We start from the raw sequence: 905,240 nt of genomic DNA, 5'->3' as shown, positions 1-905,240 counted from the left end.
ACGCCACGGCAAGCATGGTGCGGGTGTCGCAGCAGCGCGCGGCGATGGGCGAGGAGTTCAACCAGCTTTCCGGCGAGGACGCCACCGTGCTCGGCTATATGGCGCATGGCGGGCACGGGTGCATCTCGGTGACCTCCAACGTGGCCCCCCGCCTTTGCTCGGACTTCCATGCCGCCTGGCAGAAGGGCGACATCGCGACCGCCCTGAAGATCCATGATAAGCTGATGCCGTTGCACACCAACCTTTTCATTGAGTCCAACCCGGCGCCGATCAAATATGCGCTGTCGCTGCTCGGCAAGATCGAGGAGAAGTTGCGGCTCCCCATGGTGCCGGTCTCCGAGCCGACCCGCCGCGCGGTGCGCGAGGCGATGGTGCATGCGGGCCTGATCAACTGAGCTCGGTCGTTGGTGGCGTCGCGTGGCGCCAAATCGAGGGGAATCGGCATGTTGAAGGAGTTCCGTGACTTCGCGATGAAGGGCAATGTCGTCGACCTCGCGGTCGGCGTCATCATCGGCGCGGCCTTCGGGGGCATCGTCAGTTCGCTGGTGGGCGACGTCATCATGCCGATCATCGGTGCCGTCACCGGCGGTCTCGACTTCTCGAACTACTTCATCCCGCTCTCCAAATCGGTCAGCGCCACCAATCTTGCCGATGCGAAGAAGCAAGGCGCGGTGCTGGCTTACGGCAATTTTATCACCCTTACTTTGAACTTCATCATCATCGCCTTCGTGCTGTTCATCGTGATCCGCTTCATAAATCAGTTGAAGCGGCTGCAGGAGACCCAGCCGGCAGCTGCGCCGAAACAGTCGCGCGAGGTCGAGCTGCTGACCGAAATTCGCGACCTCCTGAAGAAGGCCTGACGTGGCAGAGAAGAACGAACGCGCCATCAAGGTCGTCGCCGAGAACCGCAAGGCGCGGTTCAATTATGCGATCGAGGACACCGTCGAAGCGGGGCTTGCGCTGACCGGCACCGAGGTGAAGTCGATCCGCAGCGGGAAGTCGACCATTGCGGAGTCCTATGCCGATAGCCGTGACGGCGAGATCTGGCTGATCAATGCCAATATTCCCGAATATCTGCAGGCCAACCGCTTCAATCACGAGCCGAAGCGGCCGCGCAAGCTCCTGCTGCATCGCAAGCAGATCAACAAGCTGCTGGGCGCGGTCGACCGCGAGGGCATGACGCTGATCCCGCTGAAGCTCTATTTCAACGAGCGCGGGCGCGCCAAGCTCTTGCTGGCGGTGGCCAAGGGCAAGAAGCTGCATGACAAGCGCGAGAGCGAGAAGAAGCGCGATTGGGGCCGCGAGAAGGGCCGTCTCTTGCGTGCCCGCGGGTAAGCGATCGGCAGGACGGAGTCCTATGAATCAGAAGAACCTGCTCGAAGTCGACTGGAGCAAGATTCCGGCGCCGACCGATGATGGGGCCGCTGACCACCTTGAGGGAATGCAGATTCCCCCGGTCAGCCTGCGCGCGACCGACGACACCCTGGTCACGCTGTCGGAACTGCCGGGGCGCGTCGTCATCTTCGCCTATCCGCGCACCGGTGAGCCCGGCAAGGTGTCGCTGGTCGAGGATTGGGACATGATCCCGGGGGCGCGCGGCTGCACGCCGCACGCCTGCGCGTTCCGCGATCTGTTCGGCGAGCTCAAGGCCGCGGGTGCCGCTTCCGTATTTGGCCTTTCGACCCAAAGCAACGCCTACCAAACCGAGATGGCTTCGCGCCTGCACCTGCCGTTTCCGGTGCTGTCGGACGAGAAGCTCGAATTGACCGAGGCGCTGCACTTGCCGACGATGGAGATCGCGGGGCTCACCATGATCAAGCGGCTGGCCTTGATCGTGGATGATGCGCGCATCACCCACGTGTTCTATCCGGTCTTTCCGCCGGACCGGAATGCAGCCGATGTGCTGGACTGGCTCAAGGGCAACCCGGTCTAACCTACCGGTTCGGAATTCTTACTCCAGCGTCGCGCCCCCTGCGCGCCTGCAGTGTGCATCAGCCCAGATCGGCCCGCACCCGTCCGAACACGGCGTGAAACATCTCGGTCGTGAGCACGCCGGTGTTCGTGTTGTAACGCGAGCAGTGATAGCTGTCGTAGAGCTTGAGGGAACCGGCCTGATGCACCGCGCCGTGCGCGAACGGGGCCGCCGCGGCTCGCATGCCGAGTGTCTTTAACAGCGTATCATGCGCGATGCGACCAAGCGCGACGATACCGCGCAGGCGCGGCATCGTCGCAATCGTCGCGTTGAGAAAGGTCCGGCACTGATTGATTTCGGCCGGCAGCGGCTTGTTCTGCGGCGGCACGCAGCGCACGGCATTGCTGATTCGGCAGTCGATCAACGTCAATCCGTCATCGGGCCGCGCCTGATAGTGGCCCCGGGCGAAACCGTACTGCAGCAGGGTGCCGTACAGCAGATCGCCGGCATAATCCCCGGTGAAGGGGCGGCCGGTGCGGTTGGCCCCTTGCAATCCCGGCGCGAGACCGACGATCAGGAGCCGCGCGTCGGCATCGCCGAACGACGGCACCGGCGCGTTGAACCAGGACGGCTCTCGTGCGCGCTGGGCGTTGCGGAATTCCGCAAGGCGCGGGCAGAGTGGGCAGTCGTGGTCGGGATTGCTCGGGGGGAGGGCGCCTGGCGCGGCCTCGGCGCGGCTTGCGGGCGCGCCCTTAATCCTCGAAATCGTCATCGCTCGTGTTACGCGGCGCCACGGGGCTCGTCCGCTGCAGGAATTGCGGGGCATGGTGGCGAGGCTCGCGCGGAGCGGGGCGCTCGGAGGGGTCGCGGCCGAGTTTGGATTGCAATTCGACGAGATCGGTGAAGACGTCGGCCTGACGGCGTAGTTCGTCGGCGATCATCGGCGGCTGGCTGGAGATGGTCGAGATCACGGTGACCCGAACGCCGCGGCGCTGCATCGCTTCGACCAGCGAACGGAAGTCGCCGTCGCCGGAAAACAGCACCATCTGGTCGATGTGCTCGGCGAGTTCCATGGCATCGACGGCAAGCTCGATATCCATGTTGCCCTTCACCTTGCGCCGGCCGCTTGCGTCGATGAACTCCTTCGTCGCCTTGGTGACGACGGTGTAGCCGTTGTAGTCGAGCCAATCGATCAGCGGGCGAATCGACGAGTACTCCTGATCTTCGATGATGGCGGTATAGTAGAAGGCGCGCAGCAGCGTGCCGCGGCTCTGAAACTCCTTGAGCAGGCGTTTATAGTCGATATCGAAACCGAGCGTCTTGGCGGTTGCATAAAGGTTGGCGCCGTCAATGAAGAGCGCAATCTTGTTGGTCGAAGATGACATTCAGTTTCTCGCGTTCAGTTAGATTTCTGTTCTTGGCGCCGCTCTCGAAAGGCCGCGCATTCCATATCCAAGGCACTACTCCAAGGCATTGCCGATGCTCGAGCGGACTCGTCCGGTAGTGACGCTCCCGCAATAGGAGTAGTCAGGGCAACAAAGCCGCACTTCTGACGAGGCAATGAAGCGTTTTGTTGGCCAAAAGCTGCATTCCAGCGATCCGGAGGCCCGGCAGGGGTCCGGAATCCGGTACTTTTAGCTCGATACGGAGACTGGACGCCAGATCGGCCTTGCGGAAACCGGTCAGTCTCTATAACTAGCCCTAGATAATCAGCCCATTAAGCACACAAAAGACCGGAGCGACAATCGATGGCGCGCGTCACTGTGGAAGATTGCATCGACAAGGTGGACAATCGATTCGACCTCGTCCTGCTCGCGGCGCATCGCGCCCGTATGATTTCGTCGGGGTCACAGCTTACGATTGACCGGGATAATGACAAGAATCCTGTTGTCGCACTCCGGGAGATTGCGGATACGACGATTTCCCCCGAGGATTTGAAAGAAGAGCTGGTCCACTCGCTGCAGAAGTTCGTCGAGGTCGACGAGCCGGAGCCGGACACCGTGCCGCTGATCGGTTCGGCGGGCGCCAGCGTCGATGCCGACGACACCGAGGTGGCGGTCGAGCGGATGACCGAGGAAGAGCTTCTCAAGGGTCTCGAGGGGCTGGCTCCGCCGGAGCAGCAGCCCGAAGAGGACGAATAAAATCCGCGCGGCAGGCGATCGCGGGCGGAGATCACGCGACGCTGCAGATGCGTAAACCACCTTTTCGGAATGTTAAGGCCCGGACCATGTCCGGGCCTTAACATTTGCGGCCTTTGCATTTGATCGTGCTTTCGTGGTTACCATATGTTGTGGCGAGGGCGCCGAGATGGCTCGCCCGCCCAGCTCCCAATCCACGACGTGGTCGAAGGTTTCTCCCATGGCGGCTTCGCGCCCGAGTCCACCACAGATGCAGGCGGCGGCCGATTCGGCCACGCTGGCGACCGTGGCCGCCGCACCGAAATCGCACAAGCCGCGCTCCCGGATGATGCGGCAATATGACCTTGTCGAGCGTGTCAGGTCGTATAACCCCGATACCGACGAAGATCTGCTGAACCGCGCCTATGTCTACGCGATGAAGGCGCACGGCTCGCAGACCCGCGCCTCCGGCGATCCGTATTTCACCCATCCGCTCGAAGTGGCGGCGATCCTGACCGACCTCAAGCTCGACGATGCGACGATCGTCGCTGCGCTGCTGCACGACACCATCGAGGATACCGAGGCGACCCGCGCCGAGATCGATCATTTGTTCGGCCCCAAGATCGGCGCGCTGGTGGAGGGGCTCACCAAGCTCAAGCGCCTGGAATTGGTCTCGCGGGAGGCCAAGCAGGCGGAGAACCTGCGCAAGCTGCTCCTGGCGATCGCCGACGACGTGCGTGTGCTTCTGGTAAAACTCGCTGACAGGTTGCATAACATGCGCACCCTGGAATTCGTGCCGGAGGCCTCGCGGCGGCGAATCGCCGAGGAAACGCTCGACATCTACGCGCCGCTCGCCGGCCGCATGGGTATGCAGGAGATGCGCGAGGAGCTGGAGAACCTGTCCTTCCGCACCCTCGATCCCGATGCCTACAATGTCGTGATGCAACGGCTGGACGCGCTGGCCGACCGCAACCGCAACCTGATCGGCGAGATCGAGGCTCAGCTTGCCAAGAAATTCCGCGAGAACGGGCTGACGGCGCGGGTCATCGGCCGCCGCAAGAAGCCATTCTCGATCTGGACCAAGATGGAGCGCAAGTCGGTCGGCTTCGAGCAGCTGTCCGACATTTTCGGCTTCCGCGTCGTCATGCCCGATCTCGCATCCTGCTATCGTGCGCTGGGTATCGTGCATACGACCTGGCCGGTCGTGCCGGGGCGCTTCAAGGACTACATTTCGACTCCGAAGCAGAACGATTACCGCTCCATCCACACCACGGTGATCGGTCCCGGCAAGCAGCGCGTCGAGCTGCAGATTCGCACCGAGGAGATGGACCAGATCGCCGAACTGGGCATCGCCGCACATGCCTTCTACAAAGACGGCATCGGTTCGCCGACCGAACTCCTGAAGCGCGAATCAAACGCATTTGCATCGCTGCGCCATACCATCGGTATCTTGTCGGAGAGCGCCAATCCGGAGGAGTTCCTCGAGCACACCAAGCTCGAGCTGTTTCACGACCAGGTGTTCTGCTTCACCCCGAAGGGCAAGCTGATCGCGCTGCCGCGCCACGCCAACGTGATCGATTTCGCTTATGCCGTGCATACCGATGTCGGCAACAGCGCGGTCGGCTGCAAGATCAACGGCAAGTTCGCGCCGCTCTCGTCCGAGTTGCAGAACGGCGACGAGGTCGAGGTGCTGACCTCGGAGGCGCAATCGGCGCCGCCGTCGGCCTGGGAATCGCTCGCGATCACCGGCAAGGCCCGTGCAGCGATTCGCCGCGCCACCCGGACCGCGATGCGCGACCAATATGCCGGGCTCGGCCGGCGCATCGTCGACCGCCTGTTCGAGCGAGCCAAGCTCGAATATGCCGACGACAAGCTCAAGGGCGCGCTGCCGCGGCTGGCGCGCGCCTCGATCGAGGAGGTGATGGCGGCGGTCGGACGCGGCGAGATCAAGGCCTCCGATGTCGCCCGCGCGATGTATCCGGACTACAAGGAAGAGCGCGTGGTGCGCTACGGCGCCAAGAAAGGCCCAACTGGCAAGCCGGCGGCCGAGCCGGCGCGCGCGCCTTCGGCAATTCCGATTCGCGGCATCAATTCCGGCCTGCCGGTCAAGTTCGCGCCCAATGGCGGCGCGGTGCCCGGCGACCGAATCGTCGGCATCGTGACCCCGGGCGAGGGCATCACCATCTACCCGATCCAGTCGCCCGCGCTGAAGGATTTCGAGGAAGAGCCGGAGCGTTGGCTGGATGTGCGCTGGGACGTGGATGAAACCTCGCCGCGGCGCTTCCCGGCGCGGATCCGGGTCGAGAATGTCAACGAACCCGGCAGCCTCGCCCAGGTCGCGACCGTGATCGCCGAGCACGACGGCAACATCGACAACATCAGCATGAGCCGTCGCTCGCCCGACTTCACCGAGCTCACGATCGATCTCGAGGTCTACGACCTCAAGCATCTGTCCGCCATCATCAACCAGTTGCGCGCCAAGACCATCGTGGCCAGGGTCGACCGGGTGAATGGCTGATCTGTGGGTTTTGGCGCAGCGTTCTGCGCCGCGATGGGTTAGAGCTGCCTCGGCCGTTGTCTTTCGAAGTCTTGCGAGTCCGCCATGTCCAAAGCCCCGAAGCTGCGTCTCGGCGTCAATGTCGACCACGTCGCCACCTTGCGCAACGCCAGGGGCGGCAGCAATCCGGACCCGGTGCGTGCCGCCAAACTGGCGATCGAGGCAGGTGCGGACGGCATCACCGCGCATCTGCGGGAGGATCGCCGGCACATCCGCGACGAGGACATGGCGCGGCTGAAAGCCGAGATCGACAAGCCGCTCAATTTCGAGATGGCTGCGACGGACGAGATGCTGCGAATCGCGCTTGCCACCCGGCCGCATGCCTGCTGCCTGGTGCCGGAGCGGCGCCAGGAGCTGACCACTGAGGGGGGCCTCGACGTGGTTGGCCAGCACGACGCCCTGGCGCCGGCCATCGCCCGCCTGAACGACGCCGGCATCCGGGTCTCGCTGTTCATTGCCGCCGATCCCAAGCAGATCGAGACGGCGGCGAAACTGCGCGCACCGGTGATCGAGATCCATACCGGGACCTGGTGCGATGCGGTGGCGGAAGGCAACCGGGAGAAGGCCGAGGCCGAATGGCAGCGAATCGTGAAGGGCGCCGCCTTGGCCTATTCGGCCGGGCTCGAAGTCCATGGCGGCCATGGCCTGGATTACGATACGGCGGAAAAGATCGCCTCGCTGCCGGAGATCGTCGAGCTGAATATCGGCTACTTCATGATCGGCGAAGCGCTGTTCGTCGGCCTCGGCGACACCGTCAGGGCGATGCGGGCGGCCATGGACCGCGGCCGCGGCCTGTAACGGGGCAAGCCAATGATCATCGGCATCGGTTCCGACCTGATCGATATCAGGCGTGTCGCCAAGGTCATCGAGCGCCATGGTGAGCGGTTCCTGGACCGCGTCTTCACCGAAGCCGAGCGCGCCAAGGCCGAGCGGCGCGCCAAGAACGAAAAAATGGTGGTTGCAACCTACGCCAAGCGCTTCGCGGCCAAGGAGGCTTGTTCCAAAGCGCTCGGCACCGGAATCCGGCGTGGGGTCTGGTGGCGCGATATGGGGGTGGTCAATCTGCCCGGCGGCCGGCCGACGATGCAGCTGACCGGCGGGGCGCTGGCCCGGCTGGAGGCGCTGACGCCGCAGGGCTATGAGGCGCGAATCGACCTGTCCATCACCGATGATTGGCCGCTCGCCCAGGCCTTCGTCATAATTTCGGCCGACCGTCCCGACACATCCTGACACGCTCGGCTCAATCTCCGGTAAAATTCATCAAAAAACTAAAATGTCATATCTACCAGTGGCTTAGTTGGTTTTGATCGGGCGATTGATTGCGCGCGCGAGAACAAACGTCTAAAACCAGCGCAGATCGAGCGGGTAGGTTTGAGGCTTAGCCAAGGGCGAATTCAGGTTCCGGCCGGAATTGGCCTTAATCACCAGAATCAGGACAGAATCCTCAAAGCCGCGAACCGATCAGCTGTTCGCGGCGGGGTGTTCTGCCGCGGCGCGGGCGAATCACGAAGCGATTCGTCAGAGGGACAATGAAAGAGCGATGAGCGTGACATCCGGCACCAAGACTGAGAGCGGCCTCGGCGAAACCGTTCGCGTCGTTGTTCATGCGCTGCTGATCGCGCTGGTCATCAGAACCTTCCTGTTTCAGCCGTTCAACATCCCCTCGGGATCGATGAAGGCGACGTTGCTGGTGGGCGACTACCTGTTCGTCTCGAAATATTCCTATGGCTACAGCCACTATTCGATTCCGCTGTCGCCGCCGCTGTTCTCGGGCCGCATCTTCGGCTCCGAGCCCAGTCGCGGTGACATTGTCGTGTTTCGGCTGCCGAAGGACGACACCACCGACTACATCAAACGCGTGATCGGGCTGCCCGGCGACCACATCCAGATGCGCGACGGGCTGCTCTACATCAACGACAGGCCGGTGCAGCGCGAGCGGCTCAGCGACTTCATCGGCGAGGATCCCTGCGGCTCCGACGCGACGGCGCGGGTCAAGCGCTGGAAGGAGACTTTGCCGAACGGCGTCAGCTACGAAACGCTGGATTGCGTCGACAATGGTTTTTACGACAATACTGCGGTCTATACCGTGCCGCCCGGCCATTTCTTCATGATGGGCGACAACCGCGACAATTCGACCGACAGCCGCGTGCTCTCGGCGGTGGGCTACGTGCCGTACGAGAACATCGTCGGTCGCGCCCAGATGATCTTTTTCTCCGTTGCTGAAGGCGAACATGCCTGGGCGTTTTGGCGCTGGCCGCTGGCGGTGCGTTGGAATCGCCTGTTCAAAATCGTACGATGATTGACGACAAAGCCGACATCCAGACAACACAAGCGGCCGCAGCGCCAAGCCTCGAGTCCGATCCCGGTCCTGCGGGCATGACGGCGCGCGAGGCGCCGAAGGCAAAGCGCAGCCGCGCCGGCACCAAGGGCGCAAAGGCGACCGAGAAAGCGGCCGCCGCCGCGATCGAGGCGCGCATCGGTCATCAGTTCAAGGATGCCTCGCTGCTGGCGACCGCCTTTACCCACGTCTCCGCACTGAAATCCTCCAAGAAGCGCGGCGACAGCTATCAACGGCTCGAATTCCTCGGCGATCACGTGCTCGGCCTGATCGTGTCGGACATGCTGTATCGCGCCTTTCCGAACGCGGACGAGGGCGAGCTGTCGAAGCGGCTCGCCGATCTCGTGCGCAAGGAGAGCTGCGCCGACGTCGCGAAGTCGCTCGGCCTGCTCGATGACATCAAGCTCGGCGCGGTCGGCGCCGGCGCCAGTGCGCGCTTGCGCAAATCCGTGCTGGGCGACGTCTGCGAAGCCGTGATCGGCGCGATCTTCCTCGACGGCGGCTATGCGGCAGCGTCGGCTTTCGTCGAGCGCAACTGGACCGAGCGGATGCACAAGCCGCGGCGGCCTTTGCGCGATCCCAAGACCGTCCTGCAGGAATGGGCGCAGGGCAAGGGGCTGCCGACACCGGTCTATCGCGAGGTCGAGCGCACCGGCCCGCATCACGATCCGCAGTTCCGCGTCGCCGTCGACCTGCCGGGCCTGGAGTCGGCCGAGGGCGTCGGCGGCTCGAAGCGCGCCGCCGAGAAGGTTGCGGCGTCCGTGATGATTGCGCGCGAAGGCGTCAGCGGCGGCAGCAATGATGGATGATCCGAAGGTGGAAGGCGCCCCGCCGGCCGACACCCGCTGCGGCTTCGTCGCGCTGATCGGCGCTCCCAATGTCGGCAAGTCGACCCTGGTCAATGCGCTGGTCGGCTCCAAGGTCACGATCGTCTCGCGCAAGGTGCAGACCACGCGGGCGCTGATCCGCGGCATCGTCATCGAAGGCCGTTCGCAGATCATCCTGGTCGATACGCCCGGCATCTTCGCGCCCAAGCGGCGCCTCGACCGCGCGATGGTGACGACCGCCTGGAGCGGCGCCCATGACGCCGATCTCGTCTGTGTGCTGCTCGACGCCAAGAAGGGCCTCGACGACGAGGCCGAGGCGATCCTGGCCAAGGCCGAAGGCGTCGCGCATCAGAAGATCCTGGTCCTCAACAAGGTCGATCTGGTGCCGCGGGAGAAGCTGCTGGCGCTCGCGGCCGCGGCCAACGAGCGGCTGGCTTTCGCGCGCACCTTCATGATCTCGGCGCTGTCCGGCGATGGCGTCGACGACCTCCGGCAGACGCTCGCCGCAATGGTGCCGCCCGGGCCATTCCACTATCCCGAAGACCAGATGTCGGACGCGCCGATGCGCCACCTCGCCGCCGAGATCACGCGCGAGAAGATCTACAGCCATCTGCATCAGGAGCTGCCCTATCAGTCGACCGTCGAGACCGATAGCTGGACCGAGCGCAAGGACGGCTCGATCCGGATCGAGCAGACGATCTTCGTGGAGCGGGAAAGTCAGCGCAAGATCGTGCTGGGCAAGGGCGGCGCCACCATCAAGTCGATCGGGGCGAAGGCGCGCGAGGAGATCGCCGACATCACCGGCGTGCCGGTGCATCTGTTCCTGTTCGTCAAGGTGCGCGAGAATTGGGGCGACGATCCCGACCGCTACCGCGAGATGGGGCTCGACTTCCCCAAGGAATGACGATGAACCTGCCCCGGAACGTGCTCTGGTTTGAGATCCTGTTGTACATCTCGCTGATGCTGGATGCGTTGTCGGTGGCGGTGCAGGACCGGACACCGACGACCGAGATCACCGATGGCATGATCATGGCGCAGAGCATCTTCAACGGCGCCGTCATCCTGCTCATGGTCTATTTTGTTTATCTGGCGGCGCAGCAGCGTAAGAACTGGCCGCGCTGGGTGCTGCTGGCGGCGCTGCTGCTGTCGGCCTATTCGCTGGTGATCTTCATCGGCGAGAAGGGCATGACGCTGGATGCCGGCCTCGAGATCATCTCCTGCGCGCTGACCACGGTCGGGCTCTATTACTCCTTCACCGGCGATGCCCGCGGCTGGTTCAATGCGTGAGACGGCGCTGGAGTGATTGAGGGTAGGGTGGGCAAAGCGAAGCGTGCCCACCATCTTCCGCCATGCTACCCTCACGGTGGGCACGGCGCGTCGGCGTAGACCAAGGCGGAGGAGCCGTCGTGAGCGCGCCTTTGCCCACCCTACGAAGCTCGCCGATTGTACGTGGATCCTCGTAGTTGCGACGCGCAAGGTGTGTGGAGACGACGAGCCCGATGGAATGGACCGATGATGGCATCGTGCTGGGCGTGCGTCGGCACGGCGAATCCGCCGCCGTGGTCGAGCTGTTGACGCGCGAGCACGGCCGCCATCTCGGGCTGGTGCGCGGCGCGAGCGGCGCTCGCATGCGCCCCGTGCTGCAGCCCGGCAACAGCGTGCGCGCGGTCTGGCGGGCCCGGCTCGATGAGCATCTCGGCATGTACGCGATCGACGGGCTGATCTTGCGCGCCGCCGGCCTGATGTCGGCCTCGCACGGTGCCTACGGCGTCACCCATCTGGCCGCGCTGGCGCGGCTGTTGCCCGAGCGCGATCCGCACCAGGACATTTATCTCAGGCTCGAGCACACCCTGGATGATTTCGAGGATGCCGGCGGCGCTGCGGCCCATATCGTCCGGTTCGAGCTTGCGATCCTGGCCGAGCTTGGCTTCGGTCTCGATCTCGAGACCTGCGCCGCCACGGGCGAGACCACGGAACTGATCTACGTCTCGCCGAAGTCGGGTGGGGCGGTGTCGCGCGCGGCGGGCGAGCCCTGGCGCGACCGGCTGCTGCCATTGCCGCCATTCCTGCGCGAGCACGAGGAGACGCATGACTGGACCGATCAGGACCTGCGCGACGGTTTCCGTCTGACCGGCCTGTTCCTGTTGCGCCATGTGCTGGAGCCGCGTGGGCAGGGCCATTCCGACGCGCGCGAGGGCTTCATCAACGCCGTGACGCGGGCCAGGGCGCGGCTCGCCCAGGCGTAACCAAGCGTGAGCCGCGGCTCAGTGGAGAATGAATATGGGATTGCTCGTCGACGGCCAATGGCACGATGTCTGGTACGACACCGGGGCGACCGGCGGCCGTTTCGTGCGCAAGGACTCGATCTTCCGCAACTTCATCACCGCGGACGGCAGCGCCGGCCCAACCGGCGCAGGCGGTTTCAAGGCGGAAGCCGGACGCTATCACCTCTATGTCAGCCTGGCGTGTCCGTGGGCGCACCGCACCCTGATCATGCGCGCCTTGAAGGGGCTCAACGAGCTGATCTCGGTCTCGGTGGTCAACTGGCTGATGGCGGAGCAGGGCTGGACCTTTGCCGACGGCCCCGGCGTCGTGCAGGACAGCATCAACCACGCGCAGTTCCTGCATCAGGTCTACACCGCGGCCGATCCGCATTATTCGGGCCGGGTCACGGTGCCCGTGCTCTGGGACAAGCAGAGGCGCACCATCGTCAACAACGAATCCGCCGAGATCATCCGGATGCTGAACTCGGCGTTCGACGGCCTCGGGGCCACGCCGGGCGACTACTACCCGCAGGCCCTGCGCGGCGAGATCGATGCGATCAACGCGCGAATCTACGACACGCTCAATAACGGCGTCTACAAATGCGGCTTCGCGACCACGCAAGGCGCTTACGACGAAGCGATCGCTCCCTTGTTCGCCACGCTCGACTGGCTGGAGGACAGGCTCTCGACCCGGCGCTTCCTGCTCGGCGACCGATTGACGGAGGCGGACATCAGGCTGTTCACGACCCTGATCCGCTTCGACGCAGTCTATGTCGGCCACTTCAAATGCAACCTCCGCCGCATCGCCGATTATCCGCATCTTTCGGCCTACACGCGCGATCTCTACCAATGGCCCGGCATCGCTGACACCGTGAACTTCGAGCATATCAAGCGGCATTATTACGAGAGCCACCGCAGCATCAATCCGACCGGCATCGTGCCGGCCGGGCCGCTGCAGGATTTCACCTTGCCGCACGGGCGGGAGCGCCTGTCTCGGTCCTGAGGCGGAAGCCGGCGAAGAGGATGGAATGTCGGGCGAGCGTGATCTGGACAGGCTGCTACGGACCATGTCGCCGCAGCTGCAGGACGGCGTTTTCGTGTTCTGCGCGCTTCCGAGCGATGCTGACATTCCGAGCGCGTTGGCACCACGGCTCTGGTTCCGTGAACGGGAAGGTCTCACCCTGGTCGTCCTGCGGGAGGAGGCTGAACGGGTAGGGCTGCCCGCGCAGTTCGCCTCGCGCCTGATCACGCTCGACGTGCATTCCGCGCTCGATGCTGTGGGATTCCTCGCTGCCGTCACCACCCGCCTGGCGCAGGCCGGCATCAGCGCCAACGCCGTCTCGGCCTTCCATCACGACCATCTGTTCGTGCCGGAGGCCAGCGCCGAGGAGGCACTGCATCTTCTGCAGGAGATGTCCGCGCAGGCGAGCTCCAGCTGAGTGGGCGGTTCGCGTCGTTCCGTTGCGGAAGCGCAGCTCATGGGGCCGCCGGAAAATTTTTCCCGGAAGGCTGTCGATCCGGTCCGCCCCCGTTCGTCTTGGAGACATCACGGATGGAGAACCGGCATGAAAATCTACTGGATCAAGGCTCAGGCGCCGCGCCGCGTGCTGGCGCTGGTCAAGCATCTCGGCGTGCAGGCGGAGTTCATCGACATCAGGGGCGGGCTGAAGACGCCGGAGTTTGCTGCGCTCAATCCCAACATGAAGGCCCCGGTGCTGGTCGACGGCGATCTCGTGCTATGGGAGTCCAACGCGATCATGGCCCATCTCTGCATCAGGGAAAGCTGCGACATGTGGCCGGCCCGCAATCCGCAGCAGCAGGTCGAGGTGCTGCGCTGGCTCTCCTGGAACGATTGTCACTGGGCGCCCGCGGTGGGGCCATTCTACTTTGAGCACATCGTCAAGCGGACGTTCGGCCTCGGCACGCCCGACCGCGCGGCGCTGATCGACAAGGTGGCCAACCTGAAGACGTTTGCAGCCGTGCTCGACGGTCACTTGAAGTCGCGCTCTTATGTCGCCTGCGATCGGCTCACCATTGCCGATTTCGCCTTGGCATCGATGGCGACCGATTGGCGCGAGGCGGAGATGCCGCTCGAGGCGTTTCCCAACATTGTCAGCTGGCTCGACGGGCTGATGCGCCTGCCGGCCTGGGCCGAACCCTGGCCGGAGCTGCAATCGGCCGCAGCCTGAGACATGCAGAATCGGACAAGCGGATCTCTCGGCGAGACGCCCGCCGAGAGTCGGCCTATACCCGCGGCATGATCTGCAGCTCGAGCAGCGCCAGACGCTGCATTGCGGTCACGCTGCGCTCGCCGGCCTTGGCGGCGCGCAGCACCGCTTCCGCGAGCAGCGTGACATGGGTCGAACTGACTGGCTCCGGCAAGGCCGCGATCGCGGCGTCCAGCGCCTGCGTCATCAGCGCGACCACCTCCGGCGAAAAAGCTGCGTCGGAAAAATCCTGCATGATACGACGTCCAAAAATGCTGCATGAGCCGCAACGGATTCCGCCGGCGCGGCCAAAACACGGGAGAGACGGCAACGAAGGTTGTCTCGGCCCGTCGATGACGATGACGCAATACGATCTATCGATGAAAACCCGGAAGCACGGTGCGGGTTCCGCGCGCCACTGCGCGATCGGCGGCGCCGACGTGATTTGCCCGACACCCAGCCCTTGCGTTCGATCGCCACGCATCCGCGTTCACAATGGCGCCTCAGATGGCGCAAGATCGCCTGCGCGTAACGGCTTATTTCGCCAACTGCTTCAATGCGATCGGTGATGCCACGTCCATCGCGATGAAAATTCATGTTTCGCTTTTCCAGAAATTGTGCAATCCTTCTCGCGTCCCGCCTCGATAAGAGGGACGCTTCGCGATCGTCACGAACGTTGGGTGCGGGATGCGGTGGCCTGTCGGCGTTGCAGCGCGCTATCAGCGGCGGACGAACAACATCGGCAGGACGGCGAAATCGAGTGGTCCTGGCGCCCCGACGCTGGCGCTAAGTTGCTCGGGTGATGATCCGAGCGGCGACGGTGGCTAACAAGCCCGGACACCGGGGAGAGCTCGTATAAGCCGTAACCCGCCGCGCAGGGAAGGCCGGATGATCCGGTTGAACCTGTGGTGACTGCCGCCTGCTTTCTTTGTTGCAGGCGGGCCGCGGGTGTCAACCGACATCCGGCCTTCCCCGCGCCCTCTGTTCAGAAGAGGGTGATCAACTGGCAAAGCTCGGACGCATGACGCGCCGCGAGAACGATGAGTTACGTTCCAATGGTGGTGGAAGACACTCAGTGTCATTCCGGGGCGCGCGAAGCACGAGCCCGGAATCTATACTCACGATCATGGTTATGGCTTCCGGGCTCGCCCTTACGGGCGCCCCGGAATGACGACGGGGTGCGTGTCAATTGTGGCCGCCATTGCGAGGGGCCGAAGGCGACGAAGCAATCCAGTACTATATCGACGCTGGATTGCTTCTGCCTACGCCTTTCGGGTTTCGGCGGGACACGTCGCTTCGCTCGCAATGACGGCAGCCGCGAACCGCGGCCTATCCTTTGATGAACGCCAGCAAGTCCGCGTTGATCACGTCGGCATGGGTGGTGGCCATGCCGTGCGGGAAGCCCGGATAGGTCTTCAGCGTGCCATGCTTGAGGAGCTTGATGCCGATGCGCGCGGAATCGTCGATCGGCACGATCTGGTCGTCCTCGCCATGCATCAAGAGCACCGGCACGTCGATCGCCTTGAGGTCCTCGGTGAAGTCGGTCTCCGAGAAGGCCTTGATGCAGTCGTAATGCGCTTTCGTGCCGCCCATCATGCCCTGGCGCCACCAGTTGCGGATCACGCCTTCCGAGACTTTCGCGCCGTCACGGTTGAAGCCGTAGAACGGTCCGGTCGGGATATCGAGGAAGAACTGGGCGCGGTTCGCGGCGAGCGCCGCGCGGAAGCCATTGAACACCTCGATCGGCAGCCCGCCCGGGTTCTTCTCGGTCTTCACCATGATCGGCGGCACCGCGCCGAGCAAAGCGGCCTTGGCGACCCGGCCCTTGCCGTGCCGCGCCACGTAACGCGCGACCTCGCCGCCGCCGGTGGAGTGACCGACATGAACCGCATCCTTCAGGTCGAGCTTTGCGGCAAGTGCCGCGACGTCGGCCGCATAGGTATCCATCTCATTGCCATGCTCGGTCTGGCTGGAGCGGCCATGGCCACGGCGATCATGGGCGATGACGCGAAAGCCCTTCTCCAGGAAGAACAGCATCTGCGCGTCCCAGTCGTCGGCCGAGAGCGGCCAGCCATGGTGAAACACGATGGGCTGGCCGGTGCCCCAATCCTTGTAGAAAATCTGCGTGCCGTCCGATGTCGTCACGAATCCTGAACTCATGGGGACTTGCCTTTCTTGCTTGTTTGACTGCCGCTTTAAAGGAGCGGAGTGGCATCGCCGTCGCCTCTGCGATCGCGATCGGCAACGACGAAGTCGTCAGCTTAGCTGAGGTCGGTGACGTTCTCAGCAACAGACGCGTGATCGTGGCGCCATGCCGCAATCAATCGATCACGATCGATTCAAATGATGCCCGTCATGCATTCCTGGCCGCCGCGATCATTCAGTGTGCGACACGCCGGGGACGTGCCCGTTCGGGATGCAGGGCCGTGGTGCCGAGAGCAAATCTTGAGCAGCGGGGTCAAGCGATTCCCGTCCCGGAGGCGCATTCGCGTCCGCCGATGGACCAGCGCGTCACGGGTCCGGCAATGGACGGGGTGGACACTGGCCCGCGATCCCAGCAATTTGGGCGCGCACTGATTCGGGGCATCAAACGGCCCACGCGGGCCAGAGGCGGCGTCAGCGGGGCTTTTTGAGTTCCCAAGGACCCGGGCGCGCGACATTGCACCGCGCCGTCCGATCGCCTAAAGCGTGATCCAAGGTTGATCAAAAAGGCTCATTCGACGAGCTAACCCACTGAAAACGTAGAGCTAATGGGCAAGAAACTGATTCCGCCGGAACCGGCCGACATCCATGAAGTGCCGCTGCGCGAGGCGCTGGAAGAGCGCTATCTCGCCTATGCGCTCTCGACCATCATGCACCGCGCGCTGCCCGACGCGCGCGACGGACTGAAGCCGGTGCACCGCCGCATCCTCTATGGGATGCGGCTCTTGCGGCTCGATCCGGGGACCGCGTTCAAGAAGTCGGCCAAAATCGTCGGCGATGTGATGGGTTCGTTCCATCCGCATGGCGACCAGGCGATCTACGACGCGATGGTCCGTCTCGCCCAGGATTTCTCCTCGCGCTATCCGCTGGTCGACGGCCAGGGCAATTTCGGCAATATCGACGGCGATAACCCCGCGGCCTACCGCTACACCGAAGCGCGGATGACCGATGTCGCGCGGCTTCTGCTCGAGGGCATCGACGAGGACGGGGTCGAGTTTCGTCCGAATTATGATGGCCAGTCCAAGGAGCCGGTGGTCCTGCCCGGCGGCTTCCCGAACCTGCTCGCCAACGGCGCGCAGGGCATCGCGGTCGGCATGGCGACCTCGATCCCGCCGCATAATGCCGCCGAGCTTTGCGACGCCGCGCTGCATCTGATCGAGAAGCCCGAGGCCAAGTCGCGCGCGCTGCTGCGCTGGGTCAAGGGCCCGGACTTCCCCACCGGCGGCACCGTGATCGATTCCAAGGAGTCGATCATCGAGGCCTACACCACCGGCCGCGGCTCGTTCCGCGTCCGCGCCAAGTGGACCCAGGAAGAGGGCAACCGCGGCACCTGGATCGTCGTCATCACCGAGATTCCGTATCTCGTGCAGAAGTCGCGCCTGGTCGAGAAGATCGCCGAGCTGCTCAACGAGAAGAAGCTGCCGCTGGTCGGCGACGTCAGGGACGAGTCGGCTGAGGACGTCCGGCTCGTCATCGAGCCGAAGTCGAAGAACGTCGACCCGGCGCTGATGATGGAATCGCTGTTCCGGCTCACCGATCTCGAGAGCAAGATCCCACTGAACCTCAACGTGCTGGTGAAGGGCCGCATCCCCAAGGTGGTGGGCCTGGCCGAATGCCTGCGCGAATGGCTCGACCATTTGCGCGACGTGCTGCTGCGGCGCTCGAACTACCGCAAGAAGCAGATCGAGAACCGGCTGGAGATCCTCGGCGGCTACCTGATCGCCTATCTCAACATCGACGAGGTGATCCGGATCATCCGCACCGAGGACGAGCCGAAGCCGGTGCTGATGAAGACCTTCAAGCTCAGCGAGGTGCAGGCCGAGGCCATCCTCAACATGCGCCTGCGCAGCTTGCGCAAGCTCGAGGAAATGGAGATCCGCACCGAGGACAAGGAGCTTCGCAAGGAGCTGAAGGGCATCAACTCGCTGCTGGCATCCGAGACCGAGCAATGGGCCAAGGTCGGTGAGCAGGTGAAGACGGTGCGCGAGATGTTCGGGCCGAAGACCCCACTCGGCAAGCGCCGCACCAATTTCGCCGACGCGCCCGAGCATGATCTCGCCGCGATCGAGGAGGCTTTCGTCGAGCGCGAGCCGGTGACGGTCGTGGTGTCGGAAAAGGGCTGGGTGCGCACCCTCAAGGGCCATGTGGAGGATCTCTCCAATCTCGCCTTCAAAACCGACGACCAGCTCGGCCAATCCTTTTTCGCCGAAAGCACCTCGAAACTGCTGCTGTTTGCGAGCAGCGGCAAATTCTACTCACTCGATGTCGCCAAGCTGCCGGGCGGCCGCGGGCATGGCGAGCCGATCCGCATGTTCATCGATCTCGATCAGGACGCCTCGATCGTGTCGATGTTCGTCAACAAGGGCGGCCGCAAATTCCTGGTGGCGAGCTCCGATGGCCAGGGCTTCGTCGTCACCGAGGAGGATTGCGTCGGCACCACCCGCAAGGGCAAGCAGGTGTTGAACGTGACGGCGCCGGCGGAGGCGCGCGCGATCACCACGGTCGCCGGCGACCAGGTCGCCGTCATCGGCACCAACCACAAGATGGTGATCTTCCCGCTCGATCAGGTGCCGGAGATGGCGCGCGGCCGCGGCGTCCGGTTGCAGAAATACACCAGCGCGCAGCTGTCCGACGTCGCGACCTTCGACCAGAAGGAAGGGCTCGGCTGGAAGGACTCGGCGGGCCGCGACCAGGGCCTTTCCTGGAAGGATCTGGCCGACTTCCGCGGCAACCGCGCCGATGCCGGCCGCATCGCGCAGGGCCTGCCGAAGTCGAACAAGTTCAGCCGGCCGATCGAGTAGCGAGGTAATAGTATCCGTCCGGCGTCGGCCTATATGCTTGAGCGAAAGCGATCGCGCGGTTGCTGTCGCTGATCGGGGCGAGCTCGGATGGCGCATTCTCATTCCGGCGATCATTCCCATGGCCACTCCCATGCGCACGGCCATGCCGGCCACAGCCATGCGCCGGCGAGTTTCGGCGCGGCGTTTGCGATCGGCGTGGCGCTCAATACCGCCTTCGTCATTGCCGAGCTCGTTTTCGGCTATGCCGCGCATTCGCTGGCGCTGATCTCGGACGCGGTCCACAATCTGTCCGACGTGATGTCGCTGCTGCTCGCCTGGGGGGCGCTTTGGCTCGCGCAGAAGCGGCCGACCGACCGGCACACTTACGGGTACAGGCGGGCCTCGATTCTCGCCGCGCTCGTCAATGCCGGCCTCCTGCTCCTCGTGGTCGGCGGCATTGCGGTCGAGGCCATCGACCGGCTGCAAAGCCCGACACAGGTCGCGGGCGCGACCGTGCTATGGGTGGCCAGCCTCGGCATCGTCATCAACGGCGCCACCGCGCTGCTGTTCATGCGCGGCCGGCATGACGATCTCAACATCCGCGGCGCCTATCTGCACATGGCCGCCGACGCCGGCGTGTCCTTTGGCGTGGTGGTTGCCGCCATCATCACCATGGCGACCGGCTGGCTCTGGGTCGATCCGGTGGTCAGCCTTCTGATTGCGGCCGTGGTGCTGGTGAGCGGCTGGGAGCTGGCGCGCGACAGCGTCAATCTGGCGCTCGATGCTGTTCCCCGCGACATCCAACTGCCGGCAGTCCGGGATTATCTTGCCTCGCTCGAGGGCGTCAGCGAGGTCCACGACCTGCACATCTGGGCGATGAGCACCAACGAAACCGCATTGACGGCCCATCTCGTCCGGTGCGGCGGCGCCGACGATGACTTTCTGCACAGGGTTTGTGGGGAACTGTCGCACCGCTTCAACATCCAGCATCCGACCCTGCAGATCGAGACCGATGGTTGCGCCTGCAAGCTCGCCCCGGCGCATGTGGTGTAGAGCGGTGGCCCGGCGAGCCCCCGGAAATCCGAGCACGACGGCCACGGTGCCGATGCCGCGCGGCGGCAGCGGGTCGGAATCCAAGTTCTGTCGTGATAATGTCAACGGCCGTGTCTGTAGTCGACGCCGGACGCCGTGGCCATGCATATGCCGGTGCGGGATAGGCTGAGGGAGAGCGAGAATGCCGTCACATGCGGATCAGTGGGCGCATGATCATGTGTTTCTGGGGGCGCAGCATGAGCGCAACGAGCGCCGCACCTGGTTCGTGGTCGCGCTGACGCTCGCGATGATGATCGGCGAGATCGTCGCCGGCTCGCTGTTCGGCTCGATGGCGCTGCTGGCCGACGGCTGGCACATGGGGACCCACGCGGCAGCGCTCGGGATCGCCGGGCTTGCTTACCTGTTTGCGCGCCGCTACGCGCGCAATCCGCAGTTCACATTCGGCACCGGAAAATTCGGGGAACTCGCCGCCTTCTCCAGCGCCATCATCCTGCTGCTGATCGCGATCCAGATCGCCTATGAGAGCGTGCTCCGTTTGATCAACCCGGTTCCGATCGCCTATGGCGAGGCCGTGGCGGTAGCGGCACTGGGGTTGGTGGTCAATCTCGCCAGCGCCTGGCTGCTGGCTGATAGCCATGATCATCATCATCACGGTCATGGCCACGAACACGTCCATCGTCACGAGCACCATGATGATGACGACGATCACGATCATCATCACCACCATCATGGTCACCACCACGACAACAACCTGCGCGCGGCCTATGTCCATGTGCTGGCCGATGCCGCGACCTCTGTGCTGGCGATCGCTGCGCTTCTGGTCGGGATGTATTCGGGGTGGGCCTGGGCGGATGCCGTCGTCGGCGTGATCGGCAGCGCCGTCATTGCGAGCTGGGCCTATGGGCTGATCCGCGACGCCGGTGCGGTGCTGCTCGACGTCAATGCCGACCGGCGGCTCGAGGCAACCATCCGCGCGCGGCTGGAGGCCGGCGGCGACCATGTCACGGATCTGCATCTGTGGCAGCTCGGTCCGGGGCACCGGGGCGTCGTCGTCTCGCTGGTCTCCGACAATCCCCTGGCACCGGCGACCTACAAGCAACGTCTGCGCGACTTGACCACGCTGAGCCATGTCACGGTGGAGGTCGAGCATGGACTGCGGCGCTGAACGCGAAAGATAGAAGTAAAAGACCGAAGATGGATATCTCCGACCGCCTCGTGCTGATCAATTGGCTGGTGGGGCAGAGCCTCTCCGGGGTGCCGGAGAAAGACATTCTGCGCGGCTTCTGCGAGCGCTGCCGGCAGGGTGGAATCGAGCTGTCCCGCGGGATGATCTTCATCGATACGCTGCATCCGATCTTTGAGGGACGTGGCTTTCGCTGGAACGATCGGCCGACCAATGAAAGCGATACGTTCGAGTATGGATCGACCAGCGAGGGCGAAGCGGCCAACAATTGGAAGCGTTCGACCTTTCACTACATGCTGGAGAAGGGCCACGACGAGTTCAGCATCGATCTCACGAATTGTGCCCATCTGGATTTTTCGCTGATCCATGAGTTCGCAGAGAAGGGCCACCAGCATTTCCTCTCCTTCGTGCACCGCTTCGGCGAGGCCGGCACCCTCGGCCAGATGGATTGCTTCTACTCCTGCTGGCTGACCCGGCGCATCGGCGGCTTCGCGGAAACGCAGGTCGAAGCGCTGCGCGACCTCGTGCCCGTGCTCGGCCTTGCCATCAAGTCTGCGCAGCAGGTCGATATCGTGCGAACGCTGGGCCGGGTCTATCTAGGCCGCGGTGCGTCCGAGCAGGTGCTCCAAGGCCAGATCTCGCGCGGTATCACCGAACGCATCAACGCCGTGCTCTGGTTCTCCGATCTGCGCGGCTCGACCGCGATCTCGGAGAGCATCTCGCCGGACGAGATCATCCCGCTGCTCAACGACTACGCCCAGGCCTCGATCGACGCGATTCACGAGGCAGGCGGTGATGTCCTGAAACTGATCGGCGATGGTGTTCTCGCGATTTTCACCGGCCAGGACATGTCCGAAGCGCGGCGGGCGGCCTTGCGTGCCGAGCACCGGTTTCGACTCAATATGACCGCTCTCAACGCCCGGCGGACACAGGAGGGGCGGCCGGTGACGTCGGCCTATGTCGGTCTGCATGTCGGCGAAGTCTTTTACGGCAATATCGGCAGCGAGGACCGGCTCGACTTCACCGTGGTCGGACCCGCGGTGAATGAGGTCAGCCGCATCGCCTCGATGTGCCGTTCGATCGATCGCGAATTGCTGGCCTCGGCGGAGTTCTGCGACGGGCTCGATGCAGAAGGCCGCCCGCACCTGGTGTCGACCGGCCGTTATGCATTGCGAGGCATCGGACGCGCGCAAGACCTCTATACGCTGGATCCTGAAATCGCCGCGAGCGAGGCGGCAGCGCGCGGCTACGAGGCCTATCTCGGAGCCGGCACTTTGAATCGGGGACCTTGAGCCAAGTCAATGCAATGGAGCGCGAACTCCGCCCAGGATCATGAGTGGGAGATCACGCTATGTATACGCACATTCTGCTGCCGACCGATGGTTCCGACCTGTCCAAAGCCGCGATGAAGCACGGGATTGCACTTGCCAAAGCGACGGGCGCGAAGATCACGGCGCTCGTGGTCTCGACGCCTCTGCACTCGTTGGTCGTCGATCCCACCGCTGCCACCAGGGCGCTGGCGCAGTACAAGGCCTTGGTCGCCGAGCAGACCGCGAAATATCTGAACCACGTCAAGGAAGACGCCGAGCGCGTAGGGGTCGCCTGCGAAACGCTGTGTGTCGAGCACGACAAGCCATACGAAGCCATCGTCGATACCGCCCGCGACCGCGACTGCGATCTGGTGGTGATGGCCTCGCATGGCCTGCGCGGCGTCTCAGCGATCCTGGGCAGCGAGACGCTGAAGGTGCTCACGCACTCGACCGTTCCGATCCTGGTCTATCGCTAGGCGGCCTGCATCTCCGGCTGGCGCGCGAGCGTCACCGCAGGCGATGTGAGGATGACCAGGGCCTGAAGGCCGAAAATGAGGGCGACGAGGTAGAGGCAGACATCGGCTCCATAGGTGCCGCCAATGATGGCGCCCAGCAACGATCCGAGCGGCCGCGCGCCATAGCTCAGGATGTTGATGGCCGAGACGCGACCGAGCAGGCTGGCCGGCGTCACCGATTGGCGCAGGGTGGTGGTCGAGATCACCCACAGAATAGGTCCCGCGCCGAGGAGAAAGAAGCTCAAGCCGGCCAGCCATGGCGAGGGGACGAGCGTGGTCAACGCCATCAGCAGCGCGGCGACGAAGCCGGCGACGGGCCCAAGACCGATCACGATGCCGAAGGCCAGCCGTCGCATGATCCGGGTGGCGAGCAGGGCGCCGAGGACCATGCCGGACCCGAACATCGAGAGCACGGTGCCGACCCCGGTCGCCGACAGCCCGAGTCGATGCACCGCATAGGGCACGAACACGGCCAGCAGCAGGAAATGCGCGGTGTTGAAGATGAACTGGGTGACGAAGACCGGGCGCAGCAATGGATGCCGCAGCACGAACGCGGCGCCTTCCTGGATCTCCGCTCGCGGATGCCGTCGGGGCCGCGGTGGACGGGACGGCTCCTCCACGCCGGTCAGGCAGGCCACGGCGGCGATGGACAGCGCTGCAGCGCAGGCGAAGGCCGCCGCCGCTCCGATCCAGCCCACCAGCATGCCACCGAGCGCCGGTCCCGACGCAAAGGCGATCGTGCGGGCGAGTTCGATCCGCGCATTCGCCGCAGGCAATAAAGCCGGCGTCACCAATGAAGGGACCAGCGCGGGGGCGGCGACACTGAAGACGACGGTGCCGCAGACGGCGGCAAAGCCGAGCGCCGCAAGCAAGGACAATGTGAGCGCGTTGGCCCAGATTGCCAGGAAGATGATGAGCAGGGCGAGCGCCCGCAACGCCTCGGCGGAGGCCATGAGAATTCGTCTTGAGAGACGGTCCGTCAGCAGGCCAGCCGGAATGGCAAACAGGATGAATGGAGCGGTCAGTGCGGTCTGCAACAAGCCGGACTGGCCTTCGCCGACCCCGAGCACGAGCACGGCGACGATGGGAGCGGCAGCCAGCGCAATCTGTTCGGCGGACTGCGCGGCGAGATTGGACCAGGCCAGGCGGTTGAATGTCACGGGCAGGGCGGGCGTAGAGTGGAACATTGCACGGTCCTTGAGGCGATGATGCCCGCCATTCTCGGCAAGCCGGCAACGCGCGCCCACCCGCTTTCCGATTGGGCCCTCAAGCTGCTGTGTGACGATGTCCCGTTACGCCGAACCGACCAGTTGCTGGTGCTCCCCTTAAAGAGAACCGACCGGAACGGATTGGCCTAATTGCAGTTGCAAATCAATTGCATTAAAAAGAATTCTGGTTCAGAATAGCAGCATGGACGCGCATCCGTCAGAATTTTCGCAAGGACATAGCGTCGCGCCGGCGGACGGCGGCCCGCTGGCGCGTGGCTGGAAGGGGGATCGTGGCGCGCCGTCGCTGGGAGAGCTGTTCGGCTCGGTGCGGACGGCGGCCAAAGGATCGCTGTGGCGCAAGTTGCTGGCGTTTCTCGGCCCCGGCTACCTTGTTGCTGTCGGCTATATGGACCCCGGCAACTGGGCGACGTCGCTCGCCGGCGGCTCAAAGTTTGGTTACACGCTGCTGTCGGTGGCGTTGCTTTCCAATCTGATGGCGATCGTGCTGCAGTCGCTCTGCACCCGCCTCGGGGTGGGCACGGGGCGCGATCTCGCGCAAGCCTGTCGCGATGCGACCCCGCGCTGGGTCTCAATTCCGCTGTGGCTGTCGGCGGAGGTCGCGATCACCGCGACCGATCTTGCGGAGGTGATCGGCACCGCGATCGGCCTCGGTCTGCTGTTCGGTATCCCGCTCGCGATCGGCGTCTGCATCACGGCGCTGGATGTGTTTCTCATCCTGGCCTTGCAGGCCTTTGGCTTCCGCTGGATCGAGGCCTTTGTCGTCGCGCTCCTCGGGGTGATTGCTGCCTGTTTCGCGGCCCAGATCGCGATGGCGCACCCGGATTGGGGCGCCGTTCTCAAGGGCTTCGTGCCGACCGGGCAGCTCTTTGCGAATTCCGAGATGCTCTATCTCGCCCTTGGCATTCTCGGCGCCACCGTGATGCCGCATAACCTCTATCTCCATTCGGGCTTGGTGCAGACGCGCGGTTATGGCGACAGCCCCGCGGAGAAGCGCGAGGCGATCACGCTGTCGACGATCGATTCTTCCATTGCACTGTGCCTTGCGTTGACCATCAACGCCTCGATCCTGATCCTGGCTGCGGCGACCTTCCACAGGAGAGGACAGCTCGAGGTTGCAGAGCTCGATCAGGCGCATTCGTTTCTCGCGCCGCTGCTGGGCTCCACGATTGCGCCGAGCCTGTTTGCGATCGCACTCCTATGCTGTGGCCTGAATTCGACGATCACCGCGACCTTGTCGGGTCAGATCGTGATGGAAGGCTTCCTCCACTGGCGGATTGCGCCGTGGCTGCGCCGGCTAATCACACGGACGATCGCGATCGTGCCGGCCGTGGTCGTCACCATCTGGGCTGGCGAGAAGGCCACCGGTCAGCTCCTGATCCTGAGCCAGGTCGTGCTCAGCCTGCAGCTGCCATTCGCCATCGTCCCACTGGTGCTGATCACGGCGAGCCGCGCCAAGATGGGCGCGTTCGTCGCGCCGCGCTGGCTGACGGCCGTTGCGAGCGCGATCGCGGTTGCGATCATCGGGCTGAATGTGAAGCTGGTCGCGGATTATTTGGGATAAGCGAAGCGAGTAGCGAATGAGGAGTAGCGAGTAGGGAAACGAACCATTCGCTACTCCCTATTCGCCAATCGGCCTGCTTCAATCCTGCGGCTCCGGCGCCGTGTGCCCTTCGGCATCCACGCGCAGCCAGCCGGCTGCGGCCAGCCGCTGCTGCGGCAGATAGCGACTCTTGTAGTCCATCTTCTGGGAGCTCTCGATCCAATAACCGAGATAGACGTAAGGCAGGCCCTGCCGTCGCGCACGGGCGATATGGTCGAGGATCATGAAGGTGCCGAGCGAGCGCGAGATCTCCGACGGATCGAAGAACGAATAGACCATGGACAGGCCGTCACTGAGCACATCGGTGAGCGCCGCCGCGACGAGCTCGCCGCCCCGTCCGTTCGGACCGTTGCTTGGATTGCGCCGGCGATATTCGATGATCCGGGTCTCGACATGGCTGTCTTCGACCATCATGGCGTAATCCAGCACCGTCATGTCGGCCATGCCGCCGTGCCGGTGCCGCTGGTCGAGATAGCTGCGGAAGATCGAATATTGCTCCGAGGTGGGGACGGCGCTGCGCTGCTCGCCGACGAGGTCGGCATTGCGGGCGAGTACCTTGCGGAAGTTGCGCGAGGCTCGGAACTCATTCGCGATCACCCGCACCGAGACGCAGGCCCGGCACTGGTCGCAGGCCGGACGATACGCGATCGACTGGCTGCGCCGAAAGCCGCCATGGGTGAGGAGGTCGTTGAGATCGGTCGCCTTGTCGCCGACCAAATGCGTGAAGACCTTCCGTTCCTGCCGCCCCGGTAGATAGGGGCAAGGCGAGGGCGCCGTCAGGTAGAATTGCGGGGTATCACGCGAATGCTGGGTCAAGGATGCTCATCAGCCTCCAAAGCGATGATCGATAGAATTGCGCTCCGGACGCTGCCGGTCAATCGGTTTGATGAGTCAATAGGTGCGGACCGGCTCAACCCGTTGCGAGCGCACCGAGGTGTTGACGATCACGGTTCCCAGAAGGAAGTCGTGCAGCAGCCGCCGGCGGCTGTTGAAGAGCCCAAGCAGAAGCACCAACGGTGACAGCACCGAAATCGAGATCCAGAAACAGACTGCATGCACGGCGCCGAGCACGAAATAGCCCGGTGCTCCGTACCAGGTGCGGAGTTCGAGATCCATGAGGCGCATGCCAATGGTGGCGGAATGCGGACCACCGATGGTGCTGCCGTAATAGACGAGCGCCCAGATCACCGATGCCGGTGAGATCAGCCAGAACAGCGCCCAGCCGAGCCCAAGGGTGATGAGGCCGAACACCGCGATGAAGATCACGGCCAGGACCACTGGAATCGCGAGCACGACCAGGTCGATCAGGAACGCGACCATGCGTCGCAACAGCACGCCGCGAAACAGCTCCGGCTGCAGAGCGGGATCAAACGCGTGAGGCCGAATATCCGGTCCGCCACCGCCCCAGCGGCTACCACCCGAGCCCGTATAGGTCATGGATTGTCCTCCCGATTGGCAAGCAGGACATGGGAACCGCCTCCGGCCTTGCAAGGGCGTGCGGCGAGATGCCGTCGCAAATATTCAGGCAATTCCGGGGCTGCGCCAGGAGCGCCGGACGGGTTCACGGTCTCCGGCAGCCTCGGGAGTTGCAGAACTACGAATTCTGCTGCCGCAGCCTTTCCGCCGCCTGTGGAGCGAAATAAGTCAGCACGCCGTCGGCGCCGGCGCGCTTGAACGCCAACAGGCTCTCCATCATCGCGCGATCGCCGTCGATCCAACCATTATTCGCGGCCGCCGCGATCATCGCGTATTCGCCGGAGACCTGATAGGCGAAGGTCGGCATCGCGAACGTGTCCTTCACGCGGCGGACGACATCGAGGTAGGGCAGGCCGGGCTTCACCATCACCATGTCGGCCCCTTCGGCGATATCCAGCTCGACCTCGCGCAGGGCCTCGTCGGAATTGGCGCTGTCCATCTGATAGGTGCGCTTGTCGCCGGTCAACGCTTTGGCCGAACCGATCGCATCGCGGAACGGACCATAGAATGCAGAGGCATATTTCGCGGCGTAGGCCATGATCTGCACGTCCTGAAAGCCGGCTTGATCGAGCGCCTGCCTGATGGCGCCGACCCGGCCGTCCATCATGTCCGACGGCGCGATGATGTCGCAGCCGGCTTCGGCCTGCACCAGCGCCTGCCTGACCAGGACCGCCACCGTCTCGTCGTTGAGGATCCGGCCATCCTTGATCAGCCCGTCATGCCCGTGGCTCGTGAAGGGATCGAGCGCGACGTCGCAGAGCACGCCGATGTCGGGGAACTCCGCTTTGATGGCACGCACGGCCTGGCAGACCAGATTGTCCGGGTTGCAGGCCTCGGACCCGTTCTCGTCGCGCAGCGAGGGATCGGTATAGGGGAACAGGGCCAGGCAGGGGATGTTCAGCTTGACCGCGCGCTCGGCGTCGCGGACGATTTCGTCGACGCTCAGCCGATCGACGCCGGGCATCGACGCGACCACGCTGCGGGTCTTCTGGCCCTCGACCACGAACAGCGGCCAGATCAGATCGTCAGTGGTCAGGACGTTTTCCCGCACCAGGCGACGGGCCCATTCGGCTTTGCGGTTGCGGCGGGGACGGATGGTCAGATCGAGGGAAGGAGCCACGGTGGTGGTGACATTGCGCGCAACGTCGCGCACTTCGATCGGACGCCCGAATTTGATCGCCATAAGAGTCTCTCTCCTGGAGGAGGTTGCCGGCCGGCTGATTTGACTTGTTGTAATTCCAAATTTCTGTAGCACCTTGACCGCGCGGCGTCACTTGACCTCGCGCAAGCTGCCCGCTCATTTTGACGCAGCAGCTCACCGATAATCGCGCGCCACGCATGACCGAAAGGGGCCACATGAAGGCCATTTGCCCGATCAGACGAGGTCTCGATGCCTGAAATTCCCACCCCGCGGGATCTGCCGCGCGATGGCGCCATGTCGGTTGCAGCGCTGTCGTCGGAGCGTCCGGACAGCGACGATAACGTCTGGACGCGGCGCCTCGTTCTGTTCCTGCGGGTGATGGCGATGCTGTCGATCGCCAAGGGGCTTTATCACTGGGCCCAGGTGACAGGCTTCATCGGGGGCGAGGACGAGGCTTTCGAGAACCAGCCCATGGCCTGGCAGGCGGCAACCGTCTATTTCGCCGTGATCGAGCTGGTCGCAGCGGTCGGGCTGTGGCTCGCCACGCCCTGGGGGGCGGTGGTCTGGCTGACCACCGTGGTCTCGATGGCGGTGATCGAGTTGATGTTCCCCGCCATCTATGGCGGCAGCCTGATCGTGGTCGGGGGCGAAGCCGTCATGCTGGCGGCCTATCTCGTGTTGGCCTGGATGGCGGCACGGGAACGTCCGCCATAGCGGCGTTAACGGTCTCGGCATCGTGAGGTTGTGCGCAATGAGCTTTGCGTCTCGATCTCGTCTCTGGGTTGCGGGTAACGTTTCGAACAGCTTAAAGTCCGTCGCCACAGCTGTTACGCGCTCCTTAGCGCGGGGCGATGCACCTGTTTTGGAATGTGACAGGGCTTGGGACAAAGCGCGAACATCACACGCTCACCGTCAATGGAGTCTTGCGTAAAGTGCTTTAATCGCTGGCTTAAAAGAGAATTCACTCTCTTAAATTCATTCTGTATTTATGCTCTTGTTTAAGCCGATATTCAAATCGGCCCCCTTAAGCTCGTTTTATCAGACGGGACAAAAGTTTCGTCGAATAAGTCGACAAAAACGACGACAGGGGAAGTGTCATGATGAAAGCCGTTGCTACGGCCGTGGAGACTGAGCGCGCGCCCCAGGGCACCGTGCAGTCGGCGTACCTGGAAGCCTTGACCTTGGTGGAGCGGCTGCACCGCCGCCTGCTCGATGTCATCAAGGACGAGTTCGATCGCCGCGGTCGCTCTGATATCAACTCGGTTCAGGCTCTGCTGCTCTACAACATCGGCGACAAGGAGCTGACCGCCGGTGAGCTGCGCACCCGCGGTTATTATCTCGGCTCCAACGTTTCGTATAACTTGAAGAAGCTGGTCGAACTCGGCTTCCTCGATCATCAGCGCTCGCGCGTCGACCGCCGCTCGGTGCGCATCCGCCTGACGCCGCAGGGTCAGGAGATCCGCAAGATCGTCGAGGCGCTGTATCAGAAGCACGTCAAGACGGTGGAGCAGGTGGGGGGCATCTCCAACGAGGAGTTCGCCACGCTCAATAAGTCGCTGCACCGGCTCGAGCGCTTCTGGACCGATCAGATCCTCTATCGGCTCTGATCGCAGTCAAACAAGGTCGGGCGGGGGCGCGCCCGCAAAGCGCCTTGCTGTACAACCTGACATGTCCCGGCGCGCCGGCTCGTGATGCGAGCCGGCGCGTTCGTCTTTTGCGTTCGCGGAAAACTCCCGTTGCGCATTGGAACCAGATCGGCGTCAGCGGGGTTGTCCCACCGCGCCGGAGGACGAACGATGCTGGTTGAACGTGGCATGCAGGCGATGAGTGCGGAGGTCGTAAGCGATGCTTATGCCATCGCTGCGAACTACTTGCGCCGCTCAGGCGGCATGCCCGACACGTTCCAGCCCAACGACCACCTGGTCGACATCATCGTTCTCCTGTTTCAACGCGGCGAGTTCAACAAGCTGAAGCTCGCCAACATGGCGATCGCAATGTTCGAGGCTGCGACGCCGCCTGACTGAAGGGGACCCCATGGAAGCTGCGATCGATCGCATCATGCACACCTACGACCTGCTCGCGAACCGTACCTCTGCGGCGAGCGAAGAGGCGCGGCGCAAGGTGGCCGACTACGTGAAGACGTTGTTCGAAGCCGGCGAGCGCGACCCACACCGGCTCACCGTGTGTGGCCTGACCTATCTGCGCCAGCTCGATGGCCGCGTCGATCCGGTGAAGGCGGGCTATACGGGGCTTTGAGCCTACCCCCACGCAAAACGATTGCATCGGCACAGACACAACCTGTATGAAGCGACCGCTTCATACAGGTTTTCGTGTTGGGGGCACCGATGCTGGGGTTGTCGCGCGCATTCTACATTCCGCTCTTGTTGATCTCGACCTGTTCCCAGAACGCGTCGCCAACTGCCGATGCCGTTGGCAACGCCACGGCCGCCGCGGAGCCGGTCCTGGTCGCAAATCCGACCAAGGTCGGCGAATGTGCGGAGAGAACGATCGCCGAGATCGCGGACCGCTCCGGGGAGAAGCTCTCGCGGAAACCGATCAAGAGGGGTGTGATCGATCCCGGCAGCTATGTTCGCTACACCAACAAGGACACGCAGGTGTCGTATGAGTGGGATGCTGCGCTTGCTGGCTCGAAAGTGGGCGACAAGGTTCGGTTCTGCCTCATCTCCATTCCGAAGGATTGTCCGCCCGGCGATGACCGGGGTCGTGTCTACGAGACCACGAATCTCCGGACCAATCAGGCCTGGAAGATGCCCGACGACCAGCACATGTGCGGCGGGGCCTGACGGCGGTTGGCGCGGCCGGAGCCTCCCAGGGCCGAGGGCTTTCAGCGCGTGCCCGTCCACCATATCTTGGCATAAATCGGAGGCCTGACCGCAACCGCTTGGCCTGACCCGGCCGGTGTGGTAATGGCGAAGAGTTCTTTCCGACCGCCTCGAGAAACCGACCGCAATCCGCTAAAGGCTTGCGGCCGCGGAGATATTTCGCCGATGACAGCCACCAGCGCCAAGCCCTCATCCGCCCCCGATTCCTTCTTCACCGCCACGCTCGCCGAGGCCGATCCGGAGATCGCGGCAGCCATCAAGGGCGAACTCGGTCGCCAGCGGCATGAGATCGAGCTGATCGCATCCGAGAACATCGTCAGCCGGGCCGTACTGGAAGCGCAGGGCTCGGTGATGACCAACAAATATGCGGAAGGCTATCCGGGCGCGCGCTATTATGGCGGCTGCGAATGGGTCGACGTCGCCGAGAACCTCGCGATCGACCGCGCCAAGAAGCTGTTCGGCGCCAACTTCGCCAACGTGCAGCCGAACTCCGGCAGCCAGATGAACCAGGCGGTGTTCCTGGCGCTCTTGCAGCCTGGCGACACCTTCATGGGCCTCGACCTCGCGGCGGGCGGTCACCTGACCCATGGCTCGCCGGTGAACATGTCCGGCAAATGGTTCAAGGCCTCGCATTACACGGTGCGGCGCGAGGACCAACTGATCGACATGGACGCGGTCGCCAAGCAGGCCGAAGAGGTGAAGCCGAAGCTGATCATCGCCGGCGGCAGCGCCTATTCGCGCCCCTGGGACTTCAAGCGCTTCCGCGAGATCGCCGACAGCGTCGGCGCCTACTTCTTGGTCGACATGGCGCACTTCGCCGGCCTCGTCGCCGGCGGCGTCCATGCCTCGCCGGTGCCGCACGCCCATGTCGTAACCACGACGACGCACAAATCGTTGCGTGGCCCGCGCGGCGGCCTGATCCTGTGGAACGACGAGTCCCTGACCAAGAAGCTCAACTCCGCGATCTTCCCGGGCCTGCAGGGTGGCCCGCTGATGCACGTGATCGCGGCCAAGGCGGTGGCCTTTGCCGAGGCGCTGCGTCCCGAGTTCAAGGCCTACGCCAAGAACATCGTCGAGAACGCCAAGGCGCTCGCGGAGTCCCTGCGCGCCCACGGTTTCGACATCGTCTCCGGCGGCACCGACAACCATCTGATGCTGGTCGACCTGCGGCCGAAGGGCTTGAAGGGCAACGTGTCGGAGAAGGCGCTGGTCCGGGCCGGAATCACCTGCAACAAGAACGGCATCCCGTTCGATCCGGAGAAGCCCTTCGTCACCTCTGGCCTCCGTCTCGGGACGCCGGCGGCGACCACCCGTGGTTTCGGCGTCGCCGAATTCCAGGAGGTTGCCGGCCTGATCGCAGAGGTGCTGAACGCGATCGCGCAGGCGCCGGACGGCAGCGCGCCGCTGGTCGAGGCCGCCGTGAAGCAGAAGGTGAAGGCGCTGACCGATCGTTTCCCGATCTATCAGTAAGGCTCAACTGGTGCGGCGGATTTGAACTTTCCTCATCTTTGCCGCACCCGCTTGTCGGAACTTCGGATTCAAAGCCGCACGAAAATCGAAAGTCGCTAGTGCTGCTTTGATGCCGAAGTTCGCAAAAGAAGGTGGCCGCGAGACGATGCGAACTTCGGAATCGGAGCACTAGATGCGCTGCCCCAGCTGCAACAGCCTCGATACGCAGGTGAAGGACTCCCGGCCCACCGAGGACTCCTCGGTGATCCGGCGGCGGCGGGTCTGCCTCTCCTGCAACTTTCGCTTCACCACCTTCGAGCGGGTGCAGCTGCGCGAACTCACCGTGATCAAGCGCAACGGTCGCCGCGTGCCGTTCGACCGCGACAAGCTGATGCGCTCGGTGCAAATCTCCTTGCGCAAGCGCGCCGTCGATCCGGAGCGCGTGGAGAAGATGGTTTCGGCGATCGTGCGCGAGCTCGAGAGCGGCGGCGAGGCGGAGGTGTCGTCGGAGGCGATCGGCGAGATCGTGATGGAGCACCTGCGTCAGCTCGACGACGTCGCCTATGTCCGCTTCGCCTCGGTCTATCGCAATTTCCGCGAAGCCAAGGATTTCGAGGCGGTTCTCGGCGAGCTGTCTTCCGAGGACGACGCGCCGCGGCTCGCGCCGGTCCGCAAATGATCTTTCGCGTGCTGATCGACCAGGTCGGCGAGAAGCTTCGCGCGCAGAAGGAAGCCGACCGCCGCTTCATGCAACTGGCGCTGTCGCTCGGGCAGCGTGGGCTGGGCCGCACCTGGCCCAATCCGGCGGTCGGGGCCGTGGTGGTCAAGGATGGCATCATCGTCGGGCGCGGCTGGACCCAGCCCGGCGGGCGTCCGCATGCGGAGCCCGAGGCGCTCAGGCGCGCCGGCGAAGCGGCAAAAGGCGCCACGCTTTATGTGACGCTCGAACCGTGCTCGCACTTCGGAAAGTCGCCGCCCTGTGTGGATGCGGTGATTGCCGCCGGCGTCGCGCGAGTGGTGTCGGCGATCGAAGATCCCAATCCGGAGGTTGCAGGGCAGGGCCATGCGAAATTGCGCGCTGCCGGCATCCAGGTCGAGGTCGGCCTGTGTTCGGCTGACGCGGCGCGTGACCACGCCGGTCACTTCCGCCGCGTCCGCGATGGGCGCCCGCATGTCATCCTCAAGCTGGCGGTCTCCGCGGATGACAAGATCGCGGCGGCCGGCCACAAGCCGGTGGCGATTACCGGCGAATCCGCCAGGACACGCGTTCACCTGCTCCGCGCCCAATGCGATGCGATCCTGGTCGGCATCGGCACGGTGCTCGCCGACGATCCGCTTCTGACCTGCCGCTTGCCGGGCATGGCGAGCCGATCGCCCGTGCGGGTGGTGCTCGACACGGCGCTGCGCATTCCGGTAGACAGCCGGCTGATGCGGTCGGCGCGCGCGACGCCGCTCTGGCTGGCCTGCGCCGAAACGGCGGAGGCTGCGGCGGCCACTCGGCTCGGCGCGGCGGGCGCGCAGGTGATCCGGATGCCGCCTTGCCCGTCGCCCGGGCTTGACCTCGCGGCCGTCCTGCGCGCGCTCTCCGAACGCGGCGTCACCCGCCTGATGGTCGAGGGTGGCAGCCAGGTGGCATCCTCTTTCATGGCCAGCGGCCTGGTCGATGAAATCTGGCTGCTGCGGGGACCTGAGCCGGTCGGGGCGGATGGGATCGCTGCGCTGAGTGCATTGCCGCTCGCCGCAATCACGCAGTCGCCGGCCTACCGGGTTCGTGCTAGCGAGACGCTCGATACCGACACCCTCACGATTTATGAGCGCACCTAAATGTTTACCGGCATTGTCACCGATGTGGGTGAGATCCTGAGCCTGACGCCGACGGCGCAGGGCCAGCTGCATCGGTTGCGCGTTGCCTGCCATTACGACCGGGCTGGGATCGCCGATGGCGCTTCGATCGCCAATAACGGCGTCTGCCTGACAGTTGTGCAATCCGGCATTGCCGATGGAAAGACCTGGTTCGAGGTCGATACCGCCGCCGAGACCCTGGCGCTGACCACGGCGAAACATTGGAAGGTCGGCACCAGGTTGAACCTGGAGCGGGCGTTGAAGATCGGCGACGAGTTGGGCGGCCATATCGTCGCCGGCCATGTCGACGGGATCGCGACCATCGTGAGCCGCGAGGATCTGCCGGACATGGCGCGCTTCGTGCTAAAGACCTCGCGCGAGCTTGCCCGTTTCATCGCGCCGAAAGGCTCGGTGACGCTCGATGGCGTGTCGCTGACGATCAACACGGTGGACGATGTGACGTTCTCGGTGCTGATCATTCCGCATACGCTCGAGGTGACCACGTTGTCGTCCTGGCAGGCAGGCACCGAGGTCAATATCGAGGTCGACCTCATGGCGCGCTACGCGGCGCGCCTGGCGGAGATGAGATAGCTTTTCCTTGGCATTGTCGGCGGCCACGCTTACAAGGCCAACCCTCATGGCGAGGAGGCGCATGCACCCGAGCAGGCCGACCGGTCGCGAGGTTGTCGGCGGACGGTGCGCTCCGAAAGCGCCGTCTCGAACCATGAGGCCGAAATTCATCCGCCCCTTCGAGACGCGGCCAATTGGCCGCTCCTCCGGGTGAGGCACCATGACGATGGAAACATACTGATGGCAGACGCGCGGCGCGCCCCATTGAAGGACCAGACCGACATTTCCGGCGCCCGGGCGCTGATCGTGGAGGCGCGGTTCTATGACGACATCCAGGACGCGCTGCTCGAAGGGGCGGTGGCCGAGCTGAAGGGGGCCGGCGTCACGCATGACGTGCTCACGGTCCCCGGTGCGCTGGAGATCCCGGCCGCGATCGCCATCGCGCTGGACGCGGCGGAGAGCCACGGCAAGCCCTATGACGCGGCGATCGCGCTCGGCTGCGTGATCCGCGGCGACACCATCCATTTCGAGATCGTGTCCAACGAATCCTCACGCGCGCTGATGGACCTCGCGGTCAACAGGCGGCTGCCGCTCGGCAACGGCATCCTCACCGTCAACACCGAGGCGCAGGCCTGGGCACGGGCGCGCGCTGCCGAGCTCAACAAGGGCGGCGACGCGGCACGTGCCGCGCTCGCGATGCTGCGCATCAAGCGCCGCCTTGCCAGAGGTTGATCCATGGCCGAGCCCAGGAACAAGACCGAGACCAAGCACAAGGGCCCCGATCGCAAGGCCAATCGCCGCGGGGCGGCGCGGCTCGCCGCCGTGCAGGCGCTCTACCAGATGGACATCGGCGGCACCGGCATCAACGACATCTTCGCCGAATATGAGAGCCACTGGATCGGCAATGAGGTCGAGGGCGAGCAATATCTGCCGGCCGAAGCTGCCTTCTTCCGGGATATCGTCTCCGGCGTGGTGCGCGATCAGAAGAAGATCGATCCGGTGCTCGACGAGGCTTTGTCGCGCGGCTGGCCGCTGAAGCGGATCGAGGCGATCCTGCGCGCGGTGCTGCGCGCCGGCGCCTATGAGCTCGAACATCGCAAGGATATTCCGGCGCGCGTCGTCGTGTCCGAATATGTCGATGTCGCGCATGCTTTCGTGGAGCGTGACGAGACCGGCATGGTGAATGCGGTGCTCGATCAGCTCGCGCGGCAATATCGCGGTGACGAGTTCGAGCAGAAGTAGTTGGATGCATTGGGCCGGAGCACAATCGTTGCGGAACGGTTCGGAACCAACCGGTTTATTCGGCTGTCATCACCCGCGAAGGCGGGTGAACCAGTATTCCAGAGACATTCGAGGGATACGGACGGGCCGCGGCGTGCTTGATCGCCCGGTCAAGCCGAGCGCTGACAATGTGGCGCGGCGAGGGAACTGATGACCCATGACCCTCCCTCCGGCGAAGATTCCCTGATCGCGCGCTATTTCAAGCCGCTGGCGACCGATCCCGGTGCCTTCGGCCTCGTCGATGACGCCGCGATCATCAAGGCCGATGGCGATGATATTGTGGTCAAGACCGACGCTATCGTCGAGGGGGTCCACTATCTGCCCGACGATCCGCCTGATGCGATCGCCAAGAAGGCGCTGCGGGTCAATCTCTCCGATCTCGCAGCCAAGGGCGCGACGCCGGCCGGCTTCGTCCTGACGCTGGCGCTGCGCAAAGCCGATGATGCCTGGCTCAGCGCCTTCGCCCGTGGGCTCGGCGAGGATGCCGCAAGCTTCGGCTGTCCGCTGCTCGGCGGCGACACCGTCTCGACGCCGGGACCGGTGATGATCTCGATTGCGGCCTGGGGCAGGGTGCCTTCGGGCCGCATGGTGCACCGCTTCGGGGCCATGCCGGCAGATGGCGTCTTTGTCACCGGGACGATCGGGGATGCCGTGCTCGGCCTCGACGTGCTCAAGGGCGGCGCCGCGGCCAAGGCGCTTGCGAGCGATCCTGCCGCGCGCGAGATGCTGGTCGGACGCTATCGGGTGCCGCAACCGCGCAACGCCTTGGCCGCGACGGTCCGGGATTTTGCGACGGCGTCCATGGATGTCTCGGACGGCCTGGCCGGCGACCTCGCCAAGCTGTGCGCCGCCTCCGGTGTCAGCGCCGACATCCAACTGTCACGTCTTCCGACCTCGTCCGCAGCCACCGCTTTGCTCACCCTTGGTGCGGCGCGGATCGAGACATTGATTTCCGGCGGCGACGATTATGAGATTCTCTGTACGGTTCCTGCAGCGCAGCGCGACGGATTTCTGGCGGCGGCCGGACGCGTCGGTGTCGCGGTCACCGAGATCGGTACCGTCGTTGCGGGAATGGCTCGTCCCCGCTTTCTGGATGGACGGGGCGCCGAGATCAGCTTGAAGCACTTGTCCTTCAGTCACTTCTGACACCCATTCGCGCCCGCATCGTCCGACGAAAGGCTGACCGATTTTACAGCGGTTCGGCTTTCGCGGCGTTGCGCCATGATGGCGATTTTGGCAAGGTCGAGGCCGTTTAGGACCTCCCCGCAAGTGGGCGGCCGAATATGGGGCGCGTGCGTCGCACAACCGCGGCGATACGTGGGTATAAGCTGGAAGCAGAAAGCCGAGGAAACTACATGTCAGCATTATGGGTGATCGTGCTCTGCGGAGCGCTTGCGGTCGTCTACGCGATCTGGGCCACGTCGTCGGTCCTGAAGGCGGACGCCGGGAACGCACGCATGCAGGAAATTGCGGCCGCGGTGCGCGAGGGCGCACAGGCCTATCTGCGCCGTCAGTACACGACGATCGCGATCGTCGGCGTCGTTATCTTCCTGCTCCTGGCCTATTTCCTCGGCACGCTGGTGGCGATCGGCTTTGCGATCGGCGCGATCCTGTCCGGTGCGGCCGGCTTCATCGGCATGAATGTTTCGGTCCGCGCCAATGTCCGTACCGCGCAGGCTGCGACGACCTCGCTCGCCGGCGGGCTGGAGCTTGCGTTCAAGTCCGGCGCCATAACCGGGCTTCTGGTCGCCGGTCTCGCGCTGCTCGGCGTGACGATCTATTTCATGGTCCTGACCCAGTTCATGAAGTTCGCGCCCGACAGCCGCACCGTGGTCGATGCGCTGGTCGCGCTGGGCTTCGGCGCCTCGCTGATCTCGATCTTCGCCCGTCTCGGTGGTGGCATCTTCACCAAGGGCGCCGACGTTGGTGGCGACCTCGTCGGCAAGGTCGAGGCCGGCATTCCCGAGGACGATCCGCGCAATCCCGCCACCATCGCTGACAATGTCGGCGACAATGTCGGCGACTGCGCCGGCATGGCGGCCGACTTGTTCGAGACCTATGCGGTGACCGCGGTCGCGACGATGGTGCTGGCGGCGATCTTCTTTGCCAAGACGCTGCTTCTCGCCGACATGATGACGCTGCCGCTGGCGATCGGCGGCATCTGCATCATCACCTCGATCATCGGTACCTTCTTCGTCAAGCTCGGCCCCAGCCAGTCGATCATGGGGGCGCTGTACAAGGGCCTGATCGCGACCGGCGTCCTGTCACTGGTCGGCGTGGCGTTCGTGATCTATTGGCTGGTCGGCTTCGGCAAGCTCGAGGGCGTCGAGTTCACCGGCATGGCGCTGTTCGAATGCGGCATCGTCGGCCTTGTCGTCACCGGGCTGATCATCTGGATCACCGAATACTACACCGGCACGGAATATCGTCCGGTGAAGTCGATCGCAGCCGCCTCGGTCACCGGCCACGGCACCAACGTGATCCAGGGGCTCGCGATCTCGATGGAGGCGACCGCGCTGCCTGCGCTCGTCATCATCGCCGGCATCCTCATCACCTACAGCCTCGCCGGCCTGTTCGGCATCGCGATCGCCACCACGACCATGTTGTCGCTGGCCGGCATGATCGTCGCGCTCGACGCGTTCGGCCCGGTGACGGACAACGCCGGCGGCATCGCCGAGATGGCGGGCCTGCCGAAGGAGGTGCGCAAGTCCACCGACGCGCTTGACGCGGTCGGCAACACCACCAAGGCGGTCACCAAGGGCTATGCGATCGGCTCCGCCGGTCTCGGCGCTCTCGTATTGTTCGCGGCCTATAATCAGGACCTCAAGTTCTTCATCGCCGACTCCGCGAACCACCTCTACTTCAAGGGCGTCAATCCGGACTTCTCGCTGAACAATCCTTACGTGGTGGTGGGTCTCCTGTTCGGCGGCCTCTTGCCATATCTGTTCGGCGCGATGGGCATGACCGCGGTCGGCCGTGCCGCCGGCGCCATCGTCGAGGAAGTGCGCCGCCAGTTCCGGGAGAAGCCCGGCATCATGCAGGGCACCGACAAGCCGGACTACGGCAGGGCCGTGGACCTGCTGACCAAGGCGGCGATCAAGGAGATGATCATCCCGTCGCTGCTGCCGGTGCTGTCGCCGATCTTCGTCTATTTCGCGATCTATGCGATCGCGGGCGGCGGCCCGGCCGGCAAGTCGGCGGCGTTCTCGGCCGTGGGCGCGATGCTGCTCGGCGTCATCGTCACCGGACTGTTCGTGGCGATCTCGATGACCTCGGGCGGCGGCGCCTGGGACAACGCCAAGAAGTATATCGAGGACGGCCATTACGGCGGAAAGGGCTCCGACGCCCACAAGGCGGCGGTGACGGGCGACACCGTTGGCGACCCCTACAAGGACACGGCCGGGCCCGCGGTGAACCCGATGATCAAGATCACCAACATCGTCGCGCTGCTGCTGCTCGCGATCCTGGCACACTGAGGTCGGCGGGCGCCTCCTGAATGACAAACCCCGCGGTGTGAGCCGCGGGGTTTTTGATGTCTTCGCTGTCCTGCCGGTGCGCGCGAACCGGCATCTCGATCGATAATCTCGAGACTCCGGCTTCGCCGTCAGTTGAAGCTGAGCAGCTTGAACAGCGGCGTCAGGTAGCTGAGCTCCTGGCCCGAGGTCGGCGTGGTGCGGCTGATGAAGTCGAAGATCTTGCCGTCCTTCAGGCCGTAATTGGCGAGCCGTCGCACCTGACGGTTCTTGTCGAAATAGACTGCGATCACCCGCTGGTCGACGACCTTCTGATTCATGAAGGCGACCGGACGCTCGGCGCGCTGCGAGATGTAATAGAAGACCTCGCCGTCGAGGGTCGCGACGGTCGACGGCGTCCCCATCACGATCAGCACCTGGTCCTGGCTCGCCCCGATCGGGATCTGCTCGAGCGCGCCCGGTGGCAGGATGTAGCCCTTCTGGAACTGTTCGCCGGTGCAGGCACAGAGCACGAGGCAGGTGAGCGCCACGGCGCCTGCGATACGCAAACGGGCACTCAGGCCGCGAGAGAACGTGCGGGCAGTCATTCGCATTGTCTGGGTCATCTTTTCAAGAACGGATCCCGTCCCCTTGCGTCGGGCCGGGGGTTGACGTACCGGGCAAGCCCGCCGATTGCAACATGCCTCCGCAAGCAGGGGGCAAGGAGCGGAACCGTCGATGTTTTGGCCGTTCAACCATGTCAGGAAATCTCGGCTGTCCCCGCGGGCGACCATTGAGCCGATCTATGGCATGATCGTGGCGCAGGCCCGAGAACCCTTGTTTTATAAACACTTGGGTGTGCCTGATACGGTGGATGGCCGGTTCGATCTCTTGATCCTCCACCTCTGGCTGGTCTTGCTGCGGCTGCGCACGGCCAGCGGCGGAACGGAGCTGTCGCAGGCTCTGTTCGACCATTTCTGCGACGATATGGACGCGAATCTGCGCGAAATGGGAGTGGGGGACCTCGCCGTGCCCCGGCGCATGCGCACCTTTGGCGAGGCGTTCTATGGCCGCACCGCGGCTTACGACCTCGCTTGGCAGGATGGCGAGCCGCGTCTGGCGGACGCCTTGCAGAAGAATATCTTGAATGGGAAGCACCCCGAAAGCGCGCAGCGCCTTGCGGTCTATGCGAGCAAGGTGGCGGCAAGCCTCGCGGCGCTTGACGACACGGCGCTGTTGCGGGCCGCTTGGACCTTCCCCGCGCCGCTGGAGCAGGATTGAGCTGGATGAGCAGAGCAGACAGAGACGCCCCGAAACCCGCTCCGCGGGAGCCATGGCGCGCGCCCCCGGTGATCGTGGCCCAGATTCCGGAAGCCGGACTGCATCGCGAGATCGAGGCCGATCCGGCCGCCCGTGCCGCCATGGCCGAAATCGCCGACCTGCCCGAGGTGATCTCGGCTCACGCCTCCTTCGACGTCTTCTTGAAGCGCGATGGCAAGGTCCATGTCGAGGGCAGGGTCCGCGCGCGCGTCGGGCAGATCTGCGTGGTGACGCTGGATCCGATCGAGAGCGAGATCGATGAGCCCATCGACCAGATGTTCGCGCCACCGGAGCAGATTCCGCAGTTGGCCGACCTCGTGGACGACAATGGCGAGAGCGATGCCGAAGTGCCCGACCCGCCAGAGCCGATTCTGAACGGCCAGATCGACCTCGCACGCCTGGCGACCGACGCCCTGCTTCTCGGCATCGATCCCTATCCGCGCAAGCCGGGCGCCGTGTTCGAGCAGGCTGTCACCGCCGCAAATCCCGAAGATCATCCTTTCGCGGCGCTGAAAGCGCTCAACCCGGTCGGCGGGGCGAGCGAAGGCAAAGCCCGCCCCAACAAGCCCACGGGCAAGGCGAACGACAAGTGACATTGTTTTGCGCACAAGACAGTTGCGCGGAGGCTTTGGCACCAATCCTCGTAAAGCGGCCATAATGCATTGGAACAGTTGAGGGAATCGGCTGTGAGCTTGTGCCCGTGGCTACCGGCGGGCAGAAAATCGCGTGAGGTCAAGAGGTTGTTTCGGCATCCGGAGACGCTATTGTCCGGCCGGGCCGGGTGACCTTGTCGCACCCGGATGGGTGCGGGCCTCTCCACGTGCCGGGGTGTTCCTTCACGAGGCTCGCTTAAGAGATCAGGTTTCCGGGACGTCATGCCGCAAAAGGTTCGAATCGCGCTGGACGCCATGGGCGGGGACGTCGGCGCGGCTGTCGTGATTCCCGGTGCGGCGATGTCGCTGGCCCGCCGTCCCGACACGCAGTTCCTGCTGTTCGGCGACAGCGCCAAGATCGTCCCTGAGCTCGACCGGCACCCCGCCCTGAAGGCGGCCTCGCGCGTGATCCACACCGACGTCGCCGTCAGCAATGATGCCAAGCCGAGCCAGGCGCTGCGACGTGGCCGCAAGACATCGTCGATGTGGCTTGCGATCGAGGCCGTGAAAAAGGGCGAGGCCGATGTTGCGGTCTCCGCCGGCAACACCGGCGCGCTGGTGGCGATGGCGCGGTTCTGCCTGCGCACGCTGACCGGCATCGATCGGCCGGCGCTGGCGGCGATCTGGCCGACCATGCGCGGCCAATCCGTGGTGCTCGATCTCGGCGCCACCATCGGCGGCGATGCCCGCCACCTTGTGGGACTCGCGGCGATGGGCGCGGCAATGGCGAGCGTGCTGTTCAACAATCCGCGCCCGAGCGTCGGTCTCCTCAATATCGGCGTCGAGGAGATGAAGGGACACGAGGAGATCCGCGAGGCGGCGGAGTTGCTCCGCGCGATGAATCTGCCGCAGCTCGATTATATCGGCTTCGTCGAGGGGGACGGCATCGGCAAGGGCGCCGCCGATGTGGTCGTGACCGAAGGTTTCAGCGGTAACATCGCGCTCAAGGCCGCGGAAGGAACCGCGCGCCAGATCACGCAATATCTGCGCAGCGAGATCGAGCGCACGTGGCGGGCGCGGATCGGCTATCTGCTCGCGCGCAGCGCATTCCGCGCGCTGCGCAATCGATTGGATCCGGGCAAGTCCAACGGCAGCGTGCTGCTTGGCCTCAACGGCATCGTGGTCAAGAGCCATGGCGGAACCGATGCCGAGGGCTTTGCCTCTGCGGTCAATGTTGGCTATGAGATGGCCCGCTACGATCTCCTGACCAAGATCAATCAAACACTCAATCGCGACGGCGGTGCGTTGGCCTCCGTACCGACCGACCAGGAGCCTGTCTCGTGATCAAACGTTCGGTGGTGCTCGGCTGTGGTTCATACCTGCCGCAGCGCATCGTGACCAATGCCGAACTGGCAAGCCGCATCGATACCTCCGACGAGTGGATCGTTCAGCGTACCGGGATTCATCAGCGCCATATCGCCGCCGACGGCGAGTTCACCTCGCATCTCGCGATCAATGCGGCGCGCGCCGCGCTTCGCTCCGCCGATATCGACCCGCAGTCGATCGAGCTGATCGTGCTTGCGACTTCGACGCCGGATAATACCTTTCCGGCGACCGCGGTCGCGGTTCAGAACGGGCTCGGCATCACGCATGGTGCGGCGTTCGACCTGCAGGCGGTCTGCTCCGGTTTCGTGTTTGCGCTCGCCACCGCCGACAACTTCCTGCGCACCGGCGCTTACAAGCGCGCGCTGGTGATCGGCGCCGAGACCTTCTCGCGCATTCTCGACTGGAACGATCGCGGTACCTGCGTGCTATTCGGCGATGGCGCCGGCGCCTTGGTGCTGGAGGCGCAGGACCAGCCGGGCACCTCCGCCGACCGTGGCGTGCTGACCACGCATCTGCGCTCCGATGGCCGCCACAAATCGAAGCTCTATGTCGACGGCGGTCCGTCTTCGACGCAGACTGTCGGCCATCTCCGGATGGAGGGGCGGGAGGTGTTCAAGCACGCGGTCGGCATGATCACCGACGTCATCGTCGATGCCTTCAATGCGACCGGCGTCACCGCCGAGGACGTCACATGGTTCGTGCCACATCAGGCCAACAAGCGAATCATCGATGCCTCTGCGCACAAGCTGCATATCGCCCCGGAGAAAGTGGTGCTGACGGTGGACCGGCACGGCAATACCTCGGCCGCTTCGATTCCGCTGGCGCTCGACGTTGCGGTGAAGGACGGCCGGATCAAACGCGGCGATCTGGTGCTGCTGGAAGCGATGGGCGGTGGCTTCACCTGGGGCTCGGCGCTGCTGCGCTGGTAGGCTGAACGCTCCCTTAACGCCGGCCGGAATCCTGCTTTTTCGCATCGGCCGGGGTCACGCTGCTGTTGACCATTGCCCCTTAACCTCTTAATTTCGTGGCAAAATTATTCGCCGAGAGGTGGGGCGGGCGATGGTGGGCACAGGAAAGACGGTCACACGCGTTGATCTCTGCGAGGCAGTTTATCAGAAGGTCGGGTTGTCGCGGACGGAGTCCTCGGCGTTCGTCGAACTGGTGCTGAAAGAGATCACCGATTGTCTGGAGCGGGGCGAGACGGTGAAACTGTCGTCGTTCGGCTCCTTCATGGTACGCAAAAAGGGGCAGCGCATCGGGCGCAATCCCAAGACCGGAACCGAGGTGCCGATCTCGCCGCGCCGGGTGATGGTGTTCAAGCCGTCGGCGATCCTCAAGCAGCGCATCAACGGCCATGGGGCCGGCAAGATGAACGGCGAGGCGCAGCCGGACCAGGTCGGCGCCGAGACGGAATAGCCGTCGGCGCCCACGCGGCAAAGTTGCGATCTCGGGCCATGGAACCGGTCCGAATCAGCCGAATCTGAGTCATAGTTCGAACCAGCGTAATTTCTTGTCAGCACGATCGAAGGGGAACGGGCATTTGGACAAGGCGCCGGATGCTTTTCGAACGATCAGCGAGGTCGCCCAGGAACTCGACATTCCGCAGCACGTGCTGCGGTTTTGGGAGACCCGGTTCGCTCAGATCAAGCCGATGAAGCGGAGCGGCGGCCGCCGCTATTACCGGCCCGACGATGTCGATCTGCTCAAGGGCATCCGCCGGCTGCTCTACGGCGAGGGCTACACCATCCGCGGCGTGCAGCGGATCCTGAAGGAGCACGGCGTCAAATCCGTACAGGGACTGGCGGACGCATCCGCGGCGGTCTCGTTCGGGGCGATCGAGGAGACGCTCGGCCAGGCGCTGATGGAGACCGACCATCCCGAGGAGGAGCTGGAGGTCGAAACCGCTGAGGACGAGGAGCAGGAAGCCTCCGAGGACGAGGGCATCGATTTCCGCTTCGTCGAGACCGACGACGATATTCTCGACACCTTCCGGGTCGGACCGCCGGCCCGTGCCGGCATCAAGGCCGAGGACCGCGAGCGGCTCGAGGGCGTCTTGAAAGAGCTGGTCGATTGCCGCCAACTGCTCGACCGCGCGATGAAGGACGGCTAGCCGGAATCGGTCCGGCCGTCGCCGAGCTGTGCCGCAATTGCCACGCTATGCCACACTGAGAGCGTGACCGATCATCTTTCGGCCGCCAAGCCGCTACCGTGGGAACAACAACCTCAACGCGCATGTTGCGGGCCCGATACAGAAATCGTGGCGACCAAGTGCTACTTGGTTTGCACAATGTTTCTGTGAGGGATGAGTTTTGGTTATGCGTAGCTTCCTCTCTGTCGCCGTGCTGGCGGCGATCTCTGCAACGTCATCCGCCTTCGCTGCCGACCTGGCAGTAAAGGCGCCACGGTTGCCCCCGCCGGTCGAGGCCTTCTCCTGGACCGGCTGCTATGTCGGCGGACACCTCGGAGCCGCCGTGAGCCAGGACCGCACCACCAACGTATTTGGTCAGGCCAATAGCTTCAGCTCGACCGGCTTCGTGGGCGGCGGCCAGGTCGGCTGCGATTACCAGTTTGCGCCCAATTGGGTCATTGGCGCCGAGGGGCGGGCCGCCTGGTCCAGCCTGAAGAGCACACAGGCTGCCTCGGTCACGAATTTCGCGACCGGCGTGACGGTGCCGGCGCAGTTCAGCCTCAGCAATGACTTCCTGGCCTCGGCCACGGCTCGGCTCGGTTACAGCTTTGCGCCGGGCTGGCTGATCTATGGGCGGGGCGGCGCGGCCTGGACCCGGGAAAAGGTCGTCGATGCGTTCACGATCCCCGGAGGTCCCGCTGTCGCCCCGACGGCGACCAGCACGCGCACCGGTTGGACCGTCGGCGCCGGCGCGGAGTGGCTATTCGCGCCGCATTGGTCGGTGAACCTAGAATACAACTATTACGACTTCGGCCGGCACACCATGACGCTGGTTGACGTCGCCAGGGACGTGACCGTCTCCGGCATGAATCTGAGGGATCAGATCCACACCGTCACGGTCGGGGTGAATTATCGCTTCTGAAACCGGGGCGGGGGCGGCGGCTCCTTGGCCGCCGGTTCGGTTCGTGACGGCGATGAGGCGGAGTGAGGCCGGTGCGGCGGGTTTGGGTTCGCCGCTCCGGCCTTGCCTTATTGTTCGCACCGAGGGCCAGGTTCGCCAGGAACGCTATTCCCAGCGAGCTTTGCTCGCCGGCCGTGGAACGTGCGAGTCCATGCCTTGCGCCGCGGCCGGATCACGGTTAGAGGAGGGGCATCGGAGCGTGGCGCAGCCCGGTTAGCGCACTAGTCTGGGGGACTAGGGGTCGTGGGTTCGAATCCCGCCGCTCCGACCATTTTTTATCTGAAAAATCAATGGCATAGAAAACTGGCCTCGGTTTCTAACCGGGGCAGTTTCCATTCAGTTTCCACTTTTTGTGCCCGAGACGTTCTGCGCAGGTGCCGAGCTTGCGTGCTTATCTCGATGCTCCTCGAGCTTCGCGATCGCGTTCGCAGCCAGGACGCCACTACGCGCAATGTACGTGGCGATGATTCGCTGTGCCCGCTCGATCGACCATCCGAGAACGGAGGCAATCTCCATGGCCGTGCCGCCGGCCTCCGCGAGTCGTGTTGCCGCCGTGCCACGAAGGTCATGAAAATTCAGCTCGCCTGCGCCGATCTTGTCGGCGTCCTCCCGCCAGCATTCGTTGAAATAGCGCTTGGTGAACGCCTTCCCGGTCGGCGTCAGCAGCACCAGGGCGCCACGGCGCGGCAGGCTGTCGAGGTGCGCTTTCAGCTCGCGCGTCGCCGGGATCTTGATCAGCTTCCCGCTCTTGCTTTGTCGGACCTCGATGCGTTCGCCGTCGTACTTCACCCAAGGGAATTGCCGGATGTCGGCGGCGCGTTGGCCGGTGTTGCGGACCACGTAGAGGGCCGTGACCATCGCCGGCCGGGCGGTTTCGATGAAGCGCTGTTGCAGCTCGTCCGACCAGACCATTTCGGAACGGTCGTTCTTGTAGAGCCGCCGGAACGTGTCGAGCGGGTTATGCTTGATCTCGCTGTTCTCCTTGGCGAAGGAGAGGATGCGCGCCAGCGCCGCCATGAGGTTGTCGGCCGAACGGCGCGACGTCTTGCCCAATTCGTCATGCCAAGCGAGCGCATCTTTCCTGAATTCGAGAGCGTCGTCAGGATCGTTGAAGGTATCGATGGGGCAAGATCCCCAACGAGCTTCAACGCGCTTCAGCTTCCAATGATATTCTCTGCGGGTCGTCTCGGATAAGCCGTCGAAATAGGTTGAGGTGTCGAACCTTCGGATCAGCGCAAGCAAGGTATGCCGTCCGCGAACGACCACCTTCTTTTCAGCGGCCGCGTAGCTCTGAACCAGATCGTTGGGGTCGAGCGGCTCACCGGTCGGTCGATGGTAGAGGTAGACCTTAACAGAGCCGTCCGCGAGCCTCTTCGTGACGCGCTTGATGCCCTTGAGCTTGAATGGCTTTCGCTTACCCCGCATTCCGCGCCTTCCAGAGCTGATACGGCGAGAGGTCGCGGTTGTCGGTCACAAGGCCTGACGCGCGGTCAAGAGCGGCGTCCAGGGCCTTTCGATCCCATCGATTGGTGCCAGGGATCGCCGGAGGCACAATGCCCTTTTGGCGCCAGCCGTCGAACGCTGCCAGCGTCTCACAGCCGCAATATTCGGCGGCTTCCTGCTTGGTCAGTCCGCGCTTCATCAGCATCAACGCAGCTCCGTCCAAAACTCGATCGCAAGACCAATGATGGCAAGCGCGAAATACAGGATGGAAAGCACCAACGCTCCCCAGCTGGGATGTCGCGGCATTTCTAAAACCCCTTCCATTTGTTGATCGGTGCGGACGCTTTCCGCTGCGGCGGCGCCTTCGCAAACCCTCGGCTCTTGATCTTCGCGCGTGTCGACGGCTCGAGGCCGTAGGCGCGCTTGAGCACGCGATCGGCCTTCCGCATGCGCGGGTTGTCTTCCGTGTGCGTCTTGATGTCGGCGCAGACCGTGCAGTGAACCTTGCAGTTCTCCAGCACTGGCAGGCCGCCGAGGCCATCAGGGATGACGTGCTCATAAATGATGCCGCCGGAGCGCAGGACGTTGCCGCAGGTCTCACACTGCGGGATGCCCGGTTGCGTGCCTCGCTTGCAGCATCGGATGAATGCCGCCTTGCGCACCGATTGTGGAAACTCCATCCGCTTGTGACCGCGAAGGTTCATTGCGCCTCCGCTCGCTTCGGATCACTCCAGACCACGTCGTTCTCGGCGCCCCATGCGAACATGAACTCAATCAGGTTCGACATTTCCTCCTTCGATAGGTCTGACGAAGATTGCCCGTATGGGATAAAGCCGCCGCTGAGGGATGGCACATGCTGGATTTCCTGGCCGCAGGCGTGCAGGAAAATCACCTTCCACTGATCGGTGGTGTACCGTCGTTCGTAGAGCAGCGCCTGCCTCGCGATGTCGGTAAGCATCGCCCACATGCGGTCGTTCTGCTCAACGGTCCGCTGTGCAGCCTTGAACTCGATGCGCGTTCCTGGTCGCGCATGATCGATCCAGCGGTGCGCAAGCGCGCGGTCGGCCTGGGATCGGATGACAATCTGGGGGCGTCCGCTCATGCCGGAACCGCCGCGCGCTGTTCGAGGAGGCGCTTGAGGGCGAGCGCGTCGGTCTTGTTGTGAGCCCAGAACTCCTGCAGCGCGGCGCGGTTGCGATCGGCGAATATCGCCACGGCTTTCGGCGCGAGCTTCTGTGTGTGCGCGTCCACGCGATCGGCAAATTTCCCATACGCGACACGCTCAAGCGTGCCTGCATCGTCGAAGGTGGCGAGTAGGGCAGGGCCGCCAATGCGCTCAAGCCGTGCGTCGGCGTCTGCCTTCTCCACCATTTGCGACGGCGTGAGGCCGTATTCCTCGGCGTTGAGCTCTATCGCTTCGGCGCGGTGGGTTTCTTCCTCCACGACCAGGCGCGAGAGGTCTTCCGGCCATCCTTTCCGCAGCGCGCCCATTTCCGCGCACTTCGCAAGCTGATTGCGGCCGGCCCTGATCCATTGGGTTTTGTTCGGATCGAGGCGCAGCACTTCACGGCCAGCGGCGCCATCCCTCAATTGCCGGCGGTGAATCTCCTTGCCGGCCTTCGGGTGCCCGTCCGCATAGAACTTCCCGGTCGGTACCCACTCGTAAGCGTCCGTGTCGGCGCGCGTCACCAGTGGTGCAAACTCGTCCCAATAGACGGTATGCACGATCCGCTGAAATTCATCCGCGCGCGTCGGCCGGTGATAGATGCCAACCGTGCATTTCTCGATGCCGTGCGGGTTCGTCAACGGGTCTTTCAGGTCGTCGCGGAAAACCCACTGCGGCTCTTGATCGTCCGGCCGATAGTTGCCGCTGCGCGCGGCGATCGAGCGGGCGCCGTCGATGCCAACAACAAGCGTCAACTGCCGCAGGGCTTCGTCGTTCTTGTTAAAAACGAAGGCGTAAATCTGCCGGCGGAGCGGAGATAGGCCAAGGTCACGGCAAACCGCCGTGAACAGGTCGAACTCATCCGCGTTGCAGTCCTTCGCGGCGGTGCGGCGGACAAGCGCAACCTGCTTGCTTTCGTTCCACCATGGAACAGGAGCGGAGACGGAGGCGCGGGGAAGGGTGGCGATGCCGTTCATGGTTGTTAGCTCCACTTGACCTGAATGCTCGTTCCTTCGGCGTCCAGTTCGGCGCCCGGAATGGCAGGGAATGCGGCGATGATGCGAGCCCTGGCGGCTTCGGCTTCCTGCTCGCTCATGGCTTGCGCTTCGACTCGTTCGGCGATCTCGGCCAGCTTCTGCGCGAGGATGTCGCGGCGATCCTTGAGCGCGCGGAGCAGGTCGGCCTTGCTCAACAGCGGCTCCGGCGTCTTGAAGAACTGCGAGGGGATCATCGCCTCGTCGGTGATGACAGCCTTTGCAGGCTTGGCTTTGGTGAAGATCAGGGCAAGCGGACGCTCAAGGCGGCGCTCTTCAAGGATCGTGAGCGCGTTCAAGAGCATCGTTTCCATCGTGGAATAACGATCCTCCAGGCGCTTCTTGCGCGCGGCTAGGGTGGTGGTGAACTTCTCGATGCCGGCGACGTTCGCCGCGTCGGCGGCCATCTGTTCGAGGACGCGATCAAGAGTTTCGAGCAGATCGGTTTCGCCCTCCAGCGTGTCACGCAACAGCGCCAGATCGTGATCGTCTCCGAAGATCTCGGAAAGCTGATGCTTGAGCGTGCCGGCGGCGGCCAGCTCCTTTTCCATGTCACGTTGTGCGGTGGGGGCGGCTGCGCGGCGTTTTGTTGGGGCGGCCATAGGCTCAAGCCTCCTCGTCTTCGGCGGGCTCCTCGCAAACCATCGGCTCGGAGCATTCGCCGCAGATCAGACGCGCATCGGGCTTGGCCCATGCGTTGAGGTCGCACTGCTCGCAGGTGAACTTGGTTTTGCTGGCGCGCTTCTTGGCGCGGGACTTCGCGGCTTTCTCGCTCTCGGCGAAGCGATCTCCGAACAGCTCGTTCATTCCGAGCTGCTCGAAGTCGGCGAAGGCACGGGCGAATGGGCCGTCATCCTTGATGAAGTGGGAGACCTTCTGCCCGGTCTCCTTGCCGCCTGGGCCGCCGGTCGATGACGGGTGCAGGCCCACCTCGTGCATCTTCTTCGCCCATTGCCTGTCGTGGTAGGCGCCGCGCGGCATCTTGCCGAAGTGCTTTTGCCAGAGGTGCGCCATTTCGTGCACCAGCGTTGACATGATTTCCCGCAGTGTCCGATGCGCGAAGTGGGTGGGGTTCAGCGCGATCTCGTCGGCGACCTCGCCGTCACGCGAGCCGAAGCGATCCGGCGAGAAGTAGCCGTAGGCGCCCTTGTGCCGCTGCATCGTGATCAGGCAGCGCGGAAGCTCTCCGCCGAACAATCGATCGTTGAAGAAATCATAGGCGCGGTTCAGCTCGCCATACGTGGTCGCGGTCGGGCCAGCGTCCATCGGGATTTGTGTTTCGTACGATACAAGAGCGCCCATGGATCAGGCGCTCCGGAGCATGCGAAGCGCAGTGTCAAACTGCGACATGATCGCGGTGTGAGCGGCCTTGGCCGACTGCGCGGCTTCGAGCGCGTCCCACTTCTCGGCGGTTTCCTCGGAAACCTCGCCGTCGCGGATCAGGTCTTGAAGGGTCTCTTCGTACAGCGCGCGGGCAGCTGCGGTGCTCTCGCGCCACGTCCGCTCTGCGGCGGCGCGAGCGCGATCGTAGCGGGGGCCACGAAGCCAGCGCGTGTCGGCCATCGCTTGGTCATAGGCCGCCTTTTGCGCCTTGGTAGCTTGGTTGAAGAACCAAACCGCGTTTTCTTCGCAGCGCGCGACGTGCTCACGGTCATCCGAATGGTCGGGGGAAGCATAGTGGGGGTTTGCGCTGTAGTAGGAACCGGACATTTCGGCGACCTCGTGCATCGGCTGATATGCACGAGATAATCCAAGAAATTTGGATACACAAGCAAAAAGTCAAAAAAATTTGGATACGCTCAGATTATTATTTTACCGCAAACGGGTTGCGGGTTTTGGCGGGCTCGTGATTTGCTGGAGGTATTCAGACACAAACTGAAACGGCAGGGGAATGAATGAAAGTTGGCACAGGCGCCACGCGGTTCAGATCGTGGCGCAATTACCCGAAGACACCAGGGATGCTATTGCTGTCCTGGATCTCGCAAAGGTCCTGGTCGTGGAATTTTTGGCCGATGCGAAACGTCAGCCGCCGCGCGATGATGACGGCCGCTTAGCAGGGGTCATTCCGCTTTTCCCGGCCTCTTCGAGTTCCCTTTGACGTTTAACGGTCAAGCCGTCAGATCGTCCCAAGAATAGCCAATCCAGCGTAATATCGGGGAATTTCTGAACGAGCAGGATCGCTACTTCCTTCGAGAGTGGCGATCCTCGCTCGAAGTTATTCCAGCGCTTTGGCTCTATGCCGATGCGCGCCGCGAATGCGGTTTGATTCTCTCCGGATACAACTTTCCGGAGAAGCCGGAGGCGCCCGGCAACGGCTTCCTGTGAATCATTCCGCGTCACGCTCATGGTCGCCATGCTGCCCGCTTCCAAAAAATTTCGCCAAGAAACTTTCTTGGCTGTTGAATATCCAAAAAACTTGGATTATGGGTTCGTCCCATGCGACAGCTCAGGACGACCACAGAAGTTATCGATGCACTTGGGGGTAATATCCCCGTTGGGGTGCTGACTGATGCGCGGCCTAAGACGGTCTCTATGTGGAGAACGTTTGGGAAATTTCCTTGGCGCACCCAGATGGCGATCTCTCGCGCGCTGAATGCGCGAGGGCTGTCTGCGCCGGAAAACCTTTGGGGCATGACGACGAAGCCGAAAAGGAGCGCCGCATGACCGGGCTATTTGCCAGCAGGTTCTCGTTTTCCTCCAGCCCGTCGCTCGAACGCGGCAAGCTCTCGCAGGCGCTGATCGACATATGCGCGATGCTCGTCGCGCTTCTTCTGGTCCTGGTTACCGGCGTCGGGAGGGCCGCCGCGTTCTTCATCCTGTTTTTCGTCTCGACCTAACAGCCGCGTGGCGAATGCCGCAATCGGTCGGAAGGTGAGGGGCTCATTGTCGTTGTCGTTCGTCATGGCCCGAGTTGATGCCATGACGATTCCAAAAGTTGGAAAAGCGTTCCGGAGTGAAAGTGATGCGTACCGAAATAGCAATCCTAGCAGGCCCCAGGCGGTGGGGTGACACGCGCGAAAGCTGGCTCGCGCGGGTGCCCAGAACGATCAAGGAGGTGCTGAAGACGCGCACGGAAACGGTCTCGTTCCGAATGGTGAAGGGCCTTTGGTACGGGGAAATCAACGACCCGGAGCATCACGCGGCGCGCGATGTCCGGAGAGCGGCGGGGATCATCGCGGCGCGCAACGAAGCGCTCGCGCTGGCCGAGAAGTATCGAGCTCTGATCGGTGGAATGAATGCAACTGACCCGAATTTTTATCGCGAGGACATTGCTCGTCTTGAGCGCGTGGCTCGCATGCTGTGCGGCGAAGGTCGGCCCGAGTGATGCCTTCGGGGGCGCGCAATGAGCGCCCTCACTCCATTGCAGTCGGCGATTTTGGAGCGCCGCGAGGCGGCCGAGCTGCGCACGCTGACTGTCGTGCCCGCCCAATCTTTGCTGGCGGACGCGGCCTATCCGAGCATGGCGAGCATCATCAAAGCCGTCTGCCATTTCTATCACGTTTCGGCGCTCGATATCCGCTCCGAGCGTCGGACATCTGACGTCGTTCGGCCGCGCCACGTTGCGATGTATTTCGGAAAGCAGCTGACACCACTGTCGTTTCCGACAATCGGACGGCTCCTCGGTGGCCGAGACCACACGACCGTCATGCATGGTGCGCGGAAGATCCAGCGCACCATGCTCCTGGATGCCGATCTCGCGCATGACGTCGCGACCCTGTTCCAGATCATCACCGGGGTGCAGCAATGACGGAATACCCCGAAGGCGTTCCCGTTGAGGTCTGCGACCAGTTCGAGGCGATTGCGCTCGGGCTCGTGGATCAGGGCTTTCTGCGCTACTCGGCTGACGCGATCCTGCACCGCATCCGCTGGCACCGGCAGATAGAGCAGGGCGATCGCTCCTTCAAATGCAATGACCATTGGACGGCGCTGCTGTCGCGCTGGTTCGTTTCGCGCCATCCGAAGGCCGCCGGCCTATTCGAGACGCGCCAGCGCGTCGCCAAGGCTGCGCAGATCCGCGCCTATGTTGACTGAAGGCGCGGCGATGAGCGCGGTTGAGCTGCCGTCCGCCTTCGACGAGGTCATCATCCACCTGTGGCAGCGCGAACGCCGCGACACCCTGACAATCGCGCGCGTGCTGCGCGTTGCTGAGAGCGTCGTTGCGAACCGGCTCGCGCGTCTGCGGGACGCGGGCGCGCTGTGAAGGCCTGGGCGAACGTCTATCGGCCGCTGAATGGAGCGATGGGCTCTGTCTACGCTTCCCGCCGGTTGGCCGACCAGATGGCCGGCCGCGACCGTATCGCGTGCGTTGAAATCGACCTTCCGCGCGAAGCCGCGGGCCTAATTGTATCGTACGAAACAGAGGGACGGGACCGTGGGGCGCATTAGGACCATCAAGCCGGAGTTTCCGCAATCGCAGTCCGTAGGCAGCGTCTCGCGTGACGCGCGGCTGTTATTCCTCCAACTGTTCACGCTCGCCGATGATGAGGGGAGGGCTCGCGCGGCCTCGCGAATGCTCGCGAGCCTTCTCTACCCCTACGATGACGACGCTCCGGCGCTGATCGGCGGGTGGCTCGACGAGCTGGAGCGGCAAGGCATGATCCGCCGCTACGTTGTCGACGGCTACGATTATCTCGAAATCGTTAAGTGGTTGGAACATCAGAAGATTGACCGGCCGACGAAGTCGAAAATGCCGGCCTTCGTCGACGGCTCGCGAGTCCTCGCGAGGGATCGCGAGCCCTCGGCGTTGGATCAAGGATCAAGGACCAAGGATCAGGGACCAAGGATCGAGGATATTGCTGTTGCTGATGAGCCGCGCACGGGCTCGCTGATCGGCAAGGCGGCATCCGATCTCGCCGAGCAGCTGCTGATCATCGCCGGCCACGATCCGGCGTTCTGGCCTCCTGGCTGGTGCGGCGCACCGCTGCGCGTGCAGACCTGGCTCAACCAGGGTTGGCCGGCGGAAATCATCACGGCCGCGGTGAAGGGGGCCGCGGCTCGCAAGACCGGCGCGCCTGCCGCCAGCGTCCAGTTTTTCGAGAAAGCCATCGCCGAGGAAGTCGCGCGCCAGCGCGCTCCGGTGCCCGTCGTCGAAGTCAAACCAGCCCAAACCGTGAGGATCGCAAGCCATGGAAGGCCGCAAGCCGGAAACGTCATTCAAGCCGCTGACCGTCTCGTTGAAACCCTCAACCGGTTCGACGACGGCCCCGGGCACGTTGACCAGATACGCGGCGGAGCGCGCCCGGCTCCTGCTCGGCTGTTATCGGCGGGCTGATGCCTACGATCCGGAAACCTACGTCGCGGCCATCACTGCTGTGCTGGCGCGCTATCCCGAGGATGTCATCCGCGATGTGACGCACCCGGCCACCGGTCTACCGATCCGCTGCGACTTCCTGCCGAGCGTCGCCGAGGTCTACCGCGAGTGCGAGATCCGTATGCAACCGCGTCGGCTCGCCGAGGCGGCGGAGGCGCGGCGCGTGAAACAGCTGCAGGAGCGGGCGGAGTTCGAGCAGCGATTTGGCCGGAAACGCTGAGCGGTGACCATTTGTCGCAACGGATTAGTCGTGAAAAGCGTCTTCGGCTTTCGTCAACTGAGTACAACCTCAGCGCTTGTCACGGCAGCCGTCGGCTAGCAGCCCGAATCAACCTTGACCGAATCGCGCCGTTCATCCATAAATAACAAGTCGGTGTGGGCTCTGCCCCGCCTGAGGAGGGAAAACCACAATGTCGATGCTCAATCCTGCAATCGTTGAACGCCGTAATCTTTTCGTCAGCCCATGTGCGAAGTTGTTTGGGCCCCAATGGCAACATGCGATCGCCCGAAGCCTGGGGCCGGTCCATCCAGATGGTGCGCGCGAGGCGATCGATAGTCGGCTGGTCCGACGTTGGGCTTCCGGAGAGAGGGTAGTCCCTATTTGGGTTATTTCTGAGATCGCTAGAATGCTCGAAACCCGAGCGCCGGATAACGATGGGATGCGCATCCGATTGAATGCTGCCACCAAAGCGATCGCGGCCGAGCTTCGAGAGTTTTCGGTGGTACGGGTAACCGATTGTGAAATTTGGATCAAACATAGGCCGAGCGGGGATGTATTTGAATTCACTCACGACGCACGTCGGATCGTGGGGCAACCTGTGTACGGTCCAGGTCCGCTGAGTAGTGATCCTGATGCCCCGGAAATTGCTCTGCTCGAGGAGTCAGCGCGCCACGTAGCAAGAAGCTTCCTTGGTGATAGCAGAACGAAAGGCTCTATTGAGCTTAGCTCTTTGGAGCACCCCGAGGATATTGATGACGCAGCGAACGAGGACATTGCAATCTTCGCGGATTATTGTGTGTTCATAAGGTCTATTTATCTACACGGAAGGATATTGTTCGAGAGCAGCGGCGAAGAAGACAGGGCGCGGATGATGCGTGCAGCGCCAATATTCTTTGGCGATATCAACAAAATGTTCGTCGAGTATATGATCTTACAGGTCTGCAAGATCACTGACCCGGCGCAGGACTCTAGGAAGAATGACAATCATACGATAGCTTTTCTGCTGCAGCGCTATGATTTCAGCGGAGACACCGCGACATTGCAGCGTCTCGCGCTGCTCGATGCTAATATCAGAGCATTTCGCCAAAAGCTGCTGCCAGCGCGAAACAAACTCATTTCTCACTCCGACCGCGACTCCATTTTGGCAGGCCGAGTTCTCGGCGGGGTCTTACAGAGCGATTGGGATGAGTTTTGGTTGAATCTGCAAGACCTAATCTGCATCATATACGAGAAGGTGCTTGGCACCCGGTTCTACATTAATGGCGTGGCCATGTTGTCGGATGCTGATGGATTGCTAAGGGCGTTGAAGCACGCCGCTTGCTTTGACCAACTGCTGGACGGAAACGATTCCGCGCTCTCGCATAGATGCGCTGACTTGGCACTAGGGGGGGGCTAGCCAAAGGACGCGGTTCGGCCCGTCGCGACTGAACCGTCTCCTTAGGGTCAAAATTCGAACGGCGATCCCGCACCTGCAATTCCGGTTTCGCCAAGTGCGGACGTCGGAGAGGCGCTGAGCTGATTTCAAGAAACCTGTTGGCAGGCTGGGGGCAATTCGCAGAGGCCGCTTCGGCGCGAATCGCAAATCAGCGAGAATCCCTCGATGCCAACAGGGGACGAACGATGCAAGAGCCGCAAATCTCATTCAACGGGCCGCAGTGGTTCTGCATCATGGTGGCGCCGAACAGCCATCGACAGGTTGAGAACGCGCTGTCCGCGATCGGCTATCGCGTCTTCCTGCCGAAGCTCAGGCGATGGGTGAGCCACGCGCGGGTCAAAAAGGCCGTCGAGCGGCCTTTGCTCGGTCGGTACATGTTCGTTGAGGTCGACTACCCGCGGCAGTCATTCGCGCCGCTGACAGCAACGCGCGGCGTCGACGCTGTTATATCGAGCGCGGGCACGCCCTGGCCCATGCCTCGGGCAGAGGTCGAGGATCTGCTGCATCGGCAGATGGCGGGCGAGTTCGACGAGGTCGCCAAGGGGCCGATCCCCGTCGGGGCTCGGGTTGCGATTGTGGAAGGCGAATTTGAAAACTGGCTGGCGACGGTCACGGAGCGAGTGAGGGGTGGCAAACTTTCGCTCAGGCTACTCGGTGGGAAAGTCGGGCTTACCGGAATTTCATCGCGCTCGGTCCGCGCGGCCTCTCCCTTCGATTTGGCGCGCAGTATGCATAACGAGATTGTGTGCTGACGCTGCCTTGATTACGCCTCACCTAAGAATGTAGTGTTTCAATACGGTAAACCGGCTGACGAGCCGGGAGCGGTAAACCTGATGACCTGCTCTCAGGGAGCTTTATTAGTTGGTATTGGGTTCGGCTAGCTGCCGAAACCTACAGCGAACCCCAGAGGGCAAGCTAGGGAAACCCAGCCAACTTCACTGAGGCCGTCCGTCCGTTGGAAGTTGGCGCGGGTTTTGTCACCTTCGCCAAGTGCCTTGACAAAGCACCGAAGCCCCCGGCGCCGGGGGCTTTTGCTTTGCGCCATCTAAACGCTTGTCACAACGTTGGGTCCGACAGCTTTGTTCAGCCCCTTAGAAATCTTCGCGCTATTCCCATGTTGTTAACAGGCGGGATTGTTGATCGCCTTCAGTATTTAGCGTTCTCTATTCTCGGCCGGTTGGTTTGCTCCAGTTCACCCGCCGGGCGGCTTGTGTCTGAAGTCTTCCGGACATTTACGGGAAGCCGTAGGCACGACTGCGCGAGAGATGCGCCGCAGTCGCGCGGTTCCATTCTCAATCCTGAGCGAAAGCCGGCCTTCCACCGGCGAGTAGTCTCAGCCGACCAGATGATGCTTGCACCGACACCGCTTACGTCCGGCTGGCACTGCATCAGTCGAGCTAGCCGAGCGCGGCAATCTTCTTTCGCATTAGTTGGGCCACGTCATCGGCCTGAAGAGCAGCCTCCTCTAGGCGACTCTTGGCCAAACGGCCCTCCGTTTTTCCTGCTTTTTGGCGCAAGCCTAGAGCTCGTTTTTCAGCATCGCGAAGCGCCTTTTCAAACTGCTTTCGCTGGATTGCGGCCATTTGGACCTCTCCACCCGCAATCAAGTTCTCGCTGAGCCTTCCCAATGCCTTAGGGAGGAGATCTTTAAAATCGGACATTAAGGCTCACTTTGTGAAAGTTGGTTTCAGGACTAGCACAGGCATTGCGAACGTTGCCCCTGCGAAATACATCAAAGTAGCGCACGTTGCGAACACGCAAACGATTGATAGTAGTGCTATCGTAGTCGGATTGGGCCTTCTCAACGTGGCAAGTATACCCCTGCCAAGTTGCTGCAACGAGCTTCTTTCACTCATGGTGATGCGCCTCTAGTCGGACAGGGCCACCCCCTGTCATGTAAAAAATCAACTTCCAGAGTTTCGAGACGTTGCATCTTATCTATATTTAGACATCACGCTTCCGTGATCAGGATCGGATCCGGGTTTCTGCACTTCGCTCGATGATGAAGTTGGCCGCCTCGAGCCGAGGAGCTTCTGCCACTAAACGCAAATCCTGAGCGAAGCCGGCACTTCACCGGTGAGTAGGTCCAGCCGGCGGGACGATACGCCGGCACCAACACCGCACAACGTCCCGCGGGCCGACACACGCTTGCTTGTCGAGCGGCAAAGAGCGACGTGACAGGGTGGAGAGACGCCCAATCCATTCACGCGAGGCGCCCCAATGTCGATTGCTGATCTCAAGGCAAGGATGGCTGACGTCCCTGGTATCGAGACCCTGACGATGGGTTTCGAGGCCGGCCGGATCGTGCTCCGTTGGGGCGCCTATGCTGCGAGCGTCGACGCCGCGGCATCCGATGGAGACGTTGAGACGGCGATCCGGAATGCAATCAAGCTTCCGCCGGTGACCATGATCCCGGACAAGCCGGCGCTTGGTGCTGCGGCGGTCCAAACCACGGTGAAGCCCATGAGCGTGACGGGCGCCAGCGCTGCCGGTCAGTCCCTGCGTGAGCTGATGGAGGACAACCGCCGTCAACTCGCCGACCTGACCGCCGCTCACATGGACACCATGCGGGCGGGCTTCGCCAAGCAGCTTCAGGGCGTCCAGGCGCTCGGCCGGTTGGCGGACAAGGTCCACTCCGAAGGTGACGACTTCCTGGCCCTGATCGGCCAGTACACCAACGATCTGGGGTTTGGCGAGTAATCGTCAATGGTTCGATGGCCCGACCTTCCGATTACAACGATGAGATTGCTGCGCTGATCCTCGGCCGTATGGCTGAAGGGGAGAGTTTGCGCGCGATTTGCCGCGATGAGGCGATGCCTGCGGCCTCGACTGTCTTCCTGTGGCTTTCCAAGCACAAGGCGTTCTCGGAGCAATACGCGCGTGCGGCAGAGCTGCGGGCGCATGCCTTCGCAGAGGACATCATCGAGATTTCCGACGACGGCACGAACGACACGACGGCCGACGGCGAGGGGCGGACCATCGTCAATCACGACGTGATCGCGCGCTCTCGGCTGCGGGTCGACACCCGGAAATGGCTGATGGCTCGGATGGCGCCCAAGAAGTACGGCGACAAGATCGAAACGACCTTGCAGGGCGGCGACAAGCCGATTGAGCAGAAGGTGACCGTCTTCGAGCTGGTGCCGTTCAGCGTCGCCAAGTGACCGTTGCGCGGATCGCGCTCCCTGACAAGCTGGTTCCGGTATTCACCGGCGAGGCCATGTTTAGGGGCGCCTATGGTGGGCGCGGCTCGGGCAAGACCAGATCCTTTGCCAAGATGGCGGCGGTCTATGGGTTGCGCCTGGCGCAGGCTGGGCTCTCGGGCCTGATCGTCTGCGGCCGCGAGTTCATGAACAGCCTCAACGATAGCTCTTTCGCTGAGGTCAAGGCGGCCATTGCGGAGGAACCCTGGCTGGCTGCGGCCTATGACTGCGGAGACACCTACATCCGGACGAAAGATCGTCGGATTGAGTTCGCGTTCATTGGCCTGCGGCACAACATCGAAAGCGTGAAATCGAAAGCGCGCATTCGGCTGTTGTGGGTCGATGAGGCCGAACAGGTTTCCGAATTGGCCTGGTCGGTCGCTATCCCGACAGTCCGCGAAGAAGGCGCGGAGATCTGGGTGACCTGGAATCCGGGCCGCAAAAAGAGCGCAACGCATCTTCGCTTCCGGGAAAACCCGCCGGAAGGCGCCAAGATCATAGAGCTCAATTGGCGCGACAACGGGCGGTTTCCCTCGATCCTCAACAAAACCCGGCTGGACGATCTCAAGAACCGGCCGGATCAGTATGAATGGGTATGGGAAGGGGCCTTCCGAACCGTGATCGCTGGCGCCTATTACGCTCCCTACCTCGCCGCAGCCAAGCTCGAGGATCGCATCACGTTCGTTCCCCGTGATCCGCTCATGGGCGTGAAGCTGTTCTTCGACATCGGCGGTACCGGCATGCGGGCCGACGCTGGTTCGATTTGGGCGGCGCAATTCATCGGGCAGAAAATCAACGTGCTCGACCACATGACGGCGCAAGGGCAACCGCTGTCCTTCTATGTGGAGTGGCTGCGGGAAAAGAAGTTCGATAAGGGCGCAACCATCTACCTGCCGCACGACGGCGCCCAAGGCGACAAGGTCCACTCGACGTCATACGAAAGCGCTCTGCGCGATGCCGGCGCAAATGGCTCGTGGGATGTGCTCGTGATCCCGAACCAGGGGACAGGCGCTGCCAAGGCCCGCATTGAGACGGCGCGGCGAGTCTTCAACCGCGTCCACTTCAACGAGGCGACCACGTTCGACGGACGCGAGGCGCTCGGCTGGTATCATGAAAAGCGCTCGGACGATGAGCGGGACGTGGGCCTCGGGCCGAACCACGATTGGTCGAGCCACGACGCCGATAGCTTCGGCCTGATGTGCATTGTCTACGATGAGCCGCCTGGGCGTCCGCCTGCTCGAAAGCCTTACTCTGGCTCGCGGGGGCGCTCGGGCGGTGGGTCATGGGAAAGTGCATGAAGAAGAATTGGGAAGGGCTGCCGCAGCATCGATCGATATCGTTAAGCCGAATCGTTCTTCTTCACCGCAGCAAAGTCGGTTCGATGAACTTTGCTGGGCGTGCCCGTGGTACTTGCGGGACCAACGCGATGCTCCATAAGGCCATCTTGGGTATCCTGCTCGCCCATGCGCTCGCGCTGCTCCCATTTCTCGAACCATTCTGGACTTAGATTGTCGATCCAACGCTTGAACTCCTTTTCAATAGCATTGGCTGTCTCAATCCAGTCAGCCTCATCGAACTTACAAGACGGATTTTCCGTTCTACCCGTCGTGAGGTGCGAAATTTGCTGATTGATCATGTCCAGCAGCGTGCTTCGAAGGAATCTCTTGTTGACCGAAAATGCGTTTGTCGTGAAATCTGCTGGATTGAAGCCGCAGCTTTCGCCATTCTTGAGAAATTCGATCAGGTTGCGGCTATGGAGCCCAAAGCCTTCTACCTGCCAGTTCTGCTGGACACGGGTTGGCGCACCCCGTCTGGCGGCCGCCAACGATTCCCGCATCATCCAAAGCTCATAGGGCAGGTGGTGTTTAATTAGCCAGTCAGTCGTATCAGCAGAGATATTTTTGAATTTTGGCTTGTGGCTCGACATCTCGTCCTCGCTGAAGCGTGGCAACTAAAAATAGCATATCGCTGCTAAAATCACAACTTTAGGTCGCGCATTGCTCGGCCGTTGTGGCTGCTTATCTCGAAAGAATTCCATGAGTGTCGAAGATGAAGAACTCGCGAGCACTCGCGAGGGCTCGCGAGAGCTCGTGGGCGATGCGGAGGCGCTGTTTGGCAAGCTCAAGGGCTGGCTCAAGCGCGACCATGACAGCCACGGGCAGACCAATTGGCGGAAAGAGGCGCGTGAGGATTTCGCGTTCGAAGCCGGCGACCAGCTGACGGAGGATGACAAGAACATCCTCAAAGAGATGAACCGCCCGATTGTGGTGTTCAACCGGATCGGCGTCACGGTCGATAGCGTGGCCGGCCAGGAGGTCGCGAACCGGCAAGAGGTGCAGTTCCTGCCGCGGCAGCAGGGCGCCGTGAAGGTCAACGAACTGCTGACCTCGGCGGCGAAGTGGTTCCGGCAACAGTGCGATGCTGAGGATGAGGAAAGCGATGCTTTCCGCGATACCGTCGTTTGCGGCATGGGCTGGACCGAAACCCGCCTCGACTATGAGGATAACCCGGAGGGGGAACCGAAGGTTGACCGCGTCGATCCGCTCGAAATGGTGTGGGACAGCGGCGCCAAGAAACGCAACCTCGTGGATGCGCGGCGCATCTTCCATATCCGGCGTGACGTGCCGATCGATGAGGCCCGGGCGCTGTGCCCTGGAGATCCTGACCGGCCTTTCGAGGATGCGGATTATAACGCGACCTGGGTTGATGATCGGCAGGACGGCGCGTCGCCGCATGAGAACGACGCGAATTTCTACAGCCGGCCGGAAAACAACCGCATTGACGGTGATGACGACGACAGCACGGTGACGCTCGTCCGCGCTCAGTGGTGGGAGCGAGAGCCGGCTTACCTGATGGTCGACCCGGCCAATCCCGGAAGCATCCTGACGCTTTCTGCGGACCAATACCGGGAGCTGCAACAAAAATACAAGCTTGCCGGAGCGCCGATGCCGAAGTGTGTCAAGTCGACGCGCAAGGTCTACCGTCAAGCCTATCTCGGGAATGTGCTGCTCGAAATCGGCGATGCTCCGGTGAAGGGGCACTTCTCGTTCAAGTGCATCACGGGCAAGCGGGACCGCAACAAGAACACGTTTTTCGGCATCGTCCGCGCCATGAAGGACCCGGCGCGCTGGTCCAACAAGTGGATGTCGCAGACGATGCACATCATGAACACCAGCGCCAAGGGTGGTGTTGCCGTCGAGCGCGGGCAGTTCTTCGACAACGACAACGACGGCGAGGCGTCCTGGGCCAAGAACGACCAGGTGACGTACCTGAAACCGGGCGCACTTTCGGGCGGCAACCCGAAATTCGTGCAGAAGCCGGTTTCGCAGTTCCCGCAATCGTCGTTCGAGCTGATGCAATTCGCCGTGCAGTCGCTGCCGGCGGTCTCGGGCGTGAATGTCGAGATGCTCGGGATGCAGGGCGCGGCCAATCAGGCTGCCTCGCTCGATCGCCAGCGCAAGCAGGCGGTCATGCTGATCCTGCAACCGCTGTTCGACGGCCTGCGGCGCTATCGGAAAGAGCAGGGGCGGTTGCTCCTGTTCCTGATCGAGAACTACCTGTCCGACGGTCGGCTGATCAAGATCGAGGGGCCGGACGAAGCGCAGTTCGTGCCGCTGATCCGTCAGCAGGGCGCAGAGAACAATCAGTATGACGTGATCGTCGACGAGGCGCCGACCAGCGCGAACCAGAAGGAGCTGACGTGGACGCTGCTGCAGCAAATCTTGCCCGTCATTGGGAAGATGCTGCCGCCGGCCACGTGGCTCGCGCTCCTGAAATACTCGCCGCTGCCAACCTCGGCGCAGAAGGACATTTCGGACAGCATTCAGCAGGCGCAACAGCAGCCCGATCCGGAGCAGGCCAAGCGCGATGCAGACTTGAAGATGCAGCAGCAGAAATCCGCTGCTGACATCGAGAACCACCGCAAACTCACCGATGCCAAGATTGAGAGCATGACCCGTGAGGCGGAGGCGAAACAACAGCTCGAGCTGCAGAAGGCGCACCACGAGGCGCTCACGCAAGCCCTGGCTGCGCCTCCTGCGGTCGGTCCCGATGGGGCGCCGATGCCGAACCATGGCGAGCAGGCTGCGGCGCTCATCATGTCCGTCCTCGGCGAAATGCGCCGCGACATGGGCATGCTGGCGCAAGCCTTCAACGCGCCGAAACAACTGATCCGCGATCCGCGGACGGGCGAAATCGTCGGGATCGCGCCTATGGGGGCTCACTGATGCGCCTGCATTGGCCGCCTAGCGAGATGGTGAACCGTTTCGAGTTCGCCCGCGAATTCGAGTTGGAAATCTGGCGCCTTCGCGTCCGGTTCTTCGCGCTCGATCACCTGCATGCGCCGCACATCAAGACGCGCGTTCGCACGATCACGTTCCGCAAAGGGAAGTAAATGGCCGTATTCAACAAGTTCGATCAGTTCGTGCTTGATTTGGCGACGAAGGTCCACAACCTCAATGCCGACGCGCTGAAGATCCTGCTGACGAACGCCGCGCCGGTTCGCACCAACAAGGTGAAGGACGATTTGACGGAGATTGCGGCCGGCAACGGCTATACGGCCGGCGGCACCCTCGCAGCGTTCAATTCGGGCGGCGATACTGCAGGACTCTACAAGCTGATCCTGACGCCCGTGGCGTTCACGGCGGCCGGCGGCAACATTGGACCATTCGAGTTCGCGGTGCTCTACAATTCGAGCAATGCAGCGGGCAACCTGATCGGCTGGTGGGACTATGGGACGCCCATCACGCTCACGAACGGCAACACCTTCACGGTGCAGCTTGACCAGGCCAACGGCGTTCTGACGTTGCAGTAATGGCGGCCTTGCTCGACAACTGCCGGTTCATCCCGACCGCGGGCGGGACCGGCGATTTCACCTATGCGTCTCAAGTTGGCGGCTGCCAATCGCCTGCGGCGGCAGGCGCGCTGAATGGCGTACGATACAAACTCCGCGCGGAGAGCTCGGACCTGACGCAATGGGAGCTGTTCGAGGGCGCCTATACGGCGTCCACGGGCACGTTCGCACGCACCACGGTTCTGTACAATTCGGCCGGCACGGGCGCGGCATCGGGCCAGAGCGGGGCCGGAACGAAGATCAACTTCTCGACCGTCCCGCAGGTCGCCGTCGTCGGCCTCTCCGAGGATCTGATCTCGATCGAGACGGCCAACGGTTTCACCGCGGCGCAGCAGACTCAGGCTCGCGCCAATATCGCCGCGGCGTCGACGCCCGCCATGTGGACGCGGACGGTGCTGACCAGTGGCTCGGGCACCTACAATCTGAAAGCCGGATGCAAGGCGCTCCTGGTCCGCATGGTTGGCGGCGGCGGCGGTGGAGGCGGTGGTGGTGGCTCTCCAAGTGGCAGCGCTGGAAGCATCGGGGGAGCTACAACCTTCGGATCGTCATTCCTCGCGGCCAACGGAGGAAACCCGGGCGGAGGTCCGGGCGGCGCTTATTCATCTGGAGGCGGAGCCAGCGGCGGCGACATCAATTTGCAGGGCGGTTATGGCGCCTACAGCTTCGGAGCCGGAACGTCTTCCGGCGTTGCGCAAGGCAACTCCGGCGGCAACAGCGTCTTTGGAGGAGGTGGGATCGGTGGGTGGGCTGGTGCCGGAGGCGCTCCCGGAGTGCCAAATACAGGCGGCGGCGGAGGCGGCGGCGGCAACTCAACGAACGCATTTGGTGGTGGTGGGGGCGCTGCAGGCGGCTACTGCGAAAAGCTGATCACGAATCCGGCCGCGAGCTACGGCTATTCGGTCGGAGCAGGCGGCGTCGGAGGCGCCGCAGGCGGCAGCAGCGGCAGTGCAGGCGGAGTGGGCGGGGCCGGCATCATCATCATTGACGAGTATTACTGATGTCGCTCCTCGGCTTTGACGCGATCGGCCGGCAGGCACTCGGCGAACTGCCGCATGGGCAACAGGCTGTCGTTCTGACGACTGGCTCCGGCTCGTTTGCTATGGGGGAGCAGGGGGCCGGCTTCTCGATCGCGGAAGCCGCCGTGGTCGGCTCAATCGCGCTCACGGGCGTTACAGCAACGTTTCGGGTGGCGTGGCCTGAAACAGTGGGGGCCTTCGCGTCCGCTGGCGTTGCTGCCCCGTTCAAGGTCTCGGAAGCGGCGGTTACGGGCGCGCTCGCGCTCAACGGCGCCTCGGTCACCACCAGCCAGGATTGGCCGGCGCCTGGCACATCGATTGCCGTCACGTTCGAGTCGGCCCCCCTCGTGCCAGCGGTCATCGCCTCGCCTGGCGCGTTCGCGCTCGCCGGCTTCGCGGCGAATGAGCCGATTGTGGAGGTCGCGGCCGGTGCCTCGGTCGCGATCACGTTCAACTCGGCCGAACTCGTCCGTACCGGCTATGACTATGAGGTCACGCTTGGCGGTGTCGGCCACTACCGCCTTGAGATGGAGCGGGCAAAGCAGCTGGCGCGGATCACGCGGAAGGCGCCGCCGCCTGTTGATCTCCGGAGCGCTCCGAAGTTCGAGCCAATAGGAAGGCCGCCCATAGCGCCTCGCGCGTCTGCTGCCGATCTGTCAGCCGTTCAAGCGCAACGCATCGCGGCCCAAATGCAGGCCGCTCAAGCGGCAAAGAAGCGGCGAGAGCTGGAGGCAGTTCTTCTGCTCGCTTCATGAAGCAAGCTGCTCAACGGCTTCGGTTTAGTATGAGTTGAACGTGAGCCGCTTTTTCAGCGCCTTGGTTACGACGCCCCGCACGGTTTCATCGTCACCTTTGTTCCAACACACCGTTCTCAGCCCGTCCACTGTTGTGCCAGATGCTTGAGCGATAGCATTTACTCGGGCGTCGAAAAGTGCGTTCATCATTTGAGAATCCACCAAGATTGCCCAGCGAACCATCATTTCATCGAGCGTGCTCAACCTTAGATTTTCACGAAGAAATTTCTTTATTTCAATGCATAGATTGTATGCGTATTTGTGTTGCTCGGGATCGTTCGGCTGAAAAATTGAGGCCGGCAAATTATTGTTGACTGATTTTACGCTGTCTGCCGATCGAATGGTGTCACGTATGGTGGTGCTCTTACTGCAGTCGTTCGAAACAACCTTAGGAGCATCACATCCGCGACTAGCCAGTTCGGATCTGCCAAGCACGTGCGCTGCGTTTATCTCGGGATCATTAGTATCTAGAGCAATCGAGCCGTACTTGCGCGGGTAAAGCACGATCGATCCGCTGTTTCCGATCAAGTCTGGAACCCGGATTCGAAGTCTATCGCCTTGCTTGATATAAACGGGACCAACTGTAAAGCGATCGTCTCGACCCAGAGCGTTGCTAACAGCATCGTCCATGTCTTTCGATGAATCTGAGACTGCCTTTGCAGCAGCGCTTCCAAGAGGAACGAAAGACGCCGCGGCGCTTACTCGATCGAAGAATTTATATATGTTTGAAAGAAGGTTTGACCTTACTACTTCACCTCCTTGGATGATAAATCTCAAGGAAAAATCATCATAATCCTGTTGGCTGCCCCCTCCAGAGTATCGAAATAGTGGGTATGTCGGGCTGTTCGTGACATCCAGGAAGCACCCGTTACCAGGATTCATTGTTCCTGGATCGGTTCCTTTTCCAAGCATAAATAGAGTGGCCGGAGAGGCGTCCTGAGCGTATGCGACAGACTGACCGGATGCATAGCGATAGCTGATGCTGGCTTTTAAGAGAACTAGGGCTGCTTCGGAGGTGCCGAAGAGTCTTTGGAAGAATTTGACGATGCCCGGCTCTCGATTGCAATTCGAGAACGTGGTCTTGTATTGGGGAACAAGTCGAAGTTGATAGTAGTAGTCCTCTGAATAAAGAGTGTCTTTTCGGAAATTTTTGAAAGCCTTGTAAGTAGCATCCGAAAAATCGCCTTCTTCGGGTACAGCATCGCGAAAGATCGAGAGTCCGCTACTTCCCCGAATTGCTGGGTCAACAATGGTCGCGCTGTCAGCGTGAGCATGTTCGGCGGAAGCAAACATGCAGAGCGCGCTGATTAGATATGCTGTGGATTTCATGGGTGACCCTCCCAGAAAAATTGATCGGAGCCTAACACGCTAAGATAGAAGAGCAAATTGATTTCGCCAGCGGGTGCGGGTGGCGATCAGTACCCTCCGTTGATCCTCTTTCGCGTAAGCACCCTCGTCGGGAAATAGATACCGCGCGCGGCGGCTTCCGCGCATCTGTTGCCGGCAGTCCCGGCAGAAAGCCAAGACATGACTGATGACACGACGTTCGGGGGCTCGCTCTCCCCGGAAGAGACTGCTTTTTTCGAAACGGGCGGGGAAAGTGGCATCCCAACGGAGACCGGCTCCGACAATTCCGGCGGTGCGAGTAGCGTTACGAGCGGCGGCGAAGTCTCGAGCGGCGGCGACAAGCCGGCGGAGACGGGCACCAAGCCGCAGGACAGGGGACCGCAGCACGTTCCGCTTGCCGCTCTCCAGGAGGAGCGCAACCGGCGGCGCGATCTCGACAAGCAGTTGCGCGAGGCGCGCGAGAAGCTCGCGAACTTCGAGGGCCGTTTTGCGGTGCTCGAACGCGCGAGTACGCCCGGCGGCCAAGAACAGGCGCAGGACGGTCCGCCAGCGCCCGAAGATGACATTTTCGGTGCGGTGAAGGCGCTGCAAGCCCGTCTCGACGGGCAGGACGAGGCGGCCAAGGCAGAGCGGGCGGTGGCCGACGAGCGCACCAAGTTCGTCAGGGACTATCAGGCGGACGCGGCGCAGTTCGAGCAGACCACTCCGGATTTCAAGCAGGCCTATGCGTTTCTGCTCAATTCGCGGGCCGCGGAGCTGAAGGCAATCGGTTACGAGGATCCGAGAGCGCTGCACGATGCTCTCACGGCGGACGAGTTCGCCATTGCGCAGATGGCGTTCCAGAAGGGCAAGAGCCCGTCCGAGATGCTCTACGCGCTGGCAACGCAGCGCGGTTACGTGAAGGCCGATGGCAAGAAGCCGGACACCAGCGCGGCAGAGAAGCTCAACGCGATCGAGCGCGGGCAGGCCGCGAACAAGAGCCTGAATGCCACGGGTGGATCGACCGGCGACGCCGACATGACAGCCGAACGGCTGCTGTCGATGCCGATGGCCGAGTTCGAGGCGTGGGTCGAGAAGCACCCCGCGAAGGCGAAACGCCTGATGGGCGGCTGAGCCGTCCGTCGTCTGAAGTGCTGAAGGCCTCGCGCGAGCCTCACAATCGCGCGTTTCGGCCGGTGCCCCGTCACAGCACCAGCCCGCACCGAGGGCGGAATTTCGGTGATGCGCTCGTCCGCAGCGTCACGCGGACAAACCCCATCACCAAATTCCAATCTCGGAGACATCACGAATGTCCGTGACGCAGTATGCCGTCAATGATCCCCTCAGCAACAAGCTGTGGGCCAAGAAACTCAACGTCGAGGCGCTGAAGGAAACCTATTTCGGCCGGTTCATGGGCGAGGAGTCCTCGAACATGATCCAGGTTAAGACTGAGCTGGACCAGAACGCCGGTGACAAGGTCACCATCGGCCTGCGGGTGCAGCTGTCCGGCGACGGCGTGACCGAAGGCCAGACCCTGCAGGGCAACGAGGAGAGCCTGACCACCTACAACGATGCGCTGGTGATCAACGAGCTGGCGCACGCGACGCGAGCCAAGAACAAGGGCACGATCGATGCCCAGCGCGTGCCGTTCAACCTTCGCAACGAGTGCAAGTCCGGTATGCGGGACTGGTTCGGTGACCGCTTCGACACCTGCATGGCGAACCATCTGGCAAGCAATCATCTGCAGACCGATCCGCGCTATGTCGGCAACAATGCGGTGACGCCTGCAACCAAGATCGTGCGTCCGGCGGCCTATACCGACGATGCCGCTGTGGGTGGCGATAACACGGCCAAGTTCAACCTGAACCTGATCGATGCCTGCGTGGAGCGGGCGGAGACGGCTTCGCCGCTGATCCGGCCGATTAAGGTCAATGGCGAGAAAAAATACCTGATGTTCATCCACAACTATCAGGCAACCGACCTGCGCACGAACACGGCGACCGGCCAGTGGCTCGACATCGAGAAGGCGGCGCTTGCCGGCGGCGCGGCGTCGAAATCGCCGATCTACACTGGTGCGCTCGGCGAGTACAACAACGTGATCCTGCACAAATGGAGCCGGTTGCCGTTCGGCATCTCCAATGCCGGCACCTATGTGCCGAACACGCGGCGGGCCGTGTTCTGCGGCGCTCAGGCCGGCGCGGTCGGCTTCGGCAAGGAGTTTGCCAAGGGCGCGCACTTCAAGTGGGTTAACTCGATCAGCCCCATCGCGGCGAAAGCTGCGAACGACAACCGTGTGAATTCGGTGAAACTCCTCGCCGCCTGAGCGGAAGGACGATACCGAGCCAAGCCTATTGAGTGTCATTGCCGAATTGGGGCATATGCGAACCGCAGATGTCGGAATTCGAGAATTTGATGAGGAAGTGTTTTAAGTGCGGGCAGGACAAGCCACTCGAATCCTTTGAATGCACCAACGCGGAGCGTGGGTGGTACAGGCGCGAATGCAAGAGCTGCGTTCGTGATCGGATTCGAAGGAGGGCGGCGGAATCTCGGACCAAAATCCAAGAGTACCGGAGGACGTATCATTCAAAGAATCGCGACGCGATCGTCGCGAAAGTGAATGAGTGGGTCCAGAACAACCCGGATCGTCGCCGAAAGAATGCTCTCGCCTACTATTATCGGCTCCAGCATGCAGCCATTGAGGCCTATGGTGGATACCGATGTTCGTGGTGCGGAATTGATGAGCCTCTTGTCCTGTGTCTTGACCACATCGAGAACAATGGCCGCGACCATCGCAAAGAGATCGGAGCGATGGGCGGCCACAAGTTTTACAAGTGGCTTAGAGACGCTGGCTATCCGGACGGATTTCAAGTGCTGTGCATGAACTGCAATCACGCGAAATACCGGAACGGTGGCATTCTTCCTCAGACACTCAAAGGAAGGTGTAACGACTATCCCGGAAGGGAGTAGGGCCAAGCGGCCCGAAGCGCATGGCGTCCTCGATTTGCAGGACGATGAGATAGTCTGCTCTGCATGGAAACATGCAGCGGCTTCCAGATAGTCGCTGGAAGCGGCCCAGGATTAGCGAACCAGGGTGAACACAAGGCGAAGAACTCTTCGACTATGAGCGCGAACTTGGCGTTTCGGCACAGACCGTGTGGGGCATCAAGAAGTCGGTCTTCAACGGCCAGGACTTCGCGACCATCCCGGTGACGACCTTTGCCGTTGCTCACTGACGCGCGCAAATTGTGACCCAAGACGGCGGCCGATTGGCCGCCGTCGTCGTTTGCATGCCCTTCGAAAGGACCCCCCTTCATGTCGACCGCACGCAAGAACGCGCTGCAGCTCGTGCACTATCTGCGCTTCAAGGTGAACTTCAACGATGCCGCCTCCGGCGCGGCCATCTCCAAGAACTGGCTGCCCAAGGGCGCCATCATCCTCCGCGCGACCGCGACGGTGACCAGCGCATTCAACGCCGCGACCACCAACACCTTGAGTGTTGGCACGGCCGGCGACAGCACCACCAACATCGTGAACGCGCAGACGGTGGGCGCAGTCGGTCAGTTTGCCTCCGCGCCGACCGGTGTCGCGCTTGGCCCGCTGGCGGCCGACAAGCAGGTGCAGGTGACCTACACCCAGACCGGCGCCGCTGCTACGGCTGGCGCGGCTTACGTCGTCATCGAGTACGTGCCCGACAATGACTTGAACATCGGGCAGTGATGGACCCGCTTTGGTTCCTGACGCACTACGGCGCGGCGGTTGTCGACGATCGGCAGCCGCCAGCCGCTCCCGTGGCTCCTGCGCCTGTGGCGGTGGACGATGGCAACCTATCTCGACCTGCAAAACGCGATCGCAAGCGACCTGACGCGAAGCGATCTCGGAAGCCAAATTCAAGGCGCGATCCAGGACGCGATCAAGCAATATGAGCGGCAGCACTTCTGGTTCAACACCACCCGGAGCCTGACGTTTCAGACGGTGCCCGGCCGGATCAACTATACCGGGGCCGATCTCGCGCAAATTCCGAACATCATCCGGATTGATCGGCTGTTCCTGCGCTGGGGGACCAGTACCTATCCGCTCGACTGGTATGAACCGGACGAGTTCGAGTTTCTGACCGCGCTCAATGTCTCGAACGGCAGGCCGACCATCTACACCTATGTCGACAGTCAAATCATCATGTGGCCACAGCCGCTGATGGCCTATGTGATCCGGCCGCACATGCATTACCGGCTGGCGCCGCTGGTCAACGGCGGCGATAGCAACGCCTGGACCAATGAGGCCGAAAACTTGATCCGGGCGCAGGCCGAGCTGATCCTCTACATGAACGTGCTGGAGGACGCAGACGGCGCGGCGCGCATGCAGGCGCAGATCCCGGGCTTGAAAGCCGGTCTCGACTATGAGACCTCGGCGCGCTCGGCGACCGGCCGCATTCGCGGGACGGAGTTCTGATGCCCCTCATCCCCTTCGGTGAGTACAGGCCTGATGTCTCGGACTATCAGGCTGCGACCGGGCGCGGCGTGCTCAACGTCGTGCCACGCAATGACGGCTACGGCCCGTTCCCATCGCTGGCGGCACTGTCGCAGGCGCTGGGCGAGCGGTGCCGCGGCGGCTTCGCTGCCTATAGGGTTGACGGCTCGGTGGTGGTGTTCGCGGCGACCGCGACGGACCTTTACCTATTGAACAACACGACGTTCGGGTGGTCGCGGATTTCGAAGGGCGGCAACGCCTATGCAGCGATCTCGACCGGCGAAATCTGGCAGTTCCGGCAGTTCAACAATCTGGTGATCGCGGTTCAGGCGAACACGGTGCCGCAGGTGTTCGACATCACCACGTCGACGGCGTTCGCCGATCTCGCCGGCAATCCGCCGCCGGCGCGCTACATCGACGTGGTCGGGCGCTTCGTGGTGCTGACCGGGCTGCTCTCCAACCCGAACCGGGTGCAGTGGTCGGGGCTCAACGACGTCAACGGGCCGACATCCTGGACCCCTGGGCTCAACTCCAGCGATTGGCAGGACCTGCCGGACGGTGGCTTCTGTCGCGGCATTGCCGGCGGTGAAAGCGGCCTGATCATGCAGGACACGATCATCAGGCGGATGACCTATCTGCCGGGCGATCCTCGCGTGTTCCAGATCGAGAAGATCGCGGAGAAGCTCGGCATCTACGGCCCCTACAGCCTCGTGCGCTCGGGCTCGACCGTGTTTTTCTATTCGCTGAAGGGCTTTCAGCGGATCGACCCCGGCGGTGTGCCGGCGCAGATCGGGCGCGAGCGCGTCGACCGGACGTTTTTCGCCGATCTCGACGCCGCCAATCCGCAGCTGTTCCAAGGCGTCGCGGACCCGCGCTCGTCGCGCATCCTGTGGTTCTACAAGTCGGTGAACGGCCAGACCAACCAGTTCGACAAGGTGCTCTGCTACGATGCCGTGCTCGACAAGTTCACGCCGCTGCGCGTCTCCGGGGAAGTGGTGTTCGAGATGTCCCAGCCGGGCGTGACGCTTGAAGCGCTCGACGCGCTGGTGGGCGCGAACCTCGACGCCATGACGCAGTCTCTCGACAGCTTTCAGGCCGCGATCGTCCCGGAGCTGGCGGCCTTCGACGGTTCGCACGCTCTGAGCTTCTTCCGCGGGCCGAACCTGGAAGCGACGCTTGAGACGGCAGAGCAGGGCACGGACGGGCGGAGGATCAGGATGAAGCGCGGTTTCCGCCCGGTGTCGGATGCGGCGGCGGTCTACGGCTCGGCGTCGCGGCGCGAGAACCTGCAACAGGCGGCAACGGCCGGGACGGAAAGCCTGCTCAATCCCATCACGGGGATCTGCAACATGCTCTTGGATACCCGTTACAGCCGCTTCAAGTGCCGCGTGCCCGCCGGCACGACGTGGACATTCATGAGTGGTGTCGAGCCGATTGGGCTCGCGCCGGCGGGGGCGAGATGAGCGGTTACAGCGTCTCGACCCAGGAAAAAGACCCGTCCAAGTTCGCGCTCGCGATCCAGAGCCTCTACAACGGCCGATCGAACGCGACCGGAACGGTCACGCTCACGGCGGGCGCGACCACCACCACGGTCACCCCGCCGAACTGTGCCGCGCAATCCGCGGTGTTGCTGTTTCCCCGGACTGCGAACGCCGCGGCGGCGCTCGCCAACACCTTCATCAGCGCGGTCGGCAAACAGTCGTTCACGATCGCGCACGCGAGCAATTCCCAAACGGATCGAACCTTCTTCTATGTCTGCCTCGGCTGATCTCGTCTGCGTCCCGCCGCAGCGGGCGCGCGAAGTCTGGCCGCATGTCGCAGCACGGCTGCGCGCGGCCTACCTGCGGACCGATCTCGGGCACACGGCGGACCTCGAACGCGATGTGCTCGAAGGTGATGGGCTGTTGTGGCTGGCAACGTCCGGCGATGACATCGACGCGGCGGCGGTGACGCTGCTGGTCCGCACGGACCGGCATCTCGTCTGTCAGATCACGGCCTGCGGCGGCGCCAACATGGATCGCTGGCTCGATCTGCTGCCGGCGATCGAAGCGTGGGCAAGGGCGGAGGGGGCGGCAAAGGTCCGCATCTACGGCCGCAAGGGATGGGTGCGCGCCCTGCAGAATTATCACGTCTCCAACGTCGTTCTCGAAAGGCCTCTGTGACATGGGCGGGACCAGTAAGACCACGCAAACGCAGACTTCGCAGCTGTCGCCCTATGAGCCGGCGGCGGGGACGCTGAATGGCATCCTCGGCAATCTCTCGACCATCGCGGGCGGCGCCGGCACCACGCCGAACACGGCGCAGACCTCGGCCATCAATCAACTGTCGGCAAACGGTGCAGCGGGCAGCCCGTTCACCTCGACGATGACGGGCGCGGCGCTTGGGCTCCTGAATGGCGGCGGTGCGACCAAGAATGATGCGGCCATTACCTCCAACCTCAACGACTACAAGGGGCTGTTGACCTCGACCGCCAACGGTTCGGAGGTCGGCGCCAATTCCGCGCTCAAGCCCCAGCTCGACCAGATCACGCGCGACGTGACCGACCAGGTCAACGGTGCATGGGCGGCGGCCGGCCGCGACGGCTCACCCGGCAATGCGCAGGCGCTTGGGCGCGGCATTGCGGCGGGCGTCGCTCCGGTGATCGCGGCGCAGTACAACACGGACAAGACCAATCAGCTCAACGCGGCAAGCTCGCTCTACAATGCCGGCAATACCACCTACGGCATCCTGAACGGCAACAACGCCACGGCCAACAGCAACATCGCGAGCGGCACGAACGTTGCGAGCGCGGCGCTCAACAACGAGAATTGGGGCGCCAACACCACGCTTGCGGCTGAAGCGCAGCGCTCGGGGATCCCACTCGATCAATACAAGACACTGCTCGGCATGGTCTCGCCAGTTGCCGCGACCTTCGGCACGCAGAACGGCTCTGCAACGGGCACTTCGGAAATGAGCGGACTGCAGCAAATGGCGATGCTCGGGCAGGGCCTGGGCTCGTGGAGCAGCCTGTTGTTTGGAGCTTGATCAATGGCTGGACTTCTCAACATCCTGACCGGCAACAGTGCTGCGGCCTCGCCCTGGGGCATGCTCTATCCCTCGCCCTTGCTCGGGCCCGATCCGCAGCGGCAGGCCGCTTATGATGCGGCCGTGTACGGTTCGCTGGGGCTCGACCCGTCCGCTGTCCTGAAGCCCGATCCGTTCGGTGACCCGCACAAACCCTCCGTTGCGGACCCGTCTGCGCCGGCCAAGCCGGCGTCGGGCTTCGGCTCAGGTGCGATGCCGTTCAGCTTCGCGGGCCCCGGCTCGATGATCGTGCAGCCGTCGCAGATTGCTGGCCCTGCCGCGCCAGTGCAGACGCCTGCTCCTGCGCAAGCTGCTCCAAATCCTTCGGCTCCCGCGCCGGCCGCCGCGCGCCCGCCGGCCGCCGCGCGCGCGCCGGCCGCTCCCATGAACATCATGCCTGGCGGTGATCAGGCCGCAGGCTCAGCGCCTGCGGCTCCGGCCGCGCCGCTCTCGCTCGGTGGTGCTGGTCTGCTCGATCGGCTGGGCGCGGCGGGACAGAGCATGCAGAACAGCCACGGGCTCATTCCAAAGCTGTTCAACGGTGTGTCGGCGCTTGCGACGGGCGAGCGGACGGACGCGGCCGGGCAGGCGGCGAACGCGACCAGCAAGGCGCTGCTCGCGAAGGGCGCTTCCCCTGCCGATGTCCAGGCTGCCATGGGCAATCCCGGCCTGATGCAGGCGCTGGTCAATCAGTTCTATGGCCGCGACAAGTTCAAGGTGGTGCAGACCGGCGAGGACGGCAGCGGGCGCAAGGCTTACAGCGTCTTCAATGAGTTCGACGGGACGATGAAGCCGCTCGCCGGCCCGGCATCCGCAGAGGACAGCGCAACTGTGACCGGCCCCGATGGCAAGCCGATCGCGATCCCGGCGGGCGTGGACCGCAAGGAGTTCGTCAAGCGGATCACCGAGGCCTCGGCGGACGCAGCGACGGGCAAGAAGACAGAGGCGCAGGCCAAGGCGGGTTCATTCGCTGCACGGATGGAGCAGGCAGAAGGCGCGCTTGGCGGCCTGCAGAACGAAGGCTTGAGCATGTGGGGCAAGGGCCTGGATGCGCTGCCGGGCGGCGTCGGCAACCTCGCACAGTCGCCGCAGTATCAGAAATTCAATCAGGCGAAGTCGGCCTTCATCACGGCGTTGCTGCGCCAGGAGTCGGGTGCAGCGATCGGGAAATCGGAGTTCGACCGCTACGATAAGGAGCTGTTCCCGCAGCCGGGAGACGGCCCGGACGTGGTGAAGCAAAAGGCGCAGATGCGCGCGAGCGCGATTGAACAGATGCGCGGTGCCGCCGGCCCTGGCTATCGCACCTCGGCGCCGCAGTCTCCGGCGCCATCCGCGAGCGGGACCGTGTCGATTGGTGGGGCCTCGATCCCCTGGAGCGTGAAGTAATGCCTGAACTGACGATCGGTGATCGGACTGTGACAGTCGGGGATGAGTTCTTGAAGCTCACGCCCGACCAGCGGAATGCGGCCGTGCAGGAGATCGCAGGCCAACTTGGTATTGGCGGCGTCGCGCCGGCGCCGGTCTCGGCCAACAGCGTTGTGCGCTCGGCCGCGACCGGCGTTCCGATCGTCGGCGGGGCACTGAACAAGCTCAACGCCGCGAGCAACGCGGCACTTGCGCCGCTGCTCAATCGCTTCTTCGCGCCTGAGGACCAGCTGCAAGAACCAACGTTCTCGGAACGCTACGCCCATTCGCTCCGCGATCAGCAGGGGATGGATGAGCGTTTTGCGAAGGATCATCCCGTCATTGACACGGCTGCGAATGTCGCCGGCAACGTCGCGTCCATGGTCGTGCCGATGTCGGTGGCGCCCAAGGCGTTCGGCTTGGCGGGCTCGGTGCCACAGATGGTGCGCAATGGCGCGATCTCGGGCGGCGCGCTGGCGGCTGCTGATGCGGCCGTGCGTGGTGAGAACCCGATTGACGCGGCCGGCGTCGGCGCCGCAATCGGTGGCGTCGCTGGCCCGATTGGCAAAGGTGTCGGCAAGGTGGCGGCCGCGATTGCGGACCGCGTGAACCCGGTCGCGCCGGTGGCTCAGAACCTTGTTGATGTCGGCGGCTTCAAGATCCCGCTCACGATGGCGGATGTGACGCAAGACCCCGCGCTTTCGGCCGAACAGCAAATCATCTTGCGCGGCGGCCGGGGCGAAGCTGCGCAGCGGACCGGGCAAGCCGCCATTGACGCGCGGGATAGCGCCGCGCTCCAGGCGCGTGACAACATCGGGGCCGGGCTCAATCCGAACGGCGCCGGCGCCTTGCCGCAAGATGCAGCGGAGCGGATCGCCGCTGAACTGATCGCGAAGGAGCAGGCGCAGCAGACGGCGGACGCGGCGAACGCTGCCCAGGTCGGCCGCGAGGGGCAGGCGTTGGCGCGCTCGTTCGATGCGGGCGGGCAGATGCGCGCGCCGACGGCGTTTGATGCGGGCGAAACGCTGTCGGATGGCTTCGCCGCTGCGCGCGATGCCAGCAAGGCGAACTATCGGGGCAAATACGCCAAGGTTGACGAGCAGCCGGGCGAGTTTGCTCCTGGCTCTGCGGCCGGCTTCCGCAACGACGTTGAAGCCGGGTTGGCGAGCGCGGATCGCCCCGTGTCGCAGCTCGACCCGACCAACCATGGCTTGTCACTCAAGGCGCTCGATGTCATCGATCGGCGGCTTAACGCTGTCGGTCCCGGCCGGCCGGGCGCTGCTGCGGATCTCGGCGCGGAGCATGCGCAGAACGTCGTGGATATCCGCGCGAAGTACGGTGATCAGGTCGCGTCGGCCTATGATCGGCAGAAGGCTGCGCCAAAGGCTCAAAGCCTGCTGGAATTCCTCGCGTCAAAGGGCGGCTTGGGGCCTGATGCGGAATTGGAGGCGATCGGCGCTCACAGCCATGTCGTCAACGTGGAAGGGGCCGGGCGCCGCAAGCTGGTGAAGCAGGGTGGCTGGCCGCTCGATTATGCGCGCGAGGCAGCGCAGGAGGCCGGCTATCTTCGCTCCGCGCACCCTGACCAGACCAGCACCACGAATGATCTGCTTGACGCGATTGACGCCGAAATTCGCGGGCGAAAGACGTATCCGGACGGATTTGAGGGGTACAAGACGCAGCGTGAGCTTTCCGCGCGCTCGGAGCGCGAGCAGCACGATTATGAGCGGCACATTCAGGGCCTGCAGGAGGATCTTGCAGCGGCAGGCCACGGCGAGCTTGGTCCGGACGTTCGGAAGCGCGCCGTTGACCTGATGGCGCGCGACGGGCTCGACGCCGACACGGCGGTTGAGCATGCCCTGGCCCAATTGGAGCAGGAGGACGCGGCCGGGCTCGGTGGCTTCCCTGGCGATCGGTCCGCAGCGCCGGCCGTCGCGCCGAAGGCGGCGGAGCAAAAGCTCGGCTCGAGTTTTACGATGCGCGACGTGGAGCAGGTGCGCAAGGAGCTGGTCACGCTCTATGGCGACGCGCGCCGACGGATGATGGCGGGTGGCTCGGGCTCGGACGTGCATGCGCTTGAGCACATCATGGATCAGTTCGGCGCCCGCGTTGAGCAGATGGTGCAGGAGGGCAAATTCTCCGGTGACGGGCCGGCGGTGCTCCAGATGCAGCGCGAGGCGCGGGCGGCCTTCGCCGACTACAAGGCGAAGTTCTCCAGGCGCGGTTCGGGCGATGCCGTCGGCGCTGCCGTTGAAAAGATCCTCGGCAGGTTTTCCGATACGGCAGCGACGCCCGATACCGTTGTAAAGCTTGCCTATGGCGACGTGAGCCGCCCTGGCGGTCAAATGCCGGTCCAGATCGCACAGCGGATCATTTCGATTTTCGGCCGCAACTCGCCGGAGTTCGCGACCTACAAGCAAGGGCTGTTCGCGCATCTGATGGAGGGCGGGCCGGAAAAGGCGGCTGCGCGCATCGACGAATTTCTGAAGGGCACAAAGGGCAAGCTTCTGGCTCAGACCGTCTTTGACGGTCAGGAGCGCGCGGTGCTCGCGCGGCATGCCGACCGACTGCGCTCGACGTTGCCGCGCTCGAATGATCCTGGCGCCGCGGCGGCGGCGATCCGCCGCTACACGGGCGCCGACGGTGCGCCGCCGGCCTCGCCACAGCAGATCATCAATGACCTGATGGGCGCCAACGGCAAGGGGACCGGCGTCAACGCGCCGCTGATCGCGCAAGGGCTGAAAAAGCAGCTCTCGCCGGAGAGCTGGAACAGCCTTCGGCAACTGGCCTTCCGCGAGCTGACCGACGCTGGCGAGGGGAAAATCCCGTTCGAAGCGCAGGCGCTTTCACAGCGGCTGCATGAGTTCTTGAACGAGAGCGGGAGCCAACTCGCGCAAGTCCTCTACTCGCCGAAGGAGCTGGATTTGATGCGGAAGCTGGCGGCCGTCTACAAGCAGATGATCCCGGTGAAGGGCACCACCAATCCCTCGGGCACCGCGCCCATGCTGGCGAGGATGGCGGGTGGTCTGCGCCAAACGCTGTTGCCGCTGCTCGGGCTTACGCATGGCGGCTTGCCGGGTGCGGCGGCGGCCTATGCCGCGGATAAGGCGGTGACCGCGGTCGGCAATCTCAATGCCGCGCACAACGCCAGGGGGCTGTTCTACGGCCCGCAGGCCGTGCGGCCGGCGAATGATCGGCTGATGCTCGCCTCTGGCCTTCGTGGTCAGGCGGCCATTCAGCAGTCAAACGAGGATCGGCGCCGCTCGAAATAGACGACGGCGGCATAGACGGCCAAGGCGAGGGCGATCCCGCTCCAACCGCCGAAGCTGCCGACCATCGCATGAACGCCGAACCTCACAACAGTCATCGCCGCTGTGAACAGCACGATGCAAAGCCAAATGATCGGCCGCATATGCGCCGTCTCCTGGGGGACTGAATGAACGGGGATGATATCTATCACGGCTTGCTCAATCGCGGCTATAGCGCGCCGCGTGCGGCTGCGCTGACCGGAAACATTCTCCAAGAGAGCGGCGGCGACCCGTCCAACCTGAACCAGAAAGAGGGCGCTTATGGGCTTCTACAATGGCGGCTCGATCGAAGGCAGGGCCTGGAGAATTTCGCCGCGTCGCGGGGAACGTCCGCGGCCGATCCCAACACGCAGCTCGACTACATCGGGGTTGAGATGGGGGGGCCGGAGCGGCGATCAGCGACCGGCTTTCTGAATTCTGAGGATGTTTCTTCCGCGAATGCGGCGCTCAAGAATTACATCCGCTATGGCGATGACAGCCAAGGCAAGCGGCTGGCCTATGCGCAAGGCTTCCTGCCGAGTGGTGACGCTCCGTCGGCCGCGCCGATGGCGATGGGTGGGCCGCAGGCGGGCGCTGGTAGCGCTGCGCCGGCCGATGCTCCATCCGCAACGGCGGAGACGGACGCCGCGCCGCCGGCCTCCGCTAAGGCTCCGGCGCCGCAATCGTGGGGGCCGGCCCCTGTCGATCTCGCGGCCCTGACCGCCGTTCCGCAGCTTCGCAACATTCTGCCGCCGCGGCCGAACTATTTTGGCCTGGAAACGGCGCCGTTCTCTCTCAAGGGTTGATCATGACGCTCTACAAATGGTCGCAGATCGCGGCCAACAATGGCAATGCCGACAGCACCTGTCCGTTTCCGGAAGGCATGGCGCCTTCTGCCGTCAACGACGGCGTGCGCGGTGCGATGGCGGCGGTGGCGAAGTATCGCGACGACGTCGCGGGCGCGATCGTCACGGCGGGGACCGCGACGGCCTACACACTGGCGAGCTATCAGGCCTTTGACACGCTCGTCCACCTCGACAGGCAGGTGATTGCGTTCTCGCCGCATGTCACCAATGGCAACGGACCCGTGACCCTGAACGTGGATGGATTGGGCGCCAAGCCGCTGCGCTCGGCGCCTGGTGCCGAGCTGCAGGCGGGCGTGCTGATCCAGGGGACGCCTTACACGGCGCTCTATAGCGCCGCGGATGGGGTGTTTTATCTCGAAGGCTTCTTCGGCAATCCCTACAGCATTCCGCTCGGGGGCGGCATCGACTTTTGGGCGCCGACTGCGCCGAACAGCTCGTTTGCGTTCCCCTATGGGCAGGCGATCAGCCGCACCACCTATGCGGCGCTGTTTGCGTTGATCGGAACGACGTACGGCACCGGCGACGGGGCCACGACGTTCAACCTGCCGGACAAGCGCGGGCGCGTCTCCGCCTGCCTCGACAACATGGGCGGGAGTACCGCAAACCGTCTGGTCTCGGGAAGCATGGCGGGGGCGCGTCATACGCTCGGCGGGGCCGGCGGCGAGGACGCGCACCCTCTCACGGTCAACGAGATGCCGAGCCACTATCACGGGGCCGGCATCTATGATCCGGGGCATGGTCACAGCACCGATGCATTCAAGTTCGCAAACAGCGCGGCGACGGTGTCGCAGCAGACCTTTGCCGTCTGGTATAATCCATCAACGGCGACGGTCAGTCCCAATACGACCGGCGTTCGGGTGAACAGCTCGAACGGCCTCGACACCACCTACAGCACAGGCGGTAACGCCGCGCATAACGTCGTGCAGCCGACTATTCTCTGCAACTACATCATGCGCGTGCTCTGACCCCGCCAATTTGTATCGTACGAAACAACGACAGCAGCCGCCCTTTCCGGGGCGGCTTTTTGCATTGGGGGCAGGGCATTGGCAGATGGGAATTTCGAGCGCTGCCTGCGGCGCGTGCTCGGCAGCGAGGGACGCTATTCCAACCACCCGGCGGACCCCGGCGGGGCCACCATGTGGGGCATCACGCAACGGGACTATGACGCCTATCGGCGGCTGAAGGGACAGCCGCCACGCGACGTTCGACTGATCACGATCGCGGAGCGCAACGAGATCTATCGCAAGAAGTACTGGAACGGCGCGCGCTGTGATGAGCTGCCGGACGGCGTCGATTATTGTGTGTTCGATGGTGCGGTCAATTCGGGCGTCGCTCAGTCCGTGAAATGGCTGCAACGCGCGCTCGGCGTCAAGGATGACGGCGACATCGGCGACCATACCTTGCTGGCCGCGCATGACGCTGACCCGCACGAGGTGATTGCCTCGATCTGCCGCCAGCGCCGGGCCTTCATGCGCAAGCTGAAGACGTTCCCGACCTTCGGCAATGGCTGGATCCGGCGCGTCGACCGCGTCGAGCAGGTCGCGTCCGCCATGGCGATCCCGTCACTGCAGGATGACCACATTCCCCACCATGCGGCGCCGACCGGCTGCGCCAAGGCGCGGACCGAGGACGTGGCCCCGCCGCCGGTGAACCCGACCACAGCGACGGCCACGACGGCGACGGTCTCCGCGGGGGCGGCGACCGTACAGACCATTCAGGAGCAGCTCGCGCCGTTCTCCGAAACCCTGTCGGTCATGAAGTTCGTGCTGTTGGCCTGCGCGGTGATCGGCATCGGATTCACGCTCTATTCGCTCTGGAAAAATGCCAAGCTCAAGGAGGCGGTTTAGTGCTCTCACACCTGTTCTGGGCCGTCGCGACCTCGGACGCAGCCCTTGCCTTTGACGGACTCGTGCTCGCCGCCTCGCTCGTGGTGGGCTTCCTTCCTCTGGTCAATTTGCTCCCGATCGTCGGCCGATACGTGTCGACAGCGCGCCTGGTCTCGGTGCTCGTCGCATCGGGATTGGCCTTCGTTCTCGGCTTCCGGACCGCGGACGAACGGGAAACGCTGGATAAGCTGCGAACAACGCTCGCAACTAAACAGCGCGATCTCGATATCGCGGCCAAATCAGCGACCGATGCCAACAAGAGAGTGGATCAACTTCAGAATGACGCCAATGCGCAACATCAAGCGGACGCTGACTACATCGCCTCTCTACAGGCACGGCCTCTCTGCAGCTTTACTGACGGCGACGTGCGCGATGCTCGCGGGCTGCGCGTCGTTCAAGGCCGAAGCTCCGGCCGCGCCGCAGGTCGGCCGTGATCTGCCGGCGCTGCCTCAAAAGCTCGTCGAGGTCCCGCCGCCGCCCGCCCTGGATACGCAGTGCCGGTTTCCCTGGTACGGCGTCAAAGGCTGCAAGGGCAAAGACACCCGCGCAATGCTGCGCCTCACGGTCAGCGATGACATCCAGGTTCGAAATCAGCTCGGCCAGACCGCCGGCTGGTATGAGGGCGTTCGCGCCAGTTACGCGAAATACAAGCCGCAGGGGCGCTAGCCATGTCCGACACGTTGGAAATCCGCGCGATCGTCGCCGCGGTGCTGGCCGAGCAGCAGGGGCAGTCAAAGGCCGTGGCGGAGGAGGCGGCTGCCGCCGTGCTCCGTGCCTTCGGCCTGGACGACGAGGATCACCGGGAGCTGAGGGCAGATTTTCAGCTCCTGCGGCGCTGGCGAAAAAGCGTCGAGCAGGCGCAAAGCCTGACGTTCAAGGCGGTCATCGGTACGCTGGTGACGGGGTTTATTGCCGTCGTGTGGATGGGGGTGAAGGCGTTTCTCGGGAAGTGATTGGCGTCAACGCGGGTTGCGAGAGGCGATTTCTCGCACCGGGATTAGATATTGCTAGCTTGTTTCCGAACTGCGAGCACTGCTTCTGCGGACAGAAGCATTCGTTTGCCCGAGCCGTAGGATTTGAATCCCATAGAATTATAAAATTGGGCGGCGTTTGTGCTGATCGGTTCCAACGTCAGCGCCGCGACCCCTGTTCGATCCACGATTTCGTAGAAATCATCAAGCGCATGGCCCATCAGGAGCGTGCCAATTCCTCTGCGGTGCAAGGAGCTTCTTACGCCAACCCAGATCAGCTGGACCGTTGTTAGCTGCTTTGTTCGTGAGAATTGGGCACGTATGCGATCGAGCAGAGTTTGCTCTTCTGCGAACTGATCGTCCGGTTCTGATCCGATTGTCATCGTATAGAAGCCGACTGGAGCTTCGCCGCCGTCGAGGTGCGCGGTTACAGTTCTCGCGAACAGGTCATTATGGTTGTCGAGCGAGTTGTTCTGAAAAAAATGATCTATGTGAATATAGCCACATGAAAAAACGCCTCTCGGACAATCAGACGAGAGGCGTCGAAATTCGATTCTGTGGGGGTCAATCTTTCCGCGGGACCGGCTTCTTGTCCCGCTGGTATCGAAGGTATTCGCCATAGACCCGCTCAAGCTCGGGGGTCGGGCGACCTCCGGCCTCTTTATAGGCTTTTTTTACGAATTCTCGCGCCCGCTCGGAATCCGAGCGTTTTGTTGACGCAACGCTAAAAGACAACAAGGTCAACTTTTCTGAGATCGCCATTTTGCGTCTCCACGGATGGCCGCCATTGCAAATCCCATCATCGCAGAGGATTCGTCAACAGACTACTCACACCAGATTGCCCAGAGAAACGCGGCCTCCGGTCGGCGGGCAAAGCCCGCCTCCGCGTTTCTCTGGGCAATCTGGTGTGAGTTCATAAGAAAGCAAGAGGCTATTTATTTGCCGATTCGAAGGGCGTGTCAAATGAATTTCCTGAGAGCTGGCAAAGGGTTTTCACCCGCCAAAATACTTATGCCGACTATCGCGGGGGTTGGACACCCGGATAGTCGGCATGCGTACGGGGGTATGCTGATTCCAAAGTCCGCCTTCCCCTCGAAAGGCGGCTCACATGAAGTCATTTTCGTCCCGGCGGACGCTTGGCGCCTTGGCGCTTCGCTACAGACAAATCGGCCATCACACGGGCCGCAACAGGGTTGCCCTTTTTCAAGCCGCCACTGGCTTGGGTGCCAGTACTTTTCTTCGGCGGAACGATACGCTCTTTCTTCGCCATGAAGACCTCCATTGGTTTGGCGAATCGCAGGTTGAACCTGGGAACAATATCAACCCCATCAATTTAAGAACAGACAAGGAACACGAAGCGCCCCTCCGAGCGCACTAGGGAGGGTCCCGATATGTTCGAGCTATGGGGCCGCCCGCCGCAGCAACAGCCGATACCCCACAAGCTGGACATCCACCGCGCTCGCGCCAAGTGGCTTTCGTAGGCTTGCCAAGTCCGCTCAGCATCGTCGTCCGGGTCACGATGCAGCCACGATTCGGGCGACCTCACGCCAGTCAGGCGCCCTCTGCCGCGGCGTCGAGCATCCGCAAATAGGTGGAGATGTGCTCGTCGTTGTAATCCGTGAGCTTCGGCACGGTTGGCGCGAGATCGTCGACGTCCGGATCCGGGGGATGGCTGGGCATGCTAGAGGCCGTTACGTACGCTAGGAGCGGGCCGGACCGTAGCCGGTGAAGAGGGCGCTCGCGGGGCCAAGTTCGGTCGAACCGGCGGATCGTGGCCGCCGGGCGACGGCGGCTGATTAAGCCGCCGCCGTTTTCCGTGTGAGGGCCGTCTCAACGGCCTCTGGCGCCCCGTCGATGATCGTCAGATAGGCGCGGGCGGTGGGATCGGGAGAGTATCGCCGCTGTTCCCAATCGCGGAGGCTGGCCAAGCTAAGGGCGTAGCGCAGGCAAAACTCCTCCTGAGTTAATCCGCGCCGCGCGCGGATCGCCTTTACGTCGATCTCTGCCGGGACGAACGTTTCGTAAGTCGTAGGGTCCGCTTCACCGCGCGCGATCGCGCGGCCTTCGTTTGCGGCCTGTATCAGTCTCTTGCCGAGGGTGCTCATACTTGTTGCTCTTGAGAAAATGGCGATGCCCGGGCCACTGATTTAATTCAGCCGCTCATTTGCGTATTTGCACTGCTTCCGATGCTCAGGCCGCTTGGTTTTGGGCCGGCTGAGCGATCAGGCTGATTTCCATGGCTTGAAGCACCTTGAGGATAGTGCCGAATTCTGGCTTTGCCTGGCCACCAAGCGAGCGATAGAGATTTTCGCGCGACAGACCGGCCTTCTCCGCGACTTCGCCCATACCCTTGGCGCGAGCGACGGCACCGATCGCCATCGCGATGAGAGAGGGATCGCCGGATTCCAGAGCTTCGGTGATATAGGCGGCAATCGTCTCGGGGCTATCGAGATACTCGGCCGCGTCGTACGGTTTGATTTTGGTCATGGCTCAGTCCTCCAAATTGGCAGCTAATTTCTTGGCCTCCGCGATGTCCGCGCTTTGCGATGCTTTGTCGCCGCCACAGAGCAGAACTACGACTTCTTCGCCCCGTTGAACGAAATAGACCCGATAACCTGGGCCGTAGTGTATCCTCATTTCACTGACGCCCTCGCCGACCGGTGCGACATCGCCCGGGTTGCCGAGGGCAAGGCGATCAATCCGAGCAAGGATCTTCACCTTTGCGCGGGCATCCCGCAAACTTTTGATCCAACCGGAAAATTCGTCGGTTCTCTTAATGGCAGGCATATGTAGCGTATACGCTACATTTCTCGAGCCGTCAATGTTCTTTGGGATTTCCGCGCGGCTCAGCACGGTGGGGCAGATCGATCTCTGGTTTCCAGTCGCGGCAGAAAGCTCAATGAAATCAATGATGCGTTGACCTTGCGGTTTCCCGGATACCGTTGCAATTTGAATGACTTACCCGCGCCTGGGGGACTAGGGGTCGTGGGTTCGAATCCCGCCGCTCCGACCAAACATAAAGCCCTGCAAATGCAGGGCTTTTTTCATTTCTGAGGCGTTTTTGCTGAAGAACATTTTAGAGGCAAAATTGGCTCTGTCCTTACTCTGTCCTTAGTGTCACGCCCGGCGCCTTGAGGCCCGGCTCACGCGATCGTTGACCGTCAGATTGGCTTGCCAAGCCAGGACCTCGTGCTCGTACCAAGCGCAGCGGTTCGGGCTGATGTTGTGGCTCAGCGGGAACTGTCCTTTGGAGACCATCCTGAGCAGGGTGCTGCGGCTGACCGGCACGAGCTGTAGCACCTGCTCGATGTTCAGCATCTTGCGCACCTTGTCTTCGGTCTCAGTCATGGCCTGGGCCCTCCTCACGCCGCCGGTAGCAGCACCTCGGCCTCTCGCAGGCTTGGCAAGCAGTTGCTCGGCCTCTGGTCCATCCTCCTCGGCCATCTTTGGCACATTTATTCCGCCGTATTTGCGGTCTGAGAGCAGCAATTGTCCCGGCAGATGATCGATCTGCTAGCTCGCTTCGGCGAACGTCATGCCACAGCCAAGCCCGCAATCGAGCTTAAAGCAGACCTCAGGTCGTGGGGATTGGCAGCAAATGAGGCCTACCAACCCCGACTGCATTAAGATGCTCGCCGGCTGTCGGGGTGAGTGTGGCGCGCCCTCGCCATCCAGGTTGATCCAGATCAAGCCCGCTAGCGGCAGATGTCACAGATATTGGCTGCGCCTCATCCAACATTAGGAGGTGGCATGACCAGGTATGCCAAAGCGGTGCGCTACCTCATATCTGGAATCGTGACCGGCCTCCTGCTCCACGGGACGGGGTCTCCCGCGTCAGCGCAGCCATTTGACGTGCCAGCGCTTCCTCTGATGCTGCCGCCAATGCAAATCATGCCCGTTCCGCTGCCTGACATAATGACTCCCTTGCTGCTGCAGCAACAGCAAGACTTGTTGCAACAGCAGATTACGGCGCAGCAAGCACAGCAGTTCGCGATTTGGGCTGAGCAAAGCGGAGAGTGGGTTCTACAGCAACTGCAGCAAGCTGAGCAGCATTCTGACCGAAGTTGGACTCAGTTGGGGGTCTTGGAAGCAGATGAGGCAGCGGGAATTGCTCGAATTATTCAAAGCCGATCAAAATTGCGGGGTGGCGGCGCGCAACCATCGCCGCTTGAGCCAATAGTCCCGTCCTTTGCCCCCGAGCGAGATAGGCCGCCCACCAGAACAGAATGGTTTAATACGGCATGGGAAGCGGACCGCGTGTCTGCCGAGGCCCGCAAGTTCAGCGAAGAAGCCATGAGGGAAGCGCATCGCGCAATGGAAACTGCAAGGTCTCTGCGCGAACACGGCATGAATGATGCTGCCCTACGCCAGTTAGAGACCAGCACGCGCCTAGACGAGCACGCTCGATTTCAAAGGGACATTGCGCAACGTACGCGAGACTTAGCTAGAGAGGCTCGGGAGCTGGCTAGGACCCCGGCGCTGGCGCCAATAGTATCTCAGCCACGTTCAGAAATAGTCTTTCCGCGCAACTATCAACCATCTCTAGCTGCGCCAATTCCATCCGCCGGATTTAGGCATTAACCGGCAAGATCAATGGAAGACAGTCAAATTGGCTCATCGTATAGCTCTTGCCCCGTTGACCGTCCCGAATGCGCGGTCATAGCCCTTCACGGACATGCCGGTGCGCGGCTCTGATTTTCGCGTTCTGGGGCAAAGCGGACATCACCAGCTCTGAACTGGCACGGCGTGGCGCTATCGAACAGCTCCCTCAGATCATCGGCAGATCTGACAGCCGCTTCCAAGCCGGTGCGGGCCAGAACAAACCAGTCGTTTGATCGGCTCTCGCGCACCGCGGTGGCACAACGCCGGATCGCATCCTGCAGAACACCGGCCTCCGGCAGGCGATGAATGTTTCAGCCGACAAGCTTCAGGTCGGGCTGCACTGTCGCCGGCTTGTCGCCGATGATGCGCCGCAGTGCGCTGGCGACGGTGTCCATGGGAAATGCTTTTTCGGTTTTCGGCGCCGTTACCGCGCGAGACGAAAAGCGAACAGAACGCTGCAAAAAAGCCTCCACATCGTTGCCCATTCCGCCGGAGCAGCCACCGGAATGGTCGAGGCGTGTTCTCGTGCCATTGGCTGCCGAGCTCCAAGCCATTGCGGAATGTTCAGCGCGCTCGTGCGCACGATTCTGAATATCCCGCGAAACTCATCCAGCCGGGACGTTGCGCGTCGCTGCTTGATCCTTCCGAGAGGCGAGGAATTGAGGAATTCATGTTCGGGTTCACCGCGTGAGCGAGTTGTCGTGCCAAGACGTCACGACGTCAGCTTGAGCCAACCCGCGGACGGACATCCGCAGGTTGGCGTTTGCGGCTGAAATGCAACGACGGGTCAGCGGCAGACATAGGCTCCATTGACCAGCACGCGCACGCACGCCGTGCCCGCTGCGGCTGCAGCACCAACGGCCGCGCCGCGCCTGACCGTGCGCCTCGTGGTGCGGCGCGCTACGCCCGCGACAGACGCAGGCGTGGCTGGCCGGCCGACCCGTGCTTCCGCCTTGCCTAAGGACAGCGAGGGTCCTTCGGACGACCAGTCCAGCGAGCCGAAAATCCCCAAGCCGACCACGGCGGTCGTCACGAGCACCTTGTTGAGCATGTTACGCTTCATGCAGACCTCCCTTCGTTGAGAACGGATGCCATCGATCCATGGCCTGTCGTTCAGACCATTGATCAAGATCAAGCAAGTTGCGCATCTTTCCGTAGAGGCTGACATCCGGAAAAGGTGGGCGCGACGAGGCCTACGCCCCGATGGCTCGCTTACGGCGGATATGCAGTCGCTGCAATTCTCCTGGTTGGGCAGCTACTACATAGACCGGAGCCCGGGGGTCTTTCCGTTCTGGGTTATTCTGGTCAGCATCAACATCTGGCTGAAACCAGACCGTGGAGATGGCGGGTCGTGAGGAGGATGCGTCAGCTTTTCACGTCAGACGATACCATCCAGCTTGTAATCCGGCTTGGATTGCTTGCCCTTTTGATCGTCTGGACCTTTGTCCTGATCCGTCCGTTCGTGACGATTCTGGCGTGGGCGGTCGTGCTTGCGGTTGCCTTCAACCCGCTCTTCATTTTGCTGTCCAAGTCCCTTGGTGGCCGACCAAAGCTTGCAGCGGGAATCCTCACGGCGATCAATCTCGCCATCGTAATCGGACCGGTGGCCTGGCTCGGGTTCGGCGCCATGGAGGGCATCAAGGACTTTGCCCAACGGGTCAGCGCGGGCGATCTGGCCATTCCGTCGCCTCCGCACGCGATCAAGAACTGGCCTCTGGTCGGAACGCAGCTCTACGATTTCTGGGATCAGGCTTCGACCAATCTCCGCTCGGTTCTGCCTCAGATCACGCCGTATATGAAGCCGTTCGCCGGCACGCTTCTGAGTCTTGTCGGCGATGCGGGCGTCGGCGCCGTCAAGTTTCTGCTGTCGGTCGCGGCGGCCGGGTTGATTTTTCCCTTTGGGCCGCAGCTCGCGGCTGGTGGGAGAGCCTTCCTGTCGCAGGTCGTACCCGAGCAGAGCGAGCACTTCGTGGACCTGGCAGGTGCGACCATCCGCGCAGTAGCTCAAGGTGTGATTGGCATAGCGGTCATTCAGGCGTTTCTGGCTGGCGTCGGGTTCAAACTGGCCGGTATTCCCATCGCCGGCCTTTTGGCATTGCTCGTGCTGCTGCTCTCTATCGTGCAGATCGGCGCTGCGATCATCATGCTGCCAGCCATTGTCTGGATCTGGACTGACAAGGACTTAACCACCGCAGTCCCGCTGACGTTATTCCTCGGCCTCGTAGGCATTCTCGACAATATTTTGAAGCCGCTGGTGATGGGACGAGGCCTGACGACGCCGACCCTCGTTATTCTGATCGGTGTGATCGGAGGTACGCTTGCGCATGGAATTGTTGGGCTCTTCATCGGCCCTATCATTCTGTCTGTTGCATGGGAGCTGATCGTAGCCTGGAGTCGCTCTGGTCCTTCCGTCCGGCGTGAATGTCGGCCGTTGACTTGATTCAACGTCTCTCACGGATGGGCGACAGAGAGAGCTGTGGCCGGTGGTCGCACTGATGACCCGATGTCGGCCGGATAGACCGATTCCGTAATCAGCGATCAGAGCGATTCGACGTAGGGCCTTAACAGGTTGACGGTTTCGAGCAGATCGTCGGCCTCCATTTCTAAGAGTAGTGTTTCCGCGGTTTTCTCGGGCCGCTTGAACCTCTCCCTCATCTGGCGAATTGCCGCGACAGCCCGTCCGGGATCGAGCGCAATCGTATCTGCTATGAATTCATCAGCCGATTTCGCTTCGACGTTCAGAGCGGAGAGGATCTTTGAAGGAAAGTCTTTCAGGTTCTCCGTGACGATCATGGACGCTTGGGTTTTGACTGCTGCTGCCAGGACGTGCGCATCGTCCTTGTCGGGCAGCTCCGCGGCGAGTGGCAAAAGATGATCGTACCCGTCGACCATAGCGTCTTCGAAGGCGGTTTCCATGGAGACACGGGCTCGCGCTGCACGGGCGACGGCATCCTGAAACCCGCGTTTCTGATGAATCTCCTCCAGCGCCTTTTGGGTCTCGTCGAGCACTTCTCCTGACCAGCGGAGGCGGAAAAATTCCGCCTCGGCGAGGGTCAGCAACAGGTTCCGCCTAAGCATGCTGACGAGCGTGCAGGCGTCCACAAAGGCCGTGAAGCGATTCGCAAACAAGGCCTACAGCAGCTCCCCGTCGAGTTCAGCGAGTCCTTCAAGGGCCTCGCGTCGCTTTTGGTCTCTGCTTCGCTTGTACGCGAATAGGTCCTCTGCCTTGATGCGACGGTGACGCCCCACGGTGTCGTAGGGGATCTCGCGCTTGTCGAGCAGAGAAATGAGGAACGGACGCGAGACGTTGAGGATATCGGCCGCTTGCTGTGTCGTAAGCATCTCGTGCACGGGCACGAGCGTAACTGCGTCGCCTTTCCCAACGTGACGGAGCAGCTCCATGAGGAGCGCCGACAGGGCTGGGCCTAGGGTGATCTCCCTGGTTTTCTTCTGCTCGTCTAGAACGCGCAAAGTCGTATCTCCCGCGGCGTGAGCGGCGAGAATCGTGCGCAGTTGGTTGGCCGACGCCTTTTCAGCCTCAGACGGCAGACGGCCGCCCAGTTCCTCAGCGTATGCGGGAATTGTCATATTTGTGCCCCTTGTCAGGGTTGATAGCCTTGACAAGATAGATAAGAGGTAATCGAAATATTCGCAATAGGCGAAATAATCGAAAAATTTAGAGCTTTCCGGAGAAGCAGCGACGAAACGAAGAGTGTCTATCGAGCAACGTGGAACAAGGAAAGTGGTCGTTGCAAGAGAGCGCCGAGCTTCGAGCTATGCAAAAAGTTGCTGCGATTTGACTTGTGAAAAATCTTACAATTTCAATTATTTACCTGCGCCTGGGGGACTAAGGGTCGTGGGTTCGAATCCCGCCGCTCCGACCAAAATTCAACCGAAAAACCAGTAGCTTACGAGATCTAAGCTTAAAAGAGCGAAAGAAGGCGAACTTATCCTGATCCTTCGCTGATCCTTTCTTTATTTGGTTTCATGCCCTTTCCCCCGCCGGTTGGCGTGATGCTCGGCGCATCGCAGCGAGCGGGGACCCGGCTGGCGAGGACCCCGCCTATTGGTGCGGGTCCTCCGGAAGAATTAGTCTCTCTGTGACTGAAACTCCTGCAGTGCAATCTGATGTCCATCAACTGCGATCGGGCTATCAGGGAGCTGGCCGAACGACAAATAGTGATCAACAAGTACCTTGCGCGTCCTTTCGTATCTGATGCGCCGATCCAGCAAGCTCCGGCACGTGCTTGGATAGATACCCTTTGAAGCCAGGATCATGCAGATGATCTTCTCTATTTCCTGCGGTAACTCAGGTTCTGTGTCACAGCCGACGAGCCGGGCTAGATCATCAGCGAGCTTCGGGCATGATGACGACAATGCAGCGCACACACGCTCATAGTCGATGTGGTCAGCTAACGAGGACATCTCAGTCGCCTCGCTGACCCCGTCCAAAAATTGCTGAGCAGTGCGAATACCGCGGGCTCCCTTTGGCCTATAAGTTGGCCCATCGCCACGCAACTCGGCACGCAATGAGATTGTACCGTCAGCGCAGATTGTACAGAAGAGGCGCTGATCCCATGAACCAGCCATTGTGTACCCGCTGAATGCCGCAATCTCGATCCTTTGGGCCATCGTAGGCGGTCATCCCCAAGCTGATGTTGAACTTCTAAAGTGTCACGTCCCATCCCGTCATTCACGGTCTAATGGGTGCGGAGAGATTGTCAAATAATGGAACGTATGCTCACGATTGCATACAGAGGAAAGGGCACTGACAACAACGGTAAAGCTAGGTAAGCCAAATGAAAGTGTATGGTTGTGGAGGGAAACCTATTGGCAATCGATCTGGACGAATTGATCTCCGAACGAGGTGAGTTTTTTGGCCATGCGCTTCCACGCGACAGCTCAACTGCGACTGTGCTACCGCTTGAGCCAGACTGGTTAGCACTGGAAGATCATCTTGGTCAGCAAAGGGCGGAATTGCTCAATTCAGGCGGATCCGATCCTACGGATGATGAAGTTGGCCTCATGCTCAGGTGGCAGGTAAAGAACGCGTTTGAGGCTCCGGATGACGATGTGACACCCGGTATTTGGTTTTGCGATGAGCAAGAAAACAAGATCGTTGTTATCGTGTGCTGGGGCTCAGGATGGGAAACGTCGCGTCATGTCTTCGGCATTTTTCTGAACCGAGGCGAGGCGGTGGAGGCGCTACGCAAACAATTCATTCTTGATGACGACCCGCCAGTAAAAAATAACCTGGAATAGCTGGAACGTACGACCTGTGTAGTTATGTCGATGAGCAGCAGGCCAGACGCTAAGCAGGGCTACTATATAGGTTCGTACAATGAGCCGCTTACCGAAAATCCAGATGTTGCCGTCGGAAATGCCGCAGCAAAGAATTTCTGAAGTGGTATCCCTGCCGTCTCGTCCAGTCCCGTTCGATTTCGAGGTGGGCTACGGGAATTTCGCGCCGGACGTGGTGCCAAAGCAGGGTGTACCCCGATCACCCAAACTATTGGTCCAGGTCGAGTGGGCAGAAGGCCCCGTGAACAATGGTATCAGTGCGTTCTATCTCCAAGCGCGAAAGAAGTACTGGGTCCTGTGGCTACGCATGTTTAACGATAACTCCTATCCATGGCGATGGGATTGGCAGGCGATCGGATACTGTAACAGGGCGAATGTTGACGAAGAGGTTGCAGCAAAACATCTGCTCTTGGAGTACTGGAAGTTCAGTGAAAATAGATTTGAAAACAGCGTCGATTGGATAAATCAAGAGGGACTTCTTTCTATTGCAGACATTAAGGCGATCCTGCGTGAGCTAAGTCGGCAACAACAGGCGTTAGGATAAGCCATACTCTGTGGGCGACTTGTGCAACAATGCCAGCAAGATATCGACGCCATCGGAAGTTTATCGTGCGCGGGGTGCGCGTTGCCCATCGTCGAAGGCGTTTATGGCTCATGTCGGGCATAAGCTCCCGTAAGCAATGAGCGACCGCTCGCCGCGAGGCTCGCTGCGGCCAAAGTTCACCCGGCAGGGGATACTACGTCGGCTTATCATTCGTGGCCGCACAAGTTCTTCGGATTTCAGATCCTATTTGATCAGCAGTGTGATGGCCGAAAGGTCATACGAAAGCGGAATTTCTTAAATTCTACTCAGGGGCAGCCAAGGAATTTCGATGTTTCAAAGATGGTTGGAGAAATTACATTTCACATAGACTTGGCGTTTATGCTGCGTCGCAGGACCATAAGCACGATGATTCACGTCAGGGACTTCATGCTCGCACTCTCTTCGCGACTTTCGGAAATCCAATAATTTTCTCGGCGGCGGTCTCAAAGTTCTCGCCGCTTTCATCAACGTTAAGCTCCAGGGCGGTCGCTACTTCGTGTGGATGAGTGCTGGATTGCGCGTGCGGCACACGATCGATCAGTCGTTCGATGAATATCGTTCAGAGTGGCATTCAGGCAATTAGCTGCTATCGGGCTCTCGCGTTTCGCAGCTTACGCCGACCAGATCGATCAACAAGCTGTGCCGTGCTGACGGTCTGCCAGACCATTCGATTCTAGGATCGTAGTTACGCTCGATGCTGTCAATCACGCTGCAATCGGCGGAGAATTGATTGGAATATTGAGTGGCGTAGCTAATCGAAGCGTGATTGCGAGGGGTAGTTTATCTCATCGAAAGGTTGTGGTTAGTAGTCGTCTCTCGCTTAGATATTGGTTCCGGTGCGCGAAGTCGTAGCCTCAAGCATTAACCTATGCATGATGGCTGCCATATTTTGGCCATCTGCGCTTTCTTAAAGCCCGAACAGCCGGATCAATTCCGCGCGCTTAGCCGCAGACGTCTCATCGTCCTTTGAGCGGCTCCATTGCTGATCGCTTGTTGCGGTCGTTCCATTCAACAGCACGAAGGACATTCGTATGCGTAAACTCGTCGCTGCTACGGCAATGCTTTGCGTATTTGCATCAAGCGCAGAAGCCAGAACTCATCGTCATCATCACCGGCACTATGCTCACGGTCATAGGCACTATGCGCATTCCGCAATGGGGCGGCCTGCTGCCTGGTGCGGCTGGTACATGCGCACGCAGGTGGGCCAGGATCCGGGGCCGCAGTACAACCGTGCCATCTCCTGGGCCCGCTATGGCGTCAATGCAGGCGGTCCGTCGGTGGGGGCCATCGTCGTCTGGCGTCATCACGTCGGGCAGATTGTCGGTCAGGAGAACGGACAGTGGGTCGTGCGCAGCGGCAATGACGGTCACGCCGTGCGGACTCGTCCGCGGTCCCTGGCAGGTGCGGTCGCCTTCCGTCGCGCCTACGCGATGATGTAGTGGACGGCTCTGCCGATGCATTTGGAAACCGAACTGCGTTCGGCTTGCCGTCTCGACAGATAGCACGACGCGGCTTGTTGCCGGACTAATTACCTCAGCTGTCCGCGTTTGGCTTTCCCTCAGAACGGGCCATCGTATATCGGAAAGTGCGATCGACGATCTCTCCTGCGGCCGTCCTTCGAGACGCTTGCCTCCGGCGAGTTCTTCAAGACGGGGGCTTGTTCGCGGCAAGATGGCAGACCCTCATGGTGAGGAGCGCCGCATGCGGCACGTCTCGAACTATGAGGCCCCGGGCCGAGTTGGGGCATATGCGATAGCCCCGGCCAAGGGGCCGGCTTTTTTCTTGCTCGTGTGGACGGCCCGAACCATCTGATCGGCCGCGCTCTGAGCGCGCACGACGTGGCCTTGCTCCAGGCTGACGAGCCGAAGATGCAGGATGGCGCGGGCGGTCAGCGGAGCACCGGCCCGATCGGGCCCAGCGGTGCGCCGGTCTGCTGGACCAGTTCAGGAGCCGGGTGAAGTCGGTCAAGAAAGCCGTCCAGCGCCGGGGCCAGCCGCTGCACGACGTGGCGGGAGCCCTCCGGCGTCAGATGAATCGTGTCCCATACCAGCGTGGTTTCGGGATCGACCGTCAGCGGGCATGTGTGACCGTGGCAGACCGCGGCCAGCACCGAAACGAATTGCACATTGCGATGGCGACCCGCGAGCGCGGCGACATGCGTGTCCGCGGTAAAGCTCGCCGGTGTCACTTTCAGCATCTCACCCGTCGGCAGATGTGTCAGCTCGTAGCGCACCAGGTTTGCGGCCAGCGGCCCCGGAAATTCGATGGACGGGCCAAACATCAGGACGGGAATGCCGGCATTCTCAGTGGCTGACAGGGTAGCCTCGAGATATGCGTCGAACTTGCTGGTGTCGGAAGATCCGTACAGGTCGATGTAGTTGCGCCAATGGGCGGACAGGATCACGGCCGCTATGCCATGGTCACGCAGCACACGACGGAACGTCGCGTTGAGCTCATCGCAGTTCCGCGACGTGTCGTGATGCAGGTCGACGAACGGCGAGCAATTGCCGGAGGTGAGCTGCAGCAGATGGTAACGGTTCGGATCGAGACGATTGCGCAGGGACGGGACGTAGTGTGCCGCGGTGCTGTCGCCGAAGAGGAGGATGTTGATCTTGTTGCTCGCCGGCGTCAGGCACTCGCTCCGCCGATAGTGTGCGAACGGCTCGTCCGGTTCGAGAAAGCAGTTGGGGGCGCCGTAGAGTGGAGCCATCGTCGCCGCAGTGTAGCGCAACATGCGCTGGGCTGTTTGCGGGAAGCGATCCGGAAAGCCGCGCTGTAGGATGCCGGCGGCGCCGATCGCCAACAGAATCGTCGCGGCAGTCGCAATCAGGCCCGAAGTCCTGATGCCAAGCCACGCGGTGCGGCCTCGCGCCGGCGTTTCCACCAGCCGGTAGGACAGGTAGGCGAGGGCGAAGGAGCAGGCGAGTAGTCCCGTGATCGCCGTCGGCGAGCCCGCCCATGTGATGGGCATGGCGACGGTGCCGAGGACGAACACCGGCCAATGCCACAGATACAGTGAATAGGAGATCCTGCCCAGGAAAAGGCCCGTGCGTCTGAACGGCAGCGGAATCGGACGGCCGTCCTCCCGGTTGAAGGCCATGATGAACGACGCCGCGCCCAGGCAAGGAATGAGCGCCTGGAAGCCGGGAAGTCTGGTCGCGCCTGTGAACAGCACGACCGGTGCCAACATCAGGAGCGCGCCCGCAATTGCCATGGCCAGACGCCATCGGACATCGGCGGGCGACCAGCGCTCGAGCAGGAACGAGAAGCCGCCGATCAGGAATTCCCAGCCGCGCAACGGCGAGAGATAGAAGGCCGCTGGGGCGGAGTTCTTGATCAGGAGTTCGTCGGCGATACAGAGGGCGACCGTGCCGGCGAGCAGCAGGATCAGCGACAGCCGCGTGGTGGGATCCCGAAAGCGCTTGCTCCACAGCACGGTGAGGAGTGGAAACAAGAAATAGAACTGCTCTTCGACCGCCAACGACCAGGTATGGATCAGGACCTTGCCGACGGATGGAAGATCGAAATAGCCGGCCTGGAGCCAGAAGAAGATGTTCGAGGAGAACAGGACGGTCGACACCGCGCTCTCGAAGAACATGCGGTAATCGTCGGGCGCCGCCAGGAACCAGGCCCCGATGCCGGTGCCGAGAACCATGACGTACAGCGCCGGGAGCAGCCGGCGTGCGCGGCGGTCGTAGAACTCCCAGAACGAGAAATTGCCGGCATGAATTCCCGCCCAGATCAGGCGGGTGATCAGGTGGCCGGAAATGACGAAGAAGATATCCACGCCGACGAAGCCGCCCTGGAAACCAGGGATGCCGTAATGAAAGCCGATAACTGAAATGACTGCGACCGCGCGCAGGTAATCGATGTCAGCCCGGAATCGCAGCGACATACCTCAAGAACACCTTCAGATTGTTATTGTGTTCATAGCTTGTTTTAGGTGTATCACCTGCGCCGAATGACATGAATTGAAATGAATGGCAATGCGCTGATACCCATCGAAAATGGCAGCCGCGGGGCTGTAGCCGTCGGGCAACATTTTGCGCCGTGGCCGGACGGCGGGCGGGGTCGCCCGGGCCGTTCCGAGCTTGACGCAGGGCAGCTGAAGACCGCAGAGCACTGATGGAATTTGAGAACGTCGTTTTGGAACCGGAAAGAGATTCATCAGCACGATGCTGAGAATGAAACCGGAATTTGGATCGCAGCCATGGATACCGCCCCCGATATTTCTTTCGGCCATTTTGAGAACGCCGAGCAGATTGCGTTCTGGAATGGCGTGGGCGGGCAGCGCTGGGTCGAGCGGCAGGCCGCGCTGGACCATATGCTGACGCCGATCCAGGAGCGCTTGATCGCGCGCGCCGAGATCCAGCCCGGCGAGCGCGTGGTGGACATCGGCTGCGGCTGTGGCGCCACCATGATCGCGGTGGCCGACAAGGTCGGTGCTGGTGGCCAGGTCGTGGGCGTCGACGTGTCTGCGCCGATGCTGGTGCGCGCCAACGATCTCGCGCCGGCCGATGCCCCCGTCACCTTCATGCAGGGCGATGCGATGGTGCATCACTTCACGGCCGCGAGCGCCGATCTCGTCATCTCACGCCTCGGCACGATGTATTTCGCCGATCCGGTCCGCGCCTTCCTCAATATCCACACCGCGTTGCGCTCCGAGGGCCGCATCGCCTTTGCCTGCTGGGGCGAGCTGCACGACAACCCGTGGGCACTGGAGCCGCTGCAGGCGGTTTACGACCACGTGCCGAAGCTGACCGGCCTCGCGCCGCATGCGCCGGACGATTTCGCCTTCGCCTCGCGCGACTGGGTCGAGCATGTGCTGGGCGAAGTCGGCCTGCGCCGGATCCGCTTCGAACATTGCGAGCTTCCGCTCGATATGGGCGCAGACGGCGGCCTCGAGGGCGCCGCGTCGACCGCGCTTGCGATCGGTCCGGCGTGCCGCGCTGTTGCGGGCCAGCGGACCGAGGCTGTTGCGGCGGCGGCCACCGCCGTCAAGGCGGCGCTGTCGCGTTACGCCAGGGGCGAGACGGTGCTGGTGCCAGCCTCGTTCTGGATCGTGACCGCGGTCGATCCGTAGGCTGGCCACGACCGCGGGCTGCCGCTGAACTGAGCAGCACGTCTGCTCAAATCGGGTGATCACTCTGGGCTGCGGCAATCCGTGCGCATGAATGCGACGGCCGCCGTGATGCGCGTTCGCGCCGTCGAGCGCGTGATCGCGTTCGTCGCCAAAAAAATGTGGGCCGCTTTCGAATGCAGGGAACCGTTGACCCCTAAACGGTGTTTGCATCGGGCGCATGGGATCGGACGGAGCCGCACGCCGGCATTGAACCTTTTCGATCCCACGCGCACCAATGGAGAGTTTGGCTCGCCAATGAGCCGATTTTCCAGGACATTTCAGGTCGGCGCCGGGTTGATCCCGATGCTGGCGCTATTGTTGAGGAGGCGCGTATGGTCCTCAAGGCTTTGAAGATTTCACTGTCTGTCGTTGCTGCGGCAACATCGGTGGTATCGCTGTTCGCCGTGAGCTGGGTCGGATTGGCGCTGCTCGGATACTGAATTCACTGCAGCGAAACCCGCGCGACGCCGGCATTCATCATCCCAAGCGCGCGTGCCGCGCTGACCGAGAGATCGATCACGCGCCCGCGCACGAACGGCCCACGATCGTTCACGCGGCATTGAATCGAGCGACCATTATGCGAGACGGTGATCATGCTGCCCATCGGCCGCGTCCGATGCGCGCAGGTCATCTCGCCGTGATGACCACGCCCTCCATAGTAGGACGCAAGGCCTGACTCGGCTTGTGCAGACCCCATCGCGCCGAGCAAGCCGGTCGCAACCAAAGTGAGTTTCTTCAAGGGAGATCTCCCGGAGTTGCTGCCTCGCGCAAGGGGGGATCGCAACTCTGGCGCTCTCTTGACTGGCTTTCGTCGCAAATGAGGAGAGGGCACGGCCCAATCGGGGCGATGGAACTTGCGCCCTTCAGGCGAATGCTTTCTCCACCGTCTCGATTAGCACGCGCAAGGATTTGTCGTGCCGCGTGATCGGCGGAATCGCACGGCCGATGCCGAGCAACTGATAGACCGCGATCTGCGCCGCGCGCACCGAGTATTCCACCGTGAAAACCACGTCATCGGGGATCTCGACGAACTGGCTGACGAAGGCGAGGTTCTTCGAATTCGCCGGGACCGGCAGTGGTCGGTCGCTCTTGTGACGCGGCATGAACATGCTGGTGATGTAGGGCAGGCGGCAGGGCACGCAGGTCGCATTCTCGAACACCGAGACGTCGAAGTTGAGATGGCCGCACAGCTCCTTGAGAATGTCGGCGCCGCCGCAATCGGACATCGCCTTGGCGACGAAATTGCCGATGCGCTCTGGGTGCAGCGCATAGCCCCAGAACACCTGGACGTCTTTCGGCTGGTTGAGGAAGTGCGGCTGATGATAGAGCACGATCGACATCAGCCAGTTGGAATCGGTGAAGGTGACAAGCCCGCCGGTGCCGGCCTCATTGCCGCTGAAGGCTTGCATGGCGTCGAAGAACCGAGAATTCCGGCAGGTGACGGTGAAGGATTCCCAGCAGGATTCAGGGATCGATGCGTTGAACGCGGCGGGATTGCCGAAGTCGGGACGCCCCGATGCGATCTTTTCCCACAACGCCCAGCCTTGGCTGTCCCGTTTGATCAGCCGCGGTGGCGGCGTGTCCTGCGTGCCGAGGCTGGTCGCATCCGTCATCGAGCCGTTCTGGAAAAACACCAGATCGCCGTCGGCAACATCGATCGTGCTGATCTTGCCGGCGTCGTCGAGCGTCAACTGTTTGACGACGTGCTTGCCGTGCTCGGTCGCGATCGCCATGTCCGTCACATCGGCGCCGCCGACCAGATTGACGCCGTGGCCCTGCAGCCAATTGGTCAGCGGCTTCACGATCGCATCGTACTGATTGAACCTGGTGCGCTTGACGCCGGCCAGGGTTTCGATGCGCGGAAACTCGCTCATGAAGCGGTGCAGATAGCGCTTGAACTCCACCGCGCTGTGCCAGGGCTGGAAGGCGAAGGTGGTCTGCCACATGTACCAGAACTTGGTGGTGAAGAATGGCGGCGACAGCCAGTCGGTGATGCGGGAATTGCCGAGCTTGTCCTCCGAGGCTTCAGTCAGTCGCACGAGCTCGATCCGGTCCTGCATCGAAAAGCCCATAGTGGAGACGTCGACCTTGTGGCGGTTCTTGTCGACCAGGCGCGCCTGCGAATGCGCGACGTGGACCTCGTTGAAGGCGATCGTCTCCTCGCGGATCGTCCGGCTCGGATCGCCTGCGCCCGGGATGCTCGAGAGCAGATCCCAGGTGCATTCGTAATGGTCCGTCGTCAGCATGCGGCCGCCGCGCAACGAATAGGAACCGTCGGGGAGCGCCGTGCCATCCAGACTGCCGCCGAACGGCAGGTGCTTCTCGAAGATGGTGATGTCGCGCCCCGCAACGCCGCCGTCGCGGATCAGGAATGCCGCGCCCGCGAGCGCGCCGATGCCGCTGCCGATGAAATAGGCCTTCATATTGCTTACCCGGTCTGATCAAGCTGGAACCGCGGTAACAGCGGACGGACCGACGGCAACTGATCCAGGTCAACGTGGTCACGATGCGGCGATCACGATGCCGCTGGTCGCAGCATGGTTACGACTTGAGGCGCGGACATGATTTTGCCGCTCGCATCTTTGGTCCGATCGATGGTCGAGCCGCCGTCGGCAACCATCGTCGGCGGACCCTGTTGCCCAATCGGCGCGAAGGTCTATCGCGACCAGCTCTGCCGCCAGCTCTGCAGGACCGGCTTGGCTGCGGCGGGCCACGCCCCTTCGCCAGGAACGATCAGGACCGGTTTGTCCTCATCCTTCATGGCGACCGCGATGCGCTTGGCAGCGGGGTCGATCACGATCAGGACTGCCGTATCGTCGCACATGTGGGCTTGGCAGGCTTCGCCGATGAAGAGACCGCCGTCATACCGCGCGTGGCCCGGCCCGCTCACGAGCCGCTTGAAAGCCTCGTAGTGCGCATCCGACACCTCTTTTCGCAGTTGCTGGGCGAGATCGGCATGGCCCAGCAGGTCGAGAGGATGATGAATGGCGCCGCGCCGCAGCGCGTCCCAGCCTTTGTTCGGGCTCGGCTTGAACGTCAGAGGCTGCTCGGGACCGAAGCCATTCGCGGTCCAGATCCAGCGCGCGCCCTTTGCCGTGGGCAAGGCAGGGGATTCGAAGGTGACGTGATCCTTCTCGATCTTGTGCGCGACAGGGTTGCAGCTGTCGAGCGGGCCGTCGATCTGTACGGGCGCGTTGGCGGTGAACCGGAGCACGAAGGGCGATGCGTCGCAGATATTGCCGCCGCCACTGCTGCTGCCGATCGCGAAGGAGGTCGATCCGATCTGGCCGTTTTCTTCGAGATTGATGATCTGGTTTTCCAGCATCTGCTTGCCGTCGACGAACAGCGCCTCCTCATCGTCGGGCGGGATCGTCTTGATCTCAATGCTATGACCGAACAGATCGGTCTTGACGGGGGAAGCAAGTGCCAGCTCGGGCAACAGGCAAAGCAGAATGATCAGAGCGCGCATCGGATCCCCCCGCGTCCAGGCATCTGATCGCCCAGACATTCCGCGCATTCCTGTAGCGCGCAGATGGGTATCCTCGCAACCCTGACTGCGCCGACGCAGAGGCGGGGGATGTAACGGCCGCTGGGCAGGCGCTCTCCGTTCAGTGTCCCGCCATGTGGCGGCCCACTTCGGTCAGGTCGGCGTTGCTGGCACGGGTCTCGTAGACCAGGCTGCCATGAAACATCACGACAAGGCGATCGGAGAGTTCGAGCAATTCGTCGAGGTCTTCGCTGACCAGTAGCACGGCGGCGCCGCGGTTGCGCGCGGCCATGATCTCGGCATGGATCTGCGCCACGGCCGCAAAGTCGAGGCCGAAGCAGGGATTGGCGGCGATCAGCACCTCGACATCGTGGCCGAGTTCGCGCGCCAGCACCGCGCGCTGCACATTGCCGCCGGAGAGCGCGGCGATCGGGGTGTCCGGCGTGCGGGTCTTGATCTTGTAGCGCGCGATCTTCCGCTTGGCGTTGTCGCGGAATGCGGTGCGGCTGAGCCACCAGCTGCGGCGCGCAAACGGCACGCGATCGAACTCGCGCAATGCGATGTTGTCGGCCACGCTCATGCCGCCGACACAGGCGTTCTTCAGCGGCTCCTCCGGCAGCAGCGACATCTTGTGCCGGCGCATCTCCTCGCGCGCTGCGTGATAGGTCTCGCCGGAGACGCGGATCGTGCCGCTGTCCGCCTCGCGCTGGCCGGCCAGCACTTCGACCAGCTGCCGCTGGCCGTTGCCGGAGACGCCGGCGATGCCGACGATCTCGCCGGCGCGCACCGCGAGTGACAACCCGTTGACCGCCACTCCGCCGGCATCGTCGCGCGCGAGAATCTTGTCGAGCTCGAGCCTGATGGGGCCGGCCTCGCCGGTGCGGGCCGGCTGCACCGTCAACTGCTCGGCGCCGATCATCATCCGCGCCATGTCGTCCGGCGTCAGCTCGCCGACCTTGCCGCGCCCGGCCAGCCTGCCGCGGCGGAGGATGGTGACCTCGTCGGCGAAGGCCATCACCTCGCGGAATTTGTGGGTGATCATCAGCACGGTGAGATCGCCGGCCTTGACCATGTCGCGCAGCATGCCGAGCACCTCGTCGGCTTCGCCGGGCGTCAGCACCGAGGTCGGCTCGTCCAGGATCAGGAAGCGTCGCTTCAGATAGAGCTGCTTCAGGATCTCGCATTTCTGCCGCTCGCCGGCGGAGATGTCGGCGACCTTCGCATTCAGCGGCACCTGGAACGGCATCTTCGACAGGAAGAAGGCGAGCTCATCGCGCTCCTTGGTCCAGTCGACCACGGCAGGCACGTGATCGCGCGCCAGCACCAGGTTCTCGGCGACCGTCATCGCCGGCACCAGAGTGAAGTGCTGATAGACCATGCCGAGCCCGAGCGCGTGCGCGTCCTTCGGGTTGGAAACGGCGCGCTCCCGCCCGCCGATCAGCACGGCCCCTTCGGTCGGCCGATAGTAGCCCATGATGCATTTGACCAAGGTCGATTTGCCGGCGCCGTTCTCGCCGAGCAGGGCGTGAAACGAACCCGGTCGCACCTTCAGTTCGACATCGTCGAGCGCGGCGAAGTCGCCGAAGCGCATCGTCATCGCGATGGCTTCGACCCCGATCGGCGGGTCCGCGCTCACGACAGCGCCTCGATCAGCGCCGCCGAGGTCGCGACCGCGCCGAACACGCCGCCCTGCATCTTGATCATCTTCAGCGCGTGGTCGTGGTTGCCTTTGTCCGTAGCGCCGCAGCAGTCCGACAGCAGCACGCATTCGAAGCCGCGATCGTTGGCCTCGCGCATGGTGGTGTGCACGCAGACATCGGTGGTGATGCCGGTCAATACGATGTTCTCGATGCCGCGCAGGCGCAGGATCAATTCAAGATCCGTGGCGCAGAACGAACCCTTGCCGGGCTTGTCGATGATCACTTCGCCGGGAAGGGGGGCGAGATCGGGAATGATCTCCCAGCCGGGCTCGCCGCGCACCAGGATGCGGCCGCAGGGCCCGGGATCGCCGATGCCCGCGCCGATCTGCTGCGAGCGCCAGCGCTTGTTGGCGGGTAGGTCGGAGAGGTCGGGGCGGTGGCCCTCGCGGGTATGGATGATGTGAAAACCCTGCGCACGCATCACCGTGAGCAGCTTCCTGATCGGCTCGATGGGAGCCCGCGTCAGGGAAAGATCATAGCCCATCTTGTCGACATAGCCGCCGACGCCGCAGAAGTCGGTCTGCATGTCGATCACGATCAGCGCCGTGTTCTCCGGCCGCAGGTCGCCATTGTAGGGCCAGGCATAGGGTTCGGAGCGGATGGTGCGCGCAGTCATGTCGCAGCCTCGTTCGTTAGCGGGTGATCGAAAGCTCAGCCGGCGCACCGCTCAAGTTGCGCTTCGGCGAGCAGGTGATGATCATGATGAGCAGCGTCAGGATGTAGGGCGCGGCATTGAAGAGGTGATAGCCGGAGGTGATGCCGACCGATTGCAGCGCAGGCCCCAGCGCCGCGGCGCCACCGAAGGCGAGCGAGGCCCACAGGCACAGCATCGGGTCCCATCGCGCGAAGATCACCAGCGCCACCGCGGTGATGCCCTGGCCCGACGACAAGCCCTCGTTCCAGCTGCCCGGATAGAACAGCGACAGGAAGGAGCCGCCGATGCCGGCGAGGAAGCCGCCGGCCATGGTGGCGCGCAGGCGGATCATCAGCACCGAATGGCCCATCGCGCGCGCGGCGTCCGCGCTCTCGCCGGCGGTACGGATCAACAGGCCCCAGCGCGTGGTGCGGAAGGCCCAGAACAAGAGCGGCGCCAGCGCGACGCCGATCAGGAACAGCACGTTGATGCGCAGCGCCGCGCGCAGCTGCGGAATGTCGCTCCACCAGCCGAAATCGATCGCGGGCAGCCTTGCTGCGGTCGGCTCGATCAGCGGCTTGCCGAGATAGAAGGCGAGCCCGGTGCCGAACAGCATCAGCGCGATGCCGACCGCGATGTCGTTGACCCGCGGCAGCGAGCAGATCCCGGCATGCAGCGCCCCGAACAGCGCGCCGGTTACTCCGGCGGCGAGCACCCCGAGCCACGGCGAGCCCGAGAGATAGGAGATGCCGTAAGCGCTCATCGCTCCCATCACCAGCGTGCCTTCGAGGCCGAGATTGATGCGGCCCGAGCGCTCGGTGATGCACTCGCCGAGGCTGACGAACAGGAAAGGTGTCGAGACCCGGATGGCGCCGCCGAGCACCGCCAGCGGCACGGTCCAATAACCGATCGACCCGTCTGCCATCAGGATTTTCCTTTCAGCAAGCCGATGCGGCCGTAGAGCGCGTCGCTCGCCAGCACAAAGATGAAGATGAGGCCCTGCAGCACCTGCACCGAGGCGTCGGGCAAGCCCAGCCGCCGCTGCAGCAGGCCGCCGCTCGCACCGAGGCCGCCGAGCAGGATCGCGACCGGAACGATCGCCAGCGGATTCTGCCTCGCAAGGAACGCGACCAGGATGCCGGTGAAGCCGTAGCCGACGGCGAGGTTGGCGTTGGTGCGGCCCTGCACCGCGGCGACCTCGACCATGCCGGCGAGCCCGGCAGAGGCGCCGGCCAGGAAACAGATGGTCAGGATCAGCTTGCCGACGGAAAGTCCGACCAGCTTGGCGGCGCGGATGTTGCCGCCGGCGACCCGGGCGGCGAAGCCGAAGGTGGTGTGGAAGATCAGGACGTAAGCGGCAAGCGCCGCGATCAGGCCGAACACCAGGCCCCAATGCACATCGGTGCCGGGAATGGAGCCGATCATATTGGCCGCGCCGATCTCGCGCGTCGACGGCTTGTTGAGGCTCAAGGGATCACGCATCGCGCCTTCGACGAGATGATTGAGAATGGCGAGCGCGATATAGACGAGCAGCAGGCTGGCGATGGTCTCGTTGACGCCGCGATAGTGGCGCAAGCCCCCGGCCAGCATGATCCAGAGCCCGCCGCCGATCATGCCGGCGCAGACCATCGCGAACTGCACCACCAGCGGCGGCATGCCCGGCAGCGCCAGCGCCGCCGAGGTCGCGGCCAGCGCGCCGATCAGGAGCGCGCCTTCGCCGCCGATGATCACCATGCCGAGCTGCGCCGGCAGCGCGGTGCAGAGCGCGGTCAGAATGAGAGGAGCGGCGCGGGTCAGCGTGTTCTGCCAGGAGAACCAGGTGCCGAACGCGCCGTAATACATATACCAGTAGAGATCGAGCGGGCTCTTGCCGAACAGCGCGACGAAGCCGCCGAAAGCAAGGAGCGCGGCGGCCAGCGCCGCGCCCGGGATCAGGACATATTCGATCGAGGCGCCGTAGCGCTGCAGAAAGCCGGGATCGGCGGCCGGCGCGATGACGGCCGCGTCCAACGGATCGGCCGTCTCCGAGGTCATGAGGTGGCTCCGAGCACGCCCTCGACCAGATAATCCATCTTCTCGAGCTCGGGGTCGGTCTGGCCGCGATCGGTGCCGGCGGCGATCACGGTGTTGCCCTTGTTGTCCTTGATCGGGCCTTTGAAGATCGTGTAGCCGTCGGCCATGAACTTGGCCTTGATCTCGTCGGCGTGCTTGCGCGCCTGTTCGGAGACCGCCTCGCCGTAGGGCGACACCTTGACCACCTCTTCCTTGAGGCCGCCGCGATAGAAGTTCGGGATGCTTTCGCCTGCCTGCAGCATCTTGACGAATTTCGGATACAGCGCCTCCCAATTCCATTCGGCGCCTGTGAGATAGGCCTTCGGCGCCAGCGGCGACTGGTTGACGTGATAGCCGCAGACGAAGGCGCCGCGGCGCGCCGCGTTCTCGACCATCGTCTTCGGACCGTCGACATGGCAGGTGAGCACGTCGACGCCCTGGTCGATCAGGCTGTTGGTCGCCTCGGCCTCCTTGACCGGCATCGACCAGTCGCCGGTGAAGATCACCTGCGTGGTGGCCTTGGGATTGGCGAGGCGGGCGCCGAGCGTGAAGGCGTTGATGTTGCGCAGCACCTGGGGGATCGGCTTGGCCGCGACGAAGCCGAGCTTGCCGCTCTTGGTCGTGTAGCCCGCGACGATGCCGGAGATGTATTGCGCCTCGTCGATATAGCCGAAATAGGAGCCGGCGTTCTTCGGGTCCTTGTCGGTCCACAGGCCGCCGCAGTGCTCGAAGCGGAGCTTCGGGTACTTGTTGGCGATCTTGATCATGTGCGGGGTGTAGTAGCCGAACGAGGTCGGGAAGAGCAGGGTGGCGCCGTCGAGATTGATCATCGACTCCATCGTCTTCTCGACGGCGTCGGTCTCCGGCACCTTCTCTTCCTCGATCACCTTCAGCCCGGGCAGCTTCTTCAGCGCCGCCGCGCCTTGCGCATGGGCCTGGTTGTAGCCGTAGTCGTCGCGGGAGCCGACATAGATGAAGCCGATCGTCGTCTCCGCTGCGAAGGCCGGCCGCAAGCCGGCCGCGGCGCCCAGCGTCAGCGCCGCGCCGCCTTGCAACAGGTGCCGTCGTGAAATCCTGCCAAAGTCCATGGTGTGCTCCCCTCTCGGACCGCGCGTCCGCTGCTATCTCGGCTTCACCGGTTCGGGCGGAGCCTCATGGGAAGCTTTCGCAAGCTTCGTGCCATCGCCGCTTTGTTGGGCGCGACTCGAAAACACATTGAAAATATTTGAAAATAGCTCTTGTCGGATAACGTTCGTTTGCCGCCGACTGTCTGTTGAGACTATAAATTAGTCAGTACGTCATCATTGTATGCAATATTGTGTGCAAGCGGTGAGCCCTGCGCGTCCTGTCGGCTAGCCGCTGGCGTTGGCGCGACGAGGTCAGCGAAGACCGTCGACGCGATCCGCCGCGGTTCGGAGAACGGTAAGTAATTCAAGGATTTGTCTGCGGTCTTTCGAAATGGAAATGACCATGGGACTAACCGCGATCGGACGGGCAGCAGCCCTCATCGTCGCGGGCGACGCCGCGTTGGCGCAGAGCGCCCGAGCCACCAACGGCTCCACCGGTGGGCGGCTCCGGGATCACCACCATGCCCGGCCGCTTCGTTCCGGGCTCCCGCCGGCCTCAGATCCCGAGCAGCCAGACCGCGACGATCGTGCCGAGCACGGCGATGCCGCTGATGGTCCAGCCGGTCAGGTAGGCGCCGCTGTCGTCCGCCTCGGGGCGGTCGACCATCTGATCATGCCAGTGCGCCATCTGAGCCTCCTGCGCGCTGTTTCGATGTGATGGTTGTTCTTTTTGATGCGTCGCGTGCGCCCGATGGCAGGTTCAACGTGCGTGCGAACTCCCGCGCGGCTTACCGCTGGTCTGGCTCTCACGCTCCGAAATGCCCTAAGCTGAGCGGGCGTCCCGCGCAGAGGACGTCGAATAAGCAGAAGGGAAGGACCAGCGTTCCATGAAGGATTTTGCAGGCAGGTTCGCCGTCGTCACCGGCGGCGGCACCGGCATGGGCCGGGAGCTGGCCCGTCAGCTCGTCGCCGAAGGTTGCAATGTCGCCATGTGCGACGTCTCGGCCGAGGCGATGGCCGAGACCAAGCGTTTGTGCGAAGCGGAGCGCTTGCCGCAGGGCCTGAGGATCACCACGCATATCGCCGACGTCGCCATCGAGGATCAGCTCAAGCGCTTCCGCGACGAACTGATGGAGCAGCAGGCAACCGACAGGATCCATCTGTTGTTCAACAACGCCGGCATCGGTGGAGGCGGCAGCCTGTTCACCAACAGCCGCGAGCAATGGGAGCGCACCTTCAACATCTGCTGGGGCGGGGTCTATCTCGGCGTCCGGACCTTTTTGCCGCTGCTGTTGAAAGCGGACGAGGGCCACATCGTCAACACCTCCAGCGTTAACGGCTTCTGGGCCTCGGTCGGCCTGGGTGTCGCGCACACCGCCTATAGCGCGGCGAAATTCGCCGTGAAGGGTTTTACCGAGGCGCTGATCAACGATCTCCGCCTCAATGCGCCGCACATCAAATGCTCGGTGGTGATGCCGGGTCACATCGGCACCTCGATCGTGTCGAACTCGCGCAAGGTGCAGAGCGGCACGGAGTCGGACCGGCTGAGCGAGACCGAGATCCAGCAGGCGCGCCAGCGCATGAAGGGCATGGGGATCGATGTCGCTGCGATGAGCGACGAGGACGTGCAGGCCGCGGCCGCCGAGCGCGCCCGTAGCTTCCTGGAGGATGCGCCGACCACGGCCGCGCAGGCCGCCAGGATCATTCTCGACGGCGTGAAAGCGGAGCAATGGCGCATCCTGGTCGGCGAGGACGCCAAGCTGCTCGACCTCCGCGTCCGGCAATCGCCGGAACAGGCCTACGAGCCCGAATTCTTCCAGCGCTTCGCCCAGGAGGCGGGGTGGAAGCTGGGGTAGGGGTTCTCGGGAGATGGTCTCTCACCGCGAGGGCGTGGGCTCCCCTCCCCGCAAGGGGGAGGGGAGACGAGATCGCCGCGACGTCCTCGCAGAAAGCGTCGACCGAGCAAAAAGCGTCGACCGAGCAAAGAGTGATCGCCTTCGCCGCTTACCGCGACGATGCCACGCGATAGGCCATCCGGGTGTGGCCGGCGCAATAGGGCAGGCCCTCGACCGGCCTCGAGCCGCAGAAGCAGAAATCGTCGGCCCCTGGTGTCGAGATCGGCCAGCGGCATCGCTCCTTGGAGAGCTCGAACAGCGAGCAGCCGTTTGCGACCGCAACGACGGTCTCCTCGACCACCGGCTCGGGCGCCGGCGCGATCTGAATCGCCTTCAGGATCCGCCGGCGTAGTTTCGGCACCGGACGCGTCCGCACGCCGTCCTTGCCGTCCGCGCGCATCACGCGGCGGGTGTCACCGCCATTGTCGCGGATCAGCGCCAGGCGCGAGATCTTGCCGATCACCGCATTGCGGCTGACGCCAAGCTCAGCGGCGATTTCGCGGCAGGTCAGCCCGGCCTCAAAGTGCTGTTTCAGGAGCTGGATTCGTTCCTCGGTCCAGGTGGAAGGTGCAGTGGGTCGGTCGGCGGGCATATTCTATGTTTCCAAGTTGGATCCATGCTGGATCGTCCTGGCCGTCGCGTGCCGCCGAAACTTCGCGCTCAAACGCCTCCGTTCACGCCCTGCCGTTGTCGCGGATCGACAAAAGCCCGTCCTTGATGGCGAGCCTTATGCCTTCTTCGATCAACGTCCTGCAGACACCTGGAACGCTGGTGCCGTGGGTGCCCTGTTTCACGAGCTTCTCAAGGTAGCCGATGGTCGCCAGGGCGAGGGTTACGGGAATGCGGTCAGTCTCGGCTTTTTCCGTGGCCATGCCAAAAGCTAGTCCGTAACCGGTGTACAGAAAAGTAACTTTTTAGACTCTATTAGGAATCGGATAAGTTGTACAGGTGCTTGCGTCGAAAGTGGTTAAGTTATTGAATTTGAAATAAATTTATTGATTTTTCTGCGTTCGACCGAGACTCGGCAAACGTGCAGTGAGGGCGACGGTCGGGGATCTGTGGCAGGTCGGTCACGACGGGCGGATTCGGCCTGGGTTCCTCCGAGAGATGCGCGAAATGCGTGTATTCAAGGCTGATGCTAGTGAGGGGCGAGGCAATCGCCCGATTCAGCGGGGCGAGGAATGGCCGGCAGCGAGAACGGGCAGCGCCCGAACGCCGGTCGGTCGTGCCATCGGAATGCTCGCACCGTTTCGTAAATTCAGAAATATGCCTTTCGTTTTTTCGGAAATCGTGCTTTACTGCGCGCATCCCGCCTCGGCACGGAGGGGCGTTGCGCGCGATCGTCACGACACGCGAGGCGGGGAGCGATGGCCGCGAGGTGCCGCAGCGTGCTCGATGCACGCGGACGAACGGCAGCGCGCGGACGTGAAGTCGCAGCGTCCTGACACCCCGATGCTGGTGTCCCGCGCAACGTGCGCAAGCGCGTTGTCGCGAATGGTGGCCAGAAAGCCCGGTGCACCAGGGAGACTGCGTATAAACGTGAAGACCATCGCGCAGGGAAGGCCGGGTCGTTCCGGCTGCACCTGTGGTACCTGCCGCCTGCATTTTTTTCGCAGGCGGGCCGCAGGCGTCAGCCGACGCCTGGCCTTCCCTGCGCCCTCCGACCTTTCAGAGGGCAACTGTTGCAGCAGAACTCGGGCATGATGTGCCGCGGGACAGCGAACGTGTGTCTCGGTCGGCCTGGGAACAAGTTTGGGATGCGAGATGCCCCCGACGTCATTGCGAGGAGCCCACCGGGTCTCGCCTCCGGCGAGCCCGATGGCAGGCTCCGGCGACGAAGCAATCCAGAATCTTGCCGCGAAAGGTCTGGATTGCTTTGCCTGTCATCCGGCCGCGCATTCGCGCGGCCCCGGTGGCTCGCAATGATGTAAGGCCCCTCAAGTCGGATTACCCGTGCACGACCGATTTGGCGATCATGCAGTGAATGCCCTTGGAGCCGTTGACGGTCTGCGTCACCCGCAGGTCGGCGGCGAGACTGCAGAGCGTATAGGCGTCCTCGCGCGACAGGTTGCGCTTTTCCCCGAGCAGCACGATCATGTCGCGCAACGCGCGCACCACGCATTGGTCGAGATCGGGGTCCATGGCCATCGTCATGTAATGGGTGGCGGTCTCGGCGCGGGGGTAGTCGAGCTTGAGATCCTTGCGCACGGTCAGGCGGAAGCGGCCTTGCAGCGCGGTCTCGATCGCGGTGACGCAGACCTCGCCATCGCCCTGGGCGCCGTGGCCGTCGCCGCAGGAGAACAGCGCGCCGGGCACGAACACCGGCAGATAGAGCTTGGCGCCGGCGCCGAGTTCTTTGTTATCCAGATTGCCGCCCATCGCGCGCGGGATCAGCGAGGTGATGCGGCCCCAGGCCGGCGGCGGCGCCACGCCCATCACGCCGAAGAAGGGCGCCAGCGGCAGTTCGAGGCCCCAGGGCAGTTTCCCGACCATCCGTGCCTTGTCCAAGGGGATATTGAGCAGCCGGCTCTCGTGGAAATCATCGGGCAGGGTGCCGGCGAGCGGGCGAATGAAGTTGTAGCCCCAATCCTGCCGCAGCTGCACATCGAGGATGTCGACTTCCAGCACGTCCCCGACCTCGGCCCCCTTGACCGCGATCGGACCGGTCAGGATATGGCCGGGCACCATCCGCTCGCTTCTGGCGTGAACATCGAGCAACTCCGGCGGGACGTGAAACTTGGTTCTGTCCGGCAGGACATCGGGCCCGCCGCTGATGCTGTCGATCGTCACCTCGTCGCCGCTCTCGATCGCGAGCACCGGCTTCAGCTTGGCTTCGAAGAAGCCCCAGTGACAGGTTTCGGGGCTTGCGTGCAGATGATGGTGAGTCATGACGGTCTGGCGCCTCCGGTATCCGGCTCGGAAAAGATGTGCCCTCGATCCATAGCAAATCGCAGCCGCCCTGCAGATAGGCGGATACGCAAGGCACGGCTGTCGTGTAAGAGGTCGGGAGCGCCGATTCAGGGCGGCGCGCGCGGAGTCCCGAATGTTCTTTGTCTTGTCGAAAACGCTCGGCACGATGCTGCTGCCGACCAATTTCCTGATCGAGCTGGGTGTCATCGCAGCGGTTCTCCTGGCGACGCGCTGGGCGAGATGGGGCCGCAGGCTCTTCGTCCTCGTGATCGTGCTGCTCGCGGTCTGCGCCTTCTCGCCGCTCGGCAACTACCTTTTGTATCCGCTGGAGAGCCGCTTTCCGAAATGGGACGCGAGCAAAGGGGCTCCGGACGGCATCGTCGTGCTCGGCGGTCCGGTCGATGCCGACATGTCCGTGATCCACAACACGCCGATTACGCGCTCGGCGGCAGATCGTCTTATCGCCGCGGCAGCGCTGGCGCGCCGCTATCCCAACGCACGGGTTCTGTTCACGGGCGGCAGCGCCAATCTGATCTCCAACGATGCGAAGGAGGGCGACTTCGCCTCGGACATTCTGACCAGCCTTGGCGTAGCCAAAGATCGCCTGATCATCGAGCGGCTGTCGCGCAACACCTACGAGAACGCGATCTTCTCCAAGCAGCTGGTGGCGCCGAAGCCCGGCGAGCGCTGGCTGCTCGTCACCTCGGCCTATCACATGCCGCGCTCGGTCGGACTGTTTCGCAAGGCCGGCTTTCCGGTCGAGCCTTACCCGGTCGACTGGCGCGTCGGCCATTGGGCCGATCTGTTCAGCTTCGAGAACGTCGCACTGGTCGGATTGGGACGCACCGATGCCGCGGTACGCGAATGGCTGGGACTTCTGGCCTATCGGCTGCGCGATCGCACCGACCAGCTGCTGCCGGGGCCGGACAGTCGCTAGCCTGGCGAAGCCTGCGAGCTTGTGAGGCGGGGGCTGGCCTCGTGGCACGCGACGGTCTAACACACGCTCGCTGGACAGAGCCAAAAAGCGGGCCATCGATGCCCAAGCGAGGGAGTGATTGCCATGCCACAGGCGAGCGCGCAGGACGGACTGGATGTGGCCGGCATGGCCGCCGACCTCAACGCGCTGTTGCGGCTGAAGACGACGGTGATCGGCATCAAGATGTTCACCCGCGTCGATGAGATGGAAGCGGTCGAGAAGATCCGTCGTCCGAACGCGGTGCATACGACCGACCAGATCGTCAGCATGGCCTCGCGCCTCGGCTGGACGGTCGGCGTCACCGGCGATGATCTCGTCGGCGCGCAGTGCCGCGCCGTGATCGGGCTTGGTCCGCAGGACGAGGCCTGGCTTGCCGGTACCAATTATGTCGGGGTGTGGCACGGCACCGCCGAGGACGCCCGCAAGCGCCAGGAGGCGCTGGACGTGGTTCCGTTCGGCCGCTATCAGGCCATGGCGGTGAGTCCGCTGGCCAGCGGACGCCTCAATCCGCCCGACATCTGCCTGGTTTACGCGACACCCGGTCAGATGATCATCCTGATCAACGGCCTGCAATATACGGGCTACAAGAAGTTCGAATGGGGCGTGGTCGGCGAGACCGCCTGCGCGGATTCGTGGGGGCGGGCGCTGAAGACCGGCGAGCCAAGCCTGTCGCTGCCGTGCTTTGCCGAGCGGCGGTATGGCGGCGTGCCGGACGAGGAGATGTTGATGGCGTTGAAGCCTTCTGATCTTGGCAAGGCGATCGCCGGGATGAAGCAGCTCGCCAGGAACGGCCTGCGCTATCCGATCGCGCCTTACGGGATCCAGAACGATGTCCGCGCCGGCATGAGCGTGTCGTATGGGAAGAAATGAAATTTTGAAGTTGCCGTCATTGCGAGGAGCCGAAGGCGACGAAGCAATCCAGAATCTTTGCGTGATACTGGATTGCTTCGCTGCGCTCGCAATGACGGATGTAGCAAGGATCTGAGAATGAGTGCTTCATCCAAGTTCGACATCGTCGTCTACGGCGCGACCGGGTTCACCGGCCAGCTCGTCGCCGAATATCTGGCTTCGCATTATCGCGGCGACAAAGCGCTGACATGGGCGATGGCCGGCCGCAGCCGCGACAAGCTGGCGTCGGTGCGCGATGCGATCGGCGCGCCTGCCGACACGCCGCTGATCGTGGCCGACTCGAGCGATCCCTCGTCCATTCGTGCGATGGTCGATCGGGCAAAGCTCGTGCTGACCACGGTCGGTCCCTATCAGCTCTATGGCGCCGATGTGCTTGCGGCTTGCGTTGCATCGGGCACTGACTATGCCGATCTCTGCGGCGAGCCGCTGTGGATGCATCAGATGATCGGGCAGCATCAGGCGGAGGCGGAAAAGACCGGCGCGCGCATCCTCTTCTCCTGCGGCTTCGACTCGGTGCCGTTCGAGCTCGGCGTTTTCTTCGTGCAGGAGCAGGCGAGGAAAGTGCTGGGCGCGCCGGCGGCGCGGGTCAAGGGACGTATCCGCGGAATGAGCGGCTCGCTCTCGGGCGGCACGGCGGCCAGCGCCAAGGCGACAGCCGCCGCGCTGACCAGTGATTTGAGCCTGGTTGCGATCATGAAGGATCCGTTCGCGCTGACGCCGGGCTTCAAGGGACCGAAGCAGCCGCCGGGCAACAGGCCGCTCTACGAAGAGGACTTCCAGTCCTGGGCGGCGCCGTTTGCGATGGCGCTGGTCAACACGCGCAACGTCCATCGCTCCAACATGCTGATGGGCTTTCCCTACGGTCAGGACTTCATCTACGACGAGATGGTGCTTACCGGAGACGGTGAGCAGGGCCAGGCCAACGCGAAGCTGGTGATGGCGGCGAATGCCGAGAAGACCGGCCCTAACGCGCCAAAGGTGGGCGAGGGGCCCTCGAAGGAGAAGCGCGACAATGGGTATTTCGACCTGCTCTACGTCGCGGTTGCTCCCGACGGGCGACGCGTTCGCGCGGGCGTGAAGGGCAAGGGCGATCCCGGCTACGGCTTGACGGCGAAGATGATCTCCGAATGCGCGCTTTGTCTGCTGCGCGACGCGCCGGAAGTGAAAGGCGGCTTCTGGACCCCGGGTGCGGCGATGGGCGACCGCTTGATCAAGCGGCTGGTCGAGAACGCCGGATTGACGTTCGAGGCCGAAGGCTGATGGGCGCTTAGAGGTCGCGAGGGACGACGATCACCGATCGTTCCTCGCGCTTGTAGGGTTGTGCCGCGACGAACATCCCCCACATCGTGCCCAGCATCATGAAGAAGTGCCGCCAATGGTCGGTGTCGATGATGAAGCTCTCGCCGACGATGCCGACGAAGGCGGCGAAGATCGCGATATAGGTGCGCTGCCAGGGGACGCGGATGAAGATGTGGCGGAAGCCGAGGATCACGGTGGTGAAGACCAGGGTCGGATAGCAGATGCCTGACAGCCAGCCGCCGGACATGAAGGCATTCAGATAGGAGTTATGGGTGTCTTCGGGAAAGTAGCGGTGGAACTGCAGCGGGCCGATGCCGAACGGCAGGTCGAGCGCCATCGCCGCGCCCAGGATGTGCCGGCCGAAGCGGCCGAAGCGGCCTTCGTCATAGCTCTGGTCGAAGCTCGCCCTTTGCCGGAACATCTCCGCGATGGAATCGAACGACAACAGCACCGCGATCAGCAGCGCGACGGCGAGCACAGCGGCGATGGTCGTGACGATGACGCGCGAGCGTTCGCCGCGCGACCGGCTGGTGAGAACCATCAGGCTGAGCATGAAGGCCGCGGTCAGGATCAGGCCGCCCCAGGCGGCACGCGAGAATGCCAGCAGGATCGCAAGCGCGATCACCCCGAGCACAAGGATGCCGCGCAGCGCCTTGGCCAGATGTGCGGTCACAACGTTCTGCAGGGCAAACAGCGCCGGCAAGATCAGATACGCGCCGAGCACGTTCGGGTCTTTGAAGGTGCCGCGCGCGCGACCGTAAAGCGTCAGGAGATCGTAGCCGCCGGGCACGAGGTGGAAGTAGCCGGCCACGCCCGCGAGCGCGGCGATGAGACCGCCGACCAGGAGGCCGCGGCGCAACATGTCGAGACGGGCTGCGGTGTCGTCGGCGCTGACCAGCGCGAAGAAGACCACCGTCACCGCCATGTACCAGGAGGTCGCGATCCACGTCGCGACCGTGGAGTCACCAAGCAGCGGGATCGCGCTGATCGTGTAGCCGAGATTGAGCAGGAACAAGAGCAGCAGCAACGGCACGAGGACCAGTCTGAGCCGGACGCCGGTCGCGATGAAGACGGAGGCCGAAGCCAGCGTCACGAGCTCATAGGGGCTGGGCTCGATGAAGACGATCGCGCTGGAGGCTCCGACCATCCAGATCAGCGCGCGTTGCAACGCGACGATGCCCGGAGGGGCTATCGGCCGCGACGCGAACTCTCCGGCTGTCGCCGCATACGCCATCACACACTCGCAACTCGGCCTCGGAGGTCGGGCTGGACGACGCGCCGCCCGGCTCGGACCCGAGGTTCAATACGCGTTCTCGTTCTTGGTCATCAGCGCGATCGGCGTCTTCAACAGGATGTACATGTCGAACAAGACCGACCAGTTCTCGATGTAATAGAGGTCGAACTCGACGCGCTTCTGGATCTTTTCTTCGTTGTCGATCTCGCCGCGCCAGCCGTTGATCTGCGCCCAGCCGGTGATGCCCGGTTTGACGCGGTGCCGCGCGAAATAGCCGTCGACGGCCTCGTCGAACAGGCGGTTCTGCAGCTTGCCCAGGACTGCGTGCGGGCGCGGTCCCACCAGCGACAGATTGCCCTTGAAGACGACGTTGAACAGCTGCGGCAGCTCGTCCAGGCTCGTCCTGCGGATGAAGCGGCCGACGCGGGTCACGCGCGGATCGTTCTTGGTCACGACCTTCGATGCCGTCAGATCGGCATGGTGATGATAGAGCGAGCGGAATTTGAAGACGTCGATCCGCTCGTTGTTGAAGCCGAAACGCTTTTGCCGAAACAGCACGGGGCCGGGACTATCCAGCTTGATCGCGAGCGCCACGAGAGCCATGATCGGCAAGGCGAGCAGCAGGATCAGACTCCCGACCAGGCGGTCGAACAGCCATTTCATCACGAGGTCCCAATCGGTGATCGGCGCCTCGAACATGTCGAGCGTCGGCACTTCGCCGAGATAGGAGTAGGAGCGCGGGCGGAAGCGCAGCTTGTTGGTGTGCGCCGAGAGGCGAATGTCGACGGGGAGTACCCACAGCTTCTTCAGCATGTCCAGGATGCGGGTTTCGGCCGAGATCGGCAGCGCGAACAGCACGAGGTCGACGCGGGTGCGGCGCGCAAACTCCAGGATGTCGTCGACTTTGCCGAGCTTGGCAACGCCGGCGCAGGTCTCGAGCGCGCGGCTGTCGTTGCGATCATCGAACACGCCGAGAATTTCGATGTCGGAATCCTCTTGGGTCTCCAGAGCGCGAACGAGTTGTTCGCCGTTCTGATCGGCGCCGACGATCACGGTGCGCCGGTCGAGCCGGCCTTCGCGCGCCCAGCCGCGGATCAGGCTGCGCAGAAAGACACGGGTAGCGATCAGCGTGCCGAGACCAGTGAAGAAGAACGCGCCGAGCCACAGGCGCGAAAGCTCATTGCCGACCTTGGCGAAGAAGGAGATGCCGATGAAGAGCAGAAACACGAAAGAATAAGACGAGATCATCCGCGTCATCTGACTCACCTGGCCTCGGAAGACCTGGATTTGATAGATGTCTGCGGCCTGGAAGCAGACCACCATGGTTGCGGCTACGCCGAGGATCGCTCCCAGATATTCCCAATGAAAGCCGCTCAGCGGGATCACGTAGCCGACATAGATCGCACTGCCGACAAGGCTGAGCAGAAGAAAGTCGGCGATGCGGACGACGCCAGCGATGACGATCGGCGAATAGGCGCGGCGGACTTTTTGGTTAGCGACCGCAAGGGCCGCAGGCGACAGGCGGCGCCGGCGCTCGACGGCTGGGGTGCCGACTGAGGAGGTGGCCGCCGCCGCTGCAGCGTCCAACATCGAGCGTGCGTTGATGGGTTCCACAGTCGTACAAGCCCGTAAAGCGCTTTTGGTGATGTAATGCGCCGAGAACGCATAGGGAAAATCCCCATGCGCCGGATTAGGCGGCAATTCGGAAGAAACTGTTAGCGATGGTAAATGGTGTCAGGTCTTGGTAAATGCTTCGCGGTATCCTGCCAGCACGCCTTCGACCATGGCGTTCTGGGAGAAATGCTGGAAAATCCGCTCGCGCAATGCCTGGGCGCGATTTCGGAGCACATCCGGATTCTCCAGCGCGGTCTCGATCGCATCCGCCAGCGCGCCGGCGCTGTTCGGCGCAAATAGAGCATCGCCATACGGCCCGAAAATCTCCGGGATACCGCCGACCTTGGCGGCGATCATCGGAATTCCCGCGGCACCCGCCTCGATCACCACATAAGGCATCGAGTCGCCGCGCGATGGAACGACGAGAAGCCGTCCTTGCGCGAAACCATGGCGAGCTTGGACATGACCGATGAAGCGCACCGCGTGCGTGAGTGCAAATCTTTCGACCTGCGCCTTGAGTCGCTCCATCTCCTCACCGTCCCCGGCGAGTGTCAGCGTCAACGGCTTACCATCGGCATGCAAGCGGGCGAGTGCGTCGACGAGAACGTCGGCGCCTTTGATGGCTCTGAACTCGCCGACATAGACGATGTCGGTCGCATCTGCGGCCCTGCTGACGGGATCAAACTCTCCGGCAGTCACGCCGTTGAACACGCATCGCACGAGGCCCTTCGGCGTCCCGATCGTGCGTTGATAAGTGTCGCGTGCAAAGGAGCTTTCGAACAGGAAGAGCTCGGTCCGGTTCATCAGCGCGCGTTCGAGGCGGGCGTACAAGGCGCCTTTCGTCGTACTGAGCGGGTAATGCAGCGAGCCACCATGCGGCGTGTAGACCCGGATGGTTCCGGGGCGGCGTGCAAGCATGCGGAGAAAGGCGCCGGCTTTGGCGCCGTGGCCATGCAGCACCTCGGGGTTCAATTGTCGGACCAAACGCGCGAACCTGGCGAAGGCGATGGCGTCGGTCAGTCGCGGCTCACGTTGGATCGCGATGCGGTGGACTCCGAGCTTCAGTCGCGGTGCGATCTCGGCCAAGGCTTTGTCGGCGCGCTCGCCGCCCGTCAGGCTGTCTGCAATGATGCCGACCTCGTGACCGCGATCGATCTGGCCGTTGGCGAGGTCCAGAATGTGACGGAAGATGCCGCCGACCGGCGCACGAACGGCGTGCAGAATACGAAATCGTCGTTCGGACACAGTCATCGTCACACGTGGTTCGATGCCCCGCATCCGGCCGAGCACGTGCAACTGCGCAGACGTGGCAGTTGGCACAAAAGGAAAGCGCGGGCGCGTTTCATTGCGGCGATCATCGGAGAAGTCCAGATTGCGATAAGGCTTGTGTGGTTAACGAAGTGTGATGAGCCAATGCAGAAACTGTCTGGAGACGAAGACGCTGGATCGGCGTGGGCTAACGATGTCATCGCAGGACGTACCTCTCACATGCAGCGTGTCGCCTCCAGATTAACCCGGTGGCAACCTTAATAGAGTGTAATTCTACCATGTAGAGCAGCAATGTGGCGTTGGCTTCGCGGGAGTGAGCGATGCGTTTGGCGTTTTGGCGTGCCGGCAGGGAGAAGGCGAAGGTCGCCGCAACCCGGGCCGCCGAGGAGATCGTGCAGTCTGCGCCTGTATCGGCTGCAGCGGAGGCGGCCGTGCCGACCGGCGATCTCGATCTGCGGCTGCTCGGCCGCGCCCTGGCGCGCAAGCGTCTCTTCATCATCCTTCCGACACTGTCGGCATTGGCTCTCTCGATCTTCGGCGTCAACCTTGTTACACCGCGCTACAAATCCGAATCGAGAATATTGATCGACGGTCGTGAAAACGTGTTTTTGCGTCCGAACAGCGAGCGCAGCGAAGAACGGACCGCGCTCGACCCCGAAGCCGTGACCAGTCAGGTTCAGCTCGTGCTGTCGCGCGATCTTGCGCGCGACATCATCAAGAAAAACAAGCTTGCCGATTTGCCGGAATTCGATTCGGTGCTGCGCGGCGTGTCGCCGTTGAAGTCCCTCGCGGCAATGATCGGTCTCGTGCGCGACCCGCTTTCCATGACCCCGGAAGAGCGGGTGATGGATGCCTATTACGAGCGGTTGACGGTTTATGCCGTCGACAAGTCGCGTGTCATCGTCATCGAGTTTCAATCGCAGGATCCTGAGCTCGCGGTCCGCGTCGCCAACTCGATCGCCGACGGTTACCTGACGCTGCAGCAAAATGCGCGGCAGAATCAGGCCAAAACGGCGAGCCAATGGCTCGCCGGCGAGATTGAGACCCTGCGCAAGAAAGTCGAGGAGGCTGAAGCGCGGGTCGAGGCATTCCGCTCCAAATCGAGCCTGTTCGTCGGCACCAACAACACCACGCTCTCCAACCAACAGATGGGCGAGATCACCACACAACTGAACAATGCCCGCGCGCTGAAATCGGATGCCGAAACCAAGGCGCGGTTGATCCGCGAAATGCTGCAGAGCGGACAGCCGATCGAAGCGTCGGAGGTCTTGAACTCCGAGCTGGTGCGGCGCCTGTCCGAACAACGGGTGACATTGCGCGCGCAGCTTGCGGAACAGTCGTCGACCCTGCTCGACAACCACCCGCGCATCAAGGAGTTGAAGGCCCAACTCGCCGATCTCGACCGCCAGATCCGGGACGAGGCTGGCAAGGTCTCGCGTTCCCTGGATAACGATGCGCGGATCGCCAGCGGCCGCGTGGATTCGCTGACCGCGAGCCTTGATCAGCTCAAGAAACAAGCCACGTCGAGCAACGGCCAGGATGTTCAATTGCGGGCGCTGGAGCGGGAAGCCAAGGCGCAACGTGATCTCCTGGAATCGTATCTTGCGAAATACCGCGAGGCGAACACGCGCGAGAGCATCGACACCGCGCCGGCAGAGGGGCGGATCATTTCGCAGGCGATCGTCTCCAACACGCCGGCCTATCCCAAGAAGCTGCCGATCGTCCTGATTGCGACCCTTGCGACCTTGATGCTGACCTCCGGCCTGGTGATCACCGGCGAATTGCTGCGCATCACCATGCCGTCCGCTTTGGCTCCCGCCGCACCAGTTGTGCAGACTGCCGTCATTGCGCGGATCGAGCCGGTGCTGCCATCGACGGCGCCAGCAGCGCCGGTCGCGGTGCCGCAGGTCGCCCCGGCACCTTCGGCTGCACCTGTATTGACGGTCGCGGCTGCGCCAACAGATGCGTCCGGGCCCATCGAATCCGCACCCGTCCTCACCGAGGTCGAGCAGATCGCCGCCGACCTGCTCGGCGCAGCTGACGGCGCCTGCAGGATCACCGTGCTCGGCACGGCCGGAGGCGAAGCGATCACCGCCAGCGCACTGGCGCTTGCCCGCGCGCTGGCGCGGCAGAGCCGGGTGGTGCTCATCGATCTCGCCGGCCCCTCCCAGGCTCTCGCAGCCGCTTCCGTCGATCCTGCCGCGCCCGGCTTGATCGAGCTGATGCGGGGCGAGGCGTCGTTTTCCAGCATCATCACCAAGGATCGGCTGTCCACACTCCACCTCGTTCTCGCCGGGCGTCCCGGTGGCGACCGCACCGAGCTGCAATCGCCGCGCCTGACGCTCGCGATCGATGCCTTGCAGCGGGTCTACGCCCATGTGCTGCTCGACGCGGGCAACGCCGCCGACCTTCCGGCCGAACTGCTCACGACCGGAGCGCACGCCGTCGTCGTGCCGGATGCTAAAATAGCGGCGGGCGCCCGCACCCAGATGTGCAAACAACTGCGCGCGGTCGGTTTCGGCGCGGTGACGATGCTGCAGAAGCCGGTCGAGACTTCCAAGGCTGCCGACCAAGGTCATCGCGGCGTGGCGGCCTGACGATGTCCGTGCCTCGCTAATGCCAGGCTCCGCGGAGCCGTCGCGCGAGCGCGAATAGCGTCGGATTGTGTTTGACGAGATGCTTGCCGCGGTGAAGCGCCGCCAGCGCCGAAGCGGCGAGCTGGCCGCGCCCGCTCAGCGGAACGAAGCTGTCGAAGATCGGCTCGTCGTCCTTGCAGAACATCCGTTTATAATCGTCGGCGCCGATACCGAGATCGAGTCCGCGACAGCCGCGTGCCGAATGATGATCGATGATGTGTCGCATCAGGATCAAGCCGGGACTCCAGCGTGCATGTTCTGACAGCGTGTAGGTGTTGAACATCATCGAGAAGCGCTGGTCGTCTGCTACCCCCGCAAACAGTGCGATGATCTCCTCGTCACACTCCAGCGCATGGATCTCGATGGCGCGAGGGCCCGACGCAAGCCGCGTCATGCAGGCCTCGCGCACAAAGGCTGCGACGCCGGGCTCGGCAAACACGTTCGGTAGCTTCTGCTCCGCCATCCGGATCGGCTTCACCCTGAAGAACCAGTCGAGCAGGCGGGTGATCTCGGCATCGGTATTGGCAATCCGATAGCGATAGCCGGGCAGCGCCTGCAGCTTTTTCTCCTTGGCTTTCAGCTTGCGGCGGAACGAGTTCGAGACGAGCGCGGTGGGATCGGCACCGGGCGGCATCGCCAGCACGGGACAGTCGTTGACAGATGTTTGGTGCGGCAGGAGCGCGAGAGGATTGGCGTATTCGCGCCAGCGCGCGGGCTGCTGGGTCAGCGCCAGCACGTCGGCGACGTCTCGCGCTCGCAAGCCCTTCAGCAGATCGTCGAGATCGGCAGCAGTCGCCGCTGCGGCAAAGCCGCGGTCCCACAGGGCCATGTTGAAGGTGGTGTGCTTGCCGCCCATGAAGCTTGCGATGCGCAGGCCGCAAATCTGTCTCAATGCCAACGGTAACAGCAGGAGCGGCCGCTGCTCCGCATCCACGGCAACGACGATGAACGGGGCCGCGTTATCCTGCGCGGCGGCGTGGCGCTGCCAGGATTTAAGAAAATCGAAACGCTGATAGGGAGTGCACAGGCCGGAGGCTTCCAGTGCGCGCCAAGCCGGCTCGGCGGCAGCGAGGTCGGTCAGAACGTCGACGCGCGCGATGCCTGACGCCAGCGGCTGCGCGGGCGTCCGCGCCGCCCGGCTGTCGATCAGGGCCGCCATGGTCATCGCAAAACCTGTGTGGTCGGGAATTTTGCTGCTTGCGCGTCGGCCAAGCTTTGCAAAGAAGTATCAACAAAAGGTAATGGCAACCGCTGCGCTCCTGGAGAGCATGACGTGACCCGTCGTCGGGCCGAGTGATCGTAAAAGGTCGCCTTGCTAAAATATACGCTTTCGACACGGTCGCGCCGCTTTCAATCCCGATCAGGTGGGGGCGGCGAATTTTGATTCAAGTGGCCGCATGACGAGGGGCTTTCGGGATTTGTTGTCCGACAATGCGTGGCTGACCAGCCTCAAGCTCGAACTGGCCTATTTTTCCGGCCGCACCGTGTGGGTGTCGAGCGCGGCCGGCGGTGCGGGCGTAATTCTGCGCTTCGAGCGGGTGAGGCCGCAGCGCCGCGACCGCTTTCAGCCGCTGAAGGCGCAGGAGATCACGCCTGATGTCCTCGATCGCATCATTCGGGCGCTCAAACGCTGGGGCTATGACATCGTCTCCATCGACGAAGCCTGCGAACGCGCGGTGCGGCTGGCTGCGCCGCGGCGTTTTGCCTGCCTCACCTTCGATGGCGCGTCCAAGGACGTGGTGACCCACGCCTATCCGGTGCTGACGCGCCACGAGGTGCCGTTCGCGGTCTATGTGCCGAGCGCGTTCCCGGATGGGCTGGGCGAGGCGTGGTGGCTCGGACTGGAGACCGTGATCGCCCGCGAGGCGCGGATCAGCCTGGTCATCGATGGACGGGAGCAGCGCTTTACCGTCTTCAAATCGGCCGAGAAATACGAACTGTTCGCCTATCTCGCCGCTTGGCTGCGCGGTCTGCCTCCGGCGGAGCTCTCGGCCGCGATCCGGGATATCTGCACACGCCATGCGGTCGATCTCGCCGCGCTGTCGCGCGCGGCCGCGATGGATTGGGCGGATATCGGCAGGCTGGCTGCGGATCCCAAGGTGACGATCGGCAGCGCCACCGTGCATTATCCGGCGCTGTCCAACATGAAGGATGCCGACGCGCAGCGCGAGATCGCAATGGGCAAGGCGGTGCTGGAGACGGCGTTGCGGCGTCCAGTCAGGCATTTGGCGTATCCGTTCGGTGACGCCTCGGCGTTCCGCCGCGCCCATGTCGTGATGGCCGAACAGGCGGGCTTCGTCAGCGCCGTCTCGACGATCCCCGGCGTGGTGCAGACGGAAGGGCGCACCAATCTGCACGCGTTGCCGCGGATCGCCTGGGACGGCCGCTCGCGCTCGCTGCGGGCGCTGCGCGTGCTGATGTCGGGGGCGACCTTTCCGCCGACGGCGCCGACCCCCCATGCCAGGATCGGGATGGATTAGCCGCGCGGCTCCGGATCGGGACGCAGCATCCAGCTCACGATCGGCATCGCCGGTAGCACCCAGCCCATCCCGACCACGATGTAATAGATCCATTGCAGCATGCCGGAGTTGGCGATCACCGGGAACTGCGCGACCACCATGCCCATCATCGACCAGACGAAGGCGAGCAGCAAAAGCGCGATCGCGCCGAAGAATTTGCGGGTGCGGAGGGTCATGACGCGATTGTAAAGGAGGCCCGGACGGGCGCGGCTTGCGCACGTTCTTCGTCAGATTATAAGGGCTTGTCAGCCCCGGTTCAATCGAGCGTTCAACCTCCATGGCCCCAGTTTCCCGCACGCAGGATCTTGCCGCGATCCGTCTCTGGCTCTTGATCGTCGCTGGCCTGATCGCGCTGATGGTGCTGGTCGGCGGCGCCACGCGGCTGACCGAATCCGGGCTGTCGATCGTGGAATGGAAGCCGGTCACCGGCACCTTGCCGCCGCTCTCGGAGCAGGCTTGGACCGATGCGTTCGAAGGCTACAAGGCCATTCCGCAGTACCGCCAGATGAACGACGGCATGACGCTGTCGCAGTTCAAGACCATCTTCTGGTGGGAATGGAGCCACCGGCTGCTCGGCCGCGTCATTGGTATGGTCTATCTGCTGCCGTTCCTCTGGTTCCTGTGGCGCGGTGCCGTCAGCGGTCCGCTCGGCCGGCGGCTGTGGATCATCTTCAGCCTCGGCGCGCTGCAGGGCGCGGTCGGCTGGTGGATGGTCGCCTCGGGCCTGGTCGACCGCACGGAGGTGTCGCAGGTGCGGCTGGCGACGCATCTGTCGCTTGCGCTGTTGATCTATGCGGCCATCGTCTGGACCTTGCGCCGGCTGAGGCCGCGCGCGGAGATCGAGGCGCCGGCGCGGCTGCGCTGGACTGCGAGGCTGCTCGTCGTCGTTACCTTCGTGCAGCTCTATTTCGGCGCGCTGGTCGCGGGCCTGCGCGCGGGCCGCATCTACAACACCTGGCCGCTGATCGACGGCAGCTTCATTCCCGATGGCCGCGCGTTGTGGTTCGAGAGTCCGTGGTGGCGCAACCTGTTCGACAACAGCCTGACGGTGCAGTTCGAGCACCGCATGACGGCTTATGCGCTGCTGCTCCTCGCTGGCTTTTATGCCTTCGACGTGATGCGCGCGGGCGCGGGGCGCGAGGCGGTGCGGGGTGCGCATCGGCTGCTCGCGGCCATCCTCGTGCAAGCCGTGCTCGGCATCTCGACGCTGCTGCTGGTGGTGCCGATCCATCTCGCGCTGACGCATCAGGCGGTCGCCATCGTGGTGCTGACCCTGGCCGTGCTGCAGGCCGAGCGCATGTCGCCGCGGCGGGTGGCGGTTGTGGTGCCCGAAGCTGCCGTGCCGGTCGGGCAGGCGGGATAAGCGTGAGTTGCTGCGGCACTGAGCCCATCCGATCATCTCCGCTGTCATTCCGGGACGCGCCTGGAGGGCGCGGGCCCGGAATCCATTCTGCAGTTGAACTCGATGGTTGATAGATTCCGGGCTTGCCCTGCGGGCGCCCCGGAATGACGGCGGAGAGACATAGGTTCTCATTCTCGCGCAGCTTTCGCGCCGAGCCGTGCTGATCGTTCGTCCCTCGAAAGGTCGAGGGCGCAGGGAAGGCCGGATGCCTGGCCGGCACCCATGGCCCGCGTGCGAAGAAAAATGCACGCGGCGGTTACCACAGGTTCGGCCGGATACACCCGGCCTTCCCTGCGCGATGGGTTACGGCTTATACGCGATCTCCCCGGGGATCGGCTGTGTTGCCCCCGTCTGCGTGATGCGTAAGCATCATCGCATTGGCGCCAGCACCGAGGCGCCAGAACCACGCGATTTCACCGTCCGTGACGCGCCGCTCGTCCGCGCAAACCAGGTTCGCGCACGGCCCCTCACGTCCACCGCATTCCTATCCCACGCAACTGACGATCCGGATGCGCCCCTCGAGTGGATGTGAACAAAAAGAGAACATAAGCTGATTTGCCGAAGTTGGCAAGGCTTTTTGCCCGCGCAACGCATTGCGATGCACAAAAGGCGAGCGGGATCACTCGTCGAAGAAGACGCGAGAATCCGGTCCGAACGGGGGATCGTCTGGAGCGCCCTCGGGCAGAAATTCGCGGGCACCGAGCGCATCGAGTTCGGCTCAGAACTTTTCGAAATCGGTAGGCGGGCTGCTCATGGATCCCCTCACGCCGCGCTCGGCTCGCCGCCGAGCGCCTTCGCCACGCTGCGGAAGCGGTCCAGCGCGGTCTGAAGACTCTCGACTACTTCGGCTGCGACCTCGTCGGGCGGCGGCAGCAGGTCGGGATCATCCAGCGTGTTGTCCTTGAGCCAGAAGATGTCGAGATTGACCTTGTCGCGGGCGAGTAGGGTGGCCAGCGGGAACCGCTTGAACTTTTCGGTCTCCACGCGCTTGCCCCGCGCGCCGGAACGATAGCAGGCGACGAAGTCGTCGAGGTCGGCGCGCACCATCGGCCGCTCCTTCAAGGTGAAGCGCTGGTTGGTGCGGAGGTCATAGATCCACAGCTCCTTCGTGGCGGCCTGCTCGGAGGGCGGGCGCCTGTCGAAGAACAGCACGTTGGCCTTCACGCCCTGCTTGTAGAAGATGCCGGTCGGCAGCCTCAGCAGGGTATGAAAGTCGAAGTTTTGCAGCAGCCGCCGGCGAATGGTTTCGCCGGCACCGCCCTCGAACAGCACGTTGTCGGGCAGCACCACAGCGGCCTCGCCGTTGGCGCTGAGCACGGTCATGATGTGCTGCAGGAAGTTGAGCTGCTTGTTCGACGTGGTGACAAAGAAATCCTGCCGATCGTAATCCTCGCGCTCGCTGTCGATTTCGCCATCGTCGCGGACGATGCGGTAGCTCTGCTTCTTGCCGAAGGGCGGATTGGTCAGCACCACGTCATAGGTCTTGCCGCCGGCGCCGAGCAGGGCGTCCTTGGCCTCGACGATCGACTCGACGCCGGTGATCCCATGCAGATAGAGGTTCATCGCAGCGAGGCGGACGACCTCCGGCACAATATCGACGCCGGAGAACTTGTTCTTCAGCGCCGAATAGACGCCGCGGTCGCGCGCGCTGGCGTGGCGCTTCATGTGCTCCCAGGCGGCGAGCAGGAAGCCGGCGGTGCCGCAGGCGGGGTCGTGAATCGTCTGCTGCGGCTTGGGATCGACCACCTCGACGATGGCCTCGATCAGCGGGCGCGGCGTGAAATACTGTCCGGCGCCGGACTTGACGTCCTCGGCGTTACGCGCAAGCAGCCCCTCATAGATGCTGCCCTTGACGTCCACGGACAGGCCGAGCCAGGTCTCGCCGTCGATCAGGCCGACCAGCCGCTTCAGCTTGGCCGGGTCCTGGATTTCGTTCTGCGCTTTCAGGAAGATCGCGCCGATGATGCCACCCTGGCGCGACAGCGTCTCCAGCAGCCTGCCGTAAGTGGCGCTCAGCTCCTCGCCGGCGAGGTCCTTGATGTCGCTCCAATGCGCGCCCTTCGGCAGCATCGAGGCTTCGCCGACCAGCTCGACCCGCTCCTCGTCCATCTTGAGGAACAGCAGATAGGAAATCTGGCTGATATAGGCCTGATAGGAGACGCCCTGGTCGCGCAGCACATGCGCGAAATTCCAGACTTTGGCGACGAGGGTTTGCGGGTTCATTTCGTTGGGCTTGGTCCGAGGGGAGAGTGCGATGACCGCTCGTTGGCTTCTTCGCGGTCGAATTTGTAGTCGGGTGGGAGCGTCCAATTGCGCGATGCAAGGCTCTCGATGGCAAGCCGCCGCCGTGCTTCCTTGCTGTCGATCTCGATCACACCCTTCTCAGCCCTGACAACCGTCACTTCGTCGCCTTCACGGAGACCAAGTTCGTCGATGACCGACTGAGGCAGACCGACGGCCAGGGCGTCGCCACGCTTGAAAACCGCATCGTCGTCTCCAAAGCGATCTTGCTTGTTGGCGCATCATTCGCGACTTGGTGTGGGGATTCAAGCTGTTTTGCCGGCAGAGCGTTTACCTCGGCCGCGTTTGACCGGCTCCGCCGCCCGTTCGGCTGCAATCCGCGCCAGCAGCGCGCTGGCCGGCTCGTCGGCGGGGTCCTGCGGCACCAGTCTGCCTTCGAAGGCGGACTTGAGGATGGCCTGTTTCAGGCGTGCAGCGTCGGCGGCCTCGGATTCAAGAGAAGTGAGAGTTTCGTCCGCGGCTAATAAAGCTGCGGACACACGGCGCAAAATCTCAATGGATTCCGGATGGGACGGCACGGCAATTTCCACCTCACGAATGTTATCGAGGTTTAGGCCCGGTTTGCCGGCTCCATAGGCTGCCTTCTCCAGTTGTGATTTACCTGCGCCGTAGGCTTGAAGCCAAAGTAGTATCCATGCCGCGGCTTCGGGTTCTTTTGGTCGAAGCAAGGCCACGTGTTGGTTCACATAGGCTTCTGGCAATGCCTCGGTTACTCGCGCGCTCACCGTAACATTGGCGCCCGTTATTGTGACCAGAATATCATCAGGACGCAGGCGCGTTCGGAGCCCTTCGGCATTCGGGGGTAATCTGACAAAGGCGACATCTGACAAATCGAGAATGCCGGAATTGATGTTTTGGGCGCGGACAAAAATAGCGCCTTCGTTCGCGTAGTATTGTTTCCACCCCCGGGAGCCGCTTGTGACAAATTCAAGTAGGTCGCCGACCTTCGTCCAGCGCCAGCCTTGAGGAAGATTGGCGAGACTTGTCGTTTCGGAGTTCGAACCTCCATCATTTGGCTCGCCAGTTCGGCGGGGTTCAGCAAGAGAGTATTTGTCCCGCCAACCGTTTGTGAGCTCACCCGTCGCAGCAGCCTTCAGCAGCGCGCGGCGGAAGGTTTCGAGGCCTTTGCGTGCATCGGCGAGTGCGGCTTCGCCTGCGGCGATCTCGGCGAACAGCTCATCGATGCGCGCGACGATGCGGCGTTGTTCGGGGAGGGGAGCGAGGGGAATCGTAACGGGGTTGTATAGATCCCGGCTTAGGCTCGGGATTGCGGTCGACTGGTCTAAGCGTCCGAGATCCCGAAATTGAAGGAACCAATACCCGTACCTTATGTCGATCGCCTCGGTGCCTGCTGTGAAATACGCGGTGTCGATAGGCCAGCTTGCCTCTTCAGAGTAGAACACAGCTCCTGCGGAGCCTTTGCGTCCGACAATGATCGAACTTGGCGGAGCAATAGCCTCGACGTGTTTTCCAACCGGCCCGCTCGATCCATACACGGGGAAGCGACCACTTGCTAAGCGCATGCGCTCCGGCAGGGCTTTGCCGTAACTGAGGGGGAGAACCGACCCAAGTGTTGTCCAAGACCAGCCGGTCGGGAGGGAATCGGCCTGAAGATTGTCGAGTTCTGCGATGGCTACATCCATCACGCTACCAGCGCATCCGTGATCTCATCCAGCAGCGCCGGCAGCCGCGCGCCGAACAGCGCGCGGGCCCGGATGATGCCGCCGCGGGCGGTGAATTCGGGGGCTTCCATCAAATCCTCGGGCCTGACCTCGATGTTGACGGCGAGATGGTCGCGGATCGCCATCAGCCAGTTGCGTTGCGCGTCGCTGTAGCTGCGCCCCGCCTTCTCCTCGCGGCCGAGCCAGAGGTTGAAGCGGCCCGCAATGACGGACGGCAGCGGCTCCAGCGACTCGGCCTCGCCGATGGCATAGCGCACCAGCATGACGATGTCAGCCAACGTCCCCGCGGGATTGCCGCGCACCTCGTCGGCGGCAAGGCGCTTATAGGCGCGCCAGATGTCCGGTGGTTCCAGCAGCCAGGGCGGGCGCTTCAGCGCCTCGCGCAGCTCGTCGACTGCCTCGTAAGTCAGGCGGCGCTGGGCGTAGGGCAGGTGATACAGGATCTGCAGCGCGGTCAGCTCGTCGCGGCGCTCGGTCAGGAAGCGCTGGAAACGGGCGACGGTGTCGGTGGCTTTCTTCTCGTCCCAGCCGGAGGACACGACGGCGTCCACGGAGATCGTGTCGATGCGGATATCGGCGGCGGCTTTGACCTCCTTCAACAGGCGCCGCAGCGCCGGATCGTCGAACAATGCGGCGGCCTCGTCCTTGGCGATGTCGCGGACCTGCTTCTGCTCGGGCTCCGGCGCCTCGGGCGAGACCCGCGCGGCCAGCACATCCGGATCGATGGCGTCGAGCAGGCGGCTGGCGAGACCGTGCAGGTCGAGCCCGCCCGCGGCCTTTGCGATCGCGGCGCGATCCTTGTCACTAACGCAGCGGTCGAGCGCGGCGAGCCGGCCGGCGAGGGTGGCAAAGGCATCGTCGTCGCGGCGGCCGGCGGCGATGTCGTCGATCAGCCGGTCGAACGAGACCGCGCGCTGCCGCTCCAGCGGCTGCGACACGCTCTTCAGGCTCTCGGTGACCCCCACGGCATCGATCAGGACGAAGCGCGTCTTGGCGTCGGCGTCGGGCGTGACCTCACGCAACTTGTCGGGCGAGATGATGCGGGCGCCGCGGCCCTTCATCTGCTCGAAATACAGCTCGGACTTGACGTCGCGCAGGAAGATCACGACCTCCAGCGGCTTGATGTCGGTGCCGGTCGCGATCATGTCGACGGTGACGGCGATGCGCGGATTGTAGTCGTTGCGGAAGGCGCGGATCAGACCTTCGGGATCGGCGCCGTCGGTCTTGTAGGTGATCTTCTTGGCGAAGTCGTTGCCCTTGCCGAAGACGTCGCGGACGATGGCCGTGATCTCCTCGGCATGGTGATCGTCCTTGGCGAAGATCAAAGTCTTCGGCACCTCGGTGCGGCCGGGAAACAGCTCGGTGAACAGCGCATTGCGGTAGGCGTCCAGCACGGTGCGGATCTGGTTGGTGGCGAGCACCGTGCGGTCGAGCTGGGCGGCCGTGTAGGTGAAATCGGCATCCAGCGTCTCGTAACGCTGGGCGCGGGTGCGCTTGTCGCGCACCGGGATCTCGTAGCCGGATTTCACCGTGCTGCCGCGCTCGCCGATCTCGGTGCGGATGCGAAAGATGTCGAAGCCGACATTGACACCGTCGACCACCGAGCGCTCGAACGGATATTGCGCGACCAGGTTGCGGCCGAAGAAGCCGAGGGTATGCAGCGCAGGCGTCGCGGTGAGGCCGACGATGAAGGCGTCGAAATAGTCCAGCACCTGGCGCCAGGTGCCGTAGATCGAGCGGTGGCATTCGTCCGTGATGACGAGGTCGAAGCTCTCGATCGGGATCGCGGGGTTATAGGCGACGAGGCGCTCGGTGTCCGCTCGGGCGGTTTCGAACGAAGAGGCTTCTTCCTCTTCCTCCGCCAGTTCCTTGCCGGTCAGGACCGAATAGACCCGCTGGATGGTGGCGATGACGACCTGGGCATCCTTGTCGAGGCCGGCGGCGCCGAGCTTCTGCACGTTGTAGATTTCGGAGAAGGAGCGGCCAGTGCCGGGCGGTCGATAGGCGAGATATTCGTCGCGGGTCTGGCGCACCAGATTGGCGCGGTCGGCGAGGAACAGGATGCGGCGGAAGCCGGCATGGGCGAGCAGGCGGTAGGACAGCGTGCAGGCGGTGAAGGTCTTGCCGGCGCCGGTCGCCATCTGCACCAGCGCACGGGCGCGGTTCTGCCGCATCGACGCTTCCAGCGCCGAAATCGCGTCGCTCTGGCAGGCGCGCAGGCCATCGGCGATGACGGGCGGCATCGCCTGCAGACGCCCGCGCAGAGTGGCGGGCTCCTTGAGCCAGCGCTCCAGGGTCTCCGGGCGGTGGAAGGCAAAGACTCGGCGGGAGGCCGGGTCGGGGTCGGCATGGTCCCTGAACAGGGCCTCGGTGCCGGAGGCGACGTATTCGAAACGGACCTGCCCTTCCGCCCGCACCAGATGCTTCGGGACGCTCGCGATATAGCGCGAGGCCTGTTCGGCAAAACCGGACAGCGTGGTTCCTGCCGGCTTGGCCTCGATCACGCCGCAGAGTTTGCGGCCCACGAACAGGCCGTAGTCGACGGGACCGGAATCGGTCTGGAATTCGCGGACGGCGACGCCAAGACCAGCGCCGAGATTGAGCTCGTCCTTGGACTGGATCAGCCAGCCGCACGCCAGCAGCTGCCGGTCGATCAGCGACCTAGCCTTGTCCTCCGGATGGAATGCGGATTGGTCCATGAGCAACTTATAGGCGAGGCTGATCTACGCCGGAAAGTGCTCATTGTGGCCGGGAAGCACCGAAAAGCAAGAAAATCCACTGGCTTAGGCGAGCAATCGGCCTATTGCTTCAGCGATACCCATACGCCCGCAAGCGTAAGGGCTTCAGTTCAAAGTTGGACGCCGAAGCGGGCGAGAATCCAAGTGGTCATGAGGTAAAGGACAAAAGTTAGAATGCAGCCCGCAGCGAGTGCGGGCCAGAAGTCGACGCCGCTGCGCAATAACGCTGGTATCACCAGGAACATTGGCAGCGAGGGCAGCACGTACCAGAGTGTGGTTTCCAGTTGCGAGGCGATCCGGATTTTGTCGCCTGTGTCACGCCACAACCAGATGACGGCCAGAATGGAGATCAGCGGGAGCGACGCCACCAGCGCGCCAAAGGCTGCGCTACGTCTGGCGACTTCGGAGACGACGGCAATGATCAATCCTGAAAGCGCCGCCTTAAGCACGAAGTACAGCATCGGACATTCCTCGAGCATCCGCCCGCCGCGCAGCTCCAACCCTGCATCCGGCAGTCGCGGATGTCTATCTTACGAGTTCCGACAACGCCTATGATTCAGCGGAACGCCAGCGATGCTGCAATCCATCCCGAGATCCGGGACGCAGTCCGGTCGCACTGACCATCAATTCATCTGCTCAAATCGGCTTGAGCGGATATCGGATCGAGGATTCCCCAACTCGGCCGGCTTTCGGACTGACTGCCAATGCGAGCCGGTCGCGTTAGCTTGCTCAGCAATACCCGTACACGCCGCAGGCGTAAGGCAGGCGCCAGATGTAGCTCGGATAGCCTCCGCCGCCGTAATAGGGGCCCTGGTAATCGTAGTCGAAGGCGCGGCCGTAATAGCCGGGCAGTTCCTGGCGGCCGAGCAGGATCGGCGTCGACGGCCACATCGGCGAGATCAGGGATTCCTCCTGCGCGACGGCGACAGGAGGAGGTGGGGGCGGCGGCGCCTTCACCACGCGACGGGCCTTGTAGTGCACGTTCGGAAGGTCGGCGGCGAGCGTCGCGCCATTGGCGGTGATCGCTGCCAGGAGCGACAGGATGATGGTCGTGCGCATCGGATCTCTCGCGCGGTTGAATCTCGCTGGCGCGGAGGATGGGCTGGGTATGGTTAACGGAAGGTGACCGGGGGCCAATGGTTTTCGTCATGCGCGGGCTTGGCCCGCGCATCCAGGTCTTTTGGGGGGCCGCAAAGACGTGGATGGCCGGGACAAGCCCGGCCATGACGACGATGGGCGTCTATGCCCGAGCCAGATCACCTCATACGAGCTGGCTAAGGTAGCATTGCTGCTGCGGGGAGCAGTGAGCGGCATCTCTGCGGTCGTCGAACCAAGTCTCAGGCGCCCAGCGCCTGTTCGAGGTCGGCGATCAGATCCTCCTTGTCCTCGATGCCGATCGAGAGTCGCACGATGTCCGGGCCGGCGCCGGCCCGGATCTTGGCGGCGTCGTCGAGCTGGCTGTGCGTGGTCGAGGCCGGGTGAATCACCAGCGAACGGGTGTCGCCGACATTGGCCAGATGCGAGAACAGTTTCAGGTTCGACACCAGTTTCACGCCGGCGTCGTAGCCGCCCTTGAGCGAGAAGGTGAAGACTGCGCCGGCGCCTTTCGGGCAGTATTTGCGCGCCAGCGTGTGGCCCTTGTCCTCCGGCAGGCCGGCATAGCTCACCGAAGCCACCGCGGGATGGCGGCTCAGATATTCGGCGACCGCTTTGGCATTGTCGCAATGCTTCTGCATGCGCAGCGGCAAGGTCTCGATGCCGGTCAGGATCATGAAGGCGTTGAACGGCGACAGCGCCGGTCCGAGATCGCGCAGGCCGAGCACGCGGCAGGCGATCGCGAAGGCGAAATTGCCGAACGTCTCCTGGATCTTGATGCCGTGATATTCCGGCCGCGGCTCCGTCAGCATCGGATATTTGTCGCCGCTCGCGGCCCAATCGAACGTGCCGGCATCGACGATGACGCCGCCGATCGAGTTGCCATGCCCCCCCAAGAATTTGGTCAGCGAATGCACGACGATATCGGCGCCGTGATCGATCGGGCGAATGAGGTAGGGCGTCGCCAGCGTGTTGTCGACGATCAGCGGCACGCCCGCGCTGCGGGCGACCTGTGCGATCGCCTCGATGTCAGTGACGGTGCCGCCGGGATTGGCGAGCGACTCGATGAAGATGGCCTTGGTGCGCGGGCTGACCGCAGCCTCGAAGCTCTTGATGTCGTCGGTATCGGCCCAAACCACGTTCCAACCGAAATTCTTGAACGAGTGCGTGAACTGGTTGATCGAGCCGCCATAGAGTTTGCGCGCGGCGATGAACTCGTCGCCGGGCCGCAGCAGTTGATGCAGCGCGACCACCTGCGCGGCGTGGCCCGAAGCCACCGCGAGCGCGGCGGTGCCGCCTTCCAGCGCGGCGACGCGCTCCTCGAGCACCGCATTGGTCGGGTTGCCGATGCGCGTATAGATGTTGCCGAAGGCCTGCAGCCCGAACAGCGAGGCGGCGTGATCGGCGTCATTGAAGACGAATGAGGTGGTCTGGTAGATCGGCGTTGCGCGCGCGCCCGTGGTCGGGTCGGGCTGGGCGCCGGCATGAATGGCGAGGGTGGAAAATCCCGGAGTACGGTCGGTCATTCTGTTTCCTCGATGTTGATCCGCCTACAGCTGGCGCTGGCGCGCACATGACGGGGGATTGCACGGGACACGCGACGACAGCGCGATGGAGGTCCGCTCCCGCATTCTCCTTGGGACGACATTTGCCTCGGCTGATGGTGGCGTCAAGGCAGCTGGTGACAATCGGCCAGATTTGAAATGCGTTGCTGTGTCGCGCCACGCGGGCGACAGGTTCTTTTCACGAAACGGATCAGGAGGGTTCGTTCCTGTTCTTGGCGGCGCGGTCGGAGGCCGAGGTCGCAGCTCCGCCGAGGCTGGTGCGATCGAGTGACAATCGCATGCCCTGGGTCGGGATCGGCGCGCGCTTGGAACTGATGGTGCGGGAGTTGACGCCCATCCAGGAGATCTCGGACGACAGCCGGCCATATTCGATCTTGGGGCAGCGGTTCATCACGACCTTGAGGCCTGCGGCTTCCGCCTTCGCCGCCGCGGCATCGTCGCGGGCGCCGAGCTGCATCCAGACCACCTTCGGCAGCGGCGAGAGTTTGAGCGCCTCGTCGACCACCGGCATGATGTGCGCCGAGCTCCGGAAGATGTCGACCATATCGATCGGGCGGCCGATGTCGGACAGCGAGGCGACGAAGGGACGGCCCATCAGGCTCTTGCCGACGTGACCGGGATTCACCGGGATCATGTCGTAGCCGCGCTGCGCCAGATATTTGAACGCGAAGAAGCTCGGCCGCACCTCGGACGGCGAGGCGCCGACCATTGCGATCACCTTCACGCCGTTGAGAATGCCGCGGATGTAGTCGTCGGGGTAGCTGTCGTGATTCATGATTTATGAGTCTGTTCGTTGTCGTCATTCCGGGGCGCCCGAAGGGCGAACCCGGAATCCAGAGCTGAGGTCAACAATCGCGAGATTCCGGGTTCGCCCCTGACGCGTCGCCCCGGAATGACGGCGGTGGGGAGGCAAGAAATCACTCATCCCGCCATGTCGGGGGCCGCTTCTCGATGAAGGCGTTGATACCTTCTTCGGCGTCGCGCGCCAGCATGTTCTCGGTCATCACCTCGGCCGCATAACGATAGGCGTCGGCAAGGCTCATCTCGGCCTGGCGATAGAACGCCTCCTTGCCGAGCTTGACGGTGTAGGCGGATTTGCGGGCGACCTGCTGGGCCAGCGCAATCGCGGCATCGCGTTCGGTTCCCGCCGGCACCACGCGGTTGATTAGCCCGATCTCGCGGGCGCGCGCGGCCGGCACCGGCTCGCCGGTCAGCAGCATCTCCATGGCCTGCTTGCGCGAGACGTTGCGCGACAGCGCAACCATCGGAGTCGAGCAGAACAGCCCGATATCGACGCCGGGCGTCGCGAACGACGCGGCTTCGGAGGCCACGGCGAGATCGCAGCTCGCGACCAACTGGCAGCCGGCCGCGGTGGCGATGCCCTGCACGGCGGCCACCACCGGCTTCGGCAGCTGCACGATCGTCTGCATCATCGCGCTGCACGCGGTCATCAGCTTGGCGAAATAGGCGCGGCCACGGTCGGGGCCGGTGCGATGCGCCGTGATCTCTTTGAGGTCATGCCCGGCGCAGAAGGCCGGGCCGTTGGCGGCAATCACCACCGCACGCACCGCCTTGTCGGCGGCGATCTCCGCGAGCGCCCCATGCAGATGCGCGATCATGGCTTCCGACAGGCTGTTGCGCTGGGCCGGACGATTCAGAGACAGCACGGCGACCGGGCCCGCCATCTCGCGCAACAGGATCGCGTCGGATGTGGCGGGCCGAGCGGCGGCATCGCGGGCAGCTCGAGCAGGCATCGGAAATTCCCGTGGTGTCAGTCGGAGGCTAATGTAACAGAATGCCAATAGACAGAGCAGGGGGGCGCATGGCGGAAGCGAAGATGAGCGTTGCGGAACTGGAGGCGTTCCTGCACGCGGAATTCCCGCAGGCATTCACGCAAGGTGGCGATATCACCATCGAGCATGCCGACGGCAAGAGCTGCCGTCTGCGCCAGCGCTTCCACGACAGAATGTTGCGGCCCGGCGGCACGGTGTCGGGGCCGACGCTGATGGCGCTGGCCGATTTCGCGATGTACGTGGTGCTGTTGTCGGCGATCGGCCCGGTCGGACTTGCGGTCACCACCAACCTCAACATCAACTTTCTGCGCAAGGGCGCGCCGGGGCAGGACGTGCTGGCGGAGGCCAGGCTGCTGAAGCTCGGCAAGCGGCTCGCGGTCGGCGAGGTGACGCTGCTGTCGGGCGGCGAGCCCGACCCGATCGCCCACGTGACGGCGACCTATTCCATTCCGAACATGTGAGGTTTTTGCAGGTAATATTGCACCATATTTATAAGTCATTGTTTTATCTAAGATAATTTTCGCGTTTGGACGTTGACGCGAATGCCCCGCTTCTCTAGAACCTGCGGCCAAGTCGGCGCGGTTCCTTCGCGCCGCAAACTCCCTGTCACGGATAGCTCTCATGAAAACCTTTTCGGCAAAGCCGGCCGAGGTCCAGAAGAAGTGGGTCGTGATCGACGCCAAGGGTCTGGTGGTCGGTCGTCTCGCCACGCTGGTCGCGATGCGGCTGCGCGGCAAGCACCTCCCGACCTATACGCCCCATGTCGATTGCGGCGACAACGTCATCATCGTCAACGCGGCGCATGCCGTGCTCACCGGCCGCAAGCGCGAGCAGAAGGTCTATCACAAGCACACCGGCTATGTCGGTCACGTGAAGACCCACACCGCGCGCCAGATCCTCGAAGGCCGTTTCCCCGAGCGCGTGCTCGAGAAGGCGATCGAGCGCATGATCCCGCGCGGGCCGCTCGGCCGCGTGCAGATGGGCAATTTGCGTGTCTATGGCGGCCCCGATCATCCGCACGAGGCGCAGAACCCCGAGAAGGTCGACGTCGCCAAGATGAACCGCAAGAACATGAGGGCCGCATAAGATGGCCGAAAGCATCCAGTCTCTCGATCAGCTCTCGCAGCTGAAGACCTCCGTCGGTGCCACCACCGGGGAAGCGCCGAAATATGAGAAGAAGGTCGACAAGTTCGGCCGCGCCTATGCCACCGGCAAGCGCAAGGACGCGGTCGCCCGCGTCTGGATCAAGCCGGGCTCCGGCAAGGTCACCGTCAACACCCGCGACATCGAGATCTACTTCGCCCGTCCGGTGTTGCGCATGATGATCCAGCAGCCGCTGGTCGCTGCCGCTCGTGCCGGCCAGTATGACGTGATCTGCACGGTCGCCGGCGGCGGTCTCTCCGGCCAGGCCGGTGCGGTCCGTCACGGCCTCTCCAAGGCTTTGACCAACTTCGAGCCGGAGCTGCGCAGCGTGCTCAAGAAGGGTGGCTTCCTGACCCGCGACTCCCGCGTGGTCGAGCGCAAGAAGTACGGCAAGGCCAAGGCCCGCCGCTCCTTCCAGTTCTCGAAGCGCTGATCTGCCGGTTCCGGCGATCAAAGGACTCGTCAGCCTCCAATACGAACGGGCGCCCTCGCGGGCGCCCGTTTTGCTTTGCGTGAAAGCTTGTGCGGATCAGGCGCTGGCGCGGCGCGCCGTCAGCCATTGGTTCGGCGCCAGCGGCTTTGCCACCACCCGCACCTCGCCGATGCTGCCGATGAAGCCGTCCGACGGCGCACGATCCCACCAGCCGCAGCCCAGCGCCCATGGCTGAGACGCCGCCGTGCTCGCGATGCCGTTGCCGCCGATCACGCTGCGCACGACCGGCGCGCCCTCGATGTAGAGCACGGTCGAGTTGTCGCTGGGATCGTTGACGATGGCGAGGTGATACCAGGTGCCCAGCATGATCTCGCCGGACCAGTCGGTCTGCGGCTGCTTGGTCGAACTCGACGGCACGATCTCCCACTGCACCTCGCGCAGATTCGAGATCGCAAACAGGATCGGCGGGGATTCCGGATCGCCGCCGGCATAGCCGGGAAGCCAGCCACGGTTGCCGAAGCGGGTCAGGATGTTGCACCAGGCGTGATCGCTGGCCTTCCAGTTCGGATCGATCTTGATGAAGGTTTCGACCGTGTAGCCGGCGGCGAAGGTCGCCGCGTTGATCGGCGCGTTGGCAGCGGTGGTGAAGAAGCTGAAGCGGCCGCCGCCCTGCTTGGTGGTGTTCAGGAACTGCACGCTGCCCGCGGCCGACGACAGCCGATGCTTGTCGGCGGTGAAGGCCACGTCGGCGATCTGCGCCGCGCCGGCCAGCGATGCGCGCTGCATCGGGTTCGCCGAGGTGAGGTCCGTAAGCGAAGTGCCGGCGGGGACGGCCTTGCCGATCGTGCCGGCGTCGATCCGCCAATGCGCGACCGTCTCGGCGATGAGCGGATAGTCGTGCTCGTTCGTGGGCGGCACCACCACCGGCTCGGGTGCTTCCGTGTAGTTGGCGTAGAGGTCCTGCTTGACCCGCGGCAGGATCGGCGAGCCGACAAGTGCCGGAAGAGGGCAGAAATCGGTGAAGCGGGCGAAGCGCCGCTCGAAATGGATATCGATGGAGAATTCGTGATTGGGCTCGGACAGCCAGGCGCGGTCGAACTGCTTCAGGCTGGCCTTCGGCTTCTCCACCACCCAGGGCGAGAATGAGGCAACGTCGATCTTGTTCTTGGTGAAGTCGAACTCGTAGAGCCGCATCAGGCCGTTGCCGCCCTGATAGGCCATCTGATAGTCGACGACCATCTGGAAGACCGGGTTGTGGAAGTCGTTGACCTTCGTCAGCGTTGCGCCACCATGATAGTGGCCGTTCAAGGTCATGAAGATCTGGTCGTTGTGGCGGATCAGCTTGTCCCAGAGATACTGGCCATAGGCGACTTCGAGCGGGCTGACGCCGTCATTGGCGATGTTGAGCAGTTGGTGATTGACCAGGATCACCGGCAGCATCGGATGGCGCGCGATCATGCTTTGCGCCCAGGCGATGGCATCGTCCGAGGCGCGCCACGACAGCGACAGCACCATGAAGCTGATCCCGCAGGCATGGAATTTATGCGCTTCGTGCCAGCCGCTCGGATGGCGCTCCATGAAGGTCCGCTGCTTCGCCGCGCGGCTGGTGGGAAACCACGACAGATAAGGCTCGGACGCGCTGCGCTGCGCATCGGTACCCGAACTCTGGCTCCACGCACCCTCGAATTCCAGGGCCGACAAGACGTCGTGATTGCCCGCCAGCACCGAATAGGGCTTGTCGGCGGTCTCGAGCAGCTTCATCGCGGCGTCGGCGACCGCCCATTGCTGCGGGTGTTTCACCTGATCCACCACGTCACCGAGATGGATCGAGAATGGGATGTGATACTTCGCGGCGTTGTCGACGATGAACTGCGTCTGCGCCGGATAGGGCGTGCTGCCATATTGGCGCTGGTAGGACTGGCCTTCTTCCGACGTCGCATAGCGCGAGTAGAATTGCGTGTCCGGCAGGACCGCGAGCGCGAAGCTGGTCGTCACCGGGTGGCGGAAGTGCCCGCGCCAGGGAAAAGGCCAGGACCAGGGCCATCGCCCAAATCCGTGCGCGTGGGCGGCCCCGGCCGGCAGCAACCCTGCGCCAAGACCGAGTGCCGAGGCACCCGCGTTACGCAGCAGCGTGCGGCGGTCCACGCCGCTCGGCTCCGAGCCGATCGATTGCCGCGATGAATGGTGCCCTGTGGCCTGCTTGTCGTTTGATGTTTCGTCTTCGAAAGACATTCTCGTCCCCAACCTCAGCGGCGCGTCGTGCCGCGGCGGGGAGTGTTAATTAGACATGATCTCAGATTTGAGAATGTTTCGTTTCGTTTCCGTGAGCCCTTTGCGACCGAGAGAGAATTTCGTCGATCCCCATCGTAGCCAGTCACAACTTTCATGAATGCCGGATCATCTCGGTCAATCAAGGCGCGCATCTCACCGGGCGCGCCGCTTCGTTTTTGAGCCCTGTTTGTCGCTTTTTGTGCGAACAAATTGCCGCCGAGTTGAGCCGGATTTTTCCAGAAAACTTGAACCCGCTCACAAACCTCTTTCGAACAGACCGCTCGGTAGTTTGATCGCGGAAAGGCGGCGCTAACCGAACATTGCGCCGCAACAGCAACCGGGGTGAGACGATGGTGCTCGACAGCCTCACGCTTTATATCGTGGCGACGATGGTTGCGGCGCTGCTCGGCGCCATGCTGCTGTTCTTCGGCCGCGAGCAGAACATCCCGGCGTTGCGCTGGTGGGGCGCAGCCTATGTGCTCGGCTCGGTGTCGGTCGCGCTGTGGACGCTGGTCGGCGAGCGCTTTGGCGAGGTGGTGCCGCTGCTCCTGAGCGCAGTCGGCCTCATCGCCTCGGCCATGGTGTGGAACGCCGCCCGCGTGTTCCATGGCAAGAGCCCGAGCGTCGCCGGCCTTGCGCTCGGCGCCGTGGTCTGGATCGCGAGCGGAACGTTGCTCGATCCGGCCGCGCACGTGCTGCGGCTCACGATCGGGGCCGGACTCGTCGTGATCTATGCGACGCTCACCGCCGCGCAATTGTGGCAGGAGCGCCGCGCCAGCCTGAAGCGGCGCTGGCCGGCCTTGGCCGTCCCGGCGCTGCACGGCTTCGTGCTGATGCTGCCGATCCTGCTCGGCAACATGCTGCGCGATTCCAGCGGCGCCTTCGCCGCCACCTGGGTGACCGTCTTCGCCATCGAACTCGTGCTCTATGCCGTCGGCACCGTGTTCGTGATCTTCATGCTGGTCAATGAGCGCGTCGTCAGCGCGCACAAGCGCGCTGCTTCGATCGATCCCCTGACCGGCCTGCTGAATCGCCGCGGTTTTGCGGATGCCTGCGCGCGGCTGATCGAGCGTGAGGCGCGCGAGGGCCGGCCGGTGACGGTGCTGATCTTCGACATCGATCATTTCAAGGCGATCAACGATCGCTTCGGCCATCCCGCCGGCGACGAGGTCTTGAAACTGTTTTCGGCGGTGGTGGTCAACAACCTGCGCATCACCGATCTCTCGGGGCGGATCGGCGGTGAGGAGTTCGCGGCGCTCTTGCCGTGCTCGCTCGGTGAGGGCGTGGTGGCGGCGGAGCGTGTGCGCGAGGTGTTCGCGACATCCGGGATCGTCTGCGACGAGGGTCCGGTCGATACCACCGTCTCGATCGGCGTCGCCGGCGGTCCCGCCGGGACCGAGCTCGAAGTGCTGCTCGCGGCCGCCGATACCGCGCTCTACAAGGCCAAGCGCACGGGGCGCAACCGCGTCGAGACCGCCACCGAGTTACCGCTGTCGCTCGATCACTTCCGGCGGCAGAAGGCAGGGCTGTCCGCCTCGGCGCAGCCGGCTCAACTGGTCGCGCCAACGTGAAGCATTGCGCGCGTTGCGGTAAGGTCTGATTAACCGACGGCTCCGATGATGGCTCCATCATGGAAGCTCAGAACCATACCGCGCTAACCTCGCTTGAGGTGGAGGCCGCGGCCGCGCGCGGCGGCTTTGCCTGCCTGTTCTCGAACTCGGACGAGTTCGAGCAGGCGCTCATCGTGCGCCGCCGCGCCGAGGGCCGTTATCGCCAGTCGTTCCGTCATTGGCCGGTGCTGATGTTTGTCGGATGCGCCATGGCGGTCGCGGGCGTGGTGCTGCTGTTCCACTGATCGCTCCGCTCCGCCAGCGCGAGGCGCCTTTGTCCTGCGCGCGCATTTGCGCTAGACACCGGGCGCACAGCGGGAGGCAAGCACCATGATCACCGAAATCGCCCAGATCGACATCAAGCCCGGCTCGGAGAAGGATTTCGAGGCCGCGGTCGCGAAAGCTCGCGCCGCCTTCGGCCGTTCCAAGGGCTTCCACGGCTTCGAGCTGCACAAGTCGATCGAGAAGCCGCAGCGTTACCGGCTGATGGTGAAATGGGAGACGCTCGAGAGCCACACCGTCGATTTCCGCGGCTCGGAGAATTTCACCGAATGGCGCGGCCTCGTCGGGCAGTATTTTGCCGCGCCGCCGGAGGTCGAGCACACCGTGACGGTGCTGACCTCGGCCGAGTGAGACGGGTATGGCTCAGATCGCCGTAGCTGGATCTTCGACCGTGTGATCGGTCTTGAAATAGTCGATGACGACCTTGGCGATCGCCAGCAGCGGCAGCGCCAGGGTCAGGCCCCAGATGCCGAACACGATGCCGAGCAGGATCTGAAACGCGAACAGAGTCGCCGGCGGGATGTCGAGCGCCTGACGCTGGATCAGCGGCGTCAGCACATAGCTCTCCATCGCGTGCACGCCCAGGAACAGCACCGCGGCGCTGGCGGCCGCGACCCAGCCCGAGGCGAGGCTCGCCAGGACCACGATCACGCCGGCGATGATGGCGCCGACTGTCGGCACGAACGCCAGCAATCCGGCCTGGATGCCAAGGATGAAGGCGGCCTGGATGCCGATGATCGAAAGCCCGATCCAGGTGACCAGGAACACCGCGAACATCGTGATCATCTGGGCGATGAGCCAGCGCTCCAGCGTGTCGCTGATGCGATCGACGATCACGGTGGCCTGTTCCCGATACTTGGAGGGGGCCAGGAACAACAGGCCGCTGCGATAGACCGACGGCTGCGCCGCGAACGCAAGTCCCAGGAACAGCACGATGAAGATGTTGCCGACGGCACTCACCGTGCCGAGCAGGACCTTCAGCGTCTGCGTCACGATCGCGCCGCCGCTCGAGGCCAGCGCACTGGGGGAGGGCAGGCCGCTCGGCAGGCTGTGCGATTGCGTCGCCGCGGGAGCCGTTCGCTCCGAGCCGGAGGTCGTCGAACTGCTGAAGTCGAAATAGCTGGTGTCGATGCCGTGTCCCTCGAGGAAGGCTTTGACATTGCCGAGCTGCGATTTGATCGTGTCGCTCAACACCTTGGTCTGGTCGGCGATGGTGGCGCCGAACAGGGACACGACGCCGGCGAGCAAGGCCGCCAGGGCGAGACAGACGATGATCAGCCTGATCGCGTGCGGCCAATGCAGCACGTGGCCGAGCCGGTTGGTCATCGCGTTCAGCCCGACCCCGAGCAGCATGCCAGCGAACATCAGGAATACGGCCGCGGCGTAGTACCAGGTGAATGCGAGCATCGCGATGAACAGCACGACGCCGATGCCGCCGACGGCGATCGCCCAGGCCAGATCACTGCGGGCCTGCAGACGCGGTTCGGGCGGAACGAGCATGGGGCGTCCTTAAACTCCTAAGGGGCGGTTTGCAGACATGGGCGAAAACCCGGCCGGGATCAAGCGGTATGGCCGCGCCGGTTTGCCGCGATGCGGCGCGTTGGGTTGCCTTGAAACGGCATTGCGGCTGCGCAGGTTCAGATGTTGATCCCCGTCTGCGACGAAGGCATGATTTGCGTTTAACCGCCAGGAGAAGTGGACAAGAGGAATGAAACGTCCGGTGGTCGGCGTGATCGGCAATGCCTATCGCGTCGAGAACAGGTTTACGGTGCAGATGGTCGGCGAGCGCAACCTAAGCGCCGTAGCCGAGGTGGCGGGCGCATTGCCGCTGATGTTCGCCGGGATGCCTGAGATCACGGATATCGGAGCGTTGCTCGACGTCGTCGACGGTATCGTGTTGACGGGTGCTCGCGCCAATGTCCATCCGAGCCGCTTCAATGCCGAGCCGAGCCTCAAGCACGAGCCCTATGACATCCACCGCGACGAGGTCGCCTTGAGGCTCTCGGAAGCGTGTGTCGCGCGAGGCATCCCGCTGTTCGGCATCTGCCGCGGCCTGCAGGAGATGAACGTCGCCTTCGGTGGCTCCTTGCATCCGGAGATCCGCGAACTGCCAGGCCGGATGAATCACCGGATGCCGCGGCTGGAGAATGGCGAAATCCATCCCGACCCGACCGTGATCTTTGCCGACCGCCATGAGGTCAAGCTGACGCCGGGCGGCGCCTTTGCCGCGATCCTCGGCTGCGACGCGATCAAGGTCAATTCGCTGCACGGGCAGGGCATCCTGGAGCCGGGCGCACGGGTGGTGATCGAGGGCGTTGCCGAGGACGGCACGATCGAGGCGATCCGGATCGCGGATGCGCCGAGCTTTGCGCTCGGCGTGCAATGGCATGCGGAGTATGATCCGCAGCGCAATCCGATCAATCGCAAGCTGTTCGAGGCGTTCGGCGCTGCGCTGCGCGGGCACCGTCCGCATGCAATCGGATAATCATGCCTGGCGCGCTCGTTCTGAAGGGACAGCGGGCGAGGTTCGAAGTTGGCGGCGGCGATTTCAGACTCATCGCAGATTTTCGTTCAGGCATCAGATCGCATTCTGGCCAGAACTGGCGCGCCTCCGTCCGGCTTGGTTCATGTGGGTGTCGTCACCGCGGAGTGGTACGACATGTTCGGGCCAGCCAAGCTGGTCGATCTTCGCTCTTGATCTAAATCAACCCAGCAGGAACTAGCGATCCTAGCCTACATACAAGGGGCCTTGCCTTTTTTAAGGAGGATATCCCATGCGACACCTGCCGTATTGCGCGGTCATTGCTCTTGCGTCGCTGTCATCAGGAGTTGCAGCAGCTGAAGATACCCTGAAGGGGACCTACTCGTTTGTCGGCAGTCAGGTATGTCTGAGTTCACCGGCTGGGTTTAAGCGAGACACCAACGGAAACTTCACGATCCCTGTTGGTGAGACCAACGTCAGCCAGACGACCAGCGAGGGTGAGATCGTTTACAACGGCGATGGAACCGGCAAGGTCACGCAGACGTTTGTGACTACCGTTCCGCCACCCAATCCTTATGGAGCGGCAATAAGTGCGGGCACGGTCTCGTACTCCTTCACCTACGCTCATGAGTCGGATCGCTCATATCGCATGACTCTGAAACCCGACTCCTTTCAAGGAAGGCTCGACGCCGGGCCCAACGCCGGCCAGCAATTTTCCATCGATGTCGGCAGCAGGGTGCTGCGGGTTTCGGACGATCGCAGACAAATAACATTCGGGATTGCGAAGCCTTACGTCGAGAAGATCACCTTCTCGGGTTCGCCTGAATTTCCCGTTCCACGTATCTGTTCGTCGATCGGTACTCAGGTGCTGGCCGATAAATCGATCTCCACGGTAGGGCAGGGCAGATAACTGGATCGTCTTGCCGGCTGTGCCCGATCGGTACCGGCGACGGGAAGATATGATCCCCGCGCCGATCACCGTAGTCGCCATCGCTACGCTTGCGGCCCAGGCGTAGGCGATGGCAAGCTTTGCGCTCTCCAAGAGTAATGGCCCCGCTCGCGGAGACGGACAAGTCGTTCATCCGCTCTGCGAGCTGCGACCGATCACGGCTTCGCCAGGTGCCAGGCGCCGTTGAGGAAGCCGTCGCCGCTGACGTCGCCGGCCTTCTGGTCCTTGGCGAAGGTATAAAGCGGCTTGCCCTTGTAGGCCCACTGCTTGGAACCGTCGTCGCGGGTGATGATCGTGTAATCACCGCTGGGCTGATCGCTTGCGCTCGCCTTCAGGACCGGCCAGTTGGTGGCGCAGGGGCCGTTGCAGGCCGACTTGCCGCCACTGTCCTTGTCGAAAGTATAGAGCGACATGCCGCTGGCGTCGGTCAGGATCTGGCCTTTTGCGCTGCTGCCGCTCTTGGTCGGAGGCGCCGCGTTGGCGCTGGAGATCACCGCGAGCGATATCGCGGCCACGAAAAGACTAGCTATCGAAATCCTGGTCATTTCAACTCCCCTCATGAGGTGGATCGCAGAGATAAGGACGCTTGGCGGGGGCTTCTATTCCGTAGCAGCCTTCTTCTTTCGCGCGCGAAACCGCGCAGCCGTCAGCCTGGGAACCGGCGCGATCGCCCGAAGGTGTGGGCAAATGAAAAAGGCGCCCCGCGAGGGGCGCCTTTGCAGTCGCGATGATCCGCCGATTTTCGTTCGGGCTTAGCCCGAATAGTACATGTCGAACTCGACCGGGTGCGGGGTCATTTCGAAACGCTCGACCTCGGTCATCTTCAGCGCGATGTAGCTGTCGATGAAGTCGTCGTCGAACACGCCACCGGCCTTCAGGAAGGCGCGGTCCTTGTCGAGATTTTCCAGCGCCTCGCGGAGCGAGCCGCAGACGGTCGGGATCTGCTTCAGCTCTTCCTTCGGCAGGTCATAGAGGTCCTTGTCCATCGCCGGGCCCGGATCGAGCTTGTTCTTCACGCCGTCGAGGCCGGCCATCAGCATCGCGGCGAAGCCGAGATAGGGGTTGGCGAGCGGATCGGGGAAGCGCACCTCGACACGCTTGGCCTTCGGCGACGCGGTGTAGGGGATGCGGCAGGACGCCGAACGGTTGCGCGCGGAATAGGCGAGCAGCACCGGCGCCTCATAGCCCGGGACCAGACGCTTGTAGGAGTTGGTCGACGGGTTGGTGAAGGCGTTGATCGCCTTGGCGTGCTTGATGATGCCGGCGATGTAGGACAGGCAGGTCTCCGACAGGTCGGAATACTTGTTGCCCGCGAACACCGGCTTGCCGTCCTTCCAGATCGACTGGTGGACGTGCATGCCCGAGCCGTTGTCGCCGTAGACCGGCTTCGGCATGAAGGTGGCGGTCTTGCCGTAGATGTGCGCGACCTGCTGGATGCAGTACTTGTAGATCTGCATCTGGTCGGCCATCAGCGTCAGCGTGTCGAACTTCATGCCGAGCTCGTGCTGGGCGGAAGCGACCTCGTGGTGATGCTTCTCGACCTTGACGCCCATCTTGGCCATGGCGCCGAGCATCTCCGAGCGCATGTCCTGCACCGAGTCCTGCGGCGGGACCGGGAAGTAGCCGGCCTTGGTGCGGATGCGGTGGCCGAGATTGCCGCCCTCATATTCGGTGTCGGAGTTGATCGGCAGCTCCGACGAATCGAGGCGGAAGCCGGTGTTGTAGGGGGTGGTCTGGTAGCGGACGTCGTCGAACACGAAGAACTCGGCCTCGGGGCCGACATAGACGGCGTCGCCGATGCCCATCGACTTCACCATGGCTTCCGCCTTCTTGGCGATGCCGCGGGGGTCGCGGTTGTAGGGCTCGCCGGTGGTCGGCTCGAGCACGTCGCAGGTGATGATCATGGTGGTTTCGGCAAAGAACGGGTCGATCGTGGCCGTGACCGGGTCGGGCATCAGGCACATGTCGGATTCGTTGATCGCCTTCCAGCCGGCGATCGAGGAGCCGTCGAACATGACGCCTTCAGCGAAAGTATCCTCTTCGATCATGCTGACGTCGAACGTCACGTGCTGCCATTTGCCGCGCGGATCGGTGAAGCGCAGGTCGACGTATTTGACGTCGTTGTCCTTGATCGATTTCAAGACGTCTTTGGCGGTCTTCATGAATACCCCTCTTGGCTAGAGCATGATCCGGACGAGTGCCGACGGCCTTCCGAAAAGGCCATGCCCAATCAAAAATCTAGAGCGCGACGGCGTTCTCCTGGCCGTATCGCGCCCTCAATCTCTTGTCACGGCCCGGCCGCGGGACGGCGACTGCGGGTCATGCTCCATAGCGTCGGGCGGGGCGCAAGACAATATCGTAAAACGCCAAAATAGCCGCCTGCGAGTGTCTTGCATGAGACACCCGAGCTGCCTGCAAGCTGCTTGCGCTGCAAATATTCTGTAAAGGGCTCGGACCGAGCTGAGTCCAAGCCCTGGCTTCCAGTGACGCTAGATTGCGTCGAGCCCGGATTCTCCGGTTCGGATGCGGATGGCTTCCTCGATGTTGGAGACGAAAATCTTGCCGTCGCCGATGCGGCCGGTCTGGGCCGCGCGGCGGATCGCCTCAATCGCGCGTTCGACCAGATCATCGCCGATCACGATCTCGATCTTCACCTTCGGCAGGAAGTCGACGATATATTCCGCGCCGCGATAGAGTTCGGCATGGCCCTTTTGACGGCCGAAGCCCTTGGCTTCCGTCACGGTAATACCCTGCAGTCCCACTTCCTGAAGCGCTTCCTTCACCTCGTCGAGCTTGAATGGCTTGATGATGGCTTCAATCTTCTTCACTGAGCGCCTCCCGGGCATTCCGACATAAAGAACAGCAAGGTCATCGTCAGGCTGCGCGACGCAGCGCAGATCGTGCAATCACTCGGGTACAGGGCCTGACATGCTTCGGTGGGAGCCCGGCTCGTCACTGCCCGTGTCGCCCGCGCCAAAGCTGCTCCACAAAAGCAGGGTCTATGCCAAACCGTTAACAGGCCCAAATCGAATGATAATCAGGCTCTTAGCACAAGCCCGACGATTCCCTTTTGGGAAAGTCAGAATACCGAAGCCTGCGGAATAGGCAAACAGATGAAATGATGTGCAGGGCGGGCGGCTGCGCGGGCGGTGCCGCCGAATTGCCTCAGGATAAGGCGACTGGATGGCCCGTTCGCCGCTATCTTGCGTGCAATGCCTGCTTGGAACTTCGCCGCGGCCACGGCAATAGAGGCATTGAGGACGGTCGGGCGCCTGAGCCCACGACCTCGCCGTTGGGGCGGCGAGAGGGGACGGGTAGCCTGGCCTAAGCGGGGACGTAAGCCGATGGAAGTTTTGACCACGAGTGAGATGGAGCGCGCCGATCGGCTCACCATCGCCGCCGGTACCCCCGGCTTCTCGCTGATGCTGAGCGCGGGCCAGGCCGTCGCGCAGGCCGCCATGGACCTCGTGGAGGAGGGGCCGATCCTCGTGGTCTGCGGTCCCGGCAACAATGGCGGTGACGGCTTCGTTGCGGCGGCCGAGCTGGCCGCCCAAGGCCGCGAGGTCTCGGTCATCCTAATGTGCGAGCGCGATGCGCTGCACGGCGATGCGGCCTCGGCCGCCAAGGGCTGGAAATACCCGGTGCTGCCGTTCACTCCGCAGGCGATCGGCAAGCCCGCGCTGATCATCGACGCGCTGTTCGGTGCGGGCTTGAGCCGTCCCGTGACCGGCGAGCCGCATGAGATGATCGAGGCGATCAACGCCAATGGTGCCAAGGTGCTTGCGGTCGATCTGCCGAGCGGCATCAATGGCACGACGGCCGCAGTGATGGGGATTGCGGTCCGCGCCACCGAGACCGTGACCTTTTTCCGCAAGAAGCCTGCGCATCTGCTCCTGCCCGGGCGGATGCATTGTGGGCGCGTCCGCGTCGCCGATATCGGCATCGACCCGCGGGTGCTGGCCGAGATCAAGCCGCAGGCTTTCGAGAACAGGCCGGAGATCTGGCAGGCGCAGTTTCCGGTCCCGCACATGGACGGACACAAATACGCGCGAGGGCATGTGCTCGCGGTCTCCGGCGACATGACGGCCACCGGTGCTGCCCGCATGGCAGCGCGCGGCGCGCTGCGGGCCGGCGCCGGGCTCGCCACGCTGGCGTCCCCGCGCGATGCGCTCGCCGTGAATGCGGCGGCGCTGACGGCGGTGATGGTGCGCGCCGTCGATACCCCGATCGAATTCGCCGAACTGCTCGGCGACAAGCGTTACAACACCTGCATCATCGGTCCGGGAGCCGGGATCGGCGAGCGTACCCGCGACCTCGTTCACACCGCGCTGTCGGCGCAGCGCCACCTCGTGCTGGATGCCGATGCCCTGACGAGCTTTGCCGATGCGCCGGAGCGGCTGTTCGAGCAGATCCGCGGCAGCTCGGCGCCGGAAGTGGTGCTGACGCCGCATGAAGGCGAGTTTCCACGCCTGTTCTCCGATCTCAGCAACAAGCATCCCGGCCGCTCCAAGCTCGAGCGCGTGCGCGACGCGGCCGCGCGCTGCGGCGCGGTGGTGCTGTTGAAGGGCGCCGACACCACGGTGGCCGCGCCCGACGGACGCGCCACCATCGCCGCCAATGCGCCGCCCTGGCTGGCCACCGCGGGCGCCGGGGACGTGCTGTCCGGCATCATCGCAGGGCTGCTCGCCCAGGGCGTGCCCGCATTCGAAGCCGCCAGCATCGGCGTGTGGATGCATGGGGAGGCCGGCACCGAGGCCGGGCCGGGCCTGATCGCCGAGGATCTCACCGAGACGCTGCCGGCCGTGTTCCGGCGCATCTATGATACGTTCGGGATCGAGTATTGAGCTTGCTTCCGCCGCGTCGGCTTGCGCTGTCCGACATGGACGCCGCCGCCCGTGTGCATCGCGCGGCCTTCGATGCGGCGCTACCCTGGCTTGCTGGCTTGCATACGCCAGACGAGGATCGCTGGTTCTATCGCGAGCGCATCTTTCCCACCTGCGAAGCTTGGGGAACATTCGCTGGTGATGAGCTGACCGGCATCATCGCCTTTCGCGAAGGTTGGATCGAGCAGCTCTATGTGCTTCCGCAGGCGCAGGGGCAGGGAAGCGGCACTGGGCTGCTGGACATTGCCAAGCATGCATTCGATCGGCTGCTGCTGTGGACCTTCCAGCGCAACAGCGTGGCACGCCGCTTCTACGAGCGACGCGGCTTTCAGCTTTCGCAGGAGACCGACGGCGCGCGCAACGAAGAGCGCGAGCCGGACGCCCTCTATCGCTGGACGCGTGATTGATCGATCACTGCACCTGATGTTTCGCTACCGCCGTCTCGTTCCAGGCCAGGCCCAATCCCGGACCGCGCGCGGTCACCGTGCCGTCCGTGACCTGAACCGGGTTCAGCAGGATCGCGCCCGCGATATCCAGCAGCTCCAGCCAATGCGCAGTCGGCGTCACCGCCAGAACATGCGCACTCGCCTCAGGCAGCAGATGGCTCGACATCGGGATCGAGGCGCCATCCGCCTGGCCGGCCACATTGAGCCAGCCGGTGATGCCGCCGACCTTCATCAGGTCGGGCATGATGAAGTCGGACGCACCGGCGGCGATCGCCTCGGCAAAGCCGCGCGGAAACCACCAGTTCTCGCCGGCCTGGATCGGGACGGTCGAACGCTCGCGCACCCTGGCGTGGCCGGAGAGGTTCTCCTGCGGCACCGGCTCCTCGATCCAGGTCAGATCGTAGGCTTCCAGCCGCGCGATCCGCCTGATCGCCTCGGTCGGATCGAGCGACTGGTTGAAGTCGAGCATCAGCGCGACGTCGGGGCCGAGCAGGGCGCGCAAGCCCTTGACCATCTGTTCGTCGACCGCGAGATCGCCGTGGCCGCCCTTGGTCTTGACGCCGTGAAAGTCCTGCTCCGCAATCGATTGGCGCAGCAGGCGCGCGTCGGCGACGGGATCGAGCACGCCATAACTGTCATAGGCGCGGATCGGCCGTGCCGCGCCGCCGAGCAGTTCGGCGACCGGCTTGCCCGCGACCTTGCCGCGCGCATCCCAGAACGCCATGTCGAGGCCGGACACGGCCATGCCGACCAAGCCCTGCCAGCCGAGCAGACGGAATTTGGCATCGAGCATGTGCTGCAGATCGAACGGTGCGACCGGCTTGCCGACAAGGTCACGGCCGATCTCCTCGACCAGCAGGACGAGGGGTTTCAACACCTGCCGGGTGTAGGCAAAAACATATGAGTGCCCGGTGACGCCCTGATCGGTCGCGACGTCGATCAGCACCAGGGGCCCCGCCTCGATCACACCGAAGGCATTGCGGACGGGACGCTTGAGCGGGGCGACGACGGCGCGGGCCGTGACGCCGGTAATGGCGGGGACGGTCATTGTTTTTGTCCTTGTTCCGGTCGTCGGGCCGGTTGCCTCAGCTGATCTCATACCAACGCACAAGTCGGGGCGCGGCCCAGTCGGCTCCCATGCTCTCGATCAGGAAGCGCCCGGCGGTGTCGGCGGCGAAGGCGATGCGCTGGGTCTGCGCGGGTTGGAACGCCAGCGTATCCAGCCAATAGGGCTTCCAGCCGTCGTCGAGCCGGTCGAGCAGCCGGAAGTGGTGACCATGGAGATGAACCGTCGTCGCGATCGCGGCGCGGTTGGTCAGCGCCAGCACCACGGTTCGACCGGCTTTGGAGTGGAAAGCGGGGCTGCTGGCGGCCGTGAAATTGGCTGGCGCTAGCCATTCAGCCCCGTCGAGCGCGAACTCGGCCCTGACCGCATTCTTGAGGTCCAGCTTCTCGGGCAGGCCGTTGGACGGCAGCGCCGGCGCCGCTGGCAGCGGCGCGGTGCGCAACGGCGGCTCCTCGGATCGCACCAGGCGGCCGATCGGACGGGCGGTGCTGCCGTCGTGCAGCAGGATCGGCAGCGGCGCCGTGGTGGCGGCCGGCATGTCGATCAAGACATCGGTGCGGCCGCCCGGCGGCAGCACCACCGCGCCATTGCGGGCGAGGAACGGTTCGGCCGGCTGGCTGTCGATGGCCATGACGCGGACCTCGAGATCGGCGATTTTTACCGCGATCACAGCGCGTTGGCAGCCATTGATGAAGCGGAGCCTGATCCGGTCATGCGCCCGGGCGCGAAGCTCCGGCAGCGATTGACCGTTGACGGTGAAGGCCGTTTGCGCGTCGTGCGGGTCGCGGCCGGGGGCTAGCGCCGTCCCGTCGGGCGTCAGGCGCCAGTCTTCGATCAGGAAAATCTCGTCCCGATCGACCGTTAGCGGTTGCGCTTCATCGACGATGACAGGGAGGGCCCGCCCGGGCGCCCGAGCGCCATCCAACAGCAGACGGAGGTCCAGAATGCCGGTGCCGGCGCTCGGGCCCCCGATCTTGAAGTTCGCGCTGGCGGCCGGCGCCAGCGCCGGCTGTCCGAGCAGGGGCTCGAAATCCATGACCGGGCTCGGGCCGCGAAAGGTCAAAGTGGTGGGGACCGGCAAATCGTTGACCAAAGCCAGCGGCGTCACGCTGCCTTGCCGTGTCCGCAACTGGGGCTCGGAACTTGCCAGCCCCCAGGCCGATGCTGCGGGCTGACCGGACATTAGGGGCAAGGATTCGGCCCGGGCGCGCAGGCGAAGCGGAGGGGGGGGCGCCGCCGCAGCGCGAGCAAGGACGAGCGGCGGCATCAAGCCGATGCCAAGCCCTGTGCCAAATCCCGCCAGCAGGCTGCGCCGGCTCAGTGCGCCCAGACTAGCCTTCATCGCGAAAACATCGCACATTGAGGGGGATGCAAGCCATCTTTATCTCCCTATCTTTACTGCGCTGCTTCAACGTCCGGCCGGGGCCAAAGCGCTGTTGACGGTCCATTTTTTTGCTGCGGCGAGGTTCGCGCGTGGTATAAGCCGCGCCGCCCGCGGCATCGCGGCCGGGCTTACGACGCAGTTCACGCGGGCGTGGCGGAACTGGTAGACGCGCTGGATTTAGGTTCCAGTGACGAAAGTTGTGGGGGTTCGAGTCCCTCCGCCCGCACCAAGCGCTATCCTGGCGTTTGCCCTGAGATTTGCGGCCGAACTCGTTCTCTGGCCAAGAGAATCGGGTTCGCCATCCACCGGCGCAAGGCCATTCGGCCGCGCGTCGATCATAATTGAGAGTGCCCCGGCCGGACGAGCCGGAGCCGAAGCGGAAGAAGATTGACGCCATGCAGGTCACAGAAACCTTGTCGCAAGGGTTGAAGCACGAGTTCCAGGTCAGCGTTCCCGCCGCCGATCTCGACGCCAAGGCGGGCGCCAAGCTGTTCGATCTGAAGGACAAGGTGCGCCTCAATGGCTTCCGTCCCGGCAAGGTGCCGGTCGCGCACCTCAAGAAGATCTACGGCAAGTCGGTGATGGCCGAGACGGTCGACGAGACGATCCGCGACACCAACACGCAGATCTTCACCGAGCGCGGCTTTCGCCTCGCGACCGAGCCCAAGGTGACGATGCCGACCGAGGAGGCCGAGGTCGAGAACATCCTCTCCGGCAAATCGGACCTGACCTATACCGTCTCGGTCGAAGTGGTGCCCGCGATCACGCTGGCGGACTTCAAGAGCTTCTCGGTCGAAAAGCCGGTGGCCGAAGTTACCGATGCCGAGGTCGATGAGGCGGTCAAGCGCCTGGCCGACAGCAACCGCAGCTACACGCCCAAGGCGGAGGGCGCCAAGGCCGAGAACGGCGATCGGGTCACGGTCAATTTCAAGGGAACCATCGACGGGACGCCGTTCGAAGGCGGCACCGGCGAGGGCATTGACGTCGTCATCGGCTCCAACACCTTCATTCCCGGCTTCGAGGATCAGCTGACTGGCGTCGGCGCCGGCGAGACCCGCACCCTGAAGGTGACGTTCCCGGCGAACTATCTGAACGACAAGCTGGCCGGCAAGGCCGCGGAATTCGAGACCACCGCGACGGCGATCTCGGCTCCGCAGGAGACCGCCATCGACGACGAATTCGCCAAGACGCTCGGCGTCGAATCGCTCGAGAAGCTGAAGCAGATGATGCGCGACCGGCTCACGAGCGAGTTCAACGCGGCATCGCGCCAGCGCGTCAAGCGCGCGCTGCTCGACAAGCTCGACGAGGCGCACAAGTTCGAGGCGCCGCCGTCGCTGGTCGATGAAGAGTTCAACCTGATGTGGAACTCGATCAAGGCCGAGATGGAATCCTCCGGCAAGTCCTTCGCCGACGAAAACACGACCGAGGAGAAGGCGCGGGACGAATACCGCACCATCGCCGACCGCCGCGTGCGGCTCGGCCTCGTGCTGTCGGAGATCGGCGAGAAGAACAAGATCACCGTGACGGACGACGAGGTCGGCCGCGCCGTGATCGAGCGTGCACGCTCGATGCCGGGCCGTGAGAAGGAGGTCTGGGATTACTATCGCAGCAACGCCCAGGCGCTCGCCCAATTGCGTGCCCCGATCTATGAGGAGAAGGTCGTCGACTTCATCCTCGAGCTCGCCAACGTGGCCGAGAAGAAGGTCTCCAAGGACGAGCTGTTCAAGGAAGACGAGGACGAGAAGGCGGCCTGATCGGCCGCTCTCTCGCGACGATTGCGCATCAGCTTTCAATTAACGTTGACCGGCGAAACCGCCGGTCTTCGCCATTCCAGCCGCTAGGCGGGGCTGCGGGAATCGGCTTCAACGTTGTTCAACGTTCATCGGCCCTGGTCGCAGGGGACCTTTCGTTCCTGGTCTTGTCACCGGGAATTTGGTCTATATCTGTGAACGCGGTCTTTGAAGTTCTGCATCACGGGATGTCTGCCCGCCGCTCGCTCTCTCATCCATCGGTTCTCGGAGCAGGAGCACATTTTTCGCGGCGGCAGGGATCCCAAACGGCTGGTCCAACTTTTGGGTGAAACATGCGCGATCCCGTCGAAACCTACATGAACCTGGTGCCTATGGTGGTCGAACAGACCAACCGCGGTGAGCGCGCCTACGACATCTTCTCCCGCCTCCTGAAGGAGCGCATCATCTTCGTGACCGGTCCGGTCGAGGACGGCATGTCGACGCTGATCGTCGCGCAGCTGTTGTTCCTGGAAGCGGAGAACCCGAAGAAGGAAATCGCGATGTACATCAACTCGCCGGGCGGGGTGGTGACGTCGGGTCTGGCGATCTACGACACGATGCAGTTCATTCGTCCCGCCGTATCGACGCTCTGCACCGGGCAGGCGGCCTCGATGGGCTCGCTGCTGCTGGCCGCCGGGCACAAGGACATGCGCTTTTCGCTACCGAACTCGCGGATCATGGTGCATCAGCCCTCCGGCGGGTTCCAGGGGCAGGCGACCGACATCATGCTGCACGCCCAGGAGATCCTGAACCTGAAGAAGCGGCTGAACGAGATCTACGTCAGGCATACCGGCCAGACCTACAAAGCGATCGAGGATGCGTTGGAACGCGACAAATTCCTCACGGCGGAAGCGGCCATGGAATTCGGTCTGATCGACAAGGTTCTCGACAAGCGGCCGGAGGATCCGGCGCCGTTGGCCAAGGCGCTCTAAGCCGAGCCAGGCGAGAGCGGTATTATGGCACGGCGGCACATCTGCCGCCGGAGCCTTGCCCTTGATGCATGTCGCAGTGGCAAGGGCGCAACGATCGGCCGATTTCGTGCGTATTGACCCGTGTCAAGGCCGAAAATCACGGTAATGTCACGGTTTGAGGCGTGTCATCCAATTAGCGAATTCTTGATAGTCGGATGACAGCATGGTTGGCTAGAGTCAGCGTTTATGCATCGCGGGGGATTCGCGCAGGCCGTGAGTCACACGGCACGTAAATGGCAAGGGTTTAGTTTTGGTACGGAATTTGCTCTTTCACCATTCCGGTCCGGCGATTGCCGGATTGGTACGAACGAGCGGACAAGATCGAACCGCGGACGGAGACAGGAATGAGTAAGGTCGGCACGGGCGACTCCAAGAACACGCTATATTGCTCGTTCTGCGGCAAGAGCCAGCACGAAGTCCGCAAACTGATCGCGGGTCCCACCGTCTTCATCTGCGACGAATGCGTCGAGCTCTGCATGGACATCATTCGCGAGGAGAACAAGTCCTCGCTGGTGAAGTCGCGTGACGGCATTCCGACCCCGAAGGAGATCTGCAAGGTTCTCGACGATTACGTGATCGGCCAGAGCCATGCGAAGAAGGTGCTCTCGGTCGCCGTGCACAATCACTACAAGCGGCTGAACCACCAGACCAAGCACTCCGACGTCGAACTCGCGAAGTCGAACATCCTGCTGATCGGCCCCACCGGCTCGGGCAAGACGCTGCTCGCGCAGACGCTGGCGCGCATCCTCGACGTGCCGTTCACGATGGCGGATGCGACGACGCTGACCGAAGCCGGCTATGTCGGCGAGGACGTCGAGAACATCATCCTGAAGCTGCTGCAGGCGGCCGACTACAATGTCGAGCGCGCGCAGCGCGGCATCGTCTATATCGACGAGATCGACAAGATCAGCCGCAAGTCGGACAACCCCTCGATCACGCGCGACGTGTCGGGCGAGGGCGTCCAGCAGGCGCTGCTCAAGATCATGGAAGGCACGGTGGCCTCGGTGCCGCCGCAGGGCGGGCGCAAGCATCCGCAGCAGGAGTTCCTGCAGGTCGACACCACCAACATCCTGTTCATTTGCGGTGGTGCGTTCTCTGGACTCGAGAAGATCATTTCCGCGCGCGGTCGGGCGACCTCGATCGGCTTCGCGGCCCAGGTGCTGGCGCCGGAAGACCGCCGTACCGGCGAGATCTTCCGTCACGTCGAGCCGGAGGATCTCCTGAAGTACGGCCTGATCCCCGAATTCGTCGGCCGTCTGCCGGTCGTGGCGACGCTCGAGGATCTGGACGAGAACTCGCTGAAGAAGATCCTGACCGACCCGAAGAACGCGCTGGTGAAGCAGTACCAGCGGCTGTTCGAGATGGAGAACATCGAGCTCACCTTCGCCGACGAGGCGCTGGGTGCTGTTGCCCGCAAGGCCATCGAGCGCAAGACCGGTGCGCGCGGTCTGCGGTCGATCCTCGAGAGCATCCTGCTGGAGACGATGTTCGACCTGCCGGGCCTGGAAGGCGTCGAGGAAGTGGTGATCTCGCGCGAGGTGGTCGAGGGCACCGCGCGTCCGCTCTACATCTACGCCGATCGGTCCGATCGCGCCGTGGAAAGCAGCGCCAGCGCGTGATGCGCGCTGGCTGCAAGACCTGACGTCGCGATTTTTTCGGAATATGAGTCGCTGCGGACGATGTCCGCGGCGACATATTTGCTCAGCGTCCCGCCGCGTAAGCCTTAATTGGCGGGTGTTTTCCGACACTTGACTCCCCCTGGGTCGATAGCCACCTAATGTGCGTGGCGGAAAAATTCTCGATCCTGGGATTCGCCTCAACAACGATCCGAAACAAGCGGGCGACTCCAAAGCGTCAGTGAAGTCCGGATCAGATCGCACCTTGTGGCGGTTGCGCGAGCGAGCGGGCTGCGTGCAAGGGGGCAAAACAAAAGGAACAGGCCATGACCACCCCTAAACCCCGGCCAACCATCGTCTATGGCGAAAGCCACGCCTATCCGGTGCTTCCGCTCCGCGACATCGTCGTCTTCCCGCACAACATCGTGCCGCTGTTCGTTGGCCGCGAGAAATCGATTCGCGCGCTCGAAGAGGTGATGAAGAACGACGCGCTGGTCATGCTGGCGACGCAGAAGAATGCGTCCGATGACGATCCAGCTGCGGATGCGATCTACGAGACCGGTACGCTTGCAAGCGTTCTGCAGCTGCTGAAGCTGCCCGATGGCACCGTGAAGGTCCTGGTCGAAGGCCTGGAGCGCGCGCGCGTCGAGAAGTACACCGACCGGGCCGATTATTATGAAGCGACCGCCGTCGCGCTTGAGGATACCGACGCTAAGTCGGTGGAGGCCGAAGCGCTGGCGCGGTCCGTGGTCTCGGATTTCGAGAGCTATGTGAAGCTGAACAAGAAGATCTCGGCTGAGGTCGTCGGCGTCGTTCAGTCGATCACCGATTTCGGCAAGCTGGCCGACACTGTCGCTTCGCACCTCGCCGTCAAGATCGCCGATCGCCAGGGCATCCTGGAGACGCTGTCCGTCACCACGCGCCTGGAGAAGGTGCTGGGTCTGATGGAGAGCGAGATCTCGGTGCTGCAGGTCGAGAAGCGGATTCGTTCGCGCGTCAAGCGCCAGATGGAGAAGACCCAGCGCGAGTACTACCTGAATGAGCAGATGAAGGCCATTCAGAAGGAGCTGGGCGACGAGGACGGCCGCGACGAGCTCGCCGATCTGGAAGAGCGCATCAACAAGACCAAGCTCTCCAAGGAAGCGCGCGAGAAGGCGCAGCACGAATTGAAGAAGCTGCGTCAGATGTCGCCGATGTCCGCGGAAGCGACCGTCGTGCGCAACTACCTGGATTGGCTGCTGTCGATCCCGTGGAACAAGAAGTCCAAGGTGAAGAAGGATCTGGAGGCCGCCCAGGCGGTGCTGGATGCGGATCACTATGGGCTGGAGAAGGTCAAGGACCGCATCGTCGAGTACCTGGCGGTGCAGTCGCGCGCCAACAAGCTGACCGGCCCGATCCTGTGCCTGGTCGGACCTCCCGGCGTCGGCAAGACCTCGCTCGGCAAGTCGATCGCCAAGGCCACGGGACGCGAGTTCGTGCGTGTCTCGCTGGGCGGCGTGCGTGACGAGGCCGAGATCCGCGGTCACCGCCGGACCTATATCGGTTCGATGCCCGGCAAGATCATCCAGTCGATGCGGAAGGCGAAGACCTCCAACCCGCTGTTCCTCTTGGACGAGATCGACAAGATGGGCTCGGATTTCCGGGGTGACCCGTCATCCGCGCTGCTGGAGGTCCTCGACCCCGAGCAGAACACGACCTTCAACGATCACTATCTCGAGGTCGACTACGATCTGTCCAACGTGATGTTCATCACGACCGCGAATACGCTGAATATTCCGGGGCCGCTGATGGACCGCATGGAGATCATCCGGATCGCGGGCTACACCGAGAATGAGAAGGTGGAGATCGCGCGCAAGCATCTGATCCCGAGCGCGCTGTCGAAGCACGGTCTGGATTCGAAGGAATGGTCGATCGACGACGACGCGTTGCTGCTGATGATCCGCCGCTACACCCGCGAAGCGGGCGTGCGCAACCTCGAGCGTGAGCTCTCGACACTGGCCCGCAAGGCGGTGAAGGAGCTGATGATCTCGAAGAAGAAGTCGGTGAAGGTCACCGAGAAGACCCTTGAGGACTTCCTGGGTGTTCCGAAATATCGCTTCGGCGAGATCGAACAGGACGATCAGGTCGGAATCGTTACAGGCCTGGCCTGGACCGATGTCGGCGGCGAACTGCTCACCATCGAAGGCGTCATGATGCCCGGCAAAGGCAAGATGACGGTGACGGGCAATTTGCGCGACGTCATGAAGGAGTCGATCTCGGCGGCGGCGTCTTACGTCCGGTCGCGTGCGATCAACTACGGCATCGAGCCGCCGATGTTCGATCGGCGTGACATCCACGTCCACGTGCCGGAGGGGGCGACCCCGAAGGACGGCCCCTCGGCCGGCGTGGCGATGGCCACCGCGATCATCTCGGTCATGACCGGCATCCCGGTCCGCCACGATGTCGCGATGACCGGTGAGATCACGCTGCGCGGACGGGTGCTGCCGATCGGCGGCCTGAAGGAGAAGCTGTTGGCTGCTGCCCGCGGCGGCATCAAGACGGTGCTGATCCCCGAAGACAACGCCAAGGATCTCACGGAGATTTCCGATGCGATCAAGGGCGGTATGGAGATCGTTCCGGTCGCCCGCCTCGACGACGTCGTCGCTCGCGCCCTGGTGCGCAAGCCGGTGCCGATTGTCTGGGAAGAGGATGCCAAGGTGCCGGTGAATGCCGCTGAGGGCGACGAAGCCGCCGGTGGCCTGACCGCACACTAAGATCGAACGAGATGAACGAAACGGCGCCTCCGGGCGCCGTTTTTGTTTCAGCGAGGGCGCCGCATCGACGAGATAAGGGGGCCGATCGTCGGGCCTGACGATTGATCGGGCCGCGGGCAGAGGGTAAAGAGGCGGTCGTTCGGGCGGTTAGCTCAGCTGGTTAGAGCATCTCGTTTACACCGAGAGGGTCGGGAGTTCGAATCTCTCACCGCCCACCACTGTCTCGGTTACACGGCGCAAAATCTCCGCAACGGACCAGAGCATCGGGGCAAGCGCTGGCCGGCCTGCCCGTCTAGGAACTAGTCGTCATCACCACCCTGGATCCGGAGACCCTGTCCATACGGGTTGGTCGGGCTGTCGGGAGAGTAAGGATTGCCGGAACCGAACTTGTTATTGATGCTGTCGGGAGAATACGGGCTCCCGTAACGACCATACGGATTTGAGACCGAGTCGGGGTCGTAAGGGTTGCTGCTCAGGCGTCCTCGGTAATTTCCATCGTTGTCGTAGAGTTTAGGGGCGTCGGTGGCGTAAGGATTATTTGCAGATCTGTTGCCATATGGACTGCCATACTGTCCGTACGGGTTGTTTATACTGTTGGGATTGTAAGGATTGCCTGCGCCAAAGCGGTTTCCCGTAGAGTTTGGGTCGTAGCGGTTCGCCGAATAATTGCCGAGATATTGAGCGCCTGCGTTGGACGTCAGGGCCAGCAAGACGGCAATTGCACCAATTCGAGCAAGGTCCCTCACTTTAATCCCCCTTCAAAATCAAAAAACGATTCCCCTCTACCGCAATCAGATACGTACCGCGATTCCATCGCGCATATTTTCGTTTCATCCAATCTCGCGGGAAGGTTTGCGAACTGGAACTTCCGTTACAGTTTTGCGTTTGCCCGGTCGTTTGGCTGGGGCTTTGTTTGCGTATGTCGTTCGTGTCAGAAGCCGTCGCGGGGGCGTTTCGGCCGCCGGCGCCAGTGCCGCCCGCGGCCCGGTTGGGGCTGTTCAGGCTCCTGGCCACGCTCAAGCGCAACCCGTTGGAATGCTGGAGTGCGGATTTCTTCGAGTAGCCGATCGTGCGGGTCAAGCTGCCCTTCGCGGATGCGTGGCTGGTGCACGATCCTGCCGCGATCAAGCATGTGCTGGTCGACAACCCCGCCAATTATCGCAAGGACCCGATCCAGCGCCGCATCCTTGCTGTCGGACTCGGCGACGGCCTCTTGAGCGTCGAAGGCGAGCGCTGGGACATCCAGCGCCGCACGCTAGCACCCTTATTTGCACGCCGCACCGTGATCGGCCTCACCGCCGCCATGCTGTCGGCGGGCAGGGGATTGGTGGAACGCTGGCGCGCTCTTGCGCCGGGCGAGGTCATCGATGTCGCGGCGGAGATGACGCTGCTCACCCTGAACGTGCTGGCGCTGACGATCTTCTCGGACGGTCTGTCCAGCGACATCGACGAATTCCGACTGGCGATGAACACCTATTTTGCAACGATCGGCCGGATCGGCGCGCTCGATCTGTTCGGTGTGCCGGATGTCGTGCCGCGGCCGGGGCGGAAGCGGCTCAAGCAGGCCATGGGCTATTTCGAGGGCGTCATCGACCAGATCATCGCGGCACGGCGGCGACGCCTCGGCTTTTCCCAACGGCCCGGACCGGCTGCCGACCTGCTGACGTTGTTGTTGCGCGCACTCGATCCATCGACCGGGCGGCCCATGAGCCGCGCCGAGGTACGCTCGAACATCCTGACCTTTCTGTCGGCGGGCCACGAAACCACCGCCAACACGTTGGCTTGGTCCCTGTTCCTGCTCCTGCTCTCCCAATCCCCCGAATGGAAGGGCAAGGTGCGCCGGGAGGCGGATCGTGAATTTGGCGGCCCCCATGAGGGGCTCGTCGACCGGCTGGTGGTGACCCGCGCGGTGATCGAGGAGGCCTTGCGGCTCTATCCGCCGATTGCCGCGCTCAGCCGGTCGGCGGAGCAGGCCGACCAGGTCGGACCAGATGTTTTGCCAAGGCGGGCACTGGCCGTGATCTCGCCCTACGTGCTGCATCGCCATCGTACATTATGGGAGAGGGCGGACGAGTTCGATCCGACGCGCTTCTTGCCCGAGCCGAAAGCAAGGATCACCCGTTACGCTTATCTGCCGTTCGGCGCCGGCCCGCGTACCTGCATCGGCGCATCCTTCGCGCTGCAGGAAGCCACGCTCGTTCTGGCGATCATCGTGCAGCATTTCGATCTGAAGGTGGCCCCCGGCGCCAAGGTGTGGCCGCAGCAGAAGATCACGTTACGCCCCGCGAACGGCCTGCCGATGCTGATTGCGCCGCGCTGATCGCGAGTTGTCGTCTGCCCGGCATGCGGCTTGACATGACCGGGCCGCACATGCGCGATTGGAGGACCTTCGTCACAAGCGCGCGGATTATACGCCATGCAACTTCCCTCTGGTCACGAACGCAACGCCGATCAGATCGCCTATTGGAACGGTCCGGGTGGCCAGCGCTGGTCCGATCGCCAGGCCGCGCAGGACATCCTGCTCGCGCCGGTGTCGCAGATCCTGATCGAGCGCATCCAGGCCAAGCCGGGAGATCGCATCCTCGATATCGGTTGCGGCTGCGGCGGACTCGCGATCGCGCTCGCCAAGCAGGTTGTGCCGGATGGCCTCGTGCTCGGGATCGACATTTCGGCGCCGATGCTGGCCCGTGCGCAGGAGGCTGCGCCGGCCGGGCTGCCGGTGCAGTTCGAATTGGCGGATGCGACGGTCTACCCGTTTGCGCCTGAAAGCTTCGATCTCTTGGTGTCGCGTTTCGGCGTGATGTTCTTCGCCGAGCCCGTCGTCTCGTTCGCCAATCTGCGCCGGGCGCTCAAGCCCTCGGGCCGTATGGTCTTTGCGTGCTGGCGCGAGCCGAAGCAAAATCCCTGGATGATGGCGCCACTACAGGCCGTCTACCGCCATGTGCCCAAAATGCCTGAGGTGGCGCCGGAGGATCCCGGTCCATTTGCGTTCGCGTCGGAAGAGCGCGTCAGGCGTATCCTTGGGGAAGCCGGCTTTGCCGACGTGACGATGGAGGCGTGTCCGCTCTCGCTGGATGTGGCAATCGGCCAGGGACTGGACGCCGCGGTGCAATCGGCGCTCGAGATCGGCCCGGCGAGCCGGGCCTTGCAGGGGCAGCCCGACGACTTGCGCGAGGCGGCGCGGCAGTCGGTTCGAGAGACGCTCGCGCCTCATCTGCGCGGCGCCAGCGTGATGCTGCCGGGCTCGATCTGGCTGGTCACGGCGCGGGCGTAAATGAGCTTGACGCCAGCGACGGCAGTTCTCGCCGCGTGGGCGGCTGGCGACCGGGCGCTTACCAGGAGACCGAAGGGATCAAGCGACTGGCCTGAGCGCTCGGACCCGCTCAAGCTCGTCTTTGATGTGGCGGTCGGCTTCAGCGAGGCTGTCTCGCGTGATCTCGTCTGGCGACTTCGCCCCGGTCAGCGTCATCGTCACCCGCATGTCCGCAGCGAACAGTTCGAGCAGATTGGCGACCCCGCGCTGACCGTCTGCCGCCAGGGCATAGATGTAGGCGCGCCCGAGAAGCACACCCTTTGCTCCCAGCGCAAGCATGCGGACCACATCCAGGCCAGAGCGCACACCGGAATCGGCCAGCACGGTGAGCTCGCTCCCGACCGCTTGCGCCACGGCCGGCAGCGCACGCGCGCTCGGCATTGCACCGTCAAGCTGACGGCCGCCATGGTTCGAGACAACGATTGCGTCAGCGCCGAAACGCACCGCATCGCGCGCATCGTGGGGATCGAGTATACCCTTGAGGATGAGCTTGCCCTTCCAGCTGTCGCGGATCCATTCAAGATCCTTCCAGCTGATTGCCGGGTCGAAATTCTGGCCCAGGAAGCCCATGTAATCGGCCATGCTCATGTGCCGGCCGGTATATGCTTCGATATTGCCGAACGAGAGCGGCCGGCCGAAGAGGCCGACACTCATTGCCCAGCGCGGATGTGCGGTCGCCTGGATATACTGCCGGAGCCGCGCGACGGGGCCCGACATTCCCGAGTGGCGGTCACGGTAGCGAGAGCCGGGGGTCGGCATGTCGACCGTGAATAGGAGTGTCTTCATTCCGGCGGCCCAGGACCGCTCCAGCGCGTTGCGCATATAGCCGCGATCTTTGAGAACGTAGAGCTGCGACCATAGCTCCCCATCGGCGCCGGTCGCGACCTCCTCGATCGGGCAGACCGATACGGTCGACAGGGCATAGGGGATGCCGAACGCTGCGGCGGAGCGCGCGGCCTGTACCTCGCCGCGCCGGGCATACATGCCGGTCGCGCCGACGGGGCCCAACCCGACAGGCATGGACCACTTGCTGCCGAGGATCTCCGTGGCGAGGGTAGGGGCGCCGGCGCCTTGCAGCACGCGCTGGCGAAGCGCGATCGACTGCAACGCCTCGACATTGCTCGCCATCGTGCGCTCAGTGACGGCGCCGCCATCGATATAGTCGAACAGGAATCGCGGCAGTCGCCGGCGCGCAGCTTCTCGATAATCGGTTGGTGACGAGATGATCATCCGCCAATCCTCGCTGATTGCGAGCCCATGCCCGCGACACGAAAGATAGGGGGCCGGCGAACCCAATGAGAAATGAAACGTACGACTAGGCTCTAGTCGCGTTCAGAATAGTCAGCCCGATGGACCGCCGACCGCAGCATCTCGAGCCACGCGCGCGCTGCGTGCGAGAGGAAGGCGCCTCGTCGCCAGATCATGGCCAGCCGCCATTCCGTGTTCGGCTCGGCCAGCAGCACCGCGCTCACGCGGCGCGCGTCGGCCTGCTCCGCCAGAAGGCGCGGCAGGAACGCGATGCCCAATCGGGCAGCGGCCAACTCGATCAGAAACTGTACCTCGCTGCTGCGCGCGGCGATCACGGGTTCGAACCCATGCCGCAGGCAGCCATCCATGATCATGCGGCTGATCGCGAATCCTTCGGCGAACAGGATGAAGGGCTCGTGCTTGAGCGCGCCGAGGTCGATCGCGCCGGCGCCGGCCAGCGGGTGGTCGCAGGCAAGGAGCGCGACCAGCGGCTCCCGCCGCACGTCCAGAAACTCGAACTCCGATTCCTCCGGATAAACGGTCGCCGCCAGCTCCAGCTCGCCGCCGCGAACAAGGTCGGCCAGACGGTCGCCGCCATGCTCCGCCAGTTGCACGTCGATGTCCGGATAGGCGCTCCGATAGCGCGCGAGGAGGGGAGCGAAGATGCGGCTGCTCCCAACCGGCGGAAGTCCGATGCGCAGAGTTCCGCGCTTGAGACCGCGCAATTCCTCCAGCTCGGCCAAAAGGTCGCTTCGCTCCGTCAGCAGCCGTACTGCGCGCGGATAAACGATCTCTCCGAACGCGGTAAGCCGGACCTTGTGGCCAATCCGGTCGAGCAGCGGAGCGCCGAGTTCCTCTTCCAGTTGTTTCACTGCTTTGCTGACGGTGGATTGAGTCGCGAACACCGTCTTGGCCGCATGGGAGAAGCCACCCTGGCGGACCACTTCGACAAAGGCTCGGAGGGTTCTGAACTCCATGAGCATTCCAATATAGAATAGAATCTAGTCATACAAGTCAGTTTGGCGTTGATGCCGTCAAGGCTACATGGTCCACCGGAACCCGGATCGAGAACGACCATGGCCTCTCTTCAGACGTCGCTGACACGGCGAGCCAGCCGCCGGTCATGGCGCGGGCGCACACGCACTCGGACACGGCAAGCCGTGCGGTTCTTGCACCGGCGAGGCTTCTTGATCCGGCCCGGCGAGTTCGCGCTGCTCGACGGCGCGTCCGGCGGGCTTGCGGTGACGTTGATGGTCGTCCTGGCGCTCGTGTCGCCCGAGCCTCAAGCGGCTTGGGGAGCCTATGCCGCGTTCTGGACATGCCTGGCCGACAACCGCGCCGCGCCCAGATCGCGGCTGTGTGCCATGGCGATCTTCGTGCTCTCCGGCACATTCATAGCCGTGCTCGTGGCCGCCAGTGCCGTGCCGGGGTCGGTCGGCACCGGGATCATGATAGCTGCGCTTGTCTCGCTCTGCATCTATCTCGGCTCGCTGTGGCCCGGGATGGCGAATGTCGGCGTGCTGACCGCCGTCGTGGCGGTCGTTGCCGCCGAGCAACCGGCCCGAATTTCCGATGCTCCCGGCGTCGCGATGGCTTTTGTTTGTAGCGGCGGTCTCGCACTGCTGCTGCGAATGGCCAGCCTGCATGTGCTGGAAAAGGCCGACCTGACGACGAACTCGCTGGCGACAAATTCAGCTCATCAGCGAAGTCACGGCTGGCGCGAGGGATCGATGGCCCATGCCGGCCTATCAGGGGCAACCGTCCTCATCACTTACATGGCCGCACATGGCGCCTCGTTGCTGTTTCCGCAATGGGCGACCATGGCGGCCGTTGTCGTCACCAACATGGATGCGCGGACTTCCTGGCCGCGCACGCTGGAACGTGTGCTCGGCAGCATCTTTGGCGGCGCTGTCGCCTTCCTGGTCAGCGCGAAGCTGAGCCAGCCGACGGCATTGATCTGGCTGGTGCTCCCGCTGGCGACGGCCACGATTGCCTTGCGCGCGGTCAATTACACGCTGTTCGTCGTGTTTCTGACGCCGCTCTTCGTCGTCGTGACGGAGCTTGTCTTCCCGGAGGCTGCGCGCTGGGCGGCCGGGGCGCGGACTGCGGACAACATTGTCGGCAGCCTTGTTGCGCTCGCGGCCTGCCTGTCTTTCCTGTTGGCGGCTGCAAGCCGGAAGCGGATCAGGACTGCGCGCCGACGCTGATCCGCTGATCGGGAACGGTCTCGACCCATCCCGTCACGACAAACGGCTCAGGTCCGGTCTGCTTTCTTCGACCCTTCCTGTTCGGGGACGTCGCTAGACCGCTCGGTCTTGCGTGGATCGGGCCGCTCCGTCGGTTTCGGCATGCCAGCCTGGCCGCCATGCTTGCCGCCCACGTCCTGCGGTCCCTCGAGGTCATTCTCCTTGGGCATGATGTCCTCCGCGTTGTTGAGGCAACAACGCGGAGGACGTGATAGTTCCGGCTTCGACTTCTGCCGCGGCGCGAGCTGGCGCCGGCTTCCGCTCAGGCCCGCTCTTCCCAGATCATCGCCAGATGGACGATGGTCTGGACCGCTTTCTCCATGTCTTGCACGCTGACCCATTCCTGGCGGGAGTGGAAGGCGTGCTCGCCGGCGAAGATGTTCGGGCAGGGCAGCCCCATGAAGGACAGCCGCGAACCGTCGGTGCCGCCGCGGATCGACGTCCGGACAGGTTCGAGCCCGGCGCGCCGGATCGCGTCTTCGGCATAGGTGACGATCTCGGGATGGCGATCGATCACCTGCTTCATGTTGCGATATTGCTCCTTGATCTCCATCCGGTAGCTGGAGCGCGGATAGTCCTTCATCACGCCTCTGACGATGTCCTCGAGCAGCGCCTCCTTCTGCTTGAGGCCCTCCGTGGTGAAGTCGCGCACGATGAAGTCCAGCCGCGCCTGTTCGAGAGCGCCGGAAATGGCGACCGGATGCAGGAAGCCCTCCTTGCCCTCGGTCGTCTCGGGCGAGCAGGTCTCTTTCGGCAGGCGCGCGACGATGTCGGCGGCGATCTTGATCGCGTGCTCCATCTTGCCCTTGGCGAAGCCGGGATGGGCGCTGACGCCGGTGATGGTGATGCTGGCCCCGTCGGCGGAGAAGGTCTCGTCCTCGACGGTGCCGGCGGTCTCGCCGTCCATGGTGTAGCCGAAATCGGCTCCGAGCTTCTTCAGGTCGACCTTGTCGACGCCGCGGCCGATTTCCTCGTCCGGCGTGAACAGGATCTTGATGGTGCCGTGCTTCACCTGCGGATTGTTCACCAGGAAATGGGCCGCATCCATGATCTCGGCGATCCCGGCCTTGTTGTCGGCGCCGAGCAGCGTGGTGCCGTCGGTGGTGATGATGTCATGGCCGATCTGGTCCTTGAGCGCTGGATGATCGGCGGCGCGGATCACCTGGCTCGGATCGCCCGGCAGCACGATATCGGCGCCCTGGTAGTTGCGCACGAGCTGCGGCCTGACGTTGGCGCCGGTGCAGTCCGGCGCGGTGTCCATATGTGAGCAGAAGCAGATGACCGGAACGCGCTTGTCGGTGTTGGCGGGGATCGTCGCATAAACATAGCCGTGCGCGTCGAGATGGGCATCGGCGAGCCCCATCGCCTGCAATTCGGCGGCGAGCACGCGCCCGAGATCCTTTTGCTTCGCCGTGGACGGGCAGGTCGGCGAGTTCGGGTCGGACTGAGTATCGATCACGACATAACGCAGCAGGCGTTCGGTGACGGTGTGGGTGAAGGCGAGGGAAGGGCTGGGCATGCTGAACCACGGCGGAGTGAAAGGGAGCGGGGCTGGCGGTATAGCAGTCTGCTGGCCGGTATGTCGCCGAGACACTTGGGTCTGGGTGGAATCGGGGCTCCGCCAGATCGGTCCGGCAGGCTCCCCGGGCGGCGCGGAAGGCGATCTTCTCGCTGCCGTGACCGGAACCGGTTCGCCTCAAGCAAGGGAGGCGGCGCGCGTTCCGGACGATTGGGGACCTGGCTGACCGGCTTACGGCGCGTGCGGGACGCCAGGTTGGGCAAGCTTCCCACAGGGCGTGTCATTGTCCTTGACTTCGATAGATCGCCCCTTTAAGTCCCGGCTCTCCGCGGGGTTTCGCGATCGCGCGGGAGTAGCTCAGTTGGTTAGAGCGCCGGCCTGTCACGCCGGAGGTCGCGGGTTCGAGCCCCGTCTCTCGCGCCATGTTTTCAATGGCTTAGCAATCCAATCCGTCCTGTCGTCTCGTTTGTGCGCGAACATTGTTCGGTGCCGGCCTTGGCGCGTCCGCTGTGCCGCCTCGGCTTCAATGTTGGAAGCGGTCAGGCATGAAAAAAGGCCGCCCGAGCGGCGGCCATTTTGCGAATCTCTTGTTGCGAATCTGATGCCGTGCGCCGGGCGCTTAGCGCATCATCGCGCTCTCCGAGCTGGTGATCACGACCGGCTTGCCGGCCTTGATGACATGGGCGGCGGTCTGGCTGTCGTCGACGGTGGAACGGGCGGCGATGCCGAACGCGGTCACCGCGACGGCCGCCACCAGCGCCACCACTACGATCTTCAGGTGGGTCGCACGATCGGCGGAATGGATGGAGTGGTTCATCTCAGCCTCCCGGCGTCTCGCAGCGCCGATTTATTGGCTAGACACTTACCGCCCGCTTGTTTCGAACCGGTTTCTTCGCTCCCTCAAAATGATTTCATCTGCCTTTCCAATTCGTCACAGGCGGTCGCGGACAGCCACGCGCGGCGGCCGCAAGCCGCGGGCAGAGCGGGGCCGGTTTGTAATCCGCGCCGATCTTGATTGCGCGTCCGCCGCTACCACGTTACTCCCCGTCGTGGACGGGCTGGCTTTTGAGCGCCCCTCCGCGGACCATCATCGATCCCCGATCTGGCGCAGTCCTCAGCCGATTGGGGTGCCTAGCATCCAGTAGCAACGTGGCCTCGGCACTTGTCAGCCCTTGGAGGACGGGGCACTCGCCCGCTCCAGTGTCGAGGGCCTTCCGGTTGCAGTTGATGCTGCGTGCCGCGTTGCGCGAGACACGTGGCCGGGCCGTCTGTCGTAGCTGGATCGTGTGGGCGAGCCGCAATGTGGGGAAGGCATGACGGCGTCAAGATAGCTTGTCTTGCGCGGCTTGGTGCGCTGCGCTAAGGCTCAGAACAATTCCAATGCAGCGAGTCTGCGGTCCGGTCCCGAAAACCGCAGAGGAAAGTCACGCCGATGACCGGCATCCTCCAGAATTATCTTCCTCTTGTTGTGTTCATAGGTGTCGCGACCCTGATCGGGCTGGCGCTGTTGATCGCCCCGTTCCTGGTGGCCTTCCAGCAGCCGGATCCGGAAAAGCTGTCGGCCTATGAATGCGGTTTCAATGCATTCGATGACGCCCGGATGAAGTTCGACGTTCGCTTCTACTTGGTTGCCATCCTTTTCATCATCTTCGACCTCGAAGTGGCTTTTCTGTTCCCGTGGGCGGTGGCCTTCGGCAAGCTCGGCGCCACCGGCTTCTGGTCGATGCTGGTGTTCCTGGCCGTGCTGACGGTCGGGTTTGCCTACGAGTGGAAGAAAGGCGCGCTTGAATGGGATTGAGCCCGACCACGTCCGGAACCGGGCCGGTGATCGCTCCGGCCCCCAAGGGCATTCTCGATCCCGCGACCGGCAAGCCGATTGGTGCCAACGACCCGTATTTCATCGAGGTCAACCACGAGCTGTCGGACAAGGGATTTTTCGTTGCTGCCGCTGACGACCTCATCACCTGGGCCCGCACCGGGTCGTTGATGTGGATGACGTTCGGCTTGGCCTGCTGCGCGGTCGAGATGATGCAGGTCTCGATGCCGCGCTACGATGTGGAGCGCTTCGGCTTTGCGCCGCGCGCTTCGCCGCGCCAGTCCGACGTGATGATCGTCGCGGGCACCTTGACCAACAAGATGGCGCCGGCGCTGCGCAAGGTCTACGATCAGATGCCTGAGCCACGCTACGTCATCTCGATGGGCTCCTGCGCCAATGGCGGGGGCTACTATCACTATTCGTATTCGGTGGTCCGCGGCTGCGATCGCATCGTTCCCATCGACATCTACGTGCCCGGGTGCCCGCCGACCGCGGAAGCGCTGCTCTATGGTGTTCTGCTCCTGCAGAAGAAGATCCGGCGCACCGGCACGATCGAACGCTGAAGGTTTTTCGCATGGACGACGGCAAGCTCGACGCCCTTGGGCAGACGATCGTTAGCGCGCTCCCGGGCGCGGCGACGGGACATTCGATCGCGTTCAATCAGCTCACAATCGATGTGGAGCCGAGCCGGATCGTCGAGGTCGTGACCTATCTGCGCGACGATCCCGCCTGCCGCTTCGTCAACCTCACCGACGTCACCGCGGTCGACTATCCCGAGCGCGAGAAGCGTTTCGACGTGGTCTATCATCTGCTGTCGCCGACGCTGAACGCCCGCATCCGCCTCAAGGCGCAGGCCGATGAGACCACGCAGGTGCCTTCGATCATCGAAGTGTTCCCGGGTGCCGACTGGTTCGAGCGCGAGGCCTACGACCTCTACGGCGTGATCTTCATCGGCCATCCCGACATGCGCCGGCTGCTGACGGATTACGGCTTCGACGGCCATCCGCTGCGCAAGGACTTCCCGATGACCGGCTTCGTCGAGGTCCGCTACGACGACGCGGAGAAGCGGGTGATCTACGAGCCGGTGCGGCTCAATCAGGAATTCCGCAAGTTCGATTTCCTGTCGCCCTGGGAAGGTGCGGACTATCCGCTGCCGGGCGACGAGAAGGCAACGAAGTGAGTGGGAGTGCGAGCATGAATGAGCAGAGCCCCGCCCTTCGCAACTTCACCATCAATTTCGGGCCGCAGCATCCGGCCGCGCACGGCGTGCTGCGCTTGGTGCTCGAACTCGACGGCGAGGTGGTCGAGCGCGTCGATCCGCATATCGGCCTTCTGCACCGCGGCACCGAGAAGCTGATCGAGGCCAAGACCTACCTGCAGGCGATTCCCTATTTCGACCGGCTCGACTACGTCGCGCCGATGAATCAGGAGCATGCCTTCTGCCTTGCGGCGGAGAAGTTGCTCGGCATCGAGGTGCCGCGCCGCGGGCAATTGATCCGCGTGCTCTATTGCGAGATCGGCCGTATCCTGTCGCACCTGTTGAACGTCACGACCCAGGCGATGGACGTCGGCGCGCTGACCCCGCCGCTGTGGGGGTTCGAAGAGCGCGAGAAGCTGATGGTGTTCTATGAGCGCGCCTCCGGCTCGCGCATGCACGCGGCCTATTTCCGCATCGGCGGCGTGCATCAGGACCTGCCGCCGAAGCTGATCGACGACATCGATGCCTGGTGCGATCCGTTCCTCAAGGTGGTCGACGATCTCGACCGTCTGCTCACTGGCAACCGCATCTTCAAGCAGCGCAACGTCGATATCGGCGTGGTGAGCCTGAAGCAGGCCTGGGAATGGGGCTTCTCCGGCGTCATGGTGCGAGGTTCGGGCGCGGCCTGGGACCTGCGCAAGGCGCAGCCCTATGAATGCTATGCCGAGATGGATTTCGACATCCCGATCGGCAAGAACGGCGACTGCTACGACCGCTATCTGATCCGCATGGAAGAGATGCGGCAGTCCGTGCGCATCATGAAGCAGTGCATCGCGAAACTGCGCGCGCCGGACGGGCAGGGGCCGGTGCTGATCACCGACAACAAGATCTCGCCGCCGCGCCGCGGCGAGATGAAGCGCTCGATGGAAGCGCTGATCCATCATTTCAAGCTCTACACCGAGGGCGTGCACGTGCCGGCCGGCGAGGTCTATGTCGCGGTCGAAGCGCCGAAGGGCGAGTTCGGCGTGTTCCTGGTCTCGGACGGCAGCAACAAGCCCTACAAGTGCAAGATCCGCGCGCCGGGCTTTGCCCATCTGCAGGCGATGGATTTCATCTGCCGCGGGCATCTGCTCGCCGACGTCTCGGCCATTCTCGGCTCGCTCGACATCGTGTTCGGAGAGGTCGATCGGTGATGGGTCCTGCGCCGATCCAGTTCGATCGTGCCTCAGGAGCGCTCGATGGAGCGAATCTGTGGGAACGCACGGCTGCGCTGGCGCTGGCGACCGGCTCGAAGATCTCCTCGCATTTCTCGCATCGCGGCTACAATTCCTGCGCCAATCTCCTGCGCAAGACGCTGCCCGAGCGCAACATCGCCATGAAGCTCAACTCGGACGCGGTGTTCGAGTTTCCCTATGGCGATGGCTATTGGAGCAAGCTGCTCAACCGGTCCTACACTTACGAGGACGAGCTCGAACTGTTGTTTCTAGGCGCTGTCGACGTCGACTACACCTTCATCGATTGCGGCGCCAATTACGGCTACTGGTCGGTCCTGGTGTCGAGCGCGCCGTTCGGGTCTCATCGGGTGATCGCGATCGAGCCATCGTCTAAGAACTTCGCCAAGCTCGCCAACAATGCCCGCGTCAACGGCGACCGTTTCGAGGTGATGCCGTGTGCGATCGGCGCCGCGCGCGGGACGGCAAACCTCACCGGCACCAAGCACGAGGCGTTCAGCATCGCCGGCCATGCCGGCGGCGGCGAGCAGGTACCGGTGATCGCGCTCGATGATCTCATCGACGACGGCAAGATCGCAGCCTCGGGCAAGTACCTGATCAAGCTCGACGTCGAGGGCGTCGAGATCGAGGCGATCAAGGGCGGCGCGCGGCTGCTCGCCACCGACAGCATGATTCTGTGCGAGGAGCACGGCCAAGACCGCAACCACACGGTGTCGCGCTACATCCTCGATCAGACGCCGCTGCAGCTGATCGTCTATGATCCCGATAGCGGCCGGCTCGAGACGGTCAGGGAGCTCTCGATTCTCGACCGCATCAAGGTTTCCACCCACGTTGGCTACAACGTGTTCGGCACCGCGAGCGCCTTCTGGCAGGAGCGCATCGATGCGCTCAATGCCGGTGCTGCGCGCCGCATGCAATGAAAGACTGAAGCGCCATGTCCGTCCGCCGTCTTGCCCCCAAGGAATTGCAGCCCGAGAGCTTCACGTTCACGGACGAGAACCTTGCATTCGCCAAGGCCCAGATCGCGAAATATCCCGAAGGCCGGCAGGCTTCGGCTGCGATCGCGATCCTGTGGCGGGCGCAGGAGCAGAACGAGGGCTGGGTCTCGGAAGCGGCGATCCGCGCCGTCGCCGACATGCTCGACATGCCCTACATCCGCATGCTGGAGATCGCGACCTTCTACACGATGTTCCAGCTGCAGCCGGTCGGCAAGAAGGCGCACGTTCAGGTCTGCGGTACCACGCCGTGCCGGCTGCGCGGCGCCGAAGAGCTGATCGAAGTCTGCAAGCACCGCATCCATCACGATCCTTTCCACGTCTCCAAGGACGGCGACTTCAGCTGGGAGGAGGTCGAGTGCCTCGGTGCCTGCGTGAACGCGCCGATGGTGCAGATCTGGAAGGATACCTACGAGGATCTGACGCCCGAGAGCTTCGGCAAGGTGCTGGACGGCTTCGCGACCGGCAATCCGCCGCAGCCAGGACCGCAGAACGGGCGGCAGTTCTCGGCCCCGGCGGGCGGTCCGACCACGCTGAAGGAGACGACATGAGCCGTCTTCCGACATCACGCTCAGCCGAAGCGGGGAACGGCGCGATGAAGAGCTGGCGCACCATTGCCCTGCACACGGGGACCGCCGCCGTCTTCATGTTCGCGCTGCAGCGCTTCGTGCTCAACGCATCGCTTGAAACCAGCCTGCTGTGGGTTGTTGTGTTCGGCGGCTGCGCCGCCGGCCTCGCCTACATGCAATCCAACCGCTGATATTTGAGGAAGCTGTCTGATCATGCTCGCCGACAAGGACCGCATCTTCACCAACCTCTACGGCCTCCAGGACTGGGGGCTCGAAGGCGCACGCCGGCGCGGCAGCTGGGACGGCACCAAGGCGCTGATCGAGAAGGGCCGCGATTGGATCATCAACGAGATGAAAGCCTCCGGCCTGCGCGGACGCGGCGGCGCCGGCTTCCCGACCGGCTTGAAGTGGTCCTTCATGCCGAAGGAATCGAAGGACGGCCGGCCGAGCTATCTGGTGGTCAACGCCGACGAGTCCGAGCCGGGCACCTGCAAGGACCGCGAGATCATGCGGCACGATCCGCATCATCTGGTGGAGGGCTGCCTGATCGCGAGCTTCGCGATGGGCGCGCATGCCTGCTACATCTATGTGCGCGGCGAATTCATTCGCGAGCGCGAGCGGCTGCAGGCGGCGATCGACCAGGCCTATGAGGCCAACCTGATCGGCAAGAACAACATCCATGGCTGGCCGTTCGATCTCTACGTCGCGCACGGCGCCGGCGCCTATATCTGCGGCGAGGAGACGGCGCTGCTGGAAAGCCTGGAGGGTAAGAAGGGACAGCCGCGGCTGAAGCCGCCATTCCCGGCCAATGTCGGCCTCTATGGCTGCCCGACCACGGTGAATAATGTCGAGTCGATCGCGGTGGCGCCGACCATCCTGCGCCGCGGCGCAGCTTGGTTCGCCGGGATCGGCCGCCCGAACAATGTCGGCACCAAGCTGTTCTGCATCTCCGGCCATGTCGAGCGGCCCTGCAACGTCGAAGAGGCGATGGGCATTCCGTTCCGCGAGCTGATCGAGAAGCATTGCGGCGGCATCCGCGGCGGCTGGGACAATCTGAAGGCCGTCATTCCCGGCGGCTCGTCGGTGCGCATGGTGCCGGCCGAGCAGATCATCGACACGCCGATGGACTTCGACAGCCTCTCCAAGCTGCGCTCGGGCCTCGGCACTGCCGCCGTGATCGTGATGGACAAGTCGACCGACCTGATCCGCGCGATCGCGCGCATCTCCTATTTCTACAAGCATGAGAGCTGCGGCCAGTGCACGCCGTGCCGCGAAGGCACAGGCTGGATGTGGCGGGTGCTGACGCGCATGGCCGAGGGCCGCGCGCATAAGCGCGAAATCGACATGCTGCTGGAGGTCACCAAGCAGATCGAGGGTCACACCATCTGCGCGCTCGGCGATGCCGCGGCCTGGCCGATCCAGGGCCTGATCGCCCATTTCCGGCACGAGATCGAGGCGCGGATCGACCAGTATTCGCATAAGGCTGATATCGACGACGTCGGCGTGCGCGACCCCGAGCAGATGGTCGCTGCGGAGTAGGCGATGTACGCGGAGCCGCAGCAGAACATTCGTACGCGCACCGCGCCGCACAGGCGCGCGGCCCGCGCGTACACGCATTGAGAGAGATGTGAGGCGATGACCAAGATCATCATCGACGGCAAAGAGATCGATGTTCCGCCGGAGTACACGTTGCTTCAGGCATGCGAGGCGGCTGGCGCTGAAATCCCGCGCTTCTGTTACCACGAGCGGCTGTCGATCGCCGGCAATTGCCGCATGTGCCTGGTCGAGGTGAAGGGCGGCCCGAAGCCGGTCGCGAGCTGCGCCTGGGGCGTGCGCGACTGCCGTCCAGGGCCAAACGGCGAGCCGCCGGAGGTTTCCACCCGTTCGCCGATGGTGAAGAAGGCGCGCGAAGGCGTGATGGAGTTCCTTCTCATCAACCATCCGCTGGACTGTCCGATCTGCGACCAGGGCGGCGAGTGCGACCTGCAGGACCAAGCGATGGGCTATGGTGTCGACACCAGCCGCTTCGCCGAGAACAAGCGCGCAGTCGAGGACAAATATCTCGGCGCGCTGGTCAAGACCTCGATGAACCGCTGCATCCAGTGCACGCGCTGCGTCCGCTTCTCGGCGGAAGTGTGCGGCGTGCCGGAGATGGGCGCGATCGGCCGTGGCGAGGACATGGAGATCACGACCTATCTGGAGCAGGCGCTGAGCTCCGAGCTGCAGGGCAATCTGGTCGACATTTGCCCGGTCGGCGCGCTGACGTCGAAGCCCTATGCTTTTGCGGCGCGTCCCTGGGAGCTCGGCAAGACCCAGTCGATCGACGTGATGGACGGGCTCGGCTCGGCGATCCGCGTCGACACCCGCGGCCGCGAGGTGATGCGGATCCTGCCGCGTATCAACGATGCCGTGAACGAGGAGTGGATCTCCGACAAGGCGCGCCATGTCGTCGACGGGCTGCGCACCCAGCGTCTCGATCGGCCCTATGTCCGCGAGGGCGGCAAGCTGCGCGCGGCGACCTGGCCGGAGGCCTTCAACGCGATCGCCAGCAAGCTTGCGCGTATCGACGGCAAGCGGATCGGCGCCATCGCCGGCGATCTTGCCGCGGTCGAAGAGATGTTCGCGCTGAAGGAGCTGCTTGCCAAGCTCGGTTCGACCAACGTCGCCGTGCAGGGCGGCGACAGCTTCGATCCGAAAGCGGGCCGCGCGTCCTATATTTTCAATCCGACCATCGCCGGCATCGAGCAGGCCGATGCGATCCTGATCGTCGGCGCCAACCCGCGCAAGGAAGCCGCAGTGCTCAATGCGCGCATCCGCAAGCGCTGGCGTTCCGGCCAGCTCAAGGTCGGCCTGATCGGCCCGCAGGCCGATCTCACCTATCCTTACGAGCATATCGGCGCCGGCACCGATTCCTTGAGCAGTGTCATCTCCGGCAAGCACTCCTTTGCCTCCGTCCTCAAGAACGCCAAGAACCCGATCGTGCTGGTCGGCGCCGGCGCTGCCGCGCGCCATGACGGCGCAGCGATTCTGGCGCAGGCGGCGAAGCTGGCGCTCGATGCCAATGCCGTGCGGGACGATTGGAATGGGTTCGCGGTGCTGCACGACACCGCTTCGCGCGTCGGCGCGCTCGACATCGGCTTCGTCGGCACCGGCCTGACGGTGGCCCAGATGACGACTTTCGGCACGATGGACGTGCTGTTCCTGCTCGGGGCCGATGAGGTCGATGTGCCCGAAGGCGTGTTCACGGTCTATGTCGGAACGCATGGCGACCGCGGGGCGCATCGCGCCGACGTCATCCTGCCTGGCGCGGCCTACACCGAGAAATCCGCCATCTACGTCAACACGGAAGGCCGGGTCCAGATGACGGGCCGGGCGTCATTTCCGCCGGGTGAGGCGCGCGAGGACTGGGCGATCATCCGCGCGCTGTCGGACGCGCTGGCCAAGAAGCTGCCTTACGACTCGCTGGCGGCGCTGCGCGCTGCGATCTTCAAGGCGGTGCCCCGTCTCGCTCGCATCGATCAGATCGAATCGGGCCTGATTGCTGATATCAAGACCCTGGCAGGCAAGGGCGGCAGCCTGGAAAAGGCGGCGTTCAAGCCTCTGGTCCAAGACTTCTATCTGACCAACCCGATCGCGCGGGCTTCGGCGGTGATGGCGGAATGCTCCCGTCTCGCCGCGGGGCGCGTGCTCGTGGCAGCGGAGTAAGTTCGTGAAGGTGATCGGCCTGATCGGCGGCATGAGCTGCGAATCGACTGCGCATTATTATGCGCGGTTGAACGCGCGCGTGCGTGCCGTGCTGGGCGGATTGCATTCGGCCGAGATCCTGATGTGGTCGGTCGATTTCGCCCCGATCGCCCAGATGCAGGCGGAGGGGCGCTGGGACGAGGCGGGCGCCCGCCTCGCCGGGGTCGCCAGGCGTCTCGAAGCGGCCGGCGCGGAGGTGCTGGTTCTCGCGACCAATACCATGCACAAGGTGGCGGACGCGATCGAGGCTGCGACCAACGTGCCGTTCCTGCACATCGCCGACGCGACGGGGCAGAAGATCCGCGAGATCGGCCTGCGCCGGCCTGCGATCATGGCGACGCGCTTCACGATGGAGCAGGATTTTTACACCGGCCGGCTGCGCGACAAGTTTGGTCTGGATAGCGTTATCCCCGATGAGGCCGATCGGGCGCAGGTCCATCGGATCATCTATGATGAACTGTGCGTCGGCCGAGTCTGCGAGACTTCGCGGCAGGCTTACGTTGACGTCGCCCGCCGGCTAAAGGACAAGGGCGCCGATTGCTTGATCCTTGGCTGCACGGAGGTCGGTATGCTGCTCGACGAGCGCAACACGCCGCTTCCGGTATTCGACACCACCCTGATCCATGCCGATGCCGCGGTCGACGTCGCACTCGGCGTCGTCCCCACCGCCCAAGCAGCGGAGTGAGCGTGACCTGATGGCTGATTTCTTTGCAAGCGCGTTCTGGACCGGCTTTCTCTGGCCCTTGATCATCATGGTCGCCGAGAGCGTGCTGCTGCTCGTCGTGCTCCTGATCGCGATCGCCTACATCCTGCTGGCCGACCGCAAGATCTGGGCGGCGGTGCAGATCCGGCGCGGTCCCAACGTGGTCGGGCCGTGGGGACTGCTGCAGTCTTTCGCCGACCTGCTCAAGTTCGTGCTGAAGGAGCCGATCATCCCGGCCGGCGCCAACAAGGGTGTTTTCCTGCTGGCGCCGCTGGTCTCCTGCGTGCTGGCGCTGGCCGCCTGGGCGGTGATCCCGACCAATCTCGGTTGGGCGATCGCCGACATCAATGTCGGCATTCTCTTCATCTTCGCGATCTCGTCGCTGTCGATCTACGGCATCATCATGGCCGGCTGGTCGTCGAACTCGAAATACCCGTTCCTGGCCGCGCTGCGCTCGGCGGCGCAGATGGTGTCCTATGAGGTCTCGATCGGCTTCGTCATCATCACCGTGCTGCTCTGCGCCGGCACCTTGAACCTCTCGGCCGTGGTCGAAGCGCAGAACACCCGCGGGCTCGCCAGCCTGATCGGCCTGCCGCAGCTGACCATCCTGAACTGGTATGTCTGGCCGCTGTTTCCGATGTTCGTGGTGTTCTATGTCTCGGCGCTGGCCGAGACCAACCGGCCGCCGTTCGATCTGGTCGAGGCGGAATCGGAACTGGTCGCCGGCTTCATGGTCGAATACGGCTCGACGCCGTATCTGCTGTTCATGCTCGGCGAGTATGTCGCGATCACAACGATGTGCGCGTTGGCGACGATCCTCTTCTTAGGGGGCTGGCTGCCGCCGGTGGCGCTGCCGCCCTTCACCTGGATTCCCGGCGTGATCTGGTTCGCGCTGAAACTCTTCTTCATGTTCTTCCTGTTCGCGATGGCGAAAGCGATCGTGCCGCGCTACCGCTACGACCAGTTGATGCGGCTTGGCTGGAAAGTGTTCCTGCCGCTCTCCCTGGCGATGGTGGTGCTGGTGGCGGGCGTGCTGCATTTCGCCGGCATCGCCCCACAATGAGGCTTTCATGAACATCAACGCCACCGCCCGCTCGCTGCTGCTGTCGGAGTTCGTTTCGGCGTTCTTCCTCGCCATGCGCTACTTCTTCCAGCCGAAGCCGACCATCAACTATCCGTTCGAGAAGAATCCGATCTCCCCGCGCTTCCGCGGCGAGCACGCGCTGCGCCGCTATCCGAACGGCGAGGAGCGCTGCATCGCCTGCAAGCTCTGCGAGGCGGTCTGTCCCGCACAGGCGATCACCATCGAGGCCGGTCCCCGCCGCAACGACGGCACCCGCCGCACCGTGCGCTACGACATCGACATGGTGAAGTGCATCTATTGCGGCCTGTGCCAGGAGGCCTGCCCGGTAGACGCGATCGTCGAAGGACCGAACTTCGAATTCGCGACCGAGACCCGCGAGGAGCTCTATTATGACAAGGCCAAGCTGCTCGCCAATGGCGACCGCTGGGAGCGCGAAATCTCCAAAGCCATCGCGCTCGACGCGCCGTATCGCTGAGGTCGTTCGATGATCCTGCCAGCGCTTTTCTTCTACCTGTTCGCGGCGGTCTGCGTGGCGTCCGCCGTGATGGTGATCGTCTCGAAGAACCCCGTGCACTCGGTGCTCTACCTCATCCTTACCTTCGTCAACGCCTCCGGCCTGTTCGTGCTGATGGGGGCCGAGTTCCTGGCGATGATCCTGGTCGTGGTCTATGTCGGCGCGGTCGCGGTGTTGTTCCTGTTCGTGATCATGATGCTCGACGTCGACTTCACCGAACTGCGTGAGGGCTTCCTGCAGTACATGCCGATCGGGCTCGTGATCGGCGGCATCTTCCTGTTCGAACTGCTGCTGACCGTCTCGTACTGGGTGATCGATCCCGCCAAGCCCAGGGCCATCACGGCCGCGATCCCGACCAATGTGAGCAATACCGAGGCGCTCGGGCTCGTGCTCTATACGAAGTATATCCAGTACTTCCAGCTTGCGGGCATGGTGCTTCTGGTGGCGATGATCGGCGCGATCGTGCTGACGCTGCGCCACAAGGCCAACGTCAAGCGGCAGAGCATCGAGGCGCAGAATGCGCGCACGCCTGAGATGGCGATGGCGATACGCAAGGTCGCGGTCGGGCAGGGGCTGCAGGACGCTGACGCGGCGGAGTGGGTGAAATGACCATTGGGCTCGGACATTATCTCTCGGTCGCGGCGATGCTGTTCACGCTCGGCATCCTCGGCATCTTTCTGAACCGCAAGAACATCATCGTCATCCTGATGTCGATCGAGCTGATCCTGCTCGCGGTCAACATCAACCTGGTGGCGTTCTCGACCTTCCTCGGCGACATCGTCGGGCAGGTGTTCGCGTTGCTGGTGCTCACGGTTGCGGCGGCGGAAGCCGCGATCGGCCTTGCGGTGCTGGTGGTCTATTTCCGCAACCGCGGCTCGATCGCGGTCGAAGACGTCAATCTGATGAAGGGCTAAGCGCATGGTCCGCAAGAGTGGGGGCCGGCTTGCCGGCATGGTCATGCGTAAGGGAACGGGCGAATGATCCAGGCCATTGTCTTTCTGCCGCTGATCGGCGCGATCCTCGCCGGCCTGATCGCGTTGTTCGGGGCGCATGCGCGCAATCCGAGCGGCGACACGGTCGAGCATCATGACGAGGGCCACCACCACGGCGGAGCGGCCCATGTCCATGGCGATGCGGCCGTGGTGCACGTCAGCCATGACGAGCCGCTCGCGCATGATGACCATGGCCACGGCCATGACGACCATCACGTCACCGAGCCGCCGGCGGCGGGCTCGCGCGCCGCAGAGCTCATCACGACCGCGCTGCTGTTCGTGTCAGCGGCGCTGTCCTGGGCCACGCTGATCAATGTCGGCTTCATGCACCATGAGGGCGGCGTTCAGGAATTGCTGCCCTGGATCAATTCCGGCGAGCTGCAGCTGTCCTGGTCGCTGCGGGTGGATACGCTGACAGCGGTCATGCTGGTGGTGGTCACCAGCGTGTCCTCGCTCGTGCACCTCTATTCGATCGGCTACATGGACGAGGATCCGAACCAGCCGCGGTTCTTCGCCTATCTCAGCCTGTTCACCTTCGCGATGCTGATGCTGGTCACCGCCAACAATTTGGTCCAGCTGTTCTTCGGCTGGGAAGGCGTGGGTCTCGCCAGCTACCTGCTGATCGGCTTCTGGTTCCAGAAGCCATCGGCCAACGCCGCGGCGATCAAGGCGTTCGTGGTCAATCGCGTCGGCGATTTCGGGTTTTCGCTCGGCATCTTCGCGGTTTTCTGGCTGACCAAGTCAACGGATTTCGAAGCCGTCTTCCATGCCGCACCGAGCTTGACGGGCCAGACCATTAACCTGCTCGGCTGGCACGCCGACGCGCTGACGCTCACCTGCCTGCTGCTGTTCATGGGCGCGATGGGCAAGTCGGCACAGTTCCTGCTGCACACCTGGCTGCCGGATGCGATGGAAGGCCCGACCCCGGTCTCGGCGCTGATCCACGCCGCGACCATGGTGACCGCCGGCGTGTTCATGGTGGCGCGGCTGTCGCCGCTGTTCGAGCTGGCGCCGAATGCGCAGGCCGTGGTGATGTTCGTCGGCGCCACCACCGCCTTCTTCGCCGCCACCGTCGGCCTCGTGCAGAACGACATCAAGCGCATCGTGGCCTATTCGACCTGTTCGCAGCTCGGCTACATGTTCGTGGCGATGGGAGCAGGGGCCTATTCGGTCGGCATGTTCCACCTGTTCACCCACGCATTCTTCAAGGCGCTGCTGTTCTTGGGCGCGGGCTCGGTGATCTACGCGATGCACCACGAGCAGGACATCCGCAACATGGGTGGGCTGTGGCGCAAGATCCCCTACACCTTCGCGGTGATGTGCGTGGGCACGATGGCGCTGACCGGCGTTCCCGGCTTTGCCGGCTTCTTCTCCAAGGACGCCATCATCGAGTCGGCTTACGCCTCGCATAATCCGTTCGCGACCTACGCCTATTTCCTGACGGTCGTCGCAGCGGGCCTGACCTCGTTCTATTCCTGGCGCTTGATCTGGAAGACCTTCTTCGGTACGCCGCATGATCAGCACCATTATGAGGCTGCGCATGAGAGTCCGGTCTGGATGCTGATCCCGATCGGCGTCCTGGCGGCGGGCTCGATCCTGGCGGGCTTCCCGTTCAAGGAGCTGTTCGTCGGCGAGCACGGCGTCGAGGAGTTCTTCCGCGAGTCGCTGAAGATGAACCCGCACATCCTGGCGGACATGGAGCACATGCCGTTCTGGCTGGGTCAGCTGCCGCTGGTGATGATGATCGGGGGCTTCGCCGTGTCCTACGTCTTCTACATCAGCCGGCCGTATCTGCCGGAGGAGTTGGCCAGCCAGCAGCCGCTGCTCTACAACTTCCTGCTCAACAAGTGGTACTTCGACGAGCTCTATGACTTCATCTTCGTCCGTCCGGCGAAGTGGCTCGGCCGCTTCCTCTGGAAGAAGGGCGATGGTTTCGTCATCGACGGTTTCGGGCCGGACGGCGTCTCGGCGCGGGTGCTCGACATCACGCGCAACGTCGTCAAGATCCAGACCGGTTATCTCTATCATTATGCCTTTGCCATGCTGATCGGCGTTGCCGGCCTGATCACCTGGTTCATGTTCATGGGGGGCCAGCAATGACCACCTGGCCAATTCTGTCGGTCGTCACTTTCCTGCCCCTCGTCGGGGCGCTCATGATCTATCTCGTCCCGGGGGAGGACGAAGCCGCGCGCCGTAACGCGCGCTGGATCGCGCTGTGGACCACGCTGATCACCTTCGCGGTGTCGGTGATCCTGGTGCTGCGCTTCGATCCCGCGCAGACGGATTTCCAATTCGTCGAGAAGGCGAACTGGCTCGCGAGCGGAATCAGCTACCACATGGGCGTCGACGGCATCTCGCTTCCGTTCGTGATCCTGACCACGGCCCTGATGCCGTTCTGCATCATCGCCAGCTGGAAATCGGTGACGGTCCGGGTCCGCGAATACATGATGGCCTTCCTGGTCCTGGAAACGCTGATGGTCGGCACCTTCTCCGCGCTCGACCTCGTGCTGTTCTACCTGTTCTTCGAGGGCGGCCTGATCCCGATGTTCCTGATCATCGGTGTCTGGGGCGGTCCGCGGCGGGTCTACGCCTCGTTCAAGTTCTTCCTCTACACGCTGCTCGGCTCGGTGCTGATGCTGCTCGCCATCATGGCGCTGTATTGGAACGGCGGCACCACCGACATCGCGACGTTGATGCACACCGCCGTGCCGCGCTCCTTGCAGACCTGGGCCTGGCTCGCCTTCTTCGCTTCCTTCGCGGTGAAGATGCCGATGTGGCCGGTGCATACCTGGCTGCCGGACGCTCACGTGGAGGCGCCCACAGCCGGTTCGGTGATCCTGGCGGCGATCCTGCTGAAGATGGGCGGCTACGGCTTCCTGCGCTTCTCGCTGCCGATGTTCCCGCTGGCCTCGCATGACTTCGCCCCCTTGGTCTGGACGCTGTCGGCGATCGCGATCATCTACACCTCGCTGGTCGCGCTGATGCAGGAGGACATGAAGAAGCTGATTGCGTACTCCTCGGTCGCGCATATGGGCTTCGTCACCATGGGCATCTTCGCCGGCACCCTGCAGGGTGTGGCCGGCGGCGTATTCCAGATGATCTCGCACGGCATCGTCTCGGGCGCGCTGTTCCTTTGCGTCGGCATCGTCTACGATCGCATGCACACCCGCGAGATCGCGGCCTATGGCGGTCTGGTCAATCGGATGCCGCTCTATGCCTTCGTGTTCATGGTGTTCACGATGGCCAATGTCGGTCTGCCCGGCACCTCCGGCTTCGTCGGCGAGTTCATGACGCTGCTCGGCACCTTCAAGGTGTCGACGTCGACGACCTTCTTCGCCACCTTCGGCGTGATTCTGTCGGCGGCCTATGCGCTGTGGTTGTACCGCAAGGTGGTGTTCGGTGCGCTGGTCAAGCCGTCGCTGATGACCATCAAGGATCTGACGGCGCGCGAGTGCCTGACGCTGTTTCCGCTGCTCGCGTTGACCATCCTGTTCGGTGTCTATCCGAAGCCGATCCTCGACATGTCGGCGGCCTCGGTGCAGCAGCTCGTCAACAACTACAACACAGCAGTGACGGCCGTGAAAGCGGCCGCGCTGCTGCCATGAAATGACCCTCAGGCGGTCGGGACAAAGACGATGATCGAGAATCTTGGGGCTCAGCTTGGGGTGGTGCTGCCGGAGCTGGTGCTGGCCTTGGGGGCGATGGCGCTGTTGATGCTGGGCGCATTCCGTGGGCAGGGGACGACGGCGATCGTCACCGGGCTGGCGGCGTGCCTGCTGGTCGTCGTCGGTCTGTTGGAGCTGCGCCAGCCGACCGGCCAGGCTTTCGGCGGCAGCTTCATTGTCGATGATTACGCCCGCTTTTTGAAGATCCTGGCGCTGATCGGCTCGCTCGCGACCCTGATCATGTCGGCGGAGTTCCTGTCTTCGCCCGACCGGCGGATCTTCGAATACGCTATTCTGGTCCTGCTCTCGACGCTTGGCATGATGGTGCTGATCTCGGCCGGCGACCTGATCTTGCTCTATCTCGGCCTCGAACTGATGTCGCTCGCGCTCTATGTCGTAGCGGCGAGCCATCGCGATAACGTCAAGTCGACCGAAGCCGGCCTGAAATATTTCGTTCTCGGTGCGCTGTCGTCGGGCATGCTGCTCTATGGCGCCTCGCTGATCTATGGCTTCACCGGCACGGTCGCCTTCGCCGGCATTGCGACGGCGACCAAGGCTGGCAGCGTCGGCGTGATCTTCGGCCTCGTGTTCCTGTTCGCCGGCCTCTGCTTTAAGATATCGGCGGTGCCGTTCCACATGTGGACGCCTGACGTCTATGAGGGCGCGCCGACGCCGGTGACCGCGTTCTTCGCCTCCGCGCCGAAGGTCGCCGCGCTTGCGGTGTTCACGCGCGTCGCGCTGACCGCGTTCCCCGGCATCACCTTCCAGTGGCAGCAGATCGTGGTGTTCGTGTCGATCGCCTCGATGGCGCTGGGTTCGTTCGCTGCGATCGGCCAGACCAACATCAAGCGCCTGATGGCCTATTCCTCGATCGGTCATATGGGCTTTGCGCTGGTCGGGCTCGCAGCCGGCACGGTCGAGGGCGCGCAGGGCGTGCTGATGTACATCGCGATCTATGTGGCGATGACGCTGGGCTCGTTCGCCGTGATCATAGCGATCAAGCGCAACGGCCAGCCGTTCGAGAAGATCAGCGATTTCGCCGGCCTGTCGCGCACCAACCCGCTGCTCGCCTTCTTCTTCGCGATGCTGCTGTTCTCGCTCGCCGGCGTTCCGCCGCTCGCCGGCTTCTTCGCCAAGTGGTACGTGTTCGTTGCCGCGATCAAGGCCGGGCTGTTCGCGCTGTCGGTGATCGGCGTGCTGACCAGCGTGGTCGGCGCCTATTATTATCTGCTGATCGTCAAGACGATGTATTTCGACGAGCCGCTGCCGGCGCTCGATCCCGTCAGGGTCGAGCTGCGCACCGTGCTCGCGGTGTCCGGCCTCTTCAACATCCTGTTCTTCGCCTATCCCGGCCCGCTGGTGAGCGCGGCCGCGGCTGCGGCGAAGTCGCTGTTCTAGATGACGTTTGCTCTCGGATCGCGCGCAGCACAGGCAGGTTACGGGCTCGTCGTATTCGAGCAGGTCGGCTCGACCAACGCGGAGGCACTCGCGTACGCCCGTCGAGGCGAGCGCCGACCGTGCTGGTTCGTCACATCCGAACAGACCGCCGGCCGCGGCCGCCGCAGCCGGCCATGGGTCGCACCTAAAGGCAATCTCGCCTCGAGCGTGATCGAGGTGATGGATGCGGCGCCGGCGGTCGCGGCGACGCTCGGTTTTGCCGCAGGGCTCGCGATCGAACATGCGCTCCGCCGGGTGAGCCTGGAGGCGGTACTTCGGTCTGGCGGCGGCCAGTTCAACTTCGCCTTGAAATGGCCCAATGACGTGCTGGCCAACGGCCAGAAGCTGTGCGGGATCCTGTTGGAGGCCGAGCAGGTGCCAGCCGGCCTTGCAGTCGTCGTGGGCATCGGCACCAATGTGATTGCGGCTCCCACGGGAACGCCGACCCCTGCAACCTCGCTCAGAGCGATGGGGATCGAGATCGCTGCGGAAGACCTGTTCACAGCGTTGTCGGATGGCTGGGTCGAATTCCGCGGCATCTGGAACAATGGCCGTGGTTTTGCCGAGATCCGCAAGCTCTGGCTCGAGCGGGCTGCCGGCCTCGGCCAAGCGGTCGCCATCAGGTCCGGACATGCTATGATCGAGGGAACTTTTGATACCATCGACGAGCAGGGGTGCATGGTAGTCCGGACCACGGAAGGGCAATTGGTGCCGATCACGGCGGGTGACGTTCATTTCGGCGCGACCGCCTCGGCGGGGGCGGTGTAGATGGCGCGCCCCGATGAACTGACCTTTGCGCCGCTCGGCGGCGTCGGCGAGATCGGCATGAACCTGTCGATCTATGGGCTCGGCAACCGGCACCAGCGCTCCTGGCTCGCGGTCGATCTCGGCGTCTCCTTCGGAGACGAGGAGCATCTGCCGGGCATCGATCTGATTATGCCGGATATCAGCTTCCTGGAGAAGGAACGCCACAATCTGGTCGGCCTGGTGCTGACCCATGCCCACGAAGACCACTTCGGGGCCATCATCGATCTGTGGCCGCGGCTCAAATGCCCGATCTACGCCACCAAGTTCAGCGCTGCACTGTTCGAAGCCAAATGCGAAGCCGAGCGCAACCCGCCGAAAATCCCGGTCACGGTGATCCCATCGGGCGGCCGCGTCGATATCGGACCGTTCAACGTCGAATTCATCCCGGTGGCGCATTCGATTCCGGAATCGCATGCGCTGGCCATCCACACCGAGGTCGGCACGGTCCTGCATACCGGCGACTGGAAGATCGACACCACCCCGATCCTCGGTGCGCCGACCGATGAGCGCCGCCTGCGTGAGCTCGGCGATGCCGGCCTGCTGGCGCTGATCGGCGATTCCACCAACGCAGTGCGCGAGGGGCGCTCGCCCTCCGAAGCCGAGGTCGCCAAGACCATCGCCGAACTGGTCAAGGGCGCGAGGGGCCGTGTCGCGGTGACAACCTTTGCCTCCAACGTCGCGCGCATTCGCGCAGTCGCGGACGCCGCGCGCGAGGCCGATCGCGAGGTGGTCGTCGTTGGCCGCGCGATGGACCGCGTGGTGCAGGTGGCGCGCGAGACCGGCTATCTCGACGGCGTGCAGAATTTTCGCGGCATGGACCTTTACGGCCATTTCCCGCCGGACAAGGTGCTGGCGCTGTGTACCGGCAGCCAGGGCGAGCAGCGCGCCGCGCTCGCGCGCATCGCCAATGATGACCATCCGCTGGTGACGTTGAACCGCGGTGACACCGTGATCTTTTCCTCCCGCACCATTCCGGGCAACGAAAAGGCGGTCGGCGCGATCATCAACGGGCTGGTCGACCAGGGCGTCGAGATCATCACCGACCGCACCCATCTCGTCCATGTCTCCGGCCACCCACGCCGCGACGAGCTGCGCGACATGATCGCGTGGACCCGGCCGCAGCTGTTGATTCCGGTCCATGGCGAGGCGCTGCACCTGCATGAGCATGCCAGGCTGGCGCGGGCCTGCGGCGTGCCGAAGGTGATCACCTGCCGCAATGGCGACCTCGTCAAGCTTGGGCCCGGCGAGCCCGGCATCATCGACGAGCTGCCTACGGGCCGCTTCTACAAGGACGGCACCATCATCGAGGAGGCCAAGTCGCGCGCGGTGGTGGAGCGGCGCAAGCTGGCCTTTGCGGGCTGTGTCTTCGTCGCGCTCGCGATGACCGAAAAAGGCGAGCTCGCCGACGATCCGGACGTCGAGATGGTCGGCATCCCCGAAAAGAATGCGGCCGGCGAGGAGATCGACGACATCGTGTTCGACACGGTGATGTCGACGTTCGAAAGCCTGCCGCGCGCGCGCCGGCGCGATCCGGATGCCGCAGCGGAGTCGGTGCGGCGCGCGGTGCGCGCTGTCGTTAACGAGCATTGGGGCAAGAAGCCGATTTGCATCGTGCACGTGTTGGAAGTGTAGCGCGGCCCGACGCGGTCGCGGCGGAAGCGACAAGACGCCGAATTAGATAAGTCGCGGCGATAGACGAGACGCCGTAATAGATAAGATCTGGAGGACGCAATGCTTGGCCGGCTCAATCACGTCGCCATCGCCGTCAAGGATGCCGAGAAGGCGGCCAAGATCTACGGTGCCGCCTTCGGTGCCGAGATCTCCTCCCCGGTGGCGCTGCCCGACCACGGCGTCATCACCGTGTTCGTCACCTTGCCGAACACCAAGATCGAGTTCATCCAGCCGATCGGCGACGCCTCGCCGATCGCCAAATTCCTCGAGCGCAATGCCGACGGCGGCATCCATCACGTCTGCTATGAAGTGCCCGACATCATCGCCTCTCGCGACACCCTGATCAAGGAAGGCGCGCGCGTGCTTGGCGATGGCCAGCCCAAGATCGGCGCGCACGGCAAGCCGGTGCTGTTCCTGCATCCGAAGGATTTTTCGGGCGCGCTGGTCGAGATCGAGCAGGCGTAAGGGCGGGCAGGCGATGGCCTATATAATCTCGACCTGGCTTGCGATCTATTTCGTGTTGTGGTGGGTCACGCTGTTCGTGACGCTCCCGTTCGGCGTGCGCAGCCAGCATGAGGACGGTGGCGGCCCGCCCGGCACCGATCCCGGTGCCCCCACCGTGAGCCTGATGGGGCGCCGGCTGCTCTGGAATACGCTGCTGTCGGCGGTGATCTTCGTGGCTGGGCTGGCCGCGTACCACGCCGGCTATTTCAGCATCGAGCGGCTGTCCAAGCTGATGGGCGTGCCGTTCTAGTTTGCGCTGCAGCGCTGACTTTCGAGCCGATGCGCGGACGTGCATCGGCTTTTTTGCTATGAGAGGATCATAAACAAAATCAGCAGGGGAGGTTGCGCATGACCGCGCTCCAGACGCCGCAGCAGGCGTCGTCAGGCTACCGGATCTTGAGGGAAGCCGATCTGCGCGATTATCTCGCCGGCGTACCTGCCGTTGCGGCTCGGCTCGGCGGTTCGCCGCAATCATGGACGATCGACGAGGTCGGCGACGGCAATCTCAACCTGGTCTTCATCGTGCGCGGCGCGACCGGTGGCCTCGCGGTGAAGCAGGCCCTGCCTTACGTGCGGCTGGTCGGCGAGAGCTGGCCGCTGCCGTTGTCGCGCGCCCATTACGAATATCTGGCGCTAACCCATCAGGCGCGCCTCGCGCCGGAGCTGGTGCCTGCGGTGCTGCATCACGACGAGCAGCTTGCGCTGACAGCGATGGATCTGCTCGAGCCGCATATCATCATGCGCAAGGGGCTGGTGGCCGGGACCATCTATCCCGGCTTCGTCGATCACATCACGACCTTCCTGGCGCGCACCCTGTTCTTCTCCTCCGACCTGGCGCTGACGGCCGCCGAGAAGAAGGAGCGGATTGCCGCATTCGCCGGCAATCATGCGCTCTGCAAGATCACCGAGGACCTGATCTTCACCGATCCCTATCGCGTTGCCGAGCAGAACCGTTGGACCACCCCATGGCTGGACCTGACAGCGGCCGACATCCGCGCCGATCTCGATTTGCATGTTGCGATCTCCAGGCTCAAGCTGGAGTTCCTGAGCAGCGCCGAGGCGCTGATCCATGGTGACCTGCATACCGGATCGATCATGGTGACTGCTGACGACACCAAGGTGATCGATCCCGAATTCGCCTTCTACGGTCCGATGGGGTTCGATATCGGCGCTGTCATCGCCAACCTCCTGATGGCCTATCTGGCGTCAGCCGGCCATGAACGGACGCCTGGCGAGCGGCGCGATTTCGAGGCCTGGGTGCTGGCGACCGTCGAGCAGGTGTGGACCGAGTTCGCGCGCAAGTTCGTAGATCTGTGGCGGGAGAACGCGACGGGCGATGCCTATCCGCTCGCGTTGTTCGAGGGGCAGGCGGGCGCGGCGCGGCTCGAGGCGGAGCGCCAAGCCTACATGGCCCGGCTGTTTCAGGATACGATCGGCTTTACGGCCGCGAAGATCATCCGCCGCATCCTCGGGCTCGCCCACAATATCGATTTCGAGCTGATCGAGGATTCCAGAGTGCGGGCGACCTGCGAGGCACGCAGCCTGCGGCTGGCGCGAGCAATGATGGTGGAGACAGAGTCGTTTCGGTCGATCGCCGCAGTCACGGAAGCTGCGCGGCGCTTCCGCGACTGGCAGCCGGAGTTTTGAAGCCGCCGCGACGAGCGTAGGGGCAGAGGCGCGTCCAAGGCTGCTTCTGCGTTCACGCTGGCAGATGCGCCGTGCCCACCGATATGGACTGCGTCGACCATGGTGGGCACGCGCCGCCTGCGGCGGCGCTTTGCTTTCCCTACGGCGGCGTCCTCAATCCGCCGCCTTGGCGCGCAACCGCTGCGCGTAGACATTGATGACCAGCGCGGCGAGCAGGATCAGGCCGCGGATCAGGATCTTCAGGAAGCTGTCGATGTTGACGTGATCGAGGCCGTTGTTGAGGACGCCGAGCACGAACAGGCCGATGATGGTGTTGCCGATGCCGCCGCGGCCGCCGAACAGGCTGGTGCCGCCGACCACGACGGCGGCGATCGAGTCGAGCAGATAGGTATCGAACTCGTTCTGCTGCGCGCTGCCGAAATGCGCCACGCCGAGCATGCCGCCGATTCCCGAACATACGGCCGAGATCACCATGACGCTGCCGAGGATCAGCTTGACGTTCAGTCCGGAATATTCCGCCGCCTCGCGGTTGCCGCCGACCATATAGACGTAGCGGCCGAACCGCGTGTAGGTCAGCACCAGATGACCGGCGAGCAGCATCAGGGCGGCCACGATCACGATCCAGGGCACGCCAGCCACCGAATTCGAGCCGAGCGTCGCAATGAGGTCCGGCACCTTGTAGGCGATTTGGCCGCGCACCAGGAGCGCTGAGATGCCGGCCGCGATCTGCATCATCGCCAAGGTCATGATGAACGAGGGGATGCCGATCACCGTCAGGCCGAAGGCGTTGACCAGGCCGAGCAGCGCGCACAGCGCGAGCGCAAGCAGGATCGCCGCCCATCCCGGCAAGGGCAGATTGGCGATGTTGACGTAGGACTCCTGCATCGTGAAATAGGCGACCGCGATGCCCGTCACATTGGCGATGCTGGCGATCGACAGATCGATCTCGGCGCACAGGATCACGAAGGTCAGCCCGACAGCGATGATCCCGGTGACCGAGACCTGGGTCAGGATGTTGCCGAGATTGTCGATGGTCGCAAATGACGGGCTTGCGACGGCGAAGAAGACGGTGAGGAAGATCAGGGTCAGGAACGGTGCAATGTTGCGCATCTGTGAGCGCAGCAGCGCGACAGTGCCGCCGCCATGGCGCACATGGGTCTCGGACATCGGGACGCCTTCACTCGCCATCGCCGTCTCCTTAAGCCGCTTCGAGCAGGCGGTCCTTGCTGATGGTTTCACCGGCGAATTCGCGCACGACTTCGCCGCGCTTGAGCACGATGATGCGGTCGGCGAGCGACAGCACGGTTTCGGGCTCGGTCGAGAGCACGATCACGGCGATGCCGCGCTCGCGTAGCTGACGGACGATCTGGATCACGTCGCTCTTGGCGCCCACATCCATGCCGCGGGTCGGCTCGCACAGCACGAGCAGCCGGGGCGGATGGCTGAGCCATTTCGCCAGCGCCACCTTTTGCTGGTTGCCGCCGGATAAGAGACCGAGATCGATCTCGACGTCAGCGGGGCGAATCTGCAGCTGCTCGACCTGGCGCTGGGCCAGGATGCGTTCACGCGCGGGCTTCAAGAGCACGGCGCCGATGCGGTCGAGAATGCTGACCGAGACATTCTTGTAGACCGGCTCCTGGTGGAACAGCATGTCGCGGCGGCTCTCGGGCACGAAAGCGATGCCGGCCCGGCGGGCATCGGCGGTGTTGCCGAACGTCTTGCGATGTCCCGCCACGCGCAGTTCGCCGGCGTCGGGCGCGAGCTTGCCGAACAGGATCCGCGCCAGCTCCAATTGTCCGCACCCCATGAAGCCGTACACGCCGAGCACTTCGCCGGCGCGCACCGCGAACGACACGCGGGTCAGGCTGCGCGCCAGAGAGAGGCCATCGGCTTCGACCACGACCGGATTTTCCAGTGCCGGCGCCGGAAGGGTGATGTCGTGTATGTAGGTCTCTTCCAACGCCTCGCGTCCCTTGCCGAGTCCTTTTCCGATCATGGCCTCGATCAGCGCGGCCTTGTCGGTCTCGGCGGCACTCGTCTGCATGACCTTGCGGCCGTTGCGGAACACGGTGACCTCGTCGGAGATCAGGAGAATGTCCTCGATGAAATGCGAAATGAAGATGATGCCCGTGCCCTGGCTGCGGAGCCGGCGCAGGGTCGCAAACAGGCGCTCGACCTCGGGCGGCGACAGCGCCGAGGTCGGCTCGTCCAGGATGATGATGCGCGCCCCGGAGAACAGGACGCGGGCAATCTCGATCAGCTGCTGCAGGCCGATCGGCAGGTCTCCGAGCCGTGCCATCGGGTCGGCATGGATGCCGAGCTTCCTGAGTTGCTCGGCGGCATCGCGTGCCATACGCCGCCATTGCACCAGGCCAAAGCGGTTGGTCGGCTGGGTGCCGAAGAACACGTTCTCCGCGACCGTGAGGTCCGGCGCGACACTGAGCTCCTGATGCACCATGGCGATGCCGGCGGCCCGTGCATCACGCGCGGAGCGGAAGTGCACCTCGTGTCCGTCGAGCAGGAAACGGCCGCAGAACTCCGGGTGTACGCCGGCGATGATCTTCATCAGCGTGCTCTTGCCGGCGCCGTTCTCCCCGACGAGACCGTGGATCTCGCCGGGGAGAAGCGTGAAGTCGACGCCGCGCAGCGCGGTGACGCCGCCGAACGACTTAGTGATGTCCTGCAATTCGAGAAGGGGACGGCGGCTGTCCGACATTGGAGCAGACTCAGATCAGGAAGTGATCCTCCATCCACTGCATGCCCGCGGCATTATTCTTCGTCACGACAGGGCCGTCGGTCACAACGCTTTTTGGAATGCCCTTGCCGCTCTTCTCACCCGCGGTCACGGCGGCGACACCGGCCACGATGGCGCCGCCATGGATGCGGCAGGACGGATTGCGGACGGTGGCGAACATCCGCCCCTCGCTGACGGCCTGGATCGCCGGCGGCATCGCGTCGACCCCGCCGATCAGGATGTTGGTGCGGTTGCGCGCCTTCATGATGTTGTAGGCGGCGAGCGCCATATCGTCATTGTGGAAGAACGCCGCATCGATCTGCGGATATTTGGTGAGATAGGTCTCCCACAACCGTGCGGTCTTTGAGACGTCCCAGTCCGCGGGCTGGGTGTCGAGCACTTCGATGTTCGGATACTGCTTGATCACGGAGTTGAAGCCCTTGGCGCGGCCTTGCGCACCGGTATGGCCGAGCGCGCCCTGGGTCATGATGATCTTGCCCTTGCCGCCCAGCGCATTCACCAGCGCCTGCGTGACGGAGGCGCCCATGAACTCATTGTCGGGCGCAAGGAAGGAGTGCACGTTGATCTGATCGAGCGGCGCGATCAGCGTGTCCATGTCGATCACGGGGATGCCCGCGTCGATCATCTTCTGCACCGGCTGGGTCAAGGTGCCGATGCCAAACGCCTGGATCGCGACGAAGTCCCATTTTTGCGATGCCATGTTGTCGATGGCCGCGCGCTGTTTCACCGCATCGAGCTGACCATCGAACCAGGTGACTTCGACGTTGAACAGCTTGCCCCACCATTCCGCGGCCTGCTTGCCTTGCGCGCACCAGGTGGCCTGCAGGCCGGCATTGGAGAAGGCCGCTTTCAGCGGCTTCTCCGAACGTCCCATTTCCGCGGCCATGGCCGGGTCGATGCCGAAGCCGGCGAGCAACGCCGCCGCCGAGCCCGCAGCGGCTGCCGTCTGCAGGAGATCGCGTCTGGTCGTGGAGGATTTTGTAGTCCCGGACATCACTCACTCCCTGTCCCATTGTTTGCTCGGCAGCGTCATTGATCGCGCTGCCAGGATGGGGAGTGTTTCACAACCGAGAGCATCCCGCTACAGCCGGATGTTGTGCGGTGCATTCGTGAGTTCGCCGCAATGCACGTACGGCAATGCCGGCCGTGTCGAGGCGGTGTTCAATCAGCATGGTCGTCAAAAGCGAGATCGCGTTGAGACCCTCATCTCGATCATGCATCTCTATTCATGGCGCCAGAGCTGCCCGATGAGATCAAGATCAAGGATATGATCGAGATCAATGTTTCCTGGATGGACGGTGAGAGAATGATCGTAGTGGTGAAGGGCTAATCAGCGGCCTTGGCACCGACCTGAGAATGCAAGAGCGGGAACGAGAGGATAGCTCGTTCAGACTGCGTTCATGCCGTGTGGCTTACGTCTGCTCAAAAAAATGAGCAGGGCACGGGCCCTGCTCGGAATTGTGTCGACCCTTTCGTATCCCGCAAACTCAGATTTGATCTTATTGGCGGGTTGACGCAGCTTGTTGCGCGCCAGGGCTCCTCCCGAGACTTGGACCACCAGACTTCCGTAACCGTCAGCCTGAGCCCAAATTCGTAGACGATCTTTGAGCCTTTGTCACCCTTTTCGGCAACGATTGTTCAAATTTCACGCACTTGGCGAAACGATTGAGAACTTCTGCATCTTCCTGCAGATGCAAGCATAAATTTCAATTGGTGGTATTTAGATGCCAGATTTGTGCTGGGCCGGATGGTGCATTCCCGGCCGGTCGAGACCGGGCGGGCCGTTTCGTCGCCAATGAAATGTGCGCTGTCGCGGCGCTGTGACCTCGACTTCCGGCCGCTGCTGCGGGATAGTCCCGGCGTTGATTTGGTGGGCTTTGATGCGGCAGCGGCTGCAGGCGTATGTTCCGATTCTGCTGATCGCATTGACGGTGCAGATCCTGGCACCCATTGGTGCGAGCTGGGCGGCCGCCATTGCCGCATCGGACCCGTTGCGTTCGGTCGAGATCTGCCACAGCGCCCCGGCGGGCTTCCCCTCCCAACAAGATGATTCGACCGGCCAGGGCGTTCACGACGCCTGTACACTCTGCTGCGTGGGGCAGGCCGCTGCGGCGCTCGATACGCCGCAGCCCATGCTGCTCGATCTGCCGTGTCGTCCAGCCGCGAGCGTGACGTGGCACCGGCCTGCGCTCGTCCTGGCCGTGCTGCGCGCAGGCTCGAACACGCAGGCCCGCGCGCCGCCGTCAGCAATCTGATTGCACCGGCGCAAGACGCCTTTGCAAATCTCCTGATCGAATTGCCGGATGGCCGACCGCTGCCGCCGCTTCATCTCGCGAACACGCCAGACCTGTTGCTGGCGCAACCATCATTGAAAGGAATCACTTATGACCGTTTTCAAGCAGGCGCTGCTTGCCGTCGTTGTCGCCATCAGTAGTGCATCGGGTTGCTTCGCCGCCGAGGTGAAGGCCGGCGATCTCGTGATCAGCCAGGCGTGGAGCCGGGCGACACCCGGCGGCGCCAAGATCGGCGGCGGCTATCTCACCATCGAGAACAAGGGCAGCGCGCCCGATCGGCTGGTCGCAGTCTCGGGCGATATCGCCGGCAAGATCGAAGTCCACGAGATGGCCGTCACCAACGGCGTCATGACGATGCGACCGCTGGATCAGGGGCTCACGATCGAGCCCGGCAAGACGGTAATGCTGGCGCCCGGAGGCTATCACCTCATGCTGATGGAGCTCAAAAAGCCGCTGAAGCAGGGCGACACGGTGCCGCTCACGCTGCAATTCGAGAAGGCCGGCAAGGTCGCGGTCACGCTCGATGTTCAGGGTGTGGGAGCGAAGGGCCCGGGCGGCGAGGGCGGCAGCATGATGAAGAAAATGCCGGACCATTCGGGAATGAAAATGTAGCTCGTCCGTTCTCTCCTCGAGAACCGAGGGCTCCATGAAACTCAACGTCGCCGCGCGTACTGCCGATGCTGCCCATGGCAGTCGTCGTCGCGTGGGCGGCGTTGCCACGATGCGCCGATATGCCGAGCGCCTGCTGCCGGTTGCGTTGCTTGCGCTCCTGCTGCAACTGCTCGCGCCCGTCGGGGCATCCTGGATGGCGGCAGCCGCCGCTGCTGATCCACTCGTCGGCGTGGAAATCTGCCATTCCGACGCTGGTCCTGTCGCGCCCGGTCAGGGTAGCGACCGTGATGCCTGCGGCATCAGTTGTTTGTTGTGTTGCGTGCTGCACGCCGGCAGCGCCATCGACATGCCGGGCACGGCTGCTGTCGCTGCACCGTGGCGGCAGACGATCCCTGTCTTATGGCATGACGCCGATCTCGGTCTCGTCCTTGGCAAGCCCGGCTCGGGTGCCCAGGCACGCGGGCCTCCAATCCCCTTCCTGATTTGATCGTTGTCGGCGGCGCAGGCTCGGCCCGCGCTGTCACTCTCATCAATCGTTGAACAGGAAGACCGGCCGTCGTGCCGGCATCGGGGAAGGTTCTATTATGTTTCGTCGTCATGCGCTCGGTGGCGCGAGCGTCATTGCCATGGAGCTCGTGCTCCTGCCGTCGGCCGCGGTGTTCGCTCAGGACAATAGGGAGCTGCCGGCGGTCACCGTCGATGCGCCGCGCGCGGCATCGCAGCGTGCCGCGCGCAAGCCGGCGCAACCGCGGCTGCAAGCAAGCGCCGGCCGCCGACCGGCACAGCCGGCCGTTGCCGCCTCCAATGCTGGGGCTTCGAGCCGTGGCGAGCCGGAAACGGCGAGTGCCGCGCGTGCCAGGCTCGATCAGGCTCCCTCCGGCCAGACCGCGACCACGATCGACCGCAGCCGTTTCGAGGACAGGCCGGTGTTCTCGGTGAACGATATCCTGCGCGACAGCCCCGGCGTCTCGTTGAAGCAGGGCAATGGCCCGCGCGACTTCGGCATCTCGATCCGCGGCTCCAATGCGCGCAACGGATTTGCCATCCGCAACATCGTCGTGTTCGACGACGGCTTTCCTGTCACCCAGCCCGACGGCCTGTCGCGGACCGACCTGATCGACCCGCACGCTTATGGCGCGATCGACGTGATCAGGGGGCCGTCCTCGGCGCTGTACGGCAACTATGCCACCGGGGGCGCGATCAATTTCCGCACCCGGCCGGGCGGCAGCATCGACGGTGTCGAGATCGGTAGCGAGGGCGGCAGCTTCGGCTATCTCACCAATTACCTCACAGCCGGCAAGAAGGTCGGCAATTTCGAGGCCTCGCTGTTCGCCAGCGACGCCCGGGGCGACGGATTTCTCGGCAACAGCTGGTTCAATACGCAGACGGTCAATTTCCTCGGGACCTACAAGGCGACGCCGGACGACCGCTTCACCGTGAAGATCATCAACAATGATCTGGTCTCACGGTTGCCGCTCCGCGTGTCACTAAATCAATATTATCAGAATCCCTATCAGCAGGGCTGTACGACCGGAACGTCGCTCGCAGCCGGCTGCGGCACCGTCAAGCTGTTCAACAACGGATTCAACGCATCCGCCGGCACCGACACGGAGACCGCGCTGCAAGCGGGGCTTGGCCGCAACGATCGCCGCACCATCGTCGGGGGGCGCTGGGAGCACGATTTCGACAACAACATGACCTGGCGCAACCAGTTCGTATTCGACGATCGCAATATCAGCCAGCCGACCGGGTCGGTCAGTTCGATCGGCGATTATCCATCCTACAACTACATGAGTGACATCACCAAGCGCGGCGAGATATTCGGCCTGGAGTCGACGGCGTTGTTCGGCGCCTTCTACAATACGCTGACGTCATCCGGCGACACCCGCAACGTGATGCCAGGCGGCAACGCCACGCTCGGAAGCCTGTCGAGCAACCTGTTCAGCGTGACCACGAATTACGGCCTGCGCGCCCGCGAGGAGCTCAAGCTGACGGAGGCGCTGACCGCCGTTGCTGGTGTCGGCTGGGAAACCACGCATCTGCGCGGGATCAACACGGCCTACACCTACACCGGGCTGGCCGGGGTTACCACGACCGCGCTCACGTCGGCCGACCGCGAATTCCAGAACACCGCACCCGAGCTGGCGCTGCTCTACAAGGTGAACAGCGATTGGCTGTTGCATGCCCGCGTCGCCACCGGCTACGGCACGCCGCAGGTCTCCAACCTGTTCGTCCTGCCGACCGGCTTGTCGGGCAACAACACTCAGCTGCAGAGCCAGACCAACCTCGGCTACGACCTCGGAGTCGACTGGACTCCGAACCGCACGCTGACCCTGAGTGCCACCGGCTTCTACGAGTTCTTCCGCAATGAGCTGCTCACCCAGGCAACCCCGATCGCCGGCGTGACCTATTGGTTCAATGCTCCTCGCTCCGAGCATCGTGGTGTTGAATTGGCGGCGGATTGGAATTTCCTGCCCGGCTGGCGCTTCACGGCCGCCTACACCTATCTGGATGAGGTCTATACGGAATACACTGAGAGCCTTGGCAGCGGTGCGACGCTGTCCAACTTCAACCGCGCCGGCAACAAGATTCCCGGCATCTCGCCGAACGAGCTGACCGCACGTGCAGGTTATGATCAGGAGGGCGGTCCATTCGCCGGCCTCGGCGGCTTTGTCGAGGTTCAGTGGAAGGACGCCTTCTACATGGATAACGCGAATTTGCTGAAGGCACCGGGTTACGAACTGGTCAATCTCAATGTTCACTACAAAACCGAGCTCGCGTCCGACACGTTCAGGTCGCTCAACCTGTTTTTCGAGGTCAGGAATTTGTTCGACCGCACCTACGTCGCTTCAGCGAACAACATCCCGGACTCCGTCGCCAAGGCCGGCGTGCAGAACTCAGCAAGCGTTCTCGCCAACACGACGGGCTCGATCTACGCGGGCTCGCCGCGTGCCTTCGTGGCTGGCATGAAGGTGGCATTCAGATGAGGACGCTTCCCATGATCCGAACGATCCTTGCTGCAGGATTCGCTGGCGCCATCACTGCCGCGACGTGGCCATCGCCGGCTTCGGCACAGATGAGCCACCAGCATGCCTCCGAAGCCGTCTGCGAGGGGACCGAGCTGCGATGCGCCACCAAGGTGACGCCGTTCTTCGCGGCCGACGGGACGCTGTGGCTGACCTGGATGGCGGGCGGGCTCGTCTCTGTCGCGAACTCCAAGGATGCCGGCCGCACGCTCTCTCCGCCGGTGCCGGTAACGACGCAGCAGCTCAACCTCGACTGGGGGCCGGATGCTCGCCCGGCGCTGGTCGTCGACCGCAAGGGCGGGATCGCAGTCGCGTTCGCGACTTTCCGCGACCAGGCCTTCAACGGCGAGGTGTTTTATACGCGCTCCGACGACGGCGGGAAGACATTTGCGCCGGTGAAGCCGATCACCTCCAACCAAGAGAGCCAGCGTTTCGAAGCGCTGGCGCTCGACCAGGACGGGACGGTGTTCGCGGCCTGGCTCGACAAGCGCAACCGCGTCCCCGCCAAGGAGGCCGGCAAGAGCTATGACGGGGCAGGGCTGTTCTTCGCATCCTCGCGCGACGGCGGTGCGAGCTACAGCGAAGCCAAGCTCGCCCAGGACAACACCTGCGAATGCTGCCGGCTCGGCCTCGCCTTTGCCGGCCCGGGCCGGCCGGTGGTGGTGTTCCGCAACATCTTCGATGGCGGCGTCCGCGACCATGCGATCGTGACCTTCAACGATCTTTCGACGCCCGGGGAGGTCTACCGCGTCAGCAACGACGACTGGCAGATCAAGGCCTGCCCGCATCACGGCCCGAGCCTGTCGGTCTCGCCGGCCGGCGCCTATCACGTCGCCTGGTACACGAACGGCAAGGCGCGCAAAGGATTGTTCTACGCCCATTCGCGCGATGGCGGCCGCACCTTCTCCGACCCGATGCCGGTCGGGCAGGCGGACAGAAGTCCGACGCGCCCCTACGTCCTGGCGACAAGGGCCGCGACGACGCTGGTCTGGAAGGAGTTCGACGGCGAGACCACGACGGTGATGGTCATGCAGTCCCGGGATGACGGTGAGACGTGGTCGAAGCCGAGCGCCATCGCCAGCACCAAGGATACGTCGGATCATCCGCTGCTCGTCGCCGACGGCGAGCACGTCTTTCTGTCCTGGATGACGAAGGCGGATGGCTATCGCTTTCAGGCGATCGGAGATCAGTCATGAAGCGCATCATTGTGGGACTTCTCGTGCTGGGCGGCACGCTGCTCGGCCTGTCCGCAATCATCGCCGCACCATCCCCGTTGAAGCCGTTCGAGCGCGGCAGCTGGCGGGAGATGTTGCGCGCACATGCCGGCCGCCCGACGCTGGTTCATTTCTGGGGCGTCACCTGCGGCCCCTGCAAGGTGGAGCTGCCGCAACTCGGCGAGTTCATGAAGGCGCATCCAGGGATCGACGTGGTGACGGTCAGCGCCGACCTTGTTCCCAACCTGCCGGCGGCAACGGAAGCCATGCTCGACAAAGCCGGCCTGGCGGCGGCCGAGAATTTCATCTTCAACGATGGCTATGCCGAGCGCCTGCGCTTCGAGATCGATCCCTCCTGGCAGGGCGACATTCCGCGCACGATGTTGATCGGCCGCGACGGCAAGATTTCCACGATCGAGGGGGCTGCGGACGTCGCAGAATTGGACCAGTGGTCGGCGGAGCAATCGACGGCCGCCTCGCGCCATTAGCGTGAGCCGGGTGGCATTGCGGCAGCGCGGGGTCCTGAACGGGAGCTGAACCTTCGCCTCAGGCAAACCGGTAAAATGATTGAAAATCCGGTGTCTTAGCCGGATTTTCTCGGGTGTGGCCTTGTGTTTTGCCGCGTGATCCGGTTTGACTGCGCGGGCCCAAAGCGAATCTTCAAGGCTTGATCCCATGCGTCTGACGCGGTTCTTCCTGCCCATCCTGAAAGAGAATCCGAAGGAAGCGGAGATCGTCTCGCACCGGCTGATGCTGCGCGCCGGCATGTTGCGGCAGGAGGCGGCCGGCATCTATGCGTGGCTGCCGCTTGGCTTTCGGGTGCTGAAGAAGATCGAGCAGATCGTGCGCGAGGAGCAGAACCGCGCCGGTGCGCTGGAACTGTTGATGCCCACGCTGCAACTCGCCGACCTCTGGCGGGAGAGCGGCCGCTACGACGCCTACGGTCCGGAGATGCTGCGCATCAGCGACCGGCACAAGCGCGAGCTTCTGTACGGGCCGACCAACGAGGAAATGATCACGGAGATCTTCCGTGCCTATGTGAAGTCTTACCGTAACCTGCCGCTCAATCTCTATCACATTCAATGGAAATTCCGCGACGAGCAGCGTCCGCGCTTCGGCGTGATGCGGGGCCGCGAATTTTTGATGAAGGATGCCTATTCGTTCGATCTCGACGAGGCGGGCGCGCGGCGGGCTTACAACAAGATGTTCGTCGCCTATTTGCGCACCTTTGCGCGGATGGGCCTGAAGGGCATTCCGATGCGCGCTGAGACCGGGCCGATCGGCGGCGATCTCAGCCATGAGTTCATCGTGCTCGCCGAGACCGGGGAGTCCGGGGTCTATTGCGACCGCAACGTGCTCGACCTGCCGATCCCGCCCGAGGACGTGGACTACGAAGGCGACCTGACGCCGATCATCAAGGAGTGGACCTCGCTTTATGCGGCCACCGAAGACGTGCACGACGGGGCGCGGTTCGAGAGCGAGGTGCCGGCCGAGCGCCGCGTGCACACCCGCGGCATCGAGGTCGGCCAGATCTTCTATTTCGGCACCAAATATTCGGAAGCGATGCAGGCGCTCGTGGCCGGACCCGATGGCGCCGAGGTGCCGATCCATGGCGGCTCGTACGGGGTTGGCGTGTCGCGCCTCGTGGGTGCGATCATCGAGGCCTGCCATGACGAGGCCGGCATCAAATGGCCGGAGGCGGTGGCGCCGTTCCGGGCGGTGATCCTGAATCTGAAGCAAGGTGGCACCGATACCGATGCGGCCTGCGAGCAGCTCTATCGGGAACTTTCGGCCAAGGGGGTTGACGTGCTCTACGACGACACCGAGCAGCGCGCCGGCGCGAAATTCGCGACCGCCGATCTGATCGGCATTCCCTGGCAGATCATGGTTGGGCCGAAAAGCCTCGCCGAGGGCAAGGTCGAGGTCAAGAAGCGCAGCGACGGATCGCGCGAGATGATGTCGCCAGCCGAGCTGGTGGGGCGGTTGGCCGGCTGAGCGGGCTGGATCCGAGGCTCGGAGATATCCACCAGGGTGCCGCCAAACCTCAGGCCAATCCAGCCACAATTGGCCCGAATCATGGGATTATCGAGCGATGGATGAGACCATGACCCAACTCTCGCAAACGCCGCCCTTTGCGCCATTCGAATGGATGCTGTCGGGGCGATACTTGCGCGCGCGGCGGCGCGAAGGCTTCATCTCCGTGATCGCGGGCTTCTCGTTCCTCGGCATCATGCTGGGGGTCGCAACGCTGATCATCGTCATGGCGGTCATGAACGGCTTCCGCAAGGAGCTGCTGGACAAGATCCTCGGGCTCAACGGGCATCTTCTGGTGCAGCCCTTGGAATCGCCGCTTACCGACTGGAAGGACGTATCCGACCGCATCAGCCAGGTTCAGGGCGTGCGGCTCGCCGTGCCCGTCGTAGACGGGCAGGGGCTCGGCTCCTCGCCGTTCAACGCCGCCGGGGTGTTCATCCGGGGCATCCGCGCCCAGGACCTCGCCAACCTTCCCTCCATCGCCAAGAACATCAAGCAGGGCTCGCTGGAAGGTTTTGACGAGGGGCAGGGGGTCGCGATCGGCCGGCGCCTTGCCGACCAGCTCTCATTGCATGCCGGCGACATGATCACGCTGGTGTCGCCGAAGGGCGCCGTGACCCCGATGGGGACGACGCCGCGCATCAAGCCCTACCGGATCGCGGCCGTGTTCGAGATCGGGATGTCCGAATATGACTCCGGTTTCGTGTTCATGCCGCTCACCGAAGCGCAGGCCTATTTCAACCGCAACAGCGACGTCACGGCGATCGAGGTGTTCACCAGCAACCCCGATCGCATCGAAGCGTTTCGCAAGACCGTCACTGAAGCCGCCGGCCGGCCGGTGTTCCTGGTCGACTGGCGGCAGCGTAATTCGACCTTCTTCAATGCGCTGCAGGTCGAACGCAATGTGATGTTTTTGATCCTCACCTTGATCGTGCTGGTCGCCGCGCTCAATATCGTCTCCGGCCTGATCATGCTGGTGAAGGACAAGGGCCAGGATATCGCCATCCTGCGTACGATGGGCGCCTCGCAAGGCGCGATCATGCGCATCTTCCTGATCACGGGCGCCTCGATCGGCGTGGTCGGTACCCTGACGGGGTTTGCGGTGGGATTGGTGATCTGCGCGAATATCGAGTCGATCCGGCAGTTCCTGTCCTGGATCACCGCCACCGAACTGTTCGATCCCACGCTCTATTTTCTTTCCAAGCTGCCGGCCGAGGTGGATTTCGGCGAGACCGCGGCCGTCGTCATCATGGCGCTGACCTTGTCTTTTCTGGCGACACTTTATCCCTCTTGGCGCGCCGCACGGTTAGACCCGGTCGAAGCGCTCCGCTACGAGTGAGGCGCCGATGGCCGAAGAGGGGGCGCAGGATGTTCCGGTCATCTATCTGCATGAGATCAAGCGTCGGTACATGCAGGGAGAGGTGCAGCTGACCATTCTCGATGGCGCCAAGCTCGCGCTCTGGGCCGGACAATCGGTGGCGCTGGTGGCGCCATCCGGCTCGGGCAAGTCGACGCTGCTCCATATCGCCGGTCTGCTCGAGAGTCCCGACGAAGGCGAGGTCTACGTCGCGGGTGCGCCGACATCGCAGCTCACCGACGTCGAGCGGACGCAACTTCGCCGCACCGATATCGGCTTCGTCTATCAGTCGCATCGGCTGTTGCCGGAGTTCTCGGCGCTCGAGAACGTGATGCTGCCGCAGATGATCCGCGGCCTGAAGCGGGCCGAGACGGTGAAGCGCGCCACGGAAATTCTCGCTTATCTCGGGCTTGGCGATCGCATCAAGCATCGTCCCGCCGAGCTGTCGGGCGGTGAGCAGCAGCGCGTCGCCATTGCGCGTGCGGTTGCAAACGCGCCGCGCGTCCTGCTCGCGGACGAGCCGACCGGCAATCTCGATCCCGCCACCGCCGATCACGTCTTCAAAGCCCTGATGCAGCTGATCAAGGCGACCCGGGTCGCGATGCTGATCGCGACTCACAATATGGAGCTCGCCGGCCGGATGGACCGCCGCGTTTCGCTGGTCGGCGGCAAGGTGGTCGAACTGGACTAGCTCAAGGGCGGATAACCGTCATCTTGAACGGAGCTGCGTTCGCGGCAGCGTGCGCCACCGCGTCATTGGCGTGGTCGAGCTCGAAGCTGGTGGTCTCGAACTGATCGAGCCGCAACAGGCCGGCACGGATCAGCCCGACCAGCCGCACCGTCGCATCCGGCGGGCACATCCAGACGCCGTGGATGGTGATGCAGTTGCGCATGATCCAGGGGTAGGGCAGCTCGAGCCCGGCGCCGCCGAGCATTCCCACGCCGCCCATCAGGACGACGCGCCCATAGGGCCGCACCGTCATCAGTGCGGCGCCCACGACGGTGGTTGAGACCGACGGCGGCATGATGTCCATCACGCAATCGATCGGTCCAGGAGCCGCCCGTTTCATCCGCTCGCGATCCTCATCCTCATTGCCCGTGAGCTTGACTGTGCGGACGCGATCGCCAAAACGGCGTTCCAGATCGGCGAGGACGGCAAGGTTGCGGCCAGGCGCGACGACGCAAGCCGCGCCCATCGCGAGCGCAACCGCTACCGCAGCGCTGCCGAAATGGCCGGTGGCGCCGCTGACCAGCACAGTTTCGCCCGCTTGCAGCTTGGCGGAGAGGAAGCCGCCATAGGGTACAAGCAATGTGGTGAGTGCGCACCAACGTGCGGCATCGCTCTCGCTGATCGCGCCGATGGGCTTGGCATTCTCGGTTGGTACCAGCATTTTTTCCGCGAATGCGCCGTGGCCGAAATGGCGCTGCAGCTTCAATGCAGCTGGCCCGCGTGCACTCCAGCCCTGCAACGTGATGTCGGGCGCGAGGGCGTCATCGCGCGAGCGGATGGTTGGATCGCAGAACACCCAATCGCCGACCTTCAGATGCGTGGCGTCGGGGCCGGTCGCATCCACGCGGCCGATACAGCCGGGGCCTGGAATAACCGGCAACTCAAGCTGATATCGACGCTCGCCGCTGAAGACCTCATTGGCGTAGGACAGCACGCCCGCCGCGACGACGTCGACGACGACTTCGCCGGTGCCAAGCACGGGATCGGGAACGGTCTCGATCGCGAGCGGTGATCCGAAGGATTTCAAAACAGCAGCTTTCATCGGCGTCCTCCATGCTGGGGTAGCTCCAACGACCGTGCCGGGATACGCTGCGCACAGGAAGGCCTGGTATTATCCTAGGATTGTAGGAACCATCTTCGCCCGTTTGGCGGGCAGCCGTGGGTGTGATCGGCAGCGGCGCTGCATCACATCATTGGCCTTACTGCAATGATGAGAGAACAGGGATGAGCGATCTGCGTCGGGCCGAGTTCGGCAATTTTCTGCGCTCGCGGCGTGAAAAGCTGACGCCGAAGGCGGTTGGACTTGCAGCCGGACGGCGGCGCCGCACCGCGGGTCTGCGCCGCGAGGAGGTCGCCGAACTCGCAGGCATCGGCGTCGATTGGTACATCCGCCTCGAGCAGGGCCGCGCCGTGAACCCGTCGGCATCGACTGTGGACGCTTTGGCGCGAGCGTTGCGGCTCTCGAAGGCCGAACATGCGCATCTCAAGGCCTTGGCGCGCGACGCCGACCGCAAGCCGTTCGTGCGCGAGGAGGTGCCGGCGCATTTGCGTAATCTGGTCGAAGGTCTCAACCAGCCCGCCTACATCACCGGACGCCGTTGGGACGTGCTGGCGTGGAATCCGGCGGCTGACGAGATCTTCGGTTTCTCTGGCCTCGGCGAGGACGAGCGCAACACCTTGATCCTGATGCTCTGCTCGTCGCGGGCGCGAAACTTGTTCGGCGCGGGATGGAAGGATCAAGCCAGGCGGATGGTCGCGCAATTCCGCGCCACGCATGATCTGTGGGCCGGCGATCCGGCATTCGTCGCTCTCATCGAGCGGCTCAGCTGCGGCAGCCGCGAATTCAAGATCTGGTGGGCCGCGCACGACATCCGCGGTCCCGCGGCGGGGCAGAAACTGCTGGAGCACCCGAGCAAGGGGCGACTGAAGCTGCAATATGCAAGCTTCCAGGCCAATGACGATCCCGCACTCAAGCTCACCATCTACACCACGCAGGTGTAATTGCGGCACGCAGCGTCGCATCATTGAGACGCGATCGCGTCGACATCGTGGAGCAAAGCGGAGCGTCGTCCTGGCTCAATGTGACCAGCAAGAGGCGCGCGCCTCGAGTCCTTCACACATGAGTGCGGCTTTTGCGTAACAGCGTGCGTAACCCCTGCAAATATAGGGGATTTTGCGAATCCCAGAAAAGCCGGAAACGGAAATCAATTGTTGTGCTGAGTGCTGATCGCGTGAGCCTGCCTGGGCCGGCATTACGGGAGCGCTGATAGTTGAGAACCAAGGTTTGGGGACTTTGGATCGAATATACGGAGTTCGACAATGAAGAAGCTCTTCCTCGCAACCGTGTTGCCCGGCGTCGTAGCGGCGTCGGCTTCCGCGGTCGCTGCCGATCTTCCAGTCAAGGGGCGCGCTTACACCAAGGCTCCTGCTGCCGTCATGGAGGCGGTCTACGACTGGAGCGGGTTCTATGGCGGTATCAACGCCGGCGGCGGCTCGAGCCGCAATTGCTGGAATCTGGTGCAGAATGCCGGCGTCATCGTCAATCCGGCAATGAACCGCGAGGGGTGCAGCGGCGGCGGCGGTGCTGCCGTCGGTGGCCAGATCGGCTATCGCTATCAGACGGGGAACTGGGTGTTCGGCGTCGAGGCGCAAGGTGACTGGGCCGACTTCAAGGGCACCAACCGCAACTTGATACTTCCGAACGTCAGCGACCGCTCACGAACCAACGGTTTCGGCCTGTTCACCGGCCAAGTCGGTTACGCCTTCAACAACGTGCTCGCCTATTTCAAGGGCGGTGCGGCCGTTGTCGGCGACAAATACGATACGTTCAACACGGCGACCGGCGTGATGCTCGACAAGGCCAACACCACGCGCTGGGGCGGGACGGTCGGCGCCGGCGTCGAGTATGGCTTTGCGCCGAACTGGACGGTGGGCGTCGAATACGACCACATCTTCCTCGGCACCAAGAACCTGAACTTCACCAACGCGGCCAACATCGTGCAGATGCAGCGCCGCATCAGTGGGGATACCGATATCGGGCTGGTGCGCGTGAACTACAAGTTCGGGCCTGGCGGCTTCGGCATGTTCCGATAGCCGTAGCGACAGCATTCCCGGTCGGCAGGGCCGGGGATGCTGATGTCAGCGCGGTCGTCGAGGACCAGGGCGCGGGGCGCGCTCGGTCGCGGTAAAATAGGGATTGATCTCGCAGCCGGCCGAGCGGCCGGCTGCATTGAACTTGCAGGTCTCGATCGATTGATAACGGCAATCGATATAGCCGTTGGGGCCATACGTGTGCAGGCAGACCGGGAAGTTCGGATCATAGGTCTGCGCATGCGCTGCGCCGCTTGCGAGCAGCGCTGCCGAGACCAGTACTGTCGGCGCAAACTTCCGCATCGTTGGATCGCCAACTCCGGCTGGGGCTATCCGTCCTGATTCGCTCAGTCCTCTTCGAAGACGAAAGGATTTGGCAGCGGCGCGTATGGATTCGGCCGGGGTGGACGCGGCCGAATCCGCTGCCTCTGCGGATACGGGTAGGGCGTCGCGCGCGGGTCGTCGCTGACGCCGGCGAAATAGGGATTGGCGATGCAGTACAGCCGGCGGCCGGAAGCGGTGGCCAAGCACTGGTCGTAGGTATCGAAACTGCAGTTGCTCAAGCCCGGAAATTCGTCTCCCTGAATACAGAACGGATGGCGGATGCCGACGGCCTGGGCCGGCGCGTTGGCCGCCACGAGTAGTCCGCCGGCAGCCAAAGCTGCGAAAAGCACGTCACGCATCGAGAGAATCTCCTTCCAGGGCCTCGCTTCGGTGCCTTGGAACTGGATGTTCGTACAAGATGCAAGGATAAAACGGATGCAGAGATCCGATCGGCGAGCAGCGTGTCTTTACCGCCGCGCAAAGTTCCATCAACTACTTGTGATATCAGGTTAATTTCCGGTAATGCCGAGCCGGCTTTCGTCCCCGGCTGTGGCCTTCCGGCTACAGCAATTGTGGCCGACCTTGCTAAGACGTGGCGATGGCCTGGGGGCCTCGAGACGAAAACTGGACTAAGTGATGAAGAAACTTCTGTTGATTACGACGGCGCTTGTGGCGCTCGGCTCGCCGGCGATGGCCGCGGACCTCGCCGCGCGTCCGTACACCAAGGCGCCGCCGGCGGTCGCTGCTGCGATCTACGACTGGAGCGGCTTCTACATCGGTATCAATGGCGGCGGCGGCTGGAGCCACAACAGCTGGAATCTGACCAGCTTCGGCGGCCTTCCGGCCGGCGGAGCTGAGGGCTCCCACGACGCGTCCGGCGGCACCGTCGGTGGCCAGATCGGCTACCGTTGGCAGACCGGTCCGGTCGTGTTCGGTATCGAAGCGCAGGGCAACTGGGCCGACATCAGCGGCAGCAATGTCAGCAACGTGTTCGCTCCCGATTCGAACCGCTCCAAGATCGACGCGTTTGGCCTGTTCACCGGCCAGATCGGCTATGCCTTCAACAACGTGCTGCTCTACGCCAAGGGCGGTGCTGCTGTGACCGACAGCAAGTACGAGATCCTCTCCGGCTTCACCGGTGGTGTTCTGGCCTCGACCACCAAGACTCGTTGGGGTGGCACGATCGGCGCCGGCGTCGAATACGCGTTTGCTCCGAACTGGTCGCTCGGCTTCGAGTACGACCACTTGTTCATGGGCCGCGAGGACGTCGGCTTCACCGGCGCTGCGTTCACGCAGACCGACAGCATCAAGCAGGATGTCGACCTGTTCACCGCCCGCGTCAACTACAAGTTCGGCGGCCCGGTGCTCTCGAGGTACTGATTCTCCGCAGTCGAACGGCGGATCGGAATGGCCCCGGCGCGCGAGCGCCGGGGTTTTTCGTTGCGCATGACACGGATTAACCACGAGCCGGAGAGCTGGCCGGCTGCGGGCGCGCATCGCTTGACCTTAGAACAAAAAAGGAACATTGTTCTTCCTATGTTCTCTGTCAGGGAGGCTCCCATGCTGAAGGTTTTCGTCGAAGAAGCCGCCGCACTGGCGTCGATCACATTGTTCGTCGGGATGGTCGCGCTCTGGGCGCAAATCATTCCGCAGCTTTGATTTTTGGAATGCGCCTGGGCGGCTGGGGAAAATTGGGATGGAGCGGCCGGCGCCGAGACTCCGGCCCGGAGTCATCCGATAGTATGCCCGCGCCGAGTCGGTTGAGGAGAGGCGACGACCGAACCTGCCGGCAGCCGCGTCCTACGTCGTGATCCCGGAAACCAAGATTCCGGGAAGACAGACTTCTGAAATCAAAGGCGAGCATGTCCAGCGCTGGATTCATCCATCTCCACGTCCATTCCGCCTATTCGCTGCTGAAAGGTTCGATCAAGATCGGCAAGCTCAGCGAGCTTGCCAAGGCGGACCGGCAGCCGGCGCTGGCGCTGACCGACACCGACAACATGTTCGGTGCGCTGGAATTTTCCGAGAAGATGGCGGGCTATGGCATCCAGCCGATCATCGGCTGCGAGCTGGCGATCGATTTCGGCGACGTCGATCCGAACGCCCGCAGCGCCGGAGCGATCGCAACCCCTGCCCGAATCGTGCTGCTGGCGGCGCGCGAGGAGGGCTACCGCCACCTGATGCGGCTGAACTCGCGCGCATTTCTGGAGACGCCGACCCACCAGGCGCCGCACATCAAGTATGACTGGCTGAAGGAGGGCGCCGATGGGCTGATCGCGCTGACCGGCGGGCCCGATGGGCCGATCTCGCTTGCGATCCAGCACGATCATGCCGCGCTCGCCGGGCAGCGCTGCGAGCGACTGGCGAGCGTATTTGGCGATCGCCTCTATGTCGAACTGCAACGCCACGGCATGGACAAGGAGCGCCGCGTCGAGAGCGGCCTGATCGATATCGCCTATGCGCAGGGCCTGCCCCTGGTCGCGACCAACGAGCCGTATTTCGCCGCGAGCGACGATTACGAAGCCCACGACGCACTGCTCTGCATCGCCGGCGGGCATCTGATCGCCGACACCGAGCGCGCGCAGTTGACGCCCGACCACCGCTTCAAGACCCGCGCGGAAATGGCGGTGTTGTTCGCGGATATTCCGGAGGCGTTGGCATCGACCGTCGAGATCGCCCAACGTTGTTCGTTCCGGCCCAGGACGCGCAAGCCGATCCTGCCGCTGTTCACGGTCGGCGCCGGCACCGACGCCGCCGATGCGGCCAGTGCCGAGGCCGCCGAATTGAAGCGCCAGGCGGAAGAGGGGTTGGAGCGGCGGCTGCGCGTGCACGGCCTCGCGCCGGGCATGACAGAGGAGGACTATCAGAAGCGGCTCGCCTTCGAGCTCGACGTCATCACCCGCATGAAATATGCGGGCTACTTCCTGATCGTGTCCGACTTCATCAAATGGGCCAAGGCGCACGGCATTCCGGTCGGACCAGGCCGTGGCTCCGGCGCAGGCTCGCTGGTCGCCTGGGTGCTCACGATCACCGATCTCGACCCGATGCGGTTCGCACTGCTGTTCGAGCGCTTCCTCAATCCCGAGCGCGTCTCGATGCCGGACTTCGACATCGACTTCTGCCAGGACCGCCGCGGCGAAGTGATCTCCTACGTGCAGCAGCGCTACGGGCGCGACCAGGTGGCGCAAATCATCACCTTCGGTACGTTGCAGGCGCGCGGCGTGTTGCGTGACGTCGGCCGCGTGCTGCAGATGCCCTACGGCCAGGTCGACAAGCTGACCAAGCTGGTGCCGCAGAATCCGGCCGCGCCCGTCACCTTGGCGGCCGCGATCGAGGGCGAGCCGAAGCTGCAGGCCTTCCGCGACGAGGATCCGGTGGTGGCGCGCGCCTTCGACATCGCGATGCGGCTCGAAGGCCTGACGCGCCACGCCTCCACCCACGCGGCCGGCATCGTGATCGGCGACCGTCCGTTGAGCGAGCTCGTACCGCTCTATCGCGATCCGAAATCCGACATGCCGGTCACCCAGTTCAACATGAAATGGGTCGAGCCGGCCGGCCTCGTCAAATTCGACTTCTTGGGCCTCAAGACGCTCACCGTGCTCGACGTCGCGGTGAAGCTGCTGAAGCAGCGCGACGTTCATGTCGATCTTCCGACGCTGCCGATCGACGATGCCACGAGCTATCAGATGCTGGCGCGCGGTGATGTGGTCGGCGTGTTCCAAGTTGAAAGTCAGGGCATGCGGCGGGCGCTGATCGATATGCGCCCGGACCGTTTCGAGGACATCATCGCGCTGGTCGCGCTGTACCGGCCGGGCCCGATGGCGAACATCCCGACCTATTGCGCCCGCAAGCATGGCGAGGAGGAGCCGGAATATCTGCATCCGATCCTGGAGCCGATCCTGAAAGAGACGTTCGGCGTCATCATCTATCAGGAGCAGGTGATGCAGGTCGCGCAGCAGATGTCCGGCTATTCGCTCGGCGAAGCCGACCTGTTGCGCCGCGCCATGGGCAAGAAGATCCGCGCCGAGATGGACAAGCAGCGCGTCCGCTTCGTCGACGGCGCGATCAAGAACGGCGTGCCGAAGGATCAGGCCGACACCATCTTCGACCTGCTTGCCAAGTTCGCCGACTACGGCTTCAACAAGTCGCATGCCGCGGCCTATGCGCTGGTGTCCTACCACACCGCCTATATGAAGGCGCATTATCCGGTCGAGTTCATCGCGGCGTCGATGACGCTCGATCTCAACAATACCGACAAGCTCTCGGAATTCCGCTCCGAAGCTCAGCGCCTCGGCATCAAGGTCGAGCCGCCCTCGATCAACAAGTCCGGGCCGACCTTCGAGGTCAGCGGCAACACGATCTATTACGCGCTCGCAGCGCTCAAGGGCGTCGGCCCGCAGGCGATCGAGCTCATCGTGGAGGCCCGAAACAAGAGCGGGCCGTTCAAGTCGCTTGCGGACTTTGCCGCCCGCGTCAATCCGCGGGCCATCAACAAGCGAATCATCGAAAGCCTCGCTGCGGCCGGCGCCTTCGATGTGGTCGACACGAACCGGGCGCGGGTGTTCGCCGGCGCGGATGCGATCGTCGCGGCCTGCCAGCGCGCGCATGAAGCCGAAACCTCAGGCCAGAACGACATGTTCGGCAATGCGGCGGACGCGCCGACCATCGTGCTTCCGAACATCGAGAACTGGCTGCCGGCCGAGCGCCTGCGGCGCGAATATGATGCGATCGGCTTCTTTCTGTCCGGCCATCCGCTCGACGATTATGCGACGGCGCTGAAGCGGCTGCGGGTGCAGAGCTGGGCGGAGTTCTCGCGCGCGGTGAAGACCGGCGCGACCGCCGGCAAGGTGGCCGCCACCGTGGTGTCGCGTATGGAGCGCCGCACCAAGACCGGCAACAAGATGGGAATCATCGGCCTGTCCGACCCCACCGGACATTTCGAGGCCGTGCTGTTCTCCGAAGGGTTGGCGCAATATCGCGACGTGCTGGAGCCAGGTGCCGCCGTGCTGCTGCAGCTAGGGGCCGAGCTGCAGGGCGAGGACGTCCGCGCCCGGGTGCTGCATGCCGAACCGCTCGATGACGCCGCCGCCAAGACGCAGCGCGGCTTGCGGATCTTCCTGCGCGACACCAAGCCGCTCGACTCGATCGTCAAGCGGCTGCAGGGGCCGGAAGCCCAGCCCGTCAACGGCAATGGTACCGGCAATGGTGCACTTGCGAAGGGAACGGCGTCCCCGCTGGTGCCGCGTGCGGCGGCCGGCGAGGGTGAGGTCTCGCTGGTCATGATGCTGGACGTCGAGACCGAGGTCGAGATGAAGCTGCCGGGCCGCTTCAAGGTTTCGCCACAAATTGCGGGCGCGATCAAAGCGGTGACCGGTGTCGTCGAGGTCCAGACGCTCTGATGGCGAGGAACTGCGCCGTTCAACTGCGGTTCAGCTGATGGATCGCTGAATCCAGGTGATTGTCTGCGAGTGCCGGAGGCTCCAATGCGATTGGCCGGGAGGTCGTGTTTTCTTTTCATCTGCCTGCTTCTCATAGGCCTCGCGCTGCGGCTGGCGCCGCCGGCGGCCGCACAGCAGCAGCCCGGTCAGGAAAAGCGCATCGCGCTCGTGATCGGTAACGGCGCCTATGCCAAGGGACCGCTCGCCACGACGGCCAACGATGCCGGGCTGATCGCGCAGACCCTGCAGGCGGCCGGTTTCGACGTGATCGGCGCCCGCGACCTCGACGGCGACAGCCTGCGCAAGAGCTTTCGCGACTTCATGCAGAAGGCGCAGTCGTCGGACAACAATACGGTCGCGATGATCTATCTCGCCGGCTACGGCGTGCAGATGGCGGGCGAGAACTATTTCATCCCGGTCGATTCCACGATCAATCGCGACACCGACATCCCGACCGAGGGCTTGCGGATCGGCGACTATCTGCGGCAGCTCGCGGCAATCCCGCTCAAGGCGAGCATTGTCGTGCTCGATGCCGCGCGCCAGCAGCCATTCGTCCAGGGCGGACAGCTCGCCGGTGGTCTCGCACTGGTCGAACCGGACAACAACATGCTGATCGCCTTCAACGCGGCTCCCGGCACGGTCGCGCCGAGCGAGAGCGGCACTTATGGGATCTATGCGCAATCGCTCGCCGAAATGATCCGTACCGGCGGCTTGTCGCTGCCGGACGTGTTCGATCGGGTCCGGCTCCGCGTCAACGAGGCCACCAAGGGCGCGCAGGTGCCGTGGGACGCACAGAAGATCCAGGCCACCTTCAGCTTCTTCGATCGCGCGCCGGATGCACCCGCAGCGCAGGCGCAGCCGGCGCAGGTCGTCGCCATGCGCGAGCGGCCGCTGCGCGAGTTGTCGGTTCAGGAGGCCTATACGGCCGCGCTGGAGCGCGACTCGCTGCAGGGCTATGAGGAGTTCCTGGCCGCGTTTCCAAGCGATCCGCTGGCGAAGCGGGTGAGGGCGCTGGTCGCGATCAGGCGCGAGGCCATCACGTGGCGCCGCACCTACCGTGCCGACACGCCGGATGCGTATTGGTCCTATCTCAGACGCTACCCGCACGGCCCGCACGCCGAGGACGCGCGGCGGCGGCTGGCGATCCTGACCGCGCCGCTGGAGCCGCCGCCGTCCTTTGCGATGATGGATTACGACGTGCCGCCGCCCCCGCCGGACGAGGTCATCTATGTCGACCGTCCGGTGCTGATGTTCTCCGATCCCGAATTTGCCTTCGCGCCGCCGCCACCGCCGCCGGTGTTCGTGCTGCCGCCGCCGCCGCCGGATTTCGTGGTGCTGTCGCCGCCGACCGAGCCGGTCGGGCTGTTCGTGTTGCCGCAGCCGGTGTTCGTGCCGATACCGGTCTATGTCCGGGCGCCGGTCTATGTGGCGCCGCCACCGAACAACATCATCTTCAACAACATCCACAATACGAACGTCATCAACACGGTGATCAACCAGCCGCCGCCTCCGGCACCCGCGCCGGGCGCACCGGTCGCCGCCGGTCCCCATCCGGTGCCTGCCGCCGCGCCGGCCTTGCCGCCCGCGGTGGCGCAACGGGCCACGCTGATCCAGCAGGGCAAGGCCCCGGTGCCGCCGAGCGCTGCGATCAGTCCGATCGGGCGCGCCCCCGGTACGCCGCAGCCGGCTCCGGCCAACGTGACGCCAAGCGCGGCGCCGTCGCCACCAGCTGCACCGGCGGCAAACCTGCCGCATCCTAACGCACTGCCGGTGCCCGGCAGTCATGGCGCGCCGCCGGCACCGGCAGCTGTCACCACCGCGCCGAATCCGCGGACGTCTTCGCCGCCGTCGCCAGGACAGCCGCCGACGCCATCGAATCTGCAGGTCAACCGGACCCCGCCGGGTGCGGCCGCCGCGCCATCCACCAAGCCGCCGCCGTCCGGCGCCCAGCCCCAGACCATGCCGGCCGCGGCACCGCCGGCAAGGCCGGAGGCGCATCCTCGGATCGAACGCGCAGCCCCGCCACCTGCGCATCCGTCGCCGCCTGCGGCACGTCTTTCCGCGCCGCCCCCGGCTGCCCGGCCGGCACCGCCACCGACGGTTCATGCCGCTCCGCCACCGCAGGCTCCGCGGCCGCCGGCTGCGGCGATGGTCCGGCCCTCTGCGCCGCCGCCGCCACGGCCTGCGGCTCCCCCGCCGATGGCGAGGCCTGCACCGCCCCCGCAGCAGATGGCACGGCCTGCGCCGCCTCCGCAGGCGGCGAGACCTGGGCCGCCGCCGCAACAGAAGAAGTGCCCGCCGAACGTGCAGCATTGCTGAGCTCGCGCGGCGATCGCGAGCGGTGGAGCGGCCATCGGCGCGCACCGATTCGGTGACGGCGGCCGCGGTTGCAACTGCCCGGCGTTTTCGTTATTGGCGGGCCGCCGGGTCATGCGTCCTCGATCTCTGGCGTGAAACGCCTCGGGCGAGGGTGCGTTGCGGGGGCCTCTTTGAAACTGACTGCCAGCATTTTGCGCGCGTTGCTGCGGCTTGGCGCCGTCGCGCTCAGCCTTTGCAGCATCATGCCGGCGGCGGCCCAGACGCCGTCGGGCGCCGAGGGGGTCTATGCCTCGGCACCGCCGCGGCTGTTGCAGATCCGCACGCTGGTTGCGGATGCCGGCCGGCAGACCTCGACCGGCTCCGGATTTCTGGTCTCCGCGGACGGGCTTGCCATCACCAACTATCATGTCGTCTCGGATGTGGCGCTCGAGCCCAAGACCTACCGGCTCGAATACACCGCGGCGGACGGAACCCACGGCGAGGTCAGTCTGCTTGCTGTCGATCTGCCGAACGACCTCGCGCTCATTCGCGTCGACAAGCACGACGCGCCGTTCTTCAGCTTCGACAAGGCGGCGCTGGACGGCAGTCTGCAAAAGGGCGAGCGGCTCTATTCGCTGGGCAATCCGCTCGACCTCGGGTTCACCATCGTCGAGGGCACCTATAACGGCCTGGTTGAGCACAGCTACAACGAACACATCCATTTCACCGGTGCGCTCAATCCCGGCATGAGCGGCGGACCGTCGGTCAATACACAGGGGCAGGTGGTCGGCATCAACGTCGCCACCCGCCGCGGCGGCCAGCTCATCAGCTTCCTGGTGCCGGCGCGGTTTGCAGCCGCCTTGCTGGAGCGATCGCGCGAGCGGCGGCCCTCGCCCGCGGACCTGCGCAACGACGTCACCGAGCAGTTGGCGGCGTGGCGCTCGGCGCTGTACCGGTCGTTTGCCCAGCAGGGGTTTCGCGCGGCCTCGCTCGGGCCGTATCAGGCCCCGGAAACCCGTGCGCCCTGGTTCGAGTGCTGGAGCCAGACCAATGCCAGCGCCTCGCCGAAGCCGCGCACCAACATCAATTCGACCACCTGCACCGCCGATGCCAGCGTGTTCATCGCCTCTGATCTGAACACCGGCACGGTCCAGATGAGCAATTCATACGCCAAGTCGATCGACCTGAACGAATTCCAGTTCGCCACCGTGCTGACGCAACTGGCGCAGCCGCGGCTGACGCCCGGCGGCTCGTTCCGCAAATGGTACACGCCGCAGCGATGTCTGGAGGATTTCGTCGGTCTGGCGCCAGCCTCTGCTCATCCGCCGCTGCGGGTCATTTGGTGCGCCCAGGGCTATCGGGAATTCGCCGGCCTGTACGATGTCGTGCTCGTGGCCGTGACGCAGGATCATGGTGACGAAGCGCTGGTCTCGCGCCTCAGCCTGCAGGCGGTCGCTTATGAAGATGCGATGCATCTCGGCCGGAGCTTCATCAACGGGTTGCAGGTCGTCCGATGATCTGGGTCGAGATTCTCTCCAGGCATCGCGACGTCGTCGGGCGCTTTCGCATCGACCGTCCCGAGATCACCATCGGCCGCGGCTACGACAACGACGTCGTCGTCGATGACCCCTATGTCGCTGCACAGCACGTCCGGATCTTCCGCGACGAATCCGGACGGCTTGTCGCCGAGGATCTCGGCAGCGCCAACGGTCTTTATCTGGAGAAGAACAAGAGCCGGTGCGCGCGCGTGACGCTGGACGGCATCCAGCCGATCCGGATCGGACAGAGTCTGCTGCGGATCCGCGAGATCAGCCACGCCGTCGAACCTGAGCGGCTCGCAGGATCGGAGCGCAGGTCGCTGCAAATCGGCGCTGCGCTGGGCCTCGGTGTCCTGCTGCTCGGCATCGACGCGCTGCTCATCTGGATCGGCGAGACCTCCGAGTCGCATGCGTCGAACTATCTGCTGCCGTCACTCGCTTTGTTCGGCACCGCCGCGGCCTGGGTGGGTATGTGGTCCTTGCTGTCGCGCCTGTTTGCTGGCCGCTCGATGTTTCTGCATCATGTCCTGATCGCGGAGGCGGGGCTGCTGGCGTTCTGGCTCTACAGCGAGTTCGCGCAGGTGTCCTCATTCGCCCTGACCTGGCCGGGCGCATTCACCTACCAATATGTCGCATCCTGGCTGGTGATCGCGGCAGTCTGTTTCCTGCATCTGCGCGAGGTCGGCCGCACCCACCTGGTGGCAAAAGGCGTCGTCGTGGGGCTGCTGCTCGTGACCGCGATCGCCGTACAGACCTTGCAGCGCTCCGAGGCCTTTGCCAATTCGGGCCGGCAGACCGTTTCCCATGTCATCCTGCCGCCGTCGCTGCGGCTGGTTCCGCTGCGGGACGAGGGGGCGCTCATGGGCGACATCGAAAAGCTGAAGCTCAAACTGGACGCCGATCGTTCCGAGGCGAGCAAGGCCAGTCGCGACCATTAAGCCGCGCTCTTTTGAGCTGCGGCCCGTCGGCAGCAGCCTTGGAACTCTGAAGCCACACCTTCAAGTTCAAGCGCAATTCAGACTCCGACGTCGCCACAGGTTGCAGAGGTTCCGCCACCGTCATACCGTGTCCGGGGAATTACGGGGGCGGCAATGGAATGGCGTGCGGTTGCGGGGCTGAGTTTGGCCCTGCTGGTATCTGGTTGTGTCACCGGCAAGGAGGGGACGGAATTTGCCGTCGTGGCGCAGAAGGTAGGGCCCCCCAAAGCCGGGCAATCCCGTGTCGTCATTCTCAGCCAGAAGGAATCCTGGCTCGATGCCACGAGCTGCGACGCCAAGGTCGATGGGGTTTTGCTGAGCCGGGTGCTGCCCGGAACCTATGCCTATGTCGACCGGCCCGCCGGCCACCACCATCTCGTCGCCACCCAGACGCTGTTTCCCGGCGATTCCACCCTCGATTTCGATACCGAGCCGGGTCGGACCTATTTCTTTTCGATCCGGCCGAGCGAGCGGTCCAGGGCGATGCAGGGCGGTGGGATGGTTTTCGGTCTCGTCGGCGTCGGGGTGATGGCGGCGGCATCGTCGGGAGCGGACAACAAGGGCCCGGTCGACTTCGTTCCGCTCCAGGAACAGCAGGCGAGACCGGCCCTCGCGGAGCTTCTGCAGGCCGAATAGCCTCCAATTTCCTTGCGTTACGCGAAAATCCGGCTATATAGCGCGCCATCTCACACGGAAACATGGCTCTCTTGAGAGGCCGTCCGGTGGCAAACCGGGCCGCAAGGCTCGCATTTGCTCACGCGTTTCCGGAGGAACCAACCGGAGAATAGAACCAATGGCGCTGCCCGATTTCACCATGCGCCAGCTGCTTGAAGCTGGCGTGCACTTTGGTCACCAGTCTCACCGCTGGAATCCGAAAATGGCCGATTTCATTTTCGGGGCCCGCAACAACATCCATATCATCGACCTCGCTCAGACCGTGCCGCTGCTGCATACTGCGCTGCAGGCCGTCAGCGACACCGTCGCCAAGGGCGGCCGCATCCTGTTCGTCGGCACCAAGCGCCAGGCGCAGGACAATGTCGCCGACGCCGCCAAGCGCTCCGCGCAGTATTTCGTCAATTCGCGCTGGCTCGGCGGCACGCTGACCAACTGGAAGACGATCTCGGCCTCGATCAAGCGCCTGCGTCATCTCGACGAGGTGCTGTCCTCGGGCGAAGCCAATTCCTACACCAAGAAGGAGCGGCTGACCCTGCAGCGTGAGCGCGATAAGCTCGATCGTTCGCTCGGCGGCATCAAGGACATGGGCGGTCTGCCCGACCTGATCTTCGTGATCGACACCAACAAGGAAGACATCGCGATCCAGGAGGCCCAGCGCCTCAATATCCCGGTCGCCGCGATCGTCGATACCAATTGCGACCCGAAGGGCATCACCTATGTGGTGCCGGGCAATGACGACGCCGGCCGCGCCATTTCGCTGTATTGCGACCTGGTCGCGCGCGCCGCGATCGACGGCATTTCGCGGGCACAGGGTGAGCTCGGCATCGATGTCGGTGCCTCCGCGACCCCGATGCAGGAAGATCTGCCGACCGCGCCGACCGCCTCGAAGTTCCAGGGCCTGCCTGGACCGCGCGGCACCGCCGACGATCTCAAGAAGCTCACCGGCGTGTCCGGCGCGATCGAGAAGAAGCTGAACGATCTCGGCATCTTCCATTACTGGCAGCTCGCCGAGCTCGACCACGACACCGCACATCAGATCGGCGAAGAAGTCGGTCTGCCGAGCCGGGCCGACGCCTGGGTCGCCCAGGCGAAGTCTCTCGCGGACGCTTAAGCTCGCGGGCTTAAAATGGTGGCCGGCGTCATACGCCGGCCATGACGATCGATCTACGCATTTCCTGACGGCGGACGGCGCGCACCCGGTGGCGCGCCGCGATCTGCACAGGCAAAAGGACGCTCATAATGGCTACTATCACCGCAGCGATGGTCAAGGACCTGCGCGAGTCGACCGGCGCAGGCATGATGGATTGCAAGGCCGCTCTCACTGAGACCGGTGGCGACCTGCAGGCTGCGCAGGATTGGCTGCGCAAGAAGGGCCTCTCGAAGGCGGCGAAGAAGGCCGGCCGCGTCGCGGCCGAGGGCCTGATCGGTGCGCTGACGGCGGGCAATAAGGGCGTGCTGGTCGAGGTCAATTCCGAGACCGATTTCGTCGCCCGCAACGAGCACTTCCAGGGCCTGGTCAAGATGATCGCGCAAGTCGCGCTCGACGCCGGCGCCGACATCGAGAAGATCAAGGCCGCCAAGGTCGGCAGCATCACGGTGGAAGCCGCGATCGCGGACTCGATCGCCACTATCGGCGAGAACCAGACGCTGCGCCGTGCCGCCACGCTTACGGTCAATCAGGGCGTGGTGTCGAGCTACGTTCATGGTGCCGTGATCGAAGGCGCCGGCAAGATGGGCGTTATCGTTGCGCTGGAATCGTCCGGCAAGACCGATGAACTCGCGCATCTCGGCCGCCAGCTCGCGATGCATGTCGCGGCCGCCAACCCGCAGGCGATCGATCCCACGGGCCTGGATCCCGAGCTCGTCAAGCGCGAGAAGGACGTGCTCGCCGACAAGTACCGTCAGCAGGGCAAGCCGGAAAACGTGATCGAGAAGATCGTCGAATCGGGCCTGAAGACCTTCTACAAGGAGGTCTGTCTGCTCGAGCAGGCCTTCATCCACGACAGCGGCAAGTCGGTGGCGCAGGCGCTGAAGGAAGCCGAGGGTAAGGTCGGTGGTCCGATCAAGATTGCCGGCTTCGTCCGCTATGCGCTCGGCGAAGGCATCGAGAAGGAAGAGACCGACTTCGCAGCCGAAGTCGCCGCCGCCAGCGGCAAGAAGTAACGGCCGAATCGAAGGGCCGGCATCGTTTTCGCGACGCCGGCTCGCGCGGGATAGGGAAGCATAGCACATGGCTGAGCCGGTCTATCGTCGCGTCGTGGTCAAGTTGTCCGGCGAATATCTCGCCGGCCCCCATTCCGTCGGCATCGACCAGCCGACCGTCGACCGGATCGCCGGTGACCTGATCGCAGCCCAACAGCTCGGGGTCGAGATTGCTGTCGTCGTCGGCGGCGGCAACATGGTCCGCGGTGTCGAGGTCTCCGCCCACGGCGTTTCGCGGCCGACCGGCGACACCATGGGCATGCTGGCCACGATCATGAACTGCCTCGCTCTTGAGGCCGCGATCGAGCGCAAGGGCACGCCGGCCAAGGCATTGTCGGCCTTCGTGATGCCGGAGATCTGCGAGCTGTTTACCCGCGCTGCAGCGCACAGGCACCTTGCCGAGGGCCGCATCTTGCTGCTCGGTGGCGGCACCGGTAATCCGTTCTTCACGACCGATACCACTGCGGTGCTGCGGGCTGCCGAGATCGACGCCCAGGCGGTGTTCAAGGCCACCAATGTCGATGGCGTCTATAGCGCCGATCCGAAGAAGGATCCGTCGGCGCAGCGATTTGACCGCCTGACTCATTCTCAGGCGATCGAAGGCGGTTACAAGGTGATGGACGCGACCGCATTCGCGCTTGCCCGCGAGACGTCGCTGCCTATCATTGTGTTCTCGATCGCCGAACCCGGATCGATCGGTGCGATGTTGCAGGGCGCAGGCCGCGGCACCATCGTTGCCGGCTGACCAGCCGGGTGGCAGCGGACCGGTTGAACGCTCGGAAGCGAGCGTAAAAAACCGGAAGCGAACAGGGATTTGCTGATAGTCCTTCCGTGATCCGAACTGAGCGCGACTGAGGCTTACGACGCGCAAGTCGGATGCGAAGCGACGGGTTGCAGAAAGGAAAGCGTGATGTCCACTGGAGCGTTCGACCTCAACGAATTGAAGCGCCGCATGCAGGGCGCGACCCAGGCGCTCAAGCACGAACTCAGCGGTCTGCGCACCGGCCGTGCCTCGGCCTCGATGCTCGAGCCGGTCCAGGTGGACGCCTATGGCTCGCACATGCCCTTGAACCAGGTCGCCACCATCTCGGTGCCGGAGCCGCGGCTGTTGTCGGTCCAGGTCTGGGACAAGACCATGGTGAAGGCGGTCGAGAAGGCGATCGTCGACTCCAATCTCGGGCTGACGCCTGCGACCGAGGGCCAGGTGCTGCGCTTGCGCGTTCCCGAACTGAACCAGGAGCGGCGCAAGGAACTCGTCAAGGTCGCCCATAAATATGCGGAAGCTGCGCGCGTGGCCGTGCGCCACGTCCGTCGCGACGGACTCGACACCGTCAAGAAGCTCGAAAAGAACCACGAGATCTCCGAGGACGATCAAGAGCGTTTCGCCGCCGACGTGCAGAAGGCGACTGACGGCGTCATTGCCGAGATCGACCAGATGCTGGCGGCGAAGGAAAAGGAAATCCTGACCGTCTGAAGGGAATTTGCGATGTCGAACGCGGCCCCGATGACGGACGAGCCGGACCGATCCGATGGTCCGGCTCATGTCGCCATCATCATGGATGGCAATGGCCGCTGGGCGTCTGCACGCGGCCTGCCGCGCGCGGAAGGCCATCGTCGTGGCGTCGATGCGCTGCGGCGCGTGGTGCGCGCCGCGCCGGAGCTCGGCATCCGCTATCTCACGATCTTTTCCTTCAGCTCGGAAAACTGGTCGCGTCCGGCGAGCGAGATCGGCGATCTGTTCGGCTTGTTGCGCCGCTTCATCCGCAACGATCTCGCGACGCTGCATCGGGACGGCGTAAGGGTGCGGGTCATCGGCGAGCGCGCGGGCCTCGAGCCTGACATCTGCGCGCTGTTGAGCGAGGCCGAAGAGCTGACCCGCAACAACAGCAAGCTGACGCTGGTGGTCGCGTTCAATTATGGCTCGCGCCAGGAAATCGCGCGGGCCGTCCAGCAGCTGGCGCGTGAAGTCGCGGAGGGCAAGCGCGATCCGGCATCCATCGATGCCGATGCGATCGGTCGCCATCTCGACGCGCCCGATATTCCCGATCCCGATCTCATCATCCGCACCAGCGGCGAGCAGCGCCTGTCGAACTTCCTGATGTGGCAGGCCGCCTATAGCGAACTGGTTTTCGTGCCCATTCACTGGCCGGATTTCGACAAGGCCGCGCTCGAGGGCGCGATCGCCGAATTCGGCCGGCGGGAACGTCGCTTCGGCGGCCTCGTGACGAAAACCGCATCGTGAGCAAAACCGACATCGCAAGCGCTGCCGACGCCAAGGGGCCGCAGCATAATTTCCTGTTGCGCGTTGCCGCGGCTCTCGTGCTGGCGCCGCTCGCCTTGGCGGCAGCCTATGCCGGCGGCGTGTTCTGGACCGTGCTCGTGACGGTGGCGGCGATCGGTCTTTACGTCGAATGGCTGATGGTGGTCGGCGAAGTCCGCGCGGTCAGTGTCACCGTGACCGGGGCGCTGCTGCTGGCCGTCGCCGGCGTATGTCTTGCGTTCGGCCTGGTCGATATCGCCGTCATCGTCCTTGGGCTTGGGCTTGTCGTGGTCGTCGCGCTCGCAGCCGGTCACCGCAGCTGGGCCGCCGCAGGCTTCGTCTATACGGCCGCGGCGCAATTGGCCTCTGTGCTGGTGCGCCTCGACTCTGAGCATGGCTGGTTTGCCCTGGTGCTCGTGCTGCTGGTGGTGTGGGCGAGCGATATCGGCGGCTATGTCGCCGGACGCGGCATCGGCGGGCCGAAGCTTGCGCCGCACATCAGTCCGAACAAGACCTGGGCCGGCGCGATCGGCGGATTCGTCGGCAGCCTGCTCGTGGCTGCCGGATGGTCGGCCTTCGGGGCCGGCCGCTTGGTGCCGTTCCTCGCCGTTGCGGCCGTGCTGTCGATCGTCTCGCAGCTTGGCGATCTGTTTGAGTCCGCCGTGAAGCGGCGTTTCGGGGTCAAGGACTCCAGTCACATCATCCCGGGCCACGGCGGCCTGTTGGATCGGCTCGACGGTTACGTCGCCGCGGTCGTGTTTGCGGCAGTCTTAGGTTTGGTGCGGGGCGGCCTCGACGGCGTCGGCCGCGGCCTTTTGATATGGTGAAGCGATGAGCGCAGTTCCTTTACGGAATAACAAGGCGAGCGGAGCGGCGGTGCGCAGCATCACCGTGCTGGGCGCGACCGGGTCGATCGGCGACAGCACGATGGATCTGCTGCGGGCGTCTCCCGAGCGCTATCGGGTCGAGGCGTTGACCGGCAACAGCAACGTGCAGGGGCTCGCCAAGCTCGCCAAGGAATTTAACGCCGGCTTTGTCGCGGTGGCCGATCCATCGCGGCTGTCCGAATTGCGCGAGGCGCTGTCCGGCACGGGCATCGAATCGGGGGCAGGGGAAAGCGCCATCATCGAGGCCGGCGCACGTCCGGCCGACTGGGTGATGGCGGCGGTTTCGGGCGCGGCCGGATTGAAGCCGGCGCTCGCCGCGGTCGACCGCGGCGCGACCGTCGCGCTCGCCAACAAGGAATGCCTGGTCTGTGCGGGCGACATGTTCATGCAGCGCGCCGCCCAGGCCGGCGCCTGCATCCTGCCCGCCGATTCCGAGCACAACGCATTGTTCCAAGCGCTGTCATCGGGCAACCGCGAGGAACTGGTGCGGGTCATCATCACCGCCTCCGGCGGACCGTTCCGCACCTGGGCCGCCGCCGATATCGAGCAGGCGACCCTGGCGCAGGCGCTGAAACATCCTAACTGGAGCATGGGCCAGAAGATCACGATCGATTCGGCCTCGATGATGAACAAGGGCCTCGAGGTGATCGAGGCGTCCTATCTGTTCGCGTTGTCGCCGGACGAGATCGATGTGCTGGTGCACCCGCAATCGATCATCCACGGAATGGTCGAGTTTTCGGATTGCTCGGTGGTCGCCCAGCTCGGCACGCCCGACATGCGCACCCCGATCGCGCATTGCCTGGGCTGGCCGGACCGGATCAAGGGGCCGGCGGCCAAGCTCGATCTCGCCAAGATCGGCACGCTGACGTTCGAGGCGCCGGATTTCGCGCGTTTCCCTGGTCTGCGTCTGGCATATGAGTCCTTGCGGACCGGGAATGGCGCGACCACGGTATTCAATGCCGCCAACGAGGTCGCGGTGGCAGCCTTCATTGCCGGTCAGATCCGGTTCGGCGCGATCGCGCGCCTGGTCGAGGCAACCCTGGAGAATTGGATTAGATCGGGTAATTTAGCACCTCTCACCTCGGCCGATGACGCCATCGCCATTGACCAAACTGCGCGAAAAAAGGCCGCAGCCCTCTTGCCTGAAATTGCCCTAAAGGCATCTTAGAGCGTTCGGGGCGCGCCGGCCCACCGGAAGGGAAACGGATGTCCGAATTTTTCCAACATATCTTCAATACGTTAAGCCATGGCCTGTTGGGCTATATCGTCCCCTTCCTGTTCGTGCTGACGATCGTCGTCTTTTTCCACGAGCTCGGCCATTTCCTGGTCGCCCGCTGGGCGGGCGTGAAGGTGTTAACGTTTTCGCTCGGATTTGGCCCTGAGTTGATCGGTTTCAACGATCGGCACAACACCCGCTGGAAGATCTCCGCGATTCCGCTGGGCGGCTACGTCAAGTTCTTCGGCGACGACAGCGAGGCCTCGACGCCCTCGGCCGAGGCGCTGGCGAAAATGACCCCTGAGGAGCGCGCCGGCAGCTTCCACCACAAGAAGGTCGGTCCGCGTGCCGCGATCGTTGCGGCCGGCCCGATCGCCAACTTCATCTTGGCGGTGGTCATCTTCGCCGGCATGGCGCTTTATTTCGGCAAGCCGAGCTCGACCCCGCGGGTCGATGCGGTGCAGGCCGACAGCGTGGCGGCGGCGGCCGGCTTCAAGGTCGGCGACATCGTCACCTCGATCGACGGTCACGAGATCGACAGCTTCGCCGATATGCAGCGAATCGTGTCGGTCAATGCCGGCTCGGAGCTGACCTTCCACCTCAAGCGGGACGGGAGTGAGGTCACGCTGAAGGCGGCGCCGGCGCTGAAGGAGGTCAAGGACCTGTTCGGCAATGCGCACCGGATCGGTGTGCTCGGCATTCAGTACAACGCGCGGCCGGACGAAGCGCGCTCGACCCCGGTCGGCCTCGGCGAGGCGGTGAAGATCGGCTTCGAGCAGGTCTGGTTCATCATCGCCACCACCTTCAAGTTCGTCGCTTCCCTGTTCGCCGGGGCGGGGAGCGCGGGGGACGTCGGCGGCCCGATTCGGATCGCCCAGCTCTCCGGCCAGGCCGCGAGCCTCGGTTTCCAATTTGTTGTGCAATTATGTGCAACGCTGTCGGTCTCGATCGGGCTCTTGAACCTGTTCCCGGTTCCGCTGCTCGATGGCGGCCACCTTCTGTTCTATGCGGTCGAGGCCGCCCGGGGCCGGCCGCTCTCGGAGCGGGCTCAGGAGATGGGCTTCCGAATCGGGTTGGGCCTTGTACTGATGCTGATGGTGTTTGCAACGTATAACGACATCCTGCACCTCGCGGGGTCCTGACCGCGGCTTTTTTATGACGTGGCGGATGAGCAACGTTTTGAAACGAAAATGAAAATACGGAGACATGGAGCGTTTGCCGCCTAGGTGAAATTGGCTACAAGCGAAACGACCAAAAATGGGAATCTGTCGGTTCTGTAGGGGTATGGGGCCGACAACGGAATGATAAGGGCGCGTTGCGCATGAAGTTTGGATTGCGAGTGCGGGGGGGCATGCTGGCCGCTCTGATCATGTTCGCCGTGCCGGTGGCTATTCCGCTGGCGAACGTGGTCGTATCGTCGCCGGCAGCCGCACAGACGGTGAATTCGATTGAAGTCGTCGGCAATCGCCGCGTCGAGGTCGAGACCATTCGCTCTTATTTCAAGCCTGGACCGGGCGGCACGCTGGATGCGGGACGAATCGATGACGGCCTCAAGGCCTTGATCGAGACCGGCCTGTTCCAGGACGTGCAGATCAACCGGCAGGGCGGTCGTATCGTCGTGACCGTGGTGGAAAACCCGGTGATCGGTCGCGTTGCCTTCGAGGGCAACAAGAAGATCAAGGACGAGCAGCTCTCGGCCGAGGTGCAGTCGAAGCCGCGCGGCACCTTTTCGCGCCCCATGGTGCAGTCGGACGCTTCCCGAATCGCCGAGATTTATCGCCGTTCGGGCCGCTATGACGTCCACGTCACCCCCGAAATCATCGAGCAGCCGAACAACCGCGTCGACCTGATCTTCACGATCGAGGAAGGCCCGAAGACCGGGGTCAAGGCGGTCGAATTCGTCGGCAACAACGCGTTCTCGTCCTATCGCCTCAAGGACGTGATCAAGACGCATGAGACCAACATCCTGAGCTTCCTGGGCGGCAACGACGTCTACGATCCAGATCGCGTCGAGGCCGACCGTGACCTGATTCGCCGCTTCTACCTGAAGCACGGCTATGCCGACGTGCAGGTCGTCGCGGCGCTCACCGAATATGATCCGGAGAAGAAGGGCTTCCTGGTCACCTTCAAGATCGAGGAAGGCCAGCAGTACCGGGTTGCGTCGGTCGACTTCCAGTCGTCCATCTCGACGCTCGATCCCAACTCGCTGCGTTCGTTTTCGCGCGTCAATGTCGGTTCGCTCTACAACGTCGAGAACGTCGAAAAGTCGGTCGAGGAGATGCAGATCGAGGCGTCGCGGCGGGGGTATGCCTTTGCCGTCGTGCGTCCGCGTGGCGACCGCAATTTCGAGGCCCATACGGTGTCGGTGGTGTTCGCGATCGATGAGGGCCCGCGCACCTATATCGAGCGGATCAACATCCGCGGTAACACCCGCACCCGCGATTACGTGATCCGCCGCGAGTTCGACATCTCCGAGGGCGATGCCTACAACCGTGCGCTGGTCGATCGCGCCGAGCGGCGGTTGAAGAACCTCGACTTCTTCAAGAGCGTGAAGATCACGACCGAGCCCGGCTCCTCCAGCGACCGCGTGATCCTGGTGGTCGATCTCGAGGAGAAGTCCACCGGCGACTTCTCGGTCTCGGGCGGCTATTCGACGACCGACGGCGCACTTGCCGAGGTCTCGATCTCCGAGCGTAACCTGCTCGGCCGTGGCCTGTTCGCCAAGGCGGCCGTGACCTATGGTCAGTTCGCCCGCGGCTATTCGCTGTCGTTCGTCGAGCCCTATCTGCTCGATTATCGAGTGGCGCTCGGCCTCGACTTCTATCAGCGCCAGCAGCTCGCCAACAACTTCATCTCTTACGGCACCAAGACGCTGGGCTTCAGTCCGCGGCTCGGGTTCCAGCTCCGCGAAGATCTCTCGCTGCAGGTACGTTACTCGATCTACCAGCAGGAGATCACACTGCCGACGACGCTCGCGAACTGTAACAACAGAAGCGACATCAACGGTGGCAACGGCCAGATTCCCTTCAACCCGACCCCGGCCTTCGCCAACCTCAACGGAATCAGCTTGGCCGGAAGCAATGGTCTGGGCTGCTTCCTGGACGGCGAAGCTTCGCTGCCGGTGCGTAAGGAGCTGGCGAACGGCCGCACGCTGACCTCGGCGCTGGGCTACACGCTCTCCTACAACACCCTCGACAACAACAAGAACCCGACCGACGGCCTGCTGGTCGACTTCAAGCAGGACTTCGCGGGCGTCGGCGGCGACGTCTCCTATTTGAAGACCGCGCTTGATGCGAAGTACTTCACGCCGCTGGTGTCCGACATTGTCGGTATCGTCCATCTCCAGGGCGGTATTCTGAACAAGATCGGCAACACCGAGCTTCGCATGCTCGATCACTTCCAGATGGGCCCGAACCTGGTCCGCGGCTTCGCCCCGAACGGCATCGGCCCGCGTGACATCAACCCCTTCGGAACCCAGGATGCGATCGGCGGCACCAAGTACTGGGGCGCTTCGCTCGAATTGCAGATGCCATTCTGGTTCCTTCCCAAGGAAGTGGGCCTGAAGGGCGCGGTCTATGCTGACGCCGGCGGTCTGTGGGGCTATCAGGGACCGACCTCCTGGGCGCAGACCGGCGAAGTCAACGTGTCCGGCTGTATTCGGCCGACGCCGGCGACCGGGACGGTCCCAGCCAATCCGGGAACCTGCCTTGGCCTCGTGTATGACGACCAGAACACGGTCAGAAGCTCGGTCGGTGTCGGTCTGGTGTGGCAGTCGCCGTTCGGTCCGCTGCGCTTCGACTACGCCGTCCCGCTCACCAAGGGCAAGTTTGACCGCGTGCAGGAATTCCGGTTCGGCGGCGGTACCACCTTCTGACCCCGGGTGGGTTGACCCGATACGCTTTCGCGTGAATAACGCGCCGATGGTGTAGATTGAGCTCGGCTTCGGGACACCGGGGCCGAGCTCTGATCTTTTTTGGCTGTTATCGTACCGTGACGGATGGAATGGCCCAGCCGAGCTTCTTTCAAAAACCACCGCCGATGACGCTGGCCGCGATTGCGGCCGCGACCAAGGCCACGCTCGTCGATTCGTCGCGAGGGGAGCAGGTCGTCAGCGGCCTTGCCTCGCTCGACGAGGCCGGTCCCATGCACCTGGCCTTCTTCGACAATCTCAAATACGTCGATCAGCTGACGGCAACCAAGGCTGGAGCCTGCCTGGTCAGCCCGCGTTTCGAGGCGAGCGTGCCCGCGCATGTCGCGGTGCTGCGGATCGCCCAGCCGTTCCGGGCGTTCGTGCAGCTCGCCCGGCAGCTGCATCAGGATGCGCTGCGGCCGCAAAACTGGTTCGGCTACGACGGGATCGCGCCGTCCGCCATCATCGATCCGACCGCACGGCTGGAAGACGGCGTCGTCGTCGAGCCGCTGGCGGTGATCGGGGCTCATGCCGAGATTGGGGCGGGCACCATTGTCGGGGCTGGCGCCGTGATCGGGCCGCACGTGAAGATCGGGCGCGACTGCAATGTCGGGGCGCGGACAGCCATCCAATGCGCGCTGATCGGCAACGACGTGCTGATCCATCCCGCCTGCAGCATCGGACAGGACGGCTATGGCTTTCTCTTCTTCGGCCCGGACGGCCATCTCAAGGTGCCGCAGACCGGGCGGGTGCTGATCCAGAACAATGTCGAGATCGGCGCGGGCACGACTATCGACCGCGGCAGCCTGCGCGACACGGTGATCGGCGAGGGCACCAAAATCGACAACCAGGTCCAGATCGGCCACAATGTGACGATCGGCCGGCATTGCCTGCTGGCCGCCCAGATCGGGCTGGCGGGAAGCCTCACGATCGGAGACAACGTTGCGCTTGGGGCCAAGGTCGGAATCAACAATCACCTCAAGATCGGCGATGGAGCCCAGGTGACCGCGATGAGCGCGGTCAAGGACGATATCCCGCCGAACGGGCGCTGGGGTGGCCATTTCGCCAAGCCGACCAAGCAATGGTTCCGCGAGATCGTTGCGGTGGAACGGCTGGTGCGGGATATGACTGCGACGAATCCGAAGGACGAAGGACAGGAGTGATGGAGGAGTCACCCATCAGGTTTGCGGAAGTGGACATCAATGAGATCCTCAAGACGCTTCCGCACCGCTATCCGTTTCTCCTGATCGACGGCGTGAAGAACATCCGCGCCGATTATAGCGGCATCGGCGTCAAGAACGTCTCGATCGGCGAGCCCTGTTTCCAGGGCCATTTTCCCGAGCGGCCGGTCTATCCGGGTGTGTTGATGATCGAGGGCATGGCGCAGACCGCAGGTGTGATCGGCATCAAGTCCGTCGAGGGCACCGAGAAGCCGCGTGCGGTCTACTTCCTCACCATCGACAAGTGCAAGTTCCGCAAACCGGTGCTGCCGGGCCAGACCATCGAATATCACATGCGTTCAATCGGCCGCCGGAAGACCATGTGGTGGTTCCACGGCGACGCGAAGGTCGACGGCGTCACGGTGGCGGAAGCCGACGTCGGCGCGATGCTGACCGACTGATGGTCCGACAAGGCTTGGTTGAGTTCCCATGAGCAAGATCGATCCCACCGCGCGCGTCGAAGACGGCGCCATCATCGGCGACGGCACGGTGATCGGGCCCTATTGCGTGATCGGGCCGAACGTCGTGATCGGCGCCAACTGCAAGCTGATCTCCCATGTCCAGATCATGGGCCATACGACACTTGGCGATGCCAACGTGATCTCGCCTTTCGCCGTGCTCGGCGGCGCGCCGCAGGATCTGAGCTATCGCGGCGAGCCGCACCGGCTCGTGATCGGCTCCGGCTGCACCATCCGCGAAGGCGTGACGATGAACATCGGCACCACCAAGGGCGGTGGATTGACGAAGATCGGCGACCGCGGCTTCTTCATGAACAACGCCCATGTCGCCCACGACTGCATGGTCGGCAACGATGCGATCTTCGCGACCTCGGCGACGCTCGGCGGCCACGTCGAAGTCGGCGACGCCGTCTATATCGGCGGCCTGTCGGCGGTGCACCAGTTCACCCGGATCGGCCACGGCGTCATGGTCGGCGGCGTCTGCGGCGTGCGCGGCGACGTCATTCCGTACGGCCTCGTCAACGGCCAATATGCCGCGCTGGAAGGGCTGAACATCATCGGCATGAGGCGCCGCAAGTTCACCCGCGAGCGGCTGGCCATGGTCCGCGCCTTCTATCAGAAGCTCTTCCACGGTCCGGGCGTGTTCGCCGAACGCCTCGCGAGCGTGCGCCCGCTGGCCGGCGAAGATCCGGCCATTGCGGAGATCCTCGCCTTCATCGACGGCGGCAAGCACCGTCCGCTCTGCCTTCCCGAAGTCGGTGCATCCCCAGCTGAGGCTTAAGGCGGCTGATGACCGACGGGACCGTGCAGATTGCCTCGCCGGTCGGTTTGATTGCCGCAGGCGGCGTCATGCCGTTCGCGGTCGCCGATGCGATGGTCGCGCGCGGATTGACGCCCGTCCTGTTCGCGTTGAAAGGGGTGTGCGATCCGGCGCCGCTGTCGCGCTTCCGCCATCACTGGATCGCGCTCGGCCAGATCGGCCGCGTGGTGAAGCTGCTCCACGCGGAAGGCTGCCGCGACCTCTTGTTCATCGGCAGCCTGGTCCGTCCCTCGCTCTCCGAAATCCGGATCGACCTCGGCACCCTGCGCGAGCTGCCGCGTATCCTGGGCTCGTTTCGTGGCGGCGACGATCATCTGCTGTCGGGCATCGGCCGCATCTTCGAGCGCCACGGCCTTCGCATGCTCGGCATCAAGGATGTCGCGCCCGAGCTGCTCGTTCCGGAGGGCTGCCTGACGCGCGCTGCGCCTGACCAGGCCGCTGCGGCCGATATCGCCCGGGGCCGCGCCGTCCTGCAGGCACTCGGCGCCTTCGATATCGGGCAAGCTGTGGTCGTGATCGATCGCCATGTCGTGGCGGTCGAGGATATCGAGGGCACCGATGGGCTGTTGGCGCGGGTGGCGCGGCTGCGCGCGCAGGGACGCATTCGTGCCGGGCTCAAGCGCGGTGTGCTGGTGAAGGCGCCGAAGAGCGGCCAGGATCTGCGCTTCGACCTGCCGACCATCGGCCCCGCAACGGTGGAAGGTGCCGCAGCCGCGGGGCTTGCCGGCATAGCGGTCGCCGCGAAAAACACGCTGCTTGCCGAGCCTGAGCAGATGCTTGCAGCCGCCGATCGCGCCGGGCTGTTCGTGACCGGTGTGGTGGCATGATGACGCGGGCATCCGCGGGGCCGGCCTTGCGTAAGATCTGCCTGATCGCAACGGAAGAATCCGGCGACCGGCTCGGCGCCAGCCTGATGAAGGTGCTGCGTCAGCGTCTTGGCGATGCCGTCGAATTCTCCGGCGTCGGCGGCCATGGCATGGCGCGGGAAGGATTGGCGTCGTGGTTTGCGATCGAGGAGCTGTCGATCGTCGGCTTCTCGGGGGTTCTGAAACAGTTGCCGAAGATCCTGCGGCTGATCGATCGGACGGTCGATGCGGTCCTCGCGGCATCGCCTGACGTCCTCGTCATCGTCGACAGCCCCGATTTCACCCATCGCGTGGCGCGGCGCGTCCGCACCCGCAATCCTGCGATCCCGATCGTCGATTATGTCTCGCCGACCGTGTGGGCGTGGCGGCCCGGCCGGGCGCGCGCAATGCGCGGCTATGTCGATCACGTGCTGGCGTTGTTGCCGTTCGAGCCGGACGCCTATCGGACGCTCAATGGTCCGCCGTGCAGCTATGTCGGCCATCCCCTGATCGAGCAGCTTGCGGTGCTGCGGCCGAATGCGGACGAGCAGGCACGACGCGCAGCGCAGCCGCCGGTGCTGTTGGTGCTGCCGGGCAGCCGCCGCAGCGAGGTGGCACGCCATCTCCCCGTGTTCGGCCGGACGCTCGAAGCGCTGCGCGCGCGCGGCGTGGCCTTCGAGGCGCTGTTGCCGACCACGCCGCATCTCGAAGCCACGGTGCGGGCGGGGCTGGCGGACTGGCCGGTCGCGCCGCAGATCGTCACCGGCGAGGCCGAGAAGCGCGCCGCCTTCAGAAGCGCGCGCGCGGCGCTTGCGAAATCCGGCACCGTGACCTTGGAGCTCGCGGTCGCGGGCGTGCCGATGGTGACCGCCTATCGCGTCGGCGAGGTCGAGGCCTTCATCCTGCGCCGCGTGATCCGAGTCCGGTCCGTCATCCTCGCCAATCTCGTAATCGGCGACAACGTGATCCCGGAATATCTGCAGGAGGCCTGCACGGCCGACAATCTCGCGCCGGCGCTGGCGGAGGTGCTGGCAGATGGTCCGGCGCGCATGCGCCAGACCGAAGCGTTCGCCCGGCTCGATCAGATCATGGCCACGGGTGCGGCATCACCGAGCGTGCGCGCCGCCGACATCGTGCTGCAGGTGATGCACCAGGGCCGGCGGGTCACTTAGGTCTTTCTTGGAGGGCAGCGGCATCGGACCGGAGACGACTCTGCTGGCAAAACATATTAGATTGGCCTAATATGACTCATGTCTAATATCTCCCGGGAGGTTGTCATGAAGATCGATCCTGTCGCCTACGTCGGAGCCGTGGTGCGCGAGGTCTCAAGCCGCGAGCACCAGGGCCGGCCGGCTCGCGTCGTGGTCGCGACGCGGAACTACGACACCACGATCGAGGACTTGTGGGACGCCCTGACCAACGCGGAACGCATTCCGCGCTGGTTCTTACCGGTTTCCGGCGATTTGCGTCTCGGTGGCCGCTATCAGTTCGAGGGCAATGCCGGCGGTGAGATCACGCGCTGCGAGCCGCCGCGGCTCTTATCGGTGACCTGGGAATATGGCGGTGGCACGAGCTGGCTCACTGTGGCCTTGTCGGACGATGGCGTTGCCGGCACCAGGCTCAAGCTTGAGCATATTTCTCCGCTTGACCAGGCCATGTGGGATCGCTTCGGCCCCGGTGCGGTCGGCGTGGGATGGGATCTTGGTTTGCTGGGATTGGCGTTGTACCTCGCGGCCGGCGCAGCTTTCGATCGCGCCGAGGCGATGACCTGGTCCACCTCGGACGAGGGCAAGGCCTACATGCGAGCGAGCAGCGAAGCGTGGGGGGAGGCATCGATCAGAGCCGGTACGCATGCGGATGCCGCAAAGGCGGCTGCAGCGCGGACAAGCGCCTTCTATTGCGGCGAGCCGGAGCCATCAGGTCCGTAAAGCAATGCACGCATTCGATATTCTGGGCGATCCGGTCCGGCGCCGCATCCTCGAGCTGCTCGCGAGCGGCGAGCACAGTTCGGGCGATATCGTCAGGGTGATCGAGCGCGAATTCGGCATCACCCAGTCGGCGGTGTCGCAGCAACTCCGGGTGCTGCGGGATGCCGGTTTTGCCTCGGTGCGCGCCGAGGGGGCGCGGCGCATCTACACCGTCGAGCCCGGCCGGCTCAAGGAGGTCGACGAATGGCTCGACCGTTTCCGGACGTTCTGGTTGCCCAAGCTCGATGCGCTCGCGACCGAGGTCGCGCGGGGCAAACGAAAACGGCGCCGTCAGGACTGACGGCGCCGTTGCGAATGGAGTCTTGCGGGAGGCTTACTTGCGCTTCTCGATCTCGACGTAATCGCGGGTGGTGACGCCGGTGAAGAGCTGACGCGGACGGCCGATCTTCTGCTGCGGATCCTCGATCATCTCGCTCCACTGGCTGATCCAGCCCACGGTGCGGGCGACCGCGAACAGCACCGTGAACATTGACACCGGGAAGCCCATCGCCTTCAGCGTGATGCCCGAATAGAAGTCGACGTTCGGGTAAAGCTTGCGCTCGATGAAGTAGGGGTCGCTCAGCGCGATCTTTTCCAGCTCGATCGCGACCTTCAGCATCTGATCGTCGGCGTGGCCGGTCTCCTTCAGCACCGCGTGACACATCTTCTGCATGATCTTGGCGCGCGGATCGTAGTTCTTGTAGACGCGGTGGCCGAAGCCCATCAGGCGCACGTCGCTGTTCTTGTCCTTCACCTTGGCGATGAAGTCCGGAATCTTATCGACGGTGCCGATCTGGGCCAGCATGTTCAGCGCGGCCTCGTTGGCGCCGCCATGCGCCGGGCCCCACAGGCAGGCGATGCCGGCCGCGATGCAGGCAAACGGGTTGGCGCCCGAGGAACCGGCGATGCGCACCGTGGAGGTCGATGCGTTCTGCTCGTGGTCGGCGTGCAGGATGAAGATCTTGTCCAGCGCGTCGGCGAGCACCGGGTTCGGCTTGTACTCCTCGCAAGGAACGCCGAAGCACATGTAGAGGAAGTTCTCGGCAAAGGAGAGCGAGTTCTTCGGATACATGAAGGGCTGGCCGATCGTGTATTTGTAGGCCATCGCCGCCAGCGTCGGGATCTTCGCGATCATCCGCATCGAGGCGATCATGCGCTGCTGCGGATCGTTGATGTCGGTGGAGTCGTGATAGAACGCAGCCAGCGCGCCGACGGAAGCCACCATCACCGCCATCGGATGGGCGTCGCGGCGGAAGCCCTGGAAGAAGCGGGCCATCTGTTCGTGCACCATGGTGTGGTGCGTGACGCGGTGGTCGAAATCCTGCTTCTGCGCCTTGGTCGGCAGCTCACCGTACAGCAGCAGGTAGCAGGTCTCGAGGAAATCGCCCTTCTCGGCCAGCTGCTCGATCGGGTAGCCGCGATATTGCAGCACGCCGGCGTCGCCATCGATATAGGTGATCTTGGACTGGCAGCTCGCCGTCGAGGTGAAGCCCGGATCGTAGGTGAACATGCCGGTCTGGGCATAGAGCTTGCCGATATCGACGACATCGGGGCCCACGCTGCCGCTCAGGATCGGAAGATCATAGGTCTTGTTGCCGACGGTGAGCGTGGCGGTTTTCGTGCTGGATTTTGCGTCCATCGTGTTGTCCCCGATGAGATCGTTGAGCGCCCTTTTCATCTAGATGGCAGGGCGAGTGAGCTTTTCTAGTGCATGCCGCGCAAATGCGTATCGTATTGCCCTGTGCGCTGCAAGATGGGGGTAAATGCGACCTTATGAGGTAACCTGGTCCTTAAGTCGGCCTAAGGATTCATCACGTCCGAGCACCGCCAGCACCTCGAAAATGCCGGGCGAGGTGGTCCGTCCGGTCAACGCGGCGCGCAGTGGCTGCGCGACTGCGCCCAGCTTGAGATCGTTGGCCTCGGCGAACTGGCGCAATGCGGCTTCCGTGGCCGGGCCGCTCCAGGGCTCGACGGCGGAAAGCGCCTGGCAGAGCCGTCCGATCAGGGCCCGGTTATCAGGTGTTAACAGTGCCGCAGCCTTGGCATCGACCGGGAGCGGCCGTTCCGCGAAGATAAAGGCCGCGGCGTCGATGAGCTCCAAAAGCGTTTTGGCGCGCTCCTTCAGGCTCGGCATGGCCGCCATGAGCTGGGCGCGTGTCGTGTCGTTGAGCTTGGGCTTCAGCGCCGCGCCCTGCGGCGCATAGTTCAGGACGTCTTCGAACATGCCCACCAACGCCCGATCGTCGGTGTGGCGAATGTAATGCCCATTGAGGTTTTCGAGCTTGGCAAAATCGAAGCGCGCGGCGGAGCGGCCGATCGCGGGCAGGTCGAATGCCTTGATCATCTCCTCGGTGGAGAAGATCTCCTGGTCGCCATGGCTCCAGCCGAGCCGCACCAGGTAATTGCGCAGCGCTGCCGGCAGATATCCCATGGCGCGGTAGGCGTCCACGCCGAGTGCGCCGTGGCGCTTGGAGAGCTTTGAGCCATCCGGCCCGTGGATCAGCGGGATGTGCGACATCGACGGCACGTCCCATCCCAGCGCATCGTAGATCTGCTTCTGGCGCGCAGCATTGATCAGATGATCGTCCCCACGGATGATGTGGGTGACGCCCATGTCATGGTCGTCGACGACAACCGCCAGCATATAGGTCGGATTGCCGTCGCCCCGGAGCAGCACGAGATCGTCGAGATTCTCGTTCTGCCAGACCACGCGGCCCTGTACCTGGTCTTCGATCACGGTCTCGCCGGTCAGGGGCGCGCGCAGCCGGATCGTCGGCTTGAGGCCTGCCGGCGCATCCTTCGGATCACGATCGCGCCACATGCCGTCATAGAGGCGCGTGCGGCCTTCCGCGCGGGCCTTCTCGCGCATGGCGGCGAGCTCCTCGGGGGTGGCATAGCAGCGGTAAGCCATGCCGCTGGCGAGCAGCTGCTCGGCGACCTCGCGATGCCGCGCGGCGCGACTATATTGGTAGATGACCTCGCCGTCCCAATCGAGCCCGAGCCAGGTTAACCCGTCCAGGATGGCGTCGATCGCCTCCTTGGTCGAACGCTCGCGGTCGGTGTCCTCGATTCGAAGCAGCATCTTGCCGCCGCGACCGCGCGCATACAGCCAGTTGAACAGGGCCGTCCGGGCGCCTCCGATGTGGAGAAAACCGGTCGGGGAGGGGGCAAAGCGCGTGACGATGGGTTGGGTCATGGGCGGCAGCGACAGCAGTTTCCGGGCGGTGGCGTAGAGGCGGGGGGTGTATAGCAGGACCCGCGCATAACTAAAGCCTTCCTTGGGGATTGCGGATTTGGCACATAGTCTCGCGACATCCGAAGCAGGACAGGGTTTGATGACGACGACAGACACGACGGCTGAGACAGGGCGCGACTTCATCCGCGACATCGTCCAGGCCGATCTCGACAGCGGCAAGCACAAGACGGTCGTGACCCGGTTCCCGCCGGAGCCGAACGGCTATCTGCATATCGGCCATGCCAAGTCGATTGCTCTCAACTTCGGCATCGCCCAGGAGTTCGGTGGCCGCTGCCATCTCCGTTTCGACGACACCAACCCGGCCAAGGAGGAGCAGGAATTTATCGATTCCATCCAGGCCGACGTGCACTGGCTCGGCTACGACTGGGGCCAGAACCTGTTCTATGCCTCCGACTATTTCGAGCGGCTCTATGGCTGGGCGGAAGGGCTGATCGAGGCCGGCCTCGCCTATGTCGACGATCAGTCGCAGGAGGAAATTCGGCTGTCCCGCGGCACCTTGACCGAGGCCGGCAAGAACAGCCCGTTCCGCGACCGCACGGTCGAGGAGAATCTGGACCTGTTCCGGCGCATGAAGGCGGGGGAATTCCCCAATGGCGCGCGCGTGCTGCGCGCCAAGATCGACATGGCCGCCGGCAACATCAATCTGCGCGATCCCGTGCTCTATCGCATCCTGCACGCGCACCACCCGCGCACCGGCGACAAATGGTCGATCTATCCGAGCTATGATTACGCCCATGGCCAGTCCGACGCGATCGAGGGCATCAGCCATTCGATCTGCACGCTGGAATTCGAGGACCACCGGCCGCTCTACGATTGGTTCCTGGACAAGCTGCCGGTGCCCTCGCATCCGCACCAGTACGAGTTCGCGCGCCTCAACCTGACCTATACGCTGCTGTCGAAGCGCGTGCTGACGCGGCTGGTGCAGGAGGGGCATGTCGCCGGCTGGAACGATCCGCGCATGCCGACGATCGCGGGGCTGAAACGTCGCGGCGTGCCGCCGGCCGCGGTGCGCGAATTCGTCAAGCGTATTGGGGTCGCCAAGTCGAACAGCATCGTCGATGTCGGCATGCTGGAATTCTGCATCCGTGAGGAGCTCAACCGCACGGCGCTGCGTCGCATGGCCGTGCTGCGGCCGTTGAAGGTGGTGATCGAGAACTATCCGGAAGGCCAGGTGGAGGAGATCGAGGCGATCAATCACCCCGATGATCCCTCCGCCGGCACGCGCAAGATCGCCTTCGGCCGCGAGCTCTATATCGAGCAGGACGATTTCATGGAGAACCCGCCGAAGAAGTTCTTCCGCCTCTCGCCCGGCACGGAAGTGCGGCTGCGCTACGCCTATTTCATCAAGTGCCGCGAGGTGATCAAGAACGCCGCCGGCGAGATCGTCGAACTCCGTTGCACCTACGATCCTGCAACGCGTGGCGGCAACGCCCCCGATGGCCGCAAGGTGAAGGCGACCATGCACTGGCTGCCGGCGGCGCAGTCGCGCACCGCTGAGATCCGCATCTACAATCAGCTGTTCGCTAATCCCGCGCCCGACGCGGCGAACTTCGCCGCCGACCTCAACCCGAACTCGCTCGAGATCCTCAAGGATGCGCGGATCGAGCCGGCGATCGCGGAGACCAATTCGGACGCGGTGATGCAGTTCGAGCGGCAGGGTTATTTCGTGCGCGATCCCGACTCGACGCCGGACAAGCTCGTGTTCAATCGCACGATCGGCTTGCGCGACACCTTTGCCAAGGAAGTCGCGAAGGGCTGAAGACGAGACTTATCGCCGACACTGATCGCCGCCGTCATTTCGCGGCGGTTGCATGTGACGAATGGCTCGGCCCAAGATCGCGTGGCCCAAGATCGCGTGGCCGGTTGCGCGCAGCGGCCGGAATCAGACGCTCGCGCTCATTCGAGCGTATCCTGCCCGGCTTGGGTGAGCACGGGGACGCCATCTTCGACCTCGACGAGGCCGCGTTCGGTCAAGAGCCGCAGATCGTCGTCATTGACCGGTGACAGCGACAGGCGCCGCGCCCTGATGTCGCGCAGGGCCCAGCGCAGATGGATCGCCTGCTCGAGCCCGAGATCGGCGAACGGATTGGCTTGGTCGATCATGACGCCAGCAACTCCCGAGCGAGGAGAAAGTTCCATCCTTTCTTGAGGTGGTGGTGCCATTCGGAGATTCTCGTTCCGTTCTGCTAGCCGTCGACTTGCAGCTTCCAGTAGCCTTTCGCCCGTTCAGGGAGTGCGAGTGCGATGGCGGAGCCGGACCGGCCGCCAAGCCGGGGGCGCGGCTTTGCCGGCAGCATTGCGGATGTCTGGCCGCCGCGACGGGCGGCGCAGGCCGGCGGCTATCTTGCCGATACCCCGACATGGTCGTCGCTGCTCGCCAGACTGAAGGCCTGGGCGCACGCCGAGGCCGCGGCAGGGCGGCTCCTGCCGTGGGTGCCGGTCGCCTTTGGCGCCGGGATCGCGCTGTACTTCGCTGCCGATCACGAGCCGGTGCTGTGGGTTGCTGCAGTGCTCGCGCTGATGATCTCTGCCGGAGCGTTTGTCTTGCGGCGTCACCGGCTGTTTCCGGCTGCGGTGATGATCGCTGCGGTCGCCGCGGGTTTTGCCGTCGCAACAGCCCGGACGGCGCGGCTCGCGCACACCGTACTGGCCCGACCGCTGTTTTCGGTCACGCTGTCCGGCTTCGTCGAGACCCGCGACATCCGCGAGCGCACCGATCGCTTCGTGCTGCGCGTGACCGAGATGGAAACCGCGCGTGGTGAGATCACGCTGGCGCGGGTGCGGCTATCCGTACGGAAGGGCATGGCGCCCGACGTCGGCAGCTTCGTGCAGCTCAAAGCGCGCCTGTTGCCACCGCTCGCGCCGCTTCGGCCTGGCTCTTACGACTTTTCGCGCGACATGTTTTTCCAGAGCATCGGTGCCTCCGGCTTCGTGATGGGCGCGATCAAGACGGTTGCCCCGCCGCAGGATGGCGGCTTCGGCCTGCATTATGCCGCCTTCATGCAGGGCCTGCGCGACACCATCGATGCGCGCATCCGCGCCCGGCTCGACGGCGACGAGCGCGCGATCGCAACCGCGCTACTGACCGGCCGCCGCGACGCCATTACGACGCCGGTCAACGACGCCATGTTCATCTCCGGGCTCGGCCATGTGCTGTCGATCTCCGGCTATCACATGGCCGTCGTTGCCGGCGTGGTGTTCTTTGCCGTGCGCGCGCTGCTGGCGCTGATCCCGGGGCTTCATGTCAGCCACCCCATCAAGAAGTGGGCGGCTGCCGCCGCGCTTGTCGCCGCGGCCTTCTATCTGTTGCTGTCGGGCGCGGAAGTCGCGACCCAAAGGTCCTTCTACATGACCGCCGTCGTGCTGATCGCCGTGCTGGTCGATCGCCGCGCCATCACCTTCCGCACGCTCGCTGTCGCCGCGATGATCGTGCTAGCGATCGCGCCGGAGGCGCTGGTGCACCCCAGTTTCCAGATGTCGTTCGCCGCGACCTTAGGCCTGGTGGCGTTGGTACAACTCGGGCTGCCGCATCTGTTCGCGACGCCCGACAGTTCGACGACAGCGCGCATCGCACTATGGGGCGGCCGCGAACTGGCCATGCTGCTGCTGGCCTCGCTGATCGCGGGGCTCGCGACCACGCCTTATGCCGCGTTTCATTTTCATCGCGTGACACCCTACGGCGTGCTCGCCAATCTCGCGGCGATGCCGGTGGTCTCCGCTCTGGTCATGCCGGCCGGATTGCTGGGACTGCTCGCGGCGCCGCTCGGGCTCGACGGTCCGTTCTGGTCGCTGATGGGATGGGGCATCGACTGGATGATCGCGGTGACGCGCTGGGTGGCAAACCTGCCCGGCGCGGTCGGTCGCATCCATGCGTTCGGCATCGGTCCCGTGATCGCCGCAAGTCTTGGCCTCATCCTGATGGGTCTGCTGCGCACGCCGCTGCGTTGGAGCGGCGCGGGTCTGCTTGCGGCTTCGATTCTCTGGGCGCTGATGACGCCGCAGCCGGACATGCTGATCTCCGCCGATGGCCGCAACGTCGCGGTGCGCGGCCGCGAGGGCCGGCTGCATCTCATCCGGACGGGTAAGGACGCCTTCCTTGCTCAGGAATGGCTCGCCGCCGATGCCGATGCGCGAACGCCGGCCGATAGCTCGCTCGGCGACGGCGTGTCCTGCGATGACGCCGGCTGCGTGGTGCCGCTTGCCGATGGCCGCTTCGTCTCGCTCGCGCTGCGCGCCGAGGCCCTGGAGGACGATTGCGCGCGGGCCGCACTGGTCGTGACAGTCAGGCAAGCGCCGCCCGATTGCACGGCCTTAGTGGTAGATCGCGACCGGCTGCAGCATCAGGGTGGACTGGCCCTCACGCGGCGCGGCGACGGCTTTGCGGTCGAGGCCGTCCGGCCCAACGGCACGCAGCGGCCGTGGTGGCCGGCTGCTCCCGATGCGGGCGATTTCCAGGCAACGCTGGCGCCGCGCTCGCCGGCGCCAAGATCCCAGGACGCGACGCCGCCGGAGGCGGAGCAGGGGGCGGTGGATTAGCAATCCGGCAGTTCGAACGTGCCGAGATGATATTCGGATGCGTCGTCGTCCTCGTCGCCATCCGACGGGCTTCGCGATGGCGGTGGAAGCTCCACCAGGGTGAACAGCGCATCGGGATGTTGCTGCCAGACCGCGATATCGTCGGCCGTCACGGTCAGCCATCCGAACGTGAATATGTAACGACCGGGCTCAGTGATGCGCCCGGCCTTTTGCCAATTGATCTTGTTGACCACGGGCCATTCTCCCCCCGGCGAACCATAACTTCCGCCGAGGGCCGAATGTTCCCATTTGTCTTCGCATCCGTTGCGCTTCTCAGTTCAGGTGATCGAGATCCGCCGCACCGGCGTCGTTTCGCTGCTGCTCGAAGCCTCGGTGCCCAGCGGCCTGCGCTCGGCCGGCTGCTTGGTCGCGGGCAATTGCAGCACGGTGACGCGTTGTCCCTCGCAGAGCTGGGTCACCAGCACATGCCGACCATCTGCGAACTCGATCGCATCATGGTGGCGATCGGGCACATGCTTCTCGATCGTGTTGAACTTGGCCACGCGGTCGCGGATCGTGCGGGTCCAGATCCAGCGGCTGTCGTAGCGAACGTCGTCGGCAAACGCCAATTCCGTCCCGGGCAGCATACACACGGCGACATTCGGCTCGCTCTCGGAGGCGAAGCCGCGGGTCGAGGTTCCGCGGAACGTCGTCGAGATCAGCGTTTCCCCGACTTTCGCCGGGCGGGACGCAACAGCATGCAGGCTATAGTCACACATCGGATCGCTCCTCGTTCGAGATAGCAACCCACGCTCCCCCCGGACAGGCGCAGGCCTCTATCAGAGTGGACATCAGGAACGATGTTAGCGCGTGCTTGACGGCAATTCTGCGCTGATCTGCACCCCGTACGGCGCTTCGCGATCACAAGCGTTTGAGCGTGTTGCATCGCGATCGAAGTGCAATCATCATCAGCGCCGTCGGAAGAGACCTCCAACGCGTCAGATCAAATTGCGCGCGATCCAGTTCGCGCGCGTGACGATCAGTACTTGCGGTACAGCCCGATCAGCTTGCCCTGGATCTTGACGCGGTTGGGCGGCAGGATGCGGACTTCATAAGCGGTGTTGGCCGGCTCCAGTGCGATCGAGGCGCCGCGCCGGCGGAAACGTTTCAAGGTGGCTTCCTCATCGTCGATCAGCGCGACGACGATGTCGCCGGTGTCGGCGGAGTCGTTGCGCTGGATCAGCGCCATGTCGCCATCGAGGATGCCGGCATCGACCATCGAGTCGCCGCGGACTTCCAGCGCATAATGCTCGCCGGAGCCGAGCATGTCGGCCGGGACGCTGATGGTGTGGCTGCGCGTCTGCAGCGCCTCGATCGGCGTGCCCGCAGCGATGCGGCCCATCACCGGGACGGCGACGGGACGATCGCCCTCGTCGATCGCCGGCGTGCTGGTGCGCACCTTGCCGAGATTACCTTCGATGACAGACGGCGTGAAGCCACGCCGGTTGTTCGCCGCCTGGGACAGTTCGGGCAGCTTGATCACCTCGATGGCGCGCGCGCGATTGGGCAGGCGGCGGATGAAGCCGCGCTCTTCCAGCGCGGTGATCAGACGATGGATGCCCGACTTCGAGCGCAGATCGAGTGCGTCCTTCATCTCATCGAAGGAGGGCGGCACGCCAGCTTCCCTCAGACGTTCGTTGATGAACCGCAGAAGTTCGTACTGTTTGCGCGTCAGCATCTCGACCAGATCCCCAGGTTGATGTGTCGTTCTCGCCCGAGACGTTCTTGTTCAAGACGCTCTCGTTCAAGACGTTCTCGTTTGAAGCGTTCTCGTTCGAAACGTCCTCAGTTCGCGGCGCCCGCAACATCTTCGAAACAAATCATGAACGGACACTATCTGTTCGATATGTGTTCTGCAATCATTAATTTGCAATGAAGGTGGTGCGCAAGATGCCTGCTCGATGCCCGCAAAATAGCTGCGAGATCCCTGGCGGTATATTTGGCAGCTGCACCCTGTTTAGTCTGGCAGCCTCAGAATCTCGCAGACGGAGCCGGCACTTGCCGCGGGCGCAAAAGCCGGGCGGATCACCAGGGCCTGCGATAGCGCGAGGTTGCCGAGCAGCGAGGAATCCTGATGCGTCACCGGCGTTGCGACCAGCGCGCCGTCGGCGCGCACCTCGAGCCGCGCGCGCAGATAGTCCTCGCGGACGTCGTTGGCGGCGAGGTCGCGGCCGAGCAGCGCAGTCTCGCGGGCAGGGTGGATTTGAGCCAAGCCCACGAGCTTCCGAATCAGCGGCACCAGAAACAACAGGCTGCAGACATAGGAGGAGACGGGATTGCCGGGCAGGCCGATCACGCGCATCTGGCCCAACCGTCCATGCATCATCGGTTTGCCCGGGCGCATCGCGATCTTCCAGAACGCCATGTCCACGCCCTCGGCGTCCAGCGCCTGCTTGACCAGATCATGATCGCCGACCGAGGCGCCGCCGGTCGTGATCAGGATGTCGGCTTTCGCCTCGCGCGCGCGGCGGATGCCTGCGACCGTCGAGTCCAGCGTGTCGGCGGCGATGCCGAGGTCGATGGGATCTGCACCCTCGGCGCGCGCCAGGGCGCGCAGCGCGTAGCCGTTGGAATAGACGATCTGGCCGGGACCGGGATTCGACCCCGGCATCACCAGCTCGTCGCCGGTGGCAAGCAGCGCTACCTTGGGGCGGCGGTGCACCGGGAGCTCGGGATAGTTCATGCTGGCGGCGAGCGACAGGTCGCGATCGCTCAGGCGTCGGCCGGCTTTGAGCAGCACGTCGCCTTCGTGGAAATCCGCGCCGGCCGGGCGAATATGCCGGCCCTTCCTGGCCGCTTCGGTGATGGTGACGTGGTCGCCATCCGCGATCGTGTCCTCCTGGATCACGATGGCGTCGGCGCCGTCGGGAACGACGCCGCCGGTGAAGATGCGCGCGGCCTCGCCGGGCCCGAGCGTGCGATCGAACGGCCGGCCGGCCGCGATCTCGCCGATGACCTTGAGCGTGGCGCGGGCGCGGTCGGCATCCGCGGCGCGGACCGCATAGCCGTCCATCGCCGACATCGGCTGCGGCGGCTGGGTCCGCAGCGCCGCGACGTCCCGCGCCAGCACCCGGTGATAGGCCTGGTCCAGCGCGACCTTTTCCTCCGGCAGCGGCGCGGCGCCGTCGAGCACCAAGGCCAAGGCATCAGAGACCGGCATCAGGGCCATGAAGAGTTCCTTCCGAACAGGCCGGCGCAGCGCCGACCGATTCCGCCTTCTAATCGAAGCTTCGATGCAAGGCCAAGCGCTTCGGCGGCAGGGCCGTCAGGACAGTCGATCGGTGGCCGCCCAGATACGCCGCTGCTTCGCCCTCCAGGTATCGTCAGACGTTGTCTGCAGATGCTCACTCACAGTCGCGCGAGAAACTCCGTGAGCAGGACGGTCACCTCGGCTGGCCGCTCCAGGCTCGGCAGGTGCGCCGTGCCGGTCAATTCGCGTCCCGATCCGTTCGGCATCGTCGCTGCCATCAGGCGGCTTCGCTCTTGAATATGAGGGAAATCAAGGTCGCCCCAGATCACGAGCGAGGGCGAGGAGATTTCGCCGAGGCACGGGAAGGCGGGCGTCGCATCGAGGTTCGCACCGATCGGCGGCGACCGCAGCGCAATGGCATTCTTGTCGATGAACAGCCGGCGCAGCTCACCGGCAACGCGGCCTTCGGCTTGGAGTGGACCGTCCAGCCACATGTGGGCCTTGATCGCGCAGACTCGATCCCAATCGCAGGCCGCCTCGGCTTCCGCAAGCTGTGTCATCAGATCCGCGATTGCGGGTAGATAGACCGGTTCGGGCGCGCCGCTGACCGATGGCGCGACCAGCACCAGCGCCCGGACGTGGGATGGATAACGAAGCGCGAAGTCGAGCGCGATTCGTCCGCCTTGTGAGCAGGCGACAAGGATCGCAGGCGTGCCGCTTGCGACGGTGTCTATCACCGCCAGCAAATCCGCCACTTGAGAATGGCCTTCCTTCTCCGCGGCAGTCCCGCCAAAGCCGCGACGGTCATAGGCGATCGCCATATGCGTCGCACTGATGGCATCCACTTGCGCGCGCCACATCATGCGGTCGAAAACCGCAGCATGCAGAAAGACGACCGGTTGGCCGTGACCGACGACATCGGTAGCAAGCCGCGCGCGGCCTGTGATGATTTGACGGGGTGCGCTCATCGACTTCGATCCTGGAAGTGCGGCTGTGCAGTCGCCGATGCTAAGCGGGCGCGCCATGGCGGCGATGGTAGCCGCTCGGCGCTGGCCACGTCCAGCTGGCAAGCGTTGATCGATCCGGCTCGAAGATCTCGATCTTGAGCGGATAGCACGCGGCGGCATCGCTCGAATGGGTCGCGCTGCAATCGCCGCCGGGACAGGCCGACAGCGCGCCGAGCAGATCGATCTCGGCGAAGAACTCGATGAAGTCGCCGGGACGGACCGGGCTCGCCTTCATGAAATATTGCTGCGTATCCTTGGTGAAGCCGGTGCACATGAAGACGTTGAGCACGTCGTGCACGTGGTGCTCGACCGTATCGGGCTCGGACTTCAATTCGGCGCCGAGCGCGCGCGCCAGGTTGGAATGGCAGCAGAAGTCGTAAACGCGGCCGTTCAACCGCAGGTTGGTGTAGGGATCGCAGCGTGTGCCGATGACGTCGTGCACACCGGCGCCATCCGCATCCCAGCCGTACCAGCCGAGCGTGTCATGGCTGATGGTCGCCATCGGCCTCAGATAAGGCATGCTGCTCCAGAGCCGGTCGCCGGTGCTGACATGCGTGGCGTGCAGCGCGCGGGTCTTGCCGCTGAAGAAGCGCTCGGCGAGATCGTCGGCGTTCCAGAGATTGAGATCGCCGACCTGCGGGCCGTCGATGCTGACGATGCGGAAGAACCGCCCGCGCGTGACGCGAAACGTCCGCGCATCGCGCGGCGGCACCACGATCTCACCGGTCTTGACCAGTGTCTTGCGCGTGGCTTCCAGCACGGCCATGTCGGGCCGCGGCATCGACCCGGCAGGATAGACGATCGTCGGCCTTGCCGAACGGCGTGCGGCTGCGTCGGCGGGCTCGGGTGGGACGTTTGGCGGCATCGTTCGCACTCGCTCAATGCAGGGAGACAGCGTGATGACTGATAGCCCGTGATCGAGGCTCGGTGAATTACAAGAGCAATTCACCAAAGCCGGCCTTCTCATAGCCGCCAAGATGGCGCTTTTCGTATATACCGAGCGACCAGAGTGTGTGAGTCAGCTCGGCCGCAGGGCCCAAACCGGATGTGGCGTGATGTCGCAGCGCCAAGATCGACGCGAATGATCCGCAACGGACATGTTGCTTCTGTTGTCTATTTGTTGTCGATCTCGCCTCTCGCTTGCGGGTCGGTTTGGGACCGATCGGACTTTGTCTAATTAAGGCCTGTATATTCGTGGATTTCACTTTCTCAGAGATGGCCGCACGGTCAGATCTCAACCCCGCGCCATGGCGCCGTCCCTTCATCCGCTGGCTTGATGGCGTCGAAGCCGGGTGGTCCGTCCCGCTATTGCTTGTCAGTTTCGCAGCCGTTTGGACGGCTTACCTGTGGATCGCGTATGCGGGCTCGGGTCTCCATCCCGATTTTCTCGAGACCTGGACCCTGGGGCGGCACTTCGCCTGGGGCAACCCCAAGCATCCGCCGCTGATGGGCTGGGTCACCGGTGCCTGGACACAGGTCTTCCCGTCCACCGACTGGTCGCTGCAACTGATGGCGATGACCAACGCGGCGCTGGCGCTGTGGGCCGTCGACCTGATCTCCAGGCAGTTCGTGACCGGGCACAAGCGCCTGCTGGTGCTGCTGTTGCTGATGCTCACGCCCGCCTATCAGTTTCACGCCCAACGCTTCAACGCCAACGCGGTGCTGCTGGCGGTATGGCCGCTTGCGACTTATTGCTTTCTGCGCGCGTTCGAAACCAGGACCGCGATCTGGGCCATCGCGGCCGGACTGGCGGCCGCGGTCGCGATGCTCGGCAAATATTACTCGGTATTCCTTTTGGCGAGCTTCGCTCTTGCTGCCCTCGCTCATCCGTCGAGACGCGCCTATTTCACCTCCGCCTCGCCGTGGATCTCGATAGCCGCAGGCCTCCTGGCCCTTGCGCCTCATCTCTACTGGCTCGCGACCACGGGAGCTGCTCCCTTCGGCTATGCGATGGCGGCGCACGGGGGAGTTGATCTGCCGACGTCACTCCAGGATTCAACGTCCTTCGTGGCGGGCCTTGCGGCGACGATGAGCCCTCCCGCGCTCACCTGGGTTTTGATTGCCGGTCCGCGATTGCGGCGGCTGCCGAGCGATTTTGTGGCCATGGTCCCGGGCTTGCGGCTGCTTTTTTATATCGCGATCGGCACGATCGTCTTGCCGGTCGCGACCTCGCTGACCGTGGGCACCGATCTGCCATCCATGTGGGCACTGCAGGGCGTGTTCCTGTTCGCCGTTCTGATCGTGTGCGGGACCAGCTATCCGATCGAGCGCTTCCATACGGTGAATGCGACGGTCCTCGTTGTAGGCATCGCGCTCGCGGCGGTCGTCATCGCCGCGCCGCTGCATGCGCTTTATCGCAACAGCCACGGCTATGAGGAAGGGCGCAATCTCTATCCTCAGATCGCCGGCGAAGTCACGCGCCTGTGGCACGAGCTCACCGGCATTCCGTTCGCCAGGGTCAGCGGCGACGATGCGCTCGCATTTGCGACTGCCTTCTACAGTCCCGATCATCCCTATTATGCGCGACCGTTCGCCAAGCAATACACTTGGCCCGTCCCGCGCAAGACGACGCTGGAGCATGGCTGGGCCGGGCTTTGCTTTCACGACCAGCCGGAGTGCCTCGCCTGGATGGACCAGACCGCCGCGCGCGCCGGGAACGTCGTCCGGCACGAGTTCGTCGCGCAGGCCCATCTGCTGGGCATGCCCGGCGTATCGAGAAGGGTGGTCGCGCTCATCGTGCCGCCGCAGGCCGCGCAGGCAGACGAAGAACCCGGCAAATGATCGCGCAAGCCGGAGGCTGAAGGCTGCATCAGGCAGAAGCCGAGCGGCCTCGTTTCGCGACCGAAGCTTACGTCATTCTTTCCCCGACGCAGACATATGAGCTGCTGGAATTCAGCTGGTTAGGCCGGATCGGACATCGTCATCCTGCACGCGGGCCGACGCGATTGACCCCAAAGCAGACGAGAGAGGCACGTCCAGGTTGCAACATTCGACCAGCACTAGTGACCCATTGATCTGCATCACGGCGCTCGTCGATTTTTGTGATGTTATTTCTCCGACGCGCGAGCGATGCCATTCGCAATGGCACCGAAGGAGGCCGCATGGTTATGGCGGCGGCCCGCAAATAGTCGTGCGGCGTTCTTATTGAGACAGGTGTCCGGCAAATGCCGCAGCTCCCCACGTCCACGTCAGCCGAGCACCTTCACGCCTACGACGTATGGGATGTCCCGACGCGGTGGTTCCATTGGATCAACGCGCTCACCGTGCTCGGTCTGATGATCGTCGGAGTTATCCTGCTGAACGACGACGCGTTGGGGCTCGCCGCCAACGGCAAGATCCTGCTCAAGGAAATCCACGTCGTGCTCGGCTACGTGATGGGGCTGAATTTGATCTGGCGCTTCGTTTGGGCATTCTTCGGCAACCGCTATGCCAGATGGAGCGCCATCCTGCCTTATGGTTCAGGGTTTTGGGGCAAACTGCGCGCTTACGGCAGCGCCTTTCTCAGCGGCGAGCCGCAAGAATATGTCGGGCATAATCCCGCGGCACGTCTCGCAATTGCAGTTCTCCTGCTGCTGCTCGTGCTGCAAGCCGCGACCGGCACGATTCTCGCGGGCACCGATCTATTCTGGCCGCCGTTCGGAACATGGTTCGCCGGTTGGGTTGCCGCAGCCGGGATTGATCCGGCAACGGTCTCGCCCCTCGCCGCGGAGACGTTGGACCAGACCGCCTACAAGGCCATGCGTGCGTTTCGAAGCCCGGTCGTGACGATCCATCTCTATGCGTTTTATGTACTCGCAGGCGTCGTTCTGCTGCATCTGATAGCGGTGATCGTGACCGAAATTCACGAGGGTGGAAGCATCACGTCGGCCATGTTTACCGGCCGAAAAATTCTCAACCGTCCCCCGCAAGACGTTTAGGCTCGAAAGAAGTCCGGCGCCTGTGGGTGTTTGAAGTATGGCCGTTCGCGCCGAAGGCGCTGTCCGGCAGGACGGCCGAACGCCAGTAGTCACACCTTTCTTGGGCAGTTGTTGGCGAACAACAGAGGAGCAGTCGCCATGATCAGACAAGCCGTCACGTTGGTATCCCTCAGCTGCCTTTTTGCATCCTCCGCTCTGGCACAAGATGACCTGCTGGCGAAGGCGAAGCAGCAATTCGAGCCGATCCCGACAGCTCCACCAGTGCTGCCCGACAACGTGGCGACTCCCGAGAAGGTCGAACTCGGCAAGATGTTATACTTCGACCCGCGGCTCTCCGCGAGTCACGCCATCAGCTGTAGCTCGTGTCATAGCATCGGGCTCGGCGGTGCTGACGCCGAACCCACCTCAATTGGTCATCGCTGGCAGCATGGCGAGCGCAATGCTCCCACGGTCCTCAATGCGGTATTCAACAAAGTCCAGTTCTGGGACGGCCGAGCCAAAGACCTCGAACAGCAGGCCGGCGGGCCGATGGCCAACCCGGTTGAGATGGCGTCGCCCAAGACGCATGTGGCCGAGCAGCTGAAAGGCATTCCGGGCTATGGCGATCTATTCGCCAAGGCTTTCCCGGGCGAGGCGGACCCCATCACGCTTGCTAATGCGCAAAAAGCCATCGCCGTATTCGAGGCGACGCTGATCACGCCAAACGGGCCGTTCGACCGCTTCCTGAGGGGGGAGCAGGACGCGCTTTCGCCGACGCAGAAGGCGGGCCTAGCCGTCTTCATGGACAAGGGATGCTCGGCCTGCCACAGCGGCATCAACGTTGGAGGCGGCATGTACGCCCCGTTCGGCGTGGTCGAGAAGCCGGGCGCCGAGTTTCTGCCACCGGCCGATAAGGGCCGTTTCATGGTTAGCAAAACTCCGGGTGATGAGTACGTCTTCAAGGTCCCAACGCTCCGGAACATAGCTCTGACGGCGCCTTATTTTCACACCGGGAAAGCATGGGATCTGCGCCAGGCGGTGGCCGTGATGGGAACCAGTCAGTTAGGCATTCAGCTGACCGACGATGAAATTAGCAAGATAACCACCTTCCTCGACAGCCTGACTGGTGAACAACCGAAAGTGACGTACCCCATCCTTCCGCCAAGCGTGGTGAGCACGCCCCGACCGCAACCGTGATCGAGGTTATCGGTTTTCTAGTGTTCCGATGCTGACGTATGATTCACAAATCGGCTCAGACTTGCGAATCTGTGCCGATGAGGAAAATCGAACAGATTTCGATCGGCGCCGCCGATCGTGAGCGATTGGAGCGGCTGGTCCGAGACCGGAATACGCCGCAAAAAGTTGTTTGGAGAGCGCAGATCGTGCTTTCTGCAAGCGAAGGGATGACGGCAGAGGCGATCGCGGCGACGGTAGGCAAGAGCCTGTTGACGGTGCGTCGGTGGCGCCAACGCTATACGGCCGAAGGGGCCGAGGGGCTCTTGAAGGACGCGACCCGTCCGTCGCGGGTAAAACCGCTGTCGCCCGAGTTGATCAAGCGCGTGGCGCACATGACTCTGCACGAGAAGCCGCCGAATGCGACCCACTGGAGCGGCCGCAGCATGGCGGCAGCCGCCGGCATCTCCTTGAGTAGCGTCCAGCGGATCTGGAATGCGCATGGGCTGAAGCCGCATATCATTAAGACGTTCAAGGTCTCGCGCGACAAGAACTTCTCCGCCAAAGTCGAGGACGTCGTCGGGCTCTATCTCCATCCCCCGCACAAAGCGCTGGTCTTGTGCGTCGATGAAAAAAGCCAAATCCAAGCTCTCGACCGTACCCAGCCCGGCCTGCCGATGAAGAAGGGCCGCGCCGGCACGATGACCCATGACTATAAGCGTAACGGCACCACGACGCTGTTCGCGGCTTTGAGCATGCTGGACGGCAGCGTCATCGGAGCTTGCATGCCGCGCCACCGGCATCGCGAATTCTTGCGCTTTCTCAAGCTGATCGATCAAAGAACTCCCGCCGGTCTCGACCTGCATCTCATCGTTGACAATATGCGACACACAAGACGCTGGGCGTCCAGCGCTGGCTCAAGGCGCATCCGCGCTTCCACCTGCACTTCACGCCCACCTCGGCATCCTGGCTCAACATGGTCGAACGCTTCTTCGCCGAAATCACCCGAAAACGCATCCGGCGTGGCGCCTTCAAAAGCGTCGCCGAATTGCGGGCCGCACCAAGTCAGCCAGCCAAATCCTCGAGAAAGTCGCCAAAGCGAAATAAGCGTTGGAGTCACAACACTAGGCTCATGATGGGAAGCTGAATCGGCCGTCCCTGAACAAGGCCCGGCAGGCGTCCACGGCGACCGGATCGTAACGTGTTCCTTTTCCCGCCTCGACTTCGGCCAAGGCCACGTCGAGACCAAGCGCCTCGCGGTAGGGACGGCGCGCCGTCATGGCCTCCACGACGTCGGCCACGGCGAGAATCCTGGCGCCGAGGTTAATCTCATCGTTTCTGAGCCCGTGCGGGTAGCCCGAACCGTCCAGCCGCTCATGATGCTGCAGGATCATCTGCGCCACCGGCCAGGGGAAGGCCACGCCCTTGATGATGTCGCACCCGGCCTGCGCGTGCATCTTGACGAGTTCGAACTCAGCCTTGTTGAGCTTTCCCGGTTTGCTGAGAATTTCGGCCGGCACACTGATCTTGCCGACATCGTGCACCACCCCGGCGAGACGGATGCCCTCGATATCGTGCTCCGATAACTTCATGTCGCGGGCGATCGCAGCCGCGAGCAGCGATACATTATACTGGTGGCCTGCGGTATACGGGTCGCGCAACTCCACCGTGCTGGCGAGCGCCGTAATGGTCGCTTCCATGCTCTTGCGAAGCGCCTGTGTGGCCGCTTCGCCGTCGGCCCGGGCACGCAAGGCGGCGATGCCGTAAGCGAGATCATCGGCCAATTCGCCGAGCAGCCGCAACTCGTCGCCGTCGAAGGCGTCCGCCTCCGCAGCGTAGATCGTGAGAGCCCCGATGATTTTGGAATCGACCTTGAGCGGCAGCGCCAGGCTCGATGCGTAGCCGTGCTCCAGCGCTTCCGCCCGCCACGGCACCATTTGCGAACTCGTCGCGAAACTCCGATTGACCTGCGGCTCGCCGGTTCGGATCGCCGAACCAGTCGGCCCCAGGCCGTGCTCGGTGTCGGCCCAGCTGATCCGCGCCGCCTTCAGATATCCGGCTTCCTGCCCCGCCCACGCAACCGGGCGAACCGTCTTCGCTTCGTCGTGTTCGGCGAAGCCGATCGATGCCATCACGTAACCGCCGGTCTCCACGATGACGCGGCACATTTCCCTCAGCAATCGGCCCTCGTCGGCCGCGCGCACCAGCGCCTCATTTCCCCGGCTCAAGGCCTTCAGCGCGCGCTCGGAGAGCCGCAGCGATTCTTCCGCCGCCTTGCGCTTGCTGATGTCGCGGATCGCCGCCGTCACCAGGACACCTTCGGCGCTTTCCAGCGGGCTCAGCATGAGCTCGATCGGAAACTCGCTTCCGTCCTTGCGCCGTGCGCAGAGCTCGATCCCCATGCCGATCTGCTGCGCCAGCGCCTCTGCCACGGGGCGAAGACTGTCCGCGATCAGCCGTTCCACGAAGCCCTCCGGAATGATGTTCCTCACCTTTTGCCCGAGGAGTTCATCGCGGTGGTACCCGAACTGCCTCTCCGCCTGAACGTTCAGCAGGACGATGTCTCCGCCCGTGTTCACCACCACCATCGCGTCTGGAGCCGCCTCCAGCAGCCCGCGGTACTTGCTCTCCATCTGCGCCAGATGCTTGTCCGCGGCCTTGCGCTCGGAAATATCGACGAAACTGGTACGCAGCAAATTCCGGCCAGCCCAAGGCAACGTGTTCACCCGTACTTCGCAGATGAACTCCTGCCCCTGGGCGTTGCGGATGGCGCGCTCGAACGTCATTGCCTCGCCGGCAACGGCCTGCGCAACGTGCGACTGGAAACTCTGCGCGACCGGAAGCCCGTCCGGCTGAGACGGCGTGAAGAACTCCCGCAGATCGTGCTTCAGCAGTTCATCCAACGCGCATCCGAACAGCTTTTCAGCGCTAGGGTTGGCTTCGACGATGCGGTTCGTATCCAGATCGAGAACGATAATGGCGTCCGGCGCCTGCTCGACCAGCAGACGAAAGGATTCATCGCTCTGCACGGACGCGGCTGAACGTTCCTTCAACAGTTTTGCGTCTTCGTCGCTCATTGCCGAACTCATCCGTTGGATGCCTGCGCCGAGCGAGAGCGGTGTGCCGGGTTGCGTGCGTGGATTCGCCAAAGAGCTTGGCAGTCCGGGCAAAGTGGCTCGCGGCGTCGCCGCTGCCATCTGAAATAGAAGGTGTCGTCGACTGCAACTTTGGTCTATTCATTGTGGTTTTTGGGGGAAGGGCGTTGATCTGGCTCAACATTGATATCGAGCCATCGAGAGCTGCCGGGCCGTCAGCCACCGGGGCCACCGTCCGTTCAGAATTTCTGCTTGGCAGACACTGGCGGTTCAAAAACCGCCGCTGAAAATGCCTTCCGCACTCCCCGACTTACCTACGTGGATGCACAGGAGCCTGAAGGAACTGGAGAAGGCTTTGGGAGAACGAAAATGAAATCAGACGAAAGTAGCTGGCAGCGGGACAATCTCGAAGCTGATTTAGGATACATGGAGAGGGCTGGCAAACGACTATCTCGGGCTGCAATGACAATTGTTTGCAATTGGCGTGCAACTGCTCCGGTTTTATGGCTGAAGATGTTGCTGGTCGTTCTCGTTACCCTGGCAGGCGCCGGCTGCACCCCGGAGCCACAAGCGCCGCTCCGGGTTGGCACCAACATCTGGCCGGGTTACGAGCCGCTCTACCTAGCCCGCCAGCAGGGTTATTTTTCACCCGAAAGCATCAGGCTGGTGGAATACACGTCGAGTTCCGAATCCATCCGGGCGTTCCGCAACGGGGCGATAGACGCAGCGGCCCTGACACTCGACGAGGTGCTGCTATTGGGTGAGATGACATCTGACTTGAGCATTGTCCTTGTCCTCGACATCTCCGAGGGCGGCGACGTGATTCTCGCGCAACCGGCGCTATCAAGCCTCCGCGACCTGAAGGGGAAACGGGTGGGCGTGGAGGCGTCCGCCCTCGGCGCCTATATGCTGACCCGGGCACTCCAGACCGCAGAAATGACGTTGGGCGATGTACGTACGGTTTCCTTAGAAGTCTCTGAACATGAGCGGGCGTTCAAGGAGGGGCGCGTGGATGCCGTGGTAACCTTCGAGCCGACGCGGACAAGGCTCCTGGAAGCTGGCGCACGGAAGCTGTTCGACAGCAGCCAAATCCCAGGCGAAATCGTCGACGTCATTGTTGTCAGGCGGACGTATTCGGCAAGGTATGGCGCGCAAGTCAACCAACTCGTGCGCGGCTGGTTCAGGGCTCTGGACTTCATCCGGAAAGATCGGAACCAAGCTGCTTCCCTAATGGCTCCAAGAGAACGGATTAGCGCCGACGATTTTCAAAAAGCGATTCAGGGTTTGCACCTCCCCAATATCGAGGAGAACCGCTCGATGCTCGCAGGTTCAACACCGACCCTCGTCCGCACAACGCGGCAGCTGGGCGAAGTGATGTTGACCAGCCGGCTGATCGTGCGACCGCCGGATTTGAAGGGGTTGCTCGACGGCAGCTTTGTCGAGGATGCCAGGCCATGAACCTATTCACTGGGTTTCCGCTACGCCTGACCATTCCAACGTTTCTTTTCCTGCTAGCCCTGTCGGCTGAAACACTCACCATGAAGCACACTCAGGAAGTGGCCGATGCTGAGGAAGAGAAAGAGGCGCTTGCCCTCGTGACACAGGACATGAGCCAACTGCAGGCAAGCATCGACAACAGCCTGCGCAAGGGAGATTGGGAGGGGGTCCAGTCGGCGATTGCGCTTAGGGGATCAAACCCGAACGTTGCGGTCCTTGTATTGGTTGATGATGCGGGGACCATCGTCGGCTCCACCAGCCTGAAGCTCATTGGGGTCCCCATCGGTCGGGCCCTGCCCAACGTGGATGCAGCATTTTCGAGGGACATCGGCGCGACCCTGAACGCACGGGTTTCCCTATCTGACGACCGCCAGTTCATCTCTGCCTACTATCCGGTCATCCTCGGCGCAAAGGAGGGGGAGATCCGGCCGAACCGGGTGGGATTGGTGTATCTGCGCTATGACCTCACCTACGCCAAGGGAATCCGGCGCTATGAGTTGGGGCGACAGGCACTTGTCGTGACGGGGTTTTATGGCGGCGGCTTCCTGCTGCTCGTTGTTTTCCTGCACCTGGTGCTCACCAAAAGAGTCGGTCAGCTCGTCTCGGCGAGCACGCGCTTTGCCGCCGGAGACCTCGCTGCTCGGACAGGATTCGTGGGGAAGGATGAGCTTGCTCAGATCGGGGCGGGCTTTGATCGGATGGCTAAGGAGATCGCCAAAAATCACGAGGCGCTGGTCCTTCTGAATCGCGACCTGCGAAGGAGCGAGAAATTCCTCGATGACATCGTGGAGAACGTCCCGAACATGATTTTCATAAAGGATGCGCAGACGCTGAGATTCCTGAGAATCAACAAGGCCGGCGAGCAACTTCTGGGATGTTCACGGGAAGAACTGCTCGGGAAGAACGATTATGACTTCTTTCCGAAGCAGGAAGCGGACTTTTTCACGTCAAAGGATCGTGAAGTGCTTGGCAAGAAAGGACCCGTTGATATCCCGGAAGAGACGATCAAGAGCAGGGGCCAAGGCGACCGGATCATCCTGCATACCAAGAAAATCTCGATCGAGGGCAACGAAGGAAAGCCACTGTACCTTCTCGGCATATCCGAGGACATTACCGAGCGCAAAAAGGCGGAACTGCGGATGGCGCAATTGGCCGCGCAGAACAGGCTGATCCTGGATTCTGTGGGAGAAGGCGTCTGCGGTCTGGACAGTGACGGCCGATGCGCATTTGTGAATCCTGCGGCATCGCAATTGCTTGGCTTCACCATCGAGGAACTCGTTGGCCAAGACGGTCATAGCAAATTCCATCACACCAGGGCGGATGGCCGCCCCTACCTGGAGGAGGAATGTCCGGTCCATTCAGCGTTCAAACGGGGGATGGTCACTCGCGGGACAGAGCTGTTCTGGCGCAAGGATGGCAGCAGCTTCCGGGCGGAATTCATCAGCACTCCGATCCTGGATGCGGGCAAAGTCACCGGGGCAGTGGTGACGTTCCGGGACATCACCGAGCGCGAGCGGATCGAGCAGCGGAACGCGCAGCTTGCGGCGATCGTGGAGTCCAGCGACGATGCGATCTTCGGCAAGACGCTGGAGGGCGTCATCACCAGCTGGAACAAGGGCGCAGAGCTGATTTACGGCTACACCGCGCAGGAAGTGGTCGGCAGGTCGGTCTCGGTCCTGATGCCGCCCGGGCGCAGGCAGGAGATGTCAAGCAATCTCGCCTTGATCCGGGAAGGACGCCATATCCTGCATTTCGAGACACCGCGACGCAAGAAAGACGGGAAGGAAATTTACGTGTCGCTGACGATGTCTCCGGTGAAGGATGACGCGGGGCATATCATCGGCGCATCGGCGATCGAGCGCGACGTCACCGAGCTGAAGCAGGCCGAGGAGGAATTGCGCAAAGAGCGCCAACACCTCGAAGAGGTGGTCGCGATGCGCACGGCGGAACTGACCACGGCGAACGATGATCTCGAAGCGACCAACAGGGAGCTGGAGGCATTTGCCTATTCGGTCTCGCACGACCTCAGAGTGCCGCTCCGGGCGATCGACGGGTTCTCCCGCATCCTGCTGGAGGATTATTCCGGCAAGCTCGACGCCGAGGGCCAGCGGGTGCTGAACGTCGTGCGCGACAACGCGATCAAGATGGCCCGGCTGATCGACGACATCCTTGCGTTTTCGCGGGCAGGCCGCAGCGAGATCGCGCCGGCGCGGATCGATATGGATGGGGCGGTTCGCGCCGTGATCGAGGAATTGGCGCCGGCCGTCGCGGGGCGCAGACTGACTTTCGACATCAAGCCGCTGGCGCCGGCGCAGGGCGACCCGGCCATGGTCCGGCGGGTCTGGACCAATCTGATCGACAACGCCATCAAGTTCACCGCGCCCAAGCCCGACGCCGTCATCGAGATCGGATCGACAGCCGGCAAAGACGAAACCACCTACTACGTCAAGGACAACGGCGCGGGCTTCGACATGCAATACGCCGCCAAACTGTTCGGCGTGTTCCAGCGGCTGCATGGTTCCGAATTCGCTGGCACCGGCATCGGGCTCGCTATCGTCAAGCGCATCGTCGTGCGGCATGGCGGGCAGGTGTGGGCCGAAGGCAGGGTGAACGAGGGCGCGACGTTCTATTTTACTCTGCCTGTCCGGGAGGACTCACATGCCTAATGCAAACACCCAGGTCGAAATCCTTCTGGTCGAGGACAATGCAGCCGATGCGGAGCTTTGCATCCGCACGCTCAAGAAGAACAATCTGGCCAACCGGCTCGTGTGGGTGAAGGACGGCGCTGAGGCGCTCGACTTCCTGTTCGCCAGGGGCGCCTATGCCGACCGTGCGGTCTCCGCCCGCAATGCGGCCTAGATGCATCCTAAGGTTGTATTGCTCGATCTCAAGCTGCCCAAGGTCGGCGGGCTTGAGGTCATCCGCAAGGTCTGGGCCGATGATGCGCTGAAGCTGCTTCCTATCGTCGTTCTGACCTCTTCGAAGGAAGATCGCGACGTCGCGGAAGCCTACAGCTCGGCGCGAACGCCTTCGTCAGCAAACCAGTCGAATTCGAGGAGTTCGCCGCCGAGGTGGCGCAGCTTGGCCTGTTTGGGCTGCTCATCAACAAGCCACCGCGCTAGATCGGGCACACGCACACTGCGTGACACAGAAACGATCTTGCGCGGTCATTGAAATTTTGCGGCTTCGCTGCCCCGCATTTTGCAGCGCCGCGCGCGCCGGGAACGTCGTCCGGCACGAGTTCGTCGCGCAGGCCCATCTGCTGGGCATGCCCGGCGTATCGAGAAGGGTGGTCGCGCTGATCGTGCCGCCGCAAGCCGCGCCGGCAGATGAAGAAGCGGGACAATGATCGTACGAATGGGTGTGTTTGCAGGTCAAGGCAGAAGCTGAGCGGCCTCGTCTCGCGACCAAACTCTACGTCATTCTGTCCTCGGGGCAGCAGACATATGTGCTGCTGGAATGTCAGTTAGTTTGGCCGGATCGATATCGTCACCCTGCAGACGAGTCGACGCGATTGACCTAGCTAAGGCGGAGCACTGATTCCGCCGTGCTTGGCTAAGCGGAAGAGGGGAATTGCGATAAAGGACCGGCGCTGCACGTTGAGGCTATTATGAGCAATTTTTTGATCGCGTGGCTTGCATCCAGTGCTGCCTTCTCGATCGCTTTTGTCGCGTTCATGATATTTTGGGCAGGACTAGACGGTGTCTATCCGGGTCTGAAAGGAATTTCTCGTCTGGCGGGGGTGACAATTGGCAGCGCCTTGGCCCTCCAGTTAGTCTACGGCGGCCTGGTTTATCTGCTACTCACTCGCATCGGGGTCTGGCGCCTCTGGGCCGTCACTCTAGCGTATCTAATTCTTTGGGTACTGGCTTGGAACTCAATAGATACTTCCCGAGAGGCTTGGGGCATGCTCGCTTGGCTGGTGTTCGCCTGCCTCGTGGCTTGGGTGTTTTGGTTCGTCGCTAAGTAGCGGAGTGAGGCGGGTTGAAGTCCGTTTCTCGCCTTAAGCCAACTACGCGCGGACCGTGGCCTGCGACCGGGAATGTTCGCATGAGGATCGTGCGAAGCTGAAGATCGCTTCGACGCAGGACCAGAGCCGGAGAGCGTTTGCTCGGCGAAATGAACAAGATCACCGTCTCAGTTCATCCAAGACGGTCGGGGCAGGTTCTTCTTGCGCAGGAAGTCGGGATTGAAGAGCTTGGACTGGTAGCGCTGGCCGCCATCCGCGAGGATGGTGACAATGGTTTTGCCCGGACCAAGGTCGCGTGCAAGGCGCATCGCGCCGACGATGTTGATTGCGCTTGAACCGCCCAGGACCAGCCCCTCGTGCTCGATCAGGTCGAACAAAACGGGCAATGCTTCCTCATCGGCGATCCGGTAGGCCATGTCGATCGGCGTGCCTTCAAGGTTCTTCGTCACCCGGACTTGACCGATACCCTCAGTGATCGAGTCGCCCTCCGTCGTCAGCTCACCCCTGGTAAACCAATTGTAGAGGGCGGCGCCCATTGGATCGCTGAGCGCAATCGTCACGCCCGGATTTCGCTCCTTGAGCGCGCGTGCGACTCCACCCAAAGTCCCGCCGCTGCCGACGGCACAGGTGAAGCCGTCCACTTTGCCTTTCGTTTGCTCCCAAATCTCGGGACCGGTCGTCCGATAATGTCCGTCGCGGTTGGCGACGTTGTCGAACTGATTGGCCCAGAATCCGCCCAGTTCCTCGGCGAGGCGACCGGAATAGCGGGCATAGTGGCCCGGATCGGAATAGGGCACGGCGGGTATCAGGCGCAGATCGGCGCCGCATAGCCGCAGCATGTCCTTCTTCTCCTGGCTTTGCGTGTCGGGCATCACGATCACGGAACGATAGCCACGCACATTGGCCACGAGCGCAATGCCGATGCCGACATTGCCGGCCGTGCCTTCCACGATAACGCCGCCCGGCTTGAGTTGGCCACGTTGTTCGGCGTCGTTGATCATGGCGAGGGCCGCACGATCCTTGATCGAGCCGCCCGGATTGAGAAATTCGGCCTTGCCGTAGATGTCGCAACCGGTGGCCTCCGAGGCCGCGCGCAACCTGATCAATGGCGTATTGCCGATAGCTTCAATCAAGCCAGATCGAACACTCATGGCTGTCGGCCCCGCTGCCTGTTTGTACTCTCATCTTAGGGCCGGCCGAAAAGTGTTTGATGCTATTCTTGCAACTGGTCGAGCAAGATCATGGTCAATTTCAGAGGATAAATTGGCAAACCGTTCTCTTGCCAGTGTCCTCATCTATTTAGATGACGAGATTCGTGCTGGCGGCCGCAAGCGCGCCCCGTTCCCGGCGTACGCTCCAACGATAGACAAAACCGGCAATGCCCAGCTGCATCGCGGGAACAGCGATTTGCATAATGGCGGGCAGTGTCGCCATCCAATCAATAGGAATAACTTCTAGGATGGGTCCTCCGTACCGGCCAAACAACAGCAAAGCAACGATCGGCAGAAGAAGAAGCGCAAGGAATGCGGCGATCGTCCGCAACCATCTGTAGGAAGATCGTCTGAACGCGACGGCGGCAAAAGCTATGAAGGCAAGCCAACTGGCGTTGTCGATCAAGCGGATTGTAACATCAGGAGGTTGCAATACATTCGACCAATCGGTTGTGAAGGTGCGCAGAGCGGCATGCGCCATTTCCAAACCGGCGAAGATCGCCCCGGTGATTTCTCGCGCCCCTCTCATCTCATCCTCCATGCAAGGGCCGCTCAGATTTGGCGACTTCTCCATATCGGATCAAGCTTGCGATGTCGTCCATCACCTAGGCCCGTGCCGCCGATTTCCGCTTCCGGAGTTCAACCGGAAGCAGGCAATGATGTGACCGAAGGAGCGCATTTGACCCTGGCTGCGTGAAAACGACGAGTCAGATAGAGATCGTCTCGGGGTTTTCGGAGACGACCGATGCGACGGTTCATTGAAGGCGCGAATCGCGATCAATCGACGTTGTTGCCGGAATGCCTCGATGATTGGGTCGGTGAGAGCAATCCGGTTCGCGTTGTCGATGCGTTTGTCGAAGCTCTTGATCTCGATGGGATGGGTTTTGAGGACATCGAACCGTCGGCGACCGGGCGACCCGGCTATCATCCAGCGGTGCTGCTCAAGCTGTACATCTACGGCTATCTCAACCGCATCCAGTCGAGCCGCCGGCTGGAGCGCGAGGCAAGACGCAATCTTGAGGTGATCTGGCTGCTACAACGGCTTTCGCCCGACGACAAGACGATCGCCGACTTTCGTCGCGACAACGGCCGCGGCATCAAGAAGGTGTGCGCGAAGTTCGTTGAGCTCTGCGGGCGGATGGGATTGCTGACGAAAGCGAGCGTCGCCATCGACGGATCGAAGTTCAAGGCGGTCAACACGCGTGACAAGAACTTCACAAAGGGCAAGGTGGAGCGCCGTCGCCAGCAACTGGAGGAGAGCGCTTCGCGCTATCTCGCACAGCTCGACACGGCAGATCTGCAGGAGCCATCTGAGACTCTCGCCGCGAAGACGGCGCATCTGAAGGAAAAGCTCACCAAGCTTAAGAGCGAGATGCACAAGCTCGAAGCCTACGAAGAGGCGATGTTGGCATCACCAGATCAACAGATCTCGCTGACCGATCCCGACAGTCGGTCCATGGCAACGAGCGGCCGTGGCTCGGGCGTCGTTGGCTACAATGTGCAGGTTGCCGTAGATACCGAGCATCACCTTATCATCGCGCACGAAGTAACGAATAGCGGCTCAGATCGCGCTCAACTGGCAAACATGGGCAAACAGGCCAAGGCCGTGCTCGGCGTCGACAAGCTCGAGGCCGTGGCCGATCGAGGCTATTACACAGGGGAGGAGATCAAGGCTTGCGCCGACGCTGATATCCTTGTGACTCTACCGAAGCCAAACACGACCGGCATGGAGGCGAAGGGCAAGTTCGGAAAGCACGACTTCGCATACCTGGCCAAGCAGGATGTGTATCGCTGCCCGGCTGGCGAGTTGCTGGCATATTGGCTGACAACAGTGGATGGCGAACGCACCATTCGGCGCTACGTTACGAAAGCTTGTGGGAGTTGCCTACTGAAGGCACGCTGCACCACGGCCAAAAACCGTGTCATCTCTCGTTGGGAGCATGAGCACGTCATGGAGGATGCACAGAGGCGGCTCGATGCTGATCCTCAGGCGATGCGTCGCCGTCGCGAAACGGTCGAGCATCCGTTCGGCACACTGAAGATGCGCATGGGCGCGCCGCACTTCTTGACGAAGCGCTTGCCGAAGGTCGCCACTGAGATGGCGCTGCACGTGCTCGCCTACAATCTAACGCGCGTGATGAACATCATGGGTGCTGGTGCGCTGATCGCGGCGATTCAGGCATGAGGAGGAGTGCTGTCGCGCGTGCCGCCAACCTCATCATCGATCACAGCGGCTCGGGCAAGCCACTGGGCTGGCTTCCGGCGCCTCACCGTAAATCATGCCATTTCGGCGCCAATCCGGGGACCCCACGGGGTTCAACGCGGCGCCCCCCCGCAACAAAACGTTTTCACGCGGCCAAGACCCAAAGCGGACTATTCAGGCCACGGTGCAGATGTTATGGGATGCGGGATGTCATTTCTTTTGTGCATGCTCGCTGTTGCACTCCTCGGCATTGCCGGATGGGGCTTCATGAACGTGATGGCGGAGCTGGCCAAGTCACATCCCTATGAGCCGCTGGACACCTTTTCTCGTAGGTTCGAGGTCGATGCTTTCATCTGGAGCCCTCGTGCTCCGCTGGCGCTACGGAAGCAATACATCGCTACGCAAGCTTGCGCCGTCCCTGCGCTTCTCTGTTTGGCCGCGCTTGTGTGGATTAACGAGCCACGTCCGAATGTCCGTGCATTGGGAACTGTTGCCTTTTGCGCCATTTCATTTTTCGCAGCAGCGCTTTTGGCTTGGAAGGCCCTTCGGCGAGGGGAATGAAACATCTTGGGGCCAGCTAGTCTGCTATTGGCCGATTCCGTTGAAAAAGTCGGCAGTAGTTTCGTCGTGAACGCCAGCTGTTTCGAGGACGAATTGGCGCGGTGTGGTTCACGCGGGCGTCGGTGTGGACATCGGGATCAGCTTGGCCATCTTACGAAGATTTTGAGCGGCTGCAGCCAGGGTGAACTCGTCGCGTGCGCCGTTCGGCCCTCTTAGTCGCAGCCGATCCAGCTTGAGGATGCGCTTGAGATGCGCGAACAGCATCTCAATCTTCTTGCGGAGCCGGCGTGAAGTGCGGCCTTCCCATGAGCTTGCGATCTCGCGTGCCATGTCGCGAGCGCCCTCGTAGATCGAGCGCGGCACTTTTCGGGCCGGGGTGTTGGGGCAACACCTGCTTCTTAGAGAGCATGCTTGACAATCGTGCTTGCTCGCACGGTAGAGGACCGTCGTATCGTTGTTCACCAGCGTCCCTGTAGTGGTGAGGGGTTTGCCAGCGGGGCAGCGATAGACGTCCCTGGTATGGTCGTAGGTGAAGGCCTCACGCGAGAAGGTCCCGTCGGTGCGGGCCGACTTGTCGAAGACGGTCACGTGCGGCTCGATCCCCTGCTCGTAGACTAGCCAGCCAAGCATCTCAGCTGAGCCATAGGCGCTGTCGCCGAGAAGCCGGCTTGGATAAAGATCGAACCTTTCGATTGAACGCTCAATCATGCGCTTGGCGGCCAATACTTCTGCCTGGCGGATCGCCGTGGTCGCTTCGACATCGACGATGATCGCATTCTCGACGTCGACCAGATAGTTCGTCGAGTAGGCGAAGAAGGCTTGGCCGCCGTGCGCTCCCGTCCAGCGCGCCGCCGGGTCGGAGGGCGACACAAACTTGGGCGTGACCTCCGTCGCGGCACCGAACGCGGCATCATCAAGAACGGCAAGGTACTCGTCGATCGCTCGACCCGCAGCCTCCGGCGGAAGCCCCTTATCGCCTTCGATTCCCTTCTGCCGATTGGCATCCGCCTTGATCAGGCTCGCGTCGACTGCGAACCCTTCGCCGCCGACCAGGCGCTCCCGGATGCAGCGGCGCAAGACGGTCTCGAACACGCGACGGAAGAGATCGCTCTCACGGAAGCGGCCGTGCCTGTTCTTCGAGAACGTCGAGTGATCGGGGACAGTTCCATCCAGACCCAACCGGCAAAACCAGCGGTATGCCAGATTGAGGTGGACTTCATCACAGAGGCGCCGTTCCGATCGTATGCCGAAGCAATAGCCGATCAGGAGCATCCTGATCATCAGCTCCGGATCGATCGAGGGCCGCCCGATGTTGCTGTAGAACGGCGCCAGCTCCCGCCGTAAGTCCTCAAGGTCGACGAACCTATCGATCGACCGCAGGAGGTGGTCGGCGGGGATGTGCCTTTCCAGCGAGAACTCATAGAACAACGCAGCCTGTTCGACTTGCCGATGCCCCATCATGACCTTCAGTCCTGCCCACTAGACAGACTGAATCACCGATATCTCTGCGTCGCAACCGCTGACTTTTTCAACGAAATCGGCCCTAAGCTGACCACACGCTTGAAAGCGCCGATGTCTGCAGGTGAGGTTCACGCGGACTCCGGTCCGGGCTAGATCGATAGCTGCTGCCTTGAGGCGACGGTGCGGCCCGTTGGCGGGCGACGCTTGGGGGAGGCGAACCGGACGGGCCGATCGGTCTTGCCGGGAGCGAGATCGCATGCAGCCGCAAAATTCGCTTTCAAGCCGCTGCGCCGAAACACGAAGTTCGCCAGCGATTTCAACGCAAATCAGCCTGTCCAGTCCTCGCGTGAAAAATTTTCCTGTTTCGTATTTTCGGAAATCATGTTTCTCTGACGCCATCCCGCCTCACCACGGAGGGGCGTTGCGCGCGATCGTCACGACACGCGAGGCGGGGAGGCGGTGGCCGTGAAGCATCGGCAGCGCTCGGCGAGCGCGGACGAACGGTGCGTTGCGGACGATGAAGTCGTGTGGTCCTGGCCTCCCGGTGCTGAGGTCTGCGCGATGCGCTCCGGCGCATCGTCGCACGCGATGATGCTTCGCGTCATCGCGGGTACAGGGGCAAGAAAGCCGGTCCCTGGGGAGATCACGTATAAGTCGTAAAGCCATCGCGCAGGGAATGCCGGATGTCTCGGCTGGACCTGTGGTGACTGCCGCCTGCTTTTTCTTCTGCAGGCGGGCCATGGGTTGCGGCCAGCGCCCGGCATTCCCTGCGCCCTTCGTATGCGAGGGCGTCTGAGCTAAGCGCAACTCGGGCAGCATCTGCCGCGAGACGGTGATCGCATGTTCAGTTGGGGTCTCTCAATGCGTAGCATTGATGGCGCGGCAGATCGACAACTAGCTCAGCACCACCGATCCGGTACGGCCGATCAGGCGGGCCAGCTGCTTGAAGCGGCCGCCGACGCGGTCGGCGACGAGATCGACCATGCGATGTTCGAACACCAGCATCAGCTGGTCGTCGCGGCTGCGGAAATGGGTCGCCGGCAGCACCCCGGGGCGGGCGGCCGAGATGAGGTGCGCGACGCGGAACGCCGCGCCGAGGATCCTGGCGCGCTCGATCTGGGCCTTCGGCAGGCGCCGCATCAGAGCCGGCGGGGCCGCTTCGTCGCGAAAGCCCTCGTAACGGAAGAACACCGACAACGCGACGAAGATACGGCCCTCATGGCTGATCGAGCCGAAATTGCCGTTGAGAATGAGGCCATAGGTCTCCTCGCCTCGGTGGTCCGGATGCATCCGCCAGCCGATGTCGGACAGCAGGCAGGCCGCATGACGCAGGCGGCGCTCCTCCTCGGTCTCCTCGAGATGGGCGACCCGAACCAGCCGATCGGTCCAGTCCATCAGCTCGCGGGCATGGCGGGCCGACCGCGACAGCAGTTCGTTCAGGCTTTGCGCGGCGCTGAGCAGCCCGTCCTCGGCGCGCTCCCTCTCGGAGAGCTTGGCGTAGAGCAGGCCCTCGCGCACGCCATAGGTCGAGAACACGATGGTCTTCGGCCTGGCGACGCGGATGACGTATTCCAGCACCAAGGCCGCATAGGTGAGCAGCGGCCGCCGCGCCTCGGCCACGGCCTCGATGTCGGCGAGCATGTCGGCTGCTGCGAGCTCGCGCAGGCGGCGGGCAAAATCGAGCGCCGACGCAGCCGGAATGGCATAGCCGTGCATCACGCTGAGCGGATAGCCGCTCTGGATGATGTGGATCTTCGCCAGCGCGCGCCAGGTGCCGCCGACGGCGTAGAAGGTGCGGCCGGGCCCGGCCACGAGCTGCGGCAGATCGGTCAGTGCGTCGCGCACGATCCGCTCCGCCTTCTTCAGCGATTTTTCGGCGAGGTCCTGCAGCGCGAGCCCGCCGAGCGGCAGCGTCACGCCGCTATGGACCTGGTGGCCGCGGACATCGATCAGTTCGAGCGAGCCGCCGCCGAGATCGCCGACGATGCCGTCCGGCTTGTGAACGCCGGAGACGACCCCGAGCGCGGAATAGCGCGCTTCCTCGGTGCCCGACAGGATCTGGATCTTGGCGCCGCAGATCTTCTCGGCGCGTGCGATGAAGTCGGGGCCGTTGGAGGCGTCGCGGCAGGCGGCGGTGGCGATCGCATGCACGCGCCCGACCTGCTGCACCTTGCACAGGGCGCGAAAGCGCGTCAGCGCCGTGAGCGCCTTGTCGACGGCATCAGCTGCCAAGAGGCCGGTGGTCTGGACCTCGCGCCCGAGCCCGCACAGCGCCTTCTCGTTGAAGACGGTGAGGAGGCTGCGCTCCAGCGCCTGATACACGACGAGACGGACCGAGTTCGAGCCGATGTCGATGACGCCGACGCTTTGAGGTCGCGTCGGCCCCCGCTTGCGCGGCCGCTTCACGGCAGGATTCCGCAATACAAGACTGTCACGTCACTTGCGGCGTGTGAGGCGGCGCGGCGATGATTCCTTGAGCGACTTTCCACGGCCGGACAGACTCGGATTGGTCATGAAGTAGTTGTGCAAATTGAACGGCTCCTCGCCGGGTGCGGCCTTCATACGCTTCGACGATCCGTCCGGCAACAACTGCCAGCTCTGCTCGGTATCGATGAGGTTTGCGACCATGATCTGCTCCATGACCTGCTGATGCACCGTCGGATTTTGCATGGGGCAGAGCACCTCGACGCGACGGTCGAGATTGCGCGGCATCATGTCGGCCGAGGAGATGTACACGGCCGCTTTGGCGCTCGGCAGGCCGTGGCCCATGCCGAAGCAGTAGATGCGGCCATGCTCCAGGAAGCGGCCGATGATGGACTTGACGCGGATGTTCTCCGACAGCCCGGGAATGCCCGGGCGCAGGCAGCAGATGCCGCGCACCACCAGCTCGATCACGACACCGGCCTGGGAGGCCTCGTAGAGCGCATCGATGATGTCGGGGTCGACCAGCGAGTTCATCTTCATCCAGATCGCGGCCGGCTTGCCCTGTCGAGCGAAATTGATCTCGCCGTGGATGTGCTCGATCATTCGCTTGCGCAAGGTCAGGGGCGACACCGCCATCTTCTCGATGTCGATCGGCTCGGCATAGCCGGTGATGTAGTTGAACACACGCGTGACGTCGCGGCCGATCACGGGATCGGAGGTGAAATAGGAGAGGTCGGTGTAGATGCGCGCGGTCACCGGATGATAGTTGCCGGTCCCGGTGTGGACATAGGTGGTGAGGCTGCCGCCCTCGCGGCGCACGACCATCGACAGCTTGGCGTGGGTCTTGAGCTGCAGGAAGCCGTAGACCACCTGCACGCCCGCGCGTTCGAGGTCGCGCGCCCAGCGGATATTGGCTTCCTCGTCGAACCGGGCCTTCAGCTCGATCAGCGCGGTCACCGATTTGCCGGCCTCGGCGGCTTCCGCCAGCGTGCGCACGATCGGCGAGTTGTTCGAGGTGCGGTACAGCGTCTGCTTGATCGCGACCACGTCGGGGTCGCGCGCGGCCTGCTGCAGGAACTGCACGACGACGTCGAAGGATTCGTAAGGATGATGGACGATCAGGTCCTTCTGGCGGATCGCGGCGAAAATGTCGCCGCCATGCTCGCGCACCCGCTCGGGATGACGCGGCACATAGGGCTGAAATTCGAGATCGGGACGATCGACCCGCGTCAGCTGCGACAGCTCGTTCATGGCGAGCACGCCGTCGACCAGGAACACTTCGTCGCCCGTCGTCGACAGCGCCTCCTGCACGAAGAGACGCAGCTCCGCCGGCATGTTGGCCTCGATCTCGAGCCGGATCACCGAACCGCGGCGACGCCGCTTCAGCGCCGTCTCGAACAGCCGAACCAGGTCTTCCGCTTCTTCCTCGATTTCGATTTCGGAGTCCCGGATGATACGGAAGGCGCCCTGTCCCTTGACCGTGTAGCCGGGGAACAGACGGCCGATGAACAGGCCGGTGGCCTGTTCCAGGGTGATCAGGCGCACCACGCCGTCCTTGGCACCGGGGAAGCGAATGAAGCGGTCGAGCTTGCCGGGCATGCGGATCAGCGCATTCATCGGCCGGCCGTCGGAGACACGCGTCAGCTGCAGCGCCACCGTGAAGCCGAGGCTCGGAATGAACGGGAAGGGATGCGCGGGATCGATCGCGAGCGGCGTCAGCAGCGGGAAGATGTTGGCGAGGAAGTGATCCTCGATCCAGTTGCGCTCGGCCTTGGTGAGATCCTGGCCATCCACCAAAACCACCCCGACTTCGGCGAGCACGCGGCGCAGGTCGCGCCAGATCGCCTGCTGGTCGATCGCAAGCTGCGATACGCTTTCGTTGATGACCTTGAGCTGTTCGAGCGGGGTCAGGCCGTCCGGGCTGCGCTCGGCGATGCCCTCGCGCACCTGGGCGCGGATGCCGGCGACCCGGACCATGAAGAATTCATCAAGGTTGTTGGCGGAAATCGACAGGAACCGCACCCGTTCCAATGCCGGATGGCGCGGATTGACCGATTCCTCCAGGACGCGGCGGTTGAAATGCAGCCAGGAGAGCTCGCGATTGATGAAGCGCTCGGGGCTCGTGGCGATCGACGGCGGCGCGGGCGTTGCCGCCTGTTTCTCATTGATTTCAGTAGCTTGCGCAGAGTCCATGAGAAGTCGGTCCATCGTGAGTGAAAGCCGGGGCTGGCCGCGCGTTGCGATGCGGGCCGATCATCGGTTGACGCATCCGCGCCCATTGATGTTCCCGCCAGGGAGAACGTCAAGACGCGGGAGGTGATTGATCATGTTTTCGCAACAGTTCTACGGCGAGCGCTCGCGTCACCGGCCGGCCGAGCCGCAAGGATTCGGCATCCAGCAGGGCGACCACCTCCCGGGCGGCCGCGTAGGAGCGTTCGATCCGAGTGGCCAGATAGCTCACGACGGCCTCGTCGATCGTCAACTGGCGGTCGGCGCACAATTTCACGATCAGGGCCCGAAACAACTGGTCGTCCGGCGGCAGCAACTCGACCACCGGAATGGCGCGCAGCCGCGAGCGCAAATCGTTCAGCGCGATCGGCAGCGACGCCGGTGTCTGGCAGGTGGTGATCAGGACGTAGGCGCCGTCCTGGCGCGCCAGATTGAGCAGATGGAACAGGGCGCGTTCGTCGATGTCGCCGGCCTTGAGATCCTCCAGCACCAGGGCGCCGGTGACGAGCGCGCTGGGCACGGCGGCTGCTTCGAGCGCATGGGCCGAGAGCGAGCGCGCGCCGGCCTGCTGGGCCCAGATTGCGGCGAGATGGCTTTTGCCCGATCCCTCCGGTCCCGCCAGGAACATGGTCTTCGCGGGCCATTCCGGCCAGGCCTCGATCAGCGCGAGGCCTGCGGCGTTGCACGGGCCTTCGAAAAAATTGTCGCGCGAGAGGCTTTCGGCATGCGGCAGCGCAAGCGCCAGTTGGCGAGGAGGCGTGTGGCTGGCCACGTCAGGTCTGCTCCATCTTGGATCGGTCGTTGTGGAGCCGGTGGCTCATCTGGGTTCGATGGTGTTCATGTGACGCACCCACTCCACCAGATAAAGCGCGACAGAGACGAGCGTAAAGACGGTCACCAGGGCCATCAGGACGCCATCGTACGGGCTGGGGTCGAAGCGGAAACCGAGCGAGGCGAGCACCAGCGCAGCGAACGCAACCTGGGCCGCCGTGTTCAGCTTCGATACCATCAATGGCCGCATCGCGACCGGCCGATCGAACAGCCACGACACGATCACCGCCGACACGATCATGATGTCGCGCGAGACCACCAGGATCACGATCCAGCGCGGGATCGCGCCCCAGACGCCGAGCGTGATGAAGATCGAGACCAGGAGCGCCTTGTCGGCAAGTGGGTCGAGCAGCGCGCCGAGTTCGGATCGCAGATTGAAGCGCTTGGCCAGAAAGCCGTCGACCGCATCGCTGATCCCGGCCACCACGAACACCGCGAAGGCGATCTCCATCTGGTTGGAGGCGATGGCCCACACCACGATCGGGACCAGCAGGATGCGTCCCAGGGTAATCAGATTTGGAATAGAGTGGGGAATGGTCACGCAACACGTCCCGGCTGCCGAAAAGATCGCAATGCCCGATTCATCAGGCGGGGAGAACCAGCCAGCTCCAACATAGTATGGGGATCGATCCCTTGCGAGCCATTGCGCGCAGCGAGAATTCGACGTAACCAGCGGACGAAATTAAGGGTTTTACCATGGCCGAGCGCAAAAACGGGCTCACTTACGCGGATTCGGGGGTCGATATCGATGCCGGGAACCGCCTGGTCGATCTGATCAAGCCGATGGTTCGCGCCACCGCGCGCGCCGGCGCCGACGCCGAGATCGGCGGCTTCGGTGGCCTGTTCGACTTGAAGGCGGCCGGCTTCAAGGACCCTGTGCTGGTCGCGGCGACCGATGGCGTCGGCACCAAGGTGAAGATCGCGATCGAGACCGGGCTGCATGCCGGGATCGGCATCGATCTCGTGGCGATGTCGGTCAACGACCTCGTGGTGCAGGGGGCCGAGCCCTTGTTCTTCCTGGATTACTTCGCCTGCGGCAAGCTCGATCCGGAGACGACGGCCTCCATCGTGGCCAGCATCGCGGAAGGGTGCCGCGAGTCAGGCTGCGCGCTGATCGGCGGCGAGACCGCCGAAATGCCCGGCCTGTACAAGGATGGCGACTACGATCTGGCCGGCTTTGCGGTTGGGGCGGCCGAGCGCGGCACGCTGCTGCCGCGGGGCGACATCGCGGCCGGCGATGCGGTGATCGGGCTCGCCTCGTCGGGCGTGCACTCCAACGGCTTCTCGCTGGTCCGCAAGATCGTCGCGCAATCCGGCCTCGGTTTCGATGCCCAGGCGCCGTTCGCGCCTGTCATGACGCTGGGCGGCGCGCTGCTGGCGCCGACGCGGCTCTACGTCAAATCATGCCTGCGGGCGATCCGCGAGACCGGCGCCGTGAAGGGCCTCGCCCACATCACCGGCGGCGGCTTCACCGACAACATCCCGCGCGTGCTGCCGAAGCAGCTTGGCGTCTCCATCGACCTCGCCCGCCTGCCGGTGCTGCCGGTGTTCAAATGGCTGGCGGAGCAGGGCGGCATCGCCGAGCTGGAGTTGCTGCGCACCTTCAACTGCGGCATCGGCATGATCGCGATCGTGCAGGCCGATGCCGTGGACAAGGTCAGCGAGGTCCTCACTGCGAACGGCGAGAGCGTCACGCTCTTGGGTGAGGTGATCCCGGTCCAGGACGGTCAGCACGGCGAACAGCGCGTCGTCTATAACGGTCATCTCGACTTGGCGCGGTGACAACATGAAGCGACGTGTCGCCATTCTGATTTCCGGCCGCGGGTCGAACATGGCGGCCTTGGTCCGCGCAGCGGCAGCAAGCGATTTTCCGGCCGAGATCGCGGTCGTGATCTCGAACCGCGCCGATGCCGCCGGTCTGCAATGGGCGACCGACCAGAACGTCCCGACCCTGGTGATCGAGAGCAAGCCGTTCGGCAAGGACCGCGCCGGTTTCGAGGCGGTGTTGCAGCAGGCGCTCGATCGGCACGGCATCGAGCTGATTTGCCTCGCCGGTTTCATGCGCCTGTTCACGGCCGAGTTCGTGCTGCGCTGGCACGGCAGGATGCTGAATATCCATCCCTCGCTGCTGCCGTCATTTCCGGGGCTCGACCCGCACGGCCAGGCCTTGCGCGCTGGGGTGAAGATCTCGGGGGCGACCGTGCATTTCGTCATCCCCGAAACCGATGCCGGGCCGATCGTGATGCAGGGGGCGGTCCCGGTCGGCGATGACGACACGGCGGAGACGCTCTCGACGCGGATTCTCGAGATCGAGCATCGCATCTATCCTGCCGCTTTGCGGCTGCTTGCCGCAGGACAGGTGCGTTTGGAAGGCGATCTGTGCAAGACCACGACAGCCGGTCCGCAAGGTCAGGCGCTGGTTTGGCCAGCACCGGCCGGTTGAGCGCGCTGATCGGGCAAATTCCCCCGGCGAGGGCCGGGGGTGGGGGTCATGGCCGCCTGTGCCAGCCATGACGAAGTTTGACCGATCGGCCAGATGCGAAGATCGGCAGATCCGGTGTTGAGGTGTATTTCGGAACGCGACGGGTGTCGCGATCCGTCCAGGCGAATGGCGGTAAGAGAATAGTGTGCTGAGCTTGGTTCAGGACACTTTCAGATTCTCGGCCGACGTCTTGCCGCGACTCTCCACAAGGTCATATTCGACCGCCTGGTTTTCGTTGAGCGTGGACAAGCCTGCGCGCTCCACAGCGGAGATGTGGACGAAGACGTCCTTGTCGCCCCCTGCCGGTTTGATGAACCCATAACCCTTGGTCGGGTTGAACCATTTGACGGTGCCTTTGTGCATCGGCATCGTTGTCTCCTCGTCTAGACGAAAAAAAGACGCGGCCACGCGAATTGCGTGCCACGCCACAAACGGGCTTCCCGAAGTCTGTTCAATTTCCGAAGTCGCGAAACGCACAGTCGAACGGCCGGATCCGATTGCACCTGAGATTGCAACACGATTTGCGCCGGATAGCAAGATTGGGGCGGGCGTAGGACGAGGGCTGCGCCTGCGTCTCAATTCCGAGAGTTGTGGCTGCGGAACCACATGGGTTGCCGATGTGCCGGTCGGCGTCCGGCCGAACGAGTGACTTTGGGTGGAACTGCGGACGGATCGCCGCAGTCGGCGGCTCCAATTTGGAGGCTCCGTCTCCGTGGGCCCGTTCTGGTTCCAAGCGCCCGTACCACTCTTGCGACCTACCGGACGGGGATCGGCCCGCGGTCGCGGCTGGAGGGGATGTGGCGGCCGTTCGGAGCCGGAGGAGTATCGATATACCGCTGGTGTTGCGGCGAAGGAGGCTGCGAGTGGCAGGCCTACACAGGCTTGGGGGCGATATAACCCTGTAGCCCGAAATTCTCCCGTGATGCTGTCATGAGCGGGATCAGGGCTGTCGGGTGGATGAACTCGTCTCGGAAGCAGGCGTAGACCTTCGGATCGAAGATGCTTTTGAGCCAGTCGATGACCAGCTTATGTCGGTCGGAGTGACGGAACTCCTTGTGGTAGGTGAGCCACAGATCCATGTGGTAATTGATCCCAAGATCAACCGGTACGAGTGGCGCGCCCAAGGCAATCGCCGATGTCGGCAGAAAGCCGACGCCTGCGCCGCGCTCAATCGCATAAAGTACAGCAACGCTTGAATTGGTCGAAATGCCGACAATTCCCTCCAAGGACTCAAGACCGAGTACTCGCGCATAACCGGTCTCGTCGAGCTGAACGCCATGCTGCTTGACGATGCGGTGATTTCGAAGGTCTGCAAGCGACGTGGGCACGCCATACGCATCTCGATAGGCTTCCGAGACGAACGTATAGATGTGAAGCCTTCCCAATTTAGTGACGATGAGGTCTGGATCTGTTGGTCGTTCCAATTGAATGGAAATGTCGGCCTCGAGACGTGATACGTCCGCCTGCTCCATTGCGCAGTTCAGGTCGACCATAATCTTGCGATAGGTTTTCTGAAAGTCGATCAATCGGGGCAAAATCCAGAAATTGCCAGGACCTTCCGTCACTGCGACGCGGACTGAGCCGTGAGTGTCAGTTGACATCGAGGCCCTGCGGAAGATGTTGAAACTAAGTCGCTCCATCTGCTCCACGTCAAATAGAAGAGCATGTCCCTCATCGCTGAGCGACAGACCTGACTGATCGCGGATAAACAGCTTGCAGCCGAGCTCATGCTCGAGCCGATCGATCTTCCGCATCAACGTCGTGCCGGTCAGGCCGAGAACTTCGGCGGCATTCCTGAAGCTCTGGTGGCGGGTGCATAGAAGAAAAGCTCTCAAGTCTTCCCACGAAGCCTTAAGTGTTTCGTCAAATTTTTTGTGCTGCGTGGATGCAGCACCCCGATGCAAACGTTGCCGCATACCCTCGAGCCCCGTCAGGTATGATGAGTGATCAAGACCAGCGGGAACCATAGATGCAGAACATATTCCAAGGAAGTAGGGAATTTGCGCGTCGCCATGAGCTGGACGCGCTTGCGCCGACACGAGCAGCTGTCGCAGCCCCAGCGCAGTTGGGCGAGTTGGGTGAGCTGGCGGCCATAGCCAAGAAAGAGATTCCGGGAGTTCGTATTTCGGAAACGGCTCTCGAGCAGTTCTGGAAGCATGATCAGCACTCCATATTCGCCTTTCGTAGTGGCGCAAATCTGCTCGGGGGCATAGCCTTTCTCTATTTGAATAGTAGCGGGATGGATGCGCTACTATTGGATGAGATCGATCTGACGCAGCCTTCGCGCGAATATCTCGCGGGCGCCGGTGAAGAAGTTGAGGCGATCTATGTATGGGCGCTTGCCGCCCGCGGTCGCGGGGCGGTTGCAATCGCCAATGTTGCTCGGTTCCTTCGCGGGCCGCGATTTGTCAGCGCGGATTACTATGCGCAACCATCAAGCCGAGACGGGCGCGCGCTCCTGGTGACGCTGGGCTTCAAACCCATCGCCAGCTTCCAGCCGGATCTGTGGTGCTATCAGCGGCCCTGGAATCGAGTGCCGTCGGCAATGCAGTCCACCCATGTTTCAGTACAGCGATCGTTGACGAGGAGTGTCGCGGATGCACGCCATTAGCTCCGTTGCAACCAACAAGGCGAACCCACGGGCGATATCGGTTCGCATCGCGCGCGATGCGAACGACCTCATGCTCGTGACGGCCATCCGTTCTGCAGTCTACCTCGCCGAGCAGGACTGCCCGATGGAAGAGGAGTTCGACGGCAACGACCTGGTTGCCGCGCATTTCATCGGCTTCATCGGCAAAGAGCCGGCGGGCTGCCTGCGGGTGCGCTTCTTCGGCGAATTTGCCAAGGTCGAACGGCTTGCCGTGCGTCACCAATATCGCCGCTCGCGGCTGTCCTTCAAGCTGGTGCAGGCCAGCGTCGACTATGTGAGACGCAAGGGTTTTCGCAAGATCTACGGTCAGGCGCAGGACCGGCTGGTCGACTTCTGGGCGCATTTCGGCGCCAAGCCGATCGGGCAAAATCGCAAGCTGACCTTCTCGGACTTTTCCTACACCGAGATGGTGCTGGAGCTCGAGCCGAGCGATGACGCGATCACGCTCGACAGCGATCCCTATGTGATCATCCGCCCTGAAGGCGATTGGGATCGGCCTGGCGTGCTCGACCTGTCGGCGGGCCGGCCGCCATCTTCCCCCTTGCGCGGCGTTGCGGCAGCACGACAATGAGCCAGCCCCGCGATATGGTCGACACCATCGAGCATGATCCGCCGGTGCTCATCTGCGCCGACCTGCAATGCGAATATCTCGCGGAAGGGCGCAAGCATCTGATCGCCGATGGTGACCGGGTCATGCCGCGCTGCCTCGAACTCATGACGTTGTGGCGCGACAATCTCTGGCCGGTGATCCATCTGAAGCGGATCGCGCAGGCGGCCTGGTTCAATCCCGCCTCGAACCTGACCAATTGGATTACGGAGTTGAAGCCGAATCCCGGCGAACTCGCCTTTGAGCATCCGCTCCCATCGGCCTACAGCTCCTCGCGCTTTGCCGAGTACATGGCCAATATGCGCAGCATCCGCTGCGTCGTGCTCGGCTTCTCGCTCGACGAAACCATCCTGTCGACCGTGGTCGACGGCTTTCATCGCAGCCATCGTTATCAGGTGGTGGGGGATGCCGTGGCCTGCCGCCGGCCGGGCATCGACGACGTCGCGTCCTACAAGCTCGTCGTCACCAAGGTCATCGGCAATTTCGCAGGCGTCGTGAAATGTGCCGACCTGACCGACGCAAGCGGTCAGGTCGCGGTGTAAGCGGACAGCCGATGGCGCAGTTACTTCGACAGGCGTTCGGCGAGTTCGATCAGAACGCGCCGATCGGAGGATTCTTTAATTTTGTTGAACGCAATGATGAGCCGCAGACCCTCGACGACGTTCAGATCCAATTGATGTTCGTGCAGCAGGCGCAGCAGCCTCTCTCCCCGCGATTCGCAATCGTCCGTGCTCACGCATAAGCTCCAGAAACGAGAAGGTCATGGCGACCCGAGAGGAAGAGCTCAAGGAATTGGCCCGCACTCTCCAGGCGGCCGTTGAAAAAGCGCGTGAGCTCAACTTACCTACTAGCGCCTATATTCTGTCAATGGCTGTTATCGAAGTTTCGCAGGCATTGGCCGCCAAACAGGGCCCGGAAAATGGGACAGATTAGTGGGCAGCCGATATTGGGATCACAGCGAACTCATTTGCGTACGTCGTATTTTGAGAAACGCTAGAATATATGAGAACGCAATGTCCAAATTCCGGACTTAGCGGCTTCGCAACGCGAAGTCCGGAATTGGACAAAAAAGTCTTTGATTCCAGTGTGGTTTGGCTCCGAAATGCGAGCGTTAGTTCCGAAATATGAGCATCAATATCTGAGCGGGAGGCCTTACCGGCGGGAGTGGGCCGTCATCCGATCTGAACCAGTAGACATGATTTGTAATGGATCTGTATTGACCCTTTGCATTCTGCAATAAACCAGCGAATTTACATCCTTTGGTGTTAACTGCCGCGATCGACCCGCACAACGCGACCTTTTTCGATCGCGAGCGCCAGGCGGCCATGCTTCAACGCCAATGCGGCCTCGCCGAACAAGTCGCGACGCCAGCCGTGCAATGCGGCGACATCGGCGTTGTCGTCGAGGGCGATCTGCTCGAGATCGTCGACGGTCGCGATGACCTTGCTGGCGACGGCGTGCCGCTCCGAAGTCATCCGCAGCAACACCTTCAGCAATTCGACGATCGCAGCTCCATTGGAGTTGTTGCGCGGCTTCTCGATCTTGGGCAGGCTGGCCGGATCGCGCGCCACTCCGCGCTGCACGGCGGCGACGATGTCCGCGCCCCATTTCGAGCGCTCGAAGCCCTTCGGCAGCGAACGCAGATTGCCGAGCTTCTCGATCGAGGTCGGCGCGTGCGTAGCGATGTCGCCGATCGCATCGTCCTTCAGCACGCGGCTGCGCGGCACGTCGCGGCTCTGTGCTTCCTGCTCGCGCCAGGCGGCGATCTCCATCAGGACCGCCAATTCCTTCGGCTTGCGCACCCGGGTCTTCAGTCGCTCCCAGGCCCGCTCGGGGTGGAAGTCGTAGGTGCGCGGCGAGGTCAGCACCTCCATCTCCTCGCTGACCCAGTCGCTCCGTTGCCGTCGCTTCAGGTCGGCATCGAGCGCGGCAAAGACATCGCGCAGATGCGTGACGTCGGCCTCGGCGTAGTGGATCTGCTCCTTGGTCAGCGGCCGGCGTGACCAGTCGGTGAAGCGGTGGGTCTTGTCCGGGCGATGGCCGGTGATGCGCTCGACCAGCTGGTCATAGGCGATGCTGTCGCCGTAGCCGAGCACCATGGCGGCGACCTGGGTGTCGAAGATCGGGTGCGGCACGATGCCGGCGCGGTGCCAGATGATCTCGATATCCTGGCGCGCGGCGTGGAAGACCTTCAGCACGTTCTCATTGGCCATCAGCGCGAAGAATGGCTTCAGATCAATGCCATCGGCGAGTGCGTCGATGACGAGCGCCTCTTCCGGGCTCGCCATCTGCACCACGCAGAGCAGGGGATAATAGGTGGTCTCGCGCAGGAACTCGGTATCCACGGTGATGACGGGATGCCGGGCGAGGCGGGTACAGGCGGCCGCAAGGTCCGCGGTAGTGGTGATCAAGTCCATGAATGATCCATGACGCGCTGACTTACGCCGTCGTCCGAAAGCGCTGATATGTCAAGGGTCTTGGGACGAATTCGGGGCTTGCATTTCGGCTGGATCAGGGCCAAGCGGCCGGGAAGTGCTCGTGGGAAGCGCCCGCAGGTTGAACCGGCTCCCGCTTGATCGTTACTGATTGCGCACGCGGCCTGATCGCCGGCGGCCGCAGGGCACGGCGAGTGCGATGACGCACAGCGCGATCATCGCCAATCCCATGAATTCGAAAACCAGAGCGTCCACCAGCCGATCTCCCGACAGATCGCGAGAATTGTCGGGGCTGCGTTGACCATTTCTTAAACGCACGATCCCGCGCGTCGCGATGGTGGACGCGCGGTTAATAGCTCCGTGGAGCGGATTGACGCCCGGACCGGTCGCTACGTGCCGCAGAATGTCTGCAGCACCCGCTCCTCGGGCTGCGGCGGTTCGGCATAGGCGGCGAATGCCGGCTGGTCCTCATAAGGCTTGGCCAACACGGTGATCAGCTCTTCGAACGGCGCGAAATCGTCGTCTCGGACTGCGGCCGCGATCACCGCCTCGATACGGTGGTTGCGCGGGATGAAGGCCGGATTGACCGCGCACATCGCGGCCTGCCGTGCCGCGGGGGACGTCTCGCGTTCCTCCGCGAGGCGCTGGCGCCAGCGCGGGGCCCATTCGTCGAACCCGGCCGGCTCCGCGAACATGGCCCGGACCTCGGAGGTGTCACCGCTGCCCGCGGCGTCACTCAGGCGGCGGAAGGTGCGGGTGAAATCGGCCTGGCCGGCGGTCATGACGTCGAACAGCGCCTGGGCCAGCTCGCGATCGCCCTCGCGCTCGGTGGCCAGCCCGAGCTTGCGCCGCAGGCCGGCCTGATGGGCCGACGTGAACTGCTCGGCAAAGCCGTCGAGTGCGGCTTCCGCCTGCTTGATCGCGGTCTCCTTGTCCTCGTCGAGCAGCGGCAGCAGGCACTCGGCCAGCCGGGTCAGGTTCCAGAGCCCGATCCGCGGCTGATTGGCAAACGCGTAACGGCCGAACTCGTCGATCGAGGAGAACACCTGCTTGGGATCGTAGGCGTCCATGAAAGCACAGGGGCCATAGTCGATGGTTTCGCCGGCGACCGAGGTGTTGTCGGTGTTCATCACGCCGTGGATGAAGCCGATCAGGAGCCATTGCGCGATCAGCCGAGCCTGCCGGGCGATCACGGCATCGAGCAGGGCGTGATAGGGCCGTTCCGAGCCGATGATCTCAGGGTAGTGCCGGGCGATGACATGATCGGCGAGCTGGCGGACGGCCTCAACGTTGCCCCGAGCGGCAAAATATTGGAACGTGCCGACCCGGATGTGGCTGGATGCGATACGCGTCAGCACCGCGCCGGGCAGGGCGCCTTCGCGGTAGACCGGCTCGCCGGTCACGACCGCGGCCAGCGAACGGGTGGTCGGGATGCCCATCGCATGCATCGCCTCGCTGACGATGTATTCGCGTAAGACCGGCCCGAGTGCGGCGCGGCCGTCGCCACGGCGTGAAAATGGCGTCGGACCGGAGCCCTTGAGCTGGATGTCGCGGCGGATACCGTTCCGGTCCACGACCTCGCCGAGCAGGATGGCGCGGCCGTCGCCGAGCTGGGGAACAAAATGCCCGAACTGGTGGCCGGCATAGGCCATCGCGATCGGCTCGGCGCCTGCGGGCACGGTCTTGCCGGCCAGGATATCGGCGCCCTCGGCCGTCTCCAGCTCTTTTGGGTCGAGCCCCAGCTCCTCGGCCAGCGGCCGGTTCAGCTTGATCAGTCGCGGGGCGGCGACGGGCGTTGGCGCGACGCGGGCGAAGAAATTGTCCGGCAGCGCGGCATAGGAGTTCTGGAAGGGGAAATGCACGGTCATAGCGGTAAAGATAGGCGTGGCGCGCCGGCTTTTCGAGCCCAAACGGCCGTCAGTTGAGCTATCCTGCGGCAGCTCAATTCGGCGGCAGGCCCGGCGGCGGCATCCCGGCCCGGCGAACCGCGCCTGTCTCCCGCGGCTCGGCCGAAAAAGGATGAGCGCATTCGGTTGCCGCGCGGGGTTCGCTCGGCTAAACCGGCCGCGCATCGGCTGGCGCCTGAAGGCGCGGCCGATTCCCTCTCCTCAGACGATCGAATTCAGGACGACCATGCATCGCTACCGGACCCATACCTGCGGCGCGCTCCGCGAGAGCAACATCGGAGAGACCGTCCGCCTGTCCGGCTGGTGCCATCGCATCCGCGACCATGGCGGCGTGCTATTCGTCGACCTGCGCGACCATTACGGCATCACGCAATGCGTGGTGGACCCGGATTCGCCGGCGTTCTCCGCGGCCGAGAAGCTGCGCTCGGAATGGGTGGTGCGGATGGAGGGCAGGGTGCGCCACCGTCCGGAGGGCACCGACAATCCGGAGCTACCCACGGGCCAGGTCGAGCTTTACGTTGCCGACATCGAGGTGCTGGGGCCGGCCGGCGAGCTGCCGCTGCCGGTGTTCGGCGAGCAGGAATATCCCGAGGATATTCGCCTGAAATACCGCTTCCTCGACCTGCGCCGCGAGAAGCTGCACAATAACATCATGCGCCGCATGGCGATCATCGATTCCATGCGCCGCCGGATGAAGGAGCAGGGCTTCTTCGAATTCCAGACCCCGATCCTGACCGCGTCTTCGCCCGAGGGGGCGCGCGACTTCCTGGTGCCGTCGCGCATTCATCCCGGCAAATTCTACGCGCTGCCGCAGGCGCCGCAGCAATACAAGCAGCTGCTGATGATGAGCGGCTTCGACCGCTACTTCCAGATCGCGCCGTGCTTCCGCGACGAGGACCCGCGCGCCGACCGCCTGCCGGGCGAGTTCTATCAGCTCGACATCGAGATGAGCTTCGTCACCCAGGAGGACGTGTTCGCGGCCATGGAGCCCGTGGTCCGCGGGGTGTTCGCCGAATTCGCCGAGGGCAAGCCGGTCACCGAGGTGTTTCCGCGCATTCCGTTCGCGGAGGCGATCCGCAAATACGGCAGCGACAAGCCCGACCTGCGCAATCCGATCGAGATGCAGGATGTCTCCGAGCACTTCCGCGGCTCCGGCTTCAAGGTGTTCGCGCGCATGCTGGAGGACCCGAAGAACCAGGTCTGGGCGATCCCGGCGCCGGGTGGCGGCAGCCGTGCCTTCTGCGACCGCATGAACTCGTGGGCGCAGGGTGAAGGCCAGCCGGGCCTCGGCTACATCATGTGGCGCGAGGGCAATGAAGGCGCCGGCCCGCTTGCCAACAATATCGGGCCGGAGCGCACCGCGGCGATCCGCGAACAGCTCGGCACCAAGGACGGCGACGCCGCCTTCTTCGTCGCTGGCGATCCGGACAAATTCTGGAAGTTCGCAGGCCTTGCGCGCAACAAGGTCTCAGATGAGCTGAACCTCGCCGACAAGGATCAGTTCAAGCTGGCCTGGATCGTCGATTTCCCGATGTACGAGTACAACGAGGACGACAAGAAGGTCGACTTCTCGCATAACCCGTTCTCGATGCCGCAGGGCGGCCTCGAAGCGCTGCAGACGCAGGATCCGCTGACCATCAAGGCGTTCCAGTACGACATCACCTGCAACGGCTATGAGATCGCCTCCGGCGGCATCCGCAATCACAAGCCGGAAGCGATGGTGAAGGCGTTCGAGATCGCGGGCTATGGCGAGCAGGACGTGGTCGAGCGCTTCGGCGGCATGTACCGCGCGTTCCAATACGGCGCCCCGCCGCATGGCGGCATGGCGGCCGGCGTCGATCGCATCGTGATGCTGCTCTGTGGCACCACGAACCTGCGCGAGATCTCGCTGTTCCCGATGAACCAGCAGGCCATGGATCTGCTGATGGGCGCGCCGTCGGAAGCGACGGTGAAGCAGCTGCGCGAGCTGCACATCAGGACCAACCTGCCGAACAAGTAGGGACGATCTTTTTCCGCTGCGGCCTGCTGCTGAGGTCTCAGCAGCAGGCCGCAGCGGCGAAGCGAGCCTACCGCCTCATGCCCGCGGGTCCGTATTCGTTGGGCTTGCAATGACGGTCCCCGATGACGCAAGTTGCCCCCTGCGTTGGTCGGCTCCTAGGATACGATGGTCGAGGTCGGGTCGCTTCAAGTTCCGTTCGCTCCCGCGGGCGCCTCTGGCACCTGCCTGACTTGGATTGCGAGCGTGCTCGTCGGCACGTGTTGCCTGTGGCTGGCCGCGTTTACGGGCCTGCTCGCACTGGCCGATCTGGTCCATGTCGACATTCCGCAAGAGCTCGCCCGAAAATTGCCGCTGTTGCAATCGCGCCCACATCTGATCTTTGCGGGCGAAAGCCGGACCGAGTTCGGGGTCGACCCGCTCCTTGCGGCGAAGCTCCTGGGGCAGCAGCCGGGATTTGCGGTCAACATCGCCTATGAGGCTGGTGAGCCTCTCGCTGTGCTCGGTGCGGCGCGAGCCTTCCCTGACGTATTTGGTGACGCGCATGTTGTGCTCAGCGTCGCGCCTTTCATCTTTAACGAGGGCGTGCGTTCGGCATCAGTCTATCCGCTCGATGTCGCCGCGCGGATGAATGTCTTCCAGCAACTGGCGACATTTCTGCCGCTGCGGGTCGGGACCTTGGTCCGCTACATTCGTGCCTCCTTTTCGGCACGCCTCGCCGAGGTCCAGGAAGTGGCGAGGCATGGGACGGTACCGCCGGGCGGCGGCGTCCTGATGCTGAGCGGAAGAGCCCCGGATTATCCAAATCTCGGGCGGCATCCACACTACGAGCACTGGGACATTTCGGGGCCGAAGTCCCGCGCCGCCGTCGAGGCCATGTGTGAGATTGCTCGCCTGTCGCGCAAGCTCACCGTCGTGGAGCCGCCTTGGATTCCGGGCGATCGCAGCGCCGATGTCGAATGGCTCCGTTACGAAGCAGAGACTCTGCAGCTACTCCGGCATGCTGCCGATCGCTGCGGCTTTGCGCTCATCCATATCCCTGCCATAGACGGACTGACCGCGGCCAAGTTCAGTGACGAGATGCACGTGAATAAAGACGGGATGCCGATCTATACCCGCGGCCTGATCGCCCGGCTCGCTCACTAGCACAATGCTGTTCTCCTCGTTCACATTCCTTTTTCAGTTCCTGCCGGCCACGTTGCTGGCCTTTGCCGCGGCGCGCCGCCACTCGCAACGCGCGGGCATCCTCGTTCTGCTGACCGCATCGCTGATATTCTATGGCGCCTGGAATCCGGCATATCTGCTGCTGCTCGCGGGTTCGATGGCCATGAATTTTACGCTCGGCCTGCTCATGGAGGACCGCAAGCGACGCCGGGTCGTCGGCATCTTCGGTGTCACCATCGATCTCGCACTGCTCGCATATTTCAAATATTCCAATTTCCTGCTCGACAGCCTGGGTGCAGTGACAGGCGCGCAATTCGCGCCGGCAAACGTCGTCCTGCCGCTCGGCATTTCCTTCTTCACCTTCCAGCAGATCGCGTATCTGGTCGACGTCATGCGCGGCGCGAAGGTGGAGCGCGACGTGGTGAGCTACGCGTTGTTCGTCAGCTTCTTCCCGCATCTGATCGCGGGTCCGCTGGTTCACCACGCGGAGATGATCCCGCAGTTCAAGCGAACGTCGAGCCACCGTGCGGCGGTGCTGGCTGCTCGGGCCGTGGCGATCTTCTCCGCCGGATTGTTCAAGAAGGTGATGATTGCAGATGAGCTGTCACAATTCGTGAGTCCGATCTTCACTCATCTGGATGCGGGCGGTACGGTGCCGTCACATTTCGCCTGGCTTGCGACACTCGCCTACACCTTGCAGATCTATTTCGATTTCTCCGGCTATTCCGATATGGCCATCGGGCTCGCGTTGCTGTTCGGCGTCCGCCTGCCGGTGAATTTCCGCTCTCCCTACCGTTGCCTCTCCATCATCGAGTTCTGGCGGTGCTGGCACATTACGTTGTCGCGCTTCTTGCGCGACTACCTTTACATCCCGCTCGGCGGGAATCGGCAAGGCAGCGGGCGCCGGTATCTCAATCTGATGACGACAATGCTGCTCGGCGGCCTCTGGCATGGGGCGGGGTGGAATTTTGTGATCTGGGGCGGGCTGCATGGTGCCTACCTCGTCACCAACCATCTTTGGCGGAAGCTGCGCGGAACGGATGGCAAGCCCAAAGCAGCAGCCACGCGCGTGCTGAGCTGGTCCGTCACTTTCGGAAGCGTCGTGCTTGCCTGGGTATTCTTTCGGGCGGCAACGCTGGGCGGCGCACTTCGGATGTTTAGCGGGATGTTCGGGTATCCGCTGGAGGGGCCTGCCTACGTTCCGTCCGGCGTGTTCACCACCTTTGGCCTGCCCATCTGGGTCGGCTCGGACGGCTTCTTCTGGCTCGGCGCTACCATGATGACGTCTGCGTTCGTCATCGCGATTGGGCTGCCGAACGCGCTGCAGATTCTGGGTTACCGGGAATATCGCCGTCCGCCCGAGCATGTCGGCACGCTCCGCTGGCGCCCCTCAGCCGGTTGGGCGGCGCTGGTTGCGGCGGCGCTGACGGTTTCTTTGTTCGGCATGTGGCAGCGACTGGAGTTCTTGTACTTCCAGTTCTAAACGGAGCAGGGCGGGCGGCCCCTGTCAGCAGCTCTTCTGCTGCACATGCTGGATGCAGGTACACGTCGCGGTCGCGGGGTATTTGACGTCGTAATAAGGATAGTTCGACGTGGTGGGACCGTTGGTCGAGCAGCGTGGAAACAGATAGTAGCTGTCGGACAGCGTCACGTTGCCCACGACCCCGGAGCCGAGATTGGGTTTATAGGTATAGGAAACCTCGCCCAGGATCAGGGAGATGTTGGCGTTGGTTGGCGTGGTGTTCGAGGTGAAGGCGGACAGTGTCATCGGCTGGCCGACGGGCCTCGCCGCGGTCGAATTGGTCGACTGGCTCCATTGCACGGTTGCATTGCCGTTGCCGTCGGTGGAGACCTCGGACACCGTGACCGTGATGAGCGGGCCGTTGCTGTCCGTCACGGGATATGGCGCCATGATCGAGGACGAAGCCTGAAGAATGGCTTGCATCTGAGTCGCAGTGACCTGCGTGTTCTGCGAAATCATGTCGGCGACGCTGTGCGAGGTCTCGCTGACCTTGACATTGATGGCCAGCCCGTTCCCGAGTTCGATGCCGCCGAGATACAGCAGCAGCATGAGCGGCAGCACGATGGCGAACTCCGTCGCCGCCACGGCTTTGGCGTCGGTCCATAGCCCCCGCACTCGGAATGACAGGCCGGCGAGCATATCTGACTCCTTAAGAGGACGGCTCATTCTGGAACGCAGCGGAGGCCATGAGCAGCCTGTTGCCGGTCGACAGATTCGAGAGATTGAAACCAAGTGGCCCCAGCATGACCGGCCAGACGTACATCACCCGGAGAACGACGATATCGCCGGCGTGGCCGGCGTTGAATTGCCAGCTGTTGCTGACGTTTCCGTTGCTGTCATAGGTCAGCGTGGGCATGCCCGTGTTGGTTGACGACCACGAATTGGCGACTTGCAAGTCGACCATCAAGCTGTTGCAGTCGAAGAAGATGCGGATATTGCCGCAGACCTGCTGCTTGAAGGTTGCCTGATCCATGTTCTGCGTCTGCACCTGTCCGGTCATGACAAGGCGCGCGGATTGACTCGCGACCGTCTCCAGCAGCTGCTGAGCGAAGAAAACCAGGAAGGTTTGAAAGAGTGCGATGATGAGGGCAAGGAACGGTGCGGCAACCAGGGCGAATTCGACGGCCGTCGCACCCTTGCTGTCCTTGACGAAGGCGGTGCAGCTCTTGCTGCGCGCCTTCGCCGATGTGAGGTCCGGTGCAGTCATGGGCTGATCCTACTGCACGAGGCTGGCCGTGCTTGATGCGACCTTGAGGAAGAGGTTCGTCAGCGCGGTCGAGATGTCGCCGCCGGTCTGAACGTCGGCGAAGAAACCGGGCGAGGCGCATGATTGCAGGTTTTTCGCGATGGTGCCGGTTGAGGACGAAGGCTCGTCGTACGGGTCTACCCAAGTCATATACCAGTTGTCGGTCACCGGGATATTGGGGGTCTTGAGTTGCAGGTACTCGGTGTAGAGGATCGCGATCTTGATGCCTCGGTTCTTGATGGTCGTGCAGATCGAGGTGTCGAGCGGCTGCTGGCATCGACTGTTGGAGGCGAAGGTGCCGTTGGGGCAAGTTGCGGAGATTTTGTCTTCGAAGCCGTCGGTGACCAGGAAGATCACCTCCTGGGGCGTATCTCCAGACGTGTTGCTGCCAAGACCGGGAGTAGGCATGCTGTTGTTGAGGCTGGTGAGCGCGCCGGCGATGTTGGTCCCGTTGTCGGTCTTACAGTTGCTCGTCGTGACGACGCAGTTCTGGTAGACGACCGGCATCAGCGCAATGTTTGAAACTGAGGTTCCTGCCGCCGTCGGGGTGGTCAACGAGGCCAGTGTGTTCAAACCCAAGTCGAACGTATAGAGGGCCGCTTTATAGGTGGTGTTGTTCAGGGCTGACATGCACTGCATGACGCCCCCCGATACGCCTGGCTGCGGACAGTTCGACCACGAATTGAGCAACTGGTTGACGGCGCTCGTCACGAGATCGATCCGCAAGGTGATATTGTTAGCTCGTGCGATCGCGAGGTTATCCTTGGTCCCGCCGTCGTGAGCGATATTGGTTTCATGACAGGCGAAGCCGCAATTCTGCGACGATGTCGCTTTCTGGTATTTGGGTGCGGTGTAGGCGATAAGGTTGCTGATGTCGGTCGCAGTCGCGCCGATCCCCATCGACGGCGAGTCATCCAGCAGCAGGTAGAAATTCATGTTGGGCGCGCTCGAGGCTTTAGCCACAGCGGAGCCCTTGAGCTGCCACGCCGGAGTCCCGAGGAGGGACGGGAAATTGTTGATGGATTGCGCGGTATAGGCAACGGTGATGGTGCGCTGCAGGCCGGAATCGGTGACCGTGATCGTGGGCGCCGGCACGGAGACCAGACCGGGAAGATTCGCCTTCGCCGCAAAGACGGCCGCTGCTGTCTGCTGGACGACGGTGGCGTTTGTCTGATTCAACATTGCCGGCCTGACGGCGGCGATCGCCGCAGCATCGGCGGCCGCGTCCAATTGGCCCTGCTTGCGCACAGCCTGGGTGTAATCGAGCGCCATGCCCAACAAATAGATCGTCGGCACCATCATCAGCGCGAATGTGATGGCGACGTTGGCCTCACGATGTCTTGCGAAGCGCAGCACCAAGCCGCGTAGCATTGCTGTCACCCTCATTGCCGTTCCCGCGGGAGACACTCGTCTGTGGCACGGTCCCGATTGCGGATCGGAGAAAGCAAACAAGCTTCCGCCGCCGCTCACCTCGCGGCAAAGCGGAACTATGAGGATGCGCCATTAAGCAATGCTTACTTGCGTTTTGGGAATATCGGTCCGCTGAGATGTCGTTGGGCCAGGCGGACGACCGTTGTTAAGGGAGTCTAAAACGGATTGGTAGGATTTTAGGGGCCTAGGCTGGGCTGCCCGCGGCCGGCCGGCGATGCGGCAGCATGCGAGTCAAAACGTCGTCGCGGCGGACTACGTGATGAAACAGCGCGGCGGCGACATGCAGCCCGACGACAGGCCACGCGATCCATTTGCCGACGAAATGGTGGATGGCATCGACCGGCGGCTCGAAGGTCTCCCAACTGATCCCCAGCCCGTCTTCGATCCAGCCGAACAACATGGTTTCGCGGAAGCTTGCCACCTTGAACAGGCCGAAATCGGTGCTGGCGTCGGTGCCGATATAGCCGGTCAGCGGCAGCAGGATCAGCAAGCCATACAGTCCCGCATGCGCCAGCTGAGCGAGCCGGTGTTCGACCGCAGAGCCGTGCGGCGGCTCCGGCTGCACATTGATCAGCCGCCAGAACAGGCGCGGCAGAACCGAGAAGCCCACGAAGAGTCCAAGCACCCAATGGATGTTGAGAACCGGCAGGGATTCATCCGAACTATCGTCCATGAACCAGATGACGTAGTAGACGACGATATAGGCGGCGATGAAAGCGGCGGCGCTGGTCCAATGAAACAGCTTGGCCAAGGCACCGAACTCGAATTTCGTATTCTTCCATCGCATGACGTGTGTCTTTCAAGATTGCACGGCCATTCTCCGCTGTCGTCATTGGACGACGAACTCTGGACCGCTGCGCAGCGAGCCCGATACAGGGGAGGACCATGGGCGCGTATCTGGCGTGCAGCTATAGCCGACGCGACTGACGCTTTGTTGAAGAGGGAGGCCGCAACGCGGCTTTTCCCATCAAACCGATCTCAATTCGTCGTTATCAGATCCCCGTGTTCGATCAGGCGAGGATGCGCGGTGCGGCAGTTGCCTTATCCCCGCTATTGGGTGTGCCGGTCGGCTCGATCAGCAGGATGTGCACTTCGCCGCGGGCTACCGGCCGGTGTTCGATCCCTCTTGGCACCACGAAGACCTCGCCGGGATTGAGGGTGACGGTGCGATCCCGCAGCTCGATGTCGAGCGTGCCCTTCAGCACCAGGAAGAAATCGTCGGTGTCGTCATGCTTGTGCCAGTGGAATGGCCCTTCGAGCTTGGCCACCATGATGTCATTGTCGTTGTAGGTCGCGACCGTGCGCGGCGAGAAGCGGTCGGTGAACGTTGCGAGCTTCTCGGCGAGATTTGCGGGGGTGTTCATTGTGCTGGCCTGGCTGGAATCCGAAAGTCGTCGATCATCGGGCGACGATGACCCGATCGTGGCATATCTGCCGGCTCACGTTCTAGCCACTGTGCTGTAAGACGTCAGCAGCAGAGAAGGCGGACATTCGCTGTCAGCTTTCGGGTGGGAATGCGCGCTCCATTTGCCGATATCTGCTGCACCGAGCAGTTCACCCCGGAGCCGAGCATCATGCATATACGAACGGAACCATCGATCCTTTACTTTGGAACCCCGGTGGTCCTCATCAGTACGGCCAATGCGGATGGCAGTTACAATCTGGCGCCGATGTCGTCGGCATTCTGGCTGGGGTGGCGTTGCATTCTGGGACTGGCGGCCCACTCGAAGACGCCGCAAAACATGCTGCGCACGCGGGAGTGCGTGCTCAACCTGCCGGATGTCGGCTGCGCTTCGTTGGTGGACAAGCTCGCCCTCACCACCGGCTCCGATCCGGTGCCGGATAGCAAGAGAGCGCGCGGCTATCGTTGCGAGAAGGACAAGTTCGGCATCTCGGAGTTCACGCCGGTGCCGTCCGAGACGGTGGCCCCGCCGCGGGTGAAGCAATGCCCCGTGCAGATGGAGTGTGTGGTTGAGGCCCATCACGATCTTGCCGGCAACGATGCAGCGTTGCGTGGCCGTGTCCAGATCTTCGAGGTTCGGGTCCAACGGGTCTATTGTGAGCAACGTATCCTCAACCCGGCGGATCCGAACAAGGTCGATCCCGACCGGTGGCGGCCGCTGATCATGAGTTTTCAAAGGTTCTACGGCCTTGCGCCGGAACAGGTGCATGAATCGACGCTTGGAACGGTCCCCGAGCATCTCTATCGGGGACCGGATATCGATCGATCGCGCACACTGAGCGAGCGTTCGGAAGGCGCGCATGGCATTCGCTTGGACGGCTCGCGGGCATATTGAAGCGTTTGCCGCCGTCAGGCGTCTTGCGGGCGCGCGCGTTTTGGCACGATGGCAGTGCCAAACACATGATCCCAGAAGCTCGTCGTGACGCCGAAATTACCCGGCTTGGGATCGCGATGATGGCGCAGATGCCGGAGTCGATGCTTGCGCAGCCATGAGTCTTCGCTCAGCGGCCAACGATGTACCGCGTCGTGGACCGTCAGATACAGAACGTAACCGAGGATCAGGCCGCTCGCGCTTCCGCTTGCGATCTCGACGTCCGAGACGCGTGCGACCAGGAAGAACCATGAACAAAAAATGACGGCGCTGACCCCGATCGGCGCTCCGACGAGGTCGGATGGACGGGCGTGATGCATCCCGTGGAGATCCTTGAGAACAGGCGCTTCATGGTACAGGAACCGGTGCACCAGATATTCGGCGAGCGTCCAGAGTATCGCTCCGCAGGCGGCTGCGACGAACCAGCGCGGGTGCAATGCCAAGCCGCTGTCCGCAAGTTCATAGAGCAGCAGTCCGGCGACAACGATCGGATAGATGTACAGCTCGGCGTAGTAAGTGGTCCTCGATTGGTTCACGTCGTCCCCACACGCAACATGACGAAAAGTGACCGTCGCGGCCCCAAGGACAGCAGCCGTAAGGATTGGCATTTGGCGGAGGCAGCGTCGATTCGAGGCCCGGTCGGTCTGCCGAATAGCAGAGGTGTACGGCACCAGCGTGAATGGACACGGCGCCGCTGCCGATCACAGCACAGTCGCCCGACGGGCGATCTTCGCATGCCCCTTCTGCACCAACTGCCTGTCGTGCCACTCTGTCGCAGGCTTGCGCGCTTGCCGTGTCGGGCAAATCAGGACGATCTTTCCGCGCATCCCGCCTCGATGAAGAGGGACGTTTCGGCCGATCGTCACGAACGGTGAGGCGGGGAGCGGTGGACGTGGAGGCGCCAACAGACGATGAGCGCCGAGACGGACGGTCAAGTCGCGTGGTCCTGGCATCCCGACGCTGATGCCCTGCGCAACGCGTTTCACGCGTCGTCGCACATGGTGGCCAACAAGCCCGGCGCACCAGGGAGATCGCGAAGCAGCCGTTAAAACCATCGCGCAGGGAATGCCGGTTGATCGGCTGCACCTGTGGTAACTGCCGCCTGCTTTTCTCGTTGCAGGCGGGCCATGGGTGAGGCCTTCACCCGGCATTCCCTGCGCTCTCTTCGCTTTCGAAGGGGCGACCTGACACGCACAACCCGGGTGTGATTGCGCCGCGGGACGGCGTCAGCGCGTCAGCTCACTTCTCTTGGCGACGCTCGATCGAGCGCCGCGTCACGAAGGCATTCAAGCGATGACCGAGTTCGCTCGCTCTCAATCCGTCATTTCACCTCGGTACGAGAGATGTGTTTCATTGGTCTCACAGCCCCGTCGAGGCCTCGATCTTGAACTGCGTGAGCGCCATCGACGGATCGGTTTTCAGCAACTGGACCAGCTGCAGCGCCGGCACCTTGGCGCGCGGCGTCAGCTTGAGCGTCAGCGTCTGGCGCGGCGTCTCGATGAAGCGGCTGATGGCCTCCACGGCGGCCGCGACGTCAGGGTTGTCGACGGCAAATTGTTGGCTGCTGTCCTTGAAGCTGGCAACCAGGGCTTGTCTGGCATCCTCTCGCGTCATCGTGTGCGTGCGCGCATATTGCGCGACCAGAAGATCGATCGCACCGAGATCGCGCAACGACAGCTCGAGCCCATTGGCCTCGATCTGCGCGGCCATCGCAGCCGCGGCCTGCGGATCTGGCGTGAACAGCCCGCGCGGCACATGCGCGAGCGACAGGTTCGCGGAGGCGCCGAGCAGGTTGGCGAGATCGAGCTTCACCGGCGAGAGCGCAAAGCTGCTGGAAGTCTCGGTCCAGGCGGCGCCGAGATCGGCATCCAGCGCCAGTTGGTCGATGCCGGCTGCGAGCAGCGGCAGCAGGGCCGGATTGGACGGATCGATCGGCCCCGCCAGCTTGGCCGTCAGGTGGGCCTGGGTCGGGAACGGCCCTATGAACTGGCCCCAGTTCAGCGCGACATTATCGATCCGGACCTGCTTCTTGCTGGACTTGAACGGGGCTTCGAGCCCCTTCAGCTCGATGCCTTCGACGAGTTTCAGCATCGCCAAGGCCGCGCCGCGCTGTTGCGGCACGGATTTATCGGCGAATTGCGCGCTGAGCCGCATCATCCCCGCGACGTCGAACGCTTTCAGCGCGAAGCGTCCGAGCTTGACGGGTCCCTGCGGCGATCGGGCATCCAGCCCCTCGGCGGCGATATCGGCCTTGCCGTCCCGCAGGTCGAGGCTGACGGTGGCGAGCTTGACCGGACCTTCCGGGGTCTCGGCCGAGAGGCCGCGCAGTTCGACCCGATCGATCTGAAGACCGTCATAGATGCCCGCAACTTTCGTCAGCAACTCGCGGGCCTGTTCGGGAGTCGGCTGCGCCCCAGCCGGCGGAAGCGCCGTGAGGAGCGCGGGCAATTGCAGTTTCGCAGGCCGCAAGCTCATGGCTTCCGCGCTGATCCCCTCGATCCGCATCCGGATGCCCTGGTCGGTGGCGATCTCATAGGCGCCGGTCGAGACCCGACCCGAGACGGGGTAGATGTGGTCGTCATTGGCCTTGTCAGGGTCCAGCGCCGCGAGGGCCACATTCGCATCGAAGTCGATCTGGGCGATATCGGCAATGTGGCCGCGCATCTTGCCTGGCGTCGTGTCGGTCTTGCCGTCCGGCTGGGGCAGGCTGGCCGTGAACGTCACCTTCTCGATCTTCTGGCGCGCGATCCGGCCGTTCTTGATGCCCTCGATCGTCAGCCCGGTATAGCTGACGTCGGTCGTCCCGGGGCCCGACACGATGGTGGCGTCGACGCGAGGGATGGAGGCGGAGGAGGCGCTGAGGGCGACGAACTGTTCGAGCACGGCGCGATAGACATCGAGGATCGACGTGCCCGCCGGCGGCCGCTGCAGGTGCGTCGGGCCGGAGTAATCCTTCAAGAGCAGCTCGGGTACCTTGTAGGTGATTTGTGCCGCCGAGGGGGCCGGGAGCTGAGCGCCGAGCTCGAGGTCTTTCAGCTCGATGCTGGCCGCGGCGACACTGGCGGCGTCAGGCTGGCTCACATCTGCCGCCGTCAGGCTTCCGATCTTCACCCGCACGGGCGGATCGCTCGCCGTCTCCGTGGTGATGTCTGCGATCGCCAGCGTCCGCGCCCGCCAGTCGAACGCGACCTTGCCGTGACTGGCCTTGCCGCCGCCGGCGCGAATCTGGTCGAACGCCGCGTCGACCTCCGCGGTGGCGCGATGCTGAGCGTACCAGCCAAAGCCGAAAAAGCCCGCGACTGCAATTGCAACCGCAGCGAGAATGCCCGCCAGAATCCGTTTCATTCGATGCCCCGCTCACGGTTTAGGCAATGGTCAAAGCAATGGTCATAGTCTTGGCAGAATGGATCGGGTAGGGATGTCCTTCTGTAGCCTTGAGAATTTGCCGCCCCCGCCTGTTGATCGGCATGGTTTCGGATGTTGCACGAAAGCTGTTTCGCGTGCTTCACATGCGTTTCCCATTTGCCGGAAAAACGCCCTCCTGAACCAGGTTCACGAAAGCAACAGTCCGGGCCGGAAACGCTGGAGCACCTATGTCGTCCTATTCTGAAGATCTCCATTCCGCAGCACTGGCGTACCATCGGCTGCCTCGCCCGGGCAAGCTGGAGATCCAGGCCTCCAAGCCGCTTGCGAACCAGCGCGACCTGGCGCTGGCCTATACGCCGGGCGTGGCCGCGGCCTGCACCGAGATCGCCAACAATCCGGCGGAGGCGGCCACGCTGACCACCCGCGCCAACCTGGTCGCGGTGGTCTCCAACGGCACCGCGGTGCTCGGCCTCGGCAATATCGGCCCGCTGGCCTCCAAGCCGGTGATGGAAGGCAAGGCGGTGCTGTTCAAGAAATTCGCCGGCATCGACGTGTTCGACATCGAGATCAATGCCGACACCATCGATCGCGTGGTCGAGACGGTGGCGGCGCTGGAGCCGACCTTCGGCGGCATCAATCTGGAGGACATCAAAGGCCCGGAATGCTTCGAGATCGAGGCGCGCCTGAAGGAGCGCATGAAGATCCCGGTCTTTCATGACGACCAGCACGGCACCGCGATCATCGTGGGCGCGGCGATCAAGAACGCGCTCTCGCTCGCCGGCAAGAAGCTCTCGGAGGTCAAGATCGTCACCTCGGGCGCGGGTGCTGCCGCGATCGCCTGTCTCAATCTCCTGGTCTCGATGGGCGCGCAGCGCAAGAACATCTGGGTCACCGACATCGACGGCGTCGTGCATGAGGGCCGCAACACGCTGATGGACCCCTGGAAGGCGGTCTACGCGCAGAAGACCGACAAGCGCACGCTCAGCGAAGTGATCGGCGGCGCCGACATCTTCCTCGGCGTCTCCGCCGGCGGCGTTCTGAAGCCTGACATGGTCAAGCAGATGGCCGACAAGCCGCTGGTGATGGCGCTCGCCAATCCGAACCCCGAGATCATGCCGGAGGAGGCACGCGCCGCGCGGCCAGACGCGATGATCTGCACCGGGCGTTCCGACTTCCCGAACCAGGTCAACAACGTCCTCTGCTTTCCCTTCATCTTCCGCGGCGCGCTCGATGTTGGCGCCACCGCGATCAACGAGGCGATGAAGCAGGCCGCGGTGGACGCGATTGCCCAGCTCGCGCAGGACCCGCCGTCGGATGCCGTCTCGCGCGGCTTCGACAACGGGGAGACGCAAGGGTTTGGCCCGGGCTCGCTGATCCCGTCGCCGTTCGATCCGCGCCTCATCCTGCGCATCGCTCCTGCCGTCGCGAAAGCCGCGATGGACTCGGGCGTCGCCACCCGGCCGATCAAGAATTTCGACGAATACACCGCGCTGCTCGAGCGCTTTGCCTTCCGCTCCGGCCTGATCATGAAGCCGGTCTTCGCCAAGGCGAAGACCCAGCCGGTGCGGGTGATTTACGCCGAGGGCGAGGACGAGCGCGTGCTGCGGGCGACGCAGGTCGTGCTCGAGGAGAAGCTGGCGCGGCCGATCCTGGTCGGACGCCCCTCGGTGGTCGAGGCGCGCATCAACCGTTTCGGCCTGTCGATCAAGGCGGGCAAGGATTTCGATCTCATCAATCCTGAGGATGATCCGCGCTATCGCTCCTATGTGCAGACCTATATCGACGTCGCCGGCCGTCGCGGCGTGACGCCGGACGCGGCGCGCACGGTGGTGCGCACCAACGCGACCGTGATCGCGGCGCTTGCGGTGATCCGGGGCGAGGCGGACGCGATGATCTGCGGCGTCGAGGGCCGCTATATGAGCCATCTGCGTCATGTGCGCGAGATCATCGGCTTCATGCCGGGGGTGAGCGATTTCGCGGCGCTGGCTTTGACCATCACCAGCAAGGGCGCCTATTTCATCGCCGACACCCAGGTGCGGCCGAACCCGACCGCCGAGGAACTGGCGGAAATGGCTTCGCTCGCGGCCAATCACGTCACGCGCTTCAACATCAAGCCGAAGATCGCCTTCGTGTCGCATTCCGATTTCGGCGGCTACGACACCGAATCATCGCGCAAGATGCGGCAGGCGACCGCGCTCTTGAAACAGCATCGGCCAGACCTGGAGGCGGACGGCGAGATGCAGGGCGACACTGCGCTGTCGGCGACGGCGCGCAAGCTGATCCTGCCGCATTCCGATCTCGACGGCGTGGCGAATGTGCTGATCATGCCGAACCTGGATGCCGCCAACGTCGCCTATCAGATGATCAAGGTGCTCGCGGACGCGGTTCCAGTCGGCCCGATCCTGATCGGCCCGGCGCGGCCGGCGCATATTCTGACGCCGTCGGTGACCGCGCGCGGCATCCTCAACATGACGGCGGTGGCGGCCGTCGAGGCTCAGGAGCGGGCCGGGCGGGCGCAGCCGACGCTGTTTGCGTGATTTGACCGGCGTGTGGCGGAATTCGTCCGAGTTCGGCCGTATTCCGCCCGCGATTTGATTGTTTGAAAGGATCGAGGAGAAGCTCCATACTTTCGCCGGTTCCCCGCCAAACAAGCTCACTGTGAGGCCAAGCATGCCAGCATTCATTACGTTCGGGCGCGTTCTGTTCGCCGTGCTGTTTATCTACACGGGCGCGACCAAGCTGTTCGGCATTCAGGCGACGGCCGATTTCATCGCCAGCAAGGTGACGCTCCCGGAGATCGTGGCGCCCTACACCGCACAGCTCGAGGCGATGACCAAGATGCCGACGGCGCAGATGCTGGCGATCGGGGTCGGCGTGTTCGAGATCGTTGCGGGGCTGATGATCGCGATCAATTTCCTGCCGCGGCTGTTCTCGCTGCTGATGATCATCTTCGTGGGTGCGACGATCTATTACTTCCACGATTTCTGGAACCAGACGCCGCCCGACAACGCGAAAACCCTGATCGACGCGCTGAAGAATCTTTCGATCATCGGCGCACTCTTCATGATCTTCGGCTATGGCCGCGGACCGGCAAAGCCGGCCGAGACGGCCTATGGAGACATTTGACGCGTAGGCTCCTCTTCAATGTCCGCACGGCCATGGCCTAGCGGCGGCGCTCCCAGGCGGTGACTTCGACATCGAAGGCCGGGTCGAGCATCGTGGTCGTGCCGGGTTGCAGGCCATGGTCCGCCAGCACCCGCTGCGGCGAGCACTCGGCAGTCACCTCGGGGAAGCAGGGCTCGCCGCCCGGCAGGCGCACATGCGGGGCCTGCGAGAGATAAAAGGTGTCGTAGCGGTCCAGGAACATGGCGAACACGCCGGGGCCGCCGATGATCGCCACCGTGCCGCTCTCGATGCCGGCGGCCGCACAAGCGCCTTCGAACGAAGCGCCGGCGGGGTTCCACAAGGTCGCCTTGGGATTGGCGGGATCCGTCGCCAGCGCTTTGACGCCGCGGGTCAGGACGATACGTTTGCGCTTCGGCGAGTTCGGCTGGTCTTCGTAGGAATTGCGGCCGTGCACGATCAGATCGGCACGGTCGAGGGCGGCGGAGAAGAACTTGGCATCGCCCTCGAACTTCAAAGCGTCGGGCATGACATTGCGGGCGTCCGCAAGCATGCCTTCGGCCGAGACGATGACATAGCCCTCGATCCGGAGCGCAGCCACGAGCGATGCAACGCGACCGCGTTATTCCGAGACCGTGGTCACGACGCTCGACACCGGACGCTGGCTCACCGTCGGCAGCTTCGCATCCTTCAGCAGTTCCTCGTCATACTGCGGCAGCGACTGCACCGGTGCCTTGGCGCGCATCGCGACGACCTTGTAGCCTTCAGCCTTGAGCCGGCGCAGCAACTCGGGAAGCGCTTCGGCGGTGTGCTTGTGGAAGTCGTGCATCAGGATGATGCCCTTGCCGAGCTTGTCTAGCTTCTTGAAGGTGACGTCGATGACCTGCTGGGCGTTGCGCGCCTTGAAGTCGAAGGAATCGAGGTCGCAGGAGAAAATGCCGATGTTGCGGGTGCCGAGGTAGGTCACGATCTCCGGCGGGTGCTGCAGGGCCGGGAAACGGAAGAACGGCGCTGGCGAAACACCGCCAAGGGCCCATTTCACCGCGCTGATGCCCTTCTCGATTTCCTCCTTGCGCTGGTCCTCCGTCAGCTTCTTGTTGGTGAGCGTTGCATGCGACCAAGTGTGGGTGCCGATCGTATGCCCGGCATTGTACACTTGCTTGAGGATCTCCGGATAATAGGTCGCGTGCTTGCCGATCGAGAAGAAGATGCCGGTCGTGCACTGATCAGCCAGCGCCTTCAGGACAGCGGGGGTGTTCTCCGGCCACGGACCGTCATCGAAGGTGAGCACCACCTCGTGGTCGCGGAGGAAATCCAGTTCCTTGAAGTGCTCGAAGCCGAAGCCGGGCCCCCCGGTGGTATCGATCTCGACCGTGCGGCCGACGCCCAGCGCATCCGGATTCATGCAAGGCGGACGGGGCGGCTGTTGTTGCGCAGCGGGCTGCGCTGCTGGCGCTGCAGGAGCGGGGGCAGCTGCAGCTGTCCTCTGCGCCTGGGCCCATGCCGTTCCAGAGGCAAGCATCGACACTGCCAAGGAACCTGCGACGATCAGTCCTGCTGCAACACGCATTTTGTTCCCTCGAATTGTCCGCGCTGCACGGTACCCGTGCCGGGGTTTCATCCAGGCCCCATCCGGTTGAGGATATTAGCCCAGACCTTCGAGCGGCGGCAAAGGAAACGATCAGCGAAACACGCCCAAATTGCCGTCATCCGCAGCATTCTTCGGAAGTGTGGTTTATGGCCCCCGGTAAAATAAATGTGCGTTGGTTCCAACCGATCAGCTCTTCGAGGGCGAACACCAGGGCAGCTGGAGCAGGGGCAGGTAGTAGCCGCGCCATTCGCAGACAGATTCAGGACCGGTCCGCCTGGTCGCATATTTCACCGGCTCGGCCTGTCCGATCACGATGTGAAGTGCGACCAGCGTATAGCCGATCGCTGTGGCGAAGCGGTACTGGCCGAGGTCCGTCAGGCGGTCGAGCAGGAGCGCGCCGGCGAGGACGATCAGGGGGTCGGTGAAAATGAAATATTCCGTTTTCAGGCCGCGGCGGACACCGAGCGTGTCGATCGCGACGGCAGCGAGCAAGAGCAGGAGCGCTTGCAGGGCCACGACCCGCTCGCCGCGGCGCCATGCCACCACGAGACCCGGAACGATCAGCCAGGTCAGGAACACGGTCGGCCGAGCCGAGGAATGGAGCACAAAAGTATAGCGAGCCAGCACTGATCCCAGGCCTTGCAGCAGCAACAACAATGCGGCGCCTGGGCTCGAGGCGTGCGCAGCGTCGGAGGTGCTGGCGTCGGCGAAGCTCAACATCTTCTCCAGCGGATTGAGGACGGCAACGACATTTCCGCTGTCATAGTCCCGGTCGAGCAACAGCAGTGCCAGCGCCGCCCCGGCGACCACGGCTGCGATCGCCGCCGTGGTCTCAGCGGCGCTGGTGCGCCAGATCCGGGCGTAGATGATTATGCAACTCAGAACGAAAAGCAAAAGCGCAGCTTGATAGTAACCGAAGCCGTTGAACAGGATGGGACGAAGCTGCGTGGCGTCGAGCAGGGCGCGATCGAATCCGACGACGAGCAGCGGCCAAGCCATCCAGGTTGCGACTGCGGCGGCGATCGTTGCCGCGATGACGGCGATCCATCCGGAGTTGCGGTTCCAGAATTGGGCGCTGCCGCCGGCGCCACTGCCGAACGGCAGGATCAGAACGGGGAGGGCGCCGATCAACAGGATGGCCTGTACCTTGTTCTCGAGCCCGATCACGCACAAAGCCGATGCGAGCGCCAAGGCCAGCGGGCGCGCGGTGCAGCCGCGGCGGCTCACCACGATGAGGATCATCAACGCTGATATCACGGGCATGGCCGCGATCAGTTCGCTGCGGAGGATACGCGAATGCACCGCGATCCCGCCGGAGAGCGCGAAAGCCATGGTGGCGAGCAGCGCCACCCGCCAATCCCGGACGATGCGGCGAATGAGGAATGCGAAGACCACCACGCAGCCGAGCGCAATCAGAAGTGCAAACATTCGGCCGGCACGAACGGCGTGCGTCATCGCGGCGTCAAATGCTGCCGCATCGGACGCGGGTGGAATGGCGGATAAGGTCCAGGCATCGAGCAGGCCAGTCGCGTGCAGAAGTCGAAACCAGGACTTCACGCCGATAATGGTGAGGTAGGCCGGGTGATCGAAAAACGCCTGCGGCTTGCCATCGTTCATGACCAGCGCGTTGTAGATCACCATGAAGTCCATATCCGCGTTGCGGAAGTAGACGACGGCAAATCCGAATAGGAGGAAGGAGAGTACGAGGCCGCCCAGAATGGCGGCCAAGCCCCCGCGCCAGCCGAGCGACGTCAGGCGGTCGAGTGCGTTTTGCGCGCCGTCAGATTGCGGCGTGCCCAGGCGAGCAGGGGCGGCGAGCTCGGTCATGCCGCGCACTTAACCCAGCTGGCTCACGTCAGGAAAGGACAAAGGCGGTCAGCGCAACGAGAGGATAAATTCGGTGCCCTCTCCTGTCTCGCCCTGGTTGATGCCCTGGTCGGACACGATCAGCGAGCTGCCGTTCGACAGCGCTGCGCCGAGCCAGGCCAGGACGTCAGCGGGAATGGCGATGCGGTCGAGAGCCTCGGCCGGGCTGTCCGGCTGCGAGGCGTCTTTGGCTTCGAGCGGTATTTCGCCGCGCTTCTTGCCGTGGCGCGTCTGCCCGCCATCGTCATTGCGCGCCATACTGCGCGGAGAGACCGGAAGCGACACCACCGACCAATGCATGACGTCGGCGTCAGCCTTGTCGGTCGAGGCCGTGAACACATGAGTGCCAAGCGGCCGATCACTTGGCGCGATCGTGACCTCAACCTTGAATACCGGCGAAAAATTCTGCCGGACGTAGAGCTTGGAATCTTTCCGGCTGATGAAGATTGCAATCGCGCTGTTGCGCTTCAACTCGGGCTTGACCGGGAGCGGCTTGTCGCCTTCGGACACCCGGGTCTGATCCTTGTCGGCTGGCTTCGCTGGGCTGTCCGCGGTCGTCCCGGCGGGCTCGGTGGATTTATCGATTGGTTGGGCTTCGGGCTGTCCGCCTGAGACCGCCTGCTGTACAGCACTTGTCGTCGGATCTTTCGTCGCGGCCGCATCAGCAGGCTTCTCGGCAGTCTGGCCGACGGCCTCGGGATCATCGCGTTTGGCCGTCTCGTTGACCAGCCTGTTCTCCTGCACCGTACCGGTCTGCGCCATCGTGGCGACACCCGGCTTGGTCGGGATGTCTCCCGTTCCTGCGTCGATTCCGCTCGGCGACGTTTGAGCGGCGGCGGGCGCGGCGCTTGTCGGCCGGCTCGGGGCGTCGAGCGCAGCCTCGCCTGCCGTCGTGCTCGTCACGGAAGCCGGATGCGGCGTGACTTGCACGGCGGAGACGTCGGTCACGGTGGCTGGCGTGTTCAAACTGCCCGCATCAGCCGTGCGGGTCTGCCCGCGCAGCAGCACTGCTGCGTCCGTGGATTTGGCGCCATTATCATGACCGATCGTGGAGCGCAGATCGATGTCACTGCCCACGGTCACGGGCGGGCTCAGGGCGGCGCCCTTGTCGGCTTTCGGAGCGGCCGGAGCATTGGTGTCCGGCTGAGCCGACGCGCTTGGCTGCGGCGCTTTCAACGCTGCGAGCAGCGGATGGGTGAAATTCGACGGCTCGACCTCACCGGAGGTCACCAACACCCGGGCGCCGATTCTGGTCCAGCCGTACATCTTCACGGCGAAGGCTGGAGGTATGCGGATGCAGCCATGGGAGGCCGGGTATCCCGGCAACACGCCGGCGTGCAGCGCGACACCCGACCACGTGATGCGCTGCATGAAGGGCATCGGCGCGCCGCTATAGATATTGGACCGATGGTATTTCTGCTTCTGGATGATACTGAATACCCCAGTCGGGGTGGGGTGACCTTTCATGCCGGTGGAGACCGGTGCCTCGGCGAACAACCCGTTGCTGTCGTAGATTTTGACCTGCTGCTTGTTGATCGAGATCGCGACGATGAGGGGACCTTGCGGCTTGGCTGCATCCTTCTCTACGACCGCGGGCTTGGCCTGATGGTGGCGCGCTCTGACCGGCGACCGGTGAATGATCAGCGGCGCCGGGCGGTAGAAACTGGAATCGGAATCCGTCCAGTAGGAAAAACCCGCAGCGTTGGCCTGTGAGCTGGCAGTGATCGCAACTGATGCTGAAATCACTGCAGCACAATAAAACCTGCGCCTGATGGCCGAACGAACGCAGAGCATTCTCACGGATCCTCAACAACCATATGGTGTCTTAGTGTCGCGGACGGGAGTCCACGTTCACCAGCTTGGGGCTTCTACCCTCTGCGATTCGGCGTCAGCGTAGCAAAAAAGCCTCACATCACGTTAAACGAGCTCGCGATCAGGCGCTGTCGGATCCCTTCCTCACAGCCTTTTGTGTTCCTACATGGGCGGAAGTCGGGTGGCGCCTTGGCGTCGCCTAAAATGGGAGATTAAGATGACGTTTGGCTCCGTCGATCTGCGTAATCGGGGACTGAAAAGCCTCACTTTGCTGCTGCTTGTGGGACTATTCTCACCCATCCTATCCGCCTCGGCAGCCGACGAGCCCGATCTCATCTTCCGTCGCTCCACCGTCTTCAAGCTGCTCAGCCCCAACGACAAGCTCGCGACCTATGGGGTCGACGATCCGGAGGTGGACGGCGTGGCCTGTCACTTTACCGTGCCGGAAAAGGGCGGTTATACGGGCTGGCTCGGGCTGGCCGAGCAGGTGTCAGACATTTCATTGGCTTGCCGGCAGATTGGCCCAATCAAGTTCAAGCGCAAGCTTGAGCAGGCCGATGATATGTTCCGTCAGCGCCGCTCGCTCTTCTTTAAAAAGATGCAGATCGTTCGCGGCTGCGACGCCAAGCGCAACACGCTGGTCTATATGGTCTACTCGGACAAGCTGATCGAGGGATCGCCGAAGAACTCCACGTCCACTGTACCGATCATGCCCTGGGGCAATGCCGATAACGGCGTGGTTCAGAAGTGTGGCGACTATATTCAATAAGAGAGCATTCAATGAGAGGGCGCGGATGCTTCGCAATGGAGCGGGGCTCGGCGGACTGAGTTCCGAGGTTAAGATCCGGACGTAAGCATTTGAAAGCTCAAGGACCTGGGTTTGTTTCGTCGGAAGCTTGGGGATGAAACAATTCTGTCGGGGATGAAACCATTTTCCGCTTGTCGCGCAGAACTGACGAAACCCGCGACGGTTATCCACCTCAGTGGTGATACCCGGTTGAGGGCAGAGGGAGGCGGTCGGACGGTCAGATCAGCCCACTTGCCATCGCATGTCGCCCCTGAAAGAACCTGAGGAACAACGGCTCACCATGCTGCTCCGTCTTGGTCTTGCGGCCCTCGCCGTCTGCTTCAGCCTTCAGCCTTCGGTCCACGCGCGTCCGAGCGCGAAACTGCCGGATCCCCCGGGAGATTTCGTGCGCCAATGTGCGCCGCACATGCTGGGCCGGTGGGCGCACCCGGAGGAAGTGTGTTCGTGTCTTCACGACCACGCTGCAGCCCTCGTTGAGGACAACGACCTGCGCGAAGCCTTGTTGCGCGGCATCAGCGAAACCGGTGTTCCGACTATCGAGACCGATTGGGTCCCCCCGGCGAAGCGATCGGAAATCGGGCCAACCTTTACCAAGATCGCCAAGCCCGTTCTTCAGTGCATGTTCGATCCTGCCAAATAGCCGCGATCGCTGCTGCGCGCGGAGCGAGGCACTCTGGCGAGGCTATCTCTTGGGTCCGAAACGCGGGATGCACTGCCTCGCTCGTTCGACACCGGCCGACGTCATCTTGGCGCCGGACACCTCTTTGACCTGACCCGCCGGGCAAGTTCCGTCATCGACCATCACGCGTTGTCCGAGTCGGAGATCGGTGATGTCCTGCTCGCGGCCGATATATTGGGCTTTGGCGGGTGCGATGAGGATCACCGCAAGTATCAGGCCCCCGATCAGCCGGGACGACGGCCGACCGTGGCGAATCGTTGATAGTTCCGCGCCCATTACTTGCTCTCGATCTTCTGCCATTGGCCCCGCCATCTGATCTACGACAGCCGACCGCTTCGAGGCTAAATCGAGACATAGCCCAGTACGCCGATCATCCGACGGAATATTGCGTTTGACGGACATCCCGAAGGACGACCGCATGCGCCAATGTAGGGGGACATCTGCGATTCTGAAAGCGCGCCCAAAAAGCGTGCCATCGGATGCAAAACTGTGATTTGATCGCTCTGAGTAACGGGAATGTTTAATGCGATGATCACAAAAGATATTGCGCACCGCATCGTCGATGCGGTCGACGAGAGCTTTGACCGACAATTGGCGACGACCCGCGACTTCGTCGCGATCCCTTCCACGCGCGGTGCGGAAGGGCCTTGCCAGGACATGATTGGCGATCTGTTGCGCGAGCGCGGCTACGAGGTCGACGATTGGCACATCGACCTCGACGAGTTGAAGGATTTGCGCGGCTACGGTCCGGTCGAGACCGATTTCTCCAAGGCCCGCACCGTGGTCGGAACCTATCGTCCGTCCAGTAGCGCCGGCAAATCGCTCATTCTCCAGGGGCATTGCGACGTGGTGCCCGCCGGCCCGCTCGAGATGTGGGAGACCCCGCCGTTCTCCCCGGTAGTCAAGGACGGCAAGATGTACGGGCGCGGTGCCTGTGACATGAAGTCCGGCACCATCGGTGCGCTCTATGCGTTGGACGCAATCAAGTCCGCGGGGCTGAAGCCGACGGGACGAATTCATTTCCAGTCGGTGATCGAGGAGGAAAGCACGGGGATCGGTGCGCTCTCCACCTTGCACCGGGGTTATCGGGCCGACGCCTGCTTCATTCCCGAGCCGACCGACTGCAAAATGGTGCGTTCCCAGGTCGGCGTGATCTGGTTTCGCCTAAAGGTTCGCGGCTTCCCGGTCCATGTCTTCGAGGCCGGATCCGGCGCCAACGCGATCACGGCGGCCTACCACCTGATCCAGGCACTCGAGCAACTCGAGGCCGAATGGAACGGCCGCGCCCAGAGCGATCAGTACTTCAAGACGCTCCAGCACCCGATCAACTTCAATCCCGGCATCATCAAGGGCGGGGATTGGGCCTCCAGCGTGCCCGCCTGGTGCGACGTCGACTGTCGCATCGCCATCCTGCCGGGGTGGTCAGTGTCTGAATGTCAGAACGAGATTCTGGCCTGCGTTGCGGCGGCCGCGCGTCATCATCGCTTCCTCTCCAACAATCCGCCGGTCGTGGAATGGTCGGGCTTCCTCTCGGAGGGCTACGAACTCACTGGCGCGGCGGAGCCGGAGGCTGCCTTCGGCCGCGCCTACGATGCCGTGTTCGGCGGTGACGTGGAGGATCTCGTCTTCACTGCGCTGACCGACACGCGGTTCTATGGACTGAACTACGACATCCCGAGCCTTTGCTTCGGTGCGAGCGGTGCCGCCATGCACGGCTTCAACGAATTCGTCGACCTCGAATCGCTGCGCAAATCGACCAAGGCGACTGCGCTCTTCGTCGCCGAATGGTGCGGCGTGGAAAATGCCGGCTAGGAACGAGCCGTCCCGGGCAATGACCTCGCACGTCGTTGCCTGGGCCCACGGCGTAGGCCAATCTCCGCAGCGTCCTCCGCTCAGCGGGGGATGGGGGGAGGGCATGACGCCTCTTGAAACATGACGCCTCTTGAAAAGATCAACGCGCTCAAAATGCCCTTTGCGGAACTGAAGGGTGTCACGTTTACCGAGGCCCATCCGGATCGGGTCGTCGCTCGCATGCTGGTGCGTTCCGATCTCTGCACGCTGAACCACACGATCCACGGCGGCGCCGTGATGGCACTGGCTGATTCGGTCGGTGCAGCCGCGACCGTCGTCAATTTGCCGGAAGACGCCAAGGGCACGACCACGATCGAGAGCAAGACCAACTTCATCGGCGGCGCCAAGGAAGGCGCGACCGTGATCGCAACAGCCAGCCCCATTCATCGAGGGCGCCGTACCCAGGTGTGGCAGACTCGGATCGAGACGGACGACGGTAGGCTGGTCGCTGTCGTGACGCAGACTCAGCTCGTGCTTTGAGGAACTCCGCCGAGATCACGGGCGGCCAAGCGATGTCGCATGGGTTTCATGATCTTTCAGTAGATTTTCGGGCTTGAAATACATGTTGCGATGCACAATATAGCGTCTGTCTAGGGATCGACGCCTCCTCGAGGGTTGCCAAGAGGAGATTTTGCTTTGCCACAGGTAGATGTTTTCCGTCCGCGGCCGGGCTTCGGCTATGTGCGGACGCTCAGCCAGCACGAAGAGCTGCCGCTGCTGCGTGACCATCTGCTGCGACTCGATCCGGAAAGCCGTCACGATCGATTCAACGGCTTCCTGGATGACAGTTTCATTGAGCGCTATGCCGCGAAATGTGCTGCGGACGGGACGGTCATCGTTGCGTACATGGAGAATGGGGTCGTGCGCGGCGCCGCCGAGCTGCATCCGCCGGAGCAGTCCGAGGATGGCCTGCCGGAGGTCGCATTCAGCGTGGAGGCTTGCGTGCGTCGGCGCGGCGTCGGCAGCCTGTTATTTCAAAGGGTGATTTCGGAAGCGCGCTGGAAGGGATATGGCAAGCTGCGGGTTACCACTGGTGCACAGAACCATGCCATGCGCGCCCTCGCTGCGAAGTACGGTGCGCACCTGGTGTTCAGCCACGGCGAATCGACCGGTACGATCGATCTCGCTCAACAGCCGCAGGACGAATTGGCAAAGCTCGTGATCGAGACTCCGATCGCTGCGGCGCGTGCCATCTACAACTTGAATCGGGCTTGCTGGAAGCTGGTGACGCGCATGTACGGCACCAAACACGCCGCCTGAGCCCGGCAACATTCGACGACTATAAAGAACAGCGCGTGGCGGTCGATCGCCACGCGCTGTTTCGTCGAGGAAGGGGCGCTTGGGCTGGAGCGTGCCATGCGCTCGCTTGCGGCGAAGCCTTACCGGAAAGGCGTGGCCTCAGGTGCCCGTGCGCTTGTCGATGCTGAAGCGCCGGACAGTGCGGCGTTCGACCACCACGGCGCGCTGCTGCGTGCCTTGGTCCGCGGTGATGAAGCGGGTTGCCGTCCGGGCGGCGACTCGGCTGGCCTTCTTCACTTCCGGCAGCACCTGCTCAAGCGGAAGGCCCATCAGCGCCGACGCGATCTCAGCCTGAGCCTGCACATCGTCGGTGATGCCGGATGCAGCGAAAATCGCCTCTTCGAGGGTCGGCGGGTCACGCCGGACGCGCCGGGGGCCATATTTGGTATTCCAGTCTTCGCTCATTGGGGCCTCGTGAATGATCCGGGATACCTAGAAGGGCGAATGTTGCATTGCAATATAAAATCGACGCGGCAAGCCTGTTATGCGTTCACCACGTCGCGATTTCCGACTTCTGTGCCCTGCATGTGGGTGTGCTGCGGCCAGCGGCGCAAGGCGGCGCGGCCGGATTCCGTCAACGCGTAGACGCCGCGCTCGGTACGGTCGAACCAGCCATAGACATTGCGCAACAAAATTTTGGCTGCATCCGGAATCTCCGGACGGAGATCACGCACGCGCAGCGGTCCGGCCGCCAGCGCCGACGCACAGGCCAGCGCCTGCTGACGATAGGCCGTCATGATCGGGGCGCGGGTCGAACCACCCAGCACCGGATCGCCCTTGCGGCGCTGATGCTCCGCGACCAGGCGCGAACGCTTCTTGGGGTTACGGCGCGGTGCGCTGGTCGGCGGAGACACGAGGACTTCGACATCGTCTCCGGCCGTCACCCCGAGCATGCCGAAACCAAGCCTGCGGCAGAGATTGCGATAGCGTGCATCGCTCTCGCGGCCCTTGCCGCGGGTCGACAACCTCGCCGCAACCCAGACCTCGTCACAGGCGCCGGCCCGGTCGACGGCCTGCAGCAGCAGTTCCAGATTGAAGGCTTGCTTGAGTTCGCAGATCACCACGATCGGCGGCTCGTCGCCCTTCAGCGCAACCACGTCACAGCCGCCAATCTCTCCCTTGACGGAGAGGCCAAGGGTCTCGAGGAAGCGTTTTACGGGCAGGTACAGCGCGGTTTCCAAGGCCGATCCAGAGCAAGCGAATCAGGACGGCCAAATCTAGCCTCATGTCCCGACCCAGGGCAGATCAAAAATGGCAGATCAAAAATGCCAGACCAAAATCAGCGCGCGGCCGGCGATTTCTTGGCCGGAGCGGGCAGGGGAGGTGTCGGCTCTGGCTAGACGCGACCTGCGACCGGGATCAACGCACCGGTGACGCCGCTTGCCGCCTCGCTCGCCAGAAACAGGATGACTTCGGCGATCTCCGGCGGCGTCACCCATTTATCGAATTCTGCCTTGGGCATCGCCGCGCGGTTGGCGGCCGTATCGATTGTCGAAGGCAGCACCGCATTGACCGTGATCTTGCCTTTCCACTCGGCAGCCAGCGCCTCCGTCAGGCGGTGGACGCCGGACTTTGACGCGGCATAGGGGCCCATGCCTGCGCCGGCCTGCAGCGCGCCCATCGCACCGATATTGACGATGCGGCCTGTCTTCGATCGAACAAGATGCGGAATTGCGGCGCGCGAGGCATGGAGCGCGGTCAGCACGTTGAGCGCATGCATTTTCTGCCAGGCGGCGTCGTCGCCATCGGCGACCGTCTCGAATGCGAAGGCGCCGGCGATGTTGATCAGTGCGTCGAGCGATCCGAAATGTGCGGCGACGGAGTCGAGCGCCGTTTTGGCTTGCTCAGCGTCGGAGAGGTCGACGCCGCCGAGTTCGATGCGGTCATCGCTCGCCGGAATTTCGGCTTGAGCGTGATCGATCCCTGCCACGCGAGCACCCCGGGCCAACGCGAGTTCAGCGACGCTCCTGCCGAGCGCGCCCAGTGCTCCCGTAATGACGACGACCGTTCCGTTCATTGCCCATCAATCCCAACTCACGCCGATCGGCGCCATAGTCCTAATATCGGCAAGGTCCTAATATCGGCAAGCGCGCCATGACTTGCAATGGTCGCGGCTTCACGGCACAGCTTGTACTCGCGATGGCGATGGCGGTCGGAGACGCAGATGACGGACGCACCAATCCGCAATCCCGATCTTGATCCGGTCAGATTTGAGCATCCACTCAAGCACCTATCCGAAAGCCTCAAGCGGCGGCGCAAAACGAGAATTGTGGCGCTCGGTTCATCGTCGACCGCGGGCGCAAATGGGATCTTGGCTTTTCCCGCCCGGCTCGAATGGCTGCTGCGGCAGAACAACTATGGGCGCATGATCGATGTCGTCAATCGCGGCATTGGCGGGCAGGAGGCTCCGGAAGAGTTGTCGCGCTTCGAATGCGACGTGCTTGCCGAGCAGCCGGCGCTGGTGATCTGGCAGGTCGGGACCAATGCGGTCTATCGGAGCATCAGCTACAATCCGGCTGCCGTGGAGGCCGCGATTGCGGTCGGGCTTGATTTGTTGGCCGAACAGCCAGTGGATGTCGTGGTCATGGACCTGCAATACACGGCGGCATTGGTGAATCTCGCAGAGAAGCTCGCAATCGCCGAGGATATTGAGCAAAGGATCGAGAAGGTCTGTGCCGCGGCCAAGGTGAATTTGTTCAAGCGTTGGGCGCTGATGAAGCGTTGGTGCACCGAAGCGCAGATTCCGCTTGCCGCGATGGATGACGGTGGTGATGACCATCTTCATATGAGCGAGTGGGCCACCGCATACACCACCGCGGCGCTCGGGCGCTCGATCATGTCCGCCGTGAATCCGGAAGTATAATTGCTAAAATTTGCCGTACTTTCGTAAGCGGATCGCGACGGACCGCAGATTAGCTTCAGCGCCTGTAATTGAGGGGTGTTGGAGCATTGCCATGATGAGACATCTGCCGGACCATGGTTTGCCGCTGGTGCAGCTCAAGGAGCAGCGGCGCGATCTCGTCGTCGCCTTGCAGAACCGCACCGGTCCGGTCAGCGGCTGGGAATTGATGCAGATCGCCGCCGTTCAGCAGGCCATTTCGGCGTTCGAAGAAGTAATCGCCGATCTGGACGCGATGGAAGCGGCAGAGACGGAGTCGAACGAGGCTGCCTGATCCCGGCAGGGCGGGCGGTTCGTAGAATGACTGAGCGGGAGCGTCTGCCGGCGCGCCGCATTTCAGACTGCATCCGTAAGCTGAAGATCGCCTTGCGATTGAAGCCGTCAAATGAAAAGGGCCGGAACGATGTCGTTCGACCCTTCAGTATCTGCACCAATCCGCGATGGCCCTTTCACCTCTCGACGGCATCAGCGGTCCCACGCCGGCTTGGCTTCTTGGATCGCCTCGTCGTGATACCAGCTGCCCGAATAGATTGTCGGTTGTCCGGTTTGAGCGGCTGGCTGCGCGATTGACTTGGGCGAAGTGTTGGGCGAGCTCTGACCTTCGCCATAGGATCGGCCGCCAAGAGCGGCGCGGCCTCCACGCGGGAATTGGTAGATCCTGGCGGATCCCTTCGTGTCGGAGGCTGAGTTCATTGTCGTTCTCCCTTCCATCGGAACACAACCTGATGGTGCGCCCGACTCGTTCTCTTGGGGGTACTGGGTCGATATCGGTCCTGCCTTCAGAAATGCAATCTGATCAAAACAAAATCAGCCGTTGCGTAATTTGAAGGCAGTTTTGGCTTTGCTTTCCCTAAGGCAGCGGGCAACTGACTAACGCTTGAGCCGGATCGAAGGTTGCTGGCCGGACGCCGCGGCTTTCCGAAAATTTCCATCAGCTGCCAATGCCGTGATCGTCAGGCTTGTGGCGCTGCGGCAAATGCCCCTGAATCAAGCGGGATTCCGTCATGAAACCTTCGCGACGCCGCGTGCGCCGTCTCATGTCCTGCGCTGGTTTGCCGCACCAAGCCGCGGAGTGATCGCAAGGCTGAGCTGAAGGGGCTGTCTTCAGCCGACTGCGGCGGGACGTCGCGGGTTGGCATGCTCCATGCTTAAGACTGCGCTGGCCGATCGTGGCCGGGTAAGCGGGGTGCGCTCGATACAGCGCCCCCACCTTTCGATTAGACAGAGAGGCTCAATGACAAAGTACAAGCTCGAGTACATCTGGCTCGACGGATACAAGCCGGTGCCGAATTTGCGCGGCAAGACTCAGATTAAGGAATTTTCGTCCTTTCCGACCCTGGAACAGCTGCCTCTTTGGGGCTTTGACGGCTCGTCGACGATGCAGGCCGAAGGCCATAGCTCCGACTGCGTGCTGAAGCCCGTGGCCGTGTTCCCGGATGCCGCTCGCACGAATGGCGTGCTCGTCATGTGCGAAGTGATGATGCCGGATGGCGTGACCCCGCATCCGTCGAACTCGCGTGCGACGATTTTGGACGATCCTGACGCGTGGTTCGGCTTCGAGCAGGAGTACTTCTTCTATAAGGACGGCCGTCCGCTCGGCTTCCCGGAGTACGGTTATCCGGCCCCGCAGGGCCCGTATTACACCGGCGTCGGCTACAAGTTCGTCGGCGACATCGCCCGCAAGATGGTCGAAGAGCATCTCGACCTCTGCCTCGCGGCCGGCATCAATCACGAAGGCATCAATGCCGAGGTGGCGAAGGGCCAGTGGGAATTCCAGATCTTCGGCAAGGGCTCGCGCACCGCGGCTGACCAGATGTGGATTGCCCGCTACCTGATGCTGCGTCTGGCAGAGAAGTACGGCGTCGACATCGAATTCCACTGCAAGCCGCTCGGCGACACCGACTGGAACGGCTCGGGCATGCACTGCAACTTCTCGACCAAGCACATGCGCGAAGTCGGCGGCAAGGACTACTTCGAGAAGCTGATGGACGCTTTCAAGGAGGCCCGCGCCGACCACATCGCCGTGTATGGTCCGGACAACCACATGCGCCTGACCGGCAAGCACGAGACCGCCTCGATCGATACCTTCAGCTGGGGTGTTGCCGACCGCGGCGCGTCGATCCGCGTGCCGCATTCCTTCGTCAACAACGGCTACAAGGGCTATCTGGAAGACCGCCGTCCGAACTCGCAAGGCGACCCCTACCAGATCGCGTCTCAGGTGCTGAAGACGATCTCCTCCGTTCCGACCGGCGCGAAAGCGGCGGCGTAAGTTCGACGTTACGACCCCCGGGGCAGGGGGCTCACTGCGATGATCCGCCAGAGCTGATCGCTCTGGCGGATCATTCGCTTTGGGACTTGAGACAGAGCGTTGGTCCGGCATCGTCCAGCTCTCGATGCTACGATGGCGCTTGAATTTACCGGCGCGCCGCCGCACCCTTGTCGCATGCCAAAGCTGCTTCCCGTCCTCGGCCTTGCTCTGCTGGCGCTCGCATCCGGACCGTCCGGCGCACATGCGCAATCCGCCGATCTCGTCCTGTGCGATCGCATCGCGGCCGATCCTTCCGACCCGGACAAGCCGTCGGACATCAAAGGCGTGACCGAAATTGCGCCCGCAGATATTCCGACCGCGATCAGGTTCTGCAAACAGGCCGCCAGCGCCGCCCGTCGTGCGCTGTTCGAGCTCGGTCGCGCCTACGCCGCCAACAAGCAGATGGCGGAGGCAATTGCGGCTTGGCGCAGGGCTGCCGATAAAGGTTCGACCTCAGCCATGGTGGAGCTCGGCGTTCTGTATGCAACCGGCGCCGGCATGACCAAGGACGAGGCGCAGGCCCGGAAGCTGTTCGAACGTGCGGCCGAGGCCGGCAATCCGCGCGGAGTCAGCAACCTCGCGGCGCTCGGCGGGAGCGGCACCTCGTCCGCCGATCCGGCCCGTGCGCGCGACCTTCTCGCCAAGGCTGCCGAGACCAACCCGGAGGCCCAGTACCAGCTTGGTCTGATGCTTGCGGAAGGCAAGGGCGGTCCGCAGGATGACGTCGCGGCGCGCGCGATGTTCGAGAAGGCGGCAGGACAAAATCATCCGGGTGCACTGGAGCGAATGGGGGCCTTCGCCGAGCAGGGACGTGGCGGCACAAAGGATCGCGACCTCGCCAAGAGCTATTACCAGCGTGCGGCCGACCTTGGCGATCAGGATGCCAAAAAGGCGTTGAAGCGCCTGGAATGTCCATTCGTCTTGAAGGACAAGCGCGGCAATCTCGTCAGCAATCTGTGTTTCTGACGAAGGACGCATGTCCGGTCTTCGTGGATCGTCTGACGGTCGAGAGGGGGCCCCGCAACCTTGATCGAGCGCAAGCACGGGTTCAATCTGGGACGGTAATAACGTCCTGCGTCGCGGACCCACGACCGATCTTCGGGTGGCGTGTCCCGGTGGGCGGGGAAATGGAGTTCGACATGAAATGGCGTGGTTTGGTTGCAGTGCTGCTGGTCGCGTGTGGCGCAATCCCGCTTGCAGTTGCGCAATCGGGGCTCGATGCACCCGGTAACGACCGCAATACACCGCGGCTCGGTGACATCATGACTCGCATTCAGGTCCGGCACGCCAAATTGTGGTTTGCTGGCCAGGCGCAGAACTGGGAGCTCGCCGCCTATGAGCTGGGCCAGCTGCGGACCGGGCTGGCCGATGCGGCCGTGCTCTACACGGGCATTCCGGTCGACAACGTCACCACCATGATGGGGCCGATCCAGTCGATCTCCGGAGCGATCGATGCAAAGGACGGAAAGAGCTTTGTCAAGGCGATGAATACGCTGACGGACGGCTGCAACGCTTGTCACGGTACCATCGGACGGAGCTTCATCCTGATCCGCCTTCCGACTGAAAATCCGTTCAGCAACCAGATATTCCGGTTGCCGGGCGGCAAAAAATAGCCCGCTCGGTTCACCGCAGGTGATCGGCCGGCGAGCGGAGAAGAGCCCGTCCGGACCGAGCCGAGGCTCCGGCCCGAGGCCTGTATTTTTCGAAATTGCGCCTTCCAACGCGGTGCAGCATGAACTAAGAGCGGCGGCAACACGTCCACGCTCCGAGCCCGCATGATCCGCCTCGACAACGTCAGCAAGCAAGTCGGCCACCAGATCCTCTTCATCGAAGCCTCCGCCGCCCTGCAAAGGGGCGAGAAGATCGGCTTGGTCGGACCGAACGGTGCGGGCAAGACCACATTGTTCCGCATGATCGCGGGCCAGGAGCATCCCGACGAGGGGCAGGTCGCGGTCGATCGCGGCATCTCCATCGGCTATTTCAGCCAGGACGTCGGCGAGATGTCCGGCCGCAGCGCGGTGGCCGAGGTGATGGATGGTGTGGGTCCGGTCTCCGCGGTGGCGAGCGAGCTGAAGCAGCTCGAAGCGGCGATGGCAGATCCCGACCGCGCCGCAGACATGGACGAGATCATCGCCCGCTATGGCGAGGTGCTGGCGCGGTTCGAGGAACTCGATGGCTATGCGCTGGAGAGCCGCGCGCGCGAGGCGCTGGCCGGCCTCGGCTTTTCCGAGGAGATGATGGACAAGGACGTCGGCGTCCTGTCCGGCGGCTGGAAGATGCGGGTGGCGCTGGCGCGCATTCTCCTGATGCGTCCCGATGTGATGCTGCTCGACGAGCCGAGCAACCATCTCGATCTCGAAAGCCTGATCTGGCTCGAGCACTTTCTCAAGGGTTATGAAGGCGCGCTGCTGATGACCTCGCACGATCGCGAGTTCATCAACCGTATCATCGACAAGGTGGTCGAGATCGATGCCGGCCAGCTCACCTCCTATTCGGGCAATTACGAGTTCTACGAGCAGCAGCGCGCGCTGAACGAGAAGCAGCAGCAGGCGCAGTACGAGCGTCAGCAGGCGATGCTCGCCAAGGAGATCAAGTTCATCGAGCGCTTCAAGGCGCGGGCCTCGCATGCCGCCCAGGTGCAGAGCCGCGTCAAGAAGCTCGACAAGATCGAGCGGGTCGAGCCGCCGAAGCGCCGCCAGACGGTGGCATTCGAATTCCAGCCGGCGCCACGCTCGGGCGAGGACGTGGCCGCGCTCAAGAACGTGCACAAGCGCTACGGCAGCCGGCGGATCTATGAGGGGCTCGACTTCATGATCCGCCGCAAGGAGCGCTGGTGCGTGATGGGCGTCAACGGCGCCGGCAAGTCGACGCTGCTGAAGCTCATCGCCGGCGCGGCGGAGCCCGATGACGGTGCGGTGACGATCGGCGGCAGCGTCAAGATGGGCTACTTCGCACAGCACGCGATGGATCTGCTCGAGGGCGACCGCACCGTGTTCCAGTCGCTGGAGGATGCCTTTCCGCAGGCGGGGCAGGGCTCGCTGCGCGCGCTCGCCGGCTGCTTCGGCTTCTCCGGCGACGACGTCGAGAAGAAATGCCGGGTGCTGTCGGGCGGCGAGAAGGCGCGGCTGGTGATGGCAAAGATGCTCTACGACCCGCCGAACTTCCTGGTCCTGGACGAGCCGACCAACCACCTGGACATGGCGACCAAGGAGATGCTGATCACAGCGCTGGCCGAGTTCGAAGGCACCATGCTGTTCGTCTCCCACGACCGGCATTTTCTCGCCGCGCTGTCGAACCGCGTGCTCGAGCTGACGCCCGAGGGCATCCACCAATATGGCGGTGGCTACACCGAATATGTCGCGCGGAGCGGCCAAGAGGCGCCGGGCTTGCGGAGCTGATGCGCGAGAACGCTTAGTCTCCTTCGTATGCTCTTCGTTGCAACGGACCCCGCCGCAAAGGGCGGGGACCATTGGTCACCGTGATCTGCGTCCGGATCAGCCGCCGGCTTCGCACTTCTTCATGAACGAGGTCTTGGCGGCGCCCGCGAGCTTCTTGCCGTCGGAGCCGACGGCCTTGGCCGCACAAGCATCGGCCGTGCACTTCTTCATGAACGAGGTCTTGGCCGCACCGGCGAGCGGCTTGCCGTCCTTGCCGACCGCCTTGGTCTCGCAGGCATCCTGAGCAAAGGCAGAACCGGCGGCGAAGGTGGCGAGCGCGGCAATCAGAAACAATTTCCTCATCGTCATCTCTCCTTGGGACAAATAACGCGGCGGATCGGACCCTTAAATCTTGGCCCGATCAAGTTTCCTGTCGCTGCTATCACCTGAAATATCGCGTTACCTCCTGCGCTTGTCGCGCTGCGGTCGCTGCCGTGTCGCAAAAAAACGACGAGGGCGGTAGCTGCGTATGCCCCGGCGACGTCTCATGCTGCTTATGCCGCGCGCACCTCCGACAGGAAGAGCGTGACCTCGTCGGCGAGATCGCGGGATTGCGAGGACAATTCCCCGGCGGCGGACAACACCTCCTGGGCGGCGTTGCCAGTCTGGTCGGCCGCCTGCTGCACGCCGGCGATGTTGGCATTGACGTCCTGAGTGCCGCGTGCGGCGTCCTGGACGCTGCGCGAGATTTCCTTGGTCGCCGAACCCTGCTCCTCGATCGCCGAGGCGATGGCCATGCCGATCTGGTCGATCTCGGTGATGACGTGAACGACATCCTGGATCGCGGTCACGGTCTCGTCGCTCGCGGTCTGGATCGCTGCGATCTGCTCCGAAATCTCGGTGGTTGCCTTGGCGGTCTGTTCGGCCAGCGATTTGACCTCCGAGGCGACGACGGCAAAGCCGCGTCCGGCCTCGCCGGCGCGGGCAGCTTCGATGGTCGCATTCAGGGCCAACAGATTGGTCTGTTCGGCGATGTTCTGAATCAGGGTGACGACGTCGCCGATCTTCTGCGCGCCCTCCGCGAGCGATCGCGCGGTGTCGCCGGTGCGACGGGCGTTGTCGACCGCGCGCGCCGCGATCTGGGTGGACTGAGCGACTTGGCGGCTGATCTCCGAGATCGAAGAGGTCAGTTCTTCGGTGGCGCTGGCCACCGTCTGGACGTTGCCTGACGTCTGGTCCGACGCCGCCGCGACGAGGCCGGCCTGCCGATTGGTCGAGGCCGCGGTCGAGGACATCGATTTTGCGGTATTTTCCATCGCCCCGGACGCGCGGGTGAGGCCGCTGATCAGTTCGCTGACCTTCGCCTCGAACTTGCGGGCGAGCTCGTCCATCATCTGTGCGCGCCGCATCTTGACGTCGCTCTCGGATGCCTTCTCGGCCGCAAGCCGATCCGCGGTGATCATGTTGTTCTTGAAGACGCCGACGGCCGCAGCCATCGCGCCGATCTCGTCTTTGCGCGCCAGACCGGAAATCTCGGCACTGATGTCGCCTCCGGCGATACGTGACATCGAGACGGTCAGGTCGACGATGGGGCGGCTGATGCGGCGGCGGATCATGCCGATCAAGGCCGCGCTGGCCGCGACAAAGGCAACAAGCACGATGAGAGCGAGCGTGAAACTCACCCGTGCCGCAGAATAGGCGGCCGACAGGATCTGTTCGGCATGATCGTAAAACGCATCGCGCACTGCGATGATCGCGTTCAACCCGCGTTGCGATTCGACGAAGAAGGCGTCCGCGTCGTGCTCATACTTTCCGGTCGCGGCGCCATCCTTCACCATCTTCAATTCCTGGCCGAAGCGCTGCGTGTAGGCTTCGTTCATCCGCTCCAGTGCCGCGACGACGTTGGGAGGGGTTCCCGGACTGGTCCGCAACTGATCGAGCGTCAGCAGGATCTGATCGGTCCGGCCTTGCGTCCGGTACAAGTCCTTGATCTCGGCCTCAGTGGCACTGCGCTTGGCCCCGACCAGCGCCTTGTGGGTGCTCGCATTGAGGCCGCCGATGTCGCGCAACGTCCAGGCGACATTCGCGTAGGTGGCCTGCCGGTAGGCGTCGCCGTCGAGCAGCGCGAGCTTGCGAACCTGGCCGTCGAGCAGGGCGGTGACGGCGGCGTTGAACTTGGAATTCTCGGCAACGACGGCCTTGGCCGCATCGCGGCGGGTTTCGGCGGCGCCAGCCATGGCGCGATCCATCATGTCGCGCAGCGACGAAAACCGGGTCTTCAACGCATCGATGTCGCCGCCGAGCGCGGCGCTTTCGTCAAGAGCGCTGGACAGCGATCTGCGGAGCTCAAGCATCTTGGTGACCGCGCCATCGGTGTTCTTCCGATAGGTCTCCAGATCGCTTCGCATCTTGGGATCGATGGCGGGCGGCCCAAACAGGATGTTGGTGGTGAAGCCGCGCTCGGAATTGAGATAGCGCGGAATGTCTCCGACCGCCCTGACGATCGCGAGCCGTTCTTGCGCAACCGAGACCTGCTGCATGGTCTGATATTTCGCGGTCGCGACGTAAAGCGCGAGGCCGCCGCCGACCGCCGAGAGCGAAACGACGGAAATCGTGAGCAAAGTGCCGAGCTTCATGCGACTGGACCACCACGGTAAAAGACGCGTTAAGGCGGAACCGTAAGTTGCGGGTATTAATCGCCGGTTATCCTTGCCGAGTTCTGCGACCATAACGCGCAGTGGTAGGGAGCCTTTCTCCCCACGTCTCCCGTCCGGCGGAATCAGCGGACTAGGTTCGCAGCCGGTCCAGAAGATCGAGCGTCGCCTGGTCCTTCTCGCCTCCGTAATATTTGTCGATCGCCTGGGCGAAGATCGGCTGATTCGCCACCGCGTCGAACAACGTCATCGACGAGCGGAATTTGATGTCGTCGGGCGAGCCAAGAATGGCGTGAATGGTCTTGCCGCTCACCTCGAGCACGAGGCGCGTGCATTCGAGGAGCCGCGAACCAAGGATGGGATGGGCGAGATACGCCTCAGCCTCCGCGCGCGAGCGGATGGCGTAGCGTTGGGCCATGGCGGAAAAGCCGAGGCCGGCAACCTGCGGGAAGATGAACCACATCCAGTGGCTCTGCTTACGGCCCGCGGCAAGCTCGGCGACGACATGTGAATAGAGTGGGTCCTGGGCTGCGACGAAGCGGTCCAGATCGAAGGCGGATGTGGTCATGACGGGTCTAACCCCTTGTTTCAAAATTGAATTTCAAGTGGACGGGGCTGAAAGCCCGGCCATGCGCCTCCTCTTGAGGGGCGGCAAGTTTTGCTGTCATCGGGCGACCTTGGTCTAGATTATGCCGCACTCTTGTCCTTCCTATGTCACGACGAGTCGAATCCCCCTGGGGTCGGTCGCCTTCGCCAGGTGAACCGATGGGGGCATACTGGGGTTGCGATGGCTTCTACCGAAGCAAGCGTAGACATGCTGCTGACGCGTGACCGCTTCGGACGGTCCGAGGTCGTCGCGCTGTTGCTGGCCGGGCTTGCCATTTCTGCGGGGGCCGCCGCCTGGATCGGCGCCGATGCCGATCGGGCGCCGTTGGCCGCCGCTGCGATTCCGACGGCCCCTCAGATCTCCTTCGAAACGCGTTTCGCGCCGGCAGCTGCCTCGGCCACCGCCTATTCCGAGAAAGACGCCATTCGGGCGCTTGATCGCTTTGCCTCGCGCGGCTTCGACCGGCAGCTCCTCGATGCGCGCGCCGCGTTGGTGATCGGCATGGGATCGCGCAACAGCGGCTCCGGCGACACGGCCGCCGGCGATTGGCGGCCCGCCCTGACGGAAGGCACCGGCGTCACGATGCCGGCGCCCGGGGTGCCTCTGCCACGACCGCGACCTGTAGCGGCCAATCAGCCGACGAGCCTGCTGGCTTCGGCCGTGCCGGGCGACGTCGGGATGCCGGGCGATGACCGCTCCTTCCTGCAAAAGCTCTCGGATCTCTTGCCGAGCCCGGCCAAGCTCGCCTCCCTGACGCCGGACAGCGGCATCCGCCCCGGCGTGGATCTCGCGGCCCTCGGCTATGACCGCCAGACGGCGGTCTATGACATCACGGCAAAGATGGTCTATTTGCCGTCCGGCATCGGCCTTGAAGCCCATTCCGGCATGGGGGGGCTGCGGGACGACCCCGAGCACGTCAATCAGCGCATGGTCGGCGCAACGCCGCCTGCTACCTACGAGCTCAAGCCGCGTGAGAAGCTGTTTCACGGCGTTCGGGCCCTCCGCATGACCGCTGTAGAAGGCTCGGCGCTTGGGCGCGTCGGCCTGCTCACCCATAGCTACATGCTCGGTCCCGATGGCGATTCCAACGGCTGCGTGTCGATCCGGAACTATGATCGCTTCCTGAAGGCCTACGACGACGGCGAGTTCAATCGGCTCGTGGTCGTCACCAGGCTCGACAGCGCTGCGTTCACCAGGACCGCGCTGAAATCGGAGTAGTGATACCTTGCTGCGCCCCTGCGCGATCGCAGCGCCCAATCTCGTCGCCCGTCCCGGAGCTGGCCGATGAGCGATCCTGCAAGCTCTGAGACACGGCTGCGCACCACCTTCAACATCAAGGTCAACGGCAAGTCGGTCGCGATTTCGACGGTGGGACAGGCCTATCAGTTCCTGGCCAGCCTCAATGCGGTCGAATGGATGGAGTTCAGATCGCTGCACGGTCAGGCGGTGTCCGCGCTCGAGGCTGCCGCTGACAACGCGATCATGACAGTGCAAGCGACCAATGCCGTGCGCACGCTGTTCGTCCACGCGAAGATGTTGTGAGCGCGGGAAAGTCCGGAGCGGGGGCTGTCCGCCGTTCGCGGCGCTACTCATGACCGTCACCGTCTCGCGGCGCTGATACGCCCGAGTTATCGAAGCCGGGACCCTCACAAGATGGAGGGCGCAGGGAATGCCGCATAGGCGTTAAGGTAGCGCGAGCATCGATTGATACTTGCGTTTTCGAGGAGGCTCGCGAAGGTGGCGCCCCAACGCGCGTTTTCTGCGGCGCAAGCAACGGATGGTTGGTTGTGGAATGATTGCTTGCAGCAAGGATGCAACGAGCTGCTGCAGGACCCGCCAAGCGCCAGGCGTCGTTAAGCGGCCTGCGTCCAGTGGGGAGAGTCCTCGAAGTCGCTGGCAAGCGGCTCGAGCAACAGGATGATCAGGAGGTGGGCCAGCAGGTAGGGCTTGGCAGAGCGCGGATCGGTTCCTGGCGGCGTCTTGAGGCCAATCAGACTCTTCAGTCGCTTGAACCCAAGCTCGATCCGCCATCGCAATCGATAGAGCGCAAGCACATCTTTGGTGGAGAACTCGTCCCGCGCGAGCGACGTGATCAGAATGACCCAATCCGCAGCCTCCAAAGTTTCTTTGGAGATGATGCGGTTTTCATCTTTTGCGTCTTGCCGGGCTTTACGCCGAGAAGCAGCAGCCGCACCGGTGGGCTTCTTGATTGCGACCAGACGCATAGCCAGAGGCGCGCCGCCCTTGCGCTTGATCCAAATCTCCCGATCGACCAGTCCGCGCGCCTTCGCGGCACGCAATTGGGCCATCAGATCGAACGGAAGGCCTTTGGCGTCAAGCCAACGTGCGTTCTTCCAGCCCGCTCGGATCAAAACGTCGGCCCCGGCTTCGCGGACGGCCGCAATGCGGTCAGGTTGCAGATAAGCGCGGTCAGCAATGCGGATCTCGTTCTTGACCACTGGTATCCGGTCAAACGTTTCGCCCTCTTGCTGATCTGTCAGCTCGAAGTGACCAAAGCGCTCATAGGGCAGATCAAATGCGCTATGAACGCGCCAAAGCTCACTGTTCTTGCGCGCAGCCGGTCCCGCCTGAGGCACTGTCGTCGCATCGATGATGCGGATCAGGCGGCCTTGGCTCGCCTTCGGAGCTGCCGCAGCGAGCAAGCCCTCCACCAGCACCGCAAACCAATCACCACATTGACGCAGCCGATAGAACAACGCCACGCTGGTGAGGTCGGCAAGGCCAACAGAAGCCGCCCATGCGGCTGTCGATCTCAGCCCTCTTTCACCCAAACAATAGGCCAGCATCAGCCGAAGTAACGTCACCGCATCTGGAATCTGCCGCCGACGCGCGAAGGCCTTCGTCTGGCGCGCAGTTTTCTCGAGCTGCGCAGCCCCGCCCAGCTGCGCAACCACTCTCGTCCAGTCCTCGTTCAGGAGCGATTCGTCTGCCATCCCCTGTTCGAATCACGGCGGATTCCAACACTCAAGCATAAACTTAACGCCTATGGGGAATGCCGGGTGAAGGCCTCACCCATGGCCCGCCTGCAACAAAGAAAGCAGGCGGCAGTCACCACAGGTTAAGCCGAACATCCGGCATTCCCTGCGCGATGGCTTTACGTCTTATACGCGCTCTCCTCAGGGACCGGCTCTCTTGCCCCTGTCCACGTGATGCGGAGCATCATCGCGCTGCGACAACGCGTGAACGCGTTGTGCAGGACGCCAGCACCGGGGCGCCAGGACCACACGATTTCGACGTCCGCAAAGCATCGTTCGTCCGCGCTCAATGAGCGCTGCCGATGTCTCGCGGCCACCGCCTCCCTGCCTCGCGTGTCGTGACGATCGCGCGCAACGCCCCTCCGTGGTGAGGCAGGATGGCGATAGAAAAACATGATTTCCGAAAATACGAAACAGGAAAATTTTTCGCGGCCAGACTGGACAGGCCGATTTGCGTTGAAATCGCTGGCGAACTTCGTGTTTCGGCGCGGGCGGTTTTGATATGCGATCTGACCGGGATAGCCATAAAATTCACGAACGACTATGACCGCTGCGGATCAAAGCGGCCATCGGTCCCGACCTGCTTACTTCTGGTCGAGGTCCGAAAGCCGACATCGCGGGCGCAGACCGGAAGGTCCGGGACGGGCCAAGCGACGACATCGCAGGCGTGTCATGATATGGGGAGGACGCCAACGGCCCCAGTCAATGAGATTCATATGATAACCGACCGAAACGTGCTGTCCGTTAATGTCGAATACGTCATTGACGCGAATGGCACGAAAACGGTTCTGGTGGTCGAGACCGACTTGCAGCTAGACCCTCCCGAAATCGATTTTGACAAGGCAGCAGTCGATGCGCTTTGCTCTGATCTAGAGCGGCATCGCGCGTCAAATCCCTACATCGACGCTGTCAGGCTCGTGAGAAGGCGGCTCGCGCCAGCTGAGCCGATAAGGCTAACCGGAACGCTCGGTGACCATCGAATTAGGACAGCCCCTAACTCAATCTAGAGGAACGGCTCATTCCATCGGATGCCCGCTGCACGGGCCTCATGCAGCCGTCGAACCCGTTCGCCGGGATGTCGGCTTGTTCACCGACAGCGGCAGAAGACCAGACATCCTCCGACCGCCGCTTAAGGCCAAACGCGGAAGTGGCTCTATTTATCGACCAGCGCGTAGCAGCTGGTATTTCCAATCTCGTTTCAACCCGCGCCTTAACGACCTTCCGCTCCAAGCTGGCGAAGAAAGCTGCGGTAATCAGTCCGCACCCACTCTTCGAGAAGACGACCTTTATCGTCAAACCGGAAGATGTTTGACAAATCCCAAATTACCCGTTCGCCGTTCGGAGGCAGAGGGCCGGCCGGTGAATGTGTAAACTCATGGACAAATCTTCCCTCGATCCACGTCTGGCAGGCTACGTAGTTGCCCTCGACGACGATGATACCCCGACGGATTGAGCGATCATCAAACGCTGCGCGTACGGACTTGAAGTAGTTGGTGAGCCCGCCGTAGTCCGTCTCGAAGCCGCCAGGTCCGTGGAAGCGGAAATGCTCCGTGTCAAAGTAGCTGTCAGTCTCTGACTGATCCCCACCGATGACTTCAAGTTCACCCGCCTTGACCAACCGGGCAACGAGTTCGTCGCGTGAGAAATTCACTGTCATCTCCCTTTAGACCGTTCACGCTCAATCTAGCGCTGGTCCCACTACAGACCAAGCCCATTGCGGAGGTCCGCTTCGGGTCAACAGCCGCCTGTCGGTCTCGTGATCGATTGCTTCCGGTCATGTCCGGGGTGCGGACTGCCGCCGCGCCCGACCGGGAAGTCGCAAATGGGCCAAAAGGCAACGAAGCACACTCGTCATATATGCAGGAGTCCGTAACTCAGGGCTGCACGGCGGTCCCATTCCATAGCCGAAATTCAACCGTCTCGTCCGGAGCGCCGTATTTCTGCCAGCTAAGCACTTCTTCGGCAGGATCATCGGTTATCCAAGCATCGCTTAGAACACCCGAAATCCGTATGATATTAATGACGCTGAGATTTCCGATGAGATCAGCGAGATAGCGTTCGACGGCGGTGACTTCGTCAATGCCCGACAAACCAGCAAGGATGCTCCCATGCGTGTGAGTGGGACATCCGTCGAAGCCCAGCGTCCAATCGCCGTCGGGACAGGTTACAAGAAATTTCAGCTGACCATCTGGGCTGACGTATTCGCCAATCGGCATCCAGTATGTTTCCACTCGTCGAAGCGGCCAAGCTCAAGGGGACGCGAACAGGACTAGCTGTTCATCCGGATTTCGACAATGGTCCGCTCTGGGCCCAAGAGCCGACACGAGGATATCCCGGCGGCGAATCTCCCGGTCATTTTGGTAACTGGCACCGTTGGCAACTGACATCCGCGAGCGCCTCGAATACAGCCGGTGATCGCTCCAAGCGGGCGATTGTTCGGGCGCCTTCGAGGGCGGCTACCAACGCGGTTGCGGTAGAGGACGCGCGCGTGGGAGCGAAACCGCACCCTCTAAAATGCTCAGCGATTATCTCGGTCGAATCGACAAATCCGCGCGCGACCCGCTTGGTCAGCTCAGCATCGAGCGCGGGCAGCTCATTCGCCAGATTTTGCATCAGGCATCCATAACGGAAATCGGAGGCGACCATTTCAGCCGCGAATGTGCTGAAAATCTGATGAACAAAGGTCAGAGCGTCGCCCGTCGTATTCGCGGAGATATTCCGCAATACCGCAATCCTGCTCGCGACGTAATGATCGATTGCTTCTTCTGCGAGCTGTGCCTTGCCGCGCGGAAAATGAAAGTAGAACGACCCTTTCGGTGCACCGCTTTCTTCAATGATCTGGGTCAATCCAGTCGCTGTGTAGCCTTGGATGCGAAACAGTCGTTCAGCTGTGGCAATCGCGCGAGCGCGGGCGTCAGTCTTACGTGGCATGCCGTGAACGTAGCACCTTCCGCTTGACGGTACTATGGCGATTGCCATACTATGGTGATCACCATAGAAAGAATCTCGTGATGCTCCTCTACCAATGCCCGGACCAAGCGCCTGCACGCGGACAGTGCGCGCCGTGATGAGTCATCCAGTTGGTCTCAAGTCATCGGCGTCCCGACGAGCCCTCTTAGCGATGGGCGCGGCCGGTCTGGTCGCGGCTTCCCTTCGACCGGGCCGCGCAAATCCCATAGGAGAAACCGATTTGGCCACAGCAACATATGGCGAGGGTACGCTTCCCAAGGGGGTTCGCTCGCGCATGATCCATGGGATCAACGGCCTCGATGTCCATATTCTCGAGGCTGGTTACGAAAGCCGCGGCCGGCCGCTCGTGCTGCTTCTGCACGGCTTTCCGGATCTGGCTTATGGCTGGCGACACCTGCTCCCGCTATTGGCTGACGCCGGGTACCATGTGGTGGCGCCCGACCAGCGGGGCTTTGGCCGCACCACCGGTTGGGTGAACAGCTATGACACTCCGCTTGAACCCTACAGCCTTTTGAACATGACGCGCGACGCCCTCGGACTGGTTTCGGCGTTGGGGTATCGGCGCACGGCAATGCTCGTCGGGCACGACTTCGGCTCACCCGTGGCCGCTTATTGTTCGCTGGCGCGCCCTGACGTCTTTCCCTCCGTGGTGCTGATGAGCGCACCGTTTCCCGGTCCGCCGGCGTTTCCTTTCAACACTGCGGAAAGCGAGGCATCGTCGGTCCAACCGAACACCGAAAATCAAAAGCTGGCGGCCGCGCTGGCGGCGCTCGATCCGCCGAGAGAGTATTACCAACAATATTTGAGCACACGGGGAGCGAACGATGACATGTGGCACCCCCCTCAAGGTCTACATGCGTTTCTTCGTGCATTTTTCTACGTCAAGAGCGCCGATTGGCCGGGAAACAAGCCGCATCCGTTGAAGGCGCGAACCGCCACAGAACTTGCAAAGATGCCCACCTATTACGTCATGGATCTTGGCAAGACGATGCCCCAGACCGTCGCTCCATTCCACCCTTCCGCAGCTGAGGTCCAGGCCTGCAAATGGCTGACTGAGCCGGAACTCGGAGTGTACACGGAGGAGTATGGCCGCACCGGGTTTCAAGGCGCCCTGCAGGCTTACCGGGTCTATTCCGATCCTGACCTGAACGCTGAGTTGCGCCTGTTTTCGGGCAAGACGATCGATGTCCCGTCGCTCTTCATCGGCGGAAAGAGCGATTGGGGCACCTATTCGGCGCCGGGCGCGGTCGATCTCATGAGGACGAAGGCGGCGACGAGGATGAGCGGCATCGAGCTGATCGACGGCGCCGGTCACTGGATCCAACAGGAGCAGCCGGCTCGGCTCAGCACGCTCCTGCTCGCCTTCATCAAGGAGGTGGGTGGGGCGGATCACATCAGCGATTTTGGATCTGGCGGCCGTTAGTCTCGGATGACGCGATCACTTTTGTTTTGTTGATCACACCGGCCAACATGCGTCGCGTCTGCCCTTAGTTGCCTCGCCTTCGTCCAGCTTGCGTCAATCAGGCCATGGTTGCGCGTTAATGAGTCCGCGCCCTCGTTGTCAAACAACGCGGAGGCATCGCCGGAGATGGGACAGGACAAATGATCCGTCCGGCGGGAATCTAAGAAACCCGCTTTTGCTTCTGCAATCAAATATAGACGGTCTTGGACTCGCTCGATGCGGTCTTCTCTGAGACACTTCGAACGTCGGTCGACGTTGGTTGACAGAGGGAACATGCATGATCGTCGATGATGATCGCCACGATAGCGATGCGGCTCCACTCATGAATGGCAGCCTGTTGCGCACGGTCTGCGCGTGGCTCTGTTGACGGTTTGATACGGCGGTCGCGACGCCGGCGCGTCGCGGCATCGGCAGGCGATGCCTGCTCATCTCGATATTTGGTGCAATCCAACACACGCGCACTGCCGGCTGGCGGCGCGAATGCCGGTTGTCGTCCTTATCCAGGCGGTGCCGGCATCCAGGCGGTGCCGGCGTGTGCTGATGAGGACAAAGCGAGGAAACAATGACGGCCAAAGAGTCAGCGATCAAGTTTGCCTATTGGGTGCCCAACGTTTCGGGCGGCCTGGTGATCTCCAAGATTCCGCAGCGGACGAGCTGGGACATTGGCTACAACAAGCGCTTGGCGCAGATCGCCGAAGAGAGCGGATTCGATTACGCGTTGAGCCAGATCCGCTTCACCGCCGGCTACGGCGCGGAGTATCAGCATGAATCGGTCTCGTTCAGCCATGCGCTGCTCGGAGCGACCACGCGGCTGAAGGTGATCGCGGCGATCCTGCCGGGACCCTGGCATCCGGCGGTGGTCGCCAAGCAGATCGCGACCATCAACCATCTCACCGAAGGCCGCGTGGCGGTGAACATCGTCAGCGGCTGGTTCCGTGGCGAGTTCGCCGCGATCGGCGAGCCCTGGCTCGACCATGACGAGCGCTACCGCCGCTCCGAGGAGTTCATCCGCGTGCTGCGCGGCATCTGGACCGAGGACAATTTCAATTTCCGCGGCGACTTCTATCGCTTCACGAATTATTCGCTGAAGCCGAAGCCGATCGATCCGCAGCCGGAAATCTTCCAGGGCGGCAGCTCGCGGGCGGCGCGCGACATGGCCTCGCGGGTGTCCGACTGGTACTTCACCAACGGCAATACGGTCGAGGGCATCAAGGCGCAGGTCGACGACATCAGGGCCAAGGCGAAGGCCAACAACCATTCGGTCAAGATCGGCGTCAACGCATTCGCGATCGCGCGCGATACCGAGGCCGAAGCGCAGGCCGTGCTGAAGGAGATTCTCGATCATGCCGATCCGGAGGCCGTCAACGCCTTCGCACATGAGGTGGCCAACGCGGGCAAGGCCTCACCGGAACGCGAGGGCAACTGGGCCAAATCGACCTTCGAAGATCTCGTTCAGTACAACGACGGCTTCAAGACCAACCTGATCGGCACGCCACAGCAGATTGCCGAACGCATCGTCGCGCTCAAGGAGGTCGGCGCCGATCTGATCCTGCTCGGCTTCCTGCATTTCCAGGAGGAGGTCGAGTATTTCGGCAAGCACGTGATCCCGCTGGTGCGCGAGCTCGAAGCCAAGGAGAGCTCCAAGGCGGGCGCGCGCGCCCAGGCCGCCGAGTAGGCGAGGGAGAGCCGCTTTGTCGGGATTGGCGACATGGATGGATGTGCTGGCCCTCGAGACGTATGCCCCGGGGACAGCGCGTCAGCTGCTCGCGGCGGAGGCGGCCGAACTGCCGGCTCGTGCGGACGTCCGCAGCCCGCGTCCGGTGCTGCGGCTCGCCAATATCTCGCTGTCGTTCGGCGGCGTCAGCGCCCTCCGGGACATCGATCTCGACGTCGCGGAGGGCGAGATCAGGGCCATAATCGGCCCGAATGGCGCCGGCAAGAGCTCGCTGCTGAATGTCGTCAGCGGGCTCTACCGGCCGGATGCCGGCGCCGTGTGGCTTGGCGATCGTGAGTTCCGTCAGGTGCCGACGGCGAGGCTGGCGAGCCATGGCGTTGCCCGCACCTTCCAGAATCTCGCGCTGTTCAAGGGATTGTCCGTCTTCGACAACGTGCTGATGGGCCTCGCGCATCGCGTCCGCGCCGGCTTTGTCCGCCAGATCATCGGTTCGCCGCTGGCGCGGCGCATCGAAGCAGAGAATCGCGTCGCCGCCGACGCGGTGATCGGTTTCCTGCATCTCGCCGATGTGCGGCGCCGGATCGCCGGCACGCTGCCTTACGGCCTGCAGAAGCGGGTCGAGCTGGCGCGCGCGCTGGTGGCTCGTCCACGCCTGCTGCTGCTCGATGAACCCTTTGCCGGAGTGACCCTGAGCGAGAAGCAGGAGCTGGCGCAGCACGTCCGCAATGCGCGCGACAGCTACGGCACCACGATCGTGCTGATCGAGCACGACATCGGCATCGTGATGGAGCTCTCCGATCACATCGCGGTGCTCGACTATGGCCGCAAGATCGCAGATGGGCGGCCGGAGGAGATCCGCGCCGATCAGGCCGTCGTGGACGCCTATCTCGGCGTCGCTCATGAGGACGAAGCGGAGCTTGCGATCTGATGTTCGACTATCAATTCCTGATCGAAGTCCTGATCGGCGGGCTGCTCTCCGGCGTGATGTATTCGCTGGTCGCGATCGGCTTCGTGCTGATCTACAAGACCTCGGGCGTGCTCAATTTTGCGCAAGGCGCGATGCTCCTGTTCGCCGCCTTGACCTTCGTCAGCCTGGTCGAGCGCGGCACGTCGTTCCCGTTGGCGCTCTTGGCGACGCTCGCGATCATGGTCGGGCTCGGTGTTGCGGTCGAACGCGCCGTGTTGCGGCCGCTGATCAACCAGCCGCCGATCACGCTGTTCACGGCGACGCTTGGTCTGTCCTATGTGATCGAGGGGACCGCGCAACTGGTGTGGGGCACTCAGGTGCACGGGCTCGATATCGGGGTCAGCGACACTCCCTTTGATGTCGGCGGGGTTTTCATCAGCCGCTTCGACCTGTTCGCGGCCGCAGTCGCCGGCAGTCTCGTCGCGCTGTTCACGCTGTTCTTCCGCTACACGCGCACCGGGCTCGCCTTTCGCGCCGTGGCCGACGATCAGTTTGCTGCGCTCGCAGTGGGGCTGCGGCTGCCACGGGTCTGGGCCGCAGTGTGGACGGCGGCCGGGATCGTCGCGCTGGTCGCCGGCTTGTTGTGGGGGGCGCGGCTCGGCGTGCAGTTCTCGCTGTCGCTGGTCGTGCTCAAGGCCCTGCCGGTGCTGGTGCTCGGCGGCTTCGACTCGATCGCCGGCGCGATTATTGGCGGGCTCCTGATCGGCGCCATCGAGAAGCTCGCGGAGGTCTATGTCGGGCCGTTCTTCGGCGGCGGCATCGAGGCTTGGGCGGCCTATGTGGTGGCGCTGGCGCTGCTCCTGGTGCGCCCGTCCGGCCTGTTCGGCCAGAAGCTGGTCGAAAGGGTGTAGCCGTGACGATGATCCTCGATGCGACCGTGACCCCGACGAAACCGTCGCTGCTCAAGGCCAATTTGCTCGGCGTGGTGATCCTGCTCGTGCTGGCTTACGGCCTCGTGCCGCTGATCGGCTCGGACTATCTGATGGATGCGGTGCTGACGCCGTTCCTGGCGCTGGCGCTCGCGGCGGTCGGGCTCAACGTGCTGACCGGCTATGCCGGGCAGGTGTCACTGGGCTCCGCGGCGTTCCTCGCTGTCGGGGCTTATGCTGCCTACAATCTCAATCTTCGCGTGCCGGAGCTGCCGCTGCTCGCCGACATCGTGCTGGCGGGAGTGGTCGCCGCCCTGTTCGGCATCATCTTCGGCCTGCCCAGCCTGCGGCTGCGCGGCTTCTACCTGGCCGTCTCGACCTTGGCCGCGCAGTTCTTCGTGCAGTGGGCGCTGACCAAGTTCGGCTGGTTCTCAAACGACAATCCATCGGGCGTGATCGACGCGCCGGTGATCCGCATCGGTCGTCTCACCTTCACAAGCGCGATCGGACGCTACGTCTTTACGTTGACCGTCGTCGCGTTCGCGACCGCACTGACCGCCAGGCTCCTGGCCTCGCAGACCGGCCGCAACTTCATCGCGGTGCGTGACCATGAGGTGGCGGCGAAGGTGATCGGGGTGCCGCTGTTGCGCACCAAGCTGCTGGCCTTTGCGGTGTCCTCGTTCCTGATCGGCGTCGCGGGGGTGCTGTGGGCCTTCGCGTATCTGCGCACGGTCGAGCCGGCCGGCTTCAACCTCGATCGCTCGTTTCAGATCCTGTTCATCATCATCATCGGCGGGCTCGCCTCGCTGCGTGGCGCCTTCGTGGGCGCGGCCTTCATCGTCGCGTTTCCGCTGCTGCTGTCGCGGCTCGGAGCTGCGCTGCTCGGCGGCCTGTTCGACTCCGGCGTGCTCGAAATGAGCCAGCGCATCGTGATCGGTGCGCTGATCATCGTCTTCCTGATCGCCGAGCCGCGCGGGCTGATCGCGTTGCTCGATCGGGCCTGGGCCTCGCTGCGTCGCGCCAAGCCGCAGACCACCGCAACCTGACGACAGACCTGAGACAGCCTCACGAGAAAAGGAGCTATGATGACCGTGTTCAGACGAGTGAAAATGGCGATGGGGGCGGCGTTCGCGCTCGGCCTCGCCACGACGGTATCGGTCAAGGCGGACGAGCAGTTCTTCCCGCTGCAGAGCTATCGCGTCGGGCCTTACGCAGCCGGTGGCACCGGTTTCTTCGGCGGCTTCATCGACTATCTCAACCTGATCAACATCCGCGACGGCGGCGTTGGCGGCGTCAAGTTGACCTGGGACGAGGGCGAGACCCAGTACGAGGTCGAGCGCGGCGTCGAGGTCTATGAGCGGCTGAAGAGCCGGCCGGGCGTGGCGGCCTGGAATCCGCTCTCGGTCGGCATCGCCTACGCGATGATCGACCGCATCACCAAGGACAAGGTGCCGCTGATCACGATCAACCACGGCCGCACCGATTCCACCGATGGCCGCGTGTTCCCTTACGTGTTTCCGCTGCTGCTCAATCCCTACAGCGAGACCTCGGGCATCGTGAACTACATCGCCTCGCGCGAGGGCGGGCCGGAGAAACTGAAGGGCAAGAAGATCATCGTGCTCTATCACGGCTCGCCCTATGGCAAGGAGACGATCCCGATCTACAAGCTGCTTGCGGACAAATACGGCTTCGCGCTCGAGCAGATCGAGGTGCCGCATCCCGGCAATGAGCAGCAGTCGCAATGGCTGTCGATCCGGCGCGCCAAGGCCGACTACGTCGTGCTGCGCGGCTGGGGCGTGATGAACCCGGTGGCGCTGAAGACGGCGCAGAAGGTCGGCTTCCCGGTCGACCACATCATCGGGAACGTCTGGTCCAACTCCGAGGAAGACGTGATCCCGGCCGGCGATGCCGCCAAGGGCTACGTCGCGATCACGACGCAGGCCTCCGGCGCGGAATATCCGGTCCTGCAGGAGATCATCAAGACCGTGTACGGCGGCGGCAAGGGCAATCTCGACGACAAGAAGCGGATCGGCAGCGTCTACCACAATCTCGGCATCGTGAACGGCATCCTCAACGTGGAGGCGGTCAGGATCGCGCAGGAGAAGTTCGGTAAGCGCACTTTGACCGGCGACGAGGTGCGCTGGGGCTTCGAACATCTGCAGCTCGACCCAGCACGGGTCGAGGCACTCGGCGCCAAGGGTCTATTTCATTCGATCCACGTCACCTGGGATAATCACGAGGGCGATGGCCGTGTGACCTTCCAGCAATGGGACGGCGCCAAGTGGAAGGTGGTGTCCGACTGGATCTCGCCGGACTGGGCGGCGCTGCGGCCGATCATCGAGAAATCCTCGACCGCCTATGCGCAGGAGCACGGCATCAAGATCCGCAGCTCCGGCGACGAGCCGGTCGGACAATGACGGCAGACCCGATGCGCGGGAGCAGGCCTGCCGCGCATCGCCATCCAAGGACGGTCCATCATGAGTGACGTGCTGTTGTCGGTCGAACATCTGGCGGCGACCTACGACCAGGCGATTTGCGCGGTCAGCGACGTGTCGGTCGCGGTCGAGCGCGGCGAGATCGTCGCGCTGCTCGGCGCCAACGGCGCCGGCAAGTCGACGACGCTGCAAGCGGTCTCGGCGCTGCTGCCGGCGCGGCGCGGCCAGGTCACCGCCGGCCGCATCGCCTTTGATGGACGTGACGTCACCTCTGTCGCAGCCGCGGAGCTGGTGCGCGCCGGCCTCGTGCCGGTGCTCGAGGGGCGCCATTGCTTCGCCTCGCTGACCGTGGAGGAGAACCTGATCACCGGCGCGATCGGCCGCGACGCCAGGCGGGGAGACATCCGCGACGGCCTCGATCGTGTGTATGCGCTGTTTCCGCAGCTTGCGCGGCACCGCCGGTCGGTGGCGGGCCTGACCTCCGGTGGCGAGCAGCAGATGACGGCGATCGGCCGCGCGCTGATGTCGCGCCCGCGGCTTCTCGTGCTCGACGAGCCCTCGATGGGGCTGGCGCCGCTGGTGGTCGAAGCCATCTTCCGCGCGCTCAAGACGCTGAACGCCGAGCAGGGATTGTCGCTCCTGGTCGCCGAGCAGAATTCGACCGTGGCGCTGCGCTTCGCGGACCGCGCGATCGTGCTGGAGGGCGGCCGCAGCGTGCTGTCCGGCCCCGCGCGCGAGCTGCGGCGGCGCGCCGACATCAAGCATCTCTATCTCGGCGGCGCTGCGGCGCCGGCGCATTCAACCCAGGCCGTGGCCTGACTTCAGGGAAAAGAGGAGACCCCGCATGCCGACCAGCACCGCCGTACGCAAGCTCGAGGAAGGTCCGTATCCGCAGCTCGACACCGTGATCGAGCAGGTGGTCAGGGCCAATGCCGACCGCAACGATCGCGAAGGCCGCTTTCCGCGCGAGAACCTGCTGGCGCTCGCCGAGGCCGGCTGGACCGGCGTGCTGAACGCGCCGCGCTTCGGCGGGCTCGGGCTCGGCCATGTCGATTTCGCGGAAGCTGCCTATCGGATCGGCCAGGCCGATGCCTCGACCGGCCTCGTCTATGTCATGCACGTCGGCGCGGCCCAGACCATCAACCTGTTCGGCTCCGACGACCAGAAGGAGCGCTGGCTGAAGGCGAACAACGGCACGCTGCTCGGTACCTATTCGACCAGCGAGCGCGCCACCGGCGGGCACTGGTGGTACAACCTGTCGGAGGCCTCGCGCGACGGCGACGATTACAGGCTCAATGCCGAGAAGTCGTTCACGACGAGCTCGGGGCAGGCCGACTTCTACGTCGCGCAGACGCGCACGCCCGGCGCCAAGGACCAGGCCGACATCATCTTCTTCATCGTCGACGGCAAGGCCGATGGCATCGAGTCGCGGCCATGGGAGGCGCTCGGCGTCCGCGCCAACCATTCCGGCCCGATCCGCTACGCCAATGTGCTGATACCGCAGCGCGACCGGCTCGGCGCCGAAGGGCAGGGCAAGGAGATCATCTATGACGGCGTGTCGCCGGTCTACCTGATCGGGCTCGGCGCGGTGTGGGAAGGCCTGGCGCGCGGTGTGCTCAATGCCGCGGTCGCGCATACGACCGGTTTCGTGCACAAGGACAGGAACAAGAGCCTGTCGGACTATCAGGCGATCCGTCAGGAACTCGGCGCGGCCAAGGTGCTGGTGGAGAGCCTGCGGCCGTGGCGGATCGAGCTGGCCGAAAAGCTCGACGAGCTGTGGCGGGCGGGACGGCCGCAGAGCGAGATCCTGATCCCGCTGACCGAGTTCAAGGTCCATGCCGCCGAGGTCGCCAACAAGGTGGCCTCGTCAGCGCTGACCGTTACCGGCGGCTATGGCTACCACCGCGGCCCGATCGAGCGCGCTTTCCGTGATGCACGCGCGGCGATCGCGATGGGGCCGTCCAACATCATCGCACGCGAATGGATCGGCAAGGCGCTGGTCGGCCTGCCGCTGGAGCTGTTCTACGAAGGAGGAGAGTGACGGCGCGCCGCCGCGGTCAGTCGACCGTTGCGATCTCGAGCGCGATCTCGTCGAGGACGGCCTGCTCGGCATCGACAGGCTCGGTCCGGACGCTCTCGCGCTCGGCATCTTCGCCTTCGAGGTCGTCGAAATCGCTTTCGTCAACCTCCTGGAGTTCGTGCTCCTCGGCTTCCATGGCTTCGGCGACCAGCTCTGCCGCGACCAGCGCCTCCGTGGCCTCCGCCGCGGCCTCGTCTCCATCAGCGGGGGATGAGACCTCCCGCGTCGTTGCCTGGAACCAGGACGAGAATTTCTGCGCCAGGCCCGCCTCGAATGCGGCGAGATTGAAATCCTTGCCGTCATCGTTCACGATGACGACCTGCCAGCCCTGGCTTTCCAGGACGCGCGCGTTGGCGAGGACGATCAGGGCACTCTCGCGCTGTTTGCGAACTTTTTGGTTATCGCGCTCCGCGATCATCGTGTACGCCATGACCTGCCTCCCTCACGCCCACACTCGGAACCGCCGCTAATACGCCGCCAGACTGTGCGCGGGGCGGGGCCGCAATGCGGTCCGGTCGTGACGATTTGGCGGCGCGCACAAGTTCCTGCCGTGACGGATTTGTCCGCACATGCCTCGCGCTGAGAGTCGCAGCTGCAACAGCCGGCAAAATTCTGGTGCACGGAGAAACGCGCGTGTTGAAGGCGCGTATCGACGTGTCATGATTTGATTCTGCGGCGGCGGCGCTGCTTCGCGGGGAGCGGGCAGCGGGGGTGGATCGAGGCAAACAGCAGGCAATGTGGGGGCGACGATGCGGACTGATCTGTTCAGGATACCGAACTTGACGCTTGCGGCCGCAGGCTTGGCGGCCTGTGTCGCAATGCTGCCATCGGCGAGCAGCGCCTTCACGGAAGACGATCAGCGCCGGCTCTGCACCGGCGACGTCTTCCGGCTGTGCTCGTCGGAAATTCCCGACCGCGACCGCATCGTGGCCTGCATGCAGCGCCAGCGCGCGAGCCTCAGTGCCGGCTGCCGCAGCGTGTTCGGCAAACCGACCGAGCGCTCGGCTTCGGTCTCGGTGATGCGATAGTCGATCCCTAAACGCCTCGGCGCGGTGGTCGCGTGCCGACGTCCCGCCGTTTGCGCTCGCCCCTCGCGCCGCGGGCGGGAAGTCTGCGCGCTGCAGGAGCGAGGGCCGTTCGGAAGACAGAGGCAGGCATGCTACTCTGGCTCGAACATGCCATCCGGAGGTGACCTGCCATGAGTTTCCGCATCCTGGTGCTGTACGGCTCCTATCGCTCCGATCGGATGGGCATCCGCCTTGCCCATTTCGTCGTCGAAGGCCTGCGCGCCAAGGGCGTGGATGTCGAACTGATCGATGCCAAGGCGGTCGGCCTTCCCATGCTCGACCGCATGTACAAGGAATACAAAAAGGGCGAGGCGCCTGCGCCGATGGAAGAGCTGGCGGGGAAGATCCGCGCGGCCGACGGCTTCGTCTTCGTCACCGGCGAATATAATTGGGGCCTGCAGCCGGGGCTGAAGAACCTCACCGACCATTTCCTGGAGGAGTGGTTCTGGCGTCCGGCGGCAATCGCAAGCTATTCCGCCGGCCGTCTGTCGGGCGCCCGCGCGGCCACGGCCTGGCACGGGACGCTCTCGGAGATGGGCATGGTGGTGGTGTCGAGCACGCTCGCCGTCGGGCCGATTGCGCAGACGCTGTCGGCGGATGGTGAGCCGACCGGCGAGGCGGGCAAGGCGCTGGCGCACGCGTTTCCGCGCTTCGCCGACGATCTGTTGTGGTGGGCGGAGGCTGCGACAGCCCAGCGCGAGCGAAAGCCGCCGCCTTATTGAGAATTAGATCGGCGTTTCGAGCTCCGTCATTGTGATCGAGGCAATCCAGATTCGTTTCGCCGAGGAACGCAAACTTGTTGCGCCGCCTGTCTTCATCCCCATTTTGCCACGTAAGGGGAGCAGGAGAAATTCGTATGCCGTTCGCCACTCATCGCGGACAGCGCCTTCACTACGCCGTGGATGGTGCTGGACCGCTCGTCGTTCTGCAGCATGGCCTGTTGCTCGACGGCGCGAGCTGGCGACGGTGCGGCATCGTCGACGTGCTGGCGCAGGACTTCCGCGTTGTTTGCGTGGATTCTCTCGGCCATGGCCGCAGTGATAAGCCGGCTGATCCTGCGCTCTACGCGCAGGATCAGCGCGCGGGAGACATTGTCGCCGTGATCGATGATCTCGGCTGTGAACGCGCGCATGTCATTGGCCATTCCATGGGCGGCTGGCTCGCGGTCGGCGTCGCCAAGGATTACGCCAGCCGGTTGTCGTCACTCGTGGTGGCTGGCTGGAACCTGATGAGCGGATTGGCGCCGGGCACGAACGGGCCGGTCACTTTCGACAGCTTCATGAAATTCGCCCGAGCGACGGCACCTAAGCTGACGGAATGGGTGACGTCCGAGCACGAGGCGGGCGTGCGTGCCTGCTTCGAGGCACTCTACGAGCTGGAAGGCGCGGAACAGGCCGTGCTCGGTCTTACGCAGCCGGTGATGTTGTGGAACGGCCGCCATGACCCGGCGCATGATCCAATGCAGGCCTTTGCCAAAGCACACGGCCTGCACGACCTGTCGACTGAAGGCGATCATCTCGGCATGTTGTTCAGGCACGGCGCTGAAGGCGCACGAGGCCTGCGCGCCTTCCTGCACCGGACCTCATCCGACTAGGCAATCTGTGTCAGCGCGACGGCTCCGCGGCGCCGCTGCTGACCGATTTCTGCCGCGCTGGCGCGCTGGCACCGGGCTCCTGGCATGGCAGCTCGGTCCAGGTCCCGTCCGGCGCCTGCTGATAGGCACGGCAGGGCGATGACATCGCCTGTTGATCGTCGGTCTTTGGTGTCGGGGAATTCTTCGCCAGCGCTGGCGCCGCCGCAACGAGGGCCGCCAGCGAACCGGCGAAGATCACGTCGGTGATCCGCATCTTCCGGGTTCTCCTGCTCGAAGCGGTCACGATTTCAGAAGAGGATTATGGAAAATTTTAGGCAATGCCGGCTTGGCGCCGCAGTCTGGTGAATGGGGCCGGGATTACCGAGGCCTGAAAAGGGAACCGTCGCGGCCATGAAGCCGGCTTAGACTCGCTCAAAAGCCGGTGTGGGCTGGTTTCGCTGCCCCGCAGGGAAGGGGTGTGGAGCGGATGTCCCGGCGGCTCGGCAGCAGCGTTCGAACAAGTCGTCGCGTGTCGAGTATTAACCCAATGACCACATCCCGATTGCCTTCTCTCATTGCTTTGCGTGCTTTCGAGGCGGTGGGGCGTACCGGCAGCGTGCGCTCAGCCGGAGACGAACTCGCAGTCAGCCATACCGTCATCTCACGGCACCTGCAGAACCTGCAGCGAAGCCTTGGCGTGGGGCTCGTCCGGCCGGTCGGGCGAGGCATCGCGCTCACCGGTGTCGGCCAATTGTTTCATGCGCAGGTGAAACAGGGCTTCGACATCATCGCGCGCGCCACGTTGATGGTGCGGCCTGCGTCGCGACCGACCCTGAAGATTTGGTGCATTCCAGGCATCGTCACCCGGCGCCTGTTGCCGCGACTGCCGGAACTGACGGGACCACCGCACCATTGGGACATCAATCTGCAGCCGACGCTTTCGCGCCCCGACTTGGCGCGCGGCGAGGCCGATGCCGAGATCGTGTATGCCGACAAGGTCGACACCAATGGTGCGCTGATGGCGGAAGCGCTGCTGCGCCCGCGCGTGTTTCCGGTGGCAAGCCCTGCTTACCTCGCGCGCCATCCCGACATCTCGACATTGGCAGGCCTTGCGGCGGCCGCACTGAACTACGAGGAAACCACCGAGCAATGGGAACGCTGGTTTACCCTGGCCGGTCATTCCGAGTCGGGCTCGTTGCAGGGGCAGACGCTGTGGCACACCCATCTTGCGATCGAAGCGGCTCGGTTCGGGCACGGTGTGGCGCTCGCCAACGACATTCTCGTCGACGACGATCTGCGCTCCGGAGCATTGGTCGAGGTTATTCCATCTTCAATCTATATGGGCTCCTATCAGCTCGTTGCGCTCAAGGAGCGCTGGGATGAACCTACGATCGTCGCGCTGCGGCTGTGGCTGAAGACGGTTCTCGCGGAATAGCTTTGGCGCGTGCGGCGAAGCGAAGCACCAGCCGCGCTGGCGACGCATGGGTGAATGCGCGCTGCGCAATTCGCAGCTCGCGCAGCCGCCTCCGATGAGCGGATATTGGTCACGCCGCTCAAGGCGTGCACAGCCTTTGCGTAAGCGCTGAGCGCCTCGACGCCGGCCGGCGGTCGAGCGCGCCCCGATCATCACCAACGAAGCCGGGCACTGGTGGACGCCGGGCCAACGATGCTGGATAAGTGCCCCGCTGTGTCATGCTGATGGCAGAGTTGAAGCGAGCGGCGAGGGGCGAGGACTGTGACGGACAAGACGGCAGCGGTGCCGAACGACGTGATGGAGCGGCTGCGTGCCGCGATCGATCGGAACTTTCAGGATCAGGTCGCATTTCTGCAGAAGCTCGTGCAGTTCAGGAGCCTGCGCGGCGAGGAGGCGCCGGCGCAGGATTGGCTCGCCAAGCAGTTCGAGGCGCGCGGCTACAAGGTCGATCGGTTCAGCCTCGCCGATGTCGATCTGGCGCGCCATCCGAAAGCCGCACCGATGGACGCCATTGCGCTCGAAGGCTCCAAGCAGGTCGTGGCGACACTCGAGAGCGATGGCAAGGGCCGCAGCCTGATCCTGCAAGGGCACGTCGATGTGGTGCCGGAAGGTCCAGCGGACCTCTGGGCCGATCCGCCCTATGAGGCCATCGTTCGCGATGGCTGGATGATCGGCCGTGGCGCGCAGGACATGAAGGGCGGCGTCTCCGCGATGATATTCGCGCTTGATGCGATCAGGTCGGCCGGCTTCCTGCCGGACGGGCGCATTCATCTCGAGACCGTCACGGAGGAGGAGAGCACCGGCAATGGCGCGCTCGCGACGCTGATGCGCGGTTACTCCGCCGATGCCTGCCTGATCCCGGAGCCGACCGGTCATACGCTGACGCGCGCCCAGGTCGGCGCGGTCTGGTTCCGGCTGCGGGTGCGCGGCGCGCCGGTGCATGTCGCCTATTCCGAAACCGGCACCAGCGCGATCCTCTCGGCGATGCACCTGGTGCGCGCGTTTCAGGACTACACCGCCGGGATCAACGCCAGGGCCGCTGCGAACAAATGGTTTGGTGCGGTCAAGAATCCCATCAAGTTCAACGTCGGCATCATCAAGGGCGGCGATTGGGCGAGTTCGACGGCGGCGTGGTGCGAGCTCGACTGCCGGCTCGGCATCCTGCCCGGCGAGACGCCTCAGCAGGCAATGGCCGGCATCGAGCGTTGCCTGGCCGAGGCACAGGCGAGCGACAGCTTCCTGTCGAGCAATCCGGCCGAATTGATCTGGAGCGGCTTTCAGGCCGATCCTGCCGTATGCGAGCCCGGCAGCGCGGCGGAAGCCGCGCTCGCCGCCGTGCATGAGCGCGTGTTCGAGCGACCGCTGGAAGACCGGCTGTCCACTGCGGTCAACGATACCCGGTACTACACGGTCGATTACGGCATTCCGGCGCTATGCTATGGGCCGTACGGCATAGGTCCGCATGCCTTTGACGAGCGCGTCGAACTCGACAGCGTGCGCAAGACCACCTTGAGCATCGCGCTGTTCATCGCCCAATGGTGCGGTCTGCGTGCGGCGGCATCGAGCGATTGGTCGCCGGTCGCATGATTTCCGTCGCTTTTCTCAGTACGCCGGGTCTGATGGATCCGCTGGAGCCATTGCTTCGGCGCGAGCTGCCCGGCCTTACCTGCGCATCCTGGCCGGAAGAAGCCTCGCGCGAGGCCGAGCTTGCGGTGTGCTGGAAGCCGCAAGCCGGCGCGCTCGCCGCGATGCCCAATCTGAAGCTGATCCATTCGATCGCGGCCGGCGTCGACAACATCCTCGCCGATCCGAGTGTGCCGGACCGGCCGGTCTGTCGTATCGTCGATCCCGACATCAGCGTTGCGATGACCGAATTCGTGCTGTGGAGCACGCTGTATTTCCACCGCGATTTCGACCGGGTGATTGATAATGCGCGGACCGGTGCCTGGCATCGCTATGCGCAGCGGGCGCCGCAGGATACGCGTGTCGGCATTCTCGGGCTCGGTACGCTCGGCACCGATGCGGCGCGCCGGCTGGTCGATCTCGGCTTTTCGGTCAGCGCCTGGTCGCGCTCGGCCAAGACAGCCGATGGCATCAGGACCTTCAGCGGTGCTGCGGCGCTCGATGCGTTCCTCGGCGAGGTCGACATACTGGTGTCGCTGCTGCCGCTGACGCCGTCGACCCTGGGGCTGCTCAACGCCGAGCGCCTGAGCCGGTTGCCGAAGGGGGCCGCGCTCGTCCTGTGCAGCCGGGGCGAGCATCTCATTGCCGACGACCTGGTTGCGCTGCTGCGGACGGGTCACCTGCGCGGGGCCGTGCTCGACGTGTTCGAGCGCGAGCCGCTGCCTGCAGATCATCCATTGTGGCGCGAACCAGGCGTACTGGTGACGCCGCACATGGCCGCGATCGCCTCGTGGACGGTGATTGCTCAGCAGATCGCGGAGAATGTCCGCCGGCTCAAGCGCGGCGAGCCCCTGCTTAACGCGGTCGATCGCGCTCGCGGCTACTGAGCCGAACGTGGGCGCCGCGGCCAAGTGTCAGCGGCGGCGTCCGTTCGCAGTCTATTCGAAGGTCTGCACCGGTGGCGCGCTCGGGCCCTGAGCCTGAGCCGGAGCGGCCGAGGGGGCTGCGGCGACCGGCGGCCGAGCTGCTGCGACCGGAGCGGACACTGGAGCCTCTGTGCGGGCCTCGGCGCGCGCCTCGCGCGCTGGTCGCCGTGGCTGCTGCCTGCTGGCATGCGAGCGGCGGAAACCCCAGGAGCGGGCAATCGACGGGCCTGCGGTATAACCGACCACGGCACCCGCGACCGCGCCGACGGGACCGAACACCACGGCTCCGGACAGAGCGCCGAGCGCGGCGTCACCGCCGCGGTGCTCATCCGCCATCGCGACCGGCGCCGTCAGTGCAAGCGCCAGTGTCGCTGCGGCCATCATCCGCATCCCGCTCATGATCATGAAAGTCTCCCCGTCCTTATCGGCGGCGAGCAATACGCAGAAATGTGGCGAGAAGAGTGCAGGATCGAGGGTTCGAAAAGCGCCCAGTGTGGGGCTAGCAGCCGGCGCCCGTCTCGGTGCCGTGCTTCGCGCGCCATTTCGGGCCCGGCCCGCGCATGTAGTGGCGTTCCGGCCGGTAAGGGTCCCGCGCCAGCGCGACCAGCTTCTGCCAGCGTGCGGTCAGAATGTGCAAGCGATGAGCCAATGGCGAGCGGGTCAGCATGGCGGCCTCACTGCATGCGGCCGAGCACCGAGGCGAAGGGAACTGCGAAAATTTCCTCGCCGAGATCGTCGGAGACGTGAACCACCCATTCACGCCAATCTTCGTCGCCTTCGGTCGTGATCAGAGAGCGCATCACGCGCGCGGCGTGATCGCGCGCCTCGGTGAGATCGAGGACAGCAGCTCCCTGCCGATCAATCAGGACCTCGTCGTCATTGGAGCAATGGAAGAAGACCTGCGCCATATCCGTCTCCTGCTCGCCAAGCGAATCATCAGTGCAGAATTAGCAGCGCCGTGCGATCAGCGAAATTCGGTGCCACCACGTAAGGTGAATTACGGACCGCATACCATCAGCGGAACCGATTCGGGATGTCGCGACGGAAGGGAACCTGATCTCGCGTCTGCCAGTTAGAAGCGATCAACAGCCGAATCGCTGCTGTTGTAACTATGGAGCAGCGCCATGATGTCGGAAACGCAAATCCATACAATCGCGCGGCGAATGATGGAACAGCACGGCCCTCAGGCGATCGCGCAGGCAGCGCAGCAGGCACAAGCCTGTGAGAGCAAAGGCGAGGCCGACGAGGCCAAGGAATGGCGCCACATCGCAGATGCCATGAAGATGATGCGGGGGCCGCACCAAAGTTAGCAACGAGGTCTGGACGTAGGACCGCATGACGCGAGCCGAGGCGGAACATTCTGCCTCGGCCGAGGTTCGGCGTGGCGCGTTCTCCACCGTCAAGGGCGATGATCGAGCGTCTCTGGCAATCTCATCCTGGTTTCCGACCCAATTTCAACGCAAGAATCCCACCGAAATGATTCGGCAGCGGATTCGCCGCGGCCTGACGCGATCGCGGCGAGATGTCGCCAAAGGGATATTCGATGGTCTTTTTCAGGCGTGAGCTCAGCCCGGTCGAGATTTTCGAGCGAGCGTTGAAGGACAAGCACGCGGCGCGCCACAAGCTGAAGGAGCGGTTGCTCCTGGCCGAGAAGGCGCTGGACGAAAAGCGCCTCGTGGCCGAACGGCTGGCCAAGGCAGGCGCGAGCAATGGCCAACTCGATCGCGCCGAGGCCAAGATGCAGGTGGTCGAGGACAAGGCGAAAGCGCTGCGCGCCGCAGTGGCCGATTGCGACGAGCAGATCGTGCTCGCCGAGCGCGCGCTGGCCGATGCGATCGCGCAGCGCGATCGCGACCGGGCCGCGAACGAGATCGAAGCGGTGGCGGGGGCGATCGAGCAGGCCGTGCCGCGGTTCGAGATCGGGGCCGCCGCGCTGATCGACGCCGTCACCCGCAGCAAGGCGGGGCTGAGCGAGGCGACGCGCTTTGCGGCTGACGTGGACGAGATCAGGCGGGAAGTGCTGGCCGCGGCCGAACTGATCTGTTGGGAATTGCGCTCGGCCGCGGTGCGCACGCGCGTCGGCAATGCCAACGTCGCCTTGCTGGCGCCACCCGAGACCAAGCAGCTTCCGCCGCCCGAGAGCGACCGGCAGATGGTCTATACGCTGAGCCCGCTCAGCTGGCGAGAAGGCGAGGAGGTCCGGCGCGTGGCGGCCTTCACGATGGCGGCATTGCCCAAGACGTTGCTCACGGCGGCGCTGCAGCATCAGCATGTCGATTATCTCAACGCACGGCGGGTGCAAACGCTGATGCATGTCCATGGCAGCGGGCAGCAGCAGGTCGAACCGGGCGCGGACGATCCAGCCCTGGTTGATCTGGACGCGTTGGCTGTCGCCGGGCAGGCCGCGCCGCAGGCCGACGTCGCCTGAAGACTGGCTTGAGCGCTGCGGCGCGCCCGTGCTGCTGCTGGTGGCATGACGGCGCTTGCCGGGGGTCTCAATGGCGCAAGCGCCATTCGCTCGGGAATGTCTCGGGGCTCTCCCCCAAGTGCCAGCGGCACAAAGCCGCAGCCGGCGGGGCTACCCGGACCAGCCGTTGCATCCGCTAACCCGGTGACCGGCCGTTAGCTCTTTTAGCAACGAGATCTCCGTAGACTCCCGGCGGCATCATCCAGGTTGTGGCCGGAGGGACCAATCTCGGCTATGTTCCGTAGGCGGTGGACGAAGGGGCGGGAGCGAACGCGTCAGGCTGGCTGAAGCGGGGCAATACCCAATGATGACGTTACCGGAGCTCGCGGCCACGGCATTGGAGCAGTTTCTCGGCTCCTATATGCGGCGTCGTTTCGGTTCGTCGAACACGCAACTCTCCGAGGTCGTGCCGGCCGCGGCGCGGATAGCTCTCGAATGCATCGGCAACAGCGATGCGCTCTATCACAACGTCGAGCATACGCTTCTGGTGACGCTCGCCGGACATGAGATCCTGCGCGGACGTGCGCTGCATAGCCATTTCACCGCGGACGACTATGCGCATGTCATCATCGCCTGCCTGTTGCACGACATAGGCTATGTCCGCGGCTTGTTCGCGGACGATGACGAGGACGGCTACGTGATGGACGAGCCCGGCCGCAAGGTCCGGCTGCCGCGCGGCTCCTCGGATGCGGGGCTGATGCCGTACCACGTCGACCGTTCCAAGCTGTACGTCATGAAGCGGATCGAAGGTGTGGCGCCGCTCGACAAGGAGCGCATCGCGCGCGCGATCGAGGGCACACGCTTTCCGCCCCTGGCCGGGCAGCAGTTCGACGAGGAGCAGTCGATCGTGCGCGCCGCAGACCTGATCGGACAGCTTGGCGACCCCAACTACATCCGCAAGGCCAACGCGCTCTATCACGAGTTCGAGGAGGTTGGGATCAACCGGCAGCTCGGTTACGAGTCGCCCGCCGATATCGTGGATCGTTATCCTCAGTTCTACTGGAACAGCGTTGCCCCGCATATCCAGACCGAGATCCGCTACCTCAACATGACCTCGACCGGACGGCAGTGGATCGCCAACCTCTATGCCAACGTGTTTCGCGCCGAGCGCGAGATCTCGCTGTCGGGGCCGCAGACCTGAGTCGCGAGCCCGCCGCGCCTTCGGCCTCAGGTCAGGGCGTTAGCGCCTGCCGCCGACTTCGTCGATATGGCCGAGCAGATCGGCCGGGTCCTCGTAGACGCGAATGGCCCCGGATTGCCGCAGCTCTTCCGAGCCATAGCCGCCGCTGAGCAGGCCGACCCCGAGCGCGCGGCAGCGGGTGGCTGCGAGCATGTCCCAGATGCTGTCGCCGACGACGATGCAGCGTTCGATCGCCACGTCGAGGCGTGCCGCCGCGGCCAGGAACAGGTCGGGATCGGGCTTGGCGTAGCGCACCTGGTCACGGGTCACCACGGGGCATTGGTGCGGATCGACGCCCAGCGCCGCGAGATTGATCGCTGCGGTTTCCATGCGACCGCTGGTCGCGATCGCCCAGGGAATGTTGGAATCGGTGAGGAATGTGAGCAGTTCGCGCGCACCGGGCAGGGGCCGCACCTTGTCGCCAAGTTGCCGATAGGCCTCGGCATGGGCCCGCCGCAGCCGTTCGATCCGATCCGGCTCGATGGCTACCCCGGTCTCGCGGAGCAGCTGGTTGGTGAAGAGGCCGCCGCTCATGCCGATCTTGCGGTGGATGCGCCACACCGAGAGCTCGATGTTCTCGGCGTCGAGTGCGCGCTTCCAGGCGAGGACGTGCTGGTAGACGCTGTCGACCAGCGTGCCGTCGAGATCGAACAGAAAGGCGGTTTCCATGCGCATGGCAGGTCTCCTTATCAGGGGGCGCCGTGATGCAATGCGCAAGACGGCGCGTTCCTGCCTAGCAGAGATCTCCAACGGTTCGATCGCTTGCCGGCCCCGGCCCCGTCACGTGTGAGTGAGGGCGAGGATGGCTACCCGCAGCAACTAGTTCTTCGCTCGGATAAAGCCGGCCAGACGCGTCTTCTGGTCTGCGCACCATGCGGTCATGCCGAGCCGGCGCTGGTCCAGATCGGTCGTTTGGGTCGCCAGCGCCACCTCGGACATCAGCGTATCGTCCTGGCGCTCACCCATCTTGCCGCCGGTATGCAAATAGGCGATGGCCTTGCGCACCTGTTCAGTGGTGCCATCGGGCATGTGCATCTCCTGCGCCTTCTGCACGAGGTCCTGGTAGACCAGCTCGGTGCCAGGGCACTCGACCTTGGCGGCAAAGGCCTGCAGCACGAAAGTCACATAGGTGGACCGGGGCTCGGCCTGTGCCGGCGCCGCGATCATCAGCAACGCCGCCATCGACAACACATAACGCATCCTTGGAAACCTCCCGCTGTTTTTTCCAAGGCTAGCGCGCCAATGAGTCGTGATCAACACCGAGCGCGCTGCAGCAAAACCGCCGTCGTGCTCCCTCCCGGGAATGCTGCCGCCTATTTGTTCAGACGGCGTTCCTGCTCCTTGAGCAGCAGATCGAGTTCATCACTCTGCTGCGCGAGGCGGTCGGCATTGCGCTCCTCGTCGGCGGCTCCCGATTGAGATGCTGCCTGCTCAGTGATCTGGCGGATATTGTCGCGCAGGAGTGCGATGCGCTCGGCAAGCTCAGACGCACTCAGGACGGTCGGGTCGGTCAGGCTCATGGGCTCCTCGCCAATGCTTTGCTATCGACAGCCTTGCGGCGAACGGGGCCTCGATCGCGGGCTGCGCTTGCAGGTGTAGTTCCATAACGTGAACACCCGCGTGCCTTCAAGCATTTCGCAGCGTCCGCTGCGGCCGCCTGTTGGCGACAGCCGACGGTTGCGGCAAAGAGCGCACGAAGAAATCGATCAGAGCTTCAAATTCGCCGCGTTAACGCACCGGCATCGGCGGCCGCACCACGCTATTGCCGTCGGAATCGGCTGTCGCCTGCGGGGCAGGAGCCGATTGCAGCGGCATCGGCGCAGCCCCGGTCGGCGGGGCCGAGACGCTCTGTGCGGGCGGCGCAGCGGGTCGCGGCCGATGTACGGGGGCTGCAGCAGGGGCGGCGCCTGTCGCAGCGGTCGCTGGCCGCGGCGCAGGTCGCGGACGCAGCGTCTGCTCGATCGCCCTGGGATCGAACGATCTCGCCTCGCTGGTGCGCTCCGCCTTCTCCGACAGGCGCGCGATCTCGCGCGCCATCTGGTCCTGCCCGGTCTTGAGCTGGGCAATGCTGGCTTTGAGATCGGTGATCTGCTGCCCCATCGCCGCAAGGTCATGGGCCATGGACTGCAGCAGCTGGGTCTGATCCGAGGGGGGCACGGCTGCTGCCGTTGCAGTGGGCGCGGACGCAGCGGCCGGGGTGGGCTGCGCCGGCGCAGCGTCAGCGGTCGTGCTTTGACTATCCTTCGTTGGGCTGTCGGTACTTGCCTGGGTGGGCTCGGCAGGTGTTTTCCCTGTAAAGGTCGACGACAGCGAGATATGCGGAATCCAGCGCGCGGCCATCTCCTGCGCCTGGTCGCCGTAGGTCTGCCAAGCCGCGGCCCCGACGGCGCTGACGACCGCAAACAGGATGGCCACCACGGTCCGGACCGCCCAGGTGGCGATCGAGGTGCGTTCGGCCGGTTCGTCCTCCGCGCCGGTGTCGGCGACGCGCAGGCTGGTATCGACCGCCGGAACGGGAATGTCGGCCGGCCGCGGCCCCTGGCGTTCGGAGCGCCGCGCGGCGTCCGCGCCTTGAGGAGCTGCTACGCGGTCGGCCCGAGCGGCCAGAATGATCTCCGGATCGATCACACCCTTAGGTTGCTGATTGGGGTCGGCGACAGGTGGCGTGGAAAGCATTGGCGATCCGTCCTCTTTGGCCGCCCGCATCAGCAGGGTTGCGGCCTTTGCGTGTATCATAAAGCCTTACAGGCGGCGTCGACGCAAACTGGTACCGGTTGTCCTCGCGCCAGCATGGTCTGCGGCGGCGCCGTTCACTTCCAGCTCGAAGTTCAATTCCAACGTCAGCCAGCGCGCCGGCGTCCCAACCTTGCCGGGGCGCATTGCTGGACCATCCCTGCCACGCCCCACAGTCCAGCCGGATTTGTCCAAACCAAGGCAATTGCTTGGTAAATCTGGGACCGCTTTGCGTTCGCCCGGGCACCGTCCAGCGTTATTTTGCAATGCCAGATGGACCTTGCCAACCGAAAATCGCTTGCTCCTTGCCGCCGACCCGCGGCGCAGCACGATCTGTAGGCGCCCGTCAGGCGATGTCGGCCCCTCGGGCCGGACGGGGCGCCGGATCGGCGAGCTATGCGGCACGACGTGTGTGCGGGGCGCGCATTCCCGGTTCGAGCAGACCGCGCAGCTTCAGGGCATCGGCGGGCGCTGCGCTCTTCTGGTCGTTGTCGAAATAGACGAAGACATCGCAGCCCTGGGCCTTCCACGAGCGGATGCGCTTCGCCCAGGCGCCGAGCGCGGCGGGCGGATAGTTGTCCTTGTAATCCCCGCTGGGCCCGTGCCCGCGCACATAGACGAAATCGGCGGTGCGCTTCCACGGCGCCGGCGCGTCGTGATGGTCGGACAGGCAGAGCGAGATGTTCTCGTCCGCGAGCATGCGCATGATGCGCGGGCAGTACCAGCTCGGATGCCGGAACTCGAAACTGTAGCGGCGTTTGTTCGACAGCAGCTTGAAGAAGGCGCCGAGACGTTCGGGATCGGCCTCGAACTGCGGCGGCAACTGAAACAGCACCGGGCCGGCCTTGTCGCCGAGCAGCGCAAGCCGGCTCTCCATCAGTTCCAGGCTGTTCACGGAGCGGTCCGACAGGCGCTTCCAATGCGTGATGAATTTGGAGGCCTTCCAGGCAAAGACGAAATCCGGACCGGTCTGCTCGCGCCAACTGCGCACCGCATTTTCGGTCGGGGTGCGGTAGAACACGCCGTTCAGCTCGGCCGTCTGAAACTGGCTCGCATAATAGGCAAGCTGATGCTTGATCAGCAATTCCTTGGGGAAGAACACCCCGCGCCAGGAGACATAGTGCCAGCCCGACGTGCCGATGAGAATGCGCGCCATGGTCCGCTCTTGATTGTACCGAGCTCTCCTCACTCTCAAGCGATCAGGTTGGTTGCGGTTCCGGCCGAACTCACCAGGTCGGACGCTTAGCCCGACCGTCCGCGCAGATTGGGCAAGCCCAGCCATGCATTGATGTGCGCAGCCGTTTCCGCCTGAAGTGCCTTTTTCAGGAGTGTGTTCCGTTCCTCTCCTTCGGGCAGCACTCGTGCCGCCTCGCGCGCGTCGATTGCGACCTGCCGCAGGCGGTGGTCGAAAGACATCGCTTGCTTGCGCCGATTGCGCGTGATCGTCGTTGTGGTCATCTGCACGGTCTCCATCATCTGTGACCGACAGTGTCCAACCATGCCGCTGGGCAGTCGCTAACGCACGTTATGGCATGCGGATCAAAAAATGATTGTAGCGGTGGAACTTTTTGCGTCCGCTGCCCTCTCGCTGGTTCGAAACCGTTGGTGCTGTTCAGCATGACATCAACTAGCAGCAGGGAACACTGACCTGCGTCGACGTGTTTCTGCGCCATGACGGGAGAGTTGCGATGGTAAAGGAATCTGCACGGCAAAGGCGCATCACCGGTCGGGTGATGCATGAGTTCAAGCACGGCGAACTGCGAAGCGGCCGCGGCGGCAAGGTCAAGAACCGGCGGCAGGCGATCGCCATCGCGTTGGAGGAGGCGGGGGCATCCAACTATGAGAGCCCTCGCCGAAACAAGCGCAATCTGCAGCGCACCGAGCGCAAGGAAGCAGAAGGGCGCACCGCACAGCAGGAGCGCGAAGGCAAGTCTTGGGTCGGCGCCAGGGGACGTCGCGAAAGCACGCCGGCGATGCGCGGACGCAATGCGCGCAAGCCGATCGCACAGGGACAGAAAGCCGCGCGATCGCGCACGCGGAGCTCGGGCGGAGCGACGCGGCAGGAGCTCTATGCCAAGGCGAAGAAGCGCGGGATCGCTGCCGAGGAAGAACATCGTCATCGAGCTTGCGATGTAGGCCAGCCACAACAGGGGGGTGATCAGCGCGAGTTGCCCATCAAACAAGGCGGCGAGCTTCGAACTCAGGCCGCGGCCCGACTGGCCGGGCTGCTGCTCCTCGTCGATGATGAAGCGCGCGCGCGGTTGGGCCCCAAGATCACGTTCGATCCGGTTGAGGATGCGGGCGACTTCGTCTGGCCGCCTGCCGTGCACGACCAGGAATTTGATCGACTCGGGAAGGGTGAAGAAACAGAGCGCGGCCGCGGCCAAGGGCAGCACGCCTCCGATCCAGAACACGATCTGCCAGCCGAGATGCGGCACCAGCCAGGCCGCGATCACGCCGCCGGCGCTGCCTCCGGCGACATAGCCCAGCATGATGATCGCAACGACCGTGCCGCGATATTTGGCCGGAACATATTCGAGGTTGAGGGAATAGCACAAAGGCGCGAGGCCGCCGATGCCGAGGCCTGCGAGGAACCGGAGCGCGATCAGCGCAGGCAGATCGCCGGCCCAGACGGTCAGCAGGCTGAAGCCGCCGAAGGTGATCGTCGCGGCCACGATCGACGGGCGGCGGCCAATGCGGTCGCCGAGATAGCCGAAGACGAGACCGCCGACGAGGATACCGAACACGCCGGCACTGAAAACGATGCCCAGCGATCCCTTGTCGATACCCCAGTTGCGGATAATCGCGGGCGCGGCAAACGCCATTGCATGCAGGTCGTATCCATCGAGAAACATCATGGCCGTCGACAGCATCATGACGGTCAGCACCAGGCCATTGCGGCGCTGGCGCTCGATCACAGCGCTGACATCAATGATTGCGGATGCGCTCATTGTCGTTCCTTCCCCATGGCCGTTGTTTTGTTTTTGACGGCTTGCTGCAAACCACGTCGGCAACTGATCGGCGGTTCTGGGCGGAGCGACCGATCGCGAAGCGCAACCGACGGTCGCGCCCGCTGCCAAAGCAGTTTGCAGGAGAAGGCTATTTGCTTCGAGATCGAGGGAGAATAGGCTATTTTGGCGTGATATCTTTTCCTGATTGGATGAAATGACTGATAGCCTTTTGAATATGAAGGCTTTTGTGGCGACGGTCCGTGCCGGGAGCTTCTCCGAGGCCGGCCGGCAGCTCGGGATTGCACCATCGGTCTTGACCAAGCGGGTCGGGCAGCTCGAATGGTCGCTGCGCTGCACACTCCTGCGACGGAGCACCCGGCGCCTGCAACTCACCGAAGTCGGCGAGCGCTATCTCGAGGTTATCCGCGCCATCGTGCGCGAATATGACGAGATGGTCGCAGGCATCATGCGATCGCCACAGGAGCTTGAGGGACAGGTGCGGATCAAGGCACCGGCTTCGCCGATGGCCATCGAGCTTGCTGAAATCCTGTCCTCGTTTCAGATCGAATATCCGCGCGTCACACTGGAGGCCGTTCTGGTCGATCGGACCGTGAATCCGGTGGAGGAAGGATTCGATATCGTGCTGACGATGATGCCATCGTCCTTCCACGGCGTGCTCGAGGAGCCGTTGCTTGCGTTTCCGCGCGTGCTCTGCGCCTCTCCCTCATACTTGGCCCGGCGAGGCTCTCCGCATCACGTCCGTGATCTCGTCAACCACGATTGCCTTGTGTTTACGCCGATGGGACCGGTGTGGACCTTCGAAGGCAAGACCGGCGTGATCACGGTCGCGGTGCGCCCACGCTTTGTCAGCAACAACAACGCGCTTCTGATCGATGCGCTACGCGCCGGCAGCGGGATCGCGGTGGTGTCCCGGGCGGCGGTTGCCGTGCCGTTGCGCACGGGCGAGCTGGTCGAAGTGCTGCCTGAGATTCCGATTCCGGATCTCTGGGTCAAGGCGCTGGTGCCGGCGACGCGCGCCAGCCTCGCACGCGTGCAAGCCCTGCTGACGGCGATTCGCGACGCTTTCCATGCTGTCGCCGCGACCAGCCCGCCACGCGTCAGCGGTGCGGCTTGACAGCCCGGATACGGGACCTATCGGTTGCGGGGATTGCCTGCTAAGCAGCCTGCATCGCGCTTGGCGCAGGACCTTGGTGCAGGACTTTAGCGCAAGACCTTGGCGCAGGACGAAGACGAAAAAGACGAAGAGGGTACGAGCATGATTGGGACGGTTGGTATCATCGGAGCGGGCACCATGGGCAACGGCATCGCGCAGGTCTGCGCTGTCGCCGGCGTACCCGTGATCATGATCGACATTTCAGATGCAGCAGTCCAGCGCGGGCTTTCTGCCGTCAGCTCAAGCCTCGATCGGCTCTTGAAAAAGGACAAGCTGACGGCGGCCGACAAGGAGGCGGCGCTCTCGCGCATCACCGCCACCACCGACAGGAGCAAGCTTTCCGCATGCGATCTCGTCATCGAAGCTGCGACCGAGAATGAGGAGCTGAAGCTCAAGATCCTCAAGGACGTTTGTGCGATCTTGAAGCCGGAGGCGTTGATCGCGACCAACACCTCGTCGATCTCGATCACCAAGCTGGCGACCGCGACGGACCGGCCGGACCGTTTCATCGGCATGCACTTCTTCAATCCGGTGCCGATGATGGCGCTGCTTGAGCTGATCCGCGGCCTGCAGACCTCGGATGCGACGCTTGCCATAGCCGAAGCCTTCGCCAAGCGGATCGGTAAGGTTGCGATCACCGCCAGGAACAGCCCGGGCTTTGCGGTCAATCGCATTCTCTGCCCGATGATCAACGAAGCTATCTTCGCCTTCTCGGAAGGCATCGCAACGGCCGAAGACATCGACGAAGGCATGAAGCTCGGTTGCAATCACCCGATCGGCCCGCTTGCTCTTGCAGATCTCATCGGCCTCGACACGATGCTGTCGGTGATGGAAGTGTTCTACAATGGCTTCAACGACCCGAAATATCGCCCCGCGCCGCTGCTGAAGGAAATGGTGGCCGCAGGCCAGCTCGGTCGTAAGACCGGCAAGGGCTTCTACGATTACAGTAAGTAGCGGCAGGTTCTCGCCGCGGCGGGCGGCATTGAAGGCGCCCGCCGCGCGATGACGAGACCGGCAATCATCGTTTCAAACCGGTTTTCCGACATCAACAATCAATTTGGCGCAATCGCCGTTGCGTCAGGATCGTTGCATGATGGTGCGGACTGCGCTCGATCGCCGCAATGGAGTCTTCGACGGCTGCCGCATCAAGAACTGGGATGTCACGCTTCAAACGGCACAGCGCCGGGCGGGTAGGGGCCATGCCTCACTGATGCGGCCCACTAATCCTCGACCCGGCGTGCCGTTCGTGGTTTTTGCCGCTATGCGCAGGTCCGAAGGAATACCGACGCACTCAGCGGATCTGATACGGAGGGGGCGTCATCAAACCTCCCTTTGCTGTTGCGGTTGTCAGTGTTGCGGTTGCTGTCGCTTATGTGACTGCAATCGAAGCACTAACGAAATCGATGCTCCTCCTCTGGCGGTGCGCTGTCAAGGCGCTTTGTGACGCAATGATGAATGGAGGCTTGCCGCCGGCGGTGCCACGCATCGCGAGGCGCTCTTGATGTGATTGTGTGTGCGTAAGTGCCGCGACGATGCTTGTTCGCTTCTGACGATAAACTAGATAGTTGGAGGTGCTGACGTCTGACTTGCGAGTCGGAATGTCATTAGCAATTGCGCAAAGGAGAGATTGCGCGATCGTATGAGTGAAACGGAAGTCTTCATCCGATCGGCATTCGTCATACTGCCGCGTTTGCAGAGTATTGAAATGCAGGTTCCCGGGAACCAATGGATTCGCGGCGTCTTGTTCCCGGGATCAACAGTCAGGAGAAGGCCGATGAGAGCAGCAACGATAATTCTGGCAGGGATCGCGGCTGTCGCGATCGGTGTGCCGGCAATCGCTGCCGAGCAAGGTGCGACCGGCCTGGTGACCGGGATCAACCGGCTGAACGGCACGATCTCGATTCAACGCATTCAAACCGGGACCGTGGGCGCCAACGGCTCCGGCGCCGCGGAGGAATTCAAGATCAAGGACAATGCGATGGTCGAGAACGTCCATGCCGGCGATCGCGTGACCTTTGCGACCTCCGACAACGGTGGCAGCAAGACGATCACCAAGCTCGATCGGCAGAAATAGTTCGATCCAACCGAGGGGCAGCGGTAGCGATGCGTTCGATCACGTGGGGAGCGAACGGACGTCGAGCGGAGATGATGTCGCGGCGATCAGCCAATGAGGCGACGGAATCGGTGCGTCGCGGCGTGACGTTCATCCTCGCCATCCAGCTGATCACCGCATTGCTGGTGCTTTCGCAATCGGCACACGCCGATGAACTCTATCGCGCCCAAACCATCGTCACTGGCCAGGGCGAGCCGAACCGCGGCGTCGGCTTTGCCGCCTGCCTCGAGGACGTGCTGATCAAGGTCTCCGGCGGGCTGCAGCTCGCCGGAGATCCTCGACTTTTGTCCTACAAGGCGCACGCCGCCGAATTCGTGACCGGCTTCGACTATCACGATCAGATGTCGGGCACGCCGAAGCGCGACGAGCAGGGCACCCGCGACCGCCCGTTTGATCTCATCGTCGATTTCGACAAAGCGAAGATCGACGATCTGCTTGCAACCTTCGGGCTCAAGCCCTGGCTCTCGCATCGTCCGGTGCTCGGCGTCGGCGTCGTCATGGTGCCGGGCGGGCGCAGCTATGTCGTGATGTCCGATGGCCGTCAGTCGGAGCTGCAGCGCGAGGCGTTGGCTGCGGCGGCAGTCAAGCGCGGCCTTACGATCGTGTTACCGGACGATGCAGCCTTGTCGCAAGCAAGGAGCGAGCCGACCGGCCTCGCCGCCGCTGCTCCCGCGGATTTTGCGCCAGCGCTGACCCGGCGCGGCGCAGAGGCGATCCTCATCGGGCAGCTTAGTTGGGACGACAATGCGCTCGGCTGGAGCACCGAGTGGCGTCTGGACCTCAATGGTCAGTCGCACCGGTGGCGCTTCGGTGGGGTCACTTTCGATGAAGCATTCCGGCGAGGTCTCGGCGGCGCCGCGCAGATCCTGTCCGGCAACGGCGAGCCGCATTAGCCTTCATTTCGGCCGCTATTTCGGCTGCTTCCGGTGCGACATTGCGTGCACGGAACGGCGAGTTCGTTCCTGGGTTCCTTCTTCAAATAGGAGGCTATCATCATGACACTCAGGACATGGATCGCGGCTGCGTTGTTGGCGACCGCGCCGGTCTCCGCAATCGCGGCGCCGGGCGTCGTGCGCAACATGGTCACTCTGCGCGCCGGACCCGGCACCGGATTCCCTGCTGTCGATCGCATCCCCGCCGGCGCTCGCGTGAACATCCATGGCTGCATCCGCGGCGGCGCCTGGTGCGACGTGAGCTATGCTGGCGAGCGCGGTTGGGTCGCCGCGACTTCACTCGCCTACCTCTACGGACGGCAATACGTCTATCTGCCCGACTACGTCGATGACGTGCCGATCGTGCCGTTTGTCGTGCCGAGCTACTGGGGCAGCTATTATATCGGTCGACCCTGGTATCACCGCCATTCCTATTGGAACCGCTACTGGCATCATCATCCGCCATTGGTGGCATATGGACCGCGCCAGCATCCTGATTTCGCCGGACAGACGGGGGCAGGCGTGACGCCTCAGCCGAACGTCGCTGGTCCCGGAGCGCATCCGTTCCCGCCGGGCGGCTTTGCGCAGCGCGGGTATGGAGCAGGAGGCACCGTGGGCATCGGGCATCGGGTCGCTCCGCAGCAATTCGGCGGTGTACAGCCGGGGACGCCTCTCGGCGCGCGCTTCGCGCCCGGCCCGATCGTTCGCCCGACGGTCACGCCGCATTTTGCGCAGCCCAACATCGCGCGACCAAGCGCGGCTCCGCTGGCGGCTCGCGCCCAGATCAATGCTCCGCGTGCTCCGATCGGTGGAGTTCCTCAGATCGGTGGCGTGCCGCGCATCGGCGGCGGCGCGGCCCTGGGGGTTGCACCCCATATCGGCAGCGTAGGTGGCCCGCGAGGCGGCGGACCCGGCCATCCGCATTGAGCCGCATTGATTGAGGGCGACTGCGGGATGCCCGGCCTCGTGCCCGGCGTCTTTCCATGCGTGTGGTGGACTGGCAACATGGCCTCAATGACTACCTCCAAGGTCCTCGCTAACGTCTCGCCCGATCCGTTGCCCATTGAAGAAGCTCGTGCTGGTCTTTCTGCTGCTCCTCGTCGTGCCGATCTCCGTATCGGCCGTAAATTACCTGCGCGACGACCGGCGTGGCAGTTGGCAAGCCGCGGAGCGTTCGAGCGCAGGGCTGTTGCCGCCTCCGTCTGCGCAACCGGATGCTGTGGTCCGCGTCTTCGCCGCGCGCACGGTACGCTGGCGCGGCATCTTCGCCGTCCACACCTGGATCGTGGTGAAGGAAAAAGGGGCGCCGCGCTACACGCGCTACGACTACACGGCCTGGGGCGAACCGATCCGGGTCGACGGCTTCGCACCCGATGGCCGCTGGTTCGGCGCGGTGCCTGAGGTGGTGCTCGCGGTCGACGGCGAAGCGGCTCGGGACGTCATTCCCAGGATCCGCAGCGTGATCGAGAGCTACAGGTTTCGGGCCTATGGCGACTACAATGCCTGGCCCGGGCCGAACTCCAACACCTTCGTGCAGGCCTCGCTCAACGCGGTCCCGGAGCTCAAGGCGGTGTTGCCACCGACGGCCATTGGCAAGGATTTTCCGGTCGCGGGCTGGTGGGGCCTCACCCCATCCGGCACGGGCGTGTTCGCTTCGCTGGGCGGTTATCTTGGGCTCACCGTCGGCTGGATCGAAGGCCTCGAACTGAACTTTTTCGGCGGCGTGCTCGGCGTCGATCTCCGCAGGCCGGCGCTGAAGTTTCCCGGCCTCGGCCGGATCGGAATGCCACTGGTGTGAGCGATCGGCGAGATTGGCTCAACCGAGCGCAAGCGCCTCAGCGTTTGCGCTCGCTGCGGCTGAAATTGCTCAAATGCCCTTCGCGCGCCGCCTGGGCGCGTGCCGCCTTTATGATGCCCGCACTCTTCCCAGGAGCTGCCACCAGCGACGGCAGCCGGGTCAGTTTCTTGCCGCCGCAGGTCGGGCAAACCGGTGTTTCCGCCACTCCGATCAGCAACTCGATGTCGTCGGCGCATTTGGCGCAATGGAAGCTATAGAGCGGCATGCCGCGTCTCCTGTTGGACGCGACCACTCTGCAGAAACCGGGCCAAGTCAATTTCCATCGCGATTGCCTCGAAGAGCGGCTGTTTGGGCCCGATCTGCGCGCAGTTTGTCCTGGAAATGACGAGGCCCGCGTTGCGGAGCCGACAGCTCGGTCAACCCTGACGTCAGCGTCCTACGCGCTGCTCTTCGGCGTATATTTGCCGGCGATGCATTTGTAGCTCTGCAAATGCCAGGCTTGATACGGCCCTTTGGAGAGCCAGTCGGCGATGCCGATCTGCGCGTTCACGGCACACGAGGTCATCGTGATTCCTGACATCTCGCTGTTGGTGACCACTTTCTCCATGCAGACTTGGCCATTGCAGAGCAGTGCGACGAGAGTGACCAGCACGGTATTCCTGCCTTCAAAGAGTGAACCCGGTTGGATTTACGAAAGCAGGGTTCATGCCAAGTGGTGAATCCCGGCCGTGATTCTACGGGCGCCTTCTGCCATTCGATCGTGGGCAGTCCGAAGGGTTCCGCGCTTGCTCGCCTCAGTCGACTTGAGGAGCTGAATCACCAGCATGGGCCCGCAATATCCCCAGGCGCGGCGCCGCTTGGCCTAGCAGGCGCCTGCGTTCTCCTGGGCGAGGCAGCATCGAGCTTTGCACATTGAATGAGCTGAGCTCGGTCAGCACGCACGCGGGGCTCGGCTTGCTAAGTTGGGAACAGACTGAATGGCTGTTCAAGAAAGTTTCGCCGCCGAAACCGGAACGGCGTTCTGGTGGCTTCGTTTTCTCCCCAGGGTAACGAGAGGAGAGAGGACATGCAGAAACTTTCCTACGTTTTCGCAGCGCTTGCGACCATCGCCGTAGCAGCGCCGACCATCGCCAGCGCCGAGGGGGTCGGGGTCCGCGTCGGCGTGGACCGCGACCATTATTACGGCCGCGACTATGGCCCGCGGGTCTACTACCACGATCGCGGCTTCCACCGCGGCTGGTACGATCGCGACGCCGATCGGACCGTGATCATCCGGCGTCACCACTATCACGATTGGGACGACTAACGAATTGCAGGATACCGATCGAGCAGGGATCGATTGAAATGGCTCCCCGAAAGGGAGCCATTTTTTGCTGGTGTGCGGAGCATGTGGGTGCGCGGCTCAGCGGAACAGCGCCACATAGATCACGTAGAGCCAGCCGAGAATGCCGTGGATGATCGCCCACAGGATGGAATGATTGTTGGTGTAGGAGATCGCGATGGCCAGCGCCGAGCCGAATCCGACGCCGTATTTGGCGCCCTCGATGCGGATGCCGTAGGTGCGATTGCCGTTCATGGTCTCCTCGCATCTCATCCTGGCGCAGCGTGCGCTCAGGCCTTGCGGACGAACTCGGATTTCAAATTCATCTGGCCGATGCCGTCGATCTTGCAGGCGATGTTGTGGCCGTCGCTTGCTTCCTGCAACCGGATGTTGCGCACCTTGGTGCCGCCTTTGACCACCGAGGACGAACCCTTGACCTTCAGATCCTTGATCACGATGACGCTGTCGCCATCGGCCAGTACGTTGCCGTTGGCATCGCGAATGCTCGCATCGTCCGCGGCCTCGGCCGCCGCGCCGGCTTCGCCGCTCCATTCATGGCCGCATTCCGGGCAGACCCACAGCGCGCCGTCCTGATAGGCGTGTTCGGATCGGCATTGCGGGCATGTCATCGCGTCCATGGTGACCTCATCTGTTGCAGTGAGGCAAACCGATAGGAGCGGAGCCGGGGAAGTCAAGCGCGGCGTCGCGCGTCGCCCCAAGGAGTGAAGCTGCCGTCTCCATTGATGCGAGTGATTGGCAGTTGCTGCTCGCGCCGGCCTGCGTACCGAGCCAGACGGGTGGCGAGGCTCAGGTGAATCGCTATCAACTTGAGCAAGATCATTTGAAGCAAAATCAATTGATGCGTGCGTGCGGCGGGCGTCGGGAACGTCGGGTACGACAGCCGGTTGAAAGATGCATCTTTCACCAAGAGGCGGCGTACCGCGCGATTGCGATGGCCCCGCATCGCGCCGCGCGATTTGCCGCAGAGGAGGCTGGCTATGAAGGAGATCAGGGAGCACATGGATGTGATCGGCGCCGACGGCGTGCACGTCGGCACCGTGGACCGCGTCGAAGGCAATCGCATCAAGTTGACCCGGAAGGACAGCGGCCAGGGCAGCCACCAGGGTCATCATCACTACATCGACAAGGGTCTGGTCGCCGACGTGGAAGGCGACAAGGTGCGGCTCTCGGCGATTGGCGCCGTGGCGGTCACGTTGGAAGACGAGAAATAGGCGCACGTTCAGCATCACGGCGGAGGCCAGCGTCTCCGCCGGAAGGCGCAACGGCAAGCGTAACGGAAAGTGCGAGAGGAGCTGGCCATGCGGATCTTGGATGTCGCAGGCGCGCTGTGTGTCGCCGGCGTCGTGGCGGCAAGTGCAATTGCGCCGGCATCGGCTGCGCCGGTGGCGGCGCTTTCGGCCGGCGCTCGGCTCATCGCTGCCGTGCCGGTGCAATTCGTCGGCTGGCGCCACGGGCCAGGCTGGCATAGCGGCTGGCGCTGGGGCCCGTATGCCTGGCGCAACGCCGATGACGAGGCCGGCTCCGGCGATCATCCGCCCTGGGCAAGCGCCTATGCCGGCTATCCGAGCTTCTGGTGCAGCCCGGGCTTCGGCGCCTATTATCGCCACTGGCCGCGGTGAGTGGCGGCGGCCGATTTCGATGTGATGGACTTGCCGGTCGCTCAACCGATCCTACACCCTCTGGGTCGGTGCCTTCGGTGACGGCGCACAGGCCGCGAGCGATGCCGGCCAATCGCTGCGCGTGCGGCTGGTATTGGCCCTCTTGACCCCGGCGTCGAGCACGAGCACGAACTCGGCCAGGTCGTCCTGAGCGTCCGCCGGCCATGCCTCGATGCGTTTCAGGACTTCGGTCAGCCTTGTTGTCTTCATGTCGCAGCATTCCCATGATGGAGCCGATGTGAGTGCCCGGCTCGACGAGCGGCGGCAGCAAGGCGGCGGATACCGCCTGGCTCAGTTGTTGTTCCCCCGATGTGTCCATCGCGAGGTGCGCGCCCGTCGCGTGACCAAGCGCGTGGATACGGGTCTCAAGCAGCCTTGGCGGTGGGTTCGCTTTCGGCGGATTCCATCGCACGCAGATACATGTCGAGCAGCGTCTCGTGCTCGTCGCGCTCCTCCTGGTCCTGCTTCCTGAGCTTGATGATCTCTTTGAGGATTTTGACGTCGAAACCTTCGCCCTTGGCTTCAGCAAAGACCTCCTTCTTCTGCTCGCTGATCTCCTGCAGTTCGGCGTCCAGATTTTCGATCCGTTCGACGAAAGACCTGATCCGGCCGCCGGGAATGCCGATGTCTGACATGGTGTCTCCTTGCTGAATGAGACGGTGAAAATGCGAGCCAAGATGTTGCCAATGCGTTAAGGATGATGGTTAAGACGCGCCGCTCGCGTCGTGTTGAAGCACCGCTAATCTCTCTCCTCGGCCGCAAGGCGTTTGAACTCCCGCTTCATCGCATTGACCCGGGCGAGATAGCCGGCAGCGAGGTGATCGCCGCAACGCTCGCCGTCGGCCGGTCGAAAGCCGCGGCGCATGAAGGCGGCGGCAGGGCCGGCGCCGCACAGATGGATCAAGGCGGCGAGATCCTGCCGCTGGAGCGCGTTCGGCTTTGCGTCGGATGCGCGGGCGAGCACGGCGGCGACCTGACGGTCGAGATAGATCGCCGTCAGTTCGACCGCATGGCGCGGCAGCGCGCGGATGTAGGGGAGAAGCGAGCCGCAGCCATCGTCGGTGACGGCGTGGTCGCGGATGCAATAGCGCGCGGATTCCGCAAAGGCGGCGTCGGTCATCTGGAACAGGCCGACCGCGCTGGAAGCCGGCTTGTAGACGCTGAACGGATTGAGCGCGAGCTGCCAGCGCCAATAGGTGCGCGTCACAGGATTGCCGGAGCTCTCGGTCTGCGCCAGTGCAGCCAGCAGTTCGGGCGTGATCGTGGCGGTGGCGTAGGCGCGAAACAGCGATCCATACTGCCGCCAGGTCTCGGGCGGCTCCTTGTCGAGCCGGTGGCCGACAAAGACGAACAGCTCGCTCGGCTTGCGGATCACCTGATACATGATGTTCACCAGAAAGAACGCCGCGAGCAGGATCACGGCGAGCCCCGCGATCCGGACCGGCCGCGGCGTTGCGCTCAGCCTCCGCCGCGTCCAGCGCGCGCCGCGTCTGATCCGGCGGAGCAGGGCGGTCCAGCGCTTCTTGCGAGATCGGGGCTTGCGGACCATGTATCCGGTCAGCCCTTCGCCATCACCGATCGCCGGCAGATATAGACACCCGCGAGCACAAGCCCGACCGACACCAGCATCGCCAGCGAAAAATGCTCGCCGAGAAACATCGTCGCGATTACCAGCGATACGATCGGCTGGGCGAACTGGAGAGGCGCGATCGCCGACACGCCGCCGCGCTGCAGGGCCCAGAACCAGGCCGCGAAACCGATCAGCGTGCAGAACACCGCCAGGAACAGCAGCGAACCGCCGGCCAAGGCCGTCAAAGCCGCGAGCGGCTGCGCGAGGGATCGCGACAGGGGCAGCATGAAAACCGCGCCGAAGATGATCGACCATGCAGTGGCGCCGAACAGCCCGATGCGAGCCGATAATCTCGCGCCGGCCAGATAGCCGATGCTCACCGTGACCGTTCCCAGGAGAACGATGAGGTCGCCGAGCATGGTTCCGCTGCTGCCGACGTCCCCATTGAAACGCATGAGGATCAGCAGCGCCTCGCCGCACAAGGCGATCGCGCTTCCGACCAGCCAAAGCGGCCGTGGAAACGAGCGCAAGAGCAGATGTTGGATCAGTGCGGTGATCACCGGCGCACAAGCCAGGATGAGGGCCGCATGCGACGTCGAGGTTCGTGAAAAGCCGAGGCCCTGCAGGAAGAATGAGCCGCCGAACCCGATCACGCCGTTGACGGCGAGGGCAATCCAGGCTCCTTTGTCGGTCGGGAACGGTGGCCGACAGACGAGAACAATCGGTACGAGAAAGGCCGCCGCCATCAGCAGTCGCGACGGTCCGATCAGCGACGAGGACATCTCGCGCGCAACCAGCACGGTGGCGGCCGGCGTGGCGCCCCAGAACAGGACGGCGATCAGCCCGGCCAGATAGGGAAGGGAACGGCCGCCTCGCCTCGCCGCCGGCACGTCCAATGCCTCGGACGCGGCCCCGCCGGATCCCTCCAAGGTCAGTTTGTCCACGACCATGCCCTCTATTCACCAGCGACCGAATGAGCTTCATGCAGGTTGCATCGTCGCGCTGCAAGGTCGTTTCTTGATCACCCAACGCCAGCAGCAATCAACGCAATCCGCCTTCTTCGATCACAGGGGGCGCCCAGTTGAACGTTGCCAGCCAGCAGATACGATTCCGCGTTCTCGCGGCACGAATGCCCGAGTGATGTTCAATGGCTACACGCTCTCGATATCGAGGGCGCAGGGAAGGCCGGATGCAAGGCCAGCACCCATGGCCCGCCTGCAGAAGAAAAGCAGGCGGCAGTCACCACAGGTGGGCCGCTACAACCGGCCTTCCCTGCGCGGATGGCTTTACGGCTTATACGCGCTCTCCTCGGGGACCGGCTTGATTGCCCCCGTCGCCTCGCGGATCATCTTCCACGCAGCTTGACACCAGCACCGGGATGCCAGGACCACACGATTTCGCCGTGCGTGTCAGGTCGTTCGTCCACGTGAAGATCACGGTCAACCCGGCACGCCCACCGCATCCCACCCCGCGTGTCGTGACGATCGCGATACGCCCCTCGTGTCGAGGCGGGACGGCAAGATAAGAGCATGAATTCTGAAAAAACGAAATAAGAATATTTTGATGCGAGAGGCTGGACAAACGAGCCAAATCAGTTAGCGCAGTTCGGTCCACGCCATCAACCGCAAGATCCACCGCGATGCGAATTCAGTGGTTCGTCATTGCGAGGAGCAGAGCGATCACGCAATCCTGTATCTTGCTCTCTCATTTGCCGTCCGAAGCCGGGTAGATCAGTCTGTCGCCGGCGCGCACGAAGCCCTGCGACAAGATCGCTGCCCGAACCTGATCCGCGTCCATCAAACGATGACCGCGCGGTCGGCGCGCTGCACGCCCAAGAGGCGAGGGGCTGTTAAGGACGCGGCCCGGCCGCCGCGGGTGAAGCCGTTGCCGCCCAAGACGATCAAGCGGGTGGCGCACATCATGTGCATGAGAAGCCACCGAATGTGACTCGGCGCAAGGCCGCAGCATGGCTTTGGCTGATCAGCGCATCGAAAATCCGTTCGATGCCGCTGTGTGACATGACCGCAACCGCAGCGTCCACCATTCGATTGCGAGCGAACTCGCAAGAGCTGCGCCTCTGCGGCTGGAGGGGCTGCTCACCTTGCGGCTTCTCGCGATTTAGCCGGACTGGATATCGCCGGACGAAAAGGTTGCCCTCAACTGTTGCAAACGTATCGGCGGGAGCCTGAAAAGGTGCAGGATGCGGTGTTGCGGCGCAACCAAGATTCTTCAAGCAAGATTCTCAAGAAGGCATCGCGGCTCGAGCCGCATGCGGCGCGACAACGGCGCAAGCGGGTTCTGACCTCCGCCATGAGCCAAGCGTCTTGATTTTCGATTCGCGGCGTGTTTCTTTCGAATGAAAGGCGATACGAAAATAGCTCGCGCCACTGACGCGTCGCTGAAGATCAAATTGTCGCTGAATAAAAAGGGGGGACGAATGACGCACATCGCGCGGATGTCAGGACTTCTGCTGCTTCTCGGAACGGTCGCGGCGTCGCCAGTCCCAGCACTTGCACAGGATGAGGTGCAGCTGCTGCCGCCGAACTTGCTCGAAGCGACCTCGCCGGACATGACTCCGCCCGGGAAATTCAAGAAGGACGGGCCGTGGAAGATCGGCATGTCGTTTCCAGGCGTCGGCAACACCTGGATCGTCCAGATGGCTGAGGAAACGAAATACGAGGCGGCGCACAACCCGAACATCAAGCAATTCATCTTTACCGAGGCGAACTGGCAACCGGCCAAGCAGGTCGCCGACATGGAGGACTTGATCGCTCAAAAAGTTGACGTGTTGATCGTTGCTCCCCTCGCGCCGCCTCTCGTCAAGAAGCAGGTTGATGCTGCGGTAGCAGCGGGCATTCCAGTGATCAACTTCGGCAGCAGCAATGGTGAATTGGCTTCGACGGTCGAGATCATGGGCGGAGGAGAACGCTTCGGCGAGGTCGGAGGTAAATTTCTGGTCCAGAAGCTGGGCGGCAAGGGGACGATCTGGGCGTTTCGCGGCGTTGCCGGCGTCGGCGAGGAGATCTTGCGCTACAATGGATTTCGCAAGGCCATCGAGGGAACGAACCTCAAGATCGGCACCGAGGTTTACGGCGACTGGAATTATACCAAGGGCAAGCAGCTTTGCGAGAACCTCGTGCTGTCCGGTCAGCCTGTCGATGGCATTTGGTTCTCGGGCGCGGATATGACGCGAGCCTGCATCGACGTATTCAAGGAGGCCGGCAAGCCCCTGGTCCCAATGACGGGGGAAGCCAATAACGGCTTCTTGCGCGCGTGGACAGATGCAAAGGTCGAGGCCGTTTCCCCGATCTTCACGCCGGGACTAGGCCCGGCCGTGCTGAGGGCGGCGGTTGCTCTTCTCGAGGGTAAGTCGCTGCACAAATCCTATTATTCTTCGCCGGCGCCAATCGACAATGCCAATCTGAAATCCTACTACCGGCCGGATCTCAATGACTCCTTCTGGGTGACGTCGACGTTGCCGGAAGCGGAGATCCAGAAAATGTTCAAGCGCTAGACACCAGCGCGGAGCGGACGTGGTGCCTCCTCTCGCTGAAGCTCACCCGGCGGGTGGAACGTCGCGGCGGGACGATTCCGCTCCTTTGGTTTCGTTCGATAAGGTCGTCAAGCGCTTCGGATCGAACGTGGCGCTTAGTGAGGTGTCTGTCGATTGCGCGGCCGGCTCCGTTCATGCGGTTACCGGCGAAAATGGCGCCGGCAAATCCACGCTGATGAACCTGCTTGCTGGCGTGCATCGGCCGGACGAAGGAAGGATCTTGCTACGCGGCGAGGCCGCTTGGCTCGACAGCCCCCACGATGCGCAGCGTTCCGGCATCTCGACGATTTTCCAGGAATTGACGCTGCTGCCAAACCTTACCGTGGCGGAGAATCTTTTCCTCGGTCGAGAGCCTACGCGCCGCGGCATGGTCGACCGCAGAGTCATGCGCGCGAGGGCGGAGGTCGCCTTGAAGCGCCTCGGCAGCCGGATCGGTGTTGACGAATATTGCCGCGAGCTCTCCGTTGCTGATCAGCAGCTCGTGGAGATCGCCAAGGGAATCTCGGCCGACGCAGACATCTTCATCTTCGATGAACCGACGGCCGCGCTGAATGCGCCCGAGGTCGAGAAGCTTGGGGAATTGATCGCTTCACTCAAGTCGGAAGGCAAGCTGATCTTCTACGTCAGCCACCGGCTCGACGAGATATTCAAGTTCTGCGACCAGGTGTCGGTGCTCAAGGATGGCCAGCATGTCGCAACGCGGGCCGCGCGAGATCTCACCCACGACGAACTTATCTCGCTCATGGTTGGGCGCGTGCTTACGCAATTCTATCCCGCTCGCAAGCCGCTGCAGAGATCTTCGAATTCCGCGCTCGATGTGTCCGGCTTGGTTGCAGCGGAGGGCGGTCCTTCGGTTTCATTCGCGGTGCGGCGCGGAGAAATCCTTGGCCTCGCGGGACTCGAGGGGCAGGGCCAGCGCGATATCATCCGTGCGCTCGCCGGATTGCAGCCGGCGGTCCAGGGACAAGTGGCAAAGTCGAGCGCCGCTGGGGACGGCTCGCATCCACTCGATCTCACCGTGGTCGCCACCGCGCTCGCGGGTATCGGTTTCGTGCCTGAAGACCGGAAGTCTGAAGGGCTCTATCTCTCGCTGTCGATCTCGGAAAACATCGTGCTCGGCATGCTTCGCCGTTTCTCGGTCTGGCAGCGCGCAAAGGTCAGGACGGACCTCGTCGCCAGCCTCATGGAGCGCATGCGAGTTCGCGCGACGAGTCCCAAACAGCTCGTAGGAATGCTGTCAGGTGGCAATCAGCAGAAGGTCATGATCGGACGTTGGCTGGCGTCCGGCGTCGATGTGCTTCTTCTGGAGGAGCCGACCCGCGGCGTCGATATCGGCGCCAAAGCCGAGATCTATGCATTGTTGCGAGATTTCGCGGATGGCGGCGGCGCGGTCGTGCTGACCTCGAGCGAATTGCAGGAAGTATTGGGGCTCTGTGACCGGGTTGTGGTCGTACGTGGTGGCGCCATCACCGCAGAACTCGACGGCGCTATGACCAGCGAGGAGGAGGTTATGCGCTTTGCCTTGACCGAACAATCGTCCGCCGACGGATCCCAGGCCGGGAGCGCCAATGCTTAGGCTTTTGCGCACACCGGGCCGCTCCGGCATCAAGGCAATGACGCTCGTGCTGCCGTTAGCCCTCTTCCTTATCCTCTGTCTTTCATCCTCAACTTTTCTCAGCTTTCAGAATCTTGCCAACGTCAACAGCCAGATCGCGGGACTTCTGATCGTTTCGCTGGGACAGATGATCATTGCCATTTCCGGGGGCATCGATCTTTCCGTCGGCTCGGTCATGAGCCTGACGAGCGCGATGCTCGTCACGCTGGATCCCCAGTTGGCAATGCCTGCTGTATTAGCGGTCGGCATTGCTGCCGGGCTTGTCAATGGAATCGGCGTGACCTTGTTCAGCGTCCATCCGCTCGTCATGTCGCTTGCGACCATGACCTTCTTGCAAGGCTTGGCTTTACTGATCCATCCCGTACCGGGTGGGGTGGTTCCGGAATATCTGAGGACGCTTGCAGTCTCGGAAGTCGACGGTATCCCGGCCGCGTTCTTCTGGTGCGTGGCGGCGGTGGGTCTGACTGCCGCGATGCTGCACCTCACCCGCTTCGGGCTCCGCATTTTTGCGATCGGCGCCAATCCGACCAGCGCGGCTCGCAATGGGGTTCCCGTCACCTTGCACAGGATCGCTTGCTACGTGATCTGCTCTCTCAGTGCGGTGTTGGCGGGCACCTTTCTGACAGCACGGGTCGCCGGAGGTGACGCAACGATCGGTGCGTCCTATTCGCTCGACTCCGTCACCGCCATCGCCTTGGGTGGGGTTCAACTGGCCGGCGGTGCCGGCAGCGTTACCGGTGTCGTTGCGGGCGTCCTTACGCTCGGCTTCATGACCAACGGAATGAATCTGGTCGGTATCTCGCCGTTCCTCCGAACCGCGGCCACGGGCTGCCTGCTGCTGCTGGCGATCGGCCTGCAGAGGCGGAAGGTGATCGGCGCATGACCGAGGTGACGATGGGTAGACCGCTCATGTGGGGGCAAAGGCTGCGCTCGGCGGCAAGTGCCGTTCGGGAGCTTCCATTCGCCTATGCCGCCCTCGTGATTTTGCTGTGCACCTCCTACCTGGTCCGTCCAGCGTTGCTGTCCCCGCTGCTCTTGTTCCTGATCGCGCGTCAGGCGGCTCCGCTCGGAATCGCAGTCATAGGCCAGTCGCTCTGCATGCGCGTCCTGTCGCTCGACCTTTCCATCGGCGGCGTTATTGTCGGCGTGAGCTATATTCTTACGAGCGGCTTGCTGCCGTTTTCCGAACCGGTCTTGCTCCTGATCTGCCTGGCCTTCGGTGCTTCGGTCGGATTGATCAACGCGTTCTTCATCACGCGCCTGCGTGCGTCCTCGGTGATCGTGACACTGGCCATGACCATGATCATCAGCGGCGTAGTCGTCTCGTTCAGCCAGTTAAGGTCGCCAGGGGACGCGCCCGTGCTGTTGCGCCAGATCGGGCAGCTGCGAGTGGGCGTCTTCCCGGTCGCGCTGCTGGTCTGGCTCGGCCTCTTGATGCCCGCTGCAATTTTTCTGCGGGTTTCGGTGTTGGGCCGCTATATCGATGCCATCGGCGCCAATCCGCAGGCCGCCTGGGTTTCGGGCATTCCCTACGTTCGAGTGGTGACGATCGTCCACGTCCTGTCGAGCCTGTTCGCCGTGTTTTCCGGGTTCCTGCTCATTGGCTTTGTCGGTGTCGGCAGCATGGATATCGGCCGCGACCTGGCGCTGAATTCGCTCGCGGCGGTCATTCTCGGCGGCGTTACCTTCGGCTCGGGCAGGGGGGGCGTGCTCGGCCCAACCGTCGCCGCCTTGATGTTGACGTTCAGCTTCAACCTGCTGACGAGCCTCGGGCTCGGCGAGCCTGCCAAGCTGATGCTGCAGGGGACGATTATCGGCGTCGCGGCGGCCGCCTATTCAGCGAGGCGTCAGTCCTGAGGCATTCGATAACCAAGCGAGAACGGCTGCGGCCGCAGGATGACAACAGGAGAGAGATGACATGACTGAGGTGATGGCTGGAGCCGAACCGTTCTTCATGCAGGGCAAGGGACCCGCGGTCCTCGTGCTCCACGGTTTCACTGGATCGACGCAAAGCATGCGGTATCTCGGCGAAGAGCTCCACCGACGCTTCGGCTTTACCGTGAGCGGCCCGCGCCTGAAGGGCCACGGCACCTCGCCGGACGATATGGAGACGACCGGCTATCTCGATTGGCTGGCGTCGGCGGAGCAGGCTCTTCATGAACTGGCAGGTCAGGGCAAAAGAGTATTCGTTACCGGCCTCTCCATGGGGGGCACGATTACCCTCAATCTTGCCGCGCGATTTCCGAACATCGTGGCCGGCGCCATCCCGATTAACGGCGCGGTCGGAATCTTTGACGGCGCAATGGCCGAACTCATATCGGACGGCGCAGCGCCGAAGCGTGTCCCGGGCATCGGCTCGGACATCAAGGCTGCAGGCGTCAAAGAGCTCGCTTATCAGGAGGTACCGGTCGCCTGCCTCCGGCAGGTCCACGTCCTGATTGCGGCAACCGAAAGCTTGCTGCGCAAGGTCACCTGTCCCACGCTCGCGATTCATTCCAAAGAGGATCACATCGTGCCGTCGACGAATGGCAAGCGAATCGCGCAGGAGGTGAGTTCCAGCGATGTGCGCCTGCTCTGGCTCGACAACTCCTACCATGTGGCGACTCTGGACAACGACAAGGATCTGATCGTCGAGCGCTGCGGACGATTCATCTCGGAGATAGCCGGGGCCGCAGTCTAGCGCCGCATTATTCAGGAAGGTGGGCCGATTGGTCGCAATCTTGAATATGCCTTGGCCATTCGCGGGGACTGCTTCGCTCGGCTCGCTATGACGGATGCTGGCAGCCCGATTTATCCCAGCAGCCATGGACTGAGTTGAGCGGAGCCATACCCACCAAGTCTGACGTCGTGGTCGGCGGGATTGCGATGCTCAACCCATTCTACGCCCGGTCCGCCGACGCCGGATAGATCAACGCGTCTCCGGCGCGCACGGCGCCTTGCGACAAGGTCGCTGCCTGTACCTGATCGGTGTCCATCAAATGGTAGACGGTGCGACCGGCATTGATCAGATAGTCGGCCACGATGCGCCGATGACAGCGCCACCACACGGCTTCCGCGCACATGATGGCCGTGCGCTGCTCGGCTGACACTTGCAGAAGACGATCGAAGCCGCGCCGAAAGTCGTCCGTGAGGGCGTAGTCCGCATAATGATGGAAGCTTTGGTTGGTCCAGAAGCCGTTGGTCTCCGGCGCGATGCCGCTCGCCTTGCGCAGGCCGCCGAGCTCGGCAATGCGCGTGTGGTTGATCTGATAGTGCGCAAGCGCGGCAGGCAGCACATCGGCATTGTACTGCGGGTTGGTCCGCGAGCGCGGGATGCGCCTGATATCGACGACGAGCTGAACGCGGCCGGCCCGCAGCAAGGTGACGAACTCGGCAATGGAGCGGGTGGAATGGCCGATGGTGAAGACGGGAGGAGCGCTGGGCGGCGGCGTGTTCTCGGAACGGTGCGCTGCTTCACCCATCCGAACCGCGGTCTTATTTGCCGCTCAGCTTCGTCAATGCGCTCTCCTTGTGCGCCGCGATGTGGTCGCTCTTGTCGCTCTTGATCTCGTATTGTGGCGACGCCTTGGAGGCGTGATGGCGGTGCCCCTTGTAGTCGAAGTCGCGCACGTGAACCGCGATGATGCGGCCGGTGACATGGCCGGCCTCCGAGTTCCAGGAGACGTGATCACCCTTCGCAAACTTTGTCATCGATCACCTCGCGCCGCACCGAAGAGGGGTGGTCACTTGACGTCGGGACTCGTCTGGGGCGCGCCGGTCGATTTCGCCTGCTCGCCCGCATTCGCATCCAGATAGGCGAGGGCCGCCTTCAGCTGCGCATCGCCAGGCTTGCCGATCAGGTCGGCCTTGATCGGGGCCGAAGACGTGGTTTTTTCATGCGACAGTGCGGCCTGCGTCGTGTTCGCGCCGGGCGTCGGCCCGAGCGGTCCCGGATTCTTGAACGCGCCCTGCAGCGCGGCTTCGCGCAGCAGGGGGCCGCCGCCGATCTGCTGGTCCTTGGGCGCTTCGACCACGACGTTAGGGGCGATGCCGTCATCCTGAATGGAGCGGCCCGAGGGCGTGTAGTAGAGCGCGGTCGTCAGCCGTACCGCGCCGTGTCCTTTCAGGGGGACAATGGTCTGTACCGAGCCTTTGCCGAAGCTTTGCGTTCCCATGATGGTGGCGCGGTGCCGGTCCTGCAGGGCGCCGGCGACGATCTCCGAGGCCGACGCCGAGGCGCCATTGATCAGAACCACGACGGGGACGCCGGGCAACATGTCGCCATGCGCCGGTGCAGCGAAGCTCTGCTGATCGTCTGCCTGTCGGCCATGAATGCTGACCACGGGTCCGCCGTCGAGCAGATCGCCGGCGACGTCGACGGCCGCGGTCAAAAGTCCGCCGGGATCGTTGCGCAGATCGATCACGAGGCCCTTCACGCCGCCGTCAGGGCCCTGCTTGAAATCCGTGATCGCCTTCTTGAAGCCATCCGCCGTGTCGCCGCCGAACTGGGTGATCCTGATATAGCCGATGCCGCCGGGCTCGAGCTCGGACTTGACGGATGCGACCTTGATGATCTCCCGCGTCAGCGTGACGTTGAACGGCTCCTGCTTGCCGCGGAGGATGGTGACCGTCACCTTCGAGCCGGGATCGCCGCGCAATTCGTCGACCACCTTCTGCAGGCTGACCCCTTGCGTGCTGGTGTGGTCGACCATGACGATGGCATCGCCCGGTTCGAGCTTGGCGCGCGCGGCCGGGGTCCCATCGATCGGCGCGATGATCTTCACCACGCCCTCCTGCTGCGAAATCTGCATGCCAAGCCCGCCGAATTTCCCGGCCATGTCGGCCTTGGAATCCTTGAACTCCTGTTCGTCCATGTAATCGGAATGCGGGTCGAGGCGACGGAGCATCCCCTTGAGCGCGTCCTTGACCAGTTCGTCCGAGCCCACGGGATGAACGTAATCCTGGCGGACGAGTTGGATCACGCCGGCGAGCACGGCGAGATCCTGAGGCGCGAGCCCGGTGTCCTGGACAGCGACGGCGGTGACGAGGGGGACTGCGATCGCGCTTGCGCCTGCAATGAGACCGGCGATCAGCAATCGGGATTTGATCATGATGGTGCTACCCTCAAGGCTACGCTCGTCGCGGCGTTGGTTTGGCGGGAAGGTTTACAGGAACGACCGAACGGGAACTTTGTTTCAGTCAGGAAGCTAAAGCCACGCAAAATTGCGTTAGCTCGTCGCGAGCGCTCCGGCCGGGGTCGCATCGGGGGGCAGTGGCGGGATACAGTCATGAATTCGGCCACGCTCAGCTTGCCCATGCCGAGGTTGCGATTCCCGCGTGGCTGATCTGCGATCGTCGCTTTTTGTGGAAATGCGGGTGGGGCAAGGTTAAGCCGTTCTCGCGCTCGGATGTGCAGGATATCGCATCCGGCTATCCGAAGCGCGCTGATCGTGCGACCAGTCTGGCACGCATGATCGATATTCCCGAAACCGCTTTTGTCGAGACCGTGTCCGAATTCAACAGCCAAGCCGCGCGCGGCGGCAACGTCTGGCAGCGCTCGCTGGGCGGTGCCGGTCAAAACACCGGCCCTTGCATCGCACCGATCGAAGCACCGCTCTGTGCGCATGGCTCGCGGCTCCCGGGCTGGTTCGCTTGCAGCAACGATATGGCCTTGGTCATGGAAGGCGCCTATCCAGGGCTCACGATCACATTGGGGCCGGCACTTTCCTTCGGCCGGTTCGCCGGACCAACGGCTGCGGGAGCAAACATCTGATGGCAGGAGAGCCGGACGTTCTCGTCATTGGCGGCGGCAATGCCGCGCTGTGCGCGGCGCTGATGGCGCGCGAGGCGGGCGCCTCGGTGCTGCTGCTGGAATCCGCGCCGCAAAGCTGGCGTGGCGGCAACTCGATGCATGTGCGCAACCTGCGCTGCATGCACGATGCGCCGCAGGACGTGCTGGTCGATGCCTACAGGGAAGAGGAATACTGGCAGGACCTGCTCAAGGTCACTGGCGGCTTGACGGATGAGCGGCTGGCCCGGCTCGTGATCCGGCATTCCTCGCGCTGCCGGCCCTGGATGCGCCGTCACGGCGTGCACTTCCAGCCGCCGCTCTCCGGCGCGCTGCATGTGGCGCGCACCAACGCCTTCTTCATGGGCGGCGGCAAGGCGCTGGTGAATGCGTATTACCGCAGCGCCGCCGGGCTCGGCATTGCCGTGCGCTACGACACGCCGGTGAAGAGCCTCGAGCTCAGGGACGGGCGCTTCGTCGCCGCGATCACCGAGAGCGGGATGCGCATCGCTGCCAAGGCTTGCGTGCTGGCCTGCGGTGGATTTGAATCCAATCTCGCATGGCAGCGCGAAGCCTGGGGCCGCAACGAGCGCGGCGAATGGCCGGCGGAGAATTTCCTGATCCGCGGCACGCGCTTCAACCAGGGTGTGCTGCTGAAGTTCATGCTGGACGCCGGTGCCGACGCGATCGGCGATCCGACCCAGGCGCACTGCGTCGCGATCGACGCCCGCGCGCCGCTCTACGACGGCGGCATCTGCACCCGCATCGACTGCGTCTCGCTCGGTGTCGTGGTGAACCGGGAGGCGCAGCGCTTCTACGACGAGGGCGAGGATTTCTGGCCCAAGCGCTACGCCATCTGGGGACGGCTCGTGGCGCAACAGCCCGGGCAGACCGCATGGTCGATCATCGATCGCAAGGCGGTCGGCCGCTTCATGCCGCCGGTGTTTCCGGGCACGCGGGCCGAGACGCTGGAGGAGCTGGCGCAGAAGATCGGTCTCGATGTCGCGAGCTTCACCGCAACCCTGAACGCCTACAATGCCGCCTGCCGCCCCGGCAGCTTCGATCACACCGTGCTCGATGACTGCCGCACCGAGGGGCTGACCCCGCCGAAGACCCATTGGGCCCAGCCGATCGATGCGGCGCCGTTCTTCGCCTATCCGCTGAAGCCCGGCATCACCTTCACCTATCTCGGGATGAAGACCGACGAGAGCGCCGCCGTGCGTTTTGCCGGCGTGCCAAGCGCCAACCTGTTTGCGGCCGGCGAGATGATGGCCGGCAATGTGCTGGGCAAGGGCTACACCGCGGGGGTCGGCATGAGCATCGGCACCGCGTTCGGCCGCATCGCCGGCGTCAATGCCGCCGCGAGCGCCGGATTCCATCATCCCGAGTTCAAGGAGGAGCTGGCCTATGCCGCCGCTCACTGAGACGATCGCGGCCGCGGCCGGCTCCACCATGCCGGACCTGAGCGCGTTACTCGGCAAGGACGAGCAGGAGATCGCGCGGGTCATGCAGATCTGCAACGCCTGCCGCTATTGCGAGGGCTTCTGCGCCGTGTTTCCGGCGATGACGCGCCGGCTCGAGTTCACGGGGGCCGACACGCATTACCTCGCCAATCTCTGCCACAATTGCGGGGCGTGCCTCTACGCCTGCCAATATGCGCCGCCGCACGAATTCGTCGTCAACGTGCCCAAGGCAATGGCGAAGGTGAGGGGGCGGACATATCGGCACTATGCGTGGCCTTCCAGCTTCGGACAGCTCTATCAGCGTCAAGGCCTGACGCTTGCGCTCGCGCTGGCCGGCGGGCTTGCGTTGTTTCTCGTGCTCGCGACCGCCATCGCCGGCGGGCTGACCGACAAGCCGCTCGGCGGGAATTTCTATGCGATCTTCCCGCACAATCTTCTGGCGAGCCTGTTCGGCGCCGTGTTCGTGTTCGCCATGGTGGCTTTCGCGGTCGGCGTCGTCAGGTTCTGGCGCGACATCTCGCCGGCGCGCGAAGCGATCCCGCCGGGGGCGGCCGAGCTGGCCAAGGCGCGCGGTCCGGCCGCGGTGGAAGCGGCAAGCGACGTTGCCCGGCTGCGCTATCTCGGCGGTGGCCATGGCGAGGGCTGCAACGAGGACGACGATCGCTTCACGCTGTCGCGGCGCTGGTTTCACCAACTGACGATGTACGGCTTCCTGTTGTGCTTCGCCGCCACCAGCGTGGCGACGCTTGACCACTACGTCCTGGCCTATGAGGCGCCATATCCCTGGCTCAGCCTTCCCGTGATGCTCGGCACGGTCGGAGGCATCGGCCTGTTGGTCGGCCCTGCGGGCCTGCTCTGGCTCAACCTGCACCGTAGTCCCGAGCGGGGCGATGCCGCGCAGCGGCCGATGGACCGCGGCTTCATCGCGCTGCTCTTCATCGTCAGCCTCACCGGGCTTGCTCTGCTCGTGCTCCGCGACACCCGGTTCATGGCGCTGTGGCTTGCGATCCATCTCGGCACCGTGATGGCGCTGTTCCTGACCTTGCCCTATGGCAAGTTTGCGCATGCGGTATTCCGTACGGTCGCGCTCTTCAAATATGCGCTGGAGAAGCGGCTGCCGAACCGGATTGGCGTCGGCGGAGAGTAGGGCCGCGACCATCCGGCGGCGCGGATCGATCGACGCGGAGCGTGCAGCCTCGCTGCGCCTGGCCTTCGCTGCCCAACACGGGCCTCCCGTCCTTTGCCGACGGAGCGGCTTCGACTCGTTCCACACTGTCAAACCGCAGATCTCCCGACAGCAGATATGATGATACGTTCTCGCGGCACGAGGTGCCCGAGAGATGCACGGGTAGCTTCACGCTCTCGAAATCGAGGGCGCAGGGAAGGCCGGATGCAAGGCCAGCACCCATGGCCCGCCTGCAGAAGAAAAGCAGGCGGCAGTCACCACAGGTACGGCCTACAACCGGCCTTCCCTGCGCGATGGTTTTAACGCTTATACGCGCTCTCCCCGGGGACCGGCTTTCTTGCCCCCGTCCGCGCGAGGCGAAGCCTCGTCACGTCAGCGCAACGCACTAAGCGCGTTGCGCTGGGCATCAGCACCGGGATGCCAGGACCACACGATTTCGCCGTGCGCATCAGGTTGTTCGTCGGCATGAATGATCACGCTGCAACCCGATCCGCCCACCGCATCCCACCCCGCGTGTCGTGACGATCGCGATACGCCCCTCGTGCCGAGGCGGGACGAGCGGATAAGATCATGATTTCCGAAAAAGCGAAAGAAGGATATTTTTGCGCGAGGGACTGGACAGGCCAAATCAGCTTGAAAAGGCTGCCGAAAATGACTGTTGGGCGCAAGCTTTGTCGGTTTCAATCGGCGGCGCAAACTGCGTTGACGGCCATTGGCAAGAAGCTCGGATGAGCGAAGCGATATCCGGGAAAACGCGTGAGACCCCCGATGTTGCTAATGCTCACCCGGGCTACGCAGCTCGCTAACAGTTGCGCTCGACGAGATCGGACCAGAACGGAACGTACCTGATCTGATCCGGCCACGGCCGATGTCCCCAGCCGTTGAACTCCCGCTCGAAATAGTCCTCCAGGTTCGCGCCGTAATGAATCACGTCGGCCTGGTAGACAGAGAACACGGGATTGCCGGACTCGTGTGGCTGCTCCGGAAGATAGCGGTGGCTGAGCAAGGGGATCAGCTTGGGCGCGCGCGAGAGAACGGAGCGGAGCACTTCGGCGCGTGCCTCCGGGTGGTCAGGCCTCTCTCCCCATTCGGACCACCATAGCGCGTTATGCTCGATATCGAAGAGCAGCCCCTCGAGGGGCCACTCCAGCATGCTGCGAATGGCGGCTTCATCGGCCCAGTCATGGCCGCGCACCGGTCGGCGCTCTCTCAATAGCGCGACGAGATCGGGTGGGAAGACCAGGCCGAATTTCGCCTGCGCATCGTCGAGTTCGGCCTGCGTATAGCCTCTGGTCCAATGGTCCAAGTTCATGCTGCGCTCTATGGCTTCGGGTCCCAAGGCTGCCGTGCGGCATGATGGATATGAAGTATCTCGATCGTGTCGTCGGTCGCGCGATAGAAGATTTCGTAAGGGGAGCGTCCAAGCGGAATAACGCGAACATCGGGGCGGGCCGGGAGCCGCCTTGCGCTCGTGGGCCAGCGTGCAATGTGGGCAACGACACGTCAGATGCGCCGCTCGACAGCCAGCGCGACGGTCGGATGGTGGAGCATGAGCCAATCGGCGATTGCGGCGAGGTCGTTGAGGGCTTCGTCGGTATAGACGACCTTCATCGCGTACGGAATTTGGCGAAGGCATGCAAGCGCGGTGTCGCCGCTTGCGTTTGATCGTGGGATGGAGCTCGCAATGCGGGCCGGGTCCGGCGGTCCTACTGATAAAGTGCACTGTCACCCGCAATCCCCGGCGCAAATCAGTTGGACGGCCGCGTCTGCGGTGCGGACCGGCATCTCCCAACCGGCGCGATGCCGGTGGTCTGTCATTGCGAGGAGCGCAGGCGACGAAGCAATCCAGGCTTGCTTGCCGGCTCCGGATTGTCTGGCGCGGGTCGTACTTCACCTGGGCGAAATGGCGCAGGATGAGGACGGCGGCCGGCCGACCGCCGACCTTAGCACACTGACTGCCACGGGCTCGCAAGGTGGAGCGAACGTCCGCAGCTCGCCCGTGGTCGATGGGATCAATGTGGTTGATCTCGATCAAAGGTCGCGGCGAGGAAGCGGGGCAATCTCAACTGGAAGATGCATGCGGGAGAACGCCAGTGCGTGCTTGTCTCTTTGGGTTGGCTGTCGTGATCGCTCTTCTGGGGTCGTCCTCGGCGCGCGCGGGCTGCTGGCCGAGCGAAACCTTTCCGATCTTCTGCTGGCTCGATACGAAGGGGGAAGGGTGTTCGGCGCACCACGCGCTGACCAGCGCCAAGGTGGTCATGTACCCGTACCCGAAGCAATCGATCTATGAGTTCGAAACCACCCATTGGTGGACCGGGCCTCCTCAGACGGCTTGCCCGCCGAGCAAGACGGTCAAGTTCACCGGCATTTGGGACCGCGAGACGGGCAAGGCGGAGGAAACGGCGTCCACCGGTTGGTCGTCATGGTCGCGTTACATCTATTGCAGCAACAACCCATGGACCGGACAAGGCCCGCCCACAGTGCCGATCTGTTCGGGGCCGGCCGGCGATGCAAATGTGGGGCAGCCAGTGACCTCGGCGATGCTTTCGCAAAGTCAGAGAACGAATTTTCTCTATGTCCAGGAGCCGCTACACACAAAATGCCTGCAGGTCGAACCCGACCCGATGGGCGCGGCATGGCTTACGGGAAGCTCGATGGTCAAGGTCGTCGTCTCGCACCATGAATTCCAAAAAATCGAATGGCACTTTTTCTTCCTGGACTTCTATTCGTTCGACCCCTGGAAGGAAGTCCCCATGCCGAAGTCCAAGGTGCCCTTGATCGCGACGAAAAAATACACCGAGCGTCGCATCGCCACGACGACGGGTCGGTTCTGGCTGAACAAGAAAGGGCGTTGGATGATCGTCGCGATCCCGAAGCCGACGTCGGTCGCCGCGCAGCTCGTCGGAACGACCGTCACCAACGAATGCCCGGGCGCGCGATTCAACATCCAATGAGGGAAGGGTCCGCCACAGGTTGATTGGACGAACCGGCTGGAGCCACGGGCGTAACCGCGCGAGCTCACGCGGAGGAAGCTGTTCGACTGCCTTTTCGATATTTTCAGCTCTCGTTATGCCGGAGACATAGCGTTGGCGTGCGAGAAGAAAGCGTGAAGCAACGGCAATCGAAGCCGTTGCGGGGGATAGGCGGCCGTCGTCGCGCGTCCGCATGCACCGAAGTTAAGTGCACTGTCAACGTAACTCTCATTCCTTTGCCTACCCGATCCTAGTCGTCGGGCGTGCAGACGCGCAGACGATGCCCATCGGGATCGACCGCAACGAATGTGCGTCCGAAAACCGCCACGCTCGGTTCCTGCTCGATGGATACGCCAGCGTCGCGCCAAGCGGCGTATAGACGGTCTACCGCAGCGTCATCGTCCACCATGAATGCAAGTTCAGAGCGATGGCCCGTTCCGGACGATACGAAGTTCGCCGCCTTCGTGGACCAGAGGCCAAGATATAGGCCATTGGTAAACTCGAAGGCGACATAGGTCGGAAATGATGCTGCAGGCGCTCTACCCAGCAGCTTTTCATAGAACGCACGGCTGCGTGCCGGGTCTTCAACGTAGAGAAGGATGAGGTTCGGAGTTGCCATCGAAAGTTGTCCTGCTGCGATGTTGCAGGACGAATATATGCGACGCCGGTGCCAAAAACTGGCAGCATGCGTCATGGCCAGATCCGAACGATTGCTGTCTCTCCTACAAGTGCTCCGGCGACACAGCCGCCCGGTGAGCGGAGCACGATTAGCCCAAGACCTCGGCATCAGCATTCGTACGCTTTATCGGGATATCGCATCCCTACAGGCACAAGGAGCGAACATCGAAGGCGAGCCGGGCGTCGGCTATATCCTTCGACCGGGCTTCATGTTGCCGCCGCTGATGTTTTCGCAGGAGGAACTGGAAGCCCTGATGCTTGGATTTTCTTGGGTGGCCAAGTTTGCCGATGAACCGATAACAAAAGCCGCATCAAATGCCTTGGCAAAGATCACGGAGGTACTTCCGGAGAGTTTGAAGGATGAACTGGAGAGTTCGGCCCTTCTCGTCGGGCCAAGAACGATCGAAGATGTCGAAGCGATCGAGCTCAAGATCGTGCGGACAGCGATCCGCAATGAACAGAAGCTCCAAATAGCCTATGTTGACGCGGCAGGAAACCAGTCCGACAGAACTATATGGCCTTTCGCTTTGGGTTATTTCCAAAAGGTTCGGATCCTGGTCGGCTGGTGCGAGAAACGAGCAGACTTCCGGCATTTTCGGACAGACAGAATAATGGCTCTCAAGAATCTTGCAGAGCGCTATCCAAAGCGCGGTGCGATCATGCTTCGAGAATGGCGCGAAACGCAAATCGATGCGGACTACGTGCCAGACCCCTGAGAATGCAGGGCACGAAGATCGCGCCGCTACTCCACATCAAAAGAAAGAGCAGGCGCGCCGCGATGCTCATTGCAAGATCCTGATCGCCGAAAGTAATCGCCCGTGAAGAACTGGGAAGGTTCTGATCTGGTCTAACTCAACGGGGCAGGTGTGAAGTCTCAGCAAATCGTCTTCTACGAGGGCGAGACGGCCAATGGCGGTTTGGCATCCAAGCTAGCAGTCCGACCTTTGAACGCGTCGACCAAAGGCGGATTTGTCATTCCACAAACGAAGATGGCGCCGCGGAGGTCAGTAGCGGATGTCTATGGATATGTCCTCGCGGCCGGCATCCATCATGCGCCATCGATCAAGGTCGTCCAGTCGGCGAAGGTCATCGAGAACCCCGCCGATGCAATCGTCGTTGCGGTACGGCATGCCCAATTTGTAAAAGGGGCTGGCCGATCATGTTGCAACTGCAGCGCAATGGCCATGGCATTGCAAGATGAAGCTCGATCGCAACGAGAGGCCCGTCGATGTCGGACTGCGGCGACCATAGAGCCGGAGACGCAGCAACAGGTCGTCTTGCCGATTCTCGCGCAGGCATCAGACGCCGGCGAGCGAGATTCCGTCGACCGGTCCACACCGAGGCCAGTCACCTCAATTCGGATCGTCCAGCAGGGATCTGCGGACAGCATCCTCGGAGAGGAGCCGGTCGAAATAGGCGATCGTCCTGGTCAGGCCTTCGGTAAGGCCAATCCTTGGCTGCCATGACAGGACAGCTTCGGCGCGCGTTATGTCGGGCCGTCGCCGACATGGATCATCTACCGGTCGCTCCCCGCATACGATAGCAGACCGCGAATTGCACAACTCGATGATGGTCCTGGCGAGTTCCTGGATCGAGATCTCGGCGGGATTGCCGAGATTGAGCGGTCCGGTCACATCGTCCGATGTCGCGGCGAGGCGGACGAGCGCATCGACCATGTCGTCGACATAGCAGAACGAACGCGTCTGCGATCCGTTGCCATACAGGGTGATCGGCTTGCCGAGCAGCGCCTGGACGATGAAGTTCGAGACGACGCGCCCGTCGTGGGGGTGCATGCGAGGCCCGTAGGTATTGAAGATTCTGGCCACCTTGATCTGTAAGCGATGCTGGCGCCAATAATCGAAGAACAGCGTCTCGGCGCAGCGCTTACCTTCGTCGTAACAGGACCGCGGACCGATCGGATTGACGTTGCCCCAGTAGTCCTCCGTCTGTGGGTGCTTCTCCGGGTCGCCGTAGACTTCCGAGGTCGACGCCTGAAGGATCATGGCCTTGAGCCGTTTCGCCAGCCCTAGCATGTTGATGGCGCCGTGAACGCTGGTCTTGGTCGTCTGCACGGGATCGTGCTGGTAATGGACCGGCGAGGCCGGGCAGGCGAGGTTGTAGATGCTGTCGACCTCGACATAGAGAGGAAACGTCACGTCGTGCCGAAGCAGCTCGAAATTCCTATCGTCGAGAAGGGGCTCGATATTGCGGCGTGTGCCGGTGAAGAAATTGTCGACGCAGACGACCTGGTGGCCGTCAGAAATCAGTCGCTCGCACAGATGCGAACCGATGAAGCCGGCGCCGCCCGTGACCAAACTGTTCTCGCTAATGCGCCCGGACGCTCTTCTCGACACGATCCTTGCTCGTTAGAATGTTCTGTACCCAATAACAACCATAAGATGAGTCGAAGGGCAAGGCGACGGTCCTGCGGATCGTCGGCACAAGGAATGAACCGGCCGATGGTGAATTATCTTTCGCGATGCTGGCCGCCGTTTCATCCGCCTGCCGGCGCGCCGGTCTGATTCCATGGCGCGCATTCTCTATGGCGTGCACGGGACCGGCCGGGGCCACGCGATCCGCGCCTTGACCTTGGCGCAGCATTATTCCCAGCACGACTTCCTGTTCGTCTGTCACGGAGAAGCAGCGCGCCTGCTCGGGAGCCAATTCCGGGTGTTCGAGTGTCCCAATCCGGTCACGCCCGTGGGCTCGCATCGGGTCGATGCTCCGGCGGCGTTGCTGCGTACCGCCACGACACTCAGCAATGGCGCGCACTGGCGCCGCCGGGTCGAGCAGGCGGCCGAGGCCTTCGCCCCGGACTTTGCCATGACTGACTACGAGTTCTTCGTGCCGAGGGTGGCGCGCAGGATGGGAGTGGCCTGCCTGTCGCTCGACAACCAGCATGTCATCACCATGGGACGGATCGCATGCCCTCTGGGCCAAATGTCGAGCTGGCTAGCGACGGCGGCGGCGGTCCGGCTTCTGTTCAGTTCGGCGGACCAGTACCTCGTCTGCAACTTTTTCGACGTTCCCGCGCGGGCGGCGAGCCCCTGGCTTCGACAACTGCCGCCGCTGCTGCGGCGCGACGTCGTTGCGCGCCGGCCGACGGCGGGTGACCACGTCGTCGCCTATCAGGGCTATCCGACGTTCCCGGCCTTCGTCGAGCATCTCGCCACGCTTGATCGGCCGGTCCGTGTCTACGGCCTGGGCGAGCGCTGCAGCCTGGGCCGCGTCGTCTTCAGGGCATTCGACGAGCAATCGTTTCTCGATGATTTGGCGTCCTGCGCCTTCGTTGTCTGCGGCGGTGGCCATACGCTCATCTCCGAGGCGCTGCATCTCGGCAAGCCGGTGCTGTCGATTCCGGTCAGCGGCGCCTTCGAGCAGTTTCTCAACGCGTACTATCTGGAGCGGCTCGGTTACGGCATGCGTGCCGATCTGGCGACTTTCTCGTCGCGGATCCTGCGCGAATTCGAGGTGCGGCTGGAGAGCTACCGCGATCGGATCGGTTGCGGAGATTTCTGCGGCAACGATGCGGCCTTTGCCGCGATCGATGCGTTCATCGACGGCCGTTGGCGCCGCTCCCCGCGCTCCGGGCCTCGAGCACGGACTTGAACAGCGTTTCATAGGCTTCGACCACGCGATCCGAGCCGTATTGCGACAGCGCGCGGATCGCGCCCCTCGCGGCAACGCGGGCCCGTTCCTCGGGATGGGCGACGACATGGCCGATGATCTCGGCGAGAGCGTCGGGATTGCCGGGCGGCACCAGCCAGCCGTCGACGCCGGAGGTGATCAGGCTGCGAAGCCCGTCGACCGGCGAGGTAATGACCGGTTTGCCCATGGCCATGGCCTCGAGGACCGCGAGCGGCAGGCCCTCGAAATAAGTCGGATGGACGAAGATATCCATCGCGGCGATCCAGTCGCGAACGTCGCCGCGGTCGCCGGCGAAGACCACGCGATCGGCGATGCCCAGCGCGCGCGCCTGCTCCATGAGTTGCGCGCGATCAGGTCCGTCGCCGACCAGCCAGAGGCGAACGTCCGAACATGCCAGCTTTGCGAACGCCTCGAGGAGATCGGGGTGGGCCTTCTGTGGGTGCAACCGTGCGACCATGCCGAGGATGGTGGCGGCGCCGCCGCCATGGTCTCGGCGCAGGGCGGATGCTGCAACGGAGCGGTCACGGTCGTCCGCATCGACCCCGTTCGGAATGACCTGAACCTGGTCGGGCCGGACACCTTCATGCGCGAGCGAGAAGGGGACGATTTCGGCGCTCTGGAAGGCCACGCGGTCGGCCCAGGCCGCGGTCTTGCGGTCGAACCACAATTGCAGCCGTGGCTTGTCCGCGTAGCGGGCGGTCACGGTCGAGACGATCGGAGCGATGCCGGCGACGCGGGCGGCGGTGCGTCCGATCAGATCGCCCCATGGGAGTTCGGTGTGGACGAGATCCGGCCGGCGCCGCCGCAATTCCGCGGCGAGGTGCCAAAGACCGATCAGGCCGTACAGGCGCGGCCGCCCGATGATCTCGACGCTGGCTCCGGCGGCGCGCATGGCAGCGACGACCTCTTCGTTGAATATCTCGTTGAGGCAAATGATGTGCTGGATGTGGCCGCGCGCCGTGAGGCCGGCCACCACGCTCCGCAGCATGGTTTGAGCTCCGCCGCGATCGAGATTATCGAGGATATGAACGATCTTCATCGCAACGGGGCTCCCACGCGTAGTGCCGCGTCCTTCAGGCCGTTGCGATACAATGTCGCGTAGGCATCCGCCATGCCATCCAGTGAGAAATGCTTGCGAACGTGCCGCAAGCCTGCCTGGCCGATGTCGGCTGCCCGGGCGGGATCCGCCAGGATATCCATCATGCAGCGTGCAAGAGCGTCGGCGTCGCCCGGCCTGACCATCCAACCGGTCTTGCCGTGGATCACCAGTTCGCGGATGGCGTCGACGTCGGAAGCGACCACCGGTCGGCTCGCGGCCATGGCTTCCATCAGCGCATTGGGCATGCCTTCCCACAACGAGGGAAGCGCGAAGAGATCGACGGCGGCGAGGATGTCGCGCACATCGCGCCGGGTGCCCGCGAAGCGGACGGACGCCGTTATACCAAGTTCGCCAGCTTCGCGCTCCAACGCCGCTCGACACTCACCGTCGCCGACGAGCCACAGAACCGCGCCGGGGTAGCGCTCGCGAACGAGACGGAAGGCGCGCAACAGATATTGTTGTCCCTTGGACGGATGGAGGCGGGCGACGGTCGCGAGCACGGTCGCTTCCGGGGATGTCTGCAGTTCCCTGCGCACGTCGCCGGGTGGCCGGCGCGCCGTCGTGATCGAAACGCCGTTGGGAATGTAGACGACCTGGCCTGCGCGTATGCCCTCGTGGCGGATCGCAAACGGCACCGCCTCGCGGTCATTGAAGACGACCGCCCTGGCCAGATGTGCGGTGCGGCGATCAAGCCACCTCTGCCAGCTTGGCTTGTCGACGTTCCGGCCGCGGATGGTGGAAAAGATCGCCGGTACCCCCGTCAGCCATGCCAGCGAGCGGCCGATCATGTCGGAGGTCGGCAGCGCCGTCTGCACGACCTGGGCCGGCCAGGTCCGGAGTTCCTGCGTCAGGCGCAGCAGTCCGGGTCCTGCCCACAGGCGGCCTTCGCCGATGATTTGAACTTCGGCGTAAGGCGCCAGACGTTCAAGGATTTCGGGATGCGCAATCGCACGCATGCCGTAGACGCGCACCGCGAAACCGCGCGCGGCCAGTGCCGGCACCAGAAGAGTCAGCCAGTTCTGGGTCCCGCCGACCCCAAGATCGTCGATGAAAATCGCGAGATTGATGAGCTTCTGCATTGCGGCTCAGTGAGTCTACGCTTCGTGACGATAGTACCGCGTCGGCCGGTCAGGGCATCCACACGGCATTGTCCGAAACGGTCATTGCTGCGAACCTTGACCGTATTCGGCCGTGGCCCGCAAGAGCGTCGCGAAATGTGGATGGCCGGGGGCGTTTTCAGGACATGCTCGCCAAGATAGTATAGTTTTCGTATGTCGAGTGTCGGCGGTAAGGGGCGGCTGCCGGCATTACGGCTTCGGGGACTGTGGTGAGAACGATTCCTAGGAAGGACCGTCCTCCCGAGTGGAACTGCTGCCAGGGGCGAAGCGTGGTAGTTGGGGTCATTGACAGATATCTGACACGGCAGATTTTGCTCGCTTCGGTAGTCGCCGTCGCGGTTGTCGTCGGACCGGTGATCCTGATCTCTCTGATCAGCCATCTGGGCGAAGACGCGCTTTATACCAGCTTGGTGTGGCCCGCGCTCGCCAGCACCGGGCCGATGATCCTCTTCCATGTCCTCCCGGCGTTGGTTGCGATCGCGATCGTCTGGTCCTACGGCAGGTTTGCCGCAGATGGGATCTTGATTGTGATCTATTCGAGCGGTCGCTCGACCTTCGCTGCGCGGTTGCCCGGCTTTGCCGTCGCATTCGCCGCGGTGGTGCTTGGCTATTTGCTGACCTGTTGGGTCGTTCCGCTAACCTCAGGGCACCTCCACGACGTGCTGTTCTCGCTGCGGCGCGGGGTAAACCCGGCGCTGCTCAAGGTCGGCGTTTTCAATCAGTTCGATCATGGTCGCCAAGTCTTCTATTTCAGGAACTACATCAAGGGCAACGAGCTGGCCGATGTCTTCGTCCGGCAGGCGATGTCCGACGACGAGGAGCGGGTCTACAAAGCGCGTTACGCGGTGTTCGAAAGGCAAGGGGACGAAAGCGGCATAGTGCTGCTCGACGGGACCGTTCAGAGCTTGCGGAGCGGACGGTCCGAGGTCAGGAGCGTCGCCTATACTCGCATATTCGTCCCGCTGAACGAATATGGCTTTGGAGGGGTCAAGCGTGACTATACGATCATCGACGAAGTGCCCCTGCAGGACTTCCTCGACGGCCGCTCCAAGGCCATGGCCGATCCGGGGACGGCGCGCGAATGGATTCATGAGGCTCTCAACCGCCTGGGAATCCCGCTTCTCGCACTCCTCCATACCTGGCTCGGCCTCGAACTGCTTCCCGTCTGGCGCAGCCTCGGCGATCGCCGAGGGCCGCGTGCCTGGCTCGTCTGCGCCGCGATCGGGGCGCTGCATTTCTTCATGGTGCTCACCATCGAGCAGACGCTGGTGGACTTGCGGACGACATGGGCGGTCGGCGGGCTCCTTCTGGCCGAGCTGGCGCTGGCACTCATCCTCGCCCTCAGGCGCCGCGGCGGGGCGATGGCCGCACCGTCCGCCACGCCTGCCGTTTCGATGCGGCTCGGAATGACCGGCGTGCCGGCACTGCACGCCGGACTAGCTTTGTGGGACGGGGGCGCCGCCGCTCTCGTCAATGGACCGCACGATGAATTGCCGAACGCGATCGCGCCGCCATGTCCTTGACGGTTAGTTCGGATGACTCATCGGATTACTTAGACGGATCGGCTTATGGATAACGGTGGAAACGGAATATTGGCGCGTGCAGATCGCCTCGGCAACTCGCTGGAGAGGTTGGCCGATTCGCGAACCAACCCGCTGAGCATTGTCGTCGATGATGTCGTGGACACCGTCACCGCTGTGGTCGCAGGCCGCCGAACCTTGATGTTCGGTACCAACAGCTATCTTGGGCTCAACTTCAATCCGGCGTGCATCGAGGCTTCGGTCGAGGCAGCGCGACATTACGGGACGGGCTCCACGGCTTCTCGGGTCGCTGCAGGCAATCACCGTCTCCACGTGATGCTCGAGGAGGACATCGCGACCCTCTATGGTCGGCGCGACGCGGTGATTTTCAGCACGGGATTCATGGCCAATCTGGGCGTGATTTCGGCGCTCGCCCGCAAGGGCGACATGATCTTCGTCGATGCTCATTGCCACGCCAGCATATTCGATGCCTGTCGATTGAGTGGCGCCCAGGTGGAGAGCTTCGCTCACAATGACCGCAGCGATCTCGATAGCCGATTTGCACGCAGCAACGTTCCCGGACCGCAGACATTGGTGATCTGCGAGGGGCTCTACAGCGTTCGAGGCGACCTTGGCGAGCTCGAGGGGCTGACGACCGTCGCGCGGCGCCATGGAGCGGTGGTCATCGTCGACGAGGCCCATTCGCTCGGCATCTACGGGCGCTACGGCCGCGGCATCGCCGAACATCTCGGCGTCGAAGCCAAAGTCGACGTGATCGTCGGCACCTTCAGCAAGAGCCTTGGCGGAATCGGTGGTTACGCCGTGAGCGATTCGAGCGCGTTGCGCGCGCTGCGCTTCATGAGCAGGCCGTATCTCTACACCGCATCGCTCCCACCTCCGATCGTGGCGGCGGCGCGGCGGGCGCTTCACCTGATCGGCGCGGAACCGAAATTGCGAGACGACCTCTGGCGCAACGCGCGAGCCATGCATGACGGCCTCGCCAGGATCGGCGTCCGGCCTTGCGCGGACCCCGGCCCCGTGGGGAGCATCCGGATGCCCGGGTTGGCCGCCGGCTATGAATTCTGGAAGGCGCTGCTCGACCGCGGCATCTACGTCAATCTGCTGGTGCCGCCAGCGACACCCGACGGAGACGTGGTGTTGCGCTTCAGCGTCTCCGCTGCCCACACGCCGGACCAGATCCGGGCGGCGGTCAACGCCGTGGCCGAGGTGTCGAAGTTGGTGAAGCTGGCCTGATTGGAAGACGATGCTGGCGCCGCACGGCGTCGCGGCTTCGGATCGGGCTTGATGGGACGATGACGGTCGGGAAGTCATGGCAAAGACGAGCAGCCTGGGGATACTAACTGCGGCGCGCTACGCGCGACGAGTCCTTCCGCATCCATGGATCGCAACCAAGCTGATCCAGATGGAGGCTGACAAGCGGATTTTCAGCAAGTTCCGGATCAGTCGTACGGAAGGCGAGGCCGGTAGGATTCGTCAGGCGAGCTTCCGTCTGACCGACCGCTGCAATCTGCGCTGCCATACCTGCGGCCAGTGGGGCGACAATGGCTATCTGCTCAACTCCAGCCTCCGGAATCTGAAGGAGCGCGAGATCCCGACCGGTCGCTATCTCGAGTTGCTGCACGACCTCATCGACCATGGTCATGGTCCGCTGGTCTATTTCTGGGGCGGCGAGCCGATGCTCTATGACGGCATCCTCGACCTGATCGAGGGGGCTACCGAACTCGGGCTGCCGGTGAGCATCGCGACCAACGGTACGCGGGTGGCTGCCTCCGCCGAACGGCTGGCCAAGGCGCCGCTCTTCCTGTTGCAGGTGTCGGTCGACGGTCATCGCGCTGACCTGCACAATGCGCTGCGACCGGCCGCGGGGGGCGGCGGCGACAATTTCCACGAGCTTTGCCGCGGGCTGGATGCGGTCGCCGAGGCACGGGCGAAGCATGGCCGCGGGCTGCCCTTCATCGCCGCCTTGACCGTGATTTCGCAGGCCAACTGCAAGCATCTGGTCGACATCTACGATGCCTTTCGGGACAAGGTCGATCTTTTTGTCTTCTATCTGTCCTGGTGGATCGACCAAGGTAACGCGGAGGCGCACGAGAAGGATTTCTTCCGCCGCTTCGGCTTCTATCCGACCCGCCATCGCGGCTGGGTCGGAAGCTGGAAGCCCAGCAGCACGGAGGCGCTGGACGATCAGCTACGGGCGGTGATGGAACGATCGTCCGGCTGGTCATCGCCTGCCGTCGCGTTGATTCCGCCGATCTCCGGCTCGGACAAGCTGACGACGTATTACACCGACCATCAGGAGCACTTCGGCTATGACGAATGTGCGGCGATCTTCCAGGCGGTCGAGATCAACAGCAACGGCGATGTCTCGCCGTGCCGCGACTACCACGACTACGTCGTCGGCAACGTCAAGACGTCGACGATCACGGAATTATGGAATTCCGAGCCATACAGGCAGTTTCGGGCGAGCATCGGTCGCGACGGGCTCATGCCGGTCTGCGCCCGCTGTTGCGGTCTGATGGGGTACTGAGCGGCGGCGGTCGGCAGGAGCGGGAGGGAGTTCATGGCAGCGACACGATGCAACGTCCTCCTCGTCTATCCTCGCTTCGATCTGACGTCGTTCTGGAGCCTGACGACGACCTGCCGGATCGCGGGCAAGCGGCGCATGGAGCCGCCGCTCGGCCTGATCACCGTCGCGGCGATGCTGCCGAAGGAATGGTCGGTCCGCCTCATCGACCGCAATGCGGAGGAGGTCGGCGAATCCGATCTCGCCTGGGCCGACATGGTCATGACGGGCGGCATGATCCCGCAGCGAGCCGATACGCTGCGCCTGATCGAACTCGGTCAGTCCCGCGGCAAGCCGGTCGTCGTCGGCGGGCCGGACATCACCTCCAGTCCGGATGCCTACAGTCATGCGGACTTTCGCATGCCGGGTGAGGTCGAAGCGACGATGGCCGCTTTCATAGAGTCCTGGAATGCGGGCGAGCGCCGCGGGTTGTTCGAAGCGGAGAAATTCACCGTCGATGTGACCAGGAGCCCGCCCCCGCGTTTCGACCTTCTCAAGCTCGACCACTATCTGGCTTTGTCCGTCCAGTTTTCGCGGGGTTGTCCGTTCATCTGCGAGTTCTGCGACATCATCGAGCTCTACGGACGGGTGCCGCGCGCGAAGACCGTCGAACAGCTGCTCGGGGAGCTGGAGAGCCTCTACCGGCTCGGTTATCGCGGCCATGTCGATTTCGTCGACGACAATCTGATCGGCAACAAGAAGGCGGTGAAACAGTTTCTGCCGCATCTATGCGCCTGGCAAAAAGCGCACGGCTATCCCTTCACGTTCAGCACGCAGGCCTCGATCAACCTCGCCGACGACGATGTCCTGCTGCACCTGATGCGCGACGCCAATTTCGGGGCGGTCTTCATTGGGATCGAAAGCCCCAACGAGGACGCGCTGCTGTCCGCCCAGAAGAAGCAGAATACGCGGCGCAATCTCGCCGACTGCATCCACAAGGTCTACCGTGCCGGAATGTTCGTGACCGCAGGTTTCGTGGTTGGGTTCGACGACGAACGCGAGCGGATCGCCGACGAGATGGTCTCCTGCATCGAAACGGCCGGGCTGCCGATCTGTATGGTCGGCCTGCTGACCGCGCTGCCGCAGACCCAGCTCTCGCGACGACTCGAACGCGAGGGGCGGCTGAACCCTGAGGTCGATTTCAGCTTCGTCAGCAGCGCCGATGGCGGCGATCAATGCACCGAGGGCCTCAATTTCCGAACCGCCCGGGCGCGGCGCGACGTGTTGGGCGACTACCGCTCGATATTGGAACGGGTCAATCGGCCTGCGGCCTTCTTCGGGCGGATCCGGGCGGTCGCCCGCCTGCTGGTCCCGGCTCGCATCAATGCCTCGGTGCCCTGGCGGGTGGTTTTGAACGATGCGGCGACGGTCATACGCCTGCTCTGGTTCCTGGCCGCGCGGCGGCCGGAACTCCTGGGCGGATTCCTTGCGACCATCGCCGAATGCGCAATCCGCAATCCGAGGGCGCTCAAACAGGTGGTCTCGCTATTTCTGCTCTACCTCCATGTCGGGCCGTTCTCCAAAGAGGTGATCGCAAGCCTGAACCGGCAGATCGGATCAATCGATGCCGGCCTTGCGCGGCGGCATGAACCGCCGGCGGCGATCGGTCAGGCGCCGGTCCGATCGGGCCTCTGATCAGGTGGTCTTGGCGGGAACGTCGAACGGCAGTCCGGCCCAGGTCACGCGGCGGTCGACCAGCGCCTTCAGCCACATTACGGGAATGAGGACTTCCCGGCACAATCCAGAGAGTGGGGACATCCAGGACCAGCCCCAGCCTTTAGCCGCGAAGAAGATGACGTCGAGCAAGACCCAGCCGAGCAGGGTCGCGCCCGCCATCAGCCACCATGGCATTCCGAAGGCTGTAGCGCCCACGGCACCGCACAGGGCCGTGAAAGCGCCGCTGACCAGCGGTTCGGCGCAGAAGGCCAGCGGCGCCTGGATTCGACGAATGACCATCCAGCGCTGGTGGCGGTCCCAGACTTCGCTGAACGGCCGCCGGCCGATCGGCTGATGGATCTCCTTGGCGGCGAACACCGTTCGCAAGCCGAGGCGTGCCAGCCCTTGCGACAGCGCGTGATCGTCGCCGAAGGCCGAAGCCATCAATCCGATGCCGCCCGCCCGCGCCAGATCTCGGCGGTCGAACAGCATGACCTTGCCGAAGCCGACGTCTGCGCCGGCGACGGACAGTGCCAGCGTCAGCGGAGCGGCCTGCCCATTGAGGAATGCCCGCTCGAGTTCGGCGGCGAATCCGGTCGGGGCGACGGCAACTGGGATCGCGCAGACGAGGCCGACGCCGGCGGTCAGGTTCGTCATCAGATCGGCGAGTTGGTCGGGGCTCAGCAGAATGTTCGAATCCTTGATCAGGATCAGGTCGTGCTGCGCCGCTGCGATCGCCGGCGCGAGATTGCTGACTTTCGGGTTCGGAGTGATGCGCTCGTTTCCGGTCAGGATCCGCGCGCCGACCGCCGGGAATTGCGCAGCGACCTGCCGGGCGATCTCGATCATCGGCGAGCGGTCTTCCGCGGCCGAGACCAGAACCTCGCTTTGCGGATAGACTTGCGCGAAGGCGGATGCGAAGGCCGCTTCGGCGTCGAATTCCAGCCGGCGGATTGGGATCACGATCGAGACCGGCGGTCGATCATGTCGCGTAGCCAATTTGCGCCGTAAGCGAGGGTGCGCCAATGCGGCAGAGATGGTCGTGATGCGAAGAGCGCAGGAGATCGCCCACCATGCAGCTGCGGCGACTGGGAGCATCGAGAGCGCGTCCATCGCCGGCGCCTGTCACTCGTTGTAGAGTTCGGTGCGCTCGGGCACGTCGACATGGACTGCGGCGAACGCAAGGTCGGTCAAGCGCCGCGGCAACAGGCGGGTCAAATGCAGACCGAAGGCCAGCAGGCGGGGGAATGCGATGACCGCATCGCCGCGCTCCAGCCGCCGCCGTATGATGGCGGCCGCACGGTCGGCGCTCATGATGAGGGGCTTCGGACAGACGGTGTCGCGGTTGAGTGCCGTGTCGACGAATCCAGGCGCAATGGTGCTGATGGTGACGCCCTGGGCGGCAAGAGTAGGACGAAGCGACTCGGCATAGGCGTGAAGGCCGGCCTTGCTGGCGCTGTATGCCGGACAGGAGGGCAGGCCGCGCAAGGCGCCGATCGACCCGATGACGGCGATCGTCCCGCGCCCGCGCATGCACATCCGCTCCGCCAGGGGATCGATGGTGTTGATGGCGCCGATCAGGTTGATTGCGATCACGTTGCGCACGACGGCCGGATCTTCCCGCAGCCGGCCGATGCCGAGCCCAGCGGCGACCCCGGCGCCGGCGATCGCAAGCCCGATCGGGGCGGCGGCGTCGATGGCGCGGATCCATCCCGCCATTCGATTGCGATCCCGGACATCGATCGACGCGGTCGAGACGGCTGCGCCTTTGGCCCGGCACAGTGCTGCCGTTTCTTCCAGGCGGCCCTCGTCCCGGCCGGACAGCGCCATGTGAATGCCTGGCGCGGCATAGCTCATCGCGAGCGCGCGGCCGATGCCGCTGCTGGCTCCGGTGATGACGATCGAGCGGGGGGCGGACATGATGTGCGATCCTCAGCCGTCGTGGCGCGCCGCGATTTCAGCGACGCATGCTGCGTACCCCGCATCGGTCGAGACGATGACGCGCAGGATCAACTGCTCGGCGCGACCGCTACCCGGCACGTCCGATGGCATTCGCTTGACAACACGGCCAGAGAAGAGCAGGCGGCTGCCAACTGGAACGGGCAACAGGAAATTGCCATGGATGCGATTGATCCGCAGTGCCGGTATCCAGTCGCGGAGCGCGCCTTCGATCTGCCCCATCGCCAGCATGCCGTGGATAATCAGGCCGTCGAGACCTGCGGCGCGAGCCGTCGCGGGATCGCTGTGGAGCGGATTGTCGTCGAGCGATGCCGCCGCATAGCTCTCGGTCTGCGCGATGTCGATCGGCCCGGTCTCGATCACCGGAAAGCTCGAGTCCGGCATCGGGCGCGAACGGAGTGCTGCGTCGCGTGCTGCGTCGGGACGAAACGTGCGCAACAGCGTGTCGAGCGTTGTGACGATTCTCCCTTCGGAATCGCACACGGTCCCGCGCAAGAGCGTCCGGTCCGTTGGGGTCCGCTCGCGACGGGCTTCGACTGCGAAGCCGTAGTCGCGATCGGCGCCGAGGCCTTCATGATAGGTGAAGGTCTGCGATTGCTGCACGACGATTTCATCGGTGAGCCCGAGCCTGCCGATCACGGTTGGTCGGATTGCGGGAAGGCTGAGCCAGCGGATCGGAAAGGCAAACGGTACGGGGCCGAAGCCGCGCCGCAGCCCCAGCGCGGACACGAAGGCAGCGACGTCCGCCGTGTCCGTGCGGACCGCAATCGGACCGATGCTGATCTGGTCCTGCGCGCTGCCCGGCCCGCTCACATCAGATCCCTCAGGGTCAATCCGCCCGCGCGACGGCGAGGCATGCGTTGACGCCTCCGAAGGCGAAGGAGTTCGAGATGGCGACGCGGATCGGCATCGCGCGCGCCGCGTTGGCGACCGGGTCGATGCCGCATTTCGCATCGGCACCAAGCCAGTTGATGGTCGGCGGCGCAACGTTGTCGCGCATCGCCATGATGGTGATCGCCAGCTCGATCGCCCCGCCGGCGCCCAGTGCGTGGCCGTGGATCGGCTTTGTGGACGACACTGCGAGGCGTGGCAGCCGTTCGCTGAACACGCGCTGCAGCGCCTCGGCCTCGGCGATATCGTTGGCGACGGTGCCGGTGCCATGGGCGTTGACATAGTCGATATCGCCGGGCGTCAGCCCGGCGTCGGCGATGGCCTGTTCCATCGCGGACCGAGCGCCATTGGGGTCGGGACGAACGATGTCGAAAGCATCGCTCGACGTGCCATAGCCGACGATCTCGGCCAGCGGTTCGACGTTGCGTCGGCGCGCGGTCTCGAGTTTTTCGATCACCATGATGGCGGCGCCCTCGCCGAGCACCATGCCGTTGCGGCCCGTGGAGAAGGGCCGACAGGCATCCGGGGTCAGCACTCGCAGCAATTCCCAGGTGCGGATATTCAGCGCGGTCATCGACGATTCGCTGCCGCCAACGATCGCCCGCTCCACCGCGCCGGACCGGACCAGCGAGGTACCTATTCCGATCGCCTGGGCCGATGAGGCGCAGGCGCTTGTGATGGTGAAGGTCGGGCCGGTGCAGCCGTAGCGTATGCTCAGGTGCGAGGTGGCGGCGCTGCTCATGATGCGCGGAATGGCCAGCGGATTGAGACGGGACTTCGTCGCGTAGGCGCTGTAGCACTGCTCGTCGATGGTGGTGATGCCGCCGACGCCGGTTCCGAGAATCACGGCGGTCGTCGGACCCTGGCGCTCCTCGCGCGCAAGGCCAGCCTGGGACAGGGCTTCGTCCGCAGCGACGATGGCAAGCTGCGCGTATCGGTCGCAGAACGGCAGAACCTTGGCCTCGACATAGCTCTCCGGGGCGAAGGATTTGATCTGCGCTGCGAGCTTGATCTGGTTCGAGCCCGGGCGCTCGAATTCGAGCGGTCGCACGGCGCTCTGTCCGTCGCGGGCTGCCCGCCAGAGGGCGTCAATGCCCTTGCCGGTCGCGCAAGCCGCGCCCATGCCAGTGACGACGACGCGAGGGCGCGACACGTCAGCTGCGCTCCACCAGAATGCGGGCTTCGATCTGTTGCACGAATCCGCTCAGGTCCTTGACGTCAGCGATGCCGCCGTCGATCGGCACATAGACGCCGAACTTCTCCTCGATCGCCATCAGGATCATGACGACGTCGATGGATTGGATCTCGAGACTCTCCAGCGTCGCATCGGGGGTCGTCTTGGCCGGGTCGATCTTCCCTTCGCTGATGATGACTTCAAGGATCTGGTCGGCCAGGGAGGCGGTAAGAGCGGCCTTTTCCACATTCGATTGAGTCAATCGTGCCTCCGATCGCGTGTCCGGTTGTGCTGCCTGGTTACGGCAATTTCAAGTCAGTCTACAATGCTCTTCTCGTAGACTCCATAGGTGTGCGATTGTCGCAATCCGATCCGCGTCAGGGATTGCGCCAGAGGGTTGTCGTCGAGAACCCACCCGGCTATTGCCCGGTCGATGCCCAGCGTCGATCCGCGCTTCCAGAGCTCCTCGACCATGACGGCCGCAATCGCCGCGCGGAGAGCGCTGCTGCGGTATTTCGAGGCCATGCCGAGCAGCACAATTCTGAAGGAACGATATTTTGCGCGTCTGATGCGGATCAACAGCTTGAGCCAGCCGACGAGGCTCGGGGCAGGCCCGAGCCCGGCGGCGACATCGAACAAATTGGGAATCGCCAGCATGAAGGCTGCGGGCTCGCCATCGACCTCGATGAAGAATCCAGCGTCGGAAAACAGCATCGGCTTGAACTGGGCAGTCAGTGCGTGAACATCGGACTGCGTGGTCGGGGTGAAGCCCCAATTGTCCTGCCAACCATCATTGAAGATCTGCCTCGCCAGCTCCATGTCGGCCTCGAGGGCGTCGAGGTGAATGTCGCGCGTGGTGATGCCGGCGTGACGTCGCATGGAGGAGAATCGTTCGAAACGACTCTCGGTGCCGACGTCCATTCTATTGTACTGGAAGCAGAGCAACGATCGGACGAGCGCGTATCCGGCGTCGCGAACGCGACCATCGAGATAGTCGGGATGCCATGGGAACAGCGTCATCGGCGGCTCCTGTTGCCCTTCCAGGAGGAGGCCAGATTCGCCATTGATCGACAGCAGGAATGGTCCCCGAGCCACCTTGCGCCGCTGCTGACGCAGCCAAGCCTCCGCGGCCACGAACAGCGCGTTGACGACGTCGCCGTCGTCGATCGCGTCGAGACAGCCGAACAGTCCGATATTGGCCGCCTCCGGCCCGACGGCAGCATGATCGATCTGGGCCGAGATGCGTCCCTGCGGCCGACCATTCCGCATGGCGATCCAATAGGCTGCCTGCCCGTGCGTGAAGAATGAGTTGCGCCGGGGATCGAGCATCTGCCGCCGTTCGTAGTCGAGCGGAGCGACGAAACCCGGCATCCCGTTGTAGATCACTCGCGGCAGGACGATGAAATCGTGCAGTTGCGCGCGGGTGTGGACCTGTTCGACCGTCAGCGGCGAGGAGGTCGTGCGGCGATGCACCACGGCAGAAGAGGAGTGGCTGTTCCCGCCGATTGCGGTCATGTGCGGTCTCGGGGCAAGGCAGCGGGATGGGTGCTGCCGTGGCGGTCGGGCCCTTCGGCCCCGCCGCCGAGGAACCAAAGCCACTGGGCCGCGGTTCGAGCCGTATTGTAATGCGCGCGCATCTGGGCATGTCCCTGACGCGCAATGCGATCCAGCCGCACATCGTCGTTCCAGATCTGCCGGATCGCGTCGCGCCATTGATCCGCGGTCTGCGCCGACGGCATGCCGCAGATCTCGCTGAAGGCGACAACATCCGGCGACCGGGCGTCGCCGATGGCCGGACATCCCCGGGCGAACAGGCCACGCATGCGGCCGGCAGACTTGAGATAGGAATCGGGAACTGACGGCCGCGCCGGGACGATGCCCAGCCGGGCCTGGGCTGCCAGCGCGCACAGCGCTTTGGGCGACCAGGCGGTGTAGCGGACCGGCAAAGCGCCCCACTGCTCGTTCCGCTCCGGAAGGTTCGTGAGGATGACGAGTTCGGCATCGGTGTCGCGGCCCAGCGAAGCGAGCGCGTCCTTCAGGGCGACGAGACCATCGAGGCTTTCCCGCGTACCATGCCACAACAAGAGTGGCGCTCGTTGCGAGGGTGCCGCAGCGTCGAGCGCGGCGCCGCCGCTTTCGATGAGATCGACCGTTTCGGTCTCCTCAATGAACCAGGCGCGGGGATGGGCAGTCCCTAAGAACGATGCGAATACCGGAGAGGAAACCGAGACGACATGAGCGAAGCGGTCGAGATCCGCCCAGACCCGGTCCGCGTCGTCGGGCTGCAGCAGGACGGTACGATGCGGTGAGCACAGGCCACGCGGCGGGACGGCCTTGAGGCAGAGCAGCCAATCCACCGGCGCGGCGGGGAGGTCTCCGGCATCGATTTGCCAAGGCAGGCCGAGAGCTGCGACTTGACGGCGCAACTCCGGTACGACCCGATCGACATGGATGGCGGTACTGGGCCACGGATTGGGTGTCCAGAAGTGAATGCGGAGTGGCGCGCGGAGCGGGTCGGGCGGCGGTTCCTCCGGGACAGCCACGAACTGGCCCTTCGTCCGTCCGCCGTGATGCGCCGCCAGCATTTGCCGAAAGCGAAGCTTGGCTGGCAGAAGCGGCGCCCAGCGGGGCAATGTGTTGTCCCAGATCAAGAAAGAATACCGATACGAATTGTATTCAATGATTCTGTCGTTCTTCTCTACCGTTCTTCGCCCCGGATTGATAGATATCGGACCTCTTCAAGGTTGCAATTGCCAGAGCCTGCTCGTTGATATTTGATGGCATGGCCTTCGTCCGCAGTCTGCGCAGATGCCATCACCCGCCATCAAAGTCGAGAACGTCTCCAAAGCCTACACGGTCTGGTCGTCGCCGGCGGCGCGCCTACATGGGCCGCTGCTCGGGCGACTTGGCCAACTGCCGTTCCTGCCGGCCGCGGCGCGAGATACCTGCGAGCGATTGTCGCATGGCGCAGTTCGCAACTACTACGCCCTGCATGACGTCTCGCTCGAGGTGCGGCGCGGCGCCAGCGTCGGCATCATCGGCCGCAATGGTTCAGGCAAGAGCACGCTCTTGCAGCTGCTCGCTGGGACGCTGACGCCGAGTCAGGGCGAGATCGCCGTCGTCGGCAGCATTGCCGCCATGCTCGAGCTTGGCAGCGGCTTCGATCCGGACTTTTCGGGGCGTGAGAACGTCTATCTGAATGCGGCCATCCGCGGTATGAGCCGGCGGCAGACCGACGCGAAATTCGACGAAATCGCCGCGTTTGCGGACATCGGCGATTTCATCGACCAACCGACCAAGACCTATTCCAGCGGCATGATCGTCCGTCTGGCGTTCGCCACCTCCGCCTGTCTCAAGCCGGAGGTGCTGCTGGTCGATGAGGCGCTGAGCGTCGGCGACATCTTCTTCCAGCAGAAATGCATCCGCCACATGAGGGAGGCGATGGCTGATGTCACCAAGGTTTTCGTCACGCACGACCTCCAGGCGATTCGCAGCGTGACCGAATACGCCTATGTGCTCGACCGAGGCGAAATCGTCTTCGCCGGAAATTCAAGGGATGCCGTCGATTTCTACGTCAGGATGTCGCACCGCGTCTCCGACGGGCGCGACCGTTCCGTGGCGGACGCCGGCTCCGCGGCGCTCGGCAGGCGCTCTGCGCCGGGCGCGGACATGGACGCGGACAGGTTCAAGCGGCTGCCATGGATTGATCTCAAATCGTCGCAATTGAGCGGGGCGGGGGACGTTCTGATCAGGCGGGTCGCCGTCACCAAACCTGATCTTGCTCCGGCCGGTACGGTTCAGGCGGGGGACCGGATCAGCGTCGACCTGTTGTTGGGGTGCGCCGCAACGAAGACGCACGTGATCGTCGGCTATCTGCTCAGCGACCGTCTCGGCAATCAGATCTGCGGCGAGAACAGTTGTAGCCTCGCCCGCGGCCTCGTCGCACTCGATCCCGGCGAACACCTGGTGCGGCTCGAATTCGTCTGGCCGGAAATCCAGCCGGGCGACTACACCCTCACGGTCGGCATTGGCGAGGGGACGGATCCGCTGCGGCACGTCGTCCAATGCTGGGCTCATAGCGTCGTCAAGCTCAACGCCATCAGTCCTGGTCGGGCGATCCACGGCATCTTCAACAACCCCATAACGAAGCTCGACATCGCGCCGCTTGGCGGTTCCGCGGCCCGGCCAGCCCCCGGTTCGGCAGCGCCTCCATCAATCCGGTGGCGTATGGCCGAGCCCGCGCGCTCCGCCGACCTGTCGCAGCAACCAGCCTGGGTCGTCAGCGAACCAGCTTACGAGTCGGATGTCCTGAACCCCCAGCTCGCGATATCCCCCTGGCAGGGGCACCGCGACTTCGCGTACGACCTGGTCGGCTTTGCGCGGCCGCGCCTGATCGTCGAACTCGGCGTTCACTACGGCTGCTCCTATTTTGCCTTCTGCCAGTCGGTCAAAGATCGCGATCTGCCGAGCCGGGTCGTCGGCATCGATACGTGGGAAGGCGACGAGCACTGCGGCCACTATGGCGGCGAAGCGTACGAGACGGTCGCGAAGACGATGGCCGCCTCGTTCGCCGACGATCGCTTTGTGCTGCATCGCGCCCGCTTCGACCAGGCGACGGAAGCGTTCGACGACGATTCGATCGATCTGCTGCATATCGACGGCCTGCACACCTATGACGCTGTTCGCAGCGATTTCACCACCTGGTTGCCGAAGCTTGCCCGGGACGGAATCATCCTGATGCACGACATTGCGTCGTCATCGGGTTACGAGTCCGCCCGCTTCTGGGCAGAGATCAAGCAGCGCCATCCGCACTTCGAATTCCTGAACCGGTGGGGGCTCGGCATCCTCTTTCCCAAGGGCGAGCGCTGGTACCGCGCCGGGCTCGCGGAAGGCGTGCCGGACAAGATCCGCGGCTATCTCTACCGCGGCGAATGGCTCGTCGACCGCTACCGCGCCTCCATCGACTTGCAATGGCAGAGGGGGCAGACCGACCGCTGGTGGCAGGAAAGCGAGAGATTCAAGCAGCGCGTCGGCGAGCTGGAAAGACGGCAGCCTTCCGGCTGGTTGCGTGCGTTCGGCATCGTTCGCCGCTCCGACGGTGATTGACGGGATGGATTGGGGGATATCGGCAGATGGATGACACTGTTGCGGTGATCACGCGGACCAGGAACCGTCCGTTGCTGCTGCCGCGCGCCCTGGACAGCGTGTTGGGCCAGAGCTTCGAGGATTGGATTCACGTCGTGGTCAACGACGGCGGCGATCCTGCCACGGTCGACGGACTGATCGCCCAGCGCGCGGGCCGTTATGCAGGTCGTTGCCACGTCATCCACAACAATACATCGCGCGGCATGGAAGCCGCGTCAAATCAAGGCGTTGAAGCGTCATCCAGCCGCTATATCGTTATTCACGACGATGATGACGCATGGCGACCGGACTTCCTCAGTAAGACTGTGGCCTATATGGAGGCGAATGCGACGTTTCCGAAACTGGCCGGCGTGATCACCCACACGGAGAGAGTCGTCGAAACCATAAGAGAGGACCGGATCGAGACCGTGCTCCGACACGATTTCAATTCCTGGGTGAAGGGGGTGCATCTGTTTCGCATGCTGGCGCAAAACATGTTCCCGCCGATCTCATTCCTGTTCAGGAGAGATGCGCTGGCGAAGATCGGCCCCTTCCGGGAGGATCTTCCGGTTCTGGGTGACTGGGAATTTAATGTCCGATTCCTGCAATCCTTCGAGATCGGAGTGCTGTGCGAATGCTTGGCCTATTATCACCATCGTTTGCCGGCAGGCGCGGTCGAATACAGCAACTCGGTCGTCGATCAGAGCCACCAGCATGAGAACTACAGCGCCTTCCTCCGCAACGAATGGCTTCGTCAGGAACTGAATAGCGGCCGCACCGGGATCGGCACCCTGGCCAATATTTCGTGGCAGATGTTTCTATTGGAGGCGTGGCTTCGAAAACGGCGCCAGGACAAGGGTTTTCTTCACCGCGTTTTTCGTCGAAAAAAATACGATTGAGCATGCAAAGCTACATGGACGCGGAACTCCAATCCAGACTTGATGATGCCGACGTCGTTTCATTCGACGTCTTCGATACGTCGATTCTTCGCGCGCTGGCGGAGCCTGATGATCTCTTTCTGTTGATGGAGCCGGCCGTGCGCCGCAGGCTCGGCGCAGATTCAATACAGTTCGCGGCGGCGCGGCGCGATGCGGAGCGGTTGGCGCGCGAACGCGCCTGGCAAAACCAGCGTGCCCGGGAAGTCACGTTGGACGAAATCTACGGCACCCTTTCTGAGGCCCTGGCTATCGATTCGGATTTGGCTAAGGCCGTTGCGCAAATGGAAATCGAGGCGGAGCTCGATGTCTGCCGGCGCAATCCGTTCATTCATGATGCCTATCGCTGGTGCCGCGATCGCGGCAAGCGAATCGCCTTCATCTCCGATTCGTACCTTCCGGAGCAGGTGATCGCCGACCTGCTGCGGAATGCCGGCTACGACGGCTATGAAGCCTTGCTGGTTTCGTCGGTCTCGAAGAAGACAAAGTCAACCGGCGAGCTCCATGCCGAAGCGCGAGCGCGCCTGCCCGGTGAAGGTCAGCGCTGGCTGCACCTCGGCGACAACATCCGCGCGGACATCGAGATGGGACGGAAGCATGGAATGTCGACTTGGCATTACCGGCGCTGCATGGACGCGTATATGAGCTCTCACCGCGTCTCGAAGGTGTGGAAGACATCGGAGCCTGTATCTGCGGCAAGGTCGGTCGCGCAGGGGCTGATCGCCAACCGGATCACCCATGCAAGGCGGGACGCCGTGCCGGTCTCGCGCGAGGAGAGCTTTTGGGAGGATTTCGGCTATGTAACGGCCGGTCCGCTGTTTGTCGGCTTCACGGAATGGTTGATTGAGCAGGCTAAGGCGCGCCAGTTGGACGCCCTGTATTTCCTGGCCCGCGAAGGCCTCGTTATGCAGCAGGTCTATGACAAGCTGGCCGCCGCGGCAGATGGAGCGGTCAAAGAGACTCACTATCTTTATGGTTCGAGGCGTGCGCTTAACGTGGCGGCGATCAAGGACCTCAATGAGGATGTCATCCGGTTTCTGTCGGGTGGGACATCGGTGCTTACGGCGGCGCAATTCATCGAGCGCGCTGGCGTCGACTGGCGCAAACATCAGGGAGCTTTCGGTGCGGCTGGATTTAGCGGCCCCGACCACGAGGTCAAGACGGAAGCGGACTATGGACGCCTGCGACAATTGTTCCTCGGGCTTGCAGGACCGATCTGCGAGAACGCGCGCGAGGAACGTGAGGTTCTGCTGGACTATTTGAGCGCTTCCGGTCTGGTGGGGGGCCGCCGCGTTGGCCTGATCGACGTCGGTTGGCATGGTACGATGCAGCGGTCGATCACCGATATGCTGCGCGAGAGGGGGGATTGCCCGGAGATTACCGGACTCTATCTCGGCACATATGGGTTCGCGCACGAGATCGTTTTGCCCGACGAGAAATATCCCCACGACGCCTACCTTTTCCGGCGGGGCGAACCGGACGACTACCGCCGCCTGATCTGGGAGGGGGTCGAAGTCGTCGAATTGTTGTTTTCGGCGACGGAGGGCACGATCGTTCGTATGGAGCGCGACGCCGACGGCAACTATTTTCCGGTTAGGGCGTCCACCGATCTCGAGCCCTACAGGGTCGAGAGTATCGTGCGCATGCAACAAGGGGCGATGCAATTCGTCGACGATTATCTGGCGCTGAAGGTCCGGTTTCCGGACCTGGCCTTGTCCAAGGACGCGGCGGCGGCGCAATTGAAGCGCTTCCTGCAGTATCCGACCGAAGCGGAGGCGCGATATGTCGGCGATATCCCGCACGGAGAAGGATTCGGTGCCATATACGCGAGACGACTGCTGGCCTATCCGCACAGCCTGCGGATGCTGGCGCGACCGCAGTCGTTTCGATGGGTGCTCCGGCACGATTATTGGCATGCCGGCCGCAATCGTCGGGGCTCACCGGTGCAGCGCGCGGTCTATTGGCTTCTGACCCGGTAATCCCGCGCACGTCGACACCGGCGCGGCCAGCCCGCCGGCGACGCCCTCCGCCTTGGTCCCATGGTCATCGCCCACAGTCCGCGCTCGTTCCATCAGCGCGAGATCGCGCGGCGTCAACCCAAGGATCAGGAAGAACAGGATCACGCCCGCATATCCGAACCGATAATCCGGCACGACGATGAGGGGAAGCAGCATGACCTGATAGGCGATAGCCACGACCAGATAGACCATCCACTCCGGTCGACGCCGATGCAGCTTCAGCCGCACTATGGCCGCCAGAAGGACGACGGCTCCGATCATCGGCAGCCAATGGGTGGAGAGCCATTGAGGCGCGGCATCGAGATAGGCATTCACCATTCCGTTCGCCTTCGGCCAAAAGAGGTGAATACGAGGATTTGAATCGATGCCGGGATGGTACGTCCAATGCCCGCGCAGGTACTCGCGCACGATGACGCTGCGGGTGTCGAGATATGCGAGCGGATAGGCCACAACGGCGCTCTCCCAGCGGCGACGCAGTTCTGCCAAGTCGTCGCCGACGACGAACCGCACCATTTCACTTTCGGGATTCGCCCATGCGATCGGAGACAGGCTGTCGCTCCAGTAGTGCCGCTGCAGCACAGCAAGATCGTTGGCGGGAAAGCTCGCGGGAGTCAGCAAGAGCTGATCGGTCCGGATCGAAATGCCGGCGAGGTCGAACAGAAAGATCCCGCCCTCGGCATGCCGGGCTTCAGGCTTGACGACTTTTGCGACGAACAGGCCTAGCGCGGCGGCGGTGAGGAGCAAGACCCCGGCGAAGCGGGCGGCCGGGAGCAATTTTCGTCCGGCCAGGACGTACTCGCCCCAAATGAACAGCGGCAGCAGGAGAACGGTCTCCGGGCGTATCGATGGCGCGAGCGCAATCAGGGCTGCGCGCGTATGGAGGAGCCTGGCTGGCGCGGCCGCTGAGGACATCGCGAAGGTCGCGACGAATAGCGCGGCCACCCAGGTGTCCTTCGAGACCGCAACGAGGTGGTTGAGTACGGGTGGGAACAACGCGAATCCGAACGCGGCCAGCAACGCCGCTGGCGACGAAAGGCCATTGGCGCGTAAGGTGAGGACGACCGCATAAACGATCGCAAAGACGATCAGCGTGGTATGCACCGCGACCAGGGCCGGAGAGGCGCCGATCATTCTCCACAGCCAGGCCACGAGAGGAGCGTGCCAGTCGTGAAGGGGGGCGCCGAGTGCCTGGCCATAGAGGTCGAGCGCATCGGCATTCATCCGTCCGGGAAACGAGGGCAGCGCGATCAGAGCGGACCCGACTAAGGTCAAGAGCGCCAGAGCCCACGGCGGAAAGCGATCCTGATGCCCGGTTGTCATGAGCGCTGTGCCTGAGAAGATGCGGAGTCGTCGCTGTCGGTGCGGAATCCGGCTATTTACTTGCACTCGCTTGGCGCTACTGTCAAACTTGTTAATACCTATAGTTTCGCATCGGGTGGTGACGTAACATGGCGGCCATGCAGCAATCGCGCGATCATTTTTCCTGGCCGCAACTGCTGTTGCCGTGGGAAATCGTGCGCAGACTGGTCGCGCACGGTACGCTGCTTCGGCAGTTCACCTTGCGGGATATTCTGGCGCGCTACCGCGGCTCGTATCTGGGCGTTATCTGGTCGCTGTTGCGGCCGCTGGGTATGCTGACGGTCTATGTGGTCGTCTTTGGCTTCATCCTGCAGCCGCAACTCGGCGGTGGCGCGGGCAAGCTGGACTTCGTGCTCTCGATGTTCTGCGGGCTGATCCTATTCGATTTCTTCGCCGAGGCGGTCGGACGCTCGCCCGCTCTGATCGTCTCGAAACCTAACTTCGTCACCAAGGTGGTTTTCCCGCTGGAGATCCTGTCGCTGTCGGCCGTGGCGGCCGCGCTCGTGCAGATGATCGTCAGCTTCGTCCCATTCTTCTGCGGCGTCCTGCTGGCGCACGGTACGGTTCCGGCCACGGCGGCGCTGCTTCCGCTCGTGGTCGCGCCATTGATCTGCTTTGCATTGGGCTTTAGCTGGCTGCTGTCCAGTCTCGGCGTGTTTGTCAGGGATCTCAACGCGATGGTGCCATTGTTGCTGACAGTGCTCATGTTTGCCAGCGCGATCTTCTATTCGCTGAGCAGTGTCCCCTCGGAATTCCGATGGCTGTTCGATCTCAATCCGATTGCCGCGCTGGTCGATGATGCGCGCAAGGTCGCCGTACTGGGGCTTGCGCCGAAATGGGGGAGGCTGGGCGCGATGTTCGTCGCTGGCGTCGTTGTCGCTGTCGCTGGCTATGCTTTCTTCATGCGCACGAAGCGCGGCTTCGCCGACGTGGTCTGACGGCCTGCGGACGCGATGAACAGTACAACAAGCGCTTCGACCGGGGCGATGGAGGCGCCCACACCGTTCCGATTGGCAATTCTGTTCGACGATGCCGACGCGGCATCGCTGGCGCGAGCCGCCACCATGCGCAACGGCTTCGATCCCACTTGGTTCGCGCCGGAACTCTGGCCGGCCGGACTCGCGCGGTTCTCCGGCCTGATGCGGCTGGCTTGGCAGTTGCGTAGCCGTCGGCCCGCGGCTCTCTACGCGCCGTCGTCGCGCGGTGCGAACTGGGGCGCCATTTTGGGCGTCCTGTTCGGCATTCCCGTCGTGACGGACAGTCCCCGACCCGGCATTGCGCGCCTCGCGCGGCTGGTTCGCGGCCGCTATGCCGCTGTGGGCTTGGATGCAGCGGCGTCTTCAGCCAAGACATCTTCAGCTATGACGTTGGCGCTGCCAGCCATCGAGGGCGTCGAGCATGTCCTGCGTGAGGTCCTGCAGATGGGATCGTCGTGGACGACGACGGGCGACGGGCGGCTGCCGATCGAGTTGGCGCTGGGCGCCGGGTCCGGCGGGTCGGCGATGGCCGATCGGGTCGAGGAGCGTGGCGTCAGTCGTCCCGACCGCTCGGTGCGCCTCGTCGGCCGGCCGACCTTGACGGTGTTCCTCCCAGAGCGACGGATCGCGACCGGAACGGCGATCGTCATCTGTCCGGGCGGCGGCTATGCCGGCGTCACCATCGATAAGGAAGGTCATGACGTGGCGCGCTGGCTGGCTGCGCGGGGCATTGCCGGCCTTGTCCTGAAATATCGGCTGCCGCAATCGGATCGGGGGGGCGCCGCCCCGCCTTTGCCGATGGCCGATCTCGACGAAGCGCTGGCGGTAACGCGCGCCCATGCGACGGTGTGGGGGATCCGCTCGGATCGGATCGGCGCCATGGGCTTCTCGGCCGGCGGGCATATGGTGGCATGGGCCTCGCGGTCGGTGGGATCGCCGGCCTTTGCCATCCTGGTCTACCCCGTAATCTCAATGGATCGGGCCATTACCCATGCTGGATCACGCAAGGCCCTGCTCGGGAAGTCTCCATCCGATGCCATGGCCGGACGTTACTCCTTTGAGCGGGCCGTCACGCCAGACGTCTGTCCGACATTTGTCGTTCACGCTCGGGACGACACCGTCGCCAAGCCAGAGAATAGCTTCGTCTACCTTGAGGCGCTGCGTGCCGCGACCGTGCCTGTGGAGGCCATGATCTGTGATCATGGCGGCCATGGCTTTGGCCTTGGAATTCATGGCGGCGAGGTCGCAAACTGGCCGGATCGCTGCATTGAATGGATCGCCACGACGATTGCAGCGCGTTGGAAGCCTTCACCCGAATGAGCGGGATTGAGCAAGCCGGTCGACCACAACGATAGCCCATGGTATCGGTCGAAAGGTGTCGTGTCGATATTTGATCGCATTGGTTGAGGTTGCGAGGCGGGAAGGTTGCGGCCGAAGAAAGAGAGTTCTTGCATGGGTGCTGGGCGGCGGATTCTTGTTACGGGCGGGGCCGGATACATCGGGTCACATTGTTGCAAGGCGGTTAAGGAAGCTGGATTTGAGCCTGTCTGCTACGACAACTTTGCAATCGGCCATCGATCGTTTGTGAACTGGGGCCCTCTTGTTACGGGGGACATCCTGGACGAACGGAGCCTCGTTGCAGCGCTGAGGGAATTTGAGATCCAGGCCGTTATTCATTTGGCGGCATCGAGCCTGGTGGGTGAGTCTGTATCGCATCCTCACATCTACTATCGTAACAACGTGGTCGGCACGCTGACGCTGCTCGACTCCATGCGCAAGGCCGGATGCTCCAATATTGTTTTTTCAAGCACCGGTGCAGTCTATGGCGAAGTATCAGGGATGCCCATCAGGGAATCCCAGGCAGGGCGTGCCGTAAATCCATACGGTAGATCAAAATGGATGGCCGAGCAGATCATCGGGGACTTCGAGGCTTCATATGGCTTCAACGCGATTCGGTTGCGCTATTTCAATGCTTGCGGGGCAGATGATTGCGGGCTTATCGGCGAACTTCGGGACCCCGAAACTCATCTGATTCCGCGGGCGCTGATGGCCATTCAGGGGCACCTGGATGAGTTCGCCGTCTACGGGGATGATTACGACACTCCCGATGGATCGGCAGTCCGGGACTACATTCATGTCAGCGATTTGGCAGATGCGCATGTGAGGGCGATCCATGCCTTGATGAGAAACGAAAGGAAAATTGTCGGACGAGCGTTCAATCTCGGAACTGGCAAGGGTTATTCTGTCAAAGAGGTGTTGCACGCCATTGAGCGTGAAACCGGTTCTGCGCCGCCCGCAACGATGAAGGATCGTCGCCCCGGTGACCCCTCCACGTTGGTGGCGGACCCCACAGCTGCCAACGACGATCTCCAGTTCCGCCCATTGCGATCGGACCTGCGTACGATCATCAGGTCAGCCTGGGCATGGCATACGAAGGCGCATCCTCGCCGGGTCGGCGAGCTTTGACCAAGGGGAGCCGTCTTTCTTTCCGGCAGCCGGCCATGTCAAAGTCGCGAACTACGCGGCTCGAACTTGCGAAGTCGTTGTGTTCAGGGCTTGCAGGGAGAGCAAGGGCTCGTTTCCGCGTGTGTTGGTTATAATTGTTATCTCAATAACATACGAGTTCGCAGTTTTGTTCTGCATGGCGCGCCATTGGCGGCGATGCTCAATTTGCCGAAGGCTCTCCGAAGACCGGCTTTCGACCTTTCCATCGAGCTCGACCTGGACCTACGACTACAATGCCGAGATCGTGCGCAAGGCCGACGAGCTGGGATTCGAGATCGCGTTCAGCCGCACGCAATGGCTGCCGAAGGGCGGATATGATGGAGAGGCGTCGCTCGACAGTTTGGAAATCTATTTCCGCTGGCCAATCCCTGATCAGGCCAGCGTCATTTCGGCGCCACGTCGGGCCGCGGATCCCGGGTGAAGCCGTTGCGGTTCGGCATCTCGACCTTTGCCAGGGACGCAGCATCGAGAGTCGTGTCCTCGGGCACGATCCCGTTCAGGAACAGCAGATACGCCGTGACCGAATAGACCTTGACCTGCCACCGAAGTTTCATCCAGCCGCGGTTAGAGTCCTGTTGGGTTGTACGCCGACTGGCGCGGGTGGAGCAACGGGCGATCGGCGGAGCTGGTCAGGGTTGCGCAGCCGATCGCCCGTTGCGGTGAGGATGGCAGCGTAAGGCACCGGGGGGGCGTATTTCAGCGAGGAGTGCGGCCGCTCGCCGTTGTAATCGGCGACCCAAGAAGCGAGCTTGCGCCTGGCGTCGTCGAGGCCGAAGAACAGCGTCTCGTTCAAGAACTCGTCGCGCATGCGGCCGTTGAAGCTCTCGACAAACGCGTTCTGGATCGGCTTGCCCGGCGCGATGAAGTGCCAGTCGATGGCGTTGTCCTTGCACCAGGCCAGCATCGCGTTGCAGGTGAACTCGGTGCCGTTGTCCGAGACGATCGACCCCGGCTTGCCACGCTTGCTGACGATCGAGCTCAGCTCCCGCGCCACCCGCCGGCCCGAGATCGAGGTGTCGGCGATCGCGCCCAGGCACTCCTTGGTGACGTCATCGACGATGTTGAGGATACGGAAGCGCCGTCCGCCTGCGAACTGGTCCGACACAAAGTCCAGAGACCAGCGTGCGTTCGGCTTGGCTTCCACCAGGATCGGCACGCGGACACCACAGGCCTTGCGGTGGGCACGACGCTTGCGCACGGTGAGCCCTTCCTCCCGATAGAGCCGGTAGATGCGGCGCGCTTGGCAGCGGGCCCTACCATTTTTTTGAGAGCAACTCCCGCAATGCCGCCGCATCTAGCATCTGCTCGGCCAGAAGCTTCTTCAGCTTGGCATTCTCATCCTCAAGGACCTTGAGGCGCTTGGCCTCGGACACGTCCATGCCCCCGAATTTGGCCTTCCAATTGTAGAACGTCGCCTCGGATATCCCGTGCTTGCGGGCCAAGTCCGCCGTCTTCGCCCCAGCCTCGTGCTCCTTCAGCACCGCTATGATCTGCTCTTCCGTAAACCGCCTTCGCTTCATCTGTCCGTCCTTCGTCAGGGCGGACTCTAACTCCATCTGGAGGATTTTTTTTAAGGGGCAGGTCAAATCTGCAACGATCAACCCGCAATGTTCGTGTCGGTGCCAGCAGGCAGCCTCAGCCAGGCTGGATGCGATCGGTATAGCTATGGCGTGGTGGCTGTCGGCGCAGAAGCCACGCGTTCGAGAAGGGCCAACAACCCGCGGAGAATTTCGCGCGGAGCGGGCGGGCACCCCGGGACATGCAGATCGACCGGCACGACCTCTCCCACGCCCCCAACCACGGCATAGCTGCCGGCGAAGCACCCGCCGTCGCGGGCGCAGTCGCCCACGGCCACGACCCACTTCGGATTGGGCGTTGCGTTGCAGGTCCGCTCCAGCGCCATGCGCATGTTCTTCGTCACCGGCCCGGTCACCAGCAGCACGTCCGCGTGGCGCGGTGACGCGACGAAGCGCAGGCCGAAGCGTTCGAGATCGTAATAAGAGTTGTTGAGCGCATGAATTTCCAGCTCGCAGCCGTTGCAGGAGCCGGCATCGACCTCGCGGATTGACAGCGACCGGCCAAGGCGCCGCCGGGCCGCCCGCTCCAGCGCAGCGCCCACTTCTGCAAGTGCCCGATCGTCGGCCGACGGCGCCGGCTCCGTCAACGGCATCTGCACGAGACTCTGGAACAGCAGTTTTCTCATCTGGATGTCCTTAAAGCATGATCCGGAAAAGTGCGCAGCCGTCTTTGCGGAACGCGTTTGCGGTCATGCTCAAACATAACCCCGAAGCGCGATGACTATTCATCCCAATCTCATCGCGCTTTAGAGGTCGTGGCCCGCATAGGAGCAGTTGAACGATTTGTTGCAGAGCGGGAAATCGGCAACGATGTTGTCTTGGATCGCGGCCTCCAGCAGCGGCCATTGGAACCAGGAGGGGTCGCGTAAATGGCAACGCGCAATGCTGTTGTCGGCATTGAGCCTGAGCCAGACCAGGATGTCGCCGCGAAAACCCTCCACCAGCGCTATGCCCTCGCAAGCGTGGCCGACAACGGGGAGATTGATCCGCACTTCGCCTTGCGGCATCCGTTCCAGCAATTGGATGACGAGCCTTAGACTTTGCTCGATCTCGCGAATGCGAATCCACACACGCGCATTGACGTCGCCAGCCTCGAGCACGGCAACCTCGAAGGCGAGCTCGTCATAGGGTGCATAGGCAAGATGCTTGCGCGCGTCGAAGGCGCGGCCTGACGCGCGGCCGATGAAGCCGCCAGGCGCGTATTGGCGGGCGAGATCTGGCTTCACTGTGCCCGTTGTGACGGTGCGATCCTGGAGCGAGGCAGTGTTGTCGTAGAGCTCGACAAGGGCAGGGAAGCGGGCCTGGATCTCGCCCACCAGCGATCGGATCGCATGGACGCCATTCTGGTTGATATCGGCACCCGCTCCGCCGGGCAGGATCAGGTCGCGCATCAAGCGGTGGCCGAAAACGTCACCCGCGGCCCGCAGCACCTTCTCGCGCAATATGCCGCAATGGGCTAGCATCAGGGTGAAGGAAGCGTCGTTGCAGATCGCGCCGAAATCACCGAGGTGATTGGCGAGACGCTCCAGCTCTGCCATCAGCGCGCGCAGATGGTTCTCTCGCGGCGGAGCTTCCGCCCCCAGCGCGGCTTCCACCGCGCGCGCGAAGGCCAGTCCGTAAGCGACCGTGCTGTCACCGGACGCGCGCGCCGCGAGCTGAGCCGCCTTCGCAAGGTTCGCGCCCACCATTAGGCCCTCGATGCCCTTGTGCACATAGCCAAGCCGGGGTTCGAGCCGCACCACCGTCTCGCCGTTGGCGGTAAAGCGGAAGTGCCCAGGCTCGATGATGCCGGCATGGACCGGGCCGACCGGGATCTGGTGCAGGCCGTCGCCTTCGGCGGGAAGGAATGCATAGGCTTTGTCGATCGGCGTTGGCTCCGGTTTCGCAGCCAACGGATGCCGCAGGTCCCAATTGCCGTGATCGAGCCAAGCCCGAGGGTCCGGCAAGGCCTCCGGCTGCAAGCCGTGGATGTCGCGGATGGTCCGCTCCAGCCGAAGCGCCGGCGGGTGATGCAGGCTCACCGACGGATAGCGGCGCTCCGGGCAATCGAGCGTGACGATGCCGACCGCCGCCTTCGGCGCATCGAGCAGCGCCATGTGAACGCGATCCGCCTCGCCCCAAAGGCCCAGCAGTTGCCAGTCGCCGCCGGCAAGTCCCGCGATCGCTTCGTTCCAGGTCGCGACGCTGACGACGGCGCGCGGCCAGGGACGGTGGCTCGATGCAGGCTCGCCTTTTCGCAAGATTTCGTCGAGGCTCATTGCAATCACCCCAGAATATCGGCGACGTGCCGAAACCACGTGACCAGCGTAGGCGGAAGGAAGATTCCGGCGATGAGCACGAGACCGAAATGCAGGATCATCGGCGTGTAGGACGCATCCGACGGCGCGGTGCTTCCGGTCGGCTCGCCAAAAGCGATGCCGTTGAGATGGTAGAACAGCGCGCCGAGCGCGAGCACGATGCCCAGCACGAGCGGGATGGCAAGCAGCGGCTCGCGCGCGAAGGTCGAGCTGACGACCAGGAATTCGCTCATGAAGACGCCGAACGGCGGCAATCCGGCGATGGCCACCACGCCGATCACAAGACTCCAGCCGAGCGCCGGGTGGGTCACGGTCAGGCCGCGGATGTCGGCGATCTTCTGAGTGCCCTTGATCTGCGCGACATGGCCGACGGCAAAGAAGATCCCCGATTTGGTGAGGCTGTGCATCGCCATGTGCAGGAGACCGGCAAAATTCGCGACCGGGCCGCCCATCCCGAAGGCAAAAGTGATGATGCCCATGTGCTCGATCGACGAATAGGCGAACAGGCGTTTGATGTCGCGCCTCCGGTAGAGCATGAAGGCGGCGAACACCAGCGACACCAGACCGAGTGTCACCATCAGTTGTCCGGGAGCCACCGCACTCGGATTGGCGGCCAGCACGATCTTGAAGCGAAGCACTGCATAGAGTGCGACGTTGAGCAGGAGGCCCGACAACACCGCGGAGATCGGCGTCGGCCCTTCCGCATGCGCATCCGGCAGCCAGGCGTGCAGCGGCGCCAGCCCCACCTTGGTGCCGTAGCCGAGCAGCAGGAAGATGAAGGCGACGTTGATCAGCTCCGGATCGAATTGCGCGGCCCGCGCGACCAGCACCGTCCAGACCATGCCGTTGATGCCTTCGCCCACCACGGGAAGCGCTGCCATGTAGACCAGGATGGTGCCGAACAGCGCGAGCCCGATGCCCACGCTGCCGAGAATGAAATACTTCCAGGCCGCTTCCAGCGCCTCATGGGTGCGGTAGATGCCGACCATCAGCACGGTCGTCAGCGTCGCCAGCTCGATGCCGACCCACATCAGGCCGATATTGTTGGCGGTCAGTGCGAGATTCATTCCGCCCATCATGACCTGGTACATGGCGTGGTAAAAACGCAGGTGTACCGGCGTCAGCCGTCCGGTCTCGAGCTCGTGCCCGATATAGCTTGCCGAAAACACGCTGGTGGTGAAGCCGACGAAGGTGTTGAGCACGATGAACGCGATGTTGAGGTCGTCGACGAACAGATAATGTCCAGCCTGGCTGCGATCGGCAAAGAACAACGACAGTGACGCCACGAAGGTCGACCCCGACGCCAGCACGTTGAGGCGCGCCGAAAGTCGATAGTCGGGAAGCAGGGCCAGCACCGCGGCCGAGACGACCGGGATGATGAGGACGAAGATGACGCCGCTGCTGTCGGAGAAAGTCATCGGCGCTCTCCGCGAAAACGATCCAGCGCCTGCACATCGACGGTGTCGAAGCGCTCGCGGATTCGGAACAGGAAGACGCCGATCACGAAGAAGGCGATCAGGATCGAGAAGGCGACGCTGATCTCGACGACCAGCGGCATGCCGCGCGCGCCGGTGCCGGCGAGTACCAGCCCGTTCTCCAGCGACATGAAGCCGACCACCTGGCTCACGGCGTTGCGCCGGCTCACCATCATCAACAGACCGAGCAGCACGACCGACAGCGCGAAGGCGAGGTCCTCGCGTGCGAGCGGATCGGCGGTGGGGGTGACCTTCAGCATGACCGTCATCGAGAGCGCGACCAGTCCCATGCCGGCCAGCATGGTCGTTCCGGAACCGATCACGGTTTCGATCTCGCGATGAATGCCGAGCCTCTGGATGATGCGATGCAGCCCGACCGGCACGACCACGGCCTTGAAGACCAGCGCGATCAGAGCAGTGACATAGAGATGCGGCGCGTGCTGGACGTTGGCCTGCCAGGCGACCGACATCGCCAGCAGAAGTGCCTGGAGCGCAAAGGCGTTCAGCAGCGAATAGAGCCTGTGCTGCGTGATCATCAGGAAGCTGACCAGCAGCAAGCCCCCCGCCAGCAGGTGCGCGACATCGAATGTCAGTCCGTGCGCCATTGCTAGAGGCTCCTCGATACGAACAACAGCAGCGTGCCGAGCAGGCCGAGCATCAGGGCTCCGCCGATGAAGTCCGGCAACCGGAAGACGCGCATCTTGGCGATGGCCGTCTCGAACACGCCGAGCAGGAAGCCGAAGATGGCCAGCTTGGCGAGAAAGCCTGCGGATCCGGCCAGATAGCTCACAGGGGAGGCGCCGGGCTCGGTGAGCGTCCACGGTATGAAGATGCAGCCGATCAGCGAGATGTAGAGAAGCAGCTTGACCGCGGCGGCGAGTTCGATCATCGCGAGATGGCGACCGGAATATTCCAGCACCATGGCTTCATGCACCATGGTGAGCTCGAGATGCGTGGCCGGGTTGTCGACCGGAATGCGCCCGTTTTCCGCGATGGCGATGATGATCAGTCCTATCAGCGCCAGGCCGAGCGAGACGCGCAGGCCGACGCCCGAGGCCATCAGATCGGCCACGGCCGATAGCTGCGTCGAGCGCGCGACCAGTGCCATGGTGAAGATGATCAGGAGCATGGCCGGCTCGGCGAGCGAGGCGATCATCATTTCCCGGCTCGCCCCGATGCCGCCGAAGGCAGTGCCGATATCCATGCCGGCCAGCGCCAGGAAGAACCGTGCGCTGGCGAGCAGCGCAATGATGGCGATGAGGTCGGCGGACCAGCTGAACAGCAGTCCCGTCGCGAAGGTCGGCACCAGCGCGGCGGCGACCCAAGTCGCTGCGAAGATCAGATAGGGCGCGACGCGGAATATCCACGAAGCATTTTCGGCAACCACGACTTCCTTCTTCAGGAGTCGGAGAATGTCGCGATAGGGCTGCACGATCGGCGGGCCGCGGCGGCGCTGGATGCGCGCCTTCACCTTGCGTACGAAGCCGGTCAGGAGCGGTGCTGCCAGCAGCACCAGCATCATCTGGGAGACCTGAACGAGAAGGGCAGACATCAGCTCCATATGGCGAGCACCAGCAAAAGCAGCACGAGGGAGAGGAAGACGAGGCTGAGGTAGCGGCGGATGGTGAGGAATTGCAGCTTGTTGAGTTGGAGGGCGGCGCCCTCCACGGCGCGGGCGACGGGCTTGTACAGCCATTCCCACACCGGATCGGTGATCGTCAGCGTGAAGCGGGCGGCACGTGTATCACCGGGAGCGGGCATGCTGACCTTTTCGCTCGTGACGGGCGTCCGCGCCAGGAACACGCGGCGGATAGGCTGGGCAAAACTCGAGCCGGAATATTGCGTGAGCGGACTGGTATCGGGAAAGCCGCAATCCCAGGCCGGGCCGCGGCGGATCGCGTGCGAGGCGAAGCGGTGGATCGCCCACACTGCGAGGAGCGCGGACGTGGCGATGAAGAGAAAGACGAGCAGGCCGTTATACGAACTGCCGGTTTCGGCCTCCGGCACGATCGTGAGCCAGGGCCGGCTTGCCTGGGGCGTCAGCGCCGCGCCGGCAAACTGGCGCGTGATCGGGGCTATGGCATCCATAATGGAGCCCGGAACGATGCCCGCGATCAGGCAGAGCAGGGCGAGTATCGCCATGGCCCAGAGCGAAAAGCGGTCCACTTCCGTTGCGTTCGCCGCTTCCGTGCTGCGCGGGCGGCCGAGGAAGGTGATGCCGAAGGCCTTGACGAACGTCGCACCCGCGAGCGCTGCTGCGAGCGCAAGCAGGCCGCCGGCCGCCGGGACCATGACCTTCAGCACCCATTGCGGCAGATCGGGGCTTTGAAGCACGGCCTGAAAGGTGAGCCATTCCGACACGAAGCCGTTCAGCGGCGGCAGCGCCGAGATCGCCATGCAACCGACCAGGAACAGGAAGCTCGTCGTCGGCATGCGGTGGATCAATCCGCCGAGGCGATCCATGTCGCGCTCGCCGGTCGCGGTCAGCACTGCGCCGGCGCCGAAGAAGAGCAGGCTCTTGAAGAAGGAATGGTTGAGTACGTGCAACAGGGCCGCCGTCATCGCCAGCGCAGCCGCCGCATTCATGGCGTCGGCGCGGAACGCCAGCGCAAGGCCGAGCCCGATGAAGACGATGCCGATATTTTCAATGGTCGAATAGGCGAGCAGCCGCTTGGCGTCGTCCTGCATCAGGGCCTGCAACACGCCCAGCACTGCGCTCAGGCTGCCGATCGCGAGCAGCAGCGCGCCCGACCACCAGGGCAGGCCGCCGGCAAGGTCGAACACGATGCGGATGAAGGCGTAGATCGCGACCTTGGTCATCACGCCGCTCATCAGCGCCGAAACGTGACTTGGCGCCGCTGGATGCGCCAGCGGCAGCCAGGCATGTAGCGGCACCAGCCCAGCCTTGGATCCTGCACCGATCAGGACCAGCACGAGCACCATCGCCGACGTCAGCGGCGTTCGCGCGCCATGCCTGATCGCCTCGAAGCTGTAATTGCCGTCCGGTCCGGCGAGCAGGCCGAGAGCGAGCAGGAGCGCGAGCGTGCCGAGGCTCGCCATGATCAGATACACGTAGCCGGCGCGCCTGTTCTCGGGATCGCGATGATGCGCGATCACGAGCGCCCAGGAGGCCAGCGACATGAACTCCCAGGACAACAGATAGCTGAAAGCATCAGCCGCCAGCACGACCAGATTCATTCCGGCGAGGAAGGCCGGAAAGAACGGCAGCACGCGATGCGGCTCTTCCTCGTGCACGCCGTAGCCGAGTGCGTAGAGGCTCGCCGCGGTGCCGCCGATATTCACGACCACGAGAAAAAAGGCCGCGAGCGCATCGATCGCGAAGTGCGCGCCGATCCAGGGCAGGCCGAGCGGCAGAATCAGGTCGGTCGGACCGCCGGCCTGGTCGGCAAGCGCGGTGAGCGAAGAAACCGTCGCCGCGCTGCACAGCGCCAGCATGGCGCCGTAGATGATGCGGGTCGCCGCATGCCCGCGCGCGATGGCTACCGCCAACAGCGCAACCCCCAACATCGCTGCCGCGCAGAGCATGAGGAATGCAATGATACTCATCGGAAATGCATCCTATGCCCTTTTCGCCATGTCCTTCACGTGGCGCGCGTCGGAGAGTGCGGGCTGCTTGAGCCGGACTCCGCGGCCTCCGGTCTGACTGGTTGCTCCGTCGCCGATCAGTTCGATGCCACTCTGGTTCAGTGCCTCGATCAATTTCATCAAGGAATCGACGTTGCCGCGCACGACCCCTTCGCTCGCTTCCATGCGCTGAATCGTGGGGACCGAAAGACCGGACAGTTCTGCAAGCTGGCGCTGGTCGATGCCAAGAAGCGCCCTGGCCGCGCGGAGCTGCGCAGCGGTAATCATCGTCGAGATGTCAGTTCTGACATTTGGCGCATCAATGCTGCGTACTCAAATGCTAGTAGCCCGATTAATTATACCAATGAAGGCGTTCTGTATAGCTATATTGATGTCTAAGGCATCATTCGGTAAGGGGCTTTGTCCCAGGCACAGTCGGCCCGACCTTCGGTGGCAGGTCACAATCGTAACTGTCTCACGTTGACCATCATCCAAGAAAGCTGCTGCAGGGAGGGATTTCTTGCTGCGCACAACCTCTGAGACAGGTTGACTGTCGACAGCGGCCAAGTCGAGCTTTGGGCCGTCACCGGGCCGGACTACGGCCGCATCTGGGATCACGAACTTGTTGCGGCCGTCATGCAGATCACATGCAACGGCAGGGGGATATACTCGGTGGAAAGTGCCGGGCGCGGTTCGCTTGGCTTTTGGCTCCAGCTGGGCCGCATCCCGTTAAGAACTTGGTATTTTGTTGGGTTTCCTCTTGGAATTGTGGGCTCGGCCTCGCGTGTTGGCCGGTTGAACGAGGGCTGCGCTTCGACTTACCGCCGTTGGGGGCGCCTTACGCGAGTTCGTGAAGAGTTTTGACGTGTCTGAATCATCTGGGAAGGTTTTTCGTGGCATAAGATGTAATTTCGGCATGGAGGAGAGATCGCGGGGGAAATTCACGGCCGAGAACATTCTTCATAAATTTGGCCAATGTAGATGAAGTTTTCAGGCCAAGTGAGCGTTTTTCACGATCGAAGGCTGCCAGAGGCAGCGATCCCGGCCGGCTATGCGGCGCTGATTGACGCCTACCACTTGTCCGTCCCGGTCCCACGCGTCCTCTCCGCCATCGGAACAAAGCACCGCATCATCGATCAAGGGGATGGCGCATCTACACGCCACGTCATGCGCCGGTGGCGACGCTTGAGGGACATCTCACCTTCGCACTCAAGAACGAAGGCCTCGACCTCGCCATCCTGAAGCGGCTCTTCCTTGCTGCGAAGGACGACGAGATCGCGGAGCTTGTGAAGCAGAAGCCAACCGGGCTCTACACCCGTCGCAACTGGTTTCTCTATGAATGGCTGTTGCAGTGCCAGCTCAATCTGCCTACGGCGGACAAGGTCTCCTATGTCGATGCTGTGGATACCGAACTCCAATATGGAAGCTCCGGGCAGAATTCGGCGCGGAACCGCGTCCGCAACAACCTGCCAGGCACACCAGACTTCTGTCCGCTTGTCTTCAAGACGCAAGCGCTCACGGAGTTTGTTGCTCGGGACCTCAAGGAGCGCGCGGTCCACGTAGCATCGAAGTCCTCGTCGCGCCCGAAGACCGACCGATCTTGCTGGACCCGGATCAACCGGTCAAGACCTCTGTGTCGAGGTACTAGATGTTTCGGATCACAGGCGAACGAGTCGATTTCTAATCAGAAGTTGGCGTCAAGTACTCATCGTTGGCCGTCGCTATTCCGTGCCGCTACTCTTCAAAAGCTGTGCGACCTCCATGACCTTTCGGCGAAGACGTTCATCAGTAATGCCGAAGTAGAGCTCGAGCAGCTGACGCGACTCCCGCTTTGTAACGAGTTCACTCCAGTCCTGCGCTTCGGAGGCTTGCTTCGACTCGGCGGACGTCCGTTTCTTGTCCTCTAACTCATCGAAGAACCAAGTGATTGGGACGGCGAGCTGCGTGGCAATGCCGTAGAGTCTCGATGCGCTGATCCGGGTTTCCCCCGCCTCATATTTCTGAATGAGCTGAGACGTCAGGCCAAGGCGCCTTGCCAATTCGTCTTGACTCAAGCCGAGGAGGTTGCGCCTGAGACGCAGTCGCTTGCCCACGTGCTGATCGACCTGGGTCGGCTTTTTCGACGAAACCCTGATCTTGCTGCCGCGCCGGTTCGGCGTGCGGGATTTCGATTTTTTCTGGGAAGGTTCCGAAGGCATCAAGCACCGCGGTTGAATTCTTGTTCCGCACACTCAACGAGGGGTAGTTAATAGGGCATATCAACTTCTAGGTGGCACTATCAACTAGAATTATGTCATGCAGGTTACAAACGCACGGATTATTGGCGGTAGGGACACGAGAATTGCGGGACGTCCAATCCATGCAAGAGCCTCTTCCGACATCGGGGCGCCTACCTGCTCGTCTCAAGATCAAGCATGGGCCGGTAGGTCTGCTCGGACGGTTCTTCCTTTGGGCCGATAGCGCTGCAAAGGATCGCGGAGTAACGCTGTCATTTGGCAGCCTGCAGGATCTCATCGACGTCAACAGGGCCAATTCCGACAGTTGGCGTCCGCTTGTACCGGTTTTTGACCAGGCCCTGGGCGGCGTCACGCCCGAGACAGCCTTTGTGCTGATCGGGCGGTGCAAGGATGGAGAGGTCGTCGCAACGCAAGCGGCGCGCCTCTATGAGTGGCCGGAAACTTCTCTGAAGGAGGAGGCCACTTCGCTGCGAATGTTCTATGCCGATCCTGGCGCCGCTTTCGCGCGCAACGATCGCTGCGAGATCACCGCGCCAATTGCCGAGACAATCACCGGGCGCGTCGTCTTTTCCGGTGCCATCTGGTATCGGCGCGATTTCAGAGGCAAGGACCTTGGAACCATCCTGCCGCGCATTTCACGGGCATACGCCTTCACACGCTGGCAGAGCGATTTCACGATTGGCATGTTGGGCGATGCCGTCATCGCCGGCGGCCTCGCAGAGCGCGCCGGATACACGAAAGTTGAGCGCAGCTGTATCAGACTGGTGGCGGCGCCGCTCGGCGAAATGCGCTGCGGGTTGGCTTGGATGCAGTCTGACGAACTGCTCGCCGATCTTTCAGCGGTCATGGCTTGGGCGAGCGTCCCGGTCACTGGACCCAGCACTACCGAGGAAGCAAACCACTGATATCGTAAGGCGAGGCGGTATGAATATCCAGACCTTTCGTCCTGAGGATTCAGAACGGCTTGTCAAGGAATTGTTCGATTGCATCGACGGCCGGGACTGGGCTGGGCTTTGCGAATTTCTCCACGACGAGGCGATCTATGAGCGACCGGGTTACGAGCCATTCGTCGGAAGGATGGCTATCCTGGACTTCTACCTGACGAAACGGATTATTTCGCTCGGCGAGCACCGCGTCGAGCGAGTGCTGAGCGACGGTGCCAACATTGCGTGCTGGGGCAACTTTTCCGGTGTTGCCAAGAATGGGCGCAATCTCAGCATTCGTTTTGCAGATGTCTACCGCATCAGGGAAGGGCGGATTGATCTACGCCGGACATTCTTCGACAGCCCGGCGATCTAGGGCGGATCGTTGCTCCCTGACGTCAAAGACCGACGCCCCCAGAAGGCATGTTTCTCCGTTTACCTTGTAGGTGAACGGCAAGATCAGACGCCGATAATGGCAGTGAATGCGATCGTTCCTGTCCGGCCGTCTGATCACGGCGTCGACCTCGTCGAGGCGCGGCAGTCGCGTCTCCAGGACGCGGCGGTAGATGCCCTGCACCCATCGGCCGTAATCGTAATCCGGTTGTTCTTCCATGGGCAGGCCCCTCGCATTCCTTCGCCAGGTCTCGCCGTATATTTCAAAGCCAGATCCGACCTCGGTAATCGTCAGCCGCCCCTCGACCGGCTCGACGAGCATGAAGCGCGCACGCAGCGTTTCAGGTAACCGGTCGGCCAGCGCCGCTGAATCGTAGACCTGTTTCGAATCAATCCATTGCGCAAAAAGGGATGAAAGTGCTTCGTCCCTGTTCGCGAGGATGTCGAGCGGCTGCTCTCTGCTCGTGAATGCGGTAGGGGGCGGCTGATGGCTGGCAGCGACCCGCTCGGCGATGTAGGCGATCGTCTGCGCCAGGCTAGGGGCCAGCTTTTCGGCGAACTGGTCCGGGTGGGAAATGATTGTGCGCTCGATTCCCATATCGGCAAGGCAATATAGCGCCGCGGCGATGCTCGTCTGCGACACCGTTTCGGGCCGAAATCGGATGCGCGCAGCATCGGGAGCGATTTTCGTGATCGCCACAAATCCCAGATTTTCGATCAAGTAGGCCAGAAAATCGAAGTCGGGAAGCGAGCAATGCAGGAAGCTTTTCAAGGTCGGTGACCGCGCGTCCCATGCGCGACCCTGGTCATCCAGTACGATCGTTTGCATGTGACCCTCATCGTCACCCCGAAGCAAAGTCGTCCATCTGGCGAGCATTTTTTGGCGAAGTTGTGTCAACTCGTTTTCACTCGTTTTGCTGGATACAAAAATCCGACGGGTGATCGGCTACGCGCTTTGGCGACGGCGTCTTTTCCCGCGATTTTCGCACTTCGTCTGTCGTTGCCGTCCAGGGCCCGGCGCGGGAGGACGAACTGCTCCTCTCCAGCATGAGTTCCTTGTTGGCAACTAGAATTAGATTTTTTCCATATCAACTAGAATTAGATATTGACGCCAAGTGCGGAATTATGACAACTATAGATAGTCATAAAGATGACGATGCAGATGGGGCGTTAAGGAGTTCGGCATGCAACCGCAAAAACAGTCCGTCGTCGCCAACGGCCATGATCACCACGCTGCAACGCGAGTGGCGGACAAGCTTCGCGATCAGATTTGCTCCAATCGTGACCTGACCTTCCTGATGGAAGCTCATGACGGTCTATCGGGCGCGATAGCCGAGCGTGCAGGTTTCAAGGGACTCTGGGCATCCGGCCTGTCGATTTCATGCGCGCTCGGCTACCGCGACGCCAACGAAGCATCCTGGACCCAGCTCGTTGACGTCGTCGAGCGCATGGTGGACTCGACGGACCTTCCAGTGCTTGTCGATGGCGACAGCGGCTTCGGCAATTTCAACAATGCACGCCTTCTGGCGCGCAAGCTTCAGCAACGCGGCGCTGCCGGCCTTGCGCTGGAGGATAAGGGCTTTCCCAAGATGAATTCGTTCGTCGGTGATAGGCATCCGCTTGCCGATACCGGCGAGTTTTCGGGCAGACTGCGTGCTGTAAGAGATACGGTAGGCGACGACTTGGTCCTCGTCGCGCGTATCGAGGCGCTGATTGCTGGCCACGGAATGGACGAGGCGCTCACCCGTGCCCATGCCTATGCCGAGGCCGGAGCTGATGCCATTCTCATTCATTCACGCAAGAACGTTGCGGATGAGATCCTCTCCTTCGCCGGCGCCTGGCAAAACAGGCTTCCCGTCGTGATCGTCCCCACCAAATACTACCGAACGCCCGTCGCGGCCTATCGTGAAGCCGGTATCTCGACGGTGATCTGGGCCAATCACTCGATGCGAGCGGCGTTCGCCGGGATGAGAGACATCTGCGGCCGCATTGTCGCCGAGGAGAGCATCGCCGGCATCGAAGGCGAAGTCGCCTCGCTTGACGAGGTCTTTGGTCTGATGCGTTACGGCGAGCTCGCTGCGGCCGAGGAGCGATATCTGCCGACATGCAACGGAAGTGATCGCGCGAAAGCGTGATTCCCGGGCTTCATCCCCAGCATAGAAACCTTCCCAACGCGGAGATCGTGCCATGCTTCATTCAACGCTAGAGGCCCCGAGACCAAATCAGCTGCCAGAGCCGGATATCGCGGAGGTGATCCGATGGCGCGATAGTTCCTACGCGTCTGATCTCTATATTGCAGCTGTCTCATGGCTCGACCTCTTTACCTATATCGAGGAAAACCCTGTGAACGAAGCCGCGCTGCGCGGGCATTTCCAGCTCAAGGAGCGGCCGACGCGAACGATGATCAGGCTCTTTGAATCCTGGGGGCTGCTCACCAATGTCGACGGCAAGCTGTTCGCGACGTCTTCCGCGCGGCGGTATTTGAGCCGAAACTCAAGCGAGAATATTTCCTCCTACATCGCGACCATGAAGTACAAATCATCGGTCCGGGAGATTTACGACGTGCTGCGCCTGGGCGCGCCTGACACCTGGCATGTTGATCGTGGCGACACGACCAATTGGGACGCGCTGATGCAAACCGACGATTTTGCCGACCTGAATACGCGCGGAATGGAGGAGCGCGGCCGGATCTTTGCGCCTGATCTCGCGCGACTGCTTGATTGTTCACAGGACACGGCACTTCTGGACGTGGGAGGAGGATCGGGTGTCTATTCGGCGCACCTGCTCAACCGGTATCCCAACCTGTCGACGACGATATTTGAGCGTCCTCCCGTCGACCAGCTCGCCATGCAATGTCTGGCCGAGCGCAAGCTGACGGCGCCAAGAGCGCGTGTGGTCGCCGGAGATATGTTCGTCGATCCGTTTCCCACGACCGCTTCGCTCCATCTATATTCACATGTCCTGCACAATTGGGGGCCGGAAAAGGTCCGACTGCTGCTGGAAAAATCCTTTCAAAGCCTGCCGTCTGGCGGACGGGTGGCCGTCTACAGCTGTCACCCGGACGACCGAGGCGGTCGCCCTGCGCCGATTGCGGAGGCGGAATACTCGGTTCTGCTGACGACCGGCTATGAGGGCTGCTGCTACAGTTTCGAGGATATGCGCTCCCTTATGGAAGACGCCGGCTTTCATACCGTCGACTATCGAAAGTCGATCTGCAATCGAAGTCTCATCACGGCGCGAAAGCTCGCCAACAGCTCCAGCTGAACGAGAGCTCGGTCTGGACGAGATCGCTGTCTGAAGGCGTTTCGTCCGATCTTGGTGTCGTCGATGCCGACGACACCAAGCGCTGCGCTCCGGCTGACGTCGGAGAAAAGTCGGCCCCTCGGGAGGGAAGTCTCAATGACTTTGTCGACAACGATACTCTTGGGCCTTCTAAAGCAGCAGAAGTACGAGTTCTTTTCCGGCGTACCCTGCTCGAATTTCGCTGATCTGTTCCAGCAAGTGTCCGTGGACGACGATATCGTGTCAGTCCCGGCGGCGAGCGAAGGCAGCGCGTTATCATTTGCCGTCGGCGCGACCCTGGCGGGGCGACGAAGCGTCGTTGCTCTCCAGAATTCGGGTCTGGGAAACATCATCAATCCGCTGACATCGCTGGTCCAGGTCAATTGCATTCCGACACTACTTCTGATCTCTGTGCGGGGACACGCCGACGAGCCCGAGGACGAACCGCAGCATCGTATAATGGGGGCCAATACCCACGCATTGCTCGATCAATTGGCCATCCCATGGAGCGAGTTCGACGGGACGCCACAGGGGTTCATGGCGGTCCTCCTGAAGGCCGAAGAGGCATTTGAGCGGTCGGTCTCGTTTGCGATTTTGGTTCGGAAAGGTCAGCTGTCGGCGGGCCCAGGCGGCGTCGTCAACGGCAAACAACCAGTAAGCGATTATCCGCTCAGCGTCGGGTGCGCTCTGGAAATCGTTGGCGAAGCCCTCCAACCCACGGATCTCGTGGTTTCAACGACCGGCTTCATTTCGCGCGAGCTATTTCGTCTAAGCGACCGCCGGGAGAATTTCTACATGCAGGGGTCGCTCGGCCATTGCAGCGCGGTGGCCGCGGGGGTCGCGCTCGCGCATCCATCGCGTCGGGTGGTCGCGCTGGATGGCGATGGCGCCGTGCTGATGCATATGGGGGTGTTGTCGACGATCGGATACGCATCTCCTCGAAATTTCGTTCATATCGTGCTCGACAACGAAGGTTACGTTTCGACTGGAGGGCAGGAATCAACCTCGGTCACTTCCTCGCTCGAAGCGGTTGCTTTGGCCTGCGGGTACAGCGCGGCCACCCGCTGTCTGACCGGCGCCGAATTGGGCGAGGCGGTTGCTCGAAGCCTGTCCACGGAAGGTCCGCACTTCGTGCTGTGCAAGGTCAATCGATCGCATTCGCGCTCGCTGCCGCGCGTGACATCGCTTCACAGCCCGGAGGAGAATAAACAGGCGTTCCAGATTGCGCTGAGTCAGCCGCGGGCCCTCCATGTCCAGGCGTCATCGGCGGGAGCGGCCCGGTGAAGCACCAGGCGGTCAATACGCTGACCAGCTTTCTCTGCCTCTCCTTCGTCGTCATTATTTGGGGCACGAATTGGCTTGTGATCAAGGAGGCCCTGCAGTCTTCGCCACCGCTGCTTTTCACCGGCATCCGTTTGCTCGGTGGGGCCATTGCCATCGGAGCGGCGCGACTGTGTCTTGGATATCCACTCCGGCTCGGTGGTGTTGGAAAGGGCAGACTAGTCGCCGTGGGTCTCCTTCAAATGGCCGGAGGCCTCGGGCTGAGCCTGGCCGGCTTGCAGTATCTCGATGTCGGGACCAGTGCCCTGATCTTTTATACGATGCCCTTGTGGCTCGTCGCGATCGAATGGGCTGTCGATCGCCAGCGGCAATCGCTCCTCGACGTCATCGCGCTGACCTGCGGCATGCTTGGTCTCGGGCTGCTCGCCTCCGGCGCCAATCCAGCGGCGACACCTCATGGTATCCTGGGCATTGCGCTGCTTTCGACGGCGGCTTTCAGCTGGGCACTGGGAACCTGGATCCATAAACGCGCGCCCGGCGGCGGCGACGTGTGGAGCCGTACCATCTTTCAATTGGCGATCTCAGGCGCAGTTGTGATCGTTGCCTCGGTTCTATTGGAACGTCGTCCGGACTGGAACCAATTGCCGGACCTTGTCTGGCCCATCGCGTTCAACTGTATCGTGGCGACCGGGCTAGCATTCGTCGCTTGGTATCGTGCGCTGAGCTTCATTTCCGCACAGATCGCATCTCAGAGCCTCGTGCTTATTCCGGTCGTTGCCTTGGTTGCAGCCGCCGTCTTGCAACGGGAGACCCCCACGACCCGTGTCGTGGTCGCCTGTGTCCTTATCGTGGTCGGTGTCACGATCGTGATCTGGCATGCTGGCGGTCAAAGGACCCAACCCTCTTGAGCATGATGCCACGCACGTGAACGGCAACGATCGGCAGCGAACACCATATGGAGTCCGGCGATGTTTAACTCGACACGTCTTCTTCAGCCAATGAAGGTCGCGGGAGAGGATGTCCTGACGGATTTGTCCATCGACGTTCGGAATCCGTTTACCGATCAGGTGATAGCGGCGGTGCCGCAGGCGAGTCCCGAGCATGTTCGGCGCGCCTTCGCGATCGCCCGGGCATTCCGTCCCAGGCTCACAAGGCGTGAGCGGGCGCGGATCCTGCTCGCCACGGCTGAGGCGATCGAGGCAAACCAGGACCGGCTTGCACAGCTCATTACATCAGAAAGCGGCCTGTGCTTGAAGGATTCGCTGCGCGAAACCGTGCGAGCCAGAGATGTCTGGTCATTTGCGGCGCACGCAGTGATCCAGGACGATGGGGCGATTTACGCGGGCGATATCGGAGGGGCAGCGCAGAGCCGGCGCATATTTGCGACCAGGACGCCTCTTCTTGGGGTGATCTCAGCGATCACACCCTTCAATCATCCCCTGAATCTCGTGAGCCACAAGCTCGCTCCGGCGATCGCGACCAACAACAGGGTCGTCCTCAAGCCAGCGGAGACGACGCCTTTGACCGCGCTCGCTCTTGCCGAGCTGCTTTATGAGGCGGGACTGCCACCGGAAATGTTGTCGGTGATCACCGGGGATCCGCGTTCGATAGGAGAGGCGATGATTAATGACCCGGACATCGACTTGGTGACGTTTACCGGATCGGTGAGCACCGGAAAGAGAATTGCCGAGCGGGTGGGATACAGAAGGCTGGTGCTCGAGCTCGGCGGCAATGATCCTCTGATTGTCATGAGTGACGCCGACCCCGATCGCGCCGCCAGATTGGCGGTGGAGGGCGCGACGAGAAATTCCGGGCAACGCTGTACTGCCGTCAAGCGAGCACTTGTCGTCGAGGGCATCGCGGACCGCTTTGTCGAAGCGACCCTCCCTCTGATGAAGCGGCTCGCAGCAGGAGATCCCATGGATCCCAACACGGATGTGGGGACGGTCATCAACGCGAAAGCGGCGTCAACGATTGCCGGGCGCGTCGAGGCGGCAATTCGCGAGGGCGCCCGTCTGCTGCTCGGCAATACTCCGCAGGGCGCGCTGTACCCGCCGACGATGCTGGACCATGTCCCGCCTGAATGCGAGTTGGTGCACGAAGAGACCTTTGGTCCTGTTCTGCCGATCATTCGCTGCCCGGAGGATGTCGATCACATCATCGCCATCGCAAACTCATCGGCCTTCGGTCTTTCGGCGGGACTGTGCACAAACAGGCTTGACCACATCACCCGCTTTGTGGATGCCTTGGACGTGGGGTGCGTCAACGTGTGGGAAGTCCCTGGATACCGGACGGAGCTGACGCCGTTCGGTGGCATCAAGGATTCCGGTCTCGGCCATAAAGAGGGCGTGCTGGAGGCCATGAAAAGCTTTACCAACATCAAGACCTACTCACTGCCGTGGTGAGATAAGCTTCAATCCAGGAGTTTGGACGCAGCCGCTTCATCGGTGACTAGGACCTGGCAGAAGCCAGCCAGCAGGCCAGCGCGAATAATGTCGACCTTGTGCTCACCTCCGGCGGCGAGGATCCGATGTCTGATCTGAAGCACATGCTCGATCGGTGGGTTGATCGTCCGCTGTACCAGGGGATGGCGAAGGGGCTTACCGGCTGAATCGAGGTAGTGGCCGCAAATATCTCCGACGGCGCCGGCGTCAAGCAGCGAAGCCCAGGTCTCGCGAGAAATGACGTCATATTCGAGCGCCTTCGATTTCGGAGACAGGTCGATCGCGCTCAAGAGCGCAACGTCGAGAGAGGGCACCATCGCGAGCACCGAACGAACAGGTTCGCTCGCGACCAGAATGTCTCTCAGCTCCGCGGTCTCGGCGAACATCGGCGCGGTCAGATAATAGCATCGCGCGCCAAGCGCTCGGGCGATCATGGTTGCGTTGTCATACGGATTGATCGGCGCGCTTTCGGCAAGCCCGCCGGACATCAGGACGACGCGGGTGCCGTCTCCCGATCGCTGCGGCAGGTTTTGAGCGGCGGCATTGATGGTGCCTCCCCAGGTGATTCCCAGTGAACCCGACGGCGGGAGGCATTCGGCGACGTATCGCGCGGCGGCAGCTCCGACGAAAGAGCGCACATCGGTGCCGCCCATAGGGACCGGCACCACGATCGCGTGACGCAGATTGAATTTGCGGATGAGTTCTTCTTCGAGCTCGGTCCGCAGGCCCGCGGGGTCGGCGATCGTGATTTGCACGAAGCCGCTTTCCCGTGCCTCGCCAAGGATGCGGTTGACCCGCTTGCGGGTCATCTTCAGCCGCTGCGCGATCGCGTCCTGGGTTTGCCCCTCTCTGAAGTAGTACCAGCAGATCTTTGCTACCAGTGCGGCCTCGGTCCGACCATCGCCGGCCTCGCCTTCGCCTGGTGCCGCTTGCGGGCCTCTAATCAACACGCCCGGGCCCTCCGATTCGGCTTCAGGAATCTGCTGTTTGCCTGTTCCGGGGGCGGAATGGCAACCCATCAGGCTTTTCCACAGCTCATATGTTGTGACCCAAATGTACCTAGTTCGTCACAAATGTGTTATGGGTTGCCTCTATCTGTCCGCCGAGCTTGGAAACAGGAGACGGTCCATGCGTCGGCTGATCATCGCAACATTGCTGTTGTGCGGCGGGGCGACGTCCGCCGTCGCGGAATTTTCCGACAACAAGATCATTATCGGTGTGATGGGTGATCAAAGCGGAGTCGTTGCGGACGTCGGCGGACCCGGATCGATCGTGGCGGCCCGTATGGCGGTCGAGGATTCTGGTGGAATCGCTGGCGGCGTCCCCATCGAGATCATTGCTGCGGACCACCAGAATAAGCCCGAGGTTGCCTCTGCGATTGCCCGCGAATGGTTCGACCGGCGCGGTGTCGACGTGATCGTCGACCTGCCGCATTCAGGCGTGGTCTTCGGGTTGATGGCCATTGCCACCGAAAAAAGACGTTCCTTGATGATATCTGGTGCCGCAAGCGTTGAGATCACCGGAGCGCGTTGCTCGCCGTTTGTCACGCACTGGACTGACGACACCTATTCGCTCGCGCGCGGGACCGCCGCCGCTCTGGTGCAGCAGGATCTGAAGTCCTGGTATTTTCTGACTGCGGACTATGCATTCGGCCACGATCTCGAAAAGGACGCCACGCGCTTGGTCGAGGAACGTGGGGGCAAGGTGATCGGAAGTGCGCGGCACCCTCTGAGCACGGCCGACTTCTCTGCCCTTCTGCTGCGCGCGAAATCCTCGCAGGCCCAGGTCGTGGCGCTGGCGAGCGCTGGTGCCGATACCGTCAATGCCATCAAACAGGCCGGTCAGTTCGGTATCATCCGTGGGGGGCAGCATGTCGCGGCTCTCCACGCGTTTGTCACCGACATCAACAGCGTCGGGCTCGAAGCGGCCCAGGGCCTAATCATCACGACCGGCTTCTATTGGAATGACACGGACGGCACTCGCGCCTTTTCGGAGCGCTTTTTCAAGGTTCATGGACGCATGCCGACCCGAGAGCAGGCTGGCGTCTATACGAGCGTGCTGCACTATCTCAAGGCCGCCGACAAAGCGAAGACCGACGATGCCGCGCTCGTGAACGCGGAAATGCGAAAGCTGCCGGTCGATAAATTCGGTCAACAGGTCCGCATCCAGGAAAACGGACGGGTCATCTACGATCTTGGGGTTTATCGCGTGAAGACCCCGGCCGAGAGCAAGGGCCCGTGGGACTATTATGAGCGGATTGCCACGGTCCCGGCCGATACCGCCTTTCGCTCGAATGAGACGGCGGGCTGCGCCGCTGCGAGCGTTCGATGACGACCATCCTTCTTGATCGTCCGCGGCTGGCAGCCGCACCGATTGCCTCGGCCGTCGCAGGGCGAGCTGCAGCTTCGATGCTGACCGCTCGCAACCTGGCTGTTCGGTTCGGTGATTTCGAGGCGCTTCGTGGGGTCTCGCTCGATCTCGATGCAAGGGCAATTCATGCGGTGATCGGGCCCAACGGGGCAGGCAAGACCACGCTGTTCAACGTGATCAGCGGCTTTACGAAACCGAGCGCTGGCCAAGTTCGTCTCAACGGTGTGGATGTGACGTCAGTTTCGCCGAACCGACTTGCGCGGCTCGGGCTCGCCAGATCGTTTCAGATTTGCTCGATCTTCCCCGATCTCTCCGTCGCCGACAATGTCGGTACGGCACTCGCGCTGAACGTGCGGGGTCTGCAGCTCCTGTGCGGTCGCTCGAGACGAGACGAAAATGAAGCAAGGGTCCGGCATCTTCTCGATCAGGCCGGGCTCGCGGACGAAAGCAAACGCCGGGCTGCGGATCTGCCCTATGGCCGCCGGCGACTGCTTGAGATCGTCACGACGATCGCGATTGGACCGAAATTTCTGCTGCTCGACGAGCCGACCGCTGGCCTGGCCCGAGAGGACATCGCGCCCGTTGCAGCTCTGATCAAGACGGTCGCTGCCACCTGCGGCGTCCTTCTGGTGGAGCACAATCTGCAAGTCGTGAAGAGTCTGGCGACGAAGGTCACGGTGCTCGCGGAAGGCGCGGTCCTCTGCGAGGGGACTTACGACGACGTCGCGCGGGACCCTCGCGTGATCAACGCCTATATCGGAGCCGACCGCTGTGCCTGACGCCGTTTCGCTGCGCCTCTCGGACGTGGAAGCTTGGTATGGCGATTCCCAGGTGCTGTTCGGCGTCGGATTCACGGTTCGGCCCGGCGAGGTCACTTGTCTGGTCGGTCGCAACGGCGCAGGCAAGACAACCATCCTTCGCGCCATCATGGGGTTGCTGCCGCGACAAACCGGCAGCATTGTCCTGTCCGGGTGCGACGCAAGCGGACTGCGCCCATATGAGCGCACAAGGTTCGGCATCGGTTATTGCCCCGAGGAGCGGGCGATCTTCTCCGGCCTGACCGTCGAGGAGAATCTCGCCCTTCCTCCAGCGGTTTGCGCCACAGGCATGGTCAAAGCCGATATCTTCGCGCTGTTTCCGAATCTTCGCACCAGGGGACGCCACTACGGCGATCAGCTCAGCGGCGGTGAGCAGCAAATGCTCGCGATCGCCCGGATTTTGCGCACGGGCGCGCAGACGCTTCTACTGGACGAGCCCACCGAAGGACTGGCGCCGGTCATCGTGAGACAGATCGAGCAGGTGCTGATCGAGCTCAAGCGCCGCGGCTACACGATCCTGCTTGTGGAACAGAACCTCGATTTCGTCCTGCATCTCGCCGATCGCGTGGTGGCGATCGAAAACGGTGAGGTTGCGGACGATCTCGAAACCCGAGGTGGCGAGCACGTCAAGGCTCGGCTTCTCCAACGTCTTGCGCTGTGAGTCCTGCATGATGGACCTCATCCTCGGCTATCTGACGATCGGCCTCGTCAATGGTTCGTTCTACGCGCTGCTCAGTCTCGGGCTGGCGCTCATCTTCGGCCTTCTCAACGTTCTCAACATGACGCATGGCGTGCTCTATATGATGGGCGCTTTTGCTGCATGGGCTGGTTCTCGATATCTCGGATTGGACTATTTCGGGGGGCTGGCTTTCGCGCCGGTGTGCGTAGCCGCTTTCGGCATGATGCTCGAACGCTGGCTGCTGCGTCGAACCTACGGCCTCGATCCGCTCTACGGCTTCATGCTGACCTTCGGCGCGGCGATGGTCGTTCAGGGCGCTTTCCAGGCCCAATTCGGTTCAACCGGACTGCCCTACGTCGCGCCGGATTGGTTAGCCGGTGGGGTTGATTTCGGCTTTCTCTATTTCCCCGTATACCGGCTTTGGGTCGTTGCTGTGGCGCTCGTCACATGTGTGATCGTCTGGATCGCCATTGCTCGCACGCGTCTGGGCTCGATACTGCGCGCCTCGTCTGAAAATGCAGCCGCTGCTGAAGCCCTCGGCGTTGGCGTGCCTCGTGTCTTCGCCGCTACTTTTGCCTTGGGCTCGGGCCTGGCGGGACTGGCAGGCGCGCTGGCCGCGCCGATCTACCAGGTCAGCCCGTTGATGGGTTCGGACATCCTGCTTGTCGTGTTTGCGATCATCGTTATCGGCGGCATGGGTTCGATCGCGGGAACCATCGTCTCGAGCTATGCGCTCGCGCTGATCGAGAGCCTGACGCAGGCGCTGGTCCCGCAGGCAGCGAGCTTCGTCGTGTTCGCCTTCATGTGCATCGTGCTTCTGCTTCGCCCGCAGGGGCTCTTCGGCATTCCGGTCGTCCGGTCCCATGAATTCATGGCGGCCCGGCTTTCCTGGATCGAGCCCGCCGGAAAGGATGCCGCCGCCAAACGCACGAACGGCATGGTGCCGGCGCTCGCTGCCGCGGCCGCTCTCGTGGCGCTGCCGGTGCTGCTCTATCCCGTTTATCTGATGAAGGTCTTCTGTTTCACAATCTTTGCCGCGTCATTCAACTTCCTGCTCGGGTTCGCCGGTATCATGTCCTTCGGCCAGGCGGCCTTGTTCGGCACGGCGGCCTATCTCACTGCTCATGCGGCGAAGGAGTGGGCCCTCCCACCGGAAACGGCAATCGGCATCGGGATCGCGGCCGCGCTCGGTCTTGGACTTGTGATGGGCATCTTCGCGATCAGGCGCCGTGGCATCTATCAGGCCATGATCACGCTGGCGATCGCGCAGATGATCTATTTTGTCTATCTGCAGGCCAGCTTCACCCATGGCGAGGACGGCATTCAGTCAGTCCCCCGCGGCATGTTGCTGGGACTGATCGATCTGCGCGAGGACGCCAATGTCTATTGGCTCAGCGCCGCTGCCATGCTCGGCGTGCTGTTCGGCCTACGTCGTTTGATGAGTTCCCCGTTCGGGATGATGCTGATCGCCATTCGCGACAATGAACGCAGGGCTCTGTCGCTGGGGCATCATGTCGACGCATACAAAGTCGCTGCATTCGGCATCGCGGCTTTCTGCGCTGGCGTGGCCGGCTCCCTCAGTGCCATCGTCTTCCAATTGGCGACCTTGTCTGACGCGCATTGGCATCTCTCGGGTGAAGCCGTGCTGATGGCATTGATCGGCGGTATCGGGACATTTGGGGGCCCTCTCATCGGCGCCGCTGTCTTGGTAACGATGCAGCATTTCCTGTCGCCGTTCGGTTCCTGGATCCTGGCTGTTCAGGGGGCCGTCTTCATTCTTTGCGTCCTGCTGTTTCGCGACGGGCTATTGCCCCAGGCCCTTGCACTCACCGCAAATCTTCGTCGGCAACATGCGACCTCGGACAACGCCGCGGTCCCGCGGGTGGCGGAGGCCGTCGGTCAATGAATGACGCATCAGGCACCCAGAGGCTCGCGCTCGTTTCGGACTGCAGGCGATTGAATGAATTGTCAGCTCGTACGATCGTCAATGCGATCCGCGATCGTCGGCTGACAGCGGCATCCGTGATGGAAGCCTGCCTCGAGCGGATCGCCACTCGCGAACCGCAGGTGAAGGCCTGGAGCTTTTTGGATGCGGATGCGGCGCGGGAACGGGCGCGGCTGGCAGATGAATGTCAGTCCGCGGGATTGCCGCTCGGCCCACTGCACGGCCTGCCAGTCGGTGTGAAGGACGTGTTCGACACCAGCAACATGCCATCCGAATACGGCAGCGCAAGCTTGCGTGGGCGCCGGCCGACCGAAGACGCTGATGCCGTCAGCGTGCTGCATCAGGCCGGGGCGCTCATCGTCGGTAAGACCAGCACCTCCGAATTCGGCATGTATCATCCCAGTCCGACCCACAATCCCCAGGATCTGTCGCGGTCCCCCGGCGTGTCGTCGGCGGGCTCTGCGGCGGCCGTGGTCGATCATATGGTTCCGCTGGCGCTCGGTACCCAGCACACGGCATCCACGACGCTGCCAGCTTCGTTCTGCGGTGCGTTCGCCTTCAAGCCGTCATTCGGGTTCACGAGCATGCGGGGATCGAACGTGCTGGTCCCGCGCATGGCGCATATCGGTCTGCTGGCCCGGTCCGTCGACGATCTCACGCTATTCGCCGGAGCATTCGATCGCAGACTTACGGAGGTCGAACCACTGCGGCATCCGCCGAGGCTCGGCTTTGTCCGTGGACCGGGCTGGGACCGCGTCAGTCCCGACGCGCGACAAGCTCTTGATCGGCTGGTTGCCGGACTGCCTGTGGCCGTAGCCGCAGTCGATCTGCCTGGCGAATTCGACATGGCGCTTGAGGTCGTGCTGGGCCTTCTGAACGCTCATCTGGCAAATCGTTTCGGTGCCTTGCCGGAGAACACCTTCCGCAGCTTCTGTCCGCCGCTGCAGGAGGGGATCGTTGCCGGGCGCGCGTTAAGTGCTGTACGTTATCTCGAACTCGAAGCCATGGCCGACCGGCTCAGCGCTCTGGCCGCGGCATTGTTGTCTGATCATGACGCCTTTCTCACACTTTCCGCACCGGGTGAGGCGACGCGCCTCGAGGAGGGGCCGGGCTCCGGCGTCATGTCCACGCCCTGGAGCCTGTGCGGACTACCGACCGTGTCCCTGCCGCTGCTGCGCGGAATAAATGACATGCCGATCGGTGTCCAACTCGTTGGCTGTCAAGGGGGCGACCACGATCTTCTGCGTGTGGCGGCATGGCTCACGGATGCTGTAACCCTCAACGGTAAGTCTTTTCATGAACAAGTCTGATTGGATATTGACCGATGCCACGCCAAATCGCGCGGAGAGAGCTCTACTCCGAGTGAACGGGCGCGCCTACGCCTGGCCGAAACGTCCGGCTGTGGTCGTCTGCTTCGACGGCTGCGATCCGGCCTATATCGAATCTGCCAGCGCCGCCGGAGCCATCCCCGCCATCGATCGGATGCGGCGCGAAGGCTTCAGCGCCTCGGCGCTTGCGGCAATGCCGACATTCACCAACCCCAACAACGTGTCCATCGTATGCGGTGTGTCACCCGCCGTTCACGGTGTCTCCGGCAATTTCTATCTCGACCGTGATACCGGCGCAGAAATTATGATGGTGGATGCGACTCCCGTGCGCGCGCCGACGATCCTGGCAGCCTTCTCGCAGGCAGGAGCCAGGGTTGTTGCGGTTACTGCCAAGGACAAGCTGCGCAGAGCGCTCGGCCATGGGCTCGACGGCATCGCGTTCTCTGCCGAGAAAGCCGACGATGCAACCGAAGCGGAGAACGGAATCTCCGCAATCGGCGCGCTGGTGGGGCGTGGAGCGCCAGATCTGTATTCTGCCGATCTTTCCTTGTTCGTGCTCGATGCGGGAATTCGCCTGCTTGAGGCGCGTCGGCCGGACCTGATTTACCTGTCGCTATCCGACTACGTGCAGCACAAGCATGGGCCGGATGCTCCCGAAGCGATCGCCTTTATGCACGAGGTGGACCAGCGGTTCGCAACATTGATCGCGCTCGGCGCCCGCCTCGGAATTGTCGCCGACCATGGCATGAACGACATGGCCCACCCGAACGGTGAGCCCAACGTCATCTATCTTGGCGACCTGCTGGATGCCGCCTTCGGGGCCGGTTCAACCCGCGTTATCTGCCCGATCACGGATCCCTTCGTACGTCACCATGGCGCTCTCGGCGGCTTCGTCCGTGTCCATCTTCAACGGACCGGGATTTCGAGCGGCGCGGTGCTGGAGTTCATTCGCCAGATTCCTGGCGTCTGTTTGGCCGCGTCGCGTGAGGAAGCGTGCCTGCGCTTCGATCTGCCGGAGGATCGTGAAGGCGACATCGCCGTGGTCGCCAGGTCGGGCGTCGCCCTCGGCGCTCGTGCCCGCGACCACGACGTTTCGCAGCTCGCGGGCGAGCGGCTGCGTTCTCATGGCGGCCTCGCTGAGCAGGTGGTTCCGTTCATCCTCTCTCACCCGCTGCGGCCTGGGCTGGCGGAGGGCAGGGCAGGGCAACGGCTCCGCAACTACGACGTTTTTTCTGCACTGCTCAATGATGTGGAAGTCTGACCATGCGTCGCGCGGTCCTCGTCATCCTCGATGGTCTACGCCGTGATCTCGTGACGGCCCAGACCACGCCTCGTCTGGCGGCCTTCGCTGGGCGCTCCGAGCAGTTCGCCGCCCATCGCACGGTGTTTCCGTCTTGCACGCGGGTGGTTTCGGCGAGCCTGGCAACCGGTTGCCATCCGGCGCGCCACGGCTTGCAGGGCAACACCATGGCGCTAATGGAGAACGGGCGACTCGTTCGGCACGACGCGGGCCGGCCCGACTTTCTCCAGCATAAGCGACGCGTCACCGGTCGCGCATTGGCGGTGCCAACCTTGGCGGAGTACGTAACGGACAGCGGCGGTGCTGTCATCTTCAGCAACGTATCGCCAGGAGCGGCCTATGCGCACGATCCGGATGGATTTGGACGGGTCTATCATCGGGCCGGATCGTACGGCCGCGGCCGGGTCCCGCTGCCGCAAGACGAACAGCTCCGCGTCACGCTGGATGTAGAGGGTGACCGGGCGATGACCGAGCGCTTCATCCGCGAAGCGGTGTTGCCCCAGTCCGATCCTCCTGCTCTTGCGGTGCTATGGCTCGGCGAGCCGGACGCCACGCAGCATGTCTTGCCGATGGGATCACCCGGTCATCTTGCGGTGCTGGAAGAGGCCGACCGCAATGCGGGGCGGGTCATGGACGCGGTGGCTAGGCTCGCGGACCGGGACGATATTCTATTGCTGATAGGATCGGATCACGGTCATCAGACGGTCGCAGGCGTCGTCGACATTGATGAAGAACTGGTCGCCGCCGGATTGAAGGAGAGCGCTGATTCATCCGACGTGGTCGTCGCCTCCAATGGCACCTCCGCGCTGCTCTATGTCCATCCCGATTTCGTCGCACGCACGCCCTCGCTTGGCGACTTCCTTGCCAATCAGGAATGGACGGGCACTGTTCTCGATGGCAGCGCTCTGGGGTCGGTGGGGCAGTCCCGGGATCATGGCCTTGCTTTTGCGGTCTCAATGCGCGCGAGCCAGGAAGCCAACGCCTATGGCGTAGCTGGCACCAGCCTCGTTGCGGAGCGCGCCGGCGGCAAGGCAGATATTCTCGGCAGCGGCCAGCACGGCGGCCTCGGCGCAGGCGAGCAGGCGCCCTTTCTCATGATCGAGGGCGCCGGCTTCAGCCGTGGCGCGGTGAGGCAAGAGCCTTCCTGTGTCGTCGACATCGCGCCAACCATTCTTGCCCATCTTGGGCTTCCTGGTTCTGGAATGGATGGGCGTCCGCTTCAGGCCGCGCGGGGAGGCCAGGATGGCTGAGATCGAGCTACGCCACATCGAGAAGAGCTATGGCCAAACCGCCGTCGCGAAAGGAGTTTCGCTGAGCATTCGCGATGGGGAGTTCCTTACCTTGGTAGGGCCCTCGGGATGCGGAAAGTCGACTTTGCTGCGGATCATCGCTGGGCTGGAGGCGCAGGATCGCGGCGAGGTCGTGGTGGGCGGCCGCTGCGTGAACGACAAGCGCCCCAAGGAGCGCGACGTCGCCATGGTGTTTCAGTCTTACGCGCTCTATCCACATCTTAGCGTGTTCGATAATCTCGCGCTGCCATTGCGGACCCGCCGCCTGACCTTTGCCCAGCGGCTGCCGCGTGTGGGCCGTGCATGGCCGGGACGTGCCGGCATTGAAAAGGCGATCCGCAGTGAGATCCAGCAGGCTGCTTCCATGCTCGACATCGCCCATCTGCTACGCAGCAAGCCGGGCCAACTTTCGGGCGGTCAATGCGAGTGTGTTGCGCTCGGCCGCGCGATGGTGCGGCACCCCGCAGTGTTTCTGATGGACGAGCCGCTGTCTAACTAACTAATCCGCCCTACGCTCGCTGGTTATCAGGCGCGCTCCGACATCAATCGGATCATGGGCCTCTGGTTGCGATCATACTCAAAGTCAGAAACGACCGTTGGTGTGTCTCGAGCTCGCAACTCCAACTGAAAGCGCTGAACGTTGTTAAATACGTCGTCTGGCGCACTACTTCCTGCATTATAATCTAGACTAGTAGTCGGCATCAGCGAAGCTGATATCCGGGAAAAGCGCGTGAGCCCCGGATGTCGTTGACGCTCATCCGGGCTACGCAGCTCGCTTGAAACCGGACGCTGGTCACTGAGACGGTTATGGCGGGCTCAGTATAGGTGACCTGATCGTCGGCAAGAATGCCGACTTATGCAAGTGCGGATAGCCGCACGGACTTAGCGAGGCGAGTAAAATGCAGCGTCACCGTAATTTTATCTCGACCTGTTGACGCTCGGCCGGAGTGGCGTGCAGCAGGCGAGGAAACCGAGCCAGGGGCACGCTGAGCGTTCGACCATCGGTCAATTCGACCGACACGGTGTGTTCGTCAAAACGAACGCTGGTTGCCGAAACGGTCATGCCGAGCTCAGGAAGGAACCGCCCAATTGTGTTTGAGAATGGAACGTGCAGCAAGAGGGGCGCCGTCGCCCTTGACCGCGCGGGGGGAGACGAAGGCAGCAAGCAAAAAGCGGACGGCTCTACCGCCGTCACGATAAAGTGTGCTGGACTGCACCCCTTAAGGGGCGAAACGGCGGATGACGCTCCGCTAATCCGCCCCTGCGCGCTGTTTCGGCCACAACCGATCAAAGGGCCTCGCAACACGTGTTCTGGTGCCGTCGAGATCACGCGGAAGACAGTGACCGCGGCCCCAATGTCATGACCGGCTGCCCCACTCTCGACGCAATCCGTCGTTCATGGTCGTGGTGCTGAGGGCTTGGGGCGCTGTTCAGACTCGAGGAGAGTTCGAGTGAAGACATTCGTGATTTCAGCAGGCGCGATGCTCGCGCTGGTGACGATGGCCCATGCCGCCGATCTGCCGCGCCCGCAGCCGGTCTACGAGCAGCCCGCGTTCGGCAAGATGCCGATCGGCAAAGCTCCGATTGGCAAGTCTCCGGTTGGCAAGGCGCCGGTCGTCGTCCCCGCGCCGGGCTATCGCCGCGGCTACTGAGCCCGGTCAGCGCTTTCACCAGACGTCATCATCCCCGGGGGCGTGCTTGTCATGCGGCGTTTCGGCTGGGTCGCACTTTCGTTGTCAGCTTTGCTGCTGCCCTGCGTCGCGCAGGCCGCCTCCGCGCGGCCGGCAGTCGCCCGCATGGCTCATGAGGTCGCACGGACCGCGCCCGCCCGGCGCGTCTCCGAGGTTAAAGGGCCATACTATGTCGACTTCCGGGCGCGCACCGCCGCGAGCTGGGGCCACGCCTTCGTCTGGTATGGCAAGAGCAGCGAGAAGGCGGTCGACGTCGCTGGCCTGACCCCGGCCGGCGACGAGCTCGCCTACGTGCTCGGCTATTTCACCTTCGTGCCGTCCGAGACCGGCGCGAGCTATGGCGATCTCGATCCGGACTATGTGACCGCGAGCTACCGCGTCTATCTGAACGAAGCCGACGCCAAGCGCGTGTTCGCCTACATCAAGAAGCTGCAGGCGGACTCGCCGGTGTGGAACGCCGAAACGGCGAACTGCACCTCATTCATCGGCAGCATCGCCAGCTTCATGGGCCTGGACACCCCGGTCCGCTGGACCCGGCCCGAGGAGTACGTCAACAAGCTCCGCGAGCTGAACGGCGGCCGGCAGGTCGTGCGGCTGGCGGCGGAGCAGTAGGGCGTCGGAAGAAAAGGGCAGTGTTATCGTTAGGCGCGATTGGAGTAACCTGATCGTCTGCGCCCTTGATGAACTCCTTGGCGGTGCCAATCCGTGGCGGCCCACGCCTGCGGCGGCGGTGCTGGTGTATGAGGTCGTGAGCGTGTTGGGTGAGCGAGAGATCAGTGCACTATCACCGTAACGCGTCCAAGCTTCGTGGTGGCCAAACGTAAACCGCCGATCGGGTCAAGCGGCGGATTAGGCTCCGTTATTGCGCCCTCCGATTGCTACGACCTTTTTGTCGACGAGGGGCTCTTGGTTGAGCCTTTTACGGGAGGATTGCTGGCATCATCAAATACTTGCTTGCTCGCGGACGGGTTCTTGAAAAGAACAGCGAGAAATTTTCCAGGAAACTTCTTGTCTACAGATTTGACGATCTCCTGGTAGGTATCTTCGCAGATTGCCTCGAGCACTTTGGTGTTAAGATCGGCGCCAAAGTCTTTTATCGGTTGCGATAGCTTTTGGATGCCCAGCTTTCGAAACGCCACTGATGCCAGAATTCGATTTCCATGAATGAGGACTCCCCACCGAGTGCCGCTCTTTTTTGCAATAGTCTTTTTCTTTTTCTCTATCCAGTCGTCAATTTTTCTGCTGACAATCGTGGCGTTGAAGGCGTGCGCACCGCTGACCGCGGGGTTGAATACCGCCTTATACGGGGGCTTGGCGAGGTCGTTGAAGAAGCGGCCTATACCAGTCTTAACTTGTACGGCTAAATTCGGATCGCCAGAGGCGCAAGCTAGCGCTGTCGTCACTTCGATCAATTCACAAGAAGTGGACGTCGCGACGACGTCTTCGCTTCGGAGAAACTGATAGTCGATACCCTCGACCGCCATTTCTTCACGTATTCTTCTTTGTTGAGGGTCTTGGGCAACGAAGTCTCGGGACTCTATGCGATTTTGAAGGTTGTTTGTCCGTGTTACGGCGTTGCCGAATCCTGCTGGTGTCGATTTTAGCAATATAACCCGTATCGGGACGCGGACCTTGCCAAGATTTGCATCGTTGTCTACCTTGCTGAGGGAGCTAACTGTCTGGGCGCCATTTACAATGGATGCTCCACGAAATTTGAATTGGCCGGCGGATTGTGATGCAGCGTTAGCAGGTGCCTTGAGCGCTTCGTCAGCGGTCAAGGTGATTCCGTTGTTGAAGTACCAGAAGTGCTCTGGCGCACTTATCGCAGTTTGACGAATCTCGTTGTTTACTTCGGTGGTACCTAAGGATTGACGGATGTTGGCTGCGACCAGACCTTTTCCATGTTTTCTCCACCATGTCTTCAGCTGCAAACCGTCGATTAATCCGAAGTAAGCTGCATACGGAGAGTTGACGCGAGACCAATCAAGAATCTGCGCGTCAAGCGTCAGGTTGCCTTGAAGCGGATCATTCGCCAGCCGAGAGTATACTTCGGAAAGGCCCATCAGCTCGCTGGAAGCGATCTCGTCTGGATCTTCACCATTCAGCTCCTTCAATAACTTATCGATTAGGCTCTGACCGGGCGCTGCTAGTGTGCTCGCTCCCGTAGTGACGAGTGCTAAATGGATCGAAGTTCCTGGCGTATTTATTCTGACGAGGATGTCGGCCAATCGAGCTTGAACCCGTGCGCCGAAATTGGCTTGGTTCTGTTCGATTGCATCTTTTACTCCATTTATGAAGGGACCCAGATCCTTGGCTTCTGGTTCGCCTGAGCCCTTGTTGATCCATTTTGATTGGACGAATACGACGCATAGATCTGATTGATCGAAATAGGCGGCATCTATTCCGTTGTCGCCGGAACCGTCCCATACGGCGGCAGCGGCCTGCTCTGGACTGCATGCCGCTATGGCATATACGCCAAAAGCAGCCAGGCATCGTGTTAGAATTTTTTGGTCTCTCTCGGTGTCTTTTTCGGAGAGATCGCTTAGGTCGAGATGAGGTTCAAAGAGGGTTCGAAGTCGAGCTTTGATTTGGTTGACCTTAAGCGATGACATATGACCAATCTCAAAAAATAGGTGGCTCGGAGCCACCCTTTGCTGATTACAATTTCCGGTGGTAAATTGGTGGGAAACCCAAAGTTCCGAACTAGGTCATCCTGAAGTCACTGATCCATAAGGGTTTTCTAACTGTCCCAAATCGAGAGACCCAAAGTTGTGGTCTCCGGCGACCCAAAGATGTGAACTAGACGCCTCCGGATAGCCCGAGGTGCGGAACCACGCGGTCGAAAAGCTCGCCGACGGACGCGGAAAAACACTGCGGTTCGGCGAACTCGCGTCGCCCCTTGCGGTCGGCGCAGGCGATGTCTGCTCGCGGGCACAACCGGAAGTAACCCACAGCGGGACTGTAAGGCGGCTTTTGACCCAAGCGGATGTCGCCCGTTTCGATAACACGCAACGCAGTCTTTACCATGAGGTCGTCGGCAAGCCGAAAAGATCAACATGGAGGTGCGGCGGGCTGCAAGGATGCATAAGTGATCAGCATGAGCAGAGGCATCCCAACAGGCAAAACCTATCTCGGGTTCGCCGCGCTATGGCACGCCATCTTTTTTGGCGTGTGGATCGTTTGTATTGCCTTTTTCGCGACTGGTAACATCGTCACCGCGACCGCTCTAATCCTGCTCTCCGCATATGGCTTCTTTCGGCATGCCAGGGCGATTGGCCGACGCGGAAAGCAGGGCATTCGTCGGCCCACGCCTGAGCTTCGTCGATGGTTGTCGATCACTTCAGCAAGCCGGGACGTAATCGACAGCAATTCTCGATAGTGCGGCGGACGACCGCTTGTGGCCGATTTCGTTGAAAAAGTCAGCGGTTGCGACGCAGAGATATCGGTGATTCAGTCTGTCTAGTGGGCAGGACTGAAGGTCATGATGGGGCATCGGCAAGTCGAACAGGCTGCGTTGTTCTATGAGTTCTCGCTGGAAAGGCACATCCCCGCCGACCACCTCCTGCGGTCGATCGATAGGTTCGTCGACCTTGAGGACTTACGGCGGGAGCTGGCGCCGTTCTACAGCAACATCGGGCGGCCCTCGATCGATCCGGAGCTGATGATCAGGATGCTCCTGATCGGCTATTGCTTCGGCATACGATCGGAACGGCGCCTCTGTGATGAAGTCCACCTCAATCTGGCATACCGCTGGTTTTGCCGGTTGGGTCTGGATGGAACTGTCCCCGATCACTCGACGTTCTCGAAGAACAGGCACGGCCGCTTCCGTGAGAGCGATCTCTTCCGTCGCGTGTTCGAGACCGTCTTGCGCCGCTGCATCCGGGAGCGCCTGGTCGGCGGCGAAGGGTTCGCAGTCGACGCGAGCCTGATCAAGGCGGATGCCAATCGGCAGAAGGGAATCGAAGGCGATAAGGGGCTTCCGCCGGAGGCTGCGGGTCGAGCGATCGACGAGTACCTTGCCGTTCTTGATGATGCCGCGTTCGGTGCCGCGACGGAGGTCACGCCCAAGTTTGTGTCGCCCTCCGACCCGGCGGCGCGCTGGACGGGAGCGCACGGCGGCCAAGCCTTCTTCGCCTACTCGACGAACTATCTGGTCGACGTCGAGAATGCGATCATCGTCGATGTCGAAGCGACCACGGCGATCCGCCAGGCAGAAGTATTGGCCGCCAAGCGCATGATTGAGCGTTCAATCGAAAGGTTCGATCTTTATCCAAGCCGGCTTCTCGGCGACAGCGCCTATGGCTCAGCTGAGATGCTTGGCTGGCTAGTCTACGAGCAGGGGATCGAGCCGCACGTGACCGTCTTCGACAAGTCGGCCCGCACCGACGGGACCTTCTCGCGTGAGGCCTTCACCTACGACCATACCAGGGACGTCTATCGCTGCCCCGCTGGCAAACCCCTCACCACTACAGGGACGCTGGTGAACAACGATACGACGGTCCTCTACCGTGCGAGCAAGCACGATTGTCAAGCATGCTCTCTAAGAAGCAGGTGTTGCCCCAACACCCCGGCCCGAAAAGTGCCGCGCTCGATCTACGAGGGCGCTCGCGACATGGCACGCGAGATCGCAAGCTCATGGGAAGGCCGCACTTCACGCCGGCTCCGCAAGAAGATTGAGATGCTGTTCGCGCATCTCAAGCGCATCCTCAAGCTGGATCGGCTGCGACTAAGAGGGCCGAACGGCGCACGCGACGAGTTCACCCTGGCTGCAGCCGCTCAAAATCTTCGTAAGATGGCCAAGCTGATCCCGATGTCCACACCGACGCCCGCGTGAACCACACCGCGCCAATTCGTCCTCGAAACAGCTGGCGTTCACGACGAAACTACTGCCGACTTTTTCAACGGAATCGGCCCTAAGCCGACGTTCTCGATCGGCGAAGTTGAGGTGCATTTTTGACCGAAAGCCAACGTTCCACTGCTGAGCTGTTCATTGACGACTGTTCTAGCGCAGGTGGGGTTCTGCGGCTCCAAGCACCAGCGCCCATCCCACAGCCCACGCCACAACTTTCCACCACAATCGGATCATCTGACGATGAACCAACTGACCTGTCGAGTTGTATCGACTTGAATCGAAAAAACCACCGCCGTCAAAGAAGCGTTCGTTCTTGCTTGGATCGCGGTTGTTCATCAGGACAAGCTGGAAGTACCAAAATCGAGGCATCACGGCGACAATAGGCAGACCTTCGTCATCGTCGCGTGGACGAGGCGCGTGCCCGTGGACGACCCGGGGCGGTCCGGGCAGGGTGGTGAAGGCCAGCCGCTCCCTGGAAGAAGAGCCCAAGGTGTATCATCCACTAGACCGACCCGGGGCGAGGCGCTGATCTCCCGGCGCGTCGATATTGCACGGTCATCACGAAATATCCTCCACCGGCGCGGAGGTCCGATACCAGGCCACGCAGCGCCTCGGGAGGGGGCGGGTAGGCGAATCCTCTGCTAGGCGATAGACCGGGGCTGAGAGATTGAAATTGATCAGCAACCGCCTGCTTAATCGCAACCTCTCTTGTCGTCTGAGCAAACGAGTGACGCTCACAACCTCGGTATCGGAGAATCAATGACTAAAGCAATTGGCATGACGTTCGTAGAAGGAATACTGATCTACTACGCTGTCGTGAACGGCCGATCTTTCCCGGGACATGCAGGACCAGATGCTTTCAAATCCGCTCTTGCAGACGCCGGGGCGATTGAAAATGCAGAAATATTGAAGGATCTGCTATATCAAGAGTTTCTCGAGAACATCGAGAATCTAATAAAGGACGGCTCGTCTGTCGTGATCTCGACTAAGGCGAAAGTGAAGAAACGATATCTATACTTCGATAAACATGGCGTTCAAAAAGGTCAACCGTTTGCTTCGATAGATGAATTGGTCGAAGAATGTACGCCCAGCGATACGCCGCCGCTTAAGCGCTGATAGGAACGAGCATTTTGTATTTCTTGAGGGCCTATCCACGAACCTGGCCTCTGTGAAAGCCCAATGACGACCGGGTGATTCAGATTGAGCAATGCGCCGATGCCATGAGTTCGTTCAACTTCCGACATCTCGTCGAGCGTCGCCTTGATGGCTTGGAATTCTTCCAAGACTGCGTCACTCGGCGACGCGGAGAAAAAAGCGTCCCATCTGGCAACTCGCGCGCGCAATGATCTCACAGAACCGATTTCCATCGACGTGCGAAGGAATTTTAGGCGAACTTGCTCTGTGTTGGATTTCGTCATGAGCGTGAAGGCTCGTTCCATCAAAACATCATCAGAAGCGGGCGGACTCTGCATGAGGGTACTGGCAAATCGGCCCCTAGATGCCCTGGCTGCCTTCCACTCGGTCACAAGCACTTTTGCTTGGGCAGTCAGTGATCGCCCCGATGATTCGATTTCATCGGTTTGATCCGCAACCTGCTTGGCCGCTATCCTTGAAGTCATCCATACGCTCCCCGTCAACACCGATCGCCCCGACGGGAAGACCGACGCGCCCCATCATCAACAATGTTGAATCCGGAAGTCATTCGGCGCAATCCTCCCAACTGCGAAAGGCTATCGCCAGATGTCTACGTACCGGCGAGATCTTTGGCATCCTCATTCTTGGACGAACCGTAAGCGGTTTCAGATCGTCGATCTCATGTACGGCATTCGTTCGATACGCCGCGCGGCTGCATGGCGCGGATTCTGGTCCAGGATGAAGTCATGCGCGCCAGCAAGCTGCGCAGCGGCAATGACACTCTCCATTGGCATGCCGGAATCTGCCAGCGCAATGTTGTCGCGGATCGAGCGGTTGAACAGTACGTTCTCCTGCAGCACCACCCCGAGCTGCCGCCGCAGCCAGCTAACATCGACCATAGCGAGGTCGACGCCATCGATCATGATGCGGCCGGTCTCCGGCACATAGAGCCGCAGGCGCAGCGTGTCGAGAATCAACGCCGCGAAGTTCTCGCCTTCGAAAAGTCCGTCGAGAAACTTCTCGCTCTTTCCACGACGCCGAGCGACTGCCTTCGTCGGAAAATGATCCGGCTCCCAAATCTGGATAACCGTATCGAGCGCCGCAACTTGCTTGTCGACCTCTGCCAGACGCTCGAATAGCAACGGACGATCACTCCTTAAAGCATCCTGCTTGCGACGCAGTTCGCGAACCACATCCATCAAAACCCCCGATATCGATGGGGCTACTATGACAAGCAGTGAGATTTTCGTCTGGTGGCGTTTGCTACCTAATGCCGGACTATTGCGTGTCGAAAGCGACATTCGGGGAGTGTGTCGACCTCACCAAGAGCGTGCTCTGAGTTGGTCCCGGAAATCTGGACAGGACGAGAGGCTGTGGAAGAGCATCAAATACGAGGAGGTCTATCTGCGAGCCTACGAAACTGTCGGTGATGCCCGGAACTCGATCGGCCGGTATCTCGACTTTTACAATGGCCGCCGTCCGCATTCGAGCCTTGACGACCGCACCCCGGATCAAGCCTACTTCGATCTTCCTCCGCTCCGCGCGGCGGCCTAACCACGGCAGAGGCTCTACTTATCGACGCGGAAAACCTGTTCAGACAACCGGGACCACCTCATTTGACTCCCGAAGACCAAAGGTCAGGATTGCGTTGAAGTGCACCATTCACGTCAGCTCTCACATAGAAGAAGCTTAGGAAGTCATCCGGATCAAAGTGGGCCTCGATCCCAACCGTTCGAAGGGCCGATCGCACCTGCTTGTGATGAAGGCCAGCAGTATGCGATAGCTCACCCAACGAAACGTAGTTCTGGAGAAACGCATCCGCGCTCTCCCGGGACACGACCTGAACGTTTCTCCGCGCTTCTGGGCTGAACTCCTCCACGAGCTCAAGGTGACCCGAGGCAACGAATTTTCCCACGGAATCGCGCGCCATGCCGACAATGAACTTGGCCGCCTCAGGTTTGCTGAAGCCCGATTTCGAGCGACCGCGACGGATTGCGGCAATGATCTCGTCCGCATCGACTAGAAGAGCTCCGTATTCGCGTCGTCTGGCCAGCAGACCTTTCCAGATTTGGCCAGAGAACAGAAAGTCGATGATTTCGTTGAGTCCCGACACGGAAGCTTGCCGGGCCCTGAGAATGGACATCTGGCGCCCGGTTGGCTTCGCCACTGGCACGGTGCCGGAAAACAGGCGTTCGAGCGTATCGTCGACCGCGGCCTGGGTAAATCTGTGCTTTGCGTAGGCCTTCTCGTTGGAGGCCGTGACGGTCGGCAGGTGTCCGGCGTTGATCATGTAGAATAGATGATTGCGCGGAATGCCGGTCGTCTTCTGGACCTGTGTTGTGGTCAATGCAGTCTTGAGGGCCATCAGCATCTCTTCGACTTCGTCCGAATTGATGGTCACTCGATGATCCATGAGTTGGAGGGTCTGCTCGTCCCGGAGACGTTTCCTTTCGAACAGGCGTCGGATGGTAAGGCTGTGTGCGCCCGACACCTTGGACGCGGACCGGATTGTATGGACCACCTGCTTCTCCAGGGTCTCCCCGAGGACGTCGGTCCCGGCCTCGATCGGGACTTTTGCGATAGCGACACGTCGAAATACGGCTCTCGGCTTGGCGAAATCCGGATTGGTTTTCGTCTTGTTCAGAAGGCCGTAGGCGTGCCCGAAGGTATCCCGTAGTCCCCAGAAGCCGCGCGTCGTGGACTGGGCGTCGGCCAGGCGGACCAATAGTCGTTCGATCTCTTCCTCGCCTTGGTTGGCTATTCTGAATCCTTCGTCGGCTGCTGCCGCATGTTCCGATTCCGTCAGCGATCCCACGCGAACCTTGGGAGCGTGCAGAGCGGACAGCCCGAGCATCTCGCAGAAATCCACGGCCGCGTACAGCTGCATGTCATCCAGCCAGTTGCCCGAATTGCGCTTCCCTTCAAGACGGTCCGTCAGCCATCGCTGAAACGGGGATGGACGGGTTGGGATGGCGTCCGAAGCCAAGCCATCGAGCTCAGGAATGATGCGACCAATCCACTCCGTAAAGTCGAACGGCTCGTAGCGGCGTCGGACAGGGGTTTGGGGCATCAACAGGACGTTGTGCCGGTCGCAAGATCGGAAGTGCGTTACGATCCATTCGAGACGAAGCCAGGGGCGGGCCGCGATCGGACCTTCATATCTGAAGATGTCGTCTCGAACGCAATGCGGGCAGATGCAAAAGTAGGTCCGCCGAACCGAAAGGCGGTGGAGTGCTTCTGCCCCGATCGTGACGTAGTTTCCGTCCCCGACGGGAAACGGCGTAAACTGCGTGAGCTGTACCGGATCGAGATTGCCGAGCGCGGCAACGGCATCAAGGGCGCCTTGCCGGCTCTTATCGAGATCGTGGGCCGAGATGCACACTTCGCGCAAGAAGACGCGCATGGATCGGCCATTTAGTCCGGCCAATCGCGACGCGAAGCCGACCGCTGGCTCTCTCTGCTCAAGAGAATGGCGCCAACTGACCGCGCGCCGTATCATCGTCACTCCTCCTCGCTTTCAAATATAAAGGATCCCGGAGGGAGCGTTCGCCAGTCATCGGCGAGGAACGGGTTCATCTCGTCATGCCCTTGAGCGTTCGAATGAGCCAGATATGCGCTGGCGAAATGGTTCCGATGAAGAGATGATGCATTGTGTCGCACAGCGTCGTGGATCGTAGCGAGAACGACCTGCGTTGTTCGTCCATATCTGTAGTTGGCGGCATGGGCGACCCGGTCCGGAATGTCGGTTTTCAAGACGTCATCGCATTTGATATCAGCTGCGCTCGTCATGTCCTTGATGATCTTTAAGACGAGTTTCCGCTCGGACTCGTTCTCCATATCGATATCAGGCAACTCTTGAAAAAAGCCGCGACGTTCGAACTGCTCATCGAGACGGGCAAGATCGGTCGTTAGAGGTAGCCCGCTCATAATGAAACTAATCGGCCAGTCCTGATCGTTCATTGCGCCCTTCAACGCATTGGCCAGGTCTTTGCGATCCTTGTTCTGTCGTGTCTTCTTCAGCATGTTCTGCGTTTCGTCGATGTGGACGAGCATGATCTCGCGGTGGCCGAGCCGCTCCGGAAGGGACATCCATAATTGGCTAGGCCCAATTTTCTGAACTATCGGATACCCGGCCTTTTCCAGGATTTTTTCCCCGAGAGTGTTCAAGGTGCATGGGCCGGTCAACGAAACCGATACGATCGGACTGACCAGTCCGTATAGTCGTCGTTCCGGCTGCAGTACTGGGGTCTCTGCGATCAATTGCCTGACGATTGTCGACTTGCCCGCGCCGCTTTCTCCCGTGATGAAGAAAATGCGGCCATCGTCGCGGCGGGTTCCATTGTACGAGAGGATATGCTCCAGAAACAGGTCAAGCTTATTTCTCAATGCGGCGTCGCGACCACACGCAACGTATACCCCTTTTACCCGACGAAGAATCTCCACGGTACGGCGGCTGTTACTCGAGAGCTTAGCTAGCATCCTGGACTCGAAGTCGTCCGCCTTGGGTGGTTCAGGTAGCGCAGGGGGAGGGGCGCTCTTAGTGCGCCGCGGTGAACTGGACGTCATTCATCTTCTCCATACAGATTGATGCTGCTGCTAAACGGCTGGTCGGTTGCAGGCGTCGCGGACGAGTTGGCGGACGATTTCTTCGGTCTCGGTTTGGACGACGACCGCGTTGGTGGTCGTCTGGGCATGGTTACGACTACCTTGCCGGGTTTCTCATCGACCTGCTGGGGAGACTCGGGGTGTTGCGGTGTCGAGAACGCCGCCCGGGTCTTTTGGCGGAAGGCCGCCGATAGAAAACTGTATTGCTTTTGCGAGAGGCCGAAGAAATCCAGACCTGCATCTCGTCGCGCCTGTTCACCGGCCGACAACAGATCGCGATGGGCTCCGAGCCGAAACGGACGGCCAGCAGCTTGCTCGGCTTTGGCAAATTCGCGGACTTCCTTGCGTGCCCACAGATGCTGTTCCAAAGTCACGCCGGATGCGATGCCCCCGACCGACGCGACGAGAAGGCAGTCGCCGTCGAGCTGGGCTTTTATCTCGCGCACCTCGCGGAAGGCACGCGGAACGACGACAAGAATGGAGCCGAGGTCACGTGGGTCGACGAAGAAATCGACCTTCCCGCGTCCAAGCCTTGCGCGCAGCAGCGCCAGGGTGTCGCTGTTGTAACTCAAGCCGAAGATCTGAATCCCGTGCTTATCGATAACTCTTTCGTCCTTATACCCAAACGCCACGAAAAGCTGATGCGGTGTTGGAGGCTGATCGAGGCCGTACTTCCGGGTGAGGCGGGTCCATTCGCCATAGGGAGTGCGTCCCTCGAGGCCGCGATGGCCGCGGTGATGATAGCGGTCGACGATGTATCGCACGGCGGCCTGGAAAGTCTTTTCGAACGTCGCGCTTGCCATTTCCTTTGCAGGGTAGTCATCCTTCTCAACGACATTTGCGAATGTCTGCCCCGCAAAGTACCGACACACGCGCTTGAATAGCCGGAAGAATGCCTCGATGGTTCCTCGCATTTGAGGATCCATATCGGGCATCACGCGGTTGGTTGCGCTCAATCGAACGGAGTCGCTAAAGTCCCCTTTGAACGCAGGGCCTCCATCCGTAACGATGGCTCCAGGTCTGCCGAACATCGGCCAATCGCTTATGCAGTTTGCAAAACCAGCGATCGCGGACTTGTCGGTCATGACGGTGCGTAACGCGGATTTTGCGCCTTGCGTGCTTGGCGGCAAGGGAGTCAAGTGAAAGCCCACGATGCACCGGGTTGCGACATCGATGGCTACGGTAGCGGTACATCGCGCTCGAGGAATGTCAGCCTTCTGTTCCTCGGATAACTTACGCCAGGTGTCTGTCCGGATGACCAGGCTCATGAGGTCGAACTCCCAATCATCCATTTCCACCCGTTCCATGGGCATGTGGACTGATAGGCCGAGTCCAACTGGCGTGTATTTGCGGATTGCCCGGTCGAGACTGAACCGCCCCGCTTCGAGCAGGAACGGGTCAATTTTATGTATTCGACGACGAACGGCCGTCTCGCTTACGTAAACCTTTTGCCGTTCAGGAAGAGTGGCGTTCAAATCCTCCAATGCGAGCTCGACGTCCTCGTAGATGTCGCGCATCAAGGGTCTGGTGTTCGTCGCGTAACGCGGCACGCATTGGTCGATTATCGGAAGCGCGAGAGGATTGATCTGATTTCGATTTCCGGAACGCTCGTAGCCGGGGCGGAATGCCTCCATCCGCTCGTCGTGTTTTCGAAACAGAGTCAACCATTCGCGAAGGGCAGAGGGGCCGGGATAATCGAATTCCTTTCGAGGCTGTCCCGCGATCCGACGACCGGGCCGCCGGCGTTCGCCGTACAGGTCGAAGTACCATCGGTCCATCACGTGTTTTTCGGAATCAATGAATCGCTTTAAGTCGGTTGGGGACTGTCTCGGCCTCCATGCTGAGTTCGTATCGATCCGTCGACGATGGAAACGCACGCACCACTCCGTCTTCCAGGCGATGGTGCGCAGTGCATCTTCCGGAAGGTCCGAAAGATCAGAGCTGTCGTTGCGTTGACGGAGGTAGGCGAGCGTCTTGGAGTAAAAATCGCGTTCGTACTTCAGCCGTCCCGTTCGCCTGAGGGCGTTTATCTCCGCATCCGACTTTGTGATGAAGTAGTCCTGGAGCAGGCTGTCCGATACCAGCTGAAGAGTGAAGCGATCTCGTTCTTTCTGGAAGACGCGATAGGTCTGACCATCCAGAGTCAGGCGGTCGTGACGACCGAACCTGTTGCTGCGCTCACGTCGATCACTCATTTCGAAGCAACGTAGATAATGACGCGTAAATGCGAATTGGCACACCTTTGATCGTGGACATGACTGAAGCGAGGACGGAAAATCCAGAGTTATTTGCTAGATCACGATGGGCGACGGCCAATAAAGTTATTGAACCGTGTATCGGGTGTGATTGTGGAATATGGGCGCACAAGGCTCACATCCTCTGACTGGAGCATGGCGATCAAGGCGTCTGAACCGCGCGATCCTAGTTCGGTTTGACCGGCGATCGTTCGAGGCGTGACGACGGGCGGCGCCGATCGAAGATGATTACGGACCAGGTCGATGGCGTCGATGTCGAAGTTGCGTCCGCATCGAACGATGAGCTCGGCGTTTGCGATTGTCGTCGGGCTGATGTCGAACTCCGTCAAGACACGATATTCATCGAATTTGTGGTCGCCGGTTGCGGCGATCATCCGGACGAGGTCCTCAAGCGCCACCTTGTGTGCCTCTGCGGCATACTTGATAAAATGCGCAATGCGCTTTCCATCGGCGAAATCAACGACCGCATCCACGTAGTGGATGTGTGTCGTTCCGTCGCGGGTGTAGGAGACGAGAAACTGCTCGTGAATCGCGATCACGTCCGATCGGGCAATGAACGAAGTGACGTGCTTGGATTCGAGGCCGCTTTCGGCGTAGATTTCGCGCCTCCGGAACGGGTCGATAAGCACCACGATCTTCGATCCAAGCCTCTTCGGAACGGGGATGCGATCAGCGACGCTGGGTTCGATCACCACCGCGCGCCCATGGCCTTGAGGGCACGGTTCGCAAACAGGCGTGTTATGAGGCAGCCCCTATAGGTGTCAGTGCCACCAAACCTCGCAGACCGGCGCGATGCTCCCGCAATGACGTGGGGGTTGGCGGAAATGATTTCGCGGTAGAGGGTGTGGTGCGAGTACATGTGGGGTCTCCGGTAAACATGGCGTTCGGCAAGCGGATTCCGGCGCCTCGCACCGCCTTTGACGAGCGAGTTGGATCGCGATACCGAGCGTTCGGCGGCGACGTTGCGGACGTGTCTGCTAGGTCAGCGCGTTTTCAGGCCGTCAGTCAGTGTGGCGAGCGGGATCATGGACGTGATCTCCCCACGGCGACGCCAGAATGCGTCGGAACGTTGTCGTTCGGGACATGCGATGCCCGCATCGGCGTGCGACAGTGCAAGCGGCAAGCCGCCAACGATCACGCCGATATGTTGACGAGCACCGAGGATTTGCGTGCGGAGATGCAGCCGGAGGCTTGCGTGAATGCGTTCAACATTTGAGCCTCCTCTGGTTGGGATCATCTGCGAAGACGATCAGGCTGCGGGCTTTCGCTAATGCGAAAGGACGTGCTGCATACAGTTGCAACGCGTCGTCCACAAGATCCGACTTCATCTCGATGGCTCCACTTTTGGCGTTGCCTTAATGGCGTATTGAACGTTGAGCGTCAAAAATCGAGAAAAGTGTAACTGGATCGTGAAGCAGCCGCGGCGGCTCGAATCGATCGTCGCCGGATAGGAGCGACTTCATCCAGGTGGGATCGATCTTGCGGCCATTTTTAAGATGATGCCGAGAAATGCTCCCGATCGATACCGGTCTGAGCGACGAATTCACGCGCCAAGAGATGAAGCACTCGACGGTTCTGCTCGGGCCAGCGCTCGGGCGCCCTTCATACGTCGCCGAGGAGACTCTCAATCGCTGACGAGCGCCGGATCATTCTTGAGGCGTTCAATCGGTTGGTCCGGATCAGTGGAGGTCATGCAGGTCAAAGTCTGCCCCAATCCGAGGGATGCCTCAACTGCAGCGGCGACAAGCGTTGCCTGATATAAATCGGAATCGATTGATCCGCTGCCGTCGTCCGCATATTCGCCCAACACGACCGGTTCGGCCGCCAGTTCGGCGAGTAGGGTCGTGACCTTCGCGATGTATCTAGCCTTTATCTTGTCAAACCCTGGAGTGCGATGGAAGCTGGTTTCCCCGGCGCGCCCTGCCATTGTCTCCCGTGAGACCTTTTATTGCTCGGGTAGGAGTGAGGTTACGAGATCCCTATTGCGGTCCTCACAATTTGAAGAAACATCATTTGAATCCTCTCCTCGTACGAGGCGGGTGATATCGGAGGACGTAAGTTGGCTGTGCTGGGCGAGGGCGTCAGCGATCAAGACCAGCTTGCCGCGATGTTGGCCTATCAGCACACGAGCGCGTTGCGCGCAGGCTTTGAGCTTCGCATGGACCTGTCGACGCAGGCGGGAATCGCTGCGAACTAATGCTAGAATTTCGACGGGATCGTTGGGAACGAGGTACACGAGGCTGTTGCCGAGGCCGAACGATGATTCCAGGCCCGCTGCGAGGACGGTCGCGAGATGAAGATCTGAGTTTTCCGCGCCGCCGCTGCCACCAGCATGGCCACCCAGGACAACATCTTCGGCCGCAAGTCCAGCCAGCAAGGTCGTCATTTCGGCGAGATGGCCGGTGATCGAGCGGTCGAAGCCTGGAATTCGATAAAATTCCGTCTGGCCGGCGTCGCTTTGTGAATGGACGGTTTCCCGCAGGACCCGGGCAGCGGTCGGAATGCTGCCGGATTCCGCGCTCAAAAGGTGGCCAACCAGAACGTGCCCGGCTTCGTGAACGCAAGCCCGCTGGAATGCGGCCTCGGACAGCCGGATACGCGGGAAACCCCGTTCCAAGTCCTCGAGCAGCATCGGCTGTCCGGAACGTCGGGCGCGTCGGCGTGCGTCACGGACAACCCTCTCGATCAAGGCGCCCGTCGCGCCCTCGAGGCGGCGGGCAATGTCGGTCAGATCGAACCCGGCAAGGTGGTCACCGAGGTGATATCGCAGGATCTTCGAGCGTGCGGCCAGATCAGGCGGGGCGATTGAGAAATGCCTGTCGAGACGTCCAGGTCGGAGGAGGGCGGGGTCGACCTTTTCGGGGTAGTTTGTCGCGGCGACGACGACAACGCCTTCTCGGCCTTCCAGGCCGTCAAGGCACTCCAGCAGCGCGTCTACCACCTCCCTGCAGTACTGCTCGTTTGCCCCCTGAAAATTTTCCCGATTTCCGACAGCGTCGATTTCATCGATGAACAGGATGCAAGGGGCGGACTTGATGGATTCGTCGAAAGCGCGGCGCATGGCTTTCAGGAGCTCGCCGAGATGTCCCTTCGCTTGCCACCTGGCGAGCGAGTGTACGTGCACCGGAACGCCGCAAGTGTTCCCCAAAGCTCTTGCGAACAGCGTCTTGCCGGTCCCTGATGGCCCGCTAACCAGAGCCCCGCGGTCAACGTCGGCCCACGACAGCCGCTGGTCGCGATACTCCTGAAGATCCCTTGCCAGCGACATCCCCCAATCTGCGACATCTCCCAATCCGGTCAATTCCTGGAGGCGAGGGTGTGGCGTCAGGTCGGCCTTCCGAGCCTCCGGGGAAACGGAACGATACCGCTCGATAAGGTCGATCGCCTGGCGCAGTGTGCGGCCGCTGCTGAGGTAGACGTTCAAGACTTCGATGGGAACATCGGCCGCCGCAGAAAGAGTTTGAGGAGGAGGGACGTCGCGAAAGATTGCCCTGAAGGCCGCTGCCAACACGCGTTCATCAGTTCGGTCGAGTGCTACGATTTGGTCTGCGATCCGTTGAAACGCAACTGGCACGTCCTCTTTGTCTGAGGCGAATCCGAGCACGATGCTGTGGTTCGACAACAAGCGGAGCGAATCGCGATCAGCCGGAGATTTCCCTGCATCCTCCCTGTGCCAGAACAAGGCGTGGTAGGTCGTTTCATGGTCGACCACCGCCCCCAGAAGTGCCAAAGCTTCCCGGGCGTACACTTCGAGAAGTTCCGGTTGCGCACCGGTAAAGGCGACGAAAGCAGGTTTTCCACGCAGGACATGGTGAAGGCCACTCCGGCGGAGCGCGCGAACGATCGAGATTCGGATGATGAGGTTTGCGGCATGGCGAGGAGGCGTGCCATGTTGTACATATTCGCGAATGTGCGTTCGGTTTCGCATGACGGATCCACTGCGGTGCTGAAGCGATGTGGAAGCAACTATTCAGTGATTAACGCTGCCTTCGAGGGCTGGGCGACCAAGCGCGTAGATGCGAGACAGCGTTCGCGCATAGCCGAGGGCCGGAGCCAGTAACCATAAGCCGCTTGTCATTCCGCGATGGCCATCCTGCACATGCGGGTGTCCGCCCATCGTGCCGACGATGCAGAGCTCGGGGCGGAAGGCTATTTGCCACTGGTCGAGCACCGGGGCATTGGCGATCGTCTGCCGATCGGGATGTTGTCCGACCCGTGCGCGGTTCAGATCGGTCAGGAGCCGCTGCAGCCGTTCGATCTCCAAGGAGATCTCCGGAATGGGGGTGTTATCATTGACAATGAACATGACATGGCTCGTGTTCTCGGCACTTGCTCAGATGCCGATGGATGGAAGAACTGGAGCGAAGAAGTCGCTGCTAGTCTTGTAAGTGCGAGGCAATGAGCGCCTCGCGCTTTTGTCGACGAGACGGCGAGACAGTTGTTTTCGGGACGGACGTGCCTATCCCTGATGTCATCCGCTTGCCAGATGTAGACGGTCGATCGCGGACGAGCCGACTACTTTTCGGATTGCTCAGTACCAATTCCGAGGTGTGGATGTCTCGGAGCGTCCAGGGGTGGACGCTGATATACAGTGCCGATCAGGTAAGCCGCGGGGCAGTGTCGTGTCCATTGAGCTCTCCCGAAGGCCGCGCAATAAGGCTGTTGCAGTGGATGTCGCTTGCATCACCGTCTTGCGTTAAGCCAGAGTTCAACGAGGCGATGGCATTTTGGATCAATCTTGGACCGGCGGCGCAATGCAGATGAGAGCATGACCGGCGAGGTGATATCACCCTCGATTGCGCAAGCCAGCACAGCGGAAAGAGCAACGTCGACTTCGATAGCGCTGATCACATGCTTGTTGAGTTGCCGGATGGAGACCGCAATGCTGGCGGCCGCGTAGCCTCGGATAGCAGCCGACCATTCCTTGTCGGAGATCGTTTGGATCCGGATCAACGTTCTTCTTAGGTGCCGGAGGTCGCCACATGAGTACGAACCGGGCTCGCGAGTTCGCCACCACTTCGTGGGTGAGCCGAAGGACTCGGTCGGCAGCGGAAGGATTACTAGCGTCTGCTGTTGTTGCGCTGTATGCTGGCGGATGTTTTCCGAAGAGGCGATTTTGTGAGCGATTGCCGACATGTGTTGTTTCCCCCGAGAGCATGTACGAGACGAACGACATCAAGCCAAAGCACGGCGGAGCAGGAGTCGATGTGCGAATCCTACTGTCAGATCTGTTGCGACGACGCGCGGAGAATGAACTAAATCCTTTGCAAGGATTGCAAGCTAAGCTTCGACACGACTCGCCTTGTAGGCGAGCGCCGTATCGGCTGAATTCGAGAACAACTTAACGGTTAATATACCACACATCAGCGAAATCCGGTAGATCGGGTTGGGGTTATGGTTAACGCGGACGTTCGGAAGATCTCACCGGCGCAACTGCGAGCGGCGCGGGCATGGCTCAGATGGAGCCAAGACGACTTATCTGCGCGAGCTGGGGTCTCGAAGAGTTCAATTGCGGATTATGAGACAGGGAAGTCCCTGCCATACTCAGGGACGCTGGCTAGTCTGCAGCGAACGATCGAGGCAGAAGGCATCGAATTTCTGTTCGACGGACTTGTCCCGAAGGGGATAACGATTCCTTGATCGCTTTCGCGCCAGGTCCTTGATCGCCCCGCGCAGTGCAGGCCACACGCCAGCCGAGGCAATGCTTGGCTGTTCCCGCCGAACTACCTGTACGACAGGCGGCCATTACCGGGAGCTTACGTCGCTCGCTGCGTAAGAAAGCTGTACTTGGGTGAACTAGCAACTGTCCGCCAGCAGCACTAGCCGCCGGCGGATTTTCATATCAGAATTAGCTGTGCATACCCTCAATCCGATCCGAGTGATCTCTTAGTCCAACCTCAATCGAGACCAGTCATGGAAAGCAAGGCACGATCAGCAGAAGACCAATCTTGCCAATCTTTGCGAGTGATCGCGCCGGATGCGATATTGTCGATGCTCAATTGTGCAGAGACACGCAGCATCTCGCTGCTGAAGCGATTTCTGAGCAAGTTCAAGTCAAACATCGAGAACGAAAACGACGATAAAACGCGCTCGCTATTTGCGCGACTTCAAAAGTTCGCTGCTTGGGGTGAGGATGTCGAGAATAGTTACGGGAAGGGCGCTCTTTTGGAGCTCTCCCATCCCGACATCCAGTACTCCCTTCAACTTGGAATTATCACGCAACGTGAAGTGAGTGCCCCTTGCAACGCGTCATAGCCATCGTTCGCGTGGCAACCGCAAGGTTCTTCCGCATGAGTATGAATATCGATTGCCCGGATTTTGGTGAGATCGATCATGCCTTAGACTCCTTGGATTTGGCTTCGCGGCGCGAATTCGAGAAGCTTGCGTACCAGTCGATCGCTTCAGGGTTTCGCATCGAGCCGAGGTTGACGGAGGCTTCGACCGACTGCCCCATCAGCAGCTTGCGAACGGGGATTTCCATTTTCTTTCCGGTAAGTGTGTAAGGGATGTCAGGCGCCTCGATCACCACGTCCGGTACATGACGAGGGCTTCGCTCCTCCCTCAGTCGGGCCTTGATCCGTGCGATCAGCTTTTCGTCGAGCCCCTGGCGCTCAACAAGGCGGACGAAAAGGGGCATGAAGTAGCCGCCATTTTCTTCTTCGATGCAGACCACGAGGCTATCGGCAACCCCTTCAATCTGTTCAAGCGTGCGATAGATCTCGGCCGATCCGATCCGAACGCCGAATCGATTGAGGGTCGCATCCGACCGGCCATGCACGATGCAGCTACCCCTCTCGGTGATCGTGATGCGGTCGCCATGACACCAGACGCCCGGATAGACGTCGAAATAGGAGGCGCGATATCGCTCAGAATCCACATCACCCCACAGGAAAAGGGGCATGGAGGGCATCGGTTTCCTGATAACGAGTTCGCCTGGGGTCCCTATCAAAGGCTCCCCATTCTCACCGTAAGCGTGCAGATCGACGCCGAGTGCGCGCGCCTGGATTTCACCTGCATAGACTGGCAGTGACGGCACGCCGGCAACGAGCCCTGAGCAGAACTCCGTGCCCCCGGACTGAGAGGTCACCCACAGATTCGGTTTGACGTGCTCATAGAGCCAGGCAAACGTTTCAGGCGTCGCGGGAGATCCGACAAGGAAGATGTTCTCCAAGGGGCTAAAGTCGCCCTTGTCTTTGGGAACGATGTGCTGGGCTGCCATGAGCTGCACGGACGTCGGGCTGGTTCCCAGCGACTGCGCGCCCGTTTCTGCTGCGAGCCCCAACAGCATCCCGGCGTCGGGGAAGGTCGGATGGCCGTCATAGAGCACGGCAGCACCGTTCATGAGAGGTGCCCACATCAACGTGTTCCACATCATCCAGCCAGTGGTGGTGTAGAAGCACATCACGCTTCCGGGTTTCAGGTTGAGATGAAAGGCCGCAGACTTATAGTGCTCTAGAAGAATGCCGAGATGTCCATGCACGATGGGTTTCGGAAGGCCGGTCGTGCCCGAAGAGAAAAGTATCCACAACGGATGATCGCCAGGGACGTATTGGTACTCGAACTCTCCCGAGGCAACGGGCTCGCCGGCGAAGAGGGATGGCCAGCGGACGAGGCGCCGTCCACAGTTCGGCAGCTCTTCCTTCCTGGTGAGGTAGTCAAGCCAAACGACGGTCTCAACACTTTCGAGCGAGGCGACGATCGCGCGAATTTGCTCTGTCCGGTCGAAATCCTTCCCGCCGTAACGATAGCCATCCGCGACGAAAAGGACCTTAGGGCGGGTCTGAGTGAATCGATCGATCACCGTGCTTGCGCCAAATTCCGGCGCGGCGGTCGACCAAATGCCTCCGACCGCGGCCGTAGCCAGCATGGCGAGCACGGTCTCGGCGATGTTCGGCATGTAGGCAGCCACCCGATCGCCCGGACGAACGCCCAAACGGCGCAGCTCGGTCGCGAGTTTCTGCACATCGCGCACAACTTCCGCCCAGCTCAAGGTCTGGAGGGGACGCAGCTCGGACTTGTGAAACAGAAAGGGACGGTCGGGGTCGCCGTCATTCGCGTGGCGTAGGACATGCTCCGTAAAATTTACGAGGGCGCCAGGGAACCATTCGGCTCCCGGCATCGTGCGCTTGACCAGCGAAGCCCCGGGGGGCGTGATCGAGTGGATTCTAAAATAGTCCCATATCGCCTGCCAGAAATCCTCGACTTCGGTGGCCGACCACTGCCAGAGCTCATTGTAAGCGCCGAAATGAAGGCCGCGCTCCGCTTTGAGCCAATCCACGAATTTTGAGATGTTTGAACTGGCGACATACTCGTCGGTGCCCTCCCAAAGCAATTCTCCCTGTTGAGTCATATCGCCTCGTCCTCCCACATTAAGTTACTGCTCGTAGCGATGGGGCATCGGCCGGTCGCTCCGGAACCCAGAATCATTTGATCTTCCAGCGGTCCTCACCTAGACAGCGTACAATAAGTCCTGTACGATGTCCAAGAATTTTATCAGGACGATATCATTGAGAGGCACGATGGGACAGAGCGCACTGCAACAACCGGCGAGCGACGCGCTTGCGCTGGCATTGGCCGAGGCTACGGACACATTCGCGCAACGCAATTCAGCGAGCGCCGAGCAATTCGAGCGAGCCAGTCTCTCCATGCCCGGCGGCAACACGCGTACGGTGCTTTTTTACAAGCCGTTCCCCGTCACCATGGTGCGCGGAGAAGGATGCACTCTGTGGGACATGGACGGCCATCGCTACGATGACTTTCTCGGCGAGTACACCGCCGGCCTCTATGGGCATTCGGATGAATGCATCCTGCAGGCGATCAAGAAAGCGATGGATGACGGGCTAAGCCTTTCGGGACACAACAGACTCGAATCCGAGCTCGCAGCGGAAATCTGCAATCGCATTCCGTCGATCGATCTCGTGCGATTCACGAATTCAGGAACAGAAGCCAATCTGATGGCCATCGCGCTGGCGAAAGTCGCGACCGGACGCTCCAAAATTCTTGTTTTCGACGGCGCGTATCACGGAAGCGCAATTAGCTTTTTTGGCGGCGTCTCGTCACCGATCAACGTGCCACACGACTTTATCATATGCCCTTATAACGATCCCGAAGCCGCGACGGCTCTGGTCAGGAAGCATGGACCAGATCTGGCCGCCGTGCTTGTCGAACCGATGCTTGGCGCCGGCGGTTGTATCCCGGGCGACGTGGAGTTTCTCGGCGCATTGCGCCACGCGACTGATGCAGTCGGCGCGCTTCTTATTTTTGATGAGGTGATGACTTCCCGGCTCGCATTCGGAGGTCGCCAGTCGCAATTGAAGATTCTTCCAGATATTACTGTGATCGGCAAATACTTTGGCGGTGGACTCTCGTTCGGCGCCTATGGTGGTCGTGCTGATCTCCTTGAACGGTTTGATCCGCGGCGACCGAGCAGCCTTTCGCATCCGGGGACCTTCAACAATAACACTCTGACCATGGCGGCGGGGCTGGCCGGCCTGCGAGAAAGACTCGATCGGGAGGCGGTGTCGCGATTCAATGATCGGGGAAGCGGCCTCCGGGACGACCTGAACGCGATCCTTCGAAAAGCGGAGTTTCCGATGAGCCTCACGGGGCTTGGATCCGTCATGAATGTTCATGGCACCAAGGCGGAAATCCGTAACGCTGGGGACCTCAGGGGGCAGAATGAGAGGCTTAAGGAGTTGTTCTTCTTCGACATGCTCGAGGAAGGCATCTACCTGGCTCGTCGTGGCCTGATTGCGCTGTCCTTGCCCATCGGTGACGCGGAGACCGAACGATTGAAGAGCGCAGTCACGCGCTTCGTCGAACGCCGCCGGCCGCTATTGGCTCAACTCAACAGCTGACGAGTATTTCTAAGATGATCGATAGTTTCCCGCCAGTTGGCGGACCAATCCAGCTCTTTTACACCCCGATCGGCGCGAAACGACTTCCAACCATCTCGCGCGCCGAAGGCATCTACATGTGGGATACTGCCGGGAAGCGTTACGTTGATGCCTCCTCCGGGCCGATTTGCTGCAATCTCGGGCACGGCAACCGCCGTGTGATAGAGGCGGGCGTCTCGCAGATGTCGAAGGTGTCCTTCGCGAGCAGGAATCTCTTCGAAAACGAACCGAACATCCAACTGGCTGAATTGCTGGCGACGCTGTCCGGACCGGGTTTCGAGCGAGCGTTTATCGTTTCCGGCGGTTCCGAAGCCACGGAGGCGGCGCTCAAGTTCGCTCGGCAATACGCTGTCGTCACGGGCCGGGACACGAAATGGAAAGCGCTCGCCAGAATGCCGAGCTACCACGGCGCTTCATTGGGAGCCGTGTCGGTAACGGGCGATCCTGAAAGCGAATACCTCTATGGCGAGGTCACTCGCATCATGCCGAAGGTGCCAGCGCCCTTCACCTATCGGCTTGCCGAAGGTCAAGACGCAAAGGGTGCGGCCGAGGCGGCAGCCAGAGCACTGGAAGAGGCCATTCTTGCGGAAGGACCCGAGACCGTGCTCGCCTTTATCATGGAGCCAGTCGGGGGGCTCGCGACAGGCGCGCTCGTAGCACACGACGTCTACTACAGCCTTGTTCGCGACATCTGCACGCGCCATGGCGTCCTGCTCATTTACGACGAGGTGATGAGCGGCGCCGGGCGCACGGGCAAGTTCCTCTCAGCGGAGCATTGGCCGCTCGCTAAGCCCGACATGTGCACCCTCGCCAAGGGCGTTTCTGCGGGCTACACGCCCCTCGGCGTTGTCATGGTCAGCGCTGAAATGACGGACATCCTGCGCAACGCGGGGGGGTTCGTCCACGGCCACACCTATTCCGCCAATCCGCTGTCCTGCGCCATCGCTCATGCCGCGCTCACCGAACTCGTCGAGCGGGACCTGATGAGCAATGCGGCCGAAATGGGCGAGCTTCTGAAAGCGGAGCTGATTGCGCTGATGGATCGCTGCGATTTCATTGGCGACGTGCGCGGCAAGGGTCTGCTTACCGCGATCGAGGTTGTGTCAAACAAAGAGCGGAAATCGGTTTTCGCATCTGGAGAACCATCGGTCGGCCGCCTGGTTCAGCTCGGGATCGAGCGAGGCCTTCTGCTTTACACGCGCCGTACCGCATATGGTCGCTACGGCGAGTGGCTGATGATCGCCCCGCCTCTGATCGTCACGAGAGAACAAGTGCACGAGATCGTCGACCTACTCGAGGCGACATTTGCCGCGTTCAAGGCCGAAAAAGCTGGAAGACCATGATCGCGTCCGTTGTCCCCGTTCACAGGAAACCGCGGCAGTTGTCCCTCGGCATGATCGGCGTAGGCGCTTTTGGCGCCTTCGCCGTCAAGCATCTCGCGCCATATTTTCGTGTCGTCGGCTTCGATCCGGTTGCTGATCTCAGACCGCTCGCGGCAAAATACGGACTCCATTCGGCGACGTTGCGGGACGCGGCGAGTTGCGACATCGTCGTGTTGTCGATGCCCGTCCAGATGCTTGAGAAGGTCGTCCGCGATATCGCGCCGCACTTGCGAAAGGGAAGTATCGTCCTTGACGTCTGCTCAGTCAAAACAGAGCCGGCCGCAATTCTGGCGGAGCTGCCGAGCCATGTGCAGGTTATTGGCACCCATCCCCTTTTCGGCCCTCAGAGCGGGAAGGCAGGAATAGACGGTCTGCCGCTCGCCATCGTCCCGATACGTGGGACGGCCTGGCGAATGGTGGCTGCCTTTCTTCGCAGTCGGCTGAAGCTCAAGGTCGCGGTGACGACGGCGGAAGATCACGACCGCCAGATGGCCTATGTACAGGGCCTGACGCATTTGATTTCCCGCATTCTTCTGTCGATGCCTTCCCCCACCCTGTCATTGACCACCACCGCCTTTGACCATTTGAAGGCCATGGTCGACTTGCTTCGCCGCGATTCGGACGATCTTTTCCACGCAATCTGCGCGGAGAACCCATTCGTGCATGACGTCATTCGGGATTTTCTTGATGGCACCAGTACGGTTGGGGCGCAATTTTATGCCGACGACAAGCCACCAGCCTCTCCAATGGAAACCGGTCTCAGGATGATCTCTGTGGCTGCCTGTCCATAACTGCCTCCAGGCCTGCGATGAAGGCATCAACAAACAGCTCGAAGCTGTCGTCCATTGGGGCCTCAGCGCCATTTTGCCATCGCAAAATGAAGCTCTTGTTGGCCAGGCCTTCAATATTGCGCGCGAGGATTGGATGGTGGTCAGCTTCCACGGAAGCAACGACGCTACGCATCCCGATCGCCCACTCGGCGGCTTCCTCCTTCGGCACCATTGCGAATTCTTGGGTTGTGAAGCCCACCATGGCCGCGATCACGGCGTTGTAAGCCGCGCGCAACCGCTCGGGAGGGCACCCAGCCTGGGTCAGGACAGTCAGGATGCGCTCGATCATGTCGAGGTCCACACTGGCGTTGGATACGAGCTGGACACCAATGAGCGGCGCAACGTTCGGATGTTGGCGGATGGCCTCACGATAGTTCCAAAACAAGGACTTCAGCCACGTCTTCCAATCCAGCGGAAGAGCGGGTGCGATGCCGCGCAACACTTCCGAAATGACTTCGGCAATGACTGCGTTACGGCTTGGGATATGCCAGTAGATCGCCGTGGGATAGACGCCCAGTTCCTTCGCCAAATTGCGCATGCTGAAGCTTTCGAGCTCCGTGGCGTCGATGAGCTTGATAGCGGCCGCGACGATTGCCTCCCTGGTGAGACCCGGCTGATCGGGCTGAGGTTTCGACTTTCGCGGCGCTCGCCTCTGTCGACCTACAACGGCCTGGTTCATTTCAATTCTCCATACATTCCGCAATTGTTCGGCCGGCCAAGCCAACTGCTGACCAGAGGCTCCCTTCGGATTGTACACTGTCCATCGTACAATTGGAAATCATTGCGACCAGCCTTTCCACGAAATTTGTCTGAAATATCTGTCATGTGTGCCCGGGCCGCGGCTGGAGGAAGGGGGGCCTTGCAAATCCCACACCCTTGTTGTACTGTGTACAAGTACACTGTACAACAAGGGGAAGCCGGAATGAAAAGCATTCTATGTGTGCATTGCGATGTCGACTGTCCTGTTCGCTTTGGCAGGGCTCAACCAGCCCATTTGCGCCGACCACTCTCAACCTGACGGCCGACCCTCAGTTCGCCATCGAAGAGGGAGAAATCAACAATGGCTGACCAAGGACTCATGTCGCGCAAGCCAGTGGCGGACATCATTGCCGAAGGGGAAAAGCACGCCCTGTCCAAGACGCTCGGCGTCTGGAGCATCACGGCCTTGGGTATCGGTTGCATCATCGGCGCCGGTATCTTCATTCTCACGGGAACGGCTGCTGCAAATTATGCCGGTCCCAGCATCATGCTATCCTTCGTGGTCGGTGGCATCGCGTGCGCCTTCGTTGGCCTATGTTATGCCGAACTCTCTTCCCTCCTACCCGTTTCGGGTTTAACGTACACCTACACCTACACCTACACCTACACCTACGCCACACTTGGCGAATTGTTCGCCTGGATCATCGGCTGGGATCTCGTGCTCGAATATGCCATGGGCGCCGCTACCGTGGCGGTCGGGTGGTCGAGTTATGTCGTCAGCCTACTGCACAATTTTGGCATCGACATCCCACCCGCCCTTGCAGCCGCGCCCTACACCCAGACAAAGTTGCCCGATGGCACTACAGTGGCGGGTATCGTTAACCTCCCTGCTGCTTTCATTGTTCTGCTGCTCACCTTCGTGCTGATCGGAGGCACAAAGGAATCGGCGCGGCTTAACAACATCATGGTCGCGGTGAAGCTTACCGTGGTGCTAGCATTCATTGCCATAGGCTCCGGTTTCGTGAATCCGGCCAACTGGCATCCCTTCATTCCAGACAATACCGGGGAATTCGGCCATTTCGGCTGGTCCGGCATTATGCGCGGCGCCTCCGTCGTGTTCTTCGCCTTCATCGGATTCGACGCCGTCTCCACCGCGGCTCAGGAGGCGAGAGACCCGCAGCGCGACATGCCGGTCGGTATCCTCGGCTCGCTGCTGATCTGCACCATCCTCTATATCCTAGTCTCGGCCGTGCTCACTGGCTTGGTGCACTATACCGACCTCGTCGGCGTCTCCGATCCAATCGCCAAAGCCGTCGATATAATCGGCATGCCCTTGATCTCAATACTGATCAAAATTGGGGCCCTGGCCGGCATCACCACAGTGATCCTGGTTGTGCTCTACGGCCAGAGCCGCATCTTCTTCCAGATCGCGAAGGACGGCCTACTGCCGCCGCTCTTCGCCCGCGTACATCCGACTCTTGGCACTCCGCATCTCAGCATTGCGATAATTGGCGTCGTCGTGGCCGTGGTCGCCGCTCTCACCCCGATAGACATCCTCGGTGAGATGGTGAGCATCGGCACGCTATTCGCGTTCATCCTGGTCTGCGGTGCCGTTGTCTATTTGCGTCGCACGGATCCTCATGTGCCGCGCCCATTCCGGACGCCGGCAGTGCCGGTTGTCCCGGTCGGGGGAATGCTGTGCTGCCTTGGCCTGATGGTCTTCCTGCCCTGGGAAACCTGGCTGCGCCTCTTCGTCTGGCTGGCGATCGGACTCGCGGTCTATTTTGTCTATGGCCGGAGCCATTCGGTGCTGAGGAACGGCCCAGGTAAATAGACAGCTTGGAAGTTGCACTATGCGATCTCGCCGGGCCAGCCTCGTCCGGGCCGGCGATTTTGCTTTCGGTCTTCATGCCACCCTTGACGACGGCGAAGGACTACGACCGTCACGTGGCAAAATGTGCCGGGCCTGACGCACTAGATTTCCCGCTCTGGTCGAGTTGTTTCGCCGCGGGGCTGTCCGATGGCAACCAATCTCAGGACGATGTCTGACGCGGCCTGTCTATAACTGTCTCGAGGCCTGTGATGAAGGCATCGATAAACAGCTCGAAGCTATCGTCCATCGGTGTCTCAGCGCCATTTTGCCATCGCAGAATGAAGCTCTTGTTGGCGAGGCCGTCAATATTACGCGCGAGGATTGGATGGTGGTCAGCTTCCACCGAAGCAACGACACTATGCATTCCGATTGCCCACTCGGCGGCTTTCTCCTTCGGCACCATTGCGAATTCCTGGGTTGTGAAGCCCACCATGGCCGCGACAACGGCGTTGTAAGCCGCGCGCAACCGTTCGGGCGGACAACCCGCTTGGGTCAACACAGTCAGGATCCGACGCATCCCAATTGCCCACTCGGCGGCTTCCTCCTTCGGCGCCACTGTAAATTCCTGGGTTGTCAAACCCACGGCGGTCACGATGACGGCGTTGCACGCCGAGCGCAATTGCTCGGGCGGGCATCCTGCCTGGGTCAGGACAGCGAGGATCCGCTCGATCATATCCAGGTCAACACTCGCATTGGAGATAAGTTGGACACCAATAAGCGGTGCGACGTTTGGATGCTGACGGATGGCCTCACGAAAGTTCCGAAACAGGCACTTCAGCCACGTCTTCCAATCCAGCGGAAGCGCGGGCGCGATGTCTCGCAACACTTCTGAGATCACTTCGGCGATGACTGCACTGCGGCTTGGAATATGCCAGTAGATCGCGGTCGGATAAACTCCCAGTTCCTTCGCCAAATTGCGCATGCTGAAGCTTTCGAGCTCCGTGGCGTCGATGAGCCTGATGGCGGCCGCGACGATTGCCTCCCTGGTGAGGCCCGGCTGATCCGGCTGAGGTGTTGACTTTCGCGGAGCTCGCCTCTGTCGACCCACCACTGCGTGGCTCATTTTCAGATCTCCATTTCTGGTCGTCCGTGCCTCGCAGGGCAGAATCGGTTGGTGATTCGGGCCGACTCCCAAACTACGACCGAAACGAATGACCTTGTTTGAATGCCGTACGGGAAAACCACCCTCGGCGTATCTCAAGAAACACAGGTGGCACAAGGTTCATTGTACAGTGTTATTGCTTCCTCCGTGGTACCCCTGCCCAAGGTTTGAGCAGCCCTGCGCTCCAACGTTGAAGCCCCTCCGACGACCCACGCTGACCCAGTTCCGACGTTGGAAGACATCTACGGATGACACCCTCGAACGGCTGTTGTCGGCCAGAGCTGCAGCGCCGGATGGAGCTTGCCACATGGGCTGATTAATGTACAGTGTTCTTGTACGCTGCATAATAAACGCAGAAAGCCATGACGGCGACCCAGCGGAGGTTCAATGACGGCAATTCAGCCTGAAACTTTGGAGCCACCGGCTCCACGAAGTGATTTGCTCGACCTTGTCGATCAATTGGCGCTGGCTGTTGAGAGCAAGGTCATCGAGTGGCGGCGCGAAATACATGCGCGCCCTGAACTTGCCTGCAAGGAGTTCCGGACAAGTTCATTAGTGGCCGCGCATCTTCGAGCGCTTCGCTTTGATGAGGTGCGTACTGGGCTCGGCGGAGGCACGGGCGTGATCGGCGTGCTCCGAGGTTCAATGGACGGTCCCGTCATCGCTCTGCGCGCCGATATGGACGCGCTTCCTGTGCGCGAGGAGACCGGGCTGCCGTTTGCATCGAAAGTAACCGCTGACTGGGGAGGCGTCGAGGTCCCTGTCATGCACGCGTGCGGGCACGATGCGCATACGGCAGTTCTGATGGGTGCGGCCGAAGTCCTGGCGGCTCTACGAGACGATCTCCCAGGCACGGTCCTGTTTGTGTTTCAGCCCGCCGAAGAAGGGCCCCCACCCGGTTGGGTGGGTTTACATGGGGCCAAGCTCCTGTTGGCCGAAGGGGCTTTGAGTAGTCCAAAACCGGAGGCGATGTACGGCATCCATGTCGTCGGAGGAAAACCGCCAGGCACCGCCGGTCACATCCACTACCATGTAGGCTGCGGTGGCTACGCCATGCGGCAGTTCAAAATTGTTGTTGAGGGTAAGGGAGGGCATGCGTCGATGCCCTGGCGCACGATCGATCCGCTCGTGGTCGGGGCGCAAATCTTGCTGGGACTTCAGACGATCATCAGCCGGAACACAGACGTCTACCGCAACCAGGCAACCCTTTCGATCGGGAGCTTTCGCGGTGGCGAAAAGTTCAACGTCATCCCCGATGTCGCTGTCATGGAAGGAGCGCTGCGTGTGACGGACGCAGCCAGTATGCCTGAAATGGAACGCCGGCTGAGTTCGCTGGTGGAAGGCATGGCGAGCGCAGTAGGGGCGCTGGGGCGGGTAGAGTGGGGTCACTATGATCCACAACTGACAAATGACATCGAGCTCTGCGCTATTGCCGCCAGCAGCCTCGAGCGCGCCGCCGGACCTGATGGCGTGGTTGCCGTCGCGCCGCCATTCGCCCTCGACGATTTCGCACAATTCTCTCAACACATACCATCGCTGTTCTTCACAGTGGATGTGCCTCCCTGCAAAAATACGGGGAACCGGCCTATCAGTGGGCTACTCCTTCGGCGTGGCGATATTCGGGGGCTTTGCTCCTTTCATCATTGCCTGGCTCCTGAGTGCGACCGGGTCATTGTTGGCGCCTGGCTTCTACGTCGCCGCGGCAGCATTGATCAGCTTGATCGCGCTTCATTATTGCAAGCGATATCTGTCTTAACGGCCCGGAGGCAGCGTAGTCGCGAATGCGCTTGCGCTGCGTCCCGCGATTTCAATGTGCAGCGGATACAACACCATGGAAATTTCGAAAGCCTGTGACCTCGCAAGTGAAGGGAAACCGCGAGCTCGCGAACTGGGCGTTCCCTTCGACGGCACTCCGGGACCGAACAACACGATAACAGACGTTGCTGGGATCGAAGTTGGCATGACTACCCTTATCCAGGGTGACGGCCTCCTGGTGCGAGGGCGAGGTCCGGTACGTACCGGCGTCACGATCATCTTTCCGCTGGGCAAGCACGGCAAAGATGCGGTCGCGGCCGGCCGTGCCGTTATCAATGGCACCGGAGAATTTACCGGTTTGCATGTGGTGGACGAAGTCGGCCTGCTCTTTGGCCCGATCGCATTGACCGGAACCGGCAACCTGAGTGTCGTTCACCAGGGCCTTATTGATTGGTCGTCCCGGCCGGGATTTCTCGCCGACGATCACCTGATCACAAGGCTGCTTCCAGTTGTGGGAGAAACCCTCGATAGCAGGCTCAACGACGTCCACGGCCGGTCGCTGAAGCTCGAGCATGTCTTCGCAGCCATGGACAACGCGGGTGGCGGTCCAGTGCCGGAGGGAAATGTCGGCGGCGGCACGGGTATGACGGCCTATCAGTTTAAGGGGGGGACCGGGACCTCCTCGCGGGTGGTTGCCGTAAAGCGACAACGCTATACAGTTGGCGTTCTCGTGCAGGCAAACCATGGCCGCCGATCTGATCTGCGGATCGCTGGAATGCCGATAGGCCACGAAATTACAGACCTGATGCCCAATATGAATCCCCTCCTGCGAGAAGGGCCTGCAGCGGACGGCGAGGTCAAGAATTCGTTGCTCATTGTCATCGCAACGGACGCGCCTTTGCAGCCCCATCAATTGCAGCGGCTTGCGCGACGAGCCGCATTGGGCGTCGGCCGCGAAGGTAGCACGGCGGCGACGAATTCCGGAGAATTCAGTCTGGCCTTTTCGACGACCAACACGACACCGCTAAAAGGAAAGCCAAACGGCAAGGTCTTCGTCAGCGACAACGAGCATCAGGTTCTCGATGCTTTGTTTAAAGGAACGGTTGAGGCGGTAGAGGAGGCCCTCGTCAATCAACTCGTCGCATCAGAGACGATGTCCGGCGCCAATGGCTCAACGATCTACGCCTTGCCACATGACCGCCTGGTCAGTTTGCTGCACAAGTACAATCGATACGCGCCCTCTGGTTTCAACAACTGAGCCGCCTATGGGATCCATCAGCTTCTGAAGGCGCCAGAAATCTGCCTCGGCCGAAGGCCCAAATCTGTCCCGCCATTCGACGCCACATGTTTGCGGCGCATGTGTTCTGTCGCGCGTCATAGCGGCGGAGGTTTTGCCTCTCTCTGTCCAGCCAAACAACTCGCAATCGCCGTGAAACCCCTCCAGCCGGCACGGGCTATTGCAAATCTCCGGTTTCTCTTGTACGCCGTTCCTGTACGGCGTTAAATACACAAGGGGAACCCGCAATGAAACGCCCTCTTATATGCCTCGCAGTATCGGCGGCCCTTTCCTTCCCGGCATTTGCGAATGACGTCAAACTCGGTGTGCTGCTCGGATTCACAGGCCCGCTTGAATCGACCGCTCCCGACATGGCGGCTGGTGCCGAGCTCGCGATCAAGGAAGTCAGCGACAGTGGTCTCTTCCTGGGCGCGAGCAAAGTCGTGGCCGTTCGCGCGGACTCGACCTGTATTGACGCTGGCGCAGCAACCGCGGCGGCGGAACGCCTTGTCTCGTCAGACAAGGTGAATGCGATCGTCGGCGCTACCTGCTCGGGAGAATCGGCGGCGGTTCTGACAAATGTTGCCATGCCGAAGGGCGTTGTCATGGTGTCACCCTCGGCAAGCTCGCCGGCTCTCTCGACGCTGAAGAGCAACGGCTTTTTCTACCGGACAGCGTCCTCGGACGCGCGCCAAGGCGAAGTTCTCGCGGCGATCATGAAGGATCGTGGGATCAAGACCGCGGCGATCACGTACACCAACAACGACTACGGAAAAGGCCTCGCCGACAGCATCAAGACCAACTTCGAGAAACTCGGTGGAAAGGTCACGATCACGGCTTCGCATGAAGACGGAAAGGCCGACTACAGTGCAGAGGTCGCGTCATTGGCTTCGGCCGGAGGGGACGTTCTCGTTGTTGCCGGCTATCTCGACCAGGGCGGCAAGGGGATCGTTCGCGCCGCCCTCGATGCTGGTGCATTCGGAAAGTTCGTGTTGCCGGACGGCATGATCGGCGACAGCCTCATCAAGGCGATCGGGCCGGAGCTGAATGGCTCGTTCGGTGACGTCCCCGGCTCCGATTCCAACGGGACGGAACTCTACAAGGCGATGGCGGCGAAGGCGGGCTTCAAGGTTGGCCCATATGCAGCCGAGTCATACGACGCTGCCGCGATCATTTTGCTGGCAATGCAGGCCGCGAAATCGAGCGACGGTAAGCTTTTCAAAGACAAGGTCATGGAGATCGCCAACGGCCCTGGAGAGAAGATCCTGCCCGGCGAGTTGGCAAAGGGCCTGAAGATTCTCTCCCAAGGCGGAAAGATCGACTACGTCGGCGCATCTAACGTGAAGCTTGTCCCACCCGGTGAAAGCGCGGGCAATTTCCGGGAAATCCTAATCAAGGATGGGGCGATCACCACGGTCGGCTACCGCTAATTCCCGCGGACGGACGCTCGGCCCTGAGGCCGGCCGTCCCCTTCACAAGAGACGTCAGTATGATCACAGTGGAGAAGCTGTTTAAGCGCTTCGGCGGTCTTGTGGCCGTAAACGATGTGTCGCTTACCATTCAATCGGGAAAGATAACGGGACTGATCGGTCCGAATGGCGCCGGAAAGTCGACGTTGTTTAATCTTATTGCTGGGCGTTACCAGCCAACATCTGGCCGCGTCCTGTTGGATGGCTTGGATATCACCGGCATGCCCCCGCATCAACTATTTGCGAGAGGGCTACTTCGTACTTTTCAAGTCGCACACGAGTTTTCGACGTTGACCGTTCGCGAGAACCTCATGGTTGTCGCTCCCGGTCATCCCGGCGAGCGCCTCGTGAACGTCTGGCTGCGGCCCGGCTTGGTTCAACAGTTCGATCATCAGGCCCGACGAAAAGCAGATGAAGTGCTGGACTTTTTGAAGTTGAGCCACGTCGCCGATCTGCCGGCCGGCAACATTTCGGGCGGGCAGAAAAAGCTTCTCGAACTTGGTCGGACTATGATGGCCGATCCGAAGATCGTTTTCCTCGACGAGGTTGGCGCGGGCGTCAACAGGACACTCCTCTATGAAATCGGCGATGCAATAATCCGGCTCAACAAAGAGCGCGGCTATACGTTCTGCCTCGTCGAACACGACATGGATTTTATCGCTCAGCTCTGTAATCCCGTCATCGTCATGGCGGAGGGATCCGTCATGGCGCAGGGGACTGTGGCGGAGATCAAGGCCAATCAAGACGTGGTCGAAGCCTATCTGGGGCACGGACCGAAACACAAAAGGGAGGTTCATTCATGACTTTCCTCTCAGGAAACAGCATGACCGGCGGCTATGGCGCTGTCGATATTCTCCGCTCCTGCTCGATCACCGCGCAAAAGGGGCAGGTGACCGTAATCGTCGGCCCGAATGGCGCTGGAAAATCAACAGCGATGAAAGCCTTGTTCGGAATGCTGCCGATCCGCTCGGGATCAGTGCGTCTCGAAGATGAGGATATTACGTCACTGTCACCTCAGCGCCGCGTTGAACGAGGGATGAGCTTTGTCCCGCAAGTCAACAATGTGTTTCCGTCCATGACGGTACAGGAAAACCTCGAGATGGGGGGTTACCTGCGCAAAGACGATATTCGGGGAACGATCGAAGAAATATTCGAGCTTTTTCCGGCACTCAAGCCCAAGCGGCGCCAGCTCGCCGGGGAGCTTTCGGGTGGTCAGCGCCAGCAGGTCGCGGTTGGTCGCGCCCTCATGACCCAACCAAAGGTACTCATGCTTGATGAACCGACCGCCGGGGTTTCGCCCATCGTGATGGACGAACTCTTCGACCGCATCATCGAGGTTGCTCGTACCGGAATCGCGATTCTGATGGTCGAACAGAATGCCAAGCCCGCACTCGAGATAGCCGACGTCGGTTATGTCCTTGTGCAGGGAGAAAACAAATTCACCGATACAGGGGCAGCGCTACTCGCCAACGACGAAGTACGCATGACGTTTCTGGGGGGCTGAGCAATGCATGATCTCGCAAATGCTTTCGTCCTTTTGCTTAACTATTTGATCGTTCCCGCGACGACGTATGGCTGCCAGCTTGCACTGGGTGCTTTGGGGGTCAGCCTGCTCTTCAGCGTTCTGCGGTTTTCCAACTTCGCCCACGGGGAACTCATGTCGTTCGGCACGATGACGACCCTTCTGGTGACTTGGTGGCTCCAGGCGAGAGGGCTCACAATACAGCCATTGGCGACGGCATTGCTCGCGTTGCCGGTCGGTATCTTCGTCACAGTCTTGGTGTCGCTCGGGACAGATCGGTGTGTGTACCGATACTACCGGGCGAAGCGCTCCGATCCGATCGTTCTGCTGATCGTTTCGATCGGCGTCATGCTGGTTATGAGCGGCATCGTCCGGTTCATCATCGGAACCGATGATCGCACCCTTGATGACGGTGTGCGCTTCGTCGTTTCTGCAAAAGGCTTCAGGGATCTGACAGGGTTGCAGGAAGGACTTGCCATCCGGGCGACACAGATCATGACAATCGTGTTAGCAGCCGCAAGCGTCGCGCTGCTCTTCTGGTTTCTTCACTATACGAAGACTGGTAAGGCAATGCGTGCCTACGCTGACAATGAAGACCTTGCGGGCCTTTCGGGCATCAGTGCGCAGCGTGTTGTGACCATCACATGGATCCTGGCTGCGACGCTGGCGACTCTTGCGGGAGTTTTGTACGGCCTGGACAAGAGCTTTCGGCCCTTTGTGTATCAACAGCTCGTCTTGCCAATCTTTGCGGCGGCGATCGTCGGGGGCTTTGGCAACCCTGTCGGTGCGATTATCGGAGGGTTCATAGTCGCATTTTCCGAAGTGGCGCTTACCTACTCGTTCAAGAGGTTCTTAGGCTACGTAGTTCCGGCAGATTGGACGTCTGACAGCCTCTATCAGTTGATTTCGACCGACTATAAGTATGCCGTTTCTTTCGTTATTCTCGTCGTAGTTCTAATCGTCCGGCCTTCCGGTTTTCTCAACAGGAGGTCAGCGTGAGCTTCTCTATCAGAAACATCGCTCTCTTCGCTGCCGTCGCCGCTATTCTTTTGATAATCGCGGCAATCCAAAGCGCTTCTGTCGCGCTGACGATCCTAAATCTTTGTCTCGTTTCCGCAGTGATGTCTCTCGGGCTCAACATGCAGTGGGGTTATGCGGGGCTTCCCAACCTTGGCGTAATGGGCTTCGCTGCGCTCGGCGGCCTAGCTGTTGTCGTGGTATCAGCCGCCGGCGTCCCTGCGGCCGTCACGGCTGGCGGGGCTGGCCTCATCGCATCATTGGTCGTCGCCGTTCTAGTCGTCGTCGCCGTGCTTGGAGCGGTTCGGCTGTCGTCGCTTTCACGGCGGATTAAATCAGCAGTGATCGTTGTTTTGATCGTGCTGGGCTACGCCCTACTCGAGCACTTCTTCGTTCCAGCCAAGGAGGCGATTGAGGCGATAGATCCCTCGGCAAAGGGTTATCTTGGTGGTCTCGGATTGCCAGTGCTTCTGTCCTGGCCCGTTGGCGCGGTCTTCGCTGCGGCCGCGGCCTGGCTCGTCGGCAAGATCGCGCTCGGCCTTCGAGGCGACTACTTGGCGATCGCAAGCTTGGGAATCTCGGAGATTGTCGTTGCGATCCTCAAAAACGAAGACTGGCTGAGCCGCGGCGTCAAGAACGTTGTCGGCCTCCCCAGACCATTGCCGGACGAACTCGAGCTCGCGCAGACACCGTGGCTTCAGACGTTGAGCAACTATCTCGGCCTTCTTCCGCAGGACGGCGCGTCGCTGGCGGTCAAACTCGGATATGCCGGACTGTTTACGGTCGTGCTCGGCGTGCTTCTGTGGTTGTCAGAAAGAGCGCTTCATTCCCCTTGGGGCCGAATGATCTACGCAGTTCGTGACAATGAGGTTGCCGCGAGCGCGATGGGTAAGAACGTCGAAAATTTGCATCTGAGCGTTTTCATGCTGGGCGCGGCTGTCGTCGGGCTAGCCGGAGCCATGCTTGTTACTTTGGATGGTCAATTCACGCCTGGATCGTACCAGCCATTGCGTTTCACCTTCCTCATATGGGTGATGGTGATCGTCGGGGGCGCTGGAACCAACTGGGGCGCGGTGCTCGGCGCGCTGATCATCTGGACCTGTTGGATCGAAGCCGACCCCATCGGGACATGGCTTCTGCAAAACACGGTTGGGTGGCTCTCGGATGGAAATCCGGTTCGCGAACAGCTCATCAGAAACGCCTCGCAGATGCGTCTCATCGTTATGGGGGTAATCCTCCTCGCGACGTTGCGCTTCAAGCCAGGGGGGCTCATCCCAGAGCGACGCTAAAGAGGGCGCCGCGAACGGCGAGCCGAGTGGGTTCTTGACGCACAAATACCTATCGAAAGAACAGAAAAGGAGTGGGAACGTGAAGAAAATGCTTCTTGCCGCCAGCATGCTACTGCAATTTGGCCTCGCAACATCTACGCAAGCTGCCGAGAAGGTTGTCGCGGTCGCAACCTTCGTCGAGCATCCCTCGGTACAGCTACTCTTGAAAGGCTTGCGCGAAGGTTTGGATAAGGGCGGGATCACATCGGAGAACGGCTACCGGATCGAACTGCAGAGCGCCCAAGGAAGCACGGTTACCGCTGTCCAGATCGCGAAGAAGTTCGCCGGTGACCGTCCGGAGGTAATCGTGGCGACGGGCACTCCAGTCGCGCAGCCGATGGCCCAGACGATCAAGGACCTGCCAATCGTCTTCGCCGGGCTCGCTGATCCACTGGGAGCAAAGGTCGTCCATGATCTTCAACATCCCGGCGGCAACATCACCGGGACCAGTGACCGCGCGCCCTTTGGCCAACTGCTCGCAACCATCAAACAACTCGTTCCGGCTGCAAAGAACATAGGCATCGTCTACAACGCGGGGGAAGCCAACTCGCGCGCGTCGGTCGATCGCTTCAAGACTGAAGCCGCTAGCCTAGGTTTTGCGACTGTGGAGGCATCAATCGCCAAGGCGAGCGATGTGCTTCCGGCTGCGCAGAGTCTGGTGGGGAAAGCAGACGTCTTCTATGCCCCCAACGATGGAACGCTCACGTCGAACTTCGAGGCGCTTACGCGGGTAAGCCTGGAATCGAAAATTCCGATCTTCGCTTCCGACCTGGGCAGTGTCCCGAGGGGTGCGCTTGCCGCGACCGGAGTCGACTACGAGCAGATCGGTGTGCGGACTGCCGCAATCGTGGTGCGGGTTCTCAAAGGCGAAAAGCCGGGTGAAATCGCCGTCGACCTTCCTTCCTCTCTTGACCTCGGCTTCAACGCGAAGATCGCAAGCCAGCTCGGTGTATCCGCGCCGGCGTCGTTTCGTGAGACCGTCAAGACGACCGTGAAATGAGGAGGCGCACGCCATGTCATATTTCGCATGGATGGGAGCCATCGAGGCAGGTCTGATTTTCGGCTTGGTGGCGATCGCGGTCTACATCTCGTTTCGCGTTTTGGATTTTCCCGACCTGACCGTCGAAGGGAGCTTTCCCCTCGGCGCAGCGACGACGGCGGTCTCACTGGTCAACGGAATAGATCCATTGGTCGCTACGGCGCTTGGCGCACTCGTTGGCGCCGCGGCCGGGTGCATTACCGCTTTGCTGACCGTCAGCCTCGGCTTTTTGCACCTGTTGTCGGGTATTCTTGTTTCGATCGCGCTATACTCGATCAATCTCCGCATCATGGGGCAACCCAACATCGCCCTGCTTCAAGAACGGACAATTTTTTCATACCTTCAAGACTTTGGGCTGCCTGACTCGCAGGCTGTCGTTGCTACCCTCCTGATCTTCGCTTTCGCATCCATTGCCATCGTCTCACGGTTCCTTTCCTCGCAGATCGGTCTTGCCATTCGCGCGACGGGGATCAACAGCCGCATGGCAGCCGCCAACGGCGTCGATACCAAGCTTGCCGTTTTCGTCGGGCTCGCGATCAGCAATGGCCTAGTTGGCCTCGCAGGGTCGCTATTCGCCCAGAGCCAAGGGTCGGCCGATGTCGCGATGGGCATCGGAACGATTGTCGTTGGGCTCGCGGCCGTCATTCTTGGCGAGAGCTTTATCTCGAGCTCTAAGGTCCTGCCCTCCGTTCTCGGGGCAATTTTGGGTGCGCTCGTATTCCGTGTTGTCGTCGCCTTAGCGCTCAATCTCAACGCTATCGGTCTGCAATCGCAGGATTTGAACTTGATCACCGCACTCCTGGTCATATTCGCGTTGCTGATGCCAAGGGTACGTAAAAGAATCGCACGGAAGTCCCAGACAACCCGTGACGCCCGCGCCGTACGAGGTGAGCTATGATTGCGCTGGACAAAGCTACCGTCATCTTCGGCGTGGGAACGCCCTTGGAACGTGTCGCGTTGCGAGGCGTGTCGCTTACGCTGAAGCCCGGTGAGTTTGTCACTGTCATCGGGAGCAACGGCGCTGGAAAGTCCACCCTGCTCAATACGCTCAGCGGGGAAAACAAGCTGTCTCAGGGCCGCATCCTGTTCGACGAACAGGATGTAACGTTCTTGCCGCTCAATCGACGTGCTTCCTATGTCGGACGCGTGTTCCAGGATCCGCTTGTCGGTACATGCGGTTCGTTGACGATCGAAGAAAACATGGCGCTAGCGGCGGCACGAGGTACGCGGCGAGGCTTAGCGCTCGCAAGCAACCGGCAGCTCGTTTCCCGTTTCAAGGATGAGTTGTCCGTACTCGGCCTCGGGCTGGAGAACCGCCTCCATGAGAAAATGTCGCAGCTTTCGGGAGGGCAGCGGCAGACCGTCAGCCTTCTGATGGCGGCGCTTGTTGGAATGAAATTGCTTCTCTTGGACGAACACACGGCCGCACTCGATCCAAGAACGGCTGCATCGATCATGCGGCTCACGGACGACCTCGTTCGGAGGGGTAATTTGACCACGCTCATGGTCACGCATTCGATGCGGCAGGCGCTCGATCACGGCACTCGCACCATCATGATGCACGAAGGGCGCATTGTGCTGGATTTCAGCGGAGATGATCGCAAAGGCCTCACGGTCGAAGACCTTCTCCAGAAATTCTCTGATGTCCGGGCCGAGAGCATTGATGACGATGCCTTGCTTCTTACGTAGCACGGGGCCTTGAGGGCTCAAGAAGCGGATTACCCATGTCTAACCACACCAAACTCAGCGGTAAGATCCAAACGGTGACTGGGCTCATCGACCCAGAGGAGCTCGGCTCCACTTTGATGCATGAGCATCTCATTGTAGATCTCAATCCGCTGAGCCAGCGCGCAAAGCCGTTGCCCCCTGACGACATCATTACCTTGGAGAATTCCTTTAAGATCCGCTATGGGCAGTTGTCCTCTGCGAACAATTTTCGCCTGGACGAGCCCGACGTCGCGATTGCCGAACTGAAGGAACTGAAGGCCGCGGGAGGAAATAGCCTAGTCGAACTGACCATCGGCGGAATAGGCCCCGAACCGGAGACGCTTGCTCGGATCTCGCGCGAGTCTGGTATCAACATAGTTATGGGCTGCGGCCACTACGTTCACGGCTACCATTTTCCCGAAAACAAAGATCGAAGCGTTGATAGCTTCGCGTCCGAGATGATCGCCGCGATTCGCGAGGGCGCATGGGGTACAAACATCCGCGCAGGGATCATCGGCGAAATCGGATGCGAGGAGCCTTGGGATGCCGCTGAGAGGCGGGTGCTCGAAGGCGCCGTTCTCGCACAAATGGAAACCGGAGCTTCGCTGAACGTTCACCCTGGCCGACATCCCGATCAACCAAAGAAGGTCGCCGATTTCGTTCGGAGCACGGGCGGGATCGTAGAGAGGCTGATTGTCAGTCACATCGAACGCACCATTTTCGATGAAGAGCGGCTGCTGCGCCTAGCGGATACGGGAGCGATTCTAGAGTTCGATCTTTTTGGTTGGGAACAGTCCGCCTACGGTCCGGCCGACATCGACATGCCAAATGACAATCTCCGCGTAAAGTGGATCAAGGTCCTCCTCGACCGTGGATATGGCGACCAGTTGGTGATCAGCCACGACATTTTCTCAAAGACGAGATTGTTGCGATACGGCGGGCATGGCTATCAGCATATCTATGCCAATATTCTGCCCTTCATGCGTAGGCGCGGTATCTCGGATGAACAGATTCGTTCGATGATGGTAGATACACCGCGGAGACTTCTGACCTTCAAATAGGTGTCGCATTTTGGCACAACTGCAGGCTACGCGACATCGGTGACGTAGCTATGATTTGTGGCGACCACCTCGACGCCGGGCAGGACAGCTTCATCAGAGAGTGGTTTGAGTTCGTCCGCATTCCGACCGTATCCGGCCAGCCTGGATACGGTCGGACGTGGACGCTGCGGGTATCCCGCATCCAGTCAACGGAATTCGGCAGTGTGGAAGTCATACCCACAGCGGCCATGCTGTCGTTTTTGCCAAGCGGATCAGTGTTCGAAGACTTGCGCCATCGTCCACGAGCGCAGTGACGGATAGCTCTCCTTCGGCCTTCGCGAAATCGTCGCGACCGGTTTCGTAGCCTTCAGGTTCGGCCGTTTTGGACGTGCTCGGAGAGGCGTTCTGCGATGGACTGTCATTTTTATCGGAGTTGGCCGTCGGCGAGGGTGCCATTGATGCCGGGAGAGATCTCGATGAACCCTTCGCGCTCAAGCATACGCCAAGCCTTGCTTAGGTGATCGTCAACTTGCGCTTGTTTGCGGAACGGGCAGCTGCTGCGGCGCTCGGTAGCCATTCCTGTGCCGAACGGCTCGGTCGTGATCGCTTGGTAGGTAAAGCCAGCGCCTGCCGTACTTGCTTGGCGATCATCGGCATGATGCGATCGATGTCGGGGAGGGGCATAGCAAGTAGGCGGTTGGCGTCCTTGATGCAGGTCGAAATCATTAGGCTTCTCGGAATTGCTTAAAGAGCGTCGCCGCAGGAAACGGCCGAGTTTTGTCCGCGCCAGGTCCAAAAGATTCGAACTTTGTCGCCCGGCTGAAGCTTGATCGCTTCCACGATCGCGATTCCGTTCTGCCAATTGACAGGCACCGTGCGTGAATCGTCTTCTTTCGCGTGTTTGAGGCAAGCGGAGGGCGCAGGCGTTTCGGCGTATTCGGACCATCGGATCGATGTGAAATCGTAAACTAGGGTGAGTTTCTCTGTTGGGTACTTGATGTCCTTTCCTCCCAACGAGTTGCCGCCCTGAAAGCCGTTTCGGAAAACGTAGATCATGCGCGGGCTGGGGGACACGCCGGTCAACGCGTACTCCGTATTCTGGTCGAGGTCCGCCTCTGATTCGACCGTGTACTCAATCGTGTTCTTGTCTTCGGTCGGCGCACGCTTCGTCTTGAGCCGGACCTGTGGCTCAATCGCCTTGATTTCGGGCTCGATCCCGCTGCTGGTGAGGCGTATGGCGTACGCGGCGCTCGTCCGGTGCATATCGACGTTCTCAACGTACGTAGCTTTGTCGAAAACTGGTGTGCCGTTGAAGCTGTCGACGGGCTGATCTTTCCGCTGATCGGCGAAAAAATCGAAATGCACGTAAACGAAGTCGCTGGAAATCCTTATATCAGTATTCCTCCAGAAGTAGGGGAATTGGTCGAAGTCCGGGTTGAACCATTTGGCCCCGAAGATGGCTGAAGCTACGCCGAGAATTGCAATAAGAATCTCTTTCATCCCGATCATCCCGCCTGCACAATCTAAGCTTACCACGACTTTGTCGGAATTACTGCAAGGTGTCTAATCGAGCCCCGGCCAATTGAACCAAGGAAGGGCAGCGAGCACGGCGAAGCCTACTCGTCCACCCGACGCGAAAACTTCGACGCAGGCGAGGGCGGTCTCGAGATCCTTTAGATCGTCGCCCACGCTTCTCCCTGCGAACGGAAATCTACCAAGGACGACGACAAATAATGCCTGGGCGAAATGTCGAGTTGCCAACGGAAGTTGGAAACGCACGCCGCCGATCCGCTTTGAGGATTTCGTCGCCGACGATGCCGAAGGCGACCCGGTCTCGGGGGACTGTTTCGCCGAAGAACACTACATCGGGCTTCATCATGCCACTGCAGGACCGGCAATCCGGAACCACGAAAGCCGAGAAGTCCACGTGGTCTGGCCGAACTTAAGCGCCCGGTCTTGGACTGGCTTGTCATTGAGATTGCGCCGGCAGACGAGGGCGCGGATCGGACGGCGGGTTGCCTCACGAAAACCTTAGCACGCGGCGTCTGAACCGCTGATCCGCCAGCCACCCAGATTATGTAAGTTTCTGAAGAGATGCGGAGAAAGCGATCGCAATGTGTTCTACCCGCATAATGCCAGTGCGATGCGAGTATGATCGGTCGGCTTCGCTTTTCAAAGCAGCTGCATTTCTGACCGCCATTGCCCGGTTGGGACTCGCCAAACGCCTACTTCAACGTCAGCTTGAGGGTCCGGACCGCAGAAGCGGCCTGCCCGAGCGACCCATCTCCAGGCCCCGGAACTGAAAAACCCCGCCGTCACCGGCGGGGTTTTGTGTGTCTCAGGCTAGGGGACCTACTTTGCCCCGATTAGGGGACCAACTTATAGGGGACCAACTTTGCCCATGGCTGCAGCCCGTTGCCGCAAAAGGGGCCAAGTCATTGAAATCTCGACACCTAGTTCGGAACTTTGGCTCATAAGTACAGAACTTTGAGTTTCCCACCACTTACGCAATTCTATCCCGCTCGCAAGCCGCTGCAGAGATCTTCGAATTCCGCGCTCGATGTGTCCGGCTTGGTTACAGCGGAGGGCGGTCCTTCGGTTTCATTCGCGGTGCGGCGCGGGGAAATCCTTGGCCTTGCGGGACTCGAGGGGCAGGGCCAGCGCGATATCATCCGTGCGCTCGCGGGATTGCAGCCGGCGGTCCAGGGACAAGTGGCAAAGTCGAGCGCCGCTGGGGACGGCTCGCACCCCCTCGATCTCACCGTGGTCGCCACCGCGCTCGCGGGTATCGGTTTCGTGCCTGAAGACCGGAAGTCTGAAGGGCTCTATCTCTCGCTGTCGATCTCGGAAAACATCGTGCTCGGCATGCTTCGCCGTTTCTCGGTCTGGCAGCGCGCAAAGGTCAGGACGGACCTCGTCGCCAGCCTCATGGAGCGCATGCGAGTTCGCGCGACGAGTCCCAAACAGCTCGTAGGAATGCTGTCAGGTGGCAATCAGCAGAAGGTCATGATCGGACGTTGGCTGGCGTCCGGCGTCGATGTGCTCCTTCTGGAGGAGCCGACCCGGGGCGTCGATATCGGCGCCAAAGCCGAGATCTATGCGTTGTTGCGAGATTTCGCGGACGGCGGCGGCGCGGTCGTGCTGACCTCGAGCGAATTACAGGAAGTATTGGGGCTCTGTGACCGGGTTGTGGTCGTACGTGGTGGCGCGATCACCGCAGAACTCGACGGCGCTACGACCAGCGAGGAGGAGGTTATGCGCTTTGCCTTGACTGAACGATCGTCCGCCGACGGATCGCAGGCTGCGCGCGCCAATGCTTAGGCTTTTGCGCACACCGGGCCGCTCCGGCATCAACGCAATGACGCTCGTGCTGCCGTTGGCCCTATTCCTTATCCTCTGTCTTTCATCCTCAACTTTTCTCAGCTTTCAGAATCTTGCCAACGTCAACAGCCAGATCGCGGGACTTCTGATCGTTTCGCTGGGACAGATGATCATTGCCATTTCCGGGGGCATCGATCTTTCCGTCGGCTCGGTCATGAGCCTGACGAGCGCGATGCTCGTCACGCTGGATCCCCAGTTGGCAATGCCTGCTGTATTAGCGGTCGGCATTGCTGCCGGGCTTGTCAATGGAATCGGCGTGACCTTGTTCAGCGTCCATCCGCTCGTCATGTCGCTTGCGACCATGACCTTCTTGCAAGGCTTGGCCCTGCTGATCCATCCCGTACCGGGTGGGGTGGTTCCGGAATATCTGAGGACGCTTGCAGTCTCGGACGTCGACGGTATCCCGGCCGCGTTCTTCTGGTGCGTGGCGGCCCTGGGGCTGACTGCCGCGACGCTGCACCTCACCCGCTTCGGGCTCCGCATTTTTGCAATCGGTGCCAATCCTCCCAGCGCGGCTCGCAATGGGGTTCCCGTCACCTTGCACAGGATCGCTTGCTACGTGATCTGCTCTCTCGGTGCGGTGTTGGCGGGCACCTTTCTGACAGCACGGGTCGCCGGAGGTGACGCAACGATCGGTGCGCCCTATTCGCTCGATTCCGTCACCGCCATCGCCCTGGGAGGGGTTCAACTGGCCGGCGGTGCCGGCAGCGTTGCCGGTGTCGTCGCGGGCGTCCTTACGCTCGGCTTCATGACCAACGGAATGAATCTCATCGGTATCTCGCCGTTCCTCCGAACCGCGGCCACGGGCTGCCTGCTGCTGCTGGCGATCGGCCTGCAGAGGCGGAAGGTGATCGGCGCATGACCGAGGTGACGATGGGTAGACCGCTCATGTGGGGGCAAAGGCTGCGCTCGGCGGCAAGTGCCGTTCGGGAGCTTCCATTCGCCTATGCCGCCCTCGTGATTTTGCTGTGCACCTCCTACCTGGTCCGTCCAGCGTTGCTGTCCCCGCTGCTCTTGTTCCTGATCGCGCGTCAGGCGGCTCCGCTCGGAATCGCAGTCATAGGCCAGTCGCTCTGCATGCGCGTCCTGTCGCTCGACCTTTCCATCGGCGGCGTTATTGTCGGCGTGAGCTATATTCTTACGAGCGGCTTGCTGCCGTTTTCCGAACCGGTCTTGCTCCTGATCTGCCTGGCCTTCGGTACTTCGGTCGGATTGATCAATGCGTTCTTCATCACGCGCCTGCGTGCGTCCTCGGTGATCGTGACGCTGGCCATGACCATGATCGTCAGCGGCGTCGTCGTCTCGTTCAGCCAGTTGAGGTCGCCGGGGGACGCGCCCATGCTGTTGCGCCAGATCGGGCAGTTGCGAGTGGGCGTTTTCCCGGTCGCGCTGCTGGTCTGGCTCGGCCTATTGATGCCGGCTGCGATCTTTCTGCGTGTTTCGGTGTTGGGGCGCTATATCGATGCCATCGGCGCCAATCCGCAGGCCGCCTGGGTCTCGGGCATTCCCTACGTTCGGGTCGTGACGATCGTCCACGTTCTGTCGAGCCTGTTCGCCGTGTTTTCCGGGTTCCTGCTCATCGGCTTTGTCGGTGTCGGCAGTATGGATATCGGCCGCGACCTTGCGCTGAATTCGCTTGCGGCGGTCATTCTCGGCGGCGTGACCTTCGGCTCGGGCAAGGGGGGCGTGCTTGGCCCAACCGTCGCTGCCTTGATGTTGACGTTCAGCTTCAACCTGCTGACGAGCCTCGGGCTCGGCGAGCCTGCCAAGCTGATGCTGCAGGGGGCGATTATCGGCGTTGCGGCGGCTGCCTATTCAGCGCAGCGTCAATCCTGAGGCATTCGATCACCAAGCGAGAACGGCTGCGGCCGCAGGATGAGAACAGGAGAGAGATGACATGACTGAGGTGATGGCTGGAGCCGAACCGTTCTTCATGCAGGGCGAGGGACCCGCGGTCCTCGTACTTCACGGCTTCACTGGATCGACGCAAAGCATGCGGTATCTCGGCGAGGAGCTCCACCGACGCTTCGGCTTTACCGTGAGCGGTCCGCGCCTGAAGGGCCACGGCACCTCGCCGGACGATATGGAGACGACCGGCTACCTCGATTGGCTGGCGTCGGCAGAGCAGGCCCTTCACGAACTGGCAGGTCAGGGCCAAAGAGTATTCGTCACCGGCCTCTCCATGGGGGGGACGATGACCCTCAATCTTGCCGCGCGATTTCCGAACATCGTGGCCGGCGCCATCCCGATCAACGGCGCGGTCGGAATCTTTGACGGCGCAATGGCCGAACTCATATCGGACGGCGCAGCGCCGAAGCGTGTCCCGGGCATCGGCTCGGACATCAAGGCTGCAGGCGTCAAAGAGCTCGCTTATCAGGAAGTGCCAGTCGCCTGCCTCCGGCAGGTCCACGTCCTGATTGCGGCAACCGAAAGCTTGCTGCGCAAGATCACCTGTCCCACGCTCGCGATCCATTCCAAAGAGGATCACGTCGTGCCGTCGGCGAATGGCAAGCGAATCGCGCAGGAGGTGAGTTCCAGCGATGTGCGCCTGCTTTGGCTCGACAACTCCTATCACGTGGCGACACTGGACAACGACAAGGATCTGATCGTCGAGCGCTGCGGACGATTCATCGCGGAGATCGCCGGGGCCGCAGTCTAGCGCCGTGCTCAACCCGTCCTACGCCCGGTCCGCCGAAGCCGGGTAGATCAGTCTGTCGCCGGCGCGCACGGCGCCCGGCGACAAGGCCGCGGGCTGAACCTGATCCGTGTCCATCAGGTGATAAACGGTGCGGCCGGCATTGATCAGATAGTCGGCCACGATGCGCCGATGACAGCGCCACCACACGGCTTCCGCGCACATGATGGCGGTACGCTGCTCGGCTGACACTTGCAGAAGACGATCGAAGCCGCGCTGAAACTCGTCCGTGAGGGCGTAGTCCGCATAATGATGGAAGCTTTGGTTTGTCCAGAACGCGTTGCTCTCCGGAGCGATGCCGCTGGTCTTGCGCAGGCCGCCGAGCTCGGAGATGCGCATGTGGCCGATCTGATACAGCGCGAGCGCAGCGGGTAGCACGTCGGCATTGTACTGCGGATTGGTCCGCGAGCGCGGGATCCGCCTGATATCGACGACGAGCTGAACGCGGCCGGCCCGCAGCAAGGCGACGAACTCGGCAATCGTGCGGGTGGAATGGCCGATGGTGAAGACGGGAGGAGCGCTCGGAGCCGTCGCGTTCTCGGAACGGTGCGCTGCTTCATCCATCCCAACCGCGGTCTTATTTGCCGCTCAGCTTCGTCAAGGCGCTCTCCTTGTGTGCCGCGATGTGGTCGCTCTTGTCGCTCTTGATCTCGTATTGCGGGGACTCCTTGGAGGCGTGATGGCGGTGTCCCTTGTAGTCGAAGTCGCGCACATGAACCGCGATGATGTGGCCGGTGACATGGCCGGCCTCCGAGTTCCAGGAGACGTGATCACCCTTCGCAAACTTTGTCATCGATCACCTCGCGCCGCACCGAAGAGGGGTGGTCACTTGACGTCGGGACTCGTCTGGGGCGCGCCGGTCGATTTCGCCTGCTCGCCCGCATTCGCATCCAGATAGGCGAGGGCCGCCTTCAGCTGCGCGTCGTCGGGCTTGCCGATGAGGTCCGCCTTGATCGGGGCCGAAGACGTGTTCTTTTCATGCGACAGTGCGGCTTGCGTCGTGTTCGCGCCGGGCGTCGGCCCGAGCGGTCCCGGATTCTTGAACGCGCCCTGCAGCGCGGCTTCACGCAACAGGGGGCCGCCGCTGATCTGCTGGTCCTTGGGCGCTTCGACCACGACATTGGGGGCGATGCCGTCATCCTGAATGGAGCGGCCCGAGGGCGTGTAGTAGAGCGCGGTCGTCAGCCGCACCGCGCCATGTCCTTTCAGGGGGACAATGGTCTGCACCGAGCCTTTGCCGAAGCTTTGCGTTCCCATGATGGTGGCGCGGTGCCGGTCCTGCAGGGCGCCGGCGACGATCTCCGAGGCCGACGCCGAGGCGCCATTGATCAGAACCACGACGGGGACGCCGGGCAACATGTCGCCATGCGCCGGTGCAGCGAAGCTCTGCTGATCGTCTGCCTGTCGGCCATGAATGCTGACCACGGGTCCGCCGTCGAGCAGATCGCCGGCGACGTCGACGGCCGCGGTCAAAAGTCCGCCGGGATCGTTGCGCAGATCGATCACGAGGCCCTTCACGCCGCCGTCAGGGCCCTGCTTGAAATCCGTGATCGCCTTCTTGAAGCCATCCGCCGTGTCGCCGCCGAACTGGGTGATCCTGATATAGCCGATGCCGCCGGGCTCGAGCTCGGACTTGACGGATGCGACCTTGATGATCTCCCGCGTCAGCGTGACGTTGAACGGCTCCTGCTTGCCGCGGAGGATGGTGACCGTCACCTTCGAGCCGGGATCGCCGCGCAATTCGTCGACCACCTTCTGCAGGCTGACCCCTTGCGTGCTGGTGTGGTCGACCATGACGATGGCATCGCCCGGTTCGAGCTTGGCGCGCGCGGCCGGGGTCCCATCGATCGGCGCGATGATCTTCACCACGCCCTCCTGCTGCGAAATCTGCATGCCAAGCCCGCCGAATTTCCCGGCCATGTCGGCCTTGGAATCCTTGAACTCCTGTTCGTCCATGTAATCGGAATGCGGGTCGAGGCGACGGAGCATCCCCTTGAGCGCGTCCTTGACCAGTTCGTCCGAGCCCACGGGATGAACGTAATCCTGGCGGACGAGTTGGATCACGCCGGCGAGCACGGCGAGATCCTGAGGCGCGAGCCCGGTGTCCTGGACAGCGACGGCGGTGACGAGGGGGACTGCGATCGCGCTTGCGCCTGCAATGAGACCGGCGATCAACAATCGGGATTTGATCATGATGGTACCCTCAAGGCTACGCTCGTCGCGCCGTTGGTTTGGCGGGAAGGTTTACAGGAACGGCCGAACGGGAACTTTGTTTCAGTCACGAAGCCAAAGCCACGCAAAATTGCGTTAGCTCGTCGCGAGCGCTCCGGCCGGGAGCGCATCAGGGCGCAGTGGCGGTATCCAGTCATGACTTCGGCCACGCTCAGCTTGCCCATGCCGAGGTTGCGATTCCCGCTTGGCTGATCTGCGATCGTCGCTTTTTGTGGAAATGCGGGTGGGGCAAGGTTAAGCCGTTCCCGCGCTCGAATGTGCAGGATATCGCATCCGGCCATCCGAAGCGCGCTGATCGTGCGACGAGTCTGGCACGCATGATCGATATTCCTGAAACCGCTTTTGTCGAGACCGTGTCCGAGTTCAACAGCCAAGCCGCGCGCGGCGGCAACGTCTGGCAGCGCTCGCCGGACGGTGCCGATCACCTCTCCAACCCCCGGGGTGCTGGCGCCGGACCAACGGTTGCGGGAGCAAACATCTGATGGCAGGAGAGCCCGACGTTCTCGTCATTGGCGGCGGCAATGCCGCGCTCTGCGCGGCGCTGATGGCGCGCGAGGCGGGCGCCTCGGTGCTGCTGCTGGAATCCGCGCCGCAAAGCTGGCGCGGCGGCAACTCGATGCATGTGCGCAACCTGCGCTGCATGCACGATGCGCCGCAAGACGTGCTGGTCGATGCCTACAGCGAAGAGGAATACTGGCAGGACCTGCTCAAGGTCACCGGCGGCCTGACGGACGAACGGCTGGCCCGGCTGGTGATCCGGCATTCCTCGCGCTGCCGGCCCTGGATGCGCCGCCACGGCGTGCACTTCCAGCCGCCGCTCTCCGGCGCACTGCATGTGGCGCGCACCAACGCCTTCTTCATGGGCGGCGGCAAGGCGCTGGTGAACGCGTATTACCGCAGCGCCGCCGGGCTCGGTGTGGGCGTGCGCTACGACACGCCGGTGAAGAGCCTCGAACTTAAGGACGGGCGCTTCGTCGCCGCGATCACCGAGCAGGGTGAGCGCATCGCCGCCAAGGCTTGCGTGCTCGCCTGCGGCGGCTTCGAATCCAATCTCGCCTGGCAGCGCGAGGCCTGGGGCCGCAACGAGCGCGGCGAATGGCCGGCGGAGAATTTCCTGATCCGTGGCACGCGCTTCAACCAGGGTGTGCTGCTGAAGTTCATGCTGGACGCCGGTGCCGACGCGATCGGCGACCCGACGCAGGCGCACTGCGTCGCGATCGACGCCCGCGCGCCGCTCTACGACGGCGGCATCTGCACCCGCATCGACTGCGTCTCGCTCGGTGTCGTGGTGAACCGGGAGGCGCAGCGCTTCTACGACGAGGGCGAGGATTTCTGGCCCAAGCGCTACGCCATCTGGGGACGGCTCGTGGGGCAACAACCCGGCCAGACCGCGTGGTCGATCATCGATCGCAAGGCCGTCGGCCGCTTCATGCCGCCGGTTTTTCCGGGCACGCGGGCCGAGACGCTGGAGGAACTGGCGCAGAAGATCGGTCTCGATGTCGCGACCTTCGCCGCAACCCTGAACGTCTACAACGCCGCCTGCCGCCCCGGCAGCTTCGATCACACCGTGCTCGATGACTGCCGCACCGAGGGGCTGACCCCGCCGAAGACCCATTGGGCCCAACCGATCGATGCGGCGCCGTTCTTCGCCTATCCGTTGAAGCCCGGCATCACCTTCACCTATCTCGGGATGAAGACCGACGAGAGCGCCGCGGTGCGTTTTGCCGGCGTGCCGAGCGCCAACCTGTTTGCGGCCGGCGAGATGATGGCCGGCAATGTGCTGGGCAAGGGCTACACCGCGGGCGTCGGCATGAGCATCGGCACCGCGTTCGGCCGCATCGCCGGCGTCAATGCCGCCGTGAGCGCCGGCTTCCATCATCCCGAGTTCAAGGAGGAGCTGGCCTATGCCGCCGCTCACTGAGACGATCGCGGCCGCGGCCTGCACCACCACGCCGGACCTGAGCGCGTTACTCGGCAAGGACGAGCAGGAGATCGCGCGGGTCATGCAGATCTGCAACGCCTGCCGCTATTGCGAAGGCTTCTGCGCTGTGTTCCCGGCGATGACGCGCCGGCTCGAGTTCACGGAAGCGGACACGCATTATCTCGCCAATCTCTGCCACAATTGCGGGGCGTGCCTCTACGCCTGCCAATATGCGCCGCCGCACGAGTTCGCCGTCAACGTGCCCAAGGCGATGGCCAAGGTGAGGGGGCAGACCTATCGGCACTATGCGTGGCCTTCCAGCTTCGGACGGCTCTATCAGCGCCAGGGCCTGACGCTGGCGCTCGCGCTGGCCGGCGGGCTTGCGCTGTTTCTTGTGCTCGCCGTGGCGATCGCGGGCGGGCTGACCGACAAGCCGTTCGCCGGAAATTTCTATGCGATCTTCCCGCACAATTTCCTGGCGAGCCTGTTCGGCGCCGTGTTCGTGTTCGCCATCGCAGCTTTCGCGGTCGGCATCGTCAGGTTCTGGCGCGACATCTCGCCGGGGCGCGAGCCGGTCCCGCCGGGGGCGGCCGAGCTGACCAAGGCGCGCGGTCCGGCCGCGATGGAAGCCGTGACCGATGTGGCCCGGCTGCGCTATCTCGGCGGCGGCCATGGCGAAGGCTGCAACGAGGACGACGATCGCTTTACGCTGTCGCGGCGCTGGTTTCACCAGCTGACGATGTACGGCTTTCTGCTCTGCTTCGCCGCCACCAGCGTGGCGACGCTTGACCATTATCTTCTGGCCTATGAGGCGCCATATCCCTGGCTCAGCCTTCCCGTGATGCTCGGCACGGTCGGCGGCATCGGCCTGTTGATTGGCCCTGCGGGCCTGCTCTGGCTCAACCTGCACCGCGGTCCCGAGCGGGGCGATGCCGCGCAGCGGCCGATGGACCGCGGCTTCATCGCGCTGCTCTTCGTCGTCAGCTTCACGGGGCTTGCCCTGCTCGTGCTCCGCGACACCCGGTTCATGACGCTGTGGCTTGCGATCCATCTCGGCACCGTGATGGCGCTGTTCCTGACCTTGCCCTATGGCAAGTTTGCGCATGCGGTATTCCGTACGGTCGCGCTGTTCAAATACGCGCTGGAGAAGCGGCTGCCGAACCGGATCGGCGTCGGCGGCGAGTAGGGGCGCGCAGTCTCGCTGCGCCTCGGCTTTGCTCGACATGGGCATCTCGTCGATTATCTTCATAACGGTTCGACTCGTTCCGCATTGTCAAACAGCACATCGTCAAACAGCGGATGTGATGAGGCGTTCTCGCGGCACGGGATGCCCGAGTGATGCGCGGGTGGCTTCACGCTCTCGACATCGAGGGCGCAGGGAAGGCCGGATGCAAGGCCTGCACCCATGGCCCGCCTGCAGACAAAAAGCAGGCGGCAGTCACCACAGGTGGGCCGCTACAACCGGCCTTCCCTGCGCGGATGGCTTTACGGCTTATACGTGCTCTTGTGTCTTCCGAATGTGCCAGAATGTGCGAACGGGCGGTTCTCACCAACCGCCCGTCGCTGGATCTGAGCCCGAACGTGCTCAAAGGCCGGAGAGCCTGACGGGGAGCTAGGGACAGATCCGGTGTGTCTTCCTCAACCCGAACAGTTGCATGGGCTTCGAGCCCGGACGAGCAAGGAAGGGAGTGGATGATGGCACAAAACGATCGCGTTGTCGTCGGTATCGATGTGGCCAAGGACAAGGTGGATGCGTGCATCCGCTCGTTGTCACAGCGGCTAACGTTTCCGAGCACCGCAGAGGGGCACCGCAAGCTGGTAGCCTGGCTGCGCAAGCACAAAGCAGCCAAGGCGGTGATGGAGGCGTCCGGCGGCTATGAGCGGAACTGGGCCAAGGTGCTGCGCCAGGCTGACATCGAGGTACGGATTGTCGATCCCAAGCGGGTGCGCAGCTTCGCCCGATCAGCCGGGCGGCTCGCCAAGAACGATGCGATCGACGCGGAGATGATCACCTGGTTCGCCGAGACGTTCGACGAAGCGTCGGGCCAGACCCACGATGCCGCACGCGAGGAACTGGCGGCACTGGTCAAAGCACGCAAAGCTCTCATTGATCTGAGCACCCGCTTGCAAAGCCAGAACGAACATGCCGTGCCGGGAGCGGTTCAGAAAGCCCACGCCCGCGTCTTGAAGGGCTTGGACACTGAGATCACCAAGATCGACCATGCCATCGCCGCCACGATCAAGGCCACACCGGCATTTGCCGAACGCGCCGAGATCATTGAAAGCGTGCCGGGTCTCGCCGAGGTGGCCTCTGCGGTCCTCATTGCGGGCCTTCCGGAGCTCGGGACGGTACGTGAGGAAATCGCTGCCGCATTGTTGGGAGCCGCCCCTTATGACGACGACAGCGGCAAACGGCGTGGTGAGCGCCATATCAAGGGTGGCCGCCGCTGGGTCCGTAACGCCCTCTACATGCCCTGTCTCGGCGCAGCCACCCAGAACAACCCGGTACTCAAGGCCTACTATGAACGGCTGATCGCCAAGGGAAAGCTGAAAAAGGTCGCAGTGATTGCCTGCATGCGCAAGCTGATCGTCATCCTCAACACGATGATTGCACGCGGCGAAAAATGGGACTCCAGCCGCCACGCGGTGCGGTGAGCTGATCGAGCGCCTTACCGCGCTCGGTCCATGACCGAGCGCATGCCAAGCCGACAGACCGGCGAGCGGACGGGGTCAAGGCCTTCAGCCGCCGAAGGCGGTGGCGCGTCTTCGCGCCAGCCTTGAGGCCGGCCGATCGGCGGTCTACTTCAGCACAGTTGCTCCTCGGGGACCGGCTGTCTTGCCCCCGTCGCCGCGCGGATCATCTTCCGAGCAGCTTGACACCAGCACCGGGATGCCAGGACCACACGATTTCGCCGTGCGCATCGGGTCGTTCGTCGGCATGAATGATCACGCTGCAACCCGATCCGCCCACCGCATCCCACCCCGCGTGTCGTGACGATCGCGATACGCCCCTCGCATCGAGGCGGGACGAGCGGATAAGACCATGAATTCTGAAAAATAGAAATAGGAATGTTTTTGCGCGAGGGACTGGACAGGCCAAATCAGCTTGGAAGCGCTGGCGAAAATGAGTGCTGGGCGCAAGCTTTGTCGGTCTCAGCCGGCGGCGCAAACTGCGTTAGCGAAATAGCCCGGATGCGCAAAGCGATATCCGGGACAACACACACCGGCCCCCGGATGTCGCTGACGCTTATCCGGGCTACGCAGCTCGCTGAATCTCGGCCGGCCATCTCTCGACACGCTCCAACGCCGGTGTCAGCTTTCTTGCCTTCATGACAGGAACGAGGCCAACAGCCCGGCAACCGAAACGTCCTCGTCGAGAGCCTCCCAGCGCAGGCCGACGCGGCTTATCTCAACCTGTTGACGCTCGGCCGGAGTGGCGTGCAGCAGGCGAGGAAACCGCACTAAGGGCATGCTGAGCGTTCGGCCATCGGTCCGTTCGACCGACACGGTGTGTTCGTCAATACGGACGCTGGTTGCCGAAACGGTCATACCGGGCAACTCCTTCGTCCCCGGCGATCGCTCGGTGTGTTTCCGGTAGGGCTGCGGCAGCTCGCAAGCCGTGCGCCGTGGTACGTGCTTGAAGATCGAACGATGAGGTACAGTGTATATGAATGTGCCCTCTCCCCTTGCGGGCTATTGAATGCACACATCTTTTTTGGGTTGCGCGGCTCGTTGAGGACTGATTCCTTAGTGGACATAGGTCTTTACGCGGGGCATTCGCATGTCGATGAAGATTGGGCTGGGGCGATTTGGCGATCGCCGCCTCGAAAAAGGGGGGCCTTGCTGCATGAGGCCCTTGTTCGACGGCCATGTTCGCGGATTCGACGCCTTGCCGGGAACCGTGCGCGGGAGGTGCGGTTCACGCGCTTTCTGCGCAACGAACGAGTAGGCGTCGAAGAGATGGCGAGCCACGCGGCAGCGCGCACGGCGTTACGTGTTGCTGGTCGCGAGATCATCGTGGTTCAGGACAACAGCGAACTGGTCCTTGGCGGACGACGCGCGAAAGCCAATGGATATGGACCTGTCGGCAAGGGCGGTGGCACACGTGGGCTGATGCTGCATGCTGCGCTCGCGCTTGATGCCGACAATGATGCGCTGCTGGGTCTTGTTGATGCGCAGGTTTGGAATCGCGACAAGGGCAAAGTGACGGCCCGGCGCTCGCGAGCGATGGCAGACAAAGAGTCTCAACATTGGCTCACGGCGGCGAAAGCCGGCGAGGTCTTATCTGCAGCGCGCAGCATCACCGTCATCTCCGACCGGGAAAGCGATATTTACGCCCATTTCGTGCAACGTCCACCGAATGTGGAGCTTCTTGTCCGGGCCAATTGGAACCGGAAGATCAAATTGAAATCCGGGGCTTCTACGAGTGAGTTTGCATTCGTTGATGGCCTGCAGGAAGCCGCCCGGTACAGCGTGACGATACCTGCAGCTCCGGGCCGCAAGGAGCGGACGGCTGAGCTTGCCTTGCGCTTCTCGCCCGTAACGCTGTGCAGGCCGCATCCAAGCCCCGCGCCTGATCTGCCCGAGACCGTCCAACTGACCATCGTAGATGTTCGAGAGGTGTCATCAACCCACGACGGCGAGCCGATCCATTGGCGGCTCCTCACCACTCACGACGTGGGGAGCTCAAAGCAAGCACGTCGGATCGTCGATCTCTATCGTAAGCGATGGACCATCGAGGAGTTCTTTCGCACGCTCAAATCGGCGGGCTTTGATATCGAGCAGGCCGACATTGGAGAGCCCGAAGTCATGATCAAGTTTGTCGCCGCGGCCGCCGTGGCCGCGGTCACGATCATGCAATTGGTGCGCGCCCGTGACGGAACGACTGAAGATAAACTGATCGAGGCCTTCGACCCCGATGATCGGCCCGTACTCGAAGCCCTCTCTGCCGAACTTGAGGGGGCTACCGAGAAGCAAAAGAACCCACACCGAAAAGGCACGCTTGCCTTCGCAGCATGGGTCATCGCCAGGCTCGGAGGATGGACCGCCTACTACGGAAAGCCCGGTCCAATGGTCATGCGGTTGGGCCTCGAAGCGTTCCGCCGCATCAAATACGGCACCACTCTGAGGCTCAAAAATGTGTGAATCGAATAGCCCCTTGCGGGAGAGGGCATGCGCGGAAAGCGCGGCAGGCCCGAAAGGGTGAGGGGTATGCCTCCACGAGCTTCGTTCGCGGAGAGATACCCCTCACCCAATCGCGTACGTGGATGAGCCGGAGATGCCCTCTCCCGCAAGGGGAGAGGGCGCTGTATCGGACAGCACAAGCTGACCGACCTCGCTCAATTTGTGGGGCGGGCAGAGCGCCGCCGCGAGGCGGGCGCGTGCCCACCGTTGCCAGCGCTCGAAACTACAGCTCCTCGTCCGTCGGTCATCGCGGCGTGCGTCATGATCCACCTCGGCATAGCTGCGATGGACGCTTTCGACCGGATAGCCGCCGCGCGCGGCGTGCCCGTGCCGGATACGGAGAAGCAGCGGGAGTGGGTGATAGGGTTGAAACGGCAATGAATCGAACAGAAAAGTGCAGTGGACTGCACCCCTTAAGTGAGACACGATAATTACAGTGACAGGCATTTCGAGGATGACCTGTGGCAGTACGAGGAAAGAAGCGTCAGTTTCCGACGGCTTACAAACTGAAGGCGATCAAGCGGGTTGAGCGGGGCGAAGGCGTCCTCCCTGTGGCCCGCGAACTAGGAATCTCCCGCAAGATTCTCCACGACTGGATCAAAGCCTGGAACGCCGATGGGCCGGACGGATTAAACCGGAAGCCTGGACCCAAGCCCGGCCCCCGCAAGCTCAAACCGCTACCGACGTACGACGACAAACGCTCCGCCCTCACGCTCGCCAAAGCCCGCATTGCCGAGCTCGAACGGCTGGTGGGCCGCCAGCAGATGGATATCGATTTTTTTCGGAAAGCCTTGCGCGCATTGGAGCGGCCGGCAGCGCAAGGCAAACCCGCATCCGCATCATCAAAGTCATTCAAGCCATGACATCGGAGGCGACCGATTCCCACGCCGACGTGCAACGCCTCTGCCGCCTGGCAAGCCTGCCGCGCGCGACCTATTACCGGCATCTCAACAGGCGCAGCCGTGAGACGGCTGAGTGCGAACTGCGCGACCAGCTCCAGCGCATTTGCCTCAAGTATCCCTTCTACGGCTATCGACGGGTGGCAGCTACCCTCCGGCGCCAAGGCATGGTCGTAAATGCCAAGAAAGTCCTGAGGCTTATGCGTGAAGACAATCTTCTCGCGCAGCGCAAGGCGCCGTTCCTGAAGCCATCTGCCGAGCGACCAACGGGCGTTCTCGTCGTCCCCAATCTAGTGCGCGGCCTGGTGCCGTCCGCCCCCGATCAGATCTGGGTCGCGGACATCACCTACGTCCACCTCGCTAAGACCTTCGCCTATCTCGCCGTCATCCTCGACGCGTTCTCTCGCAAGGCCGTCGGTTGGGCCTTTGAGAACACGCTCGATGCCTCGCTCGCCATTGCTGCTCTGGAGAAGGCCATCGAGGGCCGAAAGCCGGTGCGCGGCAGCTTGATCCACCACTCCGATCGCGGCGTTCAAGGCGGATTCAAACGGTCGTCGCAACACTCCGAGGTTGGAGGTTGCGGTGAACATTCGAAAGCGGCGATCGGCACGATCAGGACGAGCGCCATTGCCATCGCCAGGGCGGCCGTCTGCTGCAGGGCGCGATGAACAGAATAGATTCTGGCGGGCGATCGCCAGGGGAGTGAGCAGCGAAGAGGCTGCGCTCGAAGCCGGAGTGTCGCAACCTGTCGGAACCAGATGGTTCCGAAAGGCGGGCGGCATGCCACCAGCGATGTTCAGATCTTCGGCCAAGCCGCTCTCTGGGCGGTACCTCTCGTTGATCGAGCGCGAGGAGATCGCACTCCTCAAGGTGCAGGGCCATTCCATACAGGAGATTGGACGCCGCCTCGGGCGGGCTGCCTCGACAATCTCCCGTGAACTGCGGCGCAATGCGGCCACCCGTAGCGGCGGGTTGGAGTACCGGGCGACGACTGCCCAGTGGCATGCAGATCGATCGGCCCGTCGTCCGAAGCTGACCAAGCTTGCGCTCAACACCACCTTGCGCACTTATGTGGAAGAGCGACTTGCCGGTGTCGTCGTGGCTCCGAGCGGCACTCCCGTTCCTGGCCCCGCCGTTCCGTGGAAGGGTCGCCGGCATGGGCCGCGCAAGGATCGGCGATGGGCCAAAGCCTGGAGCCCTGAGCAGATTGCCCGACGCTTGCCGATCGACTTCCCGGACGACAAGACGATGCGCATCAGCCACGAAGCTATCTATCAAGCCCTCTTCGTTCAGGGCCGTGGGGCGCTACGCCGCGAGCTGACGGCCTGCTTGCGAACAGGGCGTGCGTTACGGATGCCCAGAGCGCGCGTACGCAGGCGAGGCAAGGGCTTTGTCTCGCCGGAGATCATGATCAGTGAGCGCCCTGCTGAAGCGGCCGATCGAGCGGTGCCGGGACATTGGGAGGGAGACCTCATCCTCGGTCTTGGTAGCTCGGCAATCGGCACGCTGGTCGAGCGCACGACGCGCTTCACGATGCTCTTGCACCTTCCACGGTTGGCGGGGCATGGCGAAGCTCCGCGCGCGAAGAACGGGCCTGCGCTTGCGGGACACGGGGCCGAAGCCGTGCGCGACGCGATCACGCGCACCATCGTCACCTTGCCCGAAGAACTCCGTCGTTCGCTGACCTGGGATCAGGGAGCCGAAATGGCTCAGCACGATCGTCTCAAGATCGATGCGGGTATCCAGGTTTACTTCTGCGACCCGCAGAGCCCTTGGCAGCGCGGTACTAACGAGAACACCAACGGATTGCTGCGGCAGTACTTCCCGAAAGGTACAGACCTGAGCATCCACAGCGCCGACGAGATATCCGCCGTGGCAGCGACCCTCAATGCCCGGCCGAGAAAGACACTGGGCTGGAAAACGCCGGCGGAGGCGCTTGACGAGTTGCTGTCATGAGTGAAAACATTTGGTGTTGCGACGACCGTTTGAATCCGCCCAATACGCCTCAATCGCCTACCGCCAAATACTGGCCGACCGCGACATCACCATCAGCATGAGCAGGCCAGGAAACCCCTTCGACAACGCAAAGGCCGAAAGCTTCATGAAAACGTTGAAGGCCGAAGAGGTCAACGGCAAGGCGTACTCCGACATCAGTGACGCACGCCGCCGGATCGATAGCTTCATCGCCAATGTCTACAACAAGGAGCGCCTGCACTCGGCGCTCGGATACCAATCGCCTCTTGAGTTCGAAACCGCGTTCGCGCAAAACAAAGCACGATAACGCATCGTGGCAACCGCACTGTCACTGTAATTATCGTGTCTCACTTAAGGGGTGCAGTCCAGCAGCGTCACCGTAATTCCCGAGGTGGAAAATCAGGGCTCTCCGATGGATCGCTGCGTCGACCGGGGATTTAGGCGCAATCCCGCCGGACCGCAATGCGCAGCAAGCCGTGTCGATGGGAAACGCTCGTTCGCCGGGGCGATCACGAATTGCTGATGGCCGCGCCGGTCAGGCGATCCGGACATGGGATGGCCGTCCTGTTCCGGCCAAAAGCGAGCAAAGGGCCTGCAACACGGGTTCTGGTGCCGTCGAGATCACGCGGAAGACAGTGACTGCGGCCCCAATGTTATGACCGGCTGCCCCACTCTCGACGCAATCCGTCGTTCATGGTCGTGGTGCTGAGGGCTTGGGGCGCTGTTCAGACTCGGGGAGAGTTCGAATGAAGACATTCGTGATTTCAGCAGGCGCGATGCTCGCGCTGGTGACGATGGCCCATGCCGCCGATCTGCCGCGTCCGCAGCCGGTCTACGAGCAGCCCGCGGTCGGCAAGATGCCGATCGGCAAAGCTCCGATTGGCAAGTCTCCGGTCGGCAAGGCGCCGGTCGTTGCCCCCGCACCGGGGTATTATCGCCGCGGCTACTGAGCCCGGTCGGCTCTTTGATGTGACGTCATCATTCTCGGGGGCGTGCCTGCCATGCGGTGTTTCGGCCTGGTCGGATTAGCGTTGTCAGCTTTGCTGCTGCCGTGCGTCGCGCAGGCGGCTTCCGTGCGGCCGGCCGTCGCCCGGACGGCGCATGAGGCCCCGCGGAGCGCGCCGGTCCGGCGTGCCTCCGAGGCAAAAGGGCCATACTATGTCGACTTCAGGGCGCGCACCGCCGCGAGCTGGGGCCATGCCTTCGTCTGGTATGGCAAGAGCAGCGAGAAGGCGGTCGATGTCGCCGGCCTGACCCCGGCTGGCGACGAGCTCGCCTACATGCTCGGCTATGTCACCTTCGTGCCATCCGAAACCGGTGCGAGCTATGGCGATCTCGATCCGGACTATGTGACCGCGAGCTACCGCGTCTACCTGAACGAAGCCGACGCCAAGCGCGTGTTCGCCTACATCAAGAAGCTGCAGGCGGACTCGCCGGTGTGGAACGCCGAAACGGCGAACTGCACCTCATTCATCGGCAGCATCGCCAGCTTCATGGGCCTGGACACCCCGGTCCGCTGGACCCGGCCCGAGGAATACGTCAACAAGCTCCGCGAGATGAATGGCGGCCGGCAAGTCGTGCGGCTGGCGGCGGAGCGGTAGGGGGGCGGGAAGAAAAGTGCAGTGTTATCGTTAGGCCCGATTGGACTGTCGTTTCGAAGCAACCTGATCGTCTGCGCCCTCGATGAACTCCTTGGCGGTGCCAATCCGTGGCGGCCCATGCTTGCTGGCCCGAAAGTGTCAGCCCAATTTAATGGTTGCTGCTTGCGAACAACCGGGCCGATCATCGGCTTGCGGATTAGCGAGCCGTACGGCAACGTCCATTAGACGCGATCAATCTTCTTCGTTACTCATCCGGTTCGGCGCCAGCTCCAACGGTGTCGACCAGCTTGCGGTCGATGATGCGCTCGACGCGAGCATCAGATACCACGAAACGATACGCAGGCTGGCCGCCAAGTTCACTGCTGGGGGCTTGTGTCCCACTCTGTCGAACTAGTCCGATGTCTTCCCAGTTCTTAATCTTTGCGCGCGCGCTTTGATCGCCGATTTTGAATGCCAATTGAACATCTTTGTTTACGAAAGCGGTACGCCCGAGTCTGTAAACTTGTTCCAATAGCTTCTGTGGGAAAAATCCTTCGATTGTTTCTCGAACATACTTGTCCTGTCCGTGACCTGCCACCGAAGTTTCATCCAGCCGCAGTTAGAGTCCTGTTGGGTTGTACGCCGACCGACGCGGGTGGAGCAACGGGCGATCGGCGGAGCTGGTCGGGGTTGCGCAGCCGATCGGCCGTTGCGGTAAGGATAACAGCGTAGGCTACCTGGTTTCGTATTTTAGCGAGGAGTGCGGCCGCTCGCCGTTGTAGTCGGTGACCCAGGCAGCGAGCTTCCGCCTGGCGTCGTCAAGGCTGAAGAACAACGTCTCGTTCAAGAACTCGTCGCGCATCCGGCCGTCTTCCCCATCAACGGTCGGCTGCGGGATGAATTGCTGAACGAGAGACGCTGTTCACGACACTGGCTCAGGTCCGCGTGGCGCTCAGATGCTGGCGGGTCGATTACAACGACATACGACCGCACAGCAAAGGCCAAGTGATCAATCGCCAACGGCTCCGGCGAGGCGAGATCGCGTCGTTTTTCTCCTCGATCGAGCCGTGTCTGGTCGGCATCGAAGCCTGCGCCACCGCTCACCACTGGGCACGCGAGATTCGGCGGTTTGGACACGAGGTGAGATTGATTCCGCCTGCCTATGTAAAACCTTACGTGCGGCGAGGAGCTAACGACGCCGCCGACGCGGCTGCGATCTGCGAAGCGGTCACCCGCCCCAATATGAGGTTCGTCCCAATCAAGAGCGTCGAGAGCCAGGGCTTTTTGATGCTTCATCGCGCAAGAGGCCTGCTGGTCCGCCAGAGAACCATGACGGCTTGTGCCGTTCGAGCTCACTTCGCTGAGTTCGGAATCATTGTCGGCCAAGGCCGGCAACGGGTGGATAGTCTGGCGGACTTGTTGGATGACGAGGCCCTAGCGCGCTGCAGGTTGTCGGTCTCCTGCTGGCGCTCGTCAAGCGAACACTATTACCTGGACCTCGGCTTCCTGCCCGAGATCGTACGCTATGTCTCCATCGGCGGTCGCGAGCAGTTGCTTGGCGCGCTCGGTCCGGAGAACAGCCCGCTTCCCCTAATCCGCTGCCAGCCGCGGCACTGAGGGCGTCTGCAAGGGCCGCAACCGACTGCGGTGCCCGCCAATGAACCGACAAGAGCCGCATCGAAGCAGTGAAGCCTCGATGCGGCAAAGTCCGGTGGGGATTGGGGATCTGGGTAGGAGGAAGCGGTTATACATCCGCCTTTGTGCCGAGATGATGCTGGGAATGAGCCGCGGTGTCTACGGATGGGAGCGCGCGAGTGTTGTCGCCTACAGCATCACTTGCGCATCGTCCTGCGCTGCCGTCGGCCGTCGATGCGGTGGCGTTCCGCGCAACGTTCCACAATGTTACGGGGCGGCGACATCGTTCAACGGACGTCCCCGTCTGAGATCGGCGAGAAGTTTCCTCTTGAGCTCGTCGCCTAAGCCATAACGGTCCAGTGCTGCGGGAATATCGCTGGCCACCCCGGGATAGCAGTGCGCGAGCCGCTCGGCCGCCCGCACGGCACACTCCTCGTCCTGCTTGGTTGCGCATAGCGCAATCCGAAGCAGCAAGGTGAGCGGCACCGGCGAGGCCTCCGATCGGAAGACGATACGCCGGGCATTGACGGCATCGTTGCGCATGTAGGCCGCCAGCGCCGCGTAGGGCGGCATGAAAACAGTCGGCTGGATGGCGCCGGCCTGTAGTTGCGCTCCGAACGCCACGTCCTCGTCGTGGTGGCCGCGTGCGATATTGGTTGCCGCCAGCAAGGACTGGCTGAGGCCGGATACGGGTGGACCATCGAGGATCTGCGGCGTCAGCTCGAAGGCGCTTTCGGGATCGCCTCCAAAAAAACGCGCTGCGAACAGCGCGAGAAGACCGATCCCGAGCTTGGGCGAGCGGCTTGCGGCTCGCTCTGCGAGCTCCCGAGCCCGCGCGATGTCTGACTCGGGGTTTCGGCCCGGCGTCCCGTCGAGATACTCGGAAACCAGTACCGCCGAGAGCAGCGACAGCAGCCGTGGATCGTCAGGCTGCCGGCTGACCTCTGCTTCGAGGCAGGCGAGCGACTCCGGCAGGTCATAGGCGTAGTGAAGGATGGTATCGAGCGCCCGCAGAACGCAGGCCCTGCCCTGAAGGTTCCGGGCAGCAGTCGAACTGGAGCGGCGGAGTGCATCCGTCATGATCGCGCCGATCCAGAGTTCGCCGACGTCCGCGGCGACCGTGCTCACCATGCGGTCGTCGGCCGTGCTCTGGGCGCTCACGTCAATGCCCTGGAATGCGCGAGACCAGATGATCTCGTTGGAGCGCGCGCTGAGCAGCCGGAATACGAAGTCCCGCCGCGACCTCTCCGACGCTCCGGCCCGGACCAGAAGGACATAATCCACGGCGCTCTGATGGTCTGCGTCCGCACGATTGTGCATGACGGTCAGGTCGTAGTGGGTCAACGCGCTCTCGAGTGACGTGGCGATCAGCCCCGTCTGTTCGTCGGATGTCGGAGGATCGGTTTGCACGAGGACGCTCGGAAGGCCGAGCACCGGTGTGCTCACCTGTGCGCCGAACAGGCGCGCGACGTCGCGCGAGAGCAGGGCCGTTCCAAGCACCAGCGTCACCAGCAAGATCACGACATGACCCGGATAGAGCAGACGCGGCAACTTCGGCGCGACGTTGCTTTCTTCGGACCTAGGTGGTGGCACCTCCTCCTCGACCGGCACAGCTCGCAGGAACTGCGGCTGATACGAGCCGACGGGCAGCACGATATGCATCGGATTCTTCGCCCCGGTTCCCCTGTAGTAGTTCTCCAAGAGCTCGCGCAGGCGCTTGGCCTGGACGCGCACGACGGAATTGACCTGCGGATCGAAATCGCTGCCGCGTCCGAGGACGGAGGTGGCGATGGTGAAGGCCTTCAGCCGCTCACCGCGGCCTTCGAGAGTCTCCTGCACCACAAAGCGCAGGAACTGCATCGCAGCAGGATTACGGCGAAAGCTTGGATCCCGTAGAATTCGATCGAGCTCAGCCCCGACGTCGACGGGCTCGCTCGGGACCGGCGAGGAGCCGCTTTGGATGTCTGCATTCATATCGGTCGATCGACGCAGGATCCGTGGGAACTCGACGCCCTCGCGCAAGGTTCCCGCGCGTCGCGATATGGTTGGCTCAGCCTTCTCCGACCATCAGGTACGCTTGTCAGCGCGCGCTTGGCGAGGGATATCCGTGCTCCCAGACCGGTTCGATTACTGCCGCGCCTCATTGCGTCACTTCAAATTCCACTGCGTCACCAAGGTTGATCCGAACGCTTCTCGGATGCAATACCGGGCTCGGCGATTGTGCTGTCTGCGACAAAAAGAAGCCGAGGGCGACAAGCGCACAGCCGCCACACCGGACTGCCGGCCCTCATTTGCCGAACCACGTCTGGGCTGTGATCACGATGCAGATTGACGTGGAGGCGGGGAGCAGGAAAGACCGCGCACCGGGCTCGCGGTAATTGTACATCTTGACGTTGTCGGCGAAATCGCCCTTCGCCGCACCTTTCGTTTCCAGGGCCGCGCCGACCGTGTCGCAGCTCACCGGGTAAGGCTGCACGACCAGTGAGCTCGCATCGCAACTCGTACTCGCCAGGGGCGTCACGCCGGCGAAGCTGAGCAGCAGCGGCGAGGCCGGATCGCCGCTGGCAACCGCATTCGTCACCGAGAAGATGTGCTTGTCGGCTGCCTCCTTGTTCCAGAGCGCAGTCGCCACATGACGGCCGGTGGCGATCTGCGAGGATACCAGGCCGAGCAGCGGCGCACAGGCACGCACGCCGGCCTTGTCCGCGATCTGCAGCGCGGCAACCTTGCTCTTGTCCGGCTGACTCCCGTCCGGCTGGATCGGTTCTGCGGCGCTGGTCCCGGCAAGGAGGGACATGACATGCTCACCCAACGAGGTGAAGGTGAGGACCGCTGCCGCGGCGAAGGCGAACAAGACAGCAAGGACGGCGATCAGCCAGGACGAGCGTGCGGGGACATACGACAATGATGACATCTTGCCTCTCCGAGGAATGCCCGGCCATCGGCCGGCTGTCTCGACGACGGCGAGACAGCGATTCGAATACCGGAATGCGTCGAACCTAGTCTGCTCCGCGAGGCAAATATTGTCGTCGGGTACCCACGGCTTGTCCGATTGCGCGCCGGTCGGCACTGAATGCGGTTTCGGACAAGTTCACTTCCGTTCGGTCCTAGATTGCGCGTGCTTTCCTACTTAGGGTTTCGCGCCTCTCCAACGAGAGACGCAGGTCGTGCCGGCGCTCGATGGCGGCGGAGACCGACTTGCTCAAAGCTGAGCTTGGCGAAGCCGAAGGACCACGCTCCGCCGCGCCCTTTCGTGTCGAGCCCAAGGAACCAATGACCAGAGAAACGTGTCGTTCGCCGTCGCAGCAGTCCAAGGCCTTTGCAAGCGATCAGGAGAGGCCGCACCGTGGCGGCGAGGCTGCCGATCCCGGCTCCCCTGACCGGATGCGCCGCCGCTGGACGCCGCTGAAGAAGCTACGGGTTCTGCTGGCCGTGCAGTCCGGCGCGCTCGCGGAGCGCGATCTCTGGGAAAAGCTTCGGATCAGCGAAACGGAGTTCAACTCCTGGCGGCGCGCGTTCGCGGAGTTCGGCTATGCCGGACTGAAGACGACACAGCTTCAAAAGCTACGCAGGCGCGGCGCTCGCCGCAAGTGAAAGCGGCCGCGCTCTCGAGATGACGCTTCGGCTTGCAGGTGGCTGCAATCCCGACCGTGCTTTGCTGTGGCAACCCGCGGACATTGATCGGCATGCGCTGCGCTCGCGATCTGGCGCGATCGTTCGGTTTGCTGGTCGGTCGTACCGTGCCAGTCAATGTTGATGCCGCTACGAGCAATACGACGACTCCGGCGCCTGTCTAGGCTCCCTGCATGGTGAATCGAAGGATGTATTTCAATCATAGGTCGTGTCGCAGAACGCGAACGCGCATTGTGGGGCGAGCGGCCGAGAGATCGGACATTGGCGTTCGTAGTGAGTTCGGATTGATCGTGAGGGAGTGTCGTCTGCACGCGAAGGCAGGCGACGGATGCGCAGCGTTGCCAGGACGGCGGCGGATGCTTTTGCGCCGTGGGCGCAGTGTCGGAGCCGTCTCGCGCGAGGGGCAAGATGGCTGTCTTGGAGCGTTGCTCCGGTCCCTTGGACTGGTCGCATGCAGTTGAACTGGGAGAAGATCGCCATGATCATGAATTCGCAATCGAGCGCCGCAGCCTTTGTCGCCAACTGGGTTGATCATGCGGCAGGCGACTGCCGATCGCTGCGGCGCAGGCTGATCGCCGTGTTGCGGCGGGCTCATCGCGTGCTCGGTATCCGGCGCAAGGGACTTGGTATGGGACTGCTGGGGCTGCACGCCCCGCGCATCGCGGGGCTGTCGCTGGTCGCAGGTCTGAGCTTCGCCGGGCCGGCGAGCGCGAAGGTTTTCGTAAATAACACGGGCAATAGCAATGACAGGTCCTGCGCCTGGATTGAAGACGCAGGTACGATGGCCAGCTCGTTCACTACCACGGATGCTGGCGGGGGGTATCAGTCCGGTTGCAGTGCTGCAGATGCCTCGACGCAAACGAATCGCAGTCTTTTCTACGCCGGCCCAACTTTCCAAGAAGAAGTAAATCTGACGCTTGGCGGGCTGCTGTTTGTCAATGCGGGCAAAATTGGTGTCACCGACGTCGCCACCGGCACCTACTCTATGAGGATGGGCAGTGTCGCCACGATGAACGCGGCCGCGGGCGCCAATTCCATCGCCATCGGCTCGGCCCAGACCAGCACCTCGGACGGCGCTAGCTCTGGAGCGACGGTCGCGTCCGGCAACAGCGCCACCGCCATCGGGGTTAAGGCCAATGCCGCGGGACTCAACTCGATCGCGCTGGGCAGCGCCGCGTCCGCATCTGCTGAGGGTTCAGCTGCGCTCGGTAATTCGGCCAGTGCATCGGGCGTCGGCTCGACTGCGCTCGGCCGGCGTGCTGTGGCCGCCGCGGCTTCCGCAGTCGCTGTCGGCGACGGCGCCAGCGCGCAGACGGCCAGTGCGGTGGCGATCGGAGCGGGCGCCACCGCACTGGGCGGCAAAGCGGTCTCGATCGGCGCCGGAAACACCGCCAATGGGAATGGTGCGGTCGCGATCGGCGATCCCAACACCGCGGCCGGAACCGGCGCCGTCGCCATGGGCGCCAATAACAGCTCGAACGGCCAGGGCGCCGTCGCATTGGGCAATGCGAACACCGCGACGGGCCAAGGGGCGGTGGCGTTGGGCAACAGCTCGACCGCGGGCGGCGGCGGTGCGATTGCTCTCGGTGATACGGCTGCGGCCAACACAACCAAGGCTCTGGCGCTCGGTTCAGGAGCAACCGCGACCAACCAGAACGATGTCGCACTGGGCGCGGGCTCCGTAACCGCGACTCCGAACGCGACAAGTGGAGCCACGATCGCAGGGACATTCTACTCGTTTGCCGGCACCTCGCCGACCAGCGTCGTCAGCGTCGGCGCCTCGGGCTCCGAGCGCCAGATCACCAACGTCGCGGCCGGGCGGATCAGCGCGACGTCCACCGATGCCATCAACGGCTCGCAGCTTTATGCGACCAATCAGGCCGTCACGGCCGTGCAGCAGGTGGCGAACGCCGGCTGGAACGTCACGACGTCATCGACCGGAACAGGTACGGTCAGCGGCACGACGGTGCAGAAAATCGCGCCGGGGGCGACCGCGACCTTCACCGCGGGCAACAACATCGCGGTGACGCAGAACGGCGCGGAGGTGCAGATCGCCACCAGCATGACGCCGAGCTTCACCTCGGTGACGACCGGCAACACCACGATGAACTCCAGCGGCCTGACCATCAATGGCGGGCCGAGCGTCACTTCGAGCGGCATCGATGCGGGCGGCACCAAGATCACCAACGTGGCGGCGGGGACCAATCCGACAGATGCGGTGAACCTGACGCAGATGCAGACGGCGGTGACGAACGTCCAGACGCACTATTACAGCGTCAATGATGGCGGCACCCAGCAGGCGAACTACGCCAACAATGGCGCGACCGGCACCAATTCGCTGGCCGCGGGCGTTGCCGCCTCCGCCGCCGGTGCCGGCTCGACCGCGCTCGGCTTCGGCGCGAAAGCGAACAATGCCAACGACGTCGCGCTTGGCTCCGGCAGCACTACCGCCGCGCCCAATCCGACCGCGAGCGCCACGATCAACGGCACCACCTACAACTTCGCCGGCACTTCGCCGACCAGCGTGGTCAGCGTCGGCGCCTCGGGCTCCGAGCGGCAGATCACCAACGTCGCCGCCGGGCAGATCAGCGCGAGCTCGACCGATGCGATCAACGGCTCGCAGCTTTACGCGACCAATCAGGCCATCGACACGCTCAGTCAGGGGACCGTCAAGTACGATACCTCCGGCGGCACGGTGAACTACAACAAGATCACACTCGCCGGACCCGGCGGCACCACGATCACCAACGTCGCCCCGGGAGCGGTGAGTTCAACCTCCACCGATGCGGTGAACGGCTCGCAGCTCTATGCGGTGCAGCAGCTCGCAGGCGCCGGCTGGAACGTCACCACCAAGGCCACCGGCACCGGCACGGTCAGCGGCACCACCGTGCAGAACATCGCGCCCGGTTCGACCGCGACCTTCACCGCCGGCAACAACATCGCGATCACTCAGGTCGGGTCGGAGATCCAGATCGCCACCAGCATGACTCCGAGCTTCACCTCGGTCACCACCGGCAACACCAAGATCGACACCAATGGCTTGACCATTGCCGGCGGACCGAGCGTGACGTCAGCCGGAATCGACGCTGGAGGAACCAAGATCACCAACGTCGCCGCCGGTACCAATGCGACGGATGCGGTCAATGTCTCGCAAATGAACACCGTGGTCGCCGGCGCGAAGACCCATTATTATAGCGTCAATGACAACGGCGCCCAGCAGGCGAACTACGCCAACGATGGCGCCACCGGCGCAAATTCGATGGCCGCGGGTGTTGCCGCCTCCGCCTCAGGTGCCGGATCGACCGCCATCGGCTACGGCGCGACCGCGTCCAACGCCGGCGCTGTCGCTCTCGGTCAGGGCTCGACAACATCGGCGGCCGTCGCCACGACCGGGACCGAGATCGGCGGCAAAGCCTACACCTTCGCGGGAACATCCCCCACGAGCACGGTGAGCGTCGGGGCGGTTGGCGCCGAGCGGACCATCACCAACGTCGCCGCGGGCCGGCTCAGTGCAACCTCGACCGATGCGATCAACGGCAGCCAGCTTTACGCCACCAATCAGGCGGTGGACGTGCTCTACAAGGGTGGGGCCGGCCCGGTGCAGTACTCGAACTCCTCGACGCCGACGACGCCGAACGGCGGCACGCCGACCAACGACCTCACCCTGGTCGGCGGCTCCAGCGGGCCCGTCGTGCTGCACAACGTCGGGGACGGAGCCGTCTCGTCGACCTCGACCGACGCGGTCAACGGCAAGCAGCTCTATGCGACCCAGGCGAACGTGCCGGGTTCGTGGCAGGCTCCGACCTCGAATACGTATGTGCTGAGCAATCCGGCGGGCGGCGGCGGCCCGGTGACCCTGAGCAATGTCGCTCCGGGAACGCTCTCGCCGACGTCGACCGAGGCAGTGAACGGCTCGCAGCTTTATGCCACCAACCAGGCGATCAACAACATCGCCACGGGCTTCGGCAATCTGCAAAGCCAGATCGACACCAACGCCCGCCGCGCCGACGCGGGCATCGCCACGGCGGCCGCTTTGGGCATGGTCCGCTACGACGATCGTCCGGGCAAGCTGTCGACCGGCGCTGCCGTCACCTACCATCACAATCAGGCGGGCTTCGCGATGGGTGCGGGTTACACGACCGAGGATCGCCTGTGGCGGGTCTCGGCGGGACTCGCGTTCTCGCCGACCAGTAGGAGCATGGACGATCTCACGGTCGGCGCGAGCGCCACCTATACCTGGAACTAGATCGCGCGCCGACCCACCGGCGCGTCCGTGGCTACCAACATCGGGAATCGTCAGATGACATCCAAGATCACGATCTGCGCCGCAGGCTTGCTGCTGTCGCTTGCGTTCACGTCCCGGCCGTCACCGGCGGCTGATATGTCCGTTCCGGCGTCAGCCTGCCACGACGGTGGAAAGTACCAGCGTATCCCCATGAGCCGCATCGCGCAGCGGACCGAGCACGATCCGTCCGGCCTCTGGACAGACTTCGAGCTGTGGAACGTGAATAGCCCGCACAAAACCGACATTTGGGAGGGCGCGTACCGGGGCTGCCGGGGTGAACGCATCGTCGTCTCGCAGATCATCAATCGGCAATGCAGCAGCGCAACGGTCTGTCCGGTGCGGATCGTGCAATTCGACCGCGGCGGCAGCGGGCGGGTGCTGCTCGCCTACAAGCAGGCCTGCACGCTGCATGGCACCTTCGCGCTGAGCTCGGACGGACATGAGCTGATGGCCTGCGACGTCCCTTACGAGCTCGACTGAAGCGACCGGATCGAACAGCATCGGTCGACTCGATGACAATTAAGAGAAGGTTGTGAGCATGAATCCGCAGGTCCGAGCGATCCTGTTGCTCATCTGTTGTCTGGCGCCGACCGGGGCTCGGGCAGAGGTTGTGCCGGCAGCTGCTGGACAAACCCCGGCGCCGCCAGCTCCGGCGTCGCCTGCGCCGGCACCGCCCGCGCTTTCCACCAAGCCTTGGCAAGTCGACCGGGTACTCGCGCTGCTGCTCGTCCGCTCGACCGTCATTGCGCTCGATCAGGCCAACAAATCCGGAAACTACACGGTCCTGCACGCGCTGGCCTCTCCCAGCTTCCAGCAGGTGAATACACCGGCGCAGCTCACCGACCTGTTTGCGAACTTCCGTCGCGAGAAGTTTGACCTCTCGCCGGGTGCTATTCTCGAGCCGCAGTTCGCATTTGAGCCGAGGATCGAGGCCAACGGTCTGTTGCACATCGCGGGCGACTTCGCGGGACGGCCGAGCCCGTTCCATTTCGATCTGATGTATCAGTCGGTGGGTGGGCGCTGGCTGCTGGAGGCGATCTCCGCCGGCTCGCAAGGAGGCCAGGACAAGCCAAAGGAAGGCCCGGAATCCGGCGCAGCCGCGAGCGCTGCGCCGCCGGCGGCTCCGACGCCTCCGAGGCCGGTTGTGAGATCTGGTCAGCCGCAGCTGCTCCTTGCCCGGCCCGACCAGTCCAATCCGCCACAGACATCGCGCAAGCCGCAGCAGAAGAGCAATGAGCCCCGGTCGAACTGATCTCCGGCCGGAGGCGGCTCACTCGACCGAGGAATCTGGCGGACCCGGTCAGCAGGACGAGTTGGCTCCTTACGGAATGTCTCTCACGAGCATGCGGCCGGTCATCGAAACGATCGACGTGATCGCTTCCGCACTGATCATGGTGCGCTGGAGACACCAGAGCTCATCAACTTCCGTACGACTGGACGGGTGGATCCGCTCGGGAGGCTCGCGCCGCGCAGTCTTGCTCCCGCCGGAGTCCCTCCGGTTGTTGCGCGTCTCGCAATCCGGCGACGCGGTGTTCTGGGACTGCTGTGAAGGCGCGGTGCTGACCGCGCTCATGCTATGGCAACTCGCGGAAGAACAGCGGCCCTTCACCAACGAAGATGCGCGTGCCTGGCAGGCGGCCATGCGGCTGACCAACTCTGAGGTGGCGCAGCTGTTCGGCATCTCCAGCCGGACGTGGCGCTCCTACAGGGCGCAAGCCCGGATCCCGCGATCGGTCGGCATCGCGTGTCGTGCGATGACACGCGATCCGCTACCGCTGCATGCGCACGTTCAATTGTCCCGCCGCCTTCGCACTTCGAGTCGTTCGTCGGTCGAGGGCTGAACGGCCGCGGCGGCGCGTCTATGCAGGGGCGGAGCGCGCTTGGTACCGATCGCGCGTTGGGCGACAAGCGAGGTTCGCTGCGAGAAAATACCTGGCCGTACGAGGCCACTATGGTTTACGCGGGCAAATGGGATGGTCAGCTGTAGCGGCAGGGAAGTAAATGGTAGATCAGCCGAGCGCGATAAAGCAACGCCTGCGAAAGGTGCAGATCCATCCGAGCGTGCCGGAGCAGCTCCGCGACCAGCTCAAGAAGTGCGCCAAGGAGAGGGGGCGCTCGCTGAATCAGGAAATCGTGCTCCGGCTGACAAAGTCTTTGGCTGAGGACGGCTGCTGAGCCGAGACACGGAATTCGCATCGTCGGGACTGCCCGCTGCAACTGATGTCACGCATGATGTCTGGTTGTCAGACCGGTGGATCAAGCGCCCGAGCGACGCAGAAGAGGAACGTGAACAGCACAGCCGAAAAGGCGAGTCCATAGATGATGCCGCGCGCGACGCTCGTCCTATAATGGTCCCTGTTCGCGCTGACGTGCTTCATCCGTCTGTGCCGATGCTGAATGCCGATTCGCGTGAAGCCATTGTCACGAGAGCGTGCCGGTAAGCAAATGGATCCAAAGGTGCGCAAATTGGACCTGACCGCACAATCGTGCCGTAGACAAACAAGCTACCGGGCCACGGAAGATGACGATCTGTACGGGTACCGGCATGATCGGATTGGAGGAAGCGGTGCAGGTTCAACTCGCAATCGTTCTCATGCTCGCATCGGTGCTGGCACTGGTCGGTCTCGCCTTCTGGCTGCTTCGCGACTACGCTGCGGAACGCCGGCTGCAGGCTCGGATGGGCCAGCCATGGCGCGTTGCACCGATCCAGGTCGTGAGGCTCGCAAGCGGCCGTCGCCTCGTCCTCATTCGCCACCGAGACATGGAGCATCTGTTGCTGATCGGCGGGCCGGCCGATCTTGTCGTGGAAAGCAGGGCCATGCAGGCCGGCGAATATGACGTCGCGAACGGAGACGGCAATTAGCAGCGAGGGACGTCCGCGACGATGAAGTGACCGATCTCGACAATTCCAAGTCGAACAAATTTGAACGATTCATATCACTTTCTTGATGATCTGGCGGCCTTCGCCACGATGCTCCAAGGTGTCTTCGTTGTTCATTGGAGGCTGTGGATGCATTCGCTTTACGAGAAGCTATCTGTCCTGGTCGTGGATGATGATCCGACGTTTGCGACCACAGTTGCCTTCCTGCTCAGCCGCATTGGCGTTGGCCAGATTGGGGTCCTGCATGAAGTCGGGTCGGCCTGGTCCTTTTTGAACGCGACGCCCGTTGATGTCGTCATCTCCGACTGGAATATGGAGCCTGCCGATGGCTATCAACTCCTGAGGATGGTGCGCAGAAGTCGCCGCCTTGCGCTCCTCGGGTTTATCATGATGACCGCCAATACATCGGAACAATATCCGCGTCTCGCGATCGAGGCGGGCGCCACCTTCTTCCTCGTGAAGCCATTCCGGATGTCGAGCCTGAAGGCTGCGCTGGATGCCACGTTGAGCGAGATGCCTGGGCAGACGCCGTTCGCGCAGGTGCGGCTCGAGGGCAGTACGGGTCGTCGACCGGAATGGGGGTGATCGTCGATTCAGGTCTGCGAGGAATGACAATCTGGGTGCCGCACCTGACAAGAGATTCGCCTCAGTTGGCCTATCCTTCGGCGAATGATCGTGGTCGCCGCCGGGACAGCGGCGTGAACCGACGTTGTCGGCACGTGGAAGAGTGCCGCGTTGGGAAGGAGATCGCGTCGTGTGGTCCAGAAACTTGGCGTTCATCGGCGCGGCCTTAGCCTTGCTCTTCGTCCTGCCGCCTGTATCGACGTCCCTTGCCGGGACGGCCGACCGCGAGTCCCTGTACGTCGGACCGGCAATCAATCGCGATGTCTTCAAGGAAGGCGCGATACGGCGGATCGAGGCAAGCTTTCAGAATTGGCGTGTCGTGTGCGATGAAGTCACTGCCGAACGGCGCCGATTCTGCAGCTTGTTCGGGGCGGGTCAAACGGAAGGCAAGATGCTTGGTGACATCGTGGTGACGACCACCCGCGAGGGGCAGCCTGCCGCCATGCTCCATCTTCCTTACGGCGTGTCGCTGCGGTCGGGACTCACGGTCGCGGCAGCCTCCGGAGGCGCGATCGCTGGCTCACGGCGTGAAAAGACCAGTCGTGTCACCAAGCTGGCTTTCGTCACGTGCGACGCCCAGGGGTGCATGACGCTTTGGCCGCTCACGACTGCGCAGCTCAACGCCTTGATCACCGGTGGAATGCTCATTGTACGGTTCAAATCGATGACGGTGGCGAACATGGCCGGCCCGACGCCTATTCTGGTCGGCGCCGCCGATCGCGAGATGGTCATCTCTGGTCTCGGCTTCTCTGAAGCGGTCAGTGCCTCGATCAACAAGCCCTAACACACAGGCGTTGGCCACCGAGCGCAGGAGGGTTTGCGTGCGTTGCCCTCAACTTCGATAACGGGTTACGTTTGGAAGATATGCATACTACGTTACATCGGCATGTACGGGGGTGAAGAGCTCTCGGCAATGCCGACACGAAAGGTGACCGCACGCTAGCCGTCTGGCTATAAGGAATGAGCGAAATCGACCCTGGTGTGCATCGGCCTGCCCGAGTTGGTGCGACCCATTCGGTTCAATTCCAGCGATTTAGTACACTCGGGTGGATGACAGAGCGCCCATCCGTCCCAATTGGGGGCAGTTGTCCTGAGCCTGTCGGGTAGACCGAGCGAAGGCGAGGTTCCCCGATTCGGCGTTACGCGCGGCGTTCACCCTTCCTGAAGTAACCGTTACCACGCTGCAAAAATCGACAAAGGTGGCTCTCTTTCTACCTGGAAGCGATGGCGTTGCCGTTCGTTCCTGAAAACAGGGGGAAAGCATGAGCATTCTTGGCCAGGTCGGTATCAGTCATCGCGGCGAGCTCCAACAGACCGGGAATCGGTCGATCCGCGTGGCGCTTCACGTGACCGAGCCGGAAGGCGTCGCGGTGACGACTTGCGATGCCGCCGATGGTGGCAGCATCTTGTGGGCGTGGGGATTTGCCGGCTTCTTGAAAGAGCTGGACCGGAAGACCTCCGCTCCGATGGTATGGGCTGTTTTCGAGAACGGGATCAGCAGCTGTTACGTCTCGAATTCGCTTCATGGACTCCTGGGGGGCAAGGGCCGTCCGCGATATAATGGGGTAGAGGAGCAAAAACATCTCTGCGTTGCCATTCCGTGTCGCTCATTCTATCGGGGCGTCGATGATGTTCCACATAGAATCGACGCCAATAACAGGTCGTGGAGGGCGATCGAGCTGCTCGGGACAATGGCGAGTTACGTGGTTGGCGAGCTCAGCACGTCGAGCGAATCTACCAAGGAGCTCTCTCATCTCAATTTGGTTAACAAGGTCCTAACGCGCGCAGCCATCCCATTGCTGGTTGCCGCGTGCGACGAGCTGGGCGACTGTGCGGAGGCGCGCCGTGTAGCCGGCGCCAAGGGGCGGCATTTGAGGTTGCTCCTGCAGATCGTTCGAGAACGCTTCCGGGATCCGTCGTTCTCACTCCGTCGCTTGAGCGCTCTTTCGGGATTGAGCAACCGGTACGTCAACGCGATATTCCAAGAAAGCGGCGCCTCGTTCTCGGAACGGATATTGGATGCGCGGCTTCGATGGGCTTATCAGGAGCTGAGTTATAGCCCGCACACGGGCCGCAAGATCGGCAAGATTGCCTACGACGCGGGCTTCACCGACCAGCCTTACTTCAATCGGGCGTTCAAGCGGCGTTTCGGCATGAGCCCGCGGGAGATACTTCGCCGGTTTGATCTCACTGGCGATACCGAAGGTGACGAGATTCCGAGGTCTGTTCAGTCGGCTCGTCCGGAGGGAAGCAACCGCATTCTGCCGTTGCAGCGCCCGGTTCGCGTCGGGAGTCCCGATGCCTTCGAACTGTGAAGTTGTTGATTGCGCGCATAAGTTGCATTGTCTCGGCGGCGGCTTCGATCCCTGATCGGGCTTGGTCATATGACTTTTGTCAGGAAGTCTCGTGACTTTGTCCACGTGTCAGGATTCAAAAAATCTGCTCCGTTTTGTGGACGCGCTCGCATCGCAAGGGCTGGGGGCGGGCGACACGTCAACGAACAGGGATGGATGAATTATGACGAGGTTCTCGTACGTGTACCGAGCCTCTAGCCCGAGGTGCCCAATACCCGCGACCGTCAAAACGAGCGTCTTGGGTCATCGGGTGCGTCGGTTGTGGAGTTCGAAGCGATGATGCTCGAAGGTCAGTTGGAGATTGACGCGCGGCAAGAGTTGGCGGGAGGTCATAGGAAGGTCCCTGCCGCGACCACTTGGAATGGGCCGGACAGGCAAGAGATCGAGATGCAATTGTCGCGCTTGCTGGACAACGGCGAGTTTCGGAAGAGCAAAGCCGCGTCCCAGTTTCTCAAATATGTGGTTGTCGAAGCGCTGGATGGTCGGGCCGAGCGCCTGAAGAGCTATACGATTGCGACGATGGCGCTGGGACGAAGCACCGATTTTGATCCTCAGATAAACTCCGTCGTCCGGGTTCAGGCGAAGCGCCTCCGAGCGCTCCTGCACACATACTATCTCGGTCCCGGGCGACACGATCCTGTGCGCGTCGAGTTGCCCGTCGGCCGATATCAACCCGTGTTCAGCTATACCTTTATGCCGCCCGTACACGATGAGACGCGGCTGGAGCGCGCGAGCCCAACGACGGACGCACCTCTCCGATCGTGGCAGATGGCCGTCATGGTCGCTGTGATCCTCTTCGCGATCTTGTCCGGACTGACACTTGGTCTAGGAAGCCCCTGGTGTTCGCCTGGGTTGGACCGCGTACGCCGGCCGGTGGGATACCGGGTACCTAGTGGTTTTGTCCGCGTGCCGATCGACGCTTTCACATCTTCAGACCAGCGGCAGGCCCGCTCGCGGTCGGGTGGAGGGACGGTGATCTGCTCCACTGGATTTTGCCAAAGTTAGGATTGACAGCACAGGCGAATATTACGAGTTATACAACTAAGCGACAGAGATCCGTTCGTCCGGTGACGGGCGAGCGAACTGGAACTGGCGCGACCTGCGGCTCAATCGAAGGGCGCGCCGGCCTATTCGATCTTGGCTTGCATGAGAAAGGCGCAATGATCGACTTCAACTCCGAATTGCGCGGCGCAGCCGAAACCGACGTAATCAGCATCGCAGTCATCGAGGCGGATAGGGCTGTCAGTCGCAAGTTTGGACCGCTTCTAGAGTGGTTGCCCGCGCTTGGTGCAGATTGCTGCAACAGTATGCCGCTCGCGGGAATGGAGGCGGAGCTTGCATCACTGGCGCAGGGACGCAGGCGTAACATTGCTCTGCCGGGCCTCCGCGGGCTTTCGCTCGGCCTCAGCGAGCCAGTTACGGTTGTGATCATCTGGATCGAGGACAAGCTTCACTATCTCTTGATCGCGATGCCGGATTTTTCCGCGCGGCAGGTGGAGTTGCTGCTCGGCAGCGAGCGGCGCGCTCGGCGACTGGCCGAGCAGCAACTCGAGGCAGCGAGCATCGAGGTGCGGATTGCTTCGTTGGCGCGCGAACGCATGCGGCTGGCCCGGGACCTGCATGATACGTTGGTGCATTCGATCGTCGGGCTTCTGATGCAGATCCGGTTGAGTCGTCACTTTCTTGAGACAGACCCAAGCGCGCTGGCCGACAGCCTGGCGGCTGCCGAGGAAGCGGCAGCTTCGGGCCTCGCGCGGGCGCGCCGGGCAATCGACGGTCTGCGGCTGACGAAGGATGCGGACGAGGTGCTCGGTCTGGAGTTGATCGTTGCAGAATTTGCGAGGCGGATCGAGGTCGAAATAGAGGTTGACGTCGATCGGGCTCTGCGCGACGACGTCGCCCGTCACGGGAGCACCATAGACAGAATCGTCACCGAGGCTCTGAGAAATATCGAACGTCACTCCGCTGCGGGGCGGGTCTGGATAAGAGCGACCCGCGACCGAAGTTCGGGCATGCTCGAAATCGAGATACGAGACGATGGTCGCGGTTTCGACGCTACATCGCTACCAGCTTTTCACTACGGGTTGATTGGCATGAAAGAGATCGCGATATTGGCGGGTGGCGTCTGCTCGATCGATAGCGGGCCGGGCGAGGGCACATCAGTGCGGTTGTCCCTGCCGATAAAGCGGTCTCCAGGTCCGACACCGACGATTCCCTTGCGGTAGCATTGGTGCGCTATGACCGAGGACAGTCCGTGTTCGAGATAGATCCAGCGGAAGCGACCAACGTGAGAATCCTCATTGCCGACGATCAACCGATTTTCCGGGATGGTCTCGGCATCCTCCTGGCGCAGCACGACTCCCGGTTCGAGATCGTCGATCGGGCGGCGGACGGACAGCGTGCGGTTCAGCTCGCCCGCGACTATCGCCCGGACGTTGTCCTTATGGATCTGGAAATGCCGCGCTCCCCGGGGATCGATGCCATTCGCAAAATCGTTCAGGAGCTTCCGGGCACGAAGGTCATCGTCCTGACCACGTTTGCCTTGGACGATCTGATCTTCGAGTCCATCAGCGCCGGGGCAAGCGCCTATCTGCTCAAGGAAAGCCCGATACACGAAATCGCGAGGACTATTAGAGCTGTTCTTGCCGGTCAAGCGCAGCTCTCGCCGGTTATCGCGACGCGGATTTTAGAGGAGTTCAAGCGCCTGCGGTCCAGCGTTCGACGCGGTCTCTCAACGCGAGAAGAACTCACAGATCGTGAAAATGAGATTCTCAATCTAATTGTCGAGGGTAAGAGTAACGCCGAGATAGGCCTGAGTCTCAACCTTGCCGAGGGAACGGTCAAGAACTACGTCAGCGTCATCCTCAGCAAGTGCCAAGTCAAGAATCGTGCAGGTCTCATTGCCAGATTGATGGCTCCCTAGGCGACATATCCGCCGACCGGAAGGACGGACGAACCACTCGACCAGAGGTTCGGCCTGCTCTGAAGGCCAGGGTCAATTTTGGCTCACTCGAAGTGAGGTGTCTCTCGCCAGAACATATAACGCCAGCCTGTTGCGGAATGCGTCTCCGTTTTGATCGAAACCGCGCCGCGACACGCCAGATATTTCAACATGCGGCGAACGGACGGCTGAGTCCAGCAGTCGTGCTTCAACCAGATCTCGCGCGAGGATTGGGCATTGTCTTCGCCGACCGGGACATCCGTGAGCAGAGCTCGCAAAGAGGTCTCCTGATATCCGTCTTGCTTCGCACTCATGGCCCGTTACCCTTCGCCCATGCGCGGGCTGACGCGTCGACATCTGCATTAGCCACTCCGGAATGGGTCAATCAATCGACGCAGACGCACGCGAGTTGTCGTCGACCGCCCAATGAGATGAGCGCCCAATGAGATGAGCGCCTTCGGGTCATGCATTTGGCGGTTCAACTCGCTCGCCAGGTCCAGCGCAATAGAGCGCGACAACGTTACCGGGGGATGGGCATCTCGGAGAGGCAATCGCCGGGCAGCCTCGATAGGTCTATGGCGTTGACGAGAGTGATTTGCGGTAAAGCTCGCCCGCGAGATCCGCGGCGGTCTCGGCGAGACCCCAGCCGGTCTTTGCACTGACAAAGCTGACATTCTGCAGATCGGCAAGGCCATACATCTGTCGACTGGGTTGAAGCAGGTCAGCCTTGTTGATCACCGCCTTGAACGGTTTGCCCGGAAATTTCGTGTCGAAGGCTGTCGCAAGCTCGATCATGCGGGTGATCGTCTGCGGCCGTGTTGCATCCGAGACGATGATAGCTGACATGGCGCCAACCAAGTACACGCTGTCGAAGATCTGCGTGCTGAAATCCCCGTCGGTATCCCAAAGCGCGAATCGCATGATCTTGCGACAATTATCTATGTCCAACGCCACATCATGGGTCAATATCTCGACCCCGAACATCGTTCGGTAATCTCCTGAAAACCGATCATAGACAAGGCGGTACATGATTGACGTCTTCCCGACACCCATGTCTCCGAGAAGCATCACCTTTGCCTTCAACATTGCCGTCGCATTCACCCCGAAAAGTGACGTGACGATTGCCTTGGATCATGAGCCAGGCAAATCCGTGAACGGCACCGAGACGGTTCGCGATCAGATCGCGATCCCCAAGGTCGCTAACGCCGATCGGTGGCGGAAGTTCCGCGATATCTTCGGTCTGCGACATTATCTCTAGTGGCGAAGCCGCCGGTTACTTCCCATCATCAGCCTTGTGCGCGGAGTTGCTTCAAGTGTCGTAGTCCCGCACCGGACCCGGCCGATCGATCCTGGTCCATGCTAGGACGACGAAGGACGCGAGATCTGCTGACCCCACGATTAATGAACCAAGTCGCACCGAGGCGTTGTGGAAGCTGAAGGCGGGTAGGAGTCATCAAGATGTCACCTTGATGCGCCTGTTGAGCTGTGGTTAGGGAGCAAGACTGCAGCGTGCTTCGCTGCTCCCGCGCCCACACAGCTCCTCTTGCTGCGGGCCATCTCTTGATGACGTGCGCGATCTCATATAGAGCGGATTTCATCGGCGTCAGGCGTGAAGCTCGGTCATCGAGATGGAGGAAACAGTAAATGATCTCCGAACTGCGGGACCGGCTCATTCACATCGAATCCAAGATTGACGCAATCGGCCAACGAGAGCCCTGCAACCGAGAGGAGTTTCGGGGGCATCCCGATCAGAGGTACGGCCACCTGACCTACTCGCAACATGGCGAGGATCTCGTGCTCGTTGCGCTTTTCGAGCAGTTGGGCATTGGCAGGCCGACCTATTTGGACATCGGTGCGCATCATCCCATCGACTGCAGCAATACTGCTTTGCTCCATAAACGCGGTTCTCGCGGCGTCAACGTGGACGCAAATCCCGACTTGATGCCTGCATTCTTCAGAGAGCGTCCTGAGGATGTTAACGTGAATGCGGGCGTCGGTGGAAGCGCCTCGACAATGACGTTTTACCGGATTGACGCTCAGTCGGGTCGAAATACATTCTCCAGACAGGCTGCCGAAGAATTCGTCGCGAGCGATTCGAGATTCCGCATCACGGACCAAATTCTGGTCAAAGTCATGACGCTCGACCAGATTGTAGATGCCCATTGCAATGGCCGTTGTCCCGACCTGCTCAGCCTGGATGCCGAAGGTCTTGACCACGATATCTTGCATGCAGCGAGCTTCGTAACGCGCCCGCGCATCATCTGCGTCGAGACATATAGCTCGGCAGGGCGAGACGAAGACCGGATTTCAGGTCTATTGGACGCTCGTGGGTTCAGGAAGATTATTCAAATGGGCGAAAACGGCATCTTTGTCGATCAGCAGCTCGGTTCCAGCGTCGGTCCGTGAACCTGGCCGTGGGTCACGGCATTTTTGCTGTCTAAATCAGACTTCAGTGGCCTGACCATCTTAGCGCCAGGGGGGCTTTATGGTTGCGAGTACGAAAGGCTTGCGTGCGTAGCTTCGAAGTCAGAGGTTCGTGAGCTCCGAAGCCCCGGATGCGCAGCATCGGGCGGGGCAAGGAGAGCAGCTGTATAACCTGGTGTCTCCTGTCCAATAGAGGTGCATGCGCCTGCGTTGCGTGTTGGACCGACTCACCTCTTTCACGATCTCAGGTCCGGCGAGCACTTCCGGCTGGCTGAACTCATTCCTGACGTTCGGAACGTGCGCCTTCGTCCAATTGTTGTTCCGGCACTGTCAATGCGCGGCGCGCAACCTGTGATTTTCTACCGAATAATCAGGGAGCGCGGAGATCAGTCAGTCCGACGATCTCCATGGCGGTGAGGCCCTTTGTCCTCGCCGGCATCTTTGGTGTCATCCGCCTTTTCGGAGGTGGTTGAGACCGGGCGCGCGTTGGAGGTATCTCGCGTGGTGGACGTCGAACTCAAGACTGAAGCTGGACTGACGAAGACCATCTGTTTCGTCGCAAGCGATTCGGAGTTCCTGTTCAGGCATTTTTCGCCTGCCATCAGGGCGGCGAAGGCCGCGAACGCGCAAGTTTATGCGATCATCCCCAGCCAATTGAGAGGCCGAGCCTCTCAAGCGGACGGTATCAAAATCATAGCAAGCCCGACAAGTCGTGGCGACAATTCGCTGTTGTCCATGATCAGGGAAGCTCTGTGGTTCGCTGCAGTATTGAGAAAAATTGGGCCCTCGGTCGTCGTCGCATATTCGTTGCGAGTGTGCCTCGTCATTGCTCTCACCGAGACGCTGTTGCGATCGTACAGGTTCATCTTCGTGATCACGGGCATTGGATTCATCGGCATTTCGGGGGGGCTGCGCGCAAGACTGATGCGACAGGTCGTCTTCCGTGCCTTGGGCTATACGTCGCGTCAGCGTACGCACTTCGTATTCGAGAACCGGTCGGATCCCATATCCACCGGAATTGCACGTCGTGGCCATCAGGTATCCATTCTGATGGGCGCCGGTGTCGATCCGAGCGAATTTCGAGCGTGCGAGCTGCCTGGGGCGCCTCCGTTTCGGTTCGCAACCGTCTCCCGGCTGATCTGGTCCAAGGGAGTCGATCTCGCCGTCGGAGCGGTATCGGCATTGGCCCGGGAGGGATATCCAGTCGAGCTGCACATCTATGGCGTGCCGGATTACGCCAACCCGCGTCCGCTCGCTCCAGAGACTTTGAGCGGAGTTGCCGGTATTCATTACCATGGGTTCAGCGACAAGATCGCCTCGATCTGGGAGAATTCGCACGCAGCCATCTTCTCAAGCCGGGGAGGCGAAGGTCTGCCGCGAGCGCTCCTGGAGGCGGCCGCATGCGGCCGCGCGTGCATCGTGACGGCAGTTCCCGGCTGCGAGGACTTCGTACGGAACGGCGTGGAAGGTTACACTGTGCCCGTTGGTTCTGAGACGGCTCTCAAAGAGGCAATCCTAAGCCTGATCACCGCCCCGCATCGCTTTGGAACGCTCGGGAGCCGTGCTCGCGAGCGTGTCCTTCAAACCAGTACGACAGCGATAACGCAGCTGAAATATGAAGGGCTATTCGCGTCACAGCTCGAAATGCTGTACGCGCGAGTGCCGCTCGGGAGGAGCGATGATCGTGACAGCACTCGTATCCCAGAGAAAATGACGATCGGTTCGCTGCCGCCGCATTAGCCGATGTCTCCGAGCGGTCCTCTTTGGCATCTTTGGCATCAACTCGATAGAGAGAAATTCAATCGTTATCGCGTTGAGCTGCCCGAATTTCCACATTGGTCCTGCGTTGGTGTGCCGGCGTATCGCCATGCTGGGCTCTTGAATTGATGGCTGGAGTCTACTGAATGTCAATCGGACAAACGGCGGTCGTACCGAGGGTGATGGTCATCGGGGATGTTGCCATCGATCGGTATGTCTATGGCGAAGTGACCCGGATATCGCCCGAGGCGCCAATCCCGATCGTACGGGAGCTAAAACTCCGATCCTCGCCTGGATGCGCTGGAAACGTGGCCGCAAACATTGCGGCGCTGGAAGGCGAGGCGATCTTGATCGGCGTTGTGGGCCGTGATCTCGAAGCCAGTGAGCTCGATATTGCCATACGGAAGGCTGGAGGGGGAATCTCACCGAATTTCATCGTCGATGATACACGGCCAACGACAACCAAGACCCGGGTGCTCGGTGCCGACCAACAAGTCGTGCGTATTGATCGAGAGAGCAGCGCGCCGATCGACGCCGACGTCGAGAACAAGCTCATCGAGGCGTATGAAGCGACTATCGCGCGATGCGACGTGGTCGTCATTTCCGATTATGCAAAGGGCATGTTGACCGATCGGCTCTTGCGGCATGTCATCGATCGGACGAAAGCTAGCGGAAAAACTGTCTTGGTCGACCCGAAACGGGCCCGCCTGGAGGCCTATGCTGGTGCGACCATCATCAAGCCGAACCGTCATGAACTAAGAGCTGCAACTGGGCTGGCCTGTGAATCTGATCAGGAAATTGAGCATGCCGCCGATGGGGCGGCTGCATCGACAGGCGCGATGATACTCGTTACACGATCCGAAGAAGGCATGTCACTCTATCGCGCCGGTCAACGGCCGGTTCACCAGCGGTCTGCCGCGCAAGAGGTGTTCGATGTCTCTGGCGCCGGTGATACTGTCTCGGCCGTCCTCGCGGTTTCGCTGGCCGTGGGCCTCGATGTGGTTGACGCGATGAAGCGAGCCAACGTGGCAGCCGGCGTCGCGGTGGGCAAGAGGGGTACTGCTGCGGTTGCACTGAGTGAACTTGATCGCGCGTTGGATGTCTCGCTCGGGCGAAGCGACAGTCGCATTGTCGATATCGAGGCGGCGCTTGAGCAGCGGGAGAGATGGCGGGACGAGGGGCTTACGTGTGGATTCACCAATGGCTGTTTCGATCTTATCCATCCAGGGCATGTTTCGCTGGTTCAGCAGGCGAGGGCGAACTGCGACCGGCTGGTCGTCGCATTGAATAGTGACGAGTCGGTCCGCCGGCTGAAGGGTCCGTCCCGTCCGTTGCAGAGTGAGGCCGCCCGTGCAGCCGTAATGGCTTCTATGAGGCAGGTCGATCTTGTCGTTGTGTTCCGAGAAGACACCCCGGCCAAGCTGATAAATATGCTGAAGCCCGACGTGCTCGTCAAAGGTGCGGATTATCCTGAGCACGAGATCGTGGGGGGCGATATGGTCAAGTCGTGGGGTGGCACGGTGGTGCGTGCCTGGCTCGTCCCTCTGCAATCAACAACCCGTCTGGTTCAGCGCAGCGCAATTGGTGCGAACGTCGCGGTCGTCCGATGAAGTCCTTGTACCTGGTAACCGGCGGTTGCGGCTTCATCGGCTCGAACATTGCGATGGCACTGGCTGGGCAAGGGGCCGACGTCGTGATCTGCGATCGGCTCCGCAGCGGCGAGAAGTGGAGGAATCTCGTGAAGGGACGGCTATACGACCTGATTCTTCCGGAAGCGCTCGATTACTGGATGAGAGATCACGCACGAGACGTTGCCGCGATCGTGCACATGGGTGCCGTAAGCTCCACCACCGAGTCCGACGTGGACAAGATCGTGCGAAACAATATCCGGCTGTCGTTGAGGCTCTGGCATTTTGCTGGCCAGTACGGCGTACCGCTAATTTACGCGTCTTCTGCGGCGACTTATGGCGATGGAGCTGCAGGCTTCTCTGACGACGAATCTCCGGAGGCTCTGAGCCGGCTCGTTCCGCTGAATGCATATGGCTGGAGCAAGCATGTGATTGATCGGCGGTTCGTTGCCGACGCGCAGGCGGGCAGGCTCCGGCCGCCGCAGTGGGCCGGGCTGAAGTTCTTCAACGTGTACGGTCCGAACGAGGCACACAAGGGAGACATGCGGTCAGTCGTACATAAGATCTATCCGAAGATCGCGGCTGGCGAGGAGATCGAGTTGTTCAAGTCGCACGACCCGCGATATCAGGACGGCGGCCAATTGCGAGATTTCATCTATGTCAAGGATTGCGTCAGGATCGTCGTGTGGCTGCTGCAGCATCCCGAGATATCTGGATTGTTCAACGTCGGAACGGGGCGGGCGCGGTCATTTCGAGACCTGGCGCTGGCGGTCGGTCTAGCGGTAGGACGCGAACCGCGAATTCGCTACGTCGATATGCCCCCCGCCATTCGCGAGCGGTATCAATATTTCACGGAAGCGGACATGACCAAGTTGGCCGCGAGCGGACCCACGCTGTCGCTTACGTCGCTTGAGAGGGGGGTCTCGGAGTATATCGGCGCACTTATCTGAGCCTCGGATGCGCCATATCAGAGATTGACATGTGGAATAGCAATGTTGAGCGTGGAAGCACCAGCAAAACAGTTGAACGCGGATATCGAGCTTCTCCGCGCATATAGCGTCCTTGCTGTTTTGTATGAGCATATCACGTCGATTGTGGGTCTGCCGAACATCGAGCAGATCAGGAGCCATTGGAGCGGCTGGACCGGTGTCGACCTGTTCTTTGTGATATCTGGCTTCGTCATCTATCGGTCGCTCGATTCGACCGTCGGCTATGGCATGCCCGCGCGCGATGCCGTGCGGGAGACGGTCATGTTCTGGATCCGCCGTTTTTGGCGGCTGGCACCCGCCGGATGGTTTTGGCTCGCTGCGGGCATCGTTCTCATCGTCATTGACGATCCACGGGAGATCGGCTCAAGGCATGAGAATATCAGTGACCTGATCGCCTCGTTGCTCAATTTTGAGAATTTCCATCGGTTCGCTTGCAATGCGTGGCAGGGGCAATGCGGAGCTTTGTATCCGCACTATTGGAGCCTCTCGCTCGAGACGCAGTTCTACCTCATTCTCCCCGCCCTGATCGTGGTCCTGCCGCGAAAGTATCTGGTCGGCGTCCTGGTGGGTCTGATCGCAATGCAGTTGCCCATGCGTCGCCCGGCAAACGGGGATGTCATCGGCTGGTTCATCCGAACGGACGGACTCGCATGGGGCATCCTCATTGCGAGACTGAGCGCCACCGAGTTCTATCGGTTCGTGGAGCCGACCTTCCTTTCGGGCGGTATTGCGCGATGCGCCTGCACATTCGGCGGCCTGTTTGCGATCGGAACGGCGCAATACTTCTGGCGCGAGAGCTTCTTTCTCGGCTTGGTGGCGATAATCGCTGCGCTGCTGGTCTTGGCAGCCTCTTTCGGCAAGGGCTATATCGCGAGCCCTCCGGGATTGCGCAGGGCCCTCGTGTGGACCGGACAAAGATCATACAGCCTGTACGTCTCACACCTGATCGTGTTCAAGGGAGTCCGGGAGTTGTGTCGAGCATTGCATATCTATGACGATTCGTGGCCCGGCAAGCTAGCCTATCTGGCGCTTGCCTATTCACTCACGGTCGCCGCCGGCGCGATGACGCATAATTGGCTGGAAATGCCCCTTCGTCAAAGGGGGCGCGAGTATGCGAGCGCTTACCGGGCCAGGATGACACGTAGCACGCGCATTGCTGCGGAAAGTCGCTCCACTGCAGAAGGCGGCGCGCATGCGTGAGCAGCGTAATAGCGTAATCAAGGGAACTGACATGCTTGTCCAGCATCTCGAAGCATCACGTGCGGCGATGGATCGCCTCATCAGCTCGGACGTGGTGTCGGAGGTCGGCCGAGCTGTCGGATTGATAACTGCCGCGCTTCGCGGCGGTCATGCGCTGCTGGTATGCGGCAACGGCGGATCGGCGGCGGACGCAATGCACATCGCCGGCGAACTCGTCGGTCGCTTTCTCAGGGAGAGACGGGCGATCAACTGCATCTGCTTGGCATCCAATCCCGCGGTGCTTACGGCCTGGGCCAACGACTATTCGTATGACACGGTGTTCGCGCGGCAGGTCGAGGCCTACGGAAGTGCCGGAAGCGTGCTTCTTGGCGTCAGCACGTCAGGCAATTCTGTAAACGTCGTGCGTGCTTTCGAGATGGCGCGCGAAATAGGCATTGGGACCATAGCCATGACGGGCGCCGGCGGCGGCAGACTTGCGGGCCTGGCCGACGTCCTGCTTGCAATGCCGTCACAGGAGACCCCCATCGTCCAGCAGCTCCACGTCTGCATCTACCATCATATGTGCGAGCGAATAGAGGATTCGCTTGCGACCGACATGTCGAACGGAAGCTGGGGAACGCAGCCTGAGACCGGCGAGCGGGCCGAGCGGAAGCCTGATCTTGAGGCGCCCTCGCGCGCTCCTCTGGCGTCACGGTGACCTTGCATGCCGACTTTCTCGCCCGTCCCTACACGTGCTGCTGAACGATCCGCAATAGCGCGGTCTTCCACAGAGTGGCGCTGGTGCTTGATTGGAGCCGCGGATTTGTGCGCCGGACTGACCAATTGGCGCGTAAGTTATCTGATGGGCCTTGGCGAGATCCGCAGGCGTTACTCGCGCTCGCGTCTCGGGCAATTCTGGATGACGGTTTCGACCGGCGTCTTGGTGGCCGCGGTGGGAGTTGTGTGGTCGATGCTCTGGAAAGTACGGATCAGCGAACTGATGCCATTTATCGCGATCTCGCAGATTCTATGGACCTTGATCTCAGGTGCGATCGGAGAGGCCCCGACTGCGTTTGTGTCGGCGGGCTCGATCTTCCTCAACCAGGGAATGAGCTTCTCGACGGCGATCTACGCGCTCGTGTTCCGGCACTTCCTGGTGTTTCTCCACAATCTGCCGATCGCAATCCTGACGGTGGTGGCCTTTCCGGTGCCATTCGGCATGGTCAGTCTGCTCGCCATCCCGGGCATTGTTCTGCTGCTGTTGAGCCTCGTCTGGACGACCTACGCGATCGCGATCATATGCGTGCGGTTTCGCGATCTGACACAGGTCGTTCAAAGCGCGCTGTTGATCGCGTTCTTCGTGACGCCCATCTTCTGGAAGCCGAGCCAGCTTCCGCCGGACACGCAATACCTTCTGGCTCTCAATCCGTTCGCCGATCTCCTCTCGGTCGTGAGAGATCCGATCATGGGAGATATTCCGGGTCCCGCGGAGTGGGTCGGCGCGCTCGTCTTCGCGATCGGCGGCTTTGTGCTGGCGTTGCCGCTGATAGGGCTCTCTCAGCGTCGCATTATCTTTTGGATCTGAAGCGATGGCGAACGTTCGGCTCGACAACGTGAGCGTTGACTTTCCTGTCTTCACGTCGCGTACCAGATCGGTCAGAACCGCTGTATTCTCGCGGCTTGGCGGCAGACTAGCGACACACGACGATACGGTCGTCGTCAAGGCATTGCAGCAGGTCACCCTGGAGCTCTCGGATGGCGATCGCCTGGGCGTGATTGGCCACAACGGAGCTGGGAAGACGACGTTCTTGCGAGTGGTCTCGGGAGTCTATCCGCCCGTGTCAGGTGAAGTCCGGATCAACGGCAAGGTGTCGTCGTTCACGGATATCACGTTGGGAATGGAGCCGGAGGCGACCGGCTGGCAGAACATAATATTTCGCTGCGTGTTTCTCGGTCTTTCGTTCGCCGAGGCAAGAGAGTTGTCCCCGGCCATCGGCGAGTTTTCAGAGCTCGGAGAATATTTGCACCTACCGGTGCGTACCTATTCCGCAGGCATGTTTGTTCGCCTGGCGTTCGCCATCTCAACCGCGGTCCGACCCGAAGTCGTTGTCATGGACGAGATGATCGGCACGGGAGACCGATCATTTGTCGAGAAGGCCCAGAGGCGCATGGCCGAGCTGCTCGGAAAGGCGGACCTTCTCATTCTCGCCTCGCACAACGAAGCCATTATTCGCAGTGTTTGTAACAAGGTCGTCTGGCTGGAGAACGGAGCTGTTAGAATGATCGGTGCGACAGAAGCCGTCATGGAGGCATATTCGGGCAATTCACAGCTAGCGAAGGTTGGCTGCTAGCAATGGGATCGGCAAGAGATGGGCAAATGTTCGTTGGTGATGTGCGCCGTCGTTTGGTGCGGCGCGTCAACGGTATTTACGGACTGTCGGGTAGTCCCGTGCGTGCGGCGAGGTTCCTGCTGCGATACGGATTGCGTAAAACGCCCTTGCTCGCAAGGTGGGCCTTCGCGAAGGCGAGGCGCCGCGGGAGCCGGCGAGCGCTGACGAATAGGCTTACAGTGGAGCTGCCGAAGCTGCTAATTCAGACGGCTGGAGGTGGCGTCGGGGACGACATCGTCGTGGCGCGGTTCGTTCGAGACCTTCGGGCGGCATGCGGTGCGTTCCAATTCGTCATCGCCTGCAATGACGAAGCGAGATCGTCCTGGATATACGAAGCTGTGCCCGGGTTTCGGGGGTGCTTGAGTGCGAGTCTGTTTGGCAAGAGCGTCGATATGTTCTCGCATGCGCTCAGGGTTGATCAGATGGTCCAGGTGATGGGGGAGACTGCTTCAAATGTGGGTTGCGGGCAGTTCGAGGAGAAGTTCGGAAAAGTCCGTGCCAACATTGCCGCGTCGTTGACGCGGAATGAATTGCTCTTGAAAGGAGTTCCCTACACGTGGGGAGATCTCGCCAGGCGTGCAGTGTTCGCCAACGCGACGCGTGCCACTTATCTGCATGCACAGGCGGGCATCGATTACGGCGGCGATCAGTTGAGGTTGCGGACCGAGCCCGATGCCATCACGCGTTTTGGCCTCCGTGGAATCAATTTCGTAACGGTGCACAACGGGTTCGATCCGGCCTTCATCGTCAGCGGCAACTCGTCCACAAAATGTTACGGCAGCTTCGATCGCGTCGTTTCGCGCCTGACCGAAATCTGCCCAGGAATCAGGTTCGTTCAGCTCGGATCGCCGCGCACCAGCAGAGCAATTGCGGGCGCTCAGGTTGACCTGATCGGAAAGACCAGTCTGGCCGAGGCAGCGGCGATCATCTCCGCCTCTCGGCTGCACATCGACGTAGATAGCGGCCTGGTTCACGTCGCCGCTTGTTTTGGAGTTCAGTCGCTTGTCCTATTCGGACCGACGGATGCCGACTATTTCGGCTACAGGAGTAACATCAATCTTCGCCCGCGCTTCTGTGGCGGATGCTGGTGGATCAGTGAGGCCTGGATGGATCAGTGTGTCAGGTCCTTCGAAGAAGCTCGATGCATGAGCTCCCACGCGGTGGAAGACGTCGTGGCTCACGTTGTGGAGGCACTTGAGCGGCCTCCCGCTGGCGGTAGGGTATTCGGGCCGGAGCGCAAAGCTATGCACGCGAGGTCCGGCTCGGCAATGGGGACGGATCGTTGAGGTCATGATGCCAATGCGGCTGAGGAGGTACATGCCGGGGGCGCGCCTCATCGGAGAGGTTGTCCGCGTAGTACAGCAGATCGGCATTTTTCACCGGCAGAACGGAAGCATGCCGCGCACGGGCAGATTTGCGATGCAGTTGCTCAAGCGGGCGTACGGGCGCCTCCGCGCGAGCGCGTCAGCGAAAGCGGAAGCACCCGAGATAGCTCCGCACATCTCGGCGGATTTGAGCGCCTTTGCTCCGAGGCCGCTCATCGCAGTCCTGGTTACAGGCGGTCTGGGCGACTATATCGTGGTGGCGCGCTTCATGCGCGATCTTGCGGCGGCGGTCGAGGACTTTCGATTTGACCTCTATTGCCCGAACCCTGAGATTGGCCGCTGGGCGTTCGCTCCGCTGACAGGCTTGAACAAGGTCTATCACGAGCTTCTGTTTCATCGTCTTTTTTCGCACTATCCCCTGGCCCTGCGGGCGAACCAGATCGTTTGGATCCACGATTCGGTCGCTCGTTGGGACTTGCTGGCCGCCAACGATCGATTGATAAAGGCATGCGCACATCTGATGAAAACGCGTGCGGAGTTCGAGATTTGCATCGATCGCCATCCCTACATGGACCATCATCTTGCCAACAGAGTCGTGTTCATGGGGCGTCGGCGCGATAACTTCCTTCATAGCCTTGCGAGAATTCCCTATCGCGGTGCGCTCTATCCGTTGCCGATGGAGCCGGACGCCTTGAGCCGCCACGGTCTGCCCGCACGTTTTGTCACGATCAACAACGGCTTCGACACCGGCTTTATCGTCACCGGGCGATCTGCCACCAAGTGCTATCCTCATGGAGACGAGTTGGTCCGGTTGTTCAAACTCCGCTTTCCGGATATCGCCGTCGTGCAGCTTGGCTCGAAGAACTCGGTTCCAATTGCTGGAGCAGACCACGACCTGATCGAGAAAACGACGCTTCCGGAAGCTGTGGCCATTCTGCAGCGGGCGCTTCTGCACATCGATAACGAAGGCGGGCTCGTGCACATCGCCGCAAGCGTGGGGACTGCCTCCGCCGTGCTGTTTGGGCCGACTCCGATCGACTATTTTGGCTACCCCGAGAATATCAACATCGCGCCCGCTGGGTGTGGCAATTGTTGGTGGATCAACAAGACCTGGATGGACATCTGCCCGCTGGGACATCAACAACCGCCTTGCTTGTATGGACGATCGCCCGAAAGCGTAGTTGATCGCATCACTCTGTCGCTGGAGGATGTGTCGTCGAGCGACAAGAGCGGCGCGGACGCGGTGCAGATTCAGAGCGAACCTGCTGATCGTGCCGGTCGCACGCGGTCCGTCGACAACAGCGGTGCCCCGCGGCCGGCTTGCACTACCGATACCCCGCGCTCCCTGACCAGCTTGACCGGTCGACCTTGAACTCGCGACTAAACGTCCGTCTCTTCATCCCCGACCTCCGGCTTTATGAAACACCTAATCTCGGTGTTCATCAAACCAGCAGCAGCTCATCTTGGCATTTTGAATTTGAGTCCTGACCTGCCACCGAAGTTTCATCCAGCCGCAGTTAGAGTCCTGTTGGGTTGTACGCCGACGGCGCGGGTGTGCTTCTGGTCTGGACCCGTCTGATCATGCCAAATGGCCGCTTGATCGTGCTCGAACGGCAGCCGGGCGACGATGCCGGCGGCCATTCGGGGCTATCGGACGAGGTCGACAATCATTGGAGGCAGATTGCGGGCGCAGCCTTGCTGTCAACGCTGCTCTCGGTCGGCAGCGAGGTGAATGCCGGTGTCGTCGCCTTCGCTACCGCCGTCGACCGGTAAGCGACGTACGCGGTCCACAATAAACGAAAACCCCGCCGTCGCCGGCGGGGTTTTGGGGGGCTACGAAAGTAGAGGTTTTAGTAGGGGGCGTTTTATGCCCGTCGCGGCAGGGGCTAAGTCATTGAAATCTCGACACCTAGTTCGGAACTTTGGCTCATAAGTACAGAACTTTGAGTTTCCCACCATCAGAAAATCTACCCTTACGAGCACCCCGTCGTGCTGCCGCACGTATCGCACTTCATGCAGGTGCCATTCCGCACCAGCGTGAAGTTGCCGCACTCCGAGCACATCTCGCCTTCGTAGCCTTTGGCCTTGGCTTCGGCGCGGCGTTCGGCCTTGGTGACGGTCTGCGTGGCGGCTGAGCCGGCCTTGCTCCATTGCAGCGCTTCGAGCTTCTCCGTGGGGGAGAGGTCGTGGCTCGGCTCCTGCTTCAGGGCGACGGCGCCTTCGAGGGCGTCGCCGGACCTGGAAGAGGAGAGAGAGGTGATCTTGGATCCCCCTCCCTGACCATCCTGCGGGGAGGGAACGGAGGCACCGCTACCGTGGCCTGACGGAGAGCCGCCGCGCATGACGACGAGGTTATCGGTGCGCGAGCGGGTCAGGCCGCGCGACAGGTACTTCGCCGCCTGCTGGCTCGGGCCGTCCTCCGACATCTTGCCTTCGTCGACGCCGCGTCCCAGCGCATCGAAATTGCTTTCGCTGGGATCGACGTGGGCGAGGTCGAAGCGGGACAGGTAGCTCACCGCGAGCTCGCGGAACACATAGTCCAGGATCGAGGTCGCATACTTGATGGAGTCGTTGCCCTGCACGGGGCCCGCCGGCTCGAAGCGGGTGAAGGTGAAGGCGTCGACATATTCCTCCAGCGGCACGCCGTATTGGAGGCCCAGCGACACCGCGATGGCGAAGTTGTTGATGAAGGAGCGCAGCGCCGCGCCTTCCTTGTGCATGTCGATGAAGATCTCGCCGAGACGGCCGTCGTCATATTCGCCGGTCCGCAAGTAGACCTTGTGGCCGCCGACCACAGCCTTCTGGGTGTAGCCCTTGCGGCGATCCGGCATCTTCTCGCGCTCGCGCATCACCACGATGCGCTCGACCAGCTTCTCGACCACGCGCTCGGAGATCTGCGCCGCACGCGCCGCCATCGGCTTCTCGTAGAGCGCCTCGACCGCATCGTCCTCGTCCTCATCGTCGCTGATGAGCTGCGAGTTCAGCGGCTGCGACAGCTTGGAGCCGTCGCGATAGAGCGCGTTGGCCTTCAGCGCCAGCTTCCAGGACAGCATGTAGGCCGCCTTGCAGTCCTCGACCGTGGCGTCGTTCGGCATGTTGATGGTCTTGGAGATCGCCCCCGAGATGAAGGGCTGCGCCGCCGCCATCATGCGGATGTGGCTCTCGACCGAGAGATAGCGCTTGCCGACCTTGCCGCAGGGATTGGCACAATCGAACACCGGATAATGCTCGGCCTTGAGGTGTGGCGCGCCCTCGACCGTCATCGCGCCGCAGATGTGGACGTTCGCCGCCTCAATCTCGCGCTTGGTGAAGCCGATCGCCGAGAGCAGGTCGAATCCAGGGGCTGCGATCGCTTCCGCCGCCACGCCGAGCTGGTCGCGGATGAAGTCCTCGCCCAGCGTCCACTTGTTGAAGACGAACTTGATGTCGAAGGCGGTCGGCAGCGCCTTCTCGACTTTTGCAATGGCTTCGTCGGTGAAGCCCTTGGCCTTCAAGGTGGAGGCGTTGATGCCGGGCGCGTTGGACAGCGAGCCGTGGCCGACCGCATAGGCCTCGATCTCCGCGATCTCGCTTTCGCGATAGCCGAGCGCGCGCAGCGCCTCCGGCACGGCGCGGTTGATGATCTTGAAGTAGCCGCCGCCGGCGAGCTTCTTGAACTTCACCAGCGCGAAATCGGGCTCGATGCCGGTGGTGTCGCAATCCATGACGAGGCCGATGGTGCCGGTCGGCGCCACCACCGTGACCTGGGCGTTGCGGAAGCCGTTCTTCTCGCCGAGCTCGAGCGCATCGTCCCAGGCCTTGGTGGCATGGGCGACGATCGATCCTTGCGGGCAGGAGGCGTGGTCGAGCGGCACCGGGTTGACCGAGAGCGCCTCATAGCCGGTCGCCTGGCCGTGCGCGGCGCGGCGATGGTTGCGGATGACGCGCAGCATGTGCGCGGTGTTCTTCTTGTAACCGGGGAAGGTACCGAGCTCGCCCGCCATCTCCGCCGAGGTCTTGTAGGCGATGCCGGTCATGATGGCCGACAGCGCGCCGCACAGCGCGCGGCCTTCCTTGCTGTCGTAGGGCAGGCCCATGGTCATCAAGAGACCGCCGATATTGGCGTAGCCGAGGCCGAGGGTGCGGAACTCGTAGGACAATTCCGCGATCGCCTTGGACGGGAACTGCGCCATCAGCACGGAGATCTCGAGCACCAGCGTCCAGAGCCGGCACAGATGCTCGTAAGCGCCGACGTCGAAATGCTTGGTGGTGGTGTTGTAGAACGTCAGCAGGTTGGCCGAGGCCAGGTTGCACGCCGTGTCGTCCAGGAACATGTATTCCGAGCACGGATTGGACGCGCGGATGTCGCCGGACGCCTTGCAGGTGTGCCAGTCGTTCATCGTGGTGTTGAAGTGCAGGCCGGGATCGGCCGACGCCCAGGCGGCGTAGCCGATCTTCTCCCAGAGGTCGCGCGCCTTCAGCGTCTTGGTGATCTTCTTGGTGGTGCGGCCCACGAGGTTCCAGTCGCCGTCGGTCTCCACCGCGCGCAGGAAGTCGTCCTTCAGCGACACCGAGTTGTTGGAGTTCTGGCCGGAGACGGTGAGATAGGCTTCCGAATCCCAGTCGGTGTCGTAGACCGGGAAGTCGATGTCCTTGTAGCCCTGCTTGGCGAACTGGATGACGCGCTTGATGAAGTTGTCGGGCACCAGCGCGCGGCGCGCCAGCTTGATCTCGCGGCGCAGGGCGGGGTTCTTCTCGGGATCGAAGCAGTCGTCGCCAGAGCCTTCGCAATTGACGCAGGCCTTCAGCACCGCCTTGAGGTGCTTCTGATTGATCTTGGAGCCGGTGACGAGGGCCGCGACCTTCTGCTCCTCCTTCACCTTCCAGTCGATATAGGCCTCGATGTCCGGATGGTCGGCGTCGACCACGACCATCTTGGCGGCACGGCGGGTGGTGCCGCCCGACTTGATCGCGCCGGCGGCGCGGTCGCCGATCTTGAGAAAGCTCATCAGGCCGCTCGAGCGGCCGCCGCCCGACAGCCTCTCGCCTTCGCCGCGCAGGCGCGAGAAGTTGGAGCCGGTGCCGGAGCCGTATTTGAACAGGCGGGCCTCGCGCACCCACAGGTCCATGATGCCGCCGTCGTTGACGAGGTCGTCGTCGACGCCCTGGATGAAGCAGGCATGCGGCTGCGGATGCTCATAGGAGGATTTCGAGCGGGTCAGCTTGCCGGTCTTGTAGTCGACGTAATAGTGGCCCTGGCCGGGGCCATCGATGCCGTAAGCCCAGTGCAGGCCGGTGTTGAACCATTGCGGCGAGTTCGGCGCCACCATCTGCCTGGCGAGCATGAAGCGCAACTCGTCATAGAACGCCTGCGCGTCCTCCTCGGCGGTGAAGTAGCCGCCCTTCCAGCCCCAATAGGTCCAGCAGCCGGCGAGGCGGTCGAACACCTGCTTGGCGGACCGCTCGCTGCCATAGCGCTCGTTCTCGGGGACCGCATTGAGGGCGTCGGTGTCGGGCACGGCGCGCCACAGCCAGGACGGCACGCTTTCTTCCTCGACCTTCTTCAGCCGCGCGGCGACGCCGGCCTTACGGAAATATTTCTGCGCCAGCACATCGGAGGCGACCTGCGACCAGAACTCGGGCACTTCGACATTCTCGAGCCGGAACACCACCGACCCGTCGGGATTCTTGATCTCCGACGTGGTCAGCCGGAAATCGATCCCGGCATAGGGTGACTGGCCTTCAGTGGTGTGTCGCCGTTCAATCCGCATCGGTCGTGCCCCAATCAAGTTCCCGGGCTGCCGCTTGCGCGAGACCCGGATCATTTTCCTTTGCCGCGCCGCTGTCCACCCCGCCGGGCCGGACGCGAACGCAACCGTGAGAACCGGTGAACCCGGTCCGCTCTCTTCAACGCTCCAACTGCCCCATGGACCCTGTGCCGGGCCCCTCATCAGCGCGTTCCAGATCCGTCCCGAAAACAGGGCAGACAAGCCCTTCACCCGGAGCCCAATGGCCGGCGGAGTATCATCTCGGAACGCGTCGGGAGGTGCCGGCGGGACCCGAACAGAACTCGCGCCGACGGGATGGAAGCTAGGACGACTCCGTCGCGCCCGTCAAGAACTAGTGCGAGTTCCTGAATCAAACACTAAATATGGGGGAAAGTGCGGGAAAACCAGGCCGCGTGCCGGCTTTGTGAACAGGGTAAGTATCGGTGAGTCCGAGCGGATTCCAAACCTGAAAATATTTCGAGGGGCGCCGTCCACAGCCCTTCATCCCGCTGTTCACAGGGCAGCCATCCGCACCCGTCCGACTACGGCATTTGCTCTTGCATCGGCGAGACTCACGGAGCGGTCCTGCCCGCGCCGTCCTCGGGCCCGCGCAGCGCCTGCCGCACCACCTGCGCCAGTTCCGATTTGCGGTAGGGCTTGCTCAGGAGCAGGGCGCCATGCTCGAGGCGGCCGTGTTCGGCCATGACGTTGTCGGTGTAGCCGGAGGTGTAGAGCACCTTGGTGTCCGGCCGGCGCGCGCAGACCGCCTCGGCGAGCTCCTTGCCGTTCATGCCGCCGGGCATGATGATATCGGTGAACAGCAGGTCGAACTGCGCGCCGGAATCGATTTTCGCCAGCGCCTCGGCCCCGGTCGAGGCCGTGATCGTGGTATAGCCGAGCGTCTTCAGCTGGACGACGACGAAGTCCTGCACCAGCTGGTCGTCCTCGACCACGAGGATGGTCTCGCTCCCGCCCGGCACCGGCGGCTCGATCGCGTCGCTGAGCGCCGCGCTGCCCTTGGCCGGCGGCAGATACATCCGCACCGTCGTGCCGCGGCCTTCCTCGCTGTAGATGTTGATGTGGCCGCCGGACTGCTTGACGAAGCCGTAGACCATGCTGAGGCCCAGTCCCGAGCCTTCGCCGGCCTTCTTGGTGGTGAAGAAGGGCTCGAAGGCGCGGTCGCGCACCTCGGGCGGCATGCCGGTCCCGGTATCGCTCACGGCCACCATGATGTAGGGCCCGGCGGTGACGCCGGCATTAGCGGCCGCATAGGCCGCGTCGAGCACCGCCTTTCGCGTCTCCAACAGCAGCTTGCCGCCGTTCGGCATCGCGTCGCGGGCATTGATCGCGAGATTCACCAGCGCATTGGCCAGCTGGGCGGAATCGATGTGCGCCAGCAGCACGTCGTCTTCGATGATGGAGTTGATCTCGATCTGCTCGCCGAGCGTCGGACGCAACAGCTTGGCGATGTCGAGCACGGTCACGTTCACGTCGCTGTCGCGCGGATGCAGGGGCTGCTTGCGCGCGAAGGCGAGGAGGTGGCGGATCAGCTCCGTGCAGCGATCGGCCGCCTGGCTGATCAGCCCGGCCGTCGCTGCCGCGGCCGGCCGATCCTTGGTCTCGTCGATCAACAATTCGATCGTGCCGGTGATGATGGTCAGCATGTTGTTGAAGTCATGCGCGACGCCGCCGGTCAGCTTGCCGATCGCGTCCAGCTTCTGCGCCTGGTGCAGTAGCCGCTCGGCTTCGTGGACGGCCGTGATGTCGTGATAGACCATCGCCGCTCCCGTGATCCGGCCATCGGCGCTGCGCAACGGACGGCCGCTGATCATGAGGCGAAGGGCGTCGCCGCTGTCGCGGCGATAGACCACGACTTCGCAGCGATCGAAGGACTCGCCGCGGAGCGCCCGCGGCGTCGGCAGCTCCGAGGCCGCGATCGGCGTGGTCCCGTCGCTTTCGAACACCTGGATCTGGCTGCGAACCTCTTCGAGGCTTTTGCCCTGGCGATAACCGAGCAGGTGCTCCACGGCCGGATTGGAGAACATCACCTCGTTGGCGGCGTCGACGACCAGCACGCCTTCGGCCATCGTGTTGAAGGTGTTCGCGAGCACCTCGGCCGAATGCCGCAGCTTCTCATGCGCCGCAACGAGATCGGCATGCTGCTGTTCGCTCTTCTCGGCCAGCGAGCTTGCTTCGGCCTCGGAACGAACCAGCGAGGCGCGCAAGGCGCAGTCGGCGACATAGGCGCGGCGCAGCAGCAGGCCGGCGATGAGTAGCACAAGGCCGACGCCGGCCAGATCGATCCCGAGCAGCAGCGATCCGGTCCGTTGCGAAGTTGCGGACCGCAATGCGAGCAGTCGTCGTCCCTCCGCGGTGAAACGATCGAGATTCTCCGAAACCCTCGCCATCGCCGCGCGGCCTTCGGCCGAGTTCATCAGCTCCTTGAGCCCTGCATCGTCGCGCGCGATGTGGAGGTCGATCATGTGGGCACTGATCTGCAGCTTGTGCGCGATCAGCGGTTCGGTCTGCCCGAGCAGGGCAAGCTGACCGGGATTGTCGCCGGTCGCCCGTCTCAGTTGGGCGAGCGCCGCGGGGATCTTTGCTCTCGCTTCGCTGAATTCGGTGCGAAAGCCCTCGATGTCGGTCAGCACGAAGCCGCGCGCGGCGCCTTCGGCTTCACGGACGAGCAGCCGCAAATCCGACGCCTGCTGCAAGACTTCGAGCGTGCGATCGACCCGCTCGGCATCGTGCCGCGACTTCAGGTCGAGCGCGGTCGATGCAGCTCCGATGGCCAGGAGGGTTCCCAGCCCGAATACGAGTCCCAGCCGTTGTAGGATCATCGTCCGTCCCGATCATTCCGCATCGCAAGACGAACGACGGCCGCGGCCCTGGTCTCGCTGCGTATCCGGAAGACGATGTCCATGAATCGATGATCTGCCGAGACGGCTTGCGCCGCAAGGACGGGTATCCACGGTGTCGTCCTATGACGGAAGCGACCGTGCCCGCACGGTGTGAATCAGAGCAGCTGCGAAAAGCGCGCGACAGGTCAGCATGAGAAAGGCGGCGCTGGGAGGCGCCGCCTTTGGTCACCGAACGGGTATTGCGTGCGTGGTTACGGGCAGGGATGCCGCAGACCGTCGTAGCCGAGATAGGTGCCTGAGGCCGGATCGTAGGAGCGATAGCGCCGCGCGCAGTAGCTCGCATCGCCGCCGACCACCGCAACCGGTGCACTGTCGTCATAGTAGGAGTAGTCGGTGTAATAGTCTGGACCGTAATCCCAGTAATAGTCCGGGCCGCCATAATAGGCATATGAGCCCAGCGCGGCGCCGACGGCGACGCCCGGCCAGAACCCGCCACCGCGGTGGTGCCATCGGCCGCCGTGCCAACCACCGCCGCCCCAGCCGCCACCGGCCCAGCTGCCGCGAGGTCCCACGGTCGGACCGGCCGCGATCCTGGCGCCGGGGCTTGCCACAACGCCCGGTCCCGGACCGCCCATTCCGCCGCGCGCGGCGAAGCCACCGCCGCCGATCGCAGCAGCATGGCCGCCCGCGAAGCCGCCACCACCAACACCCGGGCCGCCGCCGATTCCGCCGCCATGGCCTCCACCGCCACCGACTGCGCCACCACCCCCAACAGCGCCACCCCCAGGTGCGCCGCGCTGGGCGAAGCTCGCCGTGGACATCGCCAACGGCAGAATCAGCGCCACAGCCAATGTGGCGCTCATTTTCTTCAGACTGGTCATTGATGAGACTCCATCAGGGGAAAAGGACCTAACCGCAACCGGGGAGGGAGGTTCCCGATCGGGACCCACACCTTGACGTGCGTTGCGAGTGAACCGCCGTCGGCTCCCGAGCGGGGCAGTACTGGACAAGTCGGTGACGGGGTGGCATCAGGGCCCATCCGTCCCAACTCGGCTCCCGCGCATGAAACAGTTCCTGCTCAAGTTCTTCACCTGGTGGAACGGTCAGACCTTCGGCACGCAATTGTGGACCTGGCGGTTTGGCGAGCTGGTCGGGCAGGACGAGCAGGGCAACCGTTATTACCGCACCGCTGGTGGCAAGATCGATCCGGTGCTGCATTTCGAGCGTCGCTGGGTGATTTATAACGGACTGGCCGAAGCGAGCCGCATTCCGCCGTCCTGGCACGCCTGGATGCACCACACGGTCGACGTGCCGCCGACCCAGGACGGCTACCAGCCCCGCGAATGGGAGAAGCCGCATCAGCCGAATCTGACCGGGACGCCGTTGGCCTACCGGCCCTCCGGTTCGACGCTCGCCAGCGGCCGCCGGCCGAAAGCGACCGGCGATTATCAGGCCTGGACCCCCGGCAACTGATTCCTGTCCGATCCGGGGCACCTTGCGCCGGGGTGCTCTCTCCGTTTGCGCGGATGTTGTCCTGCCTGTGAATTGCGGGACTAACGGGGATGGTGTGTGCTCCGGGAGCCGGCGATCTCTTGATGACCACCTGAAGTTGTGGCCAAATGTTCCCGTCTTACGGAGGTGGATCATCCACTGCGTCGGTTCGGGCACAGAATCGCGACTGTCCCCGATATGCAGCGGCACCCGAGCCAGGACCTCGCGCCCCCCAGGAGATCAGCCCTCGGCGGCGCCTTCGTCCGGCAATCGCCCGCAAGATGTGGTGCCACCGTAAGAACAGGAAAGGCCGCCAGGATGCCTTCGGGTGATCCGGCGGCCTTTTTCGTTACGCGGCGAATCAGGCCGGCGAGGCCTGCTTCAGCCGTTCGGCTGCCCTTCTGGCCACCGCAACGCGGCGCTCTCGCGCCGGCGCGATTCGCTCCAGCATCGTCGCGAGCACGTCGGCCGGCGCCGTATCAGGCCCCCCTGCGTTGAACGGCGGGGCAGGGTTATATTCCAGCCGGAGCTGGATCAATTCGGCCATCCGGCGCTCGACCAGATGCGCGACCAGGGTCAGCGCGAAATCGATGCCTGCGGTTACGCCGCCGCCGGTGACGCGGTTGCGGTCGATGCAGACGCGCTCGGTGCTGGTGGTTGCGCCGAACAGGGGCAGGCACTCGCGCGCGCTCCAATGTGTCGCAGCACGATAGCCGTCCAGCAGACCGGCGGCACCGAGCGCCAGCGAGCCGGTGCAGACCGAGGTAATGTATTTGGCGCCGCCGGCCTGCCGGCGCAGGAAGCCGATCACCTCAGCGTCATCGAGGATCTCGTCCACGCCGAAGCCGCCGGGCACGCAGATGACGTCCGCCTGCGGGCATTCCGCGAACGTCGTGGTCGGCATCAATGTGAGAACGGAATCCGTTGGCACCGGCTCGATCCGCTTCCACGCCAGATGGATGCTTGCACCGGGAATGCTGGAAAACACCTGCAGGGGACCGGTGAGGTCGAGCTGGGTGACGCGCGGAAACAGCACGAACACGATCGAAAGCGACGCAGCCATGAGAGGCCTCCGGGACATTTGAGCGACGGGATGCTTGACCGCGCCAATTATGCGTGGTCCGCTCGATGTCCAAAATGTCTAAAATCCCTCGTTTTCCGACATAGGAGGAAGACCCGATGATCGGCGTCCTCATCTTTCCTGATTTCCAACTGCTGGACGCGGCTGGTCCGATCTCGGCCTTCGAGATCGCCGGACGCTATGCGCGCAAACGTGCATCGATCCGTGTGATCGCCGCCCAACCGGGGCCGGTGCGCTCCTCATCGAGTGTGGAGATGCTGGCGCGCAAGTTCGGATCTGCGGCCGCGCTCTCGACCTTGCTGATTGCGGGCGGCGATGGGGTTGATGCCGCCTGCCGCAATCCATGCGTGATCCGCTTTGTGCAGTCGGTCGCGAGGCGCGGCGTTCGCATCGCCAGCGTCTGTTCGGGGGCCTTCGTCCTCGCCGAAGCCGGTCTGCTGGAGGGCAAGCGCGCCACCACGCATTGGCAGCGCACCCGGCAATTCCTGGCCACTTACCCCAATGTGAAGCTCGAACCGGACAGCATCTATATCCGCGACGGCAACATCTGGACATCGGCCGGCATCACCGCGGGAATCGATCTCGCGCTCGCGATGGTCGAGGAGGATCATGGCGATGCCATCGCGCGGGATACGGCGCGGCAACTCGTGCTCTATCACCGCCGCAGCGGCGGGCAGTCGCAGTTCTCATCGCTGCTGGAGTTGAAGGCGCCGAACGGCCGCTTCGGTCAGTTGCTGACCTGGGCACGCGAGAACCTCGGCGCGCCGCTGACGGTCGACGATCTCGCCGAGCGCGCCGGGATGAGCGCGCGGCATTTCACGCGCGCCTTCATCGCGGAGACCGGCAGCACGCCGTCGAAGGCCGTGGAGCGGCTGCGCATCGAGGCGGCGCGACAGCGCGTGCAGGCCTCGCACGAGCCGATCGAGCGCGTGGCCGAATTGACCGGCTTCCGCGATCCGGAACGGATGCGCCGTGCCTTCATCCGCGCCTTCGGCCAGCCGCCGCAGGCGTTGCGCCGCGCCGCGCGGGCGGGATAGAGTCGCGGCCGATGCGCCAGGAGGTCGAGAAGATCGCACATGGCCACCTCCATGAGTTTCGGAGCTCTGTTTCCATCGCCCTATGTGGTCGAAGTCGCCAGGCTGCGGCAGCAACTGGACGAAGCGCATTTCGCCTGGGCGAAAGAATGGAAGCGGCAACAGCAGGCCTTCGTGATCGAGAACATCCGCTTCACGCATGATCCGCATTGGAACAAACGCTTCTTCAGCCTGCAGGCCGCGCATGATGGCGGGACCTGGTTCTGGCAGGCCGCGAGGATCGTCGTGACCTGCGGAGGATTGTCGGTCTAGTCCTGTCTGTCTGGCGCAGCGGATTGGGCGTTCGGATTCCTCCTTGCCGCGGGACCGCCACTCAAACTCAAGGCCGCACGTGCTTCGATGTGCTGTGCGGGCGCTCTTCGAACTTCCCGGGCGCGCATGGACCAATGCCGGCGCGATTGTTGGCATTCGCGGACGCGAGACCTATAGTCCGGCCAAGATAGATCGTTTGCGATTTGGGGGTCATGGGCATTTCCATCGTCACCGGCGGCGGTGCCGGCATCGGCGCGGCTGTGGCGCGCCGGCTGGCTGCGCCGGGCCAGCATCTCGTGCTGCACGGACAGGGAGCGGATGAAGCGAGCCTGGAGCGGCTTGCCGCCGTGGCCGACGAATGCCGACAGGCCGGTGCCGAGGTTGTCTGGCGCTGCGGGGATCTCGCCGTCGCGGGCACCGCGTCCGAACTGGTCGCCGCTACGCGCGAGAGGTTCGGCGCCGTCGACGCGCTCATCCATGCTGCGGGCTTCGCCGATCGCCGCAGTTTTCAAGATCTCACCCGCGAGAGACTCGATCACTCCTTTGCCGTGATGCCGGGCGCCTTTCATGAACTTGCGAGCGCCGCATTGCCCGATCTCACGCGCAGCGCGCAGGGACGCGTCGTCGCGATCTCGAGTTTCGGGGCGCATCGTTTCGTGCCCGGCGGCACTTTTCCGGCCTCCGCGGCAGCCAAGGCTGCGCTGGAAGCCCTGGTGAAGTGCCTCGCCATCGAGCTTGCACCGTCAGGCGCGACGGCCAATGTCGTCGTACCCGGCTATACGCGCAAGGATGCTGGACGACTCGGCTCGCTCGATCCGGCCGCCTGGGAGAGAGCGGCCAAGCTCAATCCGCTGCAGCACCTTGCTGAGCCCGTCGATATCGCTGCGACGGTGGCGTTCTTGGTGTCGCCGGAAGCCCGCCACATCACCGGTGCCGTGCTGCCGGTCGATGGCGGACTGACCTTGATGTAGGTATGCAGGACTGATGACGGGCGAAGCGAACGAGCAAGCGGCAGATGTCGTCGTATTGGGGGCGGGCATCGTCGGCACATCGACGGCCTATGCGATCCGCGAACGCGGCTTCTCCGTTGTTCTCGTCGATCGCAAGCCGCCGGGCGAGGAGACCTCTTACGGCAATGCCGGCATCCTCTCGAGCGCCTCGATCCTGCCGCTCAACAAGCCGTCGCTGTTCAAGGCGCTGCCGTCCTACCTCACCAACCAGAATGCGGCCCTGCGCTGGAATCCGGCCTGGACGCTGCGCAATCCCGATTGGGTGCTGCGCTTCCTCGCCAACGCGGCGCCGTCGCGGGTGAAGCCGCGGGCGACGGCGCTGCATGGCCTGATCGGCGCCTCGCTGAAACTGCACCGCGACTGGATCGTGAAAGCGGGGGAGCCGCAGCGCATCCGCGAGACCGGCTGGCTCAAGGTCTGGCGCAGCGATGCCATCGCGGCCGCCAAAGCCGAGCACGATTTTCTGGCGGAGTACGGCATCAAGAGCGAGCTGTTGGATCGCCAGGCGATCTCCGCGCTCGAGCCCCGCATCATCCCGGCCTACAAGGTCGGGCTGCTGCACAGCCAGACGGCTTCGGTCGATTCGCCGGGCAACGTCACCAAGGCCTATGCGCGGATGTTCGAGGGACGGGGCGGGATATTGCTGATGTCCGAGATCAAGTCGCTGCTGACGGATGCCGAGGGCTGGCGCGTGGTGCTCGCCGACCGCGCGATCCGGGCCCGCCACATAGTGGTCGCGCTCGGACCGTGGTCGCCGGATATCCTGAGGCCGCTGGGCTACAAGGTGCCGATGGCCTTCGAGCGCGGCTATCACCAGGAGTTCAAGCCAAACCCGGCACGCGGCCTGGGCCGTCCGATCCACGATGCCGAGGGCAGCTTCGTGATGACGCCGATGGAGAACGGCATCCGCGTCAGCAGCGGCGTCGAGCTGACGGACCGGGACGCGCCATCGAACCTTGCCCAGCTCGAAGAGGTGGTGCCGCTGGCGCGTAGCGTCGCGGAATTCGGCGAGGCGGTGGCCGTCCCATGGCGCGGCGCGCGACCGACCTTGCCGGACTCGCTGCCGATGATCGGCCCGGCACCGCGCCATGCCGGCCTGTGGTTTGCATTCGGCAACCAGCATATCGGCTTCACCACGGGGCCGGCGACGGGGGCTGCCATTGCCGCGATGATCGCAGGCGACACGCCAGCGATCGACGCCGCGGCGTTTTCCCCGAGCCGCTACCTGTGAGAGCCGAAACAGTATCGGCGCGCGATCGCGCCACCGCGGAGAGGGCATGAACTACGTCTGGGATTTCGCGATCCTCACCAAATATAGTCGGCTGTTCTGGATCGGAATCGGCTGGACCATGGCCTACACGGTCGGCACGATCTTTCTCGGCACGATGATCGGGCTGATCGTCGGCATGGTCAGGCTCCGGCGACTGCCGGTGATCGACTGGTTGCTGCTCGCCTATATCGAGCTGTTCCGCTGCACGCCGCTGCTCGTGCAGATCATCTGGTTCTACTATGCTTTCCCGGTGCTGATCGGCGTCAACATCCCCGCGCATGTCGCGGCGATCTCCGTGCTGTCGCTCTATGGCGGGGCCTTCTACGCCGAGATCATACGCGGCAGCATCGAGAGCGTGCCGCGCGGGCAGTGGGATGCGGCACGCGCCCTCGGCCTGAAATCATGGCGCATGATGCGGCTCGTGATCCTGCCGCAGGCGCTCAAGCCGATGCTCGCGCCTTACGTCAACCAGTCGGTCACCCAGCTCAAGAACACCTCGCTGGTGTCGGTGATCGCCGTACCGGATCTCGTCTACAACGCGACCCTGATCAATGCCGACACCTACCGGCCGCTCGAGGTCTACACGATCGTGGCCGTGATCTATTTCGCGATCCTGTTTCCCGCGACCTGGCTCGGCCGGCGGTTCGAGCGCGGCATGACGTACGATAAGGCGTGAGCCGCACTCCCGGATTTGTAGGGTGGGCAAAGGCGCGAATGCGCCGTGCCCACCGCGTTGAGCGGCGACGCATTGTCGGTGGGCACGCTTCGCTCTGCCCACGCTACATCACCTTTAGTCATGGCGTCATTGCGAGCGAAGCGAAGCAATCCAGGGTCGAGAATATAGTCTGGATTGCTTCGTTGCTCGCGCTCCTCGCAATGACGGTCGCGAGCGGGATCAGATGCTCAGCTCGACCGGGACGTCCTCGGGCTTTACGCCGGACAGTGACAGGCCTTTGACGAACCATTCGCGCATCTGGCCGATGCCGCGATTGTAGTCCACCCACACCGAGAGGAAGTCGCGCCAGCGCTTGTCGGGCTCGCGTCGCACCGCCATCGCGGAGGCGACCGCGACCGAGGGCGACTGCAGGATCTTGTAGGTGCCGAGATTCGGGTTCTTGGCGATCGCGGTGAGTCCCAGCACCAGCGCATTGACGACGCAGTCGACGCGGCCGGACGACATCTCCAGCATCACCTCGTCGCGCGACTTCAACGATTTGATGGTCGCGTTGGGCGCAAAGCGCCGGGCCACCGCCTCGTTAGCGGAGCCGACGTCGACGGCGATTTTCACCTCCGGCTTGTTGATGTCGGCCCAGGTTTTCGCCTCCATGCCCTTCTTCAGCATGGCGCCGAACGGATGCGGAAACACGGTGTTGGTGAAATCGACCACCAGCGCGCGCTGCGGGGTCGGATTGAGTGCGAAGCCGAGATCGATCTTGTTGGCCTGCAGGTCGAGCACCGAATTGCCATAGGTCGACTCGATGTATTCGAGCTTGACGTCGAGCAGCTTGGCGATGTCGTTGGCCATCTCGATCGAGAAGCCCGACCAGGTGCCGCTGGCGAGATCCTTGTTGAAGTAGGGCAGCTCGCCCGGCAGCACGGCGATCCGCAGCACCTTGCTGGCGCGGACGCGGTCGAGCGTGTTGTCGGCTGCGGCCTGCGCCGATGCGGGCGCGGTCATCGCGGACGCAAGCGCAGCACCGCTGCCGATCGCAAGCGCATAGCGCAAGGCCGCGCGGCGGTCTTCGGAAATCTTTTGTTCGTCGGATGTGGTCACTTAAATCCTCCTGCCCCGGCTGAGCGGAGCCTAGCGTCGGCCTCGCGCCTCAGCAACACGGATGTCAGCCGTTTCGGCAACGTCAGGAAGGCGGAGGCGATCGGTCACCACCTGCGAGCGTAACGCGTAGCGCGCCGATGCTTCATTCGGATGCAGGGCTGATCAAGCGATGATCGCTTTCGGCCTGCAGCTGCGCGCCGGCGCGCAGCCGATTGGCCAGCGGCTGCAACAGCTGTGGTGCCAGATAAATCGGAAACTGGCTCATCGCGAAATAGAGCCAGGTGGTGCCGGGCAGCGCGCCTTCGGTCGCGGCCAGCATGAGCCCCATGTTGCGCTGTGACACCATCAGCCCCAGCGCCATGGCGCGATCGTATCCTCGGGTGCGGAACAGCAGAATGGTGAGGCCAAGCAGCAGGAAGAACATCGCAAAGGCGAGCGCGGCGAGTGCCAGCATATGTAGGGGATCGGCCATGACGTCGGCGAGGACATGGCCCATCACCGCGGCCACGAAGACGTACAGGATCAGCACGTTCAGCCCGTCGATCGGGGCGCGATGGCGGCGGATCACCTCGATGCCGGCGACGAGGCGGATGATGACGGCGACGACAAGTGCGCCGGCGAGGATGCCTGCAAGCTTCAGCCCGAGCGCGAGCGGTGACAGGGTCAGGATCTGCCGGAGGAAGATGGAGGCGAACAGCGGAGCGGTGAGCGGCACCAGCGCTGTCGAGGTGACGAGCGTGATCAGCACCAGCGTCGCATCGAGCCCCATCAGCGCGGCGAGCGCGGGCGATGCCATCATCGGCGAGGCCATGGCCTGCAGCATCAGCGCCAGGAACAGATCAGGCGTGTGGGTATCGGCTGCGGCGAAATGCGCTGATAGGCCGACCAGCGCGGGGACGGCGATCGTCGTCCAGCCGGTCGCCATCAGCACCAGCGCTGGCCGCCGCAGATGCGCGCGCAGAGCCGAGATATCGACCCGCATGAAGGAGATGCAGAGCAGGAGGAAGATCGCCTCGGTGACGTAGGGCCGCAGCAGATCGCCAAGCGGCGGCAGCGCGATCCCGAACAGCACGAGGGCTGCGATCGCGCGGGTGCCCTGGTTGCCGAGCCAGGTCAGGGCCTGAAGAGGAAGGGCGAGGGCGCCGCGCAGCGGAGACAACATTCGAACGTCCGGAGCAACGAGATGAAGGAACGGCGCGACCATGCGTCAGCAGGGTTTCAGCGCAAAGTCACATCTCGTTACCGACGATGTCAGCGATCGTCCGCCTAGCCGGGCGCGCGAGGTCTCAGCGCGCGCCCGCACGTCGTCGTGGCCCGCGCTACTGGGCGCTGGAGCCGCCCACCACGATCTTCTCGTTCAGCTTCTGATCGACGATCTCGACCGTGCGGTCGATCTCGGCGCTGGGCATGCCGAGCTGATGCGAGATCAGCTTCACCAACAGGTCGACCCGCTCGATGAAGGGCGCGCCGCTGGCGACGGCGCGAGCCGCCGATGACGGCTTCAGCAGGCTTTCGGCCGCCTTCGCATATTTCTCGAACGGCACCTGATCCTTCGGGTCGGCGCCGAGACGGCGCGCGATCGCGTCGACATGGTCATAGATCGATTGCGAGAGCTTCAGGTCGCCATGCACGGCCTCGCGGATCGGCCGCGGCTCAGACGGCGTGATGCAGCGGTAATTGCCGGTGAGCAGCATCGACCATTTTGCCAATGGCACGAACAGCGAATCGAACACCTTGAGCTTGACCGGAACGTCCTTGCCCTCCAGCGTCACCGCATCGATGTCGGCCTCGAGCTCGCGCAGCAGTGCGTTGTGTTTCTCATCCGCGAATGTCGCGGCCTTGAAGTTCGTCGGCAGGCCGACATGCAGCACGTTTGGACCCTCTTCCGGCGGCCGGAAGGCCTGAGGATCGGGCGAGCAGAGCGTCACCAGGCCCGGGGTGAAGCGTTCCCACACCTGGGCATTGGTGTAGGCTTCCTCCAAATCCATGTTCGCCAGCGCGGGGATGCGCTTGAGGTAGGGCAGCGGCGGCATGTTCATGATCGACAGGCAAGGCAGCTTCGCCTCGGCGATCTTGACCATCAGTACCCGGATCGTGTGGTTGGTATATTGCGGCTCCTGCATCGCAAGCGCGACCAGATCGTAGCGGGAGAGCTCGACCTCGTTCGGCGCCTTCGCATCCAAGGTCCCCGGCAGGTCGCGGGAAAAGATCGAGCGGTGGGCCGGCTCGTCGCGCAGCTTGATGCGGACCTCGGTGCCGTCGCGATTGATGAGATCCGCGGTCTTCTTCCGGCACACCAGGGTGACGTTGTGGCCGGCCATCAGGAGCTTGGTCGCCAGCAATGAGCCGTATGAGGCTCCCAGGATCAGAATGTTGCGCGCCATACCTTGGTCTTCCCCAGACTATTTGTTCGAATTTTCAGTCACGCCGCGACGGGGATCGGCCCGAAGTCTTCGGTCAGACGCCCCGAAAGGACGGCGCAAAGATCGTCGTTGCGCCTCTGGCATGATGCATACCAGGGCGTACATCACACGGAACGGCCTGTCTGGCAAGACGCATCCCGCTCGTTCAACGCTCTCAGCCACGCCCCGATCTCGACGGCTGCGACATTCGCCTGATCCAGCAATTTGCCCATGGTGAAGAAGCCGTGGAACTGGCCCGGGAAATGCCGGTACGTGACTGCCACGCCGGCCTCTCGCAAACGCAACGCATAATCGTTGCCTTCGTCCCGCAAGGGATCGGCGCCTGCCGTCAGTACATACGCGGGCGGCAGGCCGACCAGCGTCTCCGCCCGCGCCGGGGATGCGCGCCAATCATGCACGTCGGCGGCGCTGCCGAGATAATGGTCGCGAAACCAGCGGATCACCGAATGCGTCAGCAGCACGCTGGTCTCGGGCTCGCTGTGCGAGGGATGGCTCATCGTGAAGTCGGTGGCGGGATAGATCAGCACCTGGCCCGCAATCTTAGGTCCTTTGCCGTCGCGTGCGGCGAGCGCGACCACGGCGGCGAGATTGCCGCCGGCCGAATCGCCACCGACGCTGAGCCGCCTCGCGTCGATGCCGATTGCAGCTGCGTTGTCGGCGATCCACTGCGCGGCTCCCACCGCATCGTCGACCGCCGCCGGGAATTTGTGCTCGGGCGCGAGGCGATAATCGACCGAGATCACGATCAGTTCGCCTTCATGCGCGAGCTTGCGGCAGACGATGTCGTGGGTGTCGAGATTGCCGATTACCCAGCCGCCGCCGTGGAAGAACTCCAAGACTGGCGCGGGCCCGTCCGGCAGCCGCATCGGCCGATACAGCCGTGCCGGGATCGCGCCGTGGGGAGCAGGGATGGCAAACTCTTGCACCTCGGCGAGTTCGGGCGGTTCCGGATTGGTGACAACGCGCGCGGCGAAGTAATAGGCGCGCGCTTCGTCCGGCGTGAGCGTTTCATATGCGGGCCGGCCAGCCTCCTGGAAGGCCTTGTAGACGGCGGCGGCATCGGCATCGAGCGTAACGGGCATTGGCTAGTGACCTCTTGAATGAGCTGCTGTCACGCGGCGGTGCGTCCGCCATCGACAGTGTAGGCGGAGCCGTTGACGTAACTCGCCTCGTCGGAGGCCAGGAAGGCGATGATGGAGGCGACCTCCGAAGCTTGTCCGAGCCGGCGGGCTGGAATTCGCTCGACGAGCTTGTCATGCGGCACCGATCCGCCACCGCGGCCTGCGACGATCGCGCTCAGCATGCGGCTGTCGATCAGGCCGGGACAGACACAGTTCACGCGGACATTGGTGCCGCTGCATTCGAAGGCCGCGCTCTTGGTCAGGCCGATCACGGCATGTTTGCTGGCGCTGTAGACTGCGATCTGCGGCGAGCCGATCAACCCCGCAATCGAGGCCGTGTTTATGATCGCGCCGCGGTTCTGCGCCAGCATCACCGGCAGCACGTGCTTCAAGCCGAGGAACACGCCGACCACGTTGACGTCGAGCACACGGCGGAAGGCGTCCAGCGGATAGTCGGTGATCGGCTTGATCTCGCCTTCGACGCCGGCATTGTTGTAGAAGACGTCGATCGTGCCGAAGCGGTCGCACGCGGCGCGGACATAAGCGGCTACATCCTCCTCGCGAGTCACGTCGGCGACGACCGCGAGAGCTTCGGCGCTCGCCGGCAGTTCGGCGATCGCGGCTTGCAGATCGGATTCGCGGCGGTCGACCGCGACGATGCGGGCGCCGCGCGCGGCCATCAGCCGCATCGTTGCGGCGCCGATCACGCCGGCAGCACCGGTGACGACGGCAACCTTGCCGTCAAGGCCAAGGGAAGCGGGCATTGTTTCCTCATTCTGCACCCGCTTGAGCCGGATGCTTCTTGTTGCCGCAGGTGGAACTTGCGGTTTGGCCGACTATCTCATCTGTGCAGGCGCCCGGCCAGCCCGCGGTACGCCGGGAAGTCGCCCTTTCGTCGCCTTATTCGGCATGTTAACGGGGTACCCGATCGAGAGCGGCGGATGGGACATGACGCCATTAGACTGTCCAAGACCCCGATTCGCCTGATAAAGCCGCGCGAGATGCATCGATTCATTACTGTCACCGGTCTCGCGGCCTTGCTGGCCGCCACCTCCCTCGCGCTGCCTCTGCCGGCGCGGGCGCAGATCGGCACGATCTTTTCTGACCCTGTTCCGCGTCCTCCAGGCAATATTCCGCGCCGTGGAGAACCGATGCCGCCTCCGGACGAGGAGGAAGAGGTGCCGGAACTGCCGCAAGGCCGGGTGCTGCCGGCGCCGACGCCCCGGCTGCCGCCAGGGCAGGGCGCCGCGCTGCCCGGTCCGGTGCAGTCGCAACCCTTGCCGCCGCCGCCTGGAAGCACCGTCGCGCCGCAGACCAACCCGCCCGTGGCGGCGGTGCCGCCGAACGGACAGCCGGGTGCAGCGCCGGCTCCGGGCGCCAATGCGAACCTGCCGGGTCTGCCACCCGGCCAGCGGCAGCCGAGGGGCAATCCGCCGGCCGGCGCGCCGCAGAACGCGGCCGTGCCGCCGAACGGCAACGTGCCTCAGACGCCGGCCACCCTGCAGCCGGGCGACGAGGTCGTGACCGAGCCGCCGGCACAGAAGATCGTGAACAAGAAGGCGACGTTCTCGGGGCTCGACAAGATCACCGGTCGGATCATCAATTTCGACGAGGATATCGGCGAGACCGTGCAGTTCGGTGCGCTGCGGGTGAAGACCGACGCCTGCTATACGCGGCCGGCGACGGAAGCCGCCAACACCGACGCCTTCGTCGAGGTCGACGAGATCACCCTGCAGGGCGAGGTGAAGCGGATCTTCTCCGGCTGGATGTTCGCGGCGAGCCCGGGCCTCCACGGCGTCGAGCACCCGATCTACGATATCTGGCTGACGGACTGCAAAGATCCGCAGACCACGGTGGTCAGCGCCGCGCCCGACCCGTCGAAGCCGGCCGCGACGCCCGCCTCGCAGCCGGCGCAGAGACGGCCGCAGCGACAGCCACAGCCGCGCGCGCAAGCACCGGTGCCTCCGCCGCCGCAATATCAGACCCAGCAGGCCGCGCCGCCTCCACCGCCTCCGCAGTCGGGCGGCGGCCCGTTCGGGATTTTCCGCTAGCTCTGTTCTCGGCCGTCGTTGCGGACGCAAGCGACCAGATGCGATTGCATCGCGGCGAATGGAAGCGCGCTATCCACGCTCGGCGATGATCGCGAGCGCCTCGGCGCCTGAAATGGGGCGGTCGACCGGCAACCTGGCGAAATTGGCCGCAGGTCCCGCCAGCGCCTTCTCGAGCAGCGCGGTGTAGCGGCGGCGCGGGATCTCGACCGCGCCAAAGGTCTTCAGGTGCTCGGTGACATATTGGGTGTCGAGCAATTCGAAGCCGCCGGCGATCAGCCGGGCCACCAGGTGCACCAGCGCCACTTTGGACGCGTCGCGCGCGCGGTGAAACATGCTCTCGCCGAAAAACGCCCGGCCCAAGCTGACGCCATAGAGGCCGCCAACCAATTCGTCATTTTGCCAGCACTCGACGCTGTGGCAGTGCCCGATCGCGTAGAGGCCGGTATAGAGCTCGCGGATGCGCTTGTTGATCCAGGTGTCCTCGCGGCCCACCTGCGGCTCGGCGCAGCCGTCCATTACCGCCTTGAACGCCTTGTTGACGGTGACGGTGAAGACGTCCGAGCGCACCGTGCGCGCCAGCCGCGAGGCGACGCGGAAACCGTGGAGCGGGATGATGCCGCGCAGCTCGGGCTCGACCCAGAACAGGCTCGGATCGTCGGCGCTCTCGGCCATCGGAAAGATGCCGCAGGCATAGGCGCGCAGCAGAACTTCGGGCGTGATTTCGGACGCAGCAGACTCGCGCGAATTCATGGTTGAAGCATAGCAGGCGGCGGCCGCGTAGGCGACCGGCCATCACCGCATCTTGTGCGCCGGCCGCTTCTCAGCCCACTGCGGCGGCGGCCGGCCGCGGTGTCTGCTTGGTGCGGCTGAATCGCACGACGATCTTGGTGCCTTGATGGCTTGGATCGGGCTGTACGGTCGCGTCGAGCTTGGTCGCCATCGCGTTGACGATGCGCTGGCCCATGCCGGTCGAGCGTGGATCGCTGCCGGCGCCGTTCAAGCCCACGCCGTTATCGGCAATCGACAAGACGATGTCGTCGCCTTCGAGGCCCAGCTCCACATGGATGGGGCCCGGGCAATCCGGATAGGCGTATTTGACCGCGTTCATCACCAACTCGTTGACAATGATTCCGATCGCGACCGCGCGATCGGGATCGATCTCGATCGGCTCCGCCTTCAAGGTCAGCCGCGACATCCGGTTGCCTTCCGCGGAGCGGCGGAGGTCTTCGAGCAACGCCTCGAGATATTGATTGAGTAGCACGCTCTTCAGGTCGTGCGACGTGTAGAGACGGCGATGCACCTGTGCCACGGCCGCGACGCGTCCCATCGCATTGGTGAGCGCTGCCTTGACGTCTTCCTGGGCGCTGCTGTTGGCCTGCAGATGCAAAAGCGAGGCGATGATCTGCAGCGAGTTTCCGACGCGGTGATTGACCTCGCGGAGCAGCACCTCGCGCTCGGCAGCGAGCGCGGCATAGCGGTCACGGGAGGCCCGCACCTCGGCCTCGGCTTCGTCGCGAGCCTTCTGCAGGCGCGCTTGGCGCAGCGCGCCTTCGGCAGCCACCTGCAGGAGCGGAACGAACTCGCCCTGAACGTCCTTGACGAGATAATCGGCGGCGCCGGCCTTCAGCGCCGTCACCGCGATCTTGGAGTCTTGCGAGGCGGTGACGAACACGACCGGGGGTGGATCGGGCAGCGCCAAAATGCGCTCCAGCGTCTCCAAACCGTCGAACCCTGGCATGTACTGGTCCAGCGCCACCACGTCGATGCCGCCCTGTTCGAGGCGCGCCAATCCTTCAGCGCCGCCGGGCGCGTGTTCCACCTTGAAGCCCGAGCGCGTGAGGCCGCGTTCGACCAGCCGCGCCAGCGCCGCGTCGTCATCGATGTAGAGCAGGGTGGGAGAGGGTGACGTCATGCCGTGGGTGGAACCTGGATGACCGAGAAGAACAGGCCGAGCTGGCGAATGGCGTTGGCGAAACTCTCGTAGTTCACTGGCTTGGTGATGTAGACGTTGCAACCGAGTTCGTAGCATCGCTTGATCTCCTGCGAGTCATCGGTCGTGGTCAGGATCACGACCGGCGCGCTCTTCAGGAACTTGTTTTCCTTGACCGTCCGCAGGATCTCGATGCCGGTCATATCAGGCAGATTGAGATCGAGCAGGATCAGGAGCGCGCGCCCTTTGTGCGCAATACCGCTGCCGTCGTCCCCCAACAGATACTTCACGGCATCTGTACCGTTGCTGAACGGGATGATCTCATTGTTCACGCCGGAGCGGCGGATGTTCCGCTCGATCAGGCGGGCGTGTCCCTCGTCATCCTCGATCATGATGATCGTCACGGGCATGGTCATCGATCTAAGTTCCGGTTGCTGGCGTTCCAGTTGATCGGGAGCGTGATGGTGAACGTGCTGCCTTGCCCGAGGTCCGATGCGACCGACATGGTTCCGCCCAAGCGCCGAACCAATGCGCGCACATGTGCAAGTCCTATGCCCTGTCCAGGCCGGTCCTGGGCTCCCGCACGGCGGAACAGCTCAAAGATACGCTGATGATCCTTCGGATCAATCCCCCGGCCGTTATCGGTGATCTCCAAAATCGCAAAGCCGAGCTTGGTGCGCGCCCGGATCGCGATGTCGCCGGGCATGTCTGGCTTTAGATATTTGATCGCATTGTCGATGAGGTTGGAGAAGATCTGCTCCAGCGCAAGGCGATCGCTGACGATGGTCGGCAGCGGCTCGACCCGGATCGTCGCATTGGCCTCGGCCGCCTGATGGGCGAGCGTCGTCACGATCGTCTCTATCAGCTCGCGTAGATCGATCCGGGTCGGCACGAATTCGCGGCGGCCTTCGCGGGTGAGGTTCAGGATCGCCGTGATCAGGCGATCCATCTTGGCGATCGACGATTTGATGAAGCCGAGCGCTTCGGAAAAATCCTCCGAGAGCTGCTTGTCGGTGTCCCCGAGCTCGGGCTCGGCTCCCTCCGGGGGCGGCGGGGAGGCTGAGGCTGCCCGCGCCAGCGTGGCGAGCCGCCGGAAGATGTCGTTGCGCAGTTCCTCCAGCTCGCTGGTGAAGCCCATGATGTTCACTAGCGGCGAGCGCAAATCGTGGCTGACGATATAGGCAAAGCGCTGGATTTCGTCGTTGGCCTCGCGCAAGTCCGCGGTGCGCTCGTCGACGGTGGCTTCAAGGTTGAGATTGTTCTCCCGCAGCCGCGCTTCGGCCTCGTCGCGGGCACGGGTGGAACGGCGGACCAGGAGAACCGAAATGCCGGCAAGCAGCACCACCAGGCCTGAGCCCGTGATGGTCACGAGCGTCGCGAGGCTCTGGCTGGAGTCGGCGCTGGCCGCCCGCAGTGCAAACAGCCGTTCCTCCTCGGTGCGCATCTGCCCAGCGGTGTCTTGGATATTCGTGTTGGTATTGCTCGATGCCGCGCTGCGGACCAACGCGGCGGCTCCTGCCGCATCACCTTGTGCAGCCAGCGCCTTCTCACGCTCGAATTGGCCGAGCCGGGTTTCGATCTCCCTCCGCAACCTAGCCAGATGCGTCACCTGCAGCTGATTGTCGGCCACCAAGCTCGCGAGCTTATCGAGGTCGGGGTGGATTGCAGCCACAGCGGCGTCGTGCGCCGCCAAGAACTCGTCACCGCGGGTCAAAAGGTAGCCGCGCGCATTGCTCTCGGCGCGGCGGACATCGAGCAGTAGCGTGTTCAGCTGGTTTTCGACCTCGATGGTGTGGACCACCCGGCCGCTGTCGTCGCGGGCCTTGTCCACCAGCAACACGGAGGCCGTGCTGATCACGACCAGCACCAAGAAGCCCGCCGACAGCAGCAGGATCTGACCCAGCGTACGCCTGTGTCTCACCTCAGGCGCCACGATCTACGCTCATCGTCCACGGAAAAATTGATGGCCCCCGCGGGGAACGTTCCCCGAGCCAAAACGCTGATGTGCTGATTTGGTTCCGTGGCGGCCTTTAGAAAAGAGCGGAGCGCCTCAATCCGCCTTCTGCCCCGCGAGATACTGCTCGAGCCAATGGATGTGGTAGTCGCCGTCGATGATCGCCGGCTCGCGCACCAGCGCGCGGAACAGCGGCAGCGTCGTCTCGACGCCTTCGACGACCATTTCGTCCAGCGCGCGCCGCAACCGCATCAGGCATTCGACACGGGTCTTGCCGTGCACGATCAGCTTGCCGACCAGCGAGTCGTAGAAGGGCGGGATCACGTAGCCCTGGTAGACGGCGGAATCGATCCGGACGCCGAGGCCGCCGGGTGGGTGATATTGCTGGATCTTGCCGGGCGATGGACGGAAGGTGACCGGGTTCTCGGCATTCACGCGGCATTCGATCGAATGGCCGTTGATGACGACCTCGTCCTGGGTCATCGGCAGATCGCCGCCGGCGGCGATGCGAATCTGCTCCAGCACGAGATCGATTCCGGTGATCATCTCGGTGACGGGATGCTCGACCTGGATGCGGGTGTTCATCTCGATGAAATAGAATTCGCCGTCCTCGTAGAGGAATTCGACGGTGCCGACGCCGAGATATTTCAGCTCCTGCATCGCCTTCGCGACCGTCTCGCCGATCTTGGCTCGGCCTGCCGCGTCCAGTGCGGGCGAGGGGCCTTCTTCCCAGACCTTCTGATGGCGGCGCTGCAGCGAGCAGTCGCGCTCGCCAAGATGGATGGCACCACCGCGGCCATCGCCGAGGACTTGGATTTCGATATGCCGCGGCTTCTGCAGATATTTTTCCAGATAGACCGAGGCGTCGCCGAAGGCCGATCTGGCCTCGTTGGCGGCGGTGGTCAGCGCGAGCGCAAGATCGGCCTCGGTGTGCGCGACCTTCATGCCGCGACCGCCGCCGCCGGCTGCCGCCTTCACCAGCACCGGAAAGCCGATCTCCTTGGCGATCGCCATCGCATCCTGATCGGGCGCGACCGCGCCGTCCGAGCCCGGCACCACGGGAATGCCAAGGCGCTTGGCCGTCTTCTTGGCCTCGATCTTGTCGCCCATCAGGCGGATGTGCTCGGCCTTGGGGCCGATGAAGTGCAGGTTGTGCTCGGCGAGAATTTCCGCAAAACGTGCATTTTCGGACAGGAAGCCGTAGCCCGGATGCACTGCGTCGGCGCCGGTGATCTCGCAGGCGGCCAGCAGCGCCGGAACGTTGAGATAGCTGTCCTTCGAGGGCGGCGGTCCGATGCAGACGCTCTCATCGGCGAGCCGCACATGCATGGCATCAGCGTCGGCGGTCGAATGCACCGCGACGGTGGAGATGCCGAGCTCCTTGCAAGCCCGCAGAATGCGAAGGGCGATTTCGCCGCGATTGGCGATCAGAATCTTGTCGAACATGTTGCCTCGATGGGCGAGTGGCGAATAGCGAGCAGGGAATGAACAACTTCGCTATTCGCCCGTTCGCTCTTCGCTCCTATTCAATGATCACCAGCGGCTCGCCGAACTCGACCGGCTGGCCATCCTCGACCAGGATCTGCGTCACAGTCCCCGCGCGCGGGGAGGGGATCTGGTTCATCGTTTTCATGGCTTCGATGATCATCAAGGTCTGGCCGACCGTGACCTTGGCCCCGACCTCGACGAATGGCTTGGCGCCGGGCTCGGGTGCCCAATAGGCGGTGCCGACCATCGGCGACGGAACCACACCGGGATGTTTCGACAGATCGGCGCCGGCCGCAGCCGCCGCGACGACGACCGGCACGCCGGCCGCAGCGGCGGTCACGGCCGAGGGGACGGCCGCCGCCACGGTCACGTTGCGTGCCACGCGGACGCGCAATCCCGCGCGTTCAAGCTCGATCTCGGTCAGGCTGGTTTCGTCGAGCAAGGCCGCGAGTTCGCGGATCAGCTCGCTGTCGTCGGATTTCATCGGTGTCTTGTCATTGGGCTGGCGCGCCATGATGGTGATCCAAAACTCTTCTTGCTGTTCTGCCGGGCGGAAAGGCCTTAGGCCGTTGCCTTGTTGGTATTTCCGGCGCCAATTCTCTCGGCAAGCCCGGCGATGGCCAATCGATAGCCGTCGATGCCGAACCCGCAAACGGATGCAAACGCCGCCTTCGCGGTGAAAGAATGGTGCCGGAAGCTCTCGCGGGCGTGGATGTTGCTGATATGCACCTCCACGGCGGGGATTTTGACCGCCATCAACGCGTCGTGCAACGCGATCGAGGTGTGAGAATAGGCGCCCGCATTGATGATGATGCCGACCGCCTGCTTGGCCCGGGCCTCCTGGATGCAGTCGACCAGCACACCCTCATGGTTCGACTGGCGACACTCCGCGGTCAGGCCGTACGCCGCCGCCGTGTCGATGCACAGCTTCTCGACGTCGGCGAGGGTTGCATGGCCATAGGTTTCCGGCTCGCGGGTGCCCAACAGGTTAAGGTTGGGTCCGTTGAGAACGTAGATCGTCTGCTGAGGGGCTTCGGCCATCCCAATCCCGGCAATGTGGCGGCAGGTGGCCGGGGTTATATGTAACAAAACTGCGAAGGGGAAGCCTTTCGCAGGGCAGGATGTTACCCCAGATCGCTCAACCGGCTTATAAAAACGTGCGCCGAAGCTGTGGAAATCGCAGGTTAACCACCATGACGGCGCTGCAGCGGAAAAGCGATGAGCCCAGCCACGAAAATGGGCGGGCATTGCTGCCCGCCCTCTGTCTCTTCACGCGCCGGGTCGCAATCAGGCGTCCAGAACCGCGACGATCTCGTAGGTGTTCGGATCGATGACGACGATCCGGTCATGGACCACGATGAAGTCAAATCCGCGCCATTCCGGGTAGATGCTCACGACTTCCGTCGGAAGCGGACGGAAGTGGATGTCGCGCGGCACGCGTGTGCCGACGGAGACCGAGAAGTTGACGTTGTTCAGCGACTCGACGTGCTGGCTGCGGATCACGCTCGAGATCTTGGTGCGCTGCTCAGTCGAGAGCTTGGCGCCGGCGCCCGCCTGGCCGGTGGTGACCTGCGAACGATCGGTGCCGGTCTTGGTCTGCGCGTTCATGTTGGCGCCGCTGCCACCCTCTCGGCTCTGCGCGTTCATGTTGGTGCCGCTGGCGCCCTCTCGGCTTTGCGCGTTCATATTGGTGCCGCTACGGCCCTCGCGATTCTCAGCGTTGCTGGTGCCGGTCTTGCTGTCGCGGCCTTCAGCCTTCATCTCCTTGGAGCCGCCCTTGGTCTCGTTCTCCGAGCTCATGCTCTTCGACTTCTGACCACGCATGTTGTCTTCGGCATGCTGCCCCTTGGCGCTGCCCTTCTGCTCGGACTGGCTCGACTTCATCTCCTTGGAGCCGCCCGCGGACGGGGATGTGCCGTCGCGGTTCATTGTAGCGCTGCCACTCGAGCCGGGGCCCGACGTCGTGCCACCCGTCGCGCCGCCCTGCATTGCAGCACCACTGGATTCGTGGCCACCGGTGCCCGCGCCCTGCGCGTGCGCAAATCCGGCACCGGCGATCAGCGCGATCGCCGCAACGGATACCATCAAGCGATTAGTCATTCTCAATCCTCCTCGTGTTATCGGCATTGCCCGCGCCGACAACTGCAGGAGATTGGAGATGTTCCGTACGCTGCGATTGGTTCCAGGATTTTGTTGTCGCTCGCGGCTTTCTGAACGGATGCTCAGCTTGCTGAACACAAGATGACCGCACGATCATCAGCCGTACAAACAACAAGGGCCGGTTGCTTCAACCGACCCTTGCGAGTGTTAGTTGGCTCGACGTGAGATAGCAGGCGCTTCAATCAGCAAGTTGCCTTGCCGCAGCGGGCGTTGCTGATCTTCTCCTTGAGGCCCTCGAGTCCGACGGCACCGATCACGACCTTGTTGCCGATGACGTAGCTCGGCGTGCCGTTCATCCCCATGTCCTCGGCGAGCTTAAAATTCTCCTCGATCGTCGCCTTGGCTTCCGGGCCTGCCATGTCCTTCTCGATCTTGTTCATGTCGAGGCCGAGGTCCTTGGCCACCGCGAGCGCGTGCGCCTTGTCGGCAGGGCCGCGGCCGCCCAACAGCTTCTGGTGGAAGTCGAGATATTTCTGCGGCGCCTGCATCCGCACGGCGACGGCGACCTGCGCCGCTTCGACGGAGCCCTGGCTCAGCACCGGAAATTCTTTCAGCACGACCTTCAGCTTGCTGTCGCTCTTCAAGAGGTCGAGCATGTCGGCCATGGCGCGTTTGCAGTAGCCGCAATTGTAGTCGAAGAATTCGACGAAGGTGACGTCGCCGTCCTTGTTGCCGAGCACGACGCCGCGCGGCGAATTGAAGATCGCATCCGCGTTCTTGGCGATGCTCGCCTCATGCTTGGCGGCTTCCGCGGCAGCCTGGCGCTTGCCGAGTTCGGTCATCGACTCTTCCAGGACTTCGGGATGCGAAACCAGATAGTTCTTGATGATGGTCTCGATCTCGCCGCGCTGAGCGTCGGAAAAGCTCTCTGCAGACACCGCCTGCGGCGCGGCACACAACGAAAGCGCGACCAGCGCAGGGAAGAGGGGGCGGAGTGACGACATGTACGTGGCTCTCTGGGTCAAAACGATCGTGTCCTTATCGTTGGTCGTGGTCGGGTCTGCAAGGCGAGACTATACCGAGATTTGTAACCGAGATTTCTATTCGCCTTTTTGGCCGGGAAGCGGCTTTGTCGAAACGATGTCGTCGGCCTTCACCCAGCCGGGCGAGCCGACTGCAAACCGCGTCTTGGCGCGCGAGGCGAGCTCGCGTGCCGTCTTGTTGTCGCCGCGCAGGAAGGCTGCTTGTGCCGATGCGAGATCAGCTTCCGCATAATCGCCCTTGCGGCCATAGGCCATCGCGAGCTGGCTGTAGCCGAGCGGCGCTTCGGTTTCGCGCGACACCGCGGCGCGCAGGATCGTGATCGCTTCGTCGGTGTAGGCCTTATTATCCGTGGCAACCAAAGCCTGCCCAAGTAACATCTCGATGAGCGGAGCATGGCCCGAGAGCTGGACCGCCTTGCGCAGCGGCGCGATGGCCTCGGCCGGCCGGCCGCCCTCGAGGAGGGCCTGACCCCGCACCTCGTAGAAATAGGGATTGTTCGGCTGGACCTGGATCAGGGTGTCGATCTGGGCGAGGGCGCTGCGCAGGTCGCCATGCAGGTAGGTCGAGATGGCCCGGGCATAGCGCGCCGGTAGGCTGTTGTCGGTCTGCGGGTAGCGCCGGGCGACGGTGTCGGGCCGCTCCATGAAGGCCGAGATCTTGGCGCGGACCATGTCGTGGCGGAGCTGGAGCGCGGGATCGTCCTTCTTGTCCCAATACGGGCTCTGCCGGGCCAGCCCCTCGAGGGCCTCGACACGATCGGCCGGCATCGGGTGGGACTGCAGATAGGGATCGGCGCCTCGCGCTGCGAACAGGCTCTCGCTGGTGAAACGCTTGAAGGTCTCGTACATGCCCTTCGGCGATTGGGCGGTCGCGGTCAGAAACTTGACGCCGGCGCGATCGGCGTTTTCCTCCTGTTGGCGCTGGTAGGACAGCAGCGAACGCCGGATCATCTCGCCGGGGCCGGCGAGGGCTGCGGCACCGGCATTGGCGAGCCCGTTGCCGGCACCGCCGCGTGCGCCCATCGCAAGCGCACCGGCGCCGAGCACGGTGGCGATGATCATCTGGGTCTGCGCGTTCGCCAGTTGCTGGCGCAGCTTGGCAAGATGGCCGCCGGCCAGATGGCCGGTTTCGTGGGCCAAGACGCCGATCAGCTGGTTCGGCGTCTCCGACTGCATGATCGCGCCGTAATTGACGAAGATGCGGCGGCCGTCGGCAACGAACGCATTGAAGGACGCGTCGTTGATGATGACCATCTGAATGTTCTGCTTCTCAAGCCCCGCAACGCGAAGAATCGGGCGCGTATATTCGCGCAGCAGTGCCTCGGTCTCGGTGTCGCGCAGGATCGGCGGGCCCTTGCCCTGCTGGGCGGCGGCAGGCATCACGGTTACGAGCGCCATCGCGCCGGCGACCACGGCGGAGATCAGGCCGGAAAGGTTCTTGCGAAGCACGATACGGAGCAACATCAGGCGATCTTTGCAATTGGCGCGGGGCTCGATACGGGCTATTGCCCACCAAACCGCGGAATGCGGCTCAACTGCGGCGCAAAACACCTGTCCCGGCACGCGCCGCCAGGTTGAGAAGCCGGGTCAGAACAGCCGGGGTCAATAGCAGATATCCATGGGCGACGCGACACTCACGAGACAAATGGAACAGCGGATTGCCGGCTTGCTGACGCCTTCGCGCCGCAGCGAGGTTCCGCCGTTCATCGTGATGGATGTGATGGCGGCGGCCGCGCGGATCGAGGCCGCCGGCGGCCATGTCATCCACATGGAGGTCGGCCAGCCGGCCGCACCGGCGCCCCGGGCAGCGATCGCCGCTGCCCATACCGCGCTGGAAACGGCGCGGATCGACTATACCTCGGCCCTGGGGATCAGTTCGCTGCGGGAGCGGATCGCGCGGCATTATCGCGAGACCTATGGCTGCGCGGTCGATCCGGCCAGGATCGTGATCACCACGGGATCGTCGGCCGCATTCATCCTGGCATTTCTCGCCATGTTCGAGCCGGGCGACCGTGTCGCGGTGACGGTGCCGGGCTATCCGCCCTATCGCCACATCCTGACTGCGCTCGGCTGCGAGCCGGTGCTGATCGAGACCACAAGCGAGACGCGCCATGCGCTGACCGGCGAGGCACTGCTTGCGGCGCACCGCAAAACGCCATTGAAAGGCGTTCTCGTCGCCAGTCCGGCCAATCCTACCGGTACGATGATGTCGCGCGAGGCTTTGGGGGGCGTGATTGGCGCTGCCCACGATGCCGGCATCCGCTTCATCTCCGACGAGATCTATCACGGGTTGGACTATGCATTTCCCGCGGTGACCGCGGCCGAACTCTCGCCCGATGCGCTCGTCATCAATTCGTTCTCGAAGTACTTTTGCATGACGGGATGGCGGATCGGCTGGATGGTGGTGCCGGACACGCTGGTCCGCCCGATCGAGCGGTTGCAGCAGAATCTCGCGATTTCCGTGCCGACACTGTCGCAGATCGCGGCCGAAGCCGCGTTTGATGGCCGGACCGAGATGGACGCCATCAAACATGGCTATCAGGAGAATCGCCGGATCCTGATCGAGGGGCTTCCGAAGGCGGGACTGACGAAGTTTCTGCCGGCCGACGGCGCGTTCTACCTCTATGCCGACGTCTCCGGCTTCACCTCCGACAGCTTCGAATTCACCAAACGAATGCTGGAGGAAATCCACGTTGCGGCGACGCCGGGGGTCGATTTCGACCCCATTCATGGCCGCAGCTTCGTGCGTTTTTCCTATGCACGATCGGCTGACGACATGCGGGAAGCCGTGGCGCGGATCGCGCGCTGGCTGGCCTAGCCCTCCAGCGACGGTAGCTCGCTGCACCTCCTCGGCCATTGACTCCGGCCTGACAATTTGCGTGAGGTGGAATGAACGAGGGCTGGCGGAAGCCAGCCTGGATGAAGCTCACGGAAGGGAGAACGAAGCGTTATGGGGGCAGTTACGGGAACCGCAGCGCAGGCTGCGCCGCAGCTGGCGGCGAAGAAGCCCTGGTACAGGATACTCTATGTCCAGGTCTTGATTGCCATTGTCATTGGTGTTGTGGTCGGTTGGTTATGGCCTAATGTCGCCACCAACGAGTGGGTCAAGGCCCTCGGCGACGGCTTCATCAAGCTGATCAAGATGGTGATCGCGCCGATCATCTTCTGTACGGTGGTCTCGGGTATTGCGCACATCCAGAGCGCGAGCAAGGTCGGTCGGGTCGGCATCAAGGCGCTGGTCTATTTCGAGATCGTCTCTACCTTCGCGCTCGTCCTCGGCCTGATCGTTGGCAATCTGGCTCCGATCGGGCACGGCCTTGCCGCCAAGCCGGATGCTGCCGCTGTGGCCAAGTATGTGACGCAGGCGGAGTCCCAGAAGACCGTCGACTTTATCCTCAACATCATCCCCGACAGCGTCGTCGGCGCGCTTGCCCGTGGCGACATCCTTCAGGTGCTGTTGTTCGCGATCCTATTCGGCTTTGCGCTGATGGCGCTCGGCGAGCGCGGCCACCGCCTGCGCGACGTGATCGACGACGCCGCGCACGCGGTGTTCGGCGTGATCGCAATCGTGATGAAGGCCGCGCCGCTCGGCGCCTTCGGTGCGATGGCCTATACGATCGGCAAATTCGGTCCGGCAGCGCTCGGCAACCTGATCGGCCTGATCGCGCTGTTCTATATCACCGCCGCCTTGTTCGTGGTGATCGTGCTTGGGCTGATCGCGCGCTTCATCGGTTTCAGCATTTTCAAGTTCATCGTCTATATCAAGGACGAGCTCCTGATCGTGCTCGGCACGAGCTCATCCGAAAGCGCGCTGCCGCAGCTGATGGAGAAGCTGGAGCGGCTCGGCTGCTCGAAGCCGGTGGTCGGCCTGGTGGTGCCGACCGGCTATTCCTTCAACCTCGACGGCACCAACATCTACATGACGCTGGCGACTCTGTTCATCGCCCAGGCGCTCGGCGTCGACCTGAGCTTTGGCCAGCAGCTGACCATCCTGGTCGTTGCGATGCTCACGTCCAAGGGGGCGAGCGGCGTCACCGGTGCGGGGTTCATTACGCTTGCGGCCACGCTGTCCGTCGTCAGCCCGGCGCTCGTTCCGGGCATGGCGATCGTGTTCTCGATCGACAAGTTCATGAGCGAGGTGCGCGCGCTGACCAACATCACCGGCAACGGCATCGCCGCGGTGTTCGTGTCGTGGTGGGAAGGCGAGCTCGACCATGAGCGCCTCCTGAAGCGTCTGAACCAGGAGATCGATCCCTCAGACGTCGAGACTGCGGTTACCACCGGCTAAACTCTGCTCTGTTCAGGACTGCACGAAAAAACGCCCGGCCAATGGCCGGGCGTTTTGCTTGTCAGGAATTCTCAGTCGGGCCGCTCGGTTACTGTCCGCCCCCGAACCTCCGCGACCACCAGCCGACACGGCGTGGCGCAGGTGTCTCCGTCGCGGCTTCCGGTGCCGGCGCCTCCGCGGCAGGTGCAGGAGCGGCTTCGGGCGGCGCGCTCGCGCCGGCATCGACGATCGGAGCAGGGGACTCCTGCTTCGGTTCGGCGAGGAAGCTGACCTTTTCGCGCACGGTCGAGCGCCGCGGCGCCTTCTCGGATTCGGTCTTCTGTGGCTCGGCCTTCTCCGGCTCCGACGCGACCGGCTGCTCGGCAGGCTCGGTCGCGGCCGGGCGGATCTCCGCCGTTACAGCGGCAGAGATCGGTTCGGCGCCCGGCCCCTGGGGCAAGCTCGAGCCGTTGCCGTCGAAATCTGCGACCGCACCTTCGACCTCGGAGGCCACGGGCGGGTTGAGCTCGTCGGCAATCGAGGCTGCGAGTCCATCGTCGCCACCGCGCCGGCGTCGCCCACCGCGCCGTCCGCGGCGCCGCGGCCGACGTTCGCCGCCGGGCTGATCGCCCTGCGCCTCGCCCTGGGCGAAAGCGGGCAGCTCGTCGGCTTCCTCGTCGTCGGCTTCGGAATCTTCGGCCGTCAGCTCCGCGGTCTGGCCGGCCTCGAGCGGATGCACCGCGACGGTGCCCTCGTCGGACTGGGTCTCTTCGCGCGGCGCCTCGCCGCCTCCGCGGCCACGCCGGCGCCGGCGCCGACGGCGCCGCGTTCCTTCGCCAGCAGCGGCGTCACCGGCGGCCGCCTCGTCGGACAGTCCTTCGGTCTCATCCGTCTCAACCTCGGATTCGGTCTCGATATCGAACGGCTCGTCCTCATCGTAGACCTCATCCACGACCATCGGCGCGGAGGCCTGCGCCGCGACAAGCGCCTTGGCCGCTTCGAGCGTATGCACCTGCTCGCCACGATCGATGATGAATGACTGCTGCCCGCTCACGGTGGGATCCGCGATGATCGAGAGCGTGACCTTGAAGGTGTTCTCCAGGTCGCGCAAATGACCGCGCTTATGGTTCAGCACATACAGCGCGACTTCGGTGCGCGTGCGGACCACCAGATTGTGGGTCGCGCCCTTCATCAGGGCTTCTTCGAGGCTGCGCAAGAGCTGCAGCGCGACCGACGACACCGATCGCACATGGCCGGTGCCGCCGCAATGCGTGCAGGGCTCGGTCGAACTCTCCAGCACGCTGGCGCGGATGCGCTGGCGCGACATTTCCAGCAGGCCGAAATGAGAGATGCGGCCGACCTGGATTCGCGCTCGGTCCTGCCGCAGGCAGTCTGACAGCTTGCGCTCGACCGCGCGGTTGTTGCGCTTCTCATCCATGTCGATGAAGTCGATGACGATCAGGCCGGCGAGGTCGCGCAGCCGCAGCTGCCGGGCGACTTCCTCGGCGGCCTCGAGATTCGTCTTGAGCGCGGTATCCTCGATGTGATGTTCGCGGGTGGCGCGGCCGGAGTTGACGTCGATCGAGACCAGCGCCTCGGTCTGATTGATGACGATATAGCCGCCGGAGCGCAGCTGCACGGTCGGCGTGAACATCGCATCCAGCTGGCTTTCGACTCCCATGCGGGAGAACAGCGGCTGGCCGTCGCGATACTGCTTCACCGCCCGCACATTGGACGGCATCAGCATCTTCATGAAGTCGTGCGCCTCGTGATAGCCGGCCTCGCCAGCCACGAGGATGTCGTCGATGTCCTTGTTGTAGAGATCGCGCAAGGAGCGCTTGATCAGCGAGCCTTCCTCGTAGACCAGCGTCGGCGCCTGCGACTTCAGGGTCATGTCGCGGACGGTTTCCCATAGCCGCAGCAGGTACTCGAAGTCGCGCTTGATCTCCGGCTTGGTCCGGTTGGCGCCTGCGGTGCGCAGGATGACGCCCATGCCCTCTGGCACGTCGAGATCCTGCACGACCTCCTTCAGGCGTGAACGATCCTGCGCCGAGGTGATCTTGCGGCTGATGCCGCCGCCCCGCGCGGTGTTGGGCATCAGCACCGCGTAACGGCCGGCCAGCGACAGATATGTCGTCAGCGCCGCACCCTTGTTGCCACGCTCTTCCTTGACCACCTGGACCAGCATCACCTGCCGGCGCTTGATCACTTCTTGAATCTTGTACTGCCGGCGCGGTCGGAAGGTGCGTTCCGGCACCTCTTCCAGCACGTCGTCGCCGCCGACGGACTCGACGAGTTCTTCCTCGGCTTCTTCGCCGTCCTCTTCCTCGTCGTCATGATCATGGGCCGCGCCATTCTCGTCCTGCGGAACGATGGTGACGCCGCTACCCTCGTGCTCGGTCACCAGTTCGGCGTCGGCCGGAGCGACCTCATCGGCGTGCTCGTCATGGTCGTGAAGGTCGGTGCGCTCCACGTCGCGCGCGCGTTCAGTTTCGCCCTCGTAATGCTCGGTTCCGGGAGCGGTCGGAAGGTCCTCAGACGGGACGACGGGGACTTCGGAAGACGCCTCTGCCTCGGCGTGTTCGGCGGCGTCCGCCGCTGCCACAGGCGAGAGATCGTCACGATCGTCATCATGACGGTCGTCATCGGGATGATCATCATCGTGATGGTGATCGTCATCGGCATGATGGTCGGTCGCGGGTGCCTCGTGGGGCTGGGCTTCGCTGAAGCCATGAGCCTGCGCGCTATCGGAGTCGTCGTCGCCGTAGCTCTCGTCATGGGTGCCGAAGTCGCCAGGTGAGCCCTGCGCCTCGTACCCCTCGGGCTCAAATCCCGCGGCCTCGTGCGCATGCGATTCGAGATCATGGCCTTCGGTCTGCGGCAGCCCTGACGCGGTGTCGGCTCCTTCGATGATCTCGCTCTGAACGCGCTCACCGCTGCCGCGCCGCCGCGAACTGCGGTGGCGATTGCGTCGCCGGCTGGCCCGGTTCTCGTTTTCCTCCTCGGCCTCGCGATGCGCGCGCTCTTCCGCTTCGATCAGCGCTTGCCGATCGGCGACCGGGATCTGGTAATAATCGGGATGGATTTCGCTGAATGCGAGAAAGCCGTGGCGATTGCCGCCATACTCGACGAAAGCGGCCTGCAGCGAGGGTTCGACCCGCGTGACCTTGGCGAGATAGATATTGCCGCGCAGCTGCTTGCGTTGGGCAGTCTCGAAATCAAACTCCTCGACGCGGTTGCCGCGGACGACGACCACCCGGGTCTCTTCCGGGTGGGTAGCATCGATCAACATCTTGTTGGGCATATTGGAACTCTTGAAGGCGACGGACGCGGTTGGCCGCGAGCGCGTGGCGCGCTGTCGGATGACGCGACGGTCCACCTGATTCGGGGGTGAGGGGAAGACCTAAACGCCTGACGTTGCGCTGTGCCGAAGCCGGAACCTGCGGAGTAGTCCGCCGAACGAGGACTTGGCCTCGGATCGGAGCGGCTGTTCCGCTGGTCTTGGTCGGCAATACAGTATGGCGCATCAAGCGTCGGCCCGTCTGAACACGTGGGCGGCATTGGGTGCCGCCGGTCTCCTGCTGAAGGCCAGATTGCGCCGAAACGCTTGCCTTGGAATTCGATACCGACCCCGTCCGGGGCACAATATCGGGCTATGCCGTGTCTGGCGCAGCACCTCGGGCGGCTCGAGAATGAGTGGCCCTGGGAACCGGCCCCGCTCGGGCTTGTCACCGGCCCCGACTGAACCGCGCGGGACGCGCTGGCTCCGAAGAGGAACGGAAGGTCGCTGGAAGCTTCGCGGATTTCGATCAAGTCGAATACGAAGGCTCCGGCGTTGCACCGGGAGGCTGAACGCGACACAACCGGCAGTAAGTATATGGGTCTTCAGCCCCTTGTTCTTACGTGGATTATCGAGTGGGTGCAAGGGAAGCCGTCGCTGGTCCGCAACAATCGCCTCAATTTAAGGGAAATGACAGAAGTAGCGATTTAACCCTGTGGTTTGATTGCGCTAAAGAGATCGCGCGGAGGCACGGAATCGTTGGCTGACCGGGCAAATCAATCCTTTTGGCTGGGATGCGCATTGCTGTGCGTCACGGAAATGTTATGTGCTGTGCCTACCCGGGTACAGGCGCAGACGGCTGTGCCGCCCATGCAAGCGGCTCTGCCGGCTGTCCAGGCTCCGGCCTTTCCGATCGTTTCGGACGCCCGTTTGGCGGGCGATTCCCGGCAGACGCGGTTCGTGCTCGATTTGGACAAGGCGGTTCCGTTTCGAGCCTTTGTGCTCGGCGACCCTTATAGGGTCGTGGTCGATCTCCCTCAGGTCAGTTTCCATCTTCCGACCGGTTCGGGTACCGCCGGCCGCGGTCTGATCAAGGCATTTCGGTATGGCTTGGTCCTGCCGGGGGGCTCGCGCATCGTCTTCGATCTCACCGGTCCGGCCCGAATCGCCAATGCGTCCGTGCTTGATTCGGCGAACGGACAGCCGGCGCGGCTGGTGCTGGAACTGGAGGAAGTCGATCAGACCAGTTTCGCACAGTTGATCGGGACTGAAAGCCGCTCGCAGCCGAGGGCGAATGTCGCGGATGCGGGCGCAACCGCCACCGCACTGCCGCCCGGCACTCCGCCCGCAATTCAGGCCCCTGCGGCCACGACGCCGGCCGCGCCGCCCGGACCTCCCGCGCCGCCCGATGGCAGGCCCGTCGTCGTGATCGATCCCGGCCACGGCGGCATCGATAACGGGACCCAGACCGGCGAAGTCCCGGAGAAGAACCTGGTGCTGGCTTTCGCCCAGGCGCTACGCGATCGGCTGGAGAAGACCGGCAAATACCGCGTGGTCATGACCCGCGATGATGACACCTTCATTCCGCTAGGGGACCGGGTGCGCATCGCGCAGAAGCAATCGGCCGACCTGTTCGTCTCGATTCATGCCGATGCGCTGCCCCGCGGCGAAGGTGATGCCCAGGGCGCCACGATCTACACGCTATCCGACAAGGCCTCGGACGCCGAAGCCGAGCGGCTGGCGGAAGATGAAAACCGCGCGGATGCCATCGGCGGCGTCAATCTGACCGAGGAGCCGACGGATGTCGCGGACATCCTGATAGATCTGGCTCGGCGTGAAACCCGAACCTTTTCCAACCGTTTCGCCCGCCTTTTGATGAATGACATGAAAACTGCGGTGCATATGCATAAGAGGCCACTCAAATCCGCAGGGTTCCGAGTGCTCAAGGCGCCCGACGTGCCCTCTGTGCTGGTCGAGCTCGGTTATGTCTCCAACAAGAGCGACATGGGCAATCTGATCTCCGAAAGCTGGCGTTCCCGCACCGCTGACGCGATGGCCCGCGCGGTCGATTCGTTCCTGGCCAAGCGCATCGCCACCGCGGCCGGGCCGCGTCCTGAGACCAAGACGCCCGCCCGGGCAAAGCCCTAGTTTGGCCACAGCCGCCGCCCTATAAGCGTACCGCGAGGCAGTGGGAATCGAGAAAGATTCAGCCGCGTGGCAGCACTGCAGCGAATGCCAGATCCGCCACGCTGGCGAACTTATGGTAGGCTTGCCCGTGCAAGGTTCCTGAACGCGGCTCATGCGGCATCATTGCCGCCGAATGATTCTGACCAAGGCGCCCTTGGAGGCGCTGCATGTTCGAGCCGAGAGTCGAACGAGAGTTGAAACGGATATTGCCGATGCGCTTTCTGGTGCGGTTTTTGGGCTTCCTGTTCGCCGCCGGGACAGTCGTTTTTCTGGTGGGAGTGGCCGCGGTCGCCGGACTGATTTGGCATTTTTCCAAGGACCTGCCGGATTATTCGCAGCTCCAGGATTACGAGCCGCCGGTCATGACGCGTGTCCATGCCGTGGATGGTTCGCTGGTCGGCGAATACGCGAAGGAGCGCCGGCTCTATCTGCCGATCCAGGCGGTTCCCAAGCTGGTCATCAACGCGTTCCTCGCCGCCGAGGACAAGAATTTCTATGAGCATGGCGGCATCGACTTCACCGGCATGGCGCGCGCCGCTGTCGTCTACGCCCAGAATTTTGGCTCGAACCGCCGTCCCCAGGGCGCCTCCACCATCACTCAGCAGGTCGCCAAGAACTTCCTCCTGACCAACGAGGTCTCGTTCACCCGCAAGATCAAGGAAGCGCTGCTGGCGATGCGCATCGAGCGCACCTATTCCAAGGACAAGATCCTCGAGCTGTATCTGAACGAGATCTACCTGGGGTCGGGTGCCTATGGCGTGGCGGCTGCGTCGCTCGTCTATTTCGACAAGTCGGTCAACGAACTCACCGTCGCCGAGGCGGCCTATCTGGCGGCTCTGCCGAAGATGCCGGGCAGCCTGCATCCGATCCGGAACCATGATCGCGCGATCGAGCGTCGCAACTACGTGATCGATCGCCTCCTCGAGAATGGTTGGATCAAACAGGCCGACGCCGACAAGGCGCGCAAGGATCCGCTGACGATTGCCAGCCGCAACACCGGCGCCCACATCTTTGCCGGCGAATATTTCGCCGAGGAGGTCCGTCGCGACATCTTCGAGCGCTATGGCGAGAAGAAGCTCTACGAGGGTGGGCTGTCGGTGCGCACCACGCTGGATCCAAAGGTCCAGGTCATGGCGCGCAAGGCGATGGTCGCAGGCCTCGTCAAATATGACCAGGAGCAGGGCTGGCGTGGCCCGGTCAGCAAGATCGACATCTCCGGCGATTGGGGGGTGAAGCTCGCCGACATCAAGTCGCTCGCGGATATTTCGCCGTGGCGGATGGCGGTGGTGCTGGAGACCAGCGACCAATCGGCGCGAATCGGCTTTCAGCCTGGCCGCGAACTCGGTGGCGCCGTCAGCAAGGAACGGCAGACCGGGCTGATCACGCTCGATGGCGTGAGGTGGGCACGCGCGGCATCCGGCACGCGCAGGACGCCGACCGCGGTCACGCAGGTGTTGCAGCCCGGCGACGTGATCTACGCCGATCCACTCTACAAGGAAGGCAATCCGGTCGAGGGGCAGTACCGCCTGGAGCAGCTGCCAGAGGTATCCGGCGCGATGGTCGTCATGGATCCGAACACCGGTCGCGTGCTGGCGATGGTCGGCGGCTTCTCTTTTGACCAGAGCCAGTTCAACCGTGCGACCCAGGCCTATCGGCAGCCCGGTTCGTCGTTCAAGCCGATCGTCTATTCGGCGGCACTCGACAACGGCTACACGCCGTCGACGCAAGTGGTCGACGCGCCGATCGAAATCGATCAGGGGCAGGGGGCCGGGATCTGGCGGCCGGAGAATTTCTCGTCCGGCAAGTATCTCGGACCGACGACCCTGCGCAATGCGCTCCGGCTGTCCTTGAACACGGTGACCGTGCGGCTGGCGCAGGACATCGGCATGCCGCTGATCTCCGAATATGCCAAGCGCTTCGGCGTCTATGACGAGCTGCCGAACTATCTATCCTATGCGCTCGGCGCGGGCGAGACGACCGCGATGCGGATGGTGACGGCCTATTCGATGATCGCCAATGGCGGCCGTCGCGTGAAGCCGACCCTGATCGACCGTATCCAGGATCGTTACGGGCACACCATCTTCAAGCACGATACCCGGGAATGCCGCGGCTGCGACGCGCCGGACGGCTGGCACAATCAGCCCGAGCCGCAGCTCGTCGACCGGCGCGAGCAGGTGCTGGACACCATGACCGCCTACCAGATCACCTCGATGCTGGAGGGCGTGGTCAACGCCGGTACCGCTACGGCCCTCAAGGAGGTCGGTAAGCCGATCGCCGGCAAGACCGGCACCACAAACGAGGCCAAGGATGCCTGGTTCGTCGGCTTCTCGCCGGACCTCGCAGTCGCAATCTATATGGGCTACGACAAGCCGCGCCCGCTCGGTCGGGGCAATGCCGCAACGGGCGGCCATCTGGCGGCACCGATTGCGCGCGACTTCATGAAGCTCGCGCTCGCCGACAAGCCTGCGACACCGTTCAAGATCCCTGCGGGCATCAAGCTCGTCCGCGTCGATTCCAAGACTGGTATGCGCGCAGGCCCGGGCGACACCGGCCGCACCATCATGGAAGCGTTCAAGCCGGGTACGGCGCCGCCGGATAACTATTCGGTCATCGGCGTCGCCGATGCGGACCAGCGCGGCGGCATGCCGTCTCAGAGTGGCGGGCAGCCTGACACCGGCAACTTCTTCATGCGTCCGGGCACGGGCGGGCTGTATTAGCGCGTGTGAAACCCGCCGTTCGGCGGCGCACGGAGATTGCGCTTTGCGCCGCGCACCGCTACATCCCCACAAGAATTGTTGCTGCGCCTCTCGGATATCCCGTGGAGGTGCAGCTTGAAGAGAGCGATATGCGCGCTGAAATCGAGAAAATTGTAGAAGAGATCAAGCAGTCGGTCGGGCTGCTGAGGAGGCATCTTTGACGTCGAAACATCGACGGCAAGGCTGGCTGAGCTGAACAAGCTCGCCGAAGATCCCAATCTCTGGAACGATCCGCAGAAGGCCCAGAAGCTGATGCAGGAGCGCACCTCGCTGGAGGACGCGCTGAACGGTATCGGCAAGGTGGAGCGCGACCTGAAGGACAACGTCGACATGATCGAGCTCGGCGAGGCCGAGAATGATGACGGCGTCGTCGCGGAGGCCGAGGCGGCGTTGAAGGCGCTGAAGAAGGAAGTGGCGCGGCGGGAACTCGAAGCGCTGCTGTCCGGCGAGGCCGACCGCTTCGACACCTATCTCGAAGTTCATGCCGGCGCCGGCGGTACCGAAAGCCAGGACTGGGCGCAGATGCTGCTGCGCATGTACGCGCGCTGGGCCGAGAAGCACGGCTTCAAGATCGAGTATCTGGAAGAATCGCCCGGTGAAGAGGCCGGAATCAAATCCGCCACCATCCAGATCTCCGGCCATAACGCCTATGGCTGGTTGAAGACGGAAGCCGGCGTGCATCGGCTGGTTCGAATCTCGCCGTTCGATTCGAACGCGCGGCGGCATACCTCGTTCTCGTCGGTGCAGATCTTTCCGGTCATCGATGACAGCATCAAGATCGACATCAAGGAATCCGACGTCCGCACCGACACCATGCGGTCCGGCGGTGCTGGTGGCCAGCACGTCAACAAGACCGAATCGGCGGTGCGGCTGACTCATATTCCGACAGGGGTCGCGGTGGTCTGCCAGGCCGGCCGTTCCCAGCACAAGAACCGCGCCCAGGCGTGGGACATGCTGCGCGCCCGCCTCTACGAGATCGAGCTGAAGAAGCGCGAAGAGAAGGCCGCGGCCGATCAGGCTGCGAAGACCGAGATCGGCTGGGGCCACCAGATCCGCTCCTACGTGCTGCAGCCCTATCAGATGGTGAAGGACCTGCGCACGGGCGTGCAGACCTCTGACACGGCAGGCGTGCTCGACGGCGATCTCGACGAGTTCATGGCCGCGACCCTGGCGCAACGTGCGTTCGGCACCACGCCGGGCGCCGCGGTCGAGGACGTCGACTAGGCAATGCCGCGCGTCGCCTTCATCGGGCTCGGCCGCATGGGTCGTGGCATGGCAGGGCGTTACATCGATGCCGGCTTCGATGTTGCGGTCTGGAATCGCAGCAAGGCCAAGGCAGAGGATCTGATCGCGCGCGGCGCTCGCTGGGCGAGCTCGCCCGCAGACGCCGCGACCGACGTCGATGCGGTCGTGACCATGGTCGCCGATGACGAGGCTTCGCGCTTGGTCTGGCTCGGCCCGAACGGTGCGGCGGCGATGATGAAGCCCGGCACGCTGGCGATCGAGTGCTCCACGGTCTCCTATGACCATGCCCTGCGGCTGTCGCGAGACCTGAATGGGCGCGGTGCAATCTATATCGACTGCCCGGTGACGGGGCTGCCGGATGCGGCCGCCAGCGGCAAGCTGACCTTGCTGGTGGGCGCCGATGCCGTCGCTCTCGACCGAGCCCGGCCGTTTCTCGCGCCGATCGGATCGACGATCCGGCATTTCGGCCCGGTGGGCTCCGGCTCGGTCTACAAGCTCATCAACAATCTGATGGGGGCGATCCAGATTGCGGGCCTTGCCGAAGGGCTTGCGATCGCCGAACAGGCCGGCCTCGACATGAAGCTTGTGCTCGAGGCTGTTCAGAGCGGCGTGACTGCGAGTCCGCAGGTCCTCCGCCATGCGCCGCGAATGATAGCGCGGGACTTTTCCGACGCGACCTTCACCGCTGCGCTTCGTCACAAGGATGCCGCCTACGCGTTGCAGCTCGCCGAGCAGCTGCTGCGCGAACCGCCACTCGTAACGCGGGCCGCGGTGGAGGCCTACGCGTACGCGACTGCGGAGATGCCCGACGACGACGAAGGCCGCATGATCGAACTCATTTCGCAGCCGAAGGCCTAACGGCGCGGACATCGAGCTCTCCACCGCGCATACCAATCCGAGAACCGGCCTCCGTCGCGTTCGCCGCCGTGGCGGACGGCGAAGGTGGTGCCATCGCTCGCCACCATGATCACGGCATCCAGCCCTTTGGCGCGGCGCAAGGTCTCGACCGCCTGTTGCGGCGTCTGCGCGATCGGGCCCGCGACGTTGAAAGACGTGTTGACGGACATCTCGACGCCGGCATGGCGCCCCATTGCCTTCAGATAGGCGTAGGTCAGCGGATCGTCGCGCTCGTGCACGATCTGGATGCGTCCGGTACCGTCGGCATGGATCACAGCCGGGATATTCTCGCGCGCCTTTGGTTTCGCATGCGCCGTCAGCACCATGTAGTTGTAGGCATTGTAGTCGGCGTCCGCGCAGCCGTCCTCGAGCACGAAATGGTTGCGCGCGGCCTCCAGCGTCGCCATCGGTGCCAAGGGGCGGATGGCCTCGCGATACTTGACCCGTGCATTGAGCCGCTCACGGGCGTCGGGATCGCAGGGATTGGCGAGGATCGAGCGGTGGCCGAGCGCGCGCGGACCGGTCTCGCCGGCGCCCTGGTAGAGCGCGATGACGCCGCCCTGTGCGACCACGAAAGCCATGAGGTCGGCCACCGCTGCGCGGCCGTCCGGCGTTGCGACTTCGCCGATCTCTTCCGCTGTGACGTCATCGGCGCGAAGGGCGGCTTCGATCTCCGCGCGGGCCGGCGGCAGGCCGCAATAGAAAGCATGGCTGAGCGCTGCGCCGCGCGGCGCGCCCGCCAGATGCGCAAACAGCCAAGCGGCCCCGATCGGCACGCCGGGATCGCCGGGCACCGGCGGCACCCACAGATGGAGCCGCGCTTCGCGACCTTGTGCCGTCGCGAACCACACCGCATCGAAATGTTCGAGCAGCCGCATATTGCCGACCGCGTTCAGTGCGACGCCGCCGGTCAGGATCAGCCGATGGGCGCCGGTCGTTCGCAACAGGTGATCCACGACGTGGACCATCGCATCCTCGAACACGAGCTGCGTGGCGGCAGCCTTGTCGAGCCGCTCTTGCGTATCGGCGCGGTGCTGGATGTCCTCGACGCGCAGCACGGCATCCGGATTCCACAGCTGCGACGGCTTCAGCGGCTCACCGAGGATCTCCGTCAGGGCAGGGTGATAGGGCGCTTCGAACGGCGAGGCGTACCAGTTGGCGAGCGCGCGGTTGAGCCTGATCTCGCCGCCATCTGCCAGCACCAGCACGTCCCTGAGCCGCTGATAGTAACGATTGCTGGCGCGATCCATGTTGCCCCAGGCGGCAGCGCCCATGTAGCGGCCCTCGCAGGAGAGCCAGGTCCAGCCGCCCTGGGTCGAGGCGATCACGCTGTAGAAGGCGCCGAGCGAGTCGAACACGCTGTCATTGCTATAGAGCTTTCGCATCGTGCCGGCCCGCCCCTCATAGAGCGAGACTGAGCCGCGATCACCGGTGCCGTCGAGCACTGCGATGGCGACCGGATCGTCGTCTGCGGCAAAGGGCGAAGCTGCATAGGAGAACCAGGCGTGGTTGTCATGATGCGGCATCATGATCAGCGGCACGCGTTCGCCAAGGCCGAGCTGCTTGGCCAGGATCTTGGGCGTGCGTGTCATCTGGTCCATGCGGCGGGCGTCGAAACCGGCGGCTTCGGTGGTGCGGAGCAGACCCAAGCTCTGCGGTGCTTCTTCCAGAATGGTGCGGGCCAGGGTGCCGGCGAGCGCCGGATAATCCCACGTCGTCAGCCAGGCGAAGATGTCGGAGACGTCGCGGCCCATGCCGCGCAGCGCCGCGATCATGGCGTCGATCGATGCGCGCGGATATTCGCTGGTGTGCTTGTTGCCGGAGAAGCGCTCCTCCTCGTTGTTGAGGATCAGCCGCGGGCCGTTCGCCTGTGTGACCTCCACGAGCGCGACGCCGGAATTGTGTGTCCCGGCCGGCCCGAGGCCAGCGAGATAAAGCGTCTCGCCGCGCGTAAGCCGCTCGTGCGCCTCGGCAAGACGGGCCTCCGCGAAGGCCGAGCCGAGCCGGTGGAAGCCGGCCCGGGCGAACAATCTCGTGGCCAGCCATTCCGCTGCGTGTCCCGCAGCGGCACCGAGCCGTGGATGCTTCGGCCCGATCCGCCGCATCACGGGCACGCGGGTCGGCTCATTTGGTGCCGAACATGCGGTCGCCGGCGTCGCCGAGACCGGGCACGATATAGGCGTGGTCGTTCAGTCTCTCGTCGATCGCCGCGGTCCAGATCGGGATATCCGGGTGCTCGCTCTGAAACTGCGCGATGCCTTCGGGCGCGGCGAGCAGGCAGACGAAGCGGATGTCGCGCGCCCCACGCGATTTCAGCAGCGCCGCCGCGGCGCAGGCGGAATTGCCGGTCGCCAGCATCGGGTCCATCAGGATCACCGTGCGGTCGGAGAGGTCCTGCGGCGCCTTGAAGTAGTATTCCACCGCTTCCAGCGTCTTGGGATCGCGATAGAGCCCGATATGGGCGACGCGCGCCGACGGCAGCAGCGCCAGCATGCCGTCGAGGAAGCCGACCCCGGCGCGCAGGATCGGCGCCAGCGTCAATTTCTTGCCCGCGATCTTCGGCGCCTTCATCGGCGCGAGCGGCGTTTCGATGTCGACCAGCTCCAGCGGCAGGTCGCGCGTCACCTCGTAGGCCAGCAGCATGCCGATCTCGTTCAGGAGCTCGCGGAAGCCCTTCGTCGAGCGGTCGCGCTCGCGCATCAAGGAGAGCTTGTGCTGGACCAGCGGGTGATCGACGACGTGGAGATTAGCGGCTGTCATGGAATATGACTTACCGGCTTTCGCGCAAGTGCGCCAGCGGCGTGGCTGCGGCTGAAATCAGCGTGCCGCTACCGGGGCAAATCCCGCCCAACCGCGTCACGGCAGCACCTCGCTTCGGCCTTCGAGCAGCGCCTCGGTCTCGCGGCGGCGATCCGCCAGCAGGCCCGCGCTGGCCGCCTCGATCAGGTTGAGCAGCACCTGCGCGTCGTTCAGGCGCGGCAGCGCGACGTAATCGGCGCCGGCGTCGTAGAGGTCGTTGACGTCGGCGAGCAGGTCGGCGGTGGCGACGATCTTGGCGGTCCTGTTGATGCTGCGGACGTGCCGCACCAGCTTCTCGTTGCTCGCGCCTTTGAGCAGCGAGTCCGGCACGCTCAGGATGATCAGCTCGGCCTTGCCGACGCCGGCATGAACCAGCGTGTCGGCATTGCTGATGTCGCCATAGGTCACCTGGATGCCGCGCTCGGACAAGGTCCGGAAGACCAGGGGATTGAAATCGATCACGCCGATCTGCTCGAGCAGGGCGGGCTGGTTGCGCTCGATCTCGGCCAGGAGCGCGCTGGCCGTGCGGTAGAAGCCGAGGATCACGATTGGCCGGCCGTTGCCATGGCCGGCTTCGTCGCCCGTCTCATGATCCTGCGCGTGATCCAGATCGCGCAGGCCCAGCCGCTTCAGAAGCGGAATCGTCCGGCGGACGATCGGGTCCGAGCGCACGATCACGAAGGTCGACAGCACGGCGAGCACGACGAAGGCAAACGAGGCCGCGCTCGAGGTCGCGCCGCGCAGATGGCCGGCGGCGACGCCGGTCTGGATGATCACCAGCGAGAACTCGCTGATCTGCGCCAGGTTGAGCGCCGGCAGCAGGCTCGCGCGCAGGCCCTGGCGCATCAGATAGAGCGGGGCAAAGGTCGAGAGCAGCCGACTTGCGACAGTGAACAGCGCAACGACCAGCGCCAGGCCGACGACCGACATGTTGGGAACGGGGATGGTCATGCCGAGCGCGACAAAGAATAGCGTGATGAAGAAGTCGCGCAAGGTGGTCACTTTGGCGGTGACGTCCAGCGCATAAGGGAATGTCGACAGCGACACGCCGGCGACCAGCGAGCCCATCTCGCGCGACAAGTGCAGCCGCTCGGCGATCTCGCCGATCAGGAAGCACCAGGCCAGCGCGCCAAGCAGGATCAGCTCCGGACTGCGGGCGACGCGATGAAACAGCTGCGGCAGCACGTAGCGGCTGAGCAGCAGCGCGATCGCGACGAGCGTTCCAGCGCGCGCGAATGACAGCAGGACCACGCCGATCTGCAAATTGTCGAGGCTCGGCTGCACCGCCAGGAACAGGATCGCGAACACGTCCTGCAGCACCAGAACGCCGAGCGTGATGCGGCCGGGCAGGGTGTCGAGCTCACGCTTCTCGTACAGCACCTTGACGATGATCACCGTCGAGGACAGCGCGCAGGCCACGCTCAAATAAAGCGCATCGTAATGGCCCTCGCCCAGGCCCATGCCGATCGCGATGAAGAACAGGAGTCCAAGCAGGGCGCCGCCGATGATCTGCACGCCGCCGGCGAGCAGGATCACCGGGCCGGCGCGGATGATCTTCTTCAGGTCGATCTCCAGCCCGATCATGAACAGCATGAAGATCAGGCCGAGCTCGGAGATGACGGAGATCGATTCCTGGGACTTGACCCAGCCGGTTCCAAATGGACCAATGACGAAGCCCGCGATCAGATAGGCGAGAATCGACGGCTGCCGCGAAAACTGCGCAGCCAGCCCCAGCCCCCACGCAAACAGGATGCTGAGCGTGATGTCCCCAATCAGTTCTTGCATGAATCCGGCCTCACCGCGGCAAACTAGGCGAGGCCGCATTACGCTGAAATGGACAATATGTCACATGCGCATGAAGCTCTGGCTGATCCTGCTTCTGCTGCCGGCTTCGATGGCTCACGCCCAGACGGCAGATCTGAAGCAGACCTTTGCGGCTTCGCTGACCCAGGTTCCAGCGGAGCCGCAGACCGTATCGGGCGCGCTCTATGTCCCGGTGTATTCCAGCGTGGCGATGACGCCGGGCAAGGTGAACGCCGATTTTTCGGTGACCCTGAGCGTGCATAACGCTTCGGAAGCGATGCCGCTCATCCTCAAGCGCATCAGCTATTTCGGTACGTCCGGAGCGTTGGTGCAGGCCTATCTGCAGGAGCCGATTGCAGTGAAGCCGTTTGCCACCGTCGAGATATTCATCCCCACCAAGGACGTTCGCGGCGGCACCGGGGCCAACTTCGTGGTCGACTGGGCTGCGACCGGTCCGATCGCCGAGCCCGTGGTCGAGGCTTTGATGATCGGCAGCCTCGGCAGCGGTCATTACGCCTTCATCAGCCAGGGCCGCCCGATTCGCACCGTGGGCGGCGGCCGGTAAGCCGGTTTGGACGAGCAGAGCCATCATTCGACGAAACGCGCCAGATTCTCCAAAGACGATGCCATGCCGAGCTCGTGGTCCGTGCGGCCGATTCCGATCGGCACGTTTTCGGCAAGGATCGAGACGAGCGTACCGTCCGCCGCCGGCGCAAGCGACCAGGTCATGGTCATCGTGCCCGCGAACTCCGGCCGGTCGGAGACAAAATCGATCGCCTGCACGATCCGCTTTCCCGGCACGAGCTGCAGGAAACGACCCCGGACGACGTCCTGGTGCGAGGAGGATTTGCCCGGAGCGGCAGCAAAGGTCAAAACAAGCTCGAAGCTGCCGCCTTCACGCACATCGAACTGCCTGATCTCGCCTCTTGCCCCCTCGGGCGGAAGCCAGCGTACCAAGCTCTCCGGCTTGATGAAGGCCTCATAGATCGCATCCTCGCTTGCCCTGATGCATCTGGAGACGCTGTGCCTCCGGTCGATCTGCGAAGCGCCATTCATGAGTTTGCTCCGGGGCTAAGGGCTGAGCTCAAAGGACGAATGAGTACGGCTGCGGCCGACATCGGAGCATGCTTGGTCAAACGTGGCATATCTGCCGAAACTCGATTTGACTGGCGAGCAAGAGCAATATGGGCGTGCAAAAACACGTCCCGCGGCGCCGCGCGCCCGAGTTATAAACGAAGCCCTCGGGGAGAGGGCGCAGGGAATGCCGGGTGAAGGCCTCACCCATGGCCCGCCTGCAGCAAAAAAAGCAGGCGGCAGTCACCACAGGATCAGCCGGATCATCCGGCATTCCCTGCGCGATGGGTTACGACTTATACGCGATCTCCCGGTGCGCCGGGCTTTTTGGCCACCGTATTGCGACAATGCGCGTTTCCGCGCGTTGCGCAGGCATCAGCGTCGGGATGCCAGGACCACGCGACTTCGCCGTCCGCATCGACAGCCGTTCGTCCAACGGCATCAATGCGTCCACCGCATCCCGCGCTCAACGTCCGTGACGACGCGTACGCCCCTCAGTGAGGCGGGACGGGAAGAGTATACATGATTTCTGAAAAAACGAAAGAGAAATTTGTGGAATTGACCTGCCTTCGTGAGGCACTGGCTTTCCTTGGAGCCAAGCGCTCGTTTGAGCAATCATCGATTGCATGCCGGCGTATGCGCGTCACGCCTCGTGCAGAAGACCCGAGTCGGGGTGTCATGATCGTCGTGACCGGGACTTGCACCTTTGCTCGCGCAACCGATCCGTCCGCTGAACGACAATCTGCACTGCTCTCGCAGCACAGGTGGTTTGATCTTTGTCAAACCGAAGAAAGCCGGGAACTATAGTTTCGGGCTCAAGGGCGAGCGGCTTCCGGAGCGCGCGAATTGAGCGGGCGGTACGACACATCCATTGATCGGAGCCGCGAGACGCAGCGCCAGCAACTGGCGGCGACTGTCTGTGCCATCGCCCTGGCGTTCAACACTCTGTTGAGCATCGTTCTTCCGTTCGGGAGTCCGCGCACGGACTTCGCGGCTCGCGCGCTGATGAACGGCTGGAGCCTGATCTGCTCGGCGGCCGGGCCGATCGTCGTCGATGCCGACGGCCATCGGATCGCCGACGACGGGGCAGGCGAGGCCTCCGTACATGCACCCTCCTGCCTGTTCTGTCTTCCGCTCGCCGACGGTCATGCGGCGCTCGCTGCGGCTGCGGGCCTTCCAGCTCCGCTTCGGCACGCGCTGGCGCTGCATCTGAAGCCTCGCGCGATGGTGGTCGTCGCGACATCAACCGCCTCTCCAGCCTGGCCGCGCGCTCCACCTCAGCTGTCTGTCGGATAGCCCGTCTCGCATTGCCGCCGTCGACGAGGCGACGTCACGTGCGACGGGCCGCGCCATCCCATCGGTAAAGACAAGAGACACGTCTATGTCATCGAACCGCATCTCGGCCAGCGCCGACGCGGAAGCCCAAGCTGTTGTCGTGAGGCAGCGGCGACGGGTTCCACCCTCAGCGAAGGCCCGGTCGCGCCGATCGCCACGCGCCTGGCCCGTGCTCGCCTCCCTGCGCGACTTCGCACTCGCGGGTCTGCGCCCAACAACGCCGCTGCAACGCACGATCGTTGCCGCGCTCGTCCTCAAGCTCCTCGTCGTGCTCTCGATGCAGGCCTTCGTCGCCTTCGACGGGCCACGCACCGCGAGCTCCGACCGCGCGATCGCGCGCGTGATCGGCGTCGAGCAACCTCAACCCTAGAGAAGGCTCTCATGTTGGATCTCGATCCCACGAGTCTCGCCCGACTTCAGTTCGGGCTCACGGCTCTCTATCACTTCCTCTTCGTTCCTCTCACGCTCGGCCTGTCCTTCATCCTCGTGATCATGGAGACGAGCTATGTCATGACCGGCCGCGAGATCTGGCGCGACATGACCAAATTCTGGGGCAAGCTCTTCGGCATCAATTTCGCCATGGGCGTTGCGACCGGAATTACCATGGAGTTCCAGTTCGGTACGAACTGGGCCTACTACTCGCATTATGTCGGCGACATCTTCGGCGCGCCGCTGGCGATCGAAGGCCTAATGGCCTTTTTCCTGGAATCCACCTTTGTCGGGCTGTTCTTCTTCGGCTGGGACCGGATGTCGAAGCTCGGCCATCTCGTAGTGACCTGGCTGGTCGCGATCGGGTCGAACCTGTCGGCACTGTGGATTTTGATCGCCAATGGCTGGATGCAGAATCCGGTCGGTGCCGCGTTCAATCCCGATACGATGCGGATGGAGCTGACATCGTTCTACGATCTGATGTTCAATCCGGTCGCACAATCGAAGTTCGTCCACACGGTGAGCGCCGGTTATGTGTGCGGTTCGATTTTTGTTTTGGCGATCTCATCCTGGTATCTGCTGCGCAAACGCCACATCGCCTTCGCACGGCGCTCCTTCATCGTCGCCGCCTCCTTCGGACTCGCGTCGGCGCTGTCGGTGGTCGTGCTCGGCGACGAAAGCGGTTACACGGTGAGTGAGAACCAGCGCATGAAGCTCGCCGCCATCGAGGCGATGTGGCAGACCGAGCCGACGCCGGCCGCCTTCACGGTCTTCGCCATTCCCGATCAGGAGAGCAGGCAGAACCACTACGAGATCCAGGTGCCGTGGGCACTCGGCCTGATCGCCACACGTTCGCTCGATCAGAAGCTGCTCGGTATCGCCGATCTGGTCCGGGACAACGAGAGGCGCATTCGCGACGGGCTCGTGGCTTATAACGCGCTCGATGCCCTGCGCGCTGACCGGACCAACCAGGCCGCGCGCTCGGAGCTTGCGGCGCATGCCAAGGATCTCGGCTACGCGCTGCTGTTGACGCGCTATGTCAGCGATCCTCGCAAGGCCGACGAGGCCACCATCGCCAAGGCCGCCTGGAGCACGGTGCCTCATGTCGCACCGCTGTTCTGGTCGTTCCGGGTCATGGTCGCGCTCGGCTTCTACTTCATCGCGCTGCTTGGCGCCGCGTTCTGGTCGGCAAGCGGGCGCAACTTCGAGCGGCGCTGGCTTTTGCGTGCGGCGGTGTGGTCATGGCCGTTGCCGTGGGTCGCCGCAGAACTCGGCTGGATCGTCGCGGAATATGGACGGCAGCCCTGGGCGATCGACGGCGTGCTGCCGACCGGCCTGGCGTCGTCATCGCTATCTCTGCCGCAGGTTCTGTTCACGCTGACAGGCTTCGTCCTGTTCTATTCAACCTTGCTCGTGATCGATGTGATGCTGATGCGCAAATATATCGGCATGGGGCCGGTCAAGGCTCTCGCGCCGCCACCGGCGGCCGCCGCCGAACATCCCGCCGCCGCAGTGTCCGCCGCCACGCCCGCCGAATGAGGCTAGAGTCATGCAAATCCCTCTCGACTACGAACATCTCCGTTTGATCTGGTGGTTGCTGCTCGGCGTGCTGCTGATCGGCTTTGCCATCATGGATGGCTTCGATCTCGGTACGGCCGCTGTGCTGCCCTTCGTGGCCCGAACCGATACCGAGCGGCGCGTCGCGATCAATGCGATCGGGCCGGTCTGGGACGGCAACCAGGTTTGGCTCGTCCTCGGCGGCGGTGCGATCTTCGCTGCCTGGCCGATGGTCTACGCGACGGCGTTTTCCGGCTTTTACGTCGCGATGTTCCTGGTGCTGGCAACGCTGATCCTGCGGCCGGTCGGCTTCGAGTTCCGCAACAAGCTGAAAAGCCCAGGCTGGCGCGCGACCTGGGATTACGCACTGTTTGCGGGTGGGGTGGTGCCGAGCCTCGTGTTCGGTGTCGCCATCGGCAATCTTCTGGAGGGCGTGCCGTTCAGGATCGACCAGGATCTCCGGGTCTTCTATGAGGGATCAGGGCTGTTCGAGCTGCTCAATCCATTCGGGCTACTGTGCGGACTGGTGTCGCTGTCCATGCTGGCTTCCCATGGGGCCGCCTATCTCGCGCTCAAGACGAGCGGGGAGGTTGCGGCGCGCGCAGGCCGAATCGCAACGATCCTCCCGATCGTGACTGCCGGCTTGTTCGTGCTGGCCGGAGTGTGGATCGCCTTCGGCATTTCCGGCTTTGCCATCACGGGCGATGCTGCGGTCGCAGGTCCGTCCAATCCGCTGCTCAAGGCCGTCGTGATGCTACCCGGTCAGTGGTTGGCGAACTATGCGGCCCATCCCTGGATGCTGGCAGCGCCGGGGCTCGGCGTCGCCGGCGCGCTCGGCTTGGCGGTGGCAAGCCGGGCGGGCCTGCGGCTGACTGCGTTTCTCGCCAGCGCGATTTCGATCTTCGGCATCGTCAGCACGGCCGGCGTCAGCATGTTCCCATTCCTGATGCCGTCCTCGATCGAGCCGAAGGCGAGTCTCACGGTGTGGGATGCGTCATCCAGCCAGCTCACCCTGTTCGTGATGCTGCTGGCAACCCTGATCTTCATGCCGATCATTCTGGCCTACACGGCCTTCGTCTACCGGGTCCTGCGCGGCCCCGTGACGGCCGCGCAGGTCGAGGCCGATGGGCACAAGCTCTACTGATGGAGGATGTCACGATGTGGTACTTCACCTGGATTCTCGGTGTCAGTCTCGCGGTCGGTTTCGGCGTGCTGAACGCGCTATGGCATGAGATGCATCTGCCTGACGCACCGCTATCGGAGTGAGCCCTCGTCAGGGCGGAGCCACGGGTTCCGGGGCGTCCCCCCCCCCGGAATCCTGCTTTCGGGGCGCATGAACGAGGCGAATCGCGCAGCTGATTGCAGTCTCGTCACAAGTGAGACATGCGCAATCAATTGGGCGGGCTGCGGCGCGCCCTTCTTGTTTTCAGGTGCAGGTTCGCCGACAAGATCACTTCTCTCAATCGCGTCGGAGCTGTCACTCGCGGGGGGGCACATGCTGCACGTTGTCGGCCCTTGCCCATCCATTCAGGGAATCTCATGCCTCGCATCACGATCATCGAAACCGGGCTGGTCCCAGCGCAATATCGCGCGCGCCACGGCTCTTATCCGGCCATGTTCGAACGGATGTTCCGCGCCGAGGATATCTCGATCGAATGCGAGGTTGTCAGTCTCGCGAATGGGGAGCGATTGCCTGAACCCGGCTCGTTGCAGGCGATCCTTATCACCGGCTCTGCCGCAGGCGTCTACGATGGGCTCGACTGGATCGCGCCGCTCGAGGATTTCGTGCGGGCGGCCGACGCGAAGGGCACGCCGATGGTCGGCGTCTGCTTCGGACACCAGCTGATCGCGCAGGCGATGGGTGGCCTCGTCCGCAAATCGGACAAAGGTTGGGGTCTCGGTCGGCACGTCTATCAGGTCTCTCCGGAGAACGGGATCGTCGCGGACCCCCAGCTCGCCATCGCTTGCTCGCATCAGGACCAGGTGATCGCGGCGCCATCCAGCGCCCGCACCATCCTGTCATCGCCGTTCACGCCCCATGCCGGTCTGCTGTACGAGAGCGGCACGACTCTGTCCGTCCAGCCGCATCCGGAGTTCGATGCGGATTATGCTCATGCGCTGTGTGAACTGCGTGCGGGTGTCGCGCCCGATGACGTCGTCGCGACGGCAAAGGCGTCTCTGAGGGAGCCGTTGGACAGCGCCAAGCTGGGTCGAGCGATCACCCGCTTCCTGATGCGGTGAACGCGTCGGCGCGACCGTGCTCATGGCGGTAGCTCCGGGCTATGGGACGCCGCTCGCTTTTCTGTTAGAGTCGCCGCTTCGTCGAACTGCACAACAAGACTGCCCTGGGAGAGAAAATGAATCAGGACGCCGTATACGCGGCCGAGAAGGCCATTCGCATCGATCTCGCCGCCTGCTATCGGCTGGTTGCCCTCTACGGTTGGGACGACCTGATCTTCACGCATATTTCAGCGCGCCTGTCGGGACCGGATCATCAATTCCTGATCAACCCCTATGGAATGATGTTCGAGGAAATCACCGCCTCGAGCCTCGTGAAGATCGGGCTCGACGGCAAGCCCGTCGGGCATTCCGAGTTTCCGGTCAATCCCGCGGGCTTCACGATCCATTCGGCGGTCCACGAAGTTCGCGACGATGCCGGCTGCGTCATGCATCTGCACACGCCGGATGGCACGGCGGTCTCCACCTCGAAGGAGCGCCTGCTGCCGCTGAACCAGACCGCCCAGCTGGTGCTGCCGGAGCTCGCCTATCACGACTACGAGGGGGTTGCGCTCGACCATGACGAACGGCCGCGCCTGCAGCGGGATCTCGGCTCCAAGAACCTGATGCTCCTGCACAATCACGGCACGCTCGCGGTCGGGCGCACGTGCGCCGAAGCGTTCCTGCGGATGTATTTCCTCGAGCGCGCCTGCACCATGCAAGTGCGCACCCGCATGCTCGGCGACATCTCCATGGATCATCCGACCGCGCCGGAGGTGATCGAGAAAAATGCCAAGCTCGCCATGTCCGGCGGCATGTCGCAGCTTGCGGAACGGCTGGTGTGGCCCGCTCTGCTGCGCAAACTCGACCGGATCGACCCGAGCTTCAGGGCATGAGCCGACCTCCTTGCCACTGACGGAGCTGCTCCCCGCGGCCCGCGCCATCACGGCGGCGCGGGCCGCGGGGAGGCTGTCAGAAGTTCACGCTCAGCCTGGCATTGAACGAGCGCCCCGGACCCTTGACGGCGTAGCCGTAGGCCGCCGACGAGCCCATCATCGAGACCACCTTGTAGTCGACCAGGTCGGCGCCGCCGAGCGGCAGGTAGTAGTTCTGGTCGAACAGGTTGTCGATGCCGAGGTCGATCCGCGCATGCTGCCACTGGTAGCCGGTGCGCAGGTTGACCAGGGCGTAGCCTGGCGTCGTCAACTCATTGTGGACCTGGCTGACGACGTCCTTGGAGCCGACGAGCTGCAGCTCGATGCTGCTGGTCCAGCTGCCGAGCCGGTGGTCGAGCGCGAGCTTCGCGTTGATCGGCATCATGTGATAGAGGTCGATGCCGTCGGTGCGCTTGCCGCGGACGTAGCCGATGAGACCGCGGACCTGACCCTGGCCGTAAATGAGGTCATCCCAGACCGTCAGTCGTCCCTCGACATTGACGCCATAGAGCGTCGCGTCATGATTGGCGAACTGCAGATAGACGAAGCCGTTGTTCGCTGTCAGATTAGCCGGATTGTTGGCAAGACAGCTTGCGGTGCCGCAGCGGTCGACGTCGATATAGTCCTGCACGTAGCTCGCATAGGGCGTCACCTTGACGTCCCAGATCTTCTGCGCCGGATCGTGCCAGCCGGCGGTGAAGCTCACCGTGTGCGCCTTTTCCGGCTTGAGGTCGAGATTGCCGACATAGCCGTTGCCGTCGCCGAACCAGCCGATCATCTGCATCGCCATCGCGTCGGTCGACCAAGCGTATCGCTCATAGAGGTTGGGCGAGCGGGTCTTGCGCGCGAAGCCGAGCTCGTACTGGCTGACGTCGTTCGGCTCGTAACGGACCAGCGCGGAGCCGTCGAGATGGATGTCGGTGCGGGCGCGGTCGCTGCCGTTGAAGGCGGCGGCGTCGGCGCCGGAGGTCATCGCGTTGTAGCCCTGCACGTTACCGGTGTTCATCCACACCACGTCGTTGCGCACGCCGATGATCGAGGTCCATTGCCGGTCCCAGTGCCGCTCCCATTCGACGAAGGTGCCGACGCGGTCACGGGTGCCGCCGTTGATGTTGATGAAGGTGTTCGGGCCCATCATCATCGATCCCGCGACCGGACTCCACCAATCATCCAGCCGGTTCAGCGCCAGCTCGTTGCCGACCCGCAACAGGTCGTGGCCGGAGACCGGGATCGTGACCTTGACGGCGTAGCCGGTGTCGAGCCCCTTGGTGTCCATCGGCATGTCCGCCACCTTGTCGGGTGCGATGAAGCCCATGGTGTGTCGGATCTGGTGCACGAAGGCGCTGGCCTCGAGCTTGCCCCAGTCGAACACGCCCTCGTAGCGGCCGTTGGCGAACAGGCCTCGGTTGTAGACCATGTCCATGTACTGGTTCACATAGCCCTGATACGGGATGAACTGGCCGCCGACCTGGAAGGTGAAGAGGTTGCCGAAGGTCTGCTTGGAAACGCTGATGGCGTGGTTCTGCGTCTCGTACAGCGTCGACTTGATGGTCGAACCGTCGCCGGCCTTGTAGTTGCCGGAGCGGACCCAGCCGCCGGTATAGGTGATGCTGGTGTCGCGGTTGGCGACCGTGGCGCTCGCATCGACGCCGTAGGCGTTGCCGTTGCTACGGAAGAAGCTCGACAGCTGTGTGCTGGTGATCCAGCCCGCGGTCTCCGGCGCGAAAGCCGGTGGCGCTGTGGTGACGTCGATGCGGCTGCCGACATAGTCGCCACCGACCGAGACCGGACCGATGCCGAGATAGGCGCGCATCTTCGCGACCATCGCCGGATTGACGAAGGACAGCGGCGGATTCATCTCGTTGGGGCAGGCCGGGCTGATCAGCATCGAGTTGATCGCGACCTGCAGACGGTCGGCGCCGAAGCCGTTGATCGCGGGCAGGCTGGAGACACCGCCGGCGCCCCAGGTGGCGCCGCCGGGAAGATCGGTGACCAGGGACGCGGAATCGCTCGACGACAGCGCGCGCTGGACGCCGGCCTGCGGCGGCAGCGCGGTTGCGCCGATCGGCGGCGCGGTACGCTCGTCCCGTGTGGCCGTGGTTGCGGCGGGCGCCGTGGTGGGCTGCGCGTTCGCCGCCGGGTGCGGCTTGCGCTTGGCCCGGCGCGGCTGGGGCGCATTGACGGTCACCGTCGGCAACCGGTCGGCGGTTTGCGCGCGGGCAGCCATTGCAAGCGGCGGCACCAGCGCGGTGGTCGTGAGCAGCGCCGGCGCGAACAGCGCGGCGGTGACGAGCAGGAGCGGGCGGCGATGGCCCGTGGATGGATATGACATAAATGGATGTGACATGGACGGACTTTGAAAACCTGTCGCGCAAGGTGCTTGCGCATCGGAACGGGGCCGGGCGCACGATGGGCCGCGTCCGGCGGATGAAACGGGAACGTCGTTGCGGCGCGTGCAGACGCATACGGCACCGGCGGGGTGCGGCTGTCGGCTGCGAGGCGAACGCTGGATGGTGAGATGATGGCGGGAGCGGTCCGTCCGCTCAGGCCCGCTCTGGCACCCTTGCAGGCGGCGCGCGGGCGCGATGCGAGGAGTGGACCTCGGCGAGCTCGATGCGCGGCGCGGCGACGATCTCGAAGACGATCCCGAGTGTGCGGCGGAGCGTGACTGCGGGCGCATCCGGCGGTGGCAGCAGCGCAAAGGCCGGCATGACGCAGAGCGGGCAATGCGCAGCGCCCTTCACCGGCCCCGGTTCGCGGGAGGATGCGCCGTCACCGGCCAGCGCCTGGGTGTGGCAGATCTCGCCGAACGCGTAGTTCAGGTCTGGCGGCAGCCAGGCATTCAGGGTCAGCGCGAGCGTGAGCTGCAGCGCGATCACATAGGCCATCGCGCAGGCGATGATGCCCGCGCCCAAGCGCTGATGTGAATGATGATGACGCACAGCCCTAATCCCCTGGCGGGAATGATTAGCACATCTCGGAGCGGAGACGCGTCGCGTGCGAGGTTCGACCGGCGAAGGTCGCAGCTTGTGGCCGGATCGCCACAGGCGTTCGTCCCCCGCAAAGCTGTATAGCTGTGCAGTCCGGCGTAACGAGACGGAGCTGGATGGTTGAGGATGGTCGTTCGGAGCAGAGCCGCTATCCCGCGCTCAGCCGCACGCCGGCGCGCAGGAATTTCTGCGGGTCGACCGCCTCGCCGTCGATGCGGGTCTCGTAGTGCAGATGCGGGCCGGTGGAGCGGCCGGTCGAGCCGACCTCGCCGATCACTTCGCCGATTCTGACCTGCTGGCCGATATGCACGTTGATCTCGGAGAGATGTCCGTAGCGCGTGGACAGGCCGTTGCCGTGATCGACCTCGACCATGCGGCCATAGCCGCCGGCCCAGCCGGCCGACACCACCTTGCCGTTGGCGGTGACGCGCACGGGATCGCCGGTCTGGGCGCGGAAGTCGAGGCCGGTATGCATCGCGGGCCGTCCGAGGAAGGGATCTGAGCGAACGCCGAAGCCCGAAGTGAACTCGACCTCGCCGACCACGGGCTTGCGATAGGGCACCAGCGACAGCGTGCGGTTGAGGCGCTCGACCTGGGCGCGGGTGATGTTGATGCGGTAGAGCTGGCGCTCGAACGGGCCGGACTCTGCGTTGAGCTTCACGGGAACGAAAGGCCCGCCCATCGGTGGGCCCTTGGGAGCGGCGGCTTCGAGTTGTGCCGTGTCGAGGCCGAGATCGGTGATCACGCCGCGCATCCGTCGCAGCCGCGATTCCATGCTCTCCTCGGCCGTGTTGAGCATCGCGATCTGCCGCGCCTCGACCTGGTCGAGCGAGCGCTGCAGCTTGGTCAGGACATTCTCGACGCCGTTCAGCTTGGCGAATTGGTTCGGCTGCGCGTTGGGCATCAATGGTGTGCGGGATTCGAGCCGTGCCTCGCGGTCGGGCGGCGCCCTGAAGATCACGGTGTCGCTGATCGGCGATGGTTTCGGCGTCGCGTTCGCCGGTGTCGTCTCGGACGCGCTGCTGCGCGCCTGCGGCCGGATCGTGCCGGTGATATCGGGAATGCTGCCGAGCGTCGCGGCGCGGCTCTCCAGCGCGGCCTGGCGCTTCAGGATCTGGTCGAGCTTCTGGTCGAACTGCTCCTGGTCGAGCAGTTGACGGCCGGTCGCACGATCGACCTTGGCGCGCAGCTCGGCGATGCGATCCTCATAGGCGTATTGCATCTCAGCCTGACGGGCGATCAGGCGGGTCAGCACGTCGTCGCGGAAGGCGAAATAGGTCGCGGTGGCTGCCGACCACAGACCGAGCAGCGTGACGGTCCCGACCACGATCCAGAACACCACCGGCCCGATGCGAACCTGCTTGCCGGCATGCAGTAGCGTGTAATCGCTCTTGGACGCGGCAGGGGCGGACGCCGGCTGACTTGTCGGAACGCGCCGCGCTTGCAGGGCGCGACTGCGATCATGGGCATGATGATGAGGATATTCGGCATGATGGCCGGAACGATGCGACATCGGCACTCCCGCGCCGGTCGGATCGTGCAGTCCTACGGCTTTACAGCTGCCGATTTGACCCACCCATGGTTAATATTATCTCAATGGAACCGGGCGGGTCTTAAAGCTCCTTCGCTGCGGCGAGCACCGCATCGGCATGGCCATCGACCTTGACGTTGCGCCAGACCTTGGCGATGCGGCCGTCGCGGCCGATCAGCACGGTGCTCCGGATGATGCCGAGGAATTTGCGGCCGTAGAGGGATTTCTCGCCCCAGGCGCCATAGGCCTCGAGCATCTCGTGACGTTCGTCGGAGACGAGCGGAACCGAAAGGGCGTGCTTGTCGCGGAAATTGTCCTGCGCCTTCACGCTGTCGGCGGAGACGCCAAGCACCACTGTTCCACTGTCGGCGAACGCCTGGGCCAGGCGGGTGAAGTCGATCGCCTCCTTGGTACAGCCGGGCGTATTCGCCTTGGGATAGAAGAACAGCACCAGCTTCTGGCCGGCATAATCGGCGAGCGAGGCGGTTCCGCCGCCATCGCGCGGCAGTTTGAAGCCAGGCGCCTTCATGCCGGGTGCCAGACCCGCTGGGCTCGGCGCGGATTCGCTGGTCGGCTTCGCGGCGGAGGTCTTTTTGACAGTGGCCTTGACGGGCGGCTTGGCGGCCTTGTTACCGGCCTTGGCCGGCGTTTTCGAAGATGCGCCGGACTTCGCGGCAGACTTGACGCCTCCGGACTTCGCGCTGCCGGACTTGACCTTGCTGGACTTGGCGACCGCCTTGGCGGCGAATCTGGCAGGGCCCGAGGTTTTTGAAGATTTCTTACGTGATTGCTTTGACATACGCCTTCCTTTCGACGCTTTCCGCGGATCAATCATGGCCGTGTGCGAATCCTTGTCCGGCGCGCTGGCGCGGATTGGCACGCGCTTTCCGAAGCTCGCGAGAATCACTGCCGCGGATTTTAATCGAACTTCGGAGAGTGGACCTGGAACGTGGCCCTCGAAAGTCGTCCTGGGACAGTCGTCCTTGAAAATCGTTCTTAAAACGTCGTCCTAGAAACGTCGTCCTTAAGTCGTGGTGCCCACAACCGTCTCGCTAAACCATCTCGTTCCGCTCACCGATCGGAGTTCCCGGGACGACGAAGCCAAGTGAAGCCGAGTGAGGGCTTCGGGGGAACTTCGGATCGATGGCAGGAGTCGCTGGGCAAATCTGACGCCGGCGAGGTATGGTGACAACGATTTCGGCGCCTTGCCGGCCGCGCTCGTCGAGCGGGCCGTCGGCACCCGGCGAATGAGCAACAGGACCAGTCAAGGATCGGGGGCGATGTCGGCAGAGAACCCCTCGCTACCTGTCAACGGGCGAGGCCGAACCTGCGACCGATCTGGTACGTACCAGGCTGGTTGCGACTCAACTGACACGCGACGCCGAGAGGCAATGGCAAGGAATACGTCTCCCCAACGGCCCCATCTGCAGGCGGAGACCCAGGCCGGGCACTGGAACGATGCCGGCTGGGATCACGCGCATGCGCCGGACGATCATCAGGTCGAGGACCGCGACCACGACGACGTCGTGCGCCACCACCGCGCGCGGCGCCTGCTGGCGGGCTCGAACTCGCGACTGCGTTTGCTGACGAGCGGACCCGCGGCGCTGCGCCGCTGGACCGGCGAAGGCGGCTGGGGGCGGCGGCTCCTGGCCGCGATCACCGCGCTGATCGTGTTTTTCTCCGTAAGTTTCGCCGGCCTGTGGTGGCGCTTGGGGATGGGGCCGATCAATCTCGACATCGTCACGCCCTGGCTCGCAACCGCGATCGAGGACAATATCGGTCATGGCAACACCGTCGAAGTCGGCGGCACCCAGATCGAACGCGCAGGGCGGGTCCATATCGCGGTGCGGATCCGTGATGTCGTCGTGCGCGATCAGGATCATGCCGTGGTCGCGAGCGCGCCCAAGGCCGAGGTGCGGCTCTCCGGTGCGGCGCTGCTGATGGGCCAGCTGCGCGCCGAGAGCCTGAAGCTGGTCGACGCCGAGCTGGCGGTCCGCATTGCGCCCGACGGCACCGTTACGGTGTCGACCGGGTCCGCCAACAAGCCGCTGGCGACCGGCGTCGCCTCCAAGCGCGATGCTGGCCTGCCGCCGACCTTCTCGCGCGTGGACAGCGGCGCGGCGAGCGCACCCGGGGCTGCGGCGGCCTCGCAAGGCGGGAACGAACCGGCGGCCGCCACGCCACCGGCAGGCGCTGCGCAGGCCAATGCGCCGAGCGGGATTTTGGCTGGGCTCGACTGGCTGGACAGCTTGAGTCTCAGCGGGCTCGACGGGCAGAACCTCAACGAGATCGGGCTGAAGAACGGCGTGCTGGTCGTGGACGACCAGCAGCGCGGCAACAAATGGACGTTCGAGAACATCAGCCTGAGCCTGCGTCGGCCAGCCGGCGGCGGCGTCGCGCTCAGTGTCGGCGAGGAGGGCGCCAAGCCCTGGTCGCTGCGTGTTACCATCGGTGCGCCGTCGAACGGCGTGCGCACGGTCGATGTCAAAGCCGACCAGGTGTCGAGCAGCAACATCCTGCTGGCGCTGCGGCTGAAGGACCTCACCTACATGGCCGATCTGCCGCTGTCCGGCGAGGTCAAGGGTGAACTCGGCCGCGACGGGCTGCCGACCTATCTGAGCGGCAAGCTGACGGTCGGCGCCGGCACCGTCATCGATACCGATACGCCCGATTATCCGATGCCGATCGATTCGGCGGAGCTGAACCTGGAATGGGATGCTGGCCGCCGGGTGCTGGTCGCGCCGTTCAAGATCGTGTCCGGTGCCAATCGCATCACCTTGCTCGGCCGTCTCGAGCCTCCGGATGGCGCGGTCAACGACTGGCGTCTCGGCCTCTCCGGCGGGACGATCCTGCTCGGCGGCATCGAGAACGAGCCGCCTTTGATCTTCAATCGCATCTCGATCGGCTTCCGCTTCGATACCCAAGGCAAGCGCGTATTGCTGACGCAGGCCGACATCTCCAACGGAGAGATCGGGGTCGCCGGCACCGGCAGCATCGACTATTCGGGCGAGCCGCAGATCAAGCTCGGCTTCGCCGGCACGCCGATGTCGGCGACCGCGATGAAGCGGCTGTGGCCGGCGTTGATCGTCCCGGAGGTTCGGGCCTGGGTCATCGACCGCATCGAGCGCGGCTCGCTGCAACGTATCGACGTCGCCCTCAACTCGCCGGTGAAGAATCTGCCGCGCAAGGGGCCGCCGATTCCCGACGACGGTCTCGAGATCAACATCTTCGCCACCGGCGTGAGCGTGCTTCCCGTCGACGGTCTGCCTCCGGTGCACGACGCCGATCTGAGGGCGCATGTGACCGGCCGCACCGCGACCGTCACTATCGGCCAGGGCGTGGCCGACACACCCGCCGGCCGCAAGATCAATTTCTCCGACGTCGTGTTCGAGGTGCCGGACATGGCGCCGAAGCCGCCGCCGTCGCGGCTGCGCATGCGCGTCGACGGCCAGGTCGCCGCTGCGGCCGAGATTCTCGCGTCCGACCGGCTGAGCGATTTGTCGGCGACGCCGATCGATCCGAACACCAGCAAGGGAACCTTCTCGGCCAACATCAATCTCGCGATGCCGGTGAAGGGCGAGCTGACCAAGACCGACACCAGCTACGTGGTGACGGCCGATCTGACCAACTTCTCCGCCGAGAAGGTGGTGATGGGCCAGAAGCTCGAGGCGAGCACGCTGAAGATCGCCGCCAACAACCAGGCCTATCAGGTCAAGGGCGACGTCAAGATCAACGGCCAGCAGGCCTCGCTCGACTATCGCAAGCCGGCCGACGGCGACGCCGACATCAAGCTGCAGGCGACGCTCGACGATGCCGGCCGCGCGCGGCTCGGCATGGATTTCGGATCGGCGCTCAGCGGCAACATCCCGCTCAAGCTCAATGGCAAGATTGCTTCCTCCAGCGATCACGACAGCAAGATCGCTGTCGAGGCCGATCTGACCCAGGTCAAGCTCGACAACGTTCTGCCCGGATGGGTGAAGCTGCCGGGCAGGGCCGGCCGTGCCACCTTCAACGTGGTGAGCAAGCCGCAATCGACGCGGTTCGAGGACATCGTCATCGACAGCAGTGGCGCCTCGATCAAGGGCTCGATCGAGGTCGACCAGAACAGCGATGTGACCAACGCCAATTTCCCGACCTATGCCCCTTCGGACGGCGACAAGGCGCAGCTCAAGGCCGAGCGAGGCCAGGACGGCGTGCTCAAGGTGACGATGCGTGGCGACGTGTTCGACGGCCGCGGCTTCATCAAATCGACCATGTCCGGCAAGGACACCGACAAGACCAAGTCCAAGGGCATCGACATCGACGCCGACGTGAAGCTCGGCGCGGTCGCCGGCTTCAACGGTGAGGCGCTGCGCAGCGTCGACGTCAAGCTGTCGCGGCGCGGCGGAGCTTTCAAGAGCTTTACGCTTGCCGGCAAGATCGGGCGCGATACGCCGGTCGCTGCGGATCTGCGCGTCGGCCGCGACGCTCCGGTTTCAAGTCAGCGTGCCGGCCGCGCGCAAGGCCGCGAGGTGATCTATCTGCAGACCAACGACGCTGGCGCGTTCCTGAACTTTACCGACACCTATACCAAAGTGATCGGTGGACAGCTGGAGCTCGCGATGGAGCCGCCGACCGCTGACACCAGCCCGAAGGAAGGGCTGATCAACATGCGCGACTTCACCGTCAAGGGCGAACAGGCGCTCGACCGCGCAGTCGCCGGCGGCGGCATCGGCAGCGGGCAGGGCATCGGCTTCAGTGCAGCGCGTGCCGAGTTCACGCGGCAACCGGGCCTGTTGCTGGTCAAGGACGGCATCGTGCAGGGGCCAACGATCGGCCTCACGATCGAGGGCAATATCGACTACAACGCCAACCAGGTGCGGATGAACGGCACCATCATCCCGGCCTATGGGCTGAACAACATCGCCGGCCAGATTCCGTTGTTCGGGTTGTTCCTGGGCAACGGCAACCGGGAAGGTATGTTCGGCGTGACCTATGAGGTGGTCGGTACGCCCGGCAAGCCGGTGGTGCGCGTCAACCCGATCTCGGCGATCGCCCCCGGCGTGTTCCGCAACATCTTCCGGTTCGATACCGGCAAGCAGCCCTACGCGCCGCCAGAGATCCCGCCGAACAATTGATCGCGCTGCTACGCGGCACGCACGCCGGCGAGGAAGGTGTTCACCTCGGCTGCGAGTTGCTCGGCCTGTTTGGACAGATTGGTGGCCGCGCTCAGCACGTGACCGGCGGCACCGCCGGTCTCGTTGGCCGCGGTCGAAACGCCGCCGATATTGGCGGTGACCTCGCGCGTCGCCTGCGCCGCCTGCGTCACGTTGCGGGCGATCTCGGCAGTGGCCGCGCCCTGTTCCTCGATCGCCGAGCCGATGGTGGCGGCGATCGCCGAGACCTCCTCGATGGTCGAGGTGATGCCGTCGATCGCACCGACCGCGGTGTGCATTTGCGTGATGCGATCCTCCAGCATGCGGGTGCGGCTGAGCCAGACCGAGACGGCAACGATCGCGAGTACGGTCAAGGCAGCGAGGATCACCATGCTCGCGAGCTTGGTGCGGATCTTCATGCGGCTGAGCAGAGCCATGGCTTCCTCGTCAAGATTATTTTGACGAACGAACGACCATCAATCCTCTTACTAATCGTGAATGTGGCCCACTTCTTGCGTGTCCATTAGACGGACGCTGGGCCGTACTGCGGATGCGGCGCGCAATTCCTTGTGCGGCTCACACGTGAGTCGTCCGAACTAATTGCGCAAGGCCGGAACGACGAGAAACGGGATCATGCCTATGACGACGCTGACCAATGCGAGCACGAGCAGCGTATTGTAGCTGTGGGTGACATCGTGGATGACGCCGCCGGCCCAGGAGCCGAGTGCTGCACCGAGACTCGAACCGATGGTGATGGTGCCGTAGATCGTGCCGAGCCGCTTGCCGCGAAAGATCTTCATTGCAGTTGCTGACAACAGCGGACCGCGTGAGCCGATCATGCTGCCGAAGCAGATGACGAAACCGGTCAGCAGCCAGATGTTCGGCGCCCATTGCAGTGCCCACAGCATCAGGATGCCGGAGATGGACAACGCGTAGGAGAACAGAACCGACGGCCTGCGCCCGATCACGCCGTCGAGCCAGGAGACGCCGAGCATGCCGAACAAGAGCGCCACGCCGGAGAAACCCCAGGCGGTCGCGGCGTGCAGCGGCGGAAAGCCGGCGTCGATCAGATAGGCTACGACCTGCGGCGCGATCGAAAACATTCCGATCGCCGTGAAGAAGAAGGTCGCGAACAGCGCCCAGAATGCGTGATGACGCAGCGCCCGCAGCAAGGTCCAGCCGTCATCGCCCAGTTCGATGCTCATCGGACGCGTGATATGCGAGGCGCCCCTGGCGAACACTCGCCACGGCAGCAGCAACAGCGGCACGAGCAGGGCGAGCGCGACGGCGCCAAACAGGTGATAGGCGCTGCGCCAGCCGATGTGGTCGATCAGGAGCTGCGACGCAGGCAGCAGGATCAGCACGCCGGCGCCGGTGGCTGAATAGATCACCGACATGGCTGTCGGCAGTTTCGGTCCGAACCAGCGCCCGAGCAGGATCGAGTTCGGCACCAGTCCGATCAGCGCGACACCGGCGCCGACGCAGAGGCCGAGCGAGAGCTGGAATTGCCAGAGTTGCCAGGCGGAGGCGGCGATCAGGAAGGCCGTGCCGAGCAGCAGCAGGCCGAGGGCGTAGACGGCGCGAGGGCCGGAATGATCGAACAGTCGGCCGATCAGCGGCGCAGCCAGCCCGCCGGTCAGCGCCGCGAGCGAATAGATCGAGACCACTTCGGCGCGGTCCCAGCCCAGGCTTTCGGAAATGGGCTTCAGGAAGACGGTGAAGCTCTCGGCGAGCCCACGTCCAAGCACCGACAGGGCAAAGCACAGGGCCAGCACGACGAGCCCCACGCGCGCCGGCTGCGCCGGGGCTGGCGATGCGTCCTCCCCAAAAGCCTTTGTTTTCATGGCTGCCAGGGGGCCGCAGATTGGGCGCCCTGGCAAGCCGCGAAAAGCGAATGCGCCTATGCAGGCTTGATCAGGACGTGGCGCTTCTTGCCGAGCGAGAGCTTGATCACGCCCTCGCTGGTCAACTCTTTCGGCGTCAGCACCATCTTCTCGTCCGTCACTGGCGTGTCGTTGACGCGCAGGCCGCCGCCCTTGATTTGGCGCCGCGCTTCGCCGTTGGAGGCGACAAGGCCGGCCTTGACGAATGCCGCCAGGACCCCGAGCCCGGCTTCGAATTCGCCTTGCAGAACCTCGACCGTCGGCAGGTTCTCGGCGATCGCGCCTTCCTCGAAGGTGCGGCGTGCCGTCTCCGCCGCGGTCCGCGCGGCCTCTTCGCCGTGCAGCAGAGCGGTGGCGGCGTCCGCGAGCGCCTTCTTGGCCTCGTTGATCTCGGCGCCCTGCAGCGCGGCGAGCTTGTCGATCTCGGCGAGCGGCAAGGTCGTGAACAGCTTGAGGAAGCGCGCGACGTCGGCGTCCTCGGTGTTGCGCCAATATTGCCAGAATTCGTACGGGCTGCATTGATTCGCATTCAGCCAGATCGCGCCCTGCGCGGTCTTACCCATCTTGGCGCCCGAGGCCGTCGTGAGCAGCGGCGTGGTCAGTGCGAACAGCTGCGGCGTGCCCATGCGGCGGCCGAGCTCGACGCCGTTGACGATGTTGCCCCACTGGTCGGAGCCGCCCATCTGCAGTCGGCAGCCGACCCGGCGCGACAGCTCGACGAAGTCATAGGCCTGGCAGACCATGTAGTTGAACTCGATGAAGCTCATCTCCTGCTCGCGCTCAAGCCGCAGCCGCACGGAGTCCATGGTCAGCATGCGGTTGACCGAGAAATGCCGGCCGATGTCGCGCAGCATCTCGATCCAATTCAACTTCGTCAGCCACTCCGCATTGTCGAGCATGGCTGCATCGGTCGCTCCGTCGCCGTAGCGCAGCACCTTGGCGAACACGCCGCGGATGCTGGCCTTGTTGGCCTCGATCTCCGCGACTGTGCGCATCGCACGGGTCTCGTCCTTGCCGGAGGGATCGCCGACCATGGTGGTGCCGCCGCCCATCAGGGTAATCGGCTTGTTCCCGGTCTGCTGCAGCCAGTACAGCATCATCATGGTCAGGAAGTTGCCGATATGCAGCGACGGCGCGGTACAGTCGTAGCCGACGTAAGCGGTGGCTTCGCCCTTGGCCGCGAGCGCGTCGAGGCCCTCGAAATCCGAGCACTGGTGAATGAAGCCGCGGCTCTGCAGCACGTTGAGGAAATCGGACTTGAACGCAGTCATTTATCGACGACTCTGAAGAATGTTGTTTACGCTGATCTGCGCAAATCGCGGCGAGATTTGCGGCGGCGGCGCGTGCCGTGGGCTTATAAGAAGCGGGCGGCTTGCACAAGCCGCGACCTCGATTTGGCCGTACTCGGCGCAAAAGGTGGGCCTTTTCAGGTTTGATGACGATGATTCTGACAACGCTGGGTCTGATGAGCGGTACCTCGCTGGACGGGGTCGACGTGGCCCTGCTCGAGACGGACGGCCGCCGGATCAAGGCGTTCGGCCCAACCGGCTACCGGCCCTATAGTGGGAGCGAGCGCAGCCTGTTGCGGCAGGCGCTGGCCGAGGCCGTGCATCTGGAGCGACGCGAGGCGCGCCCGGGTGTCCTGCGTGCCGCCGAGCATGCCGTGACCCTGGCGCATGCGGAGGCGGTGGCCGCCTTCCTTGCGCAGAACCGCCTGACCGCCCAGGACCTCGACATTGTCGGCTTCCATGGCCAGACCGTGCTGCATCGGCCGGAGCGGCGGCTGACCGTGCAGATCGGCGACGCGCAGGCCCTGGCCAAGGCGATCCATATTCCCGTCATGTCCGACTTCCGCGCGGCCGATGTCGAGGCGGGCGGGCAGGGCGCACCATTCGTGCCGGTCTATCACCGTGCCTTGGTGCAGTCGCTGCAGCGTGAGGGCCCCACGGTCGTCGTCAATATCGGTGGGGTCTCCAACATCACCTATATCGATGGCGACCAGACGCTGATCGCCTGCGATACGGGGCCGGGCAATGCGCTGCTCGACGACTTCATGTTCCGGCGCGTCAGCCAGGCCTTCGACCAGGACGGCCGGATGGCCGCGCAGGGCACGGCCGACGAGGCATGGGTAGCGCGCGCGCTGGCGCTGCCTTTCTTCAGGCTGCCGCCGCCGAAATCGCTCGACCGCAATGACTTCGCGGCGCTCACGCTGGGTGACGTGTCGCCGGCCGATGGCGCCGCCACGCTGACGGCCTTCACCGTCGCGGCGATCGCAGCAGTCGTGCCGCTGCTGCCGAAGGTACCGCAGAGTTGGATCATCTGCGGCGGCGGCGCCCGCAACTTCACCATGATGCGGATGCTGCGCGAACGGCTAGCGCCCGCCACGGTAGAGTCCGCCGACGCGTTCGGCTGGTCGGCGGATGCGATCGAGGCGCAGGCCTTCGGATTTCTCGCCGCGCGCGGCATGAAAGGCCTGCCGCTCAGCTATCCCGCCACGACGGGCGTGCCGATGCCGATGACCGGAGGCGTGATCGCACGGCCGTGATTTTGATGTCGATGCATCCTTCTTGACCGTTTCATGCGAATGCATTTAATTTGATGCATCTGCATGAAATGCGAGGATCAAAATGGCCGCCGCGCTGAAGCTGATCAGCCACAAGCTGTGTCCCTATGTGCAACGGGCGGTCATCGCCCTGACCGAGAAGGGCGTCGCCTTCGGGCGGATCGATATCGATCTCGCCGACAAGCCGGACTGGTTCCTGAAAATCTCGCCGCTCGGCAAGGTGCCGGTGCTGACGGTGGCGACCGCGACTGGCGAGGTGGCGCTGTTCGAGAGCAACGTGATCTGCGAGTACATCGAGGAGACGCAGCCGGGACCGAAGCTGCACCCGGCTGACGCACTCGATCGGGCCCAGCACCGCGCCTGGATGGAATTCGGCTCGGCGATCCTGTCCGATCTCTGGGGACTGGAGACCACGACGGACGCCGCGATTTTCGAGGCCAAGCGGCAGGCCCTGGTTGCGAAATTTGCACGGGTCGAAGCGGCGTTAGATGCGGGACCGTTCTTCGCGGGTGAAAGTTTCAGTCTGGTCGATGCGGTGTTCGCGCCGATCTTCCGCTATTTCGACGTCTTCGATGAGTTCGGCGATCTTCACGTGTTTGCCGATACGCCGAAGCTGCGGGCTTGGCGTGCTGCGCTGGCGCGACGCCCCAGCGTGAAGGCAGCCGTCGGCGCCGATTATCCGACGCTGCTGCGCGCCTTCCTCGTTCGCCACAACGCCTATCTGTTGCAACGGGCGGCGTAACGCAGCGTTGCGTCTCGACGTGTTGGCGATCACCCCCAACTGTCATCCCCGGCTTGACAGAGGCGATCCATTATTCCGAGACGGCGGTGACCAACTGTGATGCGTATTGGATCAACCGCTTTCGCGGGTGATGAGAGCGGAGGATGCGGCGCTCGTGAGTATGACCGCCGCTCCGCCCGCGCTCAGCGCACGTTGGCGAGCCGCATGTCGAGATAGGCCGTGATGGTTTCCATCAGCGGCTCGAGCTTGCCGTCGAAGAAGTGATTGGCGCCGGGAATGATCTGCTGATCGATGACGATGCCCTTCTGCGTCTTCAGCTTCTCCACCAGCGTGTTGACGTCCTTCGGCGGCACCACGGCGTCCTTCTCGCCATGGACGATCAGGCCCGACGAGGGGCAGGGCGCCAGGAAGGAGAAGTCATAGAGGTTGGCGGGCGGGGCGATCGAGATGAAGCCCTCGACCTCCGGGCGGCGCATCAGAAGCTGCATGCCGATCCAGGCGCCGAAGGAGAAGCCGGCGACCCAGCAGGCACGCGCCTCGGGGTTGATGGTCTGCGCCCAGTCCAGCGCCGAGGCGGCATCCGACAACTCGCCGGTGCCGTGGTCAAACGCGCCCTGGCTCCGGCCGACGCCGCGGAAATTGAAGCGCAGCACCGAGAAGCCGCGATGAGCGAAGGCGTAGTAGCACTGGTACACGATCTGATGGTTCATCGTGCCATGGAACTGCGGATGCGGATGCAGGATCATCGCAATCGGCGCGTTCTTCTGCTTGGCCGGATGATAACGGCCTTCGAGACGGCCCGCCGGACCGTTAAAGATGACTTCAGGCATCGGTGAACCCTTGAGAACCCTTGGCAAATATCGCGCGACGTCGTGCTAGCTTCGGCCGGCGCGACCGCCGACGAATGTTGCAGGAGAGCGGCGACTGAAGCGCCATCCGGTTGCGGATTGCGGAGGGCGCTGTCGTGAATAGAAGGACGCCTTCTAGCATGCTGGCAGGGGCCAAAAGCAAGAATTTTCAACATCCGGCAATGCATTCAAGGCGTTAGCCCCCCAAATAGGCAGAGCGCGTCGAATGCGACGAGCCGCAAGAGCCGGCGAGTTGGAGCCGCAGCGGAAGATGGAATGCGAAATGCCCGAGCGCGTCTATTTCGATTGGAACGCCACCACGCCCCTGCGGCCCGAGGCCCGGGCCGCGATCACGGCGGCGCTCGATCTCGTCGGCAACCCCTCCTCGGTGCATGCCGAGGGACGCCAGGCGCGCCGGCTGGTGGAGGAGGCGCGCGAGTCGATCGCGCGGGCCGTGGGGGGCTTGCCGCGGAACGTGGTCTTCACCTCCGGAGGCACCGAGGCCAATGTGCTGGCGCTCAGTCCCGGCTTGCGGGCGCCGGCTGGACCGGTTCAGCGGCTCCTGGTGTCGGCCATCGAGCACGCCTCGGTCCTGGCTGGCGGCCAGTTCGACCCGGGAGCGATCCGCACCATCCCGGTGGTCCCGTCCGGTGTCGTCGATCTGGAGCGGCTGCGCGCCATGCTGGCCGATGGGCCGCCGGCTCTGGTCTCGGTGATGGCCGCCAACAACGAGACCGGCGCGCTTCAACCGATTTTGCAGGTTGCGGAGCTCGTTCGTGAGGCGGGCGGGCTGCTGCACGTCGATGCGATCCAGGCATTTGGCAAAGTTCCTTTTCGTATCAACGATGTGGGGGCGGACCTTGCGACGGTTTCTGCGCACAAGATCGGCGGGCCGAAGGGCGTCGGTGCCCTCGTGCTGGGGGCCGGGATCGATGGGCCGCCGGCGCTGTTGCGCGGCGGCGGCCAGGAGCGCGGGCGCCGGGCCGGAACCGAAAATGTAAGTGGAATCTTAGGGTTTGGGGCGGCGGCGAAAGCGGCGATGGCGGCGCTCGAAACGGATCAGGCGCGCATTGGCGCCTTGCGCGATCGCCTCGAAAGCGGCTTGCGGCAGACGCCTGGCGTGACGGTATTTTCGTCCGATACAGCGCGGCTGCCGAACACCACGCTGTTCACGGCCCCTGGTCTGAAGGCGGAGACGGCGGTGATTGGCTTCGACCTCGCCGGCGTCGCGGTGTCTTCCGGCTCGGCCTGCTCCTCCGGCAAGGTCCAGCCATCCCACGTCCTGGAAGCCATGGGCATCAGTTCCACTTTGGCACAGGGAGCGGTGCGCCTCAGTCTGGGCTGGTCCACGCGAACCGATGACGTGGATCGGTGCCTGGAGGCTTGGCGAAGGCTTGCCGGGACCTTACTTAAACTGAGTAGCGAAACCCAGCTTGAACGATTCTAGGCAGGTGATTTCGCCCGCGAAACGTCGTAAGACGGTTCCGTAAGATGTCCACCGCGGTCCTTGAAACCGCGAGCGGAGGAATGAATGGCAGCCGTGCAAGAGACGGTCGACCGCGTCAGGCGGATCGACGTCGACCAGTATCGTTATGGGTTTGAGACCCTGATCGAGTCCGAGAAGGCCCCCAAGGGGCTTTCGGAAGACACCATCCGCTTCATTTCGGGAAAGAAGAACGAGCCGGCCTGGATGCTCGAATGGCGGCTGGAGGCGTATCGCCGCTGGCTGACCATGACCGAGCCGACCTGGGCGCGCGTCGACTACCCGAAGATCGATTACCAGGATCTCTATTATTATTCGGCGCCGAAGCCGAAGAAGCAGCTCTCCTCGATCGACGAGATCGATCCGGAGATCCTGAAGACCTATGAGAAGCTCGGCATTCCCCTGCGCGAGGTCGCGATCCTCGAGGGGGTCGAGCCCGTGCCCGGCGCCGGCAGCCCGGAGAGTCGCAAGATCGCGGTCGATGCCGTGTTCGACTCGGTCTCGGTCGCGACGACATTTAAGGAGGAGCTGAAGAAGGCCGGCGTGATCTTCATGCCGATCTCCGAGGCGATCCGCGAGCATCCGGAACTCGTGCAGAAATATCTCGGCAGCGTGGTGCCGACCTCCGACAACTTCTTTGCGACGTTGAACTCGGCCGTGTTCTCCGACGGCTCGTTCGTCTACGTGCCGCCGGGCGTGCGCTGCCCGATGGAGCTGTCGACCTATTTCCGCATCAACGAGCGCAACACCGGCCAGTTCGAGCGCACGCTGATCATCGCCGACAAGGGCTCCTACGTCTCCTATCTCGAAGGTTGCACCGCGCCGCAGCGCGACGAGAATCAGCTGCATGCAGCCGTGGTTGAGCTGGTCACGCTCGATGACGCCGAGATCAAATACTCGACCGTGCAGAACTGGTATCCGGGCAATTCGGAAGGCAAGGGCGGCATCTACAACTTCGTCACCAAGCGTGGCGATTGCCGCGGCGCCAACTCCAAGATCTCCTGGACCCAGGTCGAGACGGGATCGGCGATCACCTGGAAATATCCGAGCTGCATTTTGCGCGGCGATAATTCGCGTGGTGAATTCTACTCGATCGCGATCTCCAATGGCTATCAGCAGGTCGATAGCGGCACCAAGATGATCCATCTTGGCAAGAACACGACGAGCCGGATCATCTCCAAGGGCATCGCGGCCGGCAAATCGCAGAACACCTATCGCGGCCTCGTCACCGCGCATCGCAAGGCGAGCGGCGCGCGCAACTTTACCGCCTGCGACTCGCTCTTGATCGGCGACAAATGCGGCGCGCACACCGTGCCCTACATCGAAGCCAAGAACTCCTCTGCCGTGTTCGAGCACGAGGCGACGACCTCGAAGATCTCCGAGGACGTGCTGTTCTACTGCGTCCAGCGCGGCTTGAGCCAGGAGGAGGCGGTCGGGCTGGTCGTCAACGGCTTCGTCAAGGATGTGCTGCAGCAGCTCCCGATGGAGTTCGCGGTCGAGGCGCAGAAGCTGATCTCGATCTCGCTCGAAGGCTCGGTCGGATAGACCTTGTTGCAGGACGGCGCGGCCGTCCCGCACATACTTTCACATAGATCTCGCGACCTTCGTCCTTTGAGACCGCCTCCGGCGCATGCAGGACGAGGAACAGACGGAAGACAACGATGCCATTGCTCGAAATCAAGAACCTGCAAGTCCGCGTCGAGGAGCGTGAAATCCTCCATGGACTGTCGCTGACCGTGAACGAAGGCGAGATCCACGCCATCATGGGGCCGAACGGCTCCGGCAAATCGACGCTCAGCCATGTGATCGCAGGTAAGCCCGGTTATGAGGTTACCGGCGGCGAGATCCTGTTCAAGGGCGAGGATCTGCTTGCGATGGAGCCGGACGAGCGCGCCGCCAAGGGCGTTTTCCTGGCCTTCCAATACCCGGTCGAAATCCCCGGCGTTGCCACCATGACCTTCCTGCGCACGGCGCTGAACGCGCAGCGCAAGGCGCGCGGCGAGGAGGAGTTCTCGACCCCGGATTTCCTGAAGAAGGTGCGCGAGACCGCGAAGTCGCTCGGCATTCCGCAGGACATGCTCAAGCGCGGCGTCAATGTCGGCTTCTCCGGCGGCGAGAAGAAGCGCAACGAGGTGCTGCAGATGGCGCTGTTCCAGCCCTCGCTCTGCATTCTCGACGAGATGGATTCCGGCCTCGACATCGACGCGCTGCGCATCGCCGCCGACGGCGTCAATGCGCTGCGCTCGCCCGAGCGCGCGATGATCGTGATCACGCATTATCAGCGGCTGCTCAACTACATCGTGCCTGACGTCGTGCATGTGATGTCGAAGGGCCGTGTGGTGAAGAGCGGTGGCAAGGAGCTGGCGCTTGAGCTCGAGGCCTCCGGCTACGCCCAGTTCGAGGACGCGGCGTAAACCGCGCGAATAGGTTTGTGATGACCGTTGCTTTGGTAAAGAACGACTCCGGCAGTGCGGCGAATGGCATCTTTGCCGCCGCGCAAAGCCGGTTGCCCGGGACGGGCAGGGTCGCCGATCTCAGGCGCGACGCTTTCGCGGCGTTCGAACGCGCGGGCCTGCCGCATCGGCGCGTCGAGGAATGGAAATATACCGATCTGCGCGCGCTGATGCGCGAGTTGCTGCCGCTCGCGCCCACGCCTGACGCGGCCGCTCTGGCGCGCGCCAAGGCAGCGCTGGCTCCTGTTGCGATCGATGGCGCGATCAAGTTGGTGCTGGTCGATGGCGTTTTCGCAGCCGAGCTGTCCGACAACGTCGCGGCGGGCGTCAGCCTGCGGACGCTGCAGAAGGTGCTGGAGAACGAAGCCAACGAGGCCCGCGGCGATCTGTTGCTGACGACCTCGACCGATCCGATGATCTCGCTGAATGCGGCGCTGGCGACCGACGGCGTGGTGGTTGGAATCGCTGATGGCGTACAGCTGCCGGGGCCGTTGCAGATCATCCATGTCGCGACGGCTGCGAAGTCGTCGCGCTCCACCCGCTCGCATCTGCAGATCGGCAAGGGCGCACGCGTGACCCTGGTCGAAACCTGCGTGGCGGCCGAAGGCGCCGCCGCCTATCAGGCCAACGATGTGGCCGTGATCTGGGTCGGCGACGGGGCGGAGCTGTCGCATATCCGGCTGATGCGCGATGCCACTGACGCGGTCAATATCAGTTCGGAACTGATCACCGTCGGCACCAAGTCCAAGCTGAACCTGTTCAATATGACCAGCGGCGGTGCCGTGAGCCGGCTGCAGGCCTTCATCACGCTGGCAGGCGAGGGCAGCGAGCTCACGATCAACGGCGTCAACCTGCTGCGCGACAAGCAGCACGGCGACACCACGATCGTGGTCGACCACGCCGTGCCCGGCTGCACCAGCCGGGAGAACTTCCGCGCCGTGCTCGACGACCGCGCGCATTCGGTGTTCCAGGGCCGCATCATCGTGCGTCCGGATGCGCAGAAGACCGACGGCAGGATGATGACGCGGGCGCTGCTTCTGTCCGACGAAGCCGAGGCCGACAACAAGCCGGAGCTCGAGATCTTCGCCGACGACGTCTCGTGCGGCCATGGCGCGACCTCCGGTGCGCTCGACGAGAGCCTGTTGTTTTACTTGCGCGCGCGCGGCCTGCCCGAGAAGCAGGCGCAGGCGCTGCTGGTCCAGGCCTTTGTCGGCGAGGCGATCGAGGCCATCGAGGACGAGGGCTTGCGCGAGCGTATCATCGATGCCGCGCAACATTGGTTGGAGGCCCGCGCATGAGCACGCATCCGGCGGTCGCCAATGGCGCCTATGACGTGAATCGCGTGCGCGCCGATTTCCCGGCGCTGTCGCTGCAGGTCTACGGCAAGAAGCTCGTCTATCTCGACAATGCGGCCTCGGCGCAAAAGCCTGCCGCTGTGCTCGATCGCATGACCCAGGCCTACACGTCCGAATATGCCAATGTGCATCGCGGCCTGCACTACCTCGCCAATGCGGCGACCGAAGCCTATGAGGGCGGCCGCGCCAAGGTCGCGCAATTCCTCAATTCGCGCCGGCCTGAGGAGATCATCTTCACCCGCAATGCCACCGAGGCGATCAACCTGGTCGCCTCGTCCTTCGGCGCGCCGAATATCGGCGAAGGCGACGAGATCGTGCTCTCGATCATGGAGCATCACTCCAATATCGTGCCGTGGCACTTCCTGCGGGAGCGGCAGGGGGCGGTGATCAAATGGGCACCTGTAGATGACGACGGCAATTTCCTGATCGACGAGTTCGAGAAGCTTCTGACCGATCGCACCAAGCTGGTTGCGATCACCCAGATGTCGAACATGCTGGGCACCCTGGTGCCGGTCAAGGAGGTCGTCCGAATCGCGCACGCCCGCGGCATCCCCGTGCTGGTCGATGGCAGCCAGGCTGCCGTGCATCTGGCGATCGACGTACAGGACATCGACTGCGACTTCTACGTCTTCACCGGCCACAAGCTGTACGGTCCGACCGGCATCGGCGTGCTGTACGGAAAATACGATCTGCTCGTCGCGATGCGTCCCTATAACGGCGGCGGCGAGATGATCCGCGAAGTCACGCGTGACTGGGTGACCTATGGCGATCCCCCGCACAGGTTCGAGGCGGGCACGCCGGCGATCGTCGAGTCGGTCGGGCTGGGCGCTGCGATCGACTATGTCAATTCGATCGGTAAGGACCGCATCGCCGCGCATGAGCACGATCTGTTGACCTACGCCGAAGCGCGGCTGCGCGAGATCAATTCGCTGCGGCTGATCGGCACGGCCAAGGGCAAGGGGCCGGTCATCTCGTTCGAGATGAAGGGGGCGCATGCGCACGACATCGCCACCGTGATCGACCGCCAGGGCGTCGCGGTGCGTGCGGGCACGCATTGCGTGATGCCGCTTTTGGAGAGATTCAACGTCACAGCGACCTGCCGGGCGTCGTTTGGGATGTACAATACGAAAGAAGAAGTCGATCAACTGGCGCAGGCCCTGATGAAGGCGCGGGATTTGTTTGCATGAGCGACACAGCCGAAGTCAAAACCCAGTCGGTGGAAACCCATTCGGCCTTGCCGCCGGAAGAGACCGAGCGGCTCTCGCGCGAGATCATCGCGGCGTTGAAGACGGTATTCGACCCGGAAATTCCGGCCGACATCTATGAGCTCGGCCTGATCTACAAGGTCGATATCAAGGACGACCGCAGCGTCGATGTGGTGATGACCTTGACGACGCCGAATTGTCCGGCGGCCGGCGAGTTGCCGACCATGGTCGAGAACGCGATCGCGAGCGTGCCGGGGGTCGGCATCGTGAGCGTCAACATCGTCTGGGAGCCGCAATGGACGCCGGACCGGATGAGCGACGAAGCGCGGCTCGTCCTCAATATGTGGTGAGGCGTAATCAGGCACGGACTTTGAATGAACAGGCGGGATTGATCGACCGCCGGGATTGAGCACATGAACACGATGACGAACACACAAGCGAGCCTTGCCGGGAAGCCGAAGCCGCGGCCCCGCCCGCAGGTGATGAGGCTGACGGACGCCGCGGCGGCGCGCATTCGCGAACTGATGAGCCGAAGCGATTCCGAGATCGTGGGCCTGCGCGTCGGCGTCAAGAACGGCGGCTGCGCCGGACAGTCCTACACGGTTGAATATGCCCATGAGATCCGGCCCACCGACGAGGTGGTCGAGGACAAGGGCGTCAAGATCCTGGTCGATCCGAAGGCGGTGCTGTTCCTGCTCGGCACCGAGATGGATTACAGGGCCGACAAGATGCAGGCCCAATTCGTGTTCAACAACCCGAACCAGATCAGCGCCTGCGGCTGCGGCGAGTCGGTGCAGCTCAAGCCGGCCGAGGTGTGACGCGTCAGGGCGGATTCCCGCCTTGTCGTGTTTCGGACATTGACAATCGCTCATCGTGGAGACGACAACCGCAGCAGGGGCCGGTATCGCATGCCCGGCGCGCAATGAGCGGTGGACGCGATGGACCGCGAATTCCTGGCTGATCTGTTTGCCAGTTTTGGGCCGGTGACGATCCGGCGGATGTTTTCAGGTTTCGGCATCTCCGCCGATGGCATCAATTTCGCGCTGGCTTTGCGCAGCGGGCTTTATCTGCGCGCGGACGAAGAGACCATCGGAGCGTTCGAGGCGGCCGGCTCCAAGCCGTTCCAATATCAGACGCGGGCGCGCACCATGACCGTGGGGTCATATTGGGAGGTGCCGGCCCATCTGTTCGACGATGTCGAGGAATTCGCCACATGGGCAAAGGCGGCCTTCGCCGCGGCACAACGGGCCGCGCTGAAGAAACGGAGCAGGGCGCGCCGGCCCGCTGCGAAGAAGGATGGGGTGAGCGCGAAGAGCCGGCCGGCAAAGAAGGCGGCATCCGGACGCGCGGGATCCGGCAAGGCACGCACGACGAAAAAGGCGGCCGAGCCACCAAAAAAGCGGTCAGCCAAACGATCCCCGACGACGAAAGCCGCGAAGCGAGCTCGCAAATCCGCTTCTTGAGGCGATCATCTGCTCAACAGGCGACTTGGCCCTGCGTTTGAGCGACATATTCCGGATCGACTTCGCAGATCACCCGGTTGCGGCCACTGCGCTTGGCGGCATAGAGGCAGGCGTCGGCGCGTTCGATCAGAGCGTCGGTGTCGTCGCCCGGCTTGAGCATGGACACGCCGACCGAGATGGTGACGCGGCCGAGAACCTCCCCGGTCGATTTTTTCTTCAATTCCTTTGCCATGACCGCGCGGCGAATCTGGTCCGCGACGGTGAGGGCCTGCCGGAGGGCTGTATTCGGCAGCACCACTGCGAATTCCTCGCCGCCATAGCGCGCCGTGATGTCCTGGCCCTTGATCGCCTGTTTCAGCGACAAGCCGACCAGGCGAAGCACCTGATCTCCGGTGAGGTGGCCGTAGGAATCGTTGAACGACTTGAAATGATCGATGTCGAACATCAGCAGCGAGAGCGGCAGGCAGGTCGCCTGCGCCGTCTCCACGGCCATGTCGATCATGCGGTCGAAATATTTGCGATTGCCGAGACCGGTGAGCGGATCGGTCAGGCTCTCGGCCCTGATCGCTTCCAGACTTTGCTGCAGGTCGCTGATCTCGGTCTTCGAGAGCGACAGGCGTTGTTCGAGCGCCCGGTTCGTCTCGCGCATTTCGCGCGTCGATCGGGCGAGCGCTTCGACGATCTCGAACAGCTGCTCGCGACTGGTCACGGAAGCAAGCTTCTGGTCCGCCTCCGCAAGGCTCGCATCATAGCTCGCGGTGATCCCGAGCGTATCCGTGATCAGGTTCATCACATCGTCGATCTCACCGATCACGCGTGCGCCGACCTTGTCGATGCGGTCGGTGGTCTTCTGCTGGGAAAGATAAGTCTCGTAGAGCTGTTCGAGCTCCGGCTCTCCCAGCTTGCCGCTGCGGGCCAAGGTCTCGTTGATGATCTGGTTGAGCGAGGCGTTGTAGCCGGTGGCGTAGACGTACCAGATCTCATAGTTGCGCGGCGTGGCGGTGTGGCGCAGCAACTTGATTTGGCTGAGCGCGACATCGGCGAAGGCCAGCGTGCGTTCGTATTCGTCAAGCACATTGACCACTACGAGTCCCTCACAATTCGCCTGCCGCGAGCAATCAATAAATATGCAGGCAAGTTAGTGGACGAGAGTGAATCGGGGGTAAACAGATGCCGGGGTGCTTCCAGGCATTATCGCGCGATGGAATGGCGCGCGCCAAACCGGCGCCGCGGCCAGCGCGGTTGGCCTATCACGTTCAAGCTGCAACGGAAGCGAGCGGAGCGCGGCTGAAGCCGAAACCTGACGACTATAACATAAGTTAGTCCGCGCCTCTGGTCAGATGACGCGCTCAGGTGTTCGGCCGCTTGGCTCCTCGGAGATGATCCGGACAAGTCTCATCGGACGGTGTCGGCGTGCGATGCGTCGATGTGGGACGCGCGCGGCTCAAACCACCGGCGCGCGCACCGGGCGCAGCAGAAAGGCAGGAAGGTGAGAATGATCTGCCGGCTCGTTCTCGACCTCGCGGCGCACGCGCCGCGGTTCGCTGCGCGGCTGGGAAGTTGCTGCGCGGGGTTGGGGAGCGTGCGAAGGCCGGTCGTCTTTATGTGCGTGCTTCGGTGTCTCGCGCTCCCGCTGAGGCTTGCGGTCGTGGCGGTCGCGTGAAGGCTTGCGCTCGCGCCGAGCGCCGTCGCGCGGGCGATGCTCACGCGTGTCTTCGTGATTCGACGAAGCCTCCTGAACGGTGTAATCGCCTTCAGCGCGGGGGATTCCTTGCCCGATCAGCTTTTCGATGGCCGCGACGGATTTCTGGTCGGGTGACGTCACGATCGAAATCGCAGTGCCTGAGCGTCCGGCGCGTCCCGTACGACCGATGCGATGGACATAATCATCGGGATGATGCGGCACGTCGAAATTGAAGACGTGGCTGACCTCGGGAATGTCGAGCCCGCGGGCCGCGACGTCCGAGGCGACGAGGAGCGGCAACTCGCCCTTGCGGAACTGATCGAGCGCGGCCATGCGTGCCGACTGATCCATGTCGCCATGCAGCGCGCCAACGCTGAACCCGTGCTTCTGAAGCGATTTGTAGACGATGGCCACGTCACGCTTGCGGTTGCAGAAGATGATCGCGTTCTTGAGGTCTTTCGCCTCGCGCAAGAGGCGCCGCAGCACCTCGCGCTTCTGATGCGCCTCGCGCCCCGAGGGCACTTGCGACTGGGTCACCGTGACGGCCGTCGTAGCAGGCTTGGAGACTTCGACCTTCTGCGGATTGTGCAGGAAGGCCTCGGTGACGCGCCGGATTTCCGGCGGCATGGTGGCAGTGAACAACAGCGTCTGCCGCGTGAAGGGGACCAGCTTGCAGATCCGCTCGATGTCCGGGATGAAGCCCATGTCGAGCATGCGATCGGCTTCGTCGATCACCAGCAGTTCGACGCCGGTGAGCAGCAATCCGCCCCGTTCGGTATGGTCGAGCAGGCGGCCGGGAGTTGCGATCAGGACGTCGACGCCACGCGTCAGCTTGGAGTCCTGGTCGCCGAAAGAGACGCCGCCGATCAGAAGCGCGACGTTGAGTTTTTGGCCGGCGCCGTAGCGATCGAAATTCTCTTTGACCTGTGCGGCGAGTTCGCGGGTCGGCTCCAGGATCAGGGTGCGGGGCATACGTGCCCTGGCGCGTCCCTTTTCCAGGATGGTCAGCATCGGAAGCACGAAAGCGGCCGTCTTGCCGGTGCCGGTCTGGGCAATGCCGAGAACATCGCGGCGGGCCAGGACGTGAGGGATGGCTTGTTCTTGAATGGGGGTCGGTGTGGTGTAACCGGTCGCCGCCACTGCGGCCAACACCTTGTCGGATAAACCGAGATTGGAAAAGGACATCGAGCCTCTGTTTGGCGGGGCCCCTAGCTGACGAGGCCTCTATTCGACGCCGCCGTTAGGAATCGAGGGGAACGGGCTGTGGTCGCGTTCAACCCCAAACGGCGTGCTTTGGATAAGCTGGGGGCTCTCTGACTTACGCTGACCCCGCGGTTGCTCATATAGGAATCGGATCGATCCTGAGCCGCGTTACACGGGAAGATAGGGTCAAATTGCCCAAAGTCAATGGAGGAGAAGCGCGAAGTATCGAAAAAGCCTAATGTTTTTGCATTATTTGCAGGCATCCTGTCGCAAACTTGTTGCACTTCGTCGCCGCCCCGATCGACCTTGAGCGGCATATCGGCTTATGCCCTGGGGTAAGATTCGCCTGCAGTGGCCGGATACCCTGCTCGGGTCGGAGGGGGCGCAAGACGGCCGCACCGGGCCCACCCGAAGCAGGTGCTCGGGCTTGAACCAGTGACGATCGATGGCCGACTATGGCGAAGCGGATCGCATTGGGCCGATCGGTGCAGCTCAAGTGGGACAGGGGATCGATGCGGACATTGTTGAGGGGCCTTCTGGTCTGCAGTCTTGCCGCGACCGTTCTGGTTCTCGCGCTGCCGGCGCATGCGGAGAAGCGCATCGCGCTGGTGATCGGCAACAACGACTACCGATTCGTCCCGAAGCTGCAGAAGGCGGTCAATGACGCTCGCACGATGGGCGACACGCTGAAGCAGCTCGGCTTCGAGGTCATGGTCGCCGAGAATCTGAATCGTCAGCAATTCAGCCAGGCGCTGCTTGCCTTCGATAGTGCCGTCGCGCCCGGCGACACTGCGTTCTTCTTCTATGCCGGCCACGGCTTCGAAATTGCCGGCCAGAATTTCCTGCTGCCGACCGACGTGCCGGCCGCGACCGAAGGGCAGGAGGAATTGGTTCGCGATGCCTCGATTCTGGCGGACCGTGTCATCGAGCGGCTGCAGAACAAGAAGGCGCGGACTTCGATCCTGGTGTTTGACGCCTGTCGCAACAACCCGTTCGAGCGGCCGGGGACACGCGCCGTTGCTGGTGGCGGCGGATTGGCACCGATGACGCAACTGCCTGAAGGCGTGTTCTCGGTCTTTTCTGCGGGGCCGCGGCAAACCGCATTGGATCGATTATCGAACGAGGACGCCAATCCGAATTCAGTGTTCACGCGCGCCTTTGCCAAGGAGCTGACGCAGCCCGGCATCAACCTGGTGCAGGTCGCGCAGCGTACGCGCCGCGTGGTCAGCGAGATGGCGGAGACCGTGCACCACAAGCAGGTCCCGGTCTATTTCGACCAGATGGTCGACGATGTCTTCCTCAACGGCCTTGCCGGCGCAGCACCGGCGGATAAGCCTGCCGATCCACCGCAGAAGGTCGCGGCGCTGCCGCCGGTCTCGGTGCCGCACCTGCCGCCGGCCAATGAGAGCGTCAATGCGCCGATCGCGATGTTCTCGCGCCACAATGGCGGCTGGACCATCACCTTCTCGATTGCCGATCCGACGCTTGGCATCTCCTGGCGGATGGGGGACGCCGGTGTCTTTCGCGAGACCGGATTCATGGACGTGCTCGATCCGCGCACCCGCAAGCGCATGCCCAACCCGTCGATCGAACTGCCCGCCGACACGCCGGCCGGGACGATCCAGGTGCGCTATGTCGACGCGGGCGGCGAGATGCAGGGCCCGTTTCCGATCAGGTTCGAGCCGGAAGCTGCGCTGATCCGCGATCAGCGCAAGATCCTCGACATGACCGCGACGAGCTGGTTGTCATTTCGCGAGTTCAACGGATTGCTCGTCTACTACACGCATCTGATGTCGTATCGCTGCGCGATCCGCCAGGTGCGGATCGGCATCGATACGGCTGTGCCTGACAAGGTTCTGAATCTGCCGGCCTGCGACATGAAGGACCCGATCGCGATTCCTTCCAATGCAACGCCGTATCTGAAGCTGCCGCCCGCGACGCAGTTCGTGTCGGTCGAACTGACTTATCGCGACGGCAGCGTGTCGGAGATCAAGAGCTTCCGGCGCTGAACGTCGCTTATTGCTTACGCCGACACCGAATATCCGCCGTCGACGGGAATGGCCGTGCCCGTCACGAAGCCGGATGCTGCTGAGCTCAAGAAAACCGCGATGCCGGCAAAGTCGCCGATCTCGCCCCAGCGCGCCGCGGGCGTCCGCGCCAGCACCCGGTCGTGCAGGCCGTCGACCTGCTGGCGCGCGGTGCGGGTCAGGTCGGTATCGATCCAGCCGGGCAGGATTGCATTGACCTGGATGTTGTCGGCGGCCCAGGCGCACGCGCAGGCACGCGTGAACTGCACGATGCCGCCCTTGCTGGCGGCATAGGCCGGGGCGAAGCTCGCGCCGAAGATCGACATCATCGAGCCGATATTGATGATCTTGCCGCCGCCCGCCGCCTTGAGCGCAGGGTAGACGGCCTTCGAGCACAAGAACGCGCTGGTGAGGTTGGTCTCGATGACCTCGCTCCATTCATCGAGCTCGAGCGCCTGTGGCGGCTTGCGGATATTGATGCCGGCGTTGTTGATGAGAATATCGATGCGGCCGAATGCGTCGCCAACGCGCGCGATCATTGCCGTCACCGCGTCCTTGTCGGTGACATCGGCCGTCACCGCGACAGCGCGGACGCCGCGCGCCATCATGTCGGCTGCGACGGTATCGCTCTTGGCCTGGTTGCGGCCGACGATCGCGATGTCGGCGCCCGCATCGGCCAGTCCTCGCGTCATGCCGAGACCGATGCCGCCGTTGCCGCCGGTGACGATCGCGACCTTGCCGCGGAGATCGAATGGTGAAGCCATGGCGCGTGTCCCCTTTGTCAGCAGCTGCCTTGCCAGATCAGGACCAGGCCAAGCGCAGCGGTGCCCGCACCGTAGCCGGCCCATTGAATTTGATTGATCATGAAGCTCGAGCTTGGCCAGGCGACAACGCCCGTGCCCTGACCGATCCAGAGCAGGCCGACGCCGAGCAGCAACAGGCCCGCGATGAGAAGAAATCTGCGCATCCGCCTCCCTCCCGGCCGACGCTGCCATATGTGCGACCGCCGCATCTTGTTGGCGCGATCTGTTACGCGCGGTACGCGACCGTAGCGGCCGGGTGCGATGATGGCCAGCGTGGGAGGCACGCTGCGGACAAACAAAAAGCCCCGGCAGAGCCGGGGCTTTTCTCATCCGATCCTTTGGATCGATTAGTACTTCGCAACCACCGGGCCGGTCCAGTTGAAGCGGTAGACCAGCGAGGTGCTGATGGTCTGCACCCAAGGCTTGAAGCTGATCGAGTCCGTGGTCAGCAGGTTGCCGACGTCGGTGCGGACCGCGATATCCTTCCGGTCGTAGTAGGCAGCGCGATATTCGGTCTTCATGAACCAGCCCGGCGCCGTGATGCCGAAGATGTTCAGGTTGTTCTCGACGCCGCCGCCGATGAACCAGCCGTTACGATTGAAGGAGTCGGTGTGGAAGCCAGATGCGGTGCCGGTGAGGGTGGTCAAACCCGTTCCCGACCAGTGCGATCCGGAGTAGCCGCCGTTCACATAGGACAGCACATTCGGAGCGACCAGATAGCCGACGCGGACGCCCGCAGCCCAGGAGTCCTGCAGCTTGACCCGGCCGGTCAGGGCAGCAAACTGATCCTGAACAGTGCCGCGGAGGCTGCCGAACTGGCCGTCACCGAACAGGCCGACAACCCAGCTCGGGGCGACCTGCCAGTCGTAGCCGACACCGACGGTGCCGAACCAACCGTCACCGCCAACGCGCTGGTCGATCGTCACCGGGGCGCCCAGGAAATTGGTGTGCGAGTCGGCATCCCAGATGCCGCCGCCGGCGCCGCCGAAGATGTAGAAGCCGGTCCAGCTCGGAGCGGCCGGGGCGATCGGGGCCTTCACATAGGGGCGGGCGGCCAAATCGGCGGCCGAAGCGGCTCCCGTCATCGCCACCACTGCGGTCAAAGCCAGCAAAAGCTTTTTCATAATTCTAATCCCCAAGTCGACGTGCCGCCCGTGGCAGACAATCTGTCGGCGATTCCCTCGCCTGATGTGCCCGAACTATAGCCGATTGGTGCCCAAAAGCTGTTGCCTGACGGGCACACCGTCCGGAAAACAACGGGGCGGCTTGCTCGTCGAATGTGCAAATTATTGAATCAACTGCCAGAAAACGGCTGTGGCGAGTTGCGTGGAACTTGCAATTGTGGCTCGAAGGCGTTTTGAGGTCAGACGTCGAGGAGTTCGTCGCTGGCAAATTCCGCCTTTTCCGAAATGAAGGCGAAGCGTGCCTCGGCCTTGGTCCCCATCAGTCGCTCCACCGAATCGGCCGTGCCTTCCCGATCGTCGGCCAACAGGACGACACGGAGCAGGGTCCGCTTGGCGGGGTCCATGGTGGTTTCCTTGAGCTGCGCCGGCATCATTTCGCCGAGGCCTTTGAAGCGGCCGATCTCGACCTTGGCGTTGGCGTTGAACTCGCGTTTCAAGAGCTCGTCCCGATGTGCGTCGTCGCGGGCGTAGAAGGTCTTGCTGCCGTGCGTCAGCCGGTACAGCGGCGGCACCGCGAGATAGAGATGCCCTTCGTCGATCAGTCCCCGCATCTGCCGGTAGAAGAAGGTGATCAGGAGCGAGGCGATATGGGCGCCGTCGACGTCGGCGTCGGTCATGATGATGATGCGCTGATAACGGAGGTCCTCCTCGCGATAGGCGGTGCCGGTGCCGGCGCCGATCGCGAGGACGAGATCGGACAGCTGGGCATTTGCGGTCAGCTTGTCTTTGCCTGCCGAGGCGACATTGAGAATCTTGCCGCGTAGCGGCAGGACCGCCTGCGTCTTGCGATCACGCGCCTGCTTGGCGCTACCGCCGGCCGAATCGCCCTCGACGATGAACAGCTCGGAGTTGGCAGTGCCGGCATCGGAGCAGTCGGACAGCTTGCCCGGCAGCCGCAACTTCTTGGTTGCGGTTTTGCGCTGTGTTTCCTTTTCCTGGCGGCGGCGGATGCGCTCTTCCGCCCGCTCGATCACGAAATCGAGCAGCCGGTTGGCCTGCAGCGGATTGCCGGACAGCCAATGGTCGAACGGGTCCTTCACGGCCTGCTCGACGATGCGCTGCGCCTCGGCGGTTGCCAGGCGATCCTTGGTTTGGCCCTGGAATTCCGGTTCGCGCACGAACACCGACAGCATGATGGCGGCGCCCGCCATGATGTCCTCGGAGGTGATCGAGGCGGCGCGCTTGCCTTGGCCGGCGCGCTCGGCGTGGTCCTTCAGGCCACGCAGCAGGGCGCTGCGGATCCCCGATTCGTGGGTGCCGCCGTCGGGGGTCGGAATGGTGTTGCAGTACGAGGACAGGAAACCGTCAGCATCCGCGGTCCAGGCCACCGCCCATTCGCAGCCGCCATGGCCGCCGGTGCGGCCGGATTTGCCGGCGAAGATGTCGGGGTGGACCAGCGTGTCGGCATGGATCGCGGCGGCCAGATAATCCTTCAGGCCGCCCGGGAAGTGGAAGGTCGCCTCCGCCGGTACATCCTCGAGGCCCTTGAGCAGCGACGGATCGCATTTCCAGCGGATCTCGACGCCACCGAACAGGTAGGCCTTGGAGCGGGCCATCTTGAACAGGCGCTGCGGCTTGAACGCTGCCTTGGCGCCGAAGATGGTCGGGTCGGGCTGAAAGCGGACCTTGGTGCCACGGCGGTTCGCCACCTTGCCGAGTTCTTCCAGCTTGCCCTTGGGGTGACCGCGCTCGAACACCATCCGGTAGAGCTTCTGGTTGCGGGCGACCTCGACCTCGAGCCGGGTCGACAGCGCGTTCACCACGGAGATGCCGACGCCGTGCAGGCCGCCGGAGGTCTCGTAGACCTTCGAGTCGAACTTTCCGCCCGCGTGCAGGGTGCACATGATGATCTCGAGCGCGGACTTCTTCGGGAATTTCGGGTGCGGATCGACCGGGATGCCGCGACCGTTGTCGGTCACGGTCAGGAATCCGTCGGTATCCAGTTCCACCTCGATGAACGTGGCATGGCCCGCCAGCGCCTCGTCCATCGAGTTGTCGATGACCTCGGCGAACAGGTGGTGCAACGCCTTCTCGTCGGTGCCGCCGATATACATGCCGGGGCGCCGCCGGACCGGCTCCAGCCCCTCGAGAACCTCGATGTCACGGGCGGTATATTCGCCCTCCGCGCTCGACGCGCGGGCAGGTGCCTTGGAAGCTGCCTTGGCCGGAGCCTTGCCCTTGGCTTGCTGCGCCGCAAACATGTCGTCGGCGGGTTTGGCTTTCTGTTTTGCAGCGGATTTCAATGGCTTACCCATGGAATCTGACAATCTTGGTGCGCGAAGCGGAACGAATCGCTGGGCCTGACTATGCCATGGACGGGCGTAAAACAATGACCGGACAGAGGTTCCGGGCTGCTACGGACCCCAAAATCGCCCCTGGAACTCGTTTCACGCGCCGGGAAGGTGTTTGTGACTTGAAGTCCTGAAGGCTGCCGGCGTACCAGTCGCGCCGATGGGAACCGTAATAGCCTTCAATGGCTTAGGTTACGGAGCGAGGGAAAGGCAAATCGGAGATGGAAGACGTTGGGCGCGCGGTCGCCGACTTCGTGCGCGACCACCAGGCCTGGGCCGCTCCGATCGTGCTGCTGCTCGCTTTCGGTGAATCGCTGGCCTTCATCTCGCTGCTGATCCCCGCCTGGGGCGCACTGGTCGCGATCGGAGCGCTGATCGGGGTGACCGGAATCAGCTTTTGGCCGGTCTGGCTCGCCGGCGGCCTTGGCGCCGCCCTGGGTGATTGGGTCTCCTATTGGTTCGGCTATCGATACAAGGACCATGTCGCGCAGATTTGGCCGCTGACCCGTTATCCTAATATCCTCCTCCGCGGTGAGGCCTTCGTCCGCGCCTGGGGTGTGCCGAGCATCTTCATCGGCCGCTTCTTCGGGCCGTTGCGTGCTTCGGTGCCGCTGGCAGCCGGCATTTTCGAAATGCCGTACCTGCAGTTTCAGATCGCCAATTTCCTCTCCGCCCTGGTCTGGTCCGCGGTGCTGCTGCTGTTCGGCGACGGCATCGGACGCGTCGTCGAATGGCTCTGGCGGTCGGCTTGAGCGCGTTCAAAATAATAATGGCCGACGTTTTAGCGAGCTGCGCTCGGTCGCTTGACGGCGGAACCGGGCGGTCTTATAGCCATGCGCCCATGATCAACGCCCGGACCATTATGTTCGCTCGTCGCCGTCGCGCATTCGCGGTACGGGCGGTCGGCTGAGTCTGGACCAAAGCCCTTGCCGCCGGATCTGATCCCGCGGCAATCTCCATGCAGCGTGATCTGATCAGGCGGCTCCTCGCCACGCAGGAGCCTTTCGATGTACACGCCACCGCCCTTCAAGCCTGATCGTGCCGCAAGCCTCGGCTTCGCGGATGCGCGCGGCTTCGGCACGGTCTGCGCGTGGGACGGCGACAAGCCGATTGCATCATCCCTGCCGTTCTATCTGAGCTCCACCGACGACGGTACGCCGCAGGCGTTCTTCCATGTCGCGCGCGGCAATCCGCTCGCGAAGTTCGCGGACAGTACAACGTCCTGGCTGCTCGCGGTGCTCGGTGCGGATGCCTATGTATCCGCCGACTGGTACGTCTCACCAGATCAAGTCCCGACCTGGCTGTACCAGGCCGTGCATCTGACAGGACCGGTTCGCTTGCTGTCGGAGACCGAACTCGCTGTGCAGGTGGATGCCCTGAGCGCAAAGTTCGAACAGCAGTTGTTGCCGAAGACGCCGTGGACGTCCGACAAGATGACGGCAGGACGGCTCGAGGCGATGAAGAAGGCGATTGTTGGCCTGGTGATGACGGTCGAGCAGGTGGAAGGCAGCTTCAAGCTCAATCAGCACAAGTCCGAAGCTGACTACGCGGCGGTCGCGGCCAGGCTCGGCGAACAGCCCGACATCGGTTCGCAACGCATCTGCACTCTCATGCGACAGGCGCGGCCCCAGGCCTTCGCCGGTGAAACTCTGACGTCCACAAGGAGCGTGTCATGACCGTGATCGAGACCAAGCAGCCAAAAGGCCAAGCGGCCGGTGCCGCCATGCGCTCCGTCTTCGTCGACGGCGGGTCGGGGACGACAGGCCTCGGCATCGCCGAGCGGCTGAGCCGGCAGAGCGACATCGCGGTGAAGACCATCGCCGAGGACAAGCGAAAGGATCCGGGCGCCAAACGGGCGCTGATGGAGGAGGTCGATCTTGTCATCCTCTGCCTGCCCGATGACGCCGCCAAGGAAACGGCGGCGTTGATCGACAGCATGGGCAACGCTGCACCCAAGGTGATCGACGCCTCGACCGCGTTCCGCGTCGCGCCCGATTGGACCTATGGCTTCCCCGAGCTCGCCACCGACCAGGCGGACAAGATCCGTAGCGCGCGGAAAGTCTCCAATCCCGGCTGCTATCCCACCGGCGGAATCGCGCTGCTGCGGCCGCTGGTCGATGCCGGCCTGCTGCCGGCGGACTATCCGGTGACTGTGAATGCGGTCAGCGGCTATTCGGGCGGCGGCAAGTCGATGATCGCGTCCTTCGAGAACGGCACCGCGCCGGCCTTCGAACTGTACGGTCTGGGCTTCGAGCACAAGCACCTGCCGGAGCTGCAGCTTTATTCGAAGCTGACGCGGCGGCCGATCTTCGTGCCGTCGGTCGGCAACTACCGGCAGGGCATGCTGGTCTCGGTGCCGCTGCAACTGGACACGCTGCCGGGCAAGCCTGGCGGAGCCGACCTGCAGGCAGCGCTCGCCAAGCATTACGCCGGAAGCAAATACGTCTCTGTCGTGCCGCTCGACAACGAAGCCGCGAAGAGCGGTCGGATCGAGCCGGAAGCGCTGAACGAGACCAACCAGCTCGAGCTCTATGTGTTTGGCAGCGACAAGCACCACCAGGCGGTCCTGGTGGCCCGCCTCGACAATCTCGGCAAGGGTGCTTCGGGCGCAGCGGTCCAGAACCTGCGGCTGATGCTCGGGCTTCCCGATCTCGCGAGCTGAGACTACAAAACGGCTTCGCTCAGCGGCGAGCGCCGCTGAGCGTTCGATCGCGGACGAGCCGGTTCTGCCGGCAAGCGCGATGCGTCACCAATCAACGATACGAGCGACCGATGGGCGGACATGACACCGTATTCGATATCAACCGCCTGCCGGTCCAGCCGTCAGACATCAGGGCCGCCGCCGCGGCGATCCAAGGCGCGGTGCTGGCGACCGACTGCCACAAAAGCCGGACACTCAGCGACATCTGCGGCTGCAACATCTGGCTGAAGTTCGAGAACCTGCAGTTCACGGCCTCGTTCAAGGAGCGCGGGGCGCTGAACCGCCTGCAGGCGCTCTCGGCCGAGCAGCGGCAGCGCGGTGTCATCGCGATGTCGGCGGGCAATCACGCCCAGGGCGTCGCCTACAATGCCAGGCGGCTCGGCATTCCCGCCGTGATCGTGATGCCGATCGGCACGCCGATGGTGAAGATCGAGAACACGCGCAGGCTTGGCGCCGAGGTCGTGGTTTCCGGCGCGACGCTGGAGGAGGCGGGAGCGTTCGCCCGCAGCCATGGCGAGGCAAGGGGGCTGACCCTGATCCATCCTTACGACGATCCGCTGATCATCGCCGGCCAGGGCACGGTTGCGCTCGAGATGCTCGAAGCGATCCCGGATCTCGATACGCTCGTGGTGCCGATCGGCGGTGGCGGCCTGATCTCCGGGATGGCGATCGCCGCGCGCGCGCAAAAACCGGGCTTGCGCATCATCGGCGTGCAGGCCGAACTGTATCCGTCGATGTACAATGCAGTCTATGGCAAGGATCTGCCGATGCGCGGCGACACCCTGGCTGAAGGTATCGCGGTCAAAGCGCCCGGCAGGATCACGACCGAGATCATCCGGCAGTTGGTCGACGACATCGTGCTCGTTACCGAGCCGCAGCTCGAGCGCGCAGTGGCGACGCTGATCTCGATCGAGAAGACGGTGGTGGAGGGGGCCGGCGCCGCAGGGCTTGCTGCGGTGCTTGCTTATCCCGAGCGATGTGCCGGCCGCAATGTCGGCCTGGTCCTCACCGGTGGCAACATCGACACGCGGTTGATCGCCTCGGTACTGACCCGCGAGCTCGCGCGCGAGGGCCGGCTGACCCAACTGTCGATCGACATCGTCGATCGACCCGGCCAACTTGCCGCGGTCTCGGCCCTGCTCGCCGAGGCCGGCGCCAACATCATCGAAGTCTCGCACCAGCGCACCTTCTCGGATCTGCCGGCGAAGGCAACGCTGCTCGAGCTCGTCATCGAGACGCGTGACCAGGCGCATCTCGACGAGGTGATGGCAAAGCTGGTGGCGGCCAATTTCAAGGCACGTTGCACCTAACCGTCCAGCGCGGGCTTACACCCAGCCGAAGATTGCGAGTGCGAGCACGGCCTGGGCGAGGAAGCCGATCGTGAACGCAATGGTCCGGAACACCGGCAGGCCCAGCGTGTAGACGATGACGTGGGCGACTCGCGTCCAAAAATAGACCGCACAGGCGATCACGGTCCATTTGGTCGAATAATCGATCGCGTTCAGGATCAGGACCAGGGGCGCGAAGATGACGAGGTTCTCGACCGCATTGTCATGGGCGAACATCAGCCGCGTCGCCCAAGGCGCATGCGGCTTGTCGTTGCGGGAGGGGTTGGCCATGGCTCCGCCGAGCCCGCGCACCTGGCATCGGTTCAGAATGTAGGGGATCCACAAGAGCCCGGTCAGAATCACCGTGAGCGTCAGCCAGAACAATTCGCGCGTCATCGATTTCCCCTCAACTGATATCGTCCCGTCCCGGCGGGACGCCGAGGGTTATATTTGATCGCCGCATAGCGCGCTATGCGCGGACGCGCACATAGGAGCCGGGCGCATCCTCGATCGGCGGGAAACCTTCGCTGCCGACACTGCGCGCCGGAACCTCTTCCGGATCGAGATTGGCGAGCCATTGGCGCCAGTCCGGCCACCAGGAACCCTTGTGCTCCTGCGCGCCCTTGATCCAATCCTTCAGGGAAATGTCGCGGATCGTATCGTTGGTCCAATACTGGTATTTGCCCGCCGCGGGCGGATTCACCACGCCGGCGATATGGCCGGAGCCGGACAGCACGTATTTCACCGGCCCGCCGAAGAATTGCGAGCCGTAGAGGACGGAATCGGCCGGAGCGATGTGGTCCTCGCGCGTCGCCAAATTGTAGACCGGCACCTTGACCATGGAGAGATCGAGCAGTGTGTTGTCCAGCACCATGGTTCCCGAGGTCAGCCGGTTCTCGAGATAGCAATTGCGCAAGTAGTAGGAATGGTTGGCGGCCGCCATCCGCGTCGCGTCGGAATTCCAGTGCAGCAGATCGAAGGCCGCCGGCGACTGGCCTTTCAGGTAGTTGTTGACGACATACGACCAGATCAGGTCGTTCGAGCGCAGCATGTTGAAGGCCATCGCCATCTTGCTGCCCTCGAGCACGCCCGAGGCCTGCATGTCGCGCTCGAGCGCGGAGATCTGATTCTCGTCGACGAAAACCAGCAGATCGCCGGCATGGGTGAAATCCACCTGTGCGGCGAGGAAGGTCGCCGAGGTCACGCGCTGTCGCCGCTTCTCCGCAAGCCAGGCAAGCGTCGTCGCCAGCATGGTGCCGCCGACGCAATAGCCGAGGGTGTGCACCTTCATCTCGCCGGTGATCCGCTCGATGACGTCCATCGCCTTCAGCGGGCCTTCCTTCATGTAGTCTTCCCAGCCCTTGCTTCCGAGCTTCTTGTCGGGGTTGACCCAGGAGATCACGAAAACGGTGATGCCTTGATCGACGCACCATTTGATGAAGGATTTCTCGGAGCGAAGGTCGAGGATGTAGAACTTGTTGATCCAGGGCGGCACGATCAGGAGCGGCGTGCGCAGCACCCTCTCAGTGCTCGGCTCATACTGGATGAGCTGCATCAGGTCGTTCTCGAAAACCACCTTGCCGGGCGTGGTCGCCATATTGACGCCGACCTCGAGATTGGCCGGATCGGACTGGCGGATCTTCAGCATGCCCTTGCCGGCCTCGATGTCCTCGGCCAGCATCTGCATGCCGCGTACCAGATTTTCGCCGCTCGAGGATACCGTGTGGCGCAGCACCTCGGGATTGGTGAAGACAAAGTTCGACGGCGCCAGCGCGTTGGTGATCTGGTTGACGTAGAACTCGGCCCGCTTGCGGGTCTGCGGATCGAGACCTTCCGCATTGTGCACGAGATCCTGCGCCCATTGCGACGTCAGCAGATAGGCCTGCATCACGAAATCGAAGAACTGGTTCGACTTCCACTCGGGATCGGCAAACCGCTTGTCGCGCGGGGAGGGCGAGATGGCCGGAGGGGCGTCTTCGCCGGCGAGCCGTCGTGATGCAGAACCCCACAGATCGAGATAGCCCTTGGCGATCTTGGTCTGGATATCCGCGGCGCGCTCGCTGTCCGAAAGCCAGTAATCGGCCACCGCGGTGAAAGCTCTCACGACCTCGGCGAGTTCGGTCGGCGGCCGGTCTTGGACCTCGCCGCTCTCGCGCGGCTTGAGGTAAGCCGCAAGCGCCTTGCCGCTGCTCTCCAGTGCCTTTGCGATGTTCCTCGCAAAGGCTTCGGAATCGAATGTCTTGATCGGCTGGGTCTCGGTGGGCACGTCGCTCATGGCGCAACAACACTACCGTGTCGTGCGCGGTTCGTCACCGCGCGAGATCAACAATCCGCGAGTTTGCGGTTAATTCCAACGCACCCTGTTGCGTTGCCGCAAAGCATCTTGCTTCCGACATATTGGGCTTCTACCCGCGAAAATTGCTGTTCAGGTTGTAAATGTTTCCGGTGACATTTGGTTGTGCTGCGGCAAAAATATGCCGCGCTGCGGAGCGGCATAGAGCGGGGATCGTGAACGTGGAGGATGAACGCGGGTGAGATCGGTGGAGCGTTACGGCAGGCGGAGATATGGGTTGCTGGCCGTCACGCTGTTCGCCGGCGCGCTCGTCCTTTCCGGCTGTTCCACTCCCATCGCCGATATGCAACCATCGGCCAACTCTGCCGATCCGCAGAGTGGGCCAAGTGGGCCGGGCGCCTATCTTCCGGTCAACGAGCCGCCGCCGGTGCGGGATACTGCGATCATCTCCCCGGAAGAACGTGCCAAGATCGAAAAAGAGCTGGTGGCGGCGCGCGACCGTCAGGCCTCGGCAAGTGCCAAGGACGCAGGCAAGTAATCGCCCTGGCCGGGGCAGTAATCTTCTGGCGCGGCGCGGTGTCCGTGCTAAAAGGCTGGAATCAACCGTAAAGTTTTGAGGGTGAGGCGGGCTCGTCGGTCCGGAACCCGTGCTAAAATCGTGATCTGGCACGTGTTTCTGGCAGACAGGCCCGCAGGTAAATCCGCCTCGAAGGGAAGGCGAGTGCCCACCGGTTGCCGGAGCTAGAGACCCATGGAAGAGTTCTATCGTATCCGCCGTCTGCCGCCTTACGTGTTCGAACAGGTCAACCGGGCCAAGGCGGCCGCGCGGAACGCCGGAGCCGATATCATCGATCTCGGCATGGGCAATCCGGATCTGCCGACGCCGCCGCATGTGCTGGAGAAGCTCAAGGACACCCTCGGCAAGCCGCGCACCGATCGCTATTCGGCCTCCCGCGGTATCGGCGGCCTGCGTAAGGCGCAAGCGGCCTATTACGACCGCCGCTTCGGGGTGAAGCTCAATCCGGAGACCCAGGTCGTCGCTACGCTCGGCTCCAAGGAAGGGTTTGCCAATGTCGCCCAGGCGATCACCGCGCCGGGCGACGTCATCCTGTGTCCCAATCCGAGCTACCCGATCCATGCCTTCGGTTTCCTGATGGCGGGCGGCGTGATCCGCTCGGTGCCGTCGGAGCCGACGCCGCAATTCTTCGAGGCGGTCGAACGGGCGATCGTTCACTCGATCCCGAAGCCGCTGGCGATCGTGGTCTGCTATCCATCCAACCCGACGGCCTATGTCGCGAGCCTGGATTTCTATCGCGATCTCGTCGCCTTCGCGAAGAAGCATGAGATCTTCATCCTGTCCGATCTCGCTTACGCCGAGGTCTATTTCGACGACAAGAACCCGCCGCCATCGGTGCTGCAGGTGCCGGGCGCGATGGACGTCACCGTCGAGTTCACCTCGATGTCGAAAACCTATTCGATGGCCGGCTGGCGCATGGGTTTTGCGGTCGGCAACGAGCGGATCATTGCAGCGCTGGCCCGGGTCAAATCCTATCTCGACTATGGTGCATTCACTCCGATCCAGGTGGCGGCGACCGCCGCCCTGAACGGGCCTGACGACTGTATCCGCGAGATGCGCGAAACCTACCGCAAGCGCCGCGACACCTTGGTCGAGGCATTCGGTCGCGCCGGCTGGGAGATCCCGGCTCCGGAAGCTTCGATGTTCGCCTGGGCGCCGTTGCCCGAGGCCTTCAAAGGGTTGGGCAGCATGCAGTTTGCCACTTTGATGGTCGAGAAGTCCGGTGTTGCGGTATCGCCGGGGGTCGGCTTCGGCGAGTACGGCGAGGGCTTTGTCCGTATTGCGCTGGTGGAAAACGAGCAGCGAATCCGGCAAGCCGCGCGTGGCGTCCGTCGCTTCCTTGAAAGCGGCATTGAAACGTTGCACAACGTGGTTCCCCTCGCCAACCGGCGGTAATATTTCCGGCAGGTTCTTTTTGTGATGGTTGCACCCCTGAGAGTGGGTATCGCGGGCCTCGGCACCGTGGGCGCCGAGGTTGTCCGTCTGATCGCGCGCCAGGAGCGCGCGCTGGCCGAGCGTACCGGCCGTGGCATTCGCGTGGTCGCCGTCACCGCGCGTTCCAGGGCCAAGAACCGCGATATCGATTTGTCCGGAATCCGCTGGGTCGACGATCCGGTGACGCTCGCAGGCGATCCCGAGGTCGACTGCCTGGTCGAATTGATGGGCGGCGTCGGCGATCCCGCGCTGGCGGCGATCGAGACCGCGCTCAAATCGGGCAAGTCGGTCGTGACGGCCAACAAGGCGTTGATCGCCAAGCACGGTTTGCGCCTCGCGAGGGCCGCGGAGGCGCATGGTGGCGCGTTGAATTTCGAGGCGGCCGTCGGCGCCGCGATTCCGGTGGTGAAGACCTTGCGCGAAGGACTCACCGGCACCGGGATCGATCGCGTCTATGGCATCCTCAACGGTACCTGCAATTACATCCTGACCCGCATGGAACAGGAGGGACTCTCCTTCGCAGAGTGCCTGAAGGATGCGCAGCGCCTCGGCTATGCCGAAGCCGATCCGTCCTTCGACGTCGATGGCCACGATACCGCGCAGAAACTCGCCATCCTCGCAAGCCTCGCTTTCGGGACCGAGGTTGCGGAGAACGCCATCTATGTCGAGGGCATCTCCTCGATCGCACCGGAGGATCTGCGTGCCGCAGCCGAACTCGGCTATCGGGTCAAGCTGCTCGGCGTCGCCATGCGCACCGCCAAGGGCATCGAGCAGCGCGTGCACCCGACCATGGTGCCGAAGTCGTCCTCGATCGCGCAGGTGATGGGTGTGACCAATGCGGTGACCATCGATGGCGAGGGGATTCCGCCGATCACCTTGGTCGGTCCCGGCGCGGGCGGCGCAGCCACTGCGTCTGCGGTCGTGGCCGATATTGCCGACGTCGCGCGCGGCGTAAGGGTCGCGCCCTTCGGGCGGCCGGTGGAGACGCTGCGCGCCACCGAGAAGGCACCGATGGAGCGCCACGAGGGCGGCTACTACATCCGCCTCATGGCACGCGACCACGTCGGTACGGCCGCCGCGATTGCAACCCGGTTGGCCGAGCAGAAGATATCGATCGAATCGATCGTGCAGCGCCATCCGGACGGCGGCGGACCGGCCTCGTCGGGTGAGGGCGCGCCGGTGCCGGTGATTCTGATCACCTACGCGACCCACGAGGATGCGGTGCATCGGGCGCTGCAGGCGGTACAGGACGACAAGGTGATCAGCGGCCGGCCGCAGGTCATCCGGATCGAGAAAAATTAGGGCATTCGCCGTGCCTAAACAAACACATGGCGTTTGCGGAAAGATCATGCTCAAACCGGGCGATCGAAGGGCGGGGCGGTGCGACGGGCGCCGATCGCGCAGCGGGTGCGGCGTCCGGGGGACGACGTTGAAGTGAAGAGTTTGCGGGCATTGGGTGCCCGCCGTGATGTCTTGAGGAGTTGACCGATGTCGACGCAGATTTCTGTCCCGCAGCAGTTGTTGCTTGAGCGCATTCTGACGCTGGAGATCGTGCGCGTGACCGAACGTGCCGCGGTGTCGGCGGCGCGTCTGCGCGGCCATGGCCAGGAAAAGCCGGCCGACCAGGCGGCGGTGGATGCGATGCGGCGCGAGCTCAACAAGCTGCCGATCGAGGGCACCGTCGTGATCGGCGAGGGCGAGCGCGACGAGGCGCCGATGCTCTATATCGGCGAGAAGGTCGGCTTGAACGCAGGGCCAAGGGTCGACATCGCGGTCGATCCGCTCGAAGGCACCACGCTGTGCGCCAAGAACATGCCGGGCGCGATCGCGACCATGGCGATGGCCGACGGCGGTACGCTGTTGCATGCGCCCGACGTCTACATGCAGAAGCTCGCGGTGGGCCCGGGCTATGCCAAAGGCGTAGTCGACCTCGATGCGACCCCGGCCGACAACGTCCGCCGGCTCGCTAAGGCCAAGGGCGTCGATCCCTCGCAGATCACCGTGCTGGTGCTGGATCGTCCGCGCCATGCCGACATTATTCAAGGCGTGCGCTCGACCGGCGCTGCCGTCCGCCTGATCACCGATGGCGACGTCGCCGGCGTGATCCACTGCGCAGATCCCGACAATACCGGCGTCGATATGTATCTTGGCACCGGTGGCGCGCCGGAAGGCGTGCTGGCAGCCGTCGCGCTGCGCTGCATCGGCGGCCAGATGCAATGCCGCCTGATCCTCGATACCGAAGAGAAGCGCGAGCGCGCGGCCAAGATGGGCGTCGGGGATCCCAAGATGATCTACGGCATCGAAGACATGGCCCGCGGCGACTGCCTGTTCGCGGCAACCGGCGTCACCACCGGCTCGCTGCTGTCGGGCGTCAAATTCCGCAAGGACGGAGTGATCGAAACCGAGACCGTGGTGATGCGCTCGGTGACCGGGACGGTGCGCTATATCAGGGCCGAGCACCGGCAGCTGGAAAAATTCCACCTCGACTAAGCCAGAGGCGCGGTGATGTCCGATCTCTCCGCCGTCAAGGCGCTGGTGTTCGACGTGTTCGGCACAGTCGTGGACTGGCGCACGAGCCTGATTGCCGATTTCACCAGATGGTCGGAGAGCCGCGGCATCAAGGGCGACTGGACGGCGCTGGTCGACGGTTGGCGTGGCCTCTATGTCGGCTCGATGGACGAGGTACGCAGGCATCCCGAACGTGGCTACGTCATCCTCGATGTCCTGCATCGCCGCTCGCTGGAGCAACTGGTCGCACAGCTCGGCATTGTCGGCTTGACCGACGCCGACCTCGACTATCTCACCAGGGGCTGGCACCGGCTGCACCCGTGGTCGGACAGCGTCGCCGGGCTGACGCGGCTGAAGCGCAAGTTCATCATCGCGCCGCTCTCGAACGGCAATGTCGCGCTGCTCACCAACATGGCGAAGTTCGCGGGGCTCCCCTGGGACCTCATCATGTCGGCCGAGTTGTTCGCCCACTACAAGCCGGATCCCGAGACCTATCTCGGTGCCGCGCGTCTGCTCGGTCTCGCGCCCGGCGAGGTGATGATGGTGGCCGCGCACAACAATGATCTCCAAGCCGCGCAGCGGTACGGCCTGAAGACGGCGTTCGTGGCGCGGCCGACCGAATATGGCCCGCTGCAAAGTCGAGACTTTGAGGCGACCGGCACCTGGGACATCGTCGCCAAGGATTTCGGCCAACTTGCCGACAGCCTGGGCTGCTGAGTCTGAGCCTTAAGCGCCGGATACGATCACGCCATACCAGCCGAGCCCTTTATACGTTTCGTAACCCGGTGTGGCGTGAAACGCGATCAGCCGGCTAGAGGTGTCGTGATAGAAGCCGCTTGGCTTGCCGTCGAGCTTGAGGGCGAGATGCTCGCTCAGGATGCCCTGGCCGTCGGATGCGGCGATGATGCGGAAATTCGAATCGACCAGCAGCACGCGCGCGTTGTCGTCGGCTCCGACCCGCACGCCCTGCACGATTGCACGCGCCTGCGCTTCCCAGTCGAAATGGATCGCAAGCACGCCGAGCGGCTTGCCATGCGCCTTGCCGTTCTCGCGTACGCTGGCGCAGTAGGTCGCGACCTGGGCGTTGCCGAGCAGCGGCTGGCATTCGATGTCTCCGGCGACGTAGTCGTCGCCTGAACGCAGGCCGCGTGCTTCGCGATACCATTTGGTGTCGGCGACACTCTGGCCGACCACCTTGAAGCGGTCGGCGCGGCCATTGGCGATGACCTTGCCGTCGAGATCGCACAGCCAGAGATCGAGATAGACGGTGTAGGCTGAGAGGATCACGGCGAGCCGCTCGGAGACGTGGGACATCGTCGCAGCGTTCGGGGTCGCGGCGCAGTCGACGACAGCGGAATCCGTTGCCCACCAGCGCACGTCGCAGGTGCGCTCATAGAGATTACGATCGATCAGCTCGATCGCATTCAGCGACAGATCGACCATGCGCTCGCCACGGGCGCGGTCGGTCATCCGCTCGATCGAGCTTTTCAGGTTGCCGGTGCGGGTGGTGAGATGGCTCTCCAGCTCGCGTGCGATGGTCTCGACCTGCTGGCCGACCGCGCGCACCTCCTGTGCGACGACGGCAAAGCCCGCGCCTTGCGCGCCGACCCGCGAACTCTCGATCAGCGCGTTCAGCGCCAGCATCTTCATCTGGTTGGTGATCTGCTGGATCGACTTGGTCTTCTCGCAGGCGATCTGATTGACCTCGCCGGTCAGCCGCGCGATCAACGCGGCGATATCGGTTTCATCCTCGGTGTTTGCTGCTTGCGAAGGGGCGAGAGGGGACGATTTCTTGGAATCAAGCGCAATCAACATCGGCAAAAAGCCTCCACGTTGCAGCGCGCGTCTCATCCCGGCAAGGAGAGCGCGATGAAAGAAATTGAGCAATATTTGACGAAATTTGTCGCGGATTTCGCCTAACGGGCGCTTAATGCCACTTGCAGGAAGGGCGGCTGATTTGCCTGTAATTTGAGCACCCCCCCCATCTTTTGCCAGTTCCCACAGCGATCTCGGCCTGTGCGCCCCCCTGCGGTCTTGATGGTGTAGGTTCGGGGTAGGCTTCCGAATCGAATCAATCGCACCTCATGCCCCTGTCCGCCACCGCACTGCCCATCGAAGCCCCGCCGGCATTTCTCGGCGTGCGGCTGTCGTTGACCGGCAAGCTTTGGCGCAGCCGGCTCGACGCGCGCGGCGCGGCACGCGCGCTTGCCATCGTGCAGCGCTATCAGCTTCCCGAGATGCTGGCGCGGGTGCTGGCCGGCCGCGATGTCGAGATCGACCAGGTGTCTGATTTCCTCGATCCGACCATCCGCAAGCTGATGCCCGATCCGTTCACGGTCACGCAGATGGAAGCGGCGGCCAAACGGATCGCAGATGCCGTGGTCAAGCGCGAGAAAATCGCGATCTTCGGCGACTACGATGTCGACGGCGCGACATCCGCGGCGCTGCTCGCCTGGCACCTGCGCCATTGCGGGCTTGATCCGCTGATCCACATTCCTGACCGGATTTTCGAAGGCTACGGCCCCAATGTCGAGGCTGTCAGGGCGCTCGCCGCCAAGGGGGCCACGCTGCTGGTGACGGTCGATTGCGGCACCACCAGCCTGGAGCCGCTGGCCGAAGCGCGGCGGCTCGGCATGTCCGTGGTCGTGATCGACCATCATCAATGCGGCGAAGATCTTCCGGAGGTCGATGCGCTGGTCAATCCGAACCGCCCTGACGATCTCTCCGGCCTCGGCTATCTCGCCGCTGTCGGCCTGACCCTCGTGACGCTGGTTGCGGTCAATCGCGAGCTGCGCGGGCGCGGCTTCTGGACGGCCGAAAGGCCGGAGCCTGATCTCCTGGGCATGCTGCATCACGTCGCGCTCGGCACCGTCGCCGACGTCGCGCCGCTGGTCGCGCTCAACCGCGCTTTCGTGGCGAAGGGCTTGATCGCAATGCGCCGTCGCGACCATGTCGGCCATACCGCGCTGATGGACGTGGCGCGGCTGAATGGTCCGCCGGAGGCCTGGCATCTCGGCTTCATGCTGGGGCCGCGCATCAACGCCGGCGGCCGCATCGGCCGCGCCGATCTTGGCGTGCGACTGCTGCTCGAAGGCGACGTGTCGGAAGCGGCGCGCATCGCGGCCGAACTCGACCGGCTCAACAGCGAACGGCGCGTGATCGAGCAGATGGCGGAGGCGCAAGCCGAGGCCGAGGCGCTGGCCTCGCTCGGCCTCGAGGACAAGGGCAATGTGATCGTCACGGCGTCCGAAGGCTGGCATCCCGGCGTGGTCGGCCTCGTCGCTTCCAGGCTGAAAGAGAAGTTCGCGCGGCCGGCCTTCGCGATCGCGCTCGAGCCCGGCGGCATCGGCACCGGTTCGGGCCGCTCCATCCTCGGCGTCGATCTCGGCAAGGCGGTGCGGCAGGCGGTGGAGCAGGGCATCCTGATGAAGGGTGGTGGGCACGCGATGGCCGCCGGCATCACCCTGCGCAAGGAGAAGCTCGCGGAGTTCCGCGCCTTTCTCGAAAGCACGCTCGGGCCTGACGTGGCCGATGCGCGTCATGTCAATGAGATCCTGATCGACGGCGCGATCAGCGCCCGTGCGGCAACGCCTGAGCTGGTTGCGACGCTCAATCGCGCCGGGCCGTTCGGCAGCGGCAATCCCGAGCCGGTGGTGGCGCTGCCGGCGCATCAGCTGGTCTATGCCGATGAAGTCGGCCAGGCGCATCTGAGGCTGCGCTTCAAGGCCGGCGACGGCGCTACGGTGAACGGCATCGCCTTTCGTTCCGTCGGGCAGAAGCTCGGCAACGCCCTGACGCAGCATCGGGGGCAGGTGCTGCATGTTGCGGGAACGCTTGCGGTCGATCGCTACCAGGGTGTCGAGCGGGTGCAGCTGCGCGTGCTCGATGTCGCGGTGCCCGACCAGGGGCCGGCGGTGATCAGGTAGCAAGACCAACACTGATGTCGTCCCGGACAAGCCTGCCGACGCGCCGCGGGTTGGCATGCGCCGATCCGGGCTCCATACTCCGAGGCAGATGGTGCGACGATGCGATGCCGACCTTGCCTCATACGACGACCGCGGCGTATGGGTCCCGGCTCGGAGGCCGGGACGACAGCGGAGTGTTTGGCGACCGTTGCGTCTCTCATTGAATGGCGTGTCGTTGTGTTCTCGCGGCGCATCTGCGTCCGAGCTATCCATGATCGTGCCCCTCTTAAAATGAAGAGGGGGCAGGGAATGCCGCATAGGCGTTAAGGTAGCGCGAGCATCGATTGATACTTGCGTTTTCGAGGAGGCTCGCGAAGGTGGCGCCCCAACGCGCGTTTTCTGCGGCGCAAGCAACGGATGGTTGGTTGTGGAATGATTGCTTGCAGCAAGGATGCAACGAGCTGCTGCAGGACCCGCCAAGCGCCAGGCGTCGTTAAGCGGCCTGCGTCCAGTGGGGAGAGTCCTCGAAGTCGCTGGCAAGCGGCTCGAGCAACAGGATGATCAGGAGGTGGGCCAGCAGGTAGGGCTTGGCAGAGCGCGGATCGGTTCCTGGCGGCGTCTTGAGGCCAATCAGACTCTTCAGTCGCTTGAACCCAAGCTCGATCCGCCATCGCAATCGATAGAGCGCAAGCACATCTTTGGTGGAGAACTCGTCCCGCGCGAGCGACGTGATCAGAATGACCCAATCCGCAGCCTCCAAAGTTTCTTTGGAGATGATGCGGTTTTCATCTTTTGCGTCTTGCCGGGCTTTACGCCGAGAAGCAGCAGCCGCACCGGTGGGCTTCTTGATTGCGACCAGACGCATAGCCAGAGGCGCGCCGCCCTTGCGCTTGATCCAAATCTCCCGATCGACCAGTCCGCGCGCCTTCGCGGCACGCAATTGGGCCATCAGATCGAACGGAAGGCCTTTGGCGTCAAGCCAACGTGCGTTCTTCCAGCCCGCTCGGATCAAAACGTCGGCCCCGGCTTCGCGGACGGCCGCAATGCGGTCAGGTTGCAGATAAGCGCGGTCAGCAATGCGGATCTCGTTCTTGACCACTGGTATCCGGTCAAACGTTTCGCCCTCTTGCTGATCTGTCAGCTCGAAGTGACCAAAGCGCTCATAGGGCAGATCAAATGCGCTATGAACGCGCCAAAGCTCACTGTTCTTGCGCGCAGCCGGTCCCGCCTGAGGCACTGTCGTCGCATCGATGATGCGGATCAGGCGGCCTTGGCTCGCCTTCGGAGCTGCCGCAGCGAGCAAGCCCTCCACCAGCACCGCAAACCAATCACCACATTGACGCAGCCGATAGAACAACGCCACGCTGGTGAGGTCGGCAAGGCCAACAGAAGCCGCCCATGCGGCTGTCGATCTCAGCCCTCTTTCACCCAAACAATAGGCCAGCATCAGCCGAAGTAACGTCACCGCATCTGGAATCTGCCGCCGACGCGCGAAGGCCTTCGTCTGGCGCGCAGTTTTCTCGAGCTGCGCAGCCCCGCCCAGCTGCGCAACCACTCTCGTCCAGTCCTCGTTCAGGAGCGATTCGTCTGCCATCCCCTGTTCGAATCACGGCGGATTCCAACACTCAAGCATAAACTTAACGCCTATGGGGAAGGCCGGGTGAAGGCCTCACCCATGGCCCGCCTGCAGAAAAAAAGCAGGCGGCAGTCACCACAGGATCAGCCAAATCATCCGGCATTCCCTGCGCGATGGTCTTAACGGCTGCTTCGCGTTCTCCTCGGTGCGCCGGGCTTTTTGGCCACCTCCGCGCGAGGCAATGCCTCGTCGCCTGCGCGACAACGCGTTACACGCGCTGCGCGGTGATACCAGCGTCGGGGTATCAGGACCGCGCGACTTGACCGTACGCATCAGCCTGTTCGTCCGCATGAATGGTCATGCTGCAAGCCGATACGTCCACCACATCCCGCGCTCCACGTGTCGTGACGATCGCGATACGCCCCTCTCATGAGGGCGGGACGGCGCAATAAGAACACGATTTCCGAAAAAACGAAAGAGAAGAATTTTCGGCGGACGGCCTCGAGAGAGCGATGTGCCTGAAGCGGTTCGCGAAAAGACTGTTTGCGCGCATGCCCTTTCCGGTCGCAAATCGGTCCAGCGATCAGAGCAGTCGGGCAAGTTCATGCGACGTGAGTCGGCCGACGGGCAGGGCGCTTCGTGCCCTGACGGGCGGACCACCAGTTCGCGATCGCCTCGGTAAGGTCATCCCAAAGCGCGGTCGGAAGATCGGGAACGGCGACACGGACGCTGTATCGATCGGTTGCGGCGCTGTGAAACCATTCCGTCGCGGCGAAATCGAAACCGAAGCTGCCGGCATGGCGAATCGGCAAGCCCGCCGCGGTCAAGTCATCGCTCATGGACGCGGCGGCCCGCCGCGCTGTCGTCTCATCCAGCGGATTCGTACTGCTGAGCGTGACATAAAGAGCGTGAGCGAAGCGAAGCTCCTCGGTCAAGCCTGGAAGTGCCGAGGCGAAATATCGGGCAGCGCGGCGGGTGTTGCGCAGGATGGCGGCCATCCGCCTGTTGGTGAGTTCGCGGTGGGCGGATGTGCTGACATAGGGTGGGAAGTGCGCCGGCAGCGCCGCACCACCTAGGAGCCGAACAGCATTGCGCATTTCAGCACTCAGCTGCTCGAGCTTCGATTCGATCGGCAGGGAACCGTCACTTTTCCGATGAAGGAAAACGGCAGAGCCGAGACGGCCATATTCCGCTCCGAGCGAATCCAGTTTGGTATGGCTTCGCACCATCACGACCGGAATGTTCCACCGACGAGCCCAATTGAGGACACGCCGGATGCGGCCCGAGCCGGTGGAAAAACAGGTGCCGTCGAAGATCAGGAGCTCGAAGGCAGGACGCCTGCAACGAAGCGCTGCTTCGAACGAGGCTGCCGGGGCGCATGCATCGAGCAACATCAGGCGGGGAGATGATGTCGAAGCAATCGTCTCTTCCAGAGAGCGCTTCGCGGTCACCAGATGCAGGTGGCGGGCATAGCCTTCAATCAGTTCGAGCGTCTCACCATAGGTGCCGGGCAGGACGATGAGGTCGGCCTGACCGATCACCTTGGCCGCCGCCAAGAGGAGCGCCGAGATCGCGGCCATGCCGGAGGCCGTGTAGAGTGTCTCGCTCGTGCAATCGGCGTCGAGGTCGTAAAACGAGGGGCCGTGCGCATCGAGATCGGCACGCTGGTAGTCGTAGTCGAAAGCGAACGGGCCGCTACGGGGCTGGCCCGGATGCGCCCAAGCCGTCTCCGTGATCGCCCAATGCGACAGCGCATGCTCCGCCTTGAGCCTGGCCGTAAGCTGGAACTTGTCCAGGATCACTTGATCCACGGAGCGCGGCTGCACCAGCGCCAAAGGGCTTCTCAGGCAGCCATTCAGGAGCCTGAGTTCTGCTCCTTTCCGGTTGAGGTACGCCTCGATCGTCTCCATGCCTGTCTTCGCTGGTGCGGGTCTCACACAACGTTTGAGAGCCGCATTGGGTCCATCCGCCAGACTGGCGCCAACTCACCGAATGAGATCGTTGGTGAGACCCGGGCGCCGCGCGCTGTGCTCATCCGATCCGCATCGACAGCTCGACGTCATCTCCGAACGGCACCGATGTGTAGCCGTTCGCCGGCGAACGCACGTAGGCGAGATAGTCGGGACTGTCATCGGCATTGTCGGCGACGATGAACGCGCCCGGTCTCAGGCGGTTCTCCAGCAAACGCAGAATGTCAGGATAGAGCGGCTTGGCGCCATCGAGCAGCACGAGATCGATCATCGCCGGGAGATCGACGCTCAGCGTCTTCAGCGCGTCGCCTTGACGGATCTCGACAAGATCGATCACGCCGCCGGCGGCAAGGTTGGCGCGCGCCCGCGCCACTTTGGACAGCTCGAACTCGGATGTGATCAGGCGGCCGCCGCCATTGTCGCGCAAGGCCGCGGCAAGGTGGAGGGTCGAGATGCCGAACGACATCCCGAACTCGATGATGTTGCGCGCGCGGCAGCCCCGCGCCAACATATAGAGCAGGGCGCCGGTCTCACGCGAAACCGGCAGCGGAACATCCTTCAACCGGGCATACAGATCGATGTAGTTGGTCCTGCTTTGCAGCAGCTGCGATACCTCGTCCTCGGAGAGATCGGCAAAGACGGGGCTCGCCTCCGGCCGATTTTGGGCGGCGTGTTCGAACAAGCTGTCCAACAGGGGCGCGAGCGGGGTGATGTCAGGGTGGTCATGGAGGTCTCCACGGCAGGTGAGGGCGCTGTTGCGCGCGAGAAGAAATATGACTAATTCGTCGCGTTTCCTATTCGCATTCCCCGGAGGCGATCATGGCCGCTCGCCGAAGTGCTTCAGTTTCCTCGCGAAAACAGCCCAAACAGGCGCGATCGACCGAGCTCGTTACGGCCATTCTGGAAGCTGCTGTTCAGGTTTTGGCGAAGGAAGGTGCGCAGCGTTTCACCACCGCGCGTGTCGCGGAGAAGGCTGGCGTCAGCATCGGATCGCTCTATCAGTATTTCCCCAACAAGGCGGCGATCCTGTTCCGCCTGCAGAGCGACGAGTGGCGGCAGACGGGCGACCTGCTGCGCGAGATTCTCGAGGACGCGGAGCAACCGCCGCTGGAGCGGCTGCGCAGGCTCGTTCATGCCTTCATCCGTTCGGAGTGCGAAGAGGCCGCAATACGCGTCGCGCTCCACGATGCAGCGCCGCTTTACCGTGATGCGCCCGAGGCGCGGCAGCAACGGGCTTCGAGCGGCCGCACGATGCGGACCTTCATGCAGGAGGTCCTGCCCAGAGCTTCTGACCAGACGCGCAAATTGGCCGGCGAACTCATCAAGACCACGCTCAGCAAGGTCGGCGAGCACTTCTCACAAGCGCCGCGAAAGCCCGCAGAGATCGACGCCTATGCCGAAGCGATGGCCGACATGTTCTGCGCTTATCTTCGAAGCCTCGAGTCCTGAGAACGACGCGAGGAAAGGACGCAGGGCAAGCGCACGCCAACCTCCGGGGCAAGCTCGGCGTGCTCATTCGATCTTGTTCATGTCCGGAAACTGCGCCCGAAACTCCTTCTCGTCCAACAATTGATCGAGAATCTTGACCATGCCGTCGTCCGAGGGATGGTAGGCATCAATGAAGTTGAGCGGATCGGTCCCGACCGACGAATGCGCCATGTCGAAGAAGGTGATGCCAAGGCCGCGGAGCCAGCTGGCCGTCTGCTCGCTCTCGAACTCGCGCCAGACGCCGGACCAGGGCCGATAGGACTCCTCGTAGTCCAGGTAGTCCACTGCGCTGCGAATATAGGGAAGCTGGATGGCGATCAGCTTGATCCCGCGCTGTTGCGCCAGCGATGCAAGCTGGACGATCGGGGCCATCTGGCGCTCGGACATATGCGCGGCGCCTGGCGTTGACTTGAGGAAGTACTCGGCCGACTGAAATTGCTTGCGTGCCACCTCGATGAATCCAGCCGGATAGGCATAGGACCCGTCCCGTCGAAACCCGTCCTGGCGCCGATCGTCCTGGAATGGGGCGAGCGAGGGCAGCGAATGGGTCAGATAGCGGAACTTGAACAGGACGTAGCGAAGCGGCTCGTAGATCATCGTCCGTTCGGTCCCGTTGGCCTTGTCCCAGGTGTCCGTGAACAGGAAATAGTCGATTGCGAGGATGACGACCCGCGGCCGCACCTCGCGCGTCGAGCGCTCGAACACATCCAAGAGCTGAGACGTGGTCCAGGCCGTGAAGGATGCGTTGTAGAAGCGGTACGGCTTGAACATCCAATCGCGGAACGTGCCTGGACGCGAGGTGCCGATACAGATGACATCCGGACGCGCCTGGCCGATGCGTGCGAGCTTGAAGGCCGCGTTGTAGCGGAGGTCGGCGGGCAGGATGATGTTGTCTACGTCCCTGACCTGCGATTGCGCAAGATCGGCCGGGGTTGCCAGGACGTGGAAATGGTATGCGAAGCCGAGTACGCCCAGCGCGAAGGCCGATAGGAACACAAGCACGGCGACGAGGTAGCGGCCGGCCGTCGGCATCAGCCGCCCTGCCTGAGCTTTGCCAGCACCTTCAGCCCACCATAGCCGTCGGCCGGCTGAATGCCGGCCTTGACCTGGAAGTCGCGGATGGCCTTCATCGTGTCGTTGCCGACGCGGCCGTCGGTGCCGCCGGTGTCGAAGCCGGCCTGGGTAAGGCGCCGCTGCATCTCCTGGACTTCCGCGAGCGTCAGCGCGCGCTCGGATCCCGGGAACGGTTGAATGAAAGGCGGTCCGCCGAGGATGCGGTCACCGAGATGGCAGATCGCGAGCGCGTAGCTCATCGCCGGATTGTAGCTCTTCACCGAATAGAAGTTCGGACCCAACAGAAAAGACGGTCCGCCGGCGACGGGACTCCAGAGCTGCGCCGAAGCGTTCGGCTGCGGGAAGGCTTCGCCATCGGCGCGCCTGACCCCGGCCGCCTGCCATGCCGCATAGGTGCGGCTGCCGGACATGCTGCCGGGGGCGCGCACCTCGTAGCCCCAGTGCTCGCCACGGCGATAATGGCCGCGATTGACGAGGTAGCGCGCGGTCGAGCCCAAGGCATCGTCGGGCCTGCCGAAGGGGGAAATCTTGCCGTCGCCGTCATAGTCGAAGCCGACATTGAGCCAGACCTCGGGCATCCATTGGGTATGGCCCATCGCCCCGGCCCAGGATCCCCGCATCTCCTCCGGCGTGCTCCAGCCGCGATCGACGATTTTCAGCGCATTGATCAGTTCGGCTTCCCAATAGGCCTTGCGGCGCGGCTCGTTCCAGGCGAGCGCGGCCAGTGCAGGAAACACCGGGCGCATGTGGTTCTTCTGCACCAAGGGATCGCCATAGGCCGACTCGACGCCCCAGAGCGCCAGCAAGGTGCCGCGCTCGACGCCGAAATCCTTCTCGATCCGCGCGAATAGCGCCGCGTTCTCCTTGAGCGCGATCTTGCCGTTGATGATGCGCCAGTCGGAGACGCGGCGGTTGATGTATTGCCAGAGCTCCTCCTTGAACTCCGGCTGATTGCGCAGCTCCTTGAACACGCTCATGTCGGGCTCGACATCGGCCATTGCGCGCTTCCAGGTCGCGGGCGAAATGCCCTTGGCCAGCGCGCGCGTGCGGAACGACTCGCGCCAGGCCTCGAAGCCCGCAGGGACGGCGGTTGCGGTGAGCGGCGCAGCCAGGAGCACCGCGGCACCGGCTCCGGTGCGAAGCAGCGCGCGGCGGGTCAGGGAATCATGCTGTCTCATGCGATCGAGTTTACCCCGCTCCGAGGGCGTGCCGGGAAAGTTCTCGCGTTTTAGCCCTCCTGCAGGTCGATCGCAATTTTGGCGAGCCAGCGGCGGATGGTCGCGAGTTCCGTAGCATTCATGTCCTTCTCCAGACGCCGTTCCAGCGCCATGGCATGCCGCCGGCAGGCCTGCAGCAGATGGAGGCCGCGTTCGGTCAGGCTCCATTGCAGCATGCGGCCGTGGACCGGGTGGGGGGTCTTGGCGATCGCGCCGTCGCGCTCGAGATTGCGGATGATGACGCCCACCGTCTGCGGGGTCAGCAGCGCGACGCGCGCGAGGTCGGCGCCCGACAAGCCCGGATAGGCCTTCAGCATCGTCAGCACCACGAATTGCGGTGGCGTCACCCCCAATTCCCCGAGCGCGCGTTCGAGGCTCAACCGCGCCGCCGCCTGCGCCTGCCGCAACAAATAGGCGAGATAACCCTGTTCGCCGCGTTTGCCCTCTCCGGGCAGCGGCGGAACCGCCGGACGAGGAGCCGCCCCGCGACTCTTCCCGCCGGATTGCCGCGTCCCGGTTTCGTCATGGGTCGTTTGCTTGAGCGTCGGCTTGCGCATGATATAAGAGCTCTTATAATTCGACAGTGTTCTTATATCACGGAGAGTGACAGATGCCACATGCGCGCAAGGACTATCCGGATTTCAAGGCGCTGGCGCCTGATGTCTACGAGCGGGTGCTGGCGCTGAGCCAGCTCGCCGGAAAGGCCGGGCTGGAGAAGGATCTGTTGGAGCTGATCAAGGTTCGGGCTTCGCAGATCAACGGCTGCGCGTTCTGCGTCCAATTCCACATCCTGGAAGCCGAGCGGCTCGGCGTTCCCGCCGACAAGCTCAATCTCCTCGTGGTCTGGCGCGAGGCGCCGCAGTTCTCGGCCCGCGAGCGCGCTGCGCTGGCGTGGACGGAGGCGCTGACCTTGTTGTCCGGTGGCGTCGGCGACGCGGTTTATGCGCAGGCGAGCGCGGAATTCTCCGAGAAGGAGCTGGTCTATCTCAGCTCGGCGATCGGCGTGATCAATGTCTGGAATCGCTTCGGCGTCGCCTATGGCTGGACGCCGCCGGTGCGCCCAGCTGCGCGGATTGCCGGATCCTGACAGAGCCCCTGTAAGGCGAATTTTGGGAGGACGATCATGACTTCGCTGGCGACGGCACACTGTCTCCGGCCGATGCGGCCGCACATGCGATCGATTTGGTTGTCCTTCATGGCGGGTCTTGCTTGTGCCTTGGCGGCGGCGAGGGCGCTGCCGGTGACGACGGACGCGATCTCTGGCGCACTGGCGCCGCTGTGTGTCACCACCGCGGCGGCCGGATCACCGCAGGACAAGGTCGAACAGATCGCCTCTTATCCGCTGGCAAATGTGCCGGGCAAGCGCGTGACCATCGTTCGCGTCTCCTATGGCCCGGGCGGTTTCTCGCCTGCGCATCGGCATTCCGGTTCGGTGACGGCCTACATCACCAAGGGCGAGATCCGCTCGCAGCTGGCGGGAGGGCCGCCTGAAGTGTTCCAGGTCGGCCAATCGTTCTTCGAGCCGCCGGGCTCGACGCATCTGGTGTCGGCCAATGCGAGCGCGACAGAACCCGCAGAATTGATCGCCGTGTTCGTCGCCGACGAGGGGGCGCAGCTCACGACCTATCTGCAGTAGGCGCGGGCGCTAGACAGGTTGCGATGGCGGCTCAGAAGCGAAACAGCGCATATGGCGCGGCCAGGACGCGCGCGCGCTCGTTCGCATCCGGGATCAGCTCATCGAGAAAATTGCGGTTCGTCGTGTAGTCCTGCGTGAGTTCGAACTGGGTGTGGGGCCAGTCGCTGCCCCACATCAGCCGGTCGGGGCCGAACGCATCGCGCAGCAATGGATAGGCCTGCCGGGCGAAGGCGCGGCCCTGTGGTCCGTTCCGATATGGGGCGGACAGTTTGACCCAGACTTGGCCCGATCCGCCGAGCTTCAGCACGGCGGCAAAGGCCGGGTCTGCGATCCCGAGGATCGGATCTGGCAGCGCGAAATGGTCGATGACGACGGTGAGATCGTATTCGACGAGCTGCGTGACCAGATCGGGCAAGTCAGCGGCGCGCCGCTGGATTTCCACCTGCCAGCCGAGATCGGCGACCGCTGCAAGCAACGTCCGCCAACGGCTCTCCGTAAGGTCGGGCAGCGGGCAGCCGACCAGGTTCAACCGGATTCCGGCAATCCCGCCGCGATCCATCGCCTGCAAGTCCTCGCTGGAAATGGAGGGATCGACGACCGCGATCCCGCGCAGCCGGTTCCGAGCAATTCTGATGCAGTTGAGCAGATACCAGTTCTCGGTGCCGAGAAAGCTCGGCTGCACCAGCACGCCATGGCTGATGCCGGCGGCGTTGAGCTGCGCGAGATACTGGTCCACCGGCGCATCATAATCCGGGGCGTAGCGTCGCAGGTCCGCGAGCGCCAGGCCGCGATGAAAGACATGCGCATGCGCGTCGATGCTGACCATCGATGCCTCAAGCGCGCGAGGGTGCGTCGATCGGCTGCTCGAACACCTTGCCGCGCGTCTCGGGCAGCATCAGCACGGCGAGAAGCACCAGCGAATAGGCAAAGGCGGCGTCGATGCCGATCGCGGGTCCGAGGCCGATATGCTCGGACAGATAGCCGACGAGGAACGGGAAGGCGGCCGAGACGACGCGGCCGAAATTGTAGCAGAAGCCGACCCCGGTGCCGCGCACGCCGGCCGGATAAAGTTCGCTGAACAGCGCCGCCATGCTAGCGGGAATGCCGGCGGAGAAGAAGCCGAGCGGAAAGCCGAGCAGCAGCATCTGCGAATTGGACAGCGGCGCGAAGATATAGACCAGCACGGTGGCGATACAGGCGGAGGCGAACAGCGCGACATTGGCGCGGCGGCCAATTCTGTCGCTCACCACCCCGCTTGCGATGCAGCCGCAGAAGAAGGCGATGATGATCACGGCGAGATAGCCGCTCGAGCCCAGCACCGACAATTGCCTGACCTCGCGCAAATAGGTCGGCAGGAAGGTCGTGAGCGCGGCATAGCCGCCATGGGCACCGATCCCGAACAAGCCGCCGATCAGGGTCGAGCGCAGCACCTCCGGCTTGAACACGCCGGAGACCGTAGCGAGGAACGGCATATCGGCCGCTTTCACCGCGCGTTTCGGCTCCTCGATGCCGCGGCGGATGTAGAGGATCAGCAGCGCCGGCAACAATCCGGCGGCGAACAGCACGCGCCAGGCGATGTCCTTCGCGACGTAAGTGAAGATGACGGCCGATAGCAGCACCGCCGCCCCCCAGCCGACCGCCCACGCACTTTGCACGGTACCAAGCGCGCGCCCGCGATGATCGGGGCGAATGATCTCGGTCATCAGCACCGCGCCGCAGGCCCATTCGGCGCCGAAGCCGAGGCCCTGGATCGCCTTCAGCACGAGCAGCTGGTTGTAATCGGTAACGAAGGCGCAGGCGAAGGTGGCGAGCGCGAAGGTCGCCACCGTGATCTGCAGCGCTTTGACGCGCCCGAACCGGTCGCCCAGCGCGCCGCCGAGCCAGCCGCCGAACGCGCCGAAGAACAGCGTGATCGATCCGAGAAAGCCGGCTTGCGCCTTGGTGATGCTGAATGCCGCGATCAGCGCCGGAATGGCGAGGCTGAACATCTGGACGTCGAGCGCATCGAGCGCCCAGCCGCCAAAACTTGCCCAAAAGGTGCGTCGCTCCAGCGGCGTGGATTCCTGATACCAGTTCGACATTGTTCCTCCCTCGTGATCGTCATTATTGTTGTCGCCGCTGGTGCAGCGAATTTGGGCGCTAGCGGATTTCGGCGTGGTAACGGAAGCGGTCGGCCGGTCCGCGCGAACGGCGCCACTCGATCGGCCGCCGTTCGAGATCGAAAGCGAGCCGCTCGATCACGATCAGCGGCGCGCCGGGCTGCAGCCGCAACAGTCGCGCCTGCATCGCGTTGGCGGTCTCGACCGTGAGCACCTCGTCGGCGGAAACCACCACCTGGCCGCAGCGCTCTTCGTACAGCGGATAGAGCAGGTCGGAGAACTCGCCGCTCTCGATCTCCATGATCGCGGCAAAGCGCGCCTTTTGCAGCCAGATCTCTTCCGCCAGCAGCGGCACGCCGTCGATCAGCCGCAGCCGCGACAGGTGGATCACCGGCTCGCCCGGCGGAATGCGCAGCGCCGAAGCGGCGGCCGAGGGGGCCGGCAGCTCCTTGCGCCTGATGATGCGGCTCTGCGGCACCCGCCGTTCGCCGCTCTCCGACTGGAAGCGGAAGAAGCGGAACAGCGAGGAGTTGAAGCGGGCGCGACGAACGAAGGTGCCGCGGCCCTGCTGGCGCTCCAGAATGCCGTCTGCGACCAGGCAGTCGATCGCCTTGCGCACCGTGCCGATGGAGAGCCCATGGGCGGCTGCGAGCTCGGCTTCGGTCGGGATCGCTTCGCCCGGACGCCAGGCATGGTTCGCAATGCGCTCGGCGAGGTGATCGCGCAGGCGTTGATAGAGCGGCAGGCGGGCGTCGGAGCTGATCTGTGTCATCTAGTCATATATATGACTAGATGAGTTGGGCGCGGTCAAGGCGTTTCAAGCCGGGGCGGGGCCACCTTTTGATCCGACGCCGTAGCTGTCGCGGCGGCGGGAACGCGTGCGCGGGGGCGCGAGTTGATGAGGATGAACTTGGAACGAGGGGAGGAGGCGACGATGGCCAGCGCACCAGACCAGCTGAAGCCACGCGATTTCCCGCTCGAGGCCGACAAGGCCAGGATCAAGCGCCAGGACGGTACGCCGATCGCAGAGACCGACAGCGACGCCTTGGCCCACGACATCGCCGGGCGGCTCAATTCCGAGGAAGCCTTACGTGAACAAGACAGATGGTCGGCCTGAATGTCCGGTGTGTTCGGGCGCTCGCCGCTGCCGGGCGATCAGACTTAATAAGGATTGGCTGGCTGTGCGCGTGGCGGACCGGCCGGCTTAGGCTCGACGGTAAGGGAGCGGTCGGTCGGAAGCACCTTCGCGCCGGCGGCCCGCGCCGCGTCCCCGGTCTCGGAGTGCTGCGCCTCAGTTGCCGGTTTGATTTCGGGCGGTTGCCAGCGGTCGCGTACGAGTACGGTCAATGTTGCGACGCTGACGATCACAACAGCCAATGCAATGGCCACCGGAGCCTTGCCGTCGCGCCGTTTGCCGCTCACTCGCGCCACCTCCCTTCGGAGGTTAACGAGGTCGGCAGGCTTGCGGTTCCGCTGCCGCGGAGGTCATGGAGGCGGAACTAATGCGCGCCGGCGTCGCTCGCCGCCTGCTCGGCGGCGGCCGGTGCGACTGTGATCACCGGCGAGGACGCCATCTGAGGTCCGATCTCGCGACCGCGGCCGCCGATCAGGCGCTCATAGGCTGAGATCAAGGTGACGTAGGGATTGACCCAGATCCAGCCGTCGCGGGTGAACACCTGCATGTCGAAATGCAGATGGCGCGTCGTGCCGTTGGGATGGTCGAGATAGTTGGAGACGACGCCGATCTGCTGGCCTTCGCGCAACACGCGACCGTTCAGCAGTCCATCAGCATCCATCGCCGTGGGCTGCATGTGCATATAGCGAAAACGGATATGCTCGGTGCCGCTATTGACCTGCAGCGTCGCCGCCTGGTCTTTGGGGCTGCGGATCACGACGCCGTCGCGGACCGCGAGCACGCGCTGCCGCTTCGGATCGCAGCCATCTGCGCCGTCGCGCCGCGCCGGGCAGGCACCGGGGCGGATGTCTTCGCCCTGATGTCCAAAGCCGCTCGCACATTGTCCGACATTGAAGCTGCGCGCTTCGCAGAAATTGTCGCGCCACGGATACTGCCCGCGACGCTGGTCGGCAGCGTCGCCGGAGCGGCCCTTGCCGGAGGATTGCGAATGGACATAGGCCGGCGCCTCGAGCGGAAAATGGATCTGCGAGTAGACGATGCGATCGGCAGGCCCGCTTGGGCCGGCGGGACTGCGCTGGCCCGGAAGATCTCCCGCCGGACGGTAGGTAAACTCAGCCGAGAGGTTTGCTGGATGTTCGGCGGCGGTCGGCGCGATGTCGGGGCGTGGCAATATCGGCTGGCCGCCGACCACATGCAGCGCCTTCAGAAAGCGCTCGGCGACCGGGTAGGCCTCCCGGCAGGCCAAGCGCCGCGCGCGCGGGACGCTATCCAGGCATTGGATCGAGACCACGTAAGCGATGCCGAAACGCGTGAAGGCATAGCGGACGTAACCTTCGCGAATGAAGCGGCGCAGTTCGGGATATTGCGCCGCCAGCGCCTTGACCGGCTCGCCCTTGCCGCCTTGCGGATCGGGAATGTCATAGACGAGGCGCGAGCCGGTGATCTGCACCTCGATCGCCTTGGCGAAGACGCGCGGCGGCAGACCCGCGCCGACCTCGGGCGGCAACGAGAACACCGCGTCGTAGCCGGCCGGGCCGGTATCGAATAGTTCGGTGCGGAAGTCGGCCTGGTACCGGCTCAGCGGCACGATCTCAGCCGTGCCGCTCCGTCTTGCCGCCAAATAGGCCGTTGTGTCGAAGGGCAACAGCACGGGCACTGGACTGCGTCCAATGCCCGTGAAGATCGGTGATGTCGCGCCGTTGAGCTCGAGCAGCGCCGGGCGCGTGCGCGGATCGAACGGAGCGACGCCGTGCCGCCGCGCTGAGAGGACGAACTCCGCGGCGACGGAGGGCACGGTGTTCAATTCGGAGCGGAGTTGATCCAGGGCCGCGCGCCAATCGGTGTGGCTCACGGCGATCCCCGGCGTGCGAAAAAGCTCGTCCGCCAGGGCGCAAGTCGGCGTTGCTCCGATCACCGCCAGCCCCGACAGCCAGGCGAGGAGATGAGTGATCCTGCGCCTGCAAGAGACCTTGCCCCTCAAGATCGGCCTCCAAGACCGTCCGCTAAAGATCCGCTCCCAAAGTCCGGCTGCCCGGCATATCAGATCGCGCGTTTGCCTCCGCGGCGCTCCTCGGCCGAGGTCAGTCCTTGGCGCGCTCGCAGTAGGAGCCGTCCTCGGTCATGACCACGATGCGGGTGCCGACCGTGATGTGCGGCGGAACGCCGGTGCGGATGCCATTGGAGAGCACGGCAGGCTTGTACGACGATGATGCGGTCTGGCCCTTGGTGACGGGCTCGGTGTCGACCACCTCCAGCGTGACGCGCTGGGGCAGCGCGATCGAAACCGGCACCACGTCGTGCATCGACAGCTTGACGGTCATGTTCTCCTGGAGATAGGCCGCCTGCGCGCCGACCACGTCCTTCGGCACCTGGACCTGATCGTAGGTCTCCGGGTTCATGAAGTGGAAGCCGTCGGCATCTTCGTAAAGATAGGTGAAGTTGCGCTCCTCGATGGTGACCTTCTCGACCTGGTCGGTGGTCTTGTAGCGTTCGGAGATCTTCACACCATCGCTGATTCGACGCATTTCGATCTGGCTGACCGGCGTGCCCTTGCCGGGATGGATGTTCTCGGCCGTCACGACGACGTAGAGCTTTCCATCTTGCTCAATGACGTTACCCTTGCGAATAGAGCTGGCGATGACTTTCAAAGCTGTTTTTCCTGATATTGGGGCCCGGCGCCGGGCAAGGCCGCGGTGCTTCGGGACGCGAGATGCGGTTTCGGGCCGCAACATACTGATTTTGGCCCGGGTTGCCAGTGTTTTGCGGACCGGTAGGGCTACCCTTTGATGGCCGGTCAGCCCCCGATCTCGCCCTGGTGGTCGGCCGGCCGGCACGCCGACAGGCGGCCGTTCCTGCTGGCGCGTGGCGCGGTCACTCGCGCCGTCAGGACCTGGTTCGAGGAGCAGGAGTTTACCGAGGTCGAGACCGCCATCCTGCAGCTGTCGCCGGGCAACGAGACCCACCTGCATGCGCCGGCGACCGAGCTGACGGGGGAAGATGGCAGCCGGAGCAGGCGGTATCTGCGGACCTCGCCGGAATTCGCCTGCAAAAAGCTGCTGGCCGCCGGCGAAAGCCGGATATTCGAGTTCGCGCGGGTGTTCCGCGACCGCGAGCGCGGCGACCTGCACCTGCCGGAATTCACCATGCTGGAATGGTACCGGGCCAACGCCGCTTACGACGTGATCATGGCCGATACGGTCGCGGTGATCGTGCGTGCGGCGCAAACGACTGGGATCTCGCAGTTTGCTTTTCGGGGACGGAGCGCCGATCCGTTTGTCACCCCGGAATTCCTGACCGTTGCGGCCGCCTTCCAGCGCTACGCTGGAATCGACCTGCTGGCCACGGTGACGTATGGCGAAGGGGATCGTGCGGCGCTGGCGGCAGCGGCCAGCGGCAAGATCCGGATCGCGGCCGACGACACCTGGTCGGATCTGTTCTCAAAGATCCTGGTCGAGCATGTCGAACCGCATCTGGGGCAAGGGCGTTTGACCGTGCTCTACGAATATCCGGCGCCCGAGTCGGCCTTGGCGCGGACGAAGCACGCCGATCCGCGCGTTGCCGAGCGTTTCGAGGTCTATGCCTGCGGGGTCGAACTCGCCAATGGGTTTGGCGAATTGACCGATGCCGTTGAGCAGCGGCGACGCTTCGAGGATTCGATGGAGGAGAAGGCCCGGCGCTACGGCGAGCGCTATCCGATCGACGAGGATTTTCTCGTTGCGGTCGGCGTGATGCCGCTGGCGAGCGGGGTGGCGCTCGGTTTCGATCGGCTGGCGATGCTGGCCACCGGCGCAGTCAGGATCGATCAGGTGGTATGGACTCCGCCCGCGGGTGAAGCATGAACCGAGTGCTACGGCCAAACACCTTGCGGACGGCCGCCGACCTCGTCGCGCACGGTTTCGTTGCGCCGACAGACCAGGCCGTATTGGAGCAGGTCGGCGAGCGCTATGCGATCGCCGTGACGTCCCACCTGGCTGATCTGATCGAGCCGGGGAATGCCGCCGATCCGATCGCCCGCCAGTTTGTTCCGACACCGGACGAGCTGGTCGCCGCGCCTGGCGAACGCGCCGATCCGATCGGCGATGACGCGCATTCGCCGGTGCCCGGCATCGTGCACCGCTATCCCGATCGGGTGCTGCTGAAGCTGGTGCATGTCTGCGCGGTCTATTGCCGGTTCTGCTTCCGCCGCGAAATGGTCGGGCCCGGCAAGGAGAGCGGACTGTCGGATGCCGCCTACCGCGTAGCGCTCGACTACATCCGTGCCCACTCCGAGATCTGGGAGGTCATCCTCACCGGCGGCGATCCGTTGATGCTGTCGCCGCGCCGGCTCAAGGAAATCATGTCGGATCTGGCCGCGATCGATCACGTGAAGATCATCCGCATCCATACCCGTCTGCCGGTCGCCGAGCCTGCGCGGATCAGCGCCGCATTGGTCGAGGCCCTGAGGCCCGCCGGCGCGACGACCTGGGTTGCGCTCCATGCCAATCATCCGCGTGAATTGAGCGACGACGTCCGCGCCGCCTGCGCGCGGCTGATCGATGCGGGCATTCCGATGGTCAGCCAATCCGTGCTGCTGCGCGGCGTCAATGACGAGGCCGAAACTCTCGAAGCCTTGATGCGGGCCTTCGTTGAATGCCGCATCAAGCCCTATTACCTGCATCACGGTGACCTCGCCCCGGGGACTGCCCATTTGCGCACCACGCTTGCGCGAGGCCAGGAATTGATGCGGGCGTTGCGCGGTCGTGTCTCCGGACTGTGCCAGCCGGATTTTGTGCTCGACATTCCCGGCGGTTACGGCAAGGCGCCGGTCGGCCCGCAATATTTGGCGACAGATGATTCTGTTGAGCAGGATCATGAAGCGGCTGCGGATAGGCGCTATCGTGTGATTGACTATTGTGGCGAGGTGCATCTCTATCCACCCGATGAGGGCGTCTGATTTCCTGCTGAGGAGGAGCAACATGAAGGGATTTGCAATCGCGATGGGGCTCCTGATTGCGGTGGCGGCCGGGCCGGCTTTTGCGCAAGGTGGGGGCGGCAGCGGGGGAGCAGCCGGCAGCGGCTCGGGCCGCAGTGGCGGAGCCTCGAGCTCGCTTCCGGAAGCGCCAGTCGGCCATCGTCAACCGCGCGCCAGCGACTTCTCGAATGAGAAGGGCCTGAGCGATCCGAATCTTCCGGAGAATAAGGAAGACGCAGCGCTCGACAAGAAGCTCAAGAGCATCTGCCGCGGCTGCTGAGCGCATCCAGCGGGGCGCACGTCGGACGCGAGCCCACCGCAAAGTGATACGAACGTCAGAATCGGATACTAGCCGCGCCGTTCACCAGCGCTCCGCCGAGAAGCGGGCTGCGAGCGCGTCGATGAACAGGCGCGTCCGTGCCGGGAGATGCGGCACCGGTAGCCAGACGGCGCTGACCGGAACGGGCGGTGGTTCGAAATTGGTCAGCACGAGTTCGACTCGCCCATCATCGACCATGGCGCGGATTTGCCAATATGGCGCAAGGCCGATGCCAAGCCCGGCGGCGACCGCCGCGTTGCAGGCGGCTGCATCGTTGGCGGCGAACGCGCCACGGACGCGCACAGGGACGATTTCCCCGTTCGAGGTCAGAGGCCAGACATCCCCTTCAGGTCCAATCGTTCTGACCACGCATTGATGCCGTGCAAGGTCCGAAGGACTTGTCGGCCGTCCACGACGCTCGAGGTAGGCCGGTGTCGCGAACAGGACCCGGCGCAACTGCGCAAGGCCGCGTCGACGCAGTGCTGACGGCGACAGGTCGCCGATCCTGATGGCGAGATCGATGCGGTTTGCAACGAGATCGGAGAATTCGTCGCTGAGCTCCAGCTCGATGTCGACGCCGGGCCAGCGCTGCATGAAGGACGCGGCGGTCGGCACGACATAGGCTGGCGCGAATAGGACGGACGCGGCGATCCTCAATCTGCCCGTGACGATCTCGCCGTGTTGGGCGGCTTCATCGCGTGCGAGGTTGATCTCGGCAAGGGCTGCCTTGATGCGGTCGTGGAACGCCTGGCCTGCCACAGTGACCTGGGATCGGCGGGTGGTTCGTAGCAGCAGCGGCGTACCAAGCTCGCGCTCCAGCAGTGACAGGGATCTGCTGACCGTCTGCAGCGAGCGGCCTAAGGTCTTCGCGGCCCCCGTCAGGCTGCCGCGATCCACGATTGCAATGAAGGCAGTGTAGTCGTCGAGATCGGCCATAGCTCAACTCTTCCATCGGTTGGAAGAATATATCGCTTTCGCGACAGATTATCACAAATCGGATGGGCTGTACGCTGCTGCGGCATAGGCGCGCCGAGCGTCCGGCACGCGCATTCCATGGGGAGCTGAAAATGCCGTCCATTGTCCCGCCGGCTGAAAGCCAGCGGATATCGTCTGTCCTTCTAACCGCCCTCGCAGCCGCGGTCGGCCTGATCGTTCTGCCATTGTTTGCTGCGCAACCGCTGGTCGGTTTGATCGGGCCGAGCCTCGGTTTTCCGGTTGCGCTCGCCGGCCTGGCCCCGACACTGACCTCGCTCGGCTATGCCGTCGGGCTCGTCGTGCTCGTGCCCATGACCGATCTACTGGACAGTCGCCGGATGATCTTATGGACGTTGACCGCAGATGTATGCGCGATCGGCTGTGCCGCGGCGGCGCCGTCGGCTGGAATCTTCCTGTTTGCAGCCTTTGCTACCGGGGTTGCGACCAGCGTCATCCAGATGCTCATCCCGGTGGTCGCAGCGATCGCCCCGGCGCCGCTGCGTGGTCAGGCGATCGGAACGGTGATGAGTGGCCTGATGGTGGGCATTCTGCTATCGCGACCCAGCGCCAGCCTCCTGGCCGATCACTTCGGCTGGCGCATGGTCTATGCGATCGATGCTGTTATCATGATCGGGGTGACCTGCATGCTGCTCGCGGTGCTGCCCCGCCGCAGGACTGCGGCAAGCGCGACCTCGCTCGGCCTCGTTGCATCTTTGTGGACGGTTCTGCGCGATGAACCGGTGTTGCGGCGGCGCGCGGTCTACCAGGCGTTATGCATGGCCGCGTTTGGCAGCTTCTGGACTTCGATCGCATTACGTTTGGCGGCGCCGCCGTTTGATCTCAGCCAGACGGGCATCGCGGTTTTTGCATTGGCTGGTGCGGGAGGGGCGATCATCTCGCCGCTCGCAGGGCGAGCCGGCGACCGTGGACTCACGGGTGTTGCCACGCGCGTCGCGCACGCAGGGGCCGCCGGTGCACTCGTCCTTGCGGGTATTGCCGGAGCCGGATGGCTCGGGTTTGAACCGGGAACGTATCCTCTCACAGCGCTCGCACTGCTGGCGATCGCCGCCTTCGTGCTCGATCTCGGCGTGATTGGCGATCAGACGCTCGGGCGGCGGGAAATTAACCTGCTGCGTCCGGACGCGCGCGCTCGCATCAACGGATTGTTCACGGGCCTTTTCTTCGTCGGCAGCGCCGCCGGATCGGCGCTGTCTGGTCTTGCATGGACGGCCAGCGGATGGTCGGGCGTCTGCTTGCTGGGCGCATTTTTCGGCGGCGCCGCCTTCGTCATGGGCCTGCGCGAGCGGAACGCCTCGGCAGCGCCCCACCTAGCGCAGACCAGCCGCTAGGCCGAGCGTTCCTGCAAAGCGCCTTTGCACGTGGCGCGACGCGTGCTGACTGCGTCCGCCAGCTGATCGAGCACCTCGACGGTCGTGCTCCAATCGATGCAGCCATCCGTGATGCTCTGCCCGTAGACCAGCGGCACGCCGGGTTGGACGTCCTGGCGTCCGGCCACCAGGTTGCTTTCGATCATCACGCCCATGATGCGCTGCTCGCCTTCCATGATCTGCCGTGCAATGTCGGTGGCCACCGCCGGCTGATTTTCCGGCTTCTTGCCGGAGTTGGCGTGGCTGGTGTCGATCATCAGCCGCGGCGCAAGCCCGGAGTGGACCAGCTCATTTGCAGCCTGATCGACGCTTGCCGCGTCATAGTTCGGACCCTTGCCGCCGCGCAGAATGATATGGCAGTCGTCATTGCCGCTGGTGGCTGCGATTGCCGAACGGCCGCCCTTGGTCACCGCCATGAAGTGATGGGGATGGGAGGCCGATTTCACCGCATCCGTGGCGATGCGGATGTTGCCGTCGGTGCCGTTCTTGAAACCGACCGGGCAGGACAGGCCGGAGGCCAGCTCGCGGTGGATCTGGCTCTCGGTCGTGCGGGCGCCGATGGCGGCCCAGGAGACGAGGTCGGCGATGTATTGCGGGGTGGTCAGATCGAGGAATTCGGTCGCCGCCGGCAGGCCGACATTGTTGATGGCAGATAATACGCTGCGCGCCAGCCTAAGCCCCTTGTTGATGTCGAAGCTGTTGTCGAGATCGGGATCGTTGATCAGGCCCTTCCAGCCGACCGTGGTCCGCGGCTTCTCGAAATAGACCCGCATGACGATCTCGAGCCGGTCCGACAGCCGTTCGCGTAAGGAGGTGAGGCGTTCGGCATAGTCGATCGCCGCCGCAGGATCATGGATCGAGCAGGGACCGACGATGACGAGCAGGCGGTCGTCGCTGCCGCTCAGGATCGCCCGGATGGCGTTTCGTGCGGCCATCACCACCCGCGTTGCGGTCAGCGTGCGCGGAATCTCGCCCATCACCTCATCGGGAGAGCTCAATTCCTTGATTTCCTTGATGCGAAGATCGTCAGTCGTACTCAGCACGGCGGGCTCCTTGTGTGACTTGCACGACCCGCCGGCAATAAAAAAGCCGCCAGGTCTGGCGGCTGTTCGGATGGCTTGCTGCAATTTTCAGATTGAGCGCGATCCTCCCGCCGCCAGCGAGCTGTCGTAGCTAAAGTACCAAAAATAGATGGCGGCGACGGTGATCATGACCGGCTATATAGCCTCGGCCGCGCGACTTGTCATCCCCAAATCGCGCAGCCTGAATTGGACGCATCTCAAGCGCTGCGTGCCGCGAGCGCCATCGCGATCATCGAAATCCCGCCGAACAACAGGTTGATGCCGACCAGGAGACCGATGGCCCACAGGGCCGAGCCGGGCAGGCCCGTGATGATGATGCCTGCGATGACGATATCGACCAGGCCTGAGGCGAGCAGCCAGCCCCAGCGCGCGGACATTTCGCGCCGATGCTCCAGCGCATACATGATGGTGGCGACGCCCTCGGCCAGGAAATAGGCGCCGATCACGATCGTCAATGTCAGCGTGCCCTCGACCGGCTCCGCGAGCAGGACGATGCCGGCGACGATCCCGAGCACCGCGGAGATCAATGACCACCAGAAGCCGGGCATGGCGCGCGCCCAGAAGGTCAGGGCGAGGCCGGCGACGCCCGATATCAGGAACATCCAGCCGAGGAAGATCGTCACCGCAAGGCTTGCCAAGGGCGGGACAATGATCGCCGCAAGGCCGAGGATTACGAGCAGAATGCCTTCGATCAGGAAGGCAACCCAATGCGCGTGCACCGCGGCGCTGATGTCCGATCTGAGCCGATCGGCTTGGGTATCGTGGGGAATGGTCATCTCAATGCTCCCAACGGTTGAAGTGCCTGTTGCCGCGATCAGACTCGCGTGCAGGACGTCTGATGCAGCTCTGACAATCATAGCCTGCACGCATCTTTTCTAGCCGGGCGACGTAAACATGAGTTGATCCGGCGCAAAGCGGGCCACCGCGACCGGTGGAGCGGATGTGAGCTTCGCTACCTGTCTGCCACGCCATCCGGGCGTGAACGCAAAATCAAAAGATCATCTAAGGTCAAGACGTTGATGGCAATTCTTCAACGCCGATATCGACAAAGTTGCCTCTCACATGGGATCGAAGGCGAATTTGGAATCGGAATTCCTAGGCCGTCGTCCGGATCCGATTCCGCCCGAAAATGTAAATCGCGGTCGTGACAACCAATAGAGCGATACCAAGAAGAATCGCGGTCAGGCCAAGCGGAACCAGCACCACGGCGACGTTGTGATCTGGGTTGAGCAGCCAATGGTGGAGCGAGGTCAGGACGAAGGCGAGACCGAAGAAGCCGGCGGCGCCGCCGACCAGGAGCAGCGCCCACATCCGCCTGAGCTGGCTCAGCCGCGCCCGCGCCAAATCGGTGTGCGGGCTGTGATGGTGCGCAACCCGACGCACCAGCCGGGCCGCAAGTCCGATCGAGGAGAAGCCGATCAGCAGGCTCACGCCCCCAAGCCAGATCCGGAGCACGGGATCGAGATCCGGATTCCGCTGCAGCATCAATAATGGAAAGTCGAATGCCGCATGCAGCGCGACTGGTGCGATCAGCACCAGGGCCCAACTGGACATCCGCGCCCAATCGCGATGGCGACGATGGGCGCCGAGGGCCGTTCCGGCGCGGGCGATCGCGAGATAGGCGCCGGCGATGACCCCGAGCGCACCGTGAAAGGGCACCGTCAGCACGCTGCGAAGCGCAGCGAGCGAGCGCCATATATCCGCGTGCTGCACCAGATAAGCGAGGTTTTCATAGGCGGCGAAGCCGAGGCCGACGGCCGCGCCATAAACCACGGTGTCCATCGCGTTGCCAAAGTGACGGCGGCGCGAGGAAATGGCGGCGATCACCAGGACCTTGACGATCTCCTCCGGCAAGGCGACGCCGGCCACCGAATGCAGCACCTGCGCGGCCCAGGGATTGTCGACCACGACGGCCATCTGGCGAAACGGCGCCCGGACCAGGCCCAGCAGGAGGACGCTGGCGGCGCCGAGCGCAAACGCGGTCCACACCCTGAGCGGCGGGCCGGGATGGTCGCCGGCGGCAACCACGAGCCACAAAATCAGCAGGGCAGGTGCAATCGCTGCCGTTCCAATGACGGTGGGTAAGGCTTCCAACAAATTCATCTGAGGTGGCAGATAGGCCATGTGATCCGGTCATCCAAGACGCAGGGGCGGAGCGTAGCGGCGGGTTCCACCCACGGTTTGGATTTGACATCGGCTCTTGGCTACGGGGCAAGGCGTCGCACCGCAAAATGTGCCACGCCCGGTCTGCTGCCCCCCAGCCTCCCACCGTCCCTCCGAAATGCCCGGCTTGCTCGCGGCCAAATCTGTTCAGGACAGCGGCCATTGGCGCCGCGCGGTGCGCGCGCCAGCGATGTCCGGGCGTCTGGGTTAGCAGTCGCGGCAGATCCGCGTGGTGCGTGGGCTCACTCTGTCGCCGTCGCGGTTGGAGTCTGCGTCACGCCCGCTGGTTGCCGGCGGGTTCCAGGTATCCGGCCGCGCCGCGGTCGGAGCTTCGGCGGTTGCCGGCTTCTCCACGCAGCTGAGCCGTGGGGTGGGGTCGGCAACGCGCCGGCATTCCAGGCCTTCGGCAAAGGCGGCCTGACTGAATGCGCAGGCGACCAGCAGAGCAGTTAGGATCTTCATCAATGTCCTCGTGGTTTCCGGGTCTCGGACCCGGTGATGCGAAACCGTGACGGATCTGATAGCGGGGCGGATGTTGCGCCGAAACGGCGCATTTCTTTGGCCGAGCCATCCCCGATTTGAAATAATTTGGCCATCCCGGCGCCGATCTCCTGCCGATCATGATGGGCAGGCGGTACAGCTTTCCCGGAAATTGCTGATCTGGATCAACGAAGTCCCCCCAGAACTGGGCTTCGATCCTGCCCCGCAGCAGTGCCCTCCAAGACGCTCCCACCCACCGATTTGCCTTGGTTGATTGCCTGACTGATTTGGCTCGGTACGGCCGAACAGGCCGAAGAACGGATCACATCATGGATTACGACGCCTATTTTGATCGCGCCCTTGGTCAGCTGCATCAGGAGCGCCGCTACCGGGTGTTTGCCGATCTCGAGCGCCTGGCCGGCCGCTTTCCCCATGCGATCTGGCATTCGCCGGAGGGCGAGCGCGACGTCGTGATCTGGTGCTCGAACGATTATCTCGGCATGGGCCAGCATCCCAAGGTCATCGGCGCCATGGTCGATGCGGCGACGCGGATGGGGACCGGCGCAGGCGGCACCCGTAACATCGCCGGCACCAACCATCCGCTGATCGAGCTCGAGCGGGAGCTCGCCGATCTCCACGGCAAGCAGGCCGCGCTGGTCTTCACCTCAGGCTATGTCTCCAACGAGACCGGCATCTCCACCATCGCCAAGCTGCTGCCGAACTGCCTGCTGCTGTCGGATTCGCTGAACCACAATTCCATGATCGAAGGCGTCCGCAAGGCCGGCACCGAGAAGCAGATCTGGCGGCACAACGACACGGCGCATCTGGAGCAGCTCTTGCGCGCCGCCGATCCGGATCGGCCCAAGCTGATCATCTGCGAAAGCCTGTATTCGATGGACGGCGACGTCGCGCCATTGCACCGGATCTGCGACCTCGCCGAGCGCCATGGCGCGCTGACCTATGTCGACGAGGTGCATGCGGTCGGCATGTACGGCCCGCGCGGCGGCGGCATTGCCGAGCGCGACGGCGCCATGGACCGGATCGACATCCTGGAGGGCACGCTGGCCAAGGCCTATGGCTGTCTCGGCGGCTATATCGCAGCCAACGCGAACCTGATCGACGCGGTGCGCTCCTATGCGCCGGGCTTCATCTTCACCACCGCGCTGCCGCCGCCGGTCTGCGCGGCGGCCACCGCCGCGATCCGTCACCTGAAGACCTCGCAATGGGAACGGCAGCGGCATCAGGATCGCGCAGCGCGGCTCAAGGCCGTGCTGCATGCGGCGGGCCTGCCGGTGATGCCGAGCGACACCCATATCGTCCCGGTTCATGTCGGCGATCCCGAAAAGTGCAAGCTGGCCTCCGACCTCTTGCTGTCGGAGCACGGCATCTACATCCAGCCGATCAACTATCCGACCGTGCCGCGCGGGCAGGAGCGGCTGCGCATCACGCCGTCGCCCTATCATGATGACGGCCTGATCGATGCGCTCGCCGAGGCGCTGGTCGATGTCTGGGAGCGTCTGGACCTGCAACGTACGGAGCAGGCGAGGGCAGCGGAGTGATCCGCCGCGCCAGCCTGGCTCCGATTGATCTGGCGCAATGCCGAAGGACTGTTCCGGCGTAGCTTCGATTAGCGCGGGCTCGATCGTGCAAGACGAGCTCGCAGGCGGGCGAGGTCGGTCATGGCGAAGATCATCGACGCATTGCGGGACGAGCACCAGAATATCGAGACACTGCTTGGCGTGCTGGAGCATGAGCTCCAGTTGTTCGATCGTAATCAGCGGCCCGATTACGATATCCTGCAAAGCATCATCCAGTATTTCGAAGATTTTCCGCAGAGCTGTCATCATCCCAAGGAAGAGATGATCTTCGAGAAGCTGCGCGTGCGCGATCCGCGCGCAGCCGCGGCCTACGGCGATGTCGACGCCGAGCACGAGACCGAGGCCAGGCGGTTGCGCAAGTTTGCCGACGCGGTGAATGCGGTGCTGGCCGATCAGGAGGTCTTGCGCGAGACCTTCCATCTCGCCGTGCACGACTTCATCAAGAACCAGCGCGAGCACCTGAAGAGGGAAGAAGCTCTGCTGTTTCCGGCGGCGGCGAAGGCGCTCACGGCCGGCGATTGGGCCGACATCGATGCCCACATGGCGAACAAGACAGATCCGCTATTCGGCGGCGCCGCGGAAGAGAAATTCCATGGCCTCGAACGCACCATCCTGCGCTGGGAGCAGGAAGCGGAAGAGGCGCGCGCTACGGTACGATAGGCACGCGTCGCGTGGCACTGGCTTGGTGTCGGCGTATCGTCGAGTGCAGGCGCGCATCCGCAATCATACGGAAGCGCGCATTAAGCTCCCGTTAACTAAATCAGGCTCACGCTGATTGGTATCCTGCGACGGAACCGGACAACCGGGAGCCGGCAGTCGCGACAAAGGGTCGGCGGCGTAGCGCCCGCCGGCCTTTTTGCTGAGCGTGCGAGCTCAATTCCGCCGGGCCAGCGAGCGCAGGAAGCCCTGATATTCTTCGTTGAGCTCCATGTCGACGGCAGGCGCCAGCTTCAAGAGCGCGTTGGCGATGAACGGCTGGTCGTTGCGCGGCTCATCGAGTACCTCGCGCAGCACCGGCACGTTGTCCTCGATGTGGTGCAGGAAGGCGACGCCTTTCTCCGCCGTCTCCGTCCAGCGGCCCCGCGTCCATTTCGCGAGCGGGTACATGATCTCGTGGATGAAGTTGGACTTGCGCGCCTTCTCGAAGAAGCGCAGGCCCGTGCTCCAGTTCTCCTTGGCGCGCAACGGCGGCGGCGGAATGTCGCCGAGCAGAAGCTTCTTGCCGGCCTGGCCCACGAAATCGTCCAGCGTCGTCGGCGCATCGATCGTTGTGCGGAAATGCCAGAGCGCGAAGGAGCCGGGGAAATCCTTGCCCATGCGCTCGATCAGGGCTGTTTCGACCTTGTCGAGGGCCGGCTTGTCGCCTTTCAGCGCCGCCGTCATCGCGAACGCAAACAGCGCGTCATTGCCGACCTCGTGCACGCCGCCGCCCTTGAGCTGCGCCGCCGACAGCGCCGGCGTCTTGCCGTCGGCGGGGACTTCGGCCTCACCGGCGCGCTGCGCCTTGATGAAGGCCGTGATCTCCAGCCAGCCCATCAGGCTCGCGACGAAGGCGTCGGGATCGACGTGGACGATGGCGAGGTTGAGCGGCTCCTTGCGCTGTCTCAGCTCCGCCATATCGGTCATGACTTGCTCCGTCGCCGCATTGTCTCTGCTCGCACCGTCCGTGTCGGTTTCCCGACAGCACCAACGCGCGACGAAGACTCCTGCCGTGATGGCAGCAAGAAGGGTGCCAGCACCGCGGCGAAGACCTTTGCTTTTCCCGAGTGCCGCTTTTCCGGGCTCACGCTGTCGCACATGGCCGGCATAGGATGACGCGCGGCATGCTTGATGGAAGGGGCTTGAATGTTCACCCGCGTTTGCAAAGTCGACACGATCGACGAAGGCGGCATGCGCCTCGTCATCGCCGACGCTCAGCTCATCATCGTGGCCTGGCCGGACAACGGTGAGCTCAAGGCGTTCCAGGGCGTCTGTCCGCATACGGCCGCGCCGCTGGATGAAGCCGGATTCGATGGCCGGGTGCTGAGCTGCCCGGTCCACAACTGGACCTGGGACGCCTCGACCGGCGCGCCGCTGCACCCGCAGGAAAGCGCGCTCGCTGAATATCCGGTGAAGGTCGAGGACGGGATCGTTTACATCGATACCATCGGGGTCACGCCGCTGTTTGCCGCCCGGTGAGCCTCGGAGGAACAGACTGCGCGTGGGATTCCCAACATCGGCTTGCCCGACCGGCGAAAGGACACTATACGTTCGGCCGCGCCGGGGCGGAATCGGATTGAAACCGCGGCCGGCGTCGCAATTTTTCGCCGCAACGCGTTGAATTGCCGAGGGTTTTACGGAACCTGGAGAACGATGACGTCGCGCGAGGATGCTCGTCGTGCCGTCCAGCGTTTTGCTCCCTTCGTCTATCGGTCAGGACGCCACCCTTTCACGGTGGAGAGAGCGGTTCGATTCCGCTAGGGAGCGCCATCTATTTCCTCCTAGTCCCTGGTCCCGGAATGGCAGCAGCTATCGCGGACCTGCACGCCCGCCGCACTCTTGAGCAGGCAGCTCTCGGCAGAGCCCGCTCCTGAACTGCCCGCCCGCCGCCAGGTCCACGCACGGCAGGCGGCCGTGTCCTGGCACAGCTGGCGGCAACGGCGCCAATCCTGGCCCGGGATCTCGCTGCGGCTGATATCGTGGCCGGGGAGGCGGATGCCTGGCAAGGGCGGCACCGGACAACTGATGTGGTAGCCGCTCGCGATGTCGACCCTGGTCGCGGGATTGATGTTGCCGCCATCGACCACGCAGCCGCGTTTCCCTTCGATGAACAGCACGAGGTCGAGGTCCTGCGCGTAGTTCGTCGGGCTGGCCACGCAGAGGTCGGTATCAAGCCGTTCCGCCATGTTCACGAAGGGGTAGTCACGGACTTCAAGGCTGCCGTGCGATTGGCAGGCAGAGGGTACCGCATCGACGTCGCGGGCATCCCAATGGGCGCGCACGCACGAGGTGATCGCGCGTCGCGCCTCCCGCCGAGCTTCATTGACTTGGTAATAATGCGTGACCGTATTGCGCACTGACCACCGATAGGCTTTGCGCGCTGTGCTGGTGCCTGATGGACGCACCTCGAGAATGGCGGTGCAACTTCGCGTGTAATCCGCCTCCGCCGGTCGAACGTTGGAAATGGCGATGGTGGCGGCGGCGAGGGCCAGCAGCGACATCCGCTGCCACGCGAATGTTTTCGATCTCGGCGTCATTGAAGCTCGCCTCCACTCGAATGTCGCTTCTTAGCCCCGCCGGGCGCGCCCACATTGAGAATGATCAAATGGCGCGAAATGAGTCGAGGCGCTGCGATCTCGATCAGAACAAGGGTGGGCGCAGGACGCAAGAAGGTCAATTGACCAGGCGCTCCTGTTGCCTTGGTGGCAGTGATGCAAAGGCTCACCGCGCCCGTTGAACGGAGCCCCGACCGAAAGAACCGGGGCGCGCATATCCTGCGCGCCCCGGCTCCTCTATGCTTCGTCAGTGCGAGATCGTTTCGAATGACGGCATCGTGGCCGCCCGGACCGCGCGGAAGAACGACGCCTGGCCGTGGACGGCGGCGTAGAGATTGAGGCGGCCCCAGCCGTCCCAGCTGTTGCCGTCGAGCAGGGCATAGCCGGCCGGCAGCGCGGTGTCGCGCAGGATCTCGCTGCGCTGCTCGTCCGTCATATAGGGGAAGCGCGTCAGCAGCAGCACCTGCGCCTGCACCGGCACGACTTCGGGCGTATGGATATGGCTCGCCAGCGCAAGCCCGTAGGTCATGCGGAAGGTGTAGCTCTTGGTGTCGTCGGCATCGATGTCGTCGTCGAACGCCTCGCGATCGCGATGCCGGTCCTCTCCGGCCTTCGCTTCGTTCTTCTCGATGCACCTCTCGACGCTGCTGGTGCCGCAGGATTGCGCCAGATATTTCTGGGTCTGGGTGTAGGCTTGGTGGATCGCGTAAGCGGCGGCATTGGCAGGATTGGTCCAATCGACCCGGTTGCCGTTCGCATCGTACAGCGCGTTGTAGATGTTGGTGGCGACGATCGCGGTGGCCTCGATGCGGCCGCCGATCACGTCGAGCGGCGAGTGCATGCCGGCGAGGATGCGGTTGTTGCCGAGATCGGCCGCGCGCGCCAAGAGGCTCGCATATTGCTGCGGCACCAGGAAGGCGAGGCCGAGCGCCTGGTTGTAGGCGAGGTTGGTGTGGCCGCTGATATAGGCACCATCGGCATAGGGATTGCTGCCGTTGATGATCTGCCAGAGCAGGGTGGGGACATTTACCGCGCTCGACAGCCGGTACGGCCGCGGCGCCGTGCCGATGCCCGGGACATAGTCGCCGACATTGAACGTCGTCGGGGTGAAATTGCCGGAAGCATCATAGGAGCCCATATTGGGGACTGCGATCGGCTTGCCGCCGTTGGCCGTCACCATGGCCTGCGTCACGGTGAAACCGCGGACCCAGTTGACAGTGGTGCCGTAGACAGGCGGGACGGAGAAATTGCTGAAATAGGTCGGCACCACGAATTGCGCCGTGTCGGCGGTGGTGAGGCCCGCCTTGTTGCTGGTGGCGCTGTAATTGCCGTAGCGCGCATCGAGCGGGCTGATTGCGCCTGCTGCGATCGAACCCGGATTGGTCACAGGCGCGGTCGAGCCCATATAGCGCTCGAATGTGCGCTTCGGCGGCTCGGTCGAGGCGTTGTTGCGGATGGTGTTGTTGAGGAAGTTCGCGGCCGCCGCCAACGGCGTCGCCGTGCCGTCTCCGAACGTCGCGAAGCCGATCGTGGCGCCGTTCAGGTAGTTAATGCCCAGGGCGGTCGGTGCGTAATCCTGCAGGGTGGTGGTCACGTAGGAGGTCGGGGTCAGCTTCGCCGGCGCCGTTCCCGTGGTGGACGACCCAATTCCAGTCATGAAAGAGGAGGTCAGCACGCCGAGGCCGTTCAGCACGCTGTAGGGCTGCGCGGTGCGATCGTCGTGGATGGCGGCGAGCGTCTGCGCCGGCGTCCGATTCCGCGTCATCCTGACCACGGTCGCGATGTTCTGATCCATCACACCCGCGCCATGCTTGAGCTGCGGGTTGTACTGCATCAGGTTGACGTAGGAATCGAGCAGATTGACGATCGTGGAGCCGACCGACGCGGTTGAGCTATTGGTGAAGTTCACCGGCGGGGTGGTCGGAATGCTGCCGGCGTGCGCGGCAAACGGGACAAGCGCAGCTCCGAGAGCTGCATAATTCCAAAATTTCGACGATGCGGACGACATCCAAGAGCCCCAGGGATCAAGATTGCTGGGCCAATCCGGCCCATGCCGTTGCGGGCGGTCTTGCGATGATCCGGGATGCGAAAGACCGTCGCGGCTTCTTATCTGTCGATTTTAACTGTTTGGTAACAAGTCGGTCGGTGGCGCGGAAATCGCGAGGTTGTCGCCGGAAAAGCGCACATGTTCATTGCGGGAAAGACGTCGGGGCTACCACCGGCGCGCTATGCCCCCAACGTGCACGATGGTCCTGGTACGATTGTGCTGGCGCGATCGCTCTGGCACGGCCGCGGCCGGCTTAGCGATCTTTCTTTAGTCAAATCAACCCGATCTTAGGGGCTGCCGCGATAGCGCATCGCCCGTACGGAGGTCGATGCGAGATGGCTGCCCCCAAGAAGCGCGAAGCGCGGAAATCCATGAAGCAAGCTGCGTGGATCACGCTGGATGGTGGATTCGCCGTGCGACATTGCCTGGTGCAGAACATTTCAAGTGCCGGCGCCAAGATCACACTCGACGACGCGGTCGCCTTGCCCAACACCATTCGGCTGGCGTTTTCGCGCGATGCGCGCACCGGCCGGCTTTGCCAGGTGGTGTGGCGCCGAGGAGCCTCGGCTGGAGTCAAGTTCATCGGCTGAGGCGGCATGCGGGCTGGCGAAGCTCGGCTCGCACCGTTAAAACAGCCCGATGTTCAGATCGTTCATGCTCGTTGCGGTGCTCAGCCTGTCGTGGGCGACGACCGTGCTCGCGCAATCGCCGGGAGCCTCGTTGCTTGTGCCGAGCGCTCCGACGGCCAAAGCGGCGACAGCCAAAACTCCGCCGACGGTGAAGCCGATGCCCCGTGCCGGCATGAGCAATCCATGCACCGCCTATGGGCCAAGCTTTGCGAAGCTCCCCGGCACCGACACCTGCGTGAAGGTCGGCGGTGCCGCGAGCATCGAGGCCGGAAGTTCGCTCCGGCGCTGATCGTGGCGATGGCGCCGCTGCGCACTTACGAGAGCGGTGCTGCGACGTGCCGGATGAAGGCCGGCCGGGCCGGAGAGCGCCTGGTACCAGCGCGACAGGTGCGGCAGCTCCGGCTTCTCGATGCCTTCGAGCCCGAACCAGCGGCGTGCGAACGCGCCGAGCGCGATGTCGGCCAGCGTGAAGATCTCGGCCTCGACATAGCGTCGCGTCTCCAGATGCGCATCGAGGATTCGCCACAGCGCAGCGGCCTCGTCAGCGCCTTTCTGCAGCATCGCCATGTCGCGCTGTTCGGGCGGTGTGCGGATCAGTCCCCAGAACACCGGGCGCTCGACCGGCTGCACCGTCGAGAGCGTCCAGTCGAGCCACCGCTCCACGCTCGCGCGCTGCCGCGGCCGTTTCGGATAGATCGGCGCATCCGCGCCATAGGCCAGGCAGAGATAGCGCATGATCGCGTTGGATTCCCACAGCACGAAATCACCGTCCACCAGGGTGGGGATCCGTCCGTTCGGATTCATCGCGAGATAATCGGACTCGGTGTTGCGGCCGAACTGCATGCCGGCATCGATTCGGTCGTAAGCGAGGCCGAGCTCTGCGGTGCACCACAGCACCTTTTGAACGTTCACCGAATTCGGGCGGCCCCAGATCGTCGGTCGGCTTTCGTTCGGCATCGCGCGCTGTTCCTCCAGAATGTCGGCGTGGGGATAGCCGCTGCGCCCCAGACATGCAAAAAGCCCCACCGTAGGCGGGGCTTTTCGACGGTGCGTATCGACTTCGGGATCAGTGGCCGAAGATCAGCCACAGCACGATGATCACCGGAATCGGCACGCCCAACAGCCAAAGCAGAAGTCCTCGCGCCATGTCCGCCTCCTCGCGTTCCTCTCCAATCGGAGCGACAACGCAGTGCTGGCGGTGATGTTCCGGTTCTGGCGGCGTCCTTGGATGGCGCTCTTGGCAAGCGTTTTTGGACGGCGGTCTCGAACGGAACTACCAGTGCCCGGTGTTCGGCATCGAAAGCCACGGCTCCTGCGGCGGCTTCGGCTCGCCCTTCTGCAGCAGCTCGATCGAATGCAGGTCCGGCGAGCGGATGAAGGCCATGTTGCCGTCGCGCGGCGGACGGTTGATGGTGACGCCGAGCTTCATCAGCCGCTCGCAGGTGGCGTAGATGTCGTCGACCTCATAGGCGAGATGGCCGAAGAAGCGGTCTTCGCCATAGCTCTCTTCATCCCAATTGTAGGTGAGTTCGACCAGCGGTGCCCCCCGCGTCGCCGGCTGGCTCTTCAGCAGGTGTTCATCTTCGGGCGCGCAAAGGAAGAGCAGTGTGAACCGGCCCTTCTCGTTATCGATCCGGCGGACCTCCTTCAGCCCGAGCGCATCGGAAAAGAATTTCAGCGCGACGTCGAGATTGCGCACGCGCAGCATGGTGTGGAGGTAGCGCATTTTTCTTGTCTCCTTGGACGAAATCTGGTGCTCGACGGGGACTGTCGGCCGCGCCCCGTCCATAGCAGCAAAAGCCGCAGCGAGGCAGAGGATCCCGCCGGCGTAGAGATCGGCTCGCGTGGAATTGTTCATGTTGAGCGGCATAAGCCGGCGCCCGCACCAGACCTTCGCGTCTCGTTTGCCGTTCGGGAAAATGCAGGAGAGGAGAGCGCCACGGGTCGAAGCTGGCGTCGTCCGTTGGGTCGAACGGTTATCGGCTGCCGTCTTGCGGCGCGACGACGTGTCGCGAAAGCCTATTTTCGCAGTGATTCGCGACGTCGACCGACGCCTCCGTGGAGCCCATTTCAAGGTTATTTCCACGCAATTGTGCGAGAAAGTGTCGCTGAAATCACGCGACCAAGCCAGAAATGCCTTAAAACATAGGGAAAAATGAAACTCGGGGGGCCATTGACGATCATCAATCCTTGACTTCTGCTCGTGTCGTTGGAATTTTGGCGTCGCTGTGGGTGCTTCGGGGCCCTTAAAAACCAGGAGATTCCCGAAAGAACGCGGGGTCACTTCCGACCAGACGACTCAAAGTCCCGGCTGCGCAATGCAGTCACAAAGCCCCGACCGATCCGTGCAGCAATGCGCGAGATAGCCGCGTGCAGTCGTCTAAGTCTTTCATCGGTACCACTCAAAGGAGATACGATGGCTACCCAACTTTCCAAGTCGCAGTTGATCGAGAAGATTGCGACCACGACTGAGCTGTCCAAGCGCGACGTCAAGAACGTCATGGAGACGCTCACCGACGTCGGCCACAAGGAGTTGAAGAAGAACGGGGTGTTCCTGGTCCCCGGCTTCGCGAAGTTTGTGGTGATCAAGAAGCCCGCCACCAAGGCGCGGAAGGGCACCAATCCCTTCACCGGCGAGGAGATGATGTTCAAGGCCAAGCCGGCGCGGAAGATCGTGCGGGCTCGCCCCGTCAAGGCCGCCAAGGACGCGGTTGCCTGAGACCAGAGGCCCCCTGAAAAGGGGGCCTCTTACTTTGCGTATTCGTTCGCGTCGGTGGCTGGCGAATAGGTGTCGCAAGGTGCAGTCGCCCTGCTGCCGACCTGCGTCAATGGAGGTGGCAGCTACGATGCGGTGCTCGAACGCCGCGGCGAGCAGGCCAGCTAGACGCTCTGCTGACGCGCCGTGAGCCGATGCCCGGTGCCGACGCTCGGCAGGAGCGAGGTTAAAACGACAGCAGCGCCACGGACGGCGGAATATGTTCGCCGAGTGACGCTGCCTCGAAGACTGGGCCCTGAAATCCCCAGCAACAGTCCGTCCCTGCGCGGGCAAAAAGGTTCAAAAAATTCTGCCAGCGAGCCGGGAGGCCGTTGTGCTTGACGTCGCCGACATAGCCTAGGCCAAAGGGGTGATCGAGAAGGCGAGGGGACTGTCACAAGCGACAAGTCGCATCATTTCTCGGCACGGCAACGGCAAGGTCTTCTCAGGGATCAAATCGAAACGGCTGCTGCGCACTGAAGTTCCGATCGGCTTCGTCGCGTATGCTTCATCGCACGCGCAACCGGACCGATGCGGCCGCTAGGCCTTGTCCTGACGAACCTCCTCTGGGGCGCTGTCTGCGACGTCAGGCCAGTCGCGCGAAGCGAGGACGAGGAAACCGCCATATCCGATGATGTTCAAGACCAGTTCCAACCATGACGGCATGGGGCACCTCGCTTGATCCAGAACGTTCGAACTGTCGCCGCGTTCCGTGGTGCGGCTCGGGCAAACGCCTGCAACCAAGGCAGGCCGTGCGCGTTGGATGCTGGTGTTCAAGTGGAGGACATGACCATGAGAAAAACACTGGCAGTGTTGGCGACGGTCGGCGCTGTGGCCGCGACCTCGCTCGCGACCGCGCCGGCTGAGGCGCGCGGCATCGGACCCGGTCTTGCTTTCGGCCTTGCGGCGGGTGCGCTGACCGCGGGCGCGATCGCAGCGTCACATCCGTATTATTACGGCCCCGACTACGACTACTATTATGGGCCTCGCTACGTTTATGGCCCGGGCCCGTACGCGTATTATGGCGGTCCCTACTATCACCGCCACCACTATTGGCACCACTACTGGTGATGATAAAGCCCGGAAGCCCTGCTTCCGGGCTTTTCGCTGCTTGTGACCCCAGCGAGCGGCGGCGGCGGAGCGAATTCGAACCCCGATTGGCGGCCCGCGCGCTCATCAGCGGAACTTCGTCGCCGCCGCGCTAGTCGCCTCGCTCGTTCCTTCCGGCCTTCGCCCAGGCTGCGATCGCATATTGTTCACGTTCCCGCGCAAACCGGTCCTGCGTCGCCTTGAACTTCGCGACCCGCGCGGTGATCTCCTCGCGCTCCTTCGTAATTCGTTCCTGCTTTTCATTCTTTGCCATCGATCATCTCCGGTCGCAGCCGAATCGTGTGCGCGGATGAGCGCTCGCGATTAGGGCGCGATTGCGGACAAGCTCCGCGAACCCATTCCTGCGCAGTGGATTTCCCACTGCGGCGAACGGGGCAGGAACAAGTCGCACCGTGGTGGTGGAAAAGGCGGCGCCATTGTTGTGATGTCGTGAGCTTCTCGCTAGCGATCACAATGGGAGCCCGTGCCGCCGTCACCGCATTCTGCGCGCCGCAAGCGCCGTTCACGACCTTCGGGGCGAACGCGGCACGAGAGACCACCGAGAATCAGAAACTTGCAAGCGGCCCTTCGGCTTTTCGAAGTTCGTGCGGGAGGTCGTGCGATGGACTCACGAACTTCGAGAGATGGGCTGAGAATGGCAAAATTCGATCTGGATTCCCTGAGCATTGACGAACTGGCCGGGCTGCGCGACGCGGCGGCGGCAAAATTGCTTGAAAAGGTCACCGCGCGGCAGATGGAGCTGGAAGCGGAAATGGAGCGGCTGGCCCAGTTGGGCGGTGGCAAGCCGGGTAAGAAGGTGGCGGCTTCCGCGCCTGCTCCCAAGGCCAAGAAGGCGCAGGATGGGAAAACCGGAACAGCCGGCGATGCCTCAGACTCCGTCTCGGAAGCTGCCTGACCGGGCTTTGCTGACGCGGGCGAGCGCAGGGCGGTAAAGGGAAAAGGCCGTGCTATGATTGGCACGGCCTTTGTCTTGGGACTGCTGCCGATGATTGCAACGGATCTCCAGAGTGGTGTCGCGATGCTCGGCGATATGATCGCCGCCGCATCCGTCGTCGTTCCTTTCACCGGCGCGGGACTTTCCACCGAAACCGGCATCCCGGACTTCCGTTCTCCCGGTGGGGTGTGGGCACGCCATCGGCCGATCTCCTTCGAGGAATTCGTGGCCAGCCAGGACGCCAGGGACGAGGCTTGGCGCCGCCGCTTTGCGATGGAGGCGGTGTTTGCAGCGGCGAAGCCCGGTCGCGGCCACCATGCGCTGGCCTCGCTCTATCGCGCCGGCAAGGTTCCGGCCGTGATCACCCAGAACATCGACAATCTGCACCAGGCGTCGGGCTTTGCCGCTCATCATGTCATCGAGCTGCATGGGAATACAACCTACGCGCGATGCATCGGATGTCGGCAAGATTATGATCTGGCCTGGGTCAAACAACGCTTCGACGCCCAGAAAGCCGCCCCGGATTGCCCAGCTTGCGGCGATCCGGTGAAGACGGCGACGGTTTCGTTCGGTGAAGCCATGCCGGAAGATGCGATGCAGCAGGCGGCCAATCTGGCCCAGCGCAGCGACCTGTTCCTCGCCATCGGCTCCTCGCTCGTGGTCTGGCCGGCCGCCGGCTTTCCGCTGATGGCAAAGAACGCGGGGGCGAAGCTCGTGATCATCAACCGGGAACCGACGGAGCAGGACGACGTTGCCGATCTCGTGATCCATCACGATATCGGAGAGACCCTGTCTCCCTTCGTTCGCAATTGAATCGAAATCGAAGCGCACCCTGCAAGACTGTTCAAAGGTTCCGGCGGCTTTGATTTTTATCTATGCGCGAGGCAAGGGAATGTTATCTTTTGGTTCGAGAGATTCGCGTGATTCATCGTGAGTAGAGTTGATGAGTGCGCATGAGGGCGCCGTTGCAGGGGTGGCGGCTCACAAAATCATCTGTGAGGTCCGGGGTTATGGGGTCGGACGAATTTGGGTCCAAGAAGCTCGGAGTACCGGTGCCTGGTGGGTCCGCACCAAGCCGGCTCGGAGATTATCCAAGCGGCGCCGCGCGCGATTCGGCGATTGATGCATTGTCGAGTCTCGGCGAAGATCTTGTCGAAATTGGTGGCGTCATCAAATGGTTCGACGCTTCGAAGGGGTATGGCTTCATTGTCCCGGACAATGGTTGGCCAGACGTTCTTCTGCATGTCACCGTGCTGAGGCGCGACGGCTATCAGACCGCCTACGAAGGCGCGCGTTTGGTTTGCGAGTGCGTGCAGCGGGCGAAAGGATATCAAGCCTTCCGCATCCTTTCGATGGATGAGTCCACCGCGATCCATCCGGCGCAGATGCTGCCGCCGCGGACACATGTCACCGTCACGCCCACGAGCGGGTTGGAGCGGGCGCAGGTGAAATGGTTCAACCGCCTGCGTGGCTTCGGCTTCGTCACCTGCGGCGAGGGTACTCCGGATATCTTCGTCCACATGGAGACGCTGCGTAGGTTCGGCATGACCGAACTGCGTCCCGGCCAATATGTGCTGGTGCGTTATGGGCCGGGCTCCAAGGGCATGATGGCAGCGGAAATCCATCCGGAAAGCGGATCGCCCGCCATCTCGTCACATTGAATCGCCCGCCCGCAGGGTGATGTCACGAAGTTGTGAAATCAACTGACGTCCACTTTCGGTTGTGGAAGGCCGCGCGCATTTGCCGGACCGGCGCTCCCCAGCCGCCTTGCTGCCGAGGCGGCGAGCGTGTAGGACGTCGGACCACAGAGTTCGGGGTATAGCGCAGCCTGGTAGCGCGGCAGTTTTGGGTACTGCAGGTCGTTGGTTCGAATCCAGCTGCCCCGACCATGTGCTCTCCCCTGGGTGCCCCCTGAGACAACCAGAGCCGCCAAAAGCCATTTCTGATCAAGGCACTTAGTACCCCCTGGCGTCCCCCTAACGCGTCAGTGCATGTCCTTCCCATGCATCAGTTTTTGCCCCGATTTACCCACAGAGCTGGGTCGCCGTTGGGGTGTTCGAATCTGTATTTTAGATCCGAATAAACGAGGGATTCGAACAAGCGACCCGCAGTACCCAAAACCATTGCTCAAGCATCTTGCTGAGGCACTTTCGACTGATCTGGCGGAGCTTTTCGTGATCGTTACCGTCTATGTTGACGAGAGCGGCGCCTATGAATCCGGCTACACCATCTTGGGTGGCTTGGGTCGGAGCTCAGGCCAATGGGCTGGTTTCGATCCAAAGTGGAAGGCGCTTCTGAAAAGAAGCCACTTTACTTACCTACTTCCACTCTAAGAAACTTCGCCAATCGAACTGGCCTTGTGGTGCAGATGGAATGTCGGCAGATGCGGGTGCAGACTGACCTCGTCGACGCCGGTGAGGCCGATATAGGTGCGAAAGCCGCGCACACTCGTCATCCGAACTTCAACTCGGAAACTCCGATTGACTGGCCTTGCTGCCGGATAGGCTGGCGTTCGCGTGCGGAGCGCGGGCTTACGACGTTCTTGCTTGACGCTTCCCCGTACTGAGCTCGTGACCGTCGTTGACTGTTCGATGAGCCGCCAAAAAAATTCGGATGCCCCCGGAGCGGCAAACTCGGGAGCATCCGAAGTTGAGCGGCTGAATCCGGGGAAGGAACATCCGCTATGGTTATCCTCGCCTGAATCGAAAACTATCGTCTTTGCGCTAGATCAAGCACATCGTGCCTGCGACACATTGGCCTGATCGGGGCGTCGTGCCTGCAGCGAGGCCTTGGCAGACGGCGCGAGATAGGGAAGGAAACAGCCGTTAGCCGGCTGTGCCCGTCGCCACCCGCGGCGGCGGCATTTTGAAATGCTGCTTGGCGTAGGCGATGATCTGAGCGTCACTCGGGTGATCGGCCGGCTCGACTGCGACGACGCGCTTGCTGATCGCCGGATGCCTCTCCTGCAGATAATGGGCAAGCTCCGTCTTCGCACCGGCCGGGCCGATAATGAGGATTTCCCCGGCATCGCCGAGCGCGTTCGCGACCTCCTCAAGGAAATGCTTGTCGGTTGCCGCGTGCCCGCTGCCGATCGAACTGGCCTTGTGGTGCAGATGGCGCGTCGGCAGATGCGGGTGCAGACTGACCTCGTCGGCGCCAGTGAGGCCGATATGGAATACTTTCGCCTCGACGTGATCGAGCCACACGACGGCATGAAAATGGGTCGGCATAATCTGATCCTTTCAGCGAGGCCGCATCGGGTTGCATGCGAGCGGATGCGCTCAGTGCAGCACGACCTCGGGTTCGTGACCGACCATTAGCGGCGACCGTCCGGCCGCGATTGACACAGGTCAACCGTGCACCTGCAGCCTTCACTTCGCATCAGAAGCATCGATGGCGCGGCCGAGCGTGAACTGGCCGACCGGGCCTTCGATGTGGAACGGAATGCCACTCACCTTTTCGAACAGGTCGATATTGCCGGTGCCGACCGCACAGGCGCCGAGCCCCATGTCGGCCGCCATCAGATAGAAAGTCTGCAACAGCCCACCGACATCCTTAAGCGTCAGCGCGTAGGCAATGGCGCTGTATTTCCAGGCCAGCCGTGCAAAGCGCGACGTGACGGTTATCAGGATCTGCGGGTGGCCGGCGGCGTCCATTGCGAACTGCGCCGAATCCAGCATTGCGGTAAGCAGCTCGGGCCGGGCTGGAATCGCTACCAGTGCATGTGCGTCGGCATCATAATGATAGAGCCCGGTAGCCAGGCCGTCGCAATTGGCCACTGTCAGATACAGCTCGAGCTCGTAGGCACTGCCGCCGGACGGATAGGGCCGTCGCGTGTAGTCGAGCACCGGGCTGTCGCTCTCGTCGTCGAGACTGCTCTCCCAGCGCGACAACACCCGCGCGGTGCCGTCGAGAAACAGCGACAGCTCGGCCAGCGTGATCGGCCTCTGGTCATCATAGTCGCGCACCGAATGCCGCGAGCGAAACAGTCTTGCGGCGGCGGAGGCCGTTTCGGCCGGCGCAGCGAGCGCTGGCTGAAGATCGATCCGCTCGCCCGGCCAATTGGGCCGAATGGCGGGCGGCGGCTCGATCCAACCCACATAGGGATAGACGCCGCCCAGCGGATTGGCCTGGCGCCCCTCGGTGCTGCGGGCATGAAACAGCAGATCGTGGAAGTCCCACATCACCAGGGCTTCGTCGCCCTCGCTCGGGCGCTGGCCGTCATCATCGGGCCTGTCCAACCGGAACAGGATGCCGCAATCCAGCAGCAAGGCAAGCAGCTCGATGCCGGGAAATCCGGACATCGCGCGCAGCTTGCCGACTTTCTGCGGCGCCGCGAGCGCCGTCAGCATCGCAACGACAGCCGGATCTCCGATTCGAAACAGCGCGCCAGAGCGCGGCGACTCCAGCACCATCTCGCTGGCGCGCCGGCGCAGATAGGCAAAGCGTGACAGCACGATGGTCTCGCCATTGCCGAGTTTTGGGATCTGCGGCCGATAGTCAGGCATCTGCGGCTCGATCACGGCGAGTGCATGGGCGTCGGCCCTGCGCGCCAGGACATATTCGACGAGGCCTTGGCGCGCGAGCAGTTGGACGAGCTTCGCAATCTCCTGGTCCAGCGGCTTGGTGCCCGCCAATGCGGCAAGCTTGACGCCATCTTTCAGAACGTGCGCCCGTTTCGCGGCAGCCTCGCTGAACCTGCCGAGATCCAGCGGGTAGCCGTTGACCACAGCCGACAGATGGTTGCGGCCTGCCGGTTCGAGCACAACATGCTCGCTGAGCCGCACCGAGAGCACGAGCGGCGCAGCTCGCTGTGGCACCGCTTTCGCTTTCTTCGTCGGTGCTGCCGCCTTCTTCGTCGGCTTGTTCATCCGCTTGGCCATGGTGCGTGTCCCGCGATCACGTATGCGGCAGGAATGGCGTCAGCTCATGCTCCGGGATCGGCGCATCACGCAGGCCGAGCTTGACCGGCACGTCATAGAGCCTGCCGGGCCCGAAGCGGCGGTAGAAATGCCTCAGGCCAGGGACGACGACGCGGACCACGGATACCCCGACGTCCGGCCGGGTCTGGTCGAGCACCAGAAAGTCGTGACCGGCGCGTCTTGCGATCTCGACGGACGCATCGACCTGCTCGCGCGTGGTGCTGCGCGGGATCGCCATTCCCAGTTCGGGACGCGGGATCGGATATTTCGCAGGCCGCAGGAATGGATAATCCTCGAGCCTGAGCGGCGTGATGCCGTCCAGTGTCGGCTTCTCGCCGGAGCCGCCGCCCATCAGCCCAATGGCCAGGAATTGGCTGAGCTCGGTCATGGCGCGGAGAAGCGCAATGCGCGGATCAAAATGCGCGCCGGAGCCGAATTCGATGTTCTCGTGCCCGTCCTGCATCCAATGCATGATGGCGACGAAAGTCGGCACACCGAGATCGCTGGTGATGTCGAGCACCCACAGCTTGCGGCCGGCGTCAGTGAACTGGTTGCGCAAATCGCTGACGTAGGAATCCTCGAAATGATCGAGGTTGACTTCGGTGCGCTGCGAGCGGTTGTACCACCAGATCGCGTAAGAATCGCGCTCGACCAGTTCGAGGAAGCCCTGGACGATCGCTTCTTCCAGCGTGTTGCCTGCGGCACAGCCGTTGGAATCTGCATGGAACGGGCGCGGGCCGCTGTAGAAGAAATAAAGCTGGCTGGTCGGAACGTATCTGAACTTGTTGTCGCGCAGTGACCACAGCGGCGACCATTCAATTTTCGCAAGCGGATCGAAGGGCTCGGGCGCCGGCTGGGTGTCGTCCTGATGGGTGTGGTTTTGGCGATGCTCGTATTGCACATCGCTGAACAAGAGGATGTCGTTGGGCTTGATCGCATCGCCATCGGCGAAATCCGTAAACCGCTTGGTGGCGCGGATTTCGTCGCCCTGGAAGATGCCGGAGTAGCGCTCGATCGCTTCCATCAGCGCGCTGGCTTCGCCCTGTTCGGCGGTGGAGCCCTTGCCGAAGCTGCCGCCTTCCAGGCCGGACCTCAGCTGGGCGACGCTCTGCGCCGGCGCGGAGAAGTTATGCTGCGCGAAAAAATTGGTGTTCATCGGTAGATCGGCCTCGATCCGCTCGAGCCGTTTGACCACGCCGGTGAGCGGGCTGACGTGCCGCCTGAACCGAGCGACGGTGGCGCGCGAGGTCACGGTGCGATAGCCGCCGGACGTGATCAAAAGCTTGGCACCGGAGCCCAGCGGGATCGGCTCGGGCGCGCGGCGCGGATTGACCAGCTTCTTGTCGCCGCAGGTCGGACATTGCGGTCGCTGGGCGACATAGTGCCTGGCGATGGCGGCACCGGTCAGATCGAAGCTCAAAATGTGATCGTGCAGGTCGGTGCGGAAGCCGGTCGCGATCGCCTTGGCGATCTCCATCGCCGCAAACTGGATCGCATTCTGGCCGAGCGGGTTGCGGGCGAGGGGAGAGGTCGCCACGGCGCGCGCGCCGCCGCGATCGAGAAAGCCCTTGATCTCGCGATTGCGGATCATGCGGTCGAACAGGCAGGTCCAGCACCCGGTATGGCCGGGCTGAAACACCGGGCCGACCAGCGGGGCGATACCGGATGGCTGCACCAGAAGCCACGTCGTGTTGTCAGCCACGCGTTTTTGATTGAGCGCGGTGAGTTGCGGTTCCAGATAATCGTTGACGAGCGTGATCGTGAGGTCGGCAGACCGTGCGACGACGCGCACACCAAGCTTGCCCAGAGCTGAACTCAGCTCAGCCGCGCCCTTCACGTCGATGGCTTCGATCCGAACCTTGCATTTTGCCAGATTCTGCGCGGCCGCCTCAGGCGGCAGGCCGATGCTGGCCCAATAGCCGGCGAGCACGTCGCCATTCGATGCTCCGCCATTGACGACATAGCGGCGTTCGAGCAGGCGGTTGATTGCCCCTTCGATCTTCTCGGCAGGGAAGGTCTTGCCGAGCTTGGCGATCAGATCGCCCCGGCTTTTGCCACCTTGTCCGATCGCAGATGCAAGCGCGCAATAGAGCTCGCCATGGAGGAAGAATTTTCGGTCCTCGGAATAGACGCAGACCACGTCCGGGGGCAGCACATAGGCGGTGAAATTCGGCGCGAATTGCAGTGTGCTCTTGCTGGCCCGCGACGCCGAACCGGTTCGGGAGCGCGCCGATTTTTGGGGGCGTGTCGTCATGGTGTAACGTCCCTGCGAATGTGTGCTGGCGATGCCGCGCGACCGGGGACGCCCGTTTCGGTGACAGGAATGTCCTGGAGCTGAATCGACATACCGGGAGGGCGGGAAGGCAGGTCAGTTCGGAAGAGGAAACCCGAACGGGATCTTGGCTGGCGGCGCAGTCAAGACATGAATGAGCCGGGTCGACCTCGTCGGACCCGGCCATGAGACATTCACATCGATCGGACGATCAATGGGCTGAGCTGGCTCAGCAGAGGCGGCAGGCGCCCCACGAGAGGCAGCAACCGCCGCAGCCTCCGCAACCGCCGCAACGACAGCCACGGCACCCGCGGCAGCCACATCCGCGGCAACCACGGCAGCCGCCGCAGCCGCGCCAAGCGGTCTGCACCTTGGCGTCCGCGTTCTCCTTGTCGAACAGATGGAAGGTCGAGAGCGAGATGTCGGCGATTTCCTCGTCACTCAGCGTGATCGGATGCGTCGCGGACAGATCGACGGTCTTCGGTGCATCGACGGGCATGGTGGCGGCCGATGCGGCACCGACCATCGAGAAGCCTAATCCGGCAGCGCCAAGCGCAGGCACCGCAGCCTTTACCGCACGCTTCCGCTTCGAAGCTGGCTTTGCTTGTGGCATCGTTACATCCTCCGTTCCCTCGAAAGGTCTGTGTCGATCCGCCCCACTTTGATAGTACGCTGCACCTTCGTGACACGCAAGGCAGGAGAAAGATTTGCTTGGCGCAACGTTTTGCTTTCATTCATCTTTGTGAACGTCGGCGATGTCAGACTGGCACGGCACAGAGCCCACACAATCACGATCGCTCTTGATTGTTCCTCGCGACAGCCGCTTCAAATGTGAATGTGGCGTTGCAACAAGCGCGGCAGAGCTGAGCTCATGACCAGCAACCATGGACATTTTGTGTGGTACGAATTGCTGACCACCGACAGGGGGGCGGCCGAGGGCTTTTATCGCGAGGTGGTTGGGTGGGATGCTCGCGACGCATCGACACAGCAATTTCCTTACCGCCTGCTGACCAACGCCGAGGCTCCCGTGTGCGGGGTAATGGCGTTGCCCCCGGAGGCGCTGCGCAGCGGCGCTATGCCGCGATGGGCCGGCTACGTCGCTGTCGCCGACGCGGATGCAGCTGCCGAACGGCTCCGGGCGCTGGGAGGCCGGGTCTACGTTCAGCCCACCGACAGCAATATCGGCCGGATCGCCATCGTTGCGGACCCGCAGACGGCGACCCTGGCTTTGGTCGAGGGGCTGAAGTTTGCGCCGCCGCGCGCAACGACTGCAACCGTCGGGCGGGTCGGCTGGCACGAGCTGCTGGCGGCCGATGGGCCTGCGGCCTTCAGCTTCTATAGCTCTTGGCTGGGTTGGCAGAAGGCGGCCGATGATGTCGGGGCGATCGAGGGATACCAGCTGTTCTCGGCAGGCGCGGATACCATCGGCGGTATCTTCACCAAGCTGCCCCGGGCGCCGGTCCCGTTCTGGCTCTATTATTTCAATGTTGCCGATCTGACTGCAGCGCTGCAACGCGTTCGCACGCTTGGCGGACGCGTGGCGCAGGGGCCGGTGGAATTGCCGGACGGGATCTGGATCGCGCGGTGCATCGATCCACAGGGCGCAATGTTCGCGCTCCAGGGCAAGCGCCTCGGCGAGATCGAGAAGACTGCTGCGGTCGAGGTCGGTTGGTCGGCGGAGTGGGGTGGCTTTACTTCGCGCGGCCGGATCGTTTCCCCTCCGCTCTCCCAGTCAGCGCAGCGAGACCAGGCGCCTTCCGCGTCCCGCAAGCCGAAGCGTTAGCGCCCGGAGAGGGCGCTTACGTCGGCTTTGGTACCGGCTTGGGCAGGGGCTTGTCCTGACGCTTGGACCAGGAAATGTAATAGGCCACCGTCGTCATGATGGCGATGCCGGCGACACTGACCAGGATCTGGGCAAGCAGCGAACCTGAGCTCATCATGAGCGTGAAGTGGCCGATGAAGGAGAGGAAGACGCCGACGCAGAAGACGGCCAGCGATTGCTGTCCGCAGACCACCAGCGGGTCGAAGAGCTTCCATTCCAGCCCCGACCATTCCTTCGGGACGAAGCGGATCACCAGGATCACGATGACGACGAAATGGAGGAAGCGGTAGGGGGCGAGGTTGGTTTTGTCGTTCGGGTTGAAAGCGCCGTACAGCCAATCCGGAAACATCGCCCCGAAATCGGGAAAGCGTCCGGCCATGGTCATGATCAATGCAAACAGCAAGTAGGCCAGGCAGAAGTACAGGGTGATCGGGGACATGATGATCCCCATGGAGCGACGGGCACCGCCGAGCGCACACCACGAACCGAAGACGAACAGCACCTGCCAGCAATAGGGATTGAAATACCAGGTGCCGACAGGATAGGCAGTGAAATTCCAGTCGAAATGGCGTGCAGCAAGCCAGAGCACGATGGACCCCGCCATCGTGAGATCGGGCTGGCGCAGCATCAGCCATAGCACCGGCGGGAAGAAGCCCATCAGCACGATATAGAGCGGCAGCACGTCCAGATTGACCGGCTTGAACTTCAGGATCAGGCCCTGAGCCAGGGTGTCGGTCGCGTGATCCACCAGCCCCGCGACATTGAACTCGCTGATGATCTCGGAATCGCCGAACCGGCTGGCAAGATAGCTGATGGCCGCGATGTAGATCACGAACAGGACGATGTGGGCGACATAGAGCTGCCAGACGCGCTTGAACAGGCGGGTGGCGCCGACGATGAAGCCACGGTCGATCATCATCCGCGCATAGACGAACGAGGCGGTGTAGCCGGAGATGAACACGAACAGGTCTGCCGCGTCGCTGAACCCGTAATTCCGTGTCGTGATCCAGTTCACCACGTTATCGGGAATGTGATCGAGGAAGATCGCCCAGTTGGCGATGCCGCGGAACAGGTCGAGCCGGAGGTCGCGTCCTTTCTCCGGCAGTGTGGCCTTGATGTTCATGGGGCTGCTTCAACGCGCTGTTTCGAGACGGTCGTCAGGGAGCAGGAGAATCCCATGGCCATCATCGCAGATTGTCATGGGGCGGCAGAATGACTATACGGGTCGAGAAAAGGTGCATCCAGGGGTAGGAATCACCGATCACATTCCTGAAACGTGCCTCTAGCCTATCCCGGAGGTTTCCACCACGCGCTTTACTGTCGCTTTGAGGGCCCGTCCATCGATGACCGCACGTATTTTTAAGCCGGCCAAGAACGCGATGCAATCCGGCAAGGCCAAGACCCGGGAATGGCAGCTCGACTACGAGCCGGAGCAGCCGCGCGCGATCGAGCCGTTGATGGGCTGGACCTCCTCGACCGACATGAAGCAGCAGCTGAGCTTGCGTTTCCACACCAAGGAAGAGGCGATCACCTATTGCGAGCGCAAGGCGATCCCGTACCAGGTGATCGAGCCGAAGGAGCCGGCGCAGCGCCAGATCGCCTATGCCGACAACTTTTCGTTCCGCCGCGGCGAGCCCTGGACGCATTAAATCTGGACGCACTAGTCTAAAGCAGCGGCGGCGCTGCTTACTTCGATCCAGCCGGTGGCGGCTCGATGGGCAAGGGCGCGTCCTTTGCCACGCCGAGCACTGGGAAGCTGCGGATGGCGCGGATGCCGGGCAGGGCAGCAAATTGCCGGAGCTGCCGGCTCATACCGTCGACACCGGTCGAGACGCATTTCAGCAGGAAATCTGCTTCGCCTGACAGGCGCCAGCATTGCTGGACCAGAGGGAGCGCCGCGATCGCGGCTTCGAACGCCGCGATCGCCGCTTGTTGCTGGCTTGCGAGCTGGATCGTGACGAAGGTGACCACCTCATAGCCCAGCGCCTTCTCGTCCAGGCTGGCGCGGATCGTCTTGATCACGCCGCGGCTGCGTAGCGCTCGCATCCGCCTCAGACAGTTGGAATGGGAGATGCCGATCCGGTCGGCGAGTTCGTTGTTGCGAAGCCGGCCGTCGCTCTGCAACTCCGCCAGGATCCTCCGATCGATATCGTCCAGCAATGTGCCCTCTGTCATACGGTCCGGTCCGTGCCGTCACAGCCGGCAGGTTGGATGTCGCGCGCTCTGCCTGTGGCAGCGGGCTGCGCGGCTTGCGGCATCACGCCCGAGAGGACCAGCTTTTCATGGGCGGCGATGATCGCGTCCCTGGTGAGCCGTCCGCCCGGCCGATACCACGTGCAAACACCGGTCAGGAGCGCAATGATCGCGAAGGTTGCGACCTGGATGTCGACGACGTCAAAGACGCCGTCCGCAACGCCTTCGGCGAGAATGTCGGCCAGGCGCTGTTCATAGGTCGTGCGCAGCGCCACGATCGCGGCGTAATTCCTGGGTTCCAGGCTGCGCAGCTCCGAATTGGCGATGAAGACCTCGCGCTTCCTGGCCATGTGGTAGGTGACGTGAAAGGCCACGAAGGCGCGCAGCCTCTCGGTCGGACCTTCCTTGTCCTGCAGCGCCTGTTCGAGGGCGCGCAGCAGCGTGTTCATGTGTTCCTGCACCAGATCGAACAGTAGGTCCTGTTTGGTGCTGATGTGGTTGTAGAGCGACCCAGGCTGGATGCCGACCTCGGCGGCGAGTTGACGTAGGCTCATCGCGGCGTAGCCGTGTTCGAAGATCAGACGCAGGCCCGCTTTGCGGATCGCCTCCATCGTGGTCGGGCCGTGTGAGCCGATCGTGCGTGCCATCTCGTGCCTGCCCTGAGTCCTCCCAGCCCGATCGAGACCGGCGAGCCGCGATCCGACGCTCTCACGAAATTCCCATAGTTTCAATGGACTAGCTGACTGCGGCCAAACGAAACTATTGCTTGAGCCTGAATTAAAAAAACGTATGATCGTTTAATTCCTTGGGAGAAATAGTGGCGAGCGCCAAGTCGGAGCCACAGGGCGAGGGAGGGACAGCGTGGGCGTAAAGATGATAGACCCGGCTGTGTTGCGGCCGGGCTCGGATCCGGGCTCGCCTGGACTGGGTTCAGGTGGCTTTCCTCCCTCGCTACTTTTCCACCCTCGCTAAAGGCGCCGGTGATGACACTTCATTCCACGATTGATCCGGCGTCCGCCGATTTTGCGCGCAATGCGGACGCGATGCGCACGCTGGTTGCCGATCTCCGCGCCAAGCTCGACCAGGTGGCGGACGGCGGCGGCGAGGCGTCGCGCAACCGGCACCTTGCCCGTGGCAAGATGCTGGCGCGCCAGCGCGTCGATCTGCTGCTGGACCCTGGCACCGCCTTTCTCGAACTGTCGCCGCTCGCGGCCTACGGCCTGTATGGCGGCGATGTGCATTCGGCCAGCATCGTCACAGGCGTCGGGCGGATCGCGGGGCGGGAATGCGTCGTCGTCGCCAACGATGCCACCATCAAGGGCGGCACCTACTACCCGATGACGGTGAAGAAGCACCTGCGCGCGCAGGACATCGCGCGGCAGAACAATCTGCCCTGCGTCTACATGGTGGATTCCGGGGGCGCCTTCCTGCCGCTGCAGGACGAGATATTCCCCGACGAGCGCCATTTCGGCCGCATCTTCTACAACCAGGCGCAGATGTCGGCGCAAGCCATCCCGCAGATTGCGATCGTGATGGGCTCCTGCACCGCGGGCGGGGCTTATGTGCCGGCGATGTCGGACGAGAGTATCATCGTGCGCAACCAAGGCACGATCTTCCTCGGCGGCCCGCCACTGGTGAAGGCCGCTACAGGCGAGGTGGTCAGCGCCGAGGAGCTCGGCGGCGCCGATGTGCATTCGCGCCAGTCCGGCGTCACCGATCACTACGCGCAGAACGATGCCCATGCGATCGGGATCGCCCGGCGGATTGTCTCCACCCTGAAGCCGCCGGCTGCGCGTGTCGCGCTCAACATGCGCGAGGTTCGCGAGCCCTTGTTCGCGGCCGAGGAAATCTATGGGGTGGTGCCGGTCGACGGCCGCAAGCCGTTCGATGTGCGCGATATCATCACGCGCGTGGTCGATGGTTCCGAGTTCGACGAGTTCAAGAAGCTGTATGGCCAGACGCTGGTGTGCGGCTTCGCTCATATCTGGGGTTATCCGGTCGGCATCATCGCCAATAACGGCATCCTGTTCAGCGAGAGCTCGCTGAAGGGCGCGCATTTCATCGAGCTGTGCTGCCAGCGTGGCATTCCTCTGGTGTTCCTGCAGAACATCACCGGCTTCATGGTCGGCAAGAAATACGAGGCCGGCGGCATCGCGCGTGACGGCGCCAAGCTGGTCACGGCCGTCGCAACCGCGTCCGTGCCGAAATTCACGGTCGTGATCGGCGGCTCCTACGGCGCCGGCAATTACGGCATGTGCGGCAGAGCCTATTCGCCGCGCTTTCTATGGATGTGGCCGAACGCGCGGATCTCGGTCATGGGCGGCGAGCAGGCGGCAATGGTGCTGAGCCAGGTCCGCCGCGACAACATCGAGGCCAAGGGCGAGAACTGGCCGGTCGAGGAGGAAGAGAAATTCCGCGCGCCGATCCGGGCGCAATATGAAAGCCAGGGCAATCCCTATTACGCGACCGCGCGGCTATGGGATGACGGCGTGATCGATCCGGCCGACACCCGCCTGGTGCTCGGACTTGGGCTGTCCGCCGCCGCGAACGCGCCGATCGAGCCGACCAAGTTCGGCCTGTTCAGGATGTGAAGATGGTCAATCCCGGATCGTATCGACGTTTTCGCAAGCTTCTGATTGCCAATCGCGGCGAGATCGCCGTGCGCGTGATCAAGACCGCGCGTGCGATGGGCCTCAGGACCGTTGCGGTCTATTCCGAAGCCGATCGCAACGCGATGCACGTCGCCTTGGCCGATGAGGCCGTGCTGCTCGGGCCGGCGCGGGCGCGTGACAGCTACCTCAATGTCGAGCGGCTGATCGAAGCCGCGCGGCAGACCGGGGCTGAAGCCGTTCATCCCGGCTACGGCTTCTTGTCGGAGAGCGCGGAATTCGCGCAGGCCTGTCTCGATGCCGGCCTTATCTTCGTCGGACCGACGCCTGACATGATCAGGGCGATGGGTTCGAAATCGGGCTCCAAGTTGCTGATGGAACAGGCCGGCGTGCCGCTGGTGCCGGGCTATCATGGTGAAGCCCAGGACGAGACAACGCTCGCGGACCAGGCGGCGCGGATCGGCTTTCCCGTCCTGGTGAAGGCGTCGGCCGGCGGCGGTGGACGCGGCATGCGGGTGGTGCATTCGGCCGGCGAGCTCGCGGCCGCAATCGCCAGCGCCAAGCGTGAGGCCAAGGCGGCGTTCGGAGACGACCGCTTGCTGATCGAGAAATTCGTCGACAACCCGCGCCACATCGAGGTGCAGATCATCGGCGACAGCCATGGCAATCTGGTCTCTCTGTTCGAGCGTGAATGCACCTTGCAGCGCCGGCACCAGAAGGTGGTGGAGGAGGCCCCGTCGCCGACCCTCGATGCCGTGCAGCGCGATACGGTCTGCGCGGCGGCGCGCCGGGCAGCTGCGGCGGTCGCCTATGTCGGTGCGGGCACGATCGAGTTCGTCTCCGACGGCAAGGATGTGTTCTTCATCGAAATGAACACGCGCCTGCAGGTCGAACACCCCGTGAGCGAACTGATCACCGGCATCGACCTCGTCGAGTGGCAGTTGCGCGTCGCGTTCGGCGAGGAGCTGCCGCTCAAGCAAGACCAGATCAGGCTGAACGGCCACGCCATCGAGGTGCGGGTCTACGCCGAAAATCCGGCCAAGAACTTCATGCCGTCGGTCGGCACGATCAAGACCTGGCGCTTGCCGGAGGAGACTTTTGGCCTTCGTATCGATGCAGGCTATCGCGAAGGCGATACCGTCTCGCCGTACTACGACGCCATGCTGGCGAAGGTGATCGCGTGGGCGCCGACGCGTGAGGCGGCCATCGACCGGCTCGATCGTGGTCTCGAGCAGACGGATGTCCGGGGTGTCATCACCAACATTCCGTTCCTGTCGGCGCTCGTGACGCATGCGAGTGTGCGCGCCAATGCCATCGATACCGGCTTCATCGAGCGTGAATTGCCGGCGCTTACCGGGTCGAGCGCAACTGTCGGTAATCTCGAGCTTTGCGCGGCGGTGGCCGCTATCCTCGTCGAGGAGCAGAGAGCAGCGGCGCATCAGGCGTCCTCGCCATGGTGCAGCGACGGCTGGATGCCGGTCGGCCGCCGGCGGCGTGTGTTCGCCTTCCGGGAGCGGCAAGGCGGCGAGTACGCGGTGACGCTCGCTTATGGGCGCGGCCCGTCGACGCTCACGGTCGGCGAACGCGAATTTGTGCTCGCATTTTCGACGACGGATGGTGGCGGTTTCGACCTTGTGCTCGACGGGCTGAAGTCCTATGTCGCCGCCGCCATCGAAGGTCACGAGCTCTACTTGCGCACCCGCAACGGCCGGTTCGAACTGCATTGGATCGATGCCTTCGGTGGCGATACCGAGGAGCAGACCGGCGAGGATAAGATCGTCGCGCCGCTGCCGGGCACCGTGGTCGCCCTGCTTGCGCAGGAGGGGGCCACGCTGGAAAAGGGCGCCGCGATCCTGACCTTGGAAGTCATGAAGATGGAGCAGACCTTGCGGGCGCCGTTCGCCGGCGTTCTCAAAGCCATCAAATGCAAGGTCGGCGACATCGTGCAGGAAGGCGCTGAGCTCGCAGACGTCGAGCCGTCATCCTAATCAGGGAGGCCGTCATGAGCGACAGAGTCCGGATCATTGAAATGGGTCCGCGCGACGGTCTGCAGAACGAAAAGACCCCCCTCAGCGTCGCTGACCGCATTGCCTTCGTGCGCGCGCTGGTGGACGCCGGCCTGACGACGGTCGAAGTCGGCGCCTTCGTGTCGCCCAAGGCGATCCCGCAGATGGTTGGCTCGGACGAGGTGATGCGCGCGGTGGCTCAGCTGCCCGGCGAGTTCCATGTGTTGGTGCCGAACGTGAAGGGCTATGAGGCGGCGCGGGCGGCCGGCGCCAGGGTCGTTTCGGTATTCGCAGCGGCTTCCGAGAGCTTTTCACGCGCGAATATCAACTGCTCGGTCGCCGAATCGCTCGAGCGCTTCAAGCCGGTGATCGCCCACGCCAAGGCCGACGGCATCAAGGTGCGCGGCTACGTCTCCTGTGTGCTCGGCTGTCCCTATGAGGGCGAGATCAAGCCGCAGGCGGTCGTCGACGTTGCGAAGGTCCTGTGGGAGCTCGGCTGCTACGAGATTTCGCTCGGAGACACCATCGGTGTCGGCACGCCGCGCAAAGCGCGCGAGATGTTGCGCGCTGTCGGCGGCGATGTGCCATCAGCGCATCTTGCGATGCATTTCCATGACACCTATGGCCAAGCGCTGGCCAATCTCTATGCCGGCATGGAAGAGGGGGTGCGCGTGATCGACGCCGCGGCCGGTGGCCTCGGGGGTTGTCCGTTCGCGCCGGGCGCAACCGGCAATGTCGCGACGGAGGACGTGGTTTACATGCTCGAAGGCATGGGCATCCGGACCGGCGTCGATATGGCAAAACTGCTGGCCGCCACCAACGAGATCAGCCGATTGATCGGCCGCCCGCCCGCGAGCCGCGTGGCGAACGCGCTCAATGCAAAAGCCAAGAGGGCGACTAGGGAGTAGCAAATAGGGGATGGTCCCTATTCGCTACTCCCGTGCGCGACTTGCAATCTCGGCCGTGTCAGCGGCTGAGATCTGGTCCCATCACGAGGTCCGGCAGCAGGGTCGAGATCTGTGGGACGAAGCAGAGCAGCAGCACTGCGCCCATCATCAGCAGCACGAAGGGCAGTGTGCCCCAGATCACCTGGCTCAAGGGGATATCAGGCGCGACATTCCTGATCACGAAGATGTTGAGGCCGACCGGCGGATGGATGAGGCCCATCTCCATCACGATCGTCATCACAACGCCGAACCAGATGATGTCGAAATTGGCTGCCCGCAGCGGTGGCAGAATGATCGGGGCCGTCATCAGAATGATCGACACCGGCGGCAGGAAGAAGCCGAGCACGATCACCATCAGCAGGATCGCCGCCAATAGGCCCCAGCGCGGCAACTGCATGGCGACAATGGATTCGGCTGCCGATTGCGAGATGTGCAGATAGCTCATCACGTAGGAATAGAGCAGCGACATGCCGATGATCAGCATCAGCATGGTCGATTCCCGCAGGGTCGCCTTCATGATCGGGGCAAGATCGGTCGGCCGCCACACGCTGTAGATCAGCGCGATCAGAACCAGGGCCAGAATGCCGCCGAGTCCCGCCGTCTCCGACGGCGTGGCAAAGCCGCCATAGAGCGCAACCATGACGCCGGTCAGCAACAGCACGAACGGGATCACGCGCGGCAGCACCGAAAAGCGCTGGGCGAGGGTGAAATCGTCCTCGGCCAGGATCGGGGACCAGGTGCCCGCTTTCTCGTAAGCAAGCTTGGCGGCGGCATACTCCTGGCGGAAACGGATCACGGCATAGCCGCCGAACAGCAGCACCAGCAGCAGGCCCGGTCCGATGCCGGCGAGGAACAGCCGGCCCAGCGACTTCTCGGCAGCGATCGCAAACAGGATCATCGTGATCGAGGGCGGCAGCAGGATCCCGAGCGTCCCGCCGGCTGCGATGATCCCGGCCGCGAAGCCGCCCGAATAGCCGCGCTTGCGCATTTCGGGGATGCCGGCCGAGCCGATCGCAGAGCAGGTCGCCGGTGACGAGCCCGCCATGGCAGCGAACAGCGCGCAGGCGAAGACGTTGGCGACGCCGAGCCCACCGGGCACGCGGTGCAGCCAGGCATGCAGCGCGGAATAGAGATCCTGGCCAGCCCGCGAGCGGCCGATCGCCGCCCCCTTCAGAATGAAGAGCGGGATGGACAGCAGCGTGATCGAGGCCATCTCCTCGTAGACATTCTGCGTCACCGTATCCAGCGAGGCGGTGGGCATGTAGATGGCCATGAACACGACGGCGACCGCGCCGAGCGCAAAGGCGATCGGCATGCCGGAGAACATCGCAACCAGCGTTGCCACTCCGTAGGACAGCCCGATTCCAAACACGCTCATCGGCGCGCTCCGGTCAGGGGCTTTACGATCTGCAGCAGGATCTGCAGGCAGAGCAGGGTCATTCCAGAGGCCATGAGAAAGTAGGGAATTGCAAGGGGGGGCGACCACATCGAGTTGGAGACCTGGCCGTCTTCCCAGGCCTCGTTGGTCAAGGTCCAGGATTTCCAGGTGAAGAATGCGCAGAACAGAAAGCTCACGACGTCGACAAGCCAGAGCCGGATCCGATTCGCGAAGGGCGACATCAGCCCGACGAAGGCTTCGATGCTGACGTGACCGCGATGCTCCTGCACATAGGCCGAGGTCATGAAAGTGGCGCCGACCAGCAGGAACACTGCCGCTTCGTCCTGCCAATAATTAGCGGCCCTGAACAGGGCGCGGCCGATCACGCTATAGCTCAGGATGACGCAGGCTGCGACAAGCGCAACTGCCGCGAGCACGACGATGATGCGATTGACGAACGCGAGGCCCCGTTCGACTCCCGCCAGCGGACCGCCAGCGGGAATCTGCTGAGTGATCTCGCGATCCGGAGACGGACCGTGCATCATGCTGCAACGTCGGAGGCGAGCTTCAACAATTTGCCGGCTGTCGCGGTCCGCGCGCCATAATCCTTCCAAGCGGTGTCACGGGCAATATCGCGCCACTTGTTGACCGTTTCGAGATCGAGCTCCACGACCTTGGCGCCGGCCTTTTCGTAGACCTTCGTGACCTCGACGTCGTCGGCTTGCGCACCCTTGCGGCCAAAGTCCTCGAGCTCGGCGCCGACGGCGAGGATGATGTCCTGGTGGTTCTTCGGGAGCTTGTCGAAGATCGCCTTCGACATCATGAGCGGCTCGAGCATGAACCAGTAGGACGCTTTCGCACCGGAGGTCAGGAATTTCGAGACTTCCTCCAGCCGGAACGAGATCAGGCTGGTCGATGAGGTGATGCCGGCGTCGCAGGCGCCCGTCTGCATCGCGGTGTAGATTTCATTGGAAGGCACCGAGAGCACCGAGGCGCCGGCGGTCTGCAGCACCATGTCCATCTCGCGTGAGCCGCCGCGGACCTTCATGCCTTTGGCGTCCTCAGGCGCAACCAGCGCGCGCGTACGGCTGGCGACACCGCCGGCCTGCCAGATCCAGCTGAGCAGGATGATGCCCTTGTCGGCCATGAAGTCGGTCATCGCCTTGCCGACTGGCGAGGTCTTCCAGCGCGCGCCCTGATCGTAGGTGGTGACCAGGCCCGGCATCAGCGCGATATTGGTCTCCGGTACCTCGCCCCCCGCATACGGCATCGGGTAGAGGCTGATATCGAGCGCGCCCTTACGCATCGCGGAGAACTGCGCGACGGTCTTGACCAGCGACGAGTTCGGATAGATTTCCGCGACGAGGTCGCCGCCGGAGCGCTTGGCGACTTCCGCGGCGAACATCCGGCACAGACGATCGCGGAAATCGCCAGCGTCGATCGTGCCACCGGGAAACTGATGGGAGATTTTCAAGGTGGTCGCCGCTTGAGCTGTGCCAACTCCAAAACGCAGGACGGCGGGTGCGGCGAGGGCGGATGCGATGACGTGGCGACGAGAGAGCATGGTCTTCCTCTGGACAACTTCTGATTGGTGTTCCGGCTAAGCCGGTGGTTAAGAGACTCTCACCGGTCCTGCCGAAACACGTCTGGTCAATGACTCAGACCATTCGGGCCTGAACTGCAAGAGGTGAGATTTGTTGCGGTGCACTCTGGCCGATCTATCCCGGGACGCGACCCGTCCTAAGTGTCCTGAATCCGAGCTTCGCGCAGTTTCGCGGCGATTTCCCTTAAGCGAACTTCGGATGCGCGGGGACGTGAGAAGCGAATTTCTGAACCACACTAACATGCTCTTCACGGGCGAAATTGTGTCGTCATTCAGGAATTCCAAACACCGCGCTCAAAAGTGTCGGAGTGACACCGATCGAAAAATCTCCGAAGCACGTAACAAAGTCCAGTGGGGAAACGTCGAGAACACGAGCGACATCGCGTCGCTGGCGAAACCACTCCTAAGGAAGGATCATCATGACCACCCGGACCCGTATCTTGCTTGGAATTTCCGCAATTGCCTTCTCGCTGAACGTCGCGCTGGCGCCGGTCGCTTTTGCCGAGGACAAAATGGGCAAGGACGAGATGAAGAAGGACACAATGCACGATGGCATGAAGAAAGACGCCATGTCGAAGGACGGCATGAAGAAGGGAGATGCCATGTCCAAGGACAGCATGAAGAAAGACGACGGCATGATGAAGAAGAACTAGTGCCGCAGATATTGAAGTCCGTGAGTCACTCGCGGCGAAATTCACGGACTTCAGATCGAGAAGCGGTACTGGGATGGTTTCCCGGTGCCCATGACTGTTCGAACTCCGTAGAGTGTCGCGGCGATGCGCGCGGACTTCGGCGCGTGGGCACTGGAGCACGATACGAGCTGGAGCAAGATACGGAGTTTGTGGCGGCTGTCCCGCGTGACACACGCCGATCGCGTTGGCGCGGAGACGATGCTCAACCAAGGACCCTCACGGGCGGTGGTGCTTCAATTGATCGCATGCGCTCCGTGGAGGCGGGCAGGGGCCATGCCTGCGGCGAGCCTGGCCGTCGCTGGGCTCATTGCAGGTAATGCATCGCGAGCGCGCCCCAGCAAATCCGGTGTGCGCTCGCTGATACGGCCGCAGATCGCGGACCTGGCAATGCATCGTGCCTTGACGCGATTCACGGCGTCAGACAATTGACGCTGTCAGACGATGCGCAAGTTCGTCAGGACGAGGTCGGACCGCCGAGCCCCGCCCGCCTTGCGTTGTCTCTATCGCTTCTTGCCGCGTGCCTTGCGCGCAGCGTAACGTGCGTCGCGTTTTGCCTTCTGTTCGGCCTCGATCTCAGCCTGGCGCGCGGCAGCTTCTTCCGCCTCGCGGGCCAATCGGGCAGCTTCGGCCGCTTTGGCCTCTTCCTCGAGCCGCTTCTGTTCAGCCTTGGCCGCTTCGCGCGCCAAACGTGCCTCTTCGCGCCGTGCTGCCACGGCTTCCCGCTCGAGGCGACGCTTCACCATTTCCGGATCGTCCGGCTTGGGCTGGGCGCGGAATTTCTCCAAGATCGACTTGCGCGCGTCTTGGGCCGCCTTTTGCCGGTCGGCAAATCCGGGTTCCTTAAATCCTCTCATCGAATGTGGTCGCTTCGCGTGGCTGTTTGGGTTGCTTGTGGGATCGGTGGTTGGGCGTCACCGTCGATTCGCCGTTCAGCGATCTCTTGATCAAGCATGAGGGCGCGACGGGAGCCAGTGTGTACAGGATCGCATACCCAGATGACAATTGGTTTATCGCCATTGCAGCCCGTAATGCGATCTCCATTTTAGCTGCCCACGGTGAGCCGGATCGGCCGGTTGTGGTTGAAATCACAAATTCAGGGCAGCAGGCGCCGTTTTGCGCTTCCAAAGGAGCCACCGGGCATGACCTCATTGTCGTCGAGGCGCATAAGGCTGGCGCTTGCCGTCGCGATCGCGATCGTCGCCGCCAGCGCCAGCGTGATGGCAACTGTCGTGACGCAGCCGACGTCGGTCGCAAGCCGGGTCCTCGGTGTCGATTGGCAGTGCCAGCAGTTGATATGGCTGACCACCTGCACCTATGTTGGGCCGGCGGTGCCGACCAAGGCGCATGTCGGTTTACGCGGCGTCTGACCAGGAGCCTTCCTTGAGTGATCCGAACGCCGACAATGGCAGGCGAGGCGCGATCGCCGGGCTGCTTATTGCCGCCGCGATGCTCGCTTTCGGCCTTTGGCTGGCGCACGACCTGACGGCCGCGAGCAAGATGCAGGACTGCCTGATGTCCGGCCGAACCAATTGCAATGTGATCGAGCCGGCCCGCTGAAGTCCGCCCGATCAGGACAGCGAGCCCGCTCTATTGTGGCGGAGATGAGGCGGATTGTTTCCGTAAGCCGCTAAGCAAATCATGGACATAGCGCGTGAAGTTGAGATCGGGCTGCGGGATTCGCCGCAAAATCGGCGTGATCTTGCCGATCTGTCGGGACGGTGGCCGGCAGGTGCTTCGCTTCATGCGATCTCGACAGATCGCAGTTCTCAAGGCGTTGCCGCGGCCAGTGCAAGGGATAGGCGAGCGAGGAAGGCGAGAATGAGGGCATTCAACCGAATAAGAACGTTGCTGCCTGTGATGTCGCTTGTGACGGCATTTTCGCTGTCCGCGCAGGCGCAGGAGCAAAACGGCCCGGGAGGCCATCCGGTCCCGCGGGGCGCGCCGGCGCCGGCAGCACGCCCGTCCGGGCCTGGTCCCGCTGCCGGTCATGCCGCCGGCCCGCGGCAGGTCGGCCCGCACCCGACCGGGCCTGTGGCCGGCCGCGGGCCGGACGCCCGCTTCGCCCGCGGCGCCGTCGTGGCCCGTGACTTCGGCGGACATCCGTATCGGGGCCGCCTCGGCTGGGAAGGTGGGCGCTGGCGCCACGAAGTCCATGATGGCCGGGACGGCTGGTGGTGGGATGTCGGCGGGGTCTGGTACTACTATCCAGAGCGCTTGGAGGGGCCGCCGACCTACGTCTCCGAGGATTATGCCGACGACATCGTCTATGCCCCAGCGCCGGCCTATGCGCCGCCGCCGGTCGCCTACGAACCGGCTCCGCCTCCGCCTCCCGCGGATCCCGGCGCCAGCGCGCTTGGCGGCGCGATTGTCGGTGGCGTGCTCGGCGGCCTGCTGACGGGACGCGCTAGCGGGGCCGCGGCCGGCGCGGTGGTTGGCGGCGCGACCGGCGCCCTTGTCGGGGCGACGGCGGCGTCGCGTCCCGGCTACTACCTCTCGCAGGGAGGCTGCTATTATCGTTATCCATCCGGTGAGTACGTTGCGGTCGATCCGCGCTCCTGCGATTGAGGCCGGGACCGCCATCTCTCAAGGCGACTTTGTCAGAAGCCGGGGTGCTCCGCGCCTCGGCTTTTTCGTGACAGCACGTGGCGGCAGACGAAAGGACGACCGGAAAGCCCCACGAAACCAATTTGGGCGGCGAACGACATCGTGCTGAAACAAAGGCCGATCAGCCTCTCCAAGCAGTCACGCGCCCTTCGACGTCAAAAGCGAAGTGCGCCAGTGGTTTGGATGGCGGCCATGCTTGCGGAAAAATTCATCTTGGTGCTGGAAACGCTAAGAAGCCGGAGCGCTCGGGACGGGAGTTGGCGGGTGGTGAGCACGTCGCCTCATGTTCCGGTCCAGCTGCCACGAGGTAGCTCGGATTCGCGATCGAACCGCACTTGAGGTATCACGCGGTGTGTCTCGGTCGAGCCGGACCGGCGCCGGTGGGAGCAACGAATTGCTCAACAATGATTCGGGCTGTGCAGTGTCTGTCGCCGACCGGACGTTATGCGCGCGTGACGAACACCACACCGCATTTTCAGGATGATGCCTCCCGCGTTTTGGTCTGAGACGGAAGCGGCCTCGGCTCTGGAGGACCGCTCCTCCCCGCATCCTCCGGCTCGCTCTTGGTGAAGACGATCTCCTGGTGAGGCGCCGCAAGCTCGTCCGGCGCCGCCTCGCAGGCTTTGATCTCGAAATCATTGTCCAGGATCTTTTCGCCGTGCGTACCGAGCGTGATGAGATCCGCACGCTCCGCCGCTTCCCAGACCTCTCGTTCGGTCCGAAACGGGCGCGTCAATCTTTCATCGTTTTCGAACAGAGCGTAGGGCACCACACACTCCGGATCGCAGCATCCGCAGCGGTCCATCGTACGTTCCGCCGCACACGGGGAAGGCCCGTGCCGGTCGTCAACGACTCTGGACCGGCGGTGTTCCCAGTGATGAACGGGCAGCTCTATGAATTGTGAGGCGGCCAGAGAGCATCAGAAACCCGGAGCGGGGAACGATGCCGGCGTGGCCTCATTGACCGCTATCCAGGTCATCGAGGGAGCATGCGATGGATTTGTCAGGAAAGAAGATCGCGATTTTGGCCACCAACGGATTTGAGCAGTCCGAGTTGGAAGTGCCGCGCGACCGCTTGAGACAGGCCGGTGCGACCGTGGAGATCGTCTCGCCGGTCGGCGGAGAGATCAAGGGCTGGGACCAGAAGGATTGGGGCCGACCGGTCAAGGTGGACAGGACCCTCGAACAAGCATCGGCGTCAGATTACGACGCGGTCGTGCTGCCGGGTGGACAGATCAACCCAGACCTGCTGCGCGTCGAGCCAAGGGCACTGAAGTTCATCAAGGATATTTTCGAGGCGAAGAAAATCGTCGCGGCAGTCTGCCATGCGCCGTGGTTGCTGATCGAAACCGGGATTGCCAAGGGCCGCAAGATGACCTCCTACAAGTCGATCAAGACCGACGTCGTGAACGCCGGTGCCACCTGGGTGGAGGCTGAGGTGGTGGTCGATCAGGGCGTGATCACCTCGCGCTATCCCGGTGACCTCGAGGCATTCAGCGCCAAGATCATCGAGGAGGTCAAGGAAGGGCGCCACCTGCAGCGGAGCGCTGCTTGACGGTCAGGCAGGGGCTGGGCTTGGCGGTCCAACCTCAGAGCAACGTCAACGGCCCCGGCGCTCGATGGGGCCGAACGCCGGGGCCGCATTCCACACGGAGTGCTCCCGACGTGATGGGGGAATGCTGCCGGGAGCGGAGAGAAGACGCTCCGCGGCGTCGAATGTTCCTAATGTGGTGCCGCGATTGTCATGCCGCTTGATCTGCTGCTCATTCCGAGAGCGATAGATCGAATCCTATAAAGCCAGGGCTGGCTCTTTGGGCAGATCGCCCGGCGGGCCGCTGTGCCAGGTCAACGAGCAAGGTCAACTCGGCGCGCATCGCCGACTCCCGTCCCACACGAAGCGTGCGGCACGGAAGCGTTCCGTGCGATTCCGGAACTTCCATTCCTCTCATTGGTTGCCCGCCTTATTCGCCGGAGATCCCGCCATGAGACGGAAAGCAAAGGTCGAGCAGTATGATGCACCGGCCGGTGGCTGGGGCTCGCTGCATGCGGTCGCCAGCATTCTGACCCAGGAGGAGGTTGCGCTGCTCGGCAGCGAGATCCTGCTCAAGCAGAACAAGCCGGACGGATTCATGTGCGTGAGCTGCTCATGGGCCAAGCCGGCGAAACCTCGTCCGTTCGAATTCTGCGAGAACGGCGCCAAGGCGACGGCGTGGGAGATCACCCGAAAGACCGTCGGGCCGGAGTTCTTCGCCTCGCATACGCTGAGCAAATTAAGAACGTGGTCCGATCACCAGTTGGAAGAGCAGGGGCGCCTGACCCATCCGATGCGCTGCGATCCGGGATCGGACCGCTACGTTGCGGCGGTCTGGGAGCAGGCCTTTCGCGATATCGGTGTCGAGCTGAAGCGGCTCGATCCACGTTCGGTCGTGATGTACACGTCGGGAAGGGCCTCGCTCGAAGCCAGCTACATGTATCAGCTGTTCGGACGCATGTACGGGACCAACAATTTCCCCGACAGCTCGAACATGTGCCACTGAGTCCACCTCAGTCGCTTTGCCGGAGGTGATCGGCGTTCCCGTCGGCACCGTACTGCTGCCGGATTACGAGAAGGCCGACTGCATCCTGTTCTTCGGCCAGAACACGACGACCAATTCGCCGCGCATGCTGCACCCGCTGGAGGAGGCGGCGAAGCGGGGCGTCCCCATCATCACGTTCAATCCATTGCGCGAACGGGGCCTCGAGCGGTTCACCAATCCGCAGAACCCGGTTGAGATGCTGGTGACAGGCGGGACGCGGATCAGTACGCAATATCATCAGCTGCGCATTGGCGGCGATGGTGCGGCCCTGCTCGGTCTCTGCAAGGCCGTGATCGAAGCCGACGATACGGCACTTGCCACCAAGAGCCCACGCGTGCTCGACGTGATGTTCATCGAACAGCACACGTCGGGTTTCGATGAATTCGCCAATTATTGCCGCCAGGCGTCATGGAGCGAGATCGAGCGCGCGTGCGGATTGCGCCGGTCCGAAATCCTCGAGGCGGCAAAAGTCTACGCCAAGGCTCACGCGGTGATCGCCAATTACGGCATGGGCATCACCCAGCATCGGCACGGGGTCGAGACGGTCAAAGATCGACCGAGCACGATCCTGCCATTCTTTGCCTGCCTCCGTTGCTGCAAGCAAATTGAATCAGAGCCGAACCGATTTGGGAATCCCTCGCGATTCAACCCGATCGCAAACCGCTCTAGCCGACAGCGCGCTGCAGTGACGCCACAGCCGCCACGCCGGCATGCGTGGCGTGGCCATCCGTGCCCGTCGCTGTGCGCGCAATCGGCACGAGCAAGCGGCAGATCAGCCCCTCCGGCCGCCAATCGAACACGGCTTGGCCGCCGAGCTGGCTCTCGACGCTCGCCATCAGGCTGCGCGTGCCAAAGCCGCGCGAGGTCGGCACGTGCACCAGGGGGCCGCCGGTCTCCACCCAGACCAGATCGAGGCGGTCATCTTCGACGCTCCAGCTCACGGAGATCTGCCCGGACAGCACCGAGAGCGCGCCATATTTCGCCGAGTTGGTGACGAGCTCATGCAGGGCGAGCGCAAGCGTCTGCGCGGTGGCCGGCTGCAGTTGCAGCTCCTCTCCCGAAGACGATATCTGCCCGCCGTTCGCGTAGGGAGCAACTTCTTCCGCCACCAGCCGGCCGATTTCAGCACCTTGCCAACTGGACAGCGACAGAATGGTGTGGACGCGCGCCAGCGCGCTGATGCGGCCTTCGACGGCCCGGACATAGGCCTGGACGTCCTCAGCGCGGGTCAGGCGGACGATCGACTGTGCCAACGCCAACGCGTTTTTGGCGCGATGGTCGACTTCCCGCGTCAGGAGCATCTGGCGCTCCTCGGCGTTCTTCCGATCGGTGATATCGACGGTGACCCCGCTGACGCGCAGGACCCGACCTGCCGTGTCGGTGGTCGCTGCGGCCGTCGCCACGCACCAGCGCTGCTCGCCGTCCGGCCGTTTGATTCGAAACTCCGCTTCGAATGACTTGGTCCCCTTGGAGAAATCGGCAATCATGTCCTGCAGGCGCACGGAATCTTCCGGGTGGCAGAGCGCCATGATGTTCGTCGAGTTGACTTCGAAGCTGTGGGGGTCAACGCCGAAGATGCGATACTGACCATCGTCCCACATCCAGTCGCCGTTGACGCCGTCCCAGTCCCACGAGCCCATCTTTCCGGCCGCTATCGCCATGCTGCGCCGTTGCTCGCTTTCGACGAGCTGTGCCGTCGAACGTTCGAGCTCGGCCGTGCGCGCGCGCACACGGTCCTCGAGCTCGGCGTTGAGACGCTCCAATTGCCGGGTCTTGCGATAGAGCTCCGCGAACACCTTGATCTTGGCGCGCAACACTTCCGGCACCACCGGAACCGGCACATAGTCGACCGCGCCCATCTCATAGCCGCGCAGGCGATCGAAGTCGCTGACCTGGATCGCCGATATGAAGATGATCGCGATCTTCTGGAAGCGTGGATGTTCCCGGATCATCGCGGCAAGCTCGAAGCCGTCAAGTTCGGGCATGCACACGTCGACCAGGATGACCGCGATCTCGGTCTTCAACAATATCTCCAGCGCTTCGCGGCCGGAGGTCGCGACGACGAGCTTTTCCCCGAGTTCCTTCAGGATGACTTCATAAGCCAAGAGCTTGGCTGGCTGGTCGTCGACCAGAAGGATGTTGATCTTTTCATGCTCCATCATCATCAACCGCTCAGCGATGCAGCCACATGCGGATCGCAAGGAGTAGCTGCTCGGTGTTGACGGGCTTGGCGAGATAATCCGATGCGCCGGCTTCGAGGCACTTTTCGCGGTCGCCCTTCATCGCCTTGGCCGTGAGCGCGATGATCGGAAGGCGGGCGAAGTTTGGATTTTGCCGGATCACGCCGATCGTCTGGTAACCATCCATCTGCGGCATCATGATGTCCATCAGCACGATTGCAATCGTCGGGTTGGTTTCAACGAGCTCGATCGCCTCGTTGCCGGTCGTTGCGGTCAGGACTTTCATGCCGCGTCGTTCCAGCACGCTCGACAGAGCAAAGATGTTCCGCGCGTCATCGTCGACCAGCAGCACGGTTCTGCCGATCAGGTCCTCGTCGGAACTGTTGAGCTTCTCCAGCATCCGCTGTTTCTCGGCCGGCAGTTCCGTGATCACGCGATGCAGGAACAACGACGTCTCGTCGAGCAGCCGTTCCGGCGATTCAACACCCTTGACCACGATGCTGCGAGCCATGGTGTGAAGTTCCGCGTCTTCTTCGGCCGAGAGTTCGCGCCCGGTGAAGACTACGACCGGCACGCCGGAGAGCGTAGGATCCGAGCGAAGCTGATCCAGCACGTCGAAGCCGCTCATATCAGGTAGACGCAGATCCAGTACCACGCAGTCGCAAGGGGAGCCGCGCAAGACACTGAGCGCATGGGCGCCCGTGTCGGTCGCGATGATCTCGATATCGTGGTGGTCGAGCAGTTCGCGGATGCTGAGCTGCTCGGCCGGGTTGTCTTCGACGATCAACAGGCGCTTGCGGCGCGGCTTGGCATATTCCTTGATCTGCGCCAAGGCTGCACTCACGCCCTCGGTCGTCGTCGGCTTGTTGACGAAGGAGAACGCGCCACGCGCCAGCGCATGCTGTCGGTCTTCATCCAGCGTGATGATCTGCACCGGAATGTGTCGGGTCAGCGGATTGTGCTTGAGCTGACTGAGGACGGTCCATCCCAGCATGTCCGGCAGGAACACGTCCAGCGAGATCGCCGCGGGCTGGTATTGCTTGGCAAGGTCGAGCGCTTCCGCGCCACGGCTGGCGACCAAGACCTTGAAGCCCTTGTCGCGCGCGAGATCGATCAGTACGCGCGCGTAGTGTGGATCGTCTTCGACGATCAGCAGGATCGTATCGCCGGGGTCGAGGTTAAGCCGGTCATCCGGGAGTTGCTCGATGACACGCTCCTGGGACGTCGGCTGCTGCAGGGTCGAAGACTGCGCATATTGGGACGAAGAGCCGGAGCTCGTGCGCGGCGCCACGGTCGGGCCGGCATATTTCAGCGGCAGATAGAGTGTGAACGTACTGCCTTTGCCGAGCGCGCTCCTGAGATGGATTTCTCCGCCGAGCAGGTTCGCGAGTTCGCGGCTGATCGCAAGTCCGAGACCCGTGCCACCGTATTTGCGGCTGGTCCCGGCATCGGCCTGCTGGAACGCCTCGAAGATCAGCTTCTGCTTCTCCTGCGGGATGCCGATGCCGCTATCGGATACTTCAAACGCGATCACGGCGGGCGCCGTGTTGAGGACGGGATGCTCAGCGCTCCAGCCGCCGACGGCGGCGGCGACCTTCAGGTGCACGCCGCCTTCGGCCGTGAACTTGAAGGCGTTGGAGAGCAGGTTCTTCAGGACCTGTTGCAGGCGTTTGGAGTCGGTGACGATGCTGCGCGCCAAATTCGGATCGACGTCGATGTCGAATGACAACTGGCGGTTCTCGGCTTCATGCCGGAACGGCCGTCCGACAGTCTCGAGCAGGTTGGACGTGAGGATCTCCTCCGCGTCGACCGTCACCGTGCCGGACTCGATCTTGGAAAGGTCGAGAATGTCGCTGATCAGGTTCAAGAGGTCGGTGCCAGCGCCATGAATGGTGCGGGCGAATTCGACCTGCTTGGCCGTCAGGTTGCCGTCGGGGTTTTCGGTCAGCTGCTGGCCTAGGATCAGGATGCTGTTCAGCGGCGTGCGCAGCTCGTGTGACATGTTCGCCAGGAACTCTGACTTGTACTTCGACGTGAGCGCGAGCTCGGTCGCCTTTTCTTCCAGCGCGCGGCGGGCCTGTTCGATTTCCTGATTTTTGCGCTCGACTTCGACGTTACGTTCGGCGAGCTGCTGCGCCTTCTGTTCGAGCTGCTCGTTGGTTTGTTGCAGCTCGCGCTGCTGCGCCTGAAGCTCGGCGGCGAGCTGCTGCGACTGCTTCAGCAGACCTTCGGTCTGCATCGTGGCTTCGATCGAATTGAGCACGATGCCGATGGAGTCGGTGAGCTGCTCCAGGAAAGTCATCTGCGAGGTCGTGAATGTCGTCAAGGACGCAAGCTCGATGACGGCCTTGACCTGGTTCTCGAACAGGACCGGCAGCACCACCAAATTCCTTGGGATAACGCGCATCAGCGCCGAGCCGACCGGGATGGCATCGGCGGGGATATCGGCGACGAGGCGCTGCCGCTTGTCCATCGCGCACTGGCCGACCAGGCCCTCGCCGAACTGCAGGACTTGCGGGTGGGGATAGATCCCATCATCGGCATAAGCGGCGAGCAGCCGCAGCTGCGGCGTATATTCGTTCTCGACCTGGTAGATCACGCCGCGATGCGCGTTGACCAGCGGCGTCAGCTCGGTCAGCAGCAGCCGGCCGACGGTGGTCAGGTCGCGCTGGCCTTGCAGCATGTTGGTGAATTTGGCGAGGTTCGTCTTCAGCCAATCCTGCTCGGTGTTGAGGTCGGTCGTGAGCCTCAGATTGGTGATCATCGTATTGATGTTGTCTTTGAGCTCCGCAACCTCGCCGCGCGCATCGACCTGAATGGTGCGCGTGAGATCGCCCTTGGTCACGGCGGTCGCGACCTCCGCGATCGCGCGGACCTGGGACGTCAAGTTGGCAGCCAACAGGTTGACGTTGCCGGTCAGATCCTTCCAGGTGCCGGCAGCGCCGGGCACATTGGCCTGGCCGCCGAGCCGGCCTTCCACGCCGACCTCGCGCGCCACGCTGGTGACCTGATCGGCGAAGGTCGCCAGAGTCTCCGTCATGTTGTTGATGGTCTCGGCAAGCGCTGCGACCTCGCCCTTCGACTTCACAGTCAGGTTCTGCTTGAGGTCGCCATCGGCGACCGCGGTCACGACCTTGACGATGCCGCGCACCTGTTCGGTCAGGTTGGCGGCCATGAAATTCACGGTGTCGGTCAAGTCTTTCCAGGTGCCGGCCACGCCGGGGACCTGGGCCTGACCGCCGAGCTTGCCTTCGGTGCCGACCTCGCGGGCGACGCGGGTGACTTCGCCGGCGAACGCGTTGAGCTGATCGACCATGGTGTTGATGGTGTTCTTCAGCTCGAGGATTTCGCCCTTCACATCGACGGTGATCTTGCGCGAGAGGTCGCCGCGCGCGACCGCGGTCGTGACTTCGGCGATGTTGCGGACCTGGGTGGTGAGGTTTGCCGCGAGCAGGTTGACGTTATCGGTGAGATCCTTCCAGGTGCCGCCGACGCCTGGCACCACGGCCTGGCCGCCCAGCCGTCCCTCCGTGCCCACCTCGCGGGCGACGCGCGTCACTTCGGCCGCGAACGAGCGCAACTGCTCCACCATGGTGTTCAAGGTGTCCTTGAGCAGCAGGATCTCGCCACGCACGTCGACCGTGATCTTCTTCGAGAGATCGCCGCTGGCGATGGCGGTGGCGACGTCGGCGATGTTACGCACCTGCGCCGTCAGGTTCGAGGCCATGAAGTTGACGTTGTCGGTCAGGTCCTTCCAGGTGCCGGCGACGCCGGGCACTTCGGCCTGTCCTCCCAGCTTGCCTTCGGTGCCGACCTCGCGGGCGACGCGCGTCACTTCGGAGGCGAAGGCGTTGAGCTGGTCCACCATGGTGTTGATGGTGTTCTTCAGTTCGAGAATTTCGCCTTTGACGTCGACGGTGATCTTGCGTGAGAGGTCGCCGCGGGCCACGGCGGTCGTCACTTCGGCGATGTTGCGGACCTGGGCCGTGAGGTTGCCGGCCATCGAGTTGACGCTGTCCGTCAGGTCCTTCCAGGTGCCGGCGACGCCAGGCACGTTGGCCTGGCCGCCGAGCCTGCCTTCGGTGCCGACCTCGCGCGCGACGCGGGTCACTTCGCCCGCGAAGCGGTTGAGCTGGTCGACCATCGTGTTCAGCGTTTCCTTCAGGCTGAGGATCTCGCCGCGGACGTCGACTGTGATCTTGCGCGACAGGTCGCCCGAGGCGATCGCGGTCGCGACCTCGGCGATGTTGCGGACCTGGGCCGTGAGGTTGCCGGCCATCGAATTGACGCTGTCGGTCAAATCCTTCCAGGTGCCGGCGACGCCCGGCACTTCGGCCTGGCCGCCGAGCTTGCCGTCGGTGCCGACCTCGCGTGCGACGCGGGTGACTTCGCCCGCGAACGCATTGAGCTGGTCGACCATCGTGTTCAGTGTCTCCTTCAATTGAAGGATTTCGCCCGAAACATTGACCGTGATCTTTTTCGAGAGGTCGCCTTTGGCGACCGCGGTGGCGACTTCGGCGATATTGCGGACCTGGCCGGTCAGGTTGGACGCCATCGAGTTGACGCTGTCGGTCAGGTCCTTCCAGGTGCCGGCAACGCCGCGCACCATGGCCTGTCCGCCGAGCTTGCCTTCGGTACCGACCTCGCGTGCGACGCGCGTCACTTCACCGGCGAAGGCATTGAGCTGATCCACCATCGTGTTGATGGTGTCCTTCAACTCAAGGATTTCGCCGCGCACGTCCACGGTGATTTTCTTGGACAGGTCGCCATTGGCAACGGCGGTCGTCACCTCGGCGATGTTGCGGACCTGAGCCGTCAGGTTGGACGCCATCGAGTTGACGCTCTCTGTCAGGTCCTTCCAGGTACCGGCAACGCCGAGCACGTTGGCCTGGCCGCCGAGCCGGCCTTCGGTGCCGACTTCGCGGGCGACGCGCGTCACCTCGCCCGCGAAGGCGTTGAGCTGGTCGACCATCGTGTTCAGCGTCTCCTTCAACTGAAGGATCTCGCCCGACACGTTGACGGTGATTTTCTTGGAGAGGTCGCCGCCGGCGATGGCGGTGGCGACGTCGGCGATGTTGCGAACCTGCGCGGTCAGGTTCGAGGCCATGAAGTTGACGTTGTCGGTCAGGTCCTTCCAGGTGCCGGCGACGCCGGGGACCTGGGCCTGGCCGCCGAGCTTGCCTTCGGTGCCGACCTCGCGGGCGACGCGGGTGACTTCGCCGGCGAACGCGTTGAGCTGGTCGACCATGGTGTTGATGGTGTTCTTCAGCTCGAGGATTTCGCCCTTCACATCGACGGTGATCTTGCGCGAGAGGTCGCCGCGCGCGACCGCGGTCGTGACTTCGGCGATGTTGCGGACCTGGGTGGTGAGGTTTGCCGCGAGCAGGTTGACGTTATCGGTGAGATCCTTCCAGGTGCCGCCGACGCCTGGCACCACGGCCTGGCCGCCCAGCCGTCCCTCCGTGCCCACCTCGCGGGCGACGCGCGTCACTTCGGCCGCGAACGAACGCAGCTGATCGACCATCGTGTTGATGGCCTCCTTCAACTGCAGAATTTCGCCGCGCACGTCGACGGTGATCTTCTTGGAAAGGTCGCCGTTGGCGACCGCAATCGTCACCTCCGCGATGTTGCGGACCTGGCCGGTGAGATTGTTGGCCATCGAGTTGACGCTCTCGGTCAGGTCTTTCCAGACGCCTGTCACCTCCGGCACCTGGGCCTGGCCGCCGAGCTTGCCTTCGGTGCCAACCTCGCGCGCGACGCGCGTCACCTCCGAGGTGAATACGCTGAGCTGCTTGATCATTGTATTGACGATGTTGGCGGACTGCAGGAACTCGCCGGCGAGCGGTCGGCCGTCGACATCGAGCTTCACGGTCTGCAGCAGGTCGCCTTGCGCAACAGCCGCAACGGCGCGCGTCACTTCGCGGGTGGGCCAGAGGAGATCGTCGATCAAGGTGTTGACCGAGTCTTCCATGTCGGCCCAGGAACCGGACGCAAGGCCAAACTTTACGCGCTGTCGCGTCTTGCCTTCGCGGCCGACCACTTGGCCGACGCGTTCGAGTTGCTGCGCCATGCGCTCGTTTGCGGCGATGATCTCGTTGAATATATCGGCGATCTTGCCGTCAATTCCGACATAATCGCCGCTCATACGAACTGAGAAATCGCCGGACCGCATCGCCTGCAGGGCGTGCAGCAGATCCTGTCGTGCGTCGGGCTTGCTCAGGCCGTTGGTGTTGCGCTTGGCCGGGCGCGGCACCGTCGGCGAGGCAGCTTCGGAATCGATGTCGCTCATCAAGTCCCCCAAACGCAAGTACATCCTCGCAAGAATCTGCGATGCAGACCTTGCACTTGCATAGAAGCTGTCGCCAACCGCTAAATCAAGAGCGATCGATCTAAGTCGGCCGATGGAACCCGGCGACAAGCCACGCGCCATAACGCTGTTGCCCCGCACTGGTTCCGATGTCATGGCCGATTTTTCGGGCCGCATACAGCGCTGGGGACGGAGCGGCCGGACGCCGGGTACTTAAGCCTTACGATGGAGGATGGCTTATGAAAGTTCTAGGAATGTTTGCTGCTGTGCTCGTCCTCGGCTCACCGGCGGCCTTGGCGGAGAATGGCGGGCCGAGCGGACGTGGATCGGTCCTCGGGGATCCCGCGGCAAGCTCGGCTACGCCGGGAACCGCTCCGACGACCGGCATGGCACGCAGCAGAGTGGCAGCGGAACATCGACCTCGGGCGGACGCGATGCCAATGGCGATCAGCGGCGAGACAAGATGCCTGACAGCGACAGGAACGTGATGCCGCTCGACCAGCAGCATAAGCCGGACACCGGAAAGTAAGCGGAGACGGCCGCTATTTTTCAGCAAGTGCGGCTCGCGTGTCTTCAAGTTCGGCACGCAGTCGTGGCAGCTGCGCCGCTGCGAAATTCTTCACATCATCGATATCCGAGGATTGGAGATAGCGCTCGAGCACGGAAACGGTCATCTCGTACTGAGCCAGCTGGGCAGCATAGAAGCTGCGTACAAAGGCGGGGCCTTCGGCCGAGTCCATAGCCGCAAGTACGTCGGCCCGCTCGCCGGCAGCTGGCCGGCTGATCTCAGCCTTGCCGGCACGGTGCTGCAACTCGACAAGCGCCTGATCGCGCTGCAGCGCGGCCTCGGCCCGCAGCGCAGCAACGTTCTGAACGTCAGAGTTCGACAGTGCGGCCGTACGATCGATCGCCGCCTGCTGAAATGCGTCGAACTCATACAAGCGAGCGATGACCTCAGGCGGCGTCGGGTGTGGATCGACAGCACCGAGTGGCGTGCGATCGAGACTCTCTGAGCGCACCGCGCCGGCGCCGAGAGCGAGCATGAAGAGCAAGGCAGCAATTCTCATGGCTTCAAAATCGCGCAGTCGCCCACAAGTTCCACCAACATTAATAACGCGTAAGGGCGGTTGTAGGCCGCCGGTGCGGCTACCAGCTAAGATTGATGAAACAGTCAGATCGATTTCGAGAACACGCTGAGAATTGCCTGCAGCTTGCCGAGCGCGCCGCGCAGGGGCCTGTGTTCAGGCGTTACACACGTATGGCCCAGGGGTGGGCCGCGCTGGCCCAAGGGCAGGAATGGCTTGACGGCGAGGTGTCGCCCTTGGGCCACCCAGACTCGGATCGTCCGCGTACTTAGGTGCGAGCTCTTCGGCGTGACAAGACATCGGGTGTGACAAGACATTGGGAGCGAAAGGAGGAACGTCAGATGACTCCCCGCTTGGTTCTTATTGTCCTGATCGTGGCCTTTGGAATGGCATCGGCCTTCGCGACGATCACCACCATCCGGCAGGTCCGGACGGAAGCCTATGCGCTTCCGCAGCCGGTGACCCACATCTGATCCAGCTAGCAGCCTACGGCTGCCCCGAGCCGCCCGACGAGCCGTACACTTGACCATTGGCGTAGCTCGCATCGGCGGCTGCGAGCTGGACATAGATCGAGGCCAGTTCGGCCGGCTGTCCCGGTCGTCCTAGCGGCGTCTGCCCGCCAAATTTCTCCAGTTTCTCCATCGTCGCGCCGCCTGATACCTGCAGCGGCGTCCAGATCGGCCCCGGAGCGACCGCGTTGACGCGAATACCCTTGGGACCCAGCTGTTTGGCGAGCGACTTCACGTAGTTCATCGTCGCTACTTTGGTTTGGGCATAATCATAGAGGTCCGGTGAAGGGTCATAGGCCTGCTCCGACGCCGTGCCAATGATGGCTGAGCCGGGCTTCAGGTGCGGCAGCGCCGCCTTGATGATCCAGAACGGCGCATAGATATTGGTCTTCATGGTCGCATCGAAGTCCTCGGACGAGATGTCGAGGATGGATTGTCGAGCCTGCTGGCGTCCGGCGTTGCTTACGATGATATCGAGGCCGCCGAGGCCTTCGACGGCGCGCTGCACCAACTCCTGGCAGAACCGCTCATCGCGGAGATCACCAGGAATGGCGAGAGCGTTGCGGCCTTCGGCCTTGATCAGCGCGATCACTTCCCGGGCATTCGGCTCTTCGGTCGGATAGTAATTGATGGCGACATCAGCGCCCTCGCGCTCATAAGCGATCGCCGCGGCGCACCCCATGCCGGAGTCTCCGCCGGTGATCAGCGCCTTGCGACCGACAAGGCGCGCGGAGCCCTTGTAGCTGATTTCGCCGTGATCGGAACGGGGATCCATCTGACCCGCCAGCCCTGGTCAAGGCTGCGACTGCCTGTTGAATGGAGGCTTCGGATATTTGTCGACGGGATTGATGAGGTCCTGATTGATGGGGGCTTGGCCATTCTCGCCTGCCATTGGCTCGCGTCCTTTCGCCGTTGCAGAAACGAGGGACGCTGCGGCCAAGGTGGCTCCGCCGCCGACCATTCGTCGGTGAGACATCGAAGGGATCTGGTCGTCTGCCATTCACGTCTTCTCCGCGTTCTGCAGGTCAACGGCGTTCGCTACGGAACGTTTCTAGTCAGCGCGGTCAATTCCGATGATGTCCACCGCCCCGGTACGACCGCGCTTTGGCAATCCCCGGAACAATTCGGAGCGGTCGGCGTCGTTGTGAACTTGGCAACAGCGCTCTGCTCAAATTTTCCATTCGGACGGAGGCTTCACATGGCTATGTCAATTGACCAACGCGAATTCGGTAGTCTGATCGGCAGCGACAAAGTCGAGGGGACATCGGTCTATGGACCTGATGACACCAAGATCGGCACGATCGAGCGAGTCATGATCGACAAGATGAGCGGCAGAGTGTCTTACGCCGTGCTTGGCTTCGGCGGATTCCTCGGCCTCGGCAATGATCACTATCCGCTGCCCTGGCAGTCCTTGAAATACGATACACGGCTGGGCGGCTACGTCACCGGAATCACCGAGAGCCAGCTCCGCGGCGCGCCACATTACAGCGATGACCGGGAGTGGAACTGGTCGGACGTCGCCGCAACTCGGGCGGTCAATGATTATTACGGCGTTCCGATCGTCTGACCCCTGTCGGGCGAGCACGGGTTCAACACGCGCGAGGCCGTCCATCGGGGCGGCCTTTTTGCTGATGATCGCAGTCATTCTGGAGCAGCTGCAAAAGCCGGCCGGGAACGAAGCTCGCGCAAGACAATTACCTCGCAGAAGCCGTCGCGCAGGGGGCAATCGACAGTTCAAGCCGAGGTGTTTGCCGTGGATGCCCAGACCAAATCGCGCGGGTTGTCTGCGGACAAGGGGCAGGCGCTTGATCCGCGATCCGAGCCGAAGTCCGCGGAGCAGGACCGTAAGGGAAGGCAGGAGGGCAGAGAGCCGCAGGCGCAAACCGAGCACAAACGGTCGCTGGCGGATCGGCTGCGGGCGCATCCGGTGCTGACAGCGGCAGGCGTTTGCATCCTGCTGATAGCTGCGATCGGTGCGCTTGCTTATTGGCTGAATGCACGCCACTACGAGAGCACGGATGGCGCCTTCGTCGCAGCGCGCAGCTATTCGGTGGCGCCGAAGGTTGGCGGTTACGTCACCCATGTTCTGGTGACCGACAACCAGCATGTCAAAGCCAGCGACGTGCTCGCGCGCATCGATGATCGCGACTACAGAATTGCGGTCGATCAGGCGCAAGGGCAAGTCGCTGTGGGACAGGCTAATGTCGACAACATCCAGGCGCAAATCGATAGCCAGCGCGAGCAGATCGCACAGGCCAAGGCGCAGGTCGACCAGGCCCAGGCGCAGCTCGAGTTCGCCCAGCAGGAGGAAGCCCGCGCACGGGATCTCGTCGAGAGGGGGGCGGGCACGGTTCAGCGTGAGCAGCAGACCCGCTCCGACTTGCAGGCTCAACAGGCCAACACGACGCGCACGAAGGCGGCATTGACGGCGGCTGAGCTCGGAATAAAGACCCTGCGCGGCGCAGCTTGAAAGCGCCAAGGGCTCGTTGCAGCAGGCGCAGGCCCAGCTCGATCAGGCCAAGCTCAACCTGCAATACACGAACGTGACGGCCGGGGAGGCCGGCCGCGTGGTCAAACTGAGCGCAGCGAAAGGCACGCTGGCAACTGCGGGACAGAGCTTGATGATGTTCGTGCCGGACGAGCTCTGGGTGGTCGCGAACTACAAGGAGACCCAACTCGCCGACATGCGCCCGGGGCAGCTGGTCGAGGTGCGGATCGACGCCTATCCGAGCCGGAAGCTCTCCGGGCGTGTAGCATCGGTACAGCCGGGCTCCGGCACGGCCTTCAGTCTGCCGCCGGCAGAGAACGCCACGGGCAATTACGTGAAGGTCGTGCGGCGCGTGCCGGTCAAGATCACGATCGACGAATGGCCGGCCGATCTGGCGGTCGGACCGGGCATGTCGGTCGTACCCTGGACGAAGGTGCGATGACCGACGCTGCCGAAGGCGGCGCTGCTGCTGGCGGTTGGTCGCCGGAGCGGTCCGCTGCCGCCGGCCACAATCCCTATTTGATCGCCTTCGTGGTCTCGATCGCCACCTTCATGGAAGTGCTGGACACCACGATCGCCAATGTCGCGCTCCGCCATATCGCGGGTGGGCTGGCCGTCGGCATCGACGAGAGCACCTATGTGATCACAAGCTATCTCGTGGCCAATGCGATCGTGCTGTCGATCTCCGGCTGGCTCGCCACCGTGATCGGCCGCAAGCGCTTCTACATGATCTGCGTCGCCGTGTTTTCGCTCGCCTCGCTCCTGTGCGGTTTTGCGTGGAGCCTGGAGGCGTTGGTCGTGTTCCGCATCCTGCAGGGGTTCGGCGGCGGCGGCATGGCGACCAGCGAGCAGGCGATCTTGGCCGATTCGTTCCCTCCCGCGAAACGCGGACAGGCATTCGCGATCTACGGTGTCGCCGTCGTGGTCGCGCCTGTGGTCGGCCCGACGCTGGGGGGCTGGATCACCGATACGTACTCTTGGCATTGGGTGTTCCTGATCAATGTGCCGATGGGCCTGTTGTCGCTGTTCCTCGTCGGTACCCTCGTGGGCGAGCCGTCGGGCGCGGAGGAGGAACGGGCACGGCTGCTCAGCAATGGCCTGCGCGTCGACGTCATCGGCTTCGCGCTGTTCGCGATCGGGCTCGGCTCGCTGGAATTCGTGCTCGACGAGGGGCAGCGCAACGACTGGTTCGGTTCGAACATGATCCTCAGCGTCGCATTGCTCGCGGGGGTCTGCCTGTTGGCCTTGATACCTTGGGAGCTGAGCCGCGAAGATCCTATCGTGGATATCAGTCTGCTTGGGCGGCGCCAGTTCGGCGCCTGCTTCATCGTGATGCTGGCGACCGGGGCGGTGCTGATCGCAACCACGCAGATGTTGCCGCAGCTGCTGCAGGCAGAGCTCAACTACACGGCGTATTTGGCCGGACTCGTGCTGTCGCCAGGCGGCATCGTGACGATGATGATGATGCCGATCGTCGGGCGCCTCGTCAGCGTCGTCCAGCCGAAATATCTCCTGGTGTTCGTCGCCGCCGTCGTCGCCCTCGCGATGTGGTATCTGACCGGGCTGAACGGCGACATCACCTACGGCTACGCAGCGATGTCGCGCGTCATGCTCGGCGTCGGGCTGCCTTTTCTCTTTCTGCCGGTCACGACCGCATCCTATGACGGGGTGCAAGCGAACAAGACCAACCAAGCCTCGGCGCTGATCAATGTCGCGCGCAATATCGGGGGCTCGATGGGGGGGGGCACTGTCGCAGACCATGCTGGCGCAACGACAGCAATTCCATCAGAGCAGGCTGATCGAGCACGCGGCACCGTCCGACATCGGGTATCAGCAGACGATCGATGCGGTGACACGCTACTTTCAGGCGCATGGATCCAATGCAAGCGACGCGGCAGGGCAGGCGATCGCCTGGGTCGGGCAGACGCTACAACATCAGATCGATCTGCTCGCCTATATCGACGTATTCTGGACGCTGTCGATGTTGGGGCTTCTGATGATTCCGGTGGCTCTGAGCATCAGGCCGATCGACCTCGGCGCGGCGCCTCGCGGGCATTGAAGCTGCGAATGCGAGGTTCAGGCGGCTGAACTCTCCGGTGAGCGCGGCGATGCTTCGCCCGTGGAGCGACGTGAGAGCCAGCTCGGAATCTCGCGGTAGCTCACGCCTTTCTCCTTCATCTCGGCGATGGTCCATTTGCTCGGATGTCGTTCCTTGCCGACGAAGATCCAATCCTCCGGCGCGGGGGGCGGCTCATTCGGCCGGGTTCGGAGCCAGGCCGAGCGCGCGCCTTTGGGCAACCGGTCTGGCTTCATCTGATAGAGATCATACATTGGCGAACGCATTACGTACCCCACCCCACACGCACACAACATCACCAGGGGTAAGCATCAACTGGCGCGCGGCAGAATTGTGAAATTGGAGCGGCGAGGGTGTGCAAAAGCGACATTGAAATATGATGGTGCGGTCGAGCCACGACAATAAGGCGCTTCTTGACGTAGAAAAGCCCGCCGCTGCCGGCGGGCTCCAACCGCTGAATGAAGCCCCGACTTAGAAGAAGCCGTAGCTCAGGTCGAGACCATAGCTGGCGTGGAGCAGGGCTCCAAACACAGCGGCTCCGCAGAGCATCAGAACGGTACGTAATTGCTCGGCAGTGAGGCTGGCGTCATGGAAGCTTGGGATAGATTTTACGATGGTTGTCATATGTGATCTCTGTACGCGGTGCGAGGACTGAGCTTGATCAACTTTGTAGCATATCCCTGATAGAACCCGGCTAGAGCAGATCCGTTGTGATTGCTTTAGACGGTTTCTAACAACGGAATTTGGAACCCAGCTTCGTGCACTTTTTGCGGCGAAGTTGCGGAAACAGGGTGCGCGTACGGAATCTATTACAGAAAAAGCCCCTAAAAGGTTGTAAGTATGGACGAGATTCAATTAATGCTGGTTAACCACGCCCGTTCTGCGGAATTAGTTCGTCTGACATATGATTGGGGTTGCTGAGGGATAGCTACTCGCGCGTTGTGATCGCTGCTGCACGGACACGGTGGGAGCATTTCGCGGTTGTTGCGCGCGTCATGTACAACCTAGATCGATCTGACGCTGGCGCGTCGGCGGCCGTTGCTACCAGGATGGCTGAACGAGCCGCTACGGTTTGGTTTCGGCACGCTTCTGCCGTTGGACCGCGCGCTCCACTTCGGATGCGAGAACGTCAAGGTGGTCCGCCAGACGTCCAAACAGCTCGCGCTTGGCGCGATCGGTCGTCAGATCGCGGATCATGGCGCATTCGGCGGCGTCGGCTCGGAGCTTGTCCAGATGTGCAATCATGTCTTTCATCGGATCGTCTCCAGAGGCGCGATCCAACGCGGGAACAGGCATCTGGTTCCCAGGTAGCGTGTCCGGCAGCCTCCTCACGTGGCCGCGTGGTCAATCGTCCCAAAGCCGCTCGCCGCAACTGCCGCATTCGAACAGCCGAACCGTGCGGCCGCGGCGAGGGTCGAGCATGGTCTGGCGAAGCCAGAGCGGCGTTGCGCAGTTGGGACAGCTGGGCCTGATGTTGTCGGTCTTGCGCTCCGGCATGTCCTTGATATCGGTCACGGCAGGCGGTCTCTACCAAACGGTGTCAGCGCCTAAGATACGAACCGGGCCGCGATCAGTTTCAAATCGTCCAGGTTCAATTCGCTACCGCTCGCGTCATGGCGCGGAGCGGCCACGATGGGCAGTCAGCAACCAGGTCGCTTGGCCTGCGTTGCCGTCCGATGGATAAGCTCCGAGAGGGTGGTTTTTGGATCGCGATCGCAGCCGGCCTCCTGCCGCTGCTCGCCACCGCTGCCGTGCTGCTGTGGGTGCAGAGCTGAGGCCGGCAAGCCGTGCAGGCGCGCGCGATACCAGGTCTACGTCGCCGAGCACGCTGGGCAAGCACGTTGCCCTGGTCGGTGGGATCGATATCGGCCCGACAGGATCGCGCGCCCCTCGCTAGGTGAAGTGGAGCTGTACTGGCTCCACTTCTGAAGTGCGGTACGGCGCGCCGCTTCGGTAGAGCTCACTGGCAGTTCCAGGTGGTGCCTTGCGCGCAATAGCTATAAGGGCTGTCGCCACCGTAACGCTGATACGGAAAATGGCCGGCAGGGTAGTAGCCGTAGTAACCTGGCCCGTCGTAATGAGCCGGTCCACCGTAGTAGACCGGACCGTCGACATAGGCGGGCCCGCCATAGTCGTAGGCATAGGCGTCGCGGGCTGCCGCGGCCGCGAGACCGAAACCGACCGCGCCGGCGACGGCCGCAGCTGCCGCGCCTCCACTCTGCCAATGTCGCGGTCTTGCATTCGCACTTGTCGGCGCCAGCGCGCCGAGCGTCAGGCCGAGAATTGAAGCGGCAACGGCCGTGCGGCCGAGCAGCCGAACTTTTCGGGTCGACATTTGATCCTCCTACGGGTCTCGACAGGCGTGTTGCATGTCCAATCCACATAGAACCATTGCTCCCCGGAAGTAGTTCCGTGCCCTTATGATGGCTGCGGGCCGGAAGGGACCGGGGCGCGCCGACATCGTGACCCGCATCAGGCTGTCATCGAATCGCGACTGAAGCCGGAGGACAGGAACGACAGCGCCTCTGGTCCATTAACGTCCCAGATCGATGGAGAAATCGAATGGCCAGGCATTTAACGCGTGCTCGGCTGACGCGGAGCGTCGCCGGCCTATTCTCAGCTTTGGCGGTTTGCGCAACCGCGGTGTTCGTTGCGGCACGTCACCTGGCAGGCTGACTGCGGGTATTTGCGCCCTCGTGATCCCCTCGTCAGGTCGAGCGCTGCTCGAAGGGCAGATTGGCTGGCGTCCATCGCTTTGCGAGCTCTGCGGGCAGTCCCGTCGAAATCTCATTGAAGACGCCCGCAACTTGCCCATGCCGGTACCGTTGCCCGGTACCGCTGCCAACGGGTTCGATCTCCCTCATTGGCCGCTGCGGCTTGGAGCCCTTGGTCCGTGTTAGCGAACGTCAAGTTCAGGCTAATTTGACTGCCTCACGAGAATGTAGCGACTGCGCTTTGTTGCGGCGCGCGTGAACTACTTCACAGCGGACGTAACCAATGCGGTGTAAGTGGGGGACGGGATCTCCCGGAGGACGACGCCATGGCTGCTACAATCGCTCGAGCTATTTCCCGCGTCTCGGAGACCATCGTCGGAAGCGAGACGCTGAAGATCCTTCTCATCTTCGGTCTGGCAGGGCTTGCGGTCTCGCTGCTGGCGGCCAGCTACGGTCTCGATCTGAGTGTCGGCTTCTTTTGATCGGGATCGACGCCAAGCCAGTCTTGCCGTCGCCTGGGGAAGCGCACGGGCACGTTGCCCGCTCACGTGCGGACGGAAGCGCCTCTCTGAGGCGGCATTAGGGTAGTGTTAGCCGGAGATTCCGGTACCCAGGTCCATTCCAAGATAGGCGAGGGCAAAGCTTAGAACGAGTCCCGCCAAGCAGAAGGCGGCGATCGTGGCGAACTCCGAGTCGCGCGTCTGAGCGACAATCAGGCCGTATCCAATTGCGGTCATGTCAATTCCCAATCTGAAATGAATGGTCCGAGCCTAACGAACACAAGTTTCCAGCAGGTTTCGATCGATTCTCGAAATCCGCCCGAAGTGAGTCATATGTCGTACGACATCCCATCTAATGTCGGCGGCGGTCGCAGGGTGTTCATCGCGAGAAAGACTTGCGATGCATCTCGGTTGAGGTGACTGCAGCGAGGGCCCGCGCACGAAAGAACGGTGCGGATATCGCACGAGTTGTCGGGGTGCCTCGCTTCCAGCTCCGAGGCTTGTTAGTTGCTGCCTTGACTGGGCAGCTCGTGGAGAAGATTCGACGTTCGCTCAATCTGCCCGAATATCGAGACGCGAACGTCGAATCCGAAGCTCACTCACATCGATAAGTTGGCTAGTGGATCTATGAGGCCAAGAGTCGCAAATATGCCTGCCGAGTAGGATGCGAATGCCGGCGTCGGACCACACTAGGACGGCATTCCGGCCGGGTCCGACGCCCGCTCGTCGCTGAACTCGGCATTTCGGGCGCAGCCGATAGCTGTGTAGAAACCCGTCGCAGCGGCAAGGTCGGTCACGGGAGGATTGATGAAGATCATTTTCGGCATGCTTGCCCCTTTTTGGATAACGCGCGTCAGCTCGATCGCAACGACCAGCCACTTCGCACACCTAGGACGTTCGAGCGTCCTGGTGTCCGACACGGCAGTTGAGAAAATGCGATGAGAGCAGGACGAAGGACGACGCGCCGCACGCCGCATCGTAAGCGGGCCCAAGCCGGCCTCTGGAGCATGTGGCGATCCCGGCAGGACTCGAACCTGCAACCCGCGGAGTAGAAATCCGCTACTCTATCCAGTTGAGCTACGGGACCGTCTTGGCACCGGGCGAGTCGCCCGCCGTGTCGGCTTGAATACCACCGCTATATGAAAAATTGTCCGGTTCGCCAAGATGATCCGAACCGGATTTGATCCTGCGCAGACAAAGCGGGGCGGGGGAGTGCCAGAATGCCACTTTTCACGCCTGCGGGACCGAATGAACGGCCTCCGCGGCCACGCGGCTTCCGTCGGTACGGTAGGGCTTGTGAAATGGCTTGCGAAGTCTCGCCCGAGATGAACGGCCTGCTGCCCCGAGACCTCGGGCGCTGCTGGAATTGCGCCACGAAGACGTTCCGTTCTGGCGGCCAACCCGCGTCGGCTGCGATCAGTCTTTCACCATTTCGCGCCCAACCTCGCCACGAATCGGCAAAAACGCGGGCGATGACCCGCGGCTTCCGAAGGAGTTCCCCATGATCGGTCTGGTTCGCGCCGCCGCCCTCTGCGCCGCGCTGGTGCTCGGCCTTGCTGCCGCCTCCGCGGCCGAGAAGGCGTTCAAGCGTGACGATCTCAGTGACGCCGCGATCAAGCTCGAGGCCCAGATCAAGAGCGAGGCGGGGGCGGTGAACAAGCCGGTCGCCACGCTGCGCAGCGATGCCGACGCCGCGTTCCGCCGCAATGATACCCGCGGCGGGCTGCAGATCCTCGGACAGATCTCCGCGACGGCGCCCGACGATGCCGCCAACTGGCTACGATTGGCGCGGACCATCGTCTTCCAGGTCAAGCCGGCCAATTCGACCGAGCAGACCGTCCTCTTGGAGCGCGCCTCCACCGCCGCCTATATCGCCTATCAGCGCGCCGGCAATGCGGGCGAGGAGGCCGATGCGCTGGCGATGATCGGCCGCACCATGGCGGACCGCAAGCTGTGGCGGCCGGCGCTCGATGCTCTCAGGCTGTCGCTCGACCTGCGCGAGGTCGCCGACGTCAGAGGCCAGTACGAACGACTGCGCGACGAGCACGGTTTCCGCCTGCTCGACTACACCGTCGACTCCGACTCCGCGAGCCCACGCGCCTGCTTCCAGTTCTCGGAGGATCTCGCCAAGCGGACCGACTTCACCCCGTTCGTGACGCTGGCCGGTGCCGACAAGCCGGCGCTGAGCTCTGAGGACAAGCAACTCTGCGTCGAGGGCCTCAAGCATGGCGAGCGCTACAACATCAATCTGCGCGCCGGTCTGCCCTCGACGGTGAAGGAGACTTTGCCCAAATCGGCCGAGTTCAACATCTATGTGCGCGACCGCAAACCGTTCGTGCGCTTCACCGGCAAGGCCTATGTGCTGCCGCGCACCGCGCAGAAAGGCATTCCGCTGGTCAGCGTCAACACCCCGGCGGTCAGCATCAACGTGTTCCGGATCGGCGATCGCAACCTGATCAACACCGTCATCGACAGCGACTTCCAGCGGCCGCTGTCGAGCTATCAGCTCACCGATCTCGGCAATGAGCGCGGCATGAAGGTGTGGTCGGGCGAGCTCGCGACCGCCATGACCTTGAACCAGGACGTCACCACCGCTTTCCCGGTGGATGAGGCGATTGGCGAGTTGCAGCCCGGCGTCTACGTGATGACTGCGGCAGCCAAGGCACCGGCGGCCAATGGCGACGAAGACGGCCAGCTCGCGACCCAATGGTTCATCGTCTCCGACCTCGGCGTGACCGCCTTCTCCGGCAATGACGGCATCCATGTCTTCGTCAATTCGCTGGCTTCGACCGCGCCGGTCGCCCATGCCGAGGTGCGGCTGATCGCGCGCAATAACGAGATTTTGGCCACGCGTAAGACCGATGACGCCGGACACGCGCTGTTCGAAACCGGCTTGGCGCGCGGCGAAGGCGGGCTGTCGCCGGCCATGCTGACCGTGTCGGGCGAGAAGACCGATTATGCGTTTCTCAGTCTGAAGAGCAGTGCGTTCGACCTCTCTGACCGCGGCGTTGCCGGGCGCGAAGCGCCGACAGGACCGGATGCCTTCGTCTATGCCGAGCGCGGCGTCTACCGCTCCAACGAAACGGTCTATCTGACTGCGCTGCTGCGCGACGGGCAGGGCAATGCGCTCACCGGCAGCCCGCTGACGCTCGTGGTCGAGCGCCCCGACGGCGTGGAATTCCGTCGCGCCGTTCTGCCCGACCAGGGCGCCGGCGGCCGCAGCTATGCCGTGCCGCTCAACTCGGCGGTGCCGGCCGGCACCTGGCGCGTGCGCGCCTTCACCGATCCGAAGGGCGCATCCGTCGGCGAGACCTCCTTCATGGTGGAGGACTATATCCCCGAGCGGCTGGAGTTCGATCTCTCGTCGAAAGACAAGATGATCAAGGCGGATGCGCCGGCCGAGGTGAAGGTCGATGGTCATTTCCTCTATGGCGCGCCGGCCTCGAACCTGCAGCTCGAAGGCGACATCCTGATCACATCAGCGGCGGAGCGGCCGGGCTTTGCCGGCTATCAGTTCGGTGTTGCCGACGAGGAGACAGCTTCCAACGAGCGCACCCCGATCGAGAACCTGCCCGAGACCGACGACAAAGGCACGGCAATGTTCCCGGTGAGCCTCGACAAGCCGCCGACCTCGACCCGCCCGCAGGAGGCGCAGATCTTCATCCGCATGGCCGAGACCGGTGGCCGTGCCGTCGAGCGCAAGCTCACGCTGCCGGTGGCGGCAACTGCCGCGCAGATCGGTGTCAAGCCGTCCTTTGCGGGCAGCAGCATCGGCGAGGGCGAAAAGGCCGATTTCGATGTCGTGTTCGTCTCGCCCGACGGCAAGGCGCTCGCCCGCAGCGGCCTTCGCTATGAGCTGTTGAAGATCGAGTCCCGCTATCAGTGGTACCGGCAGAATTCCTATTGGGACTATGAGCCGGTGAAGTCCACCCGCCGGGTGGCGGACGGCGACGTGAGCATCGCGGCCGACAAGCCAACGCGGCTCAGCTTCGGGCCGGAGGCCGGGCGCTACCGGCTCGACGTGAAATCGACCGACGCCGACGGTCCGATCACCTCGGTGCAGTTCGATGTCGGCTGGTATTCGGACGGCAGCGCCGACACGCCGGATCTCCTGGAGACGTCGATCGACAAACCGCAATACGCCTCGGGCGACCCGATGATCGTGACGGTCAACGCGCGCACCGCCGGCAAGCTGACCGTCAACGTCGTCGGCGATCGCCTGCTGACGACGCAGAGCACCGACGTCAAGGAGGGCACCAATCAGGTCAAGCTCGTCGTCGGCAAAGATTGGGGCACTGGCGCCTATGTGGTCGCCACCCTGCGCCGTCCGCTCGACACGGCGGCACAGCGCATGCCGGGACGCGCCATCGGGCTGAAATGGTTTGGCATCGACAAGGCGACGCGAACGTTGAACGTCAGCCTGACGCCGCCGTCGCTGGTGCGGCCAGGCTCGACCTTGAAGATTCCGGTCAAGCTCGGCGGTCTCAGCCCCGGCGAGGATGCCAAGATTGTCGTTGCCGCGGTCGATGTCGGCATCCTCAATCTGACCAACTACAAGCCGCCGGCGCCGGACGATTATTATCTTGGCCAGCGGCAGCTCGCGGCCGAGATCCGCGATCTCTACGGCCAGCTGATCGACGGCATGCAGGGGAGCCGCGGCCAGATCAAGACCGGCGGCGATTCCGGTGGCGCCGAACTGCAGGGCAGCCCGCCGACGCAGAAGCCGCTCGCGCTCTATTCGGGCATTGTCACGGTCGGCCCCGACGGCACCGCGGCGATTAGTTTCGACATTCCGGAGTTCGCCGGCACGGCGCGCGTGATGGCGGTGGCGTGGACCGCGACCAAGCTCGGCCGCGCGACGACCGACGTCACAGTACGCGATCCGGTGGTGCTGACGGCAACCCTGCCGCGCTTCCTCTTGCACGGGGATCACGGCACGATGAGCTTCGATCTCGACAACGTCGAAGGCGCCGGCGGCGACTACACCATCGCGGTGAGGGCGAGCGGACCGGTGAAGATCGCCGGCAACGCCAGCACGACGATGAAACTGGCCGCCAAGCAACGCGCCTCTACGAGCCTCGGCCTCGATGCCGGGGGCACGGGAACCGCGCAGTTCGACGTCGATATCAGGGGACCGAATGGGCTTACGCTGGCGCGGCATTATCAGCTCGATGTCAAGCCGGCGACGCAGGTGCTGGCGCGGCGCTCGATCCGCACCTTGGCCAAGGGCGAGAGCCTGACGCTGACGTCGGATATGTTCTCCGACCTCGTACCGGGTACTGGCACGGTCTCGCTGTCGGCGAGCCTGTCGAGCGCGCTTGATGCGGCGACGATCCTCAAGGCGCTCGACCGTTACCCCTATGGCTGTTCCGAGCAGATCACCAGCCGGGCGCTACCGCTGCTCTATGTCAATGAGCTTGCGGCGGGGGCGCATTTGGCGATGGATACTGCGGTCGACCAGCGCATCCGCGATGCGATCGACCGGCTCCTTGCCCGCCAAGGCTCCAACGGCTCGTTCGGCCTGTGGTCGGCCGGTGGCGACGATGCCTGGCTCGACGCTTACGTGACGGACTTCCTGACCCGCGCCCGCGAGAAGGGCTTTGCGGTGCCCGACGTGCTGTTCAAGAGCGCGCTCGACCGCGTCAGGAATTCGGTGGTCAATGCCGAGGAGCCTGAGAAAACCGGCGGGCGCGATCTTGCCTACGGCCTCTATGTACTCGCGCGCAATGGCGTGGCGCCGATCGGCGATCTGCGCTATCTCGCCGACACCAAGCTGAGCAATCTGGCCACTCCGATCGCGAAATCGCAACTCGCTGCGGCGCTCGCTTTGGTCGGGGACCGAACCCGTGCCGAGCGGGTCTATGCAGCCGCAGTCGACAGCCTGTCACCGAAGCCTGCGCTGGTGTTTGGCCGCACCGATTACGGCTCCGATCTGCGCGACGCCGCGGCGCTGGTGTCACTTGCAGGCGAGGGCAATGCGCCGAAGGCGACCTTGACCCAGGCCGTTGCGCGGGTCGAAGCCGCGCGCGGGCTCACGCCCTACACCTCGACGCAAGAAAATGCGTGGCTGGTGCTCGCGGCGCGGGCGCTCGCCAAGGAGACGCTTGCGCTCGACGTGAACGGTCAGGCGGTGAAGACGGCGCTGTACCGCAGCTACCGCGCGTCCGAGCTTGCCGGCCAGTCGCTCAAGATCAGCAACACCGGGGACGCGCCGGTGCAGGCGGTGGTCTCGGTCTCCGGCTCGCCGCAGACACCCGAGCCCGCTGCCGCCAATGGCTTCAAGATCGAGCGCAGCTACTACACGCTGGACGGCAAGCCGGCCGACATCTCGAAGGCGAGGCAGAACGACCGTTTCGCCGTGGTCTTGAAGATCACCGAGGCCAAGCCGGAATTCGGTCACATCATGGTGTCGGACTATCTCCCGGCAGGACTTGAGATCGACAACCCGCATCTGGTGTCGTCGGGCGACAGCGGCACGCTCGATTGGATCGAGGACGGCCAGGAACCGGTCAATACCGAGTTCCGCGATGACCGCTTCACTGCTGCGCTCGATCGCGCCGCGGATTCCAAGGCGGTGTTTACGGTGGCGTACGTTGTGCGCGCGGTATCGCCCGGCAAATATGTGCTGCCGCAAGCCTATGTGGAAGACATGTACAATCCCTCCCGCTATGGTCGGACGGGAACCGGATCGGTCGAGGTTCGCGCGGCGAAATGAGCGAGACAGGGCCAGATTTAGGAGCCGCGGCGGAACCTCAAACTCCGTCGTGGCCGGGCTTGTCCCGGCCGCCCGCGTCTTCGCCCGACGCACGACAGAAACGCGGGGGCATTCGGGGCTCTTGGGTGAAGACGCGTTTCGCGGCTTTGGCCGGTCCTGACGGAGTGAGGTGGGGTACGGCACGACGCCTGGTGACGATCGCGGCTGTCCTGCTTGCGATGGTGATCGTCATCTTCACAGCCTGGATCATCTCCCTCGGTCCGTTGCCGCTGCAAGAGGCGCGCGCCGTGTCCACCACGATCGTCGATCGCAACGGCAAGCTGCTGCGCGCCTATGCGATGGCTGATGGCCGCTGGCGGCTGTCGGTCGATGCAAAGAAGGATGTCGATCCGACCTACCTGAAGCTTCTGCTCGCCTATGAGGATCAGCGCTTCTTCGAGCATCATGGCGTCGATCCCAAGGCGCTGGCACGCGCTGCGGTTCAGCTCGCCACCAGCGGCCATATCGTCTCGGGCGGTTCGACCATCACCATGCAGCTCGCGCGCCTGCTCGAGCCGCGGCAGCACCGCTCGCTGCAGTTCAAGCTGCGGCAGATCGTGCGTGCGCTCGAGATCGAGCGGCAGATGAGCAAGGACGAGATACTCGATCTCTATCTGACGCTCGCGCCTTACGGCGGCAATCTCGAAGGCATTCGCGCCGCCTCGATCGCCTATTTCGGCAAGGAGCCGAAACGGCTGTCGCTGGCCGAGGCCGCGCTGCTGGTCGCGCTGCCGCAGTCGCCGGAGACGCGCCGGCTCGACCGCTATCCGGACGCTGCGAGGAAGGGAAGGGATCGCGTGCTCGACCGTATGGTGTCCGAGCATGTCGTGTCCGAAGAGGACGTGGCGCAGGCGAAAGCGCAACCGGTGCCACGCTTGCGCCACCCCATGCCGATCCTGGCGCCGCATGCGGCGGACCAGGCGGCCGCCGCGGTCAAAGATCGATCGCTGATCCAGCTGACGCTCGATGCCAACCTGCAGAAAGTGCTGGAGCCGCTGGCGCATGATCGCGCCGTGAACCTGGGGCCGAATATCTCGGTCGGCATCATCGTGGTCGACAATGCCAGCGGCGACGTTCTCGCGCATGTCGGCTCGGCCGACTATTTCGACGCGCGGCGGGCAGGGCAGGTCGACATGACCCGCGCAGTGCGCTCGCCGGGATCGACTCTGAAGCCGTTCATCTATGGGCTGGCCTTCGAGGACGGCTTCGTGCATCCGGAAAGCCTGATCGATGATCGGCCGGTGCGCTTCGGCTCCTATGCGCCGGAGAATTTCGACATGACCTATCAGGGCACGGTTCCGGTGCGCAGAGCGCTGCAGCTGTCTCTGAACGTGCCCGCGATCGTGCTGCTCGACCGGGTCGGCGCCAGCCGGCTGTCCTCGCGGCTGAAGCAGGCGGGCGCCAATCTCGTCCTGCCGAAAGATGAGGCTCCGGGGCTTGCGATGGGGCTCGGTGGCGTTGGCGTCACCTTGCAGGATCTGGCGCAGCTCTATTCCGGCTTCCCGCGCCTCGGCAGCACCAAGCCGCTGCGCGAGATCATGGGCAGGGATGACGCGCGGGAGCCCATGCGGCTGATGGACCAGGTGGCAGCCTGGCAGGCCGGCAATGTGCTGTTGGGGACACCGCCACCGGAAAACGCCGTACGCGGCCGCATCGCCTTCAAGACCGGCACCAGCTACGGCTATCGCGATGCCTGGTCCGTCGGCTTCGACGGACGGATCACGATTGGGGTATGGGTTGGCTGCCCCGATGGCGCGCCGGTTCCCGGGCTGATCGGCCGGTTGGCAGCGGCGCCGATCCTGTTCGATGCCTTTGCCCGCACCGGCAAGCTCCCAGTAGCATTGCCGAAGCCGCCGAAGGGGGCGTTGCTGGCCAGCAATTCCAAGTTGCCGTTGCCGCTCCGGCGGTTCCGGCCGTTCGGGGAGCTGGTCCGAGCCGGGACCGAGCAGGCGCCCCATATCCAGTTCCCATTGAATGGGTCGCGGATCGACGTCGATCGCTCGGTCGGTGTGGATGCGGCCGCCATGCCGGTCAAGATCTCCGGTGGAGTGCTGCCCATGACGATGCTGGTCAATGGGCTGGCGGTCGGGGAGATCGACAGCCGGCGGCAGCGTCTGATCGACCCGCCGGGGCCGGGTTTTGCGCGCCTGACCGTCATCGACGCTGTTGGCGCCGCGGACACAGTTGTGGTCAGAATTCAGTGACATTTCGCTAAGCGGTTGTCGACACGGTGGTTTCAGCGTATGCGGAACCCCATGGTCGAGACCTATGCCCGTCCCCGTTTCGGAGAGCCCCGCGAGCCGAAGAACCTGGTCAATCCAGGTAACCGGCTGGCGCGGTTCCTCGATGTTGTCACCGTCAGCCACCTGCGGGCGGTCGCGTTCCTGCTCGTCTGCGGGCTGCTCGTGTTTCTGCCGGGCTTCTTCACCATCCCTGCGATTGACCGCGACGAGGCGCGCTTTGCGCAGGCCACCAAGCAGATGGTCGAGACCGGCGATTACGTCGATATCCGCTTCCAGGACGACGTGCGGTACAAGAAACCGGTCGGCATCTACTGGTTGCAATCGGCGGCAGTGGAGACGGCATCCGCACTCGGTCTTCCGCGCGCAGAGTTGCGCATCTGGGTCTATCGCATCCCGTCCCTGATCGGCGCGATCGGCGCGTCTCTCCTGACCTATTGGACTGCGCTCGCCTTCGTGACCCGCCGCGGCGCCGTTTTGGCTGCACTGATGATGTGCTGCTCGGTGCTGCTCGGGGTCGAGGCTCGGCTGGCCAAGACGGATGCGATGCTGTTGCTGACCGTCGTCGCTGCGATGGGGGCGCTGGCGCGGGTTTACCTGTCCTGGCAGCGCGGCGAGGATCCCGAACGTCCGCCGTGGAGTTGGCCCGCGATATTCTGGACGGCGCTCGCCGCCGGCATCCTCGTCAAGGGACCGTTGATCCTGATGTTCGCGGGGCTGACGATCGCCGCACTCGCGATCATGGATCGCGGGGCCGCGTGGTTGTGGCGCTTGCGGCCGCTCTGGGGCCTGATGTGGATGCTGGTGCTGGTGCTGCCCTGGTTCATCCTGATTTTCCTGCGAGCCGGAGAGACCTTCTTCACCGACTCCGTCGGCGGCGACATGCTGGCCAAGATCAGCGCGCAGGAGTCGCATGGCGCACCGCCCGGCGTTTACCTGCTGTTGTTTTGGATCACGTTCTGGCCCGGTGCACCGCTCGCGGTGATGGCGGCGCCCGCGGTCTGGCAGGCGCGACGGGAGCCCGGCGCGCAGTTTCTGCTGGCGTGGCTGGTGCCGTCCTGGATCGTGTTCGAGGCCGTGTTGACCAAGCTGCCGCATTACGTGCTGCCGCTCTATCCGGCGATTGCGATCCTCACGGTCGGTGCGCTGGAGCGCCGCGTGCTGTCGCGCTCGTGGCTCCGGCGCGGAACGGCCTGGTGGTTTGCGATTCCGGCGATCACCTCGCTGATCGCCGTGATCGGTGCGATCAGTGTCACCCGGCAGCCGGTGTTCCTGGCTTGGCCGTTCGTGGCGGCCGCACTGATTTTCGGCCTGTTCGCCTGGTGGCTGTATGAGGACGGGCGGGCCGAGCGGTCACTGCTGAATGCGGCAGTCTCCGCCATGTTCCTTGCTTTCGCGGTGTATGGCGTGGTGCTGCCGGCGCTGACACCATTGTTTCCGAGTGCCGAGATTGCTCGCGCCTTGCGCAATGTCGTTTGCGTCGGGCCGAAAGCGGCGGCGGCCGGCTTTCACGAGCCGAGCCTCGTGTTCATGACGGGCTCATCGACTCTACTGACCGACGGCTCGGGCGCCGCAGATTTCCTGAGTCAGGGCACCTGCCGCTTCGCGCTAGTGGAGCAGCGCTCGGAGCGCAGCTTCGTCCAGCGCGCCGAAGCGATCGGCCTTCGTTACAACGTCGCCAAGCGCATCGACGGCTATAACATCTCGCAAGGACGCCCGGTCACGATTTCGATCTTCCGGTCGGAAGGCACCGAGTAATGACTGCTCCCGAGGCGAGCGCGAAGGCGCCCGGGTACGGCGCGAATCTCGTGGCCGTGGTCGGGCAGGGACTTGCGCGCCTTGTGCGCCCGTCCCAGGCGCCGCACCAGGCCGTGGCTGCGGGCCGTCTGAGGCAGCAGCTATTTGCGCTGAGCGCAGTCAGCATCGGTCTGATTCTGCTGTTGGTGTTCACCTTCGACACCACGGCGATCGGATTGATGCCGCCGCGCGGCACACCCGCCCTCTGGCCGGTCCGAATCTTCACCGACTTCGGCAAGGACGAATATGTGCTCGCAGCCCTCGCCGCCGCGTTGGTCGTGGTGGCGTTGCTGGCGCCGCTCTGGCCGCGGGGCTCGCGCAGGCGCTTGCTGCATCTCGGAACGCATCTTCAATATCTGTTTATCGCGGTCCTGAGCCCGGTTCTGGGTGCCCAGGTCCTGAAATGGGCGATCGGTCGTGGCCGCCCCTTCGTCGGCGGCAAGGCGAATGCATTCAATTTTCAACCGTTCAACGGCACCGAGGCTTATTTCAGCATGCCGTCGGCCCACGCCGTGACCGCCTTCGCGCTCGCCTTTGCCGTGGCCGCGGTATGGCCCCGGTTGCGGATTCCCATCTACCTCTATGCCGTCGCGATTGCGTTGAGCCGCTTGGTGCTGCTGGCGCATCATCCCAGCGACGTGGTCGGCGGCGCTCTGGTGGGCCTCGTTGGCGCCATGCTGGTGCGATATTGGTTCGCCACGCGCCAGCTGGGCTTTGCGGTCGGTGACGGCGGCCAAATCGTACCACGTTGATCGGGCCGCCATGGCCAATTTGCCCCGACTTTCTCCCGCCTGCCTTCCCCCTCAAAGGGGTTGCTAGGCGGGGCCCGGCCCCATAAGAAGCCCCCCACGGGAAACCGCAAGGGCGCACAGCCCGCCTGGATTGATCCCTTCCACCACGAGCGTCGATTTTGCCGTCTTCCGAACACCCCTTGGCCGTCTCGATTGTCGTCCCCGTACGGAACGAAGCCGGCAATATCGGGCCGCTGATTGCCGAGATCGCGGCCGCGCTGGATGGCTTGTGGGCGTACGAGATCATCTACGTCAACGATGGCTCGACCGATGACACGGCTAAACGTCTCGCGGACGAGATGGCGCGGCGAACGAATCTCCGGGTACTTCGCCATGAGAATTCGTCCGGCCAATCCGCCGCGGTCCGCAGCGGCGTGCGCGCGGCCTACGGCGCCATCGTTGCGACCCTCGATGGCGACGGTCAGAACGATCCAGCGTTCCTGCCGGACCTGATTGCGGCAATCGAAAAGGGGGGAGCGCGTGTCGGTCTCGCCGCGGGCCAGCGCGTCGGTCGCAAGGATACCGGCTTCAAGAAACTGCAGTCGCGTCTTGCCAACAGGATCCGCAACGCCGTGCTGCACGACGGCACGCGCGACACCGGATGCGGTCTGAAGGCATTTCGCCGCGACGTGTTCCTGATGATGCCCTATTTTGACGGCTTGCATCGCTTCCTGCCGGCGCTGGTGCGCCGGGAAGGCTTCGACATCGCCTATGTGGATGTGATCGACCGGCCGCGCCGGTCGGGCGTGTCGAACTACGGTTTCTTCGACCGGCTGTGGATCGGGATCATGGACCTGTTGGGCGTATGGTGGCTGATCCGCCGCAAGAAGCCGACGCCGATCGCGACCGAGGTGAATTGATGCTGATCCAATACGGGCAGGCACTCGGCAATTACATCTACGACATCTTCGTCGCCAAGTTCGACTTCTGGCTCGCGTTCGGCCTTGCCGCCCAGCTCGCCTTCGCCGCGCGCTTCCTGGTGCAGTGGATCGCAAGCGAGCGCGCCGGCAAGAGCGTCGTGCCGCTGGCATTCTGGTTCTTCTCGATCGGCGGCGGCGTGATGACGCTGATCTACGGACTGGTCAAACGCGAGCCTGTCATCATCTTCGGTCAGCTGTTGTCCAACATCATCTATATTCGCAACGTGATGCTGATCTTCAAGTCTCGTCAGCATGGTTCGCAGACGCTGAGCCGGTAAGGCGGACTTAGCCTATCTGAATGAGCATGGCCGACCGCGAGGTCGTGCTTCATGAGACGGAATCCGCCTTCGTCAAATGGGCGCAAGCCTGAACGTTCAACCGCGGTTAGAGAGCGGGCCTCCTCGATGGTACTGTCGACTTTGTCGACCCAATCGTGTTGCGCTTCGCCGGAGAGTTTTGCCGGGTGGCGGTCTGATGTACTAGCAGGATCGGCGTTCGCTTCCGTCTGGCAGTTGTCGTCGATATGACGATTTTGTTAAGTCGTTCGGCGGAGCGCGAAAAAAATCCAGGAGTTCCTGCCCCGAATTTGTTCGCCGAACCAGTATGTGTGCGCCAGGATGGTGAATATTCCCAGGGGAGGGAACCATGACCAGAAAAATTCTTTGCGTTGCGCCTGTCATCGCAATTCTGCTCCAGCTATGCCCTGGAGGATCGGCGACCGCCGCCTCGCCAGGCGACAGTGGCGCGATCGGCACGACGTTTCCCGATCGTTTCCCGGTGATCCGGAATTTCTATCTCGGTCAGCCGGTGATTGGCTTCGGCTCCGATGTGGGTCGCGTCGAGCACGTCCCGATCATCTTCCTCCACGGCAATAACGATACGCCGTTCCCGACCGCCTGCAATCCATTCGGGCGCATGCAGGCCTTTGCGCAGTTCTTCATCGATCACGGCTACCGCGCGAGCGAGCTTTGGGGGCTGGGTTATCAAGGCGACCAGTGTGATCTGGCGCAGGACAACACCCATCGCTCGGGCATTTCGCACACGACGGCTACGGCGGTTCCGATGCTGCGCGAATTCGTCAAAGCGGTGCTCGATTTCACCGGCGCCAAGCGCATCGACATCGTCGCCCACAGCCTCGGTGTTACCGTGGCGCGCGAATGGATGCTGCAGGACAATGCCTATCGCAAGGTGCGGGCATTGGTTGCCATCGACGGTCCCAATCACGGCATTGTCGACTGCTCGCCCAATCCGGCCAACGTCTATCAGCTGCCGAGCGGCGGCGGCTTCACGCCGCACAGCGCGCTATGCGATGAGTACGGCTCCGACCACACGCAACTCCTCAGCGTCCTGAACGGCGCCGGCGAGACGCCAGGTCCCACGCGTTACCTGGTCATCCGCAACAAGCCGGGAACACCCGACTTCGTCTATAACAGTCTGCCGGATGGCACCCTCCCGGGCGTGCCCGCCGAAGATCGCGACGGCAAGGCGCATGATTTCACCGCCAGCGCCGGTCTTGCCGGTGCCGAGACGATCGACCTTGTTGACCAGGGGCAATTCGATCCGGTCCTCGCCACCGCCCATCTCGGGATCCTCAATTCTTCCGAAACGCGCGACGCCGCGCTGCGGTTCTTGACCTCCTTGGGAGGACGGGCCGATCAGGAGAGCGGCAATTAGCGCAACGTTCTGGCGTGAGAGGGATAGACCTCGATCATGAAGCAACGGAGCCGGGCTGCAGGCAGATGTCTCAGGCCGCGTTGAACGCGGCAAAACCGCGCTCGAAGTCGGCCTTCAGATCCTCGACATTCTCCAGCCCGATATGCAGCCGCAAGGTCGGACCTTCAGGCGCCCAACGGGTTGCGGTGCGATAGCTCGTGCAGTCGAACGGAATCGCGAGGCTCTCGAAGCCGCCCCACGAATATCCCATGCCGAACAGCGTGAGCGTATCGAGCAGCGCATCGACGGCAGCTTGCGGTTTCGGCTGCAGCACGATGCTGAACAGGCCGGAGGCTCCGGTGAAATCGCGCTTCCAGATCGCATGTCCCGGATCCGTTTCGAGCGCGGGATGCAACACCCGCGCGACTTCCGGTCGACCTGCGAGCCAGCGCGCCATCTCGAGGCCGGAACGATAATGCTGCGCCAGACGCACGCCGAGGGTGCGCAGGCCGCGCAGTGCCAGGAACACATCGTCCGGACCGGCGCAGACGCCGAGCAGCCGGATCGCTTCCGAGACCAGCGGCCACGCCGCCGCATTCGCCGAGATCGTGCCGAACATGATGTCGGAATGACCGCCGATATATTTGGTGGCGGCCTGGATGCTGATATCGACGCCCTGCTCGAGGGAGCGGTGATAGAGCGGAGTGGCCCAGGTGTTGTCGTCGATCACGAGCGCGCCATGCGCATGCGCAACCGCGGCGATGGCCGGAATGTCCGGCATCTCGAAGGACTGCGAGCCGGGCGCTTCCACGACCACCGCGCGTGTATTAGGCTTGAGCAGTTGCCCAATTCCTGTGCCGATCTGCGGGTCGAAGAAGCCGGTCTCGACGCCATAGCGTGCCAGGAGGCCGGTGCAGAAATTGCGCGTGGGACGATAGACGTTATCACAGACCAGGACATGATCGCCGGCCTTGAGCACGGCGAGCAGGGTGGTCGAGATCGCCGCTAGGCCTGAGGGCGCAAGGCCGACGCCTGCGCATTGCGGCCCCTCCAGCGCGATCAGCGCCTCCTGCAGCGCCTTGGTGGTCGGCGTGCCGTGCCGACCGTATTGGAATTCGCCACGATGCGCATGAAGATCGTCGGCCGTCGGATAAAGCACGGTGGAACCATGAACGACAGGCGGATTGACGAAACCATATTGGGCGTCTGGGTTGCGGCCGGCCGTCACCAGCCGGGTCTCAACCTGTTGTTGCGCTGCCGCAGCGCCGTCGTTTGAAAATGTCATGCGTTCGCCGCGTCTTTTTCCGGTCGTTCAGGTGACAGGATTTCATCCAGATCAGGAATGTTAATAACAGAATGCAGAAGAGGGGCGTCAACCCCTTGACCCGGCAGGCCAGTCGTTCTGTGATGGCGCCGCTATTCCATCGCTGCACGTTGAGGGGCTTGCCGCGATTTCCGGTCCATTTTGCGCGAAGGACGCCATATTCTGGTATGGCGTTTGCAATGGCGGATTCCGGTCGGCCCCGTTGACCTGCGTGAGGTATCAACGCTCAGGACGACCCTCGAAAGGCTGTGCCCATGAAACGCGTTTCTCTGGCTTTCACCCTTGCCCTCGCCACCGCCGTCGCAAGCCCCGGCGCTCACGCCGACACGCTCAAGACGGTCAAGGACCGGGGCATGCTGTCCTGCGGCGTGAGCCAGGGCCTGCCGGGCTTCTCCTCGCCGGATGACAAGGGCAACTGGACCGGACTGGACGTCGACGTTTGCCGCGCGGTCGCTGCGGCCATCTTCAACGATCCGACCAAGGTCAAGTTTGTACCGCTGTCGGCCAAAGACCGGTTCACCGCGCTGCAGTCCGGCGAGATCGACATGCTGTCGCGCAATACGACCTGGACACTGTCGCGCGACACCTCGCTGGGCGCCAATTTCACCGGCGTGACCTATTACGACGGGCAAGGATTCCTGGTGAAGAAGTCGCTGAAGGTGAATTCAGCGCTGGAGCTCAACAGTGCTTCGGTGTGCGTGCAGACCGGCACCACAACCGAGCAGAACCTCGCCGACTACTTCAAGGGCAACAACATGAAGTACGAGGTGATCGCATTCGCCGGCGCGGACGAGACCTTCAAGGCTTATGAATCCGGCCGCTGCGACGTCGTCACTTCGGACGTCTCGCAGCTCTATGCCGAGCGTCTCAAGCTCGCCAATCCCGCCGACCACGTGGTGTTGCCTGAAGTGATTTCGAAGGAGCCGCTGGGGCCGATGGTGCGCCATGGCGACGACCAGTGGTTCGACATCGTCAAGTGGGTGCTGTTCGGAATGGTCGACGCCGAGGAAATGGGCATCACCCAGAAGAACGTGGACGAGATGGCCAAGTCGGATAAGCCGGACATGAAGCGCGCCTTCGGCACCGACGGCAATCTCGGCGAGCAGCTTGGTCTCACCAAGGATTGGCTCTACCGGATCATCAAGGCTGTCGGAAATTATGGCGAGTCGTTCGACCGCAATGTCGGGACCGGCTCCAAGCTGCAGATCGCGCGCGGCTTGAACCAGCTCTGGAATAAGGGTGGAATCCAGTACGCGCCGCCGATCCGCTAAGACCAACGGGGTCGGGAGCTGGGGCGATGAGTATCGAAGCGAGGTCCCCTCCGCCGCAATACGCGCTTCGCCTGAAGCGCGTATTGGGCGGCCGCGCAGGGTGGAGCGGGTTCGTCCTGCAGATCCTGTTCGTCGCAGCGCTGGCGTGGATTGGCTTCGAGATCGTAGCCAATGTCCGCGCCAATCTCGAAGCTCAACGCATCACCTCGGGCTTCGGATTCCTGAACAATACGGCAGGCTTTGACGTCAGCCAGAGCCTGATTCCGTATTCCGGATCGAGCAGCTACACCCGCGTGTTCCTCGTCGGGCTGCTCAATACGCTGCTGGTCTCGGTCATCGGGATCTTCTTTGCCACGATCATTGGCTTCATCGTCGCGCTCGGCCGGCTGTCCCCGAACGGATTGCTGGCGCGCGTGGCGGGTGCGTACGTGGAAATCATTCGCAATCTGCCGGTGCTGTTCCAGATCCTGTTCTGGTATCTCGCCGTGCTCGCGGCGCTGCCTGCACCGCGGCAAAGCATCTCGCTGTTCGGAAGCTTCTATCTGAACAATCGCGGCTTGGTGATTCCATGGCCAATTGCCGAGCCCGGACTTGTGCCGTTCCTGATCGCGCTTGCGATCGCAGTGATTGCCGCGCTCGGGCTTCGGGGCTATGCGCGGCAGGAGCTGTTCCTGAAGGGGCATGAGATCCGGATCTGGCCCTACGTGATCGGCGTGTTGGTCGGGCTGCCCCTGATTTCGGCGCTCGTGTTCGGCAAGCCGGTCGAGTTCGAAGTGCCGGTACTGAAAGGATTCAACTTCGCCGGCGGCTCACGGGTCATTCCGGAATTCGTCGCGGTGACCGTAGCCCTGTCGATGTATACGGCGGCGTTCATCGCCGAGGTGGTGCGCGCCGGCATCCTGTCGGTGCACAAGGGGCAGATGGAGGCGGGCGTCTCGCTCGGCCTGTCGCGCGGACGAGTGCTGCGCCTCATTGTGATCCCGCAGGCGCTGCGCGTGATCCTGCCGCCGCTCACCAACCAATATCTCAATCTCACCAAGAACTCGTCGCTGGCGGTCGCGATCGGCTATCCCGAGCTGGTCTCGGTGTTCATGGGCACCACGCTCAGCCAAACGGGACAGGCGATCGAGATCATCGCGATCACGATGGGCGTATATCTGCTGATCTCCCTGATCACGAGTGCGATCATGAGCTTCTACGGCTGGCGACTGGGTAAGAGGCTCGGCGCATGAGCGACATCACCGCCCCCACCTTCATGCGTCAGGAACTGGTGCCGGAACGACGAGCGCCAGTCAGGACAACGGGACTGGTCGGCTTCGTTCGGACGCGGATGCTCAATTCACCGCTCAACGTCCTGCTCACGATCATCAGCGCGGCCCTGATCTGGTTTACGGTGGTCCCGGCGATCCAGTTCCTGCTGGTCGATGCGGTCTGGCACGGCCAGGACCGCGAGGCCTGCCTGGCGCAGAACGCCGGCCATCCGGTCGGCGCCTGCTGGCCCTACATCGGCGCCAAGATCACGCAGTTCGTCTACGGCTTCTATCCCGAAGCCGAACGGTGGCGCGTAAACCTCACCTTCCTGCTCGCCGTCGTTCTGCTTGTACCGCTGCTGATTCCGCGCATTCCGGCCAAGAGCCTGAATGCCGGCCTGTTCTTCCTGGCGTTGCCGGTGGTGGCCTTCTTCCTGCTCTATGGCGGCGGCCTCTCGGGCTTTGGCGTGAGCTGGACGGCGAGCCTGCTGGCGGCTTTTGCCGACAGCATCCAAAGCTCAGGCAGCGCATTGCTGCGTGCCGGCGCGAACACGCCCGGGGTCGGAATTCTGTTCTGGGCGGTCGGCGAGCTGATTGTTCTGATCGGCACGGTGGTGTCCTGGATCATCTCGCCGCTGACTTGGTTGCGGGGGGAGATCCAGAATTCGCATCAGCCGCTCTGGATCGATCTTGCGCTCACCGCCATTCTGGTTTCGGCACTGGTGTTGTTCCTTGGCGGCGGCCGGCGCGCGCTGGGGGCGGTCGTCAAATGCATCGTCACCTTTGCCGGTATCGGCGTCGTGATCGGCCTGATGGGCCTGGATCATGGCGGCCTTCAGGTCGTCGATACCAGGCTGTGGGGCGGGCTTCTGGTCACCCTGGTTGTATCGATCACGGGCATCGTCGCTTCGATGCCGATCGGCATCGCGCTGGCGCTCGGGCGTCGTTCGACCATTCCGCTGATCCGCATCTTCTCGATCGCCTTCATCGAGCTCTGGCGCGGCGTCCCCCTGATCACCGTGCTGTTCTTCGCCACCTACATGCTGCCGCTGTTCTTGCCGGGCAACATGACGGTGGATGGACTGCTCCGTGCGCTGATCGGCGTCTCGCTGTTCTCCGGCGCCTACCAGGCGGAAGTCATCCGCGGCGGCCTGCAGGCGATCCCGCGCGGGCAGGGCGAGGCGGCGAGCGCCCTGGGCCTGTCCTGGGCAAAGACGACCTTCCTGATCGTGCTGCCGCAGGCGCTGCGCCATGTCATTCCGGGGCTGGTCGGCTCCTTCATCTCGCTCTTCAAGGACACATCGCTTGTTTCGATCGTTGCGATCTTCGATCTGCTCGGCAGCCTGCGTGCATCGTTCTCCGATCCCACCTGGGCGACGCCGACCACGGCCTTCACCGGCTTCGCCTTCACGGGAATGATCTATTTCGTCTTCTGTTTCGGCATGTCGCGCTACGCGCTGTTCGTGGAGCGCCGGTTGAATGCGCACCGGCGCCATTGACCAGCATCGCGCAAGAGAGCTCAAAGTGATCCCATGACCACCAACCCGATCGTCAACATTGCCGCCCTCAACAAATGGTACGGCGATTTCCACGTGCTGCGCGATATCAATCTCGGCGTCGCCAAGGGCGAGCGTATCGTCATCTGCGGCCCGTCGGGCTCCGGCAAATCGACGTTGATCCGCTGCATCAATGCGCTGGAGGAATTCCAGGAGGGCGAGATCACGGTCGACGGCATCGAGCTCGGCCCCAACCTCAAGCGCGTGGATGAAGTCCGGCGCGAGGTCGGCATGGTGTTCCAGAGCTTCAACCTCTTTCCGCATCTGACCGTGCTGGAGAACTGCACGCTGGCGCCGATCTGGGTCCGCAACATTCCGCAGAAGGATGCGGAAGCCACCGCGATGAAGTTCCTGGAGCGCGTCAAGATTCCGCATCAGGCGCACAAATATCCCGGGCAGATGTCGGGCGGTCAGCAGCAGCGCGTGGCGATCGCACGTGCGCTCACCATGAATCCCAAGGTGATGCTGTTCGACGAGCCGACCTCGGCGCTCGACCCGGAGATGGTCAAGGAGGTGCTGGACACCATGGTCGATCTCGCGAAGGAGGGCATGACCATGCTGGTCGTCACCCACGAGATGGGTTTTGCCCGCGAAGTCGCTAACCGGGTCGTGTTCATGGACGCCGGCCAGGTTATCGAATCCAACACGCCGCAGGAATTCTTCGCCAATCCGCAGCACGCGCGCTCGAAGGTGTTCCTGAGCCAGATCCTGCGGCACTGATGAGGGAGCGAATAAGGGAGATTATTCGCTGATCCCTATTCACCTCACACGAATGGCGGCTTGATGTCGCTGCGCTTCTCCAGCCATGCCGGGACCGGCAGGTTCTTCGACCGCATGAACTCCGGATTGAACAGCTTCGACTGATAGCGATTTCCAGAATCGCATAGGATGGTGACGATCGTCTTGCCAGGTCCGAGCTGCTTGGCGAGCTGGATCGCGCCGGCGACGTTGACGCCGGTCGAGCCGCCGAGGCACAGGCCCTCGTGCTGCAGCAGGTCATAGATGATGCCGACGGCTTCATCGTCCGAGATCAGGAAGGCCGTATCGACCTTCGCGGTTTCGATGACCGGCGTCACCCGGCCGATTCCGATGCCTTCCGTGATGGAATCGCCAGGCGTCGATTTGGCTTCGCCGTGCTTGAACCAGTTGTACATGGCAAAGCCATGCGGATCGGCGCAGGCCGTGACGATGTCCTTGTTCTTTTCCTTCAGGTAGCGGCTCGTGCCGGCCAGCGTGCCGCCGGTGCCCACGGCGGAGATGAACCCATCCACCTTGCCGCCAGTCTGTTCCCAGATCTCCGGGCCGGTCGATTCATAATGCGCGTTGGCGTTGTCGAGGTTGTTCCACTGGTCGGCGAACAAGACGCCATTCGGTTCGGTCTTGCGGAGCTGATCGGCAAGGCGCCGGCCGACATGCTGATAATTGTTCGGATTGGAAAAGGGCAGAGCAGGCACCTCGACGAGTTCGGCGCCGCACAGTCTGAGCATGTCCTTCTTTTCCTGGCTCTGCGTCTCCGGGATCACGATCAGCGTGCGATAACCGCGCGCTGCCGCGACCACGGCGAGACCAATGCCGGTGTTGCCTGCGGTCGCCTCGACCACGAGTCCGCCCGGCTTCAATTCGCCGCGTTTCTCAGCCCCCAGGATCATCCATTTGCCGGCGCGGTCCTTGACCGATTGGCCGGGATTCATGAACTCGGCCTTGCCGAGAATGGTGCAGCCGGTCGCTTCCGAGGCATGCTTGAGCTTGATCAGCGGCGTGTTGCCGATCGCCTCGACGACGTCGTTTCGAATTGTCATGGCGCAATACCGTAAGGGATCCTCTGAAACATCTAGGAAGACCCTAGCGCGATATCCAGCCGCACGTAAGGCGCGGTGCAAGACGCGTTGACCGGCAGGTCGTTCAACGCTCCTTCGCGAACACGACCTGCCTGACGTCGATATTGCCGGAGAGGAATCCCGCCTCGCAGTAGGACAGATAATACTCCCACAGGCGACGGAAGCGATCGTCGAAGCCCGAGGGCACCAGGTTAGGCCAAGCCGCCCGGAAATTATTTCGCCAGATCGCGAGTGTCTTGGCATAATCTTGCCCAAAGATGCGCTCGCGCACGACAGGAATTCCAAATCGCTCGCCGAGTGTCTTCAGGATCTGCGGCGATGGCAGCATGCCACCCGGAAACACGTAGCGCTGGATGAAGTCGACTTCCCGGCGATAGTGCTGGAACATGCTATCTTGGATCGTGATCGCCTGGATGCCGGCCAAGCCGCCGGGCAGCAGTCGATCTCGCAACTGCGAAAAATATCTTGGCCAGAACTGCTCGCCGACCGCTTCGATCATCTCGATCGAGGCAATGCGGTCGTAGCGGTCGCGCTCGTCGCGATAATCCTGCAGCTTGATCTCGACCTTATCAGCCAGCCCGGCCTCGTGAATGCGGCGCTGGGCGAAATCGCGTTGCTGGGTGCTGATGGTGAGGCCGACGACCTTGGCGCCGAACGTCTTGGCGACATATTCGGCGAAGCCGCCCCAGCCGCAGCCGATCTCCAGCAGCTTCTGTCCGGGCTTGAGGTCGATGGCCTCGGCCAGCCGCCGGTACTTGTTCTTCTGCGCTGAAGTCAGGTCGGTCGTGTGCTCCTCGAAGATCGCCGAGGAATAGGTCATGCTGGAATCGAGCCAAGCCGAGTAAAACGCGTTGCCGATATCGTAATGCGCGTAGATGTTGCGCCGCGCTTGACGTCGAGTGTTCCGATTGAACCAGTGCCGTACCATCTGGGCGAATCGGATCAGCGGCTTGTCTTCGAGCATGGTCTGCAGGAGCTCGTGATTGACGCAGAACAGGTAGAGAAACTGCGTCAAGTCCGGCGTTTCCCAATCGCCGTTGAGATAGGCCTCGGCAATGCCGATGTCGCCGCCCTTGAGCAGCCGCGAGGCGAAGCCGTAATTGCGGAGGATCATGGCGGCGGCCGGGCCCGGCTCAAGCCCCCCGAGCCTGATCACGCGCCGGTCGAGCAGGGTCACGTCGAGCGTTCCGCGCCGCAGCTTTGCGCCGAAACCGAGGGCCAGCCGGGCCAGCCGCGGCAGGTCGGCGAGAACCTGATCGATATTGTCAGGGGTGACAGCAATCACGTCCGGCATGAGAGGTCCATTTCACGCAAAACGGCTCTGCATCCGAATGGTCGTGCCATCGGCGCAGCGTGGCAAGAACGAGCCTTCCGGACCAAAGCGCGCCGCCGGGGAGCCGTCAGCGCGGCAATATATTAAGCGTGGCTGTCCCGACTCGCCAAGCCGGTATTGGAACTCTGCGGACCAGGCTTGTCCGGACGGGGCACCAGGGCAATGCCCTTGAGCCAAAGCCGCAGCGCTTCCCAGTGGATGGCGGCAAAGACCTTGAAAGTGACAAGCGGAAGCGACACGAAGGCGTGCAGCAAGGCGGCCGAGGTCAGAGCGCGCCGGCGGCCGAGGAAAGTGGCGGCGAGCACAGGACCTTCTGGGCCGCTCTCCAGGATGCGCAGCTTGACCTCATCGCCCGGTGGGACGATGCGGAAATCGTAACGCATCGCCATGTCGATGAAGGGCGAGACGTAGAAAGACTTCTCCTGCGCCTGCCTGAGGCCCGCATCCGTGAGTTCGCCCGGCTTGACCGGCTGCACGTAAGGGGTGATATCGCCAAAGGTGTTGCGGACCTCGTAGATCATGAGTGCCAGACTGCCGTCTGCGCGGTAACAGAAATAGACCGACAGCGGATTGAACACATAGCCGAGCAGGCGCGGATAGCAGAGCAGCAGCACGCGTCCGCCGGAAAGGTCGATCCCGTGCGCGGCGGCGCTGGCTTGCGCATAGTCGCGCAGCGACGATCCGTCGCACTTGCCATGGTCGATCTCGCGAAAACTATAGAGCGCCCGGCGATTGGTGCCGAACAGGAAAGACTGCTGCCCCGCCTGGTCGAGCTGGTCGAGATCGATCAACAAGCTCATCACGCGGTAGGCGAAGCGATGGTGCCGTGGGCGCAGCCGAGCATGCATGACATCGCCGAAATAGAGCGCGGCGGCAGCTGGTGGCGGATCGGTCGTCGCGAAGCCCATGATCATTCCGCAGCTTGAGCGAGCTGTGGCGGCAATTTGCGCCAGGGCGCGACCGCGCCCAGAGCTTCCGCTGCGGCGAGGCCGGAGCGCAGCCCGTCCTCATGAAAGCCATAGCCGGTCCAGGCGCCGCAGAACCAGGTGCGGCGATGGCCTTGAATGTCCGGCAGTCGCTTCTGCGCGGCAAAGGCCGGGGCAGTGTATTGCGGATGCTCGCAAAGATACTTGCCGAAGGTGAGTTCGGGGGCCGGGGCAAAGGGCGGGTTGAGACTGACGAACAGCGGCTTGTCCGGGTCGATGCCCTGCAGATTGTTCATCCAATAGGTGACCGCGACGTCATTGAGCGGCGTGCCTTCGCGTTGCCAGCGCAGGAAATTCCATGAGGCCCAGGCGCGCTGGCGCCTTGGCATCAGCCTGATGTCGCGATGCAGGTAGATCGTGTTCGGGGAATATCTGATAGCGCCGAGAACGTCGCGCTCCTGCGTGTCGGCATCGCTCAGCATCGAAAGCGCCTGGTCGCTGTGGGCAGCGATGACGACGTGATCGTAGCTGTCGCGGTGGCCGAAGCTGTCGCGAACGACGACGCCCTGGGATGTTCGCTCGACCGCCGTTACCGCGCAGCCGAGCCGCAGCGAACCGCGAAAGGCGGACGTCAGTTTCTGAACGTAGTTGCGGCTGCCGCCCTTGACGGTGCGCCACACCGGCCGGTGATATTGCAGCAGACGATGGTTGTTGAAGAAGGCGATGAAGTTCTCGGCCGGAAAGTCGAGAATCTCGGAGGCCGGTGCCGACCAGATCGCCGCGCCCATCGGCGCCAGATAATCGGAGAGCAGGCGCGGGGCGAAATGGTTGCTGCGAAAATACTCGCCGAGCGAGAGGCCTGCGAGCCGGCCGGCCTTGAAGTCGGCGACGCTTTGCTCGTTGAAGGTGACAATGTCGCGCAGCATCCAAAGATACGACGAGGAGAGCAGATTGGCGGGCTGGGCGAACAGGCCCTTGGCCGTCTCGAGCCAAGTATTGCCGCCGCCTTTCCATTCGAAGCGGCCTTCGTCCGCCGTAACCGCAAAGTTCATGCAGCTTTCGATCGTCTCCACGCCCAGGTGGTTGAAGAGGGCGGATAACTCGGGATAGTTGAGCTCGTTGTAGACGATGAAGCCGATATCGACGGCAATCGGGGCTCCATCATAGTCGATCGTGACCGTGTGGCTGTGGCCGCCCGGGCGAAGCTCGCGCTCATATACAGTAACTGGATAATGCCGTGACAGCGCCCAGGCCGCAGCGTTGCCCGCAATTCCCGTTCCAATCACTGCGACTCGCATTCAAAGCCCCCCGACCAGGATGTGCGAGATACGGTGCGTCCCGTGAAAGGTTTCAGGCGCGGCTTTGACAGCACAGCTGCGGTCAAAATGGTTCGCCGGATATGAAATCTTGGTAAGAATGCGGGCTGTGCCGAGGCCGCTTTGGCCGCAGAAAACCGCAAAAAATGCGGGGAATCCGTCCCATTCTGGATAGCGGAAGGAGATTGCCGCGAAGGGGACAGAGCTGCGGCAGGACTGTCCGTCGTGCGTTCGCGCGGGTAGTATGATCGGCAAGATCACAGGGAAGCATTACGTTCGTGTCCAGCTTGCACATCGTCGTCGACGAGGCCGCCCGCGCCTGCACCTATGCGCGCGTGCGCTCCGCCCTTGCGGCTTCTTCGGCCTGCGGAGACCGGATGTGACCCAGTTTGGCGTGATGACGGCGGCCAGGCCGGCACGCCCGCATTTGCGTCGTGCGATCCGATGGCTGGCGGCGGTCGGACTTGCGGCGAATTCGGCCGGCTGCCTGTTGACCCAGGATCTTCCGGATCCGGCGCTTGACGTCCCAGGTCGCTACAAGCACGCCGCAGGGGCGGATTCGGTCGCTCCTCCCTCCTTGGATTGGTGGCGCGGCTTCGGCTCGAAGCAGCTCACCGAGCTGATGGAGGAGGCGCAGCGGGTCAATCTCGACATCGCCGCGGCGGTTGCCCGTTTCAAGCAGGCCGACGCGCTGGCCCGGCAGGCCGGCGCAGCGCTACTGCCCAGCCTCACGGCAACGGGGCAGGAGACCTATTCACGCACCTCCGGATCCAGCGCCAGCGGCCTCACCAATGGCGGCCGCGAGGTCGTCAACTACCAAGCCTCGCTTGCGGCGAGCTACCAGCTCGACTTCTTCGGCCAGAACCGTGATGCGCTCCAGGCCGCCGAGGAAACCGCGATCGCGAACCGCTTCGATCGCGATGTAACGGCGCTGACCACGCTCGCGAGCGTCGCCAACGCCTATTTCCAGGTGCTCGCCGCTCAAGATCGTCTTCGTACCGCCGAGCGCAACATCGCCAGCGCCCAGCGCGTGCTCGATGCCATCCGCGAGCGGCAGAAGGCCGGCACCGGCACTGATCTCGACGTCGCGCAACAGGAGAGCGTGCTGGCCAACCAGAAGGCGGCCGTGCCGCCGCTGCGGCAGACGCTCGACCAGAATATCAATGCGCTGGCGGTTCTGGTGTCGCGCCCCCCCGAAAGCATCCATGTCAAAGGTGGTTCCCTCGACCAGATCAGGACGCCACGCGTGACGCCGGGGCTGCCCTCGGAGCTCCTGACGCAGCGTCCGGACATTCGCCGCCAGGAGGCGCAACTGGCGTCTGCAACCGCAAACGTCGGCAATGCACGCGCGCAATTCTTTCCGAGCATTCAGCTGACCGGACAAGGCGGCTATCAAAGCTCGGCGCTGGTGTCGCTGTTCCAGCCGCATGCCGCCTTCTTCAGCCTGGTCGGCAGTGCGACCCAGCCGATCTTCGACGGCGGCCGGATTCTCGGTAATTTCGAGAACGCCAAGGCACGCCAGGATGAGCTGTTGCAGACCTATCGCAAGACGGTGGTCCAGGCCTTCACCGACGTCGATAATGCGCTGTATTCGATCAAACAGACCACGATCAGGCTGCAGCTGCAGCGTGACGTGCTGGCATCGTCGCGGCGGGCGTTCCAACTCTCCGAACAGCAACTGCGCGCCGGCACTGCCGATATCGTGACCGTGCTGAATACGCAATTGACGCTATTTCAGGCCGAAGACGTGTATTGGCAAGCGCAGCTCGCACGGCTCCAGGCCATCGTGAGCCTCTATCAGGCGCTGGGGGGCAGCTGGGAGCCGAAAGTGGAGAAACCGGTCGATGCTCTTTAAACCGGACCAGAAACGAACCGACACAAAGGGTGAGCCTGTAAAGCGATCCAGGCGGGGCCGGCGCCTGGTCGCGGCCGTGCTGACGCTCGTGATCCTCGGTGGTCTCGGTTACATCGGGTGGAGCGCGATCCAGCAGCGGCAGGCCGGGCTGCGCATGCAGCGGCCGGACCTGCCGGTCCCCGTGCTTGCCGCGACCCCGATCACCAAGGATGTCCCGGTCTATCTGGACGGAGTCGGCGCGGTGCGCGCGCTCAACACGGTGACGGTGCGCTCGCAGGTCGACGGCAAGCTGATCGCGGTGAATTTCGTTGAAGGACAGGACGTCAAGAAGGGCGACGTGCTCGCCGAGATCGATCCTGCGATCTACCAGGCGCAGTACGACCAGGCGGTCGCCAAGAAGGCGCAGGACGAGGCCCAGCTCGCCAACCAGAAGCTCGATCTGCAGCGCTATGAGCAACTCGCGGCCAGCAATGCCGGCTCGAAGCAGCAGGCCGATACTCAGCGCGCGACGGTCGCGCAGCAGCAGGCGCTGATCAAGGCCGATCAGGCCGCCATCGACAATGCTGCGGCGACGTTGAGCTACACCAAGATCGTCGCGCCGCTCTCGGGACGCGCCGGCCTGCGCCAGGTCGACCAGGGCAACATCGTCCATGCGGCCGATGCGACCGGCCTCGTGATCATCACCCAGCTGCAGCCCATCGCAGTCCAGTTCAGCCTGCCGCAACAGCAGATCATGCGGGTCAACGCAGCAGCGGGCGCCGGGCCGCTTGCCGTCGACGTCTTCGGCAATGACGGCGTGACCGTGATCGATACCGGGACGCTCAAGGGCATCGACAACCAGGTGGATTCGACAACGGGCACGCTCAAGCTCAAGGCCGAATTTCCCAATGCGAAGTTCCAGCTCTGGCCGGGACAGTTCGTCAATGTTCGGCTGAAGGTGGAGACCCTTGCCAGCGCGATCGTGGTCCCGACCGCCGCCGTGCAGCGGGGGCCCGTCGGCACCTTCAGCTATGTGGTCGGCGAGGGCGATATCGTTTCGGCGCGCCCTGTCACGGTGACGCAGCAGAATGAGTCCGAGGCGGTGATCGCCAGCGGATTGACGTCCTCGGACCGGGTTGTGACCACCGGCTTTGCCAATCTGGCCGATGGTGCCAAGGTGATCGTCGGTCACGATGAGCAGACCCCGACCGCCGATCTGGCGCCACGCAAGCGCGGCAGCCGGAATGCGCAGGGCAAGGATCAGCCCAAGGAACAATCCAAGGGCCAGGCAAAAGGCGGTGGCGGGAGGCCGCAGCCATGACGCAGATCAGCGGCTAGGAGCCTCGTGCGGATGGGCGTATCCGAACCCTTCATTCGTCGTCCGATCGCGACGTCGCTGCTCGGGGTGGCGCTCCTGATCGGCGGTCTGTTGGGCTATTTCGCGCTGCCGGTCTCGGCGCTGCCGCAGGTCGATTTCCCGACGGTGCAGGTGACGACGCAGCTGCCGGGCGCGAGCCCCGATGTCATCGCGTCGCTGATCACCGCGCCGCTGGAGCGGCAGCTCGGCCAGATTCCGTCCTTGAGCGCGATGAATTCGACCAGCTCATTCGGCGTCAGCCAGATCTCGTTGCAGTTCGATCTCGGCCGCGACATCGACGGCGCGACCCAGGACGTGCAGGCGGCGATCAATGCCGCCGCCGGCGTCTTGCCGAAGACGCTGCCGTATCCGCCGACCTACGCCAAGGTCAATCCGGCCGACGCGCCGGTGATGACGCTCGCACTGACGTCGGGCACGATCTCGCTGCGCGCGATGAGCGATATCGCCGACACCATTCTGGCGCAGCGCCTGAGCCAGGTGTCCGGGGTTGGCCGCGTCTCCGTCCTCGGCGGCCTTAAGCCCGCCGTGCGCATCCAGGCGGACCTGGGGCGGCTGGCCGCTTACGGCATCGGCATGGAGGATCTGCGCAGTGCCATCGCCGGCGCCAATGTCTCGGGGCCGAAGGGCTCGCTCGACGGCGCGCAGCAGGCCTACACCATCACCGCCAATGATCAGATCGCGGCCGCCGACGCCTACAAGCCGATCATCATCGCCTATCGCAACGGCTCGCCGGTCACGATTGCCGACGTCGCGACCATCGTCGATGGGCTGGAGAACGAGCGCACCGGCGGCTGGTACCAAGGTACGCCGGCCGTCATCATCGACATCCAGCGTCAGCCCGGTGCCAATGTCATCGAGGTCGTCCGCCAGATCCGGGCCGAGATCCCGAAGCTGCAGCGGACGATTCCGGCCGGCGTGAAGCTGAACATCGTCAGCGACCGCACCGTGACGATCCGGGCCTCGGTGCATGACGTGCAGTTCACGCTGGTCCTCAGCGTGGTGCTGGTCACGCTGGTGGTGCTGCTGTTCCTGCGCTCGATGCGCGCCACCATCATCGCCGGCGTTGCATTGCCGCTGTCGTTGATCACGAGCTTCGGCATCATGTATTTCGCCGGCTTCAGCCTCGACAATCTATCGCTGATGGCGCTCACGATCGGCACCGGCTTCGTCGTCGACGACGCCATCGTGATGATCGAGAACATCGTCCGCCATATGGAGGAGGGCGAGTCGGCGATGAGCGCCTCGCTGCGTGGCGCTAGCGAGATCGGCTTCACCGTGATCTCGCTGACGGTGTCGCTGATCGCCGTGTTTATCCCGCTGCTGTTCATGACCGGCTTGGTCGGCCGCATGTTCCGCGAATTTGCGCTCACGCTGACGATCGCGGTGGTGACCTCGGCGGTGGTGTCGCTGACGCTGACCCCGATGATGTGCTCGCGGCTGCTCAAGCATACGCATGAGGAGTGGGTGATCCCGGGCCTCATGGCGATCAGTCGGTTCATCGATCGCACCGTCGCCTTCTATCACCGGACGTTGCTGTGGGTGTTGGAGCGCCAGCGCGCCACGCTGGCTGTGACCTTTGCGACGCTGGCGACGACCATTGCGCTCTATGTCGTCGCGCCGAAGGGTTTCCTGCCGCTGCAGGACACCGGATCGATCACCGCCGTCACCGAGGCGGGGCCGGACGTCTCCTTCGTCGAGATGCAGAAGCGTCAGGCCGATGCGGCGGCTGCGATTCAATCCGATCCTGACGTCACTGGCGTCGTTTCGGTGATCGGCGCCGGCTCGGTCAACCCGACCACCAATGTCGGCAAGTTCGTGATGACCTTAAGGCCGCTCGGCGAGCGGCGCGACAATGTCGCGGTCGTGATCGACCGCCTGAAGCAGAAGGTCGCGGTCATTCCCGGCATGAGGGTCTATTTCCAGCCGGTGCAGGACGTGCAGATCTCGACGCAGTCGAGCCGCTCGCAATATCAGTACACGCTGACGGGCACGGATGCGGCTGAAGTGTCGAAATGGGCGGGCAGGCTGGTCGCGGAGATGCGCCGCGATCCGCTGTTCCGCGACGTCTCGTCGGAGGCGCAGGACGGCGGTCTGCGTGCCGAGCTCACGATCGACCGGCAGCGCGCCGGCCAGCTTGGGGTCAATCTGCAGGGCGTGACCGACACGCTGAACGATGCGTTCGCGCAGCGGCAGATCTCGACCATTTACGGCCAGGCCAATCAGTATCGCGTGGTGCTGGAAGCGCTGCCGATGTATCAGCGCGACCCATCCGTGCTGTCGAAACTCTATCTGCCCGGCGCCGGCGGCCAGGTGCCGCTCTCGGCGGTCGCGACATTGAAGCGGACCACGGCTCCGCTCGCGATCTCGCACCAGGCGCAGTTTCCTGCGGTGTCGCTGAGCTACAACCTGGCGCCGGGTGCCTCGCTCGGCGAGGCGGTCGATGCGGTGAAGACGATCGAGAACCGGATCGGCATGCCCGGCAGCATTGGCGGCGTCTATTCCGGCGATGTCGCCGAATTTTCCAAATCGCTCGCCGGCCAGCCCTGGCTGGTGCTGGCCGCTGTCGTGACGATCTACATCGTGCTCGGTGTGCTCTACGAGAGCTACATCCATCCGATCACGATTCTTTCGACCCTGCCGTCGGCCGGCGTCGGCGCCATTCTGGCGCTGATGGCGTTCGGGCAGGATCTCTCGGTCATCGGCCTGATCGGCATCATCCTCTTGATGGGCATCGTCAAGAAGAACGCGATCATGATGATCGATTTCGCACTCGAGGCGGAGCGAAAGGAGGGCATGTCGCCCTATGACGCGATCGTGCAGGCCTGTCTGTTGCGCTTTCGCCCGATCATGATGACAACCTTGGCCGCGCTGTTCGGTGCGCTGCCGCTGGCGATCGAAAGCGGCACCGGCTCCGAGCTGCGCTTTCCGCTCGGCATCTCCATCATCGGCGGCCTGCTGCTGAGCCAGCTCCTGACGCTCTACACGACGCCCGTGATCTATCTCGCGCTCGACCGCATCAACCGCTCCCTGGAGCGGGCGCTGCCGCCGGTCGGCCCCGATGCGCCCCCGATCGCCGGGGCCACAGAGGGCATCCAGTAATGGCGTCGATCTCCGAGCCATTCATTCGGAGGCCGGTCGGCACCACGCTGCTCTCGATCGGGCTGTTCCTGGTCGGGATCGTGGCTTACGTGTTTTTGCCGGTCGCGCCAGTGCCCAACGTCGATTTTCCGGCCATCTTCGTCTCTGCGACGCGTCCGGGCGCCGATCCGTCCGTGATGGCAGGTACCGTCGCGGCGCCGTTGGAGCGACGGCTCGGAGAAATCTCCGGCGTCGATCAGATCACCTCGACGAGTTCGCTCGGCACGACCAATATCCAGATCCAGTTTTCGATCGGGCGCGATATCGACAAGGCCGCGCGTGACGTGCAGGCCGCGATCAATGCAGCGCTGGCGGACCTGCCGAGCGATCTGCCGGCGTTGCCGCGTTTCCGGAAAGCGAACACGGCCGCAGCGCCGGTGTTCGTGCTGGCCCTGACCTCGAAGACGATGTCGACCAGCGCCATCTACGACGTAGCCGATACCGTGCTGGCGCAGCGGCTGTTCCAGGTACCTGGTGTAGGCAATGTGACCGTGAGCGGCGCCGACCAGCCGGCGGTGCGGATCGCGCTCAACCCGGTCGCGCTCGCCAATGCCGGCATCGCCACGGACGATGTCAGGACAGCGATCGTGAACGCCAACCCGCTCGGGCCTGTCGGCATTTTCGAAGGGGGCCGCCAGAGCGAGACGATTGCGATCAACAAGCAGATGCGCCATGCGGTGCAATTTCGGGACATCCTGATCAAGAGCTCCAACGGCAATTTCGTCAGGCTGTCCGACGTCGCCGATGTCGAGGATTCCGTTCGCAACGTGCGCCAGGTAGCCTGGTTCAACAAGCAGCCGGCGGTGCTGATCCAGATCAGCAAGCAGGGCGATGCCAACGTGATCGAGACGGTCGACCGGGTGAGGGCGCTGATCCCGGATCTGAAGCAATGGATTCCGGCCGGCCTCGACATCTCCATTCTGGTCGATCGCACCGGCACGATCCGCGCCTCCGTCGATGACATGCAGTGGACGTTGCTCGCGACCGCAGCGCTCGTGATGGTCGTGGTCTTCGTGTTTCTGCGCCGGATTGTTCCGACGATCGCAGCCGGCGTCTCCGTACCGCTGGCGCTCGCCGGCACCTGTGCTGGGATGTGGCTCGCCGGCTTCTCGATCGACAATCTGTCGCTGATGGCACTGGCAATCTCGGTAGGTTTCGTGGTCGACGACGCCATCGTCATGATCGAAAACATGTACCGCAATCTCGAGCACGGCATGCCGCCGTTCCGCGCGGCGCTCGAAGGAGCGAGGCAGATCGGCTTCACCGTACTCTCGATCAGTCTCTCGCTTGTCGCTGCCTTCATCCCGCTGATCTTCATGGAAGGTGTGGTCGGGCGGCTGTTGCGCGAATTCTCGCTGACGCTGACTTTTGCGATCGTCGTCTCCACGGTGGTGTCGCTGACGGTGACGCCGATGATCTGCGCGCAATACATCAAGGAAGCGATCTCGGACCGCGCCAGCTGGTTCGACCGGCTGGTCGAGGGCACGTTGTCGCGGATGGTCCGCTTCTATGCCTGGAGCCTGCGCGGGGTGCTCGGCTTCCCGCTGCTCACCTTGCTGGTGTTCTTCGCCACGATCGCGTTGACGGTGACGCTCTACATCAAGACCCCGAAGGGCTACTTCCCGATTGACGATTCCGGCTTTGTCATCGGCGCCACCCGCGCCTCCGCCGACATCTCGTTCCAGTCGATGCTCGGGCTGCAGCAACGCCTTGCGGACATCGTCATGGCCGATCCGGCAGTTGCCGGCATTGGTTCGATCATTGGCGCTGGTGGCGGGCCTGGCGGCGGCACCTCGAACCGCGGCACCATGTTCATCAGCCTGAAGCCGCCCGAGGAGCGCGGCGGCATCTCGACCCAACTCGTGATCGACCGCCTCCGGCACAACCTCGCCATGGTGCCGGGCATTCGCCTGTTCATGTTTGCCGCCCAGGATGTCCGCACCGGCGGGCGCCAGAGCGACTCGGATTACCAGTACACGCTGACCAGTCCCGATCTCGACCTGTTGCAGAAATGGGCGCCGATCGTTGCCAAGCGCATGGAGACGGTGGAGGGGATCACCGATATTTCCAGCGATCGCGATCCCGGCGGGTTGGCGTTGTCGCTCACGATCGACCGGCAGAAGGCGTCGATGCTCGGCGTTCGTGTGCAGGACATCGACAACGCGCTGAACAATGCTTTTGCGCAGCGTCAGATCTCGATCGTCTACAGCCAGCGCAACCAATACATGGTGGTGATCGAGACCGATCCGAAATTCCAGACCGATCCGTCGAACCTCGACCGTATCTACGTGGCGGGCAGCGGTGACACCCAGGTGCCGCTGTCAGCGGTGGTGCACGCCCAGCGCGGCCTGTCGCCGCTCGCCGTTTTCCATTCGCAATCGTTTCCGTCGACCACGGTTTCGTTCAACCTGCTGCCGGACGTAACGTTGCAGGCGGCGACCGCGAACATCCAGCGTGCGGTCGACGAGCTGCATATGCCCGAGGGCATTCGTGGCAGCTTCGACGGCAATGCCGGCGACTTCGCCAAGACCAGCGGGCGCCAGTGGGTGCTGATCCTGTTCGCTTTGGCGGCGATGTATATCGTGCTCGGTGTGCTTTATGAGAGTCTGGCCCATCCGTTCACGATCATCTCGACTCTGCCGTCCGCCGGACTCGGCGCGCTGCTGGCCCTGCAAATCACCAACACGCCGCTTACCGTCATCGCCTTTGTCGGCATCATCCTCCTGATCGGTATCGTCAAGAAGAACGGGATCATGATGGTGGACTTCGCGCTGGAGGCCGAGCAGCAGCGCGGGCTGTCCTCGGCGGATGCGATCTTCGAGGCGTGCTCCGCGCGCTTTCGCCCCATCCTGATGACGACGATGGCCGCGCTGTTCGCCGGCATTCCGCTGGTCATCGCGACCGGCCCGGGAACCGAACTGCGCCGCCCGCTCGGCATCACCATCATCGGCGGGCTGTTGGTGTCCCAGGTGCTGACGCTCTATACGACGCCGGTCATCTATCTGCTGATCGATCGGGTCCGGAATTTCCGCCTGCTATCCAAGATCGGCTGGTTTGTCGTCACCCTGGCCCGCTGGATTTGGCCGCCGACCGTACCTGGTTCGTAGCGCGTGGCTTGCCCGTTGTCGGATCGCGACACTCGGCCTATAGCCGGGAAATGTCAGATCCCAAAGAACCTCTCGTCGCGGACCAGCTTGGCGAACATCCCGATTGCCCACGCTGCCAGAAGCAGATGCCGCTCTGCATTTGCGACAGCGTCACTCCGATCGCGAGCCGCCTTTCGCTCCTGATCCTGCAGCATCCGCAGGAGCAGGACCGGGCGCTTGGCACCGCACGGTTGGCCGCGCAGCATTTCGAAAAAGCCGTCGTTCGTGTCGGCCTGTCCTGGCCGAGCCTAGCCAAGGCGCTGGGCCGCCCGGTGGCGGATCCGGCGCGCTGGGCGGTTCTGTATCTCGGGTCGGCCAAGGCTGCCGATCTCGATCCGGACAGTGAGGTTGTCGCGCTCACGCGCAAAGGCGAGGTCGCCGAGAACCAGCGCGGCGTCCTGAAAGGGATCGAAGGCGTGATCCTGCTCGACGGTACCTGGAGCCAGGCCAAGGCGTTGTGGTGGCGCAATCCCTGGATGCTCAAGTGCCAGCGCGTGATCTTGGGTCCGCGCTATCCGTCCCGCTACGGCCGTCTCCGTCGCGAGCCGCGCCGCGATGGGCTGTCGACCATCGAGGCGGCTGGGATGCTGATCGGCGCACTGGAGCACCGCCCGGAGATCGCCGCCACGCTGAATGCGAGTTTCGAACGGATGCTGTCACGCTACCGCGAGGTGCAGCGGGTAAATCCGGAACTCACGCCGCCCCCCAAGCCCCGGAGGAATCGGGATCGGCGTCATAAGCGCGCGGTATCATCTCTTTGATGGAGCACGATCTTTTCAGAAAACCGGTTTCCACTTTGCCGGATCGTGCTCCAGGGACCATCGGTACGCTTTTTGCATTGCAGCATGAGGCGAGGATGGAGCCTATGCAGCAAGACGATAAAGAATCCAACGTGGTACAGCTGCGCGATTACGCGCAGAGGCGGACCCCCGGGGGGCGCCGCGACACGGCCGCGCCGTGCTGTTCGGCCTCGCAATCCGGGCGGTTGCTGACATGGCCGCGGTTCCGGGCCGCGTATCCCGGCGGGATCGACGATCTTCCCGTCTGAGCGCGCCGGAACGAGCCTCGACGCGGCCGCAGGAGATGGTTCTAAGTCATTGAGAAGATTGATGGAGGCCACGACCAGAATTGAACTGGTGTAAACGGTTTTGCAGACCGCTGCGTAACCACTCCGCCACGTGGCCCCATTCAGGGCGGTTCAATACAGGCGATCAGTGGGCTAGGCAACCATTCTCGCCGCCATCCGGTGCCGGTTCCCCGGATTATTCGTGCCGCCTCTCGGACCGGAATACTGATCGCCACGCGCGACCGCCAGCGGCCACGCCTCGTTCAATCAGCAGGCCGCATGCCAGCCGTCAGGAAACGGGATCAGTGGCCAGGGGGTCTGATTGTCGTTCGCGGCTTTGGGCAATGCGAAAGATCTCGAGGGCACGCGCGGCATCGTGACGATCTCTTGGTGGGCCTGGGGCTCCGGCGCAATCGCCGTTCGCACAACGTCCAGCAATAACTCGTACTCAACTTCACCCATGATGCCCTCACGCCATTCGCGTGCGCACCATCGCAAAACAGTTCTTTCGACCGGTTGAGCGATTCGCTCTAATTCTAATGATCTGTCGCCGATCCGGGCATTGGTTACCGGCCACTTCACTCTCGCGCTGACGTTAGCGGAGGTCAAAGATCGCAGCACGTGAGTAAAATCACATTTCCCCGGGAACATTTCACCGCTCCTGGATCCGGAAGCCCCCCGAACGGATGGGACGCGATGCGCGAGCCGATCGTTAGCGGGCACGTGATCGGGACGAGAATGCAGCCGAGTGCCGACCGATCCCGCCCCGGCAAGCAGCGCCCAGCACCAGGGTAGGCCCGTTCAGTTCGAAGTCGTTGTCGGCCAAGTCTGCATCTCGCCGGCGACAATCGCGGCAGAGGAGGGCAGGATCTCCTGCATGAGCTGTGCGAGGTCGTTCGGATCGAACGGCTTGGCCAACCTGTAGAGACCCGGCACTCTGACCGACATGCCGAGAAAGTCGGGCGCGCCACGCCCGGATTCCAGAACCATCGCCGACATCATGACGATTGGCATGACGGGCCAAACCGCCCGCGCTGCCCGCATCACGTTGCTGCCATCGATCCCCTGAAGGTTGAGGTCGATGAGAGCGGCGGCGTATTCGTCGTTTGCCACCGCTGCAAGGGCCGCCCTGCCATCGGTCATGGCCGTAACAGCATAGCCCTGCCTGATAAGCAGATGCTGGATCATGCAGCAGATCCCCACCTCGTCGTCGACGACCAGGATGTTCCTCATGATACCCTCCGGATGAAGGATGCTTCGCCGGCTCGGTCTACGGTTGCCAGCACGTCGACGATATCTAACGGCGCTTGCTGGGCAGCAGTGGCACCCACCTTGATGGCCGAGCCGACCGCGGCCGGATCCCCCTGTCGGCAATCGGTGAAGGCGTAATGCGATGGGGCGAGGGTGGGGATGGTGGGGTCGATCTTGATGAATTCCCGGATGGTGCCGGGTGCTCGATCGTGGTCGATGACAAGGATGGTGGGCATTGGCCACCTCAGTGTCAGCCAGACTGAAGGACACACGCGACGAGCGGGTCGCTGAGATTGACCTAGCTGCATCGCCAAGACTTGCAGCCTGAATCAATTGTTCCTGTTTTGCAACCAGAAGTTTTGTGATGCGCGCGGGCGTTATGTTGCCGCGCTCGTCAAATTCCGCGTTTTATGCACCCTAGCATGCAAAGGTGCGTGTCATTTTGCCTGTAAGTTGGCCGGACTATGCCGGTGCTGCGCGGCAGACTAACGGCAAGACGATTAATCGCAGGCAGAATGGCCTCTTTCATTCGAGCAGGCACCGCGGTCGCGCCTTGTTTCCCTCTTCAAGCAACTGCAAACAGGCGAATTCATTGCTATGGGTTCAGCCCTGAGGCCGCCAGGTTGGCCGAGCAAAGAACGGCGCATTTTCCCTCGCGAACGCCTGCCGCGAGATGATGCGGCTCGAGGGCGACACCGAAAGATTCTGCCACTCGATCGGATCGACAAAGCGGAGCGTTGCGATCTCGTCACCATCGGGCGTCAGGGCACCGCCGATGATCGACGCCTCGAATGCAATGACGGTGTAGTAGGTGAGGTCGCCGTTCGGATACCGGATCAGAAATTCCGGACCGCCGAACACGCCGATCAGCCGTTCCGGACGGGTCAGGAGCCCGGTCTCTTCGAAACATTCGCGCATCGCCGCATCGGCAGGATGTTCGTCGGGATCGATCGCGCCCCCAGGCAAGGTCCATAGGCCGGTCTCGGCGTCGAGCCCCAGCAGCAGCCGATTCTGATCGTCGAAAATCGAGATGGAAACAGCCGTCGTCGCCAGAAGGTCGTGGCCGATCTTGTCGCGAACGGCCTTCATATGGGCAGAAATAGGCATGGGCGAACCGAGCTCCGAGCAGGGGCCTCGCTTGCCCGACTGCTCACAGGGCGTCAAGTACATTGGCTGGCAGCGATGCGGAATCTTCGAGGTCGAGATCGAACCACATCGTCAAGCGAAGTCCGATGTCCACCGCCCGCACCGCATCGTATCCTTGGCGAGAAATATCTTCGCCGAGCCCAACCTCGAAAGCGGCTACACACCTATCGCAGTTCGGCCGAAAGCCCGCTTCCACAATCCGCGCATGATCGCAAGCGTATCGAGCGTGCGAATCTCCTGCGAGTAGTCTCCGGTATAGAGCTTCACGATCAGGCGATCACGTGAAGCCGCATCCAGTTCGTGCGTGAACCGGATCGAGGTCTTCCGTGCCGCCCCTCTGGTAATGCTCTCGATGCGGGACGGGAGAGGAGGAAACCCGGCGGCTTCGATGAGGATATTGTCGCCGACGGAAAGCGGCTCGTCCTGCAAAACCTCCAGAGTGCCGGATTCCAGCGACATGCTGATGAGTCGTCCGGGAACACGTCCCCGATTGGATCGTGCGCTGGCCGGTTCACCAATAAAGAACGCCACTACTGGTACGCGAGGCTTCTCGAAACAAATGAGGGCAGCGATCACGAGCAGCACGACGTTTGCTCCCGCCCAATACATGGCGACGACCGAAAACTCGCCCTTGCGTATGGTCGACCATTCAGGAACGATGTTGATGATGACGCCGAGCACGGTAAGTGTGACTAACACTGAGATGCAGGAAAATGTGTATCCGTCAAAATAGCCCTGGCCGGCTCCGCTGCCTTTTGGGGTTACCCTAAAGGGAGCCCCGAACGGCTTGATGAGGGCCATGATCACCGTGGGCAGCAGGCGAAACGTTGCAAACACACCGACGGCGTTCGACACGACAGGTAAATATCGCGATGGCGTGATCCATTTCATGAGGAGGAAGTAGGCCAGCAAGACTGGCATCTGATAGTAGATGATGTCTTCAGTCGAGGTGAAAAAGAGCGGAGCAACTCCGGTCCACAGAAAGACAATGGGAACTATCAGGAGACAGAAGCGGACGATGTACTGGATCAGCCAGCTCGTCGGCATGAACATGATGCGCTGCAGGAGAGTCAGGCCGGGCCCATGGACGGGGCCATTTTTCACGAACAGGCTCTGGATTCCCCCGAGGCACCAGCGGCTGCGCTGAATGAAATAGCCCCTGAGGTTCTCTGCGGCCAGACCCATCGACAGCCGCTCGTTCAAATAGCGTGTCTTGTAGCCCTTGTTCAGCATTTCAAGCGTCGTGAGCAGGTCCTCGGTGACGGACTCGGTGGGAATGCCTCCGATCGCCTCGATCGCTCGTCTGCGAATGATCGAACACGAGCCGCAACAGAAGGAGACGTCCCATGCGTCCCGGCTCGCCGCCAGCTCGTCGAAGAACAGCCGCTGCTCGTCCGGCCAGACGCGCTCAATGCTAAGATTTGACTGGATGGGATCCTTGTTGAAGAAGTGCTGCGGTGTCTGCACAATGCCGATTGTCGGGTCGCGAAAGAACGGTGCCGTCCGGCGGAGAAATTGCCGGTAGGGGACGAAGTCGGCATCGAAGATCGCGACGAATTCGCCGGACGAAATTCCCAGGCCATGGTTCAGATTTCCGGCTTTCGCATGTGAATTGTCCGGCCGAGACACGTAGATGGCTCGCTTCTCCTCGCACAAGACTTTCAGCCAATCCCTTTGCTTGTCGTCGAGCACATAGACCCTGAATTTGTCCTTCGGATAATCGAGCGCGAGGGATCCGACGATGGTGCGTTCGAGCACGTCGATGGGCTCGTCGTACGTTGGGATAAAGATGTCGATGGTCGGCCACTCTTCCTGCGGTCGCGCCGTGAACGCCGCCTGCAGCCGGTCGGCTTCGGCGCTGCGCTCGACGTAACGGCTCATGATGAGGAGAAAGAGCGCAATCTCGGCAAATGCCAGCAGTTCGATGGAAAAAAGAAACCACACCCAGTAGAACGTCAGACCGCCATAGGGATAGGGCAGGACGGTGTCGTGAAAGCGCCACCAAAGGTACCGCAGCGAGACCAGCAGCACAAAAGTGCATGTGATCGTCCGCACCCAGGTGCGCTGGCGCGGCGAATTCAGGACAAAAATGAAGAATACCGCCGCAACCAGCAGCGTCGGGCCGAATGGTTCTAAGTAATACTGAACCATATCGACCTCAACCAACGCACAATCGGGAGCGAGCGGGTCTTGAACCGGACCTGGACGGAACGTCCGATCTGGCAGAAGTTTGGATAATCTGAATTCAGCGCCGATTGAGGAAGGCCTACGCGGATACGTGCGTCCTTGCCGCGGCTCTGCGGAGGTTTCGCCGCAAGCACCACATCGTCGACCACCGCCGCGCTGCCGCGCACCGACAGGACCCTGCCCTCAAGCACATCGGAGCGACCGAACAGCCGGATCTGCGCCTCGCGTCCGGGGTAGATCTGGTCGTAATCGACTTCCGCTACGAGAATGTCGACGAACAGGTCGCGGCAGTCCAGCACCTGCATAAGCTCATTGCCCGCGATGACATGGGAGCCCTCGACCACATTGCTGCGCCAAACGACCCCGTCGAACGGGATTCGCAAATTCACGTATCCCAATGTCCGGTTGCGTTCGTGTTCTTCCTCTTGCTGCGTGGAAAGCTGGACGATGCGGGCTTTGAGGTCTCGCTCGCTGAATTCCAATTCGGCAAGCTGGATGGAGATCTCGTCGATCCGCTGCTGGGAGTAGGGCACATCATTGCGACCCTCGCCGATGAAGATACCTTTCCTTACGGAATCGAGCTGCAGGGTCAGTCTGTCCAGTTCCATATCGGCGATGGTGCGTGCGTTTTCGGCGCCGACAGAGGCTGCCCGCGCCTGTTCGACCACGGATTCGGCCACGATACCTGTCACCCCCAGCCGCTGCTTTCTGGTGAGGTCGGACGCGGCCGCCACTCGCTGCGCCATCGCCGTGGTTATTTGTTGACGTCGTATGTCGATTTGCTGGGTCAGATTCTGAATGCTGGCCTGCTGATATTCCAGCCAACGTGTATGAAGTTCCTCACGGAGGGCCATTAGTTGGGTGCGCCGGGCGTCCATGGCCTGGAGCCGCTGCCGTGCCGCCTCGAGCTCTGCGCTCATCTGGACTTCAGCCGTGCGGACGATCTGATCGTTTCGGATGCCCAGCAGTTCAGTTCCTCCCGTCAGGGCAGTCCCGATTTTGGGCGGAGTAACCGTTACAGTGCCGTCAATGGGAGCTGAGATCACCGTGATAAGTGCGTTCACGGTTCCATCAAGACTCGTATAGCCGGTCAGTGTCGGCAGGATCGCAACGGCGGCGCCTCCCAACAACAAAATGCCGACTGTGATACGAACGGACCGCCGGTTCCATAAAGCCATAATTCATTATCGACTGATTTAGAGTGGTTCCATTGATTTGGATCAACGTCTGATTGTGCTAATTTTGAATAGTTGGTCCGAACCGAGCGACGGGAAGTCACATGATTTCGACGGCACGGCTTCTGCTGGCTTTTGTAACCATTCTGGGTGGAGCGCTTTGGGCTACTGAGCCTCGCAGCGAGGACAGCGACTATCCCGCCCGCAGGATTACCCTCGTGGTGCCCTGGATCCCGAGCGGTCCGCGCGATGCGGTCGCGCGCGTCATCGCCGGCCATATGTCTCTCCTATTGCGACAGGAAGTGGCGGTGGAGAACATCGTGGGGGCGGCCGGCTCGACCGCTTCGCTGCGTGTAAAGCAGGCTGCGCCGGATGGATATACATTGTTGATGGGAAACACTGGCACCCATGCGGCTGCACCGGCGTTGTACCCTAACCTTGCATACGATCCTCAAATCGATTTCCAACCGATCGGGCTGGTGGCGACCTCGCCGATCATCATCCTTGGGCGAGGGGATTTCCCTGCCGCGGACCTCAACGGGTTCATCAATTACGTGAAGACGAACTCTCACAAGCTCGATGAAGGACATGCGGGCGTCGGTTCCGTTCCTTTTATCGCATGCGGTTGGCTCAATCATGTGCTCCACGCGACTCCGCGCCTTGTCCCGTACGAAAGCGCCACGGCCTTGATGGATGCGGTGGCCCGCGGCCGCATCGATTACACGTGCGATTCGACCATAATTGCAGCGCCTCAAGTCCATGCCGGCAAGGTCAAGGCCTACGCGATCGCCGCGCCGTCGCGCAGCAAGACCCTGCCGGATGTCGCGACTACAAAGGAAGGTGGGTTGCCGGAATATGAGTTGTCCGTGTGGTACGCGATGTTCGCCCCGAAGGGGGTCTCAAATATCATCGTGGAAAAGCTCAATGATGCGCTGTCCAGGACGCTGGACGACGAAACGGTGCGCAACCGGCTGATCGAGCTTGGGGGCACTGTTCCTGACCGCAAACAGCGCGGCCCGGAAGCACTGACTGGATTTGTAAGGGACGAGACGAATCGCTGGACGGCCCGCATCCAGGCGGAACGTCTCGATGTAAACTAGCGCGGTCGCCAGCGCCGGCCCGACGCCGGGGATCGGTCCAGCCGTTTGCTCGTCGCGCTTGATCGATGCCGGCCGATGATGCATCGATCGAACTCCAGGATTCGGGCCTTCGGGGCTCGCAATTGACTGCCGGAGAGCAGCAAGACATGTTTTCCTTGCCACCGCCGCCCCAGGGGAGGGGGCGTATTGGATCGGGCCGACTGGTCTATCTTAGGACCCTCCTCCCTCAGCACACATCCACCCGCGCAGGGCGATCCATCCATGGGACTCGGGGAGTCTCACCTTGGAGGCCCATCTTTCCAGGAGGTATGTTTTCCTAGGGGACTCATTTTGGGAGTCTCCCGATGGAGTCGACCAGATGACCCAGCATGAGCAGTTGATTGAGGAGATCAGGGAGCGCTTGAAGGACCTGAAGGGCGCCGGAATGGTTGACCCGATGGCCATAGCGAATGAGTTGGTGGGGTTGTACTCCTTCGCGTTCGAGGAAATCCGCGCTGTTGTGATCAAGGAAGCGGATGCGGCGGGCATCCCTCTGGTAGCCCGTTGATCGTCCCGATGACTGACTTAGATACCCGAGCCGCGCAGGTTCGCCTGATCGCCGAGGGCAGTCATGGGCGCGTTGTCGAGCGGGACGGCGATATCATGCGGATTGAGGTGCCGACTGATGTTGCGCCGCGGCCTTGCGGGCATCTGGGGCATGGGCGGCTTCTCGGCACAGTTCGTTGGCCAGACCACGCGGGACGCGCCGCGCCGGGTTCGCAACTCGCAGACCGAGGCGATCATCTTTTGTGAGGGCGATTCGTGACGACGGCGTTCTATCGGTACGACGTCGACCTCAGACCGCGTCGGGAAGGCGTCCAGCAGCCTCTGCCGTGCGATATCACGGTGTCGAATACGTTCGGCGATTTGATCCATTTCGACGGCGGCGAAGCTGGCACGTTCTCTGGCACGATAGCGCCATCCGGTCCAACCATCGTCGGGCAGTTTATTCACCTCAAGGCAAAGGCTCGCGCGACGTTGGGGACGCAACCGACGACAACGGGTTATTCCAGCATTGGTGCCTCGATGATCGAACAACAGCCGCTGCTGATTACCAACGGCCTCTCGGTTCCTGGAACGGCGACAACCGTGAGTGGTGGATTGGTGATCTAGGGAAGCGTAAGTGATGTGGCACGCTCCTGTTGCGCGTCATCCGCGCCAAGTCGTTCCATGATCAGCGGTCCAAGCTGCTGGCGGGCGAGCCAGACCGATGCGAACGGCCTCAAATGCCCGTGGTCAAAGGTAATCATGCCATCGCGAGGATCATTGCCGAGAAAGGTGAGGCACCCCTCTGAATTGCAGAAGGGTTTTCTCTCGTCGATGAACTCGAACGGCTCATCGCTTCGCAGCGCGGCCTTGAACTTCTCGTCCAGTGCGGCGAGTTCTTCATCCTGGTGACCTGGAATGTACCGCGGCATCTGGGGCCAATATTCGTTGAGGATGATCTTATAAAGATAAGGCTTCCAGTGTGGCCGCTCACTGAGCAGGAGGACGTGCTTCACGCCATAGCCCTTGATCATCGCCGAAACCTTGCGGATGGCGTCGATCTCATACGAGTTGTTGGAGTTCATGACCACAACGTCCGGCGGATCGGCCTTGATGCGCTCCATGGCGAAGTGGTTGGCCATGGCACAGTGATGTATCTGGACGATGTGAGGAACCAAATAGCCGGGCTGGCATCCGGAACTGAAGATAAGAAGAACCGAGATGTCTTTCGGCAGCACCTCGCGCAGCCCGTAGTAGAGATCAGCGGCAATTGAATCGCCGAAGAGCAGAACGCTTTTGGCAGAATGCTTGGTGTAACAGTCGGGATCGATCGCCGCGCGTGGGACAAGGGTCGGCATCTTGGCATCCCATGCATAGAAATTGCATTGGTTCTGTCCAATTTGCGCCCGTTCCTCGAGGTGGCCGGTTCCGTTCAGATAGCTCTCGAAGTAGGCGGCATATAAGCTCCTGTTTCGGTTCAGGCGCGAAGGCAGCCCGCCGAGCGCGACATCGACAACGCCGACTATCGCGACCGCGGCCATGGTCGCTGCCACCGCTGGAACGATCGAGCGCTGCCGATAACCGAAACGGATCGGTCGCTCGATATAGCGATAGGTGAGCCAAGCAAGGCCGACCGCGGCCATCATCAAGCCGGCGCGGATGGTCGCCGGTGGTGTACCGCCATGGATATGGCGGGCGAATGCGAGCAGCGGCCAATGCCATAAATAGAGGGGATAACTGATCAGGCCGATCCAGACCATCGCGGGATTGGAGAGCAATAGTCGGTTCAGCAAAGCTCCCGGGCCAGCAAGGATAATGAAGTAGCTTCCGACGACTGGCATCAACGCCCACCAACCTGGGAATTCGTGCTGGCGCGTGATCACCAGGACCGAGGCGCCGATCAGTCCGATCCCGGTGATTGAGAGAAAGTCCCGATAGAGCTTTTCCTTGTCGATGCTGCCCCGCTCGAAAAGAACCGAGCTAATGACCGTCGCCACGCTGTTTTCGAGCCATGCGGCCGGTCGCGGGGCGGCAAACGACACTCGCGCCAGGATGCTGCCAGCGGCGAGCTCCCAAAACCGAGCGGCGGGAGAATAAAACGCAATCACCTGGTTCGCGGGCGTCATCATGATGCAATAGACCAGCGAAGCGACAAAGACCGCGGCAAATAGGGTGAGGAGGTTGAGACGCCATCGCGAGGCGATCCAGATGAGCGCTGGCCAGAGCAGGTAGAATTGCTCCTCGATCCCAAGCGACCACAGATGCAACAGGATCTTGGTCTCCGCAGCGACGTCGAAATAGTTGGCCTCTTGCCAGAGTGCAACGTTGGAAACGAAGGCGGCGCCCGCAACCGTGTGCTTACCGAGCAGGCGGTAGTCATCCGGCAAAAGGATAAAGGCACCAGCCGCAAGCGATACCGCCAGTACGACGGCGAGCGCGGGGAAGATGCGTTTGATGCGGCGCGCGTAAAACGTTGCGAAGCTAAAGCGATCCTTGGCGATACCGTTGATGATGATCGATGTGATCAGAAAGCCGGAGATCACGAAGAAAATATCGACACCGACGAAGCCGCTGCGCAGCGCGCCCGGAAACGCGTGAAAGATCACGACCGATAGTACGGCGATGCCGCGGAGCCCATCGATATCAGGGCGATAGTGGCCCGCATAGTTGGTCGCCGGTCCGAATGCGGACACACTGCTTTTGTCGGTTCCGTGCATGTCGAGCGGCCCCCTGTCACTCGCGCGCACCGAAGGTCTAGTGCTGCGCCCCCGCCGAGCCGTCGTGATCGCCCGAACAGGGGTCAGGCATAGCATCTCAATTTGGGAGCATTCAATCCTTGCGGGTCGATCTGCCGATGCGCACCTTTCTGGGAGTTTTGCTGGAATATCAAGATTTTTCAGTGGGGTACCGCGATTTGAAGAGTTCGCGCCCTCCGCGTTCGTCACAAAAATCGTCCCAACAATGAGGCAGATCAAGATGATCGACCTGCACGGGATCTCGCAGGAGACCTTCGACGACGCCGTCGGCTACGAGGTGACCAGCCGCGATGTCTATGAGAAGCGTTGCCGGTGCCTGACCTGGCCGAACCCGCAGTCGGGGCCGACTGGCGCCATCGGCCATGATTTCGGCCAGGCGAGCCGAAAGCAGATCGCGGCCGATTGGGAGGGACGGATCTCCGACGCCGAGCTGGGCGCGCTGTTGTCCTGCGCCGGCGTCACCGGGCCGCGCGCGCGATCTGACGCGGCAGCTGCACGGCGTCGTCGACATTCCCTGGGATCTCGCGCCGGAGGTCCACGCGGCGTGCGACCTGCCGCGCTACACCACGATGTGCCGCGCGCATCTGCCGGGCTATGACGCGCTGTCGCCGTATTGCAAGGGAGCGCTGTTCTCGCTGGTGCTCAACCGCGGCGCCTCCTTCGACAAGCAGGGGCCGCGCTATGCCGAGATGCGCGACATCAAGGCCGCGATCAAGCGCGGCGATCTCGCCCGGGTGCCGGCGCTGCTGCGTTCGATGAAGCGGATCTGGAAGGGCACGCCTGATGAGAAGGGCCTGTCCGCGCGGCGCGAGAAGGAGGCGCAGCGCTGAGAGAGGGGGGGTCCTCGAGAACGATCCGGAGCAGCACGCGCGGCTGCCGGATCTGGCCGAGGTGCCGGATCCGGAGCTAGTTGCACGCGTGCAGCAGCAGCTAAGAACATCAGGCTGTTCCAGGTCGACAGCGGCGATGGTTCGATGACGCCGAAAGGCAGGACCGAGGGCGCTATTCTCGACTTCCGCAATCGCGAGGGCCTGCCGCTGGCGCCGACTATCGACGACGAATTCCTGACCCGGCTGGCCAAGGCGCAGCCGATCGATGTCGCCGAGCACCGCGCCTATGCCACCTTAGAGGCCGCCGCCATCGAACATCTTGTAGGATTTTTGGCCCTGGGCTTGGCTCCCTTGATCTTGTTGTCGGTCAGCAGCTTCTCGGCCATCTTGTGCGCCCTTCTCGTTAGGCTTCCACTCGCTGGGGGCCTTTTGGAGAATAGGCCCCGAAATTGGGGCACAAGAGGCAGAGGCCCCCACCAGAGGCCCCACGGTTTCCCGCGGATTTGAACGGCCAGAGACGGCCCGGAACGGGATTGATAGGGAAAAACCGAGTGTTTTCAGGGCGCTTCAGGCGGGTTTGAAAGGAATTGAACGGGGGATTTGGCCTGAAAAGAGCTCTCTGGCTCCCCGGGCTGGATTCGAACCAGCGACCATTCGATTAACAGTCGAATGCTCTACCGCTGAGCTACCGAGGAACAGGCGACCTAAGGGCCGCGAGCGGGGGAGCGTATAACAAAGCCGCATCGCCTTGCATAGGAGGAAATCACGCGATCGCACAGAACTCCGAAAAGAACGAAAAGTTTCGTTCTGACAATTACTTACTGCGGAACCAGGAGCTCGCGGGCGATCGCGTCCCCACAATCCGGTCGCAGGAAGTTTGCAAGTCGGTCGGTCTGATTGCCCGATTTTGCACGCGACTCGCGGACAATGGATTGGCGTCTTGAACCAATGCGCGACGTCGCCTCCGGATGCCTGCCGCAGAGAGCGGCCAGCTCTGCCGAAGGCCGGACGATCATCATGTTGCGTTTTCAAAAGCCTTGTACCAAAAGGTCACGCAGTTCCTTCGCGGCTTGTCCGCTTGCTTGCAGGTCTGCCCCATGTCCGCCTTTGCGATTGCACGCCAGAAAATGGTCGATAGCCAAGTGCGCACCAACGATGTCACCGATCATCGCGTGCTGGATGCAATGCTGACGGTACCGCGTGAGGCCTTCGTTCCTGAGGATCGTCGCGCGCTGGCCTACCTCGATCTCGATCTCGATGTCTCTGAAGCCGGCTCGGCCAAGCGCTTCCTGATCAAGCCGATGCTCACCGGCAAGCTGTTGCAAGCCGCGGAAATCCTCCCTACCGATCATGTTCTGGTCGTCGGCTGCGCGACCGGGTATCTGGCGGCTTTGACGGCACCGCTCGCCGAGAGAATCGTCGCCACCGAGTGCGATCCGGCGCTTGAGGGCCGCGCCAGAGGGCTGGTCGGGAAATTCGGTTTCGACAATATCACGGTCAAGGTGGCAGGATGCGCCGAGGGTGATCCGGGCGATGACCGCTACGATGTGATTCTGTTGAACGGAGCCTCAGAGGTTCCCGTGGATGGCTTGTGCCGCCAGCTCAAGGAGGGGGGACGCCTGGTGGGGGTCTTCGCCAAGACCAAGCCCGCGCGGGCCATGATCATTACCCACTCACATCAAGATTTCGGCTCACGGGTCCTGTTTGATGCCTCGGCTCCGGTCCTGCCGGGACTTGAGCGGGTTCCCGAGTTCGTTTTCTAAGACTGTTTCACCCCGAAACCGCCCCGAAATGGCCTCTGGCCGGGGCGCCCCCATGGGGATTCTGCGGCGGTCGCAGGCCTGTGGGCGGGCGGAAATCTGTTTTAAATCAGAAGTGTGGCCCGGATGCTGCAGGCGTAGAGTTTCCACACGAGTCCGATCTTGGGTGGTTTCGTCGCGCTTGCGTGGGGAATAAGGTGCGGTGGCGCGCGGGAGTCTCTCTTGTGGCTTACGGCCCGGCTTTGGCGTTGAGCCGGTAACAACGATGATTGGAACAGGGATGTTTGGGGTGAAGGTCGTCACCGCAGCGGCGGCTGCGGTCCTCCTGATTGCTTGTGCTGGACCCACGCCTGTGCTGGCCGATACGATAGAGGCCGCGCTGGTCCGTGCTTATCAGAATAACCCGCAGCTGAATGCCCAGCGTGCCGCGGTCCGCTCTACCGACGAGAACGTGCCGCAGGCCCTGTCGGGTTACCGGCCCAAGGTTTCACTCACAGCCACTGGCGGCTACCAGTACCAGGACATTCAGATCAGCGCGGGCACTGACCCCTTCCATGGAAAGACGGTCCCGCGAAGCGTCGGCGTGACCGCGACCCAGACGCTCTACAACGGCAATCAGACGGCCAACAAGACGCGAGCCGCCGAGAGCCAGGTGTCTGGCGCGCGTGAAGGTTTGCGCGTTCTGGAGCAGCAAGTGCTGTTCCAGGCCGCGACCATTTACATGGACTATCTCCGTGACGCTGCCATCGTGGAAGTTCAGCGCAGCAACACGCGGGTTCTTGAGCAGACTCTGAAACAGACCCGCGACCGCTTCAATGTCGGCGAGGTGACGCGCACTGACGTGGCGCAATCGGAGGCACAGCTCGCCGCGGGCCGGACGCAGCAGCTGACCGCTGAGTCCAACCTGACGACGACCCGTTCCAACTTCCGCCGCATCATCGGCAGCGAACCCGAGAATCTCGCCCCCGGCTCGCCGGTCGACCGTTTCCTGCCGTCCACCCTTCAGCAGGCCATCGAGACCAGCCTGACGGAAAATCCGAGTGTCACGGCGGCGATGTTTGGCATCGACGTCAATTATCTCCAGGTCAAGATCAACGAGGGGGCGCTGCTGCCGACGGTGACGGTGACGGCTCAGGCACAGCAATCCAATGAGCAGAGCTTGCAGTCCTTCCGCTCGTTCGGTGCATCGGCGGTCGCCCAGCTTACGGTTCCGATCTACCAAGGCGGCGCGGAGTATGCATTGATCCGCCAGTCGAAGGAAAATTTGGCGCAGCAGCGTCTGAACCTTGATACGACGCGCGATCAGACTCGTGCCAACGTGGTAACGGCTTGGGGACAGCTGGTCGCCGGCAAGGCTCAGGTTTCCTCTGCGCAGGCGCAGGTGACCGCGTCCGAGGTCGCTCTCAACGGCGTGCGCGAAGAAGCGAAAGCGGGACAACGCACGACGCTCGACGTTCTGAACGCGCAGCAGGCACTCGTGAACGCGCGCAACGCCTTGGTGACGGCGCAGCACGATCGGGTCGTGGCGTCATACTCGGTGCTCAATGCCATCGGACGGCTGTCGCCCCAGGTCTTGAACCTGCCCACCACGGTTTATGATCCGAGCGTCCATTACCATCAGGTTCGTGACAGCTGGGCTGGTGTTCGCACGCCAGACGGGCGGTAAACCAATCGCAAGGGTAGACGATCAACGCCTCGGCCATTGGCCGAGGCGTTTTCGTGTGTAGCGAACGCGGCAGTGTTTGTTGAGGCGACAGGCCGATGCTGTTAGAAGTTGTGGCGCGCCTGCGCCGAACGGCTACTAACTTTGCCTGCTCCACCGGTTCGCGGCCAGCGTTGCTTGCAATCATTTGTTGCCATGACATAGCCTAAAAAAGGCCGCGGAACGATTCGGAGCGCCTCGGAGTATCATTCCAAGCGGAGCTCCGACGCGGACGGCATCGTTCTTTCAACTGCATCGAGCGGCGCATAATCTGGAGACAATCGGGGCATGTCCATCAGGAAATCCGAGCCTCTTGGATCCGGAGCCTGCGAATCTTGCGGTGCTTGGGGTAAGATGACGCGTGCGACGGCGTCGATGATTTGGAGTCGGAAATGACGCAGCCCGCGAAAGTGCAAGAACCCTCGATGGAGGAGATTCTGGCGTCGATCCGGCGCATCATCGCCGACGATGAAGCCAAGCCGTCGGCTGCCGAGAAGCCTGTGGCAGCTGCAGCCGCGCCGCCACCGAAAGCTGAGAAGCCGGCGCCTAAGCCGGCGATGAACGACATCCCACCTTCAAAAATTCCTGCCGCCGTTGCTGCAACCGCAAAAGCGGCTCCTCCGCCGGCAGCGCCGCCACCAGCCGCGGCTCCGGCCAGCAATAGCCAGGACGACATCGACGCATTGCTGGCGGGATTGGATGAGACGACGGCCGAAGAGGTTCGGCCCGCAGACCCCGAACCAGAACCAGAACCTGATGTACTTGAGTTGACGGACGATATGGCAGTGGCACCTCCACCCCCCGCTCCGAGCCCCGCGCCGGCTTCATTCCGCAGGGTCGAACCGCAGAACGACATCGAGTTCATTGAACGCGCCGCGGCGAACCAGACTGTGAAGGCGCCCACGTTCGAATCGTCCTTCGATCAGACGCCTCCCAAGCAGCCGATCCTGTCGCCAACCACGGTCAATGCCGTGGAGTCGGCTTTCAACGCCCTGGCCAATACGGTGCTCAGCAACAATGCGCGCACCTTGGAGGATCTCGTCAAAGAGATGCTGCGGCCGATGTTGAAGAGCTGGCTCGACGACAATCTGCCGGCCCTGGTCGAGCGCATCGTCAAGGCGGAGATCGAGCGGGTGTCGCGCGGCCGCTGAGCGCCGGCTCCAAGCGCGTCTTCCGCTTTGCCGTCTTGCCCGCGCGCCGTCTTGGCGCGCAGACGCCCCCTCCGGGCTGCTGTTGACTTGATGCGCTGCGGGGGGTTTCTACCCATCTTCAAACTGGTGCCGCCGAGGAGGTGCCGCCGCCCGCTCGCTTGCGGTTGCCTCGGACGGTGCATCGGCTCGAAAAGAGCTTGAGAGTCATGAGCTTGCGGTGAGTTTCTCAGTTCCGATCGGAACTCTGAGGGCAGAGCTGCGAGGGTCCACGAATTTTGGAAAGCTGGCGCGTGCCGGCTGCGAACGCCATGATCGAGAAAAATTACCAGCCCGCCGACATCGAAAGCCGCATGTCGCTCGTTTGGGAGGATGCCCGTGCGTTCAGCGCCGGGCGCCCCGACCGGCGCGATGCGGAGCCGTTCACGATCGTGATCCCTCCGCCGAATGTGACGGGCTCGCTGCATATGGGCCACGCGCTCAACAACACGCTGCAGGACATCCTCTGCCGTTTCGAACGCATGCGCGGCCGCGACGTGCTCTGGCAGCCGGGCACCGACCATGCGGGCATCGCGACCCAGATGGTGGTCGAGCGCCAGCTGATGGAACGGCAGCAACCGAGCCGCCGCGAGATGGGCCGCGAAAAGTTCCTGGCGCGCGTCTGGGAATGGAAGGACGAAAGCGGCGGCACCATCATCAACCAGCTCAAGCGGCTCGGCGCGTCCTGCGACTGGAGCCGCGAGCGCTTCACCATGGACGAGGGGCTGTCCAAAGCCGTCGTGAAGGTGTTCGTCGAACTGCACCGCGCCGGCCTGATCTACAAGGACAAGCGGCTGGTTAATTGGGACCCGAAACTGCTCACCGCAATCTCCGATCTCGAGGTCCAGCAGGTCGAGCTCAAGGGCAATCTCTGGTATCTGCGCTATCCGCTGGAGGGCAGGACCTTCAGCCCCGATGATCCCACGAGTTTCATCGTCGTCGCCACCACACGGCCCGAGACCATGCTCGGCGACACCGCAGTCGCGGTGCACCCCGACGACGAGCGCTATCAGCATCTGATCGGCAAGCGCGTGATCCTGCCGCTGGTCGGGCGCGAGATTCCGATCGTCGCCGACACGTATTCCGATCCGGAGAAGGGCACCGGCGCCGTCAAGATCACGCCGGCGCATGATTTCAACGACTTCGAGGTCGGCCGCCGCCATGGCTTGGCGCAGATCAGCGTGCTCGACAAGGAAGCGTGTCTCAACCTCGTCGGTAACGAGGATTACATGCGCGACCTGCCCGAGGGCTCCGAGGAATTCGCGCGGGAGTTCCACGGCATCGAGCGGTTCGCGGCGCGCAAGAAGATCGTCGAACGCCTAGAGACGTTCGGCTTCCTCGAACGGATCGAGCCGAACACCCACATGGTGCCGCACGGCGACCGCTCCGGCGTCGTGATCGAGCCGTATCTCACCGACCAATGGTATGTCGACGCCAAGACCTTGGCCCAGCCCGCGATCGCGGCGGTCAGGTCGGGGACGACGACATTCGTCCCGAAGAATTGGGAGAAGACCTATTTCGACTGGATGGAGAACATCCAGCCGTGGTGCATCTCGCGCCAGCTCTGGTGGGGTCACCAGATCCCGGCCTGGTACGGTCCCGACGGCAAGGTGTTCGTCGCCGAGACCGAGGAGGAGGCGGTTGGCCACGCCATCGGCTACTATGTCGAGCAGGAGGTCATTACGCCGGAGCAGGGGCGGGAGATGGCGCTCGACCGCAACAAGCGCGCCGGGTTCATTACCCGCGACGAGGACGTGCTCGACACTTGGTTTTCTTCGGCGCTGTGGCCGTTCTCGACGCTCGGCTGGCCCGACGATGCGCCCGAGGTGAAGCGCTACTATCCGACCAACGTGCTGGTCACCGGCTTCGACATCATCTTCTTCTGGGTCGCCCGCATGATGATGATGGGCCTGCACTTCATGGGCGAGGTGCCGTTCTCGACCGTCTACATCCACGCGCTCGTCCGCGACGAGAAGGGCGCCAAGATGTCGAAGTCGAAGGGCAACGTCATCGACCCGCTCGCCCTGATCGACGAATACGGTGCGGACGCGCTGCGCTTCACCTTGGCGGCGATGGCCGCCCAGGGGCGCGACATCAAGCTGTCGTCGCAGCGCGTCGAGGGCTATCGCAACTTTGCGACCAAGCTCTGGAACGCCTGCCGCTTCGCCGAGATGAACGACTGCGCGATGCCGGATGGCTTCGACGCGGCAAAGGCGAAGGAGACGCTCAATCGCTGGATCGCCCATGAGGCGGCGGCTGCGACACGCGAGGTTACCGAGGCGATCGAGGCCTATCGCTTCAACGATGCGGCGGGCGCCATCTACCGCTTCGTCTGGAACGTCTATTGCGACTGGTATCTCGAGCTCGCCAAGCCGGTATTGACCGGGCCGGAGAGCCGGGCGAAGGCCGAAACCCAGGCGATGGTCGCCTGGGCGCGCGATGAGATCCTCAAGCTGTTGCATCCCTTCATGCCCTTCATCACGGAGGCGCTGTGGGAGACGACGGCGCGCCGCGACGGGCTGCTCGCACTGACGCCCTGGCCGCATCGCACCGACGTCCCGACGGTCGAGGAGATCGCGGCGCTGTCGGCGGCCAGCTTCGCCGATCCGCTGGTGCCGCCGCTCCTGATCTCGTTCGACGCCGCCAGCTTCAAGGACGAGGCCGCAGAGGCCGAAATCGGCTGGGTGGTCGATCTCGTCACCGCGATCCGCTCGGTGCGCGCCGAGATGAACATCCCGCCGGCGACCTTGATGCCGCTCGTTCTGGTCGGCACCTCGGCAGAGACAAAGGAGCGGGCGCCGCGCTGGACCGATGTGATCAAGCGCCTCGCTCGGCTCTCGGACATCAGCTTCGCCGACGGGGCGCCGGAAGGCTCGGCCCAGCTCGTCGTGCGCGGCGAGGTCGCCGCCCTGCCGCTGAAGGGTGTCGTCGATCTCGCCGCCGAGCGCGCGCGGCTCACCAAGGAGATCGCCAAGGCCGACGCCGACATCGAGCGGGTCGACAAGAAGCTCGGCAATCCGAACTTCGTCGCGAAGGCCGCCGAGGAGGTCGTCGAGGAAGAGCGGGAGAAGCGCGAGGCAGCGCTGGCGCGCAAGGCCAAGTTCCAGGAGGCACTGGCGCGGCTGGCGGGCGTTGGGTGAGTGCTCGGCGTCTTGATAAGACGCGCTTTACTATTGGTCCCGGGTCTGCGCGGACTTCGTCCGCTTGCCCGGGACGACGGCTGAGGACGGGGCAGCCGGTGCCGCAAACGGCTTGCTGAGGAACCGCGAGCCCTTCGCGCCGTAGCGCCAGGGCAGTTCCACGGCTTTCGTAATACCGATGCGGACGCCCCTAATGACATCGACATCAGCCGTACGCGCGAACAGCTCGATCGGCACAGCATCCAGCGGCAGGCCGTTGTGCGCGATCGTGATGCCCATCGCCTCCGTCAGCTTGCCCGGGCCGGAGCACAGCGCGTGGACATCCTCCAGCTTGCGCCGCCGGCGCATCTCCTCAATGCCCATTGTCGGTTCGATCGCGCGGATCAGGACCGCGCTCGCCGATCCCTCTTTCTCGCAGACGAAATTCACGCACCAATGGATGCCGTAGGAGCGGTAGACATAGGCAAAGCCGGGCGGCCCGAACATCACAGCGTTGCGCGGCGTCTGGCCGCGGAACGAATGCGCGGCCGGCTCGGTGTGGTGATAGGCCTCTACCTCTACGATCATCCCGCCGACGCCATCAACCAGGAAGGTGGCCCCGATCAGCTCCGGCGCGACCTCGTGCACGCTGCGCGTAAAGAAGGCGCGGGTCAGCCGCTTCCCTGTCCGCGGGGCCGGAGTCCGTGAAACTGCTGGGGTGGAGGGCGGTTTGCGGGCCATTTTGAAGGGAATCAACCGGGATAAGGGCGCGGAAGACTGCCCATATCTGCCATGTCCTGCTAGGGTCGGCGAGCTGGTTGCGTCACGGCAAGCGGCGGATTAGCTAAGCCTTTTCGCAGTCTGGACCTGCCTATGGTCACCATCGTCGACACCCTCTCGAACACGCCGCTACGCCCCCGTCACCCCGAAAAGGTGAACCGGCCGGATTCCGCTTCGCCGGCAAAGCCGGCCTGGATTCGGGTCAAGGCCCCGACCAGCCGCGGCTATGCCGACACCCGCAACATCGTCCGCGAGAACAAGCTCGTGACCGTGTGCGAGGAGGCCGGCTGTCCCAACATCGGCGAATGCTGGGACAAGAAGCACGCCACCTTCATGATCATGGGCGACACCTGCACCCGGGCCTGCGCCTTCTGCAACGTCAAGACCGGGCTGCCGGACGCGCTGGATGCCAGCGAGCCGGAGCATGTCGCGGAGGCTACCTTCAAGCTCGGCCTGACCCATGTCGTCGTCACCTCGGTCGACCGCGACGATCTCACTGACGGCGGCGCGGCGCATATCGCCGCGACCATCCGGGCGATTCGCCAACAGTGCCCGACCACCACGATCGAGGTGCTGACGCCGGACTTCCTGCGCAAGGACGGCGCGCTCGAGCTCGTGGTCGCGGCCAAGCCCGACGTCTTCAACCACAATCTCGAGACGGTGCCGTCGCGCTATCTCTCGGTGCGGCCCGGCGCCCGCTACTTCCATTCGATCCGCCTGCTGCAGCGGGTCAAGGAGCTCGATCCCACCATCTTCACCAAGTCCGGCATCATGGTGGGCCTGGGCGAACAGCGCCACGAGGTGCTGCAGGTGATGGACGATCTGCGCTCGGCCGACGTCGATTTCCTCACCATCGGCCAGTATCTGCAGCCGACCCGCAAGCACCATGCTGTTATGAGCTACGTCACGCCGGAAGAATTCTCCGGCTACGAGACCGTCGCCTACACCAAGGGCTTCCTGATGGTGTCGGCGAGCCCGCTGACGCGCTCGTCGCATCATGCCGGCGAGGATTTCGCCAAGCTCAAGGCCGCGCGCGCCGCGGCCCAGCGCTGACATGCCGAGATTCTCCAACAAGCGGCGCGTTCCGCATACCGCCGACCAGATGTTCGACCTGGTCGCGGATGTCGAGCGCTATCCGGAATTCGTGCCGCTGTGCCAGGCGCTGGTCGTGCGCCAGCGCAGCGAGAAGCCTGACGGCCTCGAGGTCATCGTTGCCGACATGACGGTGTCGTTCAAGCTGGTCAAGGAGACCTTCACCAGCCGCGTCACGCTGGATCGGGCGGGCCGCAAGATCCTGGTCGAATATGTCAGCGGACCGTTCTCCTCGCTGGAGAACCGTTGGAGCTTCGAGCCGCGCGACGGCAATGCCTGCGAGGTCACTTTCTTCATCGCCTACGAGTTCAAGAGCCGCATGCTCGCGATGCTGATGGGCTCGATGTTCGACACGGCGTTTGCGCGGCTGTCCTCGGCATTCGAGAAGCGGGCGGACGCGATCTACGGCAAGAAGCCCGCGGTGTCCTCGACCTAGGCGCGGCTTGTTGCAGGCCTCGTCCTTCCCATCGTCATTCCGGGGCGCCCGCAGGGCGAGCCGGAATCCATACTCACGATCGTGGTTATGGATTCCGGGCTCATCGCTTCGCGATGCCCCGGAATGACGAGCTGGGAGAGTCGTCGGGTTACTACTATCCACGTCTCAAACAGCAGATGCGGGTCCGCATTCCCGCAGCGCTGACGCGCCCGAGTCTGGCGAAGCTCACACCCTCAAAGATCGAAGAGGGCGCAGGGAATGCCGGGTGAAGGCCTCACCCATGGCCCGCCTGCAACAAGAAAAGCAGGCGGCAGTCACCACAGGTTAAGCCGAACATCCGGCATTCCCTGCGCGATGGGTTACGGCTTATACGTGATCTCCCTGGGGACCGGCTTGATTGCCCCCACTGCGTGATGCGAAGCATCATCGCGTCGCGACAACGCGTTTCACGCGCTGCGCTGGACGCCAGCACCGGGGCGTCAGGACCACACGATTTCGCCGTCCGCATCATCAGCCGTTCGTCTCACGGCGCGACGCGGCCATCGCTTCCCCGCCTCACGTATCGTGACGATCGGCCGAAACGTCCCTCTTGCCGAGGCGGGATGAATGAAATCAAACACGAATTCTGAAAAAACGAAACAAGAATATTTTGCGAGGAGGCTCTTGAAACGGACCTTCTCGTTGATCTGTCTTGAGAAATCAGCTCTTCGGCGCAAGCCGTGCTGCGGCTGTTCGACGTGACAGTCGGCGCGCTCGGCTTGCGCACTCCTAACCGATTTGCCCGACAGGCACGGCACAGTCGATCAGCAGAGCAGGGCGCGCGATTGTAGTCACCTCACGCGCAGGCCCGGCGGGGGCGGCTCACGCCGCGTCCGGTCGTTGCGTCATTCCAATCACAGACGCAACGCGATCCGCAACGATCGAAACAATGACGTAGTTCGGCGCAACGAAGCCGCGCGCAACAGATCGGCGGTCGGTGCGATACTCGCTGAATGAGGATGACAATCGGGGATCGGTGCGCTATAGCGTCGGCCATGATCACCGTCGCCATCAGCCATTCCCGACGTTTTACACACGACAGCTCGCTGGCGGCGGGAGGATCGCGCTCAATCTGAGATATTGCAGCAAGACATCCGAACAGCCGCCTGATCTGGCGGCTTTTTTTATGGCCGGCAGGTCAAAGTCCCACGGGAGGCCTGCCATGCCGAGCACGACAGACGATCTTCGCGTCAGGAACATCAAGGAGCGGCCTCCGCTCCCCGACCTGATGCGAGCTCAGAGACTTGCCAGCCAACCTCGTGATCTGCCGAGGTTACCGAGTCCCTCCGTGTCTGCGACACCGGGCGCGAACGTCTATCCTTTTGGGAAGACGGCTTCCAATCCCGACCGCGCTCCTCGCCAGACCAAGTCGGTCGTGCGGGTCTGGTGGGAGCGATGGCTGGAACGGCGCCGGTTCGCTCGCCAATTGCCATGGATGGCCGACGAGGTGCTCAAGGACTACGGCCTGACAAGGGAACAAGCGCGCTGGCTGTGCCGCCGTCCGTTCTGGCGGGCATGAGCGGCGTCACGGACGACAGGTCCTATCTGCCCATCAGATGCTCGGAAAAGAACCTGACCACCTCGGCGTCGAACACGCGGTGAAATGCCGCGCGGTCGAAGTCGGGCGGATTGTCGGTGCAGATGCGCGGCACGGCGGCTGCGAACTCAGCAAAGCAGGGCGCGAGAAAGGCGTAGTGCGCGGCGGGCACGACATGAATGTCCGGCTGATTCCAAAGACTGCCCGCCACCCGCGCGGTGCCTTCGGGATCGGCGCCATGGCCGCCAAGCCGCGAGCGCCAGATCTGCAGCGGGATCTTGATGCTGGCGAGATTGCCGTCGGCGAAAGGACCAGTCGGCGCCGTGTCTGCGAGCACGGCCGCCTTGATCCGGCGATCGTGTGCGAAGGATTTTGGAACGTCACCGCTGTGGACCTGCTCGCAGAACGGTGATCGGTCGGTGCAATAATGCGCGACGCGGCTGAAGTCCGGATCCGCTCCGGCCAGCACCAACCCTGTATAGCCGCCCTTCGAGAAGCCGAAGAAGCCGATCCGGTCAGGATCGATCGCGGCCTTATCCTTCCAATCATTCAGCATGAAGTTGATCAAGCGCACGATGTCGGCTGGCCGCGACGCCCAGTTCGACAGGCTGTCGCGCTGCGCGTCGTCGCCAAAACTGTCGCCGGGATGACTGATCGCGGCGACGATGAAGCCGGCATCGGCCAGAGCCTCGTTGAGATCATGGTGCTGGCCGAACCAGCCGCCGCGGCCGTGCGAGAACACGATCAACGGCAGCCTGCTGCCCTTGATCGGACAGTCCTTGACGCCGGGCAGCGTCTCGACGGCCGTCACCCCGAGCTTGCCCAGCTGCACGTCCTGTGGTGGAGCCGAGCAGGGCGTCCAGATTGCGCCCTTCAGATTTGAATCGGACTCCAGAAGCTGGAGGCCGGCAGGACGGGCCGGTGAGGCGAGGCAGAGCAACGCGAGGCCGAGCGCCCCGAATGTCCTGTGCAGCAAAATGTCCCCCTGGATAAAATGCTACTTGAGCGGGAGGGCGCGGCGGAAATGTGTCGGCAGCCTTCCAGCTATGCGAAAGGCGTCGCGCAACGAGACGGATTCGAGCGGCAGGGTGGCAGCCGGGCGCGAAGCCCTCGCATCGTGCAGAGGCTGCCTGGGGTCCGCTTGGTGCAGCAGATGAACGGGACAACCGACCTCTTGCGGACCGTTTCCATCAACGGTTATCGATCAAACGAAGGACCTGCGCCGGATTACCTCCGACAAGCGTATTCGGGGGAACGTTCTTGGTGACGACCGAACCCGCCGCCACGACCGAGTTCTCGCCGACGGTTACACCGCCGATAATCGTCGCGCCGGCTGCAATCCACACACCTTTCTCGATCGTGATGGGCCTTCCGATTGTGACGGTACGCCGCTGCGAAGGTTCAAGGGGATGGCTCGCCGTGATGATGCTCACGTTTGGCCCGATCATCACATCGTCCGCGATGTCAAGGCCGCCAAGGTCATAGAACGTGCAGTTCTGATTGACGAAGACATTGCGTCCGACCCGAATTTCGGTCCCGCCGGCAGTATAGAATGGAGGGATCAGCAGGAAGCTCTCGTCGATCTTTTGACCGATGAGTTCGCTGAACAAAGCCCGAATTTCGACTGTATCGTTGAAGGTCAAGCGGTTGAGTGCGGCGGTGATTGCCGTCGCTCGTCTGACGTTGGCCACCATGGCCGCTGATTCGGGCGTCCTGTTGCGAATGGTCTTGGTGCGATCGTCGTTGGCATTCATGACTTTCCTCATGTGACCACGCCGACTTCATCAGCGTACGCGGCGCACGACCTTAGGCGGCACTATGGCCGCCCGCGCCTCACGCCGCCTGCACTGCCGTGAGGAAGTCGCGGACCTTGTCGCGCAGCGCTTCGGCTTGCTTGGCGAGTTCGCCGGCCGCGCCCAGCATTTGCCGCGCGGCTTGGCCGGCGGAATCGACGGTCTGGCTGACGGCGCCGATATTGCCGGCCACCTCGCGCGTTCCGTTCGCCGCCTGATTGACGGAGCGGGCGATCTCCTGGGTCGCCTGGCCCTGATGCTCCACTGCGACCGCGATCGTCTTGGCGATGTCGCTGATCTGGCCGATGGTGCCACCGATCCCCTGGATCGCCGTCACCGTGTCGCCGGTGGCGCGCTGCATGGCACTGATGTGCGCGCTGATCTCGTCGGTCGCCTTGGCGGTCTGGCTGGACAGGCTCTTCACCTCGGCGGCGACCACGGCAAAGCCGCGCCCGGCGTCGCCGGCCCGTGCCGCCTCGATGGTTGCGTTGAGCGCCAGCAGGTTGGTCTGGCTCGCGATCGCATTGATCATGTCGGTCACCGCGCCGATCTTGGCCGCAGCGTCGGACAGGCTGTTCACGAGCTGGTTGGTGCGGGCGGAGGCATCGACCGCCTCGGCGGCGATGGTCGAGGAGGTCGCGACCTGGCGGTTGATCTCGCTCACCGAGCTCGACAGTTCCTCGGTCGCGCCGGCGACGGATTGCACGTTGGAGGAAGCGGAGCTCGAAGCCGCCGCCACGGTCGCAACCCGCTGCGCGGCCTGCTCGGCCGTCGAGGTCAGCGAGGCGGCCGTGGTTTGCACCTCACGCGATGCGGCGGAGATCGCATTGGCAATGGTTCCGACCGTGGTCTCGAGGTCCTTGGCCAGGGCGCCCAAGACGCGCTTCTTCTCCTCGCGTGCTGCGACCAGATCGGAGAGGTCGCGGCGATAGCTCAGGAGCACCGGCTTGCCTTCGATTTCGACGGGGACCAGCGTGATCTGCACCAGCGCGTCCGTGCCATCGGCGCGCTTGGTCGTCCATTCGAAACTGGCGTGACCCTCCCGCTTGGCCTTCGCGTTCATCTCGCCGACCATGTCGGCGGAGCGGCGGCCGTTCGGCTGGATTTCGGGCGCCAGCGCGGCCGGCGAGCGCGACAACAGATCGGCCTTGCTGCGGAAGCCGCCGAAGCGGACAGCTGCCTCGTTGCAGGCGATGATCTTGCCCTCGGACAGCACCAGGATGGTGTCGCGACAGCGCTCGAAGATCGCATCCAGCAACAGGTTGTGCTTCTGCTGCTCTGCAGCTTTGCCCGAAAAGAGCTTCATCGAATCCATCCCCCGCCCGTGACATTGTTGCCCAAGCCGTATCAGGGGAAAATTAACCAAAACCTTATGCGCGGGTTCGTCAGTCCTCGGGTCGCGTTTCCTGCGGATGAGGAGCCGCGAGGATGTGCATGAAGCGACTGACTACGTCCGCGGCGGCCGCGGCCGCTTCACCGGATGCAGGCGCGGGGCGCGCGCCACGCGCGGGCGCAGGCGCGAGGCGGCGGCGCGTTTCGGCTTCACCGCGGTTTGCGGCCGCGCCAGCTCCATCAGCATGCGCAGCGCCTCGACCACCGAGCGGGTGCGCACCGCGCTGCGGCCGATCGCGCCGAAGCGCTGCTCGCGGTTGATGATGCGGCCGTCGCGCGCGGCGCAGGCGAAGTGCACGAGGCCAACCGGCTTGCCCGGGGTGGCGCCGCCGGGGCCGGCGATGCCGGTGATGGCGACCGCGAGATCGACGTCGGCGCGCTCCAGCGCACCGACCGCCATCTGGATTGCGGTCTCCTTGCTGACGGCGCCGAAGGTCTGCAGTGTCGAGGCGTTGACGCCAAGCATCGCCCGCTTGGCCTCGTTCGAATAGGTGACGAAGCCGCGGTCGACGACATCGGAGGAGCCGGGAATCTCGGTCAGCGCCGCGGCGACCAGGCCGCCGGTGCAGGATTCGGCGGTGGCGATGGTCAGCTTGCGCGAGCGGCAGAGATCGAGCAGCGCGCGGGCGAGGGCGCTCGTGGAGACCGTTTGACGTTCGCTAGCCATGTCCCGCGTTTCCCCATGCGAACGTCAGACCGAACTCTCCGCAGGCGTCAACTCGCTCATCACGCTAAGCGCTCCAGGGCAGGCGGATGGTGGCGCTCGCGGTCGCAGCGATGCCTTCCTCGCGGCCGGTGAAGCCGAGCTTCTCGCTGGTGGTGGCCTTCACGGCGATGCGAGAGATGCCGACCCCAGAGATCTCCGCGATTCGCGCCCGCATCTGGTCGCGCAGCGGGCCGATCTTGGGCCGCTCGCAGATCATGGTGACTTCGAGATTGGCGATGCGGCCGCCGCGCGCGGTGACGCGCTCGATGGCATATTTCAGGAACTGGTCGGAGGAGGCGCCCTTCCACTTCATGTCACTGGGGGGGAAGTGCGAGCCGATGTCGCCGTCGGCCAAAGCGCCTAAAATTGCATCAACCAGAGCGTGTAAACCGACGTCGCCGTCCGAATGAGCCAGGAAGCCTTTGCTATGCGGTACGCGCAGGCCGCAGAGCCAGACGTGATCGCCGGGCCCGAACGCATGCACGTCGTAACCGGTGCCAGTCCTGATGTCGCCGAGCGCAGCTGCCAGCCGTGCCTCCTCGCGCACGAAGTCTTCCGGTGTGGTGAGCTTCATATTGGCAACATCGCCCTCGAAGGTGGCTACGGTCAATCCCGCCCATTCGGCAATCGCCGCATCATCTGTGAACTCGGTGAGACCATCGCGCGCGGCGCGGCGATGCGCCTCCAGAATGATATCGAACTTGAACGTCTGCGGCGTCTGCGCGATCCGCAGCTTCGCGCGCTCCGGTGTCGCAGTGATGTTGCCGGTGTCGCCGACCTGCTTGATCGTGTCATTGACCGGGATCACGGGGATCGCAGCGCCGGTCCGGTTGGCCGCGACGATCGCGCGCGAGATCACGGCCGGAGAGACGAACGGACGCGCGGCATCATGAATCAGCACGATTTCGGGCCGGTGCGGCGCCAGCGCTTCGAGGCCGGCGAGCACGGAGGCCTGCCGCGTCGCGCCGCCATTCGCCGGCGCGGCATGGCGCAATCCGCTGACGGCGGCGTTGAACACATCGATGTCGTCCGGATTCACCACCGGCTGGACGATGTCGACCTCGGGGTGCTCGGAAAAGGCCGCGAGCGCGCGATGGATCACGGTGCGGCCGCCGATGCTGCGGTACTGCTTGGGGCCGCCGCTGCCGGCGCGCAGACCGCGCCCGGCCGCGACGAGGATAGCTGCAGTCCGCTGAGAAATGGTCATGGGATCAGGCTACTAACGAAGACAAAGCTTCACGGGGGGAGGTTGAGGCGCGCTTCTTACATCGGCGGAGGCAGATAGGCGAGGGCGATCACGGAGGAGGCGATGCCGGATGCGTCGCCGATGATCTCGCGCCGCATCTGCTCCGCAAAGATGCGAAGGTGCCCCCGCGACGAATCGATGGTTGCCCGAGAGGCCTTGGAGCCATGCAAAAACCCGGGTCACGACCAGTTTACCATGACCGTTCAACAAGCATATTTTGCTGCGCTGCACTTGAAAGATGGGCGGTTTTGGCTAAAGTGTAGGCATAACGCTTGACTGCCCAATCGTTGTGCTCAAGAGTGCAAGGCGGTCGCAATGATGCGTCTGATCAGCTCGTGAGTCGTCCGTGACCGGTCCGGCCAAGATTAGTGCCAAATCTACCACCAAGCCCTTGAGAATAGGCGAAGTTTCGCTCGCCAACCGGGCCGTCCTGGCGCCGATGTCGGGGGTCACCGATGCGCCGTTCCGCCGCTTGGCGGCCGATCTCGGTGCCGGGCTCGTCGTCTCCGAGATGACGGCCAGCGACGATCTCGTGAGGGGGCGGTGGATATCCCGGCTGCGCTGTGAGGCCAGCGGCATTGGGCCGCATGTGGTCCAGCTCGCCGGCTGCGAGGCGCATTGGATGGCGGAAGGCGCGCGCGTCGCAGCCGATGCCGGTGCCGACATCATCGACATCAATATGGGCTGCCCGGCGCGTCACGTCACCGGCGGCCAGTCCGGCTCGGCGCTGATGCGCGACCTCGATCATGCGCTTGGTCTGATCGAGGCGACGATCTCGGCGGTCGAGGTGCCCGTGACCTTGAAGATGCGGCTCGGCTGGGACGAGCGCAGCAGGAATGCGCCGGAACTGGCGCGCCGCGCCGAAGCCGCCGGGGTCAAGCTCATCACCGTGCACGGCCGCACCCGCAGCCAGTTCTATAAGGGCGAAGCGGATTGGACCGCGGTACGCGCGGTGAAAGATGCCGTGACCGTGCCGGTCGTCGTCAACGGCGACATCACCTCGTATGCGGACGCACGCGCGGCGCTCGATGCCTCCGGTGCCGACGCCGTGATGATCGGCCGCGGCGCGCAAGGCGCCCCCTGGCTGCCCGGCCAGATCGGCCGCCGGCTCGACGGCGGCGCGGACGAGGGCGCGCCGGAGCTCGCGCAGCAGCTCGCCTATCTGACGACGCTCTACGACGAGATTTGCCGCCACTATGGCGAGCGGGTCGGCCTTCGCCACGCCCGCAAGCATCTCGGCTGGGGCCTCGATGTCGCCGCCCAGACGGCGCGCGCGCCCCAGGACAAATTGAAGATGTGGCGCCAGCGCATCCTCACATCAGAACAGCCGGCCGATGTGCATCGGCAGCTTCCCGACGCCTTCGATGACTTTGCCTGGAGTGCAGCCGCATGAGCACCGCCGCAGAACAGCGCAAGCAGCCGCCATCCGATGGCGATGCCGTTCTCAACGCCTTGCCCAATCCGGTGCTGGTGGTCGGGCCGGACGGGATGATCGTGGACGCCAACATGGCGGCGGAATCCTTTTTCGATTCCTCCACGCAATTCCTGCAGCGGCAGTCGCTGAAGAAACTGGTGCCGTTCGGCAGTCCGCTGTTGGCGCTGATCGACCAGGTCCGCACCACCAGCGCCCCGGTCAACGAATACAAGGTCGATCTCGGCACGCCGCGCACCGGCGCCGACCGGCTGGTCGATCTTCATGTCGCGCCGCTGCCCGAGCGGGCCGGCCATATCGTGGTGATGCTGCAGGAACGCACCATCGCCGACAAGATGGACCGCCAGCTCACCCATCGCAGCGCCGCGCGCTCGGTGATCGCGCTGGCCGCCATGCTGGCGCATGAAATCAAGAACCCGCTCTCCGGCATCCGCGGCGCCGCGCAGCTTCTCGAACAGCAGGCCTCCTCAGAAGACCGCATGCTGACGCGGCTGATCTGCGACGAGGCCGACCGCATCGTCACCCTGGTCGATCGCATGGAGGTGTTCGGCGACGATCGCCCGGTGGCGCGCGGGCCGGTCAACATCCACTCCGTGCTCGATCATGTGAAGCGGCTGGCGCAATCCGGCTTCGCCCGCAACGTCCGCTTCATCGAGGACTACGACCCTTCGCTGCCGCCGGTGCTCGCCAACCAGGATCAGCTGATCCAGGTGTTCCTGAACCTGGTCAAGAACGCCGCCGAGGCGGTGGTGGATCTCGGCACCGACGCCGAGATCCAGCTCACCACCGCGTTCCGTCCCGGCGTGCGGCTCTCGGTGCCCGGCAAGAAGTCGCGGGTGTCGCTGCCGCTGGAGTTCTGCGTCAAGGACAACGGTCCCGGCGTGCCGGAAGACCTGATGCCCAATTTGTTCGATCCGTTCGTGACCACCAAGCCGACCGGGAGCGGCCTCGGTCTTGCATTGGTCGCGAAAATCATCGGCGACCATGGCGGGATCATCGAGTGCGAGTCGCAGCCGCGCAAGACTACCTTCCGGGTGCTGATGCCGATGTACAGCGCCAACAAACAACCAGACCACAGCCCAGATAGACGACATGGCGATGACGTTGCCGGGACGCCGTTGCATGCCTCACAGGGATCAAGATGAGGACGACCCATGCCTGCAGGTAGCATTCTAGTCGCGGACGACGATACGGCGATCCGCACGGTCCTGAACCAGGCGTTGTCGCGCGCCGGCTACGAGGTCCGGCTCACCGGCAACGCTGCCACCTTGTGGCGCTGGGTCAGCCAGGGCGAGGGCGATCTCGTCATCACCGACGTGGTGATGCCGGACGAGAACGCGTTCGACCTGTTGCCGCGCATCAAGAAGATGCGGCCGAACCTGCCGGTCATCGTGATGAGCGCGCAGAACACCTTCATGACCGCGATCCGGGCGTCGGAGCGGGGGGCTTACGAATATCTGCCGAAGCCGTTCGACCTGAAGGAGCTGATCGCCATCGTTGGCCGCGCGCTGGCCGAGCCGAAGGAGCGGGCGGCGGCGCAGCCGGACGATTCCGAGTTCGAATCGATCCCGCTGGTCGGCCGCTCGCCGGCGATGCAGGAGATCTACCGCGTGTTGGCGCGGCTGATGCAGACCGACCTCACCGTGATGATCTCGGGCGAGTCCGGTACCGGCAAGGAGCTGGTGGCGCGCGCGCTGCACGATTACGGCAAGCGCCGCAATGGCCCGTTCGTCGCCGTCAACATGGCGGCGATCCCGCGCGACCTGATCGAGTCCGAGCTGTTCGGTCATGAGCGCGGCGCCTTCACCGGCGCCAATGCCCGCGCCTCCGGCCGCTTCGAGCAGGCCGAGGGCGGCACGCTGTTCCTCGACGAGATCGGCGACATGCCGATGGAAGCCCAGACGCGGCTTTTGCGCGTGCTGCAGCAGGGTGAATACACCACCGTCGGCGGCCGCACCCCGATCAAGACCGACGTGCGTATCGTCGCCGCCTCCAACAAGGACCTGCGTATCCTGATTCAGCAGGGCCTGTTCCGCGAAGACCTGTTCTTCCGCCTCAACGTGGTGCCGCTTCGGTTGCCGCCCTTGCGCGAACGCATCGAGGACCTGCCGGATCTTGTCCGGCATTTCTTCGCGCTGGCGGAGAAGGACGGGTTGCCGCCGAAGAAGCTCGATGCCGCGGCGCTGGAGCGGCTGAAGCAACACCGCTGGCCCGGCAACGTGCGCGAACTGGAAAACCTCGCCCGGCGTCTGGCCGCCCTCTATCCACAGGACGTGATCACCGCCTCCGTGATCGATGGCGAACTGGCGCCGCCGGCGGTCACGACCGGCGCCAACGCATCGCAATCGATCGACAATCTCGGCGGCGCGGTCGAGGCCTATCTGTCCTCGCACTTCCAGGGCTTCCCGAACGGCGTGCCGCCGCCGGGCCTGTATCACCGTATCCTCAAGGAGATCGAGGTGCCGTTGCTCACTGCGGCGCTGGCGGCCACCCGCGGCAACCAGATTCGGGCGGCGGACCTGCTCGGCCTCAACCGCAATACGCTGCGCAAGAAAATTCGCGACCTCGATATCCAAGTCTACCGCAGCGGGGCCTGACGGCGCATTTCGAACCAGCCGGGCTCGATTACCGCTGGAATTAAACTGGACAAGTCCGCGCCGGCTCCGAGCGCCGCGGATTTGTCGCAATTCGGCAACATTGTGGTAGGAATGCATCAGTCCGAATCGTCGGACTTCCCCGCGTTCAGCCACAACCCTTGCCGGAATGACCAACGCAGAGACCTCGGCCCCCCCGTTCGATTCGTCGCCCCCCGAAGGGCGGCGCTGGACGTGGCGTACCTTATTGGCGCCGGTGGCGGTGGCGCTGGCGCTTGGGTCCGCCTTTTTGACCTTCGTCGTGCTGGTCGGGCTGACCCCGATCGAACCGACCGAGGAGGTCGTCAACACCTTCTACCTGGTCGATGCCGGCACCATCCTGATCCTGGTCGGGATCATCATCCGCGAGGTCTGGCAGATGGTCCAGGCCCGCCGGCGGGGCCGGGCGGCGGCGCGGCTGCACGTGCAGATCGTCAGCCTGTTCTCGATCATCGCGGTGCTGCCGGCGGTGCTGGTGGCGATCGTCGCCAACGTCACCATCGACCGCGGCCTTGACCGGCTGTTTTCAGGGCCCGCGCGGGAGGCGATCCAGAATTCGCTGACGGTGGCGCGCGCCTATACTTACGAGCATGCGCAGCTGATCCGCGGCGACATTCTCGGCATGGCCAACGACATCGCCCATGCGAGGCCGCTGTTCGATCAGGATCGCGCCACCTTCCGCGAGATGCTCACCTCGAGTGCCGTGTCGCGCAATCTGCCGGGCGCGATGCTGATCGACAAGGACCGCAACGTGCTGGAAACGGCGCAGACCGGCGTCCAGTACAGCTTCCAGACCCCGCCGGCCGATTTCCTCAGCAACGTCAACGAGACCGAGCCGCAGATCGCGGTGTTCCCCGAGGCCAATTACGTCGCGGCGGTGATCCGCCTGCGTGCCTTCAACGACACCTTCCTCTATGTCGCACGGCTGCTCGATCCGCGCGTGGTGGCGCAGCTCAAGCAGACCGAGCTGTCGGTTGCCGAATATGCACAGGTCGAGTCCCGCCGCGTCGGCATCCAGGTCGCATTCGCGCTGATGTTCGCGGTGATCGCGCTGACCATCCTGATGGCCGCCGTGCTGCTCGGGCTGAATTTCGCCAACGGGCTGGTATCGCCGATCCGCCAGCTGATGAACGCGGCCAAGACAGTCTCGACCGGCGATCTCAACGTGAAGGTGCCGGTCCACGCGTCAGAGGGCGATCTTGCCCAGCTCGGCGAGACCTTCAACAAGATGACGCAGGAGTTGCGCACCCAGCGTGACGAGCTCGTCAACGCAAGCGAGCTGATCGACAGCCGCCGCCGCTTCATCGAGGCCGTGCTGTCGTCGGCCTCCGCCGGCATCATCGGGGTCGATGCGTCAGGCTCGGTCGGCATTCTCAACCGCTCGGCGGAGAAGCTGATCGGGCATGCCGAATCAGAGACGCTCGACCATCCGCTCTCGGACGTGCTGCCCGAGCTGGACGAGATGATGAAGACCGCGCGCGAAGGCAAGCAAAGGCTGGTGCAGGGCCAGATCACGATCCAGCGCGACGGCAACGAGCGTAATCTCTCGGTGCGGGTCACTGCGGAGCAGACCAACCAGGCGCGCGACAGCTACATCATCACGCTCGACGACATCACCGAATTGGTCTCGGCACAGCGTACGTCGGCCTGGGGCGACGTGGCGCGCCGCATCGCGCACGAGATCAAGAATCCGCTGACGCCGATTCAACTTTCCGCTGAACGGATTCGCCGCAAATTCGGCAAGGTCATCACCGAGGACAAGGCCGTATTTGAGCAATGTACCGAGACGATCGTGCGGCAGGTCGACGATATCAGGCGAATGGTCGACGAGTTCTCACGTTTCGCGCGGATGCCGAAGCCGGTGATGGAAGGCGAGGATGTCGCCGATACCGTGCGTCAGGCCGTGTTCCTGATGAAGGTCGCCCATCCCGAAATCGATATCGAGACGGACATCAAGCAGGATCCCCTGCGCGCGCAGTTCGATCGCCGGCTGATTTCGCAGGCGCTGACCAACATCATCAAGAACGCAACCGAGGCGATCGAGGTGGTGCCGCCGGAGGAGCTCGGCAAGGGCCGCATCGACGTGGTGGCCGCTCGGGAGGGCGAGGACGTCTTGATCGATGTGATCGACAATGGCATCGGCCTGCCCAAGGTGGCGCGGCAGCGGCTCCTTGAGCCCTACGTCACGACGCGTGCCAAGGGCACCGGCCTTGGCCTCGCGATCGTCGGCCGCGTTCTGGAGGACCACGGCGGGCGGCTCGAATTGAAGGACGCGTCCGATTTTCGTCCGGGCCAGCGCGGCGCCTGGATGCGGCTGCGCTTTGCGCTGTCGGGACAGGCGGCCAAGCCGGACGCGAAGGAGCAGGGCGGCCCGGGGGCTGCCGCACCTGCGCAAACAAATGCATCGGCCGGGGAAACCGCAGGGCCGGCAGAGACGACCAATGACGAAGCGAAAATCAAAGCCGCCTCAGGCGGCTGACGAGACAGGCGTGATCCATGGCGAGTGATATTCTGATTGTCGACGATGAGGCCGATATCCGGGAGCTGGTCGCCGGCATCCTGGACGACGAGGGCTTCACGACGCGCACCGCGCGCGACAGCGATTCGGCACTGGCCGAGATCGCGAGCCGCCGCCCGCATCTGGTGTTTCTCGACATTTGGCTGCAGGGCTCCAAGCTCGACGGTTTGCAGTTGCTGGAGCAGATCAAGAAGGATCATCCCGACCTTCCGGTCGTGATGATCTCCGGCCACGGCAACATCGAGACCGCGGTCGCCGCGATCAAGCGTGGCGCCTACGATTTCATCGAGAAGCCGTTCAAATCCGACCGGCTGATCCTGGTGGCGACACGGGCGCTGGAGAATTCGCGTCTGAAGCGCGAAGTCCGCGAACTGAAGCAGCTGGCGCCGACTGCGAGCGTGATGACGGGCCGGTCGCCTGCGATGAATCAGCTGCGCCAGACCATCGAGCGTGCAGCCAAGGCGAACAGCCGAATCCTCATCGTTGGCCCGCCTGGTTCCGGCAAGGAGCTCGCCGCGCGTACTTTGCATGCGGCTTCGCCGCGCGCCGAGGGGCCGTTCATCGTGATCAATGCCGCGGCGATCACACCGGAGCGCATGGAAGAGGAGTTGTTCGGCGTCGAGCTGTCGAATGGCGAACAGCCGCGCAAGACCGGGGCGCTCGAGGAAGCACATGGCGGCACCTTGTTCGTCGACGAGATCGCCGACATGCCGCGCGAGACCCAGAACAAGATTCTGCGGGTGCTGGTCGACCAGACCTTCCAACGCTCGGGCGGCACCACCAAGGTACATGTCGACGTCCGAATCATTTCGTCCACCGCGCGCAATCTCGAAGAGGAGATCGGGGCCGGCCGTTTCCGCGAGGATCTCTACCATCGCCTCTCGGTGGTGCCGATCCGCGTGCCTCCGCTCGCCGAACGGCGCGAGGACATTCCGGAGCTGATCGACTACTTCATGGACCAGATCTCGGCGACGACCGGCCTGCCGAAGCGGCAGATCGGACAGGACGCCATGGCCGTGCTGCAGTCGCATGTCTGGCCGGGCAATGTGCGCCAGCTCCGCAACAACGTCGAACGCGTGATGATTCTCGCCGCCGGTGGGCCTGAGGTGATCATCACCGCCGACATGCTGCCGCCCGATGTCGGCTCGATGGTGCCGGCGATGCCGACCAGCAATAATGGCGAGCACATCATGGGCTTGCCTTTGCGCGAGGCACGCGAGGTATTCGAGCGCGACTATCTGATCGCCCAGATCAGCCGTTTTTCCGGGAATATCTCGCGCACCGCGGAGTTCGTCGGGATGGAACGATCGGCCTTGCATCGCAAGTTGAAGGCGCTGGGGGTCGGGTAGTGGTGCGACGTTCGCTCTACGAGAGCGATTTTGCTCGGGACAAGGGGGCATTTTCCGCAGTTTTACGGGAGAATTGCCAGTGTTTCGGAACTGGTGTGCGCGTAAGCGGCTTGCCTATTGATCGCGGCTGCCTTCTAATCCTACCGCCCATGCTCCGCGAGGGGGATCTCACTGGAGCATAGGCAACCTGAAATGGTCCGACTGGCGTCGGATCGCGGACGGTTCAATAAGAAAAAAGCACAAGACGCGAGATAACAACAATGGCGGCAGACCGCGCTCAAAATCTACAAGACACCTTCCTCAACCACGTTCGCAAGACCAAGACACCACTGACGATCTTTCTGGTGAACGGGGTAAAGTTGCAGGGGATTGTCACTTGGTTCGACAATTTCTGCCTGCTGCTTCGGCGCGATGGGCATTCGCAGCTGGTCTACAAGCATGCGATCTCGACCATCATGCCGGGGGCACCGATCCAGCTGTTCGAAGGCGGCGAGGACTCATCGGCGTGAGAGTGATCTGATTGGAACCTCGTGAGCGCAATGGGGGCGCCGACCGATCGAGGTCGGCAGATGGTCAGGATCCCGAACGGGTTAAACACACCGGGCGGGTGGTCGTCATCGGTCCGTATTTGCGCCCACGCCGCGGCGATGGCGCCGCGCCGCAAGGCTCGTCCCAAGGCTTATCCGATGCACGCGATTTCGAGGCACGGCTCGACGAGGCCAAAGGACTGTCACGCGCCATCGACCTGACGGTGGCGGACGCGGTGATCGCGCCGATCGGCCAGATCAGGCCTGCAACCTATCTCGGCAAGGGCAAGGTCGACGAAATCGGCGCATTGATCGCCGGCCATGGCATCGAACTCGTCGTCATGGACTGCTCGCTCGCGCCGATCCAGCAGCGCAATCTGGAGAAGGCCTGGAATACCAAGGTGCTCGACCGCACCGGGCTCATTCTCGAGATCTTTGGCCGCCGCGCCAAGACCAAGGAAGGCGCGCTGCAGGTCGAGCTTGCGCATCTCAACTATCAGCGCAGCCGCCTGGTTCGCTCCTGGACCCACCTGGAGCGCCAGCGCGGTGGCTTCGGCTTCATGGGCGGTCCCGGCGAGACCCAGATCGAAGCCGACCGCCGGCTCATCGGCGAGCGCATCACCCGGCTCGAGAACGAGTTGAAGAAGGTGCAGGCGACGCGAAGGCTGCATCGTGCCGGACGCCAGCGCGTGCCCTACCGCGTGGTGGCACTGGTCGGTTACACCAATGCCGGCAAATCAACCCTGTTCAACCGGCTCACGCGCGCCGACGTGCAGGCCGCCGACATGCTGTTCGCTACGCTCGATCCGACCCTGCGCGCCATCAGCCTGCCGCATGGCGGCAAGGCCATGCTGTCCGACACCGTCGGCTTCATTTCCAACCTGCCAACCCAACTCGTCGCGGCCTTCCGCGCCACGCTGGAAGAGGTGCTGGAGGCGGACGTGATTCTGCATGTGCGCGACATCTCGCATGAAGACGCAGAGGCGCAGCAGCAGGATGTCGAGATGGTGCTGAGCCAGCTCGGCATCGATCCGCATGCCAGCGACAACCTCATCGAGGTCTGGAACAAGATCGATCGCCTGGACGACGACGCCCGCGAGAACCTCGTCAACACCGCGGCGCGCCGGTCGCCGGAACGGCCGTGCCTTTTGGTCTCGGCGGAAACGGGGGAGGGTGTGGATATCTTGTTGCAGGCGATCGAGGACCGGCTCGCAGCCGCGCGCATCACCCTTGATCTCTCCATCGATGCTGCCGATGGCGCTGGCATCAGCTGGCTGCATCGCAACGCCGAAGTGCTCGACAAGGAGTTGCATGACGGCCGCTACGAGATGACGGTGCGTGTCGATCCCAGCAAGCGCGACATCGTCGTCGATCGCTATCACGCCGTGCCGAGGGTGGCGTGAGGAAGCGTGAGGCCGGTCTGACGGGTCTTGGAGTGCTCCTGCGGTTCCAAGCTTCGTAATCGAGGACTCGCGAGATGATGCGGACCTTCGGAGCTGGGTACTGTTCCAGGTCCGGGTTCAACGTTGGAGTGGCGCGCCAACGCTCCGCGAGCGGTCGGACCCGAGGAGGGCAATGTGGCGGGCCGGCGACAGCGCGTGACAGGAAATGTGCTGTGCGGTCTCTCGGCAAGATCATGCCCCGAAAAAGAACCAAAGTGCGACGAGGACTTCATCCTCCGGTAATTGCGCTTCGGGCAAAGACGGCTCCTTGAGACACATGGACATCGGCGGTGATTTGATGGACGGCTCGCGCGCGGTCAGCGAGAAGGGAACCGCACGGCAGGCCACCGTTAGCCGGTCGTACCGGTGGGGGCCTGCCTGGGGCGTTTTGCTGCTTTCATGTGTGATCGTCAGGCCGGCCGCATCGACAGAAGATGCGGCACGGGTTGAATCGACCGTTGTCGACATCGAGAAGAGCCAGGGAGAGCGGGAGTCTGCACCTGCCGCCGAGGCGCAAGAACCGCGGCCGAAAATCGCTTCGCCCGTGCCCGAAGCGCAGAACCCAACGCCCGGCAACGCTGCGCCGGGAGTCTCCGCGCAGTCGGTGAAGGGAGAAACGGAAGGAGTGGCGCGATCGCCACAGGCGCAGAAATCCGACGGCGAGGCCACGGCTGCGCCGCAACTCGTGCTGCCTGCCGACGTCGCCCAGAAGGTTGGCCATAAGATCTGGCTCAACGAAACCGGCGGCAATCGCAACGCGGTCACGTCGTGGAATGCCAACGAGGACTTCGCCTCGCTGGGTGTCGGTCACTTCATCTGGTTTCCGGCCGGGAATCCGACGGCGTTCGAGGAAAGCTTTCCGGCGCTGCTCGCATTCCTGCGCAAACAGGGGGCCCATCTCCCGCCGTGGCTGGACAAGACACCCATTCCTCACTGTCCCTGGATCAACCGGGCAGAGTTCAAGAGAAACTTCAACTCGCCCGAGATGCAGCAACTGCGACAGTTTCTGCTCGCGACCGTGCCCGGACAAATTCAGTTCCTCGTAGCCAGAGCCCAGGGCGCGATCGACAAGATCCTCGAAAATACGCCTGATGTGGCCGAGCGCGAGCACATCGTCGTGCAGTTCTCGCGCATCGTACAAGCCTCCAAGGACCTCTATCCGTTGATCGACTACATCAACTTCAAGGGAGAGGGCACCAACCCGGCCGAAACGGCCGTCAACCGGCAGACCGGAAATCGGCAGGGATGGGGGCTGAAGCAAGTGCTCCTCAGCATGAACGGCACGTCGAGCGATCGGACCGCCGTGCTCGCAGAGTTTACCGACGCAGCACAGTCTGTCCTGCAGCAAAGGGTTCGTAATCTTCCAACCAACCACATCTGGGAGGCCGGCTGGCTGCGCCGCGTCGAGACCTATCGCCGTCCGATCGCCGATCTGGATGTGAGCCCCATGCGAGGTCGGAAGCGAGTCGTCGCGCGCGAAGATGGTTAGTTGCGCGCGCGATCCGGCAACGTGCGTGTAGCTTGAACGCTAAACAGGCTGCATCACGTCGGGTGACGCCACGCCCTCGACCGGTGCGTAGCTATTTCTCCTGCGCCTTCGCCTCGTTCCACAATTCGTCCATCTCGTCGAGCGAAGCGTCGGCCGGTGCGCGGCCGTTCGCGGCAAGCGCGCCCTCGATATAGGCGAAACGCCGCTCGAACTTGGCGTTGGTCGAGCGCAGCGCCGTTTCAGGATCGACCTTGGCGTGACGGGCGAGGTTGACCAGTGCGAACAACAGGTCGCCGGTCTCTTCGGTCAGCTGCGTCGCGTCGCCGCCATCGAGTGCGGCTTCGATTTCGTCGGCCTCCTCGCGGATCTTTTGCAGCACCGCGCGCGGGTCGTTCCAGTCGAAGCCGACGGTCGATGCCCGACGCTGCAGCTCCATCGCGCGCACGAGCGCCGGCTGTCCGGCCTTCACGCCGGAGAGCAGGCTGGGTGCGGCCGCCTCGGCCGGCCGGCGGGCGGCGCGCTCGGCCTTTTCCTCTGCCTTGATACGGTCCCAAGTGCCCTTGGTCGGCTGCGTGATCTTACCGTCCTTGTCGGGAAACACGTGCGGGTGGCGCCGGATCATCTTGGTGGTGATGGCTTCGACCACGTCCCCGAACGCAAATTCCTGCTGCTCCTCGGCGATGCGGGCGTGATAGACCACCTGCAGCAGGAGGTCGCCGAGCTCCTCCTTGAGATCGTCGAGGTCGCCGCGGATGATCGCATCCGCGACTTCATAGGCCTCCTCGATTGTGTAGGGAGCGATGGTCAAAAATGTCTGCTCCAGGTCCCACGGGCAGCCGGTCACCGGCGTGCGCAGCTGGGCCATGATCTCGATGAGGCGGGAAATGTCGCGGGAGGGTTTCACGGGGGGGTCCTCTAGTTCACCGCAGTTATGCAGCGCGCGAAATGCATTGCCTATTGATCGAGATCATGCGCCTGCGGCTGTTGCTCAGCGAACGGGGTAAGCCTGATACGCAACCGGCTCAACCAGCGGAATGACGGATTGGAGGAAGGCGATTAGCCTTTCCTTCTGCGGAAATGACTTGAACCCGGTGACGCGGTACTCAAGCTCCTTGGCCTTGTAATAGCCGTTCAATAGCTCGATCTCGGGCAGGTATTCCTGGACGAGCGGCGATATGGCGTTGTGTTTTGCCTCGGCCACCTTCTTCGCCGCCTTAGCGATGTCGTGGCCGTACCGCTTCTTTAAACGCTCCAGTTCCTCGCCGCCGGCCAGGAGGAAAGCCTTGAGCACAACCTCCATTGCATGCCCGAGCAGGTAGTAGGTCGGCAGCGTCACCGTCCATTCGCCAGACTTGTGCAAAAGCTCTGCCGCCTTCAGCATCTGCTTCGCGTCAGTGACTAGGCCAATAGCGTGCGTGCGCAGTTGTTCGGGGGCTGTGGCATCCATCAAGCGATCCTCGAAAAACTATATTCATAGTCTCCGGGGCAGCCGGTCACGGGCGTGCGCAGCCGGGCCATGATCTCGATGAGGCGGGAGATGTCGCGGGACGGCGTCATGTGAGGTCCTGGAACCGAGCGGGCTTTTGAGACCTGTATGCCTCAAGAGCGGCGTGCGTCCCAGCGAAAACCCACTCTGCGCCACAGCTTGGTTGGCCCGTAGCGCAGAGAAGTGCTAAGCGGGGCCGATGACAACTCTGGACAAAACCGCACTGGTGCTGTTCTCGGGCGGACAGGATTCCACCACCTGCCTGGCCTGGGCGTTGGACCGTTTTGCGCGGGTGGAAACCATCGGCTTCGCCTACGGCCAGCGCCATGCCATCGAGCTCGACTGCCGGACGCGGCTGGTCGACGGCATCAAGCACCTGCGGCCCGATTGGGCGGACAGGCTCGGCGAGAGCCATACGCTCGAGATCCCCACATTGGCTGCGATCTCGGAGACGGCGCTGACCCGCAATGTCGCGATCGAGATGGGAGCGGATGGCCTGCCCAATACCTTCGTGCCGGGCCGCAACCTCGTGTTCCTGACATTTGCCGCCGCGCTCGCCTATCGGCGCGGCATCGCCGATATCGTCGGCGGCATGTGCGAGACCGACTATTCCGGCTATCCGGACTGCCGGAACGAGACCATCAAGGCGCTGCAGACCGCCCTCAATCTCGGCATGGCCAGGAATTTTGAGCTCCACACACCGTTGATGTGGTTATCGAAGGCCGCGACCTGGCAACTTGCGCATGACCTCGGCGGAGCAGGGCTGGTCGATCTGATCCGCGACCATTCCCACACCTGCTATCTCGGTGAGCGTGGCGCCCGGCACGATTGGGGCTATGGCTGCGGCCAATGCCCGGCTTGCGAGTTGCGCGCCAAGGGGTGGCGCGAATACGCCGCCGGCGTTTAGTTCGTTCCGTTGCAACCAGTCATCGGGTGCTTCCGTCCGACGGCTCGCAAGACCGGGCAGCAGTCTCGGGTCAGGCGGCCGCTTCGTCGCTCTCCTCGGAAACAGTCGGATGGGCCGAAGGCGGCTCCGTTTGGGCGACGGCGCTGGCCGGCGGCTCCGCTGTTGCCTTGGTGAGATCGCGATAGGCGATCTCGCGCAGGTCCTCATCGATACCGGCCTCGTCGACCGGCGCGGAGGGAGCGCGGACAGCGACGATGTCATCGTCGACGAGATCGGCGTCGATATCGAGCGGCAAAATAGGGGACTGCATCGGAGTATCCGTCGCAGCGCTTAGGCCGGCCTCTGCATGCAGAGTCTCTTCGAGCTCGGCGGGTGCTGGTTCGCCGGCCTCGGCATGGGGCGCCGGCATCTCGGGCTCCGCGAAGATCGCCACGGTTTCCAGAGCGGCCGCAGCCTCTGTCATCGCCGGTTCGTGCGACCGGCCCGCGCCCTCGTCATCCTTGCTCCGAACGCCGAGATCGATCGCGATCTCCTCGATCAGCCGGTCGATTGCAAGCAGGGCGCGATATTCCGGAAGGCTGTTCAGATGCTGCTCGTATCGGTTGCGGGCAAATTGCAACGAGTCGATCACTTCGGCGGCGATCGGCGACAGAGAAGCCTCGGCGTTCTGCAGTGCATGGGCCGCCCGTTCGGTCGAGCGGTCGACCTGCAGAAAGGCTTCATATTGCGGAATCAGTTTAAGCTGCTCGTGATAGTCCTGTCGCAGTGCGACCAGCGAATTCACGATGTTTCCGAAGGATTCGACCTCAGACATGTTTGCCCCCTGACTCTCTTCGCTTCGAGATCACGCGCGAGTACGCGACCGGCGCAGGCGGAATGATACGAATCTCGGCACCTATGCGCCACCACCTGACTTGCGAATTTCCCGGCGATGGTTGCGATAGGGTTGCGCCGATCTCGCACGCCGATAGGTGCGCAAACTGACGGCCTCGCACGGCTTCAATCGGAAAAATCCGCGGGTATCAGTTCGATCGGCTTGCCGTGCGGGGTGCGGTCGGCGGCGTGATCCCATGCGTCGCGATAGCGCGTCAGGGTTGTGGCCGATGTGACGCCTTTTTCCGCGACCAGCCGCTCAAGCGTCGCGAGCCAATGCAGGTAGTAGGTCTCGCCGGTGTCGGCGTCGCCGGCCGCTTGTGCGCGCGCGATCTCGTCGGCCAGTGCTGCAGCCCATTCGCCCCATGTGAACAGGCCGCGCGCATGCAGGGAGACCGCGATCGCAAATGCATGGGCTTCCCAGGGGGCGCGGAACACCGGACCCTCATCGTCGCGAGGAATGTCGGGCAGGGCACGCGCGGCCTCCCGCGCGGCGTTGCGCTCCACGCTCATCACGCCGGCTCCAGGTAGGGCTCGAACGCATCCACCGTGACTTCGAGCATCGGATCGGGTGCGTCTGGCCACAGCTCCGCGCCGCTGAAGGAGACGGTGTAGAGCCATTGCGGATCTTCGCCCGCGCCGCTTGTATTGCTGTCGGGAAAGACGTGCACACCTCTCACCGCTTCGATGCGGCCGGCGTGGCCGCGCACGTAGCGCGGCAGACGGGTGTGGGTCGGCGGATGAATGTCCTTGGCGCGCACGCGAGCGCCCACCGCATAGAGTGCCGGTCGTGTGACTTCGCGCTCGCTCGGGCCGCCCCGATGCAGCATTGCGGCGACGCCGTCCGCAGTCAGAATTCTTGCGACGGGCTTGGCCGGATGCAGTGATCGACCGGCGGCGATCTCATCTGCCTCCACGAGATGACGGTCCTGCATGAGGCGTTCGAGACCGGCGAGCCAGATCTCGTAATAGCTCATGCCGAGATAGTCGGCCGCCGGCCGGTTCTCGCGCGCAAAGCGCGACATATCGATGTTCCAGCCACCCGGCATCGCCATTGCCAGGGTCATCGCAAACGCGCGACGCTCCCATTCGGCATGGAACACCGGCTCGTTCGGCTCCGGCCGCACCGGGCCGGACCAGGGCACCCCGCCCATGTCATGCGCGCCATCCATTACGCCACCTCGCCCGGTTGCTTCGGCAGGCCGGTGCCGATCATGCTGTCGCGGGTGACGAGCTCGGCGAGCTTCTCCTCGCTCCAGCCCTCGGTGCCTTCGGGGCGCATCGGCAGCACGAAATAGCGGATCTCGGCGGTCGAATCCCACACGCGGATCTTGGTGGTGGGCGGCAGCTCGAAACCGAAATCCTGCAGGACGCCGCGCGGATCCTTCACCGCCTTGGCCCGATAGGGCGCCGATTTGTACCAGACCGGCGGCAGGCCCAGGACCGGCCAGGGATAGCAGGAGCACAGGGTGCACACGACCATGTTGTGCAGCTCGGGCGTATTCTCGACCGCGACGATATGCTCGCCCTGGCGGCCGGCATAGCCGAGCTCGCCGATCGCAGGCGTCGCATCGGCCAGCAGGCGGGCGCGAAACGCGGGATCGGTCCACGCCCGGGCCACGACGCGGGCGCCGTTGCGCGGGCCGACCTTGGTCTCATAGGTCTCGATCAGCACGTCGAGCGCGGCCGGATCGATATAGCCCTTTTCGGTCAGGATGGATTCGAGCGCACGAACGCGCAGCTCGGTCTCGGTCAGCTCCGAGTGATCATGGTCGTGAGGGTGATCTGTCATGGCGCAACCATAGGCGCAATCGAGCCGGACTGTCGAGACGACGGTGCATGGCCGTAATGACCTCGATATGATGCTATGATTGGCCCGGATTCACGGCGACAGCCGTTCAAAACGCGCTGAAGATGTGGTTCCTACTGCCGTCGGCGCTCATGTACCCGGCGACGACTGAAGCCCTATGTGTTCAAGGACAGCCAATGCCAAACGATGTCTCCCGTCGTGATTTTGCCAAGCTGGCCGGTCTGGCCGCCCTTGGAACGGGAGGCGCGACTGCGACAGCACAGGAGGGGCCCGTGACGAACGAGCCAGCAGCGCCCGGCCGCCATTTCCCGCACGACTTCGTCTGGGGCACCGCGACCTCGTCCTACCAGATCGAGGGGGCAGCCAGGGCCGACGGTCGCGGGCCTTCGATCTGGGATGTCTTCACCCATGCGCCGGGCCATATCGAGGACGGCAGCACCGGTGACGTCGCCTGCGATCACTATCATCGCTACAAGGACGATGTCGGCCTGATCAAGGAACTCGGCTGCAAGGCCTATCGGTTCTCGATCGCCTGGCCGCGGCTGTTTCCGGATGGCGGCAGCACGCCGAACCCGAAAGGGCTCGATTTCTACAACAGGTTGGTGGACGAGTTGCTCGCGAACGGCATCGCGCCCTATGCCACGCTGTATCATTGGGATCTGCCGCAGGCGCTGCAAGAGCGCCTCGGCGGCTGGCGTTCGGCCGAGACCGCGAAGGCTTTCGCCGATTACGCCGGCTACGTCGCCGAGCACTTGAGCGATCGCGTTAAGACCATCTTCACCGTGAACGAATGCGGACGTTTCATCCCGTTCGGTTATGGCCTCGGCATCGACGCGCCCGGGCTGAAACTGCCGCAAGGAGAGGTGAACCAGGCGCGGCACCACGTAGCGCTGGCGCATGGGCTCTCGGTGCAGGCGATCCGGGCCAGGGGCCGCGCGGGTACGCAAGTCGGCATGGCCGAGAACATCACGGCCTGCGTGCCGGCGATCGACACGCCGGAGAACATCCGTGCCGCCGAGATCGCCACGCGCGAATTGAACGCAGGCTTCCTCAACGTGATCCTGGAAGGCCGCTATACCGACGCCTTCCTGGCCTGGGCCGGCAAGGACGCCCCGAAATTCACTGCGGACGAGTTGAAGATCATCTCGGCGTCGGTCGATTTCGTTGGGCTCAACATCTATGCGCCGCAGGCCTATGTGGTCGCGAGCGACAATGCGCCCGGGTTCCAGGCGCTGCCGATGCCGTCCTCGTTCCCGCATATGAGTTCTCCCTGGCTCCTGGTCGGGCCGGAGATCGCCTATTGGGTGCCAAGGTTCGCGGCCAAGATCTGGGATCTGAAGACGATTTACATCACCGAGAATGGCACCTCCTCGGACGACAAGGTGAGCCCGGACGGTAAGATCCACGACCTCGATCGGGTGATGTACCTGCGCAATTACCTAGCCCAACTGCAGCGCGCGACCGCGGAGGGCGTGCCGGTGAAAGGCTATTTCCTGTGGAGCCTGATGGATAATTTCGAATGGGTGTTCGGCTATCGGCAGCGCTTCGGCGTCTATCACGTCGATTTCGACACCCAGGCTCGCACCCCCAAGCTCAGCGCGTCCTTTTATCGCCATGTGATCGCAAAAAATGCGCTGCTGGCGTGACGAGCGCTAACCGAACGTCATAGTTCGCGCAGAAGATGCGATGCTGCCGTTGCCGCATCGAACATTGTATGAAGGCGACGGTCACAACGGGGATCGTGGAGGCGGGCATGGGACGCATCACTTTCATCCTGGCTATGCTGTCCGCACTTTGCCTGCAGCCGGGCAGGGCGTTGGCATGGGGGGCTCAGGGGCACGAAGTGGTCGGGGACATCGCCGCGAAGCTGATCGCCGACAATGCCAATGCGACCAAGCAGGTCCATGACATCCTCAACGACCCGCTGCCGTCCGACGCCGAGATCAAGGCCATGAAAGATCGCCACGTCTGGCGCCAGATCGGGCTGCAACAGGCGGGTCCGTGGGCGGATTGCGTCAAGGCCGTCGCACACCACGATGGCAACCGCTTCAAATACGAGCTCGATCCCAACCATCCCGAATATGAAACGGCGTGCATTCCGTTCAATTCGGCACTCGAACGGGCTCGCATGGAGGACTATGTCAGCCGCAACTGGCACAGCGAAACCTGCTCCTACCAGCCGTCCGGTTTCGAACAAGGCTGCCACAACACCTTCCATTTCGACGACGTTGCGATCCAGCGCGATGCTTTCGACCGCAGCGAGGTCGGCACCAACCCCCACGATCTGGTCGCGGCGGTCAATGCCGCACTCGCCGTGCTGACCGACAAGCCGGCCCCGGCGCCGTTCTCGATCCGCGACAAGAAGGAAGCGTTGCTGCTGCTCACGCATTTCGTCGGCGACCTGCATCAGCCGCTGCATGTCGGCGCGGTCTATCTCGATGCGCAGGGCGTCCTGGTCGACCCTGATGCCGCGCGTCAGGACAATCCTGACAACCAGACCGCCGGCGGCAATCTGATCCAGGACCAGAATGTCAACCTGCACGCCGAATGGGACGACATTCCATTCGACATTGGCCACGCCGCGACGCGCGAACTGCTGGCGGCCGCACGTGCGGTGCCGGCAAGTTCCGGGCCGCTCGAGAATTGGGCGGGGGATTGGGCGACCGACACGCTGCAGGTGGCCAAGACCGCCTTTCAGGGGCTCAGCTTTGCGCAAACCGATCCACCCCCGCATCCGAAATGGGCGGTGATATTTCCGGATCGTCTGACTTACATGCACCTTGCCGACGAGATCAAACGGCAGCAACTGGCGAAGGCGGGTGCCCATCTCGCGCAGATCCTCAACACGATCTGGCCGAAGAACTGATCAGCATGAAATGCGCTTCTCGTGCCGCACGCAGCGCGTGATGCGGCCGGCACACACTGTGCAACTAATTTGAGTTGGCTGCGCTTCTGTGCCGCAGGGTTCACAGACTTGCCTTAAACCCGTGGTGCAGCCTAGTTGGCGTCGGACCACTCGTTCCGGCCATCAACCGAGATCCCCGTCATGCGTATGTATGCTTCTTCGTCAGCCGTCGCCCATCGTGCCGGCGCGTTCTGTTGCGTCCTTTTCGCGATATTCATGAGCGTGCCGGCGCACGCGCAGGCGGCCTCGCCCGAACCGTCGGCGCCGGCCGCCACTGAAAAGTCCGACCAAGCAAAGACGGTCGCGCCAGATGGGAAGCCGGCGGCAGCTGAGCAGAAGCCCGCGGCCGCTGAGTCCGGCCAATCCGGCGCGGAGCCTGAGAAGCCTGCAGCAGCCCAGGAGAAAGCGCAGACCGAACCGCAATCGGCGCCTGCGCAAGGCGACTCCGTAGCCGCGAAGGATCGGCCGTCCGCGGCGGTCGAACCCCCGGCGGCCGGCGCCGAGAAGCCCGCGGTCGCCGACGAGAAGAAAGAGTCGGACAAGCCCGCTCAGGCTGAGGAGAAATCCGCTGTCGTGCCGGAGAAAGCGGTAGCCGCACCGGAGCCCGCCGCAGCACGGAGCGACAAGGTTCCGGCGGTTGAGCCGAAGCCGTCCGAGAAGGCGGCTGCCGTTCCGGAGAAGCCGGCTGACACCAAGACGGCGCCAGCGCCTCAGGACAAGCCGACCGCCGCGGACGAGAAGAAGCCCGCAATCGAGGAGGCCAAACCAGCGGCGGCACAGGACAAGCCGGTTGCAGCGACGCCCGCGCCTGCAGCGCCGAGCCAGGCGAAGTCAGCAACTCCCCCGAAGCCGGCAGCCAAGCCGAAGGTTACGACGCGCGCCTCGGAACACGTCGAACACGATGCGCCAAAGCCGCGCAGACATCATGCACGCGACGAAGACGAGGAGCCCGTCGTCAAGCGCAAGCACCGTGCCCACGTCGCCCACCGCCACGAGGCCGATCTCAGGTGCATGCATTTCCGCACCTATGACGCGGATCGTGGCACGTACCGCGGCTACGACGGACGCATCCATTCCTGCAAATGAGCCCAGGTCGATGTGGATTGCTGGTCGCGCCAGCTCAGCACCGCGAGCCTTGATTGGTTCGGCTCGCGATGTCTGGCAGCCATGACATGCCCCGCCGGCGGACAAACGCGAAGAAAGCTGGACTGGAGCTGACTGGGCCTGGCCTGATCGCCAGTCTCGAAAATCTACCCGGCGCTGAACGCTGAAAGCCGATGCGTTGGCGCCATACTAGATCGCGACCTGCTGGTCCGTGACGGGAGGCTGCACACCGATCACCTCGGACAGCAGGGCTGCGCGGCCCTGCACGAGTTGCGCCGCGAGCGCCGCGCACTGGTTGCGGATGTCAGGGATGGCCATGATCTCCCAGAACGCGGCGCGGGTCAGCGGGCCGATCGCAAACAGCCGTTGCGACAACGTTCCGTCCGCGTGGATGATCGTGCACTCGGCCGTGACGTCGATGCCGATCCGAAGCGGATCGGGTCGCGCCAGCCCCTGATCGAACAGGCTGCGGACGGCAGGATTGATGGTTGCCCGCGGATCGCGGACGATGCCCGTGCAATCGACGATCGCACCGACCTCGATAGTTTCGGCCTCCGGCCGGCCGCGCCGGCGATAACGAACCCGAGCGCCGCTCGTGCCGCCTTCGATGCCGACCAGTTTGGCAGCCGTCACTGTCAGCTGGCCGTCCGCGATCGCCTCGACGATGCGCGCCTCGACCTCCGGCGCCATGCGGTGCCGATGCACGTCCCACCAAGCCCTGGCATGCTCCAGGAAGCTGCGCTTGGCGGAAGCTGGCAGCTCGCGCCACAGCTGGTGGCTGAAAGGTCTGACTGCATCGATCACGCTGCGCCAGTCGCCGCCCGCCGCCACATGGGCCGCGATGCGTTGCCGGAACCAGCGCAGCAAGGTGCTGGCGCCGGCGCCGAAAGGAATATCTTCCTCCCGGATGGACAGCGGCGCCGTGCGCCGATGGCCTCTGGCCATCAGGCCGCGGCGCGACATCGCGATGATGGGCCCGCGATGACCTTCGCGCAGCAAGGTCAGCACGTAGTCAGCCATGGTCAGGCCGGTGCCGAGGATCAGCACGGCCGCGTCCTTGCTGAAGCCGGGAACGGATGGAGAAATCCAGGGATCGGCGTGCCAAGCCGATCGGGCGGTCGCAGCGTCGTGACCTGTTGCGAGCACAGCGACATCGCCGACGAGACGCGAACCATCGGCCAGGCTGACAGTGACGTTGCCCCAGCCCTCGCTCACCGCGATGCATTCGCCACGGACGATCGTGAGACGCTGCTCGCCGTGCTCCGGCGATAGAAACGGATCCACCAGGCTTGCGATGTAATCGCCATAGAGGCGGCGAGGGACGAAGCAGTAGGGATCGGGGCGGAACGGCGCGGCGTTTGGACTCGTCGACAACCAGCGCCAGAAGTGATCGGGATCGTCGGGCAGGGCGCTCATATTGGCCGCGCGGACGTTGAGGAGATGATCGGCATTGCCCGTGTGATAAGCAAGCCCGCGGCCGATCTCACAGCGCTTTTCGATCAGCGTGACGCGGAAATCGGAATGTGGATGCTGCAGCAGCTGATAGGCGAGCAGCACGCCCGAGGCACCGCCGCCGATAATGATTGCGTGTCGTTCCGGGAAGCAGCTCATCCGAGGCGCCTCGTTCTTTGAGAGCGGCAAACGCGTAAGTTTTATTCTAGCACGCAACAACGCGCCCACGTTCGCATGTCGTTCAAAAAGACGAATATTCTCTTCTGCGGCGTCTTGGCGCGCCTGAACGGCCAGGAACAGCTATCTGCTCGCCCGAACTATTTTGTCCGGTCGTTCGGCCAGCGAGCATGACGCATGCGTGCAGACCGGCGAGCCACGGCCTTTATCGCGGAAACAGCGTCTGCGCGGTATTGGCGGTGCGAGGCCGCGGTGGCGGCAGCGCTGCACTTGGCGGACGCAGCGCATCCACCCGCGGCGAGGGTGCGATCGGCTTCGGCGGCTGCACCGCGGATATCCTCGCCATCTGACGCATCAGCTGGTCCTGACCGGCTTGCAACTGCTCCGCGGCTCTGGCCTGATCGCGGACGACCTGCTCCTGCCCCGCCTTGAGCTGCTCGATCCCGACCTGCAGCTCCGAGATGTCGCGCGCCAGCTTCTGGATCAACGGCATCAAGTCCCGATCGATCGAGGCCGTGGTGATATCGCCATGTTCCGCCGGCCCCTGCACGCCCGATGCAAATGAACCATTCTGCGGCGGCGCCGAGCCCAAATCCGTAGGCTGTACGGGAGGGGCAGGTGGGCGCGCGCTCGATGAAGTCAAATCGGAGGTGGAGACGTCGGCATCGTTTGTTGCCGCCGTCTTCAGAAAAGAGGGCATCCAACGCGCCATGACGGTCGTCATCGGATCCGCGTAATACCAAGCCAGCGCCGCAGTGCTCAGGCTGGCCACCATGAGAACGCCGATCGCGCCCCGCAAAGCCCTGCGGTGTAGCGATCGGCGCAAGCGTGTCGGCGGGACGCCTTTGCCGCCAGCCGGTTCGGTCGAACGGGGGGCTCCGGCTTGGGCCGCGATGTCCGCAAGCCGCTGATCGATCCGCGAGAGCACGTCACGCACGACGCGTTTATACACATCCGTGTAGGAATCCTTTTCTGGCGATAGACCGATCCCGCCCGGATCAAGCTCATTCGCGTTCGGCGTCGATTGCACTGGCATTCCTTTCAGTCCACTGCCCCTCCGGGACTCAAGGGCGCACGTCGGTTCCGAATCGTCCGACAAAACGGCGCGGCGCTTTGACCAAAGCAAGACTGTGGAGTGACAAGTACGAGGCGTTTTCGGACAGACTTACCTTCTGCACCGTCCACAAGGCGCGACAGGCACCCACCGAACTGGTCGAGGGCAGGGGGCGTCCTACGCAATCGCCCGCCCCGGAGCATCCGTCGGTTCGCATTTTAGGTTGTCAGGACATCCACACGTCACGGGCTTGTTGCGTCGCAGCGGTACGTAGTGACCGGCTTGGGGGCTCTAAGTTCAGGGACGACACAATGAGAGTTCGCAGGATGCGGGATCGGCCGGTTCATTCGCTTGCAAGTTCGATCCTTTGCCGGACTCGCCGTATTCTTCCGTTCGGCGGGACCGTTCTCGCGGCGGGGCTAGCTCTTCTCCAGACATCGGCGGCCGCGATTGCTGAACCGAACAACGCTCGGACCGCGACGCCGATCGAGCATCTGCTCGTCATCATCGGCGAAAACCAGAGCTTCGATCATGTTTTTGCCACCTATCGTGCACCTTCGGGCGATCATGTGTCGAACCTGCTGTCGAAGGGCATTGTCGATATAGACGGCCGGCCGGGTCACAACTTCGCGGCCGGTGCGCAATCGAGCGCTGTTGAGACGGGCACGTTCCAACTGGCGCCGGGAAGCAAACAAACCTACGCATTGCTGCCACCGCAAACCACGGGCAACTTGCCGCTAGGCGGAAGCGACACGGCGGGGCCGCCCTTTGCGACGGATGCCGGTGCGCTGGCATGGGAGACGATGTTCTATCACCAGTATGCGCCGCTGTTCGACCCGCACGACATGACCATCGGCGCAAATCCGTTTCCCAAATATGTGCCCGATGGGCGTATCGCCAACGTGAATGCCCTGCCGAACGGGCCCTTTCAGGTGACCGGCTTAACGCCCTACGATTTCTACATAGCCGATCCCAACCACGGCTTCTTTCCGGAGTGGCAACAGGCTGATTGCGACATAACCCATGCCACGGCAGAGAACCCGAGCGGCTGTCTCAATGATCTGTTCCCATGGGTTGAAGCGACCCGCAGTGCCAACGGCATTGGTAGCGGCGGCGTCGCGTTGGGCTTCTACAATGTCGCACGCGGTGACGCGCCATATTTTCACGCGCTTGCACGCGAGTATACGATGAGCGACAACTACCATCAGGCCATGCGTGGCCCATCGTCGCCCAACTGGAACTTTTTCGGTACTGCCGACGAAATCTACTTCAGCGATGGTCACGGCAATCCGGCAATTCCGGATGCCAGCCTGATCATGAATCCCAACCCCAAGCCTGGCGCGAACAATACGCCGATCTACGACGCGGGCACCTTCGTCAATTGTTCGGATCTGAATCAGCCCGGTGTGGCGACGATCCGGGCCTACATTGCTTCATTGCCATATCATCCTGATCCACATTGCGCACCGGGGACCTATTATCACGTTGCCAGCAGGCATCCGGGTTACTTTCCGGATGGAACGATCGATACGCTTGCCAACGCTTTGCCGCCCTCGAGCGTGCCCACGATCGGAGAAAAGCTCAGCCAGAAGGGCATTTCCTGGGCGTGGTATGCTGGTGGATATAATCGCTACGTAGCCGATCCCAATCATACGGCTTCTCCCGGCTATTGCGATAATTGCAATCCGTTTCAGTTCTCGACCGCGGTCATGTCGACGGCCGAGAGCCGCACGGCGCATCTGCGCGACGCAGAAGATCTCATCAGGGACATCCGCAGCGGCAAATTGCCGGAAGTCGCCTTCCTACGTTCGGAAGATGCTCCGAGTGGTCACCCGGACAGTTCCAAGCTCTCTTCCTTCGAAAACTACGCAAAGGTCTTTATCGAGGAGATCCAGGCGCAGCCGGAGCTTTGGGCTCACACCGCCATTCTCGTCACGTTCGACGAAGGCGGCGGCTTCTGGGACTCGGGATACGTCCAGCCCGTCGACTTTTTCGGGGATGGCGTCCGCGTCCCGGCGATTATCGTGTCACCTTACTCGCGTGGCGGTCACGTCGGGCACGTCTACTCCGATCATGCCTCCGTCGTGAAATTCATCGAGCGGAATTGGCGCCTCGGCACGCTGTCCTCGCGAAGCCGCGACAATCTTCCAAATCCGATCACCGGCCGTAATCCGTATATTCCCGTCAATGCGCCCGCGATCGGCGACTTGATGGACCTGTTTCGGTTCGGCCACGATGGTGAGGAAGCCCACCACAAGAACCGGCCTGATGGATGGGACCGCGACCGGGATTGACGCCGGTCGAGCCTTGGCGGCTGCTCATCCTATGCGGTGAGCAGTCCCGGCATGGTCGTTCGCGCACCGTCCAGGAAGGTCCGGATCGCGTCGCGCACGATCGCGTCCAGGTCGGATGGGATCGGTGTCTCGTAGATGAATCTGCGAATGGCGATATAGAAGATGCGTCCGTGCAGGCCCCAGAACATTTCGGTCTCGCGCTCGCTGAGATGGCGCTCCGTAATGTTTGGGAGTCCCAGATCGTGACGCAGTTCGATCGCGGCGGGCTCGATGATCTCGCGGCGGACAAGGTCGAGATAACGGCCGGTGATGCCGAACGATTTCATTCCCGAGAAGACGAAGATCCGGACCCAATTGTACTCGAACACGTGGGCGACATAGTCCAGGTAGAAGCGCGTGAGACGCGCCTCCAGCGGCAGCGCGCGATCGCGGATCAGCGGCGCCCAATCGGGCGACCAGCGGCTGAGATAGACCTCCTGGTAGACGCGCTCGATCAGCGCTTCTTTGCTCGGGAAGTGGCGATAGATCGCCGAATGCGTGATGCCCATGCGCTTGGCGAGCTCGCGAGTCTGGCCTTCGAAGCCGCGCTCGGCAAAGAAGCGGATCGCCTCGTGCACGATCAGCCGCTCACGGTCGGGAGCGCGCATGTTGCGGCGCTGCGGCACGGCCTTGGGGCCCGCCTTGGGGGCTGCCTTGGTCGTTCGCCGGACCGGTCGCTTCGCCTTCTTGTGCGCTTTTCTCGCCATTGACGTCGCTGTATCGCAATTCGCGGCGGACTTCATAGCGCAATCCACATTTGTGACCAAATGGTCAATTCTGGTTGACCCAGTCTCGTCGCCGTGCGAGGATTTTGAGACCAGATGGTTACAAATTTGGCAATCCCCGCTGGCGAGCGGAGGGATCGAGGAAACGGCAGTGAAGGCGAGGGCTTTCAGCTATTTTCGTGCTGAGACGATCGAACAAGCGCTGGACGCCCATGCGCGTGCCGGCGACGACGCGCGTTTCATCGCCGGCGGACAAAGCCTCGTGCCCGCGCTGTCGCTGCGGCTGCAGGCTCCGCGGCTTCTCATCGACATCACCCATATTGCCGAACTGCGCGGCGTCGAGCGTCAAGGCGACTTCTTGCGCATCGGCGCGCTCACGCGTCACTGCGAGATGCTGAGCGAGCCTCTGATCGGGCAGTTCGCTCCGCTGCTACGCGCTGCGGCGCCGTTCGTCGCCCATCCGGCGATCCGCAATCGTGGCACGATCGGCGGCAGCGTTGCGCTCGCCGATCCTGCCTCCGAATTTCCCGCGATAACCTTGGCGCTTGCGGCCGAGATCGAGATCGCCGGGCCGGCCGGCCGCCGGCGGGTGAGAGCCGACGATTTCTTCGTCGATCTGTTCGAGACGGCGCTTGGGCCGGGTGAATTGATCACCGCGATCCACGTCCCGGTGTTCAGGAGCAATCAACGGTTCGCCTTCGACGAGCTGGCGCGTCGGCGCGGCGACTATGCGCTGGTCGGGTGCGGTCTGCTCGCGAGTTGCGAAGGCGACCGCATCGACGACATCCGCATCGCCTTCTTCTCGGTCGGCAATGTGCCGACCCGGGCCAAGACAGTGGAAGCCACGCTGGCTGGAGCCACGCTCGATCCGGCGCGCGTCGCCGCGGCGCAGACGGCGCTGGAGGCGGACCTTGCCCCACCTGAAAGCGACGAGGTGCCGCCGGCGATGCGGCTGCATCTCGCCCGCGTGCTGCTTGGGCGCCTGCTCGGCCGTCTCGGGGAGGGGGCATGAGCGTGATCGGCGAAGACGGGTTGTCTGATGAGATCGACGAGACCTTCCGCGTCCGGCTCGTCGTCAACGGCCGCAAGGTGACCTGCGATGTTGCGCCGCGCGAGACCCTGGTCGACTGCCTTCGCAATCAGCTCGAACTGGCGGGAACCCACGCCGGCTGCGAGATGGGGGCCTGCGGCGCTTGTCTCGTGCAACTCGACGGACGCGCGGTGCATTCCTGCCTGATGTTCGCGGTGCAGGCCGCTGGCGCGCGGGTCGATACCATCGAGGGCCTGTCGGAGAGCGGCGCGATCGGCGATCTCCAGGCTGAATTCCATCGCCGCAACGCGCTCCAGTGCGGCTTCTGCACGCCCGGCATGCTGATCAGCGCCCATGAACTGCTGTCGCAGGTGGCGCGGCCGAGCCGCACGGAGATCCGCGATGCGCTCTCGGGCAACTACTGCCGCTGCACCGGCTACGAGGCGATCGTGGACGCCATCGAGGCGGTGGCGACGGCACGCGCCTCCGCGTCCGGAGACGATGGAGGCGCAGCATGAGTGCGCAGCTGACCTCGCTCGATCGCCCCAATTCCTATATCGGCCGCTCGGTGCCGCGTCCCAACGCCAAGCGGCTGCTCGCCGGGCGCGGCCGCTATGTCAGCGACCTCACTCTGCCGCGTATGTTGCATGCCGCTTTCCTGCGCAGCCCGCATGCGCATGCAAAGGTCGTGTCCATCGATACCGAAGCCGCGCGGGCGCGCGAGGGCGTGCATCTCGTCGCGACCGGTGCTGATCTCGCCAAGATCTGCACGCCCTGGACCGGCACCTTGGATCACTTCAAGGGCATGACATCGGCGCCGCAACTGCCGCTGCCGCTGGATCGCGTGGTCTGGGCCGGGCAGGCGGTCGTCGCCGTGGTCGCTGAGAGCCGGGCGATTGCCGAGGATGCGCTCGAGTTGATCGAGGTCGATTACGAGGACCTGCCCGTCGTTGCCGATGTCGACAGCGCGCGCCAGATCGGCTCACCGTTGATCAATCCGGGTAGCGCCGGCAATGCCTGTTTCCGAAGCCAGCTCGATAGCGGCGGCGTCGATGATGCCTTTGCCGCCGCCGCTCATGTGGTGGAGGAGGAGTTCAGCTTCGGCCGCCATACCGCGGTGACGCTCGAGCCGCGCGCCATCGTCGCCGACTACGATCCCGGCGGCGAGATGCTCACGGTGCATCACGGCACCCAGACGCCGTACCAGTTTCAGGACCTCTATTCGCGCCATTATGGCATCCCGGAAGCCCGCGTCCGCGTCATCGCCACCGACATCGGCGGCTCCTTCGGGATGAAGCTGCACGTCTATCACGAGGACATGGCGGTGGTCGGCCTTTCGATCCTGCTGGGACGACCGGTCAAATACGTCGCCGACCGCATCGAGTCCTTCGTCTCGGATATCCATGCCCGCGATCATCGCGTGCGCGCCCGCATGGCGATCGACGCGAAGGGCGGCATCCTGGCAATAGATGTGCAGGACATCACCGCGATCGGGGCCTTCTCGACCTATCCGCGCACCAGCGTGGTCGAGGGAAACCAGGTGATCCGTCTGATCGGGGCGCCATATGGGTTGAAGGCCTATCGCGCCGCGCTGGAGGTGATCTTCCAGAACAAGGTCCAGACCAGCCAATACCGCGCCGTTGGTCACCCCATCGCCTGCGCCGTCACCGAACGGCTGGTCGACATCGCCGCGGCGCGCGTCGGCCTCGATCCCTTCGCCATCCGCGCGCAGAACGTGATCGCTGACGACGCCTATCCGCAGACATCGCCGACCGGCTACAGGTTCGAGGCGCTGTCGCATCAAGCCTGCCTGCGGCGGCTGCATGCGATGATGGACTACGACGCGTTGCGCGCCGAGCAGGCGGCCTTACGGGCACGCGGCGTCTATCGGGGCATCGGCATCGCGACCTTCGTCGAGATCACCAATCCAAGTCCCGCCTTCTATGGCGTCGGCGGCGCGCGCATTTCGTCGCAGGACGGCGCGATCGTCAGCCTGACACCATCGGGCGAGGTCCGCTGCCTGATCTCGGTCACGGAGCAGGGGCAGGGCACCGAGGCGATCATCAGCCAGATCGTGGCCGACCAGCTCGGGATCGCGCAGGAGCACGTCAAGGTCATCACGGGCGATACCGAGGTGACGCCGCATGGTGGCGCCACCTGGGCCTGCCGCGGCGCCGGCATCGGCGGCGAGACCGCGCTCCAGGCGACACGTGTGCTCAAGCGCAACATTCTGGAGATCGCCGCACTCATCCTGCAGGAGCAGCCAGCGGCGCTCGACATTATCGACGGGCAGGTGGTCGATGCCGGATCGCAGCAGCAACGGCTGCCGGTCTCGGAGATTGCCCGCATCGCCTACTTCCGGTCCGACACGCTGCCGCCGGGCACGCAGGCGCAGCTCACGGTCAGTCATCATTTTGCTCCGCAGGGCTATCCGTTCGCCTTCACCAATGGGATCCAGGGCTGCTCGCTGGAAGTCGACATCGAGACCGGCTTCATCAAGCTCCTGAAGCATTTCGTGGTTGAGGATTGCGGCCGCATCATCAACCCGATGCTGGTCGATGAGCAGCTGCGCGGCGGGGTGGTGCAGGGGCTCGGCGCGGCGCTGTTCGAGGAATGCCGCTACAGCGAGACCGGCCAGCTCCAGAACGGCTCGCTTGCCGACTATCTGGTGCCGATGGCCATGGAGATGCCCGATATCGAGATCGCGCATGTGGAGACACCGACGGAGGACACCGTGCTCGGCGCCAAGGGGTGCGGGGAAGCCGGCACCGCGGCGGCGTCAGCCTGCGTGCTCAACGCCGTCAACGATGCGCTCGCGCCGTTCGATGCCTCCGTCAACGCCATTCCGATCACGCCCACACGCGTCCTGAAGGCCCTCAAGCGATTCTAGAAAAAGCGATATCAGGGAGGAAACCATGCAGAAGTCCGGATCGAGATCGACCCGAATGAAGATATCCCGCCGCACCGCGCTGGCCGGGATGTCGGCCGGCCTTGCGACGTTGGCGATGCCGCGGCTCGGCCGTGCCGCCGATGACACCATCCGCATCGGCTTTCCGACCCCGCTGACCGGCCCATTCGCCGCCGAGGCGCGCGACCAGGTGAAATGCGCCGAGCTCGCGGTCAAGCTCGTCAACGACAAAGGCGGCATCGGTGGCCGCAAGGTCGAGCTCCTGGTGCGGGATGACAAGCTCAATGCCGGCGAAGCCGCCACCCGTACGCTCGAGCTGATCGAGAAGGACAAGGTGCATGCCATCGTCGGTGCGCTCTCCAGCGCCGTGCAGCTCGCGGTCAACGAGGTCACCCGTGCCCGCGGCGTGATCTACGTCTCGATCAGCCAGTCCGACACCATCAACGAGGCCAAGGACTTCAGCAAATACACCTTCCACGAAGCGCTCAATCCGCACATGACGACAGCGGCGGTGGCAGGGAAAACCCTGAAGAAGGGCATGAAGGTCGCGCACCTGGTGGCGGATTATGCCTATGGTCACGAGATGCTGCGCGGCTTCAAGCGTGCGCAGGCGGCGATCGGTGCCGACAGCGTCGGCGAAATCCTGCATCCGTTCGGTGCAGCCGACTACTCCACCTTCATGCCGCGCCTGATGTCGATGCGGCCGGATGTGCTCTGCATCAGCAATTTCGGCCGCGATCAGGCCAATGCGATCAAGCAGGCGGTTGATTTCGGCGTCAAGCAGCAGATGAAGATCGTGGTGCCCGTGATCCTGCACAACCAGCGGCTCGCGGTCGGTCCCGATGTCTTTGAAGGCGTGGTCGGCGGCGCCAACTACTATTGGGGCTTGGAGACGCAGAACAGATCGGCAGCGGATTTCAACGCCGCGTTCCGGGCCGCCAATGGCGGGGCGATCCCGACCGACTACGGCGCCTATGGCTACTCCGGAGTGGCCTCGCTGCTGCTCGCCATGCAGGCCGCCGGAGGCACCGACACCGACAAGGTGGTCGATGCCCTGGAGAAGCTGCAATACGATCTCACCAAGGGGCCGCAGCACTACCGCAAATGCGACCACCAGTCGGTGCAGTCGGTCCTGGTGTTGGAGTCCAAGAAGAAGTCCGCCATGGCGAACGACAACGATCTGTTCGCGATCCTCGCAAACGAGGCGGGCGCTGACGACATGCTGCGGAGCTGCAGCGAGCTCGGCCACGCCACCTAAGCCGCGCCGATGGACCTGTCGCTGATCATCATGCAGCTGCTCTCCGGGATCGCGCTTGGCGCGGTCCTGGTGATCACCGCACTTGGGCTAACGATCGTGTTCGGCATGCTCGGCGTGGTCAATTTCGCGCATGGCGCGTTGTTCATGATCGGAGCCTATGCGGGACTGTATATTGCCTCTCTCACCGGAAGTTTCTGGTGGGGGCTGTTGCTTGCTCCGATCCTGATCGGCGCTTTCGGCATGCTGATTGAGTTCGCCCTGATCCGCAGGCTTTACGGCCGCTCGACCGACGATCCGCTGTTGCTGACGTTCGGCCTCAGCTACGTCCTGGTCGAGGGCGTACGGATCGTGTTCGGCAGCGACGGCGTGCCGTTTCCGACCCCGTCGCAGCTTATCGGCGTGGTTGATCTCGGCATCGGCTTCTTCCCGCGCTACCGGCTTTTCGTCATCGTACTGGTCGCCATTGTCTTGCTCGTGCTCTGGCTGCTGTTGGAGAAGACCCGGGTCGGCTTGATCGTGCGCGCGGGCGCGCGCGATCCCACCATCATGCAGGTGCTCGGCGTCGACATTGGCCGGGTGTGGCTGGCGATCTTCGGACTCGGCGTCGCGCTGGCCGCCCTGGGCGGCGTGCTGGCCGGACCGATGCGTAGCGTCAACCCGGAGATGGGGGCCTTGGTGCTCGCGGAGGCGTTCGTGGTTACCGTGATCGGCGGGCTCGGCTCCATCGTCGGGGCGGTCGTCGCGGGCCTCATGGTCGGCATCTCCATCAGCATGGTGGCGCTGTTTGCGCCTGAAATGGCGACCATCGTCATGTTCGCGCTGATGGCCATCGTGCTGTTGATCCGCCCGCAGGGCCTGTTCGGCGTGAAGGGTAGGGCCGCATGACGTTCCGATCCGACGAAGCGATCGCCAAATCCGCGCCGGGCGGACTCGCTTGGCTGCTGGACCAGCGGGTGCTGCTCTCCATCGCGGTCCTTGCGGTGCTGCCATGGCTGCTGCCGTCCAAGGCCCTGGCCGTCAACGTCCTGATCTACGGCGTCGTGGTGATGGGCTACAATCTCCTGTTCGGCTACACCGGCCTGCTGTCGTTCGGCCAGGCCGCCTTTTTCGGTTCGGGCGCTTATCTTACGGGCATCGCGATCGGCCGTTATGGCATGCCGTGGTTTGCCGCCGTCGCGATCGCAGTTGCGCTGAGCACGGCTTTGGCCGCGGCGATCGGCATGGTGTCGACCCGAACCCGCGGCATCTACCTGTCCATGGTGACGCTCGCGCTTGCCCAGCTCGTGTATTACGTGGCGCTGCAGGCCTCCTGGATCACGGGCGGCGAGAACGGGTTGCGCGGCTTCACCGTCGATCACATCAACCTGTTCGGCCTTCAGATCAACTTCCTCGATCCCGTCAACAAATATTACGTTCTGATGGCGTTTGCCGCCGCGGCGATGTGGTTCCAGTCACGGATCCTGAACTCGCCGTTCGGCGCGGTCATCGAGGCGATCCGCGAGAACGAACAGCGGGCGCGGGCCTGCGGCTATAATGTCGAGCGCTGCAAGCTGATCGTGTTCATGCTGTCGGGGGCGATCTCCTCGCTCGGCGGCTGCATGCTGGCGCTGCATCTGTCGATCGTGCCGTTGGACATCCTGCACTACCAGACCTCGGGCATGATCGTGATGATGGTCCTCTTGGGCGGCGCGCGGAGCTTCTTCGGCCCCTTTGTCGGCGCTGCAACCTTCCTGATTTTGGAAGACGTCATGTCGCTGTGGACGTCGCATTGGCAGATCTTCGTCGGCGCGATCTTCGTCCTCTTCGTCCTGTTTCTGCCCAAGGGTATCTGGGGCACTTTGCTCGACACAATCTCGATCGCAAGGACACGCCGATGAGCGGCGAACTGCTTCGCGCGGAGGCGATCGGCAAACGCTTCGGCGGCTTTGTCGCCCTGCAGGATATCAGCGTGTCCTTCGCAGCCGGCCAGCTCACCTCGATCATCGGGCCGAACGGCGCCGGCAAGAGCACGTTCTTCAACATTCTCTCGGGCGCATTATCGCCGTCTTCGGGCAAGCTGCACTTCAAGGGACGCGAGTTGAGCGGGCTGGCGCAGCACCGCTTCGTGCACCAGGGCATCTCGCGGTCCTACCAGATCACGAACATATTCGCCGATCTCTCCGTGCATGAGAACGTGCGCGTGGCGGCCCAGGCGCTCAGCGTCAGCTATGACATCTGGCGCAATCGCACGCGATTGCCGGAGCTGAATACCCGCGCCGATGCCGCCCTCGAGGCGGTCGGCCTGCTCAGCAAGCGCTGGGTGCAGGCGAAATTCCTCTCGCACGGCCAGCAGAGAGCCCTGGAGATCGCGATCGCGCTGGTCTCCGAACCGGAGCTTCTCTTGCTCGACGAGCCGACGGCGGGCATGGGGCCGGAGGAGACCAAGGACATGGTTGCGCTCCTGGAGCGGCTCGCCGAGCGGCGGACCGTGCTTCTGGTCGAACACAAGATGAAGATGGTGCTCGGCCTCAGCAAGCGCGTCGTGGTGCTGCATCATGGCCGGCTGCTTGCGGACGGCACGCCTGACGAGATCAGGAGCAATCCGGAAGTTCGCCGCGTCTACCTTGGACAGAGTGAAGGCTATGGCTGAGACTCCATTGCTTCAGATCGAGGATCTTCACGCCTGGTACGGAGCCAGCCATATCTTGCACGGCATATCCCTGCACGTGAACCAGGGCGAGGTGGTAGCCCTCGTCGGTCGCAACGGCGCGGGCAAGACCACCACGTTGCGGGCGGTGATGGGATTGATTCCGAGGGCGACGGGTCGCGTGCGCTTTGGGGGGAGGGAGCTGCTGCCGCTGCGCGCCCATCAGCGCTTTCATCTCGGGCTTGCCTATGTCCCGGAGGAGCGACGGATCGTCCCTGGCCTCTCGGTGCGTGAGAACCTGCGGCTGGGTCTCGTCGCGGCCGCAGGAGACATCGATGAGCGCCACGCGATCGATACGGTGGCCGAGACGTTTCCGCGCCTGAAGGAGCGCCTCGATCAGGAAGGCGTGACACTGTCCGGCGGCGAGCAGCAGATGCTGGCGATTGCCCGCGCGCTGATCGCAGACCCCAGGATGATTCTGCTCGACGAGCCGTCGGAAGGCATCATGCCCGTGCTGGTCGAAGAAATGGGCGTGCTGCTCCGCCGACTGCGCGACCAGGGCAAGACGCTGCTCCTGGTCGAGCAGAACGTCGAATGGGCGCTACGCCTTGCAGACCGCGCCGTCATCATCGACCAGGGCGAGGTCGTTCACGAGAGCAGCGCTGCAGCATTGCTTGCAGACAAGGACATCCAAGAACGATATTGCGCAGTCTGATCGCGATCCGGCCGGGGCCAGTCATCGAGCTCCTTGTCCGATCCGGCACATAGGCAGCCGAAAGAGCACCGAAGCAGCCGCAATCGCAAATCCCGAAAAGTTGCCGCCGAAGGAGGTGCGGAGGACACGCCAAGCCCGATGTCGTCTCTCGCTGCATCGGAGTCAGCGCGGCGGAAACGGGTAGGCCGTTCAGGCACGTTCTTCCGCTTCCATCGGAGTCGATGCTGGTTCGATCGGAGTCAACTGGCCGCGATGACGCTTCCTTCGGAGTCGCTCTGGCCCCGGCTGCCGCCTGAGAGGAGGGTAGCTTTGGGCCCAGAGCGGTCATTCTGAGAGATGTGCATGTCAGAGAAGGGCCGTCTGCGGACACATGCATCGCAAAAATAGGCGGGCTGAGAGCGTTCTCATAATAGCCAGCGTAACAATACCATCCGAGTGGGCAAACTCTACGGATTAACGGTTAAAGCCCCGGCGTGAAAGCCGGGGCTTTGCCAACACGCTATATGCCGGAGAGATCAGTACCGCGCGACCACTGCCGCCGGATTGAAGAGATAGCTCGCGCGCAGGACGACGGTGCTCATGTTCGTTTTGACGTCCTGCGAATAGAACGTCGGTGCGCCGGGAGCGCCTGCCACGGTCGAGACCGTCGCATTCGAGTGGTTCTTGGTGTCGAAGCTGTAGTAGTCGTACTCCACGCCGAACACCCAATTGCGCATCCACTTGTACTCGACGCCGACGCCTGCGGTCCAACCATTGTGCCAAGCCGAGCTGTCCGAGAAGTGTTGCAACGTCGCCGGTAGCGGGAAGAAGTCCTCGGCATGTGTCTTGATGTGACCGGCCGCATAACCGCCCTTGCCATATAGCAGCCAGTCGTTCGTCGGTGCGAAGCCGGCTCGTCCGACGATGGTGGCATATTGGTCGATCTTCGAATTCAGGCGAGTGTTCTGACCTGCAAACACCGGATCCACAATAATGCCCGTGCTGTTCTTGACGCCGGATCCGGAGTACGTGCCTTCAATGCCGAGCACGAAGCGATCCCATTGCCAATTGTAGCCGGCCTGGATACCGCCGACGACATTGGCATCACCCCACCCGGTCGAGCGAGAAAGCCCCGGAAGCAGGAAGTGATCGCCAGTCACGGGGATGCCGGTGAAGGTCGTATCGGCCCAGCCAGCACCGACGTTGCCGCCGATGTAGAAGCCCTGCCAACCCGGCACCACGGGCGGAGCCACCATCGGCCTCGCCTTGACGGCCATGTCCGCCGCAGACGCGGTTCCGATGATTGTAATCGAGAGAAGCGAAGCGGCGAACGCAAGTCCAATTTGTTTCTTCATGGCCCCCACCCAATGCATCGAAATATTTGATAACAAAAGATTAGCGAGACGACGCGTGCATGGCCACGCGGGAACCCTCGCCCGACGTAGATTCCGGTTGGCTTTTCGCGCCTCAGTTGCATGAACGCCACATAAATAGGCGAGCACTGTTGTCGTATTGTATCCATATGCACTTAGTTGCGCATATTTCAGTTCCAAGGTCGGAACTATGACTCACCCGAAGCTGCCCGACTCATTCACGCAACGAAAAAGCCCCGGGAAAACTCCCCGGGGGCTTTCGTTCATCGATTCGCGGCCGCTGAAGCTCAGTAGCGCGCGATGAGCGGCGCGTCGAACTTGTAGCTCGCGCGCACGACGGCCCACTGAATGTCGCGCGGCTTGGCATCGAAGGTGTAGTTACCCGAGGCGCCGCCGAGCTGATAGGTCTGGCTGCCGAAGGCAGCGTAGTTGTATTCGAGGCCGACGATCCAGTTGCGGGTGATGCCGTATTCCCAGCCGGCGCCGACGCGGCGGAAAAGGGTAGGCCGTTCAGGCACGTTGTTCCGCTTCCATCGGAGTCGATGCTGGTTCGATCGGAGTCGGCTGGCCGCGATGACGCTTCCTTCGGAGTCGCTCTGGCCCGAGCGGCATCCGAGGAGGGCGCTCCAATTGACGTGGAGGAGGCGATCCGGGCTTTCCGGGGACAAAAATGGCGGACTGTGTGCGAGAAATTGAGCGCCGGTTAGGTCGCGACGTTCCGGAAACGTTCGTGGCGGATGTCAGACAAGCAACGGCATTGGCGTTCGATGCCGAACTGAAGCCTGTCGAAGGAATCCATGGAGCCATAGGCGCTGTCGCCGAGAAGCCGGCTTGGATAAAGCTCAAACTTTTCGAGTGAACGCTCAATCATGCGCTTGGCGGCCAAAACTTCTGCCTGCCGGATCGCCGTGGTCGCTTCGACATCGACGATGATCGCATTCTCGACGTCGACCAGATAGTTCGTCGAGTAGGCGGAGAAGGCTTGGCCGCCGTGCGCTCCCGTCGAGCGCGCCGCCGGGTCGGAGGGCGACACAAACTTGGGCGTGACCTCCGTCGAAGCGGAAAGACTCAGGTCGAACGAGAAACGACAGCCCGACGTGAACTGCCGCATATGCGATTCGCATAAGGTATATTATGGAATATATTTATGTATAGGGAGATCAGCATCTTAGGGCAAAAACCTGAGCCCGAAGGTCAGCTGCATCCGCTTCATCGGGGCCGTTTGGAGCGTTTGCTGGCTCGCGGGGCTTCAGGCGCTGACGTGGCGCGCTGGAGAGCCCCGGTTACGCCTGATGTCCTCACCCGCTTGCCGCCGCGTCGTTCGGCTGCAATAAGCGGCGAAGACGAAACCGCTGAGATCGCCGGGATTCGGTCCTCATAGGATTGAGCCGCGTGGCAGTCCAGGGTCTCGCGAAAGAACAAAAACTTTCTCAGGGAGAAACGAAGCATGAGCCTGTCACGACGCGCGCTTCTGAGGGCCTCCGCGGCGTCAGCGGTTCTCGGTGGGTTCGGTGGTGTCAGCGCACCCCATGTGGTGCGCGCGGAGAGCGCCGCCGAGTTCAGCTACAAATACGCCAACAACCTGCCCGACTCGCATCCGATGAACGTCCGGGCCAAGGAGATGGCCGCGGCCATCAAGAGCGAGACCAACGGCAGGTTCGACCTGCAGATCTTCCCAAACAACCAGCTCGGTTCCGACACCGACATGCTGAGCCAGATCCGCTCCGGCGGTGTCGAGTTCTTCACGCTGTCCGGGCTCATCCTGTCGACCTTGGTGCCGGCAGCCTCGATCAATGGCATCGGCTTCGCGTTCCCGGACTACGACACGGTCTGGAAGGCCATGGACGGTGATCTCGGCGCCTATGTTCGCGGCCAGATCAACAAGGCCGGCCTGATGGTCATGGACAAGATCTGGGACAACGGCTTCCGCCAGACCACGTCGTCGACCAAGCCGATCAACGGGCCCGACGATTTCAAGGGCTTCAAGATCCGCGTGCCGGTGTCGCCGCTGTGGACCTCGATGTTCAAGGCGTTCGAGGCGGCGCCCGCCTCGATCAATTTCAGCGAGGTCTATTCGGCGCTACAGACCAAGGTCGTCGAGGGCCAGGAAAATCCGCTGGCGATCATCTCGACCGCCAAGCTCTACGAGGTGCAGAAATACTGCTCGCTGACCAACCATATGTGGGACGGGTTCTGGTTCCTGGCCAACCGCCGCGCCTGGGAAAGCCTGCCTGAGGACGTCCGGACGATCGTCGCCAAGAACATCAACGCTGCCGCGGTGAAGGAGCGCGAGGATACGGCCAAGCTGAATGCGGGGCTGCAGCAGGAGCTCGCATCCAAGGGGCTGATCTTCAATCAGCCGACAGTGGCGCCCTTCCGCGATAAGCTCCGCACCGCCGGCTTCTACGCCGAATGGAAAGGCAAGTATGGCGAGGAGGCCTGGGGCCTGCTCGAAAAGGCCGTCGGCAAGCTGTCGTAGCAGTTTCTCGTAGTTAGCCGCCCTCCTTGTCGCTCAGCCTTTTACCGCTCAGCCTTGGATCGATGCCATGGCGCAAGCCGAGTTCACCGAAATCGTGGTCAGCGAGGTGGTCGTCGAGGCCCCTCGCCGCCGGTCGCTGATCGGTTCGATCGAATTCGCGCTCGGCTTGCTCGTGGAGATCCCGGCGGCGCTCCTGGTCGTCGCCGAGATCGTGATCCTGTTTGCCGGCGTGGTGGCGCGCTACGCGCTGCATCAGCCATTGATCTGGTCGGACGAACTGGCGTCGATCCTGTTCCTGTGGCTCGCCATGCTGGGCGCCGTCGTCGCGTTCCGCCGCGGCGAGCACATGCGCATGACTGCGATGGTCGCGGTGGCCGGACCGCGGCTTTGGGCCTATCTCGACGTGGTGGCGACAGCCGCCGCGCTGGCGTTCCTGGTGCTGGTGGTGCGGCCGGCCTTTGACTACGCCGCGGAGGAAAGCTTCATCACGACGCCGGCGCTGCAGATCGCCAATGTCTGGCGCGCGGCAGCGCTGCCGGTCGGCATCGTCCTGATGACGCTGTTTGCGTTGCTGCGGCTGGTCCGCGCGGCCGATCGCAGGACCGTGCTGGCCGCGGTGGCGTCCGTGGCCGTCATCATCGTGCTGTTCTGGCTGGCGCAGCCCTGGCTGAAGCCGCTCGGCAATCTCAACCTGGTCATCTTCTTCGTCGGCGTGGTCGGCTTCTGCGTATTCGCCGGCGTTCCCATCGCCTTCGCGTTCGGGCTCGCGATCTTCGGCTATCTGGCGCTGACCACGCGCACGCCGTTGGTGGTGCTGGTCGGGCGGATGGACGAGGGCATGAGCCATCTGATCCTGCTCTCGGTGCCGCTGTTCGTGTTCCTCGGCCTATTGATCGAGATGACCGGCATGGCGCGCGCCATGGTCGCGTTCCTGGCGAGTCTGCTGGGCCACGTCCGGGGCGGCCTGCATTACGTGCTGGTCGGCGCGATGTACCTCGTCTCCGGCATTTCCGGCGCGAAGGCCGCCGACATGGCCGCCGTGGCGCCGGTGCTGTTTCCGGAGATGAAGGCGCGTGGCGCCCGTCCCGGCGATCTCGTCGCCCTGCTCGCAGCGACCGGCGCCCAGACCGAAACCATTCCGCCGAGCCTGGTGCTGATCACGATTGGCTCGGTCACCGGTGTCTCGATCGCCGCCCTGTTCACCGGCGGCCTGTTGCCGGGCGTCGTGCTGGCGGTGACGCTGTGCGCGCTGGTTCGCTGGCGCTACCGCCACGAGGACATGAGCGGCGTCCGGCGCGCCGCGGCGTCCGAGATCGGCCGGAGCTTCGTTGTCGCCCTACCCGCGCTGGCCCTGCCCTTCGTCATTCGTTTCGCCGTCGTCGAGGGCATAGCGACCGCCACCGAAGTCTCCACCATCGGCATCGTCTACGGCCTGATCATCGGGCTCCTGATCTACCGCCGGTTCGATTGGCGACGGCTCTTGCCGATGCTGGTCGAGACCGCGGCGCTCTCCGGCGCCATCCTGCTGATCATCGGCACCGCGACCGGCATGGCCTGGGGCCTGACGCAATCCGGCTTTTCGCGCTCGCTTGCAGCCGCGATGACCGGGCTGCCGGGCGGCGCTGCCGCCTTCATCGCGGTCTCGATCCTGGCCTTCACGATCCTCGGCAGCGTGTTGGAGGGCATTCCCGCGATCGTGCTGTTCGGGCCGCTGCTGTTTCCGATCGCGCGTGCCGTCGGCGTGCACGAGGTGCATTATGCCATGATCATCATCCTGGCGATGGGGATCGGCCTGTTCGCACCGCCGTTCGGAGTTGGATATTACGCGGCCTGCGCCATCGGCCGGGTTGACCCTGCGCAAGGCATGCGGCCGATCTGGGGCTATCTGCTGGCGCTCCTGATCGGACTTGCGGTGGTTGCAATTTTTCCCTGGATTTCGATCGGGTTCCTGTAGAATCCTCAAGTGAATGCTGGAGGACGAAGCCATGAGCGCGAACCAATACAATATCGGCTTGGACAAGACCCCGGCCAATTACGTCCCGCTGACCCCGCTGAGCTTCATCGCGCGCAGCGCGGCGGTCTATCCCGATCACATCAGTACCGTCTATGAGGGCCGCAGCTTCACCTGGGCCCAGACCTACGCGCGCTGCCGCCAGTTCGCGTCCTATCTCGCCGGCCGCGGCATCGGCGAGGGCGACACGGTGGCGGCGATGTTGCCGAACATTCCGGCCATGAACGAGCTGCACTTCGCCGTCCCGATGGCCGGTGCCGTGCTGAATACGCTGAACATCCGGCTCGATGCGCCGTCGATCGCGTTCCAGCTCGATCATGGCGGGGCCAAGATCATCCTGGTCGATCCCGAGTTTTCCGGCGTCATCTCCGACGCGCTCAAGCTGATGACCGGCGCGAAACCGTTCGTGATCGACGTCGACGACATCTCGTTCACGGGCGGCAGCCGGATCGGCGAGATCGAATATGAGGCCGCTCTGGCGCTCGGCGATCCCGCCTTCGAGCCGCGACGTCCGAAGGACGAATGGGACGCGATCGCGATGAGCTACACGTCCGGCACGACCGGCAATCCCAAGGGCGTCGTGACTCATCACCGCGGGGCCTATCTCAACGCCGTCAGCAACATCCTCGCCGGCAATCTCGGCCAGCATCCGGTCTATCTCTGGACGCTGCCGATGTTCCACTGCAACGGCTGGTGCTTCCCGTGGACGATGGCGGCGGCGGCCGGCGTCAATGTGTGCCTGCGCAAGGTCGAGCCGAGCAAGATCTTCGAGTTGATCCGCCTGCACGGCGTGACGCATATGTGCGGCGCGCCGATCGTCTACAATGTGCTGATCAACGCTCCCGACGCGCCAAAGGGCAAGCGGGAGAAGCCCGTCATCGGCCTAATTGCCGGCGCCGCGCCACCCGTCGCAGTGCTGGAGGGCGCCGAGGGCATCGGCATCAAGCTGACGCATGTTTATGGGTTGACCGAGGTCTATGGCCCCGCCTCGGTCTGTGCCGAGCAGCCCGGCTGGGACGAGCTTCCGCCGGCGGAGCGCGCGCAAATGAAGCGTCGGCAAGGCGTGCCCTACCCGCTCGAGGAAGCGGTCACCGTGCTCGATCCCCAAACCATGCGCGAGGTGCCGCGCGACGGCGAGACCATCGGCGAGGTCATGTTCCGCGGCAACATCGTGATGAAGGGCTATCTGAAAAACGAGAGGGCGACCAAGGAAGCCTTCGCCGGCGGCTGGTTTCACACCGGCGATCTCGGCGTGCTCGACGAGCACGGCTATGTCATCATCAAGGATCGCTCCAAGGACATCATCATCTCCGGCGGCGAGAACATCTCCTCCGTCGAGGTCGAAGACATCCTCTACAAACATCCGGCCGTGCTGTTCGCCGCAGTGGTCGCCAAGCCCGATCCGAAATGGGGCGAAGTGCCCTGTGCCTTCATCGAGCTGAAGGAGGGCGTGCAGGCGACCGAAGCCGAGATCATCGCCTATTGCCGCACCCACATGTCCGGCTTCAAGACGCCGAAGGTGGTCGTGTTCGGCCCGATCCCGAAGACGTCGACCGGCAAGATCCAGAAATATCTGCTCCGCAACGAGGTGCAGTCGGCGAAGGCAATCTCGGCGTAAGCGAAGTCGACAGGGGACGCTTGGCCAATGGCGGTGCTGCGCGCCTGCGCGCGCAACGATCACCCGCGCGCAACGCGCGGCACGGTGATATCGTCTTCACCGCTGCGATATTCCAGGATGTCTCCCGGCTGGCAGTCGAGGACCTCGCAGATCCGCGCCAGCGTGTCAAAACGCACGCCCTTGACCTTGGCGGATTTCAGCAGCGAGACGTTCTGCTCGGTGATGCCGATGCGCTCGGCGAGTTCCTTGGAACGCATCTTGCGGCGTGCCAGCATGACGTCGAGATTGACGATGATCGGCATGTCCGGGCCTCAAACAATGCTGGCATTCTCGTCGGCGATCCGGGTTGCTTCGGCCATCACCCAGGCCACTGCAAGCAGCACGCCGCCGACGATCAGCGCGATATAGTCGTTGATCGATAGCGCGATGCCGAGCTGGCGACTGCCCGGCGGATTGCTGATGGTGAAGGCGATCAGCAGCGCGGTCGACGATAGCGGGCCGAGCGCCGCCTGCAGTAACACCGCGGCAGCAAAATCGCGCAGGCGCCGCGCAGTCGCTGGCGTGAACACGCTTCCTTGCGCGAAATCCAAAAACAGCGCGCGGACCTGCCACATTCCGTAGAGCATCACGCCGATGGGAACAGCCATCACCGCTGCACCCGCAATGGCGCGCGCGGGCGTGATCTGCAGATTGGCGCCGATGCCGCCGAGACGCGCCAGCAGCAGGCTGCGCGTCAAATCCGGAAGGGCGAAAATCAGAATCGTGCCGGCCGACATCAGCAGGATGCCCAGCCCGGTAATCCGCGCCATGGCACGGGAAAAACGACGCAACCGATGGTTCTGGTCGGCAAGGTCAGTCATGGCGTAGCCCTCTTGACGAAAGAATAAATTATCGTATTTCAATAATTATTCATTGTCAAACGGAAGTGAGCGCATGCCGATCCGAGCCTTGCCCCGCCTTCTCCTGATCTTCGGCCTCGGCTGCAGCGCCACGGGCTGTAGCCATATGCCGGTAACCTCGATGGTGAAGCTCGCCCGGGTCGATTTTCAGACCAGCGATCCGGCGCAGCTGCGCGCGGCGGTCAAGCTGCCGATCTCGCTCCGCCCGCTGCCCGGCGGTGTCGTATTGCGGATTGTGGTCAGGCGCCGCGGCGCTGCCGAGGAGCAGCGCGAGTTCGTGCTGCGCGAACTGGCAGAGCCAGCGGCCCTGGCGCGGGAAGCGGAGGCCGCGACGCGCATCTACGCTTATCGTCTGGATGAGGCCGATGCCGCGAAGCTGCTCGCGTTCCGCGCCGAACTGATGGAACGGAAGAGCGCCGGTGGCGGCGGATCGGTCACGATCTCGATCGCACCGAAAGCCTGCAAGACGTTCGAGCTGCCGGAGGGGCCGATCTATGTGACCACCTATCTGAGGACAGCCGAAACCGTCGAGTATGTCACGCTGGCGCGTGACGTCGATCTGCGCTCATTGGCTTCCGATCATCCGATCGTGGACGTTCCACGCTGCCAAATCTGACACGCTACGCATTCGGCGCCTTCGGCGGATAATACTGCGGCGCCTCGCGACGGTTGTACATCCCGTAGTCCCTGGTGACCTCGACGATGCGGACATACTCCGTCGCTGGATTGGCCAGCAGCCTGGGGCTCAGTGCGAGCCCTGATGCCTCGTCCTCGAGTTCGACGAGGTGCGCGAAGCAGCCCTCGCGGTAGACGCTGGCGAAGCTCCCAACCGGCATATCCGTCGCGATGGGGAGCCGTGCACCGGACGTTTCCGTCACGAGCACATAAGTCGGCGGTCGCCGCTGCGGATCGTTATATGCCGTGCGGCGCTCCGGCTGCCAGACCGGCCGGTCGCGCCGCGCTTCATGGATCACCTGCGCGACACGTATCCGGTAGTCGGAGAAGACTTGGTCACGTCCGAGCGTCTGCACCTCGTGATGATGCCCATGCGCGCGCCAGGCGGTCAGGGCGCCCTCGTCCTGCCAGATCTGATAGGACAAGAGCAGATTGTCGCGCGACAGGCTCTTGAAGCGGTCGAGGAACAGGCAGCCGCCGAGCGCATCGAGCTCCGGCCTCAGCGATGCCGCGAGCTGCAGATATTGCTCGGTGCGGCCCGGCTTGATCTCGACCTCGAAGAACAAGGACATCATGGCAGCATCTCCGTGTTCTCAATGATCGGAGCTAACTCGTAGAGCGTGGGGTAGGCAAAGGCGCGGACGCGCCGTGCCCACCAATGGAGTGCACGATTGGAAACGGTGGGCACGCTTCGCTTTGCCCACCCTACAATCCTAACAACAGTCTAACCCAGCGTCAGCCGCATGCCATCATAGGCGGGGATCACACCGTCAGGCAGGCTTCGCCGCAGCACCTCGTAATCGAGATCGGAATGCATGTTGGTGATGACGGCGCGCTTCGGTTTGAAACGCTCGATCCAGGCCAGCGCATCGTTGACCGAGAAGTGGCTGGGATGCGCAGCATAGCGCAGGCCATCGAGGATCCAGAGATCGAGCTCCTCGAGCGCGCCCCAGCTCGCTTCCGGAATGTCGTTGAGGTCGGGCGTATAAGCGGCATTGCCGATCCGATAGCCGAGCGCCGGGATGTTGCCGTGCTGGACCAGGAAGGCGGATAGCTTGAGCTCGCCGCCCTTGCCTTCCACCGCCTGGGTCTCGCCGGCTTCGATCGCATGCTGGGTCAAGATCGGCGGATAGTCGCTGCCGGCCGGCGAGACGAAGCAGTAGGAGAACCGGTGCATGATATCCTTGGCCGTCGACTGGCTCAGATAGACCGGAATGCGCCGGCGCTGGTGCAGGACGACGGACCGCAGATCATCGATGCCATGGGTCTGGTCGGCATGCTCATGCGTGAGGAACACCGCGTCGATATGATCGACCTCGGCGTCGATCAGTTGCTCGCGCAGGTCCGGCGCGGTGTCGATCACGACACGGGTCGTGCCGTGCGCCGAGGTCCGCTCCGCCATCAGCGAGCAGCGGCGGCGGCGGTTCTTCGGATTTGACGGGTCACAGGCGCCCCATCCCAGCGCCGGGCGCGGCACGCCCGCCGAAGAGCCGCAGCCGAGGATGGTGAGCGTCAGCGTCATCGCGCAGCGTCCGGCCGTGGCACCTTGGAGAACAGCTTGAAGAACGTCTCGGTGGTCTGCCGCGAGATGTCTTCGAACGACACGCCGCGGGTGTCCGCCAGCACCTTGGCGGTCTCGACGACATAAGAGGGCTCGTTGCGCTTGCCGCGGAATTTGCTCGGCGCCAGATATGGCGCATCGGTCTCGACCAGGATGCGGTCGGCCGGCAGTTCGGCGGCGAGCGCGCGCAACGTTTCCGACTTCTTGAAGGTCAGGATGCCCGTGAACGAGATGTGCAGTCCGAGATCGATTGCCTTCATCGCCAGCTCGCGTCCGCCGGTGTAGCAATGCAGCACGGCGCGAAAAGGTCCCTTCGCGATCTCCTCCTCCAAGATGCGCCCGCACTGCTCGTCGGCCTCGCGGGTGTGGATCACGAGCGGCAGGCCCGTGGCGCGGGCCGCAGCGATATGAGCGCGGAAGCCGCGTTCCTGAGCGTCCTTCGAGCCATGCTCATAGAAATTGTCGAGCCCCGCCTCGCCCAACGCCACGACCTTTGGATGTCTGGTGAGGTCGATCAGCTCGTCGGCCGAGATGCCATCCTCCTCGTCGGCGCTATGAGGATGGGTACCGACCGAGCAGTAGACGTTCTCGTAGCGCTCGGCGATGGCGAGCAGGTCCGGGAGGCGCCGCACGCGCGTCGAGATTGTCACCATGCGTCCTACCCCGGCCGCGGCGGCGCGCGCAACGATGCCATCCAGATCCTCGGCGAAATCCGGAAAATCCAGATGGCAATGACTGTCGACCAACATCACGCGGCCGAAGGTTCGATGTAGCGCGGGAACACCGCTTGCGGGGCCGGCAGCTGGGTGCCGGGGGCGATCCGCACCTCGCCGCCGAGGCGGTCGAAGCTTCGCTCGTCATCTGGAATGCCGAGGCTGTCGAGCAGCTTCGCCGAGGCCGCCGGCATCACCGGTTGAGTCAGGATCGCGACCTGCCGGATCACTTCGGCCGTGACATAGAGCACGGTGCGTTGACGCGGCGGATCGGTCTTGGCCAGCGCCCACGGCGCTTCGCCCGCGAAATAGCGGTTGGCTTCGGCCACGACTGACCACACCGCGTTGAGCCATTGGTGGATCTGCTGGGTCGCCATCGCCTTGCGCGCGGCCCCGATCATGGCGTCGGCTTCAGCCAGGATCGCCTTGTCGTTGGCCGAAAACGCGCCGGGCTCCGGCAGCACGCCACCCAATTGCTTGGCGATCATCGACAGCGAGCGCTGCGCGAGGTTGCCGAGGTCATTGGCAAGATCGGCGTTGATGCGCGCCACGATCGCCTCATGATTGTAGTTGCCGTCCTGACCGAACGGGACTTCGCGCAGGAAGAAGTAGCGCAGCTGGTCCACGCCATATTGGTCCGCAAGCGTAAAGGGGTCGACGACATTGCCGATCGACTTCGACATCTTCTCGCCCCTGTTGAACAGGAAGCCATGCGCATAGACGCGCTTGGGCACCGGCACGCCGGCCGACATCAGGAAAGCGGGCCAGTACACCGCGTGGAAGCGGATGATGTCCTTGCCGATGACATGCACATCGGCCGGCCAGTACTTCCAGTTCGGATCGTTCTGGTCGGGGAAGCCGACTCCGGTGATATAGTTGGTCAGCGCATCCACCCAGACATACATCACGTGCTCATCGTCGTGAGGCACCCGCACGCCCCAATCGAAGGTGGTGCGCGAAATCGAAAGGTCTTTCAGACCGCCCCTGACGAAACTCGTGATCTCGTTGCGTCGGGCATCCGGGCCGATGAAATCGGGCTGACTCTCATAGAGCGCGAGCAGCTTGTCCTGATAGGCCGAGAGGCGGAAGAAATAGCTCTTCTCCTCGACCCACTCCACCGGCGTGCCCTGCGGGCCGCGACGGACATTGTCCACGCCGACGACAGTTTCGTCCTCCGCGTAATAGGCCTCGTCGCGCACCGAATACCAGCCCGCATAGGTGTCGGCGTAAATGTCGCCGTTCTGCTGCATCCGATTCCAGATCGACTGCACCGAACGATGATGCGCGGGCTCGGTGGTGCGGATGAAGCGGTCGAACGAGACGTTCAGCCGCTCGTCCATCTCGCGGAAGCGGCCGGCATTGCGGGTGGCAAGCTCGGCCGGCGAAAGCCCCTCGTTCTGCGCGGTCTGGACCATCTTCAGGCCGTGCTCGTCGGTGCCGGTCAGGAAGAACACGTCCTTGCCGTCGAGGCGCGCAAAGCGCGCGATGGCGTCGGTCGCGATCGCCTCATAGGCGTGACCGATATGCGGCTGACCATTGGGATAGGCGATCGCTGTCGTGATGTAGAAGGTGTTTCTCGCGGCATTATCTGCTTGCGCGGGCGCGGCGGCTGGCTGCGGCACCGAGTCTTGAGCAGCCGCAGGCTTGGGCTTGCGCGGCGCCTTGGGCTTGGCGGAGCGCGGTGGCTTCGTGGGCTCGATCGTCGTTCTGAGCTCAGCCGCCGGTAGCGCCGGTTTACCGGCAGTGCGCTTCTTCGAGGCAGGCGCCGGCGCGCCCTTCGTCGCTTTGGCGGCCTTGGGCGCCTTGGCGGATGGTTTGGCAACCTGCTTGACGGTCTTTTTCGCAACCGTCGTTTTTGGAGGCGCCTTCTTTGGAGGCGCCTTCTTCGAGGCCGTCTTGGACGCCTTCTTCACGCCGCGCTTGGCTGCCTTCGGCGTCGAGGTCTTTCTCGAAATCGCCTTGGCCTTTGGGCCCTTCGGCGTGCTGGCCTTGGATTTGCCAGGCTTGGATTTGCCCACCTTGGCTTTGGCGCGCGATTTGGCGGCAGCCTTCTTCGAGCCCTTCTTGACAGTCTTCTTGCTGGCCTTCGCCACGGCAAATTCCTCTTCGACGTCGGACGAATGATCTCGGGATGTGACTCGGCGCGGTTACCGCGTGGCTTCGGCGAGCATCCCGAACACCGAGAAAACCAGCGGTTTTCGCTCCAGATTATAGGATTCGGTGTCGCGCGCGGCGCGGACGATCTTTTCCCATACCTCGGCCAGCCGTGCAAGGCGGGGCAGATTGGCGTTGGGATCGGGGCCGCGCAACCGCTCGGCGACCCAACGCTCGATCGTGTCGATGAAGCTCGCAAGCGCCGCACGGTCATTGGTGCCGAGCGCGTCGCCGAGCGCATGCAGCTCGTTCGGATCGAGCCGCGGCAAGGTCGCAAGCAACGCGGCGGTGCGGGTCTGCAGCTGCATCGCGTCGCCGCCGAGAAGGGTAAGCGCGCGCGAGACGCTTCCCTCGGACGCCTCTGCGGCCTCTCTGAGCGCTGGATCGGCCGGATCGATCCCGGCGGCCGCCGCGGCGGCACGGATCACATCTTCCGTCGCAAGCGGACGCAAGCTCAGCCGGCGGCAGCGCGATTTGATGGTGGCAAGCACCCGCGCCGGGGCGTGGCTGACGAGCAGAAACAGCGAGCGTTGCGGCGGTTCTTCGAGGATCTTCAACAGCGCATTGGCGGCATTGGGGTTGAGCTCGTCGACGGTGTCGACAATGCACACCCGCCAGCCCTCGACCGCCGCGGTCGAGCCGAAGAAGCTGATCGTCTCGCGCGTCTCGTCGACGGTGATGACGGTGCGCATCACGCCCTTCTCGTTGGCCGACCGCTCCAGCGAGAGCAGGCCTCCGTGGGCGCCGGAGGCGATGTGGCGCGCGGTCTGATCGTCGGGATCCACGAACAGCGTGTCGGCCGCGCGCACCAGCGGCGCGCTCGGATCACGATGGGTCAGGACGAAGCGGGCCATCCGATAGGCCAGCGTTGCCTTGCCGATGCCCGGCGCCCCGCCGAGCAGCCAGGCATGGGCCATGCGGCCGCTGCGATAGGTCGACAGCAGCGCGGCTTCCGCCTCGCGATGCCCGAACAGCACGCTGGTTTCCCGCGGATGGCGGATTGCGATCTCGGCTTCAACCTTGCGCGCGCTCATAGCTGTCCCACCGCCGCGGGTGTGAAGAAATGCACACGAACCGTGTCCCAGACAGCATCAGCGACCCGGTCCGGATCGGCCGTGGCGTCGATCAGCACGCACCGTTCGGGATCCTCGGCCGCGATCTTGCGATAGGCCTCGCGCAGGCCGTGGTGGAACTTGATGTCTTCGCTTTCGAACCGGTCGGCAATACCGCTGCCGCGCCGCGCCGCCGCCCGCTGCATGCCGACCTCGACCGGCACATCGAGGATAATGGTCAGGTCCGGCTTCAGATCGCCGATGGTTACGCGCTGCATGGCGTTGAGGACATCGGGCGCAACCTTACCGAGGCTGCCTTGATAGGCGCGGGTCGAATCGAAGAAGCGGTCGCAGAGCACCCAGCGGCCCTGGTCGAGCGCCGGCAGGATGACGTTGCGAACATGATCGTCGCGGGCGGCCGCAAACAGCAGCGTCTCCGCTTCGGCGCCCAGCAGCTTGCCCATCCCCGACAGGACGAGATGCCGCATGATCTCCGCGCCAGTCGACCCGCCGGGTTCGCGGGTGGTGACATGACGCACGCCCGCAGCCTCAAGACGTTTGGCCAACATCTTGATCTGGGTCGATTTTCCGGCTCCCTCGCCGCCCTCGAAGGTGACGAATCTGCCGCGGCCGGGACCGCGTTGCACACCTGCTTCAGCCATTTCTACAGCTTCTCGACGCCAGCGCGGAACAGGCCGATCACCAGCTCGCTGGCGCCGTCGATTGCGCGCCGCATCGTCGATCCCCTGGCGATCGGTTCGGCGGCATAGATCGGGGTCTCCACGGCGATATTGGGGCCGCGCCAGATCCTGACAACCCCGATTCGCTGCCCCTGCTCGATCGGCGCACGCACCGGTCCACTATAGGCGATGCGGGCGATCAGCTTGTCGGTGCCGTTCTTCTGGACCATCACCTTGACCGGCTCGGGGCTGGACAATTTGACGGAACGGCTCTCTCCCCCAAAGACCCTGGCATAGCCGATCGGCTGGTCGGCCGCGAACAAGGTCCGGGTCTCGAAATTGCGAAAGCCCCATTCGAGCATCTTCTTGGCTTCGCTGGCGCGATCCTCGGAATCCTCGAGCCCGTTGACGACGACGATCAGCCGGGTGCCGTTCTGCACCGCGGAGCCGACCATGCCGTAGCCGCCCTCCTTGGTGTAGCCGGTCTTCAGCCCATCCGCGCCTTCCATCGCATTCAGCAGCGGATTGCGGTTCAGCTGGCGGATCTTGTTCCAGGTGAATTCCTTCTCGCCAAAGAGCTTATAGAACTCCGGATAGTCCAGGATGATGTGGCGCGCGAGCATCGCGAGCTCGCGCACGGTCATTTTGTTGCCGGGGTCCGGCAGCCCGTTGGAATTGGCGAACGTGGATTTGGTCAGGCCGAGTTCGCGGGCGCGCTTGGTCATGAAGTCGGCGGCGAAGATCTTTTCGTTGCCGGCCATGCCTTCGGCGAGCGCAATGCAGGCATCGTTGCCGCTCTGGATGATGGCGCCGTGCAGGAGGTCGTCGACCGAGACCTTGCTGTTGATGGCGGCGAACATGGTCGAGGTGCCCGAGGGCGCCCCGCCCTTGCGCCAAGCGTTCTCGCTGATTCGATATTCGTCCGTCAGCTTGACCGTGCCCTCCTGAACCGCGTGGAATGCCACTTCGGCGGTCATCAGCTTCATCATGCTGGAGGGCGCGCGAAGCTCGTCGGCATTCTTCTCGAACAGCACGCTGCCGCTGCTGGCTTCGATCAGGATCGCGGTCGGCGCATCCCCCTCGAAGCCGCCCTCGTCCTTGCGTGCGCCCTGCACGCTCTGGTTGGCGGCGTGGAGCACGCCGCTCCAGGCGATGATCAGAGCAAGCGCGAGAGCGGGCAGCGCGCCCAGGGAGCGCCCGGAGGTCGAGACGGATCGGCGGAACGGTAAGATTTTCAATGCCATCGGCAGGGCCCCGGAGCGAGCGGGTTGTAACAGCTGGCCCGGACGCAAACAACATCGCCCGTCGTCCTCCGCCGCAACGGCAGGTGCTCAGAAATTCCAACAGCAGAACAGGAGCAGTACAAGCGCGAGCAGGATGCTGGAAATAGTTCCATCGCGGCTGAACTTTTTCCCACGATACTGCGACTCACTCTCACTGGGGATATTTCAGGGCCCAGTATTCGCCGCAGCGTTGCCTGAGAACATACTCCTCACGGCAACGCTGTTGCATTTTGAGAATTCAACCTTAAATATACATCACCGGTCGGCACCTCTTGGCCCTGAAAACCTGGTACGCCGACCTCGAAAACCCCGCGTCCAGCCCCGCGGGGTTTTCTTTTGCCGTGCTGCCGCAGTCGGCCGGCATGCCGCGAGCATGGCTCGCGCTCCATCCGCCCTGCCTGAGGCGTGTTCGTCGCGTCAATAGAGGCCGCGGCCGCTGAGGATGTCGCGCGCTTCCTGCGCCCCGTCGTCGGGAGCGTAAGCGGAGGCTGGGCTGGTGCGTGTCGCATAGCCGCCGTCTTGGTCGTAAGCCACCGCCCGCGGATTCTCCAGCGGTCGGCCCCGGGAGCGACTCGATGCAGACAGCTCCGAACTGCCGCCGACCGACGCGGCGTCTGCGGCGGTGTTGCCGAGCGTGTACGGCCGCTCCTCCGGCATCGGGACGTCGCCGCGCAACCCATGTCCCCGGGCCGGCATCTCCGGCACGAACGGCCGCGCCGAAGCCACGCGGACCAGCGACGGTGCCGGAGCCGGCGTGCCGGTGCGCAAGGTCGCCATCAGCTGGAGGTCGTCGGAGCCTTCAAGCGGCGCGCGGCCGACATATTCGACGCGGACCCGCGCAACGCCCCTGCTCTTGAATTCCAGGAGTTCGGCGGCCTTGTTGGAGACGTCGATCAGGCGGTTCTCGTGATAGGGGCCGCGATCGTTGACCCGCACGATCAGCGACTTGCCGTTGGAAAGATTGGTGATGCGGGCATAGCACGGCATCGGCAGCGTCGGATGGGCCGCCGTCAGCGACCCCATGTCGAACACCTCGCCATTGGCGGTGAGTCGGCCATGGAAGTCGTCGCCATACCAGGACGCAAGGCCCTCGGCCCGATAGTTCACATCCTCTTCCGGCACATAAACGCGCCCTGCCACGGTGTAGGGCTTGCCGACGCGGTAGACGCCACCGCCCTTGGGCACGGGCTCGCCGAATGCCACCACGCGCGGGCTCGACGACACGCCGTATTTCGGATCTAGGCGGCTTGCAAACTTGTTGGAGGACGCACAGTTCGCGACCATAAGGCACGCCGCGACCGCAACGGTTGCTCGCACCGCCCTCTCGACCGGATCTGTCCGCCGAAACTCCATCGACCCCAATAACCGTTCGCCGGCTGGCCGCCGATGGCGGCAATGCCGGACTTCTTCCCCGAGTCGCATCCCACTACGACTGAATGCGTAAGGATAACGCAACCTGAACACGGCGGAAATGGGGTGGGCTTAGCATGGTTAACCAGGGCTTACCTTCGGTGCGTTGGCCCGGAAACGGCGCGGCCGCGGCACGGTTTGGCCATGTCCCGTGTTTCCAGTGCTTCCATTATGTCACATCTGTTGCCGTGAATCCTCAGTCGGGGGGCTTCTCAGTTTTCGGGACTGAATCCTTTTGACTGTGCGGGGCCCTGCGTCGTTTGGTTCTCGCGGGGCTCAGAAGGACCTCTTACGATGATCGAAGCAATCACAGCAGTCATGGGTTTGGTCGGCGCCGGCATTTTCCTCGCCCATGCGTTCGAAGGCGTCCGTTCGCGGGCCTGACGTTCCGGCCGGTTCGCCGGCACTCCCGTTCCTCCTTTGGCATGATCTGGAATCACATGCTCGGTTGGAATGACATCCTTGGAATGACTTGAAGCTTCCCTTTTTGCGACGTGGCTTTCCGAAATTTTGATCAGTTCGGGTGAGCATCAAACGCGAGGGGTGATCCATGCGAGATCAAGATATCGTTTCGGGCGGATTTCTCGCCCTGACGGCCGTAAGCTTCGCGATCCTGTGCTCGAGCCTGATCGCGTTTGCATTCGCCTGAGCCGGAGTTCGGTCACCTCGCGAGACCGTGCCCCGGGAATAGGCCGGACCTAAGGCGTGTGACTTCTTCACCAGATCAGTCTGTCATTCGCCGGGGCGAAGCCCGGGACAGCGATAGACAAACGTCCCCTCACCTTCCGTGATTCCGACCAGCCAAGCTCCCCCTTATCTGCAAGCCCGGATGCAGAGCCGTTGGGAATAGCTGATAAGGGCTGCGAAGCATTTGGCTCAATCCTTCTGACTGTACGATCCGAACGCTGCGTCACACGGACGGGCGTACAGTTTTGTCGTCTGATTGTGTTCAATCGACTCCACGGAAACGGATTGAAACGAACGAATCCTCTTTCCAGGCTGTGCACGCTGTGAGGAATTGTAGCCTGGCGTTCGATCGGCACGCATCGGTTCCGCTGCTATTAGCGCGCTGTCGAACGATTTGTTAGCGAACGATTCGAATGGGCCGATGCTGTCTCCTCGTAACAGTTAGTTACACAAGGTCGGCTGCCTTCTCTCAGCAACCTACGCGCGACAAGTTGATCGGCTCATGGGCCTCCATGCTTGGCGCCGGGAGCATCAAGGGGTACGTTGAGGCCCGCTGAGGGGAGCGCCGCTCGTGGGATTGCACAAGTCCTTCCACCTCGTTCTGATCAAACCGTCACATTACGACGATGATGGTTACGTCATCCGATGGTGGCGCGGTGGTCTGCCCTCGAACTCGTTGGCCTGTCTCTATGGTATCGCGCTCGATTGTCGCGAGCGCCGGGTCCTCGGCGCCGATGTCGACATCAGCATCGAGGCCATAGACGAAACGAACCGGCGCATACGGGTCGATGATCTCATCCGCTCGATCACGGCGGCGGATGCCGGCATGGTGATGCTGGTCGGCGTCCAATCCAACCAGTTTCCACGATCGGTGGATCTCGCAAAACTATTCCGCCGCCGCGGTATCGCGGTTGCCGTCGGCGGCTTTCACGTGTCCGGCACGCTTGCAATGTTGCCGGAGCAAGATTCCGGTGTGCAGCAGATGCTGGACCTTGGCGTGTCGGTATTCGCCGGCGAGGCCGAAGGTCGCCTAGACCTCATTTTGAGGGATGCCGCTGCCGGCCGATTGCAGCCCCTGTACAACTTCCTCGACGACTTGCCTGATCTGGAAGATCGACCGCTGCCGATCATCCCCCGCCAGCAGATCGCGCGGGTGATCGGGCACACGACGAGCTTCGACGCGGGACGTGGCTGTCCGTTTCAATGCTCGTTCTGCACCATCATCAATGTGCAGGGCCGCAAGTCGCGACGCCGGAGCGCTGATGACATCGAGGCGTTGATCCGCGCCAACGTCGCGCAGGGCATCTACGCCTTCTTCATCACCGACGATAATTTTGCCCGCAACCGGGATTGGGAGGCCCTGCTCGACCGCATCATCGAACTTCGTGAGAAGGAGCGCTGGGACCTCCGCTTCACGATCCAGGTCGATACGCTTTGCCACAAGCTGCCGCGCTTCATCGAGAAATGCGCGCGCGCCGGCGTCAGGCGTTGTTTCATCGGCCTGGAAAACATCAATCCTGACAGTCTGGCCGGAGCCAAGAAGCGTCAGAACAAGATCACCGATTATCGCGAGATGATGCTGGCCTGGAAGCGGGCCAAGATCATCACAGTCGGCGGCTACATCCTCGGCTTCCCGAACGACACCCCCGCTTCGATCGTCCGCGACGTCAAGATCATCCAGCAGGAGCTGCCGATCGACATGCTCGAGTTCTTCCTGCTTACGCCGCTGCCCGGTTCGGAAGACCACAAGACGCTTCATTCGCAACGCGTCGCGATGGATCCGGATCTCAATAAATACGATCTGGATCACGTCACGGTCGCACACCCCACGATGTCAAAGGCCGAATGGGAACGCGCCTATGAACTGGCCTGGACGACTTATTACAGCTGGGACCACATCGAGACGCTGATGCGACGTGCGGCGGCGACCGGTAACAACATCAGCCGGATCCTGAACTACGCTCTGTATTTCAAAGGCTATCACCCGATCGAGCATGTGCATCCGCTCGAAGGAGGCGTGCTGCGGCTCAAGGGCCGGAATGAGCGCCGTCCCCATCTGGCGGTCGAACCCGTCTGGTCGTTCTATCCGCGCTATGTGGCCGAGACGGCGGTCAAGGCCGTCCGCTGGGCGACGCTCGCGAGCCGGCTTCGCCGGCTGGCGCACAAGGTCAAGACGGACCCTCGCCGGCTCGACTACATGGACCAGGCACTGATGCCGGTGGTCGACGACACCGAGAACCTCGAATTGTTCAAGACCCGATCAAGCCAGGCGTTTCTCGATCAGCGGCGGCACGTCGAGCAAGCGCAGAAGCCGAAAGCGCAAGCGCCGTCGGCTTGACGGCACCTTTGCTCGATCATGCGAACGTCGCGATAAAGCGCAGCGGCAGGGATCAGATTCCCTTAATTCGCACGCGGGGATCGAAGGTGACCCGCATTGTTCATGTCGGACGTACGATCCGCCCCGATCGACGGTCGGCTATTTTCCCAAGGCCGAATTGAGTGTTGCCAGCAGCACGCGTGCAGCAGCGATGTCCTTCAGCTGCAGGTTGGCGGACAGAGCTTCCATCCACTTGGCCTGCTCCTTCATCAGCTTTCGGTACGAAGCAGAGCCCTGCGATGTGGGGGCGAGCAGCTTGGCGCGGGCGTGCCTCGGATTGGGGCTGTATGCTGCGAGCCCGTCCCGCACCATCTCATCGGCCAAACGTTGAACGCCCTGGCGTGTTTGAGAAAGGCGCCGGGCGACATCGGCCACGGTCGCGGGCTCTTGAATGATGACGCCCATGACCTGCCACCGCGCAGCAGTCAGGCCGAAGGGAGCGCTCAGCCGGTTGCCAGCTTCGATCAGGCGGCTGGCAGTTTGCAAGACGTCCCAAACGAGACGGCTCAATTCTTCACTTTGAGGGCTGTGCACGGCGGTCTCCCGAATTGTCGATCGAATATTGACAGCATATTGTCAAATGGTAAATTGACAATATGCTGTCAATCTGAGGATCGTCATGACCCCGTCTGAACTTGTCAAAGGCCTTTATGAGGACTGTCTCAATCCGCGCGTGCTCGACCGACTGCCGGATTATCTGGCGGACGGCTTCGTCGGTTCCAATGGCGAACTGGGACCGCAAGGATTCCGGCAAACCGTCGAACGCATGGTTACGGCCTTTCCCGACCTGCAATTCGAAATCCAGGATTTGTTCGCGGACGGCGACAAGGCTTGCGTTCGCTGGCGCTTCGAGGCGGCGCATCTGGGTCCACTGTCCGGCATCGCCCCGACCGGGAAGACCGCGGTTCAACAAGGGATTGCCATCTACCAAGCATGCGACGGAAAACTCGCGCGAGCGTGGCTGCAGGTCGATCGCCTGGGCGTCCTGCAGCAGATCGGGGCGGTGTAGATTGGAGCGGCTAAGAGCCGTGCGAGATAGCGATGAGAACTACAAGATCGTTGTAACTATCTGATATCGGGCCAGATATCGCATTTCGCACGGGAATCGGCAGTCTTGGGCGGGCGCCATTCCCGTTTGCGCATAGGCTCCGCCATGTTGGCAACACTCCGCCAATTGCTGGAGTCAACCAGTGTGGTCTTAGTTTGAGCTTCAGGCCAAAGGTTGCGCCATCGGGAGAGTGCAGACGTCGCGGCACAAGATCGTCGGTCCGCCGCTTGTTTATGGCACCCGTCAACTGACGAGAACATGCCGCCATGGCCTGAACCGAGGTCGTAGCAACATCCGATCATGCGGCATCAATGGGAGAAAACTCATGAAGACCTATGAAATACGCACCTACACGCTGAAATCCGCCGAGGCTGCTACGGCCTACCGTGAGATCTGGACCAAGCATATCGAGAGCCTGAAAGCGTTCGGAATCGTCACGCATGGCGTGTTTACCGTTGCGAGCGATCCAGCGAAAGTCGTCGCGCTCGTCAACTATCCCGAAGGCGTCGATCCCAAGGTGGCTACGGATCGTTATATGGCCAGTGAAATGTTCAAGGCGGACATGGCGGGTTTCGACTTCGCCTGGTTCTGCTCGGTGGAGGCGACATTGCTCATCCCCGAGACATTCTCTCCTCTCCAGTAACGGGAGACCGAAACGGCCAGCGTAACCGGCGAAACGCGTGACATCTGGAATGGAGGACCGCCCACGGCCGAGAGTTCATCCGCGCCTCGCCGCAAGGAATTCATGTCCTTCCTCCCCTTCCTCACCAAATATGAGGGCGCAAGCAAGATATCCGGCATCTACGGCGGAAAGCCGGTCAAAGGGTTCGGATATGTCGAACTCGTCGGCGCCTGGAAATAGACGTCGGGCTTGGCGGCATCGGGGCGTGGCATCCGTTTTCGCTACCGGACTGGCTGCCGCAACCGGATCCTACCGGGGAATCGCCGGTGACCGCCGCAAGCCGCTCTCGCGCTACGGCGCTATGGACAGCGCGTTTTGCGAGCGGCTTGCTCCGCCTCAGCTACCCCATTCCTGGGGATACGACCGCTCGCCTCCGATGCAGAGTTTCCGCCCGTCGCAAAGGCGGCAAGAAATACGTTGATCGCATCCTCAACCGCAACCTGTCGGGTGTGCTCATGGGGCGCTCCATCGAGCCCCCATAGCTGGCGCTCCACGAGCCCAGCCTCGCACAGTGACTTGAAATACAGCGCTGTCTGCCGAATATCCGCCCGCCTGAGTAAACCCCTTTCCATCAACGATCCGATCGTTTCACAAATGACGACCAGCGTCTTTCGCGGACCGTTGTCGTAAAATATCCGGCTCAACTGGGGTTGCCGTCCGGCCTCACCCATGACAAGGCGGTTCGCTTCGACGACATCTGGCCTGGTCACGAGATCGAGATAGGCCATTCCAAGATGGCGGAGGGCCTCCCTGAGGTTGCCTCCCGCCTTGGCTCCCTCCATCTCTTCGAGCCCACCTTTTCCTGCCTCGTTCACGAAGGCTTCGAACAGCGCTTCCTTGCTTGGAAAGTAGCCATAGAGGGTAGTCTTCGATGCGTCCGCCTCTGCGGCGACGGCTTCCATGGAGACGGACCCAAATCCCCGTTCGACAAATAGCTTTCCGGCGGCTTTGACAAAGCCCAGTCGCCGATCCTCGGTCTTTCTTCGCATTATTGATCGCCTCTTTCGACAGGCCGTGCCGCGCGCTCGTCGGTACGGTCCGCTGAATTTTAATTGAACGGTATCGTACAGGAATATTGACGCCCACGAAAGTTCCGATATAATTGAACGAAATCGTCCAGTTATGGGGACAGGGTCTCGTGATGTCAGCAATGAAGCGGAACTGGCCCACACGGAGCCATTCAGCCCGATCCGCCCCCCCCCCCCCCCCGCTGGTCCGCGCCGCCAACGAGGCTGAGGCCCCGCACATGGCCGGTGGCACCGAGTTCGGCCTCTCCAGCGCGGTCTTCACCGAAGACGCGGCGCGGGACCTTCGTTTCGCGCAGGGCGCCGAGGCGGGGATGACGCACATCGACGACATTTCCCCCAGCGACGATCCGAACACGAAGTTCGGCGGGAAGAAGAACAGCGGTCGCTGCCGCTTCAACAGCGACTGGATCACCCAGGACCTGACGTCCGACGACGGGATCAGCGTGCAGCAGGAACCGCGCGCCTATCCGTTCTGAGCGTCGCTCGTTCGCCATCCATCGCAAATGTCAGGAGCAAAGACCATGAGCATGACCTTCCCCGAAATCCCCGAGTTCACCGGGCTCTACAAGCCGAGCCGCATCGAGGCGCAGATCTTCGATCTGGAGATCGAGGGCGCGGTGTCCCCCGAAATCAATGGCACCTTCTTTCAGGTCTCGCCAGACTCCTACTATCCACCGATGCTCGGTAAGGACATTTTCTTCAACGGCGATGGCCTTGTGTCCGCTTTCAAGTTCGCGAACGGCCACGTCAGCCTGCGCCGGCGCTATATCCATACCGACCGGCTGATGGCGCAATGGCGCGAACGGCGTTCGCTCAACGGCGTCTACCGCAACCTCTATACCAACGATCCGCTTGCCGCCAAGAACAACACGACGGCTAACACCACCGTGTTGTTTCACGGGGGTGTCCTGCTGGCGATGAAAGAAGACGCTCTTCCCTATGCGCTCGATCCCGAGACGCTGGAGACGCTCGGCGTCTGGGACTTCAACGGCCAGATCAAGTCGGCCACCTTCACCGCCCATCCCAAGATTGATCCCGACAACGGCGATCTTCTGTGCTTCGCCTATGAGGCGAAAGGCGACGGCACGCCCGACATCGCCTATTTCGAGATCGACGCCAGTGGCAAGTTGAAGAAGGAAATCTGGTTCAAGGGTCCGTATGCGGCGATGATCCACGACTTCGCCGTTACCGCCCGGCATGTCGTCTTCCCGCTTATCCCGCTGACCGTGGATGTCGAGCGCATGAAGGCGGGCGGGCAGCATTTCCAATGGCAGCCGGATCTGCCGCAGCTTTTCGGCGTCCTACCGCGCGACGGCAGTGCCGAGGATGTGATGTGGTTCCACGGGCCGAAGAATGGCTTCCAGGGGCACACGCTCAATTCCTACGAGGACAACGGCATGTTGCAGGTCGACATGCCGGTGACGACCGGAAACATCTTCTATTTCTTTCCTCAGGCCGATGGCTCAGTTCCGCTCCCGGAGACGCTCAGTTCGCAGCTCATGCGCTGGACGTTCAATCTCAACGGGCCGGGCGACTCCGGTGCGGACGAGCACGCGCTCAAGCCGCTCCCGCTGACCTCCTATCCCTGCGAATTCCCGCGCTGCGATGAGCGCTTCACCGGCAAGTCCTACGAGCATGGCTTCGTGCTCGCCTTCGATCCCACGCTGCCTTTTGACAAAAGCCTAGGCGAGCGTCCGTTCCAGTTCTTCAACCAACTGGCCCATGTCAATGTGAAGACCGGCAAGACCGACGCTTGGTATCCTGGCAATGCGCAGTGCTTCCAGGAGCCGATCTTCGTGCCGCGCGCGGTGGATGCGCCCGAGGGCGACGGCTATGTGATCGCGCTGCTGAACCATCTCAACGGCGCGAACACCGAGCTGTTGGTGCTCGACTCGCTGAAGATGGCGGCGGGCCCGGTCGCGCGTATCAAGATCCCCTTCCGGCTGCGCATGTCGCTGCACGGCAACTGGACGCCCGCTGCGGCGCTGGAGGCCGCAGGCGAGCGCCTCTGAGCGAAAAACCCGGCTCCGGCGCCGCTGTGCCGGAGCCGGGCGCACAACCCCTTCCTTCGCCGCCCACGCATCTTGGGTCGCAGGGCCGGACAGCATGTCGGCCGCTGCGGCAAGACAAGGAGCGAGACAAGGAGACGGGCCTCGATGACAAACAATCCCGCCAAGAAACAGGGCCACGGGATCGCCCGATGACAGTCCATCCATAAGTTTCATCATCGGATGACTCGATCACGCGTATCGTCTGCGGCAATCGGCGATATAAGCGGATGCAATCGCACAATCGGCGGAGCTGGCGGAAGGGGTGGGATTCGAACCCACGGTACCCTTGCGGGTACGCCGGTTTTCAAGACCGGTGCCTTAAACCACTCGGCCACCCTTCCGATGTAGACTTATCAAGCAGTTAGTAGGTGGAAGGTCAAGAACAGTCTGCGAACAAACCGGCTTTTGGGAGCAATCTTGGGGCAACGTTGACCCCGTTGCCTTGGGGGCACGATTTGAGGAGACTTATCCCCAAGGCGTTGAGCGTTTCCGACATCTTCTCGGCCTTTCTTCTTCGTGAGCTGCGCGGTCGGTACGCAACAGGATTGCTGGGTCATCTCCAATTCTCCCCGCGCCCCGGTGAACTGGCCAACCGCGATCAAGCAGAATCGATCGAGCAGACCGTCGCTGAGGCGCGCCAGGCCAAGCGCCGTGGTCCAGGCGTGGCTGCGCGTGGCCAGCGAACGCGCCGTGATCGTGGCGCCGATGTAACAAGCCGCAACACCAACGCCGCGCCGGATTGGTGCATGGGCGGGATCGCACTTGCCGGGCGGTACGACCGGGACCCAGGCGTCCTTGCGCAACAAGGTCGGCAGCTCCAACCTCCAGAAGCCCTGATTACGCTCGCCACGCGGCGCACGAGCACCGGCCGCTCCGGCTATTCGGCAGCGACCTCGAGCGGCCCGCGCCAGATGGCCGACGCGTAGAGTTCAGCGTTGAAATCAGGATCGACGGTGCCGTTGATGCGGACTTCATGCGCCGGCAGGTCGGCCAGGAACAGATCGCGGCTGATCCGGGCCACAACGCCCGGAATGTCGCGCCTGAAGCTCGGGATGTCGCCGACCGGCAAGCCATAACTGACAAAAGCAGCGGGGTTGAACACGTGAATATCCCTCAGGAGCGGCGCTTGCCCCGGCCGCCTCTCCAGATATTCATGGCCGGAGCCGAGGTAGGGATAGGCGCCGAGGCCTTCATCCTGCTCGTCAGCAGGTGGTTTGAACCGGTCGCGCCACAACAGGATCTCGTCAGCAAAGTCAGCCAGTTCGGGCCGGCGCCTGGCATCCACCGTAAAGCCGGTTCCCGCGATGACGAAGTCGAACTTGAATTCTCCGCGTCGCGTCACTCCGATCACTTGTGTTCCCTCGGTCCGAGCCTCGCTCCAGGGCGATGACAGGTGCAGATGGAAATTGCGGTGTTTGACCGCGCGGGCAATCGCGTCCGGCGGTGGCGTCGAGCCGGCGTGCTTGAAGCGGATCGCCTGGTGCCAGCGGATAGCATCCGGCAACGTACCGTAATTGTCGTAGGCACCGGGATAGCCCCTGATGCGGATCACCGGCAAGGAGGCGAGCTCATGTCGGCGCGCGAACAGATGCACCTGCGTCGCCCCGCTCTCGAGCGCCGCCGCAGCCGCATCGAATGCTGAAGCCGCGCTTCCGACCACAGCCACGGACTTGCCGCGCAACGCCGTGAAATCGATCGCCTGAGAGGTATGCGCATAGAGCGACGGCGGAAGGCTGCTCTCGATCACTTCGGGGACATGGGGGCCACCCGCTCCAAGAAAGCCGTTGGCCAGGACGACCTTGCGCGTGGTTTCGATCCGCGTCGCGCCGTCACGCTCGATGTGCAGCTTCAGATGGTCATTGACCGGCTCGATGCGCAGCAGCCGAGTGCCGTACTGGACCGGAATGTTCAGTACGGACCGGTACCAATCCAGATACGCAGCCCAGTCGACGCGCGGGATCCGGTCGATTTCCGAATAAGCGGCCTCGCCATGCCGCGCTTCGTACCAGGACTGAAAGCTCAGACCCGGAAGGCCGAGCTCGGGCCCCGGCAGGGCCTTCGGCGTTCGCAGCTTGTGCATCCGCGCAGTCGTGAGCCAGATGCCGCTGGCCGCCGCATCCTGAGCTGCGTCGATAATGGCGACTTTGCCGATGCCGGCGCGGCGCAGCGCGAACGCAAAGGCGCTGCCGGAATGAGCGCCGCCGACCACGACGACGTTGTGGTCGACGCCGTCGCGATCAGGCACCCAGTTCTGCGGATCAGGGCCGATCAGCCGCAGCGTGTCGCGCGCGGCCTGGTCGAGGTCTGGTTTTGGCATGCGTCGTCTCCGAAGGATGATGGAGGTCAGTGGAGATGCGGAAAGCCGTAGCGGTCCGCCAGGTAGTGCAGGATACGTTCGGAACTGTCGATGAAACGCCTGCCGTTGGCGATCTGCGCCTCGTCCGGCACCGGCTTGTTATCGTCGAACACTAGGACCGGAAGTGACTGATGCCCCTCGCCGAGCAGGTCCATGATCGCCAGCCTCGGCTTTTCGAACGGTAGCCGATGGACTTCGATCTGGGTTGCAAGACCCGGAAACGAACCGAGCAGCCCCTCGATCGCATTGCAGTGCGGGCATACGAAGAAGCGGCCCGGCCGCTCCGGATCCCGAAACCCTGGCGCTAGCAGGAATAGCCGATCTCCGCTCATGCTGTACCCTTCCGGGGAAACGATCGAGAGCAACGATCTCGCCATTTATCCTACGAGCGATCGCACCTTGGTCAATGAAACAGAACAAGCTTTGTTTTCGCAGAGATGCAATGATCGGCTGACGAAGCCGATGATCGTGAAACGAACTACGTGTTCGCTCTGAACTACCTGCATTCCCGGTCGGCCCGTGCTTCTCGCCAGACGAAACTCATTCTTTCTTCGAAAGATGCGCAGCATCCGTCCGCGCTGCGGACGATGCGTTCATGCTCGCTTCGTCGACAACAATGCAATTCCATTTCATCGACAGCATCGGGATGAAGCCGGTAGATTTCAATCCTGTACGGCCGCCTCCCATGCCTCTTTCGGCCGCAGCGCTCGGACGGATATCGCGATGTCAGACCCTCTTGCCGTCATCAGCCTCCACCAGGACACGCCGGAGCTCGCCCGCACCTATGAGCAGCTCGGCGTCATCCAGTTCAACCATGGCAAGCTCCTGCTCGAGCCGCTCGCTTTGAAGCCCGGTGAACGCGTACTCGACGTCGGCGCCGGAACGGGCCGGCTTGCGGAATTTGCGGCTCATCTCGTCGGACCCGGCGGTCGCGTCGTCGGCATCGACCCTCTCGAAAGCCGCATCGCCATCGCCCGGCTGCGCCAGTCCAGCAACCTCGCCTTCGATACCGGCCGTGCCGAGGATCTCTCGCGCTTCGGAGAAGGCGAATTCGACGTCATCTATCTCAACAGCGTGCTGCACTGGATCTCCGACAAGCGGATGGTTCTACAGGAAGCCCGTCGGGCACTTCGACCGGGAGGCCGGATCGGGCTCACGATCCAGGATCCGACTGCCCCCCACGAGTCGCGTCTCCTGCTGCGCCGCGCGATTGCCGCAGCCGGACTTGATGAAGGCCGGCTGAGCGCCCATGGCGTCTATGCGGCCACCGACGACGAGCTTCGTTCGTTATTCGAGCAGGCGGGCTTCGTCGGCTACCAGAGCGAGCTGCGTACCCTGGTCGAGACCCACGGCAACGTCGATGAACTGCTCGGCTGGTCCGAGAGCAGCGCATTCGGAAACTTCCTGGACAGCTTCACCTACGCCGAAGGCAGGCGGATTCGCGCCGCATTCGCCGAGCTGGTCGAAGCTCATCGGACACCGGAGGGACTGAGACTTGCGCGTTACCTACGTTATGCCTTTGCACGCAAGCCCGACTAGCGATCTACGGCCGGTGACCTTCGGTCAACCTCTCCTATCCAAGTCCCAAGACATGAGCGCCCCATGAGCCACCACCGCCAGCTGGTCTTGAACCTCTTCATCTATCCGGGCGGCCATCACGAGGCTGCGTGGCGCTATAAGGGCTCGGCGGCAAGCCGGGCGCTCGACATCAGCTACTATCAGCAGCTGGCCCGTACTGCCGAGCACTACAAGTTCGACGCGATCTTCTTTGCTGATGGTCCCGCGCTGGCGGACAATGTCCGTTACGCGCAGCGCTTCCGCTTCGAACCGATCACCTGGCTGTCGGCCATCGCCGCGGCCACCAGCCACATCGGCCTGATCGGGACCGCCTCGACCACCTATCATGAGCCCTACAACCTCGCCCGCCTGTTCGCTTCGCTCGATCATCTGAGCGGCGGTCGCGCCGGCTGGAACATCGTCACGACCAGCGCCCCGCAGGCGGCACAGAACTTCGGCCTGCCCGAACATCCGCCGCACCAGGAGCGCTACGAGCGCGCCAAGGAATTCCTCGACGTCATCACGGCGCTATGGGACAGCTGGGAAGACGACGCCGTCGTCAACGATCCCGCATCCGGCATCTTTGCCGACACCGACAAGGTTCATCCGGTCAACCATGTCGGGAAATACTTCCGCGTGCGCGGGCCGCTCAACGTGCCGCGCTCGCCGCAGGGACGGCCGGTCTATGTGCAGGCGGGCTCCTCTGATGACGGCCGGGCCTTCGCTGCGCGGTTTGCCGAGGCCATCTTTACGGCGCACCAGACGCTTGCCAGCGCGCAGGGGTTCTATGCTGACATCAAGCGCCAGGCGCGTGCGCTCGACCGCAATCCCGACCACGTCAAGATTCTTCCCGGCATCAGCCCGTTCATCGGCTCGACGCAGGCCGAGGCAGACCGTCTGCAGGGCGAGTTCAACAAACTGATCCAACCCGAATATTCGCTGGTCCAGCTGCGCCAGATGCTGGGCCTCGATCTATCCGGTTTCGACCTGGACGGGCCGTTCCCGCGGCATCTGATCGAGACGGACGGAGCGCGTGGCGTCGCCAGCCGCTTCAAGCTCGTGGTCGACATCGTCGACCGGGAAAAGCCGACGATCCGGCAACTGATCCAGCGTCTCGCCGGCGCGCGCGGCCATTGGGTAATCGCAGGCACGCCGGAGAAGATCGCTGACAACATCCAGACCTGGTTCGAGCAGGGCGCGGCCGATGGCTTCAACGTGATGCCACCCTGGCTGCCGGGCGGCTTCGACCTGTTCGCTGAGCACGTCGTGCCGATCCTGCGCAAGCGCGGCCTGTTCCGCGAGGATTACACCGGCAAGACGTTGCGCGAGCATTACGGCCTCGAGCGGCCGGCGAGCGCCTACACTCATCCGGTCCAGGCGATCGCCTGAGACCTGATCTCACGGCGGCGCGGATGCCATGCGAGGCATCGCGCCGCCTTTTGTTTGCCCCAAGCCCCGGACGTCTCATGCCGATAATGACCAGACTACGTTTCCTTTGCCTCTTGGTCGCCTTCACCGTTCAGACATTCGCCGGTCCCGGCGCATTCGCCCAAGGTCCTGAGAAGCAAGCGCCGGAGAAGAAGGATCTCAAGGTCGGCTTCGTCCCCGGTCCCTATATCGACGAATTCAAAGTCGGCGTCGCGCCCGAGCTTCAGAAAAAGGGCTATCAGATCCGCTACGTCGAATTCTCGACCGGGCTTGAAGCCAACAATGCCGTGTTCAAGAGCGAAATCGATGCCAATGTGATGCAGCACACGGTGTTTCTGAACTCCTATAACGAGCGTCAGAACACTGATCTCGTCGGCATCGTGCATGTGCCGACGCCGCCCATGGGCATCTACTCCAAGAAGCACGCGCTCGGCGAGAAGATCGGCGCAGGCGCCAAGGTCGCGGTGCCCAATGATCCCGTCAACCTGCAGCGCGCGCTGTGGATCCTGCGCGACCTCGGCCTGATCGAAATTCGCGACTCCAAGCCGGTCGACGTCACCGAGCTCGACGTGATCAAGAATCCCGGCGGCATCAAGATCGTTCCCCTGGAGGCAGCGCAAGCACCGCGCGCGCTCGACGACGTCGACTTCGCGGCGATCCAGGGCAATTTCGCGATCTTCAGTGGCCTGAAACTGACCAACGCCTTCGCCCTCGAGAAGATGACCATGCCCTATATCAACGTGGTCGCCGTCAAGCGTGGCAATGCCGAGACCGCTTGGGCGAAGGACATCGCGGCGGCGTACAAATCACCGAGCTTCAAGGCCGCGATCCTAGCGGATCGCTTCTATGACGGCTTCACCCTGCCCGACTACATGAAGTGAGCATCAAGGACGAAGGCCCGCGCGACGTCGCGGGCCTTCGCCATAATGTCAGGCGGCCTTGCCGACCGGCTTCGGCGCCTTGATGCGCGTGACGCTACGCCGGCCGTCGATGCCGACCGGAACGCCGCCGTCGATGGTGGCGCGCCGCACGATGCGGTGCTGATCACCATAGTCGTTGACCGCGATATGCTGGGTGGCCCGATTGTCCCAGATCGCCACGTCGCCCGCCTGCCAGCGCCAGCGTACCGTGTTCTCGGGCGCCGTGATGTAGGACTGGAACAGTTCGAGCAGCTTCTGACCGTCGCCCTTACGAAGTCCTACGAACCTCTGAACGAAATTCCCAAGCACGAGCGTTCGTTCGCCGGTCTCCGCATGGACTTGAACGACCGGATGCTCGGTCTCATAGATCGTACCGGTAAACACCTCGTCGAAATGCTTGCGATCTGCCTCCGTTGCCCGCGTGCGAGTCGCGGCATAATCGTAAGCATTGCTATGGACCGCCCAGAGCTCGTCCGCGAGCCGCTGCAACGGCGCCGGCAGGTCCTGATAGGCCGCAGCCGTATTCGACCAGATCGTATCGCCGCCGTACTCTGGAATCACGACGCCACGCAGCACCGCAGCCTTGGGATAGGCATCGACGAAGGTCACATCCGTGTGCCAGGAGTCGGCACGACCGCCGCCACGCGCGGAATCGAGTTCGAGAATGGACGCGGTGCCCTTGATCGAGCCGACCGTCGGATGCGGCACGAGATCGCCGAGTTGCTTGGCAAAACGCTCCTGCTCGGCATCATCGAGATGATCCTGACCGCGGAAAAAGATGACGCGATGCTGCAGCAGCAGATCGTTGATCTCCTTGATGGTTTCATTGGGCAAATCGCCCGATAATCTCACGTTGCGGATCTCCGCGCCGATCCGCGCCGACAGCCTGGACACGTCGGACAACGGAATCGAACGGCCCGAAAGCGGATTTGATATCGAAACTGAGTGGACGGTGGCCATGGCATGCTCCCGATGCGATACGGTTTTGTTTGCACGTCGGCGTCAGCAGATCCTCGTCGCACGAAGTCAGGACCACGCTGACAATGACGTTCGAACCAAAACTATACGCAAAGCCGGCAGAATTGGCTTTCAAACTTGGCGCATCCGGAGGAACGAGCAACTGGCGGATGGCGAGGTTACGAGAACAACGCAAGTTCTGCTGCTACTTCAGCCCGAAGCCGAGCGCACGTAACGCATCCACGAGCTTGTCGCGGCCGTTGAGCGCCTTTGCCGAACCGAGCCGGTTGAGCACCGCTTCACGCCATCCGACCGCGGCAACGCCCTGGGCGGTCTGAAAGCCGCGCAACGTCTCGTCATAGGCCGTTATTCCGTCGACCTCGTCGGACGGGGCATAGCGCTCGCGATGCACGATCACGCTTTGCCGCAGCCGCGGCTTGACGTCCTCGCCCGCCGAAAGATCGGGATAACCGACACACAGGCCGAACACGGAGAGCACGTTCGGCGGCAGGCCAAGCTCTTCGGCGACAGCCTGCGGGCGGTTGCGGATCGCGCCGATATAGACCGACCCAAGCCCGAGCGATTCCAGAGCGACCACAGCATTCTGGGCGGCGAGCGCCGCGTCAATGACGGCAACGAGAAGCGTTTCGAGGAAATGGAGTCCCTCATCGGGCCGCCCTTCCCGCTTCGCCAGACGCTCCGCACGCGACAGATCGGCGAGCCAGACTAGGAACAGCGGCGCCTCGCGGATGTGCTTCTGGTTGCCGGCGAATTCAGACAGACGCTGCTTGCGCGCCTGATCTTCGACCACGACGACACTCCAGGTCTGCAGGTTGGAGGACGACGCGGCCGATTGCGCCGCGGCCACCAGCGTCTCCACCGTCTGCCGCGGCACCGGGTCCGGCCGATAGCTGCGGATCGAACGATGCGCCAGGAGATGCGCCAGGATGTCGTTGGCGCCTGACGCGATCTCGGGAACGTGCGCGCCGTAGCGCTTACGCAGCGCTGCCGTGATGTCGTCCTCCGCGGCAATCGCCGTCGTGTTTTCAATGATCGTCATTGTGCTTCCTCATTCACGCCGTGCGCCATTTCACCAGCCGCCGTTCGAGCAGCGTCGCGCTTCGATCCACCGCGAAGCCGACCAGTCCCACGACGACGATCCCCAACATCACGAGCGCCATCTCGAAGCGCTCGCGGCCCGAGATGATCAGGCCGCCGATCCCGGGCCCCGCCGCCATGAAATACTCGGCGCCGATGGTCGCAAGCCAAGCATAGATCAGGCCGAGATGGAGCCCGGTCAGCACCGAGGGAGTTGCGGCAGGCAGATAGAGCGACCAGGCCAGCTGCAGGCGGCTGAACCTGAAGACATCGCCGACGTCCAGGAGCTTCGTCGAGGTCGACCGCACGCCTTCGACCGTGTTGAGGATGACGGGAATGGCCGCAGCGAGCGCGATGAAGACGATCTTGGCGGCCTCGTCGAAACCGAACCATAGCGAGATGAGCGGAATCCAGGCCAGCAGCGCAATCTGTTTGAGACCGTTGAACCAGGTCGTGAAGATGCGATCGGCGATTCTAGACAGTCCGAGCAGAAGGCCGACGACGATCCCGATGCTGGCACCGAGCGCAAAGCCGAGAAGATCGCGCTTGAGGCTCGTCGCCAGCGCAAAAGGCAGTTCGCCGCTCCTGAATTCCTGCCAGGCGACCCGGCCGACCTTCTCGAGCGGCGGCAGGAACTGCGGATTGACCAAGCCGGAATGACTGCCGGCCTCCCACACAGCCAATAACAGCAGTGGCAGCACGAGACCGCGCCGCAGGGTAACTACAGCAGATCGCGTACTGAGATCGTCAGACGCCATCGGTCCGCCACCGCTGCAGCCGAGCCTCGACGGTCGCCAGCAACTTGTCGCTGGCGAAGCCGATTACGCCGATCGCCGTCATCGCGACCAGCACCGTGTCGAGCCAGAACATCTGCCGACCCCAGACCAAGAGATAACCGAGACCTTCGGATGAAGCGAGGAGCTCGACACTGACCAGCGCGATCCACGCATGGGTGAGACCATAGCGCAGCCCGGTGAAGATCGGCGGCACGGAGCCAGGCAGAACCACGTGGCGCAGCATCTGCAACCGCGTGAAACGGAACGTCTCTCCGACCTCGACCAGCGCGCGTGGTACGTTGGCGATCCCTGCACTGGTGTTCATCGTAACCGGCACGAAGGCGGCCTTGGCAATGACGACGACCTTCAGCGTCTCGCCGATCCCGAGCAGCAGCATCGCGAGCGGAATCCAGGCGAGCGCCGGCACCTGCGCGATCGCGGTGAACAACGGACGCACATGCTCGTCCACCCGCCGCGACAGTCCCATTGCTGCCCCCAGCAAGAGGCCTGCCCCGGCACCGACCGCGAAACCGAACAGCACACGCAGCAGGCTGATGCCGGCATGCTGCGCCAGCTCGCCACTGGCGATCATCTCACCGAAAGTGTGCAGCACGTCGGCCGGACGAGGCAGGATCTGCTCGGCCAGCGAGCCGCGCTCGCTGCCGATGATCCAGACCGGAAGCGCGATCGCGGGCAAGATCAGAACCCAGGCCAACGCTTTCATGCGCCCGGCGCGGGCCGAGACCGCGGCAGCACCGCGCCATTCGCGCAGGCCACTGGCGCCGAACAGGCCACGTTGACGCAGCTCCGTTTCGAGGACGGCGTCGCTCATGCGTCGCTCCCTCCGTCGTGGCCGGCTGCCGGGTCACCGTCATCCTGCTCGAGCGTCCGCAGCACTTCGTCGCGGAGCCGGATCAGCCGATCGTCGCTGCGCTCGCGTGGCCGGTCGGCCACGACATCGAAGCTGCGGGAGATTCGACCGGGCCGGGGCGCCAGCACCACGACGCGGTCGCCGAGAAATACGGCCTCCTCAACATCATGGGTCACCAGGATCATCGTGATCTTCTCTTGCGCCCAAATGCGCTGCAGCTCGTTCTGCAGCCGGGCCCTCGTCAGAGCATCGAGCGCTCCGAAGGGCTCGTCGAGCAGCAGCAGGCGCGGCCGGTTGACGAGCCCGCGCGCGATCGCCGCGCGCTGCGCCATGCCGCCGGACAGCTGATGCGGATAAGCCTCGGCAAAGCCGTCGAGACCGACCAGCGAGATGTGCGCGGCGACCGCCTCGCGCTTCTCGGCTTCGCTGATCGGCGCGTTCTTGAGGCCGAGCGCAATGTTCTGCCGGACCGTTGCCCAGGGAAACAGTCGCGGCTCCTGGAACACGATGCCGCGCTCGAGACTCGGGCCGGTGACGGCTTCGTCATCCTGCACGATGGTCCCGTCGTAGTCGTGGTCGAGCCCCGAAATCAGCCGCAGCAGCGTGGACTTGCCGCAGCCGCTGGGGCCCAGCAAGGCGACGAACTCGCCGGGCGCAACGTCCAGCGAGACGTTATCGAGTGCCGCAATCGGGGCGCCATTGACGGTGAAGGCCTTCGAGACGCTGCGTACTTCCAGCCGGCCGCGCGGCGTCGCCGCGTTCGTGGCCGGCGTCTCGGCGCGACCTGTCCGCTCAACCACGATGCTCATTGGCCGGCCGCCACCGGCTTGCCGTCGGGCCCATATTCCTGCCAATAGCCAACGAGGCCCTGGTCCTTAAGCGCCCTGTCGAGGAAGGAGCGCTCGAACCAGCCATCGATCTCGACATTCCGGCGAAGCAGGCCGAACTCCTTGGCCTGCTTGGCCTGGAAGCGATAGCTCTCGATGATCGAGGCATCGATGAGCGGCGTGTTGCGATATTTCAGCTCCTGGTCCTTGAAATCGAACCGATAGCCGGAGGCTGGAAAGCCGGAGCGTGCGGAGATCTCGAAGAAGGCGTCCCGGTTGGCTTCCTCTGACGACCAGCGCGCGGCACGCACGATGGCGGATACGACCTTCTGGGTGATGTCCGGATGGGCCGCGATGAAGGCCTCCTGCCCGATCAGCGTGGAATGCCGCTCATAGGCCGGGTTGTCGCCCTTGGTCGTATAGATGATCTCGGCGATGTTCTTGTCGACCAGGCTGGCAAGCGGGAAGTTGCCGAAGGCCGCGTCGATATCGCGCGAGGTCAAGGCTGCGTTCGTCGTCGCGGTATCCATGTTGATGACCTGGACGTCCTTCTCCTGCAGGCCGTAGCCCGCAAGCACCTTCACCGCTGCCAGATGATTGTTGGTGCCCCGGAAGATCGACACCTTGCGTCCGCGCAGATCGGCGACCTTGCGGATCGGAGAGCCCGCCGGCACCGCAAGATAGATCGGCGCATGCGCACCGGAGGCGATCAGGACCTTCGTCTTCAGGCCGTTGGCACGGCCGATGATCTCGGGCAGATCGCCCTGCAGGGCGAAATCGAGCTGATTGTTGGCGAAGGCCTCGTTGACCGCCGGCCCTGCTCCCTTGAAGAACGACCATTCGATCTTGACGTCCGGATTGTCCTTGAGTTCCTGCTCGACGTAATGCTCGGAATGCGCGATCGCGGCCGACGAGCCGCCTGAGAATTGGCGGTTGTCGGCGCCGACATTGGCAAAGCCGATGCGCACCGTCAGCGGCTCGGCTGCGGCCTGCACGAGGCCGAGCGTTGCAAAGGCGAGGGCCGCGGCCAGCGTCGTCGAAAATCGTTCTCGCATTGACGTCATCGTTTGTGTCCTCTGCTGTCGGCTATTCCGCAGCCTGTGCCGCCGCAGGATGGGCAGGCGTCTCGATCACCGGCTTGCGCAAGCCTGCCTGCTCCATCAGCGGCAACACGCGCCGACCGAAGAAATCGAGGTCCGGCTTGAAATCGTAGAACGAGAGCTGCAGGCCATCGACGCCGGCCTTCTTGAGCTGGACGAACTGCTCGACGACCTGCTCCGGCGTACCGATCACCTCGATATTGCCGCCGATCGCCCGGCGCTTGGGTGCATCGAGCCCGCTACGGCCGCGCCAGGCATGCGCATCGCTTTCGAGATTATGAAAACTTCCGACGGGATCGGCATGGGCCACGATCGCATCGTGATAGGCCCACGTCTCACGCTCGGTCTCGCGGCAGATCACCATCGGATTGAGCAGGGTCCGCACCTCGCGACCAAGATCACGCGCGGCCTGCTTGACCCTTGCCGTATGCGCGGGCAGCGCCGGGATCGCACTCTCGAAGCTCGAGCCGGCCGGACTGGTGATGAACACGATGTCCGAATAGCGCGCAGCAGAGGCTATGCCTGCATCGGAACCGGTGGCGTTGACCAGGACCGGCCGGCCGAAGCGGGGCTTCGGTGTGACGAAGGCATCGTTGAGCTTCCAGGACGATTGGCCGGCGAACGAATAGTTTTCGGTCTCGCCCCAGAGCCGCTGCAACACCTCGAGAAACTCGGCAGCCAGTTCGTAGCGACGGTCATGCTCGATCCGGCTCCAGCCGAAGGCTTCGTGCTCGGCGGCGCGATGGCCGGTCACAACGTTGATGCCCCAGCGTCCATTGGAAATGTGGTCGAGGGTGGTGCCGTATTTGGCGAGATGCAGCGGATGCCACGGGCCGTAGAGCACGTGGATGGTCGAGATCAGGATGATACGCCGGGTGAGGCTGGTCAGCGCCGCCGTCGTAACGAACGAATCGAGCGCCTCGCCGGTGAACACGCCGCCATAGCCGCCTTTGGGCAGCCATTGCGACAGCGCGAAGACGAGATCGAAGCCAAGTCCCTCGGCTGCAAGGACGAGATCGCGGTTGTAGTCAAAGTGCCAAGACGTGGTCCGCTGCAGCGTCGACGCACTCCAGCCGCCGGCCTGGATCGGCAGGAATAATCCGAGCAGCAGCGGCTGCGTCAGCGCCTGCGACAGCGGGCTCTCCGGCCATTCAGCCGGTCCAGGAAATCCGTCCCAGCCGACCAATGCTCCCGGTCGATGTGTGATGATCGTCATGCTGTCCCCTTGTCTCGTCCATCGGCTGCGCGAGCCGCGGCTTCGCCACCCGCCGAAACACCGTTTCCATCAACCATTGCTTGTTCGGAAGTTGTCCGGCCCATTCCTCCCCAGCCCGAATGCCGGCGATATTGGCCCAGCCGTCCCGAAGCCAACGTCCGACGCGACAGCCCAAGGCGCCGGCCATGCCGCCGCCGACCACGAGCACATCGGCCGTACGCGACAGCAAGTCAGGCGCGGTCGTCACGATGGGTACATCCCGTGCCGCGGCGTTGTCGTTGGCTTGCGGATGTGGCGCCTGCCACCATGCTCAAACTCCCGATATCGCGCGGGTGACGCGCGAACCAGCATGGTCATCCAGCGCACCATCCCTGGCAATTTCAGAGTTGGGCGATTTTCGATCGCTCTGTTCTCGATGCGATCAGGTGGCGAGAAAATTTCAATTGGATGAATGCGCCCCGACCGCTCGATCCACGGCGATAGCAAATTTATCGCCTCGTCCTTCCTGATGACGCGGGCGCGACAACAATTTTTGGTTTCCTTGGCACGCTGCGATCCGCTTCGTATCGGCGGCGACGCTGACAGGCTGTTGCAAGCCGGCGGACCGTGCTGCCTTCTCTGTTCGCCGACGCTCGCGCGCTGTGCCCGATCACCAGGTCGCGATATAGGCGCCCTTGAAGCGTGTCTCTAGAAACGCCTTGACCGGCTCGGACTGGTAGGCCTCGAACAGCCGCTTGACCCAGGGCTTGTCCTTATCCTCCTCGCGCACCGCGAGGATGTTGACCCACGGACCTTCGGCGTTCTCGCGCGCGATCGCATCCTTGGTGGGATTGAGCCCAGCCTGCACTGCGTAGTTATTGTTGATCGAGACCAGATCGACATCGGCGAGCGCCCGCGGCAGCTGGGCCGCGTCAAGCTCCACGAAGCGCAGCTTCTTCGGATTGTCGGTGATGTCGGCGACCGTCGAGGCAACGTTGCTCGGATCCTTGAGCTTGATCAGCCCGTGCAGCGCCAGGATCATCAGCCCGCGCGCACCATTCGACGGATCGTTGGCGATGGCGACGCGCGCGCCCTCGGGCAGCTCGGCCAGGGTCTTGTATTTCTGGGAATAGACGCCTTGCGGCGACGCGATCGTGGTCGCGACCTTGACGATCTTCCATCCCGTTTTCGAGATCTGGTTCTTGAGATATGGCTCGTGCTGAAACGAATTGGCCTCGAGATCCTTCAACGCGAGCGCCTGGTTCGGAATGACATAGTCGGTGAATTCGACGACCTTGATGTCGAGTCCACGCTCGGCGCCGACTTTCTTCACCACGTCGAGAATCTCGGCATGCGGTCCAGCCGTGACGCCGACACGGATGGTTTCGGCCTGCGCCGGCAGGGCTGGCAACGAAGCCAGCAATAAGAAGGTGGCAACGACTACGACGAGGCTACGCATGCAAGTCTCCAACGAAACAATCAGGTTCCGCTGGTCACTAGCCCCGGCTCGGTCAGGTATCAATCGCACCAATGAATAAGGTTATGACGGTCCTGCCGACGCCCGTTCTGGGGATGGGACATCCTTCTAACGGACACCTGGGGAGACTGTTTGTTCTCTCCGCCACGAATGCGCATTTGATGGCACATCGAGTCGTTAACGGCGCTCCATTCCGATTGAAGCCTGGGGACGCGATCCGCGGCCCAAAAGGCAGCATCGCCGCAATCCATATTAGGACGCTTTGTTATCGAACCCAGCCGGAATGAACGCAGGCAGCTTCTCCTCGATGAACTGCTTGACTGCCGGCGACTTGAATACCTCGATGAAGGCCTTCAGCTTCGGATTGTCTTGTCTGTCCGCCCGCGCGGTGAAGCGCAGCACCAGGCCGTCATCGATCGTGCGATCGATGACGAGGGCCGCCTTCGGATCTCCGCCGGCCGGAATCAGATATGTGATGTTGACGAGCGCGAGCGTGACGTCGTCGAGCGAGCGGTAGGTCTGGGCGGGATCCAGCTCGACGATCTTCAGGTTCTTCGGATTTTCGATGATGTCGAACTTCGAAACCGAAAAGCCCTTGCCGGCTGCCAGCTTGATGAGCCCCGCCCGCTCCAGCAGGATCAGGCCGCGCGCGCCGTTGAGGGGCTCATTGGGAATGGAGACGGAGGCGCCGTCCTTCACCTCGTCGAGCGTCTTGATCTTCTTCGAGAACAGCCCGACCGGCGCGATCACGCCGACCTTGTCGACCTGCACCAGGTTGTAGCCCCGTTGCTTGTTCTGCAGCGCCAGATAGGTCGCATGCTGAAACAGGTTGGCGTCAACCTCGCCCGAATTGATCACCTCGTTGATCGCAACCCAGTCAGACAGCTCGACGAGCTTGACGTCGAGCCCGTTGTCCTTGGCGAGCTTGGCGGCAAAGCCGACTACCTGCCCCACCGGGCCCGCACTGGTCGCGATCTTCAGCGGCTCATCGGCCCGGCCGGCTGCCGAAAGACCAAATGCCAGACCAACGGCCAGCGCTACACGCAGCAGTATCTTCGTCACGTTTCAGCCTCGTCATCGGGAATTGCAAACCTCGCAACTCTGCGAATGATGTGCAATTGCCCCGGGCCTGTCGAGCGCTCGCGAAAAAAAGCGACGTGCGTTCTGCCGTGCTACGTGTCGGCAACACCATTTGCGGTGAAGCGGGCTTCAGATGGAAACAACGTGCTCCCGGCGAGCTGCTATCGTCGCTGTCGACGAGCGACATCGCCGACAGACGATCCATAGCACTCACGCATTCCTGAGAGCCGACCGATGGCCAAGCCCCGCGAACTCCGCTTCAACGCCTTCAACATGATGGCCCCGAGCCATAACTGGGCCGGCCTGTGGTCGCATCCGCGCGATCAGTCGATCAACTACAACACGCTCGAATATTGGGTCGACTATGCCAGGATTGCCGAACGCGGCCTGCTCGACGGCATCTTCCTGGCCGATGTCTTCGGCGTCTACGACGTCTACGGCAACAGTCCGGAGACGGCCCTTGCGCAGGCCGTCCAACTGCCCAACGCCGACCCGACATTGCTGGTCTCGGCCATGGCGCTGGTCACGAAACATCTCGGCTTCGGCATCACGTCGAACCTGACGTTCGAACACCCCTTCCAGTTCGCGCGACGCTTCTCGACGCTCGATCACCTGTCAGGCGGCCGGATCGGCTGGAACATGGTCACCGGTTATCTCGACAGCGGCGCCCGTGGGATGGGCCTCGCGAAGGGCCGCGCCCATGACGACCGCTACGACGCCGCGGACGATTTCCTCGCGGCCGTATACAAACTCTGGGAGGGAAGCTGGCAGGACGGCGCCGTCCGCCGCGATCGTGCCGGAGGCATCTTCACGGACCCGGCCAAAGTCCAGCGCGTGCGACATGATGGAGCTTATTTCCAGGTCGACGGCATCCATCTGGCCGAGCCGTCGCCGCAACGCACGCCCCTGCTCTACCAGGCCGGCACATCGAAACGCGGCCGCGCCTTCGCCGCCAAGCATTCGGAAGCCATCTTCCTCAACGGCCAGACTAAATCCGTGCTCGCCGGCGCGGTCCGCGACATCAGGACGGCCGCGAAGGAGTTCGGCCGCGATCCCCACGACATCAGGCTGTTCGCTGGCGCCACCGTCATCGTCGCGCCGACTCGCGCCGAGGCCCACGACCTCCTGGAAGAGTATGCCAGTCACGTTGATCAGGCGGGCCAGCTTGCACTGCTGTCGGGCTGGGCCGGGGTCGATTTCTCGACCTACCGCCCCGACGATCCGATCAGATACGTCCCGAGCAACGCGATCCAGTCGATGGTCGAGAACTTCACCGTCCGCAGCGATAGCCCCGTCCGGATCGGCGATCTCGCCACGCTGAGCTACGCCGGCGCGCGCTCGCCTTTCGTGGTCGGCTCGCCGCAAGAGGTCGCGGATGAACTGATCGCCTGGGCGGAGGCCACCGACGTCGACGGCTTCAACCTGTTCCGCCTGGTGGCGCCGGAATCGCTCACCGCGTTCGTCGATCTCGTCGTGCCCGAATTGCAGTCGCGCGGCGTCTACAAGACCGCGTACGCCGAGGGCACCCTGCGCGAGAAGCTGTTTCCGGGCCGCGGGCCATTGCTTCACACCACCCATCCCGGCGCGGCCTACCGCGATCCTGCGACGTGGGCAGCCGCGGCACGCCCGGATGCGGCGGAGTAGCAGCATATATGATGGTGAGGGACGAACCGTCGGTCGCGTGTTCGGCTCCCGTGGCAGCTTCGCCTCGCTTTCCTGTGGCAGCTTGTCGCCACGGATGCCGAACGGCGGTCCGATCCAGAGCGCGTGTGCCGTATGATCCGCCAGCGGCCGCGCCGTGTTCCGGTGAATGAGAACACTTAGCTTCCCGTGATTGAGCATCAGCCACGGCACCAGCGTCGGAAACACCTCGACCGCAAAGGCGACCTGGTACATCGATTGCTCATGGGGACCTACCAGCGCATCGTGCCAGTGCCCCAACGTCACGACGAAGCGCTCGCCGATCCAATCCCGGAGCTGCTGTGCATTGCCGCGCGTCCCCTCGGAATAGTAGATATGTGCATGGAAGCTGGTGATGGCATCGATCGGTTGCGGCACCGCCGCGATGTCCGGCGCTCCCATGGCGTCCTCCCTTCTTTCTTCGGCAGAGCGGCCCCGGGTTTACCCCTTCGAACAACGCGCTTTGCTCACCGGCTCATCTACCGCAGCACGAGCGGACGCGCCATGCGCCGAGCATGCGGCGGGGGAAGACTACAATGCCCGCCGGACATCGATCCGGCCGGGCGTCTTCACATCCCCGCGTCGATCTCAGTTGAAGAGATCCGGCTCCTGCGCCGTGATCCAGTCCCATAACGGCTGGAAGCTGAAATAGCCGCCCTTGTGGGTTCCGACCTGACTCGCCGTCAGCTTGGCGACCTCATGCGGAATCGGCTTGGTAGGACCGGCGGCCTCGGCCAGCAATTGGGTGCGCGCGGCATTGTCCATCGTGATGTACCACCACGCTGCGGCCTCGATGGTCGGACCGACCGTCAACAGTCCGTGGTTCTGCAGGATCGCAGCCTTCTTGGTGCCGAGCGCTTGCGCGATCTTCTTGCCCTCGTCGGCATCGAGCACCACGCCCGTGAACGGATCGAACAGCGCGTGGTCCTCGTAAAAGGCGCAGGCATCCTGGGTCAAGGGATCGAGCAGCCGGCCGAGCGCGGACCAGGCCTTGCCGTAGGTCGAGTGGGTATGCGCGGCAGCGATCACGTGCGGATGCGCCGCGTGAATCGCGGAATGAATAACAAAGCCAGCCTGGTTGATCGGCTTGTCGCCGACCAGAATGTTGCCGTCGTGATCGACGAGTTGCAGGTCGGAGACCTTGATCTGGCTGAAATGAGCGGAGAGCGGATTGATCCAGAACCGGTCGATGTACTCCGGATCGCGCACGGTGACGTGCCCTGCGAGCCCCTGATCGAAGCCGTAACGGGCGAACAGGCGGAAGGTTGCGGCCAGGCGCTGCTTGCGATGCAGCCGTTCCTCTTCGAATGAAGCCGCGGGCGGACGCTCCACGAGCGAAAACTTCCTCGGCCTTTCGACGATCGTGTTCATTGCCGTTCACCTCCTGCCTCGAGCCCGCGCTCGTCGCGCGATGCGCTCACTGAGACCATGGTAGAACGACTGGCGCGAGACGATCTTTTCAAAGATCGACGCTCTCCGAATCGAACATTCTCTGCGGAGCTGCCGTTAGTACTCCTGTGTGGGTCTGGCTGGCCAGCAGCGAGCCAGGACACGGGCTTCCTCTCTCCGAAGCGGTCCGCTCCGGTCCCTCAAAGTTTCAGCAGGCGTATAGCGTTCGTGGAGAAGACCCGCTCCAACACATCGTCCCGGAAGCCGGCAGCGGCGTAGTCGTCGATCGACTGCCGGATCGGCCGAAACGGATAAGAGGAGCCGAACAGAAATTGATCGGCCAGGAAGCTGTTGGCCGCCTTCACATAGGCCTCCTGTCCCGGCTGAAACAGATACATGTCCGGGATGAGATGGACATTGGCGTGCCGGAAGGCGACGCCAATGATCTCCTGCACTCTCGGCCAGGAGCCGTGATAAACTCCGATCTTGAGGCGCGGAAACGCTGCGGCGACGACGGCCACGCCGGACGGATCGTTGAAACGTGGATCAGGCGTCGTCGGTCCGGTCATCAGGAACAGCGGAATGTCGAGTTCCTGAAGCCGCTCGTAGATCGGCCAGTAGACGCGATCATCGGGGTGGCGAGGCGGCGCGCCGAAGCCCGGCTCGATGTCGATCCCCTTGAATCCAAGCTGGCTGACGGCGCGCTCGATCTCCTCGATCGCGGCCCGTTCGCCCTGAATGACCGGATCGACCGAGCCGATCCCGACCAGCTCCGCATGGCCGGAGACGATCTCGTGGATGCGGTCGTTCGGCAAATGCTGGAACGGCGTATGTCGCCCGACCACCACGGCCCGCGCCAGACCGGCATCATGGATCTCGGCAAGAAAGCCCTTTTGGGTCAGCGAACACGTGAAATGTGCATCATCTCCCCGCGTGCCGACGCGGCGATTGAGCCACCGCGCGGTCTCAAATTCCGGACTGCCAGGCGTAGCACCGAAAAAGTCGTGCAAATAAGCCGGGCGGCAACGCAGATCGATAATGGTCATCTGAATTCCTTAAGGATCGCAGGCCCAGCTAGATGTTGTACTGACGGCCAACCGGCCGGAACCGCCCGGCCGCATGCCGATCGGGCAGGCGGTTCCCCTCGCCGAACAGCTTGTGGCGCAGCGAACCATCCGCGTAGGCGGTCTTGTAGAGACCGCGATCCTGGAGCTCGGGAATGACGATGTCGATGAAGTCCGCATAGGTCTCGGGCACCACGATGCGGCTGAGGTTGAAGCCATCCACCTCGCCCTCCTCGATCCAGGATTGCAGTTCGTCCGCGACGGCAACGGCGTCGCCGGTGATCGTTGCATAGCGGCCGCCCAAAGCGAGTTCGTTCAGGAGATCGCGCTTGGTCAGCTTCCTCTGTGCGGCAATCGCCGTCGCCGATTGGATGGAGTTGCCGGGCGCGTAGGGAATGGGCTCATCGAGCCCGTAGCGTGAGAAATCGATGCCGGTGGACGCCGAGAAATGCGCCAGTCCGGCCTCCGGACTGGCATAGCGCAGGTATTCCGCGCGCTTGTCCTCAGCCTCGGCCTTGGTCCGGCCCGGCACCACCGCAATGCCGACGAAAACCTTGATGTCTTCCGGCCGACGGCCGGCTTGCGTCAGCTCCGCCCGGATGGCGCGCGCGGCGTTGCGCGCAGTCGCCTTGTCGCGGGCGGAGATGAAGACGCATTCGGCGTGTCGGCCGGCAAAAGCGCGCCCTCGCGGCGAGGTGCCGGCCTGGTACAGCACGGGCGTCCGCTGGATAGAGGGCTCGGAGAGGTGATAGCCGTCGACCTGAAAGAATTCGCCATGATGCGAGACGGGCCGGATCTTTGTGGGATCGGTGAAGATTCGAGCCGCGCGGTCGCGACGTACGGCATCGTCGTCCCAGCTTCCTTCCCAGAGCTTGTAGAGCACCTCGAGATATTCGTCGGCATAGTCGTAGCGGCGGTCATGCTCGGGCAGTTGCACGTCGCCCTTGCCGCGATGCGCGCTGTCGAGATAGCCGGTGACGATGTTCCAGCCGATCCGACCTCGCGTCAGGTGGTCAAGTGTCGAGAAGCGCCGTGCGAGCGTATAGGGCGCCTCGTTGTGTACGTTAACGGTGATGCCGAAGCCGAGCTGCTCCGTCGCAGCCGCCATCGCGGAGACGAGCAGAATCGGATCGTTGACCGGGAGCTGCACCGCCTCGCGCGCCGTCACATCGATCCCGCCGCCATAGATGTCATAGACCCCGATGATGTCTGCGATGAAGATCCCGTCGAACAGACCGCGCTCGAGAAGCTTGGCCTGATCGATCCAGTACGCAAGCGTATTGTAGTCAGGCGAGCGGTCGCGCGGATGGGTCCAGAGGCCATGATTGATATGGCCGACGCAGTTCATGTTGAAGGCGTTTAGCAGGATCTGTTTCTTTGCAGCCATCAGAAAGCTCCGGACCGGGGCGGAATCCAGCCGTTAAGATGATAATGACCGATCCTACCGGTATTTCCAGCATACCGGATCGTGCAACGTGGAACGCGCACGTTGCGCCAGCGGCGGCCCGAGTTGCAGCGACGAGCCCTGCCCTATGGCTCGCCTCTGCGCCTCCGCTCAGTGCGTTCGCGCCGCCAAGGCAGACGGAACCAGCACCCTGTGCGTAACGTCTCTCCGACTCAGGAGGCAGGCTTCCGTACAACGGTCGCAACCGCGATCGATTTCGGGATCAGGCCAAGATAGAAGAATGTATCGGCAATTCGCTGTTGCTCGGCGACCACGCTTTCATCCAGCGGCTTGACTCCGTAGCTCTGACGTTTCAGCGCAATCTCGAGGATGGGCGCGGGAATGCCGATGCCTGGGCTGAGTTCGGCCGCGACATCCGTCACCCTGTCCTTCGCCCAGTCATCGAGCTCTGCGATCGAGGCAATCACGGCGTCGATCACCTGCGGATTGCCGTCGGAGAATTTCCTGGTTGCGAGATAGAATTGATGGTTGGGAGCAAGGTTGCTTCCATTGGTCAATGTGCGTGCATTGGTGGCGACTTCCGCGGCGGCCTGGAACGGGTCCCAGATCACCCAGGCATCGACCGAGCCGCGTTCGAACGCCGCCCGCGCATCGGCGGGGGCGAGAAAAACGGTCTCGATGTCGGTATATTTCAGGCCAGCCTTTTCCAGGGCGCGGACGAGCAGGTAGTGCACGTTCGATCCTTTGTTGAGGGCAACCTTCTTGCCCTTCAATTCGGCGACCGTCTTGATCGGAGAGTCCCTGGGCACGAGGATCGCTTCACCTTCCGGTGCCGGCGGCTCGTGCGCCACGTAGACGAAGGGTGCCCCGGGGGCTTGGGCGAAAATCGGCGGCGTCTCGCCGGCGTGACCGAAATCGATCGAGCCGACATTGAGCGCTTCGAGCAGCGGCGGGCCTGATGGAAACTCCTTCCATTCGACGCTGTATCCGAGCGGCTGCAGCTTCTTCTCGAGCCAACCCTTGCCCTTCAGCAGGATCAGGTTGCCATATTTCTGGAAGCCGATCCGGATCACCTTGTCCTGGCCTTCGGCACCAGCCGGCGAGGCGACCAATGCCGCGACGGCCAGGACCGTCGCCAACCTGACCGTCCGACGAAACAGAACGGCGGCGCGACGTCTCATTTCAGTGACCATAGCTACCTCGCAAGAAGTCAGCAAACCGCAGCTCGCGCGGTGTTTCGGGATTGCGATATATCGCGGGCGTGCTGGAATAGGCTTCCAAATATCAGAGCTGCCGCAGAGCATCGTTTCTCCGCGCGGAGATTTAAAAACATGCTCCATTGCCGGTGAGTCACCCGCAGTCACCTGCAATAGACCGCCGGCCGCTAGGATCTCCGCGATCAAGCTCAAAACGCGGGAATCTGCCCCGGCAGCCTGTCTTTGATGAGCTGGCGGATGGTGTCATTCTGAAAGGCGCGGACAAGCTTCGGGACCCAGGGCGCATCCTTGTCGCGTTCGCGAACGGCAATGAAGTTGCTGTAGGGATTGTCGATGGGAGATTCGATCGCGATGGAGTCCTTTCCGGGAATGAGACCGGCCGGCACTGCGTAGTTTGTGTTGACGACGGCCGCGTCGAGATCGCCGAGACTGCGCGGCAGCTGCGCCGCGTCGATTTCCCGGAACTGGAGCTTACGCGGATTGTCGACCACATCGAGTACGGTAGGTAACAGCCCTACCCCATCCTTCACCTTGATGAGTTTCTGTGCTTGGAGCAGCAGCAGCGCGCGGCCGCCGTTCGACGGATCGTTGGGAATGCCAATCGCCGCGCCCTGCCGGAGTTCGTCCACCGACTTCACTTTCTGCGAATAGAGGCCGATCGGCGCGATGATGGTGGTGCCGACCGGCACGATCTTATAGCCGCGGGTCTTGACCTGGTTGTCAAGGAAAGGTCTGTGCTGGAACGCATTGGCATCGAGATCGCCGGAGTCCAGCGCTGCATTCGGCAACAGATAGTCGTTGAAGACGATCACGGAGACGTCGAGGTCGTCCTTGGCGGCAATCTCCTTCACCTTGGTCCAGAGGATTTCGGAATCGCCGCCGGAAATCCCGACCTTGATCTTCTGATCGGCAAGAGCCGGCGCTGCAAACAGCGAGAGTCCGGCAATGATCGACAGCAGGCGGCGTTTCATGAAGTCTGGTCTCCGACGAATCTGACTTGGAGGCAAATAGTGGAGAGGAACGCTCGCCATGACAATGAAACGCCAAACCAAAGATGGTCGCGATCACGGAAGGAATGTCTCCGGCCCGATAGACCGCGCAGCGAGTTTTTCGACTTGCCCTCCCAATGAGTAAGCGGTGTGGCAACACATCATGTGTTAGCCGCTCGCCGACTTGAAGTCGCCGTTTGCTTCCTTATGGGTCTGTCTGGTCGTCGCCGGAACGATCAGGATCAGCCGGCGCGCAACCCAGCGGGATGCCGCACGGCCTGCCGCTGCCGCACGCGCGGAATGATTTCGTCGGCGAAGCGTCTCATCTCGGCATCGAAGGGCTGGAACTGCAGCATGAACAGTTCAATGCCCGTACGGTGGAAGTCGACGATCCGATCGGCCACCTCGTCATAGCTGCCGACCAGCCCGGCCGCAGTCCCGCCGTTGCTGCCCACGCGCGCGCCCTTCTGCATCGTCTGCATCATGACGACCTTGGGATCGGTGTTCTGCTTCTGGATGACCTTCATGGGGGCATCCTTTTCGGCAAGGCGCAGCAGCCGCAGATGCGCATGGTCGGCCTCGGCCGCGGTCGGTCGCGCCACGACGAAGGCCGACAGGCCGAAGCGCAGCGGCGCCGCGCCCGAACGCGGACGCGAGGCGACGTCGTTGATCAGCGCAGCCACATCGGCGATCGGCTGGCCGTTGATGAACCAGACATCGCCGCGATCGGCGACCAGCGCGCGCGCCGGCTCCGACTCGCCGCCGACATAGATGCGCGGCCGCGCACGGTAGAGATCCTTCGGGCGCAGCGCGTAGTCCTGCACATCGAAATATCTGCCCTTATGCGTGAGCCTTTCGCCCTGCAGGAGGCGCGACACCACGGATATCCATTCGCGCCCATATGCGTAGCGTTCGTCATGCTCGGCAAATCCGATCCCGGCCCGCTCGAGCTCCGGCCTGTTCCAGGCATTGACGAGATTGATCGCAAAGCGCCCGCGGCTGATGTTCTCGATGCCGAGCGCCATCTTGGCGAGCACCACAGGATGAAAGAGATAGGGCTTGATGGCCGTGATGATCTCGATCCGGCTGGTCAACGCGGCCAACGCCGCCGCTGCGCTCCAGGCTTCGAGCTGATCCAGATCCTCCTGATGTGGATTGATCGTGTGCTGGGCTATGAGTGTGGAATCAAAACCGAGCGCTTCCGCCGCCAGGACGAGATCGCGATTGCGCTCCCACGACGCGTCGTAGGGCTCCTCCGGATCCTGATGCGCCGCACGAGGACCGTGCACCGACGCCCAGATGCCGAAACGAAGCGGATGTGTCATTTGCTGGCCCCACGATCTGCGCTACTGGCGGTCGACGTCGACGCGGAGCGCGATTTCCTGACGCACGTACTAACAAAATCGGAAAAGAAGTTCTTGCCGCTTTTCGTGCGCGGGGGAAATCGAAAACCTCCAACCGGAACAACAATTGGAAAACGGCTCTATTTCGATTGGCCGTCATTCGTGGGAGATTTCGGCTAGCGCGCCCACGGTGCTTAGGACACTTCCGGTCGCGCGCAACAGATGCGCAGGCGCGCAACTCGGTCGTGATCGGGTTGCAAACGGATGATGACGAAGGCCGGACGACATTGAGCAATCTCGAACAGGCTGCAGGGACGATCGAGCTGTCGCAGGGCGGCCCTGGCAGCCAAGTGGACCAACAAGCACGCCAAACGGAAAGAACCGCTTCGATCAGCACCGCGCCCCTGCAGGCGCTGTCCTGGCTCGCGCCGGTGCTGCTGGTCCTGGTATGGGAAGCGCTCGCGCAAGGCGGCTATCTGTCGCCGCAGGTGTTGCCGGCCCCCAGCAAGATCCTGCGCACGGCTTTCAAGCTGGCGTCACAGGGCACGCTGGGGGACGACCTCGGCGTCAGCTTGTTGCGGGCGGCAGCCGGCTTTGCTGTCGGCGGGACGATCGGCTTTGCGCTGGGCGTTCTCGTCGGCTTCTCGCGTCTTGCGGAAGCCCTCATCGATCGCAGCATCCAGATGATCCGCGCGATTCCGTTTCTGGCGGTCCTGCCGCTCGTGATCGTATGGCTCGGTGTCGGTGAAGCCGAGAAGGTCTTCCTCGTCGCGCTCGGCGTGACTTTCCCGCTCTATATCAACACGACCCTCGGCATCCGTCAGGTCGACCCGAAGCTGATCGAGCTCGGCCGGGTTCAGGGCTTGTCGACCCTGCAGCTGATCCGCCGCGTCATCCTGCCGGGTGCCCTGCCCTCGATCCTGACCGGCGTCCGCTATGCGCTCGCCACGGCCTGGCTCGCACTCGTCGTCGCCGAAACCATCGGCGCGCAGTCGGGTCTCGGCTTCCTTGCGATGGATGCCCGCGAGTTCCTGCGCACGGACGTGATCGTGCTCACGATCGTCATCTACGCGTTGATCGGCGTTGCCGCAGACCTGATTGCGCGGTGGCTCGAGCGGCGGCTGCTCTCCTGGCATCCGAACTATGGAGCTGCACGATGACCGTCCGGTTCGCGCCGCCTCCGCACGCCGCTCCGGCCGTGGTCGTCCATGGACTGCGGCGCGCCTACGGCGATCGAACCGTGATCGACGGACTCGATCTTCGCATCGAACGCGGCGAGTTCGTGGCTCTGCTCGGCGAGAGCGGCTGCGGCAAGACCACGCTGCTGCGTGCGCTTGCGGGCCTCGACCCGGTCCAGGCCGGCCGCATCGTCGCGCCGCGCCGTCCTGCGGTCGTGTTCCAGGAGCATCGCCTGCTGCCCTGGGACAGTCTCTGGCGCAACGTTGCCCTCGGACTGGACGGTCCGGATGCTCGCCGGCGCGCCGCGGCCGCGCTCGGCGAAGTCGGTCTCGGCGACAGGGTCGATGACTGGCCGCGCAACCTCTCCGGCGGCCAGGCACAGCGGGTCGCGCTGGCCCGCGCGCTGGTGCAAGAGCCTGAGTTGCTGCTGCTCGACGAGCCGTTTGCCGCGCTCGATGCCCTGACCCGCATCCGCATGCATGTGCTGGTGCGCGAGCTCGTCGCCTGGCACCGGCCGGGCGTCTTGCTCGTCACCCACGACGTCGACGAGGCGATCGCGCTGGCCGATCGCATCCTGGTGATGCGCAAAGGTCGAATCGCATCCGAGCACCGCGCCAACGACATCGGCACGGTCGCGCGCGGCGACCTGTTAGCCGAACTCGGTGTGCTCAACGAACACGCTCCCGCTTAAATCCTGGAAGGATCGCCCATGTCGTCGGACGACTTTGAATACCCTTCACGCCGTCAGTTCCTCGGTACCGCTGCGTTCGGCGTCGGGGCGCTCGCCGGCTTCACCTTGACCGATCATGCCTGGTCGGCCGCGGGACGCATCACCGATACCGTACGCCTGACCTGGGGCCTGTCCGGGCTCAACCTGATTGCCAAAGAGCGTGGCGAATTCGAAAAGACGCTGGCGAAGGACGGCATCAAGGTCGAATGGCTGGGACCGTTCCCGAACCACGCGCCGACCTTGCAGGCCGTGACCGGCGGCACCGCCGATTTCTCGTTCGGCGGTTCGACGACGCCGGCGCTGGCGGCAATCATTGCTGGGTCGCCGCTGGTATTCACGCAGTTCGTTGTCTATGAGCCACGCACCACCGCAATTATCGCCCGCGACGATTCCGGCATCAACAAGGTTGAGGACCTCGTCGGCAAGTCGGTGGCGGTCAACCGCTCGGGGCTCGGCGAATTCCTGCTGGTCGCGGCACTGGAGAAGCACAAGGTCGACCGTTCCAAGGTCAAGTTCGTCTACCTCAACCCACCCGATGCCGCGCCCGCGCTCGCTTCGGGCAAGGTCGATGCCTGGTCGATGTGGAGCCCCGGCGTCGATATCGCGCGGCTCGACTACAAGGCGCACGACATCTTCCTGGAAGGTCGCGACCTCGAGTTCCAGATCGACTACACGTCCTACCTGACGACCCGCAAGTTCGCCACCGAGAACCCAGCTCTGGTCCGCGCCGTCAACGATGCCTTCCGCGCCGAGGGCAAATGGATTTCGGAGAATAGCAAGGACGCCGAATACATCGCGCAGAAGGCGGGCAAATACAGCGATGATGTTCGAGACCGGTTCATCGCGATGAACCGCCAGTACCGCTACTTTTCCGCGACCGACAGGCAGTTCATCGCTGACCTGCAGAAAGCAGCCGACTGGCTGGTCGAACGCAAGGTGCTGCCCGAGCCCGTCAAGGTTGCCGACCATCTCGCCCGGATCGACGAAGCGTTGCCGCAGCGCTGACCGGCCGTCCCCCTTTTCTCTCATGATGTGGTGCCTAATGAACAAGCCGCTCCCCACCAACACGCTTACCGCCGGGCCGACCGTTCCGCTCTCGCCGGGCGCCCTTGACGCCCTGCTGGCCGAGATCGCCGAAGGCGAGGCGGAGCGCGAACGCGAGCGCAACCTGCCGCACCGGCAGATCGCCCTGATCAAGCAGGCGCGGCTCGGCGCATTGCGACTGCCGATCGCCGCGGGCGGCGCCGGCAGCTCGATCCGCGATCTTTTCCAGATCGTCATCCGGCTCGCCGAAGCCGATGCCAATGTGGCTCATATCCTGCGCAATCACTTCAGCGTCGTGGAGCGGCTGGTTCGCACGCCTCGCGATGACCAGGCGCGGGACTGGCAACGGGCGATCGCCGGCGGCGCCATCATCGGGCTTGCCACCACCGAACTCGACAGCCCGCAGGTCGGCAACATCACGCCGAACACGACCTTCACGCCCGATGGCGACGACTACCTCCTGAACGGCACCAAATATTACAGCACGGGGACGCTCTATGCAGATCTCGTGCTGGTCCGTGCCGCCGATCCGAGCGGGCGTCCCGGCGCGACCATCATTCCCGTCGATCGCGACGGCATCGAGCTGGTCGACGACTGGGACGGCATGGGTCAGCGCCTGACGGCCACCGGCACCACCTACTTCCGCAATGTCAGGGTGAAACGGCAGGAGATCGTATTCGACGCCCCCGACATCGGCTATGGCGTGCCCTATTCCAACACTTTCGCGCAGCTCTTCCTGACGGCCGCGGTCGCCGGAATCAGCCGGGCCGCCCTTCGCGATGCGATTGCGCTGGTGCGGTCGCGCAAGCGGACCTTCTACTACGCGCCTCACGAGAAGCCCACGGAAGACCCGCTGCTGCAGGAGACGATCGGCAAGATCGCGAGCGCCGCGCACGCCGCGGAAGCGGTCGTCCTCGTTGCTGCCGAGGCACTCGATGCGGCCACTGACGCGTTCGACGCCGGGCGAGCCGATTCGGAAGAGCTGGCGCATCGTGCGGCCCTGCTGTCGGCGCAGGCCAAGATCGTCGCCGACGACGCCGCCATCCGCAACGGCTGCCTCATTTTCGATGTCGGCGGCGCCTCGTCGACCAAGAAAGCGACCAATTTCGATCGGCACTGGCGCAACGCGCGCACGTTGTCGTCGCACAATCCGGTCAGCTACAAGGAACGTGCGATCGGGCAATATCTGATCAACGGTACGCCGCTTCCGGCGAAGGGTTTCTTCTGACCGGACGGCGCCGCGACCAAGGGCACGAGCAGGAAGGCTCGTGCCCGAAAGGAGACGACGGATGGGCAAGCGTGACCTTCATCTTGTCCACGAGAGGATATCCGATCCGCGGCACGTCCACTCGGCGCTCCGCCGCGTTGCCGCCGGCGTCAGCATCGTGACTGCGGGACGCGGAGACGACATCACCGGCGTGACGATCGCCTCGCTGATATCCTTGTCCGTGGATCCGCCTCGGCTCATGATCAACCTCGGCCTGCAGTCATCGGCTTTTCCGCTCATCGCTCAGGACGGCTGGTTCGGCGTCAACATCCTCGGCTCGGATCAGCTCTCTCTGGCGGACCGCTTCGGCACGCCACATCTGTCTCGCCGCCAGAAGTTCGATGGCGTCCGCTGGTCGCGTGGTGCTGCAGGCGTTCCTCTCCTGCAGCATGCCCAGGCGGCAATCGAATGCGAAGTCGACGAGATCATCGAGCGATATGCGCACGCGATCATCGTCGGCCGTCCTGAGAGCGTCGAGCTGGCCCCGCGGCTTTCGGGCCTGCTTTACTGGAATGAGCAGTATGTCGAGGTCGACCGCAATGCCGACCTGGACCTGCTCGCAGAGGTCAGCGTTCCCCTGAATCATGTCCGGTGAGACGAACCGCATGCATGGACCGCGGCGGAGACGACCAAGATGAGGCACGGACATCCCTTCGGCTCCGAGCGCATCGCAACCGGATCCGCCTCGGACAGCAACCCGTAGGCAGGTCCGCTTTAGGGCGATACGCGAATCGTCAACGAGGGCCAGTGCGGGTGGGCCTTCCGGACTGGCCCATCTGCAACCACCTGCGAGGTGACGGAATGGGCCCTGCGCACGAGGCCATACGCCCTGCTCTTTTTTCCGCAGACATCTTGGAAAATGCCTGGAACCGTGGTCTGTGTCCGGCGTCAGCTCACGGAGCTGCGCGTCGCGCGGAATGCGATGTGAGGACAACAAGAGACCGAACGGGCGTCATCCGATGATCGTCAATACTGCCAGACCGATAACGCTTGCACTGCTCGCCGCCGTCGTCCTTGTCGCGTCGGGCTCGCCGGCCGCCCGTGCCGGCTCCGAAGTCTACATCCAGCAGGCCCGTGGCAATGTCGCAGGAACGACGGTAGTGACGAAGCCGCCGCCCGAAGCAGCTGCGCCGGCCAACACTGCGGGGTCCGCGCCGACCGCGCCGGAAACCTGCAATGCACAGAATGCATCGTCGCAGGCCTGCTATACCGCGACCCAGCAGGCGCGGCCATCACGGTAGCATAAGAGCCCAGCCAACAGCGTTCACGCCGTGTTTGAGGGCTCGGACCGCTGAGTGCCCGGGCCGCGCGACATCAGCCGTGCGGTTGCCCGCACGGCCGCCCTCCTCTCCTGCATTCTGTCAGATCAGCTCTTGGGGACGTCGATCTTGATGGCCGCCGCCTCTTGATTCTTCTCCAGCTCGCGCATGAAGGCGTCGCCCGCCGCACGGTCCTTGAACTCCCAGAGATGGTTCTTCACGCCCTCGAAGATCAGGGCATAGACCGCGAGCTGGACGCCCTCACGTACGCCGAGGGTCGCCGGCGAGTTCTTGGTGAAGCCAAGCTCCGCCTGAAGCAATTGATCGATGGCAGCAAACATGTAGGCCGAGCTATGGACCTGGACGGAATAGATCGTCTTTGTGGTCGTGACGCTTGCCAGCACGCGTCCGCTCTGCACGCTCACCGCGCGCAGCGCTACCGTGATGACATCCTGCCGATACTGCGTGTCGGCGCCGATGCCGAGATAATTGGCGCCGATCCCGCCGGTGGTCTCGTTACTGTCATAGCCGATGATGCCGCCTTCGAGCAGGATGCCGGCGAAGCGCAGCGGCGGCAGGCTCGGCGCGCTGTCGCCCTCGGCGGCGGCGCGCGTGGTCTGGATGATCTGCCGTTCCTGCAAGAGCGGCTGCAAATCGTTGCGTTCCACCACGTTGAACCAGGCGCCGCTGCCGGCCTTGGTGAGCACGTCGATCAGCACGGCGCTGGCGCCTTGCGTCAATGCGCGGGAGAATTCCGCGAAATTGTCATTCGGCTTGTTCTGTCCGGTCAGGTCGGGAAAGTTGTAGACGGAGACATCGAGCTTGCGGCGGGGTGGCGGCAGGCGATCGAGCACCACACCGGTCTTGGTCTCCGGCACCAGCTTGGCTGGGCGCGCAAACGGGTCCTTGGCCGATCCGGACATGCATCCGGCCAAGCTGAGAGAAAGCATCGCAATGGCAGCGATGCCTCGAAGCTGTTTGTTCATCATGTCAGATCCGGCGCCGGTTCGGCGATTTCAACGTATCAGGGAACGATGGAGCGTACGGCGCTTGGGGATGTCGTCGTGCCGCTGCCCGTTCCGGAGCCCGACGTGCCGGTGCCCGTACCGTTGCCGCCGATAATGACGGCGCCCGAGCCGAGATTGCTCAAGGCGCTGTTGAGACCCGAAAGATCAGGACCTTGCGAACCGGACTTCACGCCGTGTCCCTGTGCCTGCGCCTGTGAAAGTAGATACGAACCATTGAGCCCGCTGCCCCCGAACGTCGGATTCGTGGGATGATAGACGATCTCGGACGCCGCCGCGGCGGACAAGCCGATGCCGATCGCGGATGCAATCGCAAATACAAACAAACCAAACTTACGCATGATACAGATCTCGATTCGAAGTTATGAGGTCATCGCTTGATCAACAGGCTTCCGTTCGGAAGCTTGGCAATCAGCATGTTGATCGGCGCGGATCCGGGCGGCTGGAGCACCGCGATGTTCAGGCTCTGGGTATTGATGAGGTTCACGTTGGAATAGTCGCGGCCGCCCTGGAGCACGGTAACGTTGTTGTTCGAGCCGCCGATGGTGCCTACATTGGAGTAGTTGTTGCCGCCTGACTGCGCCTGCAGCACGCGATTGTTGTTGCCGATCTGCAATGTTGTGGCGATGTTATTGCCGCGCGCGGATTGCGCCGCCTCCGGCGTCGGCACATAAGCGGGTTGTCGAGGCACGTAGGATGCGGTCGGGATCAGCTGGACAGGCTGTGACGCGGTGGTCGAAACCGTCACTCCTGCCTTGGCGTTCACTTGGGCAATATAGGCGGACTCCGCGTGGGCCGAAGCGCCGATGGTCAAGACCACGCCCATAATGCTGATCGCGATTGCTTGCTTCATGGCGACGTGCACGTCAGCCTCCCCTGGTCGGATTCCAACGTCAGCTCTGCGCGATAGTGATCGGCGGCCGAACGATCCAGGATGATCGTCGTGAGCACTTGCTCTTGTCCGGGCTGCAGCACAAAGCTCCCGCTTTGGGTGTTGCTGGAGCGTCCGGTGCTGCTCTGCTTGTCGATCAGGAAGCGATATTGACCACGGGCGGGACGGACGGATCGGACAGTCGCGTCAATTCTCAGGTAGCCGGACTGTGGGGCCGCCCGTATCGCGCATTCGATCACCGCGGCTGCATTAGGCTGCATCGGCTTGTCACTCACCTCTTACGCACTGGAACTGCCGCATATACGGCAATTTTGGGGGGACCCTATCGGTCGTTCTTTGCTCTTTTTTGACAATTCGTACATTCGCATTCGGCTTGACGGACTGAGGTGAAGCCGTGATCACTCTGCAACATGAGGAGAGCGGATCGTATAGACTTCAGGTTTGTGCTAAGCTGCGTCACCACCTGACTAATGCATCGATTGTTCCTGTCATGCCCACCATCTCGGACCTCGTGGCCAGCGGGGCGATCGTCAAGATCGAGGTTGAGCTCAGCGCGCACGAACAGCAGCTGCGCCTGCTCTACGGCACGCCGTCGTTCGTCGCCTGGCTGGGAGAGATCCTTGCAGGCGCAGTGCCGCCGCGACCGCTCGGCGAGCTATCACCGGCGCAGCAAATCGACGATCTGTTTTATTCGTTCTTGAGTGGCGCGCCGCTCGTCTTTAACAGACAGTTTCGTGCTATCCGCGCAGAGGACAATGCGGTCTGGGAATTGAAGACGGCGGATGTCCGCATCTTCGGCTGGTTCATGGCCAAAGACTGCTTTGTCGCAGTATTCGGAAACTGGGCTGATATCATCAAGGATCATGATCTCTATCGCGGCTACCGGATCGCGATCCGGCGACTGCGCCGTGAACTTGGGATCGATGCGACGCTGTGCGTGAAGGGGGGCGCACCGGATGACGTTCTTTCGATTTGATATCGACGCGCGTTCGCGCAAGGTCAGCCGGCTGCTGGGGCGGGTGCGACGCGAGCTGCTCAAGGCCGTCATGGAAGAACGGCGCGCAGGATTGACGCAGCAGCAGCTTGCACAGCGGCTGAAGACGCGCCGTGCGATCGTCAATCGCAAATTGTCAGGAGAATCGGAGATCACCCTGCGCGAGCTCGCCGATCTCGCCTGGGCGCTCGACCGCGAAATCAGCCTTGAACTGCGCCGGCCGGACCAGATGGCGGGCGACAACATCGCCCCCCGCACGTCGACGGTCGGCTATCGGCCGGCCAGGATCGTCGCACCGAAGCGCTCCGACGATTAGTTGGATGCCGGCACCGGATTTGAAACAGGCGGCGGGAGATGCCCCGCCGCCTGCATGACCTACTTCTGCGAGACCGTCGCGACGTTGTGGATGCCGTATTGGGCCGTGAACGACGTGTTCGACACGTTGGCGCCGGTGGCCTGAACCAGCTGGATCACGTTGCCCTGACCCACCTGCATCGAGACCTGGCTGTTGTTGCCGGCGCTCGCCTGCTGGCCGACGCTCTGCGCCGCGTTGACCACGTTGGAGCCGCCAATCTGCGAGATCAGTGAGTTGTTGCTGCCGAGCGCGAGCGGAACGGCCACCGACTGACTGACGCTGGCGAGGTTCTTCGAGCCATGCTGCAAGGTCAGCGCATTGTTGCTGGCGTTGCCGGTGCCGAAGGTCTGGGTGCTCTGCTCGATGGTCGCAGCGTTCTTGTAGCCGTGCTGGAACAGCGCCTGGGTGTTGGCACCGTTGGCCTGCTCGACCTCGGCGACGTTCTTGACACCGGCTTGACCGATGAACGAGGCGTTCGTGTAGTTCGCGCGCTGTTCCTCCGGCGTGTCGCCGAAGCTGCCTGCGACGCCGCCACCTTGCTTGGTGGAGGCCAGATTCTTGTTGCCGATCTGTACTGTCGCAGCCGTATTCCGTGGCCCTTCAGCGGTGCCGCCGACCGAGGTCTGTTCGGTCGCGACCTCGTTGCGGTTGCCGATCTGGGTCGTCATCGCGGCGTTGCTGTGGCCGGTCTGGAAGTCGCCGTCACGCGTGCTGTCGGCGCTCTTCTGCGACACCGCGGCGAGATTCTTGTTGCCGATCTGCTTGGTCACGGCGCCGTTGGCGCCTCCGACCGGGGTCGCGGACGACGGCGTCACGCTCGAATTGGCCTGGACGACCTGCGACACGTTCAGATTGCCGACTTGCAGCGTCGCCTGGTTGTTCTTGCCGCCGTCCTGCTTGGCGAGCGCGGTGTTCCTGTCGCCATATTGTGCGCTGAACGAGTTGTTCTTGTAGCCGACGTCCTTTGCCTCTGCGTTGGGCGCGCTGTTGGTCTGCAGGGTGGACGCAAAGTTCTCGTTGCCGACCTGGACGTTGCCGGAGTTGTTCCGGCCATGGGCAAGCTTGCCCGTCTGGCGGGTCAGAACGGTGTTGTCCTCGCCGGCCTGAGCCGTGGCCTGATTGTTCCTGCCGCCCTTCTGCTGGATCGTCGCCTGATTGCGGGCGCCGACCTGCTCAATGAAGGATTCGTTGTTGCGGGCGCCGGCAGCATTCGCGGCCGAAACGCTCGCGAGGATGAGTGCCAAGGCAGTCATCGTTCTCATGAAGATAGTCCTTGCGTTGTCCAAAGCGGGGTCGGCGGGGATCGCCGCCCTCGGCGCGCGTTAAAACATTGTTAACCTAACGACCGAATGACAACTCTCCGACTGAGCAGGCCAAATCGCGCTGGGTCCCGCGGCGTGGAACTCCATGCGCATCGACCGCGCAGGCCCGTGCGGCAGCGTCGACCGCAGCGCGTTCTCAGCAGCCCTTTTCAGCTTTATTCAGTGATCTTGCGCTTCGATCCGCAACGATCCGAGTCGCACTTCCTGCTCGGCATCGACGATGGCACGGATCTTCATCAGGCCGCCGGAGCGCAGTTGGAGCGGCGTGAAGATGAGGCTGGTGGCGGCCACGATATAGAGCGGTGCGCTGGTCTCCGGCTTCAGGTTGGTGACCAGCTCGGTCTGCTCGTTGCGCCGCGGGGTCTCGATCGGCTCTTCAGCGAACGGCTGCTCGTCGCCCGGCAGATAGCAGCGTACGACGATCGAGTTGAAGGGCCGCGACGCCGGAGAGAAGATATGGATGTGAACGCATAGTTTGGGCAGCACCAGAGGAAAACGGCCCGAGATGAAGATCACACCGTTGTAGCAGCCAATGAAGCTGAGCTTGCCGCCAGGTTCGTTGCGAATATCGTCGCAGAAGATTGAATACCCGTACCGATCCATGATCGCAGACCGTCGACACGGCCGCTCCTCACCCATACAGCCCGGCTGTCTTCGCGCAGCAGTGTGACGACATGATTACAGGCCTGTTCCTGTCCAGCGATCCGTCGGGTCTTGACCTCACGGTCGTTAGTTATGGGCACCTAACTCTGTCTCGCTTTGTCGAATGCGCTCCAGCCGTATCGCCGGATCTAACTTGCCGAAGGCAGCGCGTTGGGGTCGTGGCAGAAGACCCGGCCGCAGATCGTGTATTAGACGGAGCAATTTCACCCTTCCCTGCGCCTGCATTCCAATTGTGTCGCCTCCCCCGCGGCGGCTGACGAGGAGCTTTTTCGCAGTCGAGGAAAAGCTTTCCTGACTGGTCTTCCTAAACCTCCTCCCCGACCGGCGTTTAGGTTCGCCTGACGCTCATCGGTTTGCGGCAATGGCCAATATGAAGCGCTGCACCCTGACATGCCGGCGTGATGCCGAATATGCACCGGCTCGGTACTGCCCTGGATCACCGTTCGAATGCGCTGGATGGCCTCGGCGTGAGCCTTTCGACGAGGTTGCCGGGCATGATGCGCTGCGTCATGCCGGGGGGATGATGCGCTGCGTCTAGGGCGGACATCGCGGACAACATCATATCTGATCTTGGCGCAACCCGGTCGTGATCGCAGTTCCGGCAACACCTCGACGCGAACGATGCGGTCTCCGGAAACGCTCGTACCCACGAGCTGTAGCCCTCGGGCTGCCTTGACCTTTGCCCGGGGCACTCAGCTCTTTGCCTGTTGGAATCGCGGCCGAAGTCCGAAATGAAACTGGGTCGCATCTGCGGAACTCGACCTTGTGGCCTTCTCGACACAGGAAGGCACAAATCGGGCCAGCCGGCTCATCCGCCAATAGCGCTTCTCGGCGACACACCTGTAAATTGCACCAAATCTTTGCCCGATTTGGCCTCCTCGCCGGTATTCCTGCCTTACGGAACTCGCAGATGGCTCCGCTTCCCAGGATGAACTCCGAGTCAATGAGAAGGTTTGTGGGGCAGAACCTTACTCCGGCTCTCCCGGATGGCGACCGCGCTCCAAATCCTGCCAAATGGTCAGCACTCGGGCCACGCTTACCTCGGGTTCTGACGATACGGCCGGTCCCCAAAAGCGAGTGCGGGTGCGTCCGCTGGAATCATGACGGCGCAACGAGAGCCGCGGGCTTCCCTCTCACCCTGATCATTCTCGCCTCGGCTTTCCTTCTGCCATTTCTGATCGCCGACGAGTCCCGCGCGCAAACGGGGCCATTTGTGTTCGTACCCCAAGATGCCTTTGGCATCAGCTTTACGACGATGTCGACAATCGACACGTCCAACAACAGCGTGCTTACCCCGCTCGTCACCGGCGCTCAACCAACAGCCGCTGTCGTGCGCGGAGACGAATCGATCGTGTACTTGAGCAACAGCAATAGCAGTTTTGCTTCTCCCAACACCATATACGCTGTCGACACTGCAACTAATTCGATCATTGCCACGATTAACCTCGGAGGAGGAGCGAATCCTCTCGGTATTTCAATTAGTCCGGACAACACCCGGCTCTATGTGGCGAACGCGGCCGTCAACGACATTGCTGTCATCGACACAACGACCAACACAGTGGTCGCCACCATTCCGGTAGGTAATCGTCCGACCATGACCGCAGTCAGCCCGGACGGCACGCGCGTCTATGCGACTAATTTGTTCGGTAACACAGTTTCTGTCATCGACGCCGCAACGAACTCGGTGACCGCAACGATTAACGTCGGCGTGAACCCTGCCGGGGTTACATTCAGTCCGGATGGAACGCGCGCGTATGTGGCCAACCAGACCAGCAACACGATTTCAGTCATCGATACAGCCACCAATGCCGTGCTCACGAATATCGGAGTCGCAGCCGGGGCTAGCCCCCGTCAAATCGCAGTCAGTCCCGACGGGACGCGCCTTTATGTCACCAACTTCAATAACGACACCGTTTCCGTTATCAACGCCGCAACGAACACCGTTATCACCAACATCGCCGTAGGGACTGATCCTTTTGGGGTGGTGATCAGTCCGGACGGCTCTCGGGTCTACGTCACCAACCGCAACAGCAACAACGTCTCGGTCATCGACACAGCCTCCAATACGGTCCTGACGACCCTCGCCGTCTCGTCCAGCCCAGGTATTGCGGGTATCTGCTCGAACGGCAACGCATTGCTTGCGGCCGGGCTCACCTTCAAGGCCAATACGTCGGGAGCGCTCGCCTGCACGCTGGCTTCCGGCCCAAGCGGCGCGTCGGGTCCGATCTTTACCGGCGGGACCTTGCAGTTCGCCGCGGCCGGCATCTCGACTTCGTTGCCGATCACGCTGCTGAGTCAGGGCGGTACGTTTGACACCGCCGGCAACAACGCGACCTTGTCCGGCACCATCAGCGGGCCGGGCGGATTTACCAAGATCGGCGCCGGCACGCTGACCTTGTCGGGCGCAGGCACCTATTCCGGGCCCACTTTCGTCAACGCAGGCACACTGCAGGCCGGCATCGTCAACGCGTTTTCACCGAACAGTGCCTACACGATTGCGAGCGGCGCAACTGTCGATCTCGGCAGCTTCAACCAATCGATCGGATCGCTGGCAGGCAGCGGGAGCGTGACGCTCGGCTCTGCGACGCTGACAACCGGGAACAACGGCACCTCGACTGCCTTCAGCGGCGTGATCAGCGGAACGGGCAGGCTTACCAAGATTGGCGCGGGTGCGTTTACGCTGTCGGGCAGCAACACCTATAGCGGCGGCACGGCCGTCAATGCCGGTACGCTGGTGATCGGCAACAACAGCGCGCTGGGGACCGGCTTATTGTCGTTGGCCGCCGGAACGACTTTATCGTTCCTCGACACGGCCAATTTCACCATTGCCAACAATATCCAGATTTCGGGCGATCCCTTCTTCACGCCGCCGGCGGGCACGACGCAAACCATCTCCGGCGTCATCTCCGACGGCACCATTGCCGGAACGCTCGATATGAGCGGCGCCGGCACGCTCGTGCTGACCGGCAACAACACGTATACCGGCGCGACCAACATCAACTCCGGCATCCTTGTCGTCGATGGCTCGATTGCTCCTTCCGCTTCGACCATCAATGGCGGCGGCACGCTCGCGGGCAGCGGCACCGTGGGCAACGTCATGGTGGGCAGCGGCGGCATTTTGGCCCCCGGACCGCTCACCTCACCCGGCAGCATGACGATTGCCGGCAGCCTCGCCTTTCAGGCGGGCGCTTTCTATCTCGTCCAGACCAATTCGACCGCCTCGCTCGCCAACGTCTCCGGGATCGCAACGCTGACCGGAGGCACCGTGTTCGCGTCCGGGCTGTTCACGCAGGACAGATACCATATCCTGCATGCGAACGGCGGCTTGGGTGGCACCACGTTCGCCGGCGCAATAACGAGTAGTCCGACCGTCTCCGCGACCCTGAGCTATACTGGCACCGACGTCTTCCTGGATTTGGTGGCGCAGCTGACCAATCTCAGCAGCACCGTCGGCCTGAGCGTCAATCAGTTCAATGTCGCCAGTGCCATCGACAACTTCTTCAACAGCGGCGGCGTGCTGCCGCCGCGCTTCGCCGGGCTGTTTGCGCTCAATCCCGCTGCCTTGAAGAGCACCCTCACGCAGGTGTCCGGCGAAGCCGCAACCGGCGCGCAGCAAGGGGCATTCCAGCTCGGCGGCCAATTCCTGAACGTGATGCTCGATCCATTCGTGGACGGCCGAGGCGGAACGGCGGGAATGACCGGTCCGGCCTTCGGCTTTGCCCGGGAGCGCGAGGCGCTGCCGGATGATGTTGCGTTCGCCTACGCAAAGGCGATGAAGGCTCCAATGGCCACCAAGGCGCGGCCGCTGCTCCCCGCTACCCAGCCCCTGTGGACCGCATGGGGCACGGCCTATGGCGGCTCCAACAACACGAACGGCGATCCGGTCATCGGCAGCCATGATCTTAGCGCCCGCGTCGCCGGCTTTGCCGGCGGCCTGGACTATCACGTGATGCGCGACACCGTGCTGGGCTTTGCCTTTGCAGGTGGTGCAACAAACTGGTCCCTTGCACAAGGCCTGGGCGGCGGCCGAAGCGATGCCTTCCAGGCCGGCGCCTACGCCGTCACTCGGTCGGGTCCCGCCTATCTTGCAGCCTCGGCCGCCTTCACCAATCACTGGATATCGACGGACCGCTTCGCGGCGTTCGCCGATCACCTTACGGCAAACTTCAACGCCCAGAGCTTTGGCGCGCGCGTCGAGGGTGGCTATCGCTTCGGCCTCGGTGCATTCGGCGTGTCGCCCTATGCCGCCTTGCAGGCCCAGGCCTTCCGAACGCCGACCTACAGCGAGGCCGACCTCAGCCTCGGCGGCTTCGGTCTCTCCTATAATGGGCGCACGGCTACCGATACCCGCAGCGAATTGGGCGCGCGGTTCGATTACATCGCGGCAGTCATGCCGGACGCGGTGATTACGCTGCGCTCGCGTCTGGGGTGGGCGCACGACTGGGTCAGTGATCCCAGCCTGACGGCGCTGTTCCAGTCGCTGCCGGGGGCCAGCTTCGTCGTCAACGGCGCCTCCCCCGCGAAGGATTCCGCGCTCGTCTCGGCTGGCGCCGAGTTTCGTCTCGCCAACGGCATCTCGCTGCTCGCGAAGTTCGATGGCGAGTTCGCCGGCCATGCCCAGACCTACGCCGGAACCGGGACCGTCCGTTACAGCTGGTAGTCGCGCGGAGCGAAGGCGCCGCAGTGGACGGCAGGACGGCGGTATCGAGCGTCAGATCCAGGGCAGACCGCCGGTGTGGGATCGTGTATCAGACGCGCGTCGCACATGGTCCGGCGTATTCTTGATGGTCACCCTGCTCTGCCTGTCTCTGCTCGGGCTTGCCTGCCTGCTTCTCGCCTGGATCGACTTCCGCCAGGGCATCATTCCGGATTGGCTCAACCTTGCGATCGCGGCGCTCGGCGCGATGCACGCCGCGGCTCTCGGCGGCGTGGCCTTCCTGGCTGAAGCCATCGTGGAAGCCGCGATCATCGGCGGCGCGGTCTGGCTGCTGCATCGGCTATATTTCATGCTGCGCGGCCTGCAGGGGCTTGGGCTCGGCGACGTCAAGCTGCTGGCGGCCTCCGCCCTGTGGGTCGGAGCGACCGGGATTCCGATGCAGCTGCTTGTTGCCTCCCTCACGGCCCTGCTCGCAGCGGTCGGCCTGCAGCTTGGCGGACAGGCGATGACGCGGCAAACGGCGCTGCCGTTCGGGCCGTTCCTCGTGCTCGGGCTCTTGATCACCCTGGCACTGCAGCAGACCGGCTGGCTGGACTAGATCGCCCCCATCCAACGGGATGGGCTAGCGCTTCCGGCGTCGCTGGACCGGATCTGCCTCGTCATCGATGAAAGCATTCTCCGCCTGGATTGGTGGTGACACACCCGCCGTCGTGGCCTCAGGTCCCGGCTCTGGAAGGCTGATGATGGCGGTCTGATCGTCACGCTTGAGCGTGACCTCCCGTCCCTGAACCGCCTGCAGACGCCAGCCCTGGAAATCTTCCCCGATGCGCAGCCGCAGGGCCGTCCGCGTGCTCTGATCGATGAAGATGCCGAAGCTCTGGTCGGCGCCGATGATCGTGCCGACCAGCGACAATTGTGGCCGCTCGACCCGCGGCGGCTTCGGCGGCGGAGGCGGCGCGCTGACCATCGCAACGGGCGCGGCAGGGGGCGGCGGCGGCCGGCGCGAGGCGGAAAAGATCGGCCGCTCGCGCGTGTTGGACAAGCTTGCCAGCGGAATGGCCCAAAGCGGATTGGCGCTGACCGCCGGCGCCGCCGCAGCCGGCTTCGGCCGGACGGGTACGGGGGCTGCGCCAGCCGACGCATCCCAGATCGATGGCGTGGCCGGAGCGTCCGCCTGGCGCGGTGGATCGAGCTCCATATCGGAAGCGGCAATCGACAGCGCCGTGCGCGCCGCGAGAAGGCTGAATACGGCCGCGAGCAGCACGACCAGGCCGATCGCTCTTGGCTTGCTCGGCAGCGTCCTTGGGAGCATGGTCCGGTCCGTCATTTCGCGCCTTGCCATTGTCCGGAGACAGTGAGGAGTATCCGCAATTTGCTGTCTCCCGCCTCGGCCACGTTCGTTGGTGCCTGCACCACCAGCTGATCGACAAACAGGAACGGCATGCCCGCTTCGATGTCATAGAGCAGCCGCTGCAGCCCTACCTGGTCGATGTCGCAGCTCGCGATCATCGTGATGAATCCGGTTTTGGATTGCGTTCCCTGCAGGTCGATCTGCGACGACTGCACGTTGCCGCCGAGCTTGGTGATCGCGCCGGTCACGCGCTGCAGTAGCGCGGCGCCGGCGACAGTGACGGTGGCGCCTTCCAGGAACGGCGAGCCGGACGGCGCGGTGCCCTCGGCGCCGGTTCTACGCGCCAATGCGGGTTTGTGACCATCGAGCTGCTCGAGCATCGCAGCCGTCGCAGCAACGTTGGCGCGGCGGCCCAGCACATCGGTCGCGGAGCTCGCGATCACGACCAGGAAGGCCAGCATCACGCCGAGATAGGTGATCGCGGCGGGCACAGGCCGCGCGAGGACTTTGGCCAGGGTTGCGTTCTGGTTCATGAGCCTGACCCGAAATACGGCGTGACGTGCGCCTCGATGTGAAACCGCTCGCCCGGGTCTTCGGGCGCGCGCGTGGTCGGGGCAAAGAACGTGGCACGAGTGAATTGCGGTGACTGTTCCAGCAAGCGGATCAAGGATGGCGCATCCTGGGTCAATCCGACCACCTGCATCTTGTCGCCCTCGATCCGCAGCTCCGTCGTATAGGTGCTGTCGGGCAGCACGCGCGACAGCGCTTCAAGCACCATCACGCTCGAGGCTGTGCTCCGCTTGCGCTGCGCGAGCAACTGCTCCGCGGAGCTTGCGCCCTGACTGAGGCGGAGCGCCGCGCGCCGCTGGGTGAGCTGCTGTTGCAGCTCCTGGAGCTGCGTATCTAATCGCGCGCCGAGATAGGCTGACAACGCAAAGCTTGCGGCGGCCGCCACGCCGCCGCCCAGCAGCAGCCCGCGCAGCAGACTCGGAATGCTCACGGCGAAGCGGCCGGCTTGCACCAGCCTTGCATTGAACAGCCGAATGGTTTCGCCGGCGACCTGGTCCTGCGGAACGGCGACCACTGCCGAGATCGACGCTGCGCCAAGTCCGGTCGCCAGTTCGACCAACGGCTGAATTCTCGCCCGCGCGGTCGCGGCCAGCATCAATACGATACGATCGTTGGGACCTGGCTGCGGCGCCGTCAGGCCATAGACGGCCTCGCCGGCCGTCCAGGGGGTCAGCCGGTCGATCTGGGTCCGAACCATGCCGTCGAGAAACTCGGCCGCCTGTTTGGGGAAGTCGACCTCACGGAACAGGACCTGATCCGGCCGCATCTCGACCTCGACGGTGCTGCTGCGGAACGCCGCGCGCCATTGCGGCGGCAGCGCCGGCTCGGGCCGTCCATGCATCAGGCGGAAGGACACCGGCGCCAGGCCTGCGTCCTGGCCTGCCGAGCCGGATCGCGCCGTGAAGTGGCCGCCATCCTCTTCCCGCAGCACGACCCTGCGCCGCGATGTGAGCCGGCCCATGGCCGCCTGGATCGCCACGGCCACGGCTGCGATCCAGGTTGCAAGCAGCTCCTTCAATTCCACCAGCATCGCACTCACAACTCCATTCCGCCGGCACCACCGATTCCATCGCGCCACGCCAGCACGCGGTACGGATTAGCCGCACTCTTCAAACCGATCACGACTTCGGAAGCGGTCTGCCAACCGTTCCTGAGCCGGAGCCGGACCAGGATGCGATAGGCCTCGCATTTGTCTTGGGTCGCGCTGGCCTTGGCCTCGCCGAGCGCCCGCGCGATGGCTTGGGGATCGTTGTCCAGCCCGTCGCGATCGGCAAGAAACTGCTTCAGGATCAGCGGCGTCATGCCCGGCAAGGCCGCGATCACCTCGGGTCTCGCATTGATCGCGTCAACTCCGGGGGAGCCGCTGAACACGGTCACGAAGGGAAGCGCGCGCGCCACCAGTGCCGGCGGCAGCCCCAGCACGAGGCTGAGCTCGTTGATGTGGGCGAACGGTGCCTGGCGCGGGCCGTAGGAGCGACCGGCGGCACGATAGAGCGCATCTTCACCGCTGGCGGCACTGCCGGGCGCGGCACGCTTCCGCCATCCGGCGATACGGTCGGCATACTCTCTTGCATTTTCGGGGCTGGCGCCGAGCACGCTCATCAGGCCAGCGAGTAATTCTTTCGGCGCGTTGTTGAGGTCGATGCGGGCGGTCTCGGAGGTAAAGGTCACCGACATCTCGGCACCGTTCAACGCGGCATGGAAACTGCCGTGCGCCGGCGGGTTCTCGCCGGACGAAGTCAGCTTATAGGCGGTCAATTCGACGGCGGCAGACACCAGAGCTTCGGTCTGCAGCGCATTGTCGTTGACGGCGATGGCGCGCGCCGAGTTGGCCAGAAAGGCCGAGAAGATCATCGCGAGTGCGGCAAGCGCCGCCAGAATCCACAGCACGGCAACGAGCACGAATCCGCGCTCGGCGCCGCGACGGTCGCAAGCTGCGCTGCAGGTCCGGCGCGCCATCACGAGCCTCCCTGCTTCGCGCCAGCGCCGGCCGGCCTGTTGTCGTCGGTGGCTTTCTTATTGCCATCGGTATCGGTCTTGCCGCCCTCCTCGGACGAACCGCCGGAGGCAGCCGCCTCGACATGAACCGGCGTGACGGTGGAGACCGCAAGAATGCGCTCGCTGCCGGCATCGCGAACCGTCAGCCTGATCGCCGCCGGCAGCCGGTCGCTCTCATGCCAGTTGTCGCGGAAGACCCGATCCACGCCCGCATAGGCGAACGACAAGCGGAACGGCGGCGTCAGCAGCACGACAGGATCGCGGGTGCGGATCGCCTCCGACAGCGAGACGCCCTGCGGGAGCGGCGCAAACGCCGCGCGCGAGCGGACCATCACCAGCCGTCCCTGATCCACTGTTTCTGCGATCCGGACGATGTCGAGGCCCGGGCCTACATTCGGCCCGATGGCCGTGCGCACGAAGGTGACCGACAGCGCCGAGCCGTCGAACAGCGGCTTGCGCAGGTCGCGTCCGGGAGAGACGAATTCCGCTGCGGCAAGATCAGCCGCGATGCGCTGCATGGCAATGCCGATCAGCTCGCTGCGCTGGACGCGGTCGACGCCATGGTTCCAGTTCGGCAGCCATTGCGCGGTGACTTTGGCCAGCGCCGACAACACGAGCCCGATCAGCGCAAGCGCGACCAGCGCCTCGATCAGGCTGAATCCCCGCTCGTCTGCGTGCGCGTCGCGATGCTCAGCTGTCGTCGTCATTGCTTCGGCTTCGGCATCAGACGAACCGTCTCCAGCGTGATCATGCCGCCGGCCGGCCCGCGCACACGCACTTTGACCAGTTCAGGAATCCAGTTCACATCGTCCTTGTCCGAGATCCAGTCGTCGCCGACCGGACCGATGTCGATCTGCCAGCGCGTCTCGTCGTTGCGACCGCTCAGCTGTCCCGGCGCCAGCGCGCTTCGTTGCGGGATCTGCATCGCCAGCACGGTTTGCGCCGACTGAACCAAGGCGACGTGGTTCTCCAACGAGCGAACCCCGCGGGCATTGGTCGACATCACCTGCCCGATCGCAACGATCGACACGGCGACGACCGCAAGTGCGATCAGCACCTCGATGATCGTGAAGCCGGCATCGGGCCGGTCAGTTGGCGAGCGGGACACGGGATGAAACCTCTACCCTGCCGGTCAACCAATTGACGCGGATCTCGTAGGTCGTATCGAGCCGGCTGAGTGCGATCGCCCCGCCGCACGACATGCCGTCGGCGAAGAAACTGATGGTGGCGAATGCCGCGCGATTGCGACAGGTCTGCGGGAGGGTGGCGTCGAAGCGAACGTCGTCGGGAATGCGCAACGCCTCGCGGCTGGCACCGGAGCGGATGGCCCGCGCATGCGGATCGACCAGGGTCGATACGTCGCGCTGGCGCCGGATCGCGGCGCTGCGGTCCATCTTCAGAAGCGTCGCCGCCTCGAGTGCGTAGGCCTGCAGCCTTGCGCGCGATGTCTGACGCGGCACGAAAGGCAACAGCACGGCCGTGACCAGAGCGATGAGCGCGAGCACGCACACCATCTCCAGCAGTGTGAAGCCGTGCTGATCCTTCTTGGTCATCAGTTTCAATTCGTAGCCGAAGCGCTGAGACGATCGAGCGAAATGTCGGCGGCCGCGCCGCTGCCGCCCTCCTGGCCGTCGGAGCCGAGCGATACGATGTCGTAAGCGCCGTGTTCGCCGGGCACACGATAAATGTAAGCATGATTCCAAGGGTCGTTGGGGACGCTGGCGCCCTTCAGATAAGGCCCGTTCCAGGCGCCGCCGCCGGTAGGCCGCACCAGGGCGGCAAGGCCTTCGGCGGAGGACGGATAGCGGCCGGTATCGAGATTGTAGAGGTCCAGCGCGCTGGCGAAGCTCTGCATCTGGATCTTCGCCGCCTTGACCTTGGACTCGCTGAGATAATTGAGCACGCGCGGACCGATCAGGCCCATGATGAGGCCGATGATCGTGATCACGACCAGCATCTCCACCAGCGTGAAGCCGGCTTCCGAGCTCTGCGCGTTGGCGCCGTATCGCCTCGGCGACATGGCAGAATTCTGTTTCGACATTGTCTTCCCCTTCATCCCACGAGTTGGGTAACCGACAAGAGCGCGGTCATGACCGAGACGATCAGCCCGCCCACCACGGTGCTGATCGTGACGATCGCGAGCGGGCCGATGATGCCCACGATCCGATCGAGGCTGCGCTGGAGCTTGGCCTCGTAGAATTCGGCGACGCGTGCGGCGAGCGCGGGCAGCTGGCCGGTTTCCTCGCCGAGCCGCAGCATCCGCACCGCCATCGGCGGCAGGCTGCTGGCGGCCGAAAGCGCATCGGACAGCTTGCCGCCATGTCTCACCCGCTCGGCCGCTGCCGACCAGGTCGCGACGTTGCCGGTCACCGCCATGATGTCGATCAGGATGCGCAGCGTTGCCGTCAGGCTGACGCCGCTCGCGAGCAGCACGCCGAGATTCCGGCAGAACAGGCTGGTCCGGTAGAACTGAAAGATGCCCGCAATGCCCGGAACGCGGGCGGCGGCGCTGATGATGGCCGCGCGGGTGGCAGGCCTGCGCAACAGCCACCAGACGCCGGCAATGACCGCCGCAGCCCCGAGCGAGAGCGCGACGGCGTTGGCGTGCATCGCATCCGACAGGTCGATGAAGAAGCCAAGCGCAGTGTCGGACTTGCCGCCGAAATCTTGCAGCACGGAGGAGAATTGCGGCAGCACGACCAGGATGAAGAACAGCATCACGCAGACGGCTGCGATCAGCACGAAGACGGGATACTGCATGGCATCGGTCAGCTTGCGGCGCGTCTGCTCGGCCCGCGCGCGCTCGGCCCCAAGCGCCTCCAGCACCTGATCGAGCGTGCCGGAGACCTCGCCGACACGAACCAAAGCCACATACATCGCCGGGAACAGCTCCGGATGCGCAGCAACGGCGTCGGCAAGACTTTCGCCGCTCAACAGCGCGACCCGCAGCTTGGCGACCACGGGACGGAGCCGACCGACGTCGGCATCTCCGGCAAGCAGCTCAAGGGCATCGTCGAGCCGCGCACCGGCGCGAAGCAGCAAGGCCAGATCGCGGGTGAACGTCGTGACTTCGGCGGCGCTCGGCCGATTGAACGGACCGAAGCCGACGGAAGACGACGGCTTCTTGTCCTCGATGGTCTCGATCGGCAACAGCCGCAGATATTCGATCCGCGCGGCGACCTCGCGCGCGCTCGGGGCCTGCAGCGTGCCGTGGACGATCTCGCCGTTTTGCGTCAGCGCGCGATAGCGGAAATTGGGCACGGTTCACCTCAGCGCGCTGTCGTGACCCGAAGGATTTCGGCGGGTGAGGTCAATCCGGCGCGGCATTTGGCAAGACCGTCGTCGAGCATCGTCGTCATGCCCGCCCGAATGGCCGCCTGGTCGATCTTATGACCGTCGGTTTTCTCCCCGATCAGGCTGCGCAGCTCGTTGTCGACCTCGAGCACTTCGAACACGCCGAGCCGTCCGCGATAGCCGGAGCCGCTGCAGCGTTCGCATCCCACGGGATGATGGGTGATCTCGCCGGCGCGCAGGCCGAGCGCCGCAAGCCGCGGGTCCTCGGTAAAATCCGCGTCCGTCAACGGCCGCGCCGTCTTGCAGCGCTCGCAGAGCTGCCGCACCAAGCGCTGTGCGATCACCGCACGCAAGGTCGATCGCAACAGATAGGCTTCGATGCCGAGATCGAGCAGGCGCGGCAAGGCCGCCGCCGCGGTTTCCGTGTGCAACGTGGTCAGGACCAAGTGACCGGTCAGCGCGGCGTGCACGGCCACATGGGCTGTCTCGGCGTCGCGCACCTCACCGACCATGATCACATCCGGATCCTGGCGGACGAACGAGCGCAGCGCCGTCGCAAAGGTCAGCCCGATCGCGGGCTTGACCTGGGACTGGTTGACGCCGGGGATCTCATATTCGACCGGATCCTCGATGGTGAGAATCTTACGGGTCGGCTCGTTGAGGATGGAGAGAATCGTGGCGAGGGTCGTGGTCTTGCCGCTGCCGGTCGGTCCGGTGATGACGATCATGCCGTGCGGCAGCTTGAGCAACCGACGCAGCTTGACCTCGTCGGTCGCTGAAAAGCCGAGCTTGTCCATGACCAGCAGCCCACGATCCTTGGGCAGGATGCGGATGACGGCGGATTCGCCGTGTTGCGCCGGCATGATGGCGACGCGGATATCGATGTCGGTGCGGCCGACGCGCAACCGGGCCGCACCGTCCTGCGGCAATCGCCGCTCGGCGATATTGAGGCTGGCGACGATCTTGATGCGCGAGATCACGGCCTGTGGCAGCACGCCGGCCGGCGCCGGCACCGGGCGAAGCAGGCCGTCGATCCGCAGGCGCACGACGAGGCCGCTCTGAAACGGCTCGATATGGATGTCGCTGGCCCGGAGTTCGACGGCTTTCTCCAGGAGATCGTTGACGGCGCGGACCACCGGCGCGCCGCTGGCGAGGTCCCGCAGGCTCTCGATGTCGTCTTCGCGAAGCTGCGGCAGTCCCTCAGCCTCGCCCTGCCCTCCGTCATTGCCGTCCTCGGCAAGCCGCCGGTCCAGCACGATCGACAGGTCCTCGAAGGAGGCAACCTGGAGCGCAAAGTCGCCTCCCAGCACGATCTCGGCGGCACGGCGTGCGGCCTGGTCGGTCGGGTCGGCGACGGCGAGAATCACGCCTCCACCCTCTGCCCGGTATGGAAACAGCAGGGTCTCGCGCAGGAAGCGCTGCGAGAACGGAGCCACCAGCGGCTCGGCGGTCAACAGGTCCTGTAACGCAACACGATCGAGCCCATAAAACCGTGCGGCTTCGTCCGCGAACTCGTTCGCCGACAGGTCCGTCAGCTCCCACAATTTTATCGCCGGACTTCCGCCCCCGCCGGCTTCTTCCGTGGCGGCTGCCGCCTTGAGGTGCCGCATCTGGCGAAGATGCTCGACAAACGGCAATGACTGATGACCGGTCATGCGTCTTTCCAGTCGCACTGCGTGGTGAGCGGATGCGGCGGGGCGTGCCCGTCAGGCCGCGGATCGCCGGAGCCCTGCTTATCGATCTCGAATATGACACCCGTACGAAACGGATCGGCTCCGTCCACCGGGCCGGAATGCCACAGTCACCACTCATTCGCGACAACGGGCCGCGCTCTAATCGTTCTGTCATATTGGCGCGCTAGGCAGGCAACACGCCAGGGAACGCCTCACGCGATCCGTGACGGTGCTTTTCTTTGGAGTTGATCGGCGAAAGTATGGTGCGTGTTGGCTATAAGCGCCGGTCTCAGACGGCTAAAGGCGATTTGCGTCCGAGAGTTGTCGCGATCGCGGCAGCATGGGGCATCCTGACCCTGTTGTCCGCGTGCAATTCTGCAACTGTCGGCACTGTCGCTCCGGGCGATATCGATCCGCTCGACAAGGTGCGATCGCTCGATATCATGCCGCGTCAGGCGGACGGCCCGGGCGGGTCGCAGGCGGCCACCCCGCGCAATAGCCGCGCTGCAGTCTACGAAGGGACCGAGATCAACGACGTTCCCGACGCGCGGCCCCGCCCGGTCGCGAGCGGCGGCGGCTATGATCTGAACTTCGAAAACACGCCGGTCGGCACCGTTGCCAAGGTGGTGCTCGGCGACATCCTGGGCACCGGCTATACGATTGACCCCCGGGTCCAGGGCACGGTCAGCCTGGTCTCGGTCCGGCCCGTGCCGAAATCCGATATCGTCTTCGTGCTGGAGAATGCGCTGCGGCTGAGCGGCGTGGTCCTGATTCACGATGCGACCGGTTATCGATTGACGCCGCTCGGCGACGCCGTTGGCGCCGGCCGGGTCGATGCGGAGGCGGCCAATCCTGAGCCCGGTTACGGCGTCTCGGTGGTGCCCTTACAATATGTGTCGGCGCCGACCATCCTCAAGCTGATGGATTCGTTCGCCACCAAACCCGGGAGCGTACGCGCCGATTCCACCCGCAACCTGCTGCTGATTCAGGGCACCGGCGCCGAGCGGCGCAATGCGGTGGAGACGGTCATGAGCTTTGACGTGGATTGGATGCGCGGCCAGTCGGTCGGGATCTATCCGCTCAGCAACAGCGCACCCGAGCCTCTCATCGCCGAACTCGAGAAGATCATGGACTCCGGAGAATCCGGATTGAGCCAGGGCGTGCTCAAGTTCCAGGCTGTGGCCCGGATGAATGCGATCATGGTGGTCAGCCGCAAGCCGGCGCTGCTGCAGACTGCGGCGACCTGGATCAAGCGCCTCGACCGCGAGGACGCGGCCCGGAACAGCGTCCACGTCTATCAGGTCAAGTACGGCGAGGCGAAGCAGATCGCGCGCGTGCTCAACGACATGTTCATCGGCGGCTCGTCCTCGTCCTCGCTCGACAGCGCCGACAATCAGCTCGCACCAGGATCGGGATCGACGACCTCATCGAGTGTGGCGGACCGGTTGTCGCTGAACTCGAATTCCTCGTCGAACTCGCAGTCGAACGGCTTCGGCTCCCGGCAGTCCGGCACCTCCTCGAGCAGCGGCATGTCCGGTTTCGGCCAGTCGCAGTCGGCCGGCACGACCGGCAAGAGCAGCGGAAGCAGTGGGCCCGACGCGCTCGACAGCAGCCGCAGCGGCTCCGGCGGCAACGGGCAGGCGCTCCTGCAGGGCGTGCGCATCACGCCCGACGTCGTCAACAATACGCTCCTGATCTATGCCGACCAGGCCAACTACAAGATCATCGAGGGGACGCTGCGCCAGGTCGACCAGGCGCCGCTGCAGGTCGCGATCGAAGCGACGATTGCCGAGGTGACGCTGACCAACGAGCTCAGCTATGGTGTCCAGTTCTACATCACCAGCAAATACAGCTCGCTTCTGAACACGCAGTCCACCTCCGCGCCGACATCGACAACGTCGACGGTCAACGGCGTGACGTCCACCGTGACGAACGCGCTGATCAATCGCGCCTTCCCCGGATTCAACTTTTTGATTGGATCGGATTCGAACCCGAAGGCAATTCTCGATGCGCTGCACGCGGTCACCAGCGTGAAGGTGTTGTCGAACCCCTCGCTCGTCGTCATCAACAATCAGGCTGCGACCTTGCAGGTCGGCGACGTGGTCCCGGTCTCGACCGGCAGCGCCACGGTGCTGAGTTCGAGCAACACGGTCGTCAACACCATCGATTATCGCAATACGGGCATCATCCTCCGGGTGTCGCCGCGGATCAACGCCAATGGCAATGTCCGGCTCGAGGTCGAGCAGGAGATCAGCAACGTCTCGCCGCAGACTGCCACGAGCCTGACGCCGACCGTTTCGGAGCGGCGGGTCAAGAGCTCGGTCTCGGTCGTGTCCGGACAGACCGTGCTGCTTGCCGGTCTGATCAGCGAGCAGCAGAATGGCAGCCGCAACGGCATTCCGATTTTGGATGAGATCCCGCATTTCGGCGACGCTTTCGGATATCAGGACAAGAAGGGCACGCGCACCGAGCTGATCATCTTCATCCGGCCGCAGATCATCCGCAACGGAACCGATGCCCACCATGTGGCCGAGGAACTGCGGTCGAAGCTGCGCGGCAGCGTGGGAGCGAGTACCGACGACCTCACCATGCACACGGTTCATTGACATGGCCGACCGGATCAAGCTCCGCTGTTCGCAACTCGTGCTCGGCCTGCTCGTCGCCTGCAGCCTTGGTTCGATCCAGCCGGCGCGCGCAGACGGCGTGGCGCGGGCGACCTCGGCCTACGCTCGCGGCGACTATCTGACGACCGTGCGGATCCTGACCCCGCTCGCGCTGCGCGGCAATGCCAAGGCACAATCCTTTCTCGGCTTCATGTATGAGAACGGCTACGGCGCGCCGCAGGCCTATGTGGCAGCGGTCGACCTCTACATGAAGGCTGCGGTTTGCGGCAATCCCTTCGGCCAAGTCATGCTCGGGCTGATGTACGACAAGGGTCATGGCGTTCCGCAGGATTTCGTGCTGGCCTACAAGTGGCTCAATCTCGGCGCCGCCCGGGCTTCGCGGCGCGACCGCGACTATTACCTGCGCCTGCGCAATGCGGTGGCGTTCAAGATGTCGCCCGCTCAGATCGCCGAGGGCCAGCAGCTTGCCCTGATGTGGGCGCCGGGCCTGCCGTAAGAGGCCGATCCCATTTCCGTGGCGCCAGGCGCCCGCACTCTGTGCGCACGCGGGGCGCCCGGGCCGCGGGTAGAGACCGGTGAACGGCCTATGCCACGCGACTTCAGCTCGCCGTATGGCGCTCATCCGTCCTGCCCGTGGCCTACCCGCCGGCCTAGGTTCTGTACTCATAAAGGGATTCCGTTAGCTGGCGAACAGTGATTCACTCCCGCAGAGATTTGGGGGGTGGGATGGCGCGGTTCGATCTGAGCGACGGAGAATGGGCTTTGATCAAGCCTCTATTGCCGAACAAGTCTCGCGGCGTCGCGCGAGTGGATGACCGGCGGGTCCTTAACGGCATTTTCTATGTGCTTCGAACGGGTTCGCCCTGGCGCGACCTCCCGGAGCGCTACGGTCCTTACACGACGGTCTATAACCGCTTTAATCGCTGGGCCAAGGCAGGCGTTTGGCTGCGGGTTTTCGAGACCCTGGCGGCCCGCTCGCCGCACTCGATGGCGCTGATCGACAGTTCAATCATCCGGGCTCACCAGCACGCTGCCGGGGGTAAAAAGGGGGCGAAGATCACGCCATCGGCCGTTCTCGTGGAGGACTGAGCACCAAGATCAACGCCGTCGTCGATGAGAATGGGTTGCCGGTTCGGTTGATGCTTACCCCCGGTCAGGCTCACGACTTGCGCGCTGCGTCGTTTCTGCTGGAAGGCCTCAAATGCCGCGATGTCGTCGCCGATCGTGGCTATGACGCCGATGCTCTCCTCCACATGATCCGGGCCAGCGGTGCCAAGGCTCATATTCCTTCAACCAGCCAGCGAGTGATCCAACGCTCTGTCAGCCGCCGCATCTATCGCCAGCGCAACCTGGTCGAGCGCTTCTTCTGCAAGCTCAAGCATTTCAGACGTATCGCCACCCGCTTCGACAAGCTCGCATGCAACTTCCTCGCTGCGGTCGCACTCGCCTCAGCGCGCCTCTGGACTAGAGTTTATGAGTCCACGCCCTAGTCCAGGCCGCGCTCGTGGCTGAGGCGAACCATCTCGTCGATGAAGATCTGCTTCTGCTTATCGTCGAGGCTCATATAGAGCGGGTCGGCGGAATCGGCGACGCTGCGCTGGTCTGCGGCGCGATCGACCAGGAACTGCGCCTCATTGCGCATCTGCTCGATGATGTCGTCGGGCGGATCGCGCTTGGCGCGGGCGATGCGCAGGTTCAGGCGGTCGGCTCCATTGTGGCCGAGATAGTGCATCGCGCTCGCGAACGCTCCCCAGTGCTTCTCCTGCTCCGGGGTGAGGCTCAGTTCCTTCTTGATGCGCTCGATATTGGCGTCGCTGTTGGCGACGATCTGCTCGGCGGTGAGCTGCGGTACGCCTTGCTGGGTCAGCATGGCCGGCGCCTTGGCCAACTTGCTGGCCTTGCCCGGCTTTGCCGGTTTCGCCTTCTGCGCTTCGTTGGGGGCCGGCGCAGGCTGGGCATTCTGGTTGTTGGTGCCAGACCGGCTGTTGGTGTCGGTGAGGGTTCCGGTCACGCCGGTAACCACACCGACCACGCCGCCAATCGCGCCGCCCAGCACACCGCCGACCGGACCGGCAGCCTTGTTACCCTCGCGGGCGCCCTGCTCGACTCCCTTGAACAGCCCCTGCGCGTCAACCTGCCGCGGCAGGCTGAGTGTTCCGCTCGTCAGCAGCCCGATCCCTATTGCAATGCACAGCCGCCATCGCTTGCGCATCGTCGGCATAGGGAAAGTCATGGGCGGGTCTCCGTGGCGGGTTAGCTGAGCAAGTCGGCCGACGCCAGATCATTGGATAGGCGATCCCGATTTTCGATTCGAATCTTACCGGTCTCGTAACGCCCAAGTCCATCTCTCGCAACGCGCTGCATTGCCACGCTTCAGAAGAGTAGGACAGGCATCCTGGTAGTTCCGGCCAACCTCGCTCGATCGTCTCTGCAGATGTGCAGCGCGAAAGATGCGTCGCTGCAATGCAGCTTCAGCTACCGTCTCCGACTTTCGGCGCAAGCCATCAGTTCAACATTTGGCCTCACCTCGTTTCTCGACAGCCGCCGGCAATTCTGCTCTGATTGCGATCAGCAAACTCTCGAACAGGCCCATGAGGCCGCAATTCAAAACAACGGGAGTTGCTCAAACAGAATCCGATTGGCCTACCAGGGAGGGAACGCCATGTTACGGAGGAAGCTTACTCGCCGACAATTTGTTGCCGCTACCGCTGCTACCACCACCGCGCTCGTTGCCGCGCCTTACGTCCGCAGTGCCCATGCCGCCGGAAAGGTCTCGATCGGCTTCTGGGACCACTGGGTGCCCGGAGCCAACCAGGCATCGACTGATCTCGTCAAGGAATGGGGCGAGAAGGAGAAGGTCGAAGTCCAGATCGACTACATCACGAGCCAAGGCAACAAGAACCTCGTGACCATCGCCGCCGAGGCGCAGGCCAAGTCCGGCCATGACATCTTCCAAATGCCGACCTGGTGGTGTCACTCCAACTCGGACCTCATGGAGCCGGTCAACGACATCATGGAGCCGATCATCAAGGAGAACGGCGATGTCAACGGCACGGTCAAATATCTCGGCATGCTCGATGGCAAGTGGATGGGCGTGCCGGCCTGTGTCGGCAGCCAGATCAAGGGCCCCTGCTCCCGCATCGATTTGATGAAGAAATATGCCGGGATCGACGTGCAGGAGATGTATCCGGCAGGCTCGCCGCCCAAGGCTGATAACTGGACGCTGGACGCGTTCCTCAAGGCGGCCGAAGCCTGCCACAAGGGCGGTTATCCGTTCGGCATCGGGCTCGGCGAAACGACCGACAGCGTCGATTCAGCCGGCGCATTCTTCCAGGCGTTCGGCGCCGATCTCGTCAATGCCAAAGGTGACATCACGGTCAAGACCGATGCGGTACGGCAGGCGCTCGACTTCTACAAGCGGCTGATCGCGTTCCTGCCGCCGGATGTCGCGGCCTGGGACGACGCCTCCAACAACAAATGGCTGGTCGCCGGCAAGGGCGCGATGATCATGAACCCGCCAAGCGCCTGGGCGGTGGCCAAGCGCGACGCGCCGCAGGTCGCCGAGCAGCTCTGGACCCACGGCTTCCCGATCGGCCCGAAAGGACGCTACGCGCCGTTCCTGCCCTACTTCTGGTCGATCTGGAGCTTCTCCAAGAACAAGGAGGCAGCCAAGAGCCTGCTGGTGCATCTGTCCAAGCCGGCCTCGATCGAGAAGATGGTCAATGCCAGCGGCGGCTACGACCTGCCGGCCTTCGAGAAGCTGACCACGCTGAAGATCTGGGCGGATGCCGAGCCGCCGAAGGGCACGCTCTATCACTATCCGAACCCCTACCATCACCAGACGCTGTCGATCGCGGCATCGCCGGCGCCGCCCAAGATCGCGCAGCAGATCTACTTCCAGGCCACGCAGACCAAGATGTGCCTGCGCTATGCGCAAGGTGAGAAGATGGAGGACACGCTCGCCTGGGCCGAGGGCGAGTGTGAAGGCTTCCTGCGCAGCTAGCCGGACTCCGTTTGCGGAAGGGGCGGCCGCGCCATCAGCCGGCCGCCCCGCCCTCACCTGTTTGCCCCCGATCAGCCGCATCACGTCGCACCAATCGGCGTGGCGGCGAGCAATCCTGCAAGGATGACTGCTTCATGGCCGATGTCGCCTTTCAACAGAACCGGATCGCCCGCTCGTCGCCGGCAAAACGTACGACGCTGCACAAGGCGCTGAAGCGCAAATCCACCGTCGCGTTCCTGATGACGCTGCCGTTGATCGCCCTGATCGCGGTGCTCGTGGTCTATCCCGCGTTCTACTCGCTGCATCTGGCGACCCTGAACAAGGCGATGACGAAGTTCGTCGGCGTCGGCAACTTCACCTTCCTGTTCAAGCGCGACACGTTCTGGATGGTAGTCAAGCAGTCCTGTATCTTCGCGATCACGGCTGTCGTCTTCAAGGCGCTGATCGGATTCATCGTCGCCCATTTCGTGCACTACATCCCGGCCAAGGGCCAGCGCAAATGGCGCGGCATGCTGCTGGTGCCGTGGGTGATCCCGCCCGCCATGAGCACGCTGGCCTGGCTGTGGCTGTTCGACCCCTCCTACAGCGCGTTCAACTACACGCTCTCGTTCTTCGACATCGGCCCGATTCCCTGGCTCGCCGACGCGCTGTGGGCGCGGTTCTCCGTCATCCTCGTCAATGTCTGGTACGGTGCGCCGTTCTTCATGATCATGTACCTGGCGGCGTTGAAGTCGGTCCCGGAGCAGCTATACGAGGCGGCGGCGATCGACGGCTGCAACTGGTGGCAGCGCATCTGGTACGTGACCCTGCCGATGATGCGCAACATCATCGCGATCACGACGCTGTTCTCGCTGATCGTGACCTTTGCCAATTTCGACATCGTCCGGATCCTGACCTCGGGCGGGCCGCTCGACCGCACCCATCTGTTCGCGACCTGGGCCTTCAAGCTCGGCATCGAAAGCGGCGACATTCCGCTCGGTGCCAGCGTGTCGCTGTTCATGTTCCCGATCCTGGCGATCGCCGCGATCTTCATCCTGCGCGATGTCTCCAAACGAGGGAACGAAGCCTGATGAGCACGCTCACCGTCGACAAGGCCGGCCCGAGCCGCACGGTCAGCCGCGGCAGCATCAGCCGCGACCGCGCATGGGCACTGCGCTGGTCCTATTTCTTCCTGATCCTGTTCACGATCGTCTCGCTGACGCCGCCATTCTACATGCTGATCACATCGCTGAAGGGCAGCGCCGAGATCTCGGCGGCGACCAATCCGTGGTGGGTGTTCCATCCCACCTTGTCGAACTATGCCGAACTGCTTGGCTCGAGCCGGTTCCTGCGCTTCTTCCTCAATTCCGCACTGGTCTCCGTCCTGGTGGTGATCATCACGATGCTGATCAGCATCCCGGCGGCGTTCGCGCTGTCGCGCATGAAGTTCTGGGGCTCGGCGACGCTCGCGACCGGCGTGTTTCTCACCTATCTGATCCCGGACTCGCTGCTGTTCCTGCCGCTGTTCAAGATGTTCTCCCATTTCAGCGAGCTGACCGGCATCCCGCTGATCAACCGCTGGTACGTGCTGGTGCTGGTCTATCCGACCCTGACCGTGCCGTTCTGCACCTGGATCATGATCGGCTATTTCGCCTCGATCCCGAAGGAGCTCGACGAGGCCGCGATCATCGACGGCGCCTCCTGGCTGCAGACCTTGACGCGGATCTTCATTCCGGTCGCGCTGCCCGGCCTGATCGCCGCGACCATCTTCGCCTTTACGGTCTCCTGGGCGCAGTTCCTCTATCCCATGGTGTTCACGACCTCGGAGAACCAATTGGTGCTGCCCGTCGGCATCGTCACCACCCTGATCAAGGGCGACGTCTTCAACTGGGGGCAGATCATGACCGGCGCGCTGCTTGGCGCCGCGCCGCCGCTGATCATCTACGCATTCCTGATGGACTACTACATTGCCGGCCTGACCGCCGGCGCGACGAAAGGTTGAGCGCGATGGCGGAAGTCAGCTTGCGGAAGGTGATAAAGCGCTACGACGATGTCGAGGCTGTCCGAGGCATCGATCTCGACATCGCCGACCACGAATTCGTCGTGCTGGTCGGTCCCTCCGGCTGCGGCAAGTCGACCACGTTGCGGATGATCGCCGGTCTTGAGGATATTTCCGACGGCGACATCATGATCGGCGGCGACGTCGTCAACGACGTGCCGCCGAAAGACCGCGACATCGCGATGGTGTTCCAGAACTATGCGCTCTACCCGCACATGACGGTCGCCGAGAACATGTCGTTCGGGCTGCGGCTGAAGCATTATCCCAAGGCCGAGATCAAGAGCCGGGTCACGGAAGCCGCGCGCATGCTCGACATCACCGACCTGATCGATCGCAAGCCGAAGCAGCTCTCCGGCGGCCAGCGCCAGCGGGTGGCGATGGGCCGCGCCATCGTGCGCAATCCGAAAGTGTTCCTGTTCGACGAGCCGCTCTCCAATCTCGATGCCAAGCTGCGGGTGCAGATGCGGATCGAGATCAAGAAGGTTCACCAGAAGGTGCGCACCACCACCGTCTATGTCACCCACGACCAGGTCGAGGCGATGACCTTGGCCGATCGCGTCGTGGTCATGAACAAGGGACGGATCGAGCAGATCGGAACCCCGAACGAGCTCTATCATCACCCCGCCACCCGCTTCGTCGCCGGCTTCATCGGCTCGCCCGCGATGAACTTCCTGCCCTGCCGGCTGGAAGAGGCCAGCGGACGGCTGCACGTGAGGCTGACCGATCGCCTGGCGTTTCCGCTGCCGCCGGCGCGGGCCGCGCGCTATCAGTCCGTGTCGCGGAATGAGCCGCTGCTGCTCGGCATCCGCCCCGAACACATCGCCGAGGCGAGGCCGCATCCCGAGCCCGGCGTGGAGCCGTTCGAAGCCATGCTGGACGTGACCGAGCCGATGGGTATGGAGACGCTGGTCTACTTCACGCTCGATGCCACCCAGGTCTGCGGGCGCGTCAGTCCGAACGCCGCCGCGCGCGATGGTGCCCCGCTCAGAATGGCGATGGACCTCAATAATATGCACCTGCTAAATGAAGCCACAGGCCTCGTCATCTGACGAGGCCGACAAGAACGTGCTTCAAGGGCAGGAAATGACAACGAACACGGCTGCAAGCAACAAGAAGAAAGTCCTCGTCACCGAATCCTTCTCAGCCAAAGGCCGCGCGCTGCTCGCGGCGCGCGACGACGTCGAGATGGTCGAGTTCTCCAACATGATCTCGGCCGCCGACTTCAATGCGCTGTTGCAGACGCATGCGCCGGTGCACGGCGTCGCGCTCGGCGCGACCCGGTTCGGCGAACCCGAACTCGACTCCTCCGGCGGCATCGAAGTCGTGACCCGCATCGGCGTCGGCTACGACGCGGTCGATGTTCCCGCCTTGAGCCGGCGCAGGGTGCCGCTGATGGTGGCGGGCACGGCGAACTCCCCTTCCGTCGCCGAGCAGGCGCTGTTCATGATGCTGACGCTGGCCAAGCGCGCCAACGAGATGCACGCGATGGTCAAGGACGGCACCTGGGCCTCGCGGCTCGGCGTGCTGCCGTTCGATCTCTACGGCAAGACCGTGCTGATCATCGGCTTCGGCCGCATCGGCACCCGCACCGCCAAGCGGTGCCTCGCGATGGAGATGCAGGTGCTGGTCTACGATCCCTATAAGCCTGCCGCGGAGATCACGGCGGCCGGTTGCGAGCCGGTCGCCGATCTCGATGCCGCCCTGCCGCGCGCCGATTTCGTCAGCATCCACTGCCCGAAGACGCCGGAGACCGTCGGCATGTTCAACGCGGCACGCCTGCGGCTGATGAAGCCGACCGCCTATCTGATCAACACCGCGCGCGGCGGCCTGATCGACGAGGCGGCGCTGTACGACGCGCTGGTCACGGAAAAGATCGCGGGCGCCGGCCTCGACGTGTTCGAGCAGGAGCCGCCACCGGTCGGCCATGCGCTGCATAGCCTTCCCAACGTGATCATGGCCCCGCATGTCGCCGGCGTCACCCGCGAGGCGGTGGATCGGATGAGCGAGCAGACCGCCCGCAACATCCTGAGCGTGCTCGACGGCGCGCCGATCGCCGAGAACGTCATCAACAAGGACGTGCTCTGACGATCTTGGCCGCACCGGATTCGGACAAGGAGTCCAAGGATTTGCGGCCATTTCCCAAACTGGGTCGGCAGCTCTGGGCCGGCCCGGCGTGACATCCGGCCCATTCAGCTTCGCCATCCAATCGTCATATTGCGGGAGACCCCGAAAACCGGCTACAACCATCGGCATAGGCAGCCCGCATTTGCGCGCGTCAGTAAGGGGGTGCTGCTGATGAGTGTTGCGACCGATCATGCGCTGGCGACCATCGCGAGCATCCTGCACAGGCCGGAATTGTTGCCGGACGCGGGCAAAGCCGTGTCTCCCGATGTTGTGGAGACGGCCGCCGAACTCGATAGCGACCAGATCGCGGCCGCCGACGGCTACAGCAAGACCGGCCCGGGACCGATGGCCGCCATCCGTTTCAAATGGACCGTACGCCGAGGCGACGATGGCCATTATGTCGACGAGACCGTCGGCGCCGGTTCGGCGACGGTCAGCAATGGCCCGATGAGCGCCGGGGCAGCGATCAAATTCGCCGACGACCGCGCGGCCGAAGCACATGCGCGGTTCGAGGCCCTGAAGAGCGAGATGACCGGCCGGGGCCCGATCGTCCCGTTCCTGCCAACCGGCGTCGGCGAGAAGTAACGCCCTACACCGATCGCGGCGGCCCGAGAAAGTCCGGCTTGGCAAGCGGCACGCCGGCGTGGCGCAGAATGTCGTAGGCCGTCGTCACGTGGAAGAAGAACTGCGGCAGGCTGAAGGTCAGCAGCAGCGATCGCCCCGTGAATGCGCGTGTGGCGCCGCTGCGGAAGGTGAACACGACCTCCCGATCGGCGCTGGCCTGAATTGCCTCCACCGGCAGGCTCTGCACGAAGGCGACGGCGCGGCCGATCCACGCCTTCAATTCCGGGATGTCGGCATCTGTTTCCTCCGTCGCGGGCGCCGCCTGCCCCGCCAGCAATGCGCAGGCGATGATGGCGTGACGGTTGGCCTCGCAGACCTGGCGCGTCAGATTGAACATGTCGGGCGCAAGGCGCATCGCGAGCAGCGCGGCAGCGTCGATGTGCTGCGCATCGGCATAGGCCGCCGCGCGATCGAGCAGGCCGGAGAGATTGGTCAGATACGGGACAAAGACGTCGACCGATGCCTCAACCATCGAGATGCTCACAGAGGTCGCTCTCCCACTCGCCGAAGAACTGCGCCTCGTGTACACAGGGCGCCAATCACGAACAAAGGAAGGTTATAAGGGATGAAAGGTCTGAAGGCTTCAATTTCCGTCTTGGTCGCGGCTGCCGCCTGCCTTCTCAACGTCTCCGCAAGCGCCGAGCCCGCCTCGCGGCTCGACGAGATCATCCAGCGCGGCACGTTGCGGGTCGGCATGACCGGCGATTACAGGCCTTTCACCTATCTCGACAAGACGACAGGCCAGTTCACCGGCTTCGATGTCGACATGGCCGATGCCCTGGGCAAGGCGCTGGGCGTCAAGGTCGAGTTCGTGCCGACGGCGTGGCCGCAGATGATGAAGGATTTCGAGGCCGACAAGTTCGACATCGCCATGGGTGGCGTCTCCATCACGCTCGACCGGCAAAAGAAGGGCTTGTTCTCGACGCCCATCATGCGCGAAGGCAAGACCCCGATCGCGCGCTGCGCTGATACCGGCAAATACCAGACGCTCGCCGATATCGACAAGCCGGGCACCCGCGTGATCGTCAATCCCGGCGGCACCAACGAGCGCTTCGCCCGCGCCAACATCAAGGCGGCCGAGGTCAAGGTCTACAACGACAACGTCACCATCTTCGACGAGATCGCCAAGGGCGATGCGGACCTGATGATCACCGACGCCTCCGAGACCCGCTACCAGCAGAAGCTCCATCCCGGGGTGCTCTGCGCCATGCATCCCGACAAGCCGTTCGACTTCGCCGAGAAAGCCTACTGGCTGCAGCGCGACGTGCCGCTGAAGGACTTCGTCGATCAATGGCTGCACATTTCGATGGAGAATGGCAGCTTCAAGAAGATCTATGCGACCTGGTTCGAATAGGAGCGAAGGTCCGGAAACGCCATCGGTCGTTTTCGGACCTCGTCATCAGCTCCCGCTCGCACCATCAAGGCCATCGCGCTACATCGCGAGCCATGCACGATCTTGCCGCCCTCTACGAAGCCTTTTGCCGCCGTGACCCGGTGATCGACGGCGTCGTCTTCGTCGCCGTCAAGACCACCGGCGTCTACTGCCGGCCCGTCTGTCCGGCGCGGACGCCGCTGGCGCGGAATGTCCGCTTCTACCGAAGCGCCGCGGCCGCCGAACAGGCCGGCTATCGGCCCTGCCTGCGCTGCCGCCCCGAGACCGCACCGTTCTGCCCGGCCTGGAAGGGAACGCAGAGCACAGTGGATCGCGCGCTGACGCTGATCGAAGCCGGCGCGCTCGATCATGACGGCCTCGATGCGCTGGCGGACCAGCTCGGCATCAGCGCCCGCCATCTGACGCGGCTGTTCGCGGCGCATCTCGACGCGTCGCCGACCCAGATTGCGCAGTCGCTCCGCGTCCAACGCGCCAAGCGGTTGCTCGACGGCACGACGCTCCCGCTCGCGCAGATCGCAAGCCGCGCTGGCTTTTCCAGCCCGCGCCGCATGAGCGCGACTTTCGTCAGTCTCTACGGTCGTCCGCCATCGAGACTACGCGCAAGCAGGCGAACGACGCACTAACAGCAAAGGACAGGATATGTCGGGCAAGACCTACGGGACTGTCGAAGACAGCAGGCGAAAAGAGATGAGCGGCCTCCAGTTCGTCCAGGGGCTCGCGGACGGAACGCTGCCGCTCAACACCATCGCACGCACGCTTGGCTACGACGTCGCCGAGGCATCGAAAGGGCGCGTTGTCGTGACCGCCATGCCAACCGATGCTCACCTCAATCCCGCCGGCACTGTCCACGGCGGACTCGCTGCAACGTTGCTGGATAGCTGCATGGGCCTTGCGATCTGGTCGATGCTCGACAAGGGCTTGAGCCAAACGACGCTCGAGTTCAAGATCTCCCTGCTCCGCCCGATCACGCCAGCCACCGGACTGATCCGCGCCGAAGGCGCGGTCCTCAATTGCGGGCGCCGCGTCGGCACCGCCGAGGGCCGGATCATCGATGTCAGCGGCCGCCTGCTCGCACATGGCACGACCACCTGCCTGATCTTCGATGCGTGATGGAGCGTCGTCGCAGGTCCGCTTTTACCCGAAGCAGACATGGCTCGCAGGCAGTGCTAGGGTCAAGTCTGCAGCAATCCAACGGAAGTCCTCATGACAAGAACTCTCACGATCGCAGCCAAGGTCGTCTGGGCGGCCTCGATGATCGTTTTGAGCTTGGCTGTAGGGGCGGCCTACGGATGGCAAAGCCACGGTCCGATTGGCGCTACGGCGCTTGGCTTTGTTGGACTGGTGGTCGGCGTCGTCCTCGCCGCGTCGCCGATGCTCGTTCTTCAACTTCTACAATAGTCAATCGTCTTAGCGGAAATCCTTGATGGCGTGTGCGATGAAATCGTTTATGGCGAGACTGGGCGAGGTCAGCACGCGATGAGCAAATCTGAGGTTTGGACCGAACGTGAACGGGTGCTTTTGATCGCGCTCGTCGCGATGGTCGAACAGTATTTGGACAAGTACGGTGACGAAGTGGACAGCCGCTCTATGTCCGCTGGCGAGCATGCAATAGAAGCGCTCGCGAGTTTTGGTTTGATGGAAAACATCAATACTCGCTTCGGACAATGGACAGAAGCGGGAAACCAGTTTCGCAAGGAGACTAACCCGTTTAGCGGACTCGCGTCGGCCGACAATCTCGGCGGCATCAAATTGGTCGGGCGTCCAAAGACCGAAAGCTGATCCAATCTTCAGATTCTGGCCCATCTCGGACCTTCCGGTCGGCGCCTGGGATGTCCGTTCTTGGGTTCGACCGGAAGTAGGCCGTAGAACGGTCGGGAAGGCCGGTTGTGACCCTGGCTGTGTGAAAAGCCGGTTTCTACAACCAAGACCCACAGCGGACATTCACCCTCCCAGCACGCACAATCTTCGCCGAGTGGTCTTCTTCGTGGCAAACCAGCTCGCTGTTGAGAAAATCTCGCCGCGATTCGAATACGGAATTCTGTTTCGCGGGTGCTTTGCACATATCATCGAGGTGATTGGTAACACTCCGAATGCCTCGGCTACGAATTGTCTTGGAAGATGGCCAGACACGCCGATGGACAGTGAGGCGCGAGAAACGACGGTACACGGAGGTAGGCGAGCAACGGCGAACGACTATCTCACAGTCTCACGCTCTGACTCACGCGACCTGGAACACCTCGTACTCAAGGCCGAAACCCGGTCTGCGGATAGCCTCATCAAAGGCATCCTAAGATACTACACCGCCGAACGGTAGTATGGGTCCCGGAATCAGGCGGACCCAACATAGTCATGGGACGCCTAACCACGTGGGTCATGGCCCGGGGCGCACGCGCCTTCAGAAAAGCCACGACCTCGGGACCTATGTCCTCAACAGACCGGTGCATCTTTCCGGCGTTCGAAAACAGCCCGCCACCTTCGTGATCAAGCCGAAGCGCGCCGACGTCGACGATCTCCCCAGCGCGAACCTGGAATTTGGCATGAGGGCCACCATACCCTTCATTTGTATTGTCGCACTTTATGCTCAGCAAAAGGTACTCGCCTGGAGGAAGTGAGGTAATCCCGCCAAACGCCGCCTTTCCTCCTCCTCCGATCACGCTGGCCCTGATCGTTTTCGTCGGTGCGTCCTTGTCGAGAGTTTGGCCGAGAGTGACTACAGGAAAGGCACAACGCGTGACACCCCCACCGATCTTTGGTGTGCTGAGGATCGCGTCAACGATCACCACACCTCGATGGTCTTGCAGCTCTCGAGCGATGTGTTCGTCGACCGACAAACCATCCTCCGGTCTTAGAACGTCCCCGCGCTGTGCCCGAGCAACAGTCATTGAAGCAACGACCGCGAGCCAGACAGCCAGAAAAATGGTACGCTTCATCGCCATTGTGCCTCCCGTAACCGCTCTCAATCCCGACGGATGTAGCTTATAAAATACAACCTTTGAGCCAAACGACCCGGAAAATCAGCCTGGCGAATGCGCATAAAAACTTCATACCATCTCTGGCTGCATTGGCAATGCCGGTCACCTTCCCTTCGGGGCCGAACCGACGCGGCCCGATGAACTACGTCCGTTCGTGGCCCGATCTAAGACATGGACCGACCGCCTCGTCATGTCCGGAATTCGCCCGAACCGGGCTGGTCAGGCAGGATTGTTGATGTCTGTTGATCTGGGAAGGCCGGAAGTGTCTGCCATACGGTCGAACCGGCGTGATCAGCCCGTTACGGACGTGGGCTACGGGTCAAGGGCGGCTGATGGCCGTAGCCGGTGTACCCCAGCTTCGGAAATACCCCCTCCGTTCCGGGACCGACGTTTCGGGCCACAATCCGAATT

General features: G+C 63.1%; 843 protein-coding genes, 10 tRNA genes and 27 pseudogenes (1 of these 880 cut by a window edge). 499 read left to right on the top strand and 381 right to left on the bottom strand.

Annotated features, from left to right (window positions below; genetic code table 11):
• The 4 genes in view from dapA to QX034_RS33200 are tightly spaced (at most 48 nt apart) and all read left to right on the top strand, a layout consistent with a single transcriptional unit that may run on beyond the window.
• A protein-coding gene (gene dapA / locus QX034_RS33215) for a 4-hydroxy-tetrahydrodipicolinate synthase (protein WP_315703336.1) crosses the window boundary here: on the top strand, positions 1-395 show its 3' portion. The gene continues 496 nt to the left of window position 1, outside the view; 395 of the gene's 891 nt are visible here — the last part of the coding sequence; the start codon falls outside the window, past its left edge; the stop codon is at positions 393-395.
• Between the two features lie 48 nt (positions 396-443).
• Positions 444-860, top strand: coding sequence for a large conductance mechanosensitive channel protein MscL (mscL, locus tag QX034_RS33210; protein WP_315703337.1), 417 nt, complete (start codon positions 444-446; stop codon positions 858-860).
• Between the two features lies 1 nt (position 861).
• Positions 862-1,335 (top strand): SsrA-binding protein SmpB, encoded by a 474-nt coding sequence (gene smpB, locus QX034_RS33205; protein ID WP_315703338.1) that lies wholly within the window; start codon positions 862-864, stop codon positions 1,333-1,335.
• 22 nt (positions 1,336-1,357) lie between these two features.
• Positions 1,358-1,933 (top strand): peroxiredoxin, encoded by a 576-nt coding sequence (locus QX034_RS33200; protein WP_315703339.1) that lies wholly within the window; start codon positions 1,358-1,360, stop codon positions 1,931-1,933.
• A gap of 58 nt (positions 1,934-1,991) precedes the next feature.
• On the opposite strand, the gene QX034_RS33195 is transcribed toward QX034_RS33200, so the two are convergent.
• Together QX034_RS33195 and QX034_RS33190 are read right to left on the bottom strand one after the other, a co-directional pair.
• Positions 1,992-2,684: a uracil-DNA glycosylase gene (locus tag QX034_RS33195; RefSeq protein WP_315769135.1), complete on the bottom strand. Its 693-nt coding sequence runs from the start codon at positions 2,682-2,684 to the stop codon at positions 1,992-1,994.
• Positions 2,665-3,297: an NYN domain-containing protein gene (locus QX034_RS33190; protein ID WP_315703341.1), complete on the bottom strand. Its 633-nt coding sequence runs from the start codon at positions 3,295-3,297 to the stop codon at positions 2,665-2,667. Before QX034_RS33190 ends, QX034_RS33195 begins: the two co-directional genes overlap by 20 nt.
• Positions 3,298-3,660: 363 nt before the next feature.
• Between QX034_RS33190 and rpoZ the strand changes: the two genes are divergently transcribed.
• The 12 genes from rpoZ to QX034_RS33130 all read left to right on the top strand — a co-directional run bounded on the left by rpoZ (position 3,661) and on the right by QX034_RS33130 (position 14,204).
• Positions 3,661-4,053, top strand: coding sequence for a DNA-directed RNA polymerase subunit omega (gene rpoZ / locus QX034_RS33185; protein ID WP_315703342.1), 393 nt, complete (start codon positions 3,661-3,663; stop codon positions 4,051-4,053).
• Between the two features lie 217 nt (positions 4,054-4,270).
• Positions 4,271-6,547: a bifunctional (p)ppGpp synthetase/guanosine-3',5'-bis(diphosphate) 3'-pyrophosphohydrolase gene (locus QX034_RS33180; protein ID WP_316196322.1), complete on the top strand. Its 2,277-nt coding sequence runs from the start codon at positions 4,271-4,273 to the stop codon at positions 6,545-6,547.
• A gap of 84 nt (positions 6,548-6,631) precedes the next feature.
• On the top strand, positions 6,632-7,384 hold the full coding sequence (locus QX034_RS33175) for a pyridoxine 5'-phosphate synthase (RefSeq protein WP_315703344.1): 753 nt from the start codon (positions 6,632-6,634) through the stop codon (positions 7,382-7,384).
• Between the two features lie 12 nt (positions 7,385-7,396).
• Positions 7,397-7,816: a holo-ACP synthase gene (gene acpS, locus QX034_RS33170; protein WP_315729001.1), complete on the top strand. Its 420-nt coding sequence runs from the start codon at positions 7,397-7,399 to the stop codon at positions 7,814-7,816.
• Between the two features lie 310 nt (positions 7,817-8,126).
• The gene (gene lepB / locus QX034_RS33165) at positions 8,127-8,885 is read left to right on the top strand and encodes a signal peptidase I (protein ID WP_315703346.1); all 759 of its coding nucleotides are present in this window, start codon (positions 8,127-8,129) and stop codon (positions 8,883-8,885) included.
• Positions 8,882-9,733, top strand: coding sequence for a ribonuclease III (rnc, locus tag QX034_RS33160; RefSeq protein ID WP_315703347.1), 852 nt, complete (start codon positions 8,882-8,884; stop codon positions 9,731-9,733). The genes lepB and rnc overlap by 4 nt, the downstream gene beginning before the upstream one ends.
• The gene (gene era, locus QX034_RS33155) at positions 9,723-10,655 is read left to right on the top strand and encodes a GTPase Era (RefSeq protein ID WP_315729002.1); all 933 of its coding nucleotides are present in this window, start codon (positions 9,723-9,725) and stop codon (positions 10,653-10,655) included. Before rnc ends, era begins: the two co-directional genes overlap by 11 nt.
• Before the next feature lie 2 nt (positions 10,656-10,657).
• Entirely contained in the window at positions 10,658-11,038 is a 381-nt protein-coding gene (locus QX034_RS33150) for a hypothetical protein (protein ID WP_315703349.1), read from the top strand.
• A gap of 212 nt (positions 11,039-11,250) precedes the next feature.
• Positions 11,251-11,997 carry a DNA repair protein RecO gene (gene recO / locus QX034_RS33145; protein WP_315703350.1) on the top strand — a complete coding sequence of 249 codons (747 nt, stop codon included), beginning with the start codon at positions 11,251-11,253 and terminating at the stop codon, positions 11,995-11,997.
• Between the two features lie 34 nt (positions 11,998-12,031).
• Positions 12,032-13,018 carry a glutathione S-transferase family protein gene (locus QX034_RS33140; protein ID WP_315729003.1) on the top strand — a complete coding sequence of 329 codons (987 nt, stop codon included), beginning with the start codon at positions 12,032-12,034 and terminating at the stop codon, positions 13,016-13,018.
• Positions 13,019-13,043: 25 nt separating this feature from the next.
• Positions 13,044-13,454 (top strand): ACT domain-containing protein, encoded by a 411-nt coding sequence (locus tag QX034_RS33135; RefSeq protein WP_315703352.1) that lies wholly within the window; start codon positions 13,044-13,046, stop codon positions 13,452-13,454.
• A 126-nt stretch (positions 13,455-13,580) separates the two neighbouring features.
• Positions 13,581-14,204: a glutathione S-transferase family protein gene (locus QX034_RS33130; protein ID WP_315703353.1), complete on the top strand. Its 624-nt coding sequence runs from the start codon at positions 13,581-13,583 to the stop codon at positions 14,202-14,204.
• A 55-nt stretch (positions 14,205-14,259) separates the two neighbouring features.
• On the opposite strand, the gene QX034_RS33125 is transcribed toward QX034_RS33130, so the two are convergent.
• Together QX034_RS33125 and QX034_RS33120 are read right to left on the bottom strand one after the other, a co-directional pair.
• Positions 14,260-14,478, bottom strand: a complete 219-nt coding sequence (locus tag QX034_RS33125; RefSeq protein WP_315703354.1) for a hypothetical protein — start codon at positions 14,476-14,478, stop codon at positions 14,260-14,262.
• A 1,073-nt stretch (positions 14,479-15,551) separates the two neighbouring features.
• Complete coding sequence (locus QX034_RS33120; RefSeq protein WP_315703355.1) at positions 15,552-16,382, bottom strand: alpha/beta hydrolase; 831 nt, start codon at positions 16,380-16,382, stop codon at positions 15,552-15,554.
• 590 nt (positions 16,383-16,972) lie between these two features.
• Between QX034_RS33120 and parC the strand changes: the two genes are divergently transcribed.
• From parC to QX034_RS33095, 5 genes are all read left to right on the top strand, one after another.
• Entirely contained in the window at positions 16,973-19,225 is a 2,253-nt protein-coding gene (gene parC / locus QX034_RS33115) for a DNA topoisomerase IV subunit A (protein WP_315703356.1), read from the top strand.
• A gap of 87 nt (positions 19,226-19,312) precedes the next feature.
• The gene (locus tag QX034_RS33110; protein ID WP_315703357.1) at positions 19,313-20,257 is read left to right on the top strand and encodes a cation diffusion facilitator family transporter; all 945 of its coding nucleotides are present in this window, start codon (positions 19,313-19,315) and stop codon (positions 20,255-20,257) included.
• Positions 20,258-20,438: 181 nt separating this feature from the next.
• Positions 20,439-21,422: a CDF family Co(II)/Ni(II) efflux transporter DmeF gene (gene dmeF / locus QX034_RS33105; RefSeq protein WP_315703358.1), complete on the top strand. Its 984-nt coding sequence runs from the start codon at positions 20,439-20,441 to the stop codon at positions 21,420-21,422.
• Between the two features lie 29 nt (positions 21,423-21,451).
• Positions 21,452-22,732 (top strand): adenylate/guanylate cyclase domain-containing protein, encoded by a 1,281-nt coding sequence (locus QX034_RS33100; protein ID WP_315703359.1) that lies wholly within the window; start codon positions 21,452-21,454, stop codon positions 22,730-22,732.
• 59 nt (positions 22,733-22,791) lie between these two features.
• Positions 22,792-23,226: a universal stress protein gene (locus QX034_RS33095; protein WP_315703360.1), complete on the top strand. Its 435-nt coding sequence runs from the start codon at positions 22,792-22,794 to the stop codon at positions 23,224-23,226.
• Here QX034_RS33095 and QX034_RS33090 read toward each other — a convergent pair.
• Positions 23,223-24,452 carry an MFS transporter gene (locus tag QX034_RS33090; RefSeq protein ID WP_315703361.1) on the bottom strand — a complete coding sequence of 410 codons (1,230 nt, stop codon included), beginning with the start codon at positions 24,450-24,452 and terminating at the stop codon, positions 23,223-23,225. The genes QX034_RS33095 and QX034_RS33090 overlap by 4 nt on opposite strands.
• Positions 24,453-24,675: 223 nt before the next feature.
• Between QX034_RS33090 and QX034_RS33085 the strand changes: the two genes are divergently transcribed.
• On the top strand, positions 24,676-26,055 hold the full coding sequence (locus tag QX034_RS33085; protein WP_315703362.1) for an Nramp family divalent metal transporter: 1,380 nt from the start codon (positions 24,676-24,678) through the stop codon (positions 26,053-26,055).
• A gap of 78 nt (positions 26,056-26,133) precedes the next feature.
• On the opposite strand, the gene QX034_RS33080 is transcribed toward QX034_RS33085, so the two are convergent.
• The 3 genes from QX034_RS33080 to hemB all read right to left on the bottom strand — a co-directional run bounded on the left by QX034_RS33080 (position 26,134) and on the right by hemB (position 28,753).
• A complete protein-coding gene (locus QX034_RS33080) occupies positions 26,134-26,910 on the bottom strand; it encodes an arginyltransferase (protein WP_315703363.1) in 777 nt (258 codons plus the stop codon).
• Between the two features lie 75 nt (positions 26,911-26,985).
• The gene (locus tag QX034_RS33075; protein ID WP_315703364.1) at positions 26,986-27,531 is read right to left on the bottom strand and encodes an RDD family protein; all 546 of its coding nucleotides are present in this window, start codon (positions 27,529-27,531) and stop codon (positions 26,986-26,988) included.
• Positions 27,532-27,688: 157 nt separating this feature from the next.
• On the bottom strand, positions 27,689-28,753 hold the full coding sequence (hemB, locus tag QX034_RS33070) for a porphobilinogen synthase (protein WP_315703365.1): 1,065 nt from the start codon (positions 28,751-28,753) through the stop codon (positions 27,689-27,691).
• A gap of 207 nt (positions 28,754-28,960) precedes the next feature.
• Here hemB and QX034_RS33065 point away from each other — a divergent pair, with 207 nt between their 5' ends.
• From QX034_RS33065 to QX034_RS33005, 13 genes are all read left to right on the top strand, one after another.
• On the top strand, positions 28,961-29,425 hold the full coding sequence (locus tag QX034_RS33065) for a DUF6163 family protein (protein ID WP_315703366.1): 465 nt from the start codon (positions 28,961-28,963) through the stop codon (positions 29,423-29,425).
• 383 nt (positions 29,426-29,808) lie between these two features.
• Entirely contained in the window at positions 29,809-30,318 is a 510-nt protein-coding gene (gene ldtR, locus QX034_RS33060) for a transcriptional regulator LdtR (protein ID WP_315703367.1), read from the top strand.
• A gap of 189 nt (positions 30,319-30,507) precedes the next feature.
• Complete coding sequence (locus tag QX034_RS33055) at positions 30,508-30,735, top strand: hypothetical protein (protein ID WP_315703368.1); 228 nt, start codon at positions 30,508-30,510, stop codon at positions 30,733-30,735.
• A 10-nt stretch (positions 30,736-30,745) separates the two neighbouring features.
• Positions 30,746-30,967, top strand: coding sequence for a hypothetical protein (locus tag QX034_RS33050; RefSeq protein ID WP_315703369.1), 222 nt, complete (start codon positions 30,746-30,748; stop codon positions 30,965-30,967).
• An 89-nt stretch (positions 30,968-31,056) separates the two neighbouring features.
• Positions 31,057-31,515, top strand: a complete 459-nt coding sequence (locus QX034_RS33045) for a hypothetical protein (RefSeq protein ID WP_315703370.1) — start codon at positions 31,057-31,059, stop codon at positions 31,513-31,515.
• A 204-nt stretch (positions 31,516-31,719) separates the two neighbouring features.
• On the top strand, positions 31,720-33,024 hold the full coding sequence (gene glyA, locus QX034_RS33040) for a serine hydroxymethyltransferase (protein WP_315703371.1): 1,305 nt from the start codon (positions 31,720-31,722) through the stop codon (positions 33,022-33,024).
• A 172-nt stretch (positions 33,025-33,196) separates the two neighbouring features.
• Entirely contained in the window at positions 33,197-33,682 is a 486-nt protein-coding gene (gene nrdR / locus QX034_RS33035) for a transcriptional regulator NrdR (RefSeq protein WP_315703372.1), read from the top strand.
• Entirely contained in the window at positions 33,679-34,827 is a 1,149-nt protein-coding gene (gene ribD / locus QX034_RS33030; protein ID WP_315703373.1) for a bifunctional diaminohydroxyphosphoribosylaminopyrimidine deaminase/5-amino-6-(5-phosphoribosylamino)uracil reductase RibD, read from the top strand. The genes nrdR and ribD overlap by 4 nt, the downstream gene beginning before the upstream one ends.
• Positions 34,828-35,436 (top strand): riboflavin synthase, encoded by a 609-nt coding sequence (locus QX034_RS33025; protein ID WP_315703374.1) that lies wholly within the window; start codon positions 34,828-34,830, stop codon positions 35,434-35,436.
• A 219-nt stretch (positions 35,437-35,655) separates the two neighbouring features.
• A complete protein-coding gene (gene ribH, locus QX034_RS33020; RefSeq protein ID WP_315703375.1) occupies positions 35,656-36,147 on the top strand; it encodes a 6,7-dimethyl-8-ribityllumazine synthase in 492 nt (163 codons plus the stop codon).
• 3 nt (positions 36,148-36,150) lie between these two features.
• Positions 36,151-36,657: a transcription antitermination factor NusB gene (nusB, locus tag QX034_RS33015; protein ID WP_315703376.1), complete on the top strand. Its 507-nt coding sequence runs from the start codon at positions 36,151-36,153 to the stop codon at positions 36,655-36,657.
• A gap of 189 nt (positions 36,658-36,846) precedes the next feature.
• The gene (thiL, locus tag QX034_RS33010; RefSeq protein WP_315703377.1) at positions 36,847-37,842 is read left to right on the top strand and encodes a thiamine-phosphate kinase; all 996 of its coding nucleotides are present in this window, start codon (positions 36,847-36,849) and stop codon (positions 37,840-37,842) included.
• 209 nt (positions 37,843-38,051) lie between these two features.
• Complete coding sequence (locus QX034_RS33005; protein WP_315703378.1) at positions 38,052-40,172, top strand: sodium-translocating pyrophosphatase; 2,121 nt, start codon at positions 38,052-38,054, stop codon at positions 40,170-40,172.
• Positions 40,173-40,300: 128 nt separating this feature from the next.
• Here the strand turns inward: QX034_RS33005 and QX034_RS33000 are convergent, their stop codons facing one another.
• Positions 40,301-40,762, bottom strand: coding sequence for an outer membrane protein assembly factor BamE (locus QX034_RS33000; protein ID WP_315703379.1), 462 nt, complete (start codon positions 40,760-40,762; stop codon positions 40,301-40,303).
• 124 nt (positions 40,763-40,886) lie between these two features.
• Here QX034_RS33000 and QX034_RS32995 point away from each other — a divergent pair, with 124 nt between their 5' ends.
• The 8 genes from QX034_RS32995 to QX034_RS32960 all read left to right on the top strand — a co-directional run bounded on the left by QX034_RS32995 (position 40,887) and on the right by QX034_RS32960 (position 46,807).
• On the top strand, positions 40,887-41,429 hold the full coding sequence (locus QX034_RS32995; RefSeq protein ID WP_315703380.1) for a ubiquinol-cytochrome C chaperone family protein: 543 nt from the start codon (positions 40,887-40,889) through the stop codon (positions 41,427-41,429).
• Between the two features lie 5 nt (positions 41,430-41,434).
• Positions 41,435-42,061, top strand: a complete 627-nt coding sequence (locus QX034_RS32990; protein WP_315703381.1) for a DUF177 domain-containing protein — start codon at positions 41,435-41,437, stop codon at positions 42,059-42,061.
• Between the two features lie 282 nt (positions 42,062-42,343).
• A complete protein-coding gene (plsX, locus tag QX034_RS32985; protein WP_315703382.1) occupies positions 42,344-43,405 on the top strand; it encodes a phosphate acyltransferase PlsX in 1,062 nt (353 codons plus the stop codon).
• Positions 43,402-44,376 (top strand): beta-ketoacyl-ACP synthase III, encoded by a 975-nt coding sequence (locus tag QX034_RS32980; protein WP_315703383.1) that lies wholly within the window; start codon positions 43,402-43,404, stop codon positions 44,374-44,376. Before plsX ends, QX034_RS32980 begins: the two co-directional genes overlap by 4 nt.
• Before the next feature lie 130 nt (positions 44,377-44,506).
• Entirely contained in the window at positions 44,507-44,863 is a 357-nt protein-coding gene (locus QX034_RS32975; RefSeq protein WP_315703384.1) for an integration host factor subunit alpha, read from the top strand.
• Between the two features lie 124 nt (positions 44,864-44,987).
• Positions 44,988-45,557: a MerR family transcriptional regulator gene (locus tag QX034_RS32970; protein WP_315703385.1), complete on the top strand. Its 570-nt coding sequence runs from the start codon at positions 44,988-44,990 to the stop codon at positions 45,555-45,557.
• Positions 45,558-45,762: 205 nt separating this feature from the next.
• Positions 45,763-46,497: a porin family protein gene (locus QX034_RS32965; RefSeq protein ID WP_315703386.1), complete on the top strand. Its 735-nt coding sequence runs from the start codon at positions 45,763-45,765 to the stop codon at positions 46,495-46,497.
• Positions 46,498-46,729: 232 nt separating this feature from the next.
• Positions 46,730-46,807 (top strand) — tRNA-Pro (locus tag QX034_RS32960).
• Between the two features lie 65 nt (positions 46,808-46,872).
• On the opposite strand, the gene QX034_RS32955 is transcribed toward QX034_RS32960, so the two are convergent.
• The 9 genes from QX034_RS32955 to QX034_RS32915 all read right to left on the bottom strand — a co-directional run bounded on the left by QX034_RS32955 (position 46,873) and on the right by QX034_RS32915 (position 52,533).
• Positions 46,873-47,778 (bottom strand): tyrosine-type recombinase/integrase, encoded by a 906-nt coding sequence (locus QX034_RS32955; RefSeq protein ID WP_316196321.1) that lies wholly within the window; start codon positions 47,776-47,778, stop codon positions 46,873-46,875.
• 172 nt (positions 47,779-47,950) lie between these two features.
• Positions 47,951-48,184, bottom strand: coding sequence for a hypothetical protein (locus QX034_RS32950; protein ID WP_316196320.1), 234 nt, complete (start codon positions 48,182-48,184; stop codon positions 47,951-47,953).
• A 103-nt stretch (positions 48,185-48,287) separates the two neighbouring features.
• Positions 48,288-48,683: a hypothetical protein gene (locus tag QX034_RS32945; RefSeq protein WP_316196319.1), complete on the bottom strand. Its 396-nt coding sequence runs from the start codon at positions 48,681-48,683 to the stop codon at positions 48,288-48,290.
• Entirely contained in the window at positions 48,680-49,081 is a 402-nt protein-coding gene (locus tag QX034_RS32940; RefSeq protein ID WP_316196318.1) for a recombination protein NinB, read from the bottom strand. The genes QX034_RS32945 and QX034_RS32940 overlap by 4 nt, the downstream gene beginning before the upstream one ends.
• On the bottom strand, positions 49,078-50,121 hold the full coding sequence (gene bet, locus QX034_RS32935) for a phage recombination protein Bet (protein ID WP_316196317.1): 1,044 nt from the start codon (positions 50,119-50,121) through the stop codon (positions 49,078-49,080). Before bet ends, QX034_RS32940 begins: the two co-directional genes overlap by 4 nt.
• A 5-nt stretch (positions 50,122-50,126) precedes the next feature.
• Positions 50,127-50,780: a siphovirus Gp157 family protein gene (locus QX034_RS32930; protein ID WP_316196316.1), complete on the bottom strand. Its 654-nt coding sequence runs from the start codon at positions 50,778-50,780 to the stop codon at positions 50,127-50,129.
• A gap of 4 nt (positions 50,781-50,784) precedes the next feature.
• Positions 50,785-51,480 (bottom strand): SprT-like domain-containing protein, encoded by a 696-nt coding sequence (locus tag QX034_RS32925; RefSeq protein ID WP_316196315.1) that lies wholly within the window; start codon positions 51,478-51,480, stop codon positions 50,785-50,787.
• Positions 51,481-51,483: 3 nt separating this feature from the next.
• Positions 51,484-51,906 (bottom strand): hypothetical protein, encoded by a 423-nt coding sequence (locus tag QX034_RS32920; protein WP_316196314.1) that lies wholly within the window; start codon positions 51,904-51,906, stop codon positions 51,484-51,486.
• 294 nt (positions 51,907-52,200) lie between these two features.
• Positions 52,201-52,533, bottom strand: a complete 333-nt coding sequence (locus tag QX034_RS32915) for a helix-turn-helix transcriptional regulator (RefSeq protein ID WP_316196313.1) — start codon at positions 52,531-52,533, stop codon at positions 52,201-52,203.
• 305 nt (positions 52,534-52,838) lie between these two features.
• Between QX034_RS32915 and QX034_RS32910 the strand changes: the two genes are divergently transcribed.
• The 9 genes from QX034_RS32910 to QX034_RS32870 all read left to right on the top strand — a co-directional run bounded on the left by QX034_RS32910 (position 52,839) and on the right by QX034_RS32870 (position 57,896).
• Positions 52,839-53,015, top strand: coding sequence for a hypothetical protein (locus QX034_RS32910; protein WP_316196312.1), 177 nt, complete (start codon positions 52,839-52,841; stop codon positions 53,013-53,015).
• A 98-nt stretch (positions 53,016-53,113) separates the two neighbouring features.
• Positions 53,114-53,503: a hypothetical protein gene (locus QX034_RS32905; protein ID WP_316196311.1), complete on the top strand. Its 390-nt coding sequence runs from the start codon at positions 53,114-53,116 to the stop codon at positions 53,501-53,503.
• An 18-nt stretch (positions 53,504-53,521) separates the two neighbouring features.
• Positions 53,522-53,926 carry a helix-turn-helix domain-containing protein gene (locus QX034_RS32900; RefSeq protein WP_316196310.1) on the top strand — a complete coding sequence of 135 codons (405 nt, stop codon included), beginning with the start codon at positions 53,522-53,524 and terminating at the stop codon, positions 53,924-53,926.
• Positions 53,923-54,210, top strand: a complete 288-nt coding sequence (locus QX034_RS32895) for a hypothetical protein (RefSeq protein ID WP_316196309.1) — start codon at positions 53,923-53,925, stop codon at positions 54,208-54,210. Before QX034_RS32900 ends, QX034_RS32895 begins: the two co-directional genes overlap by 4 nt.
• A gap of 10 nt (positions 54,211-54,220) precedes the next feature.
• The gene (locus tag QX034_RS32890; protein WP_316196308.1) at positions 54,221-54,379 is read left to right on the top strand and encodes a hypothetical protein; all 159 of its coding nucleotides are present in this window, start codon (positions 54,221-54,223) and stop codon (positions 54,377-54,379) included.
• A 393-nt stretch (positions 54,380-54,772) separates the two neighbouring features.
• Entirely contained in the window at positions 54,773-55,450 is a 678-nt protein-coding gene (locus QX034_RS32885; RefSeq protein WP_316196307.1) for a hypothetical protein, read from the top strand.
• A gap of 40 nt (positions 55,451-55,490) precedes the next feature.
• The gene (locus tag QX034_RS32880) at positions 55,491-55,709 is read left to right on the top strand and encodes a hypothetical protein (RefSeq protein WP_316196306.1); all 219 of its coding nucleotides are present in this window, start codon (positions 55,491-55,493) and stop codon (positions 55,707-55,709) included.
• Between the two features lie 190 nt (positions 55,710-55,899).
• Complete coding sequence (locus QX034_RS32875; protein ID WP_316196305.1) at positions 55,900-57,105, top strand: hypothetical protein; 1,206 nt, start codon at positions 55,900-55,902, stop codon at positions 57,103-57,105.
• Between the two features lie 224 nt (positions 57,106-57,329).
• Positions 57,330-57,896, top strand: coding sequence for a transcription termination/antitermination protein NusG (locus QX034_RS32870; protein ID WP_316196304.1), 567 nt, complete (start codon positions 57,330-57,332; stop codon positions 57,894-57,896).
• 645 nt (positions 57,897-58,541) lie between these two features.
• Here the strand turns inward: QX034_RS32870 and QX034_RS32865 are convergent.
• On the bottom strand, positions 58,542-58,727 hold the full coding sequence (locus QX034_RS32865) for a hypothetical protein (protein ID WP_316196303.1): 186 nt from the start codon (positions 58,725-58,727) through the stop codon (positions 58,542-58,544).
• A gap of 664 nt (positions 58,728-59,391) precedes the next feature.
• Between QX034_RS32865 and QX034_RS32860 the strand changes: the two genes are divergently transcribed.
• Genes QX034_RS32860 through QX034_RS32850 form a run of 3 tightly spaced genes read left to right on the top strand, consistent with a single transcriptional unit; the run spans position 59,392 to position 61,642 of the window.
• Positions 59,392-59,844, top strand: coding sequence for a hypothetical protein (locus tag QX034_RS32860; RefSeq protein WP_316196302.1), 453 nt, complete (start codon positions 59,392-59,394; stop codon positions 59,842-59,844).
• Between the two features lie 14 nt (positions 59,845-59,858).
• A complete protein-coding gene (locus QX034_RS32855; protein WP_316196301.1) occupies positions 59,859-60,305 on the top strand; it encodes a terminase small subunit protein in 447 nt (148 codons plus the stop codon).
• On the top strand, positions 60,302-61,642 hold the full coding sequence (locus QX034_RS32850) for a phage terminase large subunit (protein ID WP_316196300.1): 1,341 nt from the start codon (positions 60,302-60,304) through the stop codon (positions 61,640-61,642). The genes QX034_RS32855 and QX034_RS32850 overlap by 4 nt, the downstream gene beginning before the upstream one ends.
• A 41-nt stretch (positions 61,643-61,683) precedes the next feature.
• Here the strand turns inward: QX034_RS32850 and QX034_RS32845 are convergent, their stop codons facing one another.
• Both QX034_RS32845 and QX034_RS32840 read right to left on the bottom strand, forming a co-directional pair.
• A complete protein-coding gene (locus tag QX034_RS32845; RefSeq protein WP_316196299.1) occupies positions 61,684-62,271 on the bottom strand; it encodes a hypothetical protein in 588 nt (195 codons plus the stop codon).
• 91 nt (positions 62,272-62,362) lie between these two features.
• Positions 62,363-62,674 carry a hypothetical protein gene (locus QX034_RS32840; RefSeq protein ID WP_316196298.1) on the bottom strand — a complete coding sequence of 104 codons (312 nt, stop codon included), beginning with the start codon at positions 62,672-62,674 and terminating at the stop codon, positions 62,363-62,365.
• Here QX034_RS32840 and QX034_RS32835 point away from each other — a divergent pair.
• The 4 genes from QX034_RS32835 (at position 62,645) to QX034_RS32820 (ending at position 66,967) form a co-directional block, all read left to right on the top strand.
• Complete coding sequence (locus QX034_RS32835) at positions 62,645-64,570, top strand: phage portal protein (RefSeq protein WP_316196297.1); 1,926 nt, start codon at positions 62,645-62,647, stop codon at positions 64,568-64,570. The two genes, QX034_RS32840 and QX034_RS32835, sit on opposite strands and share 30 nt — an antisense overlap.
• A 167-nt stretch (positions 64,571-64,737) precedes the next feature.
• Entirely contained in the window at positions 64,738-65,157 is a 420-nt protein-coding gene (locus QX034_RS32830) for a hypothetical protein (RefSeq protein ID WP_316196296.1), read from the top strand.
• Entirely contained in the window at positions 65,157-66,194 is a 1,038-nt protein-coding gene (locus QX034_RS32825) for a hypothetical protein (RefSeq protein WP_316196295.1), read from the top strand. The genes QX034_RS32830 and QX034_RS32825 overlap by 1 nt, the downstream gene beginning before the upstream one ends.
• A complete protein-coding gene (locus tag QX034_RS32820; protein ID WP_316196294.1) occupies positions 66,194-66,967 on the top strand; it encodes a hypothetical protein in 774 nt (257 codons plus the stop codon). Before QX034_RS32825 ends, QX034_RS32820 begins: the two co-directional genes overlap by 1 nt.
• Before the next feature lie 24 nt (positions 66,968-66,991).
• Here QX034_RS32820 and QX034_RS32815 read toward each other — a convergent pair whose 3' ends face one another.
• Positions 66,992-68,335, bottom strand: coding sequence for a hypothetical protein (locus QX034_RS32815; protein ID WP_316196293.1), 1,344 nt, complete (start codon positions 68,333-68,335; stop codon positions 66,992-66,994).
• A 198-nt stretch (positions 68,336-68,533) separates the two neighbouring features.
• Here QX034_RS32815 and QX034_RS32810 point away from each other — a divergent pair, with 198 nt between their 5' ends.
• Positions 68,534-69,466 carry a hypothetical protein gene (locus QX034_RS32810; protein WP_316196292.1) on the top strand — a complete coding sequence of 311 codons (933 nt, stop codon included), beginning with the start codon at positions 68,534-68,536 and terminating at the stop codon, positions 69,464-69,466.
• Between the two features lie 175 nt (positions 69,467-69,641).
• Positions 69,642-70,655: a N4-gp56 family major capsid protein gene (locus tag QX034_RS32805; RefSeq protein ID WP_316196291.1), complete on the top strand. Its 1,014-nt coding sequence runs from the start codon at positions 69,642-69,644 to the stop codon at positions 70,653-70,655.
• A gap of 260 nt (positions 70,656-70,915) precedes the next feature.
• Here QX034_RS32805 and QX034_RS32800 read toward each other — a convergent pair whose 3' ends face one another.
• On the bottom strand, positions 70,916-71,224 hold the full coding sequence (locus tag QX034_RS32800) for a hypothetical protein (RefSeq protein ID WP_316196290.1): 309 nt from the start codon (positions 71,222-71,224) through the stop codon (positions 70,916-70,918).
• A gap of 420 nt (positions 71,225-71,644) precedes the next feature.
• On the opposite strand from QX034_RS32800, the gene QX034_RS32795 reads away from it, so the two are divergent.
• The 8 genes from QX034_RS32795 (at position 71,645) to QX034_RS32760 (ending at position 80,535) form a co-directional block, all read left to right on the top strand.
• Positions 71,645-72,049 carry a hypothetical protein gene (locus QX034_RS32795; RefSeq protein WP_316196289.1) on the top strand — a complete coding sequence of 135 codons (405 nt, stop codon included), beginning with the start codon at positions 71,645-71,647 and terminating at the stop codon, positions 72,047-72,049.
• Between the two features lie 99 nt (positions 72,050-72,148).
• Complete coding sequence (locus QX034_RS32790; protein WP_316196288.1) at positions 72,149-72,778, top strand: hypothetical protein; 630 nt, start codon at positions 72,149-72,151, stop codon at positions 72,776-72,778.
• Positions 72,778-74,259, top strand: a complete 1,482-nt coding sequence (locus QX034_RS32785) for a hypothetical protein (protein ID WP_316196287.1) — start codon at positions 72,778-72,780, stop codon at positions 74,257-74,259. Before QX034_RS32790 ends, QX034_RS32785 begins: the two co-directional genes overlap by 1 nt.
• Positions 74,256-74,564: a hypothetical protein gene (locus tag QX034_RS32780; RefSeq protein WP_316196286.1), complete on the top strand. Its 309-nt coding sequence runs from the start codon at positions 74,256-74,258 to the stop codon at positions 74,562-74,564. The genes QX034_RS32785 and QX034_RS32780 overlap by 4 nt, the downstream gene beginning before the upstream one ends.
• A complete protein-coding gene (locus QX034_RS32775; protein ID WP_316196285.1) occupies positions 74,548-74,958 on the top strand; it encodes a hypothetical protein in 411 nt (136 codons plus the stop codon). Before QX034_RS32780 ends, QX034_RS32775 begins: the two co-directional genes overlap by 17 nt.
• A 1-nt stretch (position 74,959) precedes the next feature.
• Positions 74,960-75,820, top strand: coding sequence for a tail fiber domain-containing protein (locus tag QX034_RS32770; RefSeq protein ID WP_316196284.1), 861 nt, complete (start codon positions 74,960-74,962; stop codon positions 75,818-75,820).
• A gap of 3 nt (positions 75,821-75,823) precedes the next feature.
• Positions 75,824-77,245, top strand: a complete 1,422-nt coding sequence (locus QX034_RS32765; protein WP_316196283.1) for a hypothetical protein — start codon at positions 75,824-75,826, stop codon at positions 77,243-77,245.
• Entirely contained in the window at positions 77,245-80,535 is a 3,291-nt protein-coding gene (locus QX034_RS32760; RefSeq protein ID WP_316196282.1) for a hypothetical protein, read from the top strand. The genes QX034_RS32765 and QX034_RS32760 overlap by 1 nt, the downstream gene beginning before the upstream one ends.
• On the opposite strand, the gene QX034_RS32755 is transcribed toward QX034_RS32760, so the two are convergent.
• A complete protein-coding gene (locus tag QX034_RS32755) occupies positions 80,499-80,675 on the bottom strand; it encodes a hypothetical protein (protein ID WP_316196281.1) in 177 nt (58 codons plus the stop codon). The two genes, QX034_RS32760 and QX034_RS32755, sit on opposite strands and share 37 nt — an antisense overlap.
• Before the next feature lie 24 nt (positions 80,676-80,699).
• On the opposite strand from QX034_RS32755, the gene QX034_RS32750 reads away from it, so the two are divergent.
• The 5 genes from QX034_RS32750 (at position 80,700) to QX034_RS32730 (ending at position 84,255) form a co-directional block, all read left to right on the top strand.
• Positions 80,700-81,356, top strand: a complete 657-nt coding sequence (locus tag QX034_RS32750) for a phage tail tip lysozyme (RefSeq protein ID WP_316196280.1) — start codon at positions 80,700-80,702, stop codon at positions 81,354-81,356.
• 2 nt (positions 81,357-81,358) lie between these two features.
• The gene (locus QX034_RS32745; protein WP_316196279.1) at positions 81,359-82,381 is read left to right on the top strand and encodes a phage tail protein; all 1,023 of its coding nucleotides are present in this window, start codon (positions 81,359-81,361) and stop codon (positions 82,379-82,381) included.
• 78 nt (positions 82,382-82,459) lie between these two features.
• Entirely contained in the window at positions 82,460-83,263 is an 804-nt protein-coding gene (locus tag QX034_RS32740; RefSeq protein WP_316196278.1) for a glycoside hydrolase family 108 protein, read from the top strand.
• A gap of 327 nt (positions 83,264-83,590) precedes the next feature.
• Positions 83,591-83,968 carry a hypothetical protein gene (locus QX034_RS32735; protein ID WP_316196277.1) on the top strand — a complete coding sequence of 126 codons (378 nt, stop codon included), beginning with the start codon at positions 83,591-83,593 and terminating at the stop codon, positions 83,966-83,968.
• A gap of 2 nt (positions 83,969-83,970) precedes the next feature.
• Positions 83,971-84,255 carry a hypothetical protein gene (locus QX034_RS32730; RefSeq protein ID WP_316196276.1) on the top strand — a complete coding sequence of 95 codons (285 nt, stop codon included), beginning with the start codon at positions 83,971-83,973 and terminating at the stop codon, positions 84,253-84,255.
• Between the two features lie 44 nt (positions 84,256-84,299).
• Here QX034_RS32730 and QX034_RS32725 read toward each other — a convergent pair whose 3' ends face one another.
• The 9 genes and pseudogenes from QX034_RS32725 to QX034_RS32685 form a co-directional block, all read right to left on the bottom strand.
• On the bottom strand, positions 84,300-84,893 hold the full coding sequence (locus QX034_RS32725; protein WP_316196275.1) for a GNAT family N-acetyltransferase: 594 nt from the start codon (positions 84,891-84,893) through the stop codon (positions 84,300-84,302).
• 494 nt (positions 84,894-85,387) lie between these two features.
• A complete protein-coding gene (locus tag QX034_RS32720) occupies positions 85,388-85,543 on the bottom strand; it encodes a hypothetical protein (RefSeq protein ID WP_316196274.1) in 156 nt (51 codons plus the stop codon).
• Between the two features lie 130 nt (positions 85,544-85,673).
• Positions 85,674-85,953 (bottom strand): annotated as a pseudogene (locus QX034_RS32715) (DNA -binding domain-containing protein).
• Positions 85,954-86,069: 116 nt separating this feature from the next.
• Positions 86,070-86,378 (bottom strand): transcriptional regulator, encoded by a 309-nt coding sequence (locus QX034_RS32710; RefSeq protein ID WP_316196273.1) that lies wholly within the window; start codon positions 86,376-86,378, stop codon positions 86,070-86,072.
• An 85-nt stretch (positions 86,379-86,463) separates the two neighbouring features.
• A complete protein-coding gene (locus QX034_RS32705) occupies positions 86,464-86,760 on the bottom strand; it encodes an addiction module antidote protein (protein WP_316196272.1) in 297 nt (98 codons plus the stop codon).
• A 3-nt stretch (positions 86,761-86,763) separates the two neighbouring features.
• The gene (locus QX034_RS32700) at positions 86,764-87,060 is read right to left on the bottom strand and encodes a type II toxin-antitoxin system RelE/ParE family toxin (protein WP_316196345.1); all 297 of its coding nucleotides are present in this window, start codon (positions 87,058-87,060) and stop codon (positions 86,764-86,766) included.
• Positions 87,061-87,390: 330 nt separating this feature from the next.
• The gene (locus tag QX034_RS32695) at positions 87,391-87,621 is read right to left on the bottom strand and encodes a helix-turn-helix transcriptional regulator (protein WP_315703387.1); all 231 of its coding nucleotides are present in this window, start codon (positions 87,619-87,621) and stop codon (positions 87,391-87,393) included.
• Positions 87,622-89,186: 1,565 nt separating this feature from the next.
• The gene (locus QX034_RS32690) at positions 89,187-89,360 is read right to left on the bottom strand and encodes a hypothetical protein (protein WP_315703388.1); all 174 of its coding nucleotides are present in this window, start codon (positions 89,358-89,360) and stop codon (positions 89,187-89,189) included.
• Between the two features lie 302 nt (positions 89,361-89,662).
• On the bottom strand, positions 89,663-89,938 hold the full coding sequence (locus tag QX034_RS32685; RefSeq protein ID WP_315703389.1) for a hypothetical protein: 276 nt from the start codon (positions 89,936-89,938) through the stop codon (positions 89,663-89,665).
• Between the two features lie 297 nt (positions 89,939-90,235).
• On the opposite strand from QX034_RS32685, the gene QX034_RS32680 reads away from it, so the two are divergent.
• On the top strand, positions 90,236-91,315 hold the full coding sequence (locus QX034_RS32680; protein WP_315703390.1) for an AI-2E family transporter: 1,080 nt from the start codon (positions 90,236-90,238) through the stop codon (positions 91,313-91,315).
• A 98-nt stretch (positions 91,316-91,413) separates the two neighbouring features.
• Here QX034_RS32680 and QX034_RS32675 read toward each other — a convergent pair whose 3' ends face one another.
• Both QX034_RS32675 and QX034_RS32670 read right to left on the bottom strand, forming a co-directional pair.
• Positions 91,414-92,004 (bottom strand): PIN domain-containing protein, encoded by a 591-nt coding sequence (locus tag QX034_RS32675; RefSeq protein ID WP_315703391.1) that lies wholly within the window; start codon positions 92,002-92,004, stop codon positions 91,414-91,416.
• A 3-nt stretch (positions 92,005-92,007) separates the two neighbouring features.
• Entirely contained in the window at positions 92,008-92,463 is a 456-nt protein-coding gene (locus QX034_RS32670; RefSeq protein WP_315703392.1) for a helix-turn-helix domain-containing protein, read from the bottom strand.
• Positions 92,464-93,705: 1,242 nt separating this feature from the next.
• Here QX034_RS32670 and QX034_RS32665 point away from each other — a divergent pair.
• The 3 genes from QX034_RS32665 to QX034_RS32655 all read left to right on the top strand — a co-directional run bounded on the left by QX034_RS32665 (position 93,706) and on the right by QX034_RS32655 (position 96,198).
• Positions 93,706-94,137, top strand: coding sequence for a hypothetical protein (locus tag QX034_RS32665; protein WP_315703393.1), 432 nt, complete (start codon positions 93,706-93,708; stop codon positions 94,135-94,137).
• Positions 94,138-94,216: 79 nt separating this feature from the next.
• Positions 94,217-94,720, top strand: coding sequence for a hypothetical protein (locus QX034_RS32660; protein WP_315703394.1), 504 nt, complete (start codon positions 94,217-94,219; stop codon positions 94,718-94,720).
• Between the two features lie 1,226 nt (positions 94,721-95,946).
• Complete coding sequence (locus QX034_RS32655; RefSeq protein WP_315769147.1) at positions 95,947-96,198, top strand: hypothetical protein; 252 nt, start codon at positions 95,947-95,949, stop codon at positions 96,196-96,198.
• A 449-nt stretch (positions 96,199-96,647) separates the two neighbouring features.
• On the opposite strand, the gene QX034_RS32650 is transcribed toward QX034_RS32655, so the two are convergent.
• Complete coding sequence (locus tag QX034_RS32650; protein WP_316196271.1) at positions 96,648-98,654, bottom strand: acyltransferase family protein; 2,007 nt, start codon at positions 98,652-98,654, stop codon at positions 96,648-96,650.
• Between the two features lie 315 nt (positions 98,655-98,969).
• Here QX034_RS32650 and QX034_RS32645 point away from each other — a divergent pair, with 315 nt between their 5' ends.
• Entirely contained in the window at positions 98,970-99,842 is an 873-nt protein-coding gene (locus QX034_RS32645; protein ID WP_315762972.1) for a class I SAM-dependent methyltransferase, read from the top strand.
• 481 nt (positions 99,843-100,323) lie between these two features.
• Here QX034_RS32645 and QX034_RS32640 read toward each other — a convergent pair whose 3' ends face one another.
• The 9 genes from QX034_RS32640 to QX034_RS32600 form a co-directional block, all read right to left on the bottom strand.
• Positions 100,324-100,578, bottom strand: a complete 255-nt coding sequence (locus QX034_RS32640) for a septal ring lytic transglycosylase RlpA family protein (RefSeq protein ID WP_315763080.1) — start codon at positions 100,576-100,578, stop codon at positions 100,324-100,326.
• Between the two features lie 166 nt (positions 100,579-100,744).
• Positions 100,745-102,304 carry an oleate hydratase gene (locus QX034_RS32635; protein WP_316196270.1) on the bottom strand — a complete coding sequence of 520 codons (1,560 nt, stop codon included), beginning with the start codon at positions 102,302-102,304 and terminating at the stop codon, positions 100,745-100,747.
• 233 nt (positions 102,305-102,537) lie between these two features.
• Complete coding sequence (locus QX034_RS32630) at positions 102,538-103,350, bottom strand: hypothetical protein (protein WP_315703400.1); 813 nt, start codon at positions 103,348-103,350, stop codon at positions 102,538-102,540.
• Positions 103,351-103,489: 139 nt separating this feature from the next.
• A complete protein-coding gene (locus QX034_RS32625) occupies positions 103,490-104,965 on the bottom strand; it encodes an ABC transporter ATP-binding protein (RefSeq protein WP_316196344.1) in 1,476 nt (491 codons plus the stop codon).
• Positions 104,966-105,000: 35 nt separating this feature from the next.
• The gene (locus QX034_RS32620; protein ID WP_315703401.1) at positions 105,001-105,684 is read right to left on the bottom strand and encodes an isochorismatase family cysteine hydrolase; all 684 of its coding nucleotides are present in this window, start codon (positions 105,682-105,684) and stop codon (positions 105,001-105,003) included.
• A gap of 16 nt (positions 105,685-105,700) precedes the next feature.
• Positions 105,701-106,627 carry an ABC transporter permease gene (locus QX034_RS32615; protein WP_316196269.1) on the bottom strand — a complete coding sequence of 309 codons (927 nt, stop codon included), beginning with the start codon at positions 106,625-106,627 and terminating at the stop codon, positions 105,701-105,703.
• Positions 106,627-107,736, bottom strand: a complete 1,110-nt coding sequence (locus QX034_RS32610; RefSeq protein ID WP_315766606.1) for an ABC transporter permease — start codon at positions 107,734-107,736, stop codon at positions 106,627-106,629. Before QX034_RS32610 ends, QX034_RS32615 begins: the two co-directional genes overlap by 1 nt.
• Positions 107,733-108,842: a BMP family ABC transporter substrate-binding protein gene (locus QX034_RS32605; RefSeq protein WP_315703404.1), complete on the bottom strand. Its 1,110-nt coding sequence runs from the start codon at positions 108,840-108,842 to the stop codon at positions 107,733-107,735. The genes QX034_RS32610 and QX034_RS32605 overlap by 4 nt, the downstream gene beginning before the upstream one ends.
• 535 nt (positions 108,843-109,377) lie before the next feature.
• Positions 109,378-109,509 (bottom strand): hypothetical protein, encoded by a 132-nt coding sequence (locus tag QX034_RS32600; RefSeq protein ID WP_315703405.1) that lies wholly within the window; start codon positions 109,507-109,509, stop codon positions 109,378-109,380.
• A gap of 199 nt (positions 109,510-109,708) precedes the next feature.
• On the opposite strand from QX034_RS32600, the gene QX034_RS32595 reads away from it, so the two are divergent.
• Positions 109,709-110,677, top strand: a complete 969-nt coding sequence (locus QX034_RS32595; RefSeq protein ID WP_316167271.1) for an SDR family NAD(P)-dependent oxidoreductase — start codon at positions 109,709-109,711, stop codon at positions 110,675-110,677.
• Between the two features lie 148 nt (positions 110,678-110,825).
• Here the strand turns inward: QX034_RS32595 and QX034_RS32590 are convergent, their stop codons facing one another.
• The 3 genes from QX034_RS32590 to QX034_RS32580 form a co-directional block, all read right to left on the bottom strand.
• The gene (locus tag QX034_RS32590) at positions 110,826-111,308 is read right to left on the bottom strand and encodes a GcrA family cell cycle regulator (protein WP_315743305.1); all 483 of its coding nucleotides are present in this window, start codon (positions 111,306-111,308) and stop codon (positions 110,826-110,828) included.
• An 82-nt stretch (positions 111,309-111,390) separates the two neighbouring features.
• Entirely contained in the window at positions 111,391-111,588 is a 198-nt protein-coding gene (locus QX034_RS32585) for a hypothetical protein (protein ID WP_006614936.1), read from the bottom strand.
• A gap of 1,075 nt (positions 111,589-112,663) precedes the next feature.
• Entirely contained in the window at positions 112,664-113,605 is a 942-nt protein-coding gene (locus QX034_RS32580; protein WP_315703408.1) for an acetamidase/formamidase family protein, read from the bottom strand.
• 154 nt (positions 113,606-113,759) lie between these two features.
• On the opposite strand from QX034_RS32580, the gene QX034_RS32575 reads away from it, so the two are divergent.
• The 3 genes from QX034_RS32575 to QX034_RS32565 all read left to right on the top strand — a co-directional run bounded on the left by QX034_RS32575 (position 113,760) and on the right by QX034_RS32565 (position 116,771).
• Positions 113,760-114,563, top strand: a complete 804-nt coding sequence (locus tag QX034_RS32575) for a YdcF family protein (RefSeq protein WP_315769154.1) — start codon at positions 113,760-113,762, stop codon at positions 114,561-114,563.
• 123 nt (positions 114,564-114,686) lie between these two features.
• On the top strand, positions 114,687-115,472 hold the full coding sequence (locus QX034_RS32570) for a DUF169 domain-containing protein (protein WP_315769156.1): 786 nt from the start codon (positions 114,687-114,689) through the stop codon (positions 115,470-115,472).
• Between the two features lie 117 nt (positions 115,473-115,589).
• Positions 115,590-116,771 (top strand): saccharopine dehydrogenase family protein, encoded by a 1,182-nt coding sequence (locus QX034_RS32565; RefSeq protein ID WP_315703411.1) that lies wholly within the window; start codon positions 115,590-115,592, stop codon positions 116,769-116,771.
• 7 nt (positions 116,772-116,778) lie between these two features.
• Here the strand turns inward: QX034_RS32565 and QX034_RS32560 are convergent, their stop codons facing one another.
• From QX034_RS32560 to QX034_RS32550, 3 genes are all read right to left on the bottom strand, one after another.
• The gene (locus QX034_RS32560) at positions 116,779-118,044 is read right to left on the bottom strand and encodes an O-antigen ligase family protein (RefSeq protein WP_316175557.1); all 1,266 of its coding nucleotides are present in this window, start codon (positions 118,042-118,044) and stop codon (positions 116,779-116,781) included.
• 66 nt (positions 118,045-118,110) lie between these two features.
• Positions 118,111-119,634, bottom strand: coding sequence for an undecaprenyl-phosphate glucose phosphotransferase (locus tag QX034_RS32555; protein WP_315762967.1), 1,524 nt, complete (start codon positions 119,632-119,634; stop codon positions 118,111-118,113).
• Between the two features lie 144 nt (positions 119,635-119,778).
• On the bottom strand, positions 119,779-120,909 hold the full coding sequence (locus tag QX034_RS32550) for a glycosyltransferase (RefSeq protein ID WP_316196343.1): 1,131 nt from the start codon (positions 120,907-120,909) through the stop codon (positions 119,779-119,781).
• Between the two features lie 338 nt (positions 120,910-121,247).
• On the opposite strand from QX034_RS32550, the gene QX034_RS32545 reads away from it, so the two are divergent.
• Complete coding sequence (locus QX034_RS32545; RefSeq protein ID WP_316196268.1) at positions 121,248-123,524, top strand: lipopolysaccharide biosynthesis protein; 2,277 nt, start codon at positions 121,248-121,250, stop codon at positions 123,522-123,524.
• Between the two features lie 16 nt (positions 123,525-123,540).
• Here QX034_RS32545 and QX034_RS32540 read toward each other — a convergent pair whose 3' ends face one another.
• Positions 123,541-124,728, bottom strand: coding sequence for a GNAT family N-acetyltransferase (locus tag QX034_RS32540; RefSeq protein ID WP_316196267.1), 1,188 nt, complete (start codon positions 124,726-124,728; stop codon positions 123,541-123,543).
• A gap of 253 nt (positions 124,729-124,981) precedes the next feature.
• Between QX034_RS32540 and QX034_RS32535 the strand changes: the two genes are divergently transcribed.
• Positions 124,982-126,043: a polysaccharide deacetylase family protein gene (locus QX034_RS32535; protein WP_316196342.1), complete on the top strand. Its 1,062-nt coding sequence runs from the start codon at positions 124,982-124,984 to the stop codon at positions 126,041-126,043.
• On the opposite strand, the gene QX034_RS32530 is transcribed toward QX034_RS32535, so the two are convergent.
• Positions 126,040-126,258 carry a DUF2842 domain-containing protein gene (locus QX034_RS32530; RefSeq protein WP_315703417.1) on the bottom strand — a complete coding sequence of 73 codons (219 nt, stop codon included), beginning with the start codon at positions 126,256-126,258 and terminating at the stop codon, positions 126,040-126,042. The genes QX034_RS32535 and QX034_RS32530 overlap by 4 nt on opposite strands.
• A gap of 101 nt (positions 126,259-126,359) precedes the next feature.
• Between QX034_RS32530 and QX034_RS32525 the strand changes: the two genes are divergently transcribed.
• On the top strand, positions 126,360-127,445 hold the full coding sequence (locus tag QX034_RS32525) for a COX15/CtaA family protein (protein ID WP_316196266.1): 1,086 nt from the start codon (positions 126,360-126,362) through the stop codon (positions 127,443-127,445).
• Between the two features lie 801 nt (positions 127,446-128,246).
• Here the strand turns inward: QX034_RS32525 and QX034_RS32520 are convergent.
• From QX034_RS32520 to QX034_RS32485, 9 genes and pseudogenes are all read right to left on the bottom strand, one after another.
• Entirely contained in the window at positions 128,247-129,707 is a 1,461-nt protein-coding gene (locus QX034_RS32520; RefSeq protein WP_316196265.1) for a class I SAM-dependent DNA methyltransferase, read from the bottom strand.
• A pseudogene (locus QX034_RS34110) lies at positions 129,704-129,952 on the bottom strand (AbrB/MazE/SpoVT family DNA-binding domain-containing protein); the annotation flags it as partial. The pseudogene QX034_RS34110 and the gene QX034_RS32520, both read right to left, overlap by 4 nt.
• Before the next feature lie 78 nt (positions 129,953-130,030).
• Positions 130,031-131,428 (bottom strand): restriction endonuclease subunit S, encoded by a 1,398-nt coding sequence (locus tag QX034_RS32515; protein ID WP_316196264.1) that lies wholly within the window; start codon positions 131,426-131,428, stop codon positions 130,031-130,033.
• Entirely contained in the window at positions 131,428-134,166 is a 2,739-nt protein-coding gene (locus QX034_RS32510; RefSeq protein WP_316196263.1) for a DEAD/DEAH box helicase family protein, read from the bottom strand. The genes QX034_RS32515 and QX034_RS32510 overlap by 1 nt, the downstream gene beginning before the upstream one ends.
• Positions 134,167-134,315: 149 nt before the next feature.
• On the bottom strand, positions 134,316-134,666 hold the full coding sequence (locus QX034_RS32505) for a DUF3147 family protein (RefSeq protein WP_316196341.1): 351 nt from the start codon (positions 134,664-134,666) through the stop codon (positions 134,316-134,318).
• 268 nt (positions 134,667-134,934) lie between these two features.
• Positions 134,935-135,264, bottom strand: a complete 330-nt coding sequence (locus QX034_RS32500; protein WP_315703420.1) for a hypothetical protein — start codon at positions 135,262-135,264, stop codon at positions 134,935-134,937.
• 278 nt (positions 135,265-135,542) lie between these two features.
• Positions 135,543-136,826: an O-acetylhomoserine aminocarboxypropyltransferase gene (locus QX034_RS32495; protein ID WP_315703421.1), complete on the bottom strand. Its 1,284-nt coding sequence runs from the start codon at positions 136,824-136,826 to the stop codon at positions 135,543-135,545.
• Between the two features lie 229 nt (positions 136,827-137,055).
• Positions 137,056-137,640: a CoA-binding protein gene (locus tag QX034_RS32490; protein ID WP_315703422.1), complete on the bottom strand. Its 585-nt coding sequence runs from the start codon at positions 137,638-137,640 to the stop codon at positions 137,056-137,058.
• Positions 137,641-137,782: 142 nt separating this feature from the next.
• Complete coding sequence (locus tag QX034_RS32485; protein WP_315730193.1) at positions 137,783-138,619, bottom strand: enoyl-CoA hydratase; 837 nt, start codon at positions 138,617-138,619, stop codon at positions 137,783-137,785.
• Positions 138,620-138,687: 68 nt separating this feature from the next.
• On the opposite strand from QX034_RS32485, the gene QX034_RS32480 reads away from it, so the two are divergent.
• From QX034_RS32480 to rpsI, 3 genes are all read left to right on the top strand, one after another.
• On the top strand, positions 138,688-139,119 hold the full coding sequence (locus tag QX034_RS32480; protein ID WP_315703424.1) for a PaaI family thioesterase: 432 nt from the start codon (positions 138,688-138,690) through the stop codon (positions 139,117-139,119).
• A gap of 160 nt (positions 139,120-139,279) precedes the next feature.
• The gene (gene rplM / locus QX034_RS32475; protein WP_315703425.1) at positions 139,280-139,744 is read left to right on the top strand and encodes a 50S ribosomal protein L13; all 465 of its coding nucleotides are present in this window, start codon (positions 139,280-139,282) and stop codon (positions 139,742-139,744) included.
• A gap of 1 nt (position 139,745) precedes the next feature.
• A complete protein-coding gene (gene rpsI / locus QX034_RS32470) occupies positions 139,746-140,234 on the top strand; it encodes a 30S ribosomal protein S9 (protein ID WP_315703426.1) in 489 nt (162 codons plus the stop codon).
• A gap of 96 nt (positions 140,235-140,330) precedes the next feature.
• On the opposite strand, the gene QX034_RS32465 is transcribed toward rpsI, so the two are convergent.
• Positions 140,331-142,466 (bottom strand): LamG-like jellyroll fold domain-containing protein, encoded by a 2,136-nt coding sequence (locus QX034_RS32465; RefSeq protein WP_316196262.1) that lies wholly within the window; start codon positions 142,464-142,466, stop codon positions 140,331-140,333.
• A gap of 389 nt (positions 142,467-142,855) precedes the next feature.
• Here QX034_RS32465 and QX034_RS32460 point away from each other — a divergent pair, with 389 nt between their 5' ends.
• From QX034_RS32460 to QX034_RS32450, 3 genes are all read left to right on the top strand, one after another.
• Positions 142,856-144,076: a GGDEF domain-containing protein gene (locus QX034_RS32460; protein WP_315703428.1), complete on the top strand. Its 1,221-nt coding sequence runs from the start codon at positions 142,856-142,858 to the stop codon at positions 144,074-144,076.
• 59 nt (positions 144,077-144,135) lie between these two features.
• Positions 144,136-144,360: a hypothetical protein gene (locus QX034_RS32455; RefSeq protein ID WP_315703429.1), complete on the top strand. Its 225-nt coding sequence runs from the start codon at positions 144,136-144,138 to the stop codon at positions 144,358-144,360.
• A gap of 85 nt (positions 144,361-144,445) precedes the next feature.
• Entirely contained in the window at positions 144,446-144,748 is a 303-nt protein-coding gene (locus QX034_RS32450; RefSeq protein WP_315729055.1) for an antibiotic biosynthesis monooxygenase family protein, read from the top strand.
• 12 nt (positions 144,749-144,760) lie between these two features.
• On the opposite strand, the gene QX034_RS32445 is transcribed toward QX034_RS32450, so the two are convergent.
• Complete coding sequence (locus QX034_RS32445) at positions 144,761-145,897, bottom strand: AI-2E family transporter (RefSeq protein WP_315703431.1); 1,137 nt, start codon at positions 145,895-145,897, stop codon at positions 144,761-144,763.
• Positions 145,898-146,105: 208 nt separating this feature from the next.
• Here QX034_RS32445 and QX034_RS32440 point away from each other — a divergent pair, with 208 nt between their 5' ends.
• Both QX034_RS32440 and QX034_RS32435 read left to right on the top strand, forming a co-directional pair.
• Positions 146,106-146,882 carry a gamma-glutamyl-gamma-aminobutyrate hydrolase family protein gene (locus QX034_RS32440; RefSeq protein ID WP_315762956.1) on the top strand — a complete coding sequence of 259 codons (777 nt, stop codon included), beginning with the start codon at positions 146,106-146,108 and terminating at the stop codon, positions 146,880-146,882.
• A 289-nt stretch (positions 146,883-147,171) separates the two neighbouring features.
• Positions 147,172-147,789: a hypothetical protein gene (locus QX034_RS32435; protein ID WP_315762955.1), complete on the top strand. Its 618-nt coding sequence runs from the start codon at positions 147,172-147,174 to the stop codon at positions 147,787-147,789.
• 194 nt (positions 147,790-147,983) lie between these two features.
• Here the strand turns inward: QX034_RS32435 and QX034_RS32430 are convergent, their stop codons facing one another.
• From QX034_RS32430 to QX034_RS32420, 3 genes are all read right to left on the bottom strand, one after another.
• The gene (locus QX034_RS32430) at positions 147,984-148,373 is read right to left on the bottom strand and encodes a hypothetical protein (RefSeq protein WP_315703434.1); all 390 of its coding nucleotides are present in this window, start codon (positions 148,371-148,373) and stop codon (positions 147,984-147,986) included.
• A 207-nt stretch (positions 148,374-148,580) separates the two neighbouring features.
• A complete protein-coding gene (gene glnA, locus QX034_RS32425) occupies positions 148,581-149,990 on the bottom strand; it encodes a type I glutamate--ammonia ligase (RefSeq protein WP_315703435.1) in 1,410 nt (469 codons plus the stop codon).
• 327 nt (positions 149,991-150,317) lie between these two features.
• Complete coding sequence (locus tag QX034_RS32420; RefSeq protein WP_009027873.1) at positions 150,318-150,656, bottom strand: P-II family nitrogen regulator; 339 nt, start codon at positions 150,654-150,656, stop codon at positions 150,318-150,320.
• Between the two features lie 516 nt (positions 150,657-151,172).
• On the opposite strand from QX034_RS32420, the gene QX034_RS32415 reads away from it, so the two are divergent.
• Together QX034_RS32415 and QX034_RS32410 are read left to right on the top strand one after the other, a co-directional pair.
• Positions 151,173-152,672 (top strand): NAD(P)H-hydrate dehydratase, encoded by a 1,500-nt coding sequence (locus QX034_RS32415; protein WP_315730946.1) that lies wholly within the window; start codon positions 151,173-151,175, stop codon positions 152,670-152,672.
• Between the two features lie 35 nt (positions 152,673-152,707).
• On the top strand, positions 152,708-153,118 hold the full coding sequence (locus QX034_RS32410) for a GNAT family N-acetyltransferase (RefSeq protein WP_315730954.1): 411 nt from the start codon (positions 152,708-152,710) through the stop codon (positions 153,116-153,118).
• Between the two features lie 4 nt (positions 153,119-153,122).
• On the opposite strand, the gene QX034_RS32405 is transcribed toward QX034_RS32410, so the two are convergent.
• Entirely contained in the window at positions 153,123-154,205 is a 1,083-nt protein-coding gene (locus QX034_RS32405; RefSeq protein WP_316184930.1) for an enolase C-terminal domain-like protein, read from the bottom strand.
• Positions 154,206-154,242: 37 nt separating this feature from the next.
• The gene (locus QX034_RS32400; protein WP_316184932.1) at positions 154,243-155,490 is read right to left on the bottom strand and encodes a multicopper oxidase domain-containing protein; all 1,248 of its coding nucleotides are present in this window, start codon (positions 155,488-155,490) and stop codon (positions 154,243-154,245) included.
• Between the two features lie 261 nt (positions 155,491-155,751).
• On the opposite strand from QX034_RS32400, the gene QX034_RS32395 reads away from it, so the two are divergent.
• The 6 genes from QX034_RS32395 to QX034_RS32370 all read left to right on the top strand — a co-directional run bounded on the left by QX034_RS32395 (position 155,752) and on the right by QX034_RS32370 (position 162,955).
• A tRNA-Leu gene (locus QX034_RS32395) sits at positions 155,752-155,836 on the top strand.
• Between the two features lie 166 nt (positions 155,837-156,002).
• On the top strand, positions 156,003-157,361 hold the full coding sequence (tig, locus tag QX034_RS32390) for a trigger factor (RefSeq protein ID WP_315703441.1): 1,359 nt from the start codon (positions 156,003-156,005) through the stop codon (positions 157,359-157,361).
• A gap of 329 nt (positions 157,362-157,690) precedes the next feature.
• Positions 157,691-158,329, top strand: a complete 639-nt coding sequence (locus QX034_RS32385) for an ATP-dependent Clp protease proteolytic subunit (protein WP_315703442.1) — start codon at positions 157,691-157,693, stop codon at positions 158,327-158,329.
• Positions 158,330-158,712: 383 nt separating this feature from the next.
• Positions 158,713-159,987: an ATP-dependent Clp protease ATP-binding subunit ClpX gene (gene clpX / locus QX034_RS32380; RefSeq protein WP_315703443.1), complete on the top strand. Its 1,275-nt coding sequence runs from the start codon at positions 158,713-158,715 to the stop codon at positions 159,985-159,987.
• Positions 159,988-160,310: 323 nt separating this feature from the next.
• Complete coding sequence (lon, locus tag QX034_RS32375; protein WP_315703444.1) at positions 160,311-162,737, top strand: endopeptidase La; 2,427 nt, start codon at positions 160,311-160,313, stop codon at positions 162,735-162,737.
• A 141-nt stretch (positions 162,738-162,878) separates the two neighbouring features.
• Positions 162,879-162,955: transfer RNA gene (locus QX034_RS32370), tRNA-Val, on the top strand.
• 81 nt (positions 162,956-163,036) lie between these two features.
• Here QX034_RS32370 and QX034_RS32365 read toward each other — a convergent pair.
• Positions 163,037-163,447, bottom strand: coding sequence for a hypothetical protein (locus tag QX034_RS32365; protein ID WP_316196261.1), 411 nt, complete (start codon positions 163,445-163,447; stop codon positions 163,037-163,039).
• 359 nt (positions 163,448-163,806) lie between these two features.
• On the opposite strand from QX034_RS32365, the gene QX034_RS32360 reads away from it, so the two are divergent.
• Both QX034_RS32360 and QX034_RS32355 read left to right on the top strand, forming a co-directional pair.
• Positions 163,807-165,057, top strand: coding sequence for a cytochrome P450 (locus QX034_RS32360; RefSeq protein WP_315703446.1), 1,251 nt, complete (start codon positions 163,807-163,809; stop codon positions 165,055-165,057).
• A 96-nt stretch (positions 165,058-165,153) separates the two neighbouring features.
• On the top strand, positions 165,154-166,011 hold the full coding sequence (locus tag QX034_RS32355) for a class I SAM-dependent methyltransferase (protein ID WP_315703447.1): 858 nt from the start codon (positions 165,154-165,156) through the stop codon (positions 166,009-166,011).
• 78 nt (positions 166,012-166,089) lie between these two features.
• Here QX034_RS32355 and lldD read toward each other — a convergent pair whose 3' ends face one another.
• Positions 166,090-167,280: an FMN-dependent L-lactate dehydrogenase LldD gene (gene lldD / locus QX034_RS32350; protein WP_315703448.1), complete on the bottom strand. Its 1,191-nt coding sequence runs from the start codon at positions 167,278-167,280 to the stop codon at positions 166,090-166,092.
• A 92-nt stretch (positions 167,281-167,372) separates the two neighbouring features.
• Positions 167,373-168,275 carry a LysR family transcriptional regulator gene (locus QX034_RS32345; RefSeq protein ID WP_315703449.1) on the bottom strand — a complete coding sequence of 301 codons (903 nt, stop codon included), beginning with the start codon at positions 168,273-168,275 and terminating at the stop codon, positions 167,373-167,375.
• Positions 168,276-168,485: 210 nt separating this feature from the next.
• Between QX034_RS32345 and QX034_RS32340 the strand changes: the two genes are divergently transcribed.
• The gene (locus tag QX034_RS32340) at positions 168,486-169,505 is read left to right on the top strand and encodes an FUSC family protein (protein WP_316196260.1); all 1,020 of its coding nucleotides are present in this window, start codon (positions 168,486-168,488) and stop codon (positions 169,503-169,505) included.
• A gap of 47 nt (positions 169,506-169,552) precedes the next feature.
• On the opposite strand, the gene QX034_RS32335 is transcribed toward QX034_RS32340, so the two are convergent.
• Entirely contained in the window at positions 169,553-169,714 is a 162-nt protein-coding gene (locus tag QX034_RS32335) for a hypothetical protein (protein WP_316175533.1), read from the bottom strand.
• Positions 169,715-169,806: 92 nt separating this feature from the next.
• Positions 169,807-171,063: a peptidase T gene (gene pepT / locus QX034_RS32330; protein ID WP_315762950.1), complete on the bottom strand. Its 1,257-nt coding sequence runs from the start codon at positions 171,061-171,063 to the stop codon at positions 169,807-169,809.
• Between the two features lie 346 nt (positions 171,064-171,409).
• On the opposite strand from pepT, the gene QX034_RS32325 reads away from it, so the two are divergent.
• Positions 171,410-171,486: transfer RNA gene (locus tag QX034_RS32325), tRNA-Asp, on the top strand.
• Positions 171,487-171,682: 196 nt separating this feature from the next.
• Here the strand turns inward: QX034_RS32325 and QX034_RS32320 are convergent.
• Entirely contained in the window at positions 171,683-171,880 is a 198-nt protein-coding gene (locus QX034_RS32320; protein WP_315703453.1) for a hypothetical protein, read from the bottom strand.
• A 615-nt stretch (positions 171,881-172,495) separates the two neighbouring features.
• On the opposite strand from QX034_RS32320, the gene QX034_RS32315 reads away from it, so the two are divergent.
• The 22 genes from QX034_RS32315 to mtnK all read left to right on the top strand — a co-directional run bounded on the left by QX034_RS32315 (position 172,496) and on the right by mtnK (position 193,641).
• Positions 172,496-172,861 carry an NADH-quinone oxidoreductase subunit A gene (locus QX034_RS32315; RefSeq protein ID WP_315703454.1) on the top strand — a complete coding sequence of 122 codons (366 nt, stop codon included), beginning with the start codon at positions 172,496-172,498 and terminating at the stop codon, positions 172,859-172,861.
• Complete coding sequence (locus QX034_RS32310) at positions 172,858-173,442, top strand: NADH-quinone oxidoreductase subunit B family protein (RefSeq protein WP_315704258.1); 585 nt, start codon at positions 172,858-172,860, stop codon at positions 173,440-173,442. Before QX034_RS32315 ends, QX034_RS32310 begins: the two co-directional genes overlap by 4 nt.
• A gap of 11 nt (positions 173,443-173,453) precedes the next feature.
• Positions 173,454-174,059, top strand: a complete 606-nt coding sequence (locus QX034_RS32305; RefSeq protein ID WP_315703455.1) for an NADH-quinone oxidoreductase subunit C — start codon at positions 173,454-173,456, stop codon at positions 174,057-174,059.
• A gap of 14 nt (positions 174,060-174,073) precedes the next feature.
• Entirely contained in the window at positions 174,074-175,270 is a 1,197-nt protein-coding gene (locus QX034_RS32300) for an NADH-quinone oxidoreductase subunit D (RefSeq protein ID WP_315703456.1), read from the top strand.
• Entirely contained in the window at positions 175,270-176,229 is a 960-nt protein-coding gene (locus tag QX034_RS32295) for an FkbM family methyltransferase (RefSeq protein WP_315704259.1), read from the top strand. Before QX034_RS32300 ends, QX034_RS32295 begins: the two co-directional genes overlap by 1 nt.
• Before the next feature lie 14 nt (positions 176,230-176,243).
• Positions 176,244-176,855, top strand: a complete 612-nt coding sequence (gene nuoE / locus QX034_RS32290; RefSeq protein WP_315703457.1) for an NADH-quinone oxidoreductase subunit NuoE — start codon at positions 176,244-176,246, stop codon at positions 176,853-176,855.
• On the top strand, positions 176,852-177,064 hold the full coding sequence (locus QX034_RS32285; protein WP_315703458.1) for a hypothetical protein: 213 nt from the start codon (positions 176,852-176,854) through the stop codon (positions 177,062-177,064). Before nuoE ends, QX034_RS32285 begins: the two co-directional genes overlap by 4 nt.
• A gap of 22 nt (positions 177,065-177,086) precedes the next feature.
• A complete protein-coding gene (gene nuoF, locus QX034_RS32280) occupies positions 177,087-178,412 on the top strand; it encodes an NADH-quinone oxidoreductase subunit NuoF (RefSeq protein WP_315703459.1) in 1,326 nt (441 codons plus the stop codon).
• A 96-nt stretch (positions 178,413-178,508) separates the two neighbouring features.
• Complete coding sequence (nuoG, locus tag QX034_RS32275) at positions 178,509-180,578, top strand: NADH-quinone oxidoreductase subunit NuoG (protein WP_315703460.1); 2,070 nt, start codon at positions 178,509-178,511, stop codon at positions 180,576-180,578.
• A gap of 4 nt (positions 180,579-180,582) precedes the next feature.
• Positions 180,583-181,302, top strand: coding sequence for an aspartate/glutamate racemase family protein (locus tag QX034_RS32270; protein WP_315703461.1), 720 nt, complete (start codon positions 180,583-180,585; stop codon positions 181,300-181,302).
• A 10-nt stretch (positions 181,303-181,312) separates the two neighbouring features.
• Positions 181,313-182,383 (top strand): NADH-quinone oxidoreductase subunit NuoH, encoded by a 1,071-nt coding sequence (gene nuoH / locus QX034_RS32265; protein WP_315703462.1) that lies wholly within the window; start codon positions 181,313-181,315, stop codon positions 182,381-182,383.
• 7 nt (positions 182,384-182,390) lie between these two features.
• Positions 182,391-182,879, top strand: a complete 489-nt coding sequence (nuoI, locus tag QX034_RS32260) for an NADH-quinone oxidoreductase subunit NuoI (RefSeq protein ID WP_315703463.1) — start codon at positions 182,391-182,393, stop codon at positions 182,877-182,879.
• A gap of 9 nt (positions 182,880-182,888) precedes the next feature.
• Positions 182,889-183,527 carry an NADH-quinone oxidoreductase subunit J gene (locus tag QX034_RS32255; RefSeq protein WP_315703464.1) on the top strand — a complete coding sequence of 213 codons (639 nt, stop codon included), beginning with the start codon at positions 182,889-182,891 and terminating at the stop codon, positions 183,525-183,527.
• Positions 183,524-183,832 carry an NADH-quinone oxidoreductase subunit NuoK gene (nuoK, locus tag QX034_RS32250; protein ID WP_231324758.1) on the top strand — a complete coding sequence of 103 codons (309 nt, stop codon included), beginning with the start codon at positions 183,524-183,526 and terminating at the stop codon, positions 183,830-183,832. The genes QX034_RS32255 and nuoK overlap by 4 nt, the downstream gene beginning before the upstream one ends.
• 63 nt (positions 183,833-183,895) lie before the next feature.
• Positions 183,896-186,010, top strand: coding sequence for an NADH-quinone oxidoreductase subunit L (nuoL, locus tag QX034_RS32245; protein WP_315806592.1), 2,115 nt, complete (start codon positions 183,896-183,898; stop codon positions 186,008-186,010).
• A complete protein-coding gene (locus QX034_RS32240; RefSeq protein ID WP_315703466.1) occupies positions 186,007-187,515 on the top strand; it encodes an NADH-quinone oxidoreductase subunit M in 1,509 nt (502 codons plus the stop codon). Before nuoL ends, QX034_RS32240 begins: the two co-directional genes overlap by 4 nt.
• Before the next feature lie 30 nt (positions 187,516-187,545).
• Complete coding sequence (gene nuoN / locus QX034_RS32235; protein ID WP_315703467.1) at positions 187,546-188,973, top strand: NADH-quinone oxidoreductase subunit NuoN; 1,428 nt, start codon at positions 187,546-187,548, stop codon at positions 188,971-188,973.
• A complete protein-coding gene (locus QX034_RS32230; protein WP_315703468.1) occupies positions 188,974-189,780 on the top strand; it encodes a biotin--[acetyl-CoA-carboxylase] ligase in 807 nt (268 codons plus the stop codon).
• Positions 189,781-191,451 carry a ribonuclease J gene (locus tag QX034_RS32225; RefSeq protein WP_315703469.1) on the top strand — a complete coding sequence of 557 codons (1,671 nt, stop codon included), beginning with the start codon at positions 189,781-189,783 and terminating at the stop codon, positions 191,449-191,451.
• A gap of 99 nt (positions 191,452-191,550) precedes the next feature.
• A complete protein-coding gene (mce, locus tag QX034_RS32220) occupies positions 191,551-191,955 on the top strand; it encodes a methylmalonyl-CoA epimerase (protein WP_315703470.1) in 405 nt (134 codons plus the stop codon).
• A 13-nt stretch (positions 191,956-191,968) separates the two neighbouring features.
• A complete protein-coding gene (locus QX034_RS32215) occupies positions 191,969-192,244 on the top strand; it encodes a DUF1467 family protein (RefSeq protein WP_315703471.1) in 276 nt (91 codons plus the stop codon).
• 98 nt (positions 192,245-192,342) lie between these two features.
• Entirely contained in the window at positions 192,343-193,641 is a 1,299-nt protein-coding gene (mtnK, locus tag QX034_RS32210) for an S-methyl-5-thioribose kinase (RefSeq protein WP_315703472.1), read from the top strand.
• Between the two features lie 153 nt (positions 193,642-193,794).
• On the opposite strand, the gene QX034_RS32205 is transcribed toward mtnK, so the two are convergent.
• The 3 genes from QX034_RS32205 to QX034_RS32195 are packed head-to-tail and all read right to left on the bottom strand — an operon-like array spanning position 193,795 to position 197,390.
• Positions 193,795-194,829, bottom strand: coding sequence for an ABC transporter permease (locus QX034_RS32205; protein ID WP_409977508.1), 1,035 nt, complete (start codon positions 194,827-194,829; stop codon positions 193,795-193,797).
• A gap of 10 nt (positions 194,830-194,839) precedes the next feature.
• Complete coding sequence (locus tag QX034_RS32200) at positions 194,840-196,357, bottom strand: sugar ABC transporter ATP-binding protein (RefSeq protein ID WP_315703473.1); 1,518 nt, start codon at positions 196,355-196,357, stop codon at positions 194,840-194,842.
• Positions 196,358-196,367: 10 nt separating this feature from the next.
• On the bottom strand, positions 196,368-197,390 hold the full coding sequence (locus QX034_RS32195; protein WP_315703474.1) for a sugar ABC transporter substrate-binding protein: 1,023 nt from the start codon (positions 197,388-197,390) through the stop codon (positions 196,368-196,370).
• A gap of 886 nt (positions 197,391-198,276) precedes the next feature.
• Here QX034_RS32195 and QX034_RS32190 point away from each other — a divergent pair.
• The 9 genes from QX034_RS32190 to QX034_RS32150 all read left to right on the top strand — a co-directional run bounded on the left by QX034_RS32190 (position 198,277) and on the right by QX034_RS32150 (position 207,624).
• Entirely contained in the window at positions 198,277-198,651 is a 375-nt protein-coding gene (locus tag QX034_RS32190) for a DUF2946 family protein (RefSeq protein ID WP_315703475.1), read from the top strand.
• Positions 198,652-198,780: 129 nt separating this feature from the next.
• Entirely contained in the window at positions 198,781-199,302 is a 522-nt protein-coding gene (locus tag QX034_RS32185) for a copper chaperone PCu(A)C (protein ID WP_315703476.1), read from the top strand.
• 34 nt (positions 199,303-199,336) lie between these two features.
• Positions 199,337-199,789, top strand: coding sequence for a DUF2946 family protein (locus QX034_RS32180; protein WP_315703477.1), 453 nt, complete (start codon positions 199,337-199,339; stop codon positions 199,787-199,789).
• 97 nt (positions 199,790-199,886) lie between these two features.
• Positions 199,887-202,289 carry a TonB-dependent receptor gene (locus tag QX034_RS32175; protein WP_316184948.1) on the top strand — a complete coding sequence of 801 codons (2,403 nt, stop codon included), beginning with the start codon at positions 199,887-199,889 and terminating at the stop codon, positions 202,287-202,289.
• An 11-nt stretch (positions 202,290-202,300) separates the two neighbouring features.
• Entirely contained in the window at positions 202,301-203,524 is a 1,224-nt protein-coding gene (locus QX034_RS32170; RefSeq protein ID WP_315743341.1) for a sialidase family protein, read from the top strand.
• Positions 203,521-204,030: a TlpA disulfide reductase family protein gene (locus tag QX034_RS32165; protein ID WP_315703480.1), complete on the top strand. Its 510-nt coding sequence runs from the start codon at positions 203,521-203,523 to the stop codon at positions 204,028-204,030. The genes QX034_RS32170 and QX034_RS32165 overlap by 4 nt, the downstream gene beginning before the upstream one ends.
• 187 nt (positions 204,031-204,217) lie before the next feature.
• Complete coding sequence (proS, locus tag QX034_RS32160) at positions 204,218-205,537, top strand: proline--tRNA ligase (protein WP_315703481.1); 1,320 nt, start codon at positions 204,218-204,220, stop codon at positions 205,535-205,537.
• Between the two features lie 97 nt (positions 205,538-205,634).
• Entirely contained in the window at positions 205,635-206,915 is a 1,281-nt protein-coding gene (locus QX034_RS32155) for a lipoprotein-releasing ABC transporter permease subunit (RefSeq protein ID WP_315703482.1), read from the top strand.
• Between the two features lie 7 nt (positions 206,916-206,922).
• Positions 206,923-207,624 carry an ABC transporter ATP-binding protein gene (locus QX034_RS32150; protein ID WP_316196259.1) on the top strand — a complete coding sequence of 234 codons (702 nt, stop codon included), beginning with the start codon at positions 206,923-206,925 and terminating at the stop codon, positions 207,622-207,624.
• Between the two features lies 1 nt (position 207,625).
• On the opposite strand, the gene QX034_RS32145 is transcribed toward QX034_RS32150, so the two are convergent.
• Positions 207,626-208,705 (bottom strand): medium chain dehydrogenase/reductase family protein, encoded by a 1,080-nt coding sequence (locus QX034_RS32145; protein WP_316196258.1) that lies wholly within the window; start codon positions 208,703-208,705, stop codon positions 207,626-207,628.
• A 182-nt stretch (positions 208,706-208,887) separates the two neighbouring features.
• Between QX034_RS32145 and QX034_RS32140 the strand changes: the two genes are divergently transcribed.
• Both QX034_RS32140 and QX034_RS32135 read left to right on the top strand, forming a co-directional pair.
• The gene (locus QX034_RS32140; RefSeq protein ID WP_316184953.1) at positions 208,888-209,664 is read left to right on the top strand and encodes a helix-turn-helix transcriptional regulator; all 777 of its coding nucleotides are present in this window, start codon (positions 208,888-208,890) and stop codon (positions 209,662-209,664) included.
• 318 nt (positions 209,665-209,982) lie between these two features.
• Positions 209,983-210,756 carry an outer membrane protein gene (locus tag QX034_RS32135; protein ID WP_315703486.1) on the top strand — a complete coding sequence of 258 codons (774 nt, stop codon included), beginning with the start codon at positions 209,983-209,985 and terminating at the stop codon, positions 210,754-210,756.
• 45 nt (positions 210,757-210,801) lie between these two features.
• Here the strand turns inward: QX034_RS32135 and QX034_RS32130 are convergent, their stop codons facing one another.
• The gene (locus QX034_RS32130) at positions 210,802-211,056 is read right to left on the bottom strand and encodes a DUF3551 domain-containing protein (protein WP_316166702.1); all 255 of its coding nucleotides are present in this window, start codon (positions 211,054-211,056) and stop codon (positions 210,802-210,804) included.
• A gap of 44 nt (positions 211,057-211,100) precedes the next feature.
• Complete coding sequence (locus tag QX034_RS32125) at positions 211,101-211,436, bottom strand: DUF3551 domain-containing protein (protein WP_316184956.1); 336 nt, start codon at positions 211,434-211,436, stop codon at positions 211,101-211,103.
• Between the two features lie 277 nt (positions 211,437-211,713).
• Between QX034_RS32125 and QX034_RS32120 the strand changes: the two genes are divergently transcribed.
• The 23 genes from QX034_RS32120 (at position 211,714) to QX034_RS32010 (ending at position 238,089) form a co-directional block, all read left to right on the top strand.
• On the top strand, positions 211,714-212,457 hold the full coding sequence (locus QX034_RS32120; RefSeq protein ID WP_315703489.1) for an outer membrane protein: 744 nt from the start codon (positions 211,714-211,716) through the stop codon (positions 212,455-212,457).
• A gap of 27 nt (positions 212,458-212,484) precedes the next feature.
• The gene (locus QX034_RS32115) at positions 212,485-212,736 is read left to right on the top strand and encodes a hypothetical protein (RefSeq protein WP_315704305.1); all 252 of its coding nucleotides are present in this window, start codon (positions 212,485-212,487) and stop codon (positions 212,734-212,736) included.
• 203 nt (positions 212,737-212,939) lie between these two features.
• Positions 212,940-216,476 (top strand): DNA polymerase III subunit alpha, encoded by a 3,537-nt coding sequence (dnaE, locus tag QX034_RS32110; protein ID WP_315703490.1) that lies wholly within the window; start codon positions 212,940-212,942, stop codon positions 216,474-216,476.
• Positions 216,477-216,560: 84 nt separating this feature from the next.
• A complete protein-coding gene (locus QX034_RS32105) occupies positions 216,561-218,834 on the top strand; it encodes a caspase domain-containing protein (RefSeq protein ID WP_316196257.1) in 2,274 nt (757 codons plus the stop codon).
• A gap of 242 nt (positions 218,835-219,076) precedes the next feature.
• Complete coding sequence (locus tag QX034_RS32100; RefSeq protein ID WP_409977514.1) at positions 219,077-220,330, top strand: S1C family serine protease; 1,254 nt, start codon at positions 219,077-219,079, stop codon at positions 220,328-220,330.
• On the top strand, positions 220,327-221,289 hold the full coding sequence (locus QX034_RS32095) for an FHA domain-containing protein (RefSeq protein WP_315768847.1): 963 nt from the start codon (positions 220,327-220,329) through the stop codon (positions 221,287-221,289). The genes QX034_RS32100 and QX034_RS32095 overlap by 4 nt, the downstream gene beginning before the upstream one ends.
• A gap of 153 nt (positions 221,290-221,442) precedes the next feature.
• Entirely contained in the window at positions 221,443-221,964 is a 522-nt protein-coding gene (locus QX034_RS32090; RefSeq protein ID WP_315806589.1) for a DUF2846 domain-containing protein, read from the top strand.
• A 157-nt stretch (positions 221,965-222,121) separates the two neighbouring features.
• Positions 222,122-223,114: a 30S ribosomal protein S2 gene (locus QX034_RS32085; RefSeq protein WP_315703495.1), complete on the top strand. Its 993-nt coding sequence runs from the start codon at positions 222,122-222,124 to the stop codon at positions 223,112-223,114.
• A 128-nt stretch (positions 223,115-223,242) separates the two neighbouring features.
• Entirely contained in the window at positions 223,243-224,166 is a 924-nt protein-coding gene (gene tsf, locus QX034_RS32080; RefSeq protein ID WP_315703496.1) for a translation elongation factor Ts, read from the top strand.
• Positions 224,167-224,233: 67 nt separating this feature from the next.
• Entirely contained in the window at positions 224,234-224,950 is a 717-nt protein-coding gene (pyrH, locus tag QX034_RS32075) for a UMP kinase (protein WP_315703497.1), read from the top strand.
• A 165-nt stretch (positions 224,951-225,115) separates the two neighbouring features.
• The gene (gene frr / locus QX034_RS32070; protein WP_315703498.1) at positions 225,116-225,679 is read left to right on the top strand and encodes a ribosome recycling factor; all 564 of its coding nucleotides are present in this window, start codon (positions 225,116-225,118) and stop codon (positions 225,677-225,679) included.
• A 12-nt stretch (positions 225,680-225,691) separates the two neighbouring features.
• Complete coding sequence (locus QX034_RS32065) at positions 225,692-226,447, top strand: isoprenyl transferase (protein WP_315703499.1); 756 nt, start codon at positions 225,692-225,694, stop codon at positions 226,445-226,447.
• Positions 226,444-227,292, top strand: a complete 849-nt coding sequence (locus QX034_RS32060) for a phosphatidate cytidylyltransferase (protein ID WP_316190505.1) — start codon at positions 226,444-226,446, stop codon at positions 227,290-227,292. The genes QX034_RS32065 and QX034_RS32060 overlap by 4 nt, the downstream gene beginning before the upstream one ends.
• A 4-nt stretch (positions 227,293-227,296) precedes the next feature.
• Positions 227,297-228,520, top strand: coding sequence for a 1-deoxy-D-xylulose-5-phosphate reductoisomerase (gene dxr, locus QX034_RS32055; protein ID WP_315703501.1), 1,224 nt, complete (start codon positions 227,297-227,299; stop codon positions 228,518-228,520).
• Positions 228,521-228,558: 38 nt separating this feature from the next.
• Entirely contained in the window at positions 228,559-229,710 is a 1,152-nt protein-coding gene (locus QX034_RS32050) for an RIP metalloprotease (RefSeq protein WP_315703502.1), read from the top strand.
• Positions 229,711-229,889: 179 nt separating this feature from the next.
• A complete protein-coding gene (gene bamA, locus QX034_RS32045; protein ID WP_315703503.1) occupies positions 229,890-232,442 on the top strand; it encodes an outer membrane protein assembly factor BamA in 2,553 nt (850 codons plus the stop codon).
• Between the two features lie 128 nt (positions 232,443-232,570).
• Positions 232,571-233,641 carry a UDP-3-O-(3-hydroxymyristoyl)glucosamine N-acyltransferase gene (lpxD, locus tag QX034_RS32040; protein WP_315703504.1) on the top strand — a complete coding sequence of 357 codons (1,071 nt, stop codon included), beginning with the start codon at positions 232,571-232,573 and terminating at the stop codon, positions 233,639-233,641.
• Positions 233,641-234,099, top strand: coding sequence for a 3-hydroxyacyl-ACP dehydratase FabZ (gene fabZ, locus QX034_RS32035; RefSeq protein WP_315703505.1), 459 nt, complete (start codon positions 233,641-233,643; stop codon positions 234,097-234,099). Before lpxD ends, fabZ begins: the two co-directional genes overlap by 1 nt.
• Positions 234,100-234,127: 28 nt before the next feature.
• Positions 234,128-234,937, top strand: coding sequence for an acyl-ACP--UDP-N-acetylglucosamine O-acyltransferase (gene lpxA / locus QX034_RS32030; RefSeq protein WP_316196256.1), 810 nt, complete (start codon positions 234,128-234,130; stop codon positions 234,935-234,937).
• A gap of 8 nt (positions 234,938-234,945) precedes the next feature.
• Positions 234,946-235,803: an LpxI family protein gene (locus QX034_RS32025; protein ID WP_315703507.1), complete on the top strand. Its 858-nt coding sequence runs from the start codon at positions 234,946-234,948 to the stop codon at positions 235,801-235,803.
• A complete protein-coding gene (gene lpxB, locus QX034_RS32020) occupies positions 235,800-236,993 on the top strand; it encodes a lipid-A-disaccharide synthase (protein ID WP_315703508.1) in 1,194 nt (397 codons plus the stop codon). Before QX034_RS32025 ends, lpxB begins: the two co-directional genes overlap by 4 nt.
• A 105-nt stretch (positions 236,994-237,098) precedes the next feature.
• Positions 237,099-237,749, top strand: a complete 651-nt coding sequence (locus QX034_RS32015; protein ID WP_315703509.1) for an SRPBCC family protein — start codon at positions 237,099-237,101, stop codon at positions 237,747-237,749.
• A 4-nt stretch (positions 237,750-237,753) separates the two neighbouring features.
• Positions 237,754-238,089: a metalloregulator ArsR/SmtB family transcription factor gene (locus QX034_RS32010; protein WP_315703510.1), complete on the top strand. Its 336-nt coding sequence runs from the start codon at positions 237,754-237,756 to the stop codon at positions 238,087-238,089.
• Positions 238,090-238,122: 33 nt separating this feature from the next.
• Here the strand turns inward: QX034_RS32010 and gltA are convergent, their stop codons facing one another.
• Together gltA and gltX are read right to left on the bottom strand one after the other, a co-directional pair.
• On the bottom strand, positions 238,123-239,427 hold the full coding sequence (gene gltA, locus QX034_RS32005) for a citrate synthase (protein WP_315703511.1): 1,305 nt from the start codon (positions 239,425-239,427) through the stop codon (positions 238,123-238,125).
• Positions 239,428-239,559: 132 nt separating this feature from the next.
• On the bottom strand, positions 239,560-240,984 hold the full coding sequence (gltX, locus tag QX034_RS32000; RefSeq protein WP_315729057.1) for a glutamate--tRNA ligase: 1,425 nt from the start codon (positions 240,982-240,984) through the stop codon (positions 239,560-239,562).
• A 139-nt stretch (positions 240,985-241,123) separates the two neighbouring features.
• Here gltX and QX034_RS31995 point away from each other — a divergent pair, with 139 nt between their 5' ends.
• The gene (locus tag QX034_RS31995; protein WP_315703513.1) at positions 241,124-242,803 is read left to right on the top strand and encodes a glutamine--tRNA ligase/YqeY domain fusion protein; all 1,680 of its coding nucleotides are present in this window, start codon (positions 241,124-241,126) and stop codon (positions 242,801-242,803) included.
• 137 nt (positions 242,804-242,940) lie between these two features.
• Here QX034_RS31995 and QX034_RS31990 read toward each other — a convergent pair whose 3' ends face one another.
• Positions 242,941-243,147 carry a hypothetical protein gene (locus QX034_RS31990; RefSeq protein WP_315703514.1) on the bottom strand — a complete coding sequence of 69 codons (207 nt, stop codon included), beginning with the start codon at positions 243,145-243,147 and terminating at the stop codon, positions 242,941-242,943.
• 141 nt (positions 243,148-243,288) lie between these two features.
• On the opposite strand from QX034_RS31990, the gene QX034_RS31985 reads away from it, so the two are divergent.
• Complete coding sequence (locus tag QX034_RS31985) at positions 243,289-245,580, top strand: ComEC/Rec2 family competence protein (protein ID WP_315703515.1); 2,292 nt, start codon at positions 243,289-243,291, stop codon at positions 245,578-245,580.
• Here QX034_RS31985 and QX034_RS31980 read toward each other — a convergent pair.
• The 6 genes from QX034_RS31980 to QX034_RS31955 form a co-directional block, all read right to left on the bottom strand.
• Positions 245,577-245,813, bottom strand: a complete 237-nt coding sequence (locus QX034_RS31980) for a hypothetical protein (protein WP_315703516.1) — start codon at positions 245,811-245,813, stop codon at positions 245,577-245,579. The genes QX034_RS31985 and QX034_RS31980 overlap by 4 nt on opposite strands.
• Positions 245,814-245,897: 84 nt before the next feature.
• Positions 245,898-246,338, bottom strand: coding sequence for a hypothetical protein (locus QX034_RS31975; protein ID WP_315703517.1), 441 nt, complete (start codon positions 246,336-246,338; stop codon positions 245,898-245,900).
• A 260-nt stretch (positions 246,339-246,598) separates the two neighbouring features.
• Positions 246,599-247,297 carry a transcriptional repressor LexA gene (gene lexA / locus QX034_RS31970; RefSeq protein WP_315703518.1) on the bottom strand — a complete coding sequence of 233 codons (699 nt, stop codon included), beginning with the start codon at positions 247,295-247,297 and terminating at the stop codon, positions 246,599-246,601.
• A 279-nt stretch (positions 247,298-247,576) separates the two neighbouring features.
• On the bottom strand, positions 247,577-248,788 hold the full coding sequence (glp, locus tag QX034_RS31965; protein ID WP_315703519.1) for a gephyrin-like molybdotransferase Glp: 1,212 nt from the start codon (positions 248,786-248,788) through the stop codon (positions 247,577-247,579).
• Positions 248,789-248,967: 179 nt separating this feature from the next.
• Positions 248,968-249,777: an alpha/beta hydrolase gene (locus QX034_RS31960; RefSeq protein ID WP_315703520.1), complete on the bottom strand. Its 810-nt coding sequence runs from the start codon at positions 249,775-249,777 to the stop codon at positions 248,968-248,970.
• 40 nt (positions 249,778-249,817) lie between these two features.
• Complete coding sequence (locus QX034_RS31955) at positions 249,818-250,681, bottom strand: urea carboxylase-associated family protein (RefSeq protein WP_315703521.1); 864 nt, start codon at positions 250,679-250,681, stop codon at positions 249,818-249,820.
• A gap of 350 nt (positions 250,682-251,031) precedes the next feature.
• On the opposite strand from QX034_RS31955, the gene QX034_RS31950 reads away from it, so the two are divergent.
• From QX034_RS31950 to QX034_RS31935, 4 genes and pseudogenes are all read left to right on the top strand, one after another.
• On the top strand, positions 251,032-252,597 hold the full coding sequence (locus tag QX034_RS31950; RefSeq protein WP_315703522.1) for a glycosyltransferase family 39 protein: 1,566 nt from the start codon (positions 251,032-251,034) through the stop codon (positions 252,595-252,597).
• A gap of 383 nt (positions 252,598-252,980) precedes the next feature.
• A complete protein-coding gene (locus QX034_RS31945) occupies positions 252,981-253,733 on the top strand; it encodes a cytochrome b/b6 domain-containing protein (protein ID WP_315703523.1) in 753 nt (250 codons plus the stop codon).
• Between the two features lie 138 nt (positions 253,734-253,871).
• On the top strand, positions 253,872-254,909 hold the full coding sequence (locus QX034_RS31940) for a cytochrome-c peroxidase (RefSeq protein ID WP_315703524.1): 1,038 nt from the start codon (positions 253,872-253,874) through the stop codon (positions 254,907-254,909).
• Between the two features lie 77 nt (positions 254,910-254,986).
• Positions 254,987-255,984, top strand: a pseudogene (locus tag QX034_RS31935) (IS630 family transposase); the annotation flags it as partial.
• A gap of 31 nt (positions 255,985-256,015) precedes the next feature.
• Here the strand turns inward: QX034_RS31935 and QX034_RS31930 are convergent.
• The gene (locus tag QX034_RS31930) at positions 256,016-257,962 is read right to left on the bottom strand and encodes a PAS domain S-box protein (protein ID WP_315759773.1); all 1,947 of its coding nucleotides are present in this window, start codon (positions 257,960-257,962) and stop codon (positions 256,016-256,018) included.
• A gap of 270 nt (positions 257,963-258,232) precedes the next feature.
• On the opposite strand from QX034_RS31930, the gene QX034_RS31925 reads away from it, so the two are divergent.
• The 3 genes from QX034_RS31925 to QX034_RS31915 are packed head-to-tail and all read left to right on the top strand — an operon-like array spanning position 258,233 to position 262,336.
• Entirely contained in the window at positions 258,233-259,438 is a 1,206-nt protein-coding gene (locus tag QX034_RS31925; protein WP_315703526.1) for an ABC transporter substrate-binding protein, read from the top strand.
• Complete coding sequence (locus tag QX034_RS31920; RefSeq protein WP_315743369.1) at positions 259,435-262,143, top strand: PAS domain S-box protein; 2,709 nt, start codon at positions 259,435-259,437, stop codon at positions 262,141-262,143. The genes QX034_RS31925 and QX034_RS31920 overlap by 4 nt, the downstream gene beginning before the upstream one ends.
• Positions 262,136-262,336: a hypothetical protein gene (locus QX034_RS31915; RefSeq protein WP_315703528.1), complete on the top strand. Its 201-nt coding sequence runs from the start codon at positions 262,136-262,138 to the stop codon at positions 262,334-262,336. The genes QX034_RS31920 and QX034_RS31915 overlap by 8 nt, the downstream gene beginning before the upstream one ends.
• Positions 262,337-262,485: 149 nt before the next feature.
• Here QX034_RS31915 and QX034_RS31910 read toward each other — a convergent pair whose 3' ends face one another.
• Entirely contained in the window at positions 262,486-262,608 is a 123-nt protein-coding gene (locus QX034_RS31910) for a hypothetical protein (RefSeq protein ID WP_315703529.1), read from the bottom strand.
• A gap of 11 nt (positions 262,609-262,619) precedes the next feature.
• On the opposite strand from QX034_RS31910, the gene QX034_RS31905 reads away from it, so the two are divergent.
• Positions 262,620-262,826: a hypothetical protein gene (locus QX034_RS31905; RefSeq protein WP_315703530.1), complete on the top strand. Its 207-nt coding sequence runs from the start codon at positions 262,620-262,622 to the stop codon at positions 262,824-262,826.
• A 261-nt stretch (positions 262,827-263,087) separates the two neighbouring features.
• Entirely contained in the window at positions 263,088-263,447 is a 360-nt protein-coding gene (locus QX034_RS31900; RefSeq protein WP_315729061.1) for a hypothetical protein, read from the top strand.
• 167 nt (positions 263,448-263,614) lie between these two features.
• On the opposite strand, the gene QX034_RS31895 is transcribed toward QX034_RS31900, so the two are convergent.
• Together QX034_RS31895 and QX034_RS31890 are read right to left on the bottom strand one after the other, a co-directional pair.
• Complete coding sequence (locus tag QX034_RS31895; protein ID WP_315766177.1) at positions 263,615-264,598, bottom strand: cysteine synthase A; 984 nt, start codon at positions 264,596-264,598, stop codon at positions 263,615-263,617.
• Between the two features lie 148 nt (positions 264,599-264,746).
• Positions 264,747-265,199, bottom strand: coding sequence for a hypothetical protein (locus QX034_RS31890; protein ID WP_316196255.1), 453 nt, complete (start codon positions 265,197-265,199; stop codon positions 264,747-264,749).
• A 204-nt stretch (positions 265,200-265,403) separates the two neighbouring features.
• On the opposite strand from QX034_RS31890, the gene QX034_RS31885 reads away from it, so the two are divergent.
• Together QX034_RS31885 and QX034_RS31880 are read left to right on the top strand one after the other, a co-directional pair.
• Positions 265,404-266,843, top strand: coding sequence for an IS1182 family transposase (locus QX034_RS31885; protein ID WP_316196254.1), 1,440 nt, complete (start codon positions 265,404-265,406; stop codon positions 266,841-266,843).
• A 225-nt stretch (positions 266,844-267,068) separates the two neighbouring features.
• Positions 267,069-267,422, top strand: coding sequence for a hypothetical protein (locus QX034_RS31880; RefSeq protein WP_315729932.1), 354 nt, complete (start codon positions 267,069-267,071; stop codon positions 267,420-267,422).
• Between the two features lie 108 nt (positions 267,423-267,530).
• Here QX034_RS31880 and QX034_RS31875 read toward each other — a convergent pair whose 3' ends face one another.
• From QX034_RS31875 to QX034_RS31855, 5 genes are all read right to left on the bottom strand, one after another.
• A complete protein-coding gene (locus tag QX034_RS31875; RefSeq protein ID WP_315764670.1) occupies positions 267,531-268,883 on the bottom strand; it encodes an IS1182 family transposase in 1,353 nt (450 codons plus the stop codon).
• Between the two features lie 894 nt (positions 268,884-269,777).
• A complete protein-coding gene (gene ppx, locus QX034_RS31870) occupies positions 269,778-271,289 on the bottom strand; it encodes an exopolyphosphatase (RefSeq protein ID WP_315703536.1) in 1,512 nt (503 codons plus the stop codon).
• A 30-nt stretch (positions 271,290-271,319) separates the two neighbouring features.
• Positions 271,320-273,500 (bottom strand): RNA degradosome polyphosphate kinase, encoded by a 2,181-nt coding sequence (locus QX034_RS31865; protein ID WP_315703537.1) that lies wholly within the window; start codon positions 273,498-273,500, stop codon positions 271,320-271,322.
• A 109-nt stretch (positions 273,501-273,609) separates the two neighbouring features.
• On the bottom strand, positions 273,610-274,308 hold the full coding sequence (locus QX034_RS31860) for a DnaA ATPase domain-containing protein (RefSeq protein ID WP_315703538.1): 699 nt from the start codon (positions 274,306-274,308) through the stop codon (positions 273,610-273,612).
• 45 nt (positions 274,309-274,353) lie between these two features.
• The gene (locus QX034_RS31855) at positions 274,354-274,908 is read right to left on the bottom strand and encodes a CDP-alcohol phosphatidyltransferase family protein (RefSeq protein ID WP_315703539.1); all 555 of its coding nucleotides are present in this window, start codon (positions 274,906-274,908) and stop codon (positions 274,354-274,356) included.
• Positions 274,909-275,063: 155 nt separating this feature from the next.
• Here QX034_RS31855 and purM point away from each other — a divergent pair, with 155 nt between their 5' ends.
• A complete protein-coding gene (gene purM / locus QX034_RS31850) occupies positions 275,064-276,149 on the top strand; it encodes a phosphoribosylformylglycinamidine cyclo-ligase (protein WP_315703540.1) in 1,086 nt (361 codons plus the stop codon).
• Positions 276,150-276,153: 4 nt separating this feature from the next.
• Complete coding sequence (gene purN, locus QX034_RS31845; protein ID WP_315729168.1) at positions 276,154-276,810, top strand: phosphoribosylglycinamide formyltransferase; 657 nt, start codon at positions 276,154-276,156, stop codon at positions 276,808-276,810.
• 198 nt (positions 276,811-277,008) lie between these two features.
• Here purN and QX034_RS31840 read toward each other — a convergent pair whose 3' ends face one another.
• Positions 277,009-277,212: a cold-shock protein gene (locus QX034_RS31840; RefSeq protein WP_409977513.1), complete on the bottom strand. Its 204-nt coding sequence runs from the start codon at positions 277,210-277,212 to the stop codon at positions 277,009-277,011.
• 509 nt (positions 277,213-277,721) lie between these two features.
• Complete coding sequence (locus QX034_RS31835) at positions 277,722-278,765, bottom strand: LysR family transcriptional regulator (protein WP_315703543.1); 1,044 nt, start codon at positions 278,763-278,765, stop codon at positions 277,722-277,724.
• 53 nt (positions 278,766-278,818) lie between these two features.
• Between QX034_RS31835 and QX034_RS31830 the strand changes: the two genes are divergently transcribed.
• The 3 genes from QX034_RS31830 to QX034_RS31820 are packed head-to-tail and all read left to right on the top strand — an operon-like array spanning position 278,819 to position 280,648.
• Positions 278,819-279,460: a hypothetical protein gene (locus tag QX034_RS31830; RefSeq protein ID WP_315703544.1), complete on the top strand. Its 642-nt coding sequence runs from the start codon at positions 278,819-278,821 to the stop codon at positions 279,458-279,460.
• The gene (locus tag QX034_RS31825) at positions 279,447-280,070 is read left to right on the top strand and encodes a GNAT family N-acetyltransferase (RefSeq protein ID WP_315703545.1); all 624 of its coding nucleotides are present in this window, start codon (positions 279,447-279,449) and stop codon (positions 280,068-280,070) included. Before QX034_RS31830 ends, QX034_RS31825 begins: the two co-directional genes overlap by 14 nt.
• Entirely contained in the window at positions 280,067-280,648 is a 582-nt protein-coding gene (locus QX034_RS31820) for an isochorismatase family protein (protein WP_409977507.1), read from the top strand. Before QX034_RS31825 ends, QX034_RS31820 begins: the two co-directional genes overlap by 4 nt.
• Positions 280,649-280,668: 20 nt before the next feature.
• Here QX034_RS31820 and QX034_RS31815 read toward each other — a convergent pair whose 3' ends face one another.
• Positions 280,669-280,842, bottom strand: a complete 174-nt coding sequence (locus tag QX034_RS31815; protein WP_315703546.1) for a hypothetical protein — start codon at positions 280,840-280,842, stop codon at positions 280,669-280,671.
• Positions 280,843-280,868: 26 nt separating this feature from the next.
• On the opposite strand from QX034_RS31815, the gene QX034_RS31810 reads away from it, so the two are divergent.
• Positions 280,869-281,039 carry a hypothetical protein gene (locus QX034_RS31810; protein ID WP_315703547.1) on the top strand — a complete coding sequence of 57 codons (171 nt, stop codon included), beginning with the start codon at positions 280,869-280,871 and terminating at the stop codon, positions 281,037-281,039.
• 332 nt (positions 281,040-281,371) lie between these two features.
• Here QX034_RS31810 and rnd read toward each other — a convergent pair whose 3' ends face one another.
• Both rnd and QX034_RS31800 read right to left on the bottom strand, forming a co-directional pair.
• The gene (gene rnd / locus QX034_RS31805) at positions 281,372-282,523 is read right to left on the bottom strand and encodes a ribonuclease D (protein ID WP_315703548.1); all 1,152 of its coding nucleotides are present in this window, start codon (positions 282,521-282,523) and stop codon (positions 281,372-281,374) included.
• 407 nt (positions 282,524-282,930) lie between these two features.
• Complete coding sequence (locus QX034_RS31800) at positions 282,931-284,409, bottom strand: protein adenylyltransferase SelO (protein WP_315729169.1); 1,479 nt, start codon at positions 284,407-284,409, stop codon at positions 282,931-282,933.
• Between the two features lie 265 nt (positions 284,410-284,674).
• Between QX034_RS31800 and aspS the strand changes: the two genes are divergently transcribed.
• From aspS to QX034_RS31785, 3 genes are all read left to right on the top strand, one after another.
• Entirely contained in the window at positions 284,675-286,447 is a 1,773-nt protein-coding gene (gene aspS / locus QX034_RS31795; protein ID WP_315703550.1) for an aspartate--tRNA ligase, read from the top strand.
• 243 nt (positions 286,448-286,690) lie between these two features.
• On the top strand, positions 286,691-287,590 hold the full coding sequence (locus tag QX034_RS31790) for a hypothetical protein (protein ID WP_315703551.1): 900 nt from the start codon (positions 286,691-286,693) through the stop codon (positions 287,588-287,590).
• A gap of 4 nt (positions 287,591-287,594) precedes the next feature.
• Positions 287,595-289,091, top strand: coding sequence for an MBOAT family protein (locus tag QX034_RS31785; RefSeq protein ID WP_315703552.1), 1,497 nt, complete (start codon positions 287,595-287,597; stop codon positions 289,089-289,091).
• A gap of 24 nt (positions 289,092-289,115) precedes the next feature.
• Here the strand turns inward: QX034_RS31785 and QX034_RS31780 are convergent, their stop codons facing one another.
• The 5 genes from QX034_RS31780 to QX034_RS31760 all read right to left on the bottom strand — a co-directional run bounded on the left by QX034_RS31780 (position 289,116) and on the right by QX034_RS31760 (position 293,171).
• On the bottom strand, positions 289,116-289,769 hold the full coding sequence (locus tag QX034_RS31780; RefSeq protein WP_315703553.1) for a TadE/TadG family type IV pilus assembly protein: 654 nt from the start codon (positions 289,767-289,769) through the stop codon (positions 289,116-289,118).
• A gap of 10 nt (positions 289,770-289,779) precedes the next feature.
• Entirely contained in the window at positions 289,780-290,337 is a 558-nt protein-coding gene (locus tag QX034_RS31775; RefSeq protein ID WP_315703554.1) for a TadE/TadG family type IV pilus assembly protein, read from the bottom strand.
• 9 nt (positions 290,338-290,346) lie between these two features.
• Positions 290,347-291,747, bottom strand: a complete 1,401-nt coding sequence (locus tag QX034_RS31770; protein ID WP_315704262.1) for a pilus assembly protein TadG-related protein — start codon at positions 291,745-291,747, stop codon at positions 290,347-290,349.
• Between the two features lie 244 nt (positions 291,748-291,991).
• Positions 291,992-292,594: a cytochrome b gene (locus tag QX034_RS31765; protein WP_315703555.1), complete on the bottom strand. Its 603-nt coding sequence runs from the start codon at positions 292,592-292,594 to the stop codon at positions 291,992-291,994.
• Between the two features lie 223 nt (positions 292,595-292,817).
• On the bottom strand, positions 292,818-293,171 hold the full coding sequence (locus QX034_RS31760) for a cupin domain-containing protein (RefSeq protein WP_315703556.1): 354 nt from the start codon (positions 293,169-293,171) through the stop codon (positions 292,818-292,820).
• A 150-nt stretch (positions 293,172-293,321) separates the two neighbouring features.
• Between QX034_RS31760 and QX034_RS31755 the strand changes: the two genes are divergently transcribed.
• Entirely contained in the window at positions 293,322-294,104 is a 783-nt protein-coding gene (locus QX034_RS31755) for a flavin reductase family protein (RefSeq protein ID WP_315703557.1), read from the top strand.
• Positions 294,105-294,118: 14 nt separating this feature from the next.
• Here QX034_RS31755 and QX034_RS31750 read toward each other — a convergent pair whose 3' ends face one another.
• On the bottom strand, positions 294,119-294,811 hold the full coding sequence (locus tag QX034_RS31750; RefSeq protein ID WP_315703558.1) for a sterol desaturase family protein: 693 nt from the start codon (positions 294,809-294,811) through the stop codon (positions 294,119-294,121).
• Between the two features lie 688 nt (positions 294,812-295,499).
• Positions 295,500-297,485 carry a hypothetical protein gene (locus QX034_RS31745; protein ID WP_315703559.1) on the bottom strand — a complete coding sequence of 662 codons (1,986 nt, stop codon included), beginning with the start codon at positions 297,483-297,485 and terminating at the stop codon, positions 295,500-295,502.
• A 248-nt stretch (positions 297,486-297,733) separates the two neighbouring features.
• Between QX034_RS31745 and QX034_RS31740 the strand changes: the two genes are divergently transcribed.
• Both QX034_RS31740 and QX034_RS31735 read left to right on the top strand, forming a co-directional pair.
• Positions 297,734-300,043, top strand: a complete 2,310-nt coding sequence (locus QX034_RS31740; protein ID WP_315703560.1) for an NADP-dependent malic enzyme — start codon at positions 297,734-297,736, stop codon at positions 300,041-300,043.
• A gap of 133 nt (positions 300,044-300,176) precedes the next feature.
• Positions 300,177-300,632 carry a DoxX family protein gene (locus QX034_RS31735; protein ID WP_315703561.1) on the top strand — a complete coding sequence of 152 codons (456 nt, stop codon included), beginning with the start codon at positions 300,177-300,179 and terminating at the stop codon, positions 300,630-300,632.
• A 37-nt stretch (positions 300,633-300,669) separates the two neighbouring features.
• Here QX034_RS31735 and QX034_RS31730 read toward each other — a convergent pair whose 3' ends face one another.
• The 4 genes from QX034_RS31730 to QX034_RS31715 form a co-directional block, all read right to left on the bottom strand.
• Positions 300,670-301,230 carry a dihydrofolate reductase family protein gene (locus QX034_RS31730; RefSeq protein WP_315703562.1) on the bottom strand — a complete coding sequence of 187 codons (561 nt, stop codon included), beginning with the start codon at positions 301,228-301,230 and terminating at the stop codon, positions 300,670-300,672.
• A 21-nt stretch (positions 301,231-301,251) separates the two neighbouring features.
• A complete protein-coding gene (locus QX034_RS31725; RefSeq protein WP_315703563.1) occupies positions 301,252-302,199 on the bottom strand; it encodes a polysaccharide deacetylase family protein in 948 nt (315 codons plus the stop codon).
• Positions 302,200-302,406: 207 nt separating this feature from the next.
• Positions 302,407-304,047, bottom strand: coding sequence for a hypothetical protein (locus QX034_RS31720; RefSeq protein WP_315703564.1), 1,641 nt, complete (start codon positions 304,045-304,047; stop codon positions 302,407-302,409).
• Positions 304,048-304,095: 48 nt separating this feature from the next.
• Positions 304,096-305,880, bottom strand: a complete 1,785-nt coding sequence (locus QX034_RS31715; protein WP_315703565.1) for a L,D-transpeptidase family protein — start codon at positions 305,878-305,880, stop codon at positions 304,096-304,098.
• Between the two features lie 235 nt (positions 305,881-306,115).
• Between QX034_RS31715 and QX034_RS31710 the strand changes: the two genes are divergently transcribed.
• Entirely contained in the window at positions 306,116-306,667 is a 552-nt protein-coding gene (locus tag QX034_RS31710; protein WP_315703566.1) for a CreA family protein, read from the top strand.
• Positions 306,668-306,986: 319 nt separating this feature from the next.
• Positions 306,987-307,346, top strand: coding sequence for a hypothetical protein (locus tag QX034_RS31705; protein WP_315703567.1), 360 nt, complete (start codon positions 306,987-306,989; stop codon positions 307,344-307,346).
• 42 nt (positions 307,347-307,388) lie between these two features.
• On the opposite strand, the gene QX034_RS31700 is transcribed toward QX034_RS31705, so the two are convergent.
• Positions 307,389-307,661: a DUF6719 family protein gene (locus QX034_RS31700; protein WP_315729504.1), complete on the bottom strand. Its 273-nt coding sequence runs from the start codon at positions 307,659-307,661 to the stop codon at positions 307,389-307,391.
• 252 nt (positions 307,662-307,913) lie between these two features.
• On the opposite strand from QX034_RS31700, the gene QX034_RS31695 reads away from it, so the two are divergent.
• The 3 genes from QX034_RS31695 to QX034_RS31685 all read left to right on the top strand — a co-directional run bounded on the left by QX034_RS31695 (position 307,914) and on the right by QX034_RS31685 (position 310,496).
• A complete protein-coding gene (locus tag QX034_RS31695; RefSeq protein WP_315703569.1) occupies positions 307,914-309,197 on the top strand; it encodes an ArgE/DapE family deacylase in 1,284 nt (427 codons plus the stop codon).
• A 120-nt stretch (positions 309,198-309,317) separates the two neighbouring features.
• Positions 309,318-309,716 carry a PaaI family thioesterase gene (locus QX034_RS31690; protein WP_315703570.1) on the top strand — a complete coding sequence of 133 codons (399 nt, stop codon included), beginning with the start codon at positions 309,318-309,320 and terminating at the stop codon, positions 309,714-309,716.
• A 156-nt stretch (positions 309,717-309,872) separates the two neighbouring features.
• On the top strand, positions 309,873-310,496 hold the full coding sequence (locus QX034_RS31685; RefSeq protein WP_315704264.1) for a GNAT family N-acetyltransferase: 624 nt from the start codon (positions 309,873-309,875) through the stop codon (positions 310,494-310,496).
• Between the two features lie 138 nt (positions 310,497-310,634).
• Here the strand turns inward: QX034_RS31685 and QX034_RS31680 are convergent, their stop codons facing one another.
• From QX034_RS31680 to QX034_RS31670, 3 genes are all read right to left on the bottom strand, one after another.
• Positions 310,635-310,940 carry a hypothetical protein gene (locus QX034_RS31680; RefSeq protein ID WP_315703571.1) on the bottom strand — a complete coding sequence of 102 codons (306 nt, stop codon included), beginning with the start codon at positions 310,938-310,940 and terminating at the stop codon, positions 310,635-310,637.
• A 77-nt stretch (positions 310,941-311,017) separates the two neighbouring features.
• The gene (locus QX034_RS31675; protein WP_315703572.1) at positions 311,018-311,716 is read right to left on the bottom strand and encodes a DUF2161 domain-containing phosphodiesterase; all 699 of its coding nucleotides are present in this window, start codon (positions 311,714-311,716) and stop codon (positions 311,018-311,020) included.
• A gap of 155 nt (positions 311,717-311,871) precedes the next feature.
• A complete protein-coding gene (locus tag QX034_RS31670; RefSeq protein WP_315703573.1) occupies positions 311,872-312,552 on the bottom strand; it encodes an SDR family oxidoreductase in 681 nt (226 codons plus the stop codon).
• A 147-nt stretch (positions 312,553-312,699) separates the two neighbouring features.
• On the opposite strand from QX034_RS31670, the gene QX034_RS31665 reads away from it, so the two are divergent.
• Both QX034_RS31665 and QX034_RS31660 read left to right on the top strand, forming a co-directional pair.
• Complete coding sequence (locus QX034_RS31665) at positions 312,700-313,398, top strand: SGNH/GDSL hydrolase family protein (protein ID WP_315703574.1); 699 nt, start codon at positions 312,700-312,702, stop codon at positions 313,396-313,398.
• A 91-nt stretch (positions 313,399-313,489) separates the two neighbouring features.
• A complete protein-coding gene (locus QX034_RS31660; protein WP_315703575.1) occupies positions 313,490-313,708 on the top strand; it encodes a hypothetical protein in 219 nt (72 codons plus the stop codon).
• Between the two features lie 191 nt (positions 313,709-313,899).
• Here the strand turns inward: QX034_RS31660 and QX034_RS31655 are convergent, their stop codons facing one another.
• The gene (locus tag QX034_RS31655; protein WP_315703576.1) at positions 313,900-314,127 is read right to left on the bottom strand and encodes a DUF2735 domain-containing protein; all 228 of its coding nucleotides are present in this window, start codon (positions 314,125-314,127) and stop codon (positions 313,900-313,902) included.
• Between the two features lie 541 nt (positions 314,128-314,668).
• Here QX034_RS31655 and QX034_RS31650 point away from each other — a divergent pair.
• The 4 genes from QX034_RS31650 to QX034_RS31635 all read left to right on the top strand — a co-directional run bounded on the left by QX034_RS31650 (position 314,669) and on the right by QX034_RS31635 (position 319,140).
• Positions 314,669-315,703: a glutamine synthetase beta-grasp domain-containing protein gene (locus tag QX034_RS31650; RefSeq protein ID WP_315703577.1), complete on the top strand. Its 1,035-nt coding sequence runs from the start codon at positions 314,669-314,671 to the stop codon at positions 315,701-315,703.
• 174 nt (positions 315,704-315,877) lie between these two features.
• Complete coding sequence (locus tag QX034_RS31645) at positions 315,878-316,708, top strand: tetratricopeptide repeat protein (protein WP_315704265.1); 831 nt, start codon at positions 315,878-315,880, stop codon at positions 316,706-316,708.
• Positions 316,651-317,355 (top strand): hypothetical protein, encoded by a 705-nt coding sequence (locus QX034_RS31640; protein ID WP_315729506.1) that lies wholly within the window; start codon positions 316,651-316,653, stop codon positions 317,353-317,355. The genes QX034_RS31645 and QX034_RS31640 overlap by 58 nt, the downstream gene beginning before the upstream one ends.
• Before the next feature lie 162 nt (positions 317,356-317,517).
• The gene (locus QX034_RS31635) at positions 317,518-319,140 is read left to right on the top strand and encodes an ABC-F family ATP-binding cassette domain-containing protein (protein ID WP_315703580.1); all 1,623 of its coding nucleotides are present in this window, start codon (positions 317,518-317,520) and stop codon (positions 319,138-319,140) included.
• A 96-nt stretch (positions 319,141-319,236) separates the two neighbouring features.
• On the opposite strand, the gene QX034_RS31630 is transcribed toward QX034_RS31635, so the two are convergent.
• From QX034_RS31630 to QX034_RS31620, 3 genes are all read right to left on the bottom strand, one after another.
• A complete protein-coding gene (locus tag QX034_RS31630) occupies positions 319,237-319,482 on the bottom strand; it encodes a hypothetical protein (RefSeq protein WP_315703581.1) in 246 nt (81 codons plus the stop codon).
• A gap of 191 nt (positions 319,483-319,673) precedes the next feature.
• The gene (locus QX034_RS31625) at positions 319,674-321,755 is read right to left on the bottom strand and encodes a methyl-accepting chemotaxis protein (RefSeq protein WP_315768867.1); all 2,082 of its coding nucleotides are present in this window, start codon (positions 321,753-321,755) and stop codon (positions 319,674-319,676) included.
• A 151-nt stretch (positions 321,756-321,906) separates the two neighbouring features.
• Positions 321,907-322,341: a DUF1810 domain-containing protein gene (locus QX034_RS31620; RefSeq protein WP_315703583.1), complete on the bottom strand. Its 435-nt coding sequence runs from the start codon at positions 322,339-322,341 to the stop codon at positions 321,907-321,909.
• 219 nt (positions 322,342-322,560) lie between these two features.
• On the opposite strand from QX034_RS31620, the gene QX034_RS31615 reads away from it, so the two are divergent.
• Positions 322,561-323,598 carry a DUF2778 domain-containing protein gene (locus QX034_RS31615; RefSeq protein WP_315703584.1) on the top strand — a complete coding sequence of 346 codons (1,038 nt, stop codon included), beginning with the start codon at positions 322,561-322,563 and terminating at the stop codon, positions 323,596-323,598.
• A gap of 66 nt (positions 323,599-323,664) precedes the next feature.
• Entirely contained in the window at positions 323,665-323,922 is a 258-nt protein-coding gene (locus QX034_RS31610; protein ID WP_315703585.1) for a hypothetical protein, read from the top strand.
• A gap of 311 nt (positions 323,923-324,233) precedes the next feature.
• Here QX034_RS31610 and QX034_RS31605 read toward each other — a convergent pair whose 3' ends face one another.
• The 4 genes from QX034_RS31605 to QX034_RS31590 form a co-directional block, all read right to left on the bottom strand.
• The gene (locus QX034_RS31605) at positions 324,234-325,334 is read right to left on the bottom strand and encodes an IS4 family transposase (protein WP_315701243.1); all 1,101 of its coding nucleotides are present in this window, start codon (positions 325,332-325,334) and stop codon (positions 324,234-324,236) included.
• 1,252 nt (positions 325,335-326,586) lie between these two features.
• Entirely contained in the window at positions 326,587-327,027 is a 441-nt protein-coding gene (locus QX034_RS31600) for an ester cyclase (RefSeq protein ID WP_315703586.1), read from the bottom strand.
• A gap of 223 nt (positions 327,028-327,250) precedes the next feature.
• Complete coding sequence (locus QX034_RS31595; protein WP_315703587.1) at positions 327,251-327,592, bottom strand: hypothetical protein; 342 nt, start codon at positions 327,590-327,592, stop codon at positions 327,251-327,253.
• A gap of 136 nt (positions 327,593-327,728) precedes the next feature.
• A complete protein-coding gene (locus tag QX034_RS31590) occupies positions 327,729-328,307 on the bottom strand; it encodes a TetR/AcrR family transcriptional regulator (RefSeq protein WP_315703588.1) in 579 nt (192 codons plus the stop codon).
• Positions 328,308-328,566: 259 nt separating this feature from the next.
• Here QX034_RS31590 and QX034_RS31585 point away from each other — a divergent pair, with 259 nt between their 5' ends.
• The 8 genes from QX034_RS31585 to QX034_RS31550 all read left to right on the top strand — a co-directional run bounded on the left by QX034_RS31585 (position 328,567) and on the right by QX034_RS31550 (position 337,795).
• On the top strand, positions 328,567-329,769 hold the full coding sequence (locus QX034_RS31585; protein ID WP_315703589.1) for an alpha/beta hydrolase: 1,203 nt from the start codon (positions 328,567-328,569) through the stop codon (positions 329,767-329,769).
• 601 nt (positions 329,770-330,370) lie between these two features.
• Positions 330,371-331,483, top strand: a complete 1,113-nt coding sequence (gene sfnG, locus QX034_RS31580; protein ID WP_315703590.1) for a dimethylsulfone monooxygenase SfnG — start codon at positions 330,371-330,373, stop codon at positions 331,481-331,483.
• Between the two features lie 37 nt (positions 331,484-331,520).
• Positions 331,521-332,411: an ABC transporter ATP-binding protein gene (locus QX034_RS31575; protein WP_315703591.1), complete on the top strand. Its 891-nt coding sequence runs from the start codon at positions 331,521-331,523 to the stop codon at positions 332,409-332,411.
• The gene (locus QX034_RS31570) at positions 332,411-333,301 is read left to right on the top strand and encodes a branched-chain amino acid ABC transporter permease (RefSeq protein ID WP_315730935.1); all 891 of its coding nucleotides are present in this window, start codon (positions 332,411-332,413) and stop codon (positions 333,299-333,301) included. Before QX034_RS31575 ends, QX034_RS31570 begins: the two co-directional genes overlap by 1 nt.
• A gap of 8 nt (positions 333,302-333,309) precedes the next feature.
• Positions 333,310-334,365 carry a branched-chain amino acid ABC transporter permease gene (locus QX034_RS31565; protein ID WP_315704266.1) on the top strand — a complete coding sequence of 352 codons (1,056 nt, stop codon included), beginning with the start codon at positions 333,310-333,312 and terminating at the stop codon, positions 334,363-334,365.
• Positions 334,366-334,404: 39 nt separating this feature from the next.
• Positions 334,405-335,736: an ABC transporter substrate-binding protein gene (locus QX034_RS31560; protein ID WP_315703593.1), complete on the top strand. Its 1,332-nt coding sequence runs from the start codon at positions 334,405-334,407 to the stop codon at positions 335,734-335,736.
• 60 nt (positions 335,737-335,796) lie between these two features.
• Positions 335,797-336,573 (top strand): ABC transporter ATP-binding protein, encoded by a 777-nt coding sequence (locus tag QX034_RS31555; RefSeq protein ID WP_316166659.1) that lies wholly within the window; start codon positions 335,797-335,799, stop codon positions 336,571-336,573.
• 25 nt (positions 336,574-336,598) lie between these two features.
• A complete protein-coding gene (locus tag QX034_RS31550; protein ID WP_315730931.1) occupies positions 336,599-337,795 on the top strand; it encodes an acyl-CoA dehydrogenase family protein in 1,197 nt (398 codons plus the stop codon).
• A 16-nt stretch (positions 337,796-337,811) separates the two neighbouring features.
• Here QX034_RS31550 and QX034_RS31545 read toward each other — a convergent pair whose 3' ends face one another.
• Positions 337,812-338,264 carry a hypothetical protein gene (locus QX034_RS31545; protein ID WP_315703596.1) on the bottom strand — a complete coding sequence of 151 codons (453 nt, stop codon included), beginning with the start codon at positions 338,262-338,264 and terminating at the stop codon, positions 337,812-337,814.
• Positions 338,265-338,613: 349 nt separating this feature from the next.
• Between QX034_RS31545 and QX034_RS31540 the strand changes: the two genes are divergently transcribed.
• From QX034_RS31540 to QX034_RS31530, 3 genes are all read left to right on the top strand, one after another.
• Positions 338,614-338,862, top strand: coding sequence for a hypothetical protein (locus tag QX034_RS31540; protein WP_315703597.1), 249 nt, complete (start codon positions 338,614-338,616; stop codon positions 338,860-338,862).
• A gap of 170 nt (positions 338,863-339,032) precedes the next feature.
• A complete protein-coding gene (locus QX034_RS31535; RefSeq protein ID WP_315703598.1) occupies positions 339,033-339,623 on the top strand; it encodes an NAD(P)H-dependent oxidoreductase in 591 nt (196 codons plus the stop codon).
• A 74-nt stretch (positions 339,624-339,697) separates the two neighbouring features.
• Entirely contained in the window at positions 339,698-340,495 is a 798-nt protein-coding gene (locus tag QX034_RS31530) for an alpha/beta hydrolase (RefSeq protein ID WP_316196253.1), read from the top strand.
• Between the two features lie 10 nt (positions 340,496-340,505).
• Here QX034_RS31530 and QX034_RS31525 read toward each other — a convergent pair whose 3' ends face one another.
• Complete coding sequence (locus QX034_RS31525) at positions 340,506-340,748, bottom strand: hypothetical protein (protein ID WP_315703600.1); 243 nt, start codon at positions 340,746-340,748, stop codon at positions 340,506-340,508.
• A 273-nt stretch (positions 340,749-341,021) separates the two neighbouring features.
• On the opposite strand from QX034_RS31525, the gene QX034_RS31520 reads away from it, so the two are divergent.
• The 3 genes from QX034_RS31520 (at position 341,022) to QX034_RS31510 (ending at position 344,458) form a co-directional block, all read left to right on the top strand.
• Positions 341,022-341,909, top strand: coding sequence for a LysR substrate-binding domain-containing protein (locus QX034_RS31520; RefSeq protein WP_315703601.1), 888 nt, complete (start codon positions 341,022-341,024; stop codon positions 341,907-341,909).
• A 300-nt stretch (positions 341,910-342,209) separates the two neighbouring features.
• Complete coding sequence (locus QX034_RS31515) at positions 342,210-343,535, top strand: ArgE/DapE family deacylase (RefSeq protein ID WP_315729174.1); 1,326 nt, start codon at positions 342,210-342,212, stop codon at positions 343,533-343,535.
• Complete coding sequence (locus QX034_RS31510) at positions 343,532-344,458, top strand: glyoxylate/hydroxypyruvate reductase A (protein ID WP_315703603.1); 927 nt, start codon at positions 343,532-343,534, stop codon at positions 344,456-344,458. The genes QX034_RS31515 and QX034_RS31510 overlap by 4 nt, the downstream gene beginning before the upstream one ends.
• A gap of 51 nt (positions 344,459-344,509) precedes the next feature.
• On the opposite strand, the gene QX034_RS31505 is transcribed toward QX034_RS31510, so the two are convergent.
• From QX034_RS31505 to QX034_RS31495, 3 genes are all read right to left on the bottom strand, one after another.
• Positions 344,510-344,902 (bottom strand): hypothetical protein, encoded by a 393-nt coding sequence (locus QX034_RS31505; protein ID WP_409977703.1) that lies wholly within the window; start codon positions 344,900-344,902, stop codon positions 344,510-344,512.
• Positions 344,903-344,996: 94 nt separating this feature from the next.
• Positions 344,997-345,164, bottom strand: a complete 168-nt coding sequence (locus QX034_RS31500; RefSeq protein WP_315765588.1) for a hypothetical protein — start codon at positions 345,162-345,164, stop codon at positions 344,997-344,999.
• A gap of 7 nt (positions 345,165-345,171) precedes the next feature.
• The gene (locus tag QX034_RS31495) at positions 345,172-345,405 is read right to left on the bottom strand and encodes a DUF6894 family protein (protein ID WP_315703605.1); all 234 of its coding nucleotides are present in this window, start codon (positions 345,403-345,405) and stop codon (positions 345,172-345,174) included.
• A gap of 216 nt (positions 345,406-345,621) precedes the next feature.
• Here QX034_RS31495 and QX034_RS31490 point away from each other — a divergent pair, with 216 nt between their 5' ends.
• From QX034_RS31490 to QX034_RS31480, 3 genes are all read left to right on the top strand, one after another.
• On the top strand, positions 345,622-345,807 hold the full coding sequence (locus QX034_RS31490) for a hypothetical protein (protein ID WP_315703606.1): 186 nt from the start codon (positions 345,622-345,624) through the stop codon (positions 345,805-345,807).
• Between the two features lie 233 nt (positions 345,808-346,040).
• Positions 346,041-346,925: a hypothetical protein gene (locus QX034_RS31485; protein WP_315729177.1), complete on the top strand. Its 885-nt coding sequence runs from the start codon at positions 346,041-346,043 to the stop codon at positions 346,923-346,925.
• Between the two features lie 343 nt (positions 346,926-347,268).
• The gene (locus QX034_RS31480; RefSeq protein WP_315703608.1) at positions 347,269-348,105 is read left to right on the top strand and encodes an HD domain-containing protein; all 837 of its coding nucleotides are present in this window, start codon (positions 347,269-347,271) and stop codon (positions 348,103-348,105) included.
• A gap of 39 nt (positions 348,106-348,144) precedes the next feature.
• On the opposite strand, the gene QX034_RS31475 is transcribed toward QX034_RS31480, so the two are convergent.
• From QX034_RS31475 to QX034_RS31450, 6 genes are all read right to left on the bottom strand, one after another.
• Complete coding sequence (locus QX034_RS31475) at positions 348,145-348,819, bottom strand: HAD family hydrolase (RefSeq protein WP_315703609.1); 675 nt, start codon at positions 348,817-348,819, stop codon at positions 348,145-348,147.
• A gap of 144 nt (positions 348,820-348,963) precedes the next feature.
• A complete protein-coding gene (locus QX034_RS31470) occupies positions 348,964-349,344 on the bottom strand; it encodes a hypothetical protein (protein ID WP_315703610.1) in 381 nt (126 codons plus the stop codon).
• A 113-nt stretch (positions 349,345-349,457) separates the two neighbouring features.
• Entirely contained in the window at positions 349,458-349,664 is a 207-nt protein-coding gene (locus QX034_RS31465) for a hypothetical protein (protein ID WP_315703611.1), read from the bottom strand.
• Between the two features lie 208 nt (positions 349,665-349,872).
• The gene (locus tag QX034_RS31460; protein ID WP_315703612.1) at positions 349,873-350,820 is read right to left on the bottom strand and encodes a hypothetical protein; all 948 of its coding nucleotides are present in this window, start codon (positions 350,818-350,820) and stop codon (positions 349,873-349,875) included.
• A gap of 451 nt (positions 350,821-351,271) precedes the next feature.
• A complete protein-coding gene (locus QX034_RS31455) occupies positions 351,272-352,033 on the bottom strand; it encodes a DUF72 domain-containing protein (protein WP_315729178.1) in 762 nt (253 codons plus the stop codon).
• 86 nt (positions 352,034-352,119) lie between these two features.
• The gene (locus tag QX034_RS31450; protein ID WP_315703614.1) at positions 352,120-352,335 is read right to left on the bottom strand and encodes a hypothetical protein; all 216 of its coding nucleotides are present in this window, start codon (positions 352,333-352,335) and stop codon (positions 352,120-352,122) included.
• A 230-nt stretch (positions 352,336-352,565) separates the two neighbouring features.
• On the opposite strand from QX034_RS31450, the pseudogene QX034_RS31445 reads away from it, so the two are divergent.
• A pseudogene (locus tag QX034_RS31445) lies at positions 352,566-352,661 on the top strand (DUF6496 domain-containing protein); the annotation flags it as partial.
• A 333-nt stretch (positions 352,662-352,994) separates the two neighbouring features.
• Here QX034_RS31445 and QX034_RS31440 read toward each other — a convergent pair.
• A pseudogene (locus tag QX034_RS31440) lies at positions 352,995-353,732 on the bottom strand (MFS transporter); the annotation flags it as partial.
• A gap of 310 nt (positions 353,733-354,042) precedes the next feature.
• On the opposite strand from QX034_RS31440, the gene QX034_RS31435 reads away from it, so the two are divergent.
• From QX034_RS31435 to QX034_RS31410, 6 genes are all read left to right on the top strand, one after another.
• The gene (locus QX034_RS31435) at positions 354,043-354,963 is read left to right on the top strand and encodes a LysR family transcriptional regulator (protein ID WP_316196252.1); all 921 of its coding nucleotides are present in this window, start codon (positions 354,043-354,045) and stop codon (positions 354,961-354,963) included.
• Positions 354,964-355,104: 141 nt separating this feature from the next.
• Positions 355,105-355,956 (top strand): 3-hydroxybutyryl-CoA dehydrogenase, encoded by an 852-nt coding sequence (locus QX034_RS31430; RefSeq protein WP_315703622.1) that lies wholly within the window; start codon positions 355,105-355,107, stop codon positions 355,954-355,956.
• Positions 355,957-356,776: 820 nt separating this feature from the next.
• The gene (locus QX034_RS31425) at positions 356,777-357,076 is read left to right on the top strand and encodes a copper-binding protein (protein ID WP_315703623.1); all 300 of its coding nucleotides are present in this window, start codon (positions 356,777-356,779) and stop codon (positions 357,074-357,076) included.
• A gap of 74 nt (positions 357,077-357,150) precedes the next feature.
• Positions 357,151-358,008 carry a DUF2066 domain-containing protein gene (locus QX034_RS31420; protein WP_315703624.1) on the top strand — a complete coding sequence of 286 codons (858 nt, stop codon included), beginning with the start codon at positions 357,151-357,153 and terminating at the stop codon, positions 358,006-358,008.
• Positions 358,009-358,110: 102 nt separating this feature from the next.
• The gene (locus QX034_RS31415; RefSeq protein ID WP_316196251.1) at positions 358,111-358,974 is read left to right on the top strand and encodes an SH3 domain-containing protein; all 864 of its coding nucleotides are present in this window, start codon (positions 358,111-358,113) and stop codon (positions 358,972-358,974) included.
• Between the two features lie 148 nt (positions 358,975-359,122).
• The gene (locus QX034_RS31410) at positions 359,123-359,845 is read left to right on the top strand and encodes a DUF3750 domain-containing protein (protein ID WP_315703626.1); all 723 of its coding nucleotides are present in this window, start codon (positions 359,123-359,125) and stop codon (positions 359,843-359,845) included.
• A 37-nt stretch (positions 359,846-359,882) separates the two neighbouring features.
• On the opposite strand, the gene QX034_RS31405 is transcribed toward QX034_RS31410, so the two are convergent.
• Both QX034_RS31405 and QX034_RS31400 read right to left on the bottom strand, forming a co-directional pair.
• The gene (locus tag QX034_RS31405; RefSeq protein WP_315703627.1) at positions 359,883-360,110 is read right to left on the bottom strand and encodes a zinc ribbon domain-containing protein; all 228 of its coding nucleotides are present in this window, start codon (positions 360,108-360,110) and stop codon (positions 359,883-359,885) included.
• A gap of 171 nt (positions 360,111-360,281) precedes the next feature.
• Positions 360,282-360,497, bottom strand: a complete 216-nt coding sequence (locus tag QX034_RS31400; protein ID WP_315703628.1) for a hypothetical protein — start codon at positions 360,495-360,497, stop codon at positions 360,282-360,284.
• A gap of 414 nt (positions 360,498-360,911) precedes the next feature.
• Here QX034_RS31400 and QX034_RS31395 point away from each other — a divergent pair, with 414 nt between their 5' ends.
• Entirely contained in the window at positions 360,912-361,151 is a 240-nt protein-coding gene (locus QX034_RS31395; protein ID WP_315703629.1) for a hypothetical protein, read from the top strand.
• A 96-nt stretch (positions 361,152-361,247) separates the two neighbouring features.
• Here QX034_RS31395 and QX034_RS31390 read toward each other — a convergent pair whose 3' ends face one another.
• The 3 genes from QX034_RS31390 to QX034_RS31380 are packed head-to-tail and all read right to left on the bottom strand — an operon-like array spanning position 361,248 to position 362,187.
• A complete protein-coding gene (locus QX034_RS31390) occupies positions 361,248-361,421 on the bottom strand; it encodes a hypothetical protein (protein ID WP_315703630.1) in 174 nt (57 codons plus the stop codon).
• 35 nt (positions 361,422-361,456) lie between these two features.
• Positions 361,457-361,804, bottom strand: coding sequence for a zinc ribbon domain-containing protein YjdM (locus QX034_RS31385; protein WP_315703631.1), 348 nt, complete (start codon positions 361,802-361,804; stop codon positions 361,457-361,459).
• Positions 361,805-361,857: 53 nt separating this feature from the next.
• Positions 361,858-362,187 carry a hypothetical protein gene (locus tag QX034_RS31380; RefSeq protein ID WP_315703632.1) on the bottom strand — a complete coding sequence of 110 codons (330 nt, stop codon included), beginning with the start codon at positions 362,185-362,187 and terminating at the stop codon, positions 361,858-361,860.
• Here QX034_RS31380 and QX034_RS31375 point away from each other — a divergent pair.
• On the top strand, positions 362,165-362,398 hold the full coding sequence (locus QX034_RS31375; protein ID WP_315703633.1) for a DUF2171 domain-containing protein: 234 nt from the start codon (positions 362,165-362,167) through the stop codon (positions 362,396-362,398). The genes QX034_RS31380 and QX034_RS31375 overlap by 23 nt on opposite strands.
• 87 nt (positions 362,399-362,485) lie before the next feature.
• A complete protein-coding gene (locus QX034_RS31370) occupies positions 362,486-362,806 on the top strand; it encodes a hypothetical protein (RefSeq protein ID WP_316196250.1) in 321 nt (106 codons plus the stop codon).
• A 51-nt stretch (positions 362,807-362,857) separates the two neighbouring features.
• Here the strand turns inward: QX034_RS31370 and QX034_RS31365 are convergent, their stop codons facing one another.
• From QX034_RS31365 to QX034_RS31350, 4 genes are all read right to left on the bottom strand, one after another.
• A complete protein-coding gene (locus tag QX034_RS31365; protein WP_315703635.1) occupies positions 362,858-363,055 on the bottom strand; it encodes a hypothetical protein in 198 nt (65 codons plus the stop codon).
• A gap of 155 nt (positions 363,056-363,210) precedes the next feature.
• Positions 363,211-363,480 carry a DUF2312 domain-containing protein gene (locus tag QX034_RS31360; RefSeq protein WP_315703636.1) on the bottom strand — a complete coding sequence of 90 codons (270 nt, stop codon included), beginning with the start codon at positions 363,478-363,480 and terminating at the stop codon, positions 363,211-363,213.
• Between the two features lie 104 nt (positions 363,481-363,584).
• Positions 363,585-364,394: a transglycosylase SLT domain-containing protein gene (locus QX034_RS31355; RefSeq protein ID WP_315703637.1), complete on the bottom strand. Its 810-nt coding sequence runs from the start codon at positions 364,392-364,394 to the stop codon at positions 363,585-363,587.
• Between the two features lie 8 nt (positions 364,395-364,402).
• Entirely contained in the window at positions 364,403-365,365 is a 963-nt protein-coding gene (locus QX034_RS31350) for a DMT family transporter (RefSeq protein WP_315703638.1), read from the bottom strand.
• Positions 365,366-366,771: 1,406 nt separating this feature from the next.
• On the opposite strand from QX034_RS31350, the gene QX034_RS31345 reads away from it, so the two are divergent.
• The 5 genes from QX034_RS31345 (at position 366,772) to QX034_RS31325 (ending at position 372,263) form a co-directional block, all read left to right on the top strand.
• Positions 366,772-367,929 carry an ABC transporter substrate-binding protein gene (locus QX034_RS31345; protein WP_315703640.1) on the top strand — a complete coding sequence of 386 codons (1,158 nt, stop codon included), beginning with the start codon at positions 366,772-366,774 and terminating at the stop codon, positions 367,927-367,929.
• Between the two features lie 85 nt (positions 367,930-368,014).
• Positions 368,015-369,544 carry a sugar ABC transporter ATP-binding protein gene (locus tag QX034_RS31340; protein WP_316196249.1) on the top strand — a complete coding sequence of 510 codons (1,530 nt, stop codon included), beginning with the start codon at positions 368,015-368,017 and terminating at the stop codon, positions 369,542-369,544.
• Positions 369,537-370,466, top strand: a complete 930-nt coding sequence (locus tag QX034_RS31335) for an ABC transporter permease (RefSeq protein ID WP_316196248.1) — start codon at positions 369,537-369,539, stop codon at positions 370,464-370,466. Before QX034_RS31340 ends, QX034_RS31335 begins: the two co-directional genes overlap by 8 nt.
• Before the next feature lie 11 nt (positions 370,467-370,477).
• A complete protein-coding gene (locus tag QX034_RS31330) occupies positions 370,478-371,440 on the top strand; it encodes an ABC transporter permease (RefSeq protein WP_315730923.1) in 963 nt (320 codons plus the stop codon).
• Positions 371,441-371,501: 61 nt separating this feature from the next.
• Positions 371,502-372,263 (top strand): alpha/beta hydrolase, encoded by a 762-nt coding sequence (locus tag QX034_RS31325; RefSeq protein ID WP_315743415.1) that lies wholly within the window; start codon positions 371,502-371,504, stop codon positions 372,261-372,263.
• Positions 372,264-372,462: 199 nt separating this feature from the next.
• Here the strand turns inward: QX034_RS31325 and QX034_RS31320 are convergent, their stop codons facing one another.
• From QX034_RS31320 to QX034_RS31310, 3 genes are read right to left on the bottom strand one after another with little or no spacing between them, the layout of a single operon-like run.
• Positions 372,463-373,044, bottom strand: coding sequence for a DUF488 domain-containing protein (locus QX034_RS31320; RefSeq protein WP_315703645.1), 582 nt, complete (start codon positions 373,042-373,044; stop codon positions 372,463-372,465).
• A gap of 13 nt (positions 373,045-373,057) precedes the next feature.
• The gene (locus tag QX034_RS31315; protein WP_315729185.1) at positions 373,058-373,273 is read right to left on the bottom strand and encodes a DUF2945 domain-containing protein; all 216 of its coding nucleotides are present in this window, start codon (positions 373,271-373,273) and stop codon (positions 373,058-373,060) included.
• Positions 373,274-373,305: 32 nt separating this feature from the next.
• On the bottom strand, positions 373,306-374,673 hold the full coding sequence (locus QX034_RS31310) for a S41 family peptidase (RefSeq protein ID WP_316196247.1): 1,368 nt from the start codon (positions 374,671-374,673) through the stop codon (positions 373,306-373,308).
• A gap of 359 nt (positions 374,674-375,032) precedes the next feature.
• Here QX034_RS31310 and QX034_RS31305 point away from each other — a divergent pair, with 359 nt between their 5' ends.
• The 4 genes from QX034_RS31305 (at position 375,033) to QX034_RS31290 (ending at position 378,731) form a co-directional block, all read left to right on the top strand.
• Positions 375,033-375,335 (top strand): hypothetical protein, encoded by a 303-nt coding sequence (locus tag QX034_RS31305; RefSeq protein ID WP_316192091.1) that lies wholly within the window; start codon positions 375,033-375,035, stop codon positions 375,333-375,335.
• Entirely contained in the window at positions 375,335-376,774 is a 1,440-nt protein-coding gene (gene tcuA / locus QX034_RS31300; RefSeq protein WP_316189533.1) for an FAD-dependent tricarballylate dehydrogenase TcuA, read from the top strand. Before QX034_RS31305 ends, tcuA (QX034_RS31300) begins: the two co-directional genes overlap by 1 nt.
• Entirely contained in the window at positions 376,758-377,960 is a 1,203-nt protein-coding gene (gene tcuB / locus QX034_RS31295) for a tricarballylate utilization 4Fe-4S protein TcuB (RefSeq protein ID WP_315729188.1), read from the top strand. Before tcuA (QX034_RS31300) ends, tcuB (QX034_RS31295) begins: the two co-directional genes overlap by 17 nt.
• A gap of 609 nt (positions 377,961-378,569) precedes the next feature.
• Positions 378,570-378,731 carry a hypothetical protein gene (locus QX034_RS31290; protein ID WP_315703651.1) on the top strand — a complete coding sequence of 54 codons (162 nt, stop codon included), beginning with the start codon at positions 378,570-378,572 and terminating at the stop codon, positions 378,729-378,731.
• Positions 378,732-378,801: 70 nt separating this feature from the next.
• Here the strand turns inward: QX034_RS31290 and QX034_RS31285 are convergent, their stop codons facing one another.
• The gene (locus QX034_RS31285; protein ID WP_315729189.1) at positions 378,802-379,311 is read right to left on the bottom strand and encodes a hypothetical protein; all 510 of its coding nucleotides are present in this window, start codon (positions 379,309-379,311) and stop codon (positions 378,802-378,804) included.
• 8 nt (positions 379,312-379,319) lie between these two features.
• Positions 379,320-379,487, bottom strand: coding sequence for a type II toxin-antitoxin system RelE/ParE family toxin (locus QX034_RS34105; RefSeq protein WP_409977512.1), 168 nt, complete (start codon positions 379,485-379,487; stop codon positions 379,320-379,322).
• Between the two features lie 533 nt (positions 379,488-380,020).
• On the opposite strand from QX034_RS34105, the gene QX034_RS31280 reads away from it, so the two are divergent.
• A complete protein-coding gene (locus QX034_RS31280; RefSeq protein WP_315703653.1) occupies positions 380,021-380,953 on the top strand; it encodes a hypothetical protein in 933 nt (310 codons plus the stop codon).
• Between the two features lie 268 nt (positions 380,954-381,221).
• On the opposite strand, the gene QX034_RS31275 is transcribed toward QX034_RS31280, so the two are convergent.
• Positions 381,222-381,665 (bottom strand): VOC family protein, encoded by a 444-nt coding sequence (locus tag QX034_RS31275; RefSeq protein ID WP_409998165.1) that lies wholly within the window; start codon positions 381,663-381,665, stop codon positions 381,222-381,224.
• On the opposite strand from QX034_RS31275, the gene QX034_RS31270 reads away from it, so the two are divergent.
• Positions 381,664-382,365: a YafY family protein gene (locus QX034_RS31270; RefSeq protein WP_315703654.1), complete on the top strand. Its 702-nt coding sequence runs from the start codon at positions 381,664-381,666 to the stop codon at positions 382,363-382,365. The genes QX034_RS31275 and QX034_RS31270 overlap by 2 nt on opposite strands.
• 636 nt (positions 382,366-383,001) lie before the next feature.
• Here QX034_RS31270 and QX034_RS31265 read toward each other — a convergent pair.
• Complete coding sequence (locus QX034_RS31265) at positions 383,002-383,964, bottom strand: UDP-glucuronic acid decarboxylase family protein (protein WP_315703655.1); 963 nt, start codon at positions 383,962-383,964, stop codon at positions 383,002-383,004.
• A 211-nt stretch (positions 383,965-384,175) separates the two neighbouring features.
• On the opposite strand from QX034_RS31265, the gene QX034_RS31260 reads away from it, so the two are divergent.
• Positions 384,176-385,258: a glycosyltransferase family protein gene (locus tag QX034_RS31260; RefSeq protein WP_315729191.1), complete on the top strand. Its 1,083-nt coding sequence runs from the start codon at positions 384,176-384,178 to the stop codon at positions 385,256-385,258.
• On the opposite strand, the gene QX034_RS31255 is transcribed toward QX034_RS31260, so the two are convergent.
• Positions 385,203-386,336 carry a glycosyltransferase gene (locus QX034_RS31255; RefSeq protein ID WP_316185534.1) on the bottom strand — a complete coding sequence of 378 codons (1,134 nt, stop codon included), beginning with the start codon at positions 386,334-386,336 and terminating at the stop codon, positions 385,203-385,205. The genes QX034_RS31260 and QX034_RS31255 overlap by 56 nt on opposite strands.
• On the bottom strand, positions 386,333-387,475 hold the full coding sequence (locus tag QX034_RS31250) for a glycosyltransferase (RefSeq protein WP_315743422.1): 1,143 nt from the start codon (positions 387,473-387,475) through the stop codon (positions 386,333-386,335). The genes QX034_RS31255 and QX034_RS31250 overlap by 4 nt, the downstream gene beginning before the upstream one ends.
• 245 nt (positions 387,476-387,720) lie before the next feature.
• Here QX034_RS31250 and QX034_RS31245 point away from each other — a divergent pair, with 245 nt between their 5' ends.
• From QX034_RS31245 to QX034_RS31230, 4 genes are all read left to right on the top strand, one after another.
• Positions 387,721-389,037 (top strand): LptF/LptG family permease, encoded by a 1,317-nt coding sequence (locus tag QX034_RS31245; protein WP_316196246.1) that lies wholly within the window; start codon positions 387,721-387,723, stop codon positions 389,035-389,037.
• 69 nt (positions 389,038-389,106) lie between these two features.
• Complete coding sequence (locus QX034_RS31240) at positions 389,107-390,288, top strand: aminotransferase class I/II-fold pyridoxal phosphate-dependent enzyme (protein WP_316196245.1); 1,182 nt, start codon at positions 389,107-389,109, stop codon at positions 390,286-390,288.
• 76 nt (positions 390,289-390,364) lie between these two features.
• A complete protein-coding gene (locus tag QX034_RS31235) occupies positions 390,365-391,582 on the top strand; it encodes a radical SAM protein (RefSeq protein ID WP_316196244.1) in 1,218 nt (405 codons plus the stop codon).
• Between the two features lie 33 nt (positions 391,583-391,615).
• On the top strand, positions 391,616-393,253 hold the full coding sequence (locus tag QX034_RS31230; protein WP_315703662.1) for a B12-binding domain-containing radical SAM protein: 1,638 nt from the start codon (positions 391,616-391,618) through the stop codon (positions 393,251-393,253).
• On the opposite strand, the gene QX034_RS31225 is transcribed toward QX034_RS31230, so the two are convergent.
• The 7 genes from QX034_RS31225 to QX034_RS31195 all read right to left on the bottom strand — a co-directional run bounded on the left by QX034_RS31225 (position 393,254) and on the right by QX034_RS31195 (position 399,841).
• Entirely contained in the window at positions 393,254-394,237 is a 984-nt protein-coding gene (locus QX034_RS31225; protein WP_409977504.1) for a glycosyltransferase family 21 protein, read from the bottom strand.
• Positions 394,238-394,399: 162 nt separating this feature from the next.
• Positions 394,400-395,194: an SDR family NAD(P)-dependent oxidoreductase gene (locus QX034_RS31220; RefSeq protein ID WP_316196243.1), complete on the bottom strand. Its 795-nt coding sequence runs from the start codon at positions 395,192-395,194 to the stop codon at positions 394,400-394,402.
• 12 nt (positions 395,195-395,206) lie between these two features.
• Complete coding sequence (locus QX034_RS31215) at positions 395,207-396,046, bottom strand: MaoC family dehydratase (protein ID WP_315743426.1); 840 nt, start codon at positions 396,044-396,046, stop codon at positions 395,207-395,209.
• A gap of 16 nt (positions 396,047-396,062) precedes the next feature.
• Positions 396,063-397,277, bottom strand: coding sequence for a beta-ketoacyl-[acyl-carrier-protein] synthase family protein (locus QX034_RS31210; protein ID WP_315703666.1), 1,215 nt, complete (start codon positions 397,275-397,277; stop codon positions 396,063-396,065).
• A gap of 1 nt (position 397,278) precedes the next feature.
• Positions 397,279-397,560 carry an acyl carrier protein gene (locus QX034_RS31205; protein WP_315703667.1) on the bottom strand — a complete coding sequence of 94 codons (282 nt, stop codon included), beginning with the start codon at positions 397,558-397,560 and terminating at the stop codon, positions 397,279-397,281.
• A 53-nt stretch (positions 397,561-397,613) separates the two neighbouring features.
• Positions 397,614-398,813 (bottom strand): hypothetical protein, encoded by a 1,200-nt coding sequence (locus QX034_RS31200; RefSeq protein WP_315703668.1) that lies wholly within the window; start codon positions 398,811-398,813, stop codon positions 397,614-397,616.
• Positions 398,810-399,841, bottom strand: coding sequence for a glycosyltransferase (locus QX034_RS31195; RefSeq protein ID WP_315732693.1), 1,032 nt, complete (start codon positions 399,839-399,841; stop codon positions 398,810-398,812). Before QX034_RS31195 ends, QX034_RS31200 begins: the two co-directional genes overlap by 4 nt.
• Positions 399,842-400,106: 265 nt before the next feature.
• On the opposite strand from QX034_RS31195, the gene QX034_RS31190 reads away from it, so the two are divergent.
• From QX034_RS31190 to QX034_RS31180, 3 genes are read left to right on the top strand one after another with little or no spacing between them, the layout of a single operon-like run.
• Entirely contained in the window at positions 400,107-402,404 is a 2,298-nt protein-coding gene (locus QX034_RS31190) for a class I SAM-dependent methyltransferase (protein WP_316196242.1), read from the top strand.
• 26 nt (positions 402,405-402,430) lie between these two features.
• Complete coding sequence (locus QX034_RS31185; protein ID WP_315703671.1) at positions 402,431-403,321, top strand: glycosyltransferase family 2 protein; 891 nt, start codon at positions 402,431-402,433, stop codon at positions 403,319-403,321.
• Between the two features lie 2 nt (positions 403,322-403,323).
• Positions 403,324-405,336, top strand: coding sequence for a hypothetical protein (locus QX034_RS31180; RefSeq protein WP_316175379.1), 2,013 nt, complete (start codon positions 403,324-403,326; stop codon positions 405,334-405,336).
• On the opposite strand, the gene QX034_RS31175 is transcribed toward QX034_RS31180, so the two are convergent.
• Positions 405,295-406,392, bottom strand: a complete 1,098-nt coding sequence (locus QX034_RS31175; protein ID WP_316196241.1) for a hypothetical protein — start codon at positions 406,390-406,392, stop codon at positions 405,295-405,297. The two genes, QX034_RS31180 and QX034_RS31175, sit on opposite strands and share 42 nt — an antisense overlap.
• A 431-nt stretch (positions 406,393-406,823) precedes the next feature.
• Here QX034_RS31175 and QX034_RS31170 point away from each other — a divergent pair, with 431 nt between their 5' ends.
• From QX034_RS31170 to QX034_RS31155, 4 genes and pseudogenes are all read left to right on the top strand, one after another.
• Positions 406,824-407,672, top strand: coding sequence for an ABC transporter permease (locus QX034_RS31170; RefSeq protein WP_315765621.1), 849 nt, complete (start codon positions 406,824-406,826; stop codon positions 407,670-407,672).
• Between the two features lie 15 nt (positions 407,673-407,687).
• Positions 407,688-409,031, top strand: a complete 1,344-nt coding sequence (locus tag QX034_RS31165; protein WP_315765622.1) for an alpha/beta hydrolase — start codon at positions 407,688-407,690, stop codon at positions 409,029-409,031.
• Between the two features lie 132 nt (positions 409,032-409,163).
• Positions 409,164-410,177 carry a UDP-glucose 4-epimerase GalE gene (galE, locus tag QX034_RS31160; RefSeq protein WP_316196240.1) on the top strand — a complete coding sequence of 338 codons (1,014 nt, stop codon included), beginning with the start codon at positions 409,164-409,166 and terminating at the stop codon, positions 410,175-410,177.
• A gap of 247 nt (positions 410,178-410,424) precedes the next feature.
• A pseudogene (locus tag QX034_RS31155) lies at positions 410,425-410,556 on the top strand (LLM class flavin-dependent oxidoreductase); the annotation flags it as partial.
• A 43-nt stretch (positions 410,557-410,599) separates the two neighbouring features.
• Here the strand turns inward: QX034_RS31155 and QX034_RS31150 are convergent.
• From QX034_RS31150 to QX034_RS31110, 9 genes and pseudogenes are all read right to left on the bottom strand, one after another.
• Positions 410,600-410,749, bottom strand: a pseudogene (locus QX034_RS31150) (cytochrome c); the annotation flags it as partial.
• A gap of 17 nt (positions 410,750-410,766) precedes the next feature.
• Positions 410,767-411,736 (bottom strand): annotated as a pseudogene (locus tag QX034_RS31145) (IS3 family transposase).
• Between the two features lie 143 nt (positions 411,737-411,879).
• Positions 411,880-412,419 carry an NADH-quinone oxidoreductase subunit NuoB gene (locus QX034_RS31140; RefSeq protein WP_315707195.1) on the bottom strand — a complete coding sequence of 180 codons (540 nt, stop codon included), beginning with the start codon at positions 412,417-412,419 and terminating at the stop codon, positions 411,880-411,882.
• A gap of 120 nt (positions 412,420-412,539) precedes the next feature.
• The gene (locus QX034_RS31135; protein ID WP_316196239.1) at positions 412,540-414,051 is read right to left on the bottom strand and encodes a hydrogenase expression protein HypE; all 1,512 of its coding nucleotides are present in this window, start codon (positions 414,049-414,051) and stop codon (positions 412,540-412,542) included.
• 5 nt (positions 414,052-414,056) lie between these two features.
• Positions 414,057-415,508 carry a hydrogenase 4 subunit F gene (locus tag QX034_RS31130; protein ID WP_315707197.1) on the bottom strand — a complete coding sequence of 484 codons (1,452 nt, stop codon included), beginning with the start codon at positions 415,506-415,508 and terminating at the stop codon, positions 414,057-414,059.
• Positions 415,505-416,170 (bottom strand): hydrogenase-4 component E, encoded by a 666-nt coding sequence (locus QX034_RS31125; RefSeq protein ID WP_315707198.1) that lies wholly within the window; start codon positions 416,168-416,170, stop codon positions 415,505-415,507. The genes QX034_RS31130 and QX034_RS31125 overlap by 4 nt, the downstream gene beginning before the upstream one ends.
• Positions 416,171-416,172: 2 nt before the next feature.
• Positions 416,173-417,126: a respiratory chain complex I subunit 1 family protein gene (locus QX034_RS31120; protein WP_315707199.1), complete on the bottom strand. Its 954-nt coding sequence runs from the start codon at positions 417,124-417,126 to the stop codon at positions 416,173-416,175.
• On the bottom strand, positions 417,117-419,132 hold the full coding sequence (gene hyfB / locus QX034_RS31115; RefSeq protein ID WP_315707200.1) for a hydrogenase 4 subunit B: 2,016 nt from the start codon (positions 419,130-419,132) through the stop codon (positions 417,117-417,119). The genes QX034_RS31120 and hyfB overlap by 10 nt, the downstream gene beginning before the upstream one ends.
• Before the next feature lie 12 nt (positions 419,133-419,144).
• Positions 419,145-419,438 (bottom strand): helix-turn-helix transcriptional regulator, encoded by a 294-nt coding sequence (locus QX034_RS31110; RefSeq protein ID WP_315707201.1) that lies wholly within the window; start codon positions 419,436-419,438, stop codon positions 419,145-419,147.
• Positions 419,439-419,696: 258 nt separating this feature from the next.
• Between QX034_RS31110 and QX034_RS31105 the strand changes: the two are divergent.
• Positions 419,697-419,844: pseudogene (locus QX034_RS31105) on the top strand (DUF932 domain-containing protein); the annotation flags it as partial.
• A 442-nt stretch (positions 419,845-420,286) separates the two neighbouring features.
• Here QX034_RS31105 and QX034_RS31100 read toward each other — a convergent pair.
• Entirely contained in the window at positions 420,287-420,709 is a 423-nt protein-coding gene (locus QX034_RS31100; protein WP_315707202.1) for a hypothetical protein, read from the bottom strand.
• A gap of 162 nt (positions 420,710-420,871) precedes the next feature.
• Positions 420,872-421,348 (bottom strand): helix-turn-helix transcriptional regulator, encoded by a 477-nt coding sequence (locus QX034_RS31095; RefSeq protein ID WP_315707203.1) that lies wholly within the window; start codon positions 421,346-421,348, stop codon positions 420,872-420,874.
• 161 nt (positions 421,349-421,509) lie between these two features.
• Between QX034_RS31095 and QX034_RS31090 the strand changes: the two genes are divergently transcribed.
• Both QX034_RS31090 and QX034_RS31085 read left to right on the top strand, forming a co-directional pair.
• Entirely contained in the window at positions 421,510-422,292 is a 783-nt protein-coding gene (locus tag QX034_RS31090; protein ID WP_315707204.1) for a hypothetical protein, read from the top strand.
• A gap of 19 nt (positions 422,293-422,311) precedes the next feature.
• Positions 422,312-422,686, top strand: coding sequence for a nuclear transport factor 2 family protein (locus QX034_RS31085; RefSeq protein WP_315707205.1), 375 nt, complete (start codon positions 422,312-422,314; stop codon positions 422,684-422,686).
• Here the strand turns inward: QX034_RS31085 and QX034_RS31080 are convergent.
• Positions 422,651-423,532: a hypothetical protein gene (locus tag QX034_RS31080; protein ID WP_315707206.1), complete on the bottom strand. Its 882-nt coding sequence runs from the start codon at positions 423,530-423,532 to the stop codon at positions 422,651-422,653. The two genes, QX034_RS31085 and QX034_RS31080, sit on opposite strands and share 36 nt — an antisense overlap.
• A 355-nt stretch (positions 423,533-423,887) precedes the next feature.
• On the opposite strand from QX034_RS31080, the gene aepX reads away from it, so the two are divergent.
• The 5 genes from aepX (at position 423,888) to phnY (ending at position 429,671) form a co-directional block, all read left to right on the top strand.
• Positions 423,888-424,838 carry a phosphoenolpyruvate mutase gene (aepX, locus tag QX034_RS31075; protein ID WP_315766432.1) on the top strand — a complete coding sequence of 317 codons (951 nt, stop codon included), beginning with the start codon at positions 423,888-423,890 and terminating at the stop codon, positions 424,836-424,838.
• A 52-nt stretch (positions 424,839-424,890) separates the two neighbouring features.
• The gene (locus QX034_RS31070) at positions 424,891-425,967 is read left to right on the top strand and encodes a methyltransferase (RefSeq protein ID WP_315707208.1); all 1,077 of its coding nucleotides are present in this window, start codon (positions 424,891-424,893) and stop codon (positions 425,965-425,967) included.
• A gap of 135 nt (positions 425,968-426,102) precedes the next feature.
• Positions 426,103-427,269, top strand: a complete 1,167-nt coding sequence (aepY, locus tag QX034_RS31065) for a phosphonopyruvate decarboxylase (RefSeq protein ID WP_315707209.1) — start codon at positions 426,103-426,105, stop codon at positions 427,267-427,269.
• Positions 427,266-428,174 (top strand): DMT family transporter, encoded by a 909-nt coding sequence (locus QX034_RS31060; RefSeq protein WP_315707210.1) that lies wholly within the window; start codon positions 427,266-427,268, stop codon positions 428,172-428,174. Before aepY ends, QX034_RS31060 begins: the two co-directional genes overlap by 4 nt.
• A gap of 60 nt (positions 428,175-428,234) precedes the next feature.
• A complete protein-coding gene (gene phnY / locus QX034_RS31055; RefSeq protein WP_315707211.1) occupies positions 428,235-429,671 on the top strand; it encodes a phosphonoacetaldehyde dehydrogenase in 1,437 nt (478 codons plus the stop codon).
• An 8-nt stretch (positions 429,672-429,679) separates the two neighbouring features.
• Here the strand turns inward: phnY and QX034_RS31050 are convergent, their stop codons facing one another.
• The gene (locus tag QX034_RS31050; protein ID WP_315743449.1) at positions 429,680-430,660 is read right to left on the bottom strand and encodes a sugar-binding transcriptional regulator; all 981 of its coding nucleotides are present in this window, start codon (positions 430,658-430,660) and stop codon (positions 429,680-429,682) included.
• A gap of 178 nt (positions 430,661-430,838) precedes the next feature.
• On the opposite strand from QX034_RS31050, the gene QX034_RS31045 reads away from it, so the two are divergent.
• The 8 genes and pseudogenes from QX034_RS31045 to QX034_RS31005 form a co-directional block, all read left to right on the top strand.
• Positions 430,839-432,041: an ABC transporter substrate-binding protein gene (locus QX034_RS31045; RefSeq protein ID WP_315743463.1), complete on the top strand. Its 1,203-nt coding sequence runs from the start codon at positions 430,839-430,841 to the stop codon at positions 432,039-432,041.
• Complete coding sequence (locus tag QX034_RS31040) at positions 432,038-432,859, top strand: ABC transporter ATP-binding protein (protein WP_316196238.1); 822 nt, start codon at positions 432,038-432,040, stop codon at positions 432,857-432,859. Before QX034_RS31045 ends, QX034_RS31040 begins: the two co-directional genes overlap by 4 nt.
• A gap of 52 nt (positions 432,860-432,911) precedes the next feature.
• The gene (locus tag QX034_RS31035; protein ID WP_315707214.1) at positions 432,912-433,559 is read left to right on the top strand and encodes an ABC transporter ATP-binding protein; all 648 of its coding nucleotides are present in this window, start codon (positions 432,912-432,914) and stop codon (positions 433,557-433,559) included.
• A gap of 7 nt (positions 433,560-433,566) precedes the next feature.
• Positions 433,567-435,483, top strand: a complete 1,917-nt coding sequence (locus QX034_RS34100; protein ID WP_409977503.1) for an ABC transporter permease — start codon at positions 433,567-433,569, stop codon at positions 435,481-435,483.
• Positions 435,484-435,602: 119 nt separating this feature from the next.
• Positions 435,603-436,832, top strand: a complete 1,230-nt coding sequence (locus tag QX034_RS31020) for an amidase (RefSeq protein WP_316196237.1) — start codon at positions 435,603-435,605, stop codon at positions 436,830-436,832.
• Complete coding sequence (gene phnA, locus QX034_RS31015; RefSeq protein WP_315707216.1) at positions 436,819-438,111, top strand: phosphonoacetate hydrolase; 1,293 nt, start codon at positions 436,819-436,821, stop codon at positions 438,109-438,111. Before QX034_RS31020 ends, phnA begins: the two co-directional genes overlap by 14 nt.
• 2 nt (positions 438,112-438,113) lie before the next feature.
• On the top strand, positions 438,114-439,400 hold the full coding sequence (locus QX034_RS31010) for an alkaline phosphatase family protein (RefSeq protein ID WP_315768912.1): 1,287 nt from the start codon (positions 438,114-438,116) through the stop codon (positions 439,398-439,400).
• Positions 439,393-439,935, top strand: a pseudogene (locus QX034_RS31005) (ABC transporter ATP-binding protein); the annotation flags it as partial. The gene QX034_RS31010 and the pseudogene QX034_RS31005, both read left to right, overlap by 8 nt.
• A gap of 423 nt (positions 439,936-440,358) precedes the next feature.
• Here the strand turns inward: QX034_RS31005 and QX034_RS31000 are convergent.
• Positions 440,359-440,502, bottom strand: a pseudogene (locus QX034_RS31000) (DUF2442 domain-containing protein); the annotation flags it as partial.
• Positions 440,503-440,890: 388 nt separating this feature from the next.
• Between QX034_RS31000 and QX034_RS30995 the strand changes: the two are divergent.
• Both QX034_RS30995 and QX034_RS30990 read left to right on the top strand, forming a co-directional pair.
• Positions 440,891-441,091: a hypothetical protein gene (locus tag QX034_RS30995; protein ID WP_315707218.1), complete on the top strand. Its 201-nt coding sequence runs from the start codon at positions 440,891-440,893 to the stop codon at positions 441,089-441,091.
• 51 nt (positions 441,092-441,142) lie between these two features.
• Positions 441,143-441,742, top strand: coding sequence for a hypothetical protein (locus QX034_RS30990; protein WP_315707219.1), 600 nt, complete (start codon positions 441,143-441,145; stop codon positions 441,740-441,742).
• Between the two features lie 266 nt (positions 441,743-442,008).
• On the opposite strand, the gene QX034_RS30985 is transcribed toward QX034_RS30990, so the two are convergent.
• Positions 442,009-443,742: an AIPR family protein gene (locus tag QX034_RS30985; protein ID WP_315707220.1), complete on the bottom strand. Its 1,734-nt coding sequence runs from the start codon at positions 443,740-443,742 to the stop codon at positions 442,009-442,011.
• A gap of 476 nt (positions 443,743-444,218) precedes the next feature.
• On the opposite strand from QX034_RS30985, the gene QX034_RS30980 reads away from it, so the two are divergent.
• Together QX034_RS30980 and QX034_RS30975 are read left to right on the top strand one after the other, a co-directional pair.
• Positions 444,219-444,509 (top strand): hypothetical protein, encoded by a 291-nt coding sequence (locus tag QX034_RS30980; protein ID WP_315729495.1) that lies wholly within the window; start codon positions 444,219-444,221, stop codon positions 444,507-444,509.
• Between the two features lie 102 nt (positions 444,510-444,611).
• The gene (locus QX034_RS30975; RefSeq protein ID WP_315764670.1) at positions 444,612-445,964 is read left to right on the top strand and encodes an IS1182 family transposase; all 1,353 of its coding nucleotides are present in this window, start codon (positions 444,612-444,614) and stop codon (positions 445,962-445,964) included.
• A gap of 168 nt (positions 445,965-446,132) precedes the next feature.
• On the opposite strand, the gene QX034_RS30970 is transcribed toward QX034_RS30975, so the two are convergent.
• Complete coding sequence (locus tag QX034_RS30970) at positions 446,133-446,471, bottom strand: hypothetical protein (RefSeq protein ID WP_315707222.1); 339 nt, start codon at positions 446,469-446,471, stop codon at positions 446,133-446,135.
• Positions 446,472-446,741: 270 nt separating this feature from the next.
• Here QX034_RS30970 and QX034_RS30965 point away from each other — a divergent pair, with 270 nt between their 5' ends.
• Positions 446,742-447,098 carry a hypothetical protein gene (locus tag QX034_RS30965; RefSeq protein WP_315707223.1) on the top strand — a complete coding sequence of 119 codons (357 nt, stop codon included), beginning with the start codon at positions 446,742-446,744 and terminating at the stop codon, positions 447,096-447,098.
• Here QX034_RS30965 and QX034_RS30960 read toward each other — a convergent pair.
• Positions 447,026-447,601 (bottom strand): hypothetical protein, encoded by a 576-nt coding sequence (locus tag QX034_RS30960; protein WP_315730900.1) that lies wholly within the window; start codon positions 447,599-447,601, stop codon positions 447,026-447,028. The genes QX034_RS30965 and QX034_RS30960 overlap by 73 nt on opposite strands.
• A gap of 249 nt (positions 447,602-447,850) precedes the next feature.
• Positions 447,851-448,078 (bottom strand): annotated as a pseudogene (locus QX034_RS30955) (type I secretion system permease/ATPase); the annotation flags it as partial.
• Positions 448,079-448,481: 403 nt separating this feature from the next.
• Here QX034_RS30955 and QX034_RS30950 point away from each other — a divergent pair.
• Positions 448,482-448,670, top strand: a pseudogene (locus tag QX034_RS30950) (integrase core domain-containing protein); the annotation flags it as partial.
• Between the two features lie 58 nt (positions 448,671-448,728).
• Here QX034_RS30950 and QX034_RS30945 read toward each other — a convergent pair.
• From QX034_RS30945 to QX034_RS30910, 8 genes are all read right to left on the bottom strand, one after another.
• Entirely contained in the window at positions 448,729-450,615 is a 1,887-nt protein-coding gene (locus QX034_RS30945; protein WP_315707224.1) for a TniQ family protein, read from the bottom strand.
• 2 nt (positions 450,616-450,617) lie between these two features.
• A complete protein-coding gene (locus QX034_RS30940) occupies positions 450,618-451,595 on the bottom strand; it encodes an ATP-binding protein (protein ID WP_315707225.1) in 978 nt (325 codons plus the stop codon).
• A gap of 83 nt (positions 451,596-451,678) precedes the next feature.
• Positions 451,679-453,916, bottom strand: a complete 2,238-nt coding sequence (locus QX034_RS30935; protein WP_315707226.1) for a Mu transposase C-terminal domain-containing protein — start codon at positions 453,914-453,916, stop codon at positions 451,679-451,681.
• A gap of 101 nt (positions 453,917-454,017) precedes the next feature.
• Positions 454,018-454,668 (bottom strand): hypothetical protein, encoded by a 651-nt coding sequence (locus tag QX034_RS30930; protein WP_315707227.1) that lies wholly within the window; start codon positions 454,666-454,668, stop codon positions 454,018-454,020.
• Between the two features lie 932 nt (positions 454,669-455,600).
• Complete coding sequence (locus QX034_RS30925) at positions 455,601-455,903, bottom strand: hypothetical protein (RefSeq protein ID WP_315707228.1); 303 nt, start codon at positions 455,901-455,903, stop codon at positions 455,601-455,603.
• Positions 455,904-455,921: 18 nt separating this feature from the next.
• The gene (locus QX034_RS30920; protein WP_315707229.1) at positions 455,922-457,904 is read right to left on the bottom strand and encodes an AAA family ATPase; all 1,983 of its coding nucleotides are present in this window, start codon (positions 457,902-457,904) and stop codon (positions 455,922-455,924) included.
• Positions 457,905-457,946: 42 nt separating this feature from the next.
• Positions 457,947-458,282 (bottom strand): DUF6634 family protein, encoded by a 336-nt coding sequence (locus QX034_RS30915; protein ID WP_315707230.1) that lies wholly within the window; start codon positions 458,280-458,282, stop codon positions 457,947-457,949.
• A gap of 377 nt (positions 458,283-458,659) precedes the next feature.
• A complete protein-coding gene (locus QX034_RS30910) occupies positions 458,660-459,112 on the bottom strand; it encodes a hypothetical protein (RefSeq protein ID WP_315707231.1) in 453 nt (150 codons plus the stop codon).
• Positions 459,113-459,370: 258 nt separating this feature from the next.
• Here QX034_RS30910 and QX034_RS30905 point away from each other — a divergent pair, with 258 nt between their 5' ends.
• Together QX034_RS30905 and QX034_RS30900 are read left to right on the top strand one after the other, a co-directional pair.
• On the top strand, positions 459,371-459,616 hold the full coding sequence (locus QX034_RS30905) for a helix-turn-helix transcriptional regulator (RefSeq protein ID WP_315707232.1): 246 nt from the start codon (positions 459,371-459,373) through the stop codon (positions 459,614-459,616).
• A gap of 273 nt (positions 459,617-459,889) precedes the next feature.
• Entirely contained in the window at positions 459,890-460,231 is a 342-nt protein-coding gene (locus tag QX034_RS30900; RefSeq protein WP_315707233.1) for a hypothetical protein, read from the top strand.
• Here QX034_RS30900 and QX034_RS34095 read toward each other — a convergent pair.
• Together QX034_RS34095 and QX034_RS30895 are read right to left on the bottom strand one after the other, a co-directional pair.
• Positions 460,207-460,311 (bottom strand): annotated as a pseudogene (locus QX034_RS34095) (4-hydroxyphenyl-beta-ketoacyl-CoA hydrolase); the annotation flags it as partial. The gene QX034_RS30900 and the pseudogene QX034_RS34095 sit on opposite strands and share 25 nt — an antisense overlap.
• Positions 460,308-462,326, bottom strand: coding sequence for an acetoacetate--CoA ligase (locus QX034_RS30895; RefSeq protein WP_315707234.1), 2,019 nt, complete (start codon positions 462,324-462,326; stop codon positions 460,308-460,310). The pseudogene QX034_RS34095 and the gene QX034_RS30895, both read right to left, overlap by 4 nt.
• Before the next feature lie 169 nt (positions 462,327-462,495).
• Between QX034_RS30895 and QX034_RS30890 the strand changes: the two genes are divergently transcribed.
• From QX034_RS30890 to QX034_RS30880, 3 genes are read left to right on the top strand one after another with little or no spacing between them, the layout of a single operon-like run.
• Complete coding sequence (locus tag QX034_RS30890; RefSeq protein WP_315707235.1) at positions 462,496-463,833, top strand: aspartate aminotransferase family protein; 1,338 nt, start codon at positions 462,496-462,498, stop codon at positions 463,831-463,833.
• A gap of 14 nt (positions 463,834-463,847) precedes the next feature.
• Positions 463,848-465,215 carry an aspartate aminotransferase family protein gene (locus QX034_RS30885; protein ID WP_316196236.1) on the top strand — a complete coding sequence of 456 codons (1,368 nt, stop codon included), beginning with the start codon at positions 463,848-463,850 and terminating at the stop codon, positions 465,213-465,215.
• Between the two features lie 38 nt (positions 465,216-465,253).
• On the top strand, positions 465,254-466,045 hold the full coding sequence (locus QX034_RS30880) for a prephenate dehydrogenase (RefSeq protein ID WP_315707237.1): 792 nt from the start codon (positions 465,254-465,256) through the stop codon (positions 466,043-466,045).
• Here QX034_RS30880 and QX034_RS30875 read toward each other — a convergent pair.
• On the bottom strand, positions 466,014-466,763 hold the full coding sequence (locus QX034_RS30875; RefSeq protein ID WP_315707238.1) for a TetR/AcrR family transcriptional regulator: 750 nt from the start codon (positions 466,761-466,763) through the stop codon (positions 466,014-466,016). The genes QX034_RS30880 and QX034_RS30875 overlap by 32 nt on opposite strands.
• Before the next feature lie 381 nt (positions 466,764-467,144).
• On the opposite strand from QX034_RS30875, the gene QX034_RS30870 reads away from it, so the two are divergent.
• A complete protein-coding gene (locus QX034_RS30870) occupies positions 467,145-468,617 on the top strand; it encodes an amino acid permease (RefSeq protein WP_315752459.1) in 1,473 nt (490 codons plus the stop codon).
• A gap of 199 nt (positions 468,618-468,816) precedes the next feature.
• Here the strand turns inward: QX034_RS30870 and QX034_RS30865 are convergent, their stop codons facing one another.
• On the bottom strand, positions 468,817-469,719 hold the full coding sequence (locus QX034_RS30865) for a TetR/AcrR family transcriptional regulator (RefSeq protein ID WP_315707240.1): 903 nt from the start codon (positions 469,717-469,719) through the stop codon (positions 468,817-468,819).
• Positions 469,720-470,145: 426 nt separating this feature from the next.
• Here QX034_RS30865 and QX034_RS30860 point away from each other — a divergent pair, with 426 nt between their 5' ends.
• The 11 genes from QX034_RS30860 to QX034_RS30810 all read left to right on the top strand — a co-directional run bounded on the left by QX034_RS30860 (position 470,146) and on the right by QX034_RS30810 (position 481,932).
• Positions 470,146-471,612 (top strand): amidohydrolase, encoded by a 1,467-nt coding sequence (locus tag QX034_RS30860; RefSeq protein WP_315707241.1) that lies wholly within the window; start codon positions 470,146-470,148, stop codon positions 471,610-471,612.
• The gene (locus QX034_RS30855) at positions 471,590-472,771 is read left to right on the top strand and encodes a P1 family peptidase (protein WP_315707242.1); all 1,182 of its coding nucleotides are present in this window, start codon (positions 471,590-471,592) and stop codon (positions 472,769-472,771) included. Before QX034_RS30860 ends, QX034_RS30855 begins: the two co-directional genes overlap by 23 nt.
• Before the next feature lie 266 nt (positions 472,772-473,037).
• Positions 473,038-474,219 carry an ABC transporter substrate-binding protein gene (locus QX034_RS30850; RefSeq protein ID WP_315707243.1) on the top strand — a complete coding sequence of 394 codons (1,182 nt, stop codon included), beginning with the start codon at positions 473,038-473,040 and terminating at the stop codon, positions 474,217-474,219.
• Positions 474,220-474,278: 59 nt separating this feature from the next.
• Positions 474,279-475,061 (top strand): ABC transporter ATP-binding protein, encoded by a 783-nt coding sequence (locus QX034_RS30845; protein WP_315707244.1) that lies wholly within the window; start codon positions 474,279-474,281, stop codon positions 475,059-475,061.
• Positions 475,058-475,762 carry an ABC transporter ATP-binding protein gene (locus QX034_RS30840; protein WP_315707245.1) on the top strand — a complete coding sequence of 235 codons (705 nt, stop codon included), beginning with the start codon at positions 475,058-475,060 and terminating at the stop codon, positions 475,760-475,762. The genes QX034_RS30845 and QX034_RS30840 overlap by 4 nt, the downstream gene beginning before the upstream one ends.
• Positions 475,763-475,765: 3 nt before the next feature.
• Positions 475,766-476,779: a branched-chain amino acid ABC transporter permease gene (locus tag QX034_RS30835; RefSeq protein ID WP_315707246.1), complete on the top strand. Its 1,014-nt coding sequence runs from the start codon at positions 475,766-475,768 to the stop codon at positions 476,777-476,779.
• Positions 476,776-478,086 (top strand): branched-chain amino acid ABC transporter permease, encoded by a 1,311-nt coding sequence (locus tag QX034_RS30830; protein ID WP_315707247.1) that lies wholly within the window; start codon positions 476,776-476,778, stop codon positions 478,084-478,086. Before QX034_RS30835 ends, QX034_RS30830 begins: the two co-directional genes overlap by 4 nt.
• Positions 478,087-478,174: 88 nt before the next feature.
• The gene (locus QX034_RS30825; protein ID WP_315707255.1) at positions 478,175-479,125 is read left to right on the top strand and encodes an ABC transporter substrate-binding protein; all 951 of its coding nucleotides are present in this window, start codon (positions 478,175-478,177) and stop codon (positions 479,123-479,125) included.
• Positions 479,126-479,138: 13 nt separating this feature from the next.
• Complete coding sequence (locus QX034_RS30820) at positions 479,139-480,062, top strand: ABC transporter permease subunit (protein WP_315707248.1); 924 nt, start codon at positions 479,139-479,141, stop codon at positions 480,060-480,062.
• Positions 480,059-480,853 (top strand): ABC transporter ATP-binding protein, encoded by a 795-nt coding sequence (locus QX034_RS30815; RefSeq protein WP_315707249.1) that lies wholly within the window; start codon positions 480,059-480,061, stop codon positions 480,851-480,853. The genes QX034_RS30820 and QX034_RS30815 overlap by 4 nt, the downstream gene beginning before the upstream one ends.
• Before the next feature lie 35 nt (positions 480,854-480,888).
• Complete coding sequence (locus QX034_RS30810) at positions 480,889-481,932, top strand: hypothetical protein (RefSeq protein ID WP_315707250.1); 1,044 nt, start codon at positions 480,889-480,891, stop codon at positions 481,930-481,932.
• 492 nt (positions 481,933-482,424) lie between these two features.
• Here QX034_RS30810 and QX034_RS30805 read toward each other — a convergent pair whose 3' ends face one another.
• From QX034_RS30805 to QX034_RS34090, 3 genes are all read right to left on the bottom strand, one after another.
• Positions 482,425-482,637, bottom strand: a complete 213-nt coding sequence (locus tag QX034_RS30805; protein WP_315707251.1) for a hypothetical protein — start codon at positions 482,635-482,637, stop codon at positions 482,425-482,427.
• An 18-nt stretch (positions 482,638-482,655) separates the two neighbouring features.
• A complete protein-coding gene (locus tag QX034_RS30800) occupies positions 482,656-483,411 on the bottom strand; it encodes a hypothetical protein (RefSeq protein WP_315707252.1) in 756 nt (251 codons plus the stop codon).
• Positions 483,412-483,622: 211 nt separating this feature from the next.
• Complete coding sequence (locus QX034_RS34090) at positions 483,623-483,820, bottom strand: Sir2 family NAD-dependent protein deacetylase (RefSeq protein WP_409977511.1); 198 nt, start codon at positions 483,818-483,820, stop codon at positions 483,623-483,625.
• A gap of 653 nt (positions 483,821-484,473) precedes the next feature.
• On the opposite strand from QX034_RS34090, the gene QX034_RS30790 reads away from it, so the two are divergent.
• From QX034_RS30790 to QX034_RS30775, 4 genes are all read left to right on the top strand, one after another.
• The gene (locus QX034_RS30790; RefSeq protein ID WP_315744820.1) at positions 484,474-485,232 is read left to right on the top strand and encodes an ATP-binding cassette domain-containing protein; all 759 of its coding nucleotides are present in this window, start codon (positions 484,474-484,476) and stop codon (positions 485,230-485,232) included.
• Positions 485,233-485,269: 37 nt separating this feature from the next.
• Positions 485,270-486,154: an ABC transporter permease gene (locus tag QX034_RS30785; RefSeq protein WP_315743413.1), complete on the top strand. Its 885-nt coding sequence runs from the start codon at positions 485,270-485,272 to the stop codon at positions 486,152-486,154.
• Positions 486,155-486,165: 11 nt separating this feature from the next.
• Entirely contained in the window at positions 486,166-487,128 is a 963-nt protein-coding gene (locus QX034_RS30780) for an ABC transporter permease (protein WP_315769066.1), read from the top strand.
• Between the two features lie 61 nt (positions 487,129-487,189).
• Complete coding sequence (locus QX034_RS30775; protein WP_315744818.1) at positions 487,190-487,951, top strand: alpha/beta hydrolase; 762 nt, start codon at positions 487,190-487,192, stop codon at positions 487,949-487,951.
• 18 nt (positions 487,952-487,969) lie between these two features.
• Here QX034_RS30775 and QX034_RS30770 read toward each other — a convergent pair whose 3' ends face one another.
• Genes QX034_RS30770 through QX034_RS30760 form a run of 3 tightly spaced genes read right to left on the bottom strand, consistent with a single transcriptional unit; the run spans position 487,970 to position 490,180 of the window.
• A complete protein-coding gene (locus QX034_RS30770; protein ID WP_315744816.1) occupies positions 487,970-488,551 on the bottom strand; it encodes a DUF488 domain-containing protein in 582 nt (193 codons plus the stop codon).
• Positions 488,552-488,564: 13 nt separating this feature from the next.
• Positions 488,565-488,780: a DUF2945 domain-containing protein gene (locus QX034_RS30765; RefSeq protein WP_316196235.1), complete on the bottom strand. Its 216-nt coding sequence runs from the start codon at positions 488,778-488,780 to the stop codon at positions 488,565-488,567.
• Between the two features lie 32 nt (positions 488,781-488,812).
• Positions 488,813-490,180, bottom strand: a complete 1,368-nt coding sequence (locus tag QX034_RS30760) for a S41 family peptidase (protein WP_316196234.1) — start codon at positions 490,178-490,180, stop codon at positions 488,813-488,815.
• Positions 490,181-490,218: 38 nt separating this feature from the next.
• Here QX034_RS30760 and QX034_RS30755 point away from each other — a divergent pair, with 38 nt between their 5' ends.
• The 4 genes from QX034_RS30755 to QX034_RS30740 all read left to right on the top strand — a co-directional run bounded on the left by QX034_RS30755 (position 490,219) and on the right by QX034_RS30740 (position 494,795).
• Positions 490,219-490,701, top strand: coding sequence for a hypothetical protein (locus QX034_RS30755; protein WP_316196233.1), 483 nt, complete (start codon positions 490,219-490,221; stop codon positions 490,699-490,701).
• Positions 490,701-492,140, top strand: coding sequence for an FAD-dependent tricarballylate dehydrogenase TcuA (tcuA, locus tag QX034_RS30750; RefSeq protein WP_315744809.1), 1,440 nt, complete (start codon positions 490,701-490,703; stop codon positions 492,138-492,140). The genes QX034_RS30755 and tcuA (QX034_RS30750) overlap by 1 nt, the downstream gene beginning before the upstream one ends.
• A complete protein-coding gene (gene tcuB / locus QX034_RS30745; protein WP_315744808.1) occupies positions 492,124-493,326 on the top strand; it encodes a tricarballylate utilization 4Fe-4S protein TcuB in 1,203 nt (400 codons plus the stop codon). Before tcuA (QX034_RS30750) ends, tcuB (QX034_RS30745) begins: the two co-directional genes overlap by 17 nt.
• Before the next feature lie 506 nt (positions 493,327-493,832).
• The gene (locus QX034_RS30740) at positions 493,833-494,795 is read left to right on the top strand and encodes an IS110 family transposase (protein ID WP_315744806.1); all 963 of its coding nucleotides are present in this window, start codon (positions 493,833-493,835) and stop codon (positions 494,793-494,795) included.
• 672 nt (positions 494,796-495,467) lie between these two features.
• On the opposite strand, the gene QX034_RS30735 is transcribed toward QX034_RS30740, so the two are convergent.
• A complete protein-coding gene (locus QX034_RS30735) occupies positions 495,468-495,689 on the bottom strand; it encodes a DUF2442 domain-containing protein (RefSeq protein ID WP_315744804.1) in 222 nt (73 codons plus the stop codon).
• A gap of 363 nt (positions 495,690-496,052) precedes the next feature.
• Here QX034_RS30735 and QX034_RS30730 point away from each other — a divergent pair, with 363 nt between their 5' ends.
• From QX034_RS30730 to QX034_RS30700, 7 genes are all read left to right on the top strand, one after another.
• Complete coding sequence (locus QX034_RS30730; protein WP_316196232.1) at positions 496,053-497,285, top strand: IS4 family transposase; 1,233 nt, start codon at positions 496,053-496,055, stop codon at positions 497,283-497,285.
• A 500-nt stretch (positions 497,286-497,785) separates the two neighbouring features.
• Positions 497,786-498,187, top strand: coding sequence for a helix-turn-helix domain-containing protein (locus QX034_RS30725; protein ID WP_315744802.1), 402 nt, complete (start codon positions 497,786-497,788; stop codon positions 498,185-498,187).
• Entirely contained in the window at positions 498,184-498,891 is a 708-nt protein-coding gene (locus tag QX034_RS30720) for an IS3 family transposase (protein WP_315769062.1), read from the top strand. Before QX034_RS30725 ends, QX034_RS30720 begins: the two co-directional genes overlap by 4 nt.
• A 112-nt stretch (positions 498,892-499,003) precedes the next feature.
• On the top strand, positions 499,004-500,179 hold the full coding sequence (locus QX034_RS30715) for an IS30 family transposase (RefSeq protein WP_315767476.1): 1,176 nt from the start codon (positions 499,004-499,006) through the stop codon (positions 500,177-500,179).
• Positions 500,180-500,192: 13 nt separating this feature from the next.
• The gene (locus QX034_RS30710) at positions 500,193-500,504 is read left to right on the top strand and encodes a transposase (protein WP_409998177.1); all 312 of its coding nucleotides are present in this window, start codon (positions 500,193-500,195) and stop codon (positions 500,502-500,504) included.
• Between the two features lie 439 nt (positions 500,505-500,943).
• Complete coding sequence (locus QX034_RS30705; RefSeq protein ID WP_315744800.1) at positions 500,944-501,147, top strand: hypothetical protein; 204 nt, start codon at positions 500,944-500,946, stop codon at positions 501,145-501,147.
• A gap of 51 nt (positions 501,148-501,198) precedes the next feature.
• On the top strand, positions 501,199-501,798 hold the full coding sequence (locus QX034_RS30700; RefSeq protein ID WP_315744798.1) for a hypothetical protein: 600 nt from the start codon (positions 501,199-501,201) through the stop codon (positions 501,796-501,798).
• 244 nt (positions 501,799-502,042) lie between these two features.
• On the opposite strand, the gene QX034_RS30695 is transcribed toward QX034_RS30700, so the two are convergent.
• Both QX034_RS30695 and QX034_RS30690 read right to left on the bottom strand, forming a co-directional pair.
• On the bottom strand, positions 502,043-502,375 hold the full coding sequence (locus tag QX034_RS30695; RefSeq protein ID WP_315744796.1) for a hypothetical protein: 333 nt from the start codon (positions 502,373-502,375) through the stop codon (positions 502,043-502,045).
• Positions 502,376-502,382: 7 nt separating this feature from the next.
• Positions 502,383-502,648, bottom strand: a pseudogene (locus QX034_RS30690) (integrase core domain-containing protein); the annotation flags it as partial.
• A gap of 6 nt (positions 502,649-502,654) precedes the next feature.
• On the opposite strand from QX034_RS30690, the pseudogene QX034_RS34085 reads away from it, so the two are divergent.
• Together QX034_RS34085 and QX034_RS30685 are read left to right on the top strand one after the other, a co-directional pair.
• Positions 502,655-502,776, top strand: a pseudogene (locus QX034_RS34085) (integrase core domain-containing protein); the annotation flags it as partial.
• A pseudogene (locus QX034_RS30685) lies at positions 502,759-503,190 on the top strand (transposase); the annotation flags it as partial. The pseudogenes QX034_RS34085 and QX034_RS30685, both read left to right, overlap by 18 nt.
• Before the next feature lie 489 nt (positions 503,191-503,679).
• On the opposite strand, the gene QX034_RS30680 reads toward QX034_RS30685, so the two are convergent.
• Both QX034_RS30680 and QX034_RS30675 read right to left on the bottom strand, forming a co-directional pair.
• Positions 503,680-505,386, bottom strand: coding sequence for a hypothetical protein (locus tag QX034_RS30680; RefSeq protein ID WP_315744795.1), 1,707 nt, complete (start codon positions 505,384-505,386; stop codon positions 503,680-503,682).
• Between the two features lie 313 nt (positions 505,387-505,699).
• Positions 505,700-506,326 (bottom strand): hypothetical protein, encoded by a 627-nt coding sequence (locus QX034_RS30675; RefSeq protein WP_315703678.1) that lies wholly within the window; start codon positions 506,324-506,326, stop codon positions 505,700-505,702.
• Positions 506,327-506,685: 359 nt separating this feature from the next.
• On the opposite strand from QX034_RS30675, the gene QX034_RS30670 reads away from it, so the two are divergent.
• From QX034_RS30670 to QX034_RS30610, 13 genes are all read left to right on the top strand, one after another.
• The gene (locus QX034_RS30670) at positions 506,686-507,006 is read left to right on the top strand and encodes a DUF1153 domain-containing protein (RefSeq protein ID WP_315703679.1); all 321 of its coding nucleotides are present in this window, start codon (positions 506,686-506,688) and stop codon (positions 507,004-507,006) included.
• A gap of 490 nt (positions 507,007-507,496) precedes the next feature.
• Positions 507,497-511,291: a hypothetical protein gene (locus tag QX034_RS30665; protein WP_315703680.1), complete on the top strand. Its 3,795-nt coding sequence runs from the start codon at positions 507,497-507,499 to the stop codon at positions 511,289-511,291.
• A 54-nt stretch (positions 511,292-511,345) separates the two neighbouring features.
• Complete coding sequence (locus QX034_RS30660) at positions 511,346-511,810, top strand: hypothetical protein (protein ID WP_315703681.1); 465 nt, start codon at positions 511,346-511,348, stop codon at positions 511,808-511,810.
• A gap of 58 nt (positions 511,811-511,868) precedes the next feature.
• Complete coding sequence (locus tag QX034_RS30655; RefSeq protein WP_315703682.1) at positions 511,869-512,582, top strand: hypothetical protein; 714 nt, start codon at positions 511,869-511,871, stop codon at positions 512,580-512,582.
• A gap of 76 nt (positions 512,583-512,658) precedes the next feature.
• Entirely contained in the window at positions 512,659-513,171 is a 513-nt protein-coding gene (locus QX034_RS30650) for a hypothetical protein (protein WP_315703683.1), read from the top strand.
• Between the two features lie 160 nt (positions 513,172-513,331).
• Positions 513,332-513,505: an Arc family DNA-binding protein gene (locus QX034_RS30645; RefSeq protein ID WP_315703684.1), complete on the top strand. Its 174-nt coding sequence runs from the start codon at positions 513,332-513,334 to the stop codon at positions 513,503-513,505.
• Between the two features lie 346 nt (positions 513,506-513,851).
• Complete coding sequence (locus QX034_RS30640; RefSeq protein WP_315703685.1) at positions 513,852-514,193, top strand: hypothetical protein; 342 nt, start codon at positions 513,852-513,854, stop codon at positions 514,191-514,193.
• Between the two features lie 147 nt (positions 514,194-514,340).
• Positions 514,341-514,796, top strand: a complete 456-nt coding sequence (locus tag QX034_RS30635) for a response regulator (protein ID WP_315703686.1) — start codon at positions 514,341-514,343, stop codon at positions 514,794-514,796.
• Between the two features lie 169 nt (positions 514,797-514,965).
• Positions 514,966-515,619, top strand: coding sequence for an invasion associated locus B family protein (locus QX034_RS30630; protein ID WP_315703687.1), 654 nt, complete (start codon positions 514,966-514,968; stop codon positions 515,617-515,619).
• Positions 515,620-516,097: 478 nt separating this feature from the next.
• On the top strand, positions 516,098-517,150 hold the full coding sequence (locus QX034_RS30625) for an AraC family transcriptional regulator (protein WP_315703688.1): 1,053 nt from the start codon (positions 516,098-516,100) through the stop codon (positions 517,148-517,150).
• A 315-nt stretch (positions 517,151-517,465) separates the two neighbouring features.
• Entirely contained in the window at positions 517,466-518,194 is a 729-nt protein-coding gene (locus tag QX034_RS30620; protein ID WP_315703689.1) for a hypothetical protein, read from the top strand.
• Between the two features lie 155 nt (positions 518,195-518,349).
• Positions 518,350-519,414 (top strand): sensor histidine kinase, encoded by a 1,065-nt coding sequence (locus QX034_RS30615; RefSeq protein ID WP_315703690.1) that lies wholly within the window; start codon positions 518,350-518,352, stop codon positions 519,412-519,414.
• Positions 519,415-519,443: 29 nt separating this feature from the next.
• Positions 519,444-520,112 carry a response regulator transcription factor gene (locus tag QX034_RS30610; RefSeq protein ID WP_315703691.1) on the top strand — a complete coding sequence of 223 codons (669 nt, stop codon included), beginning with the start codon at positions 519,444-519,446 and terminating at the stop codon, positions 520,110-520,112.
• 591 nt (positions 520,113-520,703) lie between these two features.
• Here QX034_RS30610 and QX034_RS30605 read toward each other — a convergent pair.
• Positions 520,704-521,159, bottom strand: a complete 456-nt coding sequence (locus QX034_RS30605; RefSeq protein ID WP_315703692.1) for a hypothetical protein — start codon at positions 521,157-521,159, stop codon at positions 520,704-520,706.
• On the opposite strand from QX034_RS30605, the gene QX034_RS30600 reads away from it, so the two are divergent.
• The 12 genes and pseudogenes from QX034_RS30600 to QX034_RS30545 form a co-directional block, all read left to right on the top strand.
• Positions 521,158-521,388 (top strand): hypothetical protein, encoded by a 231-nt coding sequence (locus QX034_RS30600; protein ID WP_315703693.1) that lies wholly within the window; start codon positions 521,158-521,160, stop codon positions 521,386-521,388. The two genes, QX034_RS30605 and QX034_RS30600, sit on opposite strands and share 2 nt — an antisense overlap.
• A 386-nt stretch (positions 521,389-521,774) precedes the next feature.
• Positions 521,775-522,536 (top strand): FkbM family methyltransferase, encoded by a 762-nt coding sequence (locus QX034_RS30595; protein WP_315766098.1) that lies wholly within the window; start codon positions 521,775-521,777, stop codon positions 522,534-522,536.
• 519 nt (positions 522,537-523,055) lie between these two features.
• On the top strand, positions 523,056-524,294 hold the full coding sequence (locus QX034_RS30590; protein ID WP_315766096.1) for a glycosyltransferase: 1,239 nt from the start codon (positions 523,056-523,058) through the stop codon (positions 524,292-524,294).
• Positions 524,295-524,458: 164 nt separating this feature from the next.
• Positions 524,459-525,922: a D-glycero-beta-D-manno-heptose-7-phosphate kinase gene (gene rfaE1 / locus QX034_RS30585; RefSeq protein WP_315703696.1), complete on the top strand. Its 1,464-nt coding sequence runs from the start codon at positions 524,459-524,461 to the stop codon at positions 525,920-525,922.
• Positions 525,923-525,927: 5 nt separating this feature from the next.
• Entirely contained in the window at positions 525,928-526,890 is a 963-nt protein-coding gene (gene rfaD, locus QX034_RS30580) for an ADP-glyceromanno-heptose 6-epimerase (protein WP_409977499.1), read from the top strand.
• A 42-nt stretch (positions 526,891-526,932) separates the two neighbouring features.
• Positions 526,933-528,129, top strand: a complete 1,197-nt coding sequence (locus QX034_RS30575) for an acyltransferase (RefSeq protein WP_315703698.1) — start codon at positions 526,933-526,935, stop codon at positions 528,127-528,129.
• 31 nt (positions 528,130-528,160) lie between these two features.
• Positions 528,161-528,826, top strand: a complete 666-nt coding sequence (locus tag QX034_RS30570; RefSeq protein ID WP_315703699.1) for an SIS domain-containing protein — start codon at positions 528,161-528,163, stop codon at positions 528,824-528,826.
• Positions 528,827-529,027: 201 nt separating this feature from the next.
• Positions 529,028-529,693: an ABC transporter permease gene (locus QX034_RS30565; protein WP_409977486.1), complete on the top strand. Its 666-nt coding sequence runs from the start codon at positions 529,028-529,030 to the stop codon at positions 529,691-529,693.
• Between the two features lie 4 nt (positions 529,694-529,697).
• Positions 529,698-530,459: an ABC transporter ATP-binding protein gene (locus QX034_RS30560; protein ID WP_315703700.1), complete on the top strand. Its 762-nt coding sequence runs from the start codon at positions 529,698-529,700 to the stop codon at positions 530,457-530,459.
• 431 nt (positions 530,460-530,890) lie between these two features.
• A complete protein-coding gene (locus QX034_RS30555; RefSeq protein ID WP_315703701.1) occupies positions 530,891-531,784 on the top strand; it encodes a glycosyltransferase family 9 protein in 894 nt (297 codons plus the stop codon).
• A gap of 31 nt (positions 531,785-531,815) precedes the next feature.
• On the top strand, positions 531,816-533,195 hold the full coding sequence (locus tag QX034_RS30550; RefSeq protein ID WP_315703702.1) for a glycosyltransferase family 9 protein: 1,380 nt from the start codon (positions 531,816-531,818) through the stop codon (positions 533,193-533,195).
• 182 nt (positions 533,196-533,377) lie between these two features.
• A pseudogene (locus tag QX034_RS30545) lies at positions 533,378-533,563 on the top strand (TrbI/VirB10 family protein); the annotation flags it as partial.
• Positions 533,564-533,796: 233 nt separating this feature from the next.
• Here the strand turns inward: QX034_RS30545 and QX034_RS30540 are convergent.
• From QX034_RS30540 to QX034_RS30530, 3 genes are all read right to left on the bottom strand, one after another.
• Positions 533,797-537,573: a vitamin B12-dependent ribonucleotide reductase gene (locus tag QX034_RS30540; RefSeq protein WP_316196231.1), complete on the bottom strand. Its 3,777-nt coding sequence runs from the start codon at positions 537,571-537,573 to the stop codon at positions 533,797-533,799.
• Between the two features lie 569 nt (positions 537,574-538,142).
• Complete coding sequence (locus tag QX034_RS30535; RefSeq protein WP_315764901.1) at positions 538,143-540,410, bottom strand: CHASE3 domain-containing protein; 2,268 nt, start codon at positions 540,408-540,410, stop codon at positions 538,143-538,145.
• A 272-nt stretch (positions 540,411-540,682) separates the two neighbouring features.
• Positions 540,683-541,312, bottom strand: a complete 630-nt coding sequence (locus QX034_RS30530) for a BA14K family protein (protein ID WP_315703705.1) — start codon at positions 541,310-541,312, stop codon at positions 540,683-540,685.
• 181 nt (positions 541,313-541,493) lie between these two features.
• Here QX034_RS30530 and QX034_RS30525 point away from each other — a divergent pair, with 181 nt between their 5' ends.
• Complete coding sequence (locus QX034_RS30525) at positions 541,494-541,904, top strand: NADH:ubiquinone oxidoreductase subunit NDUFA12 (RefSeq protein ID WP_315703706.1); 411 nt, start codon at positions 541,494-541,496, stop codon at positions 541,902-541,904.
• Between the two features lie 379 nt (positions 541,905-542,283).
• Here QX034_RS30525 and QX034_RS30520 read toward each other — a convergent pair whose 3' ends face one another.
• On the bottom strand, positions 542,284-542,985 hold the full coding sequence (locus tag QX034_RS30520; protein WP_315703707.1) for a DJ-1/PfpI family protein: 702 nt from the start codon (positions 542,983-542,985) through the stop codon (positions 542,284-542,286).
• Between the two features lie 116 nt (positions 542,986-543,101).
• Between QX034_RS30520 and QX034_RS30515 the strand changes: the two genes are divergently transcribed.
• The 5 genes from QX034_RS30515 to QX034_RS30495 all read left to right on the top strand — a co-directional run bounded on the left by QX034_RS30515 (position 543,102) and on the right by QX034_RS30495 (position 547,305).
• The gene (locus QX034_RS30515; protein WP_315703708.1) at positions 543,102-544,040 is read left to right on the top strand and encodes a GlxA family transcriptional regulator; all 939 of its coding nucleotides are present in this window, start codon (positions 543,102-543,104) and stop codon (positions 544,038-544,040) included.
• A 39-nt stretch (positions 544,041-544,079) separates the two neighbouring features.
• Positions 544,080-544,349, top strand: a complete 270-nt coding sequence (locus QX034_RS30510) for a hypothetical protein (protein WP_315764898.1) — start codon at positions 544,080-544,082, stop codon at positions 544,347-544,349.
• Positions 544,350-544,561: 212 nt separating this feature from the next.
• A complete protein-coding gene (locus tag QX034_RS30505) occupies positions 544,562-545,320 on the top strand; it encodes an SDR family NAD(P)-dependent oxidoreductase (protein ID WP_315764895.1) in 759 nt (252 codons plus the stop codon).
• 13 nt (positions 545,321-545,333) lie between these two features.
• A complete protein-coding gene (locus QX034_RS30500; protein WP_315764893.1) occupies positions 545,334-546,590 on the top strand; it encodes an FAD-dependent oxidoreductase in 1,257 nt (418 codons plus the stop codon).
• Between the two features lie 46 nt (positions 546,591-546,636).
• Positions 546,637-547,305: an amino acid ABC transporter permease gene (locus tag QX034_RS30495; protein WP_315764890.1), complete on the top strand. Its 669-nt coding sequence runs from the start codon at positions 546,637-546,639 to the stop codon at positions 547,303-547,305.
• A 219-nt stretch (positions 547,306-547,524) separates the two neighbouring features.
• Here QX034_RS30495 and QX034_RS30490 read toward each other — a convergent pair whose 3' ends face one another.
• The 5 genes from QX034_RS30490 to QX034_RS30470 all read right to left on the bottom strand — a co-directional run bounded on the left by QX034_RS30490 (position 547,525) and on the right by QX034_RS30470 (position 552,711).
• Complete coding sequence (locus tag QX034_RS30490) at positions 547,525-548,403, bottom strand: transporter substrate-binding domain-containing protein (RefSeq protein WP_315764888.1); 879 nt, start codon at positions 548,401-548,403, stop codon at positions 547,525-547,527.
• 142 nt (positions 548,404-548,545) lie between these two features.
• Positions 548,546-549,565: a Na+-dependent transporter gene (locus QX034_RS30485; protein WP_315764886.1), complete on the bottom strand. Its 1,020-nt coding sequence runs from the start codon at positions 549,563-549,565 to the stop codon at positions 548,546-548,548.
• A gap of 157 nt (positions 549,566-549,722) precedes the next feature.
• Complete coding sequence (locus QX034_RS30480) at positions 549,723-550,787, bottom strand: hypothetical protein (RefSeq protein WP_315703715.1); 1,065 nt, start codon at positions 550,785-550,787, stop codon at positions 549,723-549,725.
• Positions 550,788-550,930: 143 nt separating this feature from the next.
• The gene (locus QX034_RS30475; RefSeq protein WP_315764884.1) at positions 550,931-551,908 is read right to left on the bottom strand and encodes an alpha/beta hydrolase; all 978 of its coding nucleotides are present in this window, start codon (positions 551,906-551,908) and stop codon (positions 550,931-550,933) included.
• Positions 551,909-551,937: 29 nt separating this feature from the next.
• Positions 551,938-552,711 carry an SDR family oxidoreductase gene (locus QX034_RS30470; RefSeq protein ID WP_315703717.1) on the bottom strand — a complete coding sequence of 258 codons (774 nt, stop codon included), beginning with the start codon at positions 552,709-552,711 and terminating at the stop codon, positions 551,938-551,940.
• A 237-nt stretch (positions 552,712-552,948) separates the two neighbouring features.
• On the opposite strand from QX034_RS30470, the gene QX034_RS30465 reads away from it, so the two are divergent.
• Positions 552,949-553,998, top strand: a complete 1,050-nt coding sequence (locus QX034_RS30465) for a DUF2155 domain-containing protein (RefSeq protein WP_315764882.1) — start codon at positions 552,949-552,951, stop codon at positions 553,996-553,998.
• 69 nt (positions 553,999-554,067) lie between these two features.
• Here the strand turns inward: QX034_RS30465 and aat are convergent, their stop codons facing one another.
• The 10 genes from aat to QX034_RS30415 form a co-directional block, all read right to left on the bottom strand.
• On the bottom strand, positions 554,068-554,748 hold the full coding sequence (gene aat / locus QX034_RS30460) for a leucyl/phenylalanyl-tRNA--protein transferase (protein ID WP_315703719.1): 681 nt from the start codon (positions 554,746-554,748) through the stop codon (positions 554,068-554,070).
• A 70-nt stretch (positions 554,749-554,818) separates the two neighbouring features.
• A complete protein-coding gene (locus tag QX034_RS30455; protein ID WP_315703720.1) occupies positions 554,819-555,910 on the bottom strand; it encodes a sensor histidine kinase in 1,092 nt (363 codons plus the stop codon).
• Positions 555,907-556,344, bottom strand: a complete 438-nt coding sequence (locus tag QX034_RS30450) for a response regulator (RefSeq protein ID WP_315703721.1) — start codon at positions 556,342-556,344, stop codon at positions 555,907-555,909. Before QX034_RS30450 ends, QX034_RS30455 begins: the two co-directional genes overlap by 4 nt.
• Complete coding sequence (locus QX034_RS30445; RefSeq protein WP_315703722.1) at positions 556,341-557,861, bottom strand: sensor histidine kinase; 1,521 nt, start codon at positions 557,859-557,861, stop codon at positions 556,341-556,343. Before QX034_RS30445 ends, QX034_RS30450 begins: the two co-directional genes overlap by 4 nt.
• A gap of 117 nt (positions 557,862-557,978) precedes the next feature.
• Positions 557,979-559,328, bottom strand: a complete 1,350-nt coding sequence (accC, locus tag QX034_RS30440; RefSeq protein ID WP_315703723.1) for an acetyl-CoA carboxylase biotin carboxylase subunit — start codon at positions 559,326-559,328, stop codon at positions 557,979-557,981.
• Positions 559,329-559,404: 76 nt separating this feature from the next.
• A complete protein-coding gene (accB, locus tag QX034_RS30435) occupies positions 559,405-559,884 on the bottom strand; it encodes an acetyl-CoA carboxylase biotin carboxyl carrier protein (RefSeq protein ID WP_315703724.1) in 480 nt (159 codons plus the stop codon).
• Between the two features lie 47 nt (positions 559,885-559,931).
• Entirely contained in the window at positions 559,932-560,411 is a 480-nt protein-coding gene (gene aroQ / locus QX034_RS30430; RefSeq protein WP_316174831.1) for a type II 3-dehydroquinate dehydratase, read from the bottom strand.
• Positions 560,412-560,657: 246 nt separating this feature from the next.
• Entirely contained in the window at positions 560,658-561,470 is an 813-nt protein-coding gene (locus QX034_RS30425) for a DUF1236 domain-containing protein (protein WP_315703725.1), read from the bottom strand.
• 242 nt (positions 561,471-561,712) lie between these two features.
• Positions 561,713-562,474 (bottom strand): DsbA family protein, encoded by a 762-nt coding sequence (locus QX034_RS30420; RefSeq protein WP_315703726.1) that lies wholly within the window; start codon positions 562,472-562,474, stop codon positions 561,713-561,715.
• Between the two features lie 96 nt (positions 562,475-562,570).
• Positions 562,571-563,977, bottom strand: coding sequence for a M48 family metalloprotease (locus tag QX034_RS30415; protein ID WP_315703727.1), 1,407 nt, complete (start codon positions 563,975-563,977; stop codon positions 562,571-562,573).
• 154 nt (positions 563,978-564,131) lie between these two features.
• On the opposite strand from QX034_RS30415, the gene QX034_RS30410 reads away from it, so the two are divergent.
• On the top strand, positions 564,132-565,331 hold the full coding sequence (locus QX034_RS30410) for a pyridoxal phosphate-dependent aminotransferase (protein ID WP_315729155.1): 1,200 nt from the start codon (positions 564,132-564,134) through the stop codon (positions 565,329-565,331).
• A 132-nt stretch (positions 565,332-565,463) separates the two neighbouring features.
• Complete coding sequence (gene dctA, locus QX034_RS30405) at positions 565,464-566,801, top strand: C4-dicarboxylate transporter DctA (RefSeq protein WP_315703729.1); 1,338 nt, start codon at positions 565,464-565,466, stop codon at positions 566,799-566,801.
• Positions 566,802-566,889: 88 nt separating this feature from the next.
• On the opposite strand, the gene QX034_RS30400 is transcribed toward dctA, so the two are convergent.
• On the bottom strand, positions 566,890-570,084 hold the full coding sequence (locus tag QX034_RS30400) for an Rne/Rng family ribonuclease (protein WP_315703730.1): 3,195 nt from the start codon (positions 570,082-570,084) through the stop codon (positions 566,890-566,892).
• 735 nt (positions 570,085-570,819) lie between these two features.
• Here QX034_RS30400 and QX034_RS30395 point away from each other — a divergent pair.
• The 4 genes from QX034_RS30395 to QX034_RS30380 all read left to right on the top strand — a co-directional run bounded on the left by QX034_RS30395 (position 570,820) and on the right by QX034_RS30380 (position 577,106).
• Positions 570,820-572,208 carry an N-acetylmuramoyl-L-alanine amidase gene (locus QX034_RS30395; RefSeq protein WP_315703731.1) on the top strand — a complete coding sequence of 463 codons (1,389 nt, stop codon included), beginning with the start codon at positions 570,820-570,822 and terminating at the stop codon, positions 572,206-572,208.
• 251 nt (positions 572,209-572,459) lie between these two features.
• Positions 572,460-574,964: a penicillin-binding protein 1A gene (locus QX034_RS30390; protein WP_315704271.1), complete on the top strand. Its 2,505-nt coding sequence runs from the start codon at positions 572,460-572,462 to the stop codon at positions 574,962-574,964.
• A gap of 128 nt (positions 574,965-575,092) precedes the next feature.
• Positions 575,093-576,227, top strand: a protein-coding gene (gene prfB / locus QX034_RS30385; protein ID WP_315703732.1) for a peptide chain release factor 2 whose coding sequence is annotated in 2 segments (ribosomal slippage) — positions 575,093-575,161 and positions 575,163-576,227 — 1,134 coding nt in all. Because the reading frame shifts where the segments join, the coding sequence is not laid out codon by codon here.
• 3 nt (positions 576,228-576,230) lie between these two features.
• Positions 576,231-577,106: an NAD(P)-dependent oxidoreductase gene (locus QX034_RS30380; RefSeq protein WP_315703733.1), complete on the top strand. Its 876-nt coding sequence runs from the start codon at positions 576,231-576,233 to the stop codon at positions 577,104-577,106.
• Here QX034_RS30380 and QX034_RS30375 read toward each other — a convergent pair.
• The 3 genes from QX034_RS30375 to QX034_RS30365 all read right to left on the bottom strand — a co-directional run bounded on the left by QX034_RS30375 (position 577,103) and on the right by QX034_RS30365 (position 581,729).
• Positions 577,103-579,250: a carbamoyltransferase C-terminal domain-containing protein gene (locus QX034_RS30375; protein ID WP_315730054.1), complete on the bottom strand. Its 2,148-nt coding sequence runs from the start codon at positions 579,248-579,250 to the stop codon at positions 577,103-577,105. The two genes, QX034_RS30380 and QX034_RS30375, sit on opposite strands and share 4 nt — an antisense overlap.
• Positions 579,251-579,269: 19 nt before the next feature.
• On the bottom strand, positions 579,270-579,905 hold the full coding sequence (gene upp / locus QX034_RS30370) for a uracil phosphoribosyltransferase (RefSeq protein ID WP_315703734.1): 636 nt from the start codon (positions 579,903-579,905) through the stop codon (positions 579,270-579,272).
• Between the two features lie 96 nt (positions 579,906-580,001).
• Complete coding sequence (locus QX034_RS30365; RefSeq protein ID WP_315730006.1) at positions 580,002-581,729, bottom strand: cation:proton antiporter; 1,728 nt, start codon at positions 581,727-581,729, stop codon at positions 580,002-580,004.
• Positions 581,730-581,793: 64 nt separating this feature from the next.
• Between QX034_RS30365 and QX034_RS30360 the strand changes: the two genes are divergently transcribed.
• On the top strand, positions 581,794-582,312 hold the full coding sequence (locus QX034_RS30360; RefSeq protein WP_315703736.1) for a DUF3124 domain-containing protein: 519 nt from the start codon (positions 581,794-581,796) through the stop codon (positions 582,310-582,312).
• Positions 582,313-582,335: 23 nt separating this feature from the next.
• Here QX034_RS30360 and QX034_RS30355 read toward each other — a convergent pair whose 3' ends face one another.
• The gene (locus tag QX034_RS30355; RefSeq protein WP_315730007.1) at positions 582,336-582,803 is read right to left on the bottom strand and encodes an SRPBCC domain-containing protein; all 468 of its coding nucleotides are present in this window, start codon (positions 582,801-582,803) and stop codon (positions 582,336-582,338) included.
• 227 nt (positions 582,804-583,030) lie between these two features.
• On the opposite strand from QX034_RS30355, the gene QX034_RS30350 reads away from it, so the two are divergent.
• The 9 genes from QX034_RS30350 (at position 583,031) to QX034_RS30310 (ending at position 589,255) form a co-directional block, all read left to right on the top strand.
• Positions 583,031-583,300 carry a hypothetical protein gene (locus QX034_RS30350; RefSeq protein ID WP_316196230.1) on the top strand — a complete coding sequence of 90 codons (270 nt, stop codon included), beginning with the start codon at positions 583,031-583,033 and terminating at the stop codon, positions 583,298-583,300.
• Between the two features lie 43 nt (positions 583,301-583,343).
• Positions 583,344-583,628: a hypothetical protein gene (locus QX034_RS30345; RefSeq protein WP_315703738.1), complete on the top strand. Its 285-nt coding sequence runs from the start codon at positions 583,344-583,346 to the stop codon at positions 583,626-583,628.
• A 141-nt stretch (positions 583,629-583,769) separates the two neighbouring features.
• On the top strand, positions 583,770-584,117 hold the full coding sequence (locus QX034_RS30340; RefSeq protein ID WP_315703739.1) for a DUF2946 family protein: 348 nt from the start codon (positions 583,770-583,772) through the stop codon (positions 584,115-584,117).
• Positions 584,118-584,325: 208 nt separating this feature from the next.
• On the top strand, positions 584,326-584,526 hold the full coding sequence (locus tag QX034_RS30335) for a hypothetical protein (RefSeq protein ID WP_315703740.1): 201 nt from the start codon (positions 584,326-584,328) through the stop codon (positions 584,524-584,526).
• A gap of 14 nt (positions 584,527-584,540) precedes the next feature.
• A complete protein-coding gene (locus tag QX034_RS30330; RefSeq protein ID WP_315730055.1) occupies positions 584,541-586,124 on the top strand; it encodes a cytochrome ubiquinol oxidase subunit I in 1,584 nt (527 codons plus the stop codon).
• 10 nt (positions 586,125-586,134) lie between these two features.
• Entirely contained in the window at positions 586,135-587,286 is a 1,152-nt protein-coding gene (cydB, locus tag QX034_RS30325) for a cytochrome d ubiquinol oxidase subunit II (protein ID WP_315703741.1), read from the top strand.
• Entirely contained in the window at positions 587,286-587,408 is a 123-nt protein-coding gene (gene cydX / locus QX034_RS30320) for a cytochrome bd-I oxidase subunit CydX (RefSeq protein ID WP_409977487.1), read from the top strand. Before cydB ends, cydX begins: the two co-directional genes overlap by 1 nt.
• Positions 587,409-587,681: 273 nt before the next feature.
• Positions 587,682-588,383, top strand: coding sequence for a glutamine amidotransferase-related protein (locus QX034_RS30315; protein ID WP_315703742.1), 702 nt, complete (start codon positions 587,682-587,684; stop codon positions 588,381-588,383).
• 116 nt (positions 588,384-588,499) lie between these two features.
• Complete coding sequence (locus tag QX034_RS30310; protein WP_315703743.1) at positions 588,500-589,255, top strand: class II aldolase/adducin family protein; 756 nt, start codon at positions 588,500-588,502, stop codon at positions 589,253-589,255.
• A 76-nt stretch (positions 589,256-589,331) separates the two neighbouring features.
• On the opposite strand, the gene QX034_RS30305 is transcribed toward QX034_RS30310, so the two are convergent.
• The 4 genes from QX034_RS30305 to QX034_RS30290 form a co-directional block, all read right to left on the bottom strand.
• Positions 589,332-591,626, bottom strand: coding sequence for a TonB-dependent receptor (locus QX034_RS30305; RefSeq protein ID WP_316196229.1), 2,295 nt, complete (start codon positions 591,624-591,626; stop codon positions 589,332-589,334).
• A 211-nt stretch (positions 591,627-591,837) separates the two neighbouring features.
• On the bottom strand, positions 591,838-592,236 hold the full coding sequence (locus tag QX034_RS30300) for a hypothetical protein (protein ID WP_315703745.1): 399 nt from the start codon (positions 592,234-592,236) through the stop codon (positions 591,838-591,840).
• Positions 592,237-592,432: 196 nt separating this feature from the next.
• Positions 592,433-593,797 carry a M23 family metallopeptidase gene (locus QX034_RS30295; RefSeq protein ID WP_315764866.1) on the bottom strand — a complete coding sequence of 455 codons (1,365 nt, stop codon included), beginning with the start codon at positions 593,795-593,797 and terminating at the stop codon, positions 592,433-592,435.
• 100 nt (positions 593,798-593,897) lie between these two features.
• Positions 593,898-594,614, bottom strand: coding sequence for a redoxin domain-containing protein (locus QX034_RS30290; RefSeq protein WP_315764863.1), 717 nt, complete (start codon positions 594,612-594,614; stop codon positions 593,898-593,900).
• 592 nt (positions 594,615-595,206) lie between these two features.
• Between QX034_RS30290 and QX034_RS30285 the strand changes: the two genes are divergently transcribed.
• Entirely contained in the window at positions 595,207-598,932 is a 3,726-nt protein-coding gene (locus QX034_RS30285; RefSeq protein ID WP_316166586.1) for a DUF3971 domain-containing protein, read from the top strand.
• A gap of 8 nt (positions 598,933-598,940) precedes the next feature.
• Here the strand turns inward: QX034_RS30285 and QX034_RS30280 are convergent.
• From QX034_RS30280 to tyrS, 3 genes and pseudogenes are all read right to left on the bottom strand, one after another.
• Positions 598,941-599,240 (bottom strand): annotated as a pseudogene (locus QX034_RS30280) (chemotaxis protein); the annotation flags it as partial.
• A gap of 306 nt (positions 599,241-599,546) precedes the next feature.
• Positions 599,547-600,794 carry an MFS transporter gene (locus QX034_RS30275; RefSeq protein ID WP_315703749.1) on the bottom strand — a complete coding sequence of 416 codons (1,248 nt, stop codon included), beginning with the start codon at positions 600,792-600,794 and terminating at the stop codon, positions 599,547-599,549.
• Between the two features lie 56 nt (positions 600,795-600,850).
• A complete protein-coding gene (gene tyrS, locus QX034_RS30270) occupies positions 600,851-602,104 on the bottom strand; it encodes a tyrosine--tRNA ligase (protein ID WP_316196228.1) in 1,254 nt (417 codons plus the stop codon).
• Between the two features lie 170 nt (positions 602,105-602,274).
• On the opposite strand from tyrS, the gene QX034_RS30265 reads away from it, so the two are divergent.
• Together QX034_RS30265 and QX034_RS30260 are read left to right on the top strand one after the other, a co-directional pair.
• Entirely contained in the window at positions 602,275-603,378 is a 1,104-nt protein-coding gene (locus QX034_RS30265) for an anhydro-N-acetylmuramic acid kinase (RefSeq protein ID WP_315704275.1), read from the top strand.
• 82 nt (positions 603,379-603,460) lie between these two features.
• A complete protein-coding gene (locus QX034_RS30260) occupies positions 603,461-604,138 on the top strand; it encodes a glutathione S-transferase family protein (RefSeq protein WP_315742014.1) in 678 nt (225 codons plus the stop codon).
• A gap of 182 nt (positions 604,139-604,320) precedes the next feature.
• Here QX034_RS30260 and QX034_RS30255 read toward each other — a convergent pair whose 3' ends face one another.
• Positions 604,321-604,968 carry an alpha/beta hydrolase gene (locus tag QX034_RS30255; protein WP_315703752.1) on the bottom strand — a complete coding sequence of 216 codons (648 nt, stop codon included), beginning with the start codon at positions 604,966-604,968 and terminating at the stop codon, positions 604,321-604,323.
• Between the two features lie 301 nt (positions 604,969-605,269).
• Here QX034_RS30255 and QX034_RS30250 point away from each other — a divergent pair, with 301 nt between their 5' ends.
• The 8 genes from QX034_RS30250 (at position 605,270) to QX034_RS30215 (ending at position 612,945) form a co-directional block, all read left to right on the top strand.
• The gene (locus QX034_RS30250) at positions 605,270-606,433 is read left to right on the top strand and encodes a cysteine desulfurase family protein (RefSeq protein ID WP_315703753.1); all 1,164 of its coding nucleotides are present in this window, start codon (positions 605,270-605,272) and stop codon (positions 606,431-606,433) included.
• An 84-nt stretch (positions 606,434-606,517) separates the two neighbouring features.
• On the top strand, positions 606,518-608,014 hold the full coding sequence (gene sufB / locus QX034_RS30245; RefSeq protein ID WP_315703754.1) for a Fe-S cluster assembly protein SufB: 1,497 nt from the start codon (positions 606,518-606,520) through the stop codon (positions 608,012-608,014).
• A gap of 116 nt (positions 608,015-608,130) precedes the next feature.
• Positions 608,131-608,883, top strand: coding sequence for a Fe-S cluster assembly ATPase SufC (gene sufC, locus QX034_RS30240; protein ID WP_315703755.1), 753 nt, complete (start codon positions 608,131-608,133; stop codon positions 608,881-608,883).
• Between the two features lie 20 nt (positions 608,884-608,903).
• A complete protein-coding gene (sufD, locus tag QX034_RS30235; RefSeq protein WP_315703756.1) occupies positions 608,904-610,220 on the top strand; it encodes a Fe-S cluster assembly protein SufD in 1,317 nt (438 codons plus the stop codon).
• Positions 610,217-611,464, top strand: a complete 1,248-nt coding sequence (locus QX034_RS30230; protein ID WP_315731116.1) for a cysteine desulfurase — start codon at positions 610,217-610,219, stop codon at positions 611,462-611,464. Before sufD ends, QX034_RS30230 begins: the two co-directional genes overlap by 4 nt.
• Positions 611,461-611,832 carry an SUF system Fe-S cluster assembly protein gene (locus QX034_RS30225; protein ID WP_315703758.1) on the top strand — a complete coding sequence of 124 codons (372 nt, stop codon included), beginning with the start codon at positions 611,461-611,463 and terminating at the stop codon, positions 611,830-611,832. The genes QX034_RS30230 and QX034_RS30225 overlap by 4 nt, the downstream gene beginning before the upstream one ends.
• 63 nt (positions 611,833-611,895) lie before the next feature.
• On the top strand, positions 611,896-612,300 hold the full coding sequence (locus QX034_RS30220) for a HesB/IscA family protein (protein WP_409977488.1): 405 nt from the start codon (positions 611,896-611,898) through the stop codon (positions 612,298-612,300).
• A 120-nt stretch (positions 612,301-612,420) separates the two neighbouring features.
• On the top strand, positions 612,421-612,945 hold the full coding sequence (locus tag QX034_RS30215) for a TfoX/Sxy family protein (protein ID WP_315703759.1): 525 nt from the start codon (positions 612,421-612,423) through the stop codon (positions 612,943-612,945).
• 13 nt (positions 612,946-612,958) lie between these two features.
• Here the strand turns inward: QX034_RS30215 and QX034_RS30210 are convergent, their stop codons facing one another.
• Both QX034_RS30210 and QX034_RS30205 read right to left on the bottom strand, forming a co-directional pair.
• Positions 612,959-614,029 (bottom strand): diguanylate cyclase, encoded by a 1,071-nt coding sequence (locus tag QX034_RS30210; protein ID WP_315703760.1) that lies wholly within the window; start codon positions 614,027-614,029, stop codon positions 612,959-612,961.
• 360 nt (positions 614,030-614,389) lie between these two features.
• A complete protein-coding gene (locus QX034_RS30205) occupies positions 614,390-615,814 on the bottom strand; it encodes a DEAD/DEAH box helicase (protein ID WP_315703761.1) in 1,425 nt (474 codons plus the stop codon).
• Positions 615,815-616,344: 530 nt separating this feature from the next.
• Here QX034_RS30205 and QX034_RS30200 point away from each other — a divergent pair.
• Positions 616,345-617,841: a caspase family protein gene (locus QX034_RS30200; RefSeq protein ID WP_315767897.1), complete on the top strand. Its 1,497-nt coding sequence runs from the start codon at positions 616,345-616,347 to the stop codon at positions 617,839-617,841.
• A 14-nt stretch (positions 617,842-617,855) separates the two neighbouring features.
• Here the strand turns inward: QX034_RS30200 and QX034_RS30195 are convergent, their stop codons facing one another.
• The 4 genes from QX034_RS30195 to parE form a co-directional block, all read right to left on the bottom strand.
• On the bottom strand, positions 617,856-618,623 hold the full coding sequence (locus QX034_RS30195; protein ID WP_315730017.1) for an SDR family NAD(P)-dependent oxidoreductase: 768 nt from the start codon (positions 618,621-618,623) through the stop codon (positions 617,856-617,858).
• A gap of 17 nt (positions 618,624-618,640) precedes the next feature.
• Positions 618,641-618,826 (bottom strand): hypothetical protein, encoded by a 186-nt coding sequence (locus tag QX034_RS30190; protein WP_315703764.1) that lies wholly within the window; start codon positions 618,824-618,826, stop codon positions 618,641-618,643.
• A gap of 183 nt (positions 618,827-619,009) precedes the next feature.
• Entirely contained in the window at positions 619,010-619,786 is a 777-nt protein-coding gene (locus QX034_RS30185) for an outer membrane protein (RefSeq protein WP_315703765.1), read from the bottom strand.
• Between the two features lie 239 nt (positions 619,787-620,025).
• Complete coding sequence (gene parE, locus QX034_RS30180) at positions 620,026-622,101, bottom strand: DNA topoisomerase IV subunit B (protein ID WP_315703766.1); 2,076 nt, start codon at positions 622,099-622,101, stop codon at positions 620,026-620,028.
• Positions 622,102-622,358: 257 nt separating this feature from the next.
• Between parE and QX034_RS30175 the strand changes: the two genes are divergently transcribed.
• The 4 genes from QX034_RS30175 (at position 622,359) to QX034_RS30160 (ending at position 626,148) form a co-directional block, all read left to right on the top strand.
• Positions 622,359-622,889 carry a DedA family protein gene (locus tag QX034_RS30175; protein WP_315703767.1) on the top strand — a complete coding sequence of 177 codons (531 nt, stop codon included), beginning with the start codon at positions 622,359-622,361 and terminating at the stop codon, positions 622,887-622,889.
• Positions 622,890-623,144: 255 nt separating this feature from the next.
• Positions 623,145-623,813 carry an FMN-binding negative transcriptional regulator gene (locus QX034_RS30170; protein ID WP_315703768.1) on the top strand — a complete coding sequence of 223 codons (669 nt, stop codon included), beginning with the start codon at positions 623,145-623,147 and terminating at the stop codon, positions 623,811-623,813.
• The gene (gene argC, locus QX034_RS30165) at positions 623,810-624,799 is read left to right on the top strand and encodes an N-acetyl-gamma-glutamyl-phosphate reductase (RefSeq protein ID WP_315703769.1); all 990 of its coding nucleotides are present in this window, start codon (positions 623,810-623,812) and stop codon (positions 624,797-624,799) included. Before QX034_RS30170 ends, argC begins: the two co-directional genes overlap by 4 nt.
• A 110-nt stretch (positions 624,800-624,909) precedes the next feature.
• Complete coding sequence (locus QX034_RS30160; protein WP_315730019.1) at positions 624,910-626,148, top strand: threonine ammonia-lyase; 1,239 nt, start codon at positions 624,910-624,912, stop codon at positions 626,146-626,148.
• Between the two features lie 15 nt (positions 626,149-626,163).
• Here QX034_RS30160 and QX034_RS30155 read toward each other — a convergent pair whose 3' ends face one another.
• Together QX034_RS30155 and QX034_RS30150 are read right to left on the bottom strand one after the other, a co-directional pair.
• Positions 626,164-626,562: an MAPEG family protein gene (locus QX034_RS30155; protein ID WP_315703771.1), complete on the bottom strand. Its 399-nt coding sequence runs from the start codon at positions 626,560-626,562 to the stop codon at positions 626,164-626,166.
• A gap of 73 nt (positions 626,563-626,635) precedes the next feature.
• Entirely contained in the window at positions 626,636-628,441 is a 1,806-nt protein-coding gene (locus tag QX034_RS30150) for a class I poly(R)-hydroxyalkanoic acid synthase (RefSeq protein WP_315703772.1), read from the bottom strand.
• A gap of 295 nt (positions 628,442-628,736) precedes the next feature.
• On the opposite strand from QX034_RS30150, the gene QX034_RS30145 reads away from it, so the two are divergent.
• From QX034_RS30145 to QX034_RS30125, 5 genes are all read left to right on the top strand, one after another.
• Positions 628,737-628,997: a hypothetical protein gene (locus QX034_RS30145; protein WP_315703773.1), complete on the top strand. Its 261-nt coding sequence runs from the start codon at positions 628,737-628,739 to the stop codon at positions 628,995-628,997.
• 213 nt (positions 628,998-629,210) lie between these two features.
• Positions 629,211-630,431 (top strand): LL-diaminopimelate aminotransferase, encoded by a 1,221-nt coding sequence (locus QX034_RS30140; protein WP_315703774.1) that lies wholly within the window; start codon positions 629,211-629,213, stop codon positions 630,429-630,431.
• A gap of 24 nt (positions 630,432-630,455) precedes the next feature.
• A complete protein-coding gene (locus QX034_RS30135; protein ID WP_315730020.1) occupies positions 630,456-631,772 on the top strand; it encodes a homoserine dehydrogenase in 1,317 nt (438 codons plus the stop codon).
• Positions 631,773-631,958: 186 nt separating this feature from the next.
• On the top strand, positions 631,959-632,960 hold the full coding sequence (gene glpX, locus QX034_RS30130) for a class II fructose-bisphosphatase (RefSeq protein ID WP_315703776.1): 1,002 nt from the start codon (positions 631,959-631,961) through the stop codon (positions 632,958-632,960).
• Between the two features lie 15 nt (positions 632,961-632,975).
• Positions 632,976-633,695 (top strand): haloacid dehalogenase type II, encoded by a 720-nt coding sequence (locus QX034_RS30125; protein WP_315729152.1) that lies wholly within the window; start codon positions 632,976-632,978, stop codon positions 633,693-633,695.
• Positions 633,696-633,704: 9 nt separating this feature from the next.
• On the opposite strand, the gene QX034_RS30120 is transcribed toward QX034_RS30125, so the two are convergent.
• Positions 633,705-634,793: a methyl-accepting chemotaxis protein gene (locus tag QX034_RS30120; RefSeq protein ID WP_315703778.1), complete on the bottom strand. Its 1,089-nt coding sequence runs from the start codon at positions 634,791-634,793 to the stop codon at positions 633,705-633,707.
• 269 nt (positions 634,794-635,062) lie between these two features.
• On the opposite strand from QX034_RS30120, the gene recJ reads away from it, so the two are divergent.
• Positions 635,063-636,904, top strand: a complete 1,842-nt coding sequence (gene recJ / locus QX034_RS30115; RefSeq protein WP_315703779.1) for a single-stranded-DNA-specific exonuclease RecJ — start codon at positions 635,063-635,065, stop codon at positions 636,902-636,904.
• A gap of 472 nt (positions 636,905-637,376) precedes the next feature.
• Here the strand turns inward: recJ and QX034_RS30110 are convergent, their stop codons facing one another.
• The 3 genes from QX034_RS30110 to QX034_RS30100 form a co-directional block, all read right to left on the bottom strand.
• Positions 637,377-638,477 carry an IS4 family transposase gene (locus QX034_RS30110; protein ID WP_315701243.1) on the bottom strand — a complete coding sequence of 367 codons (1,101 nt, stop codon included), beginning with the start codon at positions 638,475-638,477 and terminating at the stop codon, positions 637,377-637,379.
• Positions 638,478-639,061: 584 nt separating this feature from the next.
• On the bottom strand, positions 639,062-640,369 hold the full coding sequence (locus QX034_RS30105) for a hypothetical protein (RefSeq protein WP_315703780.1): 1,308 nt from the start codon (positions 640,367-640,369) through the stop codon (positions 639,062-639,064).
• A 121-nt stretch (positions 640,370-640,490) separates the two neighbouring features.
• Entirely contained in the window at positions 640,491-641,120 is a 630-nt protein-coding gene (locus QX034_RS30100; protein WP_316196227.1) for an O-methyltransferase, read from the bottom strand.
• A 128-nt stretch (positions 641,121-641,248) separates the two neighbouring features.
• Between QX034_RS30100 and QX034_RS30095 the strand changes: the two genes are divergently transcribed.
• Positions 641,249-641,878, top strand: a complete 630-nt coding sequence (locus tag QX034_RS30095; protein WP_315703782.1) for a TetR family transcriptional regulator — start codon at positions 641,249-641,251, stop codon at positions 641,876-641,878.
• 63 nt (positions 641,879-641,941) lie between these two features.
• Here QX034_RS30095 and QX034_RS30090 read toward each other — a convergent pair whose 3' ends face one another.
• The 3 genes from QX034_RS30090 to QX034_RS30080 are packed head-to-tail and all read right to left on the bottom strand — an operon-like array spanning position 641,942 to position 644,765.
• Positions 641,942-642,949: a hydrolase gene (locus QX034_RS30090; RefSeq protein WP_315703783.1), complete on the bottom strand. Its 1,008-nt coding sequence runs from the start codon at positions 642,947-642,949 to the stop codon at positions 641,942-641,944.
• On the bottom strand, positions 642,949-644,169 hold the full coding sequence (locus tag QX034_RS30085; RefSeq protein WP_315703784.1) for a lytic murein transglycosylase: 1,221 nt from the start codon (positions 644,167-644,169) through the stop codon (positions 642,949-642,951). Before QX034_RS30085 ends, QX034_RS30090 begins: the two co-directional genes overlap by 1 nt.
• A gap of 50 nt (positions 644,170-644,219) precedes the next feature.
• A complete protein-coding gene (locus tag QX034_RS30080) occupies positions 644,220-644,765 on the bottom strand; it encodes a MarR family winged helix-turn-helix transcriptional regulator (protein WP_315703785.1) in 546 nt (181 codons plus the stop codon).
• A 53-nt stretch (positions 644,766-644,818) separates the two neighbouring features.
• On the opposite strand from QX034_RS30080, the gene QX034_RS30075 reads away from it, so the two are divergent.
• Positions 644,819-645,295, top strand: a complete 477-nt coding sequence (locus tag QX034_RS30075; protein ID WP_315703786.1) for a carboxymuconolactone decarboxylase family protein — start codon at positions 644,819-644,821, stop codon at positions 645,293-645,295.
• Between the two features lie 36 nt (positions 645,296-645,331).
• Positions 645,332-645,844, top strand: coding sequence for a cupin domain-containing protein (locus QX034_RS30070; RefSeq protein ID WP_315703787.1), 513 nt, complete (start codon positions 645,332-645,334; stop codon positions 645,842-645,844).
• Between the two features lie 31 nt (positions 645,845-645,875).
• On the opposite strand, the gene QX034_RS30065 is transcribed toward QX034_RS30070, so the two are convergent.
• Genes QX034_RS30065 through QX034_RS30055 form a run of 3 tightly spaced genes read right to left on the bottom strand, consistent with a single transcriptional unit; the run spans position 645,876 to position 648,715 of the window.
• Positions 645,876-646,670 (bottom strand): amidohydrolase family protein, encoded by a 795-nt coding sequence (locus QX034_RS30065; RefSeq protein ID WP_315703788.1) that lies wholly within the window; start codon positions 646,668-646,670, stop codon positions 645,876-645,878.
• A gap of 7 nt (positions 646,671-646,677) precedes the next feature.
• The gene (locus tag QX034_RS30060) at positions 646,678-647,925 is read right to left on the bottom strand and encodes an MFS transporter (protein ID WP_316196226.1); all 1,248 of its coding nucleotides are present in this window, start codon (positions 647,923-647,925) and stop codon (positions 646,678-646,680) included.
• Between the two features lie 58 nt (positions 647,926-647,983).
• Positions 647,984-648,715, bottom strand: coding sequence for a GntR family transcriptional regulator (locus QX034_RS30055; protein ID WP_315730021.1), 732 nt, complete (start codon positions 648,713-648,715; stop codon positions 647,984-647,986).
• A gap of 162 nt (positions 648,716-648,877) precedes the next feature.
• Here QX034_RS30055 and QX034_RS30050 point away from each other — a divergent pair, with 162 nt between their 5' ends.
• Positions 648,878-649,060: a hypothetical protein gene (locus tag QX034_RS30050; protein WP_315730022.1), complete on the top strand. Its 183-nt coding sequence runs from the start codon at positions 648,878-648,880 to the stop codon at positions 649,058-649,060.
• A 44-nt stretch (positions 649,061-649,104) separates the two neighbouring features.
• Here the strand turns inward: QX034_RS30050 and QX034_RS30045 are convergent, their stop codons facing one another.
• From QX034_RS30045 to efp, 3 genes are all read right to left on the bottom strand, one after another.
• A complete protein-coding gene (locus tag QX034_RS30045; RefSeq protein WP_315703792.1) occupies positions 649,105-649,365 on the bottom strand; it encodes a hypothetical protein in 261 nt (86 codons plus the stop codon).
• A 77-nt stretch (positions 649,366-649,442) separates the two neighbouring features.
• Positions 649,443-651,059: a M23 family peptidase gene (locus tag QX034_RS30040; RefSeq protein ID WP_316196225.1), complete on the bottom strand. Its 1,617-nt coding sequence runs from the start codon at positions 651,057-651,059 to the stop codon at positions 649,443-649,445.
• Positions 651,060-651,159: 100 nt separating this feature from the next.
• Positions 651,160-651,726: an elongation factor P gene (gene efp / locus QX034_RS30035; protein WP_315703794.1), complete on the bottom strand. Its 567-nt coding sequence runs from the start codon at positions 651,724-651,726 to the stop codon at positions 651,160-651,162.
• Between the two features lie 138 nt (positions 651,727-651,864).
• Between efp and epmA the strand changes: the two genes are divergently transcribed.
• Genes epmA through QX034_RS30020 form a run of 3 tightly spaced genes read left to right on the top strand, consistent with a single transcriptional unit; the run spans position 651,865 to position 654,309 of the window.
• Positions 651,865-652,917, top strand: a complete 1,053-nt coding sequence (gene epmA / locus QX034_RS30030) for an EF-P lysine aminoacylase EpmA (protein ID WP_316196224.1) — start codon at positions 651,865-651,867, stop codon at positions 652,915-652,917.
• Positions 652,914-654,011: a lysine-2,3-aminomutase-like protein gene (locus QX034_RS30025; RefSeq protein WP_316196223.1), complete on the top strand. Its 1,098-nt coding sequence runs from the start codon at positions 652,914-652,916 to the stop codon at positions 654,009-654,011. Before epmA ends, QX034_RS30025 begins: the two co-directional genes overlap by 4 nt.
• Positions 654,012-654,033: 22 nt before the next feature.
• Positions 654,034-654,309, top strand: a complete 276-nt coding sequence (locus QX034_RS30020) for a hypothetical protein (protein ID WP_315703797.1) — start codon at positions 654,034-654,036, stop codon at positions 654,307-654,309.
• An 81-nt stretch (positions 654,310-654,390) separates the two neighbouring features.
• On the opposite strand, the gene QX034_RS30015 is transcribed toward QX034_RS30020, so the two are convergent.
• Positions 654,391-655,284 (bottom strand): LysR family transcriptional regulator, encoded by an 894-nt coding sequence (locus tag QX034_RS30015; protein WP_315703798.1) that lies wholly within the window; start codon positions 655,282-655,284, stop codon positions 654,391-654,393.
• A 62-nt stretch (positions 655,285-655,346) separates the two neighbouring features.
• Between QX034_RS30015 and QX034_RS30010 the strand changes: the two genes are divergently transcribed.
• A complete protein-coding gene (locus QX034_RS30010) occupies positions 655,347-656,672 on the top strand; it encodes an MFS transporter (RefSeq protein WP_315752387.1) in 1,326 nt (441 codons plus the stop codon).
• Here QX034_RS30010 and QX034_RS30005 read toward each other — a convergent pair.
• The 4 genes from QX034_RS30005 to QX034_RS29990 form a co-directional block, all read right to left on the bottom strand.
• A complete protein-coding gene (locus tag QX034_RS30005) occupies positions 656,669-657,754 on the bottom strand; it encodes a 3-deoxy-7-phosphoheptulonate synthase (RefSeq protein ID WP_315703800.1) in 1,086 nt (361 codons plus the stop codon). The genes QX034_RS30010 and QX034_RS30005 overlap by 4 nt on opposite strands.
• A gap of 236 nt (positions 657,755-657,990) precedes the next feature.
• Complete coding sequence (locus QX034_RS30000; protein WP_315703801.1) at positions 657,991-658,569, bottom strand: HdeD family acid-resistance protein; 579 nt, start codon at positions 658,567-658,569, stop codon at positions 657,991-657,993.
• A 319-nt stretch (positions 658,570-658,888) separates the two neighbouring features.
• Positions 658,889-659,896, bottom strand: a complete 1,008-nt coding sequence (locus QX034_RS29995; protein WP_315704277.1) for a PrsW family intramembrane metalloprotease — start codon at positions 659,894-659,896, stop codon at positions 658,889-658,891.
• Positions 659,897-660,163: 267 nt separating this feature from the next.
• Positions 660,164-660,418, bottom strand: coding sequence for a hypothetical protein (locus QX034_RS29990; protein WP_315703802.1), 255 nt, complete (start codon positions 660,416-660,418; stop codon positions 660,164-660,166).
• 347 nt (positions 660,419-660,765) lie between these two features.
• Between QX034_RS29990 and hemA the strand changes: the two genes are divergently transcribed.
• Both hemA and QX034_RS29980 read left to right on the top strand, forming a co-directional pair.
• Entirely contained in the window at positions 660,766-661,995 is a 1,230-nt protein-coding gene (hemA, locus tag QX034_RS29985; RefSeq protein ID WP_316196222.1) for a 5-aminolevulinate synthase, read from the top strand.
• A gap of 120 nt (positions 661,996-662,115) precedes the next feature.
• Positions 662,116-662,694 (top strand): hemerythrin domain-containing protein, encoded by a 579-nt coding sequence (locus tag QX034_RS29980; protein WP_316196221.1) that lies wholly within the window; start codon positions 662,116-662,118, stop codon positions 662,692-662,694.
• A 213-nt stretch (positions 662,695-662,907) separates the two neighbouring features.
• On the opposite strand, the gene QX034_RS29975 is transcribed toward QX034_RS29980, so the two are convergent.
• A complete protein-coding gene (locus QX034_RS29975) occupies positions 662,908-663,660 on the bottom strand; it encodes a hypothetical protein (RefSeq protein ID WP_316196220.1) in 753 nt (250 codons plus the stop codon).
• Between the two features lie 219 nt (positions 663,661-663,879).
• Between QX034_RS29975 and QX034_RS29970 the strand changes: the two genes are divergently transcribed.
• Positions 663,880-664,212, top strand: a complete 333-nt coding sequence (locus QX034_RS29970) for a Rieske 2Fe-2S domain-containing protein (protein ID WP_316196219.1) — start codon at positions 663,880-663,882, stop codon at positions 664,210-664,212.
• A gap of 216 nt (positions 664,213-664,428) precedes the next feature.
• Positions 664,429-664,503 (top strand) — tRNA-Glu (locus QX034_RS29965).
• 11 nt (positions 664,504-664,514) lie between these two features.
• Here the strand turns inward: QX034_RS29965 and QX034_RS29960 are convergent.
• The gene (locus QX034_RS29960) at positions 664,515-665,270 is read right to left on the bottom strand and encodes a PAN domain-containing protein (protein ID WP_316196218.1); all 756 of its coding nucleotides are present in this window, start codon (positions 665,268-665,270) and stop codon (positions 664,515-664,517) included.
• A gap of 265 nt (positions 665,271-665,535) precedes the next feature.
• Complete coding sequence (locus tag QX034_RS29955) at positions 665,536-667,296, bottom strand: hypothetical protein (protein ID WP_316196217.1); 1,761 nt, start codon at positions 667,294-667,296, stop codon at positions 665,536-665,538.
• A gap of 374 nt (positions 667,297-667,670) precedes the next feature.
• Here QX034_RS29955 and QX034_RS29950 point away from each other — a divergent pair, with 374 nt between their 5' ends.
• Positions 667,671-667,925, top strand: a complete 255-nt coding sequence (locus tag QX034_RS29950; protein ID WP_315704278.1) for a PilZ domain-containing protein — start codon at positions 667,671-667,673, stop codon at positions 667,923-667,925.
• Between the two features lie 49 nt (positions 667,926-667,974).
• Entirely contained in the window at positions 667,975-668,253 is a 279-nt protein-coding gene (locus QX034_RS29945) for a porin (RefSeq protein ID WP_315767885.1), read from the top strand.
• A gap of 25 nt (positions 668,254-668,278) precedes the next feature.
• Here the strand turns inward: QX034_RS29945 and QX034_RS29940 are convergent.
• Positions 668,279-668,921: pseudogene (locus QX034_RS29940) on the bottom strand (glutathione S-transferase family protein).
• Between the two features lie 316 nt (positions 668,922-669,237).
• Positions 669,238-669,690, bottom strand: coding sequence for a VOC family protein (locus QX034_RS29935; protein WP_315703811.1), 453 nt, complete (start codon positions 669,688-669,690; stop codon positions 669,238-669,240).
• A gap of 690 nt (positions 669,691-670,380) precedes the next feature.
• Between QX034_RS29935 and QX034_RS29930 the strand changes: the two genes are divergently transcribed.
• Complete coding sequence (locus QX034_RS29930; protein WP_315703812.1) at positions 670,381-670,683, top strand: HU family DNA-binding protein; 303 nt, start codon at positions 670,381-670,383, stop codon at positions 670,681-670,683.
• Between the two features lie 576 nt (positions 670,684-671,259).
• On the opposite strand, the gene QX034_RS29925 is transcribed toward QX034_RS29930, so the two are convergent.
• Entirely contained in the window at positions 671,260-671,385 is a 126-nt protein-coding gene (locus QX034_RS29925) for a hypothetical protein (RefSeq protein ID WP_315703813.1), read from the bottom strand.
• Positions 671,386-671,511: 126 nt separating this feature from the next.
• On the opposite strand from QX034_RS29925, the gene QX034_RS29920 reads away from it, so the two are divergent.
• Complete coding sequence (locus QX034_RS29920; protein WP_315742039.1) at positions 671,512-671,790, top strand: hypothetical protein; 279 nt, start codon at positions 671,512-671,514, stop codon at positions 671,788-671,790.
• 130 nt (positions 671,791-671,920) lie between these two features.
• Here QX034_RS29920 and QX034_RS29915 read toward each other — a convergent pair whose 3' ends face one another.
• Positions 671,921-672,082 carry a hypothetical protein gene (locus tag QX034_RS29915; RefSeq protein WP_315703815.1) on the bottom strand — a complete coding sequence of 54 codons (162 nt, stop codon included), beginning with the start codon at positions 672,080-672,082 and terminating at the stop codon, positions 671,921-671,923.
• Between the two features lie 381 nt (positions 672,083-672,463).
• Here QX034_RS29915 and QX034_RS29910 point away from each other — a divergent pair, with 381 nt between their 5' ends.
• The 4 genes from QX034_RS29910 to QX034_RS29895 all read left to right on the top strand — a co-directional run bounded on the left by QX034_RS29910 (position 672,464) and on the right by QX034_RS29895 (position 674,652).
• Positions 672,464-672,724: a hypothetical protein gene (locus tag QX034_RS29910; protein WP_315703816.1), complete on the top strand. Its 261-nt coding sequence runs from the start codon at positions 672,464-672,466 to the stop codon at positions 672,722-672,724.
• Between the two features lie 90 nt (positions 672,725-672,814).
• Complete coding sequence (locus tag QX034_RS29905; protein WP_315703817.1) at positions 672,815-673,576, top strand: SIR2 family NAD-dependent protein deacylase; 762 nt, start codon at positions 672,815-672,817, stop codon at positions 673,574-673,576.
• A gap of 197 nt (positions 673,577-673,773) precedes the next feature.
• The gene (locus tag QX034_RS29900) at positions 673,774-674,424 is read left to right on the top strand and encodes a cold-shock protein (protein ID WP_315703818.1); all 651 of its coding nucleotides are present in this window, start codon (positions 673,774-673,776) and stop codon (positions 674,422-674,424) included.
• A 151-nt stretch (positions 674,425-674,575) separates the two neighbouring features.
• Positions 674,576-674,652 (top strand) — tRNA-Pro (locus tag QX034_RS29895).
• Between the two features lie 440 nt (positions 674,653-675,092).
• Here the strand turns inward: QX034_RS29895 and QX034_RS29890 are convergent.
• The 5 genes from QX034_RS29890 to QX034_RS29870 all read right to left on the bottom strand — a co-directional run bounded on the left by QX034_RS29890 (position 675,093) and on the right by QX034_RS29870 (position 680,570).
• Positions 675,093-675,218 (bottom strand): hypothetical protein, encoded by a 126-nt coding sequence (locus QX034_RS29890; RefSeq protein ID WP_316196216.1) that lies wholly within the window; start codon positions 675,216-675,218, stop codon positions 675,093-675,095.
• A gap of 370 nt (positions 675,219-675,588) precedes the next feature.
• Entirely contained in the window at positions 675,589-675,993 is a 405-nt protein-coding gene (locus tag QX034_RS29885) for a translational machinery protein (protein ID WP_315703820.1), read from the bottom strand.
• A gap of 141 nt (positions 675,994-676,134) precedes the next feature.
• Entirely contained in the window at positions 676,135-677,646 is a 1,512-nt protein-coding gene (locus QX034_RS29880; protein WP_315742041.1) for a SagB family peptide dehydrogenase, read from the bottom strand.
• 16 nt (positions 677,647-677,662) lie between these two features.
• Positions 677,663-679,939, bottom strand: a complete 2,277-nt coding sequence (locus QX034_RS29875) for a TOMM precursor leader peptide-binding protein (RefSeq protein WP_315767883.1) — start codon at positions 679,937-679,939, stop codon at positions 677,663-677,665.
• Between the two features lie 247 nt (positions 679,940-680,186).
• Positions 680,187-680,570 carry a hypothetical protein gene (locus tag QX034_RS29870; protein ID WP_315703823.1) on the bottom strand — a complete coding sequence of 128 codons (384 nt, stop codon included), beginning with the start codon at positions 680,568-680,570 and terminating at the stop codon, positions 680,187-680,189.
• Between the two features lie 258 nt (positions 680,571-680,828).
• On the opposite strand from QX034_RS29870, the gene QX034_RS29865 reads away from it, so the two are divergent.
• Positions 680,829-681,740 carry a VOC family protein gene (locus QX034_RS29865; protein ID WP_315767882.1) on the top strand — a complete coding sequence of 304 codons (912 nt, stop codon included), beginning with the start codon at positions 680,829-680,831 and terminating at the stop codon, positions 681,738-681,740.
• Positions 681,741-681,756: 16 nt separating this feature from the next.
• Here QX034_RS29865 and QX034_RS29860 read toward each other — a convergent pair whose 3' ends face one another.
• Positions 681,757-682,902 (bottom strand): OpgC domain-containing protein, encoded by a 1,146-nt coding sequence (locus tag QX034_RS29860; protein ID WP_315703825.1) that lies wholly within the window; start codon positions 682,900-682,902, stop codon positions 681,757-681,759.
• A 220-nt stretch (positions 682,903-683,122) separates the two neighbouring features.
• On the opposite strand from QX034_RS29860, the gene QX034_RS29855 reads away from it, so the two are divergent.
• Entirely contained in the window at positions 683,123-683,428 is a 306-nt protein-coding gene (locus QX034_RS29855) for an ETC complex I subunit (protein ID WP_315703826.1), read from the top strand.
• 37 nt (positions 683,429-683,465) lie between these two features.
• Here QX034_RS29855 and QX034_RS29850 read toward each other — a convergent pair whose 3' ends face one another.
• Both QX034_RS29850 and QX034_RS29845 read right to left on the bottom strand, forming a co-directional pair.
• On the bottom strand, positions 683,466-683,954 hold the full coding sequence (locus QX034_RS29850; RefSeq protein WP_315703827.1) for an Lrp/AsnC family transcriptional regulator: 489 nt from the start codon (positions 683,952-683,954) through the stop codon (positions 683,466-683,468).
• Positions 683,951-684,619 carry a TetR/AcrR family transcriptional regulator gene (locus QX034_RS29845; RefSeq protein ID WP_315703828.1) on the bottom strand — a complete coding sequence of 223 codons (669 nt, stop codon included), beginning with the start codon at positions 684,617-684,619 and terminating at the stop codon, positions 683,951-683,953. The genes QX034_RS29850 and QX034_RS29845 overlap by 4 nt, the downstream gene beginning before the upstream one ends.
• Before the next feature lie 336 nt (positions 684,620-684,955).
• Here QX034_RS29845 and QX034_RS29840 point away from each other — a divergent pair, with 336 nt between their 5' ends.
• From QX034_RS29840 to QX034_RS29830, 3 genes are read left to right on the top strand one after another with little or no spacing between them, the layout of a single operon-like run.
• Positions 684,956-686,563, top strand: coding sequence for a carboxyl transferase domain-containing protein (locus QX034_RS29840; protein ID WP_315703829.1), 1,608 nt, complete (start codon positions 684,956-684,958; stop codon positions 686,561-686,563).
• A 2-nt stretch (positions 686,564-686,565) separates the two neighbouring features.
• A complete protein-coding gene (locus QX034_RS29835; RefSeq protein ID WP_315703830.1) occupies positions 686,566-688,569 on the top strand; it encodes an acetyl-CoA carboxylase biotin carboxylase subunit in 2,004 nt (667 codons plus the stop codon).
• A gap of 14 nt (positions 688,570-688,583) precedes the next feature.
• A complete protein-coding gene (locus QX034_RS29830) occupies positions 688,584-689,495 on the top strand; it encodes a hydroxymethylglutaryl-CoA lyase (RefSeq protein ID WP_315703831.1) in 912 nt (303 codons plus the stop codon).
• 58 nt (positions 689,496-689,553) lie between these two features.
• On the opposite strand, the gene QX034_RS29825 is transcribed toward QX034_RS29830, so the two are convergent.
• Genes QX034_RS29825 through dctP form a run of 3 tightly spaced genes read right to left on the bottom strand, consistent with a single transcriptional unit; the run spans position 689,554 to position 692,476 of the window.
• Entirely contained in the window at positions 689,554-690,912 is a 1,359-nt protein-coding gene (locus QX034_RS29825) for a TRAP transporter large permease (RefSeq protein WP_315703832.1), read from the bottom strand.
• On the bottom strand, positions 690,909-691,457 hold the full coding sequence (locus QX034_RS29820) for a TRAP transporter small permease (RefSeq protein ID WP_315703833.1): 549 nt from the start codon (positions 691,455-691,457) through the stop codon (positions 690,909-690,911). Before QX034_RS29820 ends, QX034_RS29825 begins: the two co-directional genes overlap by 4 nt.
• Positions 691,454-692,476 carry a TRAP transporter substrate-binding protein DctP gene (gene dctP, locus QX034_RS29815; RefSeq protein ID WP_315703834.1) on the bottom strand — a complete coding sequence of 341 codons (1,023 nt, stop codon included), beginning with the start codon at positions 692,474-692,476 and terminating at the stop codon, positions 691,454-691,456. Before dctP ends, QX034_RS29820 begins: the two co-directional genes overlap by 4 nt.
• A gap of 458 nt (positions 692,477-692,934) precedes the next feature.
• Between dctP and QX034_RS29810 the strand changes: the two genes are divergently transcribed.
• On the top strand, positions 692,935-693,168 hold the full coding sequence (locus QX034_RS29810; RefSeq protein ID WP_315703835.1) for a pentapeptide MXKDX repeat protein: 234 nt from the start codon (positions 692,935-692,937) through the stop codon (positions 693,166-693,168).
• A 539-nt stretch (positions 693,169-693,707) separates the two neighbouring features.
• On the opposite strand, the gene QX034_RS29805 is transcribed toward QX034_RS29810, so the two are convergent.
• On the bottom strand, positions 693,708-694,061 hold the full coding sequence (locus QX034_RS29805) for a DUF6481 family protein (RefSeq protein ID WP_315703836.1): 354 nt from the start codon (positions 694,059-694,061) through the stop codon (positions 693,708-693,710).
• Between the two features lie 285 nt (positions 694,062-694,346).
• On the opposite strand from QX034_RS29805, the gene QX034_RS29800 reads away from it, so the two are divergent.
• The 3 genes from QX034_RS29800 to QX034_RS29790 all read left to right on the top strand — a co-directional run bounded on the left by QX034_RS29800 (position 694,347) and on the right by QX034_RS29790 (position 695,772).
• A complete protein-coding gene (locus QX034_RS29800; RefSeq protein ID WP_315703837.1) occupies positions 694,347-694,574 on the top strand; it encodes a hypothetical protein in 228 nt (75 codons plus the stop codon).
• Positions 694,552-694,764 (top strand): hypothetical protein, encoded by a 213-nt coding sequence (locus QX034_RS29795; protein ID WP_409977489.1) that lies wholly within the window; start codon positions 694,552-694,554, stop codon positions 694,762-694,764. Before QX034_RS29800 ends, QX034_RS29795 begins: the two co-directional genes overlap by 23 nt.
• Before the next feature lie 261 nt (positions 694,765-695,025).
• The gene (locus QX034_RS29790) at positions 695,026-695,772 is read left to right on the top strand and encodes a hypothetical protein (protein ID WP_315764808.1); all 747 of its coding nucleotides are present in this window, start codon (positions 695,026-695,028) and stop codon (positions 695,770-695,772) included.
• Positions 695,773-696,286: 514 nt separating this feature from the next.
• On the opposite strand, the gene QX034_RS29785 is transcribed toward QX034_RS29790, so the two are convergent.
• Positions 696,287-696,547: a hypothetical protein gene (locus QX034_RS29785; protein WP_315747815.1), complete on the bottom strand. Its 261-nt coding sequence runs from the start codon at positions 696,545-696,547 to the stop codon at positions 696,287-696,289.
• Between the two features lie 257 nt (positions 696,548-696,804).
• Between QX034_RS29785 and QX034_RS29780 the strand changes: the two genes are divergently transcribed.
• Positions 696,805-697,365, top strand: coding sequence for a type 1 glutamine amidotransferase domain-containing protein (locus tag QX034_RS29780; protein WP_315764806.1), 561 nt, complete (start codon positions 696,805-696,807; stop codon positions 697,363-697,365).
• A 427-nt stretch (positions 697,366-697,792) separates the two neighbouring features.
• Positions 697,793-698,936, top strand: a pseudogene (locus tag QX034_RS29775) (molybdopterin-dependent oxidoreductase); the annotation flags it as partial.
• Between the two features lie 115 nt (positions 698,937-699,051).
• Here the strand turns inward: QX034_RS29775 and QX034_RS29770 are convergent.
• The 3 genes from QX034_RS29770 to QX034_RS29760 all read right to left on the bottom strand — a co-directional run bounded on the left by QX034_RS29770 (position 699,052) and on the right by QX034_RS29760 (position 707,916).
• On the bottom strand, positions 699,052-700,545 hold the full coding sequence (locus tag QX034_RS29770) for an HWE histidine kinase domain-containing protein (protein ID WP_316196340.1): 1,494 nt from the start codon (positions 700,543-700,545) through the stop codon (positions 699,052-699,054).
• Positions 700,546-700,558: 13 nt separating this feature from the next.
• Positions 700,559-706,855, bottom strand: a complete 6,297-nt coding sequence (locus tag QX034_RS29765) for a HAMP domain-containing protein (protein ID WP_315703842.1) — start codon at positions 706,853-706,855, stop codon at positions 700,559-700,561.
• A gap of 560 nt (positions 706,856-707,415) precedes the next feature.
• Positions 707,416-707,916, bottom strand: a complete 501-nt coding sequence (locus QX034_RS29760; protein ID WP_315704280.1) for a DUF4142 domain-containing protein — start codon at positions 707,914-707,916, stop codon at positions 707,416-707,418.
• Between the two features lie 383 nt (positions 707,917-708,299).
• Between QX034_RS29760 and QX034_RS29750 the strand changes: the two genes are divergently transcribed.
• Complete coding sequence (locus QX034_RS29750) at positions 708,300-708,431, top strand: hypothetical protein (protein WP_315703844.1); 132 nt, start codon at positions 708,300-708,302, stop codon at positions 708,429-708,431.
• A gap of 13 nt (positions 708,432-708,444) precedes the next feature.
• On the opposite strand, the pseudogene QX034_RS29745 reads toward QX034_RS29750, so the two are convergent.
• Positions 708,445-709,467: pseudogene (locus QX034_RS29745) on the bottom strand (SDR family oxidoreductase).
• Between the two features lie 198 nt (positions 709,468-709,665).
• Between QX034_RS29745 and QX034_RS29740 the strand changes: the two are divergent.
• From QX034_RS29740 to QX034_RS29730, 3 genes and pseudogenes are all read left to right on the top strand, one after another.
• Complete coding sequence (locus QX034_RS29740) at positions 709,666-710,034, top strand: PRC-barrel domain-containing protein (protein ID WP_316185193.1); 369 nt, start codon at positions 709,666-709,668, stop codon at positions 710,032-710,034.
• 333 nt (positions 710,035-710,367) lie between these two features.
• A pseudogene (locus QX034_RS29735) lies at positions 710,368-711,397 on the top strand (HlyD family secretion protein).
• A pseudogene (locus QX034_RS29730) lies at positions 711,394-713,014 on the top strand (DHA2 family efflux MFS transporter permease subunit). Before QX034_RS29735 ends, QX034_RS29730 begins: the two co-directional pseudogenes overlap by 4 nt.
• Before the next feature lie 17 nt (positions 713,015-713,031).
• Here QX034_RS29730 and QX034_RS29725 read toward each other — a convergent pair.
• From QX034_RS29725 to QX034_RS29705, 5 genes are all read right to left on the bottom strand, one after another.
• The gene (locus tag QX034_RS29725; RefSeq protein ID WP_315742049.1) at positions 713,032-713,298 is read right to left on the bottom strand and encodes a hypothetical protein; all 267 of its coding nucleotides are present in this window, start codon (positions 713,296-713,298) and stop codon (positions 713,032-713,034) included.
• A 205-nt stretch (positions 713,299-713,503) separates the two neighbouring features.
• Positions 713,504-713,656, bottom strand: a complete 153-nt coding sequence (locus tag QX034_RS29720) for a hypothetical protein (protein ID WP_315703848.1) — start codon at positions 713,654-713,656, stop codon at positions 713,504-713,506.
• A 441-nt stretch (positions 713,657-714,097) separates the two neighbouring features.
• Positions 714,098-714,286, bottom strand: a complete 189-nt coding sequence (locus tag QX034_RS29715) for a hypothetical protein (RefSeq protein ID WP_315703849.1) — start codon at positions 714,284-714,286, stop codon at positions 714,098-714,100.
• A gap of 90 nt (positions 714,287-714,376) precedes the next feature.
• On the bottom strand, positions 714,377-714,547 hold the full coding sequence (locus QX034_RS29710; RefSeq protein ID WP_315742050.1) for a hypothetical protein: 171 nt from the start codon (positions 714,545-714,547) through the stop codon (positions 714,377-714,379).
• Between the two features lie 445 nt (positions 714,548-714,992).
• Complete coding sequence (locus QX034_RS29705) at positions 714,993-715,367, bottom strand: hypothetical protein (RefSeq protein WP_315703851.1); 375 nt, start codon at positions 715,365-715,367, stop codon at positions 714,993-714,995.
• A gap of 705 nt (positions 715,368-716,072) precedes the next feature.
• Between QX034_RS29705 and QX034_RS29700 the strand changes: the two genes are divergently transcribed.
• Positions 716,073-716,228, top strand: a complete 156-nt coding sequence (locus QX034_RS29700; RefSeq protein ID WP_315703852.1) for a hypothetical protein — start codon at positions 716,073-716,075, stop codon at positions 716,226-716,228.
• Between the two features lie 108 nt (positions 716,229-716,336).
• Here the strand turns inward: QX034_RS29700 and QX034_RS29695 are convergent, their stop codons facing one another.
• The 3 genes from QX034_RS29695 to QX034_RS29685 all read right to left on the bottom strand — a co-directional run bounded on the left by QX034_RS29695 (position 716,337) and on the right by QX034_RS29685 (position 717,333).
• Positions 716,337-716,483 (bottom strand): hypothetical protein, encoded by a 147-nt coding sequence (locus QX034_RS29695; RefSeq protein ID WP_315703853.1) that lies wholly within the window; start codon positions 716,481-716,483, stop codon positions 716,337-716,339.
• 452 nt (positions 716,484-716,935) lie between these two features.
• Positions 716,936-717,073: a hypothetical protein gene (locus QX034_RS29690; protein WP_409998206.1), complete on the bottom strand. Its 138-nt coding sequence runs from the start codon at positions 717,071-717,073 to the stop codon at positions 716,936-716,938.
• 183 nt (positions 717,074-717,256) lie between these two features.
• Positions 717,257-717,333: transfer RNA gene (locus QX034_RS29685), tRNA-Arg, on the bottom strand.
• 414 nt (positions 717,334-717,747) lie between these two features.
• Here QX034_RS29685 and QX034_RS29680 point away from each other — a divergent pair.
• The 7 genes from QX034_RS29680 to QX034_RS29650 all read left to right on the top strand — a co-directional run bounded on the left by QX034_RS29680 (position 717,748) and on the right by QX034_RS29650 (position 730,422).
• Positions 717,748-722,961: an alpha-2-macroglobulin gene (locus QX034_RS29680; protein ID WP_315703854.1), complete on the top strand. Its 5,214-nt coding sequence runs from the start codon at positions 717,748-717,750 to the stop codon at positions 722,959-722,961.
• On the top strand, positions 722,958-725,204 hold the full coding sequence (gene pbpC, locus QX034_RS29675; protein ID WP_316196215.1) for a penicillin-binding protein 1C: 2,247 nt from the start codon (positions 722,958-722,960) through the stop codon (positions 725,202-725,204). The genes QX034_RS29680 and pbpC overlap by 4 nt, the downstream gene beginning before the upstream one ends.
• Before the next feature lie 51 nt (positions 725,205-725,255).
• Positions 725,256-726,998 carry a glycosyltransferase family 39 protein gene (locus QX034_RS29670; RefSeq protein ID WP_315703856.1) on the top strand — a complete coding sequence of 581 codons (1,743 nt, stop codon included), beginning with the start codon at positions 725,256-725,258 and terminating at the stop codon, positions 726,996-726,998.
• Positions 726,998-727,789 (top strand): phosphatase PAP2 family protein, encoded by a 792-nt coding sequence (locus QX034_RS29665; protein WP_315703857.1) that lies wholly within the window; start codon positions 726,998-727,000, stop codon positions 727,787-727,789. The genes QX034_RS29670 and QX034_RS29665 overlap by 1 nt, the downstream gene beginning before the upstream one ends.
• A 179-nt stretch (positions 727,790-727,968) precedes the next feature.
• Positions 727,969-728,688, top strand: coding sequence for a glycosyltransferase family 2 protein (locus QX034_RS29660; protein ID WP_409977493.1), 720 nt, complete (start codon positions 727,969-727,971; stop codon positions 728,686-728,688).
• Positions 728,688-729,026: a lipid-A-disaccharide synthase N-terminal domain-containing protein gene (locus tag QX034_RS29655; RefSeq protein WP_315703859.1), complete on the top strand. Its 339-nt coding sequence runs from the start codon at positions 728,688-728,690 to the stop codon at positions 729,024-729,026. Before QX034_RS29660 ends, QX034_RS29655 begins: the two co-directional genes overlap by 1 nt.
• A 367-nt stretch (positions 729,027-729,393) precedes the next feature.
• Complete coding sequence (locus QX034_RS29650) at positions 729,394-730,422, top strand: hypothetical protein (RefSeq protein WP_315703860.1); 1,029 nt, start codon at positions 729,394-729,396, stop codon at positions 730,420-730,422.
• Positions 730,423-730,492: 70 nt separating this feature from the next.
• On the opposite strand, the gene metC is transcribed toward QX034_RS29650, so the two are convergent.
• Positions 730,493-731,686: a cystathionine beta-lyase gene (gene metC, locus QX034_RS29645; protein ID WP_315703861.1), complete on the bottom strand. Its 1,194-nt coding sequence runs from the start codon at positions 731,684-731,686 to the stop codon at positions 730,493-730,495.
• 293 nt (positions 731,687-731,979) lie between these two features.
• Here metC and QX034_RS29640 point away from each other — a divergent pair, with 293 nt between their 5' ends.
• The 4 genes from QX034_RS29640 to QX034_RS29625 are packed head-to-tail and all read left to right on the top strand — an operon-like array spanning position 731,980 to position 736,522.
• A complete protein-coding gene (locus QX034_RS29640; RefSeq protein WP_315703862.1) occupies positions 731,980-732,996 on the top strand; it encodes an amino acid ABC transporter substrate-binding protein in 1,017 nt (338 codons plus the stop codon).
• A gap of 26 nt (positions 732,997-733,022) precedes the next feature.
• On the top strand, positions 733,023-734,228 hold the full coding sequence (locus tag QX034_RS29635; protein ID WP_315703863.1) for an amino acid ABC transporter permease: 1,206 nt from the start codon (positions 733,023-733,025) through the stop codon (positions 734,226-734,228).
• On the top strand, positions 734,225-735,745 hold the full coding sequence (locus tag QX034_RS29630; protein ID WP_315703864.1) for an amino acid ABC transporter permease: 1,521 nt from the start codon (positions 734,225-734,227) through the stop codon (positions 735,743-735,745). The genes QX034_RS29635 and QX034_RS29630 overlap by 4 nt, the downstream gene beginning before the upstream one ends.
• A gap of 33 nt (positions 735,746-735,778) precedes the next feature.
• Positions 735,779-736,522 carry an amino acid ABC transporter ATP-binding protein gene (locus tag QX034_RS29625; protein ID WP_315703865.1) on the top strand — a complete coding sequence of 248 codons (744 nt, stop codon included), beginning with the start codon at positions 735,779-735,781 and terminating at the stop codon, positions 736,520-736,522.
• A 44-nt stretch (positions 736,523-736,566) separates the two neighbouring features.
• On the opposite strand, the gene QX034_RS29620 is transcribed toward QX034_RS29625, so the two are convergent.
• The 4 genes from QX034_RS29620 to QX034_RS29605 form a co-directional block, all read right to left on the bottom strand.
• Positions 736,567-737,601 (bottom strand): cysteine synthase A, encoded by a 1,035-nt coding sequence (locus QX034_RS29620; RefSeq protein ID WP_315703866.1) that lies wholly within the window; start codon positions 737,599-737,601, stop codon positions 736,567-736,569.
• A gap of 103 nt (positions 737,602-737,704) precedes the next feature.
• Positions 737,705-738,934 carry a cyclopropane-fatty-acyl-phospholipid synthase family protein gene (locus tag QX034_RS29615; protein WP_315703867.1) on the bottom strand — a complete coding sequence of 410 codons (1,230 nt, stop codon included), beginning with the start codon at positions 738,932-738,934 and terminating at the stop codon, positions 737,705-737,707.
• A 122-nt stretch (positions 738,935-739,056) separates the two neighbouring features.
• Complete coding sequence (locus QX034_RS29610) at positions 739,057-739,881, bottom strand: DUF1365 domain-containing protein (protein WP_315703868.1); 825 nt, start codon at positions 739,879-739,881, stop codon at positions 739,057-739,059.
• Positions 739,882-739,883: 2 nt separating this feature from the next.
• Positions 739,884-741,197 carry an NAD(P)/FAD-dependent oxidoreductase gene (locus tag QX034_RS29605; protein ID WP_315728969.1) on the bottom strand — a complete coding sequence of 438 codons (1,314 nt, stop codon included), beginning with the start codon at positions 741,195-741,197 and terminating at the stop codon, positions 739,884-739,886.
• A 415-nt stretch (positions 741,198-741,612) separates the two neighbouring features.
• Between QX034_RS29605 and QX034_RS29600 the strand changes: the two genes are divergently transcribed.
• Genes QX034_RS29600 through QX034_RS29580 form a run of 5 tightly spaced genes read left to right on the top strand, consistent with a single transcriptional unit; the run spans position 741,613 to position 751,472 of the window.
• Complete coding sequence (locus tag QX034_RS29600) at positions 741,613-743,070, top strand: efflux transporter outer membrane subunit (protein ID WP_315704281.1); 1,458 nt, start codon at positions 741,613-741,615, stop codon at positions 743,068-743,070.
• Entirely contained in the window at positions 743,060-744,370 is a 1,311-nt protein-coding gene (locus QX034_RS29595; RefSeq protein WP_315703870.1) for an efflux RND transporter periplasmic adaptor subunit, read from the top strand. Before QX034_RS29600 ends, QX034_RS29595 begins: the two co-directional genes overlap by 11 nt.
• 30 nt (positions 744,371-744,400) lie before the next feature.
• Positions 744,401-747,526 carry an efflux RND transporter permease subunit gene (locus QX034_RS29590; protein ID WP_315703871.1) on the top strand — a complete coding sequence of 1,042 codons (3,126 nt, stop codon included), beginning with the start codon at positions 744,401-744,403 and terminating at the stop codon, positions 747,524-747,526.
• The gene (locus tag QX034_RS29585) at positions 747,526-750,672 is read left to right on the top strand and encodes an efflux RND transporter permease subunit (RefSeq protein WP_315703872.1); all 3,147 of its coding nucleotides are present in this window, start codon (positions 747,526-747,528) and stop codon (positions 750,670-750,672) included. The genes QX034_RS29590 and QX034_RS29585 overlap by 1 nt, the downstream gene beginning before the upstream one ends.
• 50 nt (positions 750,673-750,722) lie before the next feature.
• Entirely contained in the window at positions 750,723-751,472 is a 750-nt protein-coding gene (locus QX034_RS29580; RefSeq protein ID WP_315703873.1) for a tRNA-uridine aminocarboxypropyltransferase, read from the top strand.
• 349 nt (positions 751,473-751,821) lie between these two features.
• Here the strand turns inward: QX034_RS29580 and QX034_RS29575 are convergent.
• From QX034_RS29575 to QX034_RS29545, 6 genes are all read right to left on the bottom strand, one after another.
• Positions 751,822-751,895 (bottom strand) — tRNA-Cys (locus QX034_RS29575).
• 683 nt (positions 751,896-752,578) lie between these two features.
• On the bottom strand, positions 752,579-753,010 hold the full coding sequence (locus tag QX034_RS29565) for a response regulator (protein WP_315703875.1): 432 nt from the start codon (positions 753,008-753,010) through the stop codon (positions 752,579-752,581).
• Positions 753,007-753,264, bottom strand: a complete 258-nt coding sequence (locus tag QX034_RS29560; RefSeq protein WP_315703876.1) for a hypothetical protein — start codon at positions 753,262-753,264, stop codon at positions 753,007-753,009. Before QX034_RS29560 ends, QX034_RS29565 begins: the two co-directional genes overlap by 4 nt.
• Positions 753,265-753,631: 367 nt before the next feature.
• On the bottom strand, positions 753,632-754,135 hold the full coding sequence (locus QX034_RS29555) for an NUDIX domain-containing protein (RefSeq protein ID WP_315703877.1): 504 nt from the start codon (positions 754,133-754,135) through the stop codon (positions 753,632-753,634).
• Between the two features lie 195 nt (positions 754,136-754,330).
• The gene (locus QX034_RS29550; RefSeq protein WP_315704282.1) at positions 754,331-756,325 is read right to left on the bottom strand and encodes a glycosyltransferase; all 1,995 of its coding nucleotides are present in this window, start codon (positions 756,323-756,325) and stop codon (positions 754,331-754,333) included.
• Positions 756,307-757,539, bottom strand: a complete 1,233-nt coding sequence (locus tag QX034_RS29545; RefSeq protein ID WP_315703878.1) for an HlyD family secretion protein — start codon at positions 757,537-757,539, stop codon at positions 756,307-756,309. The genes QX034_RS29550 and QX034_RS29545 overlap by 19 nt, the downstream gene beginning before the upstream one ends.
• Before the next feature lie 101 nt (positions 757,540-757,640).
• On the opposite strand from QX034_RS29545, the gene QX034_RS29540 reads away from it, so the two are divergent.
• The 4 genes from QX034_RS29540 to QX034_RS29525 all read left to right on the top strand — a co-directional run bounded on the left by QX034_RS29540 (position 757,641) and on the right by QX034_RS29525 (position 759,788).
• Entirely contained in the window at positions 757,641-758,636 is a 996-nt protein-coding gene (locus QX034_RS29540; RefSeq protein WP_315703879.1) for a tripartite tricarboxylate transporter substrate-binding protein, read from the top strand.
• A gap of 358 nt (positions 758,637-758,994) precedes the next feature.
• Positions 758,995-759,183 (top strand): hypothetical protein, encoded by a 189-nt coding sequence (locus QX034_RS29535; RefSeq protein WP_315703880.1) that lies wholly within the window; start codon positions 758,995-758,997, stop codon positions 759,181-759,183.
• Positions 759,184-759,300: 117 nt separating this feature from the next.
• Positions 759,301-759,441, top strand: a complete 141-nt coding sequence (locus QX034_RS29530) for a hypothetical protein (RefSeq protein WP_315703881.1) — start codon at positions 759,301-759,303, stop codon at positions 759,439-759,441.
• Positions 759,438-759,788 (top strand): hypothetical protein, encoded by a 351-nt coding sequence (locus tag QX034_RS29525; protein ID WP_315703882.1) that lies wholly within the window; start codon positions 759,438-759,440, stop codon positions 759,786-759,788. Before QX034_RS29530 ends, QX034_RS29525 begins: the two co-directional genes overlap by 4 nt.
• Here QX034_RS29525 and QX034_RS29520 read toward each other — a convergent pair.
• On the bottom strand, positions 759,785-761,878 hold the full coding sequence (locus tag QX034_RS29520; protein WP_315728965.1) for an acyltransferase family protein: 2,094 nt from the start codon (positions 761,876-761,878) through the stop codon (positions 759,785-759,787). The genes QX034_RS29525 and QX034_RS29520 overlap by 4 nt on opposite strands.
• 401 nt (positions 761,879-762,279) lie before the next feature.
• Between QX034_RS29520 and QX034_RS29515 the strand changes: the two genes are divergently transcribed.
• Positions 762,280-762,747 carry a hypothetical protein gene (locus QX034_RS29515; protein WP_315703884.1) on the top strand — a complete coding sequence of 156 codons (468 nt, stop codon included), beginning with the start codon at positions 762,280-762,282 and terminating at the stop codon, positions 762,745-762,747.
• Between the two features lie 620 nt (positions 762,748-763,367).
• Here the strand turns inward: QX034_RS29515 and QX034_RS29510 are convergent.
• Positions 763,368-763,442: transfer RNA gene (locus tag QX034_RS29510), tRNA-Asn, on the bottom strand.
• Positions 763,443-763,844: 402 nt separating this feature from the next.
• On the opposite strand from QX034_RS29510, the gene QX034_RS29505 reads away from it, so the two are divergent.
• From QX034_RS29505 to QX034_RS29490, 4 genes are all read left to right on the top strand, one after another.
• Complete coding sequence (locus QX034_RS29505) at positions 763,845-764,510, top strand: protein-L-isoaspartate O-methyltransferase (RefSeq protein WP_315703885.1); 666 nt, start codon at positions 763,845-763,847, stop codon at positions 764,508-764,510.
• Between the two features lie 277 nt (positions 764,511-764,787).
• Positions 764,788-766,173 (top strand): TolC family outer membrane protein, encoded by a 1,386-nt coding sequence (locus tag QX034_RS29500; protein ID WP_315703886.1) that lies wholly within the window; start codon positions 764,788-764,790, stop codon positions 766,171-766,173.
• 428 nt (positions 766,174-766,601) lie between these two features.
• A complete protein-coding gene (locus tag QX034_RS29495) occupies positions 766,602-767,360 on the top strand; it encodes a DUF2497 domain-containing protein (RefSeq protein ID WP_315703887.1) in 759 nt (252 codons plus the stop codon).
• 308 nt (positions 767,361-767,668) lie between these two features.
• Complete coding sequence (locus QX034_RS29490; RefSeq protein WP_315704283.1) at positions 767,669-770,536, top strand: valine--tRNA ligase; 2,868 nt, start codon at positions 767,669-767,671, stop codon at positions 770,534-770,536.
• A 30-nt stretch (positions 770,537-770,566) separates the two neighbouring features.
• Here QX034_RS29490 and QX034_RS29485 read toward each other — a convergent pair whose 3' ends face one another.
• Positions 770,567-771,256 carry a DNA-3-methyladenine glycosylase gene (locus QX034_RS29485; protein WP_315730032.1) on the bottom strand — a complete coding sequence of 230 codons (690 nt, stop codon included), beginning with the start codon at positions 771,254-771,256 and terminating at the stop codon, positions 770,567-770,569.
• A gap of 132 nt (positions 771,257-771,388) precedes the next feature.
• Here QX034_RS29485 and lipA point away from each other — a divergent pair, with 132 nt between their 5' ends.
• From lipA to QX034_RS29470, 3 genes are all read left to right on the top strand, one after another.
• Positions 771,389-772,348, top strand: a complete 960-nt coding sequence (lipA, locus tag QX034_RS29480; protein ID WP_315703889.1) for a lipoyl synthase — start codon at positions 771,389-771,391, stop codon at positions 772,346-772,348.
• 1 nt (position 772,349) lies between these two features.
• Positions 772,350-772,823 (top strand): type II toxin-antitoxin system RatA family toxin, encoded by a 474-nt coding sequence (locus tag QX034_RS29475; protein WP_315703890.1) that lies wholly within the window; start codon positions 772,350-772,352, stop codon positions 772,821-772,823.
• A 1,327-nt stretch (positions 772,824-774,150) separates the two neighbouring features.
• Positions 774,151-774,381 (top strand): DUF1127 domain-containing protein, encoded by a 231-nt coding sequence (locus QX034_RS29470; RefSeq protein ID WP_315703891.1) that lies wholly within the window; start codon positions 774,151-774,153, stop codon positions 774,379-774,381.
• A 22-nt stretch (positions 774,382-774,403) separates the two neighbouring features.
• Here the strand turns inward: QX034_RS29470 and QX034_RS29465 are convergent, their stop codons facing one another.
• From QX034_RS29465 to QX034_RS29445, 5 genes are all read right to left on the bottom strand, one after another.
• Complete coding sequence (locus tag QX034_RS29465; protein WP_315703892.1) at positions 774,404-775,375, bottom strand: alpha/beta hydrolase family protein; 972 nt, start codon at positions 775,373-775,375, stop codon at positions 774,404-774,406.
• Between the two features lie 214 nt (positions 775,376-775,589).
• A complete protein-coding gene (locus tag QX034_RS29460) occupies positions 775,590-776,153 on the bottom strand; it encodes a sugar O-acetyltransferase (RefSeq protein ID WP_315703893.1) in 564 nt (187 codons plus the stop codon).
• A gap of 79 nt (positions 776,154-776,232) precedes the next feature.
• Positions 776,233-777,498 (bottom strand): methyl-accepting chemotaxis protein, encoded by a 1,266-nt coding sequence (locus QX034_RS29455; RefSeq protein ID WP_315703894.1) that lies wholly within the window; start codon positions 777,496-777,498, stop codon positions 776,233-776,235.
• Between the two features lie 141 nt (positions 777,499-777,639).
• Positions 777,640-778,251, bottom strand: coding sequence for a CinA family protein (locus QX034_RS29450; protein ID WP_315703895.1), 612 nt, complete (start codon positions 778,249-778,251; stop codon positions 777,640-777,642).
• 64 nt (positions 778,252-778,315) lie between these two features.
• The gene (locus tag QX034_RS29445) at positions 778,316-779,497 is read right to left on the bottom strand and encodes a bifunctional 2-C-methyl-D-erythritol 4-phosphate cytidylyltransferase/2-C-methyl-D-erythritol 2,4-cyclodiphosphate synthase (protein WP_315703896.1); all 1,182 of its coding nucleotides are present in this window, start codon (positions 779,495-779,497) and stop codon (positions 778,316-778,318) included.
• 430 nt (positions 779,498-779,927) lie between these two features.
• Here QX034_RS29445 and dusB point away from each other — a divergent pair, with 430 nt between their 5' ends.
• The 8 genes from dusB to QX034_RS29405 all read left to right on the top strand — a co-directional run bounded on the left by dusB (position 779,928) and on the right by QX034_RS29405 (position 790,926).
• Positions 779,928-780,929: a tRNA dihydrouridine synthase DusB gene (dusB, locus tag QX034_RS29440; RefSeq protein WP_315704284.1), complete on the top strand. Its 1,002-nt coding sequence runs from the start codon at positions 779,928-779,930 to the stop codon at positions 780,927-780,929.
• Positions 780,926-782,113 (top strand): nitrogen regulation protein NR(II), encoded by a 1,188-nt coding sequence (locus tag QX034_RS29435; RefSeq protein WP_315703897.1) that lies wholly within the window; start codon positions 780,926-780,928, stop codon positions 782,111-782,113. The genes dusB and QX034_RS29435 overlap by 4 nt, the downstream gene beginning before the upstream one ends.
• Positions 782,114-782,122: 9 nt before the next feature.
• Complete coding sequence (gene ntrC, locus QX034_RS29430; protein WP_315703898.1) at positions 782,123-783,565, top strand: nitrogen regulation protein NR(I); 1,443 nt, start codon at positions 782,123-782,125, stop codon at positions 783,563-783,565.
• A 166-nt stretch (positions 783,566-783,731) separates the two neighbouring features.
• Positions 783,732-786,080, top strand: a complete 2,349-nt coding sequence (locus QX034_RS29425) for a PAS domain-containing sensor histidine kinase (RefSeq protein WP_315703899.1) — start codon at positions 783,732-783,734, stop codon at positions 786,078-786,080.
• Between the two features lie 17 nt (positions 786,081-786,097).
• Positions 786,098-787,468 (top strand): sigma-54 dependent transcriptional regulator, encoded by a 1,371-nt coding sequence (locus tag QX034_RS29420; protein ID WP_315703900.1) that lies wholly within the window; start codon positions 786,098-786,100, stop codon positions 787,466-787,468.
• A 260-nt stretch (positions 787,469-787,728) separates the two neighbouring features.
• Positions 787,729-787,977 carry an RNA chaperone Hfq gene (gene hfq / locus QX034_RS29415; protein WP_315703901.1) on the top strand — a complete coding sequence of 83 codons (249 nt, stop codon included), beginning with the start codon at positions 787,729-787,731 and terminating at the stop codon, positions 787,975-787,977.
• Between the two features lie 11 nt (positions 787,978-787,988).
• Entirely contained in the window at positions 787,989-789,398 is a 1,410-nt protein-coding gene (gene hflX, locus QX034_RS29410; RefSeq protein WP_315703902.1) for a GTPase HflX, read from the top strand.
• 316 nt (positions 789,399-789,714) lie between these two features.
• On the top strand, positions 789,715-790,926 hold the full coding sequence (locus QX034_RS29405) for a hypothetical protein (RefSeq protein ID WP_409977494.1): 1,212 nt from the start codon (positions 789,715-789,717) through the stop codon (positions 790,924-790,926).
• Between the two features lie 91 nt (positions 790,927-791,017).
• On the opposite strand, the gene mazG is transcribed toward QX034_RS29405, so the two are convergent.
• The 3 genes and pseudogenes from mazG to QX034_RS29390 all read right to left on the bottom strand — a co-directional run.
• The gene (gene mazG / locus QX034_RS29400) at positions 791,018-791,830 is read right to left on the bottom strand and encodes a nucleoside triphosphate pyrophosphohydrolase (RefSeq protein WP_315703903.1); all 813 of its coding nucleotides are present in this window, start codon (positions 791,828-791,830) and stop codon (positions 791,018-791,020) included.
• A gap of 84 nt (positions 791,831-791,914) precedes the next feature.
• Positions 791,915-792,373 (bottom strand): hypothetical protein, encoded by a 459-nt coding sequence (locus QX034_RS29395; protein ID WP_315703904.1) that lies wholly within the window; start codon positions 792,371-792,373, stop codon positions 791,915-791,917.
• A 2-nt stretch (positions 792,374-792,375) separates the two neighbouring features.
• Positions 792,376-792,483, bottom strand: a pseudogene (locus tag QX034_RS29390) (nucleoside triphosphate pyrophosphohydrolase); the annotation flags it as partial.
• Positions 792,484-792,611: 128 nt separating this feature from the next.
• Between QX034_RS29390 and queC the strand changes: the two are divergent.
• The gene (queC, locus tag QX034_RS29385; RefSeq protein ID WP_315703905.1) at positions 792,612-793,319 is read left to right on the top strand and encodes a 7-cyano-7-deazaguanine synthase QueC; all 708 of its coding nucleotides are present in this window, start codon (positions 792,612-792,614) and stop codon (positions 793,317-793,319) included.
• A 70-nt stretch (positions 793,320-793,389) separates the two neighbouring features.
• Here the strand turns inward: queC and QX034_RS29380 are convergent, their stop codons facing one another.
• From QX034_RS29380 to nthA, 4 genes are all read right to left on the bottom strand, one after another.
• Positions 793,390-794,133: a hypothetical protein gene (locus tag QX034_RS29380; protein ID WP_315703906.1), complete on the bottom strand. Its 744-nt coding sequence runs from the start codon at positions 794,131-794,133 to the stop codon at positions 793,390-793,392.
• A gap of 185 nt (positions 794,134-794,318) precedes the next feature.
• Positions 794,319-794,705, bottom strand: coding sequence for a nitrile hydratase accessory protein (locus tag QX034_RS29375; RefSeq protein WP_315703907.1), 387 nt, complete (start codon positions 794,703-794,705; stop codon positions 794,319-794,321).
• Positions 794,705-795,364 (bottom strand): nitrile hydratase subunit beta, encoded by a 660-nt coding sequence (nthB, locus tag QX034_RS29370; RefSeq protein ID WP_315703908.1) that lies wholly within the window; start codon positions 795,362-795,364, stop codon positions 794,705-794,707. The genes QX034_RS29375 and nthB overlap by 1 nt, the downstream gene beginning before the upstream one ends.
• Positions 795,364-795,984, bottom strand: coding sequence for a nitrile hydratase subunit alpha (gene nthA / locus QX034_RS29365; protein ID WP_315703909.1), 621 nt, complete (start codon positions 795,982-795,984; stop codon positions 795,364-795,366). The genes nthB and nthA overlap by 1 nt, the downstream gene beginning before the upstream one ends.
• A gap of 194 nt (positions 795,985-796,178) precedes the next feature.
• Here nthA and QX034_RS29360 point away from each other — a divergent pair, with 194 nt between their 5' ends.
• From QX034_RS29360 to QX034_RS29350, 3 genes are all read left to right on the top strand, one after another.
• Complete coding sequence (locus QX034_RS29360) at positions 796,179-797,648, top strand: GH1 family beta-glucosidase (RefSeq protein ID WP_315703910.1); 1,470 nt, start codon at positions 796,179-796,181, stop codon at positions 797,646-797,648.
• Positions 797,649-797,755: 107 nt separating this feature from the next.
• Positions 797,756-798,868 carry a S1/P1 nuclease gene (locus tag QX034_RS29355; protein WP_315703911.1) on the top strand — a complete coding sequence of 371 codons (1,113 nt, stop codon included), beginning with the start codon at positions 797,756-797,758 and terminating at the stop codon, positions 798,866-798,868.
• A gap of 255 nt (positions 798,869-799,123) precedes the next feature.
• Entirely contained in the window at positions 799,124-799,993 is an 870-nt protein-coding gene (locus tag QX034_RS29350; RefSeq protein WP_315703912.1) for a hypothetical protein, read from the top strand.
• A gap of 207 nt (positions 799,994-800,200) precedes the next feature.
• On the opposite strand, the gene QX034_RS29345 is transcribed toward QX034_RS29350, so the two are convergent.
• Positions 800,201-801,622, bottom strand: coding sequence for an FAD/NAD(P)-binding protein (locus QX034_RS29345; protein WP_315703913.1), 1,422 nt, complete (start codon positions 801,620-801,622; stop codon positions 800,201-800,203).
• 223 nt (positions 801,623-801,845) lie between these two features.
• Positions 801,846-802,676 carry a hypothetical protein gene (locus QX034_RS29340; protein WP_315703914.1) on the bottom strand — a complete coding sequence of 277 codons (831 nt, stop codon included), beginning with the start codon at positions 802,674-802,676 and terminating at the stop codon, positions 801,846-801,848.
• A 344-nt stretch (positions 802,677-803,020) separates the two neighbouring features.
• Between QX034_RS29340 and QX034_RS29335 the strand changes: the two genes are divergently transcribed.
• On the top strand, positions 803,021-804,988 hold the full coding sequence (locus QX034_RS29335) for an alkaline phosphatase family protein (protein WP_315703915.1): 1,968 nt from the start codon (positions 803,021-803,023) through the stop codon (positions 804,986-804,988).
• Between the two features lie 29 nt (positions 804,989-805,017).
• Here QX034_RS29335 and QX034_RS29330 read toward each other — a convergent pair whose 3' ends face one another.
• Complete coding sequence (locus QX034_RS29330) at positions 805,018-805,635, bottom strand: helix-turn-helix domain-containing protein (protein WP_315704286.1); 618 nt, start codon at positions 805,633-805,635, stop codon at positions 805,018-805,020.
• Positions 805,636-805,903: 268 nt separating this feature from the next.
• Between QX034_RS29330 and QX034_RS29325 the strand changes: the two genes are divergently transcribed.
• The 8 genes from QX034_RS29325 to QX034_RS29290 are packed head-to-tail and all read left to right on the top strand — an operon-like array spanning position 805,904 to position 814,289.
• Positions 805,904-806,764, top strand: a complete 861-nt coding sequence (locus QX034_RS29325; RefSeq protein WP_315703916.1) for a xanthine dehydrogenase family protein subunit M — start codon at positions 805,904-805,906, stop codon at positions 806,762-806,764.
• Positions 806,761-807,300: a (2Fe-2S)-binding protein gene (locus QX034_RS29320; RefSeq protein ID WP_316196214.1), complete on the top strand. Its 540-nt coding sequence runs from the start codon at positions 806,761-806,763 to the stop codon at positions 807,298-807,300. The genes QX034_RS29325 and QX034_RS29320 overlap by 4 nt, the downstream gene beginning before the upstream one ends.
• The gene (locus tag QX034_RS29315) at positions 807,297-809,672 is read left to right on the top strand and encodes a xanthine dehydrogenase family protein molybdopterin-binding subunit (RefSeq protein WP_315703918.1); all 2,376 of its coding nucleotides are present in this window, start codon (positions 807,297-807,299) and stop codon (positions 809,670-809,672) included. The genes QX034_RS29320 and QX034_RS29315 overlap by 4 nt, the downstream gene beginning before the upstream one ends.
• 25 nt (positions 809,673-809,697) lie before the next feature.
• The gene (locus QX034_RS29310; protein ID WP_315703919.1) at positions 809,698-810,948 is read left to right on the top strand and encodes an ABC transporter substrate-binding protein; all 1,251 of its coding nucleotides are present in this window, start codon (positions 809,698-809,700) and stop codon (positions 810,946-810,948) included.
• Positions 810,949-810,957: 9 nt separating this feature from the next.
• Entirely contained in the window at positions 810,958-811,833 is an 876-nt protein-coding gene (locus QX034_RS29305; protein WP_315703920.1) for a branched-chain amino acid ABC transporter permease, read from the top strand.
• A complete protein-coding gene (locus QX034_RS29300; protein ID WP_315703921.1) occupies positions 811,830-812,825 on the top strand; it encodes a branched-chain amino acid ABC transporter permease in 996 nt (331 codons plus the stop codon). The genes QX034_RS29305 and QX034_RS29300 overlap by 4 nt, the downstream gene beginning before the upstream one ends.
• Complete coding sequence (locus tag QX034_RS29295; protein ID WP_315703922.1) at positions 812,822-813,577, top strand: ABC transporter ATP-binding protein; 756 nt, start codon at positions 812,822-812,824, stop codon at positions 813,575-813,577. Before QX034_RS29300 ends, QX034_RS29295 begins: the two co-directional genes overlap by 4 nt.
• Entirely contained in the window at positions 813,570-814,289 is a 720-nt protein-coding gene (locus QX034_RS29290; RefSeq protein WP_315703923.1) for an ABC transporter ATP-binding protein, read from the top strand. Before QX034_RS29295 ends, QX034_RS29290 begins: the two co-directional genes overlap by 8 nt.
• 515 nt (positions 814,290-814,804) lie before the next feature.
• Here the strand turns inward: QX034_RS29290 and QX034_RS29285 are convergent.
• The 3 genes and pseudogenes from QX034_RS29285 to QX034_RS29275 form a co-directional block, all read right to left on the bottom strand.
• Positions 814,805-815,623: an outer membrane protein gene (locus QX034_RS29285; RefSeq protein ID WP_315704287.1), complete on the bottom strand. Its 819-nt coding sequence runs from the start codon at positions 815,621-815,623 to the stop codon at positions 814,805-814,807.
• A 305-nt stretch (positions 815,624-815,928) separates the two neighbouring features.
• On the bottom strand, positions 815,929-816,159 hold the full coding sequence (locus tag QX034_RS29280) for an outer membrane protein (protein WP_409977495.1): 231 nt from the start codon (positions 816,157-816,159) through the stop codon (positions 815,929-815,931).
• A gap of 281 nt (positions 816,160-816,440) precedes the next feature.
• Positions 816,441-816,695: pseudogene (locus QX034_RS29275) on the bottom strand (IS5/IS1182 family transposase); the annotation flags it as partial.
• A 393-nt stretch (positions 816,696-817,088) separates the two neighbouring features.
• Between QX034_RS29275 and QX034_RS29270 the strand changes: the two are divergent.
• The 3 genes from QX034_RS29270 (at position 817,089) to QX034_RS29260 (ending at position 821,749) form a co-directional block, all read left to right on the top strand.
• Complete coding sequence (locus QX034_RS29270) at positions 817,089-818,120, top strand: TRAP transporter substrate-binding protein (protein WP_315703924.1); 1,032 nt, start codon at positions 817,089-817,091, stop codon at positions 818,118-818,120.
• Positions 818,121-818,187: 67 nt separating this feature from the next.
• On the top strand, positions 818,188-820,074 hold the full coding sequence (locus tag QX034_RS29265; protein WP_315703925.1) for a TRAP transporter large permease subunit: 1,887 nt from the start codon (positions 818,188-818,190) through the stop codon (positions 820,072-820,074).
• 31 nt (positions 820,075-820,105) lie between these two features.
• Positions 820,106-821,749: an acyl-CoA synthetase gene (locus tag QX034_RS29260; RefSeq protein WP_315703926.1), complete on the top strand. Its 1,644-nt coding sequence runs from the start codon at positions 820,106-820,108 to the stop codon at positions 821,747-821,749.
• 59 nt (positions 821,750-821,808) lie between these two features.
• On the opposite strand, the gene QX034_RS29255 is transcribed toward QX034_RS29260, so the two are convergent.
• Complete coding sequence (locus QX034_RS29255; protein WP_315703927.1) at positions 821,809-822,051, bottom strand: helix-turn-helix transcriptional regulator; 243 nt, start codon at positions 822,049-822,051, stop codon at positions 821,809-821,811.
• 9 nt (positions 822,052-822,060) lie between these two features.
• Positions 822,061-822,609 (bottom strand): DUF2975 domain-containing protein, encoded by a 549-nt coding sequence (locus tag QX034_RS29250; RefSeq protein ID WP_315703928.1) that lies wholly within the window; start codon positions 822,607-822,609, stop codon positions 822,061-822,063.
• A 73-nt stretch (positions 822,610-822,682) separates the two neighbouring features.
• Here QX034_RS29250 and QX034_RS29245 point away from each other — a divergent pair, with 73 nt between their 5' ends.
• Entirely contained in the window at positions 822,683-823,264 is a 582-nt protein-coding gene (locus tag QX034_RS29245; RefSeq protein ID WP_315703929.1) for a hypothetical protein, read from the top strand.
• A 4-nt stretch (positions 823,265-823,268) separates the two neighbouring features.
• Here the strand turns inward: QX034_RS29245 and QX034_RS29240 are convergent, their stop codons facing one another.
• The 4 genes from QX034_RS29240 to metG form a co-directional block, all read right to left on the bottom strand.
• Positions 823,269-823,898 (bottom strand): antibiotic biosynthesis monooxygenase family protein, encoded by a 630-nt coding sequence (locus QX034_RS29240; protein ID WP_315703930.1) that lies wholly within the window; start codon positions 823,896-823,898, stop codon positions 823,269-823,271.
• Between the two features lie 149 nt (positions 823,899-824,047).
• Positions 824,048-824,845, bottom strand: a complete 798-nt coding sequence (locus tag QX034_RS29235) for an MBL fold metallo-hydrolase (protein WP_315703931.1) — start codon at positions 824,843-824,845, stop codon at positions 824,048-824,050.
• A complete protein-coding gene (locus tag QX034_RS29230; RefSeq protein ID WP_315703932.1) occupies positions 824,842-825,633 on the bottom strand; it encodes a TatD family hydrolase in 792 nt (263 codons plus the stop codon). The genes QX034_RS29235 and QX034_RS29230 overlap by 4 nt, the downstream gene beginning before the upstream one ends.
• Positions 825,633-827,219 (bottom strand): methionine--tRNA ligase, encoded by a 1,587-nt coding sequence (gene metG / locus QX034_RS29225; protein WP_315764324.1) that lies wholly within the window; start codon positions 827,217-827,219, stop codon positions 825,633-825,635. The genes QX034_RS29230 and metG overlap by 1 nt, the downstream gene beginning before the upstream one ends.
• Before the next feature lie 67 nt (positions 827,220-827,286).
• On the opposite strand from metG, the gene QX034_RS29220 reads away from it, so the two are divergent.
• Positions 827,287-827,721 (top strand): hypothetical protein, encoded by a 435-nt coding sequence (locus QX034_RS29220; protein ID WP_316168514.1) that lies wholly within the window; start codon positions 827,287-827,289, stop codon positions 827,719-827,721.
• A gap of 23 nt (positions 827,722-827,744) precedes the next feature.
• Here QX034_RS29220 and QX034_RS29215 read toward each other — a convergent pair whose 3' ends face one another.
• The 4 genes from QX034_RS29215 to QX034_RS29200 all read right to left on the bottom strand — a co-directional run bounded on the left by QX034_RS29215 (position 827,745) and on the right by QX034_RS29200 (position 832,119).
• Positions 827,745-828,785 carry a DNA polymerase III subunit delta' gene (locus QX034_RS29215; RefSeq protein ID WP_315703935.1) on the bottom strand — a complete coding sequence of 347 codons (1,041 nt, stop codon included), beginning with the start codon at positions 828,783-828,785 and terminating at the stop codon, positions 827,745-827,747.
• On the bottom strand, positions 828,782-829,465 hold the full coding sequence (gene tmk, locus QX034_RS29210; protein WP_315742140.1) for a dTMP kinase: 684 nt from the start codon (positions 829,463-829,465) through the stop codon (positions 828,782-828,784). Before tmk ends, QX034_RS29215 begins: the two co-directional genes overlap by 4 nt.
• A 2-nt stretch (positions 829,466-829,467) precedes the next feature.
• The gene (locus tag QX034_RS29205) at positions 829,468-830,622 is read right to left on the bottom strand and encodes a D-alanyl-D-alanine carboxypeptidase family protein (RefSeq protein ID WP_410050938.1); all 1,155 of its coding nucleotides are present in this window, start codon (positions 830,620-830,622) and stop codon (positions 829,468-829,470) included.
• 561 nt (positions 830,623-831,183) lie between these two features.
• Positions 831,184-832,119 (bottom strand): septal ring lytic transglycosylase RlpA family protein, encoded by a 936-nt coding sequence (locus QX034_RS29200; protein WP_315703938.1) that lies wholly within the window; start codon positions 832,117-832,119, stop codon positions 831,184-831,186.
• A gap of 1,315 nt (positions 832,120-833,434) precedes the next feature.
• Here QX034_RS29200 and QX034_RS29195 point away from each other — a divergent pair.
• A complete protein-coding gene (locus QX034_RS29195; RefSeq protein ID WP_315703939.1) occupies positions 833,435-835,201 on the top strand; it encodes a B12-binding domain-containing radical SAM protein in 1,767 nt (588 codons plus the stop codon).
• Positions 835,202-835,339: 138 nt separating this feature from the next.
• Here QX034_RS29195 and QX034_RS29190 read toward each other — a convergent pair whose 3' ends face one another.
• Entirely contained in the window at positions 835,340-835,774 is a 435-nt protein-coding gene (locus QX034_RS29190) for a MarR family winged helix-turn-helix transcriptional regulator (protein ID WP_315703940.1), read from the bottom strand.
• A gap of 85 nt (positions 835,775-835,859) precedes the next feature.
• Here QX034_RS29190 and QX034_RS29185 point away from each other — a divergent pair, with 85 nt between their 5' ends.
• The gene (locus QX034_RS29185; RefSeq protein WP_315703941.1) at positions 835,860-836,249 is read left to right on the top strand and encodes an ester cyclase; all 390 of its coding nucleotides are present in this window, start codon (positions 835,860-835,862) and stop codon (positions 836,247-836,249) included.
• A gap of 364 nt (positions 836,250-836,613) precedes the next feature.
• Positions 836,614-836,931, top strand: coding sequence for an NIPSNAP family protein (locus tag QX034_RS29180; protein WP_315703942.1), 318 nt, complete (start codon positions 836,614-836,616; stop codon positions 836,929-836,931).
• A 338-nt stretch (positions 836,932-837,269) separates the two neighbouring features.
• Here QX034_RS29180 and QX034_RS29175 read toward each other — a convergent pair whose 3' ends face one another.
• Positions 837,270-837,959 carry a TetR/AcrR family transcriptional regulator gene (locus QX034_RS29175; protein ID WP_315703943.1) on the bottom strand — a complete coding sequence of 230 codons (690 nt, stop codon included), beginning with the start codon at positions 837,957-837,959 and terminating at the stop codon, positions 837,270-837,272.
• Positions 837,960-838,111: 152 nt separating this feature from the next.
• On the opposite strand from QX034_RS29175, the gene QX034_RS29170 reads away from it, so the two are divergent.
• Positions 838,112-838,474, top strand: coding sequence for an aldehyde dehydrogenase family protein (locus QX034_RS29170; protein WP_316196339.1), 363 nt, complete (start codon positions 838,112-838,114; stop codon positions 838,472-838,474).
• Positions 838,475-838,519: 45 nt separating this feature from the next.
• Entirely contained in the window at positions 838,520-840,010 is a 1,491-nt protein-coding gene (locus QX034_RS29165; RefSeq protein WP_315703944.1) for a carotenoid oxygenase family protein, read from the top strand.
• A gap of 290 nt (positions 840,011-840,300) precedes the next feature.
• On the opposite strand, the gene QX034_RS29160 is transcribed toward QX034_RS29165, so the two are convergent.
• From QX034_RS29160 to QX034_RS29145, 4 genes are all read right to left on the bottom strand, one after another.
• Positions 840,301-840,390 (bottom strand) — tRNA-Ser (locus tag QX034_RS29160).
• A 12-nt stretch (positions 840,391-840,402) separates the two neighbouring features.
• Positions 840,403-840,855 (bottom strand): hypothetical protein, encoded by a 453-nt coding sequence (locus tag QX034_RS29155; RefSeq protein WP_315703945.1) that lies wholly within the window; start codon positions 840,853-840,855, stop codon positions 840,403-840,405.
• A 71-nt stretch (positions 840,856-840,926) separates the two neighbouring features.
• On the bottom strand, positions 840,927-842,366 hold the full coding sequence (locus QX034_RS29150; RefSeq protein WP_315703946.1) for an NAD(P)-binding domain-containing protein: 1,440 nt from the start codon (positions 842,364-842,366) through the stop codon (positions 840,927-840,929).
• Positions 842,367-842,392: 26 nt separating this feature from the next.
• A complete protein-coding gene (locus QX034_RS29145; RefSeq protein WP_315703947.1) occupies positions 842,393-842,737 on the bottom strand; it encodes a DUF3088 domain-containing protein in 345 nt (114 codons plus the stop codon).
• A gap of 391 nt (positions 842,738-843,128) precedes the next feature.
• On the opposite strand from QX034_RS29145, the gene QX034_RS29140 reads away from it, so the two are divergent.
• The 3 genes from QX034_RS29140 to QX034_RS29130 all read left to right on the top strand — a co-directional run bounded on the left by QX034_RS29140 (position 843,129) and on the right by QX034_RS29130 (position 846,271).
• Complete coding sequence (locus tag QX034_RS29140; protein ID WP_315703948.1) at positions 843,129-843,944, top strand: class I SAM-dependent methyltransferase; 816 nt, start codon at positions 843,129-843,131, stop codon at positions 843,942-843,944.
• 63 nt (positions 843,945-844,007) lie between these two features.
• Positions 844,008-845,351: an LLM class flavin-dependent oxidoreductase gene (locus tag QX034_RS29135; RefSeq protein ID WP_315703949.1), complete on the top strand. Its 1,344-nt coding sequence runs from the start codon at positions 844,008-844,010 to the stop codon at positions 845,349-845,351.
• A gap of 77 nt (positions 845,352-845,428) precedes the next feature.
• A complete protein-coding gene (locus QX034_RS29130; protein ID WP_315703950.1) occupies positions 845,429-846,271 on the top strand; it encodes a MetQ/NlpA family ABC transporter substrate-binding protein in 843 nt (280 codons plus the stop codon).
• A gap of 48 nt (positions 846,272-846,319) precedes the next feature.
• On the opposite strand, the gene QX034_RS29125 is transcribed toward QX034_RS29130, so the two are convergent.
• The 10 genes from QX034_RS29125 to QX034_RS29080 form a co-directional block, all read right to left on the bottom strand.
• The gene (locus tag QX034_RS29125) at positions 846,320-847,246 is read right to left on the bottom strand and encodes a TauD/TfdA family dioxygenase (RefSeq protein WP_315704289.1); all 927 of its coding nucleotides are present in this window, start codon (positions 847,244-847,246) and stop codon (positions 846,320-846,322) included.
• A gap of 226 nt (positions 847,247-847,472) precedes the next feature.
• Entirely contained in the window at positions 847,473-848,327 is an 855-nt protein-coding gene (locus QX034_RS29120) for an NADPH-dependent oxidoreductase (protein ID WP_316196213.1), read from the bottom strand.
• Positions 848,328-848,340: 13 nt separating this feature from the next.
• Complete coding sequence (locus QX034_RS29115) at positions 848,341-849,123, bottom strand: ABC transporter permease (RefSeq protein ID WP_315703952.1); 783 nt, start codon at positions 849,121-849,123, stop codon at positions 848,341-848,343.
• The gene (locus QX034_RS29110; protein ID WP_315703953.1) at positions 849,113-849,973 is read right to left on the bottom strand and encodes an ABC transporter permease; all 861 of its coding nucleotides are present in this window, start codon (positions 849,971-849,973) and stop codon (positions 849,113-849,115) included. The genes QX034_RS29115 and QX034_RS29110 overlap by 11 nt, the downstream gene beginning before the upstream one ends.
• Positions 849,970-850,821, bottom strand: a complete 852-nt coding sequence (locus tag QX034_RS29105) for an ABC transporter ATP-binding protein (RefSeq protein WP_315703954.1) — start codon at positions 850,819-850,821, stop codon at positions 849,970-849,972. The genes QX034_RS29110 and QX034_RS29105 overlap by 4 nt, the downstream gene beginning before the upstream one ends.
• On the bottom strand, positions 850,818-851,903 hold the full coding sequence (locus tag QX034_RS29100; protein ID WP_315703955.1) for an ABC transporter substrate-binding protein: 1,086 nt from the start codon (positions 851,901-851,903) through the stop codon (positions 850,818-850,820). Before QX034_RS29100 ends, QX034_RS29105 begins: the two co-directional genes overlap by 4 nt.
• A gap of 22 nt (positions 851,904-851,925) precedes the next feature.
• The gene (locus tag QX034_RS29095; protein ID WP_316196212.1) at positions 851,926-853,155 is read right to left on the bottom strand and encodes an LLM class flavin-dependent oxidoreductase; all 1,230 of its coding nucleotides are present in this window, start codon (positions 853,153-853,155) and stop codon (positions 851,926-851,928) included.
• A complete protein-coding gene (locus QX034_RS29090; RefSeq protein ID WP_315703957.1) occupies positions 853,091-853,402 on the bottom strand; it encodes a hypothetical protein in 312 nt (103 codons plus the stop codon). Before QX034_RS29090 ends, QX034_RS29095 begins: the two co-directional genes overlap by 65 nt.
• Positions 853,403-853,804: 402 nt before the next feature.
• Positions 853,805-854,593: a MetQ/NlpA family ABC transporter substrate-binding protein gene (locus QX034_RS29085; protein ID WP_315703958.1), complete on the bottom strand. Its 789-nt coding sequence runs from the start codon at positions 854,591-854,593 to the stop codon at positions 853,805-853,807.
• 270 nt (positions 854,594-854,863) lie between these two features.
• Positions 854,864-855,673 carry a MetQ/NlpA family ABC transporter substrate-binding protein gene (locus QX034_RS29080; RefSeq protein WP_316196211.1) on the bottom strand — a complete coding sequence of 270 codons (810 nt, stop codon included), beginning with the start codon at positions 855,671-855,673 and terminating at the stop codon, positions 854,864-854,866.
• A 252-nt stretch (positions 855,674-855,925) separates the two neighbouring features.
• Here QX034_RS29080 and QX034_RS29075 point away from each other — a divergent pair, with 252 nt between their 5' ends.
• On the top strand, positions 855,926-857,335 hold the full coding sequence (locus tag QX034_RS29075; RefSeq protein ID WP_316196210.1) for an LLM class flavin-dependent oxidoreductase: 1,410 nt from the start codon (positions 855,926-855,928) through the stop codon (positions 857,333-857,335).
• Positions 857,336-857,359: 24 nt separating this feature from the next.
• On the opposite strand, the pseudogene QX034_RS29070 reads toward QX034_RS29075, so the two are convergent.
• The 7 genes and pseudogenes from QX034_RS29070 to QX034_RS29040 form a co-directional block, all read right to left on the bottom strand.
• Positions 857,360-857,773: pseudogene (locus tag QX034_RS29070) on the bottom strand (DOPA 4,5-dioxygenase family protein); the annotation flags it as partial.
• 186 nt (positions 857,774-857,959) lie between these two features.
• Positions 857,960-858,742 carry a class II aldolase/adducin family protein gene (locus QX034_RS29065; RefSeq protein WP_316196209.1) on the bottom strand — a complete coding sequence of 261 codons (783 nt, stop codon included), beginning with the start codon at positions 858,740-858,742 and terminating at the stop codon, positions 857,960-857,962.
• A 218-nt stretch (positions 858,743-858,960) separates the two neighbouring features.
• Positions 858,961-859,806, bottom strand: a complete 846-nt coding sequence (locus QX034_RS29060) for an amidohydrolase family protein (protein ID WP_315703962.1) — start codon at positions 859,804-859,806, stop codon at positions 858,961-858,963.
• 28 nt (positions 859,807-859,834) lie between these two features.
• Positions 859,835-861,211, bottom strand: a complete 1,377-nt coding sequence (locus tag QX034_RS29055; protein ID WP_315764298.1) for an LLM class flavin-dependent oxidoreductase — start codon at positions 861,209-861,211, stop codon at positions 859,835-859,837.
• A gap of 230 nt (positions 861,212-861,441) precedes the next feature.
• The gene (locus QX034_RS29050; protein ID WP_316196208.1) at positions 861,442-862,410 is read right to left on the bottom strand and encodes a sulfonate ABC transporter substrate-binding protein; all 969 of its coding nucleotides are present in this window, start codon (positions 862,408-862,410) and stop codon (positions 861,442-861,444) included.
• A 224-nt stretch (positions 862,411-862,634) separates the two neighbouring features.
• Positions 862,635-863,417, bottom strand: coding sequence for a MetQ/NlpA family ABC transporter substrate-binding protein (locus QX034_RS29045; RefSeq protein ID WP_315703965.1), 783 nt, complete (start codon positions 863,415-863,417; stop codon positions 862,635-862,637).
• Between the two features lie 260 nt (positions 863,418-863,677).
• Positions 863,678-864,760, bottom strand: a complete 1,083-nt coding sequence (locus QX034_RS29040) for an LLM class flavin-dependent oxidoreductase (protein WP_315742160.1) — start codon at positions 864,758-864,760, stop codon at positions 863,678-863,680.
• Between the two features lie 305 nt (positions 864,761-865,065).
• On the opposite strand from QX034_RS29040, the gene QX034_RS29035 reads away from it, so the two are divergent.
• The 6 genes from QX034_RS29035 (at position 865,066) to QX034_RS29010 (ending at position 870,239) form a co-directional block, all read left to right on the top strand.
• Positions 865,066-865,938, top strand: a complete 873-nt coding sequence (locus QX034_RS29035; protein ID WP_315704290.1) for an ABC transporter permease subunit — start codon at positions 865,066-865,068, stop codon at positions 865,936-865,938.
• Positions 865,935-866,648 carry an ABC transporter ATP-binding protein gene (locus QX034_RS29030; RefSeq protein ID WP_316168200.1) on the top strand — a complete coding sequence of 238 codons (714 nt, stop codon included), beginning with the start codon at positions 865,935-865,937 and terminating at the stop codon, positions 866,646-866,648. Before QX034_RS29035 ends, QX034_RS29030 begins: the two co-directional genes overlap by 4 nt.
• An 18-nt stretch (positions 866,649-866,666) precedes the next feature.
• A complete protein-coding gene (locus QX034_RS29025; RefSeq protein WP_316196207.1) occupies positions 866,667-867,692 on the top strand; it encodes an NrtA/SsuA/CpmA family ABC transporter substrate-binding protein in 1,026 nt (341 codons plus the stop codon).
• Between the two features lie 37 nt (positions 867,693-867,729).
• Positions 867,730-868,959, top strand: coding sequence for an acyl-CoA dehydrogenase family protein (locus tag QX034_RS29020; RefSeq protein WP_316196206.1), 1,230 nt, complete (start codon positions 867,730-867,732; stop codon positions 868,957-868,959).
• A gap of 61 nt (positions 868,960-869,020) precedes the next feature.
• Positions 869,021-869,593: a flavin reductase family protein gene (locus QX034_RS29015; protein WP_316196205.1), complete on the top strand. Its 573-nt coding sequence runs from the start codon at positions 869,021-869,023 to the stop codon at positions 869,591-869,593.
• A 364-nt stretch (positions 869,594-869,957) separates the two neighbouring features.
• Positions 869,958-870,239 carry a hypothetical protein gene (locus tag QX034_RS29010; protein ID WP_315728954.1) on the top strand — a complete coding sequence of 94 codons (282 nt, stop codon included), beginning with the start codon at positions 869,958-869,960 and terminating at the stop codon, positions 870,237-870,239.
• Positions 870,240-870,364: 125 nt separating this feature from the next.
• Here the strand turns inward: QX034_RS29010 and QX034_RS29005 are convergent, their stop codons facing one another.
• From QX034_RS29005 to csgH, 4 genes are all read right to left on the bottom strand, one after another.
• The gene (locus QX034_RS29005; protein ID WP_315703972.1) at positions 870,365-871,180 is read right to left on the bottom strand and encodes a CsgG/HfaB family protein; all 816 of its coding nucleotides are present in this window, start codon (positions 871,178-871,180) and stop codon (positions 870,365-870,367) included.
• A 101-nt stretch (positions 871,181-871,281) separates the two neighbouring features.
• A complete protein-coding gene (locus QX034_RS29000; protein ID WP_315703973.1) occupies positions 871,282-871,623 on the bottom strand; it encodes a curli assembly protein CsgF in 342 nt (113 codons plus the stop codon).
• Positions 871,624-871,652: 29 nt separating this feature from the next.
• Positions 871,653-872,147 (bottom strand): hypothetical protein, encoded by a 495-nt coding sequence (locus tag QX034_RS28995; protein WP_316196204.1) that lies wholly within the window; start codon positions 872,145-872,147, stop codon positions 871,653-871,655.
• A complete protein-coding gene (csgH, locus tag QX034_RS28990; RefSeq protein ID WP_315703975.1) occupies positions 872,132-872,449 on the bottom strand; it encodes a curli-like amyloid fiber formation chaperone CsgH in 318 nt (105 codons plus the stop codon). The genes QX034_RS28995 and csgH overlap by 16 nt, the downstream gene beginning before the upstream one ends.
• A 119-nt stretch (positions 872,450-872,568) precedes the next feature.
• On the opposite strand from csgH, the gene QX034_RS28985 reads away from it, so the two are divergent.
• Positions 872,569-873,150, top strand: a complete 582-nt coding sequence (locus QX034_RS28985) for a hypothetical protein (RefSeq protein WP_315764287.1) — start codon at positions 872,569-872,571, stop codon at positions 873,148-873,150.
• The gene (locus QX034_RS28980; RefSeq protein WP_315703977.1) at positions 873,131-873,484 is read left to right on the top strand and encodes a helix-turn-helix transcriptional regulator; all 354 of its coding nucleotides are present in this window, start codon (positions 873,131-873,133) and stop codon (positions 873,482-873,484) included. Before QX034_RS28985 ends, QX034_RS28980 begins: the two co-directional genes overlap by 20 nt.
• A gap of 59 nt (positions 873,485-873,543) precedes the next feature.
• Here the strand turns inward: QX034_RS28980 and QX034_RS28975 are convergent, their stop codons facing one another.
• Both QX034_RS28975 and QX034_RS28970 read right to left on the bottom strand, forming a co-directional pair.
• Complete coding sequence (locus QX034_RS28975) at positions 873,544-874,785, bottom strand: hypothetical protein (RefSeq protein ID WP_315764284.1); 1,242 nt, start codon at positions 874,783-874,785, stop codon at positions 873,544-873,546.
• 219 nt (positions 874,786-875,004) lie between these two features.
• Positions 875,005-875,448, bottom strand: coding sequence for a hypothetical protein (locus QX034_RS28970; RefSeq protein ID WP_315703979.1), 444 nt, complete (start codon positions 875,446-875,448; stop codon positions 875,005-875,007).
• 1,315 nt (positions 875,449-876,763) lie between these two features.
• On the opposite strand from QX034_RS28970, the gene QX034_RS28965 reads away from it, so the two are divergent.
• Together QX034_RS28965 and QX034_RS28960 are read left to right on the top strand one after the other, a co-directional pair.
• Positions 876,764-880,168, top strand: coding sequence for an autotransporter domain-containing protein (locus QX034_RS28965; RefSeq protein ID WP_316196203.1), 3,405 nt, complete (start codon positions 876,764-876,766; stop codon positions 880,166-880,168).
• A gap of 124 nt (positions 880,169-880,292) precedes the next feature.
• Positions 880,293-880,763, top strand: coding sequence for an A24 family peptidase (locus QX034_RS28960; protein ID WP_315703981.1), 471 nt, complete (start codon positions 880,293-880,295; stop codon positions 880,761-880,763).
• Between the two features lie 24 nt (positions 880,764-880,787).
• On the opposite strand, the gene QX034_RS28955 is transcribed toward QX034_RS28960, so the two are convergent.
• From QX034_RS28955 to QX034_RS28910, 10 genes are read right to left on the bottom strand one after another with little or no spacing between them, the layout of a single operon-like run.
• Positions 880,788-881,477: a hypothetical protein gene (locus QX034_RS28955; RefSeq protein ID WP_316196201.1), complete on the bottom strand. Its 690-nt coding sequence runs from the start codon at positions 881,475-881,477 to the stop codon at positions 880,788-880,790.
• A gap of 11 nt (positions 881,478-881,488) precedes the next feature.
• Positions 881,489-882,049 carry a type II secretion system protein GspM gene (gene gspM, locus QX034_RS28950; RefSeq protein WP_315703983.1) on the bottom strand — a complete coding sequence of 187 codons (561 nt, stop codon included), beginning with the start codon at positions 882,047-882,049 and terminating at the stop codon, positions 881,489-881,491.
• Positions 882,046-883,116, bottom strand: coding sequence for a PilN domain-containing protein (locus tag QX034_RS28945; protein WP_315703984.1), 1,071 nt, complete (start codon positions 883,114-883,116; stop codon positions 882,046-882,048). Before QX034_RS28945 ends, gspM begins: the two co-directional genes overlap by 4 nt.
• 5 nt (positions 883,117-883,121) lie before the next feature.
• Positions 883,122-884,045: a type II secretion system protein GspK gene (locus QX034_RS28940; protein WP_315703985.1), complete on the bottom strand. Its 924-nt coding sequence runs from the start codon at positions 884,043-884,045 to the stop codon at positions 883,122-883,124.
• Positions 884,045-884,791, bottom strand: coding sequence for a type II secretion system protein J (locus QX034_RS28935; RefSeq protein ID WP_315703986.1), 747 nt, complete (start codon positions 884,789-884,791; stop codon positions 884,045-884,047). The genes QX034_RS28940 and QX034_RS28935 overlap by 1 nt, the downstream gene beginning before the upstream one ends.
• A complete protein-coding gene (locus QX034_RS28930) occupies positions 884,788-885,192 on the bottom strand; it encodes a type II secretion system protein J (protein ID WP_315703987.1) in 405 nt (134 codons plus the stop codon). Before QX034_RS28930 ends, QX034_RS28935 begins: the two co-directional genes overlap by 4 nt.
• The gene (locus QX034_RS28925; RefSeq protein ID WP_315703988.1) at positions 885,173-885,637 is read right to left on the bottom strand and encodes a prepilin-type N-terminal cleavage/methylation domain-containing protein; all 465 of its coding nucleotides are present in this window, start codon (positions 885,635-885,637) and stop codon (positions 885,173-885,175) included. Before QX034_RS28925 ends, QX034_RS28930 begins: the two co-directional genes overlap by 20 nt.
• A 5-nt stretch (positions 885,638-885,642) precedes the next feature.
• Positions 885,643-886,104 (bottom strand): type II secretion system major pseudopilin GspG, encoded by a 462-nt coding sequence (gspG, locus tag QX034_RS28920; RefSeq protein ID WP_315703989.1) that lies wholly within the window; start codon positions 886,102-886,104, stop codon positions 885,643-885,645.
• A 32-nt stretch (positions 886,105-886,136) separates the two neighbouring features.
• A complete protein-coding gene (locus tag QX034_RS28915; protein WP_315728952.1) occupies positions 886,137-887,345 on the bottom strand; it encodes a type II secretion system F family protein in 1,209 nt (402 codons plus the stop codon).
• An 8-nt stretch (positions 887,346-887,353) separates the two neighbouring features.
• The gene (locus tag QX034_RS28910; protein WP_315728951.1) at positions 887,354-889,033 is read right to left on the bottom strand and encodes a GspE/PulE family protein; all 1,680 of its coding nucleotides are present in this window, start codon (positions 889,031-889,033) and stop codon (positions 887,354-887,356) included.
• 278 nt (positions 889,034-889,311) lie between these two features.
• Here QX034_RS28910 and gspD point away from each other — a divergent pair, with 278 nt between their 5' ends.
• The 3 genes from gspD to QX034_RS28895 all read left to right on the top strand — a co-directional run bounded on the left by gspD (position 889,312) and on the right by QX034_RS28895 (position 893,165).
• Complete coding sequence (gene gspD / locus QX034_RS28905; RefSeq protein WP_315703992.1) at positions 889,312-891,657, top strand: type II secretion system secretin GspD; 2,346 nt, start codon at positions 889,312-889,314, stop codon at positions 891,655-891,657.
• A 1-nt stretch (position 891,658) separates the two neighbouring features.
• A complete protein-coding gene (locus QX034_RS28900; RefSeq protein ID WP_315728950.1) occupies positions 891,659-892,171 on the top strand; it encodes a tetratricopeptide repeat protein in 513 nt (170 codons plus the stop codon).
• Positions 892,172-892,401: 230 nt separating this feature from the next.
• A protein-coding gene (locus QX034_RS28895; protein WP_315704591.1) for an IS5 family transposase occupies positions 892,402-893,165 on the top strand; the annotation gives its coding sequence in 2 pieces (ribosomal slippage) (positions 892,402-892,726 and positions 892,726-893,165; 765 coding nt in all).
• Here QX034_RS28895 and QX034_RS28890 read toward each other — a convergent pair.
• On the bottom strand, positions 893,162-893,908 hold the full coding sequence (locus QX034_RS28890) for a Spy/CpxP family protein refolding chaperone (protein WP_410053068.1): 747 nt from the start codon (positions 893,906-893,908) through the stop codon (positions 893,162-893,164). The genes QX034_RS28895 and QX034_RS28890 overlap by 4 nt on opposite strands.
• A 429-nt stretch (positions 893,909-894,337) precedes the next feature.
• Here QX034_RS28890 and QX034_RS28885 point away from each other — a divergent pair, with 429 nt between their 5' ends.
• From QX034_RS28885 to QX034_RS28860, 6 genes are all read left to right on the top strand, one after another.
• Positions 894,338-895,678 carry an ABC transporter substrate-binding protein gene (locus QX034_RS28885; RefSeq protein ID WP_315728949.1) on the top strand — a complete coding sequence of 447 codons (1,341 nt, stop codon included), beginning with the start codon at positions 894,338-894,340 and terminating at the stop codon, positions 895,676-895,678.
• A 134-nt stretch (positions 895,679-895,812) separates the two neighbouring features.
• Entirely contained in the window at positions 895,813-896,748 is a 936-nt protein-coding gene (locus QX034_RS28880) for a sugar ABC transporter permease (RefSeq protein WP_315703995.1), read from the top strand.
• A complete protein-coding gene (locus QX034_RS28875) occupies positions 896,748-897,659 on the top strand; it encodes a carbohydrate ABC transporter permease (RefSeq protein ID WP_315703996.1) in 912 nt (303 codons plus the stop codon). Before QX034_RS28880 ends, QX034_RS28875 begins: the two co-directional genes overlap by 1 nt.
• A gap of 5 nt (positions 897,660-897,664) precedes the next feature.
• Complete coding sequence (locus QX034_RS28870) at positions 897,665-898,765, top strand: sn-glycerol-3-phosphate ABC transporter ATP-binding protein UgpC (RefSeq protein WP_315730034.1); 1,101 nt, start codon at positions 897,665-897,667, stop codon at positions 898,763-898,765.
• 34 nt (positions 898,766-898,799) lie between these two features.
• Positions 898,800-899,801 (top strand): hydroxyacid dehydrogenase, encoded by a 1,002-nt coding sequence (locus tag QX034_RS28865; RefSeq protein ID WP_316196199.1) that lies wholly within the window; start codon positions 898,800-898,802, stop codon positions 899,799-899,801.
• 210 nt (positions 899,802-900,011) lie between these two features.
• Complete coding sequence (locus QX034_RS28860) at positions 900,012-900,425, top strand: hypothetical protein (RefSeq protein WP_315730037.1); 414 nt, start codon at positions 900,012-900,014, stop codon at positions 900,423-900,425.
• Between the two features lie 4 nt (positions 900,426-900,429).
• Here QX034_RS28860 and QX034_RS28855 read toward each other — a convergent pair whose 3' ends face one another.
• Positions 900,430-900,936 carry a DUF1993 domain-containing protein gene (locus QX034_RS28855; RefSeq protein WP_315730039.1) on the bottom strand — a complete coding sequence of 169 codons (507 nt, stop codon included), beginning with the start codon at positions 900,934-900,936 and terminating at the stop codon, positions 900,430-900,432.
• Positions 900,937-901,029: 93 nt separating this feature from the next.
• On the opposite strand from QX034_RS28855, the gene QX034_RS28850 reads away from it, so the two are divergent.
• The 5 genes from QX034_RS28850 to QX034_RS28830 all read left to right on the top strand — a co-directional run bounded on the left by QX034_RS28850 (position 901,030) and on the right by QX034_RS28830 (position 903,636).
• Positions 901,030-901,818 (top strand): transporter substrate-binding domain-containing protein, encoded by a 789-nt coding sequence (locus QX034_RS28850; protein ID WP_315730040.1) that lies wholly within the window; start codon positions 901,030-901,032, stop codon positions 901,816-901,818.
• A gap of 92 nt (positions 901,819-901,910) precedes the next feature.
• On the top strand, positions 901,911-902,480 hold the full coding sequence (locus tag QX034_RS28845) for a bifunctional transcriptional activator/DNA repair enzyme AdaA (protein ID WP_315704002.1): 570 nt from the start codon (positions 901,911-901,913) through the stop codon (positions 902,478-902,480).
• A gap of 16 nt (positions 902,481-902,496) precedes the next feature.
• The gene (locus QX034_RS28840) at positions 902,497-902,967 is read left to right on the top strand and encodes a PaaI family thioesterase (protein WP_316202142.1); all 471 of its coding nucleotides are present in this window, start codon (positions 902,497-902,499) and stop codon (positions 902,965-902,967) included.
• Positions 902,968-903,060: 93 nt separating this feature from the next.
• Positions 903,061-903,255 carry a hypothetical protein gene (locus QX034_RS28835; protein ID WP_315704004.1) on the top strand — a complete coding sequence of 65 codons (195 nt, stop codon included), beginning with the start codon at positions 903,061-903,063 and terminating at the stop codon, positions 903,253-903,255.
• A 78-nt stretch (positions 903,256-903,333) separates the two neighbouring features.
• Positions 903,334-903,636: a hypothetical protein gene (locus QX034_RS28830; RefSeq protein ID WP_315704005.1), complete on the top strand. Its 303-nt coding sequence runs from the start codon at positions 903,334-903,336 to the stop codon at positions 903,634-903,636.
• A 497-nt stretch (positions 903,637-904,133) separates the two neighbouring features.
• On the opposite strand, the gene QX034_RS28825 is transcribed toward QX034_RS28830, so the two are convergent.
• Positions 904,134-904,793, bottom strand: coding sequence for a hypothetical protein (locus QX034_RS28825; protein WP_315704006.1), 660 nt, complete (start codon positions 904,791-904,793; stop codon positions 904,134-904,136).
• Positions 904,794-905,240 lie beyond the last annotated feature (447 nt).

The organism is Bradyrhizobium sp. SZCCHNR3119, assembly GCF_032487775.1.
Classification (GTDB): Bacteria; Pseudomonadota; Alphaproteobacteria; order Rhizobiales; family Xanthobacteraceae; genus Bradyrhizobium.
This window is presented reverse-complemented; position numbering and strand designations above follow the sequence as displayed.

What these genes read in the sequence shown, in the direction of transcription:
- QX034_RS30740 (WP_315744806.1), top strand. Translation starts at nt 493,833, where the DNA reads ATGATGGCACAAAACGATCGCGTTGTCGTCGGTATCGATGTGGCCAAG.
- QX034_RS33065 (WP_315703366.1), top strand. Translation starts at nt 28,961, where the DNA reads ATGCCTGAAATTCCCACCCCGCGGGATCTGCCGCGCGATGGCGCCATG.
- QX034_RS33150 (WP_315703349.1), top strand. Translation starts at nt 10,658, where the DNA reads ATGAACCTGCCCCGGAACGTGCTCTGGTTTGAGATCCTGTTGTACATC.
- QX034_RS31545 (WP_315703596.1), bottom strand. Translation starts at nt 338,264, where the DNA reads ATGGCGTACACGATGATCGCGGAGCGCGATAACCAAAAAGTTCGCAAA.
- QX034_RS31200 (WP_315703668.1), bottom strand. Translation starts at nt 398,813, where the DNA reads ATGACCGCAATCGGCGGGAACAGCCACTCCTCTTCTGCCGTGGTGCAT.
- QX034_RS31670 (WP_315703573.1), bottom strand. Translation starts at nt 312,552, where the DNA reads ATGAACGGAACGGTCGTCGTCATTACGGGAGCACTGGGCGCGCTCGGC.
- QX034_RS32595 (WP_316167271.1), top strand. Translation starts at nt 109,709, where the DNA reads ATGAAGGATTTTGCAGGCAGGTTCGCCGTCGTCACCGGCGGCGGCACC.
- QX034_RS28900 (WP_315728950.1), top strand. Translation starts at nt 891,659, where the DNA reads ATGGCCGACCGGATCAAGCTCCGCTGTTCGCAACTCGTGCTCGGCCTG.
- queC (WP_315703905.1), top strand. Translation starts at nt 792,612, where the DNA reads ATGACAACTCTGGACAAAACCGCACTGGTGCTGTTCTCGGGCGGACAG.
- QX034_RS29185 (WP_315703941.1), top strand. Translation starts at nt 835,860, where the DNA reads ATGACCCCGTCTGAACTTGTCAAAGGCCTTTATGAGGACTGTCTCAAT.
- QX034_RS30765 (WP_316196235.1), bottom strand. Translation starts at nt 488,780, where the DNA reads ATGACAAAGTTTGCGAAGGGTGATCACGTCTCCTGGAACTCGGAGGCC.
- QX034_RS30215 (WP_315703759.1), top strand. Translation starts at nt 612,421, where the DNA reads ATGGACCGCGAATTCCTGGCTGATCTGTTTGCCAGTTTTGGGCCGGTG.
- QX034_RS32965 (WP_315703386.1), top strand. Translation starts at nt 45,763, where the DNA reads ATGCGTAGCTTCCTCTCTGTCGCCGTGCTGGCGGCGATCTCTGCAACG.
- QX034_RS28890 (WP_410053068.1), bottom strand. Translation starts at nt 893,908, where the DNA reads ATGACTTTCCCTATGCCGACGATGCGCAAGCGATGGCGGCTGTGCATT.
- QX034_RS29680 (WP_315703854.1), top strand. Translation starts at nt 717,748, where the DNA reads ATGATCGGTCTGGTTCGCGCCGCCGCCCTCTGCGCCGCGCTGGTGCTC.
- QX034_RS28860 (WP_315730037.1), top strand. Translation starts at nt 900,012, where the DNA reads ATGAGTGTTGCGACCGATCATGCGCTGGCGACCATCGCGAGCATCCTG.
- QX034_RS31460 (WP_315703612.1), bottom strand. Translation starts at nt 350,820, where the DNA reads ATGCTTTCCACGCCACCTGTCGCCGACCCCAATCAGCAACCTAAGGGT.
- QX034_RS29150 (WP_315703946.1), bottom strand. Translation starts at nt 842,366, where the DNA reads ATGCCAAAACCAGACCTCGACCAGGCCGCGCGCGACACGCTGCGGCTG.
- QX034_RS32645 (WP_315762972.1), top strand. Translation starts at nt 98,970, where the DNA reads ATGGATACCGCCCCCGATATTTCTTTCGGCCATTTTGAGAACGCCGAG.
- QX034_RS31640 (WP_315729506.1), top strand. Translation starts at nt 316,651, where the DNA reads ATGTCCATTCGTCTTGAAGGACAAGCGCGGCAATCTCGTCAGCAATCT.
- QX034_RS32720 (WP_316196274.1), bottom strand. Translation starts at nt 85,543, where the DNA reads ATGGCGAAGAAAGAGCGTATCGTTCCGCCGAAGAAAAGTACTGGCACC.
- QX034_RS32895 (WP_316196309.1), top strand. Translation starts at nt 53,923, where the DNA reads ATGACGGAATACCCCGAAGGCGTTCCCGTTGAGGTCTGCGACCAGTTC.
- sufC (WP_315703755.1), top strand. Translation starts at nt 608,131, where the DNA reads ATGCCATTGCTCGAAATCAAGAACCTGCAAGTCCGCGTCGAGGAGCGT.
- QX034_RS31430 (WP_315703622.1), top strand. Translation starts at nt 355,105, where the DNA reads ATGATTGGGACGGTTGGTATCATCGGAGCGGGCACCATGGGCAACGGC.
- QX034_RS29610 (WP_315703868.1), bottom strand. Translation starts at nt 739,881, where the DNA reads ATGGGCTTCGCGACGACCGATCCGCCACCAGCTGCCGCCGCGCTCTAT.
- QX034_RS31705 (WP_315703567.1), top strand. Translation starts at nt 306,987, where the DNA reads ATGCTGCTCCGTCTTGGTCTTGCGGCCCTCGCCGTCTGCTTCAGCCTT.
- QX034_RS30425 (WP_315703725.1), bottom strand. Translation starts at nt 561,470, where the DNA reads ATGACTAATCGCTTGATGGTATCCGTTGCGGCGATCGCGCTGATCGCC.
- QX034_RS29265 (WP_315703925.1), top strand. Translation starts at nt 818,188, where the DNA reads ATGGCGCAAGCCGAGTTCACCGAAATCGTGGTCAGCGAGGTGGTCGTC.
- QX034_RS31620 (WP_315703583.1), bottom strand. Translation starts at nt 322,341, where the DNA reads ATGACCACATCCGCCTTCGATCTGGACCGCTTCGTCGCAGCCCAGGAC.
- QX034_RS31690 (WP_315703570.1), top strand. Translation starts at nt 309,318, where the DNA reads ATGACGCCTCTTGAAAAGATCAACGCGCTCAAAATGCCCTTTGCGGAA.
- hemA (WP_316196222.1), top strand. Translation starts at nt 660,766, where the DNA reads ATGGATTACGACGCCTATTTTGATCGCGCCCTTGGTCAGCTGCATCAG.
- QX034_RS29490 (WP_315704283.1), top strand. Translation starts at nt 767,669, where the DNA reads ATGATCGAGAAAAATTACCAGCCCGCCGACATCGAAAGCCGCATGTCG.
- nusB (WP_315703376.1), top strand. Translation starts at nt 36,151, where the DNA reads ATGGCCGAGCCCAGGAACAAGACCGAGACCAAGCACAAGGGCCCCGAT.
- QX034_RS31560 (WP_315703593.1), top strand. Translation starts at nt 334,405, where the DNA reads ATGACCGTGTTCAGACGAGTGAAAATGGCGATGGGGGCGGCGTTCGCG.
- QX034_RS28945 (WP_315703984.1), bottom strand. Translation starts at nt 883,116, where the DNA reads ATGCTGGTGGAATTGAAGGAGCTGCTTGCAACCTGGATCGCAGCCGTG.
- QX034_RS32640 (WP_315763080.1), bottom strand. Translation starts at nt 100,578, where the DNA reads ATGGGGTCTGCACAAGCCGAGTCAGGCCTTGCGTCCTACTATGGAGGG.
- cydB (WP_315703741.1), top strand. Translation starts at nt 586,135, where the DNA reads ATGCAAATCCCTCTCGACTACGAACATCTCCGTTTGATCTGGTGGTTG.
- QX034_RS32690 (WP_315703388.1), bottom strand. Translation starts at nt 89,360, where the DNA reads ATGGGCAACGATGTGGAGGCTTTTTTGCAGCGTTCTGTTCGCTTTTCG.
- QX034_RS32780 (WP_316196286.1), top strand. Translation starts at nt 74,256, where the DNA reads ATGAGCGGTTACAGCGTCTCGACCCAGGAAAAAGACCCGTCCAAGTTC.
- QX034_RS32065 (WP_315703499.1), top strand. Translation starts at nt 225,692, where the DNA reads ATGTCGAACGCGGCCCCGATGACGGACGAGCCGGACCGATCCGATGGT.
- QX034_RS29245 (WP_315703929.1), top strand. Translation starts at nt 822,683, where the DNA reads ATGCCGATCCGAGCCTTGCCCCGCCTTCTCCTGATCTTCGGCCTCGGC.
- QX034_RS29725 (WP_315742049.1), bottom strand. Translation starts at nt 713,298, where the DNA reads ATGCGTTCGCCAATGTATGATCTCTATCAGATGAAGCCAGACCGGTTG.
- recJ (WP_315703779.1), top strand. Translation starts at nt 635,063, where the DNA reads ATGCCCCTGTCCGCCACCGCACTGCCCATCGAAGCCCCGCCGGCATTT.
- QX034_RS32745 (WP_316196279.1), top strand. Translation starts at nt 81,359, where the DNA reads ATGACGCTCTACAAATGGTCGCAGATCGCGGCCAACAATGGCAATGCC.
- QX034_RS32430 (WP_315703434.1), bottom strand. Translation starts at nt 148,373, where the DNA reads ATGACCAGGATTTCGATAGCTAGTCTTTTCGTGGCCGCGATATCGCTC.
- QX034_RS33175 (WP_315703344.1), top strand. Translation starts at nt 6,632, where the DNA reads ATGTCCAAAGCCCCGAAGCTGCGTCTCGGCGTCAATGTCGACCACGTC.
- QX034_RS30760 (WP_316196234.1), bottom strand. Translation starts at nt 490,180, where the DNA reads ATGATCAAATCCCGATTGTTGATCGCCGGTCTCATTGCAGGCGCAAGC.
- QX034_RS29720 (WP_315703848.1), bottom strand. Translation starts at nt 713,656, where the DNA reads ATGACAACCATCGTAAAATCTATCCCAAGCTTCCATGACGCCAGCCTC.
- QX034_RS29495 (WP_315703887.1), top strand. Translation starts at nt 766,602, where the DNA reads ATGACGCAGCCCGCGAAAGTGCAAGAACCCTCGATGGAGGAGATTCTG.
- QX034_RS30670 (WP_315703679.1), top strand. Translation starts at nt 506,686, where the DNA reads ATGACCAGAGAAACGTGTCGTTCGCCGTCGCAGCAGTCCAAGGCCTTT.
- QX034_RS30870 (WP_315752459.1), top strand. Translation starts at nt 467,145, where the DNA reads ATGGCTGACCAAGGACTCATGTCGCGCAAGCCAGTGGCGGACATCATT.
- QX034_RS32505 (WP_316196341.1), bottom strand. Translation starts at nt 134,666, where the DNA reads ATGCTGTACTTCGTGCTTAAGGCGGCGCTTTCAGGATTGATCATTGCC.
- QX034_RS31835 (WP_315703543.1), bottom strand. Translation starts at nt 278,765, where the DNA reads ATGCGGCAACGTTTGCATCGGGGTGCTGCATCCACGCAGCACAAAAAA.
- QX034_RS30510 (WP_315764898.1), top strand. Translation starts at nt 544,080, where the DNA reads ATGGCCACCTCCATGAGTTTCGGAGCTCTGTTTCCATCGCCCTATGTG.
- QX034_RS32990 (WP_315703381.1), top strand. Translation starts at nt 41,435, where the DNA reads ATGAGCAGAGCAGACAGAGACGCCCCGAAACCCGCTCCGCGGGAGCCA.
- QX034_RS31645 (WP_315704265.1), top strand. Translation starts at nt 315,878, where the DNA reads ATGCCAAAGCTGCTTCCCGTCCTCGGCCTTGCTCTGCTGGCGCTCGCA.
- QX034_RS31510 (WP_315703603.1), top strand. Translation starts at nt 343,532, where the DNA reads ATGATTTCCGTCGCTTTTCTCAGTACGCCGGGTCTGATGGATCCGCTG.
- QX034_RS32230 (WP_315703468.1), top strand. Translation starts at nt 188,974, where the DNA reads ATGACGTTTGCTCTCGGATCGCGCGCAGCACAGGCAGGTTACGGGCTC.
- QX034_RS31625 (WP_315768867.1), bottom strand. Translation starts at nt 321,755, where the DNA reads ATGAAGCTCGGCACTTTGCTCACGATTTCCGTCGTTTCGCTCTCGGCG.
- QX034_RS29860 (WP_315703825.1), bottom strand. Translation starts at nt 682,902, where the DNA reads ATGAACATCAAGGCCACACTGCCGGAGAAAGGACGCGACCTCCGGCTC.
- QX034_RS29595 (WP_315703870.1), top strand. Translation starts at nt 743,060, where the DNA reads ATGCTCTTTAAACCGGACCAGAAACGAACCGACACAAAGGGTGAGCCT.
- QX034_RS31865 (WP_315703537.1), bottom strand. Translation starts at nt 273,500, where the DNA reads ATGGACTCTGCGCAAGCTACTGAAATCAATGAGAAACAGGCGGCAACG.
- tmk (WP_315742140.1), bottom strand. Translation starts at nt 829,465, where the DNA reads ATGGCTGAAGCAGGTGTGCAACGCGGTCCCGGCCGCGGCAGATTCGTC.
- QX034_RS31680 (WP_315703571.1), bottom strand. Translation starts at nt 310,940, where the DNA reads ATGAGCGAAGACTGGAATACCAAATATGGCCCCCGGCGCGTCCGGCGT.
- nuoL (WP_315806592.1), top strand. Translation starts at nt 183,896, where the DNA reads ATGATCCAGGCCATTGTCTTTCTGCCGCTGATCGGCGCGATCCTCGCC.
- QX034_RS32950 (WP_316196320.1), bottom strand. Translation starts at nt 48,184, where the DNA reads ATGCTGATGAAGCGCGGACTGACCAAGCAGGAAGCCGCCGAATATTGC.
- QX034_RS29475 (WP_315703890.1), top strand. Translation starts at nt 772,350, where the DNA reads ATGCCGAGATTCTCCAACAAGCGGCGCGTTCCGCATACCGCCGACCAG.
- QX034_RS31095 (WP_315707203.1), bottom strand. Translation starts at nt 421,348, where the DNA reads ATGCCTTCGGAACCTTCCCAGAAAAAATCGAAATCCCGCACGCCGAAC.
- QX034_RS32610 (WP_315766606.1), bottom strand. Translation starts at nt 107,736, where the DNA reads ATGACCTCGGAGACGGCCGATCCGTTGGACGCGGCCGTCATCGCGCCG.
- QX034_RS32620 (WP_315703401.1), bottom strand. Translation starts at nt 105,684, where the DNA reads ATGACTGCGCGCACCATCCGCTCCGAACCCTATGCCTGGCCCTACAAT.
- QX034_RS32585 (WP_006614936.1), bottom strand. Translation starts at nt 111,588, where the DNA reads ATGGCCACGGAAAAAGCCGAGACTGACCGCATTCCCGTAACCCTCGCC.
- QX034_RS30865 (WP_315707240.1), bottom strand. Translation starts at nt 469,719, where the DNA reads ATGAGCCACGCAGTGGTGGGTCGACAGAGGCGAGCTCCGCGAAAGTCA.
- QX034_RS29830 (WP_315703831.1), top strand. Translation starts at nt 688,584, where the DNA reads ATGAGCGACAGAGTCCGGATCATTGAAATGGGTCCGCGCGACGGTCTG.
- QX034_RS29865 (WP_315767882.1), top strand. Translation starts at nt 680,829, where the DNA reads ATGACCAGCAACCATGGACATTTTGTGTGGTACGAATTGCTGACCACC.
- QX034_RS30220 (WP_409977488.1), top strand. Translation starts at nt 611,896, where the DNA reads ATGAACACGATGACGAACACACAAGCGAGCCTTGCCGGGAAGCCGAAG.
- proS (WP_315703481.1), top strand. Translation starts at nt 204,218, where the DNA reads ATGCGTCTGACGCGGTTCTTCCTGCCCATCCTGAAAGAGAATCCGAAG.
- QX034_RS29060 (WP_315703962.1), bottom strand. Translation starts at nt 859,806, where the DNA reads ATGACCATTATCGATCTGCGTTGCCGCCCGGCTTATTTGCACGACTTT.
- QX034_RS29875 (WP_315767883.1), bottom strand. Translation starts at nt 679,939, where the DNA reads ATGACGACACGCCCCCAAAAATCGGCGCGCTCCCGAACCGGTTCGGCG.
- QX034_RS29540 (WP_315703879.1), top strand. Translation starts at nt 757,641, where the DNA reads ATGATTTCGACGGCACGGCTTCTGCTGGCTTTTGTAACCATTCTGGGT.
- QX034_RS29880 (WP_315742041.1), bottom strand. Translation starts at nt 677,646, where the DNA reads ATGGCCAAGCGGATGAACAAGCCGACGAAGAAGGCGGCAGCACCGACG.
- QX034_RS32225 (WP_315703469.1), top strand. Translation starts at nt 189,781, where the DNA reads ATGGCGCGCCCCGATGAACTGACCTTTGCGCCGCTCGGCGGCGTCGGC.
- QX034_RS33000 (WP_315703379.1), bottom strand. Translation starts at nt 40,762, where the DNA reads ATGCGAATGACTGCCCGCACGTTCTCTCGCGGCCTGAGTGCCCGTTTG.
- QX034_RS31765 (WP_315703555.1), bottom strand. Translation starts at nt 292,594, where the DNA reads ATGCGATGGAAGAATACGAAATTCGAGTTCGGTGCCTTGGCCAAGCTG.
- QX034_RS33085 (WP_315703362.1), top strand. Translation starts at nt 24,676, where the DNA reads ATGGACGCGCATCCGTCAGAATTTTCGCAAGGACATAGCGTCGCGCCG.
- QX034_RS32575 (WP_315769154.1), top strand. Translation starts at nt 113,760, where the DNA reads ATGTTCTTTGTCTTGTCGAAAACGCTCGGCACGATGCTGCTGCCGACC.
- QX034_RS28970 (WP_315703979.1), bottom strand. Translation starts at nt 875,448, where the DNA reads ATGGATCGGTACGGGTATTCAATCTTCTGCGACGATATTCGCAACGAA.
- QX034_RS31435 (WP_316196252.1), top strand. Translation starts at nt 354,043, where the DNA reads ATGACTGATAGCCTTTTGAATATGAAGGCTTTTGTGGCGACGGTCCGT.
- QX034_RS32305 (WP_315703455.1), top strand. Translation starts at nt 173,454, where the DNA reads ATGGACGACGGCAAGCTCGACGCCCTTGGGCAGACGATCGTTAGCGCG.
- QX034_RS29380 (WP_315703906.1), bottom strand. Translation starts at nt 794,133, where the DNA reads ATGTCTGAGGTCGAATCCTTCGGAAACATCGTGAATTCGCTGGTCGCA.
- QX034_RS29670 (WP_315703856.1), top strand. Translation starts at nt 725,256, where the DNA reads ATGGTCGAGACCTATGCCCGTCCCCGTTTCGGAGAGCCCCGCGAGCCG.
- QX034_RS28850 (WP_315730040.1), top strand. Translation starts at nt 901,030, where the DNA reads ATGAAAGGTCTGAAGGCTTCAATTTCCGTCTTGGTCGCGGCTGCCGCC.
- QX034_RS29355 (WP_315703911.1), top strand. Translation starts at nt 797,756, where the DNA reads ATGGGACGCATCACTTTCATCCTGGCTATGCTGTCCGCACTTTGCCTG.
- QX034_RS30020 (WP_315703797.1), top strand. Translation starts at nt 654,034, where the DNA reads ATGAAGGGATTTGCAATCGCGATGGGGCTCCTGATTGCGGTGGCGGCC.
- QX034_RS32525 (WP_316196266.1), top strand. Translation starts at nt 126,360, where the DNA reads ATGGCCCCAGTTTCCCGCACGCAGGATCTTGCCGCGATCCGTCTCTGG.
- QX034_RS33135 (WP_315703352.1), top strand. Translation starts at nt 13,044, where the DNA reads ATGTCGGGCGAGCGTGATCTGGACAGGCTGCTACGGACCATGTCGCCG.
- QX034_RS32115 (WP_315704305.1), top strand. Translation starts at nt 212,485, where the DNA reads ATGGCCCCGGCGCGCGAGCGCCGGGGTTTTTCGTTGCGCATGACACGG.
- QX034_RS32495 (WP_315703421.1), bottom strand. Translation starts at nt 136,826, where the DNA reads ATGACCGACCGTACTCCGGGATTTTCCACCCTCGCCATTCATGCCGGC.
- QX034_RS30665 (WP_315703680.1), top strand. Translation starts at nt 507,497, where the DNA reads ATGCAGTTGAACTGGGAGAAGATCGCCATGATCATGAATTCGCAATCG.
- QX034_RS32725 (WP_316196275.1), bottom strand. Translation starts at nt 84,893, where the DNA reads ATGGCGAATACCTTCGATACCAGCGGGACAAGAAGCCGGTCCCGCGGA.
- QX034_RS32605 (WP_315703404.1), bottom strand. Translation starts at nt 108,842, where the DNA reads ATGGACTTTGGCAGGATTTCACGACGGCACCTGTTGCAAGGCGGCGCG.
- QX034_RS30500 (WP_315764893.1), top strand. Translation starts at nt 545,334, where the DNA reads ATGACGGGCGAAGCGAACGAGCAAGCGGCAGATGTCGTCGTATTGGGG.
- QX034_RS29100 (WP_315703955.1), bottom strand. Translation starts at nt 851,903, where the DNA reads ATGACGTCAATGCGAGAACGATTTTCGACGACGCTGGCCGCGGCCCTC.
- QX034_RS32925 (WP_316196315.1), bottom strand. Translation starts at nt 51,480, where the DNA reads ATGGGCGCTCTTGTATCGTACGAAACACAAATCCCGATGGACGCTGGC.
- QX034_RS32145 (WP_316196258.1), bottom strand. Translation starts at nt 208,705, where the DNA reads ATGAAAGCTGCTGTTTTGAAATCCTTCGGATCACCGCTCGCGATCGAG.
- QX034_RS32025 (WP_315703507.1), top strand. Translation starts at nt 234,946, where the DNA reads ATGACCGACGGGACCGTGCAGATTGCCTCGCCGGTCGGTTTGATTGCC.
- cydX (WP_409977487.1), top strand. Translation starts at nt 587,286, where the DNA reads ATGGAGGATGTCACGATGTGGTACTTCACCTGGATTCTCGGTGTCAGT.
- dctA (WP_315703729.1), top strand. Translation starts at nt 565,464, where the DNA reads ATGGGGGCAGTTACGGGAACCGCAGCGCAGGCTGCGCCGCAGCTGGCG.
- acpS (WP_315729001.1), top strand. Translation starts at nt 7,397, where the DNA reads ATGATCATCGGCATCGGTTCCGACCTGATCGATATCAGGCGTGTCGCC.
- QX034_RS30150 (WP_315703772.1), bottom strand. Translation starts at nt 628,441, where the DNA reads ATGAGCGACGTGCCCACCGAGACCCAGCCGATCAAGACATTCGATTCC.
- tig (WP_315703441.1), top strand. Translation starts at nt 156,003, where the DNA reads ATGCAGGTCACAGAAACCTTGTCGCAAGGGTTGAAGCACGAGTTCCAG.
- QX034_RS29050 (WP_316196208.1), bottom strand. Translation starts at nt 862,410, where the DNA reads ATGAGACGTCGCGCCGCCGTTCTGTTTCGTCGGACGGTCAGGTTGGCG.
- QX034_RS32555 (WP_315762967.1), bottom strand. Translation starts at nt 119,634, where the DNA reads ATGTTGGACGCTGCAGCGGCGGCGGCCACCTCCTCAGTCGGCACCCCA.
- QX034_RS31810 (WP_315703547.1), top strand. Translation starts at nt 280,869, where the DNA reads ATGGCGACCCGAGAGGAAGAGCTCAAGGAATTGGCCCGCACTCTCCAG.
- QX034_RS31070 (WP_315707208.1), top strand. Translation starts at nt 424,891, where the DNA reads ATGCTTCATTCAACGCTAGAGGCCCCGAGACCAAATCAGCTGCCAGAG.
- QX034_RS28840 (WP_316202142.1), top strand. Translation starts at nt 902,497, where the DNA reads ATGTCGGGCAAGACCTACGGGACTGTCGAAGACAGCAGGCGAAAAGAG.
- QX034_RS30060 (WP_316196226.1), bottom strand. Translation starts at nt 647,925, where the DNA reads ATGTCGAACTGGTATCAGGAATCCACGCCGCTGGAGCGACGCACCTTT.
- QX034_RS30310 (WP_315703743.1), top strand. Translation starts at nt 588,500, where the DNA reads ATGAATCAGGACGCCGTATACGCGGCCGAGAAGGCCATTCGCATCGAT.
- QX034_RS31940 (WP_315703524.1), top strand. Translation starts at nt 253,872, where the DNA reads ATGATCAGACAAGCCGTCACGTTGGTATCCCTCAGCTGCCTTTTTGCA.
- QX034_RS30475 (WP_315764884.1), bottom strand. Translation starts at nt 551,908, where the DNA reads ATGCCCGTTACGCTCGATGCCGATGCCGCCGCCGTCTACAAGGCCTTC.
- QX034_RS29585 (WP_315703872.1), top strand. Translation starts at nt 747,526, where the DNA reads ATGGCGTCGATCTCCGAGCCATTCATTCGGAGGCCGGTCGGCACCACG.
- QX034_RS33140 (WP_315729003.1), top strand. Translation starts at nt 12,032, where the DNA reads ATGGGATTGCTCGTCGACGGCCAATGGCACGATGTCTGGTACGACACC.
- gspG (WP_315703989.1), bottom strand. Translation starts at nt 886,104, where the DNA reads ATGTCGCCGAGGCGATACGGCGCCAACGCGCAGAGCTCGGAAGCCGGC.
- QX034_RS32545 (WP_316196268.1), top strand. Translation starts at nt 121,248, where the DNA reads ATGCGTTTGGCGTTTTGGCGTGCCGGCAGGGAGAAGGCGAAGGTCGCC.
- QX034_RS28830 (WP_315704005.1), top strand. Translation starts at nt 903,334, where the DNA reads ATGAGCAAATCTGAGGTTTGGACCGAACGTGAACGGGTGCTTTTGATC.
- QX034_RS31020 (WP_316196237.1), top strand. Translation starts at nt 435,603, where the DNA reads ATGGAAGCCTGCCTCGAGCGGATCGCCACTCGCGAACCGCAGGTGAAG.
- QX034_RS32915 (WP_316196313.1), bottom strand. Translation starts at nt 52,533, where the DNA reads ATGGCGACCATGAGCGTGACGCGGAATGATTCACAGGAAGCCGTTGCC.
- QX034_RS32440 (WP_315762956.1), top strand. Translation starts at nt 146,106, where the DNA reads ATGAAACGTCCGGTGGTCGGCGTGATCGGCAATGCCTATCGCGTCGAG.
- QX034_RS30095 (WP_315703782.1), top strand. Translation starts at nt 641,249, where the DNA reads ATGGCCGCTCGCCGAAGTGCTTCAGTTTCCTCGCGAAAACAGCCCAAA.
- QX034_RS31735 (WP_315703561.1), top strand. Translation starts at nt 300,177, where the DNA reads ATGCCAGCATTCATTACGTTCGGGCGCGTTCTGTTCGCCGTGCTGTTT.
- QX034_RS30535 (WP_315764901.1), bottom strand. Translation starts at nt 540,410, where the DNA reads ATGATCCTACAACGGCTGGGACTCGTATTCGGGCTGGGAACCCTCCTG.
- QX034_RS30715 (WP_315767476.1), top strand. Translation starts at nt 499,004, where the DNA reads ATGCCACCAGCGATGTTCAGATCTTCGGCCAAGCCGCTCTCTGGGCGG.
- QX034_RS30720 (WP_315769062.1), top strand. Translation starts at nt 498,184, where the DNA reads ATGACATCGGAGGCGACCGATTCCCACGCCGACGTGCAACGCCTCTGC.
- QX034_RS28965 (WP_316196203.1), top strand. Translation starts at nt 876,764, where the DNA reads ATGTCGACAATCGACACGTCCAACAACAGCGTGCTTACCCCGCTCGTC.
- QX034_RS30410 (WP_315729155.1), top strand. Translation starts at nt 564,132, where the DNA reads ATGGGCGACGCGACACTCACGAGACAAATGGAACAGCGGATTGCCGGC.
- QX034_RS32170 (WP_315743341.1), top strand. Translation starts at nt 202,301, where the DNA reads ATGATCCGAACGATCCTTGCTGCAGGATTCGCTGGCGCCATCACTGCC.
- QX034_RS31350 (WP_315703638.1), bottom strand. Translation starts at nt 365,365, where the DNA reads ATGGTCGTGGACAAACTGACCTTGGAGGGATCCGGCGGGGCCGCGTCC.
- QX034_RS30960 (WP_315730900.1), bottom strand. Translation starts at nt 447,601, where the DNA reads ATGACTTCAAGGATAGCGGCCAAGCAGGTTGCGGATCAAACCGATGAA.
- dctP (WP_315703834.1), bottom strand. Translation starts at nt 692,476, where the DNA reads ATGCTCTCTCGTCGCCACGTCATCGCATCCGCCCTCGCCGCACCCGCC.
- QX034_RS31785 (WP_315703552.1), top strand. Translation starts at nt 287,595, where the DNA reads ATGCTGTTCTCCTCGTTCACATTCCTTTTTCAGTTCCTGCCGGCCACG.
- QX034_RS32185 (WP_315703476.1), top strand. Translation starts at nt 198,781, where the DNA reads ATGACCGTTTTCAAGCAGGCGCTGCTTGCCGTCGTTGTCGCCATCAGT.
- QX034_RS29560 (WP_315703876.1), bottom strand. Translation starts at nt 753,264, where the DNA reads ATGCCCACCATCCTTGTCATCGACCACGATCGAGCACCCGGCACCATC.
- QX034_RS30675 (WP_315703678.1), bottom strand. Translation starts at nt 506,326, where the DNA reads ATGTCATCATTGTCGTATGTCCCCGCACGCTCGTCCTGGCTGATCGCC.
- QX034_RS29350 (WP_315703912.1), top strand. Translation starts at nt 799,124, where the DNA reads ATGAGCGTGCCGGCGCACGCGCAGGCGGCCTCGCCCGAACCGTCGGCG.
- QX034_RS30860 (WP_315707241.1), top strand. Translation starts at nt 470,146, where the DNA reads ATGACGGCAATTCAGCCTGAAACTTTGGAGCCACCGGCTCCACGAAGT.
- QX034_RS31110 (WP_315707201.1), bottom strand. Translation starts at nt 419,438, where the DNA reads ATGATTACCGCTGCGCAGCTCCGCGCGGCCAGGGCGCTTCTTGGCATC.
- QX034_RS30080 (WP_315703785.1), bottom strand. Translation starts at nt 644,765, where the DNA reads ATGCGCAAGCCGACGCTCAAGCAAACGACCCATGACGAAACCGGGACG.
- QX034_RS31950 (WP_315703522.1), top strand. Translation starts at nt 251,032, where the DNA reads ATGGCCGCACGGTCAGATCTCAACCCCGCGCCATGGCGCCGTCCCTTC.
- QX034_RS29375 (WP_315703907.1), bottom strand. Translation starts at nt 794,705, where the DNA reads ATGAGCGTGGAGCGCAACGCCGCGCGGGAGGCCGCGCGTGCCCTGCCC.
- QX034_RS31875 (WP_315764670.1), bottom strand. Translation starts at nt 268,883, where the DNA reads ATGATGGGGCATCGGCAAGTCGAACAGGCTGCGTTGTTCTATGAGTTC.
- QX034_RS29955 (WP_316196217.1), bottom strand. Translation starts at nt 667,296, where the DNA reads ATGTCGTCCGCATCGTCGAAATTTTGGAATTATGCAGCTCTCGGAGCT.
- QX034_RS31535 (WP_315703598.1), top strand. Translation starts at nt 339,033, where the DNA reads ATGAGTTTCCGCATCCTGGTGCTGTACGGCTCCTATCGCTCCGATCGG.
- QX034_RS29890 (WP_316196216.1), bottom strand. Translation starts at nt 675,218, where the DNA reads ATGACGAGTGTGCGCGGCTTTCGCACCTATATCGGCCTCACCGGCGTC.
- QX034_RS32285 (WP_315703458.1), top strand. Translation starts at nt 176,852, where the DNA reads ATGAGCCGTCTTCCGACATCACGCTCAGCCGAAGCGGGGAACGGCGCG.
- QX034_RS30070 (WP_315703787.1), top strand. Translation starts at nt 645,332, where the DNA reads ATGACTTCGCTGGCGACGGCACACTGTCTCCGGCCGATGCGGCCGCAC.
- QX034_RS31555 (WP_316166659.1), top strand. Translation starts at nt 335,797, where the DNA reads ATGAGTGACGTGCTGTTGTCGGTCGAACATCTGGCGGCGACCTACGAC.
- QX034_RS29990 (WP_315703802.1), bottom strand. Translation starts at nt 660,418, where the DNA reads ATGAAGATCCTAACTGCTCTGCTGGTCGCCTGCGCATTCAGTCAGGCC.
- QX034_RS32790 (WP_316196288.1), top strand. Translation starts at nt 72,149, where the DNA reads ATGGCAACCTATCTCGACCTGCAAAACGCGATCGCAAGCGACCTGACG.
- QX034_RS29740 (WP_316185193.1), top strand. Translation starts at nt 709,666, where the DNA reads ATGGCTATGTCAATTGACCAACGCGAATTCGGTAGTCTGATCGGCAGC.
- QX034_RS30205 (WP_315703761.1), bottom strand. Translation starts at nt 615,814, where the DNA reads ATGTCCTTTTCCAATCTCGGTTTATCCGACAAGGTGTTGGCCGCAGTG.
- QX034_RS29305 (WP_315703920.1), top strand. Translation starts at nt 810,958, where the DNA reads ATGGACCTGTCGCTGATCATCATGCAGCTGCTCTCCGGGATCGCGCTT.
- QX034_RS32560 (WP_316175557.1), bottom strand. Translation starts at nt 118,044, where the DNA reads ATGGCGTATGCGGCGACAGCCGGAGAGTTCGCGTCGCGGCCGATAGCC.
- QX034_RS29460 (WP_315703893.1), bottom strand. Translation starts at nt 776,153, where the DNA reads ATGAATGCCAACGACGATCGCACCAAGACCATTCGCAACAGGACGCCC.
- QX034_RS30345 (WP_315703738.1), top strand. Translation starts at nt 583,344, where the DNA reads ATGATTTCTGAAAAAACGAAAGAGAAATTTGTGGAATTGACCTGCCTT.
- QX034_RS30255 (WP_315703752.1), bottom strand. Translation starts at nt 604,968, where the DNA reads ATGCCTGAAGTCATCTTTAACGGTCCGGCGGGCCGTCTCGAAGGCCGT.
- QX034_RS29765 (WP_315703842.1), bottom strand. Translation starts at nt 706,855, where the DNA reads ATGAGCGACATCGATTCCGAAGCTGCCTCGCCGACGGTGCCGCGCCCG.
- QX034_RS30700 (WP_315744798.1), top strand. Translation starts at nt 501,199, where the DNA reads ATGCGGTGTTTCGGCCTGGTCGGATTAGCGTTGTCAGCTTTGCTGCTG.
- QX034_RS28955 (WP_316196201.1), bottom strand. Translation starts at nt 881,477, where the DNA reads ATGCTCCCAAGGACGCTGCCGAGCAAGCCAAGAGCGATCGGCCTGGTC.
- gspD (WP_315703992.1), top strand. Translation starts at nt 889,312, where the DNA reads ATGGTGCGTGTTGGCTATAAGCGCCGGTCTCAGACGGCTAAAGGCGAT.
- QX034_RS32180 (WP_315703477.1), top strand. Translation starts at nt 199,337, where the DNA reads ATGAAACTCAACGTCGCCGCGCGTACTGCCGATGCTGCCCATGGCAGT.
- QX034_RS30305 (WP_316196229.1), bottom strand. Translation starts at nt 591,626, where the DNA reads ATGTCATATCCATCCACGGGCCATCGCCGCCCGCTCCTGCTCGTCACC.
- QX034_RS31045 (WP_315743463.1), top strand. Translation starts at nt 430,839, where the DNA reads ATGCGTCGGCTGATCATCGCAACATTGCTGTTGTGCGGCGGGGCGACG.
- QX034_RS30780 (WP_315769066.1), top strand. Translation starts at nt 486,166, where the DNA reads ATGGGTAGACCGCTCATGTGGGGGCAAAGGCTGCGCTCGGCGGCAAGT.
- QX034_RS31605 (WP_315701243.1), bottom strand. Translation starts at nt 325,334, where the DNA reads ATGGCAGACGAATCGCTCCTGAACGAGGACTGGACGAGAGTGGTTGCG.
- QX034_RS30155 (WP_315703771.1), bottom strand. Translation starts at nt 626,562, where the DNA reads ATGACGCGCGAATTGTTCTGGCTGACGCTCACGGTGATTCTGACCGGG.
- QX034_RS31760 (WP_315703556.1), bottom strand. Translation starts at nt 293,171, where the DNA reads ATGAACACCCCCGCAAATCTCGCCGAGAAGCTCGCAACGTTCACCGAC.
- QX034_RS32570 (WP_315769156.1), top strand. Translation starts at nt 114,687, where the DNA reads ATGCCACAGGCGAGCGCGCAGGACGGACTGGATGTGGCCGGCATGGCC.
- QX034_RS29915 (WP_315703815.1), bottom strand. Translation starts at nt 672,082, where the DNA reads ATGGCAAAGAATGAAAAGCAGGAACGAATTACGAAGGAGCGCGAGGAG.
- QX034_RS31355 (WP_315703637.1), bottom strand. Translation starts at nt 364,394, where the DNA reads ATGGTCCGCAAGCCCCGATCTCGCAAGAAGCGCTGGACCGCCCTGCTC.
- QX034_RS29635 (WP_315703863.1), top strand. Translation starts at nt 733,023, where the DNA reads ATGAGTATCGAAGCGAGGTCCCCTCCGCCGCAATACGCGCTTCGCCTG.
- QX034_RS32805 (WP_316196291.1), top strand. Translation starts at nt 69,642, where the DNA reads ATGTCCGTGACGCAGTATGCCGTCAATGATCCCCTCAGCAACAAGCTG.
- QX034_RS32435 (WP_315762955.1), top strand. Translation starts at nt 147,172, where the DNA reads ATGCGACACCTGCCGTATTGCGCGGTCATTGCTCTTGCGTCGCTGTCA.
- QX034_RS31825 (WP_315703545.1), top strand. Translation starts at nt 279,447, where the DNA reads ATGCACGCCATTAGCTCCGTTGCAACCAACAAGGCGAACCCACGGGCG.
- QX034_RS31080 (WP_315707206.1), bottom strand. Translation starts at nt 423,532, where the DNA reads ATGCAAACGATCGTACTGGATGACCAGGGTCGCGCATGGGACGCGCGG.
- QX034_RS29780 (WP_315764806.1), top strand. Translation starts at nt 696,805, where the DNA reads ATGGATTTGTCAGGAAAGAAGATCGCGATTTTGGCCACCAACGGATTT.
- QX034_RS30250 (WP_315703753.1), top strand. Translation starts at nt 605,270, where the DNA reads ATGCCCGAGCGCGTCTATTTCGATTGGAACGCCACCACGCCCCTGCGG.
- QX034_RS30945 (WP_315707224.1), bottom strand. Translation starts at nt 450,615, where the DNA reads ATGATACGGCGCGCGGTCAGTTGGCGCCATTCTCTTGAGCAGAGAGAG.
- QX034_RS32215 (WP_315703471.1), top strand. Translation starts at nt 191,969, where the DNA reads ATGGCCTATATAATCTCGACCTGGCTTGCGATCTATTTCGTGTTGTGG.
- QX034_RS30350 (WP_316196230.1), top strand. Translation starts at nt 583,031, where the DNA reads ATGGCCCGCCTGCAGCAAAAAAAGCAGGCGGCAGTCACCACAGGATCA.
- QX034_RS28980 (WP_315703977.1), top strand. Translation starts at nt 873,131, where the DNA reads ATGACGTTCTTTCGATTTGATATCGACGCGCGTTCGCGCAAGGTCAGC.
- QX034_RS29960 (WP_316196218.1), bottom strand. Translation starts at nt 665,270, where the DNA reads ATGACGCCGAGATCGAAAACATTCGCGTGGCAGCGGATGTCGCTGCTG.
- QX034_RS32885 (WP_316196307.1), top strand. Translation starts at nt 54,773, where the DNA reads ATGATCCGCCGCTACGTTGTCGACGGCTACGATTATCTCGAAATCGTT.
- pyrH (WP_315703497.1), top strand. Translation starts at nt 224,234, where the DNA reads ATGGCTGAGCCGGTCTATCGTCGCGTCGTGGTCAAGTTGTCCGGCGAA.
- QX034_RS30895 (WP_315707234.1), bottom strand. Translation starts at nt 462,326, where the DNA reads ATGACTCAACAGGGAGAATTGCTTTGGGAGGGCACCGACGAGTATGTC.
- QX034_RS30550 (WP_315703702.1), top strand. Translation starts at nt 531,816, where the DNA reads ATGCCGGGGGCGCGCCTCATCGGAGAGGTTGTCCGCGTAGTACAGCAG.
- QX034_RS31230 (WP_315703662.1), top strand. Translation starts at nt 391,616, where the DNA reads ATGGCAGCGACACGATGCAACGTCCTCCTCGTCTATCCTCGCTTCGAT.
- QX034_RS32730 (WP_316196276.1), top strand. Translation starts at nt 83,971, where the DNA reads ATGTCCGACACGTTGGAAATCCGCGCGATCGTCGCCGCGGTGCTGGCC.
- QX034_RS32510 (WP_316196263.1), bottom strand. Translation starts at nt 134,166, where the DNA reads ATGGACCAATCCGCATTCCATCCGGAGGACAAGGCTAGGTCGCTGATC.
- QX034_RS31040 (WP_316196238.1), top strand. Translation starts at nt 432,038, where the DNA reads ATGACGACCATCCTTCTTGATCGTCCGCGGCTGGCAGCCGCACCGATT.
- bamA (WP_315703503.1), top strand. Translation starts at nt 229,890, where the DNA reads ATGAAGTTTGGATTGCGAGTGCGGGGGGGCATGCTGGCCGCTCTGATC.
- QX034_RS32875 (WP_316196305.1), top strand. Translation starts at nt 55,900, where the DNA reads ATGTCGATGCTCAATCCTGCAATCGTTGAACGCCGTAATCTTTTCGTC.
- QX034_RS32580 (WP_315703408.1), bottom strand. Translation starts at nt 113,605, where the DNA reads ATGACTCACCATCATCTGCACGCAAGCCCCGAAACCTGTCACTGGGGC.
- QX034_RS32400 (WP_316184932.1), bottom strand. Translation starts at nt 155,490, where the DNA reads ATGCCGCCGCTCGTCCTTGCTCGCGCTGCGGCGGCGCCCCCCCCTCCG.
- QX034_RS32465 (WP_316196262.1), bottom strand. Translation starts at nt 142,466, where the DNA reads ATGTCTTTCGAAGACGAAACATCAAACGACAAGCAGGCCACAGGGCAC.
- QX034_RS32295 (WP_315704259.1), top strand. Translation starts at nt 175,270, where the DNA reads ATGGGTCCTGCGCCGATCCAGTTCGATCGTGCCTCAGGAGCGCTCGAT.
- QX034_RS29760 (WP_315704280.1), bottom strand. Translation starts at nt 707,916, where the DNA reads ATGCTCGCTCTCGGCGCCGGCGCGGTGCGCTCAGAGAGTCTCGATCGC.
- gspM (WP_315703983.1), bottom strand. Translation starts at nt 882,049, where the DNA reads ATGAACCAGAACGCAACCCTGGCCAAAGTCCTCGCGCGGCCTGTGCCC.
- QX034_RS32140 (WP_316184953.1), top strand. Translation starts at nt 208,888, where the DNA reads ATGAGCGATCTGCGTCGGGCCGAGTTCGGCAATTTTCTGCGCTCGCGG.
- QX034_RS29790 (WP_315764808.1), top strand. Translation starts at nt 695,026, where the DNA reads ATGAGGGCATTCAACCGAATAAGAACGTTGCTGCCTGTGATGTCGCTT.
- QX034_RS30125 (WP_315729152.1), top strand. Translation starts at nt 632,976, where the DNA reads ATGTCCGATCTCTCCGCCGTCAAGGCGCTGGTGTTCGACGTGTTCGGC.
- QX034_RS31920 (WP_315743369.1), top strand. Translation starts at nt 259,435, where the DNA reads ATGAACCTATTCACTGGGTTTCCGCTACGCCTGACCATTCCAACGTTT.
- QX034_RS31415 (WP_316196251.1), top strand. Translation starts at nt 358,111, where the DNA reads ATGACACTCAGGACATGGATCGCGGCTGCGTTGTTGGCGACCGCGCCG.
- QX034_RS30775 (WP_315744818.1), top strand. Translation starts at nt 487,190, where the DNA reads ATGACTGAGGTGATGGCTGGAGCCGAACCGTTCTTCATGCAGGGCGAG.
- QX034_RS28960 (WP_315703981.1), top strand. Translation starts at nt 880,293, where the DNA reads ATGGTCACCCTGCTCTGCCTGTCTCTGCTCGGGCTTGCCTGCCTGCTT.
- aspS (WP_315703550.1), top strand. Translation starts at nt 284,675, where the DNA reads ATGCATCGCTACCGGACCCATACCTGCGGCGCGCTCCGCGAGAGCAAC.
- QX034_RS29690 (WP_409998206.1), bottom strand. Translation starts at nt 717,073, where the DNA reads ATGCCGAAAATGATCTTCATCAATCCTCCCGTGACCGACCTTGCCGCT.
- QX034_RS32765 (WP_316196283.1), top strand. Translation starts at nt 75,824, where the DNA reads ATGGCTGGACTTCTCAACATCCTGACCGGCAACAGTGCTGCGGCCTCG.
- QX034_RS31635 (WP_315703580.1), top strand. Translation starts at nt 317,518, where the DNA reads ATGATCCGCCTCGACAACGTCAGCAAGCAAGTCGGCCACCAGATCCTC.
- QX034_RS32770 (WP_316196284.1), top strand. Translation starts at nt 74,960, where the DNA reads ATGGGCGGGACCAGTAAGACCACGCAAACGCAGACTTCGCAGCTGTCG.
- QX034_RS28925 (WP_315703988.1), bottom strand. Translation starts at nt 885,637, where the DNA reads ATGACCAAGAAGGATCAGCACGGCTTCACACTGCTGGAGATGGTGTGC.
- mscL (WP_315703337.1), top strand. Translation starts at nt 444, where the DNA reads ATGTTGAAGGAGTTCCGTGACTTCGCGATGAAGGGCAATGTCGTCGAC.
- QX034_RS30800 (WP_315707252.1), bottom strand. Translation starts at nt 483,411, where the DNA reads ATGAAAGAGATTCTTATTGCAATTCTCGGCGTAGCTTCAGCCATCTTC.
- QX034_RS32515 (WP_316196264.1), bottom strand. Translation starts at nt 131,428, where the DNA reads ATGGATGTAGCCATCGCAGAACTCGACAATCTTCAGGCCGATTCCCTC.
- QX034_RS31480 (WP_315703608.1), top strand. Translation starts at nt 347,269, where the DNA reads ATGATGACGTTACCGGAGCTCGCGGCCACGGCATTGGAGCAGTTTCTC.
- aroQ (WP_316174831.1), bottom strand. Translation starts at nt 560,411, where the DNA reads ATGGCCGAAGCCCCTCAGCAGACGATCTACGTTCTCAACGGACCCAAC.
- QX034_RS29450 (WP_315703895.1), bottom strand. Translation starts at nt 778,251, where the DNA reads ATGGCTAGCGAACGTCAAACGGTCTCCACGAGCGCCCTCGCCCGCGCG.
- tyrS (WP_316196228.1), bottom strand. Translation starts at nt 602,104, where the DNA reads ATGACTGCGTTCAAGTCCGATTTCCTCAACGTGCTGCAGAGCCGCGGC.
- QX034_RS31285 (WP_315729189.1), bottom strand. Translation starts at nt 379,311, where the DNA reads ATGAACTTGGACCATTGGACCAGAGGCTATACGCAGGCCGAACTCGAC.
- QX034_RS29335 (WP_315703915.1), top strand. Translation starts at nt 803,021, where the DNA reads ATGCGGGATCGGCCGGTTCATTCGCTTGCAAGTTCGATCCTTTGCCGG.
- QX034_RS32540 (WP_316196267.1), bottom strand. Translation starts at nt 124,728, where the DNA reads ATGACCATGGCGGCCCTGATCGACAGCCGGGCGGCGCGGACGCCCGCG.
- QX034_RS30090 (WP_315703783.1), bottom strand. Translation starts at nt 642,949, where the DNA reads ATGCCGACGGCCGGCCGCTACCTCGTCGCCGTGCTTGTGTTCCTATCG.
- QX034_RS30315 (WP_315703742.1), top strand. Translation starts at nt 587,682, where the DNA reads ATGCCTCGCATCACGATCATCGAAACCGGGCTGGTCCCAGCGCAATAT.
- QX034_RS30355 (WP_315730007.1), bottom strand. Translation starts at nt 582,803, where the DNA reads ATGAATGGCGCTTCGCAGATCGACCGGAGGCACAGCGTCTCCAGATGC.
- QX034_RS29340 (WP_315703914.1), bottom strand. Translation starts at nt 802,676, where the DNA reads ATGCCAGTGCAATCGACGCCGAACGCGAATGAGCTTGATCCGGGCGGG.
- QX034_RS30605 (WP_315703692.1), bottom strand. Translation starts at nt 521,159, where the DNA reads ATGTACCGCCTTGTCTATGATCGGTTTTCAGGAGATTACCGAACGATG.
- plsX (WP_315703382.1), top strand. Translation starts at nt 42,344, where the DNA reads ATGCCGCAAAAGGTTCGAATCGCGCTGGACGCCATGGGCGGGGACGTC.
- QX034_RS30485 (WP_315764886.1), bottom strand. Translation starts at nt 549,565, where the DNA reads ATGTTGTCTCCGCTGCGCGGCGCCCTCGCCCTTCCTCTTCAGGCCCTG.
- nuoG (WP_315703460.1), top strand. Translation starts at nt 178,509, where the DNA reads ATGACCAAGATCATCATCGACGGCAAAGAGATCGATGTTCCGCCGGAG.
- QX034_RS28935 (WP_315703986.1), bottom strand. Translation starts at nt 884,791, where the DNA reads ATGACGACGACAGCTGAGCATCGCGACGCGCACGCAGACGAGCGGGGA.
- QX034_RS32615 (WP_316196269.1), bottom strand. Translation starts at nt 106,627, where the DNA reads ATGGCAGACGGGTCGATCGGTTATTGGACCGTGCCGCTGGCGGTGCTC.
- clpX (WP_315703443.1), top strand. Translation starts at nt 158,713, where the DNA reads ATGAGTAAGGTCGGCACGGGCGACTCCAAGAACACGCTATATTGCTCG.
- QX034_RS29200 (WP_315703938.1), bottom strand. Translation starts at nt 832,119, where the DNA reads ATGGAGTTTCGGCGGACAGATCCGGTCGAGAGGGCGGTGCGAGCAACC.
- QX034_RS29640 (WP_315703862.1), top strand. Translation starts at nt 731,980, where the DNA reads ATGAAACGCGTTTCTCTGGCTTTCACCCTTGCCCTCGCCACCGCCGTC.
- QX034_RS31135 (WP_316196239.1), bottom strand. Translation starts at nt 414,051, where the DNA reads ATGAGCCTCGACGAAATCTTGCGAAAAGGCGAGCCTGCATCGAGCCAC.
- QX034_RS30195 (WP_315730017.1), bottom strand. Translation starts at nt 618,623, where the DNA reads ATGGCTTCACCATTCGATCTCCGCGGCAAGGTCGCGATCGTCACCGGC.
- QX034_RS30890 (WP_315707235.1), top strand. Translation starts at nt 462,496, where the DNA reads ATGGGACAGAGCGCACTGCAACAACCGGCGAGCGACGCGCTTGCGCTG.
- QX034_RS29015 (WP_316196205.1), top strand. Translation starts at nt 869,021, where the DNA reads ATGGGCAAGCGTGACCTTCATCTTGTCCACGAGAGGATATCCGATCCG.
- QX034_RS29405 (WP_409977494.1), top strand. Translation starts at nt 789,715, where the DNA reads ATGGACATCGGCGGTGATTTGATGGACGGCTCGCGCGCGGTCAGCGAG.
- QX034_RS32735 (WP_316196277.1), top strand. Translation starts at nt 83,591, where the DNA reads ATGCGCAACATCAAGCGGACGCTGACTACATCGCCTCTCTACAGGCAC.
- QX034_RS29520 (WP_315728965.1), bottom strand. Translation starts at nt 761,878, where the DNA reads ATGCACGGAACCGACAAAAGCAGTGTGTCCGCATTCGGACCGGCGACC.
- QX034_RS29135 (WP_315703949.1), top strand. Translation starts at nt 844,008, where the DNA reads ATGAGCCACCACCGCCAGCTGGTCTTGAACCTCTTCATCTATCCGGGC.
- QX034_RS30875 (WP_315707238.1), bottom strand. Translation starts at nt 466,763, where the DNA reads ATGAACCAGGCCGTTGTAGGTCGACAGAGGCGAGCGCCGCGAAAGTCG.
- QX034_RS29920 (WP_315742039.1), top strand. Translation starts at nt 671,512, where the DNA reads ATGAGAAAAACACTGGCAGTGTTGGCGACGGTCGGCGCTGTGGCCGCG.
- QX034_RS29020 (WP_316196206.1), top strand. Translation starts at nt 867,730, where the DNA reads ATGAACAAGCCGCTCCCCACCAACACGCTTACCGCCGGGCCGACCGTT.
- QX034_RS29115 (WP_315703952.1), bottom strand. Translation starts at nt 849,123, where the DNA reads ATGGCGTCTGACGATCTCAGTACGCGATCTGCTGTAGTTACCCTGCGG.
- QX034_RS29950 (WP_315704278.1), top strand. Translation starts at nt 667,671, where the DNA reads ATGGCTGCCCCCAAGAAGCGCGAAGCGCGGAAATCCATGAAGCAAGCT.
- QX034_RS31565 (WP_315704266.1), top strand. Translation starts at nt 333,310, where the DNA reads ATGATCCTCGATGCGACCGTGACCCCGACGAAACCGTCGCTGCTCAAG.
- QX034_RS32480 (WP_315703424.1), top strand. Translation starts at nt 138,688, where the DNA reads ATGGCGGAAGCGAAGATGAGCGTTGCGGAACTGGAGGCGTTCCTGCAC.
- QX034_RS33100 (WP_315703359.1), top strand. Translation starts at nt 21,452, where the DNA reads ATGGATATCTCCGACCGCCTCGTGCTGATCAATTGGCTGGTGGGGCAG.
- QX034_RS31375 (WP_315703633.1), top strand. Translation starts at nt 362,165, where the DNA reads ATGAAGGAGATCAGGGAGCACATGGATGTGATCGGCGCCGACGGCGTG.
- parC (WP_315703356.1), top strand. Translation starts at nt 16,973, where the DNA reads ATGGGCAAGAAACTGATTCCGCCGGAACCGGCCGACATCCATGAAGTG.
- QX034_RS30905 (WP_315707232.1), top strand. Translation starts at nt 459,371, where the DNA reads ATGGTTAACGCGGACGTTCGGAAGATCTCACCGGCGCAACTGCGAGCG.
- QX034_RS32890 (WP_316196308.1), top strand. Translation starts at nt 54,221, where the DNA reads ATGAGCGCGGTTGAGCTGCCGTCCGCCTTCGACGAGGTCATCATCCAC.
- QX034_RS29930 (WP_315703812.1), top strand. Translation starts at nt 670,381, where the DNA reads ATGGCTACCCAACTTTCCAAGTCGCAGTTGATCGAGAAGATTGCGACC.
- QX034_RS32135 (WP_315703486.1), top strand. Translation starts at nt 209,983, where the DNA reads ATGAAGAAGCTCTTCCTCGCAACCGTGTTGCCCGGCGTCGTAGCGGCG.
- gltX (WP_315729057.1), bottom strand. Translation starts at nt 240,984, where the DNA reads ATGACCCAACCCATCGTCACGCGCTTTGCCCCCTCCCCGACCGGTTTT.
- QX034_RS32830 (WP_316196296.1), top strand. Translation starts at nt 64,738, where the DNA reads ATGGCCGTATTCAACAAGTTCGATCAGTTCGTGCTTGATTTGGCGACG.
- purM (WP_315703540.1), top strand. Translation starts at nt 275,064, where the DNA reads ATGGCCGAGCGCAAAAACGGGCTCACTTACGCGGATTCGGGGGTCGAT.
- QX034_RS32975 (WP_315703384.1), top strand. Translation starts at nt 44,507, where the DNA reads ATGGTGGGCACAGGAAAGACGGTCACACGCGTTGATCTCTGCGAGGCA.
- QX034_RS29345 (WP_315703913.1), bottom strand. Translation starts at nt 801,622, where the DNA reads ATGAGCTGCTTCCCGGAACGACACGCAATCATTATCGGCGGCGGTGCC.
- QX034_RS31310 (WP_316196247.1), bottom strand. Translation starts at nt 374,673, where the DNA reads ATGATCAAATCCCGATTGCTGATCGCCGGTCTCATTGCAGGCGCAAGC.
- QX034_RS32710 (WP_316196273.1), bottom strand. Translation starts at nt 86,378, where the DNA reads ATGAGCACCCTCGGCAAGAGACTGATACAGGCCGCAAACGAAGGCCGC.
- QX034_RS28845 (WP_315704002.1), top strand. Translation starts at nt 901,911, where the DNA reads ATGCACGATCTTGCCGCCCTCTACGAAGCCTTTTGCCGCCGTGACCCG.
- QX034_RS29145 (WP_315703947.1), bottom strand. Translation starts at nt 842,737, where the DNA reads ATGAGCGGAGATCGGCTATTCCTGCTAGCGCCAGGGTTTCGGGATCCG.
- mtnK (WP_315703472.1), top strand. Translation starts at nt 192,343, where the DNA reads ATGACCGCGCTCCAGACGCCGCAGCAGGCGTCGTCAGGCTACCGGATC.
- QX034_RS29425 (WP_315703899.1), top strand. Translation starts at nt 783,732, where the DNA reads ATGACCAACGCAGAGACCTCGGCCCCCCCGTTCGATTCGTCGCCCCCC.
- QX034_RS29825 (WP_315703832.1), bottom strand. Translation starts at nt 690,912, where the DNA reads ATGAGCGTGTTTGGAATCGGGCTGTCCTACGGAGTGGCAACGCTGGTT.
- QX034_RS29110 (WP_315703953.1), bottom strand. Translation starts at nt 849,973, where the DNA reads ATGAGCGACGCCGTCCTCGAAACGGAGCTGCGTCAACGTGGCCTGTTC.
- QX034_RS32565 (WP_315703411.1), top strand. Translation starts at nt 115,590, where the DNA reads ATGAGTGCTTCATCCAAGTTCGACATCGTCGTCTACGGCGCGACCGGG.
- QX034_RS29320 (WP_316196214.1), top strand. Translation starts at nt 806,761, where the DNA reads ATGAGCGTGATCGGCGAAGACGGGTTGTCTGATGAGATCGACGAGACC.
- QX034_RS29330 (WP_315704286.1), bottom strand. Translation starts at nt 805,635, where the DNA reads ATGCGCGCTCCCGACCGTGAGCGGCTGATCGTGCACGAGGCGATCCGC.
- QX034_RS32200 (WP_315703473.1), bottom strand. Translation starts at nt 196,357, where the DNA reads ATGTCGGACAGCCGCCGTCCCCTTCTCGAATTGCAGGACATCACTAAG.
- QX034_RS29600 (WP_315704281.1), top strand. Translation starts at nt 741,613, where the DNA reads ATGACGGCGGCCAGGCCGGCACGCCCGCATTTGCGTCGTGCGATCCGA.
- QX034_RS30515 (WP_315703708.1), top strand. Translation starts at nt 543,102, where the DNA reads ATGATCGGCGTCCTCATCTTTCCTGATTTCCAACTGCTGGACGCGGCT.
- QX034_RS32855 (WP_316196301.1), top strand. Translation starts at nt 59,859, where the DNA reads ATGGCCCGACCTTCCGATTACAACGATGAGATTGCTGCGCTGATCCTC.
- QX034_RS31130 (WP_315707197.1), bottom strand. Translation starts at nt 415,508, where the DNA reads ATGACTTTCTCCGACAGCAGCGGCGTCATCTTCGTCCTCATCATCCCG.
- QX034_RS32600 (WP_315703405.1), bottom strand. Translation starts at nt 109,509, where the DNA reads ATGGCGCACTGGCATGATCAGATGGTCGACCGCCCCGAGGCGGACGAC.
- rpoZ (WP_315703342.1), top strand. Translation starts at nt 3,661, where the DNA reads ATGGCGCGCGTCACTGTGGAAGATTGCATCGACAAGGTGGACAATCGA.
- QX034_RS29055 (WP_315764298.1), bottom strand. Translation starts at nt 861,211, where the DNA reads ATGGCTGCAAAGAAACAGATCCTGCTAAACGCCTTCAACATGAACTGC.
- glyA (WP_315703371.1), top strand. Translation starts at nt 31,720, where the DNA reads ATGACAGCCACCAGCGCCAAGCCCTCATCCGCCCCCGATTCCTTCTTC.
- nuoK (WP_231324758.1), top strand. Translation starts at nt 183,524, where the DNA reads ATGACCATTGGGCTCGGACATTATCTCTCGGTCGCGGCGATGCTGTTC.
- QX034_RS31465 (WP_315703611.1), bottom strand. Translation starts at nt 349,664, where the DNA reads ATGAGCCTGACCGACCCGACCGTCCTGAGTGCGTCTGAGCTTGCCGAG.
- QX034_RS29260 (WP_315703926.1), top strand. Translation starts at nt 820,106, where the DNA reads ATGAGCGCGAACCAATACAATATCGGCTTGGACAAGACCCCGGCCAAT.
- QX034_RS29850 (WP_315703827.1), bottom strand. Translation starts at nt 683,954, where the DNA reads ATGACAGAGGGCACATTGCTGGACGATATCGATCGGAGGATCCTGGCG.
- QX034_RS31345 (WP_315703640.1), top strand. Translation starts at nt 366,772, where the DNA reads ATGAAAGGCGATACGAAAATAGCTCGCGCCACTGACGCGTCGCTGAAG.
- tsf (WP_315703496.1), top strand. Translation starts at nt 223,243, where the DNA reads ATGGCTACTATCACCGCAGCGATGGTCAAGGACCTGCGCGAGTCGACC.
- QX034_RS29360 (WP_315703910.1), top strand. Translation starts at nt 796,179, where the DNA reads ATGCCAAACGATGTCTCCCGTCGTGATTTTGCCAAGCTGGCCGGTCTG.
- QX034_RS30105 (WP_315703780.1), bottom strand. Translation starts at nt 640,369, where the DNA reads ATGGAGACGATCGAGGCGTACCTCAACCGGAAAGGAGCAGAACTCAGG.
- recO (WP_315703350.1), top strand. Translation starts at nt 11,251, where the DNA reads ATGGAATGGACCGATGATGGCATCGTGCTGGGCGTGCGTCGGCACGGC.
- QX034_RS29530 (WP_315703881.1), top strand. Translation starts at nt 759,301, where the DNA reads ATGTTGCGCCGCGGCCTTGCGGGCATCTGGGGCATGGGCGGCTTCTCG.
- QX034_RS29255 (WP_315703927.1), bottom strand. Translation starts at nt 822,051, where the DNA reads ATGCCGATCATCGTCAATCTCGACGTCATGCTGGCACGCCGCAAGATG.
- lpxA (WP_316196256.1), top strand. Translation starts at nt 234,128, where the DNA reads ATGAGCAAGATCGATCCCACCGCGCGCGTCGAAGACGGCGCCATCATC.
- QX034_RS31665 (WP_315703574.1), top strand. Translation starts at nt 312,700, where the DNA reads ATGACGGACGCACCAATCCGCAATCCCGATCTTGATCCGGTCAGATTT.
- QX034_RS29565 (WP_315703875.1), bottom strand. Translation starts at nt 753,010, where the DNA reads ATGAGGAACATCCTGGTCGTCGACGACGAGGTGGGGATCTGCTGCATG.
- lpxD (WP_315703504.1), top strand. Translation starts at nt 232,571, where the DNA reads ATGGCCCAGCCGAGCTTCTTTCAAAAACCACCGCCGATGACGCTGGCC.
- QX034_RS32760 (WP_316196282.1), top strand. Translation starts at nt 77,245, where the DNA reads ATGCCTGAACTGACGATCGGTGATCGGACTGTGACAGTCGGGGATGAG.
- accB (WP_315703724.1), bottom strand. Translation starts at nt 559,884, where the DNA reads ATGGCGCGCCAGCCCAATGACAAGACACCGATGAAATCCGACGACAGC.
- QX034_RS31305 (WP_316192091.1), top strand. Translation starts at nt 375,033, where the DNA reads ATGATCGATATTCCCGAAACCGCTTTTGTCGAGACCGTGTCCGAATTC.
- QX034_RS29695 (WP_315703853.1), bottom strand. Translation starts at nt 716,483, where the DNA reads ATGACCGCAATTGGATACGGCCTGATTGTCGCTCAGACGCGCGACTCG.
- frr (WP_315703498.1), top strand. Translation starts at nt 225,116, where the DNA reads ATGTCCACTGGAGCGTTCGACCTCAACGAATTGAAGCGCCGCATGCAG.
- QX034_RS29270 (WP_315703924.1), top strand. Translation starts at nt 817,089, where the DNA reads ATGAGCCTGTCACGACGCGCGCTTCTGAGGGCCTCCGCGGCGTCAGCG.
- argC (WP_315703769.1), top strand. Translation starts at nt 623,810, where the DNA reads ATGACCGTGATCGAGACCAAGCAGCCAAAAGGCCAAGCGGCCGGTGCC.
- thiL (WP_315703377.1), top strand. Translation starts at nt 36,847, where the DNA reads ATGACCCATGACCCTCCCTCCGGCGAAGATTCCCTGATCGCGCGCTAT.
- QX034_RS30845 (WP_315707244.1), top strand. Translation starts at nt 474,279, where the DNA reads ATGATCACAGTGGAGAAGCTGTTTAAGCGCTTCGGCGGTCTTGTGGCC.
- QX034_RS29455 (WP_315703894.1), bottom strand. Translation starts at nt 777,498, where the DNA reads ATGAAGCTCTTTTCGGGCAAAGCTGCAGAGCAGCAGAAGCACAACCTG.
- QX034_RS32320 (WP_315703453.1), bottom strand. Translation starts at nt 171,880, where the DNA reads ATGAACCACTCCATCCATTCCGCCGATCGTGCGACCCACCTGAAGATC.
- QX034_RS31590 (WP_315703588.1), bottom strand. Translation starts at nt 328,307, where the DNA reads ATGCCACGTAAGACTGACGCCCGCGCTCGCGCGATTGCCACAGCTGAA.
- QX034_RS29165 (WP_315703944.1), top strand. Translation starts at nt 838,520, where the DNA reads ATGAGCATGACCTTCCCCGAAATCCCCGAGTTCACCGGGCTCTACAAG.
- QX034_RS30525 (WP_315703706.1), top strand. Translation starts at nt 541,494, where the DNA reads ATGAAACAGTTCCTGCTCAAGTTCTTCACCTGGTGGAACGGTCAGACC.
- QX034_RS30420 (WP_315703726.1), bottom strand. Translation starts at nt 562,474, where the DNA reads ATGTCGTCACTCCGCCCCCTCTTCCCTGCGCTGGTCGCGCTTTCGTTG.
- QX034_RS30265 (WP_315704275.1), top strand. Translation starts at nt 602,275, where the DNA reads ATGATTCTGACAACGCTGGGTCTGATGAGCGGTACCTCGCTGGACGGG.
- glpX (WP_315703776.1), top strand. Translation starts at nt 631,959, where the DNA reads ATGTCGACGCAGATTTCTGTCCCGCAGCAGTTGTTGCTTGAGCGCATT.
- QX034_RS30965 (WP_315707223.1), top strand. Translation starts at nt 446,742, where the DNA reads ATGACTAAAGCAATTGGCATGACGTTCGTAGAAGGAATACTGATCTAC.
- QX034_RS32410 (WP_315730954.1), top strand. Translation starts at nt 152,708, where the DNA reads ATGGACGCCGCCGCCCGTGTGCATCGCGCGGCCTTCGATGCGGCGCTA.
- QX034_RS29075 (WP_316196210.1), top strand. Translation starts at nt 855,926, where the DNA reads ATGGCCAAGCCCCGCGAACTCCGCTTCAACGCCTTCAACATGATGGCC.
- QX034_RS30480 (WP_315703715.1), bottom strand. Translation starts at nt 550,787, where the DNA reads ATGGCGCGCAACATTCTGATCCTGGGAGCCTCATACGGCTCATTGCTG.
- QX034_RS31780 (WP_315703553.1), bottom strand. Translation starts at nt 289,769, where the DNA reads ATGCTCGCCGGCCTGTCATTCCGAGTGCGGGGGCTATGGACCGACGCC.
- QX034_RS32130 (WP_316166702.1), bottom strand. Translation starts at nt 211,056, where the DNA reads ATGCGGAAGTTTGCGCCGACAGTACTGGTCTCGGCAGCGCTGCTCGCA.
- QX034_RS30645 (WP_315703684.1), top strand. Translation starts at nt 513,332, where the DNA reads ATGGTAGATCAGCCGAGCGCGATAAAGCAACGCCTGCGAAAGGTGCAG.
- QX034_RS29445 (WP_315703896.1), bottom strand. Translation starts at nt 779,497, where the DNA reads ATGACCATTTCTCAGCGGACTGCAGCTATCCTCGTCGCGGCCGGGCGC.
- QX034_RS32015 (WP_315703509.1), top strand. Translation starts at nt 237,099, where the DNA reads ATGAAGATCGATCCTGTCGCCTACGTCGGAGCCGTGGTGCGCGAGGTC.
- rpsI (WP_315703426.1), top strand. Translation starts at nt 139,746, where the DNA reads ATGGCCGAAAGCATCCAGTCTCTCGATCAGCTCTCGCAGCTGAAGACC.
- QX034_RS31720 (WP_315703564.1), bottom strand. Translation starts at nt 304,047, where the DNA reads ATGACCGAGCTCGCCGCCCCTGCTCGCCTGGGCACGCCGCAATCTGAC.
- QX034_RS29025 (WP_316196207.1), top strand. Translation starts at nt 866,667, where the DNA reads ATGTCGTCGGACGACTTTGAATACCCTTCACGCCGTCAGTTCCTCGGT.
- QX034_RS31900 (WP_315729061.1), top strand. Translation starts at nt 263,088, where the DNA reads ATGAGCAATTTTTTGATCGCGTGGCTTGCATCCAGTGCTGCCTTCTCG.
- QX034_RS31475 (WP_315703609.1), bottom strand. Translation starts at nt 348,819, where the DNA reads ATGCGCATGGAAACCGCCTTTCTGTTCGATCTCGACGGCACGCTGGTC.
- mce (WP_315703470.1), top strand. Translation starts at nt 191,551, where the DNA reads ATGCTTGGCCGGCTCAATCACGTCGCCATCGCCGTCAAGGATGCCGAG.
- QX034_RS33055 (WP_315703368.1), top strand. Translation starts at nt 30,508, where the DNA reads ATGCTGGTTGAACGTGGCATGCAGGCGATGAGTGCGGAGGTCGTAAGC.
- QX034_RS30400 (WP_315703730.1), bottom strand. Translation starts at nt 570,084, where the DNA reads ATGCCCAACAAGATGTTGATCGATGCTACCCACCCGGAAGAGACCCGG.
- QX034_RS33075 (WP_315703364.1), bottom strand. Translation starts at nt 27,531, where the DNA reads ATGACCTATACGGGCTCGGGTGGTAGCCGCTGGGGCGGTGGCGGACCG.
- QX034_RS31165 (WP_315765622.1), top strand. Translation starts at nt 407,688, where the DNA reads ATGAACAGTACAACAAGCGCTTCGACCGGGGCGATGGAGGCGCCCACA.
- QX034_RS32815 (WP_316196293.1), bottom strand. Translation starts at nt 68,335, where the DNA reads ATGAAATCCACAGCATATCTAATCAGCGCGCTCTGCATGTTTGCTTCC.
- QX034_RS30915 (WP_315707230.1), bottom strand. Translation starts at nt 458,282, where the DNA reads ATGTTCATTGTCAATGATAACACCCCCATTCCGGAGATCTCCTTGGAG.
- QX034_RS32995 (WP_315703380.1), top strand. Translation starts at nt 40,887, where the DNA reads ATGTTTTGGCCGTTCAACCATGTCAGGAAATCTCGGCTGTCCCCGCGG.
- tcuA (WP_316189533.1), top strand. Translation starts at nt 375,335, where the DNA reads ATGGCAGGAGAGCCGGACGTTCTCGTCATTGGCGGCGGCAATGCCGCG.
- QX034_RS29310 (WP_315703919.1), top strand. Translation starts at nt 809,698, where the DNA reads ATGCAGAAGTCCGGATCGAGATCGACCCGAATGAAGATATCCCGCCGC.
- QX034_RS33025 (WP_315703374.1), top strand. Translation starts at nt 34,828, where the DNA reads ATGTTTACCGGCATTGTCACCGATGTGGGTGAGATCCTGAGCCTGACG.
- QX034_RS29290 (WP_315703923.1), top strand. Translation starts at nt 813,570, where the DNA reads ATGGCTGAGACTCCATTGCTTCAGATCGAGGATCTTCACGCCTGGTAC.
- glp (WP_315703519.1), bottom strand. Translation starts at nt 248,788, where the DNA reads ATGGCCCTGATGCCGGTCTCTGATGCCTTGGCCTTGGTGCTCGACGGC.
- QX034_RS29580 (WP_315703873.1), top strand. Translation starts at nt 750,723, where the DNA reads ATGTCAGATCCCAAAGAACCTCTCGTCGCGGACCAGCTTGGCGAACAT.
- nuoF (WP_315703459.1), top strand. Translation starts at nt 177,087, where the DNA reads ATGCTCGCCGACAAGGACCGCATCTTCACCAACCTCTACGGCCTCCAG.
- QX034_RS31235 (WP_316196244.1), top strand. Translation starts at nt 390,365, where the DNA reads ATGGCAAAGACGAGCAGCCTGGGGATACTAACTGCGGCGCGCTACGCG.
- QX034_RS31630 (WP_315703581.1), bottom strand. Translation starts at nt 319,482, where the DNA reads ATGAGGAAATTGTTTCTGATTGCCGCGCTCGCCACCTTCGCCGCCGGT.
- QX034_RS29180 (WP_315703942.1), top strand. Translation starts at nt 836,614, where the DNA reads ATGAAGACCTATGAAATACGCACCTACACGCTGAAATCCGCCGAGGCT.
- QX034_RS30820 (WP_315707248.1), top strand. Translation starts at nt 479,139, where the DNA reads ATGTCATATTTCGCATGGATGGGAGCCATCGAGGCAGGTCTGATTTTC.
- QX034_RS30015 (WP_315703798.1), bottom strand. Translation starts at nt 655,284, where the DNA reads ATGGCCGATCTCGACGACTACACTGCCTTCATTGCAATCGTGGATCGC.
- QX034_RS31275 (WP_409998165.1), bottom strand. Translation starts at nt 381,665, where the DNA reads ATGACGCATGCTGCCAGTTTTTGGCACCGGCGTCGCATATATTCGTCC.
- QX034_RS29810 (WP_315703835.1), top strand. Translation starts at nt 692,935, where the DNA reads ATGACCACCCGGACCCGTATCTTGCTTGGAATTTCCGCAATTGCCTTC.
- tcuB (WP_315744808.1), top strand. Translation starts at nt 492,124, where the DNA reads ATGCCGCCGCTCACTGAGACGATCGCGGCCGCGGCCTGCACCACCACG.
- QX034_RS31710 (WP_315703566.1), top strand. Translation starts at nt 306,116, where the DNA reads ATGACGTTTGGCTCCGTCGATCTGCGTAATCGGGGACTGAAAAGCCTC.
- QX034_RS32100 (WP_409977514.1), top strand. Translation starts at nt 219,077, where the DNA reads ATGCCGGCGGCGGCCCAGACGCCGTCGGGCGCCGAGGGGGTCTATGCC.
- epmA (WP_316196224.1), top strand. Translation starts at nt 651,865, where the DNA reads ATGGCCGGTCAGCCCCCGATCTCGCCCTGGTGGTCGGCCGGCCGGCAC.
- QX034_RS32700 (WP_316196345.1), bottom strand. Translation starts at nt 87,060, where the DNA reads ATGCCTGCCATTAAGAGAACCGACGAATTTTCCGGTTGGATCAAAAGT.
- QX034_RS31995 (WP_315703513.1), top strand. Translation starts at nt 241,124, where the DNA reads ATGACGACGACAGACACGACGGCTGAGACAGGGCGCGACTTCATCCGC.
- QX034_RS31380 (WP_315703632.1), bottom strand. Translation starts at nt 362,187, where the DNA reads ATGTGCTCCCTGATCTCCTTCATAGCCAGCCTCCTCTGCGGCAAATCG.
- QX034_RS29665 (WP_315703857.1), top strand. Translation starts at nt 726,998, where the DNA reads ATGACTGCTCCCGAGGCGAGCGCGAAGGCGCCCGGGTACGGCGCGAAT.
- QX034_RS28940 (WP_315703985.1), bottom strand. Translation starts at nt 884,045, where the DNA reads ATGGCGCGCCGGACCTGCAGCGCAGCTTGCGACCGTCGCGGCGCCGAG.
- QX034_RS32785 (WP_316196287.1), top strand. Translation starts at nt 72,778, where the DNA reads ATGCCCCTCATCCCCTTCGGTGAGTACAGGCCTGATGTCTCGGACTAT.
- fabZ (WP_315703505.1), top strand. Translation starts at nt 233,641, where the DNA reads ATGGAGGAGTCACCCATCAGGTTTGCGGAAGTGGACATCAATGAGATC.
- QX034_RS31915 (WP_315703528.1), top strand. Translation starts at nt 262,136, where the DNA reads ATGCCTAATGCAAACACCCAGGTCGAAATCCTTCTGGTCGAGGACAAT.
- QX034_RS30940 (WP_315707225.1), bottom strand. Translation starts at nt 451,595, where the DNA reads ATGCTAGCTAAGCTCTCGAGTAACAGCCGCCGTACCGTGGAGATTCTT.
- QX034_RS31615 (WP_315703584.1), top strand. Translation starts at nt 322,561, where the DNA reads ATGGCTTCTACCGAAGCAAGCGTAGACATGCTGCTGACGCGTGACCGC.
- QX034_RS32405 (WP_316184930.1), bottom strand. Translation starts at nt 154,205, where the DNA reads ATGACCGTCCCCGCCATTACCGGCGTCACGGCCCGCGCCGTCGTCGCC.
- QX034_RS32775 (WP_316196285.1), top strand. Translation starts at nt 74,548, where the DNA reads ATGTCTGCCTCGGCTGATCTCGTCTGCGTCCCGCCGCAGCGGGCGCGC.
- QX034_RS29945 (WP_315767885.1), top strand. Translation starts at nt 667,975, where the DNA reads ATGTTCAGATCGTTCATGCTCGTTGCGGTGCTCAGCCTGTCGTGGGCG.
- phnA (WP_315707216.1), top strand. Translation starts at nt 436,819, where the DNA reads ATGAACAAGTCTGATTGGATATTGACCGATGCCACGCCAAATCGCGCG.
- QX034_RS29170 (WP_316196339.1), top strand. Translation starts at nt 838,112, where the DNA reads ATGTCAGCAATGAAGCGGAACTGGCCCACACGGAGCCATTCAGCCCGA.
- QX034_RS30505 (WP_315764895.1), top strand. Translation starts at nt 544,562, where the DNA reads ATGGGCATTTCCATCGTCACCGGCGGCGGTGCCGGCATCGGCGCGGCT.
- QX034_RS32455 (WP_315703429.1), top strand. Translation starts at nt 144,136, where the DNA reads ATGGAAGCTCAGAACCATACCGCGCTAACCTCGCTTGAGGTGGAGGCC.
- bet (WP_316196317.1), bottom strand. Translation starts at nt 50,121, where the DNA reads ATGAACGGCATCGCCACCCTTCCCCGCGCCTCCGTCTCCGCTCCTGTT.
- QX034_RS32650 (WP_316196271.1), bottom strand. Translation starts at nt 98,654, where the DNA reads ATGTCGCTGCGATTCCGGGCTGACATCGATTACCTGCGCGCGGTCGCA.
- QX034_RS29885 (WP_315703820.1), bottom strand. Translation starts at nt 675,993, where the DNA reads ATGCCGACCCATTTTCATGCCGTCGTGTGGCTCGATCACGTCGAGGCG.
- rplM (WP_315703425.1), top strand. Translation starts at nt 139,280, where the DNA reads ATGAAAACCTTTTCGGCAAAGCCGGCCGAGGTCCAGAAGAAGTGGGTC.
- QX034_RS31220 (WP_316196243.1), bottom strand. Translation starts at nt 395,194, where the DNA reads ATGTCCGCCCCCCGCTCGATCGTCATCACCGGAGCCAGCAGCGGCATC.
- QX034_RS31140 (WP_315707195.1), bottom strand. Translation starts at nt 412,419, where the DNA reads ATGAGAAAACTGCTGTTCCAGAGTCTCGTGCAGATGCCGTTGACGGAG.
- QX034_RS28885 (WP_315728949.1), top strand. Translation starts at nt 894,338, where the DNA reads ATGTTACGGAGGAAGCTTACTCGCCGACAATTTGTTGCCGCTACCGCT.
- QX034_RS32860 (WP_316196302.1), top strand. Translation starts at nt 59,392, where the DNA reads ATGGCTGACGTCCCTGGTATCGAGACCCTGACGATGGGTTTCGAGGCC.
- rfaE1 (WP_315703696.1), top strand. Translation starts at nt 524,459, where the DNA reads ATGTCAATCGGACAAACGGCGGTCGTACCGAGGGTGATGGTCATCGGG.
- QX034_RS30640 (WP_315703685.1), top strand. Translation starts at nt 513,852, where the DNA reads ATGACGATCTGTACGGGTACCGGCATGATCGGATTGGAGGAAGCGGTG.
- QX034_RS31125 (WP_315707198.1), bottom strand. Translation starts at nt 416,170, where the DNA reads ATGGCGCACGGACTGACATTCGATGTCGCGCACCTGCTGGCGGGGGGC.
- QX034_RS30595 (WP_315766098.1), top strand. Translation starts at nt 521,775, where the DNA reads ATGATCTCCGAACTGCGGGACCGGCTCATTCACATCGAATCCAAGATT.
- QX034_RS31550 (WP_315730931.1), top strand. Translation starts at nt 336,599, where the DNA reads ATGCCGACCAGCACCGCCGTACGCAAGCTCGAGGAAGGTCCGTATCCG.
- QX034_RS32085 (WP_315703495.1), top strand. Translation starts at nt 222,122, where the DNA reads ATGGCGCTGCCCGATTTCACCATGCGCCAGCTGCTTGAAGCTGGCGTG.
- QX034_RS31650 (WP_315703577.1), top strand. Translation starts at nt 314,669, where the DNA reads ATGACAAAGTACAAGCTCGAGTACATCTGGCTCGACGGATACAAGCCG.
- QX034_RS29705 (WP_315703851.1), bottom strand. Translation starts at nt 715,367, where the DNA reads ATGTCGACCCGAAAAGTTCGGCTGCTCGGCCGCACGGCCGTTGCCGCT.
- QX034_RS30110 (WP_315701243.1), bottom strand. Translation starts at nt 638,477, where the DNA reads ATGGCAGACGAATCGCTCCTGAACGAGGACTGGACGAGAGTGGTTGCG.
- QX034_RS31985 (WP_315703515.1), top strand. Translation starts at nt 243,289, where the DNA reads ATGGCGGAGCCGGACCGGCCGCCAAGCCGGGGGCGCGGCTTTGCCGGC.
- QX034_RS31885 (WP_316196254.1), top strand. Translation starts at nt 265,404, where the DNA reads ATGCGACGGTTCATTGAAGGCGCGAATCGCGATCAATCGACGTTGTTG.
- QX034_RS29820 (WP_315703833.1), bottom strand. Translation starts at nt 691,457, where the DNA reads ATGATGCACGGTCCGTCTCCGGATCGCGAGATCACTCAGCAGATTCCC.
- QX034_RS32695 (WP_315703387.1), bottom strand. Translation starts at nt 87,621, where the DNA reads ATGACTGAGACCGAAGACAAGGTGCGCAAGATGCTGAACATCGAGCAG.
- QX034_RS29980 (WP_316196221.1), top strand. Translation starts at nt 662,116, where the DNA reads ATGGCGAAGATCATCGACGCATTGCGGGACGAGCACCAGAATATCGAG.
- QX034_RS31725 (WP_315703563.1), bottom strand. Translation starts at nt 302,199, where the DNA reads ATGCGTGTTGCAGCAGGACTGATCGTCGCAGGTTCCTTGGCAGTGTCG.
- QX034_RS28910 (WP_315728951.1), bottom strand. Translation starts at nt 889,033, where the DNA reads ATGACCGGTCATCAGTCATTGCCGTTTGTCGAGCATCTTCGCCAGATG.
- QX034_RS30555 (WP_315703701.1), top strand. Translation starts at nt 530,891, where the DNA reads ATGTTCTCGCATGCGCTCAGGGTTGATCAGATGGTCCAGGTGATGGGG.
- QX034_RS31180 (WP_316175379.1), top strand. Translation starts at nt 403,324, where the DNA reads ATGCAAAGCTACATGGACGCGGAACTCCAATCCAGACTTGATGATGCC.
- QX034_RS29235 (WP_315703931.1), bottom strand. Translation starts at nt 824,845, where the DNA reads ATGACGCTGACGCTCACCATCCTCGGCTGCGGCTCTTCGGCGGGCGTG.
- QX034_RS31390 (WP_315703630.1), bottom strand. Translation starts at nt 361,421, where the DNA reads ATGAACGGCAATCGCACCTACGGCATCCGCATCGAGGGCGCCAAATAC.
- QX034_RS30825 (WP_315707255.1), top strand. Translation starts at nt 478,175, where the DNA reads ATGCTTCTTGCCGCCAGCATGCTACTGCAATTTGGCCTCGCAACATCT.
- QX034_RS33005 (WP_315703378.1), top strand. Translation starts at nt 38,052, where the DNA reads ATGTCAGCATTATGGGTGATCGTGCTCTGCGGAGCGCTTGCGGTCGTC.
- QX034_RS31320 (WP_315703645.1), bottom strand. Translation starts at nt 373,044, where the DNA reads ATGGGTGAAGCAGCGCACCGTTCCGAGAACACGCCGCCGCCCAGCGCT.
- QX034_RS31490 (WP_315703606.1), top strand. Translation starts at nt 345,622, where the DNA reads ATGATGTCGGAAACGCAAATCCATACAATCGCGCGGCGAATGATGGAA.
- QX034_RS28975 (WP_315764284.1), bottom strand. Translation starts at nt 874,785, where the DNA reads ATGAGAACGATGACTGCCTTGGCACTCATCCTCGCGAGCGTTTCGGCC.
- hfq (WP_315703901.1), top strand. Translation starts at nt 787,729, where the DNA reads ATGGCGGCAGACCGCGCTCAAAATCTACAAGACACCTTCCTCAACCAC.
- phnY (WP_315707211.1), top strand. Translation starts at nt 428,235, where the DNA reads ATGTTTAACTCGACACGTCTTCTTCAGCCAATGAAGGTCGCGGGAGAG.
- QX034_RS32630 (WP_315703400.1), bottom strand. Translation starts at nt 103,350, where the DNA reads ATGCGCGCTCTGATCATTCTGCTTTGCCTGTTGCCCGAGCTGGCACTT.
- nrdR (WP_315703372.1), top strand. Translation starts at nt 33,197, where the DNA reads ATGCGCTGCCCCAGCTGCAACAGCCTCGATACGCAGGTGAAGGACTCC.
- QX034_RS31260 (WP_315729191.1), top strand. Translation starts at nt 384,176, where the DNA reads ATGGCGCGCATTCTCTATGGCGTGCACGGGACCGGCCGGGGCCACGCG.
- QX034_RS31325 (WP_315743415.1), top strand. Translation starts at nt 371,502, where the DNA reads ATGACTGAGGTGATGGCTGGAGCCGAACCGTTCTTCATGCAGGGCAAG.
- nuoI (WP_315703463.1), top strand. Translation starts at nt 182,391, where the DNA reads ATGAACATCAACGCCACCGCCCGCTCGCTGCTGCTGTCGGAGTTCGTT.
- dmeF (WP_315703358.1), top strand. Translation starts at nt 20,439, where the DNA reads ATGCCGTCACATGCGGATCAGTGGGCGCATGATCATGTGTTTCTGGGG.
- QX034_RS31525 (WP_315703600.1), bottom strand. Translation starts at nt 340,748, where the DNA reads ATGCGGATCACCGACGTGATCTTCGCCGGTTCGCTGGCGGCCCTCGTT.
- QX034_RS31395 (WP_315703629.1), top strand. Translation starts at nt 360,912, where the DNA reads ATGCAGAAACTTTCCTACGTTTTCGCAGCGCTTGCGACCATCGCCGTA.
- QX034_RS30530 (WP_315703705.1), bottom strand. Translation starts at nt 541,312, where the DNA reads ATGACCAGTCTGAAGAAAATGAGCGCCACATTGGCTGTGGCGCTGATT.
- QX034_RS32155 (WP_315703482.1), top strand. Translation starts at nt 205,635, where the DNA reads ATGGATGAGACCATGACCCAACTCTCGCAAACGCCGCCCTTTGCGCCA.
- QX034_RS29250 (WP_315703928.1), bottom strand. Translation starts at nt 822,609, where the DNA reads ATGACTGACCTTGCCGACCAGAACCATCGGTTGCGTCGTTTTTCCCGT.
- QX034_RS29650 (WP_315703860.1), top strand. Translation starts at nt 729,394, where the DNA reads ATGACCAGAAAAATTCTTTGCGTTGCGCCTGTCATCGCAATTCTGCTC.
- QX034_RS30275 (WP_315703749.1), bottom strand. Translation starts at nt 600,794, where the DNA reads ATGAAAACAAAGGCTTTTGGGGAGGACGCATCGCCAGCCCCGGCGCAG.
- QX034_RS29105 (WP_315703954.1), bottom strand. Translation starts at nt 850,821, where the DNA reads ATGAGCATCGTGGTTGAGCGGACAGGTCGCGCCGAGACGCCGGCCACG.
- QX034_RS32660 (WP_315703394.1), top strand. Translation starts at nt 94,217, where the DNA reads ATGAGCCGCTTACCGAAAATCCAGATGTTGCCGTCGGAAATGCCGCAG.
- QX034_RS32050 (WP_315703502.1), top strand. Translation starts at nt 228,559, where the DNA reads ATGTCCGAATTTTTCCAACATATCTTCAATACGTTAAGCCATGGCCTG.
- nuoN (WP_315703467.1), top strand. Translation starts at nt 187,546, where the DNA reads ATGATCGAGAATCTTGGGGCTCAGCTTGGGGTGGTGCTGCCGGAGCTG.
- QX034_RS31960 (WP_315703520.1), bottom strand. Translation starts at nt 249,777, where the DNA reads ATGAGCGCACCCCGTCAAATCATCACAGGCCGCGCGCGGCTTGCTACC.
- QX034_RS29655 (WP_315703859.1), top strand. Translation starts at nt 728,688, where the DNA reads ATGCTGATCCAATACGGGCAGGCACTCGGCAATTACATCTACGACATC.
- QX034_RS31740 (WP_315703560.1), top strand. Translation starts at nt 297,734, where the DNA reads ATGTCGTCCTATTCTGAAGATCTCCATTCCGCAGCACTGGCGTACCAT.
- era (WP_315729002.1), top strand. Translation starts at nt 9,723, where the DNA reads ATGATGGATGATCCGAAGGTGGAAGGCGCCCCGCCGGCCGACACCCGC.
- QX034_RS31820 (WP_409977507.1), top strand. Translation starts at nt 280,067, where the DNA reads ATGAGCCAGCCCCGCGATATGGTCGACACCATCGAGCATGATCCGCCG.
- QX034_RS29215 (WP_315703935.1), bottom strand. Translation starts at nt 828,785, where the DNA reads ATGAGCGCGCGCAAGGTTGAAGCCGAGATCGCAATCCGCCATCCGCGG.
- QX034_RS30925 (WP_315707228.1), bottom strand. Translation starts at nt 455,903, where the DNA reads ATGGCAGGGCGCGCCGGGGAAACCAGCTTCCATCGCACTCCAGGGTTT.
- QX034_RS30360 (WP_315703736.1), top strand. Translation starts at nt 581,794, where the DNA reads ATGCGCATGAAGCTCTGGCTGATCCTGCTTCTGCTGCCGGCTTCGATG.
- QX034_RS31895 (WP_315766177.1), bottom strand. Translation starts at nt 264,598, where the DNA reads ATGAGTGTTCGATCTGGCTTGATTGAAGCTATCGGCAATACGCCATTG.
- QX034_RS30140 (WP_315703774.1), top strand. Translation starts at nt 629,211, where the DNA reads ATGGAAGAGTTCTATCGTATCCGCCGTCTGCCGCCTTACGTGTTCGAA.
- QX034_RS30540 (WP_316196231.1), bottom strand. Translation starts at nt 537,573, where the DNA reads ATGCGGATTGAACGGCGACACACCACTGAAGGCCAGTCACCCTATGCC.
- QX034_RS29005 (WP_315703972.1), bottom strand. Translation starts at nt 871,180, where the DNA reads ATGTCCGGATCGGCCAAGGACCCGTTTGCGCGCCCAGCCAAGCTGGTG.
- QX034_RS32705 (WP_316196272.1), bottom strand. Translation starts at nt 86,760, where the DNA reads ATGACCAAAATCAAACCGTACGACGCGGCCGAGTATCTCGATAGCCCC.
- QX034_RS30390 (WP_315704271.1), top strand. Translation starts at nt 572,460, where the DNA reads ATGCGCTTTCTGGTGCGGTTTTTGGGCTTCCTGTTCGCCGCCGGGACA.
- QX034_RS29795 (WP_409977489.1), top strand. Translation starts at nt 694,552, where the DNA reads ATGTCGGTTTACGCGGCGTCTGACCAGGAGCCTTCCTTGAGTGATCCG.
- QX034_RS31880 (WP_315729932.1), top strand. Translation starts at nt 267,069, where the DNA reads ATGTCATTTCTTTTGTGCATGCTCGCTGTTGCACTCCTCGGCATTGCC.
- QX034_RS32865 (WP_316196303.1), bottom strand. Translation starts at nt 58,727, where the DNA reads ATGGCCGCAATCCAGCGAAAGCAGTTTGAAAAGGCGCTTCGCGATGCT.
- parE (WP_315703766.1), bottom strand. Translation starts at nt 622,101, where the DNA reads ATGGGTAAGCCATTGAAATCCGCTGCAAAACAGAAAGCCAAACCCGCC.
- QX034_RS32910 (WP_316196312.1), top strand. Translation starts at nt 52,839, where the DNA reads ATGACCGGGCTATTTGCCAGCAGGTTCTCGTTTTCCTCCAGCCCGTCG.
- hemB (WP_315703365.1), bottom strand. Translation starts at nt 28,753, where the DNA reads ATGGCGATCAAATTCGGGCGTCCGATCGAAGTGCGCGACGTTGCGCGC.
- QX034_RS32940 (WP_316196318.1), bottom strand. Translation starts at nt 49,081, where the DNA reads ATGAGCGGACGCCCCCAGATTGTCATCCGATCCCAGGCCGACCGCGCG.
- QX034_RS29550 (WP_315704282.1), bottom strand. Translation starts at nt 756,325, where the DNA reads ATGGTTCAGTATTACTTAGAACCATTCGGCCCGACGCTGCTGGTTGCG.
- QX034_RS30375 (WP_315730054.1), bottom strand. Translation starts at nt 579,250, where the DNA reads ATGCGGCGGATCGGGCCGAAGCATCCACGGCTCGGTGCCGCTGCGGGA.
- QX034_RS29130 (WP_315703950.1), top strand. Translation starts at nt 845,429, where the DNA reads ATGCCGATAATGACCAGACTACGTTTCCTTTGCCTCTTGGTCGCCTTC.
- QX034_RS28880 (WP_315703995.1), top strand. Translation starts at nt 895,813, where the DNA reads ATGGCCGATGTCGCCTTTCAACAGAACCGGATCGCCCGCTCGTCGCCG.
- QX034_RS29900 (WP_315703818.1), top strand. Translation starts at nt 673,774, where the DNA reads ATGGGGTCGGACGAATTTGGGTCCAAGAAGCTCGGAGTACCGGTGCCT.
- QX034_RS29085 (WP_315703958.1), bottom strand. Translation starts at nt 854,593, where the DNA reads ATGCGTAGCCTCGTCGTAGTCGTTGCCACCTTCTTATTGCTGGCTTCG.
- QX034_RS31385 (WP_315703631.1), bottom strand. Translation starts at nt 361,804, where the DNA reads ATGGACGCGATGACATGCCCGCAATGCCGATCCGAACACGCCTATCAG.
- QX034_RS29620 (WP_315703866.1), bottom strand. Translation starts at nt 737,601, where the DNA reads ATGACAATTCGAAACGACGTCGTCGAGGCGATCGGCAACACGCCGCTG.
- QX034_RS29845 (WP_315703828.1), bottom strand. Translation starts at nt 684,619, where the DNA reads ATGGCACGCACGATCGGCTCACACGGCCCGACCACGATGGAGGCGATC.
- QX034_RS31450 (WP_315703614.1), bottom strand. Translation starts at nt 352,335, where the DNA reads ATGACCACAACGACGATCACGCGCAATCGGCGCAAGCAAGCGATGTCT.
- QX034_RS29095 (WP_316196212.1), bottom strand. Translation starts at nt 853,155, where the DNA reads ATGACGATCATCACACATCGACCGGGAGCATTGGTCGGCTGGGACGGA.
- QX034_RS31840 (WP_409977513.1), bottom strand. Translation starts at nt 277,212, where the DNA reads ATGCACAAAGGCACCGTCAAATGGTTCAACCCGACCAAGGGTTATGGG.
- QX034_RS31775 (WP_315703554.1), bottom strand. Translation starts at nt 290,337, where the DNA reads ATGACTGCACCGGACCTCACATCGGCGAAGGCGCGCAGCAAGAGCTGC.
- QX034_RS30850 (WP_315707243.1), top strand. Translation starts at nt 473,038, where the DNA reads ATGAAACGCCCTCTTATATGCCTCGCAGTATCGGCGGCCCTTTCCTTC.
- accC (WP_315703723.1), bottom strand. Translation starts at nt 559,328, where the DNA reads ATGTTCGACAAGATTCTGATCGCCAATCGCGGCGAAATCGCCCTTCGC.
- QX034_RS29315 (WP_315703918.1), top strand. Translation starts at nt 807,297, where the DNA reads ATGAGTGCGCAGCTGACCTCGCTCGATCGCCCCAATTCCTATATCGGC.
- QX034_RS30170 (WP_315703768.1), top strand. Translation starts at nt 623,145, where the DNA reads ATGTACACGCCACCGCCCTTCAAGCCTGATCGTGCCGCAAGCCTCGGC.
- QX034_RS29555 (WP_315703877.1), bottom strand. Translation starts at nt 754,135, where the DNA reads ATGCCTATTTCTGCCCATATGAAGGCCGTTCGCGACAAGATCGGCCAC.
- QX034_RS30380 (WP_315703733.1), top strand. Translation starts at nt 576,231, where the DNA reads ATGCCGCGCGTCGCCTTCATCGGGCTCGGCCGCATGGGTCGTGGCATG.
- QX034_RS32125 (WP_316184956.1), bottom strand. Translation starts at nt 211,436, where the DNA reads ATGCGTGACGTGCTTTTCGCAGCTTTGGCTGCCGGCGGACTACTCGTG.
- QX034_RS31270 (WP_315703654.1), top strand. Translation starts at nt 381,664, where the DNA reads ATGGCCAGATCCGAACGATTGCTGTCTCTCCTACAAGTGCTCCGGCGA.
- QX034_RS31360 (WP_315703636.1), bottom strand. Translation starts at nt 363,480, where the DNA reads ATGTCAGACATCGGCATTCCCGGCGGCCGGATCAGGTCTTTCGTCGAA.
- sfnG (WP_315703590.1), top strand. Translation starts at nt 330,371, where the DNA reads ATGACGGCCAAAGAGTCAGCGATCAAGTTTGCCTATTGGGTGCCCAAC.
- QX034_RS30855 (WP_315707242.1), top strand. Translation starts at nt 471,590, where the DNA reads ATGGAAATTTCGAAAGCCTGTGACCTCGCAAGTGAAGGGAAACCGCGA.
- QX034_RS29000 (WP_315703973.1), bottom strand. Translation starts at nt 871,623, where the DNA reads ATGCGTAAGTTTGGTTTGTTTGTATTTGCGATTGCATCCGCGATCGGC.
- QX034_RS30260 (WP_315742014.1), top strand. Translation starts at nt 603,461, where the DNA reads ATGGCCGCCGCGCTGAAGCTGATCAGCCACAAGCTGTGTCCCTATGTG.
- QX034_RS32460 (WP_315703428.1), top strand. Translation starts at nt 142,856, where the DNA reads ATGGTGCTCGACAGCCTCACGCTTTATATCGTGGCGACGATGGTTGCG.
- pbpC (WP_316196215.1), top strand. Translation starts at nt 722,958, where the DNA reads ATGAGCGAGACAGGGCCAGATTTAGGAGCCGCGGCGGAACCTCAAACT.
- QX034_RS29240 (WP_315703930.1), bottom strand. Translation starts at nt 823,898, where the DNA reads ATGATGTCCTTGTTCTTCGAGGTCGAGATCAAGCCGGGCCGCACCGAG.
- QX034_RS31990 (WP_315703514.1), bottom strand. Translation starts at nt 243,147, where the DNA reads ATGATCGACCAAGCCAATCCGTTCGCCGATCTCGGGCTCGAGCAGGCG.
- QX034_RS32450 (WP_315729055.1), top strand. Translation starts at nt 144,446, where the DNA reads ATGATCACCGAAATCGCCCAGATCGACATCAAGCCCGGCTCGGAGAAG.
- QX034_RS33130 (WP_315703353.1), top strand. Translation starts at nt 13,581, where the DNA reads ATGAAAATCTACTGGATCAAGGCTCAGGCGCCGCGCCGCGTGCTGGCG.
- QX034_RS31420 (WP_315703624.1), top strand. Translation starts at nt 357,151, where the DNA reads ATGTCGCGGCGATCAGCCAATGAGGCGACGGAATCGGTGCGTCGCGGC.
- QX034_RS28855 (WP_315730039.1), bottom strand. Translation starts at nt 900,936, where the DNA reads ATGGTTGAGGCATCGGTCGACGTCTTTGTCCCGTATCTGACCAATCTC.
- QX034_RS30290 (WP_315764863.1), bottom strand. Translation starts at nt 594,614, where the DNA reads ATGTCAAAGCAATCACGTAAGAAATCTTCAAAAACCTCGGGCCCTGCC.
- QX034_RS30885 (WP_316196236.1), top strand. Translation starts at nt 463,848, where the DNA reads ATGATCGATAGTTTCCCGCCAGTTGGCGGACCAATCCAGCTCTTTTAC.
- QX034_RS30660 (WP_315703681.1), top strand. Translation starts at nt 511,346, where the DNA reads ATGACATCCAAGATCACGATCTGCGCCGCAGGCTTGCTGCTGTCGCTT.
- nthA (WP_315703909.1), bottom strand. Translation starts at nt 795,984, where the DNA reads ATGACAGATCACCCTCACGACCATGATCACTCGGAGCTGACCGAGACC.
- QX034_RS33095 (WP_315703360.1), top strand. Translation starts at nt 22,792, where the DNA reads ATGTATACGCACATTCTGCTGCCGACCGATGGTTCCGACCTGTCCAAA.
- QX034_RS32795 (WP_316196289.1), top strand. Translation starts at nt 71,645, where the DNA reads ATGTCGACCGCACGCAAGAACGCGCTGCAGCTCGTGCACTATCTGCGC.
- QX034_RS32315 (WP_315703454.1), top strand. Translation starts at nt 172,496, where the DNA reads ATGACCGGCATCCTCCAGAATTATCTTCCTCTTGTTGTGTTCATAGGT.
- QX034_RS31170 (WP_315765621.1), top strand. Translation starts at nt 406,824, where the DNA reads ATGGCGGCCATGCAGCAATCGCGCGATCATTTTTCCTGGCCGCAACTG.
- QX034_RS32635 (WP_316196270.1), bottom strand. Translation starts at nt 102,304, where the DNA reads ATGAAGGCCTATTTCATCGGCAGCGGCATCGGCGCGCTCGCGGGCGCG.
- QX034_RS32445 (WP_315703431.1), bottom strand. Translation starts at nt 145,897, where the DNA reads ATGCTCGTTCCGCCCGAACCGCGTCTGCAGGCCCGCAGTGATCTGGCC.
- QX034_RS29615 (WP_315703867.1), bottom strand. Translation starts at nt 738,934, where the DNA reads ATGCCGGACGTGATTGCTGTCACCCCTGACAATATCGATCAGGTTCTC.
- QX034_RS31335 (WP_316196248.1), top strand. Translation starts at nt 369,537, where the DNA reads ATGCTTAGGCTTTTGCGCACACCGGGCCGCTCCGGCATCAAGGCAATG.
- QX034_RS32010 (WP_315703510.1), top strand. Translation starts at nt 237,754, where the DNA reads ATGCACGCATTCGATATTCTGGGCGATCCGGTCCGGCGCCGCATCCTC.
- QX034_RS33045 (WP_315703370.1), top strand. Translation starts at nt 31,057, where the DNA reads ATGCTGGGGTTGTCGCGCGCATTCTACATTCCGCTCTTGTTGATCTCG.
- QX034_RS29925 (WP_315703813.1), bottom strand. Translation starts at nt 671,385, where the DNA reads ATGCCGTCATGGTTGGAACTGGTCTTGAACATCATCGGATATGGCGGT.
- QX034_RS32520 (WP_316196265.1), bottom strand. Translation starts at nt 129,707, where the DNA reads ATGAACCCGCAAACCCTCGTCGCCAAAGTCTGGAATTTCGCGCATGTG.
- QX034_RS31120 (WP_315707199.1), bottom strand. Translation starts at nt 417,126, where the DNA reads ATGGAGCTGATGTCTGCCCTTCTCGTTCAGGTCTCCCAGATGATGCTG.
- lepB (WP_315703346.1), top strand. Translation starts at nt 8,127, where the DNA reads ATGAGCGTGACATCCGGCACCAAGACTGAGAGCGGCCTCGGCGAAACC.
- QX034_RS30840 (WP_315707245.1), top strand. Translation starts at nt 475,058, where the DNA reads ATGACTTTCCTCTCAGGAAACAGCATGACCGGCGGCTATGGCGCTGTC.
- lon (WP_315703444.1), top strand. Translation starts at nt 160,311, where the DNA reads ATGACCACCCCTAAACCCCGGCCAACCATCGTCTATGGCGAAAGCCAC.
- QX034_RS30990 (WP_315707219.1), top strand. Translation starts at nt 441,143, where the DNA reads ATGCGGCGTTTCGGCTGGGTCGCACTTTCGTTGTCAGCTTTGCTGCTG.
- QX034_RS31405 (WP_315703627.1), bottom strand. Translation starts at nt 360,110, where the DNA reads ATGCCGCTCTATAGCTTCCATTGCGCCAAATGCGCCGACGACATCGAG.
- QX034_RS33200 (WP_315703339.1), top strand. Translation starts at nt 1,358, where the DNA reads ATGAATCAGAAGAACCTGCTCGAAGTCGACTGGAGCAAGATTCCGGCG.
- ntrC (WP_315703898.1), top strand. Translation starts at nt 782,123, where the DNA reads ATGCCTGCAGGTAGCATTCTAGTCGCGGACGACGATACGGCGATCCGC.
- QX034_RS29065 (WP_316196209.1), bottom strand. Translation starts at nt 858,742, where the DNA reads ATGAACACGATCGTCGAAAGGCCGAGGAAGTTTTCGCTCGTGGAGCGT.
- QX034_RS31425 (WP_315703623.1), top strand. Translation starts at nt 356,777, where the DNA reads ATGAGAGCAGCAACGATAATTCTGGCAGGGATCGCGGCTGTCGCGATC.
- QX034_RS30470 (WP_315703717.1), bottom strand. Translation starts at nt 552,711, where the DNA reads ATGCCCGCTTCCCTTGGCCTTGACGGCAAGGTTGCCGTCGTCACCGGT.
- QX034_RS30835 (WP_315707246.1), top strand. Translation starts at nt 475,766, where the DNA reads ATGCATGATCTCGCAAATGCTTTCGTCCTTTTGCTTAACTATTTGATC.
- QX034_RS32120 (WP_315703489.1), top strand. Translation starts at nt 211,714, where the DNA reads ATGAAGAAACTTCTGTTGATTACGACGGCGCTTGTGGCGCTCGGCTCG.
- QX034_RS30975 (WP_315764670.1), top strand. Translation starts at nt 444,612, where the DNA reads ATGATGGGGCATCGGCAAGTCGAACAGGCTGCGTTGTTCTATGAGTTC.
- QX034_RS29500 (WP_315703886.1), top strand. Translation starts at nt 764,788, where the DNA reads ATGTTTGGGGTGAAGGTCGTCACCGCAGCGGCGGCTGCGGTCCTCCTG.
- QX034_RS32165 (WP_315703480.1), top strand. Translation starts at nt 203,521, where the DNA reads ATGAAGCGCATCATTGTGGGACTTCTCGTGCTGGGCGGCACGCTGCTC.
- QX034_RS32175 (WP_316184948.1), top strand. Translation starts at nt 199,887, where the DNA reads ATGTTTCGTCGTCATGCGCTCGGTGGCGCGAGCGTCATTGCCATGGAG.
- QX034_RS31745 (WP_315703559.1), bottom strand. Translation starts at nt 297,485, where the DNA reads ATGAAACGGATTCTGGCGGGCATTCTCGCTGCGGTTGCAATTGCAGTC.
- QX034_RS32190 (WP_315703475.1), top strand. Translation starts at nt 198,277, where the DNA reads ATGCGGCAGCGGCTGCAGGCGTATGTTCCGATTCTGCTGATCGCATTG.
- QX034_RS31660 (WP_315703575.1), top strand. Translation starts at nt 313,490, where the DNA reads ATGATGAGACATCTGCCGGACCATGGTTTGCCGCTGGTGCAGCTCAAG.
- tcuB (WP_315729188.1), top strand. Translation starts at nt 376,758, where the DNA reads ATGCCGCCGCTCACTGAGACGATCGCGGCCGCGGCCGGCTCCACCATG.
- QX034_RS32685 (WP_315703389.1), bottom strand. Translation starts at nt 89,938, where the DNA reads ATGAAGCGTAACATGCTCAACAAGGTGCTCGTGACGACCGCCGTGGTC.
- QX034_RS32530 (WP_315703417.1), bottom strand. Translation starts at nt 126,258, where the DNA reads ATGACCCTCCGCACCCGCAAATTCTTCGGCGCGATCGCGCTTTTGCTG.
- QX034_RS29590 (WP_315703871.1), top strand. Translation starts at nt 744,401, where the DNA reads ATGGGCGTATCCGAACCCTTCATTCGTCGTCCGATCGCGACGTCGCTG.
- QX034_RS32930 (WP_316196316.1), bottom strand. Translation starts at nt 50,780, where the DNA reads ATGGCCGCCCCAACAAAACGCCGCGCAGCCGCCCCCACCGCACAACGT.
- QX034_RS31185 (WP_315703671.1), top strand. Translation starts at nt 402,431, where the DNA reads ATGGATGACACTGTTGCGGTGATCACGCGGACCAGGAACCGTCCGTTG.
- QX034_RS31190 (WP_316196242.1), top strand. Translation starts at nt 400,107, where the DNA reads ATGCCATCACCCGCCATCAAAGTCGAGAACGTCTCCAAAGCCTACACG.
- QX034_RS29800 (WP_315703837.1), top strand. Translation starts at nt 694,347, where the DNA reads ATGACCTCATTGTCGTCGAGGCGCATAAGGCTGGCGCTTGCCGTCGCG.
- QX034_RS30225 (WP_315703758.1), top strand. Translation starts at nt 611,461, where the DNA reads ATGAGCGACACAGCCGAAGTCAAAACCCAGTCGGTGGAAACCCATTCG.
- QX034_RS31470 (WP_315703610.1), bottom strand. Translation starts at nt 349,344, where the DNA reads ATGCGTTATGTGTTGTCGATGGCGGCGTTGCTGATGATCGCGGCGCCG.
- QX034_RS30560 (WP_315703700.1), top strand. Translation starts at nt 529,698, where the DNA reads ATGGCGAACGTTCGGCTCGACAACGTGAGCGTTGACTTTCCTGTCTTC.
- QX034_RS32625 (WP_316196344.1), bottom strand. Translation starts at nt 104,965, where the DNA reads ATGACGATGCGCTTCGGCGACTTCGCCGCGCTCGACGATGTCGAACTG.
- QX034_RS30650 (WP_315703683.1), top strand. Translation starts at nt 512,659, where the DNA reads ATGTCTCTCACGAGCATGCGGCCGGTCATCGAAACGATCGACGTGATC.
- pepT (WP_315762950.1), bottom strand. Translation starts at nt 171,063, where the DNA reads ATGCCCAGCCCTTCCCTCGCCTTCACCCACACCGTCACCGAACGCCTG.
- QX034_RS31830 (WP_315703544.1), top strand. Translation starts at nt 278,819, where the DNA reads ATGCAGAACATATTCCAAGGAAGTAGGGAATTTGCGCGTCGCCATGAG.
- QX034_RS29840 (WP_315703829.1), top strand. Translation starts at nt 684,956, where the DNA reads ATGACACTTCATTCCACGATTGATCCGGCGTCCGCCGATTTTGCGCGC.
- QX034_RS29175 (WP_315703943.1), bottom strand. Translation starts at nt 837,959, where the DNA reads ATGCGAAGAAAGACCGAGGATCGGCGACTGGGCTTTGTCAAAGCCGCC.
- QX034_RS32945 (WP_316196319.1), bottom strand. Translation starts at nt 48,683, where the DNA reads ATGAACCTTCGCGGTCACAAGCGGATGGAGTTTCCACAATCGGTGCGC.
- QX034_RS32870 (WP_316196304.1), top strand. Translation starts at nt 57,330, where the DNA reads ATGCAAGAGCCGCAAATCTCATTCAACGGGCCGCAGTGGTTCTGCATC.
- QX034_RS33125 (WP_315703354.1), bottom strand. Translation starts at nt 14,478, where the DNA reads ATGCAGGATTTTTCCGACGCAGCTTTTTCGCCGGAGGTGGTCGCGCTG.
- QX034_RS30295 (WP_315764866.1), bottom strand. Translation starts at nt 593,797, where the DNA reads ATGTCGCATCGTTCCGGCCATCATGCCGAATATCCTCATCATCATGCC.
- tcuA (WP_315744809.1), top strand. Translation starts at nt 490,701, where the DNA reads ATGGCAGGAGAGCCCGACGTTCTCGTCATTGGCGGCGGCAATGCCGCG.
- QX034_RS30705 (WP_315744800.1), top strand. Translation starts at nt 500,944, where the DNA reads ATGAAGACATTCGTGATTTCAGCAGGCGCGATGCTCGCGCTGGTGACG.
- dnaE (WP_315703490.1), top strand. Translation starts at nt 212,940, where the DNA reads ATGTCCAGCGCTGGATTCATCCATCTCCACGTCCATTCCGCCTATTCG.
- QX034_RS32825 (WP_316196295.1), top strand. Translation starts at nt 65,157, where the DNA reads ATGGCGGCCTTGCTCGACAACTGCCGGTTCATCCCGACCGCGGGCGGG.
- QX034_RS29700 (WP_315703852.1), top strand. Translation starts at nt 716,073, where the DNA reads ATGGCTGCTACAATCGCTCGAGCTATTTCCCGCGTCTCGGAGACCATC.
- QX034_RS29485 (WP_315730032.1), bottom strand. Translation starts at nt 771,256, where the DNA reads ATGGCCCGCAAACCGCCCTCCACCCCAGCAGTTTCACGGACTCCGGCC.
- QX034_RS28835 (WP_315704004.1), top strand. Translation starts at nt 903,061, where the DNA reads ATGACAAGAACTCTCACGATCGCAGCCAAGGTCGTCTGGGCGGCCTCG.
- lpxB (WP_315703508.1), top strand. Translation starts at nt 235,800, where the DNA reads ATGATGACGCGGGCATCCGCGGGGCCGGCCTTGCGTAAGATCTGCCTG.
- hyfB (WP_315707200.1), bottom strand. Translation starts at nt 419,132, where the DNA reads ATGAGTATCATTGCATTCCTCATGCTCTGCGCGGCAGCGATGTTGGGG.
- ldtR (WP_315703367.1), top strand. Translation starts at nt 29,809, where the DNA reads ATGATGAAAGCCGTTGCTACGGCCGTGGAGACTGAGCGCGCGCCCCAG.
- QX034_RS32090 (WP_315806589.1), top strand. Translation starts at nt 221,443, where the DNA reads ATGGAATGGCGTGCGGTTGCGGGGCTGAGTTTGGCCCTGCTGGTATCT.
- QX034_RS31010 (WP_315768912.1), top strand. Translation starts at nt 438,114, where the DNA reads ATGCGTCGCGCGGTCCTCGTCATCCTCGATGGTCTACGCCGTGATCTC.
- purN (WP_315729168.1), top strand. Translation starts at nt 276,154, where the DNA reads ATGAAGCGACGTGTCGCCATTCTGATTTCCGGCCGCGGGTCGAACATG.
- QX034_RS30000 (WP_315703801.1), bottom strand. Translation starts at nt 658,569, where the DNA reads ATGACCATTCCCCACGATACCCAAGCCGATCGGCTCAGATCGGACATC.
- QX034_RS31520 (WP_315703601.1), top strand. Translation starts at nt 341,022, where the DNA reads ATGACCACATCCCGATTGCCTTCTCTCATTGCTTTGCGTGCTTTCGAG.
- QX034_RS30735 (WP_315744804.1), bottom strand. Translation starts at nt 495,689, where the DNA reads ATGACCGTTTCGGCAACCAGCGTCCGTATTGACGAACACACCGTGTCG.
- QX034_RS29750 (WP_315703844.1), top strand. Translation starts at nt 708,300, where the DNA reads ATGACTCCCCGCTTGGTTCTTATTGTCCTGATCGTGGCCTTTGGAATG.
- QX034_RS30615 (WP_315703690.1), top strand. Translation starts at nt 518,350, where the DNA reads ATGATCGACTTCAACTCCGAATTGCGCGGCGCAGCCGAAACCGACGTA.
- QX034_RS31595 (WP_315703587.1), bottom strand. Translation starts at nt 327,592, where the DNA reads ATGCCGATTGGCGAATACGTCAGCCCAGATGGTCAGCTGAAATTTCTT.
- QX034_RS29435 (WP_315703897.1), top strand. Translation starts at nt 780,926, where the DNA reads ATGAGCACCGCCGCAGAACAGCGCAAGCAGCCGCCATCCGATGGCGAT.
- QX034_RS29030 (WP_316168200.1), top strand. Translation starts at nt 865,935, where the DNA reads ATGACCGTCCGGTTCGCGCCGCCTCCGCACGCCGCTCCGGCCGTGGTC.
- rnc (WP_315703347.1), top strand. Translation starts at nt 8,882, where the DNA reads ATGATTGACGACAAAGCCGACATCCAGACAACACAAGCGGCCGCAGCG.
- QX034_RS32415 (WP_315730946.1), top strand. Translation starts at nt 151,173, where the DNA reads ATGGAAGTTTTGACCACGAGTGAGATGGAGCGCGCCGATCGGCTCACC.
- QX034_RS30770 (WP_315744816.1), bottom strand. Translation starts at nt 488,551, where the DNA reads ATGGATGAAGCAGCGCACCGTTCCGAGAACGCGACGGCTCCGAGCGCT.
- QX034_RS30450 (WP_315703721.1), bottom strand. Translation starts at nt 556,344, where the DNA reads ATGACCATGCCCGTGACGATCATCATGATCGAGGATGACGAGGGACAC.
- lipA (WP_315703889.1), top strand. Translation starts at nt 771,389, where the DNA reads ATGGTCACCATCGTCGACACCCTCTCGAACACGCCGCTACGCCCCCGT.
- QX034_RS31315 (WP_315729185.1), bottom strand. Translation starts at nt 373,273, where the DNA reads ATGACAAAGTTTGCGAAGGGTGATCACGTCTCCTGGAACTCGGAGGCC.
- lldD (WP_315703448.1), bottom strand. Translation starts at nt 167,280, where the DNA reads ATGATCATCTCGTCACCAACCGATTATCGAGAAGCTGCGCGCCGGCGA.
- QX034_RS30085 (WP_315703784.1), bottom strand. Translation starts at nt 644,169, where the DNA reads ATGAGACAGCATGATTCCCTGACCCGCCGCGCGCTGCTTCGCACCGGA.
- QX034_RS29905 (WP_315703817.1), top strand. Translation starts at nt 672,815, where the DNA reads ATGATTGCAACGGATCTCCAGAGTGGTGTCGCGATGCTCGGCGATATG.
- metC (WP_315703861.1), bottom strand. Translation starts at nt 731,686, where the DNA reads ATGACATTTTCAAACGACGGCGCTGCGGCAGCGCAACAACAGGTTGAG.
- QX034_RS32355 (WP_315703447.1), top strand. Translation starts at nt 165,154, where the DNA reads ATGCAACTTCCCTCTGGTCACGAACGCAACGCCGATCAGATCGCCTAT.
- QX034_RS29045 (WP_315703965.1), bottom strand. Translation starts at nt 863,417, where the DNA reads ATGAAACGCCGCCTGCTGTCGATCATTGCCGGACTCTCGCTGTTTGCA.
- QX034_RS32590 (WP_315743305.1), bottom strand. Translation starts at nt 111,308, where the DNA reads ATGCCCGCCGACCGACCCACTGCACCTTCCACCTGGACCGAGGAACGA.
- QX034_RS29040 (WP_315742160.1), bottom strand. Translation starts at nt 864,760, where the DNA reads ATGACACATCCGCTTCGTTTCGGCATCTGGGCGTCGGTGCACGGTCCT.
- QX034_RS29995 (WP_315704277.1), bottom strand. Translation starts at nt 659,896, where the DNA reads ATGAATTTGTTGGAAGCCTTACCCACCGTCATTGGAACGGCAGCGATT.
- QX034_RS32345 (WP_315703449.1), bottom strand. Translation starts at nt 168,275, where the DNA reads ATGGAGTTCAGAACCCTCCGAGCCTTTGTCGAAGTGGTCCGCCAGGGT.
- QX034_RS29515 (WP_315703884.1), top strand. Translation starts at nt 762,280, where the DNA reads ATGATTTCGGCCAGGCGAGCCGAAAGCAGATCGCGGCCGATTGGGAGG.
- lexA (WP_315703518.1), bottom strand. Translation starts at nt 247,297, where the DNA reads ATGCTGACGCGCAAACAGTACGAACTTCTGCGGTTCATCAACGAACGT.
- QX034_RS30120 (WP_315703778.1), bottom strand. Translation starts at nt 634,793, where the DNA reads ATGTTGATTGCGCTTGATTCCAAGAAATCGTCCCCTCTCGCCCCTTCG.
- QX034_RS29970 (WP_316196219.1), top strand. Translation starts at nt 663,880, where the DNA reads ATGTTCACCCGCGTTTGCAAAGTCGACACGATCGACGAAGGCGGCATG.
- QX034_RS31975 (WP_315703517.1), bottom strand. Translation starts at nt 246,338, where the DNA reads ATGTGTGACTATAGCCTGCATGCTGTTGCGTCCCGCCCGGCGAAAGTC.
- QX034_RS30570 (WP_315703699.1), top strand. Translation starts at nt 528,161, where the DNA reads ATGCTTGTCCAGCATCTCGAAGCATCACGTGCGGCGATGGATCGCCTC.
- QX034_RS32485 (WP_315730193.1), bottom strand. Translation starts at nt 138,619, where the DNA reads ATGCCTGCTCGAGCTGCCCGCGATGCCGCCGCTCGGCCCGCCACATCC.
- aepX (WP_315766432.1), top strand. Translation starts at nt 423,888, where the DNA reads ATGCAACCGCAAAAACAGTCCGTCGTCGCCAACGGCCATGATCACCAC.
- gltA (WP_315703511.1), bottom strand. Translation starts at nt 239,427, where the DNA reads ATGGACGCAAAATCCAGCACGAAAACCGCCACGCTCACCGTCGGCAAC.
- QX034_RS29870 (WP_315703823.1), bottom strand. Translation starts at nt 680,570, where the DNA reads ATGCCACAAGCAAAGCCAGCTTCGAAGCGGAAGCGTGCGGTAAAGGCT.
- QX034_RS32205 (WP_409977508.1), bottom strand. Translation starts at nt 194,829, where the DNA reads ATGGCGAGTGAAGGCGTCCCGATGTCCGAGACCCATGTGCGCCATGGC.
- ribD (WP_315703373.1), top strand. Translation starts at nt 33,679, where the DNA reads ATGATCTTTCGCGTGCTGATCGACCAGGTCGGCGAGAAGCTTCGCGCG.
- QX034_RS30785 (WP_315743413.1), top strand. Translation starts at nt 485,270, where the DNA reads ATGACGCTCGTGCTGCCGTTGGCCCTATTCCTTATCCTCTGTCTTTCA.
- QX034_RS30010 (WP_315752387.1), top strand. Translation starts at nt 655,347, where the DNA reads ATGGGCTGTACGCTGCTGCGGCATAGGCGCGCCGAGCGTCCGGCACGC.
- sufD (WP_315703756.1), top strand. Translation starts at nt 608,904, where the DNA reads ATGACCGTTGCTTTGGTAAAGAACGACTCCGGCAGTGCGGCGAATGGC.
- QX034_RS31370 (WP_316196250.1), top strand. Translation starts at nt 362,486, where the DNA reads ATGCGGATCTTGGATGTCGCAGGCGCGCTGTGTGTCGCCGGCGTCGTG.
- QX034_RS30625 (WP_315703688.1), top strand. Translation starts at nt 516,098, where the DNA reads ATGAGCATTCTTGGCCAGGTCGGTATCAGTCATCGCGGCGAGCTCCAA.
- QX034_RS31890 (WP_316196255.1), bottom strand. Translation starts at nt 265,199, where the DNA reads ATGGAGGATGAGATGAGAGGGGCGCGAGAAATCACCGGGGCGATCTTC.
- QX034_RS29770 (WP_316196340.1), bottom strand. Translation starts at nt 700,545, where the DNA reads ATGGAGCATGAAAAGATCAACATCCTTCTGGTCGACGACCAGCCAGCC.
- QX034_RS30655 (WP_315703682.1), top strand. Translation starts at nt 511,869, where the DNA reads ATGAATCCGCAGGTCCGAGCGATCCTGTTGCTCATCTGTTGTCTGGCG.
- QX034_RS29910 (WP_315703816.1), top strand. Translation starts at nt 672,464, where the DNA reads ATGGCAAAATTCGATCTGGATTCCCTGAGCATTGACGAACTGGCCGGG.
- QX034_RS30025 (WP_316196223.1), top strand. Translation starts at nt 652,914, where the DNA reads ATGAACCGAGTGCTACGGCCAAACACCTTGCGGACGGCCGCCGACCTC.
- QX034_RS29535 (WP_315703880.1), top strand. Translation starts at nt 758,995, where the DNA reads ATGACCCAGCATGAGCAGTTGATTGAGGAGATCAGGGAGCGCTTGAAG.
- QX034_RS31930 (WP_315759773.1), bottom strand. Translation starts at nt 257,962, where the DNA reads ATGAGCGACGAAGACGCAAAACTGTTGAAGGAACGTTCAGCCGCGTCC.
- QX034_RS31495 (WP_315703605.1), bottom strand. Translation starts at nt 345,405, where the DNA reads ATGGCGCAGGTCTTCTTCCATTGCTCCAATGACGACGAGGTCCTGATT.
- QX034_RS30200 (WP_315767897.1), top strand. Translation starts at nt 616,345, where the DNA reads ATGCGGACATTGTTGAGGGGCCTTCTGGTCTGCAGTCTTGCCGCGACC.
- QX034_RS33120 (WP_315703355.1), bottom strand. Translation starts at nt 16,382, where the DNA reads ATGAGTTCAGGATTCGTGACGACATCGGACGGCACGCAGATTTTCTAC.
- QX034_RS30175 (WP_315703767.1), top strand. Translation starts at nt 622,359, where the DNA reads ATGGAAGACGTTGGGCGCGCGGTCGCCGACTTCGTGCGCGACCACCAG.
- QX034_RS31700 (WP_315729504.1), bottom strand. Translation starts at nt 307,661, where the DNA reads ATGGGCGCGGAACTATCAACGATTCGCCACGGTCGGCCGTCGTCCCGG.
- nuoH (WP_315703462.1), top strand. Translation starts at nt 181,313, where the DNA reads ATGGCTGATTTCTTTGCAAGCGCGTTCTGGACCGGCTTTCTCTGGCCC.
- QX034_RS29545 (WP_315703878.1), bottom strand. Translation starts at nt 757,539, where the DNA reads ATGGCTTTATGGAACCGGCGGTCCGTTCGTATCACAGTCGGCATTTTG.
- QX034_RS30135 (WP_315730020.1), top strand. Translation starts at nt 630,456, where the DNA reads ATGGTTGCACCCCTGAGAGTGGGTATCGCGGGCCTCGGCACCGTGGGC.
- QX034_RS28865 (WP_316196199.1), top strand. Translation starts at nt 898,800, where the DNA reads ATGACAACGAACACGGCTGCAAGCAACAAGAAGAAAGTCCTCGTCACC.
- QX034_RS32810 (WP_316196292.1), top strand. Translation starts at nt 68,534, where the DNA reads ATGACTGATGACACGACGTTCGGGGGCTCGCTCTCCCCGGAAGAGACT.
- QX034_RS29630 (WP_315703864.1), top strand. Translation starts at nt 734,225, where the DNA reads ATGAGCGACATCACCGCCCCCACCTTCATGCGTCAGGAACTGGTGCCG.
- QX034_RS32500 (WP_315703420.1), bottom strand. Translation starts at nt 135,264, where the DNA reads ATGCGCACGACCATCATCCTGTCGCTCCTGGCAGCGATCACCGCCAAT.
- QX034_RS29120 (WP_316196213.1), bottom strand. Translation starts at nt 848,327, where the DNA reads ATGACGATCATTGAAAACACGACGGCGATTGCCGCGGAGGACGACATC.
- QX034_RS28870 (WP_315730034.1), top strand. Translation starts at nt 897,665, where the DNA reads ATGGCGGAAGTCAGCTTGCGGAAGGTGATAAAGCGCTACGACGATGTC.
- QX034_RS30815 (WP_315707249.1), top strand. Translation starts at nt 480,059, where the DNA reads ATGATTGCGCTGGACAAAGCTACCGTCATCTTCGGCGTGGGAACGCCC.
- QX034_RS31255 (WP_316185534.1), bottom strand. Translation starts at nt 386,336, where the DNA reads ATGAAGATCGTTCATATCCTCGATAATCTCGATCGCGGCGGAGCTCAA.
- QX034_RS30635 (WP_315703686.1), top strand. Translation starts at nt 514,341, where the DNA reads ATGCATTCGCTTTACGAGAAGCTATCTGTCCTGGTCGTGGATGATGAT.
- QX034_RS32820 (WP_316196294.1), top strand. Translation starts at nt 66,194, where the DNA reads ATGTCGCTCCTCGGCTTTGACGCGATCGGCCGGCAGGCACTCGGCGAA.
- QX034_RS30415 (WP_315703727.1), bottom strand. Translation starts at nt 563,977, where the DNA reads ATGTTGCTCCGTATCGTGCTTCGCAAGAACCTTTCCGGCCTGATCTCC.
- nuoE (WP_315703457.1), top strand. Translation starts at nt 176,244, where the DNA reads ATGTCCGTCCGCCGTCTTGCCCCCAAGGAATTGCAGCCCGAGAGCTTC.
- QX034_RS30680 (WP_315744795.1), bottom strand. Translation starts at nt 505,386, where the DNA reads ATGAATGCAGACATCCAAAGCGGCTCCTCGCCGGTCCCGAGCGAGCCC.
- QX034_RS29715 (WP_315703849.1), bottom strand. Translation starts at nt 714,286, where the DNA reads ATGAAAGACATGATTGCACATCTGGACAAGCTCCGAGCCGACGCCGCC.
- QX034_RS30985 (WP_315707220.1), bottom strand. Translation starts at nt 443,742, where the DNA reads ATGTCATCGCTTAAGGTCAACCAAATCAAAGCTCGACTTCGAACCCTC.
- QX034_RS32385 (WP_315703442.1), top strand. Translation starts at nt 157,691, where the DNA reads ATGCGCGATCCCGTCGAAACCTACATGAACCTGGTGCCTATGGTGGTC.
- QX034_RS30900 (WP_315707233.1), top strand. Translation starts at nt 459,890, where the DNA reads ATGGAAAGCAAGGCACGATCAGCAGAAGACCAATCTTGCCAATCTTTG.
- QX034_RS31695 (WP_315703569.1), top strand. Translation starts at nt 307,914, where the DNA reads ATGATCACAAAAGATATTGCGCACCGCATCGTCGATGCGGTCGACGAG.
- QX034_RS29975 (WP_316196220.1), bottom strand. Translation starts at nt 663,660, where the DNA reads ATGACCGATATGGCGGAGCTGAGACAGCGCAAGGAGCCGCTCAACCTC.
- QX034_RS29505 (WP_315703885.1), top strand. Translation starts at nt 763,845, where the DNA reads ATGTCCGCCTTTGCGATTGCACGCCAGAAAATGGTCGATAGCCAAGTG.
- QX034_RS30920 (WP_315707229.1), bottom strand. Translation starts at nt 457,904, where the DNA reads ATGCGAAACCGAACGCACATTCGCGAATATGTACAACATGGCACGCCT.
- QX034_RS30465 (WP_315764882.1), top strand. Translation starts at nt 552,949, where the DNA reads ATGCATCGATTCATTACTGTCACCGGTCTCGCGGCCTTGCTGGCCGCC.
- QX034_RS28875 (WP_315703996.1), top strand. Translation starts at nt 896,748, where the DNA reads ATGAGCACGCTCACCGTCGACAAGGCCGGCCCGAGCCGCACGGTCAGC.
- QX034_RS29230 (WP_315703932.1), bottom strand. Translation starts at nt 825,633, where the DNA reads ATGTTGGTCGACAGTCATTGCCATCTGGATTTTCCGGATTTCGCCGAG.
- QX034_RS29625 (WP_315703865.1), top strand. Translation starts at nt 735,779, where the DNA reads ATGACCACCAACCCGATCGTCAACATTGCCGCCCTCAACAAATGGTAC.
- QX034_RS29805 (WP_315703836.1), bottom strand. Translation starts at nt 694,061, where the DNA reads ATGAGAGGATTTAAGGAACCCGGATTTGCCGACCGGCAAAAGGCGGCC.
- QX034_RS34100 (WP_409977503.1), top strand. Translation starts at nt 433,567, where the DNA reads ATGATGGACCTCATCCTCGGCTATCTGACGATCGGCCTCGTCAATGGT.
- QX034_RS30805 (WP_315707251.1), bottom strand. Translation starts at nt 482,637, where the DNA reads ATGATTTCGACCTGCATCAAGGACGCCAACCGCCTACTTGCTATGCCC.
- QX034_RS31945 (WP_315703523.1), top strand. Translation starts at nt 252,981, where the DNA reads ATGCCGCAGCTCCCCACGTCCACGTCAGCCGAGCACCTTCACGCCTAC.
- QX034_RS31755 (WP_315703557.1), top strand. Translation starts at nt 293,322, where the DNA reads ATGCGCGCTCCATTTGCCGATATCTGCTGCACCGAGCAGTTCACCCCG.
- QX034_RS32095 (WP_315768847.1), top strand. Translation starts at nt 220,327, where the DNA reads ATGATCTGGGTCGAGATTCTCTCCAGGCATCGCGACGTCGTCGGGCGC.
- QX034_RS29010 (WP_315728954.1), top strand. Translation starts at nt 869,958, where the DNA reads ATGATCGTCAATACTGCCAGACCGATAACGCTTGCACTGCTCGCCGCC.
- QX034_RS30600 (WP_315703693.1), top strand. Translation starts at nt 521,158, where the DNA reads ATGATTGACGTCTTCCCGACACCCATGTCTCCGAGAAGCATCACCTTT.
- QX034_RS31570 (WP_315730935.1), top strand. Translation starts at nt 332,411, where the DNA reads ATGTTCGACTATCAATTCCTGATCGAAGTCCTGATCGGCGGGCTGCTC.
- QX034_RS32550 (WP_316196343.1), bottom strand. Translation starts at nt 120,909, where the DNA reads ATGACTGTGTCCGAACGACGATTTCGTATTCTGCACGCCGTTCGTGCG.
- QX034_RS30575 (WP_315703698.1), top strand. Translation starts at nt 526,933, where the DNA reads ATGTTGAGCGTGGAAGCACCAGCAAAACAGTTGAACGCGGATATCGAG.
- QX034_RS31655 (WP_315703576.1), bottom strand. Translation starts at nt 314,127, where the DNA reads ATGAACTCAGCCTCCGACACGAAGGGATCCGCCAGGATCTACCAATTC.
- QX034_RS30565 (WP_409977486.1), top strand. Translation starts at nt 529,028, where the DNA reads ATGACGGTTTCGACCGGCGTCTTGGTGGCCGCGGTGGGAGTTGTGTGG.
- QX034_RS33090 (WP_315703361.1), bottom strand. Translation starts at nt 24,452, where the DNA reads ATGTTCCACTCTACGCCCGCCCTGCCCGTGACATTCAACCGCCTGGCC.
- QX034_RS32680 (WP_315703390.1), top strand. Translation starts at nt 90,236, where the DNA reads ATGCGTCAGCTTTTCACGTCAGACGATACCATCCAGCTTGTAATCCGG.
- QX034_RS31365 (WP_315703635.1), bottom strand. Translation starts at nt 363,055, where the DNA reads ATGAAGACAACAAGGCTGACCGAAGTCCTGAAACGCATCGAGGCATGG.
- QX034_RS29295 (WP_315703922.1), top strand. Translation starts at nt 812,822, where the DNA reads ATGAGCGGCGAACTGCTTCGCGCGGAGGCGATCGGCAAACGCTTCGGC.
- QX034_RS32300 (WP_315703456.1), top strand. Translation starts at nt 174,074, where the DNA reads ATGAATGAGCAGAGCCCCGCCCTTCGCAACTTCACCATCAATTTCGGG.
- QX034_RS33195 (WP_315769135.1), bottom strand. Translation starts at nt 2,684, where the DNA reads ATGACGATTTCGAGGATTAAGGGCGCGCCCGCAAGCCGCGCCGAGGCC.
- QX034_RS32845 (WP_316196299.1), bottom strand. Translation starts at nt 62,271, where the DNA reads ATGTCGAGCCACAAGCCAAAATTCAAAAATATCTCTGCTGATACGACT.
- QX034_RS32105 (WP_316196257.1), top strand. Translation starts at nt 216,561, where the DNA reads ATGCGATTGGCCGGGAGGTCGTGTTTTCTTTTCATCTGCCTGCTTCTC.
- QX034_RS30810 (WP_315707250.1), top strand. Translation starts at nt 480,889, where the DNA reads ATGTCTAACCACACCAAACTCAGCGGTAAGATCCAAACGGTGACTGGG.
- aepY (WP_315707209.1), top strand. Translation starts at nt 426,103, where the DNA reads ATGACTTTGTCGACAACGATACTCTTGGGCCTTCTAAAGCAGCAGAAG.
- QX034_RS31575 (WP_315703591.1), top strand. Translation starts at nt 331,521, where the DNA reads ATGGATGTGCTGGCCCTCGAGACGTATGCCCCGGGGACAGCGCGTCAG.
- QX034_RS33190 (WP_315703341.1), bottom strand. Translation starts at nt 3,297, where the DNA reads ATGTCATCTTCGACCAACAAGATTGCGCTCTTCATTGACGGCGCCAAC.
- QX034_RS30160 (WP_315730019.1), top strand. Translation starts at nt 624,910, where the DNA reads ATGGGCGGACATGACACCGTATTCGATATCAACCGCCTGCCGGTCCAG.
- QX034_RS32920 (WP_316196314.1), bottom strand. Translation starts at nt 51,906, where the DNA reads ATGCACGAGGTCGCCGAAATGTCCGGTTCCTACTACAGCGCAAACCCC.
- QX034_RS31250 (WP_315743422.1), bottom strand. Translation starts at nt 387,475, where the DNA reads ATGCAGAAGCTCATCAATCTCGCGATTTTCATCGACGATCTTGGGGTC.
- QX034_RS31090 (WP_315707204.1), top strand. Translation starts at nt 421,510, where the DNA reads ATGCAAGAGCCTCTTCCGACATCGGGGCGCCTACCTGCTCGTCTCAAG.
- QX034_RS30230 (WP_315731116.1), top strand. Translation starts at nt 610,217, where the DNA reads ATGAGCACGCATCCGGCGGTCGCCAATGGCGCCTATGACGTGAATCGC.
- QX034_RS30620 (WP_315703689.1), top strand. Translation starts at nt 517,466, where the DNA reads ATGATGCTCGAAGGTCAGTTGGAGATTGACGCGCGGCAAGAGTTGGCG.
- QX034_RS29140 (WP_315703948.1), top strand. Translation starts at nt 843,129, where the DNA reads ATGTCAGACCCTCTTGCCGTCATCAGCCTCCACCAGGACACGCCGGAG.
- QX034_RS31330 (WP_315730923.1), top strand. Translation starts at nt 370,478, where the DNA reads ATGGGTAGACCGCTCATGTGGGGGCAAAGGCTGCGCTCGGCGGCAAGT.
- QX034_RS30065 (WP_315703788.1), bottom strand. Translation starts at nt 646,670, where the DNA reads ATGGTCAGCATCGACGCGCATGCGCATGTCTTTCATCGCGGCCTGGCG.
- QX034_RS32240 (WP_315703466.1), top strand. Translation starts at nt 186,007, where the DNA reads ATGACCACCTGGCCAATTCTGTCGGTCGTCACTTTCCTGCCCCTCGTC.
- glnA (WP_315703435.1), bottom strand. Translation starts at nt 149,990, where the DNA reads ATGAAGACCGCCAAAGACGTCTTGAAATCGATCAAGGACAACGACGTC.
- galE (WP_316196240.1), top strand. Translation starts at nt 409,164, where the DNA reads ATGGGTGCTGGGCGGCGGATTCTTGTTACGGGCGGGGCCGGATACATC.
- QX034_RS31455 (WP_315729178.1), bottom strand. Translation starts at nt 352,033, where the DNA reads ATGGCGCGCATTCTCATCGGCACGTCGGGCTGGCACTATGTCTCCTGG.
- QX034_RS31500 (WP_315765588.1), bottom strand. Translation starts at nt 345,164, where the DNA reads ATGCTGACCCGCTCGCCATTGGCTCATCGCTTGCACATTCTGACCGCA.
- QX034_RS31610 (WP_315703585.1), top strand. Translation starts at nt 323,665, where the DNA reads ATGAGCGATCCTGCAAGCTCTGAGACACGGCTGCGCACCACCTTCAAC.
- dxr (WP_315703501.1), top strand. Translation starts at nt 227,297, where the DNA reads ATGAGCGCAGTTCCTTTACGGAATAACAAGGCGAGCGGAGCGGCGGTG.
- QX034_RS30935 (WP_315707226.1), bottom strand. Translation starts at nt 453,916, where the DNA reads ATGAGTGATCGACGTGAGCGCAGCAACAGGTTCGGTCGTCACGACCGC.
- QX034_RS30520 (WP_315703707.1), bottom strand. Translation starts at nt 542,985, where the DNA reads ATGGCTGCGTCGCTTTCGATCGTGTTCGTGCTGTTTCCGCGCGTCACC.
- ribH (WP_315703375.1), top strand. Translation starts at nt 35,656, where the DNA reads ATGGCAGACGCGCGGCGCGCCCCATTGAAGGACCAGACCGACATTTCC.
- QX034_RS33050 (WP_315703369.1), top strand. Translation starts at nt 30,746, where the DNA reads ATGGAAGCTGCGATCGATCGCATCATGCACACCTACGACCTGCTCGCG.
- QX034_RS30055 (WP_315730021.1), bottom strand. Translation starts at nt 648,715, where the DNA reads ATGACACAGATCAGCTCCGACGCCCGCCTGCCGCTCTATCAACGCCTG.
- rnd (WP_315703548.1), bottom strand. Translation starts at nt 282,523, where the DNA reads ATGGACTTGATCACCACTACCGCGGACCTTGCGGCCGCCTGTACCCGC.
- QX034_RS30050 (WP_315730022.1), top strand. Translation starts at nt 648,878, where the DNA reads ATGGCCAGCGCACCAGACCAGCTGAAGCCACGCGATTTCCCGCTCGAG.
- QX034_RS31955 (WP_315703521.1), bottom strand. Translation starts at nt 250,681, where the DNA reads ATGCCGCCAAACGTCCCACCCGAGCCCGCCGACGCAGCCGCACGCCGT.
- QX034_RS32195 (WP_315703474.1), bottom strand. Translation starts at nt 197,390, where the DNA reads ATGTCCGGGACTACAAAATCCTCCACGACCAGACGCGATCTCCTGCAG.
- QX034_RS31800 (WP_315729169.1), bottom strand. Translation starts at nt 284,409, where the DNA reads ATGACCGTGCATTTCCCCTTCCAGAACTCCTATGCCGCGCTGCCGGAC.
- QX034_RS30185 (WP_315703765.1), bottom strand. Translation starts at nt 619,786, where the DNA reads ATGAAAAAGCTTTTGCTGGCTTTGACCGCAGTGGTGGCGATGACGGGA.
- QX034_RS31770 (WP_315704262.1), bottom strand. Translation starts at nt 291,747, where the DNA reads ATGCTACGCGGCTTGGTGCTGCGCTTCGCAAGACATCGTGAGGCCAAC.
- QX034_RS30075 (WP_315703786.1), top strand. Translation starts at nt 644,819, where the DNA reads ATGCCACATGCGCGCAAGGACTATCCGGATTTCAAGGCGCTGGCGCCT.
- QX034_RS31290 (WP_315703651.1), top strand. Translation starts at nt 378,570, where the DNA reads ATGATTTCCGAAAAAGCGAAAGAAGGATATTTTTGCGCGAGGGACTGG.
- QX034_RS29835 (WP_315703830.1), top strand. Translation starts at nt 686,566, where the DNA reads ATGGTCAATCCCGGATCGTATCGACGTTTTCGCAAGCTTCTGATTGCC.
- aat (WP_315703719.1), bottom strand. Translation starts at nt 554,748, where the DNA reads ATGAATTCGCGCGAGTCTGCTGCGTCCGAAATCACGCCCGAAGTTCTG.
- QX034_RS29285 (WP_315704287.1), bottom strand. Translation starts at nt 815,623, where the DNA reads ATGAAGAAACAAATTGGACTTGCGTTCGCCGCTTCGCTTCTCTCGATT.
- QX034_RS33180 (WP_316196322.1), top strand. Translation starts at nt 4,271, where the DNA reads ATGGCGGCTTCGCGCCCGAGTCCACCACAGATGCAGGCGGCGGCCGAT.
- QX034_RS31715 (WP_315703565.1), bottom strand. Translation starts at nt 305,880, where the DNA reads ATGCTCTGCGTTCGTTCGGCCATCAGGCGCAGGTTTTATTGTGCTGCA.
- QX034_RS29855 (WP_315703826.1), top strand. Translation starts at nt 683,123, where the DNA reads ATGACCGCACGTATTTTTAAGCCGGCCAAGAACGCGATGCAATCCGGC.
- QX034_RS30495 (WP_315764890.1), top strand. Translation starts at nt 546,637, where the DNA reads ATGAACTACGTCTGGGATTTCGCGATCCTCACCAAATATAGTCGGCTG.
- nthB (WP_315703908.1), bottom strand. Translation starts at nt 795,364, where the DNA reads ATGGATGGCGCGCATGACATGGGCGGGGTGCCCTGGTCCGGCCCGGTG.
- QX034_RS30455 (WP_315703720.1), bottom strand. Translation starts at nt 555,910, where the DNA reads ATGACGTCACCCTCTCCCACCCTGCTCTACATCGATGACGACGCGGCG.
- QX034_RS32150 (WP_316196259.1), top strand. Translation starts at nt 206,923, where the DNA reads ATGGCCGAAGAGGGGGCGCAGGATGTTCCGGTCATCTATCTGCATGAG.
- QX034_RS30190 (WP_315703764.1), bottom strand. Translation starts at nt 618,826, where the DNA reads ATGCGCAGATTTCTTCTCATCGCGGGCCTGTTGCTGCTCGGCGTCGGC.
- QX034_RS29420 (WP_315703900.1), top strand. Translation starts at nt 786,098, where the DNA reads ATGGCGAGTGATATTCTGATTGTCGACGATGAGGCCGATATCCGGGAG.
- QX034_RS30910 (WP_315707231.1), bottom strand. Translation starts at nt 459,112, where the DNA reads ATGTCGGCAATCGCTCACAAAATCGCCTCTTCGGAAAACATCCGCCAG.
- QX034_RS32900 (WP_316196310.1), top strand. Translation starts at nt 53,522, where the DNA reads ATGAGCGCCCTCACTCCATTGCAGTCGGCGATTTTGGAGCGCCGCGAG.
- QX034_RS31485 (WP_315729177.1), top strand. Translation starts at nt 346,041, where the DNA reads ATGGTCTTTTTCAGGCGTGAGCTCAGCCCGGTCGAGATTTTCGAGCGA.
- QX034_RS30285 (WP_316166586.1), top strand. Translation starts at nt 595,207, where the DNA reads ATGGCAAGGAATACGTCTCCCCAACGGCCCCATCTGCAGGCGGAGACC.
- QX034_RS30365 (WP_315730006.1), bottom strand. Translation starts at nt 581,729, where the DNA reads ATGCAAGAACTGATTGGGGACATCACGCTCAGCATCCTGTTTGCGTGG.
- QX034_RS32335 (WP_316175533.1), bottom strand. Translation starts at nt 169,714, where the DNA reads ATGCCCAAGGAGAATGACCTCGAGGGACCGCAGGACGTGGGCGGCAAG.
- QX034_RS29935 (WP_315703811.1), bottom strand. Translation starts at nt 669,690, where the DNA reads ATGCGCTACCTCCACACCATGCTGCGCGTGCGCAATCTCGACGTCGCG.
- QX034_RS33110 (WP_315703357.1), top strand. Translation starts at nt 19,313, where the DNA reads ATGGCGCATTCTCATTCCGGCGATCATTCCCATGGCCACTCCCATGCG.
- QX034_RS29605 (WP_315728969.1), bottom strand. Translation starts at nt 741,197, where the DNA reads ATGCGAGTCGCAGTGATTGGAACGGGAATTGCGGGCAACGCTGCGGCC.
- QX034_RS32255 (WP_315703464.1), top strand. Translation starts at nt 182,889, where the DNA reads ATGATCCTGCCAGCGCTTTTCTTCTACCTGTTCGCGGCGGTCTGCGTG.
- QX034_RS29300 (WP_315703921.1), top strand. Translation starts at nt 811,830, where the DNA reads ATGACGTTCCGATCCGACGAAGCGATCGCCAAATCCGCGCCGGGCGGA.
- QX034_RS29395 (WP_315703904.1), bottom strand. Translation starts at nt 792,373, where the DNA reads ATGGATGCCACAGCCCCCGAACAACTGCGCACGCACGCTATTGGCCTA.
- QX034_RS32750 (WP_316196280.1), top strand. Translation starts at nt 80,700, where the DNA reads ATGAACGGGGATGATATCTATCACGGCTTGCTCAATCGCGGCTATAGC.
- upp (WP_315703734.1), bottom strand. Translation starts at nt 579,905, where the DNA reads ATGACAGCCGCTAATCTCCACGTCGTCGATCACCCGCTGGTCCAGCAC.
- QX034_RS28825 (WP_315704006.1), bottom strand. Translation starts at nt 904,793, where the DNA reads ATGGCGATGAAGCGTACCATTTTTCTGGCTGTCTGGCTCGCGGTCGTT.
- QX034_RS31085 (WP_315707205.1), top strand. Translation starts at nt 422,312, where the DNA reads ATGAATATCCAGACCTTTCGTCCTGAGGATTCAGAACGGCTTGTCAAG.
- sufB (WP_315703754.1), top strand. Translation starts at nt 606,518, where the DNA reads ATGGCAGCCGTGCAAGAGACGGTCGACCGCGTCAGGCGGATCGACGTC.
- QX034_RS32670 (WP_315703392.1), bottom strand. Translation starts at nt 92,463, where the DNA reads ATGACAATTCCCGCATACGCTGAGGAACTGGGCGGCCGTCTGCCGTCT.
- QX034_RS32655 (WP_315769147.1), top strand. Translation starts at nt 95,947, where the DNA reads ATGCGCACGCAGGTGGGCCAGGATCCGGGGCCGCAGTACAACCGTGCC.
- QX034_RS32755 (WP_316196281.1), bottom strand. Translation starts at nt 80,675, where the DNA reads ATGCGGCCGATCATTTGGCTTTGCATCGTGCTGTTCACAGCGGCGATG.
- QX034_RS32490 (WP_315703422.1), bottom strand. Translation starts at nt 137,640, where the DNA reads ATGAATCACGACAGCTACCCCGACGACTACATCCGCGGCATTCTCAAC.
- QX034_RS31505 (WP_409977703.1), bottom strand. Translation starts at nt 344,902, where the DNA reads ATGATCATGAGCGGGATGCGGATGATGGCCGCAGCGACACTGGCGCTT.